This window comes from Vulcaniibacterium tengchongense (assembly GCF_003814555.1).
GTDB lineage: Bacteria > Pseudomonadota > Gammaproteobacteria > Xanthomonadales > Xanthomonadaceae > Vulcaniibacterium > Vulcaniibacterium tengchongense.
Genome location: NZ_RKQN01000001.1, coordinates 732,877 through 1,407,108, shown reverse-complemented (window position 1 = coordinate 1,407,108; position 674,232 = coordinate 732,877). Strand labels below are relative to the sequence as shown.

Here is a 674,232-nt window from a genome sequence, read left to right as displayed (position 1 = left end):
GCGGGTGCGGGTCGCAGGCGGGCCGATCCGCGTCATCACGCCGAAGCCGCGCGAGACGCGCGGGGCGCCCTTCGGCCCGGGCGTGGAGTGGCTGGCGCTGGAGGATCGCTTCGCCTTCTACGGAGGCGGCATCTCGTTCATCGCCCCGACGGGAGAGCCGCCAGCACCGCAGGCCAGCGATCCAACGACGCCGGTGAAGGGGCCTTTCTCGGCGGATTTCCGCTGGGTCACGCTGCCCGAGGGGCCGCACGGCCCGATCCGGCTGACCGAGGCTCAGGCCGCGGTGTTCGACGCGCTGTGGTCGTTCAAGGGCGAGCCCCGCACCGCCGACCAGATCATGCGGCGCGCCGGGCTGGACAGTGACAAGCCCATCGACGTGTTCAAGGTCAAGGCGCGCGACAAGGGCAAGCCCGAGGCCGAAGGGCCGCTCTTCGCCTATCGTGCGCTCGTGGTGGTGCAGGGACGCCAGGGGCTGTACTCGATGCCCTGTGCTGCAGCGGCGACTGCGGCGCGGGCTTGATGCCTTGCTCTTCCAAGCACGATGAACAACCGATCGCGGCGACACACGTGCAAGTCGTTGACGGGCAAGCCCGTCTGCGTGCGCTCCGGCGAAGAAGTTGGCGCGGGTTTTGAGAGAACTGAGAGCAGAAGAGAGTCGAACCGGGCGACTTCCGGCCACCCTGCCACTACCGCGTGGCACACGCGGAACGCCGCCAAACCCCGCATGGTGTCGCGGAGCCCGCAAACGAAAACGCCCAACCGATGAGGGTTGGGCGTTAGGTATTGGTGGAGCGGAGGAGGATCGAACTCCCGACCTTCGCATTGCGAACGCAAATGCACTGCATTGCAATACAACGACTTATGGACTTTTAGGGATTTTTTGCCACACTTTTCCCACACCTGAGTGGGGGCGGGATGGCGACTTTCCGGAAGCGAGGGCCTGGTCAGTGGGAGGTGCAGATCCGCCGGCGCGGATACCCAGCCCAAAGCAAGACCTTCGACAGTAAGACCGAAGCCGAAGCCTGGGCCCAGATGATCGAGTCGGAGATGGCCCGCGGGGTCTGGCTCAGTCGCAGCGAGGCCGAATCGACGACGCTCCATGAACTCCTGGAATGGTACGAGAAGGAGATTGTCCCTAGCAAGAAGGGCCAGGCACAGGAGCGCTCCGTTTTGGCAGTCTGGCGCGCCACGGATCTTGCAAAGCGCTTTGTCGCCACTATCCGCAGTTCCGACATTGCCTCCATCCGGGATGAGTGGATGCGGTCCTTCCAGGCCGCCACAGTGCTGCGCCGTCTCTCCGTACTTTCCCACGTCTTCAACGTCGCTCGACGCGAGTGGGGTATGGAGAGCATCTCCAATCCCGTTGAACTGGTCCGAAAACCAGCAGCCAACAACGCACGATCACGGCGGGTAGCACAACCAGAAGCCAGTAACCGACCGCAAGCCATCACCGGAGAGCTAGATCGCGTTATCGCCGCCACAGAGTCAAAAGTGCTACCGGCCATCATTCGCCTTGCCGTTGAAACCGCAATGCGCCGAAGCGAGCTTGTTGGCCTCCGCTGGGAGCACGTCGACCTCAAGCGCAGGGTGGCGCACCTCCCAGCGACCAAGAACGGCACCTCGCGGGACGTTCCACTTTCGACGATCGCCGTATCCGAACTCGCGGCACTGCAATCCAAGCTGTCCAAGGATGGACCTAAGACGCTAGCCCGAGGCAGGATTTTCTCCATCCGCGAGGACGCTGTTACCCGTGCATTCGAGCGCGCGGTAGCACGCGCAAGGCAGATCTATGAGGTCGAGCGCCGAGAGGCAGGAACGGCTCCAGACCGCGGCTTCCTGGTCGACCTTCGGTTTCATGACCTGCGCCATGAGGCGGCATCACGGATGGCGTCTGTTTACCAGCTTCACGAGCTGGCTAAGGTGACCGGGCACAAGGACCCGCGCATGCTGATGCGCTACTACCACCCTAGAGCCGAGGAGTTGGCTCGAAAGCTTGCTTGATTATTTGACCCGAACAGCACTGGCCGCTCTTCGACCGAAGGCCTGGATGTGAGCGTGAGCCCGAGCGCGCTGCGGCCCCGATGCACAGGAATTTCACTGGTGGTAAAATTCCAGCTGGGCCCGGCGTGCTGGTTCGTCGCGGACTATGAGAAGGCGAAAGGTCATGAATATCGGGCGGGCAATCCGGCTGTGCCGTACCAAGCGAGAAGCCTCGCAAGGTGCCGTTGCGCGCCAAGCCAGTTGCTCGGTTTCGTACCTGTCGATGCTCGAGAACAATAAGCGCGACCCGACGCTGTCAACGCTTATAAGGGTCGCGCAGGCGCTTCAGGTTCCCGTCGGCTTGCTATTCTTCCTAGCATCGGAGCAGGAGGATCTCGGGCCGATAGATGAGAAGACCGCCGGCGACCTGATGCAATCCATCCTGGCATCGCTGGCCAAGCCAACCAACGCAACCGCGCAAACGGGTGAGCAACATGGCTAGTGCCGAACAACTCAAGGCGTTGGTGAAGTCCTACATCGACCGGGACGATCGACAGTTCTACTCGGTTGCCATGCAGGTTGCGGCGCATGAGGCCAAGCTCGGTCACGGCAGGCTGGCCGAAGATCTGCGCGACATGATCGACGCCGCAAAGTCGCGAGCCGCGAATGGCGAACAGTCAGGCAAGTTGGTTCCTCTCGCTCGTCCTCGCGGCGAGCTCGCCAGTCTGCTGACAGTTGCTTACCCGAAGAGCAGGCTGGTCGACATGGTGCTCGACCCGGATGTGGCCGCGCAGATCGAGCGCATTCTGAAGGAGCAACGGCTGCTTTCGCGCATCCGCGAGCACGGCTTGTCGCCTCGACGCAAGTTGCTTCTGGTCGGTCCGCCGGGAACGGGCAAGACGATGACCGCATCCGTGCTGGCAGCGGAACTCGGCGTACCACTGTTCACGGTGAGGTTCGACGCGCTTATCACCAAGTTCATGGGTGAGACTGCGGCCAAGCTGCGTCAGATCTTTGATGCGGTCACCGAAGTTCGCGGCGTGTACTTCTTCGACGAGTTCGACGCGATCGGCTCCCAGCGGGGGCTTGCAAACGATGTGGGCGAGATCAGGCGCGTACTGAACAGTTTCCTGCAGATGATCGAGAGCGATCAGTCCAACAGTCTGATCGTCGCCGCCACCAATCATGCGGAGATCCTTGATTACGCGCTCTTCCGCCGCTTCGACGATGTCATCGAGTACCACTTGCCTACGCCGGATCAGGCGGCAAATCTGATCAAGTCGCGGTTGGGGAAGTTCGTGCCCAAGCCGTTCCCGCTAAAGGCGGTCGCGTCGAAAGCCGACGGGTTGAGCTATGCGGAGATACGGCGTGCGGTCGACGACGCCATCAAAGAGGCTGTCATGCATGACGAGTCGCGGGTGAACGGCGAGATATTGAACCGCGCACTGGAAGATCGTCGGAAACTGAGCCTGAGAACGGACAAGAAGAAGGCAGCCCCGAACCATGCCGGATCAACCAGCCGATAAGCGGCCGCACCTAGTTCTGCAAGACACTTCCAAGGCGGTTGGCTTCACGGCGCACTCCGCTGGAGGCGGCGCGACCAGCGTTGTTCCGGATTTACCACGACAGCAGCATGGACAAGCCTTGCGTGCACAGATCGAGGCATTGAAACCTGTCTCCACCGAAGTGGTTCATACCCAGGCGCAGCAGGGGCTGGAAAGCGGCCTCGGCCTGCAGATCCAGTTCGCCAGTCAGCCGGATGTCGAACTGGCATTCGAGAGCTTGGCGAACGAAACTCAGAAGATCGAACTGCTCAGTGTGCGAAGGGATGGGACCCACACGTACGCCAACGTATTCGTGCCTGACGGCAAGTTGGCGCATTTCGAAAGATACGTCACCGAATATCTGGAAGAAAAGAAGGACAAGAACGGCAATGCGCGCGACCATCGGGCGCTGCTCAATACGATAGCCTCGATCCGCGCCGCGGAGCTGCGCGCGTTGTGGACTGACGAGCCAGCCCTATTGCCAGACGACGTCACCGTTCCTTTCTGGTGGGAAGTTTGGCTTCCGGTCCGCGGCCAGCGTCAGGCCGTCGTAGAGGACTTCAAGAAGCTGGCGAGACTGGCCGAATGCGTCGTCAGCGACAAGCAGGTCGAATTCCCGGAGCGAACCGTACTCCTGATGTACGGCTCGCAGCAGCAATTTTCCCGCTCGGTGATGACCTTGAACTGTGTCGCGGAGCTTCGTTACGCCAAGGAAACCGCCGAGTTCTTCGACGGGATGACGGTTGCCGAGCAGCAGGAGTGGGCGGACGACCTATTGCAGCGCGCTCAGATGCCGGAAGGAGATGTGCCGCGGATCTGCTTCCTGGACACCGGCGTCAACCGAGGGCACCCGCTGCTTGCGCCTTTGATGGATGCAGCGGACCTGCACACGATCGAGCCGGCATGGGGTGTCGACGATACCGCTAACCACGGCACCGGCCTTGCCGGACTCGCAGGCTACGGCGATCTGACGGATGCGTTGGCCTTGACCGGGCCAATAGAGATTCCGCACCGACTCGAATCCGTCAAGCTGGTACCCAAGGACGGCGGGAACAACGGAGATGCGCGCCACCACGCCTATCTCTTTACCGAAGGCGTTGCGCGCCCCGAAGTAGCTGCTCCGAATCGGGCGCGGGTTTTCACTTCGGCGGTGAGCGCATCGGATTACCGCGATCGCGGGCGCCCCTCATCGTGGTCCTCGGCGGTGGACAAACTGGCTGCCGATACCGATGGGGCAGGCCAGTACCCACGCCTGTTCGTGCTGTCGGCCGGGAATATCCGCGATCCGAATGCTTGGGCTGCATACCCCGCCAGCCTCTCCACCAATCTCGTACATGACCCAGGTCAGGCGTGGAATGCCATCACGGTCGGAGCGTTCACGCACAAGGCCGATACGGAAGGGCACGCCTCGCTCAAGGCGATCGCTGCCGAGGGCGGTCCGAGTCCGTTCTCCACGACATCGAGAACGTGGGATGGGGCATGGCCGCTGAAGCCCGACGTGATGTTCGAAGGCGGGAACGCGGCCAAGGACGATTTCGGCGCCGTAGGCATGGCCAGCCTGAATCTACTGACTACCCATAATGAACCCGTCGATCGTCTGTTCACGACCACGAACGCGACCAGTGCCGCATCCGCGCTGTGCGCGCGCATGGCCGCGCAGATCATGGCGGCATATCCGAACCTGCGGCCGGAGACCGTCCGCGCGCTCATCGTCCATTCGGCCGAGTGGACCGAAGCCATGCGTGCGATGTACCTGCCGGCCGGGCATGGACCCAGCAAGAGCGATTACGTTCACCTGATCCGTCATTGCGGCTGGGGCGTCCCCGACTTGGAGCGGGCACTGTGGAGCGCAGGCAATTCGCTGACGCTCGTCGTGGAAGACGTGGTGCATCCCTACGCGAAGGTGAAGGACAAGGGCGTCATCACGCGCGACATGAACCTGCACGCCCTGCCCTGGCCCATGGAGGAGCTGGAGGCCCTGCAGGATTCGCAGGTCGAGTTGCGTGTGACGCTCTCTTATTTCATCGAGCCAAATCCCTCAGCTCGCGGCTCGACCTCAAAGTTCTACTACCCGTCGCATCGCCTGCGATTTGATGTTCAGCGTCCGCTGGATGGTTCCACCGACGATTTCGTGGCACGGATCAATGCGGCGGCCCAGCGCGAAGACGAAGGCGATCCAGTCAATCCGAAAGACCCGAATTGGTATTTGGGCGAACTGAAGCGGCACCGTGGATCGCTGCATCAGGATGTGTGGACGGGCACGGCCGCAGAGTTGGCCAGCCGGGGATTTGTCGCCGTCTATCCGTCGGCTGGCTGGTGGCGCACGCGCCCGGCGCTGGAGAGGTACGACCTGCCTGCGCAGGTATAGTCTCGTCGTCTCAATCCGCACGCAGCAAACCGACATCGACTTGTACAACGCGATTGTGCAGAAGATACCGATCGTTGAGCCGGTCATTGTCGAAGTGTGATATCGCAGGAATGTTCGAATCGAGAGGATTCGTGATCGCCCCTGGTTGATTGTCGCGGCTCACTGATCGTGGAACTGGCGCCAGCTCGCAGACCAGGGAGCGTCCAACAACCCGCTGGCAGCCAGCCAAGCTAAACGCAAGGCATTCGCATCGACCATGGCGTGGTGCCGGCGTGCGGCCTCTTCGGGGTTCGCCAAGAACCAGTCCTCTAGAATCATTGAAATTAGATCGTCGCGAACTAGCTCCCTGCGTACGGCGCGCTCGGAACTCGCTCGAGACCTCGGATCGCCGCGCTTGGGGAACCCCTTCACCGCCATGTCGAGCATCACTTCGTCGACAGCATAGTCATAGAGGACTACAGGGTCAGACACTGAGCCCAAGAACCGATTCAGCTTCTCTGAAAACACTGCGTCTGGGAGCGCGACGACCCCGCGCTCTAGGAGTGGGTAGACGTTCTCCTTTACGAACGCGGTTGGCTCGGCTGGAAGAACGGCTCGCTCGGCGTAAAATCGTCGCTGACCGTCCGCACTGATTAGAGCCAGGCTGACGAGCTGCTCGCCTTCCAGGTCGGCCCATTCGGTATCTAGAAAGAGTTGGGTTGGCATTGGCGTGTCGTTATCGCGGTTGTTCAGCCGATACCGCATCTTGTGCTTCGACTGCTCGGTCACTGTTCTACGGCCATTGCCAGGCTCCCGCGGCCACTCGACATGCTCAAGCCTCGCCGTAATAGAGCAACAGCTGCCCCTCCGGGCCGCGGTGCATGCCTTCGTGGCTCCAGAACGCCTCGCAGGTTTCCCCGCTGCGTACCTGCAGCGGGGTTCCAGCCACTAACGCATCGACGTCCTTAGTTCTCATGCGGTTTGCCGAAAGTCAGTTTCCAATCTTGATCGGCTTTGGCTTCCAACCCTCACGTGGATCACGATAGCGCGTCGCTTCGCGAATAGACGTTGCCTTGGCCGCCTCGGCCTGCTGCTCCGCCGCCAGGTGAGTTCCCTCGGACTGCATCTGGGCGACCATCAGCTCGCGAAGCTGCTGCAGCTGTTCGATTTGCGCCAGCGCGATCTGATTGCCGGCGTCGATCGCCGACTTCTGACCGTCCGCCGACTGTGCGGCTGACTTGAGGGCGTTGATCGCCTGTGACTCGCTCTGGATGCCTTGGATCTGCATGTTCGCCACGCGCATCGCACCGAGCACGGAATCCCTCGCTGTCTCGTTCCACTCGCGATAGCTCTCCGAGTAGTTCTTCTGGGGCTTATAGCCTGGGAACTTTGCCTTGAACGCCTGCTCGTAGTTCCCGACCGTCACCGCGAGGGATTTTCCTTCCTGCATGACGCCATCGAGCCGACCGAGCGCGTCGATGAAGGAATTGAGATCTTTTGCCTGCAAGCCGCGGGTGTTCTGTAGCATGTTCTGATACTGCTGGATCTGATTCCGTATCTGCTGGGCTTCGTTGATGTTGCTCTGGACCGCCCTCAGCTGCGTGAGAAAGTTCTGCACGTAGTTGGTCGGGTCGATCACGACCCATTGCGCCGTCGCTGGTGTGGGGATAGTGAGCGCCGCGGTTCCTAAAGTTGTCGCAAACGCCAGCGATAGGGCGCGGAAAGCATGATTCGTCATAGTGGTTCTCCAGTTAGTCTTCGGGATCGAAGCGAATCGAAACTGTGCTGCTCGGGGCCGTGTCTTGAGGGATCTGGGGTGCTCGGATTGGCGCGCCGCCTTTAGGACCATCGTTAGCCTTGGACTCGAATAGAGGCCGTGGCCGAACATCCGCGACGCCCGCTACGGGGCGGGAAATATCTGCGCTTTCGAGCGAAGAGGCTGGACGTGCCGGAGCCTCGTGGCTGGCCTCCGGGGAGACCGCGGTCTGTTCGACCGCATGCCCTGCGTCTCGATCACCAGTGCCGGATCCGGCAGTCCTTTCTTCGCGCGTCGCTTGCAGTGTGTCGCTTAGCCGGTTCGCAGCTCGGGTGCCGATGTTGCTGACATCACGTCCGCGCGCGTCATGAGCATTAGGCGAAGGCGGCGATAGCCCAACTTTTGCCTTCATTGACGAGCCAGCTTCCGTGCGCAGTGCGCTAGCGGCATGTCCCAGGCCCTTGATGGCGGCCATGCTTCCGGAAGCGCCTTGCTCTTTCGCTAGCGCGGTGCCAGCACTGGTAGCCTGCACGGCGCCTTTGGTGGCCGCCGCCAGCGAGCCAACAGCTGCCGAAACCCCACCTGTGGCGACTGTCGCCCCTGCGGCGGCACCGCCGGCGGCTGCCGCAGCGGGGCCCAGTACATCAGCGGCTCCGAGGCTGATCGACCCGCTGACCAAGCTCGCAGCCACCTTGGGGATCGACCAGGCCAAAGCAGCGAAGACTGCCGCGCCCACCATAATCTGGAGCGCCTGCCTCAGAATGTCGCCCGCACCATTTTCGACGGTGAGCGCCTGTGGCCAGCTCTCCGCCAACTGCACGCCCAAGCCTACGATCACGTACAGCATGAACAGTTGTGTGCCGGCGCTGATAGCGTAGGCGAGGTAGTTCTTGGGAATATCGCGGGTAAACGAGATCCCGCCAAACCCGAGCAACAACACACCGCCGTAGACGATTAGGTGCAGTTCGATCACGCGAATGAGGAACAGCACTCCCACAGCCGCGAAGCACACAAGAATGGCAATGGCCACAAGCGCCAGCGGCAAGCCGAAGGCCGCCGTTTCGCCCCAGCCCATCGCGCCAATGGCATCGAAGATACGGAAGCAAGAGTCGAAGCCAAGTATCACGACACCGGAGGCCGATAGCGTTCCTGCCTGGCCAATCCGGGCACCAGCATCGGTGAAGTACCCGACGAACTGCATGACGAAGGCCGGCCCGGCATTCACCAGCCATAGGAAGAATCCAAACTTGAGAATCTCCAGCGTGAACTTGGCGACGAAAGCCGGGAGGTTCCCTTCGCCGGTCAAGGCTTGCCGATAGAGGAAAAGCGCCAGGCTGATGATGCTCAACAGCCCGAACAGGCAGACCGTGGGCGTTCCTAACGCCGTACTCGGTCGTGTTCCTGGCTCGTTCACGATGCAGCCCAGCCGCACCGACGAGTTGGGGAGTAAGGGCTTCCAAGCCCCGGACCCCAATGGTCAGAAAAAGCGTGTTTTAGACAGATGGCCGAGCGGTACGACAAGAAGGCCCATGCTCGGGTTTCATACAAGGTGAAGCCGTTCTACTAGGCGGCAACATCCACCTGATGACTGGACCACTCGCGGAAGCGTTGGTGCTCATCGAGCATTCCAAGCATCAAGCCTTCAGCTAACGCATCCATAGTGGCCCGCTCCCCGTCCACTTGGTGGACGTACTGGCCGTATTGCTGCAGCAACGCCAAGGTGCCCGGGTCAGAAATGGTAATGACGAGCGCCATAGAAACTCCTTCTTCTACTGTTAAAGACCTTGAGTACGCGCCTTGGTCAGAAGAGCTTCGATGATCGCGCTAGGCCCTTTGCCTGTGCGGTCTTGAAGATCAGCTAAGGCACGCGCTCCCCCTGCACGCAAGGCAATCTGAAGAATTCGTCCACCGCCTTCCTTGATCTTCGTGCGGCGGCGCTCCGCGGCTCTGGCTCGAGCTTCAGGGCGACTCATCAAATCCTCCTCGCGTTCTGCAAACGTATAGCATGTGAACCTCCTGTGCAATCAGTCTGCGCTAATGATTCCGCGCGCAACGATCTTCGACTTGTGGAATCCACAAGTCGAGGACGCCGAGCTGGAGGATGCTGATGGTCATGAGTCTCCTCTTCGAGTTGTGGATTCCACAACTCGACGCCGTTGTTGGCTGCTGGACGAACGCGCAAATCCAATCCCGCGTCTTGCGAATTGTGGAACCCGCAAGTCGGACGGCGAACCGGAAACATTGCTGCGGGCGCGTCCCTTGACGACTTGTGGATTCCACAAGTGAGCGTGCTCTGATCGGCTACTCGTAAAGGTGCGTTATTCCGCGACGTGTACTACGTTGTAGCACACCACTTACTTCGGCGTATTACGACTGAGAGATAGGCGCGGCCTGGCATAGAGGCCGAATAATGGTCGAGGTGTAATACACCCTTTATGTTCCACTATGCTGGTGTCGGTGCGTCTGTTTTCTGGCGCTCTGGTGTTTGGCTTGTGGAATCCACAAGTCGCTGGTCGGAGGGAATCAGAAGGCGGCGGTGGTTGTGGGCGCGGGGCCATTCCCATTTGCCAATGCAACCACGGCATTTCGGTGCTCAAGGAATACCCAACCCCTCCAGAGCCATTTCGACTTGTGGATTCCACAAGTCGATCGCTGGGCAGCGAGCACTAGCCGCCAATCGCGGTCAAGGGCCGCTCAAGTCTGTTGCGCCGGTCCGCTGTCCCACGACCGTCGAAGGAACGCCTATCGACTTGTGGAATCCACAAGTCGATCTTGTGCCCCATCAACGAGCCCCGACTTGTGGATTCCACAAGTCGAGGCCGGCCCAAGGTCAACCGCGCGCCTCCGCGGCGGGAAAATGAGTGCCCAAGTTGTTCTGAGCCGCTTCGTCGGAGCCTATAAGTGCGGCCCTCGCTGCGTGCATCGCTGCGATGCCCTTGGCGCGGGCGTCGGGATCGCGCCGTCTAGCCTCTGCTGCGGCCTCCGTTTCCCGGCGCTTGCGTATAGCCTCGGCCTCGGCCGCGCGACGGCGGCGCTCAGCCTCAACCGCGATCGCTAGGTTGGGAACGTAGTCCCCCCGTCTTGCCCGGTCAGCTACTTTGGTTAGCCACCAGATCGCATCACGTAGCGGAGGAGTGGTCTTGGCGAAGCGTCCTGCAAGCTCATCCAGGACCTGCTGCTGGATCGCCCCCGGTAGACCATCCAAAATCCCAACCACTACTACGCGTTGCTCCTCCGCAAGCTGGGGAGGCATGACCAAGTCGCACTTGGCGGAAACAGTAGTGGTCTTTGTGCTGGTCTTCGTATTAGTGCTTCTAGGAGGGCGGCCCCCGGACGTCGGTCGGCCGGACGCCGGCTGACCGGAGCTCGGTTCACCGGAGTTCGTAGATTGAAGTCCGGAGCGACCACCGGAGTTCAATGGTTGAACTCCGGTATGGGGAGGCGTTGGGGTGTCGCTTATCGTGACGATGGTTGTCCAGCGACCACGCTCGACTTGGCGGCGCTCCCAGACGACATAGCCGCGGTCACGCAGCTCGCGGAGTGCCTTAAGGATGACGTGGCGACCTTCATTTGGGGATTGTTTTGCCAGGTCAGCCGAGGACATCCTGTAGCCGTCCATATTCGCGAGCAGGCGGACGGCGATGCCGCGAGCCCTAAAGGACACTTGGTCGTCCATCAGAAGCGTGTGGGGAAGGACTTCAAACTGAGCCAATCGTGGCGCTCGCACGATGATCATGCGCGCCCCCGGTCTTGCCTCCCAGAGCGGGCGAGTTGCTCGACCTTTGTGGGACGTCCGCGGCGCCGCGGTGCCGTCACTGGTGGTGGCGGAGAACTAATGGCCGAGACAACATGCTTTTCCAGCCAACGATTCACGTCCTCTTCGCGCCATAGAAGACGCTTGGTACCGGGCTGTCGGCACATGGGAGGAAGGGCTTGTGGGTTGCGGCAAACGTCGCTTCGTATCGAAGCGATGGATTTGTGAATCCGTTTTGCCAGGTCTTCTACGCGCAGAAGGGCAGGCACGTGAGGCTGCATTCAGAGCCCCCTTTGCCAGAACCGCGACGTACGCGGGTCGCTACTGCACGGGGCAGCTGAGCGGACGAAATGAAAGGTATCGCTTAGATCGCGAAGGGTGTAATTCATGGTTGGCCTCGGAAGTAACGGAAAGCACAACCCGCCTACGCGCGTCGCTTCCCCGGCCACCTAATTTGAAACCTCAGTGTTGGCGCACTGCGGCTTCTTGCTTCCGAGCCCATCCAGACTCGAACGAAGCGCTGCAACTGGTTCAACAAGGTCCGCCAGTCGCATTGCATTGCAGGTTGCTGCGCCGAATTTGCTTTGTCAAGCCTATGCACTCATACGAGTGCAGGAGTGATCATTTAAGGATTCCAGTTCGATCGGCCAAAGGGGCCGATCTCCTAGTTGGCCTACCCGACAGCTTCCGACCAAAGCGGTCGGTGCCTGGATCAGTCTGACCGCGGCAGTGGGAGGGCGCACTGCGGTAGATTGTCGGGAAGGATAGGTGCTCATGACGAGCCATGCTCTTAGGGGGGAAGCATGTTTCGACGAATTGAATCCATTTCTCAATCTGCAGTCTGGGACGGCTATGACGGACGAACGAGCCAAGCGCCTGACTTCGCACGATATAACTTGATCTATGGCTGGAACGCTTCCGGCAAGACAACGCTTTCCCGTGTCTTCGGGCTGTTGAATGAGGCCTCCACAAATCGGCTGCCGACCGGCGCATTTGTACGAGTCAGCGTTGGGCAGGATGTACTGGATAGCCGGAAAGAGCAGGATCGGGGGCGGATCCCCGTGCGCATCTTCAACCGTGACTTCATCGACGCAAACCTGCAGCGGGACGACTACACGCAAGCGCCTGCCTTGTTCATCGTGGGCGAAGACAACATCCGGCTGAGTAACCGCATTGCGTCGTTGACCCGACGGCGGGAACGTGTATTGGCAATGTATCGCTCGGTCCAAAAGAAGCAGGGCGAGAACAGTGGCGCCAGGGAGAAAGCAGCAACCGACCTAGCTAGGGAGTGCGGAACGATGCTAGGTGTCCGCGATTTTAGGGCGCCCAATCTGAAAGGTATCCAACAAAGCATGGCCGCGCCGGATGACCATCTTCTCGACGCTGCCACTCTGCAAGCAATGGTCAACCAGGCGCGGGACCAGAATGAGTTCGCGCCCATTCGCAACCTGCCAGTGGTGTTCCCTTCGCTCCCGCCCGGAGTAGATGAAATCGCTGGGTTGTTGAGAGAGACACCCAGGCAGAACACGATCAAGCGCTTGACTGACGACCTCGCACTGAGCGATTGGGTGCGTACCGGTCTGCGATTTCATGAGCACAATACGACCTGTGCCTTCTGTGGAAACGATGCAGCGCAAGCGCTCGAAGCCTACGCTAACCATTTCTCCGACGAGTATCGTCAGCAGCACGCTGCCATCACGGCGGCAATCGGACGGCTGGAACAGCCTAGGCAGGCACACATCTTCCCGCATGAAAAGGAGTGGGTTCCCGATGTCCGGGCCAAGGTCCAGGCAGCCCTGAGCCGCCTCGCTGCCTGGGAAGAGCGAGAAAGCGAGATTCGTGCGGGTTGGGCTGGCTTGCTGAGGGAGAAGCTTGCCAATATGGAGACGGCATTCACCGTGGGAGCGATTGAAGATCGAGCTCCCGAGTTGACAGGCATCCTTGCGGAGCTGCATCAGGCAAAGGACGACCACAACCGCGCGTGTGACGAACTTGCTTCCAGGCGTCGGAACGCAGCCGAGAAAGTGAAGGAGCACTTCGCAGCCCGGTTTGTGCTCGACCCCGGAGCGGCGGAAGCGATCGCCTTCTTGAGCCAGGTTGAAGCGGAGCTGGGGCGAATCAAAAGCATCGGACAGAAGATCGCAGCGCAGGCGGCGACGGCGAATACTGAGCTACAGCGTAGTTCGGTGGCCGCAAGCCAGATCAATGGACTACTAAAGCGGTTGCTCGGTCCGAGCATCTCTGTCGAACAGGCTCAGGACAATCGGATTCAGTTCATCCGCGAAGGTCAGCCGGCTACCAACATGAGCGACGGTGAGCGAACGGCGATCTCACTGGCGTACTTCCTGGTCAGCTTGGGGCAGAACGGTCAGCGGCTTGAGGATCTGGTCGTCTTCGTGGATGACCCGATCTGCAGCCTCGACGCCAACCACATCTATGACGTGGCCTACCTGCTCGTCACGAGCCTAAAGGCGTGTCGGCAGCTCTTCATTTCGACGCACAGCTCGGAGTTCTTCAACACGATTAAGCAGGACTGGGCTGACCGCGGTGGTAAGTTCAAGCCGCAGCATGTGGCGTATCTCATCTACCGGGAGGGGCGAGGCACTAGCCAGCTTCTCGTGTTGCCGGATCATCTGGCGAAGTTCCGTTCCGACTATCACCACGTCTTCTACTGCCTGCGCCAGTTTCAGGCGAGCGCCAGCCAGGAGGTTGATGCCTATCTGAGCTGTCCGAACTTGCTCAGGCGGTTCTTGGAGATGTATCTCGGCTTCCGGCGGCCCACACCTAAGGGTTACCTGACCAAGCTTGATGTGTTGTTCGACGACGAAGTGGAGCGAGGCGCGGTCGCAAGGTACGTGGACGAGGGGTCGCACAGCGCATCAACGCTCCGCCTGCTGGAGTTCTCCGACTTCCCCGCAATGTCGCGGGGAATGGTAGAGCGCGTAATGCGGGCATTGGAGCGGGTGGACCCTGATCACTATTCAGTGTTGGTGGCGGAAACCACCTAGGCATCTAGGTCCGCTCCTAGCCGGGAACTGTCGCCGAGGAAGCGTCGACTGCCGACCCCAAGAGAACATTACGAAATGTCCGCCATTCTGGGGGTGCCTCTAATGAAGGCTGTCAGATAGCTCGTCCGTTTCAGGGCAAGCCATTTTTTCTTGGTGACTTGCAACGGCTACCCCCAGGACGTGCGAGACGAAATTGACGAACGAGATGGCCTTCAATCCATTGACTTCGGTCGGAAAGTCCGTGCTCTCCCCGTGCATGACGGCGTGGCGATTGAGCTGAGACACTTTTGCCCGTCGCTGCTGGGAGCTCTCCTTGATCGGGATCGCGCGCAAGAGTGGCTCCAGGTATGCGCGCTCAATGGTTTCCGGATCGATGCGCTTGGCAAAGCGGCTGACGCCGTTTCCGGTGAAGATCCAATGCCCCGTCAGGTCAAAGCAAATTCCATCCGCCTGGGCGAACAATGCCGGAATGGAGAGACTGTATTTGCCTTCACGGTGGGCCGCGAAAGCATCCTTGAGGAGATGGGCGCGCAGGGGGTGGTCTGCACACAGCGTTTTCTCGATCCTCTCCAATGAAGAACGGAAGTGCTCTGCCAGCTCATCGCTGACTTCTTCGGCAGAGTCGTTCTCTAAGTCTTCCTTGAAGTGCACGATGTCGGAGACGGCCATCTCCGGATCCAAATACCAGCCCGCCGCCGCAAGGGCAACGAGGTTTTCCTTGACCCGAGCCGGGTAATTCCGCCAGTAGCTGGAAACCTCGGTGAATGAGGGGAGCTTGGTACGGAGGGGCTCGAGCAGGCTATCTATGCTCTTGAACTGATTGCGTAGCGCTTGTTGCGTTCGGAGAACTTCGGCTTCATGCAGGCTCTGGAAGGACTGGATGGAGCGGAGGCTTTCAGTGAGCGCATGGCCGGCCAGGGTCTGATCCCACTTGGGGCGCAGAAGCTCCATCATTTGGCGGTGCCGCTTGGTATGTTCGTCGACGAATTGCGTAATTGAACTTTCCGCCGCGCTGCGTGCGATCTGTCCGATCGTGTCCTGAATCGTATTGAGCGGGCGGATAGCCAGTTCGACTTGGCGCATCTGCTCCCCAAGCGAGTTGCGCACAGTGTTTTGCCATTGCTCGGCAATGGAACCGCCCATGATCTTGCGGAATTGCTCCGTCATTGAGCCGTTTGTGAGGGCTTTGAACTGAGATCTGCTAGTGAGGGCCTTGATCTGGTCTGCTGCCGAAAACTGGCTCTTGTAGAACTTGGAAGCTTCGAAGCTCGCCAGGCCGCTGGGACGCTTGACGACCTTGGTCGGGACATCGCCCTGCTGGGAAGGTGATCCGTTGCCGGTAGCGCTACTCGTGGTTTCTGCAACGAGGGGGGGCTGAGCAGGAGCGGCGGCCGGATCTTCCTTAACCAGGCCGGGCTTGTCATTCTCTGGGTGATCGGAAATCACGAGGAAATACCTTCGAAGAGGTGGCCTACCGCCTATGACGATACGGCGAGGTCGGCCTCCAAGCCAGGGTATTGAAGTTCCGCAGTAGAAATTCGGACTCCCTTAGCTTCGGGGACGGGCTTCTACTAAAGCTACTGTGCTGGCGTCACGATGCCTCGATGTTGGCCAACTTCCACGCTCGCCTAGGATAGTGGGTCCGTTAGGGCATGTTCTTGCTGAGCACGCCAAAATGTCCGGCGCCTTCCCAATGTTCGCGATTGCCGATGACGTAAATCGCTTCCTTGGCTCTTGTGGCGGCAACGTTTAGGAGGTTCGGCAGGCGCCCTGCCCACTGCCGGGCACCACTTTGTGCCGGCAATGGCGCGCCTAGCACCAGGATGACCGCTTCGGCCTCGCGGCCTTGGACGGTATGTACAGTGCCGATGCGTTCCCAAGCCCATGCACGTGGATCATCGGTCCAGCCGTTGAGGATGCCGTTCGCATTGATGAGCTGCCTAAGGCCATCCTGGACAGCAACGAAAGGCGAGATAACGTAAACATCTGGTGCTACGCCTCGGTCTTTGAGGGATTGGAGAAGGCGCAGTGCTTCTTCTCCTTCCTCCGGGCTGAACTTCTCTCGCGCACTCCCTCGGACGTTGATCCAGCGCGAGGGTCCCAGCGCGTCCTTGATCGCCGACGGCTGCGGCGCTTTCGCCTGCACCATCAGTCCACCGTAAGCAATCCGATTGCTTATATCGAACATGGGTGAGCTGCAGCGCCGGTGCACCAGCAAAGGGGCCCCCACTGAACGCGAGCCCGCTGCAGTTTGGAAAACAGCGCAGTGGTCGCTGGCGTCATCGGCCAGAGTCTGCACCGAGGCAGAAGGGGCGGAGAAGCGATCCGGATCGGACGCGAATTCACGCATGACAGCCGCCGTCAGCACATCCGGCAGCGGGACTACGGGCTCGATCTGCTGTGGATCGCCCACCACGATGGCACGCCGGGCGCGCATGAGTGCGCCCACGGCCGATTGCGGCGTCGCCTGGCCAGCCTCGTCGACAAGGATCCAGCCCAGGGCTTCATTGGGCACACGCCCAGCATGCGTTCCACTGATGCAAAGGTAGTGGACACGACGGGCACCACTAGAAACAGCGAACTCCACAGGTCGGCGGTCAGGTGTGCCCGTTTGACGTGGATGTTCGAGAAGTTGGCATCCATCAGGGCTTTAAGGTTTCGGCGCAGAGGCAGAGCGGCTGCATCGATAAAGGCCTTATGCACCTCTATTGCTCGATGGAACAGCTGTGCTCGCAAATTCTGCAGCTCCCCATCGAGCCACGGCAACGTGAGTTGCTTGTGACCATGAGGGAGCGCACGGAAGTCGTCATTGATCGCCATGGCGCCTTCGCCGACGTGCACCGTGGCGCAACGTTCCTCCGCAATCTTCCTAGCCTCCGCCGCACGTTGAACCTCCCCTTCCCAGGCCGATACTGCCCGGGCTGCGTCTTGTGCGCGTTGCTGGGCGGCCATGCGTGAGGTCGCCAACTCATCCGCGTGTTGCTGTAGTGCGCGTAGATGATCGGCGAGCTCGTCTTGTGCGGTCGTCCACGAACGCGCAGTCGCCGTTCGAAACAGTCGTTGCAGCCAGCCCGGGGAAGAGCTCGTATGGGAGGCTATGCGGCCCTGCTGCTGGGCGACGAGTGCGCGGGAGTTCTCCGCTTCTCGGGCGGCAAAGTTCAGACGAGACTGTTCGGAATCGCGCTCAATGATGGCTTGGGCGTGATTGTGCTGCGCCTCAGTCTCTCGCTCGCGCAGTTCTGGCAGCTGCAGCAATGCCAGCCGAAGGCCTTCTAGCTCTGCGAGACGCACTTGGATTTGGCTTTCGAGCTGACTGAAGCGCGACCGCACCTGCTTCCAGCGATCCAGCGCGTCGTGCGGCCCAAGAGGCGCGTCACATTCATCGGCGAGACCGGGCGAATTGTCGGGTGGAGTGAGACCTGCTGCGCGATCGAGATAGTCTTGGAACGACTTCGTGCCCTCACTCCAGAAGGTCTTACGAAAGTGCGAGCGATTGGCTGCATTTCCCAACACTGCCGCAATTAGCCCCCACGCAGCGCGTCCGCCTACTTGGGTCGCAAGAGGTGCGAAGTAGCGCAGCTCAGAGTTGCTGGGTAGAGCATTGAGAGCCGGGAGCTCAGCGCTTACGTTTTCCACCGCCTTGTTGTTCGAGCTGACAACGACCATCTCAAAGCCGCGCAGGCTAGGGTCGAGCGTGTAGAGTTCTTGGGTCTCGCCACGCACCCGTTCCGTAAAGCCAACCTTGAAGGCCTTCGCGGGCTCGTGGAAGACACACATGGCATGCGCCCGCCGCACCACGTTGTCGGCCACGACATCTCGCAGCAAGGTGCTCTTGCCGGTACCGGGCGGGCCATTCACGCCCAGCATTCCGGTGCGCCCATGCATGCGTGCAGTCAAGTTCACTGCGGCTTGCTGCAATAGTGACGGCGTATGGCCGGCGGGCGTGGGCCAGCGACCCAGGGGCGCCTTGTTTGGAGCGACGGCATCCTCCAGTGCTGCGGAGTTTTGCAAGATATCGTGCTTGCTCGCAGGTGGACGCTCTCCTAGGTATGCGGCCACTGCCGCCGGCAACGAGCCTCGATGCGCTAAATCCCGCGCCTTGGCGAGGTCGCGTAGAAAAAAGCTGTTGAGTAGCAGAGGGTCGGGCACGATCGAGCTACGGAAGTGCAGGTACACACGCACGGCAAACTGCGGTCCCGAAACGTGTTCGCGAGGCAGGCCGAGCGTCGCCACCAGCCACTCAAACGCCTGGTGCAAGCTCGCCGACGTCAGCGGCCCCATGCCGCCGGTCTTCTCGTCCTTAGGCAACTGCTTACGCAAGCCTTCAACCAGGTCACCTTCCTGGCGGGTCCACTCAGCCAGGCCCTTCAACGACCCAGCCAATGCTTTCGGAAAGCCCCAGCCGAACGCTGAAATGGAAAGCGGCATATCACCGGCCGGAATGCCGCTTTTATCCACGAGAATGGATGCCAAAACGATGTTGCCAGCCACGCTTGGGCGCTCAGCCCGGCTGTCCTTGAAGCGATCGACCAGCGCATCGAAGGCGGGACCTGCCGCGAGCGTGCCGAGGACGACATGGAAGTAGACCTTGTTATTGGGCTTTGCCGGCGCCGGGCCGGTGTCCCACGGGAGACCTTTCTCAAGCGACACTATGTTGAAGGCCGCGCCGCTAGCGAGTTCCGCCTCACGGCGATAGGTCTGCGGTGAAAGCACTTCCAACGCGGTCCATGCATCCAGAAGATCTATGGGCCGGTTCGTGTAGGCCATCTCCCCAAGTGTTTCGGGACCTAACGGCACCGGTGTTGGTCGGGAAAGCGGTGTGGAGGGAGGCGCTGTAGTCGTCTCCATGGGCTGGGTATGAACTCGACGCGCGGAATCCGACGCGTGCTTGGTCGGTTCCGCCGGAAAATCGGGCGGCGATGGAGGCAGGATGACCACGTGCTCGGGAACAGCCACTAGCCGCTTTTTGATGCGGTCTGCCAAGGCGCGAGCACGCGCCGTTCTCCGAAAGCTCAGCTCCTGCGCAAGGTCGTTGAGCGTATCCGGGCCCGCGCCTTGGCTATCAAACACCGCTTCCAACTGTTCAATGGAGTGGCCGATATAGGGACGTTTCACTCGAAAACCCCAGCTGCGTTTTGCCTTCGCCTCGCGCAGAGCCGGCTAAACGCCGGCGCCGCGGTATTGATGCTGAGAAAGTCCCCGGCGCTTGGATGCGAGGCTCCCATCGGTGCCACTTCGCCCCATCAGGTCTACCGATCGCTTCCCTGCTCATCCCAATCATCCTAAACGGTGCCCCTGGTTGGACCCGAGCATATGACCGTGGATCCCTTGCCGATGCATTGCTTGGCAAGCCAGCGCAGGTAATGGCGTTGTCTGCCGGATTGGCGGCCGCCAAGCGCAAAACACTGCAATAGGCCGATTGGCCGAACGTAAGGACTGCCACAAATTTGCCACACTCGTTGTGGCAAACCGTGCATCCAAAAGCAAAACAGCGCCTCACACTGCAAAGTGTAAGACGCTGATTTGGCTGGAAAAGTTGGTGGAGCGGAGGAGGATCGAACTCCCGACCTTCGCATTGCGAACGCGACGCTCTCCCAGCTGAGCTACCGCCCCACGAAGGCTGCAAAGTGTAATGGGTCCTTTCGGCGGATGCTAGCCCCCCGCGGCTCCGGCCCGGTGCTTCCGCGAGCGCGTCGCGGGCGTTTCGGCCCTCCGCTGCGGGATCCGCGCAAGAGCGCGGGGCAGCGCGTGCCCGGCGCACGCTCACTCGCGCGCGAGCAGCGGCGTGACGGCCGGTTCCAGCAGGGCGCGGCGCCAGCCGGACAGCGCTTCCGGCCATTCGCCGCGGTCGAGCAGGCTTTCCAGGTAGCGGCGCGAGGCGAGCACGCCGTCGGGCAGGCCGAGCTCGGCGCTGCGCGCGGCGACGGCGTCCTGCAGCTTGCGCAGGCGCTGCTTGTCGCGCGTCTCGCCGGCGGCCTCCGGCGCCTGCGCTTCGTCCGGCAGCGGCGTGGTCAACGCCTGCCACAGCGCGTCGGCGAGCCGGCGCGGCGCCTTCGGGTGGGCGTCCAGTTGGCGTTGCAGGCCGGCGCGGTCGATCGGCGGGTTGCGCGCGATGGCGACCGCGAGTTCGTTGTCGAGGATCCAGGTGCGCGGACGATCGCTGTCGCGCGCCTGCGCGTCGCGCCAGCGCAGCAGCCGCAGCAGCCGTCGCTGCGCCTCGCGGTCGAGGAACTGCGCGCTGCGCAGCGACAGGTGCGGCCAGCGCTCGGGCGCGGCCTCGTCGGCGTTGCGCACGGTGCGCTCGGCGTCCTCGCGCAGCCAGTCGGTCCGGCCGAGCTGCGCCAGGCGCTCGCCGAGCGCGTCGTGCAGCGCGAACAGGTGGCGTACGTCGTCGGCGGCGTATTCCAGCTGCGCCGGCGAGAGCGGGCGGCGCAGCCAGTCCGAGCGCGTCTCGCCCTTGGCCAGCACGACGCCGGTCACCTGTTCGACCAGCTTCTGGTAGCCCAGGCCGGCGCCGATGCCGGCCAGCGCCGCCGCCTGCTGGGTGTCGAACAACGGCTGCGGCACCACGCCGCAGGCGTGCTTGAACGCGACCAGGTCCTCGCTGGCGCTGTGCATGATCTTGAGGATCGCGGCGTCGGCGAGGATCGGCGCCAGCGCCTCGGCCATGCCCGGCGCGAGCGTGTCGACCAGCAGGATCTCCGCCGCCTGCGCCGCGTCGCCCTCGAGCGCGATCTGCACCAGCGCCAGTTGCGGCCAGTAGGTGCGCTCGCGGATGAATTCGGTGTCCAGGCCGATCCGCGCCGGGCGCGCGGCGAAGCGCGCGCGCAGAGCGGCGGGGTCGGCGATCCAGGCGGTCGGCGTCATCTTGGTCGGCGGAAGAAGGAGGGCGGCGGCGGTTGCCGGGGCGGGCGACAATAGCCTACTTTCGCCGGAGCCGGCATTCCGGTCGGCGCGGGCGCGCCGTCGCGCGCGTGCGCCCGGCCGGCGACAGCAACGAGGAGGACGATTGCGCGGACAGCTCTACGCAGGCGCGGTGTGGGCGGGCGCGTTGGCCCTGGCGCTGGGCGCCTGCTCGCGCGAGCCGGACAAGCCGCGCGGGCGCGCCGGCGAGGCGCGCTCGCCGATCGTCACCATCAGCGCCGACCAGGCGGTGTCGCCGGTGCCGCCGTGGCGCGCGCCGGAGGTGCCGGTCGACGACGCCAACGCCGACGCGCTGAAAGCGCGCGCGGCGCAGGCGCTGGAAGAGGACCGCCTGTTCGGCGGCGTCGAAGACGCGATCCCGCTGTACCTGGCGCTGCAGCGGCATGCGCCGGACGACGCGGAGACGCGCGCCGGCCTGGCGCGCGCGCGCGCGGCGCTGCTGCGCAAGGGCGACGCGGCGCTGGCGGCGCTGGACCGCGACCCGCTGTCGCTGCGGCGCGCGCACGAGGTGGCCGCGGTGGCGCGCGCGGTCGCGCCGGCCGATCCCGACGTCGTCGCCTACCTGGCGCGCCTGGATCGCGCCGACCAGGCGCAGGAAGCCGCGCGCCTGGGCGAGCGCGCGCTCAACGAGGGCCGCATCGGCGAGGACGGCGCCTCGGACGGGGCGGTCGCCCGCTTCCGCCAGGCGCTCGAGCTGCGCCCCGGCGACGCGCGCGCCTCGCAGGGCCTGGCTGCGGCGGAGAGCGCGCTGATCCGCCGCGCCGAGCTCGCCGCTGAGCGCGACGACTACGCCGCCGCCGCGCGCTGGCTGGACGCCGCCGCCCGGGTGCGGCCGGAGATGCGCACGGTCGAGGACGCGCGCGCGCGCCTGGCGCTGCGTCGCGAGTTGCGGATCGGCGCGCTGCGCGACCGCGGCCTGGCCGCGCTCGGCCGCGAGGACGGCATCGACGAGGCGCGGCGCGCGCTCGCCTCGCTGCTGCGCATCGCCCCGGCCGGCCATCCGGCGGCGCGCGAGCTGCGCGAACGCATCGACCTGGCCGCGCACTACGGCCTGTTCCGCCCGCGCCAGGTGTTCACCGATGCGATGCGCAGCGGCGGGCGCGGCCCGCAGATGGTGGTGATCCCGCACGGCGCGTTCCGCATGGGCGCCGGCGACCACGAGAGCGCGGCCAGCGACGCCGAGCGGCCGGCGCGCAACATCCGGTTCGCCCGCGGCCTGGCGATGTCGCGCACCGAGATCACGGTGGGCGAGTTCCGCCGCTTCGTCGAGGCCACCGGCTACCGCACCCGCGCGGCCCGGCGCGGCTACTCGACCGTGTACGACGAGCGCAGCGGCAACCTGGTACGCCGCGGCGGCGCCGACTGGCGCGCCGACTACGCCGGCCGTCCGGCCGCGGACGACCTGCCGGTGGTGCACGTCAGCGCCAAGGACGCGACCGCATACGCCGAATGGCTGTCGGAGCAGACCGGCCAGCGCTACCGCCTGCCGAGCGAGGCCGAGTTCGAGTACGCCCTGCGCGCCGGCAGCGCCGGCCCGTACCCGTGGGGCGCGGGGGCGCCGCCGGCCGGGGCCGGCAACTTCACCGGCGCGCGCGACGCCTCGCCGAGCGGGCGGCGCTGGCGCAACGCCTTTCCCGACTACGGCGACGGTTCCTGGGGCCCGGCCCCGGTCGGCCGTTACCAGGCCAATGCCTTCGGCGTGCACGACCTGGCCGGCAACGTCAGCGAGTGGGTCGCCGACTGCTGGCACGACAGCTACCGGCGCGCGCCGCGTGACGGCGTCGCCTGGGTGAACCCCGGCTGCCGTACCCGGGTGGTGCGCGGCGGCTCCTGGGCCAGCTCGCCGGTGCAGACCCGCTCGGCCTGGCGCGCCGGCCAGGACGCCGACTTCACCGGCGCCCGCATCGGCTTCCGCGTGGTCCGGGACATCTGAGCCCGCGCGGCGGATGCGCATCACGCGCGGGCCCGGCATCATGCGCGGGCAAGGGCTACCCGGGAGCGAGGGCATGCGAGTCGATCCTTTCGGCGGTGCGCGGCGGCAAGGGCGGCGCGGCTTCGGCGGCGTGCGCTGGTGGATCCTGATCCTGTTCGCCGGCTACGCGGCGTGGACCTGGTTCGGCAGCGCCCAGGTCGATCCCTACACCGGCGAGAAAGCGCACTACGGCGCCAGCGCCGACGAGGAGGTGCAGCTGGGCGCGCAGGCGTTCCAGCAGGTGCTCGGCGACGCCGGCGCCCAGGGCGCGCTGCTGCCGGCCGATGCCCAGGCCAGCCGCGAGGTGCGCGAGATCGCGCAGCGGCTGATCGCCCGCGTGCCGCAGGTCACCGCCGAGCTGGCCGCGCAGCACGGCCAGCAGGCGCCGGGCGATTACCGGAACTTCCAGTGGGACGTGGCGGTGATCCGGTCGGAGCAGGCCAATGCGTTCTGCCTGCCCGGCGGCAAGATGGCGGTGTATACGGGGCTGTTCCCGGTCGCGCGGACCCGCGACGCCCTCGCCGTCGTGATGGGCCACGAGATCGCGCACGCGCTGCTGCGCCACGGCTCGCAGCGGATGGCGCAGCAGAAGCTGGTGCAGCTCGGCCAGCTCGCGGGGGCGATGGCGACCAGCGGCATGGATCCGCAACAGCAGCAGATGGTGATGGCGGCGCTCGGCGCCGGCGCGCAATACGGCTTCGTGCTGCCGTACGGGCGCAACCACGAGACCCAGGCCGACCGGGTCGGACTGATGCTCGCCGCGGCCGCGTGCTACGACCCGCGCGAGGCGATTCCGCTGTGGCAGCGCATGTCGCAGACCGGCGGCGGCCAGCGCCCGCCGGAATTCGCCTCGACCCACCCCGACCCGGCCAACCGCATCCAGGCGTTGCAGGCGTTGATGCCGCAGGCGCAGCAGTTCTACGCCAAGTACTGCGCGGAGCGGCCGCCGCTGCAGTGAGCGGCGCCGGCGCCCCGCCGGCACGCATGGGCGGCGGCAAGCCGGCGGCCGCAGAGCCGGGCGCTCGCCGGGAGGCGAAACGACAAAGGCGGGGCGATGCGCGGCGAAGCGCAGTGTGCCGCGCGCCCCGGCCGGGCGGCGCGCCGGAAGCGCGAGCGCCCGCGGTCGCCGGGCGCAGCAGGCTCAGCGCTCGCGCTTGTCGCCCTTGCTGTTGTTGGGGGCCTTGCCGGGCGCCGCGCTCTGGCCGACGCTGCCGGACAGGTTGCGCTGGAACTCGTTCCACATCTGCAGGTTGCGCTCGGTGAGCTGGTTCATCAGCGCCCACGGCGTCTGCCCGAGCAGGCCGCCCATCTGGTTGCGGAACTGCTGCTGCTGGTCGAGGAACAGCTGCATCGAGCGTTCCAGGTAGTTGCCCATGAAGCCCTGCAGGGAATCGCCGTAGAAACGGATGATCTGGCTCAGCAGCTGGGTCGACAGCACCGGCTCGCCGTCCTGCTCGTGCTCGGCGATGATCTGCAGCAGTACCTGCCGCGTCAGGTCCTCGCCGGTGCGCGCGTCGCGCACTTCGAACTCTTCGCCGTCGACGATCAGCTGGCGCACGTCCTCGATGGTGATGTAGCTGGAGATCTCGGTGTCGTAGAGCCGCCGGTTGGGGTACTTCTTGATGACGCGGATCGAGGCCATGGAGCTTTCGCTCTAACTCGTGGTGCCCCGCAGCATGGCGCAGGGCGGGGGGGCTTGCAACTGGCGACGGTAAGGGAGCCCCCGTTCACCAACCCATGTGGTGGCCGCCATTGATGTCCAGGTTCGAGCCGGTGATCCAGGACGCCTCCTCGCCGACCAGGAAGGCCACCGCGTAAGCGATTTCGTCCGGGGTCCCCAGGCGCCCGGTCGGGATCTCGGCCACGATCTTGGCGCGCACTTCCTCCGGCACCGCCATCACCATGTCGGTGGCGACGTAGCCCGGCGAGACGGTGTTGACGGTGACGCCGAAGCGCGCGTTCTCGCGCGCCAGGGAGATGGTGAAGCCGTGCATGCCGGCCTTGGCCGCGGCGTAGTTGGCCTGGCCGTACTGGCCCTTGAGGCCGTTGATCGAGCTGATCTGCACGATCCGCCCCCACTTGCGCTCGCGCATGCCGTCGATCACCGGCCGGGTCACGTTGAAGCAGGAGTTGAGGTTGGTGGCGATGACCTCGTTCCACTGCTGCACGCTCATCTTGTGGAAGGTCGAGTCGCGGGTGATGCCGGCGTTGTTGATCAGGATCTCGACCGGCCCGAGCTGGCGCTCGACCTCGCGCACCATCGCCGCGGCCTGTTCGGCGTCGGCGACGTCGCCGGGGGCGAGCGCCACCTCCACGCCCTGTTCGCGCATCTGCGCCTGCCAGGCCCGGGCGCGGGCCTCGTCGCGGTAGTTGGTCGCGACCTTGTGCCCCATCCGCGCCAGGCGGCGCACGATCGAGGTGCCGATACCGCCGGTGCCGCCGGTAACCAGTGCCACGCGCGATTGCATTGTTGCCGTTCCTCCCGGCCGACCCGTGCGGCCCGCTCCGATTCTAGGCGGCAATCCGGACGGGGCAACGACCGCGATCAGTCGGCGATCGCCGGCGCCGGCGCCGCAACGCCGGCGGGGATGCGCGCCGGATCGAAAGCGGCCCTTGCCCGGGCGAGCAACGCGTCGACGCCGGCGGCCCCGGCCAGCGCGGCCGGGTCCTGGCCGAGCCGGCGCCAGGCCTCACGCAGCGCCGGCTCCGGCCGCTGCGGGTCGAGCGCCAGCGCCGCCTCCGACTTCGACAGCTTGCGCCCGTCCGCGCCGAGCACCAGCGGCAAGTGCGCGTAGCGCGGCGCCGGCAGGCCGAGCGCGCGCTGCAGCAGGATCTGCCGCGGCGTGGAATCGAGCAGGTCGGCGCCGCGGACCACGTCGGTGATGCCTTGCGCGGCGTCGTCGACCACGACCGCCAGCTGGTAGGCCCAGTAGCCGTCGGCGCGGCGCAGCACGAAGTCGCCGACCGCGCGCGCCACGTCCTGCCCGTGGCGGCCCTGCACGGCGTCGTCGAACGCGACCAGGCTGCCGTCCTCGACCCGTAGCCGCACCGCCGGGTCCGGCCGCGGCGCGCGCGCCACGCAACGCCGGTGCACGCCGCCGGCCGCGGCCAGGTCCGTGCGGCTGCAGTGGCAATGGAACGCGCGGCCCTCGTCGAGCAGCCGCTCCAGCGCCCGCCGGTACAGCGCGTCGCGCCCGCTCTGCCGCACCACCGGTTCGTCGGAGCGCAGCCCGAACGCGGCCAGCGCGCGCAGCTGGCGTTCGGCGGCGCCGGCAACTTCGCGCGGCGGGTCGAGGTCCTCGATCCTGACCAGCCAGCGTCCGCCGGCGTGGCGCGCCAGCAGCCAGCTGCCGAACGCGGCCAGCAGCGAGCCCAAATGCAGGTCGCCGGTGGGCGAGGGCGCGAAGCGCCCGCGGTAGCCGGGGGCGGGCGCGTTGCCGGGAGAGGCGGTCACGTCGGGTTCACTTGAATTTGCGCGCAGCCTGCCACATTTTCCGGCGAAGGCGCGCATGGGGCGCGAAAGGTTTTCGTCATGTTCAAACGCATCGTCCTGTTCCTGGCCACCAACCTGGCGGTACTGGTCCTGCTGAGCATCGTCATGGCGGTGTTCGGCGTGAACCCGCAGAGCCAGGCCGGGCTGCTGGTCATGGCCACGATCATGGGCTTCGGCGGCTCGATGATCTCGCTGATGATGTCGAAGTGGGTCGCCAAGCGCAGCGTCGGCGCGCACGTGATCGAGCAGCCGCGCAACGAGGCCGAGCAGTGGCTGGTCTCCACCGTGCGGCGCCAGGCCGAGGCCGCCGGCATCGCGATGCCGGAGGTGGCGATCTACGACGCGCCGGAGATCAACGCCTTCGCCACCGGCCCGAGCCGCAACAACTCGCTGGTCGCGGTGTCCACCGGCCTGCTGCGGGCGATGAACCGCGACGAGGCCGAGGCGGTGCTCGGCCACGAGGTCAGCCACGTCGCCAACGGCGACATGGTCACGATGGCGCTGATCCAGGGCGTGCTCAACACCTTCGTGATCGTGCTGGCGCGGGTGGTCGGCCGGGTGATCGACGGCTACCTCAGCGGCAACCGCGAGGGCGGCCCGGGCCTGGGCTACTACGCGATCGTGTTCGTGCTGGACCTGGTCTTCGGCCTGTTCGCGAGCATGATCGCGATGTGGTTCTCGCGCTACCGCGAGTTCCGCGCCGACGCCGGCGGCGCGCGCCTGGCTGGCCGCGACAAGATGATCGCGGCGCTGCAGCGCCTGTCGCAGACCTACGGCGAGAGCACCCTGCCCAAGACCGTGCAGGCCTTCGGCATCAGCGGCGCGGTCGGCTTCGGCCTGCGCAAGCTGCTGATGAGCCATCCGCCGCTGGAGGAGCGCATCCAGGCGCTGCGCAGCGCGCCGGTGGAGCAGGCGCGCGGCACGGTGGTCGGCTGAGCCGGCGGCGCCGACGCAACGAAAAAGCCCGCCGTTCGGCGGGCTTTTTCGTGATGCGCCCGGCAGGGTGAGCCTGCTTGGAGGTGCGAGCCCACTCGAACCGACCACCGTGAGCGAGGCAAGTGCACTGGCTGCACTGCGTCAGAGCCGATCCGGTAGCGTTGTTTCCGGTGTCAGCTGGGGCTCCTCCGTGAGCTTGTTCTTATAGTCGAGCAGTTCGTTCTCGGGTACGTCAAAGCGCCGCAGCCATTGCGCGGTTTCGTTCGTTGCGAGGGTTTGACGTCCCTCGAGTCTCTGATGAAGCTGCCAAGTTTCGCCGTACGCACTTCTCGCAATGCCGTATTTGCAAGCACATAACTCGCGGGCATCGGATCGTCTTCAATGGCAGCCAGATTTGGCTCCCGACCCGCCTGGATAAAAAACGATGCCACCGCCGTTCCGGGGCCGCACGGGCGTGAGCCGAGAAAGCCGGGCGGCTTACGGGCCTGCATGCCGGGTGGGTGCGGGAAGGAACGAATGATCACCAGCCATCGCTCCCTGTCCGATGCCGACAGTCACGCCCCGATTTCCGATTCCCCCACTCCCGCTAGCGAATCACGGGAATTCGTAGTCCATCGCCGGCCCCGGCGGCGCGAGGAAGTTGCCTTGGGCGTAATCGATGCCGGCGCTGAACAGGATGGTCATGCTGGCCGCGTCCTGGACGAACTCTGCGATCGTCATCCGGCCCAGTTCGCGAGCCTTGTCGGCGATCTCGCGGATCTGGCGCTGGTGCTCGGGGTTGTTCGGCAGGTCCTGGGCGAAGCTGCGGTCGATCTTCAGGAACGTGGCGTCGAAATGGCTGAGCAGCTGGAACGAGTTCAGGCCGACCCCGAACTGCTCCAGGCCGACCCGCACGCCGGCGGAAGCGACCCGCGCCTGCAGCTCCTGCGCGGCGCGCAGGTGGGTGAAGACCTTGGACTCGGGCAGCTGCAGCACCAGCAGGCGGCCGTCGGCGCCGTGGCGGGCGAGTTGTTCGTGGATGAAGCGCTGCAGGCTGTCGTCCTGCAGCGAGGCCTGGGTGATCTTGACCAGCAGCGTGGTGCGGCGGCCGGCGCGCTGGCGCTCGCCGATGATCGCGATCGCCTTGCCGACCACCCAGCGGTCGATCTCCCACAGCAGCCCGTGCTCCTCGGCGATCTGCAGGAAGGTCAGCGGCTGCACCAGTTCGCCGTGCTCGCCCTGCAGGCGCAGGTAGGCCTCGTACATCTCGACCGGCTCGCCGTGCAGGCCGATCAGCGGCTGGTATTCCATGACGAAGCGGTCGGCATCGAGCGCGTCGCGGATGCGCGCGACCCAGGCCTCGACCCGTTCCTCCTCGGCGCGGTCGGCCGCGCCGGGGTCGAACAGCTCGCTGCGGTTGCCGCCGACGCCGGACGCCGACTGCACGCACTGGCTGGCCTTGCCCAGGACCGCGCCGAGGCTGGCGATCTTCTCGCTGATCTGCACCCCGCCGATGCTGACCGTGGCGTTGAGCGAATGGCTGTCGATCTCCAGCACATGGTCGGCGAACGCCGCGCGCAGGGTCTCGGCCAGGCCGGTGGTGTGCAGGTGGTCGCTGTTGCGGGCGAGCACCGCGAACTGGTGCTCGGCGAAGCGCGCGGCGATGTCGTCCGGGCCGAGCACGGTGCGCAGGCGCTGCGCGAACGCGGCGATCAGGGCGTCGGCGGCGTCGAGGCCGATGTCCTGCAGCAGGCGCGTGTAGTGGTCGGGCTCGACCAGCAGCAGCCCGTGCTGGGCCGCGTTCTGCGCCGCGTCGGCGACCGCGTCCTCGAGGGTGCGCAGGAAGGTGGCGCGGTTGAGCAGGCCGGTGACCTGGTCGCGCTGGCGCAGCGCCTCCACTTCGCGCGCCAGTTCCGGGTCGATCTCCTGCCGGCGCAGGATCACCTGCAGGCAGGCCTCGCCTTCGTAGCTGGCCGGGGTGAACTCCATCACCGCGGCGAAATGGCCGCCGTCGAGCGCGCGCGCCTCGGTCTCGTGGCGCGGCGGCGCCTCGCCGCGGGCGATCTGCTTGAGCAGGTGCTTGAAGCCTTCGACCTTCTGCGGCGCGATCAGGTCGAGCAGGGACATGCCCTCGATCTCGTCGAACGAGCGGAAGCCGAAGATCTCCAGGTAGGCCGCGTTGGCGCGGATGTGCATGCCCTCGTGGATGTAGGCGATCGGCTCGCGCGAGGATTCGATCAGCGCGTCGCAGCGGCGCTCGGTCTCGCGCACCTGGGCCTCGAGCCGGCGCAGCGCGCGGCGCGCCTCCAGGTCGGCCCATTCGGCGCGGATCCGGCTCTCGATGTGCTCGGGGCGGCCGCGCAGGACCACGTCGCGCGCGCCCAGCGCCAGCGCTTCCAGCAGGCGCTCCTCGTCGACCGCGTCGAGCACCACCAGCACCGGCAGGTCCTTGCCGCTGGCGTCCACGCACTGCATGACCTTGTGCAGCGGCACGTTGCGGGCGTCGTGCGCGGCCAGCACCAGGTCCGGGGGCGGCTGCTGGCCGACCAGCGCCGGCAGGTCGGCTTCGCTTTCCGGGCGCGAGGGCCGCACCGCGATGCCGCCGTTGCGCAGGCCGCTGACGATGGCCTCCGCCGCCTCGACGCTGTCGTCGACGATCAGCAGGCGCAGCGCGGTGTCTTTGCCGAATTGCATTCCTGGTCTCCCCTAGAGCCTTGCCCGCGTCCTTCCCCGTTCGCGTCCGGCCCGGAATCCCCGCGCCGATCGCGCGCGGCGCGGCGACGCCGGCCGGCACCGCGGCGGAGCGGTCTGGAGTGGGTGGGCGGGCCGAGCGGTTTATGACACGAAACCCGCGCGGCAGTCCACGCGCGCGATGTGAAAACGGGATAACGCTTGGGTTACGGCCGCGGTTCACGCCGGCCCGCCGATGCCGCCGCCGCGGTCAGAGCGGCCGCTTGCCCGGGTCGCCGGCCACTTCGCGGACCAGCTTCGGCACCAGGTAGCCGGACAGGCGCGCGGCCAGCGCGGCGTGCAGGCGCCGCGCGTCGCCGTCGGCGACCTCGAAATGCGCTGCGCCCTGGACCCGGTCGAGCTGGTGCAGGTAGTAGGGCAGCACGCCCGCGGCGTAGCTGCGCTCGCTCAGCGCCGCCAGCGCCTCGACCGAGTCGTTGACCCCGCGCAGCAGCACCGCCTGGTTCAGCAGGGTCGCGCCGGCGCCGCGCAACCGCGCCAGCGCGGCGTCCACGGCGGGGTCGAATTCGTGGGCATGGTTGGCGTGCACGACCACCGCCACCGGCCAGGGCAGGGCGCGCAGCCAGGCCAGCAGCGCCTCGTCCACGCGCTCGGGCAGCACGATCGGCAGCCGGGTGTGCACGCGCAGGCGCTTCAGGTGCGGCACCGCGGCGAGCGCATCGGTCAGCTCCGCCAGCTTGGGCGTGGCCAGCGACCAGGGGTCGCCGCCGGAGAGGATCACCTCGTCGATGCCGGGATCGGCGCGGATCAGCGCCACCGCCTCGCGCCAGCCGCCCGCCGCGGCGGTTTCCTCCGCGTACGGGAAATGGCGGCGGAAGCAGTAGCGGCAATGCACCGCGCAGCTGCCGGTGGCGACCAGCAGGGCGCGGCCGCGGTACTTGCGGATCACGCCATGGCCGGCCTTGGCCGCGCCGTCGCCGACCGCGTCCAGCGAGAAGCCCGGCCTCGGCCGCAGCTCCTCGTCGAGCGGCAGCACCTGGCGCAGCAGCGGGTCGTGCGGGTCGCCGCGGCGCATCCGCGCGACGAAGCCGCGCGGCACCCGCAGCGGGAACTGCGCGGCAGCCGTTTCCGACATGCCGAGCGCGCCCGGGTCCAGGCCCAGCAGCGCCAGCAGCTCGCGCGGGTCGCGCACCGCCTCGCGCCAGAGCTGTTGCCAGCGCGGCGCGGCGGGAGCGGGCTGCAGGGGAAGGGGGGCTGCGGGTATCATGGCGGACCGGTTTTCCTTGCGCCCGGCCCGGGCCCGGCGCGACAGCCCGACATTCTAGCCTCCGCTGCCATCGCGAAGCGGCCGGGGCCACGTCACTTATTCACTTAGCAGGAGTTGCAGATGGCCAGCCTAGGCATGAACGACGTCAAGACCGGGCAGAAGATCCTGGTCAACAACGAGCCGTGCATCATCACCGAGACCGAGTACGTCAAGCCGGGCAAGGGCCAGGCGTTCACGCGCGTCAAGTACCGCAACATCAAGTCCGGGCGCGTGGTCGAGATGACCATGAAGGCGACCGACTCGGTGGACGTGGCCGACGTGGTCGACGTCGACATGCAGTACCTGTACAGCGACGGCGAGTACTGGCACTTCATGAACCCGGAGAGCTTCGAGCAGGTCCAGGCCGACAAGGCCGGCATGGGCGGCGCCGAGAAGTGGCTCAAGGGCGAGGAACAGTGCGTGGTGACGCTGTGGAACGGCACGCCGATCGCGGTGCAGCCGCCGAACTTCGTCGAGCTGAAGATCGTCGAGACCGATCCGGGCGTGCGCGGCGACACTTCCGGCGGCGGCGGCAAGCCGGCCACGCTGGAGACCGGCGCGGTGGTGCGCGTGCCGCTGTTCGTCGCCCAGGACGAGGTGATCAAGGTCGACACCCGCTCGGGCGAGTACGTCAGCCGGGTGAAGTGACGCAAAGGCGTTCCCGCGAGGGCGGGTCCGGTGGTTTTTCGCTTTGCTTCATCAAGCCCGAAGACACTGGATTCCGCCTTCGCGGGAATGACGGACCATAGGATTCCCGCCTGCGCGGGAACGACGAGCCACCGGATTCCCGTTCCCGGGAATGCCGAGCTATCGGAAGGCCGCCGGCCTGACAAGCGGCCTGCCGCACAGGAGATTGCATGACCGCCGCCCCCCGCCCGGAAGCCTGCGACCTGCTGATCGAAGCCGGCTGGGTGGTGCCGGTCGAGCCGCACGCGGTGGTGCTGGAGGAACATGCGGTCGCGATCGCGGACGGCGCCATCCTCGCGGTGCTGCCGACCCGCGAGGCGCGCGCGCGCTACGCCGCGCAGGAGACCGTCTCGCGGCCGGACGCGGCGCTGATCCCGGGCCTGGTCAACGCCCACGCGCACAACCCGATGACCCTGCTGCGCGGCATCGCCGACGACCTGCCGCTGATGGAATGGCTGCAGGGCCACATCTGGCCGATCGAAGGCGCGGTGATCGGTCCGGAGTTCGTCGCCGACGGCATCGCCCTGGCGATCGCCGAGATGCTGCGCGGCGGCACCACCTGCTGCAACGAGAACTACTTCTTCCCCGACGTCCAGGCCGCGGTCTACAAGCGCCACGGCTTCCGCGCGCGCGTCGGACTGCCGGTGATCGACTTCCCCACCGCCTGGGCGAAGACCGCCGAGGAATACTTCGACCGCGCCGGCGAGGTTCACGACCAGTGGCGCGACGATCCGCTGGTCGCCACCGCGTTCGCGCCGCACGCGCCGTACACGGTCTCGGACGCGAACTTCGAGCGCATCCGCATGCTCGCCGACCAGCTCGACGTGCCGGTGCACCTGCACACCCACGAGACCGCGCGCGAGGTCGAGGAGTCGCACGCCAAGCTCGGCCAGCGCCCGCTGGCGCGGCTGGACCGGCTCGGCCTGGTCAACGACCGCCTGGTCGCGGTGCACATGACCCAGCTGACCGAGGCCGAGATCGAGCTGTGCGCGCAGCGCGGCGTCACCGTGGTGCACTGCCCGGAATCGAACCTGAAGCTGGCCTCGGGCTTCTGCCCGGTCGGCAAGCTGGAGAAGGCGGGCGTGACGATCGCCATCGGCACCGACGGCTGCGCCAGCAACAACGACCTCGACATGTTCGGCGAGACCCGCACCGCGGCGCTGCTGGCCAAGGCGGTGGCGAACGACGCGGCCGCGTTCGACGCCGCCAGCGCGCTGCGCGCGGCCACGCTGGGCGGCGCGCGCGCGCTCGGCTTCGAGGGGCTGGTCGGCTCGATCGAGCCCGGCAAGCAGGCCGACCTGGTCTGCGTCGACCTGGGCCGGGTCGAGACCCAGCCGCTGCACCACGTGATCTCGCAGCTGATCTACGCCACCGGCCGGCACCAGGTCGTCGACGTGTGGATCGCCGGAAAGCGCAAGCTGCGCGACGGCGTGCTGGTCGACGTCGACGTCGCGGCGCTGCTCGCCAACGCGCGGCAATGGCGGACGCGGATCGCCTCGATCCGGCTGACGTGACCGCGGCGCGCGGATTCCCGCCGCGCGGGGCGACGCGCCCGCTCTCGCGCGAGCGACGGCGCCGTCGCGCGGTTACGATGGCGCGGACGCCGAGACTGAAGCCATGAACACCCAGACTTCCGATCGCAATTTCCGCCAGGCCGAGCTGGACAAGTTCGGCGCCCTGGCCCAGCGCTGGTGGGACCCGCAGGGCCCGCAGAAGGCGTTGCATGCGCTGAACCCGGCGCGGCTGGGCTACGTCGCCGCGCGCACGGAGCTGCGCGGCGCGCGCGTGCTCGACGTCGGCTGCGGCGCCGGCCTGCTGAGCGAGGCGCTCGCGGGCGAGGGCGCGCAGGTGACCGCGCTCGACCTGTCGCCGGAGCTGCTCAAGGTGGCGCGCCTGCACGGCCTCGAGAGCGGCGTGCGCGTCGACTACCGGCAGCAGTCGGTCGAATCGCTGGCCGCGGAAACGCCCGGCGCGTTCGACGCGGTCACCTGCATGGAGATGCTCGAGCACGTCCCCGACCCCGCTTCGGTGATCGGCGCCTGCGCCGCGCTGCTGAGGCCCGGCGGGCGGCTGTTCCTGTCCACGCTGAACCGCACGCCCGCGGCGTTCGCGCTGGCCATCGTCGGCGCCGAGTACGTCGCCCGCATCCTGCCCAAAGGCACGCACCAGTACCGCGACTTCATCCGCCCGTCGGAACTGGCGGCGTGGCTGCGCGAGGCCGGCCTGCGGCTGGAGGACGTCAGCGGCCTGATGTACGAGCCCTGGCGCAACGCCGCGCGGCTGGTCTCGCGCACCGACGTGAACTACCTGGCCTGCGCGCGCAAGCCGGAAGGCTAGCCCGGCACGATGCCGGCCCGGTCCGGTCCGCCCGGCCGCGGCCGGCGGCCGGGACGGGCTCCGTCGGCAAACGCGCCGTCGGGAACCGGCAGGCGGCGCGCCTCACCGGCGCGTACCGCGGCCGGCTCCGAATTCCCAGTCCCCTTCGCACCGGTCCCATGCCGACGTCTTCAGCCCGATTCCCCCGCGCCGTCCTGTTCGATCTCGACGGCACCTTGCTCGACAGCGCCCCGGACATGCTGGCGGCGGCGAACGCGATGCGCGCCGCCCGCGGCGAAGCGCCGATGGCGCTGGCGGCGTTGCGCCCGCACGTGTCCAAGGGGGCGCGGGCGATGGTCGCGGCAGCGTTTCCGCAGGCCGATGCGGCCGAGCGCGAAAGCTGGATTCCCGAGTTCCTCGCGCATTACCAGCGCGAGCTCGGCCGGCACGGCGCGCCGTTCCCGGGGATCGACGCGATGCTCGAGCGGCTGGAAGCCGCCGGCAGCGCCTGGGGCATCGTCACCAACAAGCCGGAATACCTGGCGCGCGCGCTGCTGCCGCTGCTCGGCTGGGAGGCGCGCTGCGCGGTGCTGATCGGCGGCGACACCCTGGGCGTGCGCAAGCCCGACCCGTTGCCGCTGCGGGTCGCCGCCGAGCGCCTCGGCGTCGCCCCGGCGCAGTGCGTCTACGTCGGCGACGACGAGCGCGACATCGTCGCCGCGCGTGCGGCCGGAATGCCGTCGCTGGTGGCGCTGTGGGGCTACCGTCTCGCCGAGGACGATCCGATCGCCTGGCAGGCCGACGCGATGATCGATTCCCCCGCGCGGCTGTGCGAAGCGGCGGCCTGGCCGGCGGGCCGCGGCGAATAAGGAGGGGCGGGGCGAAAGCGCCGGGCTTCCACTCGTTCCCCGTTCCTCTTCAATCGTTCTTTTTCGGTTCCGCCTCATCCCACCGCCACTCCCGCCATGACCGACGATTCCGCCCTCGACAGCTTCATCGACAAATGGCGCGCGCGCTGGCCGGAGTGGGCCGTGGCCGAGGCGTTCGTACCCAAGGAACAGCGTGCCGTGGCGCTGGCGTGGGCGGCGCTGCTGCAGGAGCTGACCGACGCGGCCTGGGGCGGGACGGACCCGCGCCCGGGCGAGGCCAAGCTGGGCTGGTGGGCGGAAGAACTGCAGGGCTGGGCGCAGGGCGCGCGCCGGCATCCCCTGGGCGCAGCGCTGCAGCGCCGGCCGGCGCCGTGGGTCGTGCTCGCGGCCGCGCTGCCCGCGCTGCGCGACAGCCGCGAGCGTCCGCGCGATCGCGAGGAGGCGTTCGCCGCCCTGGCGCCGGTCGCCGAGGCGGTGGCCGCGGTCGAAGCGGCGCTGTTCGCCGCGCCGGACGACGCGGCTGCGCCCGCCGCGATCGGGGCCGGCCTGCTGCACGCGCGCCTGGCGACGAGCGGCGAGGCGGCCGCACCTCTGAGCGTGCTGGCGCGCGCGCAGGCGGGCGAGGGCGCCACGATCTGGGCCGCGGAACTGCTGCAATACTGGCCCCGGCGCGCCGCGGTATCGCGCCCGCGGGCGTTGTGGGCGGAGCTGGCCGCTTCGCGCCTGCGCCGTGGCGACGCGGCGCGGCCGCTGCCGGCCTGGTCCGCATTGCGGGCGGCCTGGCGCGGCGCCCGCCGCAGCCCCGGCGCCGGGGCATGACGCAGCGTTCCGGGGCCGTTGCCGGCGGTCGCGGGCATGGCCGCTACAATGGCCGCCCGTTGCGTTCCCCCGCGCCTACCCCCATTCAGCCGTCGTGAGCACTCTTCCTCTCCCCCCGCGCCGCCTTCCGGACGTCGCCTTCGACGCCGCCGCGGCGGCGCGCCCGCTCGACTGGGTCGGCATGGCCAACATCGCCTTGCCGTTGCGGGTGGCCGGTAGCGACGGCGAGGTCCTGACCGTCGCCGCCTCGGTCGACGTGGCGGTGGACCTGAAGGACGCCGACACCCGCGGCATCCACATGTCGCGCATGTACCTGCAGCTGCAGCACGCCTTCGCCAGCGAGACGGTCACGCCGGCCGGCCTGCGCCGCGTGCTGCAGACGCTGATCGACAACCAGGGCGGCATCTCCAGCGCCGCGCGTCTGGCGCTGCGTTACGAGATGCTGCTGCTGCGCCCGGCGCTGGCCAGCGCCAACGCCGGGTGGAAGCGCTATCCGGTCGAGATCGAGGCGACCCTGCGCGAGGGCCACCTGCACCTGGCGTTGCGCTTCGCGGTCGAGTACTCGAGCACCTGCCCGGCGTCCGCGGCGCTGTCGCGCCAGCTCAACGCCGAGCGCTTCGCCGGGGATTTCGCCGCCGCCCGGCCGCTGTCCGCCGCGGTGGTGGCCGAATGGCTGGCTTCCGAGCGCGGCCTGGCCGCCACCCCGCATGCGCAGCGCAGCCGCGCCGACGTGCGCGTCGAGCTGCGCCCGAGCTTCGACGAACTGCCGTTGACCGCGCTGATCGATGCGATCGAACGCGCCCTGGGCACGCCGGTGCAGACCGCGGTCAAGCGCGAGGACGAACAGGCCTTCGCCCGCCTCAACGCCGAGAACCTGATGTTCTGCGAGGACGCGGCACGCCGCGTCGCCGCCGCGCTGTCGGCCGACCCGCGGGTCGAGCGCTTCGAGGCGGAAGTGGCGCACTTCGAGAGCCTGCATCCGCACGACGCGGTGGCGCGGGTCGCCGGCCGCGGCGCTTCGGCCTGACCGCCCGCCGTCCGCCGGACTTCGCCCGCCTTGGGCCATGCGCCTCCGCCGCCCGGGGCGGAGCATGGGAAGACGCGCGGCCGTGACTCCTCGCAGGTAGCAAGCGGCGGCCGGCGGCGCTCGCCCGGGGCAGGCGAACGGCCCGCGGGTGCCGCTGCCGGATGGCCCCGGAGGCGGCAGCCTTGCCCGGGCTGCGCGCCCGGGAACGAACCAGGAGAACGGGAAACGGCTGGCTTGCTCCCGTTCCTCGTGTCGCTTCACCCGTTCCCCGGCCGTGCGGCGCCGGCGGTGCGGCGCTGCCGGGTGGGCGGACGGCCGACTAGGGCGTGCCCGCGGCCGCGTCGGCCGGCTGGCGTTCGAGCACCAGCAGCGGGTCGATGCGCACGTCGAACCAGTTCATGCCCCAGTGCAGGTGCGGGCCGCTGGCGCGGCCGGTGGCGCCGACCGCGCCGATGGTCTGGCCCTGGCGCACGGTGTCGCCCGGCTTCACGTCGATCCGCGACAGATGCAGGAAGTTGGAGCTGATGCCGTAGCCGTGGTCGAGCAGCACCGTGCCGCCGGTGAGGTAGAGATCGGGCTTGGCGAAGGTGACCACGCCGTCCGCCGGCGCCTTCACCGGCGTGCCGGTCGGGGCGGCGATGTCCATCCCCGAGTGCGGCGCGCGCGGCTGGCCGTCGTAGACGCGCTGGTTGCCGAAGCGTCCGCTGATCCGCCCCTGCACCGGCCAGACGAAGAACTGGGCGAAGCCGGTGCGGTCGTCGTCGCGCTCGCGCGCGGCCGAGACCTCGGCCTGTTCGCGGCGGATGCGCTCGGCGACCGCCGGCGGCGGGTCCACGGTCTTCGGCGGCACGCCGCGCACGTGCTCGACCGGCCAGTCGCGGGGCGTCACCGCGATGCGCACGGTCTCCGCGCGGCCGCCGGGCGTCGTGACCTCGAGCTCGACCGGCCCCGCCTCGTCGCGGCCGACGCCGAACACCACGGTGCCGTAGCCGGTGCTGCGCAGGTGGCGGCCGCGATAGCGCACGAGGCTGCCGGGCGGCACCTTGCCCAGCACCATCGCGCCCTGCGGCACGCTGGCCGGGAACACGATGCGCGCGTCCTGCGGCGCCGCCGCGCCCGGATTCGCGGCTTGCGGCGCCGCCGACACGGGAGCGCCGCCGAACGCGGCCACGAGCGCCGCTGCGGCCGAAGCGGCCGCGATGCCGCGCCTCATCGCGCGAACGCCAGCCGTTGCCCGTTCGGCGCGCCGACCAGGCGCGTGCCGTCCCAGGCGAGCGTGCCGTTGACCCACGTCGCGGCGATGCGCGAATGGAAGGTCGTGCCCTCGAACGGCGACCAACCGCACTTGGAGAGCACGTCCTCGCGGCGCACGGTGAACGGCGTGTCGTCCACCAGCACCAGGTCGGCCCAGTAGCCTTCGCGCAGGAAGCCGCGCTCGGCCACGTCGAACAGCTGCGCCGGCGCGTGGGCGAACTTCTGCACCACCTGCGCGGTGGTCAGGCGGCCCTCGTGGACCAGCTCCAGCGCCGCGACCAGGGCGTACTGCACCAGCGGCAGCCCGCTCGGCGCGCCGGTGTACGGCCGCGCCTTCTCCTCCAGCGTATGCGGCGCGTGGTCGGTGGCGAGCACGTCGATCACGTCGCCGGCCAGCGCGCGGATCAGCGCCTCGCGGTCGGACGCGTCCTTGATCGCCGGGTTGCACTTGATGAGATGGCCGAGGCGCGCGTAGTCGGCGCGGTCGAAGCGCAGGAAATGGATGCAGGTTTCGGCGGTGATGCGCTTGCGGCTGCCGTCGGCGCGGACCAGCGGGCCTGGCTCGAACAGCGCCAGCTCGTCGGCGGTGCTGATGTGCAGCACGTGCAGGCGCGAGCCGTGCCGGCGCGCCAGCGACAGCGCCAGCTCGGTCGACTTGATGCAGGCCTGGCGCGAGCGGATGTCCGGGTGGCACTCGGCCGGGATGTCGTCGCCGTAGCGGGCCTTGTAGCGGGCCAGTTCGGCGTCGATCGTCGGCGTGTCCTCGCAATGGGTGATGATCGGCGTCGGCGCCTCGCGGAAGATGCCGTCGAGCACCGCCGGGTCGTCGACCAGCATGTTGCCCGTCGAGGCGCCCATGAACACCTTGATGCCGGGCGCCGAAAGCGGGTCGAGCGCGCGGATCGCCTCGAGGTTGTCGTTGCTGGCGCCGAGATAGAAGCCGTAGTTGCCCCAGGCGCGGCCCGCCGCGCGGCGGTACTTGTCCTCCAGCGCGGCCGAATCGAGCGTCGGCGGGTGGGTGTTGGGCATGTCCATGAAGCTGGTCAGCCCGCCGGCCACCGCCGCGGCCGATTCGGTGGCGATGTCGGCCTTGTACTCCAGGCCCGGCTCGCGGAAGTGCACCTGGTCGTCGATCATCCCCGGCAGCAGGCGCCGGCCGCCGGCATCGACCACGGTATCGCCGGGGCGCGCCGCCAGCCCGCTGCCGATCTGCGCGATGCGCCCGGCCTCGATGCGCAGGTCGCCGTCGAACTCGCGGCCTTCGTTGACCAGGCGGGCGTTGACGATCAGTGTCGATGGGGTCGCGGGCATGGGTCGGGTCCGGTGGAGGCGCCGGGCACCGGATCGTGCCCGCCGGGGTGCAGGGGATGGCAGCGCAGCAGCCGGCGCGCGGCGAGCCAGCCGCCCTTGAGCGCGCCGAACCGGGCGATCGCCTGCATCGCGTATTCCGAACAGGTCGGATGGAAGCGGCAGCGCGGGCCGAGCAGCGGACTGATCCAGCGCTTGTAGCCGCGCAACGCAGCGATGAACAGACGGTCGATCACGGTTCCTTCATGCGGCCATGGGTGCATGAACATGCGGTTGCCGCAGGTGCCGGGGCAGGGTATAACAGCGCGCTTTCCCGTCACAAGGCGTCGGGAGCCGCCCCGCCATGCGGATCCGGTCGGGCCGCGCATCCAGCGCCCGGTGGCCGGAATGTCATCTGCGAATCGGCACTTGCGCCTACCATCGCAGACTCGGGCATGCTGTGGCCCACCACGCCTTCGGATCGCGTCCGGAGGACCTCAGGGAAACAGAAGGACAAGTCGCTCGTGGCAGTCAAGAAAACCGCGAAGAAGGCCGCCAAGGCCGCCCAGAAGACCGTCAAGCCGGCCGCCAAGAAGGCTGCGCCCGCCAAGACCGCAGCGAAGAAGTCCGCGACCAAGAAGCCTGCGGCTAAGAAGGCGCCCGCCAAGAAGGCCGCCCCGGCCAAGAAGCCGGCTGCGAAGAAGCCGATCGCGAAGAAGCCGGTGGCGAAGCCCGCGGCCAAGAAGGCCGAGGCCAGGAAGGTCGAAAGCAAGAAGGCGCCGGCGGCGAAGGCGCCCGCCAGGAGTGCCGCCAAGAAACCCGCGCCGGCCGCCAAGCCGGTGGCGAAGAACTCCGCTCCCGAGCGCGCGCCGGCCAAGGCCGCCGCGGCCAAGCCCGGGAGCAAGCCCTCCATCGTCAAGAAGCCCGCGCCGCGCCCGGCCACCAAGACCGCCGAAGTGGCGCCGGCCCGCAAGACCGAAGCAGTCGAAAAGCCAGTGACCCAAACCGCATCCCCCCAGGGCTCCGCGAGCAAAGCCGCGGCCGCCGGAAATTCCAGCAAACCCGCGCCGCGCCCGGCCGGCAAGGTCGCCGTCGCGGTCACCGCCAAGCCGCAGGCCCCCGCGCCGAAAGGCAAGGTGAAAGTCGTGCCGTACAAGACCGATGAGGCCACCGGGCGCCCGATCGTCCCGGAAGGCTACCGCCCCTCGCCGGACGAGGAGTACATGAACCCGCTCCAGCTCGAGTACTTCCGCCAGCGCCTGCTGCAGTGGCGCGCGGAACTCGTGGAGGAGTCCAAGCAGACCATCGAGAACCTCAAGGACGAGGTGCGCGACGTCGGCGACGAGGCCGAGCGCGCCACCCGCGAGACCGAGAACTCGCTCGAGCTGCGCACCCGCGACCGCTACCGCAAGCTGATCAGCAAGATCGACAGCACGCTCAAGCGGATCGACTCGGGCGACTACGGTTACTGCGTGGACACCGGCGAGGAGATCGGCCTGGAGCGCCTCGAGGCGCGCCTGACCGCCGAGCGCACCCTCGACGCGCAGGAACGCTGGGAACACATGCAGAAGCAGATGGGCGACTGAGCGCCGTCCGCTTCGCCGCCGCCCCGAAAGCCCGGCCCCGGCCGGGCTTTCGCGTCTTGGCGGGCGAACGGCCGGGGCCGGCCCACGCCGTGCGCGGCCGGGGCGGGCAAGCTGCGCCTTCCGGCCGTACGAGGAGATGCCGATGTCCGACACCGACGCCGACCTGCGTTTCATGCGCGAGGCGATCGCGCTGGCGCGCGCCAACGCCGCCGCCGGCGGGCGGCCGTTCGGCGCGGTGCTGGTGCGCGACGGCGAGATCCTCGCGCGCGCGGCCAACCGCATCCACGAAACCGGCGACCCGACCGCGCACGCCGAACTGCTGGCGATCCGCGAGGCCGCGTCGCGCCTCGGCCCGCAACTGGACGGTTGCGCGATCTACGCCTCCGGCCACCCGTGCCCGATGTGCCTGGCGGCGATGCACCTGAGCGGCATCGCCGCCGCGTGGTACGCCTATTCGAACGAGGACGGCGCCCCGTACGGCCTCTCCACGGCGGCGATCTACGCGCAGCTGGCGCTGCCGCCGGCGCAGCAGTCGTTGCCGCTGCGCCGGCTGCGCCCGCCGGAGGAGGCCGGGTTGTACCAGCAATGGGCGAGGCGCCGGACCTAGCGGGCGGCGGGCTCGCCGCTCATTGCAGGTCGCGCAAGTCCAGCCGCCGCAGCTTCGGCGCCAGTTTCGCGGTGACGCCGACCACGGCCAGGGTCATGCAGCCGCCGAAGATCACCGACGGCACCAGGCCGAGCAGGCGCGCGGCGACGCCGGATTCGAACGCGCCCAGCTCGTTCGAGGAACCGATGAAGATGCCGTTGATCGACGACACCCGCCCGCGCATGTGATCGGGCGTGGCCAGCTGCAGGATGGTCGAGCGCAGCACCACCGACACCCCGTCGCACATGCCCGACAGCATCAGCATCAGCGCCGACAGCCACAGCTGCCGCGACAGCGCGAAGCCGATGATGCACAGCCCGAACCCGGCCACCGCGACCAGCAGCACCCGGCCCGCGTGGCGCTGCAGCGGCCTTCGCGCCAGGTACAGGCCGACCAGCACCGCGCCCGCGGCGGGCGCGGCGCGCAGCAGGCCGAGCGCCTCCGGCCCGGCGTGCAGGACCTCGCCGATGAACGCCGGCAGCAGCGCGACCGCGCCGCCGAACAGCACCGAGAACATGTCCAGCGCCTGGGCGCCGAGCACCACCTGGGTGTTGAACACGAAACGCAGGCCCTCGCCGATGCTCCGGAACACCGGGGCGCGTTCGCTCGGCAGCGGCGGCTCGGTGACGCGCAGCGAGACCACCGCCAGCGCCGCGGCGGCGGCGAAGCCCGCCGCGACCAGGTAGGCCAGGCCCTTGCCGCCCCAGGCCACGAGCAGGCCGCCCAGGGCCGGCCCGGCGACCAGCCCGGTCTGCATCGCCACGCTGCTCACGCCCGCGCCGCGGGCGAACTGCTCGCGCCTGAGCACGCGCGCGAACAGCGACATGTACACCGGCGCGAGGAACGCGCGCACCACGCCGTTGACCGCGATCGCGGCGTAGATGGTGAGGGTGCCGAAGCCGCCGAACCCCGCCGGCAGCACGCCCGCGGCGACGCCGGCCAGGGTCAGCGTGGTCGCGCACAGGCCGAGGCAGGCGAACAGGCCGAGCTTGCGCCGCGGCAGGTGGTCGACCGCATAGCCGGCGAACAGGGCGAAGCAGAAGTAGGGGATGACCTCGGCCAGGCCGATCAGCCCCAGCGCCAGCGCGTCCCGGGTCAGCTCGTAGACGTGCCAGCCGACGGTGACCGCGACGATCTGGTACGACAGCATCGCCAGCACGCGGTAGCCGAGCAGGCCGACGAAGCCGCGGTTGCGCAGCAGCGCGCTGGCGTCGGCGGCGGGCGCGGATTCGGCGCTCATCGATGGTCGCGGCGGCGGAGCGTCGACATCGCGCGTCGCGGGGAGGACGCCGGGGCATGGCGTCGCGCGGGCTGCGGCGGCCTGGCGGCCGCCGAGGAGCCTGCATCGGCGCACTCACGGCCCGTCGCGCGACGCCATGCGCCGGTTGCCTGGAAACGCCGCGGCCGGAAGCCCGGCATGGAGGCGAGCCGTCGCCCGCCGGTGCCTGCGGAGGTGCGAGCGGGCGGGAAGGTTCGCCGGCCGCCGCTCACAGCACGCTGCGGGCCTTGTCGCGGATGAACCCCAGCAGCGCGGCCAGGCCGTTGCTGCGGGTCGGCGAGAGATGCTTGGCCAGGCCGATGTCGGCGATGTAGTCCGGTTCGGTGGCGAGGATCTCCGCCGCGCTGCGGCCCGAATACACGCGCAGCGCCAGGTAGATCAAGCCGGAGACGATCGCCGAGTCGCTGACCGCGTGGAAGTCCAGGCGCTGGGCATCGCCCTCGGCGACGATCCAGACCATCGACTGGCAGCCGTGCAGGCGGTGCTCCTCGCTCTTCCACTGCGGCGGGAACTCCGGCAGCTTGCGGCCGAGGTCGATCAGGTACTGGTAGCGCTCGGACCAGTCGGCGAAGAAGGCGAACTCGTCGCGGATCGCCGCCTGCGCCTGCGCGGCGCTGGCTTCGAGCGGGAAGGGGCTGACGGGGGCGGCGACGGCGTTCACGGCCGGAAATTCTACGCCATCGAACGCGTACGCCGGCGGAACGCCGCCTTGCGGACGCCCGCGGCCGGGCCGTCGCTGCGAGCTAGAGACGGCAGGCGAAATCCGCATCCGCGCCGGCGCGCGGCGCCGCGAAGCGCCGCTCCGAAGCGTCCACGGTTGCGCGCACCGCCGCTCAGGCGCGCTTCCAGCGCACGCCCTGCGGGGTGTCCTCGAGCAGGATGCCTTCGGCGGCGAGCTGGTCGCGGATCGCGTCGGCGCGGGCGAAGTCGCGCGCCTTCTTGGCCGCGGCGCGCTCGTCGATCAGCGCCTGGATGCGGGCGTCGCCGCCGTCCGCGCCGCGCGCGAACCAGGCCGCCGGGTCCTGCTGCAGCAGGCCCAGGGCGAGCCCGGCGCCGAGCAGTTCGGCCTTCAGGCGTGCCCGCTCCGCCGGCGCCCCGGCCTTGCGCGCCTCGCTGGCGAGGCGCGCCAGCTCGGCCAGCGCCTGCGGCGTGTTGAGGTCGTCGTCGAGCGCCGCCTCGACCGAAGCGGGGATCGCGGGCTCGGCCGCGACGTCGGCCAGGTCGCGCAGCGTGCCGTACAGGCGGTCGAGCGTGCGCACGCTCTGCTCGATCAGCGCGTCCGACCAGTCCAGCGGCTGGCGGTAATGGGCCGAGAGCAGCGCGTAACGCAGCGCTTCCGGCGGATGCGCGCGGACCAGGTCGTGGACGCGCTGGATGTTGCCGACCGACTTGGCCATCTTGGCGCCGCCGAAGGTCAGCATGCCGTTGTGCAGCCAGAAGCGCGCGAAGGTCTTGCCGCCGTGCGCGCACTCGCTCTGCGCGATCTCGTTCTCGTGGTGCGGGAACTGCAGGTCGACGCCGCCGGCGTGGATGTCGATGGTCTCGCCCAGGTGCGCCTCGGCCATGGCCGAGCACTCGATGTGCCAGCCCGGGCGGCCGCGGCCCCAGGGCGAGTCCCAGCCGGGCAGGTCGTCGGTCGACGGCTTCCACAGCACGAAATCGCCCGGGTCGCGCTTGTACGGGGCGACGTCGACGCGGGCGCCGGCCAGCAGTTCCTCCGGGTCGCGGCGCGAGAGCTTGCCGTACGCCGGGAAGCTGGACACGGCGAACAGCACGTGGCCCTCGGCGGCGTAGGCGTGGCCGGCGGCGATCAGCCGTTCGATCATCGCCACGATCGGGCCGATGTGCGCGGTCGCCTCGGGCTCGATGTCCGGCGCCTTCACCCCCAGCGCGGCCATGTCCTCGCGGTAGGCGGCGGCGAAGCGCGAGGTGATCGCCGCGATCGGCACGCCCTGTTCCCGGGCCGCGGCGTTGATCTTGTCGTCGACGTCGGTGATGTTGCGGGCGTAGGCGAGGCCGCCATGGCGCCGGCGCAGCAGGTCGGCGAGCACGCCGAACACCACCGGCCCGCGCGCGTTGCCGATGTGGACGTAGTTGTAGACCGTGGGCCCGCACACGTACATGGTCGGGCGGGCCGGATCCAGGGGCGCGAAGGGCTCGACCCGACGCGTCAGGCTGTTGAACAGTCGCAGGCTCATGAGGGTCCCGGCGGGGCGGGCGTGTTGCGGCCGGCCATTCTAGCGGCTCGCCGCGGCGGCCTGGCCCAGGCGGGGCGCCGCGCGAACCGGCGCCCGCAGGGCCCGCTCGGCTCCTTTCGGGGGCATTCAGACCCCGCCGGGCGCCAGCGCTTACACTTTCTGAACGATATCCACCGCGCGAGCGTGATGACCCGACCCGTAGCGCTGCCGTCCGGCCTGGCCGGACTCGTCCTTCTGTCCGCCTTGTCGTGGGCGGGCCCGGCGTCCGCGCAGAGCACGGTCACGGTGATCCAGGCCGAGAACGTGCGCTTCGACTACGCCCAGGTGTTGCGGGTCACGCCGGTGTACCAGACCCTGCGCGCGACCGCGGTGGAGCAGCAGTGCGAGGAGCCGCCCGCCGCCGAGGGCGATTCGAAGCTGTCGCGGGTGGTCGGCGCGGTCAAGGGCGCGTTCTCGCGCGACAAGGACAAGGAACAGGCCGAGCAGGCCGGCGCCGACTGCCGGCCGGTCACGGTCGAGCGCGAGTTCCGCCGGCCGATCGCCTACGACGTGGACTACGTCTACAAGGGCGCCAAGTACCGCTCGCGCCTGCCGGAGGACCCGGGCAACCGCCTGCGCATCCGGGTGTCGGTGACGCCGGTGGTGCCGCCGCCGCCGCGGCCGCGTTGAGCCGGCGCTTGCGCCCGCCGCCGGCGCATGCGAGCATTCGCGCCCTGATGAACGCCCTCTACGCCGACGCCGATGTGATGACCTCCGCCTGGATGGCGGCGGGCATGACCTCGCGCGCGCGTCGACCGTTCCCCTGCCGAGCCGCTGGGTAGACGGTCCACGCCTTTTCGCACGTACAGGCGAGTGACACAGGAAAAGCCCAGCCCCAGCGCTGGGCTTTTTCGTTTTCCGCGCCGCCCTCCCACCTCTCCACCACCGCCACGACCATGACCCCGAAGCACTTCCTCAACACCCAGGACTGGTCGCGCGCCGACCTCGACGCGCTGCTCGCCCAGGCCGCGGCGTTCAAGCGCAGCAAGTTCGGCGACCAACTCAAGGGGCGGTCGATCGCGCTGGTGTTCTTCAACCCGTCGATGCGCACCCGCACCAGCTTCGAGCTCGGCGCGTTCCAGCTGGGCGGCCACGCCATCGTGCTGCAGCCGGGCAAGGACGCGTGGCCGATCGAGTTCGACCTGGGCACGGTGATGGACGGCGACGCCGAGGAGCACATCAAGGAGGTCGCGCAGGTGCTGGGCCGCTACGTCGACCTGATCGGCGTGCGCGCCTTTCCGAAGTTCGTCGACTGGGCCTACGACCGCCAGGACGTGGTGCTCAACAGCTTCGCCAGGTACTCGCCGGTGCCGGTGATCAACATGGAGACGATCACCCATCCCTGCCAGGAGCTGGCGCACATCCTCGCCCTGCAGGAGCACTTCGGCACCACCGACCTGCGCGGCAGGAAGTACGTGCTCACCTGGACCTACCATCCCAAGCCGTTGAACACGGCGGTGGCGAACTCGGCGCTGACCATCGCCACGCGCATGGGCATGGACGTGACCCTGCTGTGCCCGACCCCGGAATACGTGCTCGACGAGCGCTACATCGGCTGGGCGCAGCAGAACGTCGCCAAGAACGGCGGCTCGTTCGCGATCAGCCACGACATCGAGAGCGCCTATCGCGGCGCCGACGTGGTCTACGCCAAGAGCTGGGGCGCGTTGCCGTACTTCGGCAACTGGGCGCCGGAGAAGCCGATCCGCGACCGCTTCAAGCACTTCATCGTCGACGAGGCCAAGATGGCGCTGACCAACAACGGCGTCTTCAGCCATTGCCTGCCGCTGCGCCGCAACGTCAAGGCCACCGACGCGGTGATGGATTCGCCGCGGTGCATCGCCATCGCCGAGGCCGGGAACCGGCTGCACGTGCAGAAGGCGATCATGGCCGCGCTGGCGAAGCCGTGACCGGATGAAGCCCTTTTCCCGCTCGCGGCAGAGGGGCTCGGGCGACGCGTCAGCCGCGCCCGAAGCCGCCCCGCAACCGTGCGCCCCCACCCACCCTCCCCGCAAGCGGAGAGGGGACCAGAACAGAGAACTCCCCGCATGAGCAACGACATCGTCCTCGCCTTCTCCGGCGGCCTCGACACCAGCTTCTGCATTCCCTACCTGAAGGAGCGAGGCTGGACCGTGCACACCGTGTTCGCCGACACCGGCGGCGTCGATGCCGAGGAGCGCGCCTACATCGAAGCGCGCGCCGCCGAACTGGGCGTGGCCTCGCACCGCACCGTGGACGGCGGCCCGGCCATCTGGAGCGGCTTCGTCAAGCCGTTCGTCTGGGCCGGCGAGGGCTACCAGGGCCAGTACCCGCTGCTGGTGTCCGACCGCTACCTGATCGTCGACGCCGCGCTGCAGCGCGCCGCCGAGCTCGGCACCCGCGCCATCGCCCACGGCTGCACCGGCATGGGCAACGACCAGGTGCGCTTCGACCTGGCGGTCAAGGCAATGGGCGATTACCAGATCGTGGCGCCGATCCGCGAGATCCAGAAGGAGCACACCCAGACCCGCGCCTACGAGCAGCGGTACCTGGAAGAGCGCGGCTTCTCCGTGCGCGCCAAGCAGAAGAGCTACACGATCAACGAAAACCTGTTGGGCGTGACCCTGTCCGGCGGCGAGATCGACAAGTGGCAGGCGCCGGGCGAGGGCGCGCGCGGCTGGTGCAAGCCGCGCCACGAGTGGCCCGCGCAGCCGCTGCAGGCGAAGCTGCGCTTCGAGCGCGGCGAGGCGGTGGCGCTGGACGGCGAGAAGGTCGAAGGCCACCGGCTGCTGGCGCGGCTCAACGAGCTGTTCGCGCGCTACGGCGTCGGCCGCGGCATGTACACCGGCGACACCACCATCGGCCTGAAGGGCCGCATCGTCTACGAAGCGCCGGGCCTGGTCGCCCTGCTGACCGCGCATCGCGCGCTGGAGGAGGCGGTGCTGAGCAAGCAGCAGAACCGCTTCAAGCCGGAGGTGGCGCGCAAGTGGGTCGAGCTGGTCTACGAAGGCTTCTTCCACGACCCGCTGAAGACCGACCTGGAGGCCTTCCTCGCTTCCAGCCAGGCCACCGTCAACGGCGAGGTCACGCTGGAGACCCACGGCGGCACGGTGACCGCGGTGGCGGTCGACTCGCCGCACATCCTCAACGCCAAGGGCGCGACCTACGCCCAGTCGGCGGATTGGGGCGTGGAGGAGGCCGAAGGCTTCATCAAGCTGTTCGGCATGAGCAGCACGTTGTGGGCGGAAATCAACCGTTGAGGGACGAGCCGGGAAAAACGCGGAACGGGTAGGGCAATCCCTCCCGTTCCCCGGCCGCCCCCGCTCGTTGCCCGTTCCTCTCCACCGTTCTGGTCCGCCATGCTCCCCACCGTCCTCCGCCACCTCGAAGCCCTGGTGTCTTTCGACACCCGCAACCCGCCGCGCGCGATCGGCACCGGCGGCATCTTCGACTACCTGCGCGCGCAGCTGCCCGGGTTCCGCATCGAACTGACCGACCACGGCGACGGCGCGGTGTCGATGCTGGCCGTGCGCGGCCATCCGCGCCGGCTGTTCAACGTGCACCTGGACACGGTGCCCGCGTCGGAGGCGTGGAGCGCCGATCCGCTGCGGCTGCGCGTGGACGGCGACCGCGCGATCGGCCTGGGCGCCTGCGACATCAAGGGCGCCGCGGCCGGCCTGCTGGCCGCCGCCGCCGCGACCGAAGGCGACGCCGCATTCCTGTTCTCCACCGACGAGGAAGCCAACGACGCGCGCTGCATCGCCGGCTTCCTCGCCGCTTCGCACGGGTTCCAGGAGGCGATCGTCGCCGAGCCGACCCGTTGCGAGGCGGTGCTGGCCCACCGCGGCATCAGCTCGGTGCTGCTGCGCTTCCGCGGTGCCGCCGGCCATGCCTCCGGCGTCGACGCGATGCAGGCCAGCGCGCTGCACCAGGCGATGCGCTGGGGCGCGCGCGCGCTCGACTTCGTCGAAAGCCAGGCGCACCAGCGCTTCGGCGGGCTGACCGGGCTGCGCTTCAACGTCGGCCGGGTCGAGGGTGGCATCAAGGCGAACATGATCGCGCCCAGCGCGGAGGTGCGTTTCGGCTTCCGCCCGCTGCCGTCGATGTCGATCGACGCGCTGCACGAGCGCCTCGGCACCCTGGCCGAGCCGGGCGCGATCGAGCGCTACGAGGAGACCTTCCGCGGCCCCTCGCTGCCGGCCGGCGACGTCGCCGACGCCGAGCAGCGCCGGCTCGAAGCCCGCGACCTCGCCGATGCCCTGGGCCTGCCGATCGGCAACGCGGTCGACTTCTGGACCGAGGCCTCGCTGTTCTCGGCGGCCGGCCTGACCGCGCTGGTCTACGGCCCGGGCGACATCGCCCAGGCGCACACCGCCGACGAGTGGGTGTCGCTGCAGCAGTTGCAGCAATACACCGAGTCCATCGTCCGCATCCTCGGCCGACCATAGCGCCGACCCGAAGCCCGCCCGGCACCCGCACCGAAGACGCTACAAGAATGAACGACGCCCGCGACATCCAGACCCGCCAGACCATCGTGCGCCTGCTCTCGAGCATGGCCAGCGCGAAGGAGATCTCGCAGTACCTCAAACGCTTCTCCCAGCTCGACGCCAAGCGCTTCGCGGTGGTCAAGGTCGGCGGCGCGGTGCTGCGCGACGACCTGGAGGCGCTGACCTCGTCGCTGGCGTTCCTGCAGGACGTCGGCCTGACCCCGATCGTGATCCACGGCGCCGGCCCGCAGCTGGACGAGGAGCTGTCGGCCGCCGGCATCGTCAAGAAGACCGTCGACGGCCTGCGGGTGACCTCGCCGGAGGCGCTGGCGATCGTGCGCCGGGTGTTCCACGCGCAGAACCTCAAGCTGGTGGAGGCGCTGCAGGCGTTCGACGCGCGCGCGACCTCGATCGTCTCGGGCGTGTTCGAGGCCGACTACCTCGACCGCGACACCTACGGCCTGGTCGGCGAGGTGAAGAAGGTCGACCTGGCGCCGATCGAGGCCAGCCTGCGCGCCGGTTCGATCCCGGTGATCGCCAGCCTCGGCGAGACCGCCGGCGGGCAGATCCTCAACGTCAACGCCGACTTCGCCGCCAACGAGCTGGTGCAGGTGCTGCAGCCGTACAAGATCGTGTTCCTGACCGGCACCGGCGGCCTGCTCGACGACCAGGGCCGGGTGATCGACTCGATCAACCTGTCGACCGAGTACGAGCATCTGATGGCGCAGCCGTGGATCAACGGCGGCATGCGGGTGAAGATCGAGCAGATCAAGGACCTGCTGGACAAGCTGCCGCTGACGTCCTCGGTGTCGATCACCAAGCCGTCGGAGCTGGCCAAGGAGCTGTTCACCCACAAGGGCTCGGGCACGCTGGTGCGGCGCGGCGAGCGGGTGCTGCAGGTGTCGCGCTGGGACGAGCTGGACCTGGAGCGGCTGCGCGGGCTGATCGAGTCCGCGTTCGGCCGCCGCCTGCTGCCGGACTACTTCGAGCGCACCCGCCTGCACCGCGCCTACGTCAGCGAGAACTACCGGGTCGCGGTGATCCTCACCGCCGAGGACGCCGGCATCTACCTCGACAAGTTCGCGGTGCTCGACGAGGCGCAGGGCGAGGGCCTGGGCCGCGCGGTCTGGCAGGTGATGCGCGAGCAGAACCCGGCGCTGTTCTGGCGCTCGCGCCACGGCAACCCGGTCAACCCGTTCTACTACGCCGAATCCGACGGCTGCCTCAAGCAGGAGAAGTGGAAGGTGTTCTGGTACGGCATGGACGGTTTCGACGCGATCGCCCGCTGCGTGGCGCACTGCGCGGAGCGGACCGCGACGCTGAAGGATTGAGCGCCCTGCGAGGGCACGGAGACCGGAAATGAGCGACGGCAAGACAGCCTGGAGCACTGCACCGACGCTGCGCGGCCGCCACGTCGCGCTCGAGCCGTTGCGGCCCGGGCACGCCGAGGGCCTGCGCGCGGCGCTCGGCGACGGCGAGTTGTCGCGGCTGTGGTACGCGAACGTGCCGGCGCCGGAGCAGGCCGCCGACTACGTCGCCGCGGCGCTGAAGATGCAGGCCGAGGGCAAGGCGCTGGCGTTCGCGGTCCGCGACGCCGCCGGCGCGATCGTCGGCAGCACCCGTTACTACGACCTCGACCCGGCGGTGCCGCGCCTGCAGATCGGCTACACCTGGTACGCGCCGCGGGTGCAGCGCACCGGCCTCAACACCGAGGCCAAGCTGCTGCTGCTCACGCACGCGTTCGAAGCGCTGGGCTGCATCTGCGTCGGCTTCGAGACCAGCTGGTTCAACCAAGCCTCGCGCGCGGCGATCGCCCGCCTCGGCGCCAAGCAGGACGGCGTGCTGCGCAGCCATCGCCGCCACGCCGACGGCAGCGTCCGCGACACGGTCGCGTTCTCGATCCTCGACAGCGAGTGGCCGGCGGCGAAGCGCAACCTGATCCACAAGCTGCAACAGCACGATTCCAAGGGAGATGCGACCCGTGGCTAGGACTGTAGGCATCGTCGGCGCGCGGGGCTACGTCGGCTCGGAACTGATCCGGCTGCTCGCCGCCCATCCGCAGTTCGAACTGGCGTTCGTGTCCTCGCGCGAACGCGAGGGGCAGCCGCTGGCCGCGCACGAACCGGGCTACGCCGGCGAACTGCGCTACGTCGCGCACGGACCCGAAGCCGCCGCCGGGCAGGGCGTGGACGCGCTGGTGCTGGCGCTGCCGAACGGCAAGGCCGCGCCGTTCGTCGCCGCCGCGGAGGCGCAGGCGCCGCGAACCGTGGTCGTCGATCTGTCGGCCGACTACCGCTTCGACGACGGCTGGTACTACGGCCTGCCGGAGCTCACCCGCGGGAAGTACGCGGGCCAACGCAGGATCAGCAATCCCGGCTGCTACGCCACCGCGATGCAGCTGGCGGTGGCGCCGATGCTGGACGCGCTGGCCGGGCCGGTGCAGTGCTTCGGCGTGTCCGGCTACTCCGGCGCCGGCACCACGCCGTCGGACAAGAACGACCCCGACAAGCTGCGCGACAACCTGATGCCGTACTCGCTGACCAACCACGTGCACGAGCGCGAGGCGACGCGCCAGCTCGGCCACGAGGTGCAGTTCCTGCCGCACGTGGCGCCGCATTTCCGCGGCCTCACCATTACCGCCAACCTGCCGCTGGCGCGGGCGTTCGCGCGCGAGGAGGTCGTCGCGCGCTACCGCGCCCGTTACGCCGGCGAACCGCTGGTGCGGGTGGTCGACGAGGCGCCGTGGGTCAGCCGCATCGCCGGGCGCCACGAGGTCGAGCTGGGCGGCTTTACCCTGTCGCCGGACGGCCGCCGCCTGGTCGCGGTCGCCACCGAGGACAACCTGCTCAAGGGCGCGGCGACCCAGGCGCTGCAGAATCTCAACCTGGCGTTCGGGTTCCCCGAGACGACGGGTATCCCGCTGTGACGCCGTCGCCCGCCGGAGCGGGAACCGATGCCTTCGCACGGGCATCGGATTCCCGCTTCCGCGGGAATGGCGAATCGATTTCCCCGGAGGTCCCCATGTCCGAACTGTTGTGGCAGAAGCCCGGCGTCCAGGTCGACGCGCGGATCCAGCGGTTCCTCGCCGGCGAGGACGTGATCCTCGACCGCGAGTTCTTCCTGTTCGACATCCAGGCCAGCCGCGCGCACGCGCAGGGGCTGCGGCGCATCGGCATCCTCGACGCCGGGGAACTGCTCGGGCTGGAACGCGAGCTGGAGGCGCTGGCCGAGGATTTCCGCGCCGGCCGCTTCGTGCTCGACGAGCGCTACGAGGACGGCCATTCGGCGATCGAGGCGCGGCTGGTCGAGCGCCTCGGCGACGCCGGCAAGAAGATCCACACCGGCCGCAGCCGCAACGACCAGATCCTGGTCGCCACCCGGCTGTGGCTGAAGGACCGGCTGGCGCGCCTGGCCGCGCTGTGCCGCGAGAGCGCGCAGGTGGCGCTGGCGCGCGCGCAGGCCGAACGCGACCTGCCGTTGCCGGGCTACACCCACCTGCAGCGCGCGGTGGTGTCCTCGCTGGGCATGTGGTGGGCGGCCTGGGCCGAGGGTTTCATCGACGACGCCCAGCGCGCCGCGCAGACGCTGGCTTGGGTGGACGCCAACCCGCTCGGCAGCGCCGCCGGCTACGGCGTCAACCTGCCGCTGGACCGCGACCACACCGCGGCGGCGCTCGGCTTCGGCCGGCTGCAGGTGGCCGCGGCCTACGCGCAGCTGTCGCGCGGCAAGTTCGAGATGGCGGCGATCGAGGCACTGGGCTCGGCGCTGCTCGACCTGCGCCGCCTGGCCTGGGACCTCAGCCTGTTCACCAGCGCCGAGTACGGCTTCGTGGCGCTGCCGGCGCAGTACACCACCGGCAGCTCGATCATGCCGAACAAGCGCAACCCGGACGTGATCGAGCTGATGCGCGGCACGTACGCGTCGGCGGCGGCCGCGCGCACCGAGATCGAGCAGTTGCTGTCGCTGCCGTCGGGCTACCACCGCGATCTGCAGTTCTCCAAGGGCGCGATCTTCCACGCCTTCGGCCGCGGTTTGGGCGCGCTGGAACTGCTGCCCGATCTGTTGCGCAACCTGGAGTGGAAGCCGGAGGCGATGCGCGCCGCGCTCGACCCGTCGATGTACGCGACCGACCTGGCGGTCGATCTGGCGCGGCAGGGTTTGCCGTTCCGCGAGGCCTATCGCCAGGCCGCCGATCCGGCGCGCTGGGCGCAGGGCGATCCCGCCGCGAGCCTGGCCGCGCGGGTGTCGCCCGGCGCCGCCGCCGACCTGCGCCTGGACGAGTTGCGGCGGCGGCTCGAGGCGCTGGCCGCGGCATGAGGGAATGAGGTTTCGTCATGTGCACGCGCCCGCCCGCCGCCCACAATCGCGTCGATGCGGTCGCCGGCGTGCATGTCGACGGACGCGCCGCGGCCCGACCTGCGAAGCAGCCATGAGCGCCTCCGACTTCCATCCCCAGGCCCTGCCGAACTGGCGCCGCGCGGTGCTGAAGGTCGGCAGCAGCCTGCTCGCGGGGTTCGCCGACCGGCCGGCCGGTGCCGGCCTCGACCCACGCCACGCCGCGCCGCTGGCGGGATTCATCGACGCGGCGCGGGCGCAGGGGCGCGAGGTGGTGCTGGTGTCGTCCGGCGCGGTCGCCGCCGGCCGCGGCCGCATCGCCGCGGGCGAGGGCGGGTTGCTGCAGCGGCAGGCACTGGCCGCGTTGGGGCAGGCCTCGCTGATCGGCTTCTGGCAGCAGCTGTCGGCGGCGCCGGTGGCGCAGGTGCTGCTCTCGCACGACGACCTGCGCAACCGCCGCCGCTACCTCAACGCCCGCGCCACCCTGCGCGAACTGCTGCGGCTGGGGGCGCTGCCGGTGGTGAACGAGAACGACACCGTCGCGGTCGACGAACTCAAGCTGGGCGACAACGACAACCTGGCCGCCGCCGTCGCCTCGCTGGTCGACGCCGAGCTGCTGCTGATCGCCACCGACATCGGCGGGCTGTACAGCGCCCATCCGCAGCGTGACCCGTCCGCGCGGCCGATCGCGTACGTCGAGCGGGTGACGCCCGAGCTGCTCGAGGCCGCCGGCGGCGCCGGCGCGCTCGGCATCGGCGGCATGCGCACCAAGTTGGAGGCGGCGGCGAAGGCGGCCGCGGCCGGCGTCGCCACGGCGTTGTTCTGCGGCCGCGACGAGGCCGCGGTGCAGGCCCTGGCCGAGGGCCGGCTGCAGGGCACGCTGGTCGCCGCGCAGGGCGACCGCCTGCGTGCGCGCAAGCAATGGCTGCGACACGCGCCGGCGTCCGGGCGCGTGCAGGTCGATGCGGGCGCCGTGGCGGCGCTGCACCGGCGCGGCGCCTCGCTGCTGCCGGGCGGAGTGGTCGCGGCCGAGGGCGAGTTCCGCCGCGGCGACGTGATCGAAGTGGCGCGCGACGGCGTTCCGTTCGCGCGCGGCCTGGCCCAGTACGGCGCGGCAGAGGTGCGGCGCATCGCCGGCCGGCACAGCCAGGACATCGAGTCGGTGCTCGGCTACCGCTACGGCGAGGCGGTGGTCCACCGCGACGACCTGGTCCTGCTCGATACGGAGCCGATGGCATGAACGCCGCCCCGCCTTCCGGCTACGTCCGCGCGCTGGCGCAACGCGCGCGCGAGGCCGCGGCCGCGATCGCCGCGCTCGACGGCGCCGGCCGGCGCGCGCTGGTCGAGACGATGGCCGCGCGTATCGAGGCCGGGCACGACGCGATCCTGGCCGCCAACGCCGAGGACCTGGCGCGCGCGCGCGCCGCCGGGCTCGGCGCCGCGCTGCTCGACCGCCTGCTGCTCGATCCCGCCCGCGTCGCCGCCCTGGCGCAGGCGCTGCGCGAGGTCGCCGCGCAGCCCGACCCGCTCGCCGGCGCGACCCGGCGCGAGACGCGGCCGAACGGCCTCGTCGTCGAACGCCGGCGCGTGCCGCTGGGCCTGGTCGCGATGATCTACGAGGCCCGCCCCAACGTGACCGCCGACGCCGCCGCGTTGTGCCTGAAGGCCGGCAACGCGGTGCTGCTGCGCGGAGGCTCGGAAGCGCGCGCCAGCAACGCGGCGATCGCCGCCTGCCTGCACGCGGCGCTGCGCGCGCACGCGCTGCCCGAGGCCGCGGTGGCGTTGGTCGCCGACCCCGCCCGCGAGCACGTGCTGGAGTTGCTGCAGCTCAGCGACCTGGTCGACCTGGCGATCCCGCGCGGCGGCGAGGGCCTGATCCGCTTCGTCGCCGAGCACGCGCGGGTGCCGGTGATCAAGCACTACAAGGGGGTCTGCCACCTCTACGTCGACCGCGCCGCCGACCTGGGCAAGGCGCTGGACCTGCTGGTCGACGGCAAGGCCTCGCGCCCCGGCGTGTGCAACGCACTGGAGACGCTGCTGGTGCATCGCGGGATCGCCGCCGCGTTCCTGCCGCGGGCGCTGGCCGCGCTGCGCGGGCGCGGCGTGGAGGTGCGCGGCTGTGCCCGCACGCGCGCGCTCGACGCGGAGGTGAAGCCCGCGAGCGAAGCCGACTACGCCGCCGAGTTCCTCGACCTGATCCTCGCGGTGCGGGTGGTCGACGACCTGGACGAAGCGCTGGCGCACATCGCCCGCCACGGCTCCGACCACACCGAGGTGATCGCCACCGAGGACCCCGCCGCGGCCGAAGCCTTCGTGCGCGGCACGCGCAGCTCGGCGGTGATGGTCAATGCATCCTCGCGCTTCAACGACGGCGGCCAGCTCGGGTTGGGCGCGGAGATTGGCATCTCGACCACGCGGCTGCATGCCTACGGGCCGATGGGCGCCGAGTCGCTGACCATCGAGCGGTTCGTGGTTCGGGGGGAGGGGCAGGTGCGGCATCCGGAGCTGCTGGGAGCGAAGCGTTGAGCCGGGTGTGATTTGTAGCGATCGGGCTTCAGAAGGCTTCCGTCCGCCTGCCAGCGGCCGGGTCACGTTGTGTTGCTGGTCCAAAAGCCCGACTGGATGCCCGCCGGTCAAAAGCGAGCAAAGAAACGGCCTCCTCGACAGCGCAATCCGGCGGCCGGTGACGACTTTGCAGGCGTTCCGATTCGCCATTCCATGACCCAGTTTGAAAGCGGTGCACGTCCTTGTGCGCCGCCCTTCGGCTAGGGAGTGGGTGGGCGGTCGAAAGCCGAAGCCAAAGCCACAAGCCCGGAGGTCGGCGGGGGGCGCGTTCCGTGGTCGTTGGGCGGCTGCCGGTACGTGGTCGCAGGCACTTGCATTGCCGTCGCCGGGCGAAGAGCATGGGCTTTCGCCTTTGGGGGAAGCGCGGGGATGGAATTGCTGACGCTGGAGCATTTCGCCGGTCATGTGAACGAGACGTTCTCGGCCGCGCTCAACGACGGCGAGATCCCGTTCGTGCTGGTCGAGGCGCGTGGTCTGCCGCTCCGGGGGGCGCAGGGGATGCGGATGCCGTTCTCGCTGTTGTTCCGCAATCCGTCCTCGTTCCTGTTCCCGCAGCAGATCTACCGGATGCGCCATCCCAGGCTCGGCGAGCTGGGCATCTTCCTGGTGCCGGTCGCGCGCGAGCGCGAGGGCTTCCTCTACCAGGCGGTCTTCAACTGAGCGGGCGTCGGCTCCCGGTGACCGGACCTGGACTGCGCGGGCGCGAATCGGGCGAGCGCTCGCGCTATGCCCAGCGCATCCGCAGGTAGGCGCCTTCGTCGGCGACGACGGCGAATCCCAGCCGCAGGTAGAGCCGGTACGCGCCTTCGTTGCTGCGCAAGACGTGCAACTGCAGGCCGCGGTTCAGGTCGGCGGCCTGGCGCTGGCCGTCGCGGATCAGCAGCGTGCCGATGCCCTGGTAGCGCCATGCCGGCAGCAGGCTGATGTCGATCAACAGGAAGTCGCCGCGCCGATCCGGCCCCGAGCCTCCGCCCAGGGCGTGGCCGCGATCGAGACAGCGGCGGCCGACCGCGACGCCGTCGCGCTCCAGCACCGCGAACTCGGCCCGCGGGTAATGCCGGCGATGGTGCTGCGCCTGCGCGGCGAACTGCTGCTCGAGGAAGGTGCGGCGCATCGGCTCCGGCCAGTCGAGGCCGGCCAGTTCGTGCTCGCGGGTGCCGGCGTAGAGCGCGCGCAGGAACGGCGCGTCGTCGTCGCGTTGCGGGCGCAGGCGCAGGCCGCGCTCGCGCAGGGCGGCCTGCATGGTTTCGTCCGCGGCGGCCGCGCCGGCCATGGGCACCGCTCGCGGCTCAGTCGAAACTGGGGAAGACCCCCTGCAGCGCGATGCAGAAGTTCATCGCCAGGTAGGGCTGGCGGTTCTCGTGCGGCTGGCCGCCGCCCGACGGCAGGACCACGTTGGCGGCGAAGGCCGCGGGGCTTCCCCCGGGCGCGACGAACGGCGAACTGCCGCCGGGATTGGACAGCGCGTTGCCCGCCGCCGGTGTGCTGGCGCGCTTGCTGTTGTCGGGCTGCGCGTAGAGCGTCGCGGCATGCTGGTGCGCCGGGAGCTGCGCCGTGCTCAGCGTCACCGAGTTCTCGCCGAAGGCCGCGCCGAGCGGGCGTTCGGTCAGGCCCGGCCCCTGGCCCTGGCCGCAGGCGGCGCGGTTGGTCAGGTTGGGCAGGGCGAACGTGGTGCGACCGTCGCCGCCGTAGGTGGTGCCGAGCAGCGAGAACAGCGCGGTGTTCTGCTGTATCGCCAGCTGCGCGCCGTTGCACATCGCCCAGCCGCGCGGCGCGAAGTTGAAGCCGAAGATCTGGATTTCGCCGATGAAGGGCTCGGTCATGGGGTTCCCCTGCGTTCCGTGGCGGTCGCGCGGACGTCAGTTGTGCTGCGGGAAGATGCCGTCGGTGGCGATGCAGTACTGCAGCGTCAGCGTCGGCATCAGGTTGTCGTGCGGCTGGGTGCCGCCGGTCGCGCTGGTCGAACTGGCCGACATCGCCGCCGGGGTGGTGCCGGCCAGGTCGGTCACGTACATGGTGTCGCCGCTCAAGGCGCCCAGTTCGACCGACGCCGATGGCGTCCCGCTGCTGGCGGCGGCGGTGGTGGCGAGGAAACCGTGGGTGTGCGCCGGCATCTGGCTGGGGACCAGCGTGATGTGCTCGCTGCCGCCGAATTCGCCCGGCGTGTAAGCGCTCAGGCCGGGGCCCTGGCCCCAGTGCAGCGGGATCTGGCCGCGCAGGTCGGGCACGCCGAACGTGCTCTCGCCGTCTCCGCCGTAGGTGGTGCCGATCAGCGTGAACAAGGTGGGGTAGTCCGAGATCGGCTGCACGCTGCCGTCGCAGGCCTTCCAGCCGATCGGGACGCGGCCGAAACCGAACAGGCGGATCTCGCCGATGAAGGGAGTGCTCATGCGAAGGACCTCCGTGTGGTCGGGCGGCGCGTTTCAGTTCCGGGACGGGAAGATGCCCTGCAGCGCGATGCAGAAGCTGATGCAGCGATAGGGTTGGCGATTCTCGTGCGGCTGGGTGCCGCCGGCGCTGCTCAGCGTGGACGGATCCAGCGCGACCTGCGGCCCGCCGCTGTTGGCGTAGATCGGGGTGGTGGAGCCGCCGTAGAGATTGTCGGTCGGGCGGCGGGTGGTGCCGGCCGCGGTCGAGCCCTGGAACAGGTGGCTGTGCGCCGGCATCTGCTGGCCGAGCAGCGTGACCGACTCGCTGCCGCCGGTAGCGCCGATCGTGTACGGCGGCGGATTCCACGACGGATCGGCCGAGGCGCCGGCGCCCACCGGCGTGCGCCCCTGCAGGTCGGGCAGGGCGAAGGTAACGCGGCCGTCTCCGCCGTACTGGGTGCCCAGCAGCGAGAACAGCGCCTGGTTCTGGTTGATCGGCAGCAACTGCCCGTTGCACAGCGCGAAATTCTTGGGCGCGAAATCGAAGCCCACGGGCATGACCTGCCCCAGGAAGACTTCCGTCATCTCCGTATCCCCTTGTCCGTTGTCCCCAGGTACGCCGCCGCTCGCGCCGCACCGGCGCACTATGAGCCGCTTGCGGCGGCCCGCGCAACCGACCGGGCGCGCCGCCCGGGCGCGATTCCGATGAACGGCCGCCGGCGCTGTCCGGTTTTTTGCTTGAATGCCATTTCGCGTGGACGGGGTGGACCGTCCTGCGCGGAAGGGGACGGTCCGCCAGCGGACCGGAAGGGCAGGACGCCGCATCACGACGTCGCCTGCCGCAAAAGGGGGACGTCATGCAGTTATCGGCAGTGAGTGCGGCCGTCGTCGAGGCCGTCGGCGCTTGCAACCGCAGGGTCGCCCGCGGTGTCGCGGCGGTCGCGGGGCGCGGGTTCGGATCGATCCGTTGGCGGCGGAGACTGGCGGTGCTGTGCGTGGCGTTCGGCCTCGCCGGCCCCGCCTGGGCCGTGTGCCCGTCGCCGCAGACGGCGACGGTCGCGTCCGGCGGCAGCGCCACGTTCAACTGCTCGGTCTGGGGCTTCGAGTTCCCGGTGCCCACCGCCGCCCACGGCGCGATCCACTACAGCGGCGCCACGCTGGTCTACACCAACAACGGCGACGGCGCGACCTCCGACACCTTCCAGGCGGTCAACTCCGACGACGGCGCCACCGTCACGTTCAACATCACCGTGCAGCCGCCGACCTCGGCGATCACCGTGTCGCCGGCGACCCTGCCGGCGCCGCGCGCCGGCGTGGCCTACGGCCAGACCCTGACCGCCAGCGGCGGCGCCGGGCCGTACAGCTACAGCTGGAGCGGCAATCCCGCCGGGCTGAGCCTGAGCGCCGGCGGGCAGATAACCGGCACGCCGACCGCTTCGGGCATCCACACGATCACCGTTGCCGTCACCGACTCCTCGGCGACGCCGGAGACCGCCACCAAAACCTACACGGTCGACGTGCAGCCGCCGCAGCTGTCCTTCAACAACACCGGCCTGGCGGCGGGTTACGTCGGCGCAACCTACAGCCACACCTTCGTCGGCTCCGGAGGCACCGAGGACTACACGTTCTCGCTCGACTCCGGCAGCCTGCCGCCGGGACTGAGCATCACCGCCGACGACCGCCTGGCCGGCACGCCGACCACCGCGGGCACCTACACCTTCCGGGTGCGGATGGACGACGCGACGACGATCTCGACCGGCGGCGACCACTTCATCGCCCGCGACGTCACCCTCGTCGTCAACGCCATCGCGATCACGCCGACGACGCTGCCCGGCGGCGTGGCGTACGTTCCGTACAGCCAGAGCCTGACCGCCAGCGGCGGCACCGGCAGCTATGCCTTCTCGCTGGCCTCCGGGACTCTGCCGGCCGGTCTGTCGCTGAGTTCCGGCGGCACGCTGTCGGGCACGCCCACCGCGGTCGGCGCCTACCACTTCACCGTGCGCGCCACCGACAGTGGCAGCGGCGCCTTCGCCGAGCAGGCCTACGCGGTCGCCATCGCGGCACCGACGATCGCGCTGTCGCCGTCGGCGCTGCCCGACGGTACCGCCGGCGTGGCCTACAGCCAGGCCTTCAGCGCCAGCGGCGGCAGCGGGCCGTACTCGTTCTCGCTGGTCTCCGGCGGGCTGCCGGTGGGGATGTCGCTGAGCAGCGCCGGCGCGCTCTCGGGCACGCCGGCGGCGGCCGGCCGCTACAACTTCACCGTCCGCGCCACCGACGCCAACGGCTTCAGCGGCGATCGCGCCTATGCGCTGACGGTCGCCGCCGCCACGATCGTGCTGTCGCCGGCGACGCTGCCGGACGCTACGGCCGGCATCGCCTACGGCCAAGCCTTCAGTGCCAGCGGCGGCAGCGGGTCGTACTCGTTCTCGCTGGTCTCCGGCGGGCTGCCGGTGGGGATGTCGCTGAGCAGCGCCGGCGCGCTCTCGGGCACGCCCAGCGTGGCCGGGGCCTACAACTTCACCGTCCGCGCCACCGACGCCAACGGCTCGACCGGCGACCGCGCCTACTCGCTGACGGTGGTCGCGCCAATCGTCGCGGTGTCGCCGGCCTCGCTGCCGAACGGGACCTTGGGCGTGGCCTACAGCCAGACTTTCACCGGCAGCGGCGGGACTGCGCCGTACACGTTCTCGCTGGTGTCCGGCGGCCTGCCGGTCGGGATGTCGCTGAGCAGCGCCGGCGCGCTCTCGGGCATGCCGGCGGCGGCCGGCCGCTACAACTTCACCGTCCGCGCCACCGACGCCAACGGCTTCAGCGGCGATCGCGCCTATGCGCTGACGGTCGCCGCCGCCACGATCGTGCTGTCGCCGGCGACGCTGCCGGACGCTACGGCCGGCATCGCCTACGGCCAGACGTTCAGCGCCAGCGGCGGCAGCGGGCCGTACAGCTTCTCGCTGGTGTCGGGCACGTTGCCGGCCGGGCTCAGCCTGAGCGGTACCGGCGCGCTCGCCGGCACGCCGACGTTGCCCGGCAGCTACGGCTTCACCGTGCGCGCGCAGGATGGCTTCGGCTCCGAAGCGACCCGGAACTATGCGCTGGTGGTGCGGGCCGCCGTGCCGGTCGCCGCCGACGACGGCGCCAGCGTCTACGCCGGGCAGTCGGTCACCGTCGAGGTGGTCGGCAACGATACCGGCGACATCGGCGCGGTGACGCTGGTCGCGGCGCCGGGCCACGGCAGCGTCGCGCCGAGCGGGCTGGCGTTCGTCTACACCGCCGCCGCCGGCTATGCCGGCAGCGATTCCTTCACCTATACCGCCAGCGGCCCGGGCGGCACCTCGAACGTCGCGACGGTGACGGTGACCGTCGCTCCCTTGCCGGTGCCGGTCGGCGCGGCGCAGAGCGTGACCACGGTAGCGGGGCAGGCGGTGTCGTTCGACGCCGCCAGCGGCGCCAGCAGCGGCCCGTTCACCGGCCTCGGCATCCTCGCCGCGCCGGCCGAGGGTACGCTGCAGGTATCGGGCACCACGATCACCTACCTGCCGCCGGCGACCGCGTCCGGTTCGGTCACCGTGCGGTACACGTTGAACAACGGCTTCGGCCCGTCGGCGCCGATCGTGTCGACGATCGCGGTGCAGCCGCGGCCGGTCGCGGTCGCCCACCAGCTCAGTACGACGATGGGCGTGCCGGTCGCCGTCGACCTGACCACCGGCGCCAGCGGCGGACCGTTCACCGCGGCGGCGGTGGTGTCGCTGACGCCGGCGAACGCCGGCAGCGCGACGATCCAGTCCACCGGCAGCGGCGCCGGCCAGGGCTTCCGGCTGGCGTTCGCCCCGGCCGCGGGCTTCGTCGGCGCGGCCGAGGTCCGCTACACGCTCAGCAACGCCTATGCGACCTCGGCGCCGGCGGCGGTTGCCGTGCAGGTCGCCGACCGCGGCGATCCGTCCGACGATCCCGACGTGCAGGGCCTGCTGGCGGCGCAGAGCGAGGCGGCCAAGCGCCTCGCCGCCGGCCAGATCGGCAACCTGCAGTCGCGGATGGAACGCCTGCATCGCGGCGACGGCGGCGGCTTCGACAACCGGCTGACGTTCTCGTTCGGCACGCCGTGCCCGCAGGGCCGGCCGTCGTCGCCGGCGCAGGCTTGCGCCCAGCGCCGGGACGACGAGGACGCGGCGGTCGCACCGCAGGCCGCGCCCGCCGCCAGCGGCGGCGGCGCGTTCGGCGCCTGGATCGCGGGCAGCGTCCGCTCCGGCGACCTCGACGCGCGCCGCGGCGGCAGCGACGCGCTCGACTTCGAGACCAGCGGCGTCACCCTCGGCGTCGACCGCCGCTTCGCCCCGGGCTTCGTCGCCGGCGTCGGCGTCGGCTACGGTCGCGACAGCACCGACGTGGGCGAACGCGGCGCGCGCAGCAAGGCGCGCGCCAGCAGCCTGGCGCTGTACGCCAGCCACCGCGCCGGCGAGGCGTTCTTCCTCGACGGCCTGCTTGGCTACCAGTGGCTGTCGTTCGACTCGCGCCGCCACGTCGATGCCAACGGCGCGCGCGTCTATGGCGAGCGAGACGGCTCGCAGTGGTTCGCCTCGCTGGCGGCCAGCTACGAGCACCGCGACGAGCGCAAGACGGTGGCGCCGTACCTGCGCTTCGACCGCGCCCGCGCCACCCTCGATGCGTTCACCGAGCGCGGCGACCCGATCCACGCGCTGCATTACGGCGAGCAGAAGATCGACGTCGCCACCGGCAACCTCGGCCTGCGGCTGGAGTTCCACCACCGCGTCGGCGGCGGGCTGCTGTCGCCGCTGCTGCGGCTGGAGTACCAGCACGACTTCGACGACAACGGCGCGGTGACGTTGAACTACGCCGACCTGCTGTCGGGGCCGTTCTACCGCGTGCAGGTGCCGGGGCAGGAGCGCAACCGCTTCGTCTTCGGCGCCGGCCTGATGCTGCAGGCCGAGCGCGACTGGACGCTGCGCGCCGAGTACCGCGGCCTGGTCGACGCCGACCGGCAGTCGGAGCACGCGATCCTGCTGAACGTCGAGAAGGAGTTCTGAGGTTCGCGGCCGCGCGCGGGACTGCGCGCGGCCGTCGCAACGGGCGACGGAAGTTCCGGGGCGCCGTCGGCGGCGGCGAGCCGGGCGCGGGGGCGGCCGTGGAGAACGAGGAGCGTGGCGGTCGGCGGCATCCGGACGGGGCGGCGAGCGGCGCGAGCCGCATGAGGCCCGCTCGCCCCTTCTCGGTCAGGCCACCGTCGCCTCGACGGCGGCGGACGGACGCACCGCCTCGCGCACCGTGCGCGGCACCGCTTCGTCGGTCATTTCCAGCGTCATCACCTTGCCCTGCTGCAGCGCCTGCGCCAGCGGCATGCTGGCGCCGAGCGCGGCGGCGATCTGCTCCAGCCGCACCGGCGGCGTCGGCGAGCGCTTGTCGCGCCCGGCGAAGCGCCAGCGGTTCAGCTCGGCCCAGCCGGTGAGCACGCAGGCCGCGATCACCGCCAGCAGCGGCAGCGACAACAGCAGGAACGGTTCCAGCCGGTGTTCGCGCAGGTAGAGTTCCAGCACCGCCACGCGGATGCCGAGCAGCCACAGCAGCAGCGTCACCAGCGGCAGCCACAGGTACAGGTACAGCGCCCAGAACGCCGCCGTCACCAGGCCCCAGAGCGTGCGCGCCACCAGCGGCTGCGCCTGCGGCCTGGAAATCACGCGCGAATCGTATTTCATCGGATCCCCCTGTCCGGGCTCACCCACACGGCCCGGGCATTGCGCGGCTTGAGCAGGGCCTTCGGCAGCGCGACGACGGTGGTCGCCCAACCGACGAGCCAGTAGGCCATCGGGTACCAGATCATCCAGTAGTAGTTGCGGCCGACGCGGGTCTCGTAGCGGCGGTCGATGATCATGCTGGCGGCGAATTGCAGCAGGCACACCAGCGCCAGGATCACGCCGTGCCAGCGCGGCAGCAGCGTCTCGACGTGGAGCGCCGGCGGCAGGGCGACGAACAGGCCAAGCGCCCACAGCACCACGATCAGCAGCATGGTGTAGGCCCAGGCCACGCTGAGCAGGTACTCCAGCACCACGCCCCACATCCGCCGCTTGCGCCACGCCAGCATGTCGGCGGCGTAGCGCCGCATCACCTCGACGCCGCCCTGGGCCCAGCGCAGGCGCTGGCGCCACAGGCCGCGCAGCGTCTCGGGCATCAGGATCAGGCACAGCGCGTTGGGCTCGTAGCGGATGTCCCAGTGGTCCAGCTGCAGGCGCCAGCTGATGTCGATGTCCTCGGTCACCATGTCGTCCGACCAGTAACCGATCCGGTGCAGCGCGGTGCGGCGGAACGCGCTGATCACGCCGGACACGGTGAACAGGCGCCCGTAGACGCGCTGGGCGCGCTTGATCATGCCGATGATCGACGAGAACTCGCCGACCTGCATGCGGCCCAGGAGGGTCGAGCGGTTGCGGATGCGCGGATTGCCGGTGACGGCGCCGACCCGGGGACCGGAGGTCAGGTGCCAGACCATCCAGTGGGTGGCGTATTCGTCCAGCAGCGCATCGCCGTCGATGCAGACCAGGTACTCCGATCGGGCGGCCAGGGCGCCCATGCGCAAGGCGTTGGCCTTGCCCATGTTGCGGTCCAGGCGCAGCACGCGCAGGCGCTCGTGTTTCGCCGCCAGCGCTTCCAGCTTCTCCGCGGTGTCGTCGCGGCTGCCGTCGTCGATCGCGATCACCTCGAAGTGCGGGTAGCGCTGGGCCAGCGCCGCGGCGACGGTGTCCTCGACCTGTTCGCCCTCGTTGAAGCAGGGGATCAGGATGGAGGCCATCGGCGCATGCTCCAACGGCGGCGGTTCGGTGCGCGGGCGGGCCTTGCGTTCCCGCCGCCAGTAGTAGTACAGCCCGCCGGAGACCCAGAAGAACGACATCACGATCGGGTAGAAGAAGGCGAACGCGAACAGGTAGTGCAGGGGGTAATCCAGCGCGAATTCCATGGCGGGAGCCTCAACGCTCGATGTAGGGGAAGGAGCGCGCCGAGATCGCCTCGCGCGCGTCGCGCAGCGGGGGCACGTCGTCGATGAAGTTGTCCGGGTACCAGGCGACGTGGCGAGCGCCCCGCGCGAGCAGCCGGCGGACCTGCGCCTTCAGCCGTTCGGTCGGGATCGGCCTGTCGGTGCGCCAGTCCACGGTCTGCAGCTCGAACACCGTGCGCGCCAATCCGTCGGGCGAGCGGGCGACTTCCTCGAGCAGGCGGTCCAGCCAGGCCTGGGGTTCGCGGCTGCCTTCCATCCACGGCATCGCCATCACCGCGGTGTAGTCGTAGGCGCGGTTGAACGCATCCAGGCGCTGGGCGAACCAGGCCTCGCTCCCGGGCTGCAGCACCGGCGCGGCGAACAGGTTGCGCACCGTGACCAGCTTCGGCCGCCACTTGCCCGCGGCGCGGTGCAGCTCCAGGGTGAAGTCGATCAGCGCCTGGGTGCGCGCCGTGGGCGTGGCCGGGGCGACGCCGACCAGTTCGTCCTCGCGCAGCAGCGCATCGTCGTGGAACAGCAGGCCCTCGATGTAGCTGTTGACCGCCAGGTCCTCGTAGATCTCGGACACGATGCGGCGCGTCTGCGGCTTGAACGGATCGAGGCGGAAGGTCTCGGCCGGGTTGCGGCTGTGGATGGCGAGTTCCTGCCGCTGCGCCGGGTCGGGCAGCTCGAAGCCGAGCACCGGCAGCCAGGCGAACACCTTCACCTCGGCGCGCGTGCGCAGCTGCCAGGCCACGCGGTTGAACAGGTCCGCGCGCATCGGCAGGTGGCGGTTGGGGAAATACAGCGCGTCCGCCGAGCCGTTGCCGTCCGGGTCGGCGAAGGCTTGCAGGAACACGTGGGTGGGGCCGATCTGCTTGACGCGCTCGACCAGCTTGTCGAGGTTGCGCGCGGCCTGCTCCGGGTCGGGGTCGTAGACGTAGTCCAGGTCGATCTGCAGCCCGCGCAGGCCTTCCAGTTCCTCGTCGTGGCGCAGTTCGTAAGCGAGGTCGCCGACGTTCGGGTTGTCCATCAACAGCAGGCGGGCGAGGCCGTGCAGGTCGCCGGTGACCTTCTGGCTGCGGCCCTCCAGGTCGAAGGTCACCCGCATGCCGAGTTCGTCGGCGATGCGGTTGGTCTGGCTGCTGTAGGCGGCGTACGGCCACACCATCGCGCGCGGGCGGCGGCCGAGCTCGCGCTCGATCGTGCCCGCGCTGGTGGCCAGGTCCCGGCGGATGCGCGCCAGGTATTCGGCCTCGCTTTCGTAGCGTCGCCGTTGCGGGTCGTAGATGCGGGTCACCGCCGCCGGCGTGGTGTTGCCCTGCGGGTTGGCGTTCACGCCGTGGTGCAGGTCGTGGCTGTGCGAGGCGACCTCGACCAGCCCCGAGGCCTGCATCTCGCGCAGCTGCTCCCAGGTCAGGAAGTCGTCGCGGTCGAACGGGCGGGGCCCGTAGTCGATCGTGCGGCCCGGGGGCAGGTCGACCCAGTCGGTCACCACCGCGACCAGGGCCGGATAGCCGTAGGCGCGCAGCAGCGGAAAGACCCTGGTGTAGACGCTGCGCAAGCCGTCGTCGAAGGTCAGCAGCACGGCCTTGTCGGGCAGTGTGCGCTCGCCGCGCGAGGCGGCGATCACGTCGTCCAGCGACACCGGCCGGTAGCCGTGCCCGGCCAGCCAGTCCAGATGTGCGGCGAAGTTCTGCGTCGACACCGCGTACAGGTCCGCATCGCCCTTGCGGGCGACGTCGTCGCGGACGTCGTGGTAGCTCAGCACCAGCAGTCCGGACGCCGCCGCGGGCGCGGCGAACACCGCCAGGAGCAGCGCCAGCGCATGCGTCAGAACGAAGATTGCGCGACGGCTCATGTCACTCCCCCCAACGGAACGCGAGATCGAAACCCAGGCGCCGCTCGCGCGCGCCGTCGTACACCGGCCGCGACCAGCTCACCCCGTACTGCAGCACCCGGCCGACGCCGAACTTCCATTCGTGCTCGTAACGCAGTTCCGGCACCCAGGCGCTGCCGTAACCCTCCTGCCGGTACGGGCCGGCGGCGACCGTCACGCGCTGGCGCAGGTGGCGGTCGTAGCGGCGCCAGGCGATGTGGTCCAGGCGCGCGCCGAGCCGCAGCGAAGCGTCCCGGCTCGGATTGAAGTAGGGCACGTCGTCGTCGCTGCCGCGGCTGGCGTAGAGGCCGGCAAGGCCGTCCACCCGCAGGTGCGGCCGGGTCAGGAACCGACGTTCGGCGTCGATCGTGAACGCATCGCGTCGGTTTCCGTCGTCGTAGCGCAGCTGCCGGTAGCCCGCGTCGAGCAGGGCGTGGTCCGATGGCCGCCAGCTCACGCCCACGCTCAGGCCGTCGGCGGTGATGCCGGCGCGGCGCGCCTGCAGCGAGGCGTCGGGAGTCAGGGCATGCCAGCCTGCGCGGGCGCTCCAGGCGTCGGCGAGGCGCCAGCGCGCGGTCAGGTAGTAGCCGGTGTCGTCGCTCGCCCAGTCGTCCAGCGCGCGCTCCACCCCGGCCTCGGCCTGCAGCCGGTCGAACGCGTACGAGACACCGGCGCCGGCGCGGCGGTCGTGCACGCGCGCATCCTCGTAGTCGGCCCAGGCGTCCTGCGTCGACGCGGTCAGGCGCCAGCGGTCCGCCAGCAGCGGGCTCTGGACCGCGAGACGGTATTCGCCGTCGCGGCTGCCGAACGGCGAGGCGTCGCCGTCGCTGCGGCCGGTGGCGGCGTCGAACTGCCATTGCCAGCCGACCCGGCTGTCCCAGCCTTCCGCCATCCGCCGCACCTGGACGTTGCCGGGGCGCGTGGCCAGCAGCCGGTCGTGCAGCGGACGGGCCAGGTCGACGCGGTCCAGGTCGAGCAACGCGCCGATCTGGCCGAGCCGGGCCCCGACGTGCTCCGGCTCCAGGGTCGAGGCGATGCGGAAGCGTTCGAGCGCGCGTTCGCTCCAGCCGCGCGCGCGGTAGACCTCGCCGACGTAGGCCTGCAGCCCGGCATTGTTCGGGCCGAGCGCGGCCATGGCCTCGAGCTGTGCCTGCGCGCCGGCGGTGTCCTGGCCGTACAGGTGCAGCAGGGCCAGGTTGCTGTCGACGTCGTAGCGGCGCTGGTTCGGATGGCTCAGTCGCGCGCCGGGGGCGCGCAGGAACGGCGGCTCCTGCGCGCGCAGCTGTTCCAGATGCGCCTCGGCGGCGGCGAAGTTCTCGCCTTCGGAATAGGCGTAGGCCAGCAGCAGCCGGGCGTCCCAGTCTTCCGGATACTCGCGCGACACCCGCTCGAGCAGCCTCGCCGCCTCGTCCGGGTGGCGCTCGGCCAGCAGCGATTCGGCGACCCGCGCCAGCGCGTACGGCGGCACCTCGACGCCTTCCGCCTGCAGGGCGCGGTAGCCCGCGATCGCCTCGGCGTGGCGCTCGGTCCGGTTGAGCAGCACCAGTTCGTCGAAACGGGTGCGCAGGTCGGCGTGGCGCTCGCCGGCGCCGCGCTTGCCCTGGTACTCGTCGAGGGCCTGCCGGGCCAGGCCCGTCTCCTGCGCGCGCGCCTCGTCGCTCTCGGCGTACAGCCCGCCCCAGGCGATCAGCCGGGCCAGGCGCGCCGACTCCAGGCGCCGCGCCTGCGCGTCGTCGAACAGCTCCGGCCGGGCGCGGTACAGCGTCCAGGCGCGGTAGCTGGCGCCGATGTCCAGCAGGGTGAGGGTCCGCACGCGGTAGAGCTCGGCGTCGTCCGGGCGCGCGGCGCGCGCGCGCTCGACCAGCGCCAGCGCGCCCAGCCAGTCGCGTTCCGCGCGGAGGGCTTGGATCTGCTGCAGGGACGGCGCGGCAGCAGGTTCGGCGGCTGCGCTCGGCGCGGAGGCCAGCCCCAGGGCGACGGCCAGGGGCAGGGCGAGACGTGGGGGAGCGGGCATGGAGACGATCCGTGTTCCGGAAAGGAATCGTTAAAGTGAGAAAAATATCACACTTTGCGAGGTGATCGTACGCAAAGACCATGCCAGAAACCCGGAGTACGGCCCGGTGCCTACATAAATGGAATGCTGCCTGGCCGGTGCCGGGTCGGCTTCGGGGGGGCGGGATGGATCGCTCGCGCCTCGCCGTGCGATGGGCGGAACGGCGCGAAGATCGCGACGAACGACAAGCAGGCGGGGCGGGCGCCGCGCGAGAGCAGCGGGAGGGCGAAGGGCGAAAAAAAACCGGCGCCTGGGCGCCGGTTTCGGATGCCGCCATCGACCGCTTGGGCGATCGACGGTGCGAATGGGTTGGTCGGGGAGACAGGATTTGAACCTGCGACTTCTACGTCCCGAACGTAGCGCTCTACCAGGCTGAGCTACACCCCGACTGAGCCGCAAATTCTAGTCAGTCGACCGCGGCATGCGCAAGAGGGCGCGTGCATCCGTTCGCTTGCGATGGGGCCGGAATGGACGCTGCGGCTACACTGTAGCGGTTGTCACCGCATCGGGCCGCAGCGCGGCCCGCCGTACCGGAGTCCCCGCTTGATCAAGCCGCGCACCCCGCCCGGGGTCCTGGAATTGCTGCCCGCCGACCAGATCGCCTTCCAGCGCATGCTGGACACGATCCGGCGCAACTTCGAACGTTTCGGCTTCCTGCCGGTGGAAACGCCGGTGATGGAGCTGTCCGAGGTCCTGCTGACCAAGACCGGCGGCGAGACCGAGCGCCAGGTGTATTTCGTCCAGTCCACCGGCGCGCTGGAGAAGGCCGCGCAGGGCGAGGGCGGCCCGCCGGAACTGGCGTTGCGCTTCGACCTGACCGTGCCGCTGGCGCGCTACGTCGCCGAGCACGAGCACGAGCTGGCGTTCCCGTTCCGCCGCTACCAGATGCAGCGCGTGTACCGCGGCGAGCGCCAGCAGCGCGGCCGCTTCCGCGAGTTCTACCAGTGCGACATCGACGTGATCGGCAAGGACGCGCTGTCGACCCGCTTCGACGCCGAGCTGCCGGCGGTGATCCACGCGGTGTTCTCCGAGCTCGACATCGGCGCGTTCACCATCCAGCTCAACAACCGCAAGCTGATGCGCGGCTTCTTCCAGGCCCAGGGCGTGGCCGAGCCGGCGCTGCAGGCGCTGGTGCTGCGCGAGGTGGACAAGCTCGACAAGCGCGGCGAGGACTACGTGCGGCAGACCCTCGCCGGCGAGGGTTTCGGCCTGTCCGCGGACGCGGTCGCGAGGATCCTCGATTTCGTCAAGGTGCGTTCGACCTCGCACGCCGACGCCCTGGCGCGGCTCGACGCGCTCGCCGGCGACAACCAGGCCCTGCGCGAAGGCGCGGCCGAACTGCGCGAGGTGCTGGAGCTGGTCCGCGCGCTCGGCGTGCCCGAGTCCGCCTACGCGCTGAACTTCTCGATCGCGCGCGGCCTGGACTACTACACCGGCACGGTCTACGAGACCACGCTGAACGACTACCCGCAGATCGGCTCGATCTGCTCCGGCGGGCGCTACGACGACCTGGCCAGCCACTACACCAAGTCGAAGCTGCCCGGCGTGGGCATCTCGATCGGCCTGACCCGGCTGTTCTGGCAGCTGCGCGAGGCCGGGCTGGTCGGCGCCGCCGAAAGCACGGTGCAGGCGATGGTCGCGCTGATGGACGAGGGCTCGCTGCCCGACGCGCTGGAGATCGCCCGCCGCCTGCGCGCGGCCGGCATCAACACCGAGGTGCAGATGGAGCCGCGCAAGCTCGGCAAGCAGTTCCAGTACGCGGCGCGCGCGGGCATCCGCTTCGTGGTCCTGGCCGGCGAGGACGAGCGCGCGCGCGGCGTGGTCGCGGTCAAGGACCTGGCGCGCGAGGAGCAGTTCGAGCTCGCGCGCGAAGAGCTGGCCGGCGCCCTGAAGGTGGAGCTGGAGCAGGCGCGCGCGTTGCCGAAGCGCTGAAGCGGCAACCCATACCACGAAAGAACGACATGAAACCGATCCGACTCGACGGCCGCTCGCTGACCCGCGCGCAACTGGTGGACGTGGCCTACGGCGCGCAGGTGGAACTGGACGCCGCGCAACTGCCCGCGGTGGCGCGCGCGGCCGAGTTCCTGGCCGAGCAGGTGCGGCGCGAAGAACCGATCTACGGGGTCTCCACCGGCTTCGGCAGCAACGCCGACCGCCTGCTCGGCGCGCATCGGCTGCGCGGGGAGCTGCCGGGCGCGCGGCCATCGGCCGGAAGCCTGCACGCGGAACTGCAGCGCAACCTGATCGAGACCCACGCGGTCTGCGTCGGCGAGCCGTTCGCGCCGGAGATCGTGCGGGCGATGCTGTGCATCCGCATCAACACGCTGATGCGCGGGCATTCGGGCATTCGCGTCGAGACCCTGCAGGCGCTGACCGCGCTGCTCAACGCCGGCGTGGTGCCGGTGGTGCCGCAGCTCGGCTCGGTCGGCGCCTCCGGCGACCTGGCGCCGCTGTCGCACCTGGCCCTCGTGCTGCTCGGCGGCGGCGAAGCCTTCCACCAGGGCCAGCGCCTGCCCGGCGGCGAGGCGCTGCGCCGCGCCGGCCTGGCGCCGGTGACGCTGTCGTACAAGGAAGGCCTGGCGCTGAACAACGGCACCGCGCAGATGCTGGCCTGCGGCGTGCTCGCGCTGGCCAGGCTGGAGGACCTGCTCGACACCGCCGACCTCGCCGCGGCGATGACCCTCGACGCCTTCGCCGGCCGCCTCGGCGCGTTCGCCGAGGAAGTGCACGCGCTGCGCCCGCACCCGGGCCAGGTGCAGGTGGCGGCGAACCTGCGCCGCATGCTCGCCGGCTCCACCCTGGCCGACATCCCGTACCACCTGGTGCCGCGCTTCCGTCCGTGGCTGCCGTCCAGCTGGGACACGCCGGAGGCGCAGGCGCTGCGCTTCGACATCGGCTGGGACTGGGTGCCGTTCGGCCAGCGCCACGGCCGCGAGAAGTTCTACCGGCGCTTCCGTCCGTTCCGCGGCGGCAAGAAGCACCAGCCGCAGGACAGCTACTCGCTGCGCTGCATCCCGCAGGTGCACGGCGCGGTGCGCGACGCGGTGGCGCAGGCGGCGCGGGTGCTGGAGATCGAGCTCAACGCGCTGACCGACAACCCGATCGTGTTCCCCGACGCGCGCAAGCAGCACGTCGAGGAGCAGGTGATCTCCGCCGGCCATTTCCACGGCATGCCGCTGGCGCTGGCGATGAGCTACGTGAAGGCGGCGATCCCGGTGCTGGCGAGCATCTCCGAGCGCCGCCTCAACAAGCTGGTCGACCCGGCCACCAACGACGGTCTGCCGGCGTTCCTGATCGGCAACGAGGATTCGACCGAGTCCGGCCACATGATCGTGCAGTACACCGCCGCGGCGATCGTCAACGACCTGGCCAGCCGCGCGCACCCGGCCAGCGTCTATTCGATTCCGACCAGCGCGAACGCCGAGGACCACGTCTCGATGGGCGCCAACGAGGCGCGCCACGTGCTGGCGATGGCCGAGGACCTCGGCAAGGTGCTGGCGCTGGAGTTGTATACCGCGGCGCAGGCGCTCGACCTGCGCCTGGACATGATCAACGCCGCGCGCGACCTGGCGCGGCGCGCCGACGCGAACGCGCTCGCCGGCAAGATCGCCGGTGGGCCGGCGGGCGAGGGCGGCGACCGCGACGGCTTCCTGGCCGAAGTCGAGGGGCTGCGGCAGGAGCTGGCGGCGGCGCCGGCGTTCCAGCCGGGCCGCATGGTCGCCGCGGCGCACGCGGCGATCCGCGCCGAGATCCCGTTCCTCGACCGCGACAGGGCGCTGGACGCGGAAGTCGCGGCCGCGGTGCGGCTGGTCGCGAGCGGCAAGGTGCTCGAAGCCGCGCGCGCCAGCCTCGGCTGATGCGGCGATTCCGGAAAGGAGGCCGAACGATGCGATGGCGTGAGGGGTTGCTGGCCCTGCTTTGCGCGGCGGCGACGGCGCAGGCCGGCGAACGCGAATCCGCGGCCGAGGCCGTGCTCCGTGTCCGCGAGGAGTCGCGCGGCTTGTCCGAGCCCGTGGTACGGGCGCAAGCGGCCTTCTCCCGCGCCCACGCGCTCCTCGGCCAAGGCGTCGATTTCGGCGCGGACAACTGCGCGCGCGCCGAGCCGGACCTGCGCGAGGCGCTGGAGCGGCTGCGCGATCTGCCGGCGCGACCCGCGCCGGGCAGCGACGTCAAGGGCTTCGCTTCGCTCCAGCTGGGGCGATGCCGGATGGCGCAGGGGCGCGATCGCGACGCGGCGCGCCTGCTGCGCGAAGCGGAGCGGTGGGGCAACGCGGGCATGGTCGCGCAGGCGCGCGCCTGCCTGGCGGGGCTGTACGCGCAGGGACGCGGCGTCGAGCGCGACCCGGAGCGGGCGCTCGCGCTGTACGTGCTGGCCGACGGCGAAGCTTGCGATTCGACCCGGGGGCACGACGTGCGCAGCGCGGCCGAACTGATCCTCACGCTGAACCCGGATGCCGGCCGCGTCCACGACGGCGTGGTGTACGCCCTGCTGCGGCGCGGCTCGGCGCGCGACTGGCTGCGCATGCTGGAGCTGCACAAGCGCCACTTCAGCAGCGCCGGCACCGGCCGCTACATCCCGCTTGCGCTGGATGGGCTGTACGCGGGCGGCGCCGGCGAAGAGGACCGCGCCGCGATGCGCGAACTCAGCCTGGAGCTCGGGCGGCTGTTCCTGGAGCGCGGCGAGCGCGCGCTGGCGCTCGGCTACCTGCGCCTGGCCGATCCGGCGGCGGCGGGCGAATGGCTGCGGCGCTGGGATCGCGAGGCGCGCTACCGGCTGATCCTGGCGGACGGCCGCGAGTGGAGGGCGAGCGATGCGGTGCCGTGATCGTTTCGCGTCGTTGCTGGCGGCGGCGCTGCTGGCCGCCGTCGCCGGCCCGGCGCTTGCCGCGGAGGAGTGCGTTGCGGCCTCGATCGACGAGGTCGGCCGGTGCGGGCGCCGGGGCGCCGCGGCGACGGCCGGGCTGCACGACCGCGAGACCCCGCGGCCTGCGCCGCCGCCGGGGCTGGACCCCGACCTGCTCGCGACGCAACTGCTCGGCGACTTCGCCGTCGGCGAACTGCATCCGGTCGCGGGCGGCGACGGGGAATGGGTGCTGGTCGCGCGGCAGGCGGCGGTGGTCGCCGTGGACGCCAATGCGTATGCGTTGCGGGAGCAGGGCCCGGAGCCGTCGGTCGCGCGGGTCGCGCTGCTGGGCTGGCGCGAGGGCGCCGGCGAGGGCGCGTTGCCGACGGTGCGCATCCTGGCCGAGACGGCGGATCCGACCGAGGGCACCGCCGCCGCGGCGGTTGCCGACGGCGCCGGGGCCGTCGTGCCTTGCGTCGACCCGGAAGCAGGCGGCGAGCTGGATTCCGCGGGCGGCTATCCCGACATCGCCGGCGAATTCCGCTGGCGGCGCCTGTCGCCGCAACACCGCGTGCTGGCGGCGTCGGTCCGGCGGTCCGAAGGCTATGCCGGCGGCGGCGGCGGCTTCCACGGCGAGGTGCTGCTGGAACCGCGCGACGGCCGGCTGGTGCCGGTGGCCTGCTATGCGCGAAGCCGCTTCCAGATGTTCGGCGGCGAATGGAACGAGGACGGCACCCGCCAGCACCCGGAGTCGCGTGCGGCCTGGGAGATGCGGGTGCTCCCCGGCGGCGAGTGGCCGCGCTTGCGCCTGCACCCGGTCACGGCCGATACCCCCGCCGCCGCGCTGCGCTGGGATCCGGCGCGCGGGCATTACGTCCGCGACTGAACCTTCCGACCGAACGAACGCCTTTGGCCCGGGTTGACGGCGGGCTTCGCCGCTTGCTCTAATGTGATAACGCATTAATACATTCGAGCAGATGAAGCGCCGTCCCCGCCCCCCGAAAGACGTCTCCGCCGAGGCCATGGACGCTCTGGCGCAGGCGCTGTTGACCCTGCGCACGCCGGAGGAGGTGCGCGCCTTCCTCGAGGACCTGTGCACCCCCGCCGAACTGGAGGCGATGACCGACCGCTGGCGCGTGGTGCCGTTGCTGCGCCAGGGCGTGCCGTACCGCGAGATCCACGACCGCACCCAGGTCAGCGTGACCACGATCGGCCGGGTCGCGCGCACCCTCGAACGCGGCGCCGGCGGCTACGCCACCGCCTGCGGCCGCCTGGCCGCTTCCCCCGCATCCGCGGCCGCCCCGGCCGCCCCCCGCGAGCCCCGACCATGAGCCCCCTCACCGGCGCGCCGCGCGACCGCCTGCGCATCGCCATCCAGAAATCCGGCCGCCTGTCCGAACCGGCGCGCGCGCTGCTCGCGTCCTGCGGCCTGAGCTGGCGCGAAAGCCGCGACCGCCTGTTCTGCTACGGCGAGACCCTGCCGATCGACCTGCTGCTGGTGCGCGACGACGACATCCCGGGCCTGATCGCCGACGGCGTCTGCGACCTCGGCATCGTCGGCCGCAACGTGCTGCTCGAACAGGCCGGCGAGCGCGCCGCGAACGGCCGCGCCGAAGCGTTCCGCGAATGGCGCCCGCTCGGCTTCGGCGGCTGCCGGCTGATGCTGGCGGTGCCGGACGGCTGGGACTGGCGGGGCCCGGCGCAGCTGGCCGGCCGGCGCATCGCCACCAGCTACCCGGCGCTGCTTTCGAACTGGCTGCAGGAGCAGGGCATCGCCGCGCAGGTGGTGACGCTGTCCGGCTCGGTCGAGATCGCGCCGCGCCTCGGCCAGGCCGACCTGATCTGCGACCTGGTCTCCAGCGGCGCGACCCTGGCCGCGAACCAGCTCAGGCCGGTGCAGACGCTGCTCGAAAGCGAGGCGGTGCTCGCCGGCCCGGCGCGCGACTTCGAGGCCGAGCGCGCCGAACTGGCCGAGATGTTGCTGCGCCGCCTCGACGGCGCGCTGCGCGTGCGCCACAGCAAGCTGCTGCTGTTCCAGGCGCCGCGCCGGCTGCTGCCGCAACTGCTGAGCCTGCTGCCCGACGCCGAGTCGCCGACGGTGATGCGCCTGGACCAGGGCGAGGACGACCTGGCGCTGCAGGCGTTGTGCCATGGCGCGGTCACCTGGCAACGGCTGGAGGAGCTCAAGCGCGCCGGCGCGCGCGGGCTGATGGTGTTGCCGGTGGAGGGCATGCTGGCATGAACGCCGCGCTTTCGGACCGGCCGCTGTGGAACGTGCTCGACTGGAACTCGCTCGACGCCGCGCAGCGCGCGCAGGCGCTGCGCCGCCCCGCGCAGGCGAGCTCGGCCGAGACGGCCGCGGCGGTGCGCGCGATCCTCGAGCAGGTGCGCCGCGGCGGCGACGCCGCGCTGCGCGAACTGGCGCGGCGCTTCGACGGCTTCGCCCCGGAGGCGTTCGCGGTGTCCGCGGAGGAATTCGACGCCGCCGAGCGCGCGTTGCCGGCGTCGCTGCGCGCCGCGATCGATGAGGCCGCCGAACGCATCGCCCGCTTCCACGAGGCGGGGGCGGGCGCGCCGTACGCGCTCGACACCGCGCCCGGGGTGCGCTGCGAGCGCGTGCTGCGGCCGATCCGCCGGGTCGGGCTGTACGTGCCGGCCGGCTCCGCGCCGTTGCCGTCGACCGCGCTGATGCTGGGCGTGCCGGCGCGGCTGGCCGGCTGCCCGCAGATCGCGTTGTGCACGCCGCCGCGCGGCGACGGCAGCGCCGATCCCGCGGTGCTGTACGCCGCGCGCCGCTGCGGCATCGCGCGCGCGTTCAAGCTGGGCGGCGCCCAGGCCATCGCGGCGATGGCGTTCGGCACCGCCTCGGTGCCGAAGTGCGACAAGCTGTTCGGGCCCGGCAACGCCTACGTCACCGAGGCCAAGCGGCAGATCGCGCAACGCGAGGACGGCGCGGCGATCGACATGCCGGCCGGGCCGTCGGAGGTGCTGGTGATCGCCGATGCCGGCGCGGATCCGGCCTTCGTCGCCGCCGACCTGCTGTCCCAGGCCGAGCACGGGCCGGACTCGCAGGCGCTCCTGCTCAGCGACGAGCCGGCGCTGATCGCCTGCGTCGGCCGGGAACTGGAGCGCCAGCTCGAGGCGCTGCCGCGCGCCGCCATCGCGCGGCGGGCGCTGGCCGCGTCGAGCGCGATCCGGGTCGCTTCGATCGAGCAGGCGCTGGCGATCAGCAACGACTACGCGCCCGAGCACCTGATCCTGGCCTTGCGCGACGCGCGCGCGTGGTTGCCGAAGGTGGCGGCGGCCGGCTCGGTGTTCCTGGGCGACTGGGCCCCGGAGGCGCTGGGCGACTACTGCAGCGGCACCAACCACGTGTTGCCGACCAGCGGCGCGGCGCGCTTCGTCGGCGGCCTGAACGTGGCCAGCTTCCAGGTCGCGATCACCGTGCAGGAGGTCTCGCCCGCCGGGCTGGCGGCGATCGGCCCCTGCGCGATCGAGTTGGCCGAGGCCGAGGGCCTGCACGCGCACCGCGAGGCGGTGGCGCTGCGGCTGCGCGCCGCCTCCGCGCGGAGGGGCGCATGAACGCGGCCCCGCGCTGCGCCGGCGCCGATCCCTGCGCGCTGCTGCGCGAGGACCTGCGCGACTTCGCCGGCTACCGCTCCGCGCGCAGCGAAGCGTTGCAGGGCCGCATCTGGCTCAACGCCAACGAATCGCCGTGGGCCAACGCCGGCGACGCCGAGGGCGCGCTGCGGCGCTATCCCGATCCGCAACCGACCGCCTTGCGCGCGGCCTTGGCCGAGCTGTACGGCTGCGCGCCGGAGGAGCTGCTGGTCGGGCGCGGCAGCGACGAGGGCATCGACCTGCTGGTGCGCGCGCTGTGCCGTCCCGGCGCCGACGCGATCCTGGTCACTTCGCCCACGTTCGGCATGTACGCAGTGAGCGCGCGCCTGCACGGCACCGCGGTGGTGGACGTGCCGCTGCGCGACACCGTCGAGGGCTTCGCCTGCGATTTCGACGCGGTCGCCGCGGCGGCGCTGGCGCGGCCGGTCAAGCTGGTGTTCCTGTGCTCGCCGGGGAATCCGTCGGGCACGCTGCTGCCGCTGGACGGCATCGTCGCGCTGGCGCGCCGGCTCGAAGGCCGCGCCCTGGTGGTGGTCGACGAGGCCTATCTGGACTTCGCCCAGGCGCCGTCGGCGGTGGACGCGATTCCGGAGCAGCCCAATCTGGCGGTGCTGCGCACGCTGTCGAAGGCGCATGCGCTGGCCGCGGCGCGGATCGGCTGCGTGGTCGCGGCGCCGGGCCTGGTCGATGCGCTGCGCCGCTGCCAGGCGCCGTATCCGCTGCCGGCCGCATGCGTGGCGCAGGCCCTGGCCGCGCTCGCGCGCCCGGCGCGCGCCGCCACCGCCGCGCGCGCCGGCGCGACCGTGCGCGAGCGCGAGGCGCTGGCCGCGCGCCTGGCCGCGTTGCCCGGCGTGCGCCGGGTGTATCCCTCGCGCGCGAACTTCCTGCTGGTGCGTTTCGCCGACGCCCAGGCCGCGTTCGAGCGCCTGCTCGCCGCCGGCGTGGTGGTGCGCGACATGCGCGCCGCGCCCGCGCTCGGCGACGCGCTGCGGATCAGCCTGGGCACGCCGGCGCAGAACGCCGCGGCGCTGGCGGCGCTGGCAGGAGCCGCGGCATGAGCGCGACGCCGATGACGCCGATCCTGTTCGTCGACCGCGACGGCACCCTGATCGAGGAGCCGGCCGACTTCCAGGTCGACCGCTACGAGAAGCTGCGCTTCGTCCGCGGCGTGATCCCGGCGCTGTTGCGCCTGCGCGACGCCGGCTACCAGTTCGTGATGGTCACCAACCAGGACGGCCTGGGCACGCCGGCGTTCCCGCAGGAGGACTTCGAAGGCCCGCACCGGCTGATGCTGCAGGTGTTCGAGAGCCAGGGCGTCGTGTTCCGCGACGTGCTGATCGACGCCAGCCTGCCGGCCGACAACGCGCCCACGCGCAAGCCGGGCATCGGCCTGGCGTTGCCCTACCTGCGCGACCGCGGCGTCGACTGGGCGCGCTCGGCGGTGGTCGGCGACCGCGAGACCGACGTCGCCTTCGCGCGCAACCTCGGCGTGGCCGCCTACCAGCTGCGCACGCCGCGGTTTGGCGGGCAGTGGGACTGGGACGGCATCGCCCGCGCGCTGACCGAGGCGCCGCGCACCGCGCGGGTCGTGCGCAACACGCGCGAGACCCGGATCGAGGCGGCGGTGAACCTCGACGCCGCGGCCGAGCCGCGCGTCGCCACCGGCCTGGGCTTCTTCGACCACATGCTCGAGCAGCTCGGCAAGCACGGCGGCTTCGCCCTGGAACTGCGCTGCGACGGCGACCTGCACGTCGACGAGCACCACACCGTCGAGGACAGCGCGCTGGCGCTGGGGCAGGCGCTGCGCGAGGCGCTGGGCGACAAGCGCGGCCTCGGCCGTTACGGCTTCGTGCTGCCGATGGACGAATGCCTGGCCAGCGCCGCGCTCGACTTCTCCGGGCGGCCGTACTTCGCGTTCGAGGGGCGCTTCGCGCGCGAGCGCGTCGGCGACCTGCCGACCGAGCTGGTGCCGCACTTCTTCCGCTCGCTGTGCGAGAGCGCGGGGTTGAACCTGCACTTGAAGGTCGAGGGCGAGAACGACCACCACCGGGTCGAGGCCTGCTTCAAGGCGGTCGCGCGCGCGCTGCGCCAGGCGATCCGGCGCGAAGGGCGCGAGCTGCCCAGCACCAAGGGCCGGCTGTGATGGGCGTGCCGTGATGGACGTGGTGCTGATCGATTCCGGCGGCGCCAACATCGGTTCGGTGCGCTACGCGTTCGAACGCCTCGGCGTGCGGGCGCGCCTGAGCGCGGACCCGGGCGAGATCGCCGCCGCCGACCGCGTGGTCCTGCCCGGGGTCGGCGCCGCCGCCGCCGGCATGGCGCGGCTGCGCGCGCTCGGGCTGGTCGAATTGGTGCGCGGCCTGCGCCAGCCGCTGCTCGGCATCTGCCTGGGCATGCAGCTGCTGTTCGAAGCCTCGGAGGAGGGCGAGACCGAGTGCCTGGGCCTGCTGCCCGGCCGCGTGCGCAAACTCGCCGGCGGCCCCGGCCTGCGCGTGCCGCACATGGGCTGGAACGCGCTGGCGCGGCGGCGCGAGGACCCGCTGCTGGCCGGCATCGGCGACGGCGCGCAGGCCTATTTCGTCCACGGCTACGCCGCGCCGGTGAGCGCGGACACGCTCGCGGCGAGCGAGCACGGCGAGGCCTTCGCCGCGGTGGTGCGGCGCGGCCGCTGCTGGGGCGCGCAATTCCATCCGGAGCGCTCGGCGGCGGTCGGCGCGCGCCTGCTCGAGAACTTCCTGTCGGAGCGGCTGGCATGAGCGCGATCGTGGAAGCCGCCGCCACCGCGGCGTTCGAGCTCTATCCCGCGATCGACGTGCGCGACGGCCGCGTGGTGCGCCTGCGCCAAGGCGACTATGCGCAGGAGACCCGCTACCCCGAGTCGCCGCTGGATCTGGCGCGGCGCTACGCGCAGGCCGGCGCGCGCTGGCTGCACCTGGTCGACCTCGATGCGGCGCGTGCCGGCGGCTATACCCTGGCGCCGCTGCTGCGGGCGATCCGCGCCGAGACCGGGCTGCAGGTGCAGACCGGCGGCGGCGTGCGCGGCGAGGACGACGTCGCGGCGATCCTCGGCGCCGGCGCCGCGCGGGTCGTGGTCGGCTCGCTCGCCGTGCGCGCGCCGGAGCGCGTGCTGGCCTGGCTCGATCGCTTCGGCGCCGAGCGCCTGACCGTCGCGCTCGACGCGCGCCAGGATGCGGAGGGCGCATGGCGTCTGCCCACCGCCGGCTGGACCGAGGACAGCGGCGTGCGCCTGCACCCGTTGGTGCAGGACTACGTGCGGGGCGGGCTGCGCCACCTGCTGTGCACCGACATCGCCCGCGACGGCATGCTCGGCGGCCCCAACCTCGGCCTTTACCGCGAGCTGCATGCGCTGGCGCCGCGACTGGCGATCCAGGCCTCCGGTGGCGTCCGCAACGTCGCCGACGTGCGCGCGGCGCGCAAGGCCGGCTGCGCCGGCGCGGTGCTCGGCAAGGGCCTGCTCGACGGACGCTTCGCGCTCGGGGACGCGCTGCGCGAGGCCGCGCCGTGCTGAGCCGCCGCATCATCCCGTGCCTGGACGTGCGCGGCGGCCGCGTGGTCAAGGGCGTGCGCTTCCGCGACCACGTCGACATGGGCGACATCGTCGAACTGGCGCTGCGCTATCGCGAGCAGGGCGCCGACGAGCTGGTGTTCTACGACATCGCCGCCAGCCCCGAGGGCCGTCGCGTCGACCGCGCCTGGGTCGAGCGGGTGGCGCGCGCGATCGACATTCCGTTCTGCGTGGCCGGCGGGATCCGCTCGGTGGAGGACGCGCGCGCGGTGCTGCACGCCGGCGCGGACAAGGTCTCGATCAACTCGCCGGCGCTGGAGCGGCCGGCGCTGATCGAGGAACTGGCGGCGGCCTTCGGCGTGCAATGCGTGGTGGTCGGCATCGACAGCCTGCGCGACGAAGACGGCCAGTGGCGGGTGCGCCAGTACACCGGCGACCCCGCGCGCACCCGCGCGCTGCCGCGGCGCACGCTCGACTGGGCGGCGGAGGCGCAGCGGCGCGGCGCCGGCGAGATCGTGCTCAACTGCATGGGCAGCGATGGCGTACGCGGCGGCTACGACCTGGAGCAGCTGCGCGCGGTACGCGAGGCCTGCGCGGTGCCGCTGATCGCCTCCGGCGGCGCCGGTACCGCCGCGCACTTCGTCGAGGTCTTTCGCGAGGCCGATGCCGACGGCGCGCTGGCGGCCAGCGTGTTCCACTCCGGCGCGGTGGCGATTCCACAGCTCAAGCGCACGCTGGCGGCGGCGGGCGTAGCGGTGCGGGAGGCGGCGTGACCACGTCCGTGTCCGCCATTCTCGGCAGCCCCGATGCTTGCCAATCCGCTCCGGTATCGGCAGGCGCCGGGGGCGTGTCTCCGCCCGCGTTCGGCCTGGCGGTGGCACCGCTCTTCCCGCGGCCGGGGCTTGCTGCTTCGATTCGGGCGCCGGCCTTCCCTCACCGGCTTGGCCGCGATGCCACCGCCAGGCCGAACGCGCGGGCCGGCCGGCAGGTTCGGGGAAGGCGCAAAAGCGAATTGCCCGGCAACGCGGCGGCTTGCTGCAAGACACGGCGTTCCTGTGCGGGCGGAACGATCGCCAAGACGATCCCATCGAGCAGCCCCCATGACCCCTGAGCAGATCGCGAACCTCGGCTGGGACAAGCAGGGCGGTCTGCTGCCCGCGATCGTGCAGGACGTCGATACGCGGCGGGTGCTGATGCTCGGCTACATGGACCGCGCCGCACTGCAGGCGACGCTGGAAAGCGGCCGGGTCACCTTCTTCAGCCGCAGCAAGGGCCGGCTGTGGACCAAGGGCGAGTCCTCGGGGCACTTCCTGGCGCTGGTCTCGGTCGAGGCCGATTGCGACGCCGACACCTTGCTAGTGCAGGCGCGGCCGCGGGGGCCGACCTGCCATCTCGGCCGCGCGAGCTGCTTCGCGAATGCGACCGGCGCGGCGCTGGGCACCGGGCCGGAAGGCGCCGCGACCGCGCCGGGCTTCGGCCTGCGCGACCTCGACGCGCTGGTCGCCGCGCGCGAGCGCGAGCGGCCCGCCGGCCGCTACACCACCGCGCTGTTCGAATCCGGCCCGCGCCGGATCGCGCAGAAGGTCGGCGAGGAGGGCGTCGAAACGGCGCTGGCGGCGGTGGCGCAGGACGAGGCCGCGCTGCTCGGCGAAGCCGCCGACCTGCTCTACCACCTGCTGGTGCTGCTGCGCGCGCGCGGCCTCGGCTTGGCCGAGGTCGAAGCGGTGCTGGCGCAGCGGCATCGTCCGTAGGCCTCGCAAATCCGCTTACCCGTCGCCGCGAGCGCAGCGGAGGCGGCTGTTCGCCGCATCGACACGCCACGTGACCCAGCAGCCGGGGTGCGGGCCGGCGCGACCTTCGGCGGCATGGATGCCGCCGAAGAGCCTACAGGGACGTATTCACGGCGTGTCGCGCCGGCCCGTGCCCCGGCGGCTCGCAGCGACGCCCGAGCCTGCGCTTTCACAAAGCCGCGCAGCGCTTCTGAAGTGCGTTCGTGCCGGGAGACGCGGGCCGCCGATTCGCCAGGCATCGTTTTGCCAGGCATGTTCGACTTCGGCGTCCGCAATTACCGGTGCCGTGGCCGAACGAGAACTATCCTCTCTCCGCTCCGGCGGCGGATAATCCGGCCTCCTCCCGCGGAACCGCTTGCGTGCTTCGAATCCCGGTCTGCGCCGCCCTGCTGCTCGCGACAGCGCCTTGCCCGGCCGAGACGCCGGCGCCGGTCGCGTCGCCGCCGGCCATCGTCGGCACGGTCTATCGCGACGACGACGGCGACGGCCGCCGCGATGCCGGCGAGCCCGGCATCGCCGGGGTCAAGCTGTCCGACGGCCGCAGCTTGGCGGTCACCGACGCCGAAGGCCGCTACCGGTTGCCGCGTCGCGACGGCAGCACCGTGTTCGTGATCAAGCCGCCAGGCTACGCGGTGGCCAACGGCGACGACGGGTTGCCCCGGTTCTGGGCGCACGTGTTTCCCCACGGCTCGCCGAAGCTGCGCTACGGCGGCATCGCCGCGACCGGCGACGACGCCGGCCGTTTCGATTTCCCGCTGCGGCCGCAACCGGCGCCGGCCGAACTCGACATGCTGGTGTTCGGCGACCCGCAGCCCAAGAGCATGGTCGACGTCGGCCATTACGAGCGCGACATCGTCGAACCCCTGGTCGGCCGGCACGGCGCCTCCTTGGGCCTGAGCCTGGGCGACATCGTCGACGACGACCTGTCGCTGTACCCGGCGATGAACCGCGTCACCGCCAGGCTGGGCGTGCCGTGGCTGCACGTGCCCGGCAATCACGACCTGGACTTCGACTCCGCACGCGACGAGGACGCGCTGCTCAGCTTCCGCAACGTCTACGGGCCCGACAGCTACGCCTGGGAGGAGGCGCAGGCCAGCTTCGTCGTGCTCGACGACGTGGTCTACCGGCCCGGGCCGTCGCCGTCCTACGTCGGCGGCCTGCGTGAGGACCAGTTCGCCTTCCTCGAGGCCTACCTGGCGACGTTGCCGAAGCAGCGGCGGCTGGTGATCGCCGCGCACATCCCGTTCTTCGACCCGGTGCCGGGCCGCGAGGCGTTCCGCCGCGCCGACCGCGAGCGCCTGTTCGCGCTGCTGCAGGACCGCCCGGTGCTGCTGCTGACCGCGCACACCCACAACCAGCGCCACTACTACCACGGCGCCGCCAGCGGCTGGCGCGGTGCGCAGCCGCTGCACGAGTACAACGTCGGCGCGGCCTGCGGCGCGTTCTGGTCCGGGGCGAAGGATGCGCAGGGCATCCCCGATGCCACCATGAGCGACGGCACGCCGAACGGCTACGCCCGCCTGCGCATCGCCGCCGACGGAAGCTATGCCCTGGACTATCGCGTCGCGCGCGCGCCGGACGATTACGCGATCGCGCTGCACGCGCCGCGGGTGCTGCGCCGCGGCGCCTATCCGGCCTACGGCGTCTACGCCAACGTGTTCATGGGCGACGCCGACAGCCGGGTCGAATACCGCGTCGACGGCGGCGAGTGGAAGCCGATGCGCCGGGTCGAACGGGCCGACCCGCGCCTGCTGGCCGAGAACGTCGCCGACGACGCGGCCGGGCGGTTGCGCGGCTACGACCGTTCGCCGGAGGCCGATCCGTCCACCCACCTGTGGCGCGGCGCATTGCCCACCGACCTCGCCGCCGGCGAGCACCGGGTCGAGGTGCGCGCATTCGACCGCTGGCAGGGCGAGCGCCGCGCCGAGACCCGTTACCGGCTGGACGAGGCGAAGGAGTAGCCGCGATGCCGGGCGCCGCGTTGCCGAACGACCTGCCGATCGCGCTGTTCGAAACCGCGCGGGACTGGGAACGCTGGCTCGCCGCCCACGGCGACGCGCCCGGGCTGTGGCTGAAGATCGCCAAGAAGGGCAGCGGCGTGCGTTCGGTCGGCTATGCCGAGGCGCTGGACGTGGCGCTGTGCCACGGCTGGATCGACGGACTCAAGCGCGCCTGCGACGAGCGCCACTTCCTGCAGCGGTTCACGCCGCGGCGGCCCGGCAGCCTGTGGTCGAAGCTCAACGTCGGCCACGCCGAGCGGCTGATCGCCGCCGGACGGATGCGTCCGGCCGGGCTGCGCGAGACCGAGGCCGCCCGCGCCGACGGCCGCTGGCAGGCCGCCTACGCGCCGGCCCGCGCGATGGAGGTGCCGCCGGAACTGGCCGCGGCGCTGGCGAAGAACGCCAAGGCGCGCCGCTTCTTCGACGGCCTGGACCGGACCAACCGCTACGCGTTCTGCTGGCGCGTGCGGACGCTGAAGAAGCCGGAGTCGCCCGCGGCCAAGGCGGCGCTGTTCGCGCGGATGCTGGCGCGCGGGGAGCAGCTGCACGGCGGCGGGTAGCCGTGCGGCGTGCGCGCGGCGGCGCCCTTCGCGACCGGCTCGGTTCCGGCGCTGCGCCAAGCTCCGGCTAGGCGCCGGCGTCGACGTCCGCGAACGATTCGTGGCGCGGATGGCCGTGGGCGGCGTCGCCGGTGCGCGGCTGCGGATAGTCCTCGCGGCGGTCGATCAGCGCGGTCCGCAGGCCGGCCTCGCGGGCCGCGTCGAGCTCCTCGACCACGTCGGACAGGAACAGGATCTCGCCTGCGGGCAGGCCGATCGCCTCGGCGATGCGGCGGTAGCTGGCGGCCTCGCGCTTGCCGCCGACCTCGGTGTCGAACCAGCCCGAGAACAGCCCGGTGAGGTCGCCGGCGTCGCTGTGGCCGAAGAACAGCCGCTGCGCCGGCACGCTGCCGGAGGAATACACGTACAGCGGCAGCCCGGCCTCGCGCCAGCGCGGCAGCGCCGCGGCCGCGTCCGGGTAGATGTGCGCGGTGAAGTCGGCGTTGCGGTAGCCGTCGGCCCAGACCATGCCCTGCAGCGCCTTCAGCGCCGTGTGCTTGCGGTCCTCGTCGATCCAGCCCTGCAGCACCTCTACGATCATCGCGTCGTCGCACATGCCGCCGTTCTCGGTCGCCACCGCGTCCAGCCACTTGCGCACCGCCGGTTCCTTGCCGCGCGCGGCGACGAAGCGGGGCAGGGCGCGGCGCGCATAGGGAAACAGCACGTCCTTGACGAACGAGATGCTGCTGGTGGTGCCTTCGATGTCGGTGAGGATGGCGCGGATGGGCATGGGGCAGGCAGGGGCGAGAAGATGAGGCACCGGGAACCGGCAGGGGCGTGGCGGGCGCGTTTCGGTACGGCGCGAGCGGTCGAGCCGCCTAGGTCGTTCCGCTGCGCGCGTCCCGGCTCACCCGGCCTGGCCGGGCTCGTAGCGCGGGAAGCGCCGGGCGATGTCGGTGCCGGTGAAATGGCCGACCCAGCCGTCCGGCTCGGTGAAGAAGCGGATCGCGACGAAGCTCGGCTCCGGGCCCATGTCGAACCAGTGCCTGGTGCCGTCCGGCACGGCGATCAGGTCGCCCTGCGTGCACTCGATCTCGTAGACCTTGTCGTCCACGTGCAGGGTGAACAGGCCCGAACCGGCCACGAAGAAGCGCACCTCGTCCTCCTTGTGGAAGTGCTCGTCGAGGAACTTGGTGCGCATCGCCTCGCGCTGCGGGTGGTCCGGCGCGATGCTGACCACGTCGACGGTCTTGAAGCCGCGCTCGGCCACCAGCCGGTCGATGTCGGCGCGATAGGCGGCCATGATCTTCTCCGGCGGATCCCCCGGGGCGACCGGCTCGGCGGCCCGCCATTGCTCGAAATCGACGCCGATCTTCTTCAGCTCGCGCGCCATTTCGGCATGGTCGCGGGTGCTCAGCAGCGGGGCGTCGGGGGCGTTTTCGTCGAAGATGCGCAGGCGGCTCATGGGGCGGCTCCGGGGCGAGGCAAGGGGAACGAAAGATCGGGAACCAGGAACGGGCGGACGCGCGCCGAGCGATGCGGCCCGGCAGCTGCGGCGAGCGCTCTCGCGCATTCCCCGTTCCTCTTCATTCGTTCCTAGGTGTGCGGTCGTTGCAGCTTCCGCAGCTCCAGTTCGCAGGCGAGCAGGAACTCGAAGGCCTCCAGGTGGCGGCGCGCCTCGGCCATGTCGCGGCCCCAGGCGTACAGGCCGTGGCCGTCGATCAGGTAGCCCCAGATCGCGCGGCGGTCGAGCAGGCAGTCGACCTGGGCGGCGAGGGTGTGCATGTCCTGGCTGTTCGGCAGCACCGGCAGGTCGAGGCTGGTCTCATGGGTGGTGTTGCCGGAGAAGGCTTTCAAGAGCTCGTAGCCTTCCAGGAGGACGTGGCCGGCGCCGGCGTACAGGCGCGAGGCCACCGTCTGCACCAGCGAATGGGTATGCAGGACGCAGCCGATCTCGGGGAAGCGCTTGTACAGCTGGGTGTGCAGCAGCGTTTCCGCGGAGGACTTGAGCCCGGTGGCGACCGCGCGGCCGTCGAGGTCGACCACCATGATGTCCGCCTCGGTCAGCCGGCCCTTGTCGCGGCCGGAAACGGTGATCGCGACGTGCCGCTCGTCGATGCGCTGCGAGAAGTTGCTGCTGGTCGCCGGCGTCCAGCCGCGCGCGGCCAGTTCGCGCACATTGACGATGATCTCGCCGGCGCAGTGGGCCAGGCGCTGCGGATCGTAGGGCAAGAGCTCGCTCATGGCGCCAGTTTAGCGGACCGGGCGCGGCAGGGCCGAAATTCCGTCCGGGCATGACGGCATGCCTCGATCTTCCGCCCGGCGGCCCAAGCCGGGAGCGAGCGCGGTCTTCGGAGGCAGGAAGAAGCCTGCGGGGCCCGTTCACGGCGCCTGCGCTTGGCCCGGGACGCTCCCCGGCGACGCGACGAATCCGCCGCCGCGCCGCGTCCGTGGCGGATCCGCAGGCGGTCAGCCCCGCAGCCGGCTGTGCCGGTAGCCGTACAGGAAGTAGATCAGGAAGCCGCCGGCGGTCCAGATCGCCATCAGCATCCAGTTGTGCGCGGTCATCGCCGACAGCAGCGCCAGGCAGCTGAGCACGCCCGCGGAGCAGACGAACCAGGCGAACGGGATCCGGAACGGCCGCGGCAGGTCCGGCTGGGTGCGGCGCAGGATCAGCACGCCGGCGCAGACCGCGGCGAAGGCGATCAGCGTGCCCATCGAGGTCAGCTCGCCGAGCACGTCGAGCGGGAACAGCGCCGCCAGCAGGGCGATGCCCAGCCCGGTGATCACCGTGTTGATGTGCGGGGTGCGGTACCGGGGATGGATCCGGGTGAACACCGGCGGCAGCAGGCCGTCGCGCGCCATGATCATGAAGATGCGCGGCTGGCCGATGATCATCACCAGCACCACCGAGGACAGCCCGATCAGCGCGCCGATCTCGACCACGATGCGCAGCCAATCCAGCTGCCGGTGCGCGGCCACCGCGGTCACCACCGGCTCGTCGGTGCCGAGCTTCGTGTACGGCACCAGCCCGGTCATCACCGCGGCCATGGCGATGTACAGCACGGTGCAGATCACCAGCGACAGCAGCATGCCGATCGGCATGTCGCGCTGCGGCCGGTGCGATTCCTGCGCCGCCACCGACACCGCCTCGAAGCCGATGTAGGCGAAGAACACCATCGCCGCGCCGCGCAGCACGCCCTCCCAGCCGTACTTGCCCGGCCCCTCGTTGGCGGGGATGAACGGCTCCCAGTTGCCCGGGTCGACGTATTTCCACCCGGCCACGATCACCAGCACGATCAGCCCGGTCTTGAGCACGACCATCGCCATGTTCATCGCCGAGGACTTGCGGATGCCGACGTAGCAGACCCAGGTCAGCAGCAGCACGATCGCCGCCGCCGGCACGTTCATGATCGCCCCGGTCGGGCGCAGCTGCGCGTCCAGCGGCGCGGCGATCAGCGCCTTGGGCAGGTAGATGTCGAAGTGCTGGAGCAGGCTGAGGAGGTAGCCGGTCCAGCTGACCGCCACCGCCGACGCCGAGACGCCGTACTCCAGCACCAGCATCCAGCCGATGAACCACGCGGCCAGTTCGCCGAGCGTGGCGTAGGTGTAGGTGTAGGCGCTGCCGGAGACGGGCACCATCGCCGCGAACTCGGCATAGGCGAGGGCGCAGAACGCGCAGCAGATCGCCGCCAGCACGAAGCTGAGCATGATTGCCGGGCCGGCGTGGTCGGCGGCGGCCTGGCCGGTGATGACGAAGATGCCGCCGCCGATCACCGCGCCGATGCCCAGCGCGGTCAGCCCCCACGGACCGAGCGCGCGCTGCAGGCTCAGGCCCTCGGCGTCGGCGTGGCTGGCGTGGGGGTGCTTGGTCGCGAGCAGTCGCTGCAGCATGAGGGTCGGTCCTGGCGCCCGCGGCGGCGCCGGGGCATGCGTGCAAAAGAACGGGAAGCGGAAACGAAGAGGGCCGGCGAGTTCGTCGTCGGCCCCCGGGGCGGCGCCTCAGCCCTGCCGCAGCTTGCTGTGGCGGTAGCCGTAGCCGAAGTAGATCAGGAAGCCGACCGCGGTCCACGCCGCCAGCAGCAACCAGTTGTACCAGCCCATGAAGCCGACCAGGGCCAGGCAGGACAGCGCGCCGAGGATGCAGATCAGCGGCGCCATCGGCACCCGGAACGAGCGCGGCAGGTCCGGGCGGGTGCGGCGCAGGATCAGCACGCCGATGCAGACCGTGGCGAACGCCAGCAGCGTGCCCATCGAGACCAGGTCGCCGAGCACGCCCAGCGGGAAGAACGCGGCCAGCAGCGCGGCGACGATGGCCACCACGACGGTGGCCTTGTGCGGCGTGTGGTGCCGCGGGTGCACCGCGCCGAAGAAGCGCGGCATCAGGCCGTCGCGCGCCATCGCGAAGAAGATGCGCGGCTGGCCCATCAGCATCACCAGGATCACCGAGGTGAGGCCGGCGACCGCGCCGATCTCGACGGCGAACTTCAGCCAGCCCAGGGCCGGGTAGCGCTCCAGCGCGGTGGCCACCGGCTTGGCGGTGCCAAGGTCGGTGTACGGCACCATGCCGGTCAGCACCGCGGCGACGATGATGTACAGCAGGGTGCAGGTCACCAGCGAGCCGAGGATGCCGATCGGCATGTCGCGCTGCGGGTTCTTGGCTTCCTGCGCCGCGGTGGAGACCGCGTCGAAGCCGATGTAGGCGAAGAACACGATCGAGGCCGCGCGCAGCACGCCGGGCCAGCCGAAGCGGTCGCCGCCTTCGTGGGCGGGGATGAACGGGACCCAGTTGTCCGGGTTCACGTACTGCGAGCCGAAGCCGATCAGCGCCAGGATCACCGTCACCTTGACCGCGACGATGATCGCGTTGGCGGTGGCGGACTGGCGGATGCCGATGTAGCAGAGATAGCCCACGCCGGCGACGATCAGCACCGCCGGCAGGTTGAACAGCGAGCCGGTCGCGCTGAACTGGCCGTTGGCGTAGGTCACCGGCGCGGAGGCGAACAGCGCCGGGAACTTCCAGTCGCTGCCGAACATGTGCGCGATCGATTCCATCAGGCTGACGGTGTAGGCCGACCAGCCCACCGCCACCGCGGACGCGGCGAACAGGTATTCCAGCACCAGGCTCCAGCCGACGAACCAGGCCACCGCCTCGCCCAGCGTGGCGTAGGTGTAGCTGTAGGCGCTGCCCGAGACCGGGATCATCGACGCGAATTCGGCGTAGCACAGGCCCGCGAACGCGCAGGCGATGCCGGCGAGCACGAAGCTGAGCATGATCGCCGGGCCGGCATGGTTGGCCGCGGCCTGGCCGGTCATCACGAAGATGCCGGCGCCGATGATGGCGCCGATGCCGAGCAGCACCAGATGGCGCGCGGTCAGGACGCGCTTGAGATTGGCTTCCCCCTGGAGCGAGCCTTCCACCGGCTCGCCGGCATCGACGTGACCGGCGGGCTCCACCGGCTTGGTGACGAACAAATCTTTGAACATCCGATTCCCCTGGGTGGGTGGCCGCCGTTCAGGCGACGGGTCGAGCGTATGGCCGTGGGGCGGGCCACCTTAACCCACGCGGGAAAGCAGCGGCAAGCGGGAAAAAGTCATGCTTCGCCTGCATAATCGCCGCCCCCCGACGCGCCGAGACGCCGCCGAATGTCCTCGATTCCCGCCGAGCCCGACGCCGCGCTGCGCGAGGCGCTGCGGCGCTACGCCGAGCGCTGGCCGGAAGAGCGCGACGCCGCGTTGTTCCTGGAACTGCTCGACGACCCCGCAGACCCGTTCCGGCGCGAGCGCCTGGCCGGGCACTTCACCGCTTCGTGCTGGCTGGTCGACCGCGCCGGCGCGCGCGTGCTGCTCACGCACCACCGCAAGCTCGGCCGCTGGCTGCAGCTCGGCGGCCACGCCGACGGCGACCGCGACCTGGCGCGCGTCGCGCTGCGCGAGGCGGAGGAGGAGTCGGGCCTGGGCGGGCTGACCGTCGAGCCCGGACTGTTCGACCTCGACCGGCACTGGATTCCCGCGCGCGGCGACGTGCCGGGGCATTGGCACTACGACGCGCGCTTCGTGGTGCGCGCCGGCACGGACGAGCGCTACGTGGTCAGCGAGGAATCGCACGATCTGGCCTGGCGCGAGATCGCCGGCATCGCGGGCGACCCGCAGGCGGACGAATCGCTGCGGCGGATGGCGCGCAAGTGGCTCGCTGCCGGGAACGGGTGAAGAGGCAACAGGAACGGGCAGGCCTCCCGCTCGTTCCTGTTCGCGGGTCGCGGGCGCCGCCTCAGTACAGCACCCGCGTCCGCAGCGTGCCCGGGATGGCGGCGAGCCGATCGCGCACCGCCGCGGCCTGCGCCTGGGTCGCGGTGATGTCGATCACCACGTAGCCGATCTTCGGGTGCGTGCGCAGGTACTGGCCGTCGATGTTGACGCCCAGCCGCGAGAACACCTCGTTGACCTGCGACAGCACGCCCGGCACGTTGCGGTGGATGTGCAGCAGGCGCAGGCTGCCGGTGTGCTCGGGCAGGGTGACCTCGGGGAAGTTCACCGCCGACAGGGTCGAGCCGTTGTCGCTGTAGCGGATCAGCTTGGCCGCGACCTCCAGGCCGATGTTGTCCTGCGCCTCCAGCGTGCTGCCGCCGATGTGCGGGGTCAGGATCACGTTGTCGAACCCGGTCAGCGGCGAGACGAACGGATCGGCGTTGCCCTGCGGCTCGACCGGGAACACGTCGATCGCCGCGCCGCCGATGTGCCCCGAGCGCAGCGCCTGCGCCAGCGCGTCGATGTCGACCACGGTGCCGCGCGAGGCGTTGATCAGGTGCGCGCCGCGGCGCATCGCCGCCAGTTCGGCGGCGCCGATCATCTCGCGCGTGGCCGGGGTCTCCGGCACGTGCAGGGTGACGATGTCGCTGCGCGCGAGCAGGTCGTGCAGGCCGGCCGCGGCGCGCGCGTTGCCGAGCGCGAGCTTGGTCTCGATGTCGTGGAAGATCACGTGCATGCCCAGTGCCTCGGCGATCACGCCGACCTGGGTGCCAATGTGGCCGTAGCCGACGATGCCGAGGGTCTTGCCGCGCACCTCGTGGCTGCCCGCGGCCGACTTCGACCAGCCGCCGCGGTGGCATTGCGCGTTCTTCTGCGGGATGCCGCGCATCAGCATGATCGCCTCGGCGATCACCAGCTCCGCCACGCTGCGGGTGTTGGAGTAGGGCGCGTTGAAGACCGGGATGCCGGCCATCTCGGCGGCGTCGAGGTCGATCTGGTTGGTGCCGATGCAGAACGCGCCGATCGCCATCAGCCGCCGCGCGTGCGCCAGGGCCCCGGCGGTGAGCTGGGTGCGCGAGCGGATGCCGACGATGTGCGCGGCGGCCAGTTCGCGGCGCAGTTCGTCCTCCGGCAGCGACTTGTCGTAGGTCTGGATCTGCGAGTACCCGGCGGCGCGGAAGCTCTCCACCGCGGTCGGGCTGATGCCCTCCAGCAGCAGGACGCGGATCTCATGCTTCGGGAACGAGGTCTTCTGGCTCACGGCGGACGGCGGCGCGGACGCGGGCCTTCGACTATCTCAGAAATCGGCGCCGTTTGCTGCGCCGCATCACTGGACGCTCCGGCGCCGCGCTGGCAGGCTGGGCCCTCCGTCCGCGGCCCGCTTTTCCGATGACCGACGCCCGCCTCGACTGCCTGCTCGCCCGCGTGCCCGGGCTGCGCCTGACCCGGGATCCGGCCGACCTCGCGCACTACGGCCGCGACTGGACCCGGCGCTGGACGCCGGCGCCGCTGGCGGTGGCGCTGCCGGGCTCGGTCGAGGAGGTGCAGGCGATCGTGCGCTGGGCCAACGAGGAGCGGATCGCGCTGGTCCCCTCGGGCGGCCGCACCGGCCTGTCCGGCGGCGCGGTCGCGGCGAACGGCGAGCTGGTGCTGAGCCTGGAGCGGATGAACCGCGTCCTCGCCTTCGATCCGGTGGACCGCACCCTGACCGTGCAGGCCGGCATCCCGCTGCAGGCGGTGCACGAGGCCGCGCGCGAGCGCGGCCTGCTGTACCCGGTCGACTTCGCCGCGCGCGGCTCGTGCACGATCGGCGGCAACATCGCTACCAACGCCGGCGGCATCCGGGTGATCCGCTACGGCAACACCCGCGAATGGATCGCCGGCCTGGCCGTGGTCGCCGGCAACGGCGACCTGCTCGAACTCAACCGCGGCCTGATCAAGAACTCCAGCGGCTACGACCTGCGCCAGCTGATGATCGGCTCGGAAGGCACGCTCGGCGTCGTGGTCGAGGCCACGCTGCGCCTGACCGACCCGCCGCCGCCGGGCAACACCATGCTGCTGGCGCTGCCCTCGTTCGAGGGGCTGATGCGGGTGTTCGCCGCGTTCCGCGAGCGGCTGACGCTGCAGGCGTTCGAGTTCTTCACCGACCGCGCGCTGCACCACGTGATCGCCCACGGCGCGGCGGCGCCGTTCGGGCAGGCGCATCCGTTCTACGTGGTGACCGAGTACGCCGGCGGCGACGAGGCGGCCGAAGCCGCCGCGCTGGCCGCGTTCGAGCACTGCCTGGAGCAGGGCTGGGTCGGCGACGGGGTGATCGGCCGGAGCGAGGCCCAGGCGGCGCAGCTGTGGCGGCTGCGCGAGGGCATCACCGAATCGCTGGCGCCGCACAAGCCGTACAAGAACGACGTCTCGGTGCGGATCTCGGCGATGCCGGCGTTCCTCGCCGAGACCCAGGCGCTGCTGGCGCGCGAATACCCGCGGTTCGACGTGGTCTGGTTCGGCCACATCGGCGACGGCAACCTGCACATCAACGTGCTGCCGCCGCCGGGCATGGCCGACGGCGAGTTCGTGGGCCATTGCGAACGGGTGACCAAGCTGCTGGCCGAGGCGCTGTCGCGGCACGGCGGCAGCATCTCCGCCGAGCACGGCATCGGCCTGGTCAAGAAGCCGTATCTCGACAGCACCCGCAGCCCCGCCGAGATCGCGCTGATGCGCGGGGTCAAGCGGGCGTTCGATCCGAACGGGCTGTTGAACCCCGGCAAGCTGTTCGACTGAGCGCATCCCGCCGCGGCAGGCGGCGCTCGGATACCGGCGCCGCGCAAGGGCCGACACCGCTCGCGCGAAGGAGCGGGAGGCCGGCCGCGTCGAGGCGGGTCGACGCGCGCTGGCGGCACGCCGCGGCTCCGCGTCCGGCAGGTTCCGCGCGCCGGCGAACGCCAGCTGGCTGATCGCCGAACGCGCGACGCGCCCGGCGGAATTCCGAGGCGCGAAGCGGTTAGTCTTGCCGCTTCGCCGGCGCCGCCGGCTTCCGGCCCCAGGGATACCGACCGATGAACCGTACGCTTCTGCCGCTCTGCGCCGTCCTCCTGACCGCCTTCGCGCCGGCCGCGCTGGCCTCCAGCTTCGCCGGCACCTCCGCCGGTACCTCGGCCGGCGGCAGCTCCGCTTCCAGCGACGCCAGCTCCGATTCCTCCGGCGACGACGAGGACAAGATCGTCCTGGCCGCGCGCGACGATGCCGCCAGCTTCGTCGCCAGCGACGGCGCGATCCGCGGCGCGCGACTCGAGGCGGCGCTGCGCACGCTGCGCGAACGCGACGCCGAGGCCCGCCAGGCCAGCGACCTGGAACTGGCGCGGGCGATCCTGGCGCTGTGAACGCCGCCGGCCGCGGCCGGCGACTGCCCGCGCTGCTGCTGGCGCTCGCGCTCGCGGGCCCGGCGCAGGCCGGGCTGGAACTCGATGGGAAAGGGCTGACGGCGGCCGAGACCGCCGCCAGCCAGGCCCTGCTGGACGAGGCCCGGCGGCGGCTGCCGGCCGGAATGGCCGCGGCATTGCCGGCCGGTCTCGCGGTCCGCTGGAGCGACGCGCTCGGCGCCCGCGTGCACGGCGTCGCCCGCGACCGCGAGGTCCTGCTCAACGCGCGCCTGCTCGGTGCGCTGGCGGGCCGCGACGGCGAGGCCGGCCGGGACGGGGCCGGGCGCATGGCGCTGGCCGCACTGCTGCACGAACTGGCGCACCATTACGACCGCGCCACCGGCCGCGCGCTTTCGCGCGATCCGCGCCTGCTCGACCTGGCCGGCTGGCAGGTGCGCGCCACGCGCTTGGCCACGCGCACGCTCGGCCGGCGCGAGAACCGCATGCTCGACCGCAGCCCGGACCCGTACGAGCTGTCCGGCCCGCGCGAGTTCCTCGCGGTCAACGTCGAGCATTTCCTGCTCGATCCGCAGTACGCCTGCCGCCGGCCGGCGCTGTACCGCCATCTCGCGCAGCGGCTGGGCGCGCCGCCGCTGGCGCGCGCGCCCTGCGCCGGCGACTACCCCTTCGCTGACGCCGGCGGGCAGGGCGGCGAGGCGCTGGCCGCGCTCGATCCGGCCCGCGTCTACGGGATCGACTACCTGCTGGCCGAGCCCAACGCGCAGCCGATGAGCCGCTGGGGTCACAGCATGCTGCGCCTGGTGGTCTGCGCGCCCGGCCGCGCGCCGGGGCCGGACTGCCGGCTCGACCTCGCCCACCATCGCGTGCTGTCGTTCCGCGCCTTCGTCGGCGACCTGCAGATCTCCAGCTGGCGCGGCCTGGCCGGGCGCTATCCGTCGCGGCTGTTCGTGCTGCCGCTGGAGCAGGTGGTGGACGAGTACACCCGGGTGGAACTGCGCGGGCTGCGCTCGATCCCGCTGCGGCTGCGCCGCGACGAGGTCGCCGGCGTGGTCGAACGCGCCGCGCAGCTGCACTGGAGCTACGACGGCCGCTACTACTTCCTCAGCAACAACTGCGCGGTCGAGACCTACCGCCTGCTGCGCGAAGGCGCGCCGCGCCTGGCCGGGCTGCGGCTGGAGAGCGTGACGCCGACCGCGCTGCTGCGGCGGTTGCAGCGCGCCGGCATCGCCGACGCCTCGGTGCTGGACGACCCGGCGCAGGCGCTGCGGCTCGGCTACCGCTTCGATTCGCTGGCCGAACGCTTCGACCGCCTCTATGCGGTGGCGAAACGGGAACTGGCGTTGGCGCCGGCGGACGCGCGCGGGTGGATGGACCTCGCGCCGGAGCGGCGCCGGCCCTGGCTCCAGCGCGGCGACGCGCGCGCGACCGCGGCGCTGCTGGTGCTGGAGCAGGCCGCGCTGCGCCGGCAGCAGCTGCGCGCCCAGGACGCGTTGAAACGCCGATATCTCGGCCGCGACGGGCGCGCGCTGCCGGCGCAGGCGCGCGTCGCCGAGGAGGCACTGCGCCGGCTGCTGGAGGAGGGGGGCTATTTCGGCCGTCCCGCGTCGCTGCTCGACACCGGCGGCTACGGCCTGCCGCAGGCGGAGGAGCGCGCTGCGCTGGCCGCCGCGGGAACGCAGCGGCGGGAACGCTGGCGCCAGGCCGAGGCGCGGTTGCAGGCGGCCGCGCGCGATCTGCTGCCGGCGCCGCAGCGGGCGGCGCTGGACGGGATACAGGCCAACGCCGACCTGCTCGGACGCCGGCTGCGCGAGTTGCATCGCGCCGACGGCGGCCTGCGGCTGCGCTGAGCGCCCGGGCCTCGCGGCCCGGGCGGGGAATCAGTCGGCGCGGCCGGCGAACTCGCCGGTGGCGGTGTTGACCAGCACGCGCTCGCCGTTGCCGATGTACTCCGGCACCATGATCTCGATGCCGGTCGCCAGCTTCGCCGGCTTCGGCCGCTTGGTCGCGGTGCCGCCCTTCAGCTCCGGCGGCGTGTCGACCACTTCGATCGCCACGTTCTGCGGCAGCTGCAGCCCGACCGGCAGGTCGTCGATGATCTGCACGTAGCAGCCCGACAGGTCCGGCACGATGTAGCCGGCGGCGTCGCCGACCACGTCCGCGTCCAGCGCATACGGGGTGTAGTCCTCGTCGTCGAGGAACACGAAGGCCTCGCCGTCCTTGTACGAGAAGGTCGCCTGGCGGCGGGCCAGGTCGACTTCCTTGAGCTCGTCGTCTGCGTCGAAGCTGGCGTCGAGCTTGGCGTTGCCCGGCACGCTGTACATCGTGAAGCGATAGCGCACGTTGCCGCCGCGTCCCTGCGGCGAGCTGCGCTCGATGTCGCGGACCTGGTAGACGCCGTTGGCGTGTTCGACGACGTTGCCCTTCTTGATTTCGCTGGCTTTCATGGAAGCGGGATTCGGGATCGGAGATTCGTGGAAGCGGAAGGCGGGGCCGGGCGCGGGGTCCGCCCTCGCGAACCCGGCCCGGTCCCGGATCCCGGTTACTTCGGCGCCAGGCGCGTCGCGCCGTCGAGGCGGATGGTCTCGCCGTTGAGGTAGGGGTTGCCGAGGATGTAGGCGACCAGGTCGGCGAATTCCTCCGGCTTGCCCAGGCGCGAGGGGAACGGGATCGACGCTGCCAGCGACTGCTGCACCGACTCGGGCATGCCGTCGACCATCGGCGTCCAGAACACGCCCGGGGCCACCGTCATCACGCGGATGCCGAAGCGCGCCAGCTCGCGCGCCATCGGCAGGGTCATGCCGACCACGCCGGCCTTGCTGGCCGAGTACGCGGCCTGGCCGATCTGGCCTTCGTACGCGGCCACCGAGGCGGTGTTGACGATCACGCCGCGCTCGCCGTCGGCGCCGGGCTCGTTGTGCTGCATCAGCGCGGCGGCGGCCTTGGCGACGTTGAAGCTGCCGACCAGGTTGACCATCACCGTGCCCTGGAACTGGGCCAGCGGCATCGGCCCCTCCTTGCCGAGCACGCGGCCGGCGCCGAGGATGCCGGCGCAGTTGATCGCGGCGTTGAGCCCGCCGAGGAACCCGCGCGCGGCCTCGAGGTTGGCGGCCACGCTCTGCTCGGAGGTGACGTCGGTCTTGTAGTAGCGCGCGGCGGCGTCGCCGAGCTCGGCGATCGCCGCGGCGCCCTTCTCGTCGTTGACGTCGAGCAGGGCGACCTTGCCGCCGCGGGCGACCAGGTGCCGGGCCACGGCCAGGCCGAGGCCGGAAACGCCGCCGGTGACCACGGCGCGGACGGTGTCGAGTTGCATGGGCGGACCCTCGATGCGAAAGCCGCGATTCTAGCGCGTGCGGGGGACGCGCTCCCGCGTGCCCGCAGGACTGCGCGGAGCGCCGGCGACGCCGCCCGCTGCCGCTTCGGCCGGCACGTGTCGGTGCGGCCCGCCGCTGGCGCGCCGCCGCCCGCAGAACGCCCGCGCCTCGTCCGGCGCCAGGCGCGCAGCGTCTCCGGCTCGTCCTCGATCGGCCCCGCTCGACGAATTCAGCCCCAAGGCATCGCCGGGGATGCGGGCGGCCGCGCGCTCATGCGGCGGCCAGCGCCTTGCCGGCCTTGCTGCCGGTCTCGCGGCCGAGCCGGGCGGCCAGCCAGCGGCCGGTCTCGGCCAGCGCGTCCAGGTCGATGCCGGTCTCCACGCCCAGTCCGCGCAGCATGTAGACCACGTCCTCGGTGGCGACGTTGCCGCTCGCGCCTTGCGCATAGGGGCAGCCGCCGGCGCCGGACACGGACGCGTCGACCACCGCCACGCCTTCCTCCAGGCAGGCGAGGATGTTGGCCAGCGCCTGGCCGTAGGTGTCGTGGAAGTGCACCGCGAGCGCCGCCATCGGCACTTCCTGCGCGACCGCGCGCAGCATCGCGCGCGCCTTGCCCGGCGTGCCGACGCCGATGGTGTCGCCGAGCGAGACCTCGTAGCAGCCCATCGCGTGCAGCGCGCGGGCGACGCGCACCACGTCGGCCACCGGCACGTCGCCCTGGTACGGGCAGCCGAGCACGGTCGAGACGTAGCCGCGCACCGCCACGCCGTCGGCGCGCGCGCGTTCCAGCACCGGCGCGAAGCGCTGCAGCGATTCGTCGATGCCGGCGTTGATGTTCCTGCGGTTGAACGCTTCCGAGGCCGCGGTGAACACCGCGATCTCCTCCACGCCGACCGCGCGCGCGCGCTCGTAGCCCTGTTCGTTCGGCACCAGCACCGGATAGCGCACGCCGGGCGCCTTGCGGATGCCGGCGTAGACCTCGGCCGCGTCGGCCAGCTGCGGCACCCACTTCGGGCTGACGAAACTGGTCGCCTCGATGCTGCGCAAGCCGGTGGCGGACAGGCGGTCGATCAGCGCGATCTTGTCCGCGGTCGCGACCGTGGTCTTCTCGTTCTGCAGGCCGTCGCGCGGGCCGACTTCGACGATGCGCACGGAGGATTTCATGAGGCCAGCGCCACCAGCACCGCGTCGGCCTCGACGAAATCGCCGCGCGCCGCGCGCACCTCGGCCACGGTGCCGGCGCGCGGGGCCTTCAGGCTCAATTCCATCTTCATCGCCTCGATCACCATCAGTTCCTGCCCGGCCTCGACCGCGTCGCCGGCCGCGGCCCGTACCGCGACCACCCGGCCGGGCATCGGCGCGACCACGCGGTGGCCGGCGTCGGCGTCGGCCGCGCGCTCGCGCCGGTACGGCGGCAGCACCTGCAGCCGCAGCCGGCGCTCGCCGTCGTGGACGCTGGCCCGGGCCTCGTCCTGGTACAACGCGAAACGGCGGCCGAACCCGTTGAGGCGCAGGCTCAACGATTGCCCCTCCAGGCGCGCGCCGGCGACGCTGCGGACGCCGGCGTCGGTCTCGATCCGGTAGTCGCCGCCGCTGCCCTGGGCATGGAGGACGAGAGAGCGGTCGCCGAGCTGGAACGCCAGGCTGCGGCGGCCGGCATGGCCCATCCGCCAGCCGTCGGGCACCGCCCAGGGCGAGGTCGGGTCGGCGGAGGCGGCGGCGCGGGCGCGGCTGGCCGCCTCCTGGTCCAGCAGCCGGCCGACCGCGGCGGCCAGCACCAGGTCGTCCGCGGCCCCGCCGGCGGGGGCCAGGAACTCGTCCAGGTGCCGGTCCAGGTAGCCGGTGTCGATCCGCGCCTCGACTACCGCCGGGTGCCGGGCCAGCCGCTCCAGGAACTCGACGTTGGACTTGGGGCCGGCGATGTCGCACTCGGCCAGCGCCGCGCGCAGGCGGGCGAGGGCGCGCGGGCGGTCGGCGTCGTGCACGATCAGCTTGGCGATCATCGGGTCGTAGAAGATCGTGACCGTGTCGCCTTCGACCACGCCGCTGTCGACGCGCACGTGCGCGGACGGCGCCGGCAAGCGTAGGCGCTCGAGCCGGCCGGAGCCGGGCAGGAAGCCGGCGTCCGGGTCCTCCGCGTACAGCCGCACCTCGATCGCGTGGCCGCGTTGCCGGACGTCGGCCTGGCGCAGCGGCAGCGGCTCGCCCGCGGCGACGCGCAGCTGCCACTCGACCAGATCCAGCCCGGTCGTCATCTCGGTCACCGGGTGCTCGACCTGCAGCCGGGTGTTGATCTCCATGAAGTAGAAGCGCCCGTCCGGGTCGACGATGAACTCGACCGTGCCGGCGTTGACGTAGTCGATCGCGCGCGCGGCCTGGACCGCCGCTTCGCCCATCGCCGCGCGCAGTTCCGGAGTGAGGAAGGGCGAGGGCGATTCCTCCAGCACCTTCTGGTAGCGGCGCTGCGCCGAGCACTCGCGCTCGTTGAGGTGGATCACGTTGCCGTGGGCGTCGCCGAACACCTGGATCTCGATGTGGCGCGGGCGCTCCACGTAGCGCTCCAGCAGCACGCGGTCGCGGCCGAACGCGCCGGCCGCCTCGCGCTTGCAGCTTTCCAGGGCCGGCAGGAAGTCCGCGGCCGCGCGCACGATGCGCATGCCCTTGCCGCCGCCGCCGTGCGCGGCCTTGATCATCAGCGGGTAGCCGATCGCGTCGGCCTCGCGCTGCAGGCGCTCGGGCGCCTGGTCCTCGCCGGTGTAGCCCGGAACCACTGGCACGCCGGCCGCGCGCATCAGGTCCTTGGCCCCGGCCTTGCTGCCCATCCTGCGCATCGACGCGGCCTTCGGGCCGATGAACGCCAGTCCGGCGGCCTCGACGGCGTCGGCGAAGTCGGCGTTCTCGCTGAGGAAGCCGTAGCCGGGGTGGACCGCCTGCGCGCCGGCCTTCAGCGCGGCCTCGACGATGGCGGCGCCGCGCAGGTAGCTGTCCGCCGGCGCCGGCCCGCCGATCGGCCAGGCCTCGTCGGCCAGGCGCACGTGCCGGGCGCCGGCATCGGCTTCCGAATACACGGCGACGGTGCGGACGCCCAGGCGCCGGCAGGTGCGGATGACCCGGCATGCGATTTCGCCGCGATTGGCGATGAGAACCTTGTCGAACATGGGTTTAGCCACGGATGGACACGGATGAGCCCGGAGGGGGAGTGTGGATCATGCGCCTGAACGGAGGCTTGGGAGCAAATCGGGAAGCCGCCCGGGGGCATGCCGCTCGCTTTCAGGTGATCCGGCGGTCGGGCGGCATGGGCCGGAAGCGGTGCGGCGCGGGCCTTCGGCGCCCCGGTCACCGCATCGCCGGCCACCAGGCCCGCACGGAAGCCGCCGACGACCAGGCCACGAACATGGGCCGGGGCGGGGAGAAGGCTCGCGCACCGCCCAACCATCAGCGCCAGGCGCTGCGCCTTCCCGTACCCGGGTTCCGGAACTCCGGCGCCGGGCTCGTTGTGGACCTCGCCGAAGCGCCGAGCATCGCTCCGTCCGTGTTCGTGATCCGCGGCTAGCGCTTCTGCTGGGCGTCGATCCAGCTCGGCGGGCGCTTGCCGAGGAAGGCGGACAGGCCTTCCTGGCCCTCGGGCGAGACGCGCAACTGCGCGATCAGCGCGGCGTTGTCGGCATCGAGCCGGTCGCGGTCCGGGCCGGCCGCCACCCGCCGCACCAGCGCCTTGGCCGCGGCCGCGGCGTGCGGGCCGGCCTTCAGCAACAGGTCGATCTGGCGCTGCACCGCCGCGTCCAGCGCTTCCGCCGGCACCGCCTCGTGCACCAGGCCGAGCCGCAGCGCCGTCGCGGCGTCGAAGGTTTCGCCGGTGGCGAACCAACGCCGCGCCTGGCGCGCGCCGATCGCCTCGACCACGTACGGCGAGATCACCGCCGGCAGCAGCCCGAGGCGGCTCTCGGTGAGGCCGAACTTGGTGCCGTCCGCGGCGACGGCGATGTCGCAGCAGGCCACCAGGCCGACGCCGCCGCCGAACGCGGCGCCGTGCACGCGGGCGATGGTCGGCTTGGGCAGTTCGTCGAGCGTGCGCATCAGCCGGGCGAGGGCGAGCGCGTCCTCGCGGTTCTCGGCCTCGTCGGCGGCGGCCATGCCGCGCATCCAGTGGAGGTCGGCGCCGGCGGAGAACGACGGCCCTTCGCCTTCCAGGACCACGGCGCGCACCGCGCCGTCGCGCGCGGCCGCCTGCAGCGCGCCGGTCAGCGCGGCGATCAGCACGGCGTCGAAGGCGTTGTGCAGCTCGGGGCGGTTCAGGCGCACGCGGGCGACCGGGCCTTCGTGCAGGATCAGCAGCGGATGGGTCATCGTCCTTTCGGGCTTACGGACTGTGGCGAATCATAGCGGCGGCCCCCGCGCGCCGCCTGCGGTGCTAGAATCGAGAACGATTCCCATTTGGAGAGGCCGGGACGTGCTCGATGCGCCGCGGCGCCCGATCCGGACCCCGGTTTCCGAGGTGAGCCCTTGAAGCTGTCCGAACTGCCCCGCCGCACCGCCGCGATCGTGCAAGCGGTCGAAGACCAGGCGCCGAACGACGCGATCGCGCGCCGCCTGCGCGAACTCGGCTTCGTCAGCGGCGAACGGGTGGAGGTGATGGCGGCCGGACCGATCGCCGCCGAGCCGCTGCTGGTGCAGATCGGCTTCACCCGCTTCGCGCTGCGCCGCAGCGAGGCCGCGCGGGTGCGGGTGCGGCCGGACACCGAGAGGGCCGCATGAGCGCCGCCGCCGCGCCGCTGCGGGTCGCCCTGGTCGGCAACCCGAACTGCGGCAAGACCGCGCTGTTCAACCAGCTCACGGGCAGCCGGCAGAAGGTCGCCAACTACGCCGGCGTCACCGTCGAACGCAAGGAAGGGCGCCTGGTCGCGCCGTCGGGCCGCGGCTACGCGGTGCTCGACCTGCCCGGCGCCTACAGCCTGCAGGCGGCCAGCCTCGACGAGGCCGTCACCCGCGACCTGTGCCGCGGCTTCTATCCCGGCGAGCCCGCGCCGGACGTACTGGTGTGCGTGGTCGACGCGACCAACCTGCGCCTGCACCTGCGCTTCGCGCTGGAGGTGCGCGAGCTCGGCCGTCCGATGGTGGTCGCGGTCAACATGATGGACGCGGCGCGGCGCCGCGGCATCCAGGTCGACCTGGCCGCGCTCGAGCGCGAGCTCGGCGTGCCGGTGGTGCCGACGGTCGCGGTCAGGCGCGGCGGCGCGCGCGAGCTGGTGGCGATGCTCGACCGCGTCGCCGACCGCCTGCACGAGCCGCGCGTGCACCTGCCGCCCGCGCTCGCGCACGATCCCGAGGCGCTGCACGCCGAGACCCGCCGCCTGCTGGCCGTAGCGGTGACGATGCCGCGCCGCACCGCCGAGATCGACGACGCGCTGGACCGCTGGCTGCTGCATCCGCTGTTCGGCCTGCTGATCCTGGCGGCGGTGATGTTCCTGATCTTCCAGGCGGTGTACGCCTGGGCGACGCCGATCATGGACGCGATCGACGCCGGCACCGGCGCGCTGGCCGAAGCGGTGCGCGGCGGCATGCCGGAGGGCCCTCTGGCCAGCCTGCTCGCCGACGGCGTGATCACCGGCCTGGGCAGCGTGGTGGTGTTCCTGCCGCAGATCCTGATCCTGTTCGCCTTCATCCTCGCCCTGGAGGAGTCCGGCTACCTGCCGCGCGCGGCGTTCCTGCTCGACCGGCTGATGTACCAAGCCGGCCTGTCCGGGCGCTCGTTCATTCCGCTGCTGTCGAGCTTCGCCTGCGCGGTGCCCGGCATCATGGCCACGCGCACGATCCAGGACCCGCGCGACCGCCTCGCGACCATCCTGGTGGCGCCGCTGATGACCTGCTCGGCGCGCCTGCCGGTGTACGCGCTGCTGATCGGCGCGTTCATCCCGGCGCGCGAGGTCGGCTGGTTCAACCTGCAGGGGCTGGTGCTGTTCGCGCTGTACATGGCCGGCATCGTCAGCGCGTTGCTGGTGGCCTGGGTGATGAAGCGCTGGCGCCGCGACAAGAGCGAGCACGCGCTGCTGCTCGAGCTGCCCTCGTACCGCCTGCCGCATCCGCGCGACCTGCTGATCGGCCTGTGGGAGCGGGGGATGATCTTCCTCAAGCGCGTCGGCGGCATCATCCTGGCGCTGACCATCCTGCTGTGGTTCCTGCTCTCGTTCCCGGCGCCGCCGCCCGGCGCGACGGGGCCCGCGATCGACTACAGCTTCGCCGGCCGCATCGGCCATGCGATGACCGCGGTGTTCGCCCCGCTGGGCTTCAACTGGCAGATCTGCATCGCGCTGATCCCGGGCATGGCCGCGCGCGAGGTGGCGGTGTCGTCGCTGGCCACGGTGTACGCGCTGTCCGCGGCGGACGACGAGGCCGCGGCGCAGGCGCTCGGGCCGATCATCGGCGAGGGCTGGTCGCTGGCCACCGCGCTGGCGCTGCTGGTCTGGTACATCTACGCGCCGCAGTGCATCTCCACGCTGGCGACGATCAAGCGCGAGACCAACTCGTGGAAGCAGGTCGCGATCGCCACCGGCTACCTGTTCGCGCTGGCTTACCTGGCCGCGCTGGTCACCTACCAGGTCGCGGCCGCGCTGGGGGCGGGCTGATGGACGCGGGCCTGCTCGCGCAGTACGTGGCGGTGGCGCTGGCGGTGCTGCTCAGCGCGGCCTACGTGGCCAAGCGGCAATTCCCGAACGCGGTGCGCCGGCTGCGCATCGCGCTCGCCGCGCCGCTGGTCCGAGAAGGGCGGCCGCGCTGGCTCGTGGGCCTCGGCCGCGCCATCGCCCCGCCGGCGCGCGCCGGCGCCGACGGCTGCGGCGGCTGCAGCGCCTGCGAGCCGACGCCGCCGCGGCGGTAGCCGTCCGCCCGGCGTCCGATCCGCGGCGTGCCTCGGCCGCGGATGCCTCCGCGGCTCGCGTCGGTACGCCGCCTGGCCGGAATGCCCGCCTGCCGGCGGCCGCGGACTTCAGGGAAGGCTGCCTTCGCAGGCGCAGGCGGACACGCAGCCGCCGCGCCGGCACTCGCGCTTCCCGCATCCGAAGGCGCGTTCGCCGTGCCCAGGACCGCAAGGCGCACCAGCGCCACGGCCGCGGGCACCGTCGCGAGGCGGACGAGCGCTCCCTCGTTCGGCGACGCGTGCGCGACTTCCCGGACGAGGCGCCCGCTAGTGCCGCCCACGCCCGCGGGCCGGGCGATACCCGTTGGCCTCGGTCGCCTCCACCGCCAGGGTGAAGCTGCGCTCCTCGCCCGGAAACAGCGCGCCGACGCCGACGACCTGGCGGTCGATCTCCGCGCCCTCGGCGTTGCGGATCGTCAGCACCACCGAATACTCCAGCGCGGCCTCGCCGGACGGCGGCCGGATCGTGCCTTCCACGCGCAACGGCACCGAGCGCATGCGCGCGGACTGCGCCGCATCCGGGTCGAAGCGCAGGTGGTGCCGGCACGCGGGGCAGACGCTGGCGCTTTCCAGGATCGTGGTCTTGCAGTGCGGACAGGTCCGCGTGGCGCCGGGCGTGCCCGGGCGAGGCGCTGCGCTCATGACGCGGCGCCGGCCTCCGCAGCCTCGGCCTTGCCGTGGCCCTTGCGCAGGTCCTTCTCGTCCCAGCCGAACTCGACCTGGCCGCGCATGCGCGCGCCGGGCGCGACGGTGACCGTGCCGGCCTTGACGTCGCCGACGATCGCGCCGCTTTCCAGCAGCTCGACCCGCTGCGCTCCCTCGATGTTGCCCTCCAGCTCGCCCGCGACCACCACCTTGCGCGCGCGCACGCCGCCGTCGAGCTTGGCGCCGACTTCCACGGTCAGGTCGCCGTCCACCTGCACGTCGCCCTTGAACCGGCCGGCGATGCGGATGTGCCCGGAACCCTGGATCTTGCCCTCGATCGACAGGTCGGCGGCGATCAGCGATTCCTTGCCTTCGCGCTCGGCCGGGCGCGGCGCCGGCGACGGGGCGGGTGCCGGCGCGGCCGGAGGCGTCGGGTTCGGCGCGTAGGCCGGCGCCGCCGTCGGCGCGCCGAAGACGATCTCGCGGGGATCGGGCTCCTTCTTCAGCGCGCTCTCCGGTTGCGGCGCCGGGTCGCGCTTGGGCGGGGCGGAGGGGTTGTTGAAGATCGCCATGGCGTTACCTCGCGGGGGATGGACAAGCCTGAATCCGTCCGAGGCTACGCGGCGATGCCGGGCACCGGTGTGACCGGTCTCACCGTACCCGCCCGGCCGCGCCGGCGTTCATCTGCGGATCACCTGCCTGAATCCGGGTACGCGAGTCGGAAGCAAGCGCGGGCCAACGCGCTGAGGCCATCGAGACCATCGCCCACGAAGCCGAGGACGAGTGCATGGTCTGCGAGCGGCAGCGGCACAAGCCGGTGGGCAGCCACCGCCTGCAGGCGGTGGCGCAGGCGCCGCATGGCCGCCCGTGCGGGGGCGAGCGCGCGCCGTTACATCCGGAACACGCCGAAGCGCGGCTGCGCCTCGAGCGGGGCGTTGAGGCTGGCGGAAATCGCCAGGCCGAGCACGCGCCGCGTATCGGCCGGATCGATGATGCCGTCGTCCCACAGCCGCGCGGTGGCGTAATAGGGATTGCCCTGGGTCTCGTACTGCTCGCGGATCGGCGCCTTGAACGCCTCCTCTTCCTCCGCCGACCAGGCCTGGCCGGCCGCTTCGAGGCCGTCGCGCTTGACCGTGGCCAGCACGCTGGCCGCCTGCTCGCCGCCCATCACGCTGATGCGCGCGTTCGGCCACATCCACAGGAAGCGCGCGCCGTAGGCGCGGCCGCACATCGCGTAGTTGCCGGCGCCGAAGCTGCCGCCGATCACCACGGTGAACTTGGGCACGTGCGAGCAGGCCACCGCGGTGACCATCTTCGCGCCGTCCTTGGCGATGCCGGCGTTCTCGTACTTCCTGCCGACCATGAAGCCGGTGATGTTCTGCAGGAACACCAGCGGGATGCCGCGCTGGTTGCACAGCTCGATGAAGTGCGCGCCCTTGAGCGCGCTCTCGGAGAACAGGATGCCGTTGTTGGCGACGATGCCGACCGGGTAGCCGTGCAGGTGGGCGAAGCCGGTCACCAGGGTCTTGCCGTAGCGCGCCTTGAATTCCTGCAGCTCGCTGCCGTCGACGATGCGCGCGATCACCTCGCACACGTCGAACGGGCGGCGGGTGTCCTTCGGCACGATGCCGTAGAGCTCCTCGGCCGGGTACAGCGGCTCGCGCACCGGCTGCACCGCGACCGGCACGCTCTTGCGCCGGTTGAGCGAGCCGACGATGTCGCGGGCGATCTCCAGCGCGTGGCGGTCGTCCTCGGCGAAATGGTCGGCCACGCCCGACACGCTGGTGTGCACGTCGGCCCCGCCCAGCGCCTCGGCGTCGACCACCTCGCCGGTGGCGGCCTTCACCAGCGGCGGTCCGCCGAGGAAGATCGTGCCCTGTTCCTTGACGATGACGCTCTCGTCGCACATCGCCGGCACGTAGGCGCCGCCGGCGGTGCACGAGCCCATGACCACGGCGATCTGCGGGATGTTCTCCGCGCTCATCCGCGCCTGGTTGTAGAAGATGCGGCCGAAGTGCTCCTTGTCCGGGAACACCTCGTCCTGCAGCGGCAGGAAGGCGCCGCCGGAATCGACCAGGTAGATGCAGGGCAGCCGGTTCTCGCGCGCGATCTCCTGCGCGCGCAGGTGCTTCTTCACCGTCATCGGGAAATAGGTGCCGCCCTTGACGGTGGCGTCGTTGGCGACGATGACGACTTCCTGCTCCATCACCCGGCCGATGCCGCAGACGATGCCGGCGGCCGGCGCCTGGTCGTCGTACATGCCCTCGGCGGCCAGCGGGGCGATCTCCAGGAACGGCGAGCCCGGGTCGAGCAGGGCGGCGATGCGCTCGCGCGCCAGCAGCTTGCCGCGCTCGGTGTGCCTGGCCCGGGCCTTGTCGCCGCCGCCTGCGGCGGCGCGGGCGAGGCGCGCATCGAGCTCCTCGACCAAGGCGCGGTGGTAGGCGGCGTTGTCCTGGAATTCCTGCGCGCGCGGATCGATGTGGGTCGTGAGTACGGGCATCGTTGCCTCGGATGCGAAGCAGGGCGGCATCAAACCACAAAAGACGCATGCGCGGCCACGCGCAGGATCTTCTCGAACAGCCTCCGCGCCTCGGCGTCCGACAGGTCCGCGGTCAGCGCGGTCTCGTGGCCGTGGTCGGTCGAGGCGCCGGAGGCGCGCCAAGGGCAGGGCGGTGGGCCGCGCGGTGCCGCCATCGCGCGTCTCCCGGCGGCGCAAAAAACGAAGGCCCGCGTCGGCGGGCCTTCGTCGGACGCCGCGCAGGCGATTATTTCTTCGCTTCCTCGGCCGCGGCGTCGGCCTTCTCGGCCACGTCCTGCGCCGTGTTCGACGTCGCCTGGGCGGCGTCGGCGGTGGCGCTGGCCGCGCCTGCGGCCGCCTCGTTGGCCGCCTGCTGCGCGGAGTCGGCGGCGTGCTGGGTCGCGTCCTTCATTTCGGAGGCGGCTTCGCCGGCCGCGGCTGCGGCCGCGTCGACGCCCTGGGCCGCGGCCTGGCTGGCGGCTTCGGCGGCCTGCTGCGCCGCATCGCCCGCCTGTTCGGCGGCGTTGGCGGCCTCGGCGGCTTCGTTCTGCGCGGTCGGGGTCTCGTTCTTGCAGGCCGACAGGGCCAGGGCGGCTGCGGCCAGGAGCACGTAGAGCTTGGCGTTCATCGTTGTCTCCACAGGTGGGTTCGAAGTTCGGTGAAACGGGTCCGCATGGCGGGCGAAGCGGACGGGGTCGGCGCCGCACGCCATGCCTTGCTGCCTAGTCTCGTATCGGTCTCGTGTGGAAACTGCAAAAGGAAAAGGCCGCCGGAAACCGGCGGCCCTTCCATTCTACTGGTCGACGGGAAGAGAGATTACTTCTTCTCTTCTTCCTTGGTCGCGTCGGCAGCCTGCTCGGCGCCGGCAGCCGCCTGGTCGGCAGCGTCGGCGGCCTGCGAGGCGGCGTCGGCAGCGGCGTCGGCAGCACCGGTGGTGCCGGCGGCGGCAGCGGCGTCGGCCGAAGCAGCGGCGGCGTCGGCAGCCTGGGCGGCGGTGTCGGCAGCAGCCTGGGCGGCGTCGGCGGTAGCGGCGTCACCAGCGGCGGCGGCCTGGTCGGCAGCAGCCTGCGCCTCGGTCGAAGCGGCGTTGGCGTCGGCAGCGGCGTCTTCGGCCTGCTGCTGGTTCGAGCAAGCGGCCAGGGCGAAGCCCAGAGCCAGGGCGATCAGCGCCTTGTTGAAGGTCATGTCGATTTCCTCGTCGTTAGTTTGGCAACGCGCAATTGCGCGTCGATAACATGATGACAAGCCGGTGAACCGTGTCAAGCGTTCGTGGCCGGTTTTTTCGTCCGATTACGTTTCCGTTCCTCTTAACGCTTTCATAGCAACTCGACGGCGACCGCGGTGGCCTCGCCGCCGCCGATGCACAGCGAGGCGACGCCGCGCTTGCCGCCACGGGCGCGCAGGGCGTGCAGCAGGGTCACCACGAGGCGGGCGCCGCTGGCGCCGATCGGGTGGCCGAGGGCGCAGGCTCCGCCGTGGACGTTGAGCTTCTCGTGCGGGATGCCGAGGTCCTTCATCGGCGCCATCGCCACGCAGGCGAAGGCCTCGTTGACCTCGAACAGGTCGACCTGGTCCACGCTCCAGCCGGCCTTCTGCAGCACCGCGGAAATCGCTTTCACCGGCGCCGTGGTGAACCACTCCGGCGCCTGCGCGTGGCCGGCGTGGGCGACGATCCGCGCCAGCGGCGCCAGGCCGCGCCGCGCCGCCTCCTCGGCCGACATCAGCACGGTGGCCGCGGCGCCGTCGGAGATCTTCGACGAGTGCGCCGCGGTCAGCACGCCGTCCTGGCCGAAGGCCGGGCGCAGCGACGGGATCTTGGCCGGGTCGATCTTGCCCGGCTCCTCGTCGGCGTCGACCACGGTCTCGCCCTTGCGGCCCTTGACCGTGACCGGAACGATCTCGTCCTTGAACGCGCCGCCGGTGCTGGCCGCCTGCGCGCGCTTGACGCTCTCCACCGCGAATGCGTCCAGCGCCTCGCGATCGAAGCCGTAGCGCACGCAGGTGGCGTCGCCGAACACGCCCATCGCCTTGCCGTCGTAGGGGTTGGTCAGGCCGTCCCAGGCCATGTGGTCGAGCATCTCGGCGCTGCCGTAGCGCACGCCGGTGCGCGAGTTGTTGAGCAGGTGCGGCGCGTTGGTCATCGACTCCATGCCGCCGGCGACGACGACCGCGGCCGAGCCGGCCTGGATCAGATCGTGGCCGAACATGATCGCCTTCATGCCCGAGCCGCAGACCTTGTTGATCGTGGTGCAGCCGACCGCGTCGGGGATGCCGGCGCCGAGCGACGCCTGCCGCGCCGGCGCCTGGCCGAGGCCGGCCGGCAGCACGCAGCCCATGATCACCTCGCCGACCTGGTCGGGCGCGACGCCGGCATGGTTCAGGGCGCCGGCGATCGCGGCGGTGCCCAGCACCGGCGTCGGCACGCCGGTGAACTGGCCGAGGAAGGAACCGATGGCGGTGCGCTTGGCACCGACGATGACGACGTCGCTCATGGCATGCTCCAGCGGATGCGGGACCGGCGGCGGCCGGGGAATGGCCGGATTATGCGGCGCGGTGCTGCGGCGCGGCAAACCGCTGCGCGGATGCGTTCGCGCGACCGCCTGCGGGGGCGGCGTGAACGCCGCGTGCATGCCGGCATCCTCGCATCGCGCCGGCTCGCGCCCGCACTCGCCATGGAACGGGGCGAGAACGTTTCCAAGCGATGGCGCAAGCCGGGCGCACGCGGGCCAAGCGCATCGCCCGCACCGTTGGCGTGCGAGCATGGCAAGGGCGATCCGCCTCGTGTCTGCGCCTGGCGGGCGTCGTGGGCTCGAACGGACCCCAACACCCGGCAAGCGGCAGGCGCGAGGTGGCCGCCTCCGCTACCGCAACCGCAACAGGTACAGCCCGCGCCCGCGCGGCACCGGCCGTAGCGGTTCGAAGCCGCAAGCTTCGAACAGGCTCGGTACGCCGGTCCAGACGAACGCGCCGGGCTGGCGTTCGCCGGGCCGTACCGCCTGCGGATAGGCCTCGATCTCGGCCGCGCCGCATTCGCGCGCGTACGCGACCGCTGCGCCGACCAGCGCCCGGGCCACGCCGCGGCCGCGCCAGCGTGCCGGCACGTACAGGCAGTTGAGCGACCAGGTGCCGGTACTCCACCCGCGCGCCAGGGCCTTGCTGCGTTCCAGGCGCGGGAAGTCGCTGCGGGGGCCGATCGCGCACCAGCCCACCGGCTCCGCGCCGGCGAACGCGAGCACGCCCGAAGCGGCGCCTGATTCGACCAGAGCGCGGAACGCCGCCCGGTTCGGCTCGCCCTTGGCCGCGGCCCAGGCCTTGCCGCCGTTCGGCAGCCGCCACCACATGCACCAGCAACCGCCGCAGGCGCCGTTACGGCCGAACAGCGCCTCCAGCCGCGGCCAGTCGCCGCGCGCCAGGGCACGGACGGTCAGCTCGGTTTCGGTGGCCCGGGCCATCGGGAATCGGAACGGATCGGCGAATTGACACGCCCGCGATTGTGGCGCGCGCAGGCTTCGATTAAAAACGTCGCGGAGAGATCGCGTCGCGGGTCCGCTGGGGAGCGGGGCGGCGCCGGAGAGGACGACATGCACAAGAAAGGATGTTCCGCCGCCGCGCGCGGCCCGTTCCCGCGCGGCCCGCACCCGGCCGGCGGCCCGCTTCTCAAGCGCTCGATCCTGGCGGCCGCGCTGGCCGGCCTGACGGCGTGCGGCGGCGGGGGAGGCGGCGACGGCGGCCCCAACCTCCGCCCCGACCCGCCGCCGCAGGCGCCCGCGCCGACCACGCCCTCGCCGGTGGTGAACCCGCCGAATCCGGCCTACAGCAAGCACCTGGCGGTCACCAACACCGCCGCCGCGCACGCCGCCGGGTTCAACGGCGCGGGCGTGCGCATCGGCGTCGTCGACACCGGCGTCAACCGCAAGCATCCGGCGCTGTCGCCGCGGGTGGTGGAGAACCTGGTGTACGTCGGCCGCGGCAACGACCTCAGCGTCGACGACAAGGACGGCCACGGCACCGCGGTGTCGCAGATCATGGCCGGCACCGCGTTCGGCAGCTGGCCCGGCGGCATCGCGCCGGGCGCGCAGATCGTCTCGGCGCGGATCGTCTCGGACAACCCGCCGCCGGACGACGGCTCGGGGCAGGGCAACGAAGTCGACGGCGCGATCGGCCTGAAGCCGGTCCACCAGGACCTGATCGCGCGCGGCGTGAAGGTCATGAACAATTCCTGGGGCGGCCTGTACTGGACCAACCTCAACGCCACCGCGCCGATCGCCGACGAGTACCGGCCCTTCATCATCGGCAACGGCGGCCTGGTGGTGTTCGCCACCGGCAACGAGGGCCGGCCGGATCCGTCGAGCATGGCCGCGCTGCCGAGCCAGCCCGGGCCCAACGGCTCGATGCCGGGGGCGGACCTGGAACGCGGCTGGCTGGCGGTGACGGCGGTCGATCCGGACAACCCGAACCAGCTGGACCGCGGCAGCGACGGCCGCGTCTACGCCAACGCCTGCGGCGTGGCGATGCGCTACTGCCTCGCGGCGCCGGGCACGGTCGTGACCACTGGCACCGACGACGCGCCGACCAGCCCGACCTACTGGAACTGGAAGGGCACCTCGCTGGCCGCGCCGCAGGTGTCCGGCGCGGCGGCGCTGGTGTGGCAGGCGTTTCCGTTCTTCACCAACGACAACGTGCGCCAGACCCTGCTGGGCACGGCCGCCGACCTGGGCGCGGCCGGCATCGACGCGGTCTTCGGCAACGGCCTGCTCGACGTCGGCAAGGCGGTGCGCGGGCCGGGGCGGCTCGACTTCGGCACGTTCGACGTCAGCTTCGACGACGCGACGGTCACCTTCGCCAACGAACTCAGCGGCCCGGGCGGCCTCCGCAAGGGCGGCACCGGCACGCTGGTGCTGGCCAACGCGGCGCTGTACCAAGGGGAAACCGCCGTCGACGGCGGCGTGCTGAAGGTCAACCAGCTCGGCGGCCGCGCCACCATCGCCCCGCAGGGCGAATTGCAGCTGGGCGCGAACGCGTCCGGCGGCATCGACAACGCCGGGCGCCTGATCCTGCAGGGGGCCAATCCGCAGATCCAGGGCGCGTATCGCCAGGCCGGTACCGGCGTACTCGGCTACACGATCGGCAGCCCGCTGACCGTCACGGGCACCGCGCGGCTCGAAGGCGGCGACCTGCTGGTGATGGGGGTGCGCTCGGGCTACACCTGGCAGTCGCGGGAAACCGTGCTGTCCGCCACGGCCGGGCTGACCGGCACCTTCGGCCGGCTGACCACCTCGCCGGGCGTGTTCCTCGACGCCACGCTCGGCTACGACGCGACCGTCGCCTGGCTCGACATCGCCCGCCTGGACGTCGCCGCGACGGCCCGGTCGATGGGCCTGAGCACCGCCTCCGTCTCCGGCGCCGAGCGCGTCGAGGATGCGTTCTCCGCGATCGACCGCAGCCAGCGCGACGGCCAGGCCACCCCGGTAGACGGCGGCTTCCTCGCCGCCGCCGGCGCGATCCAGCGCGCGCCCGACGCGGCCGCGGCCGAGCGCACGCTGGCCAGCCTGTCGGGCGAGCTGCACACGGCGGACGCGGCGATGGCGATGATGGCGATCGAAGGCAACCGCCGCGCGCTCGAGGCGCGGGTCGACGAACTGCAGGCCGCGCCGCGCGCCGGCGGCGCCTGGGCGGACGAGCTGCGCACGCAGCGCGCTTCGTCCGGCTACGACATGGACGCCGACGGCTGGATGCTCGGCCAGGACGTGCGCTACGGCGAGCACCTCACCGTCGGCACCGCGCTCGCGCGCACCGACGCCTACGCCTGGCACGACCTGCGCGGCGACCGCGAGCGCAACCGCCAGGTCGAGGGCCAGCTGTACGCCGCGTGGGACCTCGGCCGCGGCTACCTGCTCGGCAACCTCGCCTTCGGCCGGATGCAGCGCTGGACCCGGCGCGAACTGCTGCTCGGCGACGCCGCGTTCTACGTCGGCAGCGATTACGCCGACGATTACGCGGTCGCCGGCCTGCAGGCCGGCTTGCCGCTGCGCTTCGCCGGCGGGCGGGCGACGCCGTACCTCGGCGTGCAGACGCTGCGCCTGGAACGCGACGGCTTCGACGAGCAGGGCGGCCTCGGCTTCGGCCTGAGCGCGGCCGATTCGCGCCTGCAGGCGAGCCAGGCCCTGCTCGGCGCGCGCGTCGCCTACGACTGGAGCGCGGGCGCGGTGCTGTGGTCGCTGCAAGGCCGCGCCGAATGGCAGCGCCTGCTGGCGCAGTCCGGCACCGATCTCGATGCGCGCTTCACCGCGCTGGAGGTGTGGTCGCCGATCCGCGGCGCCGGCCTGGACGAGAACGTCGGCGTGCTCGGCCTCGGCCTGAACGCCCGCTTCGGCGATCACCAGCTCGGCTTCGATCTCGACGGCCGCCGCGAGTTCGGCCGCAGCTACGGCCGCGCGATGGCGTACTGGTCGCTGGGGTTCTGAGCGTTGCCGGGGGCCGAGGGCGCCGGGGCTCCGAGGAAAGCCCGGACGACCCGTCCGGGCAATCGCCCGTGATCCCGCGATAGCGGGGATCCCTTTTCGACCGGGCAGGCCGCGCGGCGGCCATGGCCCCGCCGAACCGTCATCCAGGAAACAAACCGTCATCCCCGCAAAAGCAGGGATTCGGTTTTTCCGATGGGGCCAAGCCGCGCCGCGGTCACGCCGGACCCCCATTCCCGCGACAGCGGGGATCCCGCGACTTCACGCCGTCGTTGAATGCAGCGCCGGGAGCGGGGGCGCGCGAGGGCGAATGCGGCCAACGCCGGTGGCGGCCTGATCCCCGCAGGCAGCAACGCCGCGGCGGCCTCAGTCGCGCCCTTCGAACAGCTCCCGCCCGATCAGCATCCGCCGGATCTCGTTGGTGCCGGCGCCGATCGCGTAGAGCTTGGCGTCGCGCAGGATGCGCCCGGTCGGGTACTCGTTGATGTAGCCGTTGCCGCCGAGCGCCTGGATCGCCTCCAGCGCCACCTGCACCGCCGCCTCGGACGCATGCAGCAGGCAGGCCGCCGCGTCGATGCGCGAGCGGTGCCCGGCGTCGTAGTCGCGCGCCACCTGGTACGCGAACGCGCGCGAGGACTGCAGCGCCGCGTACATGTCGGCGATCTTGCCCTGCATCAGGCCGAAGGTGCCGATCGGCGCGTCGAACTGGCGGCGCTCGCGCACGTAGGGCAGGGCGACGTCGAACGCCGCCTGCATCAGCCCGATCGGGCCGCCGCTGAGCACCAGGCGCTCGGTGTTCAGCCCGCTCATCAGCACCTTCACGCCCTGGTTGGCTTGGCCGAGCACGTTCTCCCGCGGGATCTCGCAGTTCTCGAACACCAGCTCGCAGGTGTTGCTGCCGCGCATGCCCAGCTTGTCCAGCTTCTGCGCGGTGGAGAAGCCCTTCATCCCGCGCTCGACGATGAAGGCGGTGATGCAGGCGCTGCCTGCGTCCTTGCCGGCCGTGCGCATGTACACGATCAGCACGTCGGCCTCGGGGCCGTTGGTGATCCACATCTTGTTGCCGTTGGCGACCCAGACGTCGCCGCGCAGCTCGGCGCGGCAGCTCATCGAGCCGACCACGTCGCTGCCCGCGCCCGGCTCGCTCATCGCCAGCGCGCCCTTCCATTCGCCGCTGCACAGCTTCGGCAGGTACTTCGCGCGCTGCGCCTGGCTGCCGTTGGCGTAGAGGTTGCTGACGCACAGGTTCGAGTGCGCGCCGTAGCTCAGCCCCACCGAGCCGGACGCGCGCGAGATCTCCTCCATCGCCACCAGGTGCGCCAGATAGCCCATGCCGCTGCCGCCGTATTCGTCCGGCACGGTCAGGCCGAGCAGGCCCATCTCGCCGAGCTTGGGCCACAGGTCCTGCGGGAAGGCGTTGTCGTGGTCGATCTGCGCCGCGCGCGGCGCGATCTCGGCCTCGGCGAAGCGGCGCACCGCGTCGCGCAGCGCGTCGATCTCCTCGTTCAGCGGGAAGGCGCGCATGTCAGCCGCGGTAATGCAGTACGGGACGCCCGTTGAGCGGCTGGACGTTGCGGTTGTTGCGCCGGTAGTGTTGCAGCAACGCGTCCATCTGCGCCTTCGACATCGTCACCGGGTTGGGCAGCACGTACCATTCCACGTTCTCGGTCAGCGGCGGCGTCGTCAACGAACCGAGGTAGTGGTAGTACTCCAGGCGCTCGGGCATCAGGTCGGCGACGTCGACGCTGGGTTGCGGCAGCCGCCCGTCCTTCGCGTCCAGGTCGTCGATCACCGCCTGCACGGCCGGGTTGGCCGCGCCGACCTGGTACATCACGCCGATCACCGCCAGGCGCCCGTCCTGGGCCTTGAACACGAAGTGGCCCTCGAGCGGATAGTGCTTGCCGTCCAGGGTGTGCTCGCTCTCGGCGTGGAAGTGGAACTGGGTGAGGGAGAAATGGCGGCCGCGGATCATCGCCTCGGTGGCGTGGGTGTCGATCTGCACCGCGTGGCCGTTGTCTTCGGCCTTGTCGATCGGCGCCAGCGTGTGCCACAGCTGCAGGCCGAGCGGCTCGTCGGCGCGGGCCTGCTCGGCCTGCGCGGTGACGATGTCGATGGGCGACTGGGCGTGGTCCAGCGCCCCCTGCCAGCGCTCCTGGTGGTCGTAATCGAGCTTGCCTTCGCTGGCGTGGGCGGAGGCGCCGAGCGTCAGTGCCAGGAAGGCGGCGATAGCGGTGGTGCGCATACGGAGCTTTCTCTCGGTGGGGGAGGGCGGCCGTGCGGCCCGCGGGCCGCACGGCTCGGGCGAGGCGGGAACAGGCTCGCGCGCCCCGTCCCGGTTCAATGCCCGCCGCGGATGCGGCCCTGGAAGCGCGGCGCGCTGCGGCCCATCGGCAGCTTGAGCTTGCCGATCGCGGTGATGCGCTCCTCGGCCAGGCGGTCGGCGGCCTTGTAGGTCGGGATGCCGTCGCGCTCGGCGATCTCGAAGATGCGCGCCAGGTTGTGGTAGATCGTGCGCATCATGCGCATCGCGCGCTCGCGGTTGTAGCCGTCCAGCTCCAGCGCCACGTTCATCACGCCGCCGGCGTTCACCGCGTAGTCCGGCGCGTACAGGATGCCGCGCTTGGCGACCTCGTCGCCGATGGCGTTGTTGGCCAGCTGGTTGTTCGCGGCGCCGCAGATCACCTTGGCCTTCAGGCGCGGCAGGGTGTTCTCGTTGACGGTGCCGCCCAGCGCGCACGGCGAGTACACGTCGGCCGGCACGTCGTAGATCTCGTCCAGGCCCACCGCCTCGGCGCCGTACTCGGACACCGCCTTGTCGACCAGCGCCTTGTTGATGTCGGTGACGAAGATCTTCGCGCCGCGCTCCTTGAGCAGCTTCACGAACTCCATGCCGACGTGGCCCAGGCCCTGCACGGCGTAGGAGTACTTGCCCACTTCCTCGTCGCCGAAGCGCTTGTTCAGCGTCGCCATCAGGCCCTGCAGGGTGCCGTAGGCGGTGAACGGCGACGGGTCGCCCGACCCTCCGTGGACCTGGTGCACGCCGGTCACGTACTCGGTCTCGCGGTACACGTATTCCATATCGTTGACGTCGATGCCGACGTCCTCGGCGGTGATGTAGCGGCCGCCCAGCGACTCGACGAACTGGCCGAACGCGCGGAACAGCGCCTCGGACTTGTCCGTGGCCGGGTCGCCGATGATCACCGCCTTGCCGCCGCCGATGTTCAGCCCGGCCACGGCGTTCTTGTAGGTCATGCCGCGCGACAGGCGGAGCACGTCGTTCAGCGCGTCCTGCTCGGTCTTGTACGGCCACATGCGCGTACCGCCCAGGGCCGGGCCGAGCACGGTGTTGTGGATCGCGATGATGGCCTTCAGGCCCGCGTCCTTGTTGTGGCAGAACACGACCTGCTCGTGGCCGTAGGTGTCCAGGGTTTCGAAAATCATCGGGTGCTCCGCGTTGGCGGCGATCGAGTCGCGCGTCGCGCTATGCGCCAACTTTGTTGGATAAGTCGTTGAACCGAAAAAGATTCGCCTCTGCGCGGCACATGGGGGCTGCCGGCGCAGGGGCGACAGTCTAAAGCAATTGCGCGGCAGGCACCGGTACGGCCCCCGGGCCCGGCGCGGGCCGGGAAGCCGCGGCCACGCCCGCTCGCCGGGGCGCATCGCTTCGTGCCCGCGCCAGCTCCGTTCGCCGCCCGGAAACGACGCTCGCGAATGCGGCCTCGCTGCGCGCGCCGCCCTTCCCGCGAAGGCGGCTTGCTCGGCCGTGCCCCCGGAGAGGGCCATCGGCGAGGTGCGCTCTCGAACTTGCCTCTGAACGGGAACGGGCGAGGCGGCGCGCCGCGCGGATTGCCGCGTCGCGTCAAGAGGCCGCCGCGGGGCGCGGGGTACAATGCGGAATCGAACGTTTCCGTATTGAGCGACGCATGAGCACGCCCGCAAGCCGCCTCCCCGAAACCCAGGCCGACGCCACGCCGCTGCGCTTCGTCACCGCCGCCAGCCTGTTCGACGGCCACGACGCCGCGATCAACATCATGCGCCGGCTGATCCAGGCGCAGGGCGCGGAAGTGATCCACCTCGGCCACAACCGCTCGGTCGAGGACGTGGTGCGCGCCGCGCTGCAGGAGGACGCCGACGCCATCGCCCTGTCCAGCTACCAGGGCGGCCACGTCGAGTACTTCAAGTACATGGTCGACATGCTGCGCGAGCGCGGCGCGTCGCACATCCGCGTGTTCGGCGGCGGCGGCGGCACCATCACGCCGGAGGAGATCCGCGAACTGCAGGCCTACGGCGTCGAGCGCATCTACCACCCCAACGACGGCATGCACATGGGCCTGGTGGCGATGATCGAGGACGTGGTGCGCCGCGCCGAGCAGGCCCGCGCCGGGCGCGGCGGCGACGCCGCCCAGCCCCCGGCGCGGCCCGCGCTGGAGGACGAGATCGCCATCGGCCGCACCCTCTCGGCAATCGAGGACGGCGACCTCGACGAGGCCGCGCTCGCCCACCTGCGCAAGCAATGGCAGCTGGCCGCCGGCCGCACCCCGGTCGTCGGCATCACCGGCACCGGCGGCGCCGGCAAGTCCTCGGTGACGGACGAGCTGCTCAACCGCTTCCTCGCGTCGTTCCCGCAGATGCGCATCGCCGTGATCTCGGTGGACCCGACCCGCCGCCGCACCGGCGGCGCGCTGCTGGGCGACCGCATCCGCATGAACTCGCTGCGCTCCAGGCGCGTGTTCATGCGCTCGATGGCCACCCGTCGCCAGCACGCGGCCACCAACGTGGTGCTGAAGGACTGCATCGGCTTCCTCAAGTCGCTGGGCTACGACCTCGTCATCGTCGAGACCGCCGGCATCGGCCAGTCCGACTCGGAGATCGTCGACCTGGTCGACTTCCCGATGTACGTGATGACCAGCGACTTCGGCGCGCCCAGCCAGCTGGAGAAGATCGACATGCTCGACTTCGCCGAACTGGTGGTGCTGAACAAGTTCGACAAGCGCGGCGCCGAGGACGCGCTGCGCGACGTGCGCAAGCAGTGGAAGCGCAACCGCACCGCGTTCGGCGCCAAGGACGAGGACATCCCGGTCTACCCGACCATCGCCAGCCAGTTCAACGACCCCGGCATCAGCTGGATGTTCGTCAACCTGTGCCGCCTGCTGCGCGAGAAGCTGCCGCTGGACGCGCAGGGCGAGGGCGCGCCGCGCTGCGACTTCAAGCCGCAGATCGACACCACGCTGAAGGAGCCGCGCGCCACCGTCCTCATCCCCGGCAACCGCGCCCGCTACCTGGCCGAAATCGCCGAGCAGGGCCGCGCGATCAACAAGCGCATCGAGACCGAGGCCGAGATCGCCGACCGCGCGCAGAGCTACTGGCAGTCGCTGCGCGACCTGGGCGACCCGGCGCTGCCGCAGGCCTTGGATCTTTACTCCAACGAATCCCTCCTCCCTCGCCCCGAACCTCTCGCGCAGGCGGGAGAGGGGGCAAGCGCCTCTCCCGCGAACGGGAGCGGTCGCGCCGAAGGCGCGGGCGAGGGCGTTTTTGCGGCCGACCGCAGCCTGCTGACCCTGCGCCAGCGCTACAACGACGCCGTCCAGTCGCTCAGCGCCGAGGCGCTGAAGCTGCTGCGCGACTGGCCCGCGCGCCTGAAGTCGGTCACCGACGAGGTCAACGAGTACCAGGTCCGCGACAAGACCATCCGCGTCGAGAACTACCGCGAATCGCTCAGCCACCAGAAGATCCCGAAGATCGCCCCGCCGCCGTACAAGAGCTGGGGCGAGTTGCTGACCTTCCTGCAGAAGGAGAACCTGCCGGGCTACTACCCGTACACCGGCGGCGTCTACCCGTACCGCCGCACCGGCGAAGACCCGATCCGCATGTTCGCCGGCGAGGGCACGCCCGAGCGCACCAACCGCCGCTTCCACTACCTGTCGATGGGCCAGCCGGCCGCGCGCCTGTCCACCGCCTTCGACAGCGTCACCCTGTACGGCGAGGACCCGGCCGAGCGCCCGGACATCTACGGCAAGATCGGCAACTCCGGGGTCAACATCGCCACCCTGGACGACATGAAGAAGCTGTACTCCGGCTTCGACCTGTGCGCGCCCACCACCAGCGTGTCGATGACCATCAATGGCCCGGCGCCGATCATCCTGGCGATGTTCATGAACACCGCCATCGACCAGCAGGTGGAGAAGTACCTGCGCGCCGAGCAGTCGCGCTGGGACGCGGCGCACGCGAAGATCGAGGCGATGTTCGAGGGCAGGAAGCGCCCCGAGTACAGCGGCATGCTGCCCGACGGCAACGATGGCCTGGGCCTCGGCCTGCTCGGCGTCACCGGCGACCAGGTGGTCGAGCCGGAGGTGTACGAGAAGATCAAGGCCGAGACCCTGAAGGTGGTGCGCGGCACCGTGCAGGCCGACATCCTCAAGGAGGACCAGGCGCAGAACACCTGCATCTTCAGCACCGAGTTCGCCCTGCGCATGATGGGCGACATCCAGCAGTACTTCGTCGAGCGCAACGTCCGCAACTTCTACTCGGTGTCGATCTCCGGCTACCACATCGCCGAGGCCGGCGCGAACCCGATCAGCCAGCTCGCCTTCACCCTGAGCAACGGCTTCACCATCGTCGAGTACTACCTGGCGCGCGGGATGAAGATCGACGACTTCGCGCCCAACCTGTCGTTCTTCTTCTCAAACGGCATGGACCCGGAGTACACCGTCATCGGCCGCGTCGCCCGCCGCATCTGGGCCCGCGCCATGCGCGAGCGCTACGGCGCGAGCCCGCGCAGCCAGATGATGAAGTACCACATCCAGACCAGCGGCCGCTCCCTGCACGCGCAGGAGATCCAGTTCAACGACATCCGCACCACGCTGCAGGCCCTGTACGCGCTGTTCGACAATTGCAACAGCCTGCATACCAACGCCTACGACGAGGCCATCACCACGCCGACCGAGGAAAGCGTGCGCCGCGCCGTGGCCATCCAGATGATCATCAACAAGGAGCTGGGGCTGAACTTCAACGAGAACCCCTGGCAGGGCAGCTTCATCGTCGACAAGCTCACCGACATCGTCGAGGAAGCCGTCTACAAGGAGTTCGAGGCCATCAGCGAGCGCGGCGGCGTGCTCGGCGCCATGGACACCATGTACCAGCGCGGCAAGATCCAGGAAGAGAGCCTGTACTACGAGCACAAGAAGCACGACGGCAGCCTGCCGCTGATCGGCGTCAACACCTTCCTGCCGAAGGAGCACGCCGGCGACATCGTCACCGAGATCGAGCTGATCCGCTCCACGGAAGAGGAGAAGGGCCAGCAGATCGAGAACGTGCAGGCGTATCAGCGCAACCGCAATGGCTATGCGGCCGAGGGGCTGAAGCCGCTACAGGCTACGGCGCGGGAGCGGCGGAATGTGTTTGCGAGTTTGATGGAGGCGGTGAAGACGCATTCGTTGGGGCAGATTAGTCATGCCCTATACGATGTAGGCGGGGAATACCGACGCAACATGTGATTGGCTAAGGCAAGCCTAGCCAAGGGGGGGGCATGGAGAATCTTGAGGGACTGCTTCGGGTCGTGCCTACTGGTACGTCCGAAGGTGAGCGAACACTGCTGGAGCACGTCTTTATTAGCTTTGATTTGTTTGAAACTATTGCTGTTCCAGTTTCTGGCAGTCCTTGCCTGGTCGTAGGAAAGAAAGGTGCAGGCAAGTCCGCCGTGCTTGACTTTATTACCTTTACGGCGCTTCAGGCCGGAATTCGAGTGGTCAGGCTTTCCCCGCAAGACGTTAAGCTGTCTTCAGATCTTGCGGATGCTGCGGTCGGTGATCATGCGCGCGCTGCCTACGAGGCACTGATGATTGCCGTGGCGGGCGAGCTGGGGAGTGAGCTGAAAGGGTTTCTTAGCGATGAAGAAGCAATCCTTTTAGAAAAAGCCGTTGAATCAGGTCGGGCGAAGAGGGACTTCATTTCTAGGTTGGCCAAAGTCCTTCCTCGTTTGGCCTCGGCTGTGGCGCCGACAGCAAGTATGGAGCTTTCTTCATCGGCAAAAACTGCCACTGATAAGCTGGCCGTCGGGGTTCTGGAGCGTTTAGAAAGGGAAGGCAAGGTCCTGTACGTCCTTGTGGATGATACTGACCAAGTAGCTGACCCTATGAAGCCAGGTCACCTCAACAGGATCTGGGGATTAATTCTCGCGCTTAGAAAGCTGGCGCAAAGCTCGCCATCTTTTCGTGTTGTGGTGACGCTGCGCGACGAGGTGTGGAGAGAGATGCGGCGAGATGGGGCTGGTCAGCGAGACCAAGCTGATCATTTTGATGCACTAATCTGCCGTCTGGCTCCAGATGACGCGCAGATGAAGCGGATTGTTGCCAGGCGGCTGGAATACGCGCGGGAGTATTTGGGGTTTAGTGAGAATATTGATGGGTTATCGCTATTCTTCGATGGAATCGGCGCAAACATGCCTGGATCAAAGTCCTTTAGTTCATGGTTCGACTTAATTGTTAGCAGAAGTCGCGGGCGGCCACGCGACTCGGTTCAATTGATAAATGGCCTTGCGAGGACGGCTTTAGAGCGGATTTCGAAGAGCGAAACGACTCTTCGAGTCATCACCCAGGATGATCTAAACTCTGAAATTTCACGCTTTTCGTCAAAACGAGTGGAGTACCTGCGGTCCGAAGCCGAGCGAGAGTGCCCGGGAATCGACAAGCTCATAGATGATTTTTCTTTGATTCGCTTCGATGAAGCGTTGGGGTCATTTGCCATAAGTCACGACGGCATCATTTCGTTTCTAAAGGCGCAGCTTGGTGCCGGTTACACCATTCGTGGCCGTCGATATGGGGCCGCTTCGAACGAAGGGGCTCTGGCCCTCTTGGAGGTTCTATTCGATTTTGATGTGCTGAATGCCCGCGTTTCAGACAGCCGTATGCCAGCGGGGTACCGCTTCCTCAAGCCGCATGAGAACGCGACACTAGCTTCAGGTGAGCGCTGGGGCGAAATGCAGGGAATTGTTTGGGAGCTGAATCCTGCATTCCGTGATCACGTTATCCGCAAGCAGAACGAGCGAAACGCCTCTTTTGGTTTGGCTGTAAAACCTCGTGCTAAGAAGCGTTCAAAGGTGCGAAGATTTCGCTAGCCCGTAGGGCGCAGTGAAATGGCGCCGCACGACCTTCCGGGACGGATACATCCGGCGCATTACGCCTTCGGCTAATGCGCCCTACTGCTCTACGGAACTGTACGACGTTTGCGGTGAGCGCCGGCGCAATACGTGATATCGAGCCCCGCATGCGCGGGGCTCTTTCCTGCGGCATCGGAAAAAAAGGGTCAGGTTCATTTACCCCGTTCTGACCTCGGCCGTCCGTGCGGCCTGACGTCCATGGAACGATTGGCCAGCGCTTCGATCTGCTGACGAAACTTCTCGCTGCCCCATGGCTTCTGCTGGCGGGTGTGCAGGCGCAGGCTTTCCGCGTCCGCGGATGGCGGCGCGCAGTCGAACAGGCTCCGGTAGATGGCCTGCCGCGTGGCGGGATCGCGGGCGAGGGCCAGGTAGGCGGGATGCGGCGTGATGCGCGGGTCGTTGTGGCCATGCGCATTGTGGCCGTGGCTCGACCATCGGTAATCGGCCGGTGTCGCGACCATCGCTGCGCGCACGGGATTGAGTTCGATGTAGCGATAGCAGGCGAGCGCGTACTGTTCGCTGTCCACCAGCGCCGACTTGAAGCGGCCTTCCCATAACGTCCCGGTCCGGCGATAGCGGGCATTGAAGCTGGCGACATACCTGCGCCCGATGGCCTGCATCATCCGCGACACCGCGCCGGGTTCGGCCGGTGTCACCAGCAGGTGGACGTGGTTGGTCATCAGCACGTAGGCATGCAACGCGCAGCCGTGCTTGAACGCGGCTTCGCCCAGCTCCTGGCGATAGCGGAGGAAGTCGGCGTTGTCGGCGAAGCACGGCTGGCGGTCGTTGCCGCGCTGGACGATGTGCTGGGGGATGCCGGGCAGGTCGAGACGGGGCAGGCGGGCCATGACGCTTCCATGCTGCAGGGACACGCCAGCGTCGACTGTCGTTGCGGCTCCGTCGATAGGGATCGATCCCGTGTCGGGGTCGGAAAATCAACCTGTGCCCATTTCGGGCCACTTCGCAGGTAGTCGGCGCGGCCCCAGGCAGGACTTGTAGCGGCCTTGTTAATCTCATGACACCGGCGGATATCTGATGGCCAGCGTTTCTGCGATCAGCTTGCGCTTGCTGGATGGTATAAGTTCATCGCCATAGGTGAACCACTCGCACCCGCGGCCCATAGGTGTGAACACGAACACATCTGAACTCTTGCCAGCCTCGGTCTTGTCGACCCACCAGCCGGGTAAGGCGAGGGCAGGAGTGACGCGGATGGCCTCGCCTAAGCTCTCGCGCAAGAGGCTTGACAGAGATTTCGCCTGACGCCGGGACTGTTCGATAGGCTTGGTGGTGGAGAAGTCGCTGAACTTCAGCGTTTCTCCATCGAACAGGACTTTGGCGGCCGTGCCTGCGGGCAGGTTCTTCGGCTTCCTATAGGACTTAGTCTCAATGGCGAATACGCCACGCGGCGCGACGACAACGTGGTCGATGTTGTAGTCGCCACAGGGTAGGTCATGCATCACGATACAGCCCCGAGCAACGAGCCGGTTGAGTTGCATCCCGGTGACACGCTCAGCTAGCAGCCCATCGAGCGCTTGTTCTTTGCGCTTGGAGTGACGCTGGTATTGCAAGAAGCCGTAGCCGAAGAGTAGCGCCCACCCACTTAGGAAGAGCGCTTCATTGATGCCGAACCGAACTTCAGCCCAATTGATCTGCAGGGTGGACCAGATCAGGAACATCATCGGCAGCGAGATGACCATGACGTCATAGCCGAAGCTGGCCTCCTCGCTGGCTTTGTCTATGCGGCGCAGCAATTGCTGGCCCGGCAAATGTCCAATCTGCTTGCCATGCAGTGGCGACCGCCGCTTTCGCAGCTCGCGCATGACTTTGGACACGAGCATCGCGACGACGGTGATGAGAATCGAGCCGATGAATACCGCATGGCCAATGAACATTTGCCACTTCATGCCAATCCCTTTGCATGTCCCATCTGCTTGCGAAGAATAACCTCTTGAATGCGACTTGTGTGATGTCTCCGACGGCCGCTGGCTCGGATTCTTTCCAGGCGCGAACGGGTCAGAGGAGAACGGGGTCAGGTTCACCGGTTCCCGCGCGAGTCGGCCGGAGGCGCCGATCTCGGGCGGCGTAATTCGCAGATGGACGTGGTTGTCCATCTGCATGTACGCGTGGAACCGGCATTCCGTGACGAGCCGCGCTTCCCGTAGCAGCATGCGAGGCAGCCTCCTACGGGCGCCGCTCATGGAAACGGCCTTCGCCCGAAGCGCGCGTCGGAGGAGCCTTGGAGGGGCGCTGGAAGCGAGTTGACTCCGTCAGCCGCGCTTGTGCCTCGTGCGGGGATTTGAGAGCCTGTGCTGCTGGCTTGGAGAAACGATGATGTCCAGCACACTACCTGCGTTACATCTGGAGTTCGTAGAACGGGTTCGCAACGAGGTGGAGAAGGACGCGCGGCTGACCGCGCTGTTGGCCGGCGGCTCCTACATCCACGGCGGATTCGACGAGCACTCGGACCTCGATTTCACCGTCGTCGTCCACGACGAGAGCTACGGCGAGGTCATGGCTTCGCGGGACGAGTTCGCGAGAAGGGCGGGCGAACTGTTGGCGGCGTTCACCGGCGAGCACGTCGGGGAACCCAGGCTGCTCATCTGCCTTTACGGGCCGCCCCTGATCCACGTCGACCTGAAGTTCGTGAGAGGGTCGGACCTGGGGCGGCTGGTCGAGCGGCCCGCGGTCTTGTTTGCGCGCGATCCGCAGCAGCTCGAAGCGCGCCTCGACTCGGCCGCCATCGCGTGGCCGAACGCATCGCCGGACTGGTTCGAGCAGCGGGCGTGGATCTGGCTGCACTACGGGGCGACGAAGCTGGCGCGCGGCGAGCTGTTCGAAGCCATCGGCATGCTGGCCTTCTTCCGCGAGCAGGTGCTGGGGCCGATGCTCCACCGCCGCGCCGGGCGCCCGCAACGGGGCGTCCGCAGGATCGAGGCGCTTGGCGGGCCGGGCGTCGAGCAACTGGCAAGCACGCTCCCTGCGTTCGATGCCGTCTCGGTACGCGCCGCATTCCTGGCCGCCGTCGACATGTACCTCGACCTCCGCGCCGACGAGCCGCCGCGCCAGGCGACTAGGTTCATGCCGGACGCCGTCCGCAGCTACCTCAACGCGAGCATGTAGGTCCGGGTCGGCAGGACGAAGGCCGCGCAAGCGGCTTCTCTTTTCGGAGCGTTGAAGTGGGTGGGGTATACCGACAGAAGACGAGCCCCGCATGAGACGGGGCTCTCGCTTCTGAGTTCTCAGAAATTATTGCTTGGTTAGATGCCCATCCTCTTCCAAGCCCTCGATAACCCCACGGACCGAGGCTTTTGCGTCCTCTTTCTCGCCTGCGAACAGAGTGCCTCCTGCTTTGGTAATAATGTCGCCAACCCAAACGGTTTTTCCCGTACTCATCTCCATCAGGATGGCGCTGAATTCTGCAGAAGATTTGGCAACCACTAGGTTATAGCTGGTTGACTGGGATTGTCCCTGTGCATTGAATGTGCCATTAGAAGTGGCGTTGCCGGAGATGTTCGTTGTGCCAAATGTCTGCTGAGCGAAGGGCGTGATCTCGGAGCTCCGAGCGCCAACTGCAATCAGCAGGGTGCTATCCACGCCTAGCCGAGAAAGGACTTCAACTCGAGCCTGTGGTGTCCACTCCCTTGTTGGCGGTAGGGCGGTGCGCTCGGTGATAGTCTCCACTCCATATTCCTTCAACGCCTTGGCAGCGCGCTCTTCAATTTGCGTGCGCAGGTCCATGGTTGCTCCTACAACGCGGCCGGGCGCGGGCTTCGGATGGGCGCGGGCTGCAGCAGGGCGGGGCGCCGCGGCGGCCCGGCGGCCGGGGCGCCCGCCCGCGCCGCCGCCCCTCGGGGTGCGCCGGCGACCTGACGAAGGGCCGCGGGCCGGAGCGATGAGGTCCGCCCCCCCTCCGCCGACGTCGCCGACCTCACCGCCCAGGTCGCCGGCCTCGGCGCAGGCGTCGCCGACGTCTCCGTTGAGGTCGCCGACGTCTCCCTCGACGTCGCGGACCTCTCGCGTGAGGTCCGCGACCTCTCGGGTGAGGTCGGCGATATGAACGATGAGGTCTACGACGCCTCGAATAAGGTCATTGACGTCATTTTTGCAACGATCGTTGCCTCTGGAGCGACCGGCAAGGCGCACCCGCGTTCGCGCACGCGCGCTCGGGCGTGCCCGTGCGGTTTCCGGAACGTGGCCGACTCCGCCGTGGCGCGTCGTTCCGGGTAATGGCCGGTGTCATCGCGGGCCGTGCGCTAGGCGCCACGGCATCGATCGCGCAGTGCGGGCGCCGTCAAAGGCCCGCCCCATCCAGAGGGAATTGGCAATGGCATTCTCGGTAACCGTCCGCGTCCTCGAGGTGACCTGCAACGACAAGGAGTCCGGGGGAGACAACCGGGACTCTTTCATCCTGCTCGGGGCCGTCGTCGCCGACGGCCAATCGCACGCGTTCGGCTTCGAAGGCGTGGCGTTGCGGTCCGACGAATCGTTCACCTACTACGAGAGCGTGTTCGAAGGCATCGTGGACCAGGGCGTCATCGGCCTGGCGCTGAGCGGGTGGGAGACCGACCGCAGCAGCGATTGGAAACGGGTGCGCGAGGACGTCAAGAAGGTCGCGGAGGGCGTCGCCACGGTGGTCGACAAGCTCGACATCCCGGTGGTCGGCACGATCGCCTCGAAGGTGATCGAGTACATCCCCGAGGGCATCGACTTCTTCGCCCGCCTGGACAAGGACGACAACATCCTGAAGTGGGCCGGCGAGTTGCCGCTGTCCTCGCCGCCCCACCGGGAATCGACGGAGGTCTACACCTTCCGCGCGCGAGGGAAGAAGAAGGCCGGCTTCGTCGTGCTCTCGACCTGGGATTACGAAGTCACGGTGGCGGTGACCTGCGCCGACCTGGTGCCGTTGTTTCCTGCCGATACGCCCGCGATCCGCTGGTCCCGGCGCGAGCACGTGGACTCGAAGGTCGAGGACTGGCTGGGGCGGTTCCGCAACGGCAGGGTGGCGTGCTCGATCGTGGAGTCGCGCTCCCTGTTCGGTCCGTTGAAGATCCATTTCACCGACGAGACCGGGCAGGAATTCGAGATCCCGCGCGCCCGGATCGTCAACCGCTCCGCCCCGCTGGTCGAGGCCCACCACGGCAACGTCCTCACGTTGCGGCCGCTGGGCATGAAGCGGATCGAAGGCGAGCCGCGCGTCACCAATGCCGCGGCCTTGCTTGTGTCCAGGGGAGACGACCTCGCCAAGATCCGCGACCGGGCGCATCCCGCGGAGGTGTCCCGACGGAAGAACAAACTCCTGGAAAAGCACGTTCTGCTGGCGCTCGGAGGCGATCGCGTGGCGCTGCCGAACGGGGGGATTCTCGAGATCCACGAAACCCTGGCCGACGGCGAGCCGACCGGCGGTCACGCGCTGCGCTACGTGCGCCCGGCGACGTTGGACTCGGTGCTGTTGCTCGCGAATCCCGACATCGACCTGATGCTGGAGCCGTACTCGGAAATCCACTGACGCGGGGCTCGCGCCGGTCCGGGCCGCCGTGGGCGCTGCTCGCCCGGGACGAGGCGGCGACGCGGCGTGCGATGCGCCGGCCAGGCCGCTCCTCGACGGAGAGGCAGGGCCGCGCTACAGCTCCGACAGCTGGCTCTTGCGCAGGTAGAGGAACAGCCCGGAGCGGACGCCCAGCCAGAAGCCTTCCTCGCGCACGCCGTCGCGGCTGCCGACGCTGCGGTAGAAGTCGAGACGGTTGAAGCCTTCGTCGTTCACGCCCACCCACACTTCGTCGAGGTTCCAGCTGTCGGAGCGGCTCTTCGGCGCGAACCGCACGTACACCGGGAAGGCATCGACGTCCTCGGTGGTGATCTGCGGCCTGCGCGGGTCGTTGACCGTGTAGTTGAGGATGGTCGAGGGCTTGCCGATGGCGTAGTACCGGTCCGCGTCGCGCTCGAAGTCGTCGTCGCTGGAGTCCACCATGAACTCGCGGCCGCCGATGCCCAGGTAGATGTCGCCGTCGGTGCCGGCGCCTTGCTTGTCCCCGGTCTTGAACCGCACCCAGATCTTCTCGACGTTGGCCATGGCCGTCTCCTGCTGTCGGCGCGCGGCGGGCATCGTGCGTTGCCGCTGCCATCAGGAACGGCACGGGTTTCGCGTCCCGGCCATGCGGCGGCGCGCGCGTCGGCCCGCGTGCGGCGAGCGGCCGCGCCGGAGCCGGGCGCGCTCCCGTTCAGGGCGACGCACGGAGGGCGGCGGCGGCGCTTTCGTGAACCTGTTCACGCCTCGGCGCGCGCTGGGTGCGGTCGCCGTGTTTTCGCGCCTCGGGCTTCACGCGAACTGAATACTTGCGCTCACAGCATCGGCCGGCCGGGCCCGGTTCGCGAGCGCACCCCCACCGCACGGACGAGGGGTCCTGCACTTCCGACCCATCGCATGGAGATTCGCAGATGCGCAAGATCGTCTCCTGGGCCAAGCGCGGCCTGATCGCTCTCTCGCCCCTTCCGCTCGCGCTGGCGATGTCCGCCGCGTCGGCGGCGCCGCCCGACAACGTCCCGGCCGTGCTGCGCGCGGCGATGCAGCGCGACCTGGGCCTGACCCCGGTCCAGCTCAACCAGTACCTGAAGGTCGAGCGCCTCGCGGCGCAGCAGGAGAAGCGACTGGCCCAGGCGCATGGACGCCACTACGCCGGCAGCTGGATCGAGCGCAAGCCCGACGGCAGCTTCCAGCTGGTCGTCGCCAGCACCTCGATCCGCCCGCAGCAGGCCGCGGCCGGCGTCGAGGTCCGCAGCGCCCGCCGCAGCCTGGCCGAACTCGATGCGTCCAAGGCGCAACTCGACGCCGCCCTGTCGCGCGCGGGCAGGGCGCCCAAGGGCGTGTACGGCTGGTACGTGGACGTGCCGGGCAACAGTGTGGTGATCAGCGTCGGCAAGGGCCAGGAGCAGGCCGGCATCGACTTCGCCGCCGCCAGCGGCATCGACGCGCAAGCGGTGCGCCTGGTGACCGAGGAAGAGCAGCCGAGCCTGCGCATCGACGTGAAGGGCGGCTACGGCTACCTGCGCGATCCGGGCGACGGCTACCTGTACGCGTGCTCGGTGGGCTTCACCGTCGCCCAGGGCACCACGCCCGGCTTCGTCAGCGCCGGCCACTGCGGCGACGCCGGCGAGGTGGTGTACTACGAGCCCTCGCAATGGACGCTGGGGCCGAGGCTCGGTTCGTTCGTCGCGTCCAATTTCCCCAGCCCCGGCCAGACCGGCAACGACTACGCCTGGGTCCGGGTGGACTCGACCCACACCCTGTCGCCGACGGTGTACGGCTGGGGCAACGGCGACGTGACCGTGCGCGGCAGCACCGAAGCGCCGGTCGGCGCCGCGGTCTGCCGTTCCGGCCGCACCACCGGCTGGCGCTGCGGCACCATCGAGGCCAAGAACCAGACGGTGAACTACAGCACCGGCGAGACCATCCTCAACCTGACGCGCACCACCGCCTGCTCCGAAGGCGGCGACTCGGGCGGCTCGTTCATCACCACCCCGGGCCAGGCCCAGGGCGTGCTGTCGGGCGGCAGCGGCAGCTGCAAGGGCAAGCAGCCGAACAACCGCACCCGCAGCTTCTACCAGCCGCTGCTGCCGATCCTGCAGGCCTACAACCTCACCCTGCGCACCGGCACCTGATCGGTTGCCGCGCTTGTCGGACGCGCGAACGCCCCGGCTTGCCGGGGCGTTCGTTCGTGGGCGTGCCTTCGGCGAGTGGTCGATCTTTGCGACGTACCGGCGGCGCGGTGCCTGCGGCAGATGCTCGGGCCCATTCGCGAGCCGGGACAGGTCATTGCCGATTCCACGCCCGAACTCTGAGGGCGTGGGCGGGCCGCAAACGGCCGGCGGGGTCGCGCCACGGCTTCGCCCCCGCTTCACACACGCCCCATCGCGTTTTCATGGCCGCGCGCCAAGCTGGATGCGGTCCACTTGAGCGCGGAGGCTTGTCATGGCGATCACTCCCTCCGGCCGCGGGCGCAACCGCCTGCGGCCCTTCGTCTGGGGCGGCGCGGCCGTCCTGCTGCTGCTGCCGGCGGTGGCGATGCGGTTCACCGCGGAGGTGAACTGGACCGGCGCGGACTTCGCGGCGATGGGCCTCATGCTGGCGGTGGCCTGCGGGCTGTACGAGCTGGGCGCCCGGCTCAGCGGCGACCCGGCGTACCGCGCGGCGTTCGGCATCGCGGTGGCGACGGGCTTGCTGACGGTCTGGGCGAATCTCGCCGTGGGCATGTTCGGCAGCGAGGACAATCCGCTCAACCTGATGTTCGGCGGCGTGCTGCTGGTCGCGGCGACCGGCGCGCTGCTGGCGCGGTTCCGCGCCGGCGGCATGGCCGGGGCGATGGGCGCCACCGCGGCGGCGCAGCTGCTGGCGGCGGGCATCGGCCTGGCGTGGGGGCTGCCGGCGGGGTTCGACGAGCCCCGCGGCGCGGGCGTGTACCTGGAAGCCTTGCTGGCGGCGTGCTTCGCGCTGCCGTGGCTCGTTTCGGCGCTGCTGTTCCGCAGGGCGGCGCGGGCGGAAACGGCGCCGCGGTGAGGCGGCGCCCGCGGCAATAGCGGTAACGGCGTTTTGCCGGGCGCGGGAGTACCCTCCGGCGGACCCTCCCGGAAGCTTGCGCCATGGCCGACCGCTCCCGCCGCAGGTTCCTCGCCGAAACCGCCGCCGTGCTCGCCGCGGCGCCCTTCGTCAGCACCCGCGCGACGCGGGCGCGGGCGCAGGCGTCGCGCAAGCTCGGCTTCGCCCTGTGCGGGCTGGGCCGGCTGAGCACGGACCAGCTCGCGCCCGCGCTGGCGAAGACCAAGTACTGCCGGCTGGCCGGCATCGTCACCGGCACGCCGGCCAAGGCCGAGGCGTGGAAGGCCAGGTACGGCATTCCCGCGGCCCACGTCTATTCCTACGAGACCATGCACCGCATGGCGGACAACCCCGACATCGACGTGGTCTACGTGGTCACGCCGAACGGGCTGCACGGGGAGCACGCCATCGCGGCCGCGCAGGCCGGCAAGCACGTGTTCTGCGAGAAGCCGATGGAGATCTCGGTGGAGCGCTGCCAGCGGATGATCCAGGCCTGCCGCGGGGCGGGGCGCCTGCTCGGCATCGCCTACCGCTGCCGGTTCGAGCCGCACCACCTCGAGTGCATCCGCCTGGCGCGCGAGCGGGTGTTCGGCCGGCCGCTGATCGTGCAGGCCGGCTTCGGCATCAAGGTAGGCGACGACGCGGGCTGGCGCCTGCGCCGCGAGCTGGCCGGCGGCGGCGCGCTGATGGACGTGGGCATCTACGCGCTGCAGGCCACGCGCTACCTCACCGGCGAGGAGCCGGTGCTGGTGTCCGCCGTCGAGACCAGGACCGACCCGGCCAAGTTCGCCGAAGTGGACGAGAGCCTGGTGTGGACCACGCGCTTCCCCAGCGGCGTGGTGGCCTACTGCAGCACCAGCTACAACGCCGGCGGCATCCAGAACATGCGCGTCAACGCCGAGCGCGGCTGGTTCGAGCTGGACCCGGCGTTCTTCTACGGCGGCCTGCGCGGCCGCCGCAGCGACGGCCAGGAGATCCGCTTCCCGCGGATCGACATGTTCGCCGCGGAGATGGACGACTTCGCCCGATGCATCCTCGAAGGCAGGCCGACCCGCGTGCCCGGCGAGGAAGGCCTGCGCGACGTGCGCATCATGCAGGCGATCTACGAATCCGCGCGCACCGGGCGGGCGGTGTCGCTGGCGTAGGAGCGCGCTGCGGGCGCGGCCTGTGCGCGTGGGAACGGGCGACCTCGCCCGGCCCCTCTCCGCGAGCGGGAGAGGGGCTTGTTCGGTTGGCCGGGTCGCGCCGTGCCCACGCGCGCGGCTTGCCCCGTCGGGGACGGGCGATAATGCGCGCGCGTTTTCCATCCGCCGCGCCGCATGTCCATCGTCCTCACCGATTTCGCCCGCCCCAGGCTGTTCCCGCGCGAGCCGCGCCGCAACACCATCCAGGACATCACCCCCGAGCAGTTCGAACGCCACCTCAACCAGGCGGCGCCGCTGAAGGTGCTGGACGGCTACGCGCCGTTCTGCAAGCTGCACGTGCACCGCAACTGGACCTCCACCCGCTGCCTGGCGGTGCCGATCACCGACGCGAACCGGCACCTGCTGCGCTCGGACTACGAGGCGCGCACCAAGGACGAGCTGCCGGTGCTGGTGCGCTGGTTCGAGGGCCTGGAACCGCCGGTGGCGAATTACCTGATCCCGATCCTGTACAGCCGCGAACAGCTGGCGCGGGAGGGCACGCGCATCGACGCGGACTGGGGCGTGGTGGGCTGCATGTACACGATGGAGCCGGAAGAGACGCCGATGGCGCCGATCACGATGATGCGCAACGCGCTGGGCGTGGAGGAGGGCGGCTCCGGCGTGCCGCTGGACCGCGCCGCGTACCTGCGCAGCGTCGAGTTCTGGCGCACGCACGCCAACTGGCGGGGGTAGGCGGCCGGGCGCGCGCCGGCCGCCTGCGGCGGAGCCGGCGCGGCGCATCGCGGCGCCGCCGCCGGCGCGGCGCGGCCCCGGGCGGTCGCGTGCGCCGGCCCCGGGCGGATTCGTACTTCTTGCATTGGCCCGGGCATGCCGCGGCGCGATCCTGCGCGCCGGTAACCGGCCCGGGGCGCCGCGCGGCGGCGTCCCGGCCCGCGCAAGGGAGACGACACCGTGGACATGGCCCGCCCCGACCTCCGGCTCGGCAAGCAATTGCGGCTGAGCGACCGCACCGCGCGCCGCCTCGACGGCGCGCTCCTGCTGCTGATCGTGCTCAGCGTGTTGGTGGTGATGCTGGACAGCGTGGAAAGCGTGCACGCCCGCCACGGCCGCGTGCTGTACGCGCTGGAGTGGGCGTTCACCGGCATCTTCACCGTGGAGTACCTGCTGCGCCTGTGGGCGGCGCCGCGCCCCAGCGCCTACGCGCGCAGCTTCTTCGGCGTCGTCGACCTGCTGTCGATCCTGCCCACCTATGCCGCGTTCCTGTTCCCGGGCGTGCACGTGCTGGCGGACGTGCGCCTGCTGCGACTGCTGCGCGTGTTCAGCATCCTGCGCCTGTCCATCTACCTGGACGAGACCCGGATGCTGCGCGAGGCGCTGGTGCGGGCGCGGCGCAAGATCCTGGTGTTCGTCGGGGTGATGTTCGTGCTGACGGTCATCCTCGGCACCGTGATCTACCTGGTCGAGGGGCCGGAGAACGGCTTCACCAGCATCCCGGTCGGCGTCTACTGGGCCGCGGTCACGATGAGCACCACCGGCTACGGCGACCTGACGCCGCACACCGCGCTGGGCCGCCTGATCACCGCCTGCGCGATCCTGATGGGCTACGGCATCATCGCCTTCCCGACCGGAATCATGGGCGCGGAACTGGTGGCCGGCGCGCTCGACAGGCGCGCCGCCGGGCGGGAACGGCGCTGCCCGCACTGCGGCGCGGCCGGTCCGCACGCGGCGCGCGAGGCGCACCAGGCCGATACCGCCTGACCTCCCCGGCGGTGGCCGGCGCCCGGCCACCGCCGCCTCGCGCGGCGACGCGCGAAAGCGACGCCGGCGATGCGAAGATAGGCCTTCCCCGAACGCGAGGGCAGGCGATGGCCGGCAAGACATCCGGGAAGGCGACGGAAGGCGCGAGCAGCCGCGCCACCAAGACCGCCGCGGGCAAGCCCGCCGCGCCGCGGGCGCAGGCGAAGCGCGCGGCCGGGGCGCCGGCGTCCTCGGCATCCGGATCCGGCGCTCCGGTGCTGCTGTCCGGCGGCAACCCGCAGATCCCGAAGGGCTACGGCGACGCGCCGGTGCAGGCCTACATCGCGGCGATGCCGGGCTGGAAGCGCGAGGTGGGCAAGCGGCTCGACGCGCTGATCGAGCGCAGCGTGCCCGGCGTGCGCAAGGCGGTGAAGTGGAACTCGCCCTTCTACGGCACCGAGGACGACAGCTGGTTCCTGTCCTTCCACTGCTTGGCCAAGTACGTGAAGGTGACGTTCTTCCGCGGCGCCTCGCTGCGCCCGGCGCCGCCGGTCGAGTCCAAGTACCCGCAGGTGCGCTACGCCCACGTCCCCGAGGACGGCGCGTTCGACGAGGCGCAGTTCGCCGGCTGGGTGCGCCAGGCCAGCCGCCTGCCCGGCGAGCGGATGTAGGCGCGTGCGGACGAGGCCAAGGGGCGGGCCGGAACGCCCGTACCGCGCGCCCGGCGCGGCGTCCGCGCAGGACGCGCCGCCGCGCACCGGCCGGGATCCCCGGCTGCTGCGCCGCCTGCTGCGCGCCAAGGACCGCATGGACGCGGCCTCGCACGAGGCCTGGCCGGTGCGGCGGCTGGCGCAGGTCAGCGGCGTGTCCGAGGCGCACTTCGCGCGCTCGTTCAAGGACGCCTTCGGCCTGCCGCCGCATCGCTACCTGCTGACGCGGCGGATCGAGCGCGCCGCGGCGCTGCTGCGCGACACCGGCCTGCCGGTCACCGAGGTCGCGTTCCGGACCGGCTGGCAGAGCCTGGGCACGTTCGGCCGCACCTTCCGCGACGTCGTCGGCGAGAGCCCCGGCGATTTCCGCGCGCGCGCCCAGGCGCTCCCGCACGCGCTGGCGTGGGTGCCGGCCTGCTTCGTCAGCGCCGCGCAACGCCCCGCGCTGACCATCGCAGTTTCGGAGAAGCGCCGGCGCGAGGCGGCGGCTAGCCTGTGCGCATCCCAACCATCGGAGGCGCCATGAATCGAGGCATCGGAGTCGTCGGCCTGTACGTCCGCGACCAGGACGAGGCCCTGCGGTTCTACGTCGGCAAGCTCGGCTTCCGCGTCCACACCGACGCGCGCAACGGCGACTATCGCTGGCTGACCGTGCAGCACCCGGACCAGCCCTCGTTCCAGCTCGGCCTGTTCCTGCCGGGGCCGCCGGTGCACGACGCCGCCACCGCGCAGGCGCTGCACGAGCTGGTGGCCAAGGGCGCGATGCCGCCGCTGGTGCTGTACGTGGACGACTGCCGCGCCGCGCATGCGCGGCTAAGCGAGGCCGGGGTGGAGTTCACCCAGGCGCCGATCGAGCGCTACGGCAACGTCGACGCCAGCTTCCGCGATCCGTCCGGCAACGGCTGGAAGATGATCCAGGCCGCGCGGCCGTGATCGACGACATTCCCGCGCCCCGCATCCGCGAACAGGTACCCGACCATGGCCGACAAGACCCAACCGCATGACGAATCCGCAGCCCGCCTGATCGACCAGCGCATCCGCGAGCTGGGCGACTGGCGCGGCCAGGCGCTGGCGCGCATCCGTGCGCTGATCAAGCAGGCGGACCCGGAGGTGGTCGAGGAAGTGAAGTGGCGCAAGCCGTCGAACTCGATGCGCGGCGTGCCGGTGTGGTCGCATGCCGGCATCCTCTGCACCGGCGAGGTCTACAAGAAGGCGGTGAAGCTGACCTTCGCCCAGGGCGCGGCGCTGCCGGACCCCGCCGGGCTGTTCAACGCCGGCCTGGACGGCAACGTCCGCCGCGCGATCGACCTCCACGAGGGCGAGGAGATCGACGCGGGGGCGTTCAAGGCGCTGATCCGCGCGGCGGTGGCGTTGAACACGGCGAAGGCTTCGGCCCGCCCGGTGCGGCCGAAAAAGACAGCGACCCGCGCCTGAGACGCCGTTCCGCCTTTTACGGGTCGCTCACCCGGCTTTCACCGCGGCATTCCCGGCGCCTCGACGAAATGCCGGTTCCGATCGAAAGCGGGAGCGCGAACATGAAGAGGCCTGCCGTCGCCGCGGCGTCGACGCTGCTGCTGTCCGTCTCCGGTGCGGCGCTCGCCGCCGTGGTGTACGTCTCCGGCCACGGCCAGAGCTACGACCCCGGCATCGCGCTGGAAGACGCCCGCGCCGACGCCGTCGCCCAGTGCGAGGCGCAGGGCGGCACCCCGGTCGAGGAGGTCTACAACCACCTCTCGCGCGGCGCCCTGTGGCTGGCGTCTTCGGTGTGGTCGTGCGAGGTGCCCGAATAGGGCCGCGCCCGCGGCGCACGAGAGCGCGAAGAGCCCGCCGGAGCGGGCTCTTCTTTTCCGGCGCGGCCTCATGGGGCGGGCGGGAACGCCGCGCCGGGGCGCCACGCGATAATGGCCCGCCGATCCAATCGCCATGACCGAACGCCTCTTCGTCTACGGCACCCTCGCGCCCGGCCGCCCCAACGGGCACATGCTGGCCGACGTGCCCGGCACCTGGGAACCGGCCTCGGTGCGCGGGCGCCTGCTGCAGGAAGGCTGGGGCGCCGCGGTGGGATATCCGGGCCTGGTCCTGGACGAGCAGGGCGACGAGGTGCCCGGGCTGGTGTTCAGTTCGGACGCCCTGGCCGCGCACTGGGCGCGGCTGGACGCATTCGAAGGCGCCGGCTACGAGCGGGTGCCGGCCGCGGCGCGGCTGCGCGACGGCCGCGTGGTGACGGCCTACGTCTACCGCTTGCGTGGCCGCGGCTGAGGCGATCGCCGGCGCGGCGGACCCGCCGCGCCTCCCGCGCCGACCGGCGGCGCTTGCCTATGGCCTGATATCTGACTAAAGTCAGAAAATGGACGGGAAACGGAACGAACAGGTCCGGCAGGTCCGGGCCTTCAATCGCGCGGTGACGCGCCGGATCGGCGCGCTCAGCGACGACTACCTGGGGCGCGGCCGGCCGCTGGCGGAGTCGCGGCTGCTGTTCGAGATCGGCCGGGAAGGCGCGGACCTGCGCGACCTGCGCGCGCGGCTGTCGCTGGATTCGGGCTATCTCAGCCGGCTGCTGCGGGCGCTCGAGGCGCAGGGGCTGGTGACGTCGCAGCCGTCCCCGGACGATGCGCGGGTGCGGCGGGCGACGCTGACCGCCAAGGGCCGGCGCGAGGTCGAGGCCTTGGACCGCCGTTCGGAGGCGTTCGCGGCCGCGCTGCTGGCGCCGCTGGGCGAGGCGCAACGCGAGCGCCTGGTCGCCGCGATGGCCGAGGTCGAACGGCTGATGCGCGCGGCGGCGGTGACGATCGAGCCCGCCGACCCGGCCGGCGCCGATGCGCGCGCGTGCATCGACGCCTATCTGCGGGAACTGGCGCAGCGCTTCGAATCCGGCTTCGACCCGAGCCGCGGGCCGTCGGCCGATCCGCGCGAGCTGGTGCCGCCCTCGGGCGTGCTGCTGCTGGCGCGGCTGGACGGACAGCCGCTGGGCTGCGGCGCGCTGAAGCGCATCGGCAAGGGCGTGGGCGAGATCAAGCGCATGTGGGTATCGCCGGAGGCGCGCGGGCTCGGCATCGCCCAGCGGTTGCTCGACGCGCTCGAGCAGCACGCCCGGATCCTGCGCCTGACCACGCTGCGGCTGGACACCAATCGCAGCCTGACCGAAGCGCGCGCACTGTACGCCCGCAACGGCTACCGCGAGATCCCCGCGTACAACGACAACCCCTACGCGGACCACTGGTTCGAGAAGCGGCTGGCCTGAGCGCCGCGCGGAAGCGGGAGCGCCGCCGCTTCCGCGCGCCGACGCCTCAGTACGTGGGGTAGAAGGTGCGGGCGCACGGCGTCGCCGAGACCACGGTGGCGCCGTTGTTGAGCTGGTCGAGCCAGTTCTTCAGCGTTTCCTGGTCCGCGCGCTCGGCATGGCCGGGCGGCGTGTAGGGATCGAGGCCGAGCGACTCGTTGGCGTCTTCCATCAGCTCGTCGACGGTGCAGCCGCAGGGCAGGAAGTAGGAATCGCCATTGACCAGGCCGCTCTCGACGTTGAGCGTCATCGCGGCCAGGTGCACCGACAGCATGTAGGCCATGTTGGTCGCGGTGCCGCCGAGCAGCCAGCTGCGGAAGCCGGCGTGGTCGACCGGGTCGAACGCATCGCCGTTCGCGGACACCAGGTTGAGGCCGGACAGCAGGCCCAGTTCGGTCGCCACCTCGCCGCCGTCGTTCATGCGTTCCAGGCCGTTGCGGTTGCTCCAGAACCCCGGGGTGCGGCCGCCGCTGCCCTTCTTGCAGTAGTTGCCGAAATGGACCGTCACGGTCTTGCACGGGACGATGGCGAAGTTCTTCGGGTTGACCGGCACGCCGTCGGCGCGCGGCGCGGTCTGCACCCAATTGGTCTGCACCGGCGCCGCTTCCGCCACCGAATAGCCGCTGCCGCCGGCCAGGCCGGACCAGATGGCGGTGCTGTTCCTGACGGAGGAAGCGCCGTTGGGCAGGGTCAGGGTCATCGGCCAGCCGCTCAGCCACGGCTCGCCGGTATCGCGTTTGCCGTTGGCGTTGGCGTCGTAGAACTTCTTCACCACCACCGAGCCGAGGTTCGGGTTGTAGGTGGAGGCGGTCTGCGCCCATGCGCCGCCGGCGGCGCCGGCGAGCAGCAGGGCGAGGGCGAGACGGGGTCGCCGCAGGGAAGCATCGTGTTTCATGTGAGCCTCGTTGTCGTTCTTGTTGGGGCTCCCGCATCCGACCGGGGCGGTCGTACCGCATGGAATGGAGCCGGCTGTGGAGCGGCGCTCGCCGCGCGGGCGAGCGATGATCCTGTCGTGAAGCGCTCGCGCGACTTCCGGTTCGGCGCACCCCGTACAACGCGCGCGTGCGGCAGGCACGGACACAGGCGCCGGTCGCGGCGGCCGGGCGATTCGCCCGCCGCGTTCATCCGATGGACGGCAAGGGACGGGCGCGGTTCAGCGACCGCTGCTTCACATCCACGCCTCGACGCTGGGCGCCCCCGTGAGACGTCGGAGTCAGGTCATGGAATCGCGCACTCTCGATCCGGAAGTCCGCCCGCGTCCCTGGCGCCGGAAGGGCGCACTGCTCGCGCTGCTGCTGCCGTTGACCGGCCAGGCGGCGCATCTCGAATACGTGGTGGAGGTCGGCGGGCCGATTTCCGACGTCACCCCGCAGCGGGTGCTGTTCCGGACCTGGGACGGAAACGTCCGCCTCAACGTGTTCAATCGCGTCACCGGCAGCCTGAGGACGATCCCCGACGTGGTCGCGCCCGACGACACCTACGAACGCTTGACCTCGCGCGGCGTCATCTACGGCACGACGGAAGACGACGGCACTGCGGTCTTCGAATGGACCGGCGCGCAACCGATCGGGTACGACGCCACGCCGCGCGGCATGGCGGTCAGCCCGGTCAGCCGGCGCTACGCGATCTTCCCCGAGTGGCGTCCGGGCCGGTACTTCCACTTGCGCGACGTGATGGCGGGCACCGGCACCTATGTCGGCAACGGCCAGGTGCGGGACCTCGCCGACGTCGGCGACGACGGCCAGGTCGTCTTCACCCAGGGGCCGGAGCCGTACAACGTGTTCCGCTACCGCAATGGGCAGACCGCGCAGCTGACCCATTCGACCACCTATTCGCACTTCAACCCGCTGACCGACGGCACCCAGGTCGTGTACCGCAAGCAGGTCTCCGCGACCGCATCGCAGATCGTGCTGTACAACGACGCCCAGGGCGAGGTGGTGCTGCGGCCGGCCAGCACCGATTTCTTCACCCCGCGCGAGGACTACCTGCCCGGCGGCGGCTGGGTCGCCTTTACCCGCATCAATACGGTGGACGGCGCGGCGGCCCGCCAGGTCTGGCTGCGTTCGCCGCAGGGCGCGCTGACGCCGGTGTCCTCCGCGACGGCGGACGCGTACATCAACGCGGTCGGCAACGGCCAGGTGATGTTCGTGTCCGGCGGCTATCTCTACCTCGGCGGGCCGGGGCAGAGCCCGGTGGTGGTCGCGCCGTTCGCGGACGGCACCCAGAGCATCTGGATGCAGGGCGGCTGGTACGTCTACTTCGGCACGGCGCTGTACCGGGTGGTGGTGTAACGGCCGATGCCGTGCGGCCCGGCGGCGGGCCGCGGGGATCGTCGCGGTGCCGCGCGGCCGCGGCGCGCTCGCGCCGGCGAGCCGGCGTTTCGGGCGGGCGCACTCCCAGGTCCCCGCGAGAGCGAGCGTCGGCGACAGGGCCCGCCACGCACGCGCATGGCCGGCACGCTGCATTCCATCGACTCCGCGCCCGGGCCGCGCGGCGCCGGTCACGCCTGCGGTATATAGGAGGCGCGGCGCGGGGCATCCGGTCACGGCCAGGGCGCGGCGCGCGCGACGCGACGGTCGCGAGGCGGCGAGCGGCCGGGATCTTCGACGGACGTCCGGCGGTTCCGCAAAACCGCGGGGTGGAGTCGAGGCCGGCATGGCGAAGCAGACGGTGGCGATCGTGGTGCACGAGGGCGTCCAGGCGCTGGACGTCGCCGGGCCGGTGGACGTGTTCGCCGAGGCCAACTTGCACGTGGCCGAAGGCTACGAGACGCATCTGGTCGCGGCGCGCGCCGAGCCGCTGCGCGCCTCCAACGGCATGTGCCTGGTCCCCGATCTGCCGTACGAGCGCGCGGACCGCTTCGACGTCGTGCTGGTGGCCGGCGGGCCCGCGTTGCCGGACGCGACGCCGGACCCGCACACGGTGGAATGGCTGCAGCGCGCGTCCTCGCGCGCCGATCTCTACGGATCCATCTGCACCGGCGCTTTCGTGCTGGGCCATGCCGGGCTCATCGACGGCCGCCGGGTCACCACGCACTGGCAGAATGCGCGGGCCCTGGCCGCCAGGTTCCCGAAGGCGGTCGTGGATCCGGACGCCATCTACGTGCGCGACGAACGCCTGGTGACCTCCGCGGGCGTGACCGCCGGCATCGACCTCGCCCTGGCGCTGGTGGGCCAGCGCCACGGTGCGGACGTCGCCCTGAAGATCGCGAAGCGGCTCGTCGTCGTCGCCCAGCGCCAAGGCGGCCAATCGCAGTTCAGCCCTTATCTCGCGGCGCCGGCCGACCCGGCCTCGCCCGCGGCCCGGATCCAGGACCACGTGCGCGCCCGCATCGGCGAACGTCACACCCTCGAGTCGCTGGCCCGTGCGGTCGGCATGAGCGCGCGCAACTTGGCGCGGCATTTCGTCGAGGAGACCGGCATCACCCCGCACGAGTTCGTGGTGCGGGCGCGGATCGACGCGGCGCGCATGATGCTGGAAGGAAGCGACCGGCCGCTGAAGACCGTCGCCTACGAGTGCGGTTTCGGCACCGCGGACCGGATGCGGATCGTGTTCAGCGATCGGCTCGGCATCGCGCCCGCGGACTACCGGGCGCGCTTCCGCCGGCCGCCGAACGGGTAGCGGCCCCTGCGCGCACGGCGCGGGCGCTCTGTCCCGAAACGGCGTAGGCCTGTCCCGATCCGCCGGATCGGCCCGGTTGCGCGCGCGGGCCTCCGGGCGCGCAATAGGCGGCGTCCCGCCGAGTCCATCGGCGCCGCCCGAAGATCCGATGCGTCCTCCCTTGCCGCCGTTCACCCATGCCAGCGCGACCGAGAAGGTGCGGATCGCGGAGGACGCCTGGAACAGCCGCGACCCGGGCCAGGTCGCGCTCGCCTATACGCGCGACAGCCGCTGGCGGAACCGGGCCGAGTTCCTCGCCGGGCGTTCCGAGATCGCGGCGTTCCTGGACCGCAAGTGGGCGCGCGAGCTGGACTACCGGCTGATCAAGGAGCTCTGGGCGTACTTCGGCAACCGCATCGCCGTGCGGTTCGCGTACGAGTTCCGCGACGACAGCGGCAACTGGTATCGCGCTTACGGCAACGAGAACTGGGAGTTCGACGACGCCGGGCTGATGCGGCGGCGCATCGCCAGCATCAACGAGCGGCCGATCGCCGAAGCGGAGCGCAAGTTCCGCTGGCCGCTGGGGCGCCGCCCCCACGGCCACCCGGGCCTGTCCGAGCTCGGCCTCTGACGCGGCGGATGCCGCGGCTGGCGCTTGCTTCCCCCCTCGCATCCACCGGAAGGCGGTATCCCATGCAAGGCAGATCGGCGATCGAGATCGTGCAGCGCTTCTGGGACGAGGTGTGGCACGCGCCCCAGAACCCCGACGCGATCGACGCGCTGGTCCATCCCGATTTCGCGATCACCTCGGGCGGCCACGAGATCCGGTCCCGCGAGGCCTTCAAGCGGTGGGTCTTCGACTTCCAGTCCAGGATCGCCGACCTGCGATTCGAGGTGCTCGACATCTTCCAGAGCGAGGACGGCAGCCGCGTCGCCACGCGCTGGCGGGTGACGGGCAGGAACAACGGCCTGCTGGGCACCGAACCGGACGGCAGGCCTTTCGTCATGGTGGGCAACGCGATCGTCGCGGTCGGCGAGGACGGCCTGCTCCGGCACAACTGGGTGGACCGGAACGCCTACGAGGTCCACGGCCATCTGACCGGGCACCGCCGCATCGTGTAGACGCCCGCCTCGCGTGGCGTGCGCGCCGGGCCGCCCTTCGTCTCCCGGCCGGGTATCGGCCATCCGATTCCCGTCGTGCAGCGCATTGCCTGGGCCGGTGCCGGTGCGTTCGTCGCCGGCCATGCACGCGCCGGGCGCGCGCGCCGCCCGCCCCGGTACCGTGCGCGCCACCCGCACGGACGCGGTCGCGCGTGCCTGCACGGCGACGAGCGGGCGCCGGAAAAACAGCGTGGTTGTCCCGATCCGGCGGCGAGATTCCGTTGCCGCTGCGAAGCGCAGATGCCGAAATGGTCGCGAGGACGCGACGTTCCCGAAACGGCGCCGCGGTCCGGACCGAAACGACACCGCGCGCCTGGCGACCTGCGTCGAACCGGCGCGACCAACGAGAGAACCGACCATGTCCGACACCATCGCCGGCATCCGCGTGCCCGACAGCGCCATCGCGCGCGCGGCGACCCAACTCGTGCGCGACACCGAGGACGATCTGCTCTACCACCACAGCCGCCGCGTGTTCCTCTGGGGCGCGCTGACCGGCGAGCGTCGCCGCCTGAAGTACGATCCGGAGCTGCTGTACCTGGGCGCGATGTTCCACGACATGGGCCTGACGGAACGCCATTCGAGCCCGGATCTTCGCTTCGAGGTGGACGGCGCCAACGCCGCGCGCGACTTCATGAGGCAGTACGGCGTCCCCGAGCGCGACGTCGAGGACGTGTGGACCGCGATCGCGCTGCACACCACGCCCGGCATCCCGGAGCACATGCGCCCGACGATCGCGCTGGTGACCGCGGGCGTCGAGATGGACGTGCTGGGAGTCGCCTACGACGATTTCACGCCCGAGCAGCGCGAGCACGTCTGCGCGCACCACCCGCGCGAAGCCGATTTCAAGGAAGGCATCATCGGCCGCTTCGCCGACGGGATCAGGCACAAGCCGGCCACCACGTTCGGCAACGTCAAGGCCGACGTGCTGGCGCTCATGGTGCCGGGCTATCGGCGGATGAACTTCTGCTCGATCATCCTGGGCTCCGCCTGGCCGAACTGAGCGCCGGGCCCGGAGGGCGGGCACGCGCCGCGCCGTACACAGGCGCCCCGGGTCAGACCCGCACCGGCTTCTCGGCCATGCCTTCGGCGCCGAACAGGCGCAGGTAGCGCTGCACCTCGCGCGGGTCGCCGGTGGCCTTGCGCGGGTTGTCGGAAAGCTTGACCGCCGGGCGGCCGTCGACCTCGGTGACCTTGCAGACCAGCGAGATCGCGTCGAGGCCGTCGGTGGGGAAGGGGGCGCAGCCGCGGAAGTCGTTGGTGAGGTTGGTGCCCCAGCCGAAGCTCATGCGCACGCGGCCGTGGAAGTGGCGGTAGGTGGCCTCGATGGAGTCCACGTCCATGCCGTCGGAGAAGATCAGCAGCTTGCCCCGCGGGTCGCGGCCCCGGGCCTGCCACCAGCGCAGGATCTGCTCGCCGCCCTCCATCGGCGGCAGGCTGTCGGGGCGGAAGCCGGTCCAGTCGGCCACCCAGTCCGGCGCGTCGCGCAGGAAGGCGGCGGTGCCGTAGGTGTCGGGCAGCACGATCAGCAGGTTGCCCGCGTACAGCTCGCGCCAGTCTTCCAGCACCCGGTACGGCGCGGCGCGCACGCCGGCGTCGTCCCCGGCGAGCGCGGCCAGGACCATCGGCAGCTCGTGGGCGTTGGTGCCGATGGCCTCGAGGTCGGCCTCCATCGCCAGCAGCACGTTGGACGTGCCGATGAAGCGCCCGCCCAGGCCTTCCTTCAGCGCCTGCACGCACCAGCTCTGCCAGAGGAAGCCGTGCCGGCGGCGCGTGCCGAAGTCGGACAGCACCAGGTCGGGCAGGGCGCGCAGGCGCTCGACCTTCTCCCACAGCTTGGCCTTGGCGCGCGCGTACAGCACGTCGAGCGCGAAGCGGCCGCGGTCCTTGATCGCCGCGCGGGAGCGCAGTTCGTTGACGATGGCCAGCGCCGGGATCTCCCACAGCGTGGTGTGCGTCCACGGCCCGGGGAAGCGCAGGACGAACTGGCCGTCCTCGCGCGAAAGCTCGTACCCGGGCAGGCGGAAATCGGCCAGCCAGGCCAGGAACTCGGGTCGGAACATCTGGGTGCGGCCGTAGAAGGTATTGCCGGCCAGCCAGATCAGCTCCTTCTTGGTGAAGCGCAGGGTACGGGCGTGGTCGAGTTGCGCGCGCAGCTCGCTCTCGGGCACGACCTCGGCCAGGCGCACCTGGCGGCTGCGGTTGATCAGCTCGAAGGTGGCCTGCACCTTCGGATAGCGCAGCCAGATCATCTGCAGCATCAGCAGCTTGTAGAAGTCGGTGTCCAGCAGGCTGCGGACCACCGGGTCCAGGCGCCAGTTGTGGTTGTACGCGCGCGTGGCGAGGTCGGTGAGGATCATGCGGCTCCGTCGGCGGGCGCCGCCGCGCGGGCGGCCTCGCCGGCACGATAGGCCGCGGCGGGGGCGATCACAACGGCGGGTAGCGGTCCGCTGCGGCCATCGGTCGGCGGCCGCCCGGCCGCCACAGCCTCGTCGTCGGCGCCAACTACGCGGCCGAGGAGGGAAGCGGCGACAGGCACGGCCGCCTGCTGCAGAACTTCGAATACGAACTGCACGTCGGCGGCCCGTTCACTTCGTTTCGAGGACGTGCGCCGGGAGCGGTGGGCGTCGGGCGTGGGCGTCCCGGCGTTCGCGCGATGCTAGAGTTCCGGGTCATCGCAGCGACGAGGAGCGTGAACGCATGACGGTGGCGGCACCCTATCCGATCGGTACGCCCGGCCAGCCCTGGGGCGAAGCGGAGAAGGCGCAGTGGCGGTCGCGGCAGCGGCGGCAGCGCAGCTACGAGGCGGACGTGCTGGGCGCGGTCGAACGGCTGCGCGCGCGTTTCGACGTGGTCGAATACGGCCGCCTCGACTATCCGCCCGACCATTACCCGCTGTACGCGGTGCGCAGCCGCGACTGGCGCGCCGCGCTGCCGGCGGTGCTGGTCACCGGCGGCGTGCACGGCTACGAGACCAGCGGCGTGCACGGGGCGCTGCAGTTCCTCGAGCACGAGGCCGCCGATTACGCCGGGCGGGCCAACCTGCTGGTGGCCCCGTGCGTCAGCCCCTGGGCCTACGAGCGCATCCACCGCTGGAACCCGCACGCGGTCGACCCGAACCGTTCGTTCCGCGATCCCAGCCCGGCGCAGGAGTCCGCCGCGCTGATGCGGCTGGTGGCGCCGCTGCGCGAGCGGTTCCTGGTCCACATCGACCTGCACGAGACCACCGACAGCGACGAGTCCGAGTTCCGCCCGGCGCTGGCCGCCCGCGACGGCAAGCCGTTCGAGCCCGACGGCATTCCGGACGGGTTCTATCTCGTCGGCGACAGCGAGGATCCGCAGCCGGAGTTCCAGCAGGCGATCATCGCGGCCGTGGAGCAGGTCACCCACATCGCCCCGGCCGACGCCGACGGCAAGATCATCGGCACGCCGGTGGCGGCGCCGGGCGTCATCCATTACCCGGTGCGCAAACTGGGCCTGTGCGCCGGCCTCACCGGCGCGCGCTACCGCACCACCACCGAGGTCTACCCGGACAGCCCGCACGCCACGCCCGCGCAGTGCAACGCGGCGCAGGTGGCCGCGGTGCGCGCGGCGATCGACTACGCGCTGGCGCACCGGTAAGCCGGGCGCAGCCGCCGCGCGTCAGCGGCCGGCGCGTTCGCTCCGGGGCGTGCCGTCGGTCGGGTCCTGCACCGCGTACGGGCCGGACTCGCGGTCGTGGGCGTGGTCCAGCGCCGCGCGGACGCGCGGGTCCAGGCGTTCCAGGTCCAGCAGCACCTTCTGCGAATGGACGTCGCGCACGGCGTCCATCGGGATCAGGAAGTCGCCGCCGTTCTGGACGTTGATGAGCAGGCCGTCGTGGCGCACCTCGCGCACGCCGGCGACGCCCATCTCGCCGTCGGCGACGAAGACCAGGTAACCGGGTTCGATGCGGTCGGCCATGGCGGCTCCCGTGGGATGGCGGTTCGTCCGCCATGATCCACGCCGGCAGTGGCGCGGCGGTGAAGCCGCGGGGTGGGATACCGTGGCCGGCAAGTCGATGTCGATTTCCGCCCCGCCGGTTCGTCGCCAGGACGAGCCCAATCGAAAACCGGAGGTCCCCATGCCGCTCGCCAGGCCGATCACCCCGCACCTGTGGTTCGACAAGGAGGCCCGCGAGGCCGCCGGGTTCTACTGTTCGGTGTTCCCCGATTCGCGCATCGACGCCGTGGTCACGGTGCGCGACACGCCCTCGGGCGACTGCGACGTGGTGAACTTCCGCCTGCACGGGCAACCGTTCATGGCCATCAGCGCCGGGCCGGCGTTCCGGTTCAATCCGTCGGTGTCGTTCATGGTGAACTTCGACCCGGGCGACCCGCAGGCGCGCGCGCGCCTGGACGCGGCCTGGGCGAAGCTGCTGGAAGGCGGGCAGGCGCTGATGCCGCTGGACGCCTATCCCTTCAGCCCGCGCTTCGGCTGGGTACAGGACCGCTACGGGTTGTCGTGGCAGCTGATCCTGGCCGAGCCTGTCGCCGACGAGCCACGCCCCGCCATCGTGCCGATGCTGATGTTCACCGGCGCGGTCTGCGGCAAGGCCGAGGAGGCGGGCGCGTACTACCGCTCGGTGTTCCCGGACTCCCGGCCCGGGCAGCTGCTGCGGCACCCGGCCGGCAGCGCGCCGGACCGCGAAGGCACGGTGATGTTCTCGGACTTCCGCCTCGACGGCACCTGGTTCGCGGCGATGGACAGCGCCTACGAGCACGGCTTCGGTTTCAACGAAGCGGTCTCCTTCCTCGTCCATTGCCGCGACCAGGCCGAGGTCGACCGCTTCTGGGAGCGGCTGTCGGCCGTACCGGAGGCCGAGCAGTGCGGCTGGTGCAAGGACCGTTTCGGCCTGTCCTGGCAGATATCGCCCCTGGTGCTGGACGAGGTGATGACCTCGGGCGACGAGGCCGCCATCGCGCGCGTCACCCGGGCTTTCCTCGGGATGAAGAAATTCGACGTGGCGGCGCTGGAGCGGGCCGCCGGCCGCTGAGCCGGGTGGCGGCGCGCGATCCACGCCCCGGCGGGACTCTCGATTGCCCGCCGGAGAAGAGCCGCTCGGCGTTCTCCCGGCGGATCTTGCGCTCCTTCTCGTCGGTGAGGCCCAGCCTGTCCAGCGCGTCGAGGGTCTTGCCGCGCGGCAGCTGGGAAAGTCGGAGCCGAGCAGGACCTTGTCGATGCCGACGTTGCGGATCGTCCACGGTGCCCCCCTACGACGGCGACCGCGCGCCGAGCTGCAGCGCCTGGCGGGCCTGGGCGCGCGCGCGACCAAGAACACGAAGTGCGTCCCGGGCGCGCGGATCGCGTCCGGGGATTCCGCCGCTCGATCGCATTCGCCCGCGGCCGGGCCGCGGTTCCGGCGCTGCCGCATGCGCACGGAACACGCCTCCTTCATGCGTGTTTTTCTAACGTCGGCTGCATCTTCGGCGGGCCCGAGGCTCGCATCCCGGAGCCGCGCGGCGCCGTCCGCGCCGGCCGGCGCCCGACAGGCAGGATCCCTCGATGCAGACCCCGACATCCCCCGACTCCCGGGTGCAGCGCACGCTCAGCATCGGGGCGCCTGCCGAAACGCTGCTGCGGGCCTGGTGCGATCCGCAGGTGCAACAACGCTTGCTCGCCGACTGGGCGATGCTGGTCTCGGGCGACGAGCAGCGGATGGTGTGGTCCATCCGCCTGCCCGGCGCCCGCCAGATGCGGCTGGAAAGCAGGCAAGCGGAGGCGGTGCCCGGGCAGCGCGTGCGCTACGTGAGCGAGGGCGAGCACGACGTGCGCCTGGACACCGAACTGTCGGTGCGGCCGGCGCCGGCCGATTTCGGCACCGAGGCGCGCCTGCGCGTCGGTTACGCGTTGCCGGGCGGCGCCGTCGCCGAGACCCTGGTCAAGTGGCTGGGCTCCGCGCCGGAGCGGGTGCTCGGCACGGTGCTGCGGCGGTTCAAGGCGTTGCTGGAGACCGGCGAGGTGCCGACGCTCGAGCGCAACCCCTCCGCACGCGAAGACGACCGGCGCTGAGGCAGGCAGGACATGCGCGCACTGTGCTGGAACGGCGTCAACGACCTGCGGGTGGAGACCGTGCCCGACCCGGTGCTGGTCAATCCGCGCGACGCCATCATCAGGGTGGGGCTGAGCACCACCTGCGGCTCGGACCTGCATTTCATCGATGGCTATCTGCCGGCCATGCGCGAGGGCGACGTGATCGGCCACGAGTTCATGGGCGAGGTGGTCGAGGCCGGCCCCGACGTCAGGCGCGTCCGGCCCGGCCAGCGCGTGGTCGTGCCGTCCTTCATCGCCTGCGGCAGCTGCTGGTACTGCCATCGGCAGCTGTTCTCCCTGTGCGACAACACCAACCCGCACTGGGCCATGCAGGAACCGCTGCTGGGCCACCCGACCGCCGGCATCTATGGCTATACCCACGCCTTCGGCGGTTATGCCGGCTCGCACGCCACCTACGTGCGCGTGCCGCACGCCGACGTGGGCTGCTTCGAGGTGCCGGAACCGGTCGGCGACGAGGATGCCCTGTTCCTTTCCGACGCCGGCCCGACGGGCTTCATGGGCGCGGATTTCTGCGACATCCAGCCGGGCGACACCGTCGCCGTCTGGGGCTGCGGCGGGGTCGGGCTGATGGCGCAGCAGAGCGCCTACCTGCTCGGCGCCGAGCGGGTGATCGGCATCGACCGCTTTCCCGAGCGGCTGGCGATGGCGCGCGACATCGTCGGTTCGGAGGTCATCGACTACACCGCCGTCGACAGCGTCACCGAAGTGCTGCGCGAGATGACCGGCGGACGCGGGCCGGACGCCTGCATCGACGCGGTGGGAATGGAAGCGCACGGCGAAGGCATCGGCCATGCCTACGACCGGGTGAAGCAGGCGCTGCGGATGGAAAGCGACCGCGGCCAGGCGCTGCGCGAGGCGATCCTCGCCTGCCGCAAGGGCGGGGTGGTGTCGATCCTCGGGGTCTACGGGGTGATGGACAAGTTCCCGCTCGGCGTGGTGATCAACAAGGGCCTGACCGTGCGGACCGCGCAGCAGCATGGGCAGAAGTACGTGCCGCGCCTGCTCGACTGGGTGGCCGAGGGGCGGTTGAAGACGAGCTTCCTGCTGACGCACCGCATGCCGCTGGAGGAGGCGGTGCGCGGCTACGAGCTGTTCAAGCACAAGCGCGAAGGCTGCGTGCGCGCGGCGTTCGAGCCCTGACCGCGGCGCGACGGCATGCCGCGGCGACGCCCGCCCCGGAGCCGCGGGCTCACGCGCCCATCAGCCCGCCGCCCGCCTTTCCGGGCAGCCCGCCGTCGCCGTCGTCGGGGTCGCGATCGGGGTCGGCCGCGGCGTCCATGTCGCCCATTTCGGGGTTCACGCCGCCCTGCGGGACGGGAGCGGTCTGCCGGAGATCCTCGGCGCGGTCGCTTTGCGGGCGCCGGTCCGCGGCGCGGTCCGGCCGTTCGCCTGCGCCCGAGGGCGCGCCGGGGCGTTCGTGCTTGCGGTCGGCCATGGCCGTCTCCTATCGCCTTTCGGGACAAGCAACCTAGACCCGCGCGCGTGATCGGCAGGGAAAGAGCCGGCGCGGCGGCGGGCGGAGACGGGCGATCGACGCCTCGGTGCGGATAGTCGCGCAATGGCCGAGGTCGGGCGTTCTCCACGACGTGCCGGGTTGCTCCTGCTGCTGCTCGCCGCGCTCGCGGCCTGGGCGGTGCGGTCGGGAAGGCTGGCCGTTCCCGAAGCCTGGAATCCGTGGGCGCCGTTGCGCATCGACGCGCCGCCGAACCTGCTGACCGGGCTCAAGCTCGCGCGCGCCTCGGGCGACCGCGAGGCGTGCCGGGCGGCGCTGGCGCAGGCGGACATGCGCTTCGTGCCGCTGCGGGATCGGGCCACCGGCCCGGGCTGCGGGTTCGAGAACGCGGTGCGGATCGCACGCACCAGCGTGGCGGTGGGCGAACCGTTCCCGCTGAGCTGCCGCGCGGCGCTGTCGCTGGCGATGTGGGAGCGGCACGTCCTGCAGCGGGCCGCGGCCGAGCACCTCGGCGCGCGCGTGCGGGCGATCGAGCATTTCGGCTCCTACGCCTGCCGCAACCTCTACGGCGATCCCGGCCGCCGCCGCAGCCGGCACGCCACCGCGGACGCGCTCGACGTCGCCGCCTTCGTGCTGGAGGACGGGCGCCGCATCAGCGTGGCGCGGCACTGGCGGCCGCGGGCGCCGGCCACGGAACGCGATGCCGCGGCCGCGCCGAACGTGCCCGCCGAGGCCCGTTTCCTGCGTGCGGTGCGCGACGGCGCATGCCGCTATTTCGACGTGGTCCTCGGCCCGGACTACAACCGCGCCCATGCCGATCACTTCCACTTCGACCGCGGCGGCGCCCGGGTGTGCCGCTAGCCGGCCGCGGCCGACGCCGCGGCGCACCTACACTGTGCCCGGAGACGGCGTGGGCCATCGGCCCGAGGAGGTACGCATGCGGGGTCTGGATTTCGGATCGTGGGAAGCCGTGCTGAGCACGCTGGCGGGGCTGGTGCTGATCACCCTGATGGGCGTCGGCATCCGCCTGCTGCTGATGCAGACCGTGCAGCAGCGGCGCGAGCGCGAGAACCGGCAGATCAACGAACGCCTGCGCACGCTGATCGCCGCCTACCGCACGCTCGGCGGCTCCTTCACCGGCGACCTGGAGGTCGACCCGGCCCATTTGCGCGACCTGCGCCGTCGCAGCGAAACCGCCGATGCGGACGAGGCGGGCTTGCCGCACGGCTCCGACCGGTCGCGGCGCATCCGCGACGCGGTGGAGGGCGCGCTGTCCGACATCCTGTTGCTCGGTACGGACGAGCAGGTGCGGCTGGCGGCGCGCGCGGCGGCGGACCTGGTCGCCGGGCGCCGGGTGCATACCGCCGAGCTGGTGGTCTCGCTGCGCGATTTCATCCGCGAGGTGCTGGACCTCGATCCGATCCCGCGCGGACTGGAGATCCCGCGGCAGGGACCGACGCGGCCCGGCGCAGCGAAGGGCCGTGCCGAGGGCGGGCGCGAGGCCGCGGATCGCGGCGGCGCCGGCGGCGGACGCGGTGCCGGTGCGGCCGGCGGCATGGGGTTGGGCATGGGCCTGCATCTGGCCGGCTCGGATTCCGCCGCGCCGAAGGACGAAGGCGCGTAGCGCGGCCGCGACTTCGCGCCCTTTCACGAAGGCGCGGCGGCGGGACACGCGCAAGAGGCCCGGGCCGGCGGGATCCGGCCCGGCGCCGGGACGGCGACGCCGCGGAAACCGCGTCGTAGCAACCGCCCGCCCGACGCACCGCCGGTGGCGCGGAAAGGCTAGCGCTGCTGCCAGGCGCCGGTTTCCGCCCCGGCGTTGCGCCGCACCGTCCGCCACTGGCCGGTGGTGGTGACCAGATGCAGGCTGTGGTTGTAGCCCTGCCTGCGCTGCAGCAGGATGTGGCTGCCGTCGGCGGACCAGTCCAGCGGCACCACCTGCACGCCCGCCGTGGGGCCGGCCAGATGCACCGCGCCGCTGCCGTCGGCGTTGGCGACGAACAGGCGGCTGTAGCGGTTGCTCCCGTCCCTCTGCGTGAAGGCGATCTTCTTTCCGTCGGGTGAGACCAGTGGCGCGGAACCGTCCATGACCCGCGTTAGGGTGTTGGTCGGCAGATGCATCCTGTAGATGGCGGGGCCGGACCACTCCATCGCATCGTAATACACCGTGTCGCCGGCACCTACCGAGAACGAGATCGGGTTCGACATGTCCGAAACCAGGAACGGCGAGGGCAACTCGACCAATCGCCCGGTCGCCACCTCCGCGGCGAAGAGGGTGTACACCCAGTACTCGTCGGGCACCGGACTGAACAGCCGTTTGCCGAGCGTCGCCACGTGGGCGACGATGTACTTGCCGGTGCGCGTCCACGCCAGCTTCCTCAGTTCGGGGAAGCAAGTGTAGAACTCGGTGCAATGGTGATCCGCGATGGCGCCGACGCAGCCGATGCGTTGCAGCCCGGTGCCGTCGGCGTTGATCACGTGGATGCACTCGGACTTGGTGTCGTCGGGTGCGCGCAGCATGCCGAAGGCGATCTTGTTCGGCGACCAGCCGCTCCAGGCCGGGAGCACGCCCTTGATCAGCGGTCGTTCGCGCTGCCCCTGGCGGTCGGTGATGATGATGGTCGGGTCGCGATGGCGGTAGTGGTACATCTCGCTTCCCGGCTCCGGCTCCTGCCGGTACCAGTGGAAACTGCGCTCGAACGCCACCGACAGCCCCGTCGGCGACCACGAGGCGGAGTGGTCGGTATATTCGGCGGGCGGCTGGGTGAGGGCGTCGGTGAAGGTGCCGGTGGTATTGCTTCGGAACAGGGCCGGGCCTTCGGAGCCCTCGTAGAAAAGGATGTCGCCGCCGTCGCCGGCCGCGGCGCTTTGCACGCCCGCCAGTGCGATGGACAGGCCGATCAGGAGCTTGGATACGAGGAAACCCGCGCGACGCGGGTTCGGTAGGCGGGCACGCATGCGGTTTCTCCTTGGCGAAGGCCGATCACCCGCGCCCATTGCAGGCGCGGCGGCATGATCCGGCTGTCAATTTCCCGCGACATCGGCGCTTCGCCGACGAACGGCGCCCGTCTTTCCGCGCGCGGGCGGCCCTCTTCCTGAATCGGGCTGCCGCGGCCTTCGCGGGCGAAACACGCCGCGGCGCGGCGAACGCCCGGGTTCGCGGTATGTGCTCGCCCGGGTCCCGCCGGAGAGCCCGATGCCGGATACGCCCCGCAAGGCCAGCGATTTCGATCCGGACGTGCTGCGCCTGTTCGACCAGTACGTGCACGGCCTCATCGACCGCCGCGGCTTTCTCGCCGGTGCCGTATGCTTCGCGGTGGCGCGAGCGGCGCGGCCGGGCTGCTCGCGGCGCTGAGCCCGCAGTTCGCCGCTGCGCGGCAGGTGAAGCCCGACGACAAACGCCTGTCGGCGCGTTACGCCGGATACGCATCGCCGCGGGGCCACGGCACCGGCCGCGGCTGCCGGGTGCGCCCGGCCGAGGCTGCCGGTCCGTTGCCGACGGCGCTGGTGATCCACGAGAACCGTGGCCTCAATCCGCACATCGAGGACGTGGCGCGCCGGCTGGCGCTGGAGAACTACATCGCGTTCGCGCCGGACGCGCTGTTCCCGCTCGGCGGCTATCCAGGCGACGAGGACCGGGCGCGCGCCGGGTTCGCCAGGCTCGACCCGGCCAAGACGCGCCAGGACCCGCTCGCCGCTGCCGACATGCTGCGCGGGGTGGACGGCGGCAACGGCCGCATGGGCGCGGTCGGCTTCTGCTGGGGCGGGGCGATGACCAGCTTTCTCGCCACCCGGCCGCCGGACCTGCGCGCGGCGGCGCCGTTCTATGGCCCTGCGCCGGCGGCGGAGGACGTGCCGAAGATCGAGGCGGGGCTGCTGGCGGTGCTGGCGGAGAACGACGAACGGGTCAACGCCAGGCCGGGCTACGAGCAGGCGCTGAAGCAGGCCGGCGTGCGCTACGCGCTGTACCCGCCGCCCGGTACCGAGCACGGTTTCCATAACGACACCATGCCGCGCTGCGACGCGGATGCGGCGAAGGAGGCGTGGCGGCGCACGCTGGCGCTGTTCGAGCGCACGCTGCGCCGCGCCTGACGTCGCGCTGCGCCTGACGTTGCGCCGGCCAGCGGTTCGGGCGCCATCGGACGAGGGGCAAGGGGCGGCGCCTGCGCGCACGCCGCCGCCCCACGACTTGCCGCGGGCCGTCGCCGCGATGACGGATGGCACGGGCGAGCGGAAGCGCCCGGCGGCACCGTAGGGCGAACTCCCGCCGGGTCGCGCCGATGCGCCTGTCGTTCCTGTTGCTGTTGGGCCTCGCCGCCGTGCTCCATGCCGAGGCCGGCGAGCGCCGGCACACGGCCGGGCCGGCCGTGCGGGCATTCGTGCCGCCGCTGCGGTTGCCGGCGTTCGGCCATCCGCGCGGCCTGCGGGTGTACCTGCCGCCCGGCTACGCGGCTTCCACGCGCCGCTATCCGGTGCTGTACATGTTCGACGGGCAGAACCTGTTCGACGAGGCGACCGGTTACGCCGGCGAATGGGGCGTCGACGAGGCGATGGACGCGCTGGCGCGCGAGGGCTTTCCGGCGATCGTGGTCGGCATCGACCATGGCGGGGAGCTGCGTTTCCACGAACTGGTTCCGTACTGGAACGTGCGTTTGCTGCCGAACCGCGGCGCGGACTTCGTCGACGACCTGGCGCGGTCGATCAAGCCGTTCGTCGACGCCAACTACCGCACGCTGCCGGACCGCGCGCAGACGGCGATCCTGGGCAGTTCGCTGGGCGGGCTCGCGGCCGACTATGCGGTGCGCCAGTACCCGGAGGTGTTCGGCAAGGCAGGCGTGTTCTCGCCTTCGTACTGGGTGTCCGAGGAACCCTACGCGCGCGCCGGGCGCACGCCGCTGCCCCCCGGCACGCGCGTCTACCTGTACATGGGCGGGCGCGAAGGCGGCGATTCGGTGGCCCGGGTCGAGCGCATGGCGGCTTTGCTGCGCGCACACCCCGGGACTGCCGTGGAGGTGCGGGTGGCGCCGGACGCGGAACACAACGAAGCGGCCTGGCGCGCGGCGTTCCCGGCCGCGGTGCGCTGGCTGTTCGAGCTGCCCGCGGCGGCGCAGGCGGCGGGCGCAGCGCGCTGACCCGCCGCCGCTTCCGTTCTTGCCCCCAACGCATGGCACTGCCGGGCAGCGGCCGGGCGGGGTACAACCGACCGGTCCCGGAAAGGGGCATCCGCGCGCCCGAGCGGCGCCGGCGCCGGGTGAGGGCGACGGCGCTACGGGCCATCCGCACGACTCCGGAGAGATCGCCTTGAAGAAGACCCTGCTGTGCGTCGCGACCGCCGCGGCGCTGACCCTGGCGGCGCCGCTGGCCGCCGCCGAGCACGACCGTTGCCTCGACGACGCCTGCCAGCTCTACGCCCTGTTCGACTCGCCCGACGCTGCCGGCGGCGCCACGGGGGCCATCGCCGCCGCGCGCTTCGGCAGTTGGGGCGTGGACCTGGCCGGCATGGACCGCTCCGTGTCGCCGGGCGCCGACTTCTTCGGCTACGTCAACGGCACCTGGGCCAAGACCACGCAGATTCCGGCCGACCGCTCCAGCTACGGCGCGTTCGCCGCGCTGCGCGAGCTGTCGGAGGCGCGGGTGCGCCAGCTGGTGGAGAGCTATCCGCTCGGCGACCCGGCCAAGGACGGCGACGCCGCCAAGGTGGCCGCGCTGTACCGCGGTTTCATGGACGAGGCGGCGATCGAAGCGCTCGGCGCCAAGCCGCTGCAGCCGCACCTGGATGCGATCCGCCAGGCCCAGGACAAGCCCGCGCTCGCCGCGCTGATGGGCCGCGCCAACGGCGGCTTCGGCGGCAGTTTCTTCGCCGCCTCGGTCAGCGACGACCAGCGCGATCCCGAGCGCTACACGCTGTACCTGAGCCAGTCCGGCCTCGGCCTCGGCGACCGCCAGATGTACCTGGACGAGAAGTTCGCGCCGCAACGCGAGCGCTACGCCGCCTACATCGCGCAGATGCTGCAGCTGGCCGGCTGGGACCGGCCGCAGCAGCACGCCCAGGCGGTGATGGCGATGGAAACCAGGCTGGCCGAAGCGCACTGGACCCGGGCCGACAGCCGCAACCGCGACAAGACCTACAACCCGGTGCCGCTGGCCGAGATGGACGCGTACGCGCCGGGCTTCCCCTGGGCGGCGTTCTTCCGCGCCGCGGGCGTCGAACAGGCCCCGCGCGCGGTGCTGCGGCAGAACACCGCCTTCCCGGAGATGGCGCGGATCTTCGCCGAGGCCGACCTCGACACCCTGCGCGCCTGGCAGGCGTTCCACACCGCCGACGAGGCCGCGCCGCTGCTGTCCAAGGCCTTCGTCGACGCCGAGTTCGAGTTCCGTTCCAAGTTCCTCAACGGCCAGCCGCAGCAGCGCGACCGCTGGAAGCGCGGGGTGGCGCTGGCGGAGAGCGCGATGGGCGAGGCGATCGGCCGCGATTACGTGAAGCTGTATTTCCAGGCCGACGCCAAGGCCAAGATGGACGCGCTGGTCGCCAACGTGAAGGCGGCGATGGGCGCGCGCCTGGAGCAGCTGGACTGGATGGGCCCGGCCACCCGGGCCGAGGCCAAGGCGAAGCTGGAGAACTTCGGCCTGAAGATCGGCTATCCGGAAAAGTGGCGCGACTACAGCGGCCTGCGCATCGCCAACGGCGACGTGTTCGGCAACGCCGAGCGCGCGCGCCGCTTCGAATGGGATTACCGCCGCGCCCGCATCGGCAAGCCGGTGGACGAGCTGGAATGGGGCATGACGCCGCAGACGGTGAACGCGTACTACAACTCGGTGAAGAACGAGATCGTGTTCCCGGCCGCGATCCTGCAGCCGCCGTTCTTCGACCCGGACGCCGACCCGGCGGTGAACTACGGCGCCATCGGCGGCGTGATCGGCCACGAGATCATCCACGGCTTCGACGACCAGGGCCGCAAGTCGGACGGCCAGGGCCTGCTCCGCGACTGGTGGGCCGCCGAGGACGCCGCCAAGTTCGAGGCGCAGGCGGCGCGGCTCGGCGCGCAGTACGAGAGCTACGCCTTCCCGACGCTGCCGGGCATGCACATCAACGGCAGGCTGACGATGGGCGAGAACATCGGCGATCTCGGCGGCCTGACCATCGCGCTGGAGGCCTATCGCCGTTCGCTGGGCGGCAAGCCGGCGCCCGCGATCGACGGCTTCAGCGGCGAGCAGCGCCTGTTCCTGGGGTGGGCGCAGGTGTGGCGCACGCTGTGGCGCGACGACGCGTTGCGCCAGTACCTGGTCACCGATCCGCATTCGCCGGGGCAGATCCGCGCGGTGGCGCCGCTGCGCAACATCGACGCCTGGTACGAGGCCTTCGGCATCACCGCGAAGGATCCGCTGTACCTGCCGCCGGAGCAGCGCGTGCGCATCTGGTGAGCCCCGCGCCGGGGCCCGCGGCGCGGCGGCCCCGGCGTCCCGCTCAGGCGCGCGGCCGCAGCGCCGCGAGCACCCGCGTGACCACGCCGGCCAGGTCCGGCGTCCAGCGCAGCACGATCAGCAGGTCGTGCTCGCGATCGATGTAGAGGTAGTGGCCGCCGAAGCCGGACGCCCAGTACGCCGATTCCGGCGCGGCGGGGATGGCCTGGCGGCCGGTGTTGAGCCACCACAGGTAGCCGTAGTCGGGCTTGGCCGGCGAAGGCCGCGTGGCCCGCGCGATCCATTCCTTCGACAGCAGCCGGCGGCCGCCCCATTCGCCCTCGCGCAGCATCAGCAGGCCGAAGCGGGCGTGGTCGGCGGTGCTGACGAACAGGCCGCCGCCGAAGTGGCCGCCGCCGGACACCGATTGCATGCGCAGGCCGTCGACCTCGGTCCAGGAATTCCCGTAACCGTGCCAGCGCCAGGTGCTCGAGGCGCCGATCGGGTCCATGATCCGCGCCTTCAGCACCTGCGGCAGCGGTTCGCGCAGCACCTGCAGCAGGCCGAAGGCGAGCAGGTTCACGCGCACGTCGTTGTACTTGTAGCGGGTGCCCGGCGCGTGCAGCGGCCGCCTGGACGGGTCGTCGCCTTCCGGCCGGTCGGCCCAGTCCGGCACGTCCCACAGCGTGCCGCTCCAGTCGGAGGTCTGCTGCAGCAGGTGCGTCCAGGTGATCGCGCCGTTGTGCGCGCCCTCGAACCACGGGCCGGGCACGTAGCGCGCGACCCGGTCGTCGACCGACGCGATCAGGCCGTCGTCCACCGCGAGCCCGGCCACCGTGGCCAGGTAGCTCTTGGCCACGCTGAAGGTCATGTCGACGCGGTCGAGGTCGCCCCATTCGGCGACGATGCGCCCGCCGCGCACGATCAGGCCGCTGGCCTGCGCGCGCGGGATCACCGGGCCGAGGATGCGGTAGCCGGGTTCGCGCTTGCCGAAGGCGTCCAGCAGCACCTGGCGCAGGTCCGACGGTTCGACCTCCGCCTTGCCCTTCGCGTACTCGACGGCCTCCGCCAGCTTCGCCGGATCGAAGCCGGCGGCCGCCGGCGCCTGCCGCGCCCATTCGTGCCGCGGCGGCACGTAGTCGGAAGCGAACGCGGGGGCGGCGCACAGCAGCGCCGCGGCGAGGACGAAGCGGGCGAAGCGAGGCATCGATGCTGCTCCCGGGGAAGAGGGCACAGCATAACGGCCGGGGCGGATGCCCCGCCGCGTCGCCGGCGAATGCGGCGCATCCCGCACACCGCGCCTGCCTCGCGACGGTGCGAAAGGCGGAGCCTCAGCGCAACGGCAGGCAGATCGCCGTCCGCCACTGCGATGGCGGCAACATGCGGCAGTCGTTGAGGTATTCCTCGACCACCGGCGCGTCGGCGGCTTCCTCGCCGCTGTCCGGCAGCCATTCGCCGAACAGCCACTTGTACGGCCGGTCGAGTTCGGCGTAAGGGCCGACGTGGACCAGCACCGCATAACGGCCGCCGGCGATCTCCAGCCGCCGCACGCCGCCGTCCAGCGGCACGTCCGCCGCGACCTCCACGCAGGCCTCGGCGCGCAGTTCGGCGGGGGCGACGCTTTCCGGGTCGTCGTAGTAGAGGCCGAACGAGCGCCCTTCCGGGACGCCGCGGCCGGCCGCCCACGCGCCCAGTTTCCCGAACGCGGCGCCGATCGCGTGATACGGCCCGCGATGGGCGAGGGCGGCGACGGCCACCGGCGCGCGTTGCTCGATCCTGACTTCGTACATGCGCATCTCCTCCCGGTCTCGTACGCGATGGACGGGCAGGGCGGGAACGCCCAGCCCCTTGCGGCGACGGAACTCGCCGGGCGGCACGCCGTAGGCCAGGGCGAAGGCCCGGTTGAACGCGGCCGCGCTGCCGTAGCCGCAACGCCGCGCGATCCCGCCCAGGGGCGCGCTGCCGTGCAGCAGCTCCACCGCGGCGCGATGCAGGCGCATGCGCCGCAGCGTATCGGCCACGGTCTCGCCCATCAGGCCGCGGTAGATGCGGTGGAAGTGGAAGGGCGAGAAATGGCCGACCGCGGCCAGCTGCGGCAGCGTGACCGGGTGTTCCAGGCGTTCGGCCATGTACGCCACGACCTTGTCGACGCGCGCGGCGTAGCTCTGGCGGGTGGTGCAGCGCGGCATCGTGGTGCGGCTCCGTCGTTTCGCGCCGCCATCCTGCCGCGGCGGTATTGATCCAGGTTGCGGCCTTGCGCGCGGGGGGCTTCCCCGGCGCGGCGCGACGGGCATTCTGATGCCGCCGGCAGGCCGATCAAAGCCGCGTGAGCGCGCACCCGGCGGCCGGCTGCTATATGGCGCGCGAAACGCAAGGCGATGAGGAGGCACCGATGGAAACCCAGGCGCTTTACCGAGGCCGGCTGATCGACCACATCCAGCTGGTGGTGCGCGATCTGGAGGCCAGCCGCGCGTTCTACGGCGCGGTGTTCGAGGCGCTCGAGATCCCCCTGAGCGGCAGCGGCGACGACTACTTCTGGGCCGACGAGCTGTTCGTGTCCACCGCCGACAGCGAGGCCGCGCTGGGCGAGCTGACCGGGCGCCACCATCTGGCGTTCCAGGCGCGCGACCGGGCGATGGTCGACGCGTTCCACCGGGCCGCCCTCGCCCACGGCGGCCGCGACAACGGCGCCCCGGGCGAGCGCCGCTACCACCCGGGCTACTACGCGGCGTTCGTGCTCGATCCGGACGGCAACAACATCGAGGCCGTGTACCACGGCGAGGCCCAACGCACCGCGCCGTGGGTGAAGGTGACGTTCTGAAGTCGTAAAGCCGCGTTTTTGCGCGTTCTTGCCGCGGGCCGGGGTAGGGTGCGGTCGTACCCGAACGGAGGCCGAGGTGGACGGCGAAGACGAGACCGGCGACGGCGGCTGCCTGTGCGGCGCGGTGCGCTACAAGCTGCACGCGCAGCCGTTCAACGCGGGCTACTGCCACTGCAGCCTGTGCCGGCATTCGTCCGGCGCGCCGGTGCTGGTGTTCGCTTCGGTGCTGCGCAAGGACTTCGAGTTCCTGCGCGGGATCCCGCGGCGCCACCGCTCCTCGCCGCAAGCGGAGCGGCTGTTCTGCGGCGATTGCGGCACGCAGCTGTGCATGCTGCTCGAGCACGAGCCGGACACGGTGGACTTCGCGGTGGCCACGCTCGACGACGCCGCTGCGGTACCGCCGCGATTTCACATCTGGCACGGCTCGCGGCTCGGCTGGTTCGACACTGCCGACGCCTTGCCGCGGCACCCGGCCGGGCGGCCCGACTAGCCGGCGCCGACTTGTTGCGGTGGCGGCTCGACCGCATCGCCGCCGGCGCGGAGCAGGCGGTGGACGGCACGATCACGCCGCCGATCGGAACGGTCCGGACTCCATCGCCGCGCCGCGGCCGGCCCATCGCGTCGACCGCCCACGCCGACGCGAGGGCGAACGGAATCTCGCCTTTCGGGCCTCGCGCGACCGCCGCTCCCGAGGACCGCATCGGAGGCTCGCCGCCCTCGCCGTCGGCATGTCGATCCGGGCGCGCCTGGTTCGTCGTCGGGACGAGCCCGGGCGTTCGTGCCCGCTCCGGCCGCCGGCCGCCAGTCCCCAGGAGACCATGCGATGCGCTTTCTTTCGATGATCCGGATCGACGAGACCACCGGCCAGCAGCCCAGCGAACGGCTGATGGCCGAGATGGGCAAGCTGATCGAGGAACTGACCCGCAGCGGCGTGCTGCTCGACACCGCCGGCCTGCGCCCGACCGCGGAGAGCGTGCGGGTGCGGCTGTCGGGCGGCAAGACCCGGGTGATCGACGGCCCGTTCACCGAGACCAAGGAGGTGATCGGCGGCTACGCGCTGTTCAAGGCCGATTCGTTGGACGAGGCCGTGGCGCTGGCCAAGCGTTTCCTCGACATCCACGGCGAGGAGTGGGAGATCGAGTGCGAGGTGCGCCAGCTGGAAGAGGCGGACCTGGAAAACGGCGCCTGCCGCGCGGCGTGACGACGGCCGCAGGCACGGGGGTGGCGCGCCGTGGTCGGACACGTGCCGGACCGGGCATGGAGCGGGCGGGCGCGCGTACCTGCCCGCCGCGGCGCCTCAGTGTGGGGCCCGCTTGCGCGCCGCTTCGGCGTGGCCGCGTTCGCCGGAGGTCATGCGCCGCGACTGGTCCTGGGTCGGCGCCTTGTCGCCGCTGCCGGCGAGGTCGCGGCGGTCCTGGTCGCCGATGTTCGCCAGGCCCCGGCCCAGGTTCTTGCCCTTGCCCGGGTTTTGTTCGCGATTCGGGTGGCGCGCCATGTCCGCCTCCGCAACGAAGCCGTGCGCCGACTCTGCCGCGCGGGCGGTCGACAGGCCGTGATCGGGGATCGCATGGGCCTGTCGTTTCCGGCGCCGTCCGGCCGCCGCGGATTCAGCCGCGCGCGGCTATCCTGGCGTTCCCTGAGCGAACAGCGGAGGCGAGCCATGGCGACCGGTTGGGCCGGCGATGGCGCGGTCCAGGAACAGATCGACGCCACCATCCAGGACGCGATCAAGCGCGCGCGCAGCCGCCTGCCGCAGGGCCCCGGATCGGAGCGCTGCGAGGAGTGCGACGCGCCTATCCCCGAGGCGCGGCGCAAGGCCCTGCCGGGCGTGCGTCTGTGCGTGGCCTGCCAGGAAGCGCACGATCGCGACCAGGCCGCGTTCAGCGGCTACAACCGCCGCGGCAGCAAGGACAGCCAACTGCGTTGAGGCGGCCGCGGCGCCGGCGTCCGGCGCGCGCCGCGAGGTTCCCTCGACGCGGGGCCACCCGCGCGGCGGCGGCGCTGGCGGCGCCCGGCCCCGCCGCGCGGCTCAGCTGCCCGTGGTCGCCTCGTCGTCGACTTGCGGCCTGCCGTTGCGCCAGCGGCGCAGGCTGCGCTGGAAGAACAGGTTGTTGGGGATTTGCAGCAGCGTGCCCGGCTCGTCCGCGTGCTGCTCCTGCAGGGTGGTGTAGATCAGGTTGATGTCCAGCACCTGGCCCTTGAGCCCCGGCTTCTCGCCGTTCTCCAGCAGTTCGATGTGGTCGTACAGGCGGAACGGGCGGGTGATGAAGATCAGCACCGTGCAGAAGATGTTCGACAGCACGCTCCAGGCGGCGAAGAACGCGACCGCGGCCACGGTGGCGAAGCCGGTGAACGCCGCCCACAGCACCGAGCCCGACACGCCCAGGCGTTCCAGCGCGAGCAGCGCCGCGGCCACGTAGATAACGAAGGCCAGCACCCGGCGTACGCCGACCGACAGCTCCGGCGGCAGGCTGTAGCGCACGCCGATGCGTTGGATCAGCCGCCGCGCCACGCTCTGCAACAGCCAGGCGGCGAACAGGATCAGCAGCACCTGGCCGACCGGCACGATGATGCCGAGCCAATCCTGGATCCAAGGGGGCAAGCGTTCTTTCATGCGTCGCGTCCGCTCGCGCCGATCACGCGCCGGCGCAGCGCACGAGTGTATTCGCAACGGGCACGCGCGTGTGGCGCGCCGTGCCGGGCCGCGTGCGATGCCCGTCGGCTACGCCGCCGCGCTCGCGTGCGGGTTGCCGGACGTGCGCCATCGCGACCGCGCGGGCTCGACGGCATACCCTCGCGCGCGGCGCTGCGGCTTCAGCCGCCGCGCGCCGCGCCCTGCACCGCCCAGCGCAGCGCCGCGCGCGCGAGCAGGCGGGTGGAGTCGAGGGTGGGCAGCGGCGAGTTGCTGTCGTCGACGATCAGCGGGATCTCGGTGCAGCCGAGCACGACCGCGTCGCAGCCCTGCGCCTGCAGGCGGGCGATCGCGTCGCGGAAGCGGGCCACCGACTCCGGCGCGAACACGCCGTAGACCAGTTCCTCCATGATGATCCGGCCGAGCGCCTCGCGGTCGTCCGGGTCCGGGCGCCGCCATTGGAGCCCGTGGCGGGCGAGCGCCTGCGGGTAGACCTCGCTCTCCACCAGCCAGCGGGTGCCGGTGAGGCCGAGGCGGCGATGCCCGCGCGCGACCGCTTCGGCGGCCACCGCGTCGGCGATGTGCAGCCACGGCCGCGGCAGGCGCGGGGCGACGTGCGGCAGCGCGGCGTGGATGGTGTTGTCCGGGCAGATCAGGAGCTCGGCGCCGACCGAGGCGAGCTTTTCCGCCGAGGCCAGCATCAGTTCGCCGACGCCATGCCAGTCGCCGCGATCCAGGCAGGCGACGTAGTCGGCGAGCGGGAACGTGTGCATCGAGACTTCCGGGTGCGCGTGCGGGCCGAGCAGGGCCGCGCCTTCGGTGCAGATCGTGCGGTAGCACAGCGCCGCGCCTTCGGCGGAGCAGGCGACGATGCCGATGTGTCGGGGCATGGCGGGACACGGGCGAGGGAGGTTCCGATTCTCGGCGAGCGCCGCCGCGACCGCCAGCCGGGCGCGGCCGTTGGCCACCGTCCTGCATCGCGAGCGTGGTCGCCCGCAACGGGCGCGCGGCCCCGGCGGCGCGACCGGCCTGCGAGCGCGCGGCGCGCCTCTTCACGCGCGCTGGACGCGGCCGGAACGCCGCGCGAACGCCGCCGGCCGTAGAGTCGGCGCGATCCCGCAGCCGTCGAGGTGCGCATGGCCGAGTCGCGTCGCAGCAGGGCTCCGCTGGTCACGGGCGTCGTCTTCCTCCTGATCGGGCTGGCGGTGGCGGGCGCGGGCGTGTGGCTGCTCGCGCTCGGCGGCTCGTGGTACTACCTGCCGGCCGGGATCGGCTTCGCCGCGGTCGGCGCGCTGCTGTGGCGGCGTTCGATCGCGGCGCTGTGGATGCACGCGCTGCTGGTGGCCGGCACCCTGGCCTGGTCGCTGTGGGAAGCGGGGCTGGACTGGTGGCCGCTGGCCGCGCGCAACGACGTGCCGTTCGTGCTCGGGCTCTGGCTGCTGACGCCTTGGGTCGTACGCGCGCTGCGCGGGCGCGTGGACGCGGCCGCCGCCGTGCGCGCGGGCCCGCCGCGCGCGCAGCTCGCGCTCGGCGCCGCGCTGGCCGCGGTGCTGCTGGTCTCGGCGCTGTCGTGGTCGCGCGACGAGCATCGGATCGAGGGGCGCGCGCCGGCGCCGTACGCGGCGGCGCCCGAGCCCGCCGGCGTGCCGCCGGGCGAATGGCACGCCTACGGCCGCACCGGCCATGGCCAGCGCTATTCGCCGCTGGACCAGATCGACGCGACCAACGTCGCGCGGCTCCAGGTCGCCTGGACCTACCGCACCGGCGACGTGCGCGGGCGCCCGGACGACCCGGTCGAGACCACCTTCGAGGTCACGCCGCTGAAGGTCGGCCAGCGCCTGTTCCTGTGCACGCCGCACCAGTCGGTGGTCGCGCTCGACGCCACCACCGGCAGGCAGATCTGGCGCGTGGACCTGCAGGTGCGCCGCGGGCTGGCATTGCAGCACCTGACCTGCCGCGGCCTCGGCTACCGCGCGCCCGATCCCGCGGCCGCGGCGCAGGCCCCCGGCGATTGCGCGGCCCGGCTGTTCATGCCCACCGCCGACGGGCGCCTGGTCGCGCTGGATCCGCAGGACGGCTCGCGCTGCACCCGCTTCGGCGGCGGCGACGGCGAGGTGGACCTGTGGGCCGGCATGCCGAAGGTGCGGCCGGGCGCTTACTACTCGACCTCGCCGCCGGTGGTGACGCGCTCGCGGGTGATCGTCGGCGGCACGGTGCTCGACAACGCCTCCACGGTCGAGCCTTCCGGCGTGATCCGCGCCTACGACGCCGACACCGGCGCGCTGGTGTGGAACTGGGACTCGGGCAACCCGGACGACACCGCCCCGCTGCCGCCCGGCCGCACCTACACGCCGTCGTCGCCGAACAGCTGGTCGGTCTCCAGCGTGGACGAGGCGCTGGGCCTGGTCTACGTGCCGATGGGCAACCAGCCGCCGGACCAGTGGGGCGCCGAACGCAACCCCGCCGGCGCGCGCTATTCCTCGGCGGTGGTCGCGCTCGACCTGGCGACCGGGCGGGTGCGCTGGCACTTCCAGACCGTGCACCACGACCTGTGGGACTACGACGTGCCTGCCCAGCCCACGCTGGTCGACCTGCGCCTGGGCGGCCGCACGGTGCCGGCGCTGGTGCAGCCGACCAAGCAGGGGGAGATCTTCGTGCTCGACCGGCGCGACGGCCGTCCGCTGCTGCCGGTGCGCGAAGTGCCGGCGCCGGCCAGCGACATCCCCGGCGAGCGCGCCGCGCCGACCCAGCCGGTGTCGGCGCTGTCGTTCGATCCGCCGCCGCTGCAGGGGCGCGACATGTGGGGCGCGACGATGTTCCACGAGCTGGCGTGCCGGATCGCGTTGCGTCGGCTGCGCTACGAAGGCCGGTTCACGCCGCCCTCGTTGCGCGGGACGTTGGTGTACCCGGGCAACTTCGGCGTGTTCAACTGGGGCGGGGTGGCGGTGGACCCGCGCCGGCAGATCGTGTTCGCGACGCCGGCCTATCTGGCCTTCTTCTCGCGCCTGGTGCCGCGCAAGGACGACACCACGCTGTACGTGCAGGGCAAGCACGCGCCGCAGCACGGCACGCTGCCGGCGCTGAACGAGAACTTCGGCGCGCCGTACGCGGTGCGCCTGGGCCCGTTCGTCTCGCCGCTGGGCATTCCGTGCCAGGAGCCGCCGTGGGGCTACGTCGCCGCCGCGGACCTGACCACCGGCAAGATCCTGTGGATGCATCGCAACGGCACCGTGCGCGACCTCGCGCCGATCCCGCTGCCGTTCCGGATGGGCGTGCCGAGCCTGGGCGGGCCGATCGTCACCGCCGGGGGCCTGGCGTTCCTGTCGGGCACGCTCGACTACTACGTGCGCGCCTACGACCTGACCACCGGCCGCGAACTGTGGCGCGGCCGGCTGCCCGCGGGCGGGCAGGCGACGCCGATGACCTACCTCGGCGCGGACGGCCGGCAGTACCTGCTGGTCGTCGCCGGCGGCCACGGGTCGCTCGGGACCCAGGCCGGCGACTACGTGATCGCCTACGCGCTGCCGGAACGCTGACCTTCGCCTCCCGGCCCGCGCGGAGGCCTCGGTTCCGGTGGATGCCCGCATGCGGCGTCCGCGAAGGGCATTGGGTGCATACTGGCCTTCCCCCGCCACGGCCGAGCGCATGAAACACCACATCGCGATGTTCAAGTTCACTCTCGGCAACGACCAGAGCATCGGTCCGGCGGCATTGCAGGCGCTGTGGGCGCGGGCGTGCCGGTCGAGCAACGTCAGCGTCGGCCGCCAGCGGCCCGACTTCGGCGGCCACGGCAAGGCGACCTACTCGCTGTACGCGCCGCAGCAGCTGCCGGACCTGCCGGAGGTCGAGATCCGCCTGCGCAGGCTGCTGGAAGAATCCAAGCTGTCCGCGTCGCTGGTGGCGCTGCACCGCTAGGCGGCGCTCCCGGCCGACGGCCGCTCCCGGCGCCGCGGCGGCCCGGCGCACGCCGCGGACTCATTCGTCGCGGCGGAAGCGGTCGGACCTGCCGTCGGCGTAGAGCGTCTCCAGCGCAGTCACCTCGCCGCGTGCGCCACGCTCGAAACGCACACGCATGCTCGGTTCCTCGGTCGCCGTGAACAGGTCCTGCTGCAATTGCAGCAGCGACAGCGCCGGGCGTCGGCGATTGCGCAGGCGCAGCCCGCGGTCGTCGGTCTCGATGGCGATCGGGCCGTAGCGGCCGGCGTAATCGGCGAGCGGCGGGGGCGAGGCCGGGGCGGCCTGCGCGCGCAGCGCCTCCAGCGCCCAGCGCGTTTCGGTCGAGGCGGCTTCGCCGTGGCTGCGTGCGAGCGCCGCCTGCAGCGCCAGCTCGGTGGCCGTGCGCATCGCATCGGCCTGGGCGACGGCCACGTCCGGTTGCACGCCGTCGCCCTCCCAGTTGCCGCCGGTGACCGGATTGCGCGGCGAACCGGTGGAAACGAACACGCGCAGGCCGCCGCCGACGTCGAACTCGCCGCCGGGGTTGGCGGCGCCGGCGCTGGGTTCGCCGACGATCGTGGCGCGGCCGGCGTGCTTGAGCGTGTAGGCGAACGCTTCCGCCGCCGAGCCGGTGCGCGCGCTGGTCAGGACGAACAGCGGCAGATCCGGCCGCGGCGCCGGGTAGGCCTGCTTCGGGGCCTCGCCGACGACGCCGTCGCGGCTGTGGAACCGGTTGTAGACGTCGACGCCCGGTGCGAGGAAGGCGCTGGCCAGATAGCCGACCATCGCCGGCGAACCGCCGCCGTTGCGGCGCAGGTCGATGACCAGGGCATCGACGCCGGCGAGCACCTGCAGCGCCGCCTCGATGGCGCGGCGCGGCGGCGCGTCGGGATCGTCGAAGTCGAAGTGGGCGAACTCGCGCAACTCCAGGTAGCCGACGTTGCCGGGCAGGACTTCGACTTTGCGGATGCCGTGGTTGCCGCGCCTGGCATGGTCTTCGGGGCGGGAGCGTCGCAGCTGCGGCTCCGCGCGCGGCGCGGGAAGCGCGCTCGCGGCGGGCACCCAGCTCACGCGAAAATGGCGGTCCAGCGGTTGCAGCCGTCCGGTCAATGCGCTGGCCAGCTCGCGCGGGTCGCGCAGCGCGTCGTAGCGGCCGCGGGCCGCTTCGGCGCGCAGTTCGGCGGCGATGCGCGCGGCGCGCCCGGGATCGAAATAGTGTCGCTCGATCGCCTGGGCCACGGCCGCGACCCGCGCGCGGGGGGCATCGTCGCCGGCGCGGGCGAGCAGGGGGCCGAGCACGAGCGCGAACAGGGCAAGGCGACGGACGAGGCGGGACATGGGCGCTCCTGGCGAATGGCGCCCGGGCGGGGAATGAAGAGGGCGCCTATGCCGAGGATGCGCGCGGGCGGAAAAGCGTCGCGCCTGCGCTCAGGACGCGAGCGCGACCGCGCCGGCGGCTTCGCGGCTGAAGTGCAGCAGGCGGCCGCGGAAGGGGGCGATGTCGCCTTCGTCGAGCCGCCGGCGCTGCTCCTGCCAGGCGTAGCCTTGCGCCGCCATCGTCCGCGCGAACGCGGCGCTGTTGCCGCGCCCCGGATCGGCGATCACCACCTCGGCGCTCGGCTTGGCGTGGCGCGCGATCAGCTGCGCGAGCAGCGCGGCATGGCCGCGCTCGTACAGCACGTCGCTGCCGATGATCAGGTCGAAGCGGCCCAGCGTCGTGTCCGGCACGGCCCAGGGCAGGTCGCGGTAGGCGAGCGCCGCCAGCCCGTTGAGCGCGGCGTTGTGGGCGAGGAAGCTTCCGGCGAGCGGATGGTGGTCGCTGGCGACGACCTCGGCGCCGCGGCGCTGCAGCACCAGGCTGGAGAGGCCCAGCCCGCAGCCGACCTCGAGGATGCGCTTGCCGGCGATGTCGATCGCGTCCATCGCCTCGGCCAGCATCCGCCCGGCCGGCCACGGTTGCCCGAACAGGCACCATTGCGCGGAGGAGATGCCGGCGCGTTCGGCCGCGCCGTCGGGGTCGGCGAACTGCTGGCGGTCCAGCAGCGCGCGCAGGCGATAGTCGTGGCCGCCGATGCGGCAGACGAGCTGGCGGGTGGCGTAGCCCGGCATGGGCGCTTCGCTCCGGTGAGGGGCACGGCTCCGGCCTGCGGAGCGACGAGGCGTGAAGGGAGCGAAGCGGGCGGGCCCAAGGCGCCGCGCGAAACGCGCGAGACGACGTGGCCGCCATCCTACACCTTCCCTGGCCGTGCGGGCGCCGCGCGGCGCGCCCGCTTCAGGGAGGCGCCAGCCTAGGGCGGGGGATCGGCCGCCCGCAGCCGCGCCGCCCGCGCGCGCCAGGTCCGCGCGGTCTGCGGCTTGACGAACAGCGAGACCACGTCCGGATGGCTGCGCCGCACTTCGGCCTCGATGCGGTCGACGCAGGCCTCGATCTGCGGCGTGGTCAGGGCGTCCTCGAACTCGGCGCTGAGCGCCGCCGCGACCGAGTTCGGTCCCAGCTGCACGGTCAGCACGCCGTTGGCGCGGCGCACCCCGGGATCGGCGGCGGCGATGCGCAGGATCGCGTCGCGCACGCGCGGGTGCGCCGCCTCGCCGAGCAGCAGCCCCTTGGTCTCGCGCGCCAGCAGCATCGATGCGGCCGCCAGCACCAGGGCGATGCCGAGCGAGGCGTAGCCGTCGAAGCGCGGATCGCCGGTCGCGTGCGCGGCGGCGACGCCCGCCAGCGCGATCAGCAACCCGAGCAGCGCCGCGGTGTCCTCGAACAGCACGGTGAAGGTGCTGGCGTCCTTGCTGGCGCGGAACGCCTCGAACCAGCCGAGCGCGCCCTTGCCCGCGCGGAAGGCGCGCATCGCCACCCACCAGGACGCGCCTTCGAACAGCAAGGACGCACCGAGCACCAGGTAGGCCACCCGCGGCCGCTCCATCGGCTCGGGCTCGCGCAGATGGGCGATGCCCTCGTAGAACGACACCCCGGCGCCGAGCGCGAACACCAGCAGCGCGACGATGAAGCTCCAGAAGTACACCTCGCGCCCGTAGCCGAACGGATGCGCGGCATCGGGCGGGCGCTCGGCGCGCTTCATTCCGTACAGCAGCAGGAGTTCGTTGCAGGTGTCGACCAGCGAGTGCACGCCCTCGCTGAGCATGGCCGAGCTGCCGGTCACGGCGGCGGCCGCGAACTTGGTCGCGGCGATCGCGGCGTTGCCGAGCAGCGCGGCGATCACCACCTTGCGGCTGCCTGCCTTCGCCATGGGTTCGTCGCGGGAGCGCCGGGCGGCGATGGTGGGGGCGCGGCGGTGAAGCGGATGTCGCAGCCCCGCCGCCGGCGCGGTAGCGGCCGTCGATGAGCGGTGCGAGGGCGGCCCGGTTCGTGCCGTCGCTGCTGTACCTCCCGGGTCGGTGTTGTCCGGCGTACCGGCGAACCGTCCGTCGGCCGGCCGCCGGCCCCGTCGGCCGCGCGGCGGGCGTATTCCGCGATGGACTGCGCGTTTTCCGCGACGCGTTTCACGTGGCGCTCACCCGGCCTGCACGCGCATAAACGCGGGCTATCGCTGCCATCGGATCAAACGATTTCCCGCCGGTTCAGGGCCGGCCTAGGCTCGGCTGGGCCCTGCGCGCAGGGCCGGCGGCACGTCATCCATCGGTTCGAGGGAGAAGGACGATGAGACAGCAGCGAATCCCGCGGCTCCGGCCGCTGTGGCTGTGTTGTGTTGCGGTGCTGGGGGTGTCCGGACTGGCATGGGCGGCCGATCCGCCGACCAGCTACATGCCGGTGGTGATCAAGGAAACGTTCGAAGCGATCAAGGCGCGGATGGAGCGGCAGAAGCCGGAGGTGATGCGGCGCCAGCGCAGCCTGCTGGAGGAGCGGTACGACCTCTCCGACAGGCCCGCCCCCGGCGTGGCCATGAGCAGGGGCAAGCCGGTGCAGGGCGGGGTGCGGGTGCGCCTGCCGCGCGGCGTCACCTGGGACCAACTGGCGGCGATGACGCCGGAGCAGATCCGCGAGCGCGGCCTGTTCCCGAAGGGCTTCCTGCCGCTGCCGCACCCGAACCATGCCGAGGGCGGCATGGTGTTCCCGCAGTTCCACATCGATGCGCTCAAGCGCGCCGAGCAGCGCGACCTGACCCGCTTCGACCTGGACTTCGACCTGCCGGACCACTTCCTGCCCGAGTTCCCGGCGCCGATCTTCCTGACCACCCGGCCGGACTTGGGCGACGTCTCGAAGGGCCAGCTGGTCACGATCAACAACTACTACGAGCTGTTCAACGGCGTGCTCAACCCCAAGCAGCTCGAGGGCCTGCGCCTGCTGGTCACGCCGTTCCCGCAACAGCAGTTCAACCAGACCGAGGACCGCCGCTCGGCGCTGCCCAGCCGCGGCGTGGCCTGCCTGGACTGCCACAGCAACAGCCACACCGTCGCCGCGACCCACCTGGTCGGCGACATCCGCCCGCAGCAGTTCCGCCACCGCATCGACACGCCGACCCTGCGCGGGGTCAACATCCAGCGCCTGTTCGGCTCGCAGCGGGCGCTGAAGACGGTGGAGGACTTCACCGAGTTCGAGCAGCGCGCCGCGTACTTCGACGGCGACCCGGTGATCGCGGTGAAGAAGGGCATCAACATCCTCGACCGCGGCCACCAGGTGCACGCGATGGGCGAATTCCAGGCGATCCTGGACTTCCCGCCGGCGCCGAAGCTCGACGTGTTCGGCCGGCTCGACCCGGCCAAGGCGACCGAGTCGGAGAAGCGCGGCGAGGCGCTGTTCTTCGGCAAGGCGCAGTGCTCCAGCTGCCACGCGCCGCCGTACTACACCGACAACCTGATGCACAACCTGCGCGTGGAGCGGTTCTTCAAGCCGCAGATGGTCAACGGCCGCTTCGCCAGCGCCGACGGCCCGATCAAGACCTTCCCGCTGCGCGGCATCAAGGACTCGCCGCCGTACCTGCACGACGGCCGCCTGCTGACGCTGGAGGATACGGTCGAGTTCTTCAACCTGGTGCTGCAGACCCGGTTGAACGAACAGGAGAAGCAGGACCTGGTGGCGTTCATGCGCCAGCTGTGAGCCGGAACGCGGCCGCGCGGGCGCCGCGCGGCCGCGTGGCCGCGCGCCGGTGCGCGATGCGGCGTCGGATCGCGCCGGCGCGCACGGGCGAAGAACCGCGCACGCGCCGTGCCGCGGCCCGGCACCGTGCCTCGTCCGCCGCCCCTCACGGCGCCCTAACGCCACGCCGAAAAGAGTAGGCCCGGTCCTTTCGCATTCGCGGGGTGTTCGATGAGCCGGTACCGCATCGCCCTGGTCGTGGGCAGCCTGCGCCGCGATTCGTTCAACCGGAAACTGGCGCAGGCGCTGCTCCGGCTGGCGCCGCCCGACTTCGAGTTCCAGCGCGTCGAGATCGGCGACCTGCCGCTGTACAACCAGGACGACGACGGCCACCCGGCCGAGCCGGTGAAGCGGCTCAAGCGCGAGATCGGCGAGGCGCAGGGGCTGCTGTTCGTCACCCCGGAATACAACCGTTCGGTTCCCGGCGTGCTCAAGAACGCGCTCGACCACGGCTCGCGCCCGTACGGGCAGAACGCCTGGGCCGGCAAGCCGGCCGGGATCATCGGCGTGTCGGTCGGCGCGATCGGCACGGCGCTCGCGCAGCAGCACCTGCGCAACATGCTGGCCTACCTCGACGTGCCGACGATGGGGCAGCCGGAGGCTTTCCTGCATGCGAAGGAGGGGCTGTTCGACGCCGATGGCGGCATCGGCGAGGGCAGCCGGGCCTTCGTGCAGGGCTGGATGGACCGCTACGCCGACTGGGTGCGCAAGCACGCCGGTTGAGCGGCGGCTTCACCGTTCCCGCCGCCGCCGCGTGCTAACGTGCCCGGCACACGGGATCGGGAGGTGTCGCATGCCACGCTTCTTCCGCAGTCTTCGCTGCCTTGCCGTGGCCCCGCTGCTGCTGCTCGCCGCCTGCGCGACCGGGCCACGGGTGCGCACCGACATGGACCCGGAAGCGGACTTCTCCCGCTACCGCAGCTGGGCCTTCTACCAGCCGCTGGCGATGGAGGAGTCGGGCTACACCAGCTACCTCACCGAGCGCATCCGCGCCGCGGTGCGCCGCGAGATGACCGCGCGCGGCTACGTCCACGACGAGCGCTCGCCCGACCTGCGGATCAACTTCCAGGGCGTGGTGCGCGAGAAGACCGACGTCTACACGGTGCCGCGCACCGACATCCAGTACTTCTACAGCTACCGCGCGCGCACCTACGTCGGCGTGCCGGTGTGGTACGACGAGGCCCAGGTCAGCCACTACCGCGAGGGCACGCTGACCCTCGACGTGGTCGACGCGGCGCGCAACCGGCTGGTGTGGACCGGCGACGCGATCGGCCGGGTGGTGCAGCGCACCCCGCAGGAGCGCGCCGAGGCCGCCGATCAGGCGGTGGCGGCGATCTTCGCCCGCTACCCGTTCCGGGCCGGAGGCGCCGCGCCGGCCGCGCCGGTGCGTTGAGCCTACGCGGGCGCGCGACGCATCGTTCCAGCGGATCCGGCTTCGGGATCGACGTGGGCGCCTAGAATGGCCCGCGCCGGCGACGGTGCAAGCGGCGGCTCCGTGCGCGTCCGCCTGGCGCCGCCGGCCCCGACGCCGCGGCCCAGCGAACGGCGCGGCATCCAGTTGCGGCCTACTCGGCAGCGCCCGTGGCCCCGGCCGCGCGAACGCCGCGCGCCCGGGAATCCCGGGGCTGCGCTGCGCAGGGGCGAGCGCGCCACATTCGAATCGGAGATCGCATGCAGTTGGACGCCTACTTCGAACGGATCGGCTACCGCGGTGCCGCAAGAGCCGACCTGGACACGCTGCGCGACATCGTGCTCCGCCACGCGACCTCCATCCCGTTCGAGAATCTGGACCCGTTCCTGGGCCGGCCGGTGAGCCTGGCGCCGGAGGATCTGGAGCGCAAGCTGGTGCGGGAGGGCCGCGGCGGCTACTGCTTCGAGCACAACCTGCTGCTGATGCGGGTGTTGCGCACGCTGGGCTTCGAGGCGAGCGGCCTGGCGGCGCGGGTGCTGTGGATGCGCGACGAAGCCGAGCTGACCCTGCGCAGCCACATGCTGCTGCGGGTCGTCGTCGATGGCGCCGACTGGCTGGCCGACGTCGGCTTCGGCGGCATGACCCCGACCGGCGTGCTCGCGCTGCAGGAGGGAATTGAGCAGGCCACGCCGCACGAGCCGTTCCGCCTGCGGCGCCGCGACGGCGACTGGTGGCTGCAGGGGCAGGTGCGCGGGCAATGGCGGACGCTGTACCGGTTCGACCTGCAGCCGCAGCATCCGCTCGACTACGAGATGCCGAACCATTACGTCTCCACCCATCCGGCCTCGCATTTCGTCCATGGCCTCAGCGCCGCGCTGCCGCGCGAGGACGGCCGCCTGGCGCTGCGCGACCGCGAGCTGAGCTTCCATCCGCGCGAGGGCGAGACCCGCAAGCGCCTGCTGGGCGATGCCGCCGAACTGCGGGCCGTGCTGGAGGGCGAGTTCGGCCTGCGGCTTCCCGATACGCCGCAACTGGAAGGACGATTACAAGGGGTGTTCGCGCGCTAGCGCACGCGCGACGCCGGCGGCGGATAATGGAAGCCCGTTCCCTGCCGCGCTTGCCGCCATGCCCGCATCGCCGCCGCTGAGGCTCCCGCCCGACCAGCAAGCGGCGCTCGAAGCCGCGTACGCGACGCCGCCGCGCGCCTACCACGACTACCGCCACGTGCAGGCGGTGCTGCGCCACTACGGCGATGTCGCCGAAGGCCCCGGCTGGGAGCGGCCGGCCGAAGCGTACCTGGCCGTGCTCTACCACGACGCGGTGTACGAGCCCGGCCGCAGCGACAACGAGACCCGCTCGGCCGAGCTCGCCGTCGCCCACGTCGCGCGCTGGCTGCCGCAGGCGGCCGTGGACGCCGGGCGCGTGGCGGAGCTGATCGGGCTGACCGCGCGCCACGGCCGCCTGGCGCCGGGGCAGGTCGACCGCGACGCGGCGCTGTTCCTGGATTGCGACATGGCCATCCTCGGCGCGGCGCCCGCCGAATTCGACGCCTACGACCGCGCCATCGCCGCCGAGTACCGCGGCCGCGTGCCCGCCTGGCTGTACCGTCTGAACCGCCGCCGCTTCTTCAAGGGCCTGCTCGCGCGCGAGCGGATCTTCCTCAGCGACTTCTTCCACGAGCGCTACGACGCGCAGGCGCGGCGCAACCTGCGGCGGGCGGTGACGGAGAAGCATTGACCGCCGCCCGCGGCGCCTGTCACGGGCGCTGAACGCCCGCCGCGTAGCATCCGGAGGACGACCGAACCCGTCGCGGCGATCGCGCGGTCCGCCGATCGCCGCTTGCGCGGCCCCGTGCCGCCGGCGCCGCGCGGAGGAGGCCTGCATGGGCTTCCGCCTGGCCTCGCCGGCGTTCGAGCACGGCGCGCCCATCCCGAACGGCACACCTGCGACGGCGACGACTGCTCGCCGCCGCTGGCGTGGCCCGGGGCGCCGCGACGCACGCGCGGCCTCGCCCCGGTCGTCGAGCACCCCGACGCGCCCGATCCGGCCGCGCCGCAGCGGGTCCGGGCCATTGGGAGCTATACGGGCTGCCGCCGGAAGCCTTCGGGCTGCCGGAGGGCGTGCGCCGCGACGACCTGCCCGCCGGCACCCGCGAAGGCTTCAACGACTGGACGCAGCCCGGCTACCGCGGGCCATGTCCGCCGGCCGGCCGCCACCGCCACTTCTTCCGCCTGTACGCGCTCGACACCGAACCGCCGGGCCTCGGCCAGCCGGACAAGGCGCGGCGGGCCGAGGCGATCAAGGGCCGCGTGATCGGGCAGGCGGAACGGGCCGGCACCTGCGAGCGCGGCCAGGCGTCGGGTCCGGCCGCGCACGGCCGCCTGCGCGTGCCCGCGGCGAGCCGCGGCGTCCTCAGACGTTGACCGAGCTCATCGACGCGGCCGGGTAGCGGGTGCCGGCGACCTCGAACCGGGCCAGCACCTCGTCGATGCGCGCCAGCTCCTCCGTACTCAGGTCGATCAGCGCCGCCTGCGCGTTCTCGTCGAGGCGCGACGCCTTGCGCGTGCCGGGGATCGGCACGATGTCCTCGCCGCGGTGCAGCAGCCAAGCCAGCGCCAGTTGCGCCGGCGTGCGGCCGCGGGCGCGGGCGATCCCGGACACGGCCTCGACCAGGGCGCGGTTGCGTTCGGCGTTGTCTCCCTGGAAGCGCGGGTTGTGCCGGCGCCAGTCGCTCTCCGGCAGCGTTTCGGCGCTGGGAATGGCGCCGGTGAGGAAGCCGCGGCCGAGCGGGCTGTAGGCGACGAAGCCGATGCCGAGCTCGCGGCAGGTCGGCAGGATTTCGTCCTCGACGTCGCGCGTCCACAGCGAGTACTCGGTCTGCAGCGCGGCGATCGGGTGCACCGCGGCGGCGCGGCGAATCGTCGCCGCGGAGGCCTCGGACAGGCCCAGATGGCGCACCTTGCCGGCCTCGACCAGGCGCTTCATCGCGCCGACGGTGTCCTCGATCGGCACCTTGGGGTCCACGCGATGCTGGTAGTACAGGTCGATGTGGTCCACGCCCAGGCGCTGCAGGCTGGCGTCGCAGGCGGCGAGCACGTATTCCGGGCGGCCGTCGATGCCGAGGAAGTCGCCGTTGGGCGCGCGCACGTTGCCGAACTTGGTCGCCAGCACCACCTCGTCGCGGCGCGTCTTCAGCACCTTGGCGAGCAGGCGCTCGTTCTCGCCCACGCCGTACATGTCGGCGGTGTCGAGGAAGTTCACGCCGATGTCGAGCGCGTGGTTCAGCACGGCAAGGTTGGCGGCCTCCTCGCTCGGGCCGTAGAAGTCGGACATGCCCATGCAGCCCAGGCCGATCGCGGAAACGGCGAGGCCGTCGCGGCCGAGGGTGCGGCGGGGGAGGGACGTCGTGCTCATGGTCGTGCTCCGGAAGAGGGGAAGGGAGGCGGCGCCCGCGCGGGTCGGCGGCGCGTTTCGCGCGGGTGGCGGCGGGCGCGACGCCGGCCCGGGGACGGGCGACCCGAAAAAGACGCGCCCCGGCGAACGGAGGGAGGAAGCGCAAGGCACGAGGCGCGGCGACGCGTTCGGGCCGCATGCCCAGGTTAGTCCGGATGCGCGCCGGGCGTTAGACCATTGCTCGCCGATCCTTGCCCGATCCTGCATCGCCTCGCTCGGTCGGCCGCCGCGGCCCTCGAACAGCCCCGGCGCGAGGCTCCTGCCGCGCAGGGCAGGCGGCTGGCGGGCCGGGCGAACGCGCGATGCCGACGAGACGCCCGTCCCGTGCCGCCGCCGTCAGAGCGCGTGCCCGAACGTGCTGTACACCATCAGCACCACCTTGCCGCGTCCGTGGCCGTTCTCGACGTCGCGATGGGCGATGGCCGCATACGCCAGCGGGTAGATGTCGCGCACGTGGATGCGCAACCGGCCGGCCTCGTGCAGCGCGGCCAGCTCCTCCAGGCGCTCGCGGCTGCGCCGGCTGCGGATGCCGCGCACGCCGAGGCGCTGCACGTCCTCGAACGCGACCAGGGTGCCGATGCGGTCGCGGTCGATGCCGAGCGCGATCGAGGCGTCGAGCGCGCCGCGCCCGCTGGCATCCAGGGCCGCGTCCACGCCCTTGGGCGCGAGCGCGCGCACCCGCTCGTCCAGGCCGGGGCCGTACAGCACCGGCTCGGCGCCGAGCGAACGCAGATAGTCGTGGTTCTCGCGGCTGGCGGTGCCGATCACGCGGGCGCCGCGCAGCCGCGCCAACTGCACCGCGACCGTGCCGACGCCTCCGGCCGCCGCATGCACCAGCACGGTGTCGCCCGGCCCGATGCCGAGCTCCTCGACCGCGGTGTGCGCGGTCTGCCCGGACGCGGACAGCGCACCGGCCACCGCCCAGGACATGCCCAGCGGCTTGCGCACGATCTGCGCCGCCGGCACCGTCAGCGCCTCCGCATAGGCGCGCGCGGTGGTCCAGCCCAGCACCTCGTCGCCGGGGGCGAACCCGCGCACGCCGTCGCCGACCTGGTCGATCACGCCGGCGAACTCGTTGCCGAGCTGGCGCGGGAACGGCTCCAGGCCGATGCCGCGTTGCGCGAACCAGCCGCTGCGGGTGGCGCAATCGGCCGGCTGCACGCCGGCGGCGCGCACCCGCACCCGCACCTCGCCGGCGCCGGCCTGCGGCATCGGCAGCTCGGCCAGGCGCAGCACGTCGGGCGGCCCGTAGTCGTCGAACACCACCGCCTGCATGGTGTCGGCCGCCTGTACGGACTGCAGGTGGCCTTCGCGTGCGTTCCTCGTGTCCATGATCATGCTCCGGAAGAAGGTGGGTTTGAGCGGCGGTTCGGGCTACGCCGGGCGCTGCGCGGCGGCGCGAGCAGGGCGGGCACCGCGTCGCCGCGCTTTCGCGCGCATGCCGGAACGTGCGCGACGGCGAGCCGGCCGATCGCCCGGGCCGCAGCGTCGAGCGCGCCGAGCGGCCAGGCGCGGGCCCGCGGCGGGGCAGCGGCTCGGCTGCGGCGGGACGGTCCCGGGCAAGGCGCGCCTCGGCGTCGGGAGGGAGGAGGCGGGCTGCGGGGCGTGGCGGCGCGTCCGCCCGCACGCCCAGGCTCGTCCCGCGTCGCACCGAGGCGCTAGGCCGATGCTCGCCGATCCTTGCCCGATGCTCCGATGGCTTCGCTCCCGTCCGGGGCGGCACGCGGGCTCGCGGCAGCGGCCACCGGGGCAGCGCGCCGCGCGGCCCGTGCTCGCCGGAGACCGTGGCTCGCACGGCGCGCGTCGCCCGGGCGGGCGGCCGGTCGCGTGCGCGTGCGTTGCTCCTGTCCATCGGTCGTGGCCTTGACTTCGAAACCGGCCGCGAGCATAAGACCTCGAGTTAACTCGAGGTCAAGCGATGCGCTGCGAGGACGAACTGAGCGTCGGGCAGGTGGCCGAGCGCAGCGGCGTGAACGTGTCGGCGCTGCACTTCTACGAGAGCAGGGGCCTGATCCGCAGCCGCCGCACCGCGGGCAACCAGCGCCGCTACCCGCGCGACACGCTGCGCCGGATCGCGGTGATCCGCGCCGCGCAGCGCGTCGGGCTGCCGCTGGCGGCGATCCGCGACGCGCTGGCGGCGCTGCCGGAGGGGCGCACGCCCACGCGCAAGGACTGGTCGCGGCTGTCGGCGGCCTGGCGCGAGGAGCTGGACGCGCGCATCCTGCAGCTGCAGCGGCTGCGCGACACCCTCGACGACTGCATCGGCTGCGGTTGCCTGTCGCTGCAGCGCTGCCGCCTGGCCAACCCCGGCGATGCGCTGGGCGCGCACGGGCCCGGGGCGCAACGCTGGGAGAGCGGCGAAGGCTGACGGCGGCCGCGGGGGATCCCGAACCGGCCGTGGATCGATGCGGACGAGGAACTCGGTCGCGAATGGCCGTCGTCGTCCGCTTTGCGCCGTCGCGCCGCGCCGCGCGCGGGGCGAAAAAGCCCGGCATCGCGCGCCAGGCGGGCCGATGCGGGCGATCACGGAAGTGTCATCAAGCGGCCGGGGCCGCGGGTTAGGCTTGCCGGCATGGACCTCCTGATGCTGTCGGACGTGTACTTTCCGCGGGTCAACGGCGTATCGACCTCGATCCGCACCTTCGCCCGCGCGCTGGCGGGCAAGGGCCATGCCGTCACCGTGGTCGCGCCGGACTACGGCCCCGACAGCGGCCAGGAAAGGCACGACGGGCAGGGCGAGTTCGAACTCGTCCGCCTGCCGGCGCGGGTGGTGTTCTTCGACCCCGAGGACCGGCTGATCCGCGCGCCGGACGCGCGCCGCGCGCTCGATGCGCTCGCACGCCGGCGCTGGGACGCGATCCACATCCACACGCCGTTCCGCGCCCATGCGATGGGCCTGCGCCTGGCGCGGCGCGCCGGTGCGCCGACGGTCGAGACCTACCACACCTACTTCGAGGAATACGTCGGCCACTACCTGCCGTGGCTGCCGGCGCCGGCCACGCGCTTCTTCGCCCGCCGCGCCTCGCGCTGGCTGTGCGACGCGGTCGATCACCTGGTGGTGCCGAGCGAACAGATGGCCCAGGTGCTGCAGCGCTACGGCGTGCGCACGCCGGCGTCGGTGATCCCGACCGGCATCGACCTGGCCGAGTTCGCCGGCGGCGATGGCGCCCGCTTCCGCGCCAAGCACGGCATCGAGCCCGACCGGCCGACGCTGGTCACGGTGAGCCGCCTGTCGGCGGAGAAGAACATCGCCTTCCTGCTGGAGGTGGTGCGGCGCCTGCGCGAGCCGTTCCCGCGCCTGCTGTTCCTGATCGCCGGCGAAGGCCCGGACGCGCCGCGGCTGCGGCGGCTGGTCGCGGAATGGGGCCTGGACGGGCACGTGCGCTTCTTCGGCAATCTCGACCGCCGCACCGAACTGCTCGACGCCTACCGCGCCGGCGACGCGTTCGTGTTCGCCTCGCCGACCGAAACCCAGGGGCTGGTGCTGATCGAAGCGATGGCGCTGGGCGTGCCGATCGTCTCCACCGCGGTGATGGGCACGGCGACGGTGCTGCGCGAGGCGCGCAGCGCGCTGGTCGCCGAGGCCGACGTCGACGCGTTCGCGGGCCAGGTCGCCCGGCTGCTGCGCTCGCCGGAATTGCGCGCGGAACTGGCCGCCCACGGTCCGCGCGACGCGCAGGCGTGGGGCGGCGAGCGGATGGCCGCGCGCATGGAGGCGTTGTACGCGGGGCTGGCGCGCGGCGCGCCGGCGACGGCGAGGGCCGAAGGCGCAAGGTGACCGGTTCGGCAGTGTCGCACCGCCGCGATTGCCAAGCCGGCGGCGGCGCGCTTATAAGGACGTGGTGCGGCATCAGGGGGCGCACGCTCTCGCCGTCCCGGGCTTCGGCTCCGGGACGTTCATGGAATGAATGCGGAGGTCCCGATGTCCGCGTACACCAACGATTCTTCCCCGAACGGCCGCGGCGCGCGCGGCCGCGTCCCCGCGCCGCATCCGCTGAGCGCCGGCATCGCCGCGTTGTTGCGCTGCGGGCTCGGCGCCGCCGGCGGCCTGCTGCTGTGCCTGCCGCTGGCGGCGCGCGCCGGTTGCGACCTGCACGCGCCCGCCGCGGGCCAGGTCGTCACCTGCGATGCCGCGGCGCCCAATCCGGACACGACCGCGGTGCAGGCCGAGGCGGGCAGCAGCGGGGTGCGGGTCGAGCTGCTGCCCGGCGCCGCGCTCGAGGTCGCCGGCGGCGCGGCGGTTTCGCTCGCCGACGCCAGCGCGGTCGCCAACGCCGGCCGCATCGCCGCCAGCGCGGATGCGGTCGTCGCCAGCGGCTTCGCCACGGTGGACAACGCCGCGGGGGGCGCGATCTCCAGCGCGTCCGGGCACGGCCTGAACCTGCTCGGCGGCGGCAGGGTGAACAACGACGGCGACATCGCCGCGGCCGGCACCGGCGTGCTGTTCGGCGGCAACGCCGCGAGCACGCTGGTCAATCGCGGCACCATCGCCGGCAGCGTCGGCGTGGCCTTCGGCACGGGCGACGATCGCCTCGACATGCTGGGCGGCTCGATTTCCGGCGCGGTGCGGCAGGACGCCGGCGCGGACGCGCTGGACCTGGTGGACGGCAGCCTGGACGAGGTGGACCAGGGCGAAGGCGACGACCGGTTGGTCGTGTCCGGGGGGCGCATCGCCGGCGGCGTCCAGCAGGGCGGCGGCGTCGACGATTTCCGCATGACCGGCGGCGAGATCGGCTCGCTGCTGCAGGGCGACGGCCTGGACACCTTCTTCATGGGCGACGGCCGCATCGTCGGCGCGTTCGAGGACGGCGACTCGGCGGTGATGACCGGCGGCCGCATCGGCCGGGTCAACATGAAGCTGGACGACAATCTGTTCGACATGTCCGGCGGCACCATCGACGGCAACCTGGTCACCGGCTTCGGCAACGACACCATCCTCCTGTCCGAGGGCTACATCGGCGGCAACATCAGCGTCAGCGGCGGCACCGACCGGGTCGAGATCACCGGCGGCACGGTGCGCGGCGACGTGCTGCTGAGCTTCGGCGACGACCGTTTCCTGTGGGACGGCGGCGGCATCGTCTACGGCGCCGTCGAGCTGGCCGAAGACAACGACAGCGCGGTGCTGCGCAACCTGCACACCGGCAACCTCGGGGCGATGCCGGCGTTGCGCGGCGGCGGCGGCGACGACAGCCTGGTCCTGGAGAACGTGCTCAGCGACGGCGTCGCGCGCTTCGCCGAGTGGGAGACGGTGGACGTGCGCGGCGGCTCGCAGTTGACCTTCGACGGCACGCTGCTGCTGGGCGACGCCGAGAGCGGCACCGGCACTTTGAACCTCGCCGCGGACAGCACGCTGTACGGCGGCGGCCAGGCCGGCGGCGTGGCCGCGTTCGCCGCGGGGCAGCTGGCGCGGTTCAACAATGCCGGACGCATCGATCTGACCAACGGCGGCGGCCAGCCGGGAGACATCTTCACCGTCGCCGGCCACTACGTCGGCGACAACGCCACCGTGCTGTTGAATACCGTGCTGGGCGGCGACGGCTCGGCTTCGGACAAGCTGGTGATCTCGGGCGGCACCGCCAGCGGAGCCACTGGACTGAGCGTCCTCAACGCCGGCGGCGCCGGCGCGGCGACGCTGCAGGACGGCATCCTCGTGGTCGAGGCGGTGAACGGCGCGACCACCGCCGCCGGCGCCTTCGCGCTGTACGCGCCGGTCGCGGTCGGCGCGTTCGAATACTTCCTGTTCAAGGGCGGGGTCAGCGCAGGCAGCGCCGAGAACTGGTATCTGCGCTCGACCTTGGTGACGACGCCGCAGCCGTCGGCGCCGGCGCCGGCGCCGAACTCGGTCGCGCCTCCTGCCGCGCCGCCGCAGCCGCAGCCGCCAGCCGCGCTGCCGCCGGATCCGCCGGCCATGCCGCCCGCACCGCCACCGCCCGAAGAAGGCGCCACGACGCCGCCGCCGAATCAGCCCGAACCGGAAGCGCCGCCCCCGCCCCCGGTGCCGCCGTCGGCGCAGGCGCCCGATCCGGCGCCGCCCGCCCCGGAGGTGCCGGACGAGCCCGCATCCTTGCCGGCTTCGCCGTTGGCCACGCCGCCCACCCCCGGCGCCACGCCGGCCAGCGGCGAGGTGATCCCGCTGTACCGGATCGAGGCGCCCACGTATGCCGTGGTACCGCCGGTCGCGCACGAACTGGCGTTGACCGCGCTCGGTACCTTCCACGAGCGTCAGGGCGAACAGGCCTTGCTGACCGGCCAGGGCGGCGCGCCCGCAGCCTGGGCGCGCGCGCTCGGCCGGAACACCGAACAGAGCTGGCGCGGCACCGTCGCGCCGGCCTTCGACGGCACGCTCTGGGGCGTGCAGCTCGGCCTCGATCTGTACGCGCACGAGGCCGAGGACGGTCGCCGCGACCGCTTCGGCCTGTTCCTCGGCCAGGCGCGCGCGGATGGCGACGTGCGCGGCTTCGCCCTGGGCTGGAACAACGTTGCGGTCGGCGACATGGAACTGGACGACAAGCACGTCGGCCTGTACTGGACCCGGGTCGGGGCCCGGGGCGGCTACGTCGACGCGGTCCTGCTCGGCGCGCGCTACGACGGCGAGGCGCGTTCCGGCCGTGGCCTCGGCATCGACCTGGAGGGCGACGGCCTGTCGGCGTCGCTGGAAGTCGGCTATCCGATTGCCTGGAGGAACGGCGGGCGTTGGGCGCTGGAGCCGCAGGCGCAGCTGGTCTGGCAGCGGATCGATTTCGACGACCGGCGCGACCTGTTCTCCGGCGTGGCCTTCGACAGCGACGACGCCCTGATCGGCCGCGTCGGCCTGCGCCTGGCAGGCCATTACGAAAGCGCGCGCGGCCTGCTGCAGCCTTACCTGAAGGCCAACCTCTGGCACGGCTTCGGTGGCCAGGACCGGCTCGACTTCGACGGCAACGTGGTCGTCGGCGAGCAGGCGTTCAACGCGTTCGAGTTCGGTGGCGGCGTGGTCGCGCGCTTCAATGCGCATTTCAGCGTGTATCTGGTCGGCGACTACACCGTCGACCTCGACGACGCCGGCGAGGACCGGGAGAGCGTGGAAGGCAACCTCGGCATGAGGTTCGCGTGGTGAGCGCCGCATGACCGCGCCGCCGCTGCGGCGCGGGCCGGCTCGCGACGTGCCTGGCGAGGACGGCCGCGCGCCGGCGGCGGACCCGGCGCCGGCCGGGCGCGGCGGCGCATGGCCGCGCCGGCTCGGCCACGCCGCGCTGCTGGGCACGCTCGCGTTCGCGCTCGGGGTGCTGGCGCTGCACGCGCTGCGTCCCGAATTGCCGTGGCGGCTGGCGCCGCTGAGCTTCTACCTGGCCGGTCCGTACGGCGCCTGGCTCAAGGCGGCGTATTGCGCGTTGGCGCTGGCGCTGGCGGCGCTCGGGCTCGGCTGCTACGCGGTCTCGACGCCGCAACGGCGCAGCGCCGCGCCGGCCGTGCTGTTCGTCGCCGGCGCGGCGGCGCTGGTCACCACCGCGCTCGCGCACACCTACCTGCCCGGGCAGCCGCCGACCATCGAGCAGTTCGTGCATAGCGTCTCGGCGCAGGCGGCGTTCCTGTGCACCACGGTGGCGATGCTGCTGCAGGCCTGGCGCTTCCGTGCCGATCCGGTCTGGCGCGGGCGCTTCGTTCCCGCGTTCGTCCTGGCCGCGCTGTGTTTCGTGGCGATGTGGGTGCATGCGCTATGGCGCGAGCTGCCGCGCGGACTGGGCCAGAAGGCGGTGGTGGCCGCGATCTGGCTGTGGCTGGCGCTGGCCGCGCTGTGGCTGCGCCGGGCGGGGCGGCAGCGCGACGCCGCGGCCGCCCCGGAACGCGAACCGCGTTGATGGGTTTTTAGCGAACGGCGCCTACAATGCGCCGATGACGTTGAACATCGCCGCCTACCGCTTCGTCGCCATCGAAGCGCCCGCGACGCTCGCCGACCGGATCCGCGCCTGGGCCGAGGCCGGCGCGCTGCGCGGCACCGTGCTGATCGCGCCGGAGGGCCTCAACCTGTTCCTCGCCGGCGCGGACGCGGCCGTCCACGGATTCCTCGCGCGCCTGCGCGAGGATCCGCGCTTCGCCGCGATGCCGGTCAAGTACAGCCGCAGCCGGTCGCAGCCGTTCGCGCGGCTGAAGGTCAAGGTCAAGCCGGAGATCATCAGCTTCCGCCGCGACAACGCCTCGCCGCTGGCGGCGCGCGCGCCGGCGGTCGCGCCGGGCGAACTGGCGCGCTGGCTCGACCAGGGGCACGACGACGCCGGCCGGCCGGTGCTGCTGCTGGATACGCGCAACCGCGAGGAGGTCGGCTACGGCACCTTCGCCGGCGCGCTGACCCTGCCGATCGACAATTTCGCCGACCTGCCCGACGCGCTGCAGCCGCACCGCGAGGCGCTGCGCGACGCCACCGTGGTCGGCTTCTGCACCGGCGGCATCCGCTGCGAGAAGGCCGCGCTGTGGATGCGCGCGGAAGGCCTCGGCGACGTGCTGCAGCTGGACGGCGGCATCCTCGGCTATTTCGAGCAGGTCGGCGGCCGCCACTACCGCGGCCGCTGCTTCGTCTTCGATGCGCGGATCGCGCTCGACCCGCAACTGCAGCCGCTGCTGGACGACGCGGCCTGACGCGCCGCCGGGACGCGGCTTCCCCTTCACGCTACCGAGAAACGCGATGATCGAACCCAGCAAGACCCGCCGTCTGCCGTCGTCGTTGGCATCGTCCCTGCTGCTCGCGGCCCTGGTCGCCGCCTGCCAGCAGCAGACCCCGGCCAACAGCGCGCCGCCGCCGGGGATCACCGCGCCGGCGCCGCCGGCCAATCCGCAGCCGGACGTGAACATCGCCCCGACCGAGCGCGCCTCGCCGCCGGTGCTGAAGGCCGAGGCGCTGGGCGAGTTCGAGCCGGGCAATCCGGTGGCGAGCGCGATCACCGGCAAGCTCGACATCCAGGACACCGAACTGCGCGGCGAGAACGGCGCCAGCTTCACCACCGAACGCGTCGCCATCGTCAAGGGCAGCGACGAGTACTCGGCCGGCGCCACCTATGCGCAGGCGCTGCAGATCGACGCCGGGCAACCGGTCGAACTGCGCCGGGTGTTGCAGGAAACGCCGCCGACGGCGACGCCGGCGAACGCGATCTGCGGCGGCGACCGCGCCGGCTACATCGCGCTGGCCAAGGTCGAGGAAGGCGGCGACGAGGTGGTGCGGCTGATGGGCCTGAAGGGCACCGACCTGCCGGCGGCGAAGGCCAGCGGCATCGCCCTGTGCGCGATCGCGATGTACCTCAAGCCGGCCGGCGCCCGAACCGCGAACGCGGGCAAGCGCGGCTAGGTCGCGGGGGCGCCGGCGGGCCGGCGCCCGGTGCCCGCGCTTGGGCCGGGAAGCCGCTCGCCGCGGCGTCGGCTTCGGAGGTTTCGCCCGGAAGGCTCGGGCCGTCCTGCGCTGGGCCGCGCGCGGTCGAGCCGCGCAACCGGGGCCGGGGCCGCGGGACGGGCGGAACCGTCGTCGCGCAAGCGGCGCCCGCCGGGCCCGCTCGAGCCGCGTCGGCTACGCGCTCGCAGGCGCCGATCGGTGCCCGCGCAGCCAGGCCACGGCGCCGCGGCCGGCGCGCAGGCCGCTGGCGTAGCAGGCGGTGAGCAGGTAGCCGCCGGTGGGCGCTTCCCAGTCGAGCATCTCGCCGGCGCAGAACGTGCCCGGCAGCGCCTTCAGCATCAGCCGCTCGTCGAGCGCTTCCAGGCGTACGCCGCCGGCGCTGCTGATCGCCTCGGCCAAGGGCCGCGGCCGCCGCAGGCGCAGGGGCAGGCGCTTGATCGCCTGCGCCGCGCGCTGCGGATCCTGCAGGGCCGCGCCGCCGCAGACCTCGCGCAGCAGCGCGGCCTTCGCCGCACCCAGGCCGGTCTGCCGGCGCAGGTGTTCGCCGAGGCTGCGGCCGTTGCGCGGCCTGGCCAGGTCGCGTTGCAGGCGTTCCACGTCGCGGCCCGGCGCCAGGTCCAGCGTCAGCACGGCCTCGCCGGCGGCCGCGATGGCGTCGCGCAACATCGCCGACAGCGCATAGACCAGGCTGCCCTCCACGCCGGTGGCGGTGGCGACGCATTCGCCCTGCAGCGACCGCTCGCGCCCGTCGGCGTCGCGCCAGTGCGCGACCACCGGCTTCAACGGCGCGCCGGCGTGGCGTTCGGCGAAATGCGCGCTCCAGCCGACGTCGAAGCCGCAGTTCGCCGGGACGAGCGGGGCGACGTCGACCCCGCGTGCGCGCAGCAGGTCCTGCCAGGCGCCGTCGGAACCGAGCTGCGGCCAGCTGCCGCCACCCAGCGCCAGCACCGTCGCCCCGGCGCGAACGCGGCGCTCGCCTTCGGGCGCGGCCAGGCGCAACGCGCCGTCCTCGTCCCAGCCAAGCCAGCGGTGATGGACGTGGAAGCGCACGCCCTGGTCGCGCAGCCGCCTGACCCAGCCGCGCAGCAGCGGCGCGGCCTTGCGGTCGAGCGGGAACACGCGTCCGGAGCTGCCGACGAAGGTCTCCACGCCCAGGCTGCGGGCCCATTCGCGCAGCGCGCCGGCATCGAAGTCGTCGAGCCAGGCGCCGACCTCGCGCGCGCGTTCGCGGTAGCGCGCGTCGAACCCCGGGCGCGGTTCGCCGTGGGTGAGATTGAGGCCGCCCTTGCCGGCGATCAGGAACTTGCGCCCGACCGAGCCCTTGCCCTCGAACAGATCGACCTCGACCCCCGCCGCGCGCGCGGCCTCGGCCGCCATCAGGCCGGCGGGGCCGCCGCCGACGACGGCGAGCTGGGCGGTGGCGGGCGTGGGGCTGGACATGCGCGTGGTGCGGACCCGGTGTCCTCCGCTGCGGAGGGTAATGGCCGAAGGACCGCCCTGGCCGGCGCGCCTCGCCCGACCCGTGGGCGCGGAAGGAGCGAAGGCGTTGCGGAAGCGGCGGCGAAGCCGGGCATTATGCCGCCCCTGACCTTCGGCCTGTGCCGCGCGCGCGGCGATCGGGCACAGTCGGCGGCGGCCGGATCAAAAACGGAGTGCGGATGCCACGGGCGAGCGGATGGATGCGGGGAGCCGCGGTGGGCGCGGCGTTGCTGCTGGGCGGCGCGGGGCCGGCGGGCGCGCAGGCGGCGGGTCCGCCGCCGTCCGCAGCCGCGACGCTGCCCGAGCAACTGCGGGACTTCGACGCCTACGTCGATGACGTGCGCCGCCGCTTCGAGGTGCCCGGCATCGCGGTGGCGATCGTCAAGGACGGCGAGGTCGTGCTCGAGCGCGGCTACGGCGTGCGCGAACTCGGCAAGCCGGCGCCGGTCGGCCCGCGCACCCTGTTCGCGATCGCCTCCAACACCAAGGCCTTCACCGCCGCGGCGCTGTCGATCCTCGCCGACGAAGGCAAGCTGGGCCTGGACGACCGGGTGATCGACCATCTGCCCTGGTTCCGCATGAGCGATCCCTACGTCACCGCGGAGATGCGCGTGCGCGACCTGCTCGCGCACCGCAGCGGCCTCGGCCTGGGCGCGGGCGACCTGCTGTACTGGCCGGGCACGGACTACTCGACCGAAGAGGTGGCGCGCCGGCTCCGGCACGTGCCGCTGAGCGGCGGCTTCCGCGAGCGCTACGCCTACGACAACATCCTCTACGGCGTGGCCCAGCTGGTGATCGAGCAGGCCAGCGGCACGAGCTACGCGCGGTTCCTGCAGCGGCGCATCTTCGACCCGCTGGGCATGCGCGACACCCGCATCAACAGCGACGCGCTGCGCCCCGGCGACGAGGTCGCCACCGGCTATGCGCGCGCCGGGTTCGTCGGCGAGCTCGTCCCGGCGCCGCGCATGGCCTGGGGCAACGTGTCCGGCGCCGGCGGCATCTATTCGAACCTGCGCGACATGAGCCGCTGGTTGCGCATGCAGCTGGCCGGCGGCGTCTACCGCGGCGCGGACGGACGCGAGCGGCGCTTGTTCAGCGCCAAGCGGCAGCAGGCGATGTGGTCGGTGGTCACGCCGATCCCGGTTCCCGAGCCGGCGGTGCCGGAACTGGCGCCGGCGCGGCCCAACTTCCTCGGCTACGGCGAGGGCTGGCAGCTGTCGGACTACCGCGGCGCCAAGCTGGTCTGGCACACCGGCGGCTGGCCGGGCATGGTGTCGCGGGTGACGCTGGTGCCGGAGCGCGGGCTCGGCATCGTCGTGCTGACCAACGCCGAAGCCGGCGGCGCGTTCAACGCGGTGACGCTGCGCGCGCTCGACGCCTACCTCGGCGCACCGAAGACCGACTGGGCGGCGGCCTATGCCGCGGCGCTGGCGAAGTCGCGCGGGAAGGCCGACGAGGACTGGCGCAAGCACCTGCAGGCCCGCGACGCCGATTCCGAACCCTCGCTGCCGCTGGCGCGCTACGCCGGCACCTATCGGGACCCGTGGTACGGCGAGGTGGCGGTGGCGCACGAGGGCGACGCGCTGGTCATGCGCTTCGGCCGCACGCCCAGCCTGGTCGGCCGGCTCGAGCACTGGCAGCACGACACCTTCCTGGTGCGCTGGAACGAGCGCTGGCTCAACGCCGACGCGTTCGTGAGCTTCGCGCTCACGCCCGACGGCGCGGTCCGCGAGGCGCGAATGGAAGCGGTGTCGCCGCTGACCGACTTCAGCTTCGACTTCCACGACCTGCGCCTGACGCCGGTGGCGGAAGCCAAACCGTAGCGACTCAGCCCGCCAGCAGATGCGTGGCCACGCTCGCCGCCGTGCACCAGGCGAGCGCCCACAGCGCCGAGCGCTTCAGCCCCAGCACCAGCGCCAGGCCGACGGCGACGATGCCGAGGTCGGTCCGGTCGCGCACACCCTGGGTCCACAGCGGGTCGTACAGCGCGGCGGCGAGCAGCCCGACCACTGCGGCGTTGACGCCCGCCAGCAGCGCCGCCGCGCGCGGCAGCCGGACCAGGGCGCCCCACAGCGGCAGCGCCGCGAGCAGGAGCAGGAAGCCGGGCAGGAACAGCGCCAGCGTCGCCAGCGCCGCGCCGGCCGGCGCGGGCAGGCCGGTGGGCGTCTGCGCACCGAGGAAGGTCGCGATCGTGAACATCGGCCCCGGCATCGCCTGCGCGGCGCCGTAGCCGGCGAGGAAAGTGCCGGCGTCGAGCCAGCCCGGATCGACCAGCGACTGCTCCAGCAGCGGCAGCACCACGTGGCCGCCGCCGAACACCAGCGCGCCGGCGCGATAGAACGCCGCGGCCAGCGCCGCCGGCGTGGCCTGCGGCGCCGGCGGCACGGAGAGCGCGACGAGCAACCCGAGCAGGGCCGCGGCCAGCAGCGCGTAGGCCAGGCCATGGCCGTAGGGCACGGCGAAGCCCGCGTCCGCCGGCGCCGGCGCCCGTCGGCACAGCAGCGCGCCCAGCGCCGCGCCGAGCGCGATCGCCGCCAGTTGCGCCCAGGCGGTGCCCAGCCCCAGGACCGACCCCGCGGCTGCGGCCGCGATCGCCGCCCGGCGCAGGTCCGGCGTCATCCGCCGCGCCATCCCGGCCACGCCCTGCGCGACCACCACCACGGCGACCAGCTTGAGCCCGTGCAGCGCCGCCGCGCCGACGCCGCGCTCCAGCCGCGAGACGGAGCCGGCGAAGGCCAGCATCAGCAAGGCCGAGGGCAGGGTGAAACCGGCGAACGCCGCCAGCGCGCCGCCCCAGCCGGCGCGCAGCAGACCGATCGCGAAGCCCATCTGGCTGCTCGCCGGCCCGGGCAGGAACTGGCACACCGCCAGCAGCTGCGCGAAGCGCGCCTCGTCCAGCCAGCCGCGCCGCACGACGAACGCCTCGCGGAAATAGCCCAGGTGCGCGATCGGCCCGCCGAACGAGGTGAGGCCGAGGCGCAGGAACGCGCGGAAGACTTCGGCGGCGCCGCGCAGGTCGGGGGAGGGCGGGGCGGGTGGCGTCATCGCGCGGAGTATTGCCGAACCGCGCCGCGCCGTGCGTTCCGCGACGGAAAGGGACGACGCCCGCTCAGGCGTATTGCATGCGCCGGCTCATGCCGCCGTCGATCACGAAGTCCTGTCCGGTGACGAACCCGGATGGCGGCGAGAGCAGGTATACCGCGAGCGCGGCCACGTCCTCCGGCGCGCCGACCCGCCCGGCCGGATGCTGCGCGTGGTCGATCGGGCGCAGCTTCGGCCGCCGCCGCGCGCCGGGCTTGCGCCAGGCGTCGGTCGCGATCCAGCCCGGGCTGATGCTGTTGACCCGCACCTGCGGCCCCGCGCTGATCGCCAGTGCGTGGGTGAACGCGACCAGCGCGCCCTTGGCCGCGGCATAGGCCTCGGTGTCGGGTTCCGACTGCCGCGCGCGGGTCGAGGCGATGTTGACGATCGACGCCGCGGCGCCGCCCGCGGCCGCCGCGCGCAGCGCCGGCAGCGCGTGCTTGCAGCACAGGAACGCGCCGTCCAGGTGCGCGCCGAGCATCCGCCGCCACTGGCGCAGGGCCAGCGCATGCAGCGGTCCGGTGTGCGGATCGGCGATGCCGGCATTGTTGACCAGGCCGTCGATCCGGCCGAACCGCGCCAGCGCGGTGCCCACGAAGCGGCGCACGCTGGCCTCGCGGCCCACGTCGAGCGCGACGAAACGCAGGCGTTCGCCGGCGGCGAGCTCGCGCAGGCAGGCACGGCCCGCTTCCTCGTCGAGGTCGCCGATCAGCACCCGCGCCCCGGCGGCGAGCGCGCCGTGGACGATGCCGCGGCCGATGCCCTGGGCGCCGCCGGTGACCAGCACGACGCGATCCTGCAGCGGCGCGGACGACATGGCGAAGGCGGGCGGGACGGACGGCACGGGCGACTCTCCGGGACACGACCGCGCGACTTTGCCAGTTCCGGGGTGAAAGGGTGCCGACGAACGGGGCGGCCACCGGCCCACGCCGCAGGCGCATCAACGCCCCGGCTCGTCCCTCAAGACGGCTTTCCCGGTGCGCGGGTTGGCCAAGGTCACGTTCTCGAGCGCCTGGATTCGCCATTCGCCGGCCCGGCGCGTCAGCACGGCAAGAATCAACGTGTCGACCACGTGCGGGCCCGCCGGGTGGGCCGCGCCGACGGCCAGGCGGCTCCAGAAATGCAGGACCGCCGCATCGTCGCCGATCGGCACCCGATCGATCGGTTCGTTCTCCAGCGTGGAGTCGCTGTAGATCGTCGCGTGGATGGGCGCGTGCATCTGCACGATCGCCTCGACGCCGCGCACGTAATGCCCGAACCGGTTCACGAATGTCGCATCCGGGTGGAACAATGCGCCGAGGGATTGCATGTCGTGCCGGTTCCAGGCGTCCTGAAACGCCTGCAGCGCGTCTTCGGGTTGTTTCAATGGCGTCATGGGGCATCTCGCGGGCGGAAGAACCGGTTGCATCGAGGGGCGTCGATGGTCGCCCGGCGACGGCCATCATTCTGCGCAACTTTGCCATGGCGCCGGCGCCGCCTCCACGAAGAAGCGCCCGCGCGGCCTGCGCTGCGCAACGCTGTGTCCCGACGTGCGGCGCTGGAGTTCGCCCGGCACGACCCCATTGCGTGTCGATCCGTCGCAGAGGCCGCCGCATGGTTCCGTTCTCCGTCCTCGACCTGGCCCCGATCGCCGAAGGCAGCGATGCGGCGCAGGCGTTCGCCCGCATGCTCGACCTGGCGCGGCACGCCGAGCGCCTCGGCTACCGGCGCTACTGGCTGGCCGAGCACCACAACATGCCCGGCATCGCCAGCGCCGCGACCGCGGTGCTGATCGGCCACGTCGCCGGCGGCACCTCGCGCATCCGCGTGGGCGCGGGCGGGATCATGCTGCCGAACCATGCGCCGCTGCAGGTGGCCGAGCAGTTCGGCACCCTGGCCACGCTGTACCCGGGCCGCATCGACCTCGGCCTCGGCCGCGCGCCGGGCACCGACCACGCCACCGCGCGGGCGCTGCGCCGCTATTACGAAAGCGCCGACCATTTCCCGCAGGACGTGCTCGAGCTGCTGCACTACTTCGAGCCGGCGCAGCCCGGCCAGGCGGTGCGCGCGGTGCCGGGCGCCGGCGTCGAGGTGCCGGTGTGGCTGCTCGGTTCGAGCCTGTTCTCGGCGCGGCTGGCCGCCGAGCTGGGGCTGCCGTTCGCGTTCGCCTCGCACTTCGCCCCGGACGCGATGGACCAGGCGCTGGCGCTGTACCGGCGCGAGTTCCGGCCGTCGGCGCGGCTGGCGCAGCCGCACGCGATGCTGGCGCTGAACGTGGTCGCGGCCGAGGACGACGCGCAGGCGCGGCGCCTGTTCACCACCCAGCAGCAGGCCTTCGTCAACCTGCGCCGCGGCCGGCCCGGGCTGATGCCGCCGCCGATCGACGATATCGAGGCGTTCTGGACGCCGGAAGAGAAGCATGGCGTGGCGCGCGCGCTGGCCTGCTCGGTGGTCGGCGGCCCGGACGCGGTCGCCGCCGGCATCGCGGCCTTCGTCGAACGCCATCGCCCGGACGAGCTGATGCTCACCGCGAACATCCACGACCACGGCCTGCGGCTGCGCTCGTTCGAGCTGGCGATGCAGGCGCGCGAGCGCCTGGCGGGCTAGCCCGCCGGGCGTCGGCGAGCGTGCGGGCCGGGTTGCGGCGCGCCTGCACCAGCGAGATCCATCTCGTCGGCGCCGAGGCGGAGCTGCGCGGCGGCGACGCCGTGCTGGTGCAGCGCGCGGCGCGGCTCGACCGAAGCGCGCCGCCAATCGGACGCCGCCGGGCGCCGGTGCAGCGGAGACGCGGCCGGCGCCCGCGCCGCAGTTCAGTCCTGCAGCCGCGACGCGTATTCCGGCTCGACCTGCCGCAGCGTGCGCCAGAAGCCGCGCGGTTCGCGGCCGTGCAGCCGGTCGATCAGCAGAGCCAGATGCGTATGCCAGCCGCTGGCGACGTCGATGCGCATGTCGCGGCCGCGCAGGCGGGCGTGGACCACCGTCAGCGCGACCTGGTCGCCGCGCTCGCGCAGCTCGAAGCGCACCTCGGAGGCTTCGCCGTCCGCTTCGCCCCAGGTGTAGGCCAGCAGCGCCGGCGGTTCGCAGGCGGTGACGTGCCCGCGCATCGCGATCGGCCCGCCGTAGGGCGCGTATTTCGGCGGCGCCGGCTCGTCGTTCGCGGTGAGCGCGTCGTTGTGGAACTGCAGCTCGACCTCGCCGCCGACGCGCAGCTCCATCGGCCCGTCCGCCAGCCATTGGCGGCGAAGTTGCGGTTCGGTCAGGTAGCGCCAGACCCGCTCGATCGGGCCGGGCAGCAGTCGTTCGATCCGCAGGGTGTCGGGCGCGGTCAGGGTGGCGTAGGCATCGTTCATCGTTCGTCTCCTGGGGAAGGGAGCTCGCCACTGCGAGCGTGCGCGGACCGGCCGCGTGGGTCGGCCGCCTGGCGATCCGGCGTGCGCGGGGGCGTGGGCGGTGCGTCGGCGGCCGGCGCCGCGCACGCGCGGCGGCGCGGTCGCAGCGCGGCCGAAGCGCGGCCGAAGCGCCCCTTCGCCTCGCGCGCATGCGGCGGCGGCTCTGACGCGCCGTAGCGGCCGGCCGGCGTCATCGGCGGCTCCGCGGCGCAGGCCTGGCGCTGCGCGTCGCGCCCTTCCTCGTCGCGGCCCGCTTCGCGGCGCTGCCGCCGTCGCCGCGGTCCTCGGCGCGGAGCAGGGCGTCGAGGGCGTCGAGGCGGCGGTTCCAGAAGCGCTCGTAGTGGCGCAGCCACTCGAGGCCGGCGTGCATCGGCTGCGCGTCGAGCCGGCAGAGGTGGATGCGGCCGCGGATCTCGCGCTTCACCAGCCCCGCGCGTTCCAGCACCTTGATGTGCTTGGACGCGGCCGCCAGCGAGATGTCGAACGGCGCGGCCAGCTCGCCGACGCTGAGCTCGCGCTGCGCCAGGCGGTGGAGCATCGCGCGCCGGGTCGGGTCGGCGAGGGCGCCGAACACGGTGTCGAGGCGATCGTCATGTTCAACCATGAGGTTGATGATCCGCCCGCCCGTGGCAATTGTCAACCTTTTGGTGAAATGTCGCCCGAAGGCGCCGCGGCCGGGCCGCTCAGTCGCCCAGCAGCGCGCGCAACGCCGCCGCGGTGGCGGCGTCGGCGGGAAAGAAGGACTCGATCGCCAGTTCGGCCAGGGTGATGTCCATCGGCGTGCCGAACACCGTGGTGGTGCTGATGAACGACAGCTCGCCCGCTGGCGTGCGCAGGCGCAGCGGCACCGCCACGGTCGGCCCCGGTTCCGGCGCGTGGCCGTCGTCGCCGTCGTGCGGATAGGCGGCCAGCTCCGCGTGCAGTTCGGCCAGCGCGGCGTCGCCGGTGGCGTCGGCCTGTTGCCGCAGGCGGTGCAGCAGATGCGCGCGCCACTCGCCGAGGTTGGCGATGCGCGGCGCCGCGCCCTCGGGATGCAGGCTCAGCCGCAGCACGTTGACCGGCGGCTGCAGCAGGCGCTCGGTGACGCCCGCGAGCAGCGGCATCACCGCGCGGTTCGCCGACAGCAGGTGCCAATGGCGGTCGACCGCCAGCGCCGGGTAGGGCTCGTGCCCGGCCAGCACCGCCTCGATCGCCGCGCGCGCCTGCCGCATCGCGGGGTCGTCGAGCGGGCGCTCGCGGTACATCGGCGCCCAGCCGGCGGCGGTCAGCAGCGCGTTGCGCTCGCGCAGCGGCACCTCGAGGCGCTCGGCCAGGCGCAGCAACAGCGCCCGGCTCGGCACCGAGCGGCCGGTCTCGATGAAGCTGAGGTGGCGGGTGGACATGCCGGCCAGGTCGGCCAGGTCGAACTGGGTGAGGCGGCGGCGCCGGCGCCAATCGCGCAGCTGCTCGCCGACGGGGCGGGGCAGGTTCATGTGCGCACGATAGCCGGTCCGCGCAGGCCGGCGCATTACCTGCCGGGTCATGGACCCCGGGCCGGCGCGGCGTTGAGATGGCGCCGCACGAAACGACACCGACCCAGGAGGAGAACGCCATGAACGCCTTGGACGCCACCCGAACCCCGCCGCGGCCGCGCTGGTACGAAGCCGTGCCGTTGCGGCGGACCATTCTGCTCGATGCCCTGGCCACCGGAGCGATGGCCCTGCTGCTGGCGCTGGCCGCCGCGCCGCTGGCCGCCCGGCTGGCGCTGCCCGAGGCGGTGCTGCGCGGTTGCGGCCTCGTCCTGCTGGTCTACACGGCCGGGCTGGTCGCGCTGCTGGCCGCGCGCGAGCTGCCGCGCTGGGGCGCGCGCTGCGTGGTCGCGCTCAATCTGGCCTGGGTGGTCGCGAGCGTGGCCGCGCTGGCGGGCGGCTGGCTGGCGCCGAACGCGCTCGGCATCGCCTTCGTGATCGCGCAGGCGGCCGCGGTGCTGGCGTTCGCCGAACTGCAGTACTTCGCGCTGCGGCGGCTGCGCTGAGCGGACGCCGCGGGAGCGCCGGCCGGACCCGGGCCGGCGCTTTCCGCCCCGGGCGGCCCGCTCAGGCGCGCGGGGCGCCGGCGATCAGGGCGATGGCGACGATCGCCAGCACGATCGCGACCCGGTTCCACGGGCCGGTCCGCTCGCCGAACGCGAACACGCCGACCAGCGTGCCGAGCGCCACCACGCCGATGTTCATCGCCGCGAACACCACCGACGGATGCCCCGGCAGCGCCTGGTGCGCGCGCACGTAGAAGACGATGTTGCCGAAGTTGAGCGCGCCCAGCAGCAGCCCGGCGGCGAAGTTGCGCGCCTCCAGGCGGGCGCTCCCGCGCAGCCGCCGCAGCAGTTGCCAGGCGAGCATGCCGGCGAAGGCGAGGGCGAAGGCGACCTGCAGCGCGGCCACCGACGAGGTGCCGGCCTGCGCCAGCCGCTTGAACAGCACGTCGACCAGGGCGAAGCCGGCCCAGACGGCCAGCAGCAGCGGCCAGCCGCCGCGCGCCTGCGCCTCGTCGCCGCGCGGGCGCACGGCGATGCCGGCCACGGCCGCCAGGCCGAGGGCGAGTCCGGCCAGGCGCTGGCCGTCGGCGCGCTCGCCGAACAGCGCGAACGCGGCCAGCAGCGACAGCAGCAGCGACAACCGCTGGGCGACGTCGGTGCGGACGATGCCGGCGCGGCGCACGCAGGTACCGAGCACCAGGAACAGCGCCGGCAGCACCAGCGCCAGCGCCAGCAGCTCCGGCCAGGGCGCCCGCGGGCTGCGCAGGCCGTCGAGGGAAGGCCGCAGCAGCAGGGCGCACAGTGCGCCCGCGGCGAGATAGTTCCAGGTCACCAGCTGCGGCAGGTCGAGCCGCCAGCGCGGCGCCAGCTTCAGCAACGCCGCCACCGCGACGCTGCAGATCGCGCTGAACAGGATCAGGTGCATCGGGCGAGGCGTGGAACGGCCGGCGCCTCAGCGCGGACGGGACGGCTTGCGCGCGCCGCCCGGCGGGCGGCGCGTGCCGGGACGGCGTTCGTCGCCGCCGCGCCCGGCGTGCCGGCCGTGCGGGCGCTGGCCGTGCTCGCCGGCGCGGCTGATCCGCAGCGGCTGGCCCGCCACGCGCACGCGCTTGAGGTGCTCCATGACCTCGCGCGGCATGCCTTCGGGCAGGTCGATCAGGCTGTGGTCGTCGCGGATGTCGATGCGGCCGATGTAGCGGCTCTCCAGTTCGGCCTCGTTGGCGATCGCGCCGACGATGTTGCCGGGCTTGACGCCGTGCACGTGGCCGACCTCGATGCGGAAGGTCTCCATCCCGACCTCGGGCGCGCGCGACTCGCGCGGCGGGCGCGGTTCGCGCGTGCGCGCCTCGCGCTCGCGCGCCGCGGGCGCCTCGTCGTCGAACATCGCCTCGGCAGCGTTCAGCGCCTGCCCGTGCCCGCCGTCCCTGCGCGGGTGGGGCGGCCGCGCCGCGGTGTCGTCGGAAGCCGGCGGCATCGGGCCGCCGGCGTCGCGGGAGCGCCGGTCGCCCGGGCGTTCGTGGCGCTGCTCGCCGCGGCGCGGTTCGCGCGGGAAATCGCGGCGCTCGCCGCGGCCGCCGTCGGGCGGCGCGCGTTCGAAGCCGGGCGCGCGCTGCGGCCGCAGCTTCTCCGCGGTCGCGTCCAGCAGCAGCGGCATGTCGCCTTGGACCAGCTTGGCCAGGGCGGCGGCGATCTCCGCGGCGGGCACGTCGCGCTCGCGCTCGTAGCGTTCGATCAGGCCGCGGAACTGGCCCAGGTCCTCGCTCTCCAGCGCGCTGTCGATCCGCGCGAGGAAGCGGTTCACGCGCTGCTCGTTCACGCTCTCGATGCTGGGCAGCGCCATCGGTTCGATCGGCTGGCGCGTGGCGCGCTCGATCGCGCGCAGCATGCCGCGCTCGCGCGGCGTCACGAACAGGATCGCCTCGCCCTTGCGCCCGGCGCGGCCGGTGCGGCCGATCCGGTGCACGTAGCTCTCGGTGTCGTAGGGGATGTCGTAGTTCAGCACGTGGCTGATGCGCTCCACGTCCAGGCCGCGCGCGGCCACGTCGGTGGCGACCAGCACGTCGATCTTGCCGTCCTTGAGCTGCTGGATGGTCTTCTCGCGCTGCGCCTGGACCACGTCGCCGTTGATCGCGGCGGCGGCGATGCCGCGCGCGGCCAGCTTCTCGGCCAGTTCCTCGGTCGCCTGCTTGGTGCGGGCGAACACGATCATCGCCTCGAACGGCTCCGCCTCCAGGATCCGGGTCAGCGCATCGAGCTTGTGCACGCCGCTGACCGCCCAGTAGCGCTGGCGGATGTTGGCGGCGGTGGTGGTCTTGGCCTTGATCGCGACCTCGACCGGCTCCTTCAGGTAGGTCTGGGCGATGCGCTTGATCGGCGCCGGCATCGTCGCCGAGAACAGCGCCACCTGGCGCGTCTCCGGGGTCTTCTTCAACACCGTCTCGACGTCGTCGATGAAGCCCATGCGCAGCATCTCGTCGGCCTCGTCCAGCACCAGGCAGCGCAGCCGCGACAGGTCCAGCGAGCCGCGCTCGAGATGGTCGATCACCCGCCCCGGCGTGCCGACCACCACCTGCACGCCGCGCTTGAGCGCCTGCAGCTGCGGGTAGTAGCTCTGGCCGCCGTAGATCGGCAGCACGTGGAAGCCGGGGAGGTGATGGGCGTACTTCTGGAACGCTTCGGCGACCTGGATCGCCAGCTCGCGCGTCGGCGCCAGCACCAGCGCCTGCGGCTCGGCCTGCTGCGGGTCGATGCGCGCCAGGACCGGCAGCGCGAACGCGGCGGTCTTGCCGGTGCCGGTCTGGGCCTGGCCGAGCACGTCGCGGCCTTGCAGCAGCGGCGGGATGGTCGCGGCCTGGATCGGCGACGGCGATTCGTAGCCGACTTCGGCCAGCGCCCGCAGCAGCGCTTCGGGCAGGGCCAGGTCGGCGAACTTGGGCGAGGTCGCGTCGGCAGAGGGCGTTTCGGCGCTCATGGGACTGGGGTTTCGGCAGCGCCGGCCTGCGCCGGTCGGGACCGCACAGTGTAACCGTTGGCGGTGATGGCGCCGTGGATCGCGTTCGCCCGCGCGCCGTTGTGCGCGTTGCGGCGGTTCGGCGCGCGCATGCGGCGGCGCGATGCGGGTTCGCGCACAATCGCGTCTCGCGTCTCGCGCGGCGCCGCGCGACCCCGCCGCCGTTTTTCCGCCGTGCCTTCCGCCGTGAACGATCCCGAACTCGACCTGGCCCATGCCATCGCCGAATCCGAGCCGCTGGCCGCGGCGCCCAGGCTCGGCTCGCGCCATCGCCGCGCCACCCGCGCGGTGTTCCTGGTCGCCGGCCTGGCCATGGGCGCGTGGGCGCCGCTGGTGCCGTACGCCAAGGCGCGCGCCGGCATCGACGAGGCCACGCTGGGCCTGCTGCTGCTGTCGCTGGGCTTCGGATCGCTGCTGGCGATGCCGGTGACCGGCGGCATCGCCGCGCGTGCGGGTTGCCGCCGCGTGATCCTCGCCTCCGGCGCGGCGCTGTGCCTGGTCCTGCCGTGGCTGGCCTGGCTGTCGAGCCTGCCGGGCCTGGCGTTGGCGCTGTTCGGCCTGGGCGCGGCGATCGGCACCTTCGACGTGGCGATCAACCTGCAGGCGGTGGCGGTGGAGAAGGACCGCGGCCGCGCGCTGATGTCGGGCTTCCACGGCTATTTCAGCATCGGCGGCATCGTCGGCGCGGGCGCGGTGTCGGCGCTGCTGTGGCTGGGGACGACGCCGCTGGCGGCGACGCTCGCGGTCGCCGTGGCGCTGGCCGCGCTGCTGCTGTACGCCGCTTCCGGCCTGCTGCGCGAGGGCGACCGCGAGAGCCACGGCGGGCTGCTGCCGGCGCTGCCGCGCGGCGCGGTGGCGGTGATCGGCGCCTTGTGCTTCGTCGTGTTCCTGGCCGAAGGCGCGATGCTGGACTGGAGCGCGCTGTTGCTGCGCGACGAGCGCGGCGTACCGGCCGCGCTGGCCGGGGTCGGCTACGCGGCGTTCGCGGCCGCGATGAGTCTGGGCCGGATGACCGGCGACCGCGTGGTGCAGCGGCTCGGCCCGTCCCGCGTGTTCCTCGGCGGCGCGCTGTGCGCCGCGATCGGCTTCGCCCTGGCCGCCGGCGTGGACGCCGCGCCCGTCGCGCTGTTCGGCTTCGCCCTGGTCGGGCTGGGCGCCTCGAACCTGGTGCCGATCCTGTTCACCGCCGCGGGCCGCCAACGCGCGATGCCGGCCAGCGCCGCGGTGTCGGCGATCAGCACGCTCGGCTATGCCGGCCTGCTGGTCGGCCCGGCGCTGATCGGTTTCGTCGCGCATCGGATCGGCCTGCTGTGGGCGTTCGCGCTGCTCGCGGCAGGCCTGGCGGCGGTGGCGGCGAACGCGCGCACCGTGCGCGCCTGAGGCTCAGACCCGGCGCGCGAGCCAGCGGTCGAGTTGCGCCGCGAACGCTTGCCGGTCGCGCGCGTGGAAGGCCGCCGGCCCGCCGGTCTGCACGCCGGCGCCGCGCAGTTCCTCCATGAAGCTGCGCATCGACAGGCGCTGGCCGATGTCGTCGCGGGAGAACGGTGCGCCGCGCGGGTCCAGCGCGGCTGCGCCCTTGTCCAGCGCCCGCGCCGCGAGCGGGATGTCCTGGGTGACCACCAGGTCGCCGGCGCGCAGGTGCAGCACGATCTCGTCGTCGGCCGCATCGGGCCCGCCCGCGACCTGGATCGCGCGCACGTGGCGCGAGGCCGGCGTGCGCAGCCACTGGTTCGCGACCAGCAGCACCTGCACGCCGGTGCGTTCGGCGGCGCGGAACAGGATCTCGCGGATCGGCGCCGGGCAGGCGTCCGCGTCGACCCAGATGCGCGGCGCGGATGCGGCGGTCATGCCGCCGCGCTCACTTGCCGTTCGCGTCGGAGGCCGGCGGACGGGCGGGCGCCTCGCCGCGCGCGGCCTGGCGACGGGCCAGCTTCTCGTCCTGCTTCTTTTTCTTGGCGAGTTCGCGCTGGCGCTTCTCGAAGGGATAGTTGGGCTTGGCCATGGGCGCGCGCTCTCGGCAGGGCGGGCCAGTCTAGGCCATCGCGGGCGCGGGCCGGTGAGGATTCCGTTGCGCCCGATGCGCCGCTTGCATGCCGGCGCGTCGCCTCCATGTCGGAAGGACCCCAGGCCTCCGCCGCGCCCATGCTCGATTTCCGCTTCGACAACGCGTTCGTCCGCGAGCTTCCCGGCGATCCCGAGAGCGGCCCCGGCGTGCGCCAGGTCCACGGCGCGCTGTATTCCCGGGTCGAGCCGACGCCGGTGGCGGCGCCGCGGCTGCTGGCGCATTCGCCCGAGATGGCGCGCGCGCTCGGCCTCACCGAGGCCGACCTGGCCTCGCCGCGGTTCGCGCAGGTGTTCGCCGGCAACGCGCTGCTGCCGGGCATGCAGCCCTACGCGGCCAATTACGGCGGGCACCAGTTCGGGCAATGGGCCGGGCAACTGGGCGACGGCCGCGCCATCGCGCTGGGCGAAGCGGTGAACGCGGCGGGCGAGCGCTGGGAGCTGCAGCTCAAGGGCGCCGGCCCGACCCCGTACTCGCGCCATGCCGACGGCCGCGCGGTGCTGCGCTCGTCGATCCGCGAGTTCCTCTGCAGCGAGGCCATGCACCATCTCGGCGTGCCGACCACGCGCGCGCTGTGCCTGGTCGGCACCGGCGAGGACGTGGTGCGGGACATGTTCTACGACGGCCATCCGCGCCCGGAGCCGGGCGCGATCGTGTGCCGGGTCGCGCCGTCGTTCATCCGCTTCGGCAATTTCGAACTGCCGGCCTCGCGCGGCGAGACCGGGCTGCTGCGGCAGCTCGCCGACTTCTGCATCCGCCGCGATTTCTCCGGGCTGCGCGGCGGAGGCGAAGCGCTGTACGCAGACTGGTTCGCGCAGGTGTGCGAGCGCACCGCGGCGCTGATGGCGCACTGGATGCGCGTGGGTTTCGTGCACGGGGTGATGAACACCGACAACATGTCGATCCTCGGCCTGACCATCGACTACGGGCCGTACGGCTGGATCGACGACTTCGACCCGGACTGGACGCCGAACACCACCGACCGCTACCAGCGCCGCTACCGCTTCGGCCAGCAGCCGCACGTGGCCTATTGGAATCTCGGCTGCCTGGCGGGGGCGCTGGCGCCGCTGTTCGCCGACCACGCGCCGCTGCAGGACGGGCTGCGGCGCTACGCCGAGGCCTTCAACGACGCCGCGCGCCGCGACATCGCCGGCAAGCTCGGCCTGGACGGATGCCGCGAGGACGACATCGCGCTGATGCGCGACCTGCAGGGGCTGATGCACGAGGCGGAGGTCGACATGACCCTGTTCTTCCGCGGCTTGGCCGGGATCGACCCGGCGGCGCCGTCGCCGGCGCCGGTGGAGGAGGCGTTCTACGACCCCGCCAAGCGCGAGGCCGCGGACCCGGCGTTGCGCGACTGGCTGGCGCGCTACGCGCGGCGGCTGCAGGCGCAGGACCTGCCCGCGGATGCGCGCCGGGCGCGCATGAACGCCGTCAATCCGCGCTACGTATTGCGCAACTACCTCGCGCAGCAGGCGATCGACCGCGCCGAGCAGGGCGACCTCGGCGGCGTGCACGAACTGCAGGAGGTGCTGCGCCGGCCGTACGACGACCAGCCCGGCCGCGAGGCCTTCGCGCGACGCCGGCCCGATTGGGCCCGCGACAAGCCGGGCTGCTCGATGCTGTCGTGCAGTTCCTGAGGACCGAGGCCCGAGCGCCTATGGCCAGCGTTCCAGCAGCGAGGGGTCGCGCGCCACGCGCCGGCACGCGCGCGGGGCGACGCCGTCGTCGAGGGCGATCCGGAACAGCGGCGCGATCGCGCGCAGGGTGCGCGCGGCGACGGCCGCCTGCAAGCGCCGGCCCGGCCCGCGCCGCAGCAACGGCCCGGCCCAGTCCGGCAGCAGCGCCGCGCCTGCGCCGAGGAACAGGTCGCGCGACAGGCCGGCGGCCGGCACCGGCAGACGGATCCGCGCCAGCACGTCGAGCACTTCGCGCGAGCGTCGGTCGTAGCGCAGTTCGCCGCGGACCTGCGCGAAGTAGTCGCGCACTTCCGCCTCGGAGGCCGGTACCTCGCGCGCGCCCAGCGCCTCGGCGACGCGGCGCACCTCGGCGTAGTAGGCGTCGGCCGCGCCGGCCGGCAGCGGCAGCGGCGCGTAGCGGCGGAAGCCTTCGAGGAAGCCGTAGCTCTCGGTGACGTGCACCCAGGTCAGCAGGCGCGGATCGTCGGCGCGGTACGGGCGCCCGTCGGGCGCCGCACCCCGGACCTGCGCGTGGATCGCGGCGACCCGGGCGATCAGCTTCTCCGCCTCGGCGCGCGATGCGTAGGTGGTGCCGGCGACGAAGTTGGTGGTGCGGCGCAGCCGCCCGACCAGGTCCGCACGGAAGTTCGAATGGTCCCAGACGCCCGCCAGCGCCAGCGGATGCAGGGTCTGCAACATCAGCGCGCACAACCCGCCGGACAGCATGCCGGGGAAGTCGGCGTGGATGCGCCAGGTGACGCTGTCGGGGCCGAACAGGCCCGGATCGCCGGCGGGACGGTCGTAGTCGATGCCGCTGTGGCCGCGCGGGAAGGCGCTTAGCACCCAGCGGCGGATCTGGGCCGAAGCGGGAGCGGCGAGCGCGCGCAGGGTCGGCTTCATGGCGTTTTCATCATCCCATGCGGGCGGGCCGATTTTCGGCGACGGCGCTGCGCGGACCGACGCGGACGAAGACGCCGACGGGCCGCGATGCATCGCTCCGCCGCGTTCTCCCTCCGATCGCTTCCGCCGCGCGCATCCGCGCAAACCCGTGGCGAAGAACGCCGGCCGCCGGCGGGCGGGGAGGGGTTGGCCGTACAATGCCGCGATGCCCCTGATCACCCTGAACAACGTCGACTACGGCGTCGGCGGCCCCTTGCTGCTGGACGACGTCGGCCTCGCCATCGAGCCCGGCGAGCGCATCGCGCTGATCGGCCGCAACGGCGCCGGCAAGTCGACCCTGCTGAAGCTGATCGCCGGCGAGCTGCAGCCCGACGACGGCGAAGTGCGGCGCGAGGGCGGCGTGCGCGTGGCGCGCTTGGAGCAGGAGGTGCCGGCCGGTGCCGACGGCGACGTCTGGGACGTGGTCGCCGGCGGCCTCGGCGAGCTCGGCGCCTGGCTGGCGCAGTACCACCACCTGGCCCAGGCCGCGACGGTGGACACCGGGGCGCTGGCGCAGGTGCAGTCGCGGATCGAGGCCGCGCAGGGCTGGGCGCTGGACCAGCGCGTCACCGAGACCCTGTCGCGGCTGGACCTGGACGGCGCCGCGGCGTTCGCGCGGCTCTCGGGCGGCATGAAGCGGCGCGTGCTGCTGGCGCGCGCGCTGGTGTCCGCGCCGGACGTGCTGCTGCTGGACGAGCCGACCAACCACCTCGACATCGAGGCGATCGACTGGCTGGAAGGGTTCCTCAAGGCCTGGCCGGGCGCCCTGGTGTTCGTCACCCACGACCGCCGCTTCCTGCGCGCGTTGGCCACGCGCATCGTCGAGATCGACCGCGGCCGCGTCACCGGCTGGCCGGGAGACTGGGCCAATTACCTGCGCCGGCGCGAGGAGCGCCTGCACGCCGAGGCGCAGGAGAACGCGCGCTTCGACAAGCTGCTGGCGCAGGAGGAGGTGTGGATCCGCCAGGGCATCAAGGCCCGCCGCACCCGCGACGAGGGCCGGGTACGCCGGCTCGAGGCGATGCGCGCGGAGCGGGCGCAGCGGCGCGAAACCCAGGGCAGGGTGCGGATGGACCTGGCCGAGGCGGAGAGCTCCGGGCGCAAGGTGATCGAGGCGCGCGAGGTCTCGTTCGCCTACGGCGACCGCGCCCTGGTGCGGGATTTCTCCACCACGGTCTTCCGCGGCGACCGCATCGGGCTGATCGGCCCCAACGGCAGCGGCAAGACCACGCTGCTGCGGCTGCTGCTGGGCGAACTGCGGCCGGACAGCGGCGAAGTGCGGCTCGGCAGCAACCTGCAGGTGGCCTATTTCGACCAGCACCGCGCCACGTTGCGCGAGGACTGGAACGCGCTGGAGAACGTCGCCGAAGGCCGCGAATACGTCGAGGTCGGCGGCAAGTCCAAGCATGCGATCGGCTACCTGCAGGACTTCCTGTTCACCCCGGAGCGGGCGCGCGCGCCGATCTCGCGGCTGTCCGGCGGCGAGCGCAACCGCCTGCTGCTGGCCAAGCTGTTCGCGCAACCGTCCAACCTGCTGGTGATGGACGAGCCGACCAACGACCTCGACGTGGAGACGCTGGAGCTGCTCGAGGAACTGCTCGCCGAATACCCCGGCACGCTGCTGCTGGTCAGCCACGACCGCGACTTCCTCGACAACGTGGTGACCTCGACGCTGGCGATGGAAGGCGAAGGCCGGATCGGCGAATACGTCGGCGGCTACAGCGATTGGCTGCGGCAGCGGCCGGCGCCGGCGGCCGTGGCCGAGCCGGCCAGACCGGCCGCGAAGGCCGCAGCGAAGCCGAAGGCCGCGCCGGAAGCCGCGGCCACGCCCCGGCGCAAGCTCAGCTACAAGGACGCGCGCGAGCTGGAGCAGCTGCCGGCGCGGATCGAAGCGCTGGAGGCGCGGCTGGCGGAGCTCGCCGCGCGGATCAACGATCCCGCGTTCTACCAGCGCGGCGCCGCCGAGATCGCCGCCGGCAACGCCGAGCTGGGCCGGGTCCAGGCCGAGCTGGATGCGGCCTACGCGCGCTGGGCCGAACTGGAGGGTTAACGGTTCAGCCTCGCCGCCGCCGCGGCGCAGCCGGTGCGACGCGTTTCGCGCATGCTGGCGCCATGGGCATGGCAATGCAGTGCGGCCTGTTCGAAAGCGGGCCGCAACGGATCTTCGACGACGCCGAGGGCGGCGTGCGCTACTTCCCGGCGCTGGTGCCGCAGCCGCTCGCGGCGCGTTGGTTCGACGAGCTGCGCGAACAGGTGGCCTGGCAGGCGCAGCGCCGGCCGATGTACGACCGCGTGGTCGACGTGCCGCGCCTGGTCGCCGGCTACCGGCTGGATGCGCCCGATCTGCCGCCGGCGCTGCGCGAGGCGCAGCGCGCGGTCGTTTCCCTGCTGCCGGCCCCATTCAACGCGGCCGGCCTGAACCTGTACCGCGACGGCCGCGACAGCGTCGCCCCGCACAACGACAAGCTGCACGGCCTCGAGCCGGGCCAGCCGATCGCGGTGCTGTCGTTGGGGGCGCCGCGCCGGATGACGATCCGCGCCAAGGCGCCGCCGCGCACGGCGGTGCACCTGGAGCTGGCGCCCGGCAGCCTGCTGGTGATGAGCCACCTGTCGCAGTACCACTACGACCATGGCGTACCCAAGACCCGCGATGCGGTCGGGCCGCGCATCAGCCTGGCGTTCCGGGTGCGCCCGCCGCAGCCGTTGCGGTCCGCCGCGCGAGGCGGGTAGATCGGGCCGCGCTCCTGCGATCCGGTGGGGGCGGCATCGCGGGCGAGGCGGACGAAGGCGGCATCGGCCGTCGCGCAGCGGCGTACGGCGGCGAGGTGGAACCATCGATGCGGCGGGCCGTGCAGCGCTCGCACCGGCGGCGGAGGCGGAAGGGCGAGGCGCTAGACTGCGCCGATGACGCAACCCGACCTGTTCCCGGCGCCCGCGCCGCAGCCGTTGCACCGGCTGTTCTTCGCCCTGTGGCCCGACGACGCGTTGCGCGCACAGGCCGCCGGCGTGGCCGCCGAGCTGCGCCGCCGGCACGGCAACGACGGGCGCCTGCTCAATCCGCGGCGCTATCACCTGACCCTGCGGTTCCTCGGCGATTTCCCGGGCGAGTTGCCGGCATCGGCGCTCGCCGGCGCGCGTGCCGCAGGCGATGCGGTGCGCGCGCCGGCGTTCGAACTGGTGCTGGACCGGGCCGGCAGTTTCGGCCGCAACCGCTCGATTCCCTGGTGGCTCGGCTGCGCGCCGGACCACGCGGCGCTGCAGGCGCTGTGGCGGCGCCTCGGGGAGGCGTTGGCGCAGCGACGGCTGCGCGATGCGTCCGGGCACAGGACGCTGGCGCCGCACCTGACCGTGGTCCGCGATGCGCGCCGCGCGCTGCCGGAAACCCCGATCGTGCCGCTGCATTGGCGGGTCGACCGCTTCGTGCTGGTCCACAGCGAGCTGGGCCAGCGCAATGCCTACACGCTGCTCGGGGAGTGGCCGTTGGGGTGACCGCCGGAGCCGGCGGCGGCGCGTCGCCGCGGCGGAGCGGCCCGCGCCTGGTCGATCGGCCTCGCGGCGCCGGCCGGGGCCTCGGCGGCATCCGGCCGCGGGCCACCGGCATGCGGCGGCCGCGCGTGCTCGCGTCGCGGCGGTCAGCGCTCCGCCGGCACGTCCGCCGCCCAGGCCATCGCCTCGGCGCGCTCGCCGGGGGCGAACGCGCGGATCTCGGTGCCCGGGAAGAACACGCCGGCGAACTCCGACACCCGCGCCATCCATTCGCGTTCGGTGATCACCGCGCCGCGGGCGAAGCGGTGGTACTCGCCGAACTTGCCCAGCGCGTAGCGCAGGTCCTTGCCCAGGGCTTCGGCGGTGAGGCCGGTGAAGCCGGTCAGGTCGACGTACAGGCCGATGCGGCGGTAGCCGCCGAGGCGGGCCTCGAGCTCGGCGATGCAGCGGTCGTAGTCGGCGCCGGTGAGCGTGCCGGTGAAGTGGAACGCGGCCACGTGCGGCGGGGAAGGCAGGATCTCGAGCATGCGCGGGTCCTCTCGTTCGCTTGGGTGCGGCTACAGGAAGGCCCCGCAGCCGTGGTAGGTCCTGTCGCCGACGCGCAGCTCGGCGCGCGCGGGGAAGCGCTGGCCGTTCATGGCGTCCGTGCAGGGCGTGCGTTCGATCCGCAACCGCACCGGGGTGCCGTCCGCCGCGGTGCCGGCGAGGCCGTCCGCGGCCGCGGCGGTATGCGGCAGATCGAGCCGGCGCTCGCCGTAGTCGAGCACCGCGCGCAGCGCCGGCGCCTCGCCGTGTCCCACTTCGACGTACCAGCCGGGCTCGTTGCCGCCGGCGCGGAAGCCGACGCCGCGCGCGGCGGCGGCCTCCCGGGGCGTCGGCTCGCGCCGGCATTCGCGCGCGGTTTCGCCGGCCAGTGCCAGCGTGCCGTGCTCGCCCTTGGTCCAGAACTCGTTGCCGCGCCCGTCGGCGTAGCGCGCGCCCGAGGCCGCGGGCGCCTGCGGCAGGGCCAGGGCGCGGCCGGGCAGGGACAAGGCCACGCGCCGGGCTGCGTTGTCGAACTCGGCGCGGACCCGCTGCTCGCCGCATCGCCAATGGCTGGCGGGCGCAGCCGGGGGGCTCGCGCCGGCGCGCGCGGACGCCGCTGCTGCCGGCGGGGCCGGCACCGGCCGCGCCGTGCCGCCGTCGCGCTCGGTGCGGCAGCCGGCGAGCGCGGCGGCGCAGGCGAACGCAACGATCGGCAGGCGCCGCATCCGACGGAACCGGGCGTCCATGCGCGCAGCCTAGCCGCGCGCGTGTTCAGGGATCGTCAGCGCGGCACGGCGTCGGTGCGCAGCACGGGGTACAGGTTGTAGCGGTCGTCCCAGGACGCGTGCCGGCGGGCGAAGAATTCCAGCCGCGCCTGCGGATCCTTGGCGAACGCCGGGTCCTCCCGCAGCCGGCGCTCGAATTCGGCCTTGACCTGCGGGTCGCGCAGCATCTCGCGCGCGACCTCCTCGGCGACGTAGTCCTCCATGTACTCCTTGCGCTCGAAGGCGTTGTTGAACTCGCCCCAGGCGGCCAGCGCGTCCGGCGCCTGCGGTTCGAGCAGCGCCATCGCCAGGCGCGCCTTGGGCTGGGCGATCGGCACGAACAGCGCGCCGGCGCTGACGTCGCGCGTCTCGCGCCGCCAGGCGCCTGCCAGCGTGGTGCGCTGGTGGCCTTCGACGGACTGGTTCGAGAACTCGGCCTGGTCGGCGCGGAACGCTTCCACCTGCGCCCCGGCGAGCGCGGCGTCGAGGCGGCGGTACCCGATGCCGTGCTGGTCGAGCTTGGCGCCGACCCGGGCCGCATGCGCGGCCGGCACCAGATAGCCGCCCTTGGGCGCGGTGACGGTCAGCGCCGGCACGATCCGGTCGCGCAGCGGCACGCGCCAGATCTGCGGCCGGCTCTCGTCGTAGCGGGTCATCAGCGCGCCGGAGACCTCCGACGACGTGCGCGTGTAGGCGTAGCCGCGGAAGGCGATGGTGCGGGCCTGCCCGGTGGCCTGGTAGTCCAGCGGTACCGGCTGGCCGCCGAGCTTCGCCGCGCGCGCATCGGCCTCGCGCGCCTGGCGCAGCCACGCGCGGCCGTGGCGCGCCACCAGGTCCAGCGTCGCCAGCACGGTGTTGCGGGTCACCCGCACCCGATGCGGGTAGTCGCGCCAGGAATGCGTCTCCACCAGCATGCCGATGCGGTTGCGCAGGAAGAAATAGCCGTGCGAGAAGCGCGGCGTGGCGACGTCGTCCTCGAAGCCGGACGCCGGGTCGTCGTACTGCACGAAGGAGGGGTAGAACGGCAGCGGCAGCGAGCCCTGCTTGGCCAGGCGCGCGATCACGCCGTCGCGCAGCGCGGTGCCGGCCCGGCGCAGGCGCTCGTCGCCGGCGTGCACCGGCTCGACCTGGATCGACACGTCGTGCTCGAACTTGGCGCCGTCGGTGACGTGCAGGTCGACGTAGACCAGCGGGTCCCAGGCCTCGACCAGCGCGAGCATCGCCTGCATCTCCGGCGAGTCGGCCTTGGCGTAGTCGCGGTTGAGGTTGTAGTTCTGCGCGGTGGTGCGCCAGCCCATTTCCTCGGGGCCGCGCTGGTTGGGCCGGTTCCAGGCCCGGAACCGCTCGTGACCGTCGACGTTGAACACCGGCACGAACAGCAGCACCTGCCGCTCCAGCGCGCCCGGCGCGGCCTGGCCGTCGAGCATCTCGCGCAGGGCGAGGAAGCCCGCGTCCTTGCCGTCGATCTCGCCGGCGTGGATGCCGCCCTGGACCAGCGTCACCGGCAAGCCCCGGGCCCGGGCCGCCTCCGGGGTGAGCGCGCCGGACGTGGAGGCGATCAGCACCTTCATCGGCCGCCCCTCCGGCGTGGTGCCGAAGTCGGCGCAGCGCACCGCCTGCGGGTAGCGTTGGGCGAAGGCCGCGCACAGCGCGACCACTTCGTCGTAGCGGCCGGTCCTGAGGAAGCCGCTGCGCTCGGCGACGGTGGTCAGGCCCGGGTCCGCGGCGGTCGCGGCGGCAGGCAGGGCGGAAGCGATCAGGGCGGCGAGCAGGAGCGGGCGGATCATCGCGCGAGCGTCTCGGCTGTGAGGTCGGCGCATGGTAGCCGAGCGCGCGCGGCGCACCGCCTGTCCAAGGTCACGCTGCCGCCGCCGTCTGGCAGCAGTTCGCGGCCGCGTGGCCGTGCTCGCCGCGACGGGCGGAGGAAACGCGGCGCAGCCGCGCCCGTTCGCGGCCTTGCACGGCGCCGCGGCGCCCGCCGTTTCCGTGTCCATCGCGGCCGGAAACGGCCGAGCCGCGACGCGCCGGCGCGCCGCGCCCGCATGCGATCATGCCCGCCCCGCCCGAGGAGCCGCCCATGTATCGCCTCTATTACGCGCCCGGCGCCGCCAGCCTGGTGGTCCATTGGCTGCTGATCGAAATGGGCCAGCCTCACGCGCTGCAGCGGGTCGACATGGACGCCCGGCAGCAGAAGAGCGCGGAGTATCTGGCGCTGAACCCCAACGGCACGGTGCCGACCTTGATCGCCGACGGGCGGCCGCTGTACGAAGCGGCGGCGCTGGTGCTGTACCTGGCCGACCGCCATGCCGAAGCGGGGCTGGCGCCCGCCGTGGGCGACCCGCAGCGCGGCGAGTACTGCCAGTGGCTGCTCAACCTCGCCAACACGGTGCAGTCGCCGATGCGGCTGTGGTGGTATCCGCAGGACCTGCACGGGCTGCCCGAAGATGCGGTGCGCGAGGCGGCGCGCCGGCGTGTGGAAGCGGCCTGGGAACGGCTGGACGCGCACTTGGCCGCGCGCGGGCCCTACCTGCTCGGCGAGCGCGTCAGCGCCGTCGACTTCTACCTCGTCATGCTGATGCGCTGGACCCGCAAGATGCCGCGCCCGGGCGACGCCTGGCCGCACCTGGGGGCGCTGGCCGGGCGGATGAAGGCACGACCGTCGTTCGCCGCACTGTACGAGCGCGAGGGCCTGAGCGAGTGGCGCTGAGCGCCGGCGCGGGCGCAGGCGCGACACGCCGCCGCGCGAGCCGGCGATCTTCGCGGCCATGCCGGATCCGGTGCCTCGGGCGGGCCCGGGGTCCGATCGGGTAGTCTTGCCCTTTCGCTTGCCCGGGCCGGAAGCCGGGGCGCAGTCGGCAGGACGCCCGCCAACGCAGGAAAACCACGCAGATGACGACGACCGCAGCCGCAGCCGCCGCCACCGCGCCGGGCAAGATGCCCCGGCAGATCCCCTACATCATCGGCAACGAAGCCTGCGAGCGCTTCAGCTTCTACGGGATGCGCAACATCCTGGTGACGTTCCTGGCCAGCAGCGCGCTGCTGGCCTACCTGCCCGCGGCCGAGCGGGACGCGATGGCGAAGGAGGTCTTCCACAGCTTCGTCATCGGCGTGTACTTCTTCCCGCTGCTCGGCGGCTGGCTGTCCGACCGCTTCTTCGGCAAGTACAACACCATCCTCTGGTTCTCGCTGATCTACTGCGCCGGCCATGCCTGCCTGGCGATCTTCGAGAACCACCTGACCGGCTTCTACTTCGGCCTGTTCCTGATCGCGCTGGGCTCCGGCGGCATCAAGCCGCTGGTGGTGTCCTTCGTCGGCGACCAGTTCGACCAGACCAACAAGGACAAGGCCAAGGTCGTGTTCGACGCGTTCTACTGGAGCATCAACTTCGGCAGCTTCTTCGCCTCGCTGCTGATGCCGCTGTTCCTGCGTTCGTTCGGGCCGGCGGTCGCGTTCGGCATTCCGGGCGCGCTGATGTTCGTGGCCACGCTGATCTTCTGGCTCGGCCGCGGCAAGTACGTGCGCGTGCCGCCCACCCGCGGGCGGGATCCGGACACCTTCGGCAACGTCGCGCGCACCGCGCTGACCGCCGCGGCCCCGGGCGAAGGGCGGCCGGGCTGGTGGATCGCGCTGGCGGGCGCCGTGGCCGCCGCGGCGATCCTGGCCGGATGGGCGGCGCAGGCGCTGATGCACCTGGCGGGCGCCGGGGCCGCCTGGTGGCCGCAGGCCTTCGACTTCGTCAAGAGCGCCTGCGTCGCGCTGCTGGTGCTGATCGTCTGCGGCGGCATCGGCGTCGCCCTGCAACTCGAGCGCGCCCGCGGCCGCCATCCCGACGCCGCGGTCAACAGCGCGCGGGCGGTGCTGCGGATCCTGATCGTGTTCGGCCTGATCACCCCGTTCTGGTCGCTGTTCGACCAGAAGGCCTCGACCTGGGTGCTGCAAGGCGAGGCGATGCGGGTGCCGCACGAGCTGTGGTGGTGGCCGAGCTGGCTGGTGAAGGAGGCCGCGCAGATGCAGGCGCTCAACCCGCTGCTGGTGATGCTGATCATTCCGTTCAACAACCTGGTCCTGTACCCGGTGCTGCGCCGGATGGGGTTCGCGGTGACCGCGCTGCAGCGCATGGGCTGGGGCATCGCGTTCTCGGCGCTCGCGTGGGTGGTCGCGGGCATGATCCAGCTGCACATCGACGGCGGCACGCCGACCTCGCTGGCGTGGCAGGCGCTGCCGTACGTGCTGCTGACCTTCGGCGAGGTGCTGGTGTCGGCCACCGCGCTGGAATTCGCCTACAGCCAGGCGACGCTGGCGATGAAGGGCGTGATCATGGCGCTGTGGTACCTGTCGGTGACGTTCGGCAACCTGTGGGTGCTGCTCACCAACGTCGCCGTGCGCAACGAGGCGGTGATCCAGCGCATCGCCGCGACCGGGCTGAGCGAGAACGCCTTCCTGATGTTCTTCTTCGCCGGGTTCGCGCTGGTGTGCGCGATCGCGTTCGCGCTCTACGCACGCGTCTACCCGATGCAGGACAACTACCGCACCGCCTAGCGCGCCCCGGCCCGCGGGCGCTTCGCCCGCCGCCGCCAGGGCGGGGAGGCGAAGCCTTCGGGAAGGCCGCCGCTTCTCCCTCCCGCCCGCAGGCGCAACCGAACCCCACTCCTCGAGGCTCCGCATGCTGACCTTGGCTTTGATCGCGGTAACCGTGCTGGTGTCCTGGCTGGCGTTCCAGCGGCCGCGGTTGATCGAGAGGCTGATCCTGTGGCCGCCGGCGGTCGACCGGCAGCGGCAGTACGACCGCCTGCTCACCCACGGCTTGGTGCACGCCGACTGGGGCCACCTGCTGTTCAACATGATCACGCTGTTCTTCTTCGGCCGCGTGATCGAGTCGGTGGTGGGCGGGTTGATCGGGCCGCTCGGCTTCGTGCTGTTCTACCTGTCGGCGATCGTGGTCGCGATCCTGCCGAGCTACCTGCGCCATCGCCACGATCCGCACTACCGCAGCCTGGGCGCGTCCGGCGCCGTGTCGGCGGTGCTGTTCGCCTACGTCCTGCTGCAGCCGTGGTCGCTGATCATCGTGCTGGTGGTGCCGGTGCCGGCGATCCTGTACGCGGTGGTCTACGTCGCCTATTCGTTCTGGATGGACAAGCGCGGCGGCGACAACATCAACCACAACGCGCACCTGTCCGGGGCGATCTACGGCGTGCTGTTCATGCTGCTGATGGAGCCGCGGCTGGGCGGCGAGTTCCTGCGCCGGCTGGCCAGCCCGGGCTTCTGAGAGGGCGGGGCCGGCGTCGGCGGGAGGCGGCACGGCCGGGCCGGGCGCAACGTTCCGGTGCCGCGACCGCGGTGCTCACCCGTTCTGCATGCGCGGCGTGATAAAGGGGGCCGTTCGAACCAGCCTCCAGGAGGTCACGCGTGGCTACCAAGAAAACCGCCAAGGCGGCGAAGACGTCCGCCGGCAAGAAGACCGCGAACAAGCGCGTCGCCCAGGCCGCGCGCAAGAGCGCGGCGGCCAGGAAGGCGGCGCGCAAGACCGCGGCCCCGGCGCGGGTCGCCCCGCGCAAGGGCGCTGCGAAGAAGGCCGCCAAGAAAGCCGTGAAGCAGACCTCGACCCGGGCGACCACCGCCAAGAAGGCCGCGGCCAAGAAGGCCGCCGCCCCGCGCGCCGGCTCCCGGCAGGCGGCGAAGAAGAGCGCCGGCAGGAAGGCGGCGGGCAAGAAGGTGGCGGGCAAGAAGGCCGCAGCGAAGAAGACGCCGGCCAAGACCGCCGCTCGCCCGGCCAGCCCGCGGCGCCGGCCGAGCGAGCGCCAGGTACCGCCGGCGCCCGCCACCGAGCCCACCGCCGAGGCCGCCGCCGAGCGCGGGCAGGCGCAGGAACGGGACGCGCTGGCCGGCGAGGGCGCCGGCATCACCCCCGAGCAGGCCCTGGCCAACACCGAGGAACTGCTCGCGGCCAAGCAGGAGCGCGACCGGCAGACCCCGCCCTGGCGCGAGCTCGAGGGGCGCCGCGGCGGCCGCGACGAACCGGCGGGCGACCGCACCGCCGAAGCGCAGCGCACCGAACTGCACGAGGCCGAGAGCAACAAGCCGGCGATCCACGGCAGCATCGGCGCCGGCGAACACCACGACCAGGGCAAGCGCGACGCGCGGTGAGGCAGGCTGGGACGAACCCGGGGAGAGCGATCATGACCGTACACGAGGTCCTGCACGACGCCGAGCGCCGCCAGTTCGCCATCGCGGTCGACGGCGAACTGGCCCGGCTCGACTACCGGGTCGAGGACGGACGGATGGTGATCGCGCACACCGGCGTGCCGGACGCGATCGCCGGCCGCGGCATCGCCGGCGAGCTGGTGCGGGCGGCGTTCGAGCACGCCCGCGCACGGGGCTGGCGGGTGCGTCCGGCCTGCGCCTATGCCGCCGGCTGGGCGGAGCGGCACCCGGAGTACAACCAGCTGCTCGGCTGAGGGACTCCCGTCGTCCGTGCCCGCCGGCATCCGGCGCCGGCCCGGCCGGTGCATGCGCTGCTGCGCCCCGCGCGCCGATGTGCCAGCATGCGCGCCCCTCCCCGAGCCCTCGCCGGCACGCGCATGCGCCTGAACAAACACATCAGCGAGACCGGTTTCTGCTCCCGCCGCGAGGCCGACCGCCTCATCGCCGAGGGCCGGGTCACGGTCAACGGCCTGCGCGCGCGGATCGGCGCCGAGATCGCCGAAGGCGACCAGGTGCTGGTCGACGGCGAGCCGCTGCGCGTGCGCAAGGTCGGCAAGGGCCAGCGCCGCCACGTCTACATCGCGCTGAACAAGCCGGTCGGGATCGTCTGCACGACCGAGTCCGGGGTGAAGGACAACATCGTCGACTTCGTCGGCCACGAGCGCCGGATCTTCCCGATCGGCCGGCTCGACAAGGATTCCGAGGGCCTGATCCTGCTGACCAGCAACGGCGACATCGTCAACGAGATCCTGCGCGCCGAGAACAAGCTCGAGAAGGAATACCTGGTGGCCGTCAACCATCCGGTCACCGACGAGTTCCTGCGCGGCATGAGCCGCGGCGTGCCGGTGCACGGGCAGACGACGCTGCCGTGCAAGACCGGCAAGCTCGGCAAGTTCGGCTTCCGCATCGTCCTGGTGCAGGGCCTGAACCGGCAGATCCGGCTGATGGCGGCGCACTTCGGCTACCGGGTGAAGACGCTGGTCCGGGTGCGCATCGGCAACGTCCGGCTCGGCCATCTCAAGCCGGGGCAGTGGCGCAACCTGACCGACGCCGAGCTGCGCGGGCTGCTGCCGCAACGCAGCGAGTGGTAGCCGCGGCGTGCATCCGGGCCTCACACCTGCGACGATAAGAAGGTGGGAAGCACAAGGGATTGCCCATGAGACGAACCGAAGGCCGCGCCCTCCTGATGGCGCTCACCGTGGCGTTGGCGCTGGGCGCGTGCAAGCGCGAGGCGCCGGCGCCGGCCGCCCCCGCATCGGCGCCGCAGGCCCCGGCGGCGCCGGGCGCGCAGGCGACGCGGCTCGAACTCAAGGACGTGATCGAATCCACCCCCGACTACATCGTCGGCATCAGCTACCAGGTGCCGGCTGCCGCGAGCCACCCGGGCCTGGCGGCCGAGCTGAAGCGCTATGCCGACGCCGCCCGCGCCGAGCTGCTGGACGCCGCGCGCGGCCGGTCCGCGCCGGGCGGCGCGAGCTCGGCGCCGTACGACCTGTCGCTGAGCTTCACCCAGCTGCTGGACACGCCAAACCTGGTCGCGGTCGCCGCCGACGGCAGCCGCTACACCGGCGGCGCGCACGGCGAGCCGCTGATCGCGCGTTTCGTCTGGCTGGTGCCGCAGCAGCGGTTGCTGCGGGCCGAGGACCTGCTCGCCGGCGCGGCCGGCTGGCAAGCGATCTCCCGGTACGTGCGCGAGCAACTGCACGCGGCGCTGTCGCAGCGCGTCGACGCCGACGAGCTGGCGCCGGCCGAACGCGCCGACCTGGTCAAGAACGTCGGCCGCATGATCGACGACGGCACCGAGCCGCAGCCGCAGAACTTCGATCTGTTCGAGCCGATGGCCGGCCAGGACGGCCGCCTCGCCGGGCTGCGCTTCGTGTTCCCGCCGTACCAGGTCGGCCCGTACTCGGACGGCACCCAGACCGTGGAAGTGCCGGCGGCGGTGCTGCTGCCGCACCTGGCGCCGGAATACAAGCCGCTGTTCGCCGGCGGCTGAGGCCCGGCCCCGACGGCGCGGCCGGATGCTGCGTTCCGTCCGCGCCGGTGAGGGCGATGGCGCCGGCGGGTTAGGATGGCGCCGCGCCCGCGGGCAAGGCGGGCCCTTCCAGCCAACGAGGCCGCCATGTCCGCCGCTTTGCGTCGCCGTGTCGAACAGTTGCTGTCCAAGGCCGATGTCCGCATCGGCGGCGAGCGTCCCTGGGACCTGCAGGTCGACGACGACCGCTTCTACGCGCGGGTGCTGGCGCAGGGCTCGCTGGGCCTGGGCGAGTCGTACATGGACGGCTGGTGGCGCGCGCAGTCGCTGGACGGCTTCCTGTTCCACCTGCTTTCGGCCGAGCTCGACCGCGAGGTGCGCGGCTGGGGCGTGCTGTGGGACGGCCTGCGCGCCCGGCTGACCAACCTGCAGAGCCGGCGCCGCAGCTTCGCCGTCGGCGAGCGCCACTACGACCTCGGCAACGACCTCTACCAGGCCATGCTCGGCAAGCGCCTGGTCTACAGCTGCGGCTACTGGCGCGGCCGCGACGGTGCGCCGCTGCAGGACCTCGATTCCGCCCAGGAGGCCAAGCTCGACCTGGCCTGCCGGAAGCTCGGCCTGCAGCCGGGCATGCGCGTGCTCGACATCGGCTGCGGCTGGGGCGAGGCGCTGAAGTTCGCCGCCGAGCGCTACGGCGTCAGCGGCGTCGGCGTGACCGTCTCGCGCGAGCAGGCGGCGTTCGCGCGCGAGCTGTGCGCGGGGCTGCCGGTGGAGATCCGCCTGCAGGACTACCGCGAACTGGACGAGCGCTTCGACCGGATCCTGTCGATCGGCATGTTCGAGCACGTCGGGGTCAAGAACTACCGCGCCTACTTCGAGGTCGCGCGCCGCTGCCTCGCCGAGGACGGGCTGTTCCTGCTGCACACCATCGGCACCAACCGCTCGGTCCACCACACCGACCCGTGGATCGGCAAGTACATCTTCCCGAACTCGATGCTGCCCTCGGCGGCGCAGATCGCGCGCGCCAGCGAGGGCCTGTTCGTGCTCGAGGACTGGCACAACTTCGGCACCGACTACGACCGCACCCTGCAGGCCTGGCGCGCCAACGTCGAAGCCGCCTGGGAGCGGCTGCCCCCGCGCTACGACGAACGCTTCCGGCGCATGTGGCGCTTCTACCTGGCCGGCTCGATGGCGACCTTCCGCTGCCGCCACGCCCAGCTCTGGCAGCTGGTGCTTTCGCCCAAGGGCGTGCCGGGCGGCTACGTGGCGCCGCGCTGACGCCGCGCGTACACGATTCCGCGCCGTCTGCCTAGACGCGCCGCACATCGCATCGGCGCGGCCGATGGCGCACTATTGCGCCCTTGGTTCCGCTCGACACGAGGCTTCCATGCAGACTTGGCTCCGGCGCAAGGACATCGACCAGATCACCGCGCACGAGGAAGGGCGGCGCCTGGTGCCGACGCTGAGTTGGCCGCACCTGATCGCGCTGGGCATCGGCGCCATCGTCGGCACCGGCATCTACACCCTGATCGGCGTCGGCGCCAACCTGGCCGGACCGGCGGTGCTGCTGTCGTTCGCGGTCGCCGGCCTGGTCTGCGCCTGCGCGGCGCTGTCCTACGCCGAGATGGCGACGATGATGCCGGCCGCCGGCAGCGCCTACACCTACAGCTACGCGGTGCTGGGCGAGGCGATCGCCTGGTTCGTCGGCTGGAGCCTGATCCTGGAGTACTCGCTGGTGGTCAGCACGGTCGCGGTCGGCTGGTCCGGCTACGCGGTCGGCTTCCTCAAGGGGATCGGCGTGGACCTGCCGCAATGGCTGACCGCCGGCCCGCACGCCGGCGGCCTGGTCAACCTGCCGGCGGTGCTGATCGTGTTCGTGGTGGCCGGCCTGCTGATCGCCGGCACCCGCGAGAGCGCCACGCTCAACGCCTTCCTGGTGGTGCTGAAGATCGTCGCGCTGGGCATTTTCGTGGCCCTGGCGCTGCCGCATTTCGACCCGGCGCACCTGCAGCCGTTCATGCCGTACGGCTTCGCCAAGTCGATGGGGCCGGACAACGTCGAGCGCGGGGTGATGGCGGCGGCGGCGATCATCTTCTTCGCTTTCTACGGCTTCGACGCCATCTCCACCGCGGCCGAGGAGACGAAGCGGCCGGAGCGCGACCTGTCGATCGGCATCGTCGGCTCGATGGTCGGCTGCACGCTGATCTACATGATCGTGGCGCTGGCCGCGGTCGGGGCGATGAGCTTCGCGGTGTTCGGCCAGAGCCCGGAGCCGCTGGCGCTGATCCTGCGCGAACTGGGCTGGGGCAGGATGGCGACCGTGGTCGCGGCGGCGGCGGTGATCGCGCTGCCGACGGTGCTGCTGGCCTTCCTCTACGGGCAGAGCCGGATCTTCTTCGTGATGTCGCGCGACGGCCTGCTGCCGCGCGGGCTGTCCAAGGTGAACCCGCGCACCGGCACGCCGGTGGCGATCACCTTGTTCACCGCGGTGCTGGTGGCGGCGCTGGCCGGGGTCGCGCGCCTGGACGAAATCGCCGCGCTGGCCAACGCCGGCACCCTGGTCGCGTTCATCGCGGTGTCGCTGTGCCTGCTGGTGCTGCGCAAGCGCGATCCCGCGCGCCCGCGGGTGTTCCGTACGCCATGGGCGTGGCTCGTCGCGCCGGTGGCGATCCTCGGTTGCCTGTACCTGTTCTGGAGCCTGCCGCAGCGCACGCAGCTGTGGTTCCTGGTGTGGAACGCGATCGGCATCGTCGCCTACCTGGCCTACGGGCGGCGCGCCAGCCTGCTGGCGCGAGGGCAGCAGGCGTAGGCCTCGGCTTTGCGTACTTCCACTTTCGCCGGGCCGGCCTGGGCCGCGGATGCGGCCGGCGCGCATCCGCGGCGCCATCAAGCCAGCGCGGCGTCGAGGGTGTCGCCGGCGTCGGCCTCGAGCTTGAGCGCGGCCAACTCGTCGGCGCGGGTGCGGCCGCGGTTGAGGATCGCGATCGGCAGGCCTGCCTCGGCCGCGAGGCGGGCGAAGCGGTAGCCGGAATAGACCATCAGCGAGGACCCGGCCACCAGCAGCGCGGCGGACGCGCGCAGCGCAGCGTAGGCCCGCTCGACCCGCGGGCGCGGCACGTTCTCGCCGAAGAACACCACGTCCGGCTTGAGCAGGCCGCCGCAGCGCAGGCAATCGGGCACCCGGAACGCGGCGAAGTCGCGGCCGTCCAGGTCGGCGTCGCCGTCGGGCGCGGCCGCCGCGTGCAGGCCGGCCCAGTCCGGATTGGCCTCGGCGAACCAGTCCTGCAGTAGCGGCCGCGGCAAGCGCTCGCCGCAGCCGAGACAGACGACCTCGTCGAGGCGGCCGTGCAGGTCCAGCACGGTGCGGCTGCCGGCGCGCTGGTGCAGGCCGTCTACGTTCTGGGTCAGCAGCAGCGACAGGCGGCCGTGCGCCTCCCAGCGCGCCAGCGCGCGGTGCGCGGCGTTGGGCGCCGCCTCGGCGATGCGCGGCCAGCCGACGAAGCTGCGCGCCCAGTAGCGGGCGCGGACCCGCGGGTCGCCGACGAAGGCCTGGTAGGTCACCGGCGGGGCGCGTTTCCATTCGCCGCGGTCGTCGCGGTAGTCGGGGATGCCGGAGCCGGTGCTGACGCCGGCGCCGGTGAGCACGAACACGCGCCGGTACGGCGCCAGCCAGGCCGCCAGGCGTTCGGCGGCCGCGCTCGGCGCGGGCGAGGCTTGGGGCAGGGCGGACATGGCCCCATCTTCGCATCCGGCCGGGCGTTTGCCTGCTGAACGCGCGAATACCCTCCCGGGCACCCGTGTGGGCCGTTTTGCACAACCCCGGGCTGCCGGAGCGCAACCGAAGGCAGCGGCTCGCGCGACTCGCCATGGATACGCCCCTGCGGGCCGCCGGCGGCAGTCCAGGCTGCCGGGGCCCGCGCAAGCGCTGTCTGTGGGTGTCGTCTCATCGGTTGAGACCCGGCCGTCGCAGAATCGGTCCCCAGAATCGGCCTCCCCATGCCCCTCGACGCCTTCCATCCCGCGGTCGCCCGCTGGTTCCGCCGCACCTTCCCGGCGCCGACCGAGGCGCAGGCGCGCGCCTGGCCGGCGATCCGCAGCGGCCGCAACACCCTGGTCGCGGCGCCGACCGGCTCGGGCAAGACCCTGACCGCGTTCCTGAGCGCGATCGACGACCTGGTCCGCGAGGGCCTGCAGGGCACCGGCCCCGGCCTGTTCGGCGACCAGCCGCAGGCGTTGCCGGACGAGACCCGGGTGGTCTACGTCTCGCCGCTGAAGGCGCTGTCCAACGACATCCGCATCAACCTCGAGGCGCCGCTGGCCGGGATCCGCGAGGAGCTGCGGGCGATGGGCCTGCCCGACGTCGAGATCCGCACCGCGGTGCGTACCGGCGACACGCCGCAGGCCGAACGCGCGGCGAGCCGGCGCAAGCCGCCGCACATCCTGGTGACCACGCCCGAGTCGCTGTACGTGCTGCTCGGCTCCGAGTCGGGGCGGGCGATGCTGGGCAGCGTGCGCGAGGTCATCGTCGACGAGATCCACGCGGTGGCGGCGAGCAAGCGCGGCAGCCACCTGGCGCTGTCGCTGGAGCGGCTGGAGGCGCTGTGCGAGCGGCGCCTGGTCCGGATCGGCCTGTCGGCCACGCAGAAGCCGATCGAGACGGTGGCGCGGTTCCTGGTCGGGACGGGAGGTGGCGCGGGCGGGGCGAGCCCTTGCCCGGACCGTCTCGGGCAGGCGGGAGAGGGGCCCCGCGCGCCCCATGCCGCCGGCGCCGGGGCACCCGCGGAGCAGCCCGACGCCGTCCCCGACTGCGCGATCATCGACATCGGCTACACCCGCGAGCGCGACCTCGCCCTGGAGCTGCCGCCGACGCCGCTGAGCGCGGTGATGTCGCACGACCAGTGGGACCAGGTCTACACGCGCCTGGTCGAACTGGTCGAGCAGCACCGCACCACGCTGGTGTTCGTCAACACCCGGCGCATGGCCGAACGCGCCGCGCACCATCTCGGCGAGCGCCTGGGCAAGGCGGCGGTGGCCGCGCACCACGGCAGCCTCTCGAAGGAGCTGCGCCTGGACGCGGAGCAGAAGCTCAAGCGCGGCCAGTTGCGCGTGCTGGTGGCGACCGCGTCGCTGGAGCTGGGCATCGACATCGGCGACGTCGACCTGGTGTGCCAACTGGGCTCGCCGCGCTCGATCGCCGCGTTCCTGCAGCGGGTCGGGCGTTCCGGCCACCACGTCGGCGGCGTGCCGAAGGGGCGGCTGTTCCCGCAGACCCGCGACGAGCTGGTCGAGTGCGCGGCGCTGCTCGACAGCGTGCGGCGCGGCGAGCTCGATGCGCTGATCGTGCCCGAGGCGCCGCTCGACGTGCTGGCGCAGCAGATCGTGGCCGAGGTGTCGTGCCGCGAGTGGGACGAGGACGCGCTGTACGACTGGTCGCGCCGCGCCTGGCCGTACGCGCGCTTGCGCCGCGAGGACTACGACGCGGTGGTGCGGATGCTGGCCGAGGGCTTCACCACGCGCCGCGGCATCCGCGCCGGCTACCTGCACCGCGACGCGGTCAACCGCCGCCTGCGCGGGCGCAAGGGCGGGCGCACCACCGCGCTGATGGCCGGCGGCACCATTCCCGACACCGCCGACTACGCGGTGGTGGTGCAGCCCGAAGCCACCTACATCGGCAGCGTCAACGAGGACTTCGCGGTCGAGAGCCTGGCCGGCGACATCTTCCAGCTCGGCAACGCCAGCTACCGCATCCAGCGCGTCGAGCCGGGGAAGGTGCTGGTCGAGGACGCGCAGGGCCAGCCGCCGAACATCCCGTTCTGGCTCGGCGAGGCGCCGGGACGCACCGACGAACTGTCGCATTCGGTCTCGCGGTTGCGCGAGGAGGTGGCGGCGCGGCTCACGGCCCGGCCGGACGGGCCGGCGTGCGAGGCGACGATCGCCTGGCTGGTGCAAGCGCTGCAACTGTCGCCGGAGGCCGCGCGCCAGATCGTCGAGTACCTCGGCGGCGGCCTGGCAGCGCTCGGCGCGATGCCGAGCCAGAACACCCTGGTGCTGGAGCGCTTCTTCGACGAATCCGGCGGCACCCAACTGGTCATCCACACGCCCTACGGCAGCCGCATCAACCGCGCCTGGGGCCTGGCCCTGCGCAAGCGCTTCTGCCGCCAGTTCAACTTCGAGCTGCAGGCGGCCGCGACCGAGGACGCGATCGTGCTGTCGCTGTCGACCAGCCACAGCTTCCCGCTGGAGGAGGTCGCGCGCTACCTGCATTCGAGTTCGGCCGAGCACGTGCTGGTGCAGGCGCTGCTGGACGCGCCGCTGTTCGGCGCGCGCTGGCGCTGGGTGGCGACCACCGCGCTGGCGCTGCCGCGCTTCGTCGGCGGCAAGAAGGTGCCGGCGCAGCTGCAGCGGATGAAGTCGGAGGACCTGCTGGCGACGGTGTTCCCGGACCAGGTCGCATGCCTGGAGAACATCGTCGGCGAGCGCCAGATCCCCGACCATCCGCTGGTCGCGCAGACCCTGCACGACTGCCTGCGCGAGGCGATGGACGTCGACGGCTGGCTGCGCCTGCTGCGGGCGATGGAGGCGGGCGAGGTGCGGGTGGTCGCGCGCGACCTGACCGCGCCGTCGCCGTTCGCGGCGGAGGTGCTGACCGCGCAGCCCTACGCCTTCCTCGACGACGCGCCCCTGGAGGAGCGGCGCACCCAGGCGGTGCAGAGCCGCCGCTACGGCGACCCGCAGAGCGCGGACGATCTCGGCCGGCTGGATCCGGCCGCGATCGAGGCGGTGCGCGAGGAGGCCTGGCCGCAGGTCGGCAATGCCGACGAGATGCACGAGGCGCTGATGGGCCTGGGCTGCGTCGCCGCCGACGAAGCCGAGGCGAACGCCTGGGGCGAGCACCTGCGGCGGCTGGCGAAGGACCACCGCGCGACCGCGCTGCGGGTCGCGCGGGCCGACGGCTCGCCCGCCGCGACGCTGTGGGCCGCCGCCGAGCGCCTGCCGCAGTTGCAGGCGCTGTTTCCCGGCGCCGCGCTGCAGCCGCCGGTCGCGGCGCCGGCCGAATACGCCGCCCAGCCGTGGACGCGCGAGGACGCTGCGGTCGAGCTGGTGCGCTCGCGCCTGACCGGCCTCGGCCCGACCACGGCGCAGGCGCTGGCGGAGACGCTCGCGTTGCCGCGCGACGAGGTCGAGATGGCGCTGCTGCGGCTGCAGGGCGAGGGCTACGCCATGCAAGGCCGCTTCACGCCCGGCCTGCAGGGGGCCGCGCCCGAATGGTGCGAGCGCCGCCTGCTCGCACGCATCCACCGCTACACCCTCAGGCAGCTGCGCCGCGAGATCGAACCGGTCGAGCCGCGCGACTTCATGCGCTTCCTGTTCGACTGGCAGCGCGTCGCGGCGGCCGCCCGGGTCAACGGGCCCGACGCGCTGGCCGGCGTGCTCGCGCAGCTGGAGGGCTACGAAGCGCCGGCCGCGGCCTGGGAAGCCGAACTGCTGCCGGCGCGCGTCGCCGACTACTCGATCACCTGGCTCGACGACCTCTGCACCGCCGGCCGCACGCTGTGGACGCGCCTGCGCGGCAGCACCGGCGAGGGCGGCGGCGGCACGACCGCGCTGCGCGCCGCGCCGATCGTGCTGCTGCCGCGGCGGCACGCGTCGGCGTGGACGCGGCTGGCGCCGCCGGCGGTGGCCGACGAGGCGCTGTCCTCGCGCGCGCAACGCGTGGCCGACTACTTGGCCGAGCACGGTGCTTCGTTCTTCGACGAGCTCGCCGGCGGCGCGCACCTGCTGCGCGCCGAGCTGGAGGATGCGCTGGCCGAGCTGGTGGCGCGCGGGCGGGTGCACTGCGACAGCTTCGCCGGCCTGCGCGCGCTGCTGGTCCCGGGTTCCAAGCGCAACGCGCAGCGCGGCCGCCGCCGCCGTGCGGCGCTGTTCGGGATCGAGGATGCCGGCCGCTGGGCGCTGATCCGGCGCCCGGCCGCGCAGAACGCGAAGCCGGCGGCGGAGGACGTCGAGCACGTCGCGCGCGTGCTGCTGCGCCGCTACGGCGTGGTGTGCTGGCGCCTGCTCGAGCGCGAGGCCGCCTGGCTGCCGCCGTGGCGCGAGCTGCTGCGCGTCTACCACCGGCTGGAGGCGCGGGGCGAGATCCGCGGCGGCCGCTTCATCGCCGGCCTGACCGGCGAGCAGTTCGCGTTGCCCGAAGCGGTCGGCCTGTTGCGCCAGATCCGGCAGCGCGGACGCGACGGCGCCTGGGTCTGCGTGTCCGCGGCCGATCCGCTCAACCTGGCCGGCACCCTGCTGCCCGGCGACAAGGTGCCGCGCCTGCCGGGCGCGCGCCTGCTGTACCGCGACGGCGTGCCGGTGGCCAAGCGCGTCGCGGGGCAGACCGAGCTGCTGTCCGCGCTGTCCAGCGAGGACGAGCGCACCGCGCATCGCCTGCTGCTGCGCGAGCCCGAGCTGCAATCGGCGCCGAACGCCGCCTCCGTCGACTGACGCGCTGCCGTTCCGCCGCGACGCGCCGCCGGCGGGAAGCGCCCGGCGGCAGCGGTCGCGGCGGCGCGCCCGGCTCGACGAGGTGGCGCCCGAATCCGGCGCCACGCTCCGCATCCGCCCGCGTAGACCGCGCAGCCGGAGGGGCCTTCCCGCGCCGGAACGACGGCGCGCGTCACGGCCGTCTTCAAGCGGCCTTGACCGGTCGATGCGGATCATCCGGGCGGAACCGCAACGGAGGAGCCGATTGGCCACGCGCAGGCCCGCCAAGAAGGCCGCCAAGCGGGTGCGCAAGCGCGTCGTCGTAGCCGAGGGCGAAGCGCCGGTGCCCGAGGACGACAGCCTCGCCGCCCTGCGCGCCGCCGCCGCCGGCTGCCGCCGCTGCCCGTTGTGGAAGCCGGCCACGCAGACGGTGTTCGGCGAAGGGCCGGAGGACGCGCGCGTGCTGTTCGTCGGCGAGCAGCCCGGCGATGCCGAGGATCTCGCGGGCCGGCCTTTCGTCGGCCCCGCCGGCCGGGTGTTCGATCGCGCCCTCGCCGAGCTCGGCCTGGAGCGCGCCCGGTTCTACGTCACCAACGCGGTCAAGCACTTCAAGTTCGAACGCCGCGGCCGCGTGCGCCTGCACCGCAGCCCGGACCCGTCCGAGCGCGCCGCGTGCCGGATCTGGCTCGAGCGGGAGCTGGCCACGGTGCGCCCCGACATCGTCGTCTGCCTCGGCGCGATCGCCGCGCGCGCGGTGTTCGGCAACAAGTTCCGGCTGATGCAGCAGCGCGGCACCTGGCAGACGCTGCCGGACGGCACGCGCGCCTTCGCCACCGTGCACCCCTCGTGGGTACTGCGCCAGCGCGGCGACGAGGCGCGCCGCGAGGCCTATGCCCACTTCGTCGACGACCTGTCGCTGCTGCTGAAGGTGCGGCCGGAATGAGCGCGACGCGGCGGCAGCGCCGGGGCAGGGTCCGGATCGGCATCTCCGGCTGGCGCTACGCGCCCTGGCGCGGCGTGTTCTACCCCGAGGACCTGGCGCAGCGGCGCGAACTGGAATTCGCCTCGCGCGTGTTCGCCAGCATCGAGATCAACGGTACCTTCTACTCGCTGCAGCGGCCGGAGAGCTACCGCCGCTGGCATGACGAAACGCCGGACGACTTCGTGTTCGCGATCAAGGGCAGCCGCTACATCACCCACCGGCTGCGCCTGCGCGGGATCGAGACGCCGCTGGCCAGCTTCTTCGCTTCCGGATTGCTGGCGCTGGGGCCGAAGCTGGGCCCGTTCCTGTGGCAGTTCCCGCCGAGTTTCCGTTACGACCCGGAACGCATGGAGGCCTTCTTCCGCCTGCTGCCGCACGACACCGGGCAGGCGCTGCGCCTGGCGCGGCGCCGCGACGTGGCGCGGATGAAGGGCCGCACCGTGCTGTCGATCGACGAACCACGGCCGCTGCGGCATGCGGTGGAGGTGCGCCACGCCAGCTTCTGCGTGCCCGGGTTCGCCGCGCAGCTGCGCGAGCACGGCATCGCCCTGGTGGTCGCCGACACCGCAGGCCGCTGGCCTTTCGTCGAGGAGGTCACCGCCGATTTCCTGTACCTGCGCCTGCACGGCGACCAGGAGCTCTACGCCAGCGGCTACACCGACGAGGCGCTGCGCGAATGGGCGCGGCGCATCGACGCCTGGCGGGCCGGCGCGCAGCCGGACGACGCCCGCCGCATCGACGACGCGGCGCTCGCCGCGCGGCCCCGCGACGTGTACTGCTATTTCGACAACGACGCCAAGGTGCACGCGCCGTTCGACGCGCAGAAGCTGGCGGAGCTGCTCGGGGTGCGAACGGTGTCGCATCCCGATCCGCGCTGAGGCAGCCGGTCAAGCGGCCGCAACATTGCCGGGCGAGGATGCGAGTGCCGGCGGGCAGGGGCGTCGGCGTTGTTCCAGGCCAAACGCAAGGAATCCCGCATGCACCCGCGACGCCCCGCCGCCCTTGCCGCGCGCCTGCGCGGCCTCGCCGCCGCCGCCGGGCTGGCCCTCGCCGCCGGCGCGTGCGCGCAACCGGCCATGAGCGAGCCGGCGCGCTCCGCCGACCGGCACGGCCGCGACCACCGCGGCCTGATCGTGATCGCGCACCGCGGCGCCAGCGGCTACCGCCCCGAGCACACGCTCGAGGCCTACCGCCTAGCGATCCGCCAGGGCGCCGACTTCGTCGAGCCGGATCTGGTCGCGACCAAGGACAGCGTGCTGGTCGCGCGCCACGAGAACGAGATCTCCGGCACCACCGACGTGGCTTCGCGCCCGGAGTTCGCCGGCCGCCGCACCACCAAGACCGTGGACGGCGCGCCGATCACCGGCTGGTTCACCGAGGACTTCACCCTGGCCGAGCTGAAGACGCTGCGCGCGAGGGAACGCATCCCGGCGATCCGCCCCGGCAACGCCCGCTACGACGGCCGCTACGGGATCCCGACGCTGGCCGAGGTGATCCGCCTGGTGAAGCAGGAGAGCCGCCGCAACGGCCGCCACATCGGGATCTACCCCGAGACCAAGCATCCGACCTATTTCGCCAAGGAAGGCCGGCGCCTGGACGGGCGGCCGATCGGCGTCTCGCTCGGCGCCAAGCTGGTCGAAACCCTGGTCGCCGAGGGCTTCACCGATCCGCGCCGGGTCTACATCCAGAGCTTCGAGATCGAGAACCTGATCGAACTGAAGAAGAAGCTGATGCCGGCCGCGGGCGTCGACCTGCCGCTGGTGCAGCTCTACGACGACCTGCTCGAGGCCGGGCCCTACGACGTGGTCTACAACGCCCGCCGGGGCGCGGACATGGCCGCGCTGTACGGCGGCCTGCACGCGCTGGTGCCGGGCGGACTGGACGAAGACGCCCGCTACGGCGCCTTCGCCACCGAGCCCGCGCTGCAGTGGCTGAAGGCGAACTACGCCGCCGGCATCGGCCCGTGGAAGGGCAGCCTGCTGCCGCGCGCGCCGCTCGCGGACCAGATCGACGCCAATGGCGACGGCCGCGCCGAGCTCGCCGAACAGGGCACCGGCCGGGTGCATCCGATGCTCGGCTGGGCGCTGCAGGCCGGCCTGCAGGTGCACCCGTATACGCTGCGCGCGGAAGAGCCCTATCTGGCGCAGACGCCCGGCGGCGTGCCGCAATCGGTGATCGCCGAGGCGGTGCAGCTGTACGGCCTCGGCGTGCAGGGCTTCTTCATCGACCACCCCGACCAGGGCGTGGCCGCGCGCGACATCTTCCTCGATCTGAGCCGGCCGCTGGACGCGCGCGACTGAGGCTCGGCGGCGGTCGCGGGCGGCGCAGGACGCGCCGCCCGCGGAGGGCGGGCGAGGTTGTCCTGCCCAGCCGCGGATCCGCGGCGTTTCCGCCCGGTCCGCGTCGATCCGCGGCCCAAGAGGCGGCCGGCAGCAGCGACTTCCCTGGCACAGGGTCGTCCTTTCGTACAACGGTCCTCGCGCCGCCGTGGCGCTACGGTCGCAGCGCCGCGGCTTGCGCGGCATATACGGAGGGGCGTCATGGAAGTGCGGAACTTCCGGATCGCGGTGCTGGCGCTGATCGCGTGCTTCGCTTCGCCATCGGCCTGGGCGGCCTGCCGCGATGCGGTGGTGCTGGTGCACGGCAACGCCGGCCAGCCCGCCGACTTCGCCAATACCCATGCCGAGCTGATCGCGCGCGGCTACGCCGCCGGCGAGATCTTCCGCCCGGACTGGGGCAACAAGGCCTGCGCCGCGTGCAACGACCACAGCGGCAGCGAGGAGGCGCCGGTGCTCGAGGCGCTGGTCGACGCCGTCGCGACGTCCTGCACCGGCCGCATCGACGTGATCGGCCATTCGATGGGCGCCACCCTCGCGGCCAAGCAGATCGCCGACCATGGCCTCGCCGGGTACGTCGACGCCTTCGTCGGCATCGCCGGCGCGTTCCGTGGCCTGTGGAGTTGCGGCACCTATCCCTACCACGTGGCCACCACCACCTGCGGCCATTGGGGCCTGTCGGTGTCGAGCCCGTTCCTGGACGCGCTGCACGGCCGGCGCTTCGGCGCGCGGGTGTATTCGATCAAGTCGTGGAGCGACCAGGTGGTCTGCGCGACCGGGGTGTGCACGGTCGGCGGCGTGCATTCGTCCTCGATCTGGAACGAGAACGCCAGCGACACCGGCGCCTACGGCCATTTCGGCCTGCTCGCCTACACCGCGCGGCGCCAGGCCGACCTGATCCAGTGACGCCGGGCGGCGTCCTCCGTTCCCCACGGGAGGACGCCGCGCCTGCCGCCGGCGGGCTGCCGCGAGTTCGGCCGCCTTCTCGCCGGAGGAAGGGCGCGGCAAAGGGCCGGCAAGCGCTGCCAAGGCGCCGGTGGCGAGCCCCGCGGCGCCGGCCGGTTCGCGATCGTTGCGGCTGCAACCAAGCGAATACGTTTTCTGCTGCACTGCAGAGTGACTTTGCGGAATCGGCCGTGCTATCTGATGTTAACGCTAACAAGACGGTGTCCGAATCGATCGCCCGCTGCATGACAGCGCCGGACATTCGGGGCAGCGCCGCCGCGCCACAGGCATCGAGCCGCCGGCAACCGGCGAGCGACAGGGAGTGAGGCGCAGCCCGGCCGACCCGGGCTGCGGCCCGCGAGACCCCGCGAGGGGATACGTCATCGCAACGAGAGAGGGAGGGTGGGCGAATGAACGGGTGCGGATGTCGGTGTACCGGGAGGCGCGCCGCGGCGGCCGGGCGGGGCGAGGCCGCGTCGCGGCGGCGGGAGGCGCGTCCATGAAGCGCAGGCTCACGAAGCTCAAGTCGAAGGCGATGTTCGTCATCGTCGGCGGCGCGATCGTCATCAATCCCGCCTACGCCCAGGATGCGCAGGCGCAAGGGGCGCAGACGCCCGACGAGGCGACCACGCTGGACCGCATCGTGGTCAGCGGCCTGCGCAACAGCCTCGAACAGTCGATGGGCATCAAGCGCGATTCGGCCGGCGTGGTCGACGCGATCAGCGCCGAGGACATCGGCAAGTTCCCGGACACCAACCTCGCCGAGTCGCTGCAGCGCATCACCGGCATCTCGATCGAGCGCCGCGACGGCGAGGGCGCGCAGGTCACCGCGCGCGGCTTCGGCCCGCAGTTCAACATGGTCACGCTCAACGGCCGGCAGATCCCCGGCGCGGACGCGTTCGGCGCGCCCGGCCAGGTGCCGATCGGCGGCGTCGACGGCGGCACCCGTGCGTTCAACTTCGCCCAGCTCGCGTCCGAGGCGATCAGCAGCCTCGAGGTGTACAAGACCGGGCAGGCGAACGTGCCCAGCGGCGGCATCGGCGCGACCATCAACATCCAGACCGACCGGCCGTTCAACCACACCGGCATCGTCGCCAGCGCCGGCGTCAAGGCGGTGTCCGACGAGTCGCAGCCGTTCGACTCCGAGATCACGCCCGAGGTCTCCGGCATCTTCAGCTATACCAACGCCGACAAGACCTTCGGCGTGGGCCTGAGCGCGAGCTACCAGAAGCGTCACGGCGGCTCGGTGCAGGCCACCGAGAACGCCTGGAACATCCAGCCGTGGACCGGCACCGAGGCGGCGCTGCGCCCGGGCGCCACGGTGACCAACGCGCCGCAGATCGGGCAGCTGTACGGCATGCCCAACGACCTGCGCTACGCCTTCGCCGACTTCGAGCGCGAGCGCATCAACGGCCAGGCGGTGCTGCAGTTCGCGCCGACCGACAGCGTCACGCTGACCCTGGACTACACCTACTCGACCAACGAGATCAGCGAGGACCGCGGCGAGCAGGGCATCTGGCTGCAGCGCGCCAACAGCTTCACCCACCTGGAGTTCGACACCGGGCAGGAGGTGGCCACGCCGGTCTACCTGCGCGACATCGTCGGCGCCAAGGACTTCGGCTTCGAGCAGCAGCGCAACGAGCAGAAGTACAAGCTCGACTCGATCGGCCTCAACGCGGTCTGGAACGTCAGCGACCGCTTCAGCCTGGCCTTCGACGCGCACAACACCAAGTCGAGCAGCCGGCCGAACGACCCGCTCACCGGCGGCGGATCCACCTACTTCAGCTTCGCCGGCACCAACAACTGCGAGACCGGCCCGTACTGCGGCGGCAACTGGGCGCAGGAGCTGTGGTTCAACAACGGCCTGCCGATCGGCGCGCGCACCTGGTACCCGACCGCGGCGGACGCGGTGGCCGGCACCAACGGCGTGGTCAATCCGGACTTCCCGCCGGAGCAGCTCGGCTCGCAGGTGCTGCGCATCAACGCGCAGACGCAGGTCACCGAGATCAAGCAGGGCCGCATCGACGGCACCTGGGACTTCGACGACGGCCGCTTCCAGTTCGGCGTGGATTCCTCGCGCATGACCATGCGCCGCCGGCAGGCCACCGAGATGTACGCCGCGCTGGGCGACTGGAGCGTGGCCAACGCCGGCGAGGAGCCCGGCATGGTCGACCTGCTCACGCCGGTCAGCATCATCGGCCTGTTCGACGACTGGAGCACCGCCGGCGCCGCGCCGGGGGCCTGGCGCGGCAACGCCAACGCGCTCGCGCAGTGGGCGGCGGCGCAGTACGGCGTCAGCACGCGGGTCAACCCGCAGCTGGCCGCCGACAACCGCATCGAGGAGGACACCGACGCGATCTACCTGCAGGTCGAGCTGCAGGGCGAGCTCGGCGGCATGCCCACCAACACGCGCGTCGGCGTGCGCTACGAGAGGACCGACGTGGTGTCGACCTCGGCGGTGGCCATCCCCAGCGCGATCGAGTGGCAGGCCAACAACGACTTCCGCATCATCCGCTCCGAAGAGGTGCAGCCGTTCAGCGAGAAGGCGGACTACAGCTACGTGCTGCCGAACCTCGATTTCAGCATCGACATCACCGACGAGCTCAAGGGGCGCGCGTCCTTCAGCAAGACCATCGCGCGTCCGCCCTACGGCAACCTGTACGCGGGGCCCAACCCGAACCAGCCCACCGGTTCGATCCTGGTCAACCCGTCCACCCGCGCCGACGGCGACGCGCAGAACCCGGGGCTGGAGCCGCTGGAGTCGGACAACCTCGACCTCGCGCTGGAGTGGTACTTCGCCGATGCGAGCTACGTCTCGGTGACGTTCTGGAACAAATCGGTCGACAACTTCATCGGCACCACCGTAGTGCGCGAGAACCTCTACGGCCTCACCGACCCGACCTCCGGCCCCGACGCGCAGGCGGCGCTGGCGTTCCTGCAGAGCCAGGCCTGCGTGAGCCAGGTCACCGCGGCCGGCGGCGACGTCGAGGCGGGGTGCTCGGCCAACGACACCGCGCTGTTCACGGCTTTGGCCATGTACCGCAACGAGGCGGCGACCGGCGGACTGGCGGCCTACAACGGCACCGACACCCAGGTGCTGGCGATGGAGAACGCCTACGACCTGTACGGCGAGGCGGACGACCCGCTGTACCTGTTCGACGTGGAGCGGCCGATCAACCAGAACAAGGCCAAGCTGCGCGGCTGGGAGATCGGCGGCCAGTACTTCTTCGGCGACAGCGGCTTCGGCGTGTTCGCGAACTACACCGTGGTCAACGGCGACGTCGGCTTCGACAACGCCTCGCTGGCCGACCAGTTCGCGCTGCTGGGCCTGAGCGACACCGCCAACGTGATGCTGATGTACGAGAAGCACGGCTGGTCCGCCCGCCTGGCATGGAACTGGCGCGACGAGTACCTGATCCTCGCCAACCAGAACGGCTCCAACCGCAACCCGCACTACGTCGAGGAATACGAGCAGTGGGACCTGAGCGTGAACTACGCGTTCAACGACCACTGGTCGGTGGGGCTGGAGGCGATCAACCTGACCGGCGAGGACGTGCGCTGGCACGGCCGCTCCGAGAAGCAGATCATCAGGCTGATCGACCAGAGCCCGCGCTACATGCTCGGCGTGCGCTACAGGTTCTGACCCCCTTGCCGTGCCGGTCCCTCTCGCCGGCATTGCGGACCGGGACCGCTGCGCGGGCAGCGGTCCCCTTTCTTTGCGGCGCCCGCGGCGCAGGCGCTTGCGGGCGTGGCGGCGCCGCGCGACCATCAGGACGCGCGCCCGCCCGATCCTCCATGGAACCGCGATGGCCCGATACGAACTGCTGAACAACGTGGCGCACAGGGACCTGCGCGTGATCACCCGCTTCGGCCGCGAATACGGCGACGAAGTGGGGCTGATCCCCGCGGTGCCGACCGAATTCGCCGAGCTGCAGCGCGAATACCCGATCTTCTTCCGCCGCGGAGGCGACGGCGGCGAATGGCAAGCGGTGGCGCTGCTCGGCTTCGAGGCGAAGGAAAACCTGTTCCTGCAGGGCGAGCGCTGGAACGCCCGCTACCTGCCGGGCTACGTCGCGCGCGGGCCGTTCCTGATCGGTTTCCAGGAACGCACGGTGGACGGCGAGCTTCGCCGGGAACCGGTGATCCACGTCGACATGGAGCACCCGCGCATCGGCCGCGGCGAGGGCGAGCCGGTGTTCCTGCCGCAAGGCGGCCACAGCGCCTACCTCGAGCACGTGATCGGCGTGCTGCGCGGCTTGCGCGACGGCGTCGAGGCGGCGCCGGCGATGTTCGCCGCGTTCGAGGCGGCCGGCCTGATCCAGCCGCTGGACCTGCAGGTGCAGCTCGACGCGCAGCGCCGGGTCGACCTGGCCGGGCTGCACGGCATCGACCGCGAGCGGCTGGCCGCGCTCGACGCCGAGACGCTGCATCGCCTGCACCGCGCCGGCTATCTCGAGGGCGCCTACCTGGTGCTGGCGTCGATGCAGAACATGCGCCGGCTGATGGCCGAGAAGCAGCGGCGCCTGCGCCAGCAGGGCGAGGCCGCGGCGGCGTAACGGCATGGGCGAGGCGGGACCAGGCGTGCGCGAACGCGAGGGCTGCCGGCCCGACGCGCTGCCCCTGGCCGAGCTGCTCGACGGCGGCGAGCCGGTGGTGCTGCGGGGACTGGCGCGGGACTGGGGCCTGGTACGCGCCGCGCGCGGCGGCATGCGCGAGGCGATGGACTACCTGCGCGGCTTCTACAACGGCCAGCCGGTGCCGTATTCCTACGGCGGCCCCGGGATCGGCGGACGGCCGTTCTACGACGCCGACTACACCGCGTTGAACTGCGAGGTGCGCCGCAGCGGCCTGGACGAGGTGCTCGAGGCCATCGCCGCGCACGCCGGCGATGCGGCGCCGCCGACCTGGTACGTCGCCTCGCTGCTGGTGGACACGCGGTTCCCCGGGCTGCGCGCGCACAACGACCTGGACCTGGCCGCGCACGGCGTGCACGCGCCGCCGAGCATCTGGATCGGCAACCGCGTGGTCGCTTCGTGCCACTACGACGCGCTGAACAACATCGCCTGCTGCGCGGCCGGGTGGCGCCGCTTCACCCTGTTCCCGCCGGAGCAGATCGGCAACCTCTATCCCGGCCCGCTGGAGCCGACCCCGGGCGGGCAGGCCATCAGCATCGTCGATTTCGACGCGCCCGATCTCGCGCGGTATCCGCGTTTCCGCGACGCGCTCGCCGCGGCGCGGACCGCGGTGCTCGAGCCGGGCGACGCGCTCTTCATCCCCAGCCTGTGGTGGCATCACGTGCAGGGGCTGGAGCCGTTCAACGTGCTGGTCAACTACTGGTGGAGCAGCGCGCCGGCGTACATCCCGTCGCCGATGCAGGCGCTGTACCACGCGCTGTGGACGCTGCGCGACCGGCCGGAACGCGAGAAGCGCGCCTGGCGCGCGATCTTCGACTACTACGTGTTCGGCCCGGCCGAACGCGCCGGCGAGCACCTGCCGCCACAGGCGCGCAACGTGCTCGGGCCGATGGACGAAACGCTCGCGCGGCAGCTGCGCGCGATGCTGATCGGCAAGCTCAACCGGTGATCCCGCGGCTGCGCCCGCGGGCGGCAACGCACGAGAGGAGGGGGCCATGAGCGAGGGCAGGATACGCAAGGTCGTGATCGCCGGCGGCGGCACCGCGGGCTGGGTGGCCGGCGCCGCGCTGGCGCACCAGTTCCGCGACCTGCTCGACATCACCCTGGTGGAGTCCGAGCAGATCGGCACCGTCGGCGTGGGCGAGTCGACGGTGCCGCCGATCCGCAACTTCCACCGCCTCCTGCAGATCGACGAGCAGGAGTTCCTGCGCGCGGTCGCCGGCACCTTCAAGCTGTCGATCTCGTTCGAGGACTGGCGCCGCCCGGGCGACCGCTACTTCCATCCCTTCGGCATCACCGGGCAGAGCACGCTGGTCTGCGCCTTCCACCATTTCTGGCTGGACAGCCTGCGCCGCGGCATGCGGTCCGAGCTGGGCGACTACTGCCTGGAGACGGTGGCCTCGCGCGCGGACCGCTTCGCGCTGCTGCCGCAGCCGCAGGTCAACTACGCCTATCACCTCGATGCCGGCCTCTACGCGCGCTTCCTGCGCCGCCGCGCCGAGGCGCACGGGCTCAGGCGGGTCGAGGGCAGGATCCGCGAGGTCCGCCAGCATCCGGAGAACGGCCACGTCGCCGCGCTGGTGCTGGAGGACGGGCAGGCGATCGAGGGCGACCTGTTCATCGACTGCACCGGCTTCCGCGGCCTGCTGATCGAGCAGACGCTGCAGACCGGCTACGAGGACTGGAACCGATGGCTGCCCTGCGACCGCGCGGTCGCGGTGCAGACCGAGTCGATCGGTCCGCCGGTGCCGTACACCCGCGCGATCGCGCACGAGGCCGGCTGGCGCTGGCACATCCCGCTGCAGCACCGGGTGGGTTGCGGCCTGGTGTTCTCCAGCCGGCACATGAGCGACGACGAGGCGCGCGCCAAGCTGCTGCGCGACGTCGGCGCGCCGCCGATCCGCGAGCCCTGGCTGGTGCCGTTCCGCACCGGACGCCGGCTGAAGGCCTGGAACAAGAACGTGGTCGCGCTGGGCCTGGCCAGCGGCTTCATCGAGCCGCTGGAATCGACCAGCATCCATCTGGCCATGACCGCGATGGTGCGGCTGCTGGAACTGTTCCCGCTCGACGGCATCGCACCGGCGCTGGTGGAGCGCTACAACGAGCTCGGCCGCGTCGAGATGGAGCACGTGCGCGACTTCATCATCCTGCACTACCACGCCAACCGGCGCGACGAGCCGATGTGGCGGCAGTGCCGGGAGACGGCGCCGCCCGAATCGCTGGCGATCCGCCTGCGCGCCTGGCGCGAGCGCGCCCACGCCTGGCAGGGCGCGAACGAGCTGTTCCGGGTCGATTCCTGGACGCACGTGATGCTGGGCCAGGGGATCGTGCCGGAACAGCATCATCCGCTGGCGCGCGGCCTGGCCGACGAGGACCTGCGGCGGCTGCTCGACGGCCTACGCCGGTCGGCGGCGCGCCCGGTCGAGACCATGCCGTCGCAGCAGGCCTTCCTCGAGGGCTATTGCCGCGCCGACGCGGCGGTGTGGGGCGCGGCGCGCGCGCTGCCGGCCTGACCGCGCCGGCGGCCCCGCGCCGCCGATGCGGCGCCCGACGGCCAGGCAAGCGGCGTCCCAAAAAAAAGAAGCCGCCCGGTTTCCCGGGCGGCTTCGGTGCGGCGGTGCGCGCTTACTTAGCCTTCTTCTACTTGGCCTTCTTCGCCTTCGGCGGCTCGGCCGGGTTGGCGCTGTCCGACGCCGGCATGGTCAGGCCGCGCTTCTCCAGCAACGGCTCGATCTTCGGCTCGTGCCCGGCGAAGTCGCGGAACAGCTGCAGGGCGTCGGCGCTGCCGCCCTGCGACAACAGGGTCTGGCGGAAGTGGTCGCCGTTCTTGCGGGTCAGGCCGCCGTGCTGCTTGAACCACTGCTGCGAGTTCGCGTCCAGCACCTCGGACCAGATGTAGGCGTAGTAGCCGGCCGCGTAGCCGCCCATGATGTGGCTGAAGTACGGCGTGCGGTAGCGCGGCGGCACCGCGTAGAAGTCCACGCCGTCCTTCTTCAGCGCCGCGGCCTCGAACGCCATCACCCCGGATGCGTCCGGCAGCTGCCCGGCGGTGGCCTGGTGCCAGTTCTGGTCGAGCATGGCCGCGCCGAGGTACTCGGTGGTGGCGAAGCCCTGGTTGAACTTGGACGCCGCCAGCACCTTGTCCAGCAGCTCCTTCGGCATCGGCGCGCCGGTCTGGTAGTGCTTGGCGTAGTTGGCCAGGATCGACGGCCAGTCGGCCCACATCTCGTTGACCTGCGACGGGTACTCGACGAAGTCGCGCGGCACGCTGGTGCCGGCGAAGTACGGATACTTCACGTTCGAGAACATGCCGTGCAGGGCGTGGCCGAACTCGTGGAACGCCGTGGTGACCTCGTCCCAGGTCAGCAGCGTCGGCTTGCCTTCCGACGGCTTGGGAACGTTGAGGTGGTTGGCGACCACCGGCTTGAAGCCGAACAGCTCCGACTGCTCGACGTACGAGTTCATCCACGCGCCGCCGCGCTTGGACGGGCGCGCGTACGGATCGAAGATGAAGATCGCCAGCTGCGAGCCGTCCTCGTTGAACACGTCGTACACCCAGGTGTCCGGGTGGTACTTCGGCAGGTCCGTGCGCTCCTTGAACTTCAGGCCGTAGAGCTGCCCGGCGGCGTAGAACACGCCGTTCTCGAGCACGTTCTTCATCTCGAAGTAAGGCTTGAGCTGCGACTCGTCGAAGCTGTACTTGGCCTGGCGCACCTTCTCGGTGTAGAACGCCCAGTCCCAGGGCTCCAGCTTGAAGGTCGGCTCGCCCTTGGCCTTCTGCTCGGCGTCGATCATCGCCTGCAGGTCGGCGGCCTCGCGCTTGGCGTTGGCGACCGCGGCCGGGGCGAGCTGGCCGAGCATGGCGTTGACCGCCTGCGGGGTCTTGGCGGTCTCGTCCTCGAGCACGTAGGCGGCGTAGTTCGGGTAGCCCATCAGCTTGGCGCGCTCGGCGCGCAGCTTGGTGACCCGGGCGACGATGCCGGTGTTGTCGAACTCGTTGCCGCGGCTGCCGCGCGCGATCGAGGCCTTGTAGATGCGTTCGCGCAGGGCGCGGTTGGCCAGCTGCGCCAGCGGCGGCTGGCCGGTGGTGTTGAGCAGGGTGATGACGTACTTGCCTTCGAGCTTGCGCTGCTTGGCCGCTTCGGCCGCGGCGGCGATCTGCTCGTCGGACAGGCCGTCCAGCTCCTCGCGGCTGTCGACCACGACCGCGGAGGCGTTGACCTCGGCCAGCACGTTCTGGCTGAACTTGGTGCCCAGCGCGGCCAGTTCGGAGTTGATCTGCTTCAGCCTGGCCTTGTCGGCGTCGGACAGGTTGGCGCCGGCGCGGACGAAGTCGGTGTAGTAGCGCTCGACCAGGCGCACGCCCTGGGCGTCGAGGCCGAGCGAATCGCGCTTCTCGTACAGCGCCTTGACCCGCGCGAACAGCTTGCCGTTGAGGTTGATCGCGTCGCGATGGGCGGAGAACTTCGGCGCGTACTCGGCCTGCAGCTTCTCGCGGGTCGGGTTGGTGTCGGTGCCGACCAGGTTGAAGAACACGGTGACCGCGCGCGACAGGGTGCGGCCGGACTTCTCCATCGCCAGGATGGTGTTGTCGAAGGTCGGCGGCTCGGGGTTGTCCGCGATCGCGTCGATCTCCTTCAGCTGCTCGGCCATGCCGGCGTCGAAGGCGGGGGCGAAATCGCTGTCCTTGATCTTGTCGAACTGCGGGTAGTGCAGGGGCAGCGGGCTGTCGCTGAAGAACGGATTGGCGGCTTGGGGCTGCGCGCTCACGGCTTTGTCTGCTTTGGCGGGGGACTGGGCGTAGGTGGGGGCGGTCGCGCTCAATGCCACGGCCAGCGCCAGCACGAGAGGATGCTTCATCGGACACGGACTCGTCGGAAGGAACCCCGAAGCCTACCGGATGCGTGCCGGACCGGCCCATGACGAAAGACATGGTGACGCCGCGGGGCGGCCCGCGCCGCTACACTCGGCGCGAACGCGCCCCCCGGGCGCGGCGACCGGGAGAGAGCGAAATGACGCGCAGAGGCAGGGCGGCGGGGTACGCGGGGCTGGTGGCGCTGGCGCTGGGCGCGGCGGACGCGCTGGCGGCGGAGACGATCCGTTATGTGGCCCTGGTCGACGGCGGCAAGCAGGCGGGGCACCAGACCGTGACCCGCGGCGACGACGGCGTGACCCGGGTCGAGTTCATCTTCAAGGACAACGGCCGCGGGCCGGAACTGAAGGAGGAGTACGTCCTCGCCGAGGACGGCACCTACCGGCGCTACCGCGTGCAGGGCACGTCCACCTTCGGTGCCAAGGTCGACGAGCGCTTCGAGCGCAAGGGCACGAAGGCGGAATGGAAGACCACCGCCGACGCCGGCGCGGTCGACGTCGCCGGCACCGCGCTGTACACGCCGCTGGGCGGGGCGCCGGCGGCGTTCTCGGTCGCGCTCGGCGCGCTGGGCCGGCGCCCGGACGGCAAGCTGCCGCTGATCCCCAGCGGCGCCCTGACCGCGCGCAAGGTCGCGCAGGCGCAGGTGCACTGCGGCGGCAAGCCGCGCGAGGTGCACCTGATGGCGATGACCGGGATCGGCCTGACCCCGACCTTCGCCTGGGCCACCGCCGACGCTTCGCCGCGCCTGTTCGCGTACATCTACCCCGGTTTCCTGCAGCTGATCGAGGACGGTTGCCAGGCGGACGCGAACGCGCTGGAGACCCGGCAGAAGCAGGCCGAGGGCGAGGTGCTCGCCGACCTGGCCAGGCGCCTGGGCCACCGGCTCGCCGGCGCCACGCTGATCCGCAACGCGCGCGTGTTCGACAGCGAGCACGCCCGGCTGGGGCCGGCCAGCGACGTGCTGGTCCGCGACGGGCGCATCGTCTCGGTGGCGCCGGCGGGGCAGGGCGGCGCGGCCGACCAGGTGGTCGAGGCCGGCGGCCGGGTGCTGCTGCCGGGGCTGTTCGACATGCACGGCCATGTCGGCCGCTGGGACGGCGGGCTCAACCTCGCCAGCGGCGTGACCACGGTGCGCGACATGGGCAACGACAACGCCACCCTGCAGCAGATGCTGAAGGAGATCGAGGCCGGCACGCTGATGTCGCCGGACGTGGTCCCGGCCGGCTTCATCGAGGGCGAAAGCCCGTTCTCGGCGCGCAACGGCTTCGTGGTCAAGACCCTGGACGAAGCGAAGAAGGCGGTCGACTGGTACGCCGAGCACGGCTATCCGCAGATCAAGATCTACAACTCGTTCCCCAAGGACCTGCTCAAGGACACCGTCGCCTACGCGCACGCCAAGGGCCTGCGGGTCAGCGGCCACGTGCCCGCGTTCCTGCGCGCGCAGGACGCGGTGGACGCCGGCTTCGACGAGCTCCAGCACGTCAACCAGCTGATGCTGAACTTCTTCGTCGACGACAAGACCGACACCCGCACCCTGGCGCGCTTCTACCTGGTCGCGGACAGGACCGCGGACCTGGACCTGGACGGCAAGCCGGTGCAGGACTTCATCGCCTCGCTCGCGGGCAAGCAGGTCGCGATCGACCCGACCCTGGCCACGTTCGAGTTCCTGCACCAGCGCGACGGCGAGATGTCGCCGATCGTGGCCGCGGTGGCCGACCATCTGCCGCCGGACGTGCAGCGCCAGCGCAAGGCCGCGGAGATGAACATCCCCGACGACGCCACCGCGGCCAGGTACGACCGCTCCTTCGCCAAGCTGGTCGAGTTCGTCGGCCGCGCCTACCGGGCCGGCGTGCCGCTGGTCGCCGGCACCGACGAGCTGCCCGGGTTCACCCTGCAGCGCGAGCTGGAACTCTACGTGCAGGCCGGGCTGACGCCGGCGCAGGTGCTGCAGGTGGCGACCTGGAACGGCGCCAAGTACAGCCGCACCCTGGACGAGCGCGGCTCGATCGCGCCGGGCAAGCGCGCCGACCTGGTGCTGATCGACGGCGACCCGACCGCGGACATCTCCGACATCCGCAAGGTCGCGCTGGTGATCAAGGGCGACACCGCCTACTACCCGAGCGAGATCCACGAGGCGCTGGGCATCGAGCCGTTCGTGGCCCCGGTGAAGGTCGGCGCCGCGCGCTGAGCGCACGAGGCCGCGTCCGCCGACGGAGCGGCGCGGCCGGCGGGCGGCTCCGGCCGCGCCGCGCAAGCCGCCCGGACGCGGGCGGCAAAGAAAGCGGCCGGCTTTAACCTTCTGGTAACATTCGCCTGCATCCGAGCAGCCGGTAGGCGCGGTGGGACCGCGCCCGGGTCGTCAAGGGACGACCCCAGACCTTGAATCGCCGCGCCAGCATGTCGGAGAGGGGCTTGCCGGCGCGTCGGCCTTCGAACCCCCGGCGCCCGTTCGCATGAGCGGGCACGCCGCCCCCATCGAGACCGCCCATGCCCGTCCAGCCGCTTGCCCGCAAGCTTTCCCGCCATGCCCTCGCCGCCGCGATCGCGCTCCTGCTGCCGACGCAGGCCGCGTTCGCCCAGGATCCGGCGCCCGCCCAGGATCCCGCCGCCCCGACCGATACCGCCGCCACGCTGGATGCGGTGCAGGTCACCGCGCAGCGCAAGGTCGAGAACATCCAGGACGTCCCCGTGTCGATCAGCACGCTCAGCGGCGAAACGCTCGACGTGCTCGGCTCCTCCGGCACCGACATCCGCTTCCTCTCCGGTCGCGTGCCCAGCCTGAACATCGAATCCTCGTTCGGCCGCGCCTTCCCGCGCTTCTACATCCGCGGCTACGGCAACACCGACTTCCGCCTCAACACCAGCCAGCCGGTATCGCTGGTGTACGACGACGTCGTGCAGGAGAACCCGATCCTGAAGGGCTTCCCGGTGTTCGACCTGGCCCAGATCGAGGTGCTGCGCGGGCCGCAGGGCTCGCTGTTCGGCCGCAACAGCCCGGCCGGCGTGGTCAAGTTCGAGTCCGTGCGCCCCTCGCAGGAACTGGACGGCTACGCCAAGCTCGGCTACGGCAGCGACGACATGTGGAACTTCGAGGGCGCGATCGGCGGCGGCATCGGCGGAAACTGGTCGGCGCGCGCGTCCGGCCTGTTCCAGCGCCGCGACAACTGGGTCGAGAACCGCTATCCGGGCCCGAACGACGGCTTCGAGGGCTACGACGAGTCCGCCGGCCGCGTGCAGTTCCTGTACGAAGGCGACGGCTTCGAGGCCCTGCTCAACGCCCACGCGCGGCACCTCAACGGCACCGCGCGCCTGTTCCGCGCCAACGTGATCCGGCCGGGCAGCAACGACCTGGCCGCCGGCTTCGACGAGGACGAGGTCTCGCTCGACGGCCTGAACTATTCCGAGCTCGACAGCAAGGGCGCCAATGCACGCCTGCGCTGGGACTTCGGCCGGTACCGGCTGTTCTCGATCACCGGCTACGAGTCGGTCGAGACCTACAGCCGCGGCGACATCGACGGCGGCACGCCGGCCGGCCCGGGCGTGATCCCGTTCGCGTCCGAAACCGCCGACGGCATCCCGCAGCATTCGCAGTGGACGCAGGAGTTGCGCATCGAGTCCGACACCGGCACCGCGTTCGACTGGCAGGCCGGCCTGTTCCTGTTCAAGGAGGACTACGACGTCGAGAGCTTCAGCTACGACTCGCTCAACGGCGGCGTCCAGGACGGCTACCAGCGGATCAACCAGACCAACGACTCCTGGGCGGTGTTCGCCGCGGCGACCTGGCAGGCCACCGACCGCCTGGAACTGCGCGGCGGCCTGCGCTACACCGTCGACGAGAAGGAACTGGAGGTCGAGGAGTACTGGAACAACGCCTTCGCGCCGTGCATCGGCCCGACCCTCGGCATCCTGCCGCCGCCGGCGCGCTGCACCCTCGCCGACCTGGCCGCGGCCGAGCCCGACGGCGACCTGACCGCCTCGCCCGAGGACAAGAAGCTGAGCTGGGATCTGTCCGCGGTCTACCAGGTCAACGACGACGTCAACGTCTACGCCCGCGTGGCCACCGGCTACCGCGGCAGCAGCATCCAGAGCGCCAGCGCGTTCAACGCCAAGTCGGTGGCGGGCCCGGAGACCTCGATCATGGGCGAGGTCGGGGTCAAGGCCGACCTGTGGGACAACCGCGCGCGCCTGGGCTTCAGCGTCTACCGCTACGAGGTCGAGGACCAGCAGCTCACCGCGGTGGGCGGGCAGTCCAACGCCAACATCCTGCTCAACGCCGACAAGACCATCGGCCAGGGCTTCGAACTGGACCTCACGGCCTACCTGACCGACTCCCTGCTGGTCACGCTGGGCAGCAGCTACAACGACACCGAGATCCAGGACAGCGACCTGATCGTGGCGGGCTGCGTGGCCTGCACCGTCACCAACCGGCCGGTGCTGGACCCGGTCACCGGCCTGCCGACCGGGCGCTACTACATCGACGGCAATCCGCTGCCGCAGGCGCCGAAGTGGACGCACAACCTGACCGCGCGCTGGGGCCTCCCGGTCGGCGAGGGCGCCGAGTTCTACGTCTACACCGACTGGGCCTACCGCAGCGAGGTGAACTTCTTCCTGTACGAGTCCACGGAGTTCACCGGCAAGTCGCTGCTCGAGGGCGGCCTGCGCGTGGGCTACAACTGGGACTACGGCAAGTACGACCTGGCGCTGTTCGGCCGCAACATCACCGACGAGGTGCAGGTGGTCGGCGGCATCGACTTCAACAACCTGACCGGCTTCATCAACGAGCCGCGCGTGGTCGGCCTGGAGTTCAAGGCCGCGTTCTGATCCCGGCGTCCTCCCCGCCGGCGGGAAAGCGGGGTGGCGGACGCGTCGAACGGCGGCCCGCGGGCCGCCGTTGCTTCGTGCGGCGGACGCGGGGCGGCGACGGTACCCGTTCCGCGTTCCTCGTCTTTCGCCTCCTTGCCGCCGGCCACGCGCCGCTGCGCTATGCTCGCGCCATCGCCCTGCACGGAAGGCCGGCCATGCGCACCGCCTACGACTTCGCCGCCACCGACATCGACGGCCGCCCGCGCTCGCTGGACGAGTTCCGCGGCCAGGCGCTGCTGATCGTCAACGTCGCCTCGCAGTGCGGCTTCACCCCGCAGTACGCGGGTCTGGAAAAGCTCTGGCGCGACTACCGCGACCGCGGCTTCGCCGTGCTCGGCTTTCCCTGCGACCAGTTCGGCCACCAGGAACCGGGCGACGAGGCCGAGATCAAGAACTTCTGCTCGCTCCGCTACGACGTGACCTTCCCGATGTTCGCCAAGGTCGAGGTCAACGGCGACGGCGCGCATCCGCTGTGGAAATGGCTGAAGCAGGAGAAGGGCGGGCTGCTCGGCATCGACGCGATCAAATGGAACTTCACCAAGTTCCTGGTCGGCCGCGACGGCCGCCCACTCAAGCGCTACGCGCCCACCGACAAGCCCGAATCGCTCGCCCGCGACATCGAGGCGGCGCTGGGCTGAGCGCATCCGCGGCCTCGTCGGGGGCGGCGCTGGCACGCCCTCCGGCTCCTGCCGATCGAGGGCCCGGTGCCCTCGCGGGTGCCGGCGGCGGGCGCCGCCGGCGACGCGGTTCACTTCTCGACGAACGCGCGCTCGAACACGTAGTGCCCCGGCACGCCGATGCGCGGCGCGGCGGCGAAGCCGCGGGCGTCGAGCAGGGCACGGAAGTCGGCCAGCATCTGCGGGCTGCCGCAGATCATCGCTCGGTCGTGCGCCGGGTCCAGCGGCTCCAGGCCGAGCTGCTCCATCATCCGCCCGCTCTCCATCAGCTCGGTCAGGCGGCCGCGGTGGTCGCGGCCCTGGAACTCGAACGGCTCGCGCGTCACCGCCGGGTAATAGCGCAGCTTGGCCGCGATCTGCTCGCCGAGGAACTCGTGCCGCGGCAGCTCGTTGACGAAGTAGTCGCGGTAGGCGAGGTCCTTGGCGTTGCGCACGCCGTGGCAGAGGATCACGCGCTCGAAGCGTTCGTAGGTCTCCGGATCCTTGACGATCGCCAGCCACGGCGCCAGGCCGGTGCCGGTGCCGAGCAGGTACAGGTTGCGGCCCGGATGCAGGTCGTGGATCAGCAGGGTGCCGGTCGGCTTGCGCCCGATCAGCACGGTGTCGCCCGGCCGGATCGACTTCAGCCGCGAGGTCAGCGGCCCGTTGGGCACCTTGATGCTGAAGAACTCCAGCTGTTCCTCCCAGTTCGCGCTGGCGATCGAATACGCGCGCAGCAGCGGCCTGCCGTCCACCTCCAGGCCGATCATCACGAACTGGCCGTTGTCGAAGCGGAAGCCGTCGTCGCGGGTGGTGGTGAAGCTGAAGTAGTCGTCCGTCCAGTGACGGACATCCAGCACCGTCTCGGTGCCAAACGCGGAGGACATGCGGGGGAGGGGAGAGTCGGAAACCATCGATATTGTAGCGAATCGGCGGCAATCGAGAGCCGTTCTCATTTGCCGCGACGGCGACGCACTATCCTGCGGGCATGCCCACGCTCTGGACCATCGGCCACTCCACCCGCGACTGGCAGGCTTTTCTCGGCATGCTCGCCGAAGCCGGGATCCGCACCCTGGCCGACGTGCGCCGCTTCGCCGGCTCGCGCCGCCATCCGCAGTTCTCGGGCGAGACGATGCGCGCGGCGCTGGCCGAGGCGGGTGTAAGGCGACAGCTGGTTTGCGCATCGGCGACAGCTGGCTTGCGCAAGCGTCAGGCCGGATTGTAAAGGCGCGTTGAAGCCTCTGTAACCGGACCCGAGCCGCCCCTCGAAGGCCTGCCGCGAAAAGGCGCCCCGGTGCCGGCGCAGCCTCCCTACTGACGTTGCAGCCACCATCCTGGCAGCCCGTCCGCGGCCTGGCATCCGGGGCATGGTCATCGTGACCTGCCGGCCGGGTTGAAACAGTCGGCGATGACCGCACCGCGTCGTAAGACTTTCCCTACGGTCCAGCACCCTCGACTCCGTGCGCCTTGAGGTAGTCGATCGAGCCTTCAAGATACGTCACCGCCTCGTGGACGTGCTCGATCCCATCCGCCAGCCGCCGGAAGTTGACCCACCGAAGTTCAGGCGCGGTGCGGGCCCCATGTTTCGTCTCTGGGTAGCGGAAAGCCTCCGATACGGGATCGTGGCGCTGCAACTCATGAACGAAGCGGTCGGCCTCAGGAAATGCCGGTACTTCCCACGTCAACTCCTCTACCAACTGAAAGGCCAGCTTCCACCTGCCTTCCAAGCTGTGCTTCGCCTTCACCTGAGGCCGCTTGCCCCGAAGCGTGTACATGTCCCGAATCGCCGCCTTGCAGGCCAGTTCGATGTAGTGCCGGTACAGGTACAAGGTCGGCATCAACAGAAGGTCCAGCTCGCCGCGGCGCCCATCAAGCACGGACGCCACGATGCGATCTCCAGCCGCCTTGAATCCGTGCGCATACCGCCACCAGTGTTCGGGCTGCCAGCCGCCTCCCTCCGACCAGGCACAGGCACTGAAGTACCAGGGACCTTCAGGACTGAGCCAAGTTGAACTCGCGACCCTCTTCATACCCCTCCGACCATCGTGAAGATGGCCGGAGGGTGGGCCAGCAATTGGCGCCAGTCAACGTGGTCGGTCAGGTTCGCAGGCGGGTATAGATCCGCTCGCGCCGCTGAGCGCCGCCTCCGCCGCCGATCGTGTAGCGGATCGGCACGGTCTGCCCAGGAAACCGGTCGAACAGCCGCCGCATGTCGGGGTGATCGTTTATGGTCAGGATGGCTTGACCCTTCAGCTTGGCGACGGCCTCGGCGAGCTGCTGGTACTCCTCGATGCCGAAGTCGCCGCCGTAGCCCTCCGTTTGCCAGTAAGGCGGATCGAGGAAGAAGAGGGTCTTCGGCCCGTCGTACTTGGCCAGGCACTGTTGCCAGGACAAGTTCTCAACGACGACACGGTGAAGCCGCAGATGGGCATTGCTCAGCTCCTCTTCTAGCCGGAGCAGATTGATCCGCGCCGGCCGATCGCGGCTGGCGCCAAAGTTCTGACCGGCGACTTTGCCACCCCAGGCAAGCCGTTGAAGGTAGAAGAACCGGGCTGCGCGCTGGATATCCGTGAGCGTATCTGGATCCTGGAGCTTCGCCCAACGGAACATCTCGCGGCTAGTCAGTGCCCAGCGAAATTGGCGCACGAACTCGTCGAGGTGGTTGGCGACCACGCGGTACAACCGGACCAACTCGCCGTGCGTGTCGTTGAGGATCTCGACCTTGGCTGGCTCACGGGCGAACAGAAGCGCCGCGCCGCCGGCGAAGGCCTCGACGTATGTCGTATGCGAGTTGTCAGAGAGCAGGGGCAGCAAGTGCTGCAGGAGCCGGGTTTTCCCGCCCGGCCAAGGAAACAGAGTGTCGGTCTTGGGCACGGTCTCAGTCTGTGCGATGTGTGCTGGCCAGAATCTCTGCTCCTCCGCGGAGGATGCAGGGCCTTGGCCGAAAGCACGCGGCTGATCGCGTGGGTGGAGGCGACGAGCCGGTGTTGCCGCACCGGCTCGTCGCCCTGTTACTCAAGGAATCGCGGGCACCTCCTCGAAGGCGATGTCCGAGCCGTACTGATCGCCACCAAGGTGGCGGACCTTGGCCAACCGGCCGATACCGTAAATCGCAGTGCGATTCAGCTCTGCCGCGTCGATCCCACCGTCGGGATGCTTCCAGCGGGGGATAACAGCGCCGCGCCGGTCGCCAAGCAGCGCCGCGCGAACGATGCCCCAGTCCGCACCGTTGGCCAGGCCTCCCGCCCGCACCTTTGCTACCGCGTCAGCCGAAAGTGCCGCCTCAAAACGACGATAGGCTTGCCGCCGGACGCTAGACACCTGCGAAGCCAGTGTTCGCCTGCTTTCGGTTGGATCGATATCGTCCACCACCCAATTGGGTTCGATGTCGATCTCCACCGCAGGCATCGCCACCAGCTCACCGATATCGATCACTCCGCCACCGCTGATGGTGAACATCACATCAGTGGTGCTGACCATCCCTGCGGTGACCATCCAGGCCCCAAGCGTGCCGTCCGCGAAGCGGAAAACAACCCCAGCATCGGTATTGCCGCCGAGTGCATCGCCAGAGCCCGTGGTCGCTACCACGGCTGTCCCCTCCGAAACGCCCTTGATGCCCAGCACCGCTAGGACGCGCGGCACGAAAGCGTCATCGGCCGCCAAGGTCAAACTGAAGGTGCTTGGTGCGTTGAGTCGCGCCCGGCGACCCGGCTTTCCATCGACACACGCGGCGCCGTCGTCTGCCGTCAGCCAGCTTGCGCCGGACGCAGCGACCGCCATTGCCGGCATCGAAAATGCGATCAGCATCCTGTCACCCCCAAACCGTCAACTCGACCGCACCGATCGCCGGATTTGACTCCACGCGACGCACCAACACCTTCTTTCCGCCGGCGAGACCGTAACGATCGTACGTAATGCGGCCGACCTGGCCCGGCTGCGGTAGCGGCCCCGCCCAATCGAGCACGGTCACCACGAAGCGCTGCCGCGCGACGGCATACATCGCGCAGACACGATCGATCTCAGCCTGGGCATCCTGTTGACGCCAGAAGCACGAGACCAGCGGGTCGGTGCGATCCGCGTGCGCGTAGCGCGGCGCCAGAGGCTGGGCCGAATAGGCGAGCCCGCGCCAGTGCCCCATCAACTCTTCACGGCGCCAGGCGGGGACGTCCACCAGATCGCTGACCAACTCGGATGCAGCGAGCGGTCTGGCATTGAGCTGATACGCCATGCGCCGGGAAAGGTGCGGTGCTTCGTCCGGGTATGCCTGCAGCGCGTCGCCGAAGTCTGCAGTCGCCAGGTCGAACGCGAGCTGCGCATCGGGAACGGCCGATGGATCGACCACACGAGTGAAACGAAGGACACCGGCCGCATCCTGCCAGTACCAGGCACCATACGAGGGCAGGATTGCCGCGAGCGCCTGGCGTACGCTGATCGGATCACCGGCGTAGTAGCCGATGCCGGCATAACCGGTCGCTGCGTCGATTGCGGCCGCGTCCGAAGACGACCACGCGGTCTTGCCGATGCGGCGGAAGATCTCGCGCAGGGCCTGCTCCAGTGTGGCCGGTTGCATGCCCGTGCCGATACTGCTCGCGTCCACGACGATCGGCCCAACCGGCGCCTGCGTCAAAAGCAGTTGTTGCCGGTCCGGGGTTAGCGACCAAGTCCCAGGCTCCATTACGTCGCCGCGATCGAGGACAACGGACACCTCAGCCAGCGGCGCATCCGCCAGGAACGCGACGGAACCGTCGCTGTTCGCGGGGAGCGCGGGTACGCTGGCAACAGCGCCGACCACGACTGGCTGCACGCGCCACGACAGCGAAGGCACGCTCGGCAGGAACACCCCTCGCGTCAGATCTTCGTCCAAGTCGTCGTGTGCGTCCCGGAGGTGGAGTAGCTTCGCACCGTCATCCTGCACTTCGATGTAGTCGAGCGCGAACCTCGCCACATCCGATGCTCCGGCACGCGTACCCTCGGTGTCTCCGAGCGAGATGGCGACAGGCCACCCGGTGAGGTCCTGTTGCAGCAACGGATCGATCACGCCACCTGCGTCGATTACCTGCAACTGCGCGACGGAGCTCTGCGTAGGCAACTCGTCGCCCCAAGGCCAAAAGCCGATCTCGGCCAGAGTTACGAGCGACGCCGCGTCCACCACGCCCTCGTATCGCGCATGAGGCGGCGTATCCGACGGCGCGGAGAGATAGTCCACATCGGAAAGACGAAGCGTCAGCGGTGCAGCGGCTGGGGCGGGCCAGCCGCCCTGTCGAACAGCCGGGCTGATCCCCTGCCATTGCCCCGCATTGACCGCGCAATGCACAACACCGCCAGCGGCGGCCTGCAGCGATGCACCGAAGTGCCAAGGACCTCCGGCCGGCAGAGGGCGCGAGTGGACCAGGGTGCTGCCTTTGTAGAACTCGATGGCCGGAGCACCGCCGTCGAGACGCACTAGCACGCCAGCGACGTCACCCGGGGCGACCAGCGGCAACCCGCTTGCCACGACGGCACCGCCCACATAGATCGTGCCTTGGCCAAGGTACCAGCCAACGCCCGCGGCATCGGCGCCAATGTAGTTGTCGAGTCGAGCGGACGGCTGCAGCACGCCTATGAATGCATGCCAGGAATCGCCCTCGAACCAGACAGTGAACTCAGCACCGCGCACGCCTCCGCTGTGCGCAATGTCGGAGCGCGCGGTCGCCCAAGCGCCGATCGAGGTCCCAGCGACGACCAGGCCGCCGTTCTGCGCGACGGCGCCAGCGCCTATCGGCACAGGGGCGAAGCGGGCGTAGACCTTAGGCATCGATCAAAGACCCGCCAACTGCGCTTCGAGAGCACGCTCGGCCAGAATCTGCGCCAGCTCCTCCGCCTTGCCCTTGCGGATGCGCGCGAGCTCGCCCTCGGACCACTCCCACCCCTGCCCCGTGTCGAGATCGAGGTACCGGTCGCCGACGCTGCCGGCGCCTGTCGGCGCACCGTGTCCGGTAGCCCAGCCGTCGGGTGGGTCCTGCGGGTCGAGCACGACGCCGGGCTGCTGCACGTGCTTGATCCAGCCTGGATCACGGCATCGCGTACGCGTTGCGAGTCCGGACAAGTTGACGCTGTGGTCGGTGCCCGGCGTGCGGATGGGAAAGCCGCTCACGTCGAGCACGAACGTTCCCGTCGCGTCGATCTGCCACGCCTGCGCGTGATAGGTCACATGGCCATTTGCGCCGCCCGCCCTTGTAATCGTGACGCGGCAGTACTGGCCGTCGCCCAAGTCGAAATCGCCGGCGAGCGGTGGCTGATTCGGGAGAGTGGTCGGGGTCATGGTGTGATGTCAAGCCGTGGGAAGAAGGTCGGTGCTGTGCAGGACACGTTCGGCCGCGCAGCGCGCCAAATAAACGGCTGCGACCGGGTCGACGATCGCCTCGAACGATTGCCACTCGACTCCCTCGCGGGCTTCCTTGGCATGCTTGAGGCGCACGATCAAACCCGCAGTGCGCAGCCGCTCGCACTGAGCGAGCATGGCAGCCGCCTCGTCGGCGTTGTTGAACTCGATCTTTTGCCCCATCGCCAACAGGTTGAGCTGGCGAATGTCGTCTGCCGGGGTGGTGAGGAATTGCTCGTAGGTCAGCATCTGCGGTGGTTTCCTAACGTCGGTTGAGGACTTCTGCTTGTTGACGGCGCCGCTCGGCGCGCTCGAGCTCGTCGACACGGCTGGCCAAGTTGGCCGGTTGGCTGCCGGCGCTGCCGGCTTCAAGCGCCTTCACGCGGCGCTGCAAGCGCATGAGGAAGGCACCGACGACGGCGACCAGAAGGATCGAAAGGATGTACATCCGAGACTCCTATGGCTTGTATGTCGGGTTGTGGGTTGCAACGGTCGCGCTGGTTGTCTCGCCCGCGAAGTAGCAGCGCTGATGGACCCGGAGCTTCGCGACGGTGCGCGGACCGGCGTCGACCAGGGCCGTAACGGGCTCCCACGCCAGCGTGCCGTCGGCGTGCCGCACCAAGGCGTCCTCGCCCAGCATGTCCGGCAGCGGGATCGTGCGTCCGTCGCGCAACGTCATCGGCGTGCTGGTGCTGGCGACGACCGCGGCACCGCTGGCGGTGGCCAGGCGCAGACACGGCTGGTCAGCCATCAGCGTGTTGCTCTCGACGAGCAGGTGGACGATACCAGGCTGCACGGCGTCCTCGTTCCAGCACGCGATCGCTTCGCCGGGCACGATGTCGCCGGCGCGGCGGCCGTCCGGCAGCACCATGTCGGCGTCGACACACCAGTCGTTGCCGCCGCCAGAGCCGCCACCGCCAGTGCCGGTGCCGCTTGTCGGGATCGTGACCTCGCCGGCGATGACCACGCCGTCGCCTTGCTGCATCACTATGTCGGGGTTCGGTCCGGCGAACCATTGCTTCGTGCCGCCGGTGTAGTCGGGGTCGAAGCAGTAGATGACATAACGGATCGATGGCGTGAGTCCGGTAACCGCGTTGGACACGGCGTTGTAAGCCACGCTGAAGGCGCCGAATCGCTTCGTGAAGGCGTTGACGTGCACGGCGCCAGCGCTGGTGGCGCTCAGCGCAGTGGTGTTGCGCACTGAGCCATACGCCGAAGTGAGCGAGGCCATTAGGTTGCGCTGATCGCCAAGGCGGTGGTTCGAGCCCGGAATCCGGAGACCAATTCGACGGGCGCTACCCGCATCCCACAGGTCGGATTGGCTGACCACGCCGAACTCGACGCCTGAGCCGATCTCATCGGCGGTGTAGGTCGCGGAAGTTGACCACGGCGTGAAATCAATCTGCGTTGCCGTTGCTACGCCGAAGTACGGTTTGATGACCCAGAAGTAACTGTCCGATCCGTGCTGCGTGACAGTTTTTCGAAATGCGAGGCGGGCGTATCGAGCGTTTGCTGGGGCAACCGCAAAGCTCCCGTACAATGGATAGTCGTCCTCGCCCTTTCCCCCTTTGTTGTTTGGCCCGATGTAGGGAGTTCCGGACTCGGCGACTGGGGTCTTGTTCGCGTCGTACCAGACCACCAACACCTGCACCGCGCATCGGTGTTGCGCCATCTTGCAGTGGAACTCGTAGCGCGCGCCCGGGGTCACGGGTATGTACTCGTGGTTGAAGAAGTCCACCACGCCCGGAGTGCCTGTCCCGGTTCCGGCCTCACGCACCGATAGCTGACCTACTGCGCCATCGAGGGTCCAGTATGGGCCACCGTGGATTCCCATGCGCTTGTTCGTCAGGGAGGCGTTTGCCCCTCCCGGATTCCACGCCATCGCCCAAGGATGCAAAGCGCCGTTGATCCCACCGCAGTTTGCATTTGGTAGCAGGTTGCCGGAGACCCCGAATGGGTTCTCTTGGCGAACCGCGCGGAACTGATCGACACACCAGTACCCAGCGGTGTGTCCGCCCACACGCACGCCGATCCGCGCCTTAGCGGCGTTAAGGGGAGCGCGCGCTGCCTGGACGAGCTTTCGCCAGCCGCTGCCACCCACCGCCTGCCCGGCGCCGTACTCCATCCCGACGGTGTCACCGATCATCGCGCCGGTGACGTCGTACCACCAAAGCATCAGCCATAGCGAACCATTCGCGCCCCCCCACAGATTTCGCGCCATGCACTCGGCCACGATCAGATCGTTTGGGGCAACAGCAAAGTAGTCCGAGAAGGTCTCGCTGCCAGGTACCGCCGGGGCTTTGACGATGCCCGCAGTTCCGAGGAAGGCGACATTGCTCGATGCCTCGTAGTGCCAGCTCTCCCCCAGCATCCAACCTTCTGTCCCGGCGTCAAATCCGCCGTTCTTGACCAGCACTGAGCTCTGCTGCAGCTCCAGCGAGTTGTCTGCGGTGATGACCCAAGCGCTTCCGCTCCAAGTCCGGGTGAGGCGCGTGCTCGGCTGGTACCACTGATCGCCGGGGTATGTCGCGGCCGGTTGCGACTCCTGCTGGAAGAACTTGTTGTTGTAGTTCGGCGTGGCCTGTAGCGGTGCGGTGTAGTTCGCGGGCCGGCCATAGACGATCGCCCGAACGCGCCACCAGGAAACGGTCCCTCCGGCCAGCGAGGCGCTGTAGCGCAGGTCCGACGTGCGCGCGATCTCAGACCAGGCGCCCGGCTGGCCAGCGTTGTCCGGTGCCCGCTCGATGGCGTAGGCCGCGGCGTTCGCCGCAATCGCGGACCACGTGAGGACCACCCCGTCGGTGATAGGCGCTGCCGTGAAGTTCGCCGGCGCCGGCAGCGGCGGCGGCGTGTACACCGCCGCCGCCCAGGTGGCAGGCACATCGGCCGCGGGCGTCACGGCAGGCAGCGGCGCGGCCGCACCGCCGATTTCGATCAGCAGGATGCGGCTCATCGGAGCAGGTACCTCACGCGATCGCGCATGTTGCTGCTGCGCTGCTGCGCAACGCCGCCGCGCGTTTCTCCGATCAAGCGGTCAAGGCGGCTGTTCACGCCGTTGAGCTGTTGATTGATGCTCGAATTTAGCTCCGTCAGCCTTGGGGTCAAGGTTTCAAAGAGCGAACTGCTGATCTGATCCTTCAAGCCGCTTAGGCTCTCCGCAAGTCGAGCCATGCTGTCGTCGCCCGACGCAGTGCCCGGAGCGTTCATTCCGCGAATCAGGCCGGTGACTTCGTTGTACAAGCTGTCATAATCCTGGCCGCTCGCGAACAAGCTTCGTCCGTATCCCAGCGCGGTCTGCGACAACTGCTGGGCACGGTCCAAATCGCCAGCGCTGGCCGCGGCGCGCAGCTGCGACATGGCCGTGTTGAGCTTTTCCGCGTCTGTGCTTGGCGCCAAGTCGCTGAGCTCAAGGTCCTGCAGAACCGTGTTCCGTTGGGCCTCCATCTGGCGCTGCAGGCTTGCCATGTTGACGGCGCGCAGCTGCTCGATCTTTGCCAAGTCCTCGGCGCGCGCGCCGGACAGTCCGAGCGCCTTGGCCAGCTCGTTGGCCTGGCGCACCTGGGCGCGGTAGGCGGTCTCAATGTCCAGGGCGGCGCGCTGCCAATCGTTGAGGCCGGCCGTGCGCAGCTGCGCGTCCACGCCCGCGATCAGTTCGCCGTAGGCGCGTGCACTCTCGTTGACGCGCTGGTACGCCTCGGCCAACGTTTCGCCGCCTTTCGCCAGCCTTTCGAGCAAGCCGACCGCGCGCGTCAGGGCGCCTTCGCCCTGCGGCCAGAGCGCCTGCGCATTCTTCACGTCGCTCTGCATCGCGAGCATCAACGTCGCGAAGTCGGACAGCGTGTCGGCGCTGCCTCGGTAGCGATTCGCCAGTTGCTCGATCTCGCTTCCGCTGCCAACCTGCTTGGCGACGTTGAGCAGATTCTCGGCCTGCAAGCGCTTGGCGAACGCGTCCTGGGCTTCGTAGTACACACGGCCGGCAATCGTGCCGAACTCCTTCTTCAAGTTCCCGCTCTTGTCGAACTCGCGGCGGAAGCTGCCGCCGATCAGCGCGGGCGTAGCCACGGCCAAGGCGTTCGCCGCATCGGCGATGGAATCGGTGATCGCTTCGAACAGGTCATTGACCGCCGCCAGCGCCTCGGTATCGAGCGCACTGCGTACCGTGCGCGACTTGCGGCCGCGGAAGAAGCTGCGCTGCTTTGTTTGATACTCCTCGACGTAGCCGCCCGCGCCGCCGGGGCTGATGTCGACCTGCTGCGCCGTGCTCTGAGTCTTGTACGACGTCCCGAACAGCTTGCCGCCGGCGATCTTGTCGATTGCCACCGCCGCCAGGCCGATCCAGCCCGCAGGGCCGAGCGCGCCCAGCGCGCCGCTGAGCCCCGCGCCGCCGGATAGCGCACCCGCCATGCCCGCCAAACCGTATCCCGCGGCTCCGTGGGCCGCCGCCGAGCCGAGCCGGCCGGCCATGTCGCCGCCGCGGCCGATGCCCATCAGTGCGCCGCCCAGCGCCCCCAGCCACGGCATGCGCGAGAGCCCCAGGAAGTTGCCCATGTTGTTGCCGAAGCCCATCAGCGAGCCGGCGCTGGCGCCGCCCACCGAGCGACCGAACAGGCCGTTGACCCAGTTGCCGATGCGGCCGACCACGCCGCCCACCCAGTCGCCGATCGAGCCCAGCAACCCGTTGCCGCCCCGGCCGCCGAACAGGCCCTGCAGGTTGAAGCCGCTGGCGGTGGAGCCGGCCAAACCGAAGCCGCCGCTGCTGAGCTGGCCGCCCCAGCGGTTGAACACGCTGGCCAGGTTGTTGCGGGTGTAGAGCGCAATCAAGTCCGCGAGCCAGCGCCGGCCGATGCTGACCAGCTCCTTGCCGAAGTCACGGAAGCTCTTGATGCCTCCGGTCAGCAAGTCGCCCCACGCCATCGACACGGAGTCGATCGCATACGTCCAGGTCCGCTGGTATTCCTGGGCGGCCTCCTGCTGGGCTTCCTGCAGCGCCGTCGCGGCCTTGTCCTGGTCGCTCATCAGCGCCTCGTCCTTGGCCCGCAGCCGCGCTACGGCGTCCATTGCTTCGGCGTATTCTTTCCAGGTGAGCACGCCTGCGGCCACGTCGATGTCCAGCTGGCGCTCCATCCGCTGGTACTTCAGGAGCGCCTGCGTCGCGGGACCGGCCAGCTCGGCGCGCCAGTCCGTCAGCATGTCCAGAGCCTGTTCGCGAGCCTCGGTCAACTCCTGCGCGGCGCGGGCAGCGTCGCGCTGATCCTTCGCTTCCTCGCGGAGTGCCTGGCGCGCTTCCTGGCTTGCGGTGCGCTGGGTGGCCTTCGATGCCCGTTGCGCCTTCTCCAGCGCTTCGGTCTGCTCGATCACACGCTTCATCGCCTCGGCGCGCTGGTTGAATGCCTCTCGCTCCTTCGGATCCATCAGCGCGACGCCGCCGGCCGCATTGATCTTCTGACCTTGCTCGACTAGCCAGGCTTGGTAGCGGCCCTGCTGCATGCGGACCAGGTTGACGATCGCGGCATCGAGATCGCCGTCGAGCCCCTTCAGGACTGCGCTGAAATCGGCCAGTTTCTGCTTAGCTCCATCAAAGCCGTGCGCCATCAGGTACGCCTTTTGGGCGACATTTCCCTCCTGCTCGGCCAGCCGAGCGAGTTCCGCAGTCAACTCCTTTTTGCTTATCTTCCCGTCGCGGACCTGGATAGCGAGTCGCGCGAGCGCCTCTCGCGCCTCGTCGCTTGCCCGCGAAATGCCGGCCAGACGCTGCAGCTCCTGCATGGCTGCCACGTCGGCATCGGTGCGGTTCTCCATGAGCGCGCGGACCTGGCCCGACAGGCGCCCGTAGGCGGCCGCGGCTGCGTCGACCTCGCTGCGGCTCGCCTGGCCGAAACGCGCCATGTTGCGCATGTACGAGGCCGTGGCATCGTCGAGCTCGCGCTTGGCCTCGGCGGCGGACTCGATCAGCTTCTGCAGCGTCGCGTCGGCCTCCTTGAGGCCGCTCATGTGCGCCAGCTCCGGCGCCTTGGCGAAGTCGTTGTAGGCGTCCTGCGCGGCGACGAATTGCTCCTGCAGCTCGCGCACCTCGCGCTTGGCCGCCTCGGCGGCGTCGGCCGCCCGCCAGATGCCGGCGGCGAGCAGCGCCACCGCCGTGACCGCCACCATGATCGGGTTGGCCTGGACGATGGCCAGGGCGGAGCCCAGGGCCCGCGAAGCCACCGCCGCGGCGGTCTGCGCCGCGGTCAGCCGCGTGGCGGCGCCGCCCACCATCGTCAGGCCGACGGCGCTGGCCCGCGAAACGGCAGCATTGGCGATGAATGCCTGCGTGCTGCGCACCAACGCCTGCAGCAGCTTGCCGCCGTACGCGGTCGCGGCAATGGTCGCCGCCGTGGCCAGCAGATCGAGGTTGCGGCCGACCAGACCGATCGCCTGGGCGATCACGCCGGACGCGCCAGTCGACTGGTCGGCCTCGCCGACGAACTTGATCATGTCGTTTCGCGCCTGCTGCCACGCACGCGAGATGGTCAAGGGCACCTTCTCGGCCTCAGCGGCGATCTGCTCCGCCTGGGCGCCGGTCCACGCCTCCAGCAGTACGTCCACGGTGAGCTGGCCTTCCTCAGCCAGTTCTTTGAGCGCGCCACGGGGAACGCCGAGCGAGTCCGCCAGCGCCTGCATCAGCCGCGGCGCGGCCTCGTTGACCGCGTTGAACTCTTCGCCGCGCAGCGCACCGGCGCCGAGCGCCTGGCTGAGCTGCAGCACTGCGCTTGCTGCCTCGGCGGCCGACGCGCGCGAGACCAGCATGCCGGCGCTGACCGTCCTGGTCAGCTCAGCGACCTTGGCCTGGCCGACGTTGTACTGCGCCAGCGCCTGGGCAGCGCGGCTGTACAGCGAAACGGTCGCGTCGAACTCCTGGTAGTAGCGCTGCGCGATGCTGAAGGTGGCCGCCTTTGCGGTGGCCAGATCGCGCTCGCCCTGTGTGACCTGCCCGAGCTTGCCGACGATGTCGGTGTAGGTGTCGGCCATGCGGCCGAGCTCGCGCACGCCTGCGAGGCCGGCATAGCCCGCCAGCAGCCCCTTCAACTCGCCGAGCGTGCCGCTGAGCGCCGACGCGCGCCGCTGCGTACGCTCGGCCGCCAGCCCGACCTGGTCGACGCCGCGCGCGCCGGCGGCGGCCTGCTGTCCCGCCTGGTTCGCCGCCTTGCCCAGCCCTTCGAGCTCGGCGCGCGAGGCGCGCGTGACGGCCACGAGCTTGCCGTTCTCGGCATTGAAGCGCAGGGTGACGACTTGCTCGCTCATTCAACCGTCCGACTGTTGATCTGTTTCGCCGCGACCAAACCCATTTCCATTACCTGCAGGGATACTTCGGGCCGTTGCTCGGCGGCGATCTCCGCCAACCTGCAGCCGGCCTCGACTTCCTGAGCCGTGAAACCGCAGGCACGCACGCCGGCGAGCGTGCCGACGTATTGCTGGCAGCAGCGCAGGAACACCTGCACGGCGTCCCAGTTCTCTTCCAGGACCTCGATCTCGACCTCGTCAGCCGCCTCGCCGCCGGTCGCGTCGCGCGAAACACCACGGAGAAAATCCGCAGCGCCGCCGGCATCCTCGCGATCCACGTCGTTCGGATCGCCGGCAGCGTGCGGACACCCCCCACGGGTCAGCGCGCGCGCGACCTCCGCGCGTTTTTTGCGGCGGCGCCGAAGTTCAGTTCCATGAAGTGGTCGACGACCTGGGCGGTCAGCGAAAGATCGCCGCGGATGGCGGCTTTGGCGTCTTCCGGCGTGAGCACGCTGCCGTCGTCGCCCTCGATCTCGTCTTCGATGCGATCGACCACCACGTCGTAGAGCAGCCGATCGTCGTCGGAGTTGGTCATCGCCTCCCACTGCTCGCGCGAGATGACGACGAACCGGATGCGAACCTTGAACTGATGCGCCTTGCCGTCCTCGTCGAACTGCGTCAGTTCGCACGGGCGCACGACAGTGCGGGTCTTAAGCAGCTTGATACGGGCCATATGTGTCTCCTGAGGGGTGTCGCGGCGGTACCGCAGTGCGCCTGACGATGCCCGCGCGCGCGTGTGCCCGGGGATTAGCGCGCGCTAATGAAAAAGCCCCCGCAGGGCGGGGGCTGAAAGGCGACCGGAGAGAGAACCGTCAAGGCGTCGTGTCGCCGAACTCGATATAGAACTCGTCGCCGCCGGCGTCGCTGGCGATGCACGGGCCGGTGAGCTCCCAGCCGTAGTCGCCGTCGATCTCGACTTCGCCGATCTGGTCAATTTGGCCGCGGATGCCGAGCTCGCTGTAGCGGTTGTCCGCCTCGGTCAGCCGCAGGGCGGCCTGGATCAGCGTGCCGGCGTCGCGCAGCGCCCAAGGGTTGAAGTCGGCTAGCGAGGTCCGCGCGATGCGTAGCGTCCAGGTCGGCTGGCGATCGGTCAGGCCGTTGCTCTTGTGGCTGGTGTACTCCTTCGTTGCCAGCTGCGCGCCGAAGTCGACGCCCAGCGACTTGGCCCACACCACCAGCGGCGTACCGCCGGGCAGCACCGTGATAGTGGTCTCGGTGTTGTCGGCCCGGGCGACGGTCGGCACAGCGGTAGGCACAACGATCGCCGGCAGCGCTTCCTCGGCCACGTCCGTGTAGGCGCCCTGGATGCGCACGTTGCCCTTGAAGCGGTCGCCGATTGCGAGCTGCAGGCCTGTGATGTTGTTGCGGGCGCCGACTACACGCTTGTGGGTGCCGGAGTGCCACCAGTACGCCGTCGCGGACGGCACACCGGCGCTGACCGGGTTGTAGCGCGTGGTCTTGGCCGTCGCATCCTTCACCGCCGTCATGGCGGCCGGTAGCAGCAGCACCTCGCAATCTGCGCTGCTGGTCGACGCCGCACCCGGCGTCGGCGGCGGGTAGAGCTCGAACTCGCCCTCGATGAAGGCGCGCTTGTTGCCTACAACGAACGGCGTGCCGGTGAAGTGCGGTCGATCCACCGGCCGCTCGATCTTGTCGAACTCGGTGCCCGAGCTGCCGTTGAGCAGCAGCACGCCGTTGAGCGCCGGGGTCGGGCCAGCATCGGTACCTTCGGTCGTTTCGAGCTTGACCGCGACGCCGCGCTTCTTGAAGAAGTCGAGTTGGGGCTGGGCCATGTGAGTGCTCCTTAGTCAGCCTTGAATCGCGCTTTGCGGCGCGGGGATGGGGATTCCGCCGGCCCAGCCTGGTTGCCCAGGCTGGGCTCCGTCGCGGCTCTTCTGTCTTGGGACGGGGGGGCGGGGTCGTCGATGGTCGTCTGGAGCGCCTGCGACTCGTCGACCAGCTGGCCGTCGATCACGCGCCAGGCGCCGTGACGAGTTGGGGTGGGCTTGATGCTCATGGGGTCACCTGGTGCGAGATGCGGTAGCCGCCGCGATAGACCTGCTGCGCAACCAGCCAGCTCCCCGAGTAGCGTTCGTCCCGGCCGCTCCAGAAGCTCAGTGCGTCGTAGCTGTCGCCCGGCGCCCAGCCGAGGAGTGCGGCTCGGCACTGCCCGATGACTTCGTCCATCGCGCGCCGCGCGCCGGCGCCGGTTCGTTCTTTGGTGGCGTTGCGGACGAACAGCACGAGTTGCAACGCCACTTCGACGTCCTGGATCGTGACCGGGCCGGTGTACTTGATCGCGCCGCCGCGCTCCTCGCACAGCACATAGGCCGCGGGCGCGCGGACCGGGGTCGCATCAAACGCGGCTTGAAGATCGGCCGCATCGCCCACCAGCTTCAGCAGCGGCGCGTGCGCGCTCAGGCGCTCGATCGCCAGGCTGACGGGGTACGGCCCGACGCTCACAGTCCCTCCAGCTTGTCGCGCGAGAAGATGCGCGGCTGGCTGCTGAAGCGCACGGCGCCGCCGTCCGGATCGCTTGGCGGCGTCGGCGCGAGAGGATCGCCGGCGCCCAGGCTGAGCTTGCCGGCCACGACGGCATCGAGCGCCCGGATCGCATCGCGGTAGTCGCGCTCGATGCGGCCTGTCTCCTCATTTGTGCGATCGCGCTGCCGATGCAGGTGGTAGCGCGCGATCGCGCGCCCCCACACGGCCAAGACCGGGAACTGCGCTGGGTCCTGTGGTAACGGGTAGCCCCGCTGCGCCAAGCGCGCGTCGATTTCCCCACCCGCCTGCAGGGTGAAGCGCACGATGCTGTCGAGCGCTGCATCGGCGGAGGCGATCTCCTCGGGCGTCCAGCGGCTGCGGTCGCCGGCAGCGATGGTCGCCGCCAGTAGAGGCGGATCGATCTGGTATAGCTCGGCGAGCTCGTTGAGCGCGTCGGCGCCATCGGCGAGTTGGGCGGGGGTGACGTACATGGGGTGTTATCGGGCCTTCTTGCCCGCGGCGGCCTTGGCAGCGGTCTCGCGCTCCGCAGCGGCCTTGCGTTCGGCCGCGGCCTCGGTCTCGTCCTCGACCTCTTCGACGACCAGGTACGGATCGGCCTTGAGGATCTCCAGCTGCTTTGCATCGAAGCGGTCTGCGGGATAGATCACCGGCGCCCTGCTGTGACTGACGCCGCAGCGGCGGTAGGGCTCGTGGGTGGAGCGAATTTTGATCGAGGGCATGAGGGGCTCCCTGTCGCGGTGAGTGCCGTCTCTCCGGCTGTCACGCCTAGCTACCCCACAGGGCCTTCTGCGCCAGGGCGTTCGGCGCGGCTGTCTGCTGTGGCAGTCCGGGGCCTTGCGGAATCTCCCCGGCAAGTCACACGCACCGTCGTGCGTGCCGCGACTCAGTCGTTACACCAGCCAGTTGGAGGTCACGAGCTCGGCGCTGTTTGCCCACTCGTTGCCACCGTTCTCGTCCTTCACCAGCAGCTTGCGGCCAGCGGCTTCCAGCGCCGGAGGCACGAGCAGCAGGTTCGGCCTGATGTTGAGCGGACGACCACCGTCGGCCTTGGAGCTCTGCATCGCGGCGCGGGCGTCGGCGTAGTGCTCGGCGGTTAGCGGCTGGTTGCTGGCGTAGGCGAGTTGCCAGAATCCGAAACCGACGTTATTGCGCGCGTCGACACCAAAGCGGAACTCGTTGTTCATGAACACGGCTTCGTCGTCCAGCCGGGTCATCGACGTGAGCACGGGCGACTTGCGGTTCTGGAAGATGATCGGCTTCACCGCCCGGCTGGTGTCCAGCAGGTACCAGATCGGGTTGGTCGGCCGCGCGGCGAGGTCCACGTCGTGGTTCTTCACCAGCGTGACAGCGCCGGTGCCATCGGCGTTGGCATATACCGGGTGCTCGTCATCGAAGAACGGCTGGCCGTCGTAGCACAGCGTGCTGAAACCGGCCTTGAGCAGCGGGAACACCAGCTCGTCCGGCTGCGACTTCGCCGCGCGGCCCATCTCCGCGAACAGCGGCGAGTAGATGCCGACGTTGTCGTCCTCGATGTCGGTGCGCTTGACACTGACCGAGGACTCCCAGTCCTTGTTGACGATCGAGTAGCCGTGCGCGGCCATGTCCTTGAGGACGCGCGGGCCGATCCATTCGCGGAACTGCGGGAACTGGCCGAGCCAGCCGTAGGTGTTGCTCTTCGTCGTGCTGGGGATCTCCGTGGCGATCTTCTGCCAGTCGGTCGGGGTCTGGTCGAACGCAGTCTGGAAGTCGCGGCGGAAGCCGACGAACAGCGCCTGTACCAGGGCGGAGGTAACGAGAGCCATATCGGATTACTCCTGGGGAATCGGAAACAGGGGGGCGCGGCGCGCGCGAATGCCGGCAAGCGCCGCGTCAGGCGGCGCGCTGCAGCTCCTTGAGGTACTCGGCCTCGGAAATGCCCAGGAGCCGGCAGGCTTCTTTCTGCTCGGCGTTGAGCGCCGTGGCCGCGCCCTCCGGCTTGCGCTCGCCCAAGTTCGACGGCTCGCCGATCGACGGCGCCGCGGCCACGAACTCCTTGAAGCGCTTCAGGCCCTCGGTGTCGCTGCAGGCAGCGCGGTGGTACGACTCGGTTGCCGGCGTGATCTTGCCGGCCTTCAGCGCGGCGGTAATTGCTTCGTCGACAGCGCGCTCGTGCTCGGCCTTGTCGCGCGCCTTCAGCGCGTTCTCGGCGTTGGTTGCGCGCTGCACCAGGGCGTCGTAGTCGGCGCGGGGCACATAGCGATCGAGTGAAGGCTGCTTCTTCTCGGCGTTGGTCGCGCGCTCCAGCGCGCCGTCGCGGTCCTGCTTGAGCTGGTTGATTGCAGTGGCCACCTGGTCGTCGGTGGCCTGCTCGGTCAGACCGAGGCCGACGATGGCGGCGGTCAACAGGGTGGAACGGCTCATGGTCGAGTCCTCTTGGTTGAGCGCTTGCAGATGCAAGTTGGCTAGGTTGGCTAGGCCGGCCGACACCAGCCGGACGATCCGGCCGGTGTCGGGGACGTAGTCGAAAACGGGGGAGATGTAGCGGTACTCGCGATTCGCGACCTGGTCGCGTCCGCGGGGCGTCCAGCTGACGCGTCCCCACAAGGCGCCGCCACGAAAGTCCAGGTCGGTGATCCACCCCGCCGCCGGTGCCGGCAGCCCGTTCGGTGCGCGGTGCTGGGTGGCGTGTTCCCAGTCGATCGGCAGATCGGCGCTGCGTGAGCGGAACGCCGCGATCACCGCCTGGGCGTCGCCGGCCTCAAAGACCCAACTCCGGCCATCGCGGCCGGCGATGATCGGACCGGCCGGGATCAGCTCGACCCACTCTGGGGCGCCGCCGTCGGCGGGCTGCAGCTCGGAGTTGACGGCGATACGATGCGGCATACCGCGCATCGTCGCGATGCGCCCGGACAGGCCGGGATTAGCGCGCGCTAATGCGTAGTGGGGTGCCCGTTGCGGGGCAGGCGCGCACGGCCGAAGCTACCCCCGGAGTCGGCACCTCGTCCATCGCCGGCCACCCTCCCGCTCCACATCCCGTTTAAAACCGTTTTAATTCGCCGCTGGCGCCCCGAGCCGGGGGGCAGTGGCCCGGACGTACCGCCCCGGGGCCTTCACGGCGCTTATACGCGGCTCTGGCCCGAGGCGGTTTCAGCCGTCGCCGAGGTCCAGGTACGCGGTGGCCAGTCGGTCGATGTAGTCGGCGTCCTCGACCGAGAGGCCGATAAACGGCCGGGCCGGCAGTCCCGGATGGTTGACCCGTGCACGCGGGCCTGGGCCGCCTTCCCATGCAAGCGCCTTGCCGGACTTCGGCAGGATCACATAGGGCGCGGTTCCTTCCTGATGCCAGCGCGCTTGCTTTGCGTCGGACGAGATCTCGGCCCAGGTCGGGCCGTGGCTGCCGTGGATGCCATCGCGCATGCGGCCGGTATCGGTCAGCGGCGTGCGGCCGCTGCCGGACTTCAGCGGCACCCACGGGGTCCCGTCCGGTGCGCGGCCTTCGGCAAACCGACGCTGTGTGCTCTCGATGCCGTATTCCTGGATGTCCCGCATGAGCGGGTTCAAATCCTGGCCGCGGCGCTGCAGCTCGCCGAACCAGCGCTGCGCCCGGTCGGCGTCGATCTCGATGATCAGCGGCTTATCGCTCATGGTATGGTGCGCGCACGGGCCGGAGCTTGTGCCGCCTCCGGTGTAGCGGCCTTCGCCGCAATCCTTCCACGGGCTGGGCCAACATACCCGACAGCCTGCAGGAAGTGCCGCAGGGCGGGTTGGCGCGCCTGCAGGCAAAGGCACTCATTCGACCGGGCGCCCCCACACAAGCAAGCCCTGACGCGAGCGCGGCTGCGGCCGCGCGCCACGGAAGAAGTCGAACGACCCCCACACCCCACCCGGCAGCACTTCCGCGATCAACGTCAGAGCCTTCCGGCCTTCGAGCCGCACGGTCTTGACGTAGTAGCGGCGCAGGCCAACTTGGCCGCGGGCGTTGCGGGCGAAGTTCGCCCAGATCTCGAACGGCGCCTCGATGGTCTCGCGCAGCAGCGGCAGGTATTTCTGCCGGCCGTCCAGGCGTTTCGGGTCTTCGAGCCAGTGCTCGATCACGCGCGGGCTCAGCAGCACCTCGGCGCCGGACGGGTCCTGCAGCGTCGCCGAATCCCCGTAGAGCCGACGCCAGGCGGCATGCAGTGCCTCGGGCGACCGCTCCGCGTCGGCGAGGGGCATGGCGCGAGGCGCGTCGACCGGCACTTGATCGGGCCGTCCGTACGCGTGGTACGGCCTGCCGGGCAACTCGGACCACCTGCTGTCAAGCGTCTTGGCCAGCAACGGGTCGGCGATCTCACGGCCCTGGTCCGCCACGCCGACGTGATAGGCCCACTCCGGAGGCGGCTCGCCCTCGACCGGCGGCGGGGCGGGATCGGGGGCCGTCTTGCCCTCCGCGTGCAACCGCGCGGCGGACACGCCGGTGACCGTGCAGCGGCAACCCCACCCATTGGGCGGGTAATGCGTCTGCCACCAGGGGTCGTCGGCCGCGATGATCTTGCCGTCCCACGCTTTGTGCTGCTCGCGCGGGTTGCGCACGGTGTTGTGGTGGTACTTCAGGTACGGGAACGCCTTCAGCGTCTCCCAGCGCCCGGCCATGTACGCCGTGCGCAGGTTGGTGTGGTAGATAACGGACGTGCGCCAGTTGAAGCCGGCGGTGGTGCCGTCGCCTGTCCAGCCGCGCCAGCCGTGGCGCTCGACGATGTCGCGGAAGCGCGCGCGGAAGTCCGCAAGCGTCTCGCCGCGGCTGATCGCGGCGTCCACTGCCTCGCGCAGGTCGGCAAGCAGCGCGTCGCGCGTGGCGCCGGCGACGACGAACGCACGCGCGTGCTGTCCCTGCCACAACTCGTCCCAGCGCCGCGTCGGCAGGTTGACCTTCTGCCGGAAGTAGCGCTCGGCCTCCGGCAGGCTGCGGAAGCTGCCGCGGACATCAGGTGTCGGCATCGTCCACCGCATCGCTCATGCCGGCGATGCCGGCGATGGCCAGGGCATGCTGCAGCACGGCCGCGAAGCGCTTGCTGTCGAGGTCCGGCATCAGCTCCAGCAACCCGTCCCGAACCTCCTCCAGCGTGCCGGCCTGCTGCACCAGCGCCTCGATGCGCTCGACCCACTGGCCGACGACGGGGTCGGCGCGGCTGGCCAGCAGCGCCACCAGCTGGTCTTCGCGATCGCGCGGCGCGCCTTCGCGGTTCTCGGCGCGCCGGGTCCTCGCCGGCGTCGCCGCGGCGGGCGGCGCCGGCGCGGCCACAGCGGGCGCCGTAAGCAACTCGGCGCCCTCGTCCGGGTCGGGCAAGCCGAGCTTGTCGCGGATGACGGACTGCTCGACGCGCAAACCCATCGGCACCAGCTTCTCCAGCGCACCGGTCAGCGCCGCGATGTCCTCCGACTCCGGGACCTGGACGATGAGCTTGGGGTAACGCCCAGGGCCGAAGTTCAGGTCGACGAACGGGCGGACCAAGTCGCGGTTCAGCGTCGTTTGTAGCGCCTTCGCGTCGGCCTGAAGCAGGTCCAGGCGTACGTCGTTGTGTACCTTCGCCTGGCTGAGGCTGGCACCGTCGTCGGCCGTCATAGTCTGCCCGAGGACGCCCTTACTGACCTGCTTGTCCCACCACGTCGCCAGCTTCTCGAAGAAGTCAGCGGCGCCGTTGGTGTTGGGCGCGGCCTGGAACTCGATGCGCGTGCTGTCGGGCATCACCGCCGCGGCGTCGCTGCCTAGGTTGGCCACCGCGGCCATGAGCTTGACGATGTCCTCCTTGGTTGCGCCCGGTCCGTAGCGGCCGACGCGCATCGGCAGACCAAAGATGTCGGCGAAGGCCATCCAGTCCTTCCAGGCCCAGGCCTTGCACATGTACGCCGGCGCCGCCAGGCGTGCGAGGCCCCCGCGCACCGGCAGGCCGGAGCGAATCTTCGGGCGGTGCACGACGAACTTGAACGGCGCCAGCGGAATGCCGTTAACCGGATCCGCATCGTCGAGCAGGCGCAACTTGTGCCCAGTTTCGCGGTCGTAGCGGAAAAACCGCGGGTCCCGGTGCTCCAGCGTGGCGGGCATCCACACTTTACCACTGCGGTCCCACACGATCTCGATCACAGAGTAGCCCTTGCCCAGGCCGTCGGTCAGATCGAATAAGGCTTCGTCAACCGCGGGCAATGCCAACATCTCGCGCACGGCATCGGCGATCTCCACGTCGCGCTTGTCGTCGCTCCAGGCGTCGACGCGGATCTGCAGCCCGGACAACGCGAGCTTGCGCGTGCCGAGCACCGATGCGTAGTGCAGGTCGCGCTCCTCCATTTCCTCGGCGAGGCACAGGTACTCGTAGGCATCGCCGTTCGCGGCGGCCTCCAGAATCTGCGCCAGGCGCGGCGGCGTCAGGCCGCCGGTCACGCCGGAATGCCAGACCTGCCGAATGCCGGTCACGCCACCTGCGGAAATCTCCTCCTCGAGGACTTCGTAGCGGATTGGCTCGCCGTCCGGGCCGAGGATGCGGGATTGGACCGTCTTCGTCGCCATCACCAGATGCCTTTTGTGTTGCGCCAACCCGCGCCGCGCCCGGTCTCGGGGCTGCAGTCTTCGCGTGCGCCATGCGGCGTGACGCGGTGGTAATCGATCACCTCGACCTCGGCCAGGCTCGCGTAATGCATGAGCGCGATCGCGACGCCGGCGTCGCCGTGCCGCTGCCCGCCGTCCTTGCCCGCGGTCTTCTTGTCGGGCACGCGCGCCACGCCCTTGATCACCTTGATCGCGCGTAGGTCGGCGAGCACGTCCTTGTCGCGCGGCAGCGCGATCGTGTCGTCTTCGAATGCCTGTTTGAGCGGCGGCATCTGCTCGCGGTACCAGCCCTCGGTCAGCATCACCAGCTCGATGCGTTCGAACCCGAATTTCTGCGCCAAGAACTCGCTCACCGCATGGCCGTTGCCGCGGGCGTCGAGGGCCGCCTTGCGGAACCGGGGCAGGCGTCCGATCACGAACGTTGCGATCTGCTCCTGCTGCCGGTGCGGCATGTTCCGCAGCTCCAGGATGAACGGCACTCGCCGGCGCAGGGTCTGCTCGATCTGCGCCGGCACCATTACCGTGAGGTCGCCGCTGCGGCCGAAGTCCTGGCCGAACACGCTTTCCAGATCCGGATCGAGCGCCTGCAGCAGTGGTGCGACGTGCTCGTCCAGCCAGTCTTGGATGACCTCATGCCGATGGTCGTCCGGCTCGCGCTCGAAGCCGGCGGGGCAGCTGTAGCGCAGCACGGGCGTGTCCTGCATCCGCGCTTCGATCAGCGAAGTGGTGAGCCACGCGCCCGAGCCCTGGCTTGGCACGACGTCGAGCTCCTCCTCGGCTGCGTCGCCGTAGAAGGCGTACACGTCCGCGATCCACTTGGCCTGGGCCTCAGCGTCCCACGACACGCCCTTGCGCATGCACACGCGGCCGAATAAGCCCTGCTCGACGGCATCGCGGAACGTGATCCGGTGCACCGCACCCTTGCGCTTGCCCGAGCGAATCTCGTTCACCAGCTCGTTGAAGGGGTTCTGGTCGCCGTCATGAGTGCTGATCACACGTACCTTGCCGCCCCAGATCAACAGCGCCAGCGCCGCTTTCAGCAGTTCGTCCAGGGCGCCGTGGAACGCGGCCTCGTCAATCACCACCACGCCTTGCTTGCCGCGCAAGTTGGCGGGCCGAGAGGACAGCGCGACGATGCGGAAGCCGCTGGCAAACCGGATCGTGTAGGTCTTGATCGCCTTCTCGTCGTCGCTGTCCTTGAAGACCTCTTCGCCTTCCTCCACCTCCGACGCCGCCTCATTGAACACGCGCGCCCACATCGCACAGGCCTCGATGTATTCGATAGCCATGTCCATGTTGTAACCGATGTAGTACACGTTCATCCCGCCGGCCTGTCGGGACTTTGAGGCGATCAGGACGTTGTCGGCGGCTTCGGCCCAGGTGAGGCCGATACGGCGGCTCTTCTCGGCGACCTTCAGGTCGCTGTCGTCGGCGATCCATTCCTGCTGGTACTTCAGCAGTACCGCGTCGATGGCTTGGTTGACCTCGCGTGCGAGCGAGGCCGGCAGTTCCTGCCGCAGCAGGTCGCCGGAATCCTTGACCAGCGCCTCGACCAGCGGGCGCCGCTGCGGCTTGGCCGCCGAGCCGCCGCGCTTCCCAGGCTTGGCCGGGGCTACGACCATCAGCCAACCCCCAGAATCTTCTTGCGGAACTCGGCGGCGCTCTCCGCGGACAGGCCACCCGTCTTGACCACCTTGTCGAGCTTGGCCTGCTGCTCGCGCAACAGCGCCGCCTGTGCCTCCGCCGCGATCGCGCGGCGCACATTCACGTCGACGCGCTTGGTGTCGATCGCATCTTTCGCAGCGCGCGCCAGCTTGCGCACGTCGTCCACGCTGATCTCTTCGGCGCTCTGCAGCTTGAGCGAGGCGTCCGTGGCAAGCGTGATCACCGCGTTCGTCAGCAGCGTGCTCGCTTTCTCGCCTAGGCTGTCGCCAAACTCGCCGACCAGCGCCTGCGCGGCGCGGTCGATCTCGCGCATGCGCTCGGTCAGTTCGGCCAAGCCCTGGTCGTAGCGGTGCAGCGCCGACCGCGAGACCTCGGCGGCAGGCTGGCCCGGGAAGCGGGCCTGCAGGTCCGCGATCATCTCGTCCAGTGTCAGGCGGCCTTCGCGGAGCAGGCTCTCGATGTACTCGCGCTGCTCCGACGGCAGGCGAGAGATCGTGGACTTGGCGCGGCGCTTGCGAGCCATTACTTCGGGCTCGGCCGGCTCACGCCCGGCACCAGCGTGTAGCCCTGGGCGACACTGAGCCCACGGGTGGTGAGGGTCGCCACGTCGACGCCGGGCACGGGCTGGCTGAGGGTCATCAGGCCCTGGTCGGCGAGCCAATGCAGGTCCGTGTGCACGTCGTCGCGGTCCGCAGCAACACCCAGGAAGTGCAGGCCAGCATGCAGCTGCGAGCTGTTGGCGAAATAGCCCTTCTGCTCCGACAGGATGCGCAGCAGCACCAAGCGGCGGTCTTCGCGCAGGCGTTCGGCGAAGGTCTTCATCGATCGTTCTCCAGCAGGTGCTCCTGCATCGTTTGCATCAGCCGATTCGTGGTTCCGATTTGCCCCTCGATCGACGAGAGGCGCTCGTAGATTTCGCGGATCTCCGCATGGGTCAGGCCAGCTTCGCGGAACGCTTCGAGCTTGGCGACGCGCACCGCGATGCCGTTCTGTCGCCACCACAGCAGCAGGCCCACGCTAAGGTTCCCTGTCGCGAGCAGCAGCAGTACCAGCAGCAGCGCGTACGGGGCGGTCGCGTCAATAGCCACGCTCACGCTCCAGCGCTTGCCGCGCGCGCTCGATGCGCTCCGCCTCGATGCGCTCGCGCTCGCGGGCGGCGGCGGCCAGACGGGCCTTGCTGTCCTTGCAGTCGTGGTACAGCGCCGCGCTGGCTAGATGGTTGCGCGCCAGGCCCAGCAGGCTGCGGTCGACCACCGGCGGCAGCTCCGCCGGGCACGGTGAGGTCAGGTCCGCCCCGATCGGCGGGATCGGGTTGACCAGCGCCAACAGCTCGGGCGGGATCGCCGGCGTTGGCCGCGTTCCACGCGCGCACGAGCTCAGTGTCGGCATGCATAGCAGCCAGGCCAGGGTTGCGAGCAGCGGCCGCTGCCAGCAGCGCGCTGGCCGAGGCCGCGGCGCGGCGGTTGCGATCGATGTCATCGTGCAGTCCCTTCGAATGGGCGTTGAGGGCGGCGGCCGCCGCCTGGGTATCGCGCGAAATCTGCGCTGCGGCGCCCTGGGCGTCGTGCAGCAACGCGCGGGTCTGCGCCAGCTCGGCCGCGAGCGTCTGACTATCCCGCTGCGCCTGGTGGCCCTGCTGCCATTCCATGCCGGCCCACACGCCGGCGCCGAGGCCGAGCGCGAGGCACGCCGCGCACGCTGCGATCGCGTACAGCACCGCCTTGGCGTGGGCGACCACGCGCACGCCGGGCAGGGGCGTCCAGCCGCTCACGGGCATACCGCCTTGCCGGGCCATCCGGCGGCGATGTAAGCCGGCTCCAGCATGAGCAGGATGCGGCGCGGGTACTGCACGTTCTCGCGGTGCGCCGACGCCGAGCGCGCACGGAAGCGTTCGACCGCGCGCCAGTCGTTCGCGTCGGCGCGGCCGGCGATGGCCAAGCCGCGCTCGCGCAGCACCCAGGTTTCGCCGCCGTTGTAGCCGCGCAAGGCGAAGTTCCAGCGGCTGCACGCGCTCAGCGGCGTCCAGCCGATGGGCTGGACGCGGTCGAGCAGCCACTTATCGTAGATCGCTGCCGCAAGCGCTGCCTGGTGCGGGTCCCACGGATCGAACTGGCCTAAGCGCTCCGGGAACGCCTGCGCAATCCACTTGGCCGTCGCCGGCATGAACTGCGCGAGCCCCTGCGCGCCGACGGGCGAGCGCGCGTTGGGGCGCCAACCGCTCTCAAGGTGCAGCTGTGCGGCCAGGCGCGCGGGCGACGCGTCCACGCCCCAGACATCAGCCGCAGCCTGCTCGACGCGGTGGCGGTACAGTGCGGACGCCTCAGGGATGCGGACTTGTGCGCGGACCTGCCCGCACAGGAGGCCGAGAACCACCGCAGCGGTCAGCAGCAGCCCGACGATCGCGATCGCGCGCGCCGTGCGCTGCAGGCGGCGAGGCACATCGAGCCGGCTCATCCGATAAGCCCCGCGGCGATCATGGCGGCGGCCACCAGGGTGGCGCGGCGCGTCTGCGCCATCGCCTTCTCGATGCCGTCAAGGTAGCGCGGGTCGGCTCCGCGGAACGCGGCCCAGTCCACGCCGTAACCGACGGACGCCGCGCCGCTGATCTTGCTGATTGCCCACAGATAGGCGCCGAGCTTGGCGGGGTTCAGCGGCACGACCAGCGCGAGCAGCACGAGGCTGATCAGCGCCCACAACCACACGTTGCCGATGCGATCCAGCTGCTCGCTTGCACGGATGAAGAGTTTCTTGAGCGTGTGCATGTCCAGTCCTGCGAAGAGGGCCGACGGCGGCCAGGGGGAGCCGCCGTCAGCCGGAGGGAGGCCGATCGGCCTTGCAGGGGGCACGTGGGACACGCCTTGCCGCGTCAACTCAGCAGCATCCCCTTGCGCGAACAGGATGCGCGCGCGCGAGGAAGCGGCTGGATTAACGCGCGCTAATGAAAAAGCCCCGCTCGGAGGCGGGGCTTCGTATCTGCGGATGGACAGCTCAGAGAATCGACTTTCCGTCCAGATCGAGGCCAGTGACCGCGCCGCGCTTGACGATGCAGATCGCAGTAGTGTCGATCATTGCGCCAAAGCCATTCTGCAGGCGGAGTCCGTCACCGTGATCCCATCGCACGCTGCAGAGTTCCTCAGCTGGATAGCAACGCGGTGCGACGTACGGAATCTCAGCGCTGCTGGGATTCTTTGCCGCCATGCGGATGGCTTCTTGGCACGCCAAGACGGCGTCCGCCCCGGATGAGCTATCGCAACCGGAAACCCAAGCTAATGCGCAAAGCAGCGGCACCAAAGCGATGATCCTTTTCACCTTCCCCCCTTGTTAGTCGTCGAATAGTCGGCCCTGAATTTTGTTCAAATGCAGCGCGCGCTGCTGGCGAATGATCCGATAGACCTGCTGCTCGCTCAATCGGTGTTCGTCGGCCAGCTGGCGGATGTTGCCGCGCTTGGCCTGGCGGTAGATTTCCGCATCGCGCAGGGCCGTGCGCAGCCGATCGCCGCGGGGCAGGTACCACATACGGGCGCCGAAGTACTCGGCCAACGCCAGCACGCCGTCGCGCGCGAGCACGAACGCCTCGTATTCGCCGCGACCCTGGCGCAGGTACACGGCCTCCTGCACGCGGACCATATCGACCAAAGCCTGCGCCCAGCGGTCTTCCGGTACGTCGCCGATGTCGCGGCCGATCAGGCCGAGCGACTCGCTCTCGGTCTGCGCCGGCATCATTTCGAGCTGCTCGGTCACGTTTCGGTTCCGTACTTCACGCGTGCCGCAGCGCACTGCTTTTCGGCCTCCTCCGGCTCCATGAGGCCGTAGGCCAGCTGCTGGCGGATCCAATCCAGTTCGTTCTGCAGCTTCTTCTGCCGCGGGTCCTCGGGCGGTGCCTGCAGCGGTGGGGCGGCGGACAGGTGCCGGCCGGCACGGGCGTCGGCTTCGCGCCGGCGCTCCGCGGCGGCATCGGCCGCGTCCGCCAGGCTGAACACCACCGCGCGCAGGTAGCCGTGGCCTTCGAGCGGCAGGCTCAGCCGATCGCGCTGCGCCAGCATCTGCTCGATGCCCTGCGCCCACATCGCCGGAGCGACGGGGCGGCGCATGCCGGTGCGCTCGTCCTTGCACACCGTGCCGGCAGCGATCAGGTCGGCCACCTCGCGCGCCAGCTTCACCGCGCGCGCCATCCGCAGTCCCGTCTTCGGAGGCTTGAACAGCCGCAGATACGCCAGCACCGCACGGCCGCACTCCGGCGGCAGCTCGGCGACCGCCGCGGCCAGGCGCTTGCCTTCGTCGTCGGTGAAGAACGCCTCCATCTCGGCTTGGAAGGCGCAATGAGGGCAAGTCCCGAGCATCAGTCCTCTCACGCCCTCGTCAACTTCAGCGCGCCTTCCAGCACCGTGAACAGGCGGCGGAACTCGCCGGCCATGAGCACGAAGCGCGCGTCGAGCTCCGCGCGCAGGTCGTTACGCTCGGTCGCCTCGAGCTCGTCGACCGCGCCGTCGAGCAGCTTGAACTTACGCACGATCAGGTCCTCGCCGAGCACGAACGAGACGTGGTCGTCGAGGTTCAGCGCCAGCCGGGTGACCTGCTTGCCCGACTCCAGGTGCTTGGCGATCTCGTCGCTGTTCAGCTCCATGCTGTCGATTCGGACACGGGCGGCACGATCCGCTGGGTCGCGCAGCTCGCACTCGTCGCCGAGCGACAACCCGTCGGGCAGCGGCTCGCCGGCGACCCAGCCGGTCAGCACCGCGCGCGGCGCGACCTCGGCGTTCAGCGGCAGCGCCGGGAAGCTGCCGAGCGCGCGGCGGATCTCGCTGACCACGTTCTCGCCGCTCTTGCGGCTGGAGGTGTCGACCGCGACCACGCCGTGGCCCAGATCGACCAGCGCGTCGGTGCGCGAGGGCTTCACGAACGCGCGCGGCAGCAGGTCGGCGATCAGCTCGTCCTTGATCCGCTTGCGGGTGCGGCCGCCGGGCTTGCGGCCTTCCTTCTGCTCGATCTCCGCCAGCTTCTTCTGCAGCAGGTCGTTGACCACCGAGCCGGGCAGGATCTTGTCCTCGCCGCCGACCGCCAGCCACAGCGCGTCGCCCTGGCGGTGCGACAGCGCCTCGGCGTCGCGCCCGAACGGGCTGATGAAGCCGCGGCTGGACAGCTCGAACAGGCCGACCGGCTTGAGCTGGCATTCGTCGAGGCCGGCGTCGAGGTCGTCGAACTTGGTCGAGGTGGGGAAGCGGAACAGGGTCAGGTTGCGGAAGAGCATACGGGGCTCCTTGTGACGGACTTTCGACGGGCGTCGATCTCTAGAGCGGCGACGAGTCGGTGCAACTGGTCGTGGTTGAGCCACTCCACGCGCGCGACGCTGAACATGCGGCGCGCCGTGCCGTGGGCGTACGACCAGGGACGCTTGGCGTCTGCAAGCAGTGCTTCCACCTTCTGTAGCATCGGCACGTCCTTGATCGACTTCGGACGCCCAGCGAACACGCGGCGGCGTGCCTGGCGCTCGGTAACCTTGAACCCAAGGCGCGCGAACTCGGCGAGGACGGCGTTGCGCTCCTGGGCGGTCATGTCCGCTGAGGAGGCCTTACCGGTCAGGCGCACGAGCAGTGCCCGGTAGGTGTCGTCGTCCATACCGAGTTGCTTCTTGGCCTGGTGGATGCGGCCGAGCTGTCGGTTGCGGTCGGCTACGGGGCTTCGCATGCGCCTAGTCATCCGCCACCTCGGCCATGCCCGGTTCCACGCCTTCGCTGCAGCTGAGCAGCCGCGCCACGCTGCGGCAGGCCTCGAAGAAGCGGGCCTTGAGCTGCGGCGGCGCCACCGCCGGCAGCGGCCGGGAGCGCTGGCCGGCGTGATCGGCGGCGGTGATGACCCGCCAGTCGATCACGCTCAGCCGTCGCACGCGTAACTGCACGCCGCAGGATGGGCAGCGAACCTGCTGCGACACCCCACCGGTAAAAGGCTCGACGATCCGGAGGGCGCAGCCGCATTCGCAGCATTGAGGAATGGGAGCGGGCTGCATCAGCGCACCTCCTCGATCTCGGTGGCGAAGGGCTTAATGACGAAGTCCTCCTTCCCAGTTACCACCGATAGTCCTTTGATCCCTTCGACGGCAGACGGCTCCGCTAGGATGGCCTCCTTGTTGACCGACTCCTTGGTGCGGATGAATCGCTCCAGCCCCAGCTTCTTGAGGGTCTCGATGACGATGCCCTCGCTGCGGACGTTTACGCTGGGCGGCCGCATGCGCCAGCTGACCTCGCCAGCACCGAACTTGGCAGTTTTAGTCCGACCGTCCTTGGTCAGCTCCGCGCGCCGGGCCTCGCACCATATACGGACGCCCTCGCCGAGCTGGGCAATGACCGCAGCATGCGGGGCTGCTAGCGCTTCGTAATGTTCTTTGATCTCCGCGAGCTTGGCGTTCATTTCGGTTTCGATGGACTGGCGCGCACGCTGTGCGGCGCCGATCTCGGCGAGGGCCGCGTCCACCTCGTGTTGGTCGCGGAGCGTGACGACGGCGGCTTCGGTCTTGATGCGGGTCTTTTTGCTACTCATGGGTTGGGGTCCTGCTGCTGGTTGTCGGGCCGTTTGCCGCCGGCCGCGGGCTGGGTGGAAGGCCCTCCGCGTCCATCGGGCTGAGGGCTTTGAACAACTCGGTGCGCCACTCGCGTGCCTGCGTCAGGCTTACGTCCAGCACTGCGCTGATCAGCTGTGGCGTGAGGCTCGCCGACGGCTGGTGCTGCGCCCACAGCGCGAAGCGCATGGCGCGGAGACGGTCACAGCGAGACCGGCGTTTGCGCATGCGCGTCACTCCTCGTCGGGCTCCGCGGCGTGCTGGCAGATGCGGCGGAGCACGTCGCGGTAGCGCTCGCCGATCACGGGCGCCAGCTCGTCCTCGTCGTCAGCCGGCTGCATGCGCTTCCTCGGGGAACTGCTCGAAGGGCACGATCTCAACGTTCGGGACCAGCCGGCGCTGCACGCGGGTCATGACCTCGACGACCACGTGCGGACGGCCATCCGCCTCCACCTTCTTGCCGGCGGCAGCGACCGCGTCCTCGTACGATGCGAAGCCGGCGCCCATCACCGCGGCGACCGGGAGCACGACGTACCGCTCAGCCATTGGCCACCTCGGCGCGCGCGGCGTGCTCGACCCACTCGACCTGCACGTCCTCGTACGGGGCAGCGCAGACGTAGTCATGGCCGTCGGCGACGGGATGCCGGCGATAGCGCACGCCGTCCGCGAAGCTCGGCTTGCTGTTGACGATCAGCACCGGGCGCCGGCCGTTGTCGAACACGGAAAGCACGCGGATGCCCTCACGTTCTAGCCGCTCGATCACTGCGGCGGTCGAGCGCAGGCCATCTGGGCGCACAGCATGCGGTTGGATCGGGTTGACTTTCATTCGGTCTTCTCCTGGGGAATGGGCAACCCGAGTTGCCCGTAAAGGTCCGGCGTCGCGACGCGTTTCATCGCGGCCACCAGCCGGGCGGTGGCCTCGATCCGCTTCACGAGGAAGCGGCAGGTCCGGTCGAGGTCGTCCGCGTTTGCCGCAAGGTGGTAACCCTCGTCCGGCGTTGCGCAGATCGCGTGACCTTCGAGGCGCAGCTGCTCGATGACCTGACGCAGGCGGCGCTCGTCGGCGGCGTTGCGGCGCCCAGTGATGAACTCAGCCAGGTCGGCGGCGGTGATACCGTTGGCCGGGCCAACCCGCCGCATCAGCGCGGTCAGCACAGTCTCTGGCGTGATCTCGCCTGGGAGCAGCGGCAGCTGCACTAGCGGCCACCTCCGTGCATGTCGATGGCGAGCTGCACGACGGCGCGGATAGCGGGCAACTCGCGGTCCACCGCCGCGATTCGGGCGAACGCCGCGTCCTCCGGGATGTCGACGGCGGCGAGGATCGCCATCGCGGCGGCTGTGCGATCGAACCCGTCGCGTGCGTGTGCCGCGGCGCTTTGCAACCGCGTGGCTAGGCGGGCCTGCGCGGCGGCCTTGAGCTGCTCGTAGTCGCTCACTCGGCACCTCGCCGGTTCGGGCAGGTCGGGCAGGCGCGCGCGAGCTGCACGCGCATGTGATTGGTGCTTGCGAACGGCTGCCGCTGGTACTCCAAACAGCGGTTGCGCGGCAGCTCGCCGATCACCGGACACTCGACCGTCAAGCCCATCAGCGCGCCCTCGACCTTCTGTTGCACGGCGCGCAAATCGCCCTTGTAGGTGCCTTTCAGAACTTGCGAGACAACGGCGGGGCTGTAGCCGATCTTCTCCGCCACGGCGCTCTGCGTGCGGCATTTGCAGGCTGCGCGCAGCACGTTCAGCCAATCCGGCTCGGTCATAGGGGGTACTCCGTTTCGGTGTTGTGGTCGTAGACCGCGACCGCTACGCGGTGAGGCATGCGCGACGAGCGCTTGCGCAGCACCGAGGGCGCCTTGGGCCCGGTGTTGCGGATCAGGGTGTAGGTGGCCGGCAGGCACCGGCCGAGGCCATGCCGCGTGATGCGCAGGTACCCGGCCCGGACCAGGTACCTCGCATAGCGGCATACGGACTCGGCGGTTGTGATCTCCACAACGGCGGCCACGTCTCCCGCCGTGAAGGTGCGCAGCATCCGCATCGCGTTCCACGTCTTGCCTAGCACGAACGTGCCCCGCGCCTCCTTGCCTGCGCGGTGCCGTCGCGTGGCGTTGCGCACTTTCGGCGACACGTCAGCCCACCGCCTGCAAGCGCTGCTTGACGGCCTGTGGCGCATTGCCCAAGAAGAAATCCTGCCCGCGCGGCCAATCGGCGGCAGCCACCGATGCGAGGCTGCGGCTGCGCGCGAACTGCTCGATGCGGCCCAGGCCCACAACGATGTTGCGGACGCTGCCGGCGGCGCGCGCGTGGAGCATGTCGACCAGGTCGTCGGCGACGGAAACCTCGCACAGTTCGCGCGCAAGGACGCGCGCGTCGACTTCCGAGCACGGTGCGAACTCCACCCATTGCGAGATACGGCCGGACAGCTGCGGGCTGGACGAGATTCTCCGGTCGATTCCCGCCATGCCGATGAGAATCACGGGCACGCTGGACAGGTCGTGCAGGTCGCGCAACGTGTCCACGAGGCGCTTCTGCTCCACGACGTAGTCCGCCTCGTCGACGAACAGCGGCCTGCCGGTCTCGGCGAGCTTGCCGACGATGGCTTCGACGGTCTGCGCCACGCGGCCGCGCGAGGCGATGTTCAGTTCGCGGCAGATGGTTTCCAGCATGCTGGTCGGCGTGCTGGTGGCCAGGGCGCGCACGAACACGCCGTTCTGCCGGGTGGCGAGCCACGCCACCGCGGTAGTCTTTCCGCGGCCGCTCGGGCCGAAGCACAGGCCCATTCCGGGCATGCCGGGCGTGCGGCTCAGCAGGGCCTCGCCGGCTTCGGCCAGGCGGGCCACGTTGCTGATGGGTACGATCTTGGAGCGCATGGTCAATCCCCTTGTTGTGCTTGCAGTAGTCGGTTGCGCTCGGTGCCGTGAGGCAGCAGCGCGGCGTATTCGCTCGGCAGGCCCTGGGTTTCCGGGCCGAAGTACTCAAAGACCAGCCAGCGGCCCTTGAACTCGTCGCTGTTGACGTAGCCTTTGAGGCGGTGCCGTTCGATATCGTTGCGCTCTTCCGGCGCCTTCATCAGCACGCTGAGCGCCCACGCGAAGCGCTGCTCGGCGGTTTCGTCCTGGGCTTGCTCGCGGCGCAGCAGATGGGTCACGTCGTCCACGTCTGCGATCGTGCTCGGCGCCGGCACCGGCGCGGCGGGCGGCGCCTGCTCGGCCTGCAGCGCGGCCGCAGCATCCGCGGCGGCTTCCAGCGCTGGGGTGATGTGCACGACGTTCGGCGGCGGTAGCGCGGCGAGCGCCGCATGCTGCTCGGCCCTACGGTCGAGGATGTCCCACGCGATGTCCGCGGTCTTAGCTTTGCGCTTCGCCGCGCGCAGTTCCGCCTTCGCGTCTTGCACTGCGCGGGTCTGCCGGGTCTTGGCTTCGATGGCGACTTCGCGGCGGGAGACGCCGAGCACCTCGGGGCATTCGGCGATGCATAAGTAGCGTTCGGCGTGGTAGACGACAACGCGGCCAAGGTCGCCTTCTTCGTCGCGACGCACCAGGACCTGCTCGCCAATGACGCCAGCAAGCTCAGGCGCGATGTAGACCAGATTGTCGATCCGCAGGCCACGCTTTGTGACGGTGCGGAGCTCGCCGGCGCCCATCAGCAGGTCCAGCGCGCGCACGTCGGCGACGCGGCGGACAGCGTCGCGCAGCTGCGCGCTGCGCTCGAACGGCGTGACGCCCCCGAGACCTTCATGCGGCTGGTGGGCGTAGTAGTCGTTGCACCAGCGGTCGCACACGTCCTGCAGATCGGCCGCGGTGAGGCGGACTTCCACCAGGTCCGACGACTTCTTGAACAAGCGGTCGGCGAAGGCTTCTCGTGCGCGGATTTCCTGCGCTTCGGCCACGTTGTGGCCACAGTAGCCCGGCAGCAGTTCGACCAAGCCATGCGCGAAAGTGCGGAATGCGCGCTCGATGTTGCCCTTCTCCCACGGACTGAACGGCGCGCTGAACTTCGCTTCGATTTGCAGGCTGGTCAGCAGCTGGCCGACGCGCTGGCTGGCGTAGTCGCGGCCGTTGTCCATCTTCACCGCTTCCGGCACACCCCAATCCAAGATCGTTCGGCGCAGCAGACGGCACACAGACTCGGCAGTACTGGTCTTCGAGACCCACAGGCGCAGGCGGCGCGTTGCCAAGTCGATCACACCGATCAGGCTGTGGCGGCCGTCGACCAGCTGCAGGTCCGCCGGGCTGCTGTCCAGCTGCCACAGCTGGTTGGCGCGGGTAATGCCCTCGGTGAGGCTCCCGAAGGCGGACATGTAGCGGTTCTTCCACGCGTCCGGATTCGTCAGCGCGAGGAACACCTCAGCGTTCTGCGACTTCCACTTCTTCAGCCAGCGCTGGACGGTTCGCTCGTCGGGCAGATCGACGCCGGCGGCGCCGAAGCGCGCATCCAGGGCGTCGCACACGTGCTTCGCGCTCGCGTGCGGCTTGTCGGCCAGCAGGCCGACGACGAAGTCGCGCAGCTCGGGGTTCGTGTCGAGCTTGCCGGTGCCGGCGCGGTTGCCGTAGTTGCCGGCGAGCGCGGCCGGGCCCTTGGTCTTCAGGTCGCGCTTCCACCGGCGCAGCGTCGCCGGGTGCAAGTCGGCGCCGGTATGCTGGCGCACCTGGAGCGGGACGGCGAGCTCACCTCGGTTGTAAGCGACGCAGAAGTCCTCCATTGCACGGGTGATGCCCGTGCCGCGCGCCTCCGCGAAGGCAGCCAGACGCTGCAGCAGTTCCAGCTTGGCTTCCATGCGCGCGCGGCGCGTGCCGGTCATGCCGGCAGCTACCACCGCGCCCTGCTCGAACGCGCGCTGTCGCACCGCTGCATCCACCGACTCGGCGATCACCTGGCGGCGCGCCGCCGCGGCGCCAGCGCGGAATGCGGGACTGGCCTCGGCCGCGGCGCGTAGCGCTTCGGCTCGCTGCAGGGCGTCGCGAACATCCGCGGGCAGGAGCTCCCATGCGTACAGGCGGCGCTTGCCACCGCGCACTGCTTCCTCGCTAAAAGACCAGTTTTCACGCGTCGCACGCCGTACGATGCTGGACTTGTTGCGACCGAGCGCCTCCGCAATCTCCAGAAGGTCGTACAGCTTCATCGGGCGACCGCCGTCGGCCATCAGCGTGCCCTCCGGCGCAGCATCCGCAGGTTGTTGACGTGTTCTCGCAGGGCCTCGATCTGCTCCTGCGCGGCGCCGATCTCGGCGTCGAGCGCGGCGGCGCCGAGCACGAGGCGTCCGCCGCGCACCTCCGCCAGCCATTCCGAGTAGCGGTGACTGCGGCAGGCATGCTCGAGCGCCGGCATCAGCCATGCGGGCGTGTTGTAGGCCTCGCGGCTCTCCGCGGTGTACGCGTCGAGCATGTGCTTGCTGACCTCTTTCCCGACGAGCCGCGACACACGCGCGGCCACTTCGTAGCGATCGAGCTCCGGGTCGGCTGCGCGGGCGTCGTCCAGCATTGCGCCGACCAGGACGGCCACGCGGGTGCGGAAGTCCATGCTGCCGGGCAGCGCCGGCACCGGCCGCGGGATCGCAGCGAAGAGGTCGCCCGTGGCGACGTCACGGGACCGCGCCATCAGGCGACCTCCCCGCCGCAATGCACGCTCGCGCAGGGGGAGGCGCCCGCGGGCTTTCGGCCCGCGCCCACAAGGGGATGCCCCTGCTCACGTGCTGCCGGGGTTTTCGGGATGGACGCCCGCGCACTCTCCGGCTGATCGCACCCGTTGGCCCGGGCCAGGCGGTAGACAAAGGACGTGTTCATGCGCCGGCCGCCTTTTGCGGATTGCGGCCCCCAGCGCGGGTGGTAGCCTTGCAGGAGGCATGGGCCGGGCGCTTCGGCGCGCGGCCTCGGCGGCGGTTGGGATTGCCGTTGGCGTCGTACCGGCTCGGCCAGATCTCCTGCGGCCGCAGGCCGATGGCGCTGGCGATGATCCCTTCGGCCTTCGGCCACGCACGGCGAAAGACCTCGCTCAGCGAGCTGTCGCCGGTGTAGCCGTGCTCGAAGCCGAGCTGCCGCAACGACCAGCCCGCTTTGTCCAGCGCCGCCTTGATGTCGGACGGATGCCAGTCCTGGGGGGCTGGTTTTTTTGGGGCGGCGGCTGTGGGCATTGGCTGTCACGAACAAAGGGTGTGTATGGAGCGCAAACATAGACCCAAACGGGTTTGTTTACAACCCCTTTCGGGTGCATCACTTCACCCGATCGGGCTTGATGCATCCGGTTGCCATTTTTCGTTTTCCGATCAATGGCTTACAGAAAGTGGTGCGCGAACCAGAGGCGCAACACTCCGCGCAACGCTTCTAGTTGACGAAGCGATGCGGGGTCTCCGGTGATCGGGGAGAGACTCGCTCGGGTGCGTGGGTCGCGCTCCCGCGAGGAGTTCGCAACCTGGTTGGGTGTTCACCTGAACACCTACGCTCGATATGAGCGGGGAGAGCGGGAGATAGGCGCGGAATTGCTGGCGAAGCTCGCCAGCGAGGGCTGGAACGGCCACTGGCTGCTCACGGGAGAGGGGCCGGAACGGATCGACGCCGCAAACGACGCCTCTCAAGCTGAGAGACTCGACGCCGATACGCTGCTGGCGGCCATCGAGACCGTCGATGAGGCACTAGCCATGCCAGGGGTGCCGGCATTCACATCGCGCGGGCGGGCGGAACTGGTGTTAGCGGTCTATCGCCGCTGGATTGATACCCCTTCCTCGCCCGCAAGGGCGGTCGCGGTGGTTCTGCAGACAATCCGAGAAGCCGTGAAATCAGGGGAATTTGATGAATAAGGAACTTCGAGACGAGATCGCCAGCATTGCCCGCCGCCACAGCCAACAGGTGCCCGCGAGCCCGCAGGTTTGGCAGTCGCCGCAGCAGGGTAGTGTCGCGATCAACGGGAACGGCAACACCGTGTACATGCCGACCGGCGGCAGTGGGAAGCCGTTCCTGAACTTCGGCCGGCTTTTCGGCTTCTTCCTGCTAGCGACCTTCGTCCCGTACTGGTTGGCCAACCTGGTGCCGGCTTGGGAGCGGATGGATGCGGCCGCGCCGCACCTGGTGCGCGTCTTCCACGTGCTGCGCAGCTTCTCGCCCGAGCACATGCTTGCGAGCATGCTGGGGGCAATGCTGTTGGCAGTCCTTCTGGCCGGTGCCACACGCTTGTGGCTGAGTCAGCGCGCTCGTTAGCGCGCAATCCATGTGTCGCGGGGCGGCCCGGCCGCCCCGCGATGCGCAATCCATTTGTCGTGGCGGAGTGCTTGGCCGGGAGCGCTCAACTGGGCTCAAAGCCTTGTTTTTCTGGCCTTTCGTGCCGTTTTTTCCCGCCTTGTTCCGCCTTATCCCGTTTGATCACTCCAGGTGTCGGGTCACAGCGGGCATCCGCTACGTGCCGCTGCCCGGCCTCGGCGGGCGCCGGCGGGCGAGGCCGGACTCGCCGAACACCGCTTGGCGCAATGCCGCGTTCCGCGGCTACGCCGACCACATGGCGAGCGCGGAGTACCGCGCCGCGCGCGACCGCCTGGACGCGCTGGCGCGCGCCGCGCCGACCGCGATGATGTGCGCGGAGGCGATGTGGTGGCAGTGCCACCGCGGCCTGATCGCCGACGATTTCAAGGCGAGCGGCTGGCGGGTGGTGCACCTGATGGCGCCCGGCCGGGCGGAGGAGCATCCGTACACCGGCGCCGCGCGACGGGTCGACGGCCGGCTGAGCTACTCGGCCGCCGACGACGAGCGGCAGAGCCCGCTGTTCTGAGGCGTCGACGGGCGGCCGGCTATGATGGGCGCGTTCCCGCCGGAGATGCGCCATGTCCATCCATTCCAAGGCGCGCCGCAATGCCGGCAAGCGCCGCGCCAGGACCGCAGGCGAGACGGAGGCGGCCCCGATCGAGCCGCACGCCGACCTGCGCGATCGCCAGGGCGAGCTGCTCGGCGGCATCGTCCGCCGCGAAGGCGAATGGACCCTAGGCCTGGGCGGGAAGATCGTCGGCGACACGCACAGCGCCGCCCGCGCACTGGCCATCCTGCGCCGCGCCGCGGCGTTGCACGAGCGCGAGGGCACGCAGGTGCGCCTGAGCTGTTCGGCGACCCTGCGCCGGGCGGCCGAGCGGGAGGCGGCCGAGCAGGGCCTGAGCTTCGAACAGTTCGAGCGCCGCCTGGCCGAGGAGATGGCCGCGGCTGCCGCGAACCGGCACTAGCCGTCCCGGCAGGAACCGTTCGCGGCGGCGCGGCTCGGCCGGCACCCCGGGCGCCGCTTGCCCGGCCACCCCGCCTGGCCGGGAGCGTCAAGGGGAACGAGAAAACCGTCCGTTGCCGTTCCCCGCGATTCGTTCCGCGGAACAGGGCGCAGCCCGGCCAGGGCCGTGCTAGCCGCCGGACGCGTTCGCGGCGGGGGCCTGCCCGCCGGGCGGATCCAGGCGCAGCAGCTTGCCGTCGCTGTCGTCGGTGACGACGTAGACCTTGCCGTCGGCGCCGACCCGCACGTCGCGGATGCGCGCGCCGAGCTCCTTCAGCAGGCGCTCCTCGCCGACGATCTTGTCGCCTTCGAGGCTCAGCCGGATCAGGCTGCCGTCGGACAGCGCGCCGAGGAACAGGCTGTCGTTCCACTTCGAGTTCGGCCGGTTCACGTAGAACGCCATGCCCGACAGCGCCGGCGACTTCTCCCACACGTGGTACGGCGGCTCGGTGCCCGGCGCGCGGGTGCCGACGGCCTCGGGGATCTTCAGCCCGGAATAGTTGATGCCGTGGGTGGCCAGCGGCCAGCCGTAGTTCTTGCCGGGCTCGGGCAGGTTGATCTCGTCGCCGCCGCGCGGGCCGTGCTCGGCCTCCCACAGCTTGCCGGTGCGCGGATCGACTGCCAGCGACTGCGAGTTGCGGTGGCCGTAGCTCCAGATCTCCGGGCGCGCGTCCTGGCGGCCGACGAACGGATTGTCCGCGGGCACGCTGCCGTCGAGGTTCAGGCGCACCAGCTTGCCCTGCAGCATGTCCAGCTTCTGCGAGGTCGGGCGGTCGTTGCGCTCGCCCTGGCTGATGAAGACGTGGCCCTGGCCGTCGAAGGCGATGCGCGAGCCGAAGTGGTTCGGCCCCTCGAGCTTGGGCTGCTGGCGGTAGATCACCTTGACGTCGCCCAGGGCGTTGTCGCCGAGCGTGGCGGTGGCCACCGCGGTGCCGGCCGTGCCGTTCTCGCCGGGCTCGGCGTAGCTCAGGTAGATGCGGCGGCTGCGGGTGAAGTCCGGCGCCAGCACCACGTCGAGCAGGCCGCCCTGGCCTTCGGCGAACACCGCGGGGACGCCGGCCAGCGGCGCGGACACCGTGCCGTCGGCGCCGATGCGGCGCAGGCGGCCCGGGCGCTCGGTGACCAGGAAGCCGCCGTCCGGCAGCAGCGCCACCGCCCAGGGGTGCTCCAGGCCGCTCGCGATCTCGGTGACCTGCACCGGGCCGAGCTGGCTGGCCACCGTCCGCGACGCCTGCGCCTTGGGCGCGGCCTGCGCGGCGGGCGCCGCGCCGTCCTGGCGCGCCTGGCACGCGGCGAGCGCGAGCGAGAGGCCGAAGGCGACGGCGAGGGCGAGAGGACGAGGCGAGGCTGGGCGCATGGAACGGATCTCCGCGATGGAAAGCCCGAATGCTGCCACACGTTCGCTTGCAACGTGTTTCGGCCGCAGGAAGGGGCGTGGGCGGCCCGGACAGGGAGCGAGCGGACGCGCGCGACGCGGGCGCGACCGCCGCGGCGGCGCCCTCCGGCCGCGGAGGGGAGGCCTCAGCGATAGCCCGCCGCCTGCAGCTCGAACAGTTCGGCGTAGCGCCCGCCCTGGGCCAGCAGCTGTTCGTGCGTGCCGCTGGCCTCCAGCCGGCCCTCGGCGAGCACCAGGATGCGGTCGGCCATGCGCACGCTGCCGAAGCGGTGCGAGATCAACACCGCGGTCTTGCCGCGCGAGAGCTCCTTGAAGCGCTGGAACACCTCGAACTCGCTGCGCGCGTCCAGCGCCGCGGTCGGCTCGTCGAGGATCATCACCTGCGCGTCGCGCATGTAGGCGCGGGCGATCGCGATCTTCTGCCATTGCCCGCCGGACAGGTCGACGCCGTTCCTGAAACGGCGGCCGATCACCTGGTCGTAGCCCAGCGGCAGGCCCGCGACGAGGCCGTCGGCGCCGGCGCGGCGCGCGGCCTCGCGGATGCGCGCGGCGTCGTCCATCGCCTCGATCCGGCCGACGCCGATGTTCTCGCCCACGGTCAGGTGGTAGCGGACGAAGTCCTGGAAGATCACGCCGATGTTGCCGCGCAGGTCGTCGAGGTCGTACTCGCGCAGGTCGCGGCCGTCGAGCAGGATGCGGCCCTCGTCCGGGTCGTACAGCCGCGCCAGCAGCTTGACCAGGGTGGTCTTGCCGGCGCCGTTCTCGCCGACCAGGGCCAGCACCTCGCCCGCGCGCAGCTCGAAATCGAGACCGCGCAGGGCCCAGCGTTCCGCGTCGGGGTAGCGGAAGCCGACGTTCTCGAACGCGAAGCCGCGCGCGATCGGCCGCGGCACCGGGCGTGCGTCCGGCGGCGAGGCGATCTGCGGCTTCAGCTCGAAGAACGAGAACAGGTCGTCTAGGTAGAGCGCCTGGCCGGCGACCTGCGAGAAGCCGACCAGCAGCCCCTCCAGCAACTGCCGCAAGCGCAGGAAGCTGCCGGCGAGGAAGGTGAGGTCGCCGATGCTGAAGTCGCCGCGGACTGTGCGCCAGGCGATGTAGGCGTAGGCGACGTAGTAGCCCAGCGTGCCCAGCGCGGCCAGCAGCGTGCCCCACAGCGCGCGCCGGCGCGCCAGCGCCCGGTTGGCGCGGTAGAAGCGCTCGGCCAGTTCACGATAGCGCGCGATCAGGAAGCGGTGGAGGTTGAAGATCTTCACTTCCTTCGCCGTCTCCACGCTCGCGCCCATCTGCCGCACGTATTCCAGCTGGCGCCGCTCCGGGGTCCAGGCGAAGTTGAGCGAATAGCCCAGCGCGTTGAAGTGCGCCTCGCCGACGAAGGCCGGCACCAGCGCCAGCGCCAGCAGCGCGATCAGCCACGGCGCGTAGATCAGCAGCCCGGCGGCGAAGCCGGCCACGGTGATGCTGTCCTGCACCTGGCCGAACAGCTGGCTCATCAGGTTGAGGCGGCTCATGGTCTGGCGGCGGGCGCGGTCGAGCCTGTCCTGCAGGTCCGGATTCTCGAAGTCCTCCAGGTCGAGCGTGGCCGCATGCTCCATCAACCGCACGCTGGTGGCGTTGGCGAACAGTTCCGAGAGCAGGCCGTCGCCGTAGGCGACCAGGCGGCCGAGCAGGTCCGAGCCGATCGCCAGCCCCAGTTCGAGCAGCAGCAGCGCCGCCAGCGTGTCGAGCTGCCCGCTGCGCCAGGCGGCCGCGAGCGAATCGAATCCGCCGGTGGCGACCAGGCGCACCGCCTCGTCGATGATCAGCTTGCCGACGTAGAGCGTGGCGATCGGCAGGAACGCGCGCACCAGGCGCAGGCCCAGCGTGGCCAGGGTCAGGCCCGGGCTCGCGGTCCAGATCTGGCGCAGGAACGGCGGCAGGTTGCGCAGCGCGTCGAAGCGCTGGCGCAGGCTGAGCGGGGCGCGGCCGTCGGAGGCGGGCGAATGCGCGGGGGGCATGCCGGCATTGTGCCTGGATCGGACCCGGCGCTCCGAAGGGCCGGCACGGGGGGATTTTCGGAAAAGTTGCATGGAGGAACGAAATTTTTACCGCGACACTGCCCGCCCGTCGCCGGACCCGGGCCGGCGTTGAACGTTTCCATCCCCCAGGAGAACGCGTTTTGAACAGGACTCTCGTCGCCGCCCTCGGCCTCGCCTTGATCGCCGCTCCGGCGGTCTCCTCCGCCGCCGAGTCCGACAGCGGCTTCTTCGCTGCCGTCCATGGCGGCATTTCCTCCAACGAAATCAAAGTCCCGGACGAGGGGCTGACGACCGACCGTCGCGACAGCGCCTATGCGGTGCGTGCCGGCTATCGCTGGGGCGGCGCGCTCAACTACGGCGTCGAGGCCGGCTACGCCGATCTGGGCAGCTCGTCGGTTTCCGCGGCCGACCACGCCGGCACGTTGGGCTGGAAGGCCCATGGCGTGACCGTCGGCGGCAACCTGCAGTACGACTTCGGCGGCAGCAACTGGTTCGCCGGGATCCGCGGCGGCTGGTTCCGCGCGGACAACGAGCTGACCGCGTCGCTGGGCGGGGCGTCCCGCCGCCTCGGCACCCACAACAACGAAGGCTGGTACGCCGGCGCCGGCGTCGGCTACAAGATCACCGAAAACCTGCGCGCGGGCCTGGCGTACGACAACTACGACAACCGCCTGAAGATCGAAGAGGCGGGCGTCAAGCAGAACTTCAACACCGAGATGTACTCGGCGTTCTTCGAGTACAAGTTCTGAGCCTCGGGTCCGGGCACCGGAAGCAGCGACGGCCGCGCGAGCGGCCGTCGTTTTTTCCGCGCTCCGATCGCGCCCTCAGCCCTCGCGGGGCCTCGGACGGCCGCGGCGCTGCGCATCGCGCAGAGCGTCGTCGACATCGTCGCGCTGGTCGAAGGCCGAGCTGGAGAAGCCGCTGCCCTGCTGGTCGTGGCCGCTGCGCACCGCGCGCCCCGGTGGTCCGCCGGCGCGGTCGCCGCGGTCGACGGTGAGGTGGTTGTGGATCTCGCGCACGCCGCGCACGCGGCTGGCGACTTCCTCGGCGAGGTATTTCATCCGCCGGCTCGGCACCTCGCCGGTCAGGATCACGGTGGCGTCCTCGACCGCGACCAGGATCTCGTGCGCGTCGATCTCCGGATCGTCGGCCAGGCGCTGGTTCAGCTCGTCGTAGATGCGGTCGTCGGGGCGGAACGCGTCGCGCGGGCCGCGTCCGCGTTGGCTCGGGCGCGCGTCGCGCCGCGGCGCGGGTTCGCGGAAGTCGCCCCAGCCGCCGAGCTCGCCCGGCGTGCCGAACGCGTCCTCGTCGCCCGGGCGCTGGCCCCAGGCGCGATCGGTGACCGACGGCAGGCCGTGGTAGCGGGACTGTCGCGGATGGGGTTCGGTTCGTCTGCTCACCTTGGCGTCTCCTCCGGTCGGGCGAGGACATGCTGGGGAGCGCAGGGTTAGCGGCGCGGCAAGAGCGCGTGAGGAGAGCTTGAAACCCCAGCGCAGTTCGCGGTTCGACCCGAACGGAGCGCAGGTGCCGGGGCGGGAGCCGCATCCCGCCGTTGCCGGGTTCGATGGCCGCCGTCGCGCCGCGTGTGCCGCCTGCGCGGATGGCCCCGGCCGGAAGCAGGGCCGCCTCACTTCGCCGTGCGCCGCCGCGTCCGCCGCGCCGCGCCGAGCTGCACCCAGGCCGGCGCGTGGTCGCTCGGCCGCGGTTCGCCGCGCACCCAGCGGTCCACGCCCGCCGTCTCCAGGCGCTGGGCCAATGGCGCGCTCAGCAGCAGGTGATCGATGCGCAGGCCGGCGTCGCGTTCCCAGCGGTTGCGGAAATAGTCCCAGAACGTGTAGACGCGGCGGTCGCCGAACGCCTGGCGCAGCGAATCGGTCCAGCCCTGGTCCAGCAGGCGCCGGTAGCGTTCGCGGCTTTCCGGCTGCAGCAGCGCGTCCTTGCGCCAGGAACGCGGGTCGTAGATGTCCTCGTCGGTCGGCACCACGTTGTAGTCGCCGGCCAGCACCACCGGCGCGCCGCTGTCCCACAGGCGCTGCGCGTGCGCGATCAGGCGGTCGAACCAGGCCAGCTTGTAGTCGAACTTGGGGCCCGGCTGCGGGTTGCCGTTGGGCAGGTACAGGCAGCCGACCAGCACGCCGCCGACCTCGGCCTCGAGGTAGCGGCTCTGCGCGTCGCCAGGGTCGCCCGGCAGCCCGCGCCGCACCTCCACCGGTTGCGCGTCGCGGGCGAGGATGGCGACGCCGTTCCAGGCCTTCTGCCCGTGCCAGACCACGCCGTAGCCGGCCGCCTCGATCGCCTGCCGCGGAAACGCCTCGTGCGCCGCCTTCAGTTCCTGCAGGCAGGCCACATCCGGGCGCTCGCGCCCGAGCCAGGCCAGCACCGCGGGCAGGCGCGTGTTGATGCCGTTGACGTTGAACGTGGCGATCTTCATCGGCGGCGCGAAGGGCGGACGCGAGCGACCCTAGCATGCGCCGCCGTGAAGGCGTCGCCGTCGCGACGCGCGGCGGCGCGGGCTGCCGGATCAGGCGGCCGGCAGCGGCTTGCGCAGGCCGACGCTGAGCATGTTGAAGGCGCGGATCGTGCCGACGGCGAAGGCCAGCTCGGACACTTCGCGCTCGTCGAAGTGCGCGCGCACGGCCTCGAGCGCGTGTTCCGGCAGCGGCCGCGCGCCGAGCGCGTTCAGCGCCTCGGCCCAGGCCAGCGCGGCGCGCTCGCGCGCGTCGAACAGCGGGCTTTCGCGCCAGCCGGGCAGGGTGTCGAGCGTGCGCTGGTCGACGCCGGCCTTGCGCAACGACGTGGAGTGCAGGTCCATGCAGAACACGCAGCCGTTGATCTGCGACAGGCGCAGGAACAGCAGTTCGAGCAGGCGCTGGCCGAGCCCGCCCTTGTGCAGCTGGTGGCTCAGCCTGAGCAGCTGCTGGTAGGCCTCGGGGGCGTGCTTCGGGTATTCGATGTGGGGATGGGACATGGCGATCGGGTTCGGATGAGGGGCGCGGCGGCCGGGCGGGAGCGCCCGGCGCTTCGCGGAGGCGGTCAGGCGGCGTCCGCGGCGGCTTCGAACGGGGTTTCCGGCAGCGGCTGGCGCAGGCCGACGTTGAGCACGTTCCAGGCGCGGATCGCGCCGACGGCGAAGGTCAGCTCGGAGACTTCGCGCTCGTCGAAATGCGCGCGCACCGCCTCCAGCGCGTTCTCCTCCAGCGGCCCGGCATCCAGCGCGTTGAGCGCCTCGGCCCAGGCCAGCGCGGCGCGCTCGCGCGCGTCGAACAGCGGGCTTTCGCGCCAGCCGGGCAGGGTGTCGAGCTTGCGCTGGTCCACGCCGGCCTTGCGCAGCGCGTGGGCGTGCATGTCCAGGCAGAACACGCAGCCGTTGATCTGCGACACGCGCAGGAACACCAGCTCGAGCAGGTTCGGGTCGAGCACGCCCTTGTGCAGCCGGTCGCTCAGCTCGAGCAGATGCCGGAACGCTTCGGGCGCGTGCTTCGTGTAGTCGATGCGGTTCATGGTCGTCTTCTCGCGTTTGCGGCCGCCATCGGCCGGGTACGCGAGGAGGACGGGCGAGGGCGCCGCGGCGTGACAGCGCCGCTCAGGCCAGGCCGCGCAGCTTGTCGGGGTTCATCACCGAGAGCACTTCGACGATGCGGTCGTCCTCGATCGTCACCGTGGTGATCGAATGCAGGCGGCCGTCCAGCCAGCGCAGGATCGCCGGCTCGCCGTTGACCCGGCCGAGCCGCCATTCGGCCTTCGGCCCGGGCCGGCGGGCCACGGCCCAGTACAGCCGGGCGATGCGTTCGGCGCCAAACAGCGGCCGCCGCGCGGCCACCGCCTTGCCGCCGCCGTCCGACACCAGCCGCGCGTTGTCGGCGAGCAGTGCGGCGATGGCGTCGCGGTCGCCGGCGCGCGCGGCGTGCATGAAGCGCTCCAGCAGGCGGCGATGGCGGTCGGGCTCGACCGCGAAGCGCGGCCGCTCCGCCTGCAGGCGCAGGCGCGCGCGGTGCACCATCTGCCGGCAGTTGGCCTCGCTGTGGCCGAGCAGCTCGGCGATCTGCGCGTAGTCGTAGTCGAACGCCTCCTTGAGCAGGAAGGCCGCGCGCTCCTCCGGCCCGAGCCGCTCCAGCAGGGCGAGGAAGGCCAGCGAGACCTGCTGGGCGATCTCGGCGCCGCGCTCGGGGCCGGGCGCCTCGTCGACTTCCAGCGGTTCGGGCAGCCACGGGCCGGTGTAGGTCTCGCGCTCGTGGCGGACCCGACGCAGGCGGTCGATCCCCAGCCGGGTCGCGGCGGTGACCAGCCAGGCCTCGGGGTCGCGGATCTCGGCCGGGTCGGCCTGGCGCCAGCGCAGCCAGGCGTCCTGGACCACGTCCTCGGCGTCGCTGCGGCTGCCCAGCAGCCGGTAGGCCAGCGCGAACAGGCGCGGGCGGTGGGTCTCGAACAGGGGGTCGGTCGTCATGCGGCCAGGACGGACGAGGGGGGCAAAGTGTGACAGGGCCTTAGGCCGGACGGGCGGGCTAAAATGGCGGCCTCGCTCCGCTACCCCTTCGGCAGCCCGTGACCGTCCTGACGCCCGTCTCCCACGTCCCCGCCGCGATCAAGCAGGAAGACCTGATCCAGTCGATCGCCGACGCCCTGCAGTACATCAGCTACTACCATCCGGTCGACTACATCCGGAACCTCGCCGCCGCCTACGAGCGCGAGCAGTCGCCGGCGGCCAGGGACGCGATGGCGCAGATCCTGATCAACTCGCGCATGTGCGCCGAGGGCCGCCGCCCGATCTGCCAGGACACCGGCATCGTCACCGTGTTCCTGAAGATCGGCATGAGCGTGCGCTGGGACGACGCCACGATGGGCGTGGAGGACATGGTCAACGAAGGCGTGCGCCGCGCCTACAACCATCCGGACAACAAGCTGCGCGCCTCGGTGCTGGCCGACCCGGCCGGCAAGCGCCGGAACACCCGCGACAACACCCCGGCGGTGGTCAACGTGTCGGTGGTGCCGGGCAACACGGTGGAGGTGATCGTCGCCGCCAAGGGCGGCGGCTCGGAGGCCAAGAGCAAGTTCGCCATGCTCAACCCGTCCGATTCGATCGTCGACTGGGTGCTCAAGACCGTGCCGACCATGGGCGCCGGCTGGTGCCCGCCGGGCATGCTCGGCATCGGCATCGGCGGCACCGCGGAGAAGGCGATGCTGCTGGCCAAGGAAGCGCTGATGGAGCCGATCGACATCACCGAGCTGCAGGCGCGCGGCCCGTCCAGCCGCATCGAGGAGCTGCGCCTGGAGCTGTACGAGAAGGTCAACGCGCTCGGCATCGGCGCGCAGGGCCTGGGCGGGCTGACCACGGTGCTCGACGTCAAGATCAAGGACTATCCGACCCACGCGGCGAACCTGCCGGTGGCGATGATCCCGAACTGCGCCGCCACCCGTCACGCGCACTTCACGCTCGACGGCAGCGGGCCGGTGATGCTCGATCCGCCGTCGCTGGAGGACTGGCCGCAGCTCACCTACGACGCGTCCAAGGGCCGCCGCGTCGATCTCGACACGATCACGAAGGAAGAAGTCGCCTCGTGGAAGCCCGGCGAAGTGCTGCTGCTCAACGGCAGGCTGCTGACCGGCCGCGACGCCGCGCACAAGCGCATGGTCGACATGCTCGACCGCGGCGAGCCGCTGCCGGTGGACCTGCGCGGGCGCTTCATCTACTACGTCGGCCCGGTCGATCCGGTGCGCGACGAGGTCGTCGGCCCCGCCGGCCCGACCACGGCCACGCGCATGGACAAGTTCACCGAGCAGGTGCTGGCGCAGACCGGCCTGCTCGGCATGGTCGGCAAGGCCGAGCGCGGCCCGGCCGCGATCGAGGCGATCCGCAAGCACCGCTCGGCCTACCTGGTGGCGGTCGGCGGCGCCGCCTACCTGGTGTCCAAGGCGATCAAGGCCGCGCGCGTGGTCGCGTTCGAGGACCTGGGCATGGAGGCGATCTACGAGTTCGAGGTCAAGGACATGCCGGTGACCGTCGCCGTCGACTCCAGCGGCGAGTCGGTGCACCAGACCGGCCCGCGCCAGTGGCAGGCGAAGATCGGCAAGATCCCGGTGGTCGTCGCCTGATCCCGTCTCGGGACGCGCCGCTCGCGGCGGCGGCGCGAGGCGCAAGGCCGCCGCCTTGCCGGAGCGGCCCTGAAGGGCGCCCAGGAGCATCCAAGGCGTGCCGGGGGGCTTCGGTCGCGGCGCCGGTCAGAGCCGCTCCGCCAGCCGCGCCAGCATCTCCTGCGTCGCCGGCGCCGTCAGGTAGTCGCTGGCCAGCGCCTCCAGCGCGGCGACGTTGGTGGCGCTGACGTCGTCCAGGTCGTCCAGGCCGGTCAGCAGTTCGGTCTGCATGCGGAAGTAGCCGTCGCCGACCAGCTGGCGGACGATGTAGTCGACCGAGTCGGTATTGCCGTCGAACAGCACGTCGATGATCGGCACCGCCCATTCCAGCGCGCCCCACGACTGGGCCGAGCGCAGGTCGATCGGGCGGTTGCGCTCGCCGGTGCCGACCGACAGCACCAGCAGCCCGCGCGGGTCCTGCAGCGCCGCGTTCTTGCGCAGGGCTTCGGCCACCGCGCAGGCGGTCGGGTTGTTGGCGACCACGCCGCCGTCGATCAACGCGCAAAGCCGGCCTTCCACGATCATGCCGTGCGCAGGGAAATAGGTCGGCGCGGCGGTGGAGGCGCGGCAGATTTCCCAGATCGGCAGCCCGGCGTGCTCGGGCTTGAAGCTCTTGAACACCACCGGGGTGCGCGCGACCGTGTCGTAGCTGGTGATCAGCAGCGGCACCCTGGCCTGGCCGAGCGTGGCGTCGCCGAACACGTGCCGCAGCACTTCGTCCATCCCTTGGCCGTCGTAGCGCGGCGCCGAGATGCCCTGGTCGATCAGTCGCCCGGCGCGCGACCACAGCCGCTCCGCCAGGCCGGGAAAGATGCGGTGGCGCTGGGCCCGGAACAGCTCGCCGATCTGCCGCGGCGACAGGCCGATGCCGAGCCCGCAGGCGATCAGCGCGCCGGTCGAGCTGCCGGCGACCAGGTCGAAGCGTTCCAGCAGGGCGCCGGACTTGCCGGCGCGCGCCAGCGCGTCCTCGACCCCGGCCAGCCACAGGCAACTGACCAGGCCGCGGATGCCGCCTCCGTCCAGCGAGAGGATGCGCCGCCATTTCATCGGGCCGGATCTCCAGGGTCGGGGCCGCGCGGGCCGATGCCGAGATGATGCCCGCGGCGCGTCGCCCGGACCAAGACGCCGCGCCCGGACCGGCATGCCGCCCGCGGCGCGGCGGACGGAAAGCGAAAGCGGCCACGCGCCCGCCCGACGCCACCGGCGCGACCGCCAACGCCGCCTCGGCCGCGACCCGCCAATCCATCCGGCGTCCGGCGCCTGCGCCAGGCCGGGCAGCGGGGTCGCCCCGTAGCGGAGGCGCCGGCGGCGCGCGACGACGGCCCGGCGCGGCCATGCAGCGCATCGGCCGCCGCTCAGTACCATTCCAGCAGCGAGATGCCCAGGCCGATGTAGGTCGCGCGGTGGTTGTAGTCGATCAGGCTCTCGCCATAGCCGTCGAAGATCTGCAGGTGCCCGCGCAGGTTGCTGCGGATCGGGAAGCCCCAGTCGAACTGCACCGCGCCGTGCGAGCGGTCGCCGCCGCGCAGCGAGTGCCGCGCCATCAGCGCGAACTCGTGGCCGTCGCGCCGGTACACCAGGGTGGCGTCGCCGCGGCCGACGTAGTCCTCGATGTCCGGGTTGTCGTCGTCGTTGCCGTCGGAGATGCGCCACCACGGCCGCAGCATCAGCGCCCAGTTCTCCCGGTCCAGGCCGACCATGCCGATCACGCGGTTCCAGCTGCGCGAGAGCGGGTCGGCGCGGCCGTTGGACTGGTGGTTGATGCCGATGCCCGCCAGCCGCCCGCGCCAGCCGCCGAGGCCGTAGTTGTTGCGGAACACCAGCATCGCTTCCGGCTCGTAGTTGGTCTCGCGGAACGGACGCGAGGTTTCCGGGGTGTAGACCTGCCAGCGCGAGCTCTGGGTGTAGGCCAGCCACAGATCGCCGTTGTCGCCGAACAGGTTCTCCGCCGCCTTGGTCTTGAAGCTGAGCTGGAACTTGGATTCCAGCGCGTCGACCTCCAGCGGCTCGGTCACCGTGTTGCGCGGGTTGGGCGAGTGCGGGGTCTGGTTGACGCGGCTGCTCCAGAACGCCGGGAACAGGTACACCGGCTTGTAGGCGCGGAAATTGAACACGCCCAGCTTGGAGTCGCGGGCCAGCTCCCAGCGGCTGTCCAGCAGCGAACCGCGGCCGGCGTTGGCGATCGCCGTGGCGAGCGGGTCCTCGTGCGGGTACAGCTCGCCGCCGTCGGTCGCGGGCGTGACCGCGGCCGGCGCCACCTGTTCGGCGATCTGCAGGTTCTCGCGGATCGCCCGGGCTTCCTTCGCCGCGATGTCGGCCCGGCGGGTATCGCGGGCGCCGCGGCCGAGGGCGGCGTCGTAGCACGCCAGGCGGTCGGCGTCGTGGTCGATGGAGACGCAGGCCTCGGGCGTGGCCGGCTGCTGCGCGAGCAGCGGGGCGGCGGAGAGCGACAGGGCCAGCGCGGCGAACAGGCGGTGGGGGCGTCGGTTCATCGCTCGATGTTAGCCGCTTTCGGTTGCAACAGGTTCCGCTCGCCGTGGGCGCGGCGCTCGGCCGCGAGCTGCGCGTCGATGTCGTGGTTGACCGAGGTGTCGGCGCTGCCGGCACGCTCCGGCGGCGGCGTTTCCGCCTGCGCCGCGAGGTCCTGGAACGCGGCCTTGACCGCGCGGATCGATTCGCTGCGCGCCTTCGCCAGGTCGTTGCGGCGCTGGTCGACCCAGCCGAAGAAGCGCAGCACGATGCGGTCGGCGGCGTATTCGTCGATTTGCCAGGACGGGGCCGGGTCGGCGAGCACGCCGGGCACGCGGGCGATCGCGGCCAGCGCGCGTTCCTGCGCCTCGTGGACCGAACGGTCGAGCGGCACGCCGACGGCGAAATCGAAGCGCCGGTGCGGGTTCTGCGTGTAGTTGAGCACCACCGACTTGAACACCAGCGCGTTGGGCAGCGCGAGCTGGTTGCCGTCCAGGGTCATCAGCACGGTCACCCGCGAGGTCAGTGCCACCACTTTGCCCTCGCGGTTCTCGATCTGCACGTGGTCGCCGGGCGAGAACGGCTGGCGCAGGCCGAGCAGCACGCCGGCGACGTAGTTCTCGGCGATGTCCTTGAACGCGAAGCCCAGCGCCAGCCCGAGCACGCCGGCCGAGCCGAGCGCCGCGCCGACCAGAGTGGTGGCGCCGAGCAGGTCCAGCGCCAGCAGGATGCCGGTGAACACGATCGCCCATTGCGCGAGGCGGCCGACCAGGCTGTCCAGGTAGGGGTTGCGGTGGCGCAGATGGCGCAGGCGCACGCGCCCGCCGACCCGCCGCCCCAGCCACGCCGCCAGCAGCACCACCGCGAGCGCGACCACCAGCAGCGGCAGCGCCGCGACCAGCCGCAGCAACTTTTCGCCGACCAGGCGCAGGGCGGCATCCAGGCGGTCGTCGAGGCGGGTGCTGACGCGGATCCGGTTCTCGACCGCGCGCACGCCGGCCTGCTGCGCGGCGGCCTGTTCGGCGGCCTCGCGCCGGGCCGCGTCCAGCACCTCGCCCTCGAGCCGGGCGACGCCGCCGTGGGCGGTGGCGGTGACCCGCTCCAGGCCCTCGATCTCCCGCAGCCTGGCGTTGACCTGGGCGCTCAGCGCGAGGTCCGCGCGCTCGGATGCGGTGGCATCGGCCGCGGGCGCCGGCGGTGCGGCCGCCACGGACCCGGCCGCCAGCGCCAGCGCGAGCAGCGCGGCCGGCAGGATGCCGCGGAATGGAATGGCCGCCCGCGCGTCTCGCGCCGCTGTCGGCCCGGGCATCGGCACCTCCATCGAGTCGGTCGGATCGTCGCACTCTCGCCCGCGGCGGACGAATGCCTCGTGAAACCGCCGTAGCCGCGCCGCGGCGAACGCAACGGCCGTCTCAGATCAGCCACGCCAGCGCGAACAGCCCCAGCATCGCGAACGCCAGCCCGAGCTTGAGCACCGTGCCGAGCACGATTCCCAGCCATGTGCCCAGGCCGACCTTGGCCGCGAGACGGATCTGCCGGCTGTGGACCAGTTCGCCGGCCAGCGCACCGACGAACGGCCCGGCGAACAGCCCGACCGGCCCGAAGAACAGCCCGGCGAAGGTGCCGAGCACCGCGCCGGCCAAGGCCAGCCGGCTGGCGCCGACGCGCTTGGCGCCGAGCGCGGTGGCGAGGAAATCCACGCCCAGCGACAGCAGCGTCAGCAACCCGAGCCCGAGCAGGGTCCAGCCGCCGACCTGCTGGAAATCCCCGGCCCAGGCCGCCAGCAGCATGCCGGCGAACACCAGCGGCAGCCCGGGCAGCGCCGGCAGCACGGTGCCGGCGATCCCCAGCAGAATCAATATCGCCGCGATCAGGTAATAAATGGCCTGCAGATCCATGGTTTCTTGGCCGAGTCGGAGCGCCGACTTTACCCGATTGCATTTTGTTTCCGCCCGGGGTACCGTGCGGTCGCTGCGTTTGCCAGGGTCACCGTGAATCGTGGCCCGATGCGGTTGATCCACCGATCGCTACATCGTTGCACCTCGCTTCCTCCTTGCAACCAGCACGCGACCGCGGTCGCGTTTTCGACCAGAAAAAACGTTCCAGGGAGCAAGTTAAAATGTCAGAGCGTGAAACGGGCACCGTGAAGTGGTTCAACGACGCCAAGGGTTTCGGCTTCATCAGCCGCGAGAACGGCGAGGACGTGTTCGTGCACTTCCGCGCGATCCAGACCCAGGGCTTCAAGAGCCTGAAGGAAGGCCAGAAGGTCTCCTTCACCGTGGTACAGGGCCAGAAGGGCCTGCAGGCCGACGCCGTCCAGCCGCTGTAAGCGCCAAGGCTGCGCCGTCCAAGGAAAAACCCGGCTCGCGCCGGGTTTTTCTTTGCCGTCGCGGCGGCATCGGTGCGTGCCGTGCCGCCGCGGTCGGTAGGTCACTGCGCCCAGGCGCGGCCGTCGTACACGCGCACGTACGAGCCCTCGCGGATGCCGCCCAGGTCGCTCTGGGTGACCACCGTGGTGCGGCCGTCGTTCATCCGCACGTACACGTTGTAGCCGGTGCTGACGCGCTTCTGGATCGCGTTGCCGGCGATCGCGCCGCCCACGGCGCCGGCCGCGGTGGCGGTGTTCTGCCGGCCTTCGCTGTCGGTCTGGTGCTTGGCGATCTCGCGCGCGGCGGCGGCGCCGACCAAGCCGCCGAGCACCGCGCCGGTGGCGCTGGGGGCGTTGCGGGTCTGGACCTGTTCGATCCGGGTCACGGTGCCGCAGTCGTAGCAGGCGCTGCCGCTGCCGTAGCCTGGCGAGCCGCCGTAGCTCGGCCCGTAGCCGGGCGAAGTGGCGCAGCCGGCGAGCAGGATCGCGGCGAGCGCGCCGGCACCGAGCAGACGTGGATTCGGGGTGTTCATCGGAATCTCCTGCGTTGGGAGGGCGGGGCCGGCGCGGCCGCCGGCTCCGTGGCCCCACGCTAGGCAGCGCGCGGTGAACCGGCGATCAATGGCGCACGGCGGCGCTTCGCCGCCGTTCAGCCCGGCGCGCTCAGCGGTAGTCCTGGTGGCAGCCCTTGCAGCTCTCGCCGATCGTCCCGGCCAGGGTGCCGACGGCGGCGCAGTTGAGCGGCGGGTTCGCCAGCGCGTCGTCCAGCGTCGCGCGCATGCGGCTGGCGTGGCCCACGAAGCGCGGGTCGTCGCGCAGGTCCGGGAACGCCGCCTCGATGTCGTCCGCCATCAGCCGCAGCGTGCGCAGGTCGGGCAGCACGTCGGTGGCGGCGCAGCGGTTCTGCTCGACCTTCTGCCGCAGGCGATCGAAGTGCCACTGCTGCACGTGCATCACGCCTTCGTGGAAGTGGTCCTGGCGCGCCTGGATCGCGCGCATCGCCATCACCGTGGCGACGGCGCCCACCACCAGGCCGAGCAGGAACAGGAACAGATACTTCGATGCGTTGCCGCTGCGGGCGGGCTGGGTGTCGCTCATGGCGCCTGGCCTCCTTCCATGTCGTAATCGCGCGGCACCATAACATGGTCCTCGCGCCGCGGCCGAGAGCCGGGGCGCGCTCGCCTACAATGCGCGGATGAGCGAAACCTCCCTGGACCCGGCCTGGCGCGAACGCTTCGCCGGCATCGATCGTCTGTACGGCCGCGGCGCGGTCGCGCGCCTGGCCGCGTGCCGGGTGGCGGTGGTCGGGCTGGGCGGCGTCGGCTCGTGGGTGGCGGAGGCGCTGGCGCGCAGCGGCGTCGGCCATCTCACCCTGATCGACGCCGACGACCTGTGCGTGTCCAACACCAACCGCCAGTTGCCGGCGCTGGCCGGGCAGTACGGCCGCGCCAAGGTCGAGGCGATGGCCGAGCGCTGCCGCGCGATCAACCCGCAGATCATGGCCGAGACGGTGCCGAGCTTCGTCACCCCGTCCAACCTCGAGGCGATGCTGGACCGCGGCTTCGACCTGGCGATCGACGCCTGCGACAGCTTCCGCAGCAAGGTCGAGATGGCCGCCTGGTGCCGCCGGCGCAAGCTGCCGCTGCTGATGGTCGGTTCGGCCGGCGGCCGCACCGACCCGACCCAGGTGCGGGTGCGCGACCTGTCGCGCACCGAGCACGACGCCCTGCTCGCATTGGTGCGCAAGAAGCTGCGCGCGGAGTTCGGCTTTCCCAGGAACCCGGATCGCTACTTCGGCATTCCGGCGATCTATTCGCTGGAGAACGTCAAGTACCCGCAGCCGGACGGCAGCGTCTGCGGCGTGCGGCCGCAGCTCGGCGCCGACGCGGCGCTGAAGCTCGACTGCGGCGTCGGCCTGGGGGCCGCGACCCACGTCACCGGCACGTTCGCGTTCGCCGCCGGCGGCAAGGCGCTGGAACTGCTGCTCAAGCGCAAGGCCGCAGCGGCATAGGCCCGGTTCACGGCGGCGGCAACGCGAACAGCCGTTCGGCATTGGCGCTCGTCGCCGCGGCCAGCGCCTCGCGATCCATGCCGCGCAGCGCGGCGATGGTGTCGAGCACCCGCGGCAGCCGCGCCGGTTCGTTGCGCTGGCCGCGGATGTCCGCGTCCGGCTGGTCCGGCGCGTCGGTCTCCAGCAGCAGCCACTCCAACGGCATCTTCGCCGCCAGCCGGCGCAGCCGCTGCGCGCGCTCGTAGGTGACGGGGCCGCCGAGGCCGAGCAGGAAGCCCTCGCGCCACAATTGCCGCGCCTGCTCCTCGCTGCCGGAGAAGCTGTGCACCACGCCGCGCAGCCCGCCGACCTTGCGGATCGCGGCGATGGTCGCGTCGACCGCGCGCCGCGCATGCACGATCACCGGCAGCCCGTACTCGCGCGCCAGGCGCAGCTGCGCCTCGAAGAAGCGCATCTGCCGCGCGCGATCGAGATCCTCGACGAAATAGTCCAGGCCGCACTCGCCGAGCGCGCACGGCCGCTCGCGCTCGATCCACTCGCGCAGCGCCCGCAGATGCTCGTCCCGGTGCGCCGACAGGAACAACGGGTGCAGGCCGTAGGCCGGATGCAGGCCCGGCGCGCCGGCGCAGACCGCGCGCAGCTTGGGCCAGCCGGCCGCGTCGATCGCCGGGACGATCTGGCGCGCCACGCCGGCGGCGCGCGCCCGCGCGATCACCTCGTCGCGGTCGCGGTCGAACTCGCCGGCGTCGAGATGGCAGTGGCTGTCGACCAGCATGGCTCAGCGCGAGGAGCCATCGTCCAGCGGCTTGCGCTTCTTCCAGTTGGCCAGCACCAGGGTGCCGAGGCCGAGCAGCAGTTCGTCGGCGAACGGAATCAGGTCCGGGACCACCAGGTCGACGAGGAACAGCAGGCCGGTGAGCAGGAACAGGCGCGGAAAGCTGAGCCGTCCGAGAAAGCCCAGCAGGGGAGCGGTCAAGGGATGGGGCATGGCGGTCGGCTCGGAAGACGGTGGCGGGGACGCTAGCATGGCCTTCGACCGCGTTCACGGTCGCGACAGATTGTCGTTAAAAAATCGGCAGCCATTCAGCATTTCGGTGGTCGAATGGCGCCATCCAAGACAACCGCGGGATGGTCCCGCCGCAGAGGCCCCGTATGAACAAGAACATGCTTGCCGTGGCTTTGGCTTCGCTGCTGGTCGGCGGCGTCGCCGTGGCGGCTTTCAACAGCTTCCGCAGCAGTGGCGCCGGCACCCCGGCGAGCGCCGATGCGGGCCTGGTGCCGGGCGCGGGCCCGGGCGACGTCGCCGCGGACGGCGCGATCGGCGGCAACAAGCTCGAGTACGCGGAAGTGACCGGCGTCAAGCCGATCACCAAGCAGGAGCCGCTGTACGCGACCGTGCTCGGCACCGAGCCGATCCGCGAGACCAGCACGGTATCCACGCCGCGCGAGGTCTGCGAGGACGTGGTGGTGCAGGAGCGCATGCCCGAGCGCGACGGCAACGTCGGCGGCACCGTGGCCGGCGCGCTGATCGGCGGCCTGGTCGGCAACCAGATCGGCGGCGGCAGCGGCCGCAAGGTCGCCACCGCGGCGGGCGCAGTGGCCGGCGGCTACATCGGCAACCGGGTCGACCGCAACCACGTCGGCGGCCAGGTGGTGAACCGCACCGAGCGCCAGTGCCGCACCGTGTCCAACACCTCGCAGTCCAGCCGCGTGGTCGCTTACAACGTGACCTACCGCAACCCGGACGGCACCACCGGCACGATGCGTACCGAGAGCAAGCCGGGCACCCGCATCCTGCTGGGCCAGGAGGACAAGGTGGTGGGCTACGACGTGACCTACCGCTACAACGGCGCCGAGCAGACCGTGCGCATGGACGAGCGCCCGGTCGGCGACCGCCTGCCGGTGATCGACGGCCAGGTCGTGACCCAGACCGCGGCCGCCGCCGCCGGCACGGACCGCGGCTGATCCTCGCCGCATAGCGCACCCCGACGGGGCCGGAGCGATCCGGCCCCGTCGCGTTTTGGCCGGTCCATCGCACCGCGCCCGCCGCCGGGCGGTCGCGCGCAAGCGCTCCGCGCGCTCCGGTGCCTCTGCCGGGCTTCCGGGTTCCCATGCCGCTCCGGTCCCGCGCCGCGCGCGGGCGGGGCGCGGCTTACCCGGCCTTCCGCCGCCGATTACAATGGCGCCTTTACTCATCGCGAGCGCGCCATGGCCCTGCACCCGTACGACCTCTACGACGTCCGCTCCCAGCTCAGCGAAGAGGAGCGCGCGGTGCAGGATGCGGTGGCGCGCTTCACCGACGAGCGCGTGTTGCCGATCATCGGCGACGCGTTCGACCAGGGCCGCTTCCCGAAGGAGCTGGTCGGCGAAATCGCCGAGCTCGGCCTGCTCGGCGCGACCCTGCCGGAGGACTACGGCTGCGCCGGGCTCAACGCGGTCAGCTACGGCCTGATCTGCCAGGAGCTGGAGCGCGGCGACAGCGGCCTGCGCAGCTTCGTCAGCGTGCAGTCGTCCCTGTGCATGTACCCGATCCACGCCTACGGCAGCGAGGAGCAGCGCCGGCGCTGGCTGCCGGACATGGCCGCGGGCAAGGTCATCGGCTGCTTCGGCCTGACCGAACCGCACGGCGGTTCCGACCCGGCGAACATGAAGACCTTCGCGAAGAAGGACGGCGGCGACTGGGTGATCAACGGCGGCAAGATGTGGATCACCAACGGCAACCTGGCCGACATCGCCGTGGTCTGGGCGCAGACCGACGAGGGCATCCAGGGCTTCGTGGTCGAGAAGGGCATGCCCGGCTTCGCCGCGCAGGAGATCAAGCACAAGATGAGCCTGCGCGCTTCGGTCACCAGCGCGCTGTTCTTCGACAACGTGCGGGTGCCCGAGGCCAATCGCCTGCCGAACGTGAAGGGCCTCAAGGGGCCGCTGGGCTGCCTGACCCAGGCCCGCTACGGCATCGCCTGGGGCCCGATCGGCGCGGCGATCGCCTGCCTGGACGAGGCGTTGAACTACTCCAAGGAGCGCATGCTGTTCGGCCGCCCGGTGGCGGCGACGCAGAGCGCGCAGATCAAGCTGGCCGACATGGCCCGGCGCATCACCCTGGCGCAGTTGCTGTCGCTGCAGCTGGGGCGGCTGAAGGACGCGGGCAAGATGCAGCCGCAGCAGGTTTCGCTGGCGAAGTGGAACAACTGCCGCATGGCGATCGACATCGCGCGCGAGTGCCGCGACCTGCTCGGCGGCGCCGGCATCACCACCGAGCACGCCGCGATCCGGCATGCGCTGAACCTCGAGTCGGTGATCACCTACGAGGGCACCGAGACCGTGCACCAGCTGGTGATCGGGCGCGAGCTGACCGGCATCAACGCGTTCTGACCCGCCGCCGTCCCCTGCACGCGGGGGACGGGCAGGGAAGGGCGCCGCGGCATCGCGCCATTCCGCCTTCCGAACCGACCATCGCGGAGCGCCCCGTGTCCGTCCCCGACGTCCAACTCGAAACCCCGCGCCTGATCCTGCGCCCGCCGCGGCGCGAGGACTTCGACGCCTGGGCGGCGTTCATGGCCGATGCCGAGCGCACCCGCTACATCGGCGGCGCGCAGCCGCGGCCGGTCGCCTGGCGCGGTTTCGCCTCGATGGTCGGTGCCTGGGTGCTGCAGGGCTATGCGATGTTCTCGGTGATCGAGAAGGCCAGCGGCCGCTGGGTCGGCCGGGTCGGCCCGTGGCAGCCCGAGGGCTGGCCGGGGCCGGAGGTCGGCTGGAGCCTGGTCGCGCAGGCGGGCGGCAAGGGCTACGCCACCGAGGCGGCGACCGCCGCGATCGACTGGGCCTTCGACGCGCTGGACTGGCGCGAAGTCATCCACACCATCGATCCGGCGAACGAGCCGTCCAAGGCGGTCGCGCGCCGGCTGGGTTCGGGCTTCGTGCGCACGGGGCGGCTGCCGCCGCCGTTCGATTCCAGCGAGGTGGAAGTCTGGGGCCAGCCGCGCGAGGCCTGGCTCGCGCGCCGTCGCGAGGCGCGCGCATGATCACCGTCTACGGTTATTCCCCCTCGGGCAACTGCCACAAGCTGCGCCTGGCGCTGACCCAGCTCGGCCGCGGCTACCGCTGGGTCGAGGTCGACAGCAGCGCCGGCGAGACCCGCACGCCGGCGTATCTGGCGAAGAATCCGAACGGCAAGGTGCCGATCGTCGAGCTCGGGGACGGCCGCGTGCTGGCCGAGTCGAACGCGATCCTGTGCTGGCTGGCCGAGGGCACGCCGCTGTGGCCGGACGATGCCTGGCAGCGCGCCCAGGCGCTGAGCTGGCTGTTCTTCGAGCAGTACAGCCACGAGCCGTACATCGCCGTGGCGCGTTTCGTCCGCGGCTGGACGCCGCCGGGCTCGCCGCGCCGCGCCGAGCTGCCGCGGTTGCGCGAACGCGGCCACCAGGCGCTGGCGGTGATGGAGCGGCACCTGCGGTCGAACCCGTGGTTCACCGGCGCGGACTACGGCGTCGCCGACATCGCCCTGTCCGCGTACACCGCCGTGGCCGGCGAGGGCGGGTTCGAGCTGGCTCCCTATCCGGCGCTGCGCGACTGGCTCGAGCGGGTCGCGCGCACGCCCGGCTACGTGCCGATGCCCGCGCCGCCCGCCGAGGCCGCCGCGCGCCTGGCCCTGCCCGACTGAGAACGAACCATGTCCGCGATTCCGAACCCCATTCCCGCCCGGATGAAGGGCGTCAACCGCGCCGAGATCTGCGACCAGAACTTCGTCGAGTTCGTCAAGGCCTGGAGCGGCCGGGCCGGCGCGCGGCCCGCGCCGCGACAGCCGATCCTCGCCGGCAGCGCGCTCGACGCGCAGGGTTTCCGCGAACTGTTCGAGTCGCAGCTGATCAGCCGCCACCTCGACCTGATGGCGCGCGTGCTGCGCGTGCAGAACAAGGTCTTCTACACCATCGGTTCCAGCGGCCACGAAGGCAACGCGATGGTCGCGCGGGTGACCCGCCACACCGACCCGGCCTTCCTGCATTACCGTTCCGGCGGCTTCATGGCCGAGCGCTTCCGCAAGCTGCCGGGCATGGACCCGATCATGGACTCGGCGCTGAGCTTCGCCGCCAGCAGCGAGGACCCGGCTTCCGGAGGCCGGCACAAGGTCTGGGGCAGCAAGCCGCTGTGGGTGCTGCCGCAGACCTCGACCATCGCCTCGCACCTGCCCAAGGCGCTGGGCACGGCGGTGGCCATCGAGACCGCGCGGCGCCTCGGCCGGGCGCTGCCGGTGCCGGAGGACAGCATCGCGATCTGCTCCTTCGGCGACGCCTCGGCCAACCACGCGACCGCGCAGACCGCGTTCAACGCCGCCGCCTGGACCGCGTACCAGAAGCTGCCGGCGCCGGTGCTGTTCGTCTGCGAGGACAACGGCATCGGCATCTCGGTGAAGACGCCGGACGGCTGGATCGGCCAGCGCTTCCGCAACATGGCCGGGCTCGACTACTTCCACGCCGACGGACTGGACCTGGCCGCCGGCTACGCCGAGGTGCAGCGCGCGGTCGAGCACTGCCGCCGCACCCGTCGGCCGACCTTCCTGCACCTGCGCACGACCCGGATCATGGGCCACGCCGGCACCGACTTCGAGATCGAATGGCGCTCGATCGAGGAGCTGTGCGCGGTGGAGGCCACCGACCCGTTGCTGCGCTCGGCGGCGATCGCGCTGGAATCGGGCCTGATGTCCCGGGACGAGGTCCTCGCGCTGTACGAGGACACCCGCAAGAAGTGCTTCGCCGCCGCCGAGGAGGCGGACCGCCGGCCCAAGCTGTCGACCCTGGCCGAGGTGGTCGCGCCGCTGGCGCCGTACACGCCGGACCGGGTGCGCGCCGAGGCCGAGCGCGCGGATCACGCGGAGCGTCGCCTCGAGGTCTTCGGCGGCGAGGGCAAGCTGCCGGAGAACCAGCCGCCGCGGCACCTGGCGATCCAGATCAACAACGCCCTGCACGACCTGTTCGCCAAGTACCCCGAGGCGCTGCTGTTCGGCGAGGACGTGGCGCAGAAGGGCGGCGTGTACACGGTCACCAAGGGGCTGCACAAGGCCTTCGGCCCGCGCCGGGTGTTCAACACCCTGCTCGACGAGACCATGATCCTGGGCCTGGCGCAGGGCTTCGCCAACATGGGCCTGCTGCCGATCCCGGAGATCCAGTACCTGGCCTATTTCCACAACGCCTGCGACCAGATCCGAGGCGAGGCCTGCTCGCTGCAGTTCTTCAGCAACGACCAGTACCGCAACCCGATGGTGGTGCGCATCGCCGGCCTGGGGTACCAGCGCGGCTTCGGCGGGCATTTCCACAACGACAATTCGATCACCGCGCTGCGCGACATCCCCGGCCTGGTGGTCGGTTGCCCCTCGCGCGGCGACGACGCGGCGACGATGCTGCGCACGCTGGCCGCGCTGGCCAAGGTCGACGGCCGGGTGAGCGTCTTCCTCGAGCCGATCGCGCTGTACATGGCCAAGGACCTGTACGAGAACGGCGACGGCCAGTGGCTGTTCCCGTACCCGCCGCCCGGCGAGGCGATGCCGCTGGGCGAGGGGCGCGTGTACGGCGAAGGCCACGACGACCTGGTGATCTTCACCTACGGCAACGGCGTGCCGATGAGCCTGCGCGCGGCGCGTGAGATCGAGGCCCGGCGGGGCTGGAAGGTGCGCGTGGTCGACCTGCGCTGGCTGGTGCCGCTCAACGAGGCCTACATCGTCGAGCAGGCGCGCAGCGCCAAGCGGCTGCTGATCGTCGACGAAGGCCGGCACAGCGCCGGCGTGGGCGAGGGCGTGATCACCGCGATCGCCGAAGGCGGCTACGGCGCGCGGCCGCTCCAGCGCGTGGTCGGCGCCGACACCTACACGCCGCTGGCGGGCGCCGCATTCCTGGTGATTCCGTCCGAGGCCGACATCGTCGCGGCAGCGGAGAGGCTGGCCCAGCGATGAGGTCGGCGCTTGCGCCGGCGGCCGGAACGGGCGAAGGTCGCCGGCAGCGCGGCCGCGCGCTGCGGCCGCCCGGCCCGCCGGAAGCGGTGGATTGGAAAGACAGCTGAGGATCGACGATGTGCGGCCTGGCCGGACTGCTGCGACCCACGCCGGATCTCGATGAGGCGACGCTGGCCGCGCTGGCCGCGGCGATGGGCGACGCCCTGGCCCATCGCGGGCCGGACGACCGCGGCGTCTGGGCCGACGCCGAGGCGGGCGTCGCGCTCGCGCACCGGCGCCTGAGCATCCTCGACCTGTCGCCGTTCGGTCACCAGCCGATGGCCTCGGAGGACCGCCGCTACGTCGTCGTCTACAACGGCGAGATCTACAACTTCGCCGAGCTGCGCGAGGTGCTGGTCGCGCGCGGGCACGCGTTCCGCGGCCACTCCGACACCGAGGTGCTGCTGGCGGCGGTGATGGAGTGGGGCGTGGAGGAAGCGATCGCCCGCTGCAACGGCATGTTCGCGCTGGCGTTGTGGGACCGGCGCGAACGTTGCCTGTGGCTGGCGCGCGACCGGGTCGGCAAGAAGCCGCTGTACTACGGCTGGGCCGGCGAGGCCTTCGTGTTCGCCTCGGAACTGAAGGCGCTGTGGCGGCACCCGGCGTTCGACAACCCGGTGAACCTGGATGCGCTGGCGCTGCTGCTGCGGCTGGACTACGTGCCGGCGCCGCACTCGATCCACCAGCGCTGCTTCAAGCTGCTGCCGGGCGCGCTGCTGCGGGTCGACGCGGCGGCGGTCGCGCGCGGCGCGGGCGGGCACGATCCTGCGCGCGACCAGCGCCGCTACTGGGAGCCGCGCGCGCGCATGGCCGCGGCGCTGGCGCAGCCGTTCCGCGGCGACGTGCGCGAGGCCGAGGCCCGGCTCGACGCCCTGCTGCGCGAGGCGGTGGCGCTGCGCATGGTCGCGGACGTGCCGGTCGGCGTGTTCCTGTCCGGCGGCACCGACTCGTCGGTGGTGACCGCGCTGATGCAGGCGCAGAGCCCGCGTCCGGTGCGCAGCTTCACCATCGGCTTCGAGCGCTCGCACCACGACGAGGCCCACCTCGCCCGCGAGGTCGCCGAACACCTGCGCACCGAGCACACCGAGCTGTACGTGAGCGGCGCCGACGCGCTGGCGGTGGTGCCGACGTTGCCGGCGATGTTCGACGAGCCGTTCGCCGACGCCTCGCAGGTGCCAACCGCGCTGGTCGCGCGGCTGGCGCGCAGCGCGGTCACCGTCGCGCTGTCCGGCGATGGCGGCGACGAGCTGTTCTTCGGCTACAAGCGCTACGAACGCGCGCTGCGCAACTGGCGCTGGCTGCGCCGGCTGCCGTCGCCGCTGCGGCGGGCGCTGGCGCGCGCCGCGGCCGGGCAGGGCGAAGCCTCGCGCGCCGGCGGCTTCGCCGCGCTGGCGGCGGAGATGGGCGCGCGCGGCATCGGCGACGTGTACCGGCAACGCGTGCTGCGCTGGCGCGATCCGCAGGCGGCGATCCCCGGCGCGGGCCTGCCGGAGACCTTCTACGACCTGCCCGATCCGCTGGGCGGGCAGGGCACGCCGGCCGACGCGATGATGCTGGCCGACTTCAGCGTCTACCTGCCCGAGGACCTGCTGTGCAAGGTCGACCGCACCAGCATGGCGGTCAGCCTGGAGGCGCGCGCGCCGCTGCTGGACTGGCGCGTGGCCGAGTTCGCCTGGTCGCTGCCGTTGGCGTTCAAGCGCCATCCGGGCGGCAACAAGCATCTGCTCAAGCGGGTGCTGCGGCGCTACCTGCCGGACCCGATGGTCGACCGCGGGAAGCGCGGCTTCGGCGCGCCGGTCTCGGCCTGGCTGCGCGGCGACCTGCGCGAGTGGGCGGCGGCGCTGCTCGACCAGACGCGTTTGCGCGAGGAGGGCTATTTCGATCCCGGCCTGGTGCACGCGGCCTGGCGCCTGTTCCTCGACGGCGAGCGCAAGTGGCACACCCACCTGTGGAACGTGCTGATGTTCCAGGCCTGGCACGAGCACTGGCGCGCTTGCCGGCGCGCGCCGGGCGGGAGTGCGGACCGCGCCTGAGCGGGCGCCGCTGCGCTCGCCCAGTCGCCGAGCGGGCTTGGAAGGGAGAGGGCGGGCTTCCCGTCCGGGCGCGCAGAAGCGCCTCGGGCGCGCGGCCGACGGTGCGCCGGACTAGCGCGCCAGCCCGCCGCGCAGCGCCAGTTCGCGCGCGGCGGAACCTTCCACCTGCAGCGGCCGGGCCTCGCGCTCCAGCGGCAGTACCGCCAACGCCAGGTGCCGCTCGCCCACGCCCGCCGCGGCTACGGTCCTGCCGAGCGCCACGCCGTCGTCGGCGCGCACCTCCGCGCCCTCGCGCAGCGGCGCCTCGCCTTCGAGCAGGGCCAACCCGCGCTTGGCCTGGCCGAGGAAGTGGGTGCGGGCCACGATTTCCTGGCCCGGGTAGCAGCCCTTCTTCACGCTGAAGGCGCGCAGGCGCTCGAGGGACAGCTGCTGCGGCGTCCAGTGCTCGGCCTGCGCCGGCGCCAGCCGCGGCAGGCCGTGCTCCAGGTCGAACGCGCGCCAGCGCGCCGATGCCGCGGCGTCGGCCGCGGCGGCGGCGTCGGCACGGACGATGCGCAACGCGCGCGCGCCGCCGTCGCCGCCGAGGTCGAGTTCGATGCCGGCCGCTTCGTCGCCCTCGAATGCCGCGCCGCGTGCCCGCTCGGGTGCGGCGAAACGGGCTTCGGCGACCAGGTCACCGCGCGCCGCGATCGTCACCTTGCTGCGGAACACGAACCGCTGCAGCGCCGCCGCCAGCGGCGCCGGATCGGCATCGGGCAGCAGCAGCCACACCGCCTCGTCGGAGAGCTTGAGCAGGGCGAACAGCGCGACCACGCGGCCCTTCGGCGTCAGCCAGCCGTTCCATTGCCAGTGGCCGGGCGCGAGCGCCGCGACGTCGTTCATGAACTGCGCTTGCGCGAACGCCGCCGCGTCGCGCCCGGCCAGCGCGAGCAATCGGTGGTCGGACAGCGCGAACGGCGCGGTGGCGGCCGGCGCAGCGGCCTGCGGGTTGTCATGCATGGGGCGCGGGAATTACCATTCAGCACCGTGATGATAGGCCAAACCACTCCCGTCGCAGCGCCCGAGGCGCCCGAAACGCCGGAACAGAAGCCGGTTTCCGGCGAGCCCCCGGCGAAGGAGTTCGGAGGACGCGAAGGCCCCGAGCCGACCCGCTACGGCGACTGGGAAAAGAACGGCCGCTGCATCGACTTCTGACGCGCCCCATCCCGCCACGCGGCGCCCGCCGCCCAGCCGAGAGTACGCCAACCCCATGGCGAATCGCGAACGTCCCCTGTCACCGCATCTGCAGGTCTATCGCTGGCAGGTGCAGATGGTGACCTCGATCCTGCACCGCGGCACCGGCATGGTGCTGGCCTTCGGCAGCCTGCTGTTCGCCTGGGGCCTGCTGGCCCTGGCGGCCGGCCCCGAACACTGGGCGCGCTTCGGCGGCTTCGCCCGCTCGCCGCTCGGCTTCCTGATCCTGTTCGTCTGGAGCTGGTCGCTGGCGTTCCATCTGATCAACGGCGTGCGTCACTTGGTCCAGGACGCGGGCTACGCCTTCGACATCCCGGGCTTCGTGCGCAACAGCTGGATCTCGGTGATCGGCAGCCTGGTCCTGACCGCGCTGATCTGGCTGGGCGCGATGATGCAATGGGGAGCGGCATGATGGGCATCGAGAAGAACCGGCTGCGCCACCCGCTCAAGACCGCCCGCGGCCTCGGCTCGGCGAAGGACGGCACCGGCCACTTCATCGTCCAGCGCGTCACCGCGATCGCGCTGGTCTTCCTGTCGCTGTACGTGGTCGGCCTGCTGCTGTCGCTGGTCGGCGCCGACTATGCGGCCGTGCGTGGCCGCGTCGGCCATCCGCTCAACGCGACGCTGCTGGTCGCGTTCCTGATGGCGGCGTTCTGGCACGCCAAGCTCGGCCTGCAGGTGATCATCGAAGACTACGTGCACACGCCGTGGGCGGCCGCCACGTTGCACCTGGCCAACATCTTCGTCTGCTTCGTCGCGGCCACAGCCAGCGTGCTCGCCGTCGTCCGTATCGCGCTGGGAGCCTGATCCGTGCCCGCTGCCTACAAGATCCACGAACACACCTTCGACATGGTGGTCGTCGGCGCCGGCGGCGCCGGCCTGCGCGCCACCTTCGGCCTGGCCCAGAAGGGGCTGCGCACCGCCTGCATCACCAAGGTCTTCCCGACCCGTTCCCACACCGTGGCGGCGCAGGGCGGCGTGGCCGCGGCCTTGGCCAACATGGGCGAGGACGACTGGCGCTACCACTTCTTCGACACCGTCAAGGGCTCCGACTGGCTCGGCGACCAGGACGCGATCGAGTACATGTGCAAGGAGGCGATCCCGGCGATCGTCGAGCTGGAGCACTACGGCGTGCCGTTCTCGCGCACCGAGGACGGCCGCATCTACCAGCGTCCGTTCGGCGGCATGACCACCCGCTTCGGCGAAGGCCCGCCGGCGCAGCGCACCTGCGCCGCTGCCGACCGCACCGGCCACGCGATCCTGCACACGCTGTACCAGCAGTCGCTGGCGCACGACGCGCAGTTCTTCATCGAGTTCTTCGCCCTCGACCTGATCATGGACGCCGAGGGCGCCTGCCGCGGCGTGCTGGCGCTGGAGCTGGCCACCGGCGAGCTGCACCTGTTCAAGGCGCAGGGCACGGTGCTGGCCACCGGCGGCTACGGCCGCGCCTACTTCAGCGCGACCTCCGCGCACACCTGCACCGGCGACGGCGGCGGCATGGCGCTGCGCGCCGGCCTGGCGCTGCAGGACATGGAGTTCGTGCAGTTCCACCCGACCGGCATCTACGGCGCCGGCTGCCTGATCACCGAAGGCGTGCGCGGCGAGGGCGGCATCCTGCGCAACAGCAACGGCGAGCGCTTCATGGAGCGCTACGCGCCGAGCGTGAAGGACCTGGCGCCGCGCGACATGGTCAGCCGCGCGATGACCATCGAGATCCGCGAAGGCCGCGGCGTCGGCGAGCACAAGGACCACATCCTGCTCGACCTGACCCACCTCGGCCCCGAGGTCATCCACGAGAAGCTGCCGGGCATCGCCGAGTCGGCGCGCATCTTCGCCGGCGTCGACGTCGAGAAGCAGCCGATTCCGGTGCTGCCGACCGTGCACTACAACATGGGCGGCATCCCGACCAACTACCACGGCGAAGTGGTGCAGCTGAAGAACGGCAACCCGGACGAGGTGGTGCCGGGGCTGTACGCGATCGGCGAAGCCGCCTGCGTGTCGGTGCACGGCGCCAACCGCCTGGGCAGCAACTCGCTGCTCGACCTGGTGGTGTTCGGCCGCGCCGTCGCCAACCGCGCCGCCGAGACGATCAAGCCGAACGGCAAGCAGGCCAAGCTCGCGTCCGACGCCTGCGATGCCGCGCTGGCGCGCCTGGACAAGTTGCGCAACGCCAACGGCGGCACCCCGACCGCGGCGATCCGCGACCGTATGCAGCGCACGATGCAGGCCGACGCGGCGGTGTTCCGCACCGGCGAGACCCTGGCCGACGGCGTGCGCAAGATCCGCGAGATCCATGCCTCGTTCGCCGACGTGCGCGTCAGCGACCGCTCGCTGGTCTGGAACTCGGACCTGGTGGAGACCTACGAACTGGCCAACCTGCTCGGCCAGGCGCTGGCGACCATCGTCTCGGCCGAGAACCGCACCGAATCGCGCGGCGCCCATGCCCGCGAGGACTATCCGGAGCGCGACGACGTCAACTGGCTCAAGCACACCCTGTGCTGGGTCGACGAGGCCGGCAACACCCGGATCGACTACCGCCCGGTGCACATGTACACGTTGACCAACGACGTGGACGTGATCCCGCCGAAGAAGCGCGTCTATTGAGGCCGGGGTTCGAGATTCGGGATCGGGGTGCGCAAGGGCCACGGCCGTAGCGTTCCCGCTTCCGCGAATCTCGAATCTCCAATCCCGAATCCCGGATTTCCGACATGGCCGAATTCACCCTCCCCAAGAACTCGCAGATCCAGAAGGGCCGCCATTGGGCTTCGCCCGGCGCCAAGCAGCCGCGCGTCTTCAAGGTCTACCGCTGGAATCCGGACGACGGCATGAATCCGCGCGTGGACACCTACGAGGTCGACCTGGCCTCGTGCGGGCCGATGGTCCTGGACGCGCTGATCAAGATCAAGAACGAGATCGACCCGACGCTCACGTTCCGCCGCTCCTGCCGCGAGGGCATCTGCGGCTCGTGCGCGATGAACATCGACGGCACCAATACCCTGGCCTGCACCAAGGCGATCGCCGACTGCGAGAAGCCGGAGGTGCCGATCTACCCGCTGCCGCACATGCCGGTGGTGAAGGACCTGGTGCCGGACCTGACCCATTTCTACGCCCAGTACGCCTCGATCAAGCCCTGGCTGCGCACGCAGAGCCCGACGCCGTCGGACCGCGAGCGCCTGCAGTCGCCGGAGGACCGCAAGAAGCTCGACGGGCTGTACGAGTGCATCCTGTGCGCGTGCTGCTCGACCAGCTGCCCGAGCTACTGGTGGAACGGCGACCGCTACCTCGGCCCGGCGATCCTGCTGCAGGCCTATCGCTGGATCGCCGACAGCCGCGACGAGGACACCGGCGCGCGCCTGGACGACCTGGAGGATCCGTTCAAGCTGTACCGCTGCCACACGATCATGAACTGCGCCCGCACCTGCCCGAAGGGGCTGAACCCCGCCTGGGCGATCGGCGAGATCAAGAAGCTGATGCTGGCGCGGCGGGTCTGAGCCGGATCGAAGGGAGCGCCCGTCGCCACGAAGGCGCGCACCCCGCCGATGCAGCCGGTATGACGACGATGGCTTCGCCTCCGCTCAACGACCCTGCCGGAACCGTCGCCGGCGACGGCGCGATGCGCGACGGGGAGGACCGCGAACTGTCCCGCCTGCGCTGGCGTTGCCGGCGCGGCATGCGCGAACTGGACCGCCTGCTCGAGCGGTATCTCGACCGCGCATGGCGGCAGGCTCCCGACGCCGAACGCGGCGTTTTCCTACGGTTGCTGGAAACCGAGGACGATAAGCTCTGGCGCTGGTTCATGGGCTACGAGACCTGCGCCGATGGCGACCTCGAGCGACTCGTCCAGCGGATCCGCGAACTGCCGGCCTGAGGCCGAAGGCCGGCTGCCGTGGCGGCCTTCGCGGCTGCTGGCCGGCGCGTTGTCGGTGTCGGGAATGCTCGCGGCGGCGGCGGTCTGGGCCAGCGAAGCGCCCTGGCCGGTGGCGGCCCCGCTGTCGCTGGCCGCGGCAACGCAGGGCGTGCGCCTGGCACGACGGGAACTGCGGCGGCGCCCGCGCGCGCTGGCGATCGCCGCGCGAGCAGGCCAAGTGAGGGTCGACGGCGAACCGGTCGAGGCGTTCGCGCTGCGCTGGCGCGGCACCCTCGCGTTCGCCCAGTACCGCGACCGCGACGGACGCCGGCACCGGCTGGCGTGGTGGCCGGACACCCTCGACCCGGCGTCGCGGCGTGAACTGCGCCTGGCCGTTCCGGTCCAAGCGCCTGCGCGAAGCGCGCGTTCGATGGCACCATAGCCGGCCACCCGAGTCCTCCCGCATGTTCAAACCGATCCCCGTCGCCATCGGCCTGCGCTACCTGCGCGCCAAACGCCGCAACGGCTTCATATCCTTCATCTCGCTGGCGTCGGTGCTGGGCATCGCGCTGGGGGTGACGGCGCTGATCACCACGCTGGCGGTGATGAGCGGCTTCCAGCGCGAGATCCGCGACCGCATGCTGCAGATGGCCGCGCACGCGACGGTCAGCGGCTACGGCGAGCCGGTGCTGGGCTGGTCGCAGGCGGTAAGCACCGCGTTGCGCGATCCGCGCGTCGCCGGCGCCGCGCCCTACATCGAGAAGGAAGCGCTGATCAACGGCGTGCGCCAGCAGCCGGCGCTGATCCGCGGCGTGCTGCCGGGCGAGGAGGGCAAGGTCTCGGTGCTGGCCGAGAAGATGGTGCAGGGCCGGCTCGATTCGCTCACCCCGGGCAGCTTCAACCTGGTGCTGGGCAAGGAACTGGCGCTGTGGCTCGGCGTCAACGTCGGCGACCAGGTCGTGGTGATGCTGGCGGATGCGCGCGGCTCGCCGATCGGGGCGCTGCCGCAGTTCAAGCGGTTCACCGTCAGCGGCATCTTCGAGGCGGGCTACAACGAATTCGACAAGGGCCTGGCGGTGGCGAACCTGCGCGACATGCAGCGCCTGTTGCGCATGGGCGACGGCGTCACCGGCGTGCGCCTGCGCCTGCACGACATGGACCAGGCCTGGAACGTGGCCCGCGACCTGGCCCTGCGCCTGGGCGGGCCCTACCGCGTGAGCGACTGGACCAGCGAGAACGCCAACATGTTCCGCGCGCTGAGGATGGAGAAGACGGTGATGGCGATCCTGCTGTCGCTGATCATCGCGATGGGCGCGTTCAACCTGGTGTCCTCGCAGGTGATGCTGGTCACCGACAAGCAGGCCGACATCGCCATTCTGCGCACCCTCGGCCTGACCCCGCGCGGGGTGATGCAGGTGTTCGTGGTGCAGGGGTCGCTGATCGGCATCATCGGCACCGTGGCCGGGGTGATCGGCGGCATCGTGCTCACGCTCAACCTGGAGCACATCCTCAAGGCGATCGAGGCGGTGCTGGGCGTGCAGCTGCTGCCGGAGGACGTCTACTACATCACCGGCCTGCCGACCGACCTGCAGGCCGGCGACGTGATCGTGATCGCCTGCGTGGCGTTGGCCATGGCCTTCCTGGCCACGCTGTACCCGGCCTGGCGCGCCGCGCGCACGGCCCCGGCGGAGGCGCTGCGCTATGAGTGACCTTCGCGACCTGGAAACCCGGACGATGCGGAAGAACGGACAGGAGGTCATCCGCGCCGAAGGGCTGTCGATGACCTACCAGGAAGGCAAGCTGCGTACCCCGGTGTTCGCCGGCCTCAACCTGAGCGTGGCCGCGCACGAGACGGTCGCCGTGCTCGGCGCCTCCGGCGCCGGCAAGAGCACGCTGCTGCACCTGCTCGGCGGCCTGGACACGCCGACGGCGGGCGAGGTGTTCGTCGCCGGGCAGAAGATGAGCGCGCTGTCGGACGCGGAGCGCGGCCGGTTGCGCAACCAGGCCCTGGGCTTCGTCTACCAGTTCCACCATCTGCTGCCCGAGTTCACCGCGCTGGAGAACGTGATGCTGCCGGTGCTGCTGGCCGGCGCGGACGTCGGCGACGCCGGCAAGCGCGCGCGCGCGCTGCTGGAAGCGGTCGGGCTGGGCCACCGCCTCGAGCACAAGCCGGGCGAGCTGTCCGGCGGCGAGCGCCAGCGCGCCGCGGTCGCGCGCGCGCTGGTCAACAAACCGGCTTGCGTGCTCGGCGACGAGCCCACCGGCAATCTCGACGAGAAGACCGCCGAGACCGTGTTCGAGCTGATGCTCGCGCTCAATCGCGAGCAGGGCACCAGCCTGGTGCTGGTGACCCACGACCGCCGCCTCGCGCGGCGCCTGGACCGCGTGCTGGAGCTGCACGAAGGCCGGTTGCGCGAGCTCGCTCCCGACGAGGTCTAGCCGATGCGCGATGCGGCAGGGACGCCGCCGTTCGGAATCGCCGCCGCCGCGGCGCTGCTCGCGGGCGTCGTCGCCTGCCTGTGGCTGCCCGGGCTGATGCCGTGGCCGCTCTCGGTGTCGCTGCTGCTCGGCGCCGGAGCGCTGTGGTGGCGGAGGCCGCGCTGGCGGCTTGCGGCCGCCTTCGCGTTCGGCTTCGCCCTCGCCGGGTTGCACGCCGCGCACGCGCTGGCGCGCCAGTTGCCGAGCAGCTGGGACAAGCGCGACGCGGTCGTGACCGGGCGCATCGCCGATCTGCCCGAACACGAGCCGCGCCGCACCCGCTTCCTGTTCGAGACCGACCGCGACCCGGCGCTGCCCGAGCCGCTGCGCGGCCGGCGCCTGCGCCTGTCGTGGTACGACGACGATCCGGCCGTGCGCGCGCGCCTGTTGCAGGCGGGCCAGCGCTGGCGGCTGCAGATGCGCCTGCGCGCGCCGCGCGGCCTGCGCAATTCCGGTGGCGCCGACGCGGAGAAGCACATGCTGGCCCAGCGCATCGCCGCGACCGGCTACGTGCGCGCACCGGCCTTGGCCGAGCGCCTGCGGGCGCCGCACGGCCTGGCCGCCTGGCGCGAGCGGATGTCGCTGCGGATCGCCGCCGCCGTGCATCCGGTGGAAACCGGGGCGGCTCCGCCTCGGACGCCTTCCGGCGCGGTGACGCCCGTGCCATCCGATCCGCTTCCGCGGCAGGAACCCGCTGCGTCGCCGCCGTCCGAGCGGGAACCCGGCGCCGCGGCTCGCGAACGGGGCGCGGCGCCGACGGCGGAGTCGCTGGGCGCCCGCACGGGCGACGGCGGCACCGGGCCGGCCGCGGCCGATGGGGCGCGGCATCCCGACGCCTCCCGCTTCATCCGCGCCCTGGCGCTCGGCGACACCCGCGCGCTCGACGACGCGGACTGGCAGGTGCTGCGCGCCAACGGCCTGACCCACCTGATCGCGATCTCGGGCTTCCACGTCGGCCTGGTGGCCGGCGGCTTCGCCCTGTTCGCGCGCGGATTGTGGTGGCTGTGGCCGGGCCTGGCGCGGCGCTGGCCGGCGCCGTTGCCTGCGGCGGCCGCCGGCGCGTTCGGCGCCGCGCTGTACACGGCGGTGGCGGGCTTCGCGCTGCCGACCGTGCGCACGCTGCTGATGATCGCGGTGGTCGCCTCGCTGCGCCTGTTGCGGCGGCCGCTGCGCGGCGCCGACGCGCTGGCGTTGGCGGCGATCGCGGTGCTGCTGGTCGATCCGCTGGCGGTGCTCGGCGCCGGCTTCTGGCTCAGCTTCCTCGGCGTGGCCTGGCTGTTGTGGTGCCTGCCGCCGCAGGGCCCGCGCAAGCCGCTGCGCGATTTCCTGTCCGCGCAGGGCGTGGCCACGCTCGGGCTGCTGCCGCTGTGCGTGGCGCTGTTCGGCCAGGCATCGCTCGCCGGGCCGCTGGCGAACCTGGTCGCGGTGCCGTGGTGGAGCCTGGTGGTGGTGCCGCTGTCGCTGCTCGGGCTGGCTCTGGAGGCGCTGCATCTCGGGGCGGGTGCCTGGGCCTGGCGCGCGGCGGCCTGGTGCTTCGAGCTGAGCTGGCCGCTGTTCGAACGCTTCGCGGCGAGCGGACTGGCGCTGTGGTGGCTGCCGGAGGCGCGCTGGTTCGCCCTGCCGCTGGCGCTGCTCGGCGCGTTCTGGCTGCTGCTGCCGCGCGGCGTGCCCGGCAAGACGCTGGCCGCGCTGCTGTGGCTGCCGCTGTTGTGGCCCGACCGGCGCCTGCCGCGCGAGGGCGAGGCCGAGCTGGTGGTGGTCGACGTCGGCCAGGGCCTGTCGGTGCTGGTCCGCACCGCGCGGCATGCGCTGCTCTACGACATGGGGCCGGCGGTGCGCGACGGTTTCGACGCGGGCGAACGCGCGGTGGTGCCGGCGCTGCGCGCGCTCGGCGTGCGTCGGCTCGACCGTGCCGTGGTCAGCCACGGCGACAACGACCATGCCGGCGGGCTCGAGGCGGTGCGGCGCGAATTCCCGGTCGCGGACCTGTTGGCGCCGCCGGAGGCGCCGGTCGCCGGGGCGCGCCCCTGCATCGCCGGGCAGGCCTGGCGCTGGGACGGGGTCGAATTCCGCGTGCTGCATCCGGGCGCGCACTTCCCGTATCTGCGCAACGAGTCCAGTTGCGTGCTGCGCGTGCAGGCCCGCCACGGCGCCGCGCTGCTGACCGGCGACATCGGCGAGGTGATCGAGCGCGACCTGCTGCGGCGCGATCGCGCGGCGTTGCGCGCCGAGGTGGTGCTGGTGGCCCACCACGGCAGCGGGGGTTCCTCCGATCCGGACTTCGTCGCCGCGACCGGGGCGCGCCTGGCCCTGGTCGCCAGCGGGCACGGCAACCGCTTCGGCCACCCGCGCGCCGACGTGGTGGCGCGCTGGCGTGCGGCCGGCGCGCGCGTGCTGGACACCGCGCAGGGCGGGGCCCTGCGGATCGGGCTGCGCCGCGGCGGGCCGGTCGCCGAAACGCGACGCCAGGCACAGCCGCGCCTGTGGGACGCGGCGCGGCGGTCGGGCGTGGAGCGGGCTGGGCTATCCTATCGGCCGGATCGAGACGGCTGAGGCCGGAGGGGTGTTCGCGTGCTGGAACTGGTCAAGGCCGGCGGTTGGCCGATGATTCCGTTGCTGCTGCTGTCGGTGCTGGCGTTGGCCCTGATCGTCGAACGCGCCTGGGCGCTGCGCCGGGTGGCGGTGCTGCCGCCGAACCTGGGCAAGGAGGTCCGCGCCTGGGCAGCGACCGGCAAGCTCGACCCGGCGCACATCGACACCCTGCGCAAGACCTCGCCGCTGGGCGAGCTGCTGGCCGCCGCGCTCGACGTGCGCCAGCGCCCGCGCGACCAGATCCGCGAGCGCATCGAGGACGTCGGCCGCCATCTGGTGCACAAGATGGAGCGCTACCTGAACACGCTCGGCACGATCGCCGCGGCCGGCCCCTTGCTCGGCCTGTTCGGCACCGTGGTCGGCATGATCCAGATGTTCCTCGGCATCCTCGACCACGGCATCGGCGACGTGAACCAGCTCGCCGGCGGCATCGGCAAGGCGCTGGTCTGCACCGCCGCCGGCATGCTGGTGGCGATCCCGGCGCTGGTCGCGCACCGCTGGTTCCGCGGGCGCATCGCCGAGTACATCGTGGCGATGGAGCACGAGGCGATCGCGCTGATGGACACGCTCGACACCCGGCCCAGCGTCGCCCGCGCCCAGGCGGCCTGAGGCGAGGACCGCGATGCGCATCCGCGACTACCGCAACTTCGACGAGCCGGAGATCAACCTGGTCCCGTTGATCGACGTGATCCTGGTGCTGATCATCTTCTTCGTCGTTACCGCGACCTTCGACGCGCGCTCGGTGCTCAAGCTGGAATTGCCGCGCGCCACCGGCGAGCAGGCGAACGATCCCAACCGTGCGCTGGTCGTGCTGGTCAACGCCGAGGGCCGCTACTTCGTCGACGACCGCGAGGTGCTGCGCGACGACGTCGACGCGCTCAAGCGCACCATCGCCGAGGTCGCCGGCGCCGACCGCGACCGCCCGGTGCTGCTGCGCGCCGACGCGCGCACGCCGTACCAGGCGGTGGTGACCGTCTACGACGCGCTGGGCCAGCTCGGCTTCCGCAAGGTGATGAGCGCGACCGCGCCGGAGCAGCGCCAGGGCGGAGCGCAGCCGTGAGCCAGGCGCCGGCGTCGCCTTGGCGGATCTACCGCCGCCTGCTGCGTTTCGTCGCGCCGTATCGCGGCGTGCTGCTGGTCGCGCTGGTCGGCCTGCTGGTCGAGGCGGCCGCGGCCGGCGCGTTCACCTGGCTGATGAAGCATGTCGTCGACGAGACCTTCATCACCCGCAACGATCGTCTGCGCTTGCTGCTGCCGCTGGCGATCGTCGGCATCTTCCTGCTGCGCGGCATCGCCGGCTACCTGACCGACACCTCGATGGCGCGCGCCGGCCGCAGCATCGCCCGCGACCTGCGCGTCGAGGTGCTCGGCAAGTACCTGCGCCTGCCCGGGCAGCGCTTCGACAGCGAGCCGGTGGGTTCGATGCTGACCCGGCTCGGCTCGGACAGCGACCAGGTCGCGCAGGCGGCGATCGACGCCGGCAAGGTGATGCTGCAGCAGTCGCTGCAGGTCGTGGCGATGCTGGCGGTGATGCTGTACTACAGCTGGCGCGTGACCCTGGCGATCCTGCTGCTGGGGCCGCTGCTGGCGTGGATGATGGATACGGTCGGCCGCCGCTACCGGCGCATCGGCCACCGCATCCAGGAGAGCGGCGGGCAGCTGCTGCAATCCGCGGACCAGGCGCTGAGCAACCACCAGGAAGTGAAGGTGTACGGCGCCCAGGGCACCGAACTGGCGCGCTACCGGGGCCAGGCCGACCATCACCTGCGCCTGAGCCTGAAGGTGGAATCGACCCGCAGCCTCTCCTCCGCGGTGGTGCAGCTGATGGGGGCGGTCGGCCTGGCCCTGCTGCTGTTCTTCGCCGGCATCGAGGCCGGACACGGGCGCCTGACCGCCGGCGACTTCGTCAGCCTGATGACCTCGATGCTGGCGATCATCCCCGCGCTCAAGCAGCTCACCACCGTGCAGGGCATGCTGCATCGCGGCGTCGCCTCGGCCGAGCGCCTGTTCGACGTGCTCGACGCCGAGGAGGAGGCCGACACCGGCACGCGGCCGCTGGCGCGCGCGCAGGGGCTGATCGAGTTCCGCGGCGTGAGCGCGCGCTATCCCGGGCAGGCCGAGCCGGCGTTGTCCGACGTGAGCTTCGCCGCCCGGCCGGGCACGGTGACCGCGATCGTCGGCCGCTCCGGCAGCGGCAAGTCGACCCTGATCAAGCTGATCCCGCGCTTCTACGAGGCCGAGGCGGGGCAGATCCTGCTCGACGGCCACCCGCTGCAGGAATACCGGCTGGCCGACCTGCGCCGGCAGGTCGCCCTGGTCGGCCAGCAGGTGATGCTGTTCGACGGCACAGTCGCCGCCAACGTCGCCTACGGCGAACTGCAGGACGCACCGGCCGAGGCGCTGCAGCGCGCGGTGCGCGGCGCCAACGCCAGCGAGTTCGTCGAGCGCCTGCCGCAGGGCATGGAGACCGAGATCGGCAGCCGCGGCGGGCGCCTGTCCGGCGGCCAGCGCCAGCGCCTGGCGATCGCGCGGGCGATGCTCAAGGACGCGCCGATCCTGATCCTGGACGAGGCGACCGCGGCGCTCGACGCCGAGTCCGAGCGCCTGGTGCAGGACGCGCTCGAGCATCTGATGCCGAACCGCACCACGCTGGTGATCGCGCACCGCCTGTCGACCATCGAGCACGCCGACCAGGTGCTGGTGCTGGACAAGGGGCGCATCGTCGAGCGCGGCACCCACGCCGAGCTGCTCGAGCTCGGCGGCCTGTACGCGCGCCTGCACCGCATGCAGTTCCGCGAGGGCGAATGAGCAAGCGCCCGGTGCAGCCCCCGGCCTACTGGTACGGCGACGAACCGGTGCCCGCCGGCGCCCGCCTGCTCGCCGGCGTGTACGGGGCGGTCGCGGGGCTGCGCCGCGGCCTGTACCGGCGCGGCCTGCTGCGCCGCCGCCATCCGGGCGTGCCGGTGGTGGTGGTCGGCAACATCACCGCCGGCGGCGCGGGCAAGACCCCGCTGACCATCGCCCTGGTCGAACGCCTGCGCGCGGAGGGCTGGAACCCGGGCGTCGCGAGCCGCGGCTATGGCCGCGAGGATCCGCGCGAGGCGCTGTGGGCCGAACCCGGCATCGACCCCGCGCGAACCGGCGACGAGCCGCTGCTGATCGCCCTGCGCACCGGCGCCCGGGTGCGGGTAGACCGCGACCGCGCCGCCGCCGCGCGCGCGCTGGCGGGGCAGGGCTGCGACGTCGTGGTGTGCGACGACGGCCTGCAGCACTACCGGCTGGCGCGCGACGTCGAGATCGAGGTCGTCGACGCCCGCCGCCGCTACGGCAACGGCCGCCTGCTCCCGGCCGGGCCGCTGCGCGAGCCGCCGCGGCGCGCGGCCGATTGCGACTTCCGCGTGGTCAACGTCGGCGCGGGCGCGGGCGGCGACACCGGGTTCGGCGAATGGCCGATGCGCCTGCTCGCCGATCGCGCCGTGCCGCTGCTGGGCGGCCGGCCGCGGCGGCTGGCCGCGTTCGCCGGCCAGCGCGTGCACGCGGTCGCCGGCATCGGCGACCCGGAGCGCTTCTTCGCGATGCTGCGCGGCTTCGGCATCGCGGTGGTGCCGCACGCCTACCCGGACCACCACCGCTACCAGGCGTCCGACTTCGAGTTCGGCAGCCGCGAGCTGCCGGTACTGATGACCGAGAAGGACGCGGTCAAGTGCGCCGCGTTCGCCAACGGACTGCACTACAGCGTCCCGGTGCGCGCGGAGCTGCCGGAGGCGTTCTGGGTGGCGTTGCTGGAGCGGCTGATCGAGAAGGGCGGGCGGTAGGAGCGCACGCGGACGGCTCGCGGCTTGCGCTTCGTCCGGCCCATCCAGCCGCTTCGCGTCGTCGTTGCTTCGCCCCGCGGCCGGCGAACCTCGCCCCCGTTTCGCGACCGGCGGCCTTCCGGCCCGCGGTCGCCCCCTCCCGCTCGCGGGAGCGGGGCGAGGGCCGCCGCCGGCGCGCGTCTCAGAACCGGTACCGCACCGTCAGCGTCGCGTTGCGTGGCGCCCCGTAATAGCTCTGCGCCCAGTACAGGCTGGTCAGGTACTTGCGGTCGGTCAGGTTGTCGAGGTTGAGGGTGGCGCTCCAGCGCTCGTCGAAGTCGTAGCGCGCCATCAGGCCGAGCAGCGCGTACGAACCCTGGCGGGTGACGACCGGCCCGCCGTCGGTGGCGGTCGCGTCCTGGTCGCGATGGATGGCGTCCTGCCACTTCAGGCTGGCGCCGAGCTTGAGCCCGTCGGCTCCGGGCACGCGGTATGCCGCGGCCAGGCGCAACGTGCGCCGCGGCACGTAGGCGCGCACGTCCTCGCCGTTCCCGCCCTCCAGGCGCAACTGGGTGAAACCGCCGTACAGATCCCAGCGCTCGCCGAGCCGGCCGCCGAGGTCCAGCTCGTAGCCGGTGGCCGTCGCATCGACCCCGCGGAAGTACTCCTGGCCCGTGTCGGGGTCGAACCCGGCCGACTCGGCGGTGTTGTTCTGCTCGGTACGGAACAGCGCGAACGAGGCGTTCAGCGCGCCGCCGGACCACTCGCCCTTGACGCCCGTCTCCCAAGTGCGGCCGTCGATCGGATCGAGCGGGCGCCGGTCGGCGTCGACCTCCGTCTGCGGGTTGAAGATCTCGGCATAGCTGGCGTACAGCGAATAGTGCCGGTCCAGGTCGTAGACCAGGCCGGCGAAGGGCAGGGTGCGGGCCTCGTCGTAGGCGTAGGCGGTGCCGTAGCTCTCGCCGTCGGCGTCGATGCGCACCCGGTTGGCGCCGGTGATCAGCTTCAGCGCCTCGCCGAGGTTCCAGCGCGCGCTGGCGTAGGCGCTGCCGCGGCGGATGCGGTAGTCGCCGCCCGAGCTGTAGTCGGCGAAATCCGGGCGCGGGAACGTGCCGTTCCAACCGGCCGGTTCCGGCAGCGGCACGCCGATGGCGGCGGCGGTGTAGCGCGAGAGGTCGCCGACGTCGTTGCGCGCCCAGTCCAGGCCGAGCGCCAGCTCGTGCTCGCGGCCGCCCAACGCGAACGCGCCGTCGGCGGCGAGCACGGCCTGGTCGATCTCGTTGCGCCCGCGGTAGTACGACGGGTAGCTGTACAGGCCCCGGCCGGTGTCGCGCTCCGGCGTGCCGTAGACGTAGAACAGGTCGCCGCCGCCGTCCAGTTCGCGATGGTTGAGGCTGGCCTTGAGCCGCCAGCCGCCGCCCAGGCCCCGGGTGAGCTCGGCGAAGGCCCAGGTATCGGTGTTGCCCCAGCCGGACCAGCGCGTGGCGGTGCTGGTGGAGGCGTCGTAGTCGGTCGGCGTGCCGTCGGCGTAGTACAGCGGCAGCGCGCCCCACATCGAGCCGCGCGGGCGGTTCTTCTGGTAGCTCAGGCCGAGCGCCAGCAGGGTGCGTTCGCCCAGGTCGGCCTCGACGATGCCCGAGCCCACCGCCTTCTCCAGCGAGTAGCGGTCGAGGTAGCTGTCGCCGTGCTGGTACGCGGCCACGACGCGGCCGCGCACGCGCCCGCCCGCGTCGAGCGCGCCGGACAGGTCGGCCTCGACGCGGTGATTGTTCCAGCTGCCCACGCCCAGAGCGGCGCTGCCCTGGAATTCGCGGGTCGGCCGCTTGCGGACGAAGTTGACCGTCGCCGACGGGTTGCCGACCGAGGCGCCCAGGCCGTTGGCCCCGCGCAGCACTTCGATGCGTTCGTACAACGCCGTGTCCAGGCGCCCGACCTGCTGGCCGGAGGCGAACGGCAGGCCGACGCCGTCGAACTGGAAATTGGTGATGTCGAAGCCGCGCGCGCTGTAGTAGGTGCGCTCGGTCTCGACCTTCTGCACGTCGATGCCGGTGGTCAGCGCCAGCACGTCGTTGATGTCGTTCAACGCGAAGTCTTCGATCAGCTCGCGGCCGGCGATGCTCAGCGACTGCGGCGTCTCGCGCGGGCTCAGGTCCAGGCGGGTGGCGGCGGCGGTGGTGCCGCCCGCCTGTGCGGTGACCTCGACCGTCTGCAAGGTGGTGGCGTCGGCGCCGTCGGGCGTCTGCGCGGCGTGCAGCGCGGGCGGCGCGAGCAGCGCGCACAGGCGCAGCGCGAGCAGGGTACGGCGCGGCGCGAGGCGGGACCGGGCTTGCGCGCCGGAATCGCGGTGGAGGGCGGTGGGGAGTGGGCGCATCGGGCTTGTCTATAGAATCGACGGAAGACCGGTCACCGAAGGCGCGCCCTGCGGCCGCCTTCGCCGATCGGGATCGGAAGGAACGGCTGGCCGGAAGGCTGGCGGTACGCGCCGAGGCGGCGCTTGTCGATAACCATTCTCATTTAAGAGCGAAGGAAGTTCAACGATGCCCGTGCCGACCCGTCCCGCCGCCGCGCCGTTCGCCGCTTCGGGAGCGACGCGGTGAGCGCGGCCGACTTCGTCGTCGCGATTCCCGCCCGCTACGGCGCCAGCCGCCTGCCCGGCAAACCGCTGCGGCCGCTCGGCGGCGAACCGCTGATCCTGCACGTGGCGCGGCGCGCGCTGGCCGCGGGCGCGGCCGAGGTCTGGGTCGCGGCGGACGACGCGCGCATCGCCGCGGCGCTGGAGGGCACCGGCGTGCGCGTGGCGATGACCTCGCCCGGGCACGCCTCCGGCACCGACCGCCTCGCCGAATGCGCGCGCATCGCCGGGTGGGCCGACGACGTGGTGGTGGTGAACCTGCAGGGCGACGAGCCGTTCGCGCCCGCGTCGGGCATCCGGGCCGTCGCCGGGCTGATGCGCGGCGGCGCCGAGATGGCGACCCTGGCCGCGCCGATCGACGAGGTCGAGACCCTGCTCGACCCGAACGCGGTCAAGGTGGTGCGCGCCGCCGACGGCCATGCGCTGTACTTCAGCCGCGCGCCGATCCCGTGGCCGCGCGACGCCTTCGCCGCCGACCGCACGCGCATGCCGGCGCAGGGCGAGTGGCTGCGCCACATCGGCATCTACGGCTATCGCGCGGGCTTCCTGCGGCGCTTCGCCGCGCTGCCGCCGGGCCGGCTGGAACGGATCGAGTCGCTGGAACAGCTGCGTGCGCTCGAGGCCGGTCATCGGATCGCGGTCGGCATCGCCCCCGAGCCGTTCCCGCCGGGCGTCGACACGCCCGAGGACCTGGCCCGCGCCGAGGCGCGACTGGCGGCCGCCCATGGCTGAGCCGCTGCGCCTGCTGATCGTCTGCCTCGGCAACATCTGCCGCTCGCCGATGGCCGAGGGCGTGCTGCGCGCGCGCATCGCCGCCTCGACCCTGGCCGGCAAGGTCGAGCTGGACTCGGCCGGCACCGGCGGCTGGCATGCCGGGGAGCCGCCGGACCGGCGCGCGATCCTGAAGGCGGCCGAGCACGGCGTCGACATCGCCGGCCTGCGCGCGCGCCAGCTCGCGCCGGGGGACTACCGCGAGTTCGACTGGCTGCTGTGCGCGGACCGCGCGAACCTGCGCGACGTGCGCGCGCGGATGCCCGCCCGCGCGCGGGCCAGGGCCGCGCTGCTGCTGGACTGGGCCGGCGTCGAAGCCGACGGCGAGATCCCGGACCCGTACACCGGCGGCCCCGCGCAGTTCGAGCACGTCTATCAGCTGCTCGACCGCGCCGCCGACGGCGTGATCGCGCGGGCGCGGCGCGAACTGGGCCTGTTCGACTGAACGCGGGCGCGCGCGCTTGTTCTGCCGCATAATCGGCCCCATCCAGCTTCGCGATGTCCGTGATCGTCCGTTCCGCTTCCGACCGCCGCGCCCGTCCCGCCCGCCGCGTGTCCGCGCCCGGCCGCGCGGCCGGGGGGCGCGCATGAGCCGCGAGCCGGCGCCGGCGTTCGACGGCAAGGCCTTCGTCAAGAATCTCAGCACCGCGCCCGGCGTGTACCGGATGATCGCGGCCGACGGCAGCGTGCTCTACGTCGGCAAGGCCGGCGCGCTGAGGAACCGTGTCTCCAGCTATTTCAACGCCACCCCGAAGTCGGCGCGGATCATGGCCATGCTGGCGCAGACCGCGCGCATGGAGGTCACGGTCACCCGCACCGAGGCCGAGGCGCTGATCCTCGAGAACCAGCTGATCAAGTCGCTGAAGCCGCGCTACAACGTGCTGCTGCGCGACGACAAGAGCTATCCCTACGTGCTGCTGACCCAGGAGCCGTGGCCGCGGATCGGCATGCACCGGGGCCCGCGCTCGACCCCGGGGCGCTATTTCGGCCCCTACGCGTCGGTCGGGGCGGTGCGGGACACGCTCAACCTGATGCACAAGCTGTTCAAGCTGCGCAGCTGCGAGGACAGCGTGTTCCGCAACCGCAGCCGGCCCTGCCTGCAGCACCAGATCGGCCGCTGCAGCGCGCCCTGCGTGGGCCTGGTGCCGGCGCGCGACTACGCCGAGAACGTGCGCCGCGCGGCGCTGTTCCTGGAGGGCCGCAGCGACGCGCTGAGCGAGGAACTGGTGGCGGCGATGGAGGCGGCCAGCGCGCGCCTGGACTTCGAGGAGGCGGCGCGCCTGCGCGACCTGGTCGCCTCGATCCGCAGCCTGCAGGCGCGCCAGTACGTCGACGGCCGCGCCGCGGACCTCGACGTGCTCGCCATCGCGATGCAGGGCGCCGCGGCCTGCGTGCTGCTGCTGGCGTTCCGCGACGGCCGCAACCTCGGCACCCGCGCGTTCTTCCCGCGGACCAACGGCAGCGAGAGCCCCGAGGAAGTGCTGTCGGCCTTCGTCTCGCAGTACTACGGCGAGCAGGCCCCGCCGCGCGAGATCGTGCTCGACCGCGACATCCCGGACCGCGAGCTGATCGAACACGCGCTGTCGGCCGCCGGCGAGCGCAAGGTGCAGATCAAGTGCAACGTCCGCGGCGAGCGCGCCGGCTACCTCGACCTGGCCCGGCGCAACGCCGAGCTGGCGCTGGCCACCGAGCGCAGCAGCCATGCCGCCCAGCGCGCCCGCGCCGAGGCCCTGCGGGATTTGCTCGGCCTGGCCGAGCTGCCGGCCCGGATCGAATGCTTCGACATCAGCCACACCCTGGGCGAGGCGACCGTCGCCTCGTGCGTGGTGTTCGACGCCGAGGGCCCGGTGCGCGGCCAGTATCGGCGCTTCAACATCGCCGGCGTCGCGCCCGGCGACGACTACGCGGCGATGCACCAGGCGATCCAGCGCCGGTTCCGCCGGGCGGTCGACGAGAACGGCGTGCTGCCGGACGTGCTGCTGATCGACGGCGGCGCCGGGCAGGTGGCGCAGGCGCGCGCCGTGCTGGACGAGCTCGGCGTGCGGGGCGTGGCCCTGGTGGGCGTGGCCAAGGGGCCGGCGCGACGCCCCGGCGACGAGGAACTGCTGCTGCCGGACGGGCGTTGCGTGCGCCCGGGCGCGGAGTCCCCGGCGCTGCAGCTGGTCCAGCAGGTGCGCGACGAAGCGCACCGTTTCGCGATCACCGGCCATCGCGGCCGCCGGCAGAAGGCGCGCAACAGCAGCCGGCTGGAGGACATTCCCGGCATCGGCCCGCGCCGGCGCGCTAACCTGTTGCGGCATTTCGGCGGCCTGGGCGGGCTCAAGGCCGCCGGCGTGGAGGAGATCGCGCGCGTGGACGGCATCAACGACGCGCTGGCCGAGCGCATCTATGCGACCCTGCACGGACTGGACGCGCCCGCGACGAACGGCGCCTTGGGCGGTCCGCGGAGCGAAGGATGAGACTGACCGTACCGACCCTGCTGACCCTGCTGCGGATCCTGCTGATTCCGGTCCTCGTGCTGGTGTTCTACCTGCCGTTCGAATGGACCAACTGGGCCGCGGCGGCGGTGTTCGCGCTGGCCTCGATCACCGACTGGCTCGATGGCTGGATCGCCCGCCGCTACGACCAGCATTCGCCGTTCGGCGCGTTCCTGGATCCGGTCGCGGACAAGCTGATGGTGGCCACCGCGCTGGTGCTGATCGTGCAGGCGCACCACACGGTGTGGATGGCGCTGTGGGCGGGCGTGATCATCGGCCGCGAGATCGCGGTCTCCGCGCTGCGCGAGTGGATGGCCGAACTCGGCCAGCGCGCGCGGGTCGCGGTGGCGACCGTGGGCAAGATCAAGACCATGGTGCAGATGGTCGCGCTGCTGTGCCTGCTGTATTCGGTCAACCCCTACGGCGAGGCGCACGAGGTGTGGATGGGGCGGCCGATCTTCGTGATCGGCGACTGGCTGCTCGCCGCCGCCGCGCTGCTGACGCTCTGGTCCGGCTTCGAGTACCTGCGCGTGGCGTGGCCGGTCTTGCGCGAAGAGGGGCGCTCGCAGTTAAAATAGCCTCCGTCGGCAGCGCCATCGCCGACGCGCCGGGTTGGCAGCCGGCGCATCCGGGAACAGCCCCCGTGGCGGTTTCCGGCGGTGAAGAAAGGAGTTGACACTTTCTTTCCCGTGCCTAAAATGACGCTTCCTCTGCGGGAATAGCTCAGTTGGTAGAGCACGACCTTGCCAAGGTCGGGGTCGCGAGTTCGAGTCTCGTTTCCCGCTCCAGATTCGAGGGATGCCCTCAGCCAAGGCCCCGCATGCGGGGCCTTGTCGTTTCCGGAGCCGGCTAGGCGCCATGCTCCGGTTGTGGAAGAATCCGCTGCGGCGGAAACGTCACCGGCCTGGTGGCAGAGTGGTTATGCAGCGGACTGCAAATCCGCGTACGCCGGTTCAATTCCGACCCAGGCCTCCAGTTCGAAGAGCCCGATCGCGAGATCGGGCTTTTTTTCTTTCGCGTAAGCTATCGGCGTGCCCGCCCGGATGGCGGAACAGGTAGACGCAGCGGACTTAAAATCCGCCGGCCGCGAGGCCGTGCCGGTTCGATCCCGGCTCCGGGCACCATCGGCGGACGCGCGGGCTCGCGGATGCCGGCCGGCCGCGACATCCGCGAGCGCAGCCGGAATGCGACGCTTCGCCGCGTCGGCGGGTCGGGCAGGGTGCGGTCGTCGAGGCGGCTCAGGCGAGCCGGAGCGTGTCCAGGCGCATCACCGCGAATTCGTGGTCCTGCCGCGTCTCGCCGGCCTGCATGCCGCACAGCGGCGCGACCGGCCGCTGCAGATCGCATAGGAAGGCCGAGAGGACGTCGCGTTGTTCGACGACTTCGACGAGCACGGGCTGCTCGCCGTTCGCGGGGGACTGGTCGATCTGGACGGAATTCATGCGCCGAGACTGCGCGGCGGGACGTTCAGCGGCCGTGAACGCGAGGCTTAATCGGGGGGGCCGCCCGTGCATTCAGGCCGCGCTTTCGCGCAGGCATCTGTGGCCGCGCAGGCACCGGTCGATCGCGCGATGCGATTCCCGCGCGAGGTCCGGCGCCGCTCAGGCGTAATCGCGCCTTCGGCCCCGTGCGGCAGTGGCCGCGATCCGTTCCAGCAGCGCCTGCAACAGGGAACTGCGATAGCGGCGACGGTGCAGCACCAGGCTCAGCGGCCGCTGCAGCTGCAGGAACGGCGTGCGCAGCACCGCCAGCCGTCCGCCCGCCGCGGCGTCGGCGACCGCCACCGCCGGCAGCAGGGCCAGGCCGAGGCCGGCGATCACCGCCTGCTTGATCGCCTCGCTCTGGTCCAGCTCCAGCACCGTTTCGCCGGGCGGCAGCATCGCCAGTGCGCGTTCGGTCTGTTCGCGGGTGGCCGAGCCGGCTTCGCGCAGGATCCAGCGCGCGCCGGCGAAATGTTCCGGCCGCAGCCGCCGGCGTTGCGCCAGCGGGTGCGACGGCGGCGCGCAGACGCACAACCGGTCGTCGCGCCACGGCAGCAGCTCCAGGTCGGGATGGGCGGCCGAACCCTCGACGCAGCCCAGGTCGAGGCTGTAGTCGAGCACGCCGGCGACGATCGCCGCGGTGTTGTCGACGTGCAGCTTCACCGCGACCTGCGGGTGCGCGGCGACGAAACCGCCGAGCAGGTCGCCGACCAGATAGTTGCCGACGGTGTTGCTGGCGCCCAGGCGCAGCTCGCCGCGCAACACCGCGCCGCCGGAGCCGCGGCCGAACTCCTGCATGCGCTCCAGAATTTCCTGCGCCAGCGGCAACAACCGCCGGCCGTGGGCGTTCAGATGCAGGCGGCGCAGGCGGCGGTCGAACAGCGGCTCGCCGAGCAGGCGCTCCAGTTCCGACAGGGCCATGCTCGCCGCCGGCTGGGTCAGGTGCAGGCGCTCGGCGGCGGCGCGCACGCTGCCGCTCAGGGCGATGGCGACGAACACCTCGAGCTGGCGCGGGCTGATCGCGATCATCAGGACGGCTTATCCCGACGCTAAACAAATTCAACTTTGATGATAGTCGGACGGCGCCGATCATGGCGGCATGGCGACTGTTCCCTCCTTTCCCGCTTCCGTGCTGGCCGTCCGCGGCCCCGGCCTGGCGCTGGCCGCCGCGATCGGCACCGCCGGCCTGTGGCTGGCGCAGCAGCCGTTGTTGCAGCGCGGCCAGCTCGGCGCGCTGACCGTGGCGATCGTGATCGGCATGCTGGTCGGCAATCTCGGCGGCGCGCGCCTGCCGGCGGCGCTGGCGCCGGGATTGGCATTGGCGCAGCGGCATCTGCTGCGCGCCGGCGTGGTCCTGTACGGGTTGCGGTTGAGCTTCCAGGACGTGGCCGCGCTGGGGCTGTCGGGGCTGCTGGTCGACGCGGTGGTGGTGGCCGGCACGCTGGCGCTGGGGCTGTGGGCCGGGCGGCGCTGGTTCGGCCTCGACCGCGACACCGCGCTGCTGACCGCGGCCGGCAGCGCGATCTGCGGCGCCGCCGCGGTGCTGGCGGTGGAGCGGGTGATCCGCCCGGAACCGGGCAAGGTGGCGATGGCCGTGGCCAGCGTGGTGCTGTTCGGCACCTTGGGCATCTTCCTGTACCCGGCGCTGTACCCGCATCTCGGCCTGGATGCCGCCGGCTTCGGCCTGTACGCGGGGGCGACCGTGCACGAGGTCGCGCAGGTGGTGGCGGTGGGCAGCGCGATCGGCCCGGAGACCGCCGATGCCGCGGTGGTCGCCAAGCTGAGCCGGGTGCTGATGCTGGTGCCGGTGCTGCTGCTGCTCGGCTGGCGCGAGGCGCGCCGCAGCGGCGGGCACGAAGTGGCCGTGCCCTGGTTCGCGCTCGGCTTCCTGGCGATGGTCGCGGTGAACTCGCTGGTGCCGGTGCCGGCGGCGGTCAAGTCCTGGCTGCTGGCGCTGGACACGCTGCTGCTGGCGACCGCGATGGCCGCGCTCGGCGTCGAAACCCGTTTGTCCCGGCTGCGCGCCCTGGGGACGCGGCCGCTGCTGCTGGCGGCGCTGCTGTTCGCCTGGTTGAGCGTCGGCGGTTACCTGCTGGTGCGCCTGCTGCACTGAGATCCGCTCGCGTGGTTGCGGCTGGCCCTAGAATGGGGCGGGGAACGCCCACGCAGGGCGGAGGACGGGAAAGCAATGCGGGATCCGCGCGAGGTGCGCATCGCGGTGGTCGGGCTGGGCTACGTCGGGCTGCCGTTGGCGGTGGAATTCGGCAGGCGTTATCCGACCGTCGGCTACGACATCGATGCGCAGCGGATCGAGCGCTTGCGTCGCGGCGAGGACGGCAACGGCGAGACCGGCGCCGACGAGATCGCGGCCGCGCGCCACCTGCGTTTCGCCGCGGATCCGGCCGAGCTGCGCGGCTGCAACGTGTACGTGGTGACCGTGCCGACGCCGGTGGACGAGCACAAGCGGCCGGACTTCGGTCCGCTGATCGCCGCCAGCCGCACCGTCGGCGGCCTGCTCGGGCCCGGCGACACCGTGGTCTACGAATCGACCGTGTACCCGGGCGCGACCGAGGAGATCTGCGTGCCGGAACTGGAGGCCGCCTCCGGCCTGCGCTTCAACCGCGACTTCTTCGTCGGCTACAGCCCGGAGCGGATCAATCCCGGCGACCGGCAACGGCGCCTGGTCGACATCCCCAAGGTCACGTCCGGCTCGACGCCGGAAGCCGCGGAATTCGTCGACGCGCTGTACCGCAGCATCATTCCGGCCGGCACGCACAAGGCGTCGAGCCTGCGCGTCGCCGAGGCGGCCAAGGTGATCGAGAACACCCAGCGCGACGCCAACATCGCCCTGATCAACGAGTTCGCCCTGATCTTCCAGCGCCTGGGCATCGACACCACCGAGGTGCTGGAGGCCGCCGGCACCAAGTGGAACTTCCTGCCGTTCCGCCCGGGCCTGGTGGGCGGCCACTGCATCGGCGTGGATCCGTACTACCTGATCCAGAAGGCGCAGGCGACCGGCTACTACCCGGACATCCTGCTCGCCTGCCGGCGGATCAACGACGCGATGGGCACGCACGTCGCCAACGACGTGGTCAAGCGCATGATCCAGCGCGGCATCGCGGTGGCCGGCTCGCGCGTCCTGATCCTCGGCGTCACGTTCAAGGAGAACTGCGCGGACCTGCGCAACACGCGGGTGGTCGAGCTGGCGCGCGAACTCGGCGAGTACCGGGCGCAAGTGGACATCCACGACCCCTGCGCCGACGCCGCCCAGGCGCGACGCGCGTACGGCGTCGAGCTGCTCGCGGAGCCCGAGGCCGGCGCCTACGACGCGGTGATCCTCGCCGTGGCGCACGACGCCTTCCGCGCCCTCGGCGCCGCCGGCGCGCGCGCGTTCGGCAAGCCGCACGCGCTGCTGTACGACATCAAGAGCCTGTTCCCGCGCGACCAGGTCGACGCGCGGCTGTAGCCGTGGGGTGTCGCGGCGGCACGGACGAATCGTGCCGCGCTATGCTGCGCCCGGGCCGCCCCGGGAATCGCACGATGTCGCGCTACGCACTCTACGTGTTCTGCCTGCTCGCCACCGCGGCCGCGTTGCTGCTGAGCCTGCGCGCGCCGGCCTGGGGCTGGGGCGCGGTCGCGTTCGGCGCGCCCGCGGCGCTCGGCACCTGGGACCTGCTGCAGCGGCGCAGCACGCTGCGGCGCAACTATCCGATCCTCGCGCATTTCCGCTACGGCCTGGAATCGATCGGCCCGGAGATGCGCCAGTACTTCATCGAGTCGGACACCGCCGAAGTGCCGTTCTCGCGCCAGCAGCGCGCGCTGGTCTACCAGCGCGCCAAGTCGGTCAACGACACGCGGCCGTTCGGCACCCTGCAGGACGTCTACGGCACCGATTACGAATGGATCAACCATTCGCTGCTGCCCGCCGAACCGGGCGGGCACGACTTCCGCGTGGTGGTCGGCGAGGAGCGGGCGCAGTCGTATTCGGCCAGCGTGTTCAACATCTCGGCGATGAGCTTCGGCGCGCTCTCGGCCAATGCGATCCGCGCGCTCAACGAGGGCGCGCGCCGGGGCGGCTTCTACCACGACACCGGCGAGGGCTCGATCTCGGCCTACCACCGCGAATGCGGCGGCGACCTGGTCTGGGAGATCGGCTCGGGCTACTTCGGCTGCCGCGACGAGGCGGGCCGCTTCGATCCGGAGCGCTTCGCCGCCAACGCGCGCGATCCGCAGGTGAGGATGATCGAGATCAAGCTGTCGCAGGGCGCCAAGCCGGGCCACGGCGGCGTGCTGCCGGCGGCCAAGGTCAGCGCCGAGATCGCGCAGTGCCGCGGCGTGCCGATGGGGGTGGACTGCGTGTCGCCGGCGCGGCACGGCGCGTTCGATTCGCCGCGCGGGCTGCTGGCCTTCGTCGAGCGCCTGCGCGGGCTGTGCGGCGGCAAGCCGGTCGGGTTCAAGCTGGCGATCGGCCATCCCTGGGAATGGTTCGGCATCGCCAAGGCGATGCTCGAGACCGGCACCTTGCCGGACTTCATCGTGGTCGACGGCGCGGAGGGCGGTACCGGCGCGGCCCCGGCCGAGTTCATCGACCATGTCGGCGTGCCGATGCATGAAGGCCTGATGCTGGTGCACAACACCCTGGTCGGGCTCGGCCTGCGCGAACGCATCCGCGTCGCCGCGGCGGGACGCATCGTCAGCGCCTTCGACATCGCCCGGGCGATGGCGATGGGCGCGGACTGGTGCAACGCCGGGCGCGGCTTCATGTTCGCGCTCGGCTGCATCCAGGCGCAGAGCTGCCACACCGATCGCTGCCCGACCGGCGTCGCCACCCAGGACCCGCGCCGGTGGCGGCACCTGGACGTGCCGGACAAGGCCACGCGGGTGTTCAACTTCCACCAGAACACGCTGAAGGCGCTGCGCGACCTGCTCGCCGCGGCCGGGCTGGAGCACCCGCGCCAGCTTGGCCCGGAGCACATCCTGCGCCGGGTGTCGGCGGTCGAGGTGCGTTCCCTGGCGGCGCTGTACCGTTTCCTCGAGCCCGGCGAGCTGCTCGGCAAGGTGCCTGCGCACGCGGTGTTCCAGGCGTTCTGGGCCAGCGCGCGCAGCGATTCGTTCGTCGCGCCTTCGGCGGTGGACGCGATGCGGGCGAGCAAGGTGCGCTGACTGCGCGCGCGCCCGCGGCCTCGGATTCGCGGATCGGCGGACCGGGCGTAACGCGAAAGCGCCGATGGGGCAGGGCGTCGCCGATCGCAGCGGCGGCGCGCCGGCCTGCGGATCGGGCCGCCCACGTCCAGAGACGTGGCGGTTGGGATGAGGCGTTCCGCCCCGCGTGCGCCGTCGATTCAGTCCAGCAGCTCGAGTACCCGCTCCGGCGGGCGGCCGATCACCGCGCGACCGCGGTGGACGAAGATCGGGCGTTCGATCAGGCGCGGGTGCGCGGCCATGGCCTCGATCAACGCCGCCTCGGGCAGCGCCGGATCGGCCAGGCCGAGCGCGGCGTACTCGTCCTCGCCGGTGCGCAGCAGGGCGCGCGCGGGCAAGCCGAGCAATGCGAGCAGCGCGCGCAGTTCGCCGGCACCGGGCGGCGCCTGGAGATAGAGGACCGCTTCCGGCTCGATTCCGCGCGCCTGCAGCAGTTCCAGCGCGGCGCGCGACTTGGAGCAGCGCGGGTTGTGGTACAGCCGGGTATCGTTCGCCATGGCGGGAAGCGTGAACGAAGAAGGCCGGCTTGCGCCGGCCTTCGTCGGGATTGGTGGGCGGTGCAGGTTTCGAACCTGCGACCCCTGCCGTGTGAAAGCAGTGCTCTACCGCTGAGCTAACCGCCCGTAAGGGCTGCGCAGTATAGCGCATGGCGGCGGTGGGTTGGCAAGCGGTCCGGGCCGCCGCGCCGGCGCCACACCGGCGCAGCGGGGTTCGGGCGGAGAGGCCCTCACTCGATGTAGGCGCGGGTCAGGGTGTTCAGATGCAGCCGCTCGGCGTCGCGCAGGAACGGCGCCAGCAGCATCATGACCTGGACGATGCCGTCGCGGATCGCACGCCGCTCGTCGCGGTCGCCGCGGGCGGCGGCGTAGTTGAGCCAGAAGGTGGCGATCACCAGCACGTTGGTCGCGGTGGCCGCCAGTTCGGTCGGCGAGGCACGCATCACCCCGGCCTGCAGCAACCCGCGCATCACCGTGTGCGCCTGGGCGTCGGCGCGCTTGAGGATGCGGGCGAAGCGCAGCCGCAGGCGGCGGTTGCGGCTGAGGATCTCGACCAGGTCGCGGTGCAGGAAGCGGTAGTCCCAGATGCACTCGAACACCCGGTGCAGCTGCAGCCAGATGTCCTCCAGCCCCGGCAGCCGCCCCTGCGGCGCGGCGAGCGCCGCGTCCATGCGCTGCTCGAAGCGCGCGAACAGCTGCTCGATGATGTCGTCCTTGTTGCGGAAGTGGTAGTACAGGTTGCCGGGGCTGATCTCCAGCTCGTCGGCGATGTGGTTGGTGGTGACGTTCGGTTCGCCGAGCGCGTTGAACATGCCCAGCGCGGTGTCGAGGATGCGTTGGCGGGTCTGCCGCGCCATGCGTCGGCCGCGCCTCAGCGCGCGTGCACACCCGCGCCGCGGCGGCGGCGCCGGACGGTGGCGGTTCGTGGGTCGGGCATGGCGTGCGTTCCTGGCGCGCGGCGTCGCGGCATTAGTGCATGCGCTGCTTCGGGCGGTCAATACGAGGCGGCATCGCCGCGCTTGCGACCCGCGCGCGCCGCGCGGCGGCGCCCCTGCCGGTTCAATAGCTGCGGCACTGCAGGAAGCGGACGCGCGCGCCGCTGCCCGGCGGCGGCTGCAGTTGCAGGCGCGAGGCGCGCAGCGCGTCGTAGCGGCCGAGGATCGCGCAGATCTCCGGCACGCGGTCGCGCCCGTCGTCGGCGACCTGTTCGATCAGCAGGGTCGAGGACGTCGACCACAGCGCGCGGCCGACGCCGGGCACGGCGGCGACGGCCCGGATCACCTCGGCGCGTTCGCGTCGTTCGCGGTCCGGATCCGCGGCGGCGGCGATTCCGGCGGGCGGTGCCGCCGGCGCAGGAGCGGCGGGCGCGGGCGCGGCGGCGATGGGCGCGGAGGGCCGCGTCGCGCGCGGGGCGGGGGCGAGCGGCGCGGCATCCGGCGACCCGCGCAGCAGCATCGGCGCGAAGCCCACGGCCGCGCCCAGCCCCGCCGCCGCGACCCAGGCCAAGCCGATCGCGCGGCGGATGCGCGTTCGCGCGTCCGCGGTCAGGTCCTCGCGCAGGACCGCCGGCAACTGCGGGCTCAGCAGGTCCCACAGCGCCGGGCCGGCGTAGAGTTGCAGTCCGTCCGCGGCGGCGCGGGCGTCGGCGTCGATGCGGCCGGGCGTGGCGAGCACGCCGCCGGCGGCGCCGTGATGGCGCACCGCGTCGAGCAAGGCCCGCACCTGCGCGCGATCGACCGTGTAGCCGGCGTCGCCCTGCTTGCAGGCCAGCAGCCACAGCTCGTCGCCGCGGCGCAGGCGCAGTTTCGGCTGCTGCGGATGTTCCAGCGTCTGCCCGGCCGGTTCGGGCTCGAAGCCGCGTCGCTGCAGGGCTTCCACCACCAGCCGCGCGCATTCGCGCCAGCGCATGCCGGCCAGCGCCTGCAGGCCGGCGGCCGTTTCGGCGCGGCGGCGCTGCACGCGCCACAGGTAGAGCGTGGCCAGGACGCCGCCCGCGACGGCGGCGAGCAGGGCGGCGGAAACGGAAAAGCCCGGGGACATGCGGATTCGGATACGGCGAGAGGCGCGCGACTATAGCGTCTGCGCGCGGCGCCGGCCCGTGGCGGCGGTCACGCGATTCCGCGCGGCGGACGGTGGGCGCCCCCGGGCGAAAGGAAGCCCGCCAGCCCGGGACCGTAAGGGGAGGGGAGCATACGGCGGGATCGGGCTGGCGGGCTTGGACGGGCGCCGGGGCGCTGCGCGGCGGAGGGTCAGGCGGAACGCGGCCCGGTACGCCGCGGGCCCTTGCCTGCGGCGGTTTTCGCCGCGGTCTTCTTCGGCGCCGGCGATCTGCGCGAGGCGGCCTTGCGCGTCGCGGCCGCGTCGCGGCGGCGCAGTTCCGCGGTCAGCGCATCGACGCGGCGGCGGAGCCCGGCGATTTCGTCGCGGTCCGGCACGCCGAGCTTGCCCAGGGCGCGGCGGACGCGCTCCTCGAACGCGCGCTCCAGCTGGTCCCAGGTGCCGGCGGCGCGTTCGCGCGCCCGTTCGAAGCGCGCTTCGGCGCTCTCGCGAGCCGCATCGGCGCGATCGGCGGCCTGCTGCGCCGACTGTTCGAGGTTCAGGCCTTCCTTGATCAGCGCGTCGAACAACTTGGTGCCTTCGGCCTGCGCGCGCGCGAACGCGCCCATGCCGGCGAGCCAGATCTGCTGCGCGGTTTCGCTCAGGGTGCGGGTCAGGCGGTCGCCCGGCGACGATCCGGCCGCGTCGTCGGTGCGTGCCTGGGAGGTGGAGCGCCTGGGCTTGGCCATGGGATGCCTCGTTCGCCGCGGGAGGCCTACAGGCTCGACGGGCGGGCTAGAGCTTTCACACCAGCCGCGCCGCCGCGGCGAAGGGGCCGCGTTCAGCCGAACCGCTCGTTCAGCACGCGCCGGATCTCGGCCTCGATCGGTCCCTTCATCGCGCCCAGCAGGAAGCCCAGGTTGGCGGTGATGTGCAACTGCTGCGGCGCCAGCGCGATCTTGCCGTCGACGCCGCTGCGGCTGAAGGCGAGCGTGTCGCCCTGCCAGAGATAGTCGACGCCAAAGCGCTCGGCCAGTTTCTCGGCCACGTCCTGCACGGCCTGGCGCGCCTGCGCCGGCGGCAGCGAATGGGAATGGCGGATGTCGATGCTCGGCATGGCGGTCTCCTCGGGTGTCCGGCGGCGTCCCGTCCCGGCGCGGGTGGGTATTGTGAGCGCGCGCGGAGGCTGCATCCAAGCCGGCCCTGCGTGCTAGATTGCTGCTGCGTGAACGCCCTCCGACTGCAATCCTCCGACCGCGACCAACCCGACCTGACCTTGAGTCCGGGCGTGCATGCGCTCGGCCGCGACGCCCGCGGGCGGATCAAGCGCGCCGGCGACCACGAGGACGCGTTCGCGCAGCTGTGCATCGACCGGCGCGGCATCTGGCTGCAGGTCCGCGAGGACGCCGCCGGACTGCACGTCAACGGCCGGCCGGTGCGGAGGATGGCGATGTTGCGCGCAGGCGACGCGCTGCACCTGGACGGCACCGAGCTGCTGCTGGTGGCCGACGAACCGCCGCCCGCGCCGCGCCCGCAGGGCGCGGTCCAGGACGCGCGCATGGTGCTGCGCGGCGTCGGCGGGCCCTATCACGGCCGCTGCTTCCCGCTCGACCGCCCGCGCCTGGCGGGCCGCGGCAGCGAATGCGACATCCGCATCGACGAGGAACGCTGCGCCGAGCGCCAGGCCCGTTTCGAGGCCTGCGCCGACGGCGTGGCGGTGCGCGGACTCGAAGGCGAAGCCTGCCTGGTCAACGGCCGCTCCGTGCGCGAGGCGCTGCTGCGGCCGGGCGACCAGGTCGTGTTCGGCATGCGCCACCGCTTCGTGGTCGAGGCGCCGGTGCAGCGCGGCGTGCTCGCGGAGCCGGTTGCCGCGCCGGGCTTCGATGCGGCGAACGATGCCCTGCCGGCCGCGGTATCGGTGCTGCCGGCGCCGGTGCGGCGCCTGCCCTGGTTGCTGCTGGCGGCGCTGCTGCTGGCGGGCGCGCTCAGCCTGCTGCTGCTGTACGGCGCGCGCTGACCGGGCGCAGCCGCCGCCAGACCCGCCAGCCCAGCAGCACGGCGAGAAGCGCCGCGTACAGCAGCGGCTCGCGGATGTCGGCCTTGACCAGCCACCAGAAGTGCAGCACCGCCAGCGCTGCGATCGCATACACCACCGCGTGCAGGCGCCCCCAGTTGCGGCCGAGCCGGCGCATCGCGGCCCGGGTGGAGGTCAGCGCCAGCGGCACCAGCAACAGCCAGGCGGCGAAGCCGGCGGTGATGTACGGGCGCTTGGCGATCTCCTCGAAGATCTGCGTCCAGTAGCCGCGCAGGTCCAGGACCAGATAGGCGGCGAAGTGCAGGGTCGCATAGACGAACGCGTACAGCCCGAGCATGCGCCGGAAGCGCAGCAGCACCGGCTGGCCGGTGAGCTGGCGCAGCGGGGTCACGGCCAGGGTGATCAGCAACAGGCGCAACGCCCACAGGCCGAGGCGATGCTCGATCTCGGCGACCGGATCGGCGCCGAGCCCGCCGCTTCCGGTCAGCGCCTCGGCGCGGATCTGCCAAGCCAAGATGGCGGCCGGAGTCAGGGCAAGGGCGTGGACCAGGGTCTTGGCGGCGACCAGGCCGCGCGATGTTCTAGCCATGGCGGGACGCGCTGCGAACCACGTGGAGGGGCATGCACGGCGCGTCCACGGACGCGCCTTCGACGGTTCCGCTCGGCGTACGCCCGCGCCCGGTCGCCGATGCGGCGGCCGGACGGGCTCGTTCCGGGGCCCCTGCCGCGCCCGTCCGCATCGTCCGCGGCGCCGCCCTCAGAACCACTTGCGCAGGTCCATGCCCGCGTACAGCGCGCCGACCTGCTCGGCATAGCCGTTGAACGGCCGGGTCGGGATGCGCTCGGCGAACAGCTTGCTCGCGGTGCCGGCGATGCGGCGCTCGGTCTTCTGGCTCCAGCGCGGGTGGTCGACGTTCGGATTGACGTTGGAGAAGAAGCCGTACTCGCGCGGCTGGGCGTCGTTCCAGCTGGTGGACGGCATCCGCTCGACGAAGGTGATCGCGACGATCGACTTGATGCTCTTGAAGCCGTACTTCCACGGCACCACCAGCCGCAGCGGCGCGCCGTTCTGCTGCGGCAGCGGCTTGCCGTACAGGCCGGTGGCCAGCAGGGTCAGCGGATGCATCGCCTCGTCGATGCGCAGGCCCTCGCGGTAGGGCCAGTCCAGCGCCGGATAGGCCAGGCCCGGCATCTGCTCGGGATCGGCCAGCGTGGTGAAGGCGACGTACTTCGCGCGCGAAGTCGGCTCGAAGCGTTCGAGCGCCTTCGCCAGCGGCACGCCCAGCCACGGAATCACCATCGACCAACCCTCGACGCAGCGCAGCCGGTAGACGCGCTCCTCGGGCACGGCCCAGCGCCGCAGCTCGTCAGGCGAGAACCGCCCGGGCTTGGCGCAATGGCCGCCGACCGCGATCGTCCACGGCGACGTGCGCAACGTCCGGCGCGCGCGCGACGGGTCGGCCTTGCCGGTGCCGAACTCGTAGTAGTTGTTGTAGCCGGTGATGTCCTCGTAGCGGGTCAGGGCCTCGGCGGTGCGGAAGCCGGAGCGCGCCTGTTCCGGCGTGACCGCGACCTTCGACGGCGGCGGCGGCGCTTCGGCGCCCGCGCAGCCGGCCAGGCCCAGCGCAGGGGCGGCGGCCAGGGCGGCGAGCACGCGCCGGCGTTCGCGATACACCTGCTCGTCGGTGATCTGCGAGGCGGGGATCTTCAGGGCGTCGCGCAGCGACATGGGGTTCTCCGGCATCGGACGGCACTTGCGACTATAGAACCCGCCACGAGGCGAAAAGTTGCGCGGGTAACCAAGAACGCGCCGGCTGCTGCGCTGCGGCATACTGGGCGTCTTTCCCGTTCACCTCGCCATCGGAGCGTTCGATGTCCCGCGCGTTCAACTTCAGCCCAGGCCCCGCGACCCTGCCGGAGCCGGTGCTGCGCCAGGCCCAGGCCGAGATGCTGGAGTGGCGGAACGCGCGCGCCTCGGTGGTCGAACTCAGCCATCGCGGGCCGGAGTTCCTGCAGGTCGCGCGCCAGGCCGAGGCCGACCTGCGCATGCTGCTGTCGATCCCGGACGATTACGCGGTGCTGTTCCTGCAGGGCGGCGCGACCGCGCAGCAGGCCCTGATCGCGCTGAACTTCGCCGCGCCCGGGCAGCAGGCCGACTACGTGCTCACCGGCCATTGGGGCCTGACCGCGCTCAAGCAGGCGGCCCCGTACGTCGACGCGCGCATCGCCGCCGACGGCGAGACGGGCGGCTACCGCGACATCCCGCCGCGCGCCGGCTGGCGCCTGTCGGACGACGCGGCCTACGTGCACTACACCGCCAACGAGACCATCCACGGGGTCGAGTTCCGCGAGGTGCCGGAGGTCGGCAACGTGCCGCTGTTCGCGGATTTCAGCTCCTCGATCGCGGCCGAACCGCTGGACGTGTCGAAGTTCGGGCTGATCTACGCCGGCGCGCAGAAGAACCTGGGGCCGGTCGGCATCGCGGTGGTGATCGTGCGCCGCGATCTGCTCGAGCGCGCGGGCCAGCCGCGCGCGCCGATCTTCGATTACCGCGCGCACCTCGCCGGCGAATCGATGCTGAACACGCCGCCGACCTGGAACTGGTACCTGCTCGGCCTGACGGTGAAGTGGATGCTGGACGAGGGCGGCGTGGCCGAGTTCGCGCGCCGCAACGCGCGCAAGGCCGCGCTGCTGTACCAGGCCATCGACGGTTCCGGCGGCTTCTACCGCAACGAGGTCGCGCCGGCGGCGCGCTCGCGCATGAACGTGCCGTTCTTCCTGCACGACCCGGCGCTGGATGCGGCGTTCCTGGGCGAGGCGGCGGAGGCCGGGCTGATCTCGCTCAAGGGCCACCGCGTGCTCGGCGGCATGCGCGCGTCGATCTACAACGCGATGCCCGAGGCGGGCGTGCAGGCGCTGGCGGCCTTCATGCGCGATTTCCAGCAGCGGCACGGCTGAAACCGCGGTCGGTGCCCGCGGGCATCGACGGCGAAAAGCCCGGCCACGGCAGGTCGGGGCAGGCGGTCCGAAGGCAACGCGCGCGCCCGGGACGGCTGCGATGGACCTTCGGAGGCGACGAACTCAATGACCGACAAGACCCAGAAAACCAAACGCCCCGCGGCGGGCAAGCGTTCCATCGCGAAGCAGGCGGCGGGCGAGCCCAAGCCGGACCTGGCCGCGTTGCGCGAGCGCATCGACGGCATCGACCGCCACATCCAGGAACTGATCGCCGAGCGCGCGCGCTACGCCAACCAGGTCGGCAAGGCCAAGGGCAAGCTGGCCGCGGCGGTGGACTACTACCGGCCCGAACGCGAGGCGCAGGTGCTGCGCCGGGTGGTGGACCGCAACCACGGCCCGCTCAACGACGAAGTGCTGGTGCGGCTGTTCCGCGAGATCATGTCGGCCTGCCTGGCCCAGCAGGAGCCGCTCAAGATCGGCTACCTCGGCCCCGAGGGCACGCACTCGCAGCAGGCGGTGTACAAGCACTTCGGCCATTCCATCCACGGCCTGCCGCTGGGCAGCATCGAGGAAGTGTTCCAGGAGGTCGAGGCCGGCAACGCCGACTTCGGCGTGGTGCCGGTGGAGAACTCGACCCAGGGCACGATCCAGTCGACGCTGGACATGTTCCTGACCTCCAAGCTGAAGATCTGCGGCGAGGTCGAGCTGCGCGTGCACCAGCACCTGCTTTCGCGCAGCGGGCGGATCGAGGACATCGAACGCGTGTACTCGCATCCGCAGTCGTTCGCCCAATGCAAGGCCTGGCTGCGCCAACACCTGCCGAAGGCGGAGAAGATCCCGGTGGCGAGCAACGCCGAGGCCGCGCGCCGCGCGCGCAATGCCGACGACGCGGCGGCGATCGCCGGCATCAGCGCGGCCACGGTGTACGGGCTGAAGAACGTGGCCGGGCCGATCGAGGACCGGCCCGACAACACCACCCGCTTCCTGGTGATCGGCCGCGAGCTGTTCCCGCCGTCGGGCAACGACCGCACCTCGCTGCTGATCTTCATCAAGGACCAGCCGGGCGCGCTTTACCACGTGCTGGCGCCGTTCGCGAAGCACGGCCTGAGCATGAACCGGATCGAGTCGCGGCCCGGCCACACCGGGCTGTGGCAGTACGCGTTCTTCATCGACGTCGGCGGCCACGTGCAGGAGGAGGCGATGCGCCGCGCGCTGGACGAGCTGGCCGATTACGCGCAGGAAGTGAAGGTGCTGGGCTCGTATCCGGTGGCGATCGCATGAGCGCCGCGCGGGCGGACACGCGCGATCCGGGCGCGCCGGCGTGCGACGAGGCCTGGTTCGCCGCGCGCGCCTCGCGTGCGGTGCAGGGCTTGCGCGCCTACGATCCCGGCCACGACCTGGTCGCCCTGCGCCGCAGGTTCGGCGAGGCGGACCTGGTCGAGCTGGGTTCGAACGAGAACCCCTACGGGCCATCGCCGGCGGCGCGCGCGGCGATCCTCGACCAGTTGCACGCGCTGCACCGCTATCCCGACCCGCTCGGCGCCGACCTCAAGCGCGCGCTGGCCGCGCGGCACGGCGTCGATCCGGGCCAGCTGCTGCTCGGCAACGGCTCGCACGAACTGCTGATGCAGCTGGCGCAGGCGTTCGCCGGGCCCGGCGAAGAGGTCGTGTTCTCGCGCTACGGCTTCGCCGTGTTCGCGCTGGCGGCGCAGGCCGCGGGCGCGGCGCCGCGCGTCGCCGAGGCGTTGCCGCGCGAGCACGCGGCGATGCCGCTGGGCCACGACCTGGATGCGATCGCCGCCGCGATCGGGCCGCGGACCAAGCTGGTCTACCTGGCCAATCCGAACAACCCAACCGGCACCTGGTTCGGCCGCGCCGCGTTCGCCGCGTTCATGGCGCGGGTGCCGGCGGAGACGCTGGTGGTGATGGACGAGGCCTACGCCGAGCTGGCCGACCCCGCCGCTGACGTCGCCAGCGCCCTGCCGTTGCTGCCGCGATACCCCAACCTGGCGCTCACCCGCACCTTCAGCAAGGCCTACGGCTTGGCGGGGCTGCGCGTCGGCTACCTGGTCGGGGTGCCGGGGCTGGTCGCGGTGATGGAGCGGCTGCGCGAGAGCTTCAACGTCAACGCCCCGGCGCTGGCGGCCTGCGAGGCGGCGCTGGGCGACGCCGGGCACCTGCGCTGGGTGTCCGGGCGCAACGCCGAGCAGCGCCGGGCGCTGGCCGAGGCCCTGGCCGCGCGCGGGCTGCGCGTGTATCCGTCCCAGACCAACTTCGTCCTGGCCGAGTTCGGCCCGCGCACCGCGCGCATCGAGGCGGCGCTGGTCGCGCGCGGCGTGGTGTTGCGGCCGATGGGCGGCTACGGCCTGCCCGAATGCCTGCGCATCACCGTGGGCAGCGCCGACGAAAACCGTCGGCTGCTGGCGGCGCTGGACGAGGTACTGGCCGAGACCGGTGCCGGCATTCCATGAAACCAGGTTCCCTTCACCCGCCGTTCCCGTGCAAGCGGGAGTCCCGCGACTTGAGCGCCCGGATCCCGCTTTCAGGGGATCGCGGCGACCGAAACGGTTGACCCGATGACCTCCTTCGCTCCGCAACACTGGATCGTCGCGCCCGGTCGCCCCCTGCGCGGCAGCCTGCGCGTGCCCGGCGACAAGTCGGTCTCGCACCGCGCGGTGATGCTCGGCGCCCTGGCCGAAGGCACCACCCGCATCACCGGGTTCCTCGAGGGCGAGGACACCCGCGCCACGGCGCGCGTGTTCCAGCGGCTCGGCGTGCGCATCGAGGCGCCCGGGCCGAGCGAGCGCGTCGTCCACGGCGTCGGCCTGCATGGGCTGCGCGGCACTGCCGAACCGCTGGACTGCGGCAACGCCGGCACCGGCATGCGTCTGCTCGCGGGGCTGCTCGCCGCGCAGGCCTTCGACAGCACGCTCGTCGGCGACGCCTCGTTGTCGAAGCGGCCGATGCGGCGGGTGATCGAGCCGTTGACGCAGATGGGCGCGCGCATCGACGCCGCCGACGGCGGCCTGCCGCCGCTGCGGATCCGCGGCGGCCGCCGCCTGCGCGGCATCGAATACGCGTTGCCGGTGGCCAGCGCCCAGGTCAAGTCGGCGCTGCTGCTGGCCGGCCTGTACGCCGAAGGCGAAACCGTGGTGCGCGAGCCGCATCCGACCCGCGACTACACCGAGCGCATGCTCGCCGCGTTCGGCTGGCCGATCGCGTTCGCCCCCGGCCAGGCGCGGCTGTCCGGCGGCCATCGCCTGCGCGCGACCGAGGTCGCGGTGCCGGCCGATTTCTCATCGGCGGCGTTCTTCCTGGTCGCGGCCAGCGTGGTACCCGGCTCGGAGCTGCGGCTGGAGGCGGTCGGCATGAACCCGCGCCGCACCGGCCTGCTGACCGCCTTGCGCCGGATGGGCGCGGACATCCGCGAGGAGAACGCGGGCGAGCAGGGCGGCGAGCCGGTGGCGGATCTGGTGGTGCGGCATGCGCCGCTGCATGGCGCCGAGATCGGCGGCGAGCTGGTCCCGGACATGATCGACGAGTTCCCGGCGTTGTTCGCCGCCGCCGCCTGCGCCGAAGGCCGCACGGTGGTGCGCGACGCCGCCGAGCTGCGGGTCAAGGAGTCCGACCGCATCGCCGCGATGGCCGCCGGCCTGCGTGCGCTCGGCGCCGGGATCGAGGAGCACCCGGACGGCGCCACGATCGTCGGCGGCCCGTTGCGCGGCGGCCGCGCCGACAGCCGCGGCGACCACCGCATCGCGATGAGCCTGGCGGTGGCCGCGCAGCGCGCCGCAGGCGAGGTGCGGATCGACGATGTCGCCAACGTCGCCACCTCGTTCCCGGGCTTCGACGCGCTCGCGCGCGAGGCCGGGTTCTGCCTGCACCCGGGGGAATGACTTAGACTTCCCAGGCCCCGCAAACGAACCCCGCAGTGCTGTCATCCCCCGCCGACATGGAAGTCGCCCGTCGCGCCGCCGAGCGCGGCCCGGCGCCCGAGCGCAGCCGTCCCGCCCCGGCGCCGTCCGCCGGCCTGCGCCGCGCCGCGGCCCTGGCCTTGGCGTTCCTGGCCTTCTTCGCGATGAGCGACTTCGGCCTGCCGTTGCGCCCCGAGTTCGGGGCGTACGCGGCCTTGCTGCTGCTCGCCTGGTGCGGCGCGCGGCCCTGGCGCGAACTGTGGGCGCTGCCCTACACCCGGCTGCTCGCCGCCTTCGTCGCCTTCCTGGTGCTGCATGCCGCCTACGCGAGCACGATCGAGCCGCGCTCCAGCTACAGCGAGCAGCTCACCGTCGCCGCCAAGCTGGTCAAGCTGGGGGTGTTCTCCTGCGTGGTCGGCTGGTGGCTGTCGCTGATGCCGAAGGCGCCGCCGCGATTGCTCGCGCTGATGGTGCTCGGGCTGCTCGTCGCCGTGCTCGGCTACATGCCGTGGCAAGAGCTGCCGCGGCTGTTCGATGGCAGCCTGCGCCCGCGCTTCGGCCTGCCGGAGAACCTGAGCGGCCTGCTCGCGGCGGTGGGCGGCTGGCTGGCGCTGTGCCTGCTGGTCGGGGCCTGGCGGCTGGCGCCGAAGAACCCGCATCTGCGCCTGGGGTTGCTGGCGGCCGGGCTGGTCCTGTACGGCGGCGCGTTCATGGTGCTGCTGTTCTCGCAGTCGCGCGGGGCCTGGCTGGCGTTCGCGCTTGCCGTACCCTCGATGCTGCTGGCCTTCGCGGCGGTGCGGCGCCGGCATTCGCGTCTGCCGTGGGTGCCGCTCGTGGCGGCGTTCGCGACTACGGTGCTGCTCGCGGTTTCCGCGCACGAGATCCTGGCGCAGAGGTTCGCCGGCGTGGACCGCTTGCTCGGCTCGGTCGAAGCCGTGGTCGGCGCTGCGCCGGAGCGGACCCCGTCAGCGGATGCCGACGCGCGCGCGTCCGATCGCGCGGACCGGACGCGGGGCACGGCTTCCGGCACGAAGGCGCCCGCCCCGCGGCGTTTCGCGTCGGAGGCGTCCGGAGCGGCCCCGGAGGCTGAGCTGCTCGATGCGAGCACGGCGCCCAACAAGGCCGCCAGCGTGCGCCTGCGCCTGTATGAACATGGCCTCGGGCTGGCGCGCGAACGGCCCTGGTTCGGCTGGGGACTGGACACGCTGCCGCGGCTGGTCGCGCCGCTCGACCTGGGTGGCGAGCGTCACGCCCATCTGCACAACGCCTATCTCGATGCCCTCGTCGGCATCGGCGCGGTCGGCGCCTTGCTGTTGGCCGGCCTGTTCCTGTTGCTGGCGGGCGAGCTGGTGCAAGCGGCACGCGCCCGGGTGATCACCGTCGGCAGCTTCTGGGCGCTGGCCGGCGCGCTGGGCATCGTGCTGATCGCCAACCTGTTCGACTCGCTGCTGTGGCGCTTCGACTACACCCGCGCGCCGCTCGAGCTGCTGTTCGGCTGTTGCATCGCCTACGGCCTGATCCGGCGGCGCCGGCGCGCCGGGACGGATGCGCTCAGCGCTGCGCCTCGAAGCTGATCGGCACCATCACCGCGGCGCGCACCGGCTGGCCGTCCTGCTGCGCCGGGCGGAACCGCCAGCGGCGGACCGCGTCGAGCGCGGCGCGGTCGAGCTGGCGCGAACCGCTGCTCCGGGCCACCGTGACCACGTCCGGCGTGCCGTCCGGGCGGATCTCGGCGCGCACCATCACCGTGCCGCTCTCGCCGCGGCGTAGCGCGGCAGCGGGGTAGCGCGGCGCTGGCGTCTGTCCCGGGATCGGTTCCGGGCGCGTCGCCACGGCAGGCGCGGGGCGGGGCGCCGGCGCAACCGGCGCGGGTGGCTTCGGCGCTTCGACCAGACGCGGCTGCTCTTCGCCGGCGGCGGGGGCTTCCGGCGTGCGCAGGTTGCCCGTGCCGCCGCCCTCGGCCGGCAATGGCGCCGGCAGCGGCTGGTACTGCGGCGCGTCGGCGGTCGGCGGCGCAGTCCGGCCCGGACGGTAGAAATCGTCGCCGTCGCGACCGCGCAGTATCGCCAGCGCGAACAGCGCCAGCCCGGCGAGGAAGGCCAGCAGCACCCACAGCAGCGAGCGCGAGTTCGGCAGCCAGCGCGCCGGGCCGGATGCATGCGGGGAGGGGGCGGAAGCGGAACGGGTCATGGACGATTCGGCGGCCGGGTGGACCGCCAGTGTGCCGGCAGCGGCGTTAACCGCGCAGCAATCCGTCGCGCGCGGCGGCGCTTCCACGCGATAATCGCCGACCCGATCACTCCCCCGGCGCCGCCATGCTCGATCCCCAGCTCCTTCGCCACGCACCCGCCGACCTCGCCGAACGCCTGCGCCGCAGCCGCGGCTTCGCGCTCGACGCGAGCGCGCTGGAGGCGCTGGAGACCGAGCGCAAGCAGATCCAGGTGCGCACCCAGGAACTGCAGAACCTGCGCAACACACGCTCGAAGGCGATCGGCCAGGCCAAGGCCCGGGGCGAGGACGTGAGCGCCTTGCTGGCCGAGGTGGCCGGCTTCGGCGACGAGCTCAAGGCCAGCGAGGCGCGCCTGGACGAGATCCGCGCCCGGATCGAGGAAATCGCGCTCGGCATCCCCAACCTGCCGCACGAATCGGTGCCGCCGGGCGAGGACGAGACGCAGAACGTCGAGCAGCACCGCTGGGGCACGCCGCGCACGTTCGACTTCCCGGCCAGGGACCACGTCGAGCTCGGCGCGCGCCACGGCTGGCTCGACGGCGACACCGCCGCCAAGCTCAGCGGCGCGCGCTTCACCGTGCTGCGCGGACCGGTCGCGCGCCTGCACCGGGCCCTGGCGCAGTTCATGCTCGACCTGCACGTCGGCGAGCACGGCTACCTGGAGACCAACGTGCCGCTGCTGGTCAACGCCGACTCGATGCGCGGCACCGGGCAACTGCCGAAGTTCGAGGACGACCTGTTCGCCACCTCGGTGGGCGACGGCGAGGCCGCGTACAAGCGCTATCTGATCCCGACCTCGGAAGTGCCGCTGACCAACATCGTCCGCGACGAGATCCTCGAGGCCGACGCGCTGCCGCTGCGCATGACCGCGCATTCGATGTGCTTCCGCGCCGAGGCCGGCAGCCACGGCCGGGACACGCGCGGCATGATCCGCCAGCACCAGTTCGAGAAGGTCGAGCTGGTGTCGATCACCAGGCCGCAGGACAGCTACGCCGAGCACGAGCGCATGACCCGTTGCGCCGAAGCGGTGCTGGAGAAGCTCGGCCTGCCGTACCGGCGCATGCTGCTGTGCAGCGGCGACATGGGCTTCGCCGCGGCCAAGACCTACGACCTGGAGGTCTGGCTGCCTTCGCAGGGCGCCTACCGCGAGATCTCCTCGTGCTCGAACTGCGAGACGTTCCAGGCCCGGCGCATGCAGGCGCGCTGGCGCAATCCGGCCACCGGCAAGCCGGAACTGGTGCACACGCTCAACGGCTCGGGCGTCGCGGTCGGGCGCGCCCTGATCGCGGTGATGGAGAACTGCCAGAACGCCGACGGTTCGATCGACGTGCCCGAGGTGCTGCGGCCGTACATGGGCGGGGTGGACCGCATCGGCTGACCTTGCGCCCACGCGGCCGCGCCGCGAGGCGGGCCGGTGCTGCGAAAAAGCGGGCCTGCTCTCGAGCAGGCCCGGGGGGCGGCGCAGGGGGAGGCGGGCGCCGGATACCGGTCGATCCGCGCGGGTCAGGCCGCTTCGGCCAGCGGCTCCGGAATCGCGGCATGCGCGGCCGCCAGCGCATCGCTGCGGTGCTGCGGCGACAGCGCCACGCCTTCCGCGCGGACCACGTCGATGTCGGTGATGCCCAGGAAACCGAAGACCTGGCGCAGATAGGCCTCCTGGAAGTCGAACGGACTGGCATCGCCGTAGACCCCGCCGCGGCCGCTGGCGATGATGATCCGCTTGCCGCCGGCCAGGCCCTGAGGGCCGGTCTCGGTGTAGCGGAAGGTCTTGCCGGCGACGGCGATGCGGTCGATCCAGGCCTTCAGCGTCGACGGAATCCCGAAGTTGTAGAAGGGCACGCCGAGCACCACCACGTCGGCCCCCAGGAACTGCTGCAGCACCGCCTCGGCTTCGGCGACCTCGGCCGGGTTCGCCTTGGCCAGGCTGCCGCCGGTCAGGTGCGGGATCGGCTGCGCGTCGAGGTCGCGGTACTCGACCTGCAGATGCGGGAGCTGGGCGCGCCAGCGGGCGACGACGGCGGCGCTGAGTTCGCGGGTGACCGAGTGGGCGCCCAAGGCGCTGGAATCCAGGTGCAGGAGCTTCATGACGGCCTCTTTGTGCGATGCGGCGGAACGCCGCGACGGAGGCCACTCTAGGTCGTTGCTTTTTTGGAATAAACGTGATCGAATGTCACTAACTGTTCCGAACCTGGAATTATCGCCATGCAAGACCTGAACGATCTCTACTACTTCGCGATGGTGGTCGAGCACGGCGGCTTCGCCGCCGCGGAGCGGGCGCTGGGCATCCCGAAGTCGCGCCTGAGCCGGCGCATCAGCCAACTCGAGACCGAATTGGGCGTGCGCCTGCTGCAACGCTCGACCCGGCGCTTCGCCGTGACCGACGTCGGCAACAGCGTGTACCGCCACGCGCAGTCGATGCTGGCCGAGGCGCAGGCCGCGCACGAGGTGGTGGACCGGCTGAGCGCCGAGCCGCGCGGCGTGATCCGGGTCAGCGTGCCGGTCGGCATCGCCCAGCAGATGATGCCGCAGCTGCTGCCGGAGTTCCTCGCGCGCTACCCGCAGGTGCGGGTGCAACTGCTGGTCAGCAACCGCCGCGTCGACATCATCAACGAGGGCATCGACGTCGCCCTGCGCGTGCGCACGCGCCTGGACGACGACGGCAGCCTGGTGATGCGCAGCTTCGGCCAGATCCAGGAGCTGCTGGTCGCCAGCCCCGACTACCTGCGCCGCATGGGCCGGCCGCAGAACCCGGACGAGCTGGGCGAGCACGTGACCCTGAGCATGAGCGAGGACGATGCGCGCCAGCGCTGGGAACTGCACGGGCCGGACGGCGACGTGCGCCGGGTGGAGCTGAAGCCGCGGGTGATGGGCTTCGACTTCCCGATGCTGATGGCGCTGGCGCAGCGCGGCGTGGGCATCACCCTGCTGCCGGAGACGATCTGCGCCGACGCGGTGCGCCGCGGCGAGCTGGAGGTGGTGCTGCCGCACTGGCGGCTGCCGCAAGGCATCTTCCACGCCGTGTTCGCCTCGCGTCGCGGGCTGCTGCCGGCGGTGCGGGTGTTCATCGATTTCGTGGCCGAGCGCGCCCCGGCCTTCGTCGAGGCCGCGCGCCTGCACTGCAGCGAGATCAAGGGCATGCCGTGCCCGGAGCCGGCGAAGAGCGCCGCCGCGCTGGTGGCGGGCGTGCAACCGGCGCCGGCGGCGTGACACAATGCGCCGCCGCCCCGGGCGGCGCGTCGAACCGGAAAGGTGGCCGAGTGGTTTAAGGCAGCGGTCTTGAAAATCGCCGTGGTGGCGACACCACCGTGGGTTCGAATCCCACCCTTTCCGCCAGTCTTTCGGAAGAACGGAGCCCGCGACGCCGCGGGCTTTTTCGTGCTGTCGCGTCAGCGTTCGAACAGGGCGTTGAGCGCGGCGTAGTCCATCGCCGGTCCGTCCGGCAGGCGGCCCTCGCGCAGGAACCGCGCGCCGAGCCCCGCGAGCAGGCCGTACACGCGCTTGGCCAAGGCGGCGCCGGCGCTGAGACGGCGCACGCCCAAGGCACGCAGGCGCTCCAGCTCCGGCAGGCGGGGCACCAGCATCAGGTTGAGCGGCAGCCCGGCCGCGGCGGCGATCATGCCGATCTCGGCCTCCGCGCTCAACCCGGGAACGAACAGGCCGTCCGCGCCCGCCTCGCGGTAGGCGGCGGCGCGCGCCAGCGTCGCGGCGACGCGTTCGCCCGCCGGCGCCAGGCCCAGCAGGTACACGTCGGTGCGCGCGTTGACGAACACGTCCGTGCCGGCGGCGGCGCAGGCGCGCTTGATCCGCTCGATCTTCGCGCACAGCCGCTCCGGCGGCCCCGCGCCGTCCTCCAGGTTGATGCCGCACACGCCGAGCCCGGCCAGCCGCAGCACCAGCTCGGCGACCGCGCCCGGGTCGTCCGAGTAGCCGCTTTCCAGGTCGACGCTGAGCGGCACGCGGACCGTGCGCGCGATCGGCGCCACCGCCGCAAGCAACCGCTCCGGCGGCAGGCGGTCGCCGTCGGCATGCCCCTGTGCCCAGGCCAGGCCGGCGCTGGTGGTGGCGACGGCGGGCGCGCCCAGGCTCTCGACCAGGCGGGCGCTGCCCGCGTCCCAGGCGTTGGCGAGCAGCAGCAGGCCGTCGCGGTGCAGGTGGCGGAAACGTTCAGTGGCGGGGGTGGAATTCATGCAGGCGGCATCGGCGTCGGGAAGGAGCAGGATGGCGTCGCGGCGGCGCGGGCGCTCGCCGCTTTCGGACATCCGGATGGACGCGGCGCGCCGGGCCGGTGTGACACCGCTCGGTCATGGCGCCGCGGCGTCCCATTGCCGCAGCGCGCGTTCAACCGCCTCGACGCCGCGCGCGGCGGCTTCGGGGTCGATTTCGGCGAGGGTGTCGCGCGCGCTGTGCAGCACCTGCATCGCCTTGGCCGGTTCGGCCGGCTTCCTGCCGGCGTAGGCGGCGAGGATCTTCTCGACCTCGCCGGCGCCGACCAGCGAGAACGAGGCGGCGCTCCAGCCGGCCTTGAGGAAGGGCAGGTGGTCGCTGGGCGGGTACTCGGCGCCGGCGGAGAAGTCGAGACCGAGGCCTGCGGCCGCCTCGGCGCCGGCGCGGGCGAGCGCATGGTCCGGCGCCGGCGGACGCAGCCACAGCGTGTCGCCCCAGCCGAACACGTCGAAGTTCACGTACAGCGCCGGCCGCACCGTGCCCGCGGCGACGTAGGCCTTGGCGCCGAGCAGGCCGCGCTCTTCCAGGTCCCAGAACGCGATCGCGACCCGGTGCCGCCGCAGCGGCCGTTCGCGCAGGCGCTGCGCCAGGGCCAGCACCACCGCGCTGCCGGAGGCGTTGTCGGTGGCGCCCTGGCCGACCTCGACACGGTCGTAGTGGGCGCCGAGCAGCAGCAGCGGCGCGCCGTCGGGCCCGCCGAGTTCGGCGAGCAGGTTCTCGCCGCGCAATTCGCCGGCCTGGAACGGCACCGCGCGCCAGTCCAGCCCGAGCGCGTCGAGCCGGCGGGCGAGGGCGGCGCGCCGGCCGGCGTTGTCTGCGGCGTCCGCGATCGCGCGCACGTCGGCCAGCCACGTGCCTGCGGGCGAGGCCTGCAGCGAAGCGGGAGCCGGCGGCGAGGGGCGCGGCGCCGGGGCTTGCGCGCAGGCGGCGAGAAGGGCGGCGAGCAGGAGGGCGGTGTGACGCATCGGAATTCCCCAGGCGGGTCGGTCCGCCGGAGTTTGGCCGCTGCCGGCGGGCGGCGGCAGGGCCGAAAGCCATGCCCGTTGCGCGAGCCCGGTGCGCTCCGTAGCCTCAGCCGCCAGGGGGAACGTGGCAACAGGAGACAAAGGGATGACCATCCGCGTTTTCATCGTCGACGATCACGCGCTGGTACGCACCGGAATGCGCATGATCCTTTCCGCCGAGACCGACATCGAGGTCGTCGGCGACGCCGAGGACGGCGAGCAGGCCCTGCCGCTGATCCGCAAGCTCAAGCCGGACGTGGTGCTGTGCGACCTGCACCTGCCCGGCGTCAGCGGCCTGGAAGTCACCGAACGCATCGTCAAGGGCGATCACGGCACGCGCGTGATCATCGTGTCGGTGCTCGAGGACGGGCCGCTGCCGAAGCGCCTGCTCGAGGCGGGCGCGTCCGGCTACGTCGGCAAGGCCGGCGACGCCGCCGAACTGGTGCGCGCGGTACGCGCGGTCGCGCGCGGCAAGCGCTACCTGGCCAGCGGCATCGCGCAGAACCTCGCGCTGGCCGGCATCGAGGGCGGCGCTTCGCCGTTCGACGGCCTGACCGCGCGCGAGATCGAAGTCGCGCTGCTGCTGGTGCAGGGGCTGCGGCAGGAGGAGATCGCCAAGCGCCTGAGCCTGAGCGCGAAGACGGTCAACACGCACAAGACCCGGCTGTTCGAGAAGCTGGAGATCAACGACACCATCGCCTTGGCGCGGCTGGTCAGCCGCTACGGCCTGATGGACCCGGCGCAGGCGCTGTAGCGCGCGGCCCATCGGCCCGCTGCGCCGAAGTCCAGCCCCGCTGCGAGGGCGCGGGGCGGGCGCCGCGCGTCGCCGCGAGGCCCAGCGCGTGGGCCCGGCGCGAAAGGCGAGGCTGCGTCGCACAAAAGAAAACCCCTCTCCCGATAGCAGGAGAGGGGTTTCCGTGCGGTTGCCGAGGCGATCAGCCGCGATGCGCTTGCGGCGCTTCCGCCTTGGTGTCGGCGTCGGCAGTCCCGGTCGCATCGGCTTCGGGCTCCGCCGGCGCCGCGGCAGTCTCCGCAGCGGCCTCGGCGGGCGCCGGTGCGGCCGGCTCCGGCAGGCCGTCGAACAGACTGGCGGTGCGCGGCAGGTCCGGGCCGGGCTCGGCGCGGCGGGTCGGTTCGGCCACGGTCTCGCCAGGCTCCGGCGCCTGCGGCGCCGGTTCCGCGGCGACCGGGGCCGCTTCGCCGTTGCCTGCTTCGGCGGCGGCCTCGGCCGGCGGCCTCGGCACCGTGACCTCGGGCTTGGCCGGTTCGACCGGTTCCGGCGTGACCACCACCGGCGGCTCGACCACGGCCGGCTCCGGCACTTCGGTCGGCTCCACCGGAGTCTCCTCGACCACGGTGGCCGGTTCGGGCTCGGCGACCGGTTCGGCGTCGGTCCGCGGGGCGGGCGTTTCGTCCTGCCGCGGCGCGGCCGGCGCGCTCGGCTCCGGCGTTTGCGCGGCCATCGGCTCGGCCTGCGGCGCCGACTCGGGCGCAGGCTCCGCGTCGATCCGTTCGGCCGCGGCGGTGGACGCCGCCACGGCCGCGGCGGCGACCGCCGACGGAGCGGACACGGTGGCCGGCGCGGACGCGGCTGTCGCGGGTGCCGGTGCGCCGGCGGCAGCCGGGGAGGCGACCGCCTCGTCATCGAAGTCGAACTCCGGCTGGCTGCGTCGCGCGGCCGCAGTGACGGCCGGGGTCTCCTCGGCCTCGTCCTCGCCGTCGAACCCGTCCTCGGCGGCGTCCTGCGACTCCAGAGCCTCGTGGGCCGCCGCGGCTTCGCTGCCCGCGCCGCGGCGGCGGCGGCGTCCGCCACGCCGGCCGCGACGGCGGCGGCTGCCGCCTTCGCCCGCGGTGTCGGCGGCCGCCTCGGGCGCGGCCTGTTCGCCGGCGGGCACGGCGGTCGTTGCCTGCGCCGCGACGGTGGCCGCGGTTACCGCTCCTGCGGCGGCTTCGATGGCCGGCGTGGCCTCGGGCTTGGCCGCCGGTGCCTCAGCCTTGGCGTCCAGGCGTGGCGGCCGCGGGGTCTCGGCCGGCGTCTGCGCCGGTGCCGCGGCGGCGGCCGGCTGCGGCCGGCTTTCCGGTTGCGGCTTCGGCGGCTTGGGCTGCGCCTGCGGCTTGCCCCCCTGCTGCGGCTGCGGCTTGGGCGGGCGGTTCTGCGGCTGCGCCTGCGCGGCCTGGGCCTGCTGCGGCTTGTCGCGGCGCTGCTCTTCGCGGCGCGCGTGCTTGCCGTTGCGGCCTTCGCGGCGTTGCTGGCCGTTGCGGCCGTCGCGCTCGGCGCGGCCGCGCGCCGGCTGCGCCTGTTGCGCCGGCGCCGGCGCGGGTTCGACCGCGATCGGCTTGCCGCCGCGGAAGAAGCGCAGGATGCGCTCGACCACGCCGATCGAATGGGTCGGCGTCGCCACCGGGGCGGGCACGGGGGCCGGGGCGGGCTGCGGCGCGGGCGCTTCCTCGCGCGGCTCGCGCAGCGGCGCCGGCTGCAGCGGCTTGACGTTGGTCACCGCCGGCAGGTCGGGGATGTTCAGATGCGCCCGGGTCAGGGCGTGCGTCGGCAGCTTGCGCGGCGTGGCGCGCTGATAGCTGGGCTTGCTGGTCTCCTCGCCGAGCTCGTTCTCGCGGATGCGGGTGACCTCGTAGTGCGGGGTGTGCAGCTGCTCGTCGGCGACGATCACGATCGGCGCGTCGTGGCGCTTCTCGATCTCGCTGAGCGCGCGGCGCTTCTCGTTGAGCAGGTAGTTGGCGATCTCGGTCGGCGCCTGCACCAGCACCTGGCCGGTGTTCTCCTTCATCGCGTGCTCTTCGGCCAGGCGCAGGATCGACAGCGACAGCGACTCGACGCTGCGCATGCGGCCATGGCCCTCGCAGCGCGGGCAGACGATCTGGCTCGACTCGCCCAGCGACGGACGCAGGCGCTGGCGGCTGAGCTCGAGCAGGCCGAAGCGCGAGATGCGGCCGATCTGCACGCGCGCGCGGTCCTGCTTCAGCGCCTGGGCGAGGCGGTTCTCGACCTCGCGCTGGTGCTTGCTGCTGGACATGTCGATGAAGTCGATCACCACCAGGCCGCCCAGGTCGCGCAGGCGCATCTGGCGGGCCACCTCCTCGGCGGCCTCCAGGTTGGTGTTGAACGCGGTCTCCTCGATGTCGCCGCCCTTGGTGGCGCGCGCCGAGTTCACGTCGATCGCGGTCAGCGCCTCGGTCTGGTCGATCACCAGCGCGCCGCCGGAGGGCAGGCGCACGGTGCGCTCGTAGGCGTTCTCGATCTGCGACTCGATCTGGAAGCGGTTGAACAGCGGGGTGTCGTCGGTGTAGTGCTTGAGCTTGCGCAGGTTGTGCGGCATCACCTGTTCGACGAACTCGCGCGCCTCGGTGTACATCTCCGGCGTATCGACCAGGATCTCGCCGATGTCCGGGCGCATGTAGTCGCGCAGGGCGCGGATGATCAGCCGGCTTTCCTGGTAGATCAGGAACGGCGCCGGCTTGGTCAGCGCCGCCTCGGCGATCGCCTTCCACACCTGCAGCAGGTAGTCCAGGTCCCACTGCAGCTCCTCGGCGTCGCGGCCGACGCCAGCGGTGCGGATGATCACCCCCATCTCGTCGGGGATGTTCAGCTTGTCCAGCGCCTCCTTGAGCGCGGCGCGGTCCTCGCCCTCGATCCGGCGCGAGACGCCGCCGGCGCTGGGCGAGTTCGGCATCAGCACCATGTAGCGGCCGGCCAGGGAGATGAACGTGGTCAGCGCGGCGCCCTTGTTGCCGCGCTCCTCCTTGTCCACCTGGACCACCACTTCCTGGCCCTCGCGCAGCAGCTCGCGGATGCCGGCCTTGTTCGGGTCGACGCCGGCCTGGAAGTAGTCGCGGGAGATCTCCTTCAGCGGCAGGAAGCCGTGGCGCTCGGCGCCGTAGTCGACGAAGGCGGCTTCCAGGGAGGGCTCGAGACGGGTGATGCGGCCCTTGTAGATGTTCGACTTCTTCTGTTCCTTCGACGGCTGTTCGATGTCGATGTCGTACAGGGTCTGGCCGTCGACGATCGCGACGCGCAGTTCTTCCGCCTGCGTCGCGTTGATCAGCATTCGCTTCATTGTGGTTCCTCGCGCGCTCCTGCGCGCGGTCGGCGCAGAACGCGCAGGCGCGTTCTGCGGCCGCGGAACGCCTTGGGCGTTTCGCCTCTGGATACCGCAAGCCGGCGGGCGCCCCGCGGGCGAGGCGCGCCGTCTCCAAGTTTTCCAGCGCTACGACACCACGGCAGGCCGCGGGAGCGCTTTGTTCGTTTTCCTGACTGCTAGGCCGGCGGCGCGAGCGCCGCACGGGACGTGTTCATCTCGCCGGGTGGGCCCCGCCGAACGAGGGCCGGTTCCGCCGGGCCGACGCGGCTGACATGGCTGCCCCGGGGGCAGTGGCCAGGCACGGACCGGAATCGCAGGAAAGGGCTTTCGGCCTTTGAGATGCAACTTCCTGCGAAATCAAAACCTTATCTCGCGTCGCGAGTGTAACAGATAAGCCGGGGTCGGTGATTCGCAATTCGTGACCGGCTGCCGGCCGCGGGCGGTACACTGGCCGGCCGTTCGTTGCGCCTGCCGTCCGATGTCCCATTCAGTTCCGCCCCGATCCGGCCCGGCCGGCGATCCCGAGCGCGTCCGCACCGTGCGCGTGCCCGAGGACCGCGAGGGCCAGCGCCTGGACAACTTCCTGCTCGGCCAGCTCAAGGGCGCGCCGCGCTCGCTGGTGTACAAGCTGGTGCGCTCCGGCCAGGTGCGGGTGAACGGCGGACGGGCGAAGGCCGAGCGCAAGCTGGAGGCCGGCGACGAGGTGAGGATCCCCCCGGTGCGTCTCGGCGAAGCCGGAGACAAGGCGCCGCCGCCGAAGGGATTGCTGGCTGCGCTGGAGGCGGCGATCGTGTTCGAGGACGCCCGCCTGCTGGCGCTGAACAAGCCCTCGGGGCTGGCCAGCCACGGCGGCAGCGGCATCAGCCACGGCGCGATCGAGGCGCTGCGCGCATTGCGCCCCGGCCAACCCCTGGAGCTGGTGCACCGGCTCGACCGCGACACCTCCGGCTTGCTGGTGGTCGCCAAGAAGCGCTCGGCCCTGACCGAACTGCAGGCGTTGATGCGCGAGGACGGCGGCATCGCCAAGCGCTACCTGGCGCTGCTGCTCGGGCGCATGCCGGACGGGACGATGAGCGTCGACGCGCCGCTGCACGTCGGCCTGCGCCAGGGCGGCGAGCGTCACGTCCAGGTCAGTCCGGCCGGCAAGCCGTCGCTGAGCCATTTCCGCGTGCTCGAGCGGCGCGGCGGCCAGTCCTATTGCGAGGTGCGGATCGAGACCGGGCGCACCCACCAGATCCGCGTCCACGCCCGGCACCTCGGCCACCCGGTCGCCGGCGACGACAAGTACGGCGATCCGGAGGCCAACCGGCGCCTGCGCGAGCAGGCCGGGCTGAGGCGGCTGTTCCTGCACGCCTCGACCCTGGAGTTCGCGCTCGACGGCGGCAAGGCGCCGTACCTGCTCAATGCGCCGCTGGCGCCGGAGCTCATCGAGGCGCTGGACCGGCTGGGCTGAATCGAAAAGCCGCCCTTTTGCCGCGGATCGGGCCGGATAAAACGCCTGCCCATGCACGTCGATGAACGCCGATCAGGCGCCCGGGTTCGCAGCGCGCCCGGGCGGGATGACACGTCTACGATCGTCGGCCTTGGCCGATCGCGTCATCCGCGCGCGTGGCGGAAACAGGCGGATCAGCCGCCCTCGCGCCGCCGTTGCTCGTCGAGCACGAAGCACGACTGCGGCCGTTCCACCGGCGGGGTGAAGGTGACCGGCACCTGCAGCTTGGACTCGACCGGCTTGCCGCCGATCGTCGCCGGGCGGAAGCGCCAGCGGCGCACGCCTTCCTGCGCCGCCCGGTCCAGTTCCGGCACGTTGCTGCTCTGGACGAGGCGTACCGAGGTCGGGCTGCCTTCCGCGCCGATGGTGAGCGCCAGCACGACCTTGCCGCCGATGTCGTCGCAGGCGAGCTGCTCCGGGTAGTCCGGCGGCGGCGTTTCCACCGCGACCAGTTCGGTGCGGGTCACCGGCGGCGGCGCCGGGGTCCGGTCGCAGGCGGCGAGCGCGGCCAGCAGGGCCGGCGCGAGCACGGGGAGGGCGCGGCGGAGCGGATGCATGCAAGCCTCCTGGTGGGCGGCCGGCTCAGCCGGCGAGGGCGTCGGCCTTGGCCGCGCAGATGAAGTCGTTCTCGCTCAGGCCGCCGACGTCGTGGGTCGAGTACCGCACCACGCAGCGGTCGTAGTGCACGCTGAGGTCGGGGTGGTGGTCCTCGCGGTGGGCCATGTACGCCAGCGCGTTCACGAAGGCCATCGTCTCGTAGTAGTTCTTGAAGCGGAAGGTGCGGCCGAGCGCATGGCCGTCCTCGACCAGTTCCCAGCCGGGCACCTCCGGCAGCAGTTCGCGCACGCGCGCTTCGCTGAGCCGGTGCTCGCTGCCGCGGCGGGGCAGGCAATGGGCCTGGGCGAGGGGGATCAGATCGGTCATCGCGGAATTCCTGGCGGGCGCGGCGACTGAACCAATCACATCGCCGGTGGTCGGAAGGTGCAGGCGCGCCGTGCGGCTGCGCGGACCCCGGTAGAATAGCCGCTCGACCGTGTTTTCCGAATCCGCCCGCCGGCTCGTGCACCCGCACCGCCGCGCCGCACCGAGCCGCCGATGATCCATATCTCCGAATCCGCCCAGCGCCACTTCCGCAAGCTGATCGAGCGCGAGGCCGTGCCGGGCCTGGGCGTGCGGCTGGCGGCGATCGACGGCGGCACCCCGCGCGCCGACGTGCGCCTGGAGTTCGCCGAGCCGGCCGACCTGCGCGGCGACGAATGGGCGGTGGATTGCGAAGGCTTCACCCTGTGGCTGGACGCGGCCAGCGTGAAGTACCTGGACGGCGCCGAGATCGACTACGAGACCCAGGCCACCGGCGGCCAGCTGCAGATCCGCGCGCCGAAGATCAAGGGCGAAGCCCCGGGCGAGAGCGCCTCGCTGGTCGAGCGCGTGCGCTGGGTGGTCGAGCACGAGATCAATCCCCAGCTGGCTTCGCACCGGGGCCATGTCGCGGTCGAGGAGGTCGACGCCGACGGCACGGTGACGCTGCGGTTCGGCGGCGGCTGCCACGGCTGCGGCATGGCCGACGTGACCCTCAAGCAGGGCATCGAGAAGACCCTGCTGACCCGCGTGCCCGGCGTGACCGCAGTGCGCGACGCCACCGACCACGCCAGCGGCGACGCGCCCTACATCCGCCGCGACTCGGCGGCCTGAGCCGGGGCACGGCGACGTAGATGTTCTCCGCCGCCGATCTGATCCACGCCGTGCAGCGCCGCCTGTTGCTGGTGGCGCCGCACCGGCGCCGGCCGCCGGGCGAGTTCCCGCCCGGCTGGGCGGCCTGGTTCGCGAGCATGCGCGAGCGCGCCGGCGCGGTCACCGGCGCGCCGGCCGAGGCCTTCGTCGAAGCGTTCCTGCAGCGCCCGCCGGCCGTGCCGCCGCCGCGCGTGGGCGATCTGAGCCGCTGGCAGGCGTTCACCCGGCTGTGGCGGCAGGGCTGGCACCCGGCGGACTATCGCGACCGGCGCCTGAGCTGGGCCGCGGCGCTCGTCACCGCACTGTGGCATCTGCTGTTCGGCGCCTTGCTGCTGTACCTGATGTACCTGCGCTATGCCCAGGTCGGCGAGCCGCCGCAGGGCGAGGACGTGGTGCAGGTGGAATTCGTCGGCGCGGGCACGCCGCAGGAACCCGGTGGCGGCGCGCCGCCAAGCGAGCAGGCGCAGCCTGCCGCGCCATCGCCGGCGCAGCCGCCGACCCGGCCGCAGTCGCCGGCGTCCCGTCCTGCCGGGGCGGTGCCGCCGCCCGCGCTGCCGCAGCCGGCACTGGAGGCGCCGCTGCCGGACGTGCCGCAGCGCGAGGTCCCCGAGCCGCAGCTGCCGGCCACGCCCGCGCCCGAGCAGCCGGTGACCGTGAGCGAACCGACGCCGCAGGCGCCGGAGGTATTCGTGCTGCCGCCGACGCGGCGGCGGCCGCCGGAGCCGCGCATCGAGGCGCCGCGATTGAGCGCGCCCAGCCCGGCCCTGGCGCAACGCGAAGTGGCCGAACCGGTGCAGCCGATCCGGCGCGAATTGCCGCGGCCCGAATTGGCGGCGCCCAGCCTGGACGCGCCCGAGCCGCAGGTGCGCGAGCGCGAAGTGGCCGCGCCGCTGCCGCGCCCGGCGGTGCGCCCGCTCGACACGCCGCCGTTGCCCGTGCCGGAACTGCGCGCGGCGGCGCCGCCGGTGCGCACGGCCGAAGTGCCGATGCCGAGCCCGCCATCCGCCGGCCCGCCGCGCGCGGCGGCGAGCCAGGCCGCACCGGCGGCGACCCCCGCCGCCACCCCGCCCGCAACCGCCGCGCCCGCGCCCGCGGCGGCGCCGCGGCCCGGCGATCCGGGCGCCGGGCCGCGCCCTGCGCCGGCCCCGGGCAGCTGGTCCACGCCGGCGCGCAGCGACGACTGGGGCGCATCGACGCGCAACAGCCCGGGCGCGCAGCGCGGTACCCCGCCGGGCCTGTACGACCGCGACGGCAGCGTGCGCGTGCCGGAGCCGTCCGGGTCCGCCTCGCCCGGCATGCCGCCGGGCACGATCACCCAGGAGATCAAGGATCTCGACCGCGCCGGCACCTGGCTCAAGCGCAAACCCAACGATTACGAGCCGACTTCGTTCGACCGGTACTGGGTGCCGAACGAGACCCTGCTGGCCGAATGGGTGCGCAAGGGCATCGAGGAGGTCTCGATCCCGTTGCCGGGCACCAACAAGCGCATCCAGTGCATTGTCTCGCTGCTCGCGTTCGGCGGCGCCTGCGGCCTGAGCGATCCGAACCTCAACGAGCAGCCCGCCACGGCGCGGCCGCCGCCGGACATCCCGTTCAAGCCCGAGTTGCAGGAGGACAACGGTTCGGTGCGGCGATAGGCGTCGCTCGCGTCCGTTGCCTCGCGCTCGTGCAAGCGCAGCCCGGCGAGCCGCCCCGCCGCGGCGTCCGGGCATTCATCGGCGAACGCGATGCAGGCCGCCTCGGCGTGCCTGCCCGGTCCTCGCCGCGGACCCGTCGCTTTCGGCGCGGTCGCCGCCGCTCCCGGTTGCGCGCAGCGCAGGCCGCCTGGGTCCGCGCGCCCGGCGTTGACAGGCGCCCGCGGGTTCCTTCGGCGGCGCTCCTCTCGCCGAAGCCGTGCACGCCGTGCCCCGGCCGCTCGGACCGCGGCGCGCCGCGGGAAGCCGAAGCAGGCTATTCGCCCGTCCCGAGAGCGGGGAGCGCGTCGGCGCGCCGCATCCTCGCGACTAAGCCCGCGGTTCCGGTGGCGGAAAAACGAAAAGGCCCGCCGAAGCGGGCCTTTGCCAGCCGGGCGGCGGCCGGTCAGTCGTGCGCGCCGTGCAGGTCGCGGAGGCTGCCCTGGCGCGAGCCGAAGTATGCGGCCAGGTCGGCGATCTGCTGGTCGGTCAGGTCCTTGGCCTGGCTCGACATCAGCGCGTGCTCGCGGTCGCCGCTGCGGTAGGCCTGCAGGGCGTGGGCGATGTAGTCGTAGTACTGCCCGGCGAGTTTCGGATACGTCGCGTCGATCGGCGCATTGCCTTCCGGGCCGTGGCAGTCGATGCAGGACTGGCCGGTGGCCTTGCCCTTGGTCTTGGCGAGCTTTTCGCCGGCGGCGATGTGGCCGGCGGGCAGGCCGGCCGACGAGGAGGTGTGGCCTTCGCCGCGGTCGGCGGCGGAGTGCTCGGCCGGCGTATCCGACTGCGAGCAGCCGGCCACGGCGAACGCGACCGCGAGGAGAGCAGGGGCGATGGCGAGAAGCTTGTTCGTCATGGTCGTCTGCTCACTCACTTCAGCGAGGAAAGGAAGGCGGCGATGTCGGCGATGTCCTGGTCGGAGAAGCTCTGCGACTGGGCCTGCATGGTCGGGTGCTTGCGCGTGCCGCGCTTGTACTCGGTGAGCGCGTTGACCAGGTACTCCGCCGGCTGGCCGCCGATCTTGGGCACGTGGTAGTTCGGATAGGCGTTCTTGTAGCCGGTGACGCCATGGCAGCCGTGGCAGGTGTAGGTCAGCTGGCGGCCGGCCTGGGGATCGCCCTTGAGGGCCGGCGCGGCGGACGCGGGGGCGGCGGCGGGAGCCTGGGTCGTCTCCTGCGCCGCGGCGGCGGACGCGGCGGCGGTCAGGGCGAGGCAGGCGGCGATCATCAGCGGTCGCATCATGTCGTAAGTCCGCAATCTCGAATGGCTGGCGAAAGTGAGCTGGCTGCGCGGGCGCGGCCACGCATAAGTCGGCGAGTATAGCCTGCGTTCACGCCGCAACGAAGCCGCCCCCTCGCGCATCCAAAGGAGCGAACCGGCCCGTGCGCACGCGGCGCTGCGTTGCTCCTCACGGGGGCGCGCCACGACGCGGCGCGGCGAAGGCGGAAGCGGCGCCGCGCCGCGGGTGCGGAAACCTGCTCGCGCCGCGCTTAGTCCGGCAGTCACCATGACCTTCGGCGGATGGTGGCTGCGGGACTGGGTGATATACCTACATACAACACCGGCATGGAGCCGGTCTCAACCATCCGGGGTCCTTCGCAATGCATCAGCTTTCCCGTTCGCGCAGCCACGGTTTCGCGCGTTCCGCCGCGGTCCTGCTGCCCTGTCTGCTCGCGCTGGCCGCCTGCAAGGGCGGCGCGGGCCCGGCCGACGCGCAGGCCAAGCCGGGCGAGAAGCCGCCCGAGGCGGTGCCGGTGGAAGTGGCGAAGGCCGGGCGCCGCGCGATCGCCGCAAGCTACACCGGCACGGCGCCGCTGGAACCGGTGGCCGAATCGCAGGTCGTGGCCAAGACCTCGGGCGTGGCCCTCGCGGTACTGGTCGAGGAAGGCCAGCCGGTGCGCGCGGGGCAGACCCTGGTGCGCCTGGACTCGGCGCGCGCCGAACTGCAGGCGGCGCAGACCGCGGCGCAGATGCGCAAGCTCGAGGCCAACTACGCGCGCGCCAAGCAGATGGCCGAGCAGAACCTGCTCAGCGCCAACGACCACGACCAGCTCCGCTTCGACCTGGAGAACGCGCGCGCCGCGAACCGCCTGGCGAACCTGGAACTGTCCTACGCCAACGTCGAGGCGCCGATCTCCGGCGTGATCGCCTCGCGCTCGATCAAGACCGGCAACTTCGTCCAGATCAACACGCCGATCATGCGCATCGTCGACACCTCGCGCCTGGAGGCCACGCTCAACGTGCCCGAGCGCGAGCTGGCGACGCTGAAACCGGGCCTGCCGGTGCAGCTGCAGGTCGACGCGTTGCCGGGCAAGACCTTCAAGGGCGCGGTGGCCCGCGTGGCGCCGGTGGTGGACTCCGGCAGCGGCACCTTCCGCGTGGTCTGCGCCTTCGCCGCCGGCGGCGAGCTGCAGCCGGGCATGTTCGGCCGCCTGCGCATCGACTACGACCAGCGTGCCGACGCGCTGGTGGTGCCGCGCGCGGCGCTGCTCGACGACGAGAGCGACCCCGCGGTGTTCGTGGTCCAGGGCGGCAAGAGCAAGCGCGTGCCGGTCAAGCTCGGCTACCTCGACGGCGCCTGGGCGGAGATCCGCCAGGGGGTCAAGGAAGGCGACCAGGTGGTGGTCGCCGGCAAGACCGCGCTGCGCGACGGCAGCCCGGTGCAGGTGATCGCGCCGGCCGCCAAGGGCGCGCAGGTCGCCGCCGCCGATGCCGCCGCCCAGCGCTGACCGGGAGCGAACGTGAGCCAGCCTTCCGCGGAAATGTCCGGCCTGGTCGAGTTTTCCACGCGTCGCCGCGTCACCGTGGCGATGTTCTGGATCACGATGTTCCTGTTCGGCTGCATCGCCCTGGGCGACCTCAAGGTCAACCTGCTGCCGGACCTGAGCTATCCGACGCTGACGGTGCGCACCGAGTACACCGGCGCCGCGCCGGCGGAGATCGAGACCCTGATCACCGAGCCGGTCGAGGAGGCCGTCGGCGTGGTCAAGGGCCTGCGCAAGCTCAAGTCGGTCTCGCGCACCGGCCAGAGCGACGTGGTGCTCGAATTCGCCTGGGGCACGGACATGGACCAGGCCTCGCTCGAGGTGCGCGACAAGCTGGAGGTGCTGCAGCTGCCGCTCGAAGCCGAGGCACCGGTGCTGCTGCGCTTCAATCCATCGACCGAACCGATCCTGCGCCTGGCGCTGACCTCGAAGGACGGCCGCGACGACGTGCGCACCCTGACCGCGCTGCGCCGCTACGCCGACGACGACCTGAAGAAGAAGCTGGAGCCGGTCGACGGCGTGGCCGCGGTCAAGGTCGGCGGCGGTCTCGAGGACGAGGTCCAGGTCGACATCGACCAGCAGAAGCTGGCCCAGCTCAACCTGCCGATCGATACCGTGATCCAGCGCCTGCAGCAGGAGAACGTCAACGTCTCCGGCGGCCGCCTCGAGCAGGGCGCGCAGCGCTACCTGGTGCGCACGGTGAACCAGTTCGCGACCGTCGAGGAGATGCGCGAGATGCTGGTGACGGTGCAGGGCGGCGGCGACAACGCCACCGCCGCGGCCGCGCAGCAGATGCTGGCGATCGCCGCGGCCACCGGTTCGGCGGAGGCGATCGCCGCGGCCTCGTCGCTGCAGAGCACGACCTCGAACTCGAGCGCCGTGGCCGCGGGCGGCAAGCCGGTGCGGCTGAAGGACATCGCCGAGGTGCGGCAGGGCTTCAAGGAGCGCGAGGCGATCATCCGCCTGGCCGGCAAGGAGGCGGTCGAACTGGCGATCTACAAGGAAGGCGACGCCAACACCGTCGCCACCGCCGACGCGGTGCAGGCGCGGCTGGAGCAGATCCGCGAGCAGATCCCGGCCGACGTCGAGCTGACCACGGTCGACGACCAGTCGCAGTTCATCCGCCATGCGATCAGCGACGTGAAGATGGACGCGGTGATCGGCGGCGTGCTGGCGATCCTGATCATCTTCCTGTTCCTGCGCGACGGCTGGAGCACGTTCGTGATCAGCCTGTCGCTGCCGGTGTCGATCGTCGCCACGTTCTTCTTCATGGGCCAGCTCGGGCTGAGCCTGAACGTGATGTCGCTGGGCGGCCTGGCTCTGGCGACCGGCCTGGTGGTGGACGACTCGATCGTGGTGCTGGAATCGATCGCCAAGGCGCGCGAGCGCGGCCTGGGCATCGTCGAGGCGGCGATCGTCGGCACCCGCGAGGTCAGCATGGCGGTGGTCGCCTCGACCCTGACCACGATCGCGGTGTTCCTGCCGCTGGTGTTCGTCGAGGGCATCGCCGGCCAGCTGTTCCGCGACCAGGCCATGACGGTGGCCCTGGCGATCGGCATCTCGCTGGTGGTGTCGATGACGCTGATCCCGATGCTCAGCGCGCTCAAGGGCCGGCCGCCGCTGGGCTTCCCGGAGGAGCCGGCGCATCCGCGCTGGCAGCCGCGGTCGAAGCTGCAGAAGCCGCTGGCGGCGACCGGGCACGGCCTGGGCGCGGCGATCCGCGGCCTGGTGTTCGCCGCGGCGTGGGGGCTGGTGCGGCTGTGGCGCCTGCTGGCGGCGATCGTCGGGCCGGTCATGCGCAAGGCCAGCGACCTGGCGATGGCGCCGTACGCCCGCGCCGAGCGCGGCTACCTGCGCCTGCTGCCGGGCGCGCTGCAGCGGCCCGCGCTGGTGCTGGGCGTGGCCGCGGCGGCGTTCGCCGGCACGCTGCTGATCGTGCCGATGCTCGGCGCCGACCTGATCCCCCAGCTCGCCCAGGACCGCTTCGAGATGACCGTGAAGCTGCCGCCGGGCACGCCGCTGCGCGAAACCGACGCGCTGGTGCGCGCGGTGCAGAGCCGGCACGCGCAGGACCCGGGCATCCGCGCGTTGTACGGCGTCAGCGGCAGCGGCACGCGCCTGGACGCGAACCCGACCGAGAGCGGCGAGAACATCGGCAAGCTCGACGTGATCATGGCCGACGGCGGCAGCAAGCAGGTCGAGGCCGAGGAGACCGAACGCCTGCGCGCGACCATGGCCGCGTACCCGGAAGCTCAGGTCGATTTCAGCCGCCCCGAGTTGTTCAGCTTCTCCACGCCGCTGGAAATCGAACTGCGCGGCCAGGACCTGGCCTCGATCGAGCGCGCCGGGCAGCAGATGGCCGCGATGCTGCGCGCCAGCCCGCACTACGCCGACGTGAAGTCGACGGTGGAGCAGGGCTTCCCGGAGATCCAGATCCGCTTCGACCAGGACCGCGCCGGCGCGCTCGGCCTGACCACGCGCCAGATCGCCGACGTCGTGGTGAAGAAGGTGCGCGGCGAAGTCGCCACCCGCTACAGCTTCCGCGACCGCAAGATCGACGTGCTGGTGCGCGCGCGCGAGGACGACCGCAACTCGGTCGAGGGCATCCGCAACCTGATCGTGAACCCCGGCAGCGCCCGCCCGGTGCGCCTGTCGGCGGTGGCCGACGTCGTCGCCACCACCGGCCCGAGCGAGATCCACCGCGCCGACCAGGTGCGGGTGGCGATCGTCTCGGCCAACCTGCGCGGCATCGATCTTGGCACCGCGGTGCAGGAAGTGCAGGACATGGTCGCCAAGCAGCCGCTCGGCGCCGACGTGCGCATGCACATCGGCGGCCAGGGCGAGGAGCTGGCCGGCTCGGTGAAGTCGCTGCTGTTCGCGTTCGGGCTGGCGGTGTTCCTGGTCTACCTGGTGATGGCCTCGCAGTTCGAATCGCTGCTGCACCCCTTCGTGATCCTGTTCACCATCCCGCTGGCGCTGGTGGGCGCGGTGCTGGCGCTCGTGCTGACCGGTTCGCCGATCTCAGTGGTGGTGTTCATCGGCCTGATCCTGCTGGTGGGCCTGGTGACGAAGAACGCGATCATCCTGATCGACAAGGTCAACCAGCTGCGCGAGGCCGGGGTGGCCAAGCGCGAGGCGCTGATCGAAGGCGCGCGCTCGCGCCTGCGCCCGATCGTCATGACCACGGCCTGCACCCTGTTCGGCTTCCTGCCGCTGGCCCTCGCGGTGGGCGAGGGCGCCGAGGTGCGCTCGCCGATGGCGATCACGGTGATCGGCGGCCTGCTGATCTCGACCCTGCTGACGCTGGTGGTGATCCCGGTGGTCTACGACCTGCTCGACCGCCGCGCCGACGAGTACTACCGCGAACGCGGACGCCGCGCCCGCCGGGAGCACGCGGCGGTGGAGGCGCTGATCGAGGGCGAGCAGCAGCCGCTGGCCGGGCCGGGCGCCCGCCCGGAGCAGGCGTGAGGACGCGCGCATGACCGTCGCCGAACTGAGCATCAAGCGCCCGGTCACCACGATCATGCTGTTCGTATCGCTGTTCGTGATCGGGCTGATCGCGGCGATCCGGTTGCCGCTGGAGGCGTTCCCGGAGGTCTCGCCGCCCTTCATCTTCGTGCAGATGCCGTACACCGGCTCCACGCCCGAGGAGGTCGAGCGCACCGTGCTGCGCCCGGTGGAGGAGGCGCTGTCGACCATGTCGGGCATCAAGCGCATGGACGCCAGCGCCCGCGCCGACGGCGCCAACATCTTCATCCAGTTCTCGGACTGGGACCGCGACGTGGCGATCGCCGCCTCCGAGGCACGCGAACGCATCGACGCGATCCGCGACGACCTGCCGGACGACCTGCAGCGCTACAACGTCTTCAAGTTCTCCACCACCGACGAACCCGTGCTGCGGGTGCGCCTGGCCGGCGAGATGGACCTCACCCGCGAGTACGACCTGATCGACCGCGAGTTCAAGCGCCGGCTGGAGCGCATCCCCGGCGTCGCCCGGGTCGAGGTGTCCGGCGCGCCGCCGAACGAGGTGGAGATCGCGATCCTGCCGGACCGGCTGACCGCGCACGGCATCGTCCTCAACGACCTGACCGAGCGCCTGAAGGCCGTCAACTTCTCGATCTCGGCCGGGCAGATCGACGACGGCGGCCGGCGCCTGCGGGTGCAGCCGGTCGGCGAACTCACCGACCTGCAGCAACTGCGCGACCTGGTGCTGAACAACAGCGGCGTGCGCCTGGGCGACATCGCCGAGATCCGGCTCAAGCCGGCGCGCATGGACTACGGCCGGCGCCTGGACGGGCGCCCCGCGGTCGGCATCGACGTGTACAAGGAGCGCAACGCCAACCTGGTCGAGGTGTCGCGCGCCGCGCTGGCCGAGGTCGAGGAGATCCGCCGGGCGCCGGCGCTGCGCGGCATCCAGGTCAAGATCATCGAGGACCAGGGCGAGAACGTCACCTCCTCGCTGCTGGAGCTGGCCGAGGCCGGCGCCATCGGCCTGGTGCTGTCGATCGTGGTGCTGTTCTTCTTCCTGCGCCATTGGCCGTCGACGCTGATGGTGACGCTGGCGATCCCGATCTGCTTCGTGATGACCCTCGGCTTCATGCACTTCGCCGGGGTCACGCTCAACATCCTGTCGATGATGGGCCTGCTGCTCGCGGTGGGCATGCTGGTCGACAACGCGGTGGTGGTGGTGGAGAGCATCTACCAGGAGCGCGAGAAGATGCCGGACCAGCCGCGCCTGGCCTCGATCCTCGGCACCAAGCACGTCGCCATCGCGCTTTCGGCCGGCACGCTGTGCCACTGCATCGTGTTCGTGCCGAACCTGTTCGGCGAGCGCAACTTCCTCAGCATCTACCTGGCCCAGATCGCGATCACCATCTCGGTGTCGCTGCTGGCATCGTGGCTGGTCGCCATCAGCCTGATCCCGATGATCTCCGCGCGGCTGAAGACGCCGCCGGCGGTGAACGCCGCGCACGGCCTCATCCCGCGCATGCAGAAGCGCTACGCCGGCCTGCTGCGCTGGACCCTCGACCACCGCGGCTGGAGCGTGCTCGGCATCGCCCTGATCGTCGCGGTCAGCCTGGCGCCGATGGTGCTGACCAAGAAGAACATGTTCGGCGGGCAGGAAGGCAAGGAGGTCAACCTGTTCTACCAGTGGAAGGGCAGCTACACCAAGGAACAGATGTCGGACGAGGTGCTGCGGGTGGAACGCTTCCTCGACGCCAATCGCAAGCGCTTCCGCCTCGCCCAGATCTATTCCTGGTACAGCGAAGTCGGAGGCGCCGGCACGCGGATCACCTTCGAGGATTCGGTGAAGGACCCCAAGCCGCTGGTCGACGCGATCAGCAAGGAGCTGCCCAAGTCCGCGCGCGCGACCATCGGCGTCGGCAACCAGGGCGGGCCGGGCGGCGGCGGGCCGCCGGGGCAGAGCGTGCAGGTGCAGCTGGTGGGCGACTCGTCCGAGATGCTGACCGAGATCGGCCGCGACATCGTGCCGATGCTGGCGCGGCGCAAGGAGCTGCGCGACGTGCGCATCGACGCCGGCGACCAGAACAGCGAGTTGTCGGTGCGGGTCGACCGCGAGCGCGCGGCCTCGTTCGGCTTCAGCGCCCAGCAGGTGTCCGAGTTCGTGGGCCTGGCCCTGCGCGGCGCGCCGCTGCGCGAGTTCCGCCGCGGCGACACCGAGGTTCCGGTGTGGGTGCGCTTCTCCGGCGCCGAGAGGTACGCCGTGGAGGACATCGCCACCTTCACCGTGCGCGCGCCGGACGGCCGCACCGTGCCGCTGCTGAGCATGGTCGACGTCGACGTGCGCCCGGCCGCGACCGAGGTCCGCCGCGCCAACCGCCAGACCGCGCTGACCATCCAGGCCAACCTCAACGGCAAGGCCACCATGTCGGAAGCGCGCAAGGCGATGGAGGAGGTGCTCAAGGGCGTGTCGTTCCCGGCCGGCTACGGCTACACCTTCGAGGGCGGCGGCTTCGAGGACGAGGCCGAGGCGAACAAGCAGATGATGTTCAACCTGCTGATCGCCCTGGTCATGATCTACGTGGTGATGGCGGCGGTGTTCGAATCGCTGCTGTTCCCCTCGGCGATCATGTCCGGCGTGCTGTTCTCGGTGTTCGGCGTGTTCTGGCTGTTCTGGCTCACCGGCACCGAGTTCAACATCATGGCCTTCATCGGCATCCTGGTGCTGATGGGCGTGGTGGTGAACAACGGCATCGTGATGATCGAGCACATCAACAACCTGCGCCGGCGCGGGATGTCGCGCACCGACGCCCTGGTCGAGGGCAGCCGCGAGCGCCTGCGCCCGATCCTGATGACGATGGGCACGGCGATCCTGGCGATGGTGCCGATCGCGCTCAGCACCACCCAGATCGGCGGCGACGGCCCGCCTTACTTCCCGATGGCGCGGGCGATCGCCGGCGGGCTGGCGTTCTCGACCGTGGTCAGCCTGCTGTTCCTGCCGACGATCTACGCGATCCTCGACGACCTCAGCAACGGCATGAAGCGCATCGTCCGCCGCGCCCGCGGCCGGGGCGAGGCCGTGCCGGCCGCCGCGGTGACGGCGCTGCAGGCGGAGTGATCGCGACGGCTCCCTCTCCCGCAAGCGGGAGAGGGACACGGCCGCGCAGCCGGCGAGGGCGGTGGCGCGCCCGGCGCGTTCCTTTCTCGACCGCGCCCGGCGCCTTCCCGTCGCCGGGAGGCGCGGCCGTCAGCCGAACAGCCGCCAGATCATCCGCGCGCCGCCGGTCCACACGCCGATGGCGGTGCCGAGGCTGGTCAGGAAGAAGTTCAGCAGCACGCGGGCGACGCGATTGCGCCACCAGCCGCGCAGCGTCTGCACGTCGTCGCGCAGCGCCATGAAGTCGGCATAGGTCGGCTTGCGCAGCCAGGCCTCGGTGAGCGCGCTGAGCGTGCCCGAGGCCAGCGCCGGATGCAGCGGCGTGACCGGCGAGGCGACGAACGCCACCAGGATGCTGAGCGGATGGCCGCCGGCGATCGCGCAGCCGATCGCGCCGAGCACGCCGGTGGCCAGCACCCATTGCAGCAGCAGGTCCGAGCCCACGTCGAGGCCGCCGCGCCAGAACCCCCAGGCGAAGCCGCCGAGCACGAACAGCGCCAGCAGGAGGGTGAACCAGGGCACCTCGCTCTTCTTCGGCAGCGCTTCCAACTCCTCGCGGATCGCCTGCGGCGCGCGCGTCTCCTCGCGCAGGTGGCGCGCCAGCCCCTGCAGGTGCCCGGCGCCGACCACCGCCAGCACCTCGCGCGCCTCGCCGCGGCTTTCCGCGCCGGCCTCGCGCAGCCGCGCCGCCATGTAGCGGTCGCGCTCGGCGATCACCGTCTCGTACAGCGTCGGGCTGTCGCTGGCGAACTCGCCGAAGCTGGATTCGAGCAGGTCGCCCTGCTTGAGCTTCTCGATCTCGTCCTCGCCGACCTTCTCGTCGACGAACAGCGCCGCCAGCAGGCCGCCGCCGAGCTTGGCCCGGCCCCACCAGCCGAGGCGGCTCGAGGCGCGCTTGAAGGTCAGGCCCACGTCGCGGTCGATCAGGTGCACCGGCAGGTCGCGCTGGCGGGCCTCGAGCACGGCGCGCTTGAGTTCGGCGCCGGGCTCGATGCCGAGCTGCTCGGCCAGGCGGCGCTGGTACGCGGCGAGCGCGAGGTTGGCGGCGAACAACGCGGTCTTGCCGGTGCGCAGCACCTGGATCAGGTCGAGCCGGGACAGCGCGTCCGGATCGGTCAGCGCCTGCAGACGCTGCGGGTCGAGCTCGACCGCGACCGCGTCGTAGGCGCCGCTGCCGATCGCGTCGCGCACCGCCTCGACGCTGGCCTGCGACACGTGCGCGGTGCCGAGCAGGGTGTAGCGCACGCCGTCGCGTTCGACGATCGCATGGGGCTGGCCGAGCAGGCCAGGGGACGTCATTTCGTTCATTCGCAGGCGTGGGGGCGCGCGGAAAGGCAGGCAGGATAGAGGCTGCCCGTGCGGGCGGCAAACCGGAGACCGCCCGCATGCATCGCGTCCGGAACCGGATCGAACCGCGTGCGCCACGCCGGGGTTGCGGCGCGGACCGCCGCGCGGCGCCGGCTCGCGGCGCCAACGCGATCCGGCAGGCGATGCGCGCCGCCCCGCCGCGGAAGGGTATGCGCGTCCGGCGGGCCGCGACGGCGATGGCGCGGACCGCGACGCGCGGCCGATCGGCTAGGCGATGCCGTACGGCAGGTTCGGGCTCGACACCACCCGCTCGCCGACGCATTCGCCGCGCAGGAAGCGCAGCGTCGCCGCGATCACCGTCGCGTCGTCGGCGATGCGGTTGTGACCCAGGCCGCGCGTGCTGATCAGCCGTGCCTGCGGCCAGAAGCGGGCGTAGCGCTCGCCCTCGGCCCACGGCACTTCGCGGTCCTCCAGGTCGTGCACGATCAGCGCCGGGCGGCCGATCCGCGGCGCATTGCGGTGCGCCTGCAGTTCGTCGAAGCCGAAACCGATCAGCGATTCGAAGTAGGCCAGCATGCGCCGGCGCAGAGGCGCGCCGATCCACATGAAGCCGGCGAACCGCTCGGCCGCGGCGACCGGGTCGGCGGCCGGGGCGATCAGCACCGCGCGCCCGGCCTGCAGCCCGCGCGCCAGCGCCACCGCGGTCGCGGCGCCGCCGAGCGAATGGCCGATCGCCGCGGCGGCCGGGCCGTAGTGCGCGCCGACCGCGAGCAGGTGGCGGACGAAGTCGGGCAGGGTGGCCAGGTGTCCCGGGCTGCGCCCATGCGCGGGTTGGTCGAACGCGACCACGGCATAGCCGGCCTCGCGCAGCGCCGGCACCCAGGCCGCGACCCGGGTGCCGTGGCTGGACCAGCCATGCGCGAACAGCACGTACGGCTGCCGCCCCGGCTCGCCCCAGACGTAGGCGACGATGCGCCGCCCGTCGATCTCGACTTCGTCGACGCGGGCATCGGCGAGCGGCGCGGCGAGGGCGCGCCGCCGGGTGCTCGGCAGCGGCGTGCAGAACAGCCGCGCGGCGCGACGCAGCGCCGCGTCCGGAGCGATCCGGCCGCCGACCGCGAAACCCAGGCGCAATCCGTACAGCATCATGACTTTACGAACGGTCGTGCTAATTTTCGCGATCAGTGGATACACGGCAGCGGCCTCGGGCGAAGAATCAGGAAGCGGTCGGGGCGTAGGCGCGGAACAGGCGCTCGAGCGCGCGGCGGCCGCGCTCGGCGGCGGCGTCGAAACCGAACAGGCCCGCGTCGTGGTGCACGCCCAGTGCCAGGCCGTACAGTTCGAAGGCCAGCTGCGCCGGATCGGTATCGGCAGCGAGCTCGCCGGTGTCGATCGCCAGGCGCGTCGCCCGCGCCAGTTGCTCGCGCCATTGCCGCTGCTGCTGCAGCACGCGCTCGCGCTGCGGGCCGGGACGGTCGTCGTACTCGCTGACCGCCCCGAGCAACACGCAGCCGCCTTCCGACTGGCGGCCCCAATCGAACCAGCCTTCCATGATCGCGCGCAGCCGCGGCAACCCGCGCGGTTGCCGCAACGCCGGATGCAGCACGTGGGCGACGAAACGCTCGGCCGCGGCGTCGAGCACGGCCAGCTGCAGTTCCTCGCGCGAACCGAAATGGGCGAACACGCCGCTCTTCGACATGCCGACCGCCTGCGCCAGCGGTCCGATCGACAACCCCTCCAGACCGGCGGAGCGGGCGATGCCGTAGGCGCGGTCGATGATCGCCTCGCGGGTGGCGGCGCCTTTGCCGGTGGCGGTCAGGGTGGACATGCGGTACAGATTAGCACGACCGTTCGGTCAGGTGCCGCCGTTCGTCGCCACGGTCTTGGTCGGGCGAATAGAAGGCTCGAAGCCAGGAAGATGCGCAAGGCACTGATGCGGCGGTTGTGCGTGCTCGCATCGAAGTGCGTCGTAACCGGAAATCAGGCGCTTGCCTTCATCTTCCGCGAAGGAGGGAGCCGAATGGCGTGCAAGCCATTGAGTCGAAAGGGCGCCGGCCGAGCCTCGAAATCGCTCGGCGCATGCGCAGGCGGCCGCTCCAGGCGCACGCGGCGGAGGGGTTATCGCCCGCGCCCGGCCTCGGCGTTCCGGGTTGCCTGAGGGCCCGCGGCTCAATCGCGGTAGCGCTTGAGCAGGTCCCCGTAAGCGTCGATCCGCCGGTCGCGCAGGAACGGCCAGATCCGCCGCACGTGTTCGCTGCGTTCCAGGTCGACGTCCGCCATCAGGATCTCGGGCTCGTCGGTGCCCGCCTCGGCCAGGAACTCGCCCTGCGGGCCCAGCACATGGCTGCTGCCCCAGAACCGGATGCCGGCGGTGCCCAGCGGCGAGGGCTCGTGGCCGACCCGGTTGCAGCTCAGCACCGGCAGCCCGTTGGCCACCGCATGGCCGCGATGGCTGAGGATCCAGGCATCGCGCTGGCGGTCCTTCTCGGCCTGCTCGTCCCCCGGGTCCCAGCCGATCGCCGTCGGGTACAGCAGCAGCTCCGCGCCGGCCAAGGCCATCAGCCGCGCGCCTTCCGGATACCACTGGTCCCAGCACACCATGACGCCCAGCCGGCCGACCGAGGTGTCGACCGGCTCGAAGCCCAGGTCGCCCGGGGTGAAGTAGAACTTCTCGTAGAAGCCCGGGTCGTCCGGAATGTGCATCTTGCGGTACTTGCCGGCGATCGAGCCGTCGTTCTCGAACACCACCGCGGTGTTGTGGTAGAGCCCGATCGCGCGCTTCTCGAACAGCGAGCCGACCAGCACCAGGTTGTGCTGCCTGGCCAGCCGTCCCAGGCGTTCGGTGCTCGGGCCGGGAATCGGCTCGGCCAGGTCGAACTCGCACACCGCCTCGTGTTGGCAGAAATACGGGCCGTTGTGCAGCTCCTGCAGCAGCACCAGCTTGGCTCCGCGCCGGGCCGCCTCGCCGACGCGCTGTTCGATCACCGCCAGGTTGGCCTCGGCGTCGCCGTGGTTGCGCTCCTGGATCAGGGCGACGGGCAGGGTGGTCTTCTTCATCGCGATTCCGTGGGTGCGGGCCGGCGCTCGACGCCGGCAGGGGACGAAATTGTAGGCCGGCCGCGGTGACGGCCCCGGGGCGGGAACGGGAGGGCAGGACGGCGAACGGGCGCGCGCGCCCGTCCTCTCCCGCCGCGGTTATCCCTTGCCCGCGCCGGTTTCGATCAGGCCGGCCGGCAGCTGCATGGTGATGCAGTGCAGGCTGCCGTTCTGCCAGATCAGCGGCCGGCACGGCACCGGCACGATCTCGCGGGCGGGGAAGGCCTCGGCCAGCACCGCCTGCGCGCGCGCGTCCGCCTCGTCGCCGTAGGCAGGCATCAGCACCGCGCCGTTGACGATCAGGAAATTGGCGTAGCTCGCCGCCAGGCGCCGGCCTCCATCGAGGATCGGCTTGGCCCAAGGCAGCGGGAACAGCCGGTACGGTTCGCCGTCGCGGGTGCGCAGCGCGGCGAGCTCGGCGGCCATCGCCTCCAGCTCGGCGTAATGCGAGTCGGCCGGGTCGTCGCAGGCCTGGAACACGATGGCGTCCGGCGCGGCGAAGCGGGCCAGGGTGTCGACGTGGGCGTCGGTGTCGTCACCTTCCAGGTAGCCGTGCTCCAGCCACAGCACCCGGTCCTGGCGCAGCCATTCGGCCAGGCGCCGGCTCAGCTCGGGGCGGTCGGCGCCCGGATGGCGCTCGCGCAAGCAGCGCCAGGTGCTCAGCAGGGTGCCCGCCCCGTCGGTGTCTATGGCGCCGCCTTCCAAAGCAAAATCAATGGCCTGCCGCGAACTGTTCGAGAAGATTCCCATCCCGTGCAGGCGTTCGACCAGCAGATCGTCCTGGCTGGCGTCGAACTTGCCGCCCCAGCCGGTGAAGCGGAAATCGAGCAGGCGGAAGCCGTTGCCGTCGCGCAAGGTGATCGGACCGGAATCGCGCAGCCAGGTGTCGTCGTAGGGCGCCTCGACGAAGCGCACCCGGCCCATGTCGATCCGGGCCGAGGACAGCCGCGCGCGGGCATAGGCCTCGACATCCTCGTCGGCGACCACCACCACCGCGTCCTCGAAGCGGGTGATCGCCGCGACCAGGGCGATATAGGTCTCCTCGACCTGGTCGAGCCGTTCGGCCCAGTCGGTGTCGGCGTTCGGCCAAGCGATCAGGACCGCGGATTGGGGTTCCCATTCCGCGGGAAAGCGGAGTCGTTCGGTCATCGGCGGGGCGATTCTCGTGCGGACCGCGGCGGCGGGCGCCGGCGGCAGTGGAGGGCGAGCGGGCGAAAGCCCGGAAGCCGGCTATTGTCGCGCAAACCCGCCCCGGGTGGCGCGCGGTCCGTTCAGCGGATCGGCGGCTTCGGCCCGATCTCCCCGGCCGAGGCCTTGTTGGCCACCGCGTCGATCACCTTGTTTTTCTCGAAGTACACGGTGAAGGCGGGATACACCCAGCGATGGATGGCCGGCCACTGGCGCTTCTGCCCGCCGCGCGGCTCGAGCTTCTGGCTCGGCGCGCCGTAGCGGGCCTCGACCTGGGCCATGGTCAGGCCGCGGGTCGGCAACTGCGCCGGGTTTTCCTCGCGGACCCGCTCGATCAGCAGCGTTTCGGCCCGGGCCGAGGCCAGGCCCGAGGCGGCGAAGAGCAGCGCGCACAACGGTACGGCGAAGCGAGTGGTGTTCATGGGGCCCCCTTGGCGATGGCGCGATTGTAAGCGCAGCCTCGGCCGCGCCGGCAGCTTGCCGCCGTCACGTTTTCGCGCATCCGCGGGCGCGGCCGCCGGTGGAAACGAAAAAAGCCGCCTCGCGGCGGCTTCTTCGGCCCGGGGGAACCCCGGAACTGCACGGCGCGAATCGCGCCCGGCGCTCAGCGCTGGCGCGCCTTGAAGCGGGGGTTCGACTTGCAGATCACGAAGACCTTGCCGCGGCGGCGCACGACCTTGCAGTCGCGGTGGCGGGCCTTCGCCGACTTCAGGGAGGACAGGACCTTCATGACAGACCTCGGCAGATATTATGGATGACGAACGAAGCCCGCGATTCTAGCGGGTAAATTCCCCGCTGATCAAGTGCTTGCGCCCCGGGCCGGCGGGTGCGGCCGGCCCGGGCGGGGCCAGGAGCGCCGGCGGCTGCCGCATAATGCGCGGATGAACAGCCCGTCCGCGCATCCTTTCGTCCCGGTCTTGACCATCGACGGGCCCTCCGGCTCCGGCAAGGGCACGGTCAGCCGCCTGGTCGCCGCCCGCCTGGGCTGGCATTACCTCGACTCCGGCGCCCTGTACCGCGCCGTCGGCGTCGCCGCCGGCTGGGCCGACCTGGACCTGGCCGATCCCTCGGCGCTGGTCCGCTGCGCCTTCGACACCCAAGTGGAGTTCCGCGAGAACGGCGCCGGCGAGCCGCGGGTGCTGATCAACGGCCTCGACGCCACCGACGAGCTGCGCACCGAGACCGCCGGCGCGGCGGCCTCGGCGATCGCCGCCATCCCCGAGGTGCGGGCCGCGCTCAAGGACCGGCAACGGGCCTTCCGCCGCCCGCCCGGCCTGGTCGCCGACGGCCGCGACATGGGCACGGTGATCTTCCCCGACGCGCCCCACAAGGTGTTCCTGACCGCCAGCGCCGAGGAACGCGCGGAAAGGCGCTATAAGCAGTTGAAAGACAAGGGGGTTTCGGTTACTTTAGACAGTCTGCTGCGGGAGATTCTCGCCCGCGACGCCCGCGATGCGCAGCGCGCGGTGGCGCCGTTGCGGCCGGCCGAAGACGCCGTCCACATCGACACCACCGGGCTGGGCATCGACGAAGTCGTGGAGCGGGTGTTGCAGTGGGTCCGGCGCTAGCGGCGTTCGCCGCGATCGTCCGGCTGCCTTCCCGCGGCAGGAGGACGGGGAGGGCTCGAACGGGATGCGGCCGGCATGGCGCATCGCTTTTCGATCTCCGTCCCCACGCAAGCCTTCGCGTTCGTGCGCAGGCGGCGGTGGTTCCCTCCGGGCGCACGCCCGGAAGATGCCAGCAGTAGAGAAGCGCAAGCCCCGGGGCCGCGAGGCGCCGGATTTCCATCAACCCTGGCGCATGCCAGACCAACAGGTGGGCCGGACGCAACACCTCGGCCCGTGTGTTCAACCGAGTATTTTTCAATGACCGAATCATTTGCCGAGCTGTTCGAACAGAGCCAGCAGAACCTGGCCAAGCTGAAGCCGGGCTCGATCGTCACCGGTACCGTCGTGGACGTCCGCGGCGACGTGGTGGTGATCAACGCCGGCCTGAAGTCCGAAGGCATCGTGCCGATCGAACAGTTCCGGAACGAAGCCGGCGAGATCGACGTGGGCATCGGCGACGAAGTCAAGGTCGCGCTCGACTCGATCGAGAACGGCTTCGGCGAAACCGTCCTGTCGCGCGAGAAGGCCAAGCGCGCGATGGTGTGGGACGAGCTCGAGAAGGCGCTGGAGAACAACGAGACCATCACCGGCCGCATCAGCGGCAAGGTCAAGGGCGGCTTCACCGTCGACATCAAGGACGTGCGCGGCTTCCTGCCGGGCTCGCTGGTCGACGTCCGTCCGGTCCGCGACTCCGCGTACCTCGAGGGCAAGGAGCTGGAGTTCAAGCTCATCAAGCTCGACCGCAAGCGCAACAACATCGTGGTCTCCCGCCGCGCGGTGGTCGAAAGCGAGTACAGCGCCGAGCGCGAGCAGCTGATGGAGAAGCTGCAGGAAGGCGCGATCCTCAAGGGCGTGGTCAAGAACCTCACCGACTACGGCGCGTTCGTCGACCTCGGTGGCATCGACGGCCTGCTGCACATCACCGACATGGCGTGGAAGCGCGTGCGCCATCCGTCCGAGGTGGTGGAAGTCGGCCAGGAGCTGGAAGTGCGCGTGCTCAAGTACGACCGCGAGCGCAACCGCGTCAGCCTCGGCCTGAAGCAGCTGGGCGAGGATCCGTGGGACAACATCTCGCGCCGCTACCCGGCCAACACCCGCGTGTTCGGCAAGGTCTCCAACGTCACCGACTACGGCGCGTTCGTCGAGATCGAGCCGGGCGTGGAAGGCCTGGTGCACGTCTCGGAGATGGACTGGACCAACAAGAACGTCAACCCGTCGAAGATCGTCCAGGTCGGCGACGAGGTCGAGGTCATGGTCCTGGACGTCGACGAGGAGCGCCGCCGCATCTCGCTGGGCATGAAGCAGGTCACCAGCAACCCGTGGGAGACCTTCGCGGCCATCCACAAGAAGGGCGACAAGGTGTCCGGCCAGATCAAGTCGATCACCGACTTCGGCATCTTCATCGGCCTGGAAGGCGGCATCGACGGCCTGGTGCACCTGTCCGACCTGAGCTGGAACACCACCGGCGAGGACGTGGTCCGCAACTACAAGAAGGGCGACACGCTGGAAGCCGTGGTGCTGGCGGTCGATCCGGAGCGCGAGCGCATCAGCCTCGGCGTCAAGCAGCTCGAGCAGGATCCGCTGGGCCAGTACGTGGCGTCGAACAGCAAGGGTTCGATCGTCAAGGGCAAGGTCAAGGAAGTCGACGCCAAGGGCGCCACGATCGAGCTGGACAACGGCGTGGAAGGCTACGTCGCCGCGCGCGACATCGCCAAGGAGCGCGTCGAGGACGCCTCGCAGTACCTGAAGGTCGGCCAGGAGATCGAGGCCAAGATCATCGGCACCGACCGCAAGAGCCGTGCGATGCAGCTGTCGATCAAGGCCAAGGACGAGGCCGAGCAGCAGGAGGCGCTGGCGGACTACAACCGCCAGGCCGCCGAGGCCTCCAGCGGCACCACCAAGCTGGGCGCGCTGCTGCGCGAGCAGCTCGGCAAGGGCGACTGATTTCCGCCCGACGTTGCAACCGCGAAGGCGGCCCGGCTCCGGCCGGGCCGCCTTCGATCTGAGAACTCCCCCGACGATCGTGCTCCGCGTGCGGTCTTCCGATGCCCGAGCCCTGCATGACCAAGTCCGAACTCATCGAGATCCTGGCCCAGCGCCAAGCCCACCTGAAGGGCGAGGACGTGGACCTGGCGGTGAAGGCGCTGCTTGAAATGATGGGCGGCGCGCTCGCCAGCGGCGAGCGGATCGAGATCCGCGGGTTCGGCAGCTTTTCCCTGCACTATCGTCCGCCCCGCCTGGGGCGCAACCCCAAGACCGGCGAATCCGTCGCCCTGCCGGGCAAGCACGTGCCGCACTTCAAGCCGGGCAAGGAGCTGCGCGAGCGGGTCAACGACGTCATTCCGGTCGAGGACGGCCACTGAGGCACTTGGCGCCTCTTCGTCGCGCGCGGCGTACGGCCCCGCGGCGCAGTCCGTTAAGCTAGGCGCGACTCCGGCGGGCCTCCGGGAGGGCCTTCGATGCGTTTCTTCCGCTTTCTGATCGCGTTCGCCTGCCTGGCCGTCGGGGCCGCGCTCGGCGCGCTCAATCGCGAGCAGGTGCGGATCGACCTCGGTGCCGGCATCGTCGAGGCGACGCTGGGCGTGGCCTTGCTCGCGGCGTTGCTGCTGGGCGTGCTGCTCGGCGGCCTGGCGGTGATCGCCGGGGTGGTCCTGCCGCTGCGGCGGCGCCTGGCGCTGGCGCAGCGCACGCCCGTCGAACGCACGACTCCGGGAACCTGACATGGCCTTCATCAGCGAGTGGTTCTGGTTCTTCCTGCTGCTGCCTTTGGCGGCGGTCAGCGGCTGGGTGATCGGCCGGCGCGGCGGCGAGCGGCACAGCAACACCCAGGTCAGCCGGCTCTCGACCACCTACTTCCGCGGCCTCAACTACCTGCTCAACGAGCAGCCGGACAAGGCCATCGAGCTGTTCCTGCACATCGCCGAGCTCGACAAGGAGACCTTCGAGACCCAGGTCGCGCTCGGCCACCTGTTCCGGCGCCGCGGCGAGGTCGACCGCGCGATCCGCCTGCACCAGGCGCTGGTGCAGCGCCCCGGGCTGAGCGACCAGCAGCGGGTGCAGGCCCTGCTTGCGCTGGGCGAGGACTACATGCGCTCGGGCCTGCTCGACCGCGCCGAGACCGTGTTCAACGACCTCGTCGCGCTGGAGATGCGCGCGCCGCTGGCGCTGCGCCACCTGATCGGCATCTACCAGTCCGAGCGCGAATGGGGCAAGGCGATCGAGAACGCGCGCCGCTACGAGGAGGCGACCGGCGAGCCGATGGGCAAGCTGATCGCCCAGTTCGAGTGCGAGCTGGCCGAGCGCCACCGCAGCGCCGGCGAGGTGGACGCGGCGCGCGAGGCGGTGCGCCGCGCCTACGAGGCCGACGCCAACTCGGTGCGCGCGGGCATGATCGAGGGGCGCATCGAGGTGGATGCGGGCAACGACGCGGCGGCGATCCGCGCCTTCGAGCGCGTCGCCCGGGTCGATCCGGACTACCTGCCGGAAGTGCTGCCCGGCTTGCTCGACTGCTACGCGCGGGTCGGCGACGCCTCGGGGGCGCGCGCCTTCCTGGCCGAGATGACCGAGCACTACCGCGGCATCGCCCCGGTGCTGGCGCTGACCCGGATGGTCGAGGCCGAGGACGGCGTGGCCGCGGCGCGGGCCTATCTGGCGCGGCAGCTCAAGGACCGGCCTTCGGTGCGGGGCGAGGCGGCGCTGATCGACCTGGCCCTCGCCGAAGGCGCCGACCCGATCGCGACCCTGCACGACCTCAAGCACATCACCGACCAGCTGCTGGTGCGCAACCCGAGCTACCGCTGCAACCGCTGCGGCTTCGGCGCGCGCAGCCATCACTGGCAGTGCCCGAGCTGCAAGGAGTGGGGCACGATCAAGCCGCTGCTCAACTACGCGGTCGTCTGAACCGATGGCCGCATGGATGTTCGTGTTCGCGTGCGCGGGCGCGCTCGGCACCTGGCTCGCGCGCGGCTACGCGCTGCGCCGGCAACTGATCGACGAGCCCGGCGAGCGCCGCAGCCACAGCGTGGCCACGCCGCGCGGCGGCGGCATCGCGATCGTCGCCGCGCTGGTCGCCGCAGCGGCTTGGCTGGCATGGCGCCGGCCGCAGGACGCGCCGCTGCTCGGTGCATTCGCCGTCGGCCTGCTGCTGGTGGGCGGCATCGGCCTGCTCGACGACCATCGGCCGCTGTCGCCGTGGCTGCGCCTGGCGGTGCAGGCGATGGCCGCGGCGCTGTACGCGGGCGTTGCCGGGGCGGCGTCCGGTTCGTTGTGGCTCGCCGCGCTCGCGTTCGTCGCGGCGATGGTGCTGGTCAACGTCTGGAACTTCATGGACGGGATCAACGGCCTGGCCGCGAGCCAGGCCGCGCTGGCCGCGGCGGCGTTCGCGTACGCCGCCGGCGGGGCATGGGCCTGGCTCGGCGCGGCGCTGGTCGCGGCCTGCCTCGGCTTCCTGCCGTTCAATTTCCCCAGCGCGCGGATCTTCCTCGGCGACGTCGGCAGCGGCGCGCTCGGTTTCGCCCTGGCCGGGCTGCTCGTGGCGGCGACGCCGCGGAACGGGGCGGTATTGGGCGCGGCCTGGCTGGCGCTGCCGGTGTCCGCCTTCCTGATCGATGCCGGCCTCACCCTGTTGGGGCGGCTGGTGCGCGGCGAGCGCTGGTGGACGCCGCATACCCGGCACGCCTACCAGGCCTGGGCGCGGCGGCGCGGCCACAGTCGCGTGACCCTGGCTTACGCGGGCTTCACCGCGGTCGCCGCGATACTGGCGCTGTGCGCGGCGTCCCTGCGCGAACCGGTTTTCATCGCATGTATTGTGTTGGCGTGGTATACGTGCGGCGCTTTGCTGTGGCGCCGGCTGCGACGTTCGGCCTGAAACGCCGCGGGTCGAACGGTCGAAACGAGAAGAGGCAGGGCAGGGAATGAGCTCATGGCGTGACCGCTGGAAAAGCCGGCTGCCGCGGATCGCGGTGGTGGCGCACGACCTGTTCATGGTGTGGTTGGTCTGGCAGGCGTTGCACCGCCTGCGCTGGGGCGTGTTGCCCGACGCGCCGAGCCTGCCGTGGTGGTCCACCGAAGTCGCGCTGGTGATCGCGGCCCAGGGGCTGGTGTTCTGGCAGGTCGGCCTGTACCGCGGGCTGTGGCGTTTCGCCGGCATCCCCGACCTGTGGAACATCGTCAAGGCCTGCGTCCTCGGCCTGTTCGCGATCGGTCTCGCGCTGTTCCTCTACAACCGCCTGGCGATGGTGCCGCGGACGGTGCTGGTGCTGTATCCGCTGGCGCTGATGGGCCTGCTCGGCGCGCCCCGCCTGCTGTACCGCGCCTGGAAGGACAGCGGCGTGGAACTGAGCGACAAGAGCTCGGTGCGCATCCTGATCCTCGGCGCAGGCCGCGCCGGCGAGGCGCTGGTGCGCGACCTGCGCCGTTTCGGCAGCTACCAGCCGGTCGGTTTCCTCGACGACGCGGTGCGGCTGCGCGGCAGCAAGGTGCAGGGCGTGCCGGTGCTCGGCCGGGTCCAGGACGTGGCCGAGATCGCGCGCGAGACGGCGGCCAAGCTGCTGGTGATCGCGATGCCCTCGGCCGACGCGAACGCGCTGCAGCGCGTGGTGATGGCCTGCGAGCGCACCGGCCTGCCTTTCCGCATGGTGCCACGCCTGCAGGACGTGCTCGAGGGCCGGTACCTGCCGGGCGAGTTGAAGGAGGTCGCGATCGAGGACCTGCTCGGTCGCCAACCGGTGATGCCGGATTGGAAGGCGATCCGCAGCTGGCTGGGCGCCCGGTCGGTGCTGGTCACCGGCGCCGGCGGTTCGATCGGTTCGGAGCTGTGCCGGCAGTCGGCGCGCCACGGCGCGCGGCGGATCGCCCTGGTCGAGCTCGACGAGTTGGCCTTGGTCACCACCGAGACGGTGCTGCGACGCGATTTCCCCGACGTCGAGCTGGTGCCCGTGCTGGGCGACTGCGGCGATCCGGCGGTGATCGAGCATGCGCTCAAGCTGGCCGAGCCCGAAGCGGTCTTCCATGCCGCCGCCTACAAGCAGGTGCCGGTGCTGGAACTGCAACTGCGCGAGGCGGTCCGCAACAACGTGCTCGCCACCGAGACGGTCGCGCGCGCCTGCCGCGACGCCGGGGTCGGTACCTTCGTGCTGATCTCGACCGACAAGGCGGTCGATCCGGTCAACGTGCTCGGCGCGACCAAGCGCCTGGCCGAGATGGTGTGCCAGGCCCTGGCCGACCAGCGCGCGACGCGTTTCGTCACCGTGCGCTTCGGCAACGTGCTCGATTCGGCCGGCAGCGTGGTGCCGCTGTTCCGCGAGCAGATCCGCGCCGGCGGCCCGGTCACGGTGACCGATCCGGAGGTCACCCGCTTCTTCATGACCATCCCGGAGGCCTGCCAGCTGATCCTGCAGGCCTCGGCGATCGGCACCCACGAGGCGATCTACACCCTCGACATGGGCGAGCCGGTGCCGATCCGCCTGCTGGCCGAGCAGATGATCCGCCTGGCCGGCAAGCAGCCGGGCCGCGACATCGCCATCGTCTACACCGGGCTGCGTCCGGGCGAGAAGCTGCACGAGACGCTGTTCCACGCCGACGAGCGCTACCGCCGCACGTCGCATCCCAAGATCCTCCAGGCCGAGCCGCGCGAGGTCACCTGGGCGCAGATCGAAGGCACGCTGGCGCAACTGCGCGAAGCGTCCCGGCGCTACGACCTCGACGCGCTGAACCGGTTGCTGCGCACCGCCGTGCCCGAGTTCCGGCCGGTGGGCGTGCATCCGAACTATCAGGGCTCGGCCACCGTCGTCGCTTTTCCCGCCCGCAACGCTAGGAAGGTCTGATGCCGAATCGACGTATCCGCAAAGCCGTGTTTCCGGTCGCCGGCCTGGGCACCCGTTTCCTGCCCGCCACCAAGACCGTGCCCAAGGAGATGCTGCCGATCATCGACCGGCCACTGATCCAGTACGCCGTCGACGAGGCGATCGAGGCCGGGTGCGACACCCTGGTGTTCGTGACCAATCGCTACAAGCATGCGGTGGCGGATTACTTCGACAAGGCCTACGAGCTGGAGCAGAAGCTCGAGCGCAGCGGCAAGACCGAGCAGCTCGAACTGGTGCGCAACGTGCTGCCCGAAGGCGTGCGCGCGGTCTTCGTGACCCAGGCCGAGGCGCTCGGGCTGGGGCATGCGGTGCTGTGCGCCAAGCCGGTGGTCGGCGACGAGCCGTTCGCGGTGCTGCTGCCGGACGACCTGATCTGGAACCGCGGCCCGGGCGCGCTCAAGCAGATGGCCGACGCCGCGGAAGCCAGCGGCGCCAGCGTCATCGCCGTGCAGGACGTCCCGCGCGAAAAGACCGCCAGCTATGGCATCGTCGCCACCGAGTCCTTCAGCGAGCGCCAAGGGCGGATCAGCGCGATCGTCGAAAAGCCGGCGCCGGACGTCGCGCCGAGCACGCTGGCGGTGGTCGGACGCTACATCCTCAACCCGCGCATCTTCGAGCTGCTGGAGGCGACCCGGCCCGGCGCCGGCGGCGAGATCCAGCTCACCGACGGCATCGCCGCGCTGCTGCAGGAGGAGGCGGTCAACGCCTACCGCTTCCAGGGCACGCGCTTCGACTGCGGCACCCACATCGGCCTGATCGAAGCCACCATCCGCTACGCGCTCGACCACGAGAAGCTCAGCGAGGCGGCGCAGCGGCTGATGCAGAACGCGCTCGACGAACTCGGCGTCGAGGAGCTCGGCTGAGCCGGGCCGCCTTCTCCCGGTTGCGGGAGAGGGCGGCCCTTGGGCTGTCGCGGCCGGCCGCATCGCCGCGCCGCGGGCGCGGCTTCGCTTCGTAGACGAGAAAGGCCGCTGCCCGATCGGCGTTTCCGGGAAACGCCGGCCCGCGCGCCCGTGTCGGCCGAAGCGCGCGTTGCGCTAGGCTGATGCGCATGCGCCCGACCGGATCGTACTACCTCGCCACCGCCCCGTCCGAACCGCTCGGTGGCGCGCTGCAGGGGCGGCACGAGGCCGAGGTCTGCGTGATCGGCGGCGGCTTCGCCGGCCTCAACACCGCGCTCGGCCTGCTCGAACGCGGCCGGCGCGATGTGGTGTTGCTGGAGGCGCAACGGGTCGGCCACGGCGCGTCGGGGCGCAACGGCGGCTTCGTGTTCGGCGGCTTCTCGCGCGGCGAGGACCGGTTGCTGGCCGAGCTCGGGCCACCGCGGGCGAGGGCGCTGTATGCCGGCACGCTCGACGCGGTCGAGCTGATCCGCGCCCGCAGCGAACGCTATGCGATCGACTGCGAGCGCACCGACGCCGGCGTGATCTGGGCCAACTGGTTCCGCGATCCGGGCGTGCTGCGCGCCCGCCAGCGCCTGCTGGCGGAGCACTTCGGCGTGCATTGGTCGTGGCTTGGGCAGGACGAGTTGCGCGAGCGGGTGCGCAGCCGGCGCTACCACGACGGCCTGTTCGAGCCGCAGGCGTTCCACTTCCACCCGCTCAAATATGCTCAGGGCCTGGCGCGCGCGGCGCTCGCACTCGGCGGGCGCGTGCACGAGGGCAGCCCGGCCGTCTCGTTGGAACGCGCCGGCGCCGGTTGGCGGGTGCGCACGCCGCAAGGGCAGGTCGAGGCCGCGCAGGTGGTGCTGGCCTGCGGCGGCTATCTGGCGCGGCTGCGGCGGCGGGTGGACGCCGGCGTGCTGCCGATCGCCACCTACGTGATGGCGACCGAACCGCTCGGCCCGCGCCTGGACGAGATCCTGCGCACCCGTGCCGCGGTCTACGACACCCGTTTCGCCTTCGATTACTATCGGCCGCTGCGCGACGGACGGCTGCTGTGGGGCGGGCGCATCTCGGTGCTCGACCGCTCGCCGGGCGCGGTGCGGCGCCTGCTCTACCGCGACCTGTTGAAGGTGTTCCCGCAGCTGGACGGCGTGCGCATCGAGCACGCCTGGTCCGGGCTGATGAGCTATGCTCGGCACCAGATGCCGCAGATCGGCCGCATCGAAGAGGGGCTGTGGCTGGCGCAGGCGTTCGGTGGCCATGGCGTGGCGCCGACCACGCTCGCCGGCGAGTGGCTGGCGGCCGCGATCGCCGAAGGCGACGCGCGCTGGCGCGAACTGGCCGGCTATGGCCTGGTCTCGGCCTGGAAGCCGGCGGGCTTCGTCGCCGCGCAGCTTGGCTACTGGTGGGCCGAATTCAAAGACGCCTGGAAGGACCGGGCGGAAAGGGTGGGAGCGCAATGAGCGAGAACGCCGACGCGGCCGAGACGGCCACGATCCAGTGGAGCGACTTCGAAAAGGTGCTGATCTGTGCCGGCACGGTGCAGCGGGTGGAGCCGTTCCCGGAAGCGCGCAAGCCGGCGTGGAAACTGTGGGTCGACTTCGGCCCGCACGGGGTCAAGAAGACCAGCGCGCAGATCACCCGGCTCTACGGGCCGGACGACCTGGTCGGGCGGCAGATCGTCGGCGTGATCAACTTCCCGCCGAAGCAGGTGGGGCCGTTCGTCTCGGAGTTCCTGCTCACCGGCTTCCCGACGGACGAAGGCGTGGTCATCACCACGATAGAAAGGCCGGTGCCGAACGGCACTCGGCTGGCCTGATTCCCTTCGCGCGGGTCCGCACGGATGGCGCGGATCCTTGCTTCGGTGCGGGCGCGTCGCAGGGATCAAGCGGGCTTGGCCCGGGGAACCCCAAGCCGCGCCAGCGCGTTTCTGCTCTGGCGCGGCCGGCATTCGATCGGCGCGACTTCGCGGCGATGAAACCCCGGGCGGGGGACTCAGAGCGCTTCGAACACGCCCGCCGCACCCATGCCGGTGCCGATGCACATCGTCACCATGCCGTACTTCTGCTTGCGGCGGCGCAGGCCGTGCACGATGGTCGCCGTGCGCACCGCGCCCGTGGCGCCGAGCGGGTGGCCGAGCGCGATCGCGCCACCGAGCGGGTTGACCTTCGACGGGTCGAGTTCCGAATCCCTGATCACCGCCAGCGCCTGCGCGGCGAAGGCCTCGTTGAGTTCGATCCAGTCGAGCCGGTCCTTGCCGAGTCCCGCCTGCTTCAGCGCCTTCGGGATCGCCGCGATCGGGCCGATGCCCATCACCTCGGGGCGCACGCCGGCCACCGAGAACGACACGAAACGCGCCAGCGGCGTCAGGCCGTAGTCCTTGATCGCCTGTTCGGAGGCGAGCAGCACCGCGGCGGCGCCGTCGCTCATCTGCGAGCTGTTGCCGGCGGTGACGGTGCCGCCGAACTGGCCGTTGCGGAACACCGGCTTGAGCCTGGCCAGGCCCTCCAGCGAGGTGTCCGGGCGCGGGCCCTCGTCGATCTCGACCAGGCTCTTCTTCACCCGCACCGTGTTGCCGGCGAGGTCGGGAATGCGCGCGACCACTTCGTAAGGGGCGATCTCGTCCTTGAACTCGCCGGCCTGGATCGCCGCCAGCGCCTTCTGGTGCGAGGCCAGCGCGAACGCGTCCTGGTCCTCGCGCGAGACCTTCCATTCCTCGGCCACTTTCTCGGCGGTGATGCCCATGCCGTAGGCGATCGCCACGTTCTCGTCCCGGGCGAACACCTGCGGGCTCAGCGCGACCTTGTTGCCCATCATCGGCACCATCGACATCGACTCGGTGCCGCCGGCCAGGACCAGGTCGGCGTTGCCGAGGCGGATCTGGTCGGCCGCCAGGGCGACGGCCTGCAGGCCCGAGGAACAGAAGCGGTTGATGGTCTGCGCGGCGATGGTGTTCGGCAGGCCGGCCAGCAGCACGCCGATGCGGGCGACGTTCATGCCTTGCTCGCCTTCCGGCATCGCGCAGCCGATCACCGCGTCCTCGATGCGGTTCGGGTCGATGCCCGGCGCCTGCGCGACCACGGCCTTGAGCACGTGGGCGAGCATCTCGTCCGGGCGGGTGTTGCGGAACACGCCGCGCGGCGCCTTGCCCACGGGGGTGCGGGTGGCGGCGACGATGTAGGCGTCCTGGATTTGCTTGGTCATTGGGTACTCCGGGATTCGAGATTCGGGATTGGGGATTCGCGAAGGCGGGCCCGGGAATGCGCTGCGGACCCGAGCCGTCCCGAATCTCAGTTCCGCAGCGGCTTGCCGGTCTTGAGCATGTGCGCGATGCGCTCCTGGGTCTTCGGCATCTGCGCCAGGGCGACGAAATGCTCGCGCTCCAGGCGCAGCAGCCATTCCTCGTCGACCACCGCGCCGCGGTCGACCTCGCCGCCGCAGACCACCGTGGCGATGCGGCTGGCGATCTCGTAGTCGTGCGGGGAGATGAAGCGGCCCTCGAGCATGTTGACCAGCAACATCTTGAACGTGGCGATGCCGACGTCGCCGGCGACGCGGATATTGCGCGCGGGCAGGGGCGGGCGATAGCCGCCCTCGGCCAGCGCGCGCGCCTGCGCCTTGGCCACGTGCAGCAACTCGAAGGCGTTGAACACGACGGCGTCGCTCTCGCGCGCCAGCTTCAGCTCGCGCGCCTCCAGCGCCGAGGTCGAGACCTTGGCCATCGCCACGCTCTCGAACGCGGCCTTCAGCTCGGCGAGCACGTCGCCGTTCGGGCCCGCCTTCTCGGAGGCGCGTACCGCCAGCTCCTTCAGGCCGCCGCCGGCCGGCAGCAGGCCCACGCCGGCCTCGACCAGGCCGATGTAGCTCTCCAGCGCGAACACGGTGCGGGCCGCGTGCATCTGGAACTCGCAGCCGCCGCCCAGGGCCAGGCCGCGCACCGCCGCGACCACCGGCACCTGCGCGTACTTGATGCGCTGGCTGGTCTTCTGGAAGTTGGCGACCATCGCCTCGAAGCCCCGGACGTCGCCGGCCTGCAGCAGGCCGAGCGCGCCGGCCAGGTCGGCACCGGCCGAGAACGGCTCCCTGGGCTGCCAGACCACCAGGCCGCGGAAGTCGCGCTCGGCGATCGCGATCGCCTCCTGCAGGCCGTCGAGCACGTGGTCGTTGACGGTATGCATCTTGGTCTTGAAGCCGACCACGGCGATGTCGTCGCCTTCGTCCGCCCACATCCGCACGCCGTCGTTCTCGAACACCGTGCGGCCCTGCGAGAACTTCTCGCCCAGCAGGGGATCGGGGAAGCGCTGGCGCGCGTAGACGGGATTGGCCGAACGCGGCACCTCGACGTTGCGCGCCGGGCTGTAGCTGCCCTTGCCACCGTGCACGCCCTCGCGGCCGTCGAACACCCAATTCGGCAGCGGCGCCGCCGCCATCGCCTTGCCGGCGACGATGTCCTCGGCGATCCAGTCGGCGACCTGCTTCCACCCGGCCGCCTGCCAGGTCTCGAACGGGCCCATCGACCAGCCGTAGCCCCAGCGCATCGCGAAGTCCACGTCGCGGGCGGTATCGGCGATCGCCTCCAGGTGGTAGGCGCTGTAGTGGAAGCTGTCGCGGAAGATCGCCCAGAGGAACTGCGCCTGCGGGTGCGCGCTGGCGCGCAGGGCGGCGAACTTCTTCGCCGGATCCTTCTCCTTCAGCAGCGCGGCGACCTCGGCATCGAGCTCGCCGGCGCTCGGCCGGTAGTCCTGCGCCTTCACGTCCAGCACCAGGATGTCCTTGCCGCGCTTGGTGTAGACGCCGGCGCCGGACTTCTGGCCCAGGGCCTTCTTCTCGATCAAGGCCGACAGCCACTTCGGCGCCTTGAAGTAGGCGTGCCACGGGTCGTCCGGCAGGGTGTCGGCCATGGTCTTGATGACGTGCGCCATCGTGTCCAGGCCGACCACGTCGGCGGTGCGGTAGGTGGCCGACTTCGGCCGGCCGATCGCCGGGCCGGTCAGCGCGTCGACGGTGTCGAAGCCCAGGCCGAACTGCTCGGTGTGGTGCATCGCCGCCAGCATCGAGAACACGCCGATGCGGTTGCCGATGAAGTTCGGCGTGTCCTTGGCGTAGACCACGCCCTTGCCGAGCGTCGTGGTGAGGAAGGTCTCCAGCCCGCGCAGCACCGCCGCGTCGGTGGTCTTGGCCGGGATCAGCTCGGCCAGGTGCATGTAGCGCGGCGGATTGAAGAAATGCACGCCGCAGAAGCGGTGGCGCAGCTGCTCCGGCAGCGCCTCGGCCAGCTTGTTGATGCCCAGGCCGGAGGTGTTGGACGCCAGCACCGCCTCCGCCGGCACGTACGGCGCGATCTTCTTGTACAGGTCCTGCTTCCAGTCCATCCGCTCGGCGATGGCTTCAACGATGAGGTCGCAGCCGCGCAGCAGCTCCAGCCCGGTCTCGTAGTTGGCCGGCACGATGCGTTCGGCCAGGCCCTTCGCCGCCAGCGGCGCGGGGCTGAGCTTGCCCAGGTGGGCGATGGCCTGGGTCACGATCCCGTTCGGATCGCCTTCCTTGGCCGGCAGGTCGAACAGCACCGTATCCACCCCGGCATTGGTCAGGTGCGCGGCGATCTGCGCGCCCATGACGCCGGCGCCGAGGACGGCGGCGCGCCGCACAAGCAGTTTCTCGGACATGTCTTCTATCCTGTTGAAAAGAATCGCTTTGCCTGGGATTTCCGCGGGCGCCGGCAAGGCCGCTTGCAGCGGTAGCGGTGCTTGCCCGTGTCCATCCGCGGCTCGAAGGAAGCTTCAGCTCTTGAAGCCCGCGGCGGCGAAGCGGATCAGCTCCTGCGCCGCGCGCTCGCGGTGCGCGGCCTCGCTGACCCCGGGCGGACGCTTGATCAAGCCGAAGTCGGCCATCGCATAGGTCAGCGCGCCGGCGAGGAAGTCCAGCCGCCAGTACAGCTCCTCCTTGCTCAGCTCCGGCACGCAGGCGGCGATCGCCTTGGCGAACTCGCGCAGCACGTGGCCGTAGTGGTCGGACAGGAACTTGCGCAGGCGGTCGTTGGCCTCGGCGTAGGCGCGGGCGATCACCCGGACGAACGCGGCACCGCCGTGGCGGTCCTGGGCCATCGCCAGCGCGGGGCGGACGAACGCGGCCAGGATCGGCTCGAGCTCGCCCGGATGCCGCTCCAGCGCGGCCTTGAGCGCGCTCAGCCGCTGCCCGCTCATCTCGTCCATGCGCCGGCGGAACACCTCGTTGACCAGGTTTTCCTTACTGCCGAAGTGGTAGTTGACCGCGGCGATGTTGACGTCGGCGCGGCTGGTGACCTGGCGCAGCGAGGTGCCGGCGAAGCCGAACTGGGCGAACAGCTCCTCGGCGGCGCCGAGGATGCGGTCCTTGGTGGAGAAGTGGGCGGTGGTGCTCATCTCGGGCCTGAATCAAACGCTTGTTTGATGCTAGTCGCCCGCGGCCCCGGCCGTCAACGCGCCCGCCGGCCGATCGTGCAAAAGGCGCGCGCATTCCGGTAGAATTACCGCAGCCTTGTCGGCTAAACCCGCGTCCCGACGCGGGTTTTTCTGTTATCCTCGGGGCTGGATCCAGAATCCGGCCCGCCAACCCGGAGACCATCCATGGCGCTGGAGCGCACCCTGTCCATCATCAAGCCCGACGCCGTCGCCAAGAACGTCATCGGCGAGATCTACACCCGTTTCGAGAAGGCCGGTCTGAAGATCGTGGCCGCGAAGATGAAGCACCTGTCCAAGAGCGAGGCCGAGGGCTTCTACGCCGTGCATCGCGAGCGCCCGTTCTTCAACGCCCTGGTCGAGTTCATGATCTCCGGGCCGGTGATGATCCAGGTGCTGGAAGGCGAGGGCGCGGTGGCCAAGAACCGCGAGCTGATGGGCGCCACCAACCCGAAGGAAGCCGCGCCGGGCACGATCCGCGCCGACTTCGCCGACAGCATCGACGCCAACGCGGTGCACGGCTCCGACAGCCTCGAGAACGCGGCGATCGAGATCGCCTACTTCTTCCCGACCACCGACGTGTACGCCCGCTGAGGCGGCCGCAGGGCGCGAAGGCGCAGCGAGCTCGCCCTTCGCGCCCCTGCCCACGGAACGATGCCATGACCGACCCGCGCGCCATCGCCCTCGACCTCGTGTCCGCCGAAGCGGCGGCGCCGGGCGCGCGTGCGCCGGAGAGCGCCGCCCCGGCGGCCAGGACCAACCTGTTCGATCTCGACCGCGCCTCGCTCGAGCGTTTCTTCGAGGAGACGCTCGGCGAGAAGAAGTTCCGCGCGCACCAGGTGATGAAGTGGATCCACCACCGCTACGTCACCGACTTCGCGCAGATGACCGACCTCGGCAAGGCCCTGCGTGCCAAGCTCGAGGCGCATGCGGTGGTCCACGCGCCGCAGCTGGTCTTCGACAAGGCCTCCGCCGACGGCACCCACAAGTGGCTGCTCGGCATGGACCCGAAGAACGCCATCGAGACCGTCTACATCCCGGACAAGGGGCGGGGCACGCTGTGCGTGTCCTCGCAGGTCGGTTGCGCGCTGAATTGCCAGTTCTGCTCGACCGCCACGCAGGGCTTCAACCGCAACCTGTCCACCGCCGAGATCATCGGCCAGGTCTGGATCGCCGCCCGCCACCTCGGCAACGTGCCGCACCAGCAGCGCAAGCTCACCAACGTGGTGATGATGGGCATGGGCGAGCCGCTGGCCAATTTCGACAACGTCGTGCGCGCGATGAGCATCATGCGCGACGACCTCGGCTACGGCCTCGCCAACAAGCGCGTGACCCTGTCGACCGCGGGCATGGTGCCGATGATCGACCGCCTGGCCGAGGAGAGCGACGTGTCGCTGGCGGTGTCGCTGCACGCGCCGTTCGACGAGCTGCGCACCGAGCTGGTGCCGCTCAACAAGAAGTACCCGCTGGACCAGCTGATGGAGGCCTGCGTGCGCTACGCGCGGCGCAAGAAGTCCTCGGTGACCTTCGAATACACCCTGATGAAGGGGGTCAACGACCAGCCGCAGCACGCGCGCGCGCTGGCGCGGCTGATGCGCCAGTTCGACAACGCGGTGCAGATGAAGGACGCGGCCAAGGTCAACCTGATCCCGTTCAACCCGTTCCCGGGCACCCGCTTCGAACGCCCGGACGAGACCGCGATCCGCGCCTTCCAGAAGCTGCTCAACGACGCCGGCCTGATCGCGCCCGTCCGGCGCACCCGCGGCGACGACATCGACGCCGCCTGCGGCCAGCTCAAGGGGCAGGTGATGGACCGCACCCGGCGCCAGGCGGAGTTCCGCAAGCAGTTGCAGGCGCGCGGCGTCGGGCACGAGGCGACGCGATGAGCGGGGCAGGGGCGATGGGATGAAGGCCGGGGCGCGCCGCATGCGGGGTCTGCGAGGGCTGGCGGTCGCGCTGGCCCTGGTGGCCGCCGCCGGTGCCTGCAACCGGCTGACCTTCGTCCGTCCCGATTTCAGCCGCGGCGACTTCCAGCCGACCGCGCGGCAAGTCGAGGTCAGCGACCGCAAGCGCGACCCGGCCGAGCGCGCGCGCGAACGCCTGCAACTGGCCCAGGAACGCTATCTGGTCGGCGACCACGCCGCGGCCGAGCGCGAGGCGCGGCAGGTCCTGAAGGCGCTGCCGCGGTCGGCCGAGGCCTATGCGCTGCTGGCGGCGGTCGCCGATCGGCGCGGCGAGGACGCGAAGGCCGGCGAGCTGCACCGGCGCAGCGTCGAACTGGCCCCGACCTCTGGGCCGATGCTCAACAACTATGGTGTCTGGCTGTGCGGCCACGGCCGCGAGGCCGAATCGCTGGCCTGGTTCGACCGCGCGCTCGCCGACCCGGGGTATTCGACCCCGGCGGTGGCGCTGGCCAACGCCGGGCGCTGCGCCTGGCGCGCCGGACAGGGCGAGCGCGCCGAACGCGACCTGCGGCGCGCGCTGGCGTTGGACCCGCAGAATCCCGTGGCCCTGGGCGCCCTGGCCGAACTCGAATTCGCACGGGGCAATGCCCTGAGCGCGCGCGCGTTCTCCGAGCGCCGCCTGGCCGCGGCGCCGGCGGACCGCGAGGCGCTGTTGCTCGCGTCACAAATCGAACAGAAACTCGGCGACACGGCGGCCGCCGCGAGATACGTTCAGCGCTTGAGGGCGGAGTTCCCCGACGCGCGGAACTCCGGGGACGGGGGAAGACGGTAAGACGATGATGCAGTCGAACGAATTCGCGCCCGAGAACGGCGCCGATTTTGGCGCGCGCCTGCAGCGCGCCCGCGAACAGGCGGGGCTGACGCACGAGGACGTGGCCGCGCGGCTGAAGATTCCCGTGCGGGTGATCCGCCAGCTGGAGGCGGGCGACTACGCCCAGCTCGGCGCGCCGGTGTTCGTGCGCGGGCAGCTGCGCAGCTACGCGCGCCTGCTCGGGGTCGACCTGGAGGACCTGAACCGCTCGCCGGTGGCCCAGGTGGCGCCCTCGCCCCTGGTCAGCCACGTGCACACCCCGCGCTACAAGCGCGTGCTCGAGCAGGCGGGGCGGCGTGCGATCTACATCGTGATGACCGCGGCCATCGCCGTGCCGGTGTGGTTCGGCACGTTCGGTTCGCGCACGCCGCAGGGGCAGGCCGACGTGGCGTCGCTGGACGTGGACCCGGCGCAGGTCGCCGACGCTCCCGCGCCGGTCGCGCCGCGCGCGCCGGCGCCCACGGTGGAGCGCACCCCGCTGGTCGCCTCGATGGCGCCGCTGCCGGCCCACACCCCCGCCGCGCCGCAGCCGGCGCTGGCCCTCGAGTTCACCGGCGAAAGCTGGATGCAGGTGCGCGGCCCCGACGGCAAGGTCGTCGAGGAGGCCCTGCTCGGCGCCGGCGAACGCCGCAGCTACGACGCCGGCGCGGTGGCCCGCGTGGTGCTCGGCAACAGCGAGGCGGTACGCGTGCTGCGCGGCGGCCAGCCGGTCGACCTGGCGCCGTTCAGCCGCGCGAAGGTCGCGCGCTTTACGCTATCCTCTGACGGTTCCCTCGCGCCGGTCGCCGACTGACCCGCGTCGCGGGTCGCAAGCGTCGCAGGTCCGCGTTGCGGGCCTGCTTCCTTTTTGCCGATTCCCGCCCGCGCGCGGGCGACGGCGCATCACGGCAGCCCCGGAATGGCGATAGACGATCTCCTCGACGAACACGAACAAAGCGAACGCGTCCTGCAGTGGCTGCGCAACAACGGCGCGGCCCTGTTCGGCGGCATCCTGCTCGGCTTGGCCGCGATCGGCGGCTGGAAATGGTGGCAACACCGCGAAGCCGAGCAGCGCCTGACCTTCTCCACGCGCTACCAGCAGGCGGTCGACGCGATCGCCGCCAAGGACAAGCAGGCTGCGGCCAAGGTCGCCGCGCTGGGCGACAGCGTCTACCGCCCGCTGGCCGCGCTGCAGCTGGCCAAGGCCCAGGTGGAGGCCGGCGAGCGCGATGCCGCCATCGCCACCCTGCGCGGCGTGCGCAGCGAGGACCCGGCGCTGCAGGCGCTCGTCGAGCAGCGCCTGGCGCGCCTGCTGATCGACGCCAAGCAGGCCGACGCCGCGCTCAAGCTGGTGGCGAACGCGTCCACGCCGGCGGCGTTCGAGATCCAGGGCGACGCCCAGTACGCCCTCGGCCGGCGCGACCAGGCCCGCGCCGCGTACGAGCAGGCGCTGACCCGGCTCGACGTCGCCTCGCCGCAGCGCCGCGTGCTCGAGCTCAAGCTCACCGAAGTCGGCGGCACGCCCGCCAAACCCGAGGCCAAGTCCTGATGATGTCCCGCTCGATGCTGCTGCGTTCCTCGCTGGCGCTGCTGTGCGCGTTCGCGCTCGGCGGCTGCTCCACCATCAAGGGCTGGTTCGGCGATGGCGACAAGGAGAAGGAAGCCAAGGCGGGCGAGCCGGCGGAACTGACCGACATCACGCCGAGCGTCGAGGTCGCCAAGCTGTGGTCGGCGCGGGCCGGCAAGGGCGAGGGCCGGATCGGCGTCGGCCAGCGGCCGGCGGTCGCCGACGGCCGCGTCTACGCCGCCGCGATCGAGGGCGGCGTGCGCGCGCTCGACCTGCAGACCGGCAAGCAGGTGTGGGAATTCCGTCCGGAGAAGAAGTCCGGCCTGCGCCTGTCCGGCGGCCCGGGAGCGGGCGAGGGACTGGTGGTGGTCGGCGGGCTCGACGGCGAGGTGATCGCGCTCGACGCCGCCAGCGGCGAGGAGAAGTGGCGCGCCGAGGTGCCGAACGAAGTCATCGCGCCCCCGGCGATCGGCCTGGGCATGGTGTTCGTCCGCTCCAACGACGGCCGCGTGACCGCGTTCGACGCGGCCACCGGCGAGCGCCGCTGGTTCTGGACCCAGGACGTGCCGCCGCTGTCGGTGCGCGGCAACGACGCGCCGGTGCTGGGCCCGGGCTTCGTGTTCGTCGGCAACGACGACGGCACGGTCACCGCGCTGGCCGCCAACGACGGCCGGCCGCTCTGGGACCAGGCGGTCGCGCAGCCGGAAGGCCGCACCGAACTGGACCGCATGGCCGACATCGACGGCACCCCGGTGCTGGAAGGCACCACGCTGTACGCGACCAGCTTCAAGAACGCCACCCTGGCGATCGACGCGCCGAGCGGGCGGCCGATGTGGAACAGCGGCCAGGGCGGTGTCGGCCGGCTCGGCGTCGCCGCCGACCGCCTGATCGTCACCGACCGCACCGGCACCGTCTACGCGCTGGACAAGGCCACCGGAAGCGCCCTGTGGTCGCAGCCGGCGCTGCTGAACCGCAAGGTGAGCGCGCCGGCGGTGCAGGGCGATTACGCCGTGGTCGCCGACTACGACGGCTACGTGCACTGGCTCAAGCTGGAGAACGGCGAGTTCGCCGCGCGCGAGCGCGCCGGCGGCGAGGCCGTGAAGGCCGCGCCGGTGGTCGCCGACGGCGTCCTCCTGGTCCAGAACGTCGACGGCGAGCTGACCGCGTTCAAGCTGCAGTAACGCGGTCCCTATTGCGAACGCGGAACGGCCGGCCCGGTGCCGGCCGTTTCCTTTTCGCGGCCGGGCGGTCATCATGCGCGGGTCCGACCGGCGGCCGCCAGCGCGAGCTCCCGGTGCCGCGGGATGCCGCCGCTCGCGGCCGCCGACCGAATCCCGCTTCTCCCATTTCAATCCGGCTTCCCGCCCATGCTCCCGCTAGTCGCCCTCGTTGGCCGTCCCAACGTCGGAAAATCCACGCTGTTCAACGCGCTCACGCGCAGTCGCGACGCCCTGGTCCACGACCAGCCCGGCGTGACCCGCGACCGCCATTACGGCGTGTGCCGGCCGGAGGGCAAGCGCGCGTTCGCCGTGGTCGACACCGGCGGCATCGCGGGCGAGGACGAGGGCCTGGCCGGCGCCACCGCGCGCCAGGCCCGCGCCGCCGCCGAGGAAGCCGACCTGGTGCTGCTGATCGTCGACGGCCGCGAGGGGCCGTCGGCGCTCGACGACGAGATCCTCGACTGGCTGCGCAAGAGCGCCAAGCCCACCCTGCTGGTGGTGAACAAGACCGACGGCATCGACGCCGAAGCGGCGCTGGCGGAGTTCGCCCGCTACGGCATCGCCGAGATGCTGGCGATTTCCTCCGCGCACCGCCGCGGCATCGACACGCTGGTCGAGCGCGTGCTGGAGCGTCTGCCCGAGGAAGGCGCGATCGCCGAGCCGGACGAGGACCCTTCGCGCGTCCGCGTGGCCTTCATCGGCAGGCCGAACGTCGGCAAGTCGACCCTGGTCAACCGTTTGCTCGGCGAGGAGCGGATGATCGCCTCCGAGGTGCCGGGCACCACGCGCGACTCGGTCTCCATCGACATGGAGCGCGACGGCCGCCGCTACCGCCTGGTCGATACCGCCGGCCTGCGCCGCAAGTCGCGGGTCGACGAAGCGGTGGAGAAGTTCTCGATCGTCAAGACCCTGCAGGCGATCGAGCAATGCCAGGTCGCGGTGATCCTGCTCGACGCCAGCGAGGGCATCACCGACCAGGACGCGACCGTGCTCGGGCACGCGTTGGACGCCGGCCGCGCGCTGGTGATCGCGGTCAACAAGTGGGACGGGCTCAGCGAATACCAGCGCCAGCAGGCCGAAGCGTTGCTGACCCGCAAGCTCGGCTTCGTCGACTGGGCCGAGGCGGTGCGGATCAGCGCCAGGCACGGCTCCGGCCTGCGCGAGCTGTTCAAGGCGATCCATCGCGCGCACGCCTCGGCCACGCGCGAGTTCGGCACCAGCGAGGTCAACCGCGCACTGGAGATGGCCTGCCAGAGCAATCCGCCGCCGAGCGTGCGCGGCCACGCGCCCAAGCTGCGCTACGCCCACCCGGCCGGCAACAACCCGCCGACCTTCGTGGTCCACGGTACCCGCCTGCGCACGCTGGGCGACTCCTACAAGCGTTACCTGGAGAACTTCTTCCGCAAGCGTTTCAGCCTGGTCGGCACGCCGGTGCGATTCCTGTTCAAGGAAGGCGCGAACCCGTACGAGGGCCGCAAGAACGAGCTGACCGAGCGCCAGCTCGCGCGCCGCCGCCGCCTGATCCGCCACGCCAAGCGCGGGAAGTGACGCGCAGGCGCCCGCCGCCAGGCATCGCGGGCAGCCCACTGCGAAGGGATCGCCGGAGACGGATAATCCTGCGATGACTCCGGACGACGTCACCCTCGGCCTGCTCGCCGGCGGCCGCGCCGCGCGGCTCGGCGGGACCGACAAGGCCTGGCTGGTGCGCGACGGCGTGCCGCAGGTGCTGCGCTGGCAGCGCCGCTTCGCCGCCGAGGTCGCCGAGGTGCTGGTCGGCGCCAACCGCGACCTGCCTCGCTACGCCCAGGCCGGCTTGCGCGCGGTGCCCGACCGCGTGGCCGGGCAACCCGGGCCGGTCGCCGGCCTCGACGCGCTCGCCGCGGCTTGCGCCACGCCGTGGCTGCTGACCCTGCCGGTCGACCTGGTCGGGGTCAACGAATGCCTGCTGCCGACGCTCGCTTCCGCCGGGCGGCACGGCGCGTACGCGGTGGACGACGACGGCGTGCAGCCGCTGGTCGCGCTTTGGGACACGTCGGCGTTGCGCGACGCCGCGGCGCGGGCGCTCGTTGCCGGCGAGTACGCGGTCCAGGCCCTGCAGGCCGGACTCGGCATGGCCGCGGTGCGCCTGCCCGGCGTACGCTTCGGCAACCTCAACACGCCCGCGGACCTGGCCGCGGCCGGAATCGAACCGCCACGATGAGCTCGTTTCCCACCGGATTGCCGTTCGACGACGCCATGGCGCTGCTGCGCGGGATCGCCGCGCGCCATCGCCTGGATGCGCAGCAGACCACGCTGGCGCGCGCGCACGGCCGGGTGCTGGCGCGCGACGTGGCCGCGCCGCTGGCGCTGCCGCCGTTCGACAACAGCGCGATGGACGGCTTCGCTTTCCGCCATGCCGACTTGAACGGCGAGACGGCGCGCCTGCGCCTGGCCGGCGAGCAATTCGCCGGTCGCGCCGCCGGCCTGGCGGTGGGCGAGGGCGAATGCGTGCGCATCACCACCGGCGCGCCGCTGCCGCGCGGCGCGGACACGGTGGCGATCAAGGAGAACGCGCGCGTCGATGGCGAATACGTCGACCTGCCCGGCGACGCGCCACCCGGGGCGAACGTGCGCCGCGCCGGCGAGGACGTGGCCGCCGGCGAGACCGTGCTGCGGGCGGGCCAGCGGCTGACGCCGGCGCGGATCTCGCTCGCGGCCGCGCTCGGCCTGGCCTCGGTCGACACGGTGCGCAAGCCGACGGTCGCGGTGTTCACCAGCGGCGACGAGCTGGTGGAGCCCGGGATGACGCTCGCGCCCGGCGAAATCTACGACAGCAACCGCGAACTGCTGATGGGCCTGCTGCGCGGCGACGGCCTGGAACCCACGGCCTGGCCGCGGCTGCCGGACGATCCCAAGCGCGTCGAGATCGCGTTGCGCGACGCAGCCTGTGCGTTCGACCTGGTGCTCACCTGCGGCGCGGTGTCGGCCGGGGAGAAGGACCACATCCCGGAAGTGCTGGCGCGCTTCGGTCAGATCCATTTCTGGAAGGTGCGGATGAAGCCGGGCATGCCGCTGCTGTTCGGCAGCCTGGACCAGGCGCGGGTGCTGGCGCTGCCGGGCAACCCGGTGTCGGTGTTCGCGACGTATCTGAGCTTCGGCCGCGCGCTGATCGATGGGGTGCAGGGCTGCGCCGAGCCGCGGCCGGTCGAACGCGCCCAGCTCGCCGCGCCGGTCGACAAGCCCCACCCGCGGCGCGAGTTCCTGCGTGCGCGGGTGTTCTGCGACGACCGCGGCGTGCTGCGCGCCGACCCCCATCCGGCCACCGGTTCGCACCGCCTGCGCGCGGTGGCCGAATCGAACGCGCTGATCGTGGTGCCCGACGGGCCGCAACGGCTCGCTGCCGGCGAGGTCGTCGAGGTGCTGCGCTACGCGCCCTGAGCAGCGCCTGCGCGCCGCGCCGGAATGCTGCGTTGCGTCCCGTGGCCGCGCGAAAGGCGGATAATCCGCGCATGGCCGACGCCCGCGAAATCGAACGGATCGCCCCTGCCGAGGCGTTGCGCCGCCAGCGCGGCGGCGCGGTGCTGATCGACGTGCGCGAGGCGCACGAGCGCGCCGCGGGCCAGGCCGAAGGCGCGCACGGCATCGCCAGGGCCGAGCTGGAAGCCGATCCCGCCGCGGCGCTGCCGGATCGCGGCGCCGAGGTGCTGCTGATCTGCCAGTCCGGCGCGCGCTCGCTGCAGGCGGCGCAGGCGCTGGTCGCCGCCGGCTACCGGCGGGTGGCGTCGGTCGAGGGCGGCACCGCGCGCTGGATCGCCGACGGCCTGCCGGTCGCGCGTGCGGAAGAAGCGGATTTCTACGACCGCTATTCGCGCCATCTGCGCCTGCCCGAGGTCGGCGAGGCCGGGCAGCGCCGGTTGCAGGCGGCGCGCGTGGCGCTGGTCGGCGCCGGCGGGCTCGGCTCGCCGGCGGCGTTCTACCTCGCCGCGGCGGGCGTCGGCACGCTGGCGCTGGCCGACGACGATACCGTGGAGCGCAGCAACCTGCAGCGGCAGATCCTGCATGCCGAGGCCCGGATCGGCGTCCCCAAGGTCGAATCCGCGCGCACCGCGCTGGCCGCGCTGAACCCGCGCACGCGGATCGAGACCCTGGCCGAGCGGATCACCGCCGCCAACGTCGAGCGCCTGATCGCCGACGCCGACGTGGTGATCGACGGCGCCGACAACTTCCCCGTCCGCTACCTGCTCAACGACGCCTGCGTGAAGCTGGGCAAGCCGCTGGTGTACGGCGCCGTGCACCGCTTCGAGGGCCAGGTCAGCGTGTTCGACGCGGGGCGCCGGCGCGGTGAGGCGCCGTGCTACCGCTGCCTGTTCCCGGAGCCGCCGCCGCCGGAGGCCGCGCCGAACTGCGCCGAGGCCGGCGTGCTCGGCGTGCTGCCCGGCGTGATCGGCCTGTTGCAGGCGACCGAGGCGGTCAAGCTGGTCCTGGGGCTCGGCGAACCGCTGAGCGGCCGCCTGCTGCACTTCGACGCGCTGGCGATGCGCTTCCGCGAGACCCGGCTGGGCGCCGACCCGGAATGCCCGATCTGCGCGCCGGGCCGTCCGTTTCCGGGCTACATCGATTACCAGCGCTTCTGCTCGGCCGGTTGATTCGATCCTCACCCCGGCCCCTTCCGCCGCAAGGGGGAGGGGGCTATCCGGCAGGCTGCGGTTCTCTCCCGGTTCCGCGTGGCTTTCGATAGCCGATGGGACTCCGGTGCGCGCGGCCAAGCCTCTCTCCCGCTTGCGGGAGAGGGTGAGGCGCGCTAGGGCCTACCGCAGGAACTCGGCCAACGCCGCTTCGAACGACGGGTCCGCGCCGAGGCTGTCGTGGGTCGCGCCGGGCACGACCGCCACGCGCGGCGGCCTGCCCAGCGCCGCGATCAGGCGTCGCGTGTTCGCGGCCGGGATCAGGGTGTCGCGGCCGGCGCTTACCACCAGCACCGGCCCGGCGTAGCCGGCGAGGTGGCGCGCCGATTCGAAGCGGTCGCGCAGCAGCCGGCGCACCGGCAGGAACGGATAGTGGGCGCGGCCGACCTCCGCCAAGCCGTCGAACGGCGCCACCAGGACCAGCCGCGCCACCGGGCGCTCGGCCGCGAGCCGCGCGGCCACCCCGCTGCCGAGGCTGGCGCCGATCACGTCGATCGGCTGGCCCGGGTGCCGGGCCCGCGCCCAATCGTGGATCGCGCGCGCGTCCGCGGCGAGCGCGGCCTCGCTCGGCGTGCCGTCGCTGGCGCCGTAGCCCCGATAGGCGAACAGGTACACGCTCCGGCCGGGGAACAGGCGGGCGAACTGCTCGCGCCGCAGCTCGACCCGTTCGGCGTTGCCGCCGAAGTACAGGATCGGCCGCGGGGCGGACGGGTTCAGCGCCCAGCCGCGCAGGCGCACGCCGTCGCCGCGGTCGAGCTCGATGTCGGGCGCCGCGGCGGCCGGGCGGGTGAGGCGCGGGTAGTAGATCAGCGCCCGCTGCTGCCAGTAGAACCCCAGGCACAGCGCGGCATAGGCCAGCGCCAGCACGATGCCCAGGCGCAGCAGCCACGCGGCCATCGCCGCTCAGCCCGAATGGCGGCGCTGCGCGGCCTCGAACGCGGCCAGCTGCTCCGGCGTCGCCTCGCGCTGGTGCCGGGCCTTCCATTGCGCGAACGGCTCGCCGTAGACCGCCTCGCGCGCCTCGTCCTTGGTCATCGCGATGCCGCGCTGCGCGGCGGCCTCGCGGTACCAGTCGGCGAGGCAGTTGCGGCAGAAGCCGGCGAGGATCATCAGGTCGATGTTCTGCACGTCCGGACGCTGCTGCATCAGGTGCCGGCGCAGGCGGCGGAACACGGCCGCTTCGATCTGGGTGGTCTCGAAATCGTCGCTCATGGTGGGTCCTGGCGGGGGGCGGGCCCGCGCGCGCGGGGCGCGGCGGCAGCGGCGGTTGGGCGATAATGCGCGCTCCGCACTCTAGCGCAGGCACCGTAGACACCGCATGGCTCCCGAGCAGACCGCCCGCATCCTCGACGGCAAGCGCATCGCCGAGGCGCTGCTCGAGGAACTCAAGGCGCGGGTCGACGCGCGCGTCGCCGCCGGCAAGTCGCGCCCCGGGTTGGCCGTGGTGCTGGTCGGCGACGACCCGGCCTCGGCGGTGTACGTGCGCAACAAGCGCCGCGCGGCGCAGAAGGTCGGCATCCGCGCGATCGACTACGACCTGCCGGCCTCGACCTCCGATGCCGAACTGCTCGCGCTGATCGACCGCCTGAACGCCGATCCGGAGGTCCACGGCATCCTGGTCCAGCTGCCGCTGCCGGACCGGCGCGACGCGACCGCGCTGATCCACCGCATCGACCCGCGCAAGGACGTGGACGGCTTCCACCCGGAGAACGTCGGCCACCTGGCCCTGCGCCAGTTCGGCCTGCGCCCGTGCACGCCGCGCGGCATCACTACGCTGCTGGCCTACACCGACCGGCCCGTGCGCGGGCAGAGCGCGACCATCGTGGGCGTCTCCAACCACGTCGGCCGGCCGATGGCGCTGGAACTGCTGATCGCCGGCTGCACCGTGACCTGCTGCCACAAGTTCACACCGCCCGAGGTGCTGGAAGCGGCGGTGCGCGGGGCGGACATCCTGGTCGTCGCGGTCGGCCGGCCCGGCCTGGTCCCGGGCGAATGGGTCAAGCCGGGCGCCGTGGTGATCGACGTCGGCATCAACCGGCTCGACGACGGACGCCTGGTCGGCGACGTCGGCTTCGCGGCGGCGGCGCGGCGCGCCAGCTGGATCACCCCCGTGCCAGGCGGCGTCGGGCCGATGACCGTGGCCACGCTGATGCAGAACACGCTGGAAGCGGCCGAGGCGGCGGACGAGTAGGGCAGGCGCGGCCCGCTTCTGGTCCCTGGCAGTCGATCGCATCACCGGAAGCGGATGCGCCGGGCTCCGGTCCCGCGCCGGCGCGCTGGCGGAAGAGCACGGTCGCGGGCCCCGCGCCGCGGCATCGCGGAGCCGGGGAACCGGATGCCGCGCGATCGGCGGCGGGACAGCTTTCCAGGGCCGCAACGAGCGCTGCCGCCCGCGCCGGGTTACAATGGCGCGCTTCATCCTCCCGGCCCCCGCCCATGCTGCGCATCCAGGCTGAAGCACTCACGTTCGACGACGTCTCGCTCGTCCCGGCCCATTCGACCGTCCTGCCCAAGGACGTCTCGCTCGAAACCCGGCTCACCCGCGACCTGAGGATCCGCCTGCCGATCGTCTCGGCGGCGATGGACACGGTCAGCGAAGCCCGCCTGGCGATCGCCCTGGCCCAGCTCGGCGGCATCAGCATCATCCACAAGAACATGAGCCTGGAGGCCCAGGCGGCGCAGGTCGCCTCGGTGAAGAAGTTCGAGGCCGGGGTGATCAAGCAGCCGTTCACGGTCGGGCCGGACACCACCATCGGCGAGGTGCTGAAGCTGACCCGGGCGCGCAACATCTCCGGCGTGCCGGTGGTCGAGGGCGGCCAGCTGGTCGGCATCGTCACCAGCCGCGACATGCGCTTCGAGAAGAAGCTGGACGCGCCGGTCAGCCACATCATGACCAAGAAGGACCGCCTGGTCACGGTGAAGGAGGGCGCGTCCGACGACGAGGTGCTCGAGCTGCTGCACAAGCACCGCATCGAGAAGGTGCTGGTGGTCAACGATGCCTTCGAGCTGCGCGGGCTGATCACGGTCAAGGACATCCAGAAGAAGCAGGACAACCCGAACGCCGCCTACGACAGCAGCGAGCGCCTGCTGGTCGGCGCCGCGGTCGGCGTCGGCGGCGACACCGAGGCGCGGGTGGAGGCCCTCGCCGCGGCCGGCGTCGACGTGATCGTGGTCGACACCGCGCATGGGCATTCGCAGGGCGTGCTTGACCGGGTGAGGTGGGTCAAGAAGCACTTCCCGCAGTTGCAGGTGATCGGCGGCAACATCGTCACCGGCGACGCCGCGCTGGCGCTGATGGACCACGGCGCCGACGCGGTGAAGGTCGGCGTCGGCCCCGGCTCGATCTGCACCACCCGCATCGTCGCCGGCGTCGGCGTGCCGCAGATCACCGCGGTGTCGATGGTCGCCGAGGCGCTGGCCGACCGCATCCCGCTGATCGCCGACGGCGGCATCCGCTATTCCGGCGACATCGGCAAGGCGCTCGCCGCGGGCGCCTCGAGCGTGATGATCGGCGGCCTGTTCGCCGGCACCGAGGAGGCGCCGGGCGAGGTCGAGCTGTTCCAGGGCCGCAGCTACAAGAGCTACCGCGGCATGGGCTCGCTGGGCGCGATGGAGCAGGGTTCCAAGGACCGCTATTTCCAGGACGCGAGCGACGCCGACAAGCTGGTGCCGGAGGGCATCGAAGGCCGGGTGCCGTACCGCGGCACCCTGCGCGGCGTGGTCCACCAGCTCGCCGGCGGCCTGCGCGCGACCATGGGCTACGTCGGCTGCGCCACGATCGAGGAAATGCGCAAGAAGCCGAGCTTCGTGCGCGTGACCAACGCCGGCACGCGCGAGAGCCACGTGCACGACGTGCAGATCACCAAGGAACCGCCGAACTACCGCGCCGGCTGATGCCGGCCCGAGGGATGGGGGATTCGGGGTCCGGGATTCGCAGAAGCCCGCCGGGTTCCATCCCGAAGCGACGGCTCTTCCGGTTCCCGCGAAGCCCCACTCCCCACTCCCGAATCCCGGCGCCATGACCGACATCCACAGCGACAAGATCCTGATCCTCGACTTCGGCGCGCAGTACACGCAGCTGATCGCCCGCCGCATCCGCGAGATCGGCGTTTATTGCGAGATCTGGGCCTGGGACCACGACCCGGGCGAGATCGCCAAGTTCGGCGCCAAAGGCATCATCCTCTCGGGCGGCCCGGAGTCGACCACCGTCGAGGGCGCGCCGAAGGCGCCGCAGGAAGTGTTCGACGCCGGTTTGCCGATCCTCGGCATCTGCTACGGCATGCAGACCCTGGCCGCGCAGCTCGGTGGCGCCACCGAGGCCGCCGACGCGCGTGAGTTCGGCCACGCCGAGGTCGAGTTGATCGCGCACGACTCGCTGCTGGACGGGCTCAAGGACCACCCCGGCTCGCCGCCGCGGCTGGACGTGTGGATGAGCCACGGCGACCACGTGGCCAAGGCGCCGCCGGGCTGGACCGTCACCGCGCGCACCGACCGCATCCCGGTCGCGGCGATGGCGCTGGAGGAGAAGCGCTGGTACGGCGTGCAGTTCCACCCGGAGGTCACCCACACCAAGTCCGGCCAGGCGCTGCTGCGCCGCTTCGTGGTCGACATCTGCGGCTGCCGCACCCTGTGGAACGCGGCCAACATCATCGAGGACCAGATCGCGCGCGTGCGCGAGCAGGTCGGTTCCGACGAGGTCGTGCTCGGCCTGTCCGGCGGCGTCGATTCCTCGGTCGTGGCGGCGCTGCTGCACAAGGCCATCGGCGACCAGCTGACCTGCGTGTTCGTCGACACCGGCCTGCTGCGCTGGCAGGAGGGCGACCAGGTGATGGCGACATTCGCCGAGCACCTGGGCGTGCGCGTGATCCGCGTCGACGCGCACGAGCGCTACTTCGAGGCACTGCGGGGCGTGGCCGACCCGGAGGCCAAGCGCAAGATCATCGGCAACCTGTTCGTCGAGATCTTCGACGAGGAGGCGGCCAAGCTGAAGAACGCCAAGTGGCTGGCGCAGGGCACGATCTACCCGGACGTGATCGAGTCGGCCGGCAGCAAGACCGGCAAGGCCCATGTCATCAAGAGCCACCACAACGTCGGCGGTTTGCCCGAGGACATGAAGCTCGGCCTGGTCGAGCCGCTGCGCGAGTTGTTCAAGGACGAGGTGCGGCGCCTGGGCGTGGAACTGGGCCTGCCGCGCGAGATGGTCTACCGCCATCCGTTCCCGGGGCCGGGCCTGGGCGTGCGCATCCTCGGCGAGGTCAAGCCGGAATACGCCGACCTGCTGGCCAAGGCCGACGCCATCTTCATCGACGAACTGCGCCGCGCCGACCTGTACGACAAGGTCAGCCAGGCCTTCGCGGTGTTCCTGCCGGTCAAGTCGGTCGGCGTGGTCGGCGACGCCCGCGCCTACGAATGGGTGATCGCACTGCGCGCGGTCGAGACCGTGGACTTCATGACCGCGCACTGGGCGCACCTGCCGTACGACTTCCTCGGCCGCGTCTCCAACCGCATCATCAACGAGCTGCGCGGCGTTTCCCGGGTCGTCTACGACATCAGCGGCAAGCCGCCGGCGACGATCGAGTGGGAGTGAGCGCGCGGCGCCGGCCGCTCAGGGCTCGACGATCACCGCGCCGCGGATGAAGGAGCGGGCCGCGTCGCGGTCGCGCGCGACTTGCTCGCACAGCCATTCGCGGAAGGCGGCGATCTTGCGGCTGGCGTGCCGGGCGGCAGGGTAGGCGAACCAGAACGTCCTGCCGTCGCCGGCGACGAGGTCGTGCGCCGGAACCAGCCGGCCGGAAACCAGTTCGCCGCGGAACAGGATCGGCGAGCCGATCGCGACGCCGTGCCCGGCGACGGCCGCGGCGATGTCCAGGTGCTCGGCCGACAGCCGCGTCCCGAAACGGTCGGGCGCCAGCCGCTCGGTGCGGCCGAGCGCGCGGTACCACAGCGCCCACCAGTCCGGGCGGCCCAACAGCGGGACCCGCAGCGGCCGGCGCGGGTCGGCGATGCCGGCGGCCGCATCCTTCAGCGCCGGCGCGCACAGGGGCATGAACAGGCTCGGCAGCAGTTCGACCGTGCGCAGGCCCGGCCAGCGGCCGTGGCATCTACGGCGTCGAAGGGCTGGCGGGTCTGGGCGGACGGCTGCTGTTCGGCGTGCTCGCCGACCGCTACGGGGTCAAGCCGGTGCTCGTCGCCGGCCTGCTGGTGCAGGCGCTGGCGATCGGGGCCTACCTGTTCGTCGGCCGGCTCGGCGAGTTCTACGCGCTCGCGGTGGTGTTCGGCACCGCCTACGGCGGGGTGATGCCGCTGTACGCGGTGATGGCGCGGGAATACTTCGGTCCGCGCATCATGGGCACCGTGCTGGGCGCGGCGATGATGGTGTCGAGCCTGGGCATGGCCCTCGGGCCGGTGCTCGGCGGCTGGCTGTTCGACCGCTCCGGCGCCTACACCTGGCTGTTCGTCGGCTCGTTCGCCGTGGGCCTGGGCGCGGTCGCGGTGGCGCTGGCGTTCCCGCCGCTGCCGCGAAAGGCGCGGACCGCGGCGGCGTAGCGGGCCGCTACGAAGGAACCGCATCGCCGCAAGCCGGGGTGCGAGGCGGTCCCGCACGCCCCCCGGCGATGCACGGTCAGGCGGCGACCGCCAGCCGTTCGAGCACCGCGTCCAGCGCGATCTCGCCGCGGAAACCGCCGGCACCGCGCGCCGGCAGCCCGTCCTCGACGGCATGGGCGAAGCGCACCGCCGGGTCGTCCTGCAGGCGCCGGTACAGCGCGTCGACCGCCGGGAACTCACGGCGGTCGAGCACCCGGTGGAATTCGTTCCAGCGCGCGATCCCCACGAAATAGGCGTCGGCGACCGTGGGGCCTTCGCCCGCCAGCCAGTCGCGGCCGTCGAGCAGGGTCTCGAGCTGGGCGTGCGCGTTGCGCACCCGCTTGCGGCCGAGCGCCTGCAGCGCCTCCTTCTCCGCGCCTTGGGCGCCTTCGAACGCCAGCCACAGCGGGCCGAACGCGCCGAAGAACGTGGTGTGGAGGAAGGCCAGCATCTCCACCATGCGGTCGAAGCCCGGCGCGCCGGGGCGCGGGCCCATGCGCGGGTCGTCGGTGAGGCGGGCGATGTGCTGCAGCACCGCCAGGCTCTGGCTGAAGACTTCGCCGCTGGCGGCGAGCAGCGAGGGCGTCTCCCCGATGGGGTTGATCCGGCGATAGGCCTCGCCGGCCACGACCTCCGGCATCTCGATGCGGCACAGCCGGTAGGGGTGGCCGGACCATTCCAGGGCGACGATCGAACCGAACGAGCAGCCTTCGGGCACGCCGTAGAAGAGGATGGGTTCCATGTGGGTCTCCGGTGGCAAGCGGTGTTGGGTACCGGAAAGGGTAGAGACGTGGACTTTGACCGGGTAGCCGGCCTCGCGCAGACTTATCGTCCACATAGGTGGACTTTCCGATGATCGACGCCAGCGACCTGCTGCTATTCGCCCATGCCGTCGACAGCGGCGGTTTCGCCGCGGCGGCGCGCCGGCTGAACCTGCCCAAGTCGACCCTGAGCAAGCGCCTGGCCACGCTCGAGGCACGGTTGGGCGCGCGCCTCGTGCAACGCAATTCGCGCAGCTTCGTGTTGACCGAGCTCGGCCGCGAGGTCTACGAGCACGCCCGCGCGGTCCTGATCGAGGTGGAAGGCGCCGAGGCCGCCGTGCGCCGGCGCTTGGCCGAGCCCAGCGGCACGGTGCGGCTCACCGCGGCGATCCCCACGGTGCAGGCGCTGGCGCCGCACCTGCCGCGCCTGGCCGCCACCTACCCGAAGCTGCGCCTGGTGGTGCACGCCAGCGACCGCTTCGTCGACCTGATCCAGGAAGGCTTCGACATCGCCGTGCGCAGCCATTTCGCGCCGCTGCCGGATTCGGAACTGGTGCAGCGGCGGGTGCGCTCGCAGCCGATCTTGCTGGTCGCCGCGCCCGGCTACCTCGCCGAGCGCGGCACGCCGGCGCAGCCCGCGGACCTGGCCGAGCACGACGGCCTGCTGGTCGCGCCAGCCGCGGGCGCGTGGCGGCTGCGCGACGGCGCGGGTACCGAGGCCGTGGCGGTGCCGCGTTGCCGGATGGTCGCCGACGAGTCGACGGTGCTGCTGCAGGCGGCGACGGCCGGGCTCGGCATCGTGCCGCTGCCCGAGCGCCTCTGCCGCGTCCACCTGGACCGCGGCGCGCTGACGCAGGTGCTGCCGGGCTGGACGGCGGGCGAGGTGACCACCACGATCCTGACCCCGGCGCGGCGCGGCCTGCTGCCTGCGGTGCGCACGGTGGTCGAGTTCCTCGCCGAATGCGCGGATTGAGCCGCGGCGCGCCTGACCCCGCGGCGACCCGGTTCGCCGTGCATCGTACCGTTGCGCCGGGTGCGCCAATCGGCGCTAGACGACCGGTCTAGTCGCGCCTAGGATGCGACGCGATGAACGCGACCGCCTCCGACGTCCGCCAGCACATCCTCGAGGTCGCCCAGCCGTTGCTGCTGCGCAAGGGCTTCACCGCGGTCGGACTGGCCGAGGTTCTGGCGGCGGCGCGGGTGCCGAAGGGCTCGTTCTATCACTACTTCGGTTCCAAGGAGGCCTTCGGCGAGGCCGTGCTGGAGGGCTATTTCGCCGAATACCTGGCGCGGATGGACGCGTTGCTGGCCCAGCCCGGCAGCGGCGCGCAGCGGCTGCTGGCGTACTTCCACGATTGGCTCGAGTCGCAGTCCGGCGGGGAGGCCCAAGGCCGCTGCCTCGCGGTCAAGCTCGGCGCCGAAGTCTGCGACCTGTCCGAGAGCATGCGCGCGGCGCTGGCGCGGGGCACCGCCGGCGTGATCGGCCGTATCGCGCGCTGCATCGAGGCGGGCCGCGCGGACGGCTCGTTGCGCGCCGGCGCCGATGCCCGCACGGTCGCGACTGCGCTCTACCAGAGCTGGCTCGGCGCGGGCCTGATGGCCAAGATCGCCCGCGACCGCGCGCCGCTGGACGCCGCCATGGCCGCGACCCGGCAGATGCTCGGCCTCGACGCCGGCGCCTGAGGCGGAGATGCGCGTCCGCGTCCCCTGTGCCCATGTTCTAGACGACCGGTCTAATCGGCGCGGCCGCGAATCCGCGGCGCGCCGGGCCCGCCCCATCTTCGATCCCAAGGAGTGAGTCATGCCGCAAGGCGACACCGTCAACCGCCGCATCGTCCTGGCCGCGCACCCGCAGGGGCTGCCGACGCCGCGGCACTTCCGCCTCGAGGAGTCGGCGGTGCCCGCGCCGGGCGAAGGGCAGGTGCTGCTGCGCACGTTGTACCTCTCGCTCGATCCGTACATGCGCAACCTGATGGACGAGGCCGGGACGGGCTACGCGTCCGCCGTGCCGTTGGGCGCGCCGATGGTCGGCGGCACGGTCGGCCGCGTGGTCGCCTCGCGCCACCCGCGGTTCCGCGCCGGCGACCTGGTGCTCGGCAACGCGGGCTGGCAGGACTACGCGCTGTCCGACGGCACGGACCTGGTGGCGCTCGGCGAGATGCAGCGGCCGTCGCTGGCGCTGGGCGGGTTGGGCATGCCGGCGTTCACCGCCTATGTCGGCCTGCTCGACATCGGCCAGCCCAAGCCCGGCGAGACGGTGGTCGTCGCCGCCGCCACCGGCGCGGTCGGCGCGGTGGTCGGGCAGATCGCCAAGCTCCGCGGCGCGCGCGTGGTCGGCATCGCCGGCGGCGCGGACAAGTGCCGCTACGCGGTGGAGGAGCTCGGCTTCGACGCCTGCCTGGACCGCCGCGATCCGCAACTGGCGCGGACCCTTGCGGCGGCCTGCCCGGACGGCATCGACGTGTACTTCGAGAACGTCGGCGGCGCGGTATTCGACGCGGTGCTGCCGCTGCTGAACCAGTACGCGCGCGTGCCGGTGTGCGGCGTGATCGCGCACTACAACGAGGACGCGCCGGCGCCCGGGCCCGACCGCCTGCCGAAGACCATGGCCACGGTGCTGCAGAAGCGGATCCGCATGCAGGGCTTCATCATCCTCGACCACTACGGCGAGCGCTTCGAGGCCTTCCGCCGCGACATGTCGCAATGGATCGCCGCCGGCCAGGTGAAGCTGCGCGAGGACGTGGTCGACGGGCTGGAGAACGCGCCGGCCGCGTTCATCGGCCTGCTCGAAGGGCGCAACTTCGGCAAGCTCGTGGTGCGCGTCGCGGAGGCTTGACGCGCCGCGTTCGACTCTTCCCCCATGCGAAGGAGAACGGACATGAAGATTCTGGTGGTGCTGACCTCGCACGACCGCTTGGGCGACACCGGCGAGAAGACCGGTTTCTGGCTGGAGGAACTGGCGGCGCCGTACTGGCGCTTCCGCGATGCCGGCGTCGAACTGGCCCTGGCCTCGCCGAAGGGCGGCCAGCCGCCTCTGGACCCGCGCAGCGACCAGGCCGAGTCGCAGACCGAGGACACGCGTCGGTTCCAGGCCGATGCGGCGGCGATGGCGGCATTGGCCGACACGCGCCGGCTGGCCGAGGTGTCGATGGAGGATTTCGATGCGCTGTTCTATCCCGGTGGCCATGGCCCGCTGTGGGACCTGGCCGAGGACCCGCATTCGATCGCGCTGATCGAGCGCGCGGCCGCGGCCGGCAAGCCGGTCGCCGCGGTCTGCCACGGCCCGGCCGCGCTGCGCCGCGCCAGGCGGCCCGATGGCGCTCCGCTGGTGCAGGGCAAGCACGTCACCGGCTTCAGCGACAGCGAGGAAGCAGCGGTGGGCCTGACGCAGGTGGTGCCGTTCTCGGTCGAGGCCATGCTCAAGCAGAACGGCGCCCGCTATTCCAAGGCCGAGCAGGACTTCCAGCCGTATGCGGTGAGCGACGGATGGCTGGTCACCGGGCAGAATCCGGCCTCGTCCGCCGCGGCCGCCGACGCGCTGCTGGAACTGCTGCGCTGACGGCTCCTCGCTCCGCGTGAGCGGGAAGCCACGACGCGGCGGGGCAGGCAAGGGCGGTCCGCGAGGCGCCCCGCCGCGTTTTCGCGAAAGCGGCAACGGCGGGTCGCGTGCGGGCGCCGAGGGTGGACTACAATGCCTGCATGATGTCCCGGCTGCTGCGCATGCTGCTGATCCTGGCGCTGGTGCTCGACGGCACCGCGGCCGCGACGGCGGCCGTGCGCATGCAGCGCACCGCGTTGGAGGTACCGGCCGCGACGACGGTGGCGGCCGGTTGCCACGGCGCCCATGCCGTCGCGACCGAGCACCCCCGCGCGCATGCCGCGCACCTCGCGGATCCGACGACGAGCTCCGCTGCGCACGCGGCGCATGCCGGAGCCGCGATGGCCGACGCCGCCGCGCATGCCGGCGGGGCGGCCTGCCACGATCGATCCGCGCCGGACTGCTGCGACTCCGGCGCCTGTCCCTGTGCCTGCATGCAACCGGCGCAGCCGCCGGCGACCGCGTGGTCCGCCACGCCGATGCCGGCGCAGACGCACGGCCCGGGGCCGTTGTCCCTCGGCCATGCCGATCCCGCGCTGCCGCCGCTGCACCGGCCTCCGATCGCCTGAAGCGTCCGGCGCGCCCGCGCCGTTTCCCGACGCGCACGCGCCGGCAGCCCCGCCGGCCTGCGCCCTCGCGGCTTCGCGCCGCGCGACGCTCACGCATTCGGAGTATTCATGTCGTTCGATTCCTCGTCCGCGCGCGGCGGCTTCCGGCCCTCGCGGCGGCGTTTCGTCCAGGGCCTGGCCGCCGGCGGCGCGGTCGCCGGCCTGGGCCTGTGGCCGCGGTCCGGCTGGGCGCTGAAGGCGCCGGGCCAGCCGCAGGTGCTGTCCGGCACCGATTTCGACCTGACCATCGGCGAGATCGCCGCCAACTACACCGGCCGCGTCCGCACCGCGGTCGCCGTCAACGGTTCGATCCCGGCGCCGCTGCTGCGCTGGCGCGAAGGCACCACCGTGGAGTTGCGCGTGCGCAACGCGCTGCCGCCGGGCTCGGCCCACGGCGAGGTCACCTCGATCCACTGGCACGGCATCCTGCTGCCGGCGAACATGGACGGCGTGCCCGGCATGAGCTTCGCCGGCATCCACCGCGGCGAGACTTACCGCTACCGCTTCGAGGTCCGCCAGGGCGGCACCTACTGGTACCACAGCCACTCCGGCTTCCAGGAACAGGCCGGGCTGTACGGTCCGCTGGTCATCGACCCGATCGAGCCGGAGCCGTTCGCCTACGACCGCGACTACGTGGTGCTGCTGAGCGACTGGACCGACCTCGACCCGGCCGCGCTGTTCGCGCGGCTGAAGAAGATGCCGGGCCACGACAACTACTACAGGCGCACGGTCGGCGATTTCCTCCGCGACGCGCGCCGCGACGGCCTCGCCGCGACCGTGCAGGACCGCCGCGCGTGGGGCGGGATGCGGATGACGCCGAGCGACCTCTCGGACGTCAACGCGCACACCTACACCTATCTGATGAACGGCACGACCTCGCTCGGCAACTGGACCGGCCTGTTCCGGTCCGGCGAGAAGGTGCGGCTGCGCTTCATCAACGGCTCGTCGATGACCCACTTCGACGTGCGCATTCCGGGGCTGAAGATGACCGTGGTCGCCGCCGACGGCCAGTACGTGCATCCGGTGACCGTGGACGAGTTCCGCATCGCCGCCGCCGAGACCTACGACGTGATCGTCGAGCCCTCCGGCCAGGACGCGTTCGCGATCTTCTGCCAGGACATGGGCCGCACCGGCTACGTCAGCGGTACGCTCGCGGTGCGCGAAGGGCTGCGCGCGCCGGTCCCGGCGCCCGACCCGCGGCCGCTGCTGAGCATGGCCGACATGGGCCACGGCGGGGGAGGGACCGATGCCGCGCACGCCCCGCACCCGGGGCACGCCGGCATGGACCACGGCGCGCACGCGGGGCGGGGCGGCCATGCCGGCCACGGCGCCGGCATGCAGGCGCATCCGGCGAGCGAGGCGGGCAATCCGCTGGTCGACATGCAGACGATGGCGCCGGCGCCGAGGTTGGACGACCCCGGCATCGGCCTGCGCGACACCGGCCGCCGGGCGCTCAGCTACGCGATGCTGCGCAGCCTGTTCGAAGACCCCGACGGGCGCGAGCCCGGGCGCGAGATCGAACTGCACCTGACCGGGCACATGGAGCGCTTCGCCTGGGGCTTCGACGGGCTGAAGTTCTCCGACGCGCGGCCGCTGCGCTTCAACTACGGCGAACGCCTGCGCATCGTCCTGGTCAACGACACGATGATGACCCACCCGATCCACCTGCACGGCATGTGGAGCGATCTGGAGGACGAGCGCGGCGAGTTCCTGGTGCGCAAGCACACCGTCGACATGCCGCCCGGCAGCAGGCGCAGCTACCGGGTGCGCGCGGACGCGCTCGGCAGCTGGGCCTACCACTGCCATCTGCTGTACCACATGGAAGCCGGGATGATGCGCGAAGTGAGGGTCGACGAATGAAGGCGAACACGTCCGCCCCGGCGCCGCTCGCCGTCGGCCTGCTGCTCAGCTTCGCCGCCGTCGCGCAGGATCACCGGCACGTTCATGCCGGGCACCCGCAGACGCGGCAGGAGCGGCCTGCGTCCGCAGCGAGCCCGCATCCGCAGCACCATCACCGGCACGAACACGCCGGTTCCCCTCCCGGCGACGAGCCCACGCAGCCGCCGGCGGAACCTGGGCGTTCCGGGCCGTCCGCGCACGGCGATCACCGCGGCCACGGCGGCGCAGTTCCGCATGCGGGCCATGCCGCGACGGGAGACGCCCCGGCCGCCGCGCTCCCGCGCACGCCGATCCCGCCGCCGACCGACGCCGACCGCGCCGCCGCCGCCAAGCCGGCGTCCCGCCACGCCGCGCACGACGGCGCGATCCACAGCCTGGTGCTGCTCGACCGGCTGGAGCGTTTCGGGGGCGACGACGCAGACGGGCTGTCCTGGGAAGCGCAAGCCTGGATCGGCGGCGATCTGAACAAGCTGTGGCTGCGCGGCGAGGGCGAGCGGGTCGGCGGCCACACCGAATCGGCCGACGTCGAGCTGCTGTACGGCCGCGCGATCGCGCCGTGGTGGGACGCGGTCGTCGGCTTGCGCCACGACTTCGAACCGGGCGGCCCGCAGGACTACGCCGCCTTCGGCGTGACCGGGCTGGCGCCGTACAAGTTCGAGGTCGCGGCCACGGCGTACCTCGGCGAATCCGGGCGCACCGCGGCACGGATCGAGGTCGAATACGAAACCCTGCTGACCAACCGCCTGATCCTGCAACCGCGGCTCGAGCTCGAATTCAACGGCCGCGACGACCCCGGACGCGGGATCGGCTCCGGCCTGGGCATGGCCGAAGCCGGCCTGCGCCTGCGCTACGAGTTCAGCCGCCGCTTCGCCCCCTACGTCGGCGTGGTCCGCGAGCACGCCTTCGGCCGCACCGCGGACTTCCGCGAAGCGGCGGGCGAAGGTGCGGACGGCACGCGCTGGGTGGCCGGCGTGCGGGCCTGGTTCTGAAGCGGCGGCCTGGGGCGCGCCCGCGGCCGGTCGCGGCGGGACGCGCACCGGCATGGCGCCATGGCCGACCGCCGCGCTGCCGGCGCGCACGCACCGCCCCCTGCGGCCGTGCGCGAAACCGCTGCCGATTTCGGCTACGCTTCCGCGCCGCTCGCCACGGCACGGACGCGACGGCCCGTGCCGCAGGTCCGGGGCGCCGGCATACTCGGCCACGCGGGCCGGCGTGCCGCACCGATCCGTCTTCCATCGCGCTTTCGATTCCGCATCCGAGCCATGACGCCTCCGCAATCCCAGGACGCCGCATCCGAGGCCGACGAACGCTGGATGCGCCGCGCGCTCGCGCTGGCCGCGCGCGCCGAGCGCGAGGACGACGAGATCCCGGTCGGCGCGGTGCTGGTCTCGGCCGACGGCGCGGTGCTGGGCGAGGGCTGGAACCGCAACATCACCGAACACGACCCCAGCGCGCACGCCGAGATCGTGGCGATGCGCCAGGCCGGGCTGCGCCTGGGCAACCACCGCCTGCTCGGCGCGACCTTGTACGTGACCCTGGAGCCGTGCGCGATGTGCGCGATGGCGATGGTGCATGCGCGGATCGCCCGCGTGGTGTTCGGCGCCCACGACCCCAAGACCGGCGCCGCCGGCAGCGTGTTCGACCTGCTCGCCGACCCGCGCCACAACCATCGCGTGGACGTGGTCGGCGGCGTGCTGGGCGACGAGGCCGGGGCGCGGCTCACCGCGTACTTCCGGCGCAAGCGCGGCAAGAAGGGCTGACCCGTTCCGCGCGCCGGAGGCGCAGGCGCTGCGCCTCCGACATCGCCGAGGATCGGACCGGGCCTTCGGCGGAGACGCGACCCAGCGGCCTTCCGGGCGCCCTCAATCGTTCGACAGGTCGATCCGGTCCTTGGCGAGCTGTTCCTTGAGTTCCATGTCCAGCGTGCGCAGGCCCAGCTTGGCCTCCTGGCCCAGGCACACCGACGCGGCGAACATCAGCAGCACGCCGACCACCGCCAGCCCGGTCGGCAGCAGGTCCATCTTGTAGCCCAGCAGCGCGTCGACGGCGATGCCCAGGCTGGTGCCGACGAAGGCGCTGATCGCCGCGTACAGCATGCGGACCGACGCGAGCACCAGGTAGGAACGGCGGCGGTGCATCGCGATGCGCGTCTCCAGCGTCAGCCGCCTCTGCGGCTGCTCGGTCGCGCCGAGCGTCTCGATCTCGGCGCGCATCCGGTCGACCACGCGCGCCAGGCGGTTGTTCGACGAGATCAGCAGCGAACTGGCCGCAGTCAGGAAGAACGCGGGCGTGATCATCGCCGAGACGACGGCGTAGTGGTTGGGGTCGATCACGGAAGGCGTGGGCATGGGTCCGAGGCGTGCGTTCGCGGCGCCGCCGCGCCGGCCTGGCGTATCATGCTACCGGTCTTCGGAAAGCGCGAGCGCATGGCAGCCCATCCTCCTTCGAGCGACGAGCACCTGGTCTGGATCGACCTGGAAATGACCGGCCTGGACACCGACCACGATTCGATCCTCGAGATCGCCACCGTCGTCACCGACAAGCAGCTCAACGTCCTCGCCGAGGGGCCGGAACTGGCGATCTTCCACCCGCTGGAGCGGCTGCAGGCGATGGACGAGTGGAACCGCAACCAGCACGCGCGTTCCGGCCTGTGGCAGCGCGTGCTCGACAGCCGCGTCAGCCTGGCCCAGGCCGAGGCCGAGACGCTGGCCTTCCTCGAGCGCTGGGTGCCGCCGGGCAGGTCGCCGATGTGCGGCAACTCGATCTGCCAGGACCGGCGCTTCCTGCACCGGCTGATGCCGCGCCTGGAGCGCTTCTTCCACTACCGCAACCTCGACGTGAGCACGCTCAAGGAACTGGCGCGGCGCTGGGCGCCGGACGTGCTCGCCGGGCTCAACAAGGAATCGCGCCACACCGCGTTGAGCGACGTGCGCGATTCGATCGCCGAGCTGCGGCATTACCGCGCGGCCATGGGCCGCCTGGGCGGCTGGGCGGAAGCGGGGAGCGAGCGCGGAAAGTAGGGCGAGAACGGGGCGGGGCGCCTGGCCGTCCTCCCTTGCTTGCGCTTCGCCGCGGGCTTCCGGCGTTTCAGTCCCGCGCGCCGGTGCCGAGCTGCGGGCGCACGCCCGGCGGCAGCGCCGGTTCCCCGTCGCGGGAAACGTGGTGGTACATGTGCACGTCGCGCTGCGGGTAGGGGATGCTGACGCCGGCACGGTCGAACGCCTTCTTGATCCGCTCGGTGATCTCGCACTTGGCGGCGAAGAAATCGGCATTGCCGACATGGCAGCGGATGCCGAGGTTGACCGCGTTGTCGGCGAGCGCATAGACCAGCACGTCGGGCGCCGGGTCCGGGAGCACCCGCGGATCGGAACGCATCACCTCCAGCGCGGCTCCGCGGGCGACGTCGATGTCGTCCTCGTAGCCGATGCCGATCACCAACTCGATCCGCCGCCGCGTGTCGGGCGTCAGGTTCACGATCGGCGCGGTGGTGATGAGGCTGTTGGGCATCACGATGGTCTGGTTGTCGGCGCCGCGCAGCACCGTCTGGAAGATGCTGACCGACTCCACCGTGCCGCTGCGGCCGCCGATCTCGACCACGTCGCCGACTCGGAACGGCTTCAGCGTCACCAGCATCACGCCCGAGGCCACGTTCGACAGCGAGTCCTTCAGCGCCATGCCGATCGCCAGGCCGGCCGCGCCGAGCACCGCGAACATCGACGTCGGCTGCACGCCGAAGAACACCTGCAGCACCGCCAGCGCCAGGATCACCAGCAGCAGCACATAGCCGACGCGGCTGAGGAACTGCATCGCGGTCGGCTCGACCTGGGCGCGGCCCAGCGCCCGCGCGATCAGGCGCGCGACCCACTTGGCCAGGCGCATCCCGACGTACAGGGCGACCAGCGCGCCGAGCAGGCGCAGGCCGTATTCGAGCGCCAGACCGGTCCAGTTCTCGGCCAGGGTGAAGTCTTTGGTCAGCTTCTCGATGTCCAAGGCGTTTCCTCCGGAGGCGCCGGAACTATAAAGCGCGACGCCCCGCGCGGGGCGGGGCGTCGGCCGGAACGACGGAAGCGGCAAGCCGCTCAGGCGGCCGCCTTGGCCTTGGCCAGGCGCAGCCAGGTGTCGACCACGGTATCGGGGTTCAGCGACACCGATTCGATGCCCTGTTCCATCAGCCACTGCGCCAGGTCCGGATGGTCGCTGGGGCCCTGGCCGCAGATGCCGACGTACTTGCCCTTGGCGCGCGCCGCGGAGATCGCCATCGACAGCATCTTCTTGACCGCCGGATTCCGCTCGTCGAACAACCGGGCGACGATGCCCGAGTCGCGGTCCAGGCCCAGGGTCAGCTGGGTCAGGTCGTTCGAGCCGATCGAGAAGCCGTCGAAGATGTCCAGGAACTCGTCGGCCAGCAGCGCGTTCGAGGGCACCTCGCACATCATGATGACCTTCAGGCCGCCTTCGCCCTTCTTCAGGCCGTTGCCCTCCAGCACCTCGACCACCTTGCGGCCTTCCTCGAGCGTGCGCACGAACGGGATCATCACCCAGCAGTTGGTCAGGCCCATCTGCTCGCGCACCTTCTTCACCGCGCGGCACTCCAGGGCGAAGGCTTCGGCGAAGCTCGGATCGACGTAGCGGCTGGCGCCGCGGAAGCCGATCATCGGGTTCTCCTCGTGTGGCTCGTAGCGGCTACCGCCGACCAGGTTGGCGTACTCGTTCGACTTGAAGTCGGACAAGCGCACGATCACCGGGTGCGGCGCGAACGCGGCGGTGATCGTAGCGATGCCTTCGGCCAGGCGGTCGACGTAGAAGTCGACCGGGCTGGAATAGCCGGCGATCTTCTCGTCGATCCTCTTCCTGGTCGCCGCGTCCTGCTGGTCGTACTCGAGCAGGGCCTTGGGGTGCACGCCGATGTGGCTGGCGATGATCATCTCCAGGCGCGCCAGGCCGACGCCGGCGTGCGGCAGCATGGCGAAGTCGAACGCGCGTTCCGGGTTGGCGACGTTCATCATCACCTTGAGCGGCGCCTCGGGCATCTTGTCGAGGTCGGCGACGTTGCGCTCGAAGGGCAGGGCGCCGGCGTAGATGAACCCGGTGTCGCCCTCCGCGCAGGACACCGTGACCTCGCGGCCGTCCTCGATCGCGTCCAGCGCATTGCCGGTGCCGACCACCGCCGGCACGCCCAGCTCGCGGGCGATGATCGCCGCGTGGCAGGTACGGCCGCCGCGGTTGGTGACGATGGCCGCCGAGCGCTTCATCACCGGCTCCCAGTCCGGATCGGTCATGTCGGCGACCAGCACGTCGCCCGGCTGCACCTTGTGCATGTCCTCGAGCGAGCGCACCACGCGGGCGACGCCGGTGCCGATCTTCTGGCCGATCGCGCGGCCCTCGCAGATCACCTCGCCGCGCCGGCTCAGCTGGTAGCGCTCGATCTGGGTGGCGTGGCCGCGGGACTTCACCGTCTCCGGGCGCGCCTGGACGATGAACAGCTTGCCGCTGACGCCGTCCTTGGCCCATTCGATGTCCATCGGACGGCCGTAGTGCTGTTCGATGGTGAGCGCCTGGCGCGCCAGCTCGTGCACGTCCTCGTCGCTGATCGAGAAGCGGTTGCGCAGGTCGGCCGGCGTCTCCTCGATGCGCACGCGCTCGCCGGGCCGGTCCGAGTAGACCATGCGCTGCTGCTTGGCGCCGAGGCCGCGGCGCAGGATCGCGTGCTTGCCCTGCTTGAGCGTGGGCTTGTACACGTAGAACTCGTCCGGATTGACCGCGCCCTGCACGACCATCTCGCCCAGGCCGTAGCTGGAGGTGATGAACACCACGTCGCGGAAGCCGGACTCGGTGTCGAGCGTGAACAGCACGCCGGAGGCGCCGACGTCGGAGCGCACCATCAACTGCACGCCGGCGGACAGGAACACGTCCTCGTGCTTGAAGCCGTGGTGCACGCGGTAGGCGATGGCGCGGTCGTTGTACAGCGAGGCGAACACCTCCTTGACCTTGCGCAGCACGTCCTCGACGCCGGTGACGTTGAGGAAGGTCTCCTGCTGGCCGGCGAAGCTGGCGTCCGGCAGGTCCTCCGCGGTGGCCGAGGAACGCACCGCCACCGCGACGTCGCCGCCGCCGTTCTCGGCGCACAGCTTCCGGTACGCCGCACGGATGTCGGCTTCCAGCTCCGGCTGCAGCGGCGCCTCGACCACCCAGCCGCGGATCTCGGCGCCGGCCGCGGTCAGCGCGGCGACGTCCTCGACGTCGAGCGAGGCGAGCCTGTCGTAGATGCGCTGGTGCAGGTCGTTGTGCGCGATGAAGGCCTTGAACGCTTCGGCCGTCGTGGCGAAGCCGCCCGGCACCGAGACGCCGAGCCCGGACAGGTTGCCGATCATCTCGCCGAGCGAGGAATTCTTGCCGCCGACGCGGGCCAGATCGGTCAGACGCAGTTCGTGCAGCCAAAGGATGTTCTCGTTCAAGCGCAGGTCTCCGAGAGGACGGCCGCGTACCGAAGCGGCGAAGCGGATATGATCGCCGCTGGGTCAGGGCCGTACAAGGTTGATCCGACAGGATTTTTCCTATCCGACGTGGAGATTCTGCGAATGGCGAGCGTGAGGCCGGTGTTCTATGTCTCCGATGGTACCGGTATCACGGCCGAGACCATCGGCCACAGCCTGCTCACCCAGTTCACCGAGACGCGCTTCGTCACCGAACGCATCCCCTTCGTCGACAACGTCGAGCGGGCGAGGGAAGTGGTGGAGCGGATCCGCCTCGCCGCCGAGCAGCACGGCGTACGCCCGGTGGTGGTCAATTCCTGCGTCGATTCGGACGTCAGCTCGGCGTTGGCCGAGAGCGGCGCGCTGATGCTCGACGTTTTCGCGCCGTTCATCGAACCGCTGGAACGCGAGCTCGGCGAGGTGCGGCAGCGGCGCATGGGCCAGGCGCACGGCATGGTCGACTTCGAGACCTACCACCGCCGCATCAACGCGATGAACTACGCGCTGACCCACGACGACGGCCAGAGCATCGACTACGGCGAGGCCGACGTGATCCTGGTGGCGGTGTCGCGCGCCGGCAAGACGCCGACGTGCGTCTACCTGGCGCTGCACTACGGCGTGCGCGCGGCGAACTATCCGCTGACCGACGAGGACCTCGACCACGACCGCCTGCCGCCGCGGCTGCGGCCCTGGCGCAGCAAGCTGTTCGGCCTGACCATCGACCCGGCGCGGCTGCACCAGATCCGCCAGGAGCGCCGCCCCAATTCGCGCTACGCCCAGCTCGAGACCTGCCGGCGCGAGGTCGCCGCGGCCGAGGCCATGTTCCGCGCCGAGCGCATCCCGACCCTGAGCACGACCCACACCTCGATCGAGGAGATCGCGAGCAAGGTGCTGACCACGCTGGGGATCCGCCGCGAGATGTTCTGACCGCGCGGCCGCGGCGCGGAGCGGGGAACTTCCACGTTAGGCAGCCGCTCGCATGCCGTCAACGCTGCGCGCGGGCGCCCTGGCGTGTAGCATCGGCCCATGCCATCGCTCATCGCCCAGACCGCGCGCATTCCCAGGCTCAGCCGTTTTGCCTGGCTGATGGGGCTGTACGCGGAGAACCACGCGCGCCTGTCGCGCCTGTTCGCGCCGGCCGGGCTCGCGCCGGGCGGCTACCGCTCGGTCGTCGGCGACGGCCTGGACCTGCAGCTGGACGTGCTCGAGCAGCACCGCTACACCACCGAGCTGCGCCTGACCTACGCCCTGCGCGATCCGCTCACCGGCGAGCCGGACCCTTCGGCCTACCTGCGGCTGTACCACGACGCGCGCCAGCTCGAGGCCACCCACTGCTACGTGGGGCGGCGCTGGCAGGACGTGATCGGCATGTACCCGCCGCCGGCGCGGGTGGTCGGCCACCGCCTGCGCATGAACACCTTCCTCGGAAAGTGGCTGGAGTATCTAGCGGAGCGGGGACATGGTGTGGCAACATTGCGCCCCGTCGACGGCGGCACCGCCTCCGGCGACGGCACGAAAGATCTGGCAGCGAGCGCTTGACGACAACGCTGAACGGCCGCTAGAATTTTCGTCTTTCCAGCATGTGGGGCCATAGCTCAGCTGGGAGAGCGCTTGCATGGCATGCAAGAGGTCGCCGGTTCGATCCCGGCTGGCTCCACCAACTTGCTGAAGCACAATCCGGTTTTCGTCCCCATCGTCTAGAGGCCTAGGACATTACCCTTTCACGGTAGCGACCGGGGTTCGAATCCCCGTGGGGACGCCATCCAAAGAGCCGAGGGCCGCCGCAAGGCGGCCCTCGGTTTTTTTTGCGCTGCGGCTTCGACCTGCGAGACGGCCGCGCGGCATGCCGCGGGGATTCCGGAAGCGCCAGCTCGCCGCCGCCTGCGCCTTCCGGACCCGCCGGACCGCATGGCTGCCCCGGCGAAGGGGCAAGGATGCGAGTCCAATCCTGCCTTCATGCCTGCGCGGCGGGCAACAGCCGCCGGCAGCGCCGGGGAATGCCGCCGCCGGGTTCGGCGCAGGGCCGCTGTTCGACCACGAGGCCGTGGCCACCCCGGGAGCGTTCTCTCGCCGAGAGCGCGCCGTCGTCGATACGCGGCGAGTTTCGTCATCGAGGTCGTACGAGCGAAACCGGCCTTCCGCGCTTCACCCCTCGATAACAAACCCCGACTTAGCGTGTCGACGCCCCGAGTGGATGGATGGCAGGCGGACTCTCCGATCTGCATTGCAGCTTCGGCCGGCCTCCAGGTCGATTCGCATCCGGCCGGCGCCCGAGATGTCCTGTGAGGAGTCGGCAGTGCCCGCTCCGCGGCGAGCACCAGGCTTTGATCCGAGCAAGGACGGAGAAGGACCATCATTTTTCGGAAAGGAGTACAGCCATGGAATCGCACCCCGCCTCACGCGCCGCTTCCCGTGCGGCCGCCCTGCTGCTCGTCACCTGCTGGGCTCCGGCCGCGTGGGCGCAGAACGCCGACATCGTGTCGGGCTCGATCGCCACGTGCAACGTCAAAGGCAACGTCGCCGTCACCCTGCCTTTGCTCGGCACGTTCGACTATCCCTTGCCTTGCGTCAATCGCACCGAGCGCACCGCCGCGGGCATCGACGATCGTTCGGTCACCGGGGACGTCGATCTCAGCGTGACGCCCATGCTCGACGTGGCGCACCTGAAGGCGCCACACGGGCGGGCTGGCTACACGGAGGCGCCCCGCAGTTCGAGCCGGGAAGGCCTGACCGAAGTGGAGGAGTTCGATGCGGTCCAGGGCCTGCTCGCCGCCAACGGCGTGCGCGGGGCCTTGCGTTGCAGCTGCAGCAGTGAAACGCGGCGAGTCGAATGCCGCGCTTCCACGCGCATCGCCGCCTTGTTGATCAACGGACAGCCGGTTTCCCTGCCGGAGAACGTACCGCTGAACCACACCCTTCCCATCGTCGGCGGCAGCGTGCGCGTCAAACTGCCCCTCCTGGGCCATGTGGTGGACGTGCCCGTGCAAGGCTCGGCCGTGCTGAACGAAGTCGTGGTAACCGGAAGCGGAACGACGCAAGGCACCGTCGAGCACAACCCTGTGCGCCTGACGCTGGCCGGGGGGGTGAATGTGGCGGGCGTGGGCTTGGTCGGCGTGAAGATCGACGTCATCGACCATTCCACCTGGGAAACGACGTATAGCGCCGCGTACCCAGTGGCAGTGGAACCCTCGGCACCGGAAGACTGGCTTTGACCTGTCTTCCGGCACACGCAAGGGCGGGCGATCAGCCCGCCCCACGGCGTCCCAGCCGCAACGCATTGGCCACCACCGACACCGAGCTCAGGCTCATCGCCAGCGCCGCGAGCATCGGGCTGAGCAGCAGGCCGAACGCGGGGTACAGCACGCCGGCGGCGATCGGCACGCCGAGCGCGTTGTACAGGAACGCGAACGCGAGGTTCTGCTTCATGTTCGCGACCGTCGCGCCCGACAGCGCCCGCGCCCTCGCGATGCCGCGCAGGTCGCCCCGGACCAGGGTGACCTGGGCGCTGGCCATCGCCACGTCGGTGCCGGTGCCCATCGCGATGCCCACGTCGGCGCCGGCCAGCGCCGGGGCGTCGTTGATGCCGTCGCCGGCCATCGCGACCCTGCGGCCTTCGGCCCTGAGCCGTTGCACCAGGGCGATCTTGTCCTGCGGCCGCACTTCGCCGTGGACCTCGTCGATGCCGAGCCGGCGCGCGACCGCCTGCGCCGTGGCGATGCCATCGCCGGTGGCCATCACGATGCGCAGGCCGGCCTGGCGCAGGGCGCGGATCGCCTCCGGCGTCGAGGCCTTGATCGGGTCGGCCACGGCGATGAGCCCGGCGAGCGCGCCGTCGACCGCCACGAACATCGCGCTGGCGCCATCGCGGCGAAGCGCGTCGGCCGGCTCGGCCCAGGGCGCCACGTCGACGCCGCTCTCGCGCATCAGCGCGGGGTTGCCGACCGCCGTCGCACGGCCGCCGACGCGGCCGCGCACGCCCAGGCCGGCGACCGATTCGAACGCCTCCGCCGGCTGCAGCGCCAGCCCACGCCGGCGGGCCTCGGCGACGATCGCCTCGGCCAGGGGATGTTCGCTGCCCTGGTCGAGGCTCGCGGCCAAGCGCAGCAATTCGTCTTCGTCGAAGCCGGCGGCAGGCCGCGCTGCGCGGAACGCGGGCCGGCCCTCGGTCAGGGTGCCGGTCTTGTCGACCATCAGCGTGTCGATGCGGCGCAGGTTCTCCACCGCCTCGGCGTCGCGGAACAGCACCCCGGCGCGCGCGGCGCGGCCGGTCGCGACCATGATCGACATCGGCGTGGCCAGGCCGAGCGCGCAGGGGCAGGCGATGATCAGCACCGAGACCGCATTGAGCACGGCGTAGGTCCACGACGGCTCCGGCCCGGACAGGCCCCAGACGACGAACGTCGCCGCCGCCGCGGCCAGCACCGCGAGCACGAACCAGTACGCGACCTTGTCCGCGAGCCGCTGCATCGGCGCGCGCGAGCGTTGCGCCTGCGCGACCAGTTGCACGATCTGCGCCAGCACCGTGGCCGAGCCGACCTTCTCGGCGCGGATCAGCAGGCTGCCGTTGCCGTTGAGGGTGGCGCCGATCACCCGCGCGCCGGGCGCCTTCTCGACCGCGACCGGCTCGCCGGTCAGCATCGACTCGTCGACGTTGGAGCGGCCTTCGAGCACCACGCCGTCCACCGGCACCTTCTCGCCGGGCCGCACGCGCAGGCGGTCGCCGACGTGGACGTGGCCCAGCTCGACGTCCTCCTCGCCGCCGTCGTCGCGCAAGCGCCGCGCGGTCTTCGGCGCCAGGCCGAGCAGGGCCTTGATCGCGGCCGAGGTCTTCGCGCGCGCGCGCAGCTCCAGCAGCTGGCCGAGCAGGGTCAGCGACACGATCACCGCCGCGGCCTCGAAGTACACGCCGACCCGGCCGTGCTCGCGGAACGAGGCGGGGAACAGCTCCGGCGCGATCGTCGCGGCCGTGCTGTAGCCGAACGCCGCGGCCACGCCGATGCCGATCAACGTCCACATGTTCGGGCTGCGGTTGCGGATCGACTGCGCGCAGCGGACGAAGAACGGCCCGCCGGCCCACAGCACCACCGGCGCGCTCAGCGCCAGCTCGATCCAGCTGCGCGCGGCGTGCGGCAGCGCCGGCCAGTGCTGGCCGGACATCGCCAGGACCAGCGTCGCCAGCGACAGCGGCAGCGTGGTCCAGAAGCGGCGGCGGAAATCGCGCAGTTCGGGGTTCTCCTCCTCGTCCAGGCCCGGCATCTCCGGCTCCAGCGCCATGCCGCAGATCGGGCAGGTGCCGGGATGGTCCTGCCGGACGTCCGGATGCATCGGGCAAAGGTAGACGGCGCCGGGCGGGGCGGGGGGCGCGGGCTGCTGCCGCGGCGCGAGGTAGCGGGCCGGCGCGGCGAGGAAGCGCTCGCGGCAACGTGCCGAGCAGAAGTGGTGGGTGCGGCCGCCGTGCTCGGCGCGATGCTTCGACGCCGCCGGGTCGACGCGCATCCCGCAGACCGGGTCGAGGGCGCCGGACGCGCCGTCGCCGCCGTGCGCGTCGTGATGGTGGTGCGGCGCATGCCTGTGGCCGGGACCGTGGCAGCAACTGCCATGGCCGCCCCCCGCATCCGCGCCATGCGCATGGCGATCGCCGGGCCCGTGCATGCTCATGCCGCGTCCTCCTCGCCGGCGAGCGCGGCCAGGATCGGGCAGCGCTGCAGTTCGCCATGGCCGGGGCAGGCGTCGACGAGTGCGCGCAGGCCGTCGCGGATCCGCGCCAGTTCGGCCAGCTTGCGTTCGACGTCGGCGAGCTTCTCGCTGGCCGCGGCCTTGAGCGCGGCCATGTCGCCGTCGCGGCGGCCGGACAGCGCCAGCAGCTCCTGGATCTCGTTCAGGGTGAAGCCGAGCGCCTTGGCCCGGCGCAGGAAGCGCAGGCGCGCGAGGTCCTGCTCGTCGTAGCGGCGGTAGCCGGAGGCTTGCCGCGGCGCCGGCGGCAGCACGCCCTGGCGTTCGTAGTAGCGCACGGTGTCGATCGAAACGCCGGCGCGTTTGGCGAGTTGGCCGATCTGCATGGGAGGGGATCCGTGTGGACTGCGGCAAGTCTCCCCCCTGGAGCTTGGTCCAGAGTCAAGCTTCGACAAGGGCGCGGGCGCAGCCGGGCAGGGGCGAACAGGCGGACGCTGGCGCCGCGCGGCGGCGGCCGATCCGCGTGCGTTGCCCGATCCGCGCGCGGCCGCGGCAAAATGCCCACGGGCCTTCGGAGTCGCACGCGTGGACGCTTTCTCGGCCTTGGCCGTATTCGCCGGCGCCGGCCTCGGCGCGCTGCTGCGCTGGGCGCTCGGCCTGGCGTTGAACCCGCTGGTTCCGGCGCTGCCGCTCGGAACGCTGGCGGCGAACGTATTGGGCGGTTTGCTGATGGGGTGCGCGCTGGGCGTGTTCGACCAGTTCCAGAGCCTGCCGCCGGCCGCGCGCCTGGCGGTGACCACCGGCTTTCTCGGCGGCCTGACCACGTTCTCGACGTTCTCGGCCGAATCGGTCGCGCTGTTGCTGCGCGGCGACTACCGCTGGGCCGGGCTGCACCTGCTGGCGCACGTGGGCGCGTCGCTGCTGGCCGCCCTGGCCGGGCTGGCCGCGACCCGCGCGCTGCTCCGCCTGGTCGGGGGCGCGCCATGAACGGCGTCCAGTTGCGGCTTTACACCTACGAGAACCGCCGCCACCGCGGCGTGCCGGTGTACGAATGGCTGCTGGAACGCGCGCGCGAACTGGGCGTCCCCGGCGGCTCGGCGTTTCGCGCGGTGGCCGGGTTCGGCCGCCACGGCAAGCTGCGCGAGCAGCGCTTCTTCGAGCTGGCCGGCGAAGTGCCGGTGCTGGTGGAGTTCATCGTCGATGCGGAGCAGGCGCAGCGCCTGCTCGACCTGCTCGCCGCCGAGGGCCTGCGCCTGTTCTACGCGCGCGCGCCGGTCGAGTACGGCGTGGTCGGCGAACCCGGCTGACGGCATCAGGCGGGCTTTACGCGCGGGGTGGTGAACTAGGCGCGGCGGCGACCGAGGAGGCGAGCCATGATCCGCGACCTGCTGGTCCCAGTCACCCGCACCGCCGGCGACGCCAACGCGCTGGACACGGCGCTGGCATTGGCCGGTGACGCCGGCGCGCGCCTGACCGTGGCCGATGCGTTCGCGCTGCCGGGGCCGGCGCCCGGCCCCTGGGGGCTGACCGTCGAGACCGCCTTGGGCCAGGTCTACGCCGACGTGCGCGCCGACGCCGCGCGCCGCGCCGAGGGGCTGCGCGAGCGCCTTCGCCGGCAAGCCGTGCCGTTCGAGGTGCGGCTGGTGGAATCGCTGTTCCTGGAGCCGCAGTACGCGCTGGTGCCGCTGGCCCGCTGCGCCGACATCGCCGTGCTGACCGGCGCCGACGAGCCGGGCGAGGCGGCGGTGATCCGCGGCTATTTCGGCGCGCTGCTGCTGGACTCGGGCCGGCCGGTGCTGGTGGTGCCGCCGCGCGCGGCGCCGCAGAGCGGCTGGCGCCACGCGGTGGTCGCCTGGCGCCCGGCGCGCGAGGCGGCGCGGGCCGCGCACGATGCGCTGCCGTTGCTGCGGCGGGCGGAGACCGTCGACCTGCTGGAGATCCGCGACGACCAGGCCGCGGCCTTGGAACCGGAGGCCGAGGTCCATGCCGACGCCGATCTCGCCGCCCACCTGGGCCGGCACGGCCTGCGCGTCCGCAGCGTGGTGCGGCCGCGCGGCGGCGAGACGGTCGGCGCCGCGATCCTCGGCCACTGCCGCGAATCCGACGCCGACCTGCTGGTCAGCGGCGGCTACGGCCATTCGCGCCTGCGCGAATGGGCGTGGGGCGGGGTGACGCGGGACCTGCTCGAGTTCGCCCATCTGCCGGTGCTGTTCTCGCATTGAACGGCGCCGCCGGCGCATGGCGCATCCGGGCAGCGGCCTTCGCGGAGGGAGCGAGCCGCGGTCGCGGACCTTGCCCGAGTCTGCCGTTTCCCCAGGCGCCTTCTGGCGCCGCGGAAATCCGACGTAGAATCGACCGGCAGGGCATCACCCATCACGAGATGACGTCGTTGGCCGCACCCGTCCCCTTCCGTAACGAATGCAGGCGCGCCGGGCCGCGCGGGGACGATCCCGACCACCGGGCAAGGAGCCGAAGACCGCGCCCCGCCCGGACATGAAGCACGTCCGTTACCGCTTCGGCGCCTACAGCCTCGACCTCGCCAAGCGCGAACTGCAGCGGGACGGCCAGCCCGTGGCCTTGCCGGCGCGGGTGTTCGAATGCCTGACCTACCTGATCGAGCATCGCGACCGTGCGGTGCACCGCGACCAATTGGTGCAAGCGGTGTTCGGCCGCGCCGACGTCTCGGATGCGCAGATGGGGCAGATCGTGCTGCGCGCGCGCCGCACCATCGGCGACGACGGCCAGGAACAGCGCGCGATCCGCACGATCCCGCGCTACGGCTTCTCCTGGGTGGCGCCGGTGACGGTGGAGGACGCGGACGAACCGGCCGCCCCGGAAACGCCCTCGTTCCGCGCGGCCGAGACCCCGGCCGAGGCGCCTGCGGTGGCGAGCGCGATGCCCGCCGCACCGGCCCCACGCGCGTCGCGGCGTTTCCCGCCATGGTTGCTGCTGGCGGTGGGCCTGGCCGGGTTGCTGGCCGGCTCGCTGGCCTGGACCCTGGCGCGCATTTCCGCCCCGGGCGAGGCCGCGGGCGAAAACTACATGGTGCTGCCGGTGCAGGCGCACGGCCCCGGCGACATCGCCTGGGCGCGGCTGGGGCTGATGGAATTGATCGCCGACCGCCTGCGCCGCGCCGGGTTGCCGGTGCTGTCGAGCGAGGCCACCCTCAGTTCGCTCGCGCGGCAGGACGCCCTGACCGCACGCGTGCGGCAGCCGCCCGGCCAGGTCACCGGCTGGGCGACGTACGCGCAGGGGCAGTGGCAGGTGAGCCTAGAGGTGCTGGACCGGGAACGCCTGGCGCGCCGCGGCGAAGCCCGGCACGCGAATCTGGTCGACGCCGCGCGGCTGGCGACCGACCGGCTGCTGGCGGCGCTCGGCCGGGAGCTCCCCGCGGGCGGCAGCGAACCGCCGGGGCTGGCCGAACGCCTGCTGCGCGCGCAGTCGGCGATGCTCGCCAACGAACTCGACACCGCCCGCCGCATCCTCAGCGAAGCGCCGGAGCTGCAGCGCAACCAGCCGCAACTGCGTTACCGCCTGGCGCAGGTGGACTTCCGCGCCGGCGAGTTCGCCCGCGGGCTCGCCGCGGTCGACGCGCTGCTCGCCGACCCGCGCAGCCGCCAGGACCCGCTGTTCCACGGCCGCCTGCTCAATGCGCGCGGGGCGATGCTGGTGCGCCTGAACCGCTTCGCCGACGCCGAGCGCAGCTTCGACGAGGCGGTGCGGCGGCTGCAGGGCAGCCCCTACGCCAGCGAGTGGGGGCACGCCTTGAACGGCCGCGCCATCACCCACACCGCCCAAGGGCGCTTCGACCGGGCGCTGATCGACCTGGGCCTGGCGCGCATGCACCTGCTGCGCGCCGGCGACCGCCTGGCCGTGGCGCGGGTCGATGCCAACCTCGGCAACGTCGAGATGGATCGGGATCGCCCCGCGGCCGCGCTCGGCTACTTCCGCGCCGCGGCCGAGGACTTCGAGAGGCTGGGCGCGGTCAACGAGCTGGCCGGCGCGCGGTCGATGCTGGTCGGCGCGCAGTTGCTCCTGCTCGAGAACCAGGCCGCGCTGGCCGAGAGCGAACGCCTCTACGCCCTGCGCGAACGCCTGCGCGACCCGGCGGCGCGCACCCGCGCCGTCCTCGGCCACGCCGAGGCGCTGATCGCCGTGGGCCGGCTGCGCGAGGCGCGCGACCTGTTGCTGGCCCCGGAGGCCGCGCAGCCGGTGCCGGGGGAGGGGCGGCGTCGCGAGTTCCTGCTGATGCAACTGGCCTGGAGCGGGGGCGACGCCCGGTCCGCCGCGCTGCTGGCCGAGCACGCGCTGCAAGGCTGGCCGGCCGAGGAGGCGCCGCAGCTGCGGGCCTGGACCCGGTTGCGCTGGCTGCAGGCGGCGCTGGCCGCGGACCTGCCGCGGCCGCCCGCCCAGGCCGCCGGCGACACCCTGCCGGACCTGCTGGCTCGGGCGCTCGGGCACGGGGCGCATGCCGTCGCCGCGGCCGACCGCGACTTCCGCACCGCCCTGGCCCGCGCCGAGCAGAGCGGGGTGCCGGCGGACATCGCCGAGGCCGTCGCCGCCTATGCCTTGTGGCTGCTGCAGGCCGGGCGCGCGGACGAAGCCGGGGCGCTGGTCGGCCGGGTGGCGCCCTGGGCGGAACGCGACTTCCCCCTGGCGTTGCTGCAATTGCGCCTGCTGCGACAGACCGGGCAGGGCGGGGGAGCGGCCTGGCGGGCCGCGCTCGAGCAGGTGCGACGGCTCGCGGGGGAGCGGGCGATCCCCGCCGACCTCGCCCTGGAAGGCATCGCCAGCGCCGCAACGGCGCACGCAAGCCGTTGACGCCAAAGCGCAATACGACCGTAGCGAAGTCGTAACGAACCAGGAATGCGGCCGCGGGCCGGACGTGGAACAACCGTCCTCACCCGAGGCGGCGGCGCCGTGCCTCCGCCCCGACCCATTTTCCTGGAGAGCGCTCCGAGATGAACCGTACGCCGCTGTACGCCGCGTTGCTGCTGCTGTTGTCCGCGCCCGCCGTCGCCGGCACCGCCGAACCGCGCGACGACGCCCCCATGCATGCCGCCGCGGACGCGGACCCCGCCTGCCTGGAACCGGCCGCGCCGGACGCCGACTGCCCACCGGGCGCGGACGCGACGCCCGCGGCGGGCACCCAAGCGGCCGAGGGCTCCCGCTACGTACAGGCCGACGGCGCCGGCGACGGCAGCGACGACGCGGTCGCCAGCGGGGCGTACGCGGTCGCGGTCGGCGCCGCGAGCCGGGCCGAAGGCGAGGACGCGGTGGCCGTCGGTGCGCGGAGCGCCGCCGCCCAATTCGGCGCGATCGCGATCGGCGCGCAGGCCGCGACCGCCGGCGAGTACGCGCTGGCGCTCGGCCGCGCCGCGCACGCCGACGCGCTCGGCGGCGTGGCGGTCGGCGCCGGGGCAGGGGCCGGCGGCCCGTCGGCGGTGGCGATCGGCGGCCAGTACAACACCTTCGCCGGCTGGGCCCGGACCGAGGCCAGCGGCGGCCATGCGGTCGCCGTGGGCGCGGGCGCCAAAGGCGCGGGCGACTTCGCCACCGCGGTCGGGCCGGATGCACAGGCCGGCGGCGAGAACGCCAGCGCGTTCGGCGCCGGCGCGTCCGCCAGCGGCCGGGCCGGCACCGCGTTGGGCCTGATCGCGGTCGCCGACGACGAGGCCGCGACCGCGCTCGGCGCCGCCAGCGCGGCGGTGGGCGTCCTCAGCAGCGCGATCGGCAGCAACAGCTACGCCGATGGCGAGGGCGGCCTCGCCGTCGGCGCCTATGCCGCGGCGGTGCAGACCGGCGCCACCGCCCTCGGTTCCGGCAGCGAAGCGAGCGGCTGGTTCGCCACCGCGCTCGGCGGCAACAGCGCGGCCACGGCCGAGCACAGCGTCGCGATCGGTTCATACTCGGTCGCCGACCGCGCCAACACCGTCTCGGTCGGCGCGCCCGGCAACGAACGCCCGATCGCCAACGTCGCCGACGGAAGCGAGGCCACCGACGCGGTCAACCTGCGCCAGTTGCAGGCGGCGACCGAGGACACGCGCTTCCTCGCCGCCAGCGGGGCCGCCGACGGCGGCGGCGGCGAGGCGGGGGTGGACGGCGAGTACGCGACCGCGCTGGGCGAGTCGGCCTTCGCCGGCAACCTCGGCGCCAGCGCCTTCGGCAGCGGCGCGTTCGCGCTCGGCCGGTACGCCACGGCCGGCGGCTTCAACGCCACCGCCTCGGGCGACTGGAGCGCCGCCTACGGCGTCGGCAGCGAGGCCTCCGGGCAGAGCGCCACCGCGATCGGCGGACAGATGACGGTGTTCGACTGGGAGACGCAGGAGGAGCAGACCTGGTCGACCATCGCCTCCGGCCAGGAGAGCACCGCGATCGGCGTGGCCGCGGCCGCGACCGAATACGGCGCGGTGGCGATCGGCGCCGTCGCCGCCGCCTCCGCCGACGGCGCGATCGCGATCGGCGCGACCAGCCGCGCCTCCGCCTACCGCAGCGTCGCGATGGGCGTGCAGGCGCACGCCGACGGCGACCGCAGCGTGGCGATCGGCACCAAGGCGCAGGCCGATGCGGCGCGCAGCGTGGTCCTCGGCGCGGACGCGGTCGCCTACGCCGAGGCGAACACCGTGGTCGGGCAATGGGCCGGCACCGACGGGCTCGACAGCAGCGCGTTCGGCCGCCAGGCCAAGGCGCGCGTGCAGGGCGGCACCGCGCTCGGCGCGCAGACCGACGTGCTGGCCGGCAACGCCGTCGCGCTCGGCGCGTACTCCGTCGCCGACCGCGCCGACAGCGTGTCGGTCGGCAGCGCCCATACCGTGTACGACAGCGCCGGCAACGAGATCGCGCCGTTCCAGCGCCAGATCACCAACGTCGCCGCCGGCACTGAAGACTACGACGCGGTCAACGTCGCCCAGCTGCGCAAGGCCACCGGCAGCGTGCGCTATCTGGACGCGCGCGGCGACGCCGACAACGACCAGGAGGCGCTGGCCGACGCCGACTTCGCCACCGCGGCCGGCTCCGGCGCGACGGCGCTGGGCCAGGCCGCCAGCGCCTTCGGCAGCGGCGCGTTCGCGCTCGGCGAATACGCCACGGCGGCCGGCTTCAATGCCGTCGCCTCGGGCAGCTACGACGCCGCCTACGGCAGCGGCAGCGAGGCCTCCGGCGGCAGCGCCACCGCCGTGGGCGGCTACGCCCTGATCTGGGACGGCCACACCGGCGAACAGATCATGCAGCAGACGCTGGCCGCCGGCACCGAGAGCACCGCGATCGGCGCCGGCGCGCAAGCGCTGGAGTACGCCGCGATCGCGGTCGGCAGCTCGGCTTACGCCGGCGGCGAAATGGCCACCGCGCTCGGCGGCAGCGCGATCGGCAAGAGCAGCGTCGCGCTCGGCCGCAACAGCCGCGCGGCTGACTACGCCACGGCCGTCGGCTTCGGCAGCTCGGCCTCGGAGAACAACGCCATCGCGGTGGGCGTCGGCAGCCAGGCGCAGGGCCAGGTGTCGGTGAGCATCGGCGCGTCCTCGTTCGCCACCGGCGAAGGCAGCGTGGCGATCGGCAACTTGGCGGTGAGCCACGGCCGGTTCGCGACCGCGCTGGGCATCGGCGCCTGGGCCTCGGGCGCCAACAGCGTCGCGCTCGGCGCATCGTCCGACGCCGAGCGCGACAACACGGTCTCGGTCGGCTCGACCGCGCGCGGATTGAGCCGGCAGATCACCAATGTCGCCGCCGGCACCGAGGACACCGACGCGGTCAATCTCGCACAGCTGAAGGAAGTCGCCGACTCGGCCGCCGGCGCCAACCGCTACTTCAAGGCGGACGGCGCGGACGGCGACGAGGCGCAGATCGCCGGCGACTACGCCGTGGCCGCCGGCGCGCGCAGCCGCGCGCAGGGCGCGGGCGCGACCGCGATGGGCGGCAACGCGCTGGCGGACGGCGAATACGCCACCGCGACCGGCTACGGCAGCAGCGCCACCGCGGACGGCAGCGCGGCCTTCGGCGCCGGCAGCCGTGCTTCGGCGATCGGCGCGGGCGCGTTCGGCGACGCCGCGCGCGCCTCGGCGACGAACGCCACCGCGCTCGGCGCCGGCAGCATCGCCGGCGCCGCCAACAGCGTCGCGTTGGGCGCGGGTTCGGTGGCCGATCGCGCCAATGCGGTGTCGGTCGGGTCCGAGGGGCGCGAACGCCAGATCGCGAACGTCGCCGCCGGCACCGCCGACACCGACGCGGTGAACGTCCGGCAGCTGCGCGAGGCCGGCCTGGTCGACGAGAACGGCCACGCGCTGCGCGCGGTCAGCTACGACGACGCCGGCCAGGACAGCGTCACCTTCGCCGGCGACGGCGCCGCGCTGCACAACGTCAACGCCGGCGCGGTTGCCGCCGACAGCAAGGATGCGGTCAACGGCGCGCAGCTGTTCGCCGCCCGGCGCGAGGTCGCCGCGCTGTTCGGCGGCGGCGCCGCGGTGGACGCGTCGGGCGGCCTGGTCGCGCCGAACTACCGGGTGCTCGGCGATGCCTACGGCAGCGTCGGCGATGCGCTGGCCGCGCTGGACCGCGGCTGGTCCGCCCTCGACAGCCGCCTGGCTTGGCTCGAGGACGCACAGGGGCCGAACAATCCGCCGGGAAGCGGCACCGGGCACGGCGGCTACGTCGCCGTGGACGGCAATGGCGACGGCAGCGACGACGCCCAGGTCGGCGCCGGCTCGGGCGCGGTCGCGGTCGGCGCCGGCGCCGCCGCGAACGGGACCGATGGCGTGGCGGTCGGTCGTGGCACGCTCGCCGCCGGCCCCGGCGACACCGCGATCGGCGGCAACGCCCGCGTCCACGCCGACGGCAGCACCGCGGTCGGCGCCAACAGCCACATCGCCGCGGGCGCGACGAATGCGGTCGCGGTGGGCGAGGGCAGCACCGTGCAGGCCGCGTCCGGCACCGCGCTGGGGCAGGGCGCGCGCGTGGCCGGAAACGCCACCGGCGCCGTGGCGCTGGGGCAGGGCTCCGTAGCCGATCGCGCCGACACCGTGTCGGTCGGCTCCGCCGGGCGCGAGCGGCAGATCGCCAACGTCGCCGCCGGCACCCAGGACACCGATGCGGCCAACGTGCGCCAGGTCAACGAGGGCGACGCGCGCACGCTGAGCCAGTCCAAGGCCTACACCGACGCCCGCTTCAACGAGGCGCTGGCCGCGCCGATGGCGGCGGTGGACGAATTGCGCGACCTGGTCGGGCGCCGCTTCGACGAGCAGGACCGCCGCATCGACCGCCTCGGCGCGATGAACGCCGCGATGCTCAACATGGCCACCAGCGCCGCCGGCGTGCGCACCGCCAATCGCGTCGGCGTCGGCGTGGGTTTCTCCGGCAGCGAACAGGCGCTGTCGGTCGGCTACCAGCGCGCTTTCAGCGATCGCGCCACTTTGACGATCGGTGGCGCCTTCAGCAGCGACGACAGCTCGGCCGGCGTCGGCCTGGGCTTCGGCTGGTAGTCCGCCGCTCCGGCCAGGGACGGCCTTCTTTTTCCCGCTTTCCCTTTTCGCCACCCCTCGAGCCGCATCGCTTCCGGCGCAACGCGGCCGCTTCCGGAGAGTCCCATGCGCAAGTCCGCTTTTTCCGCTCCGCGCCGACGCCTGCTGTGCGGCGCCCTGTTCCTGGCCCTGGCGGCGCCGGCCGCGTTCGCCGTACAACCCGCGCCGCGCCCGATGATGGGCGCGCCGGCCAAGGCCGCGCAGGACGGCGGCGCCGATCGGCTGATCGTCCGCTACCGCGCCGCCACGCTGCGCGCCGACCGCCGCGCCGCGGCGAGCGCCGCGCAGGGCGCGGTGCAGGCCGCGCTGGGCCGCATCGGCATCGCCACGCCGCATTCGGCCGGCGTGCGCCACCTGCGCCGCACCGCCAGCGGCGGCGAGGTGGTCCGCCTGCCGCGCCGGCTCGACCGCGCCGAAACCGCGGCGCTGGTCCGCGCGTTGAAGAGCGATCCGGCGATCGCGTACGTCGCCCCGGACCGGCGCATGCAGCACACCGGCCTGCCGGCGCCGCGCGGGGCCGGGGCCGCCGCGCCGAGGCTGGCGCCGGACGACCCGTACTACGCGAACTACCAGTGGCATCTGCACCATCCCACCGGCGGCATCGGCGCGCCCTCGGCCTGGAACGCGGCGACGGGCGAGGGCGTGGTGGTGGCGGTGCTCGACACCGGCATCGTCGAGCACGACGATCTGAACGCCAACGTCCTCGAAGGCTACGACTTCATCACCGACCCGTTCGTATCGCGCCGCGATACCGCCGAGCGCGTGCCCGGCGCCCACGATTACGGCGACTGGAACGACGATCCGGCGCAATGCGGCGTGCGCCCCAGCAGCTTCCACGGCACCCACGTCGCCGGCACCGTCGCCGAGCTGACCGGCAACGGCCTGGGCATGGCCGGCGTCGCGCACGGCGCCAAGGTGCTGCCGGTGCGCGTGCTCGGCCGCTGCGGCGGCTACGAGTCCGACATCGCCGACGCGATCGTCTGGGCTTCGGGCGGCACGGTCGAAGGCGTGCCGGCCAACCCGGATCCGGCCGAAGTGATCAACCTGAGCCTCGGCGGCGCCGGCGTGTGCACGGCCGACTCGGAGTTCCAGCGCGCGATCGACCAGGCCGTGGCCAACGGCGCCACCGTGGTGGTCGCCGCCGGCAACGACAACGCCGACGCCTCGCAGTTCAGCCCGGCCGGCTGCGCCCACGTGGTCGCGGTCGGCGCCACCCGCTACAACGGCGGCAAGGCCGGCTATTCGAGCTACGGCCGCGTGGTCGACCTGTCCGCGCCGGGCGGCGGCGGCGCGATGGACGGCGCGCCGAACGGCTACGTCTGGCAGGCGATCAACGACAGCCAGACCGCGCCCGAACTCGGCGAGCAGACCTACGGCGGCATGTCCGGGACTTCGATGGCCGCGCCGCACGTCGCCGGCGTCGCGGCGCTGGTGCAGAGCATCGCGGAAACGCCGCTGACGCCGGCGCAGATGGAAGCGCTGCTGAAGGACACGGCGCGGCCGTTCCCCGCGTCGATCCCGTCGTCGACGCCGCTCGGCACCGGCATCCTCGACGCCTACGCCGCACTGGCCGCGGTGGCGCCGCCGTGCGAAGGCGAGGGCTGCGAACCGCCGATCGAAGCGACGCCGATCGCCAACCGTTCGCCGGTGACCGCCCTGGCCGGCGCCGCCGGCAGCGAACAGCTGTTCTCGCTGGACGTACCCGCCGGCGTAGGCAGCCTGACGATCCTGACCTACGGCGGTTCAGGCGACGTCACGCTGCTGGTCAGCCACGCCGCCGAACCCACGTCCGCCGTCGCCGACTACCGCTCGGCACGCCCCGGCAACAACGAGACCGTCCGCATCGCCGCACCGCGCGCCGGCACGTATTACATCAAGCTGGTCGGCGCGACCCGGTTCGAACGCGTCACCCTGGAAGCGCGGCACTGACGGGCCCAAGGCGCGCTCGTCCGGGGCGCGCCGTCGCCGGATAGCCGCGACCCGCCGGCGCGAGGCGGGGCAAGCCCACTCGCGACTGTCATACCCCTGGTTCGATCTGGATGCCTTGCGAAGCCGCCGCGGTGGATTACACCTCGTGATTCGGCGGCCAGCGAAGATCACGCCCGAAGCGTTCTGAGCCGTCAATGTAATCAGCGCAAAAGAACCCGGCGAAGCCTGGCTTTTGACGGCAGCACATGCTGGGGACACGCGTTGGTGTAGCGGCAGCGTGCCGGCATAGCGACTCCATTATCGTATTTACATAATATGTATTATGCGAAATGGGCAATCGGCGCGGCGGTCGCGGCATGGGCGTTGCAACATGCCCTGTCCCGTTCGACAGGAGGTCACCGTGACGCCCCGCCCGCCGTGCTGGCCTGAAGGCAAGCCCTGTCCCAACGCCTGCGCCCGACAACACTACCAGCGCACCGTGTACAACCACACGCCGCTCCACGGACCGTGGAGCGGCTGGCGCATGGCCGGTGCTCGGCTCATCTCGCCGCACGGCGATTGGATCGCGCCGTACCTGCTGGACCGATGGCTCTGGCGGCATGCACGGATGTCGAGCGCTAGCGATCCACGACCAGGTCGTGTCGCAGCGGCTTTCGCGCGACGGCGGCGCGACCTGGAGCGCGAAGTCCATCCTGATCAAGGAGCCCGGCGGCGGCAAGTTGCGCCCCGGCATGCCGGTGATGTCGCGCATGCGCGACGGCCGCTACCTGCTCGTGTTCGAAATCTACGGCGACGATCCGCAATGCCCCGTCTCGATGAAGCTCGGACGATGGCATCACGTGGCCCGAAGGCCTCGGCACGCCGCTCGCGGAACAACGCTGCGGCCCGCACCTCGCGACGACCGCGCGCGGCACCGTGTTCGTCACTTCATGCCTGAACGAGGTCGCCCTCAGCGACGACAATGCGGCGACTTGGCAGCGGGTGGCGCAACCGGCGTGGCCGTTCGGCTTCCGCCATTCGTGGTCCGCGGTGTACCCGTTTGGCCCGATGAGATCGGCGTGGTCAACGGGGTGCCGGCGGTGGCGTGAAGATCCGTTTCGGACGTTCTGAAGCACCGCTCCCCACTCGTACAGACCTGGGATACGCGACACCCAGCGCCGAAGCCGGGACCCGGACCACCCACCGTGGGCTGGGCCGCCTATCGCCTACCCCGGGTCTCTGGAATGATGCTGCAGTTCCCCCGAGGCTGGATCAATCGCGGCGGTAACCCGGCATCAGGCGACAGCTGCCCGCGCTAGCGACACGCCTCCCGTACTCGCTCGTCGAGGCGGCTGAGCAGGTCGAAGTCGCGGCGCAGGCCGGCGCGGGCGATCGCGCGTTCGCGCTGGCGCTTGGCGGCATCGCAGCGGACGCCGCCGCCATCGATGGCGATCAGGTGGGCCTGGGCACCGCCTCTCGCGCGCTTCGTGCGAGGCTGGTGCGATCGCGGCCGCGGGTCCGCCACCCGGGGCCGATGGGTTTCGCCCGCGGCCGCCAGCGTCGGCTGCGGTTCCGCGGGCACATCCCAGGACTTGACGTGCCGTTGCGACGCCGCGCACGGGCTGTTCTGGTAGCTCGCCACGCCGTCGCGGCCGACGCACTTGTGCACCTGCTGCGCCGAGGCGAGACCGCACGCGAACATCGCAAGCCAGGCGATTCCCTGCTTCATCCGGCCCTCCAGGTCCGTGTCCGGGGGCAGCCTAGCGGCGCGGCGCGGCATGGGCGATCGGATGTTGCCTCGCCGGTTTGTCAGGATCCTGGACGCCCGCTCTCGCATGCGCGCCCCTCGGCGTCATCGCGCGCCGCCGGGCTTGGCCATGACTCGGCCGTTCTCACGCGACCCCGCTCCTCGCCGGTGCCTGGCGTCCTAGGCCGCGATTCCCCGTCCGGCGGCTCAGGCCGGGACCCCTTGCGCGCCCTCCTCCGCCAATCGCGGCGGATTCGCTTCCCGCGCCGACTCCGGCACCATGCGGCAACCGCGCGCATGCCGGTCCACCCACGGCAGGGTCACGGCGAGCAGGTAGAACTTCGAGGCGTCGTACTTGTTGTCCAGGCGCTTGCGATGCCGCGCCAGCCATGCGGGCGCGCCCGGCAGGACGTCGCGCACGCGCTCGGCGTAGGCGTACACCTGGTCGTAGCGCTGCCGCGCCAGGCCGCGCAGGTCGAAGCGGAAGCTGCCCTTCTTCGCCAGCACGTAGGGCAGGCGCGGGAAGCGGCGCGCGATGTGCTCGCGCACCAGCACCTTGTTGATGCCGCGACGGGCGTCCATGCGTTGCTCGGGCGGCACCTCGCGGGTGATCCAGTGCCACAGGCGCGGGTCGCAGTAGGGATAGGCCACGCGCAGCGACAGCGCCGCGGCGGTATACAGGCCTTTGGCCATGCCGCCCGGGCAGGCCATGATGTCGAGCGTGATCGACAGTTGTTCGGTCAGGCCGCCTGCCGCGGCCATCGCCGGCGCGAAGCGCGCCAGTCGCGCCCGCGACTGCTGCGCCACGCAGCGGCCGAACAGCGCGTCCACTTCCGTGTCGCTGAAGCGCGAGCCGGGGAAGCCGCGCTCGTACGGGTGCATGCGCAGCGTCGCGAGCAGATAGCTCAGCTCGAAGCTGCGGCCGAGCCAAGGCGCGTCGTCGACGAAGCGCGGCAGGCGCACGCCGCGCGCGAGCAGGCGCAGCATGCGCTTGTGCCAGGTGGGCGGCACGCCGAGGTACACGTCCGAGCCGAGGCCATCGAGGACGCCGTCGCCCCCCTGGCGGACGATCTCGGTGGCGAGGTCCGCATAGGACAGCAAGGCGAAGTCCGCCGTCAGCAACGGCATCCGCGGCAGCAGCGCGAGATAGCGGTCGTAGGCGCGGCCCGGGTCGCAGACCAGCGCCTCGTGGCGCAGCCCGAGCCCCTGCGCGACTTGCCTCGCCGAGGCGACCTCGTCCTCCTCCAGCCCGCCGAGGTAGGTGACGCACACCGTATCCGGGCGCGCTTCGCTGGCCGCGATCGCCAGCGAGGTCGAATCCTTGCCGCCGCTCTGCAGCAGCCAAGGCGAGGCCATGCGCTCGCTGGCCGCGGCCACGGCATCCCGCAGCAGGCGGTGGTATTCGCCGGCCCAGTCCCGCGCCGGCGCCTGCGGTGCCCGCCCGGAGCCGGACGGTGCCGGACGCGGCATGCTCTGCGCGAACAGCGGCCTGTAGACCGGGTCGCCGAACATGTCCTGCGCCGGGTCGAAGCCGCAGCTGACCAGGCGAACGTTCTCGTAGATGGAGAACGGCGGGTAGACGAAGCCGTTGCGCAACAGATCGGCCAGCGACACCGCGTCGAGCCGCCCGCATGCGCCGGCGTCGGCCAGCCTCGAGAAGTCCGGCTCGCCGTAGAAGGGGGAAGCGACTAGTTGTATGCGGTTCAAATCTCGGCTCGTCTTCGCAGTCGTTGCGTGGGGCGGTGCGGCCCGCCTTCCCTGCCCGCTCGCGTCATGCGGGCGGAGAAAGACGCGGTTCTCGTTCCCTCTATTGCCAGACCAGTTCGACCGTGCCGACCAGCGGCTTCGCGCCGGGCGCCGGTTTCCCGCCGGGCACGAAGGTCACCGCCAGCGGGGTGCCGAGGCCGAGCGCGCCGCTGCGCGCCAGCCGGCGCAGCAATGCGGTCACGTCGAAGCTGTAGAAGTTCTCGCCGAGCGCATCGCCCAAGGCGCCGCCGCCGTGGTCGTGGAACTCGGCGTCGAAGAAATTGATGTTGCCGACGTAGGTCTTCGGCCCGAGCTGTCCGCTGCGGCCCGGCGTCAGATACAGGTGGTACAACACCTCCGGCTGCTTCCACGCATGCAGGCCGCGCACCACGAGGTAGCTGCGCCGCGCGCCCGTCGGGTCCAGGCCCGCGGCCGCCGCACGCAGCGTCGACGCGACCGCCGCCAGCGGCGACAGCGCGACGCGCACCGGCGCGGCGCCGAGCTCGGCCGAAGCGATGGCGCGCGCGATCACCTCGGCCACGGCGCCGACCGGCGCGGCCAGCTGCGCCAGCAGCGCGCGGGCCTGCGCCGGCGGCAGCGCGGTTTCGGTGCCGTCCGGCGCCACCCATTTGTCGTAGGTATAGCCGAGCGCGTCGATGTCGAAGAAGTCCTTCAGCCGCCCGGTCACGCGCTGGCCCTTGCCGTCCACGAACGCGAACTCGCGCGTCAGCCAGGTGCCGGTGGTCGGGTTTGGACCGCCGTTGCGGTTCCAGCTCGCCCACAACCGGTCGATGTTGACGTGATGCACCCAGAACAGCGGATCGTTGGCGGCGTACGGCACCGCGCCCATGTTGCGGCCGTTGCCGACCAGCACGTGGATGCGGCTGTGGATGCCCGAGTCGATCGAACGGCAGAAGCCCGGCACGCTGTTGACGGTGTTGTAGTTCGTGCAGGCCATCGCCGGGGCGACGTCCATCGCGTCGCCGGGCTGGTTCATGTGGATCGGCTGGCCCGCGTTCGCCAGGCTGGTGCGCTCGGCGCGGTACAGCGAGCCGAACAGCGGGTCGCCGGACATGCGGAACGGCGCCGGCACGACGCCGCGCTGCGCCGGGTCGTACGAGGTGTAGTTCCAGTACGGCAGGGTGAAGTCCGCGCGCCCCGAGACCTCGCGCACGATCTGCTCGAAGAAGAACACGAACATCCGGTGCCAGGGCAGGAAGTGCGCCGCGTTCTGCCCCGCGTGCGACTGGCAGGTGTTCCAGGTCTCGCTGGCCAGCGCCCCCAGGGGCGTCGTGGCGGAACCGAAGATGCGCGCGATCTCGTCGGCCTTGGTGGTCGCGCCGTTGACGAAATGGGTGTACCACTGCCAGGTCCAGCCCAGCGGATCGGCTTCGCCGCGCAACCGCATCCGGCCCACCGCGTCGGCGAAGATCCCGAGCATCGCCTGCCCGGCGGGACTGGCCAGGTCGTAGCGCACCCGCGGCACCTCGGCGCGCGCGTTGCGCGCCACCCACAGTGCCAACGGCATCGCCGCGACGCCGCGCAGGAAACGACGACGGGACAACGACGTCATACCGACAGCCTCCGTGTTCTTATTCTTCTGACTTCTTGTTCTTCTTCGACTGCGGGCATCCACGCCCCGCCACCGTGGGCGAGAAGGTCCTTGCGGCGGAAAGCGCGACCGCGTCGCGCCCGCCGTCAATGGACGTTCACACCCGAAAACCGGCGCGCCTAGAAAAACGCGAAGTGCGTCACGATGAAGTCAAATTCGGCCCCGCGTCCGACGAGCGCGCCAGATTCAGCATGCTGACTGCGACGGCGCGAGGCCGAGGCATGGCGATCAAGGCCGCGCGGACCGCTACGGCCGGCCGCTGCCAAACGAGGCCGAGCACGACGCGATGTGCGTGGACGATGGCGCCACGCCTGGCGAATGCCGGCATCGCACGCGGAACGAACACAGGCGGCCTCGGGCGTGGCGGCCGGTTCCAGCGATCGCTGCGCCAGCCGGGGCCGGCATCGGTCCATGCCAGGCGGCGACGGCGAAAAGGAAGGCGCGCGGCCTTCCCCAAGGGCGGCCGCGGCCACGTGCCACGGGGACACGCGGCCGGGCAGGCCGAGGACGGGAGCGTTCCCGTCCCGCAGCCCTCGGCTCAGCCCTGCATCTGCTCCAGCTCCTTGCCCTTGGTCTCGTGCACGTAGCGCAGCACGAAGAACACCGACACCGCCGCGGCCAGGGTGTAGAAGCCGTAGGCGCCGGCCAGGCCGATGCTGGCGAGCAGGATCGGGAACGTCATGGTGATGGCGAAGTTCGAAGTCCACTGCGCCGCACCGGCCACCGCCAGCGCCGAGCCGCGGATCTGGTTCGGGAACATCTCGCCCAGCATCACCCACATCACCGGGCCCCAGGACGCGTTGAAGAAGATCACGTAGACGTTGGCCGCGACCAGCGCGAGCACGCCCATCTGGTCGGACAGCGCGAGCTTGCCGGTCGCATCGAGGCTGGCGCTGGCGAAGGCCCAGGTCACCAGGGCCAGGCTCACCGCCATGCCCGCCGAGCCGATCCACAGCAGCGGCTTGCGGCCGACGCGGTCGATCAGCAGCACGGTGACCAGGCAGGCGCCGATGCTCAGGCCGCCGGACAGCACGTTGATCAGCAACGCGTCGTTCTCGGAGAAGCCCACGGCCTGCCACAGCACCGCGCCGTAGTAGAACACCACGTTGATGCCGACCAGCTGCTGGAACGTGGCCAGTCCGATGCCCACCCACACGATCGGGCGCAGCCTGCCGGTGGCCCTGTTGATCAGGTCGGACAGGCGCGGCCGGTGGTGGTGCCGCGACAGCGAGGCGTCGATCTCGGCCAGCTTGGTCCGCGCCTCGGCCGCGCCGTACAGCCGGGTGAGCACGCGCAGCGCGTCGTCCTTGCGCCCCTTCACCACGAGGTAGCGCGGGCTTTCCGGGATGAACAACAGCAGCAGCAGGAACAGCGCGGACGGGAACGCCTGCATCCAGAACATCCACCGCCACGCGGCGTGGCCCAGCCACAGCGATTCGGTGGACGCGCCCGCCGCCTTGGCCAGCAGGTAGTTGCTGAGGAAGGCACTGAACAGGCCGCTGATGATGGCGATCTGCTGCACCGTCGCCAGCCGGCCGCGGTACCGCGCCGAAGCCACTTCGGCGATGTAGGCAGGCGACATCACGCTGGCCGCGCCCACCGCGAAGCCGCCGAGCATGCGCGCGACGATGAAGAGCAGCGAGGTGTTCGCCATGCCCGCGCCGATCGCCGAGAGCAGGAACAGCACCGCCGAGACGATCAGCACCGTGCGCCGGCCCCACAGGTCGGCCAACCGCCCTGCGAAGAACGCGCCGATCGCGCAGCCCAGCAGCATCGAGGCGACCTCGAAGCCGGTGCCGGCGGAGCTGGACTGGAACGTCTGCTTGAGGCCGTCGACGGTGCCGTTGATGACGCCGCTGTCGAACCCGAACAGGAAGCCGCCGATGGTGGCGACGCAACTGATCAGGATGATGAGGCGGGTGTTCTCTCCGCCGGCCGCGACGTCCCGCGGCATGGATACGCTGCTCATGGAAACACCTTGCTCCCGTGTGGTTGGTGCCATGCGGACCGGCCGTACCGCATCGGCGGATCGACTACTGCGCGAGTGAAAAGCCGCGGCATCGCCCCGCGGCGCGTGGATCCTCGGACCGGAGCGCCGCCGCGGGCTCCTGCACCGCGCCTGCAGCGGGTCGCGCCGAGCGCGAGCGAAGACCGATGCCGCCCGTCGCGTCCCGGCACAGCCGAGGCCAGGCGGTGCGTCGAAGCCCGTCCGCTGCTCGAATCGCTCGCCACCCTGCCCTCCCACCGAACCGCCGGCACCGCCGATCTTGCCGGCTTCCGACAGCGCTGTCATTGCGCACCCGCAGCACGCCGCGGGCGCGGGCGGGCGGCGGCCGGCGGGGCCCGGGCCGGGCACGCTCCGGGTCGGCGCAGCGCACGCCGCCCGGGCGGCCGTGCCGCGCACCGGAATCCGCGGCCGCTACGCACGTCGGCGCGCGAACCCGTCCCGCCCGTGCGCCGGGCCCTGCAAACCGGCGGCGCCCCCGCGGCCGCGCCTGGCGCGGGCCACGGCCGCGTGCGCTCACTTGCCCTCGGTGCGGTCCGGGCAGGTCGCGCCGGAGGGGTCGGCCATCAGCCGCACTTCGGCGATCGACAACTGCAGCGGCGCGTCGGCGCTCAGCGCGAACGGCTCGAGGATGCCGGCGAGCTTGGCGTCCGGTGCGCTGCGGAAGCAGGCCAGCCGGATCTTGGCGGTGCGCCACTCGCCGGCCGGCGCCGCGGCCAGCAGCGACGTCACGTCGACCGGGCGGCAAGCCGGGCCGCAGCCCAGCGCCATCGTCACCTTGCCCTGCGGCGCCGCATCGACCCGGTACTGCAATTGCAGCGAGACGTCGCCGTTGGCTTGGCGCTCCAGGTCGAGCGGCTTGGCCTCGGGACCGCCGACGATCGCCACGCTCGCCTCGCGTTGGCCGCTCCAGCGCAGCTGGCGGCCGCCCTCCTGGCGGCCCGCCGCATCGACCGCGCGCAGGCTCAGCGCGCCGCTGGCCGAGGCGGCGGCGTTGGTCTCCACCGCGACGGTCCGCCCGCCCTCGCGCAGCACCATCCGCCACGGCGGCGGCGTGCGCCCGTTGAGGTAGTAGTTGCCGGCGTTGGTGGTCGCGGCATTGACGCCGGAGATTTCCGGCAGCGCCGGCACGGTATCGCGCGAGGCGTAGGTCAACCCGTAGCCGAGCGGGAACAGCGGGTCGTAGCCGGGCTGGCCCTTGTTGAGCTCCAGCTGCGCCGCGGTGCGCGGCCAGGAGAACGACAGCCGCCCCTGGAAATCGTGGCGCGGCTTGCCGTCGCGGCCTGCGACCAGCACGTCGGCGATGCCGCCGCCCTCGCTGCCCGGCCACCACGCGGCGACGAAGGCGTCGGAGGCGTTGAGCTCCGGGTTCACCCACAGCGGCCGCCCGGACAGGAACACCGACACCACCGGGATGCCCTGCGCCTTGAGCTTCTTCAGCAGCGCCAGGTCGCGCTTGTCGCCCGGCTGGTGCTCCAGCGTCTGCACGTCGCCGAGGAACTCCGCGTACGGCGCTTCGCCGAACACGACCACGGCGACGTCGGGGCGCTCGGTGAACTCGCCCGCCACGCTCAGTTCGGCGCGGCCGCCACCGGCCTGCAGCGCCTCGCGCAGGCCCTCGTAGATGCTCTGCGCATTGGGGAAGTCGCTGCGCCGGTTGCCGGTACCCTGCCAGGACAGGGTCCAGCCGCCGGACTGCATGCCGACGTCGTCGGCGCCGGGCCCGGCAACCAGCACCTTCGCATCGGGCCGGATCGGCAGCACGCCGCCGTTGTTCTTCAGCAGCACCAGGGTCTTGCGCACAGCCTCGCGCGCGAGCGCGCGGTGCTCCGGCGCGCCGATCAGCTCGGTGCGCCCCTCGAACGGCCGCGCCGGATCGAACAGGCCGAGCCGATGCTTGACCCGCAGGATGCGGCGCACGGCGTCGTCGATGCGCGCGATCGGGATCGCGCCGGAACGCGCCTGCGCCAGGGTGTTCTCGTACAGGCCTTTCCAGCTGTCCGGCGCCATCGCCATGTCGAGGCCGGCGTTGAACGCCGCGGCGCAGTCGGTCGGGGTGCAGCCGGGGACCTGGCCGTGGCCGTTCCAGTCGCCGACGACGAAGCCGTCGAAGCCCATGCGTCCCTTCAGCACGTCGGTGAGCAGGCTGCGGTTGCCGTGCATCTTCACGCCCTGCCAGCTGGAGAACGAGGCCATCACCGTCATCGCCCCGGCCTCGATCGCCTTCGGGTAGCCGGCGTTGTGCACGCGCACCAGCTGCTCCTCGCTGGCGCGATTGTCGCCCTGGTCGACGCCGCCCTCGGTGCCGCCGTCGCCGAGGAAGTGCTTGGCCGACGCGGCCACGCGCCCGCGCTGCAGCGGCCCGCGCAGCCCGGGCTCGCCCTGCAGGCCGGTCACCATCTCGCCGGCGTAGCGGCGCACCAGGTCGGGATCCTCGGAATAGCCCTCGTAGGCGCGGCCCCAGCCGTCGTTCTGCGGCACCGCCAGGGTCGGCCCGAACGCCCAATCGAAGCCGGCCGCGGCGGTTTCCACCGCGGTGGCCTCGCCGATGCGGCGGATCAGCTTCGGGTCGTTGGCCGCGCCGAGGCCGATGTTGTGCGGGAAGATCGTCGCGCCGACCACGTTGTTGTTGCCGTGGACGGCATCGATGCCGAACATCACCGGAATCGGTTCGTGGTCGCCGCGACGCTCCAGCGAGACGGCGCGGAACGCGCGCGCGGTGTCGATCCAGGGCCCGGCCGGCGAGCGGTCGGGGGCGTCCAGCGGCGGCGAACTGCCGCCGGCGAGGATCGAGCCGAGCGGATACCGGCGCAGGTCCTCCGGGCGCACGCTGAGGATGTCGCCCTGGATCATCTGCCCCACCTTCTCCTCCAGGCTCATCTTCGCCAGCAGCGCCTCGACGAAGGCCTCGGTTCGCGCGTCCTCCAGCCCGCGGCTCGCCGCCTCCGGCCAGAGTTCGGGGTGGGCCACGCCGGCGGCGGCTCCGTTCGCAGCGGCCGGAGCTTGCGCAGGCGCCGGCGCGCTGCAGAACAGCAGCGTGACGACGGCCGCGGCGACGGCGCCGGCGCCGGCGCGCGGCTTGACGCGGAGGTCGGACGGAACGGAGCGACGTCGCGGAGCGTTCTCGATCATCGTGGGGATCTCGCATCAGGGCTGGAAGTCCGGCGCTGCCATGTGCCGAAAACTCGCGTGCCGAGGCCGCATGGCCGTCCCGCCGTCCCGGGATGGTATCGGAACCAGGCACGGGCGCACCTTGCCCGGCCGCCGGAGCGTGGCCGCCCGGCCGATGATGATGCCGCAGCGGCGCCGCGTGGAGCCGATTCGTTACCCCGGTAACCATCGCGTCGCGGCCGGCCGCACGGATCGACGCGTCGAAGCGACGTCGAAGCTGGCGGCATGCCGGGCGCGCGCATCCGCCGCGCGTGCGCTAGCCCGCCTTCCGGCGCGATCCACGCGGTGGCCGACCTTCGGCATCCGGCGGCCTGACGGCCGCACGATCGCCGTACCGTTCGCGCGATCGACGCAGCGGGCTCAGGACGGCACCTTTCCTACGCCGTTCCGTGCCGCCCTCCCCCGCGGGAGCGGCCGTGTCGCAGGCTCAATTCGCCTTGCAGGTCGCGCAAGGAAAGATGTAGCCGCTGGCCTGCGGCGCGCCCGGGTCTTCGCCCGGTGCGCTCGGATCGCCGCCGAACAGGGCGAGCACCACGGCCAGAAAATAGGAAGACAGCACGATTTCCCCCTTTCGCTACGGAATGCGGAACCGGAGTGATGCGGCGGGCGCCGCGGGCGCGCTCACGCCTCTTCGGCTTCGCTGCGGACGCCCTCGGCCGCGGCCGTCTCGGCCCGCGCCAGCGGCAAACGGATGCGGAAGGTCGAGCCGCGCCCGGGCGCGCTGTCCACCTCGATGCCGCCGCCTGCGCCGACCACCACGTCGCGCACGACCGCCAGGCCGAGCCCGGTGCCCTGCCCGCTCGGCTTGGTGGTGAAGAACGGCTCGAACACGCGCGCCAGCACCGGCTCGCTCATGCCGCAGCCGGTGTCGCGCAGCTCGATCTCGGCCGTGCCGTCCAGGCTGCGCGCGGACACCGCGAAGCGGCCGCCCTCGGGCATGGCGTGGTCGGCGTTCGCGGCGATATTGAGGACCGCCAGCTCGAAATGGGCGCGGTCGAGGTGGACCGGCAACGGCCGGTCGGGCACGTCCAGCGCCAGTTCGACCGACGAGCGCAGCAATTGGCGCAGCATCGGCCGCATCTCGCGCAGCGCCTCGCTCGCATCGAAGACCGCGGGGCGTGCGATCTCCTGCCGGCTGAAGCTCACCAGCTTCTGGCCGATCGCCGTCGCGCGCCGCGCCGCCGATTCCACCCCGCGCAGGATCCCGCGCATCTCCTCGTCGGGGTCGGCGCGCTTGCCGCGCTCGACGTAGCCCAGGACCAGCCCGAGCAGGTGGTTGAAATCGTGCGCCACGCCGCTGGCCAGCCGGCCCACCGCCTCGACCTTCTGCGCGTGGATCAGCTGGTTCTGCATCCGCTCGCGTTCGGCGATCTCCTCCTGGAGGCGGCGGTTGGCTCGGGCCAGTTCGTTGCCGCGCCGGGTGGCCTCGCCCAGGCTTTCGCGCAGGGCGCGGGCGCTGCGGTCCACCACCACCGCGATCAGCAGCAGGATCACGGCGCTCACCACGCCATCGACGATGAAATCGCTCGGCACCTCGGCGGCCTTCGCTCCGACCGCGATGTCGCGCCAGATGCCGGCCGCGAACGACAGCGTGATCCAGCCGTACATCAGCCACAGGGCGCCCGGGCCCAGCATCAGCCCGGCGACGATCAGCCAGATCATCTGCACCGGCTGCTCGTAGCGGTTCGCGTCGAAGCCGTTGCCCGCGTACGACAGCATCATCACCACCGCGACCGCGCCCAGGAACTGCAGCAGCGCCCAGCGGAACCGGCCGCGCCGGATCAGGAAGAAGCTGAAAAGCGACACCGCGCTGAGCGACAGGCTCAGCGCCAGGCTGTAGGTTTCCCACCCGCGCCAGGGAATCGTGCTCAGCGCGATGCGGTAGCCCCACAGCAGGGGCGGCGCGAGCCCGAGCAGCAGCAGCACGATCTGCAGCATCGGCGCGTTGCGCCGGTCCACGGGGTCGTCGATCGGAACGCGCGTCAGCCAGCCGGCGACGGTGCGCCAAACGGCGAGGCCGCTGGCGCCGCCTGCGGTAGGACCGGACATGGTGCTCCCCTAACGATCACCGGCTGGCTTTCGGCTCGCCGGCAGTGCCGTCACTATAAGCGCAGGCGCCGGTGCCGCAAAGCCTCGGGGCCTGTTCTCGCGTTGGCCGCTCCGGCGCGCCTGCGACACCCAAGCCGATCGACCTCGATCAGACGCGTTACATACACGTTTCGTGAATTCCCGCGCGGCCTGCCGATGCCGGCTTCGGCGCACGCGCTCGCCGAGCGCGCACGTCAAGCTGACCGAGTTCATAACGTTTTCGCGTTCAGGACATGACAGGGGAACGCCGATCGGCTATTCAGTTGCACGGAGAGATCGTACGCCGGTGCGCAGCGTTCGCTGGAACGCCCGCCGCGCGCGCGGAGATGGGCTTGGGGAGTACATGAGCAGCGAACGTTGGGTCCTCGTGGTCGAGGACGATCCGGAAATGCGCGAGGAGATCCTGATACCGGGATTGCGCGACCGGGGATTCGAGCGTCTGGTCGGCGTCGGCAGTGCGATCGAGACCTACCGGGCGGTGCTGGCGCGGGATTTCTCCATGTTCGTGCTCGACATCGGCCTGCCCGACGAGGATGGCTTCGCGGTCGCGCGCCATCTGCGCGCCAATTCCGACGCCGGCATCGTGATGCTGACCGGACGTGTCGGCAACGCCGAGCAGGTGCACGGTCTGGAAACCGGCGCCGACGCCTACCTCGCCAAGCCGGTGGATCTCGACATCCTCGCCGCGACCCTGCGCAGCGTGATGCGGCGCCTCGAGCCGCGGCCGGCGGCCGGCACGGCCGCGACCGACCGCTCCGGCTGGCGCGTCGACGAAACCTGGAGCCTGGTCGGGCCGCACGGCGGCATCGTGCGCCTGACCCACCTGGAATATCTGCTGGCCAGCCTGCTGTTCGCCCGGGCCGGCCAGACCGTCACGCGCGAAACCATCATCGCCTGCCTGTCGCGCGACATCCATGCCTTCGATCCGCATCGGCTGGAAATGCTGGTGCACCGCCTCCGGCGCAAGGTGCTCAAGGCGTTCGGCCACGAGCTGCCCCTGAGCTCGGTGCGCGGCGTCGGCTACGTACTCACCTTGCGCTGAGCGCCGCGCAAGCGAAGGCGCGAGCGGCCGCGGGGCCGCTCGCGCCTGGCATCGCCGGGTCGCCTACACCGGGAACGCCGCGGGTCGCGCCAGGCTCCGGCTCAATTGCCGCGATTGCCGAAGTTGTACTGCGCCGAGGCGGTGTTGCTGATCAGGCCGGACAGCGGCAGCAACTGGCTCAAGAAGCGGTTCCAGCGGGTGACGCCGGCCGCGCCGACCCAGACCACGTCGCCCGGCTGCAGCGAGAAGCGGTCCGCCAGCGCGAACGACGACGGCGAACTCGCGTCGAGGTGGTAGACCGTCGCCGGCTTGTTCTGCTTCTGCGCCATGTCCATGCCGCGGATCACGTACACCGCCTCGCCCTTGGCGGTGACCGGGTTGAGGCCGCCGCTGCGGCCCAGCGCCTGGCTGAGGCTCATGCCCGAGGTCTTGAAGGTGATCGCCTGCGGGCGCAGCACCTCGCCCACCACGTACACCTCCTTGCGGTCGTTGTAGGGCAGGAACAGCCGGTCGCCGGGCTTGAGATAGATCTCGGACGCGGAGGACTCGTTGCGCGACAGCGCGTCCAGGTCGATGCGGTAGTCCTTGCCGTCGCGGGTCAGCACCAGGCCGGACAGGTCGGCCTGCTCGGTGTCGACGCGGGCGCGGCCGATCGCCTGCGACAGGGTCAGCGGCACCGTGGTGACCTGCTGCGGCGTGGTGTCGACGAACGCGCCCTGCAGCGTGACCCGGCTGCCGTAGCCGACCACGTTGACGTCGACCTGCGGGCTGCGCAGGTAGGTGCTCAAGCGGGCCACCAGTTTGTCGCGCAGTTCCTCGACGGTCATGCCGGCGACGTTGAGATTGCCCGCGTAGGGGAAGAAGAACGACCCGTCCGGCTTCACCAAGCGGCCGTTGGTGACCGCCTGCTGCTCGGTGCCGGCCGGCGTGGTCAGCTCCGGATGGTCCCACACCGTCACCAGCAGCGTGTCGCCCGGGTTGATCCGGTAGGACTCGGGACGGTAGTCGACCAGCTCGCGCGGCAGGCCCGATTCGGCTTGCGCGGGCGCGCTGGCGAGCAGGTCCGGCGTGATCGGAACCAGGTTCACGTCGCCGCTCTTGATGAGTTGGTCGCCGGCGCCGGACGCGTACATGGAGTGGGTGGCGCAGCCGCCGAGCAAGACCGCGCTGACCGCGATCGCACAGACGCGGATGGCACTGGCACGGATGACGGTGTTCAAGTTGCAGCCCTCGAATTGGCGGCGCCGCAAGCCCCCGCGTCCTGCGGACACGGCGCCGGAATGGACGTCCGCGACCCGCCGCGGCGAGGCCTTGGCCGGAGTCGCTGCGGCAAGCCTAGTGAGCGGCCTGCGTGGGCCGCGTGAGGACGCCGTTGGCCGCGGCGGCGCGTTCAGAGAGCAGCCAGCCGCCACCTCCTTGGGTGCACCGCCCGCAGGGAGCCGGGATGCGGGCACGTGCGCCCTGGCCGGCGGGACTTCGAACGCCCCCGTCCTCCCCGCGCGGGATATCGGCTCAGCCGGCCAGATGAACGGCCGCGAGCCCGGCCAACTCCTTCAACGCGCGCCCGCTGCGCCACAGCGCGCTGCGCGAGGGCAGCCAGCGCTCCCGCCATGAGGCGCGCGTCGCGCGCTCGGGCACGGGCACCGGAATCGCCTCGATCCCGGCCTGGCGGAACAGCAGGCTGGCGCGCGGCATGTGCAGCGCCGAGGTCACCAGCAGCACCCGGTGCACGCCGTGCTGCTCGGCCAGTTCGGCGGTGTAGCGCGCGTTGTCGCGGGTGTCGCGGCTGCGTTCCTCCAGCACCAGCGCGGATTCGGGGACGCCCAGCCGGGCGATCGCCGCGGCCATGCGTCGCGCCTCGGTGATGCCGCCCTCGCCCCCGCCGGACAGGATCACGATCGGCGCGCGCCCCGCCAGCCAGGCGCGCGCGCCGGCGGCCAGGCGGCTGCTGCGCAACTGCTCCGGGCGCACGTCCGGCCGGTCCAGCCAGCCGTAGCGCGCCCCGCCGCCCAGCACGACGATCGCGTCCGCGCGCGGCAGTTCGGCCTCGTCCACGACCGGATAGCGGCTCTCGAGCAGCCCGCGCAGCCAGTCCGACGCGCTCGGCAGCGACCACAGGCCCGACCAGCCCAGCGCGACCGCGAGCATCAGCGCGCCCAGCCTGCGCCAGTGCAGCAGCGCGGCCAGCGCGGCGCAGGCCAGCAACCAGAACGACAGCGCGGGGGGATAGGTGAGCCCGACCAGGAACTCCTGCAGGAACGACGGCATGGACGATCAGATCACGATCTCGCGGGTGACGAGGAAATACAGCACCGGGCAGGCCGCGACCAGGCCGAAGCGGATCAGCAGCGGCTGGCGCAGCGGCGCGAGCCGGCTGTGGCACAGCACCGCGGCCAGGATCAGCGACACGCTGATCCAGCCCGGCAGCAGATAGCGGTTGGAGAAGTAGCCCCAGCCGATCGCGAAGAACGGCAGCAGCATCACCAGGTAGGCCTCGGTGCTTCGGCGGATGGCGTCGCGGTACTCGCCGCGCACCAGCGGCAGCAGCATCTGCGCCAGCACGTACCAGAAGAACGAGAACACGGCGAAGTCCGGGCGCACGCCGATGCGGTAGTGCGCGTTCGGCGTGTACTCCATCACCATCGTGTGCAGCGCCGGCAGGAGCGCCTGCACCAGGATCTGCGACAGGCCGGAGACGTAGACCAGGAACGCGGCCACCGCCAGCACGCGCTGCCAGCCGCCGCTCAGCAGCAACGCCGGTACGCAGGCCAGGTACAGCAGCGAGGACAGGTGCAGGCTGGTCGCGACGGCGCCATAGGCCAGGAACGCCCACCAGCGGCGCTGCTGGAAGCACAGCAGCGCGGCGAACACCAGCGGCGCGGCCATGCCCTGGCGCATCGCGTTGATCGAGCCGTTGACGAACATCGGCGAGACGAACAGCAGCATCAACGCCGCGCTGAGCAGGGTCAGGTAGCCGCGCCCGCCGCCAAGGTAGCGATGGTAGGTCCGGGTCGCCGCCGCCACCGCGAGCAGCAGCAGCGCGAACATCGCGGTCAGGTAGCCGTTCGCGTCCAGGCCGAGCTTGCGCAGCAGGTAGGTGACCAGGACGAAGCCGGCCTCGAGCCGGGTCTCGATCGGCTGCTGGCCGATGCTGAGGAAGAAACCGGCATACACGCGGGTGTCCGTGCCGACGTCGAGCCCGCGCCCGCCCACCACCCAGCAACCGTACGCGGCCACCGCGAGCAGCAACAGCAGGCTTAAGGCCGCGCCGGCGACCAGGTCCTCGCTGCGCCGTGCGGGCGGGAACGCGTCGATGGCCTCGCCGCGGATCATGGCGTCGCCTCCATGCCGCGGCTGCGGCGCAGGGTCAAGAGGACGCGGCGGCGCGCGCGCCGCAGGATGCCGAACGCGCGCGCGAGCCAGTGCTCGCCGCGGCTCACCAGGCCCTGGCGCAGCAGCTCGCGCCGCACTTCGCGCCCGGCGCGGTGCATCGCCTCGAGGTCGCCGCTGAGCCCGCCGGCGCCGTAGGTCGGCTTGTGCCAGTAGGCGAGCGTGCGGTCGAGCTTGGCGCAGCGGTAGCCCGAAAAACCGATCTGCGCCCACAGCAGGAAGTCCTCGACGCGGCGGAAGTTCTCGTCGAAGCGGAACGGCAAGTCGCGGCGCAGCACCACCGAGGCGGTCGGAAACGGATTGTTGAGCAGCAGCCGGCGGCGCCCGACCAGGCGCAGGCGCGGCTCGCCCGCCGGCTGCGGCGGCAGCGGCGCGCCACGCTCGCGCACTTCCATGCGGTGGGCGATCAGCGCGATCTGCGGGTCGGCGCGCAGCGCCCGCATCTGCAGCTCCAGCTTCCGCGGCGCCCAGGTGTCGTCGGCATCGAGGAAGGCCACGTACTCCTGGGTGGCGCGCTCCCAGCCCGCGTTGCGCGCGCGCGAGGGCCCGCCGTTGCGCGGCAGCGCGACCACTTCGATCCAGCCCGGCGGATACGTCGCCGCCAGCGCATGCAGCGCGCCCAGGGTGCCGTCGCCGCTGCAGTCGTCGACCAGCAGCACCTGCGCCGGCGGCAGCGTCTGCGCCGCGATCGAAGCGACCGCGTCGCCGATGGTGTCGCGGCAGCGGTAGCAGGGAACCACCACGCTGACCGGCGCGCGCGCCGCGGTGCGCAACGCCTGCGCGCGGGCGGCGCCGGTGGCGGGCGCGGTCGCGTCGGTGGCGACCGGTTCGGAGGTGATCGCGTCGGGTTCGGTCATATCGGTGCCGGTTGCAAGGATTCGCACTGCGCCCATGGCGCGCATTTGAATATGTCTTGCGCCTGGCCGGCGTATATCTCGCGTGAAAGCGCCGGCCGTCCGTCGCCTGCGAGCATGGCCGCGAAGGCCTCGCCGAACGCGGCGGCGTCGTGGCGCTGCGCGGTGATCCGCTGCAGCGGGCCCAGGCCGATGTCGTCGGCGAAGTCGCGGCACTTCGGGTGGTAGTCGATGATCGTGAACGGCACGCCGTACAGGTACGACACGATCGCCCCGTGCAGGCGCGCGCTGACGAACGCATCGCAGGCGGCGATCTCGCGCGCCAGCGCCAGCGGCCCCATGCCCCGGTAGCGCACGCGGCGGCTGAGCACCCCGCTCTCGCCCAGCGCCCGCTGCAGCGCGTCGCCCAAGGCGACGTCGCCGTGGGTCGGATGCTCGTTCAGGCTGAACACGTCCACCTGCAACGGGAAGCGCGCCGCCAGCTGCTTCAGCGCCTGTACCAGCGCCGCGTGCGTGGCCACGCGCTCCGGCACCGGGTAGCCGTCCTTGGCGCCGTAGTTGCACGGCGCCAGGCCGATGCGCAGGCGTCGCCCGGCGACCTGCGGCGGTCGCGGCGCCGGCGCCAGCAGCGGCAGCAACCCGGCCAGGTCGCGGCCGCGGTGGGCGATCTCGCCCACGCCCATGCGCTGCGCGGCTTCGTAGGAACGCGCGTCGCGCACCGCCAGGTAACGGAACTGCGAGACGAACTCGGCCGCGTGCGCTTCCTCGGCGGCATTGGCGAACGGCCCGATCGACACGCCCACCGCGGCCAGCTGCAGCCCCCGGTAGCGCCGCGCCGCCAGCATCAGCGGCTTGCGGAACGACTCGCGCGCGGTGATCACCGAGCCGCCGCCCATCACCAGCACGTCGGTACCGGCGACGGCACGCAGGAAGCTGTACAGCCGGCTCGCCTTGCCCCCCGCGCCGGTGGCGCCGTACAACGACGCCGGGTACCAGCGCGGCATGGTGCTGCGGCACCCGCTCTCGGCCAGGCGCGGGCCGACCAGCAGCGGCTCGCCGTCCCAGTAGCGCCGCGCCGCAGCCGCGCAAAGCACGCCGAACAGATCGTCGCCGAAGTTGCGCATGCCGTAGTAGCCGGTGAAGCCCACCTTCAATCGCGCGCTCATGCCGTCGCCTCCGGCCGCGGAATGCGGCGCACGCCCAGGTACATCGCCAGCAGCAGCAGCAGCTCGGCCAGGACCGTGGCCGCGGCTGCGCCGAGCTCGGCGTAGAACGGGATCAGCAGCAGGTTCAGTCCGACGGCGGCCGCGGTCGCCGCCGCCATCGCCAGCACTCGGTAGCGCATGTGATCGGAGGTCAGGAGAGCGGAACCGACCGCGGTCGAGAGGAAGCGGATCGGCACGCACAAGGCCAGCACCATCAGGATCGCGGCGACGCCGCGGTAGGCCTCGCCGAACGCCAGCGGCACCAGCAGCGGGGCGGCGACGGCCAGCGCCAGCCCGACCGCGAGCCCGGACAGCAGCATCGCCCAGTTGCCGCGGCGGTACACGCGCCAGAACTTGTCGACCTCGTGCACCGCCCAGCGGTGCAGCTTCGACAGCAGGAACTTCTGGTACACCGTGGCCGGCAGCAGGTAGATCGCGGTCATCACCGCCAGCGCGATGCCGTAGCGGCCGGCCTGCGCGTCGCCGCCGAGATACTTCAGCAGCACCGTGCTGACCTGGAAGAACACCGGGTACAGCACCGCCGCCACGCCGTAGGCCCAGGCCTCGGCGCACAGGCGCATCACGCCCGGGTTCGGCGCCGGCGCGAAGTCGGCAGGGCGCGGCCCGTGGCCGCGCAACTGCATTCCGCCGCGCAGCATCGCCCGCAGCTGCGGCAACGCCAGCGCCACCGCCAGCAACGCGACCGCGCAGTAGCCGAGCGTGGCCGACACCACGCCCGCCGAGGGGATCAGCACCACCAGCACCGCGACCAGCAACCGCCCGGCCGGCATCAGCATCTGCCAGCCGGCGAGCGCGCCGTAGCGCTCCTCCAGGCGCAGCTTGCTGCCGACCAGGTCGATCGCGAGCATGCCCAGGATCACCGGCGACAGCGCCAGCAGCGCGGCCCGGGTCGGCGCGTCGACCGGCCCGCCGCGCAGCGCCCAGACCAGCACGATCGCGAACGCCGCCGCGGTGCTCAGCACGGTGAAGCGCAACGACGGCCGCAGCCAGCGGTCGGCGCCCCAGCCTTCCGCGCCGTAGGCCTTGAGCCGGAACTGCGACAGGCCGAAGCCGGCCAGCGGCGCGACCATGGTCACCGTCGCCAGCGACGAGGCGAACAGGCCGTATTCCGGCGGGCCCAGGCGCCGCGCCAGCAGCATCTGCGCCAGGAAGACCATGGCCGCGCCGGCCGCGGTGGCCAGCCAGAGCAGGCCGATCGCGGCGGCCGCGTTACGCCAGGCGCGCGGGATCATGGGTCGCCGCCATCGCGGGCGCGGCCGGCAGCGGCGCGCGCAGCAGTTCGCCGTATACCTCGAGCGTGCGCTCGATCACCAGGCGCTCGTCGAAGTGCTGCAACGCGCGCTGGCGCGCCGCGTCGCCGAGCCGGCGCAGCAGTGCACGGTCGTCGTCCAGCCGCGCGAGCGCGGCGGCCAGCGAAGCCGCGTCGCGCGGCGCCACGTGCAGACCGTCCACGCCGTCGCGGGCCACCACTTCGCGACATCCCGGCAGGTTGGTCGTCACCAGCGCCAGGCCGCTGGCCGCGCCTTCGATCAGGCTCTTCGGCACGCCTTCGCGGTAATAGCTGGGCAAGGCCATCACGTCGACGGTATGCAGCAGCGCCGGCATGTCGTCGACGTGGCCGAGCCATCGCAGCCGGCCCTCCTTCTGCCAGGCTTCGACCTCGGCGCGTTCGATCGTGTGCGGATTGCCCGGATCGGGCTGCCCCGCGAGCAGGAACTCGACGTCCCGGCCCTGCCCGCGCAACAACGCGGCGGCGCCGGCGAACTCGCGCACGCCCTTCTCCTGCACCAGCCGCGCCGCGAGCAGCACGCGCAGCGGCCGCCGCGCGCCGTCGTCGCGCGGCGGCGGGTGGAAGCGCTCGGTGTTGACGCCGGAGCTCCGGATCAGCCGCATGCGCTCCGGGGCCACCAGGCGTGCGGCGGCGAGCGCCTCGGCGTCGTCGCCGTTCTGCAGGATCACCCGCGAGTTTCCGCCGTCGAGCGCGCAGCGCATCAGCGCGCTGACCACCGGCCGGAGCAGCCGCGCCTTCGGCGTGTCGCTGGTGAACACGTAGCCCAGCCCGGTGACGGCGTTCACCACCGCCGGCACCCGCGCCACGCGCGCGGCAAGCGCGCCGTACACCGCGCACTTGACGGTGAAGTTGTGCAGCAGGTCCGGCCTCTCCTCGCGCAGCACGCGCGCCAGGTGGCGCACCGTCCAGCTTTCGCGCAGCGGATTGAGGCTCGCGCGGTCCATCGGCAGGGTGATCCAGCGGATGCCGTGCTTGGCGAAGCGCGGGCCGAACTCGCCCGGCGGCGACAGCATCACGGGTTCGACGCCGTGCGCCTTCAGGCGCAGCGCGGTCGAGAGACGGAAGTTGTACAGGTACCAATCGGTGTTGGCGAAAAGGACGAATCGCATCGGCCCCTCTTCGCACCTCGTCCGCAATGCGCAGCTGCGGCTGGGCGCGCTTCGTTATTGGAAGTTCTTGTGCGCCGCACGATTGTATTCAGCGCTTTCCCCGGGCCTTCCACGCGCCCCTCACGTCGCACAGCGTTGAATGAACGGGGCGGATGGCATGAAAAAACCGCCTGCGCTTTCGCGCAGGCGGTCGTGGGCGTTGCCTTTGGCGGTGCGCGGGAGCGCATCGCTTCTTGTCATGCGTCCCGCCCGCCGTTTCCGGCGAACCGCGTCGCTGCGGTGCCGTCCGGCACCTGGATGCCGCCTTACTTGGCGTAGTTGTTGCTCGTCACCCGGATGTCGGAGCAGTCGCTGCCGGCCTGGATGTGCGCGCCGTTGCCGTAGTTGCCGCCGACCAGGCCGGTCATCGACTTGTACACCGGCGTGCCGCTGTTCACCCCGTGCATGCGGGTGTGGTTGTTCCAGAACGAGTTGCCGCTGACCTGGTAGGTGCGCGTGCCGTTGCGGAACATCACGCCCATCAGGTAGTTGTGCTCGAACTTGTTGAGCGCCACGTAGCCGCTCGCCGTGCTCTGCGCCAGCAAGCCGTAGCCGCCGTTGTACGAGAAGGTGTTGCGGCGGTAGGTCACGCCGGAAGCCTTCTTGTAGCAAAGGATGCCGTTGCTCTGGTTGCGGGTGATCAGGCAGTTCTCGATGTGGATGTTCAACGCGGTCCCGGCATCGGTGGTATCCGGCTCGATGTCGATGCCGCAGGCGAACGACAGCCCGCGGTTGTAGCTGAACTCGCTGTCGTACACGCGGATATTGCTGCAACGGCCGATGGTCAGGCCGTGGCGGCGGTTGCCGGTGCTGACCACGTTCGCGATCACCACGTCGTAGGAACTGATCGACGGCTTGTTCAGCACCATCGCGGCACCGATCGAGATGCCGTCGCCCCAGCACTTGGAGATGCGGATGTCGCGGATGGTCACGCGCGACGAACCGCGCACCATGATGCCGTGGCCCCACTCGCCGGTGGTGCCGAGATGGTTGTCGCGGTCGCCGACGATCTGGCCGCCGGAGATCTCCACGTCGCTGACCTTGTAGACCATCAGCACGTAGGCGCGTTCGGCGTCGTTGCGCTTGGCGACGAGCTTGGCGCCCGAAGCCATCTGCAGGTGCGTCTTGCTGCGCAGGTACACCTTCTTCACCGGGTCGATCACGTAGGTGCCGTCCGGCACGTACACCGTGCCGCCGCCGCTCGGCAGGGCGTCGATTGCGGCCTGGAACGCGGCGGTGTCGTCATGCACGCCGTCGCCGTAGGCGCCGCGGTTGCGCACGTTGATCGTCGCGCTGCCGCGGGCGCGGACCGGCGGGTCGTAGGCGTTGGAGGTGCTGGCGCCGGTGGCGGCGAAGACGCTGCGCGGGATGCCGGTGGCGGCGACCGCGGCCGGGACGGCCAGCAGCATGGACTTGCGGAGAAATTGGCGACGAGGCATCCCAGCCTCGCGCACGATGTGCACGAGTTCGTTTACTTTCACAGTTGGCCCTTTCTGGGGTATGCCGGCCCGTCGTTCAGCGCGGCGGGGTCATCCAAAAATCACGTCACGTCGACTTTCGTGACTGGCGGCAATCTACCCGAACCGACATGAACCGCAGCGGGGCATTCGCGTATTTGTGAGCGCGCGCAAGTCTCCGGCACTGAACGATTCAGTCCGCCCCCTGTTCAACTTGATGACTACGGCAAGAGCACGAACGCGCTGCGCGAAATGAACGCGCAGCGCCGCGCTCGAGCGCGAAAATCCGGTCGCGCGGGTCCTGGCGAATGACCGCGGTCTGCCGCGCATCCCTGTCGAGGCGGGATCAAGAACCGCGGGCCGGAACATAAACGAACGCGACGGGGAGCGCAAAATCGCGGGCGTTGAGCCGCGCTAGGCGGCGCCGAGCGCCCGGCGCAGCACGGAACATGCGCGGGACACCGCGGACAGCGCCTGCGGACGCATGCCGCGCATGCGCAAGCGCGGCATGCAACGGCGTACGGATGGACGGCTCTCAGTCGGCGAACCGGTTGTCGTCGCCGATCCGCACCGCAGGCACGCCCTTGGCGACCGACACGTGCCGCACGCGCGGGGCCGCGGCGGCGCGCGTCGCGTTGCGGCGCCGTTGCGCGGCGTTCCCCGCGAAGCGGTTGCCCTTGATCTCGATGCCGCGCGATCCGGGCCGCACGCCGACGCCGGCCAGGCCGTTGTCGCGGATGTGGTTGCCGTCGAGCACGCAATCGGCGGCGCCGATCACGGCGATGCCGTAGCCGCGGTTGCCGGCGATCTCGCAGTCGCGCACGATCGCGCGCGACACCCGCTTGTACAGCTGGATGCCGGCGCCCTGGTTGGCGCGCGCCCGGCAGTTCTCGATCAGCACGTCCTCGGTGATGTCGCCTGCATCCGGCTCCACGTCGATCCCGCAGGCCGGCAGGGTGCCGTAGGTCTCGCTGAACTCGGAGTCGTACACGCGCACCTGGCGCGAGCGGCCGATGGTCAGGCCCTGGCGGCGGTTGCCCAGGCAGACCACGTTGGCGATCACCACGTCGCGGCTGGGCCGCACCGGCCGGCCGCGCCCCGATTGGCCGCCGATCGAGATGCCGTCGCCCCAGCACTTGGACAGGCGCATGTCGTGCACGGTCACCCCGGTGCTGCCGCGGATCATGATGCCGTGGCCCCACTCGCCGCTGGTGCCGAGGTGGCGATCGCGCTCGCCGACGATCTCGCCACCCGAGATCTCGACCTGCTCCACGCCCTCCACGTTGAGCACGTAGGCGCGCTCGGCCGCGTTCGGGCGTGCCCGCAGGCGCGCGCCGGCAGCGAGCTGCAGATGCATCCGTCCGCGCAACTGCACGCCCCGTACCGGATCGATCAGATAGTCGCCGGCCGGCACCTGGACCACGCCGCCGTCGGGCGGCAGGGCGTCGATCGCGGCCTGGAACGCGGCGGTGTCGTCGCGGACGCCGTCGCCGCGGGCGCCGTGCGCGCGCACGTCGATCCGCGCCGCGCCGCGTTCGCGCGCCGGCAGCGGTCGCGCCCACACCGCCTGCGCCGGCACCAGCAGCGCCAGGGCGCCGGCGGCGCCACCGAGGAAACGCCGGCGTCCCGCGCGCGCCTCAGGCGCCGACCAGTTCGCGCCCATGCGCCTCCACCATCCGTTCGGGCACCGCCACCGGCGCGACCGCGCGCTCGACCAGCCATGGCAGCACGATCGCCAGCAGGTAGAACTTCGAAGCGTGGTACTTGTTGTCGAGGCGGCGGCGGTTGCGGTCCAGCCAACGCGGCGCGCCCGGCAGCAGGTCGCGCGCCTGGTCGGCGAAATCGCGCACCCGGTCGAAGCGCGCCGCCGCCAGCCCGCACAGGTCGAAGCGGAAGCTGCCCTTGCGCTGCACGTAGGGCAACTCGCGGAAGCGCGTGGCGATGTGGCTGCGGATCAGCAGCTTGTTGACCTTGGTGGTCGGGTCGACCTTCTGGTAGCGCGGCACCTCGTGGTGGATCCATTCGCGCAGGTCGCGGTCGCAGAACGGGTACGCCGCGTCCAGTCCGAGCGCACTGGCGGTGTACAGACCCTTGGCGAAGGCGCCCGCGGAGCCGGCGATCGACATCGACATGTCGCGCCATTCCCAGGAGGTGGTGGCGCTGGCGATCTCCTCCTTGAACAACTCCAGCCGCTGCCGCGACTGCCGCGAAATGCCGCGGCCGAACAGTTCGTCCACTTCCGCGTCGGTGAAGCGGGAGCCGGGGAAGACCCGCTCGATCGGGTTCATCTGCAGCGTACCGAGCACGAAGCACAGCTCGAAGCTGCGCTCGACCAGCGGCAGCTCGGCCAGCCAGCCCGGCAGGCGCAATCCGCGCGCCAGCCGCGCCAGCAACCATTGCTGGCGGTTCATCGGCGTGCCGAAGTAGCTGTCGGCGCCAAGGCCGTCGATCATGCCATCGCCGCCGCGCGCGGCGATCTCCGTGGCCAGGTCGACGTAGGACAGCAGCGCGAAGTCCGCGGTCAGCAGCGGCATGCGCCGCGCCACCGCGAGATAGCGGTCGTAGGCGCGGCCCGGGTCGCAGACCAGGGTCTCGTGGCGCAGGCCGAGCGCCGTGGCGACGTGGGTGGCCGAGTCGGTTTCGTTCTCCTCGCGTCCGCCCAGGTAGGTGATGCAGACGGCGTCCGGGCGCGCATCGGCGATCGCGATCGCCAGCGTGGTCGAATCCTTGCCGCCGCTCTGCAGCAGCCACGGGGAGCGCATCCGCGCGCAGCTGCGGCTCACCGCCTCGCACAACAGGCGATGGTAGAGGCCGACCCAGTCCCGCTCCTCGCTGACCCGCTCCGGCACCTCGCCCGCGTTGCGGAACTTGAAGCGGAACTTCGGCGCCGTGTGCATGTCGTCGCCCGGGCAGAAGCCGAAGGTGACCAGCTTGACGCCCTGGTAGATCGAATGCGGCGGATAGACGAAGGCGTTGCGCAGCAGGTCGGCCACCGACACCGGGTCGATGTCCCCGCGCGCCCCGCCTTCCTGGACCAGCGCCGAGAAATCCGGCGTGCCGTAGTAAGGCGACATCGTGATCTGCATGGGCCTTCCTTAGCGGCTCGCCTGGGCGGGTAGCGAGTGGTACTCGTAGTAGCTGTAGGTGTAGTGCCCGGCGCCGCGCTTCTGCACGCCGTTGAAGATCGCGCCCTTCACCTCCACGCCGTTCTGCTCCAGGCGCTGCTTGGCCAGGGCGATCTCGCGCTGCTGGTTCAGGCCCCAGCGCACCACCATCAGGCAGCTGCCGACGTGGTGGCCGATCACGATCGCGTCGGTCACCGCCAGCACCGGCGGCGTGTCGATGATGATGATGTCGTACTCGCCCGACAGTCGTTGCAGCAGTTCGCGGAAGCGATCGTGCATCAGCAGTTCGGACGGGTTCGGCGGGGTCGCGCCCCGCGAGATGAACGACAGGTTGTCCGCGCCCGGCACGCGCCGGATCGCCTCGTCGAGCGGGATCTGCCCGGCGATCAGTTCGGACAGGCCGCCCTCCGAGCGCACGCCAACGGCGTCGTGCAAGGTGCCGCGGCGCATGTCGGCGTCCACCAGCAGCACGCGCTGCCCGGTCTGGGCGATGGTGACCGCCAGATTGGCGCAGACGAAGGTCTTGCCGACGCCGGGGCTGGGCGCGGCGATCATCAGCAGGTTGTTCTTGGTCTTCAGGCGGGCGAAGTGCAGGCTGGTGCGCAGCGTGCGCAGGGCCTCCATCGCCAGGTCGGTGGGCGCGCGCAGCGCGAGCAGGCGCTGGCCGTCGCGGAAATTGCGGCCCGACTGCAAGGCCAGTTCCCGCCCCTTCTCGCTGAACGGAATCGAGGCGTATACCGGCAGGCCGAGCAGCTCGACGTCGGCGGGGTCCTCGATGCCGCGGCGGAACATCTGCCGCACCAGCACGAACGCGACCGACAGCATCGCGCCGAGCAGCGCGGCGCCGGCCAGCACCGGCAACGGCTTCGGCCAGGCCGGGCTGTCCAGGCGCACCGCGGCCGGATCGATCACGCGCGCGTTGCCGACCGCGCTCTCGCGGGCGATGTTCAGCTGCTGCGCCTGGTCGAGCAGGTTGGCGTAGGTCTGGTTGATGACCTCCACGTCGCGGGTGAGCCGGAACAGGCCCTGCTGGGTCTCCGGCAGCTGCCGCAGGCGCGCCAGCAAGGCGCCCTTCTCCCGTTCGAACTGGGAGATCTGCTGCGCGACCGCGCGGTAGGCCGGGTGCGCCGGCGTGTAGCGGCTGCCCAGATCGGCCTGCTGCACGCGCAGCTGGCGGATGTTGGTGTCCAGCGCCACCGCCTGGTTCAGCAGCGCCTCGTTCTGCACGTTGACGTCGAGGGTCTGGTGGCGGGTCTGGAACTCGCGCAGCGCGGCCTGGGCCTCGGCCAGCTGGCGGCGCACGTTAGGCAGCTGCTCGGTGACGAACTTCAGCCGCTTGGCCGCCTCGGCCGAGTTGCGCGCCACGTTCTGGTGCACGTAGGACTCGGTGATCTGCTCGAGCACCTGGCGCGCGCGGATCGGGTCCGCATTGGCGTAGCGCAGCGCGATGATGCCGGAACTGCGCCCCTGCTCGGCGACCTCGATGTCGCCCTTGAGCGCGTCGAGGATCACCAGCGAGTTGAGCTTGGTCACGGTGAAGCGCATGCCCGGGTTGGCGCGCAGCGTCCTGATGTCGGCGATCACGCCGCCGGCCGCCGCGGTGGTGCCGGCGCGCCCTTGCAGCAGCTCGTTGCCGTTGGCGTCGTATAGCGTGTAGTGGCCGTTCTGGCCGGCGACCAGCTGCATCGGCACGTCGATCAGCTCGTCGGGCACCTCGAGCCGGGCGACCTCCACCTTCTCGCCGCCCCAGCCGTAGCGGCTCAGGCCGAACCAGGGGCTGGACACCTGGCCCGGATTCGCGCCTTGGAACTGGCGCGCGACGAAATCGCCGAACAGCGGGAACCGCGCCGGTTCCACGCGCACGTCCAGGCCGAGCTTCTGCACCGCTTCGCCCAGCACCCGGCGCGAGGTCAGCAGCTGCATCTCGGTGGAGGCCGCCGCCGGATCGGCCGGAGGCCCCTGCAGGTTGGACGGGTTGTTCACCCCGGGCACGGTCGGCGGCCGCGCTTCCACCTGGACCACGGCACTGGCCTCGTACTTGGGCGTGGCCACGATCAGGTAGGCGGCACCGAACAGCAGGAACAACGCGGTGCCGAACAGGATCAGCCGCTTGTTGTCGGTCAGCGTGGTGACCATGGTCGGCAGGTCGATGTCGTCGTCGCGCGCGATCGGCGTCGCCGCGTGGACATGCGATTCCGTCCGGGTAATCAGATGCGTTGCCATGGGGTCGTCTTCACCGGTTGAGAATGATCGGTTTCCATCGGACTGCCGCCGGCGGCGCTGCGCCCGGCATCAGCACGCCTCCTGCAGGTCGTGCAGAACGGAAGGCGAGCCGGCGCCCCGCGTCGGGGTCTCGGCGTGGGCTGCTGCGGGACGCAGGCTCGCCAAAGCTTCGGCCAATTGCCGGCTGGCGCGCGGGCCGCGATCGACGCCCTCGTCGAACGCGCGGCCCTCGTCCGCCTCCAGCAAGGCCAGGATCTGCTCCGTCAGCGCGCGACGCGATTGCGCGCTGCGCATCCCCTCGCCCCCGGCGTCGGCCACGCCGGCGCGCACCTGCAGCACCGGCCTGCCGAGCGCCGCGAGCTCGGCGTGCGGCGCGCTCGCCCCGACCACCACCAGGCGCGCGGCGCCGAGCAGGAACACCTGGGCCAGATAGTCGTCGAGCGCGACCGGATGCAGGTTGCCCAGCGGCCGGCCGCGCGCTTCGGCGCGCACCGCGTCGGCGAGCGCCGGCGCGCAGGCGATGTCGATGCCGGGGCGGCGGCGCGCGACGTCGGCCAGCGCCAGGGCCAGCACCGGGTCCACCTCCTCCGCCGGCATCGCCAGCAGCAGCGGGCAGTCGTCGCGCAGGAACGGGAATCGCGCCGCCAGCTGCTGCCCCAGCGCCGGGTCGTCGCGCAGCAGCCCGAGCGCCGCGCGCAGGCCGTCGGCGGCGAGATCGCCGGCCACCAGCACGCGCTCGGCGGGAACGCCTTCGGCGATCAACTCGCGGCTCGCCGATTCGTCGCGGGTCACGTGCAGCGTCGCCAGCGCGCGCGCGAGCTTGCGCTCGGCGCCCTCCATCGCGCCGGCCTCGCCCGCGCTGTCGATGTGCACCACGGGGATGTGGTGGCAGTAGGCCGCCATCGTCGCGGCCAGCGCGGTCGAGGTGTCGCCCGGCACCAGCACCACGTCGGGCTGCACCTCGTTGAGCACGCGCTCCAGCCCGCCGAGCGCGTCGGGCGCGAGCTCGCCCTCGTCGGGCGCGCCGAGGTCGAGCCTCAGGTCGGGCTGGATGTCGAACAGATCCAGCACTTGCTCGGCCTGCGGCTCCGGCCCGGCGGCCACGCACACGGTCGGCTCGAAGCGCTCGTCGTGCAGCAGCTCGCGCGCGATCGGCGCGATCTTCATCGCGTCCGGCGGCGTCGCGAGCACGCACAGCGCCTTCAGCGCCGACGGGCCTTCGGCCGCGCCGATCGCCTCGGCGAGCGCCGGCGCGGACGACGGCCGCGCCTCGTCGCGCTCCGTCCGGCCCGGTTCGCGCGTTTCCTCGTCGCCGCCGATCGCGATCGCGCTCGCCGCGTCCGACACCCGCGCCGCGCGCGGCAGCATCCGCACCAGGCCGAGCAGCTTCGGCAGGCCCAGCACGTAGGCGGCGAGCACGGCGGCGAACGCGATCAGGCCGACCGCTTCCGGCGCGCTGCGCAGCGCATAGCCGACCAGCGCCAGCGCGGTGCCGGCGGCGACGATCGCGACCAGCGCCGCGCGCGGCGTCAGGCCCGCGTCGAGCAGCAGGTGATGCAGGTGCTGCCGGTCCGGCTTGAACGGCGAGCGCCCGAGGCGGATGCGCCGGTACATCACCGCCAGGGTGTCCATCACCGGCACCGCGACGCACCACAGCGCGTCGACCGGCGCCAGACGGCCGACCGAGCGATGGCTCAGGTAGATCACGCTCCACGCCAGCACGAAGCCGATCAGCGTGCTGCCGGCGTCGCCCATGAAGATCTTGCGGCCGTCCGGCCACCCCAGGTTGACGCACAGGTAGGGGATCATCGCCGCGAACAGGATCTGCAGCAGCAGCAGCACGCCCGGGGCGCCGCCGCCGGGCTGCGCGAACAGCAGGATCGCGGCGATGCTGACCATCGCCATGCTGCCGGCCAGCCCGTCGATGCCGTCGAGCATGTTGAAGGCGTTGACCAGGCCGATCACCGCGACGATGGTGACCGGAACGCCGAGCAGCCACAGCCGCATGCGTTGCTCGCCGAGCAGCTGGCCGAGATCGTCGACGTAGAACCCGGTGGCGGCGATCACCAGCCCGACCGCGAGGGCCTCGATCGCCAGGCGCGAACGCACGCTCAGGTCGCTGAGGTCGTCGACCACGCCGGCGGCGACGATCAACCCCGCGCCCACCATCAGGTAGACGACGAAGCTGTCCAGATAGCCCACGTAGCTCAGGCCGACCAGCGTGCCGATGAAGAAGCACAGGCCGCCGATCAGCGGAATCGCCCCGCGATGGCGCTTGCGCCCGCCCGGCCGATCGACCAGGCCCAACCGCCGCGCCACCGGGCGCAACGAGAAGATGGCGAAGAGCGTCACCGCCAGCGCTATGGCGCTGGCTGCCACCAGTTTCGGATCCTGCATGCGCTTTGCCTCGGATCGTTTGGTCTAGTTGTTGTTGTTCCGTGTGCGTACGCACATGCCGCGGAACCGCACCGTCGGCGTAGACCGCAATGGGGCGCCTTTCGAGGGCAGAATCGTCGGGCGCCGTGTCCTGATCGGTCGAGCGCGACTGTAGTTGCGCCCAGTTGATGAACGCATGAAGAAATCGCTGCCCGAGGCGCCTGAATGGGGGTTTTTTGCGATCGCCGGCACGCGCTTCATGAACGACCCGTTATGCCTGCGGCGCGCGCGCACGGCGCTTTGGGACCGCGCCGATGCCCGGGAATACACGGTGCGACGACATCGATGAATGGCCGCGGGCGATGCCCTCGCTGGGACCGTCGGCAGCGGCCCGGCCGACGTTTCCCGGCTGCGGTCAGAGCCTCGCGCGCCAGTCCTCGACCGCGGCCTCGATCATCCGGTACGCCTCTTCGTAGGCGTCCTGCGCACGGCCGTACGGATCGGGAATGTCGGCGTTGCCCTGCCAGCGGCCGAGCAAGAAGCTGCGCGCGCGCGCCGACGGCACCAGCGCCCGCAGCGCCGACAGGTGGCGCTGCTCCATCGCCAGCACGAGGTCGGCCGCGGCGATCTGCGCCGGCGTGGCGCGGCGCGCGACGTGCCCCGCCGCGCTCAGGCCGTGGGCGGCGAGAACCGCCTCGGTGCGCGGATCGATCGGGGTGCCGGGCAAGGCCGCCAGCCCGGCGGACTCGACCTCGACCGCCGCGCCGTCGAGGCGATGGCGCAGCACCGTCTCCGCGGTCGGGCTGCGGCAGATGTTCGCGGTGCAGACGATCAGCACCCGCCTGGGAGATCCGGCGTTCCGTTTCATCACTGCGCAATGAAGGAACTCGCGACTGAAGGAGCCGTGAAGGCACCCGGCGAACCGCCGTCTTCCATTCGGTCAGCGCCCTCCGACCGTCCATCGCGTGGCGAGGAATTGCCGGGTGCGCGGGGGCCGGGCGCGAAAAACGCCGGCCGGCGGAGTGGCGCAGCTCGATGCCGGCGCCCGGACGCCGCAAGGGCGGCGCCGTTCCGTCGGGGCTCCGCTATTCGCCCGCCGCGCTTTCCGGGTCCGCGCGTCCGGCCCGGGCCGCCTCGCGCGCGGCGCGCAGGCGGTCGAGCTTCTCCTTCAGCTTGATTTCCAGCCCGCGCTCCACCGGCCGGTAGTACACGCGCTCGCCCATCGCATCGGGGAAACCGGTCTGGTCCAGCGCGACCCCGCCTTCGACGTCGTGGTCGTACCGGTAGTCGCGGCCGTAGCCGAGCCGCTTCATCAGGCCGGTCGGCGCATTGCGCAGGTGCAGCGGCACGTCCTGGGTGCCGTACTCGCGCACGTCCTGGCGCGCCTGGTTGAACGCCACGTAGGCCGCGTTCGATTTGGCGGTGCTGGCCAGGTAGATCGCGAGTTGGGCGAACGCGAGCTCGCCCTCCGGACTGCCGAGGCGGTCGTACGTGTCCCAGGCTTCCAGCGCCATCTGCAGCGCGCGCGGGTCGGCCAGGCCGATGTCCTCCACCGCCATCCGGGTCAGCCGCCGGGCGAGGTACGCGGGGTCGCAGCCGCCGTCGAGCATCCGCGCCAGCCAGTACAACGCCGCGTCGGGATTGGAACTGCGCACCGACTTGTGCAGCGCCGAGATCTGGTCGTAGAACTGCTCGCCGCCCTTGTCGAAGCGACGGGTGCGGTCGGCCAGCACCTGCGCCAGGGTCGCCTCGCTGACCTCGCCGCCCTCGCCTTCGGCCAGCTCGGCGGCGATCTCCAGCAAGGTCAGGCCGCGGCGCACGTCGCCGTCGGCCGCCTGGGCGATCTGCCGCAGCGCCGCCTCGTCCACCCGCAGCCCGCGCCCGCCGAGGCCGCGCTCTTCGTCCTCCAGCGCGTGGCGCAGCGCCAGCGCGATGTCGCCGGCCGATACCGCCTCCATCACGTGCACGCGGCACCGCGACAGCAGCGCGGAGTTCAGCTCGAACGAGGGATTCTCGGTGGTGGCGCCGACGAACAGGATCGTGCCGCGCTCGATGTGCGGCAGGAACGCGTCCTGCTGCGCCTTGTTGAAGCGGTGCACCTCGTCGACGAACAGCACCGTGCGATGGCCCTCGGCGAAGCGTCGCTCGGCCTCCGCCAGCACCTGGCGCACCTCGGGCAGGCCGGACAGCACCGCCGAGATCGCGCGGAACTCGGCGTCCGCGTACTTGGCCAGCAGCAGCGCGAGCGTGGTCTTGCCGCAGCCCGGCGGGCCCCACAGGATCATCGAGTGCACGCGCCCGGACTCGATCGCCCGGCGCAGCGCCGAGCGCGGCGCCAGCAGGCGCTTCTGCCCGACCATTTCGTCGAGCGCGCGCGGCCGCATGCGCTCGGCCAGCGGCTTCAGCGCGGCGGGCGCGGCGGGCGCGGCGAACAGCGAATCGGGGGCAGCGGCGGCTTTGGACTTGCGCACCGGGGAATTCTAGCCCCGCCGGCTCGGCGACGCGGCGGAGGGCTTTGCCTGCAGGACAGGCTTGAAGCCGGGCGCGACCGCAGGCGGGCGCGGCCTGCCTGCGGTCGCGCCGGCCGCGGGCCCTAGCCTTCGCCGCCGATCACGTCCACGCCGGCGGGCGGCGTGTAGCTGAAGGTGCCCTTGGCGAAATCGGGATTGCGCCGCCAAGCGCCGAAGTCGATCTCGGTGCGCTGGCCGAGGTTGTCGACGATGCTCATCCGCGCCAGCCCGCCGTCGCCGAAGCCGAGCCGGGCGCTGCGGAAGTTGGCCTCCACGTTCGCCTTCGGCTCCAGCGTCAGCCATTCCAGGCCCTGCTCGCTGCCGGTCTCGCGGACCACGAACTGCGCGTCCAGCTTGCCCGGGTCGACCAGCGCGACCAGCGGGCTGTTCTGCTCTTCCACGCCCTGCGGACGCACGGTGACCTGCTGCAGGTCCGGATCGTAGATCCACACCTTGTGGCCGTCGGCGACGATCAGCTGCGGATACGGCTTCTGGTATTCCCAGCGGAACAGCCGCGGCGCCGACAGCGCCACCTGCCCGCTCGAGGATTCCTTGAGCTTGCCGCGCGCGTCGTACACCTGCTGGGTGAACCGGCCGTCCAGGCCCTTCAGGCCGCGGGTGAAGGCGGCGAGCTCGTCGCGCGCGCCCGCCTGGGCGGCGCCGGCCGCCACGAGGAAAGCGCAGAGCGCAATGCGCATCGCATGTCGCATGGTTCGGTCACTCCGGAGAACGATGGCGCAGAGTGTGCCCGAACCGGACTGAACGGGCGACGAGAGCCGCGAGGCGCGGCGCGCCCGGTTCAGGTCGGCGCATGCGGGCACGGGCCGACGACGGCGTCCCGCAGACCGCGCGGCAGGCCCGGCAGACCGGCGCAGCGGGGCCGAGGCCTCGCGAGCTGCGCCGACCCAATGCAGCGGCGTCGAACGCACATCGCGGCTCTTGCCACGGGCTGGCGAGGAGCGCGCCGCGCTCCCGATCACTTCGGCGGCGGCGGCGCCAGCACGGTGCGGTCGCCGTTGTGCTCCGGCGGGCTGACCACGCCGGCCGCCTCCATGGCCTCGATCAGGCGCGCGGCGCGGTTGTAGCCGATCTTCAGCCGCCGCTGCACGCCGGAGATCGAGGCGCGGCGAGTCTCGGTGACGATCCTCACCGCCTCGTCGTACAGCGGGTCGGATTCGTCGCCGCCACCGCCGCCGCTCTCCGGCAGGCCGGTGGCGCCGATCACCACGCCGTCGCCGAGCGTCTGCACCTCGTCCAGCACGCCCTCGATGTAGTCCGGGCCGCCGCCGATCTGCTTGAGGTGCTCGACCACCCGGTGCACCTCGTCGTCGCTGACGAAGGCGCCATGCACGCGCTCGGGCATCGCCGTGCCCGGGGGCAGGTACAGCATGTCGCCGTGGCCGAGCAGCGTCTCCGCGCCGGACTGGTCGAGGATGGTGCGCGAGTCGATCTTGCTCGACACCTGGAAGGCGATGCGGGTCGGGATGTTGGCCTTGATCAGGCCGGTGATCACGTCCACCGACGGCCGCTGCGTGGCCAGGATCAGGTGGATGCCGGCGGCGCGGGCCTTCTGCGCCAGGCGCGCGATCAGCTCCTCCACCTTCTTGCCGACGATCATCATCATGTCGGCGAATTCGTCGATGAACACGACGATGAACGGCAGCGTCTCCAGCGGCCGCGGCGCCTCCCCCAGTTCGGGGTTCGGCTTGAACAGCGGGTCCATCAGCGGCTGGCCGGCGTCCTGCGCATCCTTGACCTTCTTGTTGAAGCCGGCCAGGTTGCGCACGCCGACCGCGCTCATCAGCTTGTAGCGGCGCTCCATCTCGGCCACGCACCAGCGCAGGCCGTTGGCCGCCTCCTTCATGTCGGTGACCACCGGCGCCAGCAGGTGCGGAATGCCCTGGTAGACCGACAGCTCGAGCATCTTCGGGTCGATCATCAGCATCCGCACGTCGCGCGCGGAGGCCTTGTACAGCAGGCTCAGCACCATCGCGTTGACCGCCACCGACTTGCCCGAGCCGGTGGTGCCGGCGACCAGCAGGTGCGGCATGCGCGCCAGGTCGGCCACGGTGGGCCGGCCGGCGATGTCCTTGCCCAGCGCCAGCGTCAGCGGGCTGGCGGATTTGTCGTACTCCTTCGAGCGCAGCAGCTCGGACAGGAAGATCATCTCCCGGCTGCTGTTCGGGATCTCCAGGCCGATCACCGACTTGCCCGGGATCACGTCGACCACGCGCACCGACTTCACCGACAGGCCGCGGGCGATGTCCTTGTCCAGCGAGCTGATCTGGCTGACCTTCACGCCCGGCGCGGGCTCGATCTCGAACCGGGTGATCACCGGGCCCGGGTAGGCGCCGACCACCTGGGCGTCGATGCGGAAGTCCTTGAGCTTGAACTCGATCTGCCGCGACAGCGCCTCCAGCGTCTCCTCGCTGTAGCCCTTGGGCTGCGGCTTGGGATCGTCGAGCAGCGCCAGCGGCGGGATCCCGGAGCCGTCGCCGGTATGGAACAGCGGGATCTGGGTCTCGCGCTTGGCGCGGTCGCTCTTCTCCACCACCGGCGCCGGCGGCGGCTCGATCTTGACCGGCGCGCGCTTGGCGCGCAGCTCGCTCTCGATCTTGCGCGCCTCCTCGCGCTCCTCGCGGAAGGCGCGGCTCTGCTGCCACTCGGCGGCCTGCTTCTCGCCCTTGCGGAACAGCGTGCCCAGCGTCGGGCCGAGCGCCAGCACCCACTGCCCGATCTTGTCCATCACCGCGAACCAGGACAGCCCGGTCGCCAGCGTCACCGACACCAGCAGCAGCGCCAGCAGGAACAGGTTGCCGCCGACCGGGCCGAAGCCCTGGTACAGCGAGTTGCCGACCAGGCGCCCGAGCACGCCGCCCGGGCCGGCGGAGAAATGCGGCGCGGCGTCGGCCCCCAGGCGCAGGTGCAGCAGGCCGGTGGCGGCGATCAGGAAGCCGACGATGCCGACCAGCCGCAACGCCGGACCGAGGTCGGCGTCGCCGTCGCCATCGCTGTCCATGCCGAACAGCGCGATCCAGGCGATCGCGCCGAGCATGACCGGCAGCAGGAAGGCGACGTAGCCGGTCAGGGTCTGCAGCACGTCGGCGATCCAGGCGCCCACCCGGCCGCCGACGTTGGCGATCGGTGCCGACACGCTGCCGGCGTGCGAGAAGCCCGGGTCCTGCGGCGAGAACGTGACCAGGCTGGCGAGCAGGTACAGCAGCAGCGGCGCGATCAGGATCAGCGCGATGTCGCGCATCAGCCGCTGCCGGCGCGGCGACGGCGGTGCCTTCTCGGCCTTGGCCTTTTTGCGACTGGCTGCGGGCGCCTGCGCCACCGTGATGTTCCGCCTCAGCTACGTTTCGTTAGTCGTTGAATATACGGCGAAACCCTGCCGAATGACAGGGTTTCGACGACGGACACGATAGCAGCCCGCCGAACCGGCGCTGCTGTTCGCCGCGCGCGAGCGCCGGCCGAGGCGAATCGCCCGGCGCTCCGCCGGCCGGGATTACGGCTTCATGCCCTGCAGCGCCGGATGCACCAGCTGCCCGGCCTCGACGTTGATGCCCTTCACCAGCGCGGCGTTGCTGCGCCACTCGCTGCCCGAGGCCAGCTTGTTGACCCACGGCAGGATCGCGGCGCAGATCGCCTGGGAGCTGGTCTGCGGCACGGCGCCCGGCATGTTGGTCACGCAGAAGTGGGTCACGCCCTCCTCCACGTAGGTCGGCTCCTTCCAGGTGGTCGGGCGCGAGGTCTCGAAGCAGCCGCCCTGGTCGATCGCGATGTCGACGACGACGCTGCCGTCCTCCATGTCCTTCAGCATCTCGCGGGTCATCACGTGCGGCGCCTTCGCGCCGGTGATCAGCACCGCGCCGACGACGAGATCGGCCGACGCCACCTCGCGCGCGACCACGTCGTGGTACGGGTACAGCGCGGTGACGTTGTTGCCCAGGCGCATCATCTCGTCCATGCGGTCCTGGCGCATCTCGAACACGGTGACGTTGGCGCCCGCGGCCGCGGCCAGCGCGGCCGAGGCCCCGCCCGCCTTGCCGGCGCCGAACACCACGACCTTGCCGCGCTCGGTCGACGGCAGCCCGCCGAGCAGCTTGCCCTTGCCGCCCATCGGCTGGTGCAGCAGATGGGTGCCGACCTGCACGCCGATCTTGCCGGCGATCACCGACATCGGCGCCAGCAGCGGCAGGTCGCCGTTGGGCAGTTCGACCGTCTCGAATGCGACGCCGGTCAGGCCGATGTCGAGCAGCTTGCGGGTCAGTTCCGGCTCCGCGGCCAGGTGCAGGTAGCAGAACAGCAGGTGGTCGCGGCGCAGGTGCTGCAGGTCGCCGGCGATCGGCTCCTTCACCTTGACGATCAGTTCGCCCTTCTCGTACAGCGCCGCCGCATCCGGGGCGATCTTCACGCCCAGCTGCGCGTATTGCTCGTCCTTGAAGCCGGACTTGACCCCGGCATCCTTCTCGATCCAGACCTCGTGGCCGCGCTTGACCAGGTCGCCGGCCGCCGCCGGCACCAGCGCGACGCGCCCTTCGAGGGTCTTGGTTTCCTTGGGAACACCGATCCGCATGTTTGATTACCCGTGGTTGGCGAGGCCCGCAGGACCGCGGGCGCAAAAAAGCGCCGCTTCCGCGGCGCCCGGTCATTTTCGCCTATTGTCGCCCAAGCCGGCGCCCCGCGACACGGCGCGGCGCAACATTGCGTCGCGTCCCCCGCCTTGTCTTGCCGCGGGGCCGCCGCCAAGCTAGTGGTCCCTCGCTCCGCCGCGCGCCCGCGCGGCGGAACGCTTTCGCGCCGCGCCGCGCCCCAACCTTCGCGATCCTCATGACCCCATCGAAGCACTCCCGCGTCATCATCCTCGGCTCAGGCCCCGCCGGCTGGACCGCCGCCGTCTACGCCGCGCGCGCCAACCTCAAGCCGGTGGTGATCACCGGCCTGCAGATGGGCGGGCAGCTGATGACCACCACCGAGGTCGACAACTGGCCCGGCGACGCCCACGGCCTGATGGGCCCGGACCTGATGGCGCGCATGCAGGCCCACGCCGAGCGCTTCGACACCGAGGTCGTGTTCGACCACATCCACACCGCCGACCTGTCGCGGCGCCCGTTCCGGCTGGTCGGCGACAGCGGCGAGTACACCTGCGACGCGCTGATCGTCGCCACCGGCGCCACCGCCAAGTACCTCGGCCTGCCCTCGGAGGAGCTGTACAAGGGCCGCGGCGTGTCCGCCTGCGCCACCTGCGACGGCTTCTTCTACAAGGAGCAGGACGTGGCGGTGATCGGCGGCGGCAACACCGCGGTGGAGGAAGCGCTGTACCTGTCGAACATCGCCCGCAAGGTCTACCTGGTCCACCGCCGCGACACCCTGCGCGCGGAGAAGATCATGCAGGACAAGCTGTTCGCCAAGGTCCAGGCCGGCAAGATCGAACCGGTCTGGCACCACGTGGTGGACGAGGTGCTCGGCAACGACGCCGGCGTGACCGGCGTGCGGGTGAAGTCGGTGCAGGACGGCGGCACCCGCGAGATCCCGATCCACGGCCTGTTCGTCGCCATCGGCCATACCCCCAACACCTCGCTGTTCGAGGGTCAGCTGGAGATGAAGAACGGCTACATCGTCATCCGCACCGGCCTGGACGGCAACGCCACCGCGACCTCGGTGCCGGGCGTGTTCGCCGCCGGCGACGTGGCCGACCAGGTCTACCGCCAGGCGATCACCTCGGCCGGCTTCGGCTGCATGGCCGCGCTCGACGCCGAGAAGTTCCTCGACAAGGGCGAGTGACCGCGCCCGGCCGGTGCCCGATCGGCGCCGGCCGCGGTCGGGCGCGCCGGAGCCGGCACGGCGGCGCCACCGAGGGCGACGGAGCCTTCCGAGCGACGCCGGTGCCCCGCGACATCCGCAAGCCAGACCGATGCCCACGCCCCGCGTCCACGACTCGCTAGCGCAGATCCCGGCCGCGCAGTGGGACGCGCTGCACGACGGGCGCAACCCATTCGTCGCCCACGCCTTCCTCGAAGGCCTGGAAAGGCACGGCTGCCTGCGCCCGCAATGGGGCTGGCGGCCGCGTCACCTGGCGCTGTGGGACGGCGACGCGCTGGTCGCCGCGGCGCCGGCCTACCTGAAGGAGAACTCGCACGGCGAGTTCGTGTTCGACCACGCCTGGGCCCACGCCTATGCCCGCCACGGCCTGGATTATTTCCCCAAGTGGCTGTGCGCGGTGCCCTACTCGCCGGTGACCGGCCCGCGGCTGCTGGCGCGCGGCGACGACGATCGGCGCGCCCTGGTCCAGGCGCTGGCCGGGCTCGCCGAACGCGCCGGGCTGTCGTCGGCGCACGTGAACTTCCACGCCGAGGGCGAGGACCCGGCGTTCGACGACGCCTGGCTGCCGCGGCTGGACGTGCAGTACCACTGGCGCAACGATGCCGGCTGGCGGGACTTCGAGCAGTTCCTCGCCGCGTTCGACCACAAGCACCGCAAGAACGTGCGCCAGGAGCGGGCCCGGGTCGCGCGCGCGGGCGTGCGCTTCCGCGTCGTCGACGGCCGCGGCGCGAGCGAAGGCGACCTCGCGGCCATGCACGGCTTCTACCTGCGCACCTTCGCCGAGTACGGCAACCACCCGGCGCTGACCCTGGAATTCCTCCACCACCTGGCCACGGCGATGCCGCGGGCGCTGGTGCTGGTCCTGGCCGAGCGCGCCGGCCGCCCGATCGCCGGCGCGCTGTGCCTGCGCGGCGCCGACACGCTCTACGGCCGCTACTGGGGCGCCGACGAGCACGTGCCCGGCCTGCACTTCGAGACCTGCTACTACCAGGGCATCGAGTACTGCCTGCGCGAAGGCCTGCGCCGCTTCGAGCCGGGCGCGCAGGGCGAACACAAGCTGGCGCGCGGCTTCCTGCCGGCGCTCGTGCGCAGCCGGCACTGGATCGCGCATCCGCAGTTCCGCGACGCGCTGCGCGCCTGGTGCGCGGAGGAAGGCGCGGCGGTGCGCCGCTACGCGGCCGGACTGGCCGCGCATTCGCCGTTCAAGGCGGCGCCCGCGGGCGGCACGGCAGGGCCGGCCGGATGAATCCGCAACTGCCGCCCTGGCTGCCGCCGGACCCGGAGGCGCCGTTCCCGCCGCCGGAGCAGGCCCTGCGCCAGCCCGACGGCCTGCTCGCGATCGGCGGCGACCTCTCGCCCGCGCGCCTGCTCAACGCCTACCGCCACGGGATCTTTCCGTGGTATTCGCAGGGGCAGCCGATCCTGTGGTGGAGCCCGGACCCGCGCACGGTATTCCGCACCGAGCGCGTGCACCTGTCGCGCCGCTTCCGCCGCGAACTGCGCCGCAGTCGCTGGACGGTGCGCGCCGACACCGCCTTCGACGCGGTGATCGAGGCCTGCGCCGCGATCCCGCGTCCCGGCCAGCGCGGCACCTGGATCGTCCCGGAGATGCGCGCCGCGTACCGCCGCCTGCACGCGCTCGGCCACGCGCACTCGTTCGAAGTCTTCGACGGCGCGCGCCTGGTCGGCGGCATCTACGGCGTCGCGGTCGGGCGCATGTTCTTCGGCGAGAGCATGTTCAGCGCCGAATCGGGCGGCTCCAAGGTCGCCCTCGCCGCGCTCGCCCGCCAGCTGTATGCCTGGGGCTGGCCGCTGATCGACGCCCAGGTCGAGAACGACCATTTGCTGCGCCTGGGCGCCGAGCGCTGGCCGCGGCCGCGTTTCCTCGCGGCGGCGGCCGCGCAGTGCGCCGCGCCGGAGCCGCCGGGGCTGTGGGCCGCACGGGTCGGCGAATGGCCGGCGCGACGGCTCGCCGAGGCGGCCGAGCCGGGCGCCGCACCGATGCCGGGTTAACCGTTTCTTTGCGTCGTCATGCCCGGCGTGGCAACATACGCCGCTTCGTACGCGCCTCGGCCGAGGCGCCCGCATCCCAACCAGGGCATTCCGACCAGGAACCACATGGCAAAAGACGACGTGATCGAATTCGAGGGCACGGTGGTGGAAACGCTGCCGAACACCATGTTCCGGGTGCGCCTCGAAAACGGGCACGAGATCATCGCCCACATCTCCGGGCGGATGCGCAAGAACTACATCCGCATCCTCACCGGCGACAAGGTCAAAGTGGAGATGACGCCCTACGACCTGACCAAGGGCCGGATCACGTACCGCATGAAGTAAGCGCGGCAACCCGTTGAAAAAAAAGGCGGCCCAAGGCCGCCTTTGTTTTTGTCCTGCGGCGCGGCCGGCTCTCGTGGAGGCCCCTCGGCCATCCTCCGGCCCGCCTCGTAAGCCGATGCCGAACGCGCCGGCCGTCAGGACGCGCGCGAGGCGATCGCCCCCGCCCCCGCGAGCCGGCCGCTCACACCGTCGCCGGCAGCAGCCTCTCGGGCTCCGGCTTGGCCTCGACCACCAGTTCGTCGTCCTTGACGTCGATGGTGACCCGGCCGCCGTCGACCAGCTTGCCGAACAGCAGTTCGTCCGCCAGCGGGCGCTTGATCTTCTCCTGGATCACCCGCGCCATCGGCCGCGCGCCCATCAGCGGGTCGAAGCCGTGCTGGGCCAGCCACTCGCGCGCGGTCGGGGTCGCGGTCAGGCTCACGTTCTTCTCGTGCAGCTGGGCCTCCAGCTCGATCAGGAACTTGTCCACCACGCGCAGGATGTGCTCGAAGCCCAGCGGCTGGAACTGCACGATCGCGTCCAGGCGATTGCGGAACTCCGGGCTGAAGCTGCGCCGGATCACTTCCATCGCGTCGGTCGAATGGTCCTGCTTGGTGAAGCCGATCGAGCGCCGCGAGGCCTGCGCCGCGCCGGCGTTGGTGGTCATCACCAGCACCACGTTCTTGAAGTTGGCCTCGCGCCCGTTGGTGTCGGTGAGCACGCCGCGGTCCATCACCTGCAGCAGGATGTTGAAGATGTCCGGGTGCGCCTTCTCCACTTCGTCCAGCAACAGCACGCAGTGCGGCGTCTTGACGATCTTCTCGGTCAGCAGGCCGCCCTGGTCGAAGCCGACGTAGCCCGGGGGGGCGCCGATCAGGCGGCTGACCGAGTGCGGCTCCATGTACTCGGACATGTCGAAGCGCACCAGCTCGATGCCCAGCTGCAGCGCCAGCTGCTTGGTCACCTCGGTCTTGCCGACGCCGGTGGGGCCGGCGAACAGGAAGTTGCCGATCGGCTTGTCCGGGTTGCCCAGGCCGGAGCGCGCCAGCTTGATCGCGCTGGTCAGGGTCTCGATCGCCTGGTCCTGGCCGAAGATGACCATCTTCAGGTTGCGCTCGAGGTTCTTCAGCACGTCCTTGTCCGACGCGCTGACTTGCTTGGTCGGAATCCGCGCCATCTTGGCGACGATGGTCTCGATTTCCTCGGTATCGATCAGGTTCTTGCGCTCGTTCTCCGGCAGCAGGCGCTGGCGCGCGCCGGCCTCGTCGATCACGTCGATGGCCTTGTCCGGCAGCAGGCGGTCGCCGATGTGCTTGACCGACAGGTCCACCGCCGCCTGCAGCGCCTCGTCGGCGTAGGTGACGCCGTGGTGCGCCTCGTACTTGGGCTTCAGGCCCTGCAGGATCTGGTAGGCCTCGCCGACGGTCGGCTCGACGATGTCGATCTTCTGGAAGCGCCGCGCCAGCGCGCGGTCCTTCTCGAAGATGCCGCGGTACTCCTGGAACGTGGTCGAGCCGATGCAGCGCAGCTCGCCCGAGGACAGCGCCGGCTTGATCAGGTTCGAGGCGTCCATGGTGCCGCCCGAAGCCGAGCCGGCGCCGATGATGGTGTGGATCTCGTCGATGAACAGGATCGCGCCGGGCAGCTTCTTGATCTGCGCCAGCACCGCCTTCAACCGCTTCTCGAAATCGCCGCGGTACTTGGTGCCGGCGACCAGCGCGCCGAGGTCGAGCGCGTAGATGGTCGCGTCGGCCAGCACCTCCGGGACCTCGCCGTCGACGATGCGCTTGGCCAGCCCCTCTGCGATCGCGGTCTTGCCCACGCCGGCCTCGCCGACGTAGAGCGGGTTGTTCTTGCGCCGGCGGCACAGCACCTGGATGGTGCGCTCGACCTCGTCGGCGCGGCCGACCAGCGGGTCGATCTTGCCCTCGCGCGCGAGCTGGTTGAGGTTGACCGCGAATTCGCCGAGCGCGTCGGCCTTGCCTTCGCCCTCGCCTTCGGCCCGTGCCTCGCCGTCCTCATGGGCGCCGGGCGCCTCCTCGCTGCCGTGCTTGGCGATGCCGTGCGAGATGTAGTTCACCACATCCAGGCGGGTGATGTCCTGCTGGTTCAGGAAATAGACGGCGTGCGAGTCCTTCTCGCCGAAGATCGCCACCAGCACGTTGGCGCCGGTGACTTCCTTCTTGCCCGAGGACTGGACGTGGTAGACCGCGCGCTGGAGCACGCGCTGGAAACCGAGCGTCGGCTGGGTGTCGCGGTCGACGTCCTCGGGCAGCACCGACACCGAGGTGGCGATGGCCTGCTCCAGGTCGTTGCGCAGGCGCGGGAAATCCAGGCCGCAGGCCTTGAGCACCGCTTCCGCCGAGGGGTTGTCGAGCAGTGCCAGCAACAGGTGCTCGACCGTCATGTACTCGTGGCGCGCCTCGCGGGCGCGCTTGTAGCACTGGCCGATGCTGTATTCGAGATCCTTGCTGAACATGGGGCGTGAGCCTCCGAAAGCTACTGCGGCCCGAGATGGGGGCGTGGCGATGGGTTTTCCATGCCGGGACGGGTTGGACCCCGGGCCGGCACGACGGTTCCGGCGCTCCCCTCCTTGTCGCTGACGACTCGTCGATAAGGACTTTTAGGCCTTTTCCATCGTGCACAGCAAGGGGTGCTGGTTCAGCCTTGAAAATTCGTTCACCTGCGCCACCTTCGACTCCGCCACTTCGCGGGTGAAGACCCCGCAAACGCCGCGGCCGCGGGTGTGCACGTGAAGCATGATCTGGGTCGCCTTTTCGGCGTTCATGGCGAAGAAGCGCATCAGCACCTCGACCACGAAGTCCATCGGCGTGTAGTCGTCGTTCAGCAGCAGCACCGAATACAGCGGCGGGGGCGCGAGCTCCGGCTTGCCGGTCTCCACGAGGGCGCCGTGTTGATGCTCGTGTTCGCTCTGTCTGGCCATGCGCCCAGTATATAAAACGCGGCGGTCGCGCGGCCGTGGACGCCCTCGCGTCCGGGCTGCAACAATGCCGGTCGATCCGACACTTCCGTCGACTTCCTCGAGGATTGCATGCGCCCGGTCCGCACCCTGCCCGTCCTGCTGTTCGTCGCGACCGTACTGGGCGCGCTGCCGTCGGCGCGGGCCGGCGGCGCGGCCGACGCAACGGAGCGTTCCGCGGCCGACGCCGGCATTGCCCGGCAGCTCGACGAGCTCGGCTACCGTTACGAGGTCGACGAGGACGGCGACTACCGGCTGGCGTTCGATCTCGACGGCGGGCGCAGCCAGCTGGCGTTCGTGATCTCCGCGGTCGAGGAGTTCGGCAGCCTGCGCGTGCGCGAGGTCTGGGCGCCGGCCTATCGCGCACAAGGCGGCGCGTTCCCGGCCGAAGTCGCGAACCGGCTGCTCGAGGACAGCCATACGGGCAAACTCGGCGGCTGGGTCAAGCAGGGCGACACCGCGGTGCTGGTGGTCAAGCTCGCCGCCGACGCCTCCGCCCAGCAACTCGACGACGCCCTCGACTACGTCCTGCGCGCCGCCGACCAGATGGAAGCCGAGCTCACCGGCCAGGACGAATTCTGATGAGCTACCGCGAGGGCCGCTTCTGGCAACCGGACGTGACCGTCGCCACGGTGGTGGTGGACGGCGGCCGGCTGCTGATGGTCGAGGAGACGGTCGGCGGCCGGCGAGTGCTGAACCAGCCGGCCGGGCACCTGGAGCCCGACGAGAGCCTGCTCGAGGCGGCCCTGCGCGAGACCCGCGAGGAAACCGGCTGGGACGTGCGCCTGGCGGCGTTCGTCGGCGCCTACCAGTGGACGGCGCCGGACCACGGCGACGGCCGCGGCGTGCGCCATTACCTGCGCTTCGCGTTCGCCGCCGAACCGCTCGGCCACGATCCGTCGCGCCCGTTGGACGAAGGCATCGTGCGCGCGCTGTGGATGACGCCCGGCGAACTGGACGCGGCGCGCGCGCGCCATCGCAGTCCGCTGGTCTGGCGCGCCGTCGCCGATTACCTGGCCGGCCGGCGTTATCCCCTGTCCCTGGCGCAGCAGCTGACATGAGTATCGCCGTCGCGAGCGCCGCCTGCTCCGTCGCACCCGGCACCCGGCCCCCACGCGCTCGCGCGGGAGCCGGGTCCGGCCGCACGCGGGAGCGCGCGACGCCATGAGCGCGCGGACCGTGGTGGGCATGTCCGGGGGCGTCGATTCGTCGGTCGCCGCGCTGCTGCTGCGCGACGCCGGCGAGCCGATCGCCGGCCTGTTCATGCAGAACTGGGCGGACGACGGCGATGCGCAGGACAGCGCGGGCGCCGCCGAAGGCAGGATGCCGAAGGCGGCCCGCGGCGACTGCCGCGCCGAGGACGACCGCCGCGACGCGGTGGCGGTGTGCGGCCGGCTCGGCATCCCGATCCACTTCCGCGACTTCTCGCGCGAGTACTGGGACGGCGTGTTCGCGCATTTCCTGGCCGAGTACGCGGCCGGACGCACGCCGAACCCGGACGTGCTGTGCAACCGCGAGATCAAGTTCAAGCACTTCCTCGACGCGGCGCGCGAGCTGGGCGCGGAGGCGATCGCGACCGGCCACTACGCCCGGGTCGAGCGCGCAGCCGGCGGGCATCTGCTGCTGCGCGCGGCCGACCGCAGCAAGGACCAGAGCTATTTCCTCCACCAGCTGGGCCAGCAGCAACTGGCCGCGACCCGGTTCCCGCTGGGCGGGCTGCTCAAGCGCGAGGTGCGGCGGATCGCCCAGGAGGCCGCCCTGCCGACCGCGGCGAAGAAGGATTCCACCGGCATCTGCTTCATCGGCGAGCGCGACTTCCGCGAGTTCCTGTCGCGCTACCTGCCGGCGTGCCCGGGCGAGATGCGCACCCCCGACGGGCGCCGGATCGGCGAACACCCGGGCGTGTTCTATTTCACCCTGGGCCAGCGGGAAGGGCTGAACATCGGCGGCGTGCGCGGCTTCGCCGCGGCGCCGTGGTACGTGGTCGGCAAGGACGTGGCGAACAACGTGCTCTACGTCGACCAGGGCGCGGACAGTCCCTGGCTGCGCTCGCAGGCGCTGTGGTCGGAGCCGGCGCACTGGATCGCCGGCCATCCGCCCGCGGCGCGTTTCGATTGCACCGCGCAGACCCGCTACCGGCAGGCCGACGAGCCCTGCGAGGTCGCGGTACGCGACGACGGCACGCTGCAGGTCCGTTTCGCCCGGCCGCAGCGGGCGGTGACGCCCGGGCAGTCGGTCGTGCTCTACGACGGCGAGGTCTGCCTCGGCGGCGCGGTGATCGCCGCGACCGACGCGCCGCTGGAGCAGCGGCTGCGGGCGGCCGCGGCATGAGCGCGCCCCGTGCCCCCGGCTCCGCCCGGCCGGCGCGACCTGGGCGGCCGTCGCTTGCGTGCCTCCATCCGACCGGCGGAATGGTGCGCGCCGATGACGACCGGGGCCTCGCGCCCGGCCTTCCGCTGCCCGCGGGCATGACGACGCGGGCCAAATCGACCAGAATTCACCGATGAATCAACGCTTCACCATGTCCGAGCGCGCACTCGCCCTGGCCGGCCTGGTCCAGGCCCTGGCCCAGGTGCGCCGCGTCGCCGACACCGGCCAGGCCAACGCGGCCATCCTCGCCACCGCGATGGACTCGGTGTTCCGCATCGACGCGCCCTCGCCGGCGGCGGTCTTCGGCGGCGCCGAGGCGCTCCGCCCCGGCCTGACCCTGCTGCGCGACTACTTCACCAACCAGGCCCGCGACGAGCAGCTGCCGCGCCTGGCCCTGGCGGTGCTGCAACTGGAGCGCCGCTTCGCCCGCGACCGCGAGATGGCCGCGCGCGTCCAGGCCGGCATCCGCGCCCAGGCCGGCCATGCCGAACGCCTCGGCAGCAGCCATCCGGACGTGCTGGCGGCGCTCGGCGGCCTCTACGCCGAGACCCTCAGCCACCTGCGCCCGCGCGTGCTGGTGCAGGGCAACCCGCACTACCTCGGCCAGGCCACGGTGGTGGCCGAGGTGCGCGCGATCCTGCTCGCCGCGGTGCGCTCGGCGGTGCTGTGGCGGCAGCTCGGCGGCAGCCTGTGGGATTTCCTGCTGCGCCGCCGCGAGCTGCTGGCGGCGGTCGCCGCGCACCTGGGCTGACGCCGCCGGGGCCGCTACCCGGCGAGCGGCCCGCTTCCGTCCACGCCCTGGCTCAATGCCCACCAGACCGCGGCGGCCAAGGCCAGCGCGGTCGCCCAGCGCAGCGTCTGCTCGACCCGATCCGGCCGGATCGGCTTGTCGGTCTTCATCGTCCCCTCCCCTGTTGCGCAGCGATGAAAGCGCATCGCGCGACGCAGGTCTGCGATTGGAGTCGCACCCTGGGAGGAACATCGGCCGGATCGCGCGAAAACCGACTCCGGCGACGACCCGGGCCGCCGGCAGGAGATCGGCGGCCGCTGCAAGGCGCCGGCAGGCGGACGACGCAAGGGCGACTTCCGGGATGGACACGGCGCTACGTCCCCCGCGCAGTGCCGCCTCCGGCGCGGCCGTGTCCGCATCGAGCGGCGGAGCGGGCACGGCATGGCCGGCGAGATCGAGCGCCGGCTGCAACGCTTTCGCAGGCCCGCCGATGCCGATGCCGGGGATTGGGCGCGCTCGCAGGCGGAGGGAGGCATTCCGCGGCTGCATCGCCACCTGTTCTCCGCCAGGCCCGGGCGCCGGTGGTGCGCGCCGGCGATGCCGCCGGAGGGACGCGTGGCTCACGGCCGCCCGGCAGCCCCGGCCAGCGCGATGCGGAAGCGGGCCGCGCCCTGCAGCCCCTGCTCGACGCCGGCGCCAGCGGCGGGGATTTGAACGCGTGGCGCGGACGATGCAGGCGGAACGGCTGTTCGGCCTCAGCTACCTGCTCGAGGCCCCCGGCCTGGACGAGCCCGGGGTTCGCAGACGTCGGCTGGCGCCTGGTCGAGGCCGACGCCAGCGGGCATCCGGGCCCGAGCCGATTCCCGGCTGCACGAAGAATCGGTGTGGGAGACGGGTCCGCACCGTCCGCCACGGGAGCGCTAGGCGGCGCCCCGCCGCATCCGCGCGCCGTCCCGCGCAAACGGCCGCGGCGGCCGGAGCACCCGGGCCGCCGCGTCGATGCAGGGCGGGCCGCGCCGCGTGCCGGGGAGGCAGCGCGGCGCGGCCGGCCCGCGGAGATCAGGCCGCCACGCCCTCGGCCGCCTCGCGGTACTCCGCGATCTGGTCGAAGTTCATGTAGCGGTAGATCTCGGCGCCCTTGGCGTTGATCACGCCGATGTCGGCCAGGTACTCCTCGCGGGTCGGGATGCGGCCCAGGCGCGAGCAGATCGCCGCCAGCTCCGCCGACCCCAGGTACACGTTGGTGTTGCGGCCGAGGCGGTTCGGGAAGTTGCGGGTGCTGGTGGAGAACACCGTCGCGCCCTCGCGCGCCTGCGCCTGGTTGCCCATGCACAGCGAGCAGCCCGGCATCTCCATGCGCGCGCCGGCGGTGCCGAAGGTGCCGTAGTGGCCTTCCTTGGTCAGCTCCGAGGCGTCCATCTTGGTCGGCGGCGCGACCCACAGCCGGGTCGGGATGTCGCGCTTGCCTTCCAGCAGCTTCGCCGCGGCGCGGAAGTGGCCGATGTTGGTCATGCACGAGCCGATGAAGACCTCGTCGATCTTCGCGCCGGCCACCTCGGACAGCGTCTTCACGTCGTCCGGGTCGTTCGGGCAGGCGACGATCGGCTCGACGATCTCGTCCAGGTCGATCTCGATCACCGCCGCGTACTCGGCGTCGGCGTCGGCCTCCAGCAGCTGCGGGTTCGCCAGCCAGGCCTCCATCGCCTTGATCCGGCGCTGCAGCGAGCGGGCGTCCTGGTAGCCCTCGGCGATCATCCACTTCAGCAGGGTGATGTTGCTGTTGAGGTATTCGATGATCGGCTCCTTGTCGAGCTTCACCGTGCAGCCGGCGGCCGAGCGCTCGGCCGAGGCGTCGGACAGCTCGAACGCCTGCTCCACCTTCAGCTGCGGCAGGCCTTCGATCTCGAGGATGCGGCCGGAGAAGACGTTCTTCTTGCCCTGCTTGGCCACCGTCAGCAGGCCCTGCTTGATCGCGTACAGCGGGATCGCGTTGACCAGGTCGCGCAGGGTCACGCCGGGCTGCATCCGGCCCTTGAAGCGCACCAGCACGCTCTCCGGCATGTCCAGCGGCATCACGCCGGTGGCCGCGGCGAATGCGACCAGGCCGGAGCCGGCCGGGAACGAAATGCCCACCGGGAAGCGGGTGTGCGAGTCGCCGCCGGTGCCGACGGTGTCGGGCAGCAGCATGCGGTTGAGCCAGCTGTGGATCACGCCGTCGCCCGGGCGCAGCGAGATGCCGCCGCGGGTGCTGATGAAGGCCGGCAGCTCGTGGTGGGTCTTGACGTCGACCGGCTTCGGATACGCCGCGGTGTGGCAGAACGACTGCATGACGAGGTCGGCCGAGAAGCCCAGGCAGGCCAGGTCCTTCAGCTCGTCGCGGGTCATCGGGCCGGTGGTGTCCTGCGAACCCACCGACGTCATCTTCGGCTCGCAGTAGGTGCCCGGGCGGATGCCCTGGCCTTCCGGCAGGCCGCAGGCGCGGCCGACCATCTTCTGCGCCAGGGTGTAGCCCTTGCCGGTATCGGCCGGGTTGCGCGGCAGGCGGAACAGGGTCGACGGCGGCAGCCCCAGCGCCTCGCGCGCCTTGGCGGTCAGGCCGCGGCCGATGATCAGCGGGATGCGGCCGCCGGCGCGGACCTCGTCCAGCAGCACCTCGGACTTGAGCTTGAACTCGGCGATCACCTCGCCGTTCTTCAGCGCCTTGCCCTCGTACGGGCGCAGCTCGATCACGTCGCCCATGTCCATCTTCGACACGTCGAGCTCGATCGGCAGCGCGCCGGCGTCCTCCATCGTGTTGTAGAAGATCGGCGCGATCTTGCCGCCCAGGCACACGCCGCCGAAGCGCTTGTTCGGGATGAAGGGGATGTCCTGCCCGGTCCACCACAGCACCGAGTTGGTGGCGGACTTGCGCGAGGAGCCGGTGCCGACCACGTCGCCGACGTAGGCGACCAGGTGGCCCTTCTCCTTGAGCCGCTGGATCAGCGCGATCGGGCCGCGCTTGCCGTCCTCCTCCGGCTCGAACGGCGCGCCCTCGCGCTTGTTCTTGAGCATCGCCAGCGCGTGCAGCGGGATGTCCGGGCGGGTGGTCGCGTCCGGCGCCGGCGACAGGTCGTCGGTGTTGGTCTCGCCGGGCACCTTGAACACGGTGATCGTCAGCGACTGCGGCACTTCCGGCTTGCTGGTGAACCACTCGCCGTCCGCCCAGCTCTGCAGCACGGCACGCGCGTGCGCGTTGCCCCGGTCGGCCTTTTCCTTGACGTCGTGGAAGGCATCGAACATCAGCAGGGTGTGCTTGAGCGCGCCGGCGGCGGTGGCGCCGACCTCGGCGTCGTCGAGCAGTTCGATCAGCGGCTGGATGTTGTAGCCGCCGAGCATGGTGCCCAGCAGCTCGGTGGCGCGCTCGCGCGAGATCAGCGCGTTCTTCTCGCTGCCGAACGCGACCGCGGCCAGGTAGCTGGCCTTGACCTTGGCGGCGTCGTCGACGCCGGCCGGCACGCGATGGGTGATCAGTTCGAGCAGGAACTCCTCCTCGCCCGCCGGCGGATTCTTCAGCAGTTCGATGACCTCGGCGGTCTGCCGAGCGGTCAGCGGCAGCGGCGGAATGCCCAGCGCGGCGCGCTCGGCAACGTGTTGGCGATAGCTGGAGAGCATGAAGAGTCCCGTCGATTGGAGCGGAAGGACACGCCCGGGCCCGCCCCGCGCGGCGCGCGGCCGCGCCCGGAGCGATCGGCATGGAGGGCGGAACGGCCGCGATGGCCGCGCCCGCAACCGCGTATTTTGCCCGCCGCGCGGTTTCGCGGCAAACGCGCGGGCTGCGGCGCCGGCTGTTTGCGCGCCATGGCCGGAACGCAGCGGCGCGTCCCGCGACCATTGTCTGCACGCCCGGCGCATCCAATTTGGCGATAATCGCGAAACCTGCGCCGCCTGCGCGGTATCGCCAGCCTGCCCCGCCGAGCCGGGCCCAAGCCCGCCGTACCCAGAGGAGCCCCACCGCATGTTCGACTCCTTCTCCACTCGCCGCCAACTGACGGTCGGCGGCCGCACGCTGACCTACTACAGCCTGCCGGCATTGGCCGAACGCTTCGACATCGCCCGCCTGCCCTACTCGATGAAGATCCTGCTGGAGAACCTGCTGCGCCACGAGGACGGCGGGCTGACGGTCGGCAAGGAACACATCGAGGCGGTGGCGAGCTGGGACCCGGCCAAGGAGCCGGACACCGAGATCGCCTTCATGCCCGCGCGCGTGGTGCTGCAGGACTTCACCGGCGTGCCCTGCGTGGTCGACCTGGCGGCGATGCGCGACGCGGTGGCCCGCCTCGGCGGCGACCCCAAGCAGATCAACCCGCTGATCCCGTCCGAACTGGTCATCGACCATTCGATCCAGGTCGACGTGTTCGGCCGCCCCGACGCGCTGGACCTCAACGGCAAGATCGAGTTCGAGCGCAACAAGGAGCGCTACAGCTTCCTGCGCTGGGGCCAGAAGGCGTTCGACAACTTCAAGGTGGTGCCGCCGAACACCGGCATCGTGCACCAGGTCAACCTGGAGTACCTGGCGCGGGTGGTGGTCGAGCGCGAGGTCGAGGGCGAGCTGCTGGCGTTCCCGGACACGGTGTTCGGCACCGACAGCCACACCACCATGGTCAACGGCCTGGGCGTGCTCGGCTGGGGCGTGGGCGGCATCGAGGCGGAGGCGGCGATGCTCGGCCAGCCCTCGTCGATGCTGATCCCGCAGGTGGTCGGCTTCAAGCTGACCGGCAAGCTGCCCGAGGGCGCGACCGCCACCGACCTGGTGCTGACCGTGACCCAGATGCTGCGCAAGCTCGGCGTGGTCGGCAAGTTCGTCGAGTTCTTCGGCGACGGCCTGCAGCACCTGCCGCTGGCGGACCGCGCCACCATCGGCAACATGGCGCCGGAATACGGCGCCACCTGCGGCATCTTCCCGATCGACGCCGAGGCGCTGAACTACCTGCGCCTGTCCGGCCGCCCGGAATCGCAGATCGCCCTGGTCGAGGCCTACGCCAAGGCCCAGGGCCTGTGGCACGAGCCGGGCGCGCCCGAGGCGGTGTACTCGACCGTGCTCGAGCTGGACCTCGGCGACGTCCGGCCTTCGCTGGCCGGGCCCAAGCGCCCGCAGGACCGCGTGCTGCTGGTCGACCTGAAGAAGAACTTCCGCGAGAACGTCGTGCCGCTGACCGCCGCGCGCGACAAGCGCTCGCCGGAAGTGGCCAGCTACGTGGCCGAGGGCGGCGGCGCCGCGGTCGGCAACGAACAACTGCGCAAGGGCGTGGCGGACGTCGAGATCAACGGCGAGAAGGTCCGGCTGAAGGACGGCTCCGTGGTGATCGCGGCGATCACCTCCTGCACCAACACCTCGAACCCGGCGGTGATGCTCGGCGCCGGCCTGCTCGCGCGCAACGCCGCCAGGCTCGGGCTCAAGCCCAAGCCTTGGGTCAAGACCTCGCTCGGCCCGGGCTCGCTGGTGGTGACCGACTACCTGCGCAAGGCCGGCGTGCTCGACGACCTGGAGAAGCTCGGCTTCTATCTGGTCGGCTACGGCTGCACCACCTGCATCGGCAACTCCGGCCCGCTGCCGCCGGAGGTCAGCGCCGGCATCGCCGCGGGCGACCTGGCGGTGGCCTCGGTGCTGTCGGGCAACCGCAACTTCGAGGGCCGGGTGCACCCCGAGGTCAAGATGAACTACCTGGCCTCGCCGCCGCTGGTGGTGGCCTTCGCGATCGCCGGCACGGTCGACATCGACCTGGGCAGCGAGCCGATCGGGCAGACCCCGGACGGCAAGGATGTGTTCCTGCGCGACATCTGGCCGAGCAACAAGGAGATCGGCGACGTCATCGCCGCGACCCTCGGCCCGGAGCTGTTCGCGCAGAACTACGCCGACGTGTTCAAGGGCGACAGCCGCTGGAACACCATCGAGTCGCCCGAGGGCGAGTCCTACGGCTGGGATCCGTCGTCCACCTACATCAAGCACCCGCCCTACTTCGAGGGCATGAGCATGGCCGTGGGCTCGATCAACGACGTCCACGGCGCACGCGTGCTCGGCCTGTTCGGCGACTCCATCACCACCGACCACATCTCGCCGGCCGGCAACATCAAGAAGGACTCGCCGGCGGGCCGCTTCCTGATCTCGCGCGGCGTGCAGCCGGCCGACTTCAACAGTTACGGCAGCCGCCGCGGCAACGACGACGTGATGGTGCGCGGCACCTTCGCCAACATCCGCATCAAGAACCTGATGCTCGGCGGCGAAGAAGGCGGCAACACCCTGTACTTCGGCAGCACGCCGCCGGAGAAGACGTCGATCTACGACGCGGCGATGAAGTACAAGGCCGGCGGCGTGCCGCTGGTGGTGATCGCCGGCAAGGAATACGGCACCGGCTCCTCGCGCGACTGGGCCGCCAAGGGCACCAACCTGCTGGGGGTGAAGGCGGTGATCGCCGAGAGCTTCGAGCGCATCCACCGCTCCAACCTGGTCGGCATGGGCGTGCTGCCGCTGCAGTTCCTCGAGGGCGAGAACGCGCAGGCCCTGGGGCTGGACGGCTCCGAGACGATCGACGTGATCGGCTTGAGCGACGGCATGGCCAAGCGCGCCACGGTGATCGCGCGCAAGGCCGACGGCGGCGAGAAGCGCTTCGAAGTCCGGGTGCTGCTGCTGACGCCGAAGGAAGTGGAGTACTTCCGCCACGGCGGCATCCTGCACTACGTGCTCCGGCAGCTGGCCGCGAAGAAGAGTCTGTAGCGGCCGCCGAAGGGCGGAAGCCCGGCCCTCGCGCGGCACGCGCGAGGGCGCTCCGCGGCGCGCGAGCCTGCGGCTCGCAAGCGCGCCGCCTCGCCCGCCACGGCGGCATCCTGCANNNNCGGAAGCCCGGCCCTCGCGCGGCACGCGCGAGGGCGCTCCGCGGCGCGCGAGCCTGCGGCTCGCAAGCGCGCCGCCTCGCCCGCCACGGCGGCATCCTGCACTACGTGCTCCGGCAGCTGGCCGCGAAGAAGAGCCTGTAGCGGCCGCCGAAGGGCGCAAGCCCGGCCCTCGCGCGGCACGCGCGAGGGCGCTCCGCGGCGCGCGAGCCTGCGGCTCGCAAGCGCGCCGCCTCGCCCGCCACGGCGGCATCCTGCACTACCTGCTCCGGCGGTTCGCCGCGAGGAAGAGCCTGTGTCCGCACCGGCCGGCGGCAGGCCCGGCTTCGCCGGCGCGGCGGGTGGCCGCTGCGGATCAGAACGTACGGCCGACGGAAAGGATCCAGCGGCCGTCGGTCGGGTCGGAGACTCGGATTCGGCCCTCGGCGTCGGCCACGCCCGTGCTGTAGCGACGATAGACGCCGCGATCGTTCCAGGCCCGCGCATAGGCCAACGACAGGTCGAAGCCTGCCACGCTGCGCGACAGCGCGACCTTCCCGTCCCACCAGTCGTAGTCGCCGAAATGGCGGACGCGCTGCCGTCCGTAGTGCAAATCGAGGCTGTAGTCGCCGAGCGGAAACCGGCCGTCGACGGAAAGATAGCCGGAGCCGCGGGAGTGGCGGCCCGAGCCGATGCCGAGGGTGGCGCTGTTGTAGCCGAAGTAGTCGCGGCTGACGGTCGCCGCGTAGGACGCCGACCAAGGCCCCCACCCCGCGCCGACGATGGCTTCGCTGTAGTCGTAGCGGGTGCCGGTGGCGCCCACCGCGGCGCCCGGATAGCGGTAGTGGTACAGCCCGGCACGGTAGCTTAGCCGCCCGTGCTGGCCCGCATAGCCGGCGTAGACGTCCCATTCGAAGCGCGCATCCTCGATGAAATGGCGGCTCACGGTGGACGCCCAGGTGCCCGCGAACCAACCGTCCGGGTGCCGGTAGTCGACGCCGCCCTGCAGCGCCGGCCCGCCCCAGCTCTGGTCGAACCCGCGCGAGACGTAGTCCGACACCACCGCCAGGTTGCCGCTCCAGGCGTCGTCGGCGAGGGCGACCGCGGGCGCGGCCAGCAGCGCCGCCAGCGCGAAGAGCCGCCGGCTCACGGCGCCCCCGCCGGGTCGGACGCCAGCGCCTTGCGCAGGCCGAGCATGTAGAACAGCAGGATCACCGAGAACGGCAGGCCGCACAGCACCACCGCGGTCTGCATCGCGTCGAAGTTCCCGGCCAGCAGCAGCCCGGCGCTGACCACCGTGGTGGCGATCGCCCAGAACACGCGCAGCCAGACCGGCGCGTCGTCGCTGCTGGTGCCGCCCTGCGAGGAGAGGTTGGCGATCATCAACGTGCCCGAATCCACCGGCGTGAGGAACAGCACGAAGCCGATGAGAACCGCGGCGCCGGCGACGTACGGTGCCAGCGGGAGATGCTCGAGCAGCTTGAACAGCGCCATCGCCGGCTCCGCCTGCGCCGTCTCGCCCAGGGCGACCTGGCCGTGGTTGAGCACCAGGTCGATCGCCGTGTTGCCGAAGATCGAGAGCCACGCCAGGGTGAACCCCAGCGGGATCAGCAGCACGCCGAAGACCACTTCCTTCAGCCGCCGCCCGCGCGAGATGCGGGCGATGAACATGCCGACGAACGGCGCCCAGGCGATCCACCACGCCCAATAGAACAACGTCCACGCACCGGACCAGCGTTTGGCCTCGGCGTCGTAGAGGTACATCTCGAAGCTCTTGCCGACGAACGAGCGCAGGTAGTCGCCGGTGTTCTGCACCAGGCCGTCCAGCAAGTGCAGGGTCGGGCCGCAGGCGAGCACGAAGAGCAGCAACAGGCACAGCAGCCGCACGTTGAGGTTCGACAGCCAGGCGATGCCCTTCTCCACGCCCGAGGCCGCGGCGATCGTGGCCACCACCATCATCGCCGCGACGATCAGCATCAGCAGGTGCGGCGTGGGCCGGATGCCGAACAGGTAGGCCAGCCCGGATTCGATCACCAGCGCGCCGATGCCGAGGTTGGTCACCATCGAGATCAGCGTCGCCAGGATGCCGAAGCCGTCGACCAGGTGGCCGATGCCGCCGTGGATGCGGTCGCCGAACACCGGGTGCAGCGCCGAACGCAGGGCCAGCGGCAGGCCCTTGCGGTACGCGAAGTAGCCCAGCGCGATGCCGATCAGCGCGTACAGCGCCCAGCCGTGCAGGCCCCAGTGCAGGAAGGTCAGCACCATCGCCTCGCGCGCGGCCTGCACGCTGCCGCCGACCCCTTCGGGCGGCGAGAGGAAGTGGTCCAGCGGCTCGTAGGCGCCGTAGTACAGCAGGGCGATGCCGATGCCGGCCGAGAACAGCATCGACGTCCAGGCCATGTAGCTGAACTCGGGCCGCTCGTCGTCGGCGCCGAGGCGGATCCGGCCGTACCGGGAGAACCCCAGCCAGATCACGAAGGCCAGGCAGGCCACGATGACCAGCATGTAGTACCAGCCGAAGGTGCGCGAGACCAGCACCTGCGCCCACTCGAGCCAGTGCTTGCTGCCTTCGGGGAAGAGCACGGTGAGCGTGCCGAGCAGGCAGACCACGGCCGCCGAGCTGTAGAACACCACGGGGTTGAGCCGCACCGGCGGCGTATCGGCTTGCTTCTGCATCGTTCCGGGCTTCCGTTGGGTCTGGCCGCGCGGCGGCCGGCGTCGACGGCCGGCGGGTCGGGTCGGGGCCCGGGACGTCGACGTGAGCTTAGCGTTTATTGATTGAACGTTCAATCAAAATAAGACATACTCCCGGGATTCGCCTGACCAGCCGCCCGCGCAGTCGGCGGCGCCGTCACCCAGGAGGTCCCATGCCCAAGCGCGGCATACAACCGGTCCGACGCGAGCAGCTGATCCGCGCCACCTACGCGACCATCGACCAGGTCGGTCTGGCGGACGCCACGGTGGCGCAGATCGCCCACGCGGCCGGGCTGTCCGCCGGCATCGTCAGCCACTACTTCGGCGACAAGAACGGGCTGCTCAACGCGGCGATGCGCCAGATCCTGCGCGACCTCAAGGCCGCCGTGGCGCGCTATCGCGGCCGTGCCGACGACACCCCGCGAGCGCAGCTGCGCGCGATCGTCGACGGCAATTTCGACCAGACCCAGACCAACCGCACCGCGATGCGGGTGTGGCTGACGTTCTGGGCGGCGAGCATGCACCAGCCCGAACTGGCCCGCCTGCAGCGCGCCAACGACCACCGCCTCTACTCCAATCTGTGCTGGCAGTTCCGCCGGGTCCTGCCGCCCGAGCGCGCCCGCGCGGCGGCGCGCGGCCTGGCCGCGATGATCGACGGCCTGTGGCTGCGCGGCAGCCTCGCCGGTGGCGACTTCGACGTCGCCCAGGCGCGCGCCCTCGCCTACGAATACCTGGACCACCAACTCGGAGCCGGCGCCTGAGCGCCGCGCCCGCCAAGGAGCACCCGATGCCGCAGCTGCCCCTGCAGAAGCTCTACCTCCACGGCCGCCATGTCGACGCCACCGGCGGCGGCACCTTCAAGACCGTGAATCCCGCCAACGGCGAGGTGCTGGCGGAGGTGCAGCGCGCCTCGCGGGACGACGTCGAGCGGGCCGTGGAAAGCGCCGAGCGCGGCCAGCGCGAGTGGGCGGCGATGACCGCGGTGCAGCGCTCGCGCATCCTGCGCCGCGCGGTGGACATCCTGCGCGAGCGCAACGACGAGCTGGCGCGCCTCGAAACCCTGGACACCGGCAAGGCGTATGCGGAGACCTCGACCGTCGACATCGTCACCGGCGCCGACGTGCTCGAGTACTACGCCGGCCTGGCGCAGGCGATCCAGGGCGAGCAGGTGCCGCTGCGCGAATCGAGCTTCTTCTACACGCGGCGCGAACCGCTGGGCGTGGTCGCCGGCATCGGCGCCTGGAACTACCCGATCCAGATCGCGCTGTGGAAATCGGCGCCGGCGCTGGCCGCCGGCAACGCGATGATCTTCAAGCCCAGCGAGGTCACCCCGCTGACCGCGCTGAAGCTGGCCGAGATCTACACCGAGGCCGGCGTGCCGGACGGGGTGTTCAACGTCGTGCAGGGCCCGGGCCGCGAGGTCGGCCAGTGGCTGACCGAGCATCCGCGGATCGAGAAGATCTCCTTTACCGGCGGCGTCGAGACCGGCAAGAAGGTGATGGCCGCCGCCGCCGCCTCGTCGCTGAAGGAAGTGACGATGGAGCTGGGCGGCAAGTCGCCGCTGATCGTGTTCGACGACGCCGACCTCGCCCGCGCCGCCGACATCGCGGTGATGGCCAACTTCTTCAGTTCCGGCCAGGTCTGCACCAACGGCACCCGCGTGTTCGTCCCGCGCGCGATGCAGGCGGCCTTCGAGGCCGCCGTGCTGGAGCGCGTGGCGCGCATCCGCGTCGGCGACCCGATGGACCCGGCGACCAACTTCGGCCCGCTGACCAGCTTCGCCCACATGGAGAAGGTGCTGGCGCTGATCGAGAGCGGCAAGCGCGAAGGCGCCCGGCTGCTGGCCGGCGGCGGCCGCGCCACCGACGGCGCCCTGGCGCGCGGCGCCTACGTGCTGCCGACGGTGTTCAGCGACTGCCGCGACGATATGGCCATCGTGCGCGAGGAGATCTTCGGGCCAGTGATGAGCATCCTGGCCTACGACGACGAGGACGAAGCGGTCGAGCGCGCCAACGCCACCCACTTCGGCCTCGCCGCCGGCGTGGTCACTTCCGACCTCGCCCGCGCCCACCGCGTCATCCACCGCCTGCAGGCCGGCATCTGCTGGATCAACACCTGGGGCGAATCGCCGGCCGAGATGCCCGTGGGCGGCTACAAGCAGTCCGGCGTGGGCCGCGAGAACGGCATCTCGACGCTGGCGCACTACACCCGCATCAAGTCCGTGCAGGTCGAACTGGGCCCGTACGCCTCGGTGTTCTGAGCCTTCCCATCCCACGAGGCGTCACCGCCCGCCCCTCGGGGCGGACGGGCCGAATTTGCAGGAGCGATCCGTGAAACAGATTCCCGAATACGACTACATCATCGTCGGCGCCGGCTCGGCCGGCAGCGTCCTGGCCGCACGGCTGACCGAGGACGCCGACGTGACCGTGCTGCTGCTGGAAGCGGGCGGGCCGGACTACCGCCTGGATTTCCGCACCCAGATGCCGGCGGCACTGGCCTACCCGCTGCAGGGCACGCGCTACAACTGGGCCTACAAGACCGACCCGGAGCCGTTCATGAACAACCGCCGCATGGATTGCGGCCGCGGCAAGGGGCTGGGCGGCTCGTCGCTGATCAACGGCATGTGCTACATCCGCGGCAACGCGATGGACTACGACCATTGGGCGCAGACCCCGGGCCTGGAGCACTGGACCTACCTGGACTGCCTGCCCTACTTCAAGAAGTCCGAAACCCGCGACATCGGGCCGAACGACTACCACGGCGGCGACGGCCCGCTGTACGTCACGACCCCGAAGGCCGGCAACAACGAGCTGTTCCACGCGATGGTCGCCGCCGGCGTGGAGGCCGGCTATGCGCGCACCGAGGACCTCAACGGCTACCAGCAGGAAGGCTTCGGGCCGATGGACCGCACGGTCACCGCGCGCGGACGCCGCTGCAGCACCGCGCGCGGCTACCTCGACGTCGCCCGGCAGCGGGCCAACCTGACCGTGGTCACCCGCGCCCTGACCGACCGCATCCTGTTCTCAGGCAAGCGCGCCGTCGGCGTCGCCTGGCTGCAGGGCGATCTTCCGCAGCAGGCGCGGGCGCGCCGCGAGGTGCTGCTGTGCGGCGGCGCGATCGCCTCGCCGCAGGTCCTGCAGCGCTCCGGCGTCGGCCCCGCCGACCTGCTGCGCGAGCTCGACATTCCGCTGGTGCACCACCTGCCCGGCGTCGGCGCCAACCTGCAGGACCACCTGGAGATGTACGTCCAGTACGAATGCAAGAAGCCGGTGTCGCTGGCGCCCGCGCTCAAGCTGTACAACAAGCCGGCGATCGGCGCCGAGTGGCTGTTCCTCGGCACCGGCATCGGCGCCAGCAACCAGTTCGAGGCCGGCGGCTTCATCCGCAGCCACGACGACTTCGAGTGGCCGAACCTGCAGTACCACTTCCTGCCGGTGGCGATCAACTACAACGGCAGCAACCCGATCAAGGCGCACAGCTTCCAGATGCACGTCGGCTCGATGCGCTCGCCCAGCCGCGGCCGCATCCGGTTGCGCTCGCGCGATCCGCGGGTGCACCCGAGCATCCTGTTCAACTACATGTCGCACGAACAGGACTGGCGCGAGTTCCGCGCCGCGATCCGCATCACCCGCGAGCTGTTCGCGCAACCGGCGCTGGCGCAATACACTGGCCGCGAGATCTCGCCCGGCGCCCAGCTCCGGACCGACGCCGAGATCGACGCCTTCGTGCGCGAGCACGCCGAAACCGCCTACCATCCGTCCTGCTCGAACAAGATGGGGCCCGAAACCGATCCGATGGCGGTGGTCGATGGCCACGGCCGCGTCCACGGCCTCGAGGGGCTGCGCGTCGTCGACGCCTCGATCATGCCGCAGGTGGTCACCGGCAACCTCAACGCGCCGACGATCATGATGGCCGAGAAGCTCGCCGACGCGATCCGCGGCCGTGCGCCGCTGCCGCGCGCCCAGGTGCCCTACTACAAGGCCAACGGCGCGCCGGTGCGCCGCATCGCCTGACCCGTCGGCCGAGCCGCGCCCGTCCGTGCCCGCCGCCGTCGTGCGGCGGGCGCGGCGGTCGAACGCGGCGCATCAGGACCGCGGCGTCCATTCCGCGCTGACCAGGCGCCATTCGCCCTCGACCTCGCGCCAGCCCGTCCGTACCGCGTAGAGCCGCGCGGCGTCCGGCAACCGACCGCTGCCGCCCGTCAGCGCGGCGGTGAAGCTGACCTCGGCGCGATCGCCCCGTAGCCGCACGTCCGCCGGACCGAGACTCACGCCGACGTGCCGGTAGCGCAGGAAACTCGCCTGGGCCAGGCGTCGGGCACCGGCCCGGTCCAGGCCGCCGGGGCCGATGAAATCCTCGGCCAATGCCCCCTCCAGCGCGTCCGCATCGCGCTCCTCCACCGCCGCCTGCAGCGCCTGCAGGCTTTCTCGCAGGCGCTGCTCGGGTCCGGGCCGGGCGCATGCGGCCAGCGCCAAGGCGGCGGTCAACAGCAACGGCCCAAGGGTCGGGCTTCGGATCGGACGGACCTGCATGTTCGGTTCCTTGGTTGCCGGCGCGCCGCTGCGGCGCGCCTTGCCAGCTTTCGGCGGCCTATGCTCCAATCGGCCGAATCCGCCGTACGGCAGCGAATACACGGCCGCGGCGCAGCGTAACACCCGAGCACGAAGGGGGAGCGATGAGTTTCGAACGCCCGTGGCTGGCGCAGTATCCGCACAACGTTCCGGCCGAGATCGACGTGGACGAGTACCGTTCCGTCGTCGCGGTGCTGCAGGCGGCGATCGACAACTTCCGCGACCGCCCCGCGTTCGCGAACTTCGGCAAGGCCCTGACCTACGGCGACATCGACCGGCTCAGCGCGCAGTTCGCCGGCTACCTGCTCGGCGAGCTCGGGCTGAAGAAGGGCGATCGGGTCGCGATCATGATGCCGAACTGCCTGCAGTACCCGATCGCGACCTTCGGCATCCTGCGCGCCGGGCTGACCGTGGTGAACACCAACCCGATGTACACCGCGCGCGAGTTGCGCCATCAGCTGCGCGACTCCGGCGCGAGCGTGATCCTGGTGGTGGACAACTTCGCCCACACCGTGCAGGAGGTGATCGCCGACACCGCGGTCAGGCAGGTCGTCACCACCGGCCTGGGCGACATGCTCGGCTTCCCGAAGGGCCCGCTGATCAACTTCGTGCTGAAGTACGTCAAGAAGATGGTGCCCGAGTACAGCCTGCCGGGCGCGATCCGCTTCCGCGACGCGCTGGCGCTCGGCGAGCGCCATCCGTTGCCGCAGATCGACATCGACCCGGAAGACGTCGCCTTCCTGCAGTACACCGGCGGCACCACCGGCGTGGCGAAGGGCGCGATGCTGACCCACCGCAACATGGTCGCCAACATGCAGCAGGCGGCGGCCTGGGTCGGCACCAACGTGAAGCCGGGCGAGGAAACCATCATCACCGCGCTGCCGCTTTACCACATCTTCGCGCTGACCGCGAACGGCCTGGTGTTCATGAAGTTCGGCGGGCTGAACCACCTGATCACCAACCCGCGCGACATGAAGGGGTTCGTCAAGGAGCTCAAGAAGACCCGCTTCACCGCGATCACCGGCGTCAACACGCTGTTCAACGGCCTGCTCAACACGCCCGGCTTCGACCAGGTCGACTTCTCCGCCCTGCACCTGACGCTGGGCGGCGGCATGGCGGTGCAGCGTTCGGTCGCCGACCGCTGGAAGCAGGTGACCGGCTGCACCCTGGTCGAGGCCTACGGCCTGACCGAGACCGCGCCCGCCGCCTGCATCAACCCGATGGACCTGAAGGAGTACAACGGTTCGATCGGCCTGCCGATCCCGTCCACGGACGCCTGCATCAAGGACGAGGCCGGCAAGATCCTGCCGGTCGGCGAGATCGGCGAGCTGTGCATCCGCGGCCCCCAGGTGATGAAGGGCTACTGGAACCGCCCGGCCGAGACCGCCGAAGTGATCGACGCCGACGGCTGGCTGCACACCGGCGACATGGCCCGGATGGACGAGAAGGGGTTCGTCTACATCGTCGACCGCAAGAAGGACATGATCCTGGTGTCGGGTTTCAACGTGTACCCGAACGAGGTCGAGGACGTGATCGCGATGATGCCGGGCGTGCTCGAGGTCGCCGCCGTCGGCGTCCCGGATGACAAGTCCGGCGAGGCGGTCAAGGTGGTGATCGTCAAGAAGGACCCGTCGCTGACCGCCGAGCAGGTCAAGGCGCACGCGCGCCAGCACCTGACCGGCTACAAGCACCCCAAGTACGTCGAGTTCCGCGCCAGCCTGCCCAAGACCAACGTCGGCAAGATCCTCCGCCGCGAGCTGCGCGACCCGCCGGCGGCGGGCTGATCCGGCTGCGGCCGCGACCGCTCGTCCCGCACTCGCCCCTCTTCGGAGGGGCGTGTCATTTTGGCTCCTGCCCCCGGTGTAGCATCAAAAACGTGGGCTTTGTCACGCCGTCCGTAGCCCACCCCTACCACGGACGGCCAACCGGGGACTTTCCAAAATGAGCACGATCCAGAAACTGCATCCCGCACCCAAGTACGCGACCCTGCGAATCGAGTCCGATCCGGCCGGCGACTGCCATTGGATGTATATGCACGAGGACATCGGACAGGGAGTGCGCCCGTGCTTCCGGACCGAGTTGATGGAAGATATGTGGAGCTTCCTCGACTCGATCACGCTGCGCGAAGACCAGCGCCAGCCCGGCCGCCTTCGTCATCTCGTGCTGGCATCGTCGGCTCCTGCGGCGTTCAACCTCGGCGGCGACCTGGAGCTGTTCTCGAAATTGATCCGCAACAACGACCGGGACCGCTTGCTGGCCTATGCGCGCAGTTGCGTCGACGGCGTCCATCACTTCCACACGGGCCTGGGCGGTGATGTGCGCACAATCGCGCTGGTACAGGGCGATGCGCTCGGCGGTGGGCTGGAGCTGGCCTTGTCGTGCCACACCATTGTCGCCGAGGAAGGCGTCGAGATGGGCCTGCCGGAAGTTCTGTTCGGCCTGTTCCCCGGCATGGGGGCCTATTCGTTCCTATCCAGGCGCGTTTCGCCCCAGCTCGCTGAAAAACTGATCCTCGAAGGCGCGATCCTGCCCAGCGAAGAGATGCACAGGCTCGGCGTGGTCGACGTACTGGCACCCAAGGGCGAGGGCGAGGCGGTGGTGCAAGACCTGATCCGCAAACAGCATCGCGCACCCTACGCGCATGTCGCCATGAACGCCGTGCGGGGACTGTCCCAGCCGGTCAGTCATGCCGAGCTGTTGGCGATCACGGAGGTCTGGGTCGATACCGCCCTCGCGCTCGGCGAAAAGTCGCTGCGCACGATGGAGCGTATTGTTCGCGCGCAAAGCCGGCGCTCCTCGAAGGCCGCCTGAACGAGGCTAGGACGAGCGCTCGTCCCCTTGGGCCCCGCGCGCTCGTTCCCGTGCCTTCAGCGCCGCCCTCCCCTGGGCCATGTGTTCGTTGAGCATGCTGAGCCGATGCCGCCACTCGCTGGCGATCTGCCAGTCGGTGAGCCGCATCAGCTCGCCGCTGACGGAGGCCAGCTTGATCAAGCCGAGGTTGCTGGCCACACCCTTGAGCGCATGCGCGTGCTCGCGCATGATCGCCCAGTCTTCGCCGGCCGCGGATGCGTTCAGGGCTTGCAGGCATCCATCTGCGTCACGCAGGCATTGGGCGACGAATTCGCGTTCGAAGCCCTCCCCCATTCCCAAGGCCTGCAGTTCGTCGAGCACCGCGCTGTCGAGGACGTGGTCGCTCACCGGCACGTCGCGCACGGCCACGACAGGGGTGGTGACACGGCCGTTGTTGGCGATCTCCGCCAAGGTGTCCAGCAGGCGCGTCGTCGAAACCGGCTTGGACAGGAACGCCCGCGCGCCGGCCTGCTCGCAGCTGCGGATCGATTCGGGCGTGACGTCCGCGCTGAGGATCAGCACCGGCGTGCGCGGCCCGCCCCCGGCCTGCATCACCCGCATCTGCCGCAGCAGATCGAGGCCGCTCACGTCCGGCATGTGCAGGTCCGCGATTACCGCGTCGTAGTCGACCGCGGCGACGGCGTTGAGCACCGCTTCGCCGCCATCGACGCAGGTCACCTTGTGCCCCGCCTTCTCCAGCAGCCGCTGCAGCACGCTGCGGTTGGCGGCATGGTCGTCGGCGACCAGGATCGACAGGCTGCGCACGCGGGCGCGGTGGCGCAGGAACGGGTCGCCGAAGGCGATCACGTTCTTCGGCGCCTCAGCCTCCGCCGCGGGCCTTTCCGGCTGCACTGCCGGGCCGGCCTCGGCCTCCGTCCGCACGCGCTCGAACGGCAGTTCGACCCAGAAGCGGCTGCCGCGCTGTTCGCGGCTCTCGAAACCGATGCTGCCGCCCATCGCTTCGGTGAGGCCCTTGGCGATGGTCGTGCCCAGGCCGGTGCCGCCGTAGCGGCGCGCCAAGCCCACGTCGGCCTGCTCGAAGGCCTCGAACAGGCGCTGGCGCATCGATTCGGGAATGCCGATGCCGGTATCGGTGACGGCGAAGCGCAGCTCCACCCGGTCGGCCGTCTGCGACACCACGGTCACGTCGAGGCGCACCGAGCCGTGATCGGTGAACTTGACCGCATTGCTGGCCAGGTTGAGCAGCACCTGGCGCAGGTGCACCGCGTCGCCGCGCAGCGCCTCCGGCACGTCGGGCGCCACCGTGGCCTCGTAGCGGATCTGCTTGGCGCGCGCCTGCGGCTGCAGGATCAGGCCGACGCTCTCGACCACCTCGCGCGGCAGGAATTCGACGGCATCGAGCTTGAGCTTGCCCGCCTCGATCGCGGAGATGTCGAGCACGTCCTCGACCAGCGCCAATAGGGTGCGCGTCGAGGCCTGGATGGTGTTGAGGCATTCGCGCTGCTCGGCGTCGAGCCGGGTCGTCGCCAGCAGTTCGGACATGCCGGCCAAGCCGTTGAGCGGCGTGCGGAATTCGTGGCTCATGTTGGCCAGGAACCGGCTCTTGGCCTCGTTGGCGCGTTTGGCCTCCTCGGTCGCGCGGGTCAGCGCGCGCAACAGTCCGGACAGGTACAGCGGAATCGCGATCAGCCCGAGCAGCAGCCCGATGCCGATCACCGGATTGCGTTGCCAATAGGGGGTGATCGACACCACCGCGCCGAAACTGAAGCAAGCCATCGCCACCGCGGCATAGAGATAGCGATTGCCGTAACGCAGGCCATTGCCGACGGTCACCCACATGATGATCACGTAGACCCAGGCCAGCGGCTCGCCCATGTGAATCATGGCCAGCCCCATCAGGCCATAGTCGGAGACCATGCCGATCGCCCGGCGCACGCCCGACTTCCCGGGCGAGGCCAGGATCCAACCGATCAGGACCAGGCCGACGGCGAAGCCCACCTCGACCATGGTCAGGACATTGACGTACTGCTCGCGAGGCAACGAACCGCCAGCGCCGCGCACCAACAGGTAGACCAGCACCACGAACAGCACCGCGATGCGCACGAACGCTTGCTCGTGCTCGCTGTCGCCGCGATGAGCCAGCCGCCTCCGGACCCAGTGGTATGCGCTGACCATATCGGCTACTCCATGCCCGGCCGGGCGCTCACCGTCGAGAAGCGGGCGCAGATGTCTTCCAGCCGCTCGCGGCTGCGGATCAGCGCGTCGACGCAGCGCGGATCGAACAGGCGGCCGCGTTGCGCGTAGAGGTAGCCCAGGGCCGCGTCCATGTCCCAGGCCTTCTTGTAGGGACGCGGCGAGATCAACGCGTCGAACACGTCGGCCACCGCGACGATCCGCGCCTCCAGCGGGATCTCCTCGCCCACCAGGCCATCCGGGTAGCCGCTGCCGTCGTAGCGCTCGTGGTGACGCAGCGCGATCAGGGCGCCGGTCTGGATGAAGCGGTTCTGGCTGCCGCTGAGCAGTTCGTAGCCGATCCGCGGGTGCCGGCGCATCACCGCGGTCTCCTCCTCCGTCAGGGGGCCGGCCTTCATCAGCACCGCGTCGGGGATCGCGATCTTGCCGATGTCGTGCAGCGGCGCCGCCATTTCGATCACCCGCACCTCGTCCTCGAACATGCCCAGCTGCTCGGCGATCAGGCCGGCGACGTGGGCCATGCGCTCCAGGTAGGCGCTGGTGCCGGCGTCGCGGTATTCGATCGCCCGCGCCAGCCGCGACAGGGTCTCGCGCTCGCGCTCCTCGACTTCGTGCATGCTCGACAGCAGGCGCTGCTCCAGCGACAGCGCGCGCTGCTTCACGCTCTCGGATTGCTGGCGCAGCTGCAGCAGGTTGCGGCAGCGCGCGCGCAGTTCGCGCGGGCGCACCGGCTTGACCAGGAAGTCGATCACCCCAGCCTCGAGCGCCGCCTGGCGCACCGGCTCGTCGCCGACCACGGTCACCAGGATGATCGGGATGTCGCGGTGCAGCGGCAGGCGGCGGAAGCGGCGCGCGAACTCGAGCCCGTCGATGCCGGGCATGCGGTAGTCCAGCAGCAGCAGGTCGGGCTGGTGGCTCTCGCACCAGCCCAGCGCCGTCTCGGAATCGCCGAAATCGTGGACACGCAACTCCGAGGCGATGTCCTCGATGATGTGGCGCAGCATCGTGCGCGCTGAGGTTTGGTCATCGACGATGACGACGTTCACGCCGGTTACCCCTGGACCGTCTACGCGGCGGCCGACACCGGGAGAATACCGCGACAGCGGCCGTCAGGCAGCCGCCTCGTTCGCGGCCGGCCGGCTCAACCACCCGCTTCCGGTCGCATGTAGGGGAACAGCAGCACGTCGCGGATCGAGGCCGAGCCGGTCAGCAGCATCACCAGCCGGTCGATGCCGACGCCCAGGCCGCCGGTCGGCGGCAGGCCGACCTCCAGCGCGCGGATGTAGTCGGCGTCGTAGTGCATGGCCTCGTCGTCGCCGCCGGCCTTGGCCGCGACCTGGGCCTGGAAGCGCTCGGCCTGGTCCTCCGGGTCGTTCAGTTCGGAGAAGCCGTTGGCCAGCTCCTTGCCGCCGATGAACAGCTCGAAGCGGTCGGTGATGCCCTTCTCGGTGTCGCTCTCGCGCGCCAGCGGCGAGACCTCGACCGGGTAATGGGTGATGAAGGTCGGCTGCACCAGCCGGCCCTCCACGGTCTTCTCGAAGATCTCCAGCAGCAGCTTGCCCCAGCCGTAGTCGGGCTTGACCGGGATGCGCAGGCGTTCGCAATGCGCGGCCAGGGCCTCGCGGTCGCGGCAGTCGGCGGCGGAGATCGATGGATTGAAGTGCCGCACCGCCTCGTCCAGGCGCCAGCGCCGGAACGCCGGGCCGAGGTCGATGGCCGCGCCTTCCCAGAAGGTCTCGGTGGTGCCGAGCACCTCGCGCGCGACGTCGCGGATCATGCCCTCGGTCAGGTCCATCACCTCGCTGTAGGCGACGTAGGCCTCGTACAGCTCGAGCATGGTAAACTCGGGGTTGTGCCGGGTCGACACGCCCTCGTTGCGGAAGTTGCGGTTGATCTCGTACACCCGCTCCAGGCCGCCGACGACCAGGCGCTTCAGGTACAGCTCCGGCGCCACGCGCAGGTACAGTTCCAGGTCCAGCGCATTGTGGTGGGTGACGAAGGGCCGGGCCGCGGCGCCGCCGGGGATGTAGTGCATCATCGGCGTCTCCACCTCCAGGAACCCGCGCGCATCGAGCCAGGCGCGGATCGCGCGGATGATCCGGCTGCGCTTGACGAACACCTCGCGCGCTTCCGGATTGACGATCAGGTCGACGTAGCGCTGGCGGTAGCGCTGCTCGACGTCGGCCAGGCCGTGGAACTTGTCGGGCAGCGGCCGCAGCGACTTGGTCAGCAGGCGCAGGCGCTCGGCCTTGACCGACAGCTCGCCGGTCTTGGTGCGGGTCAGCGTGCCCTCCGCGCCGACGATGTCGCCGACGTCCCAGCCCTTGAACGCCTCGTAGGTCTCGCCCAGCGCGTTGGCCTGCAGGAACAGCTGGATGCGGCCGGACTCGTCCTGGATCTGCACGAAGCTGGCCTTGCCCATCACCCGCTTGAGCAGGATCCGCCCGGCCACCGCCACGCGCCTGGCCTGGCCGTCCAGCGCCTCCGCGGTCCAGCGCTCGGCGTCGGCGAACTCGCGCTGCAGGTCGCCGGCGAAGTCGGCGCGGCGGAAGTCGTTCGGGAAGGCCACGCCCTTGGCGCGCAGCGCGGCGAGTTTGGCCCGGCGCTCGGCGATCAGGCGGTTCTCGTCGGCGTGCGTCGGCGGGGGCGTCGTGTCGGTCATGGTCTTGTGGTGGGGATGGAAGGGTTTTTCGCCGCGGATGTTCCCGGACAAGCGCGGGCCAGGTGTTTTATACCGTCATCCCCGCGCAGGCGGGGCTCCGGCTCTTGAGGCGAACGGCCCCGGACGACCGTTTTCGCCGGATGACGTGCCCGGGCGCAGGCGCCGTCCCGGGCGTACTTCGGATTCCGTCCCTATCGATATTTGTCCGCGCGATCCGCCGCCGGATCAAACCGCGTCGGCCCGCTTGGCGCCGGCCTCCAGGCCGGCCTTGAGGCTGGCCTCGACGAACTCGTCGAGGTCGCCGTCCAGCACCTTCTGCGTGTCGCTGCGCTCGAGGCCGGTGCGCAGGTCCTTGATCCGGCTCTGGTCGAGCACGTAGTTGCGGATCTGGCTGCCCCAGCCGATGTCGGACTTGGACGCCTCCAGCGCGTTCTTCTCGGCGTTGCGCTTCTGGATTTCCAGCTCGTACAGCTTCGCCGCCAGCATCTTCATCGCGCGGTCGCGGTTGGCGTGCTGGCTGCGCTCGGTCTGGCAGGCCACGACGATCCCGGTGGGCACGTGGGTGATGCGCACCGCCGACTCGGTCTTGTTGACGTGCTGGCCGCCGGCGCCGGAGGACCGGTAGACGTCGGTCTTCAGGTCCGCGGGGTTGATCTCGATGTCGATCTTGTCGTCGACCTCGGGGCTGACGAACACCGAGGTGAAGCTGGTGTGGCGGCGGTTGTCGGAATCGAACGGGCTCTTGCGCACCAGGCGGTGCACGCCGGTCTCGGTCTTCAGCCAGCCGTAGGCGAAGTCGCCCTCGACCCGGAAGGTCGCGGACTTGATCCCGGCCACTTCGCCGCCGGACACCTCCAGCAGCTCGGTCTTCCAGCCGCGCGACTCGGCCCAGCGCAGGTACATGCGCAGCAGCATCTCGGCCCAGTCCTGGGCCTCGGTGCCGCCGGCGCCGGCCTGGATGTCGACGAACGCGTTCGCGCCGTCCATCGGGCCGGAGAACATGCGCTGGAACTCCAGCTTGTCGACGTCCCTGGCGTAGCGCTCGACGTCCTCGACCACCGCCAGCGCGGTGCCCTCGTCGTTCTCCATCTCGGCCAGCTCGAGCAGCTCGGCGGCGGAGGCGAGGCCGTCGGTCAGGCTGCGGATGCCGCCGACCACCTTGTCCAGCGAAGCGCGCTCGCGGCCCAGCGCCTGCGCGCGTTCGGCGTCGTTCCAGACGTCGGGGCTCTCCAGCTCGCGGTTGACTTCTTCGAGGCGTTCGACCTTGCGGTCGAAGTCAAAGATACCCCCTCAGCGAATCCAGCCGGTCCCGAAGGTCGGCGATTCGCTGACGGACGGGATTCAGCTCGATCATGGCTGCCGTGTCCGTGGTTTCTGTGCGGATGAGAACCGGCGATTCTAGCAAGCCGCCGCCGGTTTCGGCGGTATCGCCGCCTCCGCACGGCGAGCCGCGCGATGCCCCGGCCGCGCGGCGGCGGCGCTAGGCCGGTTGGCGATGGATCACCACGAGCTGGAACGCATCCCCGCCCCGGTAATCGTCCGGCTCGAGCCGGTAGACCACGCGCACCCGCGGCGGCGGCCGGCCGCCGTCCCAGCCGCCGAACTCGATCGCGTTCAGGCGCAGGCCGGCGCAACCGAGCGCCAGGCGCAGGTGGCGCTCGCCGACCGGACGCGCGTCGACCACGTCGAACTCGCCGTCGAACTGCGGTTCGGGGAAGCCCTGCCCCCACGGGCCGCCGTCGCGCAGCCATTCGGCGCTGGCACGGCAGAACTCCTCGGCGGCGAGTTCGCCGTCGCTGAGCAGCTCCGCCTGCAGCAGCTCGGGCGTCAGCGCCTCCGCGGCGCAGCGCTCGAACGCGGCGTGAAAGGCCTCCAGCGCCTCCCGCCGCAGCGAGAGCCCGGCCGCCATCGCGTGCCCGCCGAAACGTTCGATCAGGCCCGGATGGCGCGCGTCGATCTGGGCCAGCGCATCGCGGATGTGGAAGCCCGGCACCGAACGCGCCGAGCCGCGCAGCAGCGCCGCGCCGGATTCGGCCGGGGCGAACGCGATCGTCGGCCGGTGCAGGCGTTCCTTCAGCTTGGACGCGACCAGGCCGACCACGCCCGGATGCCATTCCGGATCGAACAGGCACAGCGCCGGCGGCAGCGCGCCCGCGCCCACCGCGACCCGCGCCAGCGCGCGCTCGGCCTCGTCGGTCATCTGCTGCTGCACCGCGCGGCGCTCGCCGTTGAGCCGGTCGAGGGTCTCGGCGATGTCGCGCGCCCGTGCCGGGTCGTCGGCGAGCAGGCACTCGATGCCGAGCGCCATGTCCTCCAGCCGGCCGGCGGCGTTGAGGCGCGGGCCGATCGCATAGCCGATGTCGGCCGCGGTCAAGCGCGAGGCGTCGCGCCGCGAGACCTCGATCAGCGCGCGCAACCCGGCGCAGCCCTGCCCGGCGCGCAGCCGGCGCAGGCCGGCGCCGACCAGGGCGCGGTTGTTCGCGTCCAGCGGCACCAGGTCGGCGACGGTGCCGACCGCGACCAGGTCCAGCAGCGCGCCCAGGTCCGGCGCCTCGCCGGCGAACGTGCCCTGCTCGCGCAGGCGCCGGCGCAGCGCCAGCAGCACGTAGAACATCACGCCGACGCCGGCCAGCGCCTTGCTCGGGAAGGCATCGCCCGGCAGGTTCGGGTCGACGATCGCGTCCGCCGGCGGCAGGCGTTCGCCGGGAAGATGGTGGTCGGTGACCAGAACCCGCCAGCCGCGCGCCTTGGCTGCGGCGACGCCGGCGTGGCAGGCGATGCCGTGGTCCACCGTGACCAGCAGCTCCGGCTGCAGCGCGGCCAGTTCTTCGACCAGGGCCGGCGACAGGCCGTAGCCGTGCACCATCCGGTTCGGCACCGCGTACGAGACCCGGCGCGCGCCGAGCAGCCGCAGCCCGCGCACGCCGAGCGCGCACGCGGTGGCGCCGTCGCAGTCGAAGTCGCCCACGACCACGATGTGGCGGTCTTCGGCGATCGCCTGCGCGAGCAAGGCGCTGGCCGCATCGAGGTTGCTCAGCCCGTCCGGCGGCAACAGGTGCGCGAGACGCGGTTGCGCCAGGGCCAGCGAAGTCGCGCCGCGCGCGGCGTAGATCCGCCGCAGCAAGGGCGGCAGGTGGTCGGGCCAGTCCCCGGCGGCGTCGCAGCTGCGGCGACGCACTCGCGGCGGCGGCCTCATTCGGCTGCGTCCCCGGCCAGCGGCGCCGCCAGCGACCGCAGGGGCTTGCGCCAGAAGCGCCAACGCTGGCCGGCGCGCAGCGTGTAGCGGACGCCGTCGGCGAACTCGATCCGCGCCTCGGCCAGCGCGCCGCCCTGCACCGCCGCGCGCAGCGGCGCGAACCAGGCGGTTTCCAGCATGGCGAGGTCGCGCGCCGCGCGCAGGTCGAACAGCGCTTCTCCCGCGCTCTCCCCCGGCCAGGCCGGCGGCAGCGGCCCGACGCGCGCACCGGCCAGGTGCGCGAGCGCCGCCAGGCCCTCATCGTCGCTGGCGATCCGCGCATACGGGCTGGAGACCCGGTCCGGCAGCCGGCCGGCGCCCCAGAACCACAGCGAGTTCACCGGCGCGCGCCCGGCGGCGGCGCGCTGCGCGTTGAGCGGATGGTGATGCAGCGCGATCTGGGCCTCGCTCAGCAGGGTGCGCCAGCGCCGCCCTTCCGGGCCGTCCGGCAACTGGTCGAACAGGTCCGCGCCGAGCGCGTGCTCCGGCGCGGCGAATTCGGGCAGGCGCGTGCCGGCGGGGAGGCGCAGATACCAGCGCGCCGGATGCGGCGCGTCCAGCGGGAAGCCGGCGTCGCCGAACAGCGGCTTGAGCGCCTGCAGCAGCGCGGCCGCGTCGGCCTCGCCCAGCGCCAGCGCTTCGCCGTAGGCGAGCAGGCGCGCGCCGTTGATGTCGGGGCGGATGTAGGCCGGATCGGCGCGCAGCCACAGCGCCTGGCCGGCGTCGCCGACGTCGCGCTGGCGGCTCGCGGCGGCCACCGGCCAGCCGCGCGGCCGCACGTCGAGCGCGCGCGCCGCCGGATCGCCCTCGAACCCGCTGCGCTCCGCGCGCGCCAGCCAGCGACCGGTCGCCTCGGACAGCCGCTGGCCGCCGAAGCGTTCGCGCGCGGGCAACAGCAACGTGGCGACGTTCATGGCGACGCGTTCGCTCCGGGCCCCGGGACGCGGCGCGTCACCCCAGGTACCGGACCGCGACGATCTCGTACTCGCGGGTACCGCCCGGCGCCTCGATCCGCACCGTGTCGCCCTCGTGCTTGCCGATCAGCGCGCGCGCCACCGGCGAGGAGATCGCGATCAGGCCCTGCTTGATGTCGGCTTCGAGGTCGCCGACGATCTGGTAGCTCTTGCGCTCGTCGGTCTCGACGTCGGCCAGCTCCACGGTGGCGCCGAACACCACGCGCGAGCCGGCGTTCAGCGAGGCCACGTCGATCACCTGCGCGTGCGACAGCTCGGCTTCCAGCTGCTTGATGCGGCCTTCGATGAAGCCCTGCTGCTCGCGCGCGGCGTGGTACTCGGCGTTTTCGCGCAGGTCGCCGTGGGCGCGGGCTTCGGCGATCGCGTTGATCACCGCCGGCCGCTTGACCGACTTCAATTCTTCCAGCTCGGCGCGCAGTCGCTGCGCGCCCTTCAGGGTCAGGGGTGCTCGCATGGCGTGAATTCCTCGTGCCGCGCCGGAACGTCCGGCCCGGCGGGCGATGGGCGTTGGATGGCCCGATTGTCTATCAGGTCGGCGGCCGGGCGGAAGCCTCTCGCGGGAACGCCAGCGCGCTCCCGCCGCGCGCCCTTGCGGAGCCTGTCGTCGCGCACGGCGGCCGCGAGGCCGCGAGGCGGCGAATCCGATCGGCTTGCCCGGGGCGGCTTCCGCCGGTCCCGGGCACCGCCGAGCGCGGCGCCTCGCCGACGACGCGGCCTCAGGCCGCGCCGTTCACCTCGGCATGCAACTCCTGCAGCGACCACACCGGGCCGGTGCCGCGGTGGTCGAGCGAGTTGACCAATGCGCGCGCGCCGGACACGGTGGTCGAGTAGGTCACGCGCTGCTGCAGCGCCTCGCGCCGGATCGAGAACGAGTCGTTGATCGCCTGCCGCCCTTCCGTGGTGTTGACGATGTAGACGATCTCGCCGTTCTTGATCAGGTCGACGATGTGCGGCCGGCCTTCGGTGACCTTGTTGATCCGCTCGCACGGCAACCCCTGCGCGGTCAGGAAGGCGTGGGTGCCGGCGGTCGCGACCAGGCTGTAGCCGCGCCGCAGCAGGTCCTGCGCCACCGGCAGCACGCGCTTCTTGTCGGGATCGCGCACCGAGACGAACACCTTGCCGCCCGGCGGCAGCGCCTTGATGCCGCCGGCCTCCTGCGCCCGGGCCATGGCCGCGCCGAAACTGCGGCCCACGCCCATCACCTCGCCGGTGGACCGCATCTCCGGGCCGAGGATCGGGTCCACGCCCGGGAACTTGGCGAACGGGAAGATCGCCTCCTTCACCGAGTAGTACGCCGGCACGACCTCGGCGGTGGCGCCCTGCTCGGCCAGCGTGCGGCCGACCATGCAGCGCGCCGCGATCTTGGCCAGCGGCACGCCGGTGGCCTTGGACACGAACGGCACCGTGCGCGAGGCGCGCGGGTTGACCTCGATCAGGTAGATCGTCTCCTGGCCCTGCTCGTCGAAGGTGATCGCGAACTGGGTGTTCATCAGGCCGACGACCTTCAGCGCCTTGGCCAGCGCCACCACCTGCGCGCGCAGCTTGTCCTGCACCTCCTTGGACAGCGAATACGGCGGCAGCGAGCAGGACGAGTCGCCGGAGTGCACGCCGGCCTCCTCGATGTGCTCCATCACGCCGCCGATCAGTACGTTGCCGTCCTGGTCGGCGATCACGTCGACGTCGACCTCGACCGCGCTGTCGAGGAAGCGGTCCAGCAGCACCGGCGAGTCGTTGGACACCTTCACCGCGTCGCGGATGTAGCGCTGCAGGTCGGCGTCGGAATGGACGATCTCCATCGCCCGGCCCCCGAGCACGTAGCTCGGGCGCACCACCAGCGGGTAGCCGATCTGCGAGGCCAGCAGCAGCGCCTCCTCCGGGTTGCGCGCGGTACGGTTCAGCGGCTGCGCCAGGCCCAGTTCGTGCACCAGCTTCTGGAAGCGCTCGCGGTCCTCGGCCAGGTCGATGCTGTCCGGGCTGGTGCCGATGATCGGCACGCCGTTGGCCTCCAGCGCGCGCGCCAGCTTCAGCGGCGTCTGCCCGCCGTACTGCACGATCACGCCCTTGGGCTTCTCCAGGTCGCAGATCTCCAGCACGTCCTCGAGCGTCAGCGGCTCGAAGTACAGGCGGTCGGAGGTGTCGTAGTCGGTCGACACGGTCTCCGGGTTGCAGTTGACCATGATGGTCTCGTAGCCGTCCTCGCGCAGGGCCAGCGCGGCATGCACGCAGCAGTAGTCGAACTCGATGCCCTGGCCGATGCGGTTCGGGCCGCCGCCGAGCACGATGATCTTGTCGCGGCCGCTCGGGTGGGCCTCGCACTCGTCCTCGTAGGTCGAGTACATGTAGGCGGTGGTGGTGGCGAACTCGGCCGCGCAGCTGTCCACGCGCTTGTACACCGGGCGCACGCCGAAGGCGCGGCGCAGGGTGCGCACCGCGGTCTCGTCGGTGCCGGTCAGTTGCGCCAGGCGCGCGTCGGAGAAGCCCATGCGCTTGAGCTGGCGCATGCGCGCCTTGTCCAGCGCCGACAGCCCGCCCTCGGCGACCTGCTTCTCGGCCACGACGATGTCCTCGATCTGGTCGAGGAACCACGGGTCCACCGACGACAGCGCATGGACCTCCTCCACGCCCATGCCGGCGCGGAACGCGTCGCCGATGTAGAACATGCGCTCCGGGCCCGGCTCCTTCAGCTCGCGCCTGAGCCGCGACAGGCCTTCCTCGCTGGACAGGTCCAGGCCGGTCGGGTCGAGGCCCACCTTGCCGGTCTCCAGCCCGCGCAACGCCTTCTGCAGCGACTCCTGGAAGGTGCGGCCCATCGCCATCACCTCGCCCACCGACTTCATCTGCGTGGTCAGGCGGGCGTCGGCCTGCGGAAACTTCTCGAACGCGAAGCGCGGGATCTTGGTGACGACGTAGTCGATCGAAGGTTCGAACGACGCCGGGGTCAGGCCGCCGGTGATCTCGTTCTTCAGCTCGTCCAGGGTGTAGCCGACCGCCAGCTTGGCCGCGACCTTGGCGATCGGGAAGCCGGTCGCCTTCGACGCCAGCGCCGAGGAGCGCGACACGCGCGGGTTCATCTCGATCACCACCACCCGGCCGGTCTGCGAGTTGACGCCGAACTGCACGTTGGAGCCGCCGGTGTCGACGCCGATCTTGCGCAGCACCGCGATCGAGGCGTCGCGCAGGCGCTGGTATTCCTTGTCGGTGAGCGTCTGCGCCGGGGCGACGGTGATCGAGTCGCCGGTGTGCACGCCCATCGCGTCGAAGTTCTCGATCGAGCAGACGATGATGCAGTTGTCCGCCTTGTCGCGGACCACCTCCATCTCGAACTCCTTCCAGCCCAGCACCGATTCCTCGACCAGGATCTCGTGCACCGGCGAGAGTTCCAGGCCGCGCTTGGCGATCTCCTCGAACTCCTCGCGGTTGTAGGCGATGCCGCCGCCGGTGCCGCCGAGGGTGAAGCTCGGGCGGATGATGGTGGGGTAACCGACCTTGGCCTGGATCTCCAGCGCCTGCTCGAAACTGCGGGCGACCTCGGCCTTCGGGCATTCCAGCCCGATCTCCGCCATCGCCACGCGGAACAGCTCGCGATCCTCGGCCATGCGGATCGCCTCGCGCGAGGCGCCGATCAGCTCGACGCCGTACTTCTCCAGCACGCCGTGGTCGGCGAGGTCGAGCGCGCAGTTGAGCGCGGTCTGCCCGCCCATGGTCGGCAGCAGCGCGTCCGGGCGCTCCTTGGCGATGATCTTCTCGACCGTCTGCCAGTTGATCGGCTCGATGTACACGGCGTCGGCCATGTTCGGGTCGGTCATGATCGTCGCCGGGTTGCTGTTGACCAGCACCACCCGGTAGCCCTCGTCGCGCAGCGCCTTGCACGCCTGCGCGCCGGAGTAGTCGAACTCGCAGGCCTGGCCGATCACGATCGGGCCGGCGCCGATGATCAGGACGGTCTTGATGTCGGTGCGCTTGGGCATGTCAACGCGCCTCCATCAGCGCAACGAACTTGTCGAACAGGGGGGCCACGTCGTGCGGGCCCGGGCTCGCTTCCGGATGGCCCTGGAAGCTGAAGGCCGGCGCGTCGGCGAGGGCGATGCCCTGGTTGGAGCCGTCGAACAGCGAACGGTGGGTCACGCGCACGTTCGCCGGCAGCGTCGCCTCGTCCACGGCGAAGCCGTGGTTCTGCGAGGTGATCATCACCCGGCCGGTGTCCAGGTCCACCACCGGGTGGTTGGCGCCATGGTGGCCGAACTTCATCTTCACCGTGCGCGCGCCCGCCGCCAGGCCGAGCAGCTGGTGGCCGAGGCAGATGCCGAAGGTCGGGATCCTCGCGGCGACGAACTCGCGGATCGCCGCGATCGCGTAGTCGCAGGGCTCCGGGTCGCCGGGGCCGTTGGACAGGAACACGCCGTCCGGATTCAGCGCCATCACGTCGGCGGCCGGCGTCTGCGCCGGCACCACGGTCAGGCGGCAGCCGCGCTCGGCGAGCATGCGCAGGATGTTGTACTTGACGCCGTAGTCGTAGGCCACCACGTGGAAGCGCGGCTCGGCGCGGACGAATTCGCCGCGATCCAGGTCCAGCTGGCCGTCGCGCCATTCGTAGCGCTCGCGCACGCTGACTTCCCTGGCCAGGTCCATGCCTTTCAGGCCGGGGAACTTGCGCGCGGCTTCGAGGGCCCCGTCGAGGTCGATCTCGCCCGCCATCAGCGCGCCGTTCTGCGCGCCCTTGTCGCGCAGCAGGCGGGTCAGCTTGCGCGTGTCGATGCCGGCGATGGCGACGATGCCGCGGCGCTGCAGCCACTGCGGCAGCGAGGCCCGGCTGCGCCAGCTGCTCGGCCGGCGCGGCACGTCGCGCACGATCAGGCCCGCGGCCCAGGCGCGGGCGGCTTCGTCGTCCTGGTCGGTGCAGCCGGTGTTGCCGATGTGCGGATAGGTCAGCGTCACCAGCTGCCGCGCGTAGGAAGGATCGGTCAGGATTTCCTGGTAGCCGGTAATGGCGGTGTTGAACACGACTTCGCCGACCGACAGGCCGGGCGCGCCTACGGAAACGCCCTCGAAGAACGTGCCGTCTTCGAGCGCGAGGATTGCGGGTTGGGTCACGGGGATCGCCTTGGCTGCCTGGGGTGTGCCGATCTCGCCCGCCGCAGGCGCCGGCCAAAACCGGGTTGCAGCAAAACGCGGACGCGGTGCGGGACCGGTCCGGCGGAAGAGATTCAGGCGAGCCGGAATTCTAGCGATTCGACGCCGCCGGCGCCAGCCTCGCGCGCCGCGCGCGGGTTCCGGCGTTCACCCGCGGCGCCGTACGGCTCAGCCGAGCAGATCGCGCACCCGGTACGCGCCGGGCGCGCGTCCGGCCAGGCGCGCCGCCACGTGCAGGGCGCCGCGCGCGAACACGTCGCGGTTGGTGGCGCGATGGACCAGCTCGATGCGCTCGCCCGGCGCGGCGAACTGCACCAGGTGCTCGCCGACGATGTCGCCGGCGCGCAACGACGCGTAGCGCGGCTGCGCGCCGCCGCGCTGCGCGCTCGCGCCCAGCGCCAGCGCGGTGCCGGACGGCGCGTCCTTCTTGTGCACGTGGTGCGACTCGACGATGTCGCAGTCCCAGCCGGGCAGCGCCGCGGCGGCACGCTCGACCAGCTCGTTGAGCACCGCCACGCCGAGGCTGAAGTTCGCCGCCCACAACACCGGGATCCGCGCCGCGGCCGCCTGCAGCGCCTCGCGCTGGTTCGCTTCCAGCCCCGTGGTGCCCGACACCAGGGCGGCGCCGCGCCGCTCGCACAGCCCCAGGATGCCGTCGAAGCCTTCGGGCAGGCTGAAGTCGATCGCCACGTCGAACTCGGGCGCGCCGCCGAGCTCGGCCGCGGCGAAATGGGCGACGCCCTCCACCACGCGTTGCGCCGGCTGCGTGCGCGACACCGCGGCGACCACGCTCAGGTCGTCGCGCTCCCCGGCCAGGCGCAGCAGCGCCTGGCCCATGCGGCCGGAGGCGCCGTGGACCAGGACTCTCACTCGTTCAGCGGCTGTTTGCATGGGCGAAGGCTAGCGGCTGGGGCCGGTCGCGAACAAGCGCGGCGGCCGCCGAGCGCCGCCACGGCGAGCGCTGCCGGTCGTCGGCTGCTTCACCAAGGTGACTCGGGCTGGCCTCGTTTCAACGGCCGTTACAGCCGATCCGCGCACGCCGCGTTGCCTTCGCCGTCACAGCGGGCCGGGTAGTCATCGCGCGTCGCTCATGCGACGCACGCCGCGTTTTCCGCCGCGAATCCTTCTGGGCGGAACGCGAAGAACAACAACAAACCACTACTACTACACGCACTCCGGAGAACGAACATGCCCTCCCTGTCCCGGCGCCGCTTCCTTTATGGATTGGCGGCCTCGCCGCTGCTGCTGCATCTGCCGAGCCTGAACGCGCAGGCCGCGCCCCTGATCCGCTACGACGCCAGCTCCGCGGCCGGCCAGGCCATGCTGCGGATCCTGGCTGGCGCGGTGGCGCAGATGCAGGCGCGCCCTGCCGACGATCCGCTGAGCTGGACCTGGCAGTGGTACACCCACTTCGTCGACGGCACGACCACCAAGGCCGACGAGATCGCCCGCATCTTCGGCGGCGTGGCCAGCCCCCGCAGCGTGCTGGCCGAGGAGGTCTGGAACACCTGCCAGTCGCACGCCGGCCAGAACCCGAACCATTTCCTGCCGTGGCACCGCCTGTTCGTGCAGTTCTTCGAGCAGATCGTGCGCACGGTCTCGGGCCGGCCCGACTTCACCCTGCCCTACTGGAACTACACCTCGTACGAGCCCACCAAGCGCGGCATCGTCCCGCACCGCTTCCGCCAACCCACCGACGCCACGTTCTCGGTGCTGTACCGGGCGGACCGCACCACCCTGGCCAACACCGGCCAGCCGATCCACCGCGACCAGCCCGGCGACGCGATGGACATCAGCCTGCCGATGTCCAAGGCCAACTACAGCAGCGCCGGCAGCGTGATGGGGTTCTGCCGCACCATCGACTCCGGCATCCACAGCCGCATCCACGTGCTGGTCGGCAACAGCCTCAACATGGGCTCGGTGCCCTATGCCGGCCGCGACCCGCTGTTCTGGGTGCACCACGCCAACGTCGACCGCATGTGGGCCAGCTGGAACCGCAACGGCGGCGTCAATCCGAGCACGGCGACGTGGGCGCAGACCGAGTTCGTGTTCGCCGACGGCAACGGCGACCGGGTGGTGTGCAAGCTGGTCGACTGCTTCGACATCGCGACGCTCGGCTACACCTACGACAAGTTCCTCACCCCGACCGGCACCGAGGTGGCCGCGACCGCCGCGACGATGAGCGCCGCCACGGCCGCCGCCGAGGGCATCCGCGCCGGCACGCCGGTGCGCGTGGCCGCGGCCCGCGCCGCGGCGGAGCTGGGCGGCGCCGGCCCGGTGCGGGTGGCGCTGCTGCCGGAGGCCGGCGCACGCCGGACCCAGGTGCTGGGCCTGGACCCCGTGGCGCCGGAAAAGCGCACCTACCTGGTGCTCAAGAACCTGCATACCTGGGCGCAGCCGGAGGTGCTCTACCACCTCTACCTGACGCCCGGCCGCGGCGGCGCGGCGGGTCCGGCGACCTACGTCGGCAACATCAACTTCTTCGACGCCGAGTTCCACGACCACGGCCACGGCAGCCCGCTCGACGAAGCCCTGGGCGAGAACTTCTACAGCTTCGACGTCACCGAGCTGCTGCGGAAGTTCGCGCGCGCGGGCGGCACCGCCGCGCGCGATTCGCTGACCTTGACCATCGTGCCCGGCGGCAGGCCCAAGGGCGGCCAGCCGATCGTGGCCACGATCGAGCTGGTGCAGCAGTAGGCGCGGTGGCGCTTCCGGCAGGGCCGTCCCGGCGGTTTGCCCGGATCGGACCGGCGCCGAGAGGGGCAACCGGCCCGCAACGCAGACGGCCCGCGGGTGCGGGCCGTCTTGCCGGTGGATGCGCAGCCCGGGCGCGATCTCAGGACGAGGACGTCATCCGGTCCCAGAAGCCCTTGACGCTGTCGAGGAAGGTCGAGGTGCGCGGCGAGTGCCGCCGCGCGCCTTCGCCGCTGAAGGTCGCCTCGAACTTCTCCAGCAGCTCGCGCTGCTCGGCGGTGAGGTTGACCGGCGTTTCCACCACCACCTTGCAGTACAGGTCGCCGGGGGCGCGGCTGCGCACCGAGCGCACCCCCTTGTCGCGCAGGCGGAACAGCTTGCCGGTCTGCGTCTCCGGCGGGATGCGCAGCTCGACCTCGCCGTCCAGCGTCGGCACGCGGATCACGTCGCCGAGCGCGGCCTGGGAGATGCGCACCGGCACCTCGCAGTGCAGATCGTCGCCGTCGCGCTGGAAGATCTCGTGCTCGCGCACGCGCACGTCGACGTACAGGTCGCCCGGCGGCGAACCGGCGGGCCCGGCCTCGCCCTCGCCGGCCAGGCGGATGCGGTCGCCGTTGTCGACGCCCGCGGGCACCTTGACCTGCAGCGTCTTGACCCGCTCGACCCGGCCCTGGCCGCGGCATTCCGCGCACGGATTGCGCACCGTCCGGCCGCGCCCGCCGCAATGCGGGCAGGTCTGCTGCATCGAGAAGATGCCGCGCTGGAACCGCACCTGGCCGCGACCGTGGCAGGTGGCGCAGGTGTCGAGCTTGCCGTCGGCCGAGCCGCTGCCGTCGCACGCGGCGCACTCGTCCAGGGTGGGGATCTCGATCTGCTTCTCGACCCCGAATACCGCCTCCTCCAGCGTCAGCTCCATCACGTAGCCGATGTCGGCGCCGCGCCGGGGCCCGCGTGCCGCGCCGGCGCCGAAGATGTTGCCGAAGATGTCGCCGAAGATGTCGCCCATGTCGGCGTAGCCGGGATCGGCGCCGCCGCCCATGCCGTGCTCGAACGCGGCGTGGCCGTGCTGGTCGTAGACGCGTCGCTTGCCGGCGTCGGAGAGGACCTCGTAGGCCTCCTTGCACTCCTTGAACGCGGCTTCGGCGGCCTTGTCGCCCGGGTTGCGGTCCGGGTGGTACTTCATCGCGCAGCGGCGATAGGCCTTCTTCAGTTCCGCCTCGCTGGCGTCGCGGGAGACGCCGAGGACTTCGTAGTAGTCGCGTTTCATGGAGCCGCTATTGGGGAGTCGAGATCGGGAACCGCCGAAACAGGCGCGGGACAGGAAAACGGGATTCGGACGAGCTGGATTGTGCCTGTCCGAATCCCGAATCCCCAATCCCGGATCCCGCTCTTACTTCTTGTCGTCCTTGACTTCGGTGAACTCCGCGTCGACCACGTCCTCGGACTTGGCGCCGCCGGTGCCGGCGCCGGCATCCGGCCCGCCCGGCTGCTGGCCGGCGGCGGCCGCGGCGAACAGCGACTGCGCCGCTTCCTCCAGGCTCTTCGACTTGGCCTCGATCTGGGCCTTGTCGTCGCCCTTCATCGCCGCTTCCAGCTCGGCGATCGCGCTCTCGGCGCGGCCGATCGCGTCGCCGGGCACCTTCTCGCCGTGCTCCTTGATCGCGCTGCGCGCGGTGTGGATCAGGCCGTCGGCGTGGTTGCGCGCCTGCACCAGCTCGTGGAACTTGCGGTCCTCCTCGCGGTGCGCCTCGGCGTCGGCGACCATCTTCTGGATCTCCTCCTCCGACAGGCCCGAGCCGGCCTTGATCTCGACCTTCTGCTCCTTGCCGGTCTTCTTGTCCTTGGCCGACACGTGCAGGATGCCGTTGGCGTCGATGTCGAACGACACCTCGATCTGCGGCATGCCGCGCGGCGCCGGCTCGATGCCGGTCAGGTCGAAGCGGGCCAGCGACTTGTTGTAGCGGGCCTGCTCGCGCTCGCCCTGGAGCACGTGCACCGTCACCGCGGACTGGTTGTCCTCGGCGGTGGAGAACACCTGCGAGGCCTTGGTCGGGATCGTGGTGTTCTTCTCGATGATCTTGGTCATCACGCCGCCGAGCGTCTCGATGCCCAGCGACAGCGGGGTCACGTCGAGCAGCAGCACGTCCTTGACGTCGCCGGCCAGCACGCCGCCCTGGATCGCGGCGCCGAGCGCCACGGCCTCGTCCGGGTTGACGTCCTTGCGCGGCTCCTTGCCGAAGAACTCGCCCACCGCCTGCTGCACCTTGGGCATGCGGGTCTGGCCGCCGACCAGGATCACCTCGCTGATCTCGCTGGCGCGCAGGCCGGCGTCGTTCAGCGCGACCCGGCACGGCTCGATCGTCTTCTTGATCAGGTCGTCGACCAGCGCCTCGAGCTTGGCCCGGGTCAGCTTGATGTTCAGGTGCTTCGGGCCGGAGGCGTCGGCGGTGATGTACGGCAGGTTGACCTCGGTCTGCTGGCTGCTGGACAGCTCGATCTTGGCGCGCTCGGCGGCGTCCTTCAGGCGCTGCAGCGCCAGCGGGTCCTTGCGCAGGTCGATGCCCTGGTCCTTCTGGAACTCCTCGACCAGGTAGTCGATCACGCGCTTGTCGAAGTCCTCGCCGCCGAGGAAGGTGTCGCCGTTGGTCGACAGCACCTCGACCTGCATCTCGCCGTCGACGTTGGCGATCTCGATGATCGAGATGTCGAAGGTGCCGCCGCCGAGGTCGTACACCGCGACCTTGCGGTCGCCGGCGCCCTTCTTGTCCAGGCCGTAGGCCAGCGCCGCCGCGGTCGGCTCGTTGATGATGCGCTTGACGTCCAGGCCGGCGATCTTGCCGGCGTCCTTGGTGGCCTGGCGCTGGCTGTCGTTGAAGTACGCCGGCACGGTGATGACCGCCTCGGTGACGGCCTCGCCCAGGTAGGCCTCGGCGGTCTTCTTCATCTTCGCCAGCACTTCGGCCGAGATCTGCTGCGGGGCCATCTTGCGGCCCTCGGCGGTCGCCACCCAGGCGTCGCCGTTGTCGTGCTGGACGATGCCGTAGGGCACCAGGTTGATGTCCTTCTGCACCTCGGCATCGGTGAACTTGCGGCCGATCAGGCGCTTCACCGCGAAGAAGGTGTTCTTCGGGTTGGTCACCGCCTGGCGCTTGGCCGAGGCGCCGACCAGCACCTCGCCGTCCTTGGTGAACGCGACGATCGACGGCGTGGTGCGATCGCCCTCGGCGTTTTCGATGACCCTGGCCTTGCCGCCCTCCATGATCGCCACGCACGAGTTGGTCGTGCCGAGGTCGATGCCGATGATCTTGCCCATGGTGTGTTCCCTCTCGAATCTTGACGTTTGCGGGGCGGTAAGTCCGCCGATGTGCGCTATCTGGGGCTGAAGCCCTGCCCTTCAAGGGGCGCGCCGCGGCCGTCGCCGGCCGCGGCGGCGGGTTCGCCGGAACCGCTTACGGCCCGCTCGCATGCCCTTGCGCCCGAACGATGCCGGACGCGGAAGTCACTCGGTCTTGGCCACGACCACTAGCGCCGGGCGCAACAGGCGCTCGTTCAGCAGCCAGCCCTTCTGGTAGACCTGGACCACGTGGCCGGGCGGATGCTCGGCGCTGTCGACCATGCTCATCGCCTGGTGGCGCTCGGGGTCGAACGGCTGGCCCTGCGGATCCACGGCGACCAGGCCGTTGTCGCCGACCACCTTCAGCAGCTGCCGCAGGGTCAGCTCCATGCCTTCGCGCAGGTGCCGGGCGGTGTCGCCCTCGACCTTGAGGCCGGCCTCGAGGCTGTCGATCACCGGCAGCAGATCGGACAGCAGGCGCTCGTTGGCGAACCTGCGCGCCATCTCGATCTCGCGCGCGATGCGCTTGCGCTGGTTGTCCAGGTCGGCGCGCTCGCGCAGCGCCTCCTCGCGCAGCTGCGCCAGTTCCGCCTGCACCGCTTCGAGCTGAGCGACCAGATCGGCGTGGCCCGGCGCCTCCTGCCGCTCGGCGCCGGGCTCGGCCGCGGGCGGACGGGCGTCGGCCGTGGGGTTGTGCTGCTGCTCGATGTCGCGGTGACTCGTCACTTCCTTCCTCCCTGCGCGAACGCGCACGAAATCCTGCGCGGAACCGCGCAACCGGGGCAGCAATGGGGCCCGAGCGGCAGGGTTTCAAGACGCCCCCGCGCTCGCCCGTCGAAGGGAGCATCGCCGGAGCCGCGCCCAGGCGCCCGCAAGCCGGGAAAGGGACAGGCCGGATCGCCGCCCGGCAGGGGTGAACGCAGGCGCCTCGCTCCGGCCTGCGGGCGCAAAGAAGCGCGGCGCCGTCGTGGCGGCGGGGGAACCGGCGTTCCCGATTGCGGCCCGCGGACGGCGGCTGCCGCCGCGGCGGCCTACGGCTCGGACTGGATCGCCGCACCCAGCGCGTCGGCGGCGGCCTGCACCACCGGGATCACCCGCTCGTAGGCCATCCGGCTCGGCCCGAGCACCCCGAGCACCCCCAGCACCTGGCCACCGACGCCATACGGGGCGCTGACCAGGGACATCCCCTCCAGCGGCGCCAGCCCGGTCTCCTCGCCGATGAAGATGCGCACGCCCGGCGCCCGCACCGTGCGTTCGAGCAACTGCAGGATCTCGCGCTTGCGGGCGAAGGCCTCGAACAGCTCGCGCAGGCGCTCCAGGTCGGCCAGGTCCTGCACCCCCATCAGCCGGGTCTGCCCGGCCAGCACCACGTCCTCGCTGTCGCCGGCGAGCAGTTGCTCCGACAGCTCGATCGAGCGCGACAGCAGCGCCTGCATCTCGTCCCGCGCCGAGCGCAGCTCGCGCAGCAGCACGCTGCGGATCTCGGCCATCGGGCGGCCCACGAAGTGGGCATTGAGATAGTTGCCGACCTGCTCCAGCTCGGCCGCGTCGTACGGCCGCCGGGTCGGGATGATCCGGTTCTGCACCTCGTTGTCGGCGAACACCAGGATCGCCAGCACCTTGGAGCCGTCCAGCGGCAGGAACTCGATCCGGCGGAACGCGAACTGCTCGCGCCGCGGCACGCTGACCACGCCGACGAAATGGGTCATCGCCGAGAGCAGCTCCGAAGCGCTGCCCAGCAGCGCCTGGGTGCCCGAGCCGACCGGCAGCTCGTTGCGCAGGCGCGCGACCTCGCTGTCCGGCAGCGGCTTGACCTGCAGCAGCGAATCGACGAACAGCCGGTAGCCCTGCGCGGTCGGCACCCGCCCGGCCGAGCTGTGCGGGGCGCTGAGCAGGCCGGCCTCCTCCAGGTCGGCGAGGATGTTGCGGATCGTCGCCGGGCTGACGTCCAGCCCGGCGTGGCGGGCCAGGGTCTGCGAGCCGACCGGCTCGCCGCTGCGGATGTAGCGGCCGATCAGGGTGCGCAGGAGCTGGCGGGCGCGCGGGTCGAGGGTCGGATCGGCGGGCTTGCGGCTCATGCCGGCGATATACGCCCGCGGCCGGGGCCATGCAAGACGCGCCGTCGCCGCCGGCGCGACGCCGGCCTGCTACACCTGCGCTATCCCGCCGCCATCGACCCGAGGCACAATCGCGCCCCGATGCTCACCCATCTTTCGCTCAAGCACTTCGCCGTGGTCAGCGCCGCCGAACTGAGCTTCGGCCCGGGCCTGACCGTGATTTCCGGCGAAACCGGCGCCGGCAAGTCGCTGCTGGTGGACGCGCTCGGCCTGCTCTCGGGCCTGCGCGCCGACAGCGGCGTGGTCCGGCACGGCGCCGACCGCGCCGAACTGGTCGCCGACTTCAGCCTCGACGACGCCCCGCTCGCCCGCGCTTGGCTGGCCGAGAACGAACTGGACGAGGACGAGGCCTGCCAGATCCGCCGGGTGATCCGCGCCGACGGCGGCTCCAAGGCCTGGGTCAACGGCCGCCCGGTCACCCTCGGCCAGCTCGGCGAGCTCGCCGGCCGCCTGGTCGAGATCCACGGCCAGCACGAGCACCAGGCGCTGCTGTCCAGGGCCAGCCAGCTCGCGCTGCTCGACGCCTTCGGCCGCTGCGAGGCTCCGCGCCGGGCGGTCGAGGCCGCGGCCGCGCGCTGGAGCGCGCTGCTGCGCGAGCGCGACGCACTGTCCGCCCAGGGCGACGTCTCCGACCGCATCGCCTGGCTCGAGCACCAGTACCGCGAGCTCGAGCGCGAGACGCTGGAGCCGGAGGCGATCGAGAAGCTGCTCGCGGACCACCGCCGCCATGCCCATGCCGCCGGCCTGATCGCCGCCTGCGACGGCGCCTTCGCCCGCCTCGGCGGCGACGACGGCCCCTCGCTGTCGCGCGGCCTGCAGCAGGTGCGCGGCGAACTGCAGCGCGTCGCCGAGCACGAGCCGCGGCTGGAGGAAGTCGACGCCATGCTCGACCAGGCCGCGATCCAGATCGACGAGGCCGCGGCGCTGCTGGAGCGCATCCGCAGCGATCTCGACCTCGACCCGGATGCGTTCGAGGACCTCGAGCGCCGGCTCGGGCGCCTGCACGAACTGGCGCGCAAGCACCGCGTGCCGCCGGAGGGCCTGGCCGCGCAGCGCGACGCCCTGGCCGCGGAACTGGAGGCGCTGCGCGGCGCCGGCGAGCGCCTGGCCGGGCTCGACCGCGAGATCGAGGCCGCGCGCCGCGACTGGCGCGCCGCCGCCGACGCGCTCGGTGCCGCCCGCCGCGCCGCGGCGCAGCGCCTGTCCCAATCGACCACCGCGCTGATCGCCGAGCTCGGCATGGGCGGCGGCCGGTTCGAGGTGGAGATCGAACCGCTGGAGGAGGACCGCCCCGATCCGCAGGGCGGCGAGCGCGTCGAGTTCCTGGTCGCGGCCAACCCGGGCCAGCCGGCGCGGCCGCTGCGCAAGGTCGCCTCCGGCGGCGAGCTGTCGCGCATCTCGCTGGCGATCGAGGTCGCCGCGCTCGGCCTGGACGCGGTGCCGACGATGGTGTTCGACGAGGTCGACACCGGCATCGGCGGCGCGGTCGCGGAGATCGTCGGGCAGAAGCTGCGCGCGCTCGGCGCCAGCCGCCAGGTGCTGTGCGTGACCCACCTGCCGCAGGTCGCGGCGCAGGGCCATGCGCACTACCGGGTCAGCAAGGCCGCCAGCGACGGGGTCACCCGCAGCTCGGTGCAGGCGCTGGGCGCGAAGGAACGCGAGGAGGAACTGGCGCGCATGCTCGGCGGCGTCGAGCTGACCCGCGAGGCGCGCGCGGCGGCGAAGCGGCTGCTGGCCGACGCGGGTTGAAGCGGCTCCTCACCGCTTCTTGCGCACGTACAGCACCAGCGAGTGGTCCTCGATCTCGTAGCCGTGCCGCGCGGCGATCCTGCGCTGCAGTTCCTCGATCTCGGGACTCTCGAACTCGATGATCTTGCCGGTGTCGACGTCGACCATGTGGTCGTGGTGGTGGCCGCGGTCGAGTTCGTACACCGACTGGCCGGCCTCGAAGTTGTGCTTGAGCACCAGGCCGGCGGCCTCGAACTGGGTCAGCACCCGGTACACCGTGGCCAGGCCGATGTCCTCGCCCCGCTCCATCAGCATCCGGTAGATGTCCTCGGCGGTCATGTGCCGCGGCTTGGCCTGCTCGAGCAGTTCCAGGATGCGCAGGCGCGGGTGCGTCACCTTGAGACCGGCGGCGCGCAGATCTTGCGATTCCATGTTCGGGTCCTCAGCTGGCGCGGCGCATCGGCGCCGCAACGGCGGATGAACGCACCGCGTCGGCGGCCGCCGGCTTCCGCGCGTCGGGGGAGCGGCCTTCAGTGTATCATCCGGCGATCATTGCCCGCCGCCGATTCCGATGCCGAAGCCCACGTACAAGCTCCTGCTGGCCCTCTCCGTCGCCCTGCTGACCGGAGGCTGCGGCATCTTGTACAAGCAGCCCATCTACCAGGGCAACCTGCTGGAGAAGGCCAACGTCGAGCAGCTGCAGCCCGGCCTGAGCAAGCAGCAGGTGGTGGCGCTGCTGGGCACGCCGTCGATCGCCGACCCGTTCCATCACGACCGCTGGGACTACACCGCGAGCCAGCGCACCGACCGCCGCGGCCGCACCGAGGTCAAGAACCTGACCCTGTGGTTCGAAGGCGACACGCTGGCGCGCTGGGAAGGCGAGTACTTCCCCGAGCAGGACGAGCAGCTGGCCAAGGCGGCGCCGAAGCAGTTCGGTCGCAACCTGCCGAAGGACGACAAGAAGAAGCGCGGGCGCTGAGCGCGGTTTCGCCCCGCCGGTTCCTCGCCCCGCCCCTCTCCGCCCGCGCAGAGGGGCTTCGTTTTTCCGGTGCCGCCCTGCGCCGGCGATCCGCTGCGCAGACGAGCGAGCGCGCCCATCGGAGCCGATGCGAAAGAAGCCGCTGCCGGCGCGGGCGCATGGACGCGGAGCCGCGAGCCGCCGTTCCCGCGCCGCCCGGATGCGCCCACGCTGTTCGCGCGCCGCGTCCGGGCGCCCTTGCCCGCCGCAGCGGACGCAGCCCCTTCAGCGCTGCGCGCGGCCGCCGCGCTGCCCCGATGCCCGCTGCCGCCGCGCCGTCTTCGGGTCGGCCAGCAGCGGCCGCAGCAACTCGATCCGGTCGCCGTCGTGCAGCGGCGTATCGGGCCCGGCGCGCACGCCGAACACCGCGTAGGCCACCGTTTCCGGGTCGCGCTCCCAGCCGGCGGCGCGCAGCGCATCGGCGACCCGCGCGCCCGCCGGCAGTTCCAGCGCCACCGCTTCGTGGCGCCGCGGCCAGGCGCGCACGACCTCGACCCTCACGACGCCTCCCCGCCGTCGGCGACGCGCACGAAGTCGTCGACCATGCGGTCCGCCAGGCTCTGCAGGCCGAGCGCCAGCGCCGGGCCGAGCAGCTTCGCGGTCGGCTCGAACTGCAGGGTCAGCGTCACCTTGCACGCCGATTCGTCCAGGGCGTGGAACTCCCAGCGCCCGCTCAGGCGGCGGAACGGCCCGTCGACCAGCTTCAGGTCGATGTGGTGCGGCGGCGCGTAGGTGTTCTCGGTGACGAACCAGGTACGCAGCCTGCCCAGGCCGACGTCGAGCCGGGCCACCATGCGGCCGTCCTCCGCCTCCAGCACCTGCGAGTTCTCGCACCAGGCGAAGCGGCGCGCGTAGGCGGCGACGTCGTTGACCAGCGCGAACATGCGCGCGGCGGAGTGTTCGACCAGGGCGGAACGGCGGATCGTCTGCATGGGCGGCGTATCGCGCGGCGGATCGCCCGCGGCCCCCGGTTTCGGGGACAATGGCGCGATGAGCAAGAATTCGAGCAAGAAAGCGGCCAAGGATAAAGGAAAGGGCGGCGCCGGCGGCACCATCGCGCTGAACAAGCGCGCCCGCCACGACTACCACCTGGAGCAGCGCTTCGAGGCCGGCCTGGCGCTGCAAGGCTGGGAACTGAAGGCGATCCGCGCCGGCCGCGCCAACATCGGCGAGAGCTACGCGGTGGTGCGCGATGGCGAGATGTACCTGTTCGGCGCGCAGATCACCCCGCTGATCTCGGCCTCGACCCACGTCGTCGCCGAGGAGCGGCGCACCCGCAAGCTGCTGCTGCACCGGCGCGAGATCGACACCCTGATCGGCCGGGTCCAGCGCGACGGCTACACCCTGGTGCCGACCGCGCTGTACTGGAAGGGCAACCGGGTCAAGGCCGAACTCGCGCTGGCCAAGGGCAAGCAGGCGCACGACAAGCGCGAGGCGAGCAAGGAGCGCGACTGGCAGCGGGAGAAGCAGCGCCTGCTGCGGCGGCACAACAAGGACGCCTGAGGCACGTCGCGGCTCACGCGCCGGCCATCGTCCGGGTCGCCGGCGCCGGGCAGGCGATGCCCGTCCACCCGCCCGGACCGCACCGCCGCGGCGGCTGCCGTCTCGCCGACGGGTGCCTGCCGGCGGCGCCGGCCGCGGCAACACCGGGCTCCCACGGCGGCGCGGCGCGCGCCTTCGCGCCGCGGCTTGACGCTCCGCCGACGGGCGCCGCCTAAGGTGGCGGCCGACGTGCCGTTCGACCCTGCCGCAGCATCGCCTCGCGGTCGACCGCAGCCCCTGAGGAGCCGACATGAACCCGATTCTGGAGGAAGGCCAGCCGCACCGGCGCTCCCGCGGGGCCGCCGGCATCGCCGCGCGCCCGCATGCCGCCCTTGCCGGAGGCGCGGGCGCGGCACGGCTGTTCGCCGCGCTGCTGCTGGCCGCGGCCGCAAACGCCTTCGCCGCGCCGGCCGAGCCGCCGGCACCCGCGCCGCGGGCGCCGTTCTCGGCCTACGCCTCGCCCGAGGCCCGGGCGCAGTTCCACCGCCTGCGCGAGGAGGACCGGCAGGCCGCCGCGCTCACCACGATCGAGCAGAAGCGGGCGTTCTACGACGCGATCAACCGCGACCGGGTCGAGCGCATGCGCAAGCGCTACGCGGTGACCACCCGCGAGCGGCGCTACGGCGGAGTGCTCGCCGACGTGGTCGAGCCCCGCGGCGGGCCGCGCGACCGGCGGGTGCTGATCAACCTGCACGGCGGCGCCTTCCTGTGGGGCGCGCGCAGCGGCGCGCTGGTGGAGTCGATCCCGATCGCCGCGCTGTCCGGCATGACCGTGGTCTCGGTCGACTACCGGCAAGGGCCGGAGCACGCCTTCCCCGCCGCCAGCGAGGACGTGGAGGCCGTGTACCGCGCGCTGCTGGACGAACACCGCGCCGAGGACATCGGCGTGTACGGCTGCTCGGCCGGCGGCTATCTCGCCGCCCAGGCGGTGGCCCGGTTCATCGCGCGGCAGCTGCCGCTGCCCGGCGCGGTCGGCATTCTCTGCGCGGGTTTCGTGCCGCCGGACGGCGATTCGGTCTACGTCGCGCCGCTGCTCGACGGCGCGCCGATGCCGGCCGCGCCGCCGCGCCTGAGCGAGCTGCCCTATCTGCGCGACGCGCCGATGCACGACCCGCAGGTGTTCCCCGGCCTGCACCCGGACTACGTGGCCCGGTTCCCGCCGACGCTGCTGATCACCGGCACGCGCGACTTCCTGATGAGCGCCGCGGTGCGCAGCCATGCCCTGCTCGCCGCGGCCGGCGTGCCGGCGGAGCTGCACGTGTACGACGGCATGGCGCACGCGTTCTTCTCCGATCCCGAGCCGCCGGAATCGCGCGCCGCGTACGACGCGGTCGTCGCGTTCTTCAAGCGCCATCTCGGCGCGCGCGCCGGCACGGCGCGCTGATCCGCGGCACCGCCGCGCCGGCGCTCAGACGTCTTCCGGCTCGGCCTCCGGCAGGGTGAACCAGAACGTCGCGCCCACCCCCTCCTCGCCCTCGGCGCGGATGCCGCCGCCGTGGCGCTCGATGATCCGCTTCACCGAGGCCAGGCCGACGCCGTGGCCGGAGAACTCGGTGTTGGCATGCAGGCGCTGGAACGGCCGGAACAGCTTGTCGGCGTACGCCTGGGAGAACCCCGCGCCGTTGTCGCGCACGTAGAACTCGCGCGCGCCGCCGCTGCCGGCCGCGCCGAACTCGATCGTCGCGTCGGCGCGCCGCCGGGTGAACTTCCACGCGTTGCCCAGCAGGTTGCCCAGCAGGTTGCGCAGCAGCGCCGCGTCGCCGACCACCTGCAGGCCCGGTTCGATCCGTGCCTCCACCTGCCGGCCCGGCTCGCCCACGCGCAGTTCCTCGATCACGTCGGCGGCGAGGCGGCTGAGGTCCACCGGCTCGAGCTTGAGTTCGCTGCGACTGAGCCGCGACATCTTCAGCAGCGCGTCGATCAGCTCGCCCATGCGCCCGGCGGCCTTGCGCACCCGCAGCAGGTAGCCGCGGGCGGTGTCGTCGAGGCTGTCGCCGTAGCGCTCGAGCAGGATCCGGCTGAAGCCGTCGATCGCCCGCAGCGGCGCGCGCAGGTCGTGCGAGACGCTGTAGGCGAACGCCTCCAGCTCCTGGTTGGCCTGGCTCAGCTCGCGCGTGCGCAGCGCCACCCGCGCCTCCAGGGTGCGGTTGAGCGCGCGCACCCGGGCCTCGGCGCGGCGGCGCTCGGTCACGTCCTCGACCTGGACCAACCCGACCACGTCCTGGCCGACGTTGCCCGGCACCGGCGCATAGGTCAGCTGGACCTGGCGCGGCTCGCCGCCGAGGCGGTGCAGCCAGCGCGTGGCGCGGCGCACCCCCTGGGCGTCGGGGCCGCTCTCGTCCTCGCTCGATTCGCTCTCGAACAGCGCCTCGAAGCGCGTGCCGATCAGGCTCGGCATCGGCAGGCCGACGATCCCGGCCAAGGCCGGGTTGGCCTCGACGATCCGGCCCTCGCTGTCGAGCAGGGCCTTGCCGATCGCCGAATACTGCATCGCGCTGCGGAAGCGCATCTCGCTGCGCCGGTAGTCCTCGGTCATGCGCGCCGCCAACCGGTACGCCTGCGCCTCGGTGCGCGCCAGCATCCACGCCACGGCGTACAACAGCAGCGCCGAGAACAGGCCCAGCGCGAGCATGTTCTGCAGGTTGCGCAGGCGCGGCACCGCCTCGGCCAGCGGCGGCGATTCGAACTCCACCCGCCAGCGCCGGCCGTACTGCTCGAACTCCACGCTGCGGCGGAACGCCGGCGGGCGCGCGTCGGAGCTCGCCGGCGAGACGTACATCGGCCGCACCGGGTCGTCGTCGAGGTCGTAGATGCGCATGCGCACGCTTTCGACCAGGCCGCCGAGCGCGCCGCGGACGAAGCCTTCCACCCGCATCGGCACGCTGACCCAGCCTTGGATCGACAGCCGCCGCGCCGCCGGCGTGGCCGGGCGGTCGCCGGCGCGGTACACCGGCAGGAACAGCACCAGGCCGCGGGTCAGGCTGGGCCGGTCCTGCAGCAACTGCAGCGGCCCGGTCAGCGCCGGCTGGCCGCTTTCCAGAGCCCGCTCCAGCGCGCTCCGGGTGACCGGCTGGGCGTACAGGTCGAAACCGACCGCCTCCAGGTTGGCCGGCGTGCGCGGTTCCAGGTACAGGATCGGCGCGTACGCGGGGCGCGTCCCGCGCGGCCGCACCTCGAGCATGCCGAAGCCCGAATCGCGCCACTCCAGCTGCAGCTCGTCCAGGCGCGAGCCGCGCACGTGGCCGACGAAGCCCAGCCCGACCATGCCGGGGAAGCGCTGCACCGCCATGCCGTCGACGTAGGCGCGCCACTGCGTCGGCGTCGGGCGCGCCAGCGAGGCGAACAGCGAGGCCCCGCCGCGCGCGACCAGTTCGTGGTCGAGCATGCCGTTGCGCAAGCGGACCGCGAGCTTGTCCGCGCTGCTGACGAACTCGGTCGCGGCGGCACGCAGTTCGCGTTCGCGCGCCACGTTCCAGGCGGTGAACACCAGCACCAGGGAGCCGACCAGCACCAGCAGCGCGAGCGCGTAGCCGCGGCGCGGCACCAGCGCGGCAAGATCGCCGGAACGGGAGTCGTCGGAAGCCATCCGCGCAAGCATACAAGCCGGCGCGGGGACGCTGCGCGACCTGGCGGCTAGCCGCTACGCCCCTCCCCCGCCGCGGCCGCGCGCCGCGGCGCCGCGCATCTCCTCCAGGATCAATGCGTTGATCCGCTCCAGGCGCTCGGCGGCCAGCACGCGGCATTGCCGCGCCCACAACCGGTGCCGGCGCGACGGCGCCCCGGCCCGTTCCAGCTCGGCGGCGTGCTCGTCGATCTCGCGGGCGAGCCGCAACAGCGCGTGGCCGCTACGCTCCTCGCCTGCGGCGCGGTCCTCGTGCCGCGGCCGCGCACCGGTCCGCCGCGCCAGCCACCAGGCCGCGAGCGCAGCGAGCGCCGCCGCCAGCAGCGCCAGCGCGATCCAGGCGTGCGCGGCGCCCGCCGGCTCGACGATGCGGATCACGATCGGCTCGGCCACCGGCGCCGCTCTCACGGCGCCGCCCCCGCGCGCGTCAGCGCCATCAGCTCGGTCGCCTTGACCCGGAACTGGCAGGCCTGCGCCATCTGCAACGCGCGCTGGCGCGTGGACACGTAGCCGCGCTTGCGCATCCTGCGCAGCATCTCGGTGCTGACCCCGGCGGCCTGCGCCGCCTCCCGTACCGAGCCGAAGCATGCGACGTAGCGCACGATCGGATTGTCGATGTCCTTATCGCTCTTCATGCAGGCACAAACTGCCATCGCAAATTGGCGGAGTCAACAACCGGATATTGCCCTATTCCGCTCGCGGCGTACGCAACAATAAGTTGCGATCGCGAACGGACTCCCGCGCGGCCGCCTTCCGCTCCTCATGGACCGCCGCGTTCCCATGGCCCAAGCACCGCACAGGGATTTCGCCCGCCGGCTGAACCAGGCGCTCGACTATTCCGGCTTCGCCCAAGGGCGCGCCCGCACCGGCAGCCTCGCCCGCGAGTACGACGTCAGCCGGGAGACCGCGCGCAAGTGGCTGCGCGGCCTGTCCCTGCCGGAGCTGGAGCGGATGCTGCAACTGGCCTTGGACCTGCAGGTCAGTTTCGAGTGGCTCGCGACCGGCCGCGGCCCGTTGCCGGGCAAGCTGCAGGTGCGCGAGAACGGCCCCGCCTACCAGGACCAGGACGAGCTGCGCCTGATGGGGCTGATCCGCAGGATGCCGCGCAAGAAGCGCCGCGCGCTGATCCAGTTGCTCGAGGAAGAGGGCTGAAGGTTCCGCCGCGGGGGCGCGAACGATCTCCTGCGAAGCCCGCCTGAACCCGCGCCAGCGGCGCGGACGCCGCGGCTTGCTCCGGGGCGATCCGCCCCTATACTGGCCGGGTCAGCGCGAAAGCTGTCCCCGGGGGTGCACTGGCTTCGACGGGGGTTGCGAAATCGCCTGGCGCATGCCGAGGGGGTAGCTTTCCTCGTAAATCCAGCTGCGAACTCATAGTTGCCAACGACGACAACTACGCTCTGGCCGCCTAAGGCCTAAGCCCCGAAACCGCTTGTGTCCGTGCTCGCGGCGTAGGGTCATCATCACGGAATCGCCGGGGGCCGCCGCCTGTCAACCCCCGGTCAAACCAAAACAGGCTGGTCGTCGGATGCGCTTTGCGCGCCGTGCTGTCCGACGACGAGACCCAACGGCGAGCTAAGCATGTAGTGCCGGGGATGGAGTGCCTTCGGACGGCGGTTCGATTCCGCCCACCTCCACCACTTCGAGAAGCGAAAGGCCGGAAGCCGCCAGGCTCCCGGCCTTTCTTCTTCATGGCGGAACGAAACCGCACTCCGCCCTGCCGTCTTTGCCGCCGGGCGACCCCGAACCGCCCATCCGGCATCCGAGGGGCTCGCTCTTCGTCGCGGCCGGCACCTTCGCCTACGGGCGACGCTCGGCCGTACGCGAGGCGATCGCGCCGGCGGCCCGACGCGGTGCCGTGACGCCGAAGACCCATCGCCCGATGGCCGGCGAGCTCGGCTCGCGCGGCCGGACCGACCGCAACGCGGAGCGCAAGGTCGAGCGGGCCGTGGTTCGCGCGCGCAAGCGCAGCCGATCGCGCTCCTTTCCGCGGCGCACGGACGCGAGGCCTGGGGCGAGTCATCGCAGCACCCGCACCCGGATGTCGCGGTAGTGCACTTCGCTTTCCGGGTCGTGCGCCTGCAGGGCGAAGGTGCCGGCGCCGAGCAGGCGCTGGGCGAACTCGGGCGGGCGTCGCGGATCCGCCTCCTCGGTGTAGTCGACCAGCAGGCGGCCGTCCACGTAGGTGCGGATGCGCCGTCCCTCGACGCGGACGGTCAGGGTGAACCAGGCGTCGTCGCGCGCCGGCGCCTCGAACACGTCGCGCACGCCGTACAGGCTGCCGGTCCGCTTCGGGTCGGAGGCGGAGTTGTTGACCTGCACCTCGTAGCCGCGCGCGGGCCAGCCCTCGTCCTGCCATGCGGTGTGGAAGTACACGCCGGAATTCGCGCCCGGCCGGGTCATGACCTCCAGCTGCAGCTCGAAGTCGCCGAACGCGTGCTCCGCGACCGGTCCGACGTAGAACAGGTGCGCGCGCGGCCCATGGACGACGATGCGGCCGTCGCGCACCACGAAGCTCCGCGGATTCTCGTTGGCGCGCCAGCCGTCGAGGCTGACGCCGTCGAACAGCGGGCGCCAGCCGGCTTCCGCGGCGGCGGCCTCATCGGGTTTCGGGTCGTTCGGAGGCATGGCGGCCAGACCCGCGGTCTGGAGGAGCGACAGGCAAAGCAGCGCTGCGCACGCGCGCAGCCCGCGCCGTCCACGGCGCATGGGGTGGGCGGGTTCCACGGTGGCGTCTCCTGGTCGGGGGCATGCGGCTGCTATCGTGCCATCCTCCGCACGACGCCCGGCGACGCAGCGCGCGCGCCGGCCGATGGAGCAGGACGGCATGGCGCAGAACATCTACGACGACCCTCAATTCCTCGCCGGCTACAGCCGGCTGCCGCGGCAGCGCCACGGGCTCGCCGGCGCGCCCGAATGGCCCGCCTTGCGGGCGATGCTTCCCGATCCCGCAGGGCAACGGGTGGTGGACCTGGGTTGCGGCTTCGGCTGGTTCAGCCGTTGGGCGGCGGCGCACGGCGCGGCCCGCGTGTTGGGGCTGGACCTGTCCGAGCGCATGCTCGCGCGGGCCCGGGCGGACACCGCGGACGCCGCCGTCGAGTACCGGCTGGCGGACCTCGAGACGATCGAGCTGCCGCAGGCGTCGTTCGATCTCGCCCACAGCGCCCTCGCCTTCCACTACGTCGAGGACTTCGCGCGGCTGGCACGCGCGGTGCACCGGGCGTTGGCGCCCGGCGGCCGCCTGGTGTTCTCGATCGAGCATCCGATCTACATGGCCGCGGCCGATCCGCAGGGCTGGCGCGACGAGGACGGGCGCAGGACCTGGCCGATCGGCCGCTACGCGATCGAGGGCGAACGCCGGACCGAGTGGTTCGTGCCGGGCGTTCTCAAGTATCACCGCACCCTGGCGACGACGCTCAACACCCTGATCGATGCGGGATTCGCGATCCGGCGGATCGTCGAGTTCGCGCCCAGCGCCGAACAGATCGCGCGGCAGCCGGAGCTTGCCGAGGAGCTCGAGCGGCCGATGCTGCTGCTCGTCTCGGCGCAACGCTGAAGCTGGCGGCGGTTGCGGTTTCCGCGTCGGGCGGCGGCATCGAGGCCGGAGCCCCTCAGGCCCACGCACCGCCGGTGTCGTTGACGGCGAGGATGCGCACGGCGTCGTCGCCGAGTTCGATCGCGCTGACCGAGGCGGGGTCGATCTCGAGGCGATGGAACAGGTCGAGCGGGATGCCGGCGTAGTACGCGACCGCGGCCTTGATCGGGTCGCCGTGGCCGACCACGACCACCGTCTGCCGCGGATGCCGCAGGCGCAACGCTTCCAGGCCCAGCACCATGCGCGCCTGCGCCTGCAGCATGTATTCGCCGCCCGCCGCCGGGGCCCGGCTGCGCACGGCGTTGAAACGGCGGAACGCGGCATCGTCCTCGAGGCCGGCGATGGCGCGGCCGGTCCATTCGCCGAACTCGATTTCCAGGAAGTCTTCACAAGGGATCGTCTCGCGCCCGAGTAGCCTCGCAATCGGCTCGGCGGTTTCGAGCGTCCGCTGCAGCGGGCTGCTGTAGATCGCCGCGATCGGCAGGCCCGCGAGCCGCCCGGCGAGGGCCTGGGCCTGCCTCCGCCCCTGCCCGTCCAGGCCGATGCCCGCCGCGCGCCCGGCGAGGTGCGTGCCGGTGGCTTCGGTCGTCGCGTGGCGGATCAGCAGGACTCTCGTCATCGGAACTCGGTGGCGGCGCGCGAGGTGTCGAACGCGTGGCACGGATGTTGCGCATCGTCCGGTGCACGAGACATCAAGACCGAGGCCCGCTGGTGAAGATCGGCATCCTGACCTTCCATCGCTGCATCAACTACGGCAGCTACTGGCAAGCGCGCTGCCTGGCCGAGGGGCTGCGCAGCCGCGGCCACGACGCCTTCCTGCTCGACCACGCCTCGCGCCGGGTGGACATCGCCGAATGGCGCTGCGCGCTGCGGCCCACCCTGCCGGCGCCGGCGCCGGACCGCGCCCGCTACCGCACCAAGATCCGCCGCTTCTTCCGCGCGTTCGAATCGCTGCCGCTGTCGCCCCGGTTTCCGCTCGAGCGGCCCGCACGGATGCCGCGCTGCGACGCCGTGGTGGTCGGCAGCGATGAGGTCTGGAACCTGTCGCACCCCTGGTACGGCGGCTATCCGCTGTTCTACGGCGAAGGCCTGCGCACGCCGCGCCTGCTGGCGCACGCGGCCAGCTTCGGCAGTCTCGACCCGCGCGCCGGGCTGGCGCCGCACTGGGCGCAGAAGTTGCGCGCGTTCGAAGCGATTTCGGTGCGCGACCAGACCTCGCAGGCCGTGGTGGCGGAGGCGATCGGCCGCGAGCCGGAACTCGTGCTGGACCCGTGCCTGCAGTTCCCGCCCGAGCCCGGCGCGGCGGACGGCGAACTGCCGGGGCGGCCGTACGCGGTCGTCTATGGCCATGGCTTCTCGGACGGTTTCGCCGCGAACGCGAAGCGCTGGGCGCGCCGCCGTGGCCTGCTGCTGCTCAGCGTCGGCTACCGCAACGACTGGGCCGACCGGCAATGGCTCGAGGCCGGCCCGCACGAGTTCGCCCACGCGATCGCCCATGCGCAGGCGGTGGCGACCAACTTCTTCCATGGCTGCGTGTTCGCGCTGCGGCACCGCAAGCCGTTCGCCTGCGAAAGCTCCTGGTACCGCGGCAACAAGCTGCGCTGCCTGATGGACACGGTCGGCGCGCAGCGGCATCTGCTCGGCGAAGACGCGCCGGCGTCCGCCTACGCGGCGGCCTTGGGCGAGCCGCTCGACGACGCGGTCCCCGCCCGGATCGAGACGTTGCGCCATGCGTCCGATCGCCACCTCGACCGCGCCCTGGCGGCGCGGCGCATGAGCGCATGACCGCCGCGCTGAGCCCGCGCGAAATGGTCCGCTCCGGCCTGTGCATCGGCTGCGGCGGCTGCGCGGCGCACGCCGCGGCGCGCGGCGCGGCCATGGCCTTCGACGGCCACGGCCTGCTGCGGCCGAGCGGTCCGGGCGACTGGTATCGCGAACGCTCGCCGGCCCTCGCCCGGACCTGCCCGTTCTCGCCGCATGCGGCGAACGAGGACGAGCTCGCGGCGCGGCTCTTCACCGGCGCGCCGCAGGCCGATGCGGCCACCGGCCGCTACCGCGCCGCCTACGTCGGCCATGTCGCCGAGCAGGACTTCCGCAGCCGCGGCAGCTCCGGCGGCCTGGCCAGCTGGCTCGCGGTCGAGCTGCTCCGGCGCGGCCGCATCGACGCGCTGGCGCACGTGGCCGCCTGCGACGAACCGCGGCGGGACGGCCGCCTGTTCCGTTACCGGCTCTCGCGCAGCGAGGGCGAGATCCGCGCCGGCGCGCAGTCGCGCTACTACCCGGTCGAACTGTCGCAAGTCCTCGCCGGGATCCTGGCGGTGCCCGGCCGTTACGCGGTGGTCGGCATTCCTTGCTTCGTCAAGGCGGTGCAGCTGCTGCGCCGCGAGCACCCGCTGCTGCGCGAGCGCATCCGCTACACCCTCGGCCTGTTCTGCGGCCACATGAAAAGCGCCCGCTTCGCCGACAGCCTGGCCTGGCAGATGGGCGTGGCGCCGGACGAGGTGCGCGCGGTCGCGTTCCGCACCAAGGCGCCGCAACGGCCGGCGAACTGGTACCGCGCCCGCCTGGCCATGGGCGACGGCCGCGTCGTCGAGCAGGACTGGTGGCACCTGGTCGACGGCGACTGGGGGGCGGGCTTCTTCATGGACCCGGCCTGCAATTTCTGCGACGACGTCATGGCCGAAACCGCCGACGTGTCCTTCGGCGACGCCTGGGTCGAGCCGTACGCGTCCGATTGGCAAGGCACCAACGTGGTCGTGGCGCGCTCGGCGGAGGTGGCGGCCCTGCTGGAGGAGGCGGTCGCGCAGGGCCGGCTCGCCCTGGCACCGGTCGACGCCGCGTTCGTCGCCCGCACCCAGGCGGCCGGCCTGCGCCAACGGCGCGAGGGCCTGGCCTACCGGCTCGCGCGCCGGCGCGCGGGCATCGTGCCGCGCAAGCGGGTCGCGCCCGACGCGCAACGCCCGAACGCGCGGCGGCGGCTGATCTACCGCATGCGCCGGTCGATCTCGCGCTGGAGCCACCGCATGTTCCGGTTGGCGCGCCGGTTCGGGGCGCCGTGGCTGTATCTGCGCTGGGCGCGCCTCGCGCTCGCCGCCTACCACGCGCTCGCCTACCACCGCGGCCGCTGGGGCCGGCTGGTCGAACGTATCGGCCTGCGCTGACCGCCGACCGATGCGCGCCGGCCGGCCCGGCTCGCGCCGACCCGCCGACCCGCCGGGCCGGACGCCAGCGCCTTGCCCGGGCCGGGCATGTACGACAGCAGGACCATCGGGAGCGGCAGGCGCGCAGCGCCACCGCGCCTGCATCGCGTGGAGTTCCCGGCCGAGGCACCGGTTCCTCGCGCGATCCGGCGGCGCGGTCCGCACGGAAGGCTCACGCCCGCCTGGCGTCGGCGAACGCCGCAAGTTCGGCCGCGACCTCGTCGACGAGGCTGCGCCAGTTGCCGGCCCGCTTCTGCCGGAACAGGCGCATCTGCGGATACCACGGCGTGTCCGTGCGCCCCTCCATCCAGCGCCAGTCCGGATCCGCGGACAGCAGCGTCCACACCGGCACGCCGAGCGCGCCCGCGAGGTGCGCCGGCATCGAATCGATGGTGATCAGCAGATCCATCGCCCGCAGCACGCGGGCGTAGTCGGCGACGTCGAACTCGCCGAGGTGGCGGCCGAACTCGCCACGCCAGCCGGCCTCGGCCGCCTGCGGCTGCAGCACGTACAGCGTCGCGCCGCGCACCTGCGCGAACGGGGCCAGCAGCGGCCACGGGATCGACCGCTGCGGTTGCCAGTCGCCCGCCTTCCACACCAAGCCGACCGCCGGCCGTCCCGCGGGCGGCAGCGGCATCGGCTCGGCATGCAGGTAAGGCACCCGCGCCGGCACGGTGTCGGGCGTGCTGCGGAAGACGTGGGCCAGCTCCATGATCTCGACGTCGACGTCGTACTCGACGCCGGGCGCACCGTCGTGCAGCGGCAGCACGCGATCGACGCCGGCCATCCCGCGCAGCAGCGGGATCAGCTTCGGCTGCGCCCAGAGGAGGGTTTCGGCCGCGACCGCCTTCAGCAAGGGGAGGTAGCGGACGAACTGGAGGGTGTCGCCGAGACCGTGATAGCAGCGCACCAGCACGCGCCTGCCGGCCAGCGGCTCGCCGGTCCAGACGTATTGCAGGTGGCGCGGCCAATGCCAGCACGGGGTGCGGGCGCGCGCCGGCAGCTCGCGGTCGGTGATCGCCCAGGCCCGGCCCCATTCGCCGCGGCGCATGTGGCGCAGCCAGGCCCGCATCGGGTCGCGGGGCGCCGCAACGCCGGCGGCTTCGTCCGCGGCCGCCGTCGGCGCGGCCCGGCCCTGCATCGGGTTCATCGCGGGATTCGTTCGCATCGGTGCCTCCCGGCGCGAAGGCGTCGCAACCGCTACGCATACCGCCGCATCATCAGCGCGCAGAAATCGGCGTATTCGTTGGCGTCCAGCGGCGGACTGGTGTGGTGCGGGCGGATGCCCTTGCACTCCGGGGTGAAGCAGAAGGTCACGGTCAGGTCGAAGCCGTCCAGCGCCTGCATCATCCGGTCGAACCACTTGTCCGAGCCCGGGCGCAGGTAGTCGGCCCAGCTCAGCCCGGTGCGCAGGCGGCGCACGCCGAGCCGGCGCAGCCATTGCACGGCCGAATCCAGGCGATGGTCCTCGAAGTGGAACCACTGGCAGATGCCCAGTTCCGGCGTGTACTCGGAGAACTGCCGCAGCGCGAGCTTGGGCGTGCCGTCCTCGCGCAGCAGGCCCATGTAGAAGTGGCGGTAGTAGGACGAGCCCTCCGCCTCCTTGTGCCGGGTGGTCGCCTCCCAGGCACGCGGCAGGTCGTACAGGCTGTACCAGTGGATGCGGTCCACGCGCCCGAGCAGCAGCTCGGCGGTGCGGCGCAGGCCGAAGTCCTGCACCTCCTCGGCGCCGAAGCTGGACACGCCGACTTCGGTGACCCAGACCGGCAGGTGGGTGACCGCCTCGATCTCGGCGATCTTGTCGCGCCATTCGTGGATCTGCCACAGGTTCCAGTCCAGCGGGAACCCGTGCACCGCGACCGCGTGCAGGTTCTCGGTGGCGCGGAAGTCCTGCAGCCGGCGCATGAAGCCCGGGTCGATCGGCGAGATGCCGCCGAGCACGCGCAGCACCCCGGGCCTTTCCGCCTCGACCGCCTGCGCGGCGCGCCTGACCATGTCCGCGTACAGCCGCCACTCCGGATCGACCTCCATGTCCCAGTGCGACTTGTTGTTCGGCTCGTTCCAGAAGGTGACCGCTTCGATCATGGCGTACCGGCGCCTCGGCTGGCTGGGAACGGCACGATCACAGGGCCTCCGTCAATTCCTGGTAATAGTCCAGGCCCAAGTGGGTGATCAGGTCCTCGCCCATCATGTGGCGCAGCGTGTTCTGCAGCTTGATCAGCTGCTTGAAGATGTCGTGCTCCGGGCGCAACCCGGGCGCGGTCTGCGGCGACTTGAAGTAGAACGACAGCCATTCCTGGATGCCGGACATGCCGGCGCGCTTAGCCAGGTCGGCGAACAACGCCAGGTCCAGCGCGACCGGCGCGGCCAGGATCGAGTCGCGGCACAGGAAGTTGATCTTGATCTGCATCGGATAGCCGAGCCATCCGAAGATGTCGATGTTGTCCCAGCTTTCCTTGTTGTCGCCGTGCGGCGGGTAATAGTTGATCCGCACCTTGTGGTAGATGTCGCCGTACAGCTCCGGGCTGAGGTCGGGCCGCAGGATGTCCTCGAGCACGCTGAGCTTCGACACCTCCTTGGTGCGGAAGTTGTCCGGATGGTCCAGCACCAGGCCGTCGCGGTTGCCGAGGATGTTCGACGAGAACCAGCCGCGGATGCCCAGCGCGCGAGCGTGCAGGCCGGGCGCGAGGATCGTCTTCATCAGCGTCTGCCCGGTCTTGAAATCCTTGCCGCCGATGGGCGTGCCGGTGCGCATCGCCAGTTCCACCAGCGCCGGCACGTCGCAGGTCAGGTTCGGCGCGCCGTTGACGAAGGGAATGCCGAGCGAGATCGCGGCGTAGGCGTAGATCATCGACGGGGCGATGTCAGGGTGGTTCCGGCGCAGGCCGCGCTCGAAGTCCTCGAGCGTGGCGTGCACGTCGCCGGGCTCGATGTACTTCTCGGTCGAACCGCACCAGACCATCACCAGGCGCGCGCAGCCGTGTTCGCGGCGGAAGCGTTGCAGGTCCTCGACCACCGCCTCGGCCAGCGCCATCTTGTTCACCGCATGCTTGACGTGGTCCCCATCGAGGTTGGGCACGCAGGCCGGATCGAACACCGCGGTCATCGGCCGGATCGCCTCCAGCGCCGGGCGCACCGCGTCCAGCATCGCCGGTTCCAGCACGCGCGCGTTGCGCGCGGCCAGGTAGACGTCGTCGGAGTACACGTCCCAGCCGCCGAACACCAGGTCGTCGAGCCCGGCCAGCGGTACGAAGTCCCTGATCCGCGGGCAGCGGTTCTCGGTGCGCTTGCCCAGGCGGATGTGGCCCATCTGGGTCAGCGAGCCCACCGGCAGCGCCAGGCCGCGCTTCACCGCCTCGACGCCGGCGATCAGCGTGGTCGCCACGGCGCCCAGGCCCGGCATCACGATGCCCAGTTTTCCTTCTGCGGGTTGGATGAGTTCGCGCATGGGTTCGGCCTCTGCGTGGGAGGTAGCAGGGAGCGTGCCAAGCCGCGGCAACCCCGCGGCGGGCCAGCCAGCCCGCGCCTGGCGGCGCCGAGCGCCGGCCCAAACGACGGGCTTTCAAGCATCTACAAAGCTCGGCGCGCGGGCCGGCCTGCGTTCGGCATCGGCAAGCGAAGTCACGGTCCACGCCTCCGGACTTGGCGCCGGAGGCCTTGTTTTGCGCGACCGCGCAATTTCTGCACGGATGGCGCGCGGCCCGGGCCTCACGCGGCGCTCACCCGCGCCCGCGCGCCCATCGCCCACGCCCCGCATCGGCGGCCGGGGTCCGGCCCACTTGCGCGCGCATGCGCGGCCGCAGGCGGCGCCGCAACCGGAATCGGCGGATCGATCGCGAGGTTCCGGGTGGCCTGCGGCTAACGCCCTGCGGCCCTCGCCCGCCCTCAGTGCTGGACGTTCTGCTGCGGCGGCGCGCCCGCTTCGGCCTCGCTGCCGCCCGCCAGCGCGCCCATGGACAGCCGGTTCTCGACCTCGCGCACGCCCTGCACCATCGCCACCGCGTCCAGCAGCTCCTCGATCTCCGCCTCGGCCGCGCTGCCGGTGAGCACCACGCGTCCGTCGCGCACCTCCACGTGGATCGCCGACGGCCGTTCGACCACGCGGCCGAGCTTGGCGCGGACGCGGTCGTGCAGGCGGTCGTCGTCGACCGGCTCGGGCGAGATCCGCGCGCGGGTGCGGGCGAGCGCGCCGTGCACCCGATCGACCGCGCGCTTGGACTTGGCGCGGACGAAGCCCTCGGCGTCGTGGCGCGTGGCCACCGCGCGGTCGCGCACCATGGCGCGACGGCGGCGCCCGGCCACCGGGTCGAAGTAGTACATGATCGCCGCGCCGGCGGCGAACGCGGTGATGACTCTGAGCACGGGATGCATGGCGTCCTCCGGTCGAAGAAAGGAGGCGATGCGCGACCGCGGAATGCTCGGCACGGCATCGCAGCTTCGCCATGCTGCCATCGCGATCGAAAACGCGACGCGAAGGCGCGCCGCCACGCCGGCGCCCGCCGGCGCCCGATCGCGCTTGCGGGCGCGAGGCGCCGGCGCCACCGCGCCACCGCGCCGCATGTGTTCAACGAGGTCAGCGACACGTGAGGAATGGGCGCCGGCCGCCGGTGCGGCTTGTCCCTGGAGATCCCAGTCGGCGTGGCGCCCGGGGAAGTCCGGGACATGTCGTAGGCGAGAAAAAACCAGGCACGGGGCGAACCCGCCGCTGCCGGCCCGTTCCGCGGCCGCGAGCGCCTCGGCCGCGGCTTCGCCCGGCGCCGCGAGGCGAAGCCGCCGCCGCCGGCATGCCCACGCCCTCGACGGGCGCACCGCGACATCCGGGGCCGGCCCGAGGGCGGACCTTCGCGAGGCGAATGTTCGCGCCAGCGCCCCCGCGCGCAGCACATCGCCCGCCGTCATGCCGGCATTCCCCCTTCTGCTTGCAGCACGGAACGGGAGCGGGTAAACCGTCCGGGATCCTTCCACCCGACCCATTGCATGCCCCTGTTCCCGATGTTCGCCGATCTGCGCGGCCGCGAGGTGCTGGTGGTCGGCGGCGGCGAAGTGGCCGCGCGCAAGATCGAGGCGCTCCTGCGCGCCGGCGCGCGGGTGCAGGTGCATGCGCGCGAACTGGACGGGACGGTCGCCGCATGGCTGCGCGAGGGCAGGCTGCACCGGCGCGAGGGCGCGTTCGACCCGGCCTGGCTGGACGAAACGTGGCTGCTGGTCGCCGCCACCGACGACCGCGCGTTCAACCGCTTGCTGGCCGCCGAAGCCGGCCGGCGCCGGCGTCTGGTCAACGTGGTCGACGACGTGGAGCTGTCGACCTTCCAGGTGCCGTCGGTGGTGGAGCGCGGCCGGGTGCAGGTCGCGATTTCCTCCGGCGGCGCCGCGCCGATGCTGGCGCGGCGCCTGCGCGAGCGGCTCGAGGCGCTGCTGGCGCCCTCGCTCGGCGAACTCGCCGGACTGTTCGCCCGCCACCGCGAGGCGATCCGTGCGCGCCTGCCGGACCTGGCGCAGCGGCGGCGCTGGTTCGACCGCGTGCTCGACGGCGAGGTGCCCGCGTTGCTCGAAGCCGGGCACGTGGCCGCCGCGGAACGCGCGTTCGCCGAAGCCCTGGCGCGCGCCGGCGAGGTGCCGCGCGCGGGCGCGGTGTGGCTGCTCGGCGTCGGCCACGGCGATCCGGACGCGCTGACGCTGCGGGCGTTGCGCGCGCTCAACCAGGCCGATGCGCTGCTCGCCGAGCCGGACGTCGCCGAATCGGTGCTGCGGCTCGCACGGCGCGACGCCACCCGCCTGCCCCACCTCGCCGGCGACGATGCGCTGGCGGAAACGCTGGCGCGGCACGCCCTGGGCGGACAACGCGTGGTCCACCTGCGGGCCGACGACCTGCGCGGCGAACGCTGCCGGCGGCTGCGCGCGGCGCTCGCGGCGCGCGGCGTCGCCTGCGAGGCGGTCGGCTGAGGCGCACGGCCGGCGCACGCGTCCGGAAAGAGGAACGGGCCGCTCGCGCGGCCCGTTCGTATCGTCACCCGGCGGATAGCGCCGGCGCTCAGGACTGGATCGGCACCAGCGTGATCTCGACGCGGCGGTTCTGCGCGCGGCCGGCCTCGGTGTCGTTGCTGGCGATCGGGCGCGATTCGCCGGCGCCGACCACGATGAAGCGGTCGCGGTTGAGGCCGCGGCTCATCAGGTAGCTGGCCACCGAGTTCGCGCGCTGCTCGGACAGCTTCTGGTTGTAGGCATCGCTGCCGACGCTGTCGGTATGCCCGGCGACCTCGACGATGGTCTGGTTGTACTCCTGCAGCGTGTTGGCCACGTTGTCCAGCACCGGATAGAACTCCGGCTTCAGGTTCGACTTGTCGAAATCGAACGTGATGTTGCTGGGCATGTTCAGGGTGATGTTGTTGCCCTGGCGGACCACGTCGACGCCGGTGCCGGCCATGCGCTCGCGCAGGGCGCGCTCCTGGCGGTCCTGGTAGTTGCCGATGGCCGCGCCGGCCAGGCCGCCGACGCCCGCGCCGATCAGCGCGCGCTGGCGGCGCTCGGTGGCGTCGTCGCCGCTGAGCAGGCCGGCGGCGACGCCCGCCAGCGCACCGATCAGCGCGCCCTTGCCGGTGCGGCTCATGCCCTGTTGCGGTTGCGGCGCCTGGCCGGGCGGATACGACTGCTGCGGATAGGGCTGGGGCTGGCCACCGTAGTACCCGCCTCCGGTGGCGCAGCCGGCGAGCGCCGCAGCCATCGCGGCGGCGGCGAAAACGGTCTTGATCTGGGTCTTCATGTGCGCTCCTTCCCTTGGCTTGGCGGCTTAACAGCGGGGGCTACAAGCTAATCACGCTTCGGTAAGCGATGGGTGAGGGTTTCGCGCGCCTGTTCAGGTACAGGATGGAAACGCCCGTCTCGGCCGAAGCCCGCAGCGAAGCCATTCACCAAGGAGCGAGTAAAGCCCCGCCAGCGTCCGGGAATGCCGCCTTCGTCGCCCGGCCGCCCTCAACCGCCGCGGTATTCGCGCGGGATGCGGTCGTTCAGGCCCACCAGGATCTCGTACGGAATGGTCCCGGCCAGGCGCGCCAGGTCCTCGACGGCGATGGCTTCGCCGCCTTGGCGGCCGATCAGCACCACCTCGTCCTCGTTGTAGGCGCTGTCCCGGCCGATGTCGACCATGAACTGGTCCATGCAGATGCGGCCGACGATCGGATAGCGCCGGCCGCGGATCAGCACCTCGCCGCGCGAGGACAGCGAACGCGGGTAGCCGTCGCCATAGCCGATCGGCACGGTGACCACGCGGGTATCGCGTGGCGGCGCCCAGGTGGCGCCGTAGCTGACCGGGTGGCCGGCCTGGACCACCTTGAAATACACCACCTGCGAGGCCAGCGACATCGCCGGCTCGACCGGAATCGTGCGCCGCGAGGCCGGATCGGGCTGCACGCCGTACAGCACGATGCCGGGCCGGACCATGTCCAGCCAGGTCCCGGGGAAATGCAGCACGCCGCCGGAGTTGGCCAGGTGCCGCAGCGGCATCGGCGCGCCGATGCGTTCGAAGTGCGCGCAGGCCTCGAGGAAGCGCTCCAGCTGCTGCAGGGTCATCGGCGAGTGCGGGTCGTCCGCACAGGCCAGGTGCGAGTAGATGCCCTTGACCGCGCACCAGCGCGACGCCACCGCCGCCTCGATGAAGCCGCGCGCGGAGTAGCTGTGCACGCCGATGCGCTCCATCCCGGTGTCGATCTTCAGGTGGATCGTCGCCTTGCGCCCCAGCGCCTCCGCCGCGGCCTCGACCTGGCGCAGCTTGTCCAGCGAGGACACGGTGATCTCCAGGTCGTGGGCGATGAACTGCGCCACCTGGCGGCCGAAGATGCCGCCCAGCACCAGCACCGGCGCGGTCACGCCGGCCCGGCGCAGCGCGATGCCCTCCTCGACGAAGGCCACGCCCAGCTGCTCGACGCCTTGCGCCTGCAGATGCCGCGCCACCGGCACCAGGCCATGCCCGTAGGCGTTGGCCTTGACGATGGCCATCACCGGCACGCCGACGTGGGCCCGGATCAGGCGGAGGTTGCGGGCGAGGCGGTCGAGATCGACGACGATGCGCGTCGGCCGTTCGGCGACGGCGGGCGGCGGGCCGGAGGTGGGGGGCACGGAGTTCGCGAGGACCGGGGCGTTCACCGCCCGCATTCTACGCGCCGCGCATGCCCCGCCCGCTGCCGTGGACGCGGCGGGTCAACCTGTTCCGGATTCGCCCGCAGCGGCCAACAAGGACCGGCCGGGACGCGCGCTCACTCGCAGCGGCGCTCGGTCACGACCTCGGTCCGGTTCTGCCGGTTCTCCTGGATCTTGCGCCCGGCCACGGCGCCGCCCACGGCGCCGGCCGCGGTCGCCAGCTTCTTGCCGCTGCCGCCGCCGACCTGGTTGCCGAGCAGGCCCCCGGCGACCGCGCCCAGGGCGGTGCCGGTGATCTTGTGCCGGTCCTTCACTTCCTTGGGCCGTTCGACGACTACGTCGTAGCAGCGCTGCCCCTTCGGCGATTGCGACGACTGCGCGCCCGCCCCGTTCGGCGCGACGGCGCACAGGGCCAGGGCCGCGCATGCGGCGAGCGGCGCCAGGCGGCGCGGCCGGGCCGGCCGCATGGGCGACGGGGGCGGTGCGATCGTGCGCATGGCGATTCTCCTTGCGGGAAATACCCGGCCACGCTGCGCCGCTGCGCGTTATTCCGGCGTCAAGCGCCCGCGCGCGCGTTTCGCGCTCATTCAACCTGTTCGTAGTCGAAGCCGGCGTTGCGGACGTGGGCGACGAAGAACTCGCCGTGCGATCCGGCCGCCATCAGCCGCGCATGCAGCTCCGGCGGCACGTCGCGGTAGCGGTACACGTCGCCGCTCTCGAACTCGACTTCCAGCACCCGCTCGTCCGGGTCGTAGCCGATGCTGCGCAACGCCTCGGATTGGACCTGCTCGCGACGCATGCGCACAGGCTAGCGGCGCGAACGGGACGCGCCGTGAACGCCAAGGCCGCTATTCGAAGCTGCCCACCGAATCGTGGGCGAGATTGTCGAAGCGGGTGTACTCGCCGAAGAACTTCAGCTTGATCGAGCCGGTCGGGCCCGAGCGCTGCTTGCCGATGATCACCTCGGCCAGGCCCTTGTCCGGCGAGTTCTCCTTGTTGTAGTACTCGTCGCGGTAGATGAACACGATCATGTCGGCGTCCTGCTCGATCGCGCCGGACTCGCGCAGGTCGGCCATCACCGGGCGCTTGTCGGTGCGCGTCTCCAGCGAGCGGTTGAGCTGCGACAGCGCGATCACCGGCACCTGCAGCTCCTTGGCCAGGCCCTTGAGCGAGCGCGAGATCTCGGAGATCTCGGTGGCGCGGTTCTCGCTGTTGCCGGGCACCGACATCAGCTGCAGGTAGTCGATCACGATCAGGCCCAGGCCGTGCTCGCGCTTGAGCCGGCGCGCCTTGGACGAAAGCTTGGCCGGCGACAGGCCCGGCTCGTCGTCGATGAAGATCTTGGCCTCGCGCAGCTGGCGGATCGCGGCGGTGACGCGGCTCCAGTCCTCGTCCTCCAGCTGGCCGGTGCGCAGGCGCTGCGCGTTGACCCGGCCCACCGAGGAGATCAGGCGCATCGCCAGCTGGCTGGCCGACATTTCCATCGAGAACACCGCCACCGGCAGCTTGCTGCGGAACGCGGCGTACTCGGCCATGTTCAGCGCCAGCGTGGTCTTGCCCATCGCCGGGCGCGCCGCGAGGATGATCAGGTCGGTCTTCTGCAGGCCGGCGGTGAGCTGGTCGAACTCGGTGTAGCCGGTGGGCAGGCCGGTGATGCCGCCGCCGTTGGCGTAGCGCGTCTGCAGCACGTCGAAGGCTTCCGACAGCGCCTTGGTCACCGGCACGAAGTCGGTCTTGCCGGCGTTGTGCGCCTGCGCGATCGCCAGCACCTGGCGCTCGGCTTCCTCCAGGATCTCGGCGCTGTCGCGGCCGTCGGGCAGGAAGGCGTTGTTGACGATCTCGGTGCCGACGTCGGCCAACTGGCGCAGGATCGCCTTGTCGCGGACGATCTCGGCGTAGGCCGCGATGTTCGCCGCCGAAGGCGTGGTGCTGGCCAGCTCGATCAGGTAGGCGCCGCCGGCGACCTGCTCGGCCAGGCCCATGGATTCGAACCATTCGCCCAGGGTCACCGCGTCGAACGGGCGGTTCTTCTCCGCCAGCTCGCGGATCGCGCGGAAGATCAGCTGGTGGTCGCGGCGGTAGAAGTCCTGCTCGGTGAGCTGGTCGGCGACGCGGTCGTAGGCCTCCGGGGCCAGCATCAGGCCGCCGAGCACCGCCTGCTCGGCCTCGATCGACTGCGGCGGCACGCGCAGCTGGTCGATGCGCTGCTCGTTGCGGGTCTCGAAACGTTTCTCGCCGCGAAAACCCGGACGTGCGCTCATCGGCGTGGCCGCTCCTTCTTCGATGCCGCCGCGGCGGCGTACTGCTCAGACAGTCCGGGCATGGTAGTGCGCGGGGCCGCCCGGCGCGACGGATAAGCCTGTGGATATCGCGTGGATTACCTCGCATCGCCGTCGCAGCGGCTGCGACGCGGGCCTTCGGGCGGGCCGGGAAAGCCTGCCGCGCACGAAAAAAAGCCCGGCTTCCGGGGAAGCCGGGCGTACCCGGGGACGGGGAGCGGCGGCGAGCCGCCGGGAGCGGGCGGAACGCCGCCCGCCCCCGTCCGGCTTACCAGCCGAAGCCGGCGCCGGCGCTGACGCTGGTCTCGTTGCCGCTGAAGGCGCCGCCGATCGACACGCTGACGTTGCCCTGGCGGCCGAACACGCGCTGGTAGCCCACCGCCATCGCCTCCTTGCCGTTCTGCGCGCCGATGCCGACGCCGAGGCGGTTGCGGCCCGGCAGGCCGGCGGTGTTGATCGCCATGCCCGCGTAGGCGGCGCTGATCGCCGACATGCGGTCGATGCGCTTGTCGACTTCGCCGAAGCGCTGGTCGACGTCCTGGCGGAAGCTGTCGAAGTCGCTCTGCAGCGCGTTGAAGCGGCTGTCGGTGTACTCCTTGGCCTGCTGCAGGCGCTCGTTCAGCTGGCCGACGTTGGCCGCATCCGTGTCCTTCACGCCGTTGCCGACGTTCTGGATCGGCTGGCCGCCGGCGTCGTTGTTCCAGTCGCCGCCGCCGTTGCCGCCGTCGCCGCCGCCGATGCTGCCGTCGGCGATGCCCTGCTCGATCGTGCCGACGCGGTTGTCCAGGTCGCCGATCTTGCCTTCCAGGCTCTGCTGCAGGTCGTACAGCTGGCCGCCGTTGATGGCATCGGTGCTGCCCTTGCCGACCACGCCGGGGGCGAGGTTGGTGATGACCGTGCCGCCGGTGCCGCCCAGCGTGACCTTGCCGAGGCTGACGTCGTCGTACGCCACCGCCGCCAGCGGGTTGCCGTCGGGGTCGACCAGGCCCATCGCCTTCAGCTGGGCGATGGTCGCCGCGTCCGCGTCCTCGCGGCCGTTGGCCACGCCGGTCAGCCGGCGCGCGCCGTCGGTGCCCTCGACGTTGACCACGCCGCCGCCGGTGCCCGCCGCGACGGTGATCGCGCCGGTCGCCGCATCCTGCTGCACCAGGCCGATCGAACCGTTCTCCAGCTTGTTGCTGATCTCGGTGAGCTGGTTCGTGTTGTTGGTCACGCGGCCGTCGATGTTGGTCACCCGGTCGTCGATGTGGGTCACCGCCGTGTCCAGGTCGGCGATCGCGTCCGCGTTCTCCTGCACCTTCTCGTTGGTGGCGTGCAGCTGCTTGCCGGTCACCGCGTCGGTGCTGGCCGCGGACAGCTCGCCGTCCTTGAGGTTGGTCAGCGCCGTGCCTTCCGCGCCACCCAGGGTGATGCGGTCCTTGGCGGCCTTGTCGTCGTACACCACCGCGCCGATGTCGCCGACGACGGTGTCGCCGATGTTGGTGACGAACTCGTTGAACTGGTTGGTCAGCTCGCCGACGCCGGTCTCCACCGCGCCCAGGCGGGCGTTGGTCTCGAACAGCTGGGCGCCGTTCACCGCCTCGGTGCTGTCCGCCGACACGGCCCCGGCCGCGACGCCGCGCAGCGTGCGCGCGCCCGCGGTGCCGGCGAAGTCCACCACCGTGCCGTCGGTGCCGGCCGCCACCGTGATGGCGCGGCTGTCCGCGTCCTGCCGGACCAGGCCGAGGCTGCCGTCCGCCAGCTCGTTGCGGATCTCGGTGATGCTGCCTTCGTTCACCGTCACGCGCGCGTCCAGGTCGCCCAGGTTGGTGTTGATGGTGGTGATGTCGCCCTCCACCACGCCCACCCGCTCGTTGGTCGCGAACAGCTGCGCGCCGGTCACCGCGTCGGTGCTGGCCGCGGACAGCTCGCCGTCCTTGAGGTTGGTCAGCGCCGTGCCTTCCGCGCCGCCCAGGGTGATGCGGTCCTTGGCGGCCTTGTCGTCGTACACCACCGCGCCGACCTCGCCGACGACGGTGTCGCCGATGTTGGTGACGAACTCGTTGAACTGGTTGGTCAGCTCGCCGATCTGCGTGGTGTTGCCGGTCACGCGGCCGTCGATGTTGGTGATCGCGTCGCCAACGCTGTTCACCGTCGTGCCGCCCACGTTGTAGGTCGGCGCGGAGATCGAGCCGTCCGGGTTGACCGCGGCGCCGCCGCCGATCGCGTCGGCGATGCTGCCCGCGGCGCCCTTCAGCTGGCCGAGGTTGACCGCGTCGGTGTCCACGGTGCCCGCGGCGACGCCGGTGATCTGGCGGTAGAGGCCCTTGCTCGCATCGCCGACCGACACGCTGTTGTCCCGGTCGGTCACGGAGTACGCGCCCAGTGCCACGCCGTTGGTATGGGTCGCCGCGCTGTCCACGCCCAGGGCGGTCGTGTCGTTGCCGCCGCTCGCGACGGAACGCACGCCGAGCGCGAGGCCGTTGCGCGACTCGGCCGTGGCGTCCACACCGAACGCCATCGCGCCGGAGCCGGACGCCGCGGTACGCTGGCCGATCGCGATGGCGCCGTTGTTGGCGGCCTTCGCAGCCGTGCCGATCGCGACGGAGTTGTTCTGCAGGCTCGAGGAGGAGTCGGCGCCGTAGCCGAGCGCGATGTTGCCGTCCAGGCCCGAGACCTTGGCCGCCGCGCCCGAGGTGCCCTTGACCTTGACGTAGGTGTCGTCCACCTGCGTGGCCAGGGCGTCGTTGAGCTGCTTGACGTTCACCGCGTCGGTGTCCTGCGTGCCGGCGGCCACGTTGGCGATCTGGCGCTTCACCGTGCCGGAACCGACCGAGACGGTGTTGGCGCGGTCGGCGACCGAGCCGCTGCCCAGCGCCACCGCACCGGTGACGTTCTGGTTGACCACGGCGCCGATACCCAGCGCGGTGCTGTTGGTGGCGCCGGCCTGGACCTTGGCGCCCCGGCCGATCGCCGTAGCGCCGCTCGCCAGCGCATCGGCATCGCCGCCGAGGGCGGTCGATTCGCCCGCCGCCTCGGTTGCCCAGCCGACCGCGACGCTGTTATTGCCCGAAGCCGCGCTCATGATGCCCACGGCCACCGTGTTCTGCGCGGTGGCCTGGGCGGACGAACCCAGCGCGGTGGCGCTCAGGGCGGACGCGACCGCGCTGGCGCCGACCGCCGTCGCGTTGCCGGCGGAAGCGGACGCGTTGGCGCTGCCGTAGGTGCCGCCCTTGGCATCGAAGTAAGCGGTCGCGTCGTTGAGCTGCTTGACGTTCACCGCGTCGGTGTCCTGCGTGCCGGCGGCCACGTTCACGATCTGGCGCTTCACCGTGTCGGAACCGACCGAGACGGTGTTGTTGCGCGCGGCCAGGGACCCGGCGCCCAGCGCGACCGAGCCGGTCACGTTGTCGTTGACCGTCGCGCCGTTGCCCAGCGCAACGCCGTTGGTGGCGCCCGCCTTGACGTTGGCGGAGACGCCGACCGCGACGCCGTTGGCCGCGGTGGCGTCGACGTTCGCGAGCACGCCCAGCGCGGTCGAATAGCCGCCCGCGGCCACGGCGCTGGCGCCCATAGCCGTGCTGCGGTCGCCGATCGCGTTCGCGTTCACGCCGACCGCCGTGGCGGCGCTGGCGGTGGCAACGCCGTTGCTGCCGCGCGCGCCGGCCACGGCCAGCGAACCGAGTGCGGTCGAGAAATCGCCGGCGGCGTCGGACGAGGCGCCCACCGCCGTACCGGAGCCGCTGACGCTGTTGATGGCCTGCCGCGAAACGGCGCCGTTGCCGATGGCGATGCCAGTGGCGCCGTTCGCGGTCGCCGCGCTGCCGGTGCCGTTGACCTTGACGTAGGCGTCGTCCACCTGGGCCATGATGCCGGCATAGCCGGAGGTGCCGGCGACCGCCGCGTCGGCAGCGACGGGCTGGGCCGCCACCTTGCAGGCGCCCGTCTCGTCGACGAGGCCTGCCTCGCCGTTCTGCGTGGTGCAGGCGTCAGCCGCGAACGCGCCGCCCGCCGGCAGCGCCAGCGCGACGGCCAGCGCGAGGCCCTTGGCCTTGGCACCGCCCTTCTTGCGGCCCTTGGCGAATTCCGACGCGACGACCCACTTGCCGACGGACGCGTTCCAGACGATGCGATAGATGGTGTTCATTGCTAGCTCCCTTGAATGGCTGGAAAGGAGAGCCGCCGCGCGCTCCGTGGGCGCATTGCGAATGCCGCGAGGGTTCCCGGCATCGTTTCGAGAGGCGCTGGATGTGGTGGCCGCCCGAAACCTGGCTCGTCTATGGAGCTGGGTTCGCTCCGCCGCCGAAACCTCGCTTGCTGCATGCGCGATCTCGACATGGCCGCCATTCTTGGGATCGGTCTATCGCTCCTATATGCAACACTTACGAAAAAGACCCGCGCACGGGCGTTTTTGAAAGGAGTACGAAACCTGGGCGGCGCTCTCGAAGGCGCCCATCGCCGCTTCACGCTTGGGATAGTGACGCTTCGCCTGTGCACCGCGAGACAGACGCGCGCAGCGCGGCGCCCGGAGCCGGCTCCATCGCGTCCGCGGCAAGAGAATCGCGCACGCATCCGCGGATGCGATTCGTCGCAGCCGCCGCGCGCGCTTTCGTACAAGTTGCATGGCGAGGCCGGTGGACGACTCGTAACTTGTGCGTCGCGTCGCCGGGGGCAATCCCTCGAGACGCGATTCCCGGATCCCAGGGCAACTCTCTCCATGCGGATAACCGGGGCCGACCAACGCACTACAACTATGGAGTTACCCTCATGAAGCTGTCTCCACTCGTCATCGCCCTGCTGGCCGGCGTCGCGTTCTCGCAGGCCCAGGCCGCCGACGGCACCATCACCTTCAACGGTGAAGTCACCGACACCACCTGCGTCATCGACGGCAACGGCACCGGCGCCACCGATTTCACCGTGACGCTGCCGACCGTCGCCACCACGGCCCTGGCCGCTGCCGGCCAGACCGCCGGCGCCACGCCGTTCAACATCACCGTGGGCTCCGCGGCCCAGCCGTGCGCGCACAGCAACGTGAAGGTGCACTTCGAGCCGACCCCGAACGTCAACCTGGCCACGGGCGGCCTGCGCAACATCGCCGCCACCACCCCGGCCGGCAACGTCGAAGTCAACATCCTGAACGACAGCGGCCAGAAGATCGACCTGTCGAACAATGCGGGCTCGCAGACCGTGCCGGTCAACGGCGGCATCGCCGTGATGAACTATTTCGGCGAGTACGAGGCCGTTGGCGGCGCCTCTTCGGCGGGCCTGGTCGAGACCAACATCCGTTACTCGGTGACCTACCAGTAATCGGGCATGCCAGCGGCTATTCTTGCCGCGACGCTCCCGGCGCGACCCGCGCCGGGAGCTTCTTCGGACGCAGGGAGGGCAACCCCATGAACGCTTTCGTTCGTATCGGTTGGTGCGCTGTGCTGGCCGCCTCCGCGGCGCTCGCCGCTCCGGCCCAGGCAGGCGTGATCATCCACGGGACTCGCGTGGTGTATCCCAGCAACGAGCGCGAAGTCACCGTGCGCCTGGAGAACAAGGGCAAGGACCCCGTGCTGGTGCAAACCTGGATCGACGCCGGCGACGCCAGCGTGGCGCCGGAAAAGGCCAACGTGCCGTTCAACCTCGCTCCGCCCATCTTCCGCCTGGACCCGGACAAGAGCCAATCGGTGCGCCTGATGCACACCGGCCAGCCGCTGCCGCAGGACCGGGAAACCCTGTTCTGGTTCAACGCGCTGGAAGTGCCGCCCAAGAGCCAGGACGGCAACAGCAATCTGCTCCAGTTCAGTTTCCGTACGCGCATCAAGCTGTTCTACCGCCCTGCGGCGCTGGACGGCGAGGCCGTGCGACAGGCGCCGGACAAGCTGGTCTGGTCGCTGACCGAAAATCCCTCCGGGGCCGGGCTGGCGCTGAAAGCGGACAACCCGACCCCGTACCACGTGAATTTCGCCAACGTCGCCCTCGACGTGGGCGGCCGTAAATACGAGCACGACGGAGGCGGCATGGTCGCGCCGATGTCCAGCGCCGTGTTCCCGCTGAACGGCTTGGCCACGCGCCCGGCGGGCGCCAAGGTCGAGTTCGACGTGATCACCGATCTGGGCGCGACCGATCCTCGCTCGATCGCCTTGACGCCGTAGACCGGATCGCCGCCGGCGCGACGCCGGCGGACGCCCGTTCTCTTCGCCTGCAAATGCCGGCGCGCCGCCAGGCGCACCGTCGCCCGCGCTCGCGCAGCGCGCCGGCGGGTGAGTGCGCCTGCGCCCTGGAGCACGGGGGGCTGTTTCGTAGTTGTTGCATTACCCCCGGGATTCCCTTCCCGAACAATGAGTTCCCACCCGAAGGTCGCCATTTCCGTGCCTGCACGCGAACGGCGCGGCTGCGAAGAAAAAAACCGACTCGATGACGCACAGTCCGTCCACCGCTGTTTCGACCTTCTCCGCCCCGCAGCCGCACCCGTTGGCGTATGCGCTGGCGTCGGCCTTGCTGGCGCTGCACGTCGGCACCGCATGGTCCGCGCCGCGAGTCGAATTCGACCCTAGCTTCCTGGCCGGATCGGGCGCGCAGGATCTCGACCTGTCCCGCTTCGAGCAGGGCAATGCCGTGCTGCCGGGGCAATACCGCGCCGACGTGCGCGTCAACGACCGCTGGGTCGGCCGCCGCGACATCCGTTTCGCCGCCCGCGACGCCAGCGGCGAAGCGCGCCTGTGCCTGAGCCGCGAACTGCTCGTCGATATGGGCGTGGACTTCGCCAAGCTCGAGGACTACGTGCGCCAACGCTCCCAAGCCGGGGACACCTCGATTCGCGCGCTGCCCGAAGGCGAATTCTGCGAAGACATCGGCCTCTACCTGCCCGACGCCAGCGCGCAGTTCGACTCCGGGGAGTTGAGGCTGGACGTGTCGATCCCGCAGCTGTACCTGAGCCGCAGCGCGCGCGGCTGGGTGAGTCCGGAACTGTGGGACGCCGGCATCGATGCGGCCACGCTCGGCTACAACTTCGGCCACCAGCAGTCGCGCCGCAACGGCCGGAACAGCGCCAGCTCCTACCTTGGCCTCAACGCCGGGCTCAACGTCGGCGGTTGGCGGCTGCGCCACAACGGCTACTACGTCCGCAACGACGGCCACGGCGACTACCAGGCCAACAACACCTACGCGCAGCACGACCTGACCGGCCTGCGGGCGCAGCTGACCGTGGGCGAATCCTTCACCCGCGGCGATCTCTTCGAGGGCATCGGCTTTCGCGGCATCGCCGTGACCAGCGACGACCGCATGCTGCCGGACTCGCGGCGCGGCTATGCGCCGGTGGTGCGCGGCGTGGCCCAGACCAACGCCAAGGTCACCGTCCGCCAGCGCGATCACGTGATCTACGAGACCACGGTGGCGCCCGGGCCGTTCGAGATCGATGATCTGTACGACACCAACTTCGGCGGCGACCTCGACGTGACGGTGACCGAGGCCGACGGGCGCGAGCAGCGCTTCGTCGTGCCGTTCGCCGCGGTGCCGCAGCTGCTGCGCGAGGGGCAGAACCGCTTCGGCCTCGTCGCCGGCCAGGTGCGCGACAACAGCCTGAAGAACGGCGAGCCGACGATGCTGGAAGCGACCTGGCAACGCGGCTTGAGCAACGCCTTCACCGGCTACGCCGGCACCACCCTGTCCGAAGGCTACGGTGCGTTGCTGCTGGGCGGCGCGTACAACACCCGCTGGGGCGCGGTTTCCGGCGACGTCACCTTCTCCCGCACGCGCCTGCCCGGCGCGGGCGTCGAGGGCTACGGCCGCGACATGCGCGGCCAGTCGGCGCGGCTCACCTACAGCAAGTTCCTGCCAAACAGCGGCACCAACTTCTCCGTCGCGGCCTACCGCTACTCCACCGACGGCTACCTGAGCCTGAACGACGGCCTTCGCCTGCGCGACAACCTGGCCACCGGCATCGGCTTCGACGAGGTGGCTCGCCAGCGCAGCCGCGTGGACGTGAACGTCAGCCAGGCGTTGGGCGAGCGCGGCGGTTCGCTGTTCCTGGTCGGCAGCAGCAGCGATTACTGGAACCGCCGCCAGCGCACCACCAGCTTCAGCGTGGGCTACAGCAACAGTGTCGGCCCGGCGAACTACAGCCTGTCCGCGCAGCGCACGCTGGAAAGCTTCGGCGGCGGCGCCGACGGCCGGCCGGACCCCACTGGCCGCCAGGACACCGTCGTCAGCCTCACCATCGCGATGCCGCTGGGCCGCACCCCGCGCGCGCCGAACCTCAACGCCAGCTACTCCGATGCGCGCAGGAGCGCCGACAACGCGCGCCTGGGCGTGAGCGGCACGATCGGCGAAGCGCGCGCGCTCAGCTACGGCGCGTCGGCCAGCCGCACCGAGGGGCAGGACGCCGCGTACAACGGCAGCCTGAGCTACAAGGCCTCCAACGCGGTCCTCTCGGCCGGCTACAGCCAAGTGGGCGATTCCCGCCAACTGTCGGTGGGCGCTTCCGGCGGCGTGGTCGTGCATGCTGGCGGCGTGGGCTTCGCCCAGCAGCTCGGCGAGACGATCGGCCTGCTGCACGTGCCCGGTGCGGCGAACGCGCGCGTGAGCAGCAACATCGGGCTGCGCACCAACCACGAGGGCTATGCCGTGGTGCCCTACCTCACGCCGTACCGGCTCAACGAGGTGACGGTGGACCCGAAGGGTCTGCCGCTGGACGTGGAGCTGAAAGAAACCACGGCCAAGATCGCGCCGCGCGCCGGCGCGGTGGTCAAGCTGGCGCTGAAGACCGAGACCGGCCGTAGCGCGTTGATCGAGGCGCACCGCGAAGACGGCGAACCGCTGCCGTTCGGCGCGGACGTGTTCGATGAGGCCGGCAACCCGGTCGGCGTGGTCGGACAGGCCAGCCGCCTGTGGGTACGCGGCATCCAGGAGCGTGGGCGTCTGACCGTGAAGTGGAACGACCAACAGTGCGCGATCGACTACGATCTGGCCGGGACCGAGCCGACCGCGCCGGTGCCGGGCCGATGCTTGGCGCCCGCACAATGAACGGAGAAACGACGATGGAACTCTTCGGCAGCACCCGCACGTCCGCGCCGCTGCGGGGCGCGGCGCTCTGCTTGGGCGGGCTGTTATGGTTCGCCTTGGCCCCTGCCGCGCATGCGCAGGCGATCAATTGCTACGGCGACTGGTCGGGCAATGGATCGGCGCGGCTGGTGAATTACCCCATCACCATAAACGAAAGCGCGAACACGCCGATAGGCACCGTGCTGGCCAGGGTGACGTTGAGCAACAACATCGGCCAGACCTATTCGTGCAAAAGGACCGCGTACGACATACGCACCAACGTCTTGGGCGTCTTCGCCAATTCCGTCAACTCGCCCGCGCCGGTCCCCGGCCATTCCTATACCTGGTATTGGCCGAAATACAGCTACAGCTCCCCGGAACGGACTCACGTCGGCTATCGACTGCGCTACAACGGCACCCTGGTGAAGTGCTGCGGCCAGTCCCCCGACGACAACAGCTACCATCGGATCGCGACCTACAGCAGCGAATTCAGCGGCCGCGGCTCCCTCCCGGGCACGCTCGAGCTCGAGATCATCAAGGTCGCCAACACGCCGGACGGAGCCAGCCTGTCCTCCTACCACTACGTCGGGGGAATCGACTTCTATCAACCCGGCGCGCACAAGAATTACCTTACCTACTACTCCATCACCCTGACCTACAAGCCGCCGCCTGTCGCACCGACGTGCGCGGTCAGCAATTGGACGCGCGATGTGCCGCTCGGCCAGCACCCGGCCAGTGACCTGACCGACGCCGACGGCATCACCCCCTACCAGAACTTCAACATCGTCCTGAACTGCAGCGGCGGCTCCGGCGGCGGCCAGCGCCGGGTCTACGTCACCCTGACCGACAACAACCAGCCCGCCAACCGCAGCAACGTGCTCAGCCTGACCGGCGACTCGACCGCGCAGGGCGTGGGCATCCGCATCGAGCGCAGCAGCGGGGGCAACTTCACGCCCGTGAGTTTCGGCGCCGACTCGGCCAGCATCGGCAATGCCGGACAATGGCAGCACGGCACCACTACCGGGGGCACGGTGACCATCCCGCTGCGCGCGGCGATGATCCGAACCGGCACCGGAACGGTGACGCCGGGCCTGGTGCGAGGACGGGCCACCTTCACGATGGCCTACAACTGACGCAGACCCGCCTGCTGCGGCTGCGAACGGCCGGCTCGGATCGAGCCGGCCGTTTTCGTCCGGGCGGTCGATACGGATGACCGGCGCCCCGTCCGGGCCGCGTCTGGAGTTCCAAGGGCCGCGACGGCCCGTAAGCGACTGCCGCGGGCAAGCGGAGGTCCGACCGGCGGCTGCGGGAGCGGGGGCCGAGCCGCCAGATGTGATCGGGCGCACTCGCGCCAGGTGCGCTGAGGCGTAGTGGCGGCGGCTGCCCGCGTCGGCGGACTGCCGCGCGAACGTCTGCACCGTCCGGCGCGACGCGGCGGCTTCGCATCTCGCAGCCTCCGGGGCGTGCACGGCGCCGTGATGATGAACGGCCACGGCGACCCCGCCGCGCCCAAACCGCGCGGCGGGCACATGGCGGTCCACAGGCACGGGGCAAGCCGGCGTACCGGTGCCCCGGCCTGCCCCGCCGGCACGTCCATCCGCGCCTGGCCGAGGCTGTCGCCGTCGCCCCCCCAGGATGGGGCCTGCGATCCGCGGTCCCGCTCTTCCGCGCGGGCTTCGCCCCGGGGCCCCCGTCTGGTCCGAAACGGCCCGGCATCAACCAAGAAAAAACGCCCGGGCATGAGCCCGGGCGCGTTCGTTCGCCTGACTGGGGCGACGATGGATCAGAAGCGAACGCCGACGCCGGCGCCGATCGTCCACGGGTCGAAGTTCGCCTCGAGCTTGTCGTGCGGATTGGTCTCGCCGTGCTCGACGAAGTTGCGGATCTCGGCGTTGGCCTTCATGTAGCGCGCGTCGACGCGGGCGAACCAGCGCGGGCTGATGTTCATGTCCACGCCCAGGGTGACGATGCCGCCCTTCTGCTTGTCGAACTCCGGCACCTGCTGCAGCGGCTCGACGGCGATGCCGGCGTCGCGGGTCTTGGCCTGGAAGTAGCCCAGGCCCACGAACGGGCGGAACGGCGCGTCGACCCGGCCGAAGTGGTACTGGCCGCTGATCGCCACCGGCTGGTGGCCGACGCTGCCGATCTTGCCGGCGTCGCCGCGCACGCGGTAGTCGGCCTTGTCGACCGCGCCCCACAGCTCGACGCCCCAGTGGTCGTTGGCGTTCCAGGCCAGCGACAGGGTCGGCATGGTGCCGCCGTCGAAGTCGGTGCGCGAGCCTTCGATCGGATCGGAGTCCGGCTGCATCAGGGCGTAGCCGCCGACGACGGAGAAATGCTTGCCGCCCGAGGCGCCGGCGTCGTCCTGGGCGAACGCCGCAGGAGCGAACGCGCAGGCGCCCAGGACGGCAAGGGAGAGAGACTTCAGCTTCATGGTCATGCGATACCTCGTGTCGTGCAGTCGCCTGTGGTGCGCCGCGGCGCGCGGCGCAGAGCGCCCTGGGACGCGACTGGCAACTGCGATGGTCGCGCGAGGGTTTGTGCGATCCCGGCCCGTCGCTGGCCGCGCAGCGGTGCTGTCGCTGTGCGCGTTCGAGCGGTCGGCACGGCGCCGGAAACGGTCCTGCGACCGCGGCCAGCGGGCGGCGCGCGCCTTGGGCGCCGCAGGCGGGCGGCCAATTACTGCGGCGCCGCGCTCGCGTATCGCGGCGGCGACTCGCGGAAGCGGCGTCCGGCCGTGCCCGGAGTGGAGGGGAGCGCTGCTCCGGGCACGGCCGTTCGCCTACCCGCTGCGGCGCCATCCGTTGGCGCGTAAGTCCACGGCCCTCGCAGCGGGACGGGCATTGTTCGCCAGCCGCGGCGGGCCGGGAATGCAACAAATTGCAAAAGGCCCGCCCGGCCTCACGCCGCCTGCGCGCACCCGGCCTCGCGGCCAGGGCGGTACAGTTCCAGCGAGATCAGCATCTGGACCTGGTCCAGGCTGTCGTCCCGCCGCTGCCGGTGCGGCTCCGGCGTCGTCCCGCCGAGCGCCATGTGCGCCTCCAGCGCGCGGGCGAGCAGCGGGATCAGCACGTCGGCGTCCGCGCGCAGCGCCTCGCGCAGGCTGTCCTCGATGCGCTGGCGCAGGCGCAGCTCCGGCACGGCGGACGCGGTTTCGGAATGGAGTCGGGCGCGGCGCTCGAACGGGATCGCGGCGTTCATGGGCGGTCTCCTGTCGCAGGTCTCGCCGGCGGGCCGGCGTGGGCGACAGCATGGCCGGCGCGCGCGCCCCGCCCCATGCAAGAACTACGAAACCGCGCGAGCCCGGCCGGCTTTCGCGACGGGAACGGCCGCGCGCGCGGCCGCGCGGACCGGCCGGCCGGCACGCGCCGGCGCCGCACGCCCCCGCGGCGCGGCGGAGCCGGCTCGCGCGGCCGTCAGGACGCCGCCTGCGCGGTCAGGCATTCGATGTACGCGCCCATGCGCCCGCCGAAGCGCTGCAACGCCTGCTGTTGCGCCGCGGCGCCGTCGGTTCCGACGGCGTCGAGCAGGCGCGCGGCCTCGTCCGCCAGTTCGTTCGCATCGAAGATGCGCAATGCGCCGGCGATGCGGTGCAGGCAGTCGCGGACGCGCCCGGCGTCGCCGGCGTCGATCGCGGCCTGCAGGCTGTCCAGGTCCTTGCGGGTGGTCGCCGCGAAGCTCTCGAGCATGCGCCGCACCATGTCCTGGGAGCCGTAGACGCGCTGGAGCTTGTCCATGTCGACGCCGCCGGGGGCCGCGTCCGCGGGCGGCTCGGCGCCGCCCAGCGGAATCCAGCGCTGCACCGCTTCGCGCAATTGCTGGAACCGCACCGGCTTGGTCAGGTAGGCGTCCATGCCGGCCTCGAAGCACTGCCGCGTCTCCTCGGCCAAGGCGCCGGCGGTGAGCGCGATCACCGGCAGGTGCGCGCCGTCGCGCTCGCGCCGCCGGATCTCCCGGGTCAGCTCGTAGCCGTCCATGTGCGGCATGCGCACGTCGGTGATCAGCAGGTCGTAGCCGCCGCGCTCGAGCGCGGCCAGCGCGGCGCGGCCGTCGTCGACGATGTCGCAGGCCAGGCCGAGCTGCTGCAGCCGCCACCGGATCAGCTCCTGGTTGGTCGGATGGTCCTCGGCGACCAGGACCCGGTAGCCGTCCATCGCCGGCAATGCGGTCCCGGCGGCCGGCTCGTCCGCCTCGCGCGGCGGCGCGCCGTCGGCGTCGAGCGCGCGCAGGCACGCCCGCGCCACTTCCGAGCCGAGCAGCGGATTGCAGCTCAGCCGCAGGCCGCGCTCGCGCGCGCCGTCCACCAGCGCCAGCGGATCCTCGGTGACCAGCACGGTGCGGACGGTCGCCGGCGTCTCCACCGCATCGCGCTCGTCGATGAATTCGATCGCGTCCGCCGGCGGCGCGGCATCGGCCGCGACCAGGCCCAGGTGCAGGCCCTGCAGCCAATCGGCCAGCGCGTCGGCGACCGCCGCGTCGCGCAGGCCGATGCGCGCCACGCCGCCCGCCAGGCGCGGGTCGGGCCGCGACGGCCTCAGCACCGCCAGCTCCACCTCGGCCTCGACCCGGGTGCCGCGCCCGAGCTCGCTGTGCAGGCGCAGTTCGCCGTCCATCAGGTCGATCAGGCGCCGGCAGATGCTCAGGCCCAGGCCGGTGCCGCCGTAGCGGCGCGCGGTCCAGCTTTCCGCCTGCGAGAACGGCCGGAACAGCTTCTCCTGCCGCTCGCGGGAGATGCCGATGCCGGTATCGCTCACGCTCAGGCGCAGGCGCTGCCGCCCGTCGCGTTCGCCGAGCACCTCGATGCGCAGCGCGACCTCGCCGGTTTCGGTGAACTTGATCGCGTTGCTGAGCAGGTTGAACAGCACCTGGCGCAGGCGCACGCCGTCGCCGGCGAGTTCCGCCGCCAGCCGCGGCGCGACCCGGCTGCGCAGGCGCAGGCCCTTGCCGTGCGCGAGCGGCGCGACCAGGGTCAGCACGTTGTCGGCCACGGCGCGCAGGTCCACCGGCGCCGACTCCAGGTGCATCGCCCCGGCCTCGATCTTGGAGTAGTCGAGGATGTCGTCGAGGATCTGCCGCAGCATCTGCGCCGAGTCGTCGATGGTGCCGAGCACGCGCCGCTGCTCGGCATCGAGCCGGGTATGGCCGAGGCGCTCGAGCATGCCCAGCACGCCGCTCATCGGCGTGCGGATCTCGTGGCTCATCGTCGCCAGGAACTCGGCCTTGACCGCGGCGGCGCGTTCGGCCGCGCGGGTCGCTTCGGCCAGGGCCACGGCCTGCTCGTGCGCGGCGGTGACGTCGATCCAGTAGCCGCTCCAGCCCGGGTTGCCGTTCTCCGCGCGGTGCGGCATGCCGCGCGAGCGCACCCAGCGCCAGCCGCCCTCGGCGCGCGCGCGGAACTCGATCTCGATCGGCGCGAACGCGCGCGCCGCGCGCTCCACCTCGGCGAGCAGGCGCGGCCGGTCCTCCTCGTGCACGCGCGCGAACAGGCGGCGTTCGTCGGCCATCGCCTGCTCGACGTCGATCCCGAACAGCGAGCGCATGTCGCCGGCGATGAACGGGAACGACGGCTTGCCGTCCGGGCCGAACTCGAAGCGGTAGACCACGGCCGGCAGGTTGTCGGTGACCTCGGCCAGGCGCCGCTCGGCCAGGCGGCGCTGCGCCACCTCGCGCCGCAGGCGCACGTGGCCGACGCCGTGCACGAAGCCCGCCGTGAGCAGGATCAGCCCGATCGGGACCAGCACCCGCAGCAGGCGCCGCCAGTCGACGCCGGAAGCGTATTCCACCGACAGCCATTCGTCGCGGATGCGCTGGCGGTCGCGCTCGCTCAGGTCGCCGAGGATGCGGTCGAACACCTCGATCAGGCGCGCGTAGTCGCGCTTGGCCACGAGCACCAGCGTGTCGTCCACGCCCGTCGGCGCGGCCACCCGCAGGTCGCCCGGAAACTTGCTGCGGATCAGGTTGTCGACCACGGCCAGGTTGTCCACGTAGGCGTCGAGATCGCCTTCGCGCAGCCGCTCCAGGCCCTCTTCCGCGCTGGCGACGCGGGCCAGCCGCGCCCGCGGCGCCTGCGCACGCACCTGCGCGGCGATCGCCGGGGCATTGAAGGTGCCCACGCGCAGGCCATCGAGGTCGCGCAGGCCGTACACCGGGCTGGCCTCCGCGCGCGACACGATCACGAACGGGATGGTGGCGAACGGCCGGCTCGCCACCCAGCGCGGGTCGTCCTCGCGGACTTCGCCCGCCTTGCCCACGTAGACGTCGACCCGGCCCTGCTCCAGTTCCCGCTGCATCGCCTCGCGGGTGGGGGCGTCGATGCGGCGGAACCGCACGCCGAGTTCCTCCAGCATCGACAGGTATTCCTCGCTGATGCCGTGGCGGCGTTGCTCCGCATCGACGTAGGAAACCGGGGCGCGGTCGGGCGCGAAGCCCAGGCGCAGGGGCGGCAACGCCGACAGCCAGGCGCGGTCGGCCTCGCTCATCCAGGCGTAGCGCAACGGCGCCCACGGGACCTGCTCCGGCAACCAGCGCGCCCGGATCGCCTTTCGGGTTTCCGCCGGGATGGCGCGCAACGCCTTGTCGAGCGCGCCGACCAGGGGCTCGTTGCGGTTGGGTACGGCGAAATGCAGGGTATTGGTGGCCAGGTCGCTCAGGCGCACGATCGCGACCCCGCCCAGTCCCTCCGCCTGCAGCACGCGCGAGACCGCATACGGATTGCCGACGTAGGCGTCGGCTTCGCCCGTGGCGACGCTGCGCAACGCCGCGCGGGTGTCCGCGGCCTCCACCACCGTGACGCTCGGATAGCGCACCGCGAGCGCGGCGGCGGTGACGAAGCCTTTCTCCACCGCGACCCGCAGGCCGGCCAGGCCGCCCGGCGCGAGCAGGCGCGCATCGTCGCGGCGGCCGACCACGACCGAAGGCACGTCCAGGTAGGGGTCGGAATAGATCACGCAGCGCGTGCGGTCGGCGGTGAACGACACGTTCACCGCCACGTCGATCTCGCCGGCGCACAGCGCCCGCATCACGCCGCCCCAGTCGGGGAAGAACCGGAAGCGCAATCGCACCCCCAGGCGCTCGGCCGCTTCCCGCAGGTAATCGTGCCCCAGGCCGCCGACCTCGCCCTTCTCCACGGTCTCGAACGGCGCCCACCCCTTGTCGGAAACGCCCACGGTTAGCGTAGGATGTGCGCGGAGCCAAGCGCGCTCGGCGGTATCCAGCGAGGGCAGGATCGTCTCGTCCGCCGCCAGCGACGCGACCGTTCCCAGGCACAGCCACAACAGCAAAGGCCACAGCAGCAAGAGCGCGGGGCGGCGCAAGCCAACCGACTCCATCAGGTCCTCCATCCCCCGCCGATTCGTCCGACCATGCCGGATACTACTCCTCGCCATGAGCCTTCGCGTCGTCCTCGCCGATGATCACCCCGTGGTCGTGATGGGGGTGCGCGCCGTCATCGAATCCAGCGGCGTCGGCCGGGTCGTGGCCGAAGCGGCCAATCCGGACGAACTGATGGCGGTGCTGGCCGCCACCCCCTGCGACGTGCTGATCACCGACTTCGCCATGCCGGGCAGCCGGCAGGTCGACGGCTACAGCATGATCGGCCTGCTGCGGCGCCAGTTCCCCGACCTGCCCATCGTGCTGCTGACGATGATGAACAACCCGGCCACGCTGCGGCGCGTGGCCGCGGCCGGCGTGCTCGGGCTGGTCGAGAAAGGCGCGGCGATGGAGGAACTGCCGGCCGCGATCCAGTCCGCGGCGAGGGGGCGTCCGTATTTCAGCGCCTCGTTGCGGCAGAAGATCGAGGAGGCCGAGGGCAGCACGGCCGGCTACGGCGAAGTCCGGCTGTCGCCGCGCGAAACCGAAGTGGTGCGCCTGCTCGCCAGCGGCCTCACCGTGACCCAGATCGCCGAGCGGCTCCACCGCAGCGTCACCACGATCAGTCGCCAGAAGGGCGACGCCATGCGCAAGCTCGGCATCACCAGCGATGCCGAGCTGTACGCCTACGCGCGCGAGCACGGACTCGGGTCCTAGCGTCCGCCGGTGCGGCCGGCAGGCCCGCGGATCGCAGGCAGGCAAAAGGAAAAGGCGCCGCTAGCGGCGCCTTTTCCGTTCTACGGCGGAAGCGTCAGACGGTCTCGGCGACCACCACGACCTTGACGGTGACTTCCACGTCGGCGTGCAGGTGGAGGGTCACGTCGTGCTCGCCGGCGCGGCGCAGCGGGCCTTCGCCCAGCACCACTTCCGACTTCTCGACCTTCTGCCCGGACTGCTGGGTCAGCGCCTCGGCGATGTCGCGCGGGGTGATCGAGCCGTACAGCTTGCCTTCGGTGGAGGCGTTGGCGCCGATGGTCACGGTGAAGCCGTCGAGCGCGGCCTTGCGCGCCTCGGCGGCGTCCAGCGCGGCCTTGGCCTTGGCCTCGTACTCGGCGCGGCGCGCCTCGAACTCGGCGAGGTTGGCCTCGGTCGCCGGCACGGCCTTGCCGTACGGGACCAGGTAGTTGCGGCCGTAGCCCGGCTTGACGTTGACCTTGTCGCCGAGCTTGCCGAGGTTCTGCACGTTCTGCAGCAGGATGACTTGCATGGAATTGCTCCTTCGTTAGCGACGCGGCGCGCCGCAGCGGTAGCTGTCCGAAGACGGAGAGGGCGAGGAACGAGGAGCCGGCGAAGAGGAACGAGCGGAAGCCCGTGCCCGTTCCGGGGTCCCCATGCGGCGGCGGGGCCGCCGCACGCCTCGCTTACGCGTTGTGGTTGTCGGTGTACGGGATCAGGGCCAGGTAGCGCGCGCGCTTGACCGCGGTCGCCAGCTGGCGCTGGTACTTCGACTTGGTGCCGGTCACGCGGCTCGGCACGATCTTGCCGGTCTCGGTGAGGTACTGGCGCAGGGTGTTGAGATCCTTGTAGTCGATCTCCTTGACGCCCTCGGCGGTGAACTTGCAGAACTTGCGGCGGCGGAAAAACTTGGACATGGGTGCGCGTTCCTAGAAAGCGTGATCAGGCGGCTTCGGCGTTGTCGTCGGCGGCGTTGTCGTCGCTGGGGGCCTCGGCCTCCTCGTCGCGGCGGCGGCGCTCGCTGCGCTCGGGCTTGTCGCTCTTCTCGTCCTTGAACTTCATGATCAGCGACTGCTCGGTCTCCGGACCGTCGCGCTTGATGACCAGGTGGCGCAGCACCGCGTCGTTGAAGCGGAAGTTGTCGACCAGCTCGTTGAGCACGGCCTGGCCGCACTCGATGTTCATCAGCACGTAGTGGGCCTTGACCAGGTTCTCGATCGGATAGGCCAGCTGGCGGCGGCCCCAGTCCTCGAGACGGTGGATCTTGCCCTCGCTGCCCTCGATCGCCGCCTTGTAGCGCTCGATCATGGCCGGCACCTGCTCGCTCTGGTCCGGATGGACCAGGAACACGATTTCGTAATGACGCATTGCGGTTTCCCTTGTGGATGATGGCCCGCCGGCGCGGACCGGATCAGCCCCCCGCGGCCCGGAGCGGGCGACGGTGGAGCAAGGTTTCCACGGGCCGGGGCCCGCGGAAGCTGGAAATTATGGCAGGACAAGGGGTTGCGTGCAATTCGCGCGGCGGGCGCCGCGGCGTCCCCGGCCAGGCGCGCGCCGGCGGCCGCCGGGCCGGGGGCTTCCGCCCCGGGGCCGGGCGGGCGGTCCCGGCCGCACGCGGGCGCCCGCCGCCGTCGGCGTCGTCGCCCCTGCCCCGTCGCGCCGGAGGCGAGCGGCGGCGGCCCCCCGGCGATCCCGGGCGGCCTCAGCCGCGGGCCGGCCCGGCCCGGTTGCCGCGCTTGCCCTCGATCCAGGCGTCGATGTGCTTCTCCAGCGCCTGCAGCGGCACCGAGCCGGTCTCCAGCACCGCGTCGTTGAATTCGCGCAGGTCGAAGCGGTCGCCGAGCTCGCGATGGGCCTTCTCGCGCAGCTCGGAGATCTTCAGCTGGCCGATCTTGTAGGCCAGCGCCTGGCCGGGCCAGCCGATGTAGCGGTCGATCTCGTTGACCACGTCCTGGCGGGTCTTGGGCGAGTTGTCCATGAAGAACTCGATCGCCCGGTCGCGGCTCCAGCCCTTGCTGTGCATGCCGGTGTCGACCACCAGCCGCACCGCCCGCCACATGTCGTAGGCCAGCTGGCCCATGCGGTCGTAGGGGTCGTCGTACAGGCCCATGTCGTAGCCCAGGCGTTCGGCATACAGGCCCCAGCCCTCGCCGTAGGCGACGAAGTAGCCGACCCGGCGGAACATCGGCACGTCCGGCAATTCCATGCCGCGGGCGAACTGGAAGTGGTGGCCCGGCACGGCCTCGTGCAGGCTCAGCGCCATCATCTCCCACTTCGGCCGGACCTCGGGCTTGTACAGGTTGACGTAGTAGTAGCCGGCGCGGCTGCCGTCGACGGCGCCGGGCTGGTAGTACGCGGTGGTGGTGTCCGGCGCGATGTTGTCCGGGATCGGCCGCACCCCGTACGGCAGGCGCGGGATGGTCTTGAACACCTTGACCAGCTCCGGGTCGATCCGCTTGGACAGCGCCCGGTAGGCGGTGAGCAACTCTTCCGGCGTCTTGTAGAAGAATTTCGGGTCGGTGCGCAGATGCTCGAAGAACTGCTGCAGCGTGCCCCGGAAGCCGACCTCGGCCTTGACCTTCTCCATCTCGGCGCGGATCCGCGCCACTTCCTTCAGGCCGATCTGGTGGATCTCGTCCGCGCTGAGGTCGGTGGTGGTGAAGTAGCGGGCGACGAAGTCGTAGTAGGCCTTGCCGTCGGGCAGGTCGGCCGCGGCGATCGATTCGCGGGTCCTGGGCAGGTAGTCGTCGGCGAAGAACGCCGCGAACCGGCGGTAGGCCGGCACGATCCGCTCGCGGATCACCTGCTGCGCCTCGGCCTGCAGCGCGGCGCGCTCGGCCGGCGGGACCGCGTCCGGGAACTTGGCGAAAGGCTTGTAGAACGGGCTCTTGGCCGGATCGTCGACCAGCTGCGCCTGGAGCTGCCCGGTCACGCGCTGCATCAGCACCCGCGGCGGGGTGTTGCCGGTGGCCGCGCCCTCGCGCAGCAACGCGGTGGTCTGCTCGATCAGGGTGGGCAGCGCCCGCATCCGCGCCAGCCAGTCGCGATAGTCCTTGGCCGTCGCGAACGGCAGCACCTCGGTGATCTCCTCGGCGTTCTGGATGCCGCCGCGCTGGCTGACCGGCCGCAGGTATTCGCGGAACTTCTGCCGCTCGACCGCCTTCTCCAGGTCCCAGGCGAACACGTCGTAGTGCAGCTTGTCGCTTTCGGACAGGACACTGCGGTCGATCGCGCGCAAGCGCTGCAGCGCCTTGCGGTCGCCCTCCATGCGCGCCTGGATCGCGGCCGGGCTCAGGTCGCTCCAGCGGTCGTTGTAGCGCTTGTCGCCGCGCCAACTCGCCTCCTCGGGGTTTTCGCGCATGCTGCGCTCCCACTCTTCCTCGAACAGGCGGTGGAGCGCTTCCGTGGCGGCGTTGCGGGCGGGCGTCTCGGCGGCGCGCGCGTCTTGGGCGGCGGCCGACGGCAGCGGCGCGGCGAGGCAGGCGGCTATCGCCGCGGCGAGCAATACGGGACGGAACATGCGAGCGACTCCCCTCGGGCAGAAGGCCCGAGTCTAGCCGCGGTGCGGGGCGATGGCCGTATGGCGGAAGTTGGCCGGCGGCTCGGCCGGCCTGTCGTCGGGCAGAGGCACCGGATCGCGGAAGGTGCGGTTATGCCGCCCGGCCCGGGCCGGACCCCGATCGGCGCCGCGCCGGCGCCTCGCGGGCTGTCGCCGCGGCGAGGGAAAACGAAACCTCAGGCCGCGTCGGCGTCGGTGGTGAAGCTCTCGCCGCAGCCGCACTCGGCGGTGACGTTGGGGTTGCGGAACAGGAACTGCTCGCCCAGGCGCTGCTTGACCAGGTCGATCACGGTGCCGTCCACCAGCGGCAGGCTGAGCGCGTCGACGTAGATGCGCACGCCCTCCTGCTCGAACACGGTGTCGTCCGCGCGCTGCTCGCGCGCCAGGTCCGCCTTGTACTGCCAGCCCGAGCAGCCGGTGCGGGTCACGCCGAAGCGCAGGCCGAGGGCGCCGGGGGTCTCGTCCATGTAACGGCGGACGCGCTCGAGGGCGGCGGGAGCGAGGGTGACGGCCATGCGGGACTCCGGATGCTGCTGCGGCGAATTATAGCGACGGGGTGCGGGGGCTTAGGTAAACTCGTCGGTTCCCATATCGGTCCGAACGGCAAGGAATTCAAGGCATGACGGTGGTCAGCGTCGAACAGGCGCTCGCGGGCAAGATCCCGGCGGGCGGCGAAGTCACGGTCCGCGGCTGGGTGCGCACCCGGCGCGATTCCAAGGCCGGGCTGAGCTTCGTCAACGTCGGCGACGGCTCCTGCTTCGCGCCGATCCAGGTGGTCGCGCCGGCGACCCTGCCGAACTACGAGTCGGAAGTGAAGCGTCTCACCACCGGCTGCGCGGTGATCGCCACCGGCACCCTGGTGCCCTCCCAGGGCCAGGGCCAGGCGTTCGAGATCCAGGCCGAGAAGCTCGCGGTCGTCGGGTGGGTCGACGACCCGGAAACCTACCCGATCCAGCCCAAGCCGCACACCCTGGAGTTCCTGCGCGAGGTCGCCCACCTGCGCCCGCGCACCAACCTGTTCGGCGCGGTCACCCGCATCCGCGACTGCCTGGCCAAGGCGGTGCACCGCTACTTCCACGAGAACGGCTTCTACTGGATCAGCACGCCGATCATCACCACCTCCGACGCCGAGGGCGCCGGGCAGATGTTCCGGGTCTCCACGCTCGACCTGGCCAACCTGCCGCGCACCGCCGAGGGCGGGATCGACTTCGCGCGCGACTTCTTCGGCAAGGAGACCTTCCTCACCGTGTCCGGCCAGCTCAACGTCGAGGCCTACGCCCTGGCGCTGAGCAAGGTCTACACCTTCGGCCCGACCTTCCGGGCCGAGAACAGTCACACCACCCGCCACCTGGCCGAGTTCTGGATGGTGGAGCCGGAGATCGCCTTCGCCGACCTGGCCGAGGACGCGCGGGTGGCCGAGGACTTCCTCAAGTACCTGTTCCGCGCGGTGCTGGCCGAGCGCGCCGACGACATGGCCTTCATCGCCCAGCGCGTGCAGAAGGACGCGATCAGCCGGCTGGAGGCGTTCGTCAACGCGCCGTTCGAGCGGATCGAGTACACCGACGCGATCGCCCTGCTGCAGCGCGCGAACAGGAAGTTCGAGTTCCCGGTCGAATGGGGCCTGGACCTGCAGACCGAGCACGAGCGCTGGCTGACCGAAGAGCACGTCGGCCGTCCGGTGGTGGTGACCAACTACCCCGAGCACATCAAGGCCTTCTACATGCGCCTGAACGACGACGGCAAGACCGTCGCCGCGATGGACGTGCTGGCGCCGGGGATCGGCGAGATCATCGGCGGCAGCCAGCGCGAGGAGCGGCTGGACCTGCTCGACGCGCGCATGGCCCAGTTCGGCCTGGACGCGGCGCAGTACCAGTGGTACCGCGACTTCCGCCGCTACGGCACCGTGCCGCACGCCGGCTTCGGCCTGGGCTTCGAGCGCCTGGTGGTCTACGTCTGCGGCCTCAGCAACATCCGCGACGCGATCCCCTACCCGCGCGCGCCGGGCAGCGCGGAGTTCTGACCTACGAGGACGATGCCTGCGTTCGCGGAGGCATCGCGATCCAGGGGACTACTCGTCGACGCACCTGCCATCGACCCACCGGCAAGCGGAATTCAGCCGGCAACTCTGCTGATCCCGGATCAGGGAGCATACGACGGACCTGGGCCGGGACCGGCCCGCGAACTGCGGATCGGCCGGTTCGGCCGATCTCGAAGCTTGGTGGGGGATACTCTCGCCTTGCGCTCCGGGCTTGGCAGCCCCGTGAGCGCCTGAAGCGAGCAGGACCAATGCCGCGAACGAAACCCGCAATGGCCGATTCATGACGCCTCCTTGTGCCATCGTGCACGTGGCGCCTCGGACCGTATCTCGCCCCGCTAGCGGAAGTCAAAACGCGACGCAGCGGCACGTCCGCCGGGACGGGGCCACGCTGTTAGACTGTGCCGGGCCGTGACGAAGCGAATACACGCACCATGATCCTGTTCTTCGCCCTGTGCTTCGTCGGTGTCGCGATCGCCGGCTTCTGCGCGTTCCTGATCTTCTGGCCGCTGTCGCTGGTGCATATCCGCGACCGCCAGCCTGCGCTGCAGACGCGGCTCGGGCCCGGCGCGTTCGCCCGGCCGGCGGCCTGGGCGTGGCTGCTGCGCGGCGGCTACCGCGCGGCCGGCGACCGCAACCTCGACGGGCTGGCCACGCCCGCCCGGGTCGCGCTCTGGACGACGATCGGCGGGCTCGGCTGCGCCGGCCTGCTGACCCTGTTTGCGATGGTGACCTCATGAGCGACAACCCCGGCGGCGAGGGCCGCACCCGCGACGAATGGTGGCTGGCCACGATCGGCCGCACCGTGATCTGGGCGCGCCTGCGCCTGCGCGAGGCCGGCACCGCCGAGGTCTTCGACAGCGACGGCAACACCCTGCCCTACGACAGCGAGGACAGCGCGCGCGCCGCGCTGATGGATGCCGAATTCGTGGCCCTGGACGGGCTCGACGAGGACGACGCGCAGGCGCGCGGCTTCGCCCTTGGGGAACTGGTGCCGCCGCAGGGCGACGATCCCGAGCGGCTGCGCGGCCAGATGGTGCAGAAACTGCCGACGCGGCACTGACATGTACCTGCCGCGCGCCTTCGCCGAGAACGATCTCGCCGCGCTGGACGCGCTGGCCGCGCGCGACAGCTTCGTCACCCTGGTTACCGTGCGCGACGGCGCGCCGTGCGTCAGCCACCTGCCGGTGCTCTACCGCCGCGAGGGCGGCCAGGTGGCGTTGCACGGCCACTGGGCGCGGCCGAACCCGCAGGCCCTGCACGCCGGGCCGGCGCTGGCGATCTTCCACGGCCCGCACGCCTACGTCTCGCCCGGCTGGTATCCGGACAAGGAGGCCGCCGCGCGCGTGCCGACCTGGAACTACGCGGTCGCGCACCTGCACGGCACGCTGCGGACCTTCGACGACGAAGCGGCGCTCGCCGAATTGGTGGACGCGCTGAGCCGACGCTTCGAGCCCGAAGCCGGCGGCGACTGGCGATTCGAGCCCGAACGCGACGACCACCGCCGCCAGCTGCGCGGCATCGTCGGCTTCCGCTTCGTCGCCGAACGCATCGAATTGAAGTTCAAGCTGAGCCAGAACCACCCGCACGCCAACCGGAGGGCGGTGGCCGAGCGGCTCGCCGGGCAGGCGCGCGAGGACGGCCGCGAAGTCGCCCGGCTGATGTCCGCGCGCCTGGCTCCCGACGCAGGAGACTGATCGTGGACCTCGACCTTTCCGGCAAGCATGCCCTGGTCTGCGGCGCCAGCCAGGGGATCGGCCTGGCCACCGCGCGCGCGCTGGCCTCCCTGGGCGCCAGCGTGACCCTGCTGGCGCGGCGCGAGGAGCGCCTGCGCGAACTGGCCGGCGAGTTGCCGGTGCGATCGGGCCAGGCGCACGGCTGGATCGCCGCCGACGCGGGCGACACCGGGGCGCTGCGCGGCAAGGTCGAGGCGCTGGCCGGGCAACGCCCGGTCCAGATACTGGTCAACAACAGCGGCGGCCCGCCGCCGGGGCCGGTGTTCGGCGCCGAGGTCGCGGCCTTCGAGGCGGCCTGGCGCCAGCACCTGGTCGCCAACCACGTGCTGGCCGCCGCCGTCGTGCCGGGGATGGAGCGCGCGGGCTACGGCCGCATCGTCAACGTGATCTCGACTTCGGTGAAGGAACCGCTGCAGGGGCTGGGCGTGTCCAACGCCACGCGCTGGGCGGTGGCGGCCTGGGCCAAGACCCTGGCCACCGAGCTTGCGCCCAAGGGCATCACGGTCAACAACGTGCTGCCGGGCTCGACCGAAACGCCGCGGATCGAGCAGATCATCGACAACGCCGCGGCCAAGACCGGCCGCAGCCGCGAGGAGGTGTACGAAAGGATGGTTGCCGAGATCCCGATGCGCCGCTTCGCCCGGCCCGAGGAAACGGCGGCGGCGATCGCGTTCCTGTGCTCGCCGGCGGCCTCGTACATCACCGGGATCAATCTGCCGGTGGACGGCGGCCGCACGCGCTCGCTCTGAAACGCACGCGGATCTCGCTGGAAACACGGTCGCCGCCCGAAGCGGCGCGGCCGAGAAGCGCCGGCGGCTCGAACGCCGAGCCCCGAGCCGCGGCGACCCCGCCGCACCGAACGCAGCGGGAGGGCCGTTTCGGGCTTTTTCGGCCTGTGCCGGCACGCCGCGCCGCGTAGCCGTGGGGGAATGGCTGGCGCGGCCTCCGGCAAGGAGGCCGCCGAAGGCCCGCAAGACGTATTGGCGTGTCGCGCCAGCCCCCCCCTGGCTGCGCTCCGCGCGCGGGTTTCCCGTTGCGTCGGCGTTGCGCCCGCTGGCGCAGCGCGGGCGACCATACGCATCGGAACGGCACGGCCGCGCTGTTAAGCTAGCTCCATGCGTTTTCGCCACTTCATCGCCGGGGAGCCGCGGGAGCCCGCTTCGGGCCGCTGGCGCGAAGTCTTCGATCCGGCGCAGGGCAAGCCCTACGCCGAGGTGGCCGATGGCGATGCCGGCGATGTGGAGGCGGCGATCGCCGCCGCCGAGGCCGCGTTCCCGGCGTGGTCCGCGCTGCCCAACGGCGAACGGGCGCGCTGGCTGGAGAAGCTCGCCGACGCGCTGGAGGCGCGCCTGGACGACTTCGCCCATGCCGAATCGCGCGACGGCGGCAAGCCGATCAGGCTCGCGCGGGAGGTCGAGATCCCGCGCGCGGTCAGCAACCTGCGCTTCTTCGCCCACGCCGCGACCCAGTTCGCCAGCGAGTCCCACCACGGCCAGGCCGGGCTCAACTACACCCTGCGCCAGCCGCTCGGCACGGTGGCGACGATCTCGCCCTGGAACCTGCCGCTGTACCTGCTCACCTGGAAGATCGCCCCCGCGCTGGCCGCCGGCAACGCGGTCGTGGCCAAGCCGTCGGAGGTGACGCCGGCGACCGCGGCCATGTTCGGCGAACTGGCCGCGGAGATCGGCTTTCCCCGGGGCGCGCTCAACATCGTCCATGGGCCCGGCGCCGCCGTGGGCGAACCGCTGGTCGCCGATCCGCGGGTCAAGGCGGTCTCGTTCACCGGCAGCACCGCGGTCGGCCGCCGCATCGCGGGCCTCGCCGGGCCGCTGTTGAAGAAGGTCTCGCTGGAGCTGGGCGGCAAGAACCCCACCCTGGTGTTCGCCGACAGCCGCTGGCGCGACCATCTCGACCTGCTGGTGCGCTCGGCTTTCCAGAACAGCGGGCAGATCTGCCTGTGCGGCTCGCGCATGCTGGTGGAGCGGCGCATCTACGCCGAATTCCGCGACGCGCTGGTCGAGCGCGCGCTGGCGCTGCGCGTCGGCGACCCGATGGACACCGACGCGCAGCTCGGGCCGCTGGTCTCGCAGGCGCACTTCGACAAGGTGACCGCGGCGCTGGAGCGCGCCCGCGCCGAGGGCGGGCGCATCCTGTGCGGCGGCAGCGCGTTGGCGCGGCCGGGCTGGTTCGTCGCGCCGACGGTGATCGAAGGCCTCGGCCCGGACTGCGCGACCAACCGCGACGAGATCTTCGGCCCCGTGGTCACGCTGCAGCCGTTCGACGACGACGACCAGGCGCTTGCGTTGGCCAACGCCTGCGATTACGGCCTGGTCGCCTCGCTGTGGACGCGCGACCTCGACCGCGCCCATCGCCTCGCCGCGCGCCTGCGCGTGGGCATGGTCTGGGTCAACACCTGGCTGCAACGCGACCTGCGCACGCCGTTCGGCGGCACCGGCGCGTCCGGCCTGGGCCGCGAGGGCGGCGTCGAGGCCATGCGCTTCTTCACCGAGGCCAAGAACGTCGGCCTGCATCTGCAATGAGAGACCCCGAGCCCGCATGAGTTCCCTTTCCGAATTGCTGCAAAAGAACCGCGAGTGGTCCGAGCGCGTGCAGCGCGAGGACCCCGGCTTCTTCCGCCGGCTGTCGCTGCAGCAGGCGCCCGAGTACCTGTGGATCGGCTGCTCCGATTCGCGCGTGCCCGCCAACCAGATCATCGACATGGCGCCGGGCGAGGTGTTCGTCCACCGCAACGTCGCCAACGTGGTGGTGCATACCGACCTGAACTGCCTGTCGGTGATCCAGTTCGCGGTGGACGTGCTCAAGGTCAAGCACATCCTGGTGGTCGGCCACTACGGCTGCGGCGGCGTGCACGCGGCGCTGCACGGCACCCGCGTCGGCCTGGCCGACAACTGGCTGCGCCACGTCGCCGACGTGGCCGACAAGCACGACGGCTGCCTGCACCACGCCCACGAGAGCGAACGCCACGACCGCCTATGCGAGCTCAACGTGATCGAGCAGGTGCAGAACGTCTGCATGAGCACAATCGTCCGCGACGCCTGGGCGCGCGGGCAGGCGCTGTCGGTGCACGGCTGGGTCTACAGCCTGCGCAACGGCCTGGTGCACGACCTGGGCATCGACGTGGACGCCTACGACAAGCTCGCCGAGCGCTACGCCGCCGCGGTGGCGCGGGTCGAGGCCAGCGGCGGGGACTCGCCGCGGTGAGCGCGATCCGCACCGACGCGGCGCCGCGCCCGGTCGGGGCGTACCCGCACGCGCGCCGGGTCGGCGACCTGCTGTTCCTGTCCGGCATCGGCCCGCGCGACCCGCGCGACGACGCCATTCCCGGCAACGAGTACCACGCCGACGGCCGGCTCAAGCGCTACGACATCGCCGCGCAGACCCGCGCGGTGTTCGCCAACGTGCGCGCGGTGCTGGAAGCCAGCGGCGCGCGCTGGGAGGATCTGGTCGACGTCACCGTCTACCTGACCGACATGGCGCGCGACTTCACGGCCTACAACGCGATCTGGGCCGAGCACTTCCCCGATCCCGCGACCGCGCCGTGCCGGACCACGCTGGGCATCGCCGCGCTGCCGACGCCGATCGCGATCGAGCTCAAATGCGTGGCCCGCGTCCAGCCCCCTCTCCCGCTTGCGGGAGAGAGTTAGCGCGGGGGGCCGCGCGCGACCCGCTCGCCCTCACCCGGCCCTCTCCCGCGAGCGGGAGAGGGGGAGAAACCGAACATGCTGCCCAATCCGCTCAACCTGCAGGCCTGGATCGAGGAGCATCGCCACCTGCTCAAGCCCCCGGTCGGCAACAAGTGCGTCTACGACGGCGACTTCATCGTGATGGTGGTCGGCGGCCCGAACCGGCGCACCGACTACCACTGGGACGAGGGCCCGGAGTGGTTCTACCAGCTCGAGGGCGAGATGGTGCTGCGCGTGCAGGACGAAGGCGCGGTGCGCGAGATCCCGATCCGGGCCGGCGAGATCTTCCTGCTGCCGCCGCGCGTGCCGCATTCGCCGCAGCGGATGCCGGGCTCGGTGGGCCTGGTGATCGAGCGCCGGCGCCTGCCGCACGAGAAGGACGGGCTGCTGTGGTACTGCGAGCGCTGCAACCACAAGCTCTACGAGGAGTTCTTCCCGCTGCGCGACATCGAGCGCGATTTCCCGCCGGTGTTCGAGCGCTTCTATTCGTCGCGCGAACACCGCACCTGCGGCAACTGCGGACACCTGAACCCCGCGCCGGAAAAGTACGCGGCGCGGGAGGGCTGATCCCGCGGCGACGAGCCGCACGTCGGGCGCGGGCATGAACGGGTTCATGGGCGCGGCAACGCCCGCGCGGGCCGCGGCGGCGCAGGTCTTGCGCCCCCGCCTCCGGCTCGACGCCCGCACGGGTCCGGCCTACCCTTCCCTCGCGCTGTCGCGCCAGCGCGAGGAGCGAAGCCCCAGGCCGTGCATCCACACGTCCTTCACACCGCCATCGCATTCTGGACAGATGCTCCGCCGGAGACCCGCATGACCCTCCTCTCCCCGTCCGCCGCGTCGAACCGCGGCACGGCCGATTCGATTCCCCTGCCCCTGCTCGATCAGACCCGCCAGCTGGAGCTGCTGGTGCAGAGCGTGATCGACTATGCCATCTACATGCTCGACGCCACCGGGCGCATCGTCACCTGGAACACCGGCGGGCAGCGGATCAAGGGCTACGCTCCGGAGGAAGTGCTCGGCCGCCACTTCTCGATGTTCTACACGCCGGAGGACGCGGCCAACGGCGAGCCCGAGCACGCCCTGCTGACCGCCGCCGAAACCGGCCGCTACGAGCGCGAAGGCTGGCGGGTGCGCAAGGACGGCACGCGCTTCTGGGCGCACGTGGTGGTCGACCCGGTCTGGGCGGACGGGCACCTGATCGGCTTCGCCAAGGTCACCCGCGACATCACCGAGCGGCGCCAGGCGCAGCAGGCGCTGGAAGAAGCGCAGCGCGCCTTCATGCAGTCGCAGAAGATGGAGGCGATCGGCCAGCTCACCTACGGCCTGGCGCACGACTTCAACAACCTGCTGACGGTGATCGCCAACAGCCTCGACCGCATCCTCGGCGAGCGCGACATCGAGCGCATCCGCCGCTCCGCCGAGGCCGCGCAGCGCGCCGCCGACCGCGGCGCGCTGCTGACCCGGCAACTGCTCGCGTTCTCGCGCGGGCAGTGGCTCAAGCCCAAGGCGCACGACATCAACGCGCTGATCCAGGCGACCGAGGCGGTGCTGCGCCGCGCCTGCGACGAGACCATCGAGGTCGAATTCGCGCTCGGCCGGGATCTGCCGCAGGTCTCGATCGACGCGCCGCAATTCGAGGCGGCGCTGCTCAACCTGGTCATCAACGCGCGCGACGCGATGCCGGACGGCGGCCGGCTGCGGATCGAGACCCGGTGCGATTCGCGCGAGGACGGCGAGGAGGTCGTGGTCGCGATCGTCGACACCGGCGTCGGCATGACCCCGGACGTGGCCTCGCGCGCCGCCGAGCCGTTCTTCACCACCAAGGAAATCGGCCAGGGCAGCGGCCTGGGCCTGAGCCAGGTGTACGGCTTCGCCACCCAGTCCGGCGGCAGGATCGACATCCAGAGCGCGCCCGGGCGCGGCACCACGGTCGCCCTGCACCTGCCGGCGTTGCGTTCGGAAACGCGCGCGGCGAAGCAGGCGCGGATGCGGATCCTGATGGTCGACGACGACCTCACCATCCGCGAAGTGGTCGAGGAGTCGCTGCGCGAGGCCGGGTTCGACGTGCTCACCGCCGGCACCGGGGCCGAAGCCGTCGCCCTGCTGCAGCAGCACCGCGACATCGACCTGCTGTTCGCGGACGTGGTGATGCCCGGCGGCATGTCCGGCGTCGCCCTCGCCAAGCAGGCGTTGACGGAGCGCCCGGACCTGCGGATCGTGCTCGCCTCCGGCTATTCGGAGTCCTGGCTGGAAGGCATCCCCGAGGGCTGCCGCTTCGTCGCCAAGCCCTACCGGGTGGCCGACCTGCTCGGGATATTCCGCGAGATGCGCGCGGCGGCGTAGCCCGCCGGCGTGCGTCGGCCGCGCGCCGCGGCCGGCCGCCAGGAACGGGGCCGCGACGCGCCATGCGGCGCGTCCGCGACTGCGCGCGGGTACCCGGCGGCCCATGCGGCCGCGCCGCGCCGGCCGGGTCGTCTAGAATCGGCCCAAACAGGCGCACCCCGGTCCTCGTGCTCAAGATCGACACCCACGCCCACTATCTGCCGCGCGACTGGCCCAACCTCGCGCGCAAGTACGGCGACGACCGCTTCCCGGTGATCCACCACACCGAGGACGGCCGCCACCGCATCTACAAGGACGGCAAGTTCTTCCGCGAGATCTGGTCCAAGACCTGGGACCCGCAGGAACGCATCGACGACTACGCCCGCTTCGGCGTGCAGGTGCAGGTGATCAGCACCGTGCCGGTGATGTTCTGCTACTGGGCCAAGCCGCACCACGCGCTGGAGCTGCACCAGGCGCTCAACGAGCACATGGCCCAGGCCTGCCGCGACTTCCCTCGGCACTACGCCGGCATCGGCACCGTGCCGCTGCAGTCGCCGCGGCTGGCGATCCAGGAACTGGAGCGCTGCATGGACCAGCTCGGCCTGCAGGGCGTGCAGATCGGCAGCCACGTCAACGACTGGAACCTGGACGCGCCGGAGCTGTTCGACTTCTTCCAGGCCGCGGCCGAACTGGGCGCGGCGATCCTGGTCCACCCCTGGGACATGATGGGCGCGGCGTCGATGCCGAAGTACTGGCTGCCGTGGCTGGTGGGGATGCCCGCCGAGCAGGCGCGCGCGGCCTGCTGCCTGATCTTCGGCGGCGTGCTCGAACGCCTGCCCGCGCTCAAGGTGTGCCTGGCCCACGGCGGCGGCGCCTTCCCCTACACCATCGGCCGCATCGAGCACGGCTTCAACATGCGCCCGGATCTGGTCGCCACCGACAACCCGCGCAATCCGCGCGAGTACCTCAGGCAGCTGTACTTCGACTCCTGGGTGGCGGACCCGCGCGCGCTGCGTTACCTGCTCGACACCTGCGGCACCGAGCGGGTGATGCTGGGCACCGACTACCCGTTCCCGCTCGGCGAGCAGGAGCCCGGCGCCGGCATCGCCGCGCTCGGCCTGTCCGAGGCCGAGCAGGCGCGGCTTTACCACGGCACCGCGCTGGAATGGCTCGGATTGCCGAAGGCGCGGTTCGCTTGAGGCGCGCCACGGGGGGGCCGATGCGCACGACGGCGCCTGCCATCAGCCATCCCGCGGTCCCGGCGTCCTTCGCCTGCAGCGGCCGGAGGCAGCCGCCGGCGCGTTGGAGGCGGACGCCGCCGCGGACCGCAACGCCTCGTCCCGCTCCTCCACCATCCGTGCCCGCCCGCGTGACCCCGTGGCCGAAATGACCCTGCTTTCCGACGACTACGCCCGCGGCCTCGACGCCGCCGACCCGCTGCGCGAGCTGCGCGGCGAATTCCTGATCCCGCGCCACGGCGACGCCGAGCAGGCCTATTTCGCCGGCAATTCGCTCGGCCTGCAGCCGCGCGGCGCGCGCGCCTACGTCGAGGAAGTGCTGCACAAATGGGCGGCCGAGGCGGTGGAAGGCCACTTCACCGGCCAGGGGCAATGGATGCCCTACCACGAACTGGTGCGCGCGCCGCTGGCGCGCCTGGTCGGCGCGCAGCCGCACGAGGTGGTGGCGATGAACACGCTCACCGTCAACCTGCACCTGATGATGGTGAGCTTCTACCGGCCCACGCGCGAGCGCCCGGCGATCCTGATCGAGGCCGGCGCGTTCCCGTCCGACCGGCACGCCGTCGCCTCGCAGATCGCCTTCCACGGCTTCGACCCGGCGCGCGACCTGGTCGAACTGGAAGCCGACGAGCCCAACGGCACGATCTCGATGGCCGCGATCGAACGCGCGATCGCGCAGCACGGCCCGCGCCTGGCGCTGGTGCTGTGGCCGGGCGTGCAGTACCGCACCGGCCAGGCCTTCGACCTCGCCGCGATCGCGCGCCTGGCGCACGCGCAGGGCGCGCTGTGCGGCTTCGACCTGGCCCACGCGGCCGGCAATCTCGAACTCGCCCTGCACGACAGCGGCGCCGATTTCGCGGTCTGGTGCCACTACAAATACCTCAACAGCGGGCCGGGCGCGGTGGCGGGCTGCTTCGTCCATGACCGGCACGCGCGCAGCGAGCGGCCGCGCTTCGCCGGCTGGTGGGGGCACGACGTCGCCACCCGCTTCCGCATGGGGCCGCAGTTCCTGCCGACGCCGGGCGCGGACGGCTGGCAGCTGAGCAACCCGCCGATCCTGTCGCTGGCGCCGCTGCGCGCCTCGCTGGAGCTGTTCGACCGCGCCGGCATGGCGGCGCTGCGGCGCAAGGCGCTGGGCCTGACCGGCTACCTGCAGCGGCTGATCGAAACCCGGCTGGCGGAAACCCTGCAGATCGTCACGCCCACCGAGCCGGAACGGCACGGCTGCCAGATGTCGCTGCGGGTGCGCGCCGGCCGCGAGGCCGGGCGCGCGCTGTTCGCGCACCTGGGCGCGCGCGGCGTGCTCGGCGACTGGCGCGAGCCGGACGTGATCCGCATCTCGCCGGTGCCGCTCTACAACACCCATGCCGACGTGCTGCGTTTCGCGCGCGAGGTGGAGGCATGGCGGGATGCGTGTTGAAGTCCTCACCGCGCCGCCGGTCCGGGCGGGCGCGGAACGACCTGCGGGGGAACGCCGTTGAGCATGGATACCGATAGGCGCATCACCATCGTCGGCGCCGGCCTGGCCGGCGCCGTGCTGGCCACGCTGCTGGCGCAACGCGGCTGGGGCGTCGACGTGTACGAAAAGCGCGGCGACCCGCGCGTGCAGGGCTACGCGGGCGGGCGCTCGATCAACCTGGCGCTGGCCGAGCGCGGCCGCCACGCGCTGCGCCTGGCCGGCGCGGACGAGGCGGTGATGCGGCAGGCGGTGATGATGCGCGGACGCATGGTGCACTTCCTCGACGGCCGCACCGACCTGCAGCGCTACGGCCGCGACGACAGCGAGGTGATCTGGTCGGTGCACCGCGGCGAGCTCAACGTGATCCTGCTCGACATCGCGCAGCATGCCGGCGTGCGCTTGCACTTCCATCGCGGACTCGAGTCGGTCGACTTCGCCGCCCGCCGGGCGCGCTTCGTCGATCCGCGCGACGGCAGCGCGCACGAGGCGCAATTCGTTTCCCTGGTGGGCGCCGACGGCGCCGGCTCGGCGCTGCGCGCGGCGATGGCGCGCCAGGCCGACCTCGGCGAGCGCACCGAATACCTCGGCCACTCGTACAAGGAACTGGAGATCCCGCCGGCGCCGGACGGCGGCTTCCGCATCGAGCCCAACGCGCTGCACGTCTGGCCGCGCGGCCGCTACATGTGCATCGCCCTGCCCAACGACGAGCGCACCTTCACCGTCACCCTGTTCCTGCCCAACGCGGGCGAGCCGAGCTTCGCCAGCGTGCGCAGCGGCGCCGACGCGCGCGCGCTGTTCGCGCGCGACTTCGCCGACGCTTTGCCGCTGATCCCCGACCTGGAGCGGGACTTCGAACGCAACCCGACCGGGCTGCTGGCCACGCTGTACCTGGACCGCTGGCACCTGGCCGGCGAGGCGGTGCTGCTCGGCGACGCCGCGCACGCGATGGTGCCGTTCCACGGCCAGGGCATGAACTGCGCGTTCGAGGACTGCGTCGCCCTCGCCGGGCACCTGGACGCGCAGCCGGACCGCGCCGCCGCGTTCGCCGCGTTCCAGGCCGAACGCCTGCCGAACGCGCGCGCGATCCAGGCGATGGCGCTGGAGAACTATCTGGAGATGCGCGACCGCGTCGACGACGACGACTACCTGCTGCAGCGCGCGCTGGAGCGCGCGCTCGCCGAGCGCCATCCGGACCGCTTCGTGCCGCGCTACTCGATGGTCACCTTCCTGCGCATTCCCTACGCGCTCGCGTTCGAGCGCGGCCGGCTGCAGCGCGAGCTGCTGGTCGAACTGACCCGCGGCCATGCCTCGCTCGACACGCTGGACTGGGACCGCGTGGACGCCGCGGTGCGCGAGCGCCTGCCGCCGCTGGCGTGAGGCCGCCGCGGCCACGCCGCTCCCGTCCCCTCTCACCCGTTCATCGCCCCTCGCATGCCCGCCAGCTTCCTGTTCTACGACCTGGAAACCTTCGGCGCCGACCCGCGCACCTCGCGCATCGCCCAGTTCGCGGCGATCCGCACCGACGCCGAACTGAACCCGGTCGAGGAGCCGATCAGCGTGTTCGTGCGCCCGGCCGACGACCTGCTGCCCTCGCCCGCCGCCACCCTGGTCACCGGCATCGCGCCGCAACGGGCGCTGCGCGAAGGCGTCAACGAGGCCGCGGCGTTCGCGCTGATCCACGAGCAGATGGCGCGGCCGGAGACCTGCAGCCTGGGCTACAACTCGCTGCGCTTCGACGACGAGTTCGTCCGCTACGGCCTGTTCCGCAATTTCTACGACGCCTACGAGCGCGAATGGCGCGGCGGCAACTCGCGCTGGGACCTGCTCGACGTGCTGCGGCTGGCGCATGCGCTGCGTCCGGACGGGCTGGAATGGCCGCGGCGCGAGGACGGCGCGCCTTCGTTCAAGCTCGAGCACCTGGCCGCGGCCAACGGCGTGCGCGAGGGCGAGGCGCACGAAGCGCTGTCCGACGTGCGCGCGCTGGTCGGCCTGGCGCGCAAGCTGCGCGCCGCGCAACCGCGGCTGTGGGACTACGCCCTGCGCCTGCGCGACAAGCGCTTCGCCGCCGGCCTGCTCGACACCACCGCGATGACGCCGGTGCTGCACGTCTCGCAGCGCTTCGCCGCGACCCGGCTGTGCGCGGCGGCGATGCTGCCGGTGGCGCGGCATCCGCGCATCGACAGCCGGGTGATCGCGTTCGACCTGGACCAGGACCCGGAGCCGCTGCTGCGGCTCGCGCCGGAGGAGATCGCCGACCGCCTGTACACGCCGATCGCCGACCTGCCCGAGGGCGAGAGCCGGGTCGCGCTCAAGGAGATCCATCTCAACCGCTGCCCCGCCCTGGTCGCCTGGGACCATCTGCGCGGGCCCGACTTCGCGCGCCTGTGCATCGACCCGGCGCGGGTCCTCGAGCGCGCCGCGCGCCTGCGCGCCGCCGGGCCCGCGCTGGCCGAGAAGGTGCGCCGGGTGTACGCCCAGGTGCGCGAACGCGCGGCCGCGGACGTCGACGCTTCGCTGTACGACGGCTTCATCGGCGATGCCGACAAGCGCCTGTTCGCCGAAGTGCGCGCCACCGCGCCGCAGGCGCTGGGCACGCGCGCGTTCGCCTTCGCCGACCCGCGCCTGCCGGAACTGCTGTTCCGCTACCGCGCCCGCAACTGGCCGGAGACGCTCGCCCTCGACGAACACGCGCGCTGGAACGACTACCGCCGCCGGCGCCTGCTCGAGGAATCGGGCCTGTCCGAACTCAGCCTGCCGCGCTACCGCGCCGAGATCGCCGCGCTGCGCGCCGTCCATGCCGGCGACGGCGCCAAGCTCGCCCTGCTCGACCGGTTGGACGCCTGGGGCGACGAACTCGAGGCGGGGCTGGCCTGAGCCCGGCGCCCGCGCCCGCCGGCGGACGGCGCCGGTTTGCCGCCCGGCGGGCGAAAATGGCGCCTGGCCCGACCCGGGCCGTCCCCCCTCCCGACGCCCCATACCGCATGACCCGCTACTTCAGCGACGCCAGCTTCAGGTTCCTGCGCGGCCTGGCCCGCCACAACGAGCGCGAATGGTTCCACGCGCACAAGCGCGACTACGAAGCCCATGTGCGCGAGCCGTTCCAGCGCCTGCTCACCGACCTGCAACCGGCGCTGGCGCGGATCAGCGAGCACTACCGCGCCGAGCCGAGGACGGTCGGCGGCTCGCTGTTCCGGATCCAGCGCGACACGCGCTTCGCCAACGACAAGTCGCCGTACAAGACCTGGCAGGGCGCGCGGCTGTTCCATGCGCGCAGCCGCCAGGTGGAAGCGCCGTCGTTCTACCTGCACCTGCAACCGGGCGAGTGTTTCGTCGCGGCCGGGCTGTGGCACCCGCAGCCCGGCACCCTGCGGCGCGTCCGCCATTTCGTCCTCGACAATCCCGGCGGCTGGAAGGCGGCCGCGCACGAGCCGAAGTTCCGCCGCCGCTACGCGCTCGACGACAGCGAGACGCTGACCCGGATGCCGCGCGGCTTCCCCGACGATTTCGCGTTCGCCGGGGACCTCAAGCGCAAGAACTTCGTCGCGCTCCGCGCGATCGACGACGCCACGATGACCGGCCCGCGCCTGTTGAAGACGCTGCAGGGCGACCTGGCGGCGCTGGCGCCGTTCGTCGACTACCTGTGCGCCGCGCTGGACCTCGAGTTCTGAGGAACGGGCGCGGAACGGGCGAACGCGGGCGCGCCCTCGCCCGGGTCCCCGTTGCGGGCCGCTCGTTTCCGGTTGCGGCTCACTTCACCCGCTGCTTGTCCAGCTTGCGCGCCAGCGTGCGCCGGTGCATGCCGAGCCGGCGCGCGGCCTCGGAGATGTTGAAGTTGGTCTCGGCCAGCACCTCGTGGATGCGCTCCCATTCGAGCGTCTTGATCGAGGTCTGGCGGCGGGTCAGTTCGACGGTGGCGTCGCCCTCGGTGCGGTCGAACGCGGCCTCGATGTCGTCGGTGTTCGAAGGCTTGACCAGGTAGTGGCAGGCACCGAGCTTGATCGCCTCCACCGCGGTGGCGATGCTGGCGTAGCCGGTCAGCACCACGATCAGCATGCGCGGATCGTGCGCATGCAGCGCCTGCACGCAGGCCAGGCCGGAGTCGCCGCCGGCCAGCTTCAGGTCGACCACGGCGTAGCCCGGCGCGTGCTCGGCCGCGACGGCCATCGCCTCTTCCTGGTTGGCCGCGCAGCGCACCGCGTAGCCGCGGCGCTCGAACGAGCGGCTCAGGGTCCGGGCGAAATCGGCGTCGTCCTCGACGATCAGCAGGCGTCTCGGTTCAGGGTTCATCGCGGCCTCCTTCGTCCAGGTCCTCTTCTTCCAGGGTCAGCGCCGACAATGGCAGGGTCACGGTGACGACCGCGCCGCGGGGCTCGGCGTTGCGCGCGGCGATGCTGCCGCCCAGCGTGCGCGCCACGTTCACCGCCAGGAACAGGCCCAGGCCGCGGCCGGGGCGGCCCTTGCTCGACTGGTAGGGCTTGCCGAGATTGGCCAGCATCTGCGGGGCGAAGCCGGGGCCCCGGTCGCGCACGCGCAGCACCAGCGCTTCGTCCTCGATCGCCGCGTCCAGGCCGACCCAGCCCGGCGAGGCCTCCAGCGCGTTGTCGAGCACGTTCTGGATCATCTGCTTCAGGCCGGTGTCGGAGACGATGTGCAGGTCGCCGTCGAAATGCTTGGCGTACTCGAACGCCAGCACCGGGCGGGTGGCCCGCCACTCCGCGACCACGCCGTCGAGGAAGGCCGACAGCGTGGTCGGCGCGGGCGCCTCGCCGCGGGTCTCGCCGGCGGACAGCAGGATGCCGGTGACGATCGACTTGCAGCGGTCGACCTGCGCCTGCATTTCGTCGAGTTCCTGGCGCAGGTCGGCGCGGTCGACGAACGGCTGCATCCGCCGCCAGTCGCCGAGGATCACCGACAGCGTCGCCAGCGGCGTGCCCAGCTCGTGCGCGGCGCCGGACGCGAGCAGGCCCATGCGCACGATGTGCTCCTCCTCGGCCGCGCGCTGGCGCAGCGCCGCCAGGCGCGCGTCGCGCGCGCGCAGCGAGGCGCTGATCCGACTGATGAACATCACCAGCAGGATCGCGTTCAGGCCGAAGCAGACCAGCAGGCCCTGCACGTAGGGATCGCGCAGGCCTCCGGACGGATCGATCGGGATCGCCACCGGGCTGCGCCACAGGGTCAGCGCGACGATACAGGCGCTGGCGACGGCGGCCACGGCCAGGCTGGTGCGCGCGCGCAGCAGCACCGCGGCCAGCGCGACCTGCAGCAGGTACAGGAACACGAACGGGTTGGAGATGCCGCCGCTGAAGTGCAGCAGCGCAGTCAGGGTCAGCACGTCGACCAGCAGCGCGGCGAACAGCGCGCCCTCGCCGACATCCTCGCGCCGGCGCCAGCGCAGCATGCTGGCCAGGTTGAACGCGGCCAAGGCCGCGACCACCGCCGTCATCGGCACCAGCGGCAGGGCGATGCCGAAGCCGTAGTGGACGAACAGGATGGTCGCGACCTGCCCGACCACGGCGATCCAGCGCAGCTGGATCAGCGGATGCAGCGGGCCGAGGCGGGAACGCATCGGCAGCATCGACAGCGCGGCTTCGCCGAGCGGACGCGGCGGCATCGGGTCCTGCATCGGCGTTCCTCCCTCAGCGGGTTCGGGCGCGGCGGCGGCGTTCGTCGCGCAGCACATAGGCGGCGGCGGCCGCCATCGCCGCCAGCACGAACCAGGTCACCGCGTAGGACAGATGGTTGTTGCGGAAGCGCACCACCGTCAAGCCGCCGACCGGCGGCGCGGCCGCGGCGGCGCCCGGCGCGCGCTCGGCGTCCACGAAATACGGCGCCACCCGCTGCGGGTCCAGGCCGCGCGCCGCGGCGATCGCACGCACGTCGCGCGAGTACCAGCGCCCGCGCGCCGGGTCGTTGCGGCGAAGGAAGCCGCCGCCCGGCTCGCTCAGGCGCAGCAGCCCGACCACCTGCGTCTCGCCGCGCGGCGCCTTTGCGCCGCGCCAGTCCGGCGGCACGAAGCCCCGGTTGACCAGCACCACGCTGCCCTCGCGGGTGCGCAGCGGAGTCAAGAGCCAGAAGCCGGGGCCGAGTTCGGTCACCGCCTGCACCCGCGTGTCGCGGCCGTCCAGGTACCGTCCGTCCAGGCGCACGCGCAGGTACTCGTGCGCGGCAGCGCCGATCCGCGGCCATTCGCGCGGGCCCGGCGCCGGTGCCGGCGGCGCGTGCACGCGCGCCTCGACCCGTTCGATCAGGTCCCGCTTCCAGGCCAGCCGCTGCACCTGCCAGATGCCCAGCCCGGCGAAACCGGCGCAGGCCAGCGCCAGGAAGCCCAGCAGCGCGAACAGCGCGCCCCGGCCGCGCGGCCGCGGCGCCGGGCCCTCGCGTTCGCGCGCCGGGTGGCTCACGGCATGTTGCGCATGTCGTGCGGGGCCATCGGCATCATGTTGGTGTTCAGGTGATGCATGACCCACAACGAGCCGACCAGCATGATCGCCACCAGCACCACGGTGAAGATCAGCGCCAGCATGTTCCAGCCGCCCTCGGACTTCGCGTCCAGGTGCAGGAAGTAGACCATGTGCACGACCATCTGCACGGCCGCGAACGCGAGCACGACGAAGCCGGTGACGCTGGAGGACGGCAGCGCCTTGCCCATCACCAGCCAGAACGGGATCGCGGTCAGCACGAGCGACAGCAGGAAGCCGATCGCGTAACCCTTGACCGAGAAGTGGATGCCGCCGTCGTGGTCGTCGTGGTGGCCGCCGGCGCGGTCGTTGTCGTGGTGCACGGGCGCGTGGCTCACGGCAGCACTCCCATCAGGTAGACGAAGGTGAAGACGCCGATCCAGACGACGTCGAGGAAATGCCAGAACATGGACAGGCACAGTAGGCGGCGGCGGTTGGCCGCGGTCAGGCCGTGCCTGCCGACCTGCAGCATCAGCACCACGAGCCAGATCACGCCGAAGGTGACGTGCAGGCCGTGGGTGCCGACCAGGGCGAAGAACGAGGACAGGAAGGCGCTGCGCTGCGGGCCGGCGCCCTCGTGGACCAGGTGGGCGAATTCGTACAGCTCCACCCCGAGGAAACCCAGGCCCAGCAGGCCGGTGATCGCCAGCCACAGCAGCACCGCCGGCTGCTTGCGCGCCTGCATCGCCACCATCGCGAAGCCGTAGGTGATCGAGGACAGCAGCAGCAGGCCGGTGTTGATCGCGACCAGGTTCAGGTCGAACAGGTCGGCGCCGGACGGGCCGGCCGCGTAGCTGCGCCCGAGCACGCCGTACACCGCGAACAGCACGGCGAAGATGAGGCAGTCGCTCATCAGGTACAGCCAGAAGCCGAGCAGCGTCCCGTTCTCCGGATGGTGCTTGCCGGCGGCGTCGTAGAAGACCGGGCGCCCCTGGGCGTCGGTCAGGGCGATGGCATGGGCGTCAGACATGGGCGGTCGCCAGTTGCTGGGTGCGCGCTTCCTCGGTCCGGGCGATCTCCTCGGCCGGGATGTGGTAGTCGCGCTTGTAGTTGAAGGTATGGGCGATGGCCGCGACCAGCAGCGCCAGGAACGACGCGCCGACCAGCCACCAGATGTGCCAGACCAGGGCGAAGCCGAGCAGCGTACTCAGGCCGGCGAGCACCACGCCCGCGGCGGTGTTCTTCGGCATGTGCACCGGCAGGAAGCCCGAAGTCGGGCGCTGGTACCCGCGTTGCTTCATGTCGTGCCAGGCGTCGTTGTCGTGCACCACCGGGGTGAAGGCGAAGTTGTAGGCCGGCGGCGGCGACGAGGTCGACCACTCCAGGGTGCGGCCGTTCCACGGGTCGCCGGTGGGGTCGCGCAGCTGCTCGCGCTTGCGGAAGCTGACCGCGAACTGGACCAGCATGCAGGCGATGCCGATCGCGATCAGCAGCGCGCCGAAGGCCGCGATCACGAACCAGACCTGCAGCGACGGGTCGTCGAAGTGGCTGACACGGCGGGTCACGCCCATCAGGCCGAGCACGTACAGCGGCATGAAGGCGAAGAAGAAGCCGACCAGCCAGAACCAGAACGACAGCTTGCCCCAGAACGGGTCCAGCCTGAAGCCGAACGCCTTCGGCCACCAGAAGTTGATGCCGGCGAACAGGCCGAACAGCACGCCGCCGATGATCACGTTGTGGAAGTGGGCGATCAGGAACAGGCTGTTGTGCAGCACGAAGTCGGCCGGCGGGACCGCCAGCAGCACGCCGGTCATGCCGCCGATCACGAACGTCACCATGAAGCCGATGGTCCACATCATCGGCAGCTCGAAGCGGATGCGGCCGCGGTACATGGTGAACAGCCAGTTGAAGATCTTCGCGCCGGTCGGGATCGAGATGATCATCGTGGTGATGCCGAAGAACGAGTTGACGCTCGCGCCCGACCCCATGGTGAAGAAGTGGTGCAGCCACACCAGGTACGACAGGATCGTGATCACCACGGTCGCGTACACCATCGAGGCGTAGCCGAACAGGCGCTTGCCGCAGAAGGTGGCGACCACTTCGGAGAAGATGCCGAAGCACGGCAGGATCAGGATGTAGACCTCCGGGTGGCCCCAGATCCAGATCAGGTTCACGTACATCATGGCGTTGCCGCCAAGATCGTTCGTGAAGAAGTTAGTGCCGACGTAGCGGTCCAGGGTCAGCAGCGCCAGCGCCGCGGTCAGCACCGGGAACGAGGCCACGATCAGGACGTTCGCGCACAGCGAGGTCCAGGTGAACACCGGCATCTTCATCAGCGACATGCCCGGCGCGCGCATCTTGACGATGGTGGCGATCAGGTTGATGCCGGACAGCGTGGTGCCGACGCCGGCCACCTGCAGTCCCCATATGTAGTAGTCGACGCCGACCCCGGGACTGTAGGCGATGCCCGACAGCGGCGGGTACGCCAGCCAGCCGGTGGTGGCGAACTCGCCGACGAACAGCGACACCATCACCAGCGCGGCGCCGCCCGCCGTCATCCAGAAGCTGAAGTTGTTGAGGAACGGGAAAGCGACGTCGCGAGCGCCGATCTGCAGCGGCACCACGTAGTTCATGAACCCCGTGATCAGCGGCATCGCCACGAAGAAGATCATGATCACGCCGTGGGCGGTGAAGATCTGGTCGTAGTGGTGCGGCGGCAGGTAGCCGAGCGAATCCCCGAAGGCGATGGCCTGCTGCAGGCGCATCATCACCGCGTCGGCGAAGCCGCGCAGCAGCATGACCAGCCCCAGCACGATGTACATGATGCCGATCTTCTTGTGGTCGATGCTGGTGAACCACTCCTTCCAGAGGTGGCCCCACAGGCGTTGGCGCGTGATCAGCGCGATCAGCGCCAGGCCGCCGATGGCGACGGCGATGAACGTGCCGATCAGGATCGGCTCGTGCAGCGGGATGGCGTCCCAGGACAGGCGGCCCAGGAGCGGATGGGTTTGGCTGACGGGTTCGGACATCGTGCTTCTCACTGTCCGCGCGCGCGGACGGCGCGCGGCGCGGGGATTCGGGACATCAAGGGGCGAGGACGGCGACGCTCGCCGGCACCGGGTTGGACGAGGCCGGGCCGGACGGGACCGTTGCGGCCGGGAGCGGCGCCGGGTCGTTCGCGGCGCAGACCGCCGAGGCGACCACCGGGCCGCCGCGCAGGTCGCCCGCGCGCCGCGCCACCAGCGCATCGGCCGCGAGGCCGCGCTTGCCGAGACCGCCGGTGGCGTCGATCGCCATCATCTCGTCCATGCACATCTTGGCGGTGTCGACGCAGCGGTTGAGGATGGCGCGGTACAGGCCCGGCGACACCTGGGCGTAGTAGCGCACCGGCTCGCGCTCGCTGGGCTTCTCCAGCCGCAGGTAGTCGGCGCGCTCCAGGGCGTCGCCGCCGGCGCGCACCTTGGCCACCCAGCGCTCGAAGTCCTGCGCGCTCAGGCCGTGGAAGCGGAAGCGCATGCCGGAGAAGCCGGCGCCGCTGTAGTTGGCGGAGAAACCGACGTACTCGCCGGGCCGGTTCATCACCGCGTGCAGCTTGGTCTCCATGCCCGGCATCGCGTAGATCTGCCCGGCCAGTGCAGGGATGTAGAAGGAGTTCATCACCGAGGAGGCGGTGATGCTGAACCGGATCGGGCGGTCCACCGGCGCGGCCAGCTCGTTGACGGTGGCGATGTTCTGCTCCGGGTAGAGGAACAGCCACTTCCAGTCCAGCGCCACCACCTGCACGTCCAGCGGCTCGACGCCCTCCGGCACCGGCTTGCCCTCGGCGATGCGGTCGAGCGGGCGGTACGGATCGAGCGTGTGGGTGCTGATCCAGGTGATCGCGCCCAGGGCGATGATGATCACCAGCGGCGCGGCCCAGATCAGCAGCTCGAGCTGGGTGCTGTGGTCCCAGTCCGGCTTGTAGGTCGCCTTCGCGTTGGAGGCGCGATAGCGCCAGGCGAAGAACAGGGTCAGCGCGATCACCGGGACGATGATGATCAGCATCAGCAGGGTCGAGACGACGATCAGGTCGCCCTGCTGCCGGGCCACGTCGCCGGGCGCGTTCAGCAGCAGCGTGTTGCACCCGGCCAGCGGCAGGACGGCCAGGGCCGCGAGGAGGCGGCTCAGGGTCTTGAGTGGGGACATGGGATCGCGGATGGCAGTGGGGGAGCCGCAGGGCGGCTTCATCCGCGCCAATTTACCCAGACGGACGCCGGCGCACGATTGGACGTTTTGTCCTATGGCCTCCACGGCCGCGGAGTGGGACCCTAATGCACGCTTGCGTTCCCGCGCCCGACGGCGCCCGCTCCCCTGCCCCGACCGACCGATGCACAGCCCGACTTCCGCCCATCCCGCTTCCGGCCCGAATCCGACCGCCCGGCACGCCACCGTCTCCGTGCACGGCGAGGACAGCCACGCGGTCGCGCCCGGCGACATCGCGGTCGGCGTGGTCGTCGGCCGCGCCTCGGAATACTTCGATTTCTTCGTCTACGGCATCGCCTCGGCGCTGGTGTTCCCGACGGTGTTCTTCCCGTTCATGGAGCGCCTGGAAGCGACGCTGTGGTCGTTCGCGATCTTCGCCCTGGCCTTCGTCGCGCGCCCGTTCGGCACGGTGCTGTTCATGTGGATCCAGCGCCGCTGGGACCGCAGCACCAAGCTGACCGCGGCGCTGTTCCTGCTCGGCACCGCCACCGCGGGCATCGCCTTCCTGCCCGGCTACGAGAAGATTGGGCCGCTGTCGATCGCGCTGCTGGCGCTGTTCCGCCTGGCCCAGGGCGTGGCGCTGGGCGGCTCCTGGGACGGCCTGCCGTCGCTGCTGGCGCTGAACGCGCCCAAGCACCGGCGCGGCTGGTACGCGATGCTCGGCCAGCTCGGCGCGCCGGCGGGCTTCGTCATCGCCGCGGCGCTGTTCGCCTACCTGCTCTCGGCGCTGTCGGCGGAGGACTTCTTCGGCTGGGGCTGGCGCTATCCGTTCTTCGCCGCGTTCGCGATCAACGTGGTCGCGCTGTTCGCGCGCCTGCGCCTGGTCGTCACCCACGAGTACGAGCGCGAGCTCGGCCGCCACGACCTGGAACCCACGCCGGTGCTGGAGCTGTTCCGGGCCAAGGGGCGCAACGTCGTGATCGGCGCGTTCGCCGCCCTGGCCAGCTATGCGCTGTTCCACCTGGTCACGATCTTCCCGCTGTCGTGGATCCTGCTGTTCTCCAAGCAGTCGATCGGCCAGTTCCTGCTCGTGCAGATCGCCGGCGGCTTCCTCGCCGCGGCGTCGATGGTGATGTCGGGCCTGATCGCCGACCGCTTCGGCCGCACCCGCACGCTCGGCGCGCTGGCCTTGGCGATCGCCGCGTTCAGCGGCTTCGCGCCGATGCTGCTGGGCGCGGGCGCCTTCGGCCAGGACGTGTTCGTGCTGGTGGGCTTCGCCCTGCTCGGCCTGTCCTATGGCCAGGCCGCCGGCTCGGTCACCGCGAACTTCGGCTCGCGCTACCGCTACACCGGCGCCGCGCTGACCTCCGACCTGGCCTGGCTGATCGGCGCCGCGTTCGCGCCGCTGGTGGCGCTGGGCCTGTGCGCCAAGTTCGGCCTGGCCTTCGTCGGCGCCTACCTGCTCTCCGGCGCGGTCTGCACCGTCGCCGCGCTGGCGGTCAACCACGCGCTCAAGCTGAAGAACTGAGCCCCGGCCCGGGCCGCGGATTCGCCGGGCGGATGAAACCGCGGTCCGGCCGACCGCGGCATTCGGCCGGTGCGCGGCCTCGCGCGCGTCGCCGCGGGCATCGGCCATGCGCCGAGGCCCCTCCCCTGTCCCAGCCGGCCGCTGCCGAGCGCCGCCCCCGTCGCGTCCAATGGCCGCGGCGAAGCACCGCCGCATGGCGACGGCGCTCCCCCGCGCGGGGGCTTATGCTGGCGGCTCCCGCAAGCGGAGGCGCGCCGATGAAGAAGTGGCTGGTCTTGCCGTTGCTGGCACTGCTCGCCGTCGCGGGCTGGATCGCCGCGGGCCCGTTCTGGACCGTGCACGGGATCCGCGAGGCGATACGGACCCAAGACGCGGCGGAACTGGCGCGGCACGTGGACTTCCCGGCGCTGCGCGCCAGCCTGCGCGCGCAACTGGAGGACCACTTGGCGCGCCGCGCCGGTGCGGACATGCAGGCCGATCCACTCGGCGCCCTGGCGCTGCGGCTGGCCGGGGACGTGGCCGGCAGCGCCGCCGACGCGCTGGCGACGCCGGCCGGCCTCGGCGCGGTGCTGCAGGGACGCAGCCTGTGGCACCGGATCCGCGCGGGCGTCGTCGAGGGCGGCAGCGATGCCGGTCCGCCGCCCGACCCGCTGCGTGACGCACGTTACCGGTTCGAGAGCCCGTCGCGCTTCACCGTCACCCTCGCCGGCCGCGATGGCGAGCCGGTGACCTTCGTGCTCACCCGCTACGGGCTGCGCTGGAAGGTCAGCGACGTGCGGCTGCCGCTTTCGGCCGAAGCGGCGCCGGCGGGCGGCTGATCGGCGGGGTCTCCCGCGCCGGCCTTGGGTCGGAGACGCCTGCGCGCGGCCGGGCCGGCGGAAACCGCGCTAGCGGTTGGCCACGCCGTGCGGCACGTGCCCCGCGGCGACGTGGTCGCGCGCGGAGAGGATGTTGTGCTCGGAATCGTCGAAGAAGATGTCGGCGCCGAACGCTTCCAGGAACGGCCCCTTGGAACGCCCGCCGAGGAACAGCGCCTCGTCCAGGCGGATGTTCCATTCGCGCAGGGTGCGGATCACCCGCTCGTGCGCCGGGATCGAGCGCGCGGTGACCAGCGCGGTGCGGATCGGCGCGTCCGGCCCGGTTGGGAAGGCCTGCTGCAGCCGATGCAACGCGTCCAGGAAGCCGCGGAACGGCCCGCCGGAGAGCGGCTCGCCGGCATGGCTGCGCTCGTGTTCGGTGAACGCCGCCAAGCCGCCCTCGCGCGAGATCCGCTCGCACTCGTCGTCGAAGATCACCGCGTCGCCGTCGAAGGCGATGCGCAGCTGGTCGTGGCGCTGCTGCGGGGCCTGCGCCGGCAGCAGGGTCGCGGCGGCGACGCCCGCCGCCAGCGCGCTGCGCACGTCCTCGGCGTTGGCCGACAGGAACAGGTCGGCCCGGAACGGCCGGATGTAAGGGTATGGCGGCGCGCCGTTGCTGAAGGCCGCGCGCTTGATCGCCAGGCCGTAGTGGGCGATCGAGTTGAAGATGCGCAGGCCGGTGTCGGCGGAATTGCGCGAGATCAGGATCACCTCGACCCGCGGCGCTTCCGGCGGGGCGCCGTCGTTCAGCGCCAGCAGCTTGCGCACCAGCGGGAAGGCGATGCCCGGCGCGAGCACGTCGTCCTCGTGGCTGCGCTGGTAATCGGCGTAGGCGTCGATGCCCTCGCGCTCGAACAGCAGGTGGCTGTCCTCCATGTCGAACAGGGTGCGCGAGGAGATCGCGACGATCAGCGGATCGGCGTTGGCGTCTGGCATGCGCGCATTGTGCCGCGCCCGGGTCGCAGGCGGCGAGACGGCGTGGCGCCCTCGACCCCAACCCCGCTGCCGCAAACGGGGCAGGGGCAGGAGTGAAAGCCCGCCTACCCGCTGATGAACTGCTCCGCCAGCATCCGCTCCTCGAGGTTGTGCTCGGGGTCGAACAGCAGGGTCACGGTGCGGTCGTGCGATTCGCGGATGGTGACCTCGACCACGTCGCGCACCTCGTGCGAATCGGCGGTGGCGCTGACCGGCCGCTTGTACGGGTCGAGCACGCGCAGCCGCACCTCGGTGCCGGCCTTCAGCACCGCGCCGCGCCAGCGCCGCGGGCGGAACGCGGCGATCGGGGTCAACGCGATCACCTTGGCCCCGAGCGGCAGGATCGGCCCGTGCGCGGAGAAGTTGTAGGCGGTGCTGCCGGCCGGGGTGGACACCAGCAGGCCGTCGCAGATCAGCTCGTCCAGGCGGGTCTGGCCGTTGAGGTCGATGCGCAGGTGCGCGGCCTGGCGGGTCTGGCGCAGCAGCGAAACCTCGTTGTAGGCCAGCGAGCCGACCGTGGCGCCGGACTCGGTCTGCGCCACCATCTCCAGCGGCCGCAGCACCGCGGGTTCCGCGGCGTGCAGGCGCTCCAGCAGCCCGTCGGGCCGGTGGTGGTTCATCAGGAAGCCGACCGAGCCGAGCTTCATCCCGTACACCGGCTTGTTCAGGCCGCCGTAGCGGTGCAGCGTCGACAGCATGAAGCCGTCGCCGCCCAGCGCCACCAGCAGCTCGGCCTCCTCCGGCGCGTGCTGGCCGTGGCGCGCGGTCAGTTCGGCCAGGGTGCGCTGCGCCTCTTCGGCGGGACTGGCGAGGAAGGCGATGCGGGGCGTCGCGGTCATCGTCGGCTCCGGGGGAGGTTCGCGCACAGCTTACGGGATTCGGGCGCAGGAATTCGGCAACGCGGCGCCGGCCGGAAGCGCCGCGGGCGATCCGTTTCCCCGTTCGTTCCGCTCCAAGAGAAAGGGCCGGTCGCCCGGCCCTTCCGTCGCCGCGTGGCGCTCAGGCCTCGGTCGAGGCCAGCTGCGCCAGGCGCCGCACCGCCACCGACAGGGTCGGATAGTCGAGCGACTTCTGGTTGAGCAGGTCGGAGAACATCGCCAGGGTGAAGCGCAGCCCCGAGTCGTCGCGGTTGAGCCACGCCTCGACCTTGGCCTCGACCGGCTGCTTGCCCGGGGTCGCGACGATGCGGCTCACGATCGCCCGCTGCTGCGCCCCCAGCTCGTCGCGCAACGCGCCGCGCGCCAGCGCCTGCCAGCGGCCGTCGACCGGCAACGCCTCGATCTGCTCGTACAGCCACGGCAGGTGCAAGGCCGCGCCGAGCGCGTAGTAGGCCTTCGCCACCTGCGCCGGCGCCAGCTTGCGGGCGTGGGCGATCTCGACGATGTCGCAACCGGCCTCCAGCGGCGGCAGCGCCGCCAGCTCCTTGGCCAGCGCGGCCGGCAGGCCCTTGTCCTGCCACTCGCGCAGGCGCGCGTCGAAAGCCTCGCGGCGGGCGCCGGACAGCGCGGCCGGCAGCGCCGCCCGCACCGCCTTGAGGCCGTCGCCGTAGCGCTCCATCGCCGCGGTGATCTCCGGCATCTTGCCGGGGCGCGACAGCAGCCAGCGCGACATCGTCCGCAGCAGGTGCCAGATCGTCTGCAGCGCGTCGATCTGCACCGCCTCCGGCACCTGCCCGTCGAGCGCGTCGATCTGCGCCCACAGCGCGCGCGCGTCGATCGCCTCCCGGGCGATGGTGTAGGCCTCGGCGACCTCGGCCGGGGTGCGGCCGGTGTCCTCGGTCATGCGCAGGGTGAAGGTCGCACCCATGCGGTTGACCATCGAGTTGGTCACCGCGGTGGCGATGATCTCGCGCTTCAGGCGGTGCTGCTCCATCGCCTTGGCGTACTTCTTCTGCAGCGGCTGCGGGAAGTAGCGCACCAGCTCCTTCGACAGGTACGGGTCTTCCGGCACGTCGGAATCCAGCAACTGCTGGAACAGCACGATCTTGCTGTACGACAGCAGCACCGCCAGCTCCGGCCGGGTCAGGCCCTGGCCGCGCGCCTTGCGCTCGGCGATCTCCGCGTCCGTGGGCAGGAACTCGATCTGCCGGTCGAGCAGGCCCTGCGATTCCAGGGTGCGGATGAAGTGCTGCTTGGAGCCGAGCCGGTGCACGCTCATCCGCTCCATCAGGCTGAGCGCCTGGTTCTGGCGGTAGTTGTCGGTGAGCACCAGCTGCGCGACCTCGTCGGTCATCTGCGCCAGCAGCTTGTTGCGCTCCTCCAGCTTCAGGCGCTTCTTCTGCACCTCGCCGTTGAGCAGGATCTTGATGTTGACCTCGTGGTCCGAGGTGTCCACGCCGGCGGAGTTGTCGATGAAGTCGGTGTTGAGCAGCACGCCGTGCTGGGCCGCCTCGATGCGGCCGAGCTGGGTCAGGCCGAGGTTGCCGCCCTCGCCCACGATCCTGCAGCGCAGGTCGCGGCCGTTCACGCGCACCGCGTTGTTGGCGCGGTCGCCCACGTCCGCGTGGCTCTCGCTGGAGGCCTTGACGTACGTGCCGATGCCGCCGTTCCAGAGCAGGTCGACCGGCGCCTTCAGGATCGCGCTGATCAGCTCGGCCGGGCTCAGCGCCGTCACCGCCGGATCGATGCCGAGCGCGGCCTTGGCCTCGGCCGACAGCGGGATCGACTTGGCCGAGCGCGGCCAGACCCCGCCGCCCTTGGAGATCTTGCTCTTGTCGTAGTCGTCCCAGCTCGAGCGCGGCAGCTTGAACATGCGCTGGCGCTCCTTGAACGAGATCGCCGCATCCGGGTTGGGGTCGAGGAAGACGTGGCGATGGTCGAACGCGGCGACCAGCTTGATGTGCTCGCTCAGCAGCATGCCGTTGCCGAACACGTCGCCGGACATGTCGCCGATGCCGACCACGGTGAAGTCCTGCTTCTGGCAGTCGCGGCCCAACGCGCGGAAGTGGCGCTTGACCGACTCCCAGGCGCCGCGCGCGGTGATGCCCATGCCCTTGTGGTCGTAGCCGACCGAGCCGCCGGAGGCGAAGGCGTCGTCGAGCCAGAAGCCGTGCGCGCGGGCGATGCCGTTGGCGATGTCGGAGAAGGTCGCGGTGCCCTTGTCCGCGGCCACCACCAGGTACGGGTCGTCGCCGTCGTGGCGCACCACGTTCTCCGGCGGCACCACCTTGCCGTCGACCAGGTTGTCGGTGACGTCGAGCAGGCCGTTGATGAAGCGCTTGTAGCACTCCACGCCCTCGGCGAACCAGGCGTCGCGGTTGGCCGCGGGATCCGGCAGCTGCTTGCAGTAGAACCCGCCCTTGGAGCCGACCGGCACGATCACGGTGTTCTTCACCATCTGCGCCTTGACCAGGCCCAGCACCTCGGTGCGGAAGTCCTCGCGGCGGTCGGACCAGCGCAGGCCGCCGCGCGCCACCGGGCCGAAGCGCAGGTGCACGCCCTCCACGCGCGGGCCGTAGACGAAGATCTCGCGGTACGGGCGCGGCTTGGGCAGGTCCGGCACCTTGGCGGAATCGAACTTGAAGCTGATGTAGTCGGCCGGGCCGCCGTCGGCGCGGCGGCCGTCCTTGTAGCGGATGTAGTAGCTGGTGCGCAGGGTCGCGTCGATGACGCCGACGAAGCTGCGCAGGATGCGGTCCTCGTCGAGGCTGGAGACGCGGTCCAGCAGCGCCTTGATCGCGCCGCGCGTGGCCTCGAACTGCGCCTCGCGCTTGGCCGCGCGCGCGGCGATCACCGGCTCCAGGGCCGCCAGCGCGGCCGCGTCGTCGCGGGCCAGCGCCTGCAGCTGGGCGCGGAAGCGCTCCATGCCGGCCTTGATCTCGGCCTTGCTCTCCCGGCCGGTGCTGGGGTCGAAGCGCGCCTCGAACAGCTCCACCAGCAGCCGCGCCAGCAGCGGGTAGCGGTTCAGCGTGCTCTCGACGTAGGCCTGCGAGAACGGCACCCCGACCTGCAGCAGGTACTTGCAGTAGCCGCGCAGCATCGCCACCTGGCGCCAGGTCAGGCCGGCGCACAGGATCAGGCGGTTGAAGCCGTCGTTCTCGGCGTTGCCGCGCCAGATCTGCGCGAACGCCTCCTCGAAGCTCTCGTCCAGGCGGGCGATGTCGATCTCGCCGACCGTGGACTCGACCTCGAAGTCCTGGATGTAGGCGACGCGGCCTTCGGCCTCGATCCGGTACGGATGCTCGGCGATCACGCGCAGGCCCATGTTCTCCATCATCGGCAGCGCATCCGACAGCGGGATGTCGTCGCCGAGGCGATAGAACTTGAAGCGCAGGCCGCCTTCGCCGCCGTGGCTGCGGTACAGGCTCAGGCGCAGGTCGTTGTCCGGGCTCAGCGCGGCCAGATGCTCGACGTCGTCGGCGGCGACGGCGGCGCTGACGTCCTCGATGTAGCCGGCCGGCAGCGCCTTGCCGTAGCCGTTGGCCAGGGCCAGGCCGCGCTGCTCGCCGTGGCGGGCGATCAGCTGCTCGCGCAGGTCGTCCTGCCAGTTGCGCACGATGCGCGCCAGCTCGGCCTCGAGCTGGGCCGGGTCGACCTCGATCGCCTCGCCCGACTTCGGCCGCACGATCAGGTGCAGCTGCGCCAGCGGCGATTCGCCGCCCAGCGTCACCGACGAATCGACGTGCTCGCCGTGCAGCACACGCTTGAGCATCGCCTCGATCCGCAGGCGCACGTCGGTGTTGAAGCGGTCGCGCGGCACGTAGGCCAGCACCGAGAAGTAGCGGCCGTAGCGGTCGCGGCGCACGAACAGCTTGCTGCGCACGCGTTCCTGCAGGCCGAGGATGCCGGTGGCGGTGCGCAGCAGCTCCTCCTCGCTGGCCTGGAACAGCTCGTCGCGCGGCAGGGTCTCGAGGATGTGGCGCAGGGCCTTGCCGCTGTGGCTGTCCGGCGCCAGGCCGGACTGCGCCATCACGTACTCGTAGCGCTTGCGCACCAGGGGGATGTCCCACGGCCGGCGGTTGTAGGCGCTGGAGGTGTACAGGCCGAGGAACCGCTCCTCGCGCACCGGCTTGCCCTTGGCGTCGAACGTGAGCACGCCGATGTAGTCCATGTAGCCCGGGCGGTGCACGGTGGCGCGGGCGTTGGTCTTGGTCAGGATCAGCGCGTCCACCGCGCCCGAATGCGGCATGTAGTGCGCGGCGAGCGAGGTCAGCAGGCGCGGCTTGCCCACGTCCTTGCCGCGCAGCAGGCCCAGGCCGCTGTCCTTGACCGCGCTGAGCGCTTCCTGGCCGTTCTTCCCGACCACTTCGTACTCGCGGTAGCCGAGGAAGGTGAAGTGGTTGTCCGCGGCCCAGCGCAGGAATTCCTGCGCCTCGCGCCTGCCCTCGTCGTCGATCGGCAGCTTGCGCCGGCCCAGGTCCTCGGCCACTTCGCGCATCTTCGCCTGCATCAGCGGCCAGTCGCGCACCGCGGCGCGCACGTCCTCCAGCACCGACTCCAGCGCCCGGCGGATGTTCGGCATCGCCTCCTGCGGCAGGCGGTCGATCTCCAGGTGCATCAGCGATTCGGGTTCGCCTTCGCCGACGCGCACCAGCTTGCCGGCCCTGTCGCGGACGAAGCGCACCACCGGGTGGCCGAGCACGTGCACGCCGATGCCCTGCTCGGCCAGCGCCATCGTCACCGAGTCGACCAGGAACGGCATGTCGTCGTTGACGACCTGTACCACGGTGTGGCTGGATTCCCAGCCGTCCGCCTTCTGGGTCGGGTTGAACAGGCGCACCAGCGCCTTGCCGGGCCTGCGCGCGCGGGCGAACTCGAGGAAGTCGGCGGCCAGCGCGGCCCAGCCGTCGGCGTCGTGCTGCGGCAGCTCGTCGCTGCTCATGCGCTTGTAGAAGGCCTGGGCGAACGCCTCGGCCTCGGCGTGCCGCGCCTTGGGCAGGCGCTTGCGCATCGCGGCGAGGATCGGCTCGAGCGACACGGCGTCGCTTCTGGGCGCCACGGGCGCGCTCGCGGCGGCCTTGCGGCCGGCGGTCTTGGACGAGGCTTTGCTCGCGGCGGTCCGGGATTTCGGGGCGGTGGCTTGGGTGCTCATGGCAACGGCTGGTTCCGATGTAATGAGGCCCGCGTTTCCTGCGCGGGCCGGGGTGCGGGGGATTGGTTCGTCAGGGGCGCAGCGACGCGGCGGCGTCGCGCGGGACGGCGCGGTCGCGATCGCGGCGGGTCTGCTTGGATACACGCGGACGCGCCGCCCGCTCCCGCAGGGGGAGGGACGGCGGCACGGCGGACTGCAGGCGGCTCATGGCGGCTGGCGGACCTCAGCGCAGGCCGGTTTCGCTGCGGGCGATCACCAGGCGCTGGATCTCGCTGGTGCCCTCGTAGATCTCGGTGATCTTGGCGTCGCGGAAATAGCGCTCCAGCGGCATCTCCTTCGAGTAGCCCATGCCGCCGTGGATCTGCACGGCCTGGTGGGCGATCCACATCGCCGCCTCCGAGGCGGTGAGCTTGGCGATCGAGGCTTCGGCGGTGAAGCGCTGGCCCTGGCCCTTGAGCCAGGCCGCGCGCAGGGTCAGCAACGTCGCCGCGTCGAGCTTGCACTTCATGTCGGCGATCTTGGCCTGGGTCATCTGGAAGGTGCCGATCGGCGCGCCGAAGGCCTTGCGCTCGCGCACGTAGGCCAGCGTCGCGTCGTAGGCGGCGCGGGCGATGCCGATCGCCTGGCTGGCGATGCCGATGCGGCCGGCGTCGAGCACGCCCATCGCGATCTTGAAGCCCTCGCCTTCCCGGCCGAGCACCTCCTCGGGCCTGGCGACGTAGTCGGCGAACTCGATCTCGCAGGTCGCCGAGGCGCGGATGCCGAGCTTGGGCTCGGTCTTGCCGCGGTGGAAGCCCTCGCGCGCGGTGTCGACCAGGAACGCGGTGATGCCGCGCGCGCCCTTCTCCGGGTCGGTCATCGCGAACAGCACGACGTACTTGGCCACCGGGCCGGAAGTGATCCAGCTCTTCTTGCCGTTGATCAGGTAGCTGCCGTCGGCCTGCCTGGCGGCCTTGCAGCGCATCGCGGTGGCGTCGGAGCCGGACTGCGGCTCGGTCAGCGCGAACGCGCCGATCTCGCGGCCCTCGGCGATGGCGCGCACGTACTGCTGCTTCTGCGCCTCGGTGCCGTGGGTCAGGATGCCGTTGCAGAACAGCGAGTTGTTCACCGACATGATGGTCGAATGCGCGGCGTCGGCCGCGGCGATCTCGATCATCGCCAGCACGTAGCTGACCGGGTCCATGCCGGCGCCGCCGTATTCGGCCGGCACCTCGATGCCCATCAGGCCGGCCTCGCCGAGAGTGCGGATGTTGTCGAGCGGGAACTCGCCGGTCCGGTCGAAGTGCTCGGCGCTGGGAGCAATCTTCTCCTGGGCGATGCGGCGCGCCACGTCCTGGATCATCAACTGCTCTTCGGTGAAGCGGAAATCCACGTCGGCACCTCGGTTCGGTCTGCGCTGGAGCGGAAAACACGAATTGTAGCCGCGCCGCGCGGATAACCCCACCCGTGCGCTTGACCGTCGCCCGCCGCGGGAACAAACTTATCGCTGTATCGCGATAGGTCGATGAATCATGGATCTGGAAGGCTGGTCGTCACGACTCAAGGTGTTCGCCGACGCCACGCGCGTGCGCCTGCTCGCGCTGCTCGAGCGCGAGGAGCTCACGGTGGCCGAGCTGTCGGCGATCACCCGCCTCGCCCAGCCGCGCGTGTCGACCCATCTGGCAAAGCTGAAGGAAGCCGGGCTGGTGCGCGACCGCCGCGCCGGGGTGTCGGCCTACTACCGTTTCGACGAGGCCGCGCTCGACGGCGCCCAGCGCGCGCTCTGGCAGACCCTGCGCGAGGGCAGCGACGACCCGCTGCTGCGCCAGGACGCCGAGCGCGTGCCGGGGGTGCTGGCGATGCGCGCGGCCGACCAGAACTGGGCCGATGCCGTCGCCGGCGACATGGAGCGCCACTACTCGCCCGGCCGCACCTGGGAGGCGCTGGCGCGCTCGGCGCTGCCGCTGCTGGAGCCGGGCGACGTCCTCGACGTGGCCTCCGGCGACGGCGTGCTGGCCGAGCTGATGGCGCCGCATTCGCACCGCTATGTGTGCCTGGATTCCAGCACCAAGGTGGTGCTGGCGGCGTCCGAGCGCCTGCGCAGGCTGAAGAACGTCGAGGTCCGGGAGGGCGACATGCACGCGCTGCCGTTCGCCGACGCCGAGTTCGACCTGGTCGTGCTGATGCAGGCCCTGCCCTATTCCGAGCAGCCGCCGCAGGCGGTCGCCGAGGCGGTGCGGGTGCTGCGCCCCGGCGGGCGGCTGCTGCTGACCTGCCTGGCGCGGCACGGGCACCGCAGCGTGGTCGAGGCCTACGGCCACGTCAATCTCGGCTTCACGGAGAAGGAGCTGCGCCGCTACGCCGCCAAGGCCGGGCTGGAGGTGCGCAGCTGCGGCATCGCCACGCGCGAGCGCCGGCCGCCGCATTTCGAGGTGATCGCGTTGATCGCGCGCAAGCCGAAGCAATGAATCCGGGCCCGGCCGCCTCCGCGCCGGGCCGCGGCCAACGAAGAAGGAGTTCCGAATGAACGCCCTGCCCTGGCTCGCCCCCGACCGCGTCGATGCGCTGCAGCGCGCGCTCGAGCGCCGCATCCTCGTGCTCGACGGCGCGATGGGCACGATGATCCAGCAGCACAAGCTGGACGAGGCCGATTACCGCGGCGAACGCTTCGCCCACGGCTACGACCGCGAGCGCGCCGCGCCCGACCACGCCCACGGCGAAGGCTGCGGCTGCGCCCGCGACCAGCGCGGCAACAACGACCTGCTCAGCCTCACCCGGCCCGGGATCGTCCGCGACATCCACGCCCGGTACCTCGACGCCGGCGCCGACCTGGTCGAGACCAACACCTTCAACTCGACCCGGATCTCGTTGGCCGACTACGGCCTGGAGCACCTGGCGCGCGAGCTCAACGAGGCCGGCGCGCGCCTGGCCCGGGCGGCGTGCGACGCGGCCGAGGCCCGCGATCCGGGCAGGCCGCGCTTCGCGGTCGGCGTGCTCGGCCCCACCAGCCGCACCGCCTCGCTCAGCCCGGACGTGAACCGCCCGGGCTTCCGCGCGATCACCTTCGACGAGCTGCGCGAGGCCTATCGCGAGGCCGCCGACGGCCTGATCGACGGCGGCGCCGACGTGCTGATGGTCGAGACGGTGTTCGACACGCTCAACGCCAAGGCCGCGCTGTTTGCGATCGAAGAGGCGTTCGACGCGCGCGGCGCGCGCCTGCCGGTGATGGTCTCCGGCACGATCACCGACGCCTCCGGGCGCACCCTGTCCGGGCAGACCGCGGAGGCGTTCTGGTATTCGGTCTCGCACGCCCGGCCGCTGACGATCGGCCTGAACTGCGCGCTCGGCGCCAAGGACCTGCGCGCCCACGTCGACGTGCTGGCCCAGGTCGCCGACGCCTACGTCAGCACCCACCCGAACGCCGGCCTGCCCAACGCGTTCGGCGGCTACGACGAGACGCCCGGGGACATGGCCGCGGTGCTCGGCGAGTTCGCCCGCGCCGGCCTGCTCAACCTCGTCGGCGGCTGTTGCGGCACGACGCCGGCGCATATCGCCGCGATCGCGGACGCCGTGCGGGACGTCCCGCCCCGGCAGGTTCCGCGCCTGGCGGATGCCGCTTGAGCCCCGGTCGCGGATCGGCGCCGGCGGACCCGGACGGGGCCCGGAGAAGCCGCGCCGCCGGTCGCAGGCGGCCTGCCGCCCCGTCCCTCCCTTCGCCTGATCCGTGCGCATCCGAGTAGATCCGTGGCCAAGAACGAGATGTCCCGCCTTCCCCGCCACACCCGCCTGTCCGGCCTCGAGCCGCTGGTCGTCACGCCGGAGTCCAACTTCGTCAACGTCGGCGAGCGCACCAACGTCACCGGCAGCGCGCAGTTCAAGAAGCTGATCCTGGAGGGCCGCTACGACGAGGCGGTGGCGGTCGCGCGCCAGCAGGTCGAGAACGGCGCGCAGGTGCTGGACGTCAACATGGACGAAGGCCTGCTCGATTCCGAGCGCGCGATGGTCGACTTCCTCCACCTGATCGCCGCCGAGCCCGACATCGCCCGCGTGCCGGTGATGATCGACAGCTCCAAGTTCAGCGTGATCGAGGCCGGCCTGAAATGCCTGCAGGGCAAGGGCATCGTCAATTCGATCTCGCTGAAGGAAGGCCAGGCCGAGTTCCTGCGCCAGGCGCGGCTGGTGCGGCGCTACGGCGCGGCCGTGGTGGTGATGGCCTTCGACGAGCAGGGGCAGGCCGACACGGCCGAGCGCAAGGTCGGGATCTGCTCGCGCGCGTACCGGCTGCTGACCGAGCAGGTCGGGTTCCCGCCCGAGGACATCATCTTCGACCCCAACGTGTTCGCGATCGCGACCGGCATCGAGGAGCACGACGGCTACGCGGTGGCGTTCATCGAAGCCGCGCGCGAGCTCAAGCGCCGCTTCCCGCACAGCCACGTCTCCGGCGGCGTGTCGAACGTGTCGTTCTCCTTCCGCGGCAACGAGCCGGTGCGGCAGGCGATCCACACCGTGTTCCTGTACCACGCGATCCGCGCCGGCATGGACATGGGCATCGTCAACGCCGGCGCCCTGCCGCTGTACGACGACCTCGACCCGGAGCTGCGCGAGCGGGTCGAGGACGTGGTGCTCAACCGCCGCCGCGACGCCACCGAACGCCTGCTCGAGATCGCCGACCGCTACAAGGGCAGGAAGGGCGAGAAGAAGGCCGAGGACCTGGCCTGGCGCGGGAAACCGGTGCGCGAGCGCCTGGCCCACGCGCTGGTGCACGGCATCGACCAGTACATCGAGGCCGACACCGAGGAGGCCCGCGCCCAGGCGGCGCGGCCGCTGGACGTGATCGAAGGCCCGCTGATGGACGGCATGAACGTGGTCGGCGACCTGTTCGGCGCCGGCAAGATGTTCCTGCCGCAGGTGGTGAAGTCGGCGCGGGTGATGAAGAAGGCGGTGGCCTACCTGCTGCCCTACATCGAAGCCGAGAAGCGGCGCGGCGGAGACGCCGGCAAGCCGCACGGCCGGATCGTGATGGCCACGGTCAAGGGCGACGTGCACGACATCGGCAAGAACATCGTCGGCGTGGTCCTGGCCTGCAACAACTTCGAGGTGATCGACCTGGGCGTGATGGTGCCGGCGCAGACCATCCTCGACCGCGCCCGCGCCGAGAACGCCGACCTGATCGGGCTGTCCGGCCTGATCACACCCTCGCTGGAGGAGATGAGCCACGTCGCCCGCGAGATGCAGCGCCAGGGCTTCGACATCCCGCTGCTGATCGGCGGCGCGACCACCTCGCGCGCGCACACCGCGCTGAAGATCGATCCGCACTACCACGCGCCGACGGTGTGGGTGAAGGACGCCTCGCGCGCGGTCGGCGTGGCGCAGTCGCTGATCAGCGCCGAGCTGCGCGCGCCGTTCGTCGCCGCCAACGAGGCCGACTACGCCGAAATCCGCGCCCGCCACAGGCAGCGCGGCGACGGCAAGCGCCTGGTCTCGCTGGAAAAGGCCCGCGCCCAGCGCTTCGACGGCGGCTGGCGCGGGTACGAGCCGCCGGCGCCGAAGCGGCCGGGCCTGCACGTGTTCGACGACTACCCCCTGGACGAGCTGGTCGGCTACTTCGACTGGACGCCGTTCTTCAACACCTGGGAGCTGGCCGGCCGCTACCCGGCGATCCTCGACGACGCGGTGGTCGGCGCGCAGGCGCGCGAGCTGTACCGCGATGCGCAGGCGATGCTGAAGCGCATCGTCGCCGGGAAATGGCTGACGGCGAAGGCGGTGTTCGGATTGTGGCCGGCGAACAGCGTCGGCGACGACGTCGTGGTCGAGGCCGGCGGGCATCCCGTCGCGCTGCACTTCCTGCGCCAGCAGGCCGACAAGCCCGCCGACCGCCCCGACTTCTGCCTGGCCGACTTCGTCGCGCCGAAGGATTCCGGCAAGCAGGACTGGATCGGCGCGTTCGCGGTCACCGCCGGCCTCGGCATCGAGGCGCACGTCGCCCGCTTCGAGGCCGCGCACGACGACTACAACGCGATCCTGCTGAAAGCGCTGGCCGACCGCTTCGCCGAGGCCCTGGCCGAGCGCCTGCACGAGCGCGTGCGCAAGGAGTACTGGGGCTACGCCGAGGACGAGGCGCTCGACAACGAAGCGCTGATCGCCGAGAAGTACCGCGGCATCCGCCCGGCACCCGGCTACCCGGCCTGCCCCGAGCACAGCGAGAAGGCCACCCTGTTCCGCCTGCTCGACGCCGAGCGCAACGCCGGCGTGCGCCTGACCGAGAGCTACGCGATGTATCCGGCCGCGGCGGTGTCCGGCTACTACTTCAGCCACCCCGGCAGCCAGTACTTCGTGGTCGGGCGGGTATCGAAGGAACAGGTCGAGGACTACGCCCGGCGCAAGGGCGTGAGCGTCGCCCAGGCCGAGCGCTGGCTGGCCTCCAATCTCGACTACGACCCGGAGTGAGCCGCGCCGGCGGATGCGTCGATGCGATCGGCGAAGTCGCGGATCACCGCGGCACATTCGCCCGCGCGCGTCTGCAACAGGAGTGCGGCGCCTCGGACCGGAGCACGGTGAGCGCGGCGCAATGCGCCTGCAGCTCGCGCAACGCGGACGCGCAACCACCCGGTCGCATGCCGCCTGGAGGTGGAGGCCGGGAACCCGGATCCGATGCCCGAGGCGGGCCAGCGCAGCGCCTGGATCGCGCGCCGCCGCGGCACCTCGGCAGCCCCCCTTCGCAAGCGCGGCCATCGTCCGCCGATCGCCTCCCCGCGTGCGCCGCCATAACCGCGGCGCGGGCAGCGCCGGCCGCGCACGCAGCCGCACGGCGCGACACGCGCGCAAAGCGCAATCGCCGCGCGCCCGCGGAACGGGAACGAGGCGAACGAGGCGCCCAATACCAGCCCTTACAGGAAGGGCGGGGTCGGCGCGCGAGCTCCACGCGATCGCCCCGGAGACGACCCGGCGTTCGGCAGGAACGGACGCGGCGGCAATCGCTCCCGCACGAGGGCCACGAGTGCCGGTTCGCCGAGCGCCTCTGCGCGGGATCGCCGATGGGCAGCGGTTCGAACGCGGGCGTGAGCGCCTCGACGAACCCGGCCAGCAGGCGGCGGCCGCGTCCAGCCCGGCAGGGCGACCACGGCCGCCCGCGCCACGCTCTCACCAGACCAGATCGTCGGGCACCTGGTACTTCGGGTCCGAGTAAGGATCCTCCTCGGCCGGGGCGCCCGGATCCACCTTGAGCGCGATCGCCGGCGCGAAGATCGCCTCGGCCTGGGCCAGCAGCTCGGCGGTCACCAGCAGGTAGCGGCCGTCGAGCTGGAGCACGCCCAGCTCGCCGGCGTTGAGCGCCTTCAGTTGCGCCTCGGTGACGTAGACGCGCTTGATCTTGCCGCCGTACGGGAAGTGGCGGGCGATCTCGGCGTTGGGGTCGTTCAGCGCCTTGTCCCTGACCAGCTCGGCCAGTTTCGCGCGCGCCTCGCGGCGCCTGCGCGCCTCCTCCTGCCGCGCCTGTTCGGCGGCGATGCGCTCTTCCTTCTCCTTCTGCGCGCGGATCGCGTAGGCCTTGGCGAGGTCGATGTCCTCGCGGGTGCGCGGCTTGCCGCCCTGCCCCGCCCGTGGCGTGCCGGCCTTGCGCGGCGCGCCGGGGCGCGCCGCGCGCTCGCCGTCCGAAGAGGCCGCCGGACGCTTGTGCGGCTTGTGCGCGGGCTTGTGCGGGCGTTGCGGTTCGGGCGCGGGCTTGAACCCGAGCCCGAGCAGCTGGTCGCGAAGGCTGTTGCTCATTGCGTGACTTCAGTAGTGCGGCGGCGGCGGCTCTTGCGAGGGATCCGGCGTGTACGGGTGGGCCGCGAGCGTCGCGCGCGTCTGCTGCAGTTCCTCCAGCACGCGGTGCAGCGCCAGCGCCGTGCGCGCCGCCTCCTCGCGCGCGGCGGCGAGCGCGTCGCTCAACTCGGCCAGCGCATGTTCCTGGAAAGCGAGCCGAGTTTCCAGATCGACCAGGCGCTGCTCCAGGTCCGCGCCCATCACGCCGCACCCGCGGCCGCGGCGGCCGGCGCGGCCGGCACCGCCTGCGGCGCCTGCACCGAACGCCCGCGGCCGATGCCGTAGTAGGCCAGGCCGGCGGCTTCCACTTCGTCGGGGTGGTAGAGGTTGCGGCCGTCGAAGATCGCGCCGTCGGCCAGCGCCTGGCGCAGGCGGGCGAAGTCCGGGCTGCGGAACTGCTTCCATTCGGTGACCACCACCAGCGCGTCGGCGCCGGCCAGCGCCTGGTAGGCGGAGTCGCACAGCACCAGGTCGTCGCGCGCGCCGAAGATGCGCTCGGCCTCGTGGCGCGCCTCGGGATCGTAGGCGCGCACCTGCGCCCCCGCCTCCCAGAGCTGCTGCAGCAGGCGCCGGCTCGAGGCCTCGCGCATGTCGTCGGTGTTCGGCTTGAACGCCAATCCCCAGACGGCGAAGGTCTTGCCGCGAACCGCGCCGCCGTAGTGGCGCTGGATCAGCTCGAACAGGTGGCCCTTCTGCCGCTCGTTTACCGACTCCACCGAGCCCAGCAGCTCGGCGCGGTAGCCGTGCTGCTCGGCGGTGCGGCGCAAAGCCTGCACGTCCTTCGGGAAGCACGATCCGCCGTAGCCCGCGCCCGGGTAGATGAAGTGCCAGCCGATGCGCGGGTCCGAGCCGATGCCCTGGCGCACCATCTCGATGTCCGCGCCGACCTTCTCGGCGATGTTGGCGATCTCGTTCATGAAGCTGATCTTGGTGGCCAGCATCGCGTTGGCCGCGTACTTGGTCAGCTCCGCCGAACGCACGTCCATCACCACGATGCGCTCGTGGTTGCGGTTGAATGGCGCGTACAGGCGCTTGAGCTTCTCCACCGCGGCCGCGCTGGAGGAGCCGATCACGATCCGGTCCGGGCGCATGCAGTCGTTGACCGCGTCGCCCTCCTTGAGGAACTCCGGATTGGACACGACCTCGAAGCCGATCACCGCGCCGCGCGCGGCCAGCTCCTCGGCGATCGCCGCGCGCACTTTGTCGGCGGTGCCGACCGGCACGGTCGACTTGTTGACCACCACCGCCGGGCGTTCGATGTGGCGGCCGATCGTGCGCGCCACCGCGAGCACGTACTTGAGGTCGGCGCTGCCGTCCTCGTCGGGCGGCGTGCCGACGGCGATGAAGATCACCTCGCCGTGGCCGATCGCCGCGGCGGCGTCGGTGGTGAAGTGCAGGCGCCCGGCGGCATGGTTGGCCTTGACCATCGGCTCCAGGCCGGGCTCGTAGATCGGGACCAGGCCGTTGTTGAGGCCCTCGACCTTGGCCTGGTCGATGTCGACGCAGGCCACGTCGTGGCCTACTTCCGCCAGGCAGGTGCCGGTGACCAGGCCGACGTATCCCGTACCGAAGATGGTGACGCGCATGCGACTCCTTTTTGGCGATGACCGGAAGCTCGCGCCGGCGGCCCGACGCCCCGGCGAAGTAGCCGAGCTTACCGGGCGCCGGTATTGGCTATGTCAAGCAGCTCGATCTCGAACACCAGGGTCTGGTTCGGGCCGATCGGCCCCGCCCCCTGCTCGCCGTAGGCCAGGTTGCTGGGAATCCAGAAGCGGTACTTGCTGCCGACCGGCATCAGGGCGATGCCCTCCTGCCAGCCCGGCATCAGCTGGCCGAGCGGGAAGGTCGCCGGTTCGCCGCGGTCGTACGAGCTCTCGAAGGTCTTGCCGTCCAGGAACGAGCCCTTGTAGTGCGCGCGCACCGTATCGGTGGGCTTGGGCTTGGGGCCGTTGCCCTGGGTCAGCACCTGGTACTGCAGGCCCGAAGCGGTGGTGACCACGCCCGGCTTCTTGGCGTTGGCCTCGAGGAACCTGCGGCCCTCCTCCACGTTCTTCTTCGCGTCGGCCATCATCTTGGCGATGCGCTGCGCCTGCACCTTCTGCGCGAACGCCTCGCGGATCTCGCCGGCCTGCTTGTCGTCGAGCAGCAGCTTCTTGCCCGCCAACGCGTCCTTCATCGCCTTGGCCACGGTGTCCGCGTCGATCTCCTCCTTGACCGGCTCCAGCGAGCGCGCCATGTCCATGCCGATCATGTAGCTGACCTGCTGCTTCTCGGTCGGCAGGCCGGGAATGCCCTTGCCGTCGGCCGGCTTGCCCGGCTCGGCCGCGGCCGGCTTGGCCTCGTCCTTGCCGGCCGGCTTGTCGCAGGCGGCCAGCGCGACGGCCAGCGCGGCCACGGCGAGAACGGGAGCGGAGTGGCGCGGGGAAAGCTTCATTCGGGGGAATCCTCGAGGGTAGGGACCGCGGCGTGCCGGCGATCGGGAACGGAACGGCACACGCTGCCAGGGGATCGCTGAACGGCTTGCGTACCGGGCGGGCCGGGCTTTTCGGCCCGGAAAGAGACTGGGAGCGCGGCTGCGGGCGGCTCGGCGAGCTTACTCCTCCCCTCGGCGCCGCGGCGCCCGCGTACGGCGGTGCGCCGGCGTTCGCGACAGGGGCGGATTGCCCCTCGGCGACGGCCGGGGATCGGGCCGGTCGGCGGTGGCGCCGCCCGGCCGGTAAACGTTTGCCCCGCGCCCCGTGCCGGGGGCGGGAGGCCGGATTCAGAGAATGCCCATCAGTTCGACGTCGAACACCAAAGTCGCGTTCGGGCCGATAGGGCCGCCGGGGGTGCCGCGGGCGCCGTAGGCCAGGTCGCCCGGGATCCAGAAACGGTACTTGCTGCCCACCGGCATCATCGACACGCCCTCGGTCCAGCCCGGGATCACCTGGTTGAGCGCGAACTCGGCCGGCTGGCCGCGATCATAGGAGCTGTCGAACACGGTGCCGTCCAGCAGGGTGCCGCGGTAGTTCACCCGCACCCGGTCCGTCGTCTTCGGGCGCGGGCCGGAGCCCTGGCGCAGCACCATGTACTGCAGCCCGGAACCGGTGGTGAACACGCCCTTCACCGTCTTGTTCCCGGCCAGGAACTTGGCGCCTTCGGCCTGGTTCTTCTCCGCCAGCGCCGCGTTCTGCGCCTGCATCTTGGCCTGGATCTTCTGCTGGAACGCCTGCCGCACCGCGGCCTGCTCGGCCTCGCCCAGCAGCGGCTTGCCGCCGGCGAAGGCGGTGCGGACCGCCTGCACCAGCACCGGCAGCTCCAGCTCGTCCTTGATCGGCGCCAGCGAACGGCCGACGTCGGCGCCGACCAGGAAGCCGACCTTGTCCTTGGCCACTTCCGGCGGCTTGCCCTCGCCCGGGGCCTGGCCGGTGCGCGCGGCGATGCGCTGCATCAGCGCCGGGCCGACGCTCTGCGCCTCGGCTTCGCTGATCAGCGGCGGCTTGCCGTCGAAGGCGTTCTGGACCGCGCGCTGGAACGCGGCCAGGTCCATGTCCGGGGCCACCGGCGCGATCGATTGGGCGATGTCGCTGCCGACCATGTAGCTGGTCTTCTCGCGTTCGGTGGTCAGCACGGTTTTGTCCTGGGCAGAGGCCGCCGCACCGAACAGCGCGGCCGCAGTGGTGATCGACACGGCGGCGCCGCGCAAGAAAGCCTTCATCGGGTTACTGCTCCGTGGGTGAGACGTGTGGATGGAGGAACCGCCCCCGCGGCGCGAAACGCCGCGGGGCCGCCGGCCATTGTCGCGGCCCGGCGCGGTGGCGGCAATGCCGCTCAGCCGCGCGGGCGCGGCGCCTGCAGCGCCTTCTCGATCGCCGCGATCAGCTTGGGATCGTCCGGCGCGGTGCGGCTGCCGAAGCTGGCCAGCACCCGTCCGTCGCGCCCGACCAGGTACTTGTGGAAGTTCCACTTCGGCGCCTCGCCGGTGGCCGCGGCCAGGTCGCGGTACAGCGGCGTCGCGCCGGCGCCGACCACATGCACCTTCTCGAACATCGGGAACTTGACCCCGTAGGTCAGCGTGCAGAACTCGCGGATCCGCGTTTCGTCCTCGAATTCCTGCGCCTTGAAGTCGCCCGACGGGAAGCCGAGCACGGCGAAGCCGCGTTCACGGTACTTGGCGTGCAGCGCCTCCAGGCCCTCGAATTGCGGGGTGAAGCCGCACTTGCTGGCGGTGTTGACCACCAGCAGCACGTCGCCGCGATAGGCGCCGGCGAGGTTCACCGGGGTCTTGCCGGCCAGCGGACGGTAGCTGCGGTCGAGCAGGCCGCCGGCCGCGGCGGCCCAAGCCGACACCAGCAGCAAAGACAGCGCCGCGGCCGCGGCGAGACGCTTGCGCAAGGGGGCACGGGCGGTCATGGGGAAGCCTCCGGAGGAACTCGCGCCGATTATGACTTCAGTCGGGGAGCCCCGGCTTGACGCGGGGCATTTTGGTGTTATAGTTACCTACAACACCGGTTGGCTACGAGCAGGACGTTCACCATGAACCGCAAGCTGCACAACACGCTTACCGCCGTGGCGCTCTCCGCCGCCGCCCTGTTCGCGTCCCTGCTCGCGGCCGACCCGGCGCCGCGCGCGGCCGGTCCGATCCCGCTGCAGCTCGGCCCGCTCGAGCTCACCTACGTCCCGGCCGACGGCGCCGCCGGTCCGCCGGCGCCGGCCCAAGGCCTGGAACGCCGCGCCGCCGAGGTCGACACCCTGGCCGAAGCCGCGGCGCTCACCGCCGAGCTCGCGGCCGCCGCCGCCCTCGCCCGCCGCGCCGGCGGCGGCGCGGCGGCGGCGATCGACGAGACCGAATCCAAGAAGCAGGCACGGAATGCCGCCCGGCACCGCCGGCAGACCCTCCTCATGCCTTACTTCTCCTTCGCACCGCGGGGCTGAACCGATGACCGCAATCCAATGGAGCGACGGCGCTCCGATCTACCGCCAGCTCAAGGAGCGCGTCATCGCGATGATGCTCGATGGCGTCCTCAAGCCCGGCGACGCGCTGCCCTCGGTGCGTCAGGTCGCCGCCGAATACCAGCTCAATCCAATCACCGTCTCGCGCGCCTACCAGGAGTTGGCGGACGAGGCACTCGTCGAGAAACGCAGGGGCCTGGGCATGTACGTCACCGAAGAGGCAGCCAAGAAGTTGCTGATCACCGAACGCGAGCGGTTCCTGCGCGAGGAGTGGCCGCAGGTGCTGGAGCGGATCCAGCGCCTGGGCCTGAGCCTGGAGCAGCTGATGCAGGCCGGGCGCAAGAACGGCCAGGCAGGTGCGCCATGAGCGCCATGCCCGACGATTTCCCCGCGGCGCGCCCGGTCGTGGTCGCGCAGGGGCTGCGCAAGGCCTACAAGAACAAGATCGCGCTGGACGGCGCCAGCTTCGAGATCCCGGCCGGGCGCATCGTCGGCCTGATCGGCCCCAACGGCGCCGGCAAGACCACCGCGCTCAAGGCCATCCTCGGCCTGATCCCGTTCGACGGCTCGCTCAGCGTGCTCGGCCGCGACCCGCGCACCCAGCGCGACGAGCTGATGCGCGACGTGTGCTTCATCGCCGACGTGGCGGTGCTGCCGCGCTGGATCCGGGTGCGCGAGGCGATCGATTTCGTCGCCGGCGTGCATCCGCGCTTCGACCGGGCCAAGTGCGAGCGCTTCCTCGAGCACACCCAGCTCAAGCCGCAGATGCGGGTGCGCGAGCTGTCCAAGGGCATGATCGTGCAGCTGCACCTGGCCCTGGTGATGGCGATCGACGCGCGCCTGCTGGTGCTCGACGAACCCACCCTGGGCCTGGACATCCTCTACCGCAAGCAGTTCTACCAGCGCCTGCTGGAGGACTATTTCGACGAGCAGAAGACCATCCTCGTCACCACCCACCAGGTCGAGGAAATCGAGCACATCCTCACCGACGTGATGTTCATCCGCGACGGCAAGGTGGTGCTCGACACCGCGATGGACACGCTCGGCGAGCGCTTCGTCGAGGTGCTGGTGGACGCCGGCCGCAGCGAGGAAGCGCGCGCGCTCAGGCCGCTCGACCAGCGCGCCCTGCCCTTCGGCAAGACCGTGATGCTGTTCGACGGCGTGCCGGCCGAGCGGCTGGCCGCGCTCGGCGAGACCCGCACGCCCGGCCTCGCCGACCTGTTCGTCGCCACCATGAAGGGGACCTACGCATGAACGCCTCCATCGAAACGGCGCCGAGCGAACCCGCCCGCGCGCCGCACGCCGCGACCGCCGTGCAGCCCGCCCGCACCTTCCGCATGCTGCTGCGGCGCGAACTGTGGGAGCACAAGGGCGGCTTCCTGTGGGCGCCGCTGGTGGCCGGCGGCATCCTGCTGCTGCTGAGCCTGATGGGCTTCGTCCTGACCGAGGTCAGCCTGCGCCGCGTCGCCGGCGAGGCCGACTTCGCGGTCGAGGGCGGCACGGTGCGGATCAACGGCCTCGACCTGACCCAGCTCACCTCGAAGATGTCGCCGGAGGACCTGCGCCAGCTCGGCGGCGCGCTCGACCTGAGCCTGTACATGGCCGCGGGCTGGCCGATCCTGGTGCTCGCCTTCGTGGTGTTCTTCTACTGCCTGGGCAGCCTGTACGACGAGCGCCGCGACCGCAGCGTGCTGTTCTGGAAGTCGCTGCCGGTCTCGGACCACCAGACCGTGCTGTCGAAGGCCGCCAGCGCGACCCTGCTGGCGCCGGCCCTGGCCGTGCTCGCCTCGGTGGCGACGGTGTTCGGCTTCCTGGTCCTGGTGAGCCTGTTCGTGCTGCTGCACGGCGGCAACCCGTACACCCTGCTGTGGGTGCCGGCGAGCCCGCTGAAGGTGGCCCTGCACCTGGTCGCCAGCATCCCGGTGTACGCGCTGTGGGCGCTGCCCACGGTCGGCTGGCTGATGCTGTGCTCGGCCTGGGCCCGCAGCAAGCCGTTCCTGTGGGCGATCATGATCCCGGTGTTCGCCGGCGTGTTCGTCTCCTGGTTCGACCTGATGCGCCTGTTCGACCTGGAGTCGTTCTGGTTCTGGAAGAACATCGTCGCCCGCGCGCTGCTCAGCGTGGCGCCGATGACCTGGCTGGACGCGGCGCAGGTCGGCCGCATGGAGTTCGATGGCCCGGGCGCGATCAGCCAGGCGATCAACCTGCGCACGATGTACTCGACGCTGCTGACGCCGCAGCTGTGGATCGGCGCGCTGGCCGGCGCCGGCATGATCCTCGCCGCGGCGCGCCTGCGCCGCTGGCGCGACGAAGGCTGACGCCGGGCGCGGACCGGCCGCAGCCGGTCCGCGCCGCAGGCACGCAGGAATTCCGCCGCCGGGCACCGCATCCGGCCCGCGCCCGTCCTCCATCGCTGGAGCCGCCCTCATGAACCGCCTGCCCTTCCGCCCTCCCGTCGCTCTGCTGTGCGCCTGCGTACTTGCCGCCTGCTCGCCGCAGCAGCCGGCCGCGCCCGCGGCCCCGGCGCCGCCCGCGTCCTCGCGGTCGCACGACGCGGGCGCGCGCACCATGATCGGCCGCGAAGTCGAGAAGGCGGTCGCCGAAGCGCGCGCCGAGCTGGCCAAGGAAAACCTGGCGCTCGGCAGCGACAGCCACATTCGCATCGGCGGCGCCACGGTGCGCAGCCGCAGCCCGCGCGACGCCCAGGGCAATCCGCTGCCCAAGGCCGAGGTCGGCCCCGCCGGCGACCTGCTGATCGATGGGCGCCCGGTGCCGCTGCAGCCGCGGCAGCGCGCGCTGATGCTCGAATACCGGAAACAGCTGACCGAAGTGATCGAGACCGGCATGGCGCTGGGCGCGCGCGGCGCCGATCTCGGCATCGCCGCGGCGGGCGAGGCGCTCACGCACGTGTTCGCCGGGCGAACGGACGATTTCGAGCGACGCGTCGAGGCCGAGGCGCGGAAGATCGCGGCCGAGGCCGGGCGCATCTGCGAACGCCTGCCCGGGCTGATCGCGGCGCAGCGGGCCGCGGCCGCGGCGATCCCGGAATTCGCGCCCTACGCCACCCTCGCCGCATCGGACATCGACGAATGCCGCCGCGAGGTCGCGGAGTCCGCGCGCTCGGCCCCGGACGCGGCCCGCCGCCAGTAGACGGGCGCGCCGGGCGGCCCACCTCGTTCGGAATGCGGCGAGGGAGCGGCCTTCTTGAGGCGCCGCGGGTAAGCGACCGGCAACCCGGGATTGCCCGACACGCTGCGAATACGTCGATGCAAGCGCTTCGGCGGCCTCCCTGCCGCCGAAGGCCGCGCAAGCCCGGCCCCCCGGCTGCTTCGCAAGGTCGCCGCCGCCGCAGCGCGACGAGCCGGTCCTGCGCTCCCGACGGCGGCAGCCCGGTCAGCCGCCGCCGCCCATGCCCTCGCGGATGCCGCCCCGGGTCAGGGCCGCGGGGTCGAGCAGCGCGCGCAACTCCTTCTCGCTGCGGCCGGTCGCTTCGACCGCGACCTCCAACACCGGGCGCCCTTCCCGGTAGGCCTGCTTGGCGATCGCCGCGGCCTGCTCGTAGCCGATGATCGGATTGAGCGCGGTGACCAGGATCGGGTTGCGGTCCAGCGCCTCGCGCACGCGGTCGCGGCGCGGCTGCAGGCCGTCGATCGCGCGGTCGGCGAGCAGGCGCATGACGTTGCCGAGCAGGCGGATCGAATCGAGCAGGTCGTAGGCGATCAGCGGCAGCATCACGTTGAGCTGGAAGTTGCCGCTCTGCCCGGCCACGGTGATCGCCGCATGGTGGCCGATCACCTGCGCGCAGACCATGCAGGTCGCCTCCGGGATCACCGGATTGACCTTGCCCGGCATGATCGAGCTGCCCGGCTGCAGCGCCGGCAGTTCGATCTCGCCCAGGCCGGCCAGCGGGCCGGAATTCATCCAGCGCAGGTCGTTGGCGATCTTCATCAGCGCCACCGCCAGCGCGTTGAGCTGGCCGGACAGCTCGACCGCGTCGTCCTGCGCGGCGATGCCCTCGAACCTGTCCTCGGCCGACTCGAACCGGGCGCCGGCCAGCGCCGACAGCGCCTTGGCCATGGCCTTGCCGAAGCGCGGGTCGGCGTTGATGCCGGTGCCGATCGCGGTGCCGCCGATCGGCAGCCGGCGCAGGCGCTTGAGCGCGTCCTCGATCCGCGCCTGCGCGCTGTCCAGCTGCGCGGCCCAGGCGCCGAACTCCTGGGCGAAGGTCAGCGGCATCGCGTCCATGAGGTGGGTGCGGCCGGTCTTGACGATCTTGCCGAGCGCGCGGCCGCGGCGCTCGATGGTGCGGCGCAGGTGCTTGAGCGCCGGCAGCAGGTGTTCGACGGCGGCCAGCTGCGCCGAGACGCGGATGGCCGTCGGGATCACGTCGTTGGAACTCTGGCCGAGGTTGACGTGGTCGTTCGGGTGCACCTTGGCCTGGCCGGCGCGGCGCGCCAGCGCGGCGATCACCTCGTTGGCGTTCATGTTGCTCGAGGTGCCCGAGCCGGTCTGGAACACGTCGATCGGGAAGTGTTCGTCGTGGCGGCCGTCGGCGACTTCCAGCGCGGCGGCGCGGATCGCCTTGGCCGCGTTCTTGCCGAGCAGGCCGAGGTCGCCGTTCACCTCGGCGGCGGCGGCCTTGATCAGGCCGAGGGCGCGGATGAACTCGCGCGGCATGCGCTGGCCGGAAACCGGGAAATTTTGCACCGCGCGCTGGGTCTGCGCCCCCCACAGCGCCTGGGCCGGCACCTGCAGCTCGCCCATGCTGTCGTGCTCGACGCGGAAGCCGCGTCCGCCTTGCCGTTTCTCCGCCATGCCTGCGCTCCGTTTCGCGGTGGTCCGGACTGCGGAGCTTACGCTCGAAACCCTCGCCGTCGCGTTGCGGGCCTGCAATGCAGCGAGCCGCCGGTGCGTCGTGCGGCCAAGACGGGTTGCCCGGCCAAGGACGGCGTTTCCGGGCATGCGCGACTTCGGCGGCGGGACGCCGCCGCAGGGCCTAGAGGACGTATTCACGGCGGTGTCGCGCCAGCGCACGGCCGCAGGCGTCGCGCGGCGGCCCGCTTCGACCGACCGCAGGGACGCGCGGCCTGCCGCCCTGCATCCCGGCAGGCACGCCGCGAAGCCATCGGAGCGGCCGCTTGCTCCGCCGCTCGGCGCATCGCACCGGCAACCCCGGTAGAATCGCGGTTTGCCTTCGCCGCCTTCCGAACGCCATGTCCGTGGAAACCCCGTTGCTCGCCCTGTCCCCGCTCGACGGCCGCTACGCCGGCAAGGTCGATGCGCTGCGGCCGATCTTCTCCGAGTTCGGCCTGATCAAGGCGCGGGTCAAGGTCGAGGTCGAGTGGCTGCTGGCGTTGGCCGCCGAGCCGGCGATCGCCGAGCTCGAGCCGTTCTCCGAGGCGGCCGCCGCGCGCCTGCGGGCGCTCGCCGACGGCCTGACGCCTGCCGACGCGGCGCGGGTCAAGGAGATCGAGCGCACCACCAACCACGACGTCAAGGCGGTCGAGTACTTCATCAAGGAGCGCCTGCGCGAGGACGCCGAGCTCGGCCCGGCGCTGGAGTTCGTGCACTTCGCCTGCACCAGCGAGGACATCAACAACCTCAGCTACGCGCTGATGCTGAACCAGGCGCGCCAGCACGTGCTGCTGCCCAAGCTCGACGAGCTGATCCAGAAGCTGCGCGCGATGGCGCACGAGTACGCCGCGCTGCCGATGCTCTCGCGCACCCACGGCCAGACCGCCTCGCCGACCACCGTCGGCAAGGAGATCGCGAACGTCGTCGCGCGCCTGCAGCGCCAGGGCGAGACCCTCGCCGGCGCGCAGATGCCGGGCAAGATCAACGGCGCGGTCGGCAACTACAACGCCCACGTCGCCGCCTACCCGGAACTGGACTGGCCGGCGTTCTCCGAGCGCTTCGTGCATTCGCTGGGCCTGGACTGGCAGCCCTACACCACCCAGATCGAGCCGCACGACGGCATCGCCGAACTGTGCGACGCACAGCGCCGGATCGACACGATCTGCATCGACCTGTGCCGCGACGTCTGGGGCTACATCTCGCTGGGCTACTTCAAGCAGGCGGTCAAGGCCGGCGAGGTCGGCAGCTCGACCATGCCGCACAAGGTCAACCCGATCGACTTCGAGAACGCCGAGGGCAACTTCGGCATCGCCAACGCGCTGTTCGAGCATTTCGCCGCCAAGCTGCCGGTCAGCCGCTGGCAGCGCGACCTGACCGACTCGACCGTGCTGCGCGCGCTCGGCACCGCGTTCGGCCACGCGCTGATCGGCCTCGACGCGCTGCTGCGCGGCCTGGGCAAGCTCAGCGCCAATCCGCAGCGCCTGGCCGAGGACCTGGACGCGTCGTGGGAGGTGCTGGCCGAGGCGGTGCAGACGGTGATGCGCCGGCACGGCCTGCCCAACCCCTACGAGCAGCTGAAGGCCTTGACCCGCGGCCAGGGCATCACCGCGGTGTCGATGCGCGAGTTCATCGCCGGCCTGGACCTGCCGCCGGCGGAGAAGCAGCGCCTGATGGAGATGACCCCCGCCCGCTACACCGGCCTGGCCGAGCGGCTGGCGCGCGAGATCTGACCGCCGCCTCACGCCGCCGCGGCGAAACTGTCCCGCCCCACCGGAGCACGGTCGCGTGAACGCCCGCAGCCCGATCGACGCCCTGCCGACGCCGGAACGCGGCGTCCGCGACGCCGCCGGCGCCCCCGGCCGCCATCGCGCGCAATTCCGCGACCGGGACGCGCTGCGGCCGTCCTCCCGGCGGCAGACGCCGAGGGAGCACGCATGAACGAGGCCGCGCAGGGCGACGCGCCGGCGGCCGGCCTGCACGGCCACGCCCAGGGCGTGGTCGAGACCGTCGGCCCCGACCTGGAGGCCTCGCTCGCGTTCTACCGCGCGCTCGGCTTCGAGGTGGCCCGGCGCAGCGGCCCGTTCGCCGCGCTGCATTGGCGCGGGCTGCGCCTGTTCCTGGCCGAGGACGCCGGGGCGCCCACCGCACCGCGCTGGACCCAGATCCGGCTGATGGCCGAGGACGTCGACGCGTTGCACGCCGCGGTCCGCGCGGCCGGCATCGAGCCGCTCCATCCGCCGCGCGACCGGCCGTACGGCCTGCGCGAGTTCGTCGTGCGCGACCCCAACGGCGTCGACCTGCGCTTCGCCCAGGCCCTGCGATGAAGCTGCTGCTCAACCTCGACGTACCGGACCTGGCCGCGGCCGAGCGTTTCTACGTCGACGCGTTCGGCCTGCGCCCGGCGCGGCGCTTCGGCGCCGACGTGGTCGAGCTGCTCGGCGCCGACGCCCCCGTCTACCTGCTGCGCAAGGAGCCCGGCAGCACCGGCGCCGGAACCGCGCGGCGCGACTATTCCCGCCACTGGACGCCGCTGCACTGCGACGTGGTCGTCGCCGACCTCGACGCGGCGCTGGCCCGCGCCCTGGCCGCCGGCGCGCGCCAGGAAGGCGGCGTCCGCGAGGCCGCCTGGGGCCGCATCGTCGCCCTCGCCGACCCGTTCGGCCACGGCTGGTGCCTGCTGCAGTTCCTCGGCCGCGGCTACGACGAGATCGCCACCTGATGACCAAGAAGCCCGCCAAGACCACCCCCCGCGACCGCCGCAGCGATGCCGCCGCCGCGCCGCCGATCGAGATCGACGCCCGCGCGCTGCCGCCGCTGGGCATGCCGCCGGAGCGGTTCCTGCGCGACTACTGGCAGAAGCGGCCGCTGCTGATCCGCAACGCGTTCCCCGGCTTCGAGTCGCCGTTGCAGCCGGAGGACCTGGCCGGGCTGGCCTGCGAGGAGGCGGCGCTGTCGCGCATCGTCGTGCACGACCGCGCGCGCGACCGCTGGACGCTGCGCCACGGCCCGTTCGACGAGGCCGAGTTCCCCGGCATGCCGCGGCAGGACTGGACCCTGCTGGTGCAGGACGTGGACAAGTGGGACACCGACGTCGCCGCGCTGCTGCCGCATTTCGACTTCCTGCCGCGCTGGCGCATCGACGACGTGATGGTCTCGTTCGCCGCGCCGGGCGGCTCGGTCGGCGCCCACGTCGACCAGTACGACGTGTTCCTGCTGCAGGCGCAGGGGCGCCGGCGCTGGCAGATCGACGCCAGGCCCGACCCGCCGTTGGACTTCCGCCCCGACGTCGAGCTGAAGCTGCTGCGCGAGTTCCGCCCGAGCCACGACTGGGTGCTCGGCCCCGGCGACATGCTGTACCTGCCGCCCGGCGTGCCGCACCACGGCGTGGCCGAGGACGCCTGCCTGACCTTCTCGGTCGGCATGCGCGCGCCGTCGGCGGCGGAGCTGCTCGGCGATTTCGTCGACACCCTCGCCAGCGAGGCCGACGAGTCGCTGCGCTACGCCGACCCCGACCTGGCGCCGCCCGCCGATCCCAACGAGATCGACGAGGCCGCGATGAACCGCGCGGTCGCGGCGCTGAACCGGCTGCGGATGAACGACCCGGACCGGCTCGGCGACTGGTTCGGCCGCTTCATCACCCTGTACCGCGCCGCGGGCGAGGTGCAACCCGGCGAGGACCGGGGGCGTTCGCGGATCGAGATCGAATGGGACCTGCAGCGCGGCGCCGCGCTGCTGCGCCACCCGTGGTCGCGCATGGCCTGGCGCCGCGCGCGCCGGCGCGGCGCGCCGGCGCGGCTGTACGTCAGCGGCCACGCCTACGCGTTGCCGGAAGCCGACGCGCGGCGCCTGGCCGGTGCCGCGCGGCTGGACGGCACCGGCTACGCCGCCCTCTCCGAGGCCGGGCGGGACTGCGCGATCGAGCTGCTGCAGGCCGGGCATTACCGCCTGGCGCTGCTGGACGAAGAAGACGAGGCATGAACGCGCCGCGGCCGTTCCGGGTCGAGCCGGTCGAGTTCGCCGCCGCGCGCGAGGCCTTGCACGCGGTGCGCGAGGCGGTGTTCGTGCGCGAACAGGGCGTGCCGGCCGGGATCGAGCGCGATGCGCTCGACCCGCAGTGCCGGCATGTGCTGGCGCGGGATGCGGACGGCCGGCCGATCGGCACCGGCCGGCTCACCCCGCAGCGCACGATCGGGCGCATGGCGGTGCTGGCGGAATGGCGCGGGCGCGGCGTCGGCGACGCGCTGCTCGATGCGTTGCTGGCGCAGGCGCGCGCGCTGGGCTGGAACGAGCTGAGCCTGCACGCGCAGGCGACCGCGATCGCGTTCTACGCCCGCCACGGCTTCCTGCCGCAGGGCGGGCGCTTCGTCGAGGCCGGGCTGGAGCACCAGGCCATGGCCCGCCGCCTGGACGCGGTGAATCCGGTCGAGACCCGCGACGCCGGCCTCGCCGCGTTCCTGGGCGTCGCCGCCGGCACCCGCCGCGTGCTGCGGATCTACAGCCGCGAGCTCGACCCCGGCCTGCTCGACCGGCCCGAAGCGCTGGCCGCGTTGCGCCGCCTGGCCACGTCCGGCCGCCAGGTCCGCCTGCTGCTGCAGGACCCCGCCGCGCCGCGGCGCGCCCTGCATCCGCTCATCGCCCTGGCGCAGCGCCTGCCCAGCGCGTTCGCGTTCCGCGCGGCCGAGGACCCGGTCGACCTCGACTACCCCGCCGCCTACGCGGTCGACGACCGCGACGGCTGGTACTTCCGCCCGCTCGGCCACCGCTTCGATGGCGAGACCCGGCTCGACGGCGGCGGCCGCGCGCGCCAGCTGCGCGAGGCCTTCGACCCGGTCTGGGAACGCGCCCGCCCCTGCGGCGAGTACCGTGCGCTCGGCCTCTAGGCGCGCGGCACCCGCGCCGCGGGCGCGACGCGGCGCGCCCCGGGGCGCGCGCTTGAACCCACCCGCCCCGGCCCAAGCTTGAATCCGAGCCGCGCGCGGTTTCCGACGCAAGTGTTAGGCGTTTGTTCCCGAGCCGGGGCTATAATTCCGAATCTTGGCGCCTGAATAGCGCCAATGTACGCAAAACCGCCTCTCCGCCCTTCTCCCACCGGTTCCCCCGATCGCCATCGTGGACAGTCTCCTGAAGCAGTTCTCCCAGTCGTCGCAGCTCGGCAACAACGCCGCCTACATCGAGGACCTGTACGAGCAGTACCTGGTGTCCCCGGACAGCGTCGATCCCAAATGGAAGGCGTATTTCGACGGCCTCAAGGGCCGCGAGGCGGGCGACGTGCCGCACTCGGCGGTGATCGAGAACATCGCCCAGGCCGCGCGCCTGGCCGCGCGGGGCGTGGTCGCGGTGGCCGCGGGCGCCGGCGACGAGCGCGAGCGCCAGGTCGGCCGCCTGATCACCGCGTACCGCTCGCGCGGCCACCTGGCGGCGAACATCGACCCGCTCGGGCTGTGGCAGAAGCCGGAGGCGCCCGACCTGGGGCTGGCGTTCCACCGCCTGTCCGAGGCCGACCTCGGCGCCGAGTTCAGCACCGGCGGCGTCGGCGGCCACGACCGGATGAAGCTCGGCGACCTGCTCGGCCTGCTCAAGGCCACCTACACCGGCCCGATCGGCGCCGAGTTCATGCACATCGCCGACGCCGAGCAGCGGCGTTGGATCTACGAGCGCCTGGAAAAGGCCGGCGGCAAGTTCGGCCGCACCGCCGAGCAGAAGAAGCGCATCCTCGAGCGGCTGACCGCCGCCGACGGCCTGGAGCGCTACCTGGGCACCAAGTACGTCGGCCAGAAGCGCTTCTCGCTGGAAGGCGGCGACGCCCTGATCCCGCTGATGGACGCCACCATCCGCCGCGCCGGCGAGGCGGGCGCCAAGGACGTGGTGATCGGCATGGCCCACCGCGGCCGCCTCAACGTGCTGGTCAACACCCTCGGCAAGCCGCCGCGGCAGCTGTTCGACGAGTTCGAGGGCAAGTTCGAGCACAACGACATCGCCCACCAGGGCGACGTGAAGTACCACATGGGCTTCTCCGCCGACGTCGCCACCCCCGGCGGCCCGGTGCACCTGGCGCTGGCGTTCAACCCCTCGCACCTGGAGATCGTCGACCCGGTGGTCGCCGGCAGCGTGCGCTCGCGCCAGAACCGCCGCGGCGACAACGCGCGCGCGCAGGTGCTGCCGATCCTGATCCACGGCGACGCCGCCTTCGCCGGCCAGGGCGTGGTGATGGAGCTGTTCCAGATGTCGCAGGCGCGCGGCTTCGCCGTCGGCGGCACCGTGCACATCGTCATCAACAACCAGGTCGGCTTCACCACCTCCGACCGCCAGGACGCCCGCTCCACCCTGTACTGCACCGACGTGGCCAAGATGGTCGGCGCGCCGGTGCTGCACGTGAACGGCGACGACCCGGAGGCGGTGGTGTTCTGCGCCGAGCTGGCGCTGGACTTCCGCAACCGCTTCGGCAAGGACGTGGTCATCGACCTGGTCTGCTACCGCCGCCACGGCCACAACGAGGCCGACGAGCCGGCGGCGACCCAGCCGGTGATGTACCAGATCATCCGCAAGCACAAGACCCCGCGCGAGCTGTACGCGCAGAAGCTGGTCGGCGAAGGCGTCATCGCCGCCGAGGACGCGCAGGCGCTGGTCGACGAATACCGCCGCAAGCTCGACGAGAACGTGGTCACCACCGAGGTGGTCGAGGTCAAGTCGGACGAATTCACGATCGACTGGTCGAAGTACCTGTCGGGCAAGCTCTCCGACCCGGTCGACACCACCTTCGACGGGGCCAAGCTGCGCCGGCTGGCGGCGGCGATCAACGAGATCCCGGCCGAGTTCAAGCTGCACCCGCGCGTGGCCAAGATCTACGAGGACCGGCGCAAGATGGCCGCCGGCGAGCAGCCGGGCGACTGGGGCTTCGCCGAGAACCTGGCCTACGCCACCCTGCTCGACGAGGGCTACAAGCTGCGCCTGGTCGGCCAGGACTGCGGCCGCGGCACTTTCTTCCACCGCCACGCGATCCTGCACGAGCAGAGCACCGACGAGTACCTGCTGCCGCTGCGCCGGCTGGTGAAGAACCCGTCCGACGTGACCATCGTCGATTCGCTGCTCAGCGAGGAGGCGGTGATGGCGTTCGAGTACGGCTACGCCACCGCCGACCCGATGACCTTGGACATCTGGGAAGCCCAGTTCGGCGACTTCGCCAACGGCGCGCAGGTGGTGATCGACCAGTTCCTGTCCTCGGGCGAGGCCAAGTGGGGCCGCCTGTGCGGGCTGGTGCTGTTCCTGCCGCACGGCTACGAAGGCCAGGGCCCCGAGCACAGCTCGGCGCGCCTGGAGCGCTTCCTGCAGCTGTGCGCGCTGGAGAACATGATCGTGTGCACGCCGACCACCCCGGCGCAGGCCTACCACATGATCCGCCGGCAGATGCTGATGACCACGCGCAAGCCGCTGGTGGTGATGACGCCGAAGTCGCTGCTGCGCCACAAGCTCGCGGTCTCGACCCTGGACGAGCTGGCCCAGGGCGAGTTCCAGCACCTGATCCCGGACAACGCCGCCGACCCGAAGAAGGTCAAGCGCGTGATCGTCTGCGGCGGCAAGGTCTACTACGACCTGATCGAGGAGGCGCAGAAGCAGGGCCTGGAAGACGTCGCCCTGGTCCGCGTGGAGCAGCTGTACCCGTTCCCGCGCGCGCTGCTCGCGGCCGAGCTCAAGCGCTTCGCCGGCGCCAAGGACGTGGTCTGGTGCCAGGAGGAACCGCAGAACCAGGGCGCGTGGTACCAGATCCGCCACCACCTGACCGCGTGCCTCGCCTCGGGCCAGACCCTGCACTACGCGGGCCGGGCGCGCTCGCCCTCGCCGGCCGTCGGCCATCTCGCCGACCACCTCGCCGAGCAGGCCGCGCTGGTCGCCGACGCGCTGCGCAACCCGCTGCGCGGCGAGGCGACCCCCGAGTGACCGCCGGGCCCTCGTTGCCGCCGCGTGCGCAGCGAGGGCCTTGATCTTCGATCCGCCCGCTCCGACCAAAGCACGCACCGACCCGCCCGATCCGATTCCGCGTTCCACCCGGAACGACGATCTTCCAAGGACCGCCCCATGAGCACCGAAATCAAAGTTCCCGTCCTGCCCGAATCCGTCTCCGACGCCACCATCGCCACCTGGCACAAGAAGGTCGGCGACGCGGTCAAGCGCGACGAGAACCTCGTCGACCTGGAAACCGACAAGGTCGTGCTCGAGGTGCCCTCGCCCGTGGACGGCGTGCTCAAGGAGATCAAGTTCCAGGAAGGCGCGACGGTGACCAGCCAGCAGCTGATCGCGGTGGTCGAGGAAGGCGCCGCCGCCGCGGCGTCGCCGTCCACCTCCGAGGCCAAGGCCGCCGAGATCGACGCCAAGAACGTCGCCGCGACCACCGCGGAGGCGCAGCCGGTGCAGCCCAAGGCCGCCGCGGCGCAGGCCGCGCCGAAGGCGCCAGCCTCCGCCGACCAGCTGCCGCCGGGCGCGCGCTTCACCGCGGTCACCCAGGGCATCGACCCGGGCCAGGTCGAAGGCACCGGCCGCCGCGGCGCGGTCACCAAGGAGGACCTGCTCAACTACGCGGCGGGCAAGACCGGCGGCGTGGCCGGCGGCGCGCGTCCGGAAGAGCGCGTGCCGATGACCCGCATGCGCGCGCGCATCGCCGAGCGCCTGATGCAGTCCAAGAACTCGATCGCCATGCTGACCTCGTTCAACGAGGTCAACCTGGGCAAGGTCATGGCCATGCGCAAGGAACTGGGCGAGCAGTTCGAGAAGGCCAACGGCATCAAGCTCGGCTTCATGAGCTTCTTCGCCAAGGCCGCGGCCAACGCGCTGCAGAAGCATCCGATCGTCAACGCCTCGGTCGACGGCAACGACATCATCTACCACGGCTACGCCGACATCTCGATCGCGGTGGCGACCGACAAGGGCCTGGTCACGCCGGTGCTGCGCAACGTCGAGCGGATGAGCTTCGCCGACGTCGAGAAGGGCATCGCCGAATACGCCAAGAAGGCGCGCGAAGGCAAGCTGGCGCTGGAGGACCTGCAGGGCGGCACCTTCACCATCACCAACGGCGGCACTTTCGGCTCGCTGATGTCCACCCCGATCGTCAACCCGCCGCAGAGCGCGATCCTGGGCATGCACGCGATCAAGGAGCGCCCGATCGCCGAGAACGGCCAGGTCGTGATCGCGCCGATGATGTACATCGCGCTGTCCTACGACCACCGCATCATCGACGGCAAGGACGCGGTGCTGTTCCTGGTCGACATCAAGAACCAGCTCGAGAACCCGCACCGCATGCTGCTGGGCATGTGAGGGCCGGGGACGAGCCGGGAGCGACGAGAAACGAGTAGAAGCCCCGCTCTCCGCCCGTCGCCCGCAGCCCGCCCCCGCCCGGTTCCCGTACCGGTCAAAACCCAAGGAATTCCGCAATGGCAGAACAATTCGACGTAGTCGTCATCGGCGCCGGCCCGGCCGGCTACCACGCCGCGATCCGCGCCGCCCAGCTGGGCATGAAGGTCGCCTGCATCGACGCGGCGCTCGGCAAGGACGGCAAGCCCGCGCTCGGCGGCACCTGCCTGCGCGTGGGCTGCATCCCGTCCAAGGCGCTGCTCGACTCCTCGCGCCAGTACTGGAACCTGCAGCACCTGTTCGGCGAGCACGGCATCAGCGTCAAGGACGCCAGGATCGACGTCGGCGCGATGATCGCGCGCAAGGACAAGATCGTGAAGCAGTTCACCGGCGGCATCGCCATGCTGTTCAAGGCGAACAAGATCACGCCGTACTACGGCTTCGGCCAGCTGCAGCCGGGCAACGTGGTCAAGGTCAAGCAGCACGACGGTTCCGAGGCCGAGCTGAAGGCGGCCAACGTGATCCTGGCCGCCGGCTCGGACTCGATCGAGCTGCCGTTCGCCAAGTTCGACGGCGAGAACATCGTCGACAACGTCGGCGCGCTCGACTTCGCCGCGGTGCCCAAGCGCCTGGGCGTGATCGGCGCCGGCGTGATCGGCCTGGAGCTGGGCAGCGTGTGGAAGCGCCTGGGCGCCGAGGTCACCATCCTCGAGGCCCTGCCCGACTTCCTCGCCGCGGCCGACGCCGAGGTCGCCAAGACCGCGCTCAAGGAGTTCAAGAAGCAGGGGCTGGAGATCAGGCTCGGCGCCAAGGTCTCCAACGCCGAGGTCAAGGCCAAGGGCAAGAACAAGGAAGTGCACGTCACCTACGCCGACGCCGAGGGCGAGAAGACGCTGGTCGTCGACAAGCTGCTGGTCGCCGTGGGCCGCCGCGCGGCCACCCGGGGCCTGCTGGCCGAAGGCACCGGCGTGAAGCTGGACCAGCGCGGCATGATCGAGGTCGACGAGCACTGCCACACCGGCGTCGACGGCGTCTGGGCGATCGGCGATTGCGTGCGCGGCCCGATGCTCGCGCACAAGGGCTTCGAGGAAGGCATCGCGGTGGCCGAGCTGATCGCCGGCCTGCCGGGCCACGTCAACTTCGAGACCATCCCGTGGGTGATCTACACCGAGCCGGAGATCGCCTGGGTCGGCAAGACCGAGCAGCAGCTCAAGGCCGAAGGCGTGCCGTACAAGGCTGGCAGCTTCCCGTTCGCGGCGATCGGCCGCGCGGTGGCGATGGGCGAGCCGGCCGGCTTCGTCAAGGTGCTGGCCCACGCCGAGACCGACCGCGTGCTGGGCATGCACCTGGTCGGCGTCGGCGTGTCCGAGCTGGTCCACGAGGGCGTGTTGACCATGGAGTTCAAGGGCTCGGCCGACGACCTGGCCCGCATCTGCCACGCCCACCCGACCCTGTCGGAAGCGATCCACGACGCCGCGATGGCCGTGGACAAGCGCGCGATCCACAAGGCCAACTGATCGCGCGGCCCATCGAGGCCCCGCTCGCGCGGGGCCTCGCGCTTTTCCGCGGCCCGAAGCTGCGGACCGCACCGGAAGGACGCCGCATGAGCCAACCGATCAAGCACAACCCCGCCTGGACCGTGGCCGCGCCGCTGGCCGGCCTCGCCCTGCTCGGCCTGCACTGGAGCGCGGGCTCGGCGCTGACCCTGGGCCTGCTGGTGGCCGGCCTGGTCGGCAGCGTGATCGCCTCGGTCCACCACGCCGAGGTCATCGCCCACCGCGTCGGCGAACCGTTCGGCACCCTGGTGCTGGCGCTGGCGGTGACGGTGATCGAGGTCGCGCTGATCGTCTCGATGATGCTGTCCGGCGGCGAGGCCGCGTCCAGCCTGGCGCGCGACACGGTGTTCGCCGCGGTGATGATCATCCTCAACGGCCTGATCGGCATGAGCCTGCTGGTCGGCGGCCGCCGCCACCGGGTCCAGGGGTTCAAGCTCGAGGGCATCAACGCCGCGCTCGGCACGCTGACCGTGATCGTGGTGTTCACCTTGATCGTGCCGAACTACTCGACCAGCGCGCCCGGGCCGACCTACACCACCAGCCAGCTGGTGTTCGTCGCGGTGGCCACGCTCGCGCTGTTCGCCGCCTTCACCTTCTTCCAGACCGTGCGCCACCGCGACTACTTCCTGCCCGAGGAGGGCGAGGACGACCCGAACGAGCACGCCGAGCGGCCCACGGCCAGGGAGACCCTGGCGAGCCTGGCGCTGCTGCTGGCGGCGCTGGTCGCGGTCGTGCTCAGCGCCAAGGGCATCTCGCCGGCGATGGAGTCGGCCCTGCGCGCGCTCGGCGCGCCGCCGGCCACGGTCGGCATCCTGATCGCCGCGATCGTGCTGCTGCCGGAAGGCTTCGCCGCGGTGCGCGCGGCGGCGAACAACCGCCTGCAGACCAGCCTGAACCTGGCGATCGGCTCGGCCATCGCCAGCATCGGCCTGACCGTGCCGACGGTGGCGGTGGTCGCCGTGATCATGGGCTGGCCGCTGACGCTGGGCCTGGACATGAAGTCCACCGTGCTGCTGGTGCTGTCGCTGTTCGTGGTCTCGATCTCGCTGCGCACCGGCCGCACCACCGCCCTGCCCGGCGCCGTGCACCTGGTGATGTTCGCCGCCTACCTGTTCCTCAGCTTCGTGCCCTGACCGCATGGACCACGCCACCGATTCCCGGCCGCTGCGCGCGATCTGCGTCTACTGCGGCTCCAACCCCGGCGCCGACGCGCGCTACCGCGAACGCGCGATCGACCTGGGCACGCGCCTGGCCAAGCAGGGCCTGGCCCTGGTCTACGGCGGCGGCAACGTCGGCCTGATGGGCACGGTGGCCGACGCGGTGCTCGAGGCCGGCGGCGAAGTGATCGGCGTGATCCCGGAGCAGCTGGTCAACTGGGAGGTCGCGCACAAGGGCGTGACCCGGCTGGAGGTCGTCGGCTCGATGCACGAGCGCAAGGCGCGCATGTTCGACCTCGCCGACGGCTTCGTCGCCCTGCCGGGCGGCTTCGGCACGCTCGACGAGATGTTCGAGATGCTGACCTGGCGCCAGCTCGGCATCGGCGACAAGCCCTGCGCCTTCCTCGACGTCGGCGGCTTCTACGCGCCGCTGATGGCGATGCTCGACCGCATGGTCGCCGAGCGCTTCCTGCACCCGGACCAGCGCCAGGACCTGTGGTACGGCGAGGACATCGGCGCCATGCTGGCCTGGATGCGCGCCTACCGCCCGGCCCAGGCCGACAAATGGATGGACGAGAAGCGGCGGCAGGCGCTGCGCTGAGGCGACCGCGCGCACCCGCCGCCGGTCGCATGGCCGACACGGCGGCGTGCGGCACAATGGGCGCCTGCTTCCGACGGAGCCCGCGCATGACGACGATCCCCGACCGCTTCGCCGCCTTCCGCATCCACAACGACGCCTCCGGCTACCGCAGCGGCCTCGAGCAGGTCTCGCTCGACGACCTCGCGCCCGGCGAGGTGGCGATCGAGACCGCGTTCTCTTCGGTCAACTACAAGGACGCCCTGGCCGGCACCGGCCAGGGCAAGATCCTGCGCCGCTTCCCGCTGGTCGGCGGCATCGACGTCGCCGGCCACGTGGTGGCCTCGACCGACGCGCGTTTCCGGGAAGGCGACGCGGTGCTGGTCACCGGCTGCGGCCTGAGCGAGACCCGCGACGGCGGCTATTCGCGCTACGCGCGCGTCGAGGCGCAATGGGCGATCCCGCTGCCGCGGGGCCTGAGCCTGCGCGAGAGCATGATCCTCGGCACCGCGGGCTTCACCGCCGCGCTGGCGCTGTACCGCATGGCCGAGAACCGGCAGACGCCGGAACACGGGCCGCTGGCGGTCACCGGCGCCACGGGGGGCGTCGGCTCGCTTGCGGTCGACATCTTCAGCCGCGCCGGCTTCGAGGTGCACGCGATCAGCGGCAAGCCCGAGCACGCCGAGTACCTGAAGTCGATCGGCGCGAGCCGGGTGCTCGGCCGCGATGCGCTGGCGACGACGCGGCCGCTGGAGTCGGCGCGCTTCGGCGGCGGCCTCGACAACGTCGGCGGTCCGATGCTGGCCAGCCTGCTGGCGCAGACCGCGCCCTACGGCAACGTCGCCAGCGCCGGCCTGGCCGCGTCGGCCGAGCTGGATGCGACCGTGATGCCGTTCATCATCCGCGGCGTGTCCCTGCTCGGCGTGGCTTCGGCCGGCACCGCGCGCGACGTGCGCGAAGCGGTCTGGGAACGCCTGGCCAGCGACTGGAAGCCGCGCCACCTGGACCGGATCTGCACGCGCGAGGTCGGCCTGGAACAGCTGCCGGAGGTGTTCGAAACGATGCTCGCCGGCGGCTCGCTCGGCCGCACGCTGGTGACGCTCTGACGCGGCTTGCGGCGTCCTCGCCGCCGGCTACAATCGCCGCAGTTCCGGGGAAACGAGCACATGGCGCGCATCCTGATCGTCGACGATTCGCCGTCGCAGCTGATGGGCATCCGCCGCATCGTCGAAAAGCTCGGCCATCAGGCGCTCACCGCCGAGGACGGCGCGGCCGGCGTCGACGCGGCCAAGCGCGAGCTGCCGGACCTGATCCTGATGGACGTGGTGATGCCGAACCTCAACGGCTTCCAGGCCACCCGCTCGATCTGCCGCGATCCCGCGACCGCGCACATCCCGGTGGTCCTGGTCACGACCAAGGACCAGGACACCGATCGCGTCTGGGGCATGCGCCAGGGCGCCCGCGCCTACATCACCAAGCCGTTCAGCGAGGCCGACCTGGCCGAAGTGATCCAGCAGGTCATGGGCGCGGGCTGATCCGCGCGTCTTCGAGGCCACGGCGCCCGTTTCCCGCACGTTTCCGGTTGGCCGACGCTCCGCGGTTGAACCGCGGTTCGCGCGCGCGATGGCGCACGTCCGGCGTTTTCCGCATGGACCGCACCGCGCAGCGCGCGGCCGATCACGCCCTGCGGTGCGATCCGACGTCCCTGGGCGCCGCGTACCCCAAGCTCTCGATCCCGCGCCGCCGGCGCCAAGGGCCGGAGACGCGGCCGCCGTGCGCCGCGGCGCAAACGCTCCCGGTCCCAGCGGTACGCGATGGCGCTCAGGCGCGCCGCCAATCGTCGCCGAACGCCTCGCGCATGCGCTCATAGGCCTCGCGCTGCGCCTTAGTGTGCGCGCGCGGCGCCAGCACCTCCAGCTCGACGATCTGGTCGCCGGGCGGCGTGCCCGGCAGGCCGCGGCCGCGCAGCCGCAGCTTGCGGCCGGCCTCGGAGCCCGGCGGGATCTTCACCTCGACCGGCCCGCCCAGCGTCGGCACGCTGACCGCCGCGCCGAGCGCGGCTTCCCATGGCGCCACCGGCAGCGGGTAGATCACGTTGCGTCCGTCCACCTCGAACTGCGGATGCGCGGCGTACTCGATCTCCAGCAGCAGGTCGCCGTTGCGGCCCTGCCCGGCCAGGCGGATCATCTGCCCCGGGCGGATGCCCTTGGGGATGCGCACGTCGTAGGTCTTGCCGCCGACGGAGATGCGCACGCTGCCGCCTTCGTGCACCGTCTCCAGCGACACCGCGAGCCTGGCGCGCGTGTCGCCCCGTGCCGCCGCGCCGCGCGCCTGGCCGAAGCCGCCGCCGCGACCGAACAGGCTTTCGAAGAAATCGCTGAAGCCGCCCCCGGCGCCGCCGCCGGCGAAGATCTCCTCGAAGTCGACGCCGCCGTAGCCGCCGCCGAAGCCGCCCGGCGGCGGCTGCACCTCGTCGCCGGGGCGATAGCCGCGCGCGCGCAGCTGGTCGTAGGCGGCGCGCTTCTGCGGGTCGCGCAGCGCCTCATAGGCCTCGTTGACCGCCTTGAACTTCTCTTCCGCGCCCGGCTCCTTGCTCACGTCCGGGTGGTACTTGCGCGCGAGCCGACGGTAGGCCGACTTGATCTCGGCCTCGCCGGCGCTGGGCTCCACGCCCAGGATCTCGTAGTAATCCTTGAATTGCATCGATGGTCCCGCTCGCTCGGATCGGATCCGCCTCCGTCGTGCCGCCCACAACGGCTACGGCCCGCAAGCGGCGCTTGCGGGCCGTAGTGTAAGACCTCCCAGGCCCGCCCCGCGCCGCGGCGCGAAGCCGCGGCGCGGGGCACCGGCGACACGGCGCCGGCTCCCTGCGATGGCTCCGGACGTGCGCGGCGATAACCGGTCGGGCGCGAATCGAACGCCGCCGCGCGTCCGTCGGCGCCCCGCGCTCCCCGCCCGCGCTCGGGCGGGGAGCATCGGGCGGCACTCGCCTGATCGCTACTGCACCGAACCCGGGCCGGCGGATGCGGTTCCGACCTGGATCCGCCGCGGCGTGGTCTCCGGCCGCTTCGGAATGCTGATCTCCAGCACGCCGTGACGGCCGCTCGCGGTGATGCCGTCCGGATCGGCGCTGTCCGGCAGGGCGAAGCGGCGATGGAAGCTGCCGTAGCGGCGCTCGACCCGGGTGTAGCGGTCGCGCTGCTCGTTGAGCTCGCTCTTGCGCTCGCCCTTGATCGAGAGGATGCCCTTGTCCATCAGCACCTCCACGTCCTGCGGATCCACGCCCGGCAGGTCGGCCAGGATCACGAACCGGCTGGGCTCCTCGAGAATGTCGACCCGGGGCACCCACTGGCTGGTGACCACCGAGGACTCGTCCTGCTGGTCGCCGATCTGGAAGAAGCGTTCGAACATCTGCTTGATTTCGTCCTGGAGCAGCGACTGCCCCGGCCACTGCTGCTGGTAACGCGTCAGGTTCATGTCGACCCTCCGGTTTTCGGTAGCGCGGCATGGCGCCGCATGCCGGCAAGATGGGCGTGCGCCCTTGCGTTTCAAGCCGTTGACGCGACGTACGCACGCCCCCACTACACTGTGTTTAGACATCAGACAGGCCTGCCCCATGACCATCCAGATCGGCGATAGCATCCCGGAAGCGCCGCTGCAACGCATCCGCGACGGCATCGAGACCGTCGACACCAACGCCCTGTTCGACGGCCGCAACGTGGTGCTGTTCGCGGTGCCCGGCGCGTTCACGCCGACCTGCTCGGAAAAACACCTGCCCGGCTTCGTCGAGCATTTCGACGAATTCCGCCGCAAGGGCGTGGAAGTGGCGTGCATGGCGGTGAACGACCCGTTCGTGATGCAGGCCTGGGCGCAGAGCCAGAACGTGCCGGAAGGCTTGATGATGCTGGCCGACGGCAACGGCGACTTCACCCGCGCGCTCGGCCTGGAGCTCGACGCCAGCGCCTACGGCATGGGCGTCCGCGCGCGCCGCTTCGCCCTGTACGCCGAAAACGGCGTGGTCAAGCTGCTCAACGTCGAGGCACCGGGCGAATTCCGGGTGTCCTCGGCCGAACACATGCTCGCGCAGCTGCCGTGACCGCAACGCCGGACGGCGGCGCGCTTCTTCTTCCCCCAGGAGGCCGCAACATGCCGACCCAGCAGCCCGCTTCCCCCCAGGTCGCCCATTCGCCGTTCGTCGCCGACATCCAGGCGATCCGCGAGCGTGCGCGCAAGCACATCGAGGAAGGCGCGATCACCGACAGCTACACCGCCGAGCGCGAGACGGTGATCCGCCTGCTCAACGAGGCGTTGGCCACCGAACTGGTGTGCGTGCTGCGCTACAAGCGCCACTACTTCATGGCCAAGGGGCTGATGGCCGACGCGATCAAGGCCGAGTTCCTCGAGCACGCCAACGACGAGCAGGCGCACGCCGACCGCATCGCCGAACGCATCGTCCAGCTCGGCGGCGAGCCGGACATGAACCCGGCGGTGCTCGCCTCGCGCTCGCACGCCGAGTACGTCGAAGGCCACGACCTGCGCGACATGGTCAAGGAAGACCTGGTGGCCGAACGCATCGCGATCGACAGCTACCGCGCCATCATCGACTACATCGGCGACCGCGACACCACCACCAAGCGGATGATGGAAGACATCCTCGCCCAGGAAGAAGAGCACGCCGACGAGCTGGCGGACATGCTCGCCGGCTGGACCGGGGAAAACGCCTAGCGGGCTCGGTCCGCCCCAGGCCGGCGCCGGCCGGCGGCAGGCCACCAGGCGGGACAGCCGGATTGCGGCGCCATTCGGCGCCGATCGCCGCCGCCTCCATGGGCCCCAACGCGGAAACCGCCCGCCTCCGCGCACGGCTCGCAGCGGCAACACTGGCCGCGCGCGCAGACGAGCCTGATCGTCGGCGCGATCGGCTCTGTCGCCTCGGTCCTGATGCTGCACGCCGGCCTGGCGGCGGGGGGCCTCGTTACGCCTTGGCCACGCCGTGGGCGGATGGCGCGGTCCTGGTCCTGCCGTACCTGGGCGCGCACGCGCGCGCACGACGCATGGGCGCATCTGGGTCCCGCGCTCGATCTGCCGCCTTCGGGCTCCCCGCCGATTTCCGGCGCCGCCCCGTGGCCCGGCCACGGCGGCGTCAACGGTGGAGGCGGCGCATCGGCCCCGTTCGGGGCGCCCCTCGCCACGGAACCGGCGCCCCTGCCGGACTGGGCCGGCGCCGATTCGGCCGACGAGGGCGTATGGCGGGGCGCTGGCCGCCATTGCCGCCACGGCGTTGCTGATCGCCCCGCCCTGGGTGGGCGTCGCCCCGGCCCACGGGCGGGACCGGCGCCTGCGCGGCGTCCCGGCGCGGAACTGGCTGCGCACCGCGCTGACCGGTACGGCCGCTCCATTCCTGCTCGTGCCGCCTTGGCCTGCGGCTCCGGCTATGCCGCGCAGCATTGGGTTCCGGGCATTCGACCGGGGATCTGTTCGCCGCGTCGGACGCGGACGAATGAAGCGGCCCGGAACCCTCCCTACCGCAGTACCCGGAACGACACGCCGCTCCAGGCGCCGCTGTCGGCCAGCGCGGTGAGCACGTGTTCGCCGGGTTCGGCGAACTCGTGTTCGAAACGCCCTTCGCCGTCGGATTCGCCGATCAGCCGGCCGTCGAGCAGCCAGCGCACGCGCGCGCGGCCGCCGAGCGCGCGCAGGGTCAGCCGCGGCGGCTGCGCGCTGCCCGGGACGCGCGCCAAGCTGGCGTTGCGCTGCAGGCCTTCGATGCGCAGTTCCTCGCCGGCGTCGCGGCCGTCGTCGGCGCAGTCCGGCGCCAGCGGCGGCAGGCGCGAGGCGCGGCGCAGCTCGGCCGGGAGCCAGGGCGAGGCCAGCGCCGGCCAGCGCGCGATACGCGCCTCGCGCCGCGCATGCGGCAGGCGGCAATCCGCGGACAGGCGCAGGCCGCTGCGCGCGTCGACCTCGAAGCGCTCCACGCCGGGGCTCCACAGCCGTGCGCCGCGCTCGGGCAGCGTCGGCGGCAGCACGCCGCGCAGCGCCCAGGCCTCGCGGCGCCGCTGGCACAGCGCTGGTGCGTCCGCCTCGGGCGGCAAGCCCAGCGGCCAGCAGATCTCCGCCCGCTCCACCTCCGCCGGCGGTGGGCTCGGCGCGCCGTCGCCGCGCCCGCGCGGCAGGCTGTCGATGGTCTCGAACAGCAGCGGCAACGCGGTCACCGCGCCGTACTGCCCCGGCAGCGGCGTGCCGTCGGGGCGGCCGACCCAGACGCCGACGGTATAGCGGCGGGTGCCGCCGAGCGCCCAGGCGTCGCGGAAGCCGTAGCTGGTGCCGGTCTTCCAGGCCACGCGCGGGCGCAGGCCGGGGTCGAAGGCGCCCGCGACGCTGCCCGGGCGCGGATGGGCTTCGAGGATCTCGCGCACGATCCACGCCGCGCCCGGCGACAGCAGGCGCCGTTCGAGCCGCGGCGCGTCCGGCGTGTAGCGCACCCGCCCGGCGAGGCCGCCGCGGTTCAGCGCCGCGTAGGCGCCGACCAGGTCCTCCAGGCGCGCGCCGGTGCCGCCGAGGATCATCGCCAGGTTCGGCTCGGCCCCGCGCGGCCACTGCAGGCGCACGCCCGCGTGGGCCAGGCGCGCGGCGAAGCGCGACGGCCCGACGCGGTCGAGCAGGTCCACCGCCGGCACGTTGAGCGACAGGCGCAAGGCCTCCGCCGCGCCCACCGGGCCGTTGAACGCGGCGTCGAAGTTGCCCGGCCGGTAGTCGCCGAACGATTGCGGCGCGTCCACCAGCAGGCTCTCCGAATGGATCAGGCCGTCGTCCAGCGCCAGGCCGTACAGGAACGGCTTCAGGGTCGAGCCCGGCGAGCGCGCGGCCTGGACCATGTCGACGTGGCCGAGCCGCGCCGCATCGGCGAACGCGACCGAACCGACGTAGGCGCGCGCCTCCAGGCTGGCGTTGTCGACCACCAGCACCGCCGCGGAGGTGCGCTCCGGCAGGTCCGAGAAGTACGCCGCGACGCGCTCTTCCAGGGTGCGCTGCAGTTCCGGATCGAGCGTGGTCGCGATGCGCGCCGCGCGCGGGCGCTCGAAACGCAGCCGCTGCGCCAGCAACGGCGCGCGCTGCGGCGGCTGCAGCGCGCGCGCGACCACCGGCTCGATGCGCGCGTCCGCGACCGCGGCCGCCGGCCACACGCCCAGCGCCGCCATCCGCGCCAGCACCTTGTCGCGGGCGGCGCGGGCGCGGTCCGGCGCGCGGTCGGGACGCAGCCGGCTCGGCGCCTGCGGCAGCACCGCCAGCAGCGCCGCTTCGGCGTGCGACAGGCGCGCGGCGGGCTTGCCAAGATAGGCCCAGCTCGCCGCCTCCACGCCCTCGAGGGTGCCGCCGAACGGCGCGCGCTGCAGGTACAGCGCCAGGATCTCGCGCTTGGACAGGTGCGCTTCCAGCTGCAGCGCGCGCAGCAGCTGCTTGAGCTTGCCCCACGGCGTGCGCGAGCGGCCGCGCGCGGGCGGGTCGAGGATGCGCGCCACCTGCATGGTCAGGGTCGAGCCGCCGGAAACGACGCGGCCGTGGCGCAGCCATTGCGCGCCGGCGCGCAGCAGGGCGAGCGGATCGACCCCCGGATGCGTCCAGAACCGGCGGTCCTCGTAATTCAGCAACGCCTGCAGGTACAGCGGCGAAACCGTGTCCGGGGCGGCCGGGTAGCGCCAGACGCCGTCGCGGTCCGGGAACGCGCGCAGCGGCGTGCCGTCGGCCGCGACCACCACCGCACCGCCGCCGTCGGCGCGCGGCAGCGGCAGCGGGAAGGCCAGGTCCAGCAGCATCGCGGCGACGGCGAGCAGCAGCGCGGCGAGCGCGGCCTGCAGCCCGCGGCGTCGCCGGCGCGCACGCGAACGCCCGGGCGCGCCGCGCCGAAGCCGGCCGGGTGGTCTTGCGCCTTCGATGGCCTGTTGCGAGGTCAAGCAGGTTGCGGGAGCACGAAAACCATGGGACGGAATGCCGCGCGCCGCGAATCGGACGGCGCGCGCGACCGCGGCGCGGACCGGCGCGCGAGCCGCCCTCCCCGGCCTCCGCGCCGGGAAGGAACAGGCGGGCGGCGCGCCTATTTCTGCATGCCGGGCTGGGCCACGGTCAGCGTCGCCGGCGTCGCCTGGCCGACGCCGCGCAGTTCGGGGCGGTACATGTCCTCGACCAGCGGCGGCGGCACGGTGTAGGTGCCCGGCGTCACCGCGCGCACCAGGTAGAACACGCGCGCGGTGTCGCCGGCGTCGAGCTTGAGCGCGGCGACGTAGCGGTCGTCGCGGAACTCCTCGTGGCGCACCTGCGCCGCGTTCCCGCGGTCGCTCAGTTCGATGCCGTCGATGACCACGCCGGCCCACTGCTTGCCGTCGCCGAGATTGAAGTTCTCGATCTCCAGGCCGGCCGGCAGCAGGTCGGTCAGCAGCGCGTCCGGCATCGCGCGGCGGGCGGTGATACCGACCTGCACGATCAGCGCCTCGCCCTCCTCCAGCGTGCCGCCCTCCCAGGGCTGCCCGTCCGGGGTGAAGTACCGGCGCTTGACCTCGATCGCCGAGGCGTCCGGCGCCGGCGCGCGGCGCGGCACGCCGGCGACCTCCAGGCTGGCGTAGAGCGGCGGCTCGCCCTGCGGCGCGAACGCCACGCCCCGGCTCAGCGCGGCGTGGTCGAACAGGCGCGCGACCAGCTTGGCCGGGGCGGCGTCCGTACCCGCTTCGCCGACCGTCCAGCGGCCGGACACCTGCTTGCGCTGGTCGGCCATCAGCGCCTTGCCCAGCCGCGCCAGCGCGACCTGCTCCTGGGTGCTCAGCCACAGCCAGCCGCGGCCGCGGCGCGCGTCGAGCTCGCGCCCCAGCGCGACGGCGCGCGCGTCGTACTCGGGCCGGGCCAGGCCGTGCTCGTGGGTCAACGCGATCATCAGCGCGTCGTCGCGCAGGCGGCTGCCGTAGTCGGCCAGGTACTCGGGCCGGTCGTCCGGGCCGCGCGCGAAACCTTCGGCGATGGCCTTGGCGCCGCGCGCCTTGTCGCCCTGCCGCCACAGCGCCAGGCCCAGGTGCACCAGCGGCAGCCCGGTCAGGCTGCGCTTGCGCTCGTTGTCGTACAGCGCGCGCAGGGTGCCGAGCGGCGCGCGGTTGAGCCGCGCCAGCACGTAGCCGGCATGGGCCTGGTAGGCGAACCGGAGGTGCTCGCGGCGGTCGTAGCCGAAGAACGGCGGACCGCCCGAAAGCAGGTCCTCGCTCAGCACCTTCAACGCCTTCTGCAGCATCGTCTCGGGCACGGCGAAACCGGCCTCGCGCGCGTCGAGCAGGAATTCGGCGGCGTAGGCGGTGACGATCGGGTTGACGTAGTCGCCGCTGCCCCACATCGAGAAGTGGCCGGAGCCGATCTGCATCGCCGCGAGCCGCCCGAACGCGCCTTCCATGCGCTTGCGCCGGGCCTCGGCGTCGAGGCCGCGCACGCCGAGCATGCGCGCGGTGGCCTCGTCCAGTTCCAGCGCGGCGAAGCCCTTGCTGGCGGTCTGCTCGGCGCAGCCGTACGGGTACTCGAGCGCGCCCTGCAGCGCGCTGGCGAACGGAATCGGCGGCAGCGCGCTCACCGTCATCCGCGCGCTCACCGATTCGGGCATCAGCCCGTCGGCGAAATCGGCGCCCAGCCGCACCGCCGCCAGGGTGTCCAGGGCCTGGCTGCGCGCGCGCAGCACCGACGGCCAGCCCGGGCGCACCGCCAGCTCGTAGCGGCGGTCGACCTTGTGGCCGTTGCCCTCCACGCGCACCCGCAGCCGCGCGGTGCCGTAGCCCTCCCTGGCCTGCAGCGGGAAGGTGAAGGTGGTCTTGGCCTCGCCGGCGAGCTCGGCGCGGCGCGCGCCTTCGCCCACCGCCAGCGGCCCCTCGCCGCTCACCTGCACCCGGAATGCGCCCGCGCGGCCGGTGAAGTTCTGCAGGTCGAGGGTGAGGCTGCTGCGGTCGCCCGGCGCCAGCACGCGCGGCAGGCTGGCCTCGGCCAGCACCGGCGCGCGCACCACGGTCTCGCGGTCGCGGCTGCCGTAGCGGCCGCCGGACCAGACCAGCGCCGACACGCGCAGGGTGCCGTTGAAGTCCGGCACGGCGAGGCTCACCCGCGCATTGCCCTTGGCGTCGAGCTTCACCGGCCCGGAGAACAGGTCCACGGTCTGCACCTTCGCCGTCGGCCTGCGCGCCTGCGGCAGTGCCTGCAGCGCCATGTCACCGCCGAAGCGCAGCCTGGCGATGCCGCCGTCGAAGCTCTCGATCACCCGGCCGTAGACGTCGTACGCGTCCACGCCCAGGCGGCGCTGGGCGAAGAAGTGCGCAGCCGCGTCCGGCACCGGGAAGCGGGTGATGTTGAGGATGCCCACGTCCACCGCGGACACGGCGACGTAGGCCTCCTGCCCGGCCAGCTGCGGCGCGCTCACGGTGACCGGCAGGGCGCGCTCGGGCTGCATGCGCTGCGGCAGCGACAGGCCGACCGCGACCTTGCGCTCGCGCCGGTCCATCGGCACGTGGGCGACGCCGACGGCGCGCGCCGGGGTGATCTTGCTCGGCGCGCTGCCGCCGCGGAACACCAGCGCGGTGACGTAGACGTCGTGCCGCTCCCAGTCCTCGGTGACCGGGATCTCGAAGCTGCTGCCCGCCTTCGCGTCGATGCCCCGCACGTAGAGCATGCGGTCGCTCTCGACCATCAGCAGGCCCTTGCCGGGGTGCGGCGGCGTCAGCGTGACCCGGAGCGTGTCGCCGGCGCGGTAGCCGGTCTTGTCCAGCGCCAGCTTCACCTTGTCCGGGCGCGCGTCGAGCCCGCGGTTGTCGTCGTTCCAGCTCCAGCCGGCGACGAACGGGTAGCGCGTGGTGAGCCGGGTCGCGGGGTCGTACACGTCGAGGCGGTAGTCGCCCCATTCGACCGGGAAGTCGACCCGGGCGGCGGCGCCGGCGACGTCGACCACGCGCGTCTCCACGTCCTGGAAGCGGCGGGTGAAGTCGTAGTCCCAGCCGCCGTCCTCGTCGTAGTTCCAGTGATAGTCGCGGTGCTCGCGCACCAGGGTCACGCGCAGGCCCTTGCCCGCCCGCGGCCTGCCGTCGCCGCCGAAGCGGCCGATCTCGAAGCCGGCGTTGCCGTTGGCGGGCGCGCCGTCGGCGTCGTCGAACAGCGGGCGCACGCCGACCAGCGTGTCGGCCGGCCACAACACCCGCTCGAGGCTGCGGTCGACGCTGCGCCCGCCGCTTTCGTAGACGCTGCCGGTGAGCACCGCCGCGACGGTGCCGGTCGGCTTGACCTCGGCCGGCAGCGGAACGTCCTGGCGCAGCCGGCCCTGGGCGTCGAGCCTGGCGTCGACCACGTCGCGGGGCTCCTTCGGCAGTTCCACGGTCGGGTCGCCGAAGAACCAGCCCGGCAGCTGGTCCAGCGGGTGCTGCTCGACCCTCACCGCGAGCTTCGCCGTGAAGCGGTTGCCCGCGGCCGGCGCGCCGTACAGGTAGGCGCCGTCGACGCTCAGCCGGATCGGCTCGCCCGGGCGCAGCACCGGCTGCGCGCCGAGATCGAGCTTGAGCCGCTCCGGCAGGAATTCCTCGACCCGCAACGCCATGCCCTGCACCGCGTCCTTGCTGCCCGGGTCGGTGCGGAATTCGACCCGCCAGCGGCCGGTCGCCGCGTCGGCGGGGATCGCCTGGCTGTGGCTGGCGTAGCCTTGCGCGTTCGGCTGCAGGCGGGTCTCCAGGAAGGTCTTGCCGTCCGGCTGCACGTAGCGCAGGAACAGCGACTGCGGCGCCTTGCCCTTGCTCTCGATCGGGCGGCCGTCCTGGTCGCGCAGCAGCGCCGACAGCCGGATCGTCTCGCCGGGCCGGTAGAGGTCGCGCCCGGACCAGGCGAACACGTCGAACCAGGCCTGCTCGCGGCCGCTCACCGCGAATTCCGACAGGTCCAGCGCCGGCTGGTTGAACGGCAGCATCGACACGTCGCCGCCGCGCGCGGCGATCAGCACGTGGCCGGCGTCGAGCCGGTAGCGCAGCAGGGCGTTGCCGTTGCCGTCGGTCTCGCCCTTCAGCACCGCCTCGCCCCGGGCGTCGAGCACCTTCAGCTCGACGCCGCCGACCGCGGCGCCGCTCTGCAGCGAGGCCACGTGCACGAACAGCGCGTCCTTGTAGGCGCGCGCGTGCAGGCCGAGGTCGCTGACGGTGAAGAACGCGGTCTCGAAGCGGTCCTGGAACTGGCCGGCGCGCTTCATCACCGCGAAGTACAGGCCGGGCTGGCGCAGTTCCGCGATGTCCTGCAGCGGCAGGTAGGTGACGACCCGCTCGTTGGGCTTGCCGCCGAGCACGAAGCGGTTGGCGTACACCGACTCGGCCAGGCGCGACAGCGGGGTCTTGCCGTCGTAGTCGGCCTCGAGCTCCCAGCTGCCGCGGCGGCCGCCGCGCTGGAACTCGGCGAAGAACTTCGGCAGTTCCTTGTCCTTGACCCGCAGGAACTCGACGTCGACCTCGGGCACGTTGACCGACACCACGGGCAGCCCGCGGCTCTCGCGCGCCGGCAGCACGCTGCCCTGCGAGGCGAAGCCGACCGCCGGCGCGAGCGGACCGGTGTGCACCGGCTGGCGCAGCTCGCGGCCGAGGCGGTCGCCCGCCGCCGCGGTCACCCCCGCCTTGATCGTGACCACGTAGTCCCTGGCCGGCTCGACGTGCGGGAAGCGCAGGATGCGGGCGTCGTCGCTCAGCACCCAGCTGCCCTGCACCGGCGCGCCCTTGGCATCGGCCACGGCGACCAGTGCGTCGAAATTCTGGGTGCCGACCAGCGGCCGGCTGAATTCCAGCGCGATCGCCAGCGGCTCGCCGTCGCGCTGGTCCGGATAGGCGGACACCAGGGCGAAGCCTTGCACGGCTTGGCGCTGCGCGCGGATCGCCTCGCCGCTGAGCGCCGGCAGCTCGCCGTCGCGGTCGCGGCCGCACCCGGCCGCGAGCAGGAGCGCGACCGCCGCGAGCGCCGCCGCCCGCGTCCACCGCCGTCCCGCCGCGCGCACGCTTCCCTTCGCCCCGGACCCGCGCATCGTCCCGCCCTCCCTGAGTGTGCCGGCAGTATAGGCGAGCGCCGCTCGCCGACCGTGGCCCATGGCGCCGCTACAATCGCTCTCTTTCCGCCGGCCGCGCGCATGCCGATCGAACCGCCCACGCCCCCGTCCGCGGCCGCGAACGCGATGCGCGTGCTGGTGATCCGCCACGGCGCGTTCGGCGACCTGGTCCAGGCCAGCGGCGCGCTGCGCGACATCCGCGAGCACCACGCCGGCGCGCACCTCAGCCTGCTGGTCGCGCCGCAGTACGCGCCATTGATGCGGCGCTGCCCGTACGTGGACGCGACCATCGAGGACCCGCGCGCGCCGCTGCTCGATCCCCGCCGCAGCCTGGGCCTGCTGCGGCGCCTGCGCGCGCAACGCTTCGACCGCGTGTACGACCTGCAGGGCAGCGACCGCACCCGGCTGTACCGGCTGATGCTGGCGCGGCCCGGCGTGCCCTGGAGCCGCAACGACAATCCGGGCGACGGGCCGACGCCGGACCGCCTCGCCTATGCGGAGCTGTTGGCGCGCGCCGGCGTACCGGCCGCGCATGCCGCCACGCCGCAGGTGCGGTGGATGGCCGGGGACGTGTCCGCGCTGCTCGCCACCGCGGGCGTCGCGCCCGGCTACGTGGCGCTGATCCCCGGCAGTGCGGCGCGGCACCCGCACAAGCGCTGGCCGCACTACGCCGAACTGGCGCGGCGGCTCGCCGCGCGCGGCATCGAGGCCGTGGTCGCGCCCGGGCCCGACGAACTGGAACTGGCGCGCACGCTGCCCTGCCGCACGCTGCTCGGCCCGCACGGCGAGCCGCTCGACTGGTTCCGCCTCGCCGGCGTGCTGGACCGGGCCGCGTTCGTGATCGGCAACGACACCGGCCCGACCCATCTCGCCGCCGCGCTCGGCCGCCCGGGCCTGGCCTTGTTCGGCCCGCATACGCGCGCGCAGCGCACCGGCATCCTGCTGCCCGGGTTCGACGCGATCGAGGCCGCGGACCTGCAGGCGCTCGGCGTCGACGAAGTGCTGGCGCGGGCGGAGCGGATGGGCTTGCCGGCGCGCGCCTAGCGCGCAGCCGCATGGCGGCCGCGGCGCGGCGCAAGTCGCAGGGCGGGTTGCGGCGAAGCCGCGGTCGCGCGCGCCCGGGCCGCGCAAAGCAAGACGCCGCCCGAAGGCGGCGTCTTGCGGCGGGCCGGCGCGCGGCCGCTCAGTGCACCGGCGCGGCGCCCCCGCCGTCGGTCGCGGCCGCCTCGACGGCGCCCGCCTCGTCGGCGTCGCCGTCCTCGTCGAACGAGGCGTCGACCCGCTCGATGCTCTGCAGGCTCTCGCCCTCGGCCAGGCGCATCAAGGTCACGCCCTGGGTGTTGCGGCCCACCTGCGAGATCTCCGCCGCGCGCGTGCGCACCAGGGTGCCGCCGTCGGAGATCAGCAGCACGTCGTGATGGTCCGACAGCTGCACCGCGCCGACCAGGCAGCCGTTGCGCTCCGTCGTCTTCAGCGCGATCACGCCCTGGGTGCCGCGGCCCTTGCGCGGGTACTCTTCCACCGGCGTGCGCTTGCCGTAGCCGCGCTCGCTGGCGGTGAGGATGTCGCCCTCGCCCTCGACCACGATCAGGCTGACGACCTTGGCGCCGCACGCCAGGGCGCCGTCGCCCTCGCCGTCGCCCTCGGCCAGGCGGATGCCGCGCACGCCGGTGGCGCTGCGGCCCATCGGCCGCACCTCGCTCTCGGAGAAGCGCACCGCCTTGCCGTTGCTGGCGAACAGCATGATGTCGCGCTCGCCGTCGGTCAGCGCCACGTCGACCAGGGCGTCGCCCTCGTCGAGGTTGATCGCGATCTTGCCGCGCTGCAGGCGGAACGCGAACTCGGTCAGCGGCGTCTTCTTCACCGTGCCGTTGCGGGTGGCGAAGAACACGTAGCGGTCCTCGCGGTATTCGCGCACCGGCAGCACCGCCTGCACCTTCTCGCCTTCCTCCAGCGCGATCCAGTTGACGATCGGGCGGCCGCGCGCGTTCGGCCCGGCCTCCGGCAACACGTGCACCGGCAGCCAGAACACCCGGCCGGCGCTGGTGAAGGTCAGCAGCGTGTCGTGGGTGTTGACCAGCCACAGCCGGTCGATGAAGTCCTCGTCCTTGGTCGCCGCCGCGTTGCGGCCGCGGCCGCCGCGCTTCTGCGCGCGGTAGGCGCTGACCGGCTGGCGCTTGGCATAGCCGGCGTGCGACAGGGTCACCACCACGTCCTCCGGCGCGATCAGGTCGAGGATGTCGAGGTCCTCCTCGCTCTGCCGGATCTCGCTGCGGCGGGCGTCGCCGAACTCTTCCTTGAGGTTGCGCAGCTCGGTGCGGATGACCTCCTTGAGCACGTCCGGATCCTCCAGGATCCGGATCAGGCCGCGGATGGTCTCCAGCAGCTGCTTGTACTCGTCGGTCAGCTTTTCCTGCTCCAGGCCGGTCAGGCGGTGCAGGCGCATCTCCAGGATTTCCTTGGCCTGGGTCTCGGTCAGCTGGTAGCGCCCCTCGAGCAGGCCCACGCCCTGGGGCAGGTCCTCCGGCCGCGAGGCCTCGGCGCCGGCCGCGGCCAGCAGCGCGCCGACCATGCCCGGCTCCCAGGTGCGCGCGAGCATGCGCTCGCGGGCCTCGTTCGGGTTGGCCGAGGTCTTGATCAGCTCGATCATCTCGTCGATGTTGGCGAGCGCGACCGTCAGGCCTTCCAGGATATGGGCGCGCGCGCGCGCCTTGCGCAGCTCGAAGATGGTCCGGCGGGTGACCACCTCGCGGCGGTGGCGGACGAAGGCCTCGAGGATCTGCTTGAGGTTCAGCAGCTGCGGCCGGCCGTCGACCAGCGCGACCATGTTGATGCCGAACACCGACTCCATCGGCGTCTGCGAGTAGAGGTTGTTCAGCACGACTTCGGCCGATTCGCCGCGCTTGACCTCGATGTAGATGCGCATGCCGTCCTTGTCGGACTCGTCGCGCAGCTCGCTGATGCCCTCGAGCTTCTTCTCCTTGACCAGCTCGGCGATCTTCTCGATCAGCCGCGCCTTGTTGACCTGGTACGGGATCTCGGTGACGACGATCGCCTCGCGGCCGTTGTCGGCGGTCTCGATCTGCGCACGCGCGCGCATGCGCACGCGGCCGCGGCCGGTGCGGTAGGCGGCGACGATGCCGGCGGTGCCGTTGATGATGCCCGCGGTCGGGAAGTCCGGGCCGGGGATGTGCTGCATCAGCCCGTCGACGTCGATCTCGGGCTGGTCGATCAGGGCGATGGTCGCGTCGACCACTTCCGACAGGTTGTGCGGCGGGATGTTGGTCGCCATGCCGACCGCGATGCCGGCCGAACCGTTGACCAGCAGGTTCGGCACCCGCGTCGGCATGACCGTGGGCTCGAGCTCCTTCTCGTCGTAGTTGGGCTGGAAGTCGACCGTGTCCTTGTCGATGTCGGCCAGCAGCTCGTGGCTGAGCCGCGACATGCGCGCCTCGGTGTAGCGCATCGCCGCGGCGTTGTCGCCGTCGATCGAGCCGAAGTTGCCCTGGCCGTCGACCAGCAGGTAGCGCAGCGAGAACGGCTGCGCCATGCGCACCAGGGTGTCGTACACCGCGCTGTCGCCGTGCGGGTGGTACTTACCGATCACGTCGCCGACGATACGCGCCGACTTGTAGTAGGGCTTGTTGCTGTGGGCGCCGAGCTCGTTCATCGCGTAGAGCACGCGGCGATGCACCGGCTTGAGACCGTCGCGGACGTCCGGGAGCGCGCGCCCCACGATCACGCTCATCGCGTAGTCGAGGTAGCTGCGGCGCATCTCGTCTTCGAGATTGACCGGGATGATTTCCCTTGCGAGTTCGGCCATCGGGTTTCCGTTGGTTGGGTGGACCCGCGGCCGCGGCCGCGGGGCCTCGAGGCCGCAAAGCCCCGGCTTGCGGGCCCGTGCCGCGGCCCGCCGGAAGCGGCGTCGAGGAGACATGAAATGATAGCACGAAAGCGCCCTTCCGGCACGGCGAATCTCGGCCAGAAACAATCACTTGCGGCGGGTTCGCCGAGCCGCGGGGGCGCCCCTTCGGCCTGCGCCCGGAAGAACCCGCCGGGCCGGCGCATCGCCTTCCTCGCGGGCGTCGGATGCCGATCCGGGGCAGGCGGAACGGCCGGACTGGCGAGCCGCGACGCCTTGCGCCGGCGAGCGCGGCCGCCCTCGTCCAAGCCGAAGCGGACCGCGTCCTGCCGTTGCCGCGTCGTCCCGTGCCTCGGGTGTCTTGCCGCGCGCGGCAGAGGCATTGGGCCCCGCCTGCGCGGGGACGGCGACGGGGCATCCTCGCGGTGGCGCGGCTCGGTCCGGCCAGCCGCCGCACCACGGCGGATCGACGAACGCGAAGGCGTCAGCCGAACGCGGCGCGCATCTTGCCCGCGTCCGGGCGCTCGATCACGCCGCGCTCGGTCACGATGGCGTCGATCAGCTCGTGCGGAGTCACGTCGAACACCGGGTTCCACGCCGCGATCTCCTCGGCCGCGGTGCGCACGCCGCCGACGCCGAACAGCTCGGCCGGGTCGCGCTCCTCGATGTGGATCGCGTCCCCGGAGGGCGTAGCCATGTCCACGGTCGAGGACGGCGCCACCACCATGAAGCGCGCGCCGTGGTGGCGCGCGGCGATCGCCAGCTGGTAGGTGCCGATCTTGTTGGCGGTGTCGCCGTTGGCGCAGATGCGGTCGGCGCCGACCACCACCCACTGCACCGCGCCGGTCTTCATCAGGTGCGCGGCCGCGGCGTCGGCGATCAGGGTCGGGGCGATGCCGTCCTGCTGCAGCTCCCACACGGTCAGGCGCGCGCCCTGCAGCCACGGCCGGGTCTCGCCGGCGTAGACCCGGCCGATGCGGCCTTCGGCGACGCCGGCGCGGATCACCCCGAGCGCGGTGCCGAAACCGGCGGTGGCCAGGGACCCGGTGTTGCAGTGGGTCAGCACGCCGCTGCCGGGCTCGATCAGCGCCGCGCCGAGCGCGCCCATGCGCCGGTTCGCCGCCAGGTCCTCGTCGGCGATCGCCTGCGCCTCGCGTTCCAGCACCGCGCGCCAGTCGCCGCCGGCGGCGTGCAGCGCCGCGTGCATGCGCGCCAGCGCCCAGGCCAGGTTGACCGCGGTCGGGCGCGCGGCGTTGAGGCGCTGCATCGCCGGTTCCAGCTGCTGCGCGGCCTCGCGGCCGTCGCCGGCCTCGATCCGGCGCGCGGCCAGCACCACGCCCCAGGCGGCGGCGATGCCGATCGCCGGCGCGCCGCGCACGGTCAGGGTGTGGATCGCATCGGCGACCGCGTCGCTGTCGGTGCAGCGCACGTACTCGACCACGAACGGCAGCTTGCGCTGGTCCAGCAGTTCCAGGGTGTCGCCGGTCCAGCGGATCGGACGGATGCGGTCGTAGCGGTCGAAATCGATCGGCGTGCTCATCGCGGCAGTTTAGCCGGTCGCGCGCGAGGCCCGTCGTCGCGGGTGCGCCCGCTCCGGCAGGAAAGCGCCGCGCAGCGTCTCGACCCGGCCGCTGCGCGCCTTTCCCTCCCCCGCAAGCGGGAGCAGGCCGCCCAGGGCCTCAATACACCTCGAACTCGCCGCGGCAGCCCTCGTCGACCCAGAGGCCGGCGCGGTCCCAGCCCCAGCTGCGGCCTTCGACGCACGGCGATTTCGACATCTGCCGGATCAGGCGCGCATCGCGGCGTATGCCGACGTCGCAACGGCGATGGCGGCGATCGTCGGAACCGCAGTACAGGGTCCGCGGCTCGCCCCAGCCGGGGCGCCAATCGCCGTCGGGCCGCCCGCCGTGGCCCGGATAGCCGCCCCAGCCGCCGCGGCTGGCGAATTCGGCGCGGCAGCCGTTCGACACCCAGACGTCGCCGCCGCGCTGGCCCCAACTGCGCCCCTCGATGCACGGCGACCTGGAATGCTGCCGCACCAGGACCGCGCGGCCGCGGCCGATCGGGCATTGCCGGTAGCGGCCGTCGTTGGAATCGCAGCGCACGGTCCGGCCGACGTCGCCGCCGTAGCCGCTGTCGGGCCCGCCTCCGCCCCAGCCGCGGCCGAGCTGGAATTCGGCGCGGCACCCGTCGTCGACCCAGACCGCGCCGCGGCGCACGCCCCAGCTGCGGCCCTCGATGCAGGAGGCCTTGGAGTACTGGCGCAACAGGCGCACGCCCAGGCGGGTGTCGGCCGCGCATTCGCGGTAGCGGCCGTCGTTGGAATCGCAGCGCACGACGTCGGCGCGCCCGCCCGGGTACTGCGCCGAGGCCGGCGCGGCGAGCAGCAGCGCGGACAGGGCCAGGCCGGAAACGAGCGGTGCGTGCATGCGCGGAGTTCCGTTCGACGACGGACGCACTCTCGGCCGCCGCGGCTTAACCCCGGCCGACTTCGGCCCCGGCCGCCGATCGCGGTTCAGCCAGCGGCGGGACCGGCCCGCGCACCTCGAACTCGGCGCGGCAGCCGTCCTCGACCCAGATGCCGTCGCGGTCGTAGCCCCAGCTGCGCCCTTGCACGCAGGCCGCCCGGGAATGCTGCCGGAACAGCCGCACCTCGCCGGACACGTCCACCGGGCAGTGGCGCGGCAGCTTGCCGACCGAATCGCAGCGCACGATGCGCGCCCGGGTGCCGGGCGGCGGCAACGCCGCCATCATCCGGAACTCGGCGCGGCAGCCGCCGGACACCCAGACGCCGCGCGTGTCCGCGCCCCAGCTCTGGCCGCGGATGCAGGCGTTCTTCGACAGCTGGCGGACCAGCTCGATCCCGCCGCTGACGTCCGCCGGGCAGTGCTGCCAGCGGCTGCCGCGCGACTCGCAGCGCAGGACCCGCGCGCCGGTGGCGGCGCCGACGCTGCCGCCGTAGCCGACCACGAACTCGGCCCGGCAGCCGGCGTTCACCCAGACGCCGGAATCGTGCACGCCCCAGCTCTTGCCTTCGACGCATTCGGTGCGGGACAGCGTGCGCAACAGCCGCACCCCGCCGCGCACGTCGGCCGCGCACAGGCGCGGCTGCCGGTCCTTGGATTCGCAGCGCAGGACCTTGTCGCCGTAGAAGCGCTCGTCCGCCCGCGCCGGCTGCGCCAGCAGGGCGGCCAGGACCGCGATCGCCGCATGGATCGACGCGTAACTGCCCATCGCCTCGTTTTCCCTCTCCTCCGCCGCCACTCTAGCCTTTTCGGGACGATTGCGGATCAAGGCGCCGCTCACGATCCGCTGAAGCGTTCACGGGTTGCCGCCCGGCGGCCGGCCGCCGGGCGCGCGGCCCGTTGGGCGCGGCCCAGCCCGGGTCAGGCGCGGGCGAAATCGAACGCGAGCACCTCGGCGATGCGCTCGGCGCCCAGCATCGCCATCAGCAGCCGGTCCACCCCCAGGGCGACCCCGGCGCAATGCGGGAAGCCGGCCGCCAGCGCCGCGAGCAGCCGCTCGTCGCGCGGCGGCAGCGCATCGCCGCGTTGCGCGCGCACGGCCAGGTCGCGCTGGAAGCGCGCGCCCTGCTCGGCGGCGTCGGCCAGCTCGTGGTAGCCGTTGGCCAGCTCCAGCGGGCCCAGGTACAGCTCGAAGCGCTCGGCCGCCGGCGCATCGTCGCCCTCGCCCGCCGGCCGCACCCGCGCCAGCGCGCACTGCGAGGCCGGATAGTCGTAGACCGCGAGCAGCCGGTCGCGCGGGAACGCCGGTTGCAGGCGATGGGTCATCAGCAGGTCGAGCCAGTCGTCGCGGGTCAGGCCGGCGGGATCGATCACCACCCCGCCGAGCGCCGCGCGCAGTTCCTCGATGCCGGCGTGCGCCGGATCGAGGCCCAATTCGCGCCGGTACAGCTCGCGATAGGCCACCTGCTCCAGGCGCGCGCCGCGCCCGACCAGGGCCAGGGCCGCCTGCACCAGTTCCGCGGTCTCGTCGATCAGGCGACGGTGGTCCCAGCCGAGCCGGTACCACTCGAGCATGGTGAACTCGGGGTTGTGGCGGCCGCCGGCTTCGCCGTCGCGGAACACCCGGCCGAGCTCGTAGCAGTCGCCAAAGCCCGCCGCGAGCAGGCGCTTGAGCGGGTATTCCGGCGAAGTGCGCAGCCAGCGCGTGCGCGGCGCGCCGTCGGTGCGGCCGGAGAACGCCAGCGAGAACGAGGCGATGTTCGGATCGGTGTTGCCGGCCATCGACAGCACCGGCGTCTCCACCTCGGTCACGCCGCGCTCGGCGAAGAACGCGCGGATGGTCGCGTTGAGGCGCGCGCGCAGGCGCAGGGCCTCGAACGAGGCCGAGGGCCGCCAGTCCCCGCTCATGCGCCCCCCGGCGCCGCGCCGTGCTCGGCCAGGAAGGCGAGCAGGCGCGCCTCGTCCCAGATCTCCACGCCCAGTTCCTGCGCCTTGTCGAGCTTGGAGCCGGCGGCCTCGCCGGCGACGACGAAGCTGGTCTTCTTCGACACGCTGCCGGCGACCTTGGCGCCGAGCGCCTCCAGCCTGGCCTTGGCCTCGTCGCGGCCCATCGAGGCGAGCGTGCCGGTCAGCACCGCGGTCCGGCCGTCCAGCGGACCGGAAGGCGCGGCCTCCAGCGCCGGAGTGACCGCGTCCAGCCGCGCCAGCGCGTCCAGGCCCTGCCGCAGCAGCTGCGCATGCGCCGGCTCGCGCAGCCAGGCCGCCAGCGCCTGCGCGGTGTCGGCGGGCAGGCCGGCGGCGACGAAGCGGTGCTCCTCGGCCTCGACCAGGCCCGTCCCGTCCGGGAAGGCCGCGGCCAGCTGTTCGGCGCGGACGCGGGTGATCTTCGGGATCTCCAGGTCGACCAGCAGGGTGGCGAAATCGAGGCCCTCGCGCAGCTTCGGTTGCGGCGGATGGACGTCGGTGATCACGACTCCGCGCTCCAGCAGCCGGTCGATGACCTCCTGGTTGCCCGCCTGGCCGAAGAAGTGCCCGATCGCGCGCGCGACCTCGCCGCCGACGTCGGGCACGCGCTTGAACAGCGGCCACGGCAGGCGCCGGATCACCTCGATGTCGCCGTACCAGGCCGCCAGCGCCTTCGCCGTGCTCTCGCCGACGTGCTGGATGCCGAGGGCGTTGAGGAAGCGCTCGAGCGTGGTGCGGCGACTGCGGTCGATCGCCCCGATCAGGTTCTCGGCCCATTTGGTCGCGACCTTGCCGGCCTTCACCGTCTCCGGCACGGTGCCGTCGCGCTCGTCGGCGCGGCGCTTCATCTCCAGCAGGTCGTCGAGCGTCAGCTTGTACAGGTCGGCCACCGAGGCGACGTAGCCGAGGTCGGACAGGTCCTCGATGTAGCGCTCGCCGAGGCCGTCGATGTCCATCGCCCGGCGCGAGGCGAAATGGATGATCGCCTCCTTGCGCTGCGCCGGGCAGACCAGCTCGCCGGAGCAGCGCCACACCGCCGCGTCCTCCTCGCGCACCAGCTCGGAGCCGCACACCGGGCAATGCGTCGGCATGCGCCAGGGCGTGGTGCCGGGCGGGCGCCGCTCGGGCACCACCCGCACCACTTCCGGGATCACGTCGCCGGCGCGGCGCACGATCACGGTGTCGCCGTTGCGCACGTCCAGCCGCGCGACCTGGTCGGCGTTGTGCAGCGTCGCCCGGGTCACGGTGACGCCGCCCACCTGCACCGGCTGCATCAGCGCCCACGGCGTCACCGCGCCGGTGCGGCCGACGTTGACCTCGATCGACTCGACCACGGTGGCCTGTTCCTGCGCCGGGAACTTGTGCGCGATCGCCCAGCGCGGCGCGCGCGAGACGAAGCCCATCTCGCGCTGGCCGGCGTAGTCGTCGAGCTTGTAGACCACGCCGTCGATCTCGAACGGCAGCCGTTCGCGCTTGGCGCCGATCTCGCGGTAGTAGCCGAGCAGCCCGTCGAGGCCGTCGACGACGCGGTTCTCGGCGCTGACCGGGAAGCCCCACTCGCGCAGCTTCGCCAGCGTGCGCGAATGGGTCGGCGGCAGCTCGCCGCCCTCGAACGCGCCCACGCCGTAGGCGTAGAACGCCAGCGGCCGCTGCGCGGTCACCCGCGGGTCGAGCTGGCGCAGCGAACCGGCGGCGCCGTTGCGCGGATTGGCCAGCGGCTTGCGGCCCTCGGCGAGCGCGCGCTCGTTGTAGGCGCGGAACGCGGCCACCGGCATGTACACCTCGCCGCGCACCTCCAGCGTGCGCGGCCAATCGCGCCCGCGCAGGCGCAACGGCACCGCCTTGATGGTGCGCAGGTTGGCGGTGACGTCCTCGCCGGTGGCGCCGTCGCCGCGGGTCGCGCCCCGGACGAAGCGGCCGTCCTCGTAGCGCAGGCTGATCGCCAGGCCGTCGAGCTTGGGCTCGACCGAGAACGCCAGCTGGTCGCGGCCGAGGCGCTCGTCGATGCGGCGGACGAAGTCGGCCACTTCCTCGTCGGTGAAGGCGTTCGCCAGCGACAGCATCGGCACCGCGTGGCGGACCTCCGCGAACGCCCCCGAGGGCGCGTTGCCGACCCGTTGGGTGGGCGAGTCGGGCGAGGCCAGTTCCGGATGCGCGGCCTCCAGCGCCTCCAGCTCGCGCAGCAGGCGGTCGTACTCGGCGTCCGGGATCGTCGGGTCGTCGAGCACGTAGTAGCGGTAGTTGGCCTCGTCGAGCTGGCGGCGCAGGTCGGCGATGCGGGCGTCTACGGGCATGGGAACGAACGAAGGGGGGCGAGGAACGAGTGAGTGCCGTCGGCGGCCTGGGATCGGAGTCTCATTCGGGAACGGTCAAGGGGGCGAGACGGCATGCGAGGCCGCCGCGCGTTCCCCTTCGCTCGTTCCTCGATCCCTTACCACCGCGCCGGCTTGGTCAGCGGCGGGGCCTCGCGCTGGCGGTCGTAGGCGCGCAGCTCGTCGCGGATGTGGGCGATCCGCTGCCGGCCGAGGGCGTTGCGCTGCTCGTCCAGGACCACGCCGTCGAGCAGCTCGGCCATGCGCTGCACGGTCGGCAGCATGGTCTCCCAGGCGTCGAGCGCGCCGACCGGCGCCGGCAGGGTCAGGAAGAACGCGATCGCCGGCGTTTCCAGTTCCTGGATCCGCGCCATGTCGAAGCTGCCCGGCTTCATGATGTTGGCCACGCTGAACACCGGCCCGCGTTCGGGGTGGTTCTCGACCAGGCGGTGGAACACGCCCATGTGGCCGTAGACCAGCCCGGCCTTCTCCGCGGCCACGACGATGTCCGGCCCGTGCAGCTTCTGCCCGGCGCGCGCGGCCAGGTACACGGTGACGATCTTGTCGAACTCGTCGCTGGTGCGCTTGCCCAGCTCGCTGCCCGCGCCGCCGGCCTCGCCGCCGCGGTCGAACAGGTCCAGCTCGGCCTGCGCGGTCTCGCCGTCGCCTGCCGCGGCGGCCTCCTGCTCGATCATCTCGCCCAGGGTCGGCTCGCGCCGCCCGGCCTCGGCCGGGCTCTCGCGCGCCACGCGCGTGCCCTGGCCGGGCTTGCGCGGGCGGCCGAAGAACACGATCGCGGCCAGCAGGACCAGGCCGGCGATCAGGATTCCGATCCGCAGCAGGGTGACGTCGGACATCGTTACTCTCCGTGGGACGGGAAGGCGAAGCCGGGGAAGCGCGATCGAAGCGGAGTCCGATCCGTCCCGGGCCCGCACTCCCGCGCGGTGGCTCTGCCGCGCATCTTACGGCGCAGCGGGTGCGGGGACGAACAAGCGCGGGCCCGAAACGCGGCGCCCGCGCCTTCCGGTACCGGCGATCAGGCCACGCCGGCCAGGCGCGTGGCCTCGGCCAGGTCGACCGACACGAGGCGGCTGACGCCGGGCTCGCGCATGGTCACGCCGAGCAGCTGGTGCGCGGCCTCCATCGTCGCCTTGTTGTGGGTGACGAACAGGAACTGCACCTGCTCGCTCATCTCGCTCACCATCTGCGCCAGGCGGCCGACGTTGGCCTCGTCCAGCGGCGCGTCCACCTCGTCGAGCAGGCAGAACGGCGCCGGGTTGAGGCGGAAGATCGCGAACACCAGCGCCACCGCGGTCATCGCCTTCTCGCCGCCGGACAGCAGCGAGATGTTGGACACGCGCTTGCCGGGCGGGCGCGCCATGATCGATACGCCGGTGTCGAGCAGGTCCTCGCCGGTGAGTTCCAGATACGCGTGGCCGCCGCCGAACAGGCGCGGATACAGCTCCTGGATGCCGCTGTTGACGCGGTCGAAGGTGTCCTTGAAGCGGCCGCGGGTCTCGCGGTCGATCTTGCGGATCGCGTCTTCCAGCGTTTCCAGCGCGGTGGTCAGGTCGGCGTGCTGGGCGTCCAGGTACTCCTTGCGCTGCGCGGCCTCGGCGTGCTCCTGGATCGCCGCCAGGTTCACCGGCTCCAGCCGGCGCAGCTTGGCGTCGAGCTCGGCGACGGCGCGCTCCCAGTCCTTCGGGTCCATCTCGTCGCTGAGCGTGTTGACCAGGTCCTGCAGGACGAAGCCGGCCTCGGCGATCGCCGCCTCCAGCTGCTCGGCCTTCAGCAGCAGCGCCTGCTGCTCGAGCCGGCGCTGGCCGATCGCCTCGCGCTGCTGGATCGCCTGCTCGTCGCGCTGGTGGCGGATCTGCTCGTAGCGGCGCAGGTCCTGGTCGATGCCGTCGAGCGCGCTGCGCGCCGCGGCCAGGTCCTGCTCGACCACAATGCGCTGCTCCAGCGCCACCTGGCGCTGCTGCTCCAGGGTCTGCACCGGCGCGTCGCCGTCGGCGAGCTGGGCCGAGATCTCGCCCAGGCGCGCGTCGAGCTGGCCGCGCTGGCCGCCCATGCGCTCCAGCGCCTGCGCCAGCGCGGCGATCTGGGTGCGCTGCGATTCCAGGGTCAGCGCCAGCGCGTGCGCGGCGTCGCGCGATTCGCGCGCGAGGTTGCGGGCCTGGTCGCGCGCCTCGCCGAGGCTGCGCCGCTCGGCCTCGAGCCGCAGGCGCGCGTCCTCCAGCTCGGTCATGCGCTGCACCGCCTCTTCCTGGCGCATCCGCGCCTCGCGCGCCTGCTCGCGCGCGTGCTCAAGGGTGGCGGCGAGCTGTTCGAGCTCGGCGTCGATCTTCTCGATCCGGCCGCGCGCCGAATCCAGCCGCCCTTGCTGGCTCTGCAGCTGGCCGGCCAGCTCGGACACGCTGCGGTGGGCCATGTACAGCGTGCGCTGCGCGTCCTCGCGCTGCTGCTCGGCGACCAGCAGGCGGTCGCGCAGCTGCACCAGGGCCGCCTCGAGCTCGCGCTCGCGTGCCTGCAGCGCTTCGATGTCGCCGCGCAGCGCCTGGATCTCGCGCTCGCGCAGCAGCGCGCCCTGGGTCGCGGCGCCGGAACGCACCGCCTGCACCCAGCCGGCGCCGAGGCGCTGGCCGTCGCGGGTCACCACCGTCTCGCCCTCGCCCAGCGCCGGCAGCAGCGCGCGCGCGGCGTTCAGGTCGTCGGCGGCGTGCAGGCGCGCGAGCAGGCGGCGGATCGCGACCGGCCCGCGCACCCTGGAGGCCAGCGAGGTCGGCGCGAACGCGGCCGCATCGTGGTGGGGGTCGACCAGGGCCAGCCGCCCTTCGCCGAGTTCGGCGAGCGCATCCACCAGGGTCTCCGGGGCCTCGACCAGCACGCCTTCGATCATGTGGCCGAGCGCGCTCTCGACCGCGTTCTCCCAGCCGGGCTCGACCTCCAGCCGTTCGCCGACGCGCGCGGCCGAATCGAGCCCGCGCGCCCGCAGCCAGGCCAGCGCGGCGCCCTGCTCCTGGCCGAGCGCGGCGTGCTGCAGGGTCTCCAGCGACGACAGCCGGCCGCGCGCGGCCTGGGCCTGCTTGCGCACCTCGGCCAGCTCGGCCTGGGTGGCGCGCTGCTGCTCCTGCAATTCGCCGAGCGCGCCCTTGCGGCGCTCCAGCTCCTCGCCGAGGGTGTCGATCGACAGCTTCTGGGTCTCGTGCTGCTCGGCGAGCGCGGCGTAGGCCTCGCTCAATGCGCCCAGGTCGAGGCCGGCGCGCTCGGCGGCGAGCGCCTCGCGGCGGCGGTCGGCGTCGAGCACCTGGCGGTCGAGGTGTTCGATGCGGGTGCGCTCGACCTCCGCCGCGCGCGCGGCCTCGGCCTGGGCGCGGCTGTGCTCTTCCCAGCGCGGCTGCCATTCGCTCAGCCGCTGCTCGGCCTCGCGCAGGGCCTCCTGGCGCGCGGCGTCCTCCTCGCGCAGCTGCTCCAGGCGCGGCTCGGCCTCGGCGACGGCGGCGCGCAGTTCCTCCAGGCGCGCCTGGTCGCTGCCGATGTGCTCGCCCAGTTCGGTCAGCGCCGCCAGCGCCTCGTCGCGCGCCTTCTGCAGGCGTTGCGCGAGCTCGCGCTGGTGCTGGATCTGCTGTTCGATCCGCGCCAGCGCGCCGCTGACCTCGTAGCTGGCGGCCTGCGCCTTGTTCAGCGCCTCGGCGGCCTCCTCGCGGCGCACGCGGCCGAGCTCGATCTCGCGCTCGGCCTCGCGCTGCTCGGCGATCAGCTGCTGCAGGCGGGTCTCCTGCTGGCCCAGCTTCTCGCGCTGGGCCTGCAGCTTCCGTTCGAGGGCGCGGTACTCCAGCGCCTTCCACTCCGCGTCCTTGACCTTGCGCTCGGCCTGGATCGCCTGGTACTGCTCGGCCTGGCGCGCTTGGCGCTTGAGGTGCTCGAGCTGCTTGCCGACCTCCTCGCGCAGGTCGTTCAGGCGGTCGAGGTTCTCGCGGGTGTGGCGGATGCGGGTCTCGGTCTCGCGGCGCCGCTCCTTGTACTTGGAGATGCCGGCGGCCTCCTCCAGGTACACGCGCAGCTCCTCGGGCTTGGCCTCCACCACCTGGCTGATCATGCCCTGCTCGATGATCGAGTAGCTGCGCGGCCCCAGGCCGGTGCCGAGGAACAGGTCGGTGATGTCGCGGCGCCGGCACTTGGTGCCGTTGAGGTAGTACTGGCTGGTGCCGTCGCGGCCGACCGTGCGCTTGACCGAGATCTCGTTGAACGCGGCGAACTCGCCGCTGATGGCGTGGTCGGCGTTGTCGAAGATCAGCTCGACCGTGGCCTGCGACACCGGCTTGCGCGCGGAGGAGCCGGCGAAGATCACGTCGGTCAGCGAGTCGCCGCGCAGGCGGCTGGCCGAGCTCTCGCCCATCACCCAGCGCACCGCGTCGATGATGTTCGACTTGCCGCAGCCGTTCGGACCGACGATGCCGGTCATGTTGGTCGGCAGGTGCAGCGTGGTCGGGTCGACGAAGGACTTGAAGCCGGACAGCTTGATCGTGGACAGACGCATGCGGCGGAAGGGCCTCTGGCGCGCCGGCGTGACGCGGCCGTGAATACCGAAAAAGGTGAGGTTCGCCTCGCAAACGATTGATTCGTTTGAAAGACATGCGCCGTGTCCGGCGCATTGCCTCGGGAGTATAGCGGCAAGCGGCAAGCGCCCCGCCCCTGCGGGGCCTGCCTTCTTCGACGACGCAACGTGGGGCGGCCCGCCGCCGCGGGCCGCCGTGGCCCGGGCGCGCCGGTCGCCGCCGCCGCGCCGCCCGCCTGCCGGCCGCCGTCCGCGCCGCTCAGCCCAGCCGGCGCTCGCTGTCCGGGTCGAAGTAGTGCATCCGCGCGGCGTCGTAGCCCAGCTGGACGGCGTCGCCCGCGCGCGGCAGGCCGCGCGGCGCGGTCCGCAGCACCAGGTCGCAGCCGCCGCAGTCGAGGTTGACGAACGCCTCGTTGCCGACCGACTCGACCAGTTCGACCTGCGCGGGCAGGCCGCGGCCGCCGGCCTCGCCGTGCAAGTGCAGGTCCTCCGGGCGCAGGCCGACCACCAGCGGCCGGCCGAGATAGCCGCGCACCGCCTCCGCCAGCGCGCCCTCCAGGCGCAGCGGCAGTTCGATCCCGTCGCGGATGCGCAGCCGCAGCCCGCCCTCGCGCTCGACCACCTCGCCGCGCAGCAGGTTCATCTTCGGGCTGCCGACGAAGGTGGCGACGAACAGGTTGGCCGGGCGGTCGTACAGCGCCATCGGCGTGTCGATCTGCTGGATCCTGCCGTCCCGGAGCACGACGATGCGCTGGCCCAGCGTCATCGCCTCGATCTGGTCGTGGGTGACGTAGATCATGGTCGCGCCCAGGCGCCGGTGCAGCTTGGCGATCTCCACCCGCATCCCGGCGCGCAGCTTGGCGTCGAGGTTGGACAGCGGCTCGTCGAGCAGGAACACCTGCGGCTGCCGCACCAGCGCGCGGCCGAGGGCGACGCGCTGGCGCTGCCCGCCGGACAGCGCGGCCGGCTTGCGCTCCAGCAGCGCTTCCAGTTCCAGCATCGCCGCGGCCTCGCGCACCCGGCGCGCGATCTCGTCCCGGCCGGCGCCGCGCAGCTTCAGGCCGAAGCCGAGGTTCTCGGCCACGGTCATGTGCGGGTACAGCGCGTAGCTCTGGAACACCATGGCGATGTCGCGGTCCTTCGGCGGCACGTCGTTGACCACGCGCTCGCCGATGCGCAGCTCGCCGCCGCTGATCGTCTCCAGCCCCGCGATCATCCGCAGCAGGGTCGACTTGCCGCAGCCCGACGGCCCGACCAGCACCAGCAGCTCGCCGTCCGCGACCTCGAAGCTGGCGTCGTCCACGCCGACGAAGCCGTTGGGGTACACCTTGCGCAGACGATCCAGCGTGACTTTGGCCATGCGTTCGTTCTAGAGGGAATGGGACGGCGAGGCTCCCAATCCTCGCCGCGCTGGGCTATCCTGCCATGTAACCGTTTACATTCCTATCCTTCACCCTTTCCAACCTTACGCCTGGCACCCGGAGGCCACGTCCGCGATGAGTCAAACACCCGTCTTTCCCGAAGGTTTCCTGTGGGGCGCCGCCACCGCCGCGCACCAGATCGAAGGCTCGCCGCTGGCCGACGGCGCCGGCCCCAGCATCTGGACCCGTTTCGCCCACACCCCGGGAATGATGCTCAACGGCGACACCGGCGACGTGGCCTGCGACCACTACAACCGCTGGCGCGAGGACGTGAAGCTGATGCGCGAGCTGGGCCTGACCGCCTACCGCTTCAGCGTGTCCTGGTCGCGCATCCTGCCGGAGGGCACCGGCCGGGTGAACCCCAAGGGCGTGGACTTCTACTCGCGCCTGGTCGACGCGCTGCTCGAGAACGGCATCGAACCGCTGCTCACGCTCTACCACTGGGACCTGCCGGCGGCGCTGGACGACCGCGGCGGCTGGCTCAACCGCGACATCGCCGATTGGTTCGCCGAGTACGCCGGCGTGATGTACCGCGCGCTCGACGGCCGGGTGAAGAAGTGGGTCACGCTCAACGAACCGTGGGTGGTCACCGACGGCGGCTACCTGCACGGCGCGCTGGCCCCCGGCCACCGCAGCAGGTTCGAGGCGCCGATCGCCTCGCACAACCTGATGCGCGCGCACGGCGCGGCGGTGAAGGCGTACCGCGAGCTGGGCAAGCACGAGATCGGCCTGGTGGTGAACATCGAGCCCAAGTACCCGGCCAGCGACTCGGCCGAGGACCAGGCCGCCACCCGCCGCGCGCACGCCTACATGAACGAGCAGTACCTGCACCCCGCCCTGCTCGGCCACTATCCGCCCGAGCTGAAGGAGATCTTCGGCGAGGCCTGGCCGGATTGGCCGGCGGAGGACTTCGAGCTCATCAAGCAGAAGCTCGACTTCGTCGGCATCAACTACTACACCCGCAACGTCACCCGCGCCGCCGAGAGCTACCCGCTCAACGCCGCGATGGTGAAGCAGCCGCTGGGCACCTACACCGAGACCGGCTGGGAGGTGTTCCCGCAGGGCCTGGCCGACCTGCTGCTGTGGTTCAAGCGCACCTACGGCGACCTGCCGGTGTACATCACCGAGAACGGCGCGGCCTTCTTCGACCCGCCCACCGCCGACGTCGACCCGCGTACCGGCGCGCGCCGCGTGCGCGACCCGCTGCGCATCGACTACCTGCGCAAGCACATCGGCGCGGTGTACGACGCCATCCAGGCCGGCGTGGACGTGCGCGGCTACATGCTGTGGTCGCTGCTCGACAACCTGGAATGGTCGCTGGGCTACTCCAAGCGCTTCGGCATGATCCACGTGAACTACGCGACCCAGGAGCGCACGCCCAAGGACAGCGCGCGGTGGTATGCGGAAGTGATCCGCACGCACGGGCGCAAGCTGGCCGAACCGCTGCCGTACTGAGCGGTGCGGTGCCGTCGCGCCGCTCCCGCTTGCGGCCGCGCGCGCCCTCTCCCGCCCACGGACCCGCGCGATTCCCCGTGCGGGCCCGCCGGTTCCCCCTCTCCCGCTTGCGGGAGAGGGCCGGGGCGAGGGCCGGGACGCAATGCGCGCCATGCGACGCCACGCGCCCAAGCGCGCACGCCGCCGACGGGCGCCGCGCGAGAACGCAGCGGCCGATCGCCGCAAACGTATGCAGCGCCCGAGGCCGCGCGCGGCGATGCCTTTCTAACCGCGTTGCTGGTATAGAAGCAATCCGCTGCAGCCACCGTTCCGCCGGCCCATGCACGATCTCCTGTTCCTGTTCGGCGCCACCGGCAATCTCGCCCAGCGCTATCTGTTCCCGTCGCTGCTGCACCTGTGGCGCGACCGGCTGCTGCCCGGCGGTTTCCGCACGGTCGCGGTCGGGCACCAGCCGATGGAGACCGGGCAGTTCCGCGACTGGCTGCGCGAACGCCTCGCGCAGGAAAGCGCGGACGACCCGGCGCTGCTCGAGGCCCTGCTGCAGCGCATCGACTACGCCGCGGTCGACCTGCGCGACGCCGGGGCCGTGGCCGCGGCGCTGGCGCGGTTCGCCGGCAAGCCGGGCGTGAGCTACCTGGCGATCCCGCCGGACCTGTTCGTCTCCGCCACCCAGGGGCTGAGCGCCGCCGGCCTGCTCGAGGCGCCCTCGCGCCTGGTGCTGGAGAAGCCGATCGGCCACGACCTGGCCTCGGCGCAGACCATCAACGCCGCGCTGCGCGCCTGCCTGGACGAGGCGCGGATCTTCCGCATCGACCACTACCTCGGCAAGGCGCCGGTGCAGAACCTGCTGGCGCTGCGCTTCGGCAACACCCTGCTGGAGGCGGTGTGGGAACACCGCTGGATCGAATCGGTCGACATCCTCGTGGCCGAGACCGCGGGCGTCGAAGGCCGCGAGGCCTACTACGGCCGCTACGGCGCGCTGCGCGACATGGTCCAGAACCACATGCTGCAGCTGCTGGCGCTGATCGCGATGGAGCCGCCATCCGCGCTCGAGGCCGACAGCATCCGCGACGAGAAGCGCAAGGTGCTGCGCGCGCTGCGGCCGATGTCGACCACCGCCGCGGTCGCCGACACCGTGCGCGGCCGCTACGGCCCCGGCGTGGTCGACGGCGAGGCGGTGCCCGGCTTCCGCTACGACACCCCGGTGGAGACCTTCGTCGCGGTGCAGACCTGGATCGACAACTGGCGCTGGGCGGGCGTGCCGTTCCGCCTGGTCACCGGCAAGCGCCTGGCCGCGCGCACGACCGAGGTGCTGGTGTCGTTCAAGCCGGTCGCGCACTGGCTGTTCGACCGCCCGGCGCGTGGCCGCGAGCGCCCCAACCGCCTGCGCATGCGCCTGCAGCCGAACGAGACCATCGAGCTCGGCCTGATGGGCAGCCTGGCCGCGCCGGAATGGGGCGCGCTGGAGCTGCGGCCGATGTCGCTGGACCTGTCGATGTCGCCGGCGCCGCAGCGCCGCATCGCCTACGAGCGCCTGCTGGTGGACGCGCTGCGCGGCAACCAGACGCTGTTCGTGCGCGACGACGAGGTCGAGGCCGCATGGCGGTGGATCGACAGCATCGAGCGCGCCTGGTCGCTGACGGCCGCCCCCGTGCTCGATTACCCTGCCGGCTCGTGGGGCCCGGCCGACGCCGCGCGGTTCCTGCCCGCGACGCTGGCCCGGCCGCGGGGCCTTTGACCGAAGCGCCCGCGCGCAGGCCAAGCCGAAGACGACTCCGTATCCCAGCGAAACGCCCGAACCCGTGACCGCAGACATCCTGCTCGCCGACATCGGCGGCACCAACGCCCGCTTCGCCCTCGCCCGCGAGGACGCGCAATCGCCGCTCGTCGCCGACAGCGTGGGCGAATTCGCCGTCGCCGACTTCCCCTCGCTCGCGCACGCCGCGCAGCACTACCTCGACGGCAACGGCGCGCGCGTGCGCCGCGGCGTGTTCGCGGTCGCCGGCCGCGTCGACGGCGACGTGGCGCGCATCACCAACCATCCCTGGGTGATCTCGGCGGACCGCACCCGCGAGGCGCTCGGGCTGGAGCAGGTGCGGCTGATCAACGACTTCGCCGCGCAGGCGATGGCGGTGTCGCTGCTCGGGCCGGCCGACGTGGTGCCGGTGGGGCCGACCGGCTGGCCCGGCCGCGGCGACGGCGACCGCACCTACGCGGTGATCGGCCCCGGCACCGGCCTCGGCGTCGGCGGGCTGATCCGCCGCGACGGCCGCTACTACCCGCTGCAGACCGAGGGCGGCCACGTCAGCTTCGCCCCGGGCACGCCGGAGGAGATCGAGATCCTCAAGCGCCTGTCGGAAGAGTTCGGCCGCGTCTCCAACGAACGCCTGGTCAGCGGCATGGGCCTGGTCAACCTGCACCGCGCGCTCAGCCTGATCGCCGGCGAGGACCCGGGCCCGATGACCCCGCCGGACATCACCGCGCGGGCCAAGGCGGGCGACGCGCGCTGCCTGCGCACGCTGGACGTGTTCTGCGCCGTGTTCGGCGCCGCCGCCGGCGACCTGGTGCTGACGCTGGGCGCCTGGGACGGCGTGTTCCTCACCGGCGGCCTGGTGCCGAAGCTGCTGCCCACCCTCGCCCACTCCGGGTTCCGCGCGCGCTTCGAGCAGAAGGGCCGGTTCTCGCCGGTGATGGCGAAGATCCCGACCCTGGCGGTGACCCATCCGCAGCCGGGGCTGCTGGGCGCGGCCGCGCTGGCGCAGCAGCACGTGCCGCTCTGAGCGGCGCGCCGCCCCGCTTTTCTCCTCGATCCGACGCCGCCGGCCCCGCCGTCCCGCGCGGCCGCAACCCCAGTGGCGCACGAAGCCGAGCGAGGCGGCGACGCGTCCGGCGCGCGGCGCGCGGCGAAGCCCGCATGCGGACGCCCGGCCCGCCCGGGAGCGCCGGCGTTCGACCCGCGATCGGCGCGGCGAATGGCGCGACCGGACGCGTCTCTCGCGAAGCGCCGCCGTCGGCCCCGCCGCCGCCACCGGTTCGAACCCGCGCCTGGGTCACGTTTTTCCGGTCCGCGAGGCGCCGCGCTTGAACGACGCCTTACGTCGCCCTGTGCCACGATCCGCCCATGCCCCACGACTCCGTTCCCCCGGCTGCGTCGCGGCCCGCCTCCGCGCGCCACGTGCTGCACGCCCACCCGAACGCGGAGGTGTGGACCTGGGCCAGCGCGGTCGCGATCGCGGCCGAGCTGCGCCGCAGCCTCTCGCAGCGCCCGCGCGTGCGCCTGCTGGTGTCCGGCGGCGAGACGCCGGCACCGGTGTACCGCGCGCTGGCCAAGGCGCCGCTGGACTGGCCCCGGATCGACGTCGCCCTCGTCGACGAACGCTGGCTGCACCCCGACGATGCGGACAGCAACGCGCGCCTGGTCCGCGACACGCTGCTGCAGGACCACGCCGCCCAGGCGCGCTTCGAGCCGCTGACCCGGGCCGGGCGACCGATCGAGGAAGCGGTGGCGGCGGCCAACGCGCACGCGCACGAGCCGGCCAGCGTGGCGGTGCTCGGCATGGGCGAGGACGGCCACACCGCGTCGCTGTTCCCCGGCATGCGCGAGCTGGAGCGCACGCTGCAGAGCCGCCAGGCCTACGTCGCCGTCGACGCCGCCGGCTGCCCCGGCGCGCGGGGCTGGCCGCGCCGGATCAGCCTCACGCCCGCCGGCCTCGCGCGCGCCGCGTGCCGCATGCTGCTGCTGCGCGGCCTCCGCAAGCGCGAGGTGTTCGAGGCCGCGCTCGCCGACGGCGACGCGCT

586 protein-coding genes, 9 tRNA genes, 1 other RNA gene and 6 pseudogenes (1 of these 602 only partly in view) are annotated in these 674,232 nt (G+C 71.5%); 311 read left to right on the top strand and 291 right to left on the bottom strand.

Annotated elements, in window-relative coordinates; genetic code table 11:
- From EDC50_RS06345 to EDC50_RS06325, 5 genes are all read left to right on the top strand, one after another.
- Positions 1–520, top strand: a 520-nt coding sequence (locus tag EDC50_RS06345; RefSeq protein WP_211326898.1) for a hypothetical protein, incomplete at its 5' end; no start/stop codon positions are given.
- Between the two features lie 434 nt (positions 521–954).
- On the top strand, positions 955–2,001 hold the full coding sequence (locus EDC50_RS06340; protein WP_242002945.1) for an integrase: 1,047 nt from the start codon (positions 955–957) through the stop codon (positions 1,999–2,001).
- 163 nt (positions 2,002–2,164) lie between these two features.
- Positions 2,165–2,482 carry a helix-turn-helix domain-containing protein gene (locus EDC50_RS06335; protein ID WP_123769571.1) on the top strand — a complete coding sequence of 106 codons (318 nt, stop codon included), beginning with the start codon at positions 2,165–2,167 and terminating at the stop codon, positions 2,480–2,482.
- Complete coding sequence (locus EDC50_RS06330; RefSeq protein ID WP_123769570.1) at positions 2,475–3,506, top strand: AAA family ATPase; 1,032 nt, start codon at positions 2,475–2,477, stop codon at positions 3,504–3,506. Before EDC50_RS06335 ends, EDC50_RS06330 begins: the two co-directional genes overlap by 8 nt.
- Before the next feature lie 118 nt (positions 3,507–3,624).
- Positions 3,625–5,892: a S8 family peptidase gene (locus EDC50_RS06325; RefSeq protein ID WP_199742048.1), complete on the top strand. Its 2,268-nt coding sequence runs from the start codon at positions 3,625–3,627 to the stop codon at positions 5,890–5,892.
- A gap of 159 nt (positions 5,893–6,051) precedes the next feature.
- Here the strand turns inward: EDC50_RS06325 and EDC50_RS06320 are convergent, their stop codons facing one another.
- The 5 genes from EDC50_RS06320 to EDC50_RS06300 form a co-directional block, all read right to left on the bottom strand.
- Positions 6,052–6,660 carry a 3'-5' exoribonuclease gene (locus EDC50_RS06320; protein ID WP_123769569.1) on the bottom strand — a complete coding sequence of 203 codons (609 nt, stop codon included), beginning with the start codon at positions 6,658–6,660 and terminating at the stop codon, positions 6,052–6,054.
- A 202-nt stretch (positions 6,661–6,862) separates the two neighbouring features.
- Positions 6,863–7,609, bottom strand: coding sequence for a P-type conjugative transfer protein TrbJ (trbJ, locus tag EDC50_RS06315; protein WP_158635651.1), 747 nt, complete (start codon positions 7,607–7,609; stop codon positions 6,863–6,865).
- A gap of 13 nt (positions 7,610–7,622) precedes the next feature.
- A complete protein-coding gene (gene trbL / locus EDC50_RS06310; protein WP_277872337.1) occupies positions 7,623–9,041 on the bottom strand; it encodes a P-type conjugative transfer protein TrbL in 1,419 nt (472 codons plus the stop codon).
- Positions 9,042–9,190: 149 nt separating this feature from the next.
- Positions 9,191–9,382 carry a hypothetical protein gene (locus EDC50_RS06305; protein ID WP_123769566.1) on the bottom strand — a complete coding sequence of 64 codons (192 nt, stop codon included), beginning with the start codon at positions 9,380–9,382 and terminating at the stop codon, positions 9,191–9,193.
- Between the two features lie 1,075 nt (positions 9,383–10,457).
- On the bottom strand, positions 10,458–11,363 hold the full coding sequence (locus EDC50_RS06300) for a hypothetical protein (protein WP_123769565.1): 906 nt from the start codon (positions 11,361–11,363) through the stop codon (positions 10,458–10,460).
- 821 nt (positions 11,364–12,184) lie between these two features.
- On the opposite strand from EDC50_RS06300, the gene EDC50_RS06290 reads away from it, so the two are divergent.
- Complete coding sequence (locus EDC50_RS06290) at positions 12,185–14,389, top strand: AAA family ATPase (protein WP_123769563.1); 2,205 nt, start codon at positions 12,185–12,187, stop codon at positions 14,387–14,389.
- Between the two features lie 99 nt (positions 14,390–14,488).
- On the opposite strand, the gene EDC50_RS06285 is transcribed toward EDC50_RS06290, so the two are convergent.
- The 5 genes from EDC50_RS06285 to rnd form a co-directional block, all read right to left on the bottom strand.
- Positions 14,489–15,835, bottom strand: coding sequence for a hypothetical protein (locus EDC50_RS06285; protein WP_123769562.1), 1,347 nt, complete (start codon positions 15,833–15,835; stop codon positions 14,489–14,491).
- A gap of 199 nt (positions 15,836–16,034) precedes the next feature.
- The gene (locus EDC50_RS16615) at positions 16,035–16,838 is read right to left on the bottom strand and encodes a DEAD/DEAH box helicase (RefSeq protein WP_242002946.1); all 804 of its coding nucleotides are present in this window, start codon (positions 16,836–16,838) and stop codon (positions 16,035–16,037) included.
- The gene (locus EDC50_RS06280; protein ID WP_242002947.1) at positions 16,772–19,504 is read right to left on the bottom strand and encodes a hypothetical protein; all 2,733 of its coding nucleotides are present in this window, start codon (positions 19,502–19,504) and stop codon (positions 16,772–16,774) included. Before EDC50_RS06280 ends, EDC50_RS16615 begins: the two co-directional genes overlap by 67 nt.
- A gap of 422 nt (positions 19,505–19,926) precedes the next feature.
- Positions 19,927–20,002: transfer RNA gene (locus EDC50_RS06275), tRNA-Ala, on the bottom strand.
- A 150-nt stretch (positions 20,003–20,152) separates the two neighbouring features.
- Complete coding sequence (gene rnd, locus EDC50_RS06270) at positions 20,153–21,256, bottom strand: ribonuclease D (protein WP_123769561.1); 1,104 nt, start codon at positions 21,254–21,256, stop codon at positions 20,153–20,155.
- 142 nt (positions 21,257–21,398) lie between these two features.
- Between rnd and EDC50_RS06265 the strand changes: the two genes are divergently transcribed.
- The gene (locus tag EDC50_RS06265; protein WP_242002948.1) at positions 21,399–23,246 is read left to right on the top strand and encodes a formylglycine-generating enzyme family protein; all 1,848 of its coding nucleotides are present in this window, start codon (positions 21,399–21,401) and stop codon (positions 23,244–23,246) included.
- Positions 23,247–23,319: 73 nt separating this feature from the next.
- Complete coding sequence (locus tag EDC50_RS06260) at positions 23,320–24,243, top strand: M48 family metallopeptidase (protein WP_123769559.1); 924 nt, start codon at positions 23,320–23,322, stop codon at positions 24,241–24,243.
- A 183-nt stretch (positions 24,244–24,426) separates the two neighbouring features.
- On the opposite strand, the gene phaR is transcribed toward EDC50_RS06260, so the two are convergent.
- From phaR to gluQRS, 3 genes are all read right to left on the bottom strand, one after another.
- On the bottom strand, positions 24,427–24,927 hold the full coding sequence (gene phaR, locus EDC50_RS06255; protein WP_123769558.1) for a polyhydroxyalkanoate synthesis repressor PhaR: 501 nt from the start codon (positions 24,925–24,927) through the stop codon (positions 24,427–24,429).
- Between the two features lie 85 nt (positions 24,928–25,012).
- Entirely contained in the window at positions 25,013–25,753 is a 741-nt protein-coding gene (gene phbB / locus EDC50_RS06250) for an acetoacetyl-CoA reductase (protein WP_123769557.1), read from the bottom strand.
- Positions 25,754–25,830: 77 nt separating this feature from the next.
- Positions 25,831–26,739: a tRNA glutamyl-Q(34) synthetase GluQRS gene (gene gluQRS / locus EDC50_RS06245; protein ID WP_242002949.1), complete on the bottom strand. Its 909-nt coding sequence runs from the start codon at positions 26,737–26,739 to the stop codon at positions 25,831–25,833.
- A 78-nt stretch (positions 26,740–26,817) separates the two neighbouring features.
- Between gluQRS and htpX the strand changes: the two genes are divergently transcribed.
- Positions 26,818–27,714: a protease HtpX gene (htpX, locus tag EDC50_RS06240; RefSeq protein WP_123769555.1), complete on the top strand. Its 897-nt coding sequence runs from the start codon at positions 26,818–26,820 to the stop codon at positions 27,712–27,714.
- Positions 27,715–28,308: 594 nt separating this feature from the next.
- Here htpX and EDC50_RS06230 read toward each other — a convergent pair.
- Both EDC50_RS06230 and epmB read right to left on the bottom strand, forming a co-directional pair.
- The gene (locus tag EDC50_RS06230; RefSeq protein ID WP_123769553.1) at positions 28,309–30,387 is read right to left on the bottom strand and encodes a GGDEF/EAL domain-containing response regulator; all 2,079 of its coding nucleotides are present in this window, start codon (positions 30,385–30,387) and stop codon (positions 28,309–28,311) included.
- Between the two features lie 247 nt (positions 30,388–30,634).
- Entirely contained in the window at positions 30,635–31,651 is a 1,017-nt protein-coding gene (gene epmB / locus EDC50_RS06225) for an EF-P beta-lysylation protein EpmB (protein WP_123769552.1), read from the bottom strand.
- A 120-nt stretch (positions 31,652–31,771) separates the two neighbouring features.
- Here epmB and efp point away from each other — a divergent pair, with 120 nt between their 5' ends.
- From efp to folE2, 6 genes are all read left to right on the top strand, one after another.
- Positions 31,772–32,338 carry an elongation factor P gene (efp, locus tag EDC50_RS06220; protein WP_123769551.1) on the top strand — a complete coding sequence of 189 codons (567 nt, stop codon included), beginning with the start codon at positions 31,772–31,774 and terminating at the stop codon, positions 32,336–32,338.
- Between the two features lie 209 nt (positions 32,339–32,547).
- Positions 32,548–33,891: a TRZ/ATZ family hydrolase gene (locus EDC50_RS06215; RefSeq protein WP_123769550.1), complete on the top strand. Its 1,344-nt coding sequence runs from the start codon at positions 32,548–32,550 to the stop codon at positions 33,889–33,891.
- A 103-nt stretch (positions 33,892–33,994) separates the two neighbouring features.
- On the top strand, positions 33,995–34,714 hold the full coding sequence (gene ubiG / locus EDC50_RS06210; protein ID WP_123769549.1) for a bifunctional 2-polyprenyl-6-hydroxyphenol methylase/3-demethylubiquinol 3-O-methyltransferase UbiG: 720 nt from the start codon (positions 33,995–33,997) through the stop codon (positions 34,712–34,714).
- A 158-nt stretch (positions 34,715–34,872) separates the two neighbouring features.
- Entirely contained in the window at positions 34,873–35,562 is a 690-nt protein-coding gene (locus EDC50_RS06205) for a phosphoglycolate phosphatase (RefSeq protein WP_123769548.1), read from the top strand.
- 96 nt (positions 35,563–35,658) lie between these two features.
- Entirely contained in the window at positions 35,659–36,381 is a 723-nt protein-coding gene (locus EDC50_RS06200) for a phytoene/squalene synthase family protein (RefSeq protein ID WP_123769547.1), read from the top strand.
- A gap of 94 nt (positions 36,382–36,475) precedes the next feature.
- Entirely contained in the window at positions 36,476–37,408 is a 933-nt protein-coding gene (gene folE2 / locus EDC50_RS06195; RefSeq protein ID WP_123769546.1) for a GTP cyclohydrolase FolE2, read from the top strand.
- Between the two features lie 319 nt (positions 37,409–37,727).
- Here the strand turns inward: folE2 and EDC50_RS06190 are convergent, their stop codons facing one another.
- Genes EDC50_RS06190 through yidD form a run of 3 tightly spaced genes read right to left on the bottom strand, consistent with a single transcriptional unit; the run spans position 37,728 to position 40,233 of the window.
- Positions 37,728–38,621 (bottom strand): M23 family metallopeptidase, encoded by an 894-nt coding sequence (locus EDC50_RS06190; protein ID WP_123769545.1) that lies wholly within the window; start codon positions 38,619–38,621, stop codon positions 37,728–37,730.
- Positions 38,618–39,973 carry a dihydroorotase gene (locus tag EDC50_RS06185; RefSeq protein WP_123769544.1) on the bottom strand — a complete coding sequence of 452 codons (1,356 nt, stop codon included), beginning with the start codon at positions 39,971–39,973 and terminating at the stop codon, positions 38,618–38,620. Before EDC50_RS06185 ends, EDC50_RS06190 begins: the two co-directional genes overlap by 4 nt.
- Positions 39,949–40,233, bottom strand: coding sequence for a membrane protein insertion efficiency factor YidD (yidD, locus tag EDC50_RS06180; RefSeq protein WP_123769543.1), 285 nt, complete (start codon positions 40,231–40,233; stop codon positions 39,949–39,951). Before yidD ends, EDC50_RS06185 begins: the two co-directional genes overlap by 25 nt.
- A gap of 240 nt (positions 40,234–40,473) precedes the next feature.
- On the opposite strand from yidD, the gene dksA reads away from it, so the two are divergent.
- Both dksA and EDC50_RS06170 read left to right on the top strand, forming a co-directional pair.
- Positions 40,474–41,535: an RNA polymerase-binding protein DksA gene (gene dksA, locus EDC50_RS06175; RefSeq protein ID WP_123769542.1), complete on the top strand. Its 1,062-nt coding sequence runs from the start codon at positions 40,474–40,476 to the stop codon at positions 41,533–41,535.
- A gap of 142 nt (positions 41,536–41,677) precedes the next feature.
- Complete coding sequence (locus EDC50_RS06170; protein WP_123769541.1) at positions 41,678–42,142, top strand: nucleoside deaminase; 465 nt, start codon at positions 41,678–41,680, stop codon at positions 42,140–42,142.
- A 19-nt stretch (positions 42,143–42,161) separates the two neighbouring features.
- Here the strand turns inward: EDC50_RS06170 and EDC50_RS06165 are convergent, their stop codons facing one another.
- The 3 genes from EDC50_RS06165 to cysS all read right to left on the bottom strand — a co-directional run bounded on the left by EDC50_RS06165 (position 42,162) and on the right by cysS (position 45,658).
- Complete coding sequence (locus EDC50_RS06165; protein WP_123769540.1) at positions 42,162–43,421, bottom strand: MFS transporter; 1,260 nt, start codon at positions 43,419–43,421, stop codon at positions 42,162–42,164.
- A 247-nt stretch (positions 43,422–43,668) separates the two neighbouring features.
- Positions 43,669–44,121 carry a SufE family protein gene (locus tag EDC50_RS06160; RefSeq protein WP_242002950.1) on the bottom strand — a complete coding sequence of 151 codons (453 nt, stop codon included), beginning with the start codon at positions 44,119–44,121 and terminating at the stop codon, positions 43,669–43,671.
- Positions 44,122–44,293: 172 nt separating this feature from the next.
- The gene (gene cysS, locus EDC50_RS06155; RefSeq protein WP_123769538.1) at positions 44,294–45,658 is read right to left on the bottom strand and encodes a cysteine--tRNA ligase; all 1,365 of its coding nucleotides are present in this window, start codon (positions 45,656–45,658) and stop codon (positions 44,294–44,296) included.
- Between the two features lie 186 nt (positions 45,659–45,844).
- On the opposite strand from cysS, the gene EDC50_RS06150 reads away from it, so the two are divergent.
- From EDC50_RS06150 to EDC50_RS06100, 11 genes are all read left to right on the top strand, one after another.
- The gene (locus tag EDC50_RS06150) at positions 45,845–46,327 is read left to right on the top strand and encodes a hypothetical protein (protein WP_123769537.1); all 483 of its coding nucleotides are present in this window, start codon (positions 45,845–45,847) and stop codon (positions 46,325–46,327) included.
- A gap of 266 nt (positions 46,328–46,593) precedes the next feature.
- Positions 46,594–47,604: an N-acetylornithine carbamoyltransferase gene (locus EDC50_RS06145; RefSeq protein ID WP_123769536.1), complete on the top strand. Its 1,011-nt coding sequence runs from the start codon at positions 46,594–46,596 to the stop codon at positions 47,602–47,604.
- A 138-nt stretch (positions 47,605–47,742) separates the two neighbouring features.
- Positions 47,743–48,933, top strand: a complete 1,191-nt coding sequence (locus EDC50_RS06140; protein WP_123769535.1) for an argininosuccinate synthase — start codon at positions 47,743–47,745, stop codon at positions 48,931–48,933.
- A gap of 99 nt (positions 48,934–49,032) precedes the next feature.
- Positions 49,033–50,121 carry an acetylornithine deacetylase gene (locus EDC50_RS06135; protein ID WP_123769534.1) on the top strand — a complete coding sequence of 363 codons (1,089 nt, stop codon included), beginning with the start codon at positions 49,033–49,035 and terminating at the stop codon, positions 50,119–50,121.
- 47 nt (positions 50,122–50,168) lie between these two features.
- Positions 50,169–51,491 (top strand): acetylglutamate kinase, encoded by a 1,323-nt coding sequence (locus EDC50_RS06130; protein WP_123769533.1) that lies wholly within the window; start codon positions 50,169–50,171, stop codon positions 51,489–51,491.
- 28 nt (positions 51,492–51,519) lie between these two features.
- A complete protein-coding gene (locus EDC50_RS06125; protein ID WP_123769532.1) occupies positions 51,520–52,149 on the top strand; it encodes a GNAT family N-acetyltransferase in 630 nt (209 codons plus the stop codon).
- Positions 52,142–53,086 (top strand): N-acetyl-gamma-glutamyl-phosphate reductase, encoded by a 945-nt coding sequence (argC, locus tag EDC50_RS06120; RefSeq protein ID WP_425477882.1) that lies wholly within the window; start codon positions 52,142–52,144, stop codon positions 53,084–53,086. Before EDC50_RS06125 ends, argC begins: the two co-directional genes overlap by 8 nt.
- Positions 53,087–53,181: 95 nt before the next feature.
- Positions 53,182–54,477: an argininosuccinate lyase gene (gene argH, locus EDC50_RS06115; RefSeq protein ID WP_123769530.1), complete on the top strand. Its 1,296-nt coding sequence runs from the start codon at positions 53,182–53,184 to the stop codon at positions 54,475–54,477.
- 112 nt (positions 54,478–54,589) lie between these two features.
- Positions 54,590–55,735: a glutamate 5-kinase gene (proB, locus tag EDC50_RS06110; RefSeq protein ID WP_123769529.1), complete on the top strand. Its 1,146-nt coding sequence runs from the start codon at positions 54,590–54,592 to the stop codon at positions 55,733–55,735.
- On the top strand, positions 55,732–57,021 hold the full coding sequence (locus EDC50_RS06105) for a glutamate-5-semialdehyde dehydrogenase (protein ID WP_123769528.1): 1,290 nt from the start codon (positions 55,732–55,734) through the stop codon (positions 57,019–57,021). Before proB ends, EDC50_RS06105 begins: the two co-directional genes overlap by 4 nt.
- Positions 57,022–57,429: 408 nt before the next feature.
- Complete coding sequence (locus EDC50_RS06100; protein ID WP_123769527.1) at positions 57,430–57,720, top strand: DUF6916 family protein; 291 nt, start codon at positions 57,430–57,432, stop codon at positions 57,718–57,720.
- A 64-nt stretch (positions 57,721–57,784) separates the two neighbouring features.
- Here EDC50_RS06100 and EDC50_RS06095 read toward each other — a convergent pair whose 3' ends face one another.
- The 4 genes from EDC50_RS06095 to EDC50_RS06080 are packed head-to-tail and all read right to left on the bottom strand — an operon-like array spanning position 57,785 to position 60,014.
- Entirely contained in the window at positions 57,785–58,333 is a 549-nt protein-coding gene (locus EDC50_RS06095) for a GNAT family N-acetyltransferase (RefSeq protein ID WP_123769526.1), read from the bottom strand.
- A 16-nt stretch (positions 58,334–58,349) separates the two neighbouring features.
- Entirely contained in the window at positions 58,350–58,883 is a 534-nt protein-coding gene (locus tag EDC50_RS06090; RefSeq protein WP_123769525.1) for a phage tail protein, read from the bottom strand.
- Between the two features lie 36 nt (positions 58,884–58,919).
- A complete protein-coding gene (locus EDC50_RS06085) occupies positions 58,920–59,450 on the bottom strand; it encodes a phage tail protein (protein ID WP_123769524.1) in 531 nt (176 codons plus the stop codon).
- A 33-nt stretch (positions 59,451–59,483) separates the two neighbouring features.
- On the bottom strand, positions 59,484–60,014 hold the full coding sequence (locus EDC50_RS06080) for a phage tail protein (RefSeq protein WP_123769523.1): 531 nt from the start codon (positions 60,012–60,014) through the stop codon (positions 59,484–59,486).
- 401 nt (positions 60,015–60,415) lie between these two features.
- Between EDC50_RS06080 and EDC50_RS06075 the strand changes: the two genes are divergently transcribed.
- Entirely contained in the window at positions 60,416–64,471 is a 4,056-nt protein-coding gene (locus EDC50_RS06075; RefSeq protein WP_123769522.1) for a putative Ig domain-containing protein, read from the top strand.
- A 186-nt stretch (positions 64,472–64,657) separates the two neighbouring features.
- On the opposite strand, the gene pgaD is transcribed toward EDC50_RS06075, so the two are convergent.
- From pgaD to EDC50_RS06050, 5 genes are all read right to left on the bottom strand, one after another.
- A complete protein-coding gene (gene pgaD, locus EDC50_RS06070; protein ID WP_123769521.1) occupies positions 64,658–65,137 on the bottom strand; it encodes a poly-beta-1,6-N-acetyl-D-glucosamine biosynthesis protein PgaD in 480 nt (159 codons plus the stop codon).
- A complete protein-coding gene (gene pgaC, locus EDC50_RS06065; protein ID WP_123769520.1) occupies positions 65,134–66,393 on the bottom strand; it encodes a poly-beta-1,6-N-acetyl-D-glucosamine synthase in 1,260 nt (419 codons plus the stop codon). The genes pgaD and pgaC overlap by 4 nt, the downstream gene beginning before the upstream one ends.
- 10 nt (positions 66,394–66,403) lie before the next feature.
- Positions 66,404–68,272: a poly-beta-1,6-N-acetyl-D-glucosamine N-deacetylase PgaB gene (gene pgaB, locus EDC50_RS06060; protein WP_123769519.1), complete on the bottom strand. Its 1,869-nt coding sequence runs from the start codon at positions 68,270–68,272 to the stop codon at positions 66,404–66,406.
- Position 68,273: 1 nt separating this feature from the next.
- Positions 68,274–70,304 (bottom strand): poly-beta-1,6 N-acetyl-D-glucosamine export porin PgaA, encoded by a 2,031-nt coding sequence (pgaA, locus tag EDC50_RS06055; RefSeq protein WP_123769518.1) that lies wholly within the window; start codon positions 70,302–70,304, stop codon positions 68,274–68,276.
- A gap of 349 nt (positions 70,305–70,653) precedes the next feature.
- Positions 70,654–70,730, bottom strand: a tRNA-Pro gene (locus tag EDC50_RS06050).
- Positions 70,731–70,886: 156 nt separating this feature from the next.
- On the opposite strand from EDC50_RS06050, the gene hisS reads away from it, so the two are divergent.
- The 15 genes from hisS to EDC50_RS05975 all read left to right on the top strand — a co-directional run bounded on the left by hisS (position 70,887) and on the right by EDC50_RS05975 (position 86,683).
- A complete protein-coding gene (gene hisS / locus EDC50_RS06045) occupies positions 70,887–72,275 on the top strand; it encodes a histidine--tRNA ligase (RefSeq protein WP_123769517.1) in 1,389 nt (462 codons plus the stop codon).
- A 29-nt stretch (positions 72,276–72,304) separates the two neighbouring features.
- Positions 72,305–74,200, top strand: coding sequence for an HAL/PAL/TAL family ammonia-lyase (locus EDC50_RS06040; RefSeq protein WP_123769516.1), 1,896 nt, complete (start codon positions 72,305–72,307; stop codon positions 74,198–74,200).
- 143 nt (positions 74,201–74,343) lie between these two features.
- Positions 74,344–75,168 (top strand): hypothetical protein, encoded by an 825-nt coding sequence (locus EDC50_RS06035; protein WP_158635653.1) that lies wholly within the window; start codon positions 74,344–74,346, stop codon positions 75,166–75,168.
- Entirely contained in the window at positions 75,155–76,072 is a 918-nt protein-coding gene (locus EDC50_RS06030) for a hypothetical protein (protein ID WP_123769514.1), read from the top strand. The genes EDC50_RS06035 and EDC50_RS06030 overlap by 14 nt, the downstream gene beginning before the upstream one ends.
- 91 nt (positions 76,073–76,163) lie before the next feature.
- Positions 76,164–76,517, top strand: coding sequence for a YerC/YecD family TrpR-related protein (locus EDC50_RS06025; RefSeq protein WP_123769513.1), 354 nt, complete (start codon positions 76,164–76,166; stop codon positions 76,515–76,517).
- The gene (gene hisG, locus EDC50_RS06020) at positions 76,514–77,428 is read left to right on the top strand and encodes an ATP phosphoribosyltransferase (RefSeq protein ID WP_123769512.1); all 915 of its coding nucleotides are present in this window, start codon (positions 76,514–76,516) and stop codon (positions 77,426–77,428) included. Before EDC50_RS06025 ends, hisG begins: the two co-directional genes overlap by 4 nt.
- Positions 77,425–78,768, top strand: coding sequence for a histidinol dehydrogenase (hisD, locus tag EDC50_RS06015; protein ID WP_123769511.1), 1,344 nt, complete (start codon positions 77,425–77,427; stop codon positions 78,766–78,768). The genes hisG and hisD overlap by 4 nt, the downstream gene beginning before the upstream one ends.
- Positions 78,765–79,865, top strand: coding sequence for a histidinol-phosphate transaminase (hisC, locus tag EDC50_RS06010; protein WP_123769510.1), 1,101 nt, complete (start codon positions 78,765–78,767; stop codon positions 79,863–79,865). The genes hisD and hisC (EDC50_RS06010) overlap by 4 nt, the downstream gene beginning before the upstream one ends.
- Before the next feature lie 11 nt (positions 79,866–79,876).
- Complete coding sequence (gene hisB / locus EDC50_RS06005) at positions 79,877–80,950, top strand: bifunctional histidinol-phosphatase/imidazoleglycerol-phosphate dehydratase HisB (protein WP_123769660.1); 1,074 nt, start codon at positions 79,877–79,879, stop codon at positions 80,948–80,950.
- A 13-nt stretch (positions 80,951–80,963) separates the two neighbouring features.
- Positions 80,964–81,563: an imidazole glycerol phosphate synthase subunit HisH gene (gene hisH, locus EDC50_RS06000; RefSeq protein ID WP_199742097.1), complete on the top strand. Its 600-nt coding sequence runs from the start codon at positions 80,964–80,966 to the stop codon at positions 81,561–81,563.
- Complete coding sequence (locus tag EDC50_RS05995) at positions 81,560–82,336, top strand: 1-(5-phosphoribosyl)-5-[(5-phosphoribosylamino)methylideneamino]imidazole-4-carboxamide isomerase (protein WP_123769508.1); 777 nt, start codon at positions 81,560–81,562, stop codon at positions 82,334–82,336. The genes hisH and EDC50_RS05995 overlap by 4 nt, the downstream gene beginning before the upstream one ends.
- Entirely contained in the window at positions 82,330–83,106 is a 777-nt protein-coding gene (hisF, locus tag EDC50_RS05990) for an imidazole glycerol phosphate synthase subunit HisF (protein WP_123769507.1), read from the top strand. The genes EDC50_RS05995 and hisF overlap by 7 nt, the downstream gene beginning before the upstream one ends.
- A gap of 327 nt (positions 83,107–83,433) precedes the next feature.
- Entirely contained in the window at positions 83,434–84,084 is a 651-nt protein-coding gene (gene hisIE, locus EDC50_RS05985; RefSeq protein WP_123769506.1) for a bifunctional phosphoribosyl-AMP cyclohydrolase/phosphoribosyl-ATP diphosphatase HisIE, read from the top strand.
- Between the two features lie 398 nt (positions 84,085–84,482).
- Complete coding sequence (locus EDC50_RS05980) at positions 84,483–86,084, top strand: calcineurin-like phosphoesterase C-terminal domain-containing protein (RefSeq protein ID WP_425477881.1); 1,602 nt, start codon at positions 84,483–84,485, stop codon at positions 86,082–86,084.
- A gap of 5 nt (positions 86,085–86,089) precedes the next feature.
- A complete protein-coding gene (locus tag EDC50_RS05975; protein ID WP_123769505.1) occupies positions 86,090–86,683 on the top strand; it encodes a YdeI/OmpD-associated family protein in 594 nt (197 codons plus the stop codon).
- 67 nt (positions 86,684–86,750) lie between these two features.
- Here the strand turns inward: EDC50_RS05975 and mtnC are convergent, their stop codons facing one another.
- The 5 genes from mtnC to EDC50_RS05950 all read right to left on the bottom strand — a co-directional run bounded on the left by mtnC (position 86,751) and on the right by EDC50_RS05950 (position 92,149).
- Positions 86,751–87,452: an acireductone synthase gene (mtnC, locus tag EDC50_RS05970; protein WP_123769504.1), complete on the bottom strand. Its 702-nt coding sequence runs from the start codon at positions 87,450–87,452 to the stop codon at positions 86,751–86,753.
- Positions 87,453–87,569: 117 nt separating this feature from the next.
- The gene (locus EDC50_RS05965; RefSeq protein WP_123769503.1) at positions 87,570–88,127 is read right to left on the bottom strand and encodes a 1,2-dihydroxy-3-keto-5-methylthiopentene dioxygenase; all 558 of its coding nucleotides are present in this window, start codon (positions 88,125–88,127) and stop codon (positions 87,570–87,572) included.
- Positions 88,128–88,258: 131 nt separating this feature from the next.
- Positions 88,259–88,906, bottom strand: a complete 648-nt coding sequence (locus tag EDC50_RS05960) for a methylthioribulose 1-phosphate dehydratase (protein ID WP_123769502.1) — start codon at positions 88,904–88,906, stop codon at positions 88,259–88,261.
- A gap of 225 nt (positions 88,907–89,131) precedes the next feature.
- A complete protein-coding gene (locus EDC50_RS05955) occupies positions 89,132–90,556 on the bottom strand; it encodes an amino acid permease (protein ID WP_123769501.1) in 1,425 nt (474 codons plus the stop codon).
- Between the two features lie 108 nt (positions 90,557–90,664).
- Positions 90,665–92,149: an amino acid permease gene (locus EDC50_RS05950; protein WP_123769500.1), complete on the bottom strand. Its 1,485-nt coding sequence runs from the start codon at positions 92,147–92,149 to the stop codon at positions 90,665–90,667.
- A 159-nt stretch (positions 92,150–92,308) separates the two neighbouring features.
- Here EDC50_RS05950 and EDC50_RS05945 point away from each other — a divergent pair, with 159 nt between their 5' ends.
- A complete protein-coding gene (locus tag EDC50_RS05945) occupies positions 92,309–92,872 on the top strand; it encodes an NUDIX hydrolase (RefSeq protein ID WP_123769499.1) in 564 nt (187 codons plus the stop codon).
- A 61-nt stretch (positions 92,873–92,933) separates the two neighbouring features.
- Here EDC50_RS05945 and serA read toward each other — a convergent pair whose 3' ends face one another.
- Positions 92,934–94,172 (bottom strand): phosphoglycerate dehydrogenase, encoded by a 1,239-nt coding sequence (serA, locus tag EDC50_RS05940; protein ID WP_123769498.1) that lies wholly within the window; start codon positions 94,170–94,172, stop codon positions 92,934–92,936.
- Positions 94,173–94,300: 128 nt separating this feature from the next.
- Between serA and EDC50_RS05935 the strand changes: the two genes are divergently transcribed.
- From EDC50_RS05935 to EDC50_RS05925, 3 genes are all read left to right on the top strand, one after another.
- Positions 94,301–95,686 (top strand): FAD-binding oxidoreductase, encoded by a 1,386-nt coding sequence (locus tag EDC50_RS05935; RefSeq protein WP_123769497.1) that lies wholly within the window; start codon positions 94,301–94,303, stop codon positions 95,684–95,686.
- Between the two features lie 275 nt (positions 95,687–95,961).
- Positions 95,962–96,285 carry a DUF2388 domain-containing protein gene (locus tag EDC50_RS05930; RefSeq protein ID WP_123769496.1) on the top strand — a complete coding sequence of 108 codons (324 nt, stop codon included), beginning with the start codon at positions 95,962–95,964 and terminating at the stop codon, positions 96,283–96,285.
- Complete coding sequence (locus EDC50_RS05925; protein ID WP_242003029.1) at positions 96,282–98,132, top strand: DUF7844 domain-containing protein; 1,851 nt, start codon at positions 96,282–96,284, stop codon at positions 98,130–98,132. Before EDC50_RS05930 ends, EDC50_RS05925 begins: the two co-directional genes overlap by 4 nt.
- A gap of 30 nt (positions 98,133–98,162) precedes the next feature.
- Here EDC50_RS05925 and yeiP read toward each other — a convergent pair whose 3' ends face one another.
- From yeiP to EDC50_RS05905, 4 genes are all read right to left on the bottom strand, one after another.
- Positions 98,163–98,729: an elongation factor P-like protein YeiP gene (yeiP, locus tag EDC50_RS05920; RefSeq protein WP_123769495.1), complete on the bottom strand. Its 567-nt coding sequence runs from the start codon at positions 98,727–98,729 to the stop codon at positions 98,163–98,165.
- Between the two features lie 95 nt (positions 98,730–98,824).
- Complete coding sequence (locus EDC50_RS05915) at positions 98,825–99,595, bottom strand: SDR family NAD(P)-dependent oxidoreductase (RefSeq protein ID WP_123769494.1); 771 nt, start codon at positions 99,593–99,595, stop codon at positions 98,825–98,827.
- Positions 99,596–99,866: 271 nt separating this feature from the next.
- Positions 99,867–100,760, bottom strand: a complete 894-nt coding sequence (locus EDC50_RS05910; RefSeq protein WP_123769493.1) for a hydroxymethylglutaryl-CoA lyase — start codon at positions 100,758–100,760, stop codon at positions 99,867–99,869.
- The gene (locus EDC50_RS05905; RefSeq protein WP_123769492.1) at positions 100,757–102,754 is read right to left on the bottom strand and encodes an acetyl/propionyl/methylcrotonyl-CoA carboxylase subunit alpha; all 1,998 of its coding nucleotides are present in this window, start codon (positions 102,752–102,754) and stop codon (positions 100,757–100,759) included. Before EDC50_RS05905 ends, EDC50_RS05910 begins: the two co-directional genes overlap by 4 nt.
- Positions 102,755–102,804: 50 nt before the next feature.
- Between EDC50_RS05905 and EDC50_RS05900 the strand changes: the two genes are divergently transcribed.
- A complete protein-coding gene (locus EDC50_RS05900; protein WP_123769491.1) occupies positions 102,805–103,149 on the top strand; it encodes a hypothetical protein in 345 nt (114 codons plus the stop codon).
- Here EDC50_RS05900 and EDC50_RS05895 read toward each other — a convergent pair.
- A complete protein-coding gene (locus tag EDC50_RS05895) occupies positions 103,146–103,943 on the bottom strand; it encodes an enoyl-CoA hydratase/isomerase family protein (protein ID WP_123769490.1) in 798 nt (265 codons plus the stop codon). The genes EDC50_RS05900 and EDC50_RS05895 overlap by 4 nt on opposite strands.
- A 156-nt stretch (positions 103,944–104,099) precedes the next feature.
- Between EDC50_RS05895 and EDC50_RS05890 the strand changes: the two genes are divergently transcribed.
- Genes EDC50_RS05890 through EDC50_RS05880 form a run of 3 tightly spaced genes read left to right on the top strand, consistent with a single transcriptional unit; the run spans position 104,100 to position 106,470 of the window.
- The gene (locus tag EDC50_RS05890; protein WP_123769489.1) at positions 104,100–104,351 is read left to right on the top strand and encodes a FeoA family protein; all 252 of its coding nucleotides are present in this window, start codon (positions 104,100–104,102) and stop codon (positions 104,349–104,351) included.
- The gene (feoB, locus tag EDC50_RS05885) at positions 104,348–106,219 is read left to right on the top strand and encodes a ferrous iron transport protein B (RefSeq protein WP_123769488.1); all 1,872 of its coding nucleotides are present in this window, start codon (positions 104,348–104,350) and stop codon (positions 106,217–106,219) included. Before EDC50_RS05890 ends, feoB begins: the two co-directional genes overlap by 4 nt.
- Positions 106,219–106,470 (top strand): DUF6587 family protein, encoded by a 252-nt coding sequence (locus EDC50_RS05880; RefSeq protein WP_123769487.1) that lies wholly within the window; start codon positions 106,219–106,221, stop codon positions 106,468–106,470. The genes feoB and EDC50_RS05880 overlap by 1 nt, the downstream gene beginning before the upstream one ends.
- Before the next feature lie 306 nt (positions 106,471–106,776).
- Here the strand turns inward: EDC50_RS05880 and EDC50_RS05875 are convergent, their stop codons facing one another.
- The 8 genes from EDC50_RS05875 to EDC50_RS05845 form a co-directional block, all read right to left on the bottom strand.
- Positions 106,777–107,151, bottom strand: a complete 375-nt coding sequence (locus tag EDC50_RS05875; protein ID WP_123769486.1) for a hypothetical protein — start codon at positions 107,149–107,151, stop codon at positions 106,777–106,779.
- Positions 107,148–107,726, bottom strand: coding sequence for a bactofilin family protein (locus EDC50_RS05870; protein ID WP_123769485.1), 579 nt, complete (start codon positions 107,724–107,726; stop codon positions 107,148–107,150). The genes EDC50_RS05875 and EDC50_RS05870 overlap by 4 nt, the downstream gene beginning before the upstream one ends.
- A gap of 317 nt (positions 107,727–108,043) precedes the next feature.
- On the bottom strand, positions 108,044–109,654 hold the full coding sequence (locus EDC50_RS05865; protein WP_123769484.1) for a carboxyl transferase domain-containing protein: 1,611 nt from the start codon (positions 109,652–109,654) through the stop codon (positions 108,044–108,046).
- Positions 109,655–109,683: 29 nt separating this feature from the next.
- A complete protein-coding gene (locus EDC50_RS16340) occupies positions 109,684–109,848 on the bottom strand; it encodes a hypothetical protein (protein ID WP_158635715.1) in 165 nt (54 codons plus the stop codon).
- A gap of 71 nt (positions 109,849–109,919) precedes the next feature.
- A complete protein-coding gene (locus EDC50_RS05860; RefSeq protein WP_199742098.1) occupies positions 109,920–110,300 on the bottom strand; it encodes a hypothetical protein in 381 nt (126 codons plus the stop codon).
- 188 nt (positions 110,301–110,488) lie between these two features.
- Positions 110,489–110,857 (bottom strand): hypothetical protein, encoded by a 369-nt coding sequence (locus EDC50_RS05855; RefSeq protein ID WP_123769483.1) that lies wholly within the window; start codon positions 110,855–110,857, stop codon positions 110,489–110,491.
- Between the two features lie 131 nt (positions 110,858–110,988).
- Positions 110,989–112,164: a thiolase family protein gene (locus EDC50_RS05850; RefSeq protein ID WP_123769482.1), complete on the bottom strand. Its 1,176-nt coding sequence runs from the start codon at positions 112,162–112,164 to the stop codon at positions 110,989–110,991.
- A 369-nt stretch (positions 112,165–112,533) separates the two neighbouring features.
- Positions 112,534–113,124 carry a GNAT family N-acetyltransferase gene (locus tag EDC50_RS05845; RefSeq protein ID WP_123769481.1) on the bottom strand — a complete coding sequence of 197 codons (591 nt, stop codon included), beginning with the start codon at positions 113,122–113,124 and terminating at the stop codon, positions 112,534–112,536.
- 129 nt (positions 113,125–113,253) lie between these two features.
- Here EDC50_RS05845 and EDC50_RS05840 point away from each other — a divergent pair, with 129 nt between their 5' ends.
- Positions 113,254–116,136: an autotransporter serine protease gene (locus EDC50_RS05840; RefSeq protein ID WP_123769480.1), complete on the top strand. Its 2,883-nt coding sequence runs from the start codon at positions 113,254–113,256 to the stop codon at positions 116,134–116,136.
- 363 nt (positions 116,137–116,499) lie between these two features.
- Here EDC50_RS05840 and EDC50_RS05835 read toward each other — a convergent pair whose 3' ends face one another.
- The 3 genes from EDC50_RS05835 to EDC50_RS05825 all read right to left on the bottom strand — a co-directional run bounded on the left by EDC50_RS05835 (position 116,500) and on the right by EDC50_RS05825 (position 119,574).
- A complete protein-coding gene (locus EDC50_RS05835) occupies positions 116,500–117,657 on the bottom strand; it encodes an isovaleryl-CoA dehydrogenase (RefSeq protein ID WP_123769479.1) in 1,158 nt (385 codons plus the stop codon).
- 1 nt (position 117,658) lies between these two features.
- Entirely contained in the window at positions 117,659–118,375 is a 717-nt protein-coding gene (locus EDC50_RS05830) for a carbonic anhydrase (protein ID WP_123769478.1), read from the bottom strand.
- Between the two features lie 95 nt (positions 118,376–118,470).
- On the bottom strand, positions 118,471–119,574 hold the full coding sequence (locus EDC50_RS05825; RefSeq protein ID WP_123769477.1) for a Glu/Leu/Phe/Val dehydrogenase dimerization domain-containing protein: 1,104 nt from the start codon (positions 119,572–119,574) through the stop codon (positions 118,471–118,473).
- Between the two features lie 482 nt (positions 119,575–120,056).
- Between EDC50_RS05825 and EDC50_RS05820 the strand changes: the two genes are divergently transcribed.
- A complete protein-coding gene (locus EDC50_RS05820; RefSeq protein WP_123769476.1) occupies positions 120,057–123,626 on the top strand; it encodes a methylmalonyl-CoA mutase family protein in 3,570 nt (1,189 codons plus the stop codon).
- 32 nt (positions 123,627–123,658) lie between these two features.
- Entirely contained in the window at positions 123,659–125,245 is a 1,587-nt protein-coding gene (locus EDC50_RS05815) for a P-loop ATPase, Sll1717 family (RefSeq protein ID WP_123769475.1), read from the top strand.
- 194 nt (positions 125,246–125,439) lie between these two features.
- Here the strand turns inward: EDC50_RS05815 and EDC50_RS05810 are convergent, their stop codons facing one another.
- Together EDC50_RS05810 and EDC50_RS05805 are read right to left on the bottom strand one after the other, a co-directional pair.
- On the bottom strand, positions 125,440–126,135 hold the full coding sequence (locus tag EDC50_RS05810; RefSeq protein ID WP_123769474.1) for a transposase: 696 nt from the start codon (positions 126,133–126,135) through the stop codon (positions 125,440–125,442).
- A gap of 165 nt (positions 126,136–126,300) precedes the next feature.
- On the bottom strand, positions 126,301–127,455 hold the full coding sequence (locus EDC50_RS05805; protein WP_158635714.1) for a nuclease-related domain-containing protein: 1,155 nt from the start codon (positions 127,453–127,455) through the stop codon (positions 126,301–126,303).
- Positions 127,456–127,618: 163 nt separating this feature from the next.
- Here EDC50_RS05805 and EDC50_RS05800 point away from each other — a divergent pair, with 163 nt between their 5' ends.
- Positions 127,619–128,407 carry a nucleotidyltransferase domain-containing protein gene (locus tag EDC50_RS05800; protein ID WP_123769472.1) on the top strand — a complete coding sequence of 263 codons (789 nt, stop codon included), beginning with the start codon at positions 127,619–127,621 and terminating at the stop codon, positions 128,405–128,407.
- 126 nt (positions 128,408–128,533) lie between these two features.
- Here the strand turns inward: EDC50_RS05800 and EDC50_RS05795 are convergent, their stop codons facing one another.
- Positions 128,534–129,025: a hypothetical protein gene (locus EDC50_RS05795; protein ID WP_123769471.1), complete on the bottom strand. Its 492-nt coding sequence runs from the start codon at positions 129,023–129,025 to the stop codon at positions 128,534–128,536.
- A 586-nt stretch (positions 129,026–129,611) separates the two neighbouring features.
- On the opposite strand from EDC50_RS05795, the gene EDC50_RS05790 reads away from it, so the two are divergent.
- Positions 129,612–130,793, top strand: coding sequence for a hypothetical protein (locus tag EDC50_RS05790; RefSeq protein ID WP_123769470.1), 1,182 nt, complete (start codon positions 129,612–129,614; stop codon positions 130,791–130,793).
- Between the two features lie 114 nt (positions 130,794–130,907).
- Here EDC50_RS05790 and EDC50_RS05785 read toward each other — a convergent pair whose 3' ends face one another.
- Positions 130,908–131,357, bottom strand: a complete 450-nt coding sequence (locus EDC50_RS05785; protein WP_123769469.1) for a hypothetical protein — start codon at positions 131,355–131,357, stop codon at positions 130,908–130,910.
- A gap of 365 nt (positions 131,358–131,722) precedes the next feature.
- Here EDC50_RS05785 and EDC50_RS05780 point away from each other — a divergent pair, with 365 nt between their 5' ends.
- The 12 genes from EDC50_RS05780 to EDC50_RS05725 all read left to right on the top strand — a co-directional run bounded on the left by EDC50_RS05780 (position 131,723) and on the right by EDC50_RS05725 (position 140,710).
- Positions 131,723–132,943, top strand: a complete 1,221-nt coding sequence (locus EDC50_RS05780) for a S1 family peptidase (protein WP_123769468.1) — start codon at positions 131,723–131,725, stop codon at positions 132,941–132,943.
- A 310-nt stretch (positions 132,944–133,253) separates the two neighbouring features.
- Entirely contained in the window at positions 133,254–133,838 is a 585-nt protein-coding gene (locus tag EDC50_RS05775) for a hypothetical protein (RefSeq protein WP_123769467.1), read from the top strand.
- Between the two features lie 83 nt (positions 133,839–133,921).
- A complete protein-coding gene (locus EDC50_RS05770; RefSeq protein ID WP_123769466.1) occupies positions 133,922–135,022 on the top strand; it encodes a Gfo/Idh/MocA family protein in 1,101 nt (366 codons plus the stop codon).
- A gap of 174 nt (positions 135,023–135,196) precedes the next feature.
- Positions 135,197–135,754, top strand: a complete 558-nt coding sequence (locus EDC50_RS05765) for a DUF3228 family protein (RefSeq protein WP_123769465.1) — start codon at positions 135,197–135,199, stop codon at positions 135,752–135,754.
- 225 nt (positions 135,755–135,979) lie between these two features.
- On the top strand, positions 135,980–136,780 hold the full coding sequence (locus EDC50_RS05760; RefSeq protein WP_123769464.1) for an ion transporter: 801 nt from the start codon (positions 135,980–135,982) through the stop codon (positions 136,778–136,780).
- A gap of 254 nt (positions 136,781–137,034) precedes the next feature.
- On the top strand, positions 137,035–137,430 hold the full coding sequence (locus EDC50_RS05755; RefSeq protein ID WP_242003037.1) for a DUF1801 domain-containing protein: 396 nt from the start codon (positions 137,035–137,037) through the stop codon (positions 137,428–137,430).
- Between the two features lie 136 nt (positions 137,431–137,566).
- The gene (locus tag EDC50_RS05750) at positions 137,567–137,995 is read left to right on the top strand and encodes a helix-turn-helix transcriptional regulator (RefSeq protein WP_123769657.1); all 429 of its coding nucleotides are present in this window, start codon (positions 137,567–137,569) and stop codon (positions 137,993–137,995) included.
- The gene (locus EDC50_RS05745) at positions 137,992–138,402 is read left to right on the top strand and encodes a VOC family protein (protein WP_123769462.1); all 411 of its coding nucleotides are present in this window, start codon (positions 137,992–137,994) and stop codon (positions 138,400–138,402) included. Before EDC50_RS05750 ends, EDC50_RS05745 begins: the two co-directional genes overlap by 4 nt.
- Before the next feature lie 45 nt (positions 138,403–138,447).
- Positions 138,448–138,903 carry a DUF1801 domain-containing protein gene (locus tag EDC50_RS05740; RefSeq protein ID WP_123769461.1) on the top strand — a complete coding sequence of 152 codons (456 nt, stop codon included), beginning with the start codon at positions 138,448–138,450 and terminating at the stop codon, positions 138,901–138,903.
- A 101-nt stretch (positions 138,904–139,004) separates the two neighbouring features.
- The gene (locus EDC50_RS05735; protein WP_123769460.1) at positions 139,005–139,259 is read left to right on the top strand and encodes a hypothetical protein; all 255 of its coding nucleotides are present in this window, start codon (positions 139,005–139,007) and stop codon (positions 139,257–139,259) included.
- Between the two features lie 133 nt (positions 139,260–139,392).
- Positions 139,393–139,728, top strand: coding sequence for a gamma-glutamylcyclotransferase family protein (locus EDC50_RS05730; RefSeq protein ID WP_123769459.1), 336 nt, complete (start codon positions 139,393–139,395; stop codon positions 139,726–139,728).
- Between the two features lie 88 nt (positions 139,729–139,816).
- Complete coding sequence (locus EDC50_RS05725; protein WP_123769458.1) at positions 139,817–140,710, top strand: bifunctional helix-turn-helix transcriptional regulator/GNAT family N-acetyltransferase; 894 nt, start codon at positions 139,817–139,819, stop codon at positions 140,708–140,710.
- A 46-nt stretch (positions 140,711–140,756) separates the two neighbouring features.
- On the opposite strand, the gene EDC50_RS05720 is transcribed toward EDC50_RS05725, so the two are convergent.
- Positions 140,757–141,644 carry a hypothetical protein gene (locus EDC50_RS05720; protein WP_123769457.1) on the bottom strand — a complete coding sequence of 296 codons (888 nt, stop codon included), beginning with the start codon at positions 141,642–141,644 and terminating at the stop codon, positions 140,757–140,759.
- Between the two features lie 325 nt (positions 141,645–141,969).
- On the opposite strand from EDC50_RS05720, the gene EDC50_RS05715 reads away from it, so the two are divergent.
- From EDC50_RS05715 to EDC50_RS05695, 5 genes are all read left to right on the top strand, one after another.
- On the top strand, positions 141,970–143,040 hold the full coding sequence (locus tag EDC50_RS05715) for a hypothetical protein (protein ID WP_123769456.1): 1,071 nt from the start codon (positions 141,970–141,972) through the stop codon (positions 143,038–143,040).
- Between the two features lie 364 nt (positions 143,041–143,404).
- Positions 143,405–144,370: a GlxA family transcriptional regulator gene (locus EDC50_RS05710; protein WP_123769455.1), complete on the top strand. Its 966-nt coding sequence runs from the start codon at positions 143,405–143,407 to the stop codon at positions 144,368–144,370.
- Between the two features lie 148 nt (positions 144,371–144,518).
- A complete protein-coding gene (locus EDC50_RS05705; protein ID WP_123769454.1) occupies positions 144,519–144,980 on the top strand; it encodes a nuclear transport factor 2 family protein in 462 nt (153 codons plus the stop codon).
- A 62-nt stretch (positions 144,981–145,042) separates the two neighbouring features.
- On the top strand, positions 145,043–145,471 hold the full coding sequence (locus EDC50_RS05700; RefSeq protein WP_123769453.1) for an ester cyclase: 429 nt from the start codon (positions 145,043–145,045) through the stop codon (positions 145,469–145,471).
- Positions 145,472–145,868: 397 nt separating this feature from the next.
- Positions 145,869–146,510, top strand: coding sequence for an HD domain-containing protein (locus EDC50_RS05695; protein WP_123769452.1), 642 nt, complete (start codon positions 145,869–145,871; stop codon positions 146,508–146,510).
- Positions 146,511–146,562: 52 nt separating this feature from the next.
- Here EDC50_RS05695 and pncB read toward each other — a convergent pair whose 3' ends face one another.
- Entirely contained in the window at positions 146,563–147,867 is a 1,305-nt protein-coding gene (gene pncB, locus EDC50_RS05690) for a nicotinate phosphoribosyltransferase (RefSeq protein WP_123769451.1), read from the bottom strand.
- Positions 147,868–148,207: 340 nt separating this feature from the next.
- On the opposite strand from pncB, the gene EDC50_RS05685 reads away from it, so the two are divergent.
- Positions 148,208–149,128: a M14 family metallopeptidase gene (locus EDC50_RS05685; RefSeq protein ID WP_123769450.1), complete on the top strand. Its 921-nt coding sequence runs from the start codon at positions 148,208–148,210 to the stop codon at positions 149,126–149,128.
- A gap of 21 nt (positions 149,129–149,149) precedes the next feature.
- Here the strand turns inward: EDC50_RS05685 and EDC50_RS05680 are convergent, their stop codons facing one another.
- On the bottom strand, positions 149,150–149,449 hold the full coding sequence (locus tag EDC50_RS05680) for a hypothetical protein (RefSeq protein ID WP_123769449.1): 300 nt from the start codon (positions 149,447–149,449) through the stop codon (positions 149,150–149,152).
- A gap of 160 nt (positions 149,450–149,609) precedes the next feature.
- Between EDC50_RS05680 and EDC50_RS05675 the strand changes: the two genes are divergently transcribed.
- The 3 genes from EDC50_RS05675 to EDC50_RS05665 all read left to right on the top strand — a co-directional run bounded on the left by EDC50_RS05675 (position 149,610) and on the right by EDC50_RS05665 (position 152,719).
- A complete protein-coding gene (locus EDC50_RS05675) occupies positions 149,610–150,521 on the top strand; it encodes a VOC family protein (protein WP_123769448.1) in 912 nt (303 codons plus the stop codon).
- Positions 150,522–151,030: 509 nt separating this feature from the next.
- Entirely contained in the window at positions 151,031–151,537 is a 507-nt protein-coding gene (locus EDC50_RS05670; RefSeq protein WP_123769447.1) for an SRPBCC family protein, read from the top strand.
- A 12-nt stretch (positions 151,538–151,549) separates the two neighbouring features.
- Positions 151,550–152,719: a zinc-dependent alcohol dehydrogenase gene (locus tag EDC50_RS05665; RefSeq protein WP_123769446.1), complete on the top strand. Its 1,170-nt coding sequence runs from the start codon at positions 151,550–151,552 to the stop codon at positions 152,717–152,719.
- Positions 152,720–152,768: 49 nt separating this feature from the next.
- Here EDC50_RS05665 and EDC50_RS05660 read toward each other — a convergent pair whose 3' ends face one another.
- Entirely contained in the window at positions 152,769–153,014 is a 246-nt protein-coding gene (locus EDC50_RS05660; RefSeq protein WP_123769445.1) for a hypothetical protein, read from the bottom strand.
- Positions 153,015–153,137: 123 nt separating this feature from the next.
- On the opposite strand from EDC50_RS05660, the gene EDC50_RS05655 reads away from it, so the two are divergent.
- A complete protein-coding gene (locus tag EDC50_RS05655) occupies positions 153,138–153,893 on the top strand; it encodes an extensin-like domain-containing protein (protein WP_123769444.1) in 756 nt (251 codons plus the stop codon).
- A gap of 76 nt (positions 153,894–153,969) precedes the next feature.
- Entirely contained in the window at positions 153,970–154,656 is a 687-nt protein-coding gene (locus EDC50_RS05650) for a hypothetical protein (RefSeq protein WP_123769443.1), read from the top strand.
- Between the two features lie 158 nt (positions 154,657–154,814).
- Here the strand turns inward: EDC50_RS05650 and EDC50_RS05645 are convergent, their stop codons facing one another.
- Positions 154,815–155,990 carry a TolB-like translocation protein gene (locus tag EDC50_RS05645; RefSeq protein WP_158635716.1) on the bottom strand — a complete coding sequence of 392 codons (1,176 nt, stop codon included), beginning with the start codon at positions 155,988–155,990 and terminating at the stop codon, positions 154,815–154,817.
- 238 nt (positions 155,991–156,228) lie between these two features.
- Here EDC50_RS05645 and EDC50_RS16610 point away from each other — a divergent pair, with 238 nt between their 5' ends.
- From EDC50_RS16610 to EDC50_RS05630, 4 genes are all read left to right on the top strand, one after another.
- Positions 156,229–156,387 (top strand): hypothetical protein, encoded by a 159-nt coding sequence (locus EDC50_RS16610; RefSeq protein ID WP_242003038.1) that lies wholly within the window; start codon positions 156,229–156,231, stop codon positions 156,385–156,387.
- Positions 156,388–156,413: 26 nt separating this feature from the next.
- A complete protein-coding gene (locus EDC50_RS05640) occupies positions 156,414–157,124 on the top strand; it encodes a dienelactone hydrolase family protein (RefSeq protein ID WP_242003039.1) in 711 nt (236 codons plus the stop codon).
- A 188-nt stretch (positions 157,125–157,312) separates the two neighbouring features.
- Entirely contained in the window at positions 157,313–158,164 is an 852-nt protein-coding gene (locus EDC50_RS05635) for an alpha/beta hydrolase (RefSeq protein ID WP_158635717.1), read from the top strand.
- A 169-nt stretch (positions 158,165–158,333) separates the two neighbouring features.
- On the top strand, positions 158,334–160,454 hold the full coding sequence (locus EDC50_RS05630) for a M13 family metallopeptidase (RefSeq protein ID WP_123769440.1): 2,121 nt from the start codon (positions 158,334–158,336) through the stop codon (positions 160,452–160,454).
- 43 nt (positions 160,455–160,497) lie between these two features.
- Here EDC50_RS05630 and EDC50_RS05625 read toward each other — a convergent pair whose 3' ends face one another.
- Entirely contained in the window at positions 160,498–161,640 is a 1,143-nt protein-coding gene (locus EDC50_RS05625; protein ID WP_123769439.1) for a serine hydrolase domain-containing protein, read from the bottom strand.
- 124 nt (positions 161,641–161,764) lie between these two features.
- Positions 161,765–162,622 (bottom strand): AraC family transcriptional regulator, encoded by an 858-nt coding sequence (locus EDC50_RS05620; RefSeq protein WP_123769438.1) that lies wholly within the window; start codon positions 162,620–162,622, stop codon positions 161,765–161,767.
- Between the two features lie 203 nt (positions 162,623–162,825).
- On the opposite strand from EDC50_RS05620, the gene EDC50_RS05615 reads away from it, so the two are divergent.
- From EDC50_RS05615 to EDC50_RS05605, 3 genes are all read left to right on the top strand, one after another.
- A complete protein-coding gene (locus EDC50_RS05615) occupies positions 162,826–163,254 on the top strand; it encodes a VOC family protein (protein WP_123769437.1) in 429 nt (142 codons plus the stop codon).
- A 76-nt stretch (positions 163,255–163,330) separates the two neighbouring features.
- Entirely contained in the window at positions 163,331–163,744 is a 414-nt protein-coding gene (locus EDC50_RS05610) for a GFA family protein (RefSeq protein WP_123769436.1), read from the top strand.
- Positions 163,745–164,077: 333 nt separating this feature from the next.
- The gene (locus tag EDC50_RS05605) at positions 164,078–164,455 is read left to right on the top strand and encodes a YciI family protein (protein WP_123769435.1); all 378 of its coding nucleotides are present in this window, start codon (positions 164,078–164,080) and stop codon (positions 164,453–164,455) included.
- A 96-nt stretch (positions 164,456–164,551) separates the two neighbouring features.
- Here EDC50_RS05605 and EDC50_RS05600 read toward each other — a convergent pair whose 3' ends face one another.
- The gene (locus EDC50_RS05600) at positions 164,552–164,749 is read right to left on the bottom strand and encodes a hypothetical protein (RefSeq protein ID WP_123769434.1); all 198 of its coding nucleotides are present in this window, start codon (positions 164,747–164,749) and stop codon (positions 164,552–164,554) included.
- 165 nt (positions 164,750–164,914) lie between these two features.
- Between EDC50_RS05600 and EDC50_RS05595 the strand changes: the two genes are divergently transcribed.
- Positions 164,915–165,181, top strand: coding sequence for a DksA/TraR family C4-type zinc finger protein (locus tag EDC50_RS05595; RefSeq protein ID WP_123769433.1), 267 nt, complete (start codon positions 164,915–164,917; stop codon positions 165,179–165,181).
- Positions 165,182–165,283: 102 nt separating this feature from the next.
- Here EDC50_RS05595 and EDC50_RS05590 read toward each other — a convergent pair whose 3' ends face one another.
- Together EDC50_RS05590 and EDC50_RS05585 are read right to left on the bottom strand one after the other, a co-directional pair.
- On the bottom strand, positions 165,284–165,868 hold the full coding sequence (locus tag EDC50_RS05590; protein ID WP_123769432.1) for a mechanosensitive ion channel family protein: 585 nt from the start codon (positions 165,866–165,868) through the stop codon (positions 165,284–165,286).
- 200 nt (positions 165,869–166,068) lie between these two features.
- The gene (locus EDC50_RS05585) at positions 166,069–166,776 is read right to left on the bottom strand and encodes an aspartate/glutamate racemase family protein (RefSeq protein WP_123769431.1); all 708 of its coding nucleotides are present in this window, start codon (positions 166,774–166,776) and stop codon (positions 166,069–166,071) included.
- Between the two features lie 246 nt (positions 166,777–167,022).
- Between EDC50_RS05585 and EDC50_RS05580 the strand changes: the two genes are divergently transcribed.
- Together EDC50_RS05580 and EDC50_RS05575 are read left to right on the top strand one after the other, a co-directional pair.
- Positions 167,023–169,422, top strand: a complete 2,400-nt coding sequence (locus tag EDC50_RS05580) for a membrane-bound PQQ-dependent dehydrogenase, glucose/quinate/shikimate family (protein WP_123769430.1) — start codon at positions 167,023–167,025, stop codon at positions 169,420–169,422.
- Between the two features lie 109 nt (positions 169,423–169,531).
- Positions 169,532–169,801, top strand: coding sequence for a hypothetical protein (locus tag EDC50_RS05575; RefSeq protein WP_123769429.1), 270 nt, complete (start codon positions 169,532–169,534; stop codon positions 169,799–169,801).
- Between the two features lie 60 nt (positions 169,802–169,861).
- Here EDC50_RS05575 and EDC50_RS05570 read toward each other — a convergent pair whose 3' ends face one another.
- From EDC50_RS05570 to EDC50_RS05560, 3 genes are all read right to left on the bottom strand, one after another.
- On the bottom strand, positions 169,862–171,160 hold the full coding sequence (locus tag EDC50_RS05570) for a S41 family peptidase (protein WP_123769428.1): 1,299 nt from the start codon (positions 171,158–171,160) through the stop codon (positions 169,862–169,864).
- A 90-nt stretch (positions 171,161–171,250) separates the two neighbouring features.
- Positions 171,251–171,931 carry a class I SAM-dependent methyltransferase gene (locus tag EDC50_RS05565; RefSeq protein ID WP_123769427.1) on the bottom strand — a complete coding sequence of 227 codons (681 nt, stop codon included), beginning with the start codon at positions 171,929–171,931 and terminating at the stop codon, positions 171,251–171,253.
- A 179-nt stretch (positions 171,932–172,110) separates the two neighbouring features.
- Positions 172,111–173,067: a cation diffusion facilitator family transporter gene (locus tag EDC50_RS05560; protein ID WP_123769426.1), complete on the bottom strand. Its 957-nt coding sequence runs from the start codon at positions 173,065–173,067 to the stop codon at positions 172,111–172,113.
- Positions 173,068–173,477: 410 nt separating this feature from the next.
- On the opposite strand from EDC50_RS05560, the gene EDC50_RS05555 reads away from it, so the two are divergent.
- From EDC50_RS05555 to EDC50_RS05530, 7 genes and pseudogenes are all read left to right on the top strand, one after another.
- Entirely contained in the window at positions 173,478–174,875 is a 1,398-nt protein-coding gene (locus tag EDC50_RS05555; protein ID WP_123769425.1) for a cytochrome B6, read from the top strand.
- Between the two features lie 210 nt (positions 174,876–175,085).
- Complete coding sequence (locus EDC50_RS05550; RefSeq protein WP_123769424.1) at positions 175,086–175,637, top strand: NADPH-dependent FMN reductase; 552 nt, start codon at positions 175,086–175,088, stop codon at positions 175,635–175,637.
- 106 nt (positions 175,638–175,743) lie between these two features.
- Complete coding sequence (locus tag EDC50_RS05545; protein ID WP_242003040.1) at positions 175,744–176,307, top strand: DUF4136 domain-containing protein; 564 nt, start codon at positions 175,744–175,746, stop codon at positions 176,305–176,307.
- 278 nt (positions 176,308–176,585) lie between these two features.
- On the top strand, positions 176,586–177,392 hold the full coding sequence (locus EDC50_RS05540) for an arylamine N-acetyltransferase family protein (protein WP_242003041.1): 807 nt from the start codon (positions 176,586–176,588) through the stop codon (positions 177,390–177,392).
- 58 nt (positions 177,393–177,450) lie between these two features.
- Positions 177,451–178,062, top strand: a complete 612-nt coding sequence (locus tag EDC50_RS05535; protein ID WP_123769422.1) for an HD domain-containing protein — start codon at positions 177,451–177,453, stop codon at positions 178,060–178,062.
- Between the two features lie 114 nt (positions 178,063–178,176).
- Positions 178,177–178,359 (top strand): annotated as a pseudogene (locus EDC50_RS16865) (hypothetical protein); the annotation flags it as partial.
- Positions 178,302–178,748, top strand: coding sequence for a YbhB/YbcL family Raf kinase inhibitor-like protein (locus EDC50_RS05530; RefSeq protein ID WP_199742102.1), 447 nt, complete (start codon positions 178,302–178,304; stop codon positions 178,746–178,748). The pseudogene EDC50_RS16865 and the gene EDC50_RS05530, both read left to right, overlap by 58 nt.
- On the opposite strand, the gene EDC50_RS05525 is transcribed toward EDC50_RS05530, so the two are convergent.
- Entirely contained in the window at positions 178,738–179,739 is a 1,002-nt protein-coding gene (locus EDC50_RS05525) for an aldo/keto reductase (protein WP_123769421.1), read from the bottom strand. The genes EDC50_RS05530 and EDC50_RS05525 overlap by 11 nt on opposite strands.
- Before the next feature lie 375 nt (positions 179,740–180,114).
- The gene (locus EDC50_RS05520; RefSeq protein WP_199742103.1) at positions 180,115–181,110 is read right to left on the bottom strand and encodes an NADP-dependent oxidoreductase; all 996 of its coding nucleotides are present in this window, start codon (positions 181,108–181,110) and stop codon (positions 180,115–180,117) included.
- A gap of 586 nt (positions 181,111–181,696) precedes the next feature.
- Here EDC50_RS05520 and soxR point away from each other — a divergent pair.
- The 6 genes from soxR (at position 181,697) to EDC50_RS05490 (ending at position 189,094) form a co-directional block, all read left to right on the top strand.
- A complete protein-coding gene (gene soxR / locus EDC50_RS05515; protein ID WP_123769420.1) occupies positions 181,697–182,146 on the top strand; it encodes a redox-sensitive transcriptional activator SoxR in 450 nt (149 codons plus the stop codon).
- A 204-nt stretch (positions 182,147–182,350) separates the two neighbouring features.
- Positions 182,351–183,556 carry a glycosyltransferase gene (locus tag EDC50_RS05510; protein ID WP_123769419.1) on the top strand — a complete coding sequence of 402 codons (1,206 nt, stop codon included), beginning with the start codon at positions 182,351–182,353 and terminating at the stop codon, positions 183,554–183,556.
- A gap of 144 nt (positions 183,557–183,700) precedes the next feature.
- On the top strand, positions 183,701–186,874 hold the full coding sequence (locus EDC50_RS05505; RefSeq protein ID WP_123769418.1) for an autotransporter family protein: 3,174 nt from the start codon (positions 183,701–183,703) through the stop codon (positions 186,872–186,874).
- Positions 186,875–186,881: 7 nt separating this feature from the next.
- Positions 186,882–187,616, top strand: coding sequence for a DUF998 domain-containing protein (locus EDC50_RS05500; protein ID WP_123769417.1), 735 nt, complete (start codon positions 186,882–186,884; stop codon positions 187,614–187,616).
- Between the two features lie 34 nt (positions 187,617–187,650).
- Positions 187,651–188,391, top strand: coding sequence for a sulfurtransferase (locus EDC50_RS05495; protein ID WP_123769416.1), 741 nt, complete (start codon positions 187,651–187,653; stop codon positions 188,389–188,391).
- A 46-nt stretch (positions 188,392–188,437) separates the two neighbouring features.
- Positions 188,438–189,094, top strand: a complete 657-nt coding sequence (locus EDC50_RS05490; RefSeq protein ID WP_123769415.1) for a hypothetical protein — start codon at positions 188,438–188,440, stop codon at positions 189,092–189,094.
- Positions 189,095–189,310: 216 nt separating this feature from the next.
- Here the strand turns inward: EDC50_RS05490 and EDC50_RS05485 are convergent, their stop codons facing one another.
- A complete protein-coding gene (locus EDC50_RS05485) occupies positions 189,311–190,576 on the bottom strand; it encodes a TIGR03862 family flavoprotein (RefSeq protein ID WP_123769414.1) in 1,266 nt (421 codons plus the stop codon).
- A gap of 239 nt (positions 190,577–190,815) precedes the next feature.
- On the opposite strand from EDC50_RS05485, the gene EDC50_RS05480 reads away from it, so the two are divergent.
- The gene (locus EDC50_RS05480; protein WP_123769413.1) at positions 190,816–192,438 is read left to right on the top strand and encodes a serine hydrolase; all 1,623 of its coding nucleotides are present in this window, start codon (positions 190,816–190,818) and stop codon (positions 192,436–192,438) included.
- 4 nt (positions 192,439–192,442) lie between these two features.
- On the opposite strand, the gene EDC50_RS05475 is transcribed toward EDC50_RS05480, so the two are convergent.
- From EDC50_RS05475 to EDC50_RS05465, 3 genes are all read right to left on the bottom strand, one after another.
- Positions 192,443–193,660, bottom strand: a complete 1,218-nt coding sequence (locus tag EDC50_RS05475; RefSeq protein WP_123769412.1) for a chromate transporter — start codon at positions 193,658–193,660, stop codon at positions 192,443–192,445.
- A 64-nt stretch (positions 193,661–193,724) separates the two neighbouring features.
- Positions 193,725–194,540, bottom strand: a complete 816-nt coding sequence (locus tag EDC50_RS05470; RefSeq protein WP_425477880.1) for an SDR family oxidoreductase — start codon at positions 194,538–194,540, stop codon at positions 193,725–193,727.
- A 96-nt stretch (positions 194,541–194,636) separates the two neighbouring features.
- Positions 194,637–195,071, bottom strand: a complete 435-nt coding sequence (locus EDC50_RS05465) for a YybH family protein (RefSeq protein ID WP_123769411.1) — start codon at positions 195,069–195,071, stop codon at positions 194,637–194,639.
- 218 nt (positions 195,072–195,289) lie between these two features.
- On the opposite strand from EDC50_RS05465, the gene EDC50_RS05460 reads away from it, so the two are divergent.
- Entirely contained in the window at positions 195,290–196,282 is a 993-nt protein-coding gene (locus EDC50_RS05460) for an LLM class flavin-dependent oxidoreductase (protein ID WP_123769410.1), read from the top strand.
- A gap of 203 nt (positions 196,283–196,485) precedes the next feature.
- On the opposite strand, the gene EDC50_RS05455 is transcribed toward EDC50_RS05460, so the two are convergent.
- The 3 genes from EDC50_RS05455 to EDC50_RS05445 all read right to left on the bottom strand — a co-directional run bounded on the left by EDC50_RS05455 (position 196,486) and on the right by EDC50_RS05445 (position 198,536).
- Entirely contained in the window at positions 196,486–197,025 is a 540-nt protein-coding gene (locus EDC50_RS05455; protein ID WP_123769409.1) for an SRPBCC family protein, read from the bottom strand.
- A gap of 229 nt (positions 197,026–197,254) precedes the next feature.
- A complete protein-coding gene (locus EDC50_RS05450; protein WP_123769408.1) occupies positions 197,255–197,668 on the bottom strand; it encodes an ArsR/SmtB family transcription factor in 414 nt (137 codons plus the stop codon).
- 79 nt (positions 197,669–197,747) lie between these two features.
- A complete protein-coding gene (locus tag EDC50_RS05445) occupies positions 197,748–198,536 on the bottom strand; it encodes a helix-turn-helix domain-containing protein (protein ID WP_199742145.1) in 789 nt (262 codons plus the stop codon).
- A 119-nt stretch (positions 198,537–198,655) separates the two neighbouring features.
- On the opposite strand from EDC50_RS05445, the gene EDC50_RS05440 reads away from it, so the two are divergent.
- Positions 198,656–199,078 carry a hypothetical protein gene (locus tag EDC50_RS05440; protein ID WP_123769407.1) on the top strand — a complete coding sequence of 141 codons (423 nt, stop codon included), beginning with the start codon at positions 198,656–198,658 and terminating at the stop codon, positions 199,076–199,078.
- 61 nt (positions 199,079–199,139) lie between these two features.
- On the opposite strand, the gene EDC50_RS05435 is transcribed toward EDC50_RS05440, so the two are convergent.
- Both EDC50_RS05435 and EDC50_RS05430 read right to left on the bottom strand, forming a co-directional pair.
- Positions 199,140–200,003, bottom strand: a complete 864-nt coding sequence (locus EDC50_RS05435) for an EamA family transporter (RefSeq protein WP_123769406.1) — start codon at positions 200,001–200,003, stop codon at positions 199,140–199,142.
- Between the two features lie 27 nt (positions 200,004–200,030).
- Positions 200,031–202,049, bottom strand: a complete 2,019-nt coding sequence (locus EDC50_RS05430) for a DEAD/DEAH box helicase (RefSeq protein ID WP_123769405.1) — start codon at positions 202,047–202,049, stop codon at positions 200,031–200,033.
- Between the two features lie 276 nt (positions 202,050–202,325).
- Between EDC50_RS05430 and EDC50_RS05425 the strand changes: the two genes are divergently transcribed.
- Positions 202,326–203,468: an MFS transporter gene (locus EDC50_RS05425; RefSeq protein ID WP_242003106.1), complete on the top strand. Its 1,143-nt coding sequence runs from the start codon at positions 202,326–202,328 to the stop codon at positions 203,466–203,468.
- Between the two features lie 3 nt (positions 203,469–203,471).
- Here the strand turns inward: EDC50_RS05425 and EDC50_RS05420 are convergent, their stop codons facing one another.
- Together EDC50_RS05420 and EDC50_RS16330 are read right to left on the bottom strand one after the other, a co-directional pair.
- Positions 203,472–203,936 carry a YaiI/YqxD family protein gene (locus tag EDC50_RS05420; RefSeq protein ID WP_123769404.1) on the bottom strand — a complete coding sequence of 155 codons (465 nt, stop codon included), beginning with the start codon at positions 203,934–203,936 and terminating at the stop codon, positions 203,472–203,474.
- Between the two features lie 10 nt (positions 203,937–203,946).
- Positions 203,947–204,090: a hypothetical protein gene (locus EDC50_RS16330; RefSeq protein ID WP_170167591.1), complete on the bottom strand. Its 144-nt coding sequence runs from the start codon at positions 204,088–204,090 to the stop codon at positions 203,947–203,949.
- A 140-nt stretch (positions 204,091–204,230) separates the two neighbouring features.
- On the opposite strand from EDC50_RS16330, the gene EDC50_RS05415 reads away from it, so the two are divergent.
- Positions 204,231–205,790: a protein adenylyltransferase SelO gene (locus EDC50_RS05415; RefSeq protein ID WP_123769651.1), complete on the top strand. Its 1,560-nt coding sequence runs from the start codon at positions 204,231–204,233 to the stop codon at positions 205,788–205,790.
- Between the two features lie 18 nt (positions 205,791–205,808).
- Here EDC50_RS05415 and EDC50_RS05410 read toward each other — a convergent pair whose 3' ends face one another.
- Entirely contained in the window at positions 205,809–206,729 is a 921-nt protein-coding gene (locus EDC50_RS05410) for an oxygenase MpaB family protein (RefSeq protein WP_123769403.1), read from the bottom strand.
- A gap of 205 nt (positions 206,730–206,934) precedes the next feature.
- On the opposite strand from EDC50_RS05410, the gene EDC50_RS05405 reads away from it, so the two are divergent.
- From EDC50_RS05405 to thpR, 3 genes are all read left to right on the top strand, one after another.
- Positions 206,935–208,818: an ATP-binding cassette domain-containing protein gene (locus EDC50_RS05405; protein WP_123769402.1), complete on the top strand. Its 1,884-nt coding sequence runs from the start codon at positions 206,935–206,937 to the stop codon at positions 208,816–208,818.
- A gap of 74 nt (positions 208,819–208,892) precedes the next feature.
- On the top strand, positions 208,893–209,498 hold the full coding sequence (locus EDC50_RS05400) for an alpha-ketoglutarate-dependent dioxygenase AlkB family protein (RefSeq protein ID WP_199742146.1): 606 nt from the start codon (positions 208,893–208,895) through the stop codon (positions 209,496–209,498).
- A 174-nt stretch (positions 209,499–209,672) separates the two neighbouring features.
- Positions 209,673–210,257: an RNA 2',3'-cyclic phosphodiesterase gene (gene thpR / locus EDC50_RS05395; protein ID WP_123769401.1), complete on the top strand. Its 585-nt coding sequence runs from the start codon at positions 209,673–209,675 to the stop codon at positions 210,255–210,257.
- 143 nt (positions 210,258–210,400) lie between these two features.
- Here thpR and EDC50_RS05390 read toward each other — a convergent pair whose 3' ends face one another.
- Genes EDC50_RS05390 through EDC50_RS05380 form a run of 3 tightly spaced genes read right to left on the bottom strand, consistent with a single transcriptional unit; the run spans position 210,401 to position 213,330 of the window.
- Positions 210,401–210,781, bottom strand: a complete 381-nt coding sequence (locus tag EDC50_RS05390; RefSeq protein WP_123769400.1) for a SpoIIAA family protein — start codon at positions 210,779–210,781, stop codon at positions 210,401–210,403.
- 30 nt (positions 210,782–210,811) lie between these two features.
- Complete coding sequence (locus tag EDC50_RS05385; RefSeq protein WP_280530756.1) at positions 210,812–211,504, bottom strand: MliC family protein; 693 nt, start codon at positions 211,502–211,504, stop codon at positions 210,812–210,814.
- Positions 211,505–211,560: 56 nt separating this feature from the next.
- The gene (locus EDC50_RS05380; protein WP_123769398.1) at positions 211,561–213,330 is read right to left on the bottom strand and encodes a M14 family metallopeptidase; all 1,770 of its coding nucleotides are present in this window, start codon (positions 213,328–213,330) and stop codon (positions 211,561–211,563) included.
- A 290-nt stretch (positions 213,331–213,620) separates the two neighbouring features.
- Here EDC50_RS05380 and EDC50_RS05375 point away from each other — a divergent pair, with 290 nt between their 5' ends.
- From EDC50_RS05375 to EDC50_RS05335, 9 genes are all read left to right on the top strand, one after another.
- Positions 213,621–214,250, top strand: a complete 630-nt coding sequence (locus tag EDC50_RS05375; RefSeq protein WP_123769397.1) for a glutathione S-transferase family protein — start codon at positions 213,621–213,623, stop codon at positions 214,248–214,250.
- Between the two features lie 182 nt (positions 214,251–214,432).
- Positions 214,433–216,082 (top strand): POT-type proton-dependent oligopeptide transporter, encoded by a 1,650-nt coding sequence (locus EDC50_RS05370; protein WP_199742087.1) that lies wholly within the window; start codon positions 214,433–214,435, stop codon positions 216,080–216,082.
- A 124-nt stretch (positions 216,083–216,206) separates the two neighbouring features.
- Positions 216,207–216,809, top strand: a complete 603-nt coding sequence (locus EDC50_RS05365) for a rhomboid family intramembrane serine protease (protein ID WP_123769396.1) — start codon at positions 216,207–216,209, stop codon at positions 216,807–216,809.
- A 140-nt stretch (positions 216,810–216,949) separates the two neighbouring features.
- Positions 216,950–217,687 carry a histone H1 gene (locus EDC50_RS05360; RefSeq protein WP_123769395.1) on the top strand — a complete coding sequence of 246 codons (738 nt, stop codon included), beginning with the start codon at positions 216,950–216,952 and terminating at the stop codon, positions 217,685–217,687.
- 32 nt (positions 217,688–217,719) lie between these two features.
- Positions 217,720–217,998 carry a GNAT family N-acetyltransferase gene (locus tag EDC50_RS05355; RefSeq protein WP_123769394.1) on the top strand — a complete coding sequence of 93 codons (279 nt, stop codon included), beginning with the start codon at positions 217,720–217,722 and terminating at the stop codon, positions 217,996–217,998.
- 123 nt (positions 217,999–218,121) lie between these two features.
- Positions 218,122–218,835, top strand: coding sequence for a 23S rRNA pseudouridine(2604) synthase RluF (gene rluF / locus EDC50_RS05350; protein WP_425477879.1), 714 nt, complete (start codon positions 218,122–218,124; stop codon positions 218,833–218,835).
- 65 nt (positions 218,836–218,900) lie between these two features.
- On the top strand, positions 218,901–219,740 hold the full coding sequence (locus EDC50_RS05345; RefSeq protein WP_199742086.1) for a DUF3298 and DUF4163 domain-containing protein: 840 nt from the start codon (positions 218,901–218,903) through the stop codon (positions 219,738–219,740).
- A 126-nt stretch (positions 219,741–219,866) separates the two neighbouring features.
- Positions 219,867–220,997, top strand: coding sequence for a cyclopropane fatty acyl phospholipid synthase (gene cfa / locus EDC50_RS05340; protein ID WP_123769392.1), 1,131 nt, complete (start codon positions 219,867–219,869; stop codon positions 220,995–220,997).
- 109 nt (positions 220,998–221,106) lie between these two features.
- On the top strand, positions 221,107–222,528 hold the full coding sequence (locus tag EDC50_RS05335; protein WP_123769391.1) for an amino acid permease: 1,422 nt from the start codon (positions 221,107–221,109) through the stop codon (positions 222,526–222,528).
- Positions 222,529–222,605: 77 nt separating this feature from the next.
- Here EDC50_RS05335 and EDC50_RS05330 read toward each other — a convergent pair whose 3' ends face one another.
- Positions 222,606–223,451, bottom strand: coding sequence for an NAD-dependent protein deacetylase (locus tag EDC50_RS05330; protein ID WP_123769390.1), 846 nt, complete (start codon positions 223,449–223,451; stop codon positions 222,606–222,608).
- A 264-nt stretch (positions 223,452–223,715) separates the two neighbouring features.
- Between EDC50_RS05330 and EDC50_RS05325 the strand changes: the two genes are divergently transcribed.
- The 9 genes and pseudogenes from EDC50_RS05325 to EDC50_RS05285 all read left to right on the top strand — a co-directional run bounded on the left by EDC50_RS05325 (position 223,716) and on the right by EDC50_RS05285 (position 239,592).
- Positions 223,716–228,203 carry a DEAD/DEAH box helicase gene (locus EDC50_RS05325; protein ID WP_123769389.1) on the top strand — a complete coding sequence of 1,496 codons (4,488 nt, stop codon included), beginning with the start codon at positions 223,716–223,718 and terminating at the stop codon, positions 228,201–228,203.
- Between the two features lie 211 nt (positions 228,204–228,414).
- Positions 228,415–229,125 (top strand): annotated as a pseudogene (locus EDC50_RS05320) (UdgX family uracil-DNA binding protein); the annotation flags it as partial.
- Entirely contained in the window at positions 229,122–230,042 is a 921-nt protein-coding gene (locus tag EDC50_RS05315) for a DUF72 domain-containing protein (protein ID WP_123769387.1), read from the top strand. The pseudogene EDC50_RS05320 and the gene EDC50_RS05315, both read left to right, overlap by 4 nt.
- A 99-nt stretch (positions 230,043–230,141) precedes the next feature.
- Complete coding sequence (locus EDC50_RS05310; protein WP_199742085.1) at positions 230,142–231,464, top strand: glycerophosphodiester phosphodiesterase family protein; 1,323 nt, start codon at positions 230,142–230,144, stop codon at positions 231,462–231,464.
- A 240-nt stretch (positions 231,465–231,704) separates the two neighbouring features.
- Positions 231,705–232,406, top strand: coding sequence for an alpha/beta hydrolase family protein (locus EDC50_RS05305; protein WP_123769386.1), 702 nt, complete (start codon positions 231,705–231,707; stop codon positions 232,404–232,406).
- 538 nt (positions 232,407–232,944) lie between these two features.
- Positions 232,945–236,088: a TonB-dependent receptor gene (locus EDC50_RS05300; protein ID WP_123769385.1), complete on the top strand. Its 3,144-nt coding sequence runs from the start codon at positions 232,945–232,947 to the stop codon at positions 236,086–236,088.
- 163 nt (positions 236,089–236,251) lie between these two features.
- Entirely contained in the window at positions 236,252–237,001 is a 750-nt protein-coding gene (locus tag EDC50_RS05295) for a SapC family protein (protein WP_123769384.1), read from the top strand.
- Between the two features lie 4 nt (positions 237,002–237,005).
- A complete protein-coding gene (locus EDC50_RS05290; RefSeq protein WP_123769383.1) occupies positions 237,006–238,028 on the top strand; it encodes a cupin-like domain-containing protein in 1,023 nt (340 codons plus the stop codon).
- Between the two features lie 46 nt (positions 238,029–238,074).
- Complete coding sequence (locus tag EDC50_RS05285; protein ID WP_123769382.1) at positions 238,075–239,592, top strand: tryptophan halogenase family protein; 1,518 nt, start codon at positions 238,075–238,077, stop codon at positions 239,590–239,592.
- A gap of 127 nt (positions 239,593–239,719) precedes the next feature.
- Here EDC50_RS05285 and EDC50_RS05280 read toward each other — a convergent pair whose 3' ends face one another.
- Positions 239,720–241,939 (bottom strand): M3 family metallopeptidase, encoded by a 2,220-nt coding sequence (locus EDC50_RS05280; protein ID WP_123769381.1) that lies wholly within the window; start codon positions 241,937–241,939, stop codon positions 239,720–239,722.
- A 152-nt stretch (positions 241,940–242,091) separates the two neighbouring features.
- On the opposite strand from EDC50_RS05280, the gene EDC50_RS05275 reads away from it, so the two are divergent.
- From EDC50_RS05275 to EDC50_RS05265, 3 genes are all read left to right on the top strand, one after another.
- Entirely contained in the window at positions 242,092–244,140 is a 2,049-nt protein-coding gene (locus EDC50_RS05275; protein ID WP_123769380.1) for an amidohydrolase family protein, read from the top strand.
- A gap of 299 nt (positions 244,141–244,439) precedes the next feature.
- Positions 244,440–246,773 carry a TonB-dependent receptor gene (locus EDC50_RS05270; RefSeq protein WP_123769379.1) on the top strand — a complete coding sequence of 778 codons (2,334 nt, stop codon included), beginning with the start codon at positions 244,440–244,442 and terminating at the stop codon, positions 246,771–246,773.
- 197 nt (positions 246,774–246,970) lie between these two features.
- Positions 246,971–247,453: a glutathione peroxidase gene (locus EDC50_RS05265; RefSeq protein WP_123769378.1), complete on the top strand. Its 483-nt coding sequence runs from the start codon at positions 246,971–246,973 to the stop codon at positions 247,451–247,453.
- A gap of 110 nt (positions 247,454–247,563) precedes the next feature.
- Here the strand turns inward: EDC50_RS05265 and EDC50_RS05260 are convergent, their stop codons facing one another.
- Complete coding sequence (locus tag EDC50_RS05260) at positions 247,564–248,358, bottom strand: ferredoxin--NADP reductase (protein WP_123769377.1); 795 nt, start codon at positions 248,356–248,358, stop codon at positions 247,564–247,566.
- Positions 248,359–248,459: 101 nt separating this feature from the next.
- On the opposite strand from EDC50_RS05260, the gene EDC50_RS05255 reads away from it, so the two are divergent.
- Positions 248,460–248,696 carry a DUF488 family protein gene (locus tag EDC50_RS05255; protein ID WP_123769376.1) on the top strand — a complete coding sequence of 79 codons (237 nt, stop codon included), beginning with the start codon at positions 248,460–248,462 and terminating at the stop codon, positions 248,694–248,696.
- Positions 248,697–248,907: 211 nt separating this feature from the next.
- Here EDC50_RS05255 and EDC50_RS05250 read toward each other — a convergent pair whose 3' ends face one another.
- The 26 genes from EDC50_RS05250 to EDC50_RS05130 all read right to left on the bottom strand — a co-directional run bounded on the left by EDC50_RS05250 (position 248,908) and on the right by EDC50_RS05130 (position 273,270).
- The gene (locus EDC50_RS05250; RefSeq protein WP_123769375.1) at positions 248,908–249,357 is read right to left on the bottom strand and encodes a hypothetical protein; all 450 of its coding nucleotides are present in this window, start codon (positions 249,355–249,357) and stop codon (positions 248,908–248,910) included.
- Positions 249,358–249,568: 211 nt separating this feature from the next.
- Entirely contained in the window at positions 249,569–250,345 is a 777-nt protein-coding gene (locus EDC50_RS05245) for a DNA adenine methylase (protein ID WP_123769374.1), read from the bottom strand.
- Between the two features lie 141 nt (positions 250,346–250,486).
- Positions 250,487–251,278 (bottom strand): hypothetical protein, encoded by a 792-nt coding sequence (locus tag EDC50_RS05240; protein WP_123769373.1) that lies wholly within the window; start codon positions 251,276–251,278, stop codon positions 250,487–250,489.
- 4 nt (positions 251,279–251,282) lie between these two features.
- The gene (locus tag EDC50_RS05235) at positions 251,283–253,265 is read right to left on the bottom strand and encodes an SPRY domain-containing protein (protein ID WP_123769372.1); all 1,983 of its coding nucleotides are present in this window, start codon (positions 253,263–253,265) and stop codon (positions 251,283–251,285) included.
- 3 nt (positions 253,266–253,268) lie between these two features.
- Positions 253,269–253,772: a hypothetical protein gene (locus tag EDC50_RS05230; RefSeq protein WP_123769371.1), complete on the bottom strand. Its 504-nt coding sequence runs from the start codon at positions 253,770–253,772 to the stop codon at positions 253,269–253,271.
- Positions 253,773–253,781: 9 nt separating this feature from the next.
- Entirely contained in the window at positions 253,782–254,081 is a 300-nt protein-coding gene (locus EDC50_RS05225; protein ID WP_123769370.1) for a hypothetical protein, read from the bottom strand.
- Between the two features lie 13 nt (positions 254,082–254,094).
- Entirely contained in the window at positions 254,095–254,280 is a 186-nt protein-coding gene (locus EDC50_RS05220; RefSeq protein ID WP_123769369.1) for a hypothetical protein, read from the bottom strand.
- A gap of 9 nt (positions 254,281–254,289) precedes the next feature.
- Positions 254,290–256,785: a hypothetical protein gene (locus tag EDC50_RS05215; RefSeq protein ID WP_123769368.1), complete on the bottom strand. Its 2,496-nt coding sequence runs from the start codon at positions 256,783–256,785 to the stop codon at positions 254,290–254,292.
- Complete coding sequence (locus tag EDC50_RS05210) at positions 256,782–261,113, bottom strand: tape measure protein (protein ID WP_123769367.1); 4,332 nt, start codon at positions 261,111–261,113, stop codon at positions 256,782–256,784. Before EDC50_RS05210 ends, EDC50_RS05215 begins: the two co-directional genes overlap by 4 nt.
- Positions 261,110–261,430, bottom strand: coding sequence for a DUF1799 domain-containing protein (locus EDC50_RS16325; RefSeq protein WP_158635696.1), 321 nt, complete (start codon positions 261,428–261,430; stop codon positions 261,110–261,112). The genes EDC50_RS05210 and EDC50_RS16325 overlap by 4 nt, the downstream gene beginning before the upstream one ends.
- A gap of 41 nt (positions 261,431–261,471) precedes the next feature.
- A complete protein-coding gene (locus EDC50_RS16320) occupies positions 261,472–261,825 on the bottom strand; it encodes a hypothetical protein (protein WP_158635695.1) in 354 nt (117 codons plus the stop codon).
- Between the two features lie 139 nt (positions 261,826–261,964).
- Positions 261,965–262,945 (bottom strand): phage tail tube protein, encoded by a 981-nt coding sequence (locus EDC50_RS05200; protein WP_123769365.1) that lies wholly within the window; start codon positions 262,943–262,945, stop codon positions 261,965–261,967.
- Positions 262,946–262,956: 11 nt separating this feature from the next.
- A complete protein-coding gene (locus EDC50_RS05195) occupies positions 262,957–263,169 on the bottom strand; it encodes a hypothetical protein (RefSeq protein ID WP_123769364.1) in 213 nt (70 codons plus the stop codon).
- A complete protein-coding gene (locus tag EDC50_RS05190; protein WP_123769363.1) occupies positions 263,166–263,615 on the bottom strand; it encodes a phage tail terminator protein in 450 nt (149 codons plus the stop codon). Before EDC50_RS05190 ends, EDC50_RS05195 begins: the two co-directional genes overlap by 4 nt.
- Complete coding sequence (locus tag EDC50_RS05185; RefSeq protein ID WP_123769362.1) at positions 263,612–264,127, bottom strand: phage protein Gp36 family protein; 516 nt, start codon at positions 264,125–264,127, stop codon at positions 263,612–263,614. The genes EDC50_RS05190 and EDC50_RS05185 overlap by 4 nt, the downstream gene beginning before the upstream one ends.
- A gap of 6 nt (positions 264,128–264,133) precedes the next feature.
- Positions 264,134–264,376: an HI1506-related protein gene (locus tag EDC50_RS05180; RefSeq protein WP_123769361.1), complete on the bottom strand. Its 243-nt coding sequence runs from the start codon at positions 264,374–264,376 to the stop codon at positions 264,134–264,136.
- Between the two features lie 171 nt (positions 264,377–264,547).
- On the bottom strand, positions 264,548–265,459 hold the full coding sequence (locus tag EDC50_RS05175; RefSeq protein ID WP_123769360.1) for a Mu-like prophage major head subunit gpT family protein: 912 nt from the start codon (positions 265,457–265,459) through the stop codon (positions 264,548–264,550).
- Positions 265,460–265,526: 67 nt separating this feature from the next.
- A complete protein-coding gene (locus tag EDC50_RS05170) occupies positions 265,527–266,519 on the bottom strand; it encodes a phage protease (protein WP_123769359.1) in 993 nt (330 codons plus the stop codon).
- 264 nt (positions 266,520–266,783) lie between these two features.
- The gene (locus EDC50_RS05165; protein WP_123769358.1) at positions 266,784–267,281 is read right to left on the bottom strand and encodes a phage virion morphogenesis protein; all 498 of its coding nucleotides are present in this window, start codon (positions 267,279–267,281) and stop codon (positions 266,784–266,786) included.
- Positions 267,282–267,425: 144 nt separating this feature from the next.
- Positions 267,426–268,613 (bottom strand): phage minor head protein, encoded by a 1,188-nt coding sequence (locus EDC50_RS05160; protein WP_158635694.1) that lies wholly within the window; start codon positions 268,611–268,613, stop codon positions 267,426–267,428.
- On the bottom strand, positions 268,600–270,177 hold the full coding sequence (locus EDC50_RS05155) for a DUF935 domain-containing protein (protein ID WP_123769356.1): 1,578 nt from the start codon (positions 270,175–270,177) through the stop codon (positions 268,600–268,602). The genes EDC50_RS05160 and EDC50_RS05155 overlap by 14 nt, the downstream gene beginning before the upstream one ends.
- On the bottom strand, positions 270,177–271,838 hold the full coding sequence (locus EDC50_RS05150; RefSeq protein WP_199742084.1) for a hypothetical protein: 1,662 nt from the start codon (positions 271,836–271,838) through the stop codon (positions 270,177–270,179). Before EDC50_RS05150 ends, EDC50_RS05155 begins: the two co-directional genes overlap by 1 nt.
- Positions 271,838–272,404 carry a phage protein Gp27 family protein gene (locus EDC50_RS05145; RefSeq protein WP_123769355.1) on the bottom strand — a complete coding sequence of 189 codons (567 nt, stop codon included), beginning with the start codon at positions 272,402–272,404 and terminating at the stop codon, positions 271,838–271,840. The genes EDC50_RS05150 and EDC50_RS05145 overlap by 1 nt, the downstream gene beginning before the upstream one ends.
- The gene (locus EDC50_RS05140) at positions 272,404–272,703 is read right to left on the bottom strand and encodes a VpaChn25_0724 family phage protein (protein ID WP_123769354.1); all 300 of its coding nucleotides are present in this window, start codon (positions 272,701–272,703) and stop codon (positions 272,404–272,406) included. Before EDC50_RS05140 ends, EDC50_RS05145 begins: the two co-directional genes overlap by 1 nt.
- Positions 272,700–272,969 (bottom strand): hypothetical protein, encoded by a 270-nt coding sequence (locus EDC50_RS05135; protein ID WP_123769353.1) that lies wholly within the window; start codon positions 272,967–272,969, stop codon positions 272,700–272,702. The genes EDC50_RS05140 and EDC50_RS05135 overlap by 4 nt, the downstream gene beginning before the upstream one ends.
- A complete protein-coding gene (locus EDC50_RS05130; RefSeq protein ID WP_123769352.1) occupies positions 272,959–273,270 on the bottom strand; it encodes a hypothetical protein in 312 nt (103 codons plus the stop codon). The genes EDC50_RS05135 and EDC50_RS05130 overlap by 11 nt, the downstream gene beginning before the upstream one ends.
- Here EDC50_RS05130 and EDC50_RS05125 point away from each other — a divergent pair.
- Positions 273,269–273,691, top strand: coding sequence for a hypothetical protein (locus tag EDC50_RS05125; RefSeq protein WP_123769351.1), 423 nt, complete (start codon positions 273,269–273,271; stop codon positions 273,689–273,691). The genes EDC50_RS05130 and EDC50_RS05125 overlap by 2 nt on opposite strands.
- Here the strand turns inward: EDC50_RS05125 and EDC50_RS05120 are convergent.
- The 19 genes from EDC50_RS05120 to EDC50_RS05035 all read right to left on the bottom strand — a co-directional run bounded on the left by EDC50_RS05120 (position 273,649) and on the right by EDC50_RS05035 (position 284,554).
- Positions 273,649–274,335 (bottom strand): transglycosylase SLT domain-containing protein, encoded by a 687-nt coding sequence (locus EDC50_RS05120; protein ID WP_123769350.1) that lies wholly within the window; start codon positions 274,333–274,335, stop codon positions 273,649–273,651. The genes EDC50_RS05125 and EDC50_RS05120 overlap by 43 nt on opposite strands.
- Positions 274,332–274,643 carry a putative holin gene (locus EDC50_RS05115; protein WP_123769349.1) on the bottom strand — a complete coding sequence of 104 codons (312 nt, stop codon included), beginning with the start codon at positions 274,641–274,643 and terminating at the stop codon, positions 274,332–274,334. The genes EDC50_RS05120 and EDC50_RS05115 overlap by 4 nt, the downstream gene beginning before the upstream one ends.
- Before the next feature lie 226 nt (positions 274,644–274,869).
- On the bottom strand, positions 274,870–275,190 hold the full coding sequence (locus EDC50_RS05110; protein WP_123769348.1) for a hypothetical protein: 321 nt from the start codon (positions 275,188–275,190) through the stop codon (positions 274,870–274,872).
- Between the two features lie 12 nt (positions 275,191–275,202).
- Positions 275,203–275,622, bottom strand: coding sequence for a Mor transcription activator family protein (locus tag EDC50_RS05105; RefSeq protein WP_123769347.1), 420 nt, complete (start codon positions 275,620–275,622; stop codon positions 275,203–275,205).
- Positions 275,619–276,221 carry a site-specific integrase gene (locus EDC50_RS05100; protein ID WP_123769346.1) on the bottom strand — a complete coding sequence of 201 codons (603 nt, stop codon included), beginning with the start codon at positions 276,219–276,221 and terminating at the stop codon, positions 275,619–275,621. The genes EDC50_RS05105 and EDC50_RS05100 overlap by 4 nt, the downstream gene beginning before the upstream one ends.
- Before the next feature lie 8 nt (positions 276,222–276,229).
- Positions 276,230–277,129, bottom strand: coding sequence for a recombination-associated protein RdgC (locus EDC50_RS05095; protein WP_123769345.1), 900 nt, complete (start codon positions 277,127–277,129; stop codon positions 276,230–276,232).
- Positions 277,111–277,497, bottom strand: coding sequence for a gp16 family protein (locus EDC50_RS05090; RefSeq protein ID WP_199742092.1), 387 nt, complete (start codon positions 277,495–277,497; stop codon positions 277,111–277,113). Before EDC50_RS05090 ends, EDC50_RS05095 begins: the two co-directional genes overlap by 19 nt.
- A 73-nt stretch (positions 277,498–277,570) precedes the next feature.
- Positions 277,571–277,885 carry a hypothetical protein gene (locus EDC50_RS05085; RefSeq protein WP_123769343.1) on the bottom strand — a complete coding sequence of 105 codons (315 nt, stop codon included), beginning with the start codon at positions 277,883–277,885 and terminating at the stop codon, positions 277,571–277,573.
- Positions 277,885–278,415, bottom strand: a complete 531-nt coding sequence (locus EDC50_RS05080) for a host-nuclease inhibitor Gam family protein (protein WP_123769342.1) — start codon at positions 278,413–278,415, stop codon at positions 277,885–277,887. The genes EDC50_RS05085 and EDC50_RS05080 overlap by 1 nt, the downstream gene beginning before the upstream one ends.
- A gap of 346 nt (positions 278,416–278,761) precedes the next feature.
- Positions 278,762–278,980: a hypothetical protein gene (locus EDC50_RS05075; protein ID WP_123769341.1), complete on the bottom strand. Its 219-nt coding sequence runs from the start codon at positions 278,978–278,980 to the stop codon at positions 278,762–278,764.
- On the bottom strand, positions 278,973–279,260 hold the full coding sequence (locus tag EDC50_RS05070; protein WP_123769340.1) for a hypothetical protein: 288 nt from the start codon (positions 279,258–279,260) through the stop codon (positions 278,973–278,975). The genes EDC50_RS05075 and EDC50_RS05070 overlap by 8 nt, the downstream gene beginning before the upstream one ends.
- Entirely contained in the window at positions 279,257–279,631 is a 375-nt protein-coding gene (locus tag EDC50_RS05065; RefSeq protein WP_123769339.1) for a hypothetical protein, read from the bottom strand. The genes EDC50_RS05070 and EDC50_RS05065 overlap by 4 nt, the downstream gene beginning before the upstream one ends.
- The gene (locus EDC50_RS05060; protein ID WP_123769338.1) at positions 279,631–279,870 is read right to left on the bottom strand and encodes a hypothetical protein; all 240 of its coding nucleotides are present in this window, start codon (positions 279,868–279,870) and stop codon (positions 279,631–279,633) included. Before EDC50_RS05060 ends, EDC50_RS05065 begins: the two co-directional genes overlap by 1 nt.
- On the bottom strand, positions 279,867–280,187 hold the full coding sequence (locus EDC50_RS05055; protein WP_123769337.1) for a helix-turn-helix domain-containing protein: 321 nt from the start codon (positions 280,185–280,187) through the stop codon (positions 279,867–279,869). The genes EDC50_RS05060 and EDC50_RS05055 overlap by 4 nt, the downstream gene beginning before the upstream one ends.
- Positions 280,184–280,552, bottom strand: coding sequence for a hypothetical protein (locus EDC50_RS05050; protein WP_123769336.1), 369 nt, complete (start codon positions 280,550–280,552; stop codon positions 280,184–280,186). The genes EDC50_RS05055 and EDC50_RS05050 overlap by 4 nt, the downstream gene beginning before the upstream one ends.
- A 1-nt stretch (position 280,553) precedes the next feature.
- Complete coding sequence (locus tag EDC50_RS05045; RefSeq protein WP_123769335.1) at positions 280,554–281,294, bottom strand: AAA family ATPase; 741 nt, start codon at positions 281,292–281,294, stop codon at positions 280,554–280,556.
- Between the two features lie 2 nt (positions 281,295–281,296).
- Positions 281,297–283,546, bottom strand: coding sequence for a DDE-type integrase/transposase/recombinase (locus EDC50_RS05040; protein WP_158635706.1), 2,250 nt, complete (start codon positions 283,544–283,546; stop codon positions 281,297–281,299).
- 20 nt (positions 283,547–283,566) lie between these two features.
- The gene (locus EDC50_RS16315) at positions 283,567–284,022 is read right to left on the bottom strand and encodes a hypothetical protein (protein WP_158635705.1); all 456 of its coding nucleotides are present in this window, start codon (positions 284,020–284,022) and stop codon (positions 283,567–283,569) included.
- A gap of 181 nt (positions 284,023–284,203) precedes the next feature.
- Entirely contained in the window at positions 284,204–284,554 is a 351-nt protein-coding gene (locus tag EDC50_RS05035) for a helix-turn-helix domain-containing protein (RefSeq protein ID WP_123769333.1), read from the bottom strand.
- Positions 284,555–284,773: 219 nt separating this feature from the next.
- Here EDC50_RS05035 and EDC50_RS05030 point away from each other — a divergent pair, with 219 nt between their 5' ends.
- The 4 genes from EDC50_RS05030 to EDC50_RS05015 are packed head-to-tail and all read left to right on the top strand — an operon-like array spanning position 284,774 to position 286,621.
- Entirely contained in the window at positions 284,774–285,217 is a 444-nt protein-coding gene (locus EDC50_RS05030; RefSeq protein ID WP_123769332.1) for a helix-turn-helix domain-containing protein, read from the top strand.
- Positions 285,210–285,614 (top strand): hypothetical protein, encoded by a 405-nt coding sequence (locus EDC50_RS05025; protein WP_123769331.1) that lies wholly within the window; start codon positions 285,210–285,212, stop codon positions 285,612–285,614. The genes EDC50_RS05030 and EDC50_RS05025 overlap by 8 nt, the downstream gene beginning before the upstream one ends.
- Before the next feature lie 10 nt (positions 285,615–285,624).
- Positions 285,625–286,179, top strand: coding sequence for a DUF488 domain-containing protein (locus EDC50_RS05020; protein WP_123769330.1), 555 nt, complete (start codon positions 285,625–285,627; stop codon positions 286,177–286,179).
- Between the two features lie 52 nt (positions 286,180–286,231).
- Positions 286,232–286,621, top strand: coding sequence for a hypothetical protein (locus EDC50_RS05015; RefSeq protein ID WP_123769329.1), 390 nt, complete (start codon positions 286,232–286,234; stop codon positions 286,619–286,621).
- 168 nt (positions 286,622–286,789) lie between these two features.
- Here the strand turns inward: EDC50_RS05015 and EDC50_RS05010 are convergent, their stop codons facing one another.
- Entirely contained in the window at positions 286,790–288,016 is a 1,227-nt protein-coding gene (locus EDC50_RS05010) for a PQQ-dependent sugar dehydrogenase (RefSeq protein ID WP_123769328.1), read from the bottom strand.
- 164 nt (positions 288,017–288,180) lie between these two features.
- A complete protein-coding gene (locus EDC50_RS05005) occupies positions 288,181–290,049 on the bottom strand; it encodes an ABC transporter ATP-binding protein (protein WP_123769327.1) in 1,869 nt (622 codons plus the stop codon).
- Positions 290,050–290,210: 161 nt separating this feature from the next.
- Between EDC50_RS05005 and EDC50_RS05000 the strand changes: the two genes are divergently transcribed.
- Positions 290,211–290,819 carry an outer membrane protein gene (locus tag EDC50_RS05000; RefSeq protein WP_158635704.1) on the top strand — a complete coding sequence of 203 codons (609 nt, stop codon included), beginning with the start codon at positions 290,211–290,213 and terminating at the stop codon, positions 290,817–290,819.
- Positions 290,820–290,894: 75 nt separating this feature from the next.
- Here the strand turns inward: EDC50_RS05000 and EDC50_RS16310 are convergent, their stop codons facing one another.
- From EDC50_RS16310 to EDC50_RS04975, 5 genes are all read right to left on the bottom strand, one after another.
- A complete protein-coding gene (locus EDC50_RS16310) occupies positions 290,895–291,470 on the bottom strand; it encodes a BON domain-containing protein (protein ID WP_158635703.1) in 576 nt (191 codons plus the stop codon).
- Positions 291,471–291,697: 227 nt separating this feature from the next.
- Positions 291,698–292,501, bottom strand: a complete 804-nt coding sequence (gene xth, locus EDC50_RS04990) for an exodeoxyribonuclease III (protein WP_123769324.1) — start codon at positions 292,499–292,501, stop codon at positions 291,698–291,700.
- 90 nt (positions 292,502–292,591) lie between these two features.
- Positions 292,592–293,038: a carboxymuconolactone decarboxylase family protein gene (locus EDC50_RS04985; RefSeq protein WP_123769323.1), complete on the bottom strand. Its 447-nt coding sequence runs from the start codon at positions 293,036–293,038 to the stop codon at positions 292,592–292,594.
- 65 nt (positions 293,039–293,103) lie between these two features.
- A complete protein-coding gene (locus tag EDC50_RS04980; protein ID WP_123769322.1) occupies positions 293,104–293,571 on the bottom strand; it encodes a carboxymuconolactone decarboxylase family protein in 468 nt (155 codons plus the stop codon).
- An 82-nt stretch (positions 293,572–293,653) separates the two neighbouring features.
- On the bottom strand, positions 293,654–294,514 hold the full coding sequence (locus EDC50_RS04975) for an RNA polymerase sigma-70 factor (protein ID WP_123769321.1): 861 nt from the start codon (positions 294,512–294,514) through the stop codon (positions 293,654–293,656).
- A 107-nt stretch (positions 294,515–294,621) separates the two neighbouring features.
- Between EDC50_RS04975 and EDC50_RS04970 the strand changes: the two genes are divergently transcribed.
- Positions 294,622–296,160 (top strand): fumarate hydratase, encoded by a 1,539-nt coding sequence (locus tag EDC50_RS04970; protein ID WP_123769645.1) that lies wholly within the window; start codon positions 294,622–294,624, stop codon positions 296,158–296,160.
- A gap of 126 nt (positions 296,161–296,286) precedes the next feature.
- On the opposite strand, the gene EDC50_RS04965 is transcribed toward EDC50_RS04970, so the two are convergent.
- From EDC50_RS04965 to EDC50_RS04950, 4 genes are all read right to left on the bottom strand, one after another.
- Complete coding sequence (locus EDC50_RS04965) at positions 296,287–297,246, bottom strand: patatin-like phospholipase family protein (RefSeq protein ID WP_158635702.1); 960 nt, start codon at positions 297,244–297,246, stop codon at positions 296,287–296,289.
- 308 nt (positions 297,247–297,554) lie between these two features.
- On the bottom strand, positions 297,555–298,691 hold the full coding sequence (locus EDC50_RS04960) for a phospholipase A (RefSeq protein ID WP_123769319.1): 1,137 nt from the start codon (positions 298,689–298,691) through the stop codon (positions 297,555–297,557).
- Positions 298,688–299,977, bottom strand: coding sequence for a mechanosensitive ion channel family protein (locus EDC50_RS04955; protein WP_158635701.1), 1,290 nt, complete (start codon positions 299,975–299,977; stop codon positions 298,688–298,690). Before EDC50_RS04955 ends, EDC50_RS04960 begins: the two co-directional genes overlap by 4 nt.
- A 103-nt stretch (positions 299,978–300,080) precedes the next feature.
- Positions 300,081–300,566 carry a DUF456 domain-containing protein gene (locus EDC50_RS04950; protein ID WP_123769317.1) on the bottom strand — a complete coding sequence of 162 codons (486 nt, stop codon included), beginning with the start codon at positions 300,564–300,566 and terminating at the stop codon, positions 300,081–300,083.
- Positions 300,567–300,787: 221 nt separating this feature from the next.
- Here EDC50_RS04950 and EDC50_RS04945 point away from each other — a divergent pair, with 221 nt between their 5' ends.
- Positions 300,788–300,997, top strand: coding sequence for a cold-shock protein (locus EDC50_RS04945; protein ID WP_123769316.1), 210 nt, complete (start codon positions 300,788–300,790; stop codon positions 300,995–300,997).
- 101 nt (positions 300,998–301,098) lie between these two features.
- Here the strand turns inward: EDC50_RS04945 and EDC50_RS04940 are convergent, their stop codons facing one another.
- Entirely contained in the window at positions 301,099–301,569 is a 471-nt protein-coding gene (locus EDC50_RS04940) for a glycine zipper 2TM domain-containing protein (protein ID WP_123769315.1), read from the bottom strand.
- Positions 301,570–301,699: 130 nt separating this feature from the next.
- Positions 301,700–302,134, bottom strand: coding sequence for a hypothetical protein (locus EDC50_RS04935; protein WP_123769314.1), 435 nt, complete (start codon positions 302,132–302,134; stop codon positions 301,700–301,702).
- 112 nt (positions 302,135–302,246) lie between these two features.
- On the opposite strand from EDC50_RS04935, the gene EDC50_RS04930 reads away from it, so the two are divergent.
- Positions 302,247–303,047, top strand: coding sequence for a tRNA threonylcarbamoyladenosine dehydratase (locus EDC50_RS04930; RefSeq protein WP_123769644.1), 801 nt, complete (start codon positions 302,247–302,249; stop codon positions 303,045–303,047).
- A 7-nt stretch (positions 303,048–303,054) separates the two neighbouring features.
- On the opposite strand, the gene EDC50_RS04925 is transcribed toward EDC50_RS04930, so the two are convergent.
- Positions 303,055–303,822: a TatD family hydrolase gene (locus EDC50_RS04925; RefSeq protein WP_199742090.1), complete on the bottom strand. Its 768-nt coding sequence runs from the start codon at positions 303,820–303,822 to the stop codon at positions 303,055–303,057.
- Positions 303,823–303,825: 3 nt separating this feature from the next.
- Positions 303,826–304,035 carry a DUF6116 family protein gene (locus tag EDC50_RS04920; RefSeq protein ID WP_123769313.1) on the bottom strand — a complete coding sequence of 70 codons (210 nt, stop codon included), beginning with the start codon at positions 304,033–304,035 and terminating at the stop codon, positions 303,826–303,828.
- Positions 304,036–304,199: 164 nt separating this feature from the next.
- On the opposite strand from EDC50_RS04920, the gene EDC50_RS04915 reads away from it, so the two are divergent.
- The 6 genes from EDC50_RS04915 to asnB all read left to right on the top strand — a co-directional run bounded on the left by EDC50_RS04915 (position 304,200) and on the right by asnB (position 312,062).
- A complete protein-coding gene (locus EDC50_RS04915) occupies positions 304,200–305,012 on the top strand; it encodes a glycine zipper 2TM domain-containing protein (RefSeq protein ID WP_277872349.1) in 813 nt (270 codons plus the stop codon).
- Between the two features lie 243 nt (positions 305,013–305,255).
- A complete protein-coding gene (locus EDC50_RS04910) occupies positions 305,256–306,419 on the top strand; it encodes an acyl-CoA dehydrogenase family protein (protein WP_123769312.1) in 1,164 nt (387 codons plus the stop codon).
- Between the two features lie 95 nt (positions 306,420–306,514).
- Complete coding sequence (locus tag EDC50_RS04905; protein ID WP_123769311.1) at positions 306,515–307,069, top strand: GNAT family N-acetyltransferase; 555 nt, start codon at positions 306,515–306,517, stop codon at positions 307,067–307,069.
- On the top strand, positions 307,066–307,707 hold the full coding sequence (locus EDC50_RS04900; protein WP_123769310.1) for a glutathione S-transferase family protein: 642 nt from the start codon (positions 307,066–307,068) through the stop codon (positions 307,705–307,707). The genes EDC50_RS04905 and EDC50_RS04900 overlap by 4 nt, the downstream gene beginning before the upstream one ends.
- 9 nt (positions 307,708–307,716) lie before the next feature.
- The gene (locus EDC50_RS04895; protein ID WP_123769309.1) at positions 307,717–309,990 is read left to right on the top strand and encodes a thiamine pyrophosphate-dependent enzyme; all 2,274 of its coding nucleotides are present in this window, start codon (positions 307,717–307,719) and stop codon (positions 309,988–309,990) included.
- 116 nt (positions 309,991–310,106) lie between these two features.
- Positions 310,107–312,062 (top strand): asparagine synthase (glutamine-hydrolyzing), encoded by a 1,956-nt coding sequence (gene asnB, locus EDC50_RS04890; RefSeq protein ID WP_123769308.1) that lies wholly within the window; start codon positions 310,107–310,109, stop codon positions 312,060–312,062.
- A 111-nt stretch (positions 312,063–312,173) separates the two neighbouring features.
- Here the strand turns inward: asnB and ygfZ are convergent, their stop codons facing one another.
- Entirely contained in the window at positions 312,174–313,061 is an 888-nt protein-coding gene (ygfZ, locus tag EDC50_RS04885) for a CAF17-like 4Fe-4S cluster assembly/insertion protein YgfZ (RefSeq protein WP_123769307.1), read from the bottom strand.
- Between ygfZ and EDC50_RS04880 the strand changes: the two genes are divergently transcribed.
- The 14 genes from EDC50_RS04880 (at position 313,056) to lpxK (ending at position 326,027) form a co-directional block, all read left to right on the top strand.
- Positions 313,056–313,256: a DUF1674 domain-containing protein gene (locus EDC50_RS04880; RefSeq protein ID WP_123769306.1), complete on the top strand. Its 201-nt coding sequence runs from the start codon at positions 313,056–313,058 to the stop codon at positions 313,254–313,256. The two genes, ygfZ and EDC50_RS04880, sit on opposite strands and share 6 nt — an antisense overlap.
- Before the next feature lie 55 nt (positions 313,257–313,311).
- Positions 313,312–313,707 carry a succinate dehydrogenase, cytochrome b556 subunit gene (gene sdhC / locus EDC50_RS04875; RefSeq protein WP_123769305.1) on the top strand — a complete coding sequence of 132 codons (396 nt, stop codon included), beginning with the start codon at positions 313,312–313,314 and terminating at the stop codon, positions 313,705–313,707.
- Complete coding sequence (gene sdhD / locus EDC50_RS04870; RefSeq protein WP_123769304.1) at positions 313,707–314,102, top strand: succinate dehydrogenase, hydrophobic membrane anchor protein; 396 nt, start codon at positions 313,707–313,709, stop codon at positions 314,100–314,102. Before sdhC ends, sdhD begins: the two co-directional genes overlap by 1 nt.
- A gap of 42 nt (positions 314,103–314,144) precedes the next feature.
- On the top strand, positions 314,145–315,899 hold the full coding sequence (gene sdhA / locus EDC50_RS04865; RefSeq protein WP_242003020.1) for a succinate dehydrogenase flavoprotein subunit: 1,755 nt from the start codon (positions 314,145–314,147) through the stop codon (positions 315,897–315,899).
- A gap of 104 nt (positions 315,900–316,003) precedes the next feature.
- The gene (locus EDC50_RS04860) at positions 316,004–316,786 is read left to right on the top strand and encodes a succinate dehydrogenase iron-sulfur subunit (RefSeq protein ID WP_123769302.1); all 783 of its coding nucleotides are present in this window, start codon (positions 316,004–316,006) and stop codon (positions 316,784–316,786) included.
- Between the two features lie 122 nt (positions 316,787–316,908).
- Positions 316,909–317,163 (top strand): FAD assembly factor SdhE, encoded by a 255-nt coding sequence (locus EDC50_RS04855; RefSeq protein WP_123769641.1) that lies wholly within the window; start codon positions 316,909–316,911, stop codon positions 317,161–317,163.
- The gene (locus EDC50_RS04850; protein ID WP_123769301.1) at positions 317,114–317,584 is read left to right on the top strand and encodes a hypothetical protein; all 471 of its coding nucleotides are present in this window, start codon (positions 317,114–317,116) and stop codon (positions 317,582–317,584) included. The genes EDC50_RS04855 and EDC50_RS04850 overlap by 50 nt, the downstream gene beginning before the upstream one ends.
- A 22-nt stretch (positions 317,585–317,606) precedes the next feature.
- Positions 317,607–318,851, top strand: a complete 1,245-nt coding sequence (locus EDC50_RS04845) for a lipoprotein-releasing ABC transporter permease subunit (RefSeq protein WP_123769300.1) — start codon at positions 317,607–317,609, stop codon at positions 318,849–318,851.
- 25 nt (positions 318,852–318,876) lie between these two features.
- Positions 318,877–319,581 carry a lipoprotein-releasing ABC transporter ATP-binding protein LolD gene (lolD, locus tag EDC50_RS04840; protein WP_425477877.1) on the top strand — a complete coding sequence of 235 codons (705 nt, stop codon included), beginning with the start codon at positions 318,877–318,879 and terminating at the stop codon, positions 319,579–319,581.
- Between the two features lie 3 nt (positions 319,582–319,584).
- Complete coding sequence (locus tag EDC50_RS04835; RefSeq protein WP_242003017.1) at positions 319,585–322,173, top strand: DNA internalization-related competence protein ComEC/Rec2; 2,589 nt, start codon at positions 319,585–319,587, stop codon at positions 322,171–322,173.
- Positions 322,174–322,191: 18 nt separating this feature from the next.
- Positions 322,192–322,821 carry a MotA/TolQ/ExbB proton channel family protein gene (locus EDC50_RS04830; RefSeq protein WP_123769298.1) on the top strand — a complete coding sequence of 210 codons (630 nt, stop codon included), beginning with the start codon at positions 322,192–322,194 and terminating at the stop codon, positions 322,819–322,821.
- A 13-nt stretch (positions 322,822–322,834) separates the two neighbouring features.
- Positions 322,835–323,272, top strand: a complete 438-nt coding sequence (locus EDC50_RS04825) for an ExbD/TolR family protein (RefSeq protein WP_123769297.1) — start codon at positions 322,835–322,837, stop codon at positions 323,270–323,272.
- Complete coding sequence (msbA, locus tag EDC50_RS04820; RefSeq protein WP_123769296.1) at positions 323,269–325,020, top strand: lipid A export permease/ATP-binding protein MsbA; 1,752 nt, start codon at positions 323,269–323,271, stop codon at positions 325,018–325,020. Before EDC50_RS04825 ends, msbA begins: the two co-directional genes overlap by 4 nt.
- Positions 325,017–326,027, top strand: a complete 1,011-nt coding sequence (gene lpxK / locus EDC50_RS04815; RefSeq protein WP_123769295.1) for a tetraacyldisaccharide 4'-kinase — start codon at positions 325,017–325,019, stop codon at positions 326,025–326,027. The genes msbA and lpxK overlap by 4 nt, the downstream gene beginning before the upstream one ends.
- 181 nt (positions 326,028–326,208) lie before the next feature.
- Here lpxK and EDC50_RS04810 read toward each other — a convergent pair whose 3' ends face one another.
- Positions 326,209–328,377, bottom strand: a complete 2,169-nt coding sequence (locus EDC50_RS04810) for a TonB-dependent siderophore receptor (RefSeq protein WP_123769294.1) — start codon at positions 328,375–328,377, stop codon at positions 326,209–326,211.
- A gap of 222 nt (positions 328,378–328,599) precedes the next feature.
- Here EDC50_RS04810 and kdsB point away from each other — a divergent pair, with 222 nt between their 5' ends.
- The 7 genes from kdsB (at position 328,600) to EDC50_RS04775 (ending at position 333,010) form a co-directional block, all read left to right on the top strand.
- Complete coding sequence (gene kdsB, locus EDC50_RS04805) at positions 328,600–329,370, top strand: 3-deoxy-manno-octulosonate cytidylyltransferase (RefSeq protein WP_123769293.1); 771 nt, start codon at positions 328,600–328,602, stop codon at positions 329,368–329,370.
- A gap of 4 nt (positions 329,371–329,374) precedes the next feature.
- Positions 329,375–329,854 carry a low molecular weight protein-tyrosine-phosphatase gene (locus EDC50_RS04800; RefSeq protein WP_123769639.1) on the top strand — a complete coding sequence of 160 codons (480 nt, stop codon included), beginning with the start codon at positions 329,375–329,377 and terminating at the stop codon, positions 329,852–329,854.
- Positions 329,855–329,996: 142 nt separating this feature from the next.
- Entirely contained in the window at positions 329,997–331,868 is a 1,872-nt protein-coding gene (uvrC, locus tag EDC50_RS04795) for an excinuclease ABC subunit UvrC (protein WP_123769292.1), read from the top strand.
- Positions 331,865–332,464, top strand: coding sequence for a CDP-diacylglycerol--glycerol-3-phosphate 3-phosphatidyltransferase (gene pgsA, locus EDC50_RS04790; protein WP_123769291.1), 600 nt, complete (start codon positions 331,865–331,867; stop codon positions 332,462–332,464). The genes uvrC and pgsA overlap by 4 nt, the downstream gene beginning before the upstream one ends.
- A 134-nt stretch (positions 332,465–332,598) precedes the next feature.
- Positions 332,599–332,674: transfer RNA gene (locus EDC50_RS04785), tRNA-Gly, on the top strand.
- 113 nt (positions 332,675–332,787) lie between these two features.
- Positions 332,788–332,861 (top strand) — tRNA-Cys (locus tag EDC50_RS04780).
- A gap of 62 nt (positions 332,862–332,923) precedes the next feature.
- Positions 332,924–333,010, top strand: a tRNA-Leu gene (locus tag EDC50_RS04775).
- 114 nt (positions 333,011–333,124) lie between these two features.
- Here the strand turns inward: EDC50_RS04775 and EDC50_RS04770 are convergent.
- Both EDC50_RS04770 and EDC50_RS04765 read right to left on the bottom strand, forming a co-directional pair.
- On the bottom strand, positions 333,125–333,328 hold the full coding sequence (locus tag EDC50_RS04770) for a hypothetical protein (RefSeq protein ID WP_123769290.1): 204 nt from the start codon (positions 333,326–333,328) through the stop codon (positions 333,125–333,127).
- A gap of 159 nt (positions 333,329–333,487) precedes the next feature.
- Positions 333,488–334,396 carry a LysR substrate-binding domain-containing protein gene (locus tag EDC50_RS04765; RefSeq protein WP_123769289.1) on the bottom strand — a complete coding sequence of 303 codons (909 nt, stop codon included), beginning with the start codon at positions 334,394–334,396 and terminating at the stop codon, positions 333,488–333,490.
- Positions 334,397–334,466: 70 nt separating this feature from the next.
- Between EDC50_RS04765 and EDC50_RS04760 the strand changes: the two genes are divergently transcribed.
- The 3 genes from EDC50_RS04760 (at position 334,467) to EDC50_RS04750 (ending at position 338,530) form a co-directional block, all read left to right on the top strand.
- Entirely contained in the window at positions 334,467–335,480 is a 1,014-nt protein-coding gene (locus EDC50_RS04760) for a YeiH family protein (protein WP_123769288.1), read from the top strand.
- A gap of 75 nt (positions 335,481–335,555) precedes the next feature.
- Positions 335,556–336,833 (top strand): nucleotide sugar dehydrogenase, encoded by a 1,278-nt coding sequence (locus EDC50_RS04755; RefSeq protein WP_123769287.1) that lies wholly within the window; start codon positions 335,556–335,558, stop codon positions 336,831–336,833.
- A gap of 74 nt (positions 336,834–336,907) precedes the next feature.
- Entirely contained in the window at positions 336,908–338,530 is a 1,623-nt protein-coding gene (locus EDC50_RS04750; RefSeq protein ID WP_123769286.1) for an FMN-binding glutamate synthase family protein, read from the top strand.
- Between the two features lie 179 nt (positions 338,531–338,709).
- Here EDC50_RS04750 and arsC read toward each other — a convergent pair whose 3' ends face one another.
- The 6 genes from arsC to EDC50_RS04720 all read right to left on the bottom strand — a co-directional run bounded on the left by arsC (position 338,710) and on the right by EDC50_RS04720 (position 342,220).
- Positions 338,710–339,066, bottom strand: a complete 357-nt coding sequence (gene arsC, locus EDC50_RS04745) for an arsenate reductase (glutaredoxin) (protein ID WP_123769285.1) — start codon at positions 339,064–339,066, stop codon at positions 338,710–338,712.
- A gap of 51 nt (positions 339,067–339,117) precedes the next feature.
- Positions 339,118–339,192 (bottom strand) — tRNA-Val (locus tag EDC50_RS04740).
- A 104-nt stretch (positions 339,193–339,296) separates the two neighbouring features.
- On the bottom strand, positions 339,297–339,923 hold the full coding sequence (locus EDC50_RS04735) for a TetR/AcrR family transcriptional regulator (protein ID WP_123769284.1): 627 nt from the start codon (positions 339,921–339,923) through the stop codon (positions 339,297–339,299).
- Between the two features lie 202 nt (positions 339,924–340,125).
- Positions 340,126–341,106, bottom strand: a complete 981-nt coding sequence (locus EDC50_RS04730) for a restriction endonuclease (protein ID WP_123769283.1) — start codon at positions 341,104–341,106, stop codon at positions 340,126–340,128.
- A 209-nt stretch (positions 341,107–341,315) separates the two neighbouring features.
- Entirely contained in the window at positions 341,316–341,852 is a 537-nt protein-coding gene (locus EDC50_RS04725) for a phasin family protein (protein ID WP_123769282.1), read from the bottom strand.
- 92 nt (positions 341,853–341,944) lie between these two features.
- Positions 341,945–342,220, bottom strand: a complete 276-nt coding sequence (locus EDC50_RS04720) for a polyhydroxyalkanoic acid system family protein (RefSeq protein ID WP_123769281.1) — start codon at positions 342,218–342,220, stop codon at positions 341,945–341,947.
- Positions 342,221–342,328: 108 nt separating this feature from the next.
- Here EDC50_RS04720 and EDC50_RS04715 point away from each other — a divergent pair, with 108 nt between their 5' ends.
- Positions 342,329–343,120: an FHA domain-containing protein gene (locus EDC50_RS04715; protein ID WP_123769280.1), complete on the top strand. Its 792-nt coding sequence runs from the start codon at positions 342,329–342,331 to the stop codon at positions 343,118–343,120.
- On the opposite strand, the gene msrQ is transcribed toward EDC50_RS04715, so the two are convergent.
- The gene (msrQ, locus tag EDC50_RS04710; protein WP_123769279.1) at positions 343,089–343,727 is read right to left on the bottom strand and encodes a protein-methionine-sulfoxide reductase heme-binding subunit MsrQ; all 639 of its coding nucleotides are present in this window, start codon (positions 343,725–343,727) and stop codon (positions 343,089–343,091) included. The genes EDC50_RS04715 and msrQ overlap by 32 nt on opposite strands.
- A 168-nt stretch (positions 343,728–343,895) precedes the next feature.
- Positions 343,896–344,867 carry a protein-methionine-sulfoxide reductase catalytic subunit MsrP gene (msrP, locus tag EDC50_RS04705; RefSeq protein ID WP_123769278.1) on the bottom strand — a complete coding sequence of 324 codons (972 nt, stop codon included), beginning with the start codon at positions 344,865–344,867 and terminating at the stop codon, positions 343,896–343,898.
- 143 nt (positions 344,868–345,010) lie between these two features.
- Between msrP and serC the strand changes: the two genes are divergently transcribed.
- From serC to EDC50_RS04680, 5 genes are all read left to right on the top strand, one after another.
- The gene (gene serC / locus EDC50_RS04700; RefSeq protein ID WP_123769277.1) at positions 345,011–346,096 is read left to right on the top strand and encodes a 3-phosphoserine/phosphohydroxythreonine transaminase; all 1,086 of its coding nucleotides are present in this window, start codon (positions 345,011–345,013) and stop codon (positions 346,094–346,096) included.
- A gap of 126 nt (positions 346,097–346,222) precedes the next feature.
- Complete coding sequence (pheA, locus tag EDC50_RS04695; RefSeq protein WP_123769276.1) at positions 346,223–347,377, top strand: prephenate dehydratase; 1,155 nt, start codon at positions 346,223–346,225, stop codon at positions 347,375–347,377.
- Positions 347,374–348,567: a histidinol-phosphate transaminase gene (gene hisC, locus EDC50_RS04690; protein WP_123769275.1), complete on the top strand. Its 1,194-nt coding sequence runs from the start codon at positions 347,374–347,376 to the stop codon at positions 348,565–348,567. The genes pheA and hisC (EDC50_RS04690) overlap by 4 nt, the downstream gene beginning before the upstream one ends.
- Before the next feature lie 105 nt (positions 348,568–348,672).
- A complete protein-coding gene (gene aroA, locus EDC50_RS04685; protein ID WP_123769274.1) occupies positions 348,673–349,992 on the top strand; it encodes a 3-phosphoshikimate 1-carboxyvinyltransferase in 1,320 nt (439 codons plus the stop codon).
- Positions 349,993–350,027: 35 nt separating this feature from the next.
- Entirely contained in the window at positions 350,028–351,584 is a 1,557-nt protein-coding gene (locus tag EDC50_RS04680; RefSeq protein WP_123769273.1) for an O-antigen ligase family protein, read from the top strand.
- On the opposite strand, the gene EDC50_RS04675 is transcribed toward EDC50_RS04680, so the two are convergent.
- On the bottom strand, positions 351,562–352,200 hold the full coding sequence (locus tag EDC50_RS04675; protein WP_123769272.1) for an energy transducer TonB: 639 nt from the start codon (positions 352,198–352,200) through the stop codon (positions 351,562–351,564). The genes EDC50_RS04680 and EDC50_RS04675 overlap by 23 nt on opposite strands.
- Before the next feature lie 125 nt (positions 352,201–352,325).
- Between EDC50_RS04675 and serS the strand changes: the two genes are divergently transcribed.
- Positions 352,326–353,618, top strand: a complete 1,293-nt coding sequence (gene serS, locus EDC50_RS04670; protein WP_123769271.1) for a serine--tRNA ligase — start codon at positions 352,326–352,328, stop codon at positions 353,616–353,618.
- Between the two features lie 125 nt (positions 353,619–353,743).
- Here the strand turns inward: serS and EDC50_RS04665 are convergent, their stop codons facing one another.
- Positions 353,744–354,325 carry an FMN-dependent NADH-azoreductase gene (locus EDC50_RS04665; RefSeq protein ID WP_123769270.1) on the bottom strand — a complete coding sequence of 194 codons (582 nt, stop codon included), beginning with the start codon at positions 354,323–354,325 and terminating at the stop codon, positions 353,744–353,746.
- A gap of 117 nt (positions 354,326–354,442) precedes the next feature.
- On the opposite strand from EDC50_RS04665, the gene EDC50_RS04660 reads away from it, so the two are divergent.
- Positions 354,443–355,447 carry a LysR family transcriptional regulator gene (locus tag EDC50_RS04660; RefSeq protein WP_123769269.1) on the top strand — a complete coding sequence of 335 codons (1,005 nt, stop codon included), beginning with the start codon at positions 354,443–354,445 and terminating at the stop codon, positions 355,445–355,447.
- A 36-nt stretch (positions 355,448–355,483) separates the two neighbouring features.
- A tRNA-Ser gene (locus EDC50_RS04655) sits at positions 355,484–355,573 on the top strand.
- 53 nt (positions 355,574–355,626) lie between these two features.
- Here EDC50_RS04655 and EDC50_RS04650 read toward each other — a convergent pair.
- The gene (locus tag EDC50_RS04650) at positions 355,627–356,427 is read right to left on the bottom strand and encodes an isocitrate lyase/PEP mutase family protein (protein ID WP_123769268.1); all 801 of its coding nucleotides are present in this window, start codon (positions 356,425–356,427) and stop codon (positions 355,627–355,629) included.
- Between the two features lie 114 nt (positions 356,428–356,541).
- Positions 356,542–357,429, bottom strand: a complete 888-nt coding sequence (locus EDC50_RS04645) for a M28 family metallopeptidase (RefSeq protein WP_158635734.1) — start codon at positions 357,427–357,429, stop codon at positions 356,542–356,544.
- 145 nt (positions 357,430–357,574) lie between these two features.
- On the opposite strand from EDC50_RS04645, the gene EDC50_RS04640 reads away from it, so the two are divergent.
- Complete coding sequence (locus tag EDC50_RS04640; protein WP_123769266.1) at positions 357,575–358,222, top strand: response regulator; 648 nt, start codon at positions 357,575–357,577, stop codon at positions 358,220–358,222.
- A gap of 181 nt (positions 358,223–358,403) precedes the next feature.
- Here the strand turns inward: EDC50_RS04640 and EDC50_RS04635 are convergent, their stop codons facing one another.
- Positions 358,404–361,541, bottom strand: a complete 3,138-nt coding sequence (locus EDC50_RS04635) for an Rne/Rng family ribonuclease (protein ID WP_123769265.1) — start codon at positions 361,539–361,541, stop codon at positions 358,404–358,406.
- A 502-nt stretch (positions 361,542–362,043) separates the two neighbouring features.
- Here EDC50_RS04635 and EDC50_RS04630 point away from each other — a divergent pair.
- On the top strand, positions 362,044–363,018 hold the full coding sequence (locus EDC50_RS04630; RefSeq protein WP_123769264.1) for an RluA family pseudouridine synthase: 975 nt from the start codon (positions 362,044–362,046) through the stop codon (positions 363,016–363,018).
- A 173-nt stretch (positions 363,019–363,191) separates the two neighbouring features.
- Here EDC50_RS04630 and EDC50_RS04625 read toward each other — a convergent pair whose 3' ends face one another.
- Together EDC50_RS04625 and EDC50_RS04620 are read right to left on the bottom strand one after the other, a co-directional pair.
- Positions 363,192–363,614: an energy transducer TonB gene (locus EDC50_RS04625; RefSeq protein WP_123769263.1), complete on the bottom strand. Its 423-nt coding sequence runs from the start codon at positions 363,612–363,614 to the stop codon at positions 363,192–363,194.
- A gap of 25 nt (positions 363,615–363,639) precedes the next feature.
- Positions 363,640–363,981, bottom strand: a complete 342-nt coding sequence (locus EDC50_RS04620; RefSeq protein WP_123769262.1) for a 4a-hydroxytetrahydrobiopterin dehydratase — start codon at positions 363,979–363,981, stop codon at positions 363,640–363,642.
- A gap of 171 nt (positions 363,982–364,152) precedes the next feature.
- Here EDC50_RS04620 and EDC50_RS04615 point away from each other — a divergent pair, with 171 nt between their 5' ends.
- Together EDC50_RS04615 and EDC50_RS04610 are read left to right on the top strand one after the other, a co-directional pair.
- The gene (locus EDC50_RS04615; RefSeq protein ID WP_123769261.1) at positions 364,153–364,749 is read left to right on the top strand and encodes an NfuA family Fe-S biogenesis protein; all 597 of its coding nucleotides are present in this window, start codon (positions 364,153–364,155) and stop codon (positions 364,747–364,749) included.
- A gap of 20 nt (positions 364,750–364,769) precedes the next feature.
- On the top strand, positions 364,770–366,425 hold the full coding sequence (locus tag EDC50_RS04610) for a hypothetical protein (protein ID WP_123769260.1): 1,656 nt from the start codon (positions 364,770–364,772) through the stop codon (positions 366,423–366,425).
- Positions 366,426–366,867: 442 nt separating this feature from the next.
- Here EDC50_RS04610 and EDC50_RS04605 read toward each other — a convergent pair whose 3' ends face one another.
- Positions 366,868–367,314 (bottom strand): c-type cytochrome, encoded by a 447-nt coding sequence (locus tag EDC50_RS04605; protein WP_123769259.1) that lies wholly within the window; start codon positions 367,312–367,314, stop codon positions 366,868–366,870.
- A 14-nt stretch (positions 367,315–367,328) separates the two neighbouring features.
- Positions 367,329–367,697 carry a c-type cytochrome gene (locus tag EDC50_RS04600; protein ID WP_123769638.1) on the bottom strand — a complete coding sequence of 123 codons (369 nt, stop codon included), beginning with the start codon at positions 367,695–367,697 and terminating at the stop codon, positions 367,329–367,331.
- A 362-nt stretch (positions 367,698–368,059) separates the two neighbouring features.
- Between EDC50_RS04600 and EDC50_RS04595 the strand changes: the two genes are divergently transcribed.
- The 3 genes from EDC50_RS04595 to EDC50_RS04585 are packed head-to-tail and all read left to right on the top strand — an operon-like array spanning position 368,060 to position 375,803.
- A complete protein-coding gene (locus tag EDC50_RS04595) occupies positions 368,060–369,187 on the top strand; it encodes an efflux RND transporter periplasmic adaptor subunit (protein WP_123769258.1) in 1,128 nt (375 codons plus the stop codon).
- A gap of 33 nt (positions 369,188–369,220) precedes the next feature.
- The gene (locus EDC50_RS04590) at positions 369,221–372,691 is read left to right on the top strand and encodes an efflux RND transporter permease subunit (RefSeq protein WP_123769637.1); all 3,471 of its coding nucleotides are present in this window, start codon (positions 369,221–369,223) and stop codon (positions 372,689–372,691) included.
- A gap of 10 nt (positions 372,692–372,701) precedes the next feature.
- Positions 372,702–375,803 (top strand): efflux RND transporter permease subunit, encoded by a 3,102-nt coding sequence (locus tag EDC50_RS04585; protein ID WP_123769257.1) that lies wholly within the window; start codon positions 372,702–372,704, stop codon positions 375,801–375,803.
- Between the two features lie 129 nt (positions 375,804–375,932).
- On the opposite strand, the gene EDC50_RS04580 is transcribed toward EDC50_RS04585, so the two are convergent.
- The 7 genes from EDC50_RS04580 to ykgO form a co-directional block, all read right to left on the bottom strand.
- On the bottom strand, positions 375,933–377,150 hold the full coding sequence (locus EDC50_RS04580; RefSeq protein ID WP_123769256.1) for a TraB/GumN family protein: 1,218 nt from the start codon (positions 377,148–377,150) through the stop codon (positions 375,933–375,935).
- A gap of 267 nt (positions 377,151–377,417) precedes the next feature.
- A complete protein-coding gene (locus EDC50_RS04575; protein ID WP_242002992.1) occupies positions 377,418–378,344 on the bottom strand; it encodes an alpha/beta hydrolase in 927 nt (308 codons plus the stop codon).
- Positions 378,345–378,366: 22 nt separating this feature from the next.
- A complete protein-coding gene (locus EDC50_RS04570; protein WP_123769255.1) occupies positions 378,367–378,978 on the bottom strand; it encodes a TetR/AcrR family transcriptional regulator in 612 nt (203 codons plus the stop codon).
- A 341-nt stretch (positions 378,979–379,319) separates the two neighbouring features.
- Positions 379,320–380,207 (bottom strand): carbon-nitrogen hydrolase, encoded by an 888-nt coding sequence (locus EDC50_RS04565; RefSeq protein WP_123769254.1) that lies wholly within the window; start codon positions 380,205–380,207, stop codon positions 379,320–379,322.
- Between the two features lie 138 nt (positions 380,208–380,345).
- Complete coding sequence (locus EDC50_RS04560) at positions 380,346–381,395, bottom strand: agmatine deiminase family protein (RefSeq protein WP_123769253.1); 1,050 nt, start codon at positions 381,393–381,395, stop codon at positions 380,346–380,348.
- Positions 381,396–381,517: 122 nt separating this feature from the next.
- On the bottom strand, positions 381,518–381,856 hold the full coding sequence (locus EDC50_RS04555; protein WP_123769252.1) for a hypothetical protein: 339 nt from the start codon (positions 381,854–381,856) through the stop codon (positions 381,518–381,520).
- Positions 381,857–382,038: 182 nt separating this feature from the next.
- A complete protein-coding gene (ykgO, locus tag EDC50_RS04550) occupies positions 382,039–382,164 on the bottom strand; it encodes a type B 50S ribosomal protein L36 (RefSeq protein ID WP_010342887.1) in 126 nt (41 codons plus the stop codon).
- A gap of 151 nt (positions 382,165–382,315) precedes the next feature.
- On the opposite strand from ykgO, the gene cmk reads away from it, so the two are divergent.
- The 10 genes from cmk (at position 382,316) to EDC50_RS04500 (ending at position 392,607) form a co-directional block, all read left to right on the top strand.
- Positions 382,316–383,002, top strand: coding sequence for a (d)CMP kinase (gene cmk / locus EDC50_RS04545; RefSeq protein ID WP_123769251.1), 687 nt, complete (start codon positions 382,316–382,318; stop codon positions 383,000–383,002).
- Between the two features lie 297 nt (positions 383,003–383,299).
- On the top strand, positions 383,300–384,985 hold the full coding sequence (gene rpsA, locus EDC50_RS04540) for a 30S ribosomal protein S1 (RefSeq protein WP_123769250.1): 1,686 nt from the start codon (positions 383,300–383,302) through the stop codon (positions 384,983–384,985).
- A gap of 116 nt (positions 384,986–385,101) precedes the next feature.
- On the top strand, positions 385,102–385,404 hold the full coding sequence (locus EDC50_RS04535) for an integration host factor subunit beta (RefSeq protein ID WP_123769249.1): 303 nt from the start codon (positions 385,102–385,104) through the stop codon (positions 385,402–385,404).
- Positions 385,405–385,500: 96 nt separating this feature from the next.
- Positions 385,501–385,761: a lipopolysaccharide assembly protein LapA domain-containing protein gene (locus EDC50_RS04530; protein WP_123769248.1), complete on the top strand. Its 261-nt coding sequence runs from the start codon at positions 385,501–385,503 to the stop codon at positions 385,759–385,761.
- Between the two features lies 1 nt (position 385,762).
- Entirely contained in the window at positions 385,763–386,941 is a 1,179-nt protein-coding gene (gene lapB, locus EDC50_RS04525; protein ID WP_123769247.1) for a lipopolysaccharide assembly protein LapB, read from the top strand.
- 16 nt (positions 386,942–386,957) lie between these two features.
- The gene (locus EDC50_RS04520) at positions 386,958–387,908 is read left to right on the top strand and encodes an MraY family glycosyltransferase (RefSeq protein WP_242002991.1); all 951 of its coding nucleotides are present in this window, start codon (positions 386,958–386,960) and stop codon (positions 387,906–387,908) included.
- Between the two features lie 46 nt (positions 387,909–387,954).
- Entirely contained in the window at positions 387,955–389,865 is a 1,911-nt protein-coding gene (locus EDC50_RS04515; protein ID WP_123769245.1) for a polysaccharide biosynthesis protein, read from the top strand.
- Positions 389,865–390,767, top strand: coding sequence for a UTP--glucose-1-phosphate uridylyltransferase GalU (gene galU, locus EDC50_RS04510; RefSeq protein WP_123769244.1), 903 nt, complete (start codon positions 389,865–389,867; stop codon positions 390,765–390,767). The genes EDC50_RS04515 and galU overlap by 1 nt, the downstream gene beginning before the upstream one ends.
- A 182-nt stretch (positions 390,768–390,949) precedes the next feature.
- On the top strand, positions 390,950–392,251 hold the full coding sequence (locus EDC50_RS04505) for an NAD(P)/FAD-dependent oxidoreductase (protein ID WP_123769243.1): 1,302 nt from the start codon (positions 390,950–390,952) through the stop codon (positions 392,249–392,251).
- Positions 392,248–392,607 (top strand): tRNA-binding protein, encoded by a 360-nt coding sequence (locus EDC50_RS04500; RefSeq protein WP_123769242.1) that lies wholly within the window; start codon positions 392,248–392,250, stop codon positions 392,605–392,607. Before EDC50_RS04505 ends, EDC50_RS04500 begins: the two co-directional genes overlap by 4 nt.
- Before the next feature lie 176 nt (positions 392,608–392,783).
- On the opposite strand, the gene EDC50_RS04495 is transcribed toward EDC50_RS04500, so the two are convergent.
- The 3 genes from EDC50_RS04495 to EDC50_RS04485 form a co-directional block, all read right to left on the bottom strand.
- A complete protein-coding gene (locus EDC50_RS04495; RefSeq protein ID WP_123769241.1) occupies positions 392,784–393,992 on the bottom strand; it encodes an acetyl-CoA C-acyltransferase in 1,209 nt (402 codons plus the stop codon).
- Between the two features lie 86 nt (positions 393,993–394,078).
- On the bottom strand, positions 394,079–396,454 hold the full coding sequence (locus tag EDC50_RS04490) for a 3-hydroxyacyl-CoA dehydrogenase/enoyl-CoA hydratase family protein (protein ID WP_123769240.1): 2,376 nt from the start codon (positions 396,452–396,454) through the stop codon (positions 394,079–394,081).
- Between the two features lie 114 nt (positions 396,455–396,568).
- Positions 396,569–397,189: a TetR/AcrR family transcriptional regulator gene (locus EDC50_RS04485; protein WP_123769239.1), complete on the bottom strand. Its 621-nt coding sequence runs from the start codon at positions 397,187–397,189 to the stop codon at positions 396,569–396,571.
- Between the two features lie 204 nt (positions 397,190–397,393).
- Here EDC50_RS04485 and ndk point away from each other — a divergent pair, with 204 nt between their 5' ends.
- The 10 genes from ndk (at position 397,394) to moeB (ending at position 407,391) form a co-directional block, all read left to right on the top strand.
- On the top strand, positions 397,394–397,819 hold the full coding sequence (gene ndk / locus EDC50_RS04480) for a nucleoside-diphosphate kinase (RefSeq protein ID WP_123769238.1): 426 nt from the start codon (positions 397,394–397,396) through the stop codon (positions 397,817–397,819).
- Positions 397,820–397,884: 65 nt separating this feature from the next.
- Positions 397,885–399,111, top strand: coding sequence for a dual-specificity RNA methyltransferase RlmN (gene rlmN, locus EDC50_RS04475; RefSeq protein WP_123769237.1), 1,227 nt, complete (start codon positions 397,885–397,887; stop codon positions 399,109–399,111).
- Positions 399,112–399,151: 40 nt separating this feature from the next.
- On the top strand, positions 399,152–399,961 hold the full coding sequence (pilW, locus tag EDC50_RS04470; RefSeq protein WP_123769236.1) for a type IV pilus biogenesis/stability protein PilW: 810 nt from the start codon (positions 399,152–399,154) through the stop codon (positions 399,959–399,961).
- 4 nt (positions 399,962–399,965) lie between these two features.
- Positions 399,966–400,793 carry a RodZ domain-containing protein gene (locus EDC50_RS04465; RefSeq protein ID WP_123769235.1) on the top strand — a complete coding sequence of 276 codons (828 nt, stop codon included), beginning with the start codon at positions 399,966–399,968 and terminating at the stop codon, positions 400,791–400,793.
- 105 nt (positions 400,794–400,898) lie between these two features.
- Entirely contained in the window at positions 400,899–401,528 is a 630-nt protein-coding gene (locus tag EDC50_RS04460; protein WP_123769234.1) for a YfgM family protein, read from the top strand.
- Positions 401,528–402,727: an outer membrane protein assembly factor BamB gene (gene bamB / locus EDC50_RS04455; RefSeq protein ID WP_170167589.1), complete on the top strand. Its 1,200-nt coding sequence runs from the start codon at positions 401,528–401,530 to the stop codon at positions 402,725–402,727. The genes EDC50_RS04460 and bamB overlap by 1 nt, the downstream gene beginning before the upstream one ends.
- Before the next feature lie 186 nt (positions 402,728–402,913).
- Positions 402,914–404,314: a ribosome biogenesis GTPase Der gene (gene der, locus EDC50_RS04450; protein WP_123769232.1), complete on the top strand. Its 1,401-nt coding sequence runs from the start codon at positions 402,914–402,916 to the stop codon at positions 404,312–404,314.
- Between the two features lie 73 nt (positions 404,315–404,387).
- On the top strand, positions 404,388–404,966 hold the full coding sequence (mobA, locus tag EDC50_RS04445) for a molybdenum cofactor guanylyltransferase (protein WP_123769231.1): 579 nt from the start codon (positions 404,388–404,390) through the stop codon (positions 404,964–404,966).
- Positions 404,963–406,183 (top strand): molybdopterin molybdotransferase MoeA, encoded by a 1,221-nt coding sequence (locus tag EDC50_RS04440; protein WP_123769230.1) that lies wholly within the window; start codon positions 404,963–404,965, stop codon positions 406,181–406,183. Before mobA ends, EDC50_RS04440 begins: the two co-directional genes overlap by 4 nt.
- Before the next feature lie 71 nt (positions 406,184–406,254).
- The gene (gene moeB, locus EDC50_RS04435) at positions 406,255–407,391 is read left to right on the top strand and encodes a molybdopterin-synthase adenylyltransferase MoeB (protein WP_123769229.1); all 1,137 of its coding nucleotides are present in this window, start codon (positions 406,255–406,257) and stop codon (positions 407,389–407,391) included.
- Between the two features lie 162 nt (positions 407,392–407,553).
- On the opposite strand, the gene EDC50_RS04430 is transcribed toward moeB, so the two are convergent.
- The gene (locus tag EDC50_RS04430) at positions 407,554–408,327 is read right to left on the bottom strand and encodes an alpha/beta hydrolase (RefSeq protein ID WP_123769228.1); all 774 of its coding nucleotides are present in this window, start codon (positions 408,325–408,327) and stop codon (positions 407,554–407,556) included.
- 6 nt (positions 408,328–408,333) lie between these two features.
- Positions 408,334–408,642 (bottom strand): DUF1244 domain-containing protein, encoded by a 309-nt coding sequence (locus EDC50_RS04425; RefSeq protein ID WP_123769227.1) that lies wholly within the window; start codon positions 408,640–408,642, stop codon positions 408,334–408,336.
- Between the two features lie 106 nt (positions 408,643–408,748).
- Here EDC50_RS04425 and folD point away from each other — a divergent pair, with 106 nt between their 5' ends.
- From folD to guaA, 3 genes are all read left to right on the top strand, one after another.
- The gene (gene folD, locus EDC50_RS04420; protein WP_123769226.1) at positions 408,749–409,621 is read left to right on the top strand and encodes a bifunctional methylenetetrahydrofolate dehydrogenase/methenyltetrahydrofolate cyclohydrolase FolD; all 873 of its coding nucleotides are present in this window, start codon (positions 408,749–408,751) and stop codon (positions 409,619–409,621) included.
- A 245-nt stretch (positions 409,622–409,866) separates the two neighbouring features.
- The gene (gene guaB, locus EDC50_RS04415; protein WP_123769225.1) at positions 409,867–411,324 is read left to right on the top strand and encodes an IMP dehydrogenase; all 1,458 of its coding nucleotides are present in this window, start codon (positions 409,867–409,869) and stop codon (positions 411,322–411,324) included.
- Positions 411,325–411,448: 124 nt separating this feature from the next.
- Positions 411,449–413,017, top strand: a complete 1,569-nt coding sequence (gene guaA, locus EDC50_RS04410) for a glutamine-hydrolyzing GMP synthase (RefSeq protein WP_123769224.1) — start codon at positions 411,449–411,451, stop codon at positions 413,015–413,017.
- 18 nt (positions 413,018–413,035) lie between these two features.
- Here guaA and EDC50_RS04405 read toward each other — a convergent pair.
- Positions 413,036–413,536, bottom strand: a pseudogene (locus EDC50_RS04405) (LysR substrate-binding domain-containing protein); the annotation flags it as partial.
- Between EDC50_RS04405 and EDC50_RS04400 the strand changes: the two are divergent.
- Positions 413,530–413,976 carry an MFS transporter gene (locus tag EDC50_RS04400; RefSeq protein ID WP_123769222.1) on the top strand — a complete coding sequence of 149 codons (447 nt, stop codon included), beginning with the start codon at positions 413,530–413,532 and terminating at the stop codon, positions 413,974–413,976. The pseudogene EDC50_RS04405 and the gene EDC50_RS04400 overlap by 7 nt on opposite strands.
- A 76-nt stretch (positions 413,977–414,052) precedes the next feature.
- On the opposite strand, the gene EDC50_RS04395 is transcribed toward EDC50_RS04400, so the two are convergent.
- Positions 414,053–414,757 (bottom strand): glutathione S-transferase family protein, encoded by a 705-nt coding sequence (locus EDC50_RS04395; protein WP_123769221.1) that lies wholly within the window; start codon positions 414,755–414,757, stop codon positions 414,053–414,055.
- Positions 414,758–414,867: 110 nt separating this feature from the next.
- Between EDC50_RS04395 and EDC50_RS04390 the strand changes: the two genes are divergently transcribed.
- The 8 genes from EDC50_RS04390 (at position 414,868) to tadA (ending at position 422,641) form a co-directional block, all read left to right on the top strand.
- The gene (locus EDC50_RS04390) at positions 414,868–415,749 is read left to right on the top strand and encodes a LysR substrate-binding domain-containing protein (protein WP_123769220.1); all 882 of its coding nucleotides are present in this window, start codon (positions 414,868–414,870) and stop codon (positions 415,747–415,749) included.
- A 113-nt stretch (positions 415,750–415,862) separates the two neighbouring features.
- On the top strand, positions 415,863–416,459 hold the full coding sequence (locus tag EDC50_RS04385; protein WP_123769219.1) for a TetR/AcrR family transcriptional regulator: 597 nt from the start codon (positions 415,863–415,865) through the stop codon (positions 416,457–416,459).
- Positions 416,460–416,577: 118 nt separating this feature from the next.
- A complete protein-coding gene (locus tag EDC50_RS04380; RefSeq protein WP_123769218.1) occupies positions 416,578–417,612 on the top strand; it encodes an NADP-dependent oxidoreductase in 1,035 nt (344 codons plus the stop codon).
- 42 nt (positions 417,613–417,654) lie between these two features.
- Positions 417,655–418,335, top strand: coding sequence for a type 1 glutamine amidotransferase domain-containing protein (locus tag EDC50_RS04375; protein ID WP_123769217.1), 681 nt, complete (start codon positions 417,655–417,657; stop codon positions 418,333–418,335).
- 161 nt (positions 418,336–418,496) lie between these two features.
- On the top strand, positions 418,497–418,943 hold the full coding sequence (locus EDC50_RS04370) for a CopL family metal-binding regulatory protein (RefSeq protein WP_244922521.1): 447 nt from the start codon (positions 418,497–418,499) through the stop codon (positions 418,941–418,943).
- Between the two features lie 108 nt (positions 418,944–419,051).
- Positions 419,052–420,842 (top strand): copper resistance system multicopper oxidase, encoded by a 1,791-nt coding sequence (locus EDC50_RS04365; protein ID WP_123769215.1) that lies wholly within the window; start codon positions 419,052–419,054, stop codon positions 420,840–420,842.
- Positions 420,839–421,870 carry a copper resistance protein B gene (locus EDC50_RS04360; RefSeq protein ID WP_123769214.1) on the top strand — a complete coding sequence of 344 codons (1,032 nt, stop codon included), beginning with the start codon at positions 420,839–420,841 and terminating at the stop codon, positions 421,868–421,870. The genes EDC50_RS04365 and EDC50_RS04360 overlap by 4 nt, the downstream gene beginning before the upstream one ends.
- 273 nt (positions 421,871–422,143) lie before the next feature.
- Entirely contained in the window at positions 422,144–422,641 is a 498-nt protein-coding gene (gene tadA / locus EDC50_RS04355; RefSeq protein WP_123769213.1) for a tRNA adenosine(34) deaminase TadA, read from the top strand.
- A gap of 102 nt (positions 422,642–422,743) precedes the next feature.
- Here tadA and EDC50_RS04350 read toward each other — a convergent pair whose 3' ends face one another.
- Positions 422,744–423,229, bottom strand: a complete 486-nt coding sequence (locus EDC50_RS04350) for a DUF2721 domain-containing protein (protein WP_123769212.1) — start codon at positions 423,227–423,229, stop codon at positions 422,744–422,746.
- Positions 423,230–423,307: 78 nt separating this feature from the next.
- Between EDC50_RS04350 and orn the strand changes: the two genes are divergently transcribed.
- The gene (orn, locus tag EDC50_RS04345; protein WP_123769211.1) at positions 423,308–423,901 is read left to right on the top strand and encodes an oligoribonuclease; all 594 of its coding nucleotides are present in this window, start codon (positions 423,308–423,310) and stop codon (positions 423,899–423,901) included.
- A 67-nt stretch (positions 423,902–423,968) separates the two neighbouring features.
- On the opposite strand, the gene EDC50_RS04340 is transcribed toward orn, so the two are convergent.
- A complete protein-coding gene (locus tag EDC50_RS04340; RefSeq protein WP_158635678.1) occupies positions 423,969–424,871 on the bottom strand; it encodes a mechanosensitive ion channel family protein in 903 nt (300 codons plus the stop codon).
- A gap of 89 nt (positions 424,872–424,960) precedes the next feature.
- Complete coding sequence (gene ppsA, locus EDC50_RS04335; protein WP_123769209.1) at positions 424,961–427,336, bottom strand: phosphoenolpyruvate synthase; 2,376 nt, start codon at positions 427,334–427,336, stop codon at positions 424,961–424,963.
- Positions 427,337–427,459: 123 nt separating this feature from the next.
- Between ppsA and ppsR the strand changes: the two genes are divergently transcribed.
- From ppsR to EDC50_RS04310, 5 genes are all read left to right on the top strand, one after another.
- Positions 427,460–428,281, top strand: a complete 822-nt coding sequence (gene ppsR, locus EDC50_RS04330) for a posphoenolpyruvate synthetase regulatory kinase/phosphorylase PpsR (RefSeq protein WP_123769208.1) — start codon at positions 427,460–427,462, stop codon at positions 428,279–428,281.
- A gap of 99 nt (positions 428,282–428,380) precedes the next feature.
- Positions 428,381–428,893, top strand: coding sequence for a DUF1249 domain-containing protein (locus EDC50_RS04325; protein WP_123769207.1), 513 nt, complete (start codon positions 428,381–428,383; stop codon positions 428,891–428,893).
- Positions 428,894–428,938: 45 nt separating this feature from the next.
- Positions 428,939–429,014, top strand: a tRNA-Ala gene (locus EDC50_RS04320).
- A gap of 26 nt (positions 429,015–429,040) precedes the next feature.
- A tRNA-Glu gene (locus EDC50_RS04315) sits at positions 429,041–429,116 on the top strand.
- Between the two features lie 616 nt (positions 429,117–429,732).
- The gene (locus EDC50_RS04310; RefSeq protein WP_123769206.1) at positions 429,733–430,566 is read left to right on the top strand and encodes a choice-of-anchor P family protein; all 834 of its coding nucleotides are present in this window, start codon (positions 429,733–429,735) and stop codon (positions 430,564–430,566) included.
- 31 nt (positions 430,567–430,597) lie between these two features.
- On the opposite strand, the gene EDC50_RS04305 is transcribed toward EDC50_RS04310, so the two are convergent.
- A complete protein-coding gene (locus EDC50_RS04305; protein WP_123769635.1) occupies positions 430,598–432,850 on the bottom strand; it encodes a heavy metal translocating P-type ATPase in 2,253 nt (750 codons plus the stop codon).
- A gap of 158 nt (positions 432,851–433,008) precedes the next feature.
- A complete protein-coding gene (locus tag EDC50_RS04300; protein ID WP_123769205.1) occupies positions 433,009–433,413 on the bottom strand; it encodes a heavy metal-responsive transcriptional regulator in 405 nt (134 codons plus the stop codon).
- Between the two features lie 199 nt (positions 433,414–433,612).
- Here EDC50_RS04300 and crcB point away from each other — a divergent pair, with 199 nt between their 5' ends.
- From crcB to EDC50_RS04265, 8 genes and pseudogenes are all read left to right on the top strand, one after another.
- Positions 433,613–434,014, top strand: a complete 402-nt coding sequence (crcB, locus tag EDC50_RS04295; RefSeq protein ID WP_242002988.1) for a fluoride efflux transporter CrcB — start codon at positions 433,613–433,615, stop codon at positions 434,012–434,014.
- Positions 434,011–434,334, top strand: a complete 324-nt coding sequence (locus tag EDC50_RS04290; RefSeq protein WP_123769204.1) for a DUF190 domain-containing protein — start codon at positions 434,011–434,013, stop codon at positions 434,332–434,334. Before crcB ends, EDC50_RS04290 begins: the two co-directional genes overlap by 4 nt.
- A 66-nt stretch (positions 434,335–434,400) precedes the next feature.
- Positions 434,401–435,249 (top strand): universal stress protein, encoded by an 849-nt coding sequence (locus tag EDC50_RS04285; RefSeq protein ID WP_123769203.1) that lies wholly within the window; start codon positions 434,401–434,403, stop codon positions 435,247–435,249.
- Between the two features lie 271 nt (positions 435,250–435,520).
- Positions 435,521–437,848 (top strand): winged helix-turn-helix domain-containing protein, encoded by a 2,328-nt coding sequence (locus tag EDC50_RS04280; RefSeq protein WP_158635677.1) that lies wholly within the window; start codon positions 435,521–435,523, stop codon positions 437,846–437,848.
- A 140-nt stretch (positions 437,849–437,988) separates the two neighbouring features.
- Positions 437,989–441,474: pseudogene (locus EDC50_RS04275) on the top strand (hypothetical protein); the annotation flags it as partial.
- A gap of 255 nt (positions 441,475–441,729) precedes the next feature.
- Positions 441,730–442,497, top strand: a pseudogene (locus EDC50_RS16860) (YadA family autotransporter adhesin); the annotation flags it as partial.
- A gap of 105 nt (positions 442,498–442,602) precedes the next feature.
- Complete coding sequence (locus tag EDC50_RS04270) at positions 442,603–444,465, top strand: S8 family peptidase (protein ID WP_123769200.1); 1,863 nt, start codon at positions 442,603–442,605, stop codon at positions 444,463–444,465.
- Positions 444,466–445,103: 638 nt separating this feature from the next.
- Entirely contained in the window at positions 445,104–445,553 is a 450-nt protein-coding gene (locus tag EDC50_RS04265) for a hypothetical protein (protein ID WP_123769199.1), read from the top strand.
- A 206-nt stretch (positions 445,554–445,759) separates the two neighbouring features.
- On the opposite strand, the gene EDC50_RS04260 is transcribed toward EDC50_RS04265, so the two are convergent.
- The 7 genes from EDC50_RS04260 to EDC50_RS04235 form a co-directional block, all read right to left on the bottom strand.
- Positions 445,760–446,173: a DUF4124 domain-containing protein gene (locus EDC50_RS04260; protein WP_158635676.1), complete on the bottom strand. Its 414-nt coding sequence runs from the start codon at positions 446,171–446,173 to the stop codon at positions 445,760–445,762.
- Positions 446,174–446,398: 225 nt separating this feature from the next.
- The gene (locus EDC50_RS04255; protein WP_123769197.1) at positions 446,399–447,898 is read right to left on the bottom strand and encodes an asparagine synthase-related protein; all 1,500 of its coding nucleotides are present in this window, start codon (positions 447,896–447,898) and stop codon (positions 446,399–446,401) included.
- Positions 447,899–447,998: 100 nt separating this feature from the next.
- Complete coding sequence (locus EDC50_RS04250) at positions 447,999–449,510, bottom strand: tyrosinase family protein (protein ID WP_123769196.1); 1,512 nt, start codon at positions 449,508–449,510, stop codon at positions 447,999–448,001.
- 577 nt (positions 449,511–450,087) lie between these two features.
- A complete protein-coding gene (locus EDC50_RS04245) occupies positions 450,088–451,518 on the bottom strand; it encodes a sugar porter family MFS transporter (protein WP_123769195.1) in 1,431 nt (476 codons plus the stop codon).
- Positions 451,519–452,070: 552 nt separating this feature from the next.
- A complete protein-coding gene (locus EDC50_RS04240; RefSeq protein ID WP_425477896.1) occupies positions 452,071–454,434 on the bottom strand; it encodes a glycoside hydrolase family 3 protein in 2,364 nt (787 codons plus the stop codon).
- Between the two features lie 718 nt (positions 454,435–455,152).
- Positions 455,153–455,284 carry a hypothetical protein gene (locus tag EDC50_RS16785; RefSeq protein ID WP_277872339.1) on the bottom strand — a complete coding sequence of 44 codons (132 nt, stop codon included), beginning with the start codon at positions 455,282–455,284 and terminating at the stop codon, positions 455,153–455,155.
- 62 nt (positions 455,285–455,346) lie between these two features.
- Positions 455,347–456,774: a sensor histidine kinase gene (locus EDC50_RS04235; protein ID WP_123769193.1), complete on the bottom strand. Its 1,428-nt coding sequence runs from the start codon at positions 456,772–456,774 to the stop codon at positions 455,347–455,349.
- Positions 456,775–457,156: 382 nt separating this feature from the next.
- Between EDC50_RS04235 and EDC50_RS04230 the strand changes: the two genes are divergently transcribed.
- Positions 457,157–457,855: a response regulator transcription factor gene (locus EDC50_RS04230; RefSeq protein ID WP_123769633.1), complete on the top strand. Its 699-nt coding sequence runs from the start codon at positions 457,157–457,159 to the stop codon at positions 457,853–457,855.
- Positions 457,856–457,956: 101 nt separating this feature from the next.
- Here EDC50_RS04230 and EDC50_RS04225 read toward each other — a convergent pair whose 3' ends face one another.
- The 12 genes from EDC50_RS04225 to EDC50_RS04170 form a co-directional block, all read right to left on the bottom strand.
- Positions 457,957–459,075: a polysaccharide biosynthesis/export family protein gene (locus EDC50_RS04225; protein ID WP_242002954.1), complete on the bottom strand. Its 1,119-nt coding sequence runs from the start codon at positions 459,073–459,075 to the stop codon at positions 457,957–457,959.
- 292 nt (positions 459,076–459,367) lie between these two features.
- The gene (locus EDC50_RS04220; RefSeq protein WP_123769192.1) at positions 459,368–460,123 is read right to left on the bottom strand and encodes a YdcF family protein; all 756 of its coding nucleotides are present in this window, start codon (positions 460,121–460,123) and stop codon (positions 459,368–459,370) included.
- A gap of 6 nt (positions 460,124–460,129) precedes the next feature.
- Positions 460,130–461,188, bottom strand: coding sequence for an EpsG family protein (locus EDC50_RS04215; RefSeq protein WP_123769191.1), 1,059 nt, complete (start codon positions 461,186–461,188; stop codon positions 460,130–460,132).
- Positions 461,185–462,102: a glycosyltransferase family 2 protein gene (locus tag EDC50_RS04210; protein WP_158635660.1), complete on the bottom strand. Its 918-nt coding sequence runs from the start codon at positions 462,100–462,102 to the stop codon at positions 461,185–461,187. The genes EDC50_RS04215 and EDC50_RS04210 overlap by 4 nt, the downstream gene beginning before the upstream one ends.
- Positions 462,099–463,265 carry a polysaccharide pyruvyl transferase family protein gene (locus tag EDC50_RS04205; RefSeq protein ID WP_123769189.1) on the bottom strand — a complete coding sequence of 389 codons (1,167 nt, stop codon included), beginning with the start codon at positions 463,263–463,265 and terminating at the stop codon, positions 462,099–462,101. Before EDC50_RS04205 ends, EDC50_RS04210 begins: the two co-directional genes overlap by 4 nt.
- Positions 463,262–464,557: a lipopolysaccharide biosynthesis protein gene (locus EDC50_RS04200; protein ID WP_123769188.1), complete on the bottom strand. Its 1,296-nt coding sequence runs from the start codon at positions 464,555–464,557 to the stop codon at positions 463,262–463,264. The genes EDC50_RS04205 and EDC50_RS04200 overlap by 4 nt, the downstream gene beginning before the upstream one ends.
- Positions 464,535–465,725, bottom strand: a complete 1,191-nt coding sequence (locus EDC50_RS04195; RefSeq protein WP_123769187.1) for a glycosyltransferase family 4 protein — start codon at positions 465,723–465,725, stop codon at positions 464,535–464,537. Before EDC50_RS04195 ends, EDC50_RS04200 begins: the two co-directional genes overlap by 23 nt.
- A gap of 305 nt (positions 465,726–466,030) precedes the next feature.
- Positions 466,031–467,173: a right-handed parallel beta-helix repeat-containing protein gene (locus tag EDC50_RS04190; RefSeq protein ID WP_158635659.1), complete on the bottom strand. Its 1,143-nt coding sequence runs from the start codon at positions 467,171–467,173 to the stop codon at positions 466,031–466,033.
- Between the two features lie 583 nt (positions 467,174–467,756).
- Complete coding sequence (locus tag EDC50_RS04185; RefSeq protein WP_123769185.1) at positions 467,757–468,884, bottom strand: right-handed parallel beta-helix repeat-containing protein; 1,128 nt, start codon at positions 468,882–468,884, stop codon at positions 467,757–467,759.
- The gene (locus tag EDC50_RS04180; RefSeq protein WP_123769184.1) at positions 468,859–470,307 is read right to left on the bottom strand and encodes an asparagine synthase-related protein; all 1,449 of its coding nucleotides are present in this window, start codon (positions 470,305–470,307) and stop codon (positions 468,859–468,861) included. The genes EDC50_RS04185 and EDC50_RS04180 overlap by 26 nt, the downstream gene beginning before the upstream one ends.
- A gap of 9 nt (positions 470,308–470,316) precedes the next feature.
- Positions 470,317–472,569, bottom strand: a complete 2,253-nt coding sequence (locus EDC50_RS04175; protein WP_123769183.1) for a polysaccharide biosynthesis tyrosine autokinase — start codon at positions 472,567–472,569, stop codon at positions 470,317–470,319.
- Positions 472,570–472,638: 69 nt separating this feature from the next.
- On the bottom strand, positions 472,639–474,966 hold the full coding sequence (locus tag EDC50_RS04170; protein ID WP_123769182.1) for a UDP-N-acetylglucosamine 2-epimerase: 2,328 nt from the start codon (positions 474,964–474,966) through the stop codon (positions 472,639–472,641).
- A gap of 175 nt (positions 474,967–475,141) precedes the next feature.
- Between EDC50_RS04170 and EDC50_RS16305 the strand changes: the two genes are divergently transcribed.
- On the top strand, positions 475,142–475,294 hold the full coding sequence (locus EDC50_RS16305; RefSeq protein WP_158635658.1) for a hypothetical protein: 153 nt from the start codon (positions 475,142–475,144) through the stop codon (positions 475,292–475,294).
- A gap of 66 nt (positions 475,295–475,360) precedes the next feature.
- Here the strand turns inward: EDC50_RS16305 and EDC50_RS04165 are convergent, their stop codons facing one another.
- From EDC50_RS04165 to ald, 5 genes are all read right to left on the bottom strand, one after another.
- The gene (locus EDC50_RS04165; protein WP_123769181.1) at positions 475,361–475,813 is read right to left on the bottom strand and encodes a low molecular weight protein-tyrosine-phosphatase; all 453 of its coding nucleotides are present in this window, start codon (positions 475,811–475,813) and stop codon (positions 475,361–475,363) included.
- 217 nt (positions 475,814–476,030) lie between these two features.
- A complete protein-coding gene (locus tag EDC50_RS04160; RefSeq protein WP_123769631.1) occupies positions 476,031–477,329 on the bottom strand; it encodes a replication-associated recombination protein A in 1,299 nt (432 codons plus the stop codon).
- 209 nt (positions 477,330–477,538) lie between these two features.
- On the bottom strand, positions 477,539–478,165 hold the full coding sequence (gene lolA / locus EDC50_RS04155; protein ID WP_123769180.1) for an outer membrane lipoprotein periplasmic chaperone LolA: 627 nt from the start codon (positions 478,163–478,165) through the stop codon (positions 477,539–477,541).
- Between the two features lie 266 nt (positions 478,166–478,431).
- On the bottom strand, positions 478,432–480,792 hold the full coding sequence (locus tag EDC50_RS04150) for a DNA translocase FtsK (RefSeq protein ID WP_242002953.1): 2,361 nt from the start codon (positions 480,790–480,792) through the stop codon (positions 478,432–478,434).
- A 171-nt stretch (positions 480,793–480,963) separates the two neighbouring features.
- Positions 480,964–482,034 carry an alanine dehydrogenase gene (gene ald, locus EDC50_RS04145; RefSeq protein WP_123769178.1) on the bottom strand — a complete coding sequence of 357 codons (1,071 nt, stop codon included), beginning with the start codon at positions 482,032–482,034 and terminating at the stop codon, positions 480,964–480,966.
- 254 nt (positions 482,035–482,288) lie between these two features.
- Between ald and trxB the strand changes: the two genes are divergently transcribed.
- The 4 genes from trxB to infA all read left to right on the top strand — a co-directional run bounded on the left by trxB (position 482,289) and on the right by infA (position 485,618).
- Positions 482,289–483,242 carry a thioredoxin-disulfide reductase gene (gene trxB, locus EDC50_RS04140; RefSeq protein ID WP_123769177.1) on the top strand — a complete coding sequence of 318 codons (954 nt, stop codon included), beginning with the start codon at positions 482,289–482,291 and terminating at the stop codon, positions 483,240–483,242.
- Between the two features lie 130 nt (positions 483,243–483,372).
- Complete coding sequence (locus tag EDC50_RS04135; protein ID WP_123769176.1) at positions 483,373–484,527, top strand: GNAT family N-acetyltransferase; 1,155 nt, start codon at positions 483,373–483,375, stop codon at positions 484,525–484,527.
- On the top strand, positions 484,524–485,294 hold the full coding sequence (gene aat, locus EDC50_RS04130) for a leucyl/phenylalanyl-tRNA--protein transferase (RefSeq protein WP_123769175.1): 771 nt from the start codon (positions 484,524–484,526) through the stop codon (positions 485,292–485,294). Before EDC50_RS04135 ends, aat begins: the two co-directional genes overlap by 4 nt.
- 105 nt (positions 485,295–485,399) lie before the next feature.
- A complete protein-coding gene (infA, locus tag EDC50_RS04125; protein ID WP_123769174.1) occupies positions 485,400–485,618 on the top strand; it encodes a translation initiation factor IF-1 in 219 nt (72 codons plus the stop codon).
- Positions 485,619–485,799: 181 nt separating this feature from the next.
- Here the strand turns inward: infA and clpA are convergent, their stop codons facing one another.
- Together clpA and clpS are read right to left on the bottom strand one after the other, a co-directional pair.
- Positions 485,800–488,076, bottom strand: coding sequence for an ATP-dependent Clp protease ATP-binding subunit ClpA (gene clpA / locus EDC50_RS04120; RefSeq protein WP_123769173.1), 2,277 nt, complete (start codon positions 488,074–488,076; stop codon positions 485,800–485,802).
- Positions 488,077–488,220: 144 nt separating this feature from the next.
- Positions 488,221–488,541 carry an ATP-dependent Clp protease adapter ClpS gene (gene clpS / locus EDC50_RS04115; RefSeq protein WP_123769172.1) on the bottom strand — a complete coding sequence of 107 codons (321 nt, stop codon included), beginning with the start codon at positions 488,539–488,541 and terminating at the stop codon, positions 488,221–488,223.
- Positions 488,542–488,649: 108 nt separating this feature from the next.
- On the opposite strand from clpS, the gene EDC50_RS04110 reads away from it, so the two are divergent.
- The 4 genes from EDC50_RS04110 (at position 488,650) to hflD (ending at position 491,698) form a co-directional block, all read left to right on the top strand.
- Entirely contained in the window at positions 488,650–489,159 is a 510-nt protein-coding gene (locus EDC50_RS04110; protein ID WP_123769171.1) for a YbjN domain-containing protein, read from the top strand.
- A complete protein-coding gene (locus EDC50_RS04105) occupies positions 489,159–489,638 on the top strand; it encodes an NUDIX hydrolase (protein ID WP_123769170.1) in 480 nt (159 codons plus the stop codon). The genes EDC50_RS04110 and EDC50_RS04105 overlap by 1 nt, the downstream gene beginning before the upstream one ends.
- A 103-nt stretch (positions 489,639–489,741) precedes the next feature.
- Positions 489,742–490,908, top strand: coding sequence for a tRNA 2-thiouridine(34) synthase MnmA (gene mnmA, locus EDC50_RS04100; protein ID WP_123769169.1), 1,167 nt, complete (start codon positions 489,742–489,744; stop codon positions 490,906–490,908).
- A 190-nt stretch (positions 490,909–491,098) separates the two neighbouring features.
- Positions 491,099–491,698, top strand: coding sequence for a high frequency lysogenization protein HflD (gene hflD, locus EDC50_RS04095; protein WP_123769630.1), 600 nt, complete (start codon positions 491,099–491,101; stop codon positions 491,696–491,698).
- Positions 491,699–491,712: 14 nt separating this feature from the next.
- On the opposite strand, the gene EDC50_RS16780 is transcribed toward hflD, so the two are convergent.
- Both EDC50_RS16780 and acnB read right to left on the bottom strand, forming a co-directional pair.
- Entirely contained in the window at positions 491,713–491,847 is a 135-nt protein-coding gene (locus EDC50_RS16780; RefSeq protein ID WP_277872338.1) for a hypothetical protein, read from the bottom strand.
- Between the two features lie 889 nt (positions 491,848–492,736).
- A complete protein-coding gene (gene acnB, locus EDC50_RS04090; protein ID WP_123769168.1) occupies positions 492,737–495,328 on the bottom strand; it encodes a bifunctional aconitate hydratase 2/2-methylisocitrate dehydratase in 2,592 nt (863 codons plus the stop codon).
- A gap of 343 nt (positions 495,329–495,671) precedes the next feature.
- Between acnB and acnA the strand changes: the two genes are divergently transcribed.
- The gene (gene acnA, locus EDC50_RS04085; RefSeq protein ID WP_123769167.1) at positions 495,672–498,428 is read left to right on the top strand and encodes an aconitate hydratase AcnA; all 2,757 of its coding nucleotides are present in this window, start codon (positions 495,672–495,674) and stop codon (positions 498,426–498,428) included.
- A 471-nt stretch (positions 498,429–498,899) separates the two neighbouring features.
- Here the strand turns inward: acnA and EDC50_RS04080 are convergent, their stop codons facing one another.
- On the bottom strand, positions 498,900–499,673 hold the full coding sequence (locus tag EDC50_RS04080; protein ID WP_123769166.1) for a TorF family putative porin: 774 nt from the start codon (positions 499,671–499,673) through the stop codon (positions 498,900–498,902).
- On the bottom strand, positions 499,670–501,199 hold the full coding sequence (locus tag EDC50_RS04075) for a BCCT family transporter (RefSeq protein ID WP_123769165.1): 1,530 nt from the start codon (positions 501,197–501,199) through the stop codon (positions 499,670–499,672). The genes EDC50_RS04080 and EDC50_RS04075 overlap by 4 nt, the downstream gene beginning before the upstream one ends.
- A gap of 191 nt (positions 501,200–501,390) precedes the next feature.
- Between EDC50_RS04075 and betI the strand changes: the two genes are divergently transcribed.
- The 3 genes from betI (at position 501,391) to betA (ending at position 505,230) form a co-directional block, all read left to right on the top strand.
- On the top strand, positions 501,391–501,978 hold the full coding sequence (betI, locus tag EDC50_RS04070; protein WP_123769164.1) for a transcriptional regulator BetI: 588 nt from the start codon (positions 501,391–501,393) through the stop codon (positions 501,976–501,978).
- Positions 501,979–502,004: 26 nt separating this feature from the next.
- A complete protein-coding gene (betB, locus tag EDC50_RS04065) occupies positions 502,005–503,477 on the top strand; it encodes a betaine-aldehyde dehydrogenase (RefSeq protein WP_123769163.1) in 1,473 nt (490 codons plus the stop codon).
- A gap of 79 nt (positions 503,478–503,556) precedes the next feature.
- The gene (gene betA / locus EDC50_RS04060; RefSeq protein ID WP_242002958.1) at positions 503,557–505,230 is read left to right on the top strand and encodes a choline dehydrogenase; all 1,674 of its coding nucleotides are present in this window, start codon (positions 503,557–503,559) and stop codon (positions 505,228–505,230) included.
- A 72-nt stretch (positions 505,231–505,302) separates the two neighbouring features.
- Here betA and EDC50_RS04055 read toward each other — a convergent pair whose 3' ends face one another.
- Positions 505,303–505,749: a nuclear transport factor 2 family protein gene (locus tag EDC50_RS04055; protein WP_123769161.1), complete on the bottom strand. Its 447-nt coding sequence runs from the start codon at positions 505,747–505,749 to the stop codon at positions 505,303–505,305.
- Positions 505,750–505,892: 143 nt separating this feature from the next.
- Here EDC50_RS04055 and EDC50_RS04050 point away from each other — a divergent pair, with 143 nt between their 5' ends.
- The gene (locus tag EDC50_RS04050) at positions 505,893–507,572 is read left to right on the top strand and encodes a long-chain fatty acid--CoA ligase (RefSeq protein WP_123769160.1); all 1,680 of its coding nucleotides are present in this window, start codon (positions 505,893–505,895) and stop codon (positions 507,570–507,572) included.
- A 157-nt stretch (positions 507,573–507,729) separates the two neighbouring features.
- Entirely contained in the window at positions 507,730–508,599 is an 870-nt protein-coding gene (locus EDC50_RS04045) for a crotonase/enoyl-CoA hydratase family protein (protein ID WP_123769159.1), read from the top strand.
- A gap of 6 nt (positions 508,600–508,605) precedes the next feature.
- Here the strand turns inward: EDC50_RS04045 and EDC50_RS04040 are convergent, their stop codons facing one another.
- The 10 genes from EDC50_RS04040 to dapB form a co-directional block, all read right to left on the bottom strand.
- Entirely contained in the window at positions 508,606–510,774 is a 2,169-nt protein-coding gene (locus tag EDC50_RS04040; protein WP_123769158.1) for an ATP-binding protein, read from the bottom strand.
- Between the two features lie 5 nt (positions 510,775–510,779).
- A complete protein-coding gene (gene rpfG / locus EDC50_RS04035) occupies positions 510,780–511,838 on the bottom strand; it encodes a cyclic di-GMP phosphodiesterase response regulator RpfG (protein ID WP_123769157.1) in 1,059 nt (352 codons plus the stop codon).
- Between the two features lie 95 nt (positions 511,839–511,933).
- On the bottom strand, positions 511,934–513,454 hold the full coding sequence (gene lysS, locus EDC50_RS04030) for a lysine--tRNA ligase (RefSeq protein WP_123769156.1): 1,521 nt from the start codon (positions 513,452–513,454) through the stop codon (positions 511,934–511,936).
- Positions 513,455–513,679: 225 nt separating this feature from the next.
- A protein-coding gene (gene prfB, locus EDC50_RS04025) for a peptide chain release factor 2 (RefSeq protein ID WP_123769155.1) occupies positions 513,680–514,808 on the bottom strand; the annotation gives its coding sequence in 2 pieces (ribosomal slippage) (positions 513,680–514,732 and positions 514,734–514,808; 1,128 coding nt in all).
- A gap of 126 nt (positions 514,809–514,934) precedes the next feature.
- A complete protein-coding gene (gene recJ / locus EDC50_RS04020; protein WP_123769154.1) occupies positions 514,935–516,650 on the bottom strand; it encodes a single-stranded-DNA-specific exonuclease RecJ in 1,716 nt (571 codons plus the stop codon).
- The gene (locus EDC50_RS04015; RefSeq protein ID WP_123769153.1) at positions 516,647–517,603 is read right to left on the bottom strand and encodes a phosphoglycerate mutase; all 957 of its coding nucleotides are present in this window, start codon (positions 517,601–517,603) and stop codon (positions 516,647–516,649) included. The genes recJ and EDC50_RS04015 overlap by 4 nt, the downstream gene beginning before the upstream one ends.
- A gap of 37 nt (positions 517,604–517,640) precedes the next feature.
- Positions 517,641–518,117: a transcription elongation factor GreA gene (gene greA / locus EDC50_RS04010; RefSeq protein ID WP_123769152.1), complete on the bottom strand. Its 477-nt coding sequence runs from the start codon at positions 518,115–518,117 to the stop codon at positions 517,641–517,643.
- A gap of 262 nt (positions 518,118–518,379) precedes the next feature.
- Positions 518,380–521,631, bottom strand: coding sequence for a carbamoyl-phosphate synthase large subunit (gene carB, locus EDC50_RS04005; protein ID WP_123769151.1), 3,252 nt, complete (start codon positions 521,629–521,631; stop codon positions 518,380–518,382).
- A gap of 1 nt (position 521,632) precedes the next feature.
- Positions 521,633–522,754: a glutamine-hydrolyzing carbamoyl-phosphate synthase small subunit gene (carA, locus tag EDC50_RS04000; protein WP_123769150.1), complete on the bottom strand. Its 1,122-nt coding sequence runs from the start codon at positions 522,752–522,754 to the stop codon at positions 521,633–521,635.
- Positions 522,755–522,961: 207 nt separating this feature from the next.
- Positions 522,962–523,684 carry a 4-hydroxy-tetrahydrodipicolinate reductase gene (gene dapB / locus EDC50_RS03995; protein ID WP_123769149.1) on the bottom strand — a complete coding sequence of 241 codons (723 nt, stop codon included), beginning with the start codon at positions 523,682–523,684 and terminating at the stop codon, positions 522,962–522,964.
- A 297-nt stretch (positions 523,685–523,981) separates the two neighbouring features.
- On the opposite strand from dapB, the gene EDC50_RS03990 reads away from it, so the two are divergent.
- Positions 523,982–525,490: a tyrosinase family protein gene (locus EDC50_RS03990; RefSeq protein ID WP_123769148.1), complete on the top strand. Its 1,509-nt coding sequence runs from the start codon at positions 523,982–523,984 to the stop codon at positions 525,488–525,490.
- 139 nt (positions 525,491–525,629) lie between these two features.
- Here the strand turns inward: EDC50_RS03990 and dnaJ are convergent, their stop codons facing one another.
- The 4 genes from dnaJ to hrcA form a co-directional block, all read right to left on the bottom strand.
- Positions 525,630–526,754 carry a molecular chaperone DnaJ gene (gene dnaJ / locus EDC50_RS03985; protein ID WP_123769147.1) on the bottom strand — a complete coding sequence of 375 codons (1,125 nt, stop codon included), beginning with the start codon at positions 526,752–526,754 and terminating at the stop codon, positions 525,630–525,632.
- 123 nt (positions 526,755–526,877) lie between these two features.
- The gene (dnaK, locus tag EDC50_RS03980) at positions 526,878–528,800 is read right to left on the bottom strand and encodes a molecular chaperone DnaK (protein WP_123769146.1); all 1,923 of its coding nucleotides are present in this window, start codon (positions 528,798–528,800) and stop codon (positions 526,878–526,880) included.
- Between the two features lie 186 nt (positions 528,801–528,986).
- On the bottom strand, positions 528,987–529,547 hold the full coding sequence (grpE, locus tag EDC50_RS03975; protein WP_242002952.1) for a nucleotide exchange factor GrpE: 561 nt from the start codon (positions 529,545–529,547) through the stop codon (positions 528,987–528,989).
- A 305-nt stretch (positions 529,548–529,852) separates the two neighbouring features.
- The gene (hrcA, locus tag EDC50_RS03970; RefSeq protein ID WP_123769145.1) at positions 529,853–530,899 is read right to left on the bottom strand and encodes a heat-inducible transcriptional repressor HrcA; all 1,047 of its coding nucleotides are present in this window, start codon (positions 530,897–530,899) and stop codon (positions 529,853–529,855) included.
- 120 nt (positions 530,900–531,019) lie between these two features.
- Between hrcA and recN the strand changes: the two genes are divergently transcribed.
- On the top strand, positions 531,020–532,687 hold the full coding sequence (recN, locus tag EDC50_RS03965; protein WP_123769144.1) for a DNA repair protein RecN: 1,668 nt from the start codon (positions 531,020–531,022) through the stop codon (positions 532,685–532,687).
- Positions 532,688–532,696: 9 nt separating this feature from the next.
- Here recN and fur read toward each other — a convergent pair whose 3' ends face one another.
- On the bottom strand, positions 532,697–533,098 hold the full coding sequence (gene fur / locus EDC50_RS03960) for a ferric iron uptake transcriptional regulator (RefSeq protein WP_123769143.1): 402 nt from the start codon (positions 533,096–533,098) through the stop codon (positions 532,697–532,699).
- 139 nt (positions 533,099–533,237) lie between these two features.
- On the opposite strand from fur, the gene EDC50_RS03955 reads away from it, so the two are divergent.
- Complete coding sequence (locus tag EDC50_RS03955; protein ID WP_123769142.1) at positions 533,238–533,645, top strand: outer membrane protein assembly factor BamE; 408 nt, start codon at positions 533,238–533,240, stop codon at positions 533,643–533,645.
- Positions 533,646–533,909: 264 nt separating this feature from the next.
- On the opposite strand, the gene EDC50_RS03950 is transcribed toward EDC50_RS03955, so the two are convergent.
- Together EDC50_RS03950 and EDC50_RS03945 are read right to left on the bottom strand one after the other, a co-directional pair.
- Positions 533,910–534,185: an RnfH family protein gene (locus EDC50_RS03950; RefSeq protein WP_123769141.1), complete on the bottom strand. Its 276-nt coding sequence runs from the start codon at positions 534,183–534,185 to the stop codon at positions 533,910–533,912.
- Positions 534,182–534,616: a type II toxin-antitoxin system RatA family toxin gene (locus EDC50_RS03945; protein ID WP_123769140.1), complete on the bottom strand. Its 435-nt coding sequence runs from the start codon at positions 534,614–534,616 to the stop codon at positions 534,182–534,184. The genes EDC50_RS03950 and EDC50_RS03945 overlap by 4 nt, the downstream gene beginning before the upstream one ends.
- A 58-nt stretch (positions 534,617–534,674) precedes the next feature.
- Here EDC50_RS03945 and smpB point away from each other — a divergent pair, with 58 nt between their 5' ends.
- Positions 534,675–535,187, top strand: coding sequence for an SsrA-binding protein SmpB (smpB, locus tag EDC50_RS03940; RefSeq protein ID WP_123769139.1), 513 nt, complete (start codon positions 534,675–534,677; stop codon positions 535,185–535,187).
- Positions 535,188–535,476: 289 nt separating this feature from the next.
- The gene (locus EDC50_RS03935; protein WP_123769138.1) at positions 535,477–536,610 is read left to right on the top strand and encodes an alpha/beta hydrolase; all 1,134 of its coding nucleotides are present in this window, start codon (positions 535,477–535,479) and stop codon (positions 536,608–536,610) included.
- 24 nt (positions 536,611–536,634) lie between these two features.
- Here the strand turns inward: EDC50_RS03935 and EDC50_RS03930 are convergent, their stop codons facing one another.
- From EDC50_RS03930 to EDC50_RS03920, 3 genes are read right to left on the bottom strand one after another with little or no spacing between them, the layout of a single operon-like run.
- On the bottom strand, positions 536,635–538,812 hold the full coding sequence (locus tag EDC50_RS03930; protein ID WP_158635657.1) for a CHASE domain-containing protein: 2,178 nt from the start codon (positions 538,810–538,812) through the stop codon (positions 536,635–536,637).
- Positions 538,813–538,866: 54 nt separating this feature from the next.
- Positions 538,867–539,241, bottom strand: a complete 375-nt coding sequence (locus tag EDC50_RS03925; protein WP_123769136.1) for a hypothetical protein — start codon at positions 539,239–539,241, stop codon at positions 538,867–538,869.
- A gap of 11 nt (positions 539,242–539,252) precedes the next feature.
- Positions 539,253–539,483 (bottom strand): hypothetical protein, encoded by a 231-nt coding sequence (locus EDC50_RS03920; protein WP_123769135.1) that lies wholly within the window; start codon positions 539,481–539,483, stop codon positions 539,253–539,255.
- A 145-nt stretch (positions 539,484–539,628) separates the two neighbouring features.
- Between EDC50_RS03920 and EDC50_RS03915 the strand changes: the two genes are divergently transcribed.
- Together EDC50_RS03915 and ssrA are read left to right on the top strand one after the other, a co-directional pair.
- The gene (locus tag EDC50_RS03915) at positions 539,629–540,000 is read left to right on the top strand and encodes a helix-turn-helix domain-containing protein (protein WP_123769134.1); all 372 of its coding nucleotides are present in this window, start codon (positions 539,629–539,631) and stop codon (positions 539,998–540,000) included.
- Between the two features lie 131 nt (positions 540,001–540,131).
- Positions 540,132–540,485, top strand: a transfer-messenger RNA (tmRNA) gene (gene ssrA / locus EDC50_RS03910).
- A 379-nt stretch (positions 540,486–540,864) separates the two neighbouring features.
- Here ssrA and EDC50_RS03905 read toward each other — a convergent pair.
- A complete protein-coding gene (locus EDC50_RS03905) occupies positions 540,865–541,473 on the bottom strand; it encodes a 3-keto-disaccharide hydrolase (RefSeq protein ID WP_123769133.1) in 609 nt (202 codons plus the stop codon).
- Between the two features lie 199 nt (positions 541,474–541,672).
- Here EDC50_RS03905 and EDC50_RS03900 point away from each other — a divergent pair, with 199 nt between their 5' ends.
- Entirely contained in the window at positions 541,673–542,401 is a 729-nt protein-coding gene (locus EDC50_RS03900) for a class I SAM-dependent methyltransferase (RefSeq protein WP_123769132.1), read from the top strand.
- 55 nt (positions 542,402–542,456) lie between these two features.
- On the opposite strand, the gene EDC50_RS03895 is transcribed toward EDC50_RS03900, so the two are convergent.
- Positions 542,457–543,059 carry a histidine phosphatase family protein gene (locus EDC50_RS03895; protein WP_123769131.1) on the bottom strand — a complete coding sequence of 201 codons (603 nt, stop codon included), beginning with the start codon at positions 543,057–543,059 and terminating at the stop codon, positions 542,457–542,459.
- Between the two features lie 92 nt (positions 543,060–543,151).
- Between EDC50_RS03895 and EDC50_RS03890 the strand changes: the two genes are divergently transcribed.
- Both EDC50_RS03890 and EDC50_RS03885 read left to right on the top strand, forming a co-directional pair.
- Positions 543,152–544,225 (top strand): polysaccharide pyruvyl transferase family protein, encoded by a 1,074-nt coding sequence (locus EDC50_RS03890; RefSeq protein WP_199742053.1) that lies wholly within the window; start codon positions 543,152–543,154, stop codon positions 544,223–544,225.
- Positions 544,222–545,601, top strand: coding sequence for a Coenzyme F420 hydrogenase/dehydrogenase, beta subunit C-terminal domain (locus EDC50_RS03885; RefSeq protein ID WP_123769130.1), 1,380 nt, complete (start codon positions 544,222–544,224; stop codon positions 545,599–545,601). The genes EDC50_RS03890 and EDC50_RS03885 overlap by 4 nt, the downstream gene beginning before the upstream one ends.
- A gap of 211 nt (positions 545,602–545,812) precedes the next feature.
- Here EDC50_RS03885 and EDC50_RS03880 read toward each other — a convergent pair whose 3' ends face one another.
- From EDC50_RS03880 to EDC50_RS16300, 4 genes are all read right to left on the bottom strand, one after another.
- Positions 545,813–546,808, bottom strand: a complete 996-nt coding sequence (locus EDC50_RS03880; protein ID WP_123769129.1) for a glycosyltransferase family 9 protein — start codon at positions 546,806–546,808, stop codon at positions 545,813–545,815.
- Between the two features lie 32 nt (positions 546,809–546,840).
- The gene (locus EDC50_RS03875; RefSeq protein ID WP_123769128.1) at positions 546,841–547,725 is read right to left on the bottom strand and encodes a glycosyl hydrolase; all 885 of its coding nucleotides are present in this window, start codon (positions 547,723–547,725) and stop codon (positions 546,841–546,843) included.
- Between the two features lie 37 nt (positions 547,726–547,762).
- Complete coding sequence (locus tag EDC50_RS03870) at positions 547,763–549,088, bottom strand: inositol-3-phosphate synthase (RefSeq protein ID WP_123769127.1); 1,326 nt, start codon at positions 549,086–549,088, stop codon at positions 547,763–547,765.
- A 437-nt stretch (positions 549,089–549,525) separates the two neighbouring features.
- Complete coding sequence (locus tag EDC50_RS16300) at positions 549,526–550,011, bottom strand: BON domain-containing protein (protein WP_158635656.1); 486 nt, start codon at positions 550,009–550,011, stop codon at positions 549,526–549,528.
- A 606-nt stretch (positions 550,012–550,617) separates the two neighbouring features.
- On the opposite strand from EDC50_RS16300, the gene EDC50_RS03860 reads away from it, so the two are divergent.
- Positions 550,618–551,583, top strand: coding sequence for an NAD(P)-dependent oxidoreductase (locus EDC50_RS03860; RefSeq protein ID WP_123769125.1), 966 nt, complete (start codon positions 550,618–550,620; stop codon positions 551,581–551,583).
- A gap of 88 nt (positions 551,584–551,671) precedes the next feature.
- Here the strand turns inward: EDC50_RS03860 and EDC50_RS03855 are convergent, their stop codons facing one another.
- The 6 genes from EDC50_RS03855 to EDC50_RS03830 form a co-directional block, all read right to left on the bottom strand.
- Complete coding sequence (locus EDC50_RS03855; protein WP_123769124.1) at positions 551,672–552,400, bottom strand: YiaD family glycine zipper/OmpA-like lipoprotein; 729 nt, start codon at positions 552,398–552,400, stop codon at positions 551,672–551,674.
- A 209-nt stretch (positions 552,401–552,609) separates the two neighbouring features.
- The gene (gene alr / locus EDC50_RS03850) at positions 552,610–553,752 is read right to left on the bottom strand and encodes an alanine racemase (protein ID WP_158635655.1); all 1,143 of its coding nucleotides are present in this window, start codon (positions 553,750–553,752) and stop codon (positions 552,610–552,612) included.
- Positions 553,753–553,889: 137 nt separating this feature from the next.
- Positions 553,890–554,270 (bottom strand): glycine zipper 2TM domain-containing protein, encoded by a 381-nt coding sequence (locus tag EDC50_RS03845; RefSeq protein WP_242002951.1) that lies wholly within the window; start codon positions 554,268–554,270, stop codon positions 553,890–553,892.
- An 86-nt stretch (positions 554,271–554,356) separates the two neighbouring features.
- A complete protein-coding gene (locus EDC50_RS03840; protein ID WP_123769122.1) occupies positions 554,357–554,572 on the bottom strand; it encodes a KTSC domain-containing protein in 216 nt (71 codons plus the stop codon).
- Positions 554,573–554,621: 49 nt separating this feature from the next.
- Complete coding sequence (locus tag EDC50_RS03835) at positions 554,622–556,034, bottom strand: replicative DNA helicase (protein ID WP_123769121.1); 1,413 nt, start codon at positions 556,032–556,034, stop codon at positions 554,622–554,624.
- 286 nt (positions 556,035–556,320) lie between these two features.
- Positions 556,321–560,178 (bottom strand): ESPR-type extended signal peptide-containing protein, encoded by a 3,858-nt coding sequence (locus tag EDC50_RS03830; RefSeq protein WP_123769120.1) that lies wholly within the window; start codon positions 560,176–560,178, stop codon positions 556,321–556,323.
- A gap of 620 nt (positions 560,179–560,798) precedes the next feature.
- Here EDC50_RS03830 and EDC50_RS03825 point away from each other — a divergent pair.
- The 4 genes from EDC50_RS03825 (at position 560,799) to EDC50_RS03810 (ending at position 566,191) form a co-directional block, all read left to right on the top strand.
- A complete protein-coding gene (locus EDC50_RS03825) occupies positions 560,799–561,338 on the top strand; it encodes a fimbrial protein (RefSeq protein WP_123769119.1) in 540 nt (179 codons plus the stop codon).
- A gap of 86 nt (positions 561,339–561,424) precedes the next feature.
- The gene (locus tag EDC50_RS03820) at positions 561,425–562,171 is read left to right on the top strand and encodes a fimbria/pilus periplasmic chaperone (RefSeq protein WP_123769118.1); all 747 of its coding nucleotides are present in this window, start codon (positions 561,425–561,427) and stop codon (positions 562,169–562,171) included.
- A 262-nt stretch (positions 562,172–562,433) separates the two neighbouring features.
- Positions 562,434–565,040, top strand: coding sequence for a fimbria/pilus outer membrane usher protein (locus EDC50_RS03815; protein WP_123769117.1), 2,607 nt, complete (start codon positions 562,434–562,436; stop codon positions 565,038–565,040).
- A gap of 14 nt (positions 565,041–565,054) precedes the next feature.
- On the top strand, positions 565,055–566,191 hold the full coding sequence (locus tag EDC50_RS03810) for a fimbrial protein (RefSeq protein WP_158635654.1): 1,137 nt from the start codon (positions 565,055–565,057) through the stop codon (positions 566,189–566,191).
- Between the two features lie 650 nt (positions 566,192–566,841).
- Here the strand turns inward: EDC50_RS03810 and EDC50_RS03805 are convergent.
- From EDC50_RS03805 to EDC50_RS03795, 3 genes are all read right to left on the bottom strand, one after another.
- Positions 566,842–567,492 (bottom strand): OmpW/AlkL family protein, encoded by a 651-nt coding sequence (locus EDC50_RS03805; RefSeq protein ID WP_123769626.1) that lies wholly within the window; start codon positions 567,490–567,492, stop codon positions 566,842–566,844.
- A 467-nt stretch (positions 567,493–567,959) separates the two neighbouring features.
- Positions 567,960–568,259: a hypothetical protein gene (locus EDC50_RS03800; protein WP_123769115.1), complete on the bottom strand. Its 300-nt coding sequence runs from the start codon at positions 568,257–568,259 to the stop codon at positions 567,960–567,962.
- 215 nt (positions 568,260–568,474) lie between these two features.
- Positions 568,475–572,386 (bottom strand): ATP-binding protein, encoded by a 3,912-nt coding sequence (locus EDC50_RS03795; protein WP_158635755.1) that lies wholly within the window; start codon positions 572,384–572,386, stop codon positions 568,475–568,477.
- A gap of 55 nt (positions 572,387–572,441) precedes the next feature.
- On the opposite strand from EDC50_RS03795, the gene EDC50_RS03790 reads away from it, so the two are divergent.
- On the top strand, positions 572,442–573,083 hold the full coding sequence (locus tag EDC50_RS03790) for a response regulator (protein ID WP_123769113.1): 642 nt from the start codon (positions 572,442–572,444) through the stop codon (positions 573,081–573,083).
- A gap of 94 nt (positions 573,084–573,177) precedes the next feature.
- Here the strand turns inward: EDC50_RS03790 and rplI are convergent, their stop codons facing one another.
- The 5 genes from rplI to EDC50_RS03765 form a co-directional block, all read right to left on the bottom strand.
- Positions 573,178–573,633 (bottom strand): 50S ribosomal protein L9, encoded by a 456-nt coding sequence (gene rplI / locus EDC50_RS03785; RefSeq protein ID WP_123769112.1) that lies wholly within the window; start codon positions 573,631–573,633, stop codon positions 573,178–573,180.
- 154 nt (positions 573,634–573,787) lie between these two features.
- A complete protein-coding gene (gene rpsR / locus EDC50_RS03780) occupies positions 573,788–574,018 on the bottom strand; it encodes a 30S ribosomal protein S18 (RefSeq protein ID WP_123769111.1) in 231 nt (76 codons plus the stop codon).
- A 25-nt stretch (positions 574,019–574,043) separates the two neighbouring features.
- The gene (rpsF, locus tag EDC50_RS03775) at positions 574,044–574,469 is read right to left on the bottom strand and encodes a 30S ribosomal protein S6 (protein ID WP_123769110.1); all 426 of its coding nucleotides are present in this window, start codon (positions 574,467–574,469) and stop codon (positions 574,044–574,046) included.
- A gap of 334 nt (positions 574,470–574,803) precedes the next feature.
- Positions 574,804–576,621, bottom strand: a complete 1,818-nt coding sequence (locus EDC50_RS03770) for a DUF885 domain-containing protein (RefSeq protein ID WP_123769109.1) — start codon at positions 576,619–576,621, stop codon at positions 574,804–574,806.
- Positions 576,622–576,836: 215 nt separating this feature from the next.
- The gene (locus tag EDC50_RS03765; RefSeq protein ID WP_123769108.1) at positions 576,837–577,175 is read right to left on the bottom strand and encodes a HesB/IscA family protein; all 339 of its coding nucleotides are present in this window, start codon (positions 577,173–577,175) and stop codon (positions 576,837–576,839) included.
- 104 nt (positions 577,176–577,279) lie between these two features.
- Between EDC50_RS03765 and asnS the strand changes: the two genes are divergently transcribed.
- From asnS to EDC50_RS03690, 16 genes and pseudogenes are all read left to right on the top strand, one after another.
- Positions 577,280–578,680, top strand: coding sequence for an asparagine--tRNA ligase (asnS, locus tag EDC50_RS03760; RefSeq protein ID WP_123769107.1), 1,401 nt, complete (start codon positions 577,280–577,282; stop codon positions 578,678–578,680).
- Between the two features lie 449 nt (positions 578,681–579,129).
- Positions 579,130–579,435, top strand: coding sequence for a hypothetical protein (locus EDC50_RS03755; RefSeq protein ID WP_123769106.1), 306 nt, complete (start codon positions 579,130–579,132; stop codon positions 579,433–579,435).
- Positions 579,432–579,758, top strand: a complete 327-nt coding sequence (locus EDC50_RS03750) for a hypothetical protein (RefSeq protein WP_123769105.1) — start codon at positions 579,432–579,434, stop codon at positions 579,756–579,758. The genes EDC50_RS03755 and EDC50_RS03750 overlap by 4 nt, the downstream gene beginning before the upstream one ends.
- 1 nt (position 579,759) lies before the next feature.
- Complete coding sequence (locus EDC50_RS03745; protein ID WP_123769104.1) at positions 579,760–580,392, top strand: FMN-binding negative transcriptional regulator; 633 nt, start codon at positions 579,760–579,762, stop codon at positions 580,390–580,392.
- 2 nt (positions 580,393–580,394) lie between these two features.
- Positions 580,395–581,180, top strand: coding sequence for an SDR family oxidoreductase (locus EDC50_RS03740; protein ID WP_123769103.1), 786 nt, complete (start codon positions 580,395–580,397; stop codon positions 581,178–581,180).
- Positions 581,181–581,546: 366 nt separating this feature from the next.
- Positions 581,547–582,971 carry an aldehyde dehydrogenase gene (locus EDC50_RS03735; protein WP_123769102.1) on the top strand — a complete coding sequence of 475 codons (1,425 nt, stop codon included), beginning with the start codon at positions 581,547–581,549 and terminating at the stop codon, positions 582,969–582,971.
- Between the two features lie 16 nt (positions 582,972–582,987).
- Positions 582,988–583,653 (top strand): carbonate dehydratase, encoded by a 666-nt coding sequence (gene can / locus EDC50_RS03730; RefSeq protein ID WP_123769101.1) that lies wholly within the window; start codon positions 582,988–582,990, stop codon positions 583,651–583,653.
- Positions 583,650–584,096 carry a RidA family protein gene (locus EDC50_RS03725; RefSeq protein ID WP_123769100.1) on the top strand — a complete coding sequence of 149 codons (447 nt, stop codon included), beginning with the start codon at positions 583,650–583,652 and terminating at the stop codon, positions 584,094–584,096. The genes can and EDC50_RS03725 overlap by 4 nt, the downstream gene beginning before the upstream one ends.
- A gap of 75 nt (positions 584,097–584,171) precedes the next feature.
- Positions 584,172–584,702 carry a 3-hydroxyanthranilate 3,4-dioxygenase gene (locus tag EDC50_RS03720; protein WP_123769099.1) on the top strand — a complete coding sequence of 177 codons (531 nt, stop codon included), beginning with the start codon at positions 584,172–584,174 and terminating at the stop codon, positions 584,700–584,702.
- Between the two features lie 243 nt (positions 584,703–584,945).
- Positions 584,946–586,088, top strand: a pseudogene (locus tag EDC50_RS03715) (PAS domain S-box protein); the annotation flags it as partial.
- 33 nt (positions 586,089–586,121) lie between these two features.
- Entirely contained in the window at positions 586,122–586,478 is a 357-nt protein-coding gene (locus EDC50_RS16605; RefSeq protein ID WP_342352324.1) for a response regulator, read from the top strand.
- 167 nt (positions 586,479–586,645) lie between these two features.
- On the top strand, positions 586,646–587,656 hold the full coding sequence (locus EDC50_RS03710) for an amidohydrolase family protein (RefSeq protein WP_123769097.1): 1,011 nt from the start codon (positions 586,646–586,648) through the stop codon (positions 587,654–587,656).
- A 187-nt stretch (positions 587,657–587,843) separates the two neighbouring features.
- A complete protein-coding gene (gene kynU / locus EDC50_RS03705; protein WP_123769096.1) occupies positions 587,844–589,115 on the top strand; it encodes a kynureninase in 1,272 nt (423 codons plus the stop codon).
- Between the two features lie 57 nt (positions 589,116–589,172).
- The gene (locus EDC50_RS03700) at positions 589,173–590,531 is read left to right on the top strand and encodes an FAD-dependent oxidoreductase (protein WP_123769095.1); all 1,359 of its coding nucleotides are present in this window, start codon (positions 589,173–589,175) and stop codon (positions 590,529–590,531) included.
- A gap of 54 nt (positions 590,532–590,585) precedes the next feature.
- Positions 590,586–592,028 (top strand): exodeoxyribonuclease I, encoded by a 1,443-nt coding sequence (gene sbcB, locus EDC50_RS03695; RefSeq protein WP_123769094.1) that lies wholly within the window; start codon positions 590,586–590,588, stop codon positions 592,026–592,028.
- A gap of 107 nt (positions 592,029–592,135) precedes the next feature.
- Positions 592,136–592,822 (top strand): DUF2461 domain-containing protein, encoded by a 687-nt coding sequence (locus tag EDC50_RS03690; RefSeq protein WP_123769093.1) that lies wholly within the window; start codon positions 592,136–592,138, stop codon positions 592,820–592,822.
- A 79-nt stretch (positions 592,823–592,901) separates the two neighbouring features.
- Here the strand turns inward: EDC50_RS03690 and EDC50_RS03685 are convergent, their stop codons facing one another.
- Genes EDC50_RS03685 through cyoA form a run of 7 tightly spaced genes read right to left on the bottom strand, consistent with a single transcriptional unit; the run spans position 592,902 to position 599,737 of the window.
- On the bottom strand, positions 592,902–593,441 hold the full coding sequence (locus tag EDC50_RS03685; protein WP_123769092.1) for a response regulator transcription factor: 540 nt from the start codon (positions 593,439–593,441) through the stop codon (positions 592,902–592,904).
- Positions 593,431–594,777, bottom strand: a complete 1,347-nt coding sequence (locus EDC50_RS03680; RefSeq protein WP_199742070.1) for an ATP-binding protein — start codon at positions 594,775–594,777, stop codon at positions 593,431–593,433. Before EDC50_RS03680 ends, EDC50_RS03685 begins: the two co-directional genes overlap by 11 nt.
- 13 nt (positions 594,778–594,790) lie before the next feature.
- Positions 594,791–595,555, bottom strand: a complete 765-nt coding sequence (locus tag EDC50_RS03675; RefSeq protein WP_199742071.1) for an SURF1 family protein — start codon at positions 595,553–595,555, stop codon at positions 594,791–594,793.
- A complete protein-coding gene (gene cyoD, locus EDC50_RS03670; protein WP_170167587.1) occupies positions 595,552–595,950 on the bottom strand; it encodes a cytochrome o ubiquinol oxidase subunit IV in 399 nt (132 codons plus the stop codon). The genes EDC50_RS03675 and cyoD overlap by 4 nt, the downstream gene beginning before the upstream one ends.
- A complete protein-coding gene (cyoC, locus tag EDC50_RS03665) occupies positions 595,947–596,582 on the bottom strand; it encodes a cytochrome o ubiquinol oxidase subunit III (RefSeq protein WP_123769091.1) in 636 nt (211 codons plus the stop codon). Before cyoC ends, cyoD begins: the two co-directional genes overlap by 4 nt.
- Positions 596,575–598,581, bottom strand: coding sequence for a cytochrome o ubiquinol oxidase subunit I (cyoB, locus tag EDC50_RS03660; protein WP_123769090.1), 2,007 nt, complete (start codon positions 598,579–598,581; stop codon positions 596,575–596,577). Before cyoB ends, cyoC begins: the two co-directional genes overlap by 8 nt.
- Before the next feature lie 55 nt (positions 598,582–598,636).
- The gene (gene cyoA, locus EDC50_RS03655) at positions 598,637–599,737 is read right to left on the bottom strand and encodes a ubiquinol oxidase subunit II (protein ID WP_123769089.1); all 1,101 of its coding nucleotides are present in this window, start codon (positions 599,735–599,737) and stop codon (positions 598,637–598,639) included.
- Positions 599,738–599,918: 181 nt separating this feature from the next.
- Here cyoA and EDC50_RS03650 point away from each other — a divergent pair, with 181 nt between their 5' ends.
- Together EDC50_RS03650 and EDC50_RS03645 are read left to right on the top strand one after the other, a co-directional pair.
- Positions 599,919–601,262, top strand: a complete 1,344-nt coding sequence (locus tag EDC50_RS03650; RefSeq protein WP_123769088.1) for an MFS transporter — start codon at positions 599,919–599,921, stop codon at positions 601,260–601,262.
- 257 nt (positions 601,263–601,519) lie between these two features.
- Positions 601,520–602,080: a DUF2939 domain-containing protein gene (locus EDC50_RS03645; RefSeq protein WP_123769087.1), complete on the top strand. Its 561-nt coding sequence runs from the start codon at positions 601,520–601,522 to the stop codon at positions 602,078–602,080.
- Positions 602,081–602,149: 69 nt separating this feature from the next.
- Here EDC50_RS03645 and EDC50_RS03640 read toward each other — a convergent pair whose 3' ends face one another.
- From EDC50_RS03640 to EDC50_RS03625, 4 genes are all read right to left on the bottom strand, one after another.
- Positions 602,150–603,055 (bottom strand): 5'-nucleotidase, encoded by a 906-nt coding sequence (locus tag EDC50_RS03640; RefSeq protein WP_123769086.1) that lies wholly within the window; start codon positions 603,053–603,055, stop codon positions 602,150–602,152.
- Between the two features lie 104 nt (positions 603,056–603,159).
- A complete protein-coding gene (locus EDC50_RS03635; protein WP_123769085.1) occupies positions 603,160–603,933 on the bottom strand; it encodes an NAD kinase in 774 nt (257 codons plus the stop codon).
- A gap of 160 nt (positions 603,934–604,093) precedes the next feature.
- On the bottom strand, positions 604,094–609,124 hold the full coding sequence (locus tag EDC50_RS03630; RefSeq protein ID WP_123769084.1) for an NAD-glutamate dehydrogenase: 5,031 nt from the start codon (positions 609,122–609,124) through the stop codon (positions 604,094–604,096).
- Positions 609,125–609,347: 223 nt separating this feature from the next.
- A complete protein-coding gene (locus EDC50_RS03625) occupies positions 609,348–610,496 on the bottom strand; it encodes an acyl-CoA dehydrogenase family protein (RefSeq protein WP_123769083.1) in 1,149 nt (382 codons plus the stop codon).
- Positions 610,497–610,635: 139 nt separating this feature from the next.
- On the opposite strand from EDC50_RS03625, the gene EDC50_RS03620 reads away from it, so the two are divergent.
- From EDC50_RS03620 to metH, 3 genes are all read left to right on the top strand, one after another.
- Positions 610,636–611,571: an ArsR/SmtB family transcription factor gene (locus EDC50_RS03620; RefSeq protein ID WP_123769082.1), complete on the top strand. Its 936-nt coding sequence runs from the start codon at positions 610,636–610,638 to the stop codon at positions 611,569–611,571.
- A gap of 55 nt (positions 611,572–611,626) precedes the next feature.
- Entirely contained in the window at positions 611,627–612,724 is a 1,098-nt protein-coding gene (locus tag EDC50_RS03615) for a homocysteine S-methyltransferase family protein (RefSeq protein WP_123769081.1), read from the top strand.
- Positions 612,725–612,847: 123 nt separating this feature from the next.
- Positions 612,848–615,550, top strand: coding sequence for a methionine synthase (gene metH / locus EDC50_RS03610; protein ID WP_277872342.1), 2,703 nt, complete (start codon positions 612,848–612,850; stop codon positions 615,548–615,550).
- Positions 615,551–616,243: 693 nt separating this feature from the next.
- On the opposite strand, the gene EDC50_RS03605 is transcribed toward metH, so the two are convergent.
- The 6 genes from EDC50_RS03605 to EDC50_RS03580 form a co-directional block, all read right to left on the bottom strand.
- Positions 616,244–616,867: a DUF2058 domain-containing protein gene (locus tag EDC50_RS03605; RefSeq protein ID WP_123769079.1), complete on the bottom strand. Its 624-nt coding sequence runs from the start codon at positions 616,865–616,867 to the stop codon at positions 616,244–616,246.
- A 9-nt stretch (positions 616,868–616,876) separates the two neighbouring features.
- A complete protein-coding gene (locus tag EDC50_RS03600) occupies positions 616,877–617,107 on the bottom strand; it encodes a SlyX family protein (protein ID WP_123769078.1) in 231 nt (76 codons plus the stop codon).
- The gene (locus EDC50_RS03595) at positions 617,107–618,492 is read right to left on the bottom strand and encodes a UDP-glucose dehydrogenase family protein (RefSeq protein WP_123769077.1); all 1,386 of its coding nucleotides are present in this window, start codon (positions 618,490–618,492) and stop codon (positions 617,107–617,109) included. The genes EDC50_RS03600 and EDC50_RS03595 overlap by 1 nt, the downstream gene beginning before the upstream one ends.
- 68 nt (positions 618,493–618,560) lie before the next feature.
- Positions 618,561–619,340: an FKBP-type peptidyl-prolyl cis-trans isomerase gene (locus EDC50_RS03590; RefSeq protein WP_123769076.1), complete on the bottom strand. Its 780-nt coding sequence runs from the start codon at positions 619,338–619,340 to the stop codon at positions 618,561–618,563.
- A gap of 327 nt (positions 619,341–619,667) precedes the next feature.
- Positions 619,668–620,603, bottom strand: a complete 936-nt coding sequence (locus EDC50_RS03585; RefSeq protein ID WP_123769075.1) for an FKBP-type peptidyl-prolyl cis-trans isomerase N-terminal domain-containing protein — start codon at positions 620,601–620,603, stop codon at positions 619,668–619,670.
- Positions 620,604–620,716: 113 nt separating this feature from the next.
- On the bottom strand, positions 620,717–621,298 hold the full coding sequence (locus EDC50_RS03580; protein WP_123769074.1) for a glutathione peroxidase: 582 nt from the start codon (positions 621,296–621,298) through the stop codon (positions 620,717–620,719).
- 123 nt (positions 621,299–621,421) lie between these two features.
- Between EDC50_RS03580 and EDC50_RS16295 the strand changes: the two genes are divergently transcribed.
- From EDC50_RS16295 to EDC50_RS03560, 5 genes are all read left to right on the top strand, one after another.
- Positions 621,422–621,820: a hypothetical protein gene (locus EDC50_RS16295; RefSeq protein WP_158635670.1), complete on the top strand. Its 399-nt coding sequence runs from the start codon at positions 621,422–621,424 to the stop codon at positions 621,818–621,820.
- A gap of 4 nt (positions 621,821–621,824) precedes the next feature.
- Positions 621,825–622,205 carry a GntR family transcriptional regulator gene (locus EDC50_RS03575; protein WP_123769073.1) on the top strand — a complete coding sequence of 127 codons (381 nt, stop codon included), beginning with the start codon at positions 621,825–621,827 and terminating at the stop codon, positions 622,203–622,205.
- Between the two features lie 5 nt (positions 622,206–622,210).
- Positions 622,211–623,092, top strand: a complete 882-nt coding sequence (locus tag EDC50_RS03570) for an ABC transporter ATP-binding protein (RefSeq protein ID WP_123769622.1) — start codon at positions 622,211–622,213, stop codon at positions 623,090–623,092.
- Positions 623,089–624,156: a hypothetical protein gene (locus EDC50_RS03565; RefSeq protein ID WP_425477865.1), complete on the top strand. Its 1,068-nt coding sequence runs from the start codon at positions 623,089–623,091 to the stop codon at positions 624,154–624,156. The genes EDC50_RS03570 and EDC50_RS03565 overlap by 4 nt, the downstream gene beginning before the upstream one ends.
- Positions 624,157–624,406: 250 nt before the next feature.
- Positions 624,407–624,988 (top strand): YggN family protein, encoded by a 582-nt coding sequence (locus tag EDC50_RS03560; protein WP_158635671.1) that lies wholly within the window; start codon positions 624,407–624,409, stop codon positions 624,986–624,988.
- A 243-nt stretch (positions 624,989–625,231) separates the two neighbouring features.
- Here EDC50_RS03560 and EDC50_RS03555 read toward each other — a convergent pair whose 3' ends face one another.
- Complete coding sequence (locus EDC50_RS03555; protein WP_123769071.1) at positions 625,232–626,653, bottom strand: class II fumarate hydratase; 1,422 nt, start codon at positions 626,651–626,653, stop codon at positions 625,232–625,234.
- A 398-nt stretch (positions 626,654–627,051) separates the two neighbouring features.
- On the opposite strand from EDC50_RS03555, the gene purB reads away from it, so the two are divergent.
- The 12 genes from purB (at position 627,052) to pilH (ending at position 640,859) form a co-directional block, all read left to right on the top strand.
- The gene (purB, locus tag EDC50_RS03550; RefSeq protein ID WP_123769070.1) at positions 627,052–628,422 is read left to right on the top strand and encodes an adenylosuccinate lyase; all 1,371 of its coding nucleotides are present in this window, start codon (positions 627,052–627,054) and stop codon (positions 628,420–628,422) included.
- A 204-nt stretch (positions 628,423–628,626) separates the two neighbouring features.
- A complete protein-coding gene (locus EDC50_RS03545) occupies positions 628,627–629,016 on the top strand; it encodes a VOC family protein (RefSeq protein ID WP_123769069.1) in 390 nt (129 codons plus the stop codon).
- Positions 629,013–629,411, top strand: a complete 399-nt coding sequence (locus EDC50_RS03540; RefSeq protein ID WP_123769068.1) for a VOC family protein — start codon at positions 629,013–629,015, stop codon at positions 629,409–629,411. The genes EDC50_RS03545 and EDC50_RS03540 overlap by 4 nt, the downstream gene beginning before the upstream one ends.
- Positions 629,412–629,512: 101 nt before the next feature.
- Positions 629,513–630,670 (top strand): JmjC domain-containing protein, encoded by a 1,158-nt coding sequence (locus EDC50_RS03535; RefSeq protein WP_425477894.1) that lies wholly within the window; start codon positions 629,513–629,515, stop codon positions 630,668–630,670.
- A complete protein-coding gene (locus EDC50_RS03530) occupies positions 630,667–631,572 on the top strand; it encodes a GNAT family N-acetyltransferase (protein WP_123769066.1) in 906 nt (301 codons plus the stop codon). The genes EDC50_RS03535 and EDC50_RS03530 overlap by 4 nt, the downstream gene beginning before the upstream one ends.
- Positions 631,573–631,801: 229 nt before the next feature.
- Complete coding sequence (locus EDC50_RS03525) at positions 631,802–634,627, top strand: 2-oxoglutarate dehydrogenase E1 component (RefSeq protein WP_123769065.1); 2,826 nt, start codon at positions 631,802–631,804, stop codon at positions 634,625–634,627.
- Positions 634,628–634,765: 138 nt separating this feature from the next.
- Positions 634,766–635,998, top strand: a complete 1,233-nt coding sequence (gene sucB, locus EDC50_RS03520) for a dihydrolipoyllysine-residue succinyltransferase (protein WP_123769064.1) — start codon at positions 634,766–634,768, stop codon at positions 635,996–635,998.
- Positions 635,999–636,114: 116 nt separating this feature from the next.
- On the top strand, positions 636,115–637,551 hold the full coding sequence (gene lpdA / locus EDC50_RS03515) for a dihydrolipoyl dehydrogenase (protein ID WP_123769063.1): 1,437 nt from the start codon (positions 636,115–636,117) through the stop codon (positions 637,549–637,551).
- Positions 637,552–637,637: 86 nt separating this feature from the next.
- Positions 637,638–638,723 carry a calcium:cation antiporter gene (locus EDC50_RS03510; protein ID WP_123769062.1) on the top strand — a complete coding sequence of 362 codons (1,086 nt, stop codon included), beginning with the start codon at positions 637,638–637,640 and terminating at the stop codon, positions 638,721–638,723.
- A gap of 31 nt (positions 638,724–638,754) precedes the next feature.
- Positions 638,755–639,348 (top strand): LOG family protein, encoded by a 594-nt coding sequence (locus EDC50_RS03505; RefSeq protein ID WP_170167600.1) that lies wholly within the window; start codon positions 638,755–638,757, stop codon positions 639,346–639,348.
- An 86-nt stretch (positions 639,349–639,434) separates the two neighbouring features.
- Entirely contained in the window at positions 639,435–640,430 is a 996-nt protein-coding gene (locus EDC50_RS03500) for a YhdH/YhfP family quinone oxidoreductase (RefSeq protein WP_123769060.1), read from the top strand.
- A 60-nt stretch (positions 640,431–640,490) separates the two neighbouring features.
- Positions 640,491–640,859, top strand: coding sequence for a twitching motility response regulator PilH (gene pilH / locus EDC50_RS03495; protein ID WP_123769059.1), 369 nt, complete (start codon positions 640,491–640,493; stop codon positions 640,857–640,859).
- A gap of 286 nt (positions 640,860–641,145) precedes the next feature.
- On the opposite strand, the gene EDC50_RS03490 is transcribed toward pilH, so the two are convergent.
- Positions 641,146–642,027, bottom strand: a complete 882-nt coding sequence (locus tag EDC50_RS03490; protein WP_123769058.1) for a DnaJ C-terminal domain-containing protein — start codon at positions 642,025–642,027, stop codon at positions 641,146–641,148.
- A gap of 294 nt (positions 642,028–642,321) precedes the next feature.
- A complete protein-coding gene (locus EDC50_RS03485; protein WP_123769057.1) occupies positions 642,322–642,801 on the bottom strand; it encodes an Hsp20/alpha crystallin family protein in 480 nt (159 codons plus the stop codon).
- Positions 642,802–642,940: 139 nt separating this feature from the next.
- Here EDC50_RS03485 and EDC50_RS03480 point away from each other — a divergent pair, with 139 nt between their 5' ends.
- Both EDC50_RS03480 and EDC50_RS03475 read left to right on the top strand, forming a co-directional pair.
- Positions 642,941–643,420, top strand: coding sequence for a peroxiredoxin (locus EDC50_RS03480; RefSeq protein ID WP_123769056.1), 480 nt, complete (start codon positions 642,941–642,943; stop codon positions 643,418–643,420).
- Positions 643,421–643,470: 50 nt separating this feature from the next.
- Positions 643,471–644,049, top strand: a complete 579-nt coding sequence (locus EDC50_RS03475; protein WP_123769055.1) for a ferritin-like domain-containing protein — start codon at positions 643,471–643,473, stop codon at positions 644,047–644,049.
- 794 nt (positions 644,050–644,843) lie between these two features.
- Here the strand turns inward: EDC50_RS03475 and pbpC are convergent.
- Complete coding sequence (pbpC, locus tag EDC50_RS03470) at positions 644,844–647,255, bottom strand: penicillin-binding protein 1C (RefSeq protein WP_425477893.1); 2,412 nt, start codon at positions 647,253–647,255, stop codon at positions 644,844–644,846.
- A gap of 158 nt (positions 647,256–647,413) precedes the next feature.
- Positions 647,414–652,375: an alpha-2-macroglobulin family protein gene (locus EDC50_RS03465; RefSeq protein WP_123769054.1), complete on the bottom strand. Its 4,962-nt coding sequence runs from the start codon at positions 652,373–652,375 to the stop codon at positions 647,414–647,416.
- Between the two features lie 102 nt (positions 652,376–652,477).
- Here EDC50_RS03465 and EDC50_RS03460 point away from each other — a divergent pair, with 102 nt between their 5' ends.
- Positions 652,478–653,440: a glycosyltransferase family 9 protein gene (locus tag EDC50_RS03460; protein ID WP_199742072.1), complete on the top strand. Its 963-nt coding sequence runs from the start codon at positions 652,478–652,480 to the stop codon at positions 653,438–653,440.
- A 139-nt stretch (positions 653,441–653,579) separates the two neighbouring features.
- Here the strand turns inward: EDC50_RS03460 and gyrA are convergent, their stop codons facing one another.
- From gyrA to EDC50_RS03415, 9 genes are all read right to left on the bottom strand, one after another.
- On the bottom strand, positions 653,580–656,219 hold the full coding sequence (gene gyrA, locus EDC50_RS03455) for a DNA gyrase subunit A (protein WP_123769053.1): 2,640 nt from the start codon (positions 656,217–656,219) through the stop codon (positions 653,580–653,582).
- Between the two features lie 523 nt (positions 656,220–656,742).
- Positions 656,743–657,798: an S-methyl-5-thioribose-1-phosphate isomerase gene (gene mtnA / locus EDC50_RS03450; protein ID WP_123769052.1), complete on the bottom strand. Its 1,056-nt coding sequence runs from the start codon at positions 657,796–657,798 to the stop codon at positions 656,743–656,745.
- A 139-nt stretch (positions 657,799–657,937) separates the two neighbouring features.
- The gene (locus tag EDC50_RS03445) at positions 657,938–658,687 is read right to left on the bottom strand and encodes a DUF3011 domain-containing protein (protein WP_123769051.1); all 750 of its coding nucleotides are present in this window, start codon (positions 658,685–658,687) and stop codon (positions 657,938–657,940) included.
- Positions 658,688–658,733: 46 nt separating this feature from the next.
- A complete protein-coding gene (locus tag EDC50_RS03440) occupies positions 658,734–659,492 on the bottom strand; it encodes a DUF3011 domain-containing protein (RefSeq protein ID WP_123769050.1) in 759 nt (252 codons plus the stop codon).
- Between the two features lie 152 nt (positions 659,493–659,644).
- Entirely contained in the window at positions 659,645–660,631 is a 987-nt protein-coding gene (gene epmA, locus EDC50_RS03435; RefSeq protein ID WP_123769049.1) for an EF-P lysine aminoacylase EpmA, read from the bottom strand.
- Entirely contained in the window at positions 660,628–662,982 is a 2,355-nt protein-coding gene (gene ligA, locus EDC50_RS03430) for an NAD-dependent DNA ligase LigA (RefSeq protein ID WP_123769048.1), read from the bottom strand. Before ligA ends, epmA begins: the two co-directional genes overlap by 4 nt.
- Before the next feature lie 137 nt (positions 662,983–663,119).
- Positions 663,120–663,857 (bottom strand): cell division protein ZipA, encoded by a 738-nt coding sequence (gene zipA / locus EDC50_RS03425; RefSeq protein ID WP_123769047.1) that lies wholly within the window; start codon positions 663,855–663,857, stop codon positions 663,120–663,122.
- Positions 663,858–664,036: 179 nt separating this feature from the next.
- Entirely contained in the window at positions 664,037–667,540 is a 3,504-nt protein-coding gene (gene smc, locus EDC50_RS03420) for a chromosome segregation protein SMC (protein ID WP_123769046.1), read from the bottom strand.
- A gap of 277 nt (positions 667,541–667,817) precedes the next feature.
- Positions 667,818–668,918 carry an ABC transporter ATP-binding protein gene (locus EDC50_RS03415; RefSeq protein WP_123769045.1) on the bottom strand — a complete coding sequence of 367 codons (1,101 nt, stop codon included), beginning with the start codon at positions 668,916–668,918 and terminating at the stop codon, positions 667,818–667,820.
- A 136-nt stretch (positions 668,919–669,054) separates the two neighbouring features.
- Here EDC50_RS03415 and EDC50_RS03410 point away from each other — a divergent pair, with 136 nt between their 5' ends.
- The 4 genes from EDC50_RS03410 to pgl all read left to right on the top strand — a co-directional run.
- A complete protein-coding gene (locus tag EDC50_RS03410) occupies positions 669,055–670,434 on the top strand; it encodes a GH1 family beta-glucosidase (RefSeq protein WP_123769044.1) in 1,380 nt (459 codons plus the stop codon).
- Positions 670,435–670,753: 319 nt separating this feature from the next.
- Complete coding sequence (zwf, locus tag EDC50_RS03405; protein ID WP_123769043.1) at positions 670,754–672,172, top strand: glucose-6-phosphate dehydrogenase; 1,419 nt, start codon at positions 670,754–670,756, stop codon at positions 672,170–672,172.
- Between the two features lie 64 nt (positions 672,173–672,236).
- Positions 672,237–673,214, top strand: coding sequence for a glucokinase (gene glk / locus EDC50_RS03400; RefSeq protein WP_242003077.1), 978 nt, complete (start codon positions 672,237–672,239; stop codon positions 673,212–673,214).
- A 341-nt stretch (positions 673,215–673,555) separates the two neighbouring features.
- Positions 673,556–674,232, top strand: partial view of a 6-phosphogluconolactonase gene (gene pgl / locus EDC50_RS03395; RefSeq protein ID WP_123769042.1) — the 5' portion only. Its footprint extends 70 nt past the window's final position; the window shows 677 of its 747 coding nt (coding positions 1–677); it begins with the start codon at positions 673,556–673,558; its stop codon lies off the right edge, out of view.

What these genes read in the sequence shown, in the direction of transcription:
- EDC50_RS05455 (WP_123769409.1), bottom strand. Translation starts at nt 197,025, where the DNA reads ATGAACGATGCCTACGCCACCCTGACCGCGCCCGACACCCTGCGGATC.
- EDC50_RS04235 (WP_123769193.1), bottom strand. Translation starts at nt 456,774, where the DNA reads ATGTCCGGTCCTACCGCAGGCGGCGCCAGCGGCCTCGCCGTTTGGCGC.
- EDC50_RS05590 (WP_123769432.1), bottom strand. Translation starts at nt 165,868, where the DNA reads ATGAAAGAACGCTTGCCCCCTTGGATCCAGGATTGGCTCGGCATCATC.
- EDC50_RS05355 (WP_123769394.1), top strand. Translation starts at nt 217,720, where the DNA reads ATGACCGTACACGAGGTCCTGCACGACGCCGAGCGCCGCCAGTTCGCC.
- hisC (WP_123769510.1), top strand. Translation starts at nt 78,765, where the DNA reads ATGAACGCGGCCCCGCGCTGCGCCGGCGCCGATCCCTGCGCGCTGCTG.
- EDC50_RS05090 (WP_199742092.1), bottom strand. Translation starts at nt 277,497, where the DNA reads ATGGACGACGACACCTACCGGGCACTGCTCGTGCGCCTGACCGGTAAG.
- msrP (WP_123769278.1), bottom strand. Translation starts at nt 344,867, where the DNA reads ATGTCGCTGCGCGACGCCCTGAAGATCCCCGCCTCGCAGATCACCGAC.
- hrcA (WP_123769145.1), bottom strand. Translation starts at nt 530,899, where the DNA reads ATGAGCCGCAAGCCCGCCGATCCGACCCTCGACCCGCGCGCCCGCCAG.
- EDC50_RS04590 (WP_123769637.1), top strand. Translation starts at nt 369,221, where the DNA reads ATGTCCGGCCTGGTCGAGTTTTCCACGCGTCGCCGCGTCACCGTGGCG.
- EDC50_RS05775 (WP_123769467.1), top strand. Translation starts at nt 133,254, where the DNA reads ATGGCGATCACTCCCTCCGGCCGCGGGCGCAACCGCCTGCGGCCCTTC.
- EDC50_RS03560 (WP_158635671.1), top strand. Translation starts at nt 624,407, where the DNA reads ATGATCGGCCGCGAAGTCGAGAAGGCGGTCGCCGAAGCGCGCGCCGAG.
- EDC50_RS05680 (WP_123769449.1), bottom strand. Translation starts at nt 149,449, where the DNA reads ATGGCCGACCGCATCGAACCCGGTTACCTGGTCTTCGTCGCCGACGGC.
- EDC50_RS04365 (WP_123769215.1), top strand. Translation starts at nt 419,052, where the DNA reads ATGTCGTTCGATTCCTCGTCCGCGCGCGGCGGCTTCCGGCCCTCGCGG.
- EDC50_RS04665 (WP_123769270.1), bottom strand. Translation starts at nt 354,325, where the DNA reads ATGAAGCTCCTGCACCTGGATTCCAGCGCCTTGGGCGCCCACTCGGTC.
- EDC50_RS05895 (WP_123769490.1), bottom strand. Translation starts at nt 103,943, where the DNA reads ATGACCCATCCGCTGCTGATCCTGCACGAAGGCCCGGTCGCCCGCGTG.
- fur (WP_123769143.1), bottom strand. Translation starts at nt 533,098, where the DNA reads ATGGAATCGCAAGATCTGCGCGCCGCCGGTCTCAAGGTGACGCACCCG.
- EDC50_RS05255 (WP_123769376.1), top strand. Translation starts at nt 248,460, where the DNA reads ATGCCCACGCTCTGGACCATCGGCCACTCCACCCGCGACTGGCAGGCT.
- EDC50_RS04220 (WP_123769192.1), bottom strand. Translation starts at nt 460,123, where the DNA reads ATGCCGTCGTTCCTGCAGGAGTTCCTGGTCGGGCTCACCTATCCCCCC.
- EDC50_RS05480 (WP_123769413.1), top strand. Translation starts at nt 190,816, where the DNA reads ATGCGGGGAGCCGCGGTGGGCGCGGCGTTGCTGCTGGGCGGCGCGGGG.
- EDC50_RS03930 (WP_158635657.1), bottom strand. Translation starts at nt 538,812, where the DNA reads ATGGCTTCCGACGACTCCCGTTCCGGCGATCTTGCCGCGCTGGTGCCG.
- EDC50_RS03415 (WP_123769045.1), bottom strand. Translation starts at nt 668,918, where the DNA reads ATGGCCAAAGTCACGCTGGATCGTCTGCGCAAGGTGTACCCCAACGGC.
- EDC50_RS05280 (WP_123769381.1), bottom strand. Translation starts at nt 241,939, where the DNA reads ATGAAGCATCCTCTCGTGCTGGCGCTGGCCGTGGCATTGAGCGCGACC.
- EDC50_RS05330 (WP_123769390.1), bottom strand. Translation starts at nt 223,451, where the DNA reads ATGTCCGCCCTGCCCCAAGCCTCGCCCGCGCCGAGCGCGGCCGCCGAA.
- trxB (WP_123769177.1), top strand. Translation starts at nt 482,289, where the DNA reads ATGACCCCATCGAAGCACTCCCGCGTCATCATCCTCGGCTCAGGCCCC.
- EDC50_RS05570 (WP_123769428.1), bottom strand. Translation starts at nt 171,160, where the DNA reads ATGTCCCGCCTCGTCCGTCGCCTTGCCCTGTTCGCGCTCGTGCTCGGC.
- EDC50_RS06290 (WP_123769563.1), top strand. Translation starts at nt 12,185, where the DNA reads ATGTTTCGACGAATTGAATCCATTTCTCAATCTGCAGTCTGGGACGGC.
- EDC50_RS05325 (WP_123769389.1), top strand. Translation starts at nt 223,716, where the DNA reads ATGCCCCTCGACGCCTTCCATCCCGCGGTCGCCCGCTGGTTCCGCCGC.
- efp (WP_123769551.1), top strand. Translation starts at nt 31,772, where the DNA reads ATGGCCAGCCTAGGCATGAACGACGTCAAGACCGGGCAGAAGATCCTG.
- galU (WP_123769244.1), top strand. Translation starts at nt 389,865, where the DNA reads ATGCCGAATCGACGTATCCGCAAAGCCGTGTTTCCGGTCGCCGGCCTG.
- EDC50_RS04460 (WP_123769234.1), top strand. Translation starts at nt 400,899, where the DNA reads ATGGCGATAGACGATCTCCTCGACGAACACGAACAAAGCGAACGCGTC.
- sdhA (WP_242003020.1), top strand. Translation starts at nt 314,145, where the DNA reads ATGGTGGTCGTCGGCGCCGGCGGCGCCGGCCTGCGCGCCACCTTCGGC.
- feoB (WP_123769488.1), top strand. Translation starts at nt 104,348, where the DNA reads ATGAGCGCCGCCGCCGCGCCGCTGCGGGTCGCCCTGGTCGGCAACCCG.
- EDC50_RS05825 (WP_123769477.1), bottom strand. Translation starts at nt 119,574, where the DNA reads ATGATTTTCGAAACCCTGGACACCTACGGCCACGAGCAGGTCGTGTTC.
- EDC50_RS05225 (WP_123769370.1), bottom strand. Translation starts at nt 254,081, where the DNA reads ATGCTGACCTACGAGCAATTCCTCACCACCCCGGCAGACGACATTCGC.
- mtnC (WP_123769504.1), bottom strand. Translation starts at nt 87,452, where the DNA reads ATGCCCATCCGCGCCATCCTCACCGACATCGAAGGCACCACCAGCAGC.
- EDC50_RS05780 (WP_123769468.1), top strand. Translation starts at nt 131,723, where the DNA reads ATGCGCAAGATCGTCTCCTGGGCCAAGCGCGGCCTGATCGCTCTCTCG.
- EDC50_RS05735 (WP_123769460.1), top strand. Translation starts at nt 139,005, where the DNA reads ATGAAGAGGCCTGCCGTCGCCGCGGCGTCGACGCTGCTGCTGTCCGTC.
- aroA (WP_123769274.1), top strand. Translation starts at nt 348,673, where the DNA reads ATGACCTCCTTCGCTCCGCAACACTGGATCGTCGCGCCCGGTCGCCCC.
- purB (WP_123769070.1), top strand. Translation starts at nt 627,052, where the DNA reads ATGTCCGTGGAAACCCCGTTGCTCGCCCTGTCCCCGCTCGACGGCCGC.
- EDC50_RS03480 (WP_123769056.1), top strand. Translation starts at nt 642,941, where the DNA reads ATGACCATCCAGATCGGCGATAGCATCCCGGAAGCGCCGCTGCAACGC.
- EDC50_RS04640 (WP_123769266.1), top strand. Translation starts at nt 357,575, where the DNA reads ATGACCATCCGCGTTTTCATCGTCGACGATCACGCGCTGGTACGCACC.
- EDC50_RS04935 (WP_123769314.1), bottom strand. Translation starts at nt 302,134, where the DNA reads ATGAGCGACACCCAGCCCGCCCGCAGCGGCAACGCATCGAAGTATCTG.
- xth (WP_123769324.1), bottom strand. Translation starts at nt 292,501, where the DNA reads ATGAAGATCGCCACGTTCAACGTCAACGGCATCAACACGCGCCTGCCC.
- EDC50_RS04560 (WP_123769253.1), bottom strand. Translation starts at nt 381,395, where the DNA reads ATGACCGAACGACTCCGCTTTCCCGCGGAATGGGAACCCCAATCCGCG.
- hisB (WP_123769660.1), top strand. Translation starts at nt 79,877, where the DNA reads ATGACGCCGATCCTGTTCGTCGACCGCGACGGCACCCTGATCGAGGAG.
- EDC50_RS03575 (WP_123769073.1), top strand. Translation starts at nt 621,825, where the DNA reads ATGACCGCAATCCAATGGAGCGACGGCGCTCCGATCTACCGCCAGCTC.
- EDC50_RS05315 (WP_123769387.1), top strand. Translation starts at nt 229,122, where the DNA reads ATGAGCGCGACGCGGCGGCAGCGCCGGGGCAGGGTCCGGATCGGCATC.
- EDC50_RS05295 (WP_123769384.1), top strand. Translation starts at nt 236,252, where the DNA reads ATGGCCCGATACGAACTGCTGAACAACGTGGCGCACAGGGACCTGCGC.
- EDC50_RS04250 (WP_123769196.1), bottom strand. Translation starts at nt 449,510, where the DNA reads ATGACGTCGTTGTCCCGTCGTCGTTTCCTGCGCGGCGTCGCGGCGATG.
- ppsR (WP_123769208.1), top strand. Translation starts at nt 427,460, where the DNA reads ATGGCGAGCGTGAGGCCGGTGTTCTATGTCTCCGATGGTACCGGTATC.
- EDC50_RS05215 (WP_123769368.1), bottom strand. Translation starts at nt 256,785, where the DNA reads ATGAGCCGCATCCTGCTGATCGAAATCGGCGGTGCGGCCGCGCCGCTG.
- EDC50_RS05650 (WP_123769443.1), top strand. Translation starts at nt 153,970, where the DNA reads ATGCGGGGTCTGGATTTCGGATCGTGGGAAGCCGTGCTGAGCACGCTG.
- EDC50_RS05115 (WP_123769349.1), bottom strand. Translation starts at nt 274,643, where the DNA reads ATGCACACGCTCAAGAAACTCTTCATCCGTGCAAGCGAGCAGCTGGAT.
- EDC50_RS03635 (WP_123769085.1), bottom strand. Translation starts at nt 603,933, where the DNA reads ATGACCGCGACGCCCCGCATCGCCTTCCTCGCCAGTCCCGCCGAAGAG.
- EDC50_RS05805 (WP_158635714.1), bottom strand. Translation starts at nt 127,455, where the DNA reads ATGCTGCTACGGGAAGCGCGGCTCGTCACGGAATGCCGGTTCCACGCG.
- EDC50_RS05870 (WP_123769485.1), bottom strand. Translation starts at nt 107,726, where the DNA reads ATGGCGATCTTCAACAACCCCTCCGCCCCGCCCAAGCGCGACCCGGCG.
- carB (WP_123769151.1), bottom strand. Translation starts at nt 521,631, where the DNA reads ATGCCCAAGCGCACCGACATCAAGACCGTCCTGATCATCGGCGCCGGC.
- EDC50_RS05790 (WP_123769470.1), top strand. Translation starts at nt 129,612, where the DNA reads ATGGCATTCTCGGTAACCGTCCGCGTCCTCGAGGTGACCTGCAACGAC.
- EDC50_RS05495 (WP_123769416.1), top strand. Translation starts at nt 187,651, where the DNA reads ATGACGTTGAACATCGCCGCCTACCGCTTCGTCGCCATCGAAGCGCCC.
- can (WP_123769101.1), top strand. Translation starts at nt 582,988, where the DNA reads ATGAGTTCCCTTTCCGAATTGCTGCAAAAGAACCGCGAGTGGTCCGAG.
- EDC50_RS05240 (WP_123769373.1), bottom strand. Translation starts at nt 251,278, where the DNA reads ATGCTGATCGCATTTTCGATGCCGGCAATGGCGGTCGCTGCGTCCGGC.
- asnB (WP_123769308.1), top strand. Translation starts at nt 310,107, where the DNA reads ATGTGCGGCCTGGCCGGACTGCTGCGACCCACGCCGGATCTCGATGAG.
- EDC50_RS05725 (WP_123769458.1), top strand. Translation starts at nt 139,817, where the DNA reads ATGGACGGGAAACGGAACGAACAGGTCCGGCAGGTCCGGGCCTTCAAT.
- EDC50_RS05550 (WP_123769424.1), top strand. Translation starts at nt 175,086, where the DNA reads ATGAGCCGGTACCGCATCGCCCTGGTCGTGGGCAGCCTGCGCCGCGAT.
- EDC50_RS05370 (WP_199742087.1), top strand. Translation starts at nt 214,433, where the DNA reads ATGACGACGACCGCAGCCGCAGCCGCCGCCACCGCGCCGGGCAAGATG.
- rpsR (WP_123769111.1), bottom strand. Translation starts at nt 574,018, where the DNA reads ATGTCCAAGTTTTTCCGCCGCCGCAAGTTCTGCAAGTTCACCGCCGAG.
- EDC50_RS05525 (WP_123769421.1), bottom strand. Translation starts at nt 179,739, where the DNA reads ATGAGCACGACGTCCCTCCCCCGCCGCACCCTCGGCCGCGACGGCCTC.
- aat (WP_123769175.1), top strand. Translation starts at nt 484,524, where the DNA reads ATGAATCCGCAACTGCCGCCCTGGCTGCCGCCGGACCCGGAGGCGCCG.
- lolD (WP_425477877.1), top strand. Translation starts at nt 318,877, where the DNA reads ATGCGGAAGAACGGACAGGAGGTCATCCGCGCCGAAGGGCTGTCGATG.
- EDC50_RS05125 (WP_123769351.1), top strand. Translation starts at nt 273,269, where the DNA reads ATGCATAGCAGCCAGGCCAGGGTTGCGAGCAGCGGCCGCTGCCAGCAG.
- EDC50_RS03840 (WP_123769122.1), bottom strand. Translation starts at nt 554,572, where the DNA reads ATGCGTCGCGAGCAGGTCCAATCCGAGGCGTTGCGCAGCATCGGCTAC.
- EDC50_RS04675 (WP_123769272.1), bottom strand. Translation starts at nt 352,200, where the DNA reads ATGACCCGTTCCGCTTCCGCCCCCTCCCCGCATGCATCCGGCCCGGCG.
- EDC50_RS05120 (WP_123769350.1), bottom strand. Translation starts at nt 274,335, where the DNA reads ATGAGCCGGCTCGATGTGCCTCGCCGCCTGCAGCGCACGGCGCGCGCG.
- EDC50_RS16340 (WP_158635715.1), bottom strand. Translation starts at nt 109,848, where the DNA reads ATGGCGGCACCGCGCGGCCCACCGCCCTGCCCTTGGCGCGCCTCCGGC.
- EDC50_RS04055 (WP_123769161.1), bottom strand. Translation starts at nt 505,749, where the DNA reads ATGCAGGTCCGTCCGATCCGAAGCCCGACCCTTGGGCCGTTGCTGTTG.
- lolA (WP_123769180.1), bottom strand. Translation starts at nt 478,165, where the DNA reads ATGCGACATGCGATGCGCATTGCGCTCTGCGCTTTCCTCGTGGCGGCC.
- EDC50_RS04555 (WP_123769252.1), bottom strand. Translation starts at nt 381,856, where the DNA reads ATGAACACCACTCGCTTCGCCGTACCGTTGTGCGCGCTGCTCTTCGCC.
- EDC50_RS03765 (WP_123769108.1), bottom strand. Translation starts at nt 577,175, where the DNA reads ATGGCCGTCACCCTCGCTCCCGCCGCCCTCGAGCGCGTCCGCCGTTAC.
- EDC50_RS04195 (WP_123769187.1), bottom strand. Translation starts at nt 465,725, where the DNA reads ATGCGATTCGTCCTTTTCGCCAACACCGATTGGTACCTGTACAACTTC.
- EDC50_RS04495 (WP_123769241.1), bottom strand. Translation starts at nt 393,992, where the DNA reads ATGACCAAGCAAATCCAGGACGCCTACATCGTCGCCGCCACCCGCACC.
- acnA (WP_123769167.1), top strand. Translation starts at nt 495,672, where the DNA reads ATGTTCGACTCCTTCTCCACTCGCCGCCAACTGACGGTCGGCGGCCGC.
- bamB (WP_170167589.1), top strand. Translation starts at nt 401,528, where the DNA reads ATGATGTCCCGCTCGATGCTGCTGCGTTCCTCGCTGGCGCTGCTGTGC.
- pgaB (WP_123769519.1), bottom strand. Translation starts at nt 68,272, where the DNA reads ATGAGCCGTCGCGCAATCTTCGTTCTGACGCATGCGCTGGCGCTGCTC.
- EDC50_RS05130 (WP_123769352.1), bottom strand. Translation starts at nt 273,270, where the DNA reads ATGCCGACACTGAGCTCGTGCGCGCGTGGAACGCGGCCAACGCCGGCG.
- EDC50_RS04635 (WP_123769265.1), bottom strand. Translation starts at nt 361,541, where the DNA reads ATGAAGCGAATGCTGATCAACGCGACGCAGGCGGAAGAACTGCGCGTC.
- hisD (WP_123769511.1), top strand. Translation starts at nt 77,425, where the DNA reads ATGAACGCCGCGCTTTCGGACCGGCCGCTGTGGAACGTGCTCGACTGG.
- rnd (WP_123769561.1), bottom strand. Translation starts at nt 21,256, where the DNA reads ATGACGCCGACCGCCTGGATCGCCGACCCCGCCGCTCTGCGCGCGCGC.
- cysS (WP_123769538.1), bottom strand. Translation starts at nt 45,658, where the DNA reads ATGAGCCTGCGACTGTTCAACAGCCTGACGCGTCGGGTCGAGCCCTTC.
- pgaD (WP_123769521.1), bottom strand. Translation starts at nt 65,137, where the DNA reads ATGAAATACGATTCGCGCGTGATTTCCAGGCCGCAGGCGCAGCCGCTG.
- EDC50_RS04395 (WP_123769221.1), bottom strand. Translation starts at nt 414,757, where the DNA reads ATGGAACCCATCCTCTTCTACGGCGTGCCCGAAGGCTGCTCGTTCGGT.
- EDC50_RS04175 (WP_123769183.1), bottom strand. Translation starts at nt 472,569, where the DNA reads ATGGCAACGCATCTGATTACCCGGACGGAATCGCATGTCCACGCGGCG.
- EDC50_RS05810 (WP_123769474.1), bottom strand. Translation starts at nt 126,135, where the DNA reads ATGGCCCGCCTGCCCCGTCTCGACCTGCCCGGCATCCCCCAGCACATC.
- EDC50_RS04390 (WP_123769220.1), top strand. Translation starts at nt 414,868, where the DNA reads ATGATCGACGCCAGCGACCTGCTGCTATTCGCCCATGCCGTCGACAGC.
- EDC50_RS05440 (WP_123769407.1), top strand. Translation starts at nt 198,656, where the DNA reads ATGAACGCCTTGGACGCCACCCGAACCCCGCCGCGGCCGCGCTGGTAC.
- thpR (WP_123769401.1), top strand. Translation starts at nt 209,673, where the DNA reads ATGACGCAACCCGACCTGTTCCCGGCGCCCGCGCCGCAGCCGTTGCAC.
- EDC50_RS03500 (WP_123769060.1), top strand. Translation starts at nt 639,435, where the DNA reads ATGACGACGATCCCCGACCGCTTCGCCGCCTTCCGCATCCACAACGAC.
- EDC50_RS04290 (WP_123769204.1), top strand. Translation starts at nt 434,011, where the DNA reads ATGAACGGCGTCCAGTTGCGGCTTTACACCTACGAGAACCGCCGCCAC.
- ygfZ (WP_123769307.1), bottom strand. Translation starts at nt 313,061, where the DNA reads ATGCATGACAACCCGCAGGCCGCTGCGCCGGCCGCCACCGCGCCGTTC.
- EDC50_RS03825 (WP_123769119.1), top strand. Translation starts at nt 560,799, where the DNA reads ATGAAGCTGTCTCCACTCGTCATCGCCCTGCTGGCCGGCGTCGCGTTC.
- cmk (WP_123769251.1), top strand. Translation starts at nt 382,316, where the DNA reads ATGAACAGCCCGTCCGCGCATCCTTTCGTCCCGGTCTTGACCATCGAC.
- pgsA (WP_123769291.1), top strand. Translation starts at nt 331,865, where the DNA reads ATGAGACTGACCGTACCGACCCTGCTGACCCTGCTGCGGATCCTGCTG.
- EDC50_RS04880 (WP_123769306.1), top strand. Translation starts at nt 313,056, where the DNA reads ATGCATGGGGCGCGGGAATTACCATTCAGCACCGTGATGATAGGCCAA.
- EDC50_RS05995 (WP_123769508.1), top strand. Translation starts at nt 81,560, where the DNA reads ATGAGCGCGATCGTGGAAGCCGCCGCCACCGCGGCGTTCGAGCTCTAT.
- EDC50_RS06030 (WP_123769514.1), top strand. Translation starts at nt 75,155, where the DNA reads ATGCGGTGCCGTGATCGTTTCGCGTCGTTGCTGGCGGCGGCGCTGCTG.
- EDC50_RS04375 (WP_123769217.1), top strand. Translation starts at nt 417,655, where the DNA reads ATGAAGATTCTGGTGGTGCTGACCTCGCACGACCGCTTGGGCGACACC.
- mobA (WP_123769231.1), top strand. Translation starts at nt 404,388, where the DNA reads ATGACTCCGGACGACGTCACCCTCGGCCTGCTCGCCGGCGGCCGCGCC.
- cfa (WP_123769392.1), top strand. Translation starts at nt 219,867, where the DNA reads ATGTCCGCCGCTTTGCGTCGCCGTGTCGAACAGTTGCTGTCCAAGGCC.
- EDC50_RS04755 (WP_123769287.1), top strand. Translation starts at nt 335,556, where the DNA reads ATGCGGGATCCGCGCGAGGTGCGCATCGCGGTGGTCGGGCTGGGCTAC.
- EDC50_RS03875 (WP_123769128.1), bottom strand. Translation starts at nt 547,725, where the DNA reads ATGATCGAAGCGGTCACCTTCTGGAACGAGCCGAACAACAAGTCGCAC.
- EDC50_RS05260 (WP_123769377.1), bottom strand. Translation starts at nt 248,358, where the DNA reads ATGTCCTCCGCGTTTGGCACCGAGACGGTGCTGGATGTCCGTCACTGG.
- EDC50_RS04625 (WP_123769263.1), bottom strand. Translation starts at nt 363,614, where the DNA reads ATGCATCCGCTCCGCCGCGCCCTCCCCGTGCTCGCGCCGGCCCTGCTG.
- EDC50_RS05715 (WP_123769456.1), top strand. Translation starts at nt 141,970, where the DNA reads ATGGAATCGCGCACTCTCGATCCGGAAGTCCGCCCGCGTCCCTGGCGC.
- EDC50_RS04630 (WP_123769264.1), top strand. Translation starts at nt 362,044, where the DNA reads ATGTCCCATTCAGTTCCGCCCCGATCCGGCCCGGCCGGCGATCCCGAG.
- EDC50_RS04465 (WP_123769235.1), top strand. Translation starts at nt 399,966, where the DNA reads ATGATGCAGTCGAACGAATTCGCGCCCGAGAACGGCGCCGATTTTGGC.
- EDC50_RS04915 (WP_277872349.1), top strand. Translation starts at nt 304,200, where the DNA reads ATGAACAAGAACATGCTTGCCGTGGCTTTGGCTTCGCTGCTGGTCGGC.
- EDC50_RS05605 (WP_123769435.1), top strand. Translation starts at nt 164,078, where the DNA reads ATGCGCTTTCTTTCGATGATCCGGATCGACGAGACCACCGGCCAGCAG.
- EDC50_RS04305 (WP_123769635.1), bottom strand. Translation starts at nt 432,850, where the DNA reads ATGCGCGTCGACCCGGCGGCGTCGAAGCATCGCGCCGAGCACGGCGGC.
- EDC50_RS04200 (WP_123769188.1), bottom strand. Translation starts at nt 464,557, where the DNA reads ATGATCCCGCGCGCCTGGCGTAACGCGGCCGCCGCGATCGGCCTGCTC.
- EDC50_RS03835 (WP_123769121.1), bottom strand. Translation starts at nt 556,034, where the DNA reads ATGAGCGCACGTCCGGGTTTTCGCGGCGAGAAACGTTTCGAGACCCGC.
- EDC50_RS16320 (WP_158635695.1), bottom strand. Translation starts at nt 261,825, where the DNA reads ATGGCCCGTATCAAGCTGCTTAAGACCCGCACTGTCGTGCGCCCGTGC.
- EDC50_RS05100 (WP_123769346.1), bottom strand. Translation starts at nt 276,221, where the DNA reads ATGCTCGGGACTTGCCCTCATTGCGCCTTCCAAGCCGAGATGGAGGCG.
- EDC50_RS06090 (WP_123769525.1), bottom strand. Translation starts at nt 58,883, where the DNA reads ATGACCGAGCCCTTCATCGGCGAAATCCAGATCTTCGGCTTCAACTTC.
- EDC50_RS16300 (WP_158635656.1), bottom strand. Translation starts at nt 550,011, where the DNA reads ATGCATCCCGTGCTCAGAGTCATCACCGCGTTCGCCGCCGGCGCGGCG.
- EDC50_RS03815 (WP_123769117.1), top strand. Translation starts at nt 562,434, where the DNA reads ATGACGCACAGTCCGTCCACCGCTGTTTCGACCTTCTCCGCCCCGCAG.
- EDC50_RS05410 (WP_123769403.1), bottom strand. Translation starts at nt 206,729, where the DNA reads ATGAAGCCGACCCTGCGCGCGCTCGCCGCTCCCGCTTCGGCCCAGATC.
- dnaJ (WP_123769147.1), bottom strand. Translation starts at nt 526,754, where the DNA reads ATGAAACGCGACTACTACGAAGTCCTCGGCGTCTCCCGCGACGCCAGC.
- EDC50_RS05375 (WP_123769397.1), top strand. Translation starts at nt 213,621, where the DNA reads ATGTATCGCCTCTATTACGCGCCCGGCGCCGCCAGCCTGGTGGTCCAT.
- EDC50_RS03870 (WP_123769127.1), bottom strand. Translation starts at nt 549,088, where the DNA reads ATGCGCGAACTCATCCAACCCGCAGAAGGAAAACTGGGCATCGTGATG.
- EDC50_RS06205 (WP_123769548.1), top strand. Translation starts at nt 34,873, where the DNA reads ATGCCGACGTCTTCAGCCCGATTCCCCCGCGCCGTCCTGTTCGATCTC.
- EDC50_RS05490 (WP_123769415.1), top strand. Translation starts at nt 188,438, where the DNA reads ATGATCGAACCCAGCAAGACCCGCCGTCTGCCGTCGTCGTTGGCATCG.
- EDC50_RS05745 (WP_123769462.1), top strand. Translation starts at nt 137,992, where the DNA reads ATGAATCGAGGCATCGGAGTCGTCGGCCTGTACGTCCGCGACCAGGAC.
- EDC50_RS05175 (WP_123769360.1), bottom strand. Translation starts at nt 265,459, where the DNA reads ATGGCTCTCGTTACCTCCGCCCTGGTACAGGCGCTGTTCGTCGGCTTC.
- EDC50_RS05045 (WP_123769335.1), bottom strand. Translation starts at nt 281,294, where the DNA reads ATGCGCTCCAAGATCGTACCCATCAGCAACGTGGCCCGCCTGGCCGAA.
- EDC50_RS05305 (WP_123769386.1), top strand. Translation starts at nt 231,705, where the DNA reads ATGGAAGTGCGGAACTTCCGGATCGCGGTGCTGGCGCTGATCGCGTGC.
- EDC50_RS03750 (WP_123769105.1), top strand. Translation starts at nt 579,432, where the DNA reads ATGAGCGACAACCCCGGCGGCGAGGGCCGCACCCGCGACGAATGGTGG.
- EDC50_RS06190 (WP_123769545.1), bottom strand. Translation starts at nt 38,621, where the DNA reads ATGAGGCGCGGCATCGCGGCCGCTTCGGCCGCAGCGGCGCTCGTGGCC.
- folD (WP_123769226.1), top strand. Translation starts at nt 408,749, where the DNA reads ATGGCTCCCGAGCAGACCGCCCGCATCCTCGACGGCAAGCGCATCGCC.
- argH (WP_123769530.1), top strand. Translation starts at nt 53,182, where the DNA reads ATGTCCGAACTGTTGTGGCAGAAGCCCGGCGTCCAGGTCGACGCGCGG.
- EDC50_RS06095 (WP_123769526.1), bottom strand. Translation starts at nt 58,333, where the DNA reads ATGGCCGGCGCGGCCGCCGCGGACGAAACCATGCAGGCCGCCCTGCGC.
- EDC50_RS04835 (WP_242003017.1), top strand. Translation starts at nt 319,585, where the DNA reads ATGCGCGATGCGGCAGGGACGCCGCCGTTCGGAATCGCCGCCGCCGCG.
- dapB (WP_123769149.1), bottom strand. Translation starts at nt 523,684, where the DNA reads ATGCAAACAGCCGCTGAACGAGTGAGAGTCCTGGTCCACGGCGCCTCC.
- EDC50_RS04260 (WP_158635676.1), bottom strand. Translation starts at nt 446,173, where the DNA reads ATGAAGCAGGGAATCGCCTGGCTTGCGATGTTCGCGTGCGGTCTCGCC.
- EDC50_RS03555 (WP_123769071.1), bottom strand. Translation starts at nt 626,653, where the DNA reads ATGGCGGAGAAACGGCAAGGCGGACGCGGCTTCCGCGTCGAGCACGAC.
- EDC50_RS04515 (WP_123769245.1), top strand. Translation starts at nt 387,955, where the DNA reads ATGAGCTCATGGCGTGACCGCTGGAAAAGCCGGCTGCCGCGGATCGCG.
- EDC50_RS06040 (WP_123769516.1), top strand. Translation starts at nt 72,305, where the DNA reads ATGAAACCGATCCGACTCGACGGCCGCTCGCTGACCCGCGCGCAACTG.
- EDC50_RS04645 (WP_158635734.1), bottom strand. Translation starts at nt 357,429, where the DNA reads ATGCGTCACACCGCCCTCCTGCTCGCCGCCCTTCTCGCCGCCTGCGCG.
- EDC50_RS04580 (WP_123769256.1), bottom strand. Translation starts at nt 377,150, where the DNA reads ATGAACGAAATGACGTCCCCTGGCCTGCTCGGCCAGCCCCATGCGATC.
- EDC50_RS05760 (WP_123769464.1), top strand. Translation starts at nt 135,980, where the DNA reads ATGGCCCGCCCCGACCTCCGGCTCGGCAAGCAATTGCGGCTGAGCGAC.
- EDC50_RS05575 (WP_123769429.1), top strand. Translation starts at nt 169,532, where the DNA reads ATGAAACACCACATCGCGATGTTCAAGTTCACTCTCGGCAACGACCAG.
- EDC50_RS04425 (WP_123769227.1), bottom strand. Translation starts at nt 408,642, where the DNA reads ATGAGCGACGATTTCGAGACCACCCAGATCGAAGCGGCCGTGTTCCGC.
- EDC50_RS04210 (WP_158635660.1), bottom strand. Translation starts at nt 462,102, where the DNA reads ATGACCGAACCCGACGCGATCACCTCCGAACCGGTCGCCACCGACGCG.
- EDC50_RS04370 (WP_244922521.1), top strand. Translation starts at nt 418,497, where the DNA reads ATGCTGCTGATCCTGGCGCTGGTGCTCGACGGCACCGCGGCCGCGACG.
- EDC50_RS03720 (WP_123769099.1), top strand. Translation starts at nt 584,172, where the DNA reads ATGCTGCCCAATCCGCTCAACCTGCAGGCCTGGATCGAGGAGCATCGC.
- EDC50_RS04310 (WP_123769206.1), top strand. Translation starts at nt 429,733, where the DNA reads ATGGAATCGCACCCCGCCTCACGCGCCGCTTCCCGTGCGGCCGCCCTG.
- EDC50_RS03570 (WP_123769622.1), top strand. Translation starts at nt 622,211, where the DNA reads ATGCCCGACGATTTCCCCGCGGCGCGCCCGGTCGTGGTCGCGCAGGGG.
- EDC50_RS05420 (WP_123769404.1), bottom strand. Translation starts at nt 203,936, where the DNA reads ATGACCGCCGCATCCGCGCCGCGCATCTGGGTCGACGCGGACGCCTGC.
- EDC50_RS05645 (WP_158635716.1), bottom strand. Translation starts at nt 155,990, where the DNA reads ATGCGTGCCCGCCTACCGAACCCGCGTCGCGCGGGTTTCCTCGTATCC.
- dnaK (WP_123769146.1), bottom strand. Translation starts at nt 528,800, where the DNA reads ATGGGCAAGATCATCGGCATCGACCTCGGCACGACCAACTCGTGCGTG.
- EDC50_RS05710 (WP_123769455.1), top strand. Translation starts at nt 143,405, where the DNA reads ATGGCGAAGCAGACGGTGGCGATCGTGGTGCACGAGGGCGTCCAGGCG.
- EDC50_RS03620 (WP_123769082.1), top strand. Translation starts at nt 610,636, where the DNA reads ATGGATCTGGAAGGCTGGTCGTCACGACTCAAGGTGTTCGCCGACGCC.
- EDC50_RS05400 (WP_199742146.1), top strand. Translation starts at nt 208,893, where the DNA reads ATGCAGTGCGGCCTGTTCGAAAGCGGGCCGCAACGGATCTTCGACGAC.
- EDC50_RS04500 (WP_123769242.1), top strand. Translation starts at nt 392,248, where the DNA reads ATGAGCGAGAACGCCGACGCGGCCGAGACGGCCACGATCCAGTGGAGC.
- EDC50_RS04855 (WP_123769641.1), top strand. Translation starts at nt 316,909, where the DNA reads ATGCGCGACGGGGAGGACCGCGAACTGTCCCGCCTGCGCTGGCGTTGC.
- EDC50_RS05765 (WP_123769465.1), top strand. Translation starts at nt 135,197, where the DNA reads ATGTCCATCGTCCTCACCGATTTCGCCCGCCCCAGGCTGTTCCCGCGC.
- EDC50_RS05510 (WP_123769419.1), top strand. Translation starts at nt 182,351, where the DNA reads ATGGACCTCCTGATGCTGTCGGACGTGTACTTTCCGCGGGTCAACGGC.
- EDC50_RS04810 (WP_123769294.1), bottom strand. Translation starts at nt 328,377, where the DNA reads ATGCGCCCACTCCCCACCGCCCTCCACCGCGATTCCGGCGCGCAAGCC.
- EDC50_RS05750 (WP_123769657.1), top strand. Translation starts at nt 137,567, where the DNA reads ATGGACGCGGCCTCGCACGAGGCCTGGCCGGTGCGGCGGCTGGCGCAG.
- EDC50_RS04725 (WP_123769282.1), bottom strand. Translation starts at nt 341,852, where the DNA reads ATGGCCAAGCCCAGGCGCTCCACCTCCCAGGCACGCACCGACGACGCG.
- EDC50_RS05445 (WP_199742145.1), bottom strand. Translation starts at nt 198,536, where the DNA reads ATGAACCTGCCCCGCCCCGTCGGCGAGCAGCTGCGCGATTGGCGCCGG.
- EDC50_RS05275 (WP_123769380.1), top strand. Translation starts at nt 242,092, where the DNA reads ATGACGCGCAGAGGCAGGGCGGCGGGGTACGCGGGGCTGGTGGCGCTG.
- EDC50_RS06085 (WP_123769524.1), bottom strand. Translation starts at nt 59,450, where the DNA reads ATGAGCACTCCCTTCATCGGCGAGATCCGCCTGTTCGGTTTCGGCCGC.
- EDC50_RS05975 (WP_123769505.1), top strand. Translation starts at nt 86,090, where the DNA reads ATGCCGGGCGCCGCGTTGCCGAACGACCTGCCGATCGCGCTGTTCGAA.
- EDC50_RS04240 (WP_425477896.1), bottom strand. Translation starts at nt 454,434, where the DNA reads ATGAGCCTGGAGGAGAAGGTGGGGCAGATGATCCAGGGCGACATCCTC.
- EDC50_RS05155 (WP_123769356.1), bottom strand. Translation starts at nt 270,177, where the DNA reads ATGGCGACGAAGACGGTCCAATCCCGCATCCTCGGCCCGGACGGCGAG.
- EDC50_RS05720 (WP_123769457.1), bottom strand. Translation starts at nt 141,644, where the DNA reads ATGAAACACGATGCTTCCCTGCGGCGACCCCGTCTCGCCCTCGCCCTG.
- hflD (WP_123769630.1), top strand. Translation starts at nt 491,099, where the DNA reads ATGTCCGAGCGCGCACTCGCCCTGGCCGGCCTGGTCCAGGCCCTGGCC.
- phaR (WP_123769558.1), bottom strand. Translation starts at nt 24,927, where the DNA reads ATGGCCTCGATCCGCGTCATCAAGAAGTACCCCAACCGGCGGCTCTAC.
- EDC50_RS03540 (WP_123769068.1), top strand. Translation starts at nt 629,013, where the DNA reads ATGAAGCTGCTGCTCAACCTCGACGTACCGGACCTGGCCGCGGCCGAG.
- EDC50_RS06105 (WP_123769528.1), top strand. Translation starts at nt 55,732, where the DNA reads ATGAACGCCGCCCCGCCTTCCGGCTACGTCCGCGCGCTGGCGCAACGC.
- EDC50_RS05965 (WP_123769503.1), bottom strand. Translation starts at nt 88,127, where the DNA reads ATGAGCCGCCTGCGCATCTTCGACGAAAACGCCCCCGACGCCCCGCTG.
- der (WP_123769232.1), top strand. Translation starts at nt 402,914, where the DNA reads ATGCTCCCGCTAGTCGCCCTCGTTGGCCGTCCCAACGTCGGAAAATCC.
- EDC50_RS04505 (WP_123769243.1), top strand. Translation starts at nt 390,950, where the DNA reads ATGCGCATGCGCCCGACCGGATCGTACTACCTCGCCACCGCCCCGTCC.
- EDC50_RS05665 (WP_123769446.1), top strand. Translation starts at nt 151,550, where the DNA reads ATGCGCGCACTGTGCTGGAACGGCGTCAACGACCTGCGGGTGGAGACC.
- cyoB (WP_123769090.1), bottom strand. Translation starts at nt 598,581, where the DNA reads ATGTCCGAACCCGTCAGCCAAACCCATCCGCTCCTGGGCCGCCTGTCC.
- EDC50_RS05265 (WP_123769378.1), top strand. Translation starts at nt 246,971, where the DNA reads ATGCGCACCGCCTACGACTTCGCCGCCACCGACATCGACGGCCGCCCG.
- EDC50_RS05035 (WP_123769333.1), bottom strand. Translation starts at nt 284,554, where the DNA reads ATGCCCACAGCCGCCGCCCCAAAAAAACCAGCCCCCCAGGACTGGCAT.
- ndk (WP_123769238.1), top strand. Translation starts at nt 397,394, where the DNA reads ATGGCGCTGGAGCGCACCCTGTCCATCATCAAGCCCGACGCCGTCGCC.
- EDC50_RS03645 (WP_123769087.1), top strand. Translation starts at nt 601,520, where the DNA reads ATGAAGAAGTGGCTGGTCTTGCCGTTGCTGGCACTGCTCGCCGTCGCG.
- EDC50_RS03460 (WP_199742072.1), top strand. Translation starts at nt 652,478, where the DNA reads ATGCCGATCGAACCGCCCACGCCCCCGTCCGCGGCCGCGAACGCGATG.
- EDC50_RS04325 (WP_123769207.1), top strand. Translation starts at nt 428,381, where the DNA reads ATGCCATCGCTCATCGCCCAGACCGCGCGCATTCCCAGGCTCAGCCGT.
- EDC50_RS04530 (WP_123769248.1), top strand. Translation starts at nt 385,501, where the DNA reads ATGCGTTTCTTCCGCTTTCTGATCGCGTTCGCCTGCCTGGCCGTCGGG.
- EDC50_RS04770 (WP_123769290.1), bottom strand. Translation starts at nt 333,328, where the DNA reads ATGAATTCCGTCCAGATCGACCAGTCCCCCGCGAACGGCGAGCAGCCC.
- EDC50_RS05695 (WP_123769452.1), top strand. Translation starts at nt 145,869, where the DNA reads ATGTCCGACACCATCGCCGGCATCCGCGTGCCCGACAGCGCCATCGCG.
- ykgO (WP_010342887.1), bottom strand. Translation starts at nt 382,164, where the DNA reads ATGAAGGTCCTGTCCTCCCTGAAGTCGGCGAAGGCCCGCCACCGCGAC.
- EDC50_RS16315 (WP_158635705.1), bottom strand. Translation starts at nt 284,022, where the DNA reads ATGGCGCGGTCCCGTGACGTCGCCACGGGCGACCTCTTCGCTGCGATC.
- EDC50_RS03565 (WP_425477865.1), top strand. Translation starts at nt 623,089, where the DNA reads ATGAACGCCTCCATCGAAACGGCGCCGAGCGAACCCGCCCGCGCGCCG.
- EDC50_RS03490 (WP_123769058.1), bottom strand. Translation starts at nt 642,027, where the DNA reads ATGCAATTCAAGGATTACTACGAGATCCTGGGCGTGGAGCCCAGCGCC.
- EDC50_RS05945 (WP_123769499.1), top strand. Translation starts at nt 92,309, where the DNA reads ATGTCCTCGATTCCCGCCGAGCCCGACGCCGCGCTGCGCGAGGCGCTG.
- EDC50_RS06025 (WP_123769513.1), top strand. Translation starts at nt 76,164, where the DNA reads ATGAAGCGCCGTCCCCGCCCCCCGAAAGACGTCTCCGCCGAGGCCATG.
- EDC50_RS03905 (WP_123769133.1), bottom strand. Translation starts at nt 541,473, where the DNA reads ATGCCTCCGAACGACCCGAAACCCGATGAGGCCGCCGCCGCGGAAGCC.
- EDC50_RS05005 (WP_123769327.1), bottom strand. Translation starts at nt 290,049, where the DNA reads ATGCCCCCCGCGCATTCGCCCGCCTCCGACGGCCGCGCCCCGCTCAGC.
- EDC50_RS05310 (WP_199742085.1), top strand. Translation starts at nt 230,142, where the DNA reads ATGCACCCGCGACGCCCCGCCGCCCTTGCCGCGCGCCTGCGCGGCCTC.
- EDC50_RS04160 (WP_123769631.1), bottom strand. Translation starts at nt 477,329, where the DNA reads ATGCGGCCGCGCGCGCTCGACGAAATGGTCGGGCAGAAGCGCCTGCTG.
- lpxK (WP_123769295.1), top strand. Translation starts at nt 325,017, where the DNA reads ATGAGCAAGCGCCCGGTGCAGCCCCCGGCCTACTGGTACGGCGACGAA.
- EDC50_RS04045 (WP_123769159.1), top strand. Translation starts at nt 507,730, where the DNA reads ATGAGCACGATCCAGAAACTGCATCCCGCACCCAAGTACGCGACCCTG.
- EDC50_RS03530 (WP_123769066.1), top strand. Translation starts at nt 630,667, where the DNA reads ATGAACGCGCCGCGGCCGTTCCGGGTCGAGCCGGTCGAGTTCGCCGCC.
- clpA (WP_123769173.1), bottom strand. Translation starts at nt 488,076, where the DNA reads ATGTTCAGCAAGGATCTCGAATACAGCATCGGCCAGTGCTACAAGCGC.
- EDC50_RS05730 (WP_123769459.1), top strand. Translation starts at nt 139,393, where the DNA reads ATGACCGAACGCCTCTTCGTCTACGGCACCCTCGCGCCCGGCCGCCCC.
- ald (WP_123769178.1), bottom strand. Translation starts at nt 482,034, where the DNA reads ATGCGGATCGGTGTTCCCAAGGAAACCAAGACCCTCGAAGGGCGCGTC.
- EDC50_RS03535 (WP_425477894.1), top strand. Translation starts at nt 629,513, where the DNA reads ATGCCGCCGGAGCGGTTCCTGCGCGACTACTGGCAGAAGCGGCCGCTG.
- ubiG (WP_123769549.1), top strand. Translation starts at nt 33,995, where the DNA reads ATGAACACCCAGACTTCCGATCGCAATTTCCGCCAGGCCGAGCTGGAC.
- EDC50_RS16610 (WP_242003038.1), top strand. Translation starts at nt 156,229, where the DNA reads ATGCCGGATACGCCCCGCAAGGCCAGCGATTTCGATCCGGACGTGCTG.
- EDC50_RS03915 (WP_123769134.1), top strand. Translation starts at nt 539,629, where the DNA reads ATGGCCCAAGCACCGCACAGGGATTTCGCCCGCCGGCTGAACCAGGCG.
- EDC50_RS16780 (WP_277872338.1), bottom strand. Translation starts at nt 491,847, where the DNA reads ATGAAGACCGACAAGCCGATCCGGCCGGATCGGGTCGAGCAGACGCTG.
- infA (WP_123769174.1), top strand. Translation starts at nt 485,400, where the DNA reads ATGGCAAAAGACGACGTGATCGAATTCGAGGGCACGGTGGTGGAAACG.
- EDC50_RS03485 (WP_123769057.1), bottom strand. Translation starts at nt 642,801, where the DNA reads ATGAACCTGACGCGTTACCAGCAGCAGTGGCCGGGGCAGTCGCTGCTC.
- EDC50_RS05675 (WP_123769448.1), top strand. Translation starts at nt 149,610, where the DNA reads ATGCCGCTCGCCAGGCCGATCACCCCGCACCTGTGGTTCGACAAGGAG.
- EDC50_RS05450 (WP_123769408.1), bottom strand. Translation starts at nt 197,668, where the DNA reads ATGGTTGAACATGACGATCGCCTCGACACCGTGTTCGGCGCCCTCGCC.
- EDC50_RS04825 (WP_123769297.1), top strand. Translation starts at nt 322,835, where the DNA reads ATGCGCATCCGCGACTACCGCAACTTCGACGAGCCGGAGATCAACCTG.
- EDC50_RS04350 (WP_123769212.1), bottom strand. Translation starts at nt 423,229, where the DNA reads ATGCCCACGCCTTCCGTGATCGACCCCAACCACTACGCCGTCGTCTCG.
- EDC50_RS04430 (WP_123769228.1), bottom strand. Translation starts at nt 408,327, where the DNA reads ATGGCCGCGTGGCTGCTGCGCCTGGGCATCGTGCTGGCGCTGGCCTAT.
- EDC50_RS03510 (WP_123769062.1), top strand. Translation starts at nt 637,638, where the DNA reads ATGAGCCAACCGATCAAGCACAACCCCGCCTGGACCGTGGCCGCGCCG.
- EDC50_RS05740 (WP_123769461.1), top strand. Translation starts at nt 138,448, where the DNA reads ATGGCCGACAAGACCCAACCGCATGACGAATCCGCAGCCCGCCTGATC.
- EDC50_RS05070 (WP_123769340.1), bottom strand. Translation starts at nt 279,260, where the DNA reads ATGAAAGTCAACCCGATCCAACCGCATGCTGTGCGCCCAGATGGCCTG.
- EDC50_RS05660 (WP_123769445.1), bottom strand. Translation starts at nt 153,014, where the DNA reads ATGGCCGACCGCAAGCACGAACGCCCCGGCGCGCCCTCGGGCGCAGGC.
- EDC50_RS05580 (WP_123769430.1), top strand. Translation starts at nt 167,023, where the DNA reads ATGGCCGAGTCGCGTCGCAGCAGGGCTCCGCTGGTCACGGGCGTCGTC.
- EDC50_RS03790 (WP_123769113.1), top strand. Translation starts at nt 572,442, where the DNA reads ATGAGCCTTCGCGTCGTCCTCGCCGATGATCACCCCGTGGTCGTGATG.
- EDC50_RS05015 (WP_123769329.1), top strand. Translation starts at nt 286,232, where the DNA reads ATGTCCATCCATTCCAAGGCGCGCCGCAATGCCGGCAAGCGCCGCGCC.
- smpB (WP_123769139.1), top strand. Translation starts at nt 534,675, where the DNA reads ATGAGCAAGAATTCGAGCAAGAAAGCGGCCAAGGATAAAGGAAAGGGC.
- EDC50_RS04660 (WP_123769269.1), top strand. Translation starts at nt 354,443, where the DNA reads ATGCAAGACCTGAACGATCTCTACTACTTCGCGATGGTGGTCGAGCAC.
- EDC50_RS05380 (WP_123769398.1), bottom strand. Translation starts at nt 213,330, where the DNA reads ATGATCCGCCCGCTCCTGCTCGCCGCCCTGATCGCTTCCGCCCTGCCT.
- EDC50_RS05670 (WP_123769447.1), top strand. Translation starts at nt 151,031, where the DNA reads ATGCAGACCCCGACATCCCCCGACTCCCGGGTGCAGCGCACGCTCAGC.
- hisH (WP_199742097.1), top strand. Translation starts at nt 80,964, where the DNA reads ATGGACGTGGTGCTGATCGATTCCGGCGGCGCCAACATCGGTTCGGTG.
- EDC50_RS04050 (WP_123769160.1), top strand. Translation starts at nt 505,893, where the DNA reads ATGAGTTTCGAACGCCCGTGGCTGGCGCAGTATCCGCACAACGTTCCG.
- EDC50_RS03600 (WP_123769078.1), bottom strand. Translation starts at nt 617,107, where the DNA reads ATGGGCGCGGACCTGGAGCAGCGCCTGGTCGATCTGGAAACTCGGCTC.
- cyoA (WP_123769089.1), bottom strand. Translation starts at nt 599,737, where the DNA reads ATGTCCCCACTCAAGACCCTGAGCCGCCTCCTCGCGGCCCTGGCCGTC.
- EDC50_RS04520 (WP_242002991.1), top strand. Translation starts at nt 386,958, where the DNA reads ATGTTCGTGTTCGCGTGCGCGGGCGCGCTCGGCACCTGGCTCGCGCGC.
- EDC50_RS04380 (WP_123769218.1), top strand. Translation starts at nt 416,578, where the DNA reads ATGCCGCAAGGCGACACCGTCAACCGCCGCATCGTCCTGGCCGCGCAC.
- EDC50_RS03955 (WP_123769142.1), top strand. Translation starts at nt 533,238, where the DNA reads ATGCCGAAGCCCACGTACAAGCTCCTGCTGGCCCTCTCCGTCGCCCTG.
- EDC50_RS03615 (WP_123769081.1), top strand. Translation starts at nt 611,627, where the DNA reads ATGAACGCCCTGCCCTGGCTCGCCCCCGACCGCGTCGATGCGCTGCAG.
- EDC50_RS04205 (WP_123769189.1), bottom strand. Translation starts at nt 463,265, where the DNA reads ATGAGCGCGCGATTGAAGGTGGGCTTCACCGGCTACTACGGCATGCGC.
- EDC50_RS05365 (WP_123769396.1), top strand. Translation starts at nt 216,207, where the DNA reads ATGCTGACCTTGGCTTTGATCGCGGTAACCGTGCTGGTGTCCTGGCTG.
- EDC50_RS04945 (WP_123769316.1), top strand. Translation starts at nt 300,788, where the DNA reads ATGTCAGAGCGTGAAACGGGCACCGTGAAGTGGTTCAACGACGCCAAG.
- EDC50_RS03770 (WP_123769109.1), bottom strand. Translation starts at nt 576,621, where the DNA reads ATGTTCCGTCCCGTATTGCTCGCCGCGGCGATAGCCGCCTGCCTCGCC.
- EDC50_RS04605 (WP_123769259.1), bottom strand. Translation starts at nt 367,314, where the DNA reads ATGACGAACAAGCTTCTCGCCATCGCCCCTGCTCTCCTCGCGGTCGCG.
- EDC50_RS04940 (WP_123769315.1), bottom strand. Translation starts at nt 301,569, where the DNA reads ATGAACACCCCGAATCCACGTCTGCTCGGTGCCGGCGCGCTCGCCGCG.
- guaB (WP_123769225.1), top strand. Translation starts at nt 409,867, where the DNA reads ATGCTGCGCATCCAGGCTGAAGCACTCACGTTCGACGACGTCTCGCTC.
- EDC50_RS06260 (WP_123769559.1), top strand. Translation starts at nt 23,320, where the DNA reads ATGCGAGTCGATCCTTTCGGCGGTGCGCGGCGGCAAGGGCGGCGCGGC.
- EDC50_RS05390 (WP_123769400.1), bottom strand. Translation starts at nt 210,781, where the DNA reads ATGCTCGAGATCCTGCCTTCCCCGCCGCACGTGGCCGCGTTCCACTTC.
- EDC50_RS05385 (WP_280530756.1), bottom strand. Translation starts at nt 211,504, where the DNA reads ATGCGGCGCCTGCCGATCGTTGCGTTCGCCTGCGCCGCCGCGCTCGCC.
- EDC50_RS05485 (WP_123769414.1), bottom strand. Translation starts at nt 190,576, where the DNA reads ATGTCCAGCCCCACGCCCGCCACCGCCCAGCTCGCCGTCGTCGGCGGC.
- ligA (WP_123769048.1), bottom strand. Translation starts at nt 662,982, where the DNA reads ATGCCCGTAGACGCCCGCATCGCCGACCTGCGCCGCCAGCTCGACGAG.
- tadA (WP_123769213.1), top strand. Translation starts at nt 422,144, where the DNA reads ATGACGCCTCCGCAATCCCAGGACGCCGCATCCGAGGCCGACGAACGC.
- EDC50_RS04980 (WP_123769322.1), bottom strand. Translation starts at nt 293,571, where the DNA reads ATGAACCGCATCGACTACACGAAGCACGCGCCCGAAGCGTTCCGGCAT.
- EDC50_RS05210 (WP_123769367.1), bottom strand. Translation starts at nt 261,113, where the DNA reads ATGAGCGAGCAAGTCGTCACCCTGCGCTTCAATGCCGAGAACGGCAAG.
- EDC50_RS05040 (WP_158635706.1), bottom strand. Translation starts at nt 283,546, where the DNA reads ATGAAGCTGTACGACCTTCTGGAGATTGCGGAGGCGCTCGGTCGCAAC.
- EDC50_RS03595 (WP_123769077.1), bottom strand. Translation starts at nt 618,492, where the DNA reads ATGCGCGTCACCATCTTCGGTACGGGATACGTCGGCCTGGTCACCGGC.
- EDC50_RS03680 (WP_199742070.1), bottom strand. Translation starts at nt 594,777, where the DNA reads ATGCAGGACCCGATGCCGCCGCGTCCGCTCGGCGAAGCCGCGCTGTCG.
- EDC50_RS06185 (WP_123769544.1), bottom strand. Translation starts at nt 39,973, where the DNA reads ATGCCCGCGACCCCATCGACACTGATCGTCAACGCCCGCCTGGTCAAC.
- EDC50_RS03810 (WP_158635654.1), top strand. Translation starts at nt 565,055, where the DNA reads ATGGAACTCTTCGGCAGCACCCGCACGTCCGCGCCGCTGCGGGGCGCG.
- EDC50_RS05850 (WP_123769482.1), bottom strand. Translation starts at nt 112,164, where the DNA reads ATGAGCGACGTCGTCATCGTCGGTGCCAAGCGCACCGCCATCGGTTCC.
- EDC50_RS05535 (WP_123769422.1), top strand. Translation starts at nt 177,451, where the DNA reads ATGCCCGCATCGCCGCCGCTGAGGCTCCCGCCCGACCAGCAAGCGGCG.
- EDC50_RS03830 (WP_123769120.1), bottom strand. Translation starts at nt 560,178, where the DNA reads ATGAACACCATCTATCGCATCGTCTGGAACGCGTCCGTCGGCAAGTGG.
- EDC50_RS04960 (WP_123769319.1), bottom strand. Translation starts at nt 298,691, where the DNA reads ATGAACCGACGCCCCCACCGCCTGTTCGCCGCGCTGGCCCTGTCGCTC.
- EDC50_RS06215 (WP_123769550.1), top strand. Translation starts at nt 32,548, where the DNA reads ATGACCGCCGCCCCCCGCCCGGAAGCCTGCGACCTGCTGATCGAAGCC.
- rlmN (WP_123769237.1), top strand. Translation starts at nt 397,885, where the DNA reads ATGACCGACCCGCGCGCCATCGCCCTCGACCTCGTGTCCGCCGAAGCG.
- EDC50_RS05290 (WP_123769383.1), top strand. Translation starts at nt 237,006, where the DNA reads ATGGGCGAGGCGGGACCAGGCGTGCGCGAACGCGAGGGCTGCCGGCCC.
- EDC50_RS03920 (WP_123769135.1), bottom strand. Translation starts at nt 539,483, where the DNA reads ATGAAGAGCGATAAGGACATCGACAATCCGATCGTGCGCTACGTCGCA.
- EDC50_RS05770 (WP_123769466.1), top strand. Translation starts at nt 133,922, where the DNA reads ATGGCCGACCGCTCCCGCCGCAGGTTCCTCGCCGAAACCGCCGCCGTG.
- EDC50_RS05200 (WP_123769365.1), bottom strand. Translation starts at nt 262,945, where the DNA reads ATGGCCCAGCCCCAACTCGACTTCTTCAAGAAGCGCGGCGTCGCGGTC.
- pgaA (WP_123769518.1), bottom strand. Translation starts at nt 70,304, where the DNA reads ATGCCCGCTCCCCCACGTCTCGCCCTGCCCCTGGCCGTCGCCCTGGGG.
- EDC50_RS05700 (WP_123769453.1), top strand. Translation starts at nt 145,043, where the DNA reads ATGCAAGGCAGATCGGCGATCGAGATCGTGCAGCGCTTCTGGGACGAG.
- zipA (WP_123769047.1), bottom strand. Translation starts at nt 663,857, where the DNA reads ATGTCCGACGTCACCCTGCTGCGGATCGGAATCCTGATCGCCGGCCTG.
- EDC50_RS05835 (WP_123769479.1), bottom strand. Translation starts at nt 117,657, where the DNA reads ATGCGCGCCTTCCCGCTGAACGAGGAGATCGACGCGCTGCGCGACGCG.
- smc (WP_123769046.1), bottom strand. Translation starts at nt 667,540, where the DNA reads ATGCGTCTGTCCACGATCAAGCTGTCCGGCTTCAAGTCCTTCGTCGAC.
- EDC50_RS05830 (WP_123769478.1), bottom strand. Translation starts at nt 118,375, where the DNA reads ATGCGCACCACCGCTATCGCCGCCTTCCTGGCACTGACGCTCGGCGCC.
- EDC50_RS03445 (WP_123769051.1), bottom strand. Translation starts at nt 658,687, where the DNA reads ATGCACGCACCGCTCGTTTCCGGCCTGGCCCTGTCCGCGCTGCTGCTC.
- EDC50_RS03630 (WP_123769084.1), bottom strand. Translation starts at nt 609,124, where the DNA reads ATGAGCACCCAAGCCACCGCCCCGAAATCCCGGACCGCCGCGAGCAAA.
- EDC50_RS04765 (WP_123769289.1), bottom strand. Translation starts at nt 334,396, where the DNA reads ATGATCGCGATCAGCCCGCGCCAGCTCGAGGTGTTCGTCGCCATCGCC.
- acnB (WP_123769168.1), bottom strand. Translation starts at nt 495,328, where the DNA reads ATGCTCTCCAGCTATCGCCAACACGTTGCCGAGCGCGCCGCGCTGGGC.
- EDC50_RS04245 (WP_123769195.1), bottom strand. Translation starts at nt 451,518, where the DNA reads ATGAGCAGCGTATCCATGCCGCGGGACGTCGCGGCCGGCGGAGAGAAC.
- lysS (WP_123769156.1), bottom strand. Translation starts at nt 513,454, where the DNA reads ATGACCGACACGACGCCCCCGCCGACGCACGCCGACGAGAACCGCCTG.
- greA (WP_123769152.1), bottom strand. Translation starts at nt 518,117, where the DNA reads ATGCGAGCACCCCTGACCCTGAAGGGCGCGCAGCGACTGCGCGCCGAG.
- orn (WP_123769211.1), top strand. Translation starts at nt 423,308, where the DNA reads ATGGCAGCCCATCCTCCTTCGAGCGACGAGCACCTGGTCTGGATCGAC.
- recJ (WP_123769154.1), bottom strand. Translation starts at nt 516,650, where the DNA reads ATGAGGCCGCCGCCGCGAGTGCGTCGCCGCAGCTGCGACGCCGCCGGG.
- EDC50_RS04910 (WP_123769312.1), top strand. Translation starts at nt 305,256, where the DNA reads ATGGCCCTGCACCCGTACGACCTCTACGACGTCCGCTCCCAGCTCAGC.
- EDC50_RS05625 (WP_123769439.1), bottom strand. Translation starts at nt 161,640, where the DNA reads ATGCCTCGCTTCGCCCGCTTCGTCCTCGCCGCGGCGCTGCTGTGCGCC.
- EDC50_RS04760 (WP_123769288.1), top strand. Translation starts at nt 334,467, where the DNA reads ATGGCGACTGTTCCCTCCTTTCCCGCTTCCGTGCTGGCCGTCCGCGGC.
- EDC50_RS03805 (WP_123769626.1), bottom strand. Translation starts at nt 567,492, where the DNA reads ATGAAGCTGAAGTCTCTCTCCCTTGCCGTCCTGGGCGCCTGCGCGTTC.
- EDC50_RS04585 (WP_123769257.1), top strand. Translation starts at nt 372,702, where the DNA reads ATGACCGTCGCCGAACTGAGCATCAAGCGCCCGGTCACCACGATCATG.
- gyrA (WP_123769053.1), bottom strand. Translation starts at nt 656,219, where the DNA reads ATGGCCGAACTCGCAAGGGAAATCATCCCGGTCAATCTCGAAGACGAG.
- EDC50_RS03745 (WP_123769104.1), top strand. Translation starts at nt 579,760, where the DNA reads ATGTACCTGCCGCGCGCCTTCGCCGAGAACGATCTCGCCGCGCTGGAC.
- EDC50_RS03585 (WP_123769075.1), bottom strand. Translation starts at nt 620,603, where the DNA reads ATGAAGGCTTTCTTGCGCGGCGCCGCCGTGTCGATCACCACTGCGGCC.
- EDC50_RS04280 (WP_158635677.1), top strand. Translation starts at nt 435,521, where the DNA reads ATGAAGCACGTCCGTTACCGCTTCGGCGCCTACAGCCTCGACCTCGCC.
- EDC50_RS06130 (WP_123769533.1), top strand. Translation starts at nt 50,169, where the DNA reads ATGAACGACGCCCGCGACATCCAGACCCGCCAGACCATCGTGCGCCTG.
- EDC50_RS05095 (WP_123769345.1), bottom strand. Translation starts at nt 277,129, where the DNA reads ATGCTCTTCCGCAACCTGACCCTGTTCCGCTTCCCCACCTCGACCAAG.
- EDC50_RS05475 (WP_123769412.1), bottom strand. Translation starts at nt 193,660, where the DNA reads ATGACGCCACCCGCCCCGCCCTCCCCCGACCTGCGCGGCGCCGCCGAA.
- EDC50_RS03945 (WP_123769140.1), bottom strand. Translation starts at nt 534,616, where the DNA reads ATGCAGACGATCCGCCGTTCCGCCCTGGTCGAACACTCCGCCGCGCGC.
- EDC50_RS04285 (WP_123769203.1), top strand. Translation starts at nt 434,401, where the DNA reads ATGATCCGCGACCTGCTGGTCCCAGTCACCCGCACCGCCGGCGACGCC.
- EDC50_RS05875 (WP_123769486.1), bottom strand. Translation starts at nt 107,151, where the DNA reads ATGAGCGCAGCGCCTCGCCCGGGCACGCCCGGCGCCACGCGGACCTGT.
- EDC50_RS04215 (WP_123769191.1), bottom strand. Translation starts at nt 461,188, where the DNA reads ATGATCCGCGGCGAGGCCATCGACGCGTTCCCGCCCGCACGGCGCAGC.
- msrQ (WP_123769279.1), bottom strand. Translation starts at nt 343,727, where the DNA reads ATGGCTAGAACATCGCGCGGCCTGGTCGCCGCCAAGACCCTGGTCCAC.
- EDC50_RS05620 (WP_123769438.1), bottom strand. Translation starts at nt 162,622, where the DNA reads ATGCCGCGCTGCACCACCCGCCAGAGCTACGCCGCGCGCGTCGACAAG.
- arsC (WP_123769285.1), bottom strand. Translation starts at nt 339,066, where the DNA reads ATGGCGAACGATACCCGGCTGTACCACAACCCGCGCTGCTCCAAGTCG.
- EDC50_RS03650 (WP_123769088.1), top strand. Translation starts at nt 599,919, where the DNA reads ATGCACAGCCCGACTTCCGCCCATCCCGCTTCCGGCCCGAATCCGACC.
- EDC50_RS04535 (WP_123769249.1), top strand. Translation starts at nt 385,102, where the DNA reads ATGACCAAGTCCGAACTCATCGAGATCCTGGCCCAGCGCCAAGCCCAC.
- EDC50_RS05345 (WP_199742086.1), top strand. Translation starts at nt 218,901, where the DNA reads ATGAGACGAACCGAAGGCCGCGCCCTCCTGATGGCGCTCACCGTGGCG.
- EDC50_RS05930 (WP_123769496.1), top strand. Translation starts at nt 95,962, where the DNA reads ATGAACCGTACGCTTCTGCCGCTCTGCGCCGTCCTCCTGACCGCCTTC.
- EDC50_RS05055 (WP_123769337.1), bottom strand. Translation starts at nt 280,187, where the DNA reads ATGACCGAGCCGGATTGGCTGAACGTGCTGCGCGCAGCCTGCAAATGC.
- EDC50_RS05145 (WP_123769355.1), bottom strand. Translation starts at nt 272,404, where the DNA reads ATGGCTCGCAAGCGCCGCGCCAAGTCCACGATCTCTCGCCTGCCGTCG.
- EDC50_RS05140 (WP_123769354.1), bottom strand. Translation starts at nt 272,703, where the DNA reads ATGAAGACCTTCGCCGAACGCCTGCGCGAAGACCGCCGCTTGGTGCTG.
- EDC50_RS05820 (WP_123769476.1), top strand. Translation starts at nt 120,057, where the DNA reads ATGAGCACGCCCGCAAGCCGCCTCCCCGAAACCCAGGCCGACGCCACG.
- EDC50_RS05170 (WP_123769359.1), bottom strand. Translation starts at nt 266,519, where the DNA reads ATGCCGCATCGTATCGCCGTCAACTCCGAGCTGCAGCCCGCCGACGGC.
- zwf (WP_123769043.1), top strand. Translation starts at nt 670,754, where the DNA reads ATGCACGATCTCCTGTTCCTGTTCGGCGCCACCGGCAATCTCGCCCAG.
- EDC50_RS05600 (WP_123769434.1), bottom strand. Translation starts at nt 164,749, where the DNA reads ATGGCGCGCCACCCGAATCGCGAACAAAACCCGGGCAAGGGCAAGAAC.
- EDC50_RS06125 (WP_123769532.1), top strand. Translation starts at nt 51,520, where the DNA reads ATGAGCGACGGCAAGACAGCCTGGAGCACTGCACCGACGCTGCGCGGC.
- EDC50_RS06305 (WP_123769566.1), bottom strand. Translation starts at nt 9,382, where the DNA reads ATGGCGCTCGTCATTACCATTTCTGACCCGGGCACCTTGGCGTTGCTG.
- EDC50_RS06165 (WP_123769540.1), bottom strand. Translation starts at nt 43,421, where the DNA reads ATGAGCGCCGAATCCGCGCCCGCCGCCGACGCCAGCGCGCTGCTGCGC.
- EDC50_RS03735 (WP_123769102.1), top strand. Translation starts at nt 581,547, where the DNA reads ATGCGTTTTCGCCACTTCATCGCCGGGGAGCCGCGGGAGCCCGCTTCG.
- EDC50_RS04490 (WP_123769240.1), bottom strand. Translation starts at nt 396,454, where the DNA reads ATGTCCGAGAAACTGCTTGTGCGGCGCGCCGCCGTCCTCGGCGCCGGC.
- EDC50_RS04845 (WP_123769300.1), top strand. Translation starts at nt 317,607, where the DNA reads ATGTTCAAACCGATCCCCGTCGCCATCGGCCTGCGCTACCTGCGCGCC.
- EDC50_RS05585 (WP_123769431.1), bottom strand. Translation starts at nt 166,776, where the DNA reads ATGCCCCGACACATCGGCATCGTCGCCTGCTCCGCCGAAGGCGCGGCG.
- EDC50_RS05685 (WP_123769450.1), top strand. Translation starts at nt 148,208, where the DNA reads ATGACGGTGGCGGCACCCTATCCGATCGGTACGCCCGGCCAGCCCTGG.
- EDC50_RS04135 (WP_123769176.1), top strand. Translation starts at nt 483,373, where the DNA reads ATGCCCACGCCCCGCGTCCACGACTCGCTAGCGCAGATCCCGGCCGCG.
- EDC50_RS05300 (WP_123769385.1), top strand. Translation starts at nt 232,945, where the DNA reads ATGAAGCGCAGGCTCACGAAGCTCAAGTCGAAGGCGATGTTCGTCATC.
- rplI (WP_123769112.1), bottom strand. Translation starts at nt 573,633, where the DNA reads ATGCAAGTCATCCTGCTGCAGAACGTGCAGAACCTCGGCAAGCTCGGC.
- EDC50_RS04570 (WP_123769255.1), bottom strand. Translation starts at nt 378,978, where the DNA reads ATGTCCACCCTGACCGCCACCGGCAAAGGCGCCGCCACCCGCGAGGCG.
- sbcB (WP_123769094.1), top strand. Translation starts at nt 590,586, where the DNA reads ATGCCCGCCAGCTTCCTGTTCTACGACCTGGAAACCTTCGGCGCCGAC.
- EDC50_RS05840 (WP_123769480.1), top strand. Translation starts at nt 113,254, where the DNA reads ATGCACAAGAAAGGATGTTCCGCCGCCGCGCGCGGCCCGTTCCCGCGC.
- EDC50_RS03845 (WP_242002951.1), bottom strand. Translation starts at nt 554,270, where the DNA reads ATGCGCACGATCGCACCGCCCCCGTCGCCCATGCGGCCGGCCCGGCCG.
- trbJ (WP_158635651.1), bottom strand. Translation starts at nt 7,609, where the DNA reads ATGACGAATCATGCTTTCCGCGCCCTATCGCTGGCGTTTGCGACAACT.
- EDC50_RS03795 (WP_158635755.1), bottom strand. Translation starts at nt 572,386, where the DNA reads ATGGAGTCGGTTGGCTTGCGCCGCCCCGCGCTCTTGCTGCTGTGGCCT.
- EDC50_RS03900 (WP_123769132.1), top strand. Translation starts at nt 541,673, where the DNA reads ATGGCGCAGAACATCTACGACGACCCTCAATTCCTCGCCGGCTACAGC.
- EDC50_RS05655 (WP_123769444.1), top strand. Translation starts at nt 153,138, where the DNA reads ATGGCCGAGGTCGGGCGTTCTCCACGACGTGCCGGGTTGCTCCTGCTG.
- EDC50_RS03605 (WP_123769079.1), bottom strand. Translation starts at nt 616,867, where the DNA reads ATGAGCAACAGCCTTCGCGACCAGCTGCTCGGGCTCGGGTTCAAGCCC.
- EDC50_RS05880 (WP_123769487.1), top strand. Translation starts at nt 106,219, where the DNA reads ATGGACGCGGGCCTGCTCGCGCAGTACGTGGCGGTGGCGCTGGCGGTG.
- EDC50_RS03800 (WP_123769115.1), bottom strand. Translation starts at nt 568,259, where the DNA reads ATGAACGCCGCGATCCCGTTCGAGCGCCGCGCCCGACTCCATTCCGAA.
- EDC50_RS16295 (WP_158635670.1), top strand. Translation starts at nt 621,422, where the DNA reads ATGAACCGCAAGCTGCACAACACGCTTACCGCCGTGGCGCTCTCCGCC.
- cyoC (WP_123769091.1), bottom strand. Translation starts at nt 596,582, where the DNA reads ATGTCTGACGCCCATGCCATCGCCCTGACCGACGCCCAGGGGCGCCCG.
- EDC50_RS05235 (WP_123769372.1), bottom strand. Translation starts at nt 253,265, where the DNA reads ATGCCTAAGGTCTACGCCCGCTTCGCCCCTGTGCCGATAGGCGCTGGC.
- EDC50_RS04850 (WP_123769301.1), top strand. Translation starts at nt 317,114, where the DNA reads ATGGCGACCTCGAGCGACTCGTCCAGCGGATCCGCGAACTGCCGGCCT.
- EDC50_RS05635 (WP_158635717.1), top strand. Translation starts at nt 157,313, where the DNA reads ATGCGCCTGTCGTTCCTGTTGCTGTTGGGCCTCGCCGCCGTGCTCCAT.
- EDC50_RS06300 (WP_123769565.1), bottom strand. Translation starts at nt 11,363, where the DNA reads ATGATCATCGTGCGAGCGCCACGATTGGCTCAGTTTGAAGTCCTTCCC.
- EDC50_RS04955 (WP_158635701.1), bottom strand. Translation starts at nt 299,977, where the DNA reads ATGCCCGGGCCGACAGCGGCGCGAGACGCGCGGGCGGCCATTCCATTC.
- hisIE (WP_123769506.1), top strand. Translation starts at nt 83,434, where the DNA reads ATGACCCCTGAGCAGATCGCGAACCTCGGCTGGGACAAGCAGGGCGGT.
- sdhC (WP_123769305.1), top strand. Translation starts at nt 313,312, where the DNA reads ATGGCGAATCGCGAACGTCCCCTGTCACCGCATCTGCAGGTCTATCGC.
- EDC50_RS04105 (WP_123769170.1), top strand. Translation starts at nt 489,159, where the DNA reads ATGAGCTACCGCGAGGGCCGCTTCTGGCAACCGGACGTGACCGTCGCC.
- EDC50_RS03855 (WP_123769124.1), bottom strand. Translation starts at nt 552,400, where the DNA reads ATGAAGACCCAGATCAAGACCGTTTTCGCCGCCGCCGCGATGGCTGCG.
- EDC50_RS04615 (WP_123769261.1), top strand. Translation starts at nt 364,153, where the DNA reads ATGATCCATATCTCCGAATCCGCCCAGCGCCACTTCCGCAAGCTGATC.
- EDC50_RS04165 (WP_123769181.1), bottom strand. Translation starts at nt 475,813, where the DNA reads ATGAAACGGAACGCCGGATCTCCCAGGCGGGTGCTGATCGTCTGCACC.
- EDC50_RS05785 (WP_123769469.1), bottom strand. Translation starts at nt 131,357, where the DNA reads ATGGCCAACGTCGAGAAGATCTGGGTGCGGTTCAAGACCGGGGACAAG.
- EDC50_RS05335 (WP_123769391.1), top strand. Translation starts at nt 221,107, where the DNA reads ATGCAGACTTGGCTCCGGCGCAAGGACATCGACCAGATCACCGCGCAC.
- EDC50_RS04360 (WP_123769214.1), top strand. Translation starts at nt 420,839, where the DNA reads ATGAAGGCGAACACGTCCGCCCCGGCGCCGCTCGCCGTCGGCCTGCTG.
- EDC50_RS04015 (WP_123769153.1), bottom strand. Translation starts at nt 517,603, where the DNA reads ATGAACGTCGCCACGTTGCTGTTGCCCGCGCGCGAACGCTTCGGCGGC.
- EDC50_RS04730 (WP_123769283.1), bottom strand. Translation starts at nt 341,106, where the DNA reads ATGTCCCCGGGCTTTTCCGTTTCCGCCGCCCTGCTCGCCGCCGTCGCG.
- EDC50_RS05900 (WP_123769491.1), top strand. Translation starts at nt 102,805, where the DNA reads ATGCGCCTGAACGGAGGCTTGGGAGCAAATCGGGAAGCCGCCCGGGGG.
- EDC50_RS05185 (WP_123769362.1), bottom strand. Translation starts at nt 264,127, where the DNA reads ATGTACGTCACCCCCGCCCAACTCGCCGATGGCGCCGACGCGCTCAAC.
- EDC50_RS05915 (WP_123769494.1), bottom strand. Translation starts at nt 99,595, where the DNA reads ATGCAACTCGACACCGTCCGCGCCGTGGTCACCGGCGGCGTTTCCGGC.
- EDC50_RS05555 (WP_123769425.1), top strand. Translation starts at nt 173,478, where the DNA reads ATGAGACAGCAGCGAATCCCGCGGCTCCGGCCGCTGTGGCTGTGTTGT.
- EDC50_RS04440 (WP_123769230.1), top strand. Translation starts at nt 404,963, where the DNA reads ATGAGCTCGTTTCCCACCGGATTGCCGTTCGACGACGCCATGGCGCTG.
- betI (WP_123769164.1), top strand. Translation starts at nt 501,391, where the DNA reads ATGCCCAAGCGCGGCATACAACCGGTCCGACGCGAGCAGCTGATCCGC.
- EDC50_RS05195 (WP_123769364.1), bottom strand. Translation starts at nt 263,169, where the DNA reads ATGAGCATCAAGCCCACCCCAACTCGTCACGGCGCCTGGCGCGTGATC.
- EDC50_RS05795 (WP_123769471.1), bottom strand. Translation starts at nt 129,025, where the DNA reads ATGGACCTGCGCACGCAAATTGAAGAGCGCGCTGCCAAGGCGTTGAAG.
- EDC50_RS04895 (WP_123769309.1), top strand. Translation starts at nt 307,717, where the DNA reads ATGTCCGCGATTCCGAACCCCATTCCCGCCCGGATGAAGGGCGTCAAC.
- lpdA (WP_123769063.1), top strand. Translation starts at nt 636,115, where the DNA reads ATGGCAGAACAATTCGACGTAGTCGTCATCGGCGCCGGCCCGGCCGGC.
- EDC50_RS03475 (WP_123769055.1), top strand. Translation starts at nt 643,471, where the DNA reads ATGCCGACCCAGCAGCCCGCTTCCCCCCAGGTCGCCCATTCGCCGTTC.
- EDC50_RS04300 (WP_123769205.1), bottom strand. Translation starts at nt 433,413, where the DNA reads ATGCAGATCGGCCAACTCGCCAAACGCGCCGGCGTTTCGATCGACACC.
- EDC50_RS05160 (WP_158635694.1), bottom strand. Translation starts at nt 268,613, where the DNA reads ATGCCGACACCTGATGTCCGCGGCAGCTTCCGCAGCCTGCCGGAGGCC.
- EDC50_RS04075 (WP_123769165.1), bottom strand. Translation starts at nt 501,199, where the DNA reads ATGCAGAAGCAAGCCGATACGCCGCCGGTGCGGCTCAACCCCGTGGTG.
- EDC50_RS03545 (WP_123769069.1), top strand. Translation starts at nt 628,627, where the DNA reads ATGAACGAGGCCGCGCAGGGCGACGCGCCGGCGGCCGGCCTGCACGGC.
- EDC50_RS16330 (WP_170167591.1), bottom strand. Translation starts at nt 204,090, where the DNA reads ATGGCCAAGCCCAACTATCCCTTCGAGAAGCGCCAGCGCGAACTCGCC.
- EDC50_RS04900 (WP_123769310.1), top strand. Translation starts at nt 307,066, where the DNA reads ATGATCACCGTCTACGGTTATTCCCCCTCGGGCAACTGCCACAAGCTG.
- EDC50_RS06135 (WP_123769534.1), top strand. Translation starts at nt 49,033, where the DNA reads ATGCTCCCCACCGTCCTCCGCCACCTCGAAGCCCTGGTGTCTTTCGAC.
- EDC50_RS05815 (WP_123769475.1), top strand. Translation starts at nt 123,659, where the DNA reads ATGGAGAATCTTGAGGGACTGCTTCGGGTCGTGCCTACTGGTACGTCC.
- EDC50_RS05415 (WP_123769651.1), top strand. Translation starts at nt 204,231, where the DNA reads ATGCTCGATTTCCGCTTCGACAACGCGTTCGTCCGCGAGCTTCCCGGC.
- EDC50_RS06230 (WP_123769553.1), bottom strand. Translation starts at nt 30,387, where the DNA reads ATGCAATTCGGCAAAGACACCGCGCTGCGCCTGCTGATCGTCGACGAC.
- EDC50_RS03880 (WP_123769129.1), bottom strand. Translation starts at nt 546,808, where the DNA reads ATGCGAACGAATCCCGCGATGAACCCGATGCAGGGCCGGGCCGCGCCG.
- EDC50_RS04750 (WP_123769286.1), top strand. Translation starts at nt 336,908, where the DNA reads ATGTCGCGCTACGCACTCTACGTGTTCTGCCTGCTCGCCACCGCGGCC.
- pncB (WP_123769451.1), bottom strand. Translation starts at nt 147,867, where the DNA reads ATGATCCTCACCGACCTCGCCACGCGCGCGTACAACCACAACTGGCGC.
- hisC (WP_123769275.1), top strand. Translation starts at nt 347,374, where the DNA reads ATGAGCGCCGCGCGGGCGGACACGCGCGATCCGGGCGCGCCGGCGTGC.
- EDC50_RS06080 (WP_123769523.1), bottom strand. Translation starts at nt 60,014, where the DNA reads ATGACGGAAGTCTTCCTGGGGCAGGTCATGCCCGTGGGCTTCGATTTC.
- EDC50_RS03820 (WP_123769118.1), top strand. Translation starts at nt 561,425, where the DNA reads ATGAACGCTTTCGTTCGTATCGGTTGGTGCGCTGTGCTGGCCGCCTCC.
- pilW (WP_123769236.1), top strand. Translation starts at nt 399,152, where the DNA reads ATGCGGGGTCTGCGAGGGCTGGCGGTCGCGCTGGCCCTGGTGGCCGCC.
- clpS (WP_123769172.1), bottom strand. Translation starts at nt 488,541, where the DNA reads ATGGCCAGACAGAGCGAACACGAGCATCAACACGGCGCCCTCGTGGAG.
- EDC50_RS05705 (WP_123769454.1), top strand. Translation starts at nt 144,519, where the DNA reads ATGCGTCCTCCCTTGCCGCCGTTCACCCATGCCAGCGCGACCGAGAAG.
- EDC50_RS06150 (WP_123769537.1), top strand. Translation starts at nt 45,845, where the DNA reads ATGACCCGACCCGTAGCGCTGCCGTCCGGCCTGGCCGGACTCGTCCTT.
- EDC50_RS05165 (WP_123769358.1), bottom strand. Translation starts at nt 267,281, where the DNA reads ATGAGCGATAAGCCGCTGATCATCGAGATCGACGCCGACCGGGCGCAG.
- EDC50_RS04190 (WP_158635659.1), bottom strand. Translation starts at nt 467,173, where the DNA reads ATGCTGCTGGCCGTCCCGGCCGCGGTCGCCGCCACCGGCATCCCGCGC.
- EDC50_RS03580 (WP_123769074.1), bottom strand. Translation starts at nt 621,298, where the DNA reads ATGACCGCCCGTGCCCCCTTGCGCAAGCGTCTCGCCGCGGCCGCGGCG.
- EDC50_RS05950 (WP_123769500.1), bottom strand. Translation starts at nt 92,149, where the DNA reads ATGTTCAAAGATTTGTTCGTCACCAAGCCGGTGGAGCCCGCCGGTCAC.
- EDC50_RS03885 (WP_123769130.1), top strand. Translation starts at nt 544,222, where the DNA reads ATGACCGCCGCGCTGAGCCCGCGCGAAATGGTCCGCTCCGGCCTGTGC.
- serS (WP_123769271.1), top strand. Translation starts at nt 352,326, where the DNA reads ATGCTCGATCCCCAGCTCCTTCGCCACGCACCCGCCGACCTCGCCGAA.
- EDC50_RS04230 (WP_123769633.1), top strand. Translation starts at nt 457,157, where the DNA reads ATGAGCAGCGAACGTTGGGTCCTCGTGGTCGAGGACGATCCGGAAATG.
- EDC50_RS05460 (WP_123769410.1), top strand. Translation starts at nt 195,290, where the DNA reads ATGGTTCCGTTCTCCGTCCTCGACCTGGCCCCGATCGCCGAAGGCAGC.
- rluF (WP_425477879.1), top strand. Translation starts at nt 218,122, where the DNA reads ATGCGCCTGAACAAACACATCAGCGAGACCGGTTTCTGCTCCCGCCGC.
- EDC50_RS05430 (WP_123769405.1), bottom strand. Translation starts at nt 202,049, where the DNA reads ATGAGCGCCGAAACGCCCTCTGCCGACGCGACCTCGCCCAAGTTCGCC.
- rpsA (WP_123769250.1), top strand. Translation starts at nt 383,300, where the DNA reads ATGACCGAATCATTTGCCGAGCTGTTCGAACAGAGCCAGCAGAACCTG.
- EDC50_RS03895 (WP_123769131.1), bottom strand. Translation starts at nt 543,059, where the DNA reads ATGACGAGAGTCCTGCTGATCCGCCACGCGACGACCGAAGCCACCGGC.
- EDC50_RS05865 (WP_123769484.1), bottom strand. Translation starts at nt 109,654, where the DNA reads ATGCCCGTACTCACGACCCACATCGATCCGCGCGCGCAGGAATTCCAG.
- EDC50_RS03685 (WP_123769092.1), bottom strand. Translation starts at nt 593,441, where the DNA reads ATGAACCCTGAACCGAGACGCCTGCTGATCGTCGAGGACGACGCCGAT.
- EDC50_RS05150 (WP_199742084.1), bottom strand. Translation starts at nt 271,838, where the DNA reads ATGGTCGTAGCCCCGGCCAAGCCTGGGAAGCGCGGCGGCTCGGCGGCC.
- pheA (WP_123769276.1), top strand. Translation starts at nt 346,223, where the DNA reads ATGACCGACAAGACCCAGAAAACCAAACGCCCCGCGGCGGGCAAGCGT.
- guaA (WP_123769224.1), top strand. Translation starts at nt 411,449, where the DNA reads ATGACCGACATCCACAGCGACAAGATCCTGATCCTCGACTTCGGCGCG.
- EDC50_RS06140 (WP_123769535.1), top strand. Translation starts at nt 47,743, where the DNA reads ATGAGCAACGACATCGTCCTCGCCTTCTCCGGCGGCCTCGACACCAGC.
- EDC50_RS03935 (WP_123769138.1), top strand. Translation starts at nt 535,477, where the DNA reads ATGAACCCGATTCTGGAGGAAGGCCAGCCGCACCGGCGCTCCCGCGGG.
- EDC50_RS05955 (WP_123769501.1), bottom strand. Translation starts at nt 90,556, where the DNA reads ATGCTGCAGCGACTGCTCGCGACCAAGCACCCCCACGCCAGCCACGCC.
- serC (WP_123769277.1), top strand. Translation starts at nt 345,011, where the DNA reads ATGTCCCGCGCGTTCAACTTCAGCCCAGGCCCCGCGACCCTGCCGGAG.
- EDC50_RS06200 (WP_123769547.1), top strand. Translation starts at nt 35,659, where the DNA reads ATGACCGACGATTCCGCCCTCGACAGCTTCATCGACAAATGGCGCGCG.
- EDC50_RS05025 (WP_123769331.1), top strand. Translation starts at nt 285,210, where the DNA reads ATGAATAAGGAACTTCGAGACGAGATCGCCAGCATTGCCCGCCGCCAC.
- EDC50_RS04110 (WP_123769171.1), top strand. Translation starts at nt 488,650, where the DNA reads ATGCGCCCGGTCCGCACCCTGCCCGTCCTGCTGTTCGTCGCGACCGTA.
- EDC50_RS05465 (WP_123769411.1), bottom strand. Translation starts at nt 195,071, where the DNA reads ATGACGCCATTGAAACAACCCGAAGACGCGCTGCAGGCGTTTCAGGAC.
- EDC50_RS05500 (WP_123769417.1), top strand. Translation starts at nt 186,882, where the DNA reads ATGACCGCGCCGCCGCTGCGGCGCGGGCCGGCTCGCGACGTGCCTGGC.
- pgaC (WP_123769520.1), bottom strand. Translation starts at nt 66,393, where the DNA reads ATGGAATTCGCGCTGGATTACCCCCTGCACTACCTGTTCGCGTTCGCC.
- EDC50_RS04595 (WP_123769258.1), top strand. Translation starts at nt 368,060, where the DNA reads ATGCATCAGCTTTCCCGTTCGCGCAGCCACGGTTTCGCGCGTTCCGCC.
- EDC50_RS05020 (WP_123769330.1), top strand. Translation starts at nt 285,625, where the DNA reads ATGTGTCGCGGGGCGGCCCGGCCGCCCCGCGATGCGCAATCCATTTGT.
- hisG (WP_123769512.1), top strand. Translation starts at nt 76,514, where the DNA reads ATGAGCCCCCTCACCGGCGCGCCGCGCGACCGCCTGCGCATCGCCATC.
- EDC50_RS03640 (WP_123769086.1), bottom strand. Translation starts at nt 603,055, where the DNA reads ATGCCAGACGCCAACGCCGATCCGCTGATCGTCGCGATCTCCTCGCGC.
- recN (WP_123769144.1), top strand. Translation starts at nt 531,020, where the DNA reads ATGCTCACCCATCTTTCGCTCAAGCACTTCGCCGTGGTCAGCGCCGCC.
- EDC50_RS03465 (WP_123769054.1), bottom strand. Translation starts at nt 652,375, where the DNA reads ATGCGCGGGTCCGGGGCGAAGGGAAGCGTGCGCGCGGCGGGACGGCGG.
- mnmA (WP_123769169.1), top strand. Translation starts at nt 489,742, where the DNA reads ATGAGCGCGCGGACCGTGGTGGGCATGTCCGGGGGCGTCGATTCGTCG.
- EDC50_RS04040 (WP_123769158.1), bottom strand. Translation starts at nt 510,774, where the DNA reads ATGGTCAGCGCATACCACTGGGTCCGGAGGCGGCTGGCTCATCGCGGC.
- lapB (WP_123769247.1), top strand. Translation starts at nt 385,763, where the DNA reads ATGGCCTTCATCAGCGAGTGGTTCTGGTTCTTCCTGCTGCTGCCTTTG.
- sucB (WP_123769064.1), top strand. Translation starts at nt 634,766, where the DNA reads ATGAGCACCGAAATCAAAGTTCCCGTCCTGCCCGAATCCGTCTCCGAC.
- EDC50_RS04385 (WP_123769219.1), top strand. Translation starts at nt 415,863, where the DNA reads ATGAACGCGACCGCCTCCGACGTCCGCCAGCACATCCTCGAGGTCGCC.
- EDC50_RS05285 (WP_123769382.1), top strand. Translation starts at nt 238,075, where the DNA reads ATGAGCGAGGGCAGGATACGCAAGGTCGTGATCGCCGGCGGCGGCACC.
- EDC50_RS06145 (WP_123769536.1), top strand. Translation starts at nt 46,594, where the DNA reads ATGACCCCGAAGCACTTCCTCAACACCCAGGACTGGTCGCGCGCCGAC.
- EDC50_RS04965 (WP_158635702.1), bottom strand. Translation starts at nt 297,246, where the DNA reads ATGAAATGGCGGCGCATCCTCTCGCTGGACGGAGGCGGCATCCGCGGC.
- EDC50_RS04650 (WP_123769268.1), bottom strand. Translation starts at nt 356,427, where the DNA reads ATGAATTCCACCCCCGCCACTGAACGTTTCCGCCACCTGCACCGCGAC.
- betB (WP_123769163.1), top strand. Translation starts at nt 502,005, where the DNA reads ATGCCGCAGCTGCCCCTGCAGAAGCTCTACCTCCACGGCCGCCATGTC.
- EDC50_RS04180 (WP_123769184.1), bottom strand. Translation starts at nt 470,307, where the DNA reads ATGCAGATCACGATGTCGCCTTACTACGGCACGCCGGATTTCTCGGCG.
- EDC50_RS05220 (WP_123769369.1), bottom strand. Translation starts at nt 254,280, where the DNA reads ATGTACATCCTTTCGATCCTTCTGGTCGCCGTCGTCGGTGCCTTCCTC.
- epmA (WP_123769049.1), bottom strand. Translation starts at nt 660,631, where the DNA reads ATGAGCGGGGACTGGCGGCCCTCGGCCTCGTTCGAGGCCCTGCGCCTG.
- epmB (WP_123769552.1), bottom strand. Translation starts at nt 31,651, where the DNA reads ATGATACCCGCAGCCCCCCTTCCCCTGCAGCCCGCTCCCGCCGCGCCG.
- EDC50_RS06170 (WP_123769541.1), top strand. Translation starts at nt 41,678, where the DNA reads ATGTCCGACACCGACGCCGACCTGCGTTTCATGCGCGAGGCGATCGCG.
- yidD (WP_123769543.1), bottom strand. Translation starts at nt 40,233, where the DNA reads ATGCACCCATGGCCGCATGAAGGAACCGTGATCGACCGTCTGTTCATC.
- sdhD (WP_123769304.1), top strand. Translation starts at nt 313,707, where the DNA reads ATGGGCATCGAGAAGAACCGGCTGCGCCACCCGCTCAAGACCGCCCGC.
- EDC50_RS03590 (WP_123769076.1), bottom strand. Translation starts at nt 619,340, where the DNA reads ATGAAGCTTTCCCCGCGCCACTCCGCTCCCGTTCTCGCCGTGGCCGCG.
- EDC50_RS05910 (WP_123769493.1), bottom strand. Translation starts at nt 100,760, where the DNA reads ATGAAATCCTCCGTGCGCATCGTCGAAGTCGGCCCGCGCGACGGCCTG.
- pilH (WP_123769059.1), top strand. Translation starts at nt 640,491, where the DNA reads ATGGCGCGCATCCTGATCGTCGACGATTCGCCGTCGCAGCTGATGGGC.
- EDC50_RS05270 (WP_123769379.1), top strand. Translation starts at nt 244,440, where the DNA reads ATGCCCGTCCAGCCGCTTGCCCGCAAGCTTTCCCGCCATGCCCTCGCC.
- moeB (WP_123769229.1), top strand. Translation starts at nt 406,255, where the DNA reads ATGGCCGACGCCCGCGAAATCGAACGGATCGCCCCTGCCGAGGCGTTG.
- EDC50_RS05080 (WP_123769342.1), bottom strand. Translation starts at nt 278,415, where the DNA reads ATGAGTAGCAAAAAGACCCGCATCAAGACCGAAGCCGCCGTCGTCACG.
- EDC50_RS05010 (WP_123769328.1), bottom strand. Translation starts at nt 288,016, where the DNA reads ATGCGCCCAGCCTCGCCTCGTCCTCTCGCCCTCGCCGTCGCCTTCGGC.
- EDC50_RS05855 (WP_123769483.1), bottom strand. Translation starts at nt 110,857, where the DNA reads ATGACCTTCAACAAGGCGCTGATCGCCCTGGCTCTGGGCTTCGCCCTG.
- EDC50_RS16605 (WP_342352324.1), top strand. Translation starts at nt 586,122, where the DNA reads ATGCGGATCCTGATGGTCGACGACGACCTCACCATCCGCGAAGTGGTC.
- EDC50_RS05230 (WP_123769371.1), bottom strand. Translation starts at nt 253,772, where the DNA reads ATGACCCCGACCACTCTCCCGAATCAGCCACCGCTCGCCGGCGATTTC.
- EDC50_RS05540 (WP_242003041.1), top strand. Translation starts at nt 176,586, where the DNA reads ATGCAGTTGGACGCCTACTTCGAACGGATCGGCTACCGCGGTGCCGCA.
- uvrC (WP_123769292.1), top strand. Translation starts at nt 329,997, where the DNA reads ATGAGCCGCGAGCCGGCGCCGGCGTTCGACGGCAAGGCCTTCGTCAAG.
- EDC50_RS04720 (WP_123769281.1), bottom strand. Translation starts at nt 342,220, where the DNA reads ATGCCGAGCATCGACATCCGCCATTCCCATTCGCTGCCGCCGGCGCAG.
- EDC50_RS05520 (WP_199742103.1), bottom strand. Translation starts at nt 181,110, where the DNA reads ATGGACACGAGGAACGCACGCGAAGGCCACCTGCAGTCCGTACAGGCG.
- EDC50_RS04920 (WP_123769313.1), bottom strand. Translation starts at nt 304,035, where the DNA reads ATGCCCCATCCCTTGACCGCTCCCCTGCTGGGCTTTCTCGGACGGCTC.
- EDC50_RS03410 (WP_123769044.1), top strand. Translation starts at nt 669,055, where the DNA reads ATGAGTCAAACACCCGTCTTTCCCGAAGGTTTCCTGTGGGGCGCCGCC.
- EDC50_RS04975 (WP_123769321.1), bottom strand. Translation starts at nt 294,514, where the DNA reads ATGACGACCGACCCCCTGTTCGAGACCCACCGCCCGCGCCTGTTCGCG.
- asnS (WP_123769107.1), top strand. Translation starts at nt 577,280, where the DNA reads ATGACGGTGGTCAGCGTCGAACAGGCGCTCGCGGGCAAGATCCCGGCG.
- EDC50_RS05075 (WP_123769341.1), bottom strand. Translation starts at nt 278,980, where the DNA reads ATGGCTGAGCGGTACGTCGTGCTCCCGGTCGCCGCGGTGATGGGCGCC.
- yeiP (WP_123769495.1), bottom strand. Translation starts at nt 98,729, where the DNA reads ATGAAAGCCAGCGAAATCAAGAAGGGCAACGTCGTCGAACACGCCAAC.
- EDC50_RS05085 (WP_123769343.1), bottom strand. Translation starts at nt 277,885, where the DNA reads ATGCAGCCCGCTCCCATTCCTCAATGCTGCGAATGCGGCTGCGCCCTC.
- EDC50_RS03440 (WP_123769050.1), bottom strand. Translation starts at nt 659,492, where the DNA reads ATGGGCAGTTACGCGTCGATCCATGCGGCGATCGCGGTCCTGGCCGCC.
- mtnA (WP_123769052.1), bottom strand. Translation starts at nt 657,798, where the DNA reads ATGAGCACGCCGATCGATTTCGACCGCTACGACCGCATCCGTCCGATC.
- htpX (WP_123769555.1), top strand. Translation starts at nt 26,818, where the DNA reads ATGTTCAAACGCATCGTCCTGTTCCTGGCCACCAACCTGGCGGTACTG.
- EDC50_RS05505 (WP_123769418.1), top strand. Translation starts at nt 183,701, where the DNA reads ATGTCCGCGTACACCAACGATTCTTCCCCGAACGGCCGCGGCGCGCGC.
- EDC50_RS05180 (WP_123769361.1), bottom strand. Translation starts at nt 264,376, where the DNA reads ATGCCCTCGATCAAAATTCGCTCCACCCACGAGCCCTACCGCCGCTGC.
- EDC50_RS04600 (WP_123769638.1), bottom strand. Translation starts at nt 367,697, where the DNA reads ATGCGACCGCTGATGATCGCCGCCTGCCTCGCCCTGACCGCCGCCGCG.
- EDC50_RS04735 (WP_123769284.1), bottom strand. Translation starts at nt 339,923, where the DNA reads ATGGCGCGGCAGACCCGCCAACGCATCCTCGACACCGCGCTGGGCATG.
- soxR (WP_123769420.1), top strand. Translation starts at nt 181,697, where the DNA reads ATGCGCTGCGAGGACGAACTGAGCGTCGGGCAGGTGGCCGAGCGCAGC.
- EDC50_RS05435 (WP_123769406.1), bottom strand. Translation starts at nt 200,003, where the DNA reads ATGCACCTGATCCTGTTCAGCGCGATCTGCAGCGTCGCGGTGGCGGCG.
- EDC50_RS04485 (WP_123769239.1), bottom strand. Translation starts at nt 397,189, where the DNA reads ATGAGCACCACCGCCCACTTCTCCACCAAGGACCGCATCCTCGGCGCC.
- EDC50_RS05800 (WP_123769472.1), top strand. Translation starts at nt 127,619, where the DNA reads ATGTCCAGCACACTACCTGCGTTACATCTGGAGTTCGTAGAACGGGTT.
- EDC50_RS16305 (WP_158635658.1), top strand. Translation starts at nt 475,142, where the DNA reads ATGAAGAAATCGCTGCCCGAGGCGCCTGAATGGGGGTTTTTTGCGATC.
- EDC50_RS06330 (WP_123769570.1), top strand. Translation starts at nt 2,475, where the DNA reads ATGGCTAGTGCCGAACAACTCAAGGCGTTGGTGAAGTCCTACATCGAC.
- EDC50_RS03755 (WP_123769106.1), top strand. Translation starts at nt 579,130, where the DNA reads ATGATCCTGTTCTTCGCCCTGTGCTTCGTCGGTGTCGCGATCGCCGGC.
- EDC50_RS04620 (WP_123769262.1), bottom strand. Translation starts at nt 363,981, where the DNA reads ATGACCGATCTGATCCCCCTCGCCCAGGCCCATTGCCTGCCCCGCCGC.
- EDC50_RS03990 (WP_123769148.1), top strand. Translation starts at nt 523,982, where the DNA reads ATGCCCTCCCTGTCCCGGCGCCGCTTCCTTTATGGATTGGCGGCCTCG.
- EDC50_RS04170 (WP_123769182.1), bottom strand. Translation starts at nt 474,966, where the DNA reads ATGCAGGATCCGAAACTGGTGGCAGCCAGCGCCATAGCGCTGGCGGTG.
- EDC50_RS04610 (WP_123769260.1), top strand. Translation starts at nt 364,770, where the DNA reads ATGTTCTCCGCCGCCGATCTGATCCACGCCGTGCAGCGCCGCCTGTTG.
- EDC50_RS04185 (WP_123769185.1), bottom strand. Translation starts at nt 468,884, where the DNA reads ATGGGCGCGAACTGGTCGGCGCCTGAGGCGCGCGCGGGACGCCGGCGT.
- EDC50_RS05860 (WP_199742098.1), bottom strand. Translation starts at nt 110,300, where the DNA reads ATGAACGCCAAGCTCTACGTGCTCCTGGCCGCAGCCGCCCTGGCCCTG.
- EDC50_RS06100 (WP_123769527.1), top strand. Translation starts at nt 57,430, where the DNA reads ATGGAATTGCTGACGCTGGAGCATTTCGCCGGTCATGTGAACGAGACG.
- EDC50_RS04860 (WP_123769302.1), top strand. Translation starts at nt 316,004, where the DNA reads ATGGCCGAATTCACCCTCCCCAAGAACTCGCAGATCCAGAAGGGCCGC.
- EDC50_RS04270 (WP_123769200.1), top strand. Translation starts at nt 442,603, where the DNA reads ATGCGCAAGTCCGCTTTTTCCGCTCCGCGCCGACGCCTGCTGTGCGGC.
- EDC50_RS03690 (WP_123769093.1), top strand. Translation starts at nt 592,136, where the DNA reads ATGACCCGCTACTTCAGCGACGCCAGCTTCAGGTTCCTGCGCGGCCTG.
- EDC50_RS05565 (WP_123769427.1), bottom strand. Translation starts at nt 171,931, where the DNA reads ATGCCGGGCTACGCCACCCGCCAGCTCGTCTGCCGCATCGGCGGCCAC.
- EDC50_RS05935 (WP_123769497.1), top strand. Translation starts at nt 94,301, where the DNA reads ATGACCGACGCCCGCCTCGACTGCCTGCTCGCCCGCGTGCCCGGGCTG.
- EDC50_RS04950 (WP_123769317.1), bottom strand. Translation starts at nt 300,566, where the DNA reads ATGGATCTGCAGGCCATTTATTACCTGATCGCGGCGATATTGATTCTG.
- EDC50_RS03860 (WP_123769125.1), top strand. Translation starts at nt 550,618, where the DNA reads ATGCCCCTGTTCCCGATGTTCGCCGATCTGCGCGGCCGCGAGGTGCTG.
- EDC50_RS04565 (WP_123769254.1), bottom strand. Translation starts at nt 380,207, where the DNA reads ATGAAGAAGACCACCCTGCCCGTCGCCCTGATCCAGGAGCGCAACCAC.
- rpsF (WP_123769110.1), bottom strand. Translation starts at nt 574,469, where the DNA reads ATGCGTCATTACGAAATCGTGTTCCTGGTCCATCCGGACCAGAGCGAG.
- EDC50_RS05905 (WP_123769492.1), bottom strand. Translation starts at nt 102,754, where the DNA reads ATGTTCGACAAGGTTCTCATCGCCAATCGCGGCGAAATCGCATGCCGG.
- EDC50_RS04925 (WP_199742090.1), bottom strand. Translation starts at nt 303,822, where the DNA reads ATGCTGGTCGACAGCCACTGCCATCTCGACGCCGGCGAGTTCGACCGC.
- phbB (WP_123769557.1), bottom strand. Translation starts at nt 25,753, where the DNA reads ATGCAATCGCGCGTGGCACTGGTTACCGGCGGCACCGGCGGTATCGGC.
- EDC50_RS04985 (WP_123769323.1), bottom strand. Translation starts at nt 293,038, where the DNA reads ATGTCCCATCCCCACATCGAATACCCGAAGCACGCCCCCGAGGCCTAC.
- EDC50_RS05595 (WP_123769433.1), top strand. Translation starts at nt 164,915, where the DNA reads ATGGCGACCGGTTGGGCCGGCGATGGCGCGGTCCAGGAACAGATCGAC.
- EDC50_RS05405 (WP_123769402.1), top strand. Translation starts at nt 206,935, where the DNA reads ATGCCCCTGATCACCCTGAACAACGTCGACTACGGCGTCGGCGGCCCC.
- EDC50_RS05960 (WP_123769502.1), bottom strand. Translation starts at nt 88,906, where the DNA reads ATGAGCGAGCTCTTGCCCTACGATCCGCAGCGCCTGGCCCACTGCGCC.
- EDC50_RS05615 (WP_123769437.1), top strand. Translation starts at nt 162,826, where the DNA reads ATGGAAACCCAGGCGCTTTACCGAGGCCGGCTGATCGACCACATCCAG.
- kynU (WP_123769096.1), top strand. Translation starts at nt 587,844, where the DNA reads ATGACCCTGCTTTCCGACGACTACGCCCGCGGCCTCGACGCCGCCGAC.
- proB (WP_123769529.1), top strand. Translation starts at nt 54,590, where the DNA reads ATGAGCGCCTCCGACTTCCATCCCCAGGCCCTGCCGAACTGGCGCCGC.
- EDC50_RS06335 (WP_123769571.1), top strand. Translation starts at nt 2,165, where the DNA reads ATGAATATCGGGCGGGCAATCCGGCTGTGCCGTACCAAGCGAGAAGCC.
- EDC50_RS05560 (WP_123769426.1), bottom strand. Translation starts at nt 173,067, where the DNA reads ATGGCGAAGGCAGGCAGCCGCAAGGTGGTGATCGCCGCGCTGCTCGGC.
- EDC50_RS05845 (WP_123769481.1), bottom strand. Translation starts at nt 113,124, where the DNA reads ATGGCCCGGGCCACCGAAACCGAGCTGACCGTCCGTGCCCTGGCGCGC.